General features: G+C 60.9%; 813 protein-coding genes, 13 tRNA genes, 3 rRNA genes and 37 pseudogenes (2 of these 866 only partly in view). 391 read left to right on the top strand and 475 right to left on the bottom strand.

The features are described from left to right. Nucleotides 1-4,858 carry the 3' end of a peroxidase family protein gene (locus AC3IYG_RS12075; RefSeq protein ID WP_489308676.1) on the top strand. It extends 5,606 nt beyond the left edge of the window, so the window shows 4,858 of its 10,464 coding nt (coding positions 5,607-10,464); the start codon falls outside the window, past its left edge; it ends in the stop codon at nucleotides 4,856-4,858. Between the two features lie 894 nt (nucleotides 4,859-5,752). Beyond that, nucleotides 5,753-11,473: a peroxidase family protein gene (locus tag AC3IYG_RS12070; RefSeq protein WP_489308674.1), complete on the top strand. Its 5,721-nt coding sequence runs from the start codon at nucleotides 5,753-5,755 to the stop codon at nucleotides 11,471-11,473. A gap of 94 nt (nucleotides 11,474-11,567) precedes the next feature. Here AC3IYG_RS12070 and AC3IYG_RS12065 read toward each other — a convergent pair whose 3' ends face one another. The 4 genes from AC3IYG_RS12065 to AC3IYG_RS12050 all read right to left on the bottom strand — a co-directional run bounded on the left by AC3IYG_RS12065 (nucleotide 11,568) and on the right by AC3IYG_RS12050 (nucleotide 15,065). Continuing rightward, nucleotides 11,568-12,098 (bottom strand): AAA family ATPase, encoded by a 531-nt coding sequence (locus AC3IYG_RS12065; protein WP_489308672.1) that lies wholly within the window; start codon nucleotides 12,096-12,098, stop codon nucleotides 11,568-11,570. Beyond that, nucleotides 12,095-12,661, bottom strand: a complete 567-nt coding sequence (pnuC, locus tag AC3IYG_RS12060) for a nicotinamide riboside transporter PnuC (RefSeq protein ID WP_489308670.1) — start codon at nucleotides 12,659-12,661, stop codon at nucleotides 12,095-12,097. The genes AC3IYG_RS12065 and pnuC overlap by 4 nt, the downstream gene beginning before the upstream one ends. A 147-nt stretch (nucleotides 12,662-12,808) precedes the next feature. Then, nucleotides 12,809-13,423, bottom strand: coding sequence for a hypothetical protein (locus tag AC3IYG_RS12055; protein WP_489308668.1), 615 nt, complete (start codon nucleotides 13,421-13,423; stop codon nucleotides 12,809-12,811). 7 nt (nucleotides 13,424-13,430) lie between these two features. Continuing rightward, complete coding sequence (locus tag AC3IYG_RS12050; RefSeq protein WP_489308666.1) at nucleotides 13,431-15,065, bottom strand: methyl-accepting chemotaxis protein; 1,635 nt, start codon at nucleotides 15,063-15,065, stop codon at nucleotides 13,431-13,433. Between the two features lie 273 nt (nucleotides 15,066-15,338). Between AC3IYG_RS12050 and AC3IYG_RS12045 the strand changes: the two genes are divergently transcribed. From AC3IYG_RS12045 to AC3IYG_RS12020, 6 genes are all read left to right on the top strand, one after another. Next, entirely contained in the window at nucleotides 15,339-16,169 is an 831-nt protein-coding gene (locus AC3IYG_RS12045; RefSeq protein WP_489308664.1) for an undecaprenyl-diphosphate phosphatase, read from the top strand. A 31-nt stretch (nucleotides 16,170-16,200) separates the two neighbouring features. Continuing rightward, on the top strand, nucleotides 16,201-17,055 hold the full coding sequence (locus AC3IYG_RS12040) for a helix-turn-helix domain-containing protein (protein ID WP_489308662.1): 855 nt from the start codon (nucleotides 16,201-16,203) through the stop codon (nucleotides 17,053-17,055). A gap of 50 nt (nucleotides 17,056-17,105) precedes the next feature. Beyond that, the gene (locus tag AC3IYG_RS12035; RefSeq protein ID WP_489308660.1) at nucleotides 17,106-18,515 is read left to right on the top strand and encodes an NAD(P)/FAD-dependent oxidoreductase; all 1,410 of its coding nucleotides are present in this window, start codon (nucleotides 17,106-17,108) and stop codon (nucleotides 18,513-18,515) included. Between the two features lie 50 nt (nucleotides 18,516-18,565). Beyond that, on the top strand, nucleotides 18,566-18,907 hold the full coding sequence (locus AC3IYG_RS12030; RefSeq protein ID WP_489308659.1) for a cupin domain-containing protein: 342 nt from the start codon (nucleotides 18,566-18,568) through the stop codon (nucleotides 18,905-18,907). Between the two features lie 95 nt (nucleotides 18,908-19,002). Then, nucleotides 19,003-20,079, top strand: coding sequence for a polyamine ABC transporter substrate-binding protein (locus AC3IYG_RS12025; protein WP_489308657.1), 1,077 nt, complete (start codon nucleotides 19,003-19,005; stop codon nucleotides 20,077-20,079). A 124-nt stretch (nucleotides 20,080-20,203) separates the two neighbouring features. Continuing rightward, on the top strand, nucleotides 20,204-20,935 hold the full coding sequence (locus AC3IYG_RS12020) for a DUF1294 domain-containing protein (protein WP_489308655.1): 732 nt from the start codon (nucleotides 20,204-20,206) through the stop codon (nucleotides 20,933-20,935). A 59-nt stretch (nucleotides 20,936-20,994) separates the two neighbouring features. On the opposite strand, the gene AC3IYG_RS12015 is transcribed toward AC3IYG_RS12020, so the two are convergent. Together AC3IYG_RS12015 and AC3IYG_RS12010 are read right to left on the bottom strand one after the other, a co-directional pair. Continuing rightward, on the bottom strand, nucleotides 20,995-21,348 hold the full coding sequence (locus AC3IYG_RS12015; protein WP_489308654.1) for an MmcQ/YjbR family DNA-binding protein: 354 nt from the start codon (nucleotides 21,346-21,348) through the stop codon (nucleotides 20,995-20,997). Between the two features lie 46 nt (nucleotides 21,349-21,394). Continuing rightward, complete coding sequence (locus AC3IYG_RS12010) at nucleotides 21,395-22,303, bottom strand: LysR substrate-binding domain-containing protein (RefSeq protein ID WP_489308652.1); 909 nt, start codon at nucleotides 22,301-22,303, stop codon at nucleotides 21,395-21,397. Between the two features lie 124 nt (nucleotides 22,304-22,427). Here AC3IYG_RS12010 and AC3IYG_RS12005 point away from each other — a divergent pair, with 124 nt between their 5' ends. After that, complete coding sequence (locus AC3IYG_RS12005; RefSeq protein ID WP_489308650.1) at nucleotides 22,428-23,042, top strand: FMN-dependent NADH-azoreductase; 615 nt, start codon at nucleotides 22,428-22,430, stop codon at nucleotides 23,040-23,042. A gap of 201 nt (nucleotides 23,043-23,243) precedes the next feature. On the opposite strand, the gene AC3IYG_RS12000 is transcribed toward AC3IYG_RS12005, so the two are convergent. The 3 genes from AC3IYG_RS12000 to AC3IYG_RS11990 all read right to left on the bottom strand — a co-directional run bounded on the left by AC3IYG_RS12000 (nucleotide 23,244) and on the right by AC3IYG_RS11990 (nucleotide 26,591). Continuing rightward, nucleotides 23,244-24,425 (bottom strand): MFS transporter, encoded by a 1,182-nt coding sequence (locus tag AC3IYG_RS12000; RefSeq protein WP_489308648.1) that lies wholly within the window; start codon nucleotides 24,423-24,425, stop codon nucleotides 23,244-23,246. A gap of 180 nt (nucleotides 24,426-24,605) precedes the next feature. Continuing rightward, the gene (locus AC3IYG_RS11995) at nucleotides 24,606-26,195 is read right to left on the bottom strand and encodes an ABC-F family ATPase (protein ID WP_489308646.1); all 1,590 of its coding nucleotides are present in this window, start codon (nucleotides 26,193-26,195) and stop codon (nucleotides 24,606-24,608) included. A 117-nt stretch (nucleotides 26,196-26,312) separates the two neighbouring features. Further along, nucleotides 26,313-26,591, bottom strand: a complete 279-nt coding sequence (locus AC3IYG_RS11990) for a peptidylprolyl isomerase (protein WP_489308644.1) — start codon at nucleotides 26,589-26,591, stop codon at nucleotides 26,313-26,315. Between the two features lie 147 nt (nucleotides 26,592-26,738). Here AC3IYG_RS11990 and AC3IYG_RS11985 point away from each other — a divergent pair, with 147 nt between their 5' ends. Together AC3IYG_RS11985 and AC3IYG_RS11980 are read left to right on the top strand one after the other, a co-directional pair. Then, nucleotides 26,739-27,944: a PilT/PilU family type 4a pilus ATPase gene (locus AC3IYG_RS11985; RefSeq protein ID WP_489308643.1), complete on the top strand. Its 1,206-nt coding sequence runs from the start codon at nucleotides 26,739-26,741 to the stop codon at nucleotides 27,942-27,944. Nucleotides 27,945-28,276: 332 nt separating this feature from the next. Beyond that, entirely contained in the window at nucleotides 28,277-28,420 is a 144-nt protein-coding gene (locus AC3IYG_RS11980; RefSeq protein ID WP_489308641.1) for a hypothetical protein, read from the top strand. Nucleotides 28,421-28,429: 9 nt separating this feature from the next. Here the strand turns inward: AC3IYG_RS11980 and AC3IYG_RS11975 are convergent, their stop codons facing one another. Both AC3IYG_RS11975 and AC3IYG_RS11970 read right to left on the bottom strand, forming a co-directional pair. Then, nucleotides 28,430-28,693: a Txe/YoeB family addiction module toxin gene (locus AC3IYG_RS11975; protein WP_489308639.1), complete on the bottom strand. Its 264-nt coding sequence runs from the start codon at nucleotides 28,691-28,693 to the stop codon at nucleotides 28,430-28,432. After that, a complete protein-coding gene (locus tag AC3IYG_RS11970) occupies nucleotides 28,690-28,932 on the bottom strand; it encodes a type II toxin-antitoxin system Phd/YefM family antitoxin (RefSeq protein ID WP_489308638.1) in 243 nt (80 codons plus the stop codon). The genes AC3IYG_RS11975 and AC3IYG_RS11970 overlap by 4 nt, the downstream gene beginning before the upstream one ends. 159 nt (nucleotides 28,933-29,091) lie before the next feature. Between AC3IYG_RS11970 and AC3IYG_RS11965 the strand changes: the two genes are divergently transcribed. Further along, nucleotides 29,092-29,448, top strand: coding sequence for a hypothetical protein (locus AC3IYG_RS11965; RefSeq protein ID WP_489308636.1), 357 nt, complete (start codon nucleotides 29,092-29,094; stop codon nucleotides 29,446-29,448). On the opposite strand, the gene AC3IYG_RS11960 is transcribed toward AC3IYG_RS11965, so the two are convergent. The 15 genes from AC3IYG_RS11960 to AC3IYG_RS11890 form a co-directional block, all read right to left on the bottom strand. Then, nucleotides 29,438-30,400 carry an IS30-like element ISPsme1 family transposase gene (locus AC3IYG_RS11960; protein WP_017846754.1) on the bottom strand — a complete coding sequence of 321 codons (963 nt, stop codon included), beginning with the start codon at nucleotides 30,398-30,400 and terminating at the stop codon, nucleotides 29,438-29,440. The genes AC3IYG_RS11965 and AC3IYG_RS11960 overlap by 11 nt on opposite strands. Nucleotides 30,401-30,566: 166 nt before the next feature. Next, on the bottom strand, nucleotides 30,567-31,109 hold the full coding sequence (locus AC3IYG_RS11955) for a HEPN domain-containing protein (RefSeq protein ID WP_489308634.1): 543 nt from the start codon (nucleotides 31,107-31,109) through the stop codon (nucleotides 30,567-30,569). A gap of 148 nt (nucleotides 31,110-31,257) precedes the next feature. After that, nucleotides 31,258-31,419 (bottom strand): DUF2986 domain-containing protein, encoded by a 162-nt coding sequence (locus AC3IYG_RS11950; protein ID WP_489308632.1) that lies wholly within the window; start codon nucleotides 31,417-31,419, stop codon nucleotides 31,258-31,260. 176 nt (nucleotides 31,420-31,595) lie between these two features. After that, on the bottom strand, nucleotides 31,596-31,955 hold the full coding sequence (locus AC3IYG_RS11945) for a hypothetical protein (RefSeq protein WP_489308631.1): 360 nt from the start codon (nucleotides 31,953-31,955) through the stop codon (nucleotides 31,596-31,598). A gap of 134 nt (nucleotides 31,956-32,089) precedes the next feature. Continuing rightward, nucleotides 32,090-34,045: an acetoacetate--CoA ligase gene (locus AC3IYG_RS11940; RefSeq protein WP_489308629.1), complete on the bottom strand. Its 1,956-nt coding sequence runs from the start codon at nucleotides 34,043-34,045 to the stop codon at nucleotides 32,090-32,092. 94 nt (nucleotides 34,046-34,139) lie between these two features. Then, a complete protein-coding gene (locus tag AC3IYG_RS11935) occupies nucleotides 34,140-34,910 on the bottom strand; it encodes a 3-hydroxybutyrate dehydrogenase (protein ID WP_489308628.1) in 771 nt (256 codons plus the stop codon). A gap of 58 nt (nucleotides 34,911-34,968) precedes the next feature. Continuing rightward, nucleotides 34,969-36,360, bottom strand: a complete 1,392-nt coding sequence (locus tag AC3IYG_RS11930) for a GntP family permease (RefSeq protein WP_489308626.1) — start codon at nucleotides 36,358-36,360, stop codon at nucleotides 34,969-34,971. 108 nt (nucleotides 36,361-36,468) lie between these two features. Then, the gene (locus AC3IYG_RS11925; RefSeq protein ID WP_489308624.1) at nucleotides 36,469-37,740 is read right to left on the bottom strand and encodes an OprD family porin; all 1,272 of its coding nucleotides are present in this window, start codon (nucleotides 37,738-37,740) and stop codon (nucleotides 36,469-36,471) included. A 302-nt stretch (nucleotides 37,741-38,042) separates the two neighbouring features. Beyond that, the gene (locus AC3IYG_RS11920) at nucleotides 38,043-39,479 is read right to left on the bottom strand and encodes a sigma-54 interaction domain-containing protein (protein ID WP_489308622.1); all 1,437 of its coding nucleotides are present in this window, start codon (nucleotides 39,477-39,479) and stop codon (nucleotides 38,043-38,045) included. A gap of 120 nt (nucleotides 39,480-39,599) precedes the next feature. Continuing rightward, nucleotides 39,600-40,496: a hydroxymethylglutaryl-CoA lyase gene (locus AC3IYG_RS11915; protein WP_489308620.1), complete on the bottom strand. Its 897-nt coding sequence runs from the start codon at nucleotides 40,494-40,496 to the stop codon at nucleotides 39,600-39,602. Between the two features lie 117 nt (nucleotides 40,497-40,613). After that, complete coding sequence (locus AC3IYG_RS11910) at nucleotides 40,614-42,548, bottom strand: acetyl/propionyl/methylcrotonyl-CoA carboxylase subunit alpha (RefSeq protein WP_489308618.1); 1,935 nt, start codon at nucleotides 42,546-42,548, stop codon at nucleotides 40,614-40,616. Further along, on the bottom strand, nucleotides 42,545-43,345 hold the full coding sequence (locus AC3IYG_RS11905) for a gamma-carboxygeranoyl-CoA hydratase (RefSeq protein ID WP_489308616.1): 801 nt from the start codon (nucleotides 43,343-43,345) through the stop codon (nucleotides 42,545-42,547). Before AC3IYG_RS11905 ends, AC3IYG_RS11910 begins: the two co-directional genes overlap by 4 nt. Before the next feature lie 103 nt (nucleotides 43,346-43,448). Continuing rightward, nucleotides 43,449-45,056 (bottom strand): carboxyl transferase domain-containing protein, encoded by a 1,608-nt coding sequence (locus AC3IYG_RS11900; protein WP_489308615.1) that lies wholly within the window; start codon nucleotides 45,054-45,056, stop codon nucleotides 43,449-43,451. Nucleotides 45,057-45,175: 119 nt separating this feature from the next. After that, nucleotides 45,176-46,339 (bottom strand): isovaleryl-CoA dehydrogenase, encoded by a 1,164-nt coding sequence (locus AC3IYG_RS11895; protein ID WP_489308613.1) that lies wholly within the window; start codon nucleotides 46,337-46,339, stop codon nucleotides 45,176-45,178. 29 nt (nucleotides 46,340-46,368) lie between these two features. Then, entirely contained in the window at nucleotides 46,369-46,767 is a 399-nt protein-coding gene (locus AC3IYG_RS11890; RefSeq protein ID WP_489308612.1) for a MerR family transcriptional regulator, read from the bottom strand. 195 nt (nucleotides 46,768-46,962) lie between these two features. Between AC3IYG_RS11890 and AC3IYG_RS11885 the strand changes: the two genes are divergently transcribed. The 3 genes from AC3IYG_RS11885 to AC3IYG_RS11875 all read left to right on the top strand — a co-directional run bounded on the left by AC3IYG_RS11885 (nucleotide 46,963) and on the right by AC3IYG_RS11875 (nucleotide 50,211). Beyond that, nucleotides 46,963-47,730: a 3-hydroxyacyl-CoA dehydrogenase gene (locus AC3IYG_RS11885; RefSeq protein ID WP_489308610.1), complete on the top strand. Its 768-nt coding sequence runs from the start codon at nucleotides 46,963-46,965 to the stop codon at nucleotides 47,728-47,730. Between the two features lie 145 nt (nucleotides 47,731-47,875). Then, nucleotides 47,876-49,069: an acetyl-CoA C-acyltransferase gene (locus AC3IYG_RS11880; RefSeq protein WP_489308608.1), complete on the top strand. Its 1,194-nt coding sequence runs from the start codon at nucleotides 47,876-47,878 to the stop codon at nucleotides 49,067-49,069. A 14-nt stretch (nucleotides 49,070-49,083) separates the two neighbouring features. Continuing rightward, nucleotides 49,084-50,211, top strand: a complete 1,128-nt coding sequence (locus AC3IYG_RS11875) for an acyl-CoA dehydrogenase family protein (protein ID WP_489308606.1) — start codon at nucleotides 49,084-49,086, stop codon at nucleotides 50,209-50,211. 97 nt (nucleotides 50,212-50,308) lie between these two features. Here the strand turns inward: AC3IYG_RS11875 and AC3IYG_RS11870 are convergent, their stop codons facing one another. Beyond that, complete coding sequence (locus AC3IYG_RS11870; RefSeq protein ID WP_489308605.1) at nucleotides 50,309-51,226, bottom strand: LysR family transcriptional regulator; 918 nt, start codon at nucleotides 51,224-51,226, stop codon at nucleotides 50,309-50,311. A gap of 161 nt (nucleotides 51,227-51,387) precedes the next feature. On the opposite strand from AC3IYG_RS11870, the gene AC3IYG_RS11865 reads away from it, so the two are divergent. Further along, nucleotides 51,388-52,617, top strand: coding sequence for an acyl-CoA dehydrogenase (locus tag AC3IYG_RS11865; protein ID WP_489308604.1), 1,230 nt, complete (start codon nucleotides 51,388-51,390; stop codon nucleotides 52,615-52,617). Between the two features lie 82 nt (nucleotides 52,618-52,699). Here AC3IYG_RS11865 and AC3IYG_RS11860 read toward each other — a convergent pair whose 3' ends face one another. The 6 genes from AC3IYG_RS11860 to xthA form a co-directional block, all read right to left on the bottom strand. After that, nucleotides 52,700-52,891 (bottom strand): hypothetical protein, encoded by a 192-nt coding sequence (locus AC3IYG_RS11860; RefSeq protein ID WP_489308603.1) that lies wholly within the window; start codon nucleotides 52,889-52,891, stop codon nucleotides 52,700-52,702. A gap of 120 nt (nucleotides 52,892-53,011) precedes the next feature. Then, a complete protein-coding gene (locus AC3IYG_RS11855) occupies nucleotides 53,012-54,394 on the bottom strand; it encodes a substrate-binding domain-containing protein (protein ID WP_489308601.1) in 1,383 nt (460 codons plus the stop codon). A gap of 322 nt (nucleotides 54,395-54,716) precedes the next feature. Next, nucleotides 54,717-55,508 carry an ABC transporter ATP-binding protein gene (locus AC3IYG_RS11850; RefSeq protein WP_489308600.1) on the bottom strand — a complete coding sequence of 264 codons (792 nt, stop codon included), beginning with the start codon at nucleotides 55,506-55,508 and terminating at the stop codon, nucleotides 54,717-54,719. A gap of 57 nt (nucleotides 55,509-55,565) precedes the next feature. Then, nucleotides 55,566-56,420: a nitrate ABC transporter permease gene (ntrB, locus tag AC3IYG_RS11845; RefSeq protein ID WP_489308598.1), complete on the bottom strand. Its 855-nt coding sequence runs from the start codon at nucleotides 56,418-56,420 to the stop codon at nucleotides 55,566-55,568. 8 nt (nucleotides 56,421-56,428) lie between these two features. Beyond that, nucleotides 56,429-57,712, bottom strand: coding sequence for a CmpA/NrtA family ABC transporter substrate-binding protein (locus tag AC3IYG_RS11840; RefSeq protein ID WP_489308597.1), 1,284 nt, complete (start codon nucleotides 57,710-57,712; stop codon nucleotides 56,429-56,431). A gap of 679 nt (nucleotides 57,713-58,391) precedes the next feature. Next, complete coding sequence (gene xthA, locus AC3IYG_RS11835; RefSeq protein ID WP_489308596.1) at nucleotides 58,392-59,204, bottom strand: exodeoxyribonuclease III; 813 nt, start codon at nucleotides 59,202-59,204, stop codon at nucleotides 58,392-58,394. Between the two features lie 166 nt (nucleotides 59,205-59,370). Between xthA and AC3IYG_RS11830 the strand changes: the two genes are divergently transcribed. From AC3IYG_RS11830 to AC3IYG_RS11795, 8 genes are all read left to right on the top strand, one after another. After that, nucleotides 59,371-60,027, top strand: a complete 657-nt coding sequence (locus tag AC3IYG_RS11830; RefSeq protein WP_489308594.1) for a GNAT family N-acetyltransferase — start codon at nucleotides 59,371-59,373, stop codon at nucleotides 60,025-60,027. Nucleotides 60,028-60,093: 66 nt separating this feature from the next. After that, complete coding sequence (locus AC3IYG_RS11825; RefSeq protein WP_489308593.1) at nucleotides 60,094-61,821, top strand: autotransporter assembly complex protein TamA; 1,728 nt, start codon at nucleotides 60,094-60,096, stop codon at nucleotides 61,819-61,821. Beyond that, nucleotides 61,818-65,504, top strand: a complete 3,687-nt coding sequence (locus AC3IYG_RS11820; protein ID WP_489308592.1) for a translocation/assembly module TamB domain-containing protein — start codon at nucleotides 61,818-61,820, stop codon at nucleotides 65,502-65,504. Before AC3IYG_RS11825 ends, AC3IYG_RS11820 begins: the two co-directional genes overlap by 4 nt. Before the next feature lie 143 nt (nucleotides 65,505-65,647). Beyond that, nucleotides 65,648-66,148, top strand: a complete 501-nt coding sequence (gene tpx / locus AC3IYG_RS11815; RefSeq protein ID WP_489308591.1) for a thiol peroxidase — start codon at nucleotides 65,648-65,650, stop codon at nucleotides 66,146-66,148. A 162-nt stretch (nucleotides 66,149-66,310) separates the two neighbouring features. Continuing rightward, complete coding sequence (locus tag AC3IYG_RS11810; RefSeq protein ID WP_489313898.1) at nucleotides 66,311-67,633, top strand: MdtA/MuxA family multidrug efflux RND transporter periplasmic adaptor subunit; 1,323 nt, start codon at nucleotides 66,311-66,313, stop codon at nucleotides 67,631-67,633. Then, nucleotides 67,630-70,722 (top strand): MdtB/MuxB family multidrug efflux RND transporter permease subunit, encoded by a 3,093-nt coding sequence (locus AC3IYG_RS11805; protein ID WP_489308589.1) that lies wholly within the window; start codon nucleotides 67,630-67,632, stop codon nucleotides 70,720-70,722. Before AC3IYG_RS11810 ends, AC3IYG_RS11805 begins: the two co-directional genes overlap by 4 nt. A 109-nt stretch (nucleotides 70,723-70,831) precedes the next feature. Further along, the gene (locus tag AC3IYG_RS11800) at nucleotides 70,832-73,930 is read left to right on the top strand and encodes a multidrug efflux RND transporter permease subunit (protein WP_489308587.1); all 3,099 of its coding nucleotides are present in this window, start codon (nucleotides 70,832-70,834) and stop codon (nucleotides 73,928-73,930) included. 273 nt (nucleotides 73,931-74,203) lie between these two features. Then, nucleotides 74,204-75,685: an efflux transporter outer membrane subunit gene (locus tag AC3IYG_RS11795; RefSeq protein WP_489308586.1), complete on the top strand. Its 1,482-nt coding sequence runs from the start codon at nucleotides 74,204-74,206 to the stop codon at nucleotides 75,683-75,685. Nucleotides 75,686-75,890: 205 nt separating this feature from the next. On the opposite strand, the gene AC3IYG_RS11790 is transcribed toward AC3IYG_RS11795, so the two are convergent. Beyond that, nucleotides 75,891-76,400, bottom strand: coding sequence for a DUF1993 domain-containing protein (locus tag AC3IYG_RS11790; protein WP_489308585.1), 510 nt, complete (start codon nucleotides 76,398-76,400; stop codon nucleotides 75,891-75,893). A 303-nt stretch (nucleotides 76,401-76,703) separates the two neighbouring features. Between AC3IYG_RS11790 and AC3IYG_RS11785 the strand changes: the two genes are divergently transcribed. Beyond that, nucleotides 76,704-77,411 carry a response regulator gene (locus tag AC3IYG_RS11785; RefSeq protein ID WP_489308584.1) on the top strand — a complete coding sequence of 236 codons (708 nt, stop codon included), beginning with the start codon at nucleotides 76,704-76,706 and terminating at the stop codon, nucleotides 77,409-77,411. Between the two features lie 41 nt (nucleotides 77,412-77,452). Here AC3IYG_RS11785 and AC3IYG_RS11780 read toward each other — a convergent pair whose 3' ends face one another. From AC3IYG_RS11780 to AC3IYG_RS11745, 8 genes are all read right to left on the bottom strand, one after another. Beyond that, entirely contained in the window at nucleotides 77,453-78,940 is a 1,488-nt protein-coding gene (locus AC3IYG_RS11780) for a sensor histidine kinase (RefSeq protein WP_489308582.1), read from the bottom strand. Between the two features lie 461 nt (nucleotides 78,941-79,401). Beyond that, complete coding sequence (locus AC3IYG_RS11775) at nucleotides 79,402-80,028, bottom strand: SCO family protein (RefSeq protein WP_489308580.1); 627 nt, start codon at nucleotides 80,026-80,028, stop codon at nucleotides 79,402-79,404. A 39-nt stretch (nucleotides 80,029-80,067) separates the two neighbouring features. Further along, nucleotides 80,068-81,924, bottom strand: a complete 1,857-nt coding sequence (locus tag AC3IYG_RS11770; RefSeq protein ID WP_489308579.1) for a multicopper oxidase family protein — start codon at nucleotides 81,922-81,924, stop codon at nucleotides 80,068-80,070. A 476-nt stretch (nucleotides 81,925-82,400) separates the two neighbouring features. Further along, the gene (locus AC3IYG_RS11765; RefSeq protein ID WP_489308577.1) at nucleotides 82,401-83,144 is read right to left on the bottom strand and encodes a c-type cytochrome; all 744 of its coding nucleotides are present in this window, start codon (nucleotides 83,142-83,144) and stop codon (nucleotides 82,401-82,403) included. Between the two features lie 9 nt (nucleotides 83,145-83,153). Further along, a complete protein-coding gene (locus AC3IYG_RS11760; protein WP_489313897.1) occupies nucleotides 83,154-84,197 on the bottom strand; it encodes a copper resistance protein B in 1,044 nt (347 codons plus the stop codon). Next, entirely contained in the window at nucleotides 84,187-84,495 is a 309-nt protein-coding gene (locus AC3IYG_RS11755; protein WP_489308575.1) for a hypothetical protein, read from the bottom strand. The genes AC3IYG_RS11760 and AC3IYG_RS11755 overlap by 11 nt, the downstream gene beginning before the upstream one ends. 12 nt (nucleotides 84,496-84,507) lie before the next feature. Further along, nucleotides 84,508-86,250 (bottom strand): copper resistance system multicopper oxidase, encoded by a 1,743-nt coding sequence (locus tag AC3IYG_RS11750; protein WP_489308573.1) that lies wholly within the window; start codon nucleotides 86,248-86,250, stop codon nucleotides 84,508-84,510. Between the two features lie 154 nt (nucleotides 86,251-86,404). Beyond that, a complete protein-coding gene (locus AC3IYG_RS11745; RefSeq protein WP_489308571.1) occupies nucleotides 86,405-86,611 on the bottom strand; it encodes a co-regulatory protein PtrA N-terminal domain-containing protein in 207 nt (68 codons plus the stop codon). Between the two features lie 205 nt (nucleotides 86,612-86,816). Between AC3IYG_RS11745 and AC3IYG_RS11740 the strand changes: the two genes are divergently transcribed. After that, nucleotides 86,817-87,500: a heavy metal response regulator transcription factor gene (locus AC3IYG_RS11740; protein WP_489308569.1), complete on the top strand. Its 684-nt coding sequence runs from the start codon at nucleotides 86,817-86,819 to the stop codon at nucleotides 87,498-87,500. Further along, the gene (locus tag AC3IYG_RS11735) at nucleotides 87,497-88,870 is read left to right on the top strand and encodes a heavy metal sensor histidine kinase (RefSeq protein ID WP_489308567.1); all 1,374 of its coding nucleotides are present in this window, start codon (nucleotides 87,497-87,499) and stop codon (nucleotides 88,868-88,870) included. Before AC3IYG_RS11740 ends, AC3IYG_RS11735 begins: the two co-directional genes overlap by 4 nt. A 115-nt stretch (nucleotides 88,871-88,985) precedes the next feature. Here the strand turns inward: AC3IYG_RS11735 and AC3IYG_RS11730 are convergent, their stop codons facing one another. Both AC3IYG_RS11730 and AC3IYG_RS11725 read right to left on the bottom strand, forming a co-directional pair. Then, nucleotides 88,986-89,390: a hypothetical protein gene (locus AC3IYG_RS11730; RefSeq protein ID WP_489308565.1), complete on the bottom strand. Its 405-nt coding sequence runs from the start codon at nucleotides 89,388-89,390 to the stop codon at nucleotides 88,986-88,988. A 459-nt stretch (nucleotides 89,391-89,849) separates the two neighbouring features. After that, the gene (locus tag AC3IYG_RS11725) at nucleotides 89,850-90,764 is read right to left on the bottom strand and encodes a LysR family transcriptional regulator (RefSeq protein ID WP_489332096.1); all 915 of its coding nucleotides are present in this window, start codon (nucleotides 90,762-90,764) and stop codon (nucleotides 89,850-89,852) included. 914 nt (nucleotides 90,765-91,678) lie between these two features. Here AC3IYG_RS11725 and AC3IYG_RS11720 point away from each other — a divergent pair. Further along, nucleotides 91,679-99,421 carry an ESPR-type extended signal peptide-containing protein gene (locus AC3IYG_RS11720; RefSeq protein ID WP_489308563.1) on the top strand — a complete coding sequence of 2,581 codons (7,743 nt, stop codon included), beginning with the start codon at nucleotides 91,679-91,681 and terminating at the stop codon, nucleotides 99,419-99,421. A gap of 60 nt (nucleotides 99,422-99,481) precedes the next feature. Continuing rightward, nucleotides 99,482-99,787 (top strand): outer membrane protein assembly factor BamE, encoded by a 306-nt coding sequence (locus tag AC3IYG_RS11715; RefSeq protein ID WP_489308561.1) that lies wholly within the window; start codon nucleotides 99,482-99,484, stop codon nucleotides 99,785-99,787. Here the strand turns inward: AC3IYG_RS11715 and AC3IYG_RS11710 are convergent. Next, nucleotides 99,710-100,672 (bottom strand): IS30-like element ISPsme1 family transposase, encoded by a 963-nt coding sequence (locus AC3IYG_RS11710; protein ID WP_017846754.1) that lies wholly within the window; start codon nucleotides 100,670-100,672, stop codon nucleotides 99,710-99,712. The genes AC3IYG_RS11715 and AC3IYG_RS11710 overlap by 78 nt on opposite strands. 85 nt (nucleotides 100,673-100,757) lie before the next feature. Between AC3IYG_RS11710 and AC3IYG_RS11705 the strand changes: the two genes are divergently transcribed. Then, complete coding sequence (locus AC3IYG_RS11705; RefSeq protein WP_489308559.1) at nucleotides 100,758-101,363, top strand: OmpA family protein; 606 nt, start codon at nucleotides 100,758-100,760, stop codon at nucleotides 101,361-101,363. A gap of 133 nt (nucleotides 101,364-101,496) precedes the next feature. Here AC3IYG_RS11705 and AC3IYG_RS11700 read toward each other — a convergent pair whose 3' ends face one another. Beyond that, nucleotides 101,497-101,799, bottom strand: a complete 303-nt coding sequence (locus AC3IYG_RS11700) for a hypothetical protein (RefSeq protein WP_489308557.1) — start codon at nucleotides 101,797-101,799, stop codon at nucleotides 101,497-101,499. 110 nt (nucleotides 101,800-101,909) lie between these two features. On the opposite strand from AC3IYG_RS11700, the pseudogene AC3IYG_RS11695 reads away from it, so the two are divergent. Beyond that, nucleotides 101,910-102,587, top strand: a pseudogene (locus AC3IYG_RS11695) (FecR family protein); the annotation flags it as partial. Nucleotides 102,588-102,653: 66 nt separating this feature from the next. Continuing rightward, nucleotides 102,654-103,232: a hypothetical protein gene (locus AC3IYG_RS11690; RefSeq protein WP_489313998.1), complete on the top strand. Its 579-nt coding sequence runs from the start codon at nucleotides 102,654-102,656 to the stop codon at nucleotides 103,230-103,232. A 73-nt stretch (nucleotides 103,233-103,305) separates the two neighbouring features. Here AC3IYG_RS11690 and AC3IYG_RS11685 read toward each other — a convergent pair whose 3' ends face one another. Further along, nucleotides 103,306-104,013 carry a response regulator transcription factor gene (locus tag AC3IYG_RS11685; protein ID WP_489308555.1) on the bottom strand — a complete coding sequence of 236 codons (708 nt, stop codon included), beginning with the start codon at nucleotides 104,011-104,013 and terminating at the stop codon, nucleotides 103,306-103,308. 558 nt (nucleotides 104,014-104,571) lie between these two features. On the opposite strand from AC3IYG_RS11685, the gene AC3IYG_RS11680 reads away from it, so the two are divergent. The 4 genes from AC3IYG_RS11680 to AC3IYG_RS11665 all read left to right on the top strand — a co-directional run bounded on the left by AC3IYG_RS11680 (nucleotide 104,572) and on the right by AC3IYG_RS11665 (nucleotide 108,390). Further along, nucleotides 104,572-105,003 carry a hypothetical protein gene (locus AC3IYG_RS11680; protein ID WP_489308553.1) on the top strand — a complete coding sequence of 144 codons (432 nt, stop codon included), beginning with the start codon at nucleotides 104,572-104,574 and terminating at the stop codon, nucleotides 105,001-105,003. 164 nt (nucleotides 105,004-105,167) lie between these two features. Further along, nucleotides 105,168-105,332, top strand: a complete 165-nt coding sequence (locus AC3IYG_RS11675) for a hypothetical protein (protein ID WP_489308551.1) — start codon at nucleotides 105,168-105,170, stop codon at nucleotides 105,330-105,332. A gap of 34 nt (nucleotides 105,333-105,366) precedes the next feature. Then, nucleotides 105,367-105,726 carry a hypothetical protein gene (locus tag AC3IYG_RS11670; protein ID WP_489308549.1) on the top strand — a complete coding sequence of 120 codons (360 nt, stop codon included), beginning with the start codon at nucleotides 105,367-105,369 and terminating at the stop codon, nucleotides 105,724-105,726. A 324-nt stretch (nucleotides 105,727-106,050) separates the two neighbouring features. Continuing rightward, nucleotides 106,051-108,390, top strand: coding sequence for a CHASE2 domain-containing protein (locus tag AC3IYG_RS11665; protein ID WP_489313895.1), 2,340 nt, complete (start codon nucleotides 106,051-106,053; stop codon nucleotides 108,388-108,390). A gap of 16 nt (nucleotides 108,391-108,406) precedes the next feature. On the opposite strand, the pseudogene AC3IYG_RS11660 reads toward AC3IYG_RS11665, so the two are convergent. Next, a pseudogene (locus tag AC3IYG_RS11660) lies at nucleotides 108,407-108,617 on the bottom strand (IS3 family transposase); the annotation flags it as partial. Between the two features lie 236 nt (nucleotides 108,618-108,853). On the opposite strand from AC3IYG_RS11660, the gene AC3IYG_RS11655 reads away from it, so the two are divergent. The 17 genes from AC3IYG_RS11655 to AC3IYG_RS11575 all read left to right on the top strand — a co-directional run bounded on the left by AC3IYG_RS11655 (nucleotide 108,854) and on the right by AC3IYG_RS11575 (nucleotide 125,269). Continuing rightward, entirely contained in the window at nucleotides 108,854-109,753 is a 900-nt protein-coding gene (locus tag AC3IYG_RS11655) for a VOC family protein (protein WP_489308547.1), read from the top strand. A gap of 11 nt (nucleotides 109,754-109,764) precedes the next feature. Then, nucleotides 109,765-110,646 carry a CoA transferase subunit A gene (locus AC3IYG_RS11650; RefSeq protein WP_489308545.1) on the top strand — a complete coding sequence of 294 codons (882 nt, stop codon included), beginning with the start codon at nucleotides 109,765-109,767 and terminating at the stop codon, nucleotides 110,644-110,646. A gap of 12 nt (nucleotides 110,647-110,658) precedes the next feature. After that, complete coding sequence (locus AC3IYG_RS11645) at nucleotides 110,659-111,462, top strand: CoA-transferase subunit beta (RefSeq protein ID WP_489308543.1); 804 nt, start codon at nucleotides 110,659-110,661, stop codon at nucleotides 111,460-111,462. Between the two features lie 38 nt (nucleotides 111,463-111,500). Next, entirely contained in the window at nucleotides 111,501-112,370 is an 870-nt protein-coding gene (locus AC3IYG_RS11640) for an enoyl-CoA hydratase (protein ID WP_489308541.1), read from the top strand. Beyond that, nucleotides 112,370-113,437 carry an NAD(P)H-dependent flavin oxidoreductase gene (locus AC3IYG_RS11635; protein WP_489308540.1) on the top strand — a complete coding sequence of 356 codons (1,068 nt, stop codon included), beginning with the start codon at nucleotides 112,370-112,372 and terminating at the stop codon, nucleotides 113,435-113,437. The genes AC3IYG_RS11640 and AC3IYG_RS11635 overlap by 1 nt, the downstream gene beginning before the upstream one ends. Before the next feature lie 26 nt (nucleotides 113,438-113,463). After that, entirely contained in the window at nucleotides 113,464-114,222 is a 759-nt protein-coding gene (locus AC3IYG_RS11630) for an enoyl-CoA hydratase family protein (RefSeq protein WP_489308538.1), read from the top strand. 11 nt (nucleotides 114,223-114,233) lie between these two features. After that, nucleotides 114,234-115,400: an acyl-CoA dehydrogenase gene (locus tag AC3IYG_RS11625; RefSeq protein ID WP_489308536.1), complete on the top strand. Its 1,167-nt coding sequence runs from the start codon at nucleotides 114,234-114,236 to the stop codon at nucleotides 115,398-115,400. Between the two features lie 278 nt (nucleotides 115,401-115,678). Next, a complete protein-coding gene (locus AC3IYG_RS11620; RefSeq protein WP_489308534.1) occupies nucleotides 115,679-116,734 on the top strand; it encodes an acyl-CoA dehydrogenase family protein in 1,056 nt (351 codons plus the stop codon). A gap of 149 nt (nucleotides 116,735-116,883) precedes the next feature. Beyond that, nucleotides 116,884-118,032: an acetyl-CoA C-acetyltransferase gene (locus AC3IYG_RS11615; protein ID WP_489308532.1), complete on the top strand. Its 1,149-nt coding sequence runs from the start codon at nucleotides 116,884-116,886 to the stop codon at nucleotides 118,030-118,032. 157 nt (nucleotides 118,033-118,189) lie between these two features. Then, nucleotides 118,190-119,065, top strand: a complete 876-nt coding sequence (locus tag AC3IYG_RS11610) for an SDR family oxidoreductase (RefSeq protein ID WP_489308530.1) — start codon at nucleotides 118,190-118,192, stop codon at nucleotides 119,063-119,065. Nucleotides 119,066-119,454: 389 nt separating this feature from the next. Beyond that, entirely contained in the window at nucleotides 119,455-120,642 is a 1,188-nt protein-coding gene (locus tag AC3IYG_RS11605) for an acyl-CoA dehydrogenase family protein (protein WP_489308528.1), read from the top strand. Continuing rightward, on the top strand, nucleotides 120,639-121,832 hold the full coding sequence (locus AC3IYG_RS11600) for an acyl-CoA dehydrogenase family protein (protein ID WP_489308526.1): 1,194 nt from the start codon (nucleotides 120,639-120,641) through the stop codon (nucleotides 121,830-121,832). Before AC3IYG_RS11605 ends, AC3IYG_RS11600 begins: the two co-directional genes overlap by 4 nt. 22 nt (nucleotides 121,833-121,854) lie before the next feature. Then, nucleotides 121,855-122,637, top strand: a complete 783-nt coding sequence (locus AC3IYG_RS11595) for an SDR family oxidoreductase (RefSeq protein ID WP_489308524.1) — start codon at nucleotides 121,855-121,857, stop codon at nucleotides 122,635-122,637. 2 nt (nucleotides 122,638-122,639) lie between these two features. Next, the gene (locus AC3IYG_RS11590; protein WP_489308522.1) at nucleotides 122,640-123,098 is read left to right on the top strand and encodes a MaoC family dehydratase; all 459 of its coding nucleotides are present in this window, start codon (nucleotides 122,640-122,642) and stop codon (nucleotides 123,096-123,098) included. Between the two features lie 133 nt (nucleotides 123,099-123,231). Then, nucleotides 123,232-124,434 carry an acetyl-CoA C-acyltransferase gene (locus AC3IYG_RS11585; RefSeq protein ID WP_489308520.1) on the top strand — a complete coding sequence of 401 codons (1,203 nt, stop codon included), beginning with the start codon at nucleotides 123,232-123,234 and terminating at the stop codon, nucleotides 124,432-124,434. Nucleotides 124,435-124,445: 11 nt separating this feature from the next. Then, the gene (locus AC3IYG_RS11580; protein WP_489308518.1) at nucleotides 124,446-124,835 is read left to right on the top strand and encodes a steroid Delta-isomerase; all 390 of its coding nucleotides are present in this window, start codon (nucleotides 124,446-124,448) and stop codon (nucleotides 124,833-124,835) included. Beyond that, on the top strand, nucleotides 124,832-125,269 hold the full coding sequence (locus AC3IYG_RS11575) for a nuclear transport factor 2 family protein (RefSeq protein WP_489308517.1): 438 nt from the start codon (nucleotides 124,832-124,834) through the stop codon (nucleotides 125,267-125,269). Before AC3IYG_RS11580 ends, AC3IYG_RS11575 begins: the two co-directional genes overlap by 4 nt. Nucleotides 125,270-125,447: 178 nt before the next feature. Here AC3IYG_RS11575 and AC3IYG_RS11570 read toward each other — a convergent pair whose 3' ends face one another. Together AC3IYG_RS11570 and AC3IYG_RS11565 are read right to left on the bottom strand one after the other, a co-directional pair. Continuing rightward, nucleotides 125,448-125,939: an SRPBCC family protein gene (locus AC3IYG_RS11570; RefSeq protein WP_489308515.1), complete on the bottom strand. Its 492-nt coding sequence runs from the start codon at nucleotides 125,937-125,939 to the stop codon at nucleotides 125,448-125,450. A 2-nt stretch (nucleotides 125,940-125,941) separates the two neighbouring features. Then, nucleotides 125,942-126,727 carry an SDR family oxidoreductase gene (locus tag AC3IYG_RS11565; RefSeq protein WP_489308514.1) on the bottom strand — a complete coding sequence of 262 codons (786 nt, stop codon included), beginning with the start codon at nucleotides 126,725-126,727 and terminating at the stop codon, nucleotides 125,942-125,944. A 242-nt stretch (nucleotides 126,728-126,969) separates the two neighbouring features. On the opposite strand from AC3IYG_RS11565, the gene AC3IYG_RS11560 reads away from it, so the two are divergent. From AC3IYG_RS11560 to AC3IYG_RS11540, 5 genes are all read left to right on the top strand, one after another. Continuing rightward, nucleotides 126,970-127,815: an alpha/beta fold hydrolase gene (locus AC3IYG_RS11560; RefSeq protein WP_489308512.1), complete on the top strand. Its 846-nt coding sequence runs from the start codon at nucleotides 126,970-126,972 to the stop codon at nucleotides 127,813-127,815. After that, complete coding sequence (locus tag AC3IYG_RS11555) at nucleotides 127,812-128,603, top strand: fumarylacetoacetate hydrolase family protein (RefSeq protein WP_489308510.1); 792 nt, start codon at nucleotides 127,812-127,814, stop codon at nucleotides 128,601-128,603. Before AC3IYG_RS11560 ends, AC3IYG_RS11555 begins: the two co-directional genes overlap by 4 nt. A 2-nt stretch (nucleotides 128,604-128,605) precedes the next feature. Further along, entirely contained in the window at nucleotides 128,606-129,514 is a 909-nt protein-coding gene (locus AC3IYG_RS11550) for an acetaldehyde dehydrogenase (acetylating) (protein WP_489308508.1), read from the top strand. Between the two features lie 14 nt (nucleotides 129,515-129,528). Continuing rightward, nucleotides 129,529-130,563, top strand: coding sequence for a 4-hydroxy-2-oxovalerate aldolase (gene dmpG, locus AC3IYG_RS11545; RefSeq protein ID WP_489308506.1), 1,035 nt, complete (start codon nucleotides 129,529-129,531; stop codon nucleotides 130,561-130,563). A gap of 276 nt (nucleotides 130,564-130,839) precedes the next feature. Further along, the gene (locus tag AC3IYG_RS11540) at nucleotides 130,840-131,298 is read left to right on the top strand and encodes a hypothetical protein (RefSeq protein ID WP_489308505.1); all 459 of its coding nucleotides are present in this window, start codon (nucleotides 130,840-130,842) and stop codon (nucleotides 131,296-131,298) included. A 480-nt stretch (nucleotides 131,299-131,778) separates the two neighbouring features. Here the strand turns inward: AC3IYG_RS11540 and nudE are convergent, their stop codons facing one another. The 3 genes from nudE to AC3IYG_RS11525 all read right to left on the bottom strand — a co-directional run bounded on the left by nudE (nucleotide 131,779) and on the right by AC3IYG_RS11525 (nucleotide 134,885). Next, on the bottom strand, nucleotides 131,779-132,327 hold the full coding sequence (gene nudE, locus AC3IYG_RS11535; protein ID WP_489308504.1) for an ADP compounds hydrolase NudE: 549 nt from the start codon (nucleotides 132,325-132,327) through the stop codon (nucleotides 131,779-131,781). A gap of 209 nt (nucleotides 132,328-132,536) precedes the next feature. Continuing rightward, nucleotides 132,537-133,667 carry a helix-turn-helix transcriptional regulator gene (locus tag AC3IYG_RS11530; RefSeq protein ID WP_489308502.1) on the bottom strand — a complete coding sequence of 377 codons (1,131 nt, stop codon included), beginning with the start codon at nucleotides 133,665-133,667 and terminating at the stop codon, nucleotides 132,537-132,539. Between the two features lie 174 nt (nucleotides 133,668-133,841). Continuing rightward, nucleotides 133,842-134,885 (bottom strand): 3-ketosteroid-9-alpha-monooxygenase, oxygenase component, encoded by a 1,044-nt coding sequence (locus tag AC3IYG_RS11525; RefSeq protein ID WP_489308500.1) that lies wholly within the window; start codon nucleotides 134,883-134,885, stop codon nucleotides 133,842-133,844. Nucleotides 134,886-135,068: 183 nt separating this feature from the next. Between AC3IYG_RS11525 and AC3IYG_RS11520 the strand changes: the two genes are divergently transcribed. The 4 genes from AC3IYG_RS11520 to AC3IYG_RS11505 are packed head-to-tail and all read left to right on the top strand — an operon-like array spanning nucleotide 135,069 to nucleotide 139,172. Beyond that, nucleotides 135,069-135,920, top strand: a complete 852-nt coding sequence (locus AC3IYG_RS11520; protein ID WP_489308498.1) for an SDR family NAD(P)-dependent oxidoreductase — start codon at nucleotides 135,069-135,071, stop codon at nucleotides 135,918-135,920. Further along, on the top strand, nucleotides 135,910-136,836 hold the full coding sequence (locus AC3IYG_RS11515; RefSeq protein WP_489308497.1) for an alpha/beta hydrolase: 927 nt from the start codon (nucleotides 135,910-135,912) through the stop codon (nucleotides 136,834-136,836). The genes AC3IYG_RS11520 and AC3IYG_RS11515 overlap by 11 nt, the downstream gene beginning before the upstream one ends. A gap of 13 nt (nucleotides 136,837-136,849) precedes the next feature. Then, the gene (gene ribB / locus AC3IYG_RS11510; protein WP_489308495.1) at nucleotides 136,850-137,959 is read left to right on the top strand and encodes a 3,4-dihydroxy-2-butanone-4-phosphate synthase; all 1,110 of its coding nucleotides are present in this window, start codon (nucleotides 136,850-136,852) and stop codon (nucleotides 137,957-137,959) included. A gap of 7 nt (nucleotides 137,960-137,966) precedes the next feature. Beyond that, on the top strand, nucleotides 137,967-139,172 hold the full coding sequence (locus tag AC3IYG_RS11505) for an NADH:flavin oxidoreductase (protein ID WP_489308493.1): 1,206 nt from the start codon (nucleotides 137,967-137,969) through the stop codon (nucleotides 139,170-139,172). A 218-nt stretch (nucleotides 139,173-139,390) separates the two neighbouring features. On the opposite strand, the gene AC3IYG_RS11500 is transcribed toward AC3IYG_RS11505, so the two are convergent. From AC3IYG_RS11500 to AC3IYG_RS11490, 3 genes are all read right to left on the bottom strand, one after another. Next, nucleotides 139,391-140,380, bottom strand: coding sequence for a 5'/3'-nucleotidase SurE (locus tag AC3IYG_RS11500; protein WP_489308491.1), 990 nt, complete (start codon nucleotides 140,378-140,380; stop codon nucleotides 139,391-139,393). 182 nt (nucleotides 140,381-140,562) lie between these two features. After that, complete coding sequence (locus tag AC3IYG_RS11495) at nucleotides 140,563-141,945, bottom strand: DUF1329 domain-containing protein (protein ID WP_489308489.1); 1,383 nt, start codon at nucleotides 141,943-141,945, stop codon at nucleotides 140,563-140,565. Between the two features lie 23 nt (nucleotides 141,946-141,968). Beyond that, complete coding sequence (locus AC3IYG_RS11490; protein WP_489308488.1) at nucleotides 141,969-143,600, bottom strand: DUF1302 domain-containing protein; 1,632 nt, start codon at nucleotides 143,598-143,600, stop codon at nucleotides 141,969-141,971. 300 nt (nucleotides 143,601-143,900) lie between these two features. On the opposite strand from AC3IYG_RS11490, the gene AC3IYG_RS11485 reads away from it, so the two are divergent. Both AC3IYG_RS11485 and AC3IYG_RS11480 read left to right on the top strand, forming a co-directional pair. Further along, nucleotides 143,901-145,643: an FAD-binding protein gene (locus AC3IYG_RS11485; protein WP_489308487.1), complete on the top strand. Its 1,743-nt coding sequence runs from the start codon at nucleotides 143,901-143,903 to the stop codon at nucleotides 145,641-145,643. 136 nt (nucleotides 145,644-145,779) lie between these two features. Continuing rightward, nucleotides 145,780-146,658: an SDR family NAD(P)-dependent oxidoreductase gene (locus AC3IYG_RS11480; RefSeq protein WP_489308485.1), complete on the top strand. Its 879-nt coding sequence runs from the start codon at nucleotides 145,780-145,782 to the stop codon at nucleotides 146,656-146,658. Nucleotides 146,659-146,811: 153 nt separating this feature from the next. Here AC3IYG_RS11480 and AC3IYG_RS11475 read toward each other — a convergent pair whose 3' ends face one another. Genes AC3IYG_RS11475 through AC3IYG_RS11460 form a run of 4 tightly spaced genes read right to left on the bottom strand, consistent with a single transcriptional unit; the run spans nucleotide 146,812 to nucleotide 150,927 of the window. Further along, complete coding sequence (locus AC3IYG_RS11475) at nucleotides 146,812-147,786, bottom strand: DHH family phosphoesterase (RefSeq protein ID WP_489308483.1); 975 nt, start codon at nucleotides 147,784-147,786, stop codon at nucleotides 146,812-146,814. Nucleotides 147,787-147,811: 25 nt separating this feature from the next. Continuing rightward, complete coding sequence (locus AC3IYG_RS11470; RefSeq protein WP_489308481.1) at nucleotides 147,812-148,600, bottom strand: SDR family oxidoreductase; 789 nt, start codon at nucleotides 148,598-148,600, stop codon at nucleotides 147,812-147,814. A gap of 24 nt (nucleotides 148,601-148,624) precedes the next feature. Continuing rightward, nucleotides 148,625-149,821, bottom strand: coding sequence for a sulfotransferase family protein (locus tag AC3IYG_RS11465; protein ID WP_489308480.1), 1,197 nt, complete (start codon nucleotides 149,819-149,821; stop codon nucleotides 148,625-148,627). Beyond that, nucleotides 149,818-150,927, bottom strand: coding sequence for a DUF1214 domain-containing protein (locus AC3IYG_RS11460; RefSeq protein WP_489308478.1), 1,110 nt, complete (start codon nucleotides 150,925-150,927; stop codon nucleotides 149,818-149,820). The genes AC3IYG_RS11465 and AC3IYG_RS11460 overlap by 4 nt, the downstream gene beginning before the upstream one ends. Nucleotides 150,928-151,311: 384 nt before the next feature. Here AC3IYG_RS11460 and AC3IYG_RS11455 point away from each other — a divergent pair, with 384 nt between their 5' ends. The 4 genes from AC3IYG_RS11455 (at nucleotide 151,312) to AC3IYG_RS11440 (ending at nucleotide 156,229) form a co-directional block, all read left to right on the top strand. Beyond that, a complete protein-coding gene (locus AC3IYG_RS11455) occupies nucleotides 151,312-151,761 on the top strand; it encodes an SRPBCC domain-containing protein (RefSeq protein ID WP_489308476.1) in 450 nt (149 codons plus the stop codon). A 284-nt stretch (nucleotides 151,762-152,045) separates the two neighbouring features. Continuing rightward, nucleotides 152,046-152,957 (top strand): sulfate adenylyltransferase subunit CysD, encoded by a 912-nt coding sequence (cysD, locus tag AC3IYG_RS11450; protein ID WP_489332210.1) that lies wholly within the window; start codon nucleotides 152,046-152,048, stop codon nucleotides 152,955-152,957. Next, a complete protein-coding gene (cysN, locus tag AC3IYG_RS11445; RefSeq protein WP_489313816.1) occupies nucleotides 152,957-154,858 on the top strand; it encodes a sulfate adenylyltransferase subunit CysN in 1,902 nt (633 codons plus the stop codon). The genes cysD and cysN overlap by 1 nt, the downstream gene beginning before the upstream one ends. A gap of 183 nt (nucleotides 154,859-155,041) precedes the next feature. Next, nucleotides 155,042-156,229, top strand: coding sequence for a helix-turn-helix transcriptional regulator (locus AC3IYG_RS11440; protein ID WP_489313815.1), 1,188 nt, complete (start codon nucleotides 155,042-155,044; stop codon nucleotides 156,227-156,229). Nucleotides 156,230-156,506: 277 nt separating this feature from the next. Here the strand turns inward: AC3IYG_RS11440 and AC3IYG_RS11435 are convergent, their stop codons facing one another. The 7 genes from AC3IYG_RS11435 to AC3IYG_RS11405 form a co-directional block, all read right to left on the bottom strand. After that, nucleotides 156,507-157,226, bottom strand: a complete 720-nt coding sequence (locus AC3IYG_RS11435; protein WP_489313814.1) for an EthD domain-containing protein — start codon at nucleotides 157,224-157,226, stop codon at nucleotides 156,507-156,509. Nucleotides 157,227-157,282: 56 nt separating this feature from the next. Next, nucleotides 157,283-158,860, bottom strand: coding sequence for a FadD3 family acyl-CoA ligase (locus AC3IYG_RS11430; RefSeq protein WP_489313813.1), 1,578 nt, complete (start codon nucleotides 158,858-158,860; stop codon nucleotides 157,283-157,285). Nucleotides 158,861-158,938: 78 nt separating this feature from the next. After that, entirely contained in the window at nucleotides 158,939-159,685 is a 747-nt protein-coding gene (locus tag AC3IYG_RS11425) for an SDR family NAD(P)-dependent oxidoreductase (RefSeq protein ID WP_489313812.1), read from the bottom strand. 260 nt (nucleotides 159,686-159,945) lie between these two features. Beyond that, complete coding sequence (locus tag AC3IYG_RS11420; protein ID WP_489313811.1) at nucleotides 159,946-161,040, bottom strand: 2Fe-2S iron-sulfur cluster-binding protein; 1,095 nt, start codon at nucleotides 161,038-161,040, stop codon at nucleotides 159,946-159,948. Between the two features lie 157 nt (nucleotides 161,041-161,197). Next, on the bottom strand, nucleotides 161,198-161,953 hold the full coding sequence (locus tag AC3IYG_RS11415; RefSeq protein ID WP_489313810.1) for a glucose 1-dehydrogenase: 756 nt from the start codon (nucleotides 161,951-161,953) through the stop codon (nucleotides 161,198-161,200). Between the two features lie 14 nt (nucleotides 161,954-161,967). Continuing rightward, on the bottom strand, nucleotides 161,968-163,620 hold the full coding sequence (locus tag AC3IYG_RS11410; protein WP_489313809.1) for an FAD-binding protein: 1,653 nt from the start codon (nucleotides 163,618-163,620) through the stop codon (nucleotides 161,968-161,970). 10 nt (nucleotides 163,621-163,630) lie between these two features. Further along, the gene (locus AC3IYG_RS11405) at nucleotides 163,631-164,146 is read right to left on the bottom strand and encodes a flavin reductase family protein (protein WP_489313808.1); all 516 of its coding nucleotides are present in this window, start codon (nucleotides 164,144-164,146) and stop codon (nucleotides 163,631-163,633) included. Between the two features lie 455 nt (nucleotides 164,147-164,601). Between AC3IYG_RS11405 and AC3IYG_RS11400 the strand changes: the two genes are divergently transcribed. The 4 genes and pseudogenes from AC3IYG_RS11400 (at nucleotide 164,602) to AC3IYG_RS11385 (ending at nucleotide 168,555) form a co-directional block, all read left to right on the top strand. Further along, complete coding sequence (locus AC3IYG_RS11400) at nucleotides 164,602-165,786, top strand: flavin-dependent monooxygenase (protein ID WP_489313807.1); 1,185 nt, start codon at nucleotides 164,602-164,604, stop codon at nucleotides 165,784-165,786. 258 nt (nucleotides 165,787-166,044) lie between these two features. Further along, the gene (locus tag AC3IYG_RS11395) at nucleotides 166,045-167,178 is read left to right on the top strand and encodes an LLM class flavin-dependent oxidoreductase (protein WP_489313806.1); all 1,134 of its coding nucleotides are present in this window, start codon (nucleotides 166,045-166,047) and stop codon (nucleotides 167,176-167,178) included. A 309-nt stretch (nucleotides 167,179-167,487) separates the two neighbouring features. Continuing rightward, nucleotides 167,488-167,678, top strand: a pseudogene (locus AC3IYG_RS11390) (LysR substrate-binding domain-containing protein); the annotation flags it as partial. Nucleotides 167,679-168,108: 430 nt separating this feature from the next. After that, nucleotides 168,109-168,555 (top strand): cupin domain-containing protein, encoded by a 447-nt coding sequence (locus AC3IYG_RS11385; protein WP_489313805.1) that lies wholly within the window; start codon nucleotides 168,109-168,111, stop codon nucleotides 168,553-168,555. Between the two features lie 96 nt (nucleotides 168,556-168,651). On the opposite strand, the gene AC3IYG_RS11380 is transcribed toward AC3IYG_RS11385, so the two are convergent. Continuing rightward, the gene (locus AC3IYG_RS11380) at nucleotides 168,652-169,866 is read right to left on the bottom strand and encodes an epoxide hydrolase family protein (RefSeq protein ID WP_489313894.1); all 1,215 of its coding nucleotides are present in this window, start codon (nucleotides 169,864-169,866) and stop codon (nucleotides 168,652-168,654) included. Nucleotides 169,867-171,816: 1,950 nt separating this feature from the next. Continuing rightward, on the bottom strand, nucleotides 171,817-172,779 hold the full coding sequence (locus tag AC3IYG_RS11375) for an IS30-like element ISPsme1 family transposase (RefSeq protein ID WP_017846754.1): 963 nt from the start codon (nucleotides 172,777-172,779) through the stop codon (nucleotides 171,817-171,819). 247 nt (nucleotides 172,780-173,026) lie between these two features. Here AC3IYG_RS11375 and AC3IYG_RS11370 point away from each other — a divergent pair, with 247 nt between their 5' ends. Continuing rightward, nucleotides 173,027-173,347 carry a hypothetical protein gene (locus tag AC3IYG_RS11370; RefSeq protein ID WP_489332193.1) on the top strand — a complete coding sequence of 107 codons (321 nt, stop codon included), beginning with the start codon at nucleotides 173,027-173,029 and terminating at the stop codon, nucleotides 173,345-173,347. Here the strand turns inward: AC3IYG_RS11370 and AC3IYG_RS11365 are convergent. Then, a complete protein-coding gene (locus AC3IYG_RS11365; protein WP_017846754.1) occupies nucleotides 173,337-174,299 on the bottom strand; it encodes an IS30-like element ISPsme1 family transposase in 963 nt (320 codons plus the stop codon). The genes AC3IYG_RS11370 and AC3IYG_RS11365 overlap by 11 nt on opposite strands. Before the next feature lie 72 nt (nucleotides 174,300-174,371). On the opposite strand from AC3IYG_RS11365, the gene AC3IYG_RS11360 reads away from it, so the two are divergent. From AC3IYG_RS11360 to AC3IYG_RS11345, 4 genes are read left to right on the top strand one after another with little or no spacing between them, the layout of a single operon-like run. Next, on the top strand, nucleotides 174,372-174,776 hold the full coding sequence (locus tag AC3IYG_RS11360) for a hypothetical protein (protein ID WP_489332191.1): 405 nt from the start codon (nucleotides 174,372-174,374) through the stop codon (nucleotides 174,774-174,776). After that, on the top strand, nucleotides 174,773-176,683 hold the full coding sequence (locus AC3IYG_RS11355) for a hypothetical protein (protein WP_489313803.1): 1,911 nt from the start codon (nucleotides 174,773-174,775) through the stop codon (nucleotides 176,681-176,683). The genes AC3IYG_RS11360 and AC3IYG_RS11355 overlap by 4 nt, the downstream gene beginning before the upstream one ends. Next, nucleotides 176,680-177,600, top strand: coding sequence for an ATP-binding protein (locus tag AC3IYG_RS11350; protein ID WP_489313802.1), 921 nt, complete (start codon nucleotides 176,680-176,682; stop codon nucleotides 177,598-177,600). The genes AC3IYG_RS11355 and AC3IYG_RS11350 overlap by 4 nt, the downstream gene beginning before the upstream one ends. Further along, nucleotides 177,590-178,939 carry a hypothetical protein gene (locus AC3IYG_RS11345; protein WP_489313801.1) on the top strand — a complete coding sequence of 450 codons (1,350 nt, stop codon included), beginning with the start codon at nucleotides 177,590-177,592 and terminating at the stop codon, nucleotides 178,937-178,939. The genes AC3IYG_RS11350 and AC3IYG_RS11345 overlap by 11 nt, the downstream gene beginning before the upstream one ends. A 65-nt stretch (nucleotides 178,940-179,004) precedes the next feature. On the opposite strand, the pseudogene AC3IYG_RS11340 reads toward AC3IYG_RS11345, so the two are convergent. Next, nucleotides 179,005-179,147 (bottom strand): annotated as a pseudogene (locus tag AC3IYG_RS11340) (IS3 family transposase); the annotation flags it as partial. Nucleotides 179,148-179,726: 579 nt separating this feature from the next. On the opposite strand from AC3IYG_RS11340, the gene AC3IYG_RS11335 reads away from it, so the two are divergent. Both AC3IYG_RS11335 and AC3IYG_RS11330 read left to right on the top strand, forming a co-directional pair. After that, the gene (locus tag AC3IYG_RS11335) at nucleotides 179,727-180,425 is read left to right on the top strand and encodes a hypothetical protein (RefSeq protein ID WP_489313800.1); all 699 of its coding nucleotides are present in this window, start codon (nucleotides 179,727-179,729) and stop codon (nucleotides 180,423-180,425) included. A gap of 172 nt (nucleotides 180,426-180,597) precedes the next feature. Then, nucleotides 180,598-181,368, top strand: coding sequence for a DUF6602 domain-containing protein (locus AC3IYG_RS11330; protein ID WP_489313799.1), 771 nt, complete (start codon nucleotides 180,598-180,600; stop codon nucleotides 181,366-181,368). 74 nt (nucleotides 181,369-181,442) lie between these two features. Here AC3IYG_RS11330 and AC3IYG_RS11325 read toward each other — a convergent pair whose 3' ends face one another. Continuing rightward, a complete protein-coding gene (locus tag AC3IYG_RS11325; protein WP_489313798.1) occupies nucleotides 181,443-182,618 on the bottom strand; it encodes a site-specific integrase in 1,176 nt (391 codons plus the stop codon). 78 nt (nucleotides 182,619-182,696) lie between these two features. Here AC3IYG_RS11325 and AC3IYG_RS11320 point away from each other — a divergent pair, with 78 nt between their 5' ends. Continuing rightward, nucleotides 182,697-183,587 (top strand): DNA-binding protein, encoded by an 891-nt coding sequence (locus AC3IYG_RS11320; RefSeq protein WP_489313797.1) that lies wholly within the window; start codon nucleotides 182,697-182,699, stop codon nucleotides 183,585-183,587. A gap of 128 nt (nucleotides 183,588-183,715) precedes the next feature. Next, on the top strand, nucleotides 183,716-184,270 hold the full coding sequence (locus tag AC3IYG_RS11315; RefSeq protein WP_489313796.1) for a family 16 glycosylhydrolase: 555 nt from the start codon (nucleotides 183,716-183,718) through the stop codon (nucleotides 184,268-184,270). Between the two features lie 188 nt (nucleotides 184,271-184,458). Here the strand turns inward: AC3IYG_RS11315 and folE (AC3IYG_RS11310) are convergent, their stop codons facing one another. The 4 genes from folE (AC3IYG_RS11310) to AC3IYG_RS11295 form a co-directional block, all read right to left on the bottom strand. Then, entirely contained in the window at nucleotides 184,459-185,016 is a 558-nt protein-coding gene (folE, locus tag AC3IYG_RS11310) for a GTP cyclohydrolase I FolE (protein WP_489313795.1), read from the bottom strand. Between the two features lie 51 nt (nucleotides 185,017-185,067). Further along, nucleotides 185,068-185,694 carry a TetR/AcrR family transcriptional regulator gene (locus tag AC3IYG_RS11305; RefSeq protein ID WP_489313794.1) on the bottom strand — a complete coding sequence of 209 codons (627 nt, stop codon included), beginning with the start codon at nucleotides 185,692-185,694 and terminating at the stop codon, nucleotides 185,068-185,070. Continuing rightward, nucleotides 185,691-186,872, bottom strand: coding sequence for an acetyl-CoA C-acetyltransferase (locus AC3IYG_RS11300; RefSeq protein ID WP_489313793.1), 1,182 nt, complete (start codon nucleotides 186,870-186,872; stop codon nucleotides 185,691-185,693). Before AC3IYG_RS11300 ends, AC3IYG_RS11305 begins: the two co-directional genes overlap by 4 nt. Nucleotides 186,873-186,983: 111 nt before the next feature. Further along, nucleotides 186,984-190,562, bottom strand: a complete 3,579-nt coding sequence (locus AC3IYG_RS11295; RefSeq protein WP_489313792.1) for an indolepyruvate ferredoxin oxidoreductase family protein — start codon at nucleotides 190,560-190,562, stop codon at nucleotides 186,984-186,986. Between the two features lie 471 nt (nucleotides 190,563-191,033). Between AC3IYG_RS11295 and AC3IYG_RS11290 the strand changes: the two are divergent. From AC3IYG_RS11290 to AC3IYG_RS11280, 3 genes and pseudogenes are all read left to right on the top strand, one after another. Further along, nucleotides 191,034-191,273 (top strand): annotated as a pseudogene (locus AC3IYG_RS11290) (DUF1302 family protein); the annotation flags it as partial. Further along, nucleotides 191,269-192,246, top strand: coding sequence for an MFS transporter (locus tag AC3IYG_RS11285; RefSeq protein WP_489313791.1), 978 nt, complete (start codon nucleotides 191,269-191,271; stop codon nucleotides 192,244-192,246). The pseudogene AC3IYG_RS11290 and the gene AC3IYG_RS11285, both read left to right, overlap by 5 nt. 96 nt (nucleotides 192,247-192,342) lie before the next feature. Next, entirely contained in the window at nucleotides 192,343-193,269 is a 927-nt protein-coding gene (locus tag AC3IYG_RS11280) for a quinone oxidoreductase family protein (protein WP_489313790.1), read from the top strand. 84 nt (nucleotides 193,270-193,353) lie between these two features. On the opposite strand, the gene AC3IYG_RS11275 is transcribed toward AC3IYG_RS11280, so the two are convergent. Beyond that, nucleotides 193,354-193,941, bottom strand: a complete 588-nt coding sequence (locus tag AC3IYG_RS11275) for a helix-turn-helix domain-containing protein (RefSeq protein ID WP_489313789.1) — start codon at nucleotides 193,939-193,941, stop codon at nucleotides 193,354-193,356. 126 nt (nucleotides 193,942-194,067) lie between these two features. Here AC3IYG_RS11275 and AC3IYG_RS11270 point away from each other — a divergent pair, with 126 nt between their 5' ends. Continuing rightward, nucleotides 194,068-194,307 (top strand): hypothetical protein, encoded by a 240-nt coding sequence (locus AC3IYG_RS11270; RefSeq protein ID WP_489313788.1) that lies wholly within the window; start codon nucleotides 194,068-194,070, stop codon nucleotides 194,305-194,307. A gap of 92 nt (nucleotides 194,308-194,399) precedes the next feature. Beyond that, a complete protein-coding gene (locus tag AC3IYG_RS11265; protein WP_489313787.1) occupies nucleotides 194,400-195,311 on the top strand; it encodes a LysR family transcriptional regulator in 912 nt (303 codons plus the stop codon). Between the two features lie 3 nt (nucleotides 195,312-195,314). Here AC3IYG_RS11265 and AC3IYG_RS11260 read toward each other — a convergent pair whose 3' ends face one another. Then, nucleotides 195,315-195,938: a TetR/AcrR family transcriptional regulator gene (locus AC3IYG_RS11260; RefSeq protein ID WP_489313786.1), complete on the bottom strand. Its 624-nt coding sequence runs from the start codon at nucleotides 195,936-195,938 to the stop codon at nucleotides 195,315-195,317. A gap of 244 nt (nucleotides 195,939-196,182) precedes the next feature. On the opposite strand from AC3IYG_RS11260, the gene AC3IYG_RS11255 reads away from it, so the two are divergent. From AC3IYG_RS11255 to AC3IYG_RS11215, 9 genes are all read left to right on the top strand, one after another. Further along, the gene (locus AC3IYG_RS11255; protein ID WP_489313785.1) at nucleotides 196,183-197,451 is read left to right on the top strand and encodes a cytochrome P450; all 1,269 of its coding nucleotides are present in this window, start codon (nucleotides 196,183-196,185) and stop codon (nucleotides 197,449-197,451) included. Further along, nucleotides 197,448-197,657: a ferredoxin gene (locus tag AC3IYG_RS11250; protein ID WP_489313784.1), complete on the top strand. Its 210-nt coding sequence runs from the start codon at nucleotides 197,448-197,450 to the stop codon at nucleotides 197,655-197,657. The genes AC3IYG_RS11255 and AC3IYG_RS11250 overlap by 4 nt, the downstream gene beginning before the upstream one ends. 68 nt (nucleotides 197,658-197,725) lie before the next feature. After that, a complete protein-coding gene (locus AC3IYG_RS11245) occupies nucleotides 197,726-199,345 on the top strand; it encodes a GMC family oxidoreductase (RefSeq protein WP_489313783.1) in 1,620 nt (539 codons plus the stop codon). Next, nucleotides 199,342-200,847, top strand: a complete 1,506-nt coding sequence (locus AC3IYG_RS11240) for an aldehyde dehydrogenase family protein (protein ID WP_489313782.1) — start codon at nucleotides 199,342-199,344, stop codon at nucleotides 200,845-200,847. The genes AC3IYG_RS11245 and AC3IYG_RS11240 overlap by 4 nt, the downstream gene beginning before the upstream one ends. A gap of 63 nt (nucleotides 200,848-200,910) precedes the next feature. Continuing rightward, nucleotides 200,911-202,572, top strand: coding sequence for a DUF1302 domain-containing protein (locus AC3IYG_RS11235; RefSeq protein WP_489313781.1), 1,662 nt, complete (start codon nucleotides 200,911-200,913; stop codon nucleotides 202,570-202,572). A gap of 27 nt (nucleotides 202,573-202,599) precedes the next feature. Then, nucleotides 202,600-203,961: a DUF1329 domain-containing protein gene (locus tag AC3IYG_RS11230; protein WP_489313780.1), complete on the top strand. Its 1,362-nt coding sequence runs from the start codon at nucleotides 202,600-202,602 to the stop codon at nucleotides 203,959-203,961. 197 nt (nucleotides 203,962-204,158) lie between these two features. Further along, entirely contained in the window at nucleotides 204,159-205,196 is a 1,038-nt protein-coding gene (locus AC3IYG_RS11225) for an amidohydrolase family protein (protein WP_489313779.1), read from the top strand. Then, nucleotides 205,193-206,392 (top strand): phosphotransferase, encoded by a 1,200-nt coding sequence (locus tag AC3IYG_RS11220; protein ID WP_489313778.1) that lies wholly within the window; start codon nucleotides 205,193-205,195, stop codon nucleotides 206,390-206,392. Before AC3IYG_RS11225 ends, AC3IYG_RS11220 begins: the two co-directional genes overlap by 4 nt. Before the next feature lie 2 nt (nucleotides 206,393-206,394). Further along, nucleotides 206,395-207,177, top strand: coding sequence for a tyrosine-protein phosphatase (locus AC3IYG_RS11215; protein ID WP_489313777.1), 783 nt, complete (start codon nucleotides 206,395-206,397; stop codon nucleotides 207,175-207,177). A 17-nt stretch (nucleotides 207,178-207,194) separates the two neighbouring features. Here AC3IYG_RS11215 and AC3IYG_RS11210 read toward each other — a convergent pair whose 3' ends face one another. Continuing rightward, on the bottom strand, nucleotides 207,195-208,100 hold the full coding sequence (locus tag AC3IYG_RS11210; RefSeq protein ID WP_489313776.1) for a DMT family transporter: 906 nt from the start codon (nucleotides 208,098-208,100) through the stop codon (nucleotides 207,195-207,197). Nucleotides 208,101-208,211: 111 nt separating this feature from the next. Further along, nucleotides 208,212-209,057, bottom strand: coding sequence for an SDR family oxidoreductase (locus tag AC3IYG_RS11205; protein ID WP_489313775.1), 846 nt, complete (start codon nucleotides 209,055-209,057; stop codon nucleotides 208,212-208,214). A 409-nt stretch (nucleotides 209,058-209,466) separates the two neighbouring features. On the opposite strand from AC3IYG_RS11205, the gene AC3IYG_RS11200 reads away from it, so the two are divergent. The 8 genes from AC3IYG_RS11200 to AC3IYG_RS11165 all read left to right on the top strand — a co-directional run bounded on the left by AC3IYG_RS11200 (nucleotide 209,467) and on the right by AC3IYG_RS11165 (nucleotide 220,775). After that, entirely contained in the window at nucleotides 209,467-211,131 is a 1,665-nt protein-coding gene (locus AC3IYG_RS11200) for a DUF1302 domain-containing protein (protein WP_489313774.1), read from the top strand. A gap of 24 nt (nucleotides 211,132-211,155) precedes the next feature. Then, complete coding sequence (locus tag AC3IYG_RS11195) at nucleotides 211,156-212,520, top strand: DUF1329 domain-containing protein (RefSeq protein ID WP_489313773.1); 1,365 nt, start codon at nucleotides 211,156-211,158, stop codon at nucleotides 212,518-212,520. 133 nt (nucleotides 212,521-212,653) lie between these two features. After that, complete coding sequence (locus tag AC3IYG_RS11190) at nucleotides 212,654-213,802, top strand: WD40/YVTN/BNR-like repeat-containing protein (RefSeq protein ID WP_489313772.1); 1,149 nt, start codon at nucleotides 212,654-212,656, stop codon at nucleotides 213,800-213,802. 34 nt (nucleotides 213,803-213,836) lie between these two features. Next, nucleotides 213,837-216,350 carry an efflux RND transporter permease subunit gene (locus AC3IYG_RS11185; protein WP_489313771.1) on the top strand — a complete coding sequence of 838 codons (2,514 nt, stop codon included), beginning with the start codon at nucleotides 213,837-213,839 and terminating at the stop codon, nucleotides 216,348-216,350. 83 nt (nucleotides 216,351-216,433) lie between these two features. After that, a complete protein-coding gene (locus tag AC3IYG_RS11180; RefSeq protein ID WP_489313770.1) occupies nucleotides 216,434-217,405 on the top strand; it encodes a VOC family protein in 972 nt (323 codons plus the stop codon). Further along, a complete protein-coding gene (locus AC3IYG_RS11175) occupies nucleotides 217,402-218,220 on the top strand; it encodes an enoyl-CoA hydratase/isomerase family protein (RefSeq protein WP_489313769.1) in 819 nt (272 codons plus the stop codon). The genes AC3IYG_RS11180 and AC3IYG_RS11175 overlap by 4 nt, the downstream gene beginning before the upstream one ends. Before the next feature lie 31 nt (nucleotides 218,221-218,251). Then, on the top strand, nucleotides 218,252-219,073 hold the full coding sequence (locus AC3IYG_RS11170) for an SDR family NAD(P)-dependent oxidoreductase (RefSeq protein WP_489313768.1): 822 nt from the start codon (nucleotides 218,252-218,254) through the stop codon (nucleotides 219,071-219,073). Nucleotides 219,074-219,173: 100 nt separating this feature from the next. Next, entirely contained in the window at nucleotides 219,174-220,775 is a 1,602-nt protein-coding gene (locus AC3IYG_RS11165; RefSeq protein ID WP_489313767.1) for a phytoene desaturase family protein, read from the top strand. Nucleotides 220,776-220,837: 62 nt separating this feature from the next. Here AC3IYG_RS11165 and AC3IYG_RS11160 read toward each other — a convergent pair whose 3' ends face one another. Beyond that, complete coding sequence (locus tag AC3IYG_RS11160) at nucleotides 220,838-221,455, bottom strand: TetR/AcrR family transcriptional regulator (RefSeq protein ID WP_489313893.1); 618 nt, start codon at nucleotides 221,453-221,455, stop codon at nucleotides 220,838-220,840. A 454-nt stretch (nucleotides 221,456-221,909) separates the two neighbouring features. Between AC3IYG_RS11160 and AC3IYG_RS11155 the strand changes: the two genes are divergently transcribed. The 5 genes from AC3IYG_RS11155 (at nucleotide 221,910) to AC3IYG_RS11135 (ending at nucleotide 226,859) form a co-directional block, all read left to right on the top strand. Further along, entirely contained in the window at nucleotides 221,910-223,187 is a 1,278-nt protein-coding gene (locus tag AC3IYG_RS11155) for a cytochrome P450 (protein ID WP_489313766.1), read from the top strand. Between the two features lie 57 nt (nucleotides 223,188-223,244). Continuing rightward, nucleotides 223,245-224,276, top strand: a complete 1,032-nt coding sequence (locus AC3IYG_RS11150; protein WP_489313765.1) for a hypothetical protein — start codon at nucleotides 223,245-223,247, stop codon at nucleotides 224,274-224,276. Between the two features lie 77 nt (nucleotides 224,277-224,353). Next, nucleotides 224,354-225,142, top strand: a complete 789-nt coding sequence (locus tag AC3IYG_RS11145) for an SDR family NAD(P)-dependent oxidoreductase (RefSeq protein ID WP_489313764.1) — start codon at nucleotides 224,354-224,356, stop codon at nucleotides 225,140-225,142. Between the two features lie 46 nt (nucleotides 225,143-225,188). After that, nucleotides 225,189-226,487: an MFS transporter gene (locus AC3IYG_RS11140; protein ID WP_489313763.1), complete on the top strand. Its 1,299-nt coding sequence runs from the start codon at nucleotides 225,189-225,191 to the stop codon at nucleotides 226,485-226,487. 21 nt (nucleotides 226,488-226,508) lie between these two features. Next, complete coding sequence (locus tag AC3IYG_RS11135) at nucleotides 226,509-226,859, top strand: nuclear transport factor 2 family protein (RefSeq protein WP_489313762.1); 351 nt, start codon at nucleotides 226,509-226,511, stop codon at nucleotides 226,857-226,859. 67 nt (nucleotides 226,860-226,926) lie between these two features. Here AC3IYG_RS11135 and AC3IYG_RS11130 read toward each other — a convergent pair whose 3' ends face one another. From AC3IYG_RS11130 to AC3IYG_RS11115, 4 genes are all read right to left on the bottom strand, one after another. Then, nucleotides 226,927-227,760, bottom strand: a complete 834-nt coding sequence (locus tag AC3IYG_RS11130; RefSeq protein ID WP_489313761.1) for an oxidoreductase — start codon at nucleotides 227,758-227,760, stop codon at nucleotides 226,927-226,929. 81 nt (nucleotides 227,761-227,841) lie between these two features. After that, nucleotides 227,842-229,077, bottom strand: coding sequence for an NAD(P)/FAD-dependent oxidoreductase (locus AC3IYG_RS11125; protein ID WP_489313760.1), 1,236 nt, complete (start codon nucleotides 229,075-229,077; stop codon nucleotides 227,842-227,844). Nucleotides 229,078-229,097: 20 nt separating this feature from the next. Continuing rightward, a complete protein-coding gene (locus AC3IYG_RS11120) occupies nucleotides 229,098-229,418 on the bottom strand; it encodes a 2Fe-2S iron-sulfur cluster-binding protein (RefSeq protein WP_489313759.1) in 321 nt (106 codons plus the stop codon). A 29-nt stretch (nucleotides 229,419-229,447) separates the two neighbouring features. Next, nucleotides 229,448-230,710 carry an MFS transporter gene (locus tag AC3IYG_RS11115; RefSeq protein ID WP_489313758.1) on the bottom strand — a complete coding sequence of 421 codons (1,263 nt, stop codon included), beginning with the start codon at nucleotides 230,708-230,710 and terminating at the stop codon, nucleotides 229,448-229,450. A 361-nt stretch (nucleotides 230,711-231,071) separates the two neighbouring features. Between AC3IYG_RS11115 and AC3IYG_RS11110 the strand changes: the two genes are divergently transcribed. The 6 genes from AC3IYG_RS11110 (at nucleotide 231,072) to AC3IYG_RS11085 (ending at nucleotide 236,521) form a co-directional block, all read left to right on the top strand. Further along, complete coding sequence (locus AC3IYG_RS11110; RefSeq protein WP_489313757.1) at nucleotides 231,072-231,308, top strand: ferredoxin; 237 nt, start codon at nucleotides 231,072-231,074, stop codon at nucleotides 231,306-231,308. Nucleotides 231,309-231,359: 51 nt separating this feature from the next. Further along, nucleotides 231,360-232,118 (top strand): SDR family NAD(P)-dependent oxidoreductase, encoded by a 759-nt coding sequence (locus AC3IYG_RS11105; protein WP_489313756.1) that lies wholly within the window; start codon nucleotides 231,360-231,362, stop codon nucleotides 232,116-232,118. Between the two features lie 66 nt (nucleotides 232,119-232,184). Then, nucleotides 232,185-233,135, top strand: coding sequence for a VOC family protein (locus AC3IYG_RS11100; RefSeq protein WP_489313755.1), 951 nt, complete (start codon nucleotides 232,185-232,187; stop codon nucleotides 233,133-233,135). Nucleotide 233,136: 1 nt separating this feature from the next. Continuing rightward, complete coding sequence (locus AC3IYG_RS11095) at nucleotides 233,137-234,021, top strand: fumarylacetoacetate hydrolase family protein (RefSeq protein ID WP_489313754.1); 885 nt, start codon at nucleotides 233,137-233,139, stop codon at nucleotides 234,019-234,021. A 38-nt stretch (nucleotides 234,022-234,059) separates the two neighbouring features. Continuing rightward, on the top strand, nucleotides 234,060-235,646 hold the full coding sequence (locus tag AC3IYG_RS11090) for an MFS transporter (protein WP_489313753.1): 1,587 nt from the start codon (nucleotides 234,060-234,062) through the stop codon (nucleotides 235,644-235,646). 89 nt (nucleotides 235,647-235,735) lie between these two features. After that, nucleotides 235,736-236,521, top strand: a complete 786-nt coding sequence (locus AC3IYG_RS11085; RefSeq protein WP_489313752.1) for an IclR family transcriptional regulator — start codon at nucleotides 235,736-235,738, stop codon at nucleotides 236,519-236,521. Between the two features lie 9 nt (nucleotides 236,522-236,530). Here the strand turns inward: AC3IYG_RS11085 and AC3IYG_RS11080 are convergent, their stop codons facing one another. Continuing rightward, complete coding sequence (locus AC3IYG_RS11080; RefSeq protein WP_489313751.1) at nucleotides 236,531-237,721, bottom strand: thiolase family protein; 1,191 nt, start codon at nucleotides 237,719-237,721, stop codon at nucleotides 236,531-236,533. Continuing rightward, the gene (locus AC3IYG_RS11075) at nucleotides 237,721-238,119 is read right to left on the bottom strand and encodes a Zn-ribbon domain-containing OB-fold protein (protein ID WP_489313750.1); all 399 of its coding nucleotides are present in this window, start codon (nucleotides 238,117-238,119) and stop codon (nucleotides 237,721-237,723) included. The genes AC3IYG_RS11080 and AC3IYG_RS11075 overlap by 1 nt, the downstream gene beginning before the upstream one ends. Nucleotides 238,120-238,273: 154 nt before the next feature. Here AC3IYG_RS11075 and AC3IYG_RS11070 point away from each other — a divergent pair, with 154 nt between their 5' ends. From AC3IYG_RS11070 to AC3IYG_RS11055, 4 genes are all read left to right on the top strand, one after another. After that, the gene (locus AC3IYG_RS11070; protein ID WP_489313749.1) at nucleotides 238,274-238,975 is read left to right on the top strand and encodes an SDR family NAD(P)-dependent oxidoreductase; all 702 of its coding nucleotides are present in this window, start codon (nucleotides 238,274-238,276) and stop codon (nucleotides 238,973-238,975) included. After that, entirely contained in the window at nucleotides 238,972-239,973 is a 1,002-nt protein-coding gene (locus AC3IYG_RS11065) for a fumarylacetoacetate hydrolase family protein (protein ID WP_489313748.1), read from the top strand. The genes AC3IYG_RS11070 and AC3IYG_RS11065 overlap by 4 nt, the downstream gene beginning before the upstream one ends. 124 nt (nucleotides 239,974-240,097) lie before the next feature. Next, nucleotides 240,098-241,498, top strand: a complete 1,401-nt coding sequence (locus AC3IYG_RS11060; RefSeq protein ID WP_489313747.1) for an aromatic ring-hydroxylating dioxygenase subunit alpha — start codon at nucleotides 240,098-240,100, stop codon at nucleotides 241,496-241,498. A gap of 82 nt (nucleotides 241,499-241,580) precedes the next feature. Then, nucleotides 241,581-242,156 carry an aromatic-ring-hydroxylating dioxygenase subunit beta gene (locus AC3IYG_RS11055; protein WP_489313746.1) on the top strand — a complete coding sequence of 192 codons (576 nt, stop codon included), beginning with the start codon at nucleotides 241,581-241,583 and terminating at the stop codon, nucleotides 242,154-242,156. Nucleotides 242,157-242,300: 144 nt separating this feature from the next. On the opposite strand, the gene AC3IYG_RS11050 is transcribed toward AC3IYG_RS11055, so the two are convergent. Further along, nucleotides 242,301-243,056 carry a DUF2889 domain-containing protein gene (locus AC3IYG_RS11050; protein ID WP_489313744.1) on the bottom strand — a complete coding sequence of 252 codons (756 nt, stop codon included), beginning with the start codon at nucleotides 243,054-243,056 and terminating at the stop codon, nucleotides 242,301-242,303. A 101-nt stretch (nucleotides 243,057-243,157) separates the two neighbouring features. Between AC3IYG_RS11050 and AC3IYG_RS11045 the strand changes: the two genes are divergently transcribed. Beyond that, a complete protein-coding gene (locus tag AC3IYG_RS11045; protein WP_489313743.1) occupies nucleotides 243,158-243,958 on the top strand; it encodes an SDR family NAD(P)-dependent oxidoreductase in 801 nt (266 codons plus the stop codon). 117 nt (nucleotides 243,959-244,075) lie between these two features. Here the strand turns inward: AC3IYG_RS11045 and AC3IYG_RS11040 are convergent, their stop codons facing one another. Continuing rightward, nucleotides 244,076-245,707: an ATP-dependent acyl-CoA ligase gene (locus AC3IYG_RS11040; protein ID WP_489313742.1), complete on the bottom strand. Its 1,632-nt coding sequence runs from the start codon at nucleotides 245,705-245,707 to the stop codon at nucleotides 244,076-244,078. Nucleotides 245,708-245,889: 182 nt separating this feature from the next. Here AC3IYG_RS11040 and AC3IYG_RS11035 point away from each other — a divergent pair, with 182 nt between their 5' ends. The 17 genes and pseudogenes from AC3IYG_RS11035 to AC3IYG_RS10955 all read left to right on the top strand — a co-directional run. After that, nucleotides 245,890-246,621 (top strand): TetR/AcrR family transcriptional regulator, encoded by a 732-nt coding sequence (locus tag AC3IYG_RS11035; protein ID WP_489313741.1) that lies wholly within the window; start codon nucleotides 245,890-245,892, stop codon nucleotides 246,619-246,621. A gap of 346 nt (nucleotides 246,622-246,967) precedes the next feature. Continuing rightward, on the top strand, nucleotides 246,968-248,032 hold the full coding sequence (locus AC3IYG_RS11030; protein ID WP_489313740.1) for an amidohydrolase family protein: 1,065 nt from the start codon (nucleotides 246,968-246,970) through the stop codon (nucleotides 248,030-248,032). Next, the gene (locus tag AC3IYG_RS11025; protein WP_489313739.1) at nucleotides 248,032-248,883 is read left to right on the top strand and encodes a fumarylacetoacetate hydrolase family protein; all 852 of its coding nucleotides are present in this window, start codon (nucleotides 248,032-248,034) and stop codon (nucleotides 248,881-248,883) included. The genes AC3IYG_RS11030 and AC3IYG_RS11025 overlap by 1 nt, the downstream gene beginning before the upstream one ends. Before the next feature lie 13 nt (nucleotides 248,884-248,896). Next, nucleotides 248,897-249,799 (top strand): 3-hydroxyacyl-CoA dehydrogenase, encoded by a 903-nt coding sequence (locus AC3IYG_RS11020; protein WP_489313738.1) that lies wholly within the window; start codon nucleotides 248,897-248,899, stop codon nucleotides 249,797-249,799. Beyond that, complete coding sequence (locus tag AC3IYG_RS11015) at nucleotides 249,796-250,971, top strand: thiolase family protein (RefSeq protein WP_489313737.1); 1,176 nt, start codon at nucleotides 249,796-249,798, stop codon at nucleotides 250,969-250,971. Before AC3IYG_RS11020 ends, AC3IYG_RS11015 begins: the two co-directional genes overlap by 4 nt. 1 nt (nucleotide 250,972) lies before the next feature. After that, nucleotides 250,973-251,476: a carboxymuconolactone decarboxylase family protein gene (locus AC3IYG_RS11010; RefSeq protein ID WP_489313736.1), complete on the top strand. Its 504-nt coding sequence runs from the start codon at nucleotides 250,973-250,975 to the stop codon at nucleotides 251,474-251,476. A 139-nt stretch (nucleotides 251,477-251,615) separates the two neighbouring features. Next, nucleotides 251,616-252,893 carry a cytochrome P450 gene (locus tag AC3IYG_RS11005; protein WP_489313735.1) on the top strand — a complete coding sequence of 426 codons (1,278 nt, stop codon included), beginning with the start codon at nucleotides 251,616-251,618 and terminating at the stop codon, nucleotides 252,891-252,893. A gap of 191 nt (nucleotides 252,894-253,084) precedes the next feature. Next, a complete protein-coding gene (locus AC3IYG_RS11000) occupies nucleotides 253,085-254,392 on the top strand; it encodes an amidohydrolase family protein (protein ID WP_489313734.1) in 1,308 nt (435 codons plus the stop codon). 109 nt (nucleotides 254,393-254,501) lie between these two features. Continuing rightward, nucleotides 254,502-255,650 (top strand): acyl-CoA dehydrogenase family protein, encoded by a 1,149-nt coding sequence (locus AC3IYG_RS10995; RefSeq protein WP_489313733.1) that lies wholly within the window; start codon nucleotides 254,502-254,504, stop codon nucleotides 255,648-255,650. Then, nucleotides 255,650-256,723 (top strand): acyl-CoA dehydrogenase family protein, encoded by a 1,074-nt coding sequence (locus tag AC3IYG_RS10990; RefSeq protein ID WP_489313732.1) that lies wholly within the window; start codon nucleotides 255,650-255,652, stop codon nucleotides 256,721-256,723. The genes AC3IYG_RS10995 and AC3IYG_RS10990 overlap by 1 nt, the downstream gene beginning before the upstream one ends. Beyond that, nucleotides 256,720-257,520, top strand: a complete 801-nt coding sequence (locus tag AC3IYG_RS10985) for a crotonase/enoyl-CoA hydratase family protein (RefSeq protein WP_489313731.1) — start codon at nucleotides 256,720-256,722, stop codon at nucleotides 257,518-257,520. Before AC3IYG_RS10990 ends, AC3IYG_RS10985 begins: the two co-directional genes overlap by 4 nt. 41 nt (nucleotides 257,521-257,561) lie before the next feature. After that, nucleotides 257,562-258,686 (top strand): acyl-CoA dehydrogenase family protein, encoded by a 1,125-nt coding sequence (locus AC3IYG_RS10980; RefSeq protein ID WP_489313730.1) that lies wholly within the window; start codon nucleotides 257,562-257,564, stop codon nucleotides 258,684-258,686. Between the two features lie 59 nt (nucleotides 258,687-258,745). After that, nucleotides 258,746-259,615, top strand: a complete 870-nt coding sequence (locus AC3IYG_RS10975) for a cache domain-containing protein (RefSeq protein ID WP_489313729.1) — start codon at nucleotides 258,746-258,748, stop codon at nucleotides 259,613-259,615. Between the two features lie 19 nt (nucleotides 259,616-259,634). Next, entirely contained in the window at nucleotides 259,635-260,375 is a 741-nt protein-coding gene (locus tag AC3IYG_RS10970) for an alpha/beta fold hydrolase (protein ID WP_489313728.1), read from the top strand. Further along, entirely contained in the window at nucleotides 260,375-261,580 is a 1,206-nt protein-coding gene (locus tag AC3IYG_RS10965; protein ID WP_489313727.1) for an MFS transporter, read from the top strand. Before AC3IYG_RS10970 ends, AC3IYG_RS10965 begins: the two co-directional genes overlap by 1 nt. Nucleotides 261,581-262,111: 531 nt before the next feature. Beyond that, nucleotides 262,112-262,678: pseudogene (locus AC3IYG_RS10960) on the top strand (HAD domain-containing protein). Nucleotides 262,679-262,996: 318 nt separating this feature from the next. Then, nucleotides 262,997-263,407 (top strand): annotated as a pseudogene (locus tag AC3IYG_RS10955) (LysR substrate-binding domain-containing protein); the annotation flags it as partial. An 85-nt stretch (nucleotides 263,408-263,492) separates the two neighbouring features. On the opposite strand, the gene AC3IYG_RS10950 reads toward AC3IYG_RS10955, so the two are convergent. The 9 genes from AC3IYG_RS10950 to AC3IYG_RS10910 form a co-directional block, all read right to left on the bottom strand. Beyond that, nucleotides 263,493-265,910, bottom strand: coding sequence for a bifunctional diguanylate cyclase/phosphodiesterase (locus AC3IYG_RS10950; protein WP_489313726.1), 2,418 nt, complete (start codon nucleotides 265,908-265,910; stop codon nucleotides 263,493-263,495). Nucleotides 265,911-267,093: 1,183 nt separating this feature from the next. Next, entirely contained in the window at nucleotides 267,094-268,374 is a 1,281-nt protein-coding gene (locus tag AC3IYG_RS10945) for a zonular occludens toxin domain-containing protein (protein WP_489313725.1), read from the bottom strand. Between the two features lie 3 nt (nucleotides 268,375-268,377). Beyond that, the gene (locus tag AC3IYG_RS10940; protein WP_489313724.1) at nucleotides 268,378-268,680 is read right to left on the bottom strand and encodes a hypothetical protein; all 303 of its coding nucleotides are present in this window, start codon (nucleotides 268,678-268,680) and stop codon (nucleotides 268,378-268,380) included. 7 nt (nucleotides 268,681-268,687) lie between these two features. After that, the gene (locus tag AC3IYG_RS10935; RefSeq protein ID WP_489313723.1) at nucleotides 268,688-270,061 is read right to left on the bottom strand and encodes a hypothetical protein; all 1,374 of its coding nucleotides are present in this window, start codon (nucleotides 270,059-270,061) and stop codon (nucleotides 268,688-268,690) included. A 94-nt stretch (nucleotides 270,062-270,155) separates the two neighbouring features. Next, a complete protein-coding gene (locus AC3IYG_RS10930) occupies nucleotides 270,156-270,374 on the bottom strand; it encodes a hypothetical protein (RefSeq protein WP_489313722.1) in 219 nt (72 codons plus the stop codon). 3 nt (nucleotides 270,375-270,377) lie between these two features. After that, a complete protein-coding gene (locus AC3IYG_RS10925; protein WP_489313721.1) occupies nucleotides 270,378-270,653 on the bottom strand; it encodes a hypothetical protein in 276 nt (91 codons plus the stop codon). Next, nucleotides 270,653-270,817 carry a hypothetical protein gene (locus AC3IYG_RS10920; RefSeq protein WP_489313720.1) on the bottom strand — a complete coding sequence of 55 codons (165 nt, stop codon included), beginning with the start codon at nucleotides 270,815-270,817 and terminating at the stop codon, nucleotides 270,653-270,655. The genes AC3IYG_RS10925 and AC3IYG_RS10920 overlap by 1 nt, the downstream gene beginning before the upstream one ends. 14 nt (nucleotides 270,818-270,831) lie before the next feature. Beyond that, complete coding sequence (locus tag AC3IYG_RS10915; RefSeq protein WP_489313719.1) at nucleotides 270,832-271,173, bottom strand: hypothetical protein; 342 nt, start codon at nucleotides 271,171-271,173, stop codon at nucleotides 270,832-270,834. A gap of 47 nt (nucleotides 271,174-271,220) precedes the next feature. Continuing rightward, on the bottom strand, nucleotides 271,221-272,498 hold the full coding sequence (locus AC3IYG_RS10910) for a phage/plasmid replication protein, II/X family (protein ID WP_489313718.1): 1,278 nt from the start codon (nucleotides 272,496-272,498) through the stop codon (nucleotides 271,221-271,223). Nucleotides 272,499-272,983: 485 nt separating this feature from the next. On the opposite strand from AC3IYG_RS10910, the gene AC3IYG_RS10905 reads away from it, so the two are divergent. The 3 genes from AC3IYG_RS10905 (at nucleotide 272,984) to AC3IYG_RS10895 (ending at nucleotide 274,070) form a co-directional block, all read left to right on the top strand. After that, nucleotides 272,984-273,172: a hypothetical protein gene (locus tag AC3IYG_RS10905; protein WP_489313717.1), complete on the top strand. Its 189-nt coding sequence runs from the start codon at nucleotides 272,984-272,986 to the stop codon at nucleotides 273,170-273,172. Between the two features lie 326 nt (nucleotides 273,173-273,498). Further along, nucleotides 273,499-273,807: a hypothetical protein gene (locus AC3IYG_RS10900; protein WP_489313716.1), complete on the top strand. Its 309-nt coding sequence runs from the start codon at nucleotides 273,499-273,501 to the stop codon at nucleotides 273,805-273,807. Then, nucleotides 273,804-274,070, top strand: coding sequence for a hypothetical protein (locus AC3IYG_RS10895; RefSeq protein WP_489313715.1), 267 nt, complete (start codon nucleotides 273,804-273,806; stop codon nucleotides 274,068-274,070). Before AC3IYG_RS10900 ends, AC3IYG_RS10895 begins: the two co-directional genes overlap by 4 nt. A 395-nt stretch (nucleotides 274,071-274,465) precedes the next feature. On the opposite strand, the gene AC3IYG_RS10890 is transcribed toward AC3IYG_RS10895, so the two are convergent. The 8 genes from AC3IYG_RS10890 to AC3IYG_RS10855 form a co-directional block, all read right to left on the bottom strand. Further along, on the bottom strand, nucleotides 274,466-275,746 hold the full coding sequence (locus AC3IYG_RS10890) for a zonular occludens toxin domain-containing protein (protein ID WP_489313725.1): 1,281 nt from the start codon (nucleotides 275,744-275,746) through the stop codon (nucleotides 274,466-274,468). Nucleotides 275,747-275,749: 3 nt separating this feature from the next. Beyond that, nucleotides 275,750-276,052, bottom strand: a complete 303-nt coding sequence (locus AC3IYG_RS10885) for a hypothetical protein (RefSeq protein ID WP_489313724.1) — start codon at nucleotides 276,050-276,052, stop codon at nucleotides 275,750-275,752. Between the two features lie 7 nt (nucleotides 276,053-276,059). Further along, entirely contained in the window at nucleotides 276,060-277,433 is a 1,374-nt protein-coding gene (locus AC3IYG_RS10880; protein WP_489313723.1) for a hypothetical protein, read from the bottom strand. 94 nt (nucleotides 277,434-277,527) lie between these two features. Beyond that, nucleotides 277,528-277,746 carry a hypothetical protein gene (locus AC3IYG_RS10875; protein ID WP_489313722.1) on the bottom strand — a complete coding sequence of 73 codons (219 nt, stop codon included), beginning with the start codon at nucleotides 277,744-277,746 and terminating at the stop codon, nucleotides 277,528-277,530. Between the two features lie 3 nt (nucleotides 277,747-277,749). Then, on the bottom strand, nucleotides 277,750-278,025 hold the full coding sequence (locus AC3IYG_RS10870) for a hypothetical protein (RefSeq protein ID WP_489313721.1): 276 nt from the start codon (nucleotides 278,023-278,025) through the stop codon (nucleotides 277,750-277,752). After that, complete coding sequence (locus tag AC3IYG_RS10865; RefSeq protein WP_489313720.1) at nucleotides 278,025-278,189, bottom strand: hypothetical protein; 165 nt, start codon at nucleotides 278,187-278,189, stop codon at nucleotides 278,025-278,027. The genes AC3IYG_RS10870 and AC3IYG_RS10865 overlap by 1 nt, the downstream gene beginning before the upstream one ends. 14 nt (nucleotides 278,190-278,203) lie before the next feature. Then, nucleotides 278,204-278,545 (bottom strand): hypothetical protein, encoded by a 342-nt coding sequence (locus tag AC3IYG_RS10860; protein ID WP_489313719.1) that lies wholly within the window; start codon nucleotides 278,543-278,545, stop codon nucleotides 278,204-278,206. A gap of 47 nt (nucleotides 278,546-278,592) precedes the next feature. Beyond that, entirely contained in the window at nucleotides 278,593-279,870 is a 1,278-nt protein-coding gene (locus AC3IYG_RS10855) for a phage/plasmid replication protein, II/X family (protein WP_489313718.1), read from the bottom strand. Between the two features lie 485 nt (nucleotides 279,871-280,355). On the opposite strand from AC3IYG_RS10855, the gene AC3IYG_RS10850 reads away from it, so the two are divergent. The 3 genes from AC3IYG_RS10850 to AC3IYG_RS10840 all read left to right on the top strand — a co-directional run bounded on the left by AC3IYG_RS10850 (nucleotide 280,356) and on the right by AC3IYG_RS10840 (nucleotide 281,442). Beyond that, nucleotides 280,356-280,544 carry a hypothetical protein gene (locus AC3IYG_RS10850; protein WP_489313717.1) on the top strand — a complete coding sequence of 63 codons (189 nt, stop codon included), beginning with the start codon at nucleotides 280,356-280,358 and terminating at the stop codon, nucleotides 280,542-280,544. Nucleotides 280,545-280,870: 326 nt separating this feature from the next. Continuing rightward, complete coding sequence (locus tag AC3IYG_RS10845; RefSeq protein WP_489313716.1) at nucleotides 280,871-281,179, top strand: hypothetical protein; 309 nt, start codon at nucleotides 280,871-280,873, stop codon at nucleotides 281,177-281,179. Then, on the top strand, nucleotides 281,176-281,442 hold the full coding sequence (locus AC3IYG_RS10840) for a hypothetical protein (protein ID WP_489313715.1): 267 nt from the start codon (nucleotides 281,176-281,178) through the stop codon (nucleotides 281,440-281,442). The genes AC3IYG_RS10845 and AC3IYG_RS10840 overlap by 4 nt, the downstream gene beginning before the upstream one ends. A 395-nt stretch (nucleotides 281,443-281,837) precedes the next feature. Here AC3IYG_RS10840 and AC3IYG_RS10835 read toward each other — a convergent pair whose 3' ends face one another. From AC3IYG_RS10835 to AC3IYG_RS10800, 8 genes are all read right to left on the bottom strand, one after another. After that, the gene (locus AC3IYG_RS10835) at nucleotides 281,838-283,118 is read right to left on the bottom strand and encodes a zonular occludens toxin domain-containing protein (protein WP_489313725.1); all 1,281 of its coding nucleotides are present in this window, start codon (nucleotides 283,116-283,118) and stop codon (nucleotides 281,838-281,840) included. A gap of 3 nt (nucleotides 283,119-283,121) precedes the next feature. Further along, the gene (locus tag AC3IYG_RS10830; protein ID WP_489313724.1) at nucleotides 283,122-283,424 is read right to left on the bottom strand and encodes a hypothetical protein; all 303 of its coding nucleotides are present in this window, start codon (nucleotides 283,422-283,424) and stop codon (nucleotides 283,122-283,124) included. A gap of 7 nt (nucleotides 283,425-283,431) precedes the next feature. Then, complete coding sequence (locus AC3IYG_RS10825; protein WP_489313723.1) at nucleotides 283,432-284,805, bottom strand: hypothetical protein; 1,374 nt, start codon at nucleotides 284,803-284,805, stop codon at nucleotides 283,432-283,434. A 94-nt stretch (nucleotides 284,806-284,899) separates the two neighbouring features. Continuing rightward, nucleotides 284,900-285,118 (bottom strand): hypothetical protein, encoded by a 219-nt coding sequence (locus tag AC3IYG_RS10820; protein ID WP_489313722.1) that lies wholly within the window; start codon nucleotides 285,116-285,118, stop codon nucleotides 284,900-284,902. A gap of 3 nt (nucleotides 285,119-285,121) precedes the next feature. After that, a complete protein-coding gene (locus AC3IYG_RS10815) occupies nucleotides 285,122-285,397 on the bottom strand; it encodes a hypothetical protein (RefSeq protein WP_489313721.1) in 276 nt (91 codons plus the stop codon). After that, nucleotides 285,397-285,561, bottom strand: coding sequence for a hypothetical protein (locus AC3IYG_RS10810; RefSeq protein ID WP_489313720.1), 165 nt, complete (start codon nucleotides 285,559-285,561; stop codon nucleotides 285,397-285,399). The genes AC3IYG_RS10815 and AC3IYG_RS10810 overlap by 1 nt, the downstream gene beginning before the upstream one ends. Nucleotides 285,562-285,575: 14 nt before the next feature. Next, nucleotides 285,576-285,917, bottom strand: a complete 342-nt coding sequence (locus AC3IYG_RS10805; protein ID WP_489313719.1) for a hypothetical protein — start codon at nucleotides 285,915-285,917, stop codon at nucleotides 285,576-285,578. 47 nt (nucleotides 285,918-285,964) lie between these two features. Then, a complete protein-coding gene (locus AC3IYG_RS10800; RefSeq protein WP_489313718.1) occupies nucleotides 285,965-287,242 on the bottom strand; it encodes a phage/plasmid replication protein, II/X family in 1,278 nt (425 codons plus the stop codon). A gap of 485 nt (nucleotides 287,243-287,727) precedes the next feature. Here AC3IYG_RS10800 and AC3IYG_RS10795 point away from each other — a divergent pair, with 485 nt between their 5' ends. The 3 genes from AC3IYG_RS10795 to AC3IYG_RS10785 all read left to right on the top strand — a co-directional run bounded on the left by AC3IYG_RS10795 (nucleotide 287,728) and on the right by AC3IYG_RS10785 (nucleotide 288,814). After that, complete coding sequence (locus tag AC3IYG_RS10795; RefSeq protein WP_489313717.1) at nucleotides 287,728-287,916, top strand: hypothetical protein; 189 nt, start codon at nucleotides 287,728-287,730, stop codon at nucleotides 287,914-287,916. A 326-nt stretch (nucleotides 287,917-288,242) separates the two neighbouring features. Then, a complete protein-coding gene (locus tag AC3IYG_RS10790) occupies nucleotides 288,243-288,551 on the top strand; it encodes a hypothetical protein (RefSeq protein WP_489313716.1) in 309 nt (102 codons plus the stop codon). Further along, nucleotides 288,548-288,814 (top strand): hypothetical protein, encoded by a 267-nt coding sequence (locus tag AC3IYG_RS10785; protein ID WP_489313715.1) that lies wholly within the window; start codon nucleotides 288,548-288,550, stop codon nucleotides 288,812-288,814. Before AC3IYG_RS10790 ends, AC3IYG_RS10785 begins: the two co-directional genes overlap by 4 nt. Nucleotides 288,815-289,209: 395 nt before the next feature. Here the strand turns inward: AC3IYG_RS10785 and AC3IYG_RS10780 are convergent, their stop codons facing one another. From AC3IYG_RS10780 to AC3IYG_RS10745, 8 genes are all read right to left on the bottom strand, one after another. Beyond that, on the bottom strand, nucleotides 289,210-290,490 hold the full coding sequence (locus AC3IYG_RS10780) for a zonular occludens toxin domain-containing protein (RefSeq protein ID WP_489313725.1): 1,281 nt from the start codon (nucleotides 290,488-290,490) through the stop codon (nucleotides 289,210-289,212). Nucleotides 290,491-290,493: 3 nt separating this feature from the next. Next, complete coding sequence (locus AC3IYG_RS10775; protein ID WP_489313724.1) at nucleotides 290,494-290,796, bottom strand: hypothetical protein; 303 nt, start codon at nucleotides 290,794-290,796, stop codon at nucleotides 290,494-290,496. A 7-nt stretch (nucleotides 290,797-290,803) separates the two neighbouring features. Beyond that, complete coding sequence (locus tag AC3IYG_RS10770; RefSeq protein WP_489313723.1) at nucleotides 290,804-292,177, bottom strand: hypothetical protein; 1,374 nt, start codon at nucleotides 292,175-292,177, stop codon at nucleotides 290,804-290,806. Nucleotides 292,178-292,271: 94 nt separating this feature from the next. Continuing rightward, nucleotides 292,272-292,490 (bottom strand): hypothetical protein, encoded by a 219-nt coding sequence (locus AC3IYG_RS10765; RefSeq protein ID WP_489313722.1) that lies wholly within the window; start codon nucleotides 292,488-292,490, stop codon nucleotides 292,272-292,274. A gap of 3 nt (nucleotides 292,491-292,493) precedes the next feature. Beyond that, a complete protein-coding gene (locus AC3IYG_RS10760) occupies nucleotides 292,494-292,769 on the bottom strand; it encodes a hypothetical protein (protein ID WP_489313721.1) in 276 nt (91 codons plus the stop codon). Next, nucleotides 292,769-292,933: a hypothetical protein gene (locus AC3IYG_RS10755; RefSeq protein ID WP_489313720.1), complete on the bottom strand. Its 165-nt coding sequence runs from the start codon at nucleotides 292,931-292,933 to the stop codon at nucleotides 292,769-292,771. The genes AC3IYG_RS10760 and AC3IYG_RS10755 overlap by 1 nt, the downstream gene beginning before the upstream one ends. A 14-nt stretch (nucleotides 292,934-292,947) precedes the next feature. Then, nucleotides 292,948-293,289, bottom strand: coding sequence for a hypothetical protein (locus AC3IYG_RS10750; protein WP_489313719.1), 342 nt, complete (start codon nucleotides 293,287-293,289; stop codon nucleotides 292,948-292,950). A gap of 47 nt (nucleotides 293,290-293,336) precedes the next feature. Further along, complete coding sequence (locus AC3IYG_RS10745) at nucleotides 293,337-294,614, bottom strand: phage/plasmid replication protein, II/X family (RefSeq protein WP_489313718.1); 1,278 nt, start codon at nucleotides 294,612-294,614, stop codon at nucleotides 293,337-293,339. 485 nt (nucleotides 294,615-295,099) lie between these two features. Here AC3IYG_RS10745 and AC3IYG_RS10740 point away from each other — a divergent pair, with 485 nt between their 5' ends. From AC3IYG_RS10740 to AC3IYG_RS10730, 3 genes are all read left to right on the top strand, one after another. Then, nucleotides 295,100-295,288, top strand: a complete 189-nt coding sequence (locus tag AC3IYG_RS10740; RefSeq protein ID WP_489313717.1) for a hypothetical protein — start codon at nucleotides 295,100-295,102, stop codon at nucleotides 295,286-295,288. 326 nt (nucleotides 295,289-295,614) lie between these two features. Beyond that, nucleotides 295,615-295,923, top strand: coding sequence for a hypothetical protein (locus AC3IYG_RS10735; RefSeq protein ID WP_489313716.1), 309 nt, complete (start codon nucleotides 295,615-295,617; stop codon nucleotides 295,921-295,923). Further along, a complete protein-coding gene (locus tag AC3IYG_RS10730) occupies nucleotides 295,920-296,186 on the top strand; it encodes a hypothetical protein (protein WP_489313715.1) in 267 nt (88 codons plus the stop codon). Before AC3IYG_RS10735 ends, AC3IYG_RS10730 begins: the two co-directional genes overlap by 4 nt. A gap of 546 nt (nucleotides 296,187-296,732) precedes the next feature. On the opposite strand, the pseudogene AC3IYG_RS10725 reads toward AC3IYG_RS10730, so the two are convergent. Beyond that, a pseudogene (locus tag AC3IYG_RS10725) lies at nucleotides 296,733-296,888 on the bottom strand (transposase); the annotation flags it as partial. Nucleotides 296,889-297,228: 340 nt separating this feature from the next. Here AC3IYG_RS10725 and AC3IYG_RS10720 point away from each other — a divergent pair. Further along, nucleotides 297,229-297,738, top strand: a complete 510-nt coding sequence (locus AC3IYG_RS10720) for a YkgB family protein (protein WP_489313714.1) — start codon at nucleotides 297,229-297,231, stop codon at nucleotides 297,736-297,738. 192 nt (nucleotides 297,739-297,930) lie between these two features. Here AC3IYG_RS10720 and AC3IYG_RS10715 read toward each other — a convergent pair whose 3' ends face one another. From AC3IYG_RS10715 to AC3IYG_RS10690, 6 genes and pseudogenes are all read right to left on the bottom strand, one after another. Next, complete coding sequence (locus AC3IYG_RS10715) at nucleotides 297,931-298,773, bottom strand: cupin domain-containing protein (protein WP_489313713.1); 843 nt, start codon at nucleotides 298,771-298,773, stop codon at nucleotides 297,931-297,933. A gap of 116 nt (nucleotides 298,774-298,889) precedes the next feature. After that, nucleotides 298,890-299,195: pseudogene (locus AC3IYG_RS10710) on the bottom strand (group II intron maturase-specific domain-containing protein); the annotation flags it as partial. Nucleotides 299,196-299,354: 159 nt separating this feature from the next. Beyond that, complete coding sequence (locus AC3IYG_RS10705; RefSeq protein ID WP_489313712.1) at nucleotides 299,355-299,555, bottom strand: YbdD/YjiX family protein; 201 nt, start codon at nucleotides 299,553-299,555, stop codon at nucleotides 299,355-299,357. Continuing rightward, a complete protein-coding gene (locus AC3IYG_RS10700; RefSeq protein WP_489313892.1) occupies nucleotides 299,545-300,795 on the bottom strand; it encodes a cytochrome c biogenesis protein DipZ in 1,251 nt (416 codons plus the stop codon). Before AC3IYG_RS10700 ends, AC3IYG_RS10705 begins: the two co-directional genes overlap by 11 nt. A gap of 153 nt (nucleotides 300,796-300,948) precedes the next feature. Continuing rightward, entirely contained in the window at nucleotides 300,949-301,395 is a 447-nt protein-coding gene (locus AC3IYG_RS10695; RefSeq protein ID WP_489332187.1) for a phage infection protein, read from the bottom strand. A 47-nt stretch (nucleotides 301,396-301,442) separates the two neighbouring features. Continuing rightward, nucleotides 301,443-301,700: a DUF2790 domain-containing protein gene (locus AC3IYG_RS10690; RefSeq protein ID WP_489313711.1), complete on the bottom strand. Its 258-nt coding sequence runs from the start codon at nucleotides 301,698-301,700 to the stop codon at nucleotides 301,443-301,445. 288 nt (nucleotides 301,701-301,988) lie between these two features. Here AC3IYG_RS10690 and AC3IYG_RS10685 point away from each other — a divergent pair, with 288 nt between their 5' ends. Both AC3IYG_RS10685 and AC3IYG_RS10680 read left to right on the top strand, forming a co-directional pair. Then, the gene (locus AC3IYG_RS10685; protein WP_489313709.1) at nucleotides 301,989-302,741 is read left to right on the top strand and encodes a response regulator; all 753 of its coding nucleotides are present in this window, start codon (nucleotides 301,989-301,991) and stop codon (nucleotides 302,739-302,741) included. Next, nucleotides 302,738-304,051 carry an ATP-binding protein gene (locus tag AC3IYG_RS10680; protein WP_489313708.1) on the top strand — a complete coding sequence of 438 codons (1,314 nt, stop codon included), beginning with the start codon at nucleotides 302,738-302,740 and terminating at the stop codon, nucleotides 304,049-304,051. The genes AC3IYG_RS10685 and AC3IYG_RS10680 overlap by 4 nt, the downstream gene beginning before the upstream one ends. Before the next feature lie 603 nt (nucleotides 304,052-304,654). On the opposite strand, the gene AC3IYG_RS10675 is transcribed toward AC3IYG_RS10680, so the two are convergent. From AC3IYG_RS10675 to AC3IYG_RS10655, 5 genes are all read right to left on the bottom strand, one after another. Next, nucleotides 304,655-305,140, bottom strand: coding sequence for a hypothetical protein (locus AC3IYG_RS10675; RefSeq protein WP_489313707.1), 486 nt, complete (start codon nucleotides 305,138-305,140; stop codon nucleotides 304,655-304,657). A 178-nt stretch (nucleotides 305,141-305,318) separates the two neighbouring features. Further along, nucleotides 305,319-306,038, bottom strand: a complete 720-nt coding sequence (locus tag AC3IYG_RS10670) for a hypothetical protein (protein ID WP_489313706.1) — start codon at nucleotides 306,036-306,038, stop codon at nucleotides 305,319-305,321. Nucleotides 306,039-306,204: 166 nt separating this feature from the next. Continuing rightward, nucleotides 306,205-306,624 carry an organic hydroperoxide resistance protein gene (locus tag AC3IYG_RS10665; RefSeq protein WP_489313705.1) on the bottom strand — a complete coding sequence of 140 codons (420 nt, stop codon included), beginning with the start codon at nucleotides 306,622-306,624 and terminating at the stop codon, nucleotides 306,205-306,207. A gap of 154 nt (nucleotides 306,625-306,778) precedes the next feature. Continuing rightward, on the bottom strand, nucleotides 306,779-307,294 hold the full coding sequence (locus AC3IYG_RS10660; RefSeq protein WP_489313704.1) for an HvfX family Cu-binding RiPP maturation protein: 516 nt from the start codon (nucleotides 307,292-307,294) through the stop codon (nucleotides 306,779-306,781). Nucleotides 307,295-307,357: 63 nt separating this feature from the next. Next, nucleotides 307,358-307,537, bottom strand: coding sequence for a hypothetical protein (locus AC3IYG_RS10655; protein ID WP_489313703.1), 180 nt, complete (start codon nucleotides 307,535-307,537; stop codon nucleotides 307,358-307,360). 759 nt (nucleotides 307,538-308,296) lie between these two features. Here AC3IYG_RS10655 and AC3IYG_RS10650 point away from each other — a divergent pair. Next, nucleotides 308,297-308,503 carry a co-regulatory protein PtrA N-terminal domain-containing protein gene (locus AC3IYG_RS10650; protein WP_489313702.1) on the top strand — a complete coding sequence of 69 codons (207 nt, stop codon included), beginning with the start codon at nucleotides 308,297-308,299 and terminating at the stop codon, nucleotides 308,501-308,503. 140 nt (nucleotides 308,504-308,643) lie between these two features. On the opposite strand, the gene AC3IYG_RS10645 is transcribed toward AC3IYG_RS10650, so the two are convergent. The 7 genes from AC3IYG_RS10645 to AC3IYG_RS10615 form a co-directional block, all read right to left on the bottom strand. Then, nucleotides 308,644-309,975, bottom strand: coding sequence for an IS4 family transposase (locus AC3IYG_RS10645; RefSeq protein WP_489309617.1), 1,332 nt, complete (start codon nucleotides 309,973-309,975; stop codon nucleotides 308,644-308,646). 569 nt (nucleotides 309,976-310,544) lie between these two features. Next, nucleotides 310,545-311,003: a MaoC family dehydratase gene (locus tag AC3IYG_RS10640; protein ID WP_489313701.1), complete on the bottom strand. Its 459-nt coding sequence runs from the start codon at nucleotides 311,001-311,003 to the stop codon at nucleotides 310,545-310,547. Nucleotides 311,004-311,163: 160 nt separating this feature from the next. Then, nucleotides 311,164-311,400 (bottom strand): hypothetical protein, encoded by a 237-nt coding sequence (locus AC3IYG_RS10635; RefSeq protein WP_489313700.1) that lies wholly within the window; start codon nucleotides 311,398-311,400, stop codon nucleotides 311,164-311,166. A 390-nt stretch (nucleotides 311,401-311,790) separates the two neighbouring features. After that, the gene (locus AC3IYG_RS10630) at nucleotides 311,791-312,537 is read right to left on the bottom strand and encodes an HvfC family RiPP maturation protein (RefSeq protein WP_489313699.1); all 747 of its coding nucleotides are present in this window, start codon (nucleotides 312,535-312,537) and stop codon (nucleotides 311,791-311,793) included. Continuing rightward, nucleotides 312,530-313,378 carry an HvfB family MNIO-type RiPP peptide maturase gene (locus tag AC3IYG_RS10625; RefSeq protein ID WP_489313698.1) on the bottom strand — a complete coding sequence of 283 codons (849 nt, stop codon included), beginning with the start codon at nucleotides 313,376-313,378 and terminating at the stop codon, nucleotides 312,530-312,532. Before AC3IYG_RS10625 ends, AC3IYG_RS10630 begins: the two co-directional genes overlap by 8 nt. A gap of 72 nt (nucleotides 313,379-313,450) precedes the next feature. Next, on the bottom strand, nucleotides 313,451-313,918 hold the full coding sequence (locus AC3IYG_RS10620; protein WP_489313697.1) for an HvfA family oxazolone/thioamide-modified RiPP metallophore: 468 nt from the start codon (nucleotides 313,916-313,918) through the stop codon (nucleotides 313,451-313,453). 561 nt (nucleotides 313,919-314,479) lie between these two features. Then, nucleotides 314,480-315,814 carry an acetamidase/formamidase family protein gene (locus AC3IYG_RS10615; protein WP_489313696.1) on the bottom strand — a complete coding sequence of 445 codons (1,335 nt, stop codon included), beginning with the start codon at nucleotides 315,812-315,814 and terminating at the stop codon, nucleotides 314,480-314,482. A 462-nt stretch (nucleotides 315,815-316,276) separates the two neighbouring features. Here AC3IYG_RS10615 and AC3IYG_RS10610 point away from each other — a divergent pair, with 462 nt between their 5' ends. Beyond that, the gene (locus tag AC3IYG_RS10610) at nucleotides 316,277-316,693 is read left to right on the top strand and encodes an organic hydroperoxide resistance protein (RefSeq protein ID WP_489313695.1); all 417 of its coding nucleotides are present in this window, start codon (nucleotides 316,277-316,279) and stop codon (nucleotides 316,691-316,693) included. A gap of 60 nt (nucleotides 316,694-316,753) precedes the next feature. On the opposite strand, the gene AC3IYG_RS10605 is transcribed toward AC3IYG_RS10610, so the two are convergent. After that, the gene (locus AC3IYG_RS10605; protein ID WP_489313694.1) at nucleotides 316,754-317,674 is read right to left on the bottom strand and encodes a LysR family transcriptional regulator; all 921 of its coding nucleotides are present in this window, start codon (nucleotides 317,672-317,674) and stop codon (nucleotides 316,754-316,756) included. A gap of 153 nt (nucleotides 317,675-317,827) precedes the next feature. Here AC3IYG_RS10605 and AC3IYG_RS10600 point away from each other — a divergent pair, with 153 nt between their 5' ends. After that, nucleotides 317,828-318,862 (top strand): quinone oxidoreductase family protein, encoded by a 1,035-nt coding sequence (locus tag AC3IYG_RS10600; protein WP_489313693.1) that lies wholly within the window; start codon nucleotides 317,828-317,830, stop codon nucleotides 318,860-318,862. 23 nt (nucleotides 318,863-318,885) lie between these two features. Continuing rightward, nucleotides 318,886-319,092 (top strand): tautomerase family protein, encoded by a 207-nt coding sequence (locus AC3IYG_RS10595; protein WP_271407487.1) that lies wholly within the window; start codon nucleotides 318,886-318,888, stop codon nucleotides 319,090-319,092. A gap of 8 nt (nucleotides 319,093-319,100) precedes the next feature. Here AC3IYG_RS10595 and AC3IYG_RS10590 read toward each other — a convergent pair whose 3' ends face one another. Continuing rightward, nucleotides 319,101-319,244 carry a hypothetical protein gene (locus AC3IYG_RS10590; protein WP_489313692.1) on the bottom strand — a complete coding sequence of 48 codons (144 nt, stop codon included), beginning with the start codon at nucleotides 319,242-319,244 and terminating at the stop codon, nucleotides 319,101-319,103. Nucleotides 319,245-319,400: 156 nt separating this feature from the next. Between AC3IYG_RS10590 and AC3IYG_RS10585 the strand changes: the two genes are divergently transcribed. After that, a complete protein-coding gene (locus AC3IYG_RS10585; RefSeq protein ID WP_489313691.1) occupies nucleotides 319,401-319,721 on the top strand; it encodes a pyridoxal-phosphate dependent enzyme in 321 nt (106 codons plus the stop codon). Nucleotides 319,722-320,037: 316 nt separating this feature from the next. Here AC3IYG_RS10585 and AC3IYG_RS10580 read toward each other — a convergent pair whose 3' ends face one another. From AC3IYG_RS10580 to AC3IYG_RS10560, 5 genes are all read right to left on the bottom strand, one after another. Next, a complete protein-coding gene (locus AC3IYG_RS10580; protein WP_489313690.1) occupies nucleotides 320,038-320,748 on the bottom strand; it encodes an SDR family NAD(P)-dependent oxidoreductase in 711 nt (236 codons plus the stop codon). Nucleotides 320,749-320,790: 42 nt separating this feature from the next. Continuing rightward, the gene (locus tag AC3IYG_RS10575; RefSeq protein WP_489313689.1) at nucleotides 320,791-321,447 is read right to left on the bottom strand and encodes a DsbA family oxidoreductase; all 657 of its coding nucleotides are present in this window, start codon (nucleotides 321,445-321,447) and stop codon (nucleotides 320,791-320,793) included. Continuing rightward, nucleotides 321,444-321,662 (bottom strand): tautomerase family protein, encoded by a 219-nt coding sequence (locus AC3IYG_RS10570; RefSeq protein WP_489313688.1) that lies wholly within the window; start codon nucleotides 321,660-321,662, stop codon nucleotides 321,444-321,446. Before AC3IYG_RS10570 ends, AC3IYG_RS10575 begins: the two co-directional genes overlap by 4 nt. Before the next feature lie 893 nt (nucleotides 321,663-322,555). Continuing rightward, on the bottom strand, nucleotides 322,556-323,152 hold the full coding sequence (locus tag AC3IYG_RS10565; RefSeq protein WP_489313687.1) for a cytochrome P460 family protein: 597 nt from the start codon (nucleotides 323,150-323,152) through the stop codon (nucleotides 322,556-322,558). Between the two features lie 360 nt (nucleotides 323,153-323,512). Beyond that, nucleotides 323,513-323,632 carry an integrase core domain-containing protein gene (locus AC3IYG_RS10560; protein WP_489332209.1) on the bottom strand — a complete coding sequence of 40 codons (120 nt, stop codon included), beginning with the start codon at nucleotides 323,630-323,632 and terminating at the stop codon, nucleotides 323,513-323,515. A 46-nt stretch (nucleotides 323,633-323,678) separates the two neighbouring features. On the opposite strand from AC3IYG_RS10560, the pseudogene AC3IYG_RS10555 reads away from it, so the two are divergent. After that, nucleotides 323,679-323,768, top strand: a pseudogene (locus AC3IYG_RS10555) (IS3 family transposase); the annotation flags it as partial. A 105-nt stretch (nucleotides 323,769-323,873) separates the two neighbouring features. Here the strand turns inward: AC3IYG_RS10555 and AC3IYG_RS10550 are convergent. Then, nucleotides 323,874-325,127 (bottom strand): type II toxin-antitoxin system HipA family toxin, encoded by a 1,254-nt coding sequence (locus tag AC3IYG_RS10550; protein WP_489313686.1) that lies wholly within the window; start codon nucleotides 325,125-325,127, stop codon nucleotides 323,874-323,876. After that, nucleotides 325,124-325,360, bottom strand: coding sequence for a helix-turn-helix domain-containing protein (locus AC3IYG_RS10545; protein ID WP_489313685.1), 237 nt, complete (start codon nucleotides 325,358-325,360; stop codon nucleotides 325,124-325,126). Before AC3IYG_RS10545 ends, AC3IYG_RS10550 begins: the two co-directional genes overlap by 4 nt. A 379-nt stretch (nucleotides 325,361-325,739) precedes the next feature. Between AC3IYG_RS10545 and AC3IYG_RS10540 the strand changes: the two genes are divergently transcribed. The 6 genes from AC3IYG_RS10540 to AC3IYG_RS10515 all read left to right on the top strand — a co-directional run bounded on the left by AC3IYG_RS10540 (nucleotide 325,740) and on the right by AC3IYG_RS10515 (nucleotide 335,269). Further along, nucleotides 325,740-326,903 (top strand): MFS transporter, encoded by a 1,164-nt coding sequence (locus AC3IYG_RS10540; RefSeq protein WP_489313684.1) that lies wholly within the window; start codon nucleotides 325,740-325,742, stop codon nucleotides 326,901-326,903. Nucleotides 326,904-327,128: 225 nt separating this feature from the next. Continuing rightward, nucleotides 327,129-329,231: an elongation factor G gene (gene fusA, locus AC3IYG_RS10535; protein WP_489313683.1), complete on the top strand. Its 2,103-nt coding sequence runs from the start codon at nucleotides 327,129-327,131 to the stop codon at nucleotides 329,229-329,231. A gap of 316 nt (nucleotides 329,232-329,547) precedes the next feature. Further along, nucleotides 329,548-330,921 (top strand): glutamine synthetase family protein, encoded by a 1,374-nt coding sequence (locus AC3IYG_RS10530; RefSeq protein WP_489313682.1) that lies wholly within the window; start codon nucleotides 329,548-329,550, stop codon nucleotides 330,919-330,921. A 10-nt stretch (nucleotides 330,922-330,931) separates the two neighbouring features. After that, a complete protein-coding gene (locus AC3IYG_RS10525) occupies nucleotides 330,932-332,320 on the top strand; it encodes an aldehyde dehydrogenase family protein (protein ID WP_489313681.1) in 1,389 nt (462 codons plus the stop codon). Nucleotides 332,321-332,322: 2 nt separating this feature from the next. Continuing rightward, nucleotides 332,323-333,483, top strand: a complete 1,161-nt coding sequence (locus AC3IYG_RS10520; RefSeq protein WP_489313680.1) for an iron-containing alcohol dehydrogenase — start codon at nucleotides 332,323-332,325, stop codon at nucleotides 333,481-333,483. A 211-nt stretch (nucleotides 333,484-333,694) separates the two neighbouring features. Beyond that, nucleotides 333,695-335,269: an amino acid permease gene (locus AC3IYG_RS10515; RefSeq protein WP_489313679.1), complete on the top strand. Its 1,575-nt coding sequence runs from the start codon at nucleotides 333,695-333,697 to the stop codon at nucleotides 335,267-335,269. An 83-nt stretch (nucleotides 335,270-335,352) separates the two neighbouring features. Here the strand turns inward: AC3IYG_RS10515 and AC3IYG_RS10510 are convergent, their stop codons facing one another. Then, nucleotides 335,353-335,691, bottom strand: coding sequence for a carboxymuconolactone decarboxylase family protein (locus AC3IYG_RS10510; protein WP_489313678.1), 339 nt, complete (start codon nucleotides 335,689-335,691; stop codon nucleotides 335,353-335,355). A 280-nt stretch (nucleotides 335,692-335,971) separates the two neighbouring features. Here AC3IYG_RS10510 and AC3IYG_RS10505 point away from each other — a divergent pair, with 280 nt between their 5' ends. The 5 genes and pseudogenes from AC3IYG_RS10505 to AC3IYG_RS10485 all read left to right on the top strand — a co-directional run bounded on the left by AC3IYG_RS10505 (nucleotide 335,972) and on the right by AC3IYG_RS10485 (nucleotide 341,305). Then, nucleotides 335,972-337,105, top strand: a complete 1,134-nt coding sequence (locus AC3IYG_RS10505) for a WD40/YVTN/BNR-like repeat-containing protein (protein ID WP_489313677.1) — start codon at nucleotides 335,972-335,974, stop codon at nucleotides 337,103-337,105. After that, nucleotides 337,105-337,368: a MoaD/ThiS family protein gene (locus AC3IYG_RS10500; protein ID WP_489313676.1), complete on the top strand. Its 264-nt coding sequence runs from the start codon at nucleotides 337,105-337,107 to the stop codon at nucleotides 337,366-337,368. Before AC3IYG_RS10505 ends, AC3IYG_RS10500 begins: the two co-directional genes overlap by 1 nt. A gap of 185 nt (nucleotides 337,369-337,553) precedes the next feature. After that, nucleotides 337,554-337,994 (top strand): annotated as a pseudogene (locus AC3IYG_RS10495) (transporter); the annotation flags it as partial. Between the two features lie 423 nt (nucleotides 337,995-338,417). Continuing rightward, nucleotides 338,418-340,778 carry a tetratricopeptide repeat protein gene (locus AC3IYG_RS10490; protein ID WP_489313675.1) on the top strand — a complete coding sequence of 787 codons (2,361 nt, stop codon included), beginning with the start codon at nucleotides 338,418-338,420 and terminating at the stop codon, nucleotides 340,776-340,778. Nucleotides 340,779-340,837: 59 nt separating this feature from the next. Further along, nucleotides 340,838-341,305 carry a copper chaperone PCu(A)C gene (locus AC3IYG_RS10485; RefSeq protein ID WP_489313890.1) on the top strand — a complete coding sequence of 156 codons (468 nt, stop codon included), beginning with the start codon at nucleotides 340,838-340,840 and terminating at the stop codon, nucleotides 341,303-341,305. Between the two features lie 20 nt (nucleotides 341,306-341,325). On the opposite strand, the gene AC3IYG_RS10480 is transcribed toward AC3IYG_RS10485, so the two are convergent. The 3 genes from AC3IYG_RS10480 to gorA are packed head-to-tail and all read right to left on the bottom strand — an operon-like array spanning nucleotide 341,326 to nucleotide 343,701. Next, nucleotides 341,326-341,709 (bottom strand): VOC family protein, encoded by a 384-nt coding sequence (locus AC3IYG_RS10480; protein WP_489313674.1) that lies wholly within the window; start codon nucleotides 341,707-341,709, stop codon nucleotides 341,326-341,328. 2 nt (nucleotides 341,710-341,711) lie between these two features. After that, on the bottom strand, nucleotides 341,712-342,335 hold the full coding sequence (locus AC3IYG_RS10475; RefSeq protein ID WP_489313673.1) for a trimeric intracellular cation channel family protein: 624 nt from the start codon (nucleotides 342,333-342,335) through the stop codon (nucleotides 341,712-341,714). A 7-nt stretch (nucleotides 342,336-342,342) separates the two neighbouring features. Further along, nucleotides 342,343-343,701: a glutathione-disulfide reductase gene (gene gorA / locus AC3IYG_RS10470; protein ID WP_489313672.1), complete on the bottom strand. Its 1,359-nt coding sequence runs from the start codon at nucleotides 343,699-343,701 to the stop codon at nucleotides 342,343-342,345. Nucleotides 343,702-343,795: 94 nt separating this feature from the next. On the opposite strand from gorA, the gene AC3IYG_RS10465 reads away from it, so the two are divergent. Beyond that, nucleotides 343,796-344,218, top strand: coding sequence for a VOC family protein (locus AC3IYG_RS10465; protein ID WP_489313671.1), 423 nt, complete (start codon nucleotides 343,796-343,798; stop codon nucleotides 344,216-344,218). Between the two features lie 138 nt (nucleotides 344,219-344,356). Here AC3IYG_RS10465 and galU read toward each other — a convergent pair whose 3' ends face one another. The 3 genes from galU to AC3IYG_RS10450 form a co-directional block, all read right to left on the bottom strand. Continuing rightward, nucleotides 344,357-345,196 (bottom strand): UTP--glucose-1-phosphate uridylyltransferase GalU, encoded by an 840-nt coding sequence (gene galU, locus AC3IYG_RS10460; RefSeq protein WP_489313670.1) that lies wholly within the window; start codon nucleotides 345,194-345,196, stop codon nucleotides 344,357-344,359. A gap of 47 nt (nucleotides 345,197-345,243) precedes the next feature. Beyond that, nucleotides 345,244-346,605: a UDP-glucose dehydrogenase family protein gene (locus AC3IYG_RS10455; protein ID WP_489313669.1), complete on the bottom strand. Its 1,362-nt coding sequence runs from the start codon at nucleotides 346,603-346,605 to the stop codon at nucleotides 345,244-345,246. 112 nt (nucleotides 346,606-346,717) lie between these two features. Further along, nucleotides 346,718-347,056 (bottom strand): hypothetical protein, encoded by a 339-nt coding sequence (locus AC3IYG_RS10450; RefSeq protein WP_489313668.1) that lies wholly within the window; start codon nucleotides 347,054-347,056, stop codon nucleotides 346,718-346,720. A gap of 348 nt (nucleotides 347,057-347,404) precedes the next feature. Here AC3IYG_RS10450 and gfa point away from each other — a divergent pair, with 348 nt between their 5' ends. Continuing rightward, complete coding sequence (gene gfa, locus AC3IYG_RS10445; RefSeq protein ID WP_489313667.1) at nucleotides 347,405-347,983, top strand: S-(hydroxymethyl)glutathione synthase; 579 nt, start codon at nucleotides 347,405-347,407, stop codon at nucleotides 347,981-347,983. Nucleotides 347,984-348,980: 997 nt separating this feature from the next. On the opposite strand, the gene AC3IYG_RS10440 is transcribed toward gfa, so the two are convergent. Next, nucleotides 348,981-349,937: an AraC family transcriptional regulator gene (locus AC3IYG_RS10440; RefSeq protein ID WP_489313666.1), complete on the bottom strand. Its 957-nt coding sequence runs from the start codon at nucleotides 349,935-349,937 to the stop codon at nucleotides 348,981-348,983. 199 nt (nucleotides 349,938-350,136) lie between these two features. Between AC3IYG_RS10440 and AC3IYG_RS10435 the strand changes: the two genes are divergently transcribed. Both AC3IYG_RS10435 and AC3IYG_RS10430 read left to right on the top strand, forming a co-directional pair. Continuing rightward, on the top strand, nucleotides 350,137-351,090 hold the full coding sequence (locus AC3IYG_RS10435; RefSeq protein WP_489313665.1) for a diiron oxygenase: 954 nt from the start codon (nucleotides 350,137-350,139) through the stop codon (nucleotides 351,088-351,090). 490 nt (nucleotides 351,091-351,580) lie between these two features. Next, on the top strand, nucleotides 351,581-352,324 hold the full coding sequence (locus AC3IYG_RS10430; protein ID WP_489313889.1) for a class I SAM-dependent DNA methyltransferase: 744 nt from the start codon (nucleotides 351,581-351,583) through the stop codon (nucleotides 352,322-352,324). A 298-nt stretch (nucleotides 352,325-352,622) separates the two neighbouring features. Here AC3IYG_RS10430 and AC3IYG_RS10425 read toward each other — a convergent pair whose 3' ends face one another. Beyond that, a complete protein-coding gene (locus AC3IYG_RS10425; protein WP_489332207.1) occupies nucleotides 352,623-353,213 on the bottom strand; it encodes a GGDEF domain-containing protein in 591 nt (196 codons plus the stop codon). Between the two features lie 231 nt (nucleotides 353,214-353,444). Next, the gene (locus tag AC3IYG_RS10420) at nucleotides 353,445-356,282 is read right to left on the bottom strand and encodes an AMP-binding protein (RefSeq protein ID WP_489313663.1); all 2,838 of its coding nucleotides are present in this window, start codon (nucleotides 356,280-356,282) and stop codon (nucleotides 353,445-353,447) included. A gap of 156 nt (nucleotides 356,283-356,438) precedes the next feature. Here AC3IYG_RS10420 and AC3IYG_RS10415 point away from each other — a divergent pair, with 156 nt between their 5' ends. Then, nucleotides 356,439-357,743 (top strand): MFS transporter, encoded by a 1,305-nt coding sequence (locus AC3IYG_RS10415; RefSeq protein WP_489313662.1) that lies wholly within the window; start codon nucleotides 356,439-356,441, stop codon nucleotides 357,741-357,743. A gap of 91 nt (nucleotides 357,744-357,834) precedes the next feature. Here AC3IYG_RS10415 and AC3IYG_RS10410 read toward each other — a convergent pair whose 3' ends face one another. The 4 genes from AC3IYG_RS10410 to AC3IYG_RS10395 all read right to left on the bottom strand — a co-directional run bounded on the left by AC3IYG_RS10410 (nucleotide 357,835) and on the right by AC3IYG_RS10395 (nucleotide 362,194). Next, entirely contained in the window at nucleotides 357,835-358,677 is an 843-nt protein-coding gene (locus AC3IYG_RS10410; RefSeq protein ID WP_489313661.1) for a nitrate- and nitrite sensing domain-containing protein, read from the bottom strand. A 5-nt stretch (nucleotides 358,678-358,682) separates the two neighbouring features. Beyond that, entirely contained in the window at nucleotides 358,683-359,228 is a 546-nt protein-coding gene (locus AC3IYG_RS10405; protein ID WP_489313888.1) for a methyl-accepting chemotaxis protein, read from the bottom strand. A gap of 959 nt (nucleotides 359,229-360,187) precedes the next feature. Next, on the bottom strand, nucleotides 360,188-361,294 hold the full coding sequence (locus AC3IYG_RS10400; protein WP_489313660.1) for an NADH:flavin oxidoreductase: 1,107 nt from the start codon (nucleotides 361,292-361,294) through the stop codon (nucleotides 360,188-360,190). A 99-nt stretch (nucleotides 361,295-361,393) separates the two neighbouring features. Continuing rightward, nucleotides 361,394-362,194, bottom strand: coding sequence for an SDR family NAD(P)-dependent oxidoreductase (locus AC3IYG_RS10395; RefSeq protein ID WP_489313659.1), 801 nt, complete (start codon nucleotides 362,192-362,194; stop codon nucleotides 361,394-361,396). Nucleotides 362,195-362,232: 38 nt separating this feature from the next. Between AC3IYG_RS10395 and AC3IYG_RS10390 the strand changes: the two genes are divergently transcribed. The 8 genes from AC3IYG_RS10390 to AC3IYG_RS10355 all read left to right on the top strand — a co-directional run bounded on the left by AC3IYG_RS10390 (nucleotide 362,233) and on the right by AC3IYG_RS10355 (nucleotide 370,998). Beyond that, nucleotides 362,233-362,622, top strand: a complete 390-nt coding sequence (locus AC3IYG_RS10390; protein WP_489313658.1) for a TetR/AcrR family transcriptional regulator — start codon at nucleotides 362,233-362,235, stop codon at nucleotides 362,620-362,622. Between the two features lie 61 nt (nucleotides 362,623-362,683). After that, nucleotides 362,684-363,148, top strand: coding sequence for an amidase family protein (locus AC3IYG_RS10385; protein WP_489313657.1), 465 nt, complete (start codon nucleotides 362,684-362,686; stop codon nucleotides 363,146-363,148). A 73-nt stretch (nucleotides 363,149-363,221) separates the two neighbouring features. After that, nucleotides 363,222-363,881, top strand: a complete 660-nt coding sequence (locus AC3IYG_RS10380) for a winged helix-turn-helix transcriptional regulator (RefSeq protein WP_489313656.1) — start codon at nucleotides 363,222-363,224, stop codon at nucleotides 363,879-363,881. 535 nt (nucleotides 363,882-364,416) lie between these two features. Further along, on the top strand, nucleotides 364,417-366,078 hold the full coding sequence (locus AC3IYG_RS10375; protein ID WP_489313655.1) for a GMC oxidoreductase: 1,662 nt from the start codon (nucleotides 364,417-364,419) through the stop codon (nucleotides 366,076-366,078). Further along, on the top strand, nucleotides 366,075-367,751 hold the full coding sequence (locus tag AC3IYG_RS10370; protein ID WP_489313654.1) for a GMC oxidoreductase: 1,677 nt from the start codon (nucleotides 366,075-366,077) through the stop codon (nucleotides 367,749-367,751). The genes AC3IYG_RS10375 and AC3IYG_RS10370 overlap by 4 nt, the downstream gene beginning before the upstream one ends. A gap of 298 nt (nucleotides 367,752-368,049) precedes the next feature. Continuing rightward, nucleotides 368,050-369,312, top strand: coding sequence for an NADH:flavin oxidoreductase/NADH oxidase family protein (locus tag AC3IYG_RS10365; protein WP_489313653.1), 1,263 nt, complete (start codon nucleotides 368,050-368,052; stop codon nucleotides 369,310-369,312). A gap of 142 nt (nucleotides 369,313-369,454) precedes the next feature. Next, entirely contained in the window at nucleotides 369,455-370,300 is an 846-nt protein-coding gene (locus AC3IYG_RS10360; protein ID WP_489313652.1) for an alpha/beta fold hydrolase, read from the top strand. Between the two features lie 317 nt (nucleotides 370,301-370,617). Further along, nucleotides 370,618-370,998 (top strand): helicase, encoded by a 381-nt coding sequence (locus tag AC3IYG_RS10355; RefSeq protein WP_489313651.1) that lies wholly within the window; start codon nucleotides 370,618-370,620, stop codon nucleotides 370,996-370,998. A 154-nt stretch (nucleotides 370,999-371,152) separates the two neighbouring features. On the opposite strand, the pseudogene AC3IYG_RS10350 reads toward AC3IYG_RS10355, so the two are convergent. From AC3IYG_RS10350 to AC3IYG_RS10340, 3 genes and pseudogenes are all read right to left on the bottom strand, one after another. Next, nucleotides 371,153-371,516 (bottom strand): annotated as a pseudogene (locus AC3IYG_RS10350) (IS5/IS1182 family transposase); the annotation flags it as partial. Nucleotides 371,517-372,436: 920 nt separating this feature from the next. Beyond that, a complete protein-coding gene (locus tag AC3IYG_RS10345; protein WP_489313650.1) occupies nucleotides 372,437-373,804 on the bottom strand; it encodes a DUF1329 domain-containing protein in 1,368 nt (455 codons plus the stop codon). Between the two features lie 29 nt (nucleotides 373,805-373,833). Then, the gene (locus AC3IYG_RS10340; protein ID WP_489313649.1) at nucleotides 373,834-375,588 is read right to left on the bottom strand and encodes a DUF1302 domain-containing protein; all 1,755 of its coding nucleotides are present in this window, start codon (nucleotides 375,586-375,588) and stop codon (nucleotides 373,834-373,836) included. Nucleotides 375,589-375,986: 398 nt separating this feature from the next. Between AC3IYG_RS10340 and AC3IYG_RS10335 the strand changes: the two genes are divergently transcribed. Together AC3IYG_RS10335 and AC3IYG_RS10330 are read left to right on the top strand one after the other, a co-directional pair. Next, the gene (locus tag AC3IYG_RS10335) at nucleotides 375,987-376,814 is read left to right on the top strand and encodes a hypothetical protein (RefSeq protein WP_489313648.1); all 828 of its coding nucleotides are present in this window, start codon (nucleotides 375,987-375,989) and stop codon (nucleotides 376,812-376,814) included. Nucleotides 376,815-376,859: 45 nt separating this feature from the next. Next, nucleotides 376,860-377,420 (top strand): TetR/AcrR family transcriptional regulator, encoded by a 561-nt coding sequence (locus AC3IYG_RS10330; RefSeq protein WP_489313887.1) that lies wholly within the window; start codon nucleotides 376,860-376,862, stop codon nucleotides 377,418-377,420. A gap of 139 nt (nucleotides 377,421-377,559) precedes the next feature. On the opposite strand, the gene AC3IYG_RS10325 is transcribed toward AC3IYG_RS10330, so the two are convergent. From AC3IYG_RS10325 to AC3IYG_RS10280, 10 genes and pseudogenes are all read right to left on the bottom strand, one after another. Beyond that, a complete protein-coding gene (locus tag AC3IYG_RS10325) occupies nucleotides 377,560-378,018 on the bottom strand; it encodes a DUF2147 domain-containing protein (protein ID WP_489313647.1) in 459 nt (152 codons plus the stop codon). Between the two features lie 99 nt (nucleotides 378,019-378,117). After that, a complete protein-coding gene (locus AC3IYG_RS10320) occupies nucleotides 378,118-379,119 on the bottom strand; it encodes an NADP-dependent oxidoreductase (RefSeq protein WP_489313886.1) in 1,002 nt (333 codons plus the stop codon). 115 nt (nucleotides 379,120-379,234) lie between these two features. Next, nucleotides 379,235-379,624 carry a hypothetical protein gene (locus AC3IYG_RS10315; RefSeq protein ID WP_489313646.1) on the bottom strand — a complete coding sequence of 130 codons (390 nt, stop codon included), beginning with the start codon at nucleotides 379,622-379,624 and terminating at the stop codon, nucleotides 379,235-379,237. Nucleotides 379,625-379,710: 86 nt separating this feature from the next. Continuing rightward, a complete protein-coding gene (gene acuI / locus AC3IYG_RS10310) occupies nucleotides 379,711-380,697 on the bottom strand; it encodes an acrylyl-CoA reductase (NADPH) (protein WP_489313645.1) in 987 nt (328 codons plus the stop codon). Between the two features lie 57 nt (nucleotides 380,698-380,754). Next, on the bottom strand, nucleotides 380,755-381,567 hold the full coding sequence (locus AC3IYG_RS10305; RefSeq protein ID WP_489332184.1) for an oxidoreductase: 813 nt from the start codon (nucleotides 381,565-381,567) through the stop codon (nucleotides 380,755-380,757). Nucleotides 381,568-381,693: 126 nt separating this feature from the next. Continuing rightward, nucleotides 381,694-382,296, bottom strand: coding sequence for a TetR/AcrR family transcriptional regulator (locus AC3IYG_RS10300; protein ID WP_489332182.1), 603 nt, complete (start codon nucleotides 382,294-382,296; stop codon nucleotides 381,694-381,696). 157 nt (nucleotides 382,297-382,453) lie between these two features. Further along, nucleotides 382,454-382,608: pseudogene (locus tag AC3IYG_RS10295) on the bottom strand (rubredoxin). Then, a complete protein-coding gene (locus AC3IYG_RS10290; RefSeq protein ID WP_489313642.1) occupies nucleotides 382,605-383,327 on the bottom strand; it encodes an NAD(P)H-dependent oxidoreductase in 723 nt (240 codons plus the stop codon). Before AC3IYG_RS10290 ends, AC3IYG_RS10295 begins: the two are co-directional and overlap by 4 nt. Before the next feature lie 108 nt (nucleotides 383,328-383,435). Continuing rightward, nucleotides 383,436-384,803: a DUF1329 domain-containing protein gene (locus tag AC3IYG_RS10285; protein ID WP_489313641.1), complete on the bottom strand. Its 1,368-nt coding sequence runs from the start codon at nucleotides 384,801-384,803 to the stop codon at nucleotides 383,436-383,438. A 30-nt stretch (nucleotides 384,804-384,833) separates the two neighbouring features. Beyond that, nucleotides 384,834-386,636 (bottom strand): DUF1302 domain-containing protein, encoded by a 1,803-nt coding sequence (locus AC3IYG_RS10280; RefSeq protein ID WP_489332181.1) that lies wholly within the window; start codon nucleotides 386,634-386,636, stop codon nucleotides 384,834-384,836. A gap of 230 nt (nucleotides 386,637-386,866) precedes the next feature. Between AC3IYG_RS10280 and AC3IYG_RS10275 the strand changes: the two genes are divergently transcribed. Beyond that, entirely contained in the window at nucleotides 386,867-387,550 is a 684-nt protein-coding gene (locus AC3IYG_RS10275) for a TetR/AcrR family transcriptional regulator (protein ID WP_489313640.1), read from the top strand. Between the two features lie 15 nt (nucleotides 387,551-387,565). Continuing rightward, a pseudogene (locus AC3IYG_RS10270) lies at nucleotides 387,566-387,660 on the top strand (IS5/IS1182 family transposase); the annotation flags it as partial. An 8-nt stretch (nucleotides 387,661-387,668) separates the two neighbouring features. Here the strand turns inward: AC3IYG_RS10270 and AC3IYG_RS10265 are convergent. The 5 genes from AC3IYG_RS10265 to AC3IYG_RS10245 all read right to left on the bottom strand — a co-directional run bounded on the left by AC3IYG_RS10265 (nucleotide 387,669) and on the right by AC3IYG_RS10245 (nucleotide 394,192). Next, a complete protein-coding gene (locus tag AC3IYG_RS10265; protein ID WP_489313639.1) occupies nucleotides 387,669-388,853 on the bottom strand; it encodes an acetyl-CoA C-acyltransferase in 1,185 nt (394 codons plus the stop codon). Nucleotides 388,854-389,005: 152 nt separating this feature from the next. Next, the gene (locus tag AC3IYG_RS10260) at nucleotides 389,006-390,727 is read right to left on the bottom strand and encodes a GMC oxidoreductase (RefSeq protein ID WP_489313638.1); all 1,722 of its coding nucleotides are present in this window, start codon (nucleotides 390,725-390,727) and stop codon (nucleotides 389,006-389,008) included. A gap of 54 nt (nucleotides 390,728-390,781) precedes the next feature. Continuing rightward, the gene (locus tag AC3IYG_RS10255) at nucleotides 390,782-392,251 is read right to left on the bottom strand and encodes a class I adenylate-forming enzyme family protein (protein ID WP_489313637.1); all 1,470 of its coding nucleotides are present in this window, start codon (nucleotides 392,249-392,251) and stop codon (nucleotides 390,782-390,784) included. Nucleotides 392,252-392,294: 43 nt separating this feature from the next. Then, nucleotides 392,295-393,212: an alpha/beta hydrolase gene (locus tag AC3IYG_RS10250; RefSeq protein ID WP_489313636.1), complete on the bottom strand. Its 918-nt coding sequence runs from the start codon at nucleotides 393,210-393,212 to the stop codon at nucleotides 392,295-392,297. Nucleotides 393,213-393,217: 5 nt separating this feature from the next. After that, nucleotides 393,218-394,192 carry an enoyl-CoA hydratase/isomerase family protein gene (locus AC3IYG_RS10245; protein WP_489313635.1) on the bottom strand — a complete coding sequence of 325 codons (975 nt, stop codon included), beginning with the start codon at nucleotides 394,190-394,192 and terminating at the stop codon, nucleotides 393,218-393,220. 393 nt (nucleotides 394,193-394,585) lie between these two features. Here AC3IYG_RS10245 and AC3IYG_RS10240 point away from each other — a divergent pair, with 393 nt between their 5' ends. Continuing rightward, the gene (locus AC3IYG_RS10240) at nucleotides 394,586-395,434 is read left to right on the top strand and encodes an SDR family oxidoreductase (RefSeq protein WP_489313634.1); all 849 of its coding nucleotides are present in this window, start codon (nucleotides 394,586-394,588) and stop codon (nucleotides 395,432-395,434) included. Between the two features lie 194 nt (nucleotides 395,435-395,628). Then, nucleotides 395,629-396,342, top strand: coding sequence for a haloacid dehalogenase type II (locus AC3IYG_RS10235; protein ID WP_489313633.1), 714 nt, complete (start codon nucleotides 395,629-395,631; stop codon nucleotides 396,340-396,342). Nucleotides 396,343-396,743: 401 nt separating this feature from the next. Here AC3IYG_RS10235 and AC3IYG_RS10230 read toward each other — a convergent pair whose 3' ends face one another. Both AC3IYG_RS10230 and AC3IYG_RS10225 read right to left on the bottom strand, forming a co-directional pair. Further along, nucleotides 396,744-397,130: a tautomerase family protein gene (locus tag AC3IYG_RS10230; protein WP_489313632.1), complete on the bottom strand. Its 387-nt coding sequence runs from the start codon at nucleotides 397,128-397,130 to the stop codon at nucleotides 396,744-396,746. 315 nt (nucleotides 397,131-397,445) lie between these two features. Continuing rightward, nucleotides 397,446-398,030: a TetR/AcrR family transcriptional regulator gene (locus AC3IYG_RS10225; protein ID WP_489313631.1), complete on the bottom strand. Its 585-nt coding sequence runs from the start codon at nucleotides 398,028-398,030 to the stop codon at nucleotides 397,446-397,448. Between the two features lie 135 nt (nucleotides 398,031-398,165). On the opposite strand from AC3IYG_RS10225, the gene AC3IYG_RS10220 reads away from it, so the two are divergent. From AC3IYG_RS10220 to AC3IYG_RS10210, 3 genes and pseudogenes are all read left to right on the top strand, one after another. Next, nucleotides 398,166-399,005 carry an alpha/beta fold hydrolase gene (locus AC3IYG_RS10220; RefSeq protein ID WP_489313630.1) on the top strand — a complete coding sequence of 280 codons (840 nt, stop codon included), beginning with the start codon at nucleotides 398,166-398,168 and terminating at the stop codon, nucleotides 399,003-399,005. Nucleotides 399,006-399,100: 95 nt separating this feature from the next. Beyond that, complete coding sequence (locus tag AC3IYG_RS10215) at nucleotides 399,101-400,201, top strand: alkene reductase (RefSeq protein ID WP_489313629.1); 1,101 nt, start codon at nucleotides 399,101-399,103, stop codon at nucleotides 400,199-400,201. A 157-nt stretch (nucleotides 400,202-400,358) separates the two neighbouring features. Continuing rightward, nucleotides 400,359-400,979, top strand: a pseudogene (locus AC3IYG_RS10210) (SDR family oxidoreductase); the annotation flags it as partial. A gap of 5 nt (nucleotides 400,980-400,984) precedes the next feature. Here the strand turns inward: AC3IYG_RS10210 and AC3IYG_RS10205 are convergent. After that, a pseudogene (locus AC3IYG_RS10205) lies at nucleotides 400,985-401,428 on the bottom strand (IS3 family transposase); the annotation flags it as partial. 13 nt (nucleotides 401,429-401,441) lie between these two features. Here AC3IYG_RS10205 and AC3IYG_RS10200 point away from each other — a divergent pair. Next, nucleotides 401,442-401,948 carry a disulfide bond formation protein B gene (locus AC3IYG_RS10200; protein WP_489313628.1) on the top strand — a complete coding sequence of 169 codons (507 nt, stop codon included), beginning with the start codon at nucleotides 401,442-401,444 and terminating at the stop codon, nucleotides 401,946-401,948. A 286-nt stretch (nucleotides 401,949-402,234) separates the two neighbouring features. On the opposite strand, the gene AC3IYG_RS10195 is transcribed toward AC3IYG_RS10200, so the two are convergent. The 12 genes and pseudogenes from AC3IYG_RS10195 to AC3IYG_RS10140 form a co-directional block, all read right to left on the bottom strand. Further along, nucleotides 402,235-402,321, bottom strand: a tRNA-Leu gene (locus AC3IYG_RS10195). Between the two features lie 188 nt (nucleotides 402,322-402,509). Further along, nucleotides 402,510-402,583, bottom strand: a tRNA-Cys gene (locus AC3IYG_RS10190). Nucleotides 402,584-402,626: 43 nt separating this feature from the next. After that, nucleotides 402,627-402,702: transfer RNA gene (locus AC3IYG_RS10185), tRNA-Gly, on the bottom strand. A gap of 65 nt (nucleotides 402,703-402,767) precedes the next feature. Continuing rightward, on the bottom strand, nucleotides 402,768-403,328 hold the full coding sequence (gene pgsA, locus AC3IYG_RS10180; protein ID WP_489313627.1) for a CDP-diacylglycerol--glycerol-3-phosphate 3-phosphatidyltransferase: 561 nt from the start codon (nucleotides 403,326-403,328) through the stop codon (nucleotides 402,768-402,770). A gap of 37 nt (nucleotides 403,329-403,365) precedes the next feature. Then, the gene (gene uvrC, locus AC3IYG_RS10175) at nucleotides 403,366-405,189 is read right to left on the bottom strand and encodes an excinuclease ABC subunit UvrC (protein WP_489313626.1); all 1,824 of its coding nucleotides are present in this window, start codon (nucleotides 405,187-405,189) and stop codon (nucleotides 403,366-403,368) included. Nucleotide 405,190: 1 nt separating this feature from the next. Then, nucleotides 405,191-405,835 carry a response regulator transcription factor GacA gene (gacA, locus tag AC3IYG_RS10170; protein WP_489313625.1) on the bottom strand — a complete coding sequence of 215 codons (645 nt, stop codon included), beginning with the start codon at nucleotides 405,833-405,835 and terminating at the stop codon, nucleotides 405,191-405,193. Nucleotides 405,836-406,015: 180 nt separating this feature from the next. After that, nucleotides 406,016-406,167 (bottom strand): annotated as a pseudogene (locus AC3IYG_RS10165) (sulfite exporter TauE/SafE family protein); the annotation flags it as partial. A gap of 21 nt (nucleotides 406,168-406,188) precedes the next feature. Further along, nucleotides 406,189-406,410, bottom strand: a complete 222-nt coding sequence (locus tag AC3IYG_RS10160) for a hypothetical protein (protein ID WP_489313624.1) — start codon at nucleotides 406,408-406,410, stop codon at nucleotides 406,189-406,191. A 92-nt stretch (nucleotides 406,411-406,502) separates the two neighbouring features. Continuing rightward, complete coding sequence (locus tag AC3IYG_RS10155; protein ID WP_489313623.1) at nucleotides 406,503-408,245, bottom strand: SulP family inorganic anion transporter; 1,743 nt, start codon at nucleotides 408,243-408,245, stop codon at nucleotides 406,503-406,505. Nucleotides 408,246-408,308: 63 nt separating this feature from the next. Then, nucleotides 408,309-409,130, bottom strand: coding sequence for a polyphosphate kinase 2 (gene ppk2, locus AC3IYG_RS10150; RefSeq protein ID WP_489313622.1), 822 nt, complete (start codon nucleotides 409,128-409,130; stop codon nucleotides 408,309-408,311). Nucleotides 409,131-409,577: 447 nt separating this feature from the next. Beyond that, nucleotides 409,578-410,537, bottom strand: a complete 960-nt coding sequence (locus tag AC3IYG_RS10145) for an HlyD family secretion protein (RefSeq protein WP_489313621.1) — start codon at nucleotides 410,535-410,537, stop codon at nucleotides 409,578-409,580. Nucleotides 410,538-410,540: 3 nt separating this feature from the next. Next, nucleotides 410,541-410,909 (bottom strand): DUF3302 domain-containing protein, encoded by a 369-nt coding sequence (locus AC3IYG_RS10140; RefSeq protein ID WP_489313620.1) that lies wholly within the window; start codon nucleotides 410,907-410,909, stop codon nucleotides 410,541-410,543. Nucleotides 410,910-411,475: 566 nt separating this feature from the next. On the opposite strand from AC3IYG_RS10140, the gene tnpA reads away from it, so the two are divergent. The 3 genes from tnpA to tnpC all read left to right on the top strand — a co-directional run bounded on the left by tnpA (nucleotide 411,476) and on the right by tnpC (nucleotide 413,769). Beyond that, a complete protein-coding gene (tnpA, locus tag AC3IYG_RS10135) occupies nucleotides 411,476-411,808 on the top strand; it encodes an IS66-like element accessory protein TnpA (RefSeq protein WP_489310536.1) in 333 nt (110 codons plus the stop codon). Further along, complete coding sequence (gene tnpB / locus AC3IYG_RS10130) at nucleotides 411,805-412,140, top strand: IS66 family insertion sequence element accessory protein TnpB (protein ID WP_489310535.1); 336 nt, start codon at nucleotides 411,805-411,807, stop codon at nucleotides 412,138-412,140. Before tnpA ends, tnpB begins: the two co-directional genes overlap by 4 nt. Before the next feature lie 81 nt (nucleotides 412,141-412,221). Beyond that, entirely contained in the window at nucleotides 412,222-413,769 is a 1,548-nt protein-coding gene (gene tnpC / locus AC3IYG_RS10125) for an IS66 family transposase (RefSeq protein ID WP_489313884.1), read from the top strand. 243 nt (nucleotides 413,770-414,012) lie between these two features. Here the strand turns inward: tnpC and AC3IYG_RS10120 are convergent, their stop codons facing one another. The 5 genes from AC3IYG_RS10120 to AC3IYG_RS10100 all read right to left on the bottom strand — a co-directional run bounded on the left by AC3IYG_RS10120 (nucleotide 414,013) and on the right by AC3IYG_RS10100 (nucleotide 421,625). Continuing rightward, the gene (locus tag AC3IYG_RS10120) at nucleotides 414,013-414,918 is read right to left on the bottom strand and encodes an amino acid ABC transporter substrate-binding protein (RefSeq protein WP_489313619.1); all 906 of its coding nucleotides are present in this window, start codon (nucleotides 414,916-414,918) and stop codon (nucleotides 414,013-414,015) included. A 47-nt stretch (nucleotides 414,919-414,965) separates the two neighbouring features. Then, the gene (gene potE / locus AC3IYG_RS10115) at nucleotides 414,966-416,300 is read right to left on the bottom strand and encodes a putrescine-ornithine antiporter (protein WP_489313618.1); all 1,335 of its coding nucleotides are present in this window, start codon (nucleotides 416,298-416,300) and stop codon (nucleotides 414,966-414,968) included. Between the two features lie 81 nt (nucleotides 416,301-416,381). Further along, on the bottom strand, nucleotides 416,382-418,682 hold the full coding sequence (locus AC3IYG_RS10110) for an Orn/Lys/Arg family decarboxylase (protein WP_489313617.1): 2,301 nt from the start codon (nucleotides 418,680-418,682) through the stop codon (nucleotides 416,382-416,384). Between the two features lie 190 nt (nucleotides 418,683-418,872). Next, entirely contained in the window at nucleotides 418,873-421,053 is a 2,181-nt protein-coding gene (gene speF, locus AC3IYG_RS10105) for an ornithine decarboxylase SpeF (protein WP_489313616.1), read from the bottom strand. 484 nt (nucleotides 421,054-421,537) lie between these two features. Beyond that, nucleotides 421,538-421,625: transfer RNA gene (locus AC3IYG_RS10100), tRNA-Ser, on the bottom strand. 133 nt (nucleotides 421,626-421,758) lie between these two features. On the opposite strand from AC3IYG_RS10100, the gene AC3IYG_RS10095 reads away from it, so the two are divergent. The 6 genes from AC3IYG_RS10095 to AC3IYG_RS10070 all read left to right on the top strand — a co-directional run bounded on the left by AC3IYG_RS10095 (nucleotide 421,759) and on the right by AC3IYG_RS10070 (nucleotide 424,920). Next, nucleotides 421,759-422,427 (top strand): Bax inhibitor-1/YccA family protein, encoded by a 669-nt coding sequence (locus AC3IYG_RS10095; protein ID WP_489313615.1) that lies wholly within the window; start codon nucleotides 421,759-421,761, stop codon nucleotides 422,425-422,427. Between the two features lie 113 nt (nucleotides 422,428-422,540). Further along, nucleotides 422,541-422,933 carry a sulfurtransferase complex subunit TusD gene (tusD, locus tag AC3IYG_RS10090; RefSeq protein WP_489313614.1) on the top strand — a complete coding sequence of 131 codons (393 nt, stop codon included), beginning with the start codon at nucleotides 422,541-422,543 and terminating at the stop codon, nucleotides 422,931-422,933. 1 nt (nucleotide 422,934) lies between these two features. Continuing rightward, complete coding sequence (tusC, locus tag AC3IYG_RS10085; protein WP_489313613.1) at nucleotides 422,935-423,294, top strand: sulfurtransferase complex subunit TusC; 360 nt, start codon at nucleotides 422,935-422,937, stop codon at nucleotides 423,292-423,294. Beyond that, on the top strand, nucleotides 423,294-423,593 hold the full coding sequence (gene tusB, locus AC3IYG_RS10080) for a sulfurtransferase complex subunit TusB (protein WP_489313612.1): 300 nt from the start codon (nucleotides 423,294-423,296) through the stop codon (nucleotides 423,591-423,593). The genes tusC and tusB overlap by 1 nt, the downstream gene beginning before the upstream one ends. Next, nucleotides 423,590-423,925, top strand: coding sequence for a TusE/DsrC/DsvC family sulfur relay protein (locus AC3IYG_RS10075; RefSeq protein ID WP_489313611.1), 336 nt, complete (start codon nucleotides 423,590-423,592; stop codon nucleotides 423,923-423,925). The genes tusB and AC3IYG_RS10075 overlap by 4 nt, the downstream gene beginning before the upstream one ends. An 11-nt stretch (nucleotides 423,926-423,936) precedes the next feature. Then, nucleotides 423,937-424,920, top strand: a complete 984-nt coding sequence (locus AC3IYG_RS10070) for a glycosyl transferase family protein (RefSeq protein ID WP_489313883.1) — start codon at nucleotides 423,937-423,939, stop codon at nucleotides 424,918-424,920. A 145-nt stretch (nucleotides 424,921-425,065) separates the two neighbouring features. On the opposite strand, the gene cysG is transcribed toward AC3IYG_RS10070, so the two are convergent. The 6 genes from cysG to ftsK are packed head-to-tail and all read right to left on the bottom strand — an operon-like array spanning nucleotide 425,066 to nucleotide 432,588. Further along, nucleotides 425,066-426,460 (bottom strand): siroheme synthase CysG, encoded by a 1,395-nt coding sequence (gene cysG / locus AC3IYG_RS10065; RefSeq protein WP_489313610.1) that lies wholly within the window; start codon nucleotides 426,458-426,460, stop codon nucleotides 425,066-425,068. After that, on the bottom strand, nucleotides 426,461-427,741 hold the full coding sequence (gene serS, locus AC3IYG_RS10060) for a serine--tRNA ligase (protein ID WP_489313609.1): 1,281 nt from the start codon (nucleotides 427,739-427,741) through the stop codon (nucleotides 426,461-426,463). 15 nt (nucleotides 427,742-427,756) lie between these two features. Beyond that, nucleotides 427,757-428,131 (bottom strand): fluoride efflux transporter CrcB, encoded by a 375-nt coding sequence (gene crcB / locus AC3IYG_RS10055; RefSeq protein WP_489313608.1) that lies wholly within the window; start codon nucleotides 428,129-428,131, stop codon nucleotides 427,757-427,759. Further along, entirely contained in the window at nucleotides 428,128-429,453 is a 1,326-nt protein-coding gene (locus AC3IYG_RS10050) for a replication-associated recombination protein A (RefSeq protein ID WP_489313607.1), read from the bottom strand. Before AC3IYG_RS10050 ends, crcB begins: the two co-directional genes overlap by 4 nt. 33 nt (nucleotides 429,454-429,486) lie before the next feature. Then, nucleotides 429,487-430,113, bottom strand: coding sequence for an outer membrane lipoprotein periplasmic chaperone LolA (gene lolA / locus AC3IYG_RS10045; protein WP_489313606.1), 627 nt, complete (start codon nucleotides 430,111-430,113; stop codon nucleotides 429,487-429,489). Between the two features lie 30 nt (nucleotides 430,114-430,143). Beyond that, nucleotides 430,144-432,588, bottom strand: coding sequence for a DNA translocase FtsK (gene ftsK, locus AC3IYG_RS10040; protein WP_489313882.1), 2,445 nt, complete (start codon nucleotides 432,586-432,588; stop codon nucleotides 430,144-430,146). Between the two features lie 180 nt (nucleotides 432,589-432,768). Between ftsK and trxB the strand changes: the two genes are divergently transcribed. The 4 genes from trxB to infA all read left to right on the top strand — a co-directional run bounded on the left by trxB (nucleotide 432,769) and on the right by infA (nucleotide 435,693). Beyond that, entirely contained in the window at nucleotides 432,769-433,716 is a 948-nt protein-coding gene (gene trxB, locus AC3IYG_RS10035; protein WP_489313605.1) for a thioredoxin-disulfide reductase, read from the top strand. A gap of 59 nt (nucleotides 433,717-433,775) precedes the next feature. Further along, nucleotides 433,776-434,456, top strand: coding sequence for a leucyl/phenylalanyl-tRNA--protein transferase (aat, locus tag AC3IYG_RS10030; protein WP_489313604.1), 681 nt, complete (start codon nucleotides 433,776-433,778; stop codon nucleotides 434,454-434,456). 54 nt (nucleotides 434,457-434,510) lie between these two features. Continuing rightward, the gene (locus AC3IYG_RS10025; RefSeq protein WP_489313603.1) at nucleotides 434,511-435,218 is read left to right on the top strand and encodes an arginyltransferase; all 708 of its coding nucleotides are present in this window, start codon (nucleotides 434,511-434,513) and stop codon (nucleotides 435,216-435,218) included. Between the two features lie 256 nt (nucleotides 435,219-435,474). Continuing rightward, nucleotides 435,475-435,693 carry a translation initiation factor IF-1 gene (gene infA / locus AC3IYG_RS10020; protein ID WP_002553999.1) on the top strand — a complete coding sequence of 73 codons (219 nt, stop codon included), beginning with the start codon at nucleotides 435,475-435,477 and terminating at the stop codon, nucleotides 435,691-435,693. Between the two features lie 60 nt (nucleotides 435,694-435,753). On the opposite strand, the gene clpA is transcribed toward infA, so the two are convergent. Beyond that, nucleotides 435,754-438,024: an ATP-dependent Clp protease ATP-binding subunit ClpA gene (gene clpA / locus AC3IYG_RS10015; protein ID WP_489313602.1), complete on the bottom strand. Its 2,271-nt coding sequence runs from the start codon at nucleotides 438,022-438,024 to the stop codon at nucleotides 435,754-435,756. A gap of 29 nt (nucleotides 438,025-438,053) precedes the next feature. Beyond that, nucleotides 438,054-438,416 carry an ATP-dependent Clp protease adapter ClpS gene (gene clpS / locus AC3IYG_RS10010; RefSeq protein ID WP_489313881.1) on the bottom strand — a complete coding sequence of 121 codons (363 nt, stop codon included), beginning with the start codon at nucleotides 438,414-438,416 and terminating at the stop codon, nucleotides 438,054-438,056. Nucleotides 438,417-438,644: 228 nt separating this feature from the next. Here clpS and cspD point away from each other — a divergent pair, with 228 nt between their 5' ends. Continuing rightward, the gene (gene cspD / locus AC3IYG_RS10005) at nucleotides 438,645-438,908 is read left to right on the top strand and encodes a cold shock domain-containing protein CspD (RefSeq protein WP_489313601.1); all 264 of its coding nucleotides are present in this window, start codon (nucleotides 438,645-438,647) and stop codon (nucleotides 438,906-438,908) included. Between the two features lie 73 nt (nucleotides 438,909-438,981). Here the strand turns inward: cspD and icd are convergent, their stop codons facing one another. Then, nucleotides 438,982-440,238, bottom strand: a complete 1,257-nt coding sequence (gene icd, locus AC3IYG_RS10000; RefSeq protein ID WP_489313600.1) for an NADP-dependent isocitrate dehydrogenase — start codon at nucleotides 440,236-440,238, stop codon at nucleotides 438,982-438,984. A 325-nt stretch (nucleotides 440,239-440,563) separates the two neighbouring features. On the opposite strand from icd, the gene AC3IYG_RS09995 reads away from it, so the two are divergent. From AC3IYG_RS09995 to nuoN, 23 genes are all read left to right on the top strand, one after another. Further along, on the top strand, nucleotides 440,564-441,010 hold the full coding sequence (locus AC3IYG_RS09995) for an NUDIX hydrolase (protein ID WP_489313599.1): 447 nt from the start codon (nucleotides 440,564-440,566) through the stop codon (nucleotides 441,008-441,010). A 65-nt stretch (nucleotides 441,011-441,075) separates the two neighbouring features. Further along, nucleotides 441,076-442,194, top strand: a complete 1,119-nt coding sequence (gene mnmA / locus AC3IYG_RS09990) for a tRNA 2-thiouridine(34) synthase MnmA (RefSeq protein ID WP_489313598.1) — start codon at nucleotides 441,076-441,078, stop codon at nucleotides 442,192-442,194. Next, the gene (gene hflD / locus AC3IYG_RS09985) at nucleotides 442,191-442,811 is read left to right on the top strand and encodes a high frequency lysogenization protein HflD (RefSeq protein WP_489313597.1); all 621 of its coding nucleotides are present in this window, start codon (nucleotides 442,191-442,193) and stop codon (nucleotides 442,809-442,811) included. The genes mnmA and hflD overlap by 4 nt, the downstream gene beginning before the upstream one ends. Before the next feature lie 198 nt (nucleotides 442,812-443,009). Then, on the top strand, nucleotides 443,010-444,380 hold the full coding sequence (gene purB, locus AC3IYG_RS09980) for an adenylosuccinate lyase (RefSeq protein WP_489313596.1): 1,371 nt from the start codon (nucleotides 443,010-443,012) through the stop codon (nucleotides 444,378-444,380). Nucleotides 444,381-444,458: 78 nt separating this feature from the next. Further along, nucleotides 444,459-445,625 (top strand): ribosomal protein uL16 3-hydroxylase, encoded by a 1,167-nt coding sequence (locus tag AC3IYG_RS09975; RefSeq protein WP_489313595.1) that lies wholly within the window; start codon nucleotides 444,459-444,461, stop codon nucleotides 445,623-445,625. Then, nucleotides 445,618-446,046 carry a GNAT family N-acetyltransferase gene (locus tag AC3IYG_RS09970; protein WP_489313594.1) on the top strand — a complete coding sequence of 143 codons (429 nt, stop codon included), beginning with the start codon at nucleotides 445,618-445,620 and terminating at the stop codon, nucleotides 446,044-446,046. Before AC3IYG_RS09975 ends, AC3IYG_RS09970 begins: the two co-directional genes overlap by 8 nt. 7 nt (nucleotides 446,047-446,053) lie before the next feature. Beyond that, nucleotides 446,054-446,692, top strand: coding sequence for a DUF7931 domain-containing protein (locus AC3IYG_RS09965; RefSeq protein WP_489313593.1), 639 nt, complete (start codon nucleotides 446,054-446,056; stop codon nucleotides 446,690-446,692). Further along, nucleotides 446,689-447,498 (top strand): secretin N-terminal domain-containing protein, encoded by an 810-nt coding sequence (locus AC3IYG_RS09960; RefSeq protein ID WP_489313592.1) that lies wholly within the window; start codon nucleotides 446,689-446,691, stop codon nucleotides 447,496-447,498. Before AC3IYG_RS09965 ends, AC3IYG_RS09960 begins: the two co-directional genes overlap by 4 nt. A 492-nt stretch (nucleotides 447,499-447,990) precedes the next feature. Beyond that, nucleotides 447,991-449,586, top strand: coding sequence for an isocitrate lyase (locus AC3IYG_RS09955; protein WP_489313591.1), 1,596 nt, complete (start codon nucleotides 447,991-447,993; stop codon nucleotides 449,584-449,586). 291 nt (nucleotides 449,587-449,877) lie between these two features. Then, nucleotides 449,878-451,878: a PhoX family protein gene (locus AC3IYG_RS09950; protein ID WP_489313590.1), complete on the top strand. Its 2,001-nt coding sequence runs from the start codon at nucleotides 449,878-449,880 to the stop codon at nucleotides 451,876-451,878. Nucleotides 451,879-452,604: 726 nt separating this feature from the next. Beyond that, entirely contained in the window at nucleotides 452,605-452,997 is a 393-nt protein-coding gene (locus AC3IYG_RS09945) for an NADH-quinone oxidoreductase subunit A (RefSeq protein WP_489313880.1), read from the top strand. A gap of 10 nt (nucleotides 452,998-453,007) precedes the next feature. Continuing rightward, a complete protein-coding gene (locus tag AC3IYG_RS09940) occupies nucleotides 453,008-453,682 on the top strand; it encodes a NuoB/complex I 20 kDa subunit family protein (protein ID WP_119952130.1) in 675 nt (224 codons plus the stop codon). A 62-nt stretch (nucleotides 453,683-453,744) separates the two neighbouring features. Then, nucleotides 453,745-455,526, top strand: a complete 1,782-nt coding sequence (gene nuoC, locus AC3IYG_RS09935; protein ID WP_489313589.1) for an NADH-quinone oxidoreductase subunit C/D — start codon at nucleotides 453,745-453,747, stop codon at nucleotides 455,524-455,526. 2 nt (nucleotides 455,527-455,528) lie between these two features. Further along, a complete protein-coding gene (gene nuoE, locus AC3IYG_RS09930) occupies nucleotides 455,529-456,026 on the top strand; it encodes an NADH-quinone oxidoreductase subunit NuoE (RefSeq protein WP_489313588.1) in 498 nt (165 codons plus the stop codon). Next, entirely contained in the window at nucleotides 456,023-457,387 is a 1,365-nt protein-coding gene (nuoF, locus tag AC3IYG_RS09925; protein ID WP_489313587.1) for an NADH-quinone oxidoreductase subunit NuoF, read from the top strand. Before nuoE ends, nuoF begins: the two co-directional genes overlap by 4 nt. 170 nt (nucleotides 457,388-457,557) lie before the next feature. Next, nucleotides 457,558-460,275 carry an NADH-quinone oxidoreductase subunit NuoG gene (nuoG, locus tag AC3IYG_RS09920; protein WP_489313586.1) on the top strand — a complete coding sequence of 906 codons (2,718 nt, stop codon included), beginning with the start codon at nucleotides 457,558-457,560 and terminating at the stop codon, nucleotides 460,273-460,275. Beyond that, entirely contained in the window at nucleotides 460,275-461,282 is a 1,008-nt protein-coding gene (nuoH, locus tag AC3IYG_RS09915; protein ID WP_489313879.1) for an NADH-quinone oxidoreductase subunit NuoH, read from the top strand. Before nuoG ends, nuoH begins: the two co-directional genes overlap by 1 nt. An 11-nt stretch (nucleotides 461,283-461,293) precedes the next feature. Beyond that, on the top strand, nucleotides 461,294-461,842 hold the full coding sequence (nuoI, locus tag AC3IYG_RS09910; protein WP_489313585.1) for an NADH-quinone oxidoreductase subunit NuoI: 549 nt from the start codon (nucleotides 461,294-461,296) through the stop codon (nucleotides 461,840-461,842). 106 nt (nucleotides 461,843-461,948) lie between these two features. Then, on the top strand, nucleotides 461,949-462,452 hold the full coding sequence (gene nuoJ / locus AC3IYG_RS09905) for an NADH-quinone oxidoreductase subunit J (RefSeq protein WP_489313584.1): 504 nt from the start codon (nucleotides 461,949-461,951) through the stop codon (nucleotides 462,450-462,452). Nucleotides 462,453-462,466: 14 nt separating this feature from the next. Then, on the top strand, nucleotides 462,467-462,775 hold the full coding sequence (gene nuoK, locus AC3IYG_RS09900; protein WP_137819251.1) for an NADH-quinone oxidoreductase subunit NuoK: 309 nt from the start codon (nucleotides 462,467-462,469) through the stop codon (nucleotides 462,773-462,775). Next, nucleotides 462,772-464,625 (top strand): NADH-quinone oxidoreductase subunit L, encoded by a 1,854-nt coding sequence (gene nuoL, locus AC3IYG_RS09895; protein ID WP_489313583.1) that lies wholly within the window; start codon nucleotides 462,772-462,774, stop codon nucleotides 464,623-464,625. Before nuoK ends, nuoL begins: the two co-directional genes overlap by 4 nt. Before the next feature lie 38 nt (nucleotides 464,626-464,663). Then, a complete protein-coding gene (gene nuoM / locus AC3IYG_RS09890; RefSeq protein WP_489313582.1) occupies nucleotides 464,664-466,196 on the top strand; it encodes an NADH-quinone oxidoreductase subunit M in 1,533 nt (510 codons plus the stop codon). Between the two features lie 21 nt (nucleotides 466,197-466,217). Further along, complete coding sequence (nuoN, locus tag AC3IYG_RS09885) at nucleotides 466,218-467,687, top strand: NADH-quinone oxidoreductase subunit NuoN (RefSeq protein ID WP_489313581.1); 1,470 nt, start codon at nucleotides 466,218-466,220, stop codon at nucleotides 467,685-467,687. A 191-nt stretch (nucleotides 467,688-467,878) separates the two neighbouring features. Here nuoN and AC3IYG_RS09880 read toward each other — a convergent pair whose 3' ends face one another. Both AC3IYG_RS09880 and AC3IYG_RS09875 read right to left on the bottom strand, forming a co-directional pair. Beyond that, nucleotides 467,879-468,634 carry a methyl-accepting chemotaxis protein gene (locus AC3IYG_RS09880; protein WP_489332205.1) on the bottom strand — a complete coding sequence of 252 codons (756 nt, stop codon included), beginning with the start codon at nucleotides 468,632-468,634 and terminating at the stop codon, nucleotides 467,879-467,881. A 102-nt stretch (nucleotides 468,635-468,736) separates the two neighbouring features. Beyond that, nucleotides 468,737-469,555: pseudogene (locus AC3IYG_RS09875) on the bottom strand (cache domain-containing protein); the annotation flags it as partial. Nucleotides 469,556-469,958: 403 nt separating this feature from the next. On the opposite strand from AC3IYG_RS09875, the pseudogene AC3IYG_RS09870 reads away from it, so the two are divergent. From AC3IYG_RS09870 to AC3IYG_RS09860, 3 genes and pseudogenes are all read left to right on the top strand, one after another. Further along, nucleotides 469,959-471,245 (top strand): annotated as a pseudogene (locus tag AC3IYG_RS09870) (methyl-accepting chemotaxis protein); the annotation flags it as partial. Between the two features lie 102 nt (nucleotides 471,246-471,347). Further along, nucleotides 471,348-472,103 carry a methyl-accepting chemotaxis protein gene (locus tag AC3IYG_RS09865; protein ID WP_489332203.1) on the top strand — a complete coding sequence of 252 codons (756 nt, stop codon included), beginning with the start codon at nucleotides 471,348-471,350 and terminating at the stop codon, nucleotides 472,101-472,103. 105 nt (nucleotides 472,104-472,208) lie between these two features. Next, on the top strand, nucleotides 472,209-472,805 hold the full coding sequence (locus tag AC3IYG_RS09860; protein ID WP_489313578.1) for an NADPH-dependent FMN reductase: 597 nt from the start codon (nucleotides 472,209-472,211) through the stop codon (nucleotides 472,803-472,805). Between the two features lie 106 nt (nucleotides 472,806-472,911). Here AC3IYG_RS09860 and AC3IYG_RS09855 read toward each other — a convergent pair whose 3' ends face one another. Genes AC3IYG_RS09855 through AC3IYG_RS09840 form a run of 4 tightly spaced genes read right to left on the bottom strand, consistent with a single transcriptional unit; the run spans nucleotide 472,912 to nucleotide 475,548 of the window. Next, entirely contained in the window at nucleotides 472,912-474,255 is a 1,344-nt protein-coding gene (locus AC3IYG_RS09855; RefSeq protein ID WP_489313577.1) for a sensor histidine kinase, read from the bottom strand. Then, nucleotides 474,252-474,920, bottom strand: coding sequence for a response regulator transcription factor (locus tag AC3IYG_RS09850; RefSeq protein WP_489313576.1), 669 nt, complete (start codon nucleotides 474,918-474,920; stop codon nucleotides 474,252-474,254). Before AC3IYG_RS09850 ends, AC3IYG_RS09855 begins: the two co-directional genes overlap by 4 nt. After that, a complete protein-coding gene (locus AC3IYG_RS09845; protein ID WP_489313575.1) occupies nucleotides 474,920-475,240 on the bottom strand; it encodes a PepSY domain-containing protein in 321 nt (106 codons plus the stop codon). The genes AC3IYG_RS09850 and AC3IYG_RS09845 overlap by 1 nt, the downstream gene beginning before the upstream one ends. Then, on the bottom strand, nucleotides 475,240-475,548 hold the full coding sequence (locus AC3IYG_RS09840) for a PepSY domain-containing protein (protein WP_489313574.1): 309 nt from the start codon (nucleotides 475,546-475,548) through the stop codon (nucleotides 475,240-475,242). Before AC3IYG_RS09840 ends, AC3IYG_RS09845 begins: the two co-directional genes overlap by 1 nt. A gap of 194 nt (nucleotides 475,549-475,742) precedes the next feature. On the opposite strand from AC3IYG_RS09840, the gene AC3IYG_RS09835 reads away from it, so the two are divergent. From AC3IYG_RS09835 to queD, 5 genes and pseudogenes are all read left to right on the top strand, one after another. Further along, the gene (locus tag AC3IYG_RS09835) at nucleotides 475,743-476,822 is read left to right on the top strand and encodes a patatin-like phospholipase family protein (protein ID WP_489313573.1); all 1,080 of its coding nucleotides are present in this window, start codon (nucleotides 475,743-475,745) and stop codon (nucleotides 476,820-476,822) included. Between the two features lie 78 nt (nucleotides 476,823-476,900). After that, nucleotides 476,901-477,728, top strand: a complete 828-nt coding sequence (locus tag AC3IYG_RS09830; RefSeq protein WP_489313572.1) for a hypothetical protein — start codon at nucleotides 476,901-476,903, stop codon at nucleotides 477,726-477,728. Then, a pseudogene (locus AC3IYG_RS09825) lies at nucleotides 477,664-477,849 on the top strand (DUF5329 family protein); the annotation flags it as partial. The gene AC3IYG_RS09830 and the pseudogene AC3IYG_RS09825, both read left to right, overlap by 65 nt. Then, nucleotides 477,816-478,739: pseudogene (locus AC3IYG_RS09820) on the top strand (sigma 54-interacting transcriptional regulator); the annotation flags it as partial. The pseudogenes AC3IYG_RS09825 and AC3IYG_RS09820, both read left to right, overlap by 34 nt. A gap of 149 nt (nucleotides 478,740-478,888) precedes the next feature. Beyond that, nucleotides 478,889-479,245, top strand: a complete 357-nt coding sequence (queD, locus tag AC3IYG_RS09815) for a 6-carboxytetrahydropterin synthase QueD (protein ID WP_489313570.1) — start codon at nucleotides 478,889-478,891, stop codon at nucleotides 479,243-479,245. A gap of 159 nt (nucleotides 479,246-479,404) precedes the next feature. Here queD and rrf read toward each other — a convergent pair. The 9 genes and pseudogenes from rrf to selD all read right to left on the bottom strand — a co-directional run bounded on the left by rrf (nucleotide 479,405) and on the right by selD (nucleotide 487,931). Continuing rightward, nucleotides 479,405-479,520: ribosomal RNA gene (gene rrf / locus AC3IYG_RS09810) — 5S ribosomal RNA — on the bottom strand. A gap of 133 nt (nucleotides 479,521-479,653) precedes the next feature. Next, a 23S ribosomal RNA gene (locus tag AC3IYG_RS09805) occupies nucleotides 479,654-482,543 on the bottom strand. 239 nt (nucleotides 482,544-482,782) lie between these two features. Then, nucleotides 482,783-482,858, bottom strand: a tRNA-Ala gene (locus AC3IYG_RS09800). A 23-nt stretch (nucleotides 482,859-482,881) separates the two neighbouring features. Then, nucleotides 482,882-482,958, bottom strand: a tRNA-Ile gene (locus AC3IYG_RS09795). A 128-nt stretch (nucleotides 482,959-483,086) separates the two neighbouring features. Continuing rightward, nucleotides 483,087-484,625 (bottom strand): 16S ribosomal RNA (locus AC3IYG_RS09790). The 16S, 23S and 5S rRNA genes sit together here with 2 tRNA genes alongside, the layout of an rRNA operon. Before the next feature lie 559 nt (nucleotides 484,626-485,184). Then, nucleotides 485,185-485,361, bottom strand: a pseudogene (locus tag AC3IYG_RS09785) (hypothetical protein); the annotation flags it as partial. A gap of 81 nt (nucleotides 485,362-485,442) precedes the next feature. Further along, nucleotides 485,443-485,682 carry a helix-turn-helix transcriptional regulator gene (locus AC3IYG_RS09780; protein ID WP_489313569.1) on the bottom strand — a complete coding sequence of 80 codons (240 nt, stop codon included), beginning with the start codon at nucleotides 485,680-485,682 and terminating at the stop codon, nucleotides 485,443-485,445. A 111-nt stretch (nucleotides 485,683-485,793) separates the two neighbouring features. Then, nucleotides 485,794-486,897 (bottom strand): tRNA 2-selenouridine(34) synthase MnmH, encoded by a 1,104-nt coding sequence (mnmH, locus tag AC3IYG_RS09775; protein ID WP_489313568.1) that lies wholly within the window; start codon nucleotides 486,895-486,897, stop codon nucleotides 485,794-485,796. Then, entirely contained in the window at nucleotides 486,897-487,931 is a 1,035-nt protein-coding gene (gene selD, locus AC3IYG_RS09770) for a selenide, water dikinase SelD (RefSeq protein ID WP_489313567.1), read from the bottom strand. Before selD ends, mnmH begins: the two co-directional genes overlap by 1 nt. 144 nt (nucleotides 487,932-488,075) lie before the next feature. Here selD and AC3IYG_RS09765 point away from each other — a divergent pair, with 144 nt between their 5' ends. Genes AC3IYG_RS09765 through phnE form a run of 4 tightly spaced genes read left to right on the top strand, consistent with a single transcriptional unit; the run spans nucleotide 488,076 to nucleotide 491,312 of the window. Further along, nucleotides 488,076-488,927, top strand: coding sequence for a putative selenate ABC transporter substrate-binding protein (locus tag AC3IYG_RS09765; RefSeq protein WP_489313566.1), 852 nt, complete (start codon nucleotides 488,076-488,078; stop codon nucleotides 488,925-488,927). Then, nucleotides 488,924-489,727 carry a phosphonate ABC transporter ATP-binding protein gene (locus AC3IYG_RS09760; RefSeq protein WP_489313565.1) on the top strand — a complete coding sequence of 268 codons (804 nt, stop codon included), beginning with the start codon at nucleotides 488,924-488,926 and terminating at the stop codon, nucleotides 489,725-489,727. The genes AC3IYG_RS09765 and AC3IYG_RS09760 overlap by 4 nt, the downstream gene beginning before the upstream one ends. Then, on the top strand, nucleotides 489,721-490,548 hold the full coding sequence (locus AC3IYG_RS09755; RefSeq protein ID WP_489313564.1) for a PhnE/PtxC family ABC transporter permease: 828 nt from the start codon (nucleotides 489,721-489,723) through the stop codon (nucleotides 490,546-490,548). The genes AC3IYG_RS09760 and AC3IYG_RS09755 overlap by 7 nt, the downstream gene beginning before the upstream one ends. After that, nucleotides 490,545-491,312 (top strand): phosphonate ABC transporter, permease protein PhnE, encoded by a 768-nt coding sequence (gene phnE, locus AC3IYG_RS09750; protein ID WP_489313563.1) that lies wholly within the window; start codon nucleotides 490,545-490,547, stop codon nucleotides 491,310-491,312. Before AC3IYG_RS09755 ends, phnE begins: the two co-directional genes overlap by 4 nt. A gap of 21 nt (nucleotides 491,313-491,333) precedes the next feature. Here the strand turns inward: phnE and AC3IYG_RS09745 are convergent, their stop codons facing one another. From AC3IYG_RS09745 to AC3IYG_RS09720, 6 genes are all read right to left on the bottom strand, one after another. Next, nucleotides 491,334-492,623, bottom strand: coding sequence for an NAD(P)/FAD-dependent oxidoreductase (locus AC3IYG_RS09745; RefSeq protein ID WP_489313562.1), 1,290 nt, complete (start codon nucleotides 492,621-492,623; stop codon nucleotides 491,334-491,336). 160 nt (nucleotides 492,624-492,783) lie between these two features. Then, entirely contained in the window at nucleotides 492,784-494,151 is a 1,368-nt protein-coding gene (locus tag AC3IYG_RS09740; protein ID WP_489313561.1) for a glutamine synthetase family protein, read from the bottom strand. 513 nt (nucleotides 494,152-494,664) lie between these two features. Then, entirely contained in the window at nucleotides 494,665-496,485 is a 1,821-nt protein-coding gene (locus tag AC3IYG_RS09735) for a monovalent cation:proton antiporter-2 (CPA2) family protein (protein WP_489313560.1), read from the bottom strand. 258 nt (nucleotides 496,486-496,743) lie between these two features. After that, entirely contained in the window at nucleotides 496,744-497,370 is a 627-nt protein-coding gene (gene ycaC / locus AC3IYG_RS09730; protein WP_489313559.1) for an isochorismate family cysteine hydrolase YcaC, read from the bottom strand. A 163-nt stretch (nucleotides 497,371-497,533) separates the two neighbouring features. Further along, nucleotides 497,534-498,223, bottom strand: coding sequence for a hydrolase (locus AC3IYG_RS09725; protein WP_489313558.1), 690 nt, complete (start codon nucleotides 498,221-498,223; stop codon nucleotides 497,534-497,536). Between the two features lie 136 nt (nucleotides 498,224-498,359). Continuing rightward, nucleotides 498,360-499,226, bottom strand: a complete 867-nt coding sequence (locus AC3IYG_RS09720) for a pirin family protein (RefSeq protein WP_489313557.1) — start codon at nucleotides 499,224-499,226, stop codon at nucleotides 498,360-498,362. Between the two features lie 107 nt (nucleotides 499,227-499,333). Between AC3IYG_RS09720 and AC3IYG_RS09715 the strand changes: the two genes are divergently transcribed. The 3 genes and pseudogenes from AC3IYG_RS09715 (at nucleotide 499,334) to AC3IYG_RS09705 (ending at nucleotide 501,553) form a co-directional block, all read left to right on the top strand. Further along, on the top strand, nucleotides 499,334-500,224 hold the full coding sequence (locus tag AC3IYG_RS09715) for a LysR family transcriptional regulator (protein ID WP_489313556.1): 891 nt from the start codon (nucleotides 499,334-499,336) through the stop codon (nucleotides 500,222-500,224). Nucleotides 500,225-500,881: 657 nt separating this feature from the next. Then, nucleotides 500,882-501,306, top strand: a pseudogene (locus AC3IYG_RS09710) (LexA family protein). Nucleotides 501,307-501,409: 103 nt separating this feature from the next. After that, nucleotides 501,410-501,553: a hypothetical protein gene (locus AC3IYG_RS09705; RefSeq protein WP_489313555.1), complete on the top strand. Its 144-nt coding sequence runs from the start codon at nucleotides 501,410-501,412 to the stop codon at nucleotides 501,551-501,553. A gap of 82 nt (nucleotides 501,554-501,635) precedes the next feature. On the opposite strand, the gene AC3IYG_RS09700 is transcribed toward AC3IYG_RS09705, so the two are convergent. The 9 genes from AC3IYG_RS09700 to AC3IYG_RS09660 all read right to left on the bottom strand — a co-directional run bounded on the left by AC3IYG_RS09700 (nucleotide 501,636) and on the right by AC3IYG_RS09660 (nucleotide 512,124). Then, entirely contained in the window at nucleotides 501,636-503,456 is a 1,821-nt protein-coding gene (locus AC3IYG_RS09700) for a family 2A encapsulin nanocompartment cargo protein cysteine desulfurase (protein WP_489313554.1), read from the bottom strand. Continuing rightward, nucleotides 503,431-504,363 carry a family 2A encapsulin nanocompartment shell protein gene (locus AC3IYG_RS09695; RefSeq protein WP_489313553.1) on the bottom strand — a complete coding sequence of 311 codons (933 nt, stop codon included), beginning with the start codon at nucleotides 504,361-504,363 and terminating at the stop codon, nucleotides 503,431-503,433. Before AC3IYG_RS09695 ends, AC3IYG_RS09700 begins: the two co-directional genes overlap by 26 nt. Nucleotides 504,364-504,502: 139 nt before the next feature. Beyond that, nucleotides 504,503-505,480, bottom strand: a complete 978-nt coding sequence (gene epsC, locus AC3IYG_RS09690) for a serine O-acetyltransferase EpsC (protein ID WP_489313552.1) — start codon at nucleotides 505,478-505,480, stop codon at nucleotides 504,503-504,505. A 77-nt stretch (nucleotides 505,481-505,557) separates the two neighbouring features. Next, nucleotides 505,558-506,082, bottom strand: a complete 525-nt coding sequence (locus AC3IYG_RS09685) for a rhodanese-like domain-containing protein (protein WP_489313551.1) — start codon at nucleotides 506,080-506,082, stop codon at nucleotides 505,558-505,560. Between the two features lie 147 nt (nucleotides 506,083-506,229). Next, complete coding sequence (locus tag AC3IYG_RS09680; RefSeq protein ID WP_489313550.1) at nucleotides 506,230-507,159, bottom strand: sulfonate ABC transporter substrate-binding protein; 930 nt, start codon at nucleotides 507,157-507,159, stop codon at nucleotides 506,230-506,232. Nucleotides 507,160-507,161: 2 nt separating this feature from the next. Continuing rightward, complete coding sequence (gene mgrA / locus AC3IYG_RS09675) at nucleotides 507,162-508,205, bottom strand: L-glyceraldehyde 3-phosphate reductase (protein WP_489313549.1); 1,044 nt, start codon at nucleotides 508,203-508,205, stop codon at nucleotides 507,162-507,164. 24 nt (nucleotides 508,206-508,229) lie between these two features. Beyond that, nucleotides 508,230-508,430: a hypothetical protein gene (locus tag AC3IYG_RS09670; RefSeq protein ID WP_489313548.1), complete on the bottom strand. Its 201-nt coding sequence runs from the start codon at nucleotides 508,428-508,430 to the stop codon at nucleotides 508,230-508,232. Further along, nucleotides 508,430-509,767, bottom strand: a complete 1,338-nt coding sequence (locus AC3IYG_RS09665; protein ID WP_489313547.1) for an LLM class flavin-dependent oxidoreductase — start codon at nucleotides 509,765-509,767, stop codon at nucleotides 508,430-508,432. The genes AC3IYG_RS09670 and AC3IYG_RS09665 overlap by 1 nt, the downstream gene beginning before the upstream one ends. Nucleotides 509,768-509,862: 95 nt before the next feature. After that, nucleotides 509,863-512,124 carry a TonB-dependent receptor gene (locus tag AC3IYG_RS09660; RefSeq protein WP_489313546.1) on the bottom strand — a complete coding sequence of 754 codons (2,262 nt, stop codon included), beginning with the start codon at nucleotides 512,122-512,124 and terminating at the stop codon, nucleotides 509,863-509,865. A 214-nt stretch (nucleotides 512,125-512,338) separates the two neighbouring features. Here AC3IYG_RS09660 and AC3IYG_RS09655 point away from each other — a divergent pair, with 214 nt between their 5' ends. Then, nucleotides 512,339-513,382, top strand: a complete 1,044-nt coding sequence (locus AC3IYG_RS09655) for a LacI family DNA-binding transcriptional regulator (RefSeq protein WP_489313545.1) — start codon at nucleotides 512,339-512,341, stop codon at nucleotides 513,380-513,382. Between the two features lie 1,005 nt (nucleotides 513,383-514,387). On the opposite strand, the gene AC3IYG_RS09650 is transcribed toward AC3IYG_RS09655, so the two are convergent. Further along, nucleotides 514,388-516,046, bottom strand: coding sequence for an arylsulfatase (locus AC3IYG_RS09650; protein WP_489313544.1), 1,659 nt, complete (start codon nucleotides 516,044-516,046; stop codon nucleotides 514,388-514,390). A gap of 13 nt (nucleotides 516,047-516,059) precedes the next feature. Then, nucleotides 516,060-517,160 carry an SMP-30/gluconolactonase/LRE family protein gene (locus AC3IYG_RS09645; RefSeq protein ID WP_489313543.1) on the bottom strand — a complete coding sequence of 367 codons (1,101 nt, stop codon included), beginning with the start codon at nucleotides 517,158-517,160 and terminating at the stop codon, nucleotides 516,060-516,062. Nucleotides 517,161-517,358: 198 nt separating this feature from the next. On the opposite strand from AC3IYG_RS09645, the gene AC3IYG_RS09640 reads away from it, so the two are divergent. Further along, on the top strand, nucleotides 517,359-518,303 hold the full coding sequence (locus AC3IYG_RS09640) for a p-hydroxyphenylacetate 3-hydroxylase reductase component (protein ID WP_489313542.1): 945 nt from the start codon (nucleotides 517,359-517,361) through the stop codon (nucleotides 518,301-518,303). Between the two features lie 446 nt (nucleotides 518,304-518,749). On the opposite strand, the gene AC3IYG_RS09635 is transcribed toward AC3IYG_RS09640, so the two are convergent. The 14 genes from AC3IYG_RS09635 to AC3IYG_RS09570 all read right to left on the bottom strand — a co-directional run bounded on the left by AC3IYG_RS09635 (nucleotide 518,750) and on the right by AC3IYG_RS09570 (nucleotide 534,514). Continuing rightward, on the bottom strand, nucleotides 518,750-519,472 hold the full coding sequence (locus tag AC3IYG_RS09635; protein WP_489313541.1) for a hypothetical protein: 723 nt from the start codon (nucleotides 519,470-519,472) through the stop codon (nucleotides 518,750-518,752). 418 nt (nucleotides 519,473-519,890) lie between these two features. Beyond that, nucleotides 519,891-520,736 (bottom strand): alpha/beta fold hydrolase, encoded by an 846-nt coding sequence (locus AC3IYG_RS09630; protein ID WP_489313540.1) that lies wholly within the window; start codon nucleotides 520,734-520,736, stop codon nucleotides 519,891-519,893. Between the two features lie 40 nt (nucleotides 520,737-520,776). Continuing rightward, on the bottom strand, nucleotides 520,777-521,802 hold the full coding sequence (gene dmpG / locus AC3IYG_RS09625; RefSeq protein ID WP_489313539.1) for a 4-hydroxy-2-oxovalerate aldolase: 1,026 nt from the start codon (nucleotides 521,800-521,802) through the stop codon (nucleotides 520,777-520,779). A gap of 10 nt (nucleotides 521,803-521,812) precedes the next feature. Then, on the bottom strand, nucleotides 521,813-522,751 hold the full coding sequence (locus AC3IYG_RS09620) for an acetaldehyde dehydrogenase (acetylating) (protein WP_489313538.1): 939 nt from the start codon (nucleotides 522,749-522,751) through the stop codon (nucleotides 521,813-521,815). A 21-nt stretch (nucleotides 522,752-522,772) separates the two neighbouring features. Next, complete coding sequence (dmpE, locus tag AC3IYG_RS09615) at nucleotides 522,773-523,561, bottom strand: 2-oxopent-4-enoate hydratase (protein WP_489313537.1); 789 nt, start codon at nucleotides 523,559-523,561, stop codon at nucleotides 522,773-522,775. Next, on the bottom strand, nucleotides 523,558-524,040 hold the full coding sequence (locus tag AC3IYG_RS09610; RefSeq protein WP_489313536.1) for a GlcG/HbpS family heme-binding protein: 483 nt from the start codon (nucleotides 524,038-524,040) through the stop codon (nucleotides 523,558-523,560). The genes dmpE and AC3IYG_RS09610 overlap by 4 nt, the downstream gene beginning before the upstream one ends. Next, a complete protein-coding gene (locus AC3IYG_RS09605) occupies nucleotides 524,037-526,514 on the bottom strand; it encodes an efflux RND transporter permease subunit (protein ID WP_489313535.1) in 2,478 nt (825 codons plus the stop codon). The genes AC3IYG_RS09610 and AC3IYG_RS09605 overlap by 4 nt, the downstream gene beginning before the upstream one ends. A gap of 29 nt (nucleotides 526,515-526,543) precedes the next feature. Beyond that, nucleotides 526,544-527,551 carry a WD40/YVTN/BNR-like repeat-containing protein gene (locus tag AC3IYG_RS09600; protein ID WP_489313534.1) on the bottom strand — a complete coding sequence of 336 codons (1,008 nt, stop codon included), beginning with the start codon at nucleotides 527,549-527,551 and terminating at the stop codon, nucleotides 526,544-526,546. A gap of 122 nt (nucleotides 527,552-527,673) precedes the next feature. Further along, complete coding sequence (locus tag AC3IYG_RS09595; protein WP_489313533.1) at nucleotides 527,674-529,047, bottom strand: DUF1329 domain-containing protein; 1,374 nt, start codon at nucleotides 529,045-529,047, stop codon at nucleotides 527,674-527,676. A 10-nt stretch (nucleotides 529,048-529,057) separates the two neighbouring features. Further along, on the bottom strand, nucleotides 529,058-530,755 hold the full coding sequence (locus AC3IYG_RS09590) for a DUF1302 domain-containing protein (RefSeq protein WP_489313532.1): 1,698 nt from the start codon (nucleotides 530,753-530,755) through the stop codon (nucleotides 529,058-529,060). A 111-nt stretch (nucleotides 530,756-530,866) separates the two neighbouring features. Next, entirely contained in the window at nucleotides 530,867-532,084 is a 1,218-nt protein-coding gene (locus AC3IYG_RS09585) for an acyl-CoA dehydrogenase family protein (RefSeq protein ID WP_489313531.1), read from the bottom strand. A 42-nt stretch (nucleotides 532,085-532,126) separates the two neighbouring features. After that, entirely contained in the window at nucleotides 532,127-532,660 is a 534-nt protein-coding gene (locus tag AC3IYG_RS09580) for a flavin reductase family protein (protein WP_489313530.1), read from the bottom strand. Then, on the bottom strand, nucleotides 532,657-533,541 hold the full coding sequence (locus AC3IYG_RS09575; RefSeq protein WP_489313529.1) for an alpha/beta fold hydrolase: 885 nt from the start codon (nucleotides 533,539-533,541) through the stop codon (nucleotides 532,657-532,659). The genes AC3IYG_RS09580 and AC3IYG_RS09575 overlap by 4 nt, the downstream gene beginning before the upstream one ends. A gap of 37 nt (nucleotides 533,542-533,578) precedes the next feature. Then, nucleotides 533,579-534,514, bottom strand: coding sequence for a VOC family protein (locus AC3IYG_RS09570; protein ID WP_489313528.1), 936 nt, complete (start codon nucleotides 534,512-534,514; stop codon nucleotides 533,579-533,581). Nucleotides 534,515-534,903: 389 nt separating this feature from the next. Between AC3IYG_RS09570 and AC3IYG_RS09565 the strand changes: the two genes are divergently transcribed. Then, complete coding sequence (locus AC3IYG_RS09565) at nucleotides 534,904-536,748, top strand: sigma 54-interacting transcriptional regulator (protein WP_489313527.1); 1,845 nt, start codon at nucleotides 534,904-534,906, stop codon at nucleotides 536,746-536,748. 8 nt (nucleotides 536,749-536,756) lie between these two features. On the opposite strand, the gene AC3IYG_RS09560 is transcribed toward AC3IYG_RS09565, so the two are convergent. Genes AC3IYG_RS09560 through AC3IYG_RS09545 form a run of 4 tightly spaced genes read right to left on the bottom strand, consistent with a single transcriptional unit; the run spans nucleotide 536,757 to nucleotide 541,012 of the window. Next, the gene (locus tag AC3IYG_RS09560) at nucleotides 536,757-538,148 is read right to left on the bottom strand and encodes an MFS transporter (RefSeq protein WP_489332177.1); all 1,392 of its coding nucleotides are present in this window, start codon (nucleotides 538,146-538,148) and stop codon (nucleotides 536,757-536,759) included. Nucleotides 538,149-538,199: 51 nt separating this feature from the next. Beyond that, nucleotides 538,200-538,775 carry a cysteine hydrolase family protein gene (locus AC3IYG_RS09555; RefSeq protein WP_489313525.1) on the bottom strand — a complete coding sequence of 192 codons (576 nt, stop codon included), beginning with the start codon at nucleotides 538,773-538,775 and terminating at the stop codon, nucleotides 538,200-538,202. Nucleotides 538,776-538,821: 46 nt separating this feature from the next. After that, nucleotides 538,822-539,553, bottom strand: a complete 732-nt coding sequence (locus AC3IYG_RS09550) for an SDR family NAD(P)-dependent oxidoreductase (protein WP_489313524.1) — start codon at nucleotides 539,551-539,553, stop codon at nucleotides 538,822-538,824. Between the two features lie 16 nt (nucleotides 539,554-539,569). Beyond that, entirely contained in the window at nucleotides 539,570-541,012 is a 1,443-nt protein-coding gene (locus AC3IYG_RS09545; RefSeq protein WP_489313523.1) for an FAD-dependent oxidoreductase, read from the bottom strand. A gap of 99 nt (nucleotides 541,013-541,111) precedes the next feature. Here AC3IYG_RS09545 and AC3IYG_RS09540 point away from each other — a divergent pair, with 99 nt between their 5' ends. Continuing rightward, on the top strand, nucleotides 541,112-542,062 hold the full coding sequence (locus AC3IYG_RS09540; RefSeq protein WP_489313522.1) for a LysR family transcriptional regulator: 951 nt from the start codon (nucleotides 541,112-541,114) through the stop codon (nucleotides 542,060-542,062). A 16-nt stretch (nucleotides 542,063-542,078) separates the two neighbouring features. Here the strand turns inward: AC3IYG_RS09540 and AC3IYG_RS09535 are convergent, their stop codons facing one another. The 12 genes and pseudogenes from AC3IYG_RS09535 to AC3IYG_RS09480 form a co-directional block, all read right to left on the bottom strand. Further along, nucleotides 542,079-543,080, bottom strand: coding sequence for an electron transfer flavoprotein subunit alpha/FixB family protein (locus AC3IYG_RS09535; protein ID WP_489313521.1), 1,002 nt, complete (start codon nucleotides 543,078-543,080; stop codon nucleotides 542,079-542,081). After that, complete coding sequence (locus AC3IYG_RS09530; protein ID WP_489313520.1) at nucleotides 543,077-543,862, bottom strand: electron transfer flavoprotein subunit beta/FixA family protein; 786 nt, start codon at nucleotides 543,860-543,862, stop codon at nucleotides 543,077-543,079. The genes AC3IYG_RS09535 and AC3IYG_RS09530 overlap by 4 nt, the downstream gene beginning before the upstream one ends. A gap of 20 nt (nucleotides 543,863-543,882) precedes the next feature. Next, nucleotides 543,883-545,253, bottom strand: coding sequence for an FAD-dependent oxidoreductase (locus tag AC3IYG_RS09525; RefSeq protein WP_489313519.1), 1,371 nt, complete (start codon nucleotides 545,251-545,253; stop codon nucleotides 543,883-543,885). After that, the gene (locus AC3IYG_RS09520; protein WP_489313518.1) at nucleotides 545,250-546,089 is read right to left on the bottom strand and encodes an aspartate/glutamate racemase family protein; all 840 of its coding nucleotides are present in this window, start codon (nucleotides 546,087-546,089) and stop codon (nucleotides 545,250-545,252) included. Before AC3IYG_RS09520 ends, AC3IYG_RS09525 begins: the two co-directional genes overlap by 4 nt. Before the next feature lie 9 nt (nucleotides 546,090-546,098). After that, a complete protein-coding gene (locus tag AC3IYG_RS09515) occupies nucleotides 546,099-546,239 on the bottom strand; it encodes a hypothetical protein (protein WP_489313517.1) in 141 nt (46 codons plus the stop codon). Between the two features lie 220 nt (nucleotides 546,240-546,459). After that, nucleotides 546,460-547,929 carry an FAD-dependent tricarballylate dehydrogenase TcuA gene (gene tcuA, locus AC3IYG_RS09510; protein ID WP_489313516.1) on the bottom strand — a complete coding sequence of 490 codons (1,470 nt, stop codon included), beginning with the start codon at nucleotides 547,927-547,929 and terminating at the stop codon, nucleotides 546,460-546,462. A gap of 202 nt (nucleotides 547,930-548,131) precedes the next feature. Next, nucleotides 548,132-548,712, bottom strand: a pseudogene (locus AC3IYG_RS09505) (hypothetical protein); the annotation flags it as partial. A 266-nt stretch (nucleotides 548,713-548,978) separates the two neighbouring features. After that, nucleotides 548,979-549,713 (bottom strand): hypothetical protein, encoded by a 735-nt coding sequence (locus AC3IYG_RS09500; RefSeq protein ID WP_489313515.1) that lies wholly within the window; start codon nucleotides 549,711-549,713, stop codon nucleotides 548,979-548,981. A 12-nt stretch (nucleotides 549,714-549,725) separates the two neighbouring features. After that, on the bottom strand, nucleotides 549,726-552,812 hold the full coding sequence (locus AC3IYG_RS09495) for an efflux RND transporter permease subunit (protein ID WP_489313514.1): 3,087 nt from the start codon (nucleotides 552,810-552,812) through the stop codon (nucleotides 549,726-549,728). After that, nucleotides 552,809-553,927, bottom strand: a complete 1,119-nt coding sequence (locus tag AC3IYG_RS09490) for an efflux RND transporter periplasmic adaptor subunit (RefSeq protein WP_489313513.1) — start codon at nucleotides 553,925-553,927, stop codon at nucleotides 552,809-552,811. Before AC3IYG_RS09490 ends, AC3IYG_RS09495 begins: the two co-directional genes overlap by 4 nt. An 81-nt stretch (nucleotides 553,928-554,008) precedes the next feature. Then, nucleotides 554,009-554,626: a TetR/AcrR family transcriptional regulator gene (locus AC3IYG_RS09485; RefSeq protein WP_489313512.1), complete on the bottom strand. Its 618-nt coding sequence runs from the start codon at nucleotides 554,624-554,626 to the stop codon at nucleotides 554,009-554,011. 457 nt (nucleotides 554,627-555,083) lie between these two features. After that, nucleotides 555,084-556,106 (bottom strand): AraC family transcriptional regulator, encoded by a 1,023-nt coding sequence (locus tag AC3IYG_RS09480; protein WP_489313511.1) that lies wholly within the window; start codon nucleotides 556,104-556,106, stop codon nucleotides 555,084-555,086. 142 nt (nucleotides 556,107-556,248) lie between these two features. Between AC3IYG_RS09480 and AC3IYG_RS09475 the strand changes: the two genes are divergently transcribed. From AC3IYG_RS09475 to AC3IYG_RS09465, 3 genes are all read left to right on the top strand, one after another. Further along, nucleotides 556,249-557,166, top strand: a complete 918-nt coding sequence (locus tag AC3IYG_RS09475; protein WP_489313510.1) for a fatty acid desaturase family protein — start codon at nucleotides 556,249-556,251, stop codon at nucleotides 557,164-557,166. Beyond that, a complete protein-coding gene (locus AC3IYG_RS09470) occupies nucleotides 557,166-557,327 on the top strand; it encodes a rubredoxin (protein ID WP_137819632.1) in 162 nt (53 codons plus the stop codon). Before AC3IYG_RS09475 ends, AC3IYG_RS09470 begins: the two co-directional genes overlap by 1 nt. Before the next feature lie 67 nt (nucleotides 557,328-557,394). Continuing rightward, complete coding sequence (locus tag AC3IYG_RS09465) at nucleotides 557,395-558,582, top strand: NAD(P)/FAD-dependent oxidoreductase (RefSeq protein ID WP_489313509.1); 1,188 nt, start codon at nucleotides 557,395-557,397, stop codon at nucleotides 558,580-558,582. A gap of 315 nt (nucleotides 558,583-558,897) precedes the next feature. Here the strand turns inward: AC3IYG_RS09465 and AC3IYG_RS09460 are convergent, their stop codons facing one another. The 3 genes from AC3IYG_RS09460 to AC3IYG_RS09450 all read right to left on the bottom strand — a co-directional run bounded on the left by AC3IYG_RS09460 (nucleotide 558,898) and on the right by AC3IYG_RS09450 (nucleotide 563,918). Then, nucleotides 558,898-560,268, bottom strand: a complete 1,371-nt coding sequence (locus AC3IYG_RS09460; protein WP_489313508.1) for an IS1182 family transposase — start codon at nucleotides 560,266-560,268, stop codon at nucleotides 558,898-558,900. Nucleotides 560,269-560,505: 237 nt separating this feature from the next. Beyond that, complete coding sequence (locus AC3IYG_RS09455; protein ID WP_489313507.1) at nucleotides 560,506-561,936, bottom strand: IS1182 family transposase; 1,431 nt, start codon at nucleotides 561,934-561,936, stop codon at nucleotides 560,506-560,508. A gap of 152 nt (nucleotides 561,937-562,088) precedes the next feature. Beyond that, on the bottom strand, nucleotides 562,089-563,918 hold the full coding sequence (locus AC3IYG_RS09450; RefSeq protein ID WP_489332175.1) for a hypothetical protein: 1,830 nt from the start codon (nucleotides 563,916-563,918) through the stop codon (nucleotides 562,089-562,091). A gap of 989 nt (nucleotides 563,919-564,907) precedes the next feature. On the opposite strand from AC3IYG_RS09450, the gene AC3IYG_RS09445 reads away from it, so the two are divergent. Next, a complete protein-coding gene (locus AC3IYG_RS09445; protein ID WP_489313505.1) occupies nucleotides 564,908-565,366 on the top strand; it encodes a phage infection protein in 459 nt (152 codons plus the stop codon). A 260-nt stretch (nucleotides 565,367-565,626) separates the two neighbouring features. On the opposite strand, the gene AC3IYG_RS09440 is transcribed toward AC3IYG_RS09445, so the two are convergent. Further along, nucleotides 565,627-566,592: a GlxA family transcriptional regulator gene (locus AC3IYG_RS09440; protein WP_489313439.1), complete on the bottom strand. Its 966-nt coding sequence runs from the start codon at nucleotides 566,590-566,592 to the stop codon at nucleotides 565,627-565,629. Nucleotides 566,593-566,700: 108 nt separating this feature from the next. Here AC3IYG_RS09440 and AC3IYG_RS09435 point away from each other — a divergent pair, with 108 nt between their 5' ends. Both AC3IYG_RS09435 and AC3IYG_RS09430 read left to right on the top strand, forming a co-directional pair. Next, nucleotides 566,701-567,258 (top strand): thioesterase family protein, encoded by a 558-nt coding sequence (locus tag AC3IYG_RS09435; RefSeq protein WP_489313438.1) that lies wholly within the window; start codon nucleotides 566,701-566,703, stop codon nucleotides 567,256-567,258. 258 nt (nucleotides 567,259-567,516) lie between these two features. Then, a complete protein-coding gene (locus tag AC3IYG_RS09430) occupies nucleotides 567,517-568,890 on the top strand; it encodes a transposase (RefSeq protein ID WP_489313504.1) in 1,374 nt (457 codons plus the stop codon). 227 nt (nucleotides 568,891-569,117) lie between these two features. Here the strand turns inward: AC3IYG_RS09430 and AC3IYG_RS09425 are convergent, their stop codons facing one another. From AC3IYG_RS09425 to AC3IYG_RS09385, 9 genes and pseudogenes are all read right to left on the bottom strand, one after another. Continuing rightward, nucleotides 569,118-572,222, bottom strand: a complete 3,105-nt coding sequence (locus tag AC3IYG_RS09425; protein WP_489313503.1) for a type I restriction endonuclease subunit R — start codon at nucleotides 572,220-572,222, stop codon at nucleotides 569,118-569,120. 94 nt (nucleotides 572,223-572,316) lie between these two features. Next, a complete protein-coding gene (locus tag AC3IYG_RS09420; protein ID WP_489313502.1) occupies nucleotides 572,317-573,300 on the bottom strand; it encodes a Fic family protein in 984 nt (327 codons plus the stop codon). Further along, on the bottom strand, nucleotides 573,297-574,610 hold the full coding sequence (locus AC3IYG_RS09415; protein ID WP_489313501.1) for an McrC family protein: 1,314 nt from the start codon (nucleotides 574,608-574,610) through the stop codon (nucleotides 573,297-573,299). The genes AC3IYG_RS09420 and AC3IYG_RS09415 overlap by 4 nt, the downstream gene beginning before the upstream one ends. Continuing rightward, entirely contained in the window at nucleotides 574,607-577,309 is a 2,703-nt protein-coding gene (locus tag AC3IYG_RS09410) for an AAA family ATPase (protein WP_489313500.1), read from the bottom strand. The genes AC3IYG_RS09415 and AC3IYG_RS09410 overlap by 4 nt, the downstream gene beginning before the upstream one ends. Then, nucleotides 577,306-578,607, bottom strand: coding sequence for a restriction endonuclease subunit S (locus AC3IYG_RS09405; protein ID WP_489313499.1), 1,302 nt, complete (start codon nucleotides 578,605-578,607; stop codon nucleotides 577,306-577,308). Before AC3IYG_RS09405 ends, AC3IYG_RS09410 begins: the two co-directional genes overlap by 4 nt. Continuing rightward, nucleotides 578,597-580,528, bottom strand: a complete 1,932-nt coding sequence (locus tag AC3IYG_RS09400) for a class I SAM-dependent DNA methyltransferase (protein WP_489313498.1) — start codon at nucleotides 580,526-580,528, stop codon at nucleotides 578,597-578,599. Before AC3IYG_RS09400 ends, AC3IYG_RS09405 begins: the two co-directional genes overlap by 11 nt. A 477-nt stretch (nucleotides 580,529-581,005) precedes the next feature. Then, nucleotides 581,006-581,431, bottom strand: a complete 426-nt coding sequence (locus AC3IYG_RS09395; RefSeq protein ID WP_489313497.1) for a YybH family protein — start codon at nucleotides 581,429-581,431, stop codon at nucleotides 581,006-581,008. A 45-nt stretch (nucleotides 581,432-581,476) separates the two neighbouring features. Continuing rightward, the gene (locus AC3IYG_RS09390) at nucleotides 581,477-581,995 is read right to left on the bottom strand and encodes a hypothetical protein (protein WP_489313496.1); all 519 of its coding nucleotides are present in this window, start codon (nucleotides 581,993-581,995) and stop codon (nucleotides 581,477-581,479) included. Nucleotides 581,996-582,119: 124 nt separating this feature from the next. Further along, nucleotides 582,120-582,854 (bottom strand): annotated as a pseudogene (locus AC3IYG_RS09385) (DUF4113 domain-containing protein); the annotation flags it as partial. Between the two features lie 111 nt (nucleotides 582,855-582,965). Between AC3IYG_RS09385 and AC3IYG_RS09380 the strand changes: the two are divergent. From AC3IYG_RS09380 to AC3IYG_RS09370, 3 genes are all read left to right on the top strand, one after another. Beyond that, nucleotides 582,966-583,616: a hypothetical protein gene (locus AC3IYG_RS09380; protein WP_489313495.1), complete on the top strand. Its 651-nt coding sequence runs from the start codon at nucleotides 582,966-582,968 to the stop codon at nucleotides 583,614-583,616. 427 nt (nucleotides 583,617-584,043) lie between these two features. Beyond that, nucleotides 584,044-584,457 (top strand): hypothetical protein, encoded by a 414-nt coding sequence (locus tag AC3IYG_RS09375; protein ID WP_489313494.1) that lies wholly within the window; start codon nucleotides 584,044-584,046, stop codon nucleotides 584,455-584,457. Nucleotides 584,458-584,469: 12 nt separating this feature from the next. After that, entirely contained in the window at nucleotides 584,470-585,036 is a 567-nt protein-coding gene (locus AC3IYG_RS09370; RefSeq protein WP_489313493.1) for a GNAT family N-acetyltransferase, read from the top strand. 91 nt (nucleotides 585,037-585,127) lie between these two features. Here the strand turns inward: AC3IYG_RS09370 and AC3IYG_RS09365 are convergent. After that, nucleotides 585,128-585,445: pseudogene (locus AC3IYG_RS09365) on the bottom strand (methyl-accepting chemotaxis protein); the annotation flags it as partial. Between the two features lie 171 nt (nucleotides 585,446-585,616). Further along, nucleotides 585,617-585,952: pseudogene (locus AC3IYG_RS09360) on the bottom strand (DUF4113 domain-containing protein); the annotation flags it as partial. A gap of 343 nt (nucleotides 585,953-586,295) precedes the next feature. On the opposite strand from AC3IYG_RS09360, the gene AC3IYG_RS09355 reads away from it, so the two are divergent. The 3 genes from AC3IYG_RS09355 to AC3IYG_RS09345 all read left to right on the top strand — a co-directional run bounded on the left by AC3IYG_RS09355 (nucleotide 586,296) and on the right by AC3IYG_RS09345 (nucleotide 588,616). Then, on the top strand, nucleotides 586,296-587,426 hold the full coding sequence (locus AC3IYG_RS09355) for an ImmA/IrrE family metallo-endopeptidase (RefSeq protein ID WP_489313492.1): 1,131 nt from the start codon (nucleotides 586,296-586,298) through the stop codon (nucleotides 587,424-587,426). Then, nucleotides 587,423-587,920 carry a DUF4411 family protein gene (locus AC3IYG_RS09350; RefSeq protein WP_489313491.1) on the top strand — a complete coding sequence of 166 codons (498 nt, stop codon included), beginning with the start codon at nucleotides 587,423-587,425 and terminating at the stop codon, nucleotides 587,918-587,920. The genes AC3IYG_RS09355 and AC3IYG_RS09350 overlap by 4 nt, the downstream gene beginning before the upstream one ends. 267 nt (nucleotides 587,921-588,187) lie before the next feature. Beyond that, nucleotides 588,188-588,616 (top strand): hypothetical protein, encoded by a 429-nt coding sequence (locus AC3IYG_RS09345; RefSeq protein ID WP_489313490.1) that lies wholly within the window; start codon nucleotides 588,188-588,190, stop codon nucleotides 588,614-588,616. A gap of 528 nt (nucleotides 588,617-589,144) precedes the next feature. On the opposite strand, the gene AC3IYG_RS09340 is transcribed toward AC3IYG_RS09345, so the two are convergent. Next, nucleotides 589,145-591,094: a helicase gene (locus AC3IYG_RS09340; RefSeq protein ID WP_489313489.1), complete on the bottom strand. Its 1,950-nt coding sequence runs from the start codon at nucleotides 591,092-591,094 to the stop codon at nucleotides 589,145-589,147. Nucleotides 591,095-591,478: 384 nt separating this feature from the next. Between AC3IYG_RS09340 and AC3IYG_RS09335 the strand changes: the two genes are divergently transcribed. Then, entirely contained in the window at nucleotides 591,479-591,709 is a 231-nt protein-coding gene (locus tag AC3IYG_RS09335; RefSeq protein WP_489313488.1) for a hypothetical protein, read from the top strand. Between the two features lie 15 nt (nucleotides 591,710-591,724). Further along, a complete protein-coding gene (locus AC3IYG_RS09330; protein ID WP_489313487.1) occupies nucleotides 591,725-591,949 on the top strand; it encodes a hypothetical protein in 225 nt (74 codons plus the stop codon). An 805-nt stretch (nucleotides 591,950-592,754) separates the two neighbouring features. On the opposite strand, the gene AC3IYG_RS09325 is transcribed toward AC3IYG_RS09330, so the two are convergent. Continuing rightward, nucleotides 592,755-592,973, bottom strand: coding sequence for a helix-turn-helix domain-containing protein (locus tag AC3IYG_RS09325; protein ID WP_489313486.1), 219 nt, complete (start codon nucleotides 592,971-592,973; stop codon nucleotides 592,755-592,757). 15 nt (nucleotides 592,974-592,988) lie between these two features. Continuing rightward, the gene (locus tag AC3IYG_RS09320) at nucleotides 592,989-593,558 is read right to left on the bottom strand and encodes a recombinase family protein (RefSeq protein ID WP_489313485.1); all 570 of its coding nucleotides are present in this window, start codon (nucleotides 593,556-593,558) and stop codon (nucleotides 592,989-592,991) included. A gap of 1,014 nt (nucleotides 593,559-594,572) precedes the next feature. Here AC3IYG_RS09320 and AC3IYG_RS09315 point away from each other — a divergent pair. The 3 genes from AC3IYG_RS09315 (at nucleotide 594,573) to AC3IYG_RS09305 (ending at nucleotide 598,328) form a co-directional block, all read left to right on the top strand. Next, nucleotides 594,573-595,076 carry a hypothetical protein gene (locus AC3IYG_RS09315; protein WP_489313484.1) on the top strand — a complete coding sequence of 168 codons (504 nt, stop codon included), beginning with the start codon at nucleotides 594,573-594,575 and terminating at the stop codon, nucleotides 595,074-595,076. A 164-nt stretch (nucleotides 595,077-595,240) separates the two neighbouring features. Beyond that, nucleotides 595,241-595,507: a hypothetical protein gene (locus AC3IYG_RS09310; protein ID WP_489313483.1), complete on the top strand. Its 267-nt coding sequence runs from the start codon at nucleotides 595,241-595,243 to the stop codon at nucleotides 595,505-595,507. Nucleotide 595,508: 1 nt separating this feature from the next. Beyond that, a complete protein-coding gene (locus AC3IYG_RS09305; protein WP_489313482.1) occupies nucleotides 595,509-598,328 on the top strand; it encodes a hypothetical protein in 2,820 nt (939 codons plus the stop codon). Between the two features lie 218 nt (nucleotides 598,329-598,546). Here AC3IYG_RS09305 and AC3IYG_RS09300 read toward each other — a convergent pair whose 3' ends face one another. Further along, the gene (locus AC3IYG_RS09300) at nucleotides 598,547-598,777 is read right to left on the bottom strand and encodes a hypothetical protein (RefSeq protein WP_489313481.1); all 231 of its coding nucleotides are present in this window, start codon (nucleotides 598,775-598,777) and stop codon (nucleotides 598,547-598,549) included. Nucleotides 598,778-598,824: 47 nt separating this feature from the next. Here AC3IYG_RS09300 and AC3IYG_RS09295 point away from each other — a divergent pair, with 47 nt between their 5' ends. Further along, on the top strand, nucleotides 598,825-600,003 hold the full coding sequence (locus tag AC3IYG_RS09295) for a tyrosine-type recombinase/integrase (protein WP_489313480.1): 1,179 nt from the start codon (nucleotides 598,825-598,827) through the stop codon (nucleotides 600,001-600,003). A gap of 78 nt (nucleotides 600,004-600,081) precedes the next feature. On the opposite strand, the gene AC3IYG_RS09290 is transcribed toward AC3IYG_RS09295, so the two are convergent. The 10 genes from AC3IYG_RS09290 to AC3IYG_RS09245 all read right to left on the bottom strand — a co-directional run bounded on the left by AC3IYG_RS09290 (nucleotide 600,082) and on the right by AC3IYG_RS09245 (nucleotide 607,837). Continuing rightward, nucleotides 600,082-600,158 (bottom strand) — tRNA-Pro (locus tag AC3IYG_RS09290). A 92-nt stretch (nucleotides 600,159-600,250) separates the two neighbouring features. Beyond that, nucleotides 600,251-600,607, bottom strand: a complete 357-nt coding sequence (locus AC3IYG_RS09285; RefSeq protein ID WP_489313479.1) for a MerR family transcriptional regulator — start codon at nucleotides 600,605-600,607, stop codon at nucleotides 600,251-600,253. Then, nucleotides 600,588-600,890: an integration host factor subunit alpha gene (gene ihfA / locus AC3IYG_RS09280; RefSeq protein WP_003243414.1), complete on the bottom strand. Its 303-nt coding sequence runs from the start codon at nucleotides 600,888-600,890 to the stop codon at nucleotides 600,588-600,590. Before ihfA ends, AC3IYG_RS09285 begins: the two co-directional genes overlap by 20 nt. 3 nt (nucleotides 600,891-600,893) lie before the next feature. After that, nucleotides 600,894-603,272, bottom strand: a complete 2,379-nt coding sequence (gene pheT, locus AC3IYG_RS09275) for a phenylalanine--tRNA ligase subunit beta (RefSeq protein WP_489313478.1) — start codon at nucleotides 603,270-603,272, stop codon at nucleotides 600,894-600,896. 38 nt (nucleotides 603,273-603,310) lie between these two features. Continuing rightward, nucleotides 603,311-604,327, bottom strand: a complete 1,017-nt coding sequence (pheS, locus tag AC3IYG_RS09270) for a phenylalanine--tRNA ligase subunit alpha (RefSeq protein ID WP_489313477.1) — start codon at nucleotides 604,325-604,327, stop codon at nucleotides 603,311-603,313. 95 nt (nucleotides 604,328-604,422) lie between these two features. After that, nucleotides 604,423-604,779, bottom strand: a complete 357-nt coding sequence (rplT, locus tag AC3IYG_RS09265; protein ID WP_108096687.1) for a 50S ribosomal protein L20 — start codon at nucleotides 604,777-604,779, stop codon at nucleotides 604,423-604,425. A gap of 29 nt (nucleotides 604,780-604,808) precedes the next feature. Next, nucleotides 604,809-605,003 carry a 50S ribosomal protein L35 gene (gene rpmI / locus AC3IYG_RS09260; protein WP_010489097.1) on the bottom strand — a complete coding sequence of 65 codons (195 nt, stop codon included), beginning with the start codon at nucleotides 605,001-605,003 and terminating at the stop codon, nucleotides 604,809-604,811. A gap of 60 nt (nucleotides 605,004-605,063) precedes the next feature. Next, nucleotides 605,064-605,615 carry a translation initiation factor IF-3 gene (gene infC, locus AC3IYG_RS09255; protein ID WP_489313878.1) on the bottom strand — a complete coding sequence of 184 codons (552 nt, stop codon included), beginning with the start codon at nucleotides 605,613-605,615 and terminating at the stop codon, nucleotides 605,064-605,066. Then, nucleotides 605,615-607,537, bottom strand: a complete 1,923-nt coding sequence (gene thrS / locus AC3IYG_RS09250) for a threonine--tRNA ligase (RefSeq protein ID WP_489313476.1) — start codon at nucleotides 607,535-607,537, stop codon at nucleotides 605,615-605,617. The genes infC and thrS overlap by 1 nt, the downstream gene beginning before the upstream one ends. A 223-nt stretch (nucleotides 607,538-607,760) precedes the next feature. Beyond that, nucleotides 607,761-607,837: transfer RNA gene (locus tag AC3IYG_RS09245), tRNA-Val, on the bottom strand. A gap of 184 nt (nucleotides 607,838-608,021) precedes the next feature. Here AC3IYG_RS09245 and AC3IYG_RS09240 point away from each other — a divergent pair. After that, nucleotides 608,022-609,305: an NAD(P)/FAD-dependent oxidoreductase gene (locus AC3IYG_RS09240; RefSeq protein ID WP_489313475.1), complete on the top strand. Its 1,284-nt coding sequence runs from the start codon at nucleotides 608,022-608,024 to the stop codon at nucleotides 609,303-609,305. A gap of 25 nt (nucleotides 609,306-609,330) precedes the next feature. Here the strand turns inward: AC3IYG_RS09240 and AC3IYG_RS09235 are convergent, their stop codons facing one another. Next, entirely contained in the window at nucleotides 609,331-610,110 is a 780-nt protein-coding gene (locus AC3IYG_RS09235; protein WP_489313474.1) for a PA2778 family cysteine peptidase, read from the bottom strand. A 159-nt stretch (nucleotides 610,111-610,269) separates the two neighbouring features. After that, on the bottom strand, nucleotides 610,270-611,313 hold the full coding sequence (locus AC3IYG_RS09230) for an OmpA family protein (RefSeq protein ID WP_489313473.1): 1,044 nt from the start codon (nucleotides 611,311-611,313) through the stop codon (nucleotides 610,270-610,272). Between the two features lie 372 nt (nucleotides 611,314-611,685). Between AC3IYG_RS09230 and tauA the strand changes: the two genes are divergently transcribed. From tauA to tauD, 4 genes are all read left to right on the top strand, one after another. Further along, a complete protein-coding gene (gene tauA / locus AC3IYG_RS09225; RefSeq protein WP_489313472.1) occupies nucleotides 611,686-612,663 on the top strand; it encodes a taurine ABC transporter substrate-binding protein in 978 nt (325 codons plus the stop codon). Between the two features lie 113 nt (nucleotides 612,664-612,776). Further along, nucleotides 612,777-613,574, top strand: a complete 798-nt coding sequence (gene tauB, locus AC3IYG_RS09220; RefSeq protein ID WP_489313471.1) for a taurine ABC transporter ATP-binding subunit — start codon at nucleotides 612,777-612,779, stop codon at nucleotides 613,572-613,574. Then, complete coding sequence (gene tauC, locus AC3IYG_RS09215; protein WP_489313470.1) at nucleotides 613,571-614,401, top strand: taurine ABC transporter permease TauC; 831 nt, start codon at nucleotides 613,571-613,573, stop codon at nucleotides 614,399-614,401. Before tauB ends, tauC begins: the two co-directional genes overlap by 4 nt. A gap of 53 nt (nucleotides 614,402-614,454) precedes the next feature. Then, nucleotides 614,455-615,288 carry a taurine dioxygenase gene (gene tauD, locus AC3IYG_RS09210; protein WP_489313469.1) on the top strand — a complete coding sequence of 278 codons (834 nt, stop codon included), beginning with the start codon at nucleotides 614,455-614,457 and terminating at the stop codon, nucleotides 615,286-615,288. 155 nt (nucleotides 615,289-615,443) lie between these two features. On the opposite strand, the gene AC3IYG_RS09205 is transcribed toward tauD, so the two are convergent. The 6 genes from AC3IYG_RS09205 to AC3IYG_RS09180 form a co-directional block, all read right to left on the bottom strand. Beyond that, the gene (locus AC3IYG_RS09205; protein ID WP_489313468.1) at nucleotides 615,444-615,845 is read right to left on the bottom strand and encodes an ExbD/TolR family protein; all 402 of its coding nucleotides are present in this window, start codon (nucleotides 615,843-615,845) and stop codon (nucleotides 615,444-615,446) included. Then, entirely contained in the window at nucleotides 615,845-616,555 is a 711-nt protein-coding gene (locus tag AC3IYG_RS09200; protein ID WP_489313467.1) for a MotA/TolQ/ExbB proton channel family protein, read from the bottom strand. The genes AC3IYG_RS09205 and AC3IYG_RS09200 overlap by 1 nt, the downstream gene beginning before the upstream one ends. A gap of 79 nt (nucleotides 616,556-616,634) precedes the next feature. Beyond that, nucleotides 616,635-617,429: an energy transducer TonB gene (locus tag AC3IYG_RS09195; RefSeq protein ID WP_489313466.1), complete on the bottom strand. Its 795-nt coding sequence runs from the start codon at nucleotides 617,427-617,429 to the stop codon at nucleotides 616,635-616,637. A gap of 373 nt (nucleotides 617,430-617,802) precedes the next feature. Continuing rightward, the gene (locus AC3IYG_RS09190; protein ID WP_489313465.1) at nucleotides 617,803-618,702 is read right to left on the bottom strand and encodes a TauD/TfdA dioxygenase family protein; all 900 of its coding nucleotides are present in this window, start codon (nucleotides 618,700-618,702) and stop codon (nucleotides 617,803-617,805) included. 74 nt (nucleotides 618,703-618,776) lie between these two features. Next, nucleotides 618,777-619,682, bottom strand: a complete 906-nt coding sequence (locus AC3IYG_RS09185; protein WP_489313464.1) for a TauD/TfdA dioxygenase family protein — start codon at nucleotides 619,680-619,682, stop codon at nucleotides 618,777-618,779. A gap of 36 nt (nucleotides 619,683-619,718) precedes the next feature. Beyond that, nucleotides 619,719-622,124 carry a TonB-dependent receptor gene (locus AC3IYG_RS09180; RefSeq protein WP_489313463.1) on the bottom strand — a complete coding sequence of 802 codons (2,406 nt, stop codon included), beginning with the start codon at nucleotides 622,122-622,124 and terminating at the stop codon, nucleotides 619,719-619,721. A 389-nt stretch (nucleotides 622,125-622,513) separates the two neighbouring features. On the opposite strand from AC3IYG_RS09180, the gene AC3IYG_RS09175 reads away from it, so the two are divergent. After that, entirely contained in the window at nucleotides 622,514-623,443 is a 930-nt protein-coding gene (locus tag AC3IYG_RS09175) for a LysR family transcriptional regulator (RefSeq protein ID WP_489313462.1), read from the top strand. On the opposite strand, the gene AC3IYG_RS09170 is transcribed toward AC3IYG_RS09175, so the two are convergent. Together AC3IYG_RS09170 and AC3IYG_RS09165 are read right to left on the bottom strand one after the other, a co-directional pair. Then, nucleotides 623,422-623,757: a putative quinol monooxygenase gene (locus AC3IYG_RS09170; protein ID WP_489313461.1), complete on the bottom strand. Its 336-nt coding sequence runs from the start codon at nucleotides 623,755-623,757 to the stop codon at nucleotides 623,422-623,424. The two genes, AC3IYG_RS09175 and AC3IYG_RS09170, sit on opposite strands and share 22 nt — an antisense overlap. A 76-nt stretch (nucleotides 623,758-623,833) precedes the next feature. After that, complete coding sequence (locus tag AC3IYG_RS09165) at nucleotides 623,834-624,571, bottom strand: SDR family oxidoreductase (protein ID WP_489313460.1); 738 nt, start codon at nucleotides 624,569-624,571, stop codon at nucleotides 623,834-623,836. A 292-nt stretch (nucleotides 624,572-624,863) separates the two neighbouring features. Between AC3IYG_RS09165 and AC3IYG_RS09160 the strand changes: the two genes are divergently transcribed. Beyond that, complete coding sequence (locus tag AC3IYG_RS09160; protein ID WP_489313459.1) at nucleotides 624,864-625,784, top strand: AraC family transcriptional regulator; 921 nt, start codon at nucleotides 624,864-624,866, stop codon at nucleotides 625,782-625,784. A gap of 99 nt (nucleotides 625,785-625,883) precedes the next feature. Here AC3IYG_RS09160 and AC3IYG_RS09155 read toward each other — a convergent pair whose 3' ends face one another. Beyond that, nucleotides 625,884-626,954 (bottom strand): ABC transporter substrate-binding protein, encoded by a 1,071-nt coding sequence (locus tag AC3IYG_RS09155; RefSeq protein ID WP_489313458.1) that lies wholly within the window; start codon nucleotides 626,952-626,954, stop codon nucleotides 625,884-625,886. A 321-nt stretch (nucleotides 626,955-627,275) separates the two neighbouring features. Between AC3IYG_RS09155 and AC3IYG_RS09150 the strand changes: the two genes are divergently transcribed. From AC3IYG_RS09150 to AC3IYG_RS09140, 3 genes are read left to right on the top strand one after another with little or no spacing between them, the layout of a single operon-like run. Then, nucleotides 627,276-628,871, top strand: coding sequence for an ABC transporter permease (locus AC3IYG_RS09150; RefSeq protein ID WP_489313457.1), 1,596 nt, complete (start codon nucleotides 627,276-627,278; stop codon nucleotides 628,869-628,871). Further along, the gene (locus AC3IYG_RS09145) at nucleotides 628,868-629,728 is read left to right on the top strand and encodes an ABC transporter ATP-binding protein (RefSeq protein WP_489313456.1); all 861 of its coding nucleotides are present in this window, start codon (nucleotides 628,868-628,870) and stop codon (nucleotides 629,726-629,728) included. The genes AC3IYG_RS09150 and AC3IYG_RS09145 overlap by 4 nt, the downstream gene beginning before the upstream one ends. Before the next feature lie 48 nt (nucleotides 629,729-629,776). Then, nucleotides 629,777-631,384, top strand: coding sequence for an arylsulfatase (locus AC3IYG_RS09140; RefSeq protein WP_489313455.1), 1,608 nt, complete (start codon nucleotides 629,777-629,779; stop codon nucleotides 631,382-631,384). A gap of 247 nt (nucleotides 631,385-631,631) precedes the next feature. Here the strand turns inward: AC3IYG_RS09140 and AC3IYG_RS09135 are convergent, their stop codons facing one another. Further along, nucleotides 631,632-632,264 (bottom strand): TetR family transcriptional regulator, encoded by a 633-nt coding sequence (locus AC3IYG_RS09135; RefSeq protein WP_489313454.1) that lies wholly within the window; start codon nucleotides 632,262-632,264, stop codon nucleotides 631,632-631,634. Nucleotides 632,265-632,509: 245 nt separating this feature from the next. On the opposite strand from AC3IYG_RS09135, the gene AC3IYG_RS09130 reads away from it, so the two are divergent. The 3 genes from AC3IYG_RS09130 to adeC are packed head-to-tail and all read left to right on the top strand — an operon-like array spanning nucleotide 632,510 to nucleotide 638,253. After that, nucleotides 632,510-633,673: an efflux RND transporter periplasmic adaptor subunit gene (locus AC3IYG_RS09130; RefSeq protein ID WP_489313453.1), complete on the top strand. Its 1,164-nt coding sequence runs from the start codon at nucleotides 632,510-632,512 to the stop codon at nucleotides 633,671-633,673. A 3-nt stretch (nucleotides 633,674-633,676) separates the two neighbouring features. Beyond that, complete coding sequence (locus AC3IYG_RS09125; RefSeq protein WP_489313452.1) at nucleotides 633,677-636,811, top strand: efflux RND transporter permease subunit; 3,135 nt, start codon at nucleotides 633,677-633,679, stop codon at nucleotides 636,809-636,811. After that, entirely contained in the window at nucleotides 636,808-638,253 is a 1,446-nt protein-coding gene (gene adeC / locus AC3IYG_RS09120; RefSeq protein ID WP_489313451.1) for an AdeC/AdeK/OprM family multidrug efflux complex outer membrane factor, read from the top strand. The genes AC3IYG_RS09125 and adeC overlap by 4 nt, the downstream gene beginning before the upstream one ends. A 181-nt stretch (nucleotides 638,254-638,434) precedes the next feature. Here adeC and AC3IYG_RS09115 read toward each other — a convergent pair whose 3' ends face one another. The 4 genes from AC3IYG_RS09115 to AC3IYG_RS09100 form a co-directional block, all read right to left on the bottom strand. Continuing rightward, nucleotides 638,435-639,805 (bottom strand): aspartate aminotransferase family protein, encoded by a 1,371-nt coding sequence (locus tag AC3IYG_RS09115; protein WP_489313450.1) that lies wholly within the window; start codon nucleotides 639,803-639,805, stop codon nucleotides 638,435-638,437. Nucleotides 639,806-639,875: 70 nt separating this feature from the next. Further along, the gene (locus AC3IYG_RS09110) at nucleotides 639,876-641,222 is read right to left on the bottom strand and encodes a glutamine synthetase family protein (protein WP_489313449.1); all 1,347 of its coding nucleotides are present in this window, start codon (nucleotides 641,220-641,222) and stop codon (nucleotides 639,876-639,878) included. Nucleotides 641,223-641,272: 50 nt separating this feature from the next. Beyond that, on the bottom strand, nucleotides 641,273-641,830 hold the full coding sequence (locus tag AC3IYG_RS09105; protein WP_489313448.1) for a helix-turn-helix domain-containing protein: 558 nt from the start codon (nucleotides 641,828-641,830) through the stop codon (nucleotides 641,273-641,275). Nucleotides 641,831-641,843: 13 nt separating this feature from the next. Beyond that, nucleotides 641,844-643,133 carry an NAD(P)/FAD-dependent oxidoreductase gene (locus AC3IYG_RS09100; RefSeq protein ID WP_489313447.1) on the bottom strand — a complete coding sequence of 430 codons (1,290 nt, stop codon included), beginning with the start codon at nucleotides 643,131-643,133 and terminating at the stop codon, nucleotides 641,844-641,846. A 672-nt stretch (nucleotides 643,134-643,805) separates the two neighbouring features. Here AC3IYG_RS09100 and mqo point away from each other — a divergent pair. After that, entirely contained in the window at nucleotides 643,806-645,377 is a 1,572-nt protein-coding gene (mqo, locus tag AC3IYG_RS09095; protein ID WP_489313446.1) for a malate dehydrogenase (quinone), read from the top strand. A 224-nt stretch (nucleotides 645,378-645,601) separates the two neighbouring features. Here mqo and AC3IYG_RS09090 read toward each other — a convergent pair whose 3' ends face one another. The 7 genes from AC3IYG_RS09090 to AC3IYG_RS09060 form a co-directional block, all read right to left on the bottom strand. Beyond that, nucleotides 645,602-646,387 carry a TOBE domain-containing protein gene (locus AC3IYG_RS09090; protein WP_489313445.1) on the bottom strand — a complete coding sequence of 262 codons (786 nt, stop codon included), beginning with the start codon at nucleotides 646,385-646,387 and terminating at the stop codon, nucleotides 645,602-645,604. A 331-nt stretch (nucleotides 646,388-646,718) separates the two neighbouring features. Continuing rightward, nucleotides 646,719-647,168 (bottom strand): potassium channel family protein, encoded by a 450-nt coding sequence (locus tag AC3IYG_RS09085; protein WP_489313444.1) that lies wholly within the window; start codon nucleotides 647,166-647,168, stop codon nucleotides 646,719-646,721. Between the two features lie 10 nt (nucleotides 647,169-647,178). Beyond that, entirely contained in the window at nucleotides 647,179-648,213 is a 1,035-nt protein-coding gene (locus AC3IYG_RS09080) for a DUF2955 domain-containing protein (RefSeq protein WP_489313443.1), read from the bottom strand. 8 nt (nucleotides 648,214-648,221) lie between these two features. Continuing rightward, on the bottom strand, nucleotides 648,222-649,352 hold the full coding sequence (locus tag AC3IYG_RS09075; RefSeq protein WP_489313442.1) for an HlyD family secretion protein: 1,131 nt from the start codon (nucleotides 649,350-649,352) through the stop codon (nucleotides 648,222-648,224). Next, entirely contained in the window at nucleotides 649,345-650,892 is a 1,548-nt protein-coding gene (locus AC3IYG_RS09070) for an efflux transporter outer membrane subunit (RefSeq protein WP_489313441.1), read from the bottom strand. The genes AC3IYG_RS09075 and AC3IYG_RS09070 overlap by 8 nt, the downstream gene beginning before the upstream one ends. A gap of 18 nt (nucleotides 650,893-650,910) precedes the next feature. Beyond that, nucleotides 650,911-652,014 carry an AI-2E family transporter gene (locus AC3IYG_RS09065; protein WP_489313440.1) on the bottom strand — a complete coding sequence of 368 codons (1,104 nt, stop codon included), beginning with the start codon at nucleotides 652,012-652,014 and terminating at the stop codon, nucleotides 650,911-650,913. A 435-nt stretch (nucleotides 652,015-652,449) separates the two neighbouring features. Then, the gene (locus AC3IYG_RS09060) at nucleotides 652,450-653,415 is read right to left on the bottom strand and encodes a GlxA family transcriptional regulator (protein ID WP_489313439.1); all 966 of its coding nucleotides are present in this window, start codon (nucleotides 653,413-653,415) and stop codon (nucleotides 652,450-652,452) included. Nucleotides 653,416-653,523: 108 nt separating this feature from the next. On the opposite strand from AC3IYG_RS09060, the gene AC3IYG_RS09055 reads away from it, so the two are divergent. Further along, the gene (locus AC3IYG_RS09055) at nucleotides 653,524-654,081 is read left to right on the top strand and encodes a thioesterase family protein (RefSeq protein ID WP_489313438.1); all 558 of its coding nucleotides are present in this window, start codon (nucleotides 653,524-653,526) and stop codon (nucleotides 654,079-654,081) included. 248 nt (nucleotides 654,082-654,329) lie between these two features. Continuing rightward, the gene (locus AC3IYG_RS09050; protein ID WP_489313877.1) at nucleotides 654,330-655,700 is read left to right on the top strand and encodes an IS1182 family transposase; all 1,371 of its coding nucleotides are present in this window, start codon (nucleotides 654,330-654,332) and stop codon (nucleotides 655,698-655,700) included. Between the two features lie 270 nt (nucleotides 655,701-655,970). On the opposite strand, the gene AC3IYG_RS09045 is transcribed toward AC3IYG_RS09050, so the two are convergent. The 5 genes from AC3IYG_RS09045 to AC3IYG_RS09025 all read right to left on the bottom strand — a co-directional run bounded on the left by AC3IYG_RS09045 (nucleotide 655,971) and on the right by AC3IYG_RS09025 (nucleotide 661,691). Next, complete coding sequence (locus AC3IYG_RS09045) at nucleotides 655,971-656,222, bottom strand: hypothetical protein (RefSeq protein ID WP_489313437.1); 252 nt, start codon at nucleotides 656,220-656,222, stop codon at nucleotides 655,971-655,973. Nucleotides 656,223-656,558: 336 nt separating this feature from the next. After that, complete coding sequence (locus AC3IYG_RS09040) at nucleotides 656,559-657,818, bottom strand: peptidase MATCAP family protein (protein ID WP_489313436.1); 1,260 nt, start codon at nucleotides 657,816-657,818, stop codon at nucleotides 656,559-656,561. A gap of 660 nt (nucleotides 657,819-658,478) precedes the next feature. Next, nucleotides 658,479-659,264, bottom strand: coding sequence for a TOBE domain-containing protein (locus tag AC3IYG_RS09035; RefSeq protein ID WP_489313435.1), 786 nt, complete (start codon nucleotides 659,262-659,264; stop codon nucleotides 658,479-658,481). Between the two features lie 203 nt (nucleotides 659,265-659,467). Then, complete coding sequence (locus tag AC3IYG_RS09030; protein WP_489313434.1) at nucleotides 659,468-660,823, bottom strand: OprD family porin; 1,356 nt, start codon at nucleotides 660,821-660,823, stop codon at nucleotides 659,468-659,470. A gap of 439 nt (nucleotides 660,824-661,262) precedes the next feature. Further along, nucleotides 661,263-661,691, bottom strand: a complete 429-nt coding sequence (locus tag AC3IYG_RS09025; protein ID WP_489313433.1) for a TOBE domain-containing protein — start codon at nucleotides 661,689-661,691, stop codon at nucleotides 661,263-661,265. A gap of 203 nt (nucleotides 661,692-661,894) precedes the next feature. Here AC3IYG_RS09025 and AC3IYG_RS09020 point away from each other — a divergent pair, with 203 nt between their 5' ends. Genes AC3IYG_RS09020 through modC form a run of 4 tightly spaced genes read left to right on the top strand, consistent with a single transcriptional unit; the run spans nucleotide 661,895 to nucleotide 665,348 of the window. Continuing rightward, nucleotides 661,895-662,680, top strand: a complete 786-nt coding sequence (locus tag AC3IYG_RS09020) for a TOBE domain-containing protein (RefSeq protein ID WP_489313432.1) — start codon at nucleotides 661,895-661,897, stop codon at nucleotides 662,678-662,680. 46 nt (nucleotides 662,681-662,726) lie between these two features. Beyond that, a complete protein-coding gene (modA, locus tag AC3IYG_RS09015; protein WP_489313431.1) occupies nucleotides 662,727-663,482 on the top strand; it encodes a molybdate ABC transporter substrate-binding protein in 756 nt (251 codons plus the stop codon). A 15-nt stretch (nucleotides 663,483-663,497) separates the two neighbouring features. Further along, on the top strand, nucleotides 663,498-664,187 hold the full coding sequence (modB, locus tag AC3IYG_RS09010) for a molybdate ABC transporter permease subunit (RefSeq protein ID WP_489313430.1): 690 nt from the start codon (nucleotides 663,498-663,500) through the stop codon (nucleotides 664,185-664,187). Nucleotides 664,188-664,214: 27 nt separating this feature from the next. Then, on the top strand, nucleotides 664,215-665,348 hold the full coding sequence (modC, locus tag AC3IYG_RS09005) for a molybdenum ABC transporter ATP-binding protein (RefSeq protein WP_489313429.1): 1,134 nt from the start codon (nucleotides 664,215-664,217) through the stop codon (nucleotides 665,346-665,348). A gap of 216 nt (nucleotides 665,349-665,564) precedes the next feature. Here the strand turns inward: modC and AC3IYG_RS09000 are convergent, their stop codons facing one another. Both AC3IYG_RS09000 and AC3IYG_RS08995 read right to left on the bottom strand, forming a co-directional pair. Beyond that, nucleotides 665,565-666,146 carry an NAD(P)H-dependent oxidoreductase gene (locus AC3IYG_RS09000; RefSeq protein WP_489313428.1) on the bottom strand — a complete coding sequence of 194 codons (582 nt, stop codon included), beginning with the start codon at nucleotides 666,144-666,146 and terminating at the stop codon, nucleotides 665,565-665,567. Between the two features lie 61 nt (nucleotides 666,147-666,207). Next, on the bottom strand, nucleotides 666,208-666,630 hold the full coding sequence (locus AC3IYG_RS08995) for a MerR family transcriptional regulator (RefSeq protein WP_489313427.1): 423 nt from the start codon (nucleotides 666,628-666,630) through the stop codon (nucleotides 666,208-666,210). A gap of 246 nt (nucleotides 666,631-666,876) precedes the next feature. On the opposite strand from AC3IYG_RS08995, the gene AC3IYG_RS08990 reads away from it, so the two are divergent. Beyond that, nucleotides 666,877-667,218, top strand: coding sequence for an FKBP-type peptidyl-prolyl cis-trans isomerase (locus AC3IYG_RS08990; RefSeq protein ID WP_489313426.1), 342 nt, complete (start codon nucleotides 666,877-666,879; stop codon nucleotides 667,216-667,218). 51 nt (nucleotides 667,219-667,269) lie between these two features. Continuing rightward, nucleotides 667,270-667,500, top strand: coding sequence for a hypothetical protein (locus AC3IYG_RS08985; protein ID WP_489313425.1), 231 nt, complete (start codon nucleotides 667,270-667,272; stop codon nucleotides 667,498-667,500). Here the strand turns inward: AC3IYG_RS08985 and lpdA are convergent. Continuing rightward, nucleotides 667,444-668,844, bottom strand: a complete 1,401-nt coding sequence (lpdA, locus tag AC3IYG_RS08980; RefSeq protein WP_489313424.1) for a dihydrolipoyl dehydrogenase — start codon at nucleotides 668,842-668,844, stop codon at nucleotides 667,444-667,446. The genes AC3IYG_RS08985 and lpdA overlap by 57 nt on opposite strands. A 139-nt stretch (nucleotides 668,845-668,983) precedes the next feature. Beyond that, nucleotides 668,984-670,210, bottom strand: coding sequence for a multidrug effflux MFS transporter (locus AC3IYG_RS08975; RefSeq protein ID WP_489313423.1), 1,227 nt, complete (start codon nucleotides 670,208-670,210; stop codon nucleotides 668,984-668,986). Between the two features lie 162 nt (nucleotides 670,211-670,372). On the opposite strand from AC3IYG_RS08975, the gene AC3IYG_RS08970 reads away from it, so the two are divergent. The 5 genes from AC3IYG_RS08970 to AC3IYG_RS08950 all read left to right on the top strand — a co-directional run bounded on the left by AC3IYG_RS08970 (nucleotide 670,373) and on the right by AC3IYG_RS08950 (nucleotide 677,442). Then, nucleotides 670,373-670,912, top strand: a complete 540-nt coding sequence (locus AC3IYG_RS08970) for a PaaI family thioesterase (RefSeq protein WP_489313422.1) — start codon at nucleotides 670,373-670,375, stop codon at nucleotides 670,910-670,912. Between the two features lie 439 nt (nucleotides 670,913-671,351). Further along, nucleotides 671,352-672,488, top strand: coding sequence for a thiolase family protein (locus AC3IYG_RS08965; RefSeq protein ID WP_489313421.1), 1,137 nt, complete (start codon nucleotides 671,352-671,354; stop codon nucleotides 672,486-672,488). 73 nt (nucleotides 672,489-672,561) lie between these two features. Then, entirely contained in the window at nucleotides 672,562-673,686 is a 1,125-nt protein-coding gene (locus tag AC3IYG_RS08960) for an efflux RND transporter periplasmic adaptor subunit (protein WP_489313420.1), read from the top strand. Nucleotide 673,687: 1 nt separating this feature from the next. Further along, the gene (locus tag AC3IYG_RS08955; RefSeq protein ID WP_489313419.1) at nucleotides 673,688-676,792 is read left to right on the top strand and encodes an efflux RND transporter permease subunit; all 3,105 of its coding nucleotides are present in this window, start codon (nucleotides 673,688-673,690) and stop codon (nucleotides 676,790-676,792) included. Nucleotides 676,793-676,869: 77 nt separating this feature from the next. Next, complete coding sequence (locus AC3IYG_RS08950) at nucleotides 676,870-677,442, top strand: TetR/AcrR family transcriptional regulator (RefSeq protein ID WP_489313418.1); 573 nt, start codon at nucleotides 676,870-676,872, stop codon at nucleotides 677,440-677,442. A 45-nt stretch (nucleotides 677,443-677,487) separates the two neighbouring features. Here the strand turns inward: AC3IYG_RS08950 and AC3IYG_RS08945 are convergent, their stop codons facing one another. The 3 genes from AC3IYG_RS08945 to AC3IYG_RS08935 all read right to left on the bottom strand — a co-directional run bounded on the left by AC3IYG_RS08945 (nucleotide 677,488) and on the right by AC3IYG_RS08935 (nucleotide 680,882). Further along, complete coding sequence (locus AC3IYG_RS08945; RefSeq protein WP_489313417.1) at nucleotides 677,488-678,291, bottom strand: SDR family NAD(P)-dependent oxidoreductase; 804 nt, start codon at nucleotides 678,289-678,291, stop codon at nucleotides 677,488-677,490. A 58-nt stretch (nucleotides 678,292-678,349) separates the two neighbouring features. Beyond that, entirely contained in the window at nucleotides 678,350-679,405 is a 1,056-nt protein-coding gene (locus tag AC3IYG_RS08940; RefSeq protein ID WP_489313416.1) for an aldo/keto reductase, read from the bottom strand. 268 nt (nucleotides 679,406-679,673) lie between these two features. Continuing rightward, entirely contained in the window at nucleotides 679,674-680,882 is a 1,209-nt protein-coding gene (locus AC3IYG_RS08935; RefSeq protein ID WP_489313415.1) for an alpha/beta hydrolase, read from the bottom strand. A gap of 343 nt (nucleotides 680,883-681,225) precedes the next feature. Between AC3IYG_RS08935 and AC3IYG_RS08930 the strand changes: the two genes are divergently transcribed. Beyond that, nucleotides 681,226-681,498 carry a hypothetical protein gene (locus AC3IYG_RS08930; RefSeq protein ID WP_489313414.1) on the top strand — a complete coding sequence of 91 codons (273 nt, stop codon included), beginning with the start codon at nucleotides 681,226-681,228 and terminating at the stop codon, nucleotides 681,496-681,498. A 29-nt stretch (nucleotides 681,499-681,527) separates the two neighbouring features. Here the strand turns inward: AC3IYG_RS08930 and AC3IYG_RS08925 are convergent, their stop codons facing one another. Then, complete coding sequence (locus AC3IYG_RS08925) at nucleotides 681,528-683,018, bottom strand: MFS transporter (protein ID WP_489332173.1); 1,491 nt, start codon at nucleotides 683,016-683,018, stop codon at nucleotides 681,528-681,530. Between the two features lie 130 nt (nucleotides 683,019-683,148). Between AC3IYG_RS08925 and AC3IYG_RS08920 the strand changes: the two genes are divergently transcribed. Further along, entirely contained in the window at nucleotides 683,149-684,081 is a 933-nt protein-coding gene (locus tag AC3IYG_RS08920) for a LysR family transcriptional regulator (RefSeq protein WP_489313413.1), read from the top strand. A 239-nt stretch (nucleotides 684,082-684,320) separates the two neighbouring features. Here the strand turns inward: AC3IYG_RS08920 and AC3IYG_RS08915 are convergent, their stop codons facing one another. Both AC3IYG_RS08915 and AC3IYG_RS08910 read right to left on the bottom strand, forming a co-directional pair. Beyond that, a complete protein-coding gene (locus AC3IYG_RS08915; protein ID WP_489313412.1) occupies nucleotides 684,321-684,515 on the bottom strand; it encodes a hypothetical protein in 195 nt (64 codons plus the stop codon). Between the two features lie 57 nt (nucleotides 684,516-684,572). Next, a complete protein-coding gene (locus AC3IYG_RS08910) occupies nucleotides 684,573-685,793 on the bottom strand; it encodes an OmpP1/FadL family transporter (RefSeq protein WP_489332171.1) in 1,221 nt (406 codons plus the stop codon). 534 nt (nucleotides 685,794-686,327) lie between these two features. Between AC3IYG_RS08910 and AC3IYG_RS08905 the strand changes: the two genes are divergently transcribed. Then, nucleotides 686,328-687,089: a bestrophin-like domain gene (locus AC3IYG_RS08905; protein ID WP_489313411.1), complete on the top strand. Its 762-nt coding sequence runs from the start codon at nucleotides 686,328-686,330 to the stop codon at nucleotides 687,087-687,089. Nucleotides 687,090-687,148: 59 nt separating this feature from the next. Here the strand turns inward: AC3IYG_RS08905 and AC3IYG_RS08900 are convergent, their stop codons facing one another. The 3 genes from AC3IYG_RS08900 to AC3IYG_RS08890 form a co-directional block, all read right to left on the bottom strand. After that, complete coding sequence (locus AC3IYG_RS08900; RefSeq protein WP_489313410.1) at nucleotides 687,149-687,469, bottom strand: hypothetical protein; 321 nt, start codon at nucleotides 687,467-687,469, stop codon at nucleotides 687,149-687,151. Nucleotides 687,470-687,695: 226 nt separating this feature from the next. After that, nucleotides 687,696-688,142 carry an SRPBCC family protein gene (locus tag AC3IYG_RS08895; protein ID WP_489313409.1) on the bottom strand — a complete coding sequence of 149 codons (447 nt, stop codon included), beginning with the start codon at nucleotides 688,140-688,142 and terminating at the stop codon, nucleotides 687,696-687,698. 340 nt (nucleotides 688,143-688,482) lie between these two features. Next, complete coding sequence (locus AC3IYG_RS08890) at nucleotides 688,483-689,166, bottom strand: winged helix-turn-helix transcriptional regulator (protein ID WP_489313408.1); 684 nt, start codon at nucleotides 689,164-689,166, stop codon at nucleotides 688,483-688,485. Nucleotides 689,167-689,270: 104 nt separating this feature from the next. Here AC3IYG_RS08890 and AC3IYG_RS08885 point away from each other — a divergent pair, with 104 nt between their 5' ends. From AC3IYG_RS08885 to AC3IYG_RS08845, 9 genes are all read left to right on the top strand, one after another. Further along, on the top strand, nucleotides 689,271-690,212 hold the full coding sequence (locus AC3IYG_RS08885; RefSeq protein ID WP_489313407.1) for a carbon-nitrogen hydrolase family protein: 942 nt from the start codon (nucleotides 689,271-689,273) through the stop codon (nucleotides 690,210-690,212). Between the two features lie 84 nt (nucleotides 690,213-690,296). Further along, entirely contained in the window at nucleotides 690,297-690,731 is a 435-nt protein-coding gene (locus AC3IYG_RS08880) for a GFA family protein (RefSeq protein ID WP_489313406.1), read from the top strand. Between the two features lie 538 nt (nucleotides 690,732-691,269). Next, entirely contained in the window at nucleotides 691,270-691,974 is a 705-nt protein-coding gene (locus AC3IYG_RS08875) for a GNAT family N-acetyltransferase (RefSeq protein ID WP_489313405.1), read from the top strand. A 74-nt stretch (nucleotides 691,975-692,048) separates the two neighbouring features. Continuing rightward, complete coding sequence (locus AC3IYG_RS08870) at nucleotides 692,049-692,462, top strand: DUF1801 domain-containing protein (protein WP_489313404.1); 414 nt, start codon at nucleotides 692,049-692,051, stop codon at nucleotides 692,460-692,462. Between the two features lie 73 nt (nucleotides 692,463-692,535). Then, entirely contained in the window at nucleotides 692,536-692,937 is a 402-nt protein-coding gene (locus AC3IYG_RS08865; protein ID WP_489313403.1) for a hypothetical protein, read from the top strand. Nucleotides 692,938-693,139: 202 nt separating this feature from the next. Continuing rightward, entirely contained in the window at nucleotides 693,140-694,012 is an 873-nt protein-coding gene (locus AC3IYG_RS08860) for a GNAT family N-acetyltransferase (protein WP_489313402.1), read from the top strand. Beyond that, nucleotides 694,012-694,905, top strand: a complete 894-nt coding sequence (gene puuE / locus AC3IYG_RS08855; RefSeq protein WP_489313401.1) for an allantoinase PuuE — start codon at nucleotides 694,012-694,014, stop codon at nucleotides 694,903-694,905. Before AC3IYG_RS08860 ends, puuE begins: the two co-directional genes overlap by 1 nt. Before the next feature lie 624 nt (nucleotides 694,906-695,529). Continuing rightward, nucleotides 695,530-696,285 carry an SDR family oxidoreductase gene (locus AC3IYG_RS08850; protein WP_489313400.1) on the top strand — a complete coding sequence of 252 codons (756 nt, stop codon included), beginning with the start codon at nucleotides 695,530-695,532 and terminating at the stop codon, nucleotides 696,283-696,285. Between the two features lie 128 nt (nucleotides 696,286-696,413). Then, entirely contained in the window at nucleotides 696,414-696,824 is a 411-nt protein-coding gene (locus AC3IYG_RS08845) for a cupin domain-containing protein (RefSeq protein WP_489313399.1), read from the top strand. Between the two features lie 458 nt (nucleotides 696,825-697,282). Here the strand turns inward: AC3IYG_RS08845 and AC3IYG_RS08840 are convergent, their stop codons facing one another. Then, nucleotides 697,283-698,485: an NAD(P)/FAD-dependent oxidoreductase gene (locus AC3IYG_RS08840; RefSeq protein ID WP_489313398.1), complete on the bottom strand. Its 1,203-nt coding sequence runs from the start codon at nucleotides 698,483-698,485 to the stop codon at nucleotides 697,283-697,285. 363 nt (nucleotides 698,486-698,848) lie between these two features. On the opposite strand from AC3IYG_RS08840, the gene AC3IYG_RS08835 reads away from it, so the two are divergent. Beyond that, nucleotides 698,849-699,421: an RrF2 family transcriptional regulator gene (locus AC3IYG_RS08835; RefSeq protein ID WP_489313397.1), complete on the top strand. Its 573-nt coding sequence runs from the start codon at nucleotides 698,849-698,851 to the stop codon at nucleotides 699,419-699,421. A 152-nt stretch (nucleotides 699,422-699,573) separates the two neighbouring features. Here AC3IYG_RS08835 and AC3IYG_RS08830 read toward each other — a convergent pair whose 3' ends face one another. Next, nucleotides 699,574-700,365 (bottom strand): cysteine hydrolase family protein, encoded by a 792-nt coding sequence (locus AC3IYG_RS08830; RefSeq protein ID WP_489313396.1) that lies wholly within the window; start codon nucleotides 700,363-700,365, stop codon nucleotides 699,574-699,576. A gap of 214 nt (nucleotides 700,366-700,579) precedes the next feature. On the opposite strand from AC3IYG_RS08830, the gene AC3IYG_RS08825 reads away from it, so the two are divergent. Next, nucleotides 700,580-701,557, top strand: a complete 978-nt coding sequence (locus AC3IYG_RS08825) for a GlxA family transcriptional regulator (RefSeq protein ID WP_489313395.1) — start codon at nucleotides 700,580-700,582, stop codon at nucleotides 701,555-701,557. Nucleotides 701,558-701,636: 79 nt separating this feature from the next. On the opposite strand, the gene AC3IYG_RS08820 is transcribed toward AC3IYG_RS08825, so the two are convergent. Further along, entirely contained in the window at nucleotides 701,637-702,401 is a 765-nt protein-coding gene (locus AC3IYG_RS08820) for an alpha/beta hydrolase (protein WP_489313394.1), read from the bottom strand. 110 nt (nucleotides 702,402-702,511) lie between these two features. Here AC3IYG_RS08820 and AC3IYG_RS08815 point away from each other — a divergent pair, with 110 nt between their 5' ends. Beyond that, entirely contained in the window at nucleotides 702,512-703,951 is a 1,440-nt protein-coding gene (locus AC3IYG_RS08815; protein ID WP_489313393.1) for an HD domain-containing phosphohydrolase, read from the top strand. Between the two features lie 151 nt (nucleotides 703,952-704,102). On the opposite strand, the pseudogene AC3IYG_RS08810 reads toward AC3IYG_RS08815, so the two are convergent. Both AC3IYG_RS08810 and AC3IYG_RS08805 read right to left on the bottom strand, forming a co-directional pair. After that, nucleotides 704,103-704,415: pseudogene (locus tag AC3IYG_RS08810) on the bottom strand (LysR substrate-binding domain-containing protein); the annotation flags it as partial. 137 nt (nucleotides 704,416-704,552) lie between these two features. After that, a pseudogene (locus tag AC3IYG_RS08805) lies at nucleotides 704,553-704,762 on the bottom strand (transposase); the annotation flags it as partial. A 354-nt stretch (nucleotides 704,763-705,116) separates the two neighbouring features. Here AC3IYG_RS08805 and AC3IYG_RS08800 point away from each other — a divergent pair. The 3 genes from AC3IYG_RS08800 (at nucleotide 705,117) to AC3IYG_RS08790 (ending at nucleotide 707,082) form a co-directional block, all read left to right on the top strand. Continuing rightward, on the top strand, nucleotides 705,117-705,458 hold the full coding sequence (locus AC3IYG_RS08800; protein ID WP_489313392.1) for a hypothetical protein: 342 nt from the start codon (nucleotides 705,117-705,119) through the stop codon (nucleotides 705,456-705,458). A 299-nt stretch (nucleotides 705,459-705,757) separates the two neighbouring features. Then, entirely contained in the window at nucleotides 705,758-706,057 is a 300-nt protein-coding gene (locus tag AC3IYG_RS08795; protein ID WP_489313391.1) for a hypothetical protein, read from the top strand. 296 nt (nucleotides 706,058-706,353) lie between these two features. Beyond that, the gene (locus tag AC3IYG_RS08790; protein ID WP_489313390.1) at nucleotides 706,354-707,082 is read left to right on the top strand and encodes a transglutaminase-like cysteine peptidase; all 729 of its coding nucleotides are present in this window, start codon (nucleotides 706,354-706,356) and stop codon (nucleotides 707,080-707,082) included. On the opposite strand, the gene AC3IYG_RS08785 is transcribed toward AC3IYG_RS08790, so the two are convergent. Next, nucleotides 707,042-707,374, bottom strand: a complete 333-nt coding sequence (locus AC3IYG_RS08785; protein WP_489313874.1) for an AMP-binding enzyme — start codon at nucleotides 707,372-707,374, stop codon at nucleotides 707,042-707,044. The two genes, AC3IYG_RS08790 and AC3IYG_RS08785, sit on opposite strands and share 41 nt — an antisense overlap. Here AC3IYG_RS08785 and AC3IYG_RS08780 point away from each other — a divergent pair. Next, nucleotides 707,285-708,091 (top strand): annotated as a pseudogene (locus AC3IYG_RS08780) (site-specific integrase); the annotation flags it as partial. The gene AC3IYG_RS08785 and the pseudogene AC3IYG_RS08780 overlap by 90 nt on opposite strands. Before the next feature lie 220 nt (nucleotides 708,092-708,311). Here the strand turns inward: AC3IYG_RS08780 and AC3IYG_RS08775 are convergent. After that, the gene (locus AC3IYG_RS08775) at nucleotides 708,312-708,923 is read right to left on the bottom strand and encodes a nucleotidyltransferase family protein (protein WP_489313389.1); all 612 of its coding nucleotides are present in this window, start codon (nucleotides 708,921-708,923) and stop codon (nucleotides 708,312-708,314) included. Nucleotides 708,924-708,926: 3 nt separating this feature from the next. Further along, complete coding sequence (locus AC3IYG_RS08770) at nucleotides 708,927-709,895, bottom strand: GTP 3',8-cyclase MoaA (protein WP_489313388.1); 969 nt, start codon at nucleotides 709,893-709,895, stop codon at nucleotides 708,927-708,929. A 225-nt stretch (nucleotides 709,896-710,120) separates the two neighbouring features. Here AC3IYG_RS08770 and AC3IYG_RS08765 point away from each other — a divergent pair, with 225 nt between their 5' ends. Continuing rightward, a complete protein-coding gene (locus AC3IYG_RS08765; RefSeq protein ID WP_489313387.1) occupies nucleotides 710,121-711,029 on the top strand; it encodes an AraC family transcriptional regulator in 909 nt (302 codons plus the stop codon). 13 nt (nucleotides 711,030-711,042) lie between these two features. On the opposite strand, the gene AC3IYG_RS08760 is transcribed toward AC3IYG_RS08765, so the two are convergent. From AC3IYG_RS08760 to AC3IYG_RS08735, 6 genes are all read right to left on the bottom strand, one after another. After that, complete coding sequence (locus AC3IYG_RS08760; RefSeq protein ID WP_489313386.1) at nucleotides 711,043-712,023, bottom strand: XdhC family protein; 981 nt, start codon at nucleotides 712,021-712,023, stop codon at nucleotides 711,043-711,045. A gap of 2 nt (nucleotides 712,024-712,025) precedes the next feature. Next, nucleotides 712,026-714,212, bottom strand: coding sequence for a xanthine dehydrogenase family protein molybdopterin-binding subunit (locus AC3IYG_RS08755; RefSeq protein WP_489313385.1), 2,187 nt, complete (start codon nucleotides 714,210-714,212; stop codon nucleotides 712,026-712,028). Between the two features lie 16 nt (nucleotides 714,213-714,228). Beyond that, complete coding sequence (locus AC3IYG_RS08750; protein WP_489313384.1) at nucleotides 714,229-714,687, bottom strand: (2Fe-2S)-binding protein; 459 nt, start codon at nucleotides 714,685-714,687, stop codon at nucleotides 714,229-714,231. Between the two features lie 133 nt (nucleotides 714,688-714,820). Next, nucleotides 714,821-715,921: an NADH:flavin oxidoreductase/NADH oxidase gene (locus AC3IYG_RS08745; protein WP_489313383.1), complete on the bottom strand. Its 1,101-nt coding sequence runs from the start codon at nucleotides 715,919-715,921 to the stop codon at nucleotides 714,821-714,823. Between the two features lie 180 nt (nucleotides 715,922-716,101). After that, a complete protein-coding gene (locus AC3IYG_RS08740; RefSeq protein ID WP_489313382.1) occupies nucleotides 716,102-716,494 on the bottom strand; it encodes a hypothetical protein in 393 nt (130 codons plus the stop codon). Nucleotides 716,495-716,530: 36 nt separating this feature from the next. Next, complete coding sequence (locus tag AC3IYG_RS08735; protein ID WP_489313381.1) at nucleotides 716,531-717,901, bottom strand: tetratricopeptide repeat protein; 1,371 nt, start codon at nucleotides 717,899-717,901, stop codon at nucleotides 716,531-716,533. Nucleotides 717,902-718,256: 355 nt separating this feature from the next. Here AC3IYG_RS08735 and AC3IYG_RS08730 point away from each other — a divergent pair, with 355 nt between their 5' ends. From AC3IYG_RS08730 to AC3IYG_RS08720, 3 genes and pseudogenes are all read left to right on the top strand, one after another. Then, the gene (locus AC3IYG_RS08730; RefSeq protein ID WP_489313380.1) at nucleotides 718,257-719,693 is read left to right on the top strand and encodes an IS1182 family transposase; all 1,437 of its coding nucleotides are present in this window, start codon (nucleotides 718,257-718,259) and stop codon (nucleotides 719,691-719,693) included. A gap of 284 nt (nucleotides 719,694-719,977) precedes the next feature. Beyond that, nucleotides 719,978-720,283 carry a hypothetical protein gene (locus tag AC3IYG_RS08725; RefSeq protein WP_489313379.1) on the top strand — a complete coding sequence of 102 codons (306 nt, stop codon included), beginning with the start codon at nucleotides 719,978-719,980 and terminating at the stop codon, nucleotides 720,281-720,283. Next, nucleotides 720,253-720,474: pseudogene (locus AC3IYG_RS08720) on the top strand (pyocin activator PrtN family protein); the annotation flags it as partial. The gene AC3IYG_RS08725 and the pseudogene AC3IYG_RS08720, both read left to right, overlap by 31 nt. On the opposite strand, the gene AC3IYG_RS08715 reads toward AC3IYG_RS08720, so the two are convergent. Continuing rightward, nucleotides 720,471-721,583 (bottom strand): tyrosine-type recombinase/integrase, encoded by a 1,113-nt coding sequence (locus tag AC3IYG_RS08715; protein ID WP_489313378.1) that lies wholly within the window; start codon nucleotides 721,581-721,583, stop codon nucleotides 720,471-720,473. The pseudogene AC3IYG_RS08720 and the gene AC3IYG_RS08715 sit on opposite strands and share 4 nt — an antisense overlap. A 172-nt stretch (nucleotides 721,584-721,755) precedes the next feature. Here AC3IYG_RS08715 and dusA point away from each other — a divergent pair, with 172 nt between their 5' ends. Continuing rightward, entirely contained in the window at nucleotides 721,756-722,694 is a 939-nt protein-coding gene (gene dusA / locus AC3IYG_RS08710) for a tRNA dihydrouridine(20/20a) synthase DusA (protein ID WP_489313377.1), read from the top strand. Nucleotides 722,695-722,773: 79 nt separating this feature from the next. Here dusA and AC3IYG_RS08705 read toward each other — a convergent pair whose 3' ends face one another. After that, nucleotides 722,774-723,793, bottom strand: a complete 1,020-nt coding sequence (locus tag AC3IYG_RS08705) for a zinc-dependent alcohol dehydrogenase family protein (RefSeq protein ID WP_489313376.1) — start codon at nucleotides 723,791-723,793, stop codon at nucleotides 722,774-722,776. Between the two features lie 184 nt (nucleotides 723,794-723,977). Between AC3IYG_RS08705 and AC3IYG_RS08700 the strand changes: the two genes are divergently transcribed. The 5 genes from AC3IYG_RS08700 to tal all read left to right on the top strand — a co-directional run bounded on the left by AC3IYG_RS08700 (nucleotide 723,978) and on the right by tal (nucleotide 731,930). Next, nucleotides 723,978-724,895, top strand: a complete 918-nt coding sequence (locus AC3IYG_RS08700) for a LysR substrate-binding domain-containing protein (RefSeq protein ID WP_489313375.1) — start codon at nucleotides 723,978-723,980, stop codon at nucleotides 724,893-724,895. Nucleotides 724,896-725,016: 121 nt separating this feature from the next. Next, nucleotides 725,017-726,246, top strand: coding sequence for a multidrug efflux RND transporter periplasmic adaptor subunit MexE (mexE, locus tag AC3IYG_RS08695; RefSeq protein ID WP_489313374.1), 1,230 nt, complete (start codon nucleotides 725,017-725,019; stop codon nucleotides 726,244-726,246). Between the two features lie 12 nt (nucleotides 726,247-726,258). After that, nucleotides 726,259-729,429 carry an efflux RND transporter permease subunit gene (locus AC3IYG_RS08690; protein ID WP_489313373.1) on the top strand — a complete coding sequence of 1,057 codons (3,171 nt, stop codon included), beginning with the start codon at nucleotides 726,259-726,261 and terminating at the stop codon, nucleotides 729,427-729,429. After that, nucleotides 729,426-730,850, top strand: a complete 1,425-nt coding sequence (locus AC3IYG_RS08685; protein ID WP_489313372.1) for an efflux transporter outer membrane subunit — start codon at nucleotides 729,426-729,428, stop codon at nucleotides 730,848-730,850. Before AC3IYG_RS08690 ends, AC3IYG_RS08685 begins: the two co-directional genes overlap by 4 nt. Before the next feature lie 153 nt (nucleotides 730,851-731,003). After that, the gene (gene tal / locus AC3IYG_RS08680; protein WP_489313371.1) at nucleotides 731,004-731,930 is read left to right on the top strand and encodes a transaldolase; all 927 of its coding nucleotides are present in this window, start codon (nucleotides 731,004-731,006) and stop codon (nucleotides 731,928-731,930) included. 224 nt (nucleotides 731,931-732,154) lie between these two features. On the opposite strand, the gene rssC is transcribed toward tal, so the two are convergent. Continuing rightward, nucleotides 732,155-732,637, bottom strand: coding sequence for an anti-sigma factor antagonist RssC (gene rssC, locus AC3IYG_RS08675; RefSeq protein WP_489313370.1), 483 nt, complete (start codon nucleotides 732,635-732,637; stop codon nucleotides 732,155-732,157). Nucleotides 732,638-732,647: 10 nt separating this feature from the next. Further along, the gene (gene rssB, locus AC3IYG_RS08670; protein WP_489313369.1) at nucleotides 732,648-733,832 is read right to left on the bottom strand and encodes a two-component system response regulator RssB; all 1,185 of its coding nucleotides are present in this window, start codon (nucleotides 733,830-733,832) and stop codon (nucleotides 732,648-732,650) included. A gap of 218 nt (nucleotides 733,833-734,050) precedes the next feature. Between rssB and AC3IYG_RS08665 the strand changes: the two genes are divergently transcribed. Further along, a complete protein-coding gene (locus tag AC3IYG_RS08665) occupies nucleotides 734,051-734,350 on the top strand; it encodes a PilZ domain-containing protein (protein ID WP_489313368.1) in 300 nt (99 codons plus the stop codon). A gap of 63 nt (nucleotides 734,351-734,413) precedes the next feature. Here AC3IYG_RS08665 and AC3IYG_RS08660 read toward each other — a convergent pair whose 3' ends face one another. Next, the gene (locus AC3IYG_RS08660) at nucleotides 734,414-735,115 is read right to left on the bottom strand and encodes an MlaA family lipoprotein (protein ID WP_489313367.1); all 702 of its coding nucleotides are present in this window, start codon (nucleotides 735,113-735,115) and stop codon (nucleotides 734,414-734,416) included. 358 nt (nucleotides 735,116-735,473) lie between these two features. On the opposite strand from AC3IYG_RS08660, the gene pcrP reads away from it, so the two are divergent. From pcrP to AC3IYG_RS08645, 3 genes and pseudogenes are all read left to right on the top strand, one after another. Next, nucleotides 735,474-736,211, top strand: a complete 738-nt coding sequence (gene pcrP, locus AC3IYG_RS08655; RefSeq protein ID WP_489313366.1) for an HAD superfamily inactivated hydrolase PcrP — start codon at nucleotides 735,474-735,476, stop codon at nucleotides 736,209-736,211. Beyond that, a pseudogene (locus tag AC3IYG_RS08650) lies at nucleotides 736,211-736,790 on the top strand (phosphonate degradation HD-domain oxygenase). The gene pcrP and the pseudogene AC3IYG_RS08650 overlap by 1 nt, the downstream one beginning before the upstream one ends. A 73-nt stretch (nucleotides 736,791-736,863) precedes the next feature. Next, entirely contained in the window at nucleotides 736,864-737,127 is a 264-nt protein-coding gene (locus AC3IYG_RS08645; RefSeq protein ID WP_489313365.1) for a DUF4404 family protein, read from the top strand. A gap of 41 nt (nucleotides 737,128-737,168) precedes the next feature. Here the strand turns inward: AC3IYG_RS08645 and queF are convergent, their stop codons facing one another. The 7 genes from queF to AC3IYG_RS08610 all read right to left on the bottom strand — a co-directional run bounded on the left by queF (nucleotide 737,169) and on the right by AC3IYG_RS08610 (nucleotide 745,037). Beyond that, nucleotides 737,169-737,999 carry an NADPH-dependent 7-cyano-7-deazaguanine reductase QueF gene (gene queF / locus AC3IYG_RS08640; protein ID WP_489313364.1) on the bottom strand — a complete coding sequence of 277 codons (831 nt, stop codon included), beginning with the start codon at nucleotides 737,997-737,999 and terminating at the stop codon, nucleotides 737,169-737,171. 84 nt (nucleotides 738,000-738,083) lie between these two features. Next, the gene (locus AC3IYG_RS08635) at nucleotides 738,084-741,152 is read right to left on the bottom strand and encodes an efflux RND transporter permease subunit (RefSeq protein ID WP_489313363.1); all 3,069 of its coding nucleotides are present in this window, start codon (nucleotides 741,150-741,152) and stop codon (nucleotides 738,084-738,086) included. Beyond that, nucleotides 741,149-742,180 (bottom strand): efflux RND transporter periplasmic adaptor subunit, encoded by a 1,032-nt coding sequence (locus AC3IYG_RS08630; RefSeq protein WP_489313362.1) that lies wholly within the window; start codon nucleotides 742,178-742,180, stop codon nucleotides 741,149-741,151. Before AC3IYG_RS08630 ends, AC3IYG_RS08635 begins: the two co-directional genes overlap by 4 nt. 93 nt (nucleotides 742,181-742,273) lie before the next feature. Continuing rightward, nucleotides 742,274-743,053 carry an ABC transporter permease gene (locus AC3IYG_RS08625; RefSeq protein ID WP_489313873.1) on the bottom strand — a complete coding sequence of 260 codons (780 nt, stop codon included), beginning with the start codon at nucleotides 743,051-743,053 and terminating at the stop codon, nucleotides 742,274-742,276. Between the two features lie 11 nt (nucleotides 743,054-743,064). Further along, nucleotides 743,065-743,997, bottom strand: coding sequence for an ABC transporter ATP-binding protein (locus tag AC3IYG_RS08620; protein ID WP_489313361.1), 933 nt, complete (start codon nucleotides 743,995-743,997; stop codon nucleotides 743,065-743,067). A 111-nt stretch (nucleotides 743,998-744,108) separates the two neighbouring features. After that, nucleotides 744,109-744,264, bottom strand: coding sequence for a thioredoxin domain-containing protein (locus AC3IYG_RS08615; protein WP_489313360.1), 156 nt, complete (start codon nucleotides 744,262-744,264; stop codon nucleotides 744,109-744,111). 110 nt (nucleotides 744,265-744,374) lie between these two features. After that, nucleotides 744,375-745,037: a transglutaminase-like domain-containing protein gene (locus AC3IYG_RS08610; protein ID WP_489313359.1), complete on the bottom strand. Its 663-nt coding sequence runs from the start codon at nucleotides 745,035-745,037 to the stop codon at nucleotides 744,375-744,377. Nucleotides 745,038-745,229: 192 nt separating this feature from the next. Here AC3IYG_RS08610 and AC3IYG_RS08605 point away from each other — a divergent pair, with 192 nt between their 5' ends. Further along, the gene (locus AC3IYG_RS08605; RefSeq protein ID WP_489313358.1) at nucleotides 745,230-747,680 is read left to right on the top strand and encodes an acyl-CoA dehydrogenase; all 2,451 of its coding nucleotides are present in this window, start codon (nucleotides 745,230-745,232) and stop codon (nucleotides 747,678-747,680) included. A gap of 62 nt (nucleotides 747,681-747,742) precedes the next feature. Next, entirely contained in the window at nucleotides 747,743-748,153 is a 411-nt protein-coding gene (locus AC3IYG_RS08600) for a PA2817 family protein (RefSeq protein WP_489313357.1), read from the top strand. Nucleotides 748,154-748,281: 128 nt separating this feature from the next. Here AC3IYG_RS08600 and AC3IYG_RS08595 read toward each other — a convergent pair. From AC3IYG_RS08595 to AC3IYG_RS08580, 4 genes are all read right to left on the bottom strand, one after another. Further along, a tRNA-Gly gene (locus AC3IYG_RS08595) sits at nucleotides 748,282-748,357 on the bottom strand. A gap of 37 nt (nucleotides 748,358-748,394) precedes the next feature. Then, a tRNA-Glu gene (locus tag AC3IYG_RS08590) sits at nucleotides 748,395-748,470 on the bottom strand. 32 nt (nucleotides 748,471-748,502) lie between these two features. After that, nucleotides 748,503-748,578 (bottom strand) — tRNA-Gly (locus tag AC3IYG_RS08585). 38 nt (nucleotides 748,579-748,616) lie between these two features. Then, nucleotides 748,617-748,692: transfer RNA gene (locus AC3IYG_RS08580), tRNA-Glu, on the bottom strand. A gap of 236 nt (nucleotides 748,693-748,928) precedes the next feature. Here AC3IYG_RS08580 and AC3IYG_RS08575 point away from each other — a divergent pair. After that, a complete protein-coding gene (locus AC3IYG_RS08575) occupies nucleotides 748,929-749,699 on the top strand; it encodes a hypothetical protein (RefSeq protein ID WP_489313356.1) in 771 nt (256 codons plus the stop codon). Nucleotides 749,700-749,824: 125 nt separating this feature from the next. Here AC3IYG_RS08575 and AC3IYG_RS08570 read toward each other — a convergent pair whose 3' ends face one another. Both AC3IYG_RS08570 and AC3IYG_RS08565 read right to left on the bottom strand, forming a co-directional pair. Continuing rightward, nucleotides 749,825-750,307, bottom strand: coding sequence for a GAF domain-containing protein (locus tag AC3IYG_RS08570; RefSeq protein ID WP_489313355.1), 483 nt, complete (start codon nucleotides 750,305-750,307; stop codon nucleotides 749,825-749,827). Continuing rightward, on the bottom strand, nucleotides 750,304-751,194 hold the full coding sequence (locus AC3IYG_RS08565; protein ID WP_489313354.1) for an ATP-binding protein: 891 nt from the start codon (nucleotides 751,192-751,194) through the stop codon (nucleotides 750,304-750,306). The genes AC3IYG_RS08570 and AC3IYG_RS08565 overlap by 4 nt, the downstream gene beginning before the upstream one ends. 106 nt (nucleotides 751,195-751,300) lie before the next feature. Here AC3IYG_RS08565 and AC3IYG_RS08560 point away from each other — a divergent pair, with 106 nt between their 5' ends. After that, nucleotides 751,301-753,625, top strand: coding sequence for a response regulator (locus tag AC3IYG_RS08560; RefSeq protein ID WP_489313353.1), 2,325 nt, complete (start codon nucleotides 751,301-751,303; stop codon nucleotides 753,623-753,625). Here the strand turns inward: AC3IYG_RS08560 and AC3IYG_RS08555 are convergent. From AC3IYG_RS08555 to msrB, 3 genes are all read right to left on the bottom strand, one after another. Beyond that, nucleotides 753,609-754,079, bottom strand: a complete 471-nt coding sequence (locus AC3IYG_RS08555) for a MarR family winged helix-turn-helix transcriptional regulator (protein ID WP_489313872.1) — start codon at nucleotides 754,077-754,079, stop codon at nucleotides 753,609-753,611. The two genes, AC3IYG_RS08560 and AC3IYG_RS08555, sit on opposite strands and share 17 nt — an antisense overlap. Before the next feature lie 5 nt (nucleotides 754,080-754,084). Then, nucleotides 754,085-754,570, bottom strand: coding sequence for a glutathione peroxidase (locus tag AC3IYG_RS08550; RefSeq protein WP_489313352.1), 486 nt, complete (start codon nucleotides 754,568-754,570; stop codon nucleotides 754,085-754,087). A gap of 119 nt (nucleotides 754,571-754,689) precedes the next feature. After that, nucleotides 754,690-755,082, bottom strand: coding sequence for a peptide-methionine (R)-S-oxide reductase MsrB (msrB, locus tag AC3IYG_RS08545; protein WP_489313351.1), 393 nt, complete (start codon nucleotides 755,080-755,082; stop codon nucleotides 754,690-754,692). Between the two features lie 178 nt (nucleotides 755,083-755,260). Here msrB and AC3IYG_RS08540 point away from each other — a divergent pair, with 178 nt between their 5' ends. From AC3IYG_RS08540 to htpX, 3 genes are all read left to right on the top strand, one after another. Continuing rightward, complete coding sequence (locus tag AC3IYG_RS08540; RefSeq protein ID WP_489313350.1) at nucleotides 755,261-756,472, top strand: pyridoxal phosphate-dependent aminotransferase; 1,212 nt, start codon at nucleotides 755,261-755,263, stop codon at nucleotides 756,470-756,472. A gap of 31 nt (nucleotides 756,473-756,503) precedes the next feature. Next, nucleotides 756,504-756,956, top strand: coding sequence for a hypothetical protein (locus AC3IYG_RS08535; protein WP_489313349.1), 453 nt, complete (start codon nucleotides 756,504-756,506; stop codon nucleotides 756,954-756,956). A 90-nt stretch (nucleotides 756,957-757,046) separates the two neighbouring features. Beyond that, entirely contained in the window at nucleotides 757,047-757,919 is an 873-nt protein-coding gene (htpX, locus tag AC3IYG_RS08530; protein WP_489313348.1) for a protease HtpX, read from the top strand. Nucleotides 757,920-758,032: 113 nt separating this feature from the next. On the opposite strand, the gene AC3IYG_RS08525 is transcribed toward htpX, so the two are convergent. Continuing rightward, entirely contained in the window at nucleotides 758,033-758,692 is a 660-nt protein-coding gene (locus tag AC3IYG_RS08525) for a thiopurine S-methyltransferase (RefSeq protein WP_489313347.1), read from the bottom strand. Between the two features lie 98 nt (nucleotides 758,693-758,790). Between AC3IYG_RS08525 and AC3IYG_RS08520 the strand changes: the two genes are divergently transcribed. Beyond that, nucleotides 758,791-759,558: a DODA-type extradiol aromatic ring-opening family dioxygenase gene (locus AC3IYG_RS08520; RefSeq protein ID WP_489313346.1), complete on the top strand. Its 768-nt coding sequence runs from the start codon at nucleotides 758,791-758,793 to the stop codon at nucleotides 759,556-759,558. Between the two features lie 155 nt (nucleotides 759,559-759,713). Here AC3IYG_RS08520 and AC3IYG_RS08515 read toward each other — a convergent pair whose 3' ends face one another. Continuing rightward, a complete protein-coding gene (locus AC3IYG_RS08515; protein ID WP_489313345.1) occupies nucleotides 759,714-761,387 on the bottom strand; it encodes a DEAD/DEAH box helicase in 1,674 nt (557 codons plus the stop codon). A 391-nt stretch (nucleotides 761,388-761,778) separates the two neighbouring features. On the opposite strand from AC3IYG_RS08515, the gene AC3IYG_RS08510 reads away from it, so the two are divergent. Then, entirely contained in the window at nucleotides 761,779-762,570 is a 792-nt protein-coding gene (locus AC3IYG_RS08510; RefSeq protein ID WP_489313344.1) for a crotonase/enoyl-CoA hydratase family protein, read from the top strand. On the opposite strand, the gene AC3IYG_RS08505 is transcribed toward AC3IYG_RS08510, so the two are convergent. Beyond that, nucleotides 762,557-764,719: a methyl-accepting chemotaxis protein gene (locus AC3IYG_RS08505; RefSeq protein ID WP_489313343.1), complete on the bottom strand. Its 2,163-nt coding sequence runs from the start codon at nucleotides 764,717-764,719 to the stop codon at nucleotides 762,557-762,559. The two genes, AC3IYG_RS08510 and AC3IYG_RS08505, sit on opposite strands and share 14 nt — an antisense overlap. 153 nt (nucleotides 764,720-764,872) lie before the next feature. Beyond that, nucleotides 764,873-765,646 (bottom strand): spermidine synthase, encoded by a 774-nt coding sequence (locus AC3IYG_RS08500; protein ID WP_489313342.1) that lies wholly within the window; start codon nucleotides 765,644-765,646, stop codon nucleotides 764,873-764,875. A 158-nt stretch (nucleotides 765,647-765,804) separates the two neighbouring features. Here AC3IYG_RS08500 and AC3IYG_RS08495 point away from each other — a divergent pair, with 158 nt between their 5' ends. The 4 genes from AC3IYG_RS08495 to AC3IYG_RS08480 all read left to right on the top strand — a co-directional run bounded on the left by AC3IYG_RS08495 (nucleotide 765,805) and on the right by AC3IYG_RS08480 (nucleotide 770,108). After that, nucleotides 765,805-767,142: a flavin-containing monooxygenase gene (locus AC3IYG_RS08495; RefSeq protein ID WP_489313341.1), complete on the top strand. Its 1,338-nt coding sequence runs from the start codon at nucleotides 765,805-765,807 to the stop codon at nucleotides 767,140-767,142. Further along, nucleotides 767,139-767,942, top strand: coding sequence for an SDR family NAD(P)-dependent oxidoreductase (locus AC3IYG_RS08490; RefSeq protein WP_489313340.1), 804 nt, complete (start codon nucleotides 767,139-767,141; stop codon nucleotides 767,940-767,942). The genes AC3IYG_RS08495 and AC3IYG_RS08490 overlap by 4 nt, the downstream gene beginning before the upstream one ends. Continuing rightward, on the top strand, nucleotides 767,935-768,666 hold the full coding sequence (locus AC3IYG_RS08485; RefSeq protein ID WP_489313339.1) for a sulfite exporter TauE/SafE family protein: 732 nt from the start codon (nucleotides 767,935-767,937) through the stop codon (nucleotides 768,664-768,666). Before AC3IYG_RS08490 ends, AC3IYG_RS08485 begins: the two co-directional genes overlap by 8 nt. Before the next feature lie 95 nt (nucleotides 768,667-768,761). After that, the gene (locus tag AC3IYG_RS08480; RefSeq protein WP_489313338.1) at nucleotides 768,762-770,108 is read left to right on the top strand and encodes a class II 3-deoxy-7-phosphoheptulonate synthase; all 1,347 of its coding nucleotides are present in this window, start codon (nucleotides 768,762-768,764) and stop codon (nucleotides 770,106-770,108) included. A gap of 70 nt (nucleotides 770,109-770,178) precedes the next feature. On the opposite strand, the gene AC3IYG_RS08475 is transcribed toward AC3IYG_RS08480, so the two are convergent. From AC3IYG_RS08475 to AC3IYG_RS08465, 3 genes are all read right to left on the bottom strand, one after another. Then, nucleotides 770,179-771,390 (bottom strand): winged helix-turn-helix domain-containing protein, encoded by a 1,212-nt coding sequence (locus AC3IYG_RS08475; RefSeq protein ID WP_489313337.1) that lies wholly within the window; start codon nucleotides 771,388-771,390, stop codon nucleotides 770,179-770,181. 61 nt (nucleotides 771,391-771,451) lie between these two features. Beyond that, the gene (locus tag AC3IYG_RS08470) at nucleotides 771,452-771,964 is read right to left on the bottom strand and encodes a DUF3291 domain-containing protein (protein WP_489313336.1); all 513 of its coding nucleotides are present in this window, start codon (nucleotides 771,962-771,964) and stop codon (nucleotides 771,452-771,454) included. 62 nt (nucleotides 771,965-772,026) lie between these two features. Continuing rightward, on the bottom strand, nucleotides 772,027-772,260 hold the full coding sequence (locus AC3IYG_RS08465; RefSeq protein WP_489313871.1) for a DUF1127 domain-containing protein: 234 nt from the start codon (nucleotides 772,258-772,260) through the stop codon (nucleotides 772,027-772,029). Nucleotides 772,261-772,398: 138 nt separating this feature from the next. Between AC3IYG_RS08465 and AC3IYG_RS08460 the strand changes: the two genes are divergently transcribed. Continuing rightward, entirely contained in the window at nucleotides 772,399-773,253 is an 855-nt protein-coding gene (locus AC3IYG_RS08460; protein WP_489313870.1) for a LysR family transcriptional regulator, read from the top strand. Between the two features lie 12 nt (nucleotides 773,254-773,265). Here AC3IYG_RS08460 and AC3IYG_RS08455 read toward each other — a convergent pair whose 3' ends face one another. Continuing rightward, the gene (locus AC3IYG_RS08455; RefSeq protein WP_489313869.1) at nucleotides 773,266-774,018 is read right to left on the bottom strand and encodes a sulfite exporter TauE/SafE family protein; all 753 of its coding nucleotides are present in this window, start codon (nucleotides 774,016-774,018) and stop codon (nucleotides 773,266-773,268) included. Between the two features lie 108 nt (nucleotides 774,019-774,126). On the opposite strand from AC3IYG_RS08455, the gene AC3IYG_RS08450 reads away from it, so the two are divergent. From AC3IYG_RS08450 to AC3IYG_RS08435, 4 genes are all read left to right on the top strand, one after another. Then, a complete protein-coding gene (locus tag AC3IYG_RS08450; RefSeq protein ID WP_489313335.1) occupies nucleotides 774,127-775,083 on the top strand; it encodes a LysR family transcriptional regulator in 957 nt (318 codons plus the stop codon). 147 nt (nucleotides 775,084-775,230) lie between these two features. After that, nucleotides 775,231-775,680, top strand: coding sequence for a MarR family winged helix-turn-helix transcriptional regulator (locus tag AC3IYG_RS08445; RefSeq protein ID WP_489313334.1), 450 nt, complete (start codon nucleotides 775,231-775,233; stop codon nucleotides 775,678-775,680). A gap of 147 nt (nucleotides 775,681-775,827) precedes the next feature. Continuing rightward, nucleotides 775,828-776,256 carry an organic hydroperoxide resistance protein gene (locus tag AC3IYG_RS08440; RefSeq protein ID WP_489313333.1) on the top strand — a complete coding sequence of 143 codons (429 nt, stop codon included), beginning with the start codon at nucleotides 775,828-775,830 and terminating at the stop codon, nucleotides 776,254-776,256. A 38-nt stretch (nucleotides 776,257-776,294) separates the two neighbouring features. Continuing rightward, on the top strand, nucleotides 776,295-777,314 hold the full coding sequence (locus tag AC3IYG_RS08435) for an alpha/beta hydrolase (protein ID WP_489313868.1): 1,020 nt from the start codon (nucleotides 776,295-776,297) through the stop codon (nucleotides 777,312-777,314). A 137-nt stretch (nucleotides 777,315-777,451) separates the two neighbouring features. Here the strand turns inward: AC3IYG_RS08435 and AC3IYG_RS08430 are convergent, their stop codons facing one another. The 4 genes from AC3IYG_RS08430 to AC3IYG_RS08415 all read right to left on the bottom strand — a co-directional run bounded on the left by AC3IYG_RS08430 (nucleotide 777,452) and on the right by AC3IYG_RS08415 (nucleotide 780,168). Then, the gene (locus tag AC3IYG_RS08430; RefSeq protein ID WP_489313332.1) at nucleotides 777,452-778,033 is read right to left on the bottom strand and encodes an elongation factor P; all 582 of its coding nucleotides are present in this window, start codon (nucleotides 778,031-778,033) and stop codon (nucleotides 777,452-777,454) included. Nucleotides 778,034-778,082: 49 nt separating this feature from the next. Next, nucleotides 778,083-779,213, bottom strand: coding sequence for an elongation factor P maturation arginine rhamnosyltransferase EarP (earP, locus tag AC3IYG_RS08425; protein ID WP_489313331.1), 1,131 nt, complete (start codon nucleotides 779,211-779,213; stop codon nucleotides 778,083-778,085). Nucleotides 779,214-779,422: 209 nt separating this feature from the next. Continuing rightward, complete coding sequence (locus AC3IYG_RS08420; RefSeq protein ID WP_489313330.1) at nucleotides 779,423-779,695, bottom strand: hypothetical protein; 273 nt, start codon at nucleotides 779,693-779,695, stop codon at nucleotides 779,423-779,425. 383 nt (nucleotides 779,696-780,078) lie between these two features. Continuing rightward, nucleotides 780,079-780,168: transfer RNA gene (locus AC3IYG_RS08415), tRNA-Ser, on the bottom strand. A 531-nt stretch (nucleotides 780,169-780,699) separates the two neighbouring features. Between AC3IYG_RS08415 and AC3IYG_RS08410 the strand changes: the two genes are divergently transcribed. From AC3IYG_RS08410 to AC3IYG_RS08400, 3 genes are all read left to right on the top strand, one after another. Continuing rightward, entirely contained in the window at nucleotides 780,700-781,389 is a 690-nt protein-coding gene (locus tag AC3IYG_RS08410; protein WP_489313329.1) for a crotonase/enoyl-CoA hydratase family protein, read from the top strand. Nucleotides 781,390-781,765: 376 nt separating this feature from the next. Continuing rightward, the gene (locus AC3IYG_RS08405; RefSeq protein WP_489313328.1) at nucleotides 781,766-782,518 is read left to right on the top strand and encodes a 1-acylglycerol-3-phosphate O-acyltransferase; all 753 of its coding nucleotides are present in this window, start codon (nucleotides 781,766-781,768) and stop codon (nucleotides 782,516-782,518) included. 222 nt (nucleotides 782,519-782,740) lie between these two features. After that, nucleotides 782,741-783,712, top strand: a complete 972-nt coding sequence (locus tag AC3IYG_RS08400) for a magnesium and cobalt transport protein CorA (protein WP_489313327.1) — start codon at nucleotides 782,741-782,743, stop codon at nucleotides 783,710-783,712. A gap of 64 nt (nucleotides 783,713-783,776) precedes the next feature. On the opposite strand, the gene AC3IYG_RS08395 is transcribed toward AC3IYG_RS08400, so the two are convergent. Next, entirely contained in the window at nucleotides 783,777-784,505 is a 729-nt protein-coding gene (locus tag AC3IYG_RS08395; RefSeq protein WP_489313326.1) for an amidotransferase, read from the bottom strand. 353 nt (nucleotides 784,506-784,858) lie between these two features. Here AC3IYG_RS08395 and AC3IYG_RS08390 point away from each other — a divergent pair, with 353 nt between their 5' ends. The 4 genes from AC3IYG_RS08390 (at nucleotide 784,859) to AC3IYG_RS08375 (ending at nucleotide 785,926) form a co-directional block, all read left to right on the top strand. Beyond that, on the top strand, nucleotides 784,859-784,996 hold the full coding sequence (locus AC3IYG_RS08390; RefSeq protein WP_489313325.1) for a hypothetical protein: 138 nt from the start codon (nucleotides 784,859-784,861) through the stop codon (nucleotides 784,994-784,996). Between the two features lie 50 nt (nucleotides 784,997-785,046). Next, nucleotides 785,047-785,244: a type III secretion system co-regulatory protein PtrC gene (gene ptrC / locus AC3IYG_RS08385; RefSeq protein WP_489313324.1), complete on the top strand. Its 198-nt coding sequence runs from the start codon at nucleotides 785,047-785,049 to the stop codon at nucleotides 785,242-785,244. Between the two features lie 217 nt (nucleotides 785,245-785,461). Continuing rightward, nucleotides 785,462-785,644 (top strand): hypothetical protein, encoded by a 183-nt coding sequence (locus AC3IYG_RS08380; protein ID WP_489313323.1) that lies wholly within the window; start codon nucleotides 785,462-785,464, stop codon nucleotides 785,642-785,644. Between the two features lie 42 nt (nucleotides 785,645-785,686). Beyond that, entirely contained in the window at nucleotides 785,687-785,926 is a 240-nt protein-coding gene (locus AC3IYG_RS08375) for a hypothetical protein (RefSeq protein ID WP_489313322.1), read from the top strand. A 122-nt stretch (nucleotides 785,927-786,048) separates the two neighbouring features. On the opposite strand, the gene AC3IYG_RS08370 is transcribed toward AC3IYG_RS08375, so the two are convergent. Then, nucleotides 786,049-788,193 (bottom strand): 3-hydroxyacyl-CoA dehydrogenase NAD-binding domain-containing protein, encoded by a 2,145-nt coding sequence (locus tag AC3IYG_RS08370; protein WP_489313321.1) that lies wholly within the window; start codon nucleotides 788,191-788,193, stop codon nucleotides 786,049-786,051. A 159-nt stretch (nucleotides 788,194-788,352) separates the two neighbouring features. Continuing rightward, nucleotides 788,353-789,558: an acetyl-CoA C-acetyltransferase gene (locus AC3IYG_RS08365; RefSeq protein WP_489313320.1), complete on the bottom strand. Its 1,206-nt coding sequence runs from the start codon at nucleotides 789,556-789,558 to the stop codon at nucleotides 788,353-788,355. 777 nt (nucleotides 789,559-790,335) lie between these two features. Here AC3IYG_RS08365 and AC3IYG_RS08360 point away from each other — a divergent pair. Further along, nucleotides 790,336-790,695 (top strand): rhodanese-like domain-containing protein, encoded by a 360-nt coding sequence (locus AC3IYG_RS08360; RefSeq protein WP_489313319.1) that lies wholly within the window; start codon nucleotides 790,336-790,338, stop codon nucleotides 790,693-790,695. A gap of 2 nt (nucleotides 790,696-790,697) precedes the next feature. After that, nucleotides 790,698-791,498, top strand: coding sequence for a c-type cytochrome (locus tag AC3IYG_RS08355; RefSeq protein ID WP_489313318.1), 801 nt, complete (start codon nucleotides 790,698-790,700; stop codon nucleotides 791,496-791,498). Between the two features lie 201 nt (nucleotides 791,499-791,699). Here the strand turns inward: AC3IYG_RS08355 and AC3IYG_RS08350 are convergent, their stop codons facing one another. From AC3IYG_RS08350 to AC3IYG_RS08310, 9 genes are all read right to left on the bottom strand, one after another. Further along, nucleotides 791,700-792,434: a proteasome-type protease gene (locus AC3IYG_RS08350; RefSeq protein ID WP_489313317.1), complete on the bottom strand. Its 735-nt coding sequence runs from the start codon at nucleotides 792,432-792,434 to the stop codon at nucleotides 791,700-791,702. Nucleotides 792,435-792,513: 79 nt separating this feature from the next. Continuing rightward, nucleotides 792,514-793,311, bottom strand: a complete 798-nt coding sequence (locus tag AC3IYG_RS08345; protein ID WP_489313316.1) for a transglutaminase family protein — start codon at nucleotides 793,309-793,311, stop codon at nucleotides 792,514-792,516. Beyond that, nucleotides 793,308-794,258 (bottom strand): alpha-E domain-containing protein, encoded by a 951-nt coding sequence (locus AC3IYG_RS08340; protein ID WP_489313315.1) that lies wholly within the window; start codon nucleotides 794,256-794,258, stop codon nucleotides 793,308-793,310. Before AC3IYG_RS08340 ends, AC3IYG_RS08345 begins: the two co-directional genes overlap by 4 nt. 2 nt (nucleotides 794,259-794,260) lie before the next feature. Continuing rightward, nucleotides 794,261-795,670: a circularly permuted type 2 ATP-grasp protein gene (locus AC3IYG_RS08335; RefSeq protein WP_489313314.1), complete on the bottom strand. Its 1,410-nt coding sequence runs from the start codon at nucleotides 795,668-795,670 to the stop codon at nucleotides 794,261-794,263. A gap of 536 nt (nucleotides 795,671-796,206) precedes the next feature. Beyond that, nucleotides 796,207-796,914, bottom strand: coding sequence for a type 1 glutamine amidotransferase (locus AC3IYG_RS08330; RefSeq protein ID WP_489313313.1), 708 nt, complete (start codon nucleotides 796,912-796,914; stop codon nucleotides 796,207-796,209). 181 nt (nucleotides 796,915-797,095) lie between these two features. Next, nucleotides 797,096-797,437, bottom strand: a complete 342-nt coding sequence (locus tag AC3IYG_RS08325) for a ribonuclease E inhibitor RraB (protein WP_489313312.1) — start codon at nucleotides 797,435-797,437, stop codon at nucleotides 797,096-797,098. Between the two features lie 315 nt (nucleotides 797,438-797,752). Further along, entirely contained in the window at nucleotides 797,753-798,514 is a 762-nt protein-coding gene (locus tag AC3IYG_RS08320) for an SDR family oxidoreductase (RefSeq protein WP_489313311.1), read from the bottom strand. A gap of 1 nt (nucleotide 798,515) precedes the next feature. Then, a complete protein-coding gene (locus AC3IYG_RS08315; RefSeq protein WP_489313310.1) occupies nucleotides 798,516-799,448 on the bottom strand; it encodes an alpha/beta hydrolase in 933 nt (310 codons plus the stop codon). Beyond that, entirely contained in the window at nucleotides 799,432-800,907 is a 1,476-nt protein-coding gene (locus tag AC3IYG_RS08310) for a flavin-containing monooxygenase (RefSeq protein WP_489313309.1), read from the bottom strand. The genes AC3IYG_RS08315 and AC3IYG_RS08310 overlap by 17 nt, the downstream gene beginning before the upstream one ends. Nucleotides 800,908-801,019: 112 nt before the next feature. Between AC3IYG_RS08310 and AC3IYG_RS08305 the strand changes: the two genes are divergently transcribed. After that, nucleotides 801,020-802,057, top strand: a complete 1,038-nt coding sequence (locus tag AC3IYG_RS08305) for an AraC family transcriptional regulator (protein ID WP_489313308.1) — start codon at nucleotides 801,020-801,022, stop codon at nucleotides 802,055-802,057. Nucleotides 802,058-802,111: 54 nt separating this feature from the next. On the opposite strand, the pseudogene AC3IYG_RS08300 reads toward AC3IYG_RS08305, so the two are convergent. Next, nucleotides 802,112-802,258: pseudogene (locus tag AC3IYG_RS08300) on the bottom strand (IS5/IS1182 family transposase); the annotation flags it as partial. 83 nt (nucleotides 802,259-802,341) lie between these two features. Between AC3IYG_RS08300 and AC3IYG_RS08295 the strand changes: the two are divergent. The 4 genes and pseudogenes from AC3IYG_RS08295 to AC3IYG_RS08280 all read left to right on the top strand — a co-directional run bounded on the left by AC3IYG_RS08295 (nucleotide 802,342) and on the right by AC3IYG_RS08280 (nucleotide 807,062). Next, entirely contained in the window at nucleotides 802,342-802,716 is a 375-nt protein-coding gene (locus AC3IYG_RS08295) for a thiol-disulfide oxidoreductase DCC family protein (protein ID WP_489313307.1), read from the top strand. 1,045 nt (nucleotides 802,717-803,761) lie between these two features. Continuing rightward, the gene (locus AC3IYG_RS08290; RefSeq protein WP_489313306.1) at nucleotides 803,762-806,272 is read left to right on the top strand and encodes a putative bifunctional diguanylate cyclase/phosphodiesterase; all 2,511 of its coding nucleotides are present in this window, start codon (nucleotides 803,762-803,764) and stop codon (nucleotides 806,270-806,272) included. Nucleotides 806,273-806,477: 205 nt separating this feature from the next. Next, nucleotides 806,478-806,612 (top strand): annotated as a pseudogene (locus AC3IYG_RS08285) (GFA family protein); the annotation flags it as partial. Nucleotides 806,613-806,741: 129 nt separating this feature from the next. Then, complete coding sequence (locus tag AC3IYG_RS08280) at nucleotides 806,742-807,062, top strand: type II toxin-antitoxin system RelE/ParE family toxin (RefSeq protein ID WP_489332201.1); 321 nt, start codon at nucleotides 806,742-806,744, stop codon at nucleotides 807,060-807,062. Nucleotides 807,063-807,438: 376 nt separating this feature from the next. On the opposite strand, the gene AC3IYG_RS08275 is transcribed toward AC3IYG_RS08280, so the two are convergent. Both AC3IYG_RS08275 and speE read right to left on the bottom strand, forming a co-directional pair. Continuing rightward, nucleotides 807,439-809,517, bottom strand: a complete 2,079-nt coding sequence (locus tag AC3IYG_RS08275) for an LTA synthase family protein (protein ID WP_489313304.1) — start codon at nucleotides 809,515-809,517, stop codon at nucleotides 807,439-807,441. A gap of 394 nt (nucleotides 809,518-809,911) precedes the next feature. After that, nucleotides 809,912-810,772 carry a polyamine aminopropyltransferase gene (gene speE, locus AC3IYG_RS08270; RefSeq protein ID WP_489313303.1) on the bottom strand — a complete coding sequence of 287 codons (861 nt, stop codon included), beginning with the start codon at nucleotides 810,770-810,772 and terminating at the stop codon, nucleotides 809,912-809,914. 227 nt (nucleotides 810,773-810,999) lie between these two features. On the opposite strand from speE, the gene AC3IYG_RS08265 reads away from it, so the two are divergent. Both AC3IYG_RS08265 and AC3IYG_RS08260 read left to right on the top strand, forming a co-directional pair. Then, on the top strand, nucleotides 811,000-811,896 hold the full coding sequence (locus AC3IYG_RS08265; protein WP_489313302.1) for a DNA-3-methyladenine glycosylase family protein: 897 nt from the start codon (nucleotides 811,000-811,002) through the stop codon (nucleotides 811,894-811,896). 4 nt (nucleotides 811,897-811,900) lie between these two features. Then, nucleotides 811,901-812,374, top strand: coding sequence for a methylated-DNA--[protein]-cysteine S-methyltransferase (locus tag AC3IYG_RS08260; RefSeq protein ID WP_489313301.1), 474 nt, complete (start codon nucleotides 811,901-811,903; stop codon nucleotides 812,372-812,374). Between the two features lie 79 nt (nucleotides 812,375-812,453). On the opposite strand, the gene AC3IYG_RS08255 is transcribed toward AC3IYG_RS08260, so the two are convergent. The 6 genes from AC3IYG_RS08255 to aroC all read right to left on the bottom strand — a co-directional run bounded on the left by AC3IYG_RS08255 (nucleotide 812,454) and on the right by aroC (nucleotide 817,000). Beyond that, nucleotides 812,454-812,645 (bottom strand): PLDc N-terminal domain-containing protein, encoded by a 192-nt coding sequence (locus AC3IYG_RS08255; protein ID WP_489313300.1) that lies wholly within the window; start codon nucleotides 812,643-812,645, stop codon nucleotides 812,454-812,456. A gap of 123 nt (nucleotides 812,646-812,768) precedes the next feature. Next, entirely contained in the window at nucleotides 812,769-813,452 is a 684-nt protein-coding gene (mtnC, locus tag AC3IYG_RS08250) for an acireductone synthase (RefSeq protein ID WP_489313299.1), read from the bottom strand. A 104-nt stretch (nucleotides 813,453-813,556) separates the two neighbouring features. After that, a complete protein-coding gene (locus AC3IYG_RS08245; protein WP_489313298.1) occupies nucleotides 813,557-814,102 on the bottom strand; it encodes a 1,2-dihydroxy-3-keto-5-methylthiopentene dioxygenase in 546 nt (181 codons plus the stop codon). A gap of 24 nt (nucleotides 814,103-814,126) precedes the next feature. Next, on the bottom strand, nucleotides 814,127-814,741 hold the full coding sequence (locus tag AC3IYG_RS08240; RefSeq protein ID WP_489313297.1) for a methylthioribulose 1-phosphate dehydratase: 615 nt from the start codon (nucleotides 814,739-814,741) through the stop codon (nucleotides 814,127-814,129). Beyond that, nucleotides 814,738-815,889 (bottom strand): MFS transporter, encoded by a 1,152-nt coding sequence (locus AC3IYG_RS08235; protein ID WP_489313296.1) that lies wholly within the window; start codon nucleotides 815,887-815,889, stop codon nucleotides 814,738-814,740. The genes AC3IYG_RS08240 and AC3IYG_RS08235 overlap by 4 nt, the downstream gene beginning before the upstream one ends. Nucleotides 815,890-815,908: 19 nt before the next feature. Further along, a complete protein-coding gene (gene aroC / locus AC3IYG_RS08230; RefSeq protein ID WP_489313295.1) occupies nucleotides 815,909-817,000 on the bottom strand; it encodes a chorismate synthase in 1,092 nt (363 codons plus the stop codon). Nucleotides 817,001-817,187: 187 nt separating this feature from the next. Here aroC and AC3IYG_RS08225 point away from each other — a divergent pair, with 187 nt between their 5' ends. Together AC3IYG_RS08225 and AC3IYG_RS08220 are read left to right on the top strand one after the other, a co-directional pair. Further along, a complete protein-coding gene (locus AC3IYG_RS08225) occupies nucleotides 817,188-818,177 on the top strand; it encodes an alpha/beta hydrolase (RefSeq protein ID WP_489313294.1) in 990 nt (329 codons plus the stop codon). Between the two features lie 48 nt (nucleotides 818,178-818,225). Next, the gene (locus tag AC3IYG_RS08220; RefSeq protein WP_489313293.1) at nucleotides 818,226-819,008 is read left to right on the top strand and encodes a hypothetical protein; all 783 of its coding nucleotides are present in this window, start codon (nucleotides 818,226-818,228) and stop codon (nucleotides 819,006-819,008) included. A 94-nt stretch (nucleotides 819,009-819,102) separates the two neighbouring features. On the opposite strand, the gene prmB is transcribed toward AC3IYG_RS08220, so the two are convergent. Beyond that, the gene (gene prmB, locus AC3IYG_RS08215) at nucleotides 819,103-820,023 is read right to left on the bottom strand and encodes a 50S ribosomal protein L3 N(5)-glutamine methyltransferase (RefSeq protein WP_489313292.1); all 921 of its coding nucleotides are present in this window, start codon (nucleotides 820,021-820,023) and stop codon (nucleotides 819,103-819,105) included. A 187-nt stretch (nucleotides 820,024-820,210) separates the two neighbouring features. Between prmB and AC3IYG_RS08210 the strand changes: the two genes are divergently transcribed. The 4 genes from AC3IYG_RS08210 to folE (AC3IYG_RS08195) all read left to right on the top strand — a co-directional run bounded on the left by AC3IYG_RS08210 (nucleotide 820,211) and on the right by folE (AC3IYG_RS08195) (nucleotide 822,468). Beyond that, nucleotides 820,211-820,804, top strand: a complete 594-nt coding sequence (locus tag AC3IYG_RS08210; protein WP_489313291.1) for a cysteine hydrolase family protein — start codon at nucleotides 820,211-820,213, stop codon at nucleotides 820,802-820,804. Nucleotides 820,805-820,903: 99 nt separating this feature from the next. Continuing rightward, entirely contained in the window at nucleotides 820,904-821,224 is a 321-nt protein-coding gene (locus AC3IYG_RS08205; RefSeq protein WP_489313290.1) for a hypothetical protein, read from the top strand. A 49-nt stretch (nucleotides 821,225-821,273) separates the two neighbouring features. After that, nucleotides 821,274-821,831 carry a Smr/MutS family protein gene (locus AC3IYG_RS08200; RefSeq protein ID WP_489313289.1) on the top strand — a complete coding sequence of 186 codons (558 nt, stop codon included), beginning with the start codon at nucleotides 821,274-821,276 and terminating at the stop codon, nucleotides 821,829-821,831. A gap of 91 nt (nucleotides 821,832-821,922) precedes the next feature. Further along, nucleotides 821,923-822,468 (top strand): GTP cyclohydrolase I FolE, encoded by a 546-nt coding sequence (gene folE, locus AC3IYG_RS08195; RefSeq protein ID WP_489313288.1) that lies wholly within the window; start codon nucleotides 821,923-821,925, stop codon nucleotides 822,466-822,468. A gap of 71 nt (nucleotides 822,469-822,539) precedes the next feature. On the opposite strand, the gene AC3IYG_RS08190 is transcribed toward folE (AC3IYG_RS08195), so the two are convergent. Further along, a complete protein-coding gene (locus tag AC3IYG_RS08190; RefSeq protein ID WP_489313287.1) occupies nucleotides 822,540-823,304 on the bottom strand; it encodes an SDR family oxidoreductase in 765 nt (254 codons plus the stop codon). A 142-nt stretch (nucleotides 823,305-823,446) separates the two neighbouring features. On the opposite strand from AC3IYG_RS08190, the gene AC3IYG_RS08185 reads away from it, so the two are divergent. From AC3IYG_RS08185 to AC3IYG_RS08175, 3 genes are all read left to right on the top strand, one after another. Then, nucleotides 823,447-824,355: a LysR family transcriptional regulator gene (locus AC3IYG_RS08185; RefSeq protein WP_489313286.1), complete on the top strand. Its 909-nt coding sequence runs from the start codon at nucleotides 823,447-823,449 to the stop codon at nucleotides 824,353-824,355. A gap of 114 nt (nucleotides 824,356-824,469) precedes the next feature. Next, the gene (locus AC3IYG_RS08180; protein WP_489313285.1) at nucleotides 824,470-824,934 is read left to right on the top strand and encodes a bacteriohemerythrin; all 465 of its coding nucleotides are present in this window, start codon (nucleotides 824,470-824,472) and stop codon (nucleotides 824,932-824,934) included. Between the two features lie 102 nt (nucleotides 824,935-825,036). Next, nucleotides 825,037-825,408 (top strand): glutathione S-transferase N-terminal domain-containing protein, encoded by a 372-nt coding sequence (locus AC3IYG_RS08175; RefSeq protein ID WP_489313284.1) that lies wholly within the window; start codon nucleotides 825,037-825,039, stop codon nucleotides 825,406-825,408. 141 nt (nucleotides 825,409-825,549) lie between these two features. Here the strand turns inward: AC3IYG_RS08175 and AC3IYG_RS08170 are convergent, their stop codons facing one another. The 3 genes from AC3IYG_RS08170 to AC3IYG_RS08160 form a co-directional block, all read right to left on the bottom strand. Then, on the bottom strand, nucleotides 825,550-825,894 hold the full coding sequence (locus AC3IYG_RS08170; RefSeq protein WP_489313283.1) for a GFA family protein: 345 nt from the start codon (nucleotides 825,892-825,894) through the stop codon (nucleotides 825,550-825,552). Between the two features lie 274 nt (nucleotides 825,895-826,168). Beyond that, complete coding sequence (locus AC3IYG_RS08165; RefSeq protein ID WP_489313282.1) at nucleotides 826,169-826,771, bottom strand: glutathione S-transferase family protein; 603 nt, start codon at nucleotides 826,769-826,771, stop codon at nucleotides 826,169-826,171. A 12-nt stretch (nucleotides 826,772-826,783) separates the two neighbouring features. After that, the gene (locus AC3IYG_RS08160; protein ID WP_489313281.1) at nucleotides 826,784-827,950 is read right to left on the bottom strand and encodes an aminotransferase-like domain-containing protein; all 1,167 of its coding nucleotides are present in this window, start codon (nucleotides 827,948-827,950) and stop codon (nucleotides 826,784-826,786) included. A 95-nt stretch (nucleotides 827,951-828,045) separates the two neighbouring features. Between AC3IYG_RS08160 and AC3IYG_RS08155 the strand changes: the two genes are divergently transcribed. The 3 genes from AC3IYG_RS08155 (at nucleotide 828,046) to AC3IYG_RS08145 (ending at nucleotide 830,484) form a co-directional block, all read left to right on the top strand. Continuing rightward, entirely contained in the window at nucleotides 828,046-828,501 is a 456-nt protein-coding gene (locus AC3IYG_RS08155) for a MarR family winged helix-turn-helix transcriptional regulator (protein ID WP_489313280.1), read from the top strand. A 151-nt stretch (nucleotides 828,502-828,652) separates the two neighbouring features. Further along, entirely contained in the window at nucleotides 828,653-829,255 is a 603-nt protein-coding gene (locus AC3IYG_RS08150) for a LysE family translocator (protein WP_489313279.1), read from the top strand. 23 nt (nucleotides 829,256-829,278) lie between these two features. After that, nucleotides 829,279-830,484, top strand: a complete 1,206-nt coding sequence (locus tag AC3IYG_RS08145) for a benzoate/H(+) symporter BenE family transporter (RefSeq protein ID WP_489313278.1) — start codon at nucleotides 829,279-829,281, stop codon at nucleotides 830,482-830,484. 237 nt (nucleotides 830,485-830,721) lie between these two features. On the opposite strand, the gene AC3IYG_RS08140 is transcribed toward AC3IYG_RS08145, so the two are convergent. From AC3IYG_RS08140 to AC3IYG_RS08130, 3 genes and pseudogenes are all read right to left on the bottom strand, one after another. Next, complete coding sequence (locus tag AC3IYG_RS08140) at nucleotides 830,722-831,426, bottom strand: methyl-accepting chemotaxis protein (protein ID WP_489313867.1); 705 nt, start codon at nucleotides 831,424-831,426, stop codon at nucleotides 830,722-830,724. A gap of 201 nt (nucleotides 831,427-831,627) precedes the next feature. Continuing rightward, nucleotides 831,628-831,807: pseudogene (locus AC3IYG_RS08135) on the bottom strand (HAMP domain-containing protein); the annotation flags it as partial. Between the two features lie 1,139 nt (nucleotides 831,808-832,946). Continuing rightward, nucleotides 832,947-833,831 carry a bile acid:sodium symporter family protein gene (locus tag AC3IYG_RS08130; RefSeq protein WP_489313277.1) on the bottom strand — a complete coding sequence of 295 codons (885 nt, stop codon included), beginning with the start codon at nucleotides 833,829-833,831 and terminating at the stop codon, nucleotides 832,947-832,949. 563 nt (nucleotides 833,832-834,394) lie between these two features. Between AC3IYG_RS08130 and AC3IYG_RS08125 the strand changes: the two genes are divergently transcribed. Next, entirely contained in the window at nucleotides 834,395-834,559 is a 165-nt protein-coding gene (locus AC3IYG_RS08125) for a WCX domain-containing protein (RefSeq protein ID WP_489313276.1), read from the top strand. A gap of 29 nt (nucleotides 834,560-834,588) precedes the next feature. On the opposite strand, the gene AC3IYG_RS08120 is transcribed toward AC3IYG_RS08125, so the two are convergent. The 6 genes from AC3IYG_RS08120 to AC3IYG_RS08095 all read right to left on the bottom strand — a co-directional run bounded on the left by AC3IYG_RS08120 (nucleotide 834,589) and on the right by AC3IYG_RS08095 (nucleotide 838,830). Beyond that, nucleotides 834,589-835,146: an SRPBCC family protein gene (locus tag AC3IYG_RS08120; RefSeq protein ID WP_489313275.1), complete on the bottom strand. Its 558-nt coding sequence runs from the start codon at nucleotides 835,144-835,146 to the stop codon at nucleotides 834,589-834,591. A gap of 63 nt (nucleotides 835,147-835,209) precedes the next feature. Further along, a complete protein-coding gene (locus tag AC3IYG_RS08115; RefSeq protein ID WP_489313274.1) occupies nucleotides 835,210-835,656 on the bottom strand; it encodes a YybH family protein in 447 nt (148 codons plus the stop codon). A gap of 35 nt (nucleotides 835,657-835,691) precedes the next feature. Continuing rightward, the gene (locus tag AC3IYG_RS08110; protein WP_489313273.1) at nucleotides 835,692-835,850 is read right to left on the bottom strand and encodes a hypothetical protein; all 159 of its coding nucleotides are present in this window, start codon (nucleotides 835,848-835,850) and stop codon (nucleotides 835,692-835,694) included. Nucleotides 835,851-836,015: 165 nt separating this feature from the next. Then, the gene (locus AC3IYG_RS08105; RefSeq protein WP_489313272.1) at nucleotides 836,016-836,360 is read right to left on the bottom strand and encodes a YciI family protein; all 345 of its coding nucleotides are present in this window, start codon (nucleotides 836,358-836,360) and stop codon (nucleotides 836,016-836,018) included. Between the two features lie 119 nt (nucleotides 836,361-836,479). Continuing rightward, nucleotides 836,480-837,715 (bottom strand): RNA polymerase sigma factor, encoded by a 1,236-nt coding sequence (locus AC3IYG_RS08100; protein WP_489313271.1) that lies wholly within the window; start codon nucleotides 837,713-837,715, stop codon nucleotides 836,480-836,482. Between the two features lie 353 nt (nucleotides 837,716-838,068). Next, nucleotides 838,069-838,830, bottom strand: coding sequence for an SDR family oxidoreductase (locus tag AC3IYG_RS08095; protein WP_489313270.1), 762 nt, complete (start codon nucleotides 838,828-838,830; stop codon nucleotides 838,069-838,071). A gap of 230 nt (nucleotides 838,831-839,060) precedes the next feature. On the opposite strand from AC3IYG_RS08095, the gene AC3IYG_RS08090 reads away from it, so the two are divergent. After that, on the top strand, nucleotides 839,061-840,068 hold the full coding sequence (locus AC3IYG_RS08090; protein WP_489313269.1) for an NADP-dependent oxidoreductase: 1,008 nt from the start codon (nucleotides 839,061-839,063) through the stop codon (nucleotides 840,066-840,068). A gap of 212 nt (nucleotides 840,069-840,280) precedes the next feature. Here AC3IYG_RS08090 and AC3IYG_RS08085 read toward each other — a convergent pair whose 3' ends face one another. The 3 genes from AC3IYG_RS08085 to AC3IYG_RS08075 all read right to left on the bottom strand — a co-directional run bounded on the left by AC3IYG_RS08085 (nucleotide 840,281) and on the right by AC3IYG_RS08075 (nucleotide 842,548). Next, nucleotides 840,281-840,865, bottom strand: a complete 585-nt coding sequence (locus AC3IYG_RS08085; RefSeq protein ID WP_489313268.1) for a hypothetical protein — start codon at nucleotides 840,863-840,865, stop codon at nucleotides 840,281-840,283. 143 nt (nucleotides 840,866-841,008) lie between these two features. Beyond that, a complete protein-coding gene (gene pyrF / locus AC3IYG_RS08080; RefSeq protein WP_489313267.1) occupies nucleotides 841,009-841,707 on the bottom strand; it encodes an orotidine-5'-phosphate decarboxylase in 699 nt (232 codons plus the stop codon). Between the two features lie 109 nt (nucleotides 841,708-841,816). Continuing rightward, nucleotides 841,817-842,548 (bottom strand): ZIP family metal transporter, encoded by a 732-nt coding sequence (locus tag AC3IYG_RS08075; protein WP_489313266.1) that lies wholly within the window; start codon nucleotides 842,546-842,548, stop codon nucleotides 841,817-841,819. 167 nt (nucleotides 842,549-842,715) lie between these two features. Here AC3IYG_RS08075 and AC3IYG_RS08070 point away from each other — a divergent pair, with 167 nt between their 5' ends. The 5 genes from AC3IYG_RS08070 to gcvT all read left to right on the top strand — a co-directional run bounded on the left by AC3IYG_RS08070 (nucleotide 842,716) and on the right by gcvT (nucleotide 850,803). Further along, entirely contained in the window at nucleotides 842,716-844,251 is a 1,536-nt protein-coding gene (locus AC3IYG_RS08070; RefSeq protein WP_489313265.1) for a sigma-54-dependent transcriptional regulator, read from the top strand. Nucleotides 844,252-844,653: 402 nt separating this feature from the next. Next, a complete protein-coding gene (gcvH, locus tag AC3IYG_RS08065; RefSeq protein WP_489313264.1) occupies nucleotides 844,654-845,037 on the top strand; it encodes a glycine cleavage system protein GcvH in 384 nt (127 codons plus the stop codon). A 10-nt stretch (nucleotides 845,038-845,047) separates the two neighbouring features. Next, nucleotides 845,048-847,903: an aminomethyl-transferring glycine dehydrogenase gene (gcvP, locus tag AC3IYG_RS08060; protein ID WP_489313263.1), complete on the top strand. Its 2,856-nt coding sequence runs from the start codon at nucleotides 845,048-845,050 to the stop codon at nucleotides 847,901-847,903. A gap of 288 nt (nucleotides 847,904-848,191) precedes the next feature. Then, nucleotides 848,192-849,568 carry an L-serine ammonia-lyase gene (locus AC3IYG_RS08055; RefSeq protein ID WP_489313262.1) on the top strand — a complete coding sequence of 459 codons (1,377 nt, stop codon included), beginning with the start codon at nucleotides 848,192-848,194 and terminating at the stop codon, nucleotides 849,566-849,568. A 116-nt stretch (nucleotides 849,569-849,684) separates the two neighbouring features. Next, nucleotides 849,685-850,803 (top strand): glycine cleavage system aminomethyltransferase GcvT, encoded by a 1,119-nt coding sequence (gene gcvT / locus AC3IYG_RS08050; protein WP_489313261.1) that lies wholly within the window; start codon nucleotides 849,685-849,687, stop codon nucleotides 850,801-850,803. A gap of 69 nt (nucleotides 850,804-850,872) precedes the next feature. Here the strand turns inward: gcvT and AC3IYG_RS08045 are convergent, their stop codons facing one another. Then, nucleotides 850,873-851,787 carry a response regulator gene (locus AC3IYG_RS08045; protein WP_489313260.1) on the bottom strand — a complete coding sequence of 305 codons (915 nt, stop codon included), beginning with the start codon at nucleotides 851,785-851,787 and terminating at the stop codon, nucleotides 850,873-850,875. A gap of 3 nt (nucleotides 851,788-851,790) precedes the next feature. Next, a complete protein-coding gene (locus AC3IYG_RS08040) occupies nucleotides 851,791-853,095 on the bottom strand; it encodes an ATP-binding protein (protein WP_489313259.1) in 1,305 nt (434 codons plus the stop codon). A 321-nt stretch (nucleotides 853,096-853,416) separates the two neighbouring features. Here AC3IYG_RS08040 and AC3IYG_RS08035 point away from each other — a divergent pair, with 321 nt between their 5' ends. Beyond that, nucleotides 853,417-853,584 (top strand): DUF2897 family protein, encoded by a 168-nt coding sequence (locus tag AC3IYG_RS08035; RefSeq protein ID WP_489313258.1) that lies wholly within the window; start codon nucleotides 853,417-853,419, stop codon nucleotides 853,582-853,584. 51 nt (nucleotides 853,585-853,635) lie between these two features. Here AC3IYG_RS08035 and AC3IYG_RS08030 read toward each other — a convergent pair whose 3' ends face one another. Next, complete coding sequence (locus tag AC3IYG_RS08030) at nucleotides 853,636-854,478, bottom strand: substrate-binding periplasmic protein (protein WP_489313257.1); 843 nt, start codon at nucleotides 854,476-854,478, stop codon at nucleotides 853,636-853,638. Between the two features lie 46 nt (nucleotides 854,479-854,524). Next, on the bottom strand, nucleotides 854,525-855,148 hold the full coding sequence (locus AC3IYG_RS08025) for a TetR/AcrR family transcriptional regulator (protein ID WP_489313256.1): 624 nt from the start codon (nucleotides 855,146-855,148) through the stop codon (nucleotides 854,525-854,527). A gap of 228 nt (nucleotides 855,149-855,376) precedes the next feature. Here AC3IYG_RS08025 and AC3IYG_RS08020 point away from each other — a divergent pair, with 228 nt between their 5' ends. From AC3IYG_RS08020 to AC3IYG_RS07985, 8 genes are all read left to right on the top strand, one after another. Further along, nucleotides 855,377-857,164 (top strand): acyclic terpene utilization AtuA family protein, encoded by a 1,788-nt coding sequence (locus AC3IYG_RS08020; RefSeq protein ID WP_489313255.1) that lies wholly within the window; start codon nucleotides 855,377-855,379, stop codon nucleotides 857,162-857,164. Between the two features lie 149 nt (nucleotides 857,165-857,313). Next, the gene (locus AC3IYG_RS08015) at nucleotides 857,314-858,183 is read left to right on the top strand and encodes an SDR family oxidoreductase (RefSeq protein WP_489313254.1); all 870 of its coding nucleotides are present in this window, start codon (nucleotides 857,314-857,316) and stop codon (nucleotides 858,181-858,183) included. Nucleotides 858,184-858,187: 4 nt separating this feature from the next. After that, on the top strand, nucleotides 858,188-859,804 hold the full coding sequence (gene atuC / locus AC3IYG_RS08010; RefSeq protein WP_489313253.1) for a geranyl-CoA carboxylase subunit beta: 1,617 nt from the start codon (nucleotides 858,188-858,190) through the stop codon (nucleotides 859,802-859,804). A 53-nt stretch (nucleotides 859,805-859,857) separates the two neighbouring features. Continuing rightward, nucleotides 859,858-861,018 carry a citronellyl-CoA dehydrogenase gene (gene atuD, locus AC3IYG_RS08005; protein WP_489313252.1) on the top strand — a complete coding sequence of 387 codons (1,161 nt, stop codon included), beginning with the start codon at nucleotides 859,858-859,860 and terminating at the stop codon, nucleotides 861,016-861,018. Nucleotides 861,019-861,145: 127 nt separating this feature from the next. Then, nucleotides 861,146-861,940: an enoyl-CoA hydratase/isomerase family protein gene (locus AC3IYG_RS08000; protein WP_489313251.1), complete on the top strand. Its 795-nt coding sequence runs from the start codon at nucleotides 861,146-861,148 to the stop codon at nucleotides 861,938-861,940. A gap of 109 nt (nucleotides 861,941-862,049) precedes the next feature. Then, complete coding sequence (locus AC3IYG_RS07995) at nucleotides 862,050-864,035, top strand: acetyl/propionyl/methylcrotonyl-CoA carboxylase subunit alpha (RefSeq protein WP_489313250.1); 1,986 nt, start codon at nucleotides 862,050-862,052, stop codon at nucleotides 864,033-864,035. 177 nt (nucleotides 864,036-864,212) lie between these two features. Next, nucleotides 864,213-865,037 carry an SDR family oxidoreductase gene (locus AC3IYG_RS07990; protein ID WP_489313249.1) on the top strand — a complete coding sequence of 275 codons (825 nt, stop codon included), beginning with the start codon at nucleotides 864,213-864,215 and terminating at the stop codon, nucleotides 865,035-865,037. Nucleotides 865,038-865,250: 213 nt separating this feature from the next. Then, nucleotides 865,251-867,077: a long-chain-acyl-CoA synthetase gene (locus AC3IYG_RS07985; protein WP_489313248.1), complete on the top strand. Its 1,827-nt coding sequence runs from the start codon at nucleotides 865,251-865,253 to the stop codon at nucleotides 867,075-867,077. Nucleotides 867,078-867,134: 57 nt separating this feature from the next. Here the strand turns inward: AC3IYG_RS07985 and AC3IYG_RS07980 are convergent, their stop codons facing one another. The 8 genes from AC3IYG_RS07980 to AC3IYG_RS07945 all read right to left on the bottom strand — a co-directional run bounded on the left by AC3IYG_RS07980 (nucleotide 867,135) and on the right by AC3IYG_RS07945 (nucleotide 874,789). Beyond that, nucleotides 867,135-867,644, bottom strand: a complete 510-nt coding sequence (locus AC3IYG_RS07980; protein ID WP_489313247.1) for a hypothetical protein — start codon at nucleotides 867,642-867,644, stop codon at nucleotides 867,135-867,137. A gap of 119 nt (nucleotides 867,645-867,763) precedes the next feature. Then, nucleotides 867,764-868,558, bottom strand: a complete 795-nt coding sequence (locus AC3IYG_RS07975; protein ID WP_489313246.1) for a hypothetical protein — start codon at nucleotides 868,556-868,558, stop codon at nucleotides 867,764-867,766. Continuing rightward, on the bottom strand, nucleotides 868,555-869,154 hold the full coding sequence (locus tag AC3IYG_RS07970; RefSeq protein WP_489313245.1) for an RNA polymerase sigma factor: 600 nt from the start codon (nucleotides 869,152-869,154) through the stop codon (nucleotides 868,555-868,557). Before AC3IYG_RS07970 ends, AC3IYG_RS07975 begins: the two co-directional genes overlap by 4 nt. A 2-nt stretch (nucleotides 869,155-869,156) precedes the next feature. Next, complete coding sequence (locus AC3IYG_RS07965; protein ID WP_489313244.1) at nucleotides 869,157-870,899, bottom strand: vWA domain-containing protein; 1,743 nt, start codon at nucleotides 870,897-870,899, stop codon at nucleotides 869,157-869,159. A 142-nt stretch (nucleotides 870,900-871,041) separates the two neighbouring features. Beyond that, on the bottom strand, nucleotides 871,042-872,481 hold the full coding sequence (locus AC3IYG_RS07960; RefSeq protein WP_489313243.1) for an aminotransferase-like domain-containing protein: 1,440 nt from the start codon (nucleotides 872,479-872,481) through the stop codon (nucleotides 871,042-871,044). 313 nt (nucleotides 872,482-872,794) lie between these two features. Continuing rightward, nucleotides 872,795-873,604 (bottom strand): OmpA family protein, encoded by an 810-nt coding sequence (locus tag AC3IYG_RS07955; RefSeq protein ID WP_489313242.1) that lies wholly within the window; start codon nucleotides 873,602-873,604, stop codon nucleotides 872,795-872,797. After that, nucleotides 873,601-873,918: a DUF4398 domain-containing protein gene (locus tag AC3IYG_RS07950; RefSeq protein ID WP_489313866.1), complete on the bottom strand. Its 318-nt coding sequence runs from the start codon at nucleotides 873,916-873,918 to the stop codon at nucleotides 873,601-873,603. The genes AC3IYG_RS07955 and AC3IYG_RS07950 overlap by 4 nt, the downstream gene beginning before the upstream one ends. A 49-nt stretch (nucleotides 873,919-873,967) precedes the next feature. After that, nucleotides 873,968-874,789, bottom strand: a complete 822-nt coding sequence (locus tag AC3IYG_RS07945; RefSeq protein WP_489313241.1) for a substrate-binding periplasmic protein — start codon at nucleotides 874,787-874,789, stop codon at nucleotides 873,968-873,970. 114 nt (nucleotides 874,790-874,903) lie between these two features. Here AC3IYG_RS07945 and AC3IYG_RS07940 point away from each other — a divergent pair, with 114 nt between their 5' ends. After that, nucleotides 874,904-875,833: an alpha/beta fold hydrolase gene (locus AC3IYG_RS07940; protein WP_489313240.1), complete on the top strand. Its 930-nt coding sequence runs from the start codon at nucleotides 874,904-874,906 to the stop codon at nucleotides 875,831-875,833. A gap of 71 nt (nucleotides 875,834-875,904) precedes the next feature. Here AC3IYG_RS07940 and AC3IYG_RS07935 read toward each other — a convergent pair whose 3' ends face one another. Together AC3IYG_RS07935 and AC3IYG_RS07930 are read right to left on the bottom strand one after the other, a co-directional pair. Then, nucleotides 875,905-876,834, bottom strand: coding sequence for an electron transfer flavoprotein subunit alpha/FixB family protein (locus tag AC3IYG_RS07935; RefSeq protein WP_489313239.1), 930 nt, complete (start codon nucleotides 876,832-876,834; stop codon nucleotides 875,905-875,907). After that, nucleotides 876,835-877,584 (bottom strand): electron transfer flavoprotein subunit beta/FixA family protein, encoded by a 750-nt coding sequence (locus AC3IYG_RS07930; protein ID WP_489313238.1) that lies wholly within the window; start codon nucleotides 877,582-877,584, stop codon nucleotides 876,835-876,837. A gap of 327 nt (nucleotides 877,585-877,911) precedes the next feature. On the opposite strand from AC3IYG_RS07930, the gene AC3IYG_RS07925 reads away from it, so the two are divergent. Beyond that, entirely contained in the window at nucleotides 877,912-879,576 is a 1,665-nt protein-coding gene (locus AC3IYG_RS07925) for an electron transfer flavoprotein-ubiquinone oxidoreductase (RefSeq protein WP_489313237.1), read from the top strand. A gap of 55 nt (nucleotides 879,577-879,631) precedes the next feature. On the opposite strand, the gene AC3IYG_RS07920 is transcribed toward AC3IYG_RS07925, so the two are convergent. From AC3IYG_RS07920 to AC3IYG_RS07840, 17 genes and pseudogenes are all read right to left on the bottom strand, one after another. Next, a complete protein-coding gene (locus tag AC3IYG_RS07920; protein ID WP_489313236.1) occupies nucleotides 879,632-880,201 on the bottom strand; it encodes a DUF1285 domain-containing protein in 570 nt (189 codons plus the stop codon). 12 nt (nucleotides 880,202-880,213) lie between these two features. Beyond that, the gene (locus AC3IYG_RS07915; protein WP_489313235.1) at nucleotides 880,214-880,816 is read right to left on the bottom strand and encodes a DUF4823 domain-containing protein; all 603 of its coding nucleotides are present in this window, start codon (nucleotides 880,814-880,816) and stop codon (nucleotides 880,214-880,216) included. 105 nt (nucleotides 880,817-880,921) lie between these two features. Continuing rightward, a pseudogene (locus AC3IYG_RS07910) lies at nucleotides 880,922-881,071 on the bottom strand (radical SAM protein); the annotation flags it as partial. A 236-nt stretch (nucleotides 881,072-881,307) separates the two neighbouring features. Beyond that, complete coding sequence (locus AC3IYG_RS07905; protein ID WP_489313234.1) at nucleotides 881,308-882,588, bottom strand: OprD family porin; 1,281 nt, start codon at nucleotides 882,586-882,588, stop codon at nucleotides 881,308-881,310. Between the two features lie 294 nt (nucleotides 882,589-882,882). Continuing rightward, nucleotides 882,883-884,103, bottom strand: a complete 1,221-nt coding sequence (locus tag AC3IYG_RS07900; RefSeq protein ID WP_489313233.1) for a benzoate/H(+) symporter BenE family transporter — start codon at nucleotides 884,101-884,103, stop codon at nucleotides 882,883-882,885. Nucleotides 884,104-884,211: 108 nt separating this feature from the next. Next, on the bottom strand, nucleotides 884,212-885,138 hold the full coding sequence (gene catA / locus AC3IYG_RS07895; protein WP_489313232.1) for a catechol 1,2-dioxygenase: 927 nt from the start codon (nucleotides 885,136-885,138) through the stop codon (nucleotides 884,212-884,214). Between the two features lie 51 nt (nucleotides 885,139-885,189). Beyond that, nucleotides 885,190-885,480, bottom strand: a complete 291-nt coding sequence (catC, locus tag AC3IYG_RS07890; protein ID WP_489313231.1) for a muconolactone Delta-isomerase — start codon at nucleotides 885,478-885,480, stop codon at nucleotides 885,190-885,192. Nucleotides 885,481-885,504: 24 nt separating this feature from the next. Beyond that, nucleotides 885,505-886,626 carry a muconate cycloisomerase family protein gene (locus tag AC3IYG_RS07885; protein WP_489313230.1) on the bottom strand — a complete coding sequence of 374 codons (1,122 nt, stop codon included), beginning with the start codon at nucleotides 886,624-886,626 and terminating at the stop codon, nucleotides 885,505-885,507. Between the two features lie 31 nt (nucleotides 886,627-886,657). Beyond that, nucleotides 886,658-888,001, bottom strand: a complete 1,344-nt coding sequence (locus tag AC3IYG_RS07880) for an MFS transporter (RefSeq protein ID WP_489313229.1) — start codon at nucleotides 887,999-888,001, stop codon at nucleotides 886,658-886,660. 66 nt (nucleotides 888,002-888,067) lie between these two features. Continuing rightward, nucleotides 888,068-888,847, bottom strand: a complete 780-nt coding sequence (locus tag AC3IYG_RS07875) for a 1,6-dihydroxycyclohexa-2,4-diene-1-carboxylate dehydrogenase (RefSeq protein ID WP_489313228.1) — start codon at nucleotides 888,845-888,847, stop codon at nucleotides 888,068-888,070. A 188-nt stretch (nucleotides 888,848-889,035) separates the two neighbouring features. Beyond that, nucleotides 889,036-890,049 carry a benzoate 1,2-dioxygenase electron transfer component BenC gene (benC, locus tag AC3IYG_RS07870; protein WP_489313227.1) on the bottom strand — a complete coding sequence of 338 codons (1,014 nt, stop codon included), beginning with the start codon at nucleotides 890,047-890,049 and terminating at the stop codon, nucleotides 889,036-889,038. 14 nt (nucleotides 890,050-890,063) lie between these two features. After that, on the bottom strand, nucleotides 890,064-890,552 hold the full coding sequence (gene benB / locus AC3IYG_RS07865) for a benzoate 1,2-dioxygenase small subunit (protein WP_489313226.1): 489 nt from the start codon (nucleotides 890,550-890,552) through the stop codon (nucleotides 890,064-890,066). After that, complete coding sequence (gene benA, locus AC3IYG_RS07860) at nucleotides 890,549-891,913, bottom strand: benzoate 1,2-dioxygenase large subunit (RefSeq protein WP_489313225.1); 1,365 nt, start codon at nucleotides 891,911-891,913, stop codon at nucleotides 890,549-890,551. The genes benB and benA overlap by 4 nt, the downstream gene beginning before the upstream one ends. A gap of 305 nt (nucleotides 891,914-892,218) precedes the next feature. Further along, on the bottom strand, nucleotides 892,219-893,175 hold the full coding sequence (locus AC3IYG_RS07855) for an AraC family transcriptional regulator (protein ID WP_489313224.1): 957 nt from the start codon (nucleotides 893,173-893,175) through the stop codon (nucleotides 892,219-892,221). A gap of 326 nt (nucleotides 893,176-893,501) precedes the next feature. Next, nucleotides 893,502-893,624: pseudogene (locus AC3IYG_RS07850) on the bottom strand (radical SAM protein); the annotation flags it as partial. Nucleotides 893,625-893,735: 111 nt separating this feature from the next. Next, nucleotides 893,736-894,704 (bottom strand): GTP 3',8-cyclase MoaA, encoded by a 969-nt coding sequence (locus tag AC3IYG_RS07845; protein WP_489313223.1) that lies wholly within the window; start codon nucleotides 894,702-894,704, stop codon nucleotides 893,736-893,738. Nucleotides 894,705-894,795: 91 nt separating this feature from the next. Continuing rightward, complete coding sequence (locus tag AC3IYG_RS07840) at nucleotides 894,796-895,434, bottom strand: TetR/AcrR family transcriptional regulator (protein WP_119954210.1); 639 nt, start codon at nucleotides 895,432-895,434, stop codon at nucleotides 894,796-894,798. Between the two features lie 76 nt (nucleotides 895,435-895,510). Between AC3IYG_RS07840 and AC3IYG_RS07835 the strand changes: the two genes are divergently transcribed. Next, nucleotides 895,511-896,644, top strand: a complete 1,134-nt coding sequence (locus tag AC3IYG_RS07835; protein WP_489313222.1) for an aminotransferase class V-fold PLP-dependent enzyme — start codon at nucleotides 895,511-895,513, stop codon at nucleotides 896,642-896,644. A 207-nt stretch (nucleotides 896,645-896,851) separates the two neighbouring features. On the opposite strand, the gene AC3IYG_RS07830 is transcribed toward AC3IYG_RS07835, so the two are convergent. The 13 genes from AC3IYG_RS07830 to AC3IYG_RS07770 all read right to left on the bottom strand — a co-directional run bounded on the left by AC3IYG_RS07830 (nucleotide 896,852) and on the right by AC3IYG_RS07770 (nucleotide 907,088). Beyond that, complete coding sequence (locus AC3IYG_RS07830; protein ID WP_489313221.1) at nucleotides 896,852-897,640, bottom strand: TatD family hydrolase; 789 nt, start codon at nucleotides 897,638-897,640, stop codon at nucleotides 896,852-896,854. Between the two features lie 149 nt (nucleotides 897,641-897,789). After that, on the bottom strand, nucleotides 897,790-898,146 hold the full coding sequence (locus AC3IYG_RS07825) for a PilZ domain-containing protein (protein ID WP_489313220.1): 357 nt from the start codon (nucleotides 898,144-898,146) through the stop codon (nucleotides 897,790-897,792). Between the two features lie 47 nt (nucleotides 898,147-898,193). Next, nucleotides 898,194-899,183, bottom strand: coding sequence for a DNA polymerase III subunit delta' (locus tag AC3IYG_RS07820; protein WP_489313219.1), 990 nt, complete (start codon nucleotides 899,181-899,183; stop codon nucleotides 898,194-898,196). 28 nt (nucleotides 899,184-899,211) lie between these two features. Continuing rightward, nucleotides 899,212-899,844 carry a dTMP kinase gene (tmk, locus tag AC3IYG_RS07815; RefSeq protein WP_489313218.1) on the bottom strand — a complete coding sequence of 211 codons (633 nt, stop codon included), beginning with the start codon at nucleotides 899,842-899,844 and terminating at the stop codon, nucleotides 899,212-899,214. A 20-nt stretch (nucleotides 899,845-899,864) separates the two neighbouring features. Then, complete coding sequence (gene mltG / locus AC3IYG_RS07810) at nucleotides 899,865-900,932, bottom strand: endolytic transglycosylase MltG (RefSeq protein ID WP_489313217.1); 1,068 nt, start codon at nucleotides 900,930-900,932, stop codon at nucleotides 899,865-899,867. Nucleotides 900,933-900,935: 3 nt separating this feature from the next. Then, nucleotides 900,936-901,751, bottom strand: coding sequence for an aminodeoxychorismate lyase (pabC, locus tag AC3IYG_RS07805; protein WP_489313216.1), 816 nt, complete (start codon nucleotides 901,749-901,751; stop codon nucleotides 900,936-900,938). Then, the gene (fabF, locus tag AC3IYG_RS07800) at nucleotides 901,751-902,995 is read right to left on the bottom strand and encodes a beta-ketoacyl-ACP synthase II (protein ID WP_489313215.1); all 1,245 of its coding nucleotides are present in this window, start codon (nucleotides 902,993-902,995) and stop codon (nucleotides 901,751-901,753) included. The genes pabC and fabF overlap by 1 nt, the downstream gene beginning before the upstream one ends. Before the next feature lie 111 nt (nucleotides 902,996-903,106). Further along, complete coding sequence (gene acpP, locus AC3IYG_RS07795; RefSeq protein ID WP_058066290.1) at nucleotides 903,107-903,340, bottom strand: acyl carrier protein; 234 nt, start codon at nucleotides 903,338-903,340, stop codon at nucleotides 903,107-903,109. 195 nt (nucleotides 903,341-903,535) lie between these two features. After that, nucleotides 903,536-904,279 carry a 3-oxoacyl-ACP reductase FabG gene (fabG, locus tag AC3IYG_RS07790; RefSeq protein WP_489313214.1) on the bottom strand — a complete coding sequence of 248 codons (744 nt, stop codon included), beginning with the start codon at nucleotides 904,277-904,279 and terminating at the stop codon, nucleotides 903,536-903,538. 16 nt (nucleotides 904,280-904,295) lie between these two features. After that, entirely contained in the window at nucleotides 904,296-905,234 is a 939-nt protein-coding gene (fabD, locus tag AC3IYG_RS07785) for an ACP S-malonyltransferase (RefSeq protein ID WP_489313213.1), read from the bottom strand. 117 nt (nucleotides 905,235-905,351) lie between these two features. Then, nucleotides 905,352-906,362, bottom strand: a complete 1,011-nt coding sequence (plsX, locus tag AC3IYG_RS07780) for a phosphate acyltransferase PlsX (protein WP_489313212.1) — start codon at nucleotides 906,360-906,362, stop codon at nucleotides 905,352-905,354. A gap of 3 nt (nucleotides 906,363-906,365) precedes the next feature. Next, nucleotides 906,366-906,548, bottom strand: coding sequence for a 50S ribosomal protein L32 (gene rpmF / locus AC3IYG_RS07775; RefSeq protein WP_003245185.1), 183 nt, complete (start codon nucleotides 906,546-906,548; stop codon nucleotides 906,366-906,368). Between the two features lie 12 nt (nucleotides 906,549-906,560). Continuing rightward, complete coding sequence (locus AC3IYG_RS07770) at nucleotides 906,561-907,088, bottom strand: YceD family protein (RefSeq protein ID WP_489313211.1); 528 nt, start codon at nucleotides 907,086-907,088, stop codon at nucleotides 906,561-906,563. A 106-nt stretch (nucleotides 907,089-907,194) separates the two neighbouring features. Here AC3IYG_RS07770 and AC3IYG_RS07765 point away from each other — a divergent pair, with 106 nt between their 5' ends. Further along, the gene (locus tag AC3IYG_RS07765; protein WP_489313210.1) at nucleotides 907,195-907,773 is read left to right on the top strand and encodes a Maf family protein; all 579 of its coding nucleotides are present in this window, start codon (nucleotides 907,195-907,197) and stop codon (nucleotides 907,771-907,773) included. A gap of 75 nt (nucleotides 907,774-907,848) precedes the next feature. Here AC3IYG_RS07765 and AC3IYG_RS07760 read toward each other — a convergent pair whose 3' ends face one another. The 3 genes in view from AC3IYG_RS07760 to rluC are tightly spaced (each overlapping or abutting the next) and all read right to left on the bottom strand, a layout consistent with a single transcriptional unit that may run on beyond the window. Continuing rightward, nucleotides 907,849-908,829, bottom strand: a complete 981-nt coding sequence (locus AC3IYG_RS07760) for a S49 family peptidase (protein WP_489313209.1) — start codon at nucleotides 908,827-908,829, stop codon at nucleotides 907,849-907,851. Continuing rightward, the gene (locus AC3IYG_RS07755) at nucleotides 908,819-909,514 is read right to left on the bottom strand and encodes an HAD-IA family hydrolase (protein ID WP_489313208.1); all 696 of its coding nucleotides are present in this window, start codon (nucleotides 909,512-909,514) and stop codon (nucleotides 908,819-908,821) included. Before AC3IYG_RS07755 ends, AC3IYG_RS07760 begins: the two co-directional genes overlap by 11 nt. Next, nucleotides 909,507-910,433: the 3' portion of a 23S rRNA pseudouridine(955/2504/2580) synthase RluC gene (rluC, locus tag AC3IYG_RS07750; RefSeq protein ID WP_489313207.1), read on the bottom strand. The gene runs 27 nt beyond the window's last position; 927 of the gene's 954 nt are visible here — the last part of the coding sequence; the start codon falls outside the window, past its right edge; it ends in the stop codon at nucleotides 909,507-909,509. Before rluC ends, AC3IYG_RS07755 begins: the two co-directional genes overlap by 8 nt.

The raw sequence follows: 910,433 nt of genomic DNA, 5'->3' as shown, positions 1-910,433 counted from the left end.
GGCCTTCATCGCCCAGTGGCAATTGCCCGACGGCTCGTGGAATGGCGAGCGGCTGTTCCAGGCTGCGCGTTTCAGCACCGAGATGCAGTACCAGCACCTGGTGTTCGAGGAGTTCGCGCGTAAAGTCCAGCCGCAAGTCGACGTGTTCCTGGCCGAAGGTCAAGGCTACGACTCGACGATCAACCCGGCGATCGTCGCCGAGTTCGCGCATGTCGTGTACCGCTTCGGTCACTCGATGCTGACCGAGACCGTGGATCGTCTCGATCCGAACTTCGTGTCGAGTGATATCGGCTTGATCGAGGCCTTCCTCAACCCGGTCGCGTTCGATCTGGATGGCACTTTGACCGCCGATCAGGCGGCCGGGGCTATCGTGCGCGGCATGACCCGGCAGGTCGGCAACGAGATCGATGAGTTCGTCACCGAGGCGTTGCGCAACAACCTCCTGGGGCTGCCGCTCGATCTGCCGACCATCAACCTGGCGCGTGGCCGCGATACCGGCGTTCCGTCGCTCAACGCAGCGCGCAGGGAGTTCTACAACTCCACCGGTGACAACCAGCTCACGCCTTACTCGAGCTGGGCCGATCTGGCGGCCAACCTGAAGCACGAGTCCTCGGTGGTCAATTTCATCGCGGCCTATGGCACCCATGCCGAACTCACGGCCCTCGATGTCAACACGATGGCGGAGAAACGCGCAGTAGCCGTTGCCTTGGTGCTCGGCGGCAGTGCGGTGATCAACGCAGGGGGCGTGGGGGGCACCGAGAGAACATTCGTCGCCGATACCGCGGACCGCCTGGCCTTCCTTCACGGCACAGGCATCTATGCCAACCTGGCGAACGGCGTGACCACTACTGGCGTCGATGACATCGACCTCTGGGTCGGTGGCCTGGCCGAGCGGCAGATGCCCTTCGGCGGCCTGCTCGGTTCGACCTTCAATTTCGTGTTCGAGAGCCAGATGGAGAGACTGCAGAACGGCGACCGCTTCTACTACCTGGAGCGCACCGCCGGGCTGAACTTCCTCACCGAGCTGGAGAACAACTCGTTCGCCAAATTGATCATGGCCAACACCGATGTCACACGTCTGCCTGGCGATGTGTTCTCGACCCCGGGCTTTATCCTTGAAGTCGACCAGACCAGGCAGTTTAACCCGGACGTTGTCAATAACCCGGGCCTGGACGGCATACTGGGTGACGATCCCGCTACCCTCTTGGTTAATGAAGGCGCCGACGACATTGCTACTCCCAATGAAGATCCGCTGGGCGGCTCGGCTCTCGCTCCGCTGGTGAATCGCAATAATCCGTTGACGCCGGGCACCGATACGAACTACCTGAGCTATAGCGGCGACCAGCATGTCGTCCTCGGTGGCACCGACGGCAACGACATCATCATCTCCAGCGAGGGCGACGATACCCTCTATGGCGACGCCGGCAACGACCGCCTTGAGGGTGGTGCCGGTAACGACATGATCCTCGGCGGCTACGGCGACGACATCATCACGGACAATGGCGGCGACGATAACCTCCAGGGTGGCGAAGGCAACGACGCCATCCAGGGCGGTAACGGTATCAACCTGATCCTCGGCGGCTTCGGCAACGACTTCATCGTCACCGGTGAGGACGAGTCGGAATCCTTCGGCGGTACGGGCAACGACTTCATCCTGGGCATTCGCGCCAACGAAATGGTGTTCGGCAACGAAGGCGATGACTGGATCGAGAACGGCATGGCCGATGGCAGTGCCGGTGAAAACTTCGATTCTCGCGGGCAGGACGCAATAGTCGGCCACGACGTCTTCATGGGCTCGGCCGCATCTGACCGAATGGATGGCGAAGGCGGCGACGACTTCATGGCCGGCAATGGTGGCCCGGTAGACCGCTACGTTGGTGGCTCCGGTTTCGACTGGGCGATTTTCAAGGATGATCCAGCGGGTGCGGACGTCGACATGCGCCTGCGCGCCTTCGATGAAACACCGGTGCTGCCGTCGATCGGTTCGGTCCGCGCGCGGTACGAGTCGATGGAGGGGCTGTCGGGATCGGCGTTCAGCGATATCCTGCAGGGCGATGATAACGATGCGGTCGCGATTGCCGCTTCCGGTTTCACGGGCAGCGTGCTGACCAACATCGAACTCGTCAATGGCCTGCAGAACTTCCTCAATAACATGATCGGGACAGCTGCAGTACCGGTCGTCACCTCGTTCGGAGCAGGTAACATCATCCTGGCCGGCAATGGCAGCGACCTTGTCGAAGGCCATGGCGGCGACGACCTCATCGACGGCGACAGCTGGATGAACGTGCGCATCAGCGTACGTGACGGATCGGGCGCCGAGATCGGCACCGTCGACAGAATGACCGGGGTTCTGCAGAACAAGTCTGGGGCATTGGCAGGCACGCCGGCAGATCTCACTCTCGTGTCGGCTGTGTTTGCGGGAACCATCAACCCCGGCCAACTGGTCATCGTTCGTGAGATGCAGGCTGGGAATGGCGCCTTCAACTTCGACACTGCCGCGTACTCAGGGCTTCTCAGTGAGTACCAAGTCACAGAGATATTTAACGACAATGGCACCGCCGGTACGGCCGATGACTTTACGACCTACACCGTCACCGACACTGTCGAGGGCAGGGATGGAACCGACACCCTCATCAATGTCGAGCGGCTGCAGTTCAACGACCAATCGTTGGTTCTCGTCGACGGTTTGAATGCGGAACCGGCGGGTGTGCTGAGGATCAGCGATGGCTCGCCGCAAGTCGGCCAATTGCTGACCGTGTCGGCTGCCGCCCTGAACGATGGGAATAACGTCAGCGCAGCCAATCTGGCAGGCGCAGTCACAGGGCCAGTCTCGTACTACTGGCAGGTTGAGAATGTTCCCGGTAGCGGCATCTTTGAAGACATTCTCGTGGCCGCAGTGTTGGGCGACCAGCGCGTTGAGGGCACGAGCTTCACGGTGACCCCGGATCTCGATGGATTGGCGATCCGCGTCAAGGCGATCTACAAGGATGCCAACGGTGTGCTTGAAACCGCGACCTCAGCGCCGACCACAGCAATCACCGTGGGCGGCAACCTGAACGACCTGCCGGTCGGTACGGTGCTGATCAGCGATACCACCCCGACCGCCGACCAGCTGCTGACTGCGACACAGGCCTTCACCGACGCCGATGGAACCGCTGGCGTGGTCTTCAGCTATCAGTGGCAAGCAGGCAGCGGCACGAACTTCGGGGACATCGCCGGGGCGACGGCTGCGACCTTTACTCCGACCGCGGCACAAGTCGGTCAACAGCTGCGCGTCGTTGTGCGCTACACCGACAATGGCAACACCCTCGAGTCGGTCTTCAGCGCTGCGACAGTGGCGCTGGCGGCCAATCCATTCGCCGGTACCGCTGGCGATGATGTGATCGTTGGCACGGCTGGCAACGACGTGATCACGGGCCTGGGTGGCAACGACACGCTCAGTGGCTTGGCTGGCAACGATAGCCTGGATGGTGGTGCCGACAACGACATGCTCAACGGCGGCGCCGATCTCGACACGCTGGTCGGTGGCCTGGGTAATGATGTACTGATCGGCGGTTCAGGCAACGACATTATGTTCGGCGGCGCCGGCAGTGACACCTATGAAGTCACCGAGGCGGGTGATCAGGTGACCGAGTTGGCAGGGGAAGGGAGCGACACGGTCTGGGCTTATCTGGCGAGTTACACCCTGGGTGCCAACGTCGAGAGCCTGGTGTATGGCCCGGCGTTGGGCAACTTCAGCGGTACCGGTAATGGCTTGAACAACCTGATTCTGTCGGGTGGCGGCAACGACACGCTCAGTGGCTTGGGCGGCAACGACACGCTTAACGGCGGTGCCGGTACCGACATGCTCAACGGTGGTGCCGGTAACGACACCCTGAATGCAGGGGCGGGTAATGATGTGATGATCGGCGGTACCGGCAACGACAACATGTTCGGCGGTGTCGGTGGCGACACCTATGAAGTCACCGAGGCCGGCGATCAGGTGACCGAGCTGGCAGGCGAGGGCAGCGACACGGTCTGGGCTTATCTGGCGAGTTACACCCTGGGTGCCAACGTCGAGAGCCTGGTGTATGGCCCGGCGTTGGGCAACTTCACCGGTACTGGTAACGCCTTGAACAACCTGATTAGGAGTAATGCCGGCAACGACACGCTCAATGGTTTGGGCGGTAACGACACACTTAACGGAGGCGCCGGTACCGACACACTTAACGGGGGCGCCGGTACCGACATGCTCAACGGTGGTGCCGGTAACGACACCCTGAATGCTGGCGCAGGTAATGATGTGATGATCGGTGGTGCCGACAACGACAACATGTTCGGCGGCGTCGGTGGCGATACCTATGAAGTCACCGAGGCGGGTGATCAGGTGACCGAGTTGGCAGGGGAAGGGAGCGATACGGTCTGGGCTTATCTGGCGAGTTACACCCTGGGTGCCAACGTCGAAAGCCTGGTGTATGGCCCGGCGTTGGGCAACTTCACCGGTACCGGTAACGGCTTGAACAACCTGATTCGGAGTAATGCCGGCAATGACACGCTCGACGGTGGTGCTGGTAACGACACCCTGGCCGGTGGCGCAGGCAATGATGTGCTGATCGGTGGCCTGGGCAACGATACCTTCATGTTCGCTGCCGGCTTTGGCAACGACCTGATCCAGGGTTTCGACGCCGATCCGGCCGGTGGGCAGGATGTACTCAACATTGCCGCGTTGGGCATTACCGCCGCGACCTTTGCCGCCAACGTGACCGTCGCCGATGTTGGTGCGGACACCTTGGTGACGGTCGGTGCGGGGTCGATCCGCCTGGTGGGGATCGCCGATGCCACTACCGTGACTCAAACCGACTTTGGCCTGGCGGTATAAGGAGACCGCCGCACCAACGCTGAGCTGAAAGCAACTAAAGGTGTGTGGCTGATGCCACACACCTTTTTTTTGGGCTATGCCTGAGCCGGCTGTTGCAACACGTTGATCACGATCGAATTACCCGTCTGTGCTGCTCGTTGTGCTCTGTGGGGTCCCTGCATTCGCGAGGAGGCCTCTGTGTAAGCCAAACCTCCCTGTCAGCCTTGTCACGCCCTCGAAAGCGGTAACGTCAAGCGTGTCGAGCGCTCGCGCTGAGTGGCTCGCAACACTCATCGGCGCCTGTCTTTTCCCGACAACCTAGCCACTCGATAGTCTCTTGTTTTGCTCATTCGGAGGCTTTGGATACAGATGAGAGAGCGGTGAAACATTTTGAAATATTTGTTTGCGATTAGACTTTGGTCTGGAAATCTGCAAGTTTGAAAAAATAAAACATTACTTATCATCATCTTATTAAAGTAAAAATTTATAATATGGAAATTAGTCGTTTCATTGACACTGTGTTTGTGCGGAACTTAAGTAAGAGCACGTGTGGAAGCTGGCGTGCTTGTTGAGGTGCCAGAGAAGGCGCGAAAGTCCCAGTACACACAGTGGTAATGGAGACAGCATGAACATCACGTCCACCGCTCCGAGATTCCTGAAGAGCGCGTCCTCGGCCCAATTTCATGGGCCACCTCTGTAAGCAAGCGGCAACGCCGGTCGGCTGTGCCGGCATTGCAGGAAGACCTACCCAGCGTTGAGTGCCGATGAGCACAAGCGATTCAGGTGCTGCCGCTGGGCAGTCTTGCCTTACCCATTATTAGAAATTTATGTCAATGCGCAGTTGTGCCTGTGCCGGGCTGACTCATGCCTTTTTTTGTCGGCTCTGGGGAAACATCACATCGTGGAGCGACCAACATGGCTACCCCCCAATATAACTTCACCGTCACCCAACTCGACCTCGAATTCATTCTGAAACAGATCAAGATTGCAGAGGCAAGCACCACCCCTGATGGCTCCATAGCCGGATTGGCAGAGCTGGTGGGCAGCCCACTGCTACCGTTTGGCTTGCGCACGGTCGATGGCTCCTGGAACAGCTTGCTGCCAGGGCAGGAGCTGTTGGGCGCTGCCGACAACATCATGCCGCGGCTGACCCCAGCGAACTTCCAGGATGCTGAAGCGGGCACCAGCTATGACAGCGCTGGCACGGTTATCGATTCCCAGCCGCGGATCATCAGCAACCTGATCGTCGATCAGACGGCGAGCAACCCGGCTGCCGTGATTGCCGCCGAGGATGTCGCGGCGGCGCTCGGCAATCCCGTGGTTTCGTCGCCCAACGGCAGCTTGTTCATTCCAAACCTTTCGCCCGATATCGGGTTGTCGCCGGCGTTCAATGGTTGGATGACCTTTTTCGGTCAGTTCTTCGATCATGGCCTCGATCTGGTCACCAAGGGGGGTAATGGCATCGTCTTCGTGCCCCTGCAGCCGGATGATCCACTGTATGTCGAGGGCAGCCCGACCAACTTCATGGTGCTGACGCGCGCCACCCAGGTTGCCGGCCCCGGGGTGGATGGCATTCTCGGTACGGCCGATGACACCACCCATGAAAGCATCAACACCACCACGCCTTTCATCGACCAGAACCAGACCTATACCTCGCATCCTTCGCACCAGGTGTTCCTGCGCGAGTACGTGATGGTGGATGGCAAGCCCGTGTCAACCGGCCACCTGCTGGATGGCGCCCATGGCACTGGCAACTGGGGCGAGGTCAAGGCGCAGGCGTCGAGCCTGCTCGGTATCCGCTTGACCGACATGGACGTGCATGACGTGCCGCTGCTCGCCACCGATCGCTATGGGGAGTTCATCCGTGGCGAGAATGGCTTTGTTCAGATCGTTACGGCTACGGGGCTGGTTGAGGGCGACCCGAGCGCCAATGGCGGGCTTGGCATCGACATCCCTGCGGATGCATTTCACACCGGGCATGCGTTCCTCAACGACATTGCCCATGGTGCGGCGCCGGCTGCGGGGTTGGTCGCCGACAGTGATGATACCGTCGGTTCACTGCCTAACCCGGACTACGATCCGACGCTGCCGGTAGGTCCGAACAACTCGCCCGTGCTTCCCCAGGCGGCGGGTACCTACGACAACGAATTGCTCGACCGGCACTTCATCACTGGCGACGGTCGTGGTAACGAGAACATCGGCCTGACCACTGTCCATACCATCTTCCATTCCGAGCACAATCGCCTGGTCGAGGATTACAAAAACACCATCCTCGAGAGCGGCGATCTGACGTTTATCAATGAATGGCTGCTGACCGACCTGCCGGATCTGGCCTCGGTACCGACGACCGCAGAGGGCATCGCCGCGCTGAACTGGGACGGTGAACGCCTGTTCCAGGCCGGCCGCTTCGTCACCGAAATGCAGTATCAGCATTTGGTCTTCGAAGAGTTCGCCCGGGCGGTGCAGCCGGCAATCGATCCATTCGTATTTTCCAACAGTGCCGACATCGACCCGGCCATCTTTGCCGAGTTCGCCCATGTGGTTTATCGCTTCGGGCACTCGATGCTCACCGAAACGGTATCGCGGATCGATATCGACATGCAGGCCAATGATGTCGGCCTGATCCAGGCCTTCCTCAACCCGCTCGAGTTCGATCAGGACGGTGCACTGTCGTTGGATGCCGCCGTCGGCTCCATCGTGCGCGGCATGACCCGCCAGGTCGGCAACGAGATCGATGAATTCGTCACCGAGGCATTGCGCAACAACCTGGTGGGTCTGCCCCTGGACCTGGCCACGTTGAACATGGCGCGCGCGCGCGAGACGGGTATGGCGACGTTCAATGAGGCCCGTGCGCAGTTCTTTGCCATGACCGGTGACAGCCAACTCAAGCCGTACAGCAGTTGGGCCGACTTTGCGCCGCATCTGAAAAACCCGGCGTCGATCATCAACTTCATCGCCGCCTATGGCACCCACGACAGCATCACCGCGGAAACCACCTTGGCGGGCAAGCGTATTGCCGCGACCCTGCTGGTGATGGGCGATTTTGATCTCGATGGCAGCGGCGTTATTGACCCGAATGAAATCGCCCCGGCGGATCGGGTCGATTTCCTCAACCATACCGGCTCCTGGGCGAATAGCGAGACCGGTTTGAACACGGTCGATTTCTGGATCGGTGGGCTGGCCGAAGCGAAGAATGAGTTCGGCGGCATGCTGGGCTCGACCTTCAACTTCGTGTTCGAGATGCAGATGCAAAACCTGCAAAATGGCGATCGCTTCTACTACCTCAGCCGTACCCAGGGCACCAATATGCTCAATGAGCTGGAGGCGAACACCTTTGCCGCGATGGTCATGCGTAATTCCGACCTGGGGGCGGAGGGTTCATCGCATCTGCCCAGCCTGCTCTTCGGCACGGCGAACTACATCCTGGAAATCGACCAGAGCAAACAAATCGGTGCAGACCCTGTCGGCGACAACCCGATCCTCAACGCACTCAACCCCCTGGTGATCCGGCATGCGCCGGGTGCCGACGTGGACGGCGACGGTAAAGCCGACGGTGGCTACCTCAAGTACTCAGGTGCGGATCATGTGGTACTGGGCGGCACCGCAGGCAATGACACGCTGTTGGGCGGCAAAGGCATCGACTCGTTGTGGGGGGATGCAGGCAACGACCGCCTGGATGGTGGCGATGAAGCTGACCAGGTGCACGGTGGCGATGGTGACGACATCATCACCGACACCGGAACCCCGGTGGGCGGCGCCGACTTCCTGCATGGCGATGAAGGCAATGACGTTATCTCTTCCGGCATGGGTAACGACCTGAGCTTCGGCGGCGGCGGCAATGACTTCATCATCGTCGGTGCCGACCCGCAGGAAGTGTTTGCCGGGCGCGGCGATGACTTTGTCCTCGGGGGCAGCGGGCAGGATGCGTTGCTGGGCAACGAAGGCAATGACTGGATCGAAGGCGGGGAGGGGTTCGACTCCTTGTCCGGGGAGAACTCCGAGTTGTTCTTCAACAGTCCGATCATCGGCCATGACGTACTCAATGGTCAGGGCAATGACACCGACTACGATGGCGAGTCCGGTGACGACATCATGGTTCAGGGTCCAGGCATTCAGCGCAATAACGGCATGCTGGGTTTCGACTGGGCGATCCACAAAGGCGACTCCGTGGGGGCCAATTCCGACCTGGGCATCCCCATTTTCACGACCCAGCCAGAACTGATCCTGCGTGACCGTTTCGACTCGGTCGAGGGGTTGTCGGGGTGGCGGTTCAATGACGTCTTGATAGGCACCAACGTTCCCGTTGGTGCAGCCGGAGTGGTAGACGGTGGCGGGGGCGTAATCGGCGGCGGCCCGTTGGACAGTGCGCTCTTGCAGAAGAATGTGTCCCTGATCAACGGCTTGCAGGAACTGCTCGGGGTGCCGGCCGATGCCGACCCCAATGCCGTTGCCTTTGACCCCAGCGCCGGTGCCGACATCCTCATCGGTGGTGCCGGCAGCGACAAGATGACCGGCAAGGCCGGCAACGATCTGATCGATGGCGATGCCTGGTTGAACGTGCGCATCGCCGTCGCGGCGGGCCCGAACAATGCCGCGTTCACGGTCGATAGCATGAACGAGATCAGAGATCGCATGCTTTCCGGCCAAATCAATCCCGGCCAGCTCAGCATCGTTCGGGAGATCGTGACGAATGGCGCCCAGAACAGTGACCTCGATACGGCCGTGTACTTGGGGGATTTTGCCGACTACACCATCGTCGAAAACGGTGACGGTAGCTTCACCGTAACCGACGACAATCCCAACGCCGGCGGCCTTGGGCTCGCCGCCGACGAGGGGATCGATACGCTGAGAAACATCGAGCGGTTGCAGTTCGCCGACCAGACCGTCGTGATCAATCGGGCCGCCACGGGGGCGTCGGTGATAAGCGATACGACGCCAACCGAGGATCAGTTGCTGACGGTGACATTGGGCACCATCGCCGATCCCGACGGCATCGACTTCACGACATTGCAGTTTATCTGGCAGGCCGAGACGGCCCCCGATGTGTGGAGCGATGTCGGCACCGGCACGAGCTTCCAGCCGGGCGATGCGCAGGTTGGTCAGGCACTGCGGGTGATGACGTTGTTCAGCGACAACTTCGGAAGTTTCGAGAGCCTCATCTCCGAGCCGACTGCGGCGGTCGTCAATGTCAACGATGCCCCAGTCGGTAGCGTGCTGATCAGCGATACCACCCCGACCGCCGACCAGCTGCTGACCGCGACACAGGCCTTCACCGACGCCGATGGAACCGCTGGCGTGGTCTTCAGCTATCAGTGGCAAGCAGGCAGCGGCACGAACTTCGGGGACATCGCCGGGGCGACGGCTGCGACCTTTACTCCGACCGCGGCACAAGTCGGTCAACAGCTGCGCGTCGTTGTGCGCTACACCGACAATGGCAACACTCTCGAATCGGTCTTCAGCGCTGCGACAGTGGCGCTGGCGGCCAATCCATTCGCTGGTACCGCTGGCGATGATGTGATCGTTGGCACGGCTGGCAACGACGTGATCACGGGTCAGGGTGGCAACGACACGCTCAGTGGCTTGGCTGGCAACGATAGCCTGGATGGTGGTGCCGACAACGACATGCTCAACGGCGGCGCCGGTCTCGACACGCTGGTCGGTGGCCTGGGCAATGATGTACTGATCGGCGGTACTGGCAACGACATCATGGCGGGTGGTGCGGGTAACGACACCTATGAAGTCACCGAAGCCGGCGATCAGGTGATCGAGGTGGCAGGTGAAGGTATCGACACCGTTTGGAGCTATCTGGCGAGTTACACCCTGGGTGCCAACGTCGAGAGCCTGGTGTATGGCCCGGCGCTGGGCAACTTCAGTGGTACTGGTAACGCCTTGAATAATCTGATTCGGAGTAATGCCGGCAACGACACGCTCAGTGGTTTGGGCGGTAACGACACACTTAACGGAGGCGCCGGTACCGACATGCTCAACGGTGGTGCCGGTAATGACACTCTGAATGGTGACGTCGGCAATGATGTGCTGATCGGTGGTACCGGCAACGACAACATGTTCGGCGGCGTCGGTGGCGACACCTATGAAGTCACCGAGGCCGGCGATCAGGTGACCGAGTTGGCGGGCGAGGGCAGCGACACGGTCTGGGCTTATCTGGCGAGTTACACCCTGGGTGCCAACGTCGAGAGCCTGGTGTATGGCCCGGCGCTGGGCAACTTCAGCGGTACCGGTAACGCCTTGAACAACCTGATCCGGAGTAATGCGGGTAACGACACGCTCAACGGCGGAGCCGGCAACGACAACCTCAATGGGGGGGCTGGTAACGACACCCTGGTCGGTGGCACGGGCAATGATGTGCTGATCGGCGACTTGGGCAACGATACCTTCATGTTCGCTGCCGGCTTTGGCAGCGACCTGATCCAGGGGTTCGACGCCAACCCGGCGGGTGGTCAGGATGTGCTAAACATTGCCGCGTTGGGCATTACCGCCGCGACCTTTGCCGCCAACGTGACCATCGCCGATGTTGGTGCGGACACCTTGGTGACGGTCGGTGCGGGGTCGATCCGCCTGGTAGGGATCGCCGATGCCACTACCGTGACTCAAACCGACTTCGGTCTGGCGGTATAAGGATGTCGTTGTAACAACGCTGAGCTGAAAGCAATGGCGGTGTGTGCCTGAAAGGCCATGCACCGCCATTTTTATTTCGAGAAGGGCGCTTTTATCACATGCCTGAATTGAACCAGCTGCTCACAAGCGCCAAGGTTCGCTCGCGCCGTTGCGGCCAGTCGCCCTCGATGTTGCGATAGGGCTGCTGGTGATGTTCCAGCCATTCGCGGCAGTCATGATGAAATTGCACACGCTGGTGCAGCGCGGGTTGGCAACGCTGGCCATCGTCGACCCAGGGTATGCCGGCAGGGTCGAGCAGTAGATGCAGGTCATAGCGGCGCGCCAGCAACTCAGATTCGAGCCAGTCCGGGCAGTCGTCAAACAGCGCGCGGCTCCAGAGCAGGTTGCTGAGCAGGTGCGTGTCGAGAATCAGCAAGGCCGGGCGTTCGGCGCGTGCGGCGTCTTCCCAGGCGAGTTGGCCGCGGGCGATGGCGGGGATATCGGCGTAACAGGTATCGCGGCCTTCGCGCTCGATAAAGAGGCGAACGTATTCGCCTACCACCTGGCCACCGAAAGCGCCCTGGATGTCTTTGGCCAACTCACTTTTGCCGCTGGATTCCGGGCCGGTCAGCACCAGGACTTTCATGCGTTGACCAGCGCCGGATCGCGCCGCCAGTCACGCCAGCCTTGCACTGCGATCAGGGTGAATACGGCGTACAGCGCGGCGGTCAGATACAGCACCTTGGAGAGGAATAAGCCAACAAACAGTACGTCCAGTACGATCCACAGCGGCCAGCATTCCAGCCGCTTTTGCGCCATCCAGACCTGGGCGACCAGGCTGAAGGCCGTCAGCGCGGCATCCATCCAGGGTGCCGCGGCATCGGTGTAATGGGCCATCGGATAGCCCAGGGCAAGGCTGCCGAGGCTGCCGATCAGCAGGCTGAGCAACAGGCCGGTAGAACTCAGGCGACTGACCAGGCGGCCATGCTGCAGCGGACCGCCACGCGTCCACTGCCACCAGCCGTACAGTTGCAGCGCGGCGTAGACAACGTGCAGCAGCATGTCGGAATACAGCTTCACCTCGAAGAAAATCCAACTGTAGATCAATACCATCAGCAAGCCGATCGGCCAGCACCAGGGGTTCTGTTTCACGGTGAGCCCGACGGCGATGACGCCAAGCGTGGCGGCGAAGAGTTCCAGCACAGACATTGACGGCCCTCGGCAGCGGGCACCGAGCCCGTGTACGGATAAAAAACGAAGGGCGATTGTAACGACTTCGGCCGATGACGGCCTTATGCGAGCAGGGCGAGGGATTGATGCGTTTGGACTGCGCCCGGTGAAACACGGGTCAACGCATTAGCACACCAGGCTGTCGGCTTGGCGATAGAGCATCAGCAGCTTGCGGGTGATGGTCTGATGGATGTCGTCGCGTTCGAAGGAGGAGAGGTGGGTGAGTTTGTTCACCTGCAGGCGGTGCAGGTGGATATAGGGCATCTGCTGGTCGAACTCGCGCAGATCGCCCTTCATCATGATCGGCAGGAAGACATCGCCGATCTTCTTCTGGCTGCTGATGATCTGCGCCAGGGCGGGCTTGAACGCCATGGTTTTAGGCGCAGGCCCACCTTCTATGATTTCAGTGCTCAGCAACAGCCCGGGCTTGCCCAGCACCACACCCGGCAGTACGCATAGCCCGGTTTTGCGCACGGCGTTGGCCTCGATACCATGCAAGGTGTCGTGGAACGCGTAGGCATTGGGCAGCACCACCATCTTGCGGCCCTGGTCGGTGGGGAAGTGCAGGGTGTAGTTGGTATAGAGCTGGCGCACGGACTCGGAGTACACACACAGACGGTTCTCGAACAGCCGGATGAAGCGCTCGGCCAGTTCGCGGCGGGCCATGCTTGCCATATCCCACACCAGGTCCTGATTCTGCGGCTGGGTGAGATCGACTTCTTGGTGCTCCATGCTGTTCATGTATCCCTCATACGCGGAATTGTCCTAACAAGCGGTTCAACTGTTCAGCCAACTGATTCAGGTGTTGGCTGGCACCGCTCGACTGTTCCGCCGCCAGCGCATTGTTGTGGGCCAGGCTGGCGGCCTGGGTGACATTCTGATTGATATCCTCTACGACATGCGACTGTTGCAGGGTGGCACTGGCGATCGAGGCATTCAAGCCCGTCAGGTTGCGCAGTGACTGACCGATCAGGTTCAGACTTTCGCCCGCCTGGCGCGCCTGCTCGACGGTGAGCTGGGAGGCGCGGCTGCTTTCGTTGATCACCTTGACCGCCGCTTCGGAATTGGTTTGCAGGCGTTCGATCATGACCTGGATTTCGGCAGTGGATTTCTGCGTGCGCTGGGCCAGCAGCCGCACTTCATCGGCCACCACGGCAAAGCCACGGCCCTGCTCGCCGGCACGGGCGGCTTCGATGGCGGCATTCAGCGCCAGTAGGTTGGTCTGTTCGGCGATGGAGCGAATCACTTCCAGCACGCCACCAATCTGCGTGCTTTCCTGGGCCAGGGTGCGGATCACCTCCACGGCCTGGTCGATGGTGCCGGAGAGCAGGCCGATCTGCTGCACGCTGCTGTCGATGTTCTGCTGGCCCTGCTTGGCCTGGCCTTCGGCAACGCGCACTTCGCTGGAGGCATGCTCGGCGTTTTTCGCCACATCCTGCACGCCATAGGTAACCTGGTTGATCGCCGTGGCGACCAGTTCCATCTGTTGCGATTGCTGCTGGCTGTCTTGCTGGGCCTTGTTGGCAATCCCGCCAAGGGAGTCGGCGGATCGGTCCAGGGCGCCGGCGGCTTCGAGCAGTTGGCCGATCACTCGCCGCAATTTGGCGGTGAAGTCGTTGAAGTGGTTGGCCAGCGCGGTCAGTTCATCGCGGCCCTGAGTGTCCAGGCTGAGGGTCAGGTCGCCTTCGCCGCTGGCGATGTTGGCCATCGCATTGACGGCGTCCTGCAGCGGGCTGGCGATGCTGCGGGCGATCAGCATGACCAGCAAGGTCATCAGAATGGCGATGCTCAGGACGATGCCACAGGTGCGCCAGGCCTGGGCGCGGAACTCGGCCTGCATGTCGTCGATATAGATGCCCGAACCTATGACCCAACCCCAGGGCTGGAACAGCTCGACGTAGGAGACTTTGGGTACCGGCTGGCTGGCGCCGGGCTTGGGCCAGCGGTAGTCGACCATGCCGGCGCCTTTGGCTTTGGCTATTTTCACCATTTCATTGAACAGGAACTTGCCGTCCGGGTCCTTCAGGCTGGAGAGATCCTGGCCGTCCAGCTTGGGATTGGTCGGGTGCATGATCATCTTCGGACCCAGATCGTTGATCCAGAAATAATCACCCTGGTCGTAGCGCAGGCCACGGATCAGCGCCATGGCCTGCTTCTGCGCCTGCTCGCGGGGCAGCGTACCGGCGCTTTCCAGGCCCTGGTAGTACTCGAGAACGCCCGCGACGCTTTGCACCACATGCTGGGTTTTCTGCACCTTGCCGGCGTACAGGTCGGTATTGACCTGCCGCAACATCAGCGCGCCGAGGCTGATCAGCATCAGTATGGCGACGGCGAGGATCAGCCACAGTCGGCGGCTGATGGGCACGTTGCGTAGGCTGTTCATGGACCGGCACTCCTGGATCTTATTGTTTAGCTGTATGCATCCGCACGAATGTTGGTCTAACCAGGCAGGGCGCGCCAGTGGCCTTATTGGCAGCAGCGCTTACTCGGGATGTCTGTTAGCATTTCGGCGCCCAAGCGGCAAACCTGAGCGCCTGCTGGTTTGAAGTTCCGTTTTGGCGCCCGATTTGTTGCTCGCGAGCCTCGCGTTCGCCACGCCGCACGATAACCAAATAGATTTGTTCGCGATGCCTGCCATCGCATCATGGGGGATTGCATGGATGTTTGGAGCGCCGCGCAGGCGTTTATTCTGGGTATCGTCGAGGGGCTCACCGAATTCTTGCCGATTTCCAGTACCGGTCACCAGATCATAGTCGCGGATTTGCTGAATTTCGCGGGTGAGCGGGCGATGGCCTTCAACATCATCATCCAGCTCGGTGCGATCCTGGCGGTGGTGTGGGAATACCGGCGCAAGATCCTCGATGTGGTCATCGGCCTGCCGACAGAACCGCAGGCGCAACGCTTCACCAGCAACCTGCTGATCGCTTTCCTGCCTGCCGTGATCCTTGGCGTGGCCTTCGCCGATCTGATTCACCACTACCTGTTCAACCCCATCACCGTGGCGAGCGCGCTGGTAGTGGGTGGCGTGATCATGTTGTGGGCAGAGCGCCGCCAGCACCAGGTGCATGCCGAAAGCGTCGATGAGATGACCTGGAAGGACGCCCTCAAGGTCGGCTGCGCCCAATGCCTGGCGATGATTCCCGGCACCTCGCGTTCCGGCGCCACCATCATTGGCGGCCTGCTGTTCGGCCTGTCGCGCAAAACCGCCACCGAGTTCTCCTTTTTCCTGGCGATGCCGACCATGGTCGGTGCGGCGGTGTATTCCGGCTACAAGTACCGGGATTTGTTTCAGTACAGCGACCTGCCGGTCTTCGCCATTGGTTTCGTCACCTCCTTTATCTTTGCCATGCTGGCGGTGCGCGGGCTGTTGAAATTCATTGCCAGTCACAGTTATGCGCTGTTCGCCTGGTATCGCATCGGCTTCGGCCTGTTGATTCTGGCCACCTGGCAGTTGGGCCTGATCGACTGGAGCACGGCGCAGCATTGATCCAGCGGTATTGAACGAATGGAGGCCGTCCATGGGTAATCAACTCCCCGTTTCGCCCACCGAGCGCTTCGACAGCCCGGAGCAGACACCGATTACCCGCGAAACCGTGCTGCGTTACCACTACTGCTGGAAGCACCGGGATCTCGACGGGGTGATGGCGCTCTATCACCCGGAGGTCGAATACAACGACTTCTTCCAGAATCGGGTGATGCACCTGCATGAGTTGCGCGATTACGTGCGCCTGACCATGCCCCGTGGCCCGGACGAGGCGCTGGAACACAGCGACCGGATTCGCCTGGATGGCGACACGGCCTTTATCCAGTACCGGATCACCTTGCGTGGCGGCGAAGGCCTGGTGTCGTTCCGTACCAGCGAGGCGCTGACGGTGCGCGACGGGCTGATCTGGCGGGTCAACGAGTACGCCTCCCTGGTGCATGAAAAACGCGCGCCCGACGTTGCCGCCGACCGTCGCCCGGCCACCAGCCGTCTGGGCCTCTCGGCGCGGCAGCTGGGCTTCCTGGCGCAAGACCTGCAGCAGTACTTCGCCGCTCATCAACCCTATCTCGACCCGGAACTGAACCTGCAGCAGGTGGCGACCCACAGTGGCTACAGCCGCAACCAGATTTCCTACCTGCTCAACCAGGTGCTCGGGCAGAGCTTCTACCGCTACGTGAACCAGGCGCGTCTGCAGCATTTGCTGGCCGCGCTGGAGACGGCAACGCTACCGTTGCGCATCGACGAGCTGGCCTTCGCCGCGGGTTTCAATTCGCTGTCAGCCTTCTACAACTGCTTTCGCCAGCACACCGGGCTGTCGCCCAAGGCCTATTTGAAGCTCAGCGCCGATGAGCAGATTTCTTTGCGGGCACGCGCGCAAGACAAGCCCTGAGCTGAGCCATTAGTCTCTTTCGGAATACAGTCCAACACTGGAGTTTCCGAATGACGGCCTGGCGCAACATCAGCCTGTGGATGGATCAGCTCGATGATCAGCTTGTTGCTCGCCCGGCTCTGGGCGGCGCACTTGAAGCTGACGTAGCGATCATCGGCGCGGGCTATACCGGGCTGTGGACCGCCTACTACCTCAAGCGTCAGGCGCCCACCTTGCGCATTGTCATCGTCGAAGCCGAGACCGCCGGCTTTGGTGCCTCCGGGCGCAACGGTGGCTGGCTGATGGGCAATATGCTCGGCGAAGATGGCCTGCTCGCCGGCCTGCCCAGCGCGCAGCGGCAAGCGGCCTACGACCTGCTGCACGGCATTCCCGACGAAGTCGCGGTGGTACTCGCCCGCGAAGGTATCGACTGTGACTACCGTAAAGCCGGGGTGCTGTACTGCGCCGCGCGTTACCCGGAGCAGGAAGCCAGCCTGCGCCAACACTTGCAGCAGCTCTACAGCCAGGGCCTGAGCGAAGCGGATTATCGCTGGCTGAGCCCGGCGCAACTGAGCGAGCAACTGCGCATCGCCAATTCGTTCGGGGCGATCCACACCCCGCACTGCGCGACCATCCAGCCGGCCAAGCTGGTGCGCGGCCTGGCGCGTACTGTCGAGCGCATGGGCGTGCAGTTGTTTGAAAAAAGCCGCGTCATCGACTGGCAGCCGGGCTCGATCCGTACCGAACACGGCGAAGTGCGCGCCCACTGGGTGGTGCCGGCGGTGGAGGGTTACTCGGTCACCTTGCCACCCCTGGGCCGCTACCAATTGCCGGTGCAAAGTCTGCTGGTGGCGACCGCGCCATTGCCCGCCAGCACCTGGGCCGAGATCGGTCTGGAGCGCGGCCAGGCTTTCAGCGAAAGCAGCCGCCAGGTTACCTACGGCCAGCGCAGCGCCGACGACCGGCTGGTGTTCGGCGCCCGCGGCGGCTATCAATTCGGCGGCAAACTGCGCCATGACTTCAATCTTGGCGAGGATGAAATCGGTCTGCGCCGTTACCTGTTCGGCGAACTTTTCCCGCAGTTGAAAGAGGTCGAGATCACCCATTCCTGGGGCGGCAACCTGGGCATGTCACGGCGCTTTCACCCGCACATGCTCTGTGATCGCAAGAACGGCATTGCCCTGTCCGGTGGTTATGGCGGGGAGGGCGTGGGCGCCAGCAACCTCGGCGGCCGCACCCTGGCGGACCTGATTCTCGGCCAGGACAGCGCGCTCACCCAGCAGCCCTGGGTGATCGACGGCGGCGCCATCGCCCAATCACTGAAAGCCTGGGAGCCCGAACCCTGCCGCTGGTTGGGCTACAACGCGATCATCCGCAGTTTCGTGCATGAGGATCAGGTACTCGCCAACCCGCACAACCCTGCTTGGAGACGCCAACTCGCCAGCCGCCTGGCGGACTTCATGGAAGGTTTCATGCGCTAAATCCGCGCCAGTTACTGACTGGCGGCCGATCAACAAAAGGTACGCGAACCATGAGCATCACCCATTTCAAAAACACCGCCAGCGTGGCCCTGGCCGACTCGACGCCAGTTGCCGTGCCCTTGGGCGAGCCCATCGCCATCGCCTCGACCACCAGCGTGGAACGGCCCGATGGCGTCGAGACCGGCATCTGGGAATGCACGCCGGGCCGTTGGCGGCGGCAGATCGTGCAGCAGGAGTTCTGCCACTTCATCCAGGGCCGCTGCACTTTCACCCCGGACGGCGGCGAACCGCTGCAGATCCAGGCCGGCGATGCCTTGCTGCTGCCGGCCAACAGCACCGGTATCTGGGATATCCAGGAAACCGTACGCAAGACCTATGTGCTGATTTTCTAAGATCGCTGACTTTCCAAGAACGTTGCACGCAGCACCTTGAACAACTGCCAGCCCAAGAATCCTAAGCCACAACAAAATCAAAGCAGGGGACAGACATGCGCAAGCTGATAGCACCACTAATGTTGGTGGCCTCGATGAGCCAGGCCGCCGAAACCGTGAAGATCTACAACTGGTCCGACTATATCGCCCCGGATACCTTGAAGAACTTCCAGGCTGAAACCGGCCTGCCGACCGTCTATGACGTGTACGACAGCAACGAAACCCTCGACGGCAAGTTGATGACCGGCAAATCCGGTTACGACGTGGTGTTTCCGTCCAACCACTTCATGGCGCGGCAGATTCAGGGCGGCGCGCTGAAGGTGCTGGACAAGAGCCAGTTGCCGAACTGGAAGAACCTCAACCCGGTGTTGCTCAAAGCCCTGGAGGGCAACGATCCGGGCAACCAGCACGGCTTCCCCTATCTGTGGGGCAGCACCGGCATCGGTTACAACGTGGCCAAGGTCAAGGCGGTGCTCGGCGACGATGTGGCCCTGGACTCCTGGGATTTGATCCTCAAGCCGGAAAACATGAAAAAGCTCAGCCAGTGTGGCGTGGCGATTCTCGACAACGGTCCGGAAATGCTGCCGGTAACGCTCAACTACCTGGGCCTGCCGCATCACAGCAAGAATGCCGCGGACTACAAAAAAGCCGAAGCGACCTTGCAGCAGGTGCGCCCCTATGTGCGCTACTTCCACTCCTCGAAATATGTCAGCGACCTGGCGAACGGCGAAATCTGCGTAGCGGTGGGCTTCTCCGGCGACATCATGCAGGCCGCCAACCGCGCCAAGGAAGCCAAGAACGGCGTGGAAATCGGCTATTCAATCCCCAAGGAAGGCGCGCCGATGTGGTTCGACATGGTGGCCATGCCCGCCGATGCACCGGATGAAAAAGCCGCCTACGCCTTCATGAACTACCTGCTGCGCCCCGAGGTAATGGCCAGCATCAGCGATTACGTGCGCTACGCCAACGGCAACGAGAAGGCCGATGGCCTGGTCAGCGCCGAGCTCAAGGCCGATACCAAGGTTTACCCGACCGCGCAGATGATGACCACGCTGTTCGCCCTGGAAGCCATGCCGCTGGACATCGACCGTGTTCGCACCCGCCTGTGGAACAAGATCAAGTCCGGTAACTGAGTCGCCAACCCGGCGTCAGCGCTCTACGCTGACGCCGGACGCTTTTCACCACGGGTAAAAGAGGCACAAGCCGTGGCGCTCTTGTAACCTTGGCGGCCACCAGGGCCAGGCCAGTTTGCAGACGATGGAAATGCGCGGTTCGATCAAAAGCTGGAACGATGACAAGGGTTTTGGCTTCATCACGCCAGAGCGGGGTGGCAGCCAGGTGTTCGTGCACATCTCGGCCATGCGCGGCGATCGCCGGCCGCTGCCGGGTGATCCGGTGTTCTACATCGCCGGCAAGGATGACCAGGGGCGCCTGCGCGCCGAACATATGCGCCTGGATGGTCCGCTGAGCCTCGACACGCCGAGTATCCGCAACAAACCCCAAGCCCTCAAAGCCGAGCCGGTCAAGCCAGGGCTCAAGCCGCGCCAGCAAACCCGGCGCTCCGTTCGTGAGCCTGCTTCCGCTTCGGCGCAACGCCTCGGAGTCAAAACCCTGCTGTTCGCCGGCCTGTGCCTGCTGCCGGCGTTCGGCGCGATACAGTTGCTGTTGGCGCATGCCTTTATCTGGCCCTTATGCGCCTATGTGCTCATCAGCCTCGTGACCTTCGTTCTTTATGCGCAGGATAAGCACCGCGCCCAGAACGGTGGTTGGCGTACGCCGGAAAGCACCCTGCATGCTGCCGAACTGCTTGGCGGCTGGCCCGGCGCCTTGCTGGCGCAGCAGGTGTTCCGGCACAAAACCCGCAAGGCCTCCTATCAGCTGGCGTTCTGGCTGATCGTGCTGTTGCATCAGGCGTTCTGGGCCGATTGGCTGCTGCTCAAAGGCGCATACCTTGGGCCGTTGATGCGAGGGTTGCTGCCGCTCGGCTAGTCGCCAGGTTGGCATGATACGCCATCAAATCCGGCCCCCCGCGAGACAACGCTGGCGCCTCAGTCCAGGTCGAGCAGCAAACCGGCCTGGCGGATCTTCGGTAGCCTGCGCACCACCAGTTGATGGGAGCGGGCGAGCAGGTCTTTCAATTCGGCATCGCCCATCGGGTAGGGCGTGCTCATGAAAATCCAGTGCGCGCGCGCGAGGTAGGGCGCAGGCCTGATACCAGGGCGGTCGACATAGCCGAGGAACAGCTCGCTATCGACCTTGAACGCCAGGCCGTCGCCAAGAAAATCGAGAATGGCGACCATCTTGTTGCCGGCGATGGAGAACACCCGATTGTCGCCCCACTTGAGGTCTTCGCGAACGCCGGGCAGTTGCAGCAGAAAGGTGGCGACAGCTGTGGGCGTCATGCCTGGCTCCGGTTCGATGGGCGATCAGCGTTCGGCAACGGTAGGCTCATAACGGTAGGGGCCAGTCGGTTTTGAAGGCTTCGGTCAGGTGCTCGATCCAGGCGCGCACGGTTGGCGACATGCCGCGCCGGTGCGGATAAACCGCCTGCAGATAACCGCTGGGCAGCGTCCAGTCCGGTAGCAAGCGCTGCAGGCGGCCATCGGCCAGCTCCTCCTGGCAATATAGCCACGGCAGCAAGGTCATGCCCAGGCCCGCCAGGGCTGCGGTTTTACGTACGACGAAATCGTCGATGCCCAGGCGCGGCTCTAGGGCGATATCGCGCTTGCTGCCATCGGCGCCGAGCAGGCGGAAATGCACTTTGCGGTCGGCTTCCACTGCACCGAGTACCGGCAGGCTGGCCAGGTCGCTGGGCTCGTTGATCTGCCGGCCTTCCAGCAGGGCGGGCGCCGCGACCAGGGCCAACTGCGCCGGGCGCAACTTGCGCACGATCAGCGCCGGGTCTTCATCGCCTTCATCGCGCACCCGCAGCGCCACATCGATGCCCTCGCCCAGCACATCGACCCGACGATTGAGTAGCAGCATGTCCAGGTGCACCTGCGGATAGGCGCTGAGAAAGTCAGCGATGATCTGCGGCAGGTAGGATTGCGCCAGCGCTACCGGGCTCGACACCCGCAGGCGCCCGCGGGGTTCGCTGGAGAGCGTGGCGACGGCCTCATCGGCCATTTCCGCTTCCAGCAACATGGCCTGGCAGTGACGGAAGTAACGTTCGCCAATATCGGTCAGCGACAGCTTGCGCGTGCTGCGCTGCAGCAGGCGGGCACCCAAGCGGTTTTCCAGTTCGGCGATGCGCCGTGACAGCCGCGATTTGGGGATGCCCAGGAGCCTGCCGGCCGCCGCAAAACCACCGGCTTCGACCACTTTGGCGAAATAAAACAGATCGTTCAGGTCTTGCATGGTTATCATCGTCCTATCAGTGGGACGAACTATCACATTTTCGCTGACTAATAAGCCATTGGTTTCATTGGTAGGCTTTGTCCCACTTGATCGCCAGCCGGCGATTCCTACTTGGGAGAACGCCATGAAACTTCTGCATATCGATTCCAGCATCCTCGGCGACGCATCGGCTTCCCGCCAACTCGGCCACAGCGTGGTAGCGGCCTGGCAGGCCGCCGAGCCGGCTGCCCACGTCAGCTACCGCGACCTGGCCGGCGATGCCCTGAGCCACTTGTCGTCCGCCAGCCTGGTGGCTGCTGGCACACCGGCCGAGCTGCGCGACGCCGCGCAGAAGCACGAAGCCGAACTGGCCGAGTCGACCCTGCAGCAATTTCTCGATGCGGACGCCATCGTGATCGGCGCGCCGATGTACAACTTCACCGTGCCGACCCAATTGAAAGCCTGGATCGACCGTATCGCGATTGCCGGCAAGACCTTCACCTACGACGAGAACGGCCCGAAAGGCCTGGCGGGCGGCAAGAAAGTGGTGATCGTTTCCACCTCCGGTGGCCTGCATGCCGGTCAGCCGACGGGCGTCGCCCACGAGGATTACCTGCTGGTGGTACTCGGCTTCCTCGGCATCACCGACATCGAAATCGTCCGTGCCCACGGCCTGGCCTATGGCGAAGAGCCGCGCGCCAATGCCATCGCCGGCGCGCAGCAGCAGATCAGCGAGCTTTTCGCGGCCGTTTCCGCCTGATCGATTGCCCGGTTGAAAACCAATCCCCGTTTCGACGGGGATTTTTTTGGCGCTGTCCCAATTACCTGTGGCGACACACTGCTCTTGGCCGGGTCGCTCGCCTGCGCTGCTCAGCGTGCACGGTGGCCCCCCGCGTTCGCGAGGATGACGGCGCAAGGCCAGCTTTTGCGCCAACCTCATCAATTCCCGCGAATGCTCGATTCACTGCGTACGGCGAGACAACCACAGGCTGAGCAGCAGGCCCGCCAGCGACAGCAATGCCGCGCTGAGAAAGATCGAGGGGTAGCCGTAGCCCAATGCCACGGCCCCCATCAACGGCCCGGCAATCGCCAGGGCCAGGTCGAAGAACACCGCATAGGCACTCAAGCCAGCGCTACGGCTGGAGGCGGGTACCTGTTTGATCGCTTCAACGCCCAATGCCGGATACACCAACGACAGGCCGAAACCGGCAAGTGCGGCGCCGGTCATCGCCAGGGTTGGGGAGGGCGCCAGCCAGAGCAGCAGCAAGCCGAGGGTTTCAATGCTCATGCAGGTAATGGTGACGCTGTAGCCACCGAAACGGTTGATCGCATCGATGAACAGCAGCCGCGCGGCAATGAAGGCGACGCCGAATGCCGTCAGGCAATACGCCGCGCCCACCCAGCCCTGGCTGAAATAGAACAGGGTGACGAAGGTGGTCAGCGTGCCGTAACCGATGGAGCCTAGCGCCAAGCCAAAGCCGTAAGGGGCAATACGCCCGAGCACGGCGCGAAAGGGCAGGCGTTCGCCGGCCAGGACCGGCACCGAAGGTTTGTTCCAGATAATCAGCAAGCCCAGCGCGGCCAGCAACATCAGCGCCGCGCCCATGCTCCACAGCCCCAGGCCCGCGACCATCACCACCCCGAGCGGGGCGCCGATCGCGATCGCGCCGTAGGCCGCGATGCCGTTCCAGGAAATCACCCGCGCCGTGTGCTCCACGCCGACCCGGCCGATGCCCCAGCTGATGGTGCTCACGCCCATCAACCCCTGGGTCACGCCGAGCAGCAACCGGGCCACCAGCAGAATCACCAGGCTCAACAGCGGCAGGCTCTGCAGCAGCACAGAAATCAGCGTCAGCAGACCGCTGAGGGCGATGCCGAGCAAACCATAAACGATGGCTTTCTTGGTGCCCAGGCTGTCGGCCAGGCGACCGGCCAGCGGGCGGCTCAGCAGCGTGGCGAGGTACTGCGAGCCGATGGTCAGGCCGGCGATGACCGCGCCGTAACCCAACTGGTCATGGACGAAACCCGGCACCACGGCAATGGGAATGCCGATGCAGAGAAAACCCAGAAAGGTGAAAAAAACGATACCCACGATCTGTAGGGTGATCGCCGTCGAGCGGGTTGAGGGGGCTTCGGCAGACATTTCGGTTCTTCGCAGCAGTGCAGGCAGAGTCGTAATCATCGCTGCTGATTGAAGATAAAGGAAGCTAGCTAACGATCTGTTTCGTCGCCCGGCTGGATTGCACGGGCAGGAGAAAGGCGTAGCGGAATGCAAAACGCCCCGTCGGAACGGGGCGTTTTCAGTGACGCGTGCAGGCCTCGATCAGACCAGCACGCCCTGGCTGCGCAGGTAGTCGTCGTAAGTGCCGCTGAAGTCGATCACGCCGCTGGCGGACAGTTCGATGATGCGCGTGGCCAGGGAGGACACGAACTCACGGTCATGGCTGACGAAGACCAGCGTGCCCGGGTAGTTCTCCAGCGCCAGGTTGAGCGCCTCGATGGATTCCATGTCCAGGTGGTTGGTCGGTTCGTCCATGATCAGCACGTTGGGCTTTTGCAGGATCAGCTTGCCGAACAGCATGCGGCCTTGCTCGCCACCGGAAATCACCTTCACCGACTTGAGGATCTCGTCGTTGGAGAACAGCATGCGGCCGAGCGTGCCGCGCACCACCTGCTCGCCACCTTGAGTCCACTGGCCCATCCAGTCGAACAGGTTGCAGTCGTCTTCGAAGTCGTGCGCGTGGTCCTGGGCGTAATAGCCCAGTTCGGCGCTTTCGGTCCACTTCACGGAGCCGGCATCCGGGCTCAGTTCACCGACCAGGGTGCGCAGCAGGGTGGTCTTGCCGATACCGTTGGGGCCGATGATCGCCACGCGTTCGCCGGCTTCGACGGTGAAGCTGAAGTTCTTGAACAGCGTCTTGCCGTCAAAACCCTTGGCCATGTGCTCGACCGTCACGGCCTGGCGGTGCAGCTTCTTGGTCTGCTCGAAGCGAATGAACGGGCTGACGCGGCTGGACGGCTTGACCTCGGCCAGCTGGATCTTGTCGATCTGCTTGGCGCGCGAGGTGGCCTGCTTGGCTTTCGAGGCGTTGGCCGAGAAGCGGCTGACGAAGTTCTGCAGCTCGGAAATCTGCGCTTTCTTCTTGGCGTTGTCGGACAGCAACTGTTCGCGCGACTGGGTGGCGGCGGTCATGTACTCGTCGTAGTTGCCCGGGAACAGACGCAGCTCGCCGTAATCCAGGTCAGCCATGTGGGTGCACACGCTGTTGAGGAAGTGCCGGTCGTGGGAAATGATGATCATGGTGCTGTTGCGCGTGGTCAGCACGTTTTCCAGCCAGCGGATGGTGTTGATATCCAGGTGGTTGGTCGGTTCGTCGAGCAGCAGCACTTCTGGATCGGAGAACAGCGCCTGGGCCAGCAATACGCGCAGCTTCCAACCAGGGGAGACTTCGCTCATCGGGCCGAAATGCTGTTCGATGCCGATACCCAGCCCCAGCAGCAGTTCACCGGCGCGGGATTCGGCGGTGTAGCCGTCCATCTCGGCGAACTCGGTTTCCAGCTCGGCCACGGCCATGCCGTCGTCTTCGCTCATTTCCGGCAGCGAGTAGATGCGGTCGCGCTCGGCCTTGACCTTCCACAGCTCCTCGTGACCCATGATCACGGTGTCGATCACGCTGAACTCTTCGTAGGCGAACTGGTCCTGGCGCAGTTTACCCAGGCGCACGTTCGGCTCCAGCATCACCTGGCCACCGGAGGACTCCAGATCGCCGCCGAGGATCTTCATGAAGGTCGACTTGCCGCAGCCATTAGCCCCGATCAGGCCGTAACGGTTGCCGCCGCCGAACTTGACGGAAACGTTCTCGAACAGGGGTTTGGCCCCGAATTGCATGGTGATATTGGCGGTGGAGATCACGAATCTGGTCCAGGAAGCGAGCGCACGCAGCGCGAAAGGGTCGCGATTGTAGCGGGTTAGCGCGTCGAAGGGCAGTCGGCGGGACAGATGGATGCCGTATCGCCGGCAAAAACAGCCTTATTCGCGGTAAAACACCTGCACCAGGTGAAAGCCGAACTGGCTTTTCACCGGGCCATGCACTTCCCGCAGCGGTTTTTTGAAGATCACCTGATCGATGGCCTTGACCATCTGCCCCGGGCGTACCTCGCCCAGGTCGCCACCGCGTTTGCCGGAGGGGCAGGTCGAGTATTTTTTCGCCAGCACATCGAAGGCTTCGCCCGCGGCGATGCGTTTTTTCAGCGCAGCGGCTTCAGCTTCGGTCTTGACCAGAATGTGGCGGGCCATTGCCTTTGCCATGACGGGCTCCTCATTTTTCACGGGTGCGTATTGTGCCAGTATTTGTTGCGCCATCAGAATGACGCCCATTTCAAAGCTTTCCGATTTGTCAGGGCACTGCCGAATCCGGCCTAACGTATTAAATCCAATCGACGGGAACGCTGCCCCATGGACCTCAATTCGATGCTGAAAATCCTGGCCAGCCAGGATGGTTCCGACCTCTACCTGTCCACCGGGGCGCCACCCTGCGCCAAGTTCAACGGCGTGCTCAAACCGCTCAGCGCCGAGCCGCTCAAGGCGGGAGAAGTGGCGGAGATCGCCGACTCGATCATGGATTCGGCGCAAAAGGTCGAATTCGAGCGCGAACTGGAGATGAACCTGGCCATCTCGCTGGCCGGTATCGGCCGTTTTCGCATCAATATCTTCAAGCAGCGCAACGAAGTGTCCATCGTCGCGCGCAACATCAAGCTGGATATTCCCAAGTTCGAAGACCTCAAGCTACCGGAAGTGCTGCTCAAGACCGTGATGGAAAAACGCGGGCTGGTGCTGTTCGTCGGTGGCACCGGCTCGGGCAAATCCACCTCCCTGGCGGCGCTGATCGACTACCGCAACCGTAACAGCGGCGGGCATATCATCACCATCGAAGACCCGGTCGAGTACGTGCACCGGCACAAGAAGTCGATCATCAACCAGCGCGAAGTCGGCGTGGATACCCGCAGCTTTCATGCCGCGCTGAAGAACACCCTGCGCCAGGCGCCGGATGTGATCCTGATCGGCGAGATTCGCGACCGCGAGACCATGGAGCATGCCCTGGCATTTGCCGACACCGGCCACCTGGCGATTTCGACCCTGCACGCCAACAACGCCAACCAGGCGCTGGATCGGATCATCAACTTTTTCCCTGAGGAACGCCGCCCGCAGCTATTGAACGACCTGGGCAACAACCTCAAGGCCTTCGTCTCCCAGCGCCTGGTCAAGACCGTCGACGGCAAGCGCCGCGCAGCGGTGGAAGTGCTGCTCGGCACGCCGACCATCCGTGACCTGATCAAGCGCAGCGATTTTGGCGATATCAAGGAGATCATGGAAAAATCCAGGAACCTCGGCATGCAGACCTTCGACCAGGCGCTGATCGAGCTGGTCAACGAAGGCGTGATCGACGAAGAAGAAGCGGTGAAAAACGCCGATTCGGCGAACAACGTGCGGCTAAAACTCAAGCTCTACCGCGAAGCCCCAGTAGCCCCGGCAGCCCCAGCACCCGCCGTCGTTGCCGCACCGGCCAAGGCTGCCGATATCGGCGATTGGGGGATGGAGCTGAAGCTGGAAGAAATCGAAGCCCCGGCCCCTCCAGAAGACCCAGGCCGCCAAGGCATCTGACTTTAGTGAGCGTTCCTGCGCTTCGCCGTGGGAACGCAGCCCAGGATGCGTCGCGTCCGCTTTCGCCTGAACGCCAACCATCGGCCTGAGCCAGGCTGTATGGGGCAAACAACGTTGCGCTGTGCTTACCGTTCAGCGCTGGAAGCGCATAGATTTATCCCAGGCAGCTGTTGATCGAACTGCAATTGCGGGGGTAAACGATGCGCGTTGCCGTACTGACATTCGAAGGCTTCAACGAGCTGGACTCCTCTGTCGCCGCCGGTGTGCTCAACCGCATGCGCGGCCAGGGCTGGGACGCGTAAATCACCTGCCCGCAACCCTTGGTGACCTCCATGAACGGTGTGCGGGTGCATGCCCAGCAGCCGCTGGAATATGCCAACGACGCCGATGTGGCGTTGCTCGGCAGTGGCATCCAGACCCGTGAGATCGCTCAGGACCTTACAATTCTTGGGCGGTATCCATCCGGTGCCGGTTAGCGGCGAACACTATTCATAGTGCGTCCATAAGCGTAAGACTTTTACCAGATGCGCCTGCTCAAGGACCCGGTATATAAGGCGGTGCTGAATGTTGATACGACGCGAGTATGCCCCCGCGAGATCGCCAATGAGTTTTTCGTAAGGTGGGAGATTTTGTAAAGGATTGGTCTCGATGAGTTTTAGTAGTTCTTTTGCTTTTTCTTTGAGGCCAGAGAGTGCGAGTTTCTGAGCATCCGTCTGTGCCTGCTCGGTGTAGCTAATTTTCCAAATCACCAATCCAGTTCTTTTAAACAAGCTTCGGCAGGTTCTTCCATGCCTTGCTTGATTGACTCACGCATGCCTGGGACAGAGAGGAGATAGAGCGTTTCTTGGATCGCATCCCAATCCTCAGACGAAAGCAACACCGCATTACCACTTTTCCCTGAAATAACAATGGGTTGGTGGGACTCTGTGGTTTGATCGATAAGTCGGTAGAGATTGGCGCGAGCCTCGCTGGCAGTGAGGGTTTGCATGATGGAGGTACCGAGTCGGATGTAGATGTTGATAGCGTACTATTTTGCGTACGCTGCGACAGGCTTTGGTCGCTAACGTTCAGGTTAAGGGGCCGCGGTAGGCGGTCCCGGTGAGCGGAGCGAACGACTTGAACCGCTAGTTATACACAAGGTATCCGAATGTCACTATGGCAACCAACGAAAAGAAAAGTCATTACTACTGTAATATTTATTGCCATGCTGTTCTTATATTCTGGAATCAATACTGCCAGTAAAAAACTATACAACTCGGAGTTGTCCGAAATCCTCACTGGTACTGAATATAGAAAAAACATGAATGAATTCGCTCTACAGAGCGCCAAGGCGACAACAAAAGCCAGCTTAAATATTTCAGTCGAAGCATTAAGTTGTGCAGAATACCTTTTTTACGTAAAAATCACATTCGACTTATTAATCGCCATTGCGCTCTCATATCTTGGCGCATGTTTTGTCCACTCGCCAAACAAGCAGGTAAAGGTACCTGAATTCAACACATAAGTGCAACGCTCACCCCTGCATAAACTTCGTACGGCGTCTTCCAGCCCAGGCGTTTTCGCGGGCGTAAATTGATCTTCGTTACCACGCGACTGACCGCCTCGACGGTCAGCTTGCTGAAGTCGCCGCCCTTGGGAAAATACTGCCGGAGCAGGCCGTTGGTATTTTCATTAGTGCCTCGCTGCCAGGATGAATAGGGTTCTGCAAAAAAGACTTGGCACTGGCTCCGATGCGCAATGCGTTCATGCCCGGCAAACTCCTTCCCGTTATCCAGCGTCAGCGTGTGAACAGCATGCCCCTTGAGCAACAGATTGATCGCCCGCGTTACCTGCCGGCGCGTCCTGCGCTTGACCGGATAGGCGCTCAGGTAGCCGCTTTTACGATCAACCAGCGTGACCAGATTGCCGCCTACGCCATGCACCGTGTCACCCTCCCAATCACCTAGACGCTCGCGGGCTTCGACCTCAGCAGGGCGCTCGGTTATCGATACGCGATTACGCAACTGTCCGCGCCGGTCGTGGCTTCCGTAGCGTTTTCGGTACAGCTTCCTGCGGTGCCGCAAATACTTGTATAACTCGCCACCTGCGTGTTTGTCGGTGGCGATAAACCGATAAATCCACTCGTGACTGACCGCGCGCTCCGGCTGCTCTTGCTTCAGGCGCTGAGCAATCTGCTCCGGGCTCATACCGTGTTTTAGCCAGAGCGGCAGATAATGGCTGAACCACGTTAATGGCTTGCAGTGCTTGCGCGCCTGCGCTCGACGGGCATCACTTTCATGGGTCGCAGCAACCGCTTTGTAGGTCTTCTGGGAGCTGTTGCGGCGAACCTCACGACTTATCGTCGAGGGATGTACGCCAACCTGTTTCGCGATGCTTGCCTGGCTTTTTCCGGCGCTCAGACCGGCCTCAATCTGGTAACGTTGGCCCTGAGTTAGCTGCCGGTAATGCGTAGTCATCTGCGCTTGAATCCTTCGGTGTGAGAGCCTGGATTCTACCGGTGGCTGACTCTCTGCCTATCGTTTCAAACGTTGCACTTATTCTATGAATTCAGGGTATAACAAGCGGTTCAAGTCGCTCGCTTCGCAAGCTGGGACCGCGTACCGCGGCCCCTTAACCTAAACGTTATAGATTACACGCGAGATGACTATCTGTTGCTTTTACAAGGCCGCGAACAAAGCGAATTACTTTTTCTAGATCTTCGCGTTTAACTAAATGCGGCGTTGGCGCGCCAAAATTAATTGGCTTTGAGCGATGCACAGCTTCACCGCGCTTTGATATCCATAAATTAAGTGACTTTTTCGCAGTGTCTGGATCTGTATTTTCCCAACTCCAGCCAGCAGTGACATCAACCCCAAGGTACTCAAGAAATATTCTTTTTGTATTTTCCGCGTTCGGAGTATTGAAACGCTTCATTTCATCGTTGAGTTTTTTTGTGATGAAGTCGCCTAAAAAACTTCCTGAGACAGCAGATATTCGAGCATTTGTACCTTCAATTACTCGGTCCTCAACGTATGTTTCCCACGCTGTAAGTGCCATAACAAGGCCCGCTCTTTTAAGAACCTCTGCACTTTCTGGTGGTGGGTTCGCATTTATTGCATTGAAGTGCGCCAAGAGTTCTTCAGCGTCTTTGATTGCATATTCGAACGAGGTTTTGGCACGCGACATGTTGAACTCTCTAACGATTAAGCTCAGGGCCGGCGGAACGCCGTCCCGGCGAATGAAATGAGCGATTTCAGCGACTTGTTATGCGCGACCGCACAGAATGCCGTAACAGCCATTATATAGAGCTACCTTGGCGCTTAAGATACATATATCAGCTTTCGGAAGAAATGGTTGAGTCTTGACTGGATTCAGTAGCTAGCTTCAATCGGTCAGCTTTACTAATGTATTTAGACTTACTTTTTGGTGCCAGTTTGGCACTGGCTTTTTTGGCGTGAGCCTTTAATAATTGATTTATTTTTTTACGCCGATTCATGCTTTTCTACTCAGTTTGTATATTCTTGAATAATATTAGCTTAAAATATTTAGCCAGTTCCTGCAGCGCGCTCTTAGCGCATAACTATAATTATGCGACATGCCTACATCTGGCCACTGTTTCCATATCTAGGAACAAGTGTCCAAATGTAGGCATCGCGTTTCCATATCTGACCATCATCGTTTGACGATCCGTTCGCTCAAGCCCAGTTTGATAGCGTCGCCATGGCGTATCAGCCAGACCTGTTTTTCCGGGTTCCACTGTCCGCCCGTGCGTTTAACCAGACGCTGCAAGTCCGTCTCATGCCTGAGGATGCGCAAGGCGGCGGGTTGGCGGTTCTGGTAGAGGCGTTCGGCAGTGTAGTTCACACCTTTGGCGGGGGCCGCCTTGCGCTCGATGATGAGCCCGACCGTGGTGTAGCTGCTCTGCTGTTCGGCGTCGAGGCGGTAACGGACGGCCACCAGGTTGTCGCCGTAGATAGCGACAAAACGCTTGGTGCCGTTCTTGCCTGGCTTGAGGGTTTTCACAACGTCCATTGGGTCACCCGAGGGAGTGCGTCCTTGCTCCAGTGCAGTCTGCATACGGGCCGCATTGGGTTCAACCCTTTCTTTTGTGGGAGCCTGCTCTTGCAGTACGCCAAGAGGGCTGCACGCAGGCCGCCCCGTTGGCTTCAGTCCTTGAGTTCGGGTAGATCGCGGAACAGTTCCAGCGCCTGTGGGTTGGCCAGGGCATCGGTGTTTTTCACCGGTTGGCCGTGTACCACATTGCGCACCGCCAGTTCGACGATCTTGCCGCTGATGGTGCGCGGGATATCGGCGACGGCAATGATCTTCGCCGGCACATGGCGGGTGCTGGTGTTGGCGCGTATCACCTGGCGGATCTGCGCTTCCAGGATCTTGTCCAGCACAACGCCTTCGCGCAGGCGCACGAACAGCACCACGCGCACATCGTTGTGCCAGTCCTGGCCGATGGCGATGGATTCCAGCACCTCTTCGACCTTTTCCACCTGGCGGTAGATCTCGGCCGTGCCGATGCGCACGCCGCCGGGGTTGAGCACGGCGTCCGAGCGGCCGTGGATGACTAGGCCGCCGTGTTCGGTTTCCTCGGCATAATCGCCGTGGGCCCAGACGCCGGGGAAGGTCTCGAAGTAGGCGGCCTTGAACTTCTCGCCCTGCGGGTCGTTCCAGAAGCCCACCGGCATCGAGGGGAAGTGTTTGCTGCAGACCAATTCGCCTTTCTCGCCTTTGACGGGCTTGCCGTCGTCATTCCAGACCTCGACGGCCATGCCCAGCCCCTTGCACTGCAATTCGCCCCGGTGCACCGGCAGCACCGGATTGCCGAGGGCGAAGCAGGAGACGATGTCGGTGCCACCGGAGATCGACGACAGGCACAGGTCCGCCTTGATCTCGCGGTAGACGTACTCGAAGCTCTCGTGGGACAGCGGCGAGCCGGTGGAGAGGATGGTTTTCAGGCGTTCCAGCTTGTGCGTGCGGCCCGGTGTGGCACCGGCCTTTTCCAGCGCGGCGAGGTATTTGGCGCTGGTGCCGAAGATGCTGATGTTTTCCGCATCGATCAGGTCAATCAGGCGTTCCGGGCCGGGGTGGAACGGCGAGCCGTCGAACAGCACCAGGGTGGCGCCCCGGGCCAGGCCGGAAACCAGCCAGTTCCACATCATCCAGCCGCAGGTGGTGTAGTAGAACAGCGTGTCATCGGCACCCAGGTCGGTGTGCAGGCCGAGTTCCTTGACGTGTTGCAGCAGCACACCGCCGGTGCCGTGAACGATGCACTTGGGCACGCCGGTGGTGCCGCTGGAGTAGAGGATGTACAGCGGGTGGTCGAAGCCTACCGGGGTGAATTCGGGCTCGCCGCCGGCCTGGTAGAAGTCGGCCCAGAGCGCGACCTTGGCGGGCGTGTGGAAATCACCGGACTTGGCTTCGGTGCGCGAGTAGGGCACCACCACCAACTGCTTGAGCGAGGGCAGTTGTTCAAGGATTTCATTGAGCTTGCCCGTGAGGTCGAGGTTCTTGCCGGCGTAGCGGTAACCGGCCGCGGCGATCAGCACGGTCGGCTCGATCTGGCCGAAACGGTCGATCACGCCCTGGGTGCCGAAGTCCGGCGAGCAGGATGACCAGGTCGCGCCGAGGCTGCTGGTGGCGAGCATGCCGACCAGCGTCTGCCAGGTGTTCGGCATAAAGGCCGCAACCCGGTCGCCGATTCCGACGCCGGCCTCGCGCAGGCTCTTTTGCAGGCCGGCGACATGGGCGGCCAGTTCGGCGTGGCTCAGTGCCTCACGCGAGCCGTCTTCGCCAATCGCGACCAGCGCGGTGTGCGAGTCGCGACGGCGCAGCAGGTGTTCGGCGAAGTTCAGCCTGGCGCCGGGGAACCACTGTGCGCTGGGCATGGCCGGGCCTTCTTCGAGCACGGCATGCGGCGGGCTGCTGAAACGGATCTCGAAGAATGTGACGATGGCCTGCCAGAAGGCTTCGCGTTGTTCCACGCTCCAGGCATGCAGCGCCGGGTAGTCGGCCAGGTGCAGACCTTGGCGCTGGTTGACGAAGCGGCGGAACGCATCCATCCGGGTGGCGGCGATGCGTTCGGCGGAGGGCGTCCAAAGTGCTCGGGTCATGGCGGAATCCTGAAGCCTTCTTGGGTTGTGCTTAGCGTAAAGGCCAATCTACCCCTGGCCTTTACGTCTGGCGACCAGTTCTAGCCCTGGAGCGTCACTGCGCGAGCCAGCCGCCATCGACGTTCCAGGCTGCGCCGCGAATCTGGCTGGCGGCATCGCTGCAGAGGAACAGGGTCAGCTCGCCGAGCTGAGCGGGCGTGACGAATTCCAGCGAGGGTTGTTTTTCCGCCAGCAGCTCGCGGCGTGCGCGGTCAAAGTCGCCATCGGCCTGGGCGCGCTGGTCGATCTGTTGTTGCACCAGAGGCGTCAGCACCCAGCCCGGGCAGATGGCGTTGCAGGTGATGTCGGTGGTGGCGGTTTCCAGCCCCACCACCTTGGTCAGCCCGATCACACCGTGTTTGGCGGCGACATAGGCGGCTTTGTTCAGCGAACCGACCAGGCCATGTACCGAAGCGATATTGACGATCCGGCCCCAGCCGCGTGTTCGCATGCCCGGCAGCGTCAGGCGGGTGGTATGGAAAACCGAGGACAGGTTGATGGCGATGATCGAGTCCCAGCGCTCCACCGGGAACTCCTCCACGGGCGCCACATGCTGGATGCCGGCGTTGTTGACCAGGATGTCGATGCCGCCGAAGTCGCGTTCGGCATAGGCGATCATGTCCGCGATCTGCTCCGCGCTGGACACATCCGCCGGGTGATGGCCGACCTTGCCGCCATGTTTGGCGACCTCGGCAATCGCCGCCGAAGCGTCGCCGAAACCATTGAGCACCAGATTGGCGCCGGCCTTGGCCAGGCTCAGCGCAATGCCCAGGCCGATGCCGCTGGTGGAGCCGGTGACCAGTGCGGTTTTGCCTTTAAGACTCATGGGGATTCTCCTTGTCGGCCCGGATAGTACCCGGGCCATGCAGCTAAAACGATCAGAGTTAAACGATACCGGTGGCGTAGAAAGTGCCGATCACCACGAACACGGCAAGCGTCTTGATCAGGGTGATGCCGAAGATATCCTTGTAGGCCTCGCGGTGGGTCAGGCCGGTCACCGCCAGCAGGGTGATCACCGCGCCGTTGTGCGGCAACGTGTCCATGCCGCCGCTGGCCATGGCGGCCACGCGGTGCAGCACTTCCATCGGGATATTGGCCGCATTGGCGGCGCTGATGAAGGTCTCGGACATGGCCGCCAGGGCGATGCTCATGCCGCCCGAAGCGGAGCCGGTGATCCCGGCCAGCAAGGTGACGGTCACCGCTTCGTTGACTAGCGGGTTGGGGATGCTTTTGAGTGCATCGGACAGCACCAGGAAACCGGGGAGGGAGGCGATCACCGCACCGAAACCGTACTCCGAGGCCGTGTTCATCGCCGCCAGCAGTGCGCCACCGACGGCCGTTCGAGTGCCTTCGGCAAGCTTGCTGCGAATAGCGGAATAGCCGCACACCAGCACCAACAGGATGCCCAGCAGCAGCGCCGCCTGCACCGCCCAGATACCGGTGAGCTTGGTCACTTCGAGCTGGATGGGCGCGGCCATGCCGGCCAGTTGCAGGCTGTGGGTCTTACCGTACAGGCCTGGTATCCAGTGGGTGAACAGCAGGTTCGATACGCCGACCAGGACCAGTGGCGTTACCGCCAGCCAGGGGCTGGGCAGCTTGATATCGTCGGCGGTTTCCGGCTCGTTGCGCAGGGCACTGCCATAGCCTTCGCCCGCACGCTGGGCTTTGCCCAGCTGACGGCGCAGGTAAAGCATGCCGACGCTGAACACGAACAGGCTGCCGATCAGGCCCAGCCAGGGCGCGGCCCAGGCGTTGGTGCTGAAGAAAGTGGTGGGGATGATGTTCTGGATCTGCGGCGTGCCGGGCAGTGCGTCCATGGTGAAGGAGAACGCGCCCAGGGCGATGGTCGCCGGGATCAACCGTTTGGGGATGTCGCTCTGGCGGAACATCTCGGCGGCGAAGGGGTAGACCGCGAACACCACCACGAACAGCGAAACGCCACCGTAGGTCAGCAGGGCGCAGACCAGCACGATCACCAGCATCGCCTGGCGCGTGCCGAACAGGCGGATCGCCGCGGCGACGATCGAGCGGGAGAAGCCGGACAGCTCGATCAGCTTGCCGAACACCGCACCGAGCAGGAAAACCGGAAAGTAGAGTTTGATGAAGCCGACCATTTTCTCCATGAACACCCCGGTGAATGCGGGGGCGACGGCGGAGGGGTCGGTGAGCAGAACGGCGCCGAGGGCGGCGATCGGGGCGAACAGAATGACGCTGTAGCCGCGGTAGGCGGCGAGCATCAGCAGAGCGAGTGCTGCGAGGGCAATGAGCACACTCATCGAGGTATCTCCTGGTACGGTGCCGTTGGCGAATCAGGGCGCAGCCACTGAGTTCGCCCAACGGACACAAGTCTTGTTGTTATGGGGTGTGGTGTCGAGTGTGGCCGACTACCACAGCGGTACCACGTAGCTGAGGATCAGGCGATTCTCGTCCAGGTCGTTGCCAAAGTTGCTGGAGCGCACCGTGGCGTTACGCCATTTCACTCCTAGGTTTTGCAACGGGCCGCTTTGGAATACGTAGGCGATGTCGGTGTCGCGCTCCCATTCCTGGCCTTGCGCTTTGCCGGCGCCGAGATCGATTTCGTCGCCGCTGAGGTAGCGGGTCATGAAGGTCAGGCCAGGGACGCCGACGCTGGCGAAGTTGAAGTCATAGCGGGCCTGCCAGGATTTCTCGTCCTTGTTGGCGAAGTCGCCGATCTGCACGAAGTTGACCAGGAATGCGTCGGTGCCGTTGATATAGGCGAAGCCGGTGTCGCCGCTCATCTGCTGGTAGCCGAGACCGAAGGCGTGGCCGCCGAGGCCGTAGGTGAACATGGCGCCCAGCGCTTTGTTGTCGACGTTGCTGCTGCCGTCAGCGTTGGAGCGGGCGACGCGCAGGTCACTCTTCAGCGATTGTTTGTCGCCGAGCGGCAGGCTGTGTACCAGGTTGACGATGTGTTGGGAGTAGAACTCATCGAGCTTGCCGTAGTTGTAGCTGCTGCTCAGGGTGTCGCTCCACTTGTAGCTGAGACCGGCGAAGTTGAATTCATCGGAGCTGGTGCCGCTGCGCACCCGGATGTTCTTCGCGCCGTTGCCGGTGATGGTCATGTCTTCGCTGTCGGAGGAGTCGCGCTGGCTGACCTGCTTGAGCTGACCGGCATCGAAGGTCAGGCCGGCGAACTCGGCAGCGTTCAGGTGGCCACCCTGGAAGGTCTGCGGCAGCAGGCGCGAGTCGTTGGCCAACACGGTGGGCAGCTTGGGCAGCAGGGTGCCAAGCTTGAGCACGCTGTTGGAGGCGCGCAGCTTGGCGGTCAGGCCCAGTTCGCCGTAGTCGTCCTGGGCGCGCTTGGGGGCTTCGCGGTCGCGTGGCAGCAAGCCGGAGCCGGCACGGTCAGGGCTGGAGTCGAGCTTGAGGCCGAGCAGGCCGATGGCGTCGACGCCAACGCCAATGGAGCCTTCGCTGTAGCCCGACTCGTAGCGCAGCAGAAAGCCTTGCGCCCATTCCTCTTGCTTGGATTGGCTGGCGCTGTCCTGACGAAAATCGCGGTTGAAATAGAAGTTACGCAGTTCCAGGTTGGCTTTGCTGTCTGCGATGAACTCGGCATACGCCTGGTTCGACAGGCTGAGGCTGGCACCGAGCGCGGCGAGGGCTGCGGCTCGGCTGAGCGGGGTCTTGCTCATGGGTATCTCCTGGCACGGCTACGTGGCGAATAAAGACGGTGCCGGAGCGTCCCAGGGAGCGAATTCGCACAACGTGCAGCGGTATTGTTTTTATGTCGGCTGCGGTCTGGCCGCCAGCTCCCGATAGCCAGTTTTGTGCCAAGTGATTAAGCTATTGAATTTAAATGATATATTTCTTTGCGCGGGCTGCTTTTCTATGGTCGTGTCTCTTTTTTGAGACAAAAGTCTGCGCCGATCCTGGCCGGAGCCCGAACTTTATTCGATTCAGGTTGTTTTCTATGAATTGAGACGTTGTCTCTATTTCAGGACGAGATGCCCAGCGCGGCCATCTTCTTGTACAAGGTCGAACGGCCCAGACCCAGCTGCCGTGCGGCCTCGTTTACATTGCCGGCGCTGCTGGCAAGGGCCTGGCCGATCAGTTGCCGTTCGAAATTTTCCCGCGCACCATGGAAATCCATGCTGAGCGCGGCTGCGTCCGGCGAGTGACGCTGGCCGGGGGCAGCCTTTACAGCAGGCAGCAGGGTGCCAATGGCTGCCTGTAGCGCTGGCGCACTGATCACCGCAGCGTCGCTGTGCAGCGCCGCGCGCTCCAACACGTTGCGCAGTTCGCGGATATTGCCCGGCCAGTTGTGCCGGGCGAGCAGGGGCAGGGCTTCGGCCGCCAGCTCGTGGTGGCTGTGGCCTTCGCTGAGCAGCAGTTCGTCGAGGATGGCTTCGCACAGGGCGGGCAGATCGTCGAGGCGCTCGCGCAGCGGCGGTACGCGGATCGGCAAGACGTTCAGGCGGTAGAACAGGTCGGCGCGGAAGGTGCCGCGCTGCACGGCAGCTTCGAGGTCGGTCGAAGTCGCGGCGATCAGCCGTATATCACTGCGGATCACCTCGTTGGAGCCGACCGGCTCGAACTCTTTTTCCTGCAGCACGCGCAGCAGTTTGCTCTGCAGTTGCAGGGGCATATCGCCGATTTCATCGAGGAACAGCGTGCCGCCCTGGGCGATCTGCAATTTACCCGGTCGGCCCTTGCGGTCGGCACCGGTGAAGGCCCCCGGCGCGGTGCCGAAGAACTCGGCTTCCAGCAGGGTCTCGGGAATCGCGGCGGCGTTGACGCTGACAAAGGCCTTGTGCGCCCGTGGCGAGGTGCTGTGGATGGCATGGGCCAGCAGTTCCTTGCCGGTGCCGGTTTCGCCGAGCAGCAGCACCGGTGAGTCGGTGCTGGCGCTGCGCCGGGCCCGGCGTTTGACTTCCAGGCTCGGTGCGCTGGTGCCGATGAAATGGGCGAAGCTGTACTTGGCCTGGCGCGCCTGCAGCAGTGAGCGGGTCGAAGCCAGCTCCTCCTGCATGCTCAGGTAGCGCGTCAGCAGGGGAGTGAGCGAACGCAGTTCGTCGAACAGGGCAAAACCGATGGCGCCGATTATGCTGCCGGCATCGTCGTGGATCGGCAGGCGCATCACCACCAGCGGATCGTTCGGCATGTCGAGCATATCCAGCAAGATCGGCTGGCCGGTGCTGACCACCTCACGCAGCAGGCTGCCGGGGATTACGCTCTCGCAGGCCTGGCCGATCGCCGCTTCGGCATTCGGCAGACCAAAGCGCCGCGCGTAGCGTTCGTTCATCCAGACGATCCGCGCTTCGCGGTCGACGATCACCGTGCCTTCGCTGGACTGCTCGACGATTTCGAACAGCGAACGGATCGCCAGCAGGCGTATGCGCTGGTAATCCTTGAGGCTTTCGATGTCGTTCATAGCGTTTCCCGATTCGTAACCCGGCTGTAATCCGCAGACCTGGGGTGGGCCGGACGCGGAGCGTCCAAGGAGGCATTCCCACGCGGAGCCCGGGAACGATCGGCCCGTAGTCTATCCGGCTTATGCCAGACGCGCCCTGGCCACCCGCGAGCCGTTGTCGCGGCCGAGCACGGCGCAGATGCCCTGGCCGGCAGCGATCAGTTTGTCCAGGTCGATGCCGGTTTCGATCCCCAGGCCATTGAGCATGTACAGCACGTCTTCGCTGGCGACGTTACCGGTGGCGCCTTTGGCGTAGGGGCAGCCGCCGAGGCCGGCGACCGAGCTGTCGAACACATTGATGCCTTCCAGCAGGCTGGCGTAGATATTTGCCAGGGCCTGGCCGTAGGTGTCGTGGAAGTGCCCGGCGAGCTTCTGCCGTGGCACTTCGCGGCCGACCACCTCGAACAACCGGCGTGTGGCGCCTGGTGTGCCGGTGCCGAGGGTGTCGCCCAGGGACACTTCGTAGCAGCCCATGGCGTACAGTTGCCTGGCGACGGCGGCGACCTGCTCGGGCGCCACCTCGCCTTCATAAGGGCAGCCGAGCACACAGGATACATAGCCGCGCACCGTGATGCCGTGCTGGCTGGCCAGCTGCATCACCGGCTGGAAACGCTCCAGGCTCTCGCTGATGGAGCAGTTGATGTTCTTCTGCGAAAACGCTTCGGAGGCGGCAGCAAATACCGCGACTTCTTTAACCCCGGCCTCGATGGCCGCTTCCAGGCCTTTGAGATTGGGCGTTAGCGCACCATAGGTGACGCCGGCCTTGCGCTGGATTTGCGCGAACACCTCGGCGGAGCCAGCCATTTGCGGTACCCATTTGGGCGAGACAAAACTGCCCACCTCGATATAGCCAAGGCCAGCCTCCGCCAGCTGGTTTACCAACTGAACTTTGGCCTCGACGCTGATGGCCTGTTTCTCGTTTTGCAAACCATCCCGTGGGCCGACTTCGACCAGGCGGACCTGTTGAGGCAGGGGCATAGGGTTCTCCTGAAACGCTTGAATAAATTCACCACCGTTCTGTAGGAGCGGCTTTAGCCGCGATGGTGTTGATCGCCCGCATCGCGGCTGAAGCCGCTCCTAAGAAGAGCAGGGGGGTTACTCCAATTCCACCAGCACGCTGCCTTCGCTGACCATTTCACCTTCGGCACAATACAACGCCTTGACGCTGCCGGCGTGGGGCGCGCGGATGCTGTGCTCCATCTTCATCGCTTCCAGTATGACCAGCGCGGTACCGGCTTCGACAGCCTGACCGGCCTCGACCAGAACCCGCACGATACTGCCGTTCATGGGCGCGGTCAGCCCGCCATGTTGGTGATGGCTGGCTTCGACCGCGGCGATCGGGTCGAAGTATTCAACCGTGCGCAGTTCACCTTGCCACTCCAGGTACAGCAGCGGGCCCCGGCGGATCGCCAGGTGCTGGCTGCGGGTGCCGTTAAGCTCGACCACCAGGCGTTCGCCCTGCAGTTGAACGGCGCGGCTGGTACCGCGCAGCCGCACGCGCTGCTGCTCATCGGCGCAGGCCAGGTGCAAGTCGGTTTCCGTCGGCAAACCGGCGCGCCAACCGCTGGAAGCGGCCCAGGGGGAATGCGGGTCATCCGTGCGCTGGCGGGCTGGCTCGCTGAGGGCGAAGGCCTGCGCGGCCAGTTGCCAGAATGCATCGGGCAGGCTGCTGGCAGGTGGCAGCAACTGCTCCTGGTAGCGCGGGATGAAGCCGGTATCCAGCTCGGCGGCGGCGAACGCCGGGTGGGCGATTACGCGCCGCAGGAACGCCAGGTTGGTCTTCACCCCGCCAACGGCGGTTGCATCGAGCATGGCCAGCAGGCGCAGGCGGGCTTCCTCGCGGTTCTCGCCCCAGGCGATCAGTTTGCCGAGCATCGGGTCATAGAACGGCGACACCGTATCGCCCTCGGCGACACCGCTGTCGACCCGGCGGCCGGGGCCGGCCGGCGATTCGCGGTAGAGCGCGAGGGTGCCGGTCGCGGGCAGGAAATCCTGCTGCGGGTCTTCGGCATACAGGCGCACTTCGATGGCATGGCCGATCAGCGGCACCTGGTCCTGGCTGATTGGCAGCGGTTCGCCACGGGCCACGCGGATCTGCCAGGCGACCAGATCGAGGCCGGTAATCGCCTCGGTGACCGGGTGCTCGACCTGCAGGCGGGTGTTCATCTCCATGAAGAAGAAGTCGCCGCGCGCGTCCAGCAGGAACTCCACGGTGCCGGCGCCGACATAGCCGATGGCCTGGGCGGCCTTCACGGCGGCCTCGCCCATGGCGCGGCGCAGTTCGGGCGTCAGGCCCGGCGCGGGTGCTTCCTCGACCACTTTCTGGTGGCGACGCTGGATCGAGCAGTCGCGTTCGTTGAGGTACAGGCAGTGGCCGTGCTGGTCGGCGAATACCTGGATTTCCACGTGACGCGGTTTCAATACGTACTTTTCCACCAGCATCTGCGCGTTGCCGAATGACGACTGCGCTTCCCGCTGGGCGGAAGCCAGCGCCTCGGCCAGTTCGGCTTCGCGCTCGACCACCTTCATGCCTTTGCCGCCACCACCGGCGGTGGCCTTGAGCAAGACCGGGTAGCCGATGCGTTCGGCGGCGGCGCGGAAGGTTTCCACGTCCTGGGCCGCGCCGTGGTAACCCGGTACCAGGGGTACGCCGGCGGTTTCCATCAGCGCCTTGGCGGCGGACTTGCTGCCCATGGCGTCGATGGCGCTGGCCGGCGGGCCGAGGAACAGCAGGCCGGCGTTTTCGATGGCGCGGGCGAAGCCAGCGTTCTCCGAGAGAAAGCCGTAGCCCGGGTGAATCGCCTGGGCGCCGGTGGCCTGTGCGGCGGCGATCAGTTTATCCACCAGCAGGTAGCTGTCCGCCGGTTTGGCGCCACCCAGGTCGACCGCGATATCCGCTTCGCGCACATGGCGGGCATCGCGGTCGATGGCACTGTGGACGGCCACGGTGGTGATGCCCAGGGCTTTGGCGGTGCGCATTACCCGACAGGCGATCTCGCCGCGGTTGGCAATCAATAAGGTGCTGATCATTGGTCGGGCTCCTGCCAGGCGGGTTTACGCTTGTCGAGAAAGGCGCGCAGGCCTTCTTGCCCCTCGGGGCTGACGCGGATGCGGGCGATGGCGTTTTCGGTATAACGGCGCAATGCCGGCGACAGCACGCCGGAGCCGACTTCCTGCAGCAAGGCTTTGCTGGCCTGCATGGCTTTCGGGCTGTTGAGCAGCAGGTTGGCGACCCAGCCGGCCAGGGCCGGTTCCAGCTCCGCCGGCGCGTAGCACTCGGCGAGCAGGCCCAGTTGTAGGGCGCGCTCGCCATTGAAACGCTCGGCGGTCAGCGCATAACGCCGCGTCGCACGTTCGCCAATCGCCTGCACGACGAAGGGGCTGATCACCGCCGGGGCCAGGCCGATGCGCACTTCGGAGAGGCAGAACTGCGCATCGCTGGCACCGATCGCCATGTCGCAGCAGCTGATCAGCCCCAGCGCGCCGCCAAAAGCGGCGCCATGCACCACGGCCAGGGTTGGCAGCTTGAGGTGGTAGAGGTTGTGCATCAGCTCGGCCAGTTCGCGCGAGTCATTCAGGTTGGCGTTGTAGTCGAGGGTCGCCGAGTGCTGCATCCAGGCCAGGTCGGCACCGGCGCAAAAGTTCCGGCCGCGCCCGCGCAGCAGCAGGAAACGCAAGCTGGTGTTGGCCTGCACGGCATCCAGGGCGAGGATCAGCTCGCGGATCATCTCGGCGTTGAAAGCGTTGTTCTTCTCCGGGCGATTGAGCCACAGGGTCGCGACGCTGTTGTCGTCGATTTCCAGCTGGAGAGTGTTGAAGTCGGTCATGGTCATTCCTGTCGCTTGCGCTGTTTGTGGGAGTGGCTTGAGCCGCGAAGCCGTGCTTGCGGTCATCGCGGCTCAAGCCGCTCCTACAGGTCTGTCTGGCGGTTTACATGCGGAACACGCCGAAGTTGGTCGGCTCGATCGGCGCGCTGAGCGACGCGGAAAGCGCCAGCGCCAGCACCTCGCGGGTTTGCGCCGGGTCGATCACGCCGTCATCCCAGAGCCGTGCGCTGGAGTAATAGGGGTGGCCCTGATGTTCGTACTGTTCGAGGATCGGTTGCTTGATCTTCGCTTCGTCTTCGTTGCTGAGGCTGTGCCCGCTGCGTTCGGCCTGTTCGCGTTTGACCTGTGCCAGCACACCGGCGGCCTGTTCGCCGCCCATCACGCCAATCCGTGCGTTCGGCCACATCCACAGGAAGCGCGGGTCGTAGGCGCGGCCGCACATGCCGTAGTTACCGGCGCCGAAGCTGCCGCCGATAATCACGGTGAACTTCGGCACCTTGGCGCAGGCCACGGCGGTCACCAGCTTGGCGCCGTGCTTGGCAATGCCGCCGGCCTCGTACTTCTGGCCGACCATGAAGCCGGTGATGTTCTGCAGGAACACCAGCGGTATGCCGCGCTGGCAGGCCAGCTCGATGAAGTGCGCGCCTTTTTGCGCGGACTCGGCGAACAGGATCCCATTATTGGCGATGATCGCTACCGGATAGCCCTGGATATGCGCGAAGCCGCAGACCAGGGTGGCGCCGAACAAGGCCTTGAACTCATCGAACTCGGAGCCGTCGACCAGCCGCGCAATCACTTCGCGCACATCGAAGGGGTGTTTGGCGTCGGCCGGGATCACGCCGTACAGCTCATCGCCGGCATACAGTGGCAGGCGCGGCGGGCGGCTATTCAGTTGGCCTTGTTTGCGCCAGTTGAGGTTGCTGATGCAGCGGCGGGCGAGGGCCAGGGCATGTTCGTCGTCCTCGGCGTAATGGTCGGCTACACCGGAGGTTTTGCAGTGCACATCAGCCCCGCCAAGGTCTTCGGCGCTCACCACTTCACCGGTGGCGGCCCGCACCAGCGGCGGGCCGGCGAGGAAGATCGTGGCCTGGTTGCGGACCATGATGGTTTCATCCGACATGGCCGGCACATAGGCGCCGCCAGCGGTGCAGGAACCCATGACCACGGCGATCTGCGGGATGCCCTGGGCACTCATGTTGGCCTGGTTGAAGAAGATCCGCCCGAAGTGTTCGCGGTCCGGAAACACCTCGTCCTGACGCGGCAGGTTGGCACCGCCGGAGTCGACCAGGTAGATGCACGGCAGGCGATTTTCCTTGGCGATGGTCTGCGCCCGCAGGTGCTTTTTCACCGTCAGCGGGTAGTAGCTGCCGCCTTTTACCGTGGCGTCGTTGGCCAGGATCATGCACTCGATGCCCTCGACCCGGCCGATCCCGGCGATCACCCCGGCGGCGGGCACGTCCTCGCCATACACCTCATGGGCGGCCAGTTGGCCGACTTCCAGAAAGGGCGAGCCGGGGTCGAGCAAGCGGTTGATCCGTTCCCGCGGCAGCAGTTTGCCGCGCGAGGTATGGCGTTCCTGCGCCTTGGCGCCGCCACCTTCATGGACGCGGCCGAGCAGGGCGCGCAGGTCGTCGACCTGCTTGAGCATCGCTGCGTTATTCGCGGCGAACTCCGGCGTACGTGTATTGATCTGGGTGTTGAGGATGGCCATCTGGCGCACTCCATGGAGTTCAAGGTGAAACGGGGTGTTCAGTTGTAGGAGCGGGCCATGCCCGCGAAGAGCGCCGCCGCAGAAGCATCGCGGGCATGGCCCGCTCCTACAGGCCGCCCTTACTTCGTCTCGTTAAACAATTCGCGGCCGATCAGCATGCGGCGAATCTCACTGGTGCCGGCGCCGATTTCATAGAGCTTGGCGTCGCGCAGCAGGCGGCCGGTGGGGAACTCGTTGATATAGCCGTTGCCGCCGAGGATCTGGATCGCATCCAGGGCCATCTGCGTGGCGCGCTCGGCGCTGTAGAGGATCACGCCGGCGGCGTCCTTGCGGGTGGTTTCGCCACGGTCGCAGGCATTCGCCACGGCATACAGGTAGGCGCGGCTGGCGTTGAGCTGGGTGTACATGTCGGCGACCTTGCCTTGGATCAGCTGGAACTCGCCGATGCTCTGGCCGAACTGCTTGCGGTCGTGGATGTAGGGCAGCACGACGTCCATGCAGGCCTGCATGATGCCGATGGGGCCGCCGGAGAGCACCACGCGCTCGTAGTCGAGGCCGCTCATCAGCACTTTCACGCCGCCGTTGAGTACGCCGAGGATATTTTCTTCCGGCACTTCGACGTCATCGAAGAACAGTTCGCAGGTGTTCGAGCCGCGCATGCCGAGCTTGTCGAACTTGTTGCTGCGCGAAAACCCTTTCCAGTCGCGCTCGACGATGAACGCGGTGATGCCTTGCGAGCCTTTTTCCAGGTCGGTCTTGGCATAGATCACATAGGTGTTGGCGTCCGGGCCGTTGGTGATCCAGGTTTTGCTGCCGTTCAGGACATAGTGGTCGCCCTTGCGGTCGGCGCGCAGTTTCATCGACACCACGTCGGAGCCGGCATTCGGCTCGCTCATCGCCAGGGCGCCAACATGCTCACCGGAGACCAGCTTGGGTAGGTACTTGGCCTTCTGCTCGGCATTGCCATTGCGATTGATCTGGTTGACGCAGAGGTTGGAGTGAGCGCCGTAGGAAAGGCCGACGGAGGCCGAACCACGGCTGATCTCTTCGAGAGCGACCACGTGCGCCAGATAGCCAAGGCCCGAACCGCCATATTCCTCGCCGACGGTGATGCCCAGCAGGCCCATGTCGCCGAATTTCTTCCACATGTCCGCCGGGAAGAGGTTGTCGCTGTCGATGGCAGCGGCACGCGGGGCGAGTTCGGCGGCAACGAAGGCTTGAACCTGGTCGCGCAGCATGTCGATGGTTTCGCCGAGGGCGAAGTTGAGGGACGGATAGCTCATGGTTCCACCTGTAATTTTTGTGATTAGGTTTATGCGATAAGATCTTGATTATTAGACATTTCAGCTAGCGCTAGCTGGCAGCGCTCTTCGGCCGTGTCCAGCTCCAGCTGCATCTGCTGGATGTCCAGCAGCTGCTGTTCCAGCTGCGCGCGTCGCTCGGTGATCTTGTGCATGAAGGTTTCCAACTGCTTGCGATTGCCGCCGCTCGGGTCGTACAGCTCGATCAGCTCGCGGCATTCGGCGAGGGAGAAACCGATGCGCTTGCCGCGCAGAATCAGCTTCAGGGACACCTTGTCGCGCGCCGAATAAATGCGTTCCTGGCCGCGCCGCTCGGGCGCGAGCATGCCTTGCTCTTCATAGAAGCGGATCGCGCGAGTGGTGATATCCAGCTCGCGGGCAAGGTCGGAAATGCTGTAGGTCGTGGACATGGATGAATGCTCGCAATGCGTTTACCTTTACGTTAACGTAAGGCTACAAGGCAAAGCTGTCAATAACCGAATGTTACGGGTGGCATGCCTGGCGAATCCTGAAATTGGCAGCAAGCTGCAGCTTGAAATCTGCAAACTGGGGCGCAGTTATTCAGGGCTTGGTCAACTCGGAGCCGATTGATTGAGGAGAGCGTTTTGCGTATCGAAGACCGTATATTTCTGGTGACCGGCGCCAGTTCCGGGCTGGGCCTGGCGACGGCACAGATGGTGGTCGCCAACGGCGGGAACGTAGTGCTGGCCGACCTGAATGCCGAGGCCGGTAATGCCCGTGCCGAGGAGTTGGGCGCCAATGCGCGCTTTATCAAAGCCGATATCACCCAGGAGGCCGATGGCCGCCAGGCAATCGCCTGCGCCCTGGAACATTTTGGCGCCTTGCATGGGCTGGCCAACTGCGCCGGCATCGCGCCGGCGGAAAAAGTCCTCGGCAAACAGGGCGTCCACAGCCTGGAGCGCTTTGCCCAGGTGATCGGCGTCAATCTGATCGGCACCTTCAACATGCTGCGCCTGGCGGCCGAGGCCATGTCCCTGGGGGCGGCGGACGAGGGCGGCGAGCGTGGGGTGATCATCAATACCGCCTCGGTCGCGGCGTTCGACGGGCAGATCGGCCAAGCCGCCTATGCTGCCTCGAAAAGCGGGGTGGTCGGCATGACCTTGCCGATTGCCCGCGAACTGGCGCGCTACGGCATCCGGGTGATGACCATCGCCCCAGGCATTTTTGCCACGCCGATGCTGACCAGCATGCCGCAGGACGTGCAGGACGCTCTGGGTGCCAGCGTGCCATTCCCGCCACGCCTAGGTCGCCCGGACGAATACGCCGCGCTGGTGCGGCACATCATCGAAAACAGCATGCTCAATGGCGAGGTTATCCGCCTCGATGGCGCCATTCGCATGGCCGCTAAATAAAAGCCGTGCCCCAATTACCCGTTGAAGGCGAAACCGTAGGTCGGGTTAGCCGTAGGCGTAACCCGACAGGCGATGCATGCGTTGGTGGGAGCACATGTCGGGTTACGCTGCGCTAACCCAACCTACGCGGCTGAGGAGATAAAACATGAGTAATCAACAGGATCCGGTGGTCATCGTCAGTGCCGCCCGCACGCCGATGGGTGGTTTCCTCGGTGACTTCAAGGACGTCACGGCTGCCGAACTGGGCGCCACGGCGATTCGCGCCGCGCTGGCACGGGCCGGATTACAGGCGAACGAGATTGACGAGGTGATCCTTGGCTGCGTACTGCCCGCCGGTCAAGGCCAGGCGCCCGCGCGGCAGGCGGCGCTCGGCGCCGGGCTGGCACGTGGCACGGTCTGTTCGACGATCAATAAAATGTGCGGTTCGGGCATGAAAGCCAGCATGCTCGCGCATGACCTATTGCTGGCCGGCAGCGCCGACATCGTGCTGGCCGGCGGCATGGAAAGCATGTCCAACGCCCCGTATCTGCTGGAGCGGGCGCGTAGCGGTTACCGCATGGGGCATGGCCGGGTGCTTGACCACATGTTCCTCGACGGCCTCGAAGATGCCTACGACAAGGGCCGGCTGATGGGCACTTTCGCCGAGGATTGCGCCCAGGCCTATGGCTTCAGCCGCGAGGCACAGGATGCTTTTGCGCTGGCGTCGTTGAGCCGTGCGCAACAGGCGATGGCCAACGGCCGTTTCACCGCTGAGATCGCCCCGGTGCAGGCCAAATCCGGCAAAGAGACCCGTGAAGTGAGCAGTGACGAGCAGCCGCCCAAGGCTCTGCCGGAGAAGATCCCGACCCTGAAGCCGGCATTCCGCGAAGGCGGTACGGTGACGGCGGCCAACGCCAGTTCGATTTCCGATGGTGCCGCCGCGCTGTTGCTGATGCGCCTGTCGCAAGCGGAACGACGCGGCCTCACACCACTGGCGGTGATTCGTGGGCATGCCTCGTTCGCCGATGCGCCCAACCTGTTTCCCACCGCGCCGATTGGTGCGGTGCAGCGATTGCTGCAAAAAACCGGCTGGTCGCTGGCCGAGGTCGATCTGTTCGAGATCAACGAGGCCTTCGCCGTGGTCGCCATGGCCGCCATGCAGGACCTCGACCTGCCGCACGACAAGGTCAATATCCACGGTGGCGCCTGCGCCCTCGGGCATCCGATCGGGGCATCCGGGGCGCGAATCCTGGTCACGCTGCTGTCGGCGCTGAAACAGTACGACCTCAAACGCGGCGTGGCGGCCATCTGCATCGGTGGCGGCGAAGCCACCGCAATCGCCGTCGAACGACTGCGCTGAGACTGGAGAACAACATGATTCCCTCGGAACAAGACCTGCAAATCCGCGACGTGGCCCGCCAGTTCGCCCAGGAACGTCTAAAACCCTTTGCCGCCGACTGGGACCGCGAGCACCGCTACCCGGCCGAAGCCTTGCGCGAGATGGCAGGGTTGGGGTTTCTCGGCATGCTGGTGCCAGAACAGTGGGGCGGTGCGCAAACCGGGCACTTGGCCTATGCCATGGCGCTGGAGGAAATCGCCGCCGGCGATGGCGCCTGTTCGACCATCATGAGCGTGCACAACTCGGTGGGCTGCATGCCGATTTACAAATTCGGCAACGACGAACAAAAGCAGCGTTACCTGACGCGCCTGGCGAGCGGGGAGATGCTCGGCGCCTTCGCCCTGACCGAGCCACAGGCCGGTTCCGACGCGAGCGCGCTGAAGACCCGTGCGCGCCGTGACGGTGACCATTATGTGCTGAACGGCACCAAGCAATTCATCACCTCCGGCAGCCATGCCGGGGTGGTGATCACCTTCGCGGTGACCGACCCGGCGGCCGGGAAGAACGGCATCAGCGCCTTTATCGTGCCGACCGACACGCCGGGCTACGAAGTGGCACGGGTCGAGGACAAGCTCGGCCAGCATGCCTCGGACACTTGCCAGATCGTCTTCAATGACCTGCGCATTCCGGCAGCGCTACGGCTCGGTGAGGAAGGGCAGGGTTACCGAATCGCCCTGGCCAACCTGGAGGGCGGCCGGATCGGCATCGCCGCGCAAGCGGTAGGCATGGCCCGCGCGGCGTTCGAGGTGGCGCGTGATTACGCCCACGAGCGCGAAACCTTCGGCAAGCCCCTGTTGCAGCATCAGGCCGTGGCGTTCCGGCTGGCGGACATGGCGACGGAAATCGCCGTGGCGCGGCAAATGGTGCACCACACCGCCGCCCTGCGCGATGCCGGGCTGCCTTGCTTGAGCGAGGCGTCGATGGCCAAGCTGTTCGCCTCCGAGATGGCCGAACGGGTCTGCTCGGCAGCGATCCAGACCTTGGGCGGCTATGGCTATCTCAACGATTTCCCGGTCGAGCGTATCTACCGCGACGTGCGGGTCTGCCAGATCTACGAGGGCACCAGCGATGTGCAGCGCATGGTCATTGCGCGCAGCCTCTGAGCTTTTGGAACCTAGATAGGTAGGCGCGGGCCGTGCCCGCGATGCGTGAAGGGTGTTCGCGGGCATGGCCCGCTCCCACGGGTAATGTGGTTCGGGCTCAGCGCGGTGGTGCTTCGCGGTTGGCGATTTGCTGTGCCAGTTCGATCATCTGTTCGCGCATCCAGCGGTTAGCCGGGTCCTGGTCGGTGCTTTCATGCCAGTACAGGTGGGTTTCCACTGGCGGCACTTCCACCGGCAGGCCGACATAGTGCAGGTCGTGGCTACGGGCGAAGCGTTCGGGCACGGTCATGGCCATGTCGGTTTGCTGCATCACCATCGAGGCCATCAGGTAATGCTGCGAGCGCAGGGCGATCTTGCGCTGAATCCCCATCTTGCCGAGGGTCAGGTCGACATAACCGAGGCCGCTGCGACGGCTGGAGATATGGATATGGGTCAGCGCCATGTATTCGTCGAGGCTGAGTTTATCCTTGGCCATGGGGTGGCCCTTGCGGATGGCGCAGACGTAGCGATCCGCCAGCAGCTTGACGTGGCGCACTTGCGGGTCGGTATTGAGCGGCGCGTCGACGGCGAAGTCGAGGCGGCCGGCGGCCAGTTCCTTGGTGGTTTCCCGGCGCTTGGACAGAAAGCTCTCGATCTGCACGGCGGGTGCCAGGCGCCGCAAGCGCTGGAACAGCGGCGGCAGGATCACCTCTTCGGTGAGGTCGGTCATGCTAATGCGGTAGGTCTTGTTCGCCTGCAGCGGGTTGAAGATGCGGCTTTCCTGCACCGAGACGCGCAGCAGCGACAGCGCATTACGCACCGGGCCGATGATGTTCTGCGCCATGGGCGTTGGCACCATGCCTTGCGCGGTGCGCACGAACAGCGGGTCGTTGAAGGTTTCCCGCAGGCGGGCGAGGGCGTTGGAAACGGCAGGCTGGGTAATACCGACGATCTGCCCGGCACGGGTCAGGTTGGCCTCGGTGTAGATGGCGTCGAAGACAATAAAAAGGTTGAGATCGACCTTGTTCAGATTCATTCCGAGCGCGCTCCTGTTGTTATCGGTATCAGCTGATCATATATCGGTGATGAATGTTTATACACGATGAGAATAGGTTAGATAAATCTTCATCGCTGATCTAGGATCATTTCCAACCTCACCCCGATACATTAAATCAGCCGTTCAGAAGGTAGCTCCTAATGGATTTCGCCTATTCCCCCAAGGTTCAAGAACTGCGTGAGCGCGTCACTGCGTTCATGGATGCGTATGTCTATCCGGCCGAGTCGGTTTTCGAGCGCCAGGTAGCCGAAGGTGATCGCTGGCAGCCCACCGCGATCATGGAAGAGCTGAAAGCCAAGGCCAAAGCCGAAGGCCTGTGGAACTTGTTCCTGCCGGAATCCGAACTGGGTGCCGGCCTGACCAACCTGGAGTACGCCCCGCTGGCGGAAATCATGGGCCGCTCGTTGCTCGGCCCCGAGCCGTTCAACTGCTCGGCGCCGGACACCGGCAATATGGAAGTGCTGGTGCGTTATGCCAACGATGCACAGAAGAAACAGTGGCTGGAACCGCTGCTGCGGGGCGAAATTCGTTCCGCCTTCGCCATGACCGAGCCGGACGTAGCCTCATCCGATGCCACCAATATGAACGCCCGCGCCGTGCGCGACGGTGACGAGTGGGTGATCAACGGCCGCAAATGGTGGACGTCCGGCGCCTGCGACCCGCGTTGCAAGATCATGATTTTCATGGGCCTGAGCAACCCGGATGCGCCGCGTCACCAACAACATTCGATGATCCTGGTGCCGACCGATGCACCCGGGGTGAAGATCGTCCGGCCGTTGCCGGTGTTCGGCTACGACGATGCGCCCCACGGCCACGCCGAAGTGCTGTTCGAGAACGTGCGCGTGCCTTACGACAGTGTGTTGCTGGGCGAAGGCCGTGGCTTCGAGATCGCCCAGGGCCGCCTTGGCCCAGGCCGCATCCACCACTGCATGCGCTCCATCGGCATGGCCGAGCGCGCGTTGGAGTTGATGTGCAAGCGCGCCATCAGCCGTACCGCGTTCGGCAAGCCGCTGGCACGCCTGGGCGGTAACGTCGACAAGATCGCCGACTCGCGGATGGAAATCGACATGGCGCGCCTGCTGACCCTGAAAGCGGCATACATGATGGATACCGTCGGCAACAAGGTCGCCAAGAGCGAGATTGCGCAGATCAAGGTCGTGGCGCCGAACGTGGCCCTGCGCGTGATCGACCGCGCCATCCAGATACACGGCGGCGCAGGCGTTTCCAACGACTTCCCGCTGGCTTACATGTATGCGATGCAGCGCACCCTGCGCCTGGCCGACGGCCCGGACGAAGTGCACCGCGCGGCGATCGGCAAGTTCGAGATCGGCAAGTACGTGCCGGCAGAGCTGCTTAAAAGCAGCCACTAAGCGCTCGCCGAACAACCGCGGTAAAACGCACAAGGCCCGCATCTGCGGGCCTTGTCGTTTCTGGGGCTTTATCGGGGCCGGGTCAGGAGGGCTGACGGTCGGCGTCATCCGCTTCGCTGGCGTGCGCGCGCAACCAATGCAGGCGCTGGTGCAATTGCGCGGCGAAGGTGCGGGCGGCCAGTTCTTCATGGAAGGTCACGCCGCGCCGCCCCAGGCGCACCTGCCAGAGCAGCCGACCGCGCTGCTCCAGACTTTCGACTTGCACATCCGGCATCCTGACTGATCTCCCAAGTGGCACTACGCACTGGGCAAAAGGGTACGCCAAGAAACACAGGGGCGAAACCAGGGCGATCAGCTTCGTCGCGCCCAGCGTTCGCCGAGCAGCCGCATGGGCTCAGTAAACCCAGACTTCCACCCGGCGATTCTTGAGCCGACCATTCTCCGCACTGTTGGCGGCCACCGGCAGTTCGTCGCCCAGGCCGGTGATGTCACGGAAGATCACCCCTTGCTTGGCCAGTTCACGGCGCACCGTCATCGCCCGCAGTTTCGACAGCAGTGCCGCGCGGGCCGAATCGGCTTTAGGGTCGCCAAAGCCGATCAGCACCACTTGCCGGTGCAGCTTGTCCTGGCTTTTCAGGTAGTCCAACACCCGCTCCAGGTCATGCTGGGCCTTGTTGTCGAGGGTGGCGCTGCCTTCCTGGAAGCGGAAGTTCACCGACAGGCGCTGGGCATCGTGGGCCAGTTCCTGGTAGCTCTGCGGCATTTCCGCGGTTGCCGTCACTTTGATGGCTTGCACGGTCTGCGCGATAAAACCGGTTTGCGCGACAATGGCCTGGCCGCGTGGGCTGTGGGCGAACTGCACCAGCGCCTTGGCCCAGGGGTTCTGGACGTCGGGCTGGTTATAGAAGAACAAGCGACGCGACAGCGGGTAGTCTTCGGTGGCGATCAGGCTGACGGAGGGTGGCATCGCTTGCGACTCGCCATCGGCAATTGTCACGGCCTTGGCCTGACGAATGTAGGGCAGGCCGATAAAACCGATGCCTTGGACATCCTGGCTGACCGCATCGGACAACTGCTCGCTGGACTCATAGCGCTTGGCGGTGGGTGCCAGGCTTTTGCCATGGGCCGTCAGCACCAGCTCCTTGAAGGTGTCATAGGTGCCGGACTTGTCGTCGCGGGCGTACACATGGATCGGCCCGCCACGGCCACCCAGTGCCTCCCAGGTTTTCACTTCGCCGGCAAAGACCTGCGCCAATTGCTCGGTGCTCAGGGCCGCCAGCGGATTGCTCGGGTGCAGAACGACGGCCAGGCCATCGATGGCGATCACTTGCTCGGAACTGCGGCTTTTAAGGTCGCCGAGCGCGGCCAGATCGAGCGCCTCGCTGTCTTTGATCGGTCGCGAGGAGGCGGCGAGCTCGGCGCTACCGTCTTTCAACGCGACAAAGCCGGTGCCCGAGCCATGGGCGGCGACATCGATCATCACACTGCGGCCATCGGTGGTTTGGCCGATTATCCGCTGCTCGTTTTCCGTGCTCGTGGCTTCCTGGCGGATGGCGCGCAGGCCTTGCTCTTCCATCAAGCCTTTGACCAGCGCCGGGCCGAGCTTGGCGCCGATGGTGTTGGAACCTTGGATACGCAGTGCCGGCGTGCCTTGCGCTGGAATTGGCAGGGCGGCGAACACCGACCAGGGCAGGGCATAGCAGATGAAACCCAAGAGCAGGTAAGTGGCAGTACGGGTCCAGGTATCGCGATCATGAACAGCCAGGGCGCGCGGCATGCGACAAGCACCTTATAGAGGTTGGGAAACGTGCCGAGAAGATAAGTCAGTCAAGTGACTGCAATATGACAGACGGTAATAATCGACAGCAGCCTGACCCTCGGCGCCCGTTGCGGGCGCGAAGTATTTCCCCGAGTCGCTGCGCGGGCGCCACGCGTCAGTGGCTCGGGAATGACGGTGCCGGGGGGCGGGCCGCCCGTATGTTTGCGCCAACGACTAACGGCCGCATATCCCACACCGCTTGCCCGTCATGCCCGCGCAGGCGGGCATCCAGGCGCGGCGAACCTCAGCGAAAACGCAGGCGGCCTTCGGGCTTTCACACTCAGGCCGCCGGGCGTTGCTGGCGTTGATACAAGAACTCCAGCACCGCCGTCCGGTACTGGTGATAGCGCGGGTCATTGGCCAGGGCCAGGCGGTCACGGGGTCTTTCCAGCTCGACCTTGACGATATCGCCGATGGTCGCCGCCGGGCCGTTGGTCATCATCACGATACGATCGGAGAGCAGCACGGCTTCGTCCACATCGTGGGTGACCATCACCACCGTGCTCTGGGTTTCGCCGACGATACGCAGCAGTTCGTCCTGCAGGTGGGCGCGGGTCAAGGCGTCGAGGGCGCCGAAGGGTTCGTCCATCAGCAACACCTTGGGTTCCATGGCCAGGGCGCGGGCGATGCCGACGCGCTGTTTCATGCCGCCGGAGATTTCGTTCGGGTGCTTGTGGCTGGCATGGCTCAGGCCGACCAGCGCCAGCGCGGCATCGGTGCGGGCCTTGAGCTGGGCCTTGTTTTCCTTGGCGCCGAAGACCTTTTCCACTGCGAGGTGGACGTTGCCGTAGCAGGTCATCCAGGGCAGCAGGCTGTGGTTCTGGAACACCACGCCGCGTTCCGGGCCGGGGCCGTCGATTTCCCGGCCGTTGCAGATCAGCCCACCGGCACTGGCGTCCAGCAGGCCGGCAATCAGATTGAGCACGGTGGATTTGCCGCAGCCGGAGTGGCCGATCAGCGTCACGAACTCGCCGCTGGCAATGCTCAGGTTGACGTCCGCCAGGGCCTGGAAGCGGCCTTTCTTGGTATCGAAGTGTTTGGATACGGCGGTCAGTTCTACGAATTTGTCCATCTGGGTTCTCCTGCGGTAGGCGCGAGCTTGCTCGCGCCTACATGAATGGCAGCGGTTTCATGAACCGGCGTAATCGAAGCGTTTGGCGATCAGCAGCAGCGCCTGTTCGAGCAGCAGGCCGATCAGGCCGACGACGATAATGGCGATCAGGATGTGCTCGACATTGAGGTTGTTCCACTCGTCCCAGACCCAGAAACCCAGACCGATACCGCCGGTGAGCATTTCCGCGGCGACTATCACCAGCCAGGCGACGCCCATGGCCAGACGGATGCCGGTCATCAGGTGCGGCAGCACGGCGGGGAAGAGGATGCGCGTCAGCACCTTCCATTCGCTGAGCTTGAGCACGCGGGCCACGTTCAGGTAGTCCTGTGGCACGCTGGCCACCCCGGCGGCGGTGTTGAGGATGATCGGCCAGATGGCGCTGATGAAAATCACCCAGATCGAGGCCGGTCCGGCCGCCTTGAACACCAACAGGCCAATCGGCAGCCAGGCCAGCGGCGACACCGGCCGCAGCAGGCTGATGATCGGTGCGAGCATGCCCGCCAGAAAGGCGAAGCGGCCGATGGCAAACCCCAGCGGGATGCCGATCAGCGCCGCCAGGCCAAAACCCATGCCGACGCGGCCGAGGGAGTGGAGGATGTTCCAACCGATGCCCATGTCGTTCGGGCCGTTGTCATAGAACGGATCGGCGAACAGCTCCAGCGCCGAATACCAGGTGGATAACGGGCCGGGCAGCCCCTCGCTTTTCGCCGCGATCAAGGCCCATACACCGATGAACAGGGCGATACCGAGCAGCGCTGGTATCACCGCCTTGACCGCGTGGGTTAAGGCCTGCGCGCCAGCCGAAGCCTGGCGCGCAGGCTCCGGCGGCGTGAGGGTTGCCAATAGCTTGGGTTGCAAGGATGCGTTCATCTCGGACCTCAGGCTTTTATCGCAAAGGACTGGACATAAGCGGCCGGGTTGGAGCCGTCCCAGACCTTGCCGTCGATCAGGGTGCTGGAGCGCATCACGCTGCTCGGCACTGGCAGGTGCAGGGCGCTGGCCGCTTCGCCGAACAGTTTGGTCTGGTTGATCTTGCCGGCGATGGCGGCGTAGTCCGGGTCTTCCTTGAGCAGGCCCCAGCGGCGGAATTGGGTCATGAACCACATGCCGTCGGAGTGATAGGGGTAGTTGACCGTACCGTCCTTGCAGAAGGCCATGGCGTGTTTGTCCTGCCAGCTGTTGCCGAGACCGTCTTCGTAGTTACCGAGAAAACGTTGCTCGATCACATCTACCGGCGCGTTGACGTAAGCCTTGCCGGCGATCAGCTTGGCGGTGCTTTTCTTGTTCTCTTCGCTGGCTTCGATAAAGCGGCTGGCATCGAGGATGGCCATGATCAGCGCCCGGGCCGTGTTGGGGTTCTGCTCGATGAAGGCGCGGGTGGCGCCGAGGACTTTTTCCGGGTGATCAGGCCAGATCTGCTGGGTGGTGGTGGCGGTAAAGCCGATCTTGTCGAAGATCGCACGAGCGCCCCAGGGCTCGCCGACGCAGAAACCGTCCATATTGCCGACCCGCATGTTGGCGACCATCTGCGGTGGCGGCACGGTGATGGTTTTCACCTCGGACATGGGGTTGATGCCCTGGCTCGCCAGCCAGTAATACAGCCACATGGCATGGGTGCCGGTGGGGAAGGTCTGGGCGAACGTCAGCGGCGCGCCGCCTTTTTTCACATGCGCGGCCAGTTGCTCGCCGTTGGTCACGCCCGCGGCCTTCAGCTGGCTGGAAAGGGTGATGGCCTGGCCGTTCTGGTTCAGGCCCATCAGCACGCCCATGTCGGTCTGCGGCCCGGCGATGCCCAGTTGCGCGCCGTACATCATGCCGTACAGCACATGGGCGGCATCCAGTTCGCCGGTATTGAGCTTGTCGCGCACGCCGGCCCAGGAGGCTTCCTTGCTCGGGGTGATGTTCAGGCCGTATTTCTCGCCAAAACCCTGGGTGGCGGCGACGATCAACGACGCGCAGTCGGTCAGCGGAATAAAGCCGACTTTCAGCGCGGCTTTTTCCGGCGCATCCGAGCCCGCGGCCCAGGCGGCGCTGCGCATGAAGCTCGGCGCGGACAGACCCAGGGCGGCAATCCCGCCGACAGTGCCGGCGACGGCAATGGATTTTTTCAGAAAATTGCGGCGGCTATTGTTCAGCAGGTCGTTCGAATCACTATCAGACATGGCGTTTTCCTTTCAAAATCGCAAAACAAAAACGGCGTCGCCAGATGCCTCTCTAGCGAGAGACATCCAGCGGACGCCGTTGTCCGTGATTCGCGGCCCACCGCCTTTGGTGTGCTACGCAAGAATCTTGAAAGGGTAATAGCAAAGGCCTTGCCAAGTTGGCTGACCGACTGATCGGGCGGCTGTTTCAGGCCCTTAATAAAACTTAAAGTAAATTCTAGAATATGTTTTTATTTGTTTAAAAACATAAACTTGTATTGTATTTATGAGGTTGATGATCCTCCTCGGCGCAGGCCAGGAGGCCGTGTCACGACCTGCAGAAAAGATGCGCCGCCGGGCCCATTCGCGCATCCATCGGCGAGCCGGCCTGGCGGGCTTTTGCTTCATGGCGGAGCGCTATGGACGGCCCTGCGCCCTAATCACGGGCACGGGGCAGGTGAAGCCTGATGCCGGGCATGTAGGAGCGGGCCATGCCCGCGATGCTCTTGTTCGGGGGGCGCGGGCATGGACCGCAGAGGCCTTGGCTTCAGCTCAGCGGGCAGACCGTAGGGTGCAATAGCGCAGCGTATTGCGCCGAATAAAAACCACACAACACTCCCAGCCAGTCATGCAGGAGTGAGTTCTGCATGTGCGGCGGGTTACGCCTTCGGCTAACCCGCCCTACAGGCAGGCCTTGGCTTCAGCTCAGTTCCAGCCAGATCGGCGCGTGGTCGGAGGGTTTTTCCATGGCGCGCAGTTCGTAGTCCACACCCGCGGCCTTGATCCGTGGTTGCAAACCGTGGGAGGCGAGGATCACATCGATGCGCAGGCCACGCTTGGGCTCGTCCTCGAAGCCGCGGCTGCGGTAGTCGAACCAGCTGAAGCGGTCGCTGACGTCCGGGTAGAGCTGGCGGAAACTGTCGACCAGGCCCCAGCTTTTCAGGGTCGCCAGCCACTCGCGCTCCTCCGGCAGAAAGCTGCATTTGCCGGTTTTCAACCAGCGCTTGCGGTTCTCCTCGCCGATACCGATGTCGCAATCCTCCGGGGAAATATTGATGTCGCCCATCACCACCAGCGGCTGCTGCGGCTGGAACTGGCTGCTCAGCAGGGCCTGCAGGTCGGCGTAAAAGCGTTGCTTGGCCGGAAATTTGGTCGGGTGGTCGCGGCTTTCGCCCTGGGGGAAGTAGCCGTTCATGACGGTTACCGGTTGGCCATTGGCGTCGGCGAAAGTGCCCCAGATGAAGCGTCGTTGCGCGTCTTCTTCATCGCCGGGAAAGCCTTTATGCAGCGCCAACGGGGCCTGGCGCGAGAGCAGGGCGACACCGTAGTGGCCTTTCTGGCCGTGGTAATGCACCTGATAGCCGAGGGCCTCGACGTCGGCCAATGGGAACTGCTCGTCAGAGACTTTGGTTTCCTGCAGGCCGATCACGTCCGGCTGGTGTTTTTCGATCAGCGCCGCCAGTTGATGCGGGCGGGCACGCAGGCCGTTGATATTGAAGGAGACGATCTTCATGGGCGGCGAGTCCTGGGCTTTCTGACTTGAGAACCTGCGATGCTAGCCGATTGCCTGGCCGCGCGGCCAGTCATGTGGCAGCCCCGGCGGGGCGGTGCTAACGTGGGGATGGGCCTGATACCCGCCTGGCAACCATGCCGATAACAATAAGAAGAGGTCACCGTGCATGCCTGCATCATCCGTTGCTGTTGCACCCGCTGAAGTTCGATTGCTCGATAGCAGCTTCGTTCGCGAAGCGCGCTCCCTGCTGTACCACGCCTACCGCCACGAACCGACCTTCGGCTATTTGTTCGAATCCGAGCGCCCGGGGTTTGACCAGCGGGTACGCGCGACCATCCGCGAGTTGGTGCAGCGGCACTTTCTCGAAGACCTGCCCGCCATCGGACTGCTGCTCAATGACCGCCTGGTGGCCCTCGCGCTGATTGCACCACCGCAACGGCGCCTGGATATCACCGAAAGCTGGAGCTGGCGGCTGCGCATGTTGCTGACCACCGGTGTGCGTTGCACCAAGCGCTACCTGGAATACCACAACGCCGTGCTCGACTGCCTACCGCCCGGGCCTTATCACGTGTTGCCGCTGCTGGGCGTGCACCCGGAGTTCCAGGGCCAGCACCTCGGCGAACAGTTGCTCGAAGCGCTGCATAACTGGTGCGCCGAGGATGCCGGCTCGCAAGGCGTGGTCTTGGATACCGGTAATCCGCGCTACCTGGAGTTCTACAAGCGCCAGGGTTACGAGGAGATCGGCGAGGTCGCGGTCGGCCCGATCATCGAGCACGTATTTTTCCATCCCAACCCGCAACCAGCCCTGTCAGCCAGCGCCTGAAGAGGCCTCCGGGGGTGCCAAGGCGCCCTCTGGAATGCGGCTCTGCTCGTGTTAGCATTCGCCGCTATGAGTTTTCAAGGAAAGATCTGGCTGTCGGTAGCGCTCCTGGTCATCGGTTCGACAGCTTCGGCACAAAGCCTGCTGGATGTGCGGATCACGCCGGCCAATTCGACGCTCAAAGCCAACGTTGAAGGTTACGTCGGCGGTGTCGGTGATCGCGATGAGGCGGCTTTGCAGCGTTTCAGCCGCGGCGCCGAGGCGCAGGCGCGCAAGGCCGCAGAGGCGCTGGGTTATTACCAGGCGCAGATCGACAGCGAAGTCAAAAGCGACAGGAACCCGCGCCTGATCATTTCGATCACCCCGGGCGAGCCCGTGCACCTGCGCACCGTCACCGTGCGCATCGAGGGGCCGGCGACCGAACTCAAGGCATTTCGTTTACCTGAAAGCACGCAACTGAAAGCCGGCGCGGTGCTCAACCATGGCCGCTATGAAGATGCCAAGCGGCTGATCCAGAGTCAGGCCTCGCGCTACGGCTTCTTCAGTGGTCGTTTCAGCCGCCAGCGCCTGGTTATCGACCCACAGGGCGGCGTGGCGGATATCGAGCTGATCTACGACAGCGGCCCGCGTTATGTGCTGGGCACGGTCATGTTCGCCGGCGATGCGCCCTTCGACCAGGAACTGTTGCAGCGCATGGTGCCGTTCGCGGCCAATACCGCCTACGACTCCGAACTGATTGCCGAGCTGTCCCAGAACCTGCAAGGCAGCGGGTATTTCGAGTCCGTGCGGGTGGATGCCGCGCCGGCCCAGGCGCATAACCAGCAGATACCCGTGCAGGTCCAGTTGAGTACCCGCAAGCCCCGGACGATGGGCCTTGGCCTGGGTTTTTCCACCGACGTCGGCCCGCGTGGCAAGGCGAACTGGACGCGGCACTGGGCCAACCCGCAAGGCCACAGTTACGGCGCGGAAGTGGAACTGTCGGCACCGCGGCAAAACGTCGGCCTGTGGTATGACATCCCCCTCGATCCGCCGCTGACCGACAAGCTGCGCTTCGCCGGCGGCTATCAATATGAAGACCTGGCCAATACCGACAGCCTCAGTCGGCTGCTGACGGCCGGGCCGGAATGGCACAGCAAGCTCGACAGCGGCTGGCAGCAGGTGCTGTCGTTGAAGTACCAGCGTGAGGAATACCGCCTGGGCGATGACAACGGGCTGAGCACCTTGCTGATGCCTGGGGTCAGCTACGCCTATCTGCACAGCGACAACCCGATCGACCCGCACCAGGGTTATCGCCTGCAGTTCGCGGCTTCGGCGGCCAAGGACGGGCTGCTTGCCGACGCCAACGTGCTGTATGGCACGGCCATGTTCAAGGGCTTGACTACTCTCTGGCAGAAGCATCGGCTGCTCGGTCGGCTGGAGCTGGGCGGCACAGCCACCGATGATTACGGCTCGATCCCGCCTTCGTTGCGCTTCTTTGCCGGTGGTGATCAGAGCGTGCGCGGTTATGACTACCAGAGCCTCGCGCCGGAAAACGCCGAGGGTGACCGCATCGGCGGTCGCTACGTGTTCGCCAGTAGCCTCGAGTACCAGTATTCGCTGGCCGAACGCTGGCGCGTGGCGGCGTTCGTCGATCAGGGCAATGCCTTCAGTTCGCTGGAAATCCCGACCTTGAAAACCGGGGTTGGCCTGGGCGTGCGCTGGATTTCACCGGTCGGGCCGCTGCGCCTCGACCTGGCCCATGCGCTGGACGATAGCGGCGGCATCCGCCTGCACTTTTCCATGGGCCCCGAGCTATGAGGCGAGCACTGAAAGCCCTGGCCTGGGCTCTGCCGGTCACTCTGCTGCTGTTGGCGATGGGGCTGACGGCGGTGCTCGGCACGAATGCCGGCAGCCGCTTGGCGCTGGGCTGGGTGCCGGGCTTGCAGGTAGAGAATTTTGCCGGGCGACTGGGCGGGCGTTGGAGTGCCGAGCGGCTGGTCTGGCGGCAGGCGGCGGAGCGTGTCGAGGTACAGGCGCCGCGTTTCGTCTGGTCACCGTTGTGCCTGGTCAGGTTGACGTTGTGCCTCGAACGAGTAGTGGCCGAACAGGTGCTGCTGGAGTTTGTGCCCAATAGCGACGAGCGCGACGAGGCCCTGAGCTTGCCTGACCTGAATCTGCCGTTGGCGCTGCAACTGGGCGAGGTCGAAATCGGCAGCCTGGTGCTCAATGGCAGCGAGCGACTGCGCGATCTGCACCTGACGGCACAGTGGACGGCCAGCGGTCTGCAACTCAAGGCCCTGCGCGTGCAGTACCAAGGCCTGCGACTCGATCTGCAGGGCAGCCTGCAACCACAAGGTGATTGGCCGCTGAGCGCGCACGGCACGCTAAGGCTGCCCGCACCCGACGATCAGCCCTGGCAGTTGGCCTTGCAGGTCAACGGCGAGTTGCGCAAAAGCCTCAACGTCAGTGCCGACAGCAGCGGCTACCTGCAAGGGCGCCTGAACGCAGAGGTACAGCCGCTGGCCGCCAACCTGCCGGTCAAGGCGCGGCTCAACGCCAATGGCTTCAAGGCCGCGACGGATCTGCCCGCGACGCTGGTGCTCAACCAGGTCGAGCTGACGGCCGAGGGCGACCTGGCGGCGGGTTACCACGTCCAAGGTACAGCCCGCATGCCGGGCGAGGGCGGCCCGCTCGGGCTGCTGTTACAGGGCAACGTCGATGTCGAGGGCGCCGAAATCGCGGCGCTGAAACTGGATGCCGGCCCGCAGCAGCAACTGGGCCTGAGCGGCAGGCTGGACTGGCGGGAAGGTTTCACCGTCGATGCCGCGCTGGATTGGCAGGACTTCCCCTGGCGCCGACTGTATCCGGCCATCGACGAACCGCCGGTGGCGCTGCGTACGCTCAAAGGCGAGGTGCACTACCAGGACGGCAACTACCTGGGCAATTTCAGCGCCGCGCTGGATGGCCCGGCGGGTGCCTTCAGCCTGATCAGCCCGCTGAGCGGTAATCGGACTCAGTTGTACCTGCCCGATCTGCAACTGCTGGCCGGGCAGGGCAAGGCCAACGGCCAGCTGAGTCTGCAATTCGCCGATGGCATTGGCTGGAGTGCCGCCCTCGACTTGAGCGATCTCGACCCCGCCTATTGGCTCGCCGAGCTCCCCGGCAAGCTGGCCGGGCCGCTGCGCAGCAAAGGCGAGTACAAGAGCCAGCGCCTGAGCCTGACAGCCGAGCTCAACCTCAAGGGTCGCCTGCGTGGTCAGCCGGCGGTGTTTCAGCTGCAAGCCGAGGGCGCCGGTGAACGCTGGAGCGTCGCCGGCCTGGCGCTGCGCCTGGGCGATAACCGTATCACCGGCGCCGGCAGCCTCGACCAGCGCTTGGCGGGGCAATTCGAGCTGGCCTTGCCGCGGCTTGGGCAATTGTGGCCGCCGCTATCCGGCCAGCTCAGCGGCCGCCTTGATCTGGCCGGCAGCCGGCAGGCGCCGCAGGGCCAGTTGAAGCTGCAAGGCCAGCGCCTGGCGTTGGCCGATAAACGCCTGCAAAGCCTGACGCTGACGGCCATGCTGGACCCGCGACAACGTGGCCAGCTCGAACTGAACGGCAGCGGCATCCGGGTTGGCGATACGGCCCTGGGACAATTGCGTGTGACGGGGCGGGGCGATAGCCGCTGGCAGCAACTGGCCTTGAGCCTGAACGGGCCGCAACTCATTCTGGCCCTGGGTCTGGATGGCGAACTGCAACGCAACGCCAAGACCGGCATGGATTGGCGCGGCCGGCTGGCCAGCGGCGAGGTGCAAAGCGGCGGCCAACACTGGACCCTGCAGCAGCCGGCCACGCTGGAACGTCTGGCCAGCGGCCAGTTCAACCTCGGCGCCCATTGCTGGAATGCCGGCCAGGCCAGCCTCTGCGGTGCGGATCAGCGTCTGCTGCCGGAACCGCGCCTGCGTTACCAGTTGAAGAACTTCCCGCTGGCCAGCCTGGCGCCGTGGTTTCCCGCCGACTTCGCCTGGCAGGGCCAGCTCGATGCCGAGCTGCAACTCGACCTGCCGGCCACTGGCCCCAACGGCCACATCGGCGTGGATATGGGCAACGGCACTTTGCGCGTGCGCGACAACGGCCAGTGGCTGGATTTCCCCTATGAGCGCCTGACCCTCGACAGTAACTTGAAACCGCAGCGCATCGACACCCGACTGGACTTCCATGGCCCGCAGTTGGGCGCATTGCAGGCGCAGGTGCAACTCGACCCGCGCCCCGCCAGCAAGCCATTGAGCGGCGAGTTCCGCCTCCGCGGCCTAAACCTGGCGATCGCCCGGCCGTTCCTGCCGCTGGTCGAGCGTCTGGCCGGACAGCTGAATGGCAGCGGCAGGCTCGAAGGTGGACTGCTGGCACCCAAGGTCAACGGCCGGCTGACGCTGGCCGATGGTCACGTCAGTGGCAGCGAGTTGCCGATCAGCCTGCAGGCGCTTCAACTGGAGGCTTCGATCGCCGGCGACAGCCTGCAACTAAAGGGCGATTGGCGCAGCGGCGACGGCGGCCTGGGCCAGTTGGCCGGGCAGTTGGCCTGGGTCGATGGGCTGGCGGCCGACCTGCATATCACCGGCAGCCGCCTGCCGGTGAGCGTCGAGCCCTATGTGAACCTGGAAATCGAACCCGACCTGACCGTACGCATGACCGATGAACGCCTGGCGCTGGCCGGCAAGGTGCGGGTGCCGCGCGGCAAGATCGAAATCCGCGAGCTGCCGCCTTCGACGGTCAAGGTATCCGATGACGCGGTGATCGTCGGCGGCCAGACCGCGCAAGGTCAGGCGCCATTGCTGATGGCGATGGATATCGACGTCGAGGTCGGGCAGGACACGCTGAGTTTCAACGGTTTCGGCTTGAGCGCCGAGCTGGCCGGCCACCTGTATATCGGCGACAACCTCGACACCCGTGGCGAGCTGAACCTGAACAAAGGCCGTTACCGTGCCTACGGCCAGCGCTTGAGCATTCGCCGCGCCCGGCTGCTGTTCGCCGGGCCGATCGATCAGCCGTATCTGGATATCGAGGCGATTCGCCAGGTCGAGGACGTGACGGCGGGGCTGCGCATCAGCGGCAATGCCGAACAGCCGAAAACCGAAGTGTTCTCGGAGCCGGCGATGAGCCAGGAACAGGCGTTGTCTTATCTGGTGCTGGGCCGCCCGCTGAGCAGTGGCGGTGGCAACAACACCATGCTCGCCGAGGCTGCGCTGGGGTTGGGGCTGATGGGCAGCTCAGCGATCACCGGCGGGGTGGCGCAGCGCCTGGGGATTCAGGACTTTCAGTTGGACACCGGCGGCAGCGGGGCCAACACCAGCGTGGTGGCCAGCGGCAACCTATCGGAACGCCTGAGCCTGCGTTATGGCGTAGGGGTGTTCGAGCCGGCCAGCAGCATCGCCCTGCGCTACGAGCTGACCAAGAAACTCTACCTGGAAGCCGCGAGCGGCCTGGCCAGTTCGCTGGATATTTTCTATAAGCGTGATTTTTAACAGGAGTACTTTGCGCGAGGTTATTCCCACGCACGGCGGGCGGTGGTGCTGACTCATAAGTCAGGACTTTTTCACCCGTCCGTGATTAACTCTGTCAGCTAACATTTCCAGCCTAACAACCCCCCAACATAAGGAGCAACTCCATGGCTCAAGTGACCCTCAAAGGCAACCCCATCCAGGTCAGCGGCGAACTGCCAGACGTCGGCCAGCAAGCGCCGGCGTTCAGCCTGGTTGGCCAGGATTTGGCTGATGTGACCCTGGCCAGCCTGGCCGGCAAGCGCAAAGTGCTGAACATTTTCCCAAGCGTCGACACTCCGACCTGCGCCACCTCGGTACGCAAGTTCAACGCCGAAACCAGCAAGCTGGCCAATACCGTGGTGCTGTGCATTTCCGCCGATCTGCCGTTCGCCCAGGCGCGTTTCTGCGGTGCTGAAGGTCTGGCCAACGTGGTCAACCTGTCGACCATGCGCGGTGCCGAATTCCTCAAGGATTATGGCGTCGCTATCGCCAACGGCCCGCTGGCTGGCGTTGCCGCCCGCGCGGTGGTGGTGCTGGACGAGAACGACAAGGTACTGCACAGCGAGCTGGTTGCCGAGATCGGCAGCGAGCCGAACTACGAGGCTGCGGTAGCCGCTCTCAAGTAATACGTTGCAACACATCGAACGGCCTGCCTCTGCAGGCCGTTTTTATTTGTGCGTCAGTCGCTTAGAAAAGGTCAGGGATAGGTAAAAAGCCGGTAAAGAGGCTTTCCGCCAAGCCTAAGAGTGCTTATCGTTCGCGCTCGAATCCTGCAGTCGACGATGACCATGAGCTTGAACACCGCTAAAGCCTCCAAGTTCCGCACACTTCGCCCCTGGTTGATCACCGCCGCCGCTTTTGCCGGCGTGGTGTTGCTGGTCATCTGGTTGTCCGCGCCCTCCGGCTCGGCGGTGCCCAACGAAGCCAAGGTCAGAGGCCGTCCGGGGATGGGGCCACCCGGTGGTGCTGCCGGCATGACGGTGAGCGTGAGCAAGGTCGAACGCGCCGATCTCGACGTGCATTACCACGCGCTCGGCACCGTGACGGCCTTCAATACCGTGAATATCAAGCCGCGAGTCAGCGGCGAACTGGTCAAAGTACTGTTCACCGAAGGCCAGGAAGTGAAGGCCGGCGACTTGCTTGCGGTGGTCGACCCACGCACCTATCGTGCCGCGCTGGCGCAAGCCGAAGGCACCCTGCAGCAAAACCGCGCACAGTTGAAAAACGCCGAGATCGACCTCGAACGCTATCGCGGCCTGTATGCCGAAGATTCCATCGCCAAGCAGACCCTGGACACCCAGGCGGCCTTGCTCAGCCAGTACCAGGGCACCCTGATGACCAATCAGGGCCAGGTGGACGATGCCAAGCTGAACCTGGCCTTCACCGAAATCCGTGCGCCGATCAGTGGCCGGCTGGGCTTGCGCCAGGTCGATGTCGGCAACCTGGTGAGCTCCAGCGACACCACGCCGCTGGTGGTCATCACCCAGGTGCGGCCGATCGCCGTGGTCTTCAACCTGCCGCAGCAGCAGCTCGGCACCGTGGTGCGCCAGCTCAACACCAAGCAGGTGATGCCGGTAGAGGCGCTGGATCGCAATAAGGACCTGACCCTGGCCAAGGGGGAACTGGTTGCCGTGGACAACCAGATCGATACCACCACCGGCACGGTCAAGCTCAAGGCCCGATTTGCCAATAACAGCGGCGACAACGCCGACCACTCGCTTTTCCCCAATCAGTTCGTCAACGTGCGCCTGCTCGCCGAGACCTTGAAGGATGTGTTGCTGATCCCGGCCAATGCCGTGCAGCGCGGCAATGACGGCATCTACGTATATGTGCTCGGCGAGGGCGACAAGGTCGCCCAGCGACCGATCACCCTGGGCATCAGCGAAGGCGAGCAGGTCGTGGTGGAGCAGGGCCTGCAAGCTGGAGAGCAGGTGGTGACCGAAGGCACCGACCGTCTGCGCGATGGCATGGCGGTGCGGATCGCCGCGCCTGAACAGGTGCAGAAAGCCGAGAGCGAAGACACCGGGCAGAAGCCCTTCGGCCAGGGCGATGACACCATCCAAGGTGCCGCCCGCCAAGCTCAAGGGGCCAAGACCGGGGCCGCGCAATGAACCCGTCGCGCCCGTTCATCCTGCGGCCGGTCGCGACCACTCTGTTGATGGTCGCGATCCTGCTGGCGGGGATCATCGCCTACCGCTTCCTGCCGATTTCGGCCTTGCCGGAAGTCGATTACCCGACCATCCAGGTGGTCACCCTGTATCCCGGCGCCAGCCCGGAGATCATGACGTCGTCGGTGACCGCGCCGCTGGAAAACCAGCTCGGGCAGATCCCCGGCCTGAACGAGATGTCCTCCAGCAGCTCGGGCGGGGCCTCGGTGATCACCCTGCAATTCACCCTGGAAAGCGACCTCGATGTGGTCGAGCAGGGTGTCCAGGCGGCGATCAATACCGCGCAGAGCCTCTTGCCCAACGACCTGCCGTACGAGCCCTCGTACAGCAAGGTGAACCCGGCCGATGCGCCGATCCTGACGCTGGCGGTGACGTCGACCAACCTGCCGTTGCCGCAGGTGCAGGACCTGGTGGACACCCGCCTGGCACAGAAAATCTCGCAGATTTCCGGGGTCGGCCTGGTCAGCATCAGCGGTGGGCAGCGCCCGGCGGTGCGGATTCGCGCCAACCCGGTGGCCCTCGCCGCCGCCGGGCTGAGCCTGGATGACCTGCGCACCACGGTCTCGAACAACAACCTCAACGGCCCGAAAGGCAGCTTCGACGGCCCGACCCGGGCTTCGACCCTGGACGCCAACGACCAGCTGAAATCCGCCTCGGCTTACCGCGAGCTGGTGGTGGCCTACCTGAACGGCGCGCCGCTGCGCTTGAAAGACATTGCCAGCGTCGACGACGCGGCGGAAAACGTCCGCCTCGCCGCCTGGGCCAACACCACGCCGGCGGTGGTGCTGAACATCCAGCGCCAGCCGGGCGCCAACGTCATCGAGGTGGTCGATCGCATCAAGGCCATGCTGCCGCAACTGCAAGCCAGCCTGCCGGGCAGCCTGGAAGTAAAGGTGCTGACCGACCGCACCACAACCATCCGTGCTTCGGTGGCCGATGTGCAGTTCGAGTTGGTGCTGGCCGTCGCCCTGGTGGTGATGGTGACCTTCCTGTTTCTGCGCAATTTTTCCGCCACCCTGATTCCCAGCCTGGCGGTGCCGCTGTCGCTGATCGGCACCTTCGGCGTGATGTACCTGGCCGGCTTCTCGATGAACAACCTGTCGCTGATGGCGCTGACCATCGCCACCGGTTTCGTGGTCGATGACGCCATCGTCATGGTGGAAAACATCACCCGCTACCTGGAAGAGGGCGACGGCCCGCTGGAAGCCACGCTCAAGGGCTCGAAGCAGATTGGTTTCACCATCATCTCGCTGACCTTCTCCCTGATCGCCGTGCTGATCCCGCTGCTGTTCATGGGCGATGTGGCGGGGCGGCTGTTCCGCGAATTCGCCATCACCCTGGCGGTGGCGATCCTGATTTCCGGCATCGTCTCGCTGACCTTGACGCCAATGCTCTGCGCCAAGCTGCTGCGACACATCCCCGAGGAGAAACAAGGGCGCTTTTCCCGCACCGCTGGCGCCGTCATCGACGGCATGATCGAGCGCTACGGTCGCGCCTTGCGCGTGGTGCTGCGCCATCAGCCGCTGACCTTGCTGGTCGCCATCGGCACCCTGGTGCTCACCGCGCTGCTCTACGTGCTGATGCCCAAGGGGTTCTTTCCGGTGCAAGACACCGGGGTGATCCAGGGCATCGCCGAGGCGCCGCAGTCGATCTCCTTCCAGGCCATGGCGGCGCGCCAGCAGGACTTGTCCAAGGTGCTGCTGGCCGACCCGGCGGTGGAAAGCCTGTCTTCCTTTATCGGCGTGGATGGCAGCAACGCCACGCTGAATACCGGGCGCATGCTGATCAACCTCAAGCCCCACGGCCAGCGCGACGTGAGCGCCACCGAGGTGATCCGTCGGCTGCAACCCAAGCTCGCCGAAGTCGCCGGCATCCGCCTGTACCTGCAGCCGGTGCAGGATCTGACCATCGAGGATCGCGTCGCGCGCACCCAGTACCAGTTCACCTTGCAGGACTCCAACCCGGAGGTGCTGGCCAAGTGGGTGCCGCTGCTGGTCGAGCGCCTGCAACAGTTGCCGGAACTCGCCGACGTGGCCAGCGACTGGCAGGACAAGGGGTTGCAGGCCTTCGTCAATATCGACCGCGACGCCGCCTCACGCCTGGGCGTGTCCCTGGCCGACGTCGACAGCGCGCTGTACAACGCCTTCGGCCAGCGGTTGATCTCCACCATCTTCACCCAGGCCACCCAGTACCGGGTGGTGCTGGAGGTGGCACCACAGTTCCAGCTTGGTCCGCAGGCGCTGGAAAACCTCTACGTCAGCGGCACCGACGGGGTGCAGGTGCGGCTCTCGGCATTGGCCCGCATCGAGGAGCGCCACACCTTGCTGGCGATCAACCACATCAGCCAGTTCCCGGCGGCGACCCTGTCGTTCAACCTTGCGCCGGACGTTGCCTTGAGCGAGGCGGTGGAAGCGATTCGTGCGGTGGAACAGCAGATGGACCTGCCGGTCGGCCTGCAGACCAGCTTCCGTGGTGCGGCGCTGGCGTTCGAGTCGTCGCTGTCGAGCACGCTGCTGTTGATTCTGGCGGCGGTGGTGACCATGTACATCGTGCTGGGCATTCTCTACGAGAGCTTCATCCACCCGGTGACCATCCTCTCCACGCTGCCCTCGGCCGGGGTCGGGGCCTTGCTGGCGTTGATGCTGGCGGGGGAGGAGATCGGCATCGTGGCGATCATCGGCATCATCCTGCTGATCGGTATCGTCAAGAAAAACGCGATCATGATGATCGACTTCGCCCTCGATGCGGAGCGCAACCAGGGCATGAGCCCGGCGGATGCGATCTACCAGGCCTGCCTGCTGCGCTTCAGGCCGATCCTGATGACCACCCTGGCCGCGCTGCTCGGCGCGCTGCCGCTGATGCTCGCCTCCGGGGCCGGGGCGGAGCTGCGCCAGCCGTTGGGGATCGCCATGGTCGGCGGGCTGTTGCTCAGCCAGGTGCTGACGCTGTTCACCACGCCGGTGATCTACCTGGCCTTCGACCGCCTGGCGCAGCGCTTCGGCCAGCGCGGCGCGCTAGAGGCGCACGCATGAGGCGCTTTATCGTAGGGTGGGTTAGGCCGCAGGCCGTAACCCACCCACCGGAGTCGATGGAGGGTTACGCCGCCTTCGCGGCTAACCCTCCCTACGGGTGCAGGCCGGCATGAACCTCTCGATGCCCTTTATCCGTCGCCCGGTGGCGACCACGCTGCTGACCCTGGCCTTGCTGCTGGCCGGCTGGCTGTCGTTTGGCCTGTTACCGGTGGCGCCGCTGCCGCAGGTGGATTTCCCCACCATCATGGTCAGCGCGGCGATGCCTGGCGCCAGCCCGGAAACCATGGCCTCTTCGGTGGCCACGCCACTGGAGCGCGCCCTGGGGCGGATCTCCGGGATCAGCGAAATGACCTCGAGCAGCTCGCTGGGCTCGACCACCATCATCATTCAGTTCGAGCTGGAAAAGAACATCGAGGGCGCGGCGCGGGAAGTCCAGGCGGCCATCAGCGCCGCCAGCAGCCTGTTGCCCAGCGGCATGCCGAGCAACCCGACCTACCGCAAGGCCAACCCTTCTGACTCGCCGGTGATGGTGCTGACGCTGACCTCGGACAGCTACACCCGCGGCGAAATGTACGACATGGCCTCGACCCTGGTGTCGCCACGGCTGTCCCAGGTCAAGGGCATCGGCCAGGTCAGCATCGGCGGCAGCTCGTTGCCCGCCGTGCGCGTTGACCTCAACCCGGATGCCTTGAGCCAGTTCGGCATCGCCCTCGACAGCGTGCGCACGGCCATCGCCAATACCAACTCGAACGGCCCCAAGGGTGCGATCGAGAGCGATGAGCGGCAATGGCAGGTGGACGCCAACGACCAGTTGCGCAAGGCCAGCGATTACTTGCCGGTGATCGTCCATTACAGCGCCGAAACCGGTGCCGCCATCCGCCTGGGGGATATCGCCCAGGTCAGTAACGCCGTGGAAGACGTGCGCAACGCCGGCTTTTCCGGCAACAGCCCGGCTGTGCTGCTGATCGTCACCCGCCAGCCGGGCGCCAATATCATCGAGGCCACCGACGCCATGCACGCGCTGCTGCCGGAGTTGCAGGAGTTGATCGGGCCGCAGGTCACGCTCAGGGTGATGGACGATCGCAGCCCGAGCATCCGTGCCTCGCTGGAAGAGGCGGAGATCACCTTGCTGATCTCCGTGGCGCTGGTGATTCTGGTGGTTTACCTGTTCCTGCGCAGCCCACGCGCCACGCTGATCCCGGCGCTGGCGGTGCCGGTGTCGCTGGTCGGCACCTTCGCAGTCATGTACCTGTGCGATTTCTCGCTGAACAACCTGTCGTTGATGGCGCTGATCGTCGCCACCGGCTTTGTCGTCGACGATGCCATTGTGGTGGTGGAGAACATCGCCAGGCGCATCGAGGAGGGCGAGTCGCCGCTGCAAGCCTCGATCCACGGCGCGCGCGAAGTCGGCTTCACGGTGCTGTCGATGACCCTGTCACTGGTGGCGGTGTTCATCCCGATCCTGTTGATGGGCGGGATCATGGGCCGTCTGTTCCGCGAATTCTCGGTCACGCTGTCGGCGGCGATCCTGGTGTCGCTGGTGGTTTCCCTGACGCTGACGCCGATGCTCTGCGCACGGCTGCTCAAGCCCCGCGACCAGTCCGCTGCGCAGGCCGAACCGACGCAAGAAAACCGCTTTTTCCAAGGCTTGATGCAGCGCTACCAGCGCAGCCTGGAGTGGGCGCTCAGCCATTCACGGCTGATGCTGGCGATCATGGCCGGTTGCATCGCGCTGAATCTCTACCTGTTCGCGGTGGTGCCCAAGGGCTTCCTGCCGGAGCAGGACTCCGGCCGCCTGCGCGGCTTCGCGGTGGCCGACCAGAGTATTTCCTTCCAGGCCTTGCAGAAGAAGATGGAGGCGTTTCGGGCCATCCTCGGCGCCGACCCGGCGGTGGAAAACGTGGTCGGTTTCGTCGGCGGTGGGCGCTGGCAATCGGCTAACACCGGCTCCTTCTTCGTCACCCTGAAACCCATAGGCGAGCGGGATGCGGTCAATACCGTACTGGCGCGCCTGCGGCCGCAACTGGCGAAAATCCCCGGTGCCGCGCTGTACCTCAACGCCGGGCAGGATTTGCGCTTAGGCGGCCGCGATAGCAATGCCAGCAACCAGTTCACCCTGCGTAGCGACGACCTGAAACTGCTGCGCGAATGGGCGCCGAAGATCGAAGCGGCAATGCGCGCCGTGCCGCAGGTGGTGGACCTCAACAGCGATTCCCAGGACAAGGGCGTGCAAAGCCTGCTGGTGATCGACCGCGATCGCGCCGCCAGCCTGGGCGTGGACGTGGCGCTGGTGGACGAAGTGCTGAACAACTCCTTCGGCCAGCGGCAGGTCGCCAACATCTACAACCCGCTGAACCAGTACCACGTGGTGATGGAAGTTGCCGCGCAATACCAGCAGAGCCCGGAAATTCTCCGGCAGATGTACGTCATCGGCAGTGCCGGGCAGCGCGCACCGCTGGCCGAGTTCAGCCATTTCGAGCCGAGCACCGCGCCGCTGTCGGTCAACCACCAGGGGCAGTTCGCGGCGATCACCTTCTCCTTCAACCTGGCACCGAAGGCGCTGATCGGCCCGACACGGGATGCGATCATGGCCGCGCTGGAGCCTTTGCAGCTGCCGTTGGATATCCAGGTCAGCTTCGAGGGTAGCGCCGGCGCCGTGCAGCAGACGCAGAACAACATGCCCTGGTTGATCCTGCTGGCCCTGGTTTCGGTGTACGTCGTGCTCGGCATCCTCTACGAGAGCTATGTGCACCCGCTGACTATCCTCTCCACACTGCCGTCGGCGGGAGTCGGCGCGCTGCTGGCCTTGATCATCTGCCGCAGCGAGCTGTCGCTGATCGCCCTGATCGGCATCATCCTGCTGATCGGCATCGTCAAGAAAAACGCCATCCTGATGATCGACTTCGCTCTGGAGGCCGAGCGCCGCCTGGGCCTGAGCCCGCGCGAGGCGATCCTCGAAGCCTGCGTCAAACGCTTCCGGCCGATCATGATGACCACCCTGGCGGCCTTGCTGGGCGCGCTGCCACTGATTTTCGGCGTCAGCGGCGATGCCGGGCTGCGCCGCCCGCTGGGGATCACCATCGTCGGCGGTTTGATCGCCAGCCAACTGCTCACGCTGTACACCACACCGGTGGTCTACCTGTACCTCGACCGCTTGCGCCACTGGGTCAACCGCCGCCGAGGTTTAGGGCGTGTTCACTATAAGTGACGGTCGCGCCGTCGCCCCGCAAAGCGCAAGACTAGGCAAGAGGAGTGAGGTTTGGTTATTCCAAATGAACGACGAGTAACGACGGATTGCGCTTTGCGGGGCACGGCCCTGCGGGTTGACTCTGTGCTCGTGCCATGCGGTGTTGCGGGACTTGAAGAGGCAATAAGCATCTTCTGCATCCCGCGCCTTGCCTGACACGAGCACAGAGCCAACGCGATCCGCCATTTATAGTGAACACGCCCTATGCACCGATGCTTCGTTGGAGAACCCGTTATGAGCCTGTATTCCCATCGTCTTGCGCAGGCGTCGGCCCTGGTGTTGGCGATTGCCGCCGGACTGGCAGGCTGCGCCGTCGGGCCGGACTACCAGACGCCGAGCATCGACGTGCCGGCCAGCTTCAAGCAGGCCGAAGGTTGGCGCATCGCCGAGCCCAGCGATGCGCTGCACCGTGGCGCCTGGTGGGCGCTGTATGGCGACCCGGTATTGGACGGCCTGCAGCAACGGCTGGAACAATCCAACCAGACACTGGCCCAGGCCGAGGCGCAATACCGCCAGGCGCAGGCCCTGGCTCGTGGCGCGCGGGCCTCGTTTTTCCCTAATCTGTCGGCGAACTTCGGCAAAACCCGCTCGGGCCAAGCGTCTGGCGGCAGCACCGTGCGCCTGGCCGATGGCTCGACGGTCAACAGCGCCAGCTCCGGCGGGATCTCCAACAGCTATCAGGCCAGCCTTGGCGTGAGCTGGGAGCTGGACCTGTGGGGCAAGTTGCGCCGGCAGTTGGAGTCCGACAGCGCCAGTGCCGAGGCCAGCAAGGCGACCCTGGCCGCGACCAAGCTCAGCCAGCAGTCGGAGCTGGCGCAGAATTACCTGCAACTGCGCGTGCTGGATGCGCAAAAGCGCCTGCTCGATGCCACGACCGAGGCTTATGCGCGCTCGCTCAAGCTCACCGAGAACCAATACCGCGCCGGGATCGTCACCAAAGCCGACGTCGCCCAGGCACGCACCCAGCTGAAAAGCACCCAGGCCCAGGCCATCGACCTGAAATACCAGCGTGCGCAACTCGAACATGCGATCGCCGTGCTGGTGGGCGTGCCGCCCTCGGAATTCAGCCTGACGGTGCAGGACAGCTTGCCCAGCCTGCCGCAGATTCCTGCCGCCGTGCCTTCGCAACTGCTGCAACGGCGCCCGGACATTGCCGCCGCCGAGCGTGAGGTGATTTCCGCCAACGCCTTGATCGGCGTGAACAAGGCCGCCTATTACCCGGACCTGACCCTGAGCGCGGCGGGTGGCTATCGCAACGACAGCCTCAGTCAATTGCTCAGCGTGCCGAACCGTTATTGGTCGATCGGCCCGGAATTCGCCATGACCCTGTTCGACGGTGGTTTGATCAGTTCACGGGTGGAGCAGGCCGAAGCCAGTTACGACTCGACCGTGGCCAATTACCGGCAAACCGTGCTGACCGGCTTTCGCGAAGTCGAAGATTACCTGGTGCAGTTGGATGTGCTGGCCGAGGAGAGCGGGGTACAGCAGGAGGCGCTGGATTCGGCGCGCGAATCGCTGCGGCTGATCAATAACCAGTACAAGGCTGGCACCATCGATTACCTGAATGTGGTCACGGTGCAGACCACCGCCTTGTCCAACGAACGCAGCGTGCTGACCCTGTTCGGCAGCCGCCTGACCGCCAGTGTGCAGTTGATCGCCGCGCTGGGCGGTGGTTGGCAGGTCGAAGAACTGTCCGAGACGGAAGCGGAGAAATAGAGCCAGGCGCCAGAGCGTGAGGGCGACATGCGGCAAGCGCTCCCACCGACTAGCGCGAGCCGCATCTGCAGATTACGCCGAACTCACGGCCTGTAACCGTAGGAGCGGCCCATGGCCGCGATGTTTTTCAAGCACATCATCGAGGGCATGGCCCACTCCTACACAGAGCAAGCCGCGGCTACCGCGACTCGCCCTTAGCGCAGGCTTAGAACGCGCCCATGTAGTCGCGCTTACCCACTTCCACACCGTTGTGACGCAGCAGTGCGTAGGTGGTGGTGACGTGGAAGAAGAACTGCGGCAGGCCATAGCTGAGCAGGTAGGCTTGGCCCGTGAACGTCTTCTCCTTCGGCGTGCCTGGGCGGGTGACGATCTCACGCGCTTCGTTGCCATCGATCTGCGCGGCGCTGAAGCCATCCACGAATGCCAGGGTCTTGCTCAACAAGGTTTGCAGATCGGCAAAGGTCTGCTCGTTGTCGTCGAACTTGGGCACTTCTACACCGGCCAGCCGCGCCGACACACCACGGGCGAAATCGGCTGCGATCTGCACCTGGCGGGTCAGGGGGAACATGTCCGGGTACAGGCGGGCCTGCAGCAGGGCATTGGGATCGATGCTTTTTGCCGTGGCGTGGGCTTCAGCCTTGTGCAGCAGGTCGCTCAAGCTGCCGAGCATCTGCTTGAAAACGGGAATGGATGCGGCGTAGAGGGAAATGGTCATGACAGTCTCCGGGATCAAATGTGGGCGTGAGTATAACGATTACCTCAATGCAGGCCTTACCTTGATCGATAGGTACGCAGAAATCAGTCGTTTCAATCGACACCGTGCGCTACAGCTCGTTGCTGCAAACGCGGCGCGGCAGCGAAATGCCGGCAGGCAAAAGCGGCGACAACCTGCTACTACTCAAGACTGATCCGAGCGCTGCAAGTCTCATTAACGGGTCGGGCATCGGCACAGGTTGCTTGATTGAAGTTAAGGCGAACGGAACCGGCAATGATTAGCAGAAGCCTCACGGAGGGCTCTATGAAGTCCAGGATCAGGATCGGCATCGTCGATGATCATCCACTCTTGAGGCAGGGCGTCGCCGCCGCGCTGATAAAAATTGAAGACTTTCATGTTGTGGACCAAGGCGAATGTGCCGAGGACGCCCAACGGATTGCCACGCGCTGCGTGCCTGATGTGTTGCTGATGGATGTGAATATGCCCGGCGACACCTTTGCCGCCGTGCGCGCCATCGCCGCATCGCGACCTACCGTCAAAGTCTTGATGCTGACCGTCTCTGAAGCCGAGGACGACGTGTATTCGGCCATGGAAGCGGGTGCCCATGGCTACGTGCTCAAAGGCGTGAGCGGCCCGGAGCTCGCGCAGGCGATCAGGAACGTTGCCAGTGGCGAGACGTTCATTTCGCCGGCGATTGCCAGCAAGCTGCTGAGCAATTTCCACGAGGGTGGAGAGGGCGAGACGAAAGTTGAGCTGAGCGTACGCGAGGAACAAATCATTCGGGAGGTATCGAAAGGCCTTACCAATCGCGAAGTGGCAGCCAAACTCTCGCTCAGTGAGAAAACGGTGAAGTACTACATGACCCAAGTGATGTTGAAGCTCCACGCCCGGAATCGGGTGGAGGCGGTCACCGCTGCGAAGCAATACTGGGCTGAAGAGCGCGCCTCGAACATCAGCTCGCGGCTCCCCGGTGCAGGCGTGCCGGGTGGCGATGAGCGCTCCCGGAGCTAGAGCAGCCGCCATTGTGTCCGCAATCGTGCGTCAGGCGCCGCTCACAGCGTGAATTGCGCCTTGATCTTGGTTCCAACCCCGGGCGTCGAGTCAATGCTGAATACACCGCCCAGCGACTCGACGCGGTAGCGCATGCCAGCCAGGCCCAAACGCGTTCTACCGCGGCTCGGGCTCGTCAGGCCCTCTAGCTGAAAGCCCCCGCCCGCATCCTCGACGTGCAGTTCAAGCAGGCCGGCTTCGTGTGAGGCGCTGACTTTCTGGCCTTTTCCGTCCGCGTGATGGAAAGCATTGTTCAGCGCCTCCTGGACGAAGCGGTAAATACAGAATTTGAACGGCAGTGGAACATTGTCCGGGAGAGGGCCAAGCGTCAGCGTTACTTTCGTTTCGGTTCGCTGTTCATGACGATGGGCCACCAGCAGCAACTCTTCGCGCAAGCTCAAACCATTGATTTCCGGAAGCGCCAACCCGCGGGAAATGTCGCGGATTTCGCGCAGGGCCTCCTGGCTGGCCCCGCGGATGATCTCCAGTACATCGCCGCCCGAGAGCGCCTCATCCTGCAGGTAACGGTCGCGCAACTCGCCGAGTTCATCGAGGCGCAGCAACGTAAGGGTCAAGAGCTGGGCAGGGCCATCATGCAGATCGGCGCCGAGCCGGCGCAGTATGAGTTCGCTGATCCTGGAAAACTCGTGGTTAGCCGTGGTGATCCGATCTTGAAGGGCGGTGTTTTGCACGTGCAGTTGGGCTTGCTCCTGCATCTGCAACTTGAGGGTCAGTTGCTGGCGTTCGATGATCCGATCGCCACGTCTGACGATGAAGAACAGCAGCGAAAGCATGGCCAAGGTTGCCGCCGCGATAACCGCCCAGACCTCCTGCTGCAGGCTGTCGATTTCATGCTCCATCTCATAGAACTCGCCGATGGCGAGAATCTTTTCGGCGCCAAATTTGCGCAGCGGTACATAGGTTTCATAGAGCAGCATATTCAGGTTGCGTTCATAGGCATGCTCTTCATTATCCAAGGCAGCCAAGCGGGTGACGATCATGCCTTGCATAACCTGCTCGATAGGGTCTTTCGGGTAGTTCCTGAACAGCAGCAGTTTGCTGGTGCTGTAGATATTCGTGCCATCCGGCAGCCAGATCTTTATCGAAACGATGTGTCGGTTGATCGAGGTGTTTGACAGCAGCTTGTCGATTGCCAGAGTGCTCTCGGCAGATAGTTTTCGGCTCGTGGCCAGTTCCTGGATGTAAGGGGCGAGAAAGGCCTCCATGTAGAGCGCCGCCGCTTCGCCAGCGCTCTGAGTCGCATCGCGCTCGATCCTGTGGCTGACGAGGTTGCCGACAAACGCCATCGTGCTGCCCAGGATGATCGTCGCGGCAATCACGAACTGCGTGGAGCGATTCAGTTCGCGTAAATGCTTGCACGCCGACCGCCACCAGGCCGGTGCTTGAACGCGCGGTAACTCTCTGAGCGGCTCGGGCGATGCCGGCGCAACAGCCTCGAAGCCGGGTTCGGTCTTTGCATCTGCAGACATCTGAGCCACTCCTGGATGCTCTTGGCTGAGCGCTGGCACATAACGCGATCACCTAGCGGACAGCAGCGCCCGTCAGCGTTGACCGCCTACCCATCAGCGGCGCGTGTTCGACACAGGCATGGTTACCTGCGCAGTCCGTTGGCCTCGTATTCAAGGTAGTTTCAATTCGCGTGTTAGCCCAGCCGGGTAAATCCATTTTTGCAGCCGTTACTTACAGAGGCTAGGAACGCTGGGCGGCAGGATTCGATGCGCACTACCAGCGCCCGTAAGCTCGGCGAGTTTGTGGCGATGTATGGGGCGTGAGCGCTCTGACGCTTACCGAACTTGTCGAAAGAATGACTCAACGTTTCAGCAATAGGCAGGCCGGACAGTGTTGGGCACAAAGGCCACCACCCACTCAAGGTGGGTGCCGGTCTCACTGCGTTGTTCCAGCGTGCCAGTGGAGCGGGCAGCCGCTCGCCCTATGCGGCGGTGTGCACGACGCTATTGTCGACATGGTTGATGGTGTTGAATATCTGCTCGGGATCGGAACGCGCCGCGGCCATGGTCCAGCGGTTGATGCGGTCGTTGCCGATACGGACCATTCCCGTGTGGCTCGCCTTGTTGCCATCGACCAACGGATCGACATCGAAGAAGCCGAGCTTGTAGCGCAACAACTCGATGTCGGCGGGATCACCGGTCAGGAACGACCAGCCTGGGCCGACATGGTGCTGCTCGGCATAGGCCTTGAGGATCTGCGGTGTATCCAGTTCGGGCTGCAACGAGATCGAGTACATGTATACGTCGCGCCCGACACGCTCGCCCAACAACTTCTGCACCCCACGCAGGTTCGCCGTCATGGTCGGGCAAAAGCCGCCGCACGAGGTGTACATCATGTTGAAGGCGACCACTTTGCCGCGGATCAGGTCATCGTAGAGCCGCACCGGCTTGCCTTCATGGGTGTAGAGCGTGATGTTCGGGAAATAGCCGGCGCCAGTGGTGTCAGCGCCAGCCAGTTGTGCCCCGACCAGGTCGCTGCCGCTGCGCCAGGCGACAAAGCCCAGCGCGGCGGTACCCAGGCCGACCAAGAGATTCCTGCGAGTGTTCATCTCATACCTCCAGTGTCACGGACGTGAGTGGCGCGCACATCAGACGATGTCGAAGCGCAGCATCATCGCGTGATCCTCGTGGATCAGGTTGTGGCAGTGCATGACGTACTTCCCTTTGAAGTCACGGAAGCGTATGAGCACCCGGATGGTCTCGGGGCCACGGAGTACATAAACGTCCTTGCGGCCTTGCTCATGTGGCGGTACCGGGAAGTTTCTCCCCTCGAACGTCCGGCTGAGAATCCGTCCTTCCTCGAAGTGGATATGGATCGGGTGAATCCAGCCGTCGTCGATGTTCGACAACTCCCAGACCTCATAAGCGCCTTGGGGGACCAGCGCGCGCGGGACGTTGACGTTGACCAACTGATTATTGATCGCCCACATGGCCCCACTGCGATTGAACTCCCAGCGGCGAACCGGGAATGTGGCGATTTGTGCCGCCGTAGGCAGGGGTGGCAATGGCCGTAGCGCGCTCGGCACCCGGCTGACATCCGCTGCGGTGCGGTTGACGACGATTTTCAGCAGCTGGGTACCTGGTGCGACTACGTTGCCGGGCCTGCGCGTGTCGATCTGCACCAGACGGTTGACGAGGTACAGCTCGGTGCCGACCGGGTACCTGGAGAAGTCCACCACGATATCCGCACGCTCGGCTACGCCGATGCGCACCTTGCTCTGGTTAAGCAGGGGCGCCGGCAACAGGTTGCCGTCGTTGGCGATGTAAGTGAAGGTCTGCACCACGCCGTTAGCGCGGGTCAGGTACAGCTCGTAATTGCGGCTCGGGCCGATATTCAGCAGGCGGAAACGGTACTTGCGATTAGCGACGCGCAATACCGGCTCGATCTTGCCGTTGACGATCACCTTGTCGCCCAGCACCCCTTCGGGGTGGAACTGGTCGTGGAACAGCCGGCCGCTGGCGTCGAAGCGCCGATCGCCAAAGCTCAGCGTGTAGTCATAGGGGTGGCTCGGCAGCCGCAGCCCACTGCTCTGCGGGCCTTCGTCGCCGGAGTCCAGGGTATCGAACAGCAGGTAAAAGCCGAACAAGCCGCGAATCATGTTGGGCGCGGTGAAGTCCAGCGTGTGGTCATGGTAGAACAGCGTGCCCAGGGCCTCGTTCGAATCGCCGATCTGGTTTTGCATCTGGTCGTAGCCGGCGTAGATGTTGGGGTAGAAGTGATCCTTGAAGCGCCCCGGGGCCGTCAGGGTCGGGCCGGCCTTGAGTGGGCTGTAGTAGTCGCCCGGGAAGCCATCGCTTTCGGATGGCGAGTGCAGATTGTGCAAATGGGTGGAAATTTCGGGTGTGCCGAACCCGGTGTGATTCTGCGGCAGCCGATTGTTCATGCGGCAGACGATGGGCTGGCCATAGCGCGCGAAAACCACTGGGCTGAAACTGGTCAGATCCGGTGTGTTGCTTTGGTAGACCCAGACCGGTTGCGGCGGGTAGGCCGGATTGAAAACCCAGTTAGGCCTCTCCACGGCGTTCAGTTCGTAGAAATACGGTGCGCCCAGTGCGCCAATCAACTCGTTGTAGCGTTGGTGCGGCGCTCGCCCGGCTTCACCACCTGCAATATTCGCCGCCAGGGTGGGGGCGGGGGTTAGCTGGTTGACCGGATAGACCGGCGTGATCTGGGTCGGTAGATCCTGCTGCCAGGGCAGGGTAGCCGGGCTAGGGGGTGGGGCTGGAGCTGGAGGGTCGACTGCATTGGCGCTGCGCTGCTCGCTGAGCAGCAGCGGGGCAGCCATTGCGACGGCGCCTAGTTTCAGGAAGGAGCGCCGATCCGTGCCGCTGGCCTTGTTCAACGGTGCGGTCGAAACTTCGGGGCAGCCATTCGTCTGCATGGCTGCCCCACGAGATTTGATCTGGAATTTGCCTTTCCTGCTATCCAAACGTTTGGATTTCATGATGACGGACTCCTTGTAACGCATTCCTCAGTGCTGACTGCGGACATTCTCGACACGTGCCCACAGAACTCCCCTACGTATTCGAACGGAGAAGATTGATTAGAAGGGGATGGGGGTAACGCTTGAGCTGATCGCGGCTCGCGGGTTGATATGGGCAGTTTCGTCCATGCCCATGCGCATGCCGCGCGAGACGGAAGCGTTATAGGTCAGATTGTCGGCGGGCCATGCAGTTGCGGTGAGAAACGTGCAGCAGGATAAGACGCAATCAATGCTTGGCTGAGCGATGTTTTGCCCATCTTGTTCACCCTAGCGATAGACGTAGTACAGGACGCTCCGCCCTCTCCTGCGAAGCATTCCTAACTAGTACACTCTCACTGAGACTTAAGTACTGTTTGCTCGCAATGTCAATCTGCCGTCACTTTCATTCTTAATAATATTTTTGACTATATAAGTGCATGTAAAACAAAATATTATTTTTAATGGGTCGTGGTTTCCCGCTTGTTGCCAGGGTGGCTGTGCGCCGCTGAGGGCCGGGTGGCGGCCTCTTGCGCCACCTCAGTGGCATGCTGGTCGACCTTTTCTTCAGCAGCAGGCTGTGCAGCCTGATGACCTGAAGGTGCCGCATCATGGTGACCGTCAGCGCTGGCCTCTTTACTGCCGTGCTGGCCCTCATGATTGTGCATGTTGCTCTCGCCACCACCATGCTGGTGGCCAGCGCTGGATGCGATCAAGGCCTGGTACTTCTCGGCATCCAGAGTCGGCAGTTGTTGCAGGAAAGCCACCATGCCCCAGATGTACGGGTCGCTCATGCTCTTGCCCCAGGCGGGCATGCCGCTGGCCTTGATGCCGTGCTTGATGATCCAGAACGCAGCTGCAGGGCTCCCGTCCACACCGACCTTCGTCAGGTTCGGCGGCGCGGGGTAGAGGCTCTGGCTCAACTCGGTTTCTGCGGTGCCCGGTGCCAGGTGGCAGCCAATGCACATGGCGTTGTAGTTGCCGGCCCCGGCGCGGATCAGCGCCTCATCCTCTAGGTTGGGCACCTGGATGTCCCGGGAGCGCACCTCGATGGAGCGATCACGGGCCATGGCCAGGAAGGCATGCACGACCGGCAGGTGGGGATCATCGGCGCCTACGTTAACCAGGCCAAAGTAGGCCCCGCCGCCTGCTGCGGCACTTGCGACGATACTCGCTGCCACTAAGGTTTTAATTGTTCTTTTCATCTCAGGTCCTCAAAACCACATCCGAATACCGGCGACAAGGCGCGCCTCGTTATCATCCTCACCTGCATCGCGAGCCAGGTCGGCGGTATTGCCGTAGGAGCGATTCCAGGTGACGCCGATATAGGGGGCGAACTCCCGGCGAATTTCATAACGCAGCCGCAGGCCGACTTCGGTATTGGCCAGCCCGGAACCGACGCCGCGCTCGGGGTCGTTCTTGCCGTAGACGTTCACCTCGGCCGTCGGCTGCAAAATCAGGCGATTGCTGAGGAGGATGTCGTAGTCACCTTCCAGTCGAGCGGCGGTCTGACCGTTCTCGCCGATGAACACGGTGGCTTCGGCCTCAAAGGCATAGAGCGCCATGCCCTGGATACCGAACGCGCCCCAGGTTTGCGGCGAGCCGGGCTTGAAATCCTGCCGGACACCGGTGACGACATCCCACCAAGGGCCGATGGCGTGCCCCCAGAGCGCTTGGATCTCAGCCTCCTCGGTCACACCGTTGGTACGCTCACCCTCCGAACGCAACCACAGGCGGTCGATATCGCCGCCGAGCCATCCGGAAGCATCCCAATTGAGGGTGCTGCCGGCATCGGCATCCTGGTATTCCAGTTGGTCGAGCAGGAAGAAGGCGTTGAGCTGCTGGTCATGCACCGCGTGGCCAGGCAGCGGAGGGAACGCGGCTTCGCGATCGGCATCGGTCAGGACCGGAATCGGAGTCCGACTCGTAGTCAGGGGCGCGTCATCAGTGCTGCCATGGTTCATCTGGCTGTGATCCATGGAGCCGTGATCCATCGAACCCATTTTACTGTGGTCCATGGGCTCCATTGAGCCATGTCCCATCGCCGAATGATCCATCTGGGCGGCGCTGGAATCGGTCTGCTTGGGCGGCGTGGATTCAGCTTTAGCTGCAGGCTTAGCTTCCAGCGCGGCAGGCGTCGGCGAAGCTGAGTGCAGCGAATGGTCCATTGGCTCGGCAGCGTTCGCCAGACCGGCTGTAACCGTGCTGATCGAAACGGCCAGAGCCATCAGGGTCGGACGTGTAAACCTACTGGTCATGATCTCGATCCGCAGCGGCCTTGTTAGCGTTGGGCGCATGGTTCATCGAGCCATGCGCCATCTTGCTGTGATCCATCGAACCATGGTTCATGGAGCCGTGATCCATTTTTTGCGAGTCAGCGGCCTGGCTCTTCTGCTGGGGGGCGGGTTTGCCGGTGGAGCTCGCAGCAGGAGCGGAGGATGGCGCGTGCTCTCCATGATCGTCATCAGCAAGTGCGATGGTCATTGGCATGACACCCAGCAAGCCAACCGCAAAGGCACTGGCGATCAGCGTGTTACGACTCAGGAATTTGTTCATTATTGGTCTCCTTTATTCATCCACACGGACTTCGCGGAACATGCCCATTTCCATGTGCATCAGCAGGTGGCAGTGGTAGGCCCAACGGCCCAGGGCATCGGCCGTGACGCGGTAGCTGCGCTTGGAGCCAGGCGGCATGTCGATGGTGTGTTTGCGCACCATGAAGTTGCCGTTCTCATCCTCGAGGTCGCTCCACATGCCGTGGAGGTGGATGGGGTGGGTCATCATGGTGTCGTTCACCAGGGTGATCCGTAGCCGCTCGCCGTATTTGAGGCGCAGCGGTTCGGCATCGGAAAATTTGATGCCGTCGAACGACCAGGAGAATTTCTCCATATGGCCGGTCAGGTGCAGTTCGATGGTGCGGCTCGGTTCTCGCCCGTCCGGATCGGGGAAGGTGCTTTTGAGGTCGGCATAGCTGAGCACCCTACGGCCGTTGTTTCGCAAGCCAATACCCGGATCATCCAGTTTCGGCGTCGGCGACATGGTCTGCATGTCCACCAGCGGGCTGCCATTCTCGGAGGCCGGGTGCGACTGCATTTCGGCCATGCCAGCCATCTTGCTGTGATCCATGCCGGCCATATCGCCGTTGCCCATGCCAGTCATCTTGCTGTGGTCCATGCCGCCCATACTTCCATGGTCCATGCCCATGTCACCCATCCCAATCAGCGGGCGGGGATCGATCTCGGGAACGGGAGCGCTCAAGCCTTCACGCACAGCCAGGGTGCCGCGGGCATAGCCCGTGCGGTCCATGGATTGAGCGAAGAGGGTGTAGGCCTCGGCGCCGCTCGGCTCGACTATCACGTCATAGGTTTCCGCGACAGCGATGCGCAACTCATCGACGCTGACAGGTTTAACGTGCTGGCCATCGGCGGCCACCACGGTCATTTTCAGGCCCGGGATGCGTACATCGAAGTAGCTCATGGCCGAGCCGTTGATAAAGCGCAGGCGGATCTTCTCGCCCGGTTTGAAGATGCCGGTCCAGTTGCCATTGGGTGCCTGGCCGTTCATCAGGTAGGTGTAGGTGTAACCGCTGACGTCGGCGAGATCGGAGGGGCTCATCTTCATCTCGGCCCACATCTTCCGATCGGCCACGGCGGCGGCCCAGCCTTGCTCGCTCACGTCGTTGATGAAGTCGCCGACGGTGCGTTTGTGGAAGTTGTAGTAGTCCGACTGTTTCTTGAGCTTGGCCATGACCCGGGCGGGGTCTTCGTCGGTCCAGTCGCTCAGCATCACCACGTAGTCGCGGTCGTACTGGAAGGGCTCGGGCTCTTTGGCGTCGATCACGATCGGTCCATAGACGCCAACTTGCTCCTGCAACCCTGAGTGGCTGTGGTACCAGTAGGTGCCGTTCTGCGTAACCTTGAATCTGTACTCGTACATGCCATCGGGCGCGATGCCGTGGAAGCTCAGGCCAGGCACGCCATCCATGTTGGCGGGCAGGATGATTCCGTGCCAATGGATCGAGGTGTCTTGCTCCAGGCGATTCTTGACGCGCAGCGTGACCGTGTCGCCTTCACGCCAGCGCAGCAGCGGGCCCGGCAAGGTGCCGTTGATGGTCATGGCCGTACGCGGTGAACCGGTGATGTTCACCGGGGTTTCACCAATGAACAGGTCGAACTCGGCGCCGCTGAGCACCGCCGGCAGGCCCGGGCTGCTCACGGCCCATACGGGCGTGCGCCACAGGCCCAGGCCGGCGAGCATCCCGCCAGCGGCCAGGCCTTTGACGAAGGTCCGTCTTGAGGTTTTCGATTGCATGCCGTTTATGTCCAATCAATCAAAGTAAACCGGTGCTGAACTGCCAGCGCATGCTGTTTGATCCAATACCGACAGCCAGCGAGAGCGGAAACTGCCACATTTGCAGCATCCGGATGGTTACATTTCTGTCAGCTTGGCCAAGAGCCCGGATCGATCAGCAATTGGCGTGGCCTGCAGCCTTGGTCGTGCTTTCAGCGACAGGGGCGGCGGCCTTGCGCTGCTGGGCGACCTGGTTGGCCTGCATTGAGATTTTCTGAGCCAGCTCCATGCGTGCGAAGGTACGCTCCGCGCCGCCTTCGGCCAGGGCCAGGGAAGAAACAGTCACGGCGACGACAACGAAGAGCGCTTTCATGAATTTCATTTGGGTATCCTCGGGTGTGGGTCGATTACCCCTTGATTTACCTCTCAGGCCGGATCAAGGGGCTGAGCTTCAGGCTCGAAGCCAGGCTAACCCTCGCGTCCTGACAGAAACCTGAGGCGAAGATTACATTTGCGTCAGGTTCTGCCTGGTTGCTTCAAGTCCCTGCACACTCAAGACGCCATTAAATGCACGCGAGAAAAACCCGATGAAACTCCTGGTCGCTGAAGATGAACCGAAAGTCGGCACCTATGTGCAGCAGGGCCTGAGCGAGGCTGGATTCACGGTCGAGCGGGTGAGCAGCGGCACGGCGGCCCTTGAGCACGCGCTGAACGAAGCCTATGACCTGCTGATACTGGACGTCATGATGCCCGGCCTGGATGGCTGGGAAGTTTTGCGCAGGGTGCGCGCGACCGGCAATGACGTGCCCGTGCTGTTCCTGACCGCCCGCGACCGGGTGGAAGACCGGGTCAGGGGGCTGGAGCTGGGCGCCGACGATTACCTGATCAAGCCCTTCGCCTTTTCCGAGTTGCTGGCCAGGGTTCGCTCGCTATTGCGCCGAGGCAACAATGCCCCGTCCCAGACCCACATGAAAATCGCCGACCTTGAGGTCGACCTGATGAAGCGTCGAGCCATTCGCGCCGGTCAACGCATCGACCTCACCGCAAAAGAGTTCGCCCTGCTGGAGCTGCTGCTGCGCCGTTGTGGCGAAGTATTGCCAAAATCGCTGATCGCATCGCAAGTCTGGGACATGAATTTCGACAGCGACACCAATGTCATCGAGGTGGCAATCAGGCGCCTGCGAGCGAAGATCGATGACGATTTCGAGCTCAAACTCATCCACACCGTCCGCGGTATGGGCTACATGCTTGATGCACCGGGGGCGGCATGAGGCGGCTTTCCCTGACGGCGCGGCTGAGCTGGATGTTCATGTTCGCCGTCACCGCGGTGCTGATCAGCGCCGGGCTCAGCTTCAACCATCTCAGCCAACTGCACTTCAACGCGCTCGATCAGCACGCGCTGCTGGAGAAACTGCAGGCAAGCCAACGCATTTTGCAGGCACTGCCGGGTCTTGCGGCTTTCGATGAAGCCAAGCCGCAATTGCAGGCTTTGCTCGGGGCGCATCGCGATCTCACGGCGGTCATCCAGGACAGCGACGCCACGGTGCTGTTTGCCGAGCCGCTGCCCGTCGACATCCCCGAGCGGTTCCGTTCGGCCTCGGGCCCGAACAGTTGGGAGTGGCAGGGCCGGGGGCACATGTTTCGCGGCATGACCGTGCAGGTGGCGATCAACGGGCAGCAGCAGCCCCTGACCCTGATGCTGGCCCTGGATGTTACCCAGCACATGTCTTTCTTCGAGACGCTCAGGCGCTGGTTCTGGGTCGGGCTGATCATCAGTGCGCTGGTCAGCGCCGGGCTTGGCTGGCTCGTGGCGCGCAGTGGCTTGCGCCCTTTGCGGCAAGTGACCGCCCGGGCCGCGTCGATGTCGGCCAAGTCGCTCAAGGAGCGCATCCCGATGGCGCCTATTCCGCTCGAGCTGCAGCAACTGGTGTCTTCATTCAACGCCATGCTGGCAAGGCTGGACGATGCATTCGTCAGGCTCTCCAACTTTTCCGCCGACATTGCCCATGAACTGCGCACACCGGTCAGCAACCTGATGACGCACACCGAAGTCGTGCTGTCCCGGAAAAGAAACAGCGAGGACTACGAGGAGACGCTCTACTCGAATCTGGATGACTTGAAACGCATCGCGCGGATGATCGATGAGATGCTGTTCCTGGCCAAGGCCGACAATGGCCTGATCATCGCCGAGCGCCAGCGCATAGCCCTGGAAGAGGTGGTGGATAAGCTGTTCGAGTATTACGGCCTGCTGGCTGACGAGCGCGGCATCGAGCTCAGCCGCTCTGGCTGCGGCACCGTTCTGGGCGACGAAGCCATGCTCCATCGCGCCATATCCAACCTGCTTTCCAATGCCTTGCGCTATACCGCGGCGGGCAACACCATCAGCGTACGGCTCGACCAGAACAACGGCTCCACGGCGCTGATCGTGGAAAACCCCGGCGAGAGCATTCCTGCCGAACACCTGGACAAGCTGTTCGACCGCTTCTATCGAGTCGATCCTGCGCGCCGTGAGGGCCACCCGAGCAATGCCGGCCTGGGGCTGTCGATCACCCGTTCGATCGTCGAAGCCCACGGTGGACGGATCGGCTGTACCTCCGGCAACGGTTGCACAACCTTCCATCTGGAGTTTCCCGCGCCATGAGCGCGGCGGTCAGCAGCCTTGCCTGCCGCTGCGGGCAAGCGCAGAGGGCTTGTTGGACGATGCCGTTGGTCTGTGGAGCCAGCGCCTCGATCACTACGCCATTGCCCAGGGTCCGCTACTCCTCGTCGCGGACCAGCACGTACTTTCTGCCGTTCTCGTCCTCGCTGTAGTCGCACACATAGAACATCACGACTTCCCCCAACCCTGGCATGGTCGCCACGTAGTCGCCCACTTCCGGGGTGAAGAAAGCGGCTGTTGCGGGTTTGGCCTCACACTCGATAAAGGCGGTCATGAACAGTTCGGGGGCGGTATCGCCGAAAAACTCGTTGCGTTCCAGTTCATCCCAATCGGCGGGGGCCTCGAACCGGCCGCTAAAGAGAATTTTGGCGTCGCCAAGGTCCTGTTCTTCAGCATCCGGATCGGGGTTGTCCTGGCGGTAGACGGTGCAGTCCTGGGCGTCTACGTGGTTGAGGATGGCCGTGCGGGCCGCAAGGCGCTGCTGTGGGTCGATTGCTGGCATGGGAGTCTCCATTGTCCTGGGGTGAGGCGGCAAAGGCTGGCGCCGCCTTGGCAGGGCGTCAGTTTGGTGGAGATTATCGACTGACTGCAATCGACCCGGGTCAGTGCGGCCTCAGGCTGACACCCCGCGCAAGGGTAAAAACCCCCGCTGATGCAGTGAGGCCATTCACTTAAGCATGCGCCAGCACCTTGTTATCCCCTCCACGCAGGCCAGGCGGGCTTCGTAACTACGAATATTGGCTTCACTGCTGAGAATGCGCGAAGCGATGGCCGGCTCTTCCAGCGCCACCAGGGTTTCCCCGGCTTGTACCCGTCCGGCCGGGCGGATCGATTGCAACTGGGCCGGGTAATGCGGACTTTATTGCTCTGCGCTTCGCTCCGACTGCAACTTAACCCAAGATGGAGTTAACTATGAGCGCTTGTCAACGAGCATGGTTGCTTGAGACTTTTATTATCTCTATTAGTCAGCGGCAGGGGGTTTGGGTCGCAACTCGCCGATGACGAAGTTGATAAATACCCGCAGTGCCTTGGGCAGTTGGTTGCGGCTCGAATAAACCGCGTAAAGGCACCCGGGACGAAAAAAATAATCCGGCAGCAGATGAATCAGGCTGCCATCGGCGAGGCTATATTTCACCAATACATTGGGTACCAGTGCGATGCCCAACCCCGCCTTGGCCGCAATGATAAGCGCCCCCGAACTGTTGAGCATCAGCCGCCCTGAAACCGCGACGGACTCCTCCCCGTCAGGCCCTTGCATCGTCCAGATTGCGCGTCCTTCCTTCCCATGGGCGAGCACACAGGGGTAGAAGGACAAATCCCTGGCGCTTTTCGGTAGCCCCAGTTGGCTCAAAAGCCCTGGGCTGGCTACCGGAATGAAGCGTGCCTCGTCGATAGGCTGCGCAATCAGTGACTCGTCCTTGACGGCGCCGCCACGCAAGGCCAGGTCAATACCCTGCGCCAGAATGTCGGAAACATCGTCGCCCAGGATCAGTTCAATACTGACCGCCGGGTGCGCCTCCAGAAAAGCCGCCAATCGCTCTGCCTTAAATACAGCAAGAAAGTCGGCAGGGGCGGTGATTTTGAAGTGCCCGGCCACTTCCTCCGCCTGCATGCCAACGCTGCTCCAGGCGCTTTCGATCTGTGCAAGCGCCGGCGTCACTTCATCCAGGAGGGTGCGCCCGGCGGTGGTCAGGTTGAGGCGTCGCGTCGTTCTGTGCAGCAGGCGCACGCCCAGTTCGGCCTCAAGGCGCTGGATCTGCCGGCTCAGCCGATTGGGCGGCACCCCAAGCAGGCGCGCAGCCTGCGCGAACCCGCCAGCGGAGACGATGCTCAGCAGTACTTGAAGTGCAGAAAGGTCGACGGTTGATTTCTTCATTTTTTGTACGAGTGAAATGCAAATCTAGTCGATTATCACCACGGTGCTACCGGACCTATACTATATCCAGCTTACTAGCCATTAGCCATTAGCCTAGTAATAAACGTAATCACCATCGGTTCTCCCGGTGTCGAGGCATGGCAGGACGCTCGCAAAGTCAGTGGGTTCAGGTGAGCGGACGAGGGCTTGCCGTTGCGGCTACTTGCTAGGCCGCCTGAGGAGGAGCGAGCAAGGCGATTCTTCAAACGGGCACAGGCTTATAGCGCGCAGGTTGAGATGGTTTAGGTCCGGTCTTTTTATTAAATAACGTATCGCTACGATTAATGTGCTTGGCTGTTTTATGGCTCTTGTGCGAGTGCTATCGATTTAAGTATCGAATGGTCGCGCTATTTGCAAATACCCTTATGTGAGTGTCAGGTGTCTGCGACTAACGATTGCTGCGTTATGTTTTAGTTTGGCTGGCCTATATAAGTTAGTGCTTATAAATCTAATTCTTCAGGTTGCTAGGTGCGCAGGCTTGGCTGGCTATTAAACAGGTCAATAGTCAGCCTCAGTTAAAACCCAATCCAACTGATTACAGAACATCCAGGCGCCATGCTGGGCTCTCGCGGCGAATGCCGTGCAATGAGCCACGGGTCGGCTTTTGTCTGAGAAACGCACAGCGGCTCCGCTTCCTTACCTCGCGACCCATGACCACAAAAGTTCCGGAGGAGGCGGGAAGGGCTGGAGTGGCCTTCCTAGAAGTGTTGCCAGGTTGTCAATGACAGCCCATCAGATTCTGAAGAATTGTGACGTATTCCGCAGATTTGCCAGGTGGCTCGGTAGGTTGACGTCGGGAAACCCGCGAAAAGCCCGCCTTTGGTTCAGGGCTGTGCGGGTTCAACGGAATGTCTGACGTGCGCAGCAGGTGATTTATGAACAAATCGTATCGAGTGGTCTGGTGCAAAACCCGTGGGCAATGGGTGGTTGCCTCTGAGTTGGCGCAAGCCAATGGCAAGGCGGGCAGTGTGCTGCGCGTGAAGCGCAGTGGGGTCATGGCGGCGCTATTGGCCTTGGGCGGGCTATGGTTCGGCGCGCCGGGCCTGGCCTCGGCCAACTCGATCGATACCGAGCAGAGCTGCACAGCCGGCGCTCCGGCCACGATCGGCGGGGTCACCATTTCGGCGACGAACAGCCAGGCAACGTCGGCCGGCGGCGTGTACTCGACCATCGCCGGCTGCAATGCGAGTGCTCCTGGCACGGCAGGCGCCACCGTGTACGGGGCGCGTGCTTTGGTCAACGGCGATGGTGGTGTTGCGCTTGGTGCGACCAGCCAGGCCGGTCAGTATGGCGTCGCGGTCGGGCTCAATGCCGCAGCCGCGAACACGGGTTCCGTGGCCATCGGGTACAACAGCCGCGCCGCCCAAGCCTCTTCGCTGGCGGTGGGGGCCACGGCGAATGCGCTAGCGACCAGCAGCATCGCCATCGGCGCCACTGCCACGGTTGTGGCGGCGGGTACCAGTGGCATCGCTGTCGGCAACGGCGCCACCGTCAACGGTGTCAATGGCATCGCCCAGGGCAATGGCGTGACCAGCGGCGCGACCGGCCAGAACGTCGCCATCGGCGCTGCGGGCACCACCGCCAATTCGAGCACCACGGCCGGCGGCGCGGTGGCCATCGGGCGCGGCCAGGCCGCCACGGGCGACGGCGCCCTCGCGATGGGCGCCAACAACACCGCCAATGGCACCGGCGCGGTGGCACTGGGCACCGGCAATACGGCGACCGGGCAAGGCTCGGTCGGGCTGGGCAACAACAGCCATGCGGCAGCGGCAGGCAGTGTGGCCCTGGGCGATACCGCGACCGCGGTGACGACCGGCAGCGTGGCCATCGGCAGCGGCTCCTCCGTCACCGGCGCCAGACAGTCGACCGCCGTGGGCTACGCCGCCAAGACCACCGGCACGAGCGCGAGCGCATCGAGCACTGCGCTGGGCGCCGGAGCGACGGCCAGCGACAATGCCATCGCGATCAGCGCACGTTCCGACCTCGCTGCCGTGGCCAGTGGCAATAGTGCCGTGGCCGTGGGCATCAGCGCCGTGGCCGCCGGTGTCAACGGCGTGGCCATCGGTAGAGGCGCTCAAGCCAATGCCGCAAACTCCATCAGCATCGGTACCGGCAATATCGTCAATGGTGCCAGCTCCGGTGCCGTGGGCGACCCCACCGTGATCAACGGGGTGGGCTCGTACTCGCTCGGTAACGACAACACCATCGACGCCGACAATGCCGGCACCTTCGGCAACAACAACATACTGGGTGCCGCTGCCGACGGCAGCCGCATCATCGGCAACAACAACGATGTCGATGTTGTCAATGCCGTTGTCATCGGCAACTCGGCCGATGTCACCGTGGTCGGCGGCGTGGCCCTGGGCGTCGGTGCGGTTGCCGACACCGGCGCTGGCGTGCAGGGCTACAACCCCGTCACCGGCGCGGCCGATGGCCTCGATATGGCCATTGCCGTCACCAACAGCACCAGCGGCGCCGTGGCGGTTGGCAGTGCCGACGCGGGCGTGTACCGGCAGATCACCGGCGTCGCGGCGGGTACCGAGTACAGCGATGCGGTCAACGTGGCCCAGTTGTCGGCAGCGACCACCCACTATTACAGCGTCAACGATGCTGGCACGGCGCAGGGTAACGTCAGCAACGATGGCGCCACCGGTATCAATGCCCTGGCCGCTGGCCCTAATGCTGTAGCGGCCGGTGACTCCTCCGTGGTCATGGGGCACGGAGGCTCTACCGCATCCACCGGCAGAGATCAGGTCGCTCTCGGCAGCAACGCCTTCGCTGCCGGCAACGCCTCAATCGCCATAGGCCTCAATGCATCTGCCAGTCCGCTGGGGTTGCGTTCGACAGCAATAGGCAACGGTGCCACGGCCACGCGGAGCGATGCCGTGGCCATGGGTACGAATGCCAGCGCCACGCTGAACAACACCATCGCCATCGGCGCCGGCGCCGTGGCCTCCGCGAGCCTCGGTGACGTTGCCATCGGCAGCGGTTCGACCACGGTCACCCCCACCAACGTGCCCAGCGCCGTGGTGGATGGTGTGACCTACACCTTCGCCGGGGGCACCCCAGCGAGCGCCTTCAGCGTTGGCGCCGCTGGTGCCGAACGCCAGGTGCAGAATGTGGCGGCTGGCCGCCTCAGTGCCACCAGCACCGACGCCGTCAACGGCTCGCAACTGTTCCGCACCAACAGCGCGGTCACCGCCCTGGGCGTCAATCTGGATTCCGTGGGCAGCAGCACCGCAGCCTCTTTGGGCGGCGGCTCCACCTACAACCCCACGACCCATACCGTCAGTGCCAACCTCAACGTGGGGGGCACCAGTTACACCACCGTTCAGGATGCACTGACCGCTACAAATACCGTCGCCAACGCCGGCTGGGACGTCACCGCGCAAGGCGCCAACGGCAGCAACGTCGGCATCAACAGCGCCACCGGCAACAGCGTCGACCTGAACAACAGCGACGGCAATATCGAGGTCAGCAAGGCGACGGACAGCAACGACGTCACCTTCGACCTGGCCGACGACCTGGTGGCCGACTCGCTGACCCTGGGCGATACCACCCTCAACAGTAACGGCCTGACCATCACGGGCGGCCCGAGCATCACCAACCTGGGCATCGACGCCGGCAACACCATCATCACCAACGTAGCTGAAGGTGTAGATGGTACTGATGCGGTCAACGTTGACCAGCTAAATGCCGCTAAAACTCGTTACTACAGCGTCAATGACAACGGCGTACAAGGCGGTAACTACGATAACGACGGTGCCACTGGTGTTAATGCACTGGCAGCAGGTGTCGATGCTGCTGCTAGCGAAGCGAATGCGACTGCCGTAGGTCGAGGCGCGCGTGCTGAAAGTCTTTCCGCAACTGCAGTTGGTCATCTGAGCCAGGCCACTGGTAATTCCAGTACGGCTATTGGCTTCCAGAACTCGGCTGGTGGCGGAAGCAGTACTGCGATTGGTTTCAACAACAATGCCGGCGGTGGTAATAGCTTCGCGGCTGGTGTGCAGAGTGAGGCTTCTGGTGGGGCATCGGTTGCCATTGGTGATCAGGCCCGTGCACAGGCCCAGAACACGATTGCACTGGGCACGGATGCAACGGTGCAAGTTGAGGCTGGTATCGCCATTGGTGCCGGGGCGCAGGTTACGCAGTCAGGCAGTGTTGCATTGGGTGCAGGTTCCACAACCTCTCCTGTTGTGGGCACAAGCAGTGCAGCCATAGGTGGCGTTACTTACAACTATGCCGGTACGACGCCGACCAGCACCGTCAGTGTGGGTTCGGCTGGTGCCGAACGCACTGTTACCAACGTTGCCGCAGGCCGAGTAAGTGCCACCAGCACCGATGCTATCAACGGCTCGCAACTGTTCGCCACTAACCAGGCACTGGAGGATGTAACTACTACCGCCAACGCCGGCTGGGACGTCACCGCGCAAGGCGCCAACAGCAGCAACGTCGGCATCAACAGCACCACCGGCAACAGCGTCGACCTGAACAACAGCGACGGCAATATCGAGGTCAGCAAGGCGGCGGACAGCAACGACGTCACCTTCGACCTGGCCGACGACCTGGTGGCCGACTCGCTGACCCTGGGCGACACCACCCTCAACAGCAACGGCCTGACCATCAACAATGGTCCGAGCATCACCAACCTGGGTATCGACGCCGGTGACACCATCATCACCAACGTGGCAGCGGGTGAGGTCAGCGCCACCAGCACTGACGCGGTGAACGGCTCGCAGCTCAACACCACCAACGAAAACGTGGCACAAAACACCACCAACATCACCAACCTGGACAACCGCGTGACCACGGTCGAAGGCGACGTCACCACCCTGGAAGGCGACCTGCAAGACCTGGCCGACACCCCGATCACCTTCGCCGGCAACAGCGGCTCGGTGGACCGCAAGCTGGGTGAAACCCTCGGCATCACTGGCCTGGCCAGCACCGCCGGCACCTACTCGGGCGCCAACCTGCAAACCGAAGTCGACCCGGCCACGGGCGAAGTCAAACTGCAGATGGCGGAAAACCCGGAGTTCACCAGCGTGATCACCGGCAGCAGCACCCTCAACACCAACGGCCTGACCATCACGGGCGGCCCGAGCATCACCACCGCCGGCATCGATGCGGGCGGCAGCACCATCAGCAACGTGGCGGAAGGTGTTAACGGCACCGATGCGGTCAACGTCGACCAACTGAACGATGTATCCACCGTCGCCAACGCCGGCTGGGACGTCACCGCGCAAGGCGCCAACAGCAGCAACGTTGGCGTCAACAGCGCCACCGGCAACAGCGTCGACCTGAACAACAGCGACGGCAATATCGAGGTCAGCAAGGCGGCGGACAGCAACGACGTCACCTTCGACCTGGCCGACGACCTGGTGGCCGACTCGCTGACCCTGGGCGACACCACCCTCAACAGTAACGGCCTGACCATCACGGGCGGCCCGAGCATCACCAACCTGGGCATCGACGCCGGCAACACCATCATCACCAACGTGGCAGCGGGTGAGGTCAGCGCCACCAGCACTGACGCGGTGAACGGCTCGCAACTCAACACCACCAACGAAAACGTGGCACAAAACACCACCAACATCACCAACCTGGACAACCGCGTGACCACGGTCGAAGGCGACGTCACCACCCTGGAAGGCGACCTGCAAGACCTGGCCGACACCCCGATCACCTTCGCCGGCAACAGCGGCTCGGTGGACCGCAAGCTGGGTGAAACCCTCGGCATCACTGGCCTGGCCAGCACCGCCGGCACCTACTCGGGCGCCAACCTGCAAACCGAAGTCGACCCGGCCACGGGCGAAGTCAAACTGCAGATGGCGGAAAACCCGGAGTTCACCAGCGTGATCACCGGCAGCAGCACCCTCAACACCAACGGCCTGACCATCACGGGCGGCCCGAGCATCACCACCGCCGGCATCGATGCGGGCGGCAGCACCATCAGCAACGTGGCGGAAGGTGTTAACGGCACCGATGCGGTCAACGTCGACCAACTGAACGATGTATCCACCGTCGCCAACGCCGGCTGGGACGTCACCGCGCAAGGCGCCAACAGCAGCAACGTCGGCGTCAACAGCGCCACCGGCAACAGCGTCGACCTGAACAACAGCGACGGCAATATCGAGGTCAGCAAGGCGACGGACAGCAACGACGTCACCTTCGACCTGGCCGACGACCTGGTGGCCGACTCGCTGACCCTGGGCGATACCACCCTCAACAGTAACGGCCTGACCATCACGGGCGGCCCGAGCATCACCAACCTGGGCATCGACGCCGGTGACACCATCATCACCAACGTGGCAGCGGGTGAGGTCAGCGCCACCAGCACCGACGCGGTGAACAGCTCGCAACTCAACACCACCAACGAAAACGTGGCACAAAACACCACCAACATCACCAACCTCGACGGCCGCGTAACCACGGTGGAAGGCGATGTCACCAACCTGGACAACCGCGTCACTTCGGTAGAAGGGGATGTCACTAACCTGGGCGACACCATCACCAACATCGCTGGCGATATCAGCACCGTGTACACCGAGGCCAATGGCACCGGTATCCGCTATGCCCGCACCAACGAAACCGGTCTGGCTGCAAGCGATGCCTTTGCCCAAGGTCAGGGTTCGACGGCGCTGGGCTATGAGGCAACCGCCAGTGCCGACAATGCTGTGGCCATTGGCCGTGACGCTGTAGCCAGTGAGGTGGGCAGTGTCGCCTTGGGGGCTGGCTCGACGACTGCTGCGGCCGTCGGGACTGCCAGCGGTACCATCAGGGGCGTCACCTACAACTATGCCGGCGCCACGCCGAGCAGTACCGTCAGTGTCGGCTCGGTGGGCAGCGAGCGTACCGTCACCAACATAGCGGCAGGCCGTGTGGACGCTAGCAGTACCGATGCCATCAACGGCTCGCAACTGCATGCGACCAATACGGCGTTGGAAGCCGTTACGGTAACCGCCAACGCCGGTTGGGATATCACGGCACAAGGCACCAACGGCACCAACGTCGGGGCCAATAGCGCGACCGGCAACAAGGTCGATCTGAAGAACAGCGACGGCAATATCGTGGTGAGCAAAGCCACCGATAGCAACGACGTGACCTTCGATCTGGCCAATGCGATCACGGTAGACAGCATCAACGCGGGTGGCAGCATCCTGAATGACATCGGGCTGACTGTCGGCTCGACCTTGATCACCAACGGCGGCCTCAGTTTCAGCAATAGCTCGGTCAGTGTGAGCGGTTCAGGGATCAATGCCGGTGGCACGGTCATCAGCAATGTCGCGGCGGGCGTGAATGACACCGACGCGGTGAACGTCAGCCAGTTGAACTTCGCTGTAGCCAATGCCACGCCTAGCCATTACTACAGCGTGAATGACAACGGCGTGGCCGCTGCCAACTACAACAATGATGGCGCTACAGGTGTCAATGCCATGGCCGCTGGGGTCGGTGCCACAGCAGGTACTGCGAATAGTACGGCGGTTGGTGCGGGTGCTAGCGCCAATGCCAATGCCGGCGATGTGGCCCTGGGCTCCGGCAGCACCACCAGCGCCGTGGTGGCGACCGCGAGCGGCACCATCAACGGCAAGACCTATGAGTATGCCGGTGATGCACCGACCAGTACGGTCAGTGTCGGCAGCGAAGGTGCCGAGCGTACGGTGACCAATGTCGCGGCGGGTCGGGTTTCCGCAACCAGCACGGATGCGGTCAACGGTTCCCAACTGGACGCAACTAATAAGGCTGTCGAGGAGGTGGCCGGCAGTGTGACCAATCTGGATAACCGGGTCACTGTGCTGGAAGACAACTCTACCGATGTGACGAACCTGACCAATGGCGCTGATGGCATGTTCCAGGTCAGCCAGGAAGCGCCGATCACCAAGCCAAAACCGACGGGTAAGAACTCGTCGGCTGGCGGCAATGGTGCGGTGGCCTCGGCGGATGACGCCTTGGCAGTCGGCAATCAAAGCGCGGCTACGGGGAGCAAGAGCACCGCGGTCGGCACTGGTTCGGCGGCGTCGGGGACCAACAGTGCGGCATTTGGTAATCAGGCCAATGCCTCGGCCAATGACACTGTGGCCGTCGGTGGTAGCGCCAAGGCTTCCGCAGAGGGTGCTACCGCAATAGGTAGCGGTGCCAGTGCAACGCATGCCAACAGCATTGCCATCGGTACGGGTTCAGCGACCACGGTCGGTGCGCAGAGCAGTTATCAGGCGGCCTATGTCGGCACCAGTAGCAGTAACGGTGAAGTTAACCTCGGTAACCGCACCATCACCGGGGTGGCTCCGGGAGTGGCGCCAACCGATGCGGTGAACGTCAGCCAGCTCGATGCGTTGGGCAGTTACATGGGCGGTCATATCAATAGTCTGAACAACAAGATCGACGATGTTGAGCGCAACTCCAATGCGGGTATCGCCGCAGCCGTTTCCATGGAGTCCGCACCCTATGTCGCCGGCAAATTGACCTACTCCATCGGTACTGGCTACCACGGCGGCCAGGGGGCTATTGGGCTGTCCTTCCGGCGCACTTCGGATAACGGACGTTGGAGTGTCACTGGCGCCGTCGGGGGTTCTGCGGCGGGGGCCACGGCCCGTGTCGGCTTCACCGGTTTGATCGATTAAGTTTGGCCGAGGGGGAAAACCCCTCGGCACTTCACCTCTTTTGTGCGCAAGGATTGAACAATGAAAAATGAACGCTCTATTGGGCTTATTTTCGGTTTGGCTCTATTGGCAGGGTGTGCCAGTAGTTCCCGTACTGATGGATCTTCTGCTGAGAAAATTGAGTTTCCTGATCTGGACAGCAGTTATGTGGCCGAAGGTGATTTTGCCGATCCGCACGCCGTGCAGCGCGTGGAGCCTGGGCTAAGCAAGGATCAAGTGCGGCTTATTCTGGGTATTCCCCACCTGAATTCAACACATAAGTGCAACGCTCACCCCTGCATAAACTTCGTACGGCGTCTTCCAGCCCAGGCGTTTTCGCGGGCGTAAATTGATCTTCGTTACCACGCGACTGACCGCCTCGACGGTCAGCTTGCTGAAGTCGCCGCCCTTGGGAAAATACTGCCGGAGCAGGCCGTTGGTATTTTCATTAGTGCCTCGCTGCCAGGATGAATAGGGTTCTGCAAAAAAGACTTGGCACTGGCTCCGATGCGCAATGCGTTCATGCCCGGCAAACTCCTTCCCGTTATCCAGCGTCAGCGTGTGAACAGCATGCCCCTTGAGCAACAGATTGATCGCCCGCGTTACCTGCCGGCGCGTCCTGCGCTTGACCGGATAGGCGCTCAGGTAGCCGCTTTTACGATCAACCAGCGTGACCAGATTGCCGCCTACGCCATGCACCGTGTCACCCTCCCAATCACCTAGACGCTCGCGGGCTTCGACCTCAGCAGGGCGCTCGGTTATCGATACGCGATTACGCAACTGTCCGCGCCGGTCGTGGCTTCCGTAGCGTTTTCGGTACAGCTTCCTGCGGTGCCGCAAATACTTGTATAACTCGCCACCTGCGTGTTTGTCGGTGGCGATAAACCGATAAATCCACTCGTGACTGACCGCGCGCTCCGGCTGCTCTTGCTTCAGGCGCTGAGCAATCTGCTCCGGGCTCATACCGTGTTTTAGCCAGAGCGGCAGATAATGGCTGAACCACGTTAATGGCTTGCAGTGCTTGCGCGCCTGCGCTCGACGGGCATCACTTTCATGGGTCGCAGCAACCGCTTTGTAGGTCTTCTGGGAGCTGTTGCGGCGAACCTCACGACTTATCGTCGAGGGATGTACGCCAACCTGTTTCGCGATGCTTGCCTGGCTTTTTCCGGCGCTCAGACCGGCCTCAATCTGGTAACGTTGGCCCTGAGTTAGCTGCCGGTAATGCGTAGTCATCTGCGCTTGAATCCTTCGGTGTGAGAGCCTGGATTCTACCGGTGGCTGACTCTCTGCCTATCGTTTCAAACGTTGCACTTATTCTATGAATTCAGGCCATTTTTCCGAGGGTATTCTGGCGGTTCGCGAGTGGAATTACATTTTCAACTTCTATACCGGGGAAGGTACTGAATACCTGACCTGCCAGTACAAGGCGGTATTCGATCGCGAGGATAAGGTCGCCAGTTATCACTGGCGAACCCCGGAGTGCGCCGCATTTGTGCGGCCGCCAGCGGTCGCGGAAATAGATGATGCGACGGGTGAGCAAAGTATCCCGCTTGTTCTTTCGGGGGATGCGCTATTCGCATTTGGCAAGGGGGGGGTTGACGATCTGACCCCGGGTGGGCAGCAGAGCATCGCGCAATTGGCTAACTCGCTAAAGACCAATTTCACGAAAATCCAGTCTATTCGGATTGTCGGGCATACCGACCGTGTCGGTAAGGAGCAGGCGAATAGATCGCTGTCTTACCTGCGCGCCAGTACAGTGAAAAAACTGCTGGTCGAATTGGGTATTCCTGGCGAGTTGATTGAAACCGAAGGTCAAGGTGCGACTGCGCCACTTGTGGCATGTGATGGAGAGAAGGTAACCCCTGAGTTGGTGAGGTGCTTGCAGCCGAATCGTCGGGTGGAAATCATGGTCAAGGGCAGTTGACTCGACAGATATTTTTATCTGTGTGAGTGCAATGACACTTTTAAGTTATAGGTATCGTGGAGTAAAAAAGGCAGTCACGTATCAACAGACTGCCTCGTGGCTCGCTCTTGCGAGCATACGTTATATGGTTGGTTTACTTGCCGAGCATGTTGAGCCGTGCTTGCGTCATGACGCAAATGACACCGGAGGAATTCAGGGTGACTTGGTAGTTGTAATTGCAATAAAGCGCAGCTGCACTCAGGGGGCGTTGCAGGTTGTCGGCGCTTGTAAAGCGCAGATAGATCAGCTCGCTGCTAGGGCACTTGGACGCCTCTTCATCATTGCTTGCGAGGCAGATTTTTGATTGGTTGATGGACGCATTTTTATTTAGTTTTGGTAGTTCAAAACAGCCGGACAAGGCAAAGGGGATAAGCAGTGCTAGCAGCGTTTTCTTCATGGTTTACTCCCGGAAATGAGGGGCTCTCGGTGGTCTCAAAAGTTAAGGCTCGGTTTCTTCATGGGCAAGCGACCAAATCTGAATAAATATTCAATTCGGAGGAGCGCAAGATGAATACAATAAAAATCAGCTTTTTAGCAAGTTGGCTACCAGCCGCTTTGCATTCTGCTCATGATGGCTGGCGTGCTCCGGTTCTGGTTCTGCTATTGGTTCTTCCTCTCACGCTCAGTGCTCAGCCGTCTGAGGAGCGGGTACATGTCGTGGAGAAGGGCGAAACACTTTGGGGTATTGCGGAAAAGTACCTGCTTGATCCACTGCAATGGGAGCAGTTGCAGCAGAGCGGCAAGGTCAAAGAGCCAAAACACTTGCAACCAGGGGTGGAGTTGGCGATCCCCGGCATGGGAAGTGCTTTCCCGGCCAAGGTGCTGCATCTGGAAGGGCAGGCCTGGTTGTTGGCGCATGATGGTGAAGTGGTTGAACTCGTTGAGGGGCAGGCGCTGGGTGAGGGGCAGGGGGTCAGAACCGAGGCCAACGCATACGTCAGTTTAGGATTCGCCGATGGTACGCGTGTGGTACTGCCCTCGCTTACGACCGTCACCCTGGGCTCCCGCGCCGGAGGTGGAAATCCCCAGGTCAACCTGAGTGATGGTGAGGTCGAGGCCTACGTGCTCAAGCATCCTGCCCGCAAATAACGCCTCGAAGTGGTCACCCCTATAGGGGTTCTTGGCGTAAGAGGGACTCATTTTCGCGTAAGGAATGGGCGGGAGAGGGTGCTCACCGAAGTATTGGAAGGAAGCGTGGCCTCTACGCGAATGGCTGCATCGGGGCCGCTGGTTAGTGCTGGATATGGGTTAGTGATGAGTGAAGATGGGGCCTTGGGCGTCGATAAGTTGCTGCCTGCGCCCGAGACGGCTGAACAATTGCAGGATGGGGGAGCAGACCCACATTGGCGGATAAGGGCTCAGCCTGTCGAAGGGGCTGCTTCCTATTTTGCTGAAGTATCAAGCTCTCCCGACTTTTTGCAGATCGAGCAGGCGGCCTCTTCAATAAAGCCTGAGTTTGCCTTCAACGGATTGCAAGGCGGTTTCTACCATGTGCGAGTCGCCGCGTTAGATGCCAAGGGGCTGCGCGGTCGGGATGGGGCTTTTATCCTGTTGCACCGTAAGATTGATGGTGCGGTGACGATCGGCCACTCGGCATCGGCTATCGAGTTTCGCTGGGCACGGCCACAGCAGGCTCGGCGCTATGGCTTTCAGATTTCCGGGCATGCAGATTTCAAGCGGCCTTATGTCCATCAGCGCGCCCTCGCTTCGACTGGTTTGAAAATTCAGCGGTTGGCGCCGGGGAAGCACTACTGGCGTTTGCTCCTGGAGCCTTTGCCGGGCGATGCATCACCGCCTGAGGTGCTCGATTCCGGCGTCTTGAACCTTTGACGACAGCCGTTCGTTGCCTGCCGCGGGACTTGAGGCCGTATCACACCTACCGAGCGATACAGCCTCAAGCGAGCTAGCTCACTTGCTCCAGTCGGTAACCGTGGCCGTAAATCGTCGCGAGTCGCCAGCCGCGCTCAGCGGTCAGGCCGAGTTTGTTACGTAGCCGGTAGACATGGGTGTCCAGCGGACGCGAGGAAAAAACCTCTTCATGTGGCCAGAAGTGTTCGTAGAGGTAATCCCGGGAAAGGAGGCGGCCCAGGTTACTGAACAGGCACAGTGCCAAGCGATACTCGCGCTCGGTAAGCATCACCTCGGCCCCATCAAGTCGTACGACCTGCTCGGCTTCGTCAAACTCCAGGTCGCCGAATACCTGCGATCTCTTCTCACCCTGCCCATGCGGGGCATAACGACGCAAAACCGCCAGAACCCGTGCTTGGAGTTCAAGTGGGCGAAAAGGTTTGCAGACATAGTCATCCGCCCCGGCCTTGAGTGCCTGGACGATATCGTGCTCGCTATTACGACTGGTGATCATGATGGTGGGCGGCGGTGTTTCAAGATGCTCTTGAGTCCAGCGCAGCAGGGCATAACCGCTCATTTCGGGTAGTTGCCAGTCCAGAATAAGCAGGTCAAAGGTCTCTCTTCTCAGCTTTTTCAGTAAGTCTTCGCTTCGAGTGAACGTATGGAGCGTCCATGTTTCCTCGACATGCTTGGGTATTTCCTGAAGGGTTTTTTCTACTCGCTGCAGTTCTGCAGTCTCGTCGTCCAGTATCGCGATGCGCATGTTGCGTGCTCCCTCCCAGCCATCCTTTCACTCGTTGCTCAACTGTGATGCCACTCGCTGCCTGATTCCGCAGTGTGCGCGTTGGGAAGAGAATACCGGAATCTGAATTAATGTGACCAGATTCTCATTTGTGGATGGCTGATTGCTAACTTGGGGCCATCTCTAGGTAGGTGGGCGGTTTGCGAGCAGCAAGGCTACGCGCAAGAACTGGTCCATGTCTGAGGGCAATAAGAGCGGCACGTGCCGGGAATGCATTCTGGTGCAAGTGGATATCTGTTCTATGTCTTCCTGAGCGCCACTCTTTTATTGGCGGGCCTGTTTTTCGAGTGGTTGCTCTGCCCTCGGCACTCAAGGTTGGTGATTGCTATTCAGAAGTAGTTGATCTGCGTCCTGGCCTGTCAATTCAAGTTGCAAAACCGAGGACAAAAGCAGCGGTGAGAAGAATCAATTTTTTACCTGTAATGGGTGAATATTTTCTGAGACTCACCCAGCGCCGAGGCTTCTGAGATTAAGCGTTCTGACCATAAAACTCTATCGTGTCGCTCAAGGTTTTAACTCATGGCAGATATAAGGTTGCGCATTTTGCTGGCGGGGCAGAGCTTTCAGCGAGTGAGAGTCGCGGAACAGTCGCTCAATATGCTTGGTTATTATCGTATCGCGCCGACGTGCTCTATTGAGGAAGCCGTAGACTTGGCATTCTGTATACCTGAGGGTTTCGATCTGCTGATCGTCGACGCCGAACTGATTCGTGGCCAAGAGCAGCGCATGCTCGATCGCTTTTATATGGGCGGTATGGTTTCGAGTGTCATTGTCTGTGGCAACCCCTTGGATCTGCCTTTAATTGCTTCGCGAATCAATTGCCCAGGTCTGCTCGGGTTCGTGTCCGTCCCTGTCGAGGCGTCTAGGCTACGCCCCTTGATGGGTGCTATAGATGACACGGCGCCTTGGAGTATATGTAATGCGAAGTTTATAAGCGCTCAAGGCTTTTGATTAATAGGCTTGGTGCTGCCAACTATTTATTGCAAAAGGGTTGCGTTGTTGATGTGGCGGGCTATTCATGGCCAAGGACAGCAATATCTGGTTTGACCGGAATTATCTGTTGCGCGGTGGTCTTTGATACTTAATTCGACACATCATCAACTAGGGCCGGCATCATGGAAGTCGCGGACGGAATTTTGCTTGGCGTATTTCTGCTGGCGGTCTACTTCTTAGGGGCCGCCCAGGGTACGAGGACACTCGGGCGCAAGGTGCAGACGCTGAAACATCGCAACGCCAAACTGAACGTGGAGTTGAGTCGGATTGTGGATAACCAACCCTAGGAGAGTGCTGAAAATTCCAATCAAGGAGGAAATAATGCAAGACATCATCAAAAAAACGTTTGGTGGGCTTTCAGTTCAATACTATATTCGGCAACTATTTTTTGGAGCGCTATTTGCCGCCTTCATAATCTATGTGGTTGTCAATGGGAATAAGCCCGTCCAGCCTGGCATGATTGCCCTGCTTGCAATAAATACATGCCTGTACCCTTACTCGCGATTTGTTTACGAAAGCATTGTCGGCTTTATCATGGGCAATAACGTATTTTTTGTTAACGCCATTTTCATGATCATTGTGAAAGTCTTCACCATGCTGCTCTGCTGGAGCTTTGCAATATTCATCGCCCCAATTGGGCTGGCATACCTTTATTATAACCACAGCAAAGCTGCCAGCTAGCAAACGCTCAAATCGTTCGCTTCGCTCACTGGCTCGGGCTAAAGCCCGCCCCTTAATTCGAATGCTCTGGTACAACGAGAGAAGTTGGTATCGTGCATGCTTTTAGGTAGTATTGAGTCTCTAGCCATTGTCGTTAGGACTGCTCGTAATGGAGTAGTGGCTGAGTTGAATAGCTTGGCTATGAGGGCCTAGCGCAAGCGGCTCTAGGACGTCGTGTTTAGTGGGCGGACCCTTGTTTATACCGCGCCACCCGGCAATGGGCAAAGATCTGACTTGAATGCAGTCTGTTTGAGGCTCTCATCGCTTGCTTTTTTGGAAAACATGATGGCAAAGCCTTTTCAGGGTGGTAGTGCTAACAGTGTTTTGTCGATGTCTCACCAGCTCTTTCGTAATATCGTACGAGAGTGGTTGATTATTTCCTTGATTTTGCTGCCATTGACGGCATTTCTGTCATTGACGCATGCCTTCGCATTGGATCACCTCATCTATGATCGGCTGCTGTCATGGAGCCGCATTACTGTCGATCCGCGGATTTTGCTCATCACTATCGACGACAGGAGTTTGCGGGCGATCGGACGATGGCCCTGGCCGCGTAGCGTACACAGCGAACTCTTGGAGCGTCTCGCCAAGGTCGAGTCCAAGGCCGTGTTATTCGATGTGGTTTTCAGCGAGCCGGGCAGTGATCCCGCCAACGATGAACGCTTAGGGCAGGCAGTTTGCCGGCTCGGTAATGTGGTGTTGCCATTACTGCGCGAGGGGGATGCGCGTTATGGCCGTATACCACGTGAGATCCTGCCTATTGAGCCGTTACAGGCATGTGCCCGCGCAATCGGGCATATCAATGTTGAGGCCGATGCTGACGGCACCATTCGCAGTGTCTACCTGCGCGAGGGCGCTGAGGGCAGTCAGCGCATGCAACTTGCCTGGCAGGCTTACAAGCTGGCGTCAGGGCCTGAGAAGGCCGCGTTAATGCCTGGTGCGGCCGGCGTGTTTCAGGAGCATGGCTGGTGGCGAGATCATGCTATCCGCATACCTTACACCGGCTGGGAGCGGGGCTTTCCAAGTGTCCCCTATCACAGTGTGTTGCTGGGCGAGGTGCCTGATGAGTTGTTGCAAGGGCGCATCATCCTCATCGGTGCCACTGCGCCAGGGCTGGGGGATCGCTATGCGACGCCGGTGTCTGGAAGCGCTGGCGGCACTCCAGGTGTAGAAATCCAGGCCAGCATTCTTAATGGTTTACTGCATGATCGCAGCATCGTTGAGTTGCCCAAAGTGCTTTCGGCTGTGCTGGCAATGCTTGCGGTGGGCCTGCTGCTAGTGGCCTTGCTGGTCATGCGTCTGCGCTATGTACTCGCTACCTCGCTCGTAATGGTTGGCTTGACCTTGGGCACGACCTGGGTGTTGCTGCAGCTGGGCTGGTGGTGGCCTCCGGCGGCCAGTCTACTGGGGCTTTTATTGGCGTATGTGGCCTGGAGCTGGCGCCGGCTTAGTGCGGTTCTGACTTACTTCGGTTGGGAGTTGGCTCGCCTGGAGAAGGAGCCCAAAGTACTCCCCGAGCGGGCGAAACTTGCCGTGCGGGCGTCAGGTGATGGGCTGCAACAGCGTATTACCGCTTTGGAGCTGGCGGTCGAGCGCGTTCGAGATGCGCGGCGTTTTATGGCCGATGGCCTGGAGCACCTGCCAGTTGCCACATTGGTCTGTTCGCCAGAGGGAACGATTCTGCTGGCTAATCGTCTTGCGCGCTTACTCTGTAAACAGGAACTGGTGGGGGCGGATATCCTGAGATGTCTCGAATACATTGGTCTGCCGACGGATCGTGCTCAAGGTCTTGAGACGGAAGGGTGGGCTATTCCTTTGTTAGGCGATATCGAGTTTCGCAGCTGCTGTGGTTTTACTTTACGAAGCGGAGTTGCTCCGATGTTGCCCGCCAATAGTGACATCCCTATTGGGTGGTTGATCAGCTTGATTGATTTGACTGTGGAGCGTGATATTCAGGAACAGCGGGCAAGTATGCTGAGCTTCCTGTCGCACGATTTGCGCGCACCTCAGTCAGCAATACTGTCTCTGCTTGACCTCGGTCAGGGCGCTGATAATGCAGAGTCTGTAGCGCATATATTCCAGCAGATCGAAATTCAGGTTAATCGATCATTGAGTCTGGCCGACGGTTTTGTGCATTTGACCAAGGCGGAATCATTGGAATATTCGTTTGAGCCGATGTTGATCTCCGCTGTTGTGTTGGATGCATTGGATCAGGTTTGGCCTTTGGCCAAAGCCAAGAATATTCGCATGGAGCGCTTGTTACCGGCCGATGAACTTATGGTGATGGCAGACTATGGCTTGCTCGTCCGGTCTTTTTTTAACCTGCTTGAGAATGCGGTTAAGTATAGCGCGGAGAATACGTGTGTTCGTGTTAGCGTCACTAGGCACGATGATTCTGTAGTCTGTTGCCTCAGTGATCAGGGGCGAGGTATTTCTGAGGATGAAATCCCTTTTATTTTTGAACGTTATCGGCGCTCTGGAGATAAGGCTGTTGTCTCTGGCCTGGGCCTTGGTTTGGCTATGGTAAAGCTGGTAATTGAACGCCACGGTGGGGAAATCTCTTGCAGAAGTATTCTAGGGCAGGGTAGTGATTTCGAGCTTTCTTTACCTTGCATGGAAGAATAATGATGCATATGAATATTTATACGGCGTGTAGTGGTCGCCCCATCCCGGGCTGCGGGGCAAGTTTATTTCTGCAACTGCCGTTGGCAGTCCGTCATTAAACTGATGCGGCCTGAGTCAGTCGTACTATGCATCAGGTAATGGTTGATATCCCGATGGGCATCGGGATCTGTCGTGTAGCCGTTCGGAGATATCTGTTCCGTTTTCAGGCTGCGCAACAGCCGCTCCATGAATAAGGCTCATGCTTTGCTGCTATGGGCTCGGAACGAAGCCAAGGCATATGATCGCGTTTGTGGCATATCCGCGATATCGCAGTAAATCCATGCTTCCCGGCCCCGGTCTCCTGCGCTAGTCCCAATGGACGATGTTGCCCCTGCGCCAAGACGCTTAAATCGCTCTCCATAAGGCCTCCTCGGCATTTGCTGCGGGGTGGGCCAAGGCCTGCCAGGAATGAGGAGAGCGCCCCATGGATATCCGTGGTCTGGGTTATGTCACCGTCTTATCCACCGATCTGAACCGCTGGCGCGAATACGGCACGCAGGTGCTGGGAATGATGGCCGCCGCCGGCCCGCAGGCGGATGAGCTGCTCTACCTGAAGATGGATGAGCGTCACTACCGCATTCTCGTTGAGCAGAGTGAGCAGGACGGCTACGGCGCCAGTGGTTGGGAGGTGGCTGGCAAGGCCGCCTTCGAGCAGGCGCTCGCCGAGTTGGAGCAGGCCGATGTGCCGGTGCAGCGGGGTAGTGCGGCGCAGGCCGCGGTACGCAAGGTGCAGGAGCTGGCCTGCTTCAGCGACCCGGATGGCAACCGCCACGAACTGTTCTGGGGCCCGCTGCAGGACTTCGCCCGCTTTGTTTCGCCGGTCGGGGTCAAGGGGTTCGTCAGCAATGAGTTGGGCATGGGCCATGTGGTGCTGCCGGCACCGAGCTTCGAGCGCTGTCGCGACTTCTATGAGCGGGTGCTGGGTTTTGGTCTGTCCGATCTGATGAAGGTGCGCTTCACCCCGGACCCGGCAGAGCCGGAGAAACGCATCCATTTCCTGCACTGCAATAACGGTCGCCACCACTCCCTGGCCATCTTCGAGTGCCCGATACCCCACGGCTGCGTGCACATGATGCTCGAGGTCAATGCCCTCGACGAGGTTGGCCGGGCGCTGGACCGCATGCAAGCGCACGGGGTCAAGCTGTCCGCCACCCTTGGCCAGCACACCAACGACCAGATGATTTCCTTCTACATGAAGACCCCGTCCGGCTTCGATCTGGAGTACGGCTACGACGGCCTGGTGGTGGACTGGGACCGGCACACGCCGTTCGAGAGCACTGTGGTCAGCCATTGGGGCCATGACTTCAGCGTTGGCTACAAGTGAGGGTGTCAAGCATGGATAAGCGGATGAGCGCGGCCGAGATAGTCGGCCAGTTGCGCGACGGTATGACTATCGGCATCGGTGGCTGGGGGCCGCGGCGCAAGCCGATGGCGCTGGTGCGCGAGATTCTGCGCTCCGACCTCAAGGACCTCACCGTGGTCGCCTATGGCGGCGCCGATGTCGGCATGCTCTGTGCCGCCGGCAAGCTCAAGAAGCTGGTGTTCGCCTTTGTCTCGCTGGACTTCATTCCGCTCGAGCCTTACTTCCGCAAAGCCCGGCAAGACGGCGCCATCCAGGTGATGGAGATCGACGAGGGCATGCTGCTGCTGGGCCTGCGCGCCGCCGCCATGGGTGTGCCCTTTATTCCCACTGCGGTCGGCCTGGGCACCGATGTGCTGCGGCATAACCCGGAACTGAAACTGATCGCCTCGCCCTATGCCGACGGCAAGGACTGGGTCGCCATGCCGGCGCTCAAGCTCGATGCCGCGCTGGTGCATGTCGATCGCGCGGACCCGCGCGGCGTCTGCCAGATCAGCGGGCCGGATCACTACATGGACGACCTGTTCGTCCGCGCCGCCAAGCGCGCCTATGTCAGCTGCGATGAGTTGGTCGACAGCAGCTACTTCCACAGCAACCCGGAGCAGGCGCGCCAGGTGTTCTGGGAGCGCAACCAGACCAGCGCCGTGGTGCATATGCCGGGTGGCGCCCATCCGTCTTCTTGCGCGCCGTTGTATGGCTTCGATGTCGCGCACTTCAAGGCCTACAACGCTTCGGCCCAGTCGCCGGACGGCTGGCAGGCCTATGTCGAGCAGTACCTGAACTGCACGGAAGAGCAGTACCGGGAAAAGGTCGGCGGCTTGGCTGCCATCCGCCAGCTACCCCTGCCGGTTTTCTAAGCGAGGCTCGATATGACTACCACTGCAATGACTTACAGCCTGGCCGAACTCTTGATCTGCGCCGCCTCCGAGGCCTGGCGCGACGACGGCGAGGTGCTGGCCAGCGGCATCGGCGTGATCCCGCGCCTGGCCGCGTCCCTGAGCATGCTCAGCGCCAACCCCGATCTGCTGATGACTGACTCCGAGGCCTTTATGGTCGCCGAGCCGGTGCCGCTCGGCGCACGCAACGGCTACAAGCCGAAGTTCGACAGCTGGATGGGCTTCTCGCGGATTTTCGACAATGTCTGGGGCGGCAAGCGCCATGCCCTGGTCGGCCCGACCCAGATCGACCGTTTCGGCCAGGCCAACATTTCCTGCATCGGCGACTACGCCAAGCCCAAGGCGCAGATGCTCGGGGTGCGCGGCTTTCCCGGCAACTCCATCAGCCACGCCAACTCTTTCTTCGTGCCCAGCCACAACCGCCGAGTGTTCGTCGAGGGCGAGGTCGATATGGTCGCCTCGGTCGGCTACAACCCCGTGCGCCTGGCCCGCGGCTGGTCGCTGGACGAGATCGACATCCGTCTGATCGTCACTGACCTCTGCGTACTGGATTTCCAGGGCCCGCAGCGGCAGATGCGGATTCGCTCGCTGCACCCGGGTGTAACGGTGGCCGAGGTGCAGGACAACACGGGGTTCGCCCTGCATGTGCCGGAGGCGATTGCGACCACGGCGGCGCCGAGTGTGGAGCAACTGATGCTGATCCAGCAGCTGGACCCGCACAACCTGCGCGCCAGCCAACTGAAAGACAACCCGCCGGGCGAGCGCAGCCCGCGCTGACGGCCATGATAAGTCCCGCCTTGCCGGAGAAGCAGTCAATGAGCGAGCAGAACGATCAAGAGGCCGACGTGGTGCTCTACGAGGTGCGTGGCACTATCGCCCTCGTCACCATGAACCGCCCCGAGTACCACAACGCCCAGAACTCGCGGATGACCTATGCGCTGGACGCCGCCTTCCGCCGCGCCTGCGACGACGACGAGGTGAAGGTCATCGTGCTGCGTGGCGCCGGCAAGCACTTCTCCGCCGGTCACGACATCGGCACTCCGGGGCGCGATGTGAACCAGAGCTTCGAGCGCACCAGCCTCTGGTACGACCACGTCAACAAGCCCGGCGGCGAGTTCCTCTACGCCCGTGAGCAGGAGGTCTACCTCGGCATGTGCCGGCGTTGGCGCGAAATGCCCAAGCCGACCATCGCCATGGTCCAGGGGGCCTGCATCGCCGGCGGCCTGATGCTGGCCTGGGTCTGCGACCTGATAATCGCCTCGGATGATTCCTACTACGCCGATCCGGTGGTGCGCATGGGCATTCCGGGGGTGGAGTACTTCGCCCACGTGCACGAGCTGAACCCGCGCATCGCCAAGGAATTCCTCTTCCTCGGCGAGCGCATGCCGGCCGAGCGCGCCTATCAGATGGGCATGCTCAATCGCGTGGTGCCCCGCGAGCGGCTCGAGGAAGAATGCCTCGCCATTGCCGGGCGCATCGCGCAGATGCCGCGTCTCGGTCTGCAACTGAGCAAGCAGGCGGTGAACAACGCCGAAGACCTGATGGGCAAGCGCGCCACCATGGACATGGTGTTCGGCCTGCACCACTTCGCCCACGTGCACAACGAGCTGACATCCGGCGACAAACTCGGCGGCTATGACGCCAAAGCCATGGCCAGCTCACAACGCAAAGCGGCGGAGGCGTGATGACAGTCGCCCTGAATACCCGCCTGACCGAGTTGCTCGGCTGCCGCTACCCGATTATCCAGACCGCCATGGGCTGGGTCGCCGACCCGAAGCTGGTGGCGGCCACTGGCAATGCCGGTGGCTTCGGCTTCCTCGCCGGGGCCACCATCGAACCCGAGCGGATGGAAGCGGCGATTCTCGAAACCCGGCGCCTGACCGATAAGCCGTTCGGCGTGAACTTCCACATGTATCAGCCCAACGCCGGCGAAATCGTCGAATTGGTGCTGCGCCACAAGGTCAAGGCGGTTAGCTACAGCCGCTCGCCGGGCAAGCAGATGATCACCCGCCTGAAAGACGCCGGGGTGGTTTGCATCCCCACGGTCGGAGCCCTGAAGCATGCGCTGAAAGCCGTGGAAATGGGCGCCGACGCAGTCACGGTGCAAGGCGGCGAGGGCGGCGGGCACACTGGCTCGGTACCCACCTCGTTGCTGCTGGCCCAGGTTGTCGATGCGCTGCAGGTGCCAGTGGTCGCTGCCGGTGGCTTCAAGGACGGCCGCGGGCTGGTCTCGGCGCTGGCCTATGGTGCCGAAGGCATCGCCATGGGTACGCGCTTTTTGATGAGCGCCGACAGCCCGGTGCCGCCAGCCACTCTGGCGCGCTATCTGGCGGTGCGCGACCCGGCGGCGATCATCGTCAGTCGCGCCATCGACGGCATGCCGCAACGGATGATCCGCAACGAACTGCTCAATCAGCTGGAGCGCGCCGGTGGCCTGCGGCGCCTGCTGCTGGCGTTGAAGAGTGGCCTGGCCTATCGCAAGCACAGCGGCATGAGCCTGACCCAGCTGCTCGGCAGCGCGCTGACGATGCGCGGTGCCGGCGAACTGACGGCGGCCCAGACCATCATGGCCGCCAACGCGCCGATGGTGATCCAGAAGGCCATGGTCGAGGGGCTGCCCGAGCTGGGCGTGCTGCCCGCCGGACAGATCGCGGCGAGCATCGACAGCCTGCCGAGTTGCGAAGAATTGATTGGCCAGATAGTCCGGGAGGCCGAAGCGCGCCTGGCTGTGCTGTGCCGCCATTGTTCCTGAACAGAATCTCCTGAAAGGACGACCTTATGAGCAAACCCTTTAGCGTGATCATCGACAACGGCATCGCTGAGCTGGTGTTCGACCGCCCGCCGGTGAACGCCTTCAACTGCCAGGGCTGGGCGGATATCGCCAGCCAAATCGAAAGCCTTGGCCGCGACGCCAATGTGCGAGTGATCGTCGTCCGCGCCGAGGGCCGTGGCTTCTGCGCCGGGGTGGATATCAAGGAGCTGGCCGCCGACGGCAATTTGATCGTCGCGGTGAACAAGGGTAACTACGACAGCTTCAAGGCCATCCACCGCAACCCCAAGCCGGTAATCGTCGCGGTGCACGGTTTCGTCCTCGGCGGCGGTATCGGCCTCTGCGGGGCGGCGGACATCCTCGTCGCCTCCGACTGCGCACGCTTCGGCGTGCCGGAAGTGGACCGGGGCGCGATGGGCGGCGGCGCGCACCTGCAACGCCTGTTCCCCGTGCAGAAGGTCCGCCACATGTACTTCACCGGCGAGATGATCGATGCCGCCGAAGCCTATCGCCTGGGTGCGGTGGAGCGAGTGGTCAAGCATGAAGACCTGCGTGAGACGGCGCTTTCCATCGCCCGCCAGATCGCCGCCAAGAGCCCGGCGATGATCGCCCTGGCCAAGGAGGCGCTGAACGGCATCGAAGACGGCAACCTGGAAGAAAAATACCGCTGGGAGCAGGGCTTCACCCTTGAAGCCTACCGCTCGCTGGACTCCCAAGAAGCGCGTGATTCCTTCGTGGAAAAACGCAGCGCCCACTTCAACGGCTAGGAAGACCCCCCATGCAACTGACCTATACACCGGGCCAGCAGGCCTTCCGCGCCGAGGTGCGGGCCTGGCTGGCGGCCAACCTGCCGAGCGAGCCGCTGCAGTCCTTCGACACCGAAGAGGGCTTTCGCCAGCACCGCGCCTGGGAGGCCAAGCTCAATGAGGGCCGTTGGGGCATGGTGACCTGGCCGACCGAACTGGGCGGGCGTGGCTGCGACCTGATCGAGTGGCTGATCTTCGAGGAAGAGTATTACCGTGCGGGGGCTCCGGCACGGGTCAACCAGAACGGCATCTTCCTGCTCGGCCCGACCCTGATGGAGTTCGGCAGCGAGGCGCAGAAGGCCCGCTTCCTGCCGCGCATGGCCACCGGCGAGGATATCTGGGCCCAGGGCTGGTCGGAGCCGGGCGCCGGTTCCGACATGGCGGCGATTCGCGCGAAAGCCGAGCGGGTTGGCGATCACTATGTGCTCAACGGCCAGAAAACCTGGTCGACCCGCGCGGTCTGGGCCGACTGGCTGTTCGGTATCTTCCGCACCGACCCGCAGTCCAGCCGCCATAACGGCCTGACCTTCATCCTGCTGCCGCTGAACAGTCCGGGCATCACGGTGCGGCCGATTCCACAACTCAACGGCCTGCCGGGCTTCGCCGAAATCTTCTTCGATGACGTCAAGGTGCCGGTGGAGAACGTGCTCGGCGGCGAAGGCATGGGCTGGCATGTGGCGATGTCCACCGCCGGTTTCGAGCGCGGCCTGATGCTGCGCTCACCCGCGCGCTTCCAGGAAACCGCACGGCGGTTGGTGGAACTGTACCTGGCCAACCGCGAACAGGCCGACCGTGACCCGGCCATCGGCGAGGCGGTGATGCGCGCCTATCTGGATGCCGAGGCCTACACATTGGCCACCTACATGACCGCTTCGAGTCTGGTGCAGGGCGGCAAGATCGGCCCGGAGTCCTCGACCAACAAGATTTTCTGGTCCGAGCTGGACCAGCGCATACACGAGACCGCCATGAGCATTCTCGGCCTGCGTGGCGAACTGCTGCCAGAGGCGCCGGATGCGGGCGAGGTCGGCCATTGGCTGGACGGCTTCCTGTTCGCCCAGGCCGGGCCGATCTACGCCGGTACCAACGAGATTCAACGCAACATCATTGCCGAACGCATGCTCGGCATGCCGCGCGCATGAGGGGCTGAAGAACCTACCTGTCAATCAAACATGCCTGCGACGGAGGCCATTTGTTCGCATGGCAAGGCACGAGGAGAGAGGTTTGGTCATTCCAAATGAACGACGAGAAACGCAGCCATGCGAACAAATGACCCCGTCCCTTCGGGGTGCGCCGCAAAACGCGCCAGGCCGCGCTGCGGGATTTGCCAAGGGCTCAACCATTGCCTGCATCCCGCGCCTTGCCTGGCGCGTTTTGCGGCAGCAACGCAAGTCATGTTTGATTGACAGGTAGGTTCTCTATGGACTTTAGCTTTAGCCAGGATCAACTGCTGTTTCAGACCAATGTCAGGAGCTTCCTGACCAACGAGGTCACCCCGGAGCGCCTGCGTGAACTCTGGCAAACCGACAGCGGCCGCAGTGATGAACTCTGGGCCGAGTTGGTCGAGCTGGGGCTGACCGCCCTGACCGTGCCGGAAGCCTTTGGCGGCCTGGGCATGAATGAGCTGGACTTCGTCCTGCTGGCCCAGGAGTGCGGCTATGCCGGTCTGTCGGAGCCGTTGCTGGACAGTATGCTGGTTGGCGTGCCGCTGCTCGTTGCTTTGGACGATACGCACCAGAACCTCAAGAGCGAGTGGCTGACCCGGGTCGCCGAGGGCCGCGCGCGTCTGGCGGTGGGCCAGCCGGGTAATCCGCTGGTCAGCGATGCGCATGTCGCCGACCTGCTGCTGTTGCCCCACGGCGACGAAGTGCACGCCGTGCCGCGCGCGGCGGTGAGCCTGACCCGTAACGAGTCGGTCGACCCCGGTCGCCAGCTGTTTCGCGTCGACTGGACGCCAAGTGCCGCCACCCGAGTGGCTGAAGCCGAGCAGGGCCGGGCTCTGTGGGCCGCCACCTTCAATCGCGGCGCCCTGGCCACGGCGGCGCAGTTGCTCGGCCTGGCCAAGCGCATGGTTGACCTGGCGGTGGACTACAGCTTCGAGCGCAAACAGTTCGGCAAGCCGGTCGGCTCGTTCCAGGCGGTCAAGCATCTGATGGCCAACGTCGCGGTGCAAATCGAATTCGCCAAGGGCCCGCTGTATCGCGCCGCCTACTTCTTGGCCGAGAGCCGGGCAGGGGCGGACGAGCAGGTGTCCCACGCCAAACTGGCGTGCGCCGAAGCCGCGCTGTTGGCGGCGAAGAACGCGATCCAGACCCATGGTGCGATGGGGTACACCTGGGAGGTGGACCTGCAACTGTTTATGAAACGTGCCTGGGCCCTGGACAAGGTCTGGGGCGACCGCGGCCTGCACAAGGCGCGGGTGCGCGAGGCGTTGTTCGGCGGGACGATACAGCCGGGGGCGGGGAATACGTTCTAACCAACGGCACCCTCTCCCCCAGCCCCTCTCCCTGAAGGGAGAGGGGCGACAAGCAGCTCAACCTCTGCACGGACAGCCCCTTCTCCCGCTTGCAGGAGAGGGTTGGGGAGAGGGCAAACCAACTCCACCAACTTCAACGAGATTGACCCATGCCCGAAGCCTACATAGTCGACGCCGTCCGCACCCCAACCGGCCGGCGCAAGGGTGGCCTGAGCCACATCCACGCCGCCGACCTGGGCGCGCATGTGCTGCGCGCGCTGGTCGAGCGCAACGCTATCCCCGACCATGAGTATGAGGATGTGATCTTCGGCTGCGTCGACACCATCGGCCCGCTGGCCGGCGACATCGCTCGTACCAGCTGGCTGGCGGCCGGGTTGTCGCAGGAGGTGCCGGGCACCACCATCGACCGCCAGTGCGGTTCATCGCAGCAGGCCGTACATTTCGCCGCGCAGGCGGTGATGAGCGGTACCCAGGATGTGGTGATCGCCGGCGGCGTGCAGACCATGACGCAGATCCCGATCTCTTCGGCGATGACCGCCGCCGAACCGCTGGGGTTCAGCGATCCCTTCTCCGGCTCCGAGGGCTGGGTGCGGCGCTACGGCAAGCAGCCGCCGACCCAGTTCAGGGCGGCGCAGATGATCGCCGAGAAGTGGGGGCTGTCCCGCGCCGATCTGGAAGCCTATTCGTTGGAGTCCCACCAGCGTGCATTGCGTGCCATTGCAGAAGGCCGCTTCGCCCGTGAGATCGTCCCGCTGGCCGCTGTGCAGCATGACGAAACCCCGCGCCAGACCAGCCTGGAGAAGATGGCCGAACTGGACTTTTTGTTCGGCTGCGATCGGGTTACCGCCGCGGTCTCCAGCCAGACCTGCGACGCCGCCAGCGCCATGCTGATCGTTTCCGAGACGGCGTTGAAGCGCTATGGCCTGACCCCGCGCGCGCGCATCCAGCACCTCAGCGTGCGCGCCGAAGACCCGATCTGGATGCTTACCGCGCCGATCCCGGCTACCGCTTACGCGCTCAAACGCGCCGGTTTGAGGCTGGATCAGATCGACCGGGTGGAGATCAACGAGGCTTTTGCTTCGGTGGCCATGGCCTGGCTGAAAGAGACCGGCTACCCGCACGAACAGACCAACGTCAACGGCGGCGCCATCGCCCTCGGCCATCCCCTCGGCGCCACCGGCACCCGCCTGATGTGCAGCTTGCTCCACGAACTGGAACGCAGCGGCGGGCGCTACGGCCTGCAGACCATGTGCGAAGGTGGCGGCCAGGCGAACGTCACCATTATCGAAAGACTCTGAGCCTTGGCAGGCAAGCATCGCAGCCATGGGCCGCTCCTACGGGAGCATGGCGCGGCGGCATTTTGTAGGAGCGGGCCATGCCCGCGATCTTGATTCGTAGCCGGACTGAATTCCGGGCTACGGGCTGGCGCGAATTATCAATATCCGGAGAACAACAATGGCAATCTGCAAAGACCGTGTAGTGATCATCACCGGCGCCGGCGGCGGGCTGGGCAAGGCTTATGCGCTGGCCTTCGCGGCTGAAGGCGCGAAAGTGCTGGTCAACGACATCAAGCTCGAGGCGGCGCAAGCCGTGGTCGCCGAGATCCGCGCCCAGGGCGGCGAGGCGGTCGCCAACAGCCACGACATCACCAACTACGCCGACGCCGCGCTGATCGTGCGCCAGGCCGTCGAGAGCTTCGGCGCCCTGCACGTGCTGGTGAACAACGCCGGCATCTGCCGCGACCGCATGTTCGCCAGCCTGACTGAAGCGGATTGGGATGCGGTGATGTCGGTGCACCTCAAAGGTCACTTCTGCATCGCCAGCCATGCTGTCCAGTACTGGCGCGAACAGGCCAAGGGTGGCGCCCAGGTCCGCGCGCGGATCATCAACACCAGTTCCGGCGCCGGCTTGCAGGGTTCCATCGGCCAGTCCAACTACGCCGCCGCCAAGGGGGGCATCGCCGCCCTGACCCTGGTGCAGGCCGCCGAACTGGCTCGTTACGGCATCACCGCCAATGCCCTGGCCCCGGCCGCGCGCACCGGCATGACCGAGCAGGTGTTCGCCGAGGTGATGAAGAAGCCGGAGCAGGGCTTCGACTACTTCGCCCCGGAAAACATCGCGCCGCTGCTGGTCTGGCTCGGCTCTGAAGCGTCGCAGGCGGTCAGCGGGCGGATGTTCGAGGTCGAGGGCGGCAAGCTGTCGATCGCCGATGGCTGGCGCAAGGGCCCGGAGTTGGACAAGGGCGGCCGCTGGTTGGCCGCCGAGATCGGCGAGGCGGTGGGGCAACTGATGACCCAGGCCGTGTCGGCGCAGAAGGTGTACGGCAGCTAAATACAGTCCCAGAAATTTTAGGGGGACCCGTAGATTGGCGCTGAGCGCAGCGATGCCCAACAAGGAGTCGCTCGCGACTCCCTGCGCTCGGCAACCCACTTAAAAGCCTGGCCTTGCAGGCCGGTTGTTGGGCTTCACCTGCGGTTCAGCACCAACCTACGTCGAGGTATGCCTGCACACAGTCCTTTGTAGGAGCGGGCCATGCCCGCGAAGCCTCCCAAAGTATCGCGGGCATGGCCCGCTCCTACGCGCTATACGCACTCTGAATGGGCTCTCGTCTATTCGGACTAGGCAGCGGTAACGATTCCCCCATTAACCGAAGCCGCCAGACTCTCTGGCGAAGGGGGCGTCGCCGTATTCGCCCCGCCAGACGAGCAAAAGGCGCACCTATGGAATTTGCGTTCAGCGACGAGCAGGAAATGATTCGCGCGTCCGCCGAGAGCTTTCTCGCGGATGTGTCCGACTCCGCAGCAGTGCGGGCGGCGATGGCCAGCGAGCTGGGCTATGACACTGAGTTATGGCAACGCCTATGCGGCGAAATGTACTGGCCGGCCATCCATATCCCCGAAGAATACGGTGGCCTGGGCCTGGGCTATGTCGAACTGGCGATCCTGTTGGAGCAGATGGGCCGCCGTCTGCTGTGTTCGCCGTTCTTTGCCACCGCTTGCCTGGCCACGCCGGCACTGCTGCTGGCCGGCAGCGAGCGGCAGAAAAGCCAGTGGCTGCCACGCATTGCCGAGGGCAGTGCCACCGGCACGCTGGCCTTCGCCAGCGCCAACCGCTGGGACGCCGAAACGGTGCAGGCTACCGCAGTCGCGGAAGGTGAAGGTTTCGTACTCAACGGCACACTGAATTACGTGCTCGACGGGCATCTCTGCGACCTGCTGATCGTCGCCGCCAGAACTCCCGGTTCGTCGGGCGAGGCGGGCATCAGCCTGTTCGCCCTGGCGGCCGACAGTGTGGGTGTCGAGCGCCAGATGTTGCCGACCATGGACCAGACCCGCCGGCAGACGCGGTTGCGGCTGAACAATGTGTATCTCGGCGCCGACTGCCTGATGGGCGGGTTTGGCGCTGCCTGGCCGCAACTCGAACGCATCCTCCAACTGGCGTGTATCGGCTTGGCCGCCGAGCAGACCGGCGGCGCCCAGCAGAGCCTCGACCTGAGCGTGGCCTATATGCAGGAGCGCCAGCAGTTCGGCCGCCCCATCGCCAGCTTCCAGGCCCTCAAGCACCGCGCGGCGGACATGATGGTGCAGGTCGAGTGCGCGCGTTCGGCGACTTATTACGCCGCCTGCGTGGCGCAGGAACTGCTCGATCCGGCGGGCGACGCACAGGTCGCGGCCGAGTTGCCGCTGGCCGCGGCGCTGGCCAAGGCGCAGTGCTCCGAGGCGTTTTTCCACTGCGCGGCGGAGTCGATCCAGCTGCACGGCGGCGTCGGTTTTACCTGGGAATATGACCCGCACCTGTATTTCAAACGCGCCCGCGCCAGTGAAGGCTTCCTCGGCGCGCCGGCGTTGCAGCGCGAGCGGATCGCCGCCCTGCTGCTGGACGAACAGCCATTGGGGGAGCGGTCATGAAGATCAGTTTCAGTGCGCAAGACGAATGCTTCCGCCAGGAAGTCGCCGACTGGCTGGCGGACCACCTTTGCGGGGAGTTCGAGCCATTGCGCTTTCGCGGCGGGCCGGGCGACGAACACATGTTCCCCGAGGAGCGCAAAGCCTGGGAGCGCACGCTCGCCGCAGGCGGCTGGACCTGTGTCGGCTGGGCGCCGGAGCACGGCGGGCGCGGCTTGTCGATCAGCCAGCAGGTGATCTTCCACGAGGAATACGCCCGCGCTGGTGGGCCGGGGCGCATGGGCCATATCGGCGAGGGCCTGGCCGGGCCGACCATCGCGGCCTTCGGCAACGCGGAGCAGCAGCGAAAATTTCTACCGGGCATCGTCAGCGGCAGCGAGTTCTGGTGCCAGGGTTACTCCGAGCCGGGCGCCGGTTCCGACCTGGCCAACGTCAAGACCCGCGCAGTCTTGGATCAGGCCAGCGGCACCTGGCGGATCAATGGGCAGAAGGTCTGGACCTCGCTGGCCCACGAGTCCGACTGGTGCTTCGTCATTGCCCGCACCGAGCCCGGCAGTGTCGGTCACCATGGCCTGTCGTTCCTGCTGGTGCCGATGGCGCAGGCGGGCATCAGCGTGCGGCCGATTGAACAGCTCACCGGCACCTCGGAATTCAACGAGGTGTTCTTCGACGACGCCGAAACCGCCGCGGGCCATATCGTCGGTTTGCCCGGCGAGGGCTGGAAGATCGCCATGGCGCTGCTGGGCTTCGAGCGTGGCGTGTCGACCCTCGGTCAGCAGATGCAGTTCCACAATGAGCTGAACGAGATCATCGCCATCGCCAAAGCCAATGGCGCCGCTCGCGACCCGATCTTGCGCCAGCGTATCGCCGATGCCTGGGGCGGGCTGCGGATCATGCGCTACAACTCGCTGCGCATGCTCTCCGGCGCCCAGGATGGGGCGCTGCGCAAGGACGCGATGATCTACAAGCTGTTCTGGTCCAGCTGGCACGCCAACCTCGGCAAGCTGGCGATGGATGTGCTCGGCGCCGAGGCCGAGTTGATCGAGGCCGCGCCTTACCAGCTCAACCGCCTGCAGTCGCTGTACCTGTTCACCCGCTCCGACACGATCTACGGCGGCAGCAACGAAATCCAACGCAACATCATCGCCGAACGCGCCCTGGGGATGCCGAAAGAGCCCCGCGTTCGCGCCTGAATCTGGCCTGAGGAATCTGAATATGCTCAATCCGACCTATGTGCCCGGGCATCAGTTGTTGCACGGCAAGTCTGTTCTGATCACCGCCGCTGCGGGCGCGGGCATCGGTTTTTCCGCCGCGCTGCGGGCCGCCGAGGAAGGTTGCCGGGCGCTGATGATCAGCGATATCCACGAGGGCCGGCTGCAGGAAGCGGCGCTGAAAATCCGCGAGAAGACCGGGCTCGACCAGGTGTTCACCCAGGTCTGCAACGTTACCGATGAGCAGCAGGTGCAGGCGCTGGTGAGTGTCGCCGAGCGCGATCTGGGCGGCGTCGATGTGCTGATCAATAACGCCGGCCTTGGCGGCTCGCGGCTGCTGGTGGAGATGCCGGACGAGGAGTGGCAACGTGTGCTGGACGTGACCCTCACCGGCACCATGCGCATGACCCGTGCCATGCTGCCGAAGATGATCGAGCGCCAGGCCGGGGTCATCGTCAACAACGCCTCGGTACTTGGCTGGCGCGCGCAGAAAGAGCAATCGCACTATGCGGCGGCCAAGGCCGGCGTAATGGCGCTGACCCGCTGCGCCGCAGTCGAGGCCGCCGAGCACGGCATCCGCATCAACGCCGTGAGCCCGAGCATCGCCCTGCATGACTTCCTGCGTAAATCCGCGCCGCAAGCGGTATTGGAAAAACTCGCTTCGAGCGAAGCCTTCGGCCGCGCGGCCGAGGTCTGGGAGGTGGCCAACGTGATGATGTTCCTGGCCAGCGATTACAGCTCCTATATGACCGGCGAAGTCTTGTCGGTCTCCAGCCAGAGGGCCTGAGCATGAGCCGAGTCTTCGAAACCCCGTTCGCCCTGCGCGAGGCGGTTGGCCAGGCACTGGGCGTCAGCCAGTGGCTGAAGGTGGAACAGCAGCGCATCGACCTGTTCGCCGAGGCCACTGGCGATCATCAGTGGATTCATGTCGATCCAGAGAAAGCTGCCCAAGGGCCGTTCGGCGCCTGCATCGCCCATGGCTATCTGAGCCTGGCACTGGTCAACCTGTTCCTGCCGCAAATCGTCGAGGTGCGTGGCATCGCCATGGGCGTGAACTACGGTTGCGACCGCCTGCGCTTCCCCAATGTGCTCAAGGTCGGCGCCCGCGTGCGCGGTAGCGCCGAGCTGGTGTCGGTCGAGGAGATCAAAGGCGGTGTGCAAGCGTGCATCCGCGTCAGCGTCGAGATCGAGGGCGAGGAGCGCCCGGCCTGCGTGGTGGACACCATTAGCCGCTACTACCCGGCGTAAATCGCAGCCCTCTCCCCAGCCCTCTCCCGCAAACGGGAGAGGGGGGTGTACGAGTCGCTTGTCTCCCCTCTACCACATGTGGGAGAGGGGCTGGGGGAGAGGGCGGTCGCCCAGAAAATTCGAGGAATCAGAAATGAAAGAAGCCGTAATCGTCTCCACCGCCCGTACGCCGATTGGTAAGGCGTTTCGTGGCGCCTTCAACGATACCGAGGCGCCCCTGCTGGGTGGCCATGTGGTGCGCGAGGCCGTGCGCCGCGCCGGGATCGAACCGGGCGAAGTGGACGATGTGTTGATCGGTGCAGCCGCGCAGCAGGGCACCCAGTCCTATAACCTCGGCCGGCTCTGCGCGATTGCCGGCGGGTTGCCCTCGACAGTGGCGGGCATGGCCCTGGAGCGTCAGTGCGCTTCGGGCCTGATGAGCATTGCCACGGCGGCCAAGGGCATCATCTGCGATGAAATCGACATCGCCGTGGCCGGGGGGCTGGAGTCCATCTCGCTGGTGCAGAACAAGCACAAGAACCTCTACCGCAACCAGTCCAATGCGGTGCTTGAGTTCGACTCGACGGCTTATATCCCGATGATCGAGACTGCCGAGATAGTTGCCGCACGTTATGGCATCTCACGCGAGGAACAGGACGAATACAGCTACCACAGCCAGATGCGCACCGCCCTGGCGCAAAGCGCCGGGTTGTTCGACCTGGAACTGGCACCGCTGACCAGCCGGCAGGCGTTCTTTGACAAGGCCAGCGGCGAGAGCCGTTACGAAACCGTGACCCTGAGCCGCGACGAGTGCAACCGCGCGAGCACTACTCGCGAGAGCCTGGCGGCGCTGGAGCCGGTGTGGCAGGGCGGGCAGTGGACGCAGCAGGGCCGCTTCATCACCGCCGGCAACGCTTCGCAGTTGTCCGACGGTGCCTCGGCCTCGGTGTTGATGAGCGCCAAGCTGGCCGAGCAGAAGGGCCTGGAGCCGCTGGGCATCTACCGCGGCTTGGCGGTGGCTGGCTGCAACGCCGACGAGATGGGCATCGGCCCGGTTTATGCGATCCCCAAGCTGCTCAAGCGCCATGGCCTGACGATGGACCACATCGGCCTCTGGGAACTCAACGAGGCCTTCGCCTGCCAGGTGCTCTATTGCCGCGACACCCTGGGCATCCCGGACGAGCGACTGAACGTCAACGGCGGCGCCATTTCCATCGGCCACCCGTTCGGCATGTCCGGCGCGCGCATGGTCGGCCATGCGCTGATCGAGGGTAAACGCCGTGGCCTGCGTTATGTGGTGGTGAGCATGTGCATCGGCGGTGGCATGGGCGCCGCCGCGCTTTTCGAAGTGGTGTAGGGAGGATGGAGATGATCAAGCCGGAACAGGTGCAGCAGACCATGGCGCGTTATGTCGAACTGGTGGATGCCGGGGATATCGACGGCATAGTCGCGCTCTACGCGACGGACGCGGTGGTGGAAGACCCGGTAGGCCAGGCACCGATTGTCGGCATTGCCGCTATCGCGACCTTCTACCGCGAGGGGCTCGGCAAGACCAATGCCACGGCCACCTTGACCGGCCCGGTACGGGCCACGGTGAATGGTTGCGGCGCCATGCCGTTTCGCGTCGATCTGAACTGGGGCGGGCAGCTGTGCTCGATCCAGGTGATCGACGTAATGGAGTTCGACGCCGACGGCAAGATCCGCTCGATGAAGGCCTACTGGAGCGAAGCCAACCTGGAACGGCGAGGTGAGGCATGAGCCTGGAGCAGCGCATCGCCCGCCTGGAGTCGCTTGAGGCGATCCGCCAACTGAAGCACCGCTACTTGAATGCCTGTGATCTGAAGGAGGTCGAGTGCATTCGCGACTGCTTCGCCGAGGGCGAGATCCTTATCGACTATGGCCCGCTGGGACTTTTTCGCGAGCGCGAACGTTTCGTCGCGCTGTACCAGGAACTGGCCTGCCATGAGTCGGTGATCGACCTGCACCATGGCGCCAATCCGGAGATCGAGTTGTTGTCGGCGACCGAGGCGTCGGCGCGTTGGGCACTCTGGTATTTCAATATCGACGCCAACAGCGGCGCCACCCGTCAGCTCGGTGGTATTTACCAGGATCGTTATCGGTTGACTGAGCAGGGCTGGAAGATAGTCGAGACGCGCTTCAGCGCGCATTCGCAGAGCAGCAGTGCTGGCTGAGTGCGTCGAAAAGACCGGGGTTAGGGTTTTGTAGGCGCTACCTTGAACGACCTGTCGCGGATAAATCCGCCCCCACACAAGCAGCCGCAGCACCGCGCGCCTGTGGGAGTGGATTCATCCGCGATGGATATCTGCCACATCGCCGCTGCACGGCTGGGATTGGCGTTCGCCTCTACGCTCAGCGGCGCGGCGGGAACGCCGGATTGCGCGTCTCGCCGGTCTCATAGAACGCCTTCATGTTCAGCGCTATTTGCGCCACGACTTTGTTCAGTGCGCGCTTGAGCAGCAGACGATCCAGAAGCTGGCCGAGCACGCCACCCGCCGGTTGATAAATCAGGCTGGCCGTGAAGACGGTGCGCTCACCGGCCGGGGCGATGGCGTAGCGGAACCAGGCCTCGCGAAAGGGTGCCGGTGCGCCTTTTTCCCCGCGATGCAGGCGGATCAGGAAACCCTCGCCCTCATGCCACTCGCTGACCGTTTCATCCAGCCATTGGCCGTTCTTCTGGAACACCCGGCGGCTGGCGCCCAGGCCTTCCTGCGGGCCTGGATGCAACTGGCAGCCGGTCAGGTCTGGCACGTAATGCGGGGCCAGGGTCAGGTCGCGCAACGTGCTCCAGACCTGTTCGAGGGGCAGGTCGATCAGCAGGCTATGGCTGGCGTGTGAAGGCATTGCTAATTGCTCCAATCAATTGGTCTGGGCGCGTCGAGAAAAGCCGGGCGTTCACCGCCGCCATGCACGCCGATATCGGCACCGCTGACATAGCGCGCCAAGGTCGAGGCCAGGTACAGGCAGGTGTCGCCGATATCTTCCGGCTCGGCCAGGCGTTGCAAGGGGATGGTCGCCGCGACTCGGGCGAGGCCGGCCTGATCGCCATAGTGCAGCTCGGCCTGTTCGGTGCGGATCAGCCCGGCGGTCACCGCATTGACCCGCACCTTCGGCGCCCACTCTACCGCCAGCGAACGGGTCAGGTTGAGCAGCCCGGCCTTGGCCGCGCCGTAAGCGGCGGTGCCGGGGGAGGGGCGGGTGGCGCTGACGCTGCAGATATTGATGATAGCGCCGCCCTCGGCCTGTGCCTGCATCACCCGGTTGGCCAGTTGGCAGAGGTTCAGTGGCGCCAGCAGGTTGAGACGGATGATCGATTCGGAGAAACGCGGCGAGGCCGTGGCGGCATCCGCGTTGGGGGCGCCGCCGGCGTTGTTGACCAGCACATCGAGGCGGCCGAAGCGTTCGACCAGGGTGTCGATCAGACGCACGGCCTGCTCCCAATCGCGCAGATCACAGGGCAGGAACAGCGCCTGGCGGCCGTCGTGTTCGGGCAGCGTCGGCGGTGCTTCGCGCCCGCAGATCACCACCTCGGCGCCGCATTCGAGAAAGCGCCGGCTGATGCCACGGCCGACACCCTTGCCGCCGCCGGTCACCAGTACCACCTTGCCGCGAAAATCCATCGGGTCGTGCATCGTCGTCTCGCTCGTCAGTCGTGGATGAGCGCGAGGCTAGTGCGCGGCGCGGTCGGCGCCTACGTCCAAGCAGACTAGGACGTGGCCTGCATGTCATTTGATCGTTCCCACGCTCCGCGTGGTAACGCCGCTTGCGACGCTCGGCGTCGCAGGGATGCGCCGGCGTAGTCCTGTCGGACGATGTTGCACCTGAGGGGCCCCGGAATAATCCCGACACAACAACAGGCCGAGGAGGACACCCCATGGGGGCATTAGCGCAAGGGCGTTTCGTCATGCTGCCGGATGGTTTGCAGCTGCACTATCTGGATAGTGCAGCGGAGCAGGAGGCTGGCGCGGGCGAGCCGGTGATCTTTATCCACGGCAGTGGCCCCGGCGCCAGCGGCCAGAGCAATTTCAAGCAGAACTACCCGCAGTTCGCCGCTGCCGGCTACCGCGTCATAGTCCCGGACCTGCCGGGTTACGGCGCTTCGGATAAACCGGAAACCATTTACAGCCTGGACTTCTTCGTCACCGCCCTGAGCGGCCTGCTGGATGCCCTGGATATCCAGCGCTGCGTGCTGGTCGGCAACTCCCTGGGCGGCGCCATCGCCATCAAGCTGGCGCTGGACCAGCCGGCGCGGGTCAGCAAGCTGCTGCTGATGGCGCCGGGCGGGCTGATGGAGAAAGAGCAGTACTACCTGCAGATGGAAGGCATCCAGAAGATGGGTGCGGCCTTCGCCGCCGGCGAGCTGAACGATGCGGCGGGCATGCGCCGGCTGCTCAGTCTGCAACTGTTCGACCCGGCGCTGATCAGCGCTGAAACTGTCGACGAGCGAGTTGCCGTGGTCCGGCAGCAACCGCGCTGCGTACTGTCGAGCATGCAGGTGCCGAACCTGGCCAGCCGCCTGGGCGAGTTGCAGTGCCCGATCCTCGGTTTCTGGGGCATCAACGACAAGTTCTGTCCATCGTCCGGCGCGCAAACGATGCTCGAAGCCTGCCGTCACATCCGCTTCGTCATGCTCAGCGAGTGTGGGCATTGGGTGATGGTCGAGCACCGCGAGCTGTTCAATCGCCAGTGTCTGGACTTCCTCGTGGAGGCCAAGCCATGAGCCAGGACCTGCGCCGTCAGCATGGCGCCGAGCTGTACCAGGCCCTGAGCAGCGGCACCACCTTGCAACCGCTGACCACGCGTTGGCCGCAGATCAGCATCGAGGACGCCTACTACATCTCCCTGCAGGTCGTTGAGCAACGGGTGGCGGCCGGCGACGCCATCGTCGGCAAGAAGATCGGCGTCACCTCCAAGGCCGTGCAGCAGATGCTCGACGTGCATCAACCGGACTTCGGCTTCCTCACCCGGCAGATGTGGTTCGCCGAGGGCGCGGCGATTTCCCTCTCGGCCAACAAGCTGATCCAGCCACGGGCCGAGGGCGAGATCGCCTTTCTGCTCAAGCATGACCTGGTCGGCCCCGGCATCACCGAACAGGACGTGCTGGACGCTACGGAGTGCGTAATGCCGTGCTTCGAGATCGTCGATTCGCGCATTCAGGGCTGGCGTATCCGCATTCAGGACACCGTGGCGGACAACGCCTCCTGCGGTGTGTTCGTGCTCGGCGATCAGCGCCGCGACCCGCGTGAGCTGGACCTGCCGAACCTGCGCATGCAGGTGTTCAAGAACGGCGCCCAGATCAGCGAAGGTTTCGGCTCTGCGGTGCAGGGCAACCCGCTGACCGCCGTGGCCTGGCTGGCCAACACCCTCGGCCAGTTCGGAATTCCGTTCAAGGCCGGTGAAATCATCCTGTCCGGTTCGCTGGTGCCGCTGGAGCCGGTAACGGCCGGCGATCGCTTTTCCCTGACTATCGACGGCCTGGGCAGCGCCCAGGTGTCCTTCGAGGAGTGACAATGAGCAAGAAACTCAAAGCCGTGATCATCGGGCCGGGCAATATCGGCACTGATCTGCTGATGAAAATGCGCCGCTCGGAATGGATCGAGCCGGTCTGGATGGTCGGCGTCGACCCCGAATCCGAGGGCCTCAAGCGCGCCCGTGAGTTCGGCTTGAAGACCACCGCCGCGGGCGTCGACGGCCTGCTGCCGCATGTGCTGGACGACGATATCCGCATCGCCTTCGACGCCACTTCGGCCTATGTGCATGCCGAGAACAGCCGCAAGCTGAACGAACTGGGGGTGATCATGATCGACCTCACGCCGGCAGCCATCGGCCCCTTTTGCGTGCCGCCGGTGAACCTCAAGGCGCACGCCGAAACCCTCGCAATGAACGTCAACATGGTCACCTGCGGTGGCCAGGCCACCATCCCCATGGTCGCCGCCGTATCGCGGGTGCAGCCGGTGAGCTACGGCGAAATCGTCGCCACCGTGTCCTCCGGCTCGGTAGGGCCGGGCACCCGGCAGAACATCGATGAATTCACCCGCACCACCTCCGGTGCGGTGGAGCAGATCGGCGGTGCCAGGCGCGGCAAGGCGATCATCGTGATCAACCCGGCCGAGCCGCCGCTGATGATGCGCGACACCATTCACTGCCTGACCGAAGGCGAGCCGGATCGTGCGGCCATCACCGAGTCGGTGTACGCCATGGTCAAGGACGTGCAGCGCTATGTGCCGGGCTACAAGCTGATCAACGGGCCGATCTTCGACGGTAACAAGGTCTCGATCTTTATCGAGGTCGAAGGGCTCGGCGACTACCTGCCCAAGTCCGCCGGCAACCTCGACATCATGACCGCCGCCGGCCTGCGTACCGCCGAGATGTTTGCCGAAGAGGCGCACAACGGCGCGCTTCAATTGCCCGCCCGCTAAGTGGAGAGAAATTCATGAACCTGCATGGTAAGAGCGTCACCCTCCACGATATGAGTCTGCGCGATGGCATGCACGCCAAGCGTCATCAGATATCCCTGGAGGAAATGGTCAAGGTCGCCAGCGGCCTGGATGCCGCCGGTATCCCGCTGATCGAGGTCACCCACGGCGATGGCCTGGGCGGCGCCTCGCTGAATTACGGCTTCCCGGCCCATAGCGACGAAGAGTATTTCGCCGCAGTGGTGCCGCTGATGAAACAGGCGAAGATTTCCGCGCTGTTGCTGCCGGGCATCGGCACCCTCGAGCATCTGAAGATGGCCCACGAGCATGGGGTTTCCACCATTCGCGTGGCGACCCACTGCACCGAGGCGGACGTCTCCCAGCAACACATCGGCATGGCCGCGAAGATGGGCCTGGATACCGTCGGCTTCCTGATGATGGCGCACATGCTCAGCGCCGAGAAACTGCTGGAGCAGGCACGCTTGATGGAGAGTTTCGGCGCCAACTGCATCTACTGCACCGATTCGGCCGGCTACATGCTGCCGGATGAGGTCAGCCAGAAGATCGGCCTGCTGCGTGCCGAGCTGCGCCCCGAGACCCAGGTCGGCTTCCATGGCCACCACAATATGGGCATGGCCATCGCCAACTCCCTGGCAGCCATCGAAGCAGGCGCCGCGCGTATCGACGGCTCGGTCGCGGGCCTTGGGGCCGGGGCCGGCAACACGCCGCTGGAGGTGTTCGTCGCGGTGCTCAAACGCATGGGGGTAGAGAGCGGCGTGGATCTCTACGCGATCATGGATGTCGCTGAAGATCTGGTGGTGCCGATGATGGACCAGCCGATCCGTCTCGACCGCGATGCTCTGACCCTGGGCTATGCCGGGGTTTACAGCTCCTTCCTGTTGTTCGCCAAGCGCGCCGAACAGAAATACGGCATCTCCGCCCGCGAACTGCTGGTGGAGTTGGGTCGACGCGGTACGGTCGGCGGTCAGGAAGACATGATCGAAGACCTGGCGCTGACCCTGTCACGGGCGCGGGGCGTGTTGCCGACGTAGGGTGGATAACGTTCTTTGATCCACCCGCGAAGCAGCCAGGACGCCCCATGGTGGAAAACCGCTTTGCGGATTTTCCACCCTACGCAACTGAGCGCGGCTGTCTTGTGCGATACGGCAGAAGACGATGGGATTGCGTAGTCCTTCACGCTTTGCGCGAGCCCGTATGTCTGCTTGCGACGGGCTCCCGGGGCGACCGGTATAGACTCACCGGTGTTGCGCCTGAGCCCATTCGGGCGCGTTCGGCGAACATGACCTTAGCCCGTGGAGAGCTTTGCCATGCTGAAGAGGAAAACATTTCTAGCAGTCTCGGCTAGCGCGCTGATGCTGCTGTCGTCCGCTGTGATTCCTAACGCCCACCTGCTGATTGGCTCCGCCTATGCCAAAGACGGTGGTGGTGGTGGTGGTGGTGGTGGTGGTGGTGGCGGAGGTGGAGGTGGCGGTGGCGGCCATGGTGGTGGCGGCGGCCATGGTGGTGGCCATGGTGGTGGCAGTGGGCATGGAGCGGGGCAGGGGGCCGGTCACGAGGCGGGCCATAGCGTGGGGCATGGGGCGGCGACCTCGGCTGCCGCAACCTCGAAGGAAACCACGGGGCTGGCCAAGGCTACGGACGTGGTGGGTACGACGCCTGCGGCCGACGCTGCCGCGCAGGGTTTGCAGAATGCCGAAGCGGCCACTTCCAAACATGATGAAAGTGAGACGGACGACGGCGAGGACAGCGAAGCTTCCGATGAGTGAGTAGCCTGTCTGCTTAATTCGTTTGCCTATCGTAGTTTGTAGGCTGGGTTTCGCTAGAAGCGGCTCTACCCAGCCTACGACCCTCGTTTCCTGCGCCAACGACACGATAGCTCGGGAGGGCCTGAGGTTTATCTGGAGAGCCAGTTTTCAGGGCAGCAGTTGGTGGATGGAAGGCGCCGGCATATGACAAGTGCCTATGTACGCCTGGCAGGTAGCCATCCCCGCCAGACGGTATGGTTGATCCTTCAGCAGCAGGCCGAGGGTTGTCGCGCTACTGGCGCAGATGAGGATCAGCAGGGCTAGCGTGGTTCTTTTCATGATGGGCCTCGGCATCTATGGGCCGCCGCAGTCAGGCGATCTCGCTGCGGCTGGCGCTAGGCTTTGTTGTTGTAGAGCCACCTTAGAAGGGGGGTTGGCGGCGGGCCTCGTCCGAATGGACTAGATGCCCGGCGAGCCGATTAGCGGTCTTGTGCATGCTCTTCAGGTGCGGCGGGCGAGGGCGCCCAGGGCCATGAACAGCGCGGCAATGGCGCGGGCTTCATGCAGCTCACCACGGGCGACCAGGTCGGGAATCTGCGCCAGCGGCAGGCGGATGAGATCCAGCGGTTCGGGTTCGTCGCCGGGCAGGTAGCAGGGGCTCAGGTCTTCGGCGAGTACCACCCGATAGCGGTGGCACAGATGGCCGGGCGCCAGGGTCAATTCACCCAGTTCGGTGAGGCGTTCGGCGCGCAGGCCGACTTCCTCTATCAGCTCGCGTTGTGCCGCTTGCAGGTAATCCTCGTCCGGCTCGGCACCGCCCTTGGGCAGGCCCAGTACCTTGGCTTCCACGCCCACCGCGTATTCGCGCACCAGCAGCACGTGTTCGGGATCGGGCAGCGCCACCAGCATCACCGAGCGGTAGCCGGTGCCGCGCAGGCGTTCGTAGACGCGTTGCTGGCCGTTGCTGAATTGCAGGTGCAGGGCCTCGATCTGGAAATAGCCGCTTTCGGCCAGCAGTTCGGTTTTCAGGATGGTCGGACAGGTCCGCATGGCAAGGCCCCTGCGCCTGAGGATGGCGCTTTGGTTAGCGCACTGTGCGCGTCGACGCGTATGTCGCCATCGTCCAAGCGGACTACTACAAGGGCGTAGGGCGGACTCAGGAGCGTAGCGAACAGTCCGCCGTTCGAAATGGCGTACTGCTTCGCGAGTACGCCCTAGGCGCTTTGCTTTTTGTGGATGGTCAGCGCACGCGTGGGGGATTAGCCGAGGGTTGCCACGCTGCGCAGGATCAGCCGGACCAGCATGGTCTGGCGGGTCACGCCGGTCTTGGAGAAGGTCGAACGCAGGTGCGCGCGCGCGGTGTTGCGGCTGATGCCCAGCTCTTCCGAGGCTTCGTCGAGGGTCAGGCCGTTGGCCAGCAGCATGGCCAGTTGGGTCTCGGCCGGGGTGAAGTCGAACAGCGCCCTGACGATTTCCTGGGGGGCGCTGGATTGCTGCTCCGGGTCGCTGATAAAGATCACCACCGCCGGGCATTGCTTGCCTTCGCTCCAGGCCGACAGCGGCACCGAGCGCACGATGATGCCCAGATCCGCCCGCCCGGACGGCCGCTGCACGCGCAGGGCCTCGACCACCGAGGGGTTGCTGCTTTTCTGCGAGAGCAGGGACTGTTTCACCAGCCGGCGGAATTCCTGGGTGTCGCGGGCGGTGCCGACTTGCAGGCCGTCGTTGACCAGCTTGAGGCCGTCCTTGTCCTGGATCAGGCGGTCGGCGACCTGGTTGGTCTGCAGCACCTTGCCTGCCTCGTCGAGAATGATGGTGCCGACCGCCATCTGATCGACCGCACCGGCGTAGAGGTTGCGTTCGGTCTCGATGCGGTTGAGCTGCATGTGGATCTTGATCGAGCGTTCCAGGTGCGGGACGAACTGCGCCAGCAGGGCCTTGTCTTCGTTGTTGAAGGGTGGGCTGCTGCGCCCACGGCTGATGCGGATGCGACATTGTGCACCGTCGCAGGTGTTGATATCGGCGCCGATGATATGGAAGACATCCACCGGTTCGAGAAAATTCTTGTAGAACTCGGAGTTCAGCCAGTCGTCTTTGGAGACGAACTCCTCAAGGGTGACGACTTGCCGGTTGGGCAGGTCGACGAAGGGGTCGAGGGCGAAAAAGTGCTTGTTGTAGGAGGCGGTAGCCTCGGCCGAGGTACCGTTGGTGTTCACCATCAACCCATCCACATGTGCGCTCGGTGGGCGCAGGATGAAGGTCACGTACTTGCTGTCCAGATACAGGTTGAGCTGGTTGAGAAAAGTCGCCCAAGGAATGCTTTCCAGTGGCCCCTGGTAGAGGTTGCCGAGCATCTCACTGAAGGTTTCGAGACTGAGGGTGCGAGCCATAAGGGGTACCGTTTTTTATTTTTATGCTGTAACGGACACCGAGCATAAGCGCCGCCTTCTGCTGAGTGCAACGCCCTGGGCAGAGAGGTTGACGGATGGCGGCAGGGCGCGCCGCCATCCTGACTCAGGCGCTGTTTTCAATGTGCTCTAGTAAGGTTAGCCCTGACCGGGTGCTCAGGCGAATTCGCGCGCGCGTACGCTGAAAGCCTTGCGCTCGCTGACCTCGGCCGGCAGTTCGGCGACGTCGTTGTAGAACTGCTGGTACCACTTGCGCAGCTGATAGACCGGGCCGTCGCCGTCGCACAGCAACGGGTTGTCGACGCGGGTCTTGCTGTGCCAGATCGCCACGTCTTCATAGAAGGCCGCTTGCGCCTGCTGCACGTAAGCCTTGGCCATGGCGCTGTTCTGCTCGTCGCTGAGACCGGGAATCTTTTTCACCAGCACGCCATAGCGCAGGGTGAAGCTGTGCAGGTCGATGGGCACGTGGCAGTTGAGCAGGATCGAATGGATCGGCTGGCCGGCCATCTCGCCGGTCATTTCGGTGATCTGGTAGGCCGGGCCGAAGTAGGTGGCCACGGTGCTCAGCTCGCTGTCGCCGGACAGGCGCTCGCTGCGCGCACGCATGATCTGGGTCGCCATATGCCCTTCGAAGACGTTGCTGAACTCCTCCACCGGGGCGCCATGCACCGTGCCGAAGTGCGCCATATCGGCGACGTTGTCGATCAGTTCGCGGCAGTTGGTCGAAATCTGCAGCTCGGCCACTTCCCAGTCGGCCCATTCGTCGTCGAAGCTGGCGGCGATGCGCGGAATCCGCTGCTCGGCGATCGGCGGGTTGCCCTCGGGGTCGTTCCAGACGAACAGCAGCTGGTTCTCCACCAGGATCGGCCAGCTCTTGATCTTGGCCCGTGGCGGGATGCGCTTGGCATAGGGGATGTCGTCGCACACCCCGTCGGCGCCCCAGCGCCAGGCGTGGAAGGGGCAACGCAGCGAGTTGCCCTCGACGCAGCCTTCGCTGAGGTCGGCGCCCATATGCGGGCAGTAGCCGTCGAGGATATTCAGCTCGCCGTCCTCGCCCTGGAAGGCCACCAGGCGGGTGCCGAACACGTCCAGGCGATGGGCCTTGCCGTCGCGGTACTGGGCGGCCAGGCCAAGGCAGTGCCAGCCACGGGCGTAACGGTCTTCCAGTTGTTTCGTTTCGATGCGGTGCAGGGTGCTCATCTTGTTGTTCTCCGGAGGCGTTCCTGATTGGGCTGCCGCAGGTTCAGGCAAACCTTGGGCAGCGCTTTTGCACGGTATGGATTCTGCAATGTCTGTAGCTGAGGGCATCGTCTGAACGGACGATGGCCGCTATTGCGCAGACGGCTCTACTGGCGCCATTGGAACAATCGGCGGGAGTTGGCAATGAGCAGTGAACAGGGCCGCGTGGCGGTCATCACCGGGGCGGCCAGCGGTATTGGTCGCGGTCTGGCCGAATATGCGGCGGGGCTGGGCATGCGCCTGGTGCTGAGCGATGTGGACGAGCCGCGGCTACAGGCACTGTGCGCCGAATTGCAGGCCCAGGGTGCCGAGGCCGTTGCCTGCGTGACCGATGTCGGCGACATCGCCCAAGTCGAGCGTCTGCGCGATGTCGCGGTGGAGCGCTTCGCTGGTGTCGACCTGCTGTTCAACAACGCCGGGGTGATGCAGACCGGCAACTGCTGGGAAATCAGCCATGAGCAGTGGCAGCGCATGCTCAGCGTCAACCTGCAGGGGGTGATCAACGGCATTCGCAGCTTTGTGCCGCTGCTACTCCAGCAGGGCCGCCCGGCCCATGTGATCAACACCGCCTCCCTTGCGGGCCTGGTCAGCAGCCCTTTGATGGCGCCTTACAACGTGACCAAGCAGGCAGTGGTCGCGCTTTCGGAAACCCTGCACTACGAGCTGAGCCTGCAGCAGGCGCAGGTCTCGGTGTCGGTGCTTTGCCCGGGGCCGGTGGCCAGCGAGATCATGGCCTCGGACCAGGTCGCCGGCATCGCTGGCGCGCAGTTCAACGAACTGCTCGACACCAGCATCCGCCAGGGCATGACGCCACTCGAACTGGCCGAACGGGTGTTCGCCGCCGTGCGCGAGAAGCGCTTCTGGATACTTCCGCACAAATTCTTCAAGCCGGCATTGCAGCGACGGGTGCAGAGCATCCTCGAGGAGACCAATCCGGTATTCCAATTCGTTGAGGTGCAAGCAACCGAAGAGCAAGGGGATAGCCATGCCGTTTGATAGCCAGATAGCCGCAATACTGCAGCAGTTCAGTGGCCTGCCACAGCCGGATCTCAGCCAGCTGAGCGCCGCGCAATATCGCCAGTTTGCCGACAACATGATGCAGCCCATCCCCGGCGAGCCCATGGCCGAGGTTCGCGATCTGCGCGTGGCCGGTGCCGACGGTGAGCTGGACGCACGCCTGTATCGGCCGCTGGAGCAGCCGAACCTGCCGCTGTTGGTGTTCTTCCACGGTGGCGGCTTCGTCTTCGGCACTCTGGATACCCATGACAACCTGTGCCGCGCACTGGCCAAGCAGACCGGCGCGCTGGTGGTGTCGGTCGCCTATCGGCTGGCGCCAGAGGCCAAATTCCCGGCGGCGCCCTTGGACTGCTACAGCGCCACCTGCTGGCTCGTCGAGCAGGCCCAACAGCTGGGCTGCGACGCCAGCCGTGTGGCCTTGGCCGGCGACAGCGCCGGGGCCAATCTGGCGCTCGCCGTGAGCCGCCTGGCGGCCGCGCGCAAGGGGCCGCGCATCAGCTATCAGTGCCTGTTCTACCCGGTCACCGATGGTCGTTGCGCAAGCGCCTCCTACCAGGAGTTCGCCGAGGGCTATTTCCTCACCCGCGAGATGATGCAGTGGTGCTGGCAGCACTACCTGCCGCGCCCCGAGCAGGCCGAGGAGGCACTGGCTTCGCCACTGCTGGCCGAGAACCTGGACGGCTTGCCGCCAACGACCCTGATCACCGCCGAGTTCGACCCGCTGCGCGACGAGGGCGAGGCCTTGGCCATGCGCCTGCAGCAGGCCGGCGTCGCCACGCGCTTGCAGCGCTATGACGGCATGATTCACGGCTTCGTCAGCATGGCGCCCTTTGTCGGACGCGCAGCCGAGGCCCTGGCGGCGGCGGCCGTCGACCTGCGTGCGGCGCTTAACTGAGTGGAGGCCGAGCATGCAACTGGATACCCCGCAGCAACTGTTTGAAGCCATCCGCCGTGGCGAGATGGTGATCATCACCGACGATGACAGCGACGGCGAAGGCTCATTGCTGATGGCGGCCGGGCAGGTCGATGCCGCTGCGATCACCTTCATGGCGCTGCACGCCCGTGGTCTGATCTGTCTGGCCTTGACCGCGGAGCGCTGCCAGGCGTTGGGCCTCGGCCTGATGGTGCCGAACTCGCGCGCACCGCATGGCATGGGGTTTACCGTTTCGATCGAGGCGCGCAGCGGCGTTTCCACCGGTATCTCCGCCGCCGACCGCGCACGTTCGGTGCAGGTCGCGGTTGACCCGGCCAGCGGCCCCGGCGATCTGGTGCAGCCGGGGCATATCTTCCCGTTGCAGGCGCAGCCGGGCGGGGTGATGCAGCGTGCCGGGCATATCGAGGCCGCCTGCGATCTGGTGCGCCTGGCCGGGCTGATGCCGGCGGCGACCCTGGTCGGCATTCTCAACGAAGAAGGGGAGATGGCGCGGGGTGCCGAACTGCAAGCATTCGCCGCGACCCACGGGCTGAAGATCGGCAGCATCGCCGAGCTGATCCACTACCGCATCCTCCACGAAGGCACCATCCAGCGCTCAGGCGAGTATCCGCTGCGGACCCGTCATGGCGAGTTTCGGGTGCTGACCTATCACGATGCCTACAAGGGGCAGTTGCACCTGGCGCTGGTCAAAGGCCAGATCAGCACCGAACTGCCAACGCTGGTGCGGGTGCAGGCTGTCGAGACGCTGCGCGATTCGCTCGGCTGTGAGCCCGAGAGTGGGCCGCCGCAATGGAATCTGGAGCGCGCCCTTGAGCGCGTGGCCGCCGAGGGTTGCGGTGTGGTGGTGCTGTTGGCCCAGCAGGAGACTCCGGACGGCCTGCTCGAACAACTGCTCAAGCAGAGCGCTGGCAAGCCGAGGCCGCCGCAGTTCCCGCAACGCACGCTGGGCATAGGGGCGCAGATCCTGCGCGACCTCAATGTGCGCAAGATGCGCCTGCTGAGTTTCCCGGTGAACTACAAGGCGGTTTCGGGTTTTGAGCTGGAAGTCGCCGAATTCGTCCCCTTCCATCCCGCAACAGAGTGACGACGGCATGCCTAACGCGCTGGAAAAGCTCTTCACCCCGGCGCGTTTAGCCGGGCTGACGCTGCGTAACCGAGTGATCAAGACCGCCACTTTCGAGGGCATGTGCCCAGGTGGAGTGCCTGGTGAAGAGCTGATCCGTCACCACGCCGAAATGGCCCGTGGCGGGGTGGCACTGACCACCGTGGCCTATTGCGGGGTGTCGCCGGACGGCCTGACCTTTCCCGACCAGATGTGGATGCATGAAGGCATCTTCCCGCAGTTGCAGCGTCTGACCGCTGCGGTGCATGCCGAGGGCGGCGCCGTGTCCGCGCAATTGGCCCATTGCGGCGGCTTCAGTCGCAACCAGCCACACACTATCGCGCGACCCAAGGGACCGAGCGCCGGCATCAACCAGTACGGTCTGTTTTCCGGGATTCCCTTCGCCGGCGCCATGACCGCGCAGGACATCGCCAAGACTCTGGGTGAGTACGCCGACGCCGCGGCTTTCGTCAAACGCGCGGGTTTCGATGCGATTGAAATCCATATGGGCCATGGCTACCTGCTCAGCCAGTTCATCTCGCCGGCGACCAACAAGCGCCGCGATCAGTACGGTGGCTCCCTGGAGAACCGCATGCGTTTTCCGCTGCAAGTACTGGCGGCGGTGCGCGGGGCGGTGGGCGAGGAATTTCCGCTGCTGGCCAAGCTCAACCTCAGCGACGGTTTTGCCGGCGGCCTGAGCATCGAGGAGTCCTGCCGCGCCGCGCCGCTGCTGGAGCAGGCCGGGCTGAACGCCATCGTCATGAGCGGTGGCTCGGTCACTCGTTCGCCCATGTACCTGTTCCGGGGCGACAGCCCGCTGGCGGCCATGGTCAAGCTGGAGAAGAACCCTCTGCAGCGCACGGCGATGAAGTTGTTCGGTGGCGCCCTGTTCCCCGATATGCCCTTCGAGGAGTTGTATTTCCTCGAACAGGCCCTACAGATGCGCCAGGCCACCCGCCTGCCGCTGGTTTTCCTGGGCGGAGTGAGCAGTGCCGCGAGCATGAGCCGGCTGATGAACGAGGGTTTCGACTTCATCGCCATGGGTCGCGCCCTGCTCAATGACCCCGAATTGCTCCAACGGGTGCGCGGCGACCGGCGCCACCAGAGCGCCTGCACCCACTGTAACCTGTGTGTGGCCAGCATGGCGCTGCCGGGCGGGGTGAGGTGCGTGCTGAATGCGCCAGGGTGTTTGTAGGGAGGGCGTTGAAGGTTGGATGGGGCTGTTTCGTTGAATGCAGGAGCTTCGTTGAATGCAGGAGCGAATTTATTCGCGATGGGGCAGCACCGACTCGCGCCAGTTCGCGGATAAATCCGCTCCTACAGGCTGTAGGGCGCATTAGCACAGCGTATTGCGCCGATAAACAAAAAAAGCCCCTGCTTCAACGAAACAGGGGCTTTTTCATATCTGCTGACTCAGGGCTTCAGGCCTTTGAACATCAGCTTGGCCTGCGCCTGCAGCGCCGGTAACGCGGTCATATTGCCGTCGATCACGGTGATCACCGCTTTGCCCGACCACAGCTGATAGGCATCGGCCTGCTGCTGGGCCGCAGTCGGGGTTGGCGGCGCCACCAGGTTGACCCGGACAACGCCGTCCGCGCCGCGCTGCGGGACGAAATTCACCGTGCCCCAGTCGCCGATGGGGGCGTAGCTGACACCTTTCACCTCGGCGGCTTCGAGGGCCGGATAGTTGATGTTCAGCCCGGTAGTGCCTGGTAAGCCGAGTACGTTCAGCTCGCAGAACGGCGTGGCTTTGTCCTTGCTCTTCTCGCAGACGCGCTTGGCCAGGGCACCGGCGGCGGAGGCCTGCTGGATTACCTTCAGCGCGAAATTGGCGGTGTCGTCCATGGCGTTCAGGGTCTTCAGGTAGCCGGCCTGCTGGTCGCGCATGAACAGTTCGAGGTCAATCGCGGTGGATACCGCTACCGCCGGAACGCCCTTGAACATGGCGCGCACCGCAGCGTTCACCGTGCCGGACATCTGTGTCAGTGGGCCGACGTTATCGCCGAAGTTGGTCCCCGAAACCACCAGGTCCGGCGGGTTGTCCTTGAGCAGCAGGCCGAGGCCGACGTTGACCGCATCCACCGGCGTGCCGATCGCCGAGGTCTTGCCGGCCGGCGGCGTGTAGCCTGCCGGCGGGCCGACGCAGAACTTGCCGGGGGCCAGTTCGGTCACCGCCAGGGCCTGGCCCGGATTGACCACGCTGGCGGCACCGATACCGCTGCTGTCGTTCAGCGGGCCGACCAGGGTGACTTGGTGGCCGGCGCCGACCAGCGCCTGGTACACGAAGCCGATGCCCGGCGCACGGCAGCCGTCATCGTTGGTTAGCAGAATGTTCAGGGCATTGGCCTGTAGGGACAGGCTCACACCAGCCACGCCTAAGGCGGCCGTTAACAGCTTGTGCATTGTTGTTCTCCATGAGATCACAGAAGGATATTTCTGACTGTGTAGTCAGGAACAGCGGTAGTCTGCCGAGGCTGGGTTACAGCGGTTCGACAGGGCTGGCTCAGTCGCGCGGTTTGTGCCGTGCGACACAACGGCCAACGGCAGCTAGCCCTGACCGGCACAGGCCGGTCAGGGGATAGTGGTCAGCGCGTACCCAATTTCCGCAGGTTGCCTGGGGTGAAATCACTGGCCGTGAAGGCGCTGGCATTCAACTTTGCCGGTTGCTGATCAACCAGCAGCCGGTCGACCAGATAAGAACCCGCGATCAGGTCATGGTACATACCCAACCGGGCGTGAAAGCGCTGAGTGTCGTAGGTGTAGATCGAGGCTTGCATGTTGGTGCGCCAGAACTGGCCACGGTTGTCGTAGTTATCCGCCAACGCAGCTGCCCAGGAATCCTCGTCGAGGTAGATCACGCGCTTGGCGTAGATATGACGGCTGCCTTCCTTGAGCTTGGCTTCCAGTACCCAGACACGGTGTTTCTCATAACGCATGTAGTCAGGGTTGATATGGCCCTTGGTGGACAGCAGTTGTTCGGCCGTCACGCTGGGGTCGTCGAGCTTGTAGTTGTGGTAGGGGATGTAGATCTCTTTTTTGCCCAGGATCGTCCAGTCGTAACGGTCGGGTGCGCCGTTGAACAGACGGTCTTCGTCATAGACGCGAAAGCCACCGGCCCCGGTTGGCGAGTCGTAGCCCACGGTGGGCGCGCGCCGTACCCGGCGTTGGCCCGGTGCGTACTGCCACGCTTGACGGGGTTCGGCTACGGGGTTGATGAATTCGTGTCCAACGACCATCTCACCTTTCTTTCGCACGGGCTCCATAGTGGTCAGTAGGAAGTGCGACATAACCCCCTTGGCTGAGTCCAGCGTCAGGCTCGTGTCGGACCAGGTCGAGAGGATCTTGTAGTTGACCCGCTCGAAAACCTTGTTGCCATCGGCATAGTTCACGACCTGAAGGTAGTCGGCCTCTTCTTTCGCGGCGCGGCCCTGCAGGACGTGGTTGAACATCAGCTCGCTGCCGCTCTTCGGGATCGGGAAGGGCGAGGCGCCGAAGGCGTTCTTGGTGCCGTAGCCGTCGTCGATCAGCTCGGCGTTGAGGGCGTTTTGTTTGATGTTGTCTTCGGTTTCCTGGTCGTAGCGGAAGTCGCGGTGGCTCGGATAAACCGGGATCTTAAACGTGTCGGGGTAGCGTTTGAGCAAGGCCTTCTGGCCATCGGTGAGGTTGTCGGCGTACTGCGCGACGTTCTCTGCGGTGATGATGAACAGGGGTTTTTCATCGGCGTAAGGGTCCGGATAGGGCGTGCCGGGACCGGCGAACTTTACCTGGGGCGGGGTGCCGCGCCATTTGCCAGACCAGGCGGGGATGCTGCCGTCGGCGCTACCGGCTTTTTCCGCGCCCATGGGGGTCAAGTCCTGGCCCAGGTGGGCGGCTTCTTCGCTACTGACCTTGGCCTGGACAGCAAGGCTGCCGCTGAGCAGGGTAACGGCCAGGGCCGTGCGGAACAGGGTTTGGGTGCTTCTAGTCATGCTGGGTTCCTCCGTCAGAGGCTTTAGAAACGGTATTTGAAGTTGAGGGCGATGTTGTCGCGGTCTGCCAAGGGGGCATTCTTCGAGTTGCCCAGGTAGGCGCTGTAGAGAACTTCCGTAGAGAAGTTGCCGAGGTAGCGCCAGGTGCTGCCGACACTCATGCGATCGTCACCCTCGCCTGAGTTGATCGAGCCCAGTAGTGAGCTGTCGCGTTGCGCGGCGGTGCTGTAGGTGATGGGCACCGACACGTCCCAGCCGCTGAACACGTTGTTGTAGTCAAACGATGCCTGGACGGTGTAGCCCCAGGCGTCTCTGTCCTTGAAGAGCTTGTCGGATTGCGGGGTGTCGAGGGGGCCCAAGCCGGGGATGAAGACGGTGAAAGACTCCGCTTTGTCTTGATCCAGGACGTTGTTGTAAACGACCTCGCCGACCAGGGTGGTGTTGTCCGCAAAAGAGGTCGGGCCGACCACATGGATCAAGGACATCTGCGCCTGTAGGGTTTGAGCCTTTACTGCGTGTGGCGGGAGCGGGATGGCGATGGGGAAGCCGAAGCCGTTGAACGTGGTGGCCGTGTCGACCAGCACCGGTTGACCATCGCGGTAGCTGACTTCACCCGAGAAGCTGGTGTCGCCGAGCACGGTGGCGAAGCTGGCGCCGTATTGATCGATGTCGTCGAAGTAGCGCACCCGGTAGCTGCCAAAGTCGCTGAGAAAATCCAGCGTCGGGGTCTTGTCGTGGAAGCGCGAGTAGTAGATGCCGAACTCGGTGTTGTTCAGCGATTCGGCCGTATAGGTCATGGCCACACCGTATTGGCCACTGTCGGACGGCTCATCGTCGTCCAGCCGCTTGAGGAAACCGCTGGCGTCGTTGAAGCCGCCTTCGTCGATGAGGTCGGTGGTGGAGAAGTAGCTGCCGACCCCGAAGAGTTCGGTTTTTTCCCACTCGTACTGGTAGTAGGCCTGCAGGTTGAGGTTGTCGGTCAGGCTGAACTGGGCGAACAGCTGGCCAACCGGCAGGAGAATTTCCTTGACCTCGACGCCGGGGGTAGTCGCCTTGGTGGCGTCCACCGGGCTCTGCGCGGACGAGATGCCTTGGTAGAACAAGCTCTCGCCCCAGCTCACCACCTGATCGCCGACGCGCAGGTTAAGGGCGTGTCCGGCTACATCCCAGGTGCCATAGAAGTAGGAGTCGAGCAGGCGCAGGTCTTCGCGGTGCTGGTCGATGGTCTCCTGGGAAAAACGATCGGGTCTGGAGCACTGACCACCGGCGAAACAGTTGGAGGTGCCGGTGTCATTGTCGTTGCCCTGGTCGTAGACGTTGTCGTAGAAACCGGCGGCGCGAACAAACAGGCCGTAGTCTTCGCGCCATTTAAGGTTGGCTTCGGTGAGGAAACCGACGCGATTGCTGATCAGGCTGCCTTTGTCGAAGGCGTTGTCACCGTCGTTGCCATTGGCGTCACTGGTCAGCCGGTGGTCGCGGTCTTCGGTACGCCACGCCAGGCCGTAGCTCAGGGTCGTGTCCAAATCCACGGCCAACTCATCGCTGGGCTGGAAGGACAGGGCACTGGCCTGACCACTCAGCCCACCGGCCAGCATCAGCAGGGCCAGGCGTATGGAGGCCCGTAGCGGTTGTGGGGCGATTCTTGTTCTTATCATATCGTCCTCTTGCCGAGGTCGGGACCAGCCCGACCTGCAATTCAGGTTTGGGGAGTGGAGCTGGGCGTGACTATGGAGTCACGGCCGAAGGCTCAACATCGTCCAACTGGACTACCTGAAAATTTCTCTCTGCCGGCGCTGTTGTTTGTCCTATCCAGATTGCCCGCATCCAGCCCCCCGTAGTCCCATCGGACGATGCCTGGCCAGTGGGGCCTGCCAACAATCCCAAAGTCGACTGCGCACAGCTCCGAGCTGACGGCGGCGACTCCTTGTCCTGTAGGCCTTGAGCGGAGATGTCGCATGAGTGACGGCAAGATCAACTGGGATGACTGCTGCGATGTGCTGGTCGTCGGCTCTGGAGCGGGGGCGATGACCGCTGCGTTACGCGCCCATGACCTCGGGCTGAACGTGCTGCTGATCGAAAAAAGCGCGGAGTACGGCGGCACCTCAGCAGTGTCCGGCGGCGGCATCTGGATTCCCAACAACCATCGCATCGCGGCGCTTGGCGGTACGGACTCGGCTGAGGAGGGGATTCGCTACATCAAGGCGGTGACCCACGGGGAAATCGACGATGGCCGTATCGAGGCCTATGTCGAGAGTGGCCGTGAGATGGTCGAGTATCTCGAGCGGCACAGCCGGGTGCGCTTCGAGGCGCAGCCCAGCTATGCCGACTATTACCCGGAGGTGGAGGGCGGCAAGCCCGGCTATCGCTCCATGGACCCGCAGCCTTTCGATGCCGCTGAACTGGGCGGGGAGTTCCTGCTCATGCGCCCGCCATCGCCCGGCACCCTGATGATGGGGCGCATGGCCATGACCATGAAAGAGGCCCAGGTGCTGCTCTGCCGTGGGCCGGGTTGGCTCGGACTGACCCTGCGGGTGATCTGGCGTTACTGGCGGGACAGGGAGGGCCGGCGGCTGTCGCGCCGCGATCGATTCCTGACCCTGGGCAATGCGCTGATCGGCGCTTTGCGCGCCTCCCTGCTGGACCGTGCGCTGCCCCTGTGGCTGAACTGTACGCTGGAGGAACTGATAGTCGAGGACGGCCGGGTAATCGGTGTACTGGCGAGCCATGAGGGGCGTTCGTTGCGGATCAAGGCGCGCCATGGGGTCATTCTTGGCGCCGGTGGCTTCGAGCGTAACCAGGCGATGCGTGAGCAGTATCTGCCGCAACCCTCGCAGGCTGCCTGGAGTGCCACGCCGCCGAACAATACCGGCGACGCCATCCGCGCCGGCCAGGCCATAGGCGCGAACACGGCGTTGATGGGGCACAGCTGGTGGGCGCCTACCACCCATGTCGCCGGTGAGGAAAAGCAGCGCGCGCTGTTCGTCGAACGGACCTTGCCCGGCTGCGTGCTGGTCAACTCCGCCGGCCAGCGCTTCGTCAACGAGGCGGCGCCCTACACCGACATCGTCTACGCGATGTACGCCAACAACCGCGAAGGCGCGGTGAGTGTGCCCTGCTGGATGGTGTTCGACGCCGAGTTCCGGCGCAAATACCCCTGCGGAGCGCTGCTGCCAGGTTACGCCCAGCCGGACTGGCAGCTGCCCAAGCACCTGCGCGGCTATTTCCACAAGGCCGCGAGCCTGGAGGCCCTGGCCGGGCAGATCGGCGTCGACCCGGCTGGGTTGGCGCACAGCGTGGAACGCTTCAATGCCATGGCCGTGCAGGGTCGCGACGAGGATTTCCATAAGGGCGAGTCGCTGTTCGACCGCTACTACGGCGACCCCAGTGTGCAGCCCAATCCCTGCTTGGCGCCGCTGACTCGTGGGCCGTTCTACGCGGTGCGCATCGACGCTGGCGATATCGGCACCAAAGGTGGCTTGCTCACCGACGTGCATGCCCGCGTGCTGCATGTGGACGGCCAGCCTATTGCCGGCCTGTATGCGATCGGCAACAGCGCGGCCTCGATGATGGGCCGGACTTACCCGGGGGCCGGCTCCACCATCGGCCCGGCCATGACCTTCGGTTACCTGGCGGCGAACCATATCAAGAGCCAGAGCCTGGTGGCCCAGCCCTTGAGTAGTAGCTCATCACTCAGCTAGCACCATCGTGGATAAATCCGCTCCTACAAGCGCCGCACGGATGTTGTAGGAGCGGATTTCTCCGCGAAGTTGAACCCGAAAACGACACCTATCCCGCAGAAAGAACCCTGCGCTGCCTTTACAAGAGGGTTTCCATATGAGTACAGATTCAACCCAGGTCGCCGTCGTCACCGGCGCCAGTCGCGGTGTCGGCAAGGGCATCGCCCTGGCCCTCGGTGCCGCCGGCATGACCGTCTTCGTCAGCGGCCGCGCCCCCGAACGGGCCGGCTCCAGGCTGCATGGCCAGGCACTCACCGGTTCGTTGGAGGAGACCGCCGAAGCCATTACCCGCGCAGGTGGCCGTGGTATTGCGGTGACCTGCGACCATGCCGACGATGCCCAGGTACTGGCGCTGTTCGAGCGGGTCGAACGCGAATGCGGGCGTCTCGATTTGCTGGTGAACAACGCCGCCTTTCTCCACGAGAACCTGATCGACCCGGGGCCCTTCTGGGAGAAACCGCTGGAGCTGGTGCGGATACTGGAAGTTGGGCTGCGATCGGCTTATGTCGCCAGCTACCATGCCGCGCCGTTGCTGGTGCGTGGCGGTCGTGGGCTGATCGGCTTCACTTCGTCGTTCGGCGCCGGCTGCTATATGCACGGGCCGGCCTACGGTGCGCAGAAGGCCGGCTGCGACAAGCTGGCAGCGGACATGGCGGTCGATTTCGAAGGCACCGGAGTGGCCGCGCTGTCCCTTTGGCTGGGGCCGCAACTGACCGAGCGCACACGCATCGCCGGCGAAAATCATGGCGAGCAGTACGATGCCTTCCTGGCTCAGGCCGAGACACCGCAGTTCAACGGCCGGGTGATCCACGCACTGCTCAACGATCCTGAACTGATGAGTTATAGCGGGCAGACCCTGGTCACCGCCGAGATCGCCCCGCGTTACGGCATCAGCGAGGCCGAAGGGCGTCAGCCACCGTCCTACCGCGAAATGCTCGGCGCGCCACGGCTGCAACATCCGGCACGGGTGATCTAAGGGCTTCTGCTTTGTATGTAGGCGCTCGCATCGCGAGCGATGCTTTTTTTGGTTCTTCCCGGTAATCCGTGAAGAACCTTTTTTTTGCGCCACATACCTGATCGCTCGCGCTGCTCGCTCCTACACGTTCAGTGCGCCGGGCCGGGCAGATCGTTAATACAGAGCCTGTAACCTGCCATAGGCGGTTTCGAACGCCGTGGCAAATGCCGCCAGGTCGGCCGCGGGCAGGTGGTTGATGCCCGCGGCGCGTTTGCGGCCGCCGCCGCTGGCGAAGCGGCGACAGAAGGCGTCCGCGGCCAGCGGATGCTCCGCCGGGACGCGAATGCTGACAGTAAAACCGCCGGCGCTATTGCTGGAGAGCAGCGCCAGGGCCTGGTCCGGGCGCTGACTCAGTAACTGGTTGGCCAGCACGCCGATCACCCGGCGCGCCCAAGGCGCGGCGGGCAGCTGATATTGCGTGGCGCCCGGCACCTCGCGCCAGGGTGTCAGCCCGGCTGCCTTGGCCATGTCTGCGTGGTAGCCGTCACGCAAGGTGGCAAAGGTCTGGCTGCTGCGGATGAAGTCGAGCGGGTCGGCGAAGGGGTGCAGCGCTTCGGCCAGTTCGGCGGGGTCGAAATGCAGGTCGGCGATGCTTTCCCCGTAGGCGTTGTAGTTCAGGTAAAGGCCCAGTTGCTCAAGCTTGGCGATGTGTTCGGCGGCCAGTCCATGCTTTTCCGCCAGCGCCTGTCCGAGCATCGGTAGCCCGTCGCCGAAGGCCGCGACGATCGCCCAGCGATGATGGCGACCACCCAGGTAACGATTGACCAGAGTGCTGGTGCAGACATCCGCGGCGGTGTCGATGTACGACTCGAAGCCCGGATGCCGCGGCAGCTCGCCGGCGAAGTGATGATCGAAATAGCGGATGCTGGCGCCGTTGTGCAGCAGGCGGGCGACCTCCTCGCGGTTCTGTTCGTGGGCGATATCCAGCACGGTGATGCGGTCGCCGCTGCCGGCCTGGATTCGGCGCAGCAGGGCGATGTCGCGTTTGACCCCGGTAACCAGCAGCGCTTGCGGCGTTTCGACAAGGCGCAGTTGTTGCAGTGCGCACAAACCATCCGCATCGCCGTTGAAGGCAAAGTAATCAGTCATTTCCTTGAGACTCCAGGCAGGGTGCTTAGCGCATGTATTCGCCGCCGTTGGCGTCGAGCAGCGCACCGTTGATGGCGCGTGCGTAGTCGGAGACCAGGAACAGGGCCGCCCGGGCGCAGTCGCTGTCGGTCGGCATCCGCCCGCCGGGAATCCGCGCGCTGAACTGCTCGATCAGCGCTTGCTCGGTAATGCCGTGGGCGGCGGCGGTTTGGCGGATATGGGCCTGCACGGGTTCACCCCACATCCAGCCGCAGGCCAGGCTGTTGGCGCGAATGCCATACGCCGCCAGTTCGTTGGCCAGGTAGCGCACCGCCACCGCCAGCGCACCCTTCGACGCGGCATAGCAGGCTCCGCCGGCGTATGGCTGCTGCGCGCCCAAGGTGTTGATGATGGCGATGGCACCAGCCTGTTGGGCCTTCAGCTGCGGCAAGACTTCCTGGGTCAGCGTCAGGGTGCCGAACAGGTTGATGTCGAACACTTCGCGCCAGTGTTCCAGGTTGTCCGCTTCCACGGACATGAAGTCGCCATGGATGTAGGCACTGTTGATCAGGCCGTCGATCCTGCCGAAGCGTTCCACGGTGGCCGCGACGAAACGTTTGCAGGCGCTGCGGTCACTGATGTCGGTGGGCTGCCGCAGCACCGCGCAGGCAGTGCCGAGGGCACGGATCTGCGCTTCGGCGTCGATCAGCTTCTGCTCGGTCCGCGCGGCTATCGCTATGCCGGCAGCACCTGCGCGGGCGGCCTCGATGGCCAGTTTCACGCCCAGTCCCGGACCGATGCCGGAGATCATGATCACTTTGTCTTGGAGCAGCATGCTGGCGTTTCCTTTGGTGGGGGGTCAGGTCCGGGTTGCGGTATTGAGGTGACGGGTGCGGTAGTCGGCGTAATCGTCCTCCAACTGGCGTTCGCTGAGGCCGAACTGCTCCAGGCTGTAGGTGTGGGCCGCGCGTTTCTCGCGGCCGTTGCGGGTCAGCCAGTCCGCCATCGCCGCGCGCACCTCGGCGCCGAGCGGCAGGCCGGCGAAGCGATAGATCCGCTCGATCACGACCAGCGGGTCGGCCAGGGTGTCCTCGAAGCGCACGTCGAGGAAGGATTCGGCCGCGTGCCCGGCACGTATTTCCATGCTGTGGCGGATGGCGCGCGCCATGCGGGCGCTCCATTGCGTTCCTACCAGGCGCGGATCGACGGCATCGCTGTACATCTGCCAGAGGCAGTGGATGAAGCTGGCGATGGAGGGAATGGTTTTGCCCGGCTCGCGGTGGGTGAGGATCACTTGCGCACGGGGAAAGGTGTTGAACAGCAGTTCCAGGGTGTGCAGGTGTTGCGGACTCTTCAGCAGCCAGCGCCGACCGGCCGGGCGGCCGCGCCGTTGCTGCTGCCATTGGAGAAACTGGAGCATCTTCTTCAGATAGGCATACACCGGGGCCTGGTCCTGGCGGTCGAGCCAGGCGGTATAGCTGGGCACATTGGCGTAAGAGTCCATGGCGGACATGAAGGAGTGCTCCATGAGCATGAACTCCTCATCGGCCTGCATCGCATCCAGCGGGTGGATTGTCAGGATCTGCGGCATGTACTCGATCATGCTGGCGACTTCGGCGCAGGCCCGCGCCGTGCGTTGCGCCGGCTCGGCGAGGGACTCGCCGGGCAACGGTGCGGGATAGCGGGTTTCCCACCAGGCCGCGGAGTGGAACTGCGGATCGACCGCCAGGGTGCGCTGCAGCAGCGTGGTGCCGGTGCGCGGCAGGCCGACGATGACCAGCGGGTCGTCGAGAGGTTGCTGTTCGATCTCCGGGTAGCGTCGACAGTAGTCTTCGATCACCAGGCGATTGACGAGTTGGCCGAGCAATTTTTCCTGCATCAGGGCCCAACCCCGGGCAGACAGCCCGGCCTCGTCGCGCAGTGCGGCGAGCATCACCTGCAACGCCTCGCGGTAGTTGCCCGGGCCGAAATCGCTCAAGCCTCCCGCACGGGCGCTGGCCTCGGCCAGCAAGCTGTCGACGGTTGATTCCAGGGCGTGAGAAGGATGGCGGGTCATAGGGCTGCCTCAAGGCTGGTGAGCTTGACCACGCGGGTGGTCGGGTGGACGGGATGGCGGGCGCCGACCCAGCGCAGGCACAGGGTGCCCTGGTGCTGGCCGGCGGTTTCCAGCCAGTTCGGCAGGCCCGGGTCACGGGCGCTGAGCACCAGCGTGACGCCGCCCTGCGCGTTGTAGCGGGCCGAGTGTTTGTTCAGGCAGATGCGGTGGTAGCGGTAGTCCAGCGACTCCATCCAGTAGTTGTTGATCTGCAGGTTCCAGAAGTCGCATTCGGGTACCGACTCGACCTCGATGAGCAACGCCTCGTCGTCGGCGAGCGCCCAGTACGAGTGGTAGTAGAAAATGTTCGGATCGCCGCCGACGGACTGGCACAGCGCCTGGTCGGCCGGTGGCAGCTGGTTGGGGTGCCGCTGGTAGTCCCGGGCCCAGTCGGCGAACAGGCGCGCGGTGTTCTCCACGAAGCTGGCGGCACGCTGCAGGCCCTGGTGCAGGCGGTGTGGATCGAGGGCTGCCGGCATGTTGGCGCTGCCGATGCGCTCGATGCGCAATTGCGCGGGTTTCTCCGTTTTGCGATCGAGGAAGGTCTGGCGGACGATCAGGGCGTTGCTGGCCGATTCCAGGCGCAACCAGTTACCGGCGCTGGGCTGCTGGCTGAGGGTGATCTCGAAGTTGCCATCGCTGTTCAGTTCGAGTTGCTCAGCGTCGATAAAACCGGTGGGCGTCATGGTCCCGTCGCTTTCGTAGCCACCCTTCTGGGTGCCGAAGCTGAGGTAGGCCACGCTGCCGCGCTGGCCGCTGACGCGGTATTGGTTATTACCGTTGAGGCTCGCGTACTGGTAGAGGTTGTCCGGGTTGTCGGCCCCGATCTTGGCGGTTTCATGAGAGGGCGAGAAGAAACCGGGGCAGTCCGGGTCGGCGAACTCGACGTGCATTTCCAGGGCGATCCGCATCAGCCGGCTCAGGTAGCGGAAGCCTTCGGCGCGGGTTTGGGCGTCGGCCGGGGCCTCCGGGCGGAGGATCTGTTCGCCGCTGCGTTTCAGCACATCGCAGAAGTCGCTCCACGTCTGGCCGCTGAGCAGTTGCTCGTCGATCGTGTCTGTTGCCATGTTGAATCTCCTGTCGCCCAGGCATCGGGGAGGGAAGGTTGCAGCCGCCAGCTTGCTCGGCCAGGTAGTGGGGCGGGGCGATGTCGGCCAGGACCCTGCCAGCGACGATATAAATGCCGGCCCCCGGCATTCTTCGTCTGACTGGACTAACCCGGCACAGGGTTGTGCCGGCCCGATGCAGGAAATGCCGGGCAGGGCGGTGATCGAGTGGGATTTAGTCCGGGTAGACGAGGTGGTCGCCGCAAGAGGCTGGGCAGGATGGGCAGCGGGCGCTGTACGCCCGGTCTTCCCCCCTCGTGCCTAAGGCACTTGCCAACGCGGTGAATACACCGCGCACAGGAGAACCCAATGTCTGCTCAGAATCTGTTTGCTCAGGACTGTCTCGTGACTTCAGTAACCGTGGATATCGCCGCCCCGGCCGAGCTGGTGTGGGAGGTGCTGGTCGATCTCGAACGCTACCCGCAGTGGAATCCCTACACGGTCAAGGTCGAGTCGAGCCTGCGCATGGGCGAGGCGGTGAACCTGTTCCTGCCAGCCCCTGCACGGCCGGGCGAATTGCTGCAGGTGGTCGAATACCTGGCGGCGTTCGAGCGCCCGACGCTGCTGGCGTGGGAAATGTACGTCACGGCCGACAACCCCGATGCGGCCCGCCGCGACCAGCACATCGTGGCTACCGGCGAGGCGAGCTGTCGCTACCACACCACTGACCTGTTCCTCGGCCCTACCGCGCCGACGGTGATGGCGAACCACGGCGCCTGGGTCAAGCAAGGCTTCGATGCGGTCGCGCACAGCCTCAAGCTCCGCGCCGAGGCGTTGTACCGCGAACGCGCTTGAACCCGCTGCCGCTGATGGGCGAGCGCGAGGAGGGCCTGCGGAGACTCCGCGGTCCTCCTTGTCGGTTTTTTCTGCGTAGGAGCGGGCCATGCCCGCGATGCTTTAGTCGCGTTTCGCGGGCATGGCCCGCTCCTACAGAGGCTCTCTTTGCGCGCTTTCTGCGCCCACCACTGCGGTCTGCCGCATCTTGAAATTTTTAGTCTGGTTAGACGAAGAGTCCGCATCGGCGCTTTGCATACCGTGTTCTCCAGCGGGCCTGACCACAGGGGATAGGCCCGGTAGCACTGAGGAGAGCAGAGATGTTGACTCATTTGGAACGGCTGGAGGCGGAAAGCATCCAGATCATGCGGGAGGTGGTGGCCGAGTGTGATAACCCGGTGATGCTGTATTCGATCGGCAAGGACAGTGCGGTCATGCTGCACCTGGCGATGAAGGCGTTCTACCCGGCCAAGCCACCGTTTTCCCTGCTGCATGTTGACACCACCTGGAAGTTCCGCGAAATGATCGCCTTTCGCGACGAGACGGTTGAACGCCTGGGCCTCGACCTGCGAGTGCATGTGAACCCCGAAGGGCTCGAACGCAACATCAACCCGTTCAGCCACGGCTCGGCGGTGCATACCGATATCTGGAAGACCCAGGGCCTCAAGCAGGCGCTCGACCACTACGGCTTCGATGCGGCCTTTGGTGGCGCCCGGCGCGACGAGGAGAAGTCGCGAGCCAAGGAGCGGATTTTTTCCATCCGTTCCGAGCAGCATCGCTGGGACCCGAAGATGCAGCGGCCCGAGCTGTGGCGCCTGTACAACACGCGCAAGCGCAAGGGCGAGAGCCTGCGGGTGTTCCCCATCTCCAACTGGACCGAGCTGGATATCTGGGAATACATCCACCTCAACGATATCCCCATAGTGCCCTTGTACTTCGCCAAGGAGCGCCCCGTGGTGAGTCGTGACGGCACGCTAATCATGGTCGACGACGAACGCATGCCGCTGCTCCCCGGCGAGGTGCCGGAGATGCGTAAGGTGCGCTTCCGCACGCTGGGCTGTTACCCGCTCACCGGGGCGATCGAGAGCACGGCGCAGAGCCTGCCGGAAATCATTCAGGAAATGCTCCTGAGCAGGACTTCGGAACGGCAAGGGCGGCTGATCGACAGCGATTCGGCAGGCTCCATGGAGAAGAAAAAGCAAGAGGGGTATTTCTGATGAGCCAGATCACTGAGCTGGGCGCTGCGGATGCTCAGCGCAATCTACACGCGCAGCAGAGCAAGGGGCTGTTGCGTTTCATCACCTGCGGCAGTGTCGACGACGGCAAGAGCACGCTGATCGGCCGGCTGTTGTATGAGTCGAAGATGCTCTTCGAGGACCAACTTGGTCAGCTTGAGGCGGACTCGAAGAAGATGGGCACCCAAGGCGGCGAGCTCGACTTCGCGCTGCTGGTGGACGGCCTGTCCGCCGAGCGCGAGCAGGGCATCACCATCGACGTGGCCTATCGTTTTTTCTCGACCGGCAAGCGCAAGTTCATCGTCGCCGACACTCCGGGACACGAGCAGTACACCCGCAATATGGTGACTGGCGCTTCCACCGCCGATGTGGCGGTGCTGCTGATCGATGCGCGCAAAGGCCTGCTGACCCAGACCCGCAGGCACAGCTATTTGGTGTCCCTGATCGGCATTCGCCAGGTGGTGGTGGCGGTGAACAAGCTGGACATGGTCGGCTATTCCCAGGAGCTGTTCGCGCGGATCGAAGCCGAGTACCGCGCGTTCGCCGCCCAGATCGGCCTGCACAACATCGTCTGCATCCCGCTGTCGGCCCTGCGTGGCGACAACGTGATCGAGGCCAGCGTGAATACTCCCTGGTATCAGGGGCCTACGCTGCTGGAGCACCTGGAACAGGTTCCCCTGGAGGACGAGAGCCGTGGCCAGTCGCCCTTCCGGCTGCCGGTGCAGTGGGTCAACCGGCCAAACCTGAACTTCCGGGGTTACGCCGGCAGTATCGTCTCCGGCGCCATTCGCCGTGGCGAGCGGATTCGCGTGCTGCCCTCGGGCAAGGAAAGCCGCATCGCCAGCATCATCACCCCGTCCGGCGAGCAGGAAGGCGCGATCTGCGGCCAGGCGGTAACCCTGACCCTGGAGGATGAAATCGACATCAGCCGGGGCGACGTGATGGTCCTGAGCGATGCGCCGATGGCTGTCGCCGATCAATTCGAAGCGACGCTGGTGTGGATGGGTGAGGAGCCGATGTTGCCCGGTCGGCCGTACCTGATGAAAATCGGTAGCCGCACGTTGGGGATGACCTGTGCAACGCTCAAGCACAAGGTCAACGTCAACACCCTCGACCAGCTGGCGGCCAAGACCCTGGAGCTGAACGAGATCGGCGTCGGCAACCTGAGCCTGGATCAGGCGATTCCTTTCGATGCCTACAGCGACAATCGCGACACCGGCGGTTTCATCGTGATCGACCGCTTGAGCAACAGCACCGTCGGTGCCGGTATGCTGCACTTCGCCTTGCGGCGCTCGCAGAACGTGCATTGGCAGGCGATCGACATCAACCGCCAGGCGCACGCGGCGCTCAAAGGGCAGACCCCCTGCATCTTGTGGTTCACCGGCCTGTCCGGAGCGGGCAAGACGACCATCGCCAATCTGGTCGAGCGCAAGCTGCACGCGCTGGGGCGGCACACCTATCTGCTCGACGGCGACAACGTGCGCCACGGTCTGAACAAGGACCTGGGCTTTGCGGACGCCGACCGGGTCGAGAACATCCGCCGGGTGGCGGAGGTGGCGCGGTTGATGCTGGATGCCGGGTTGATCACCCTGGTTTCGTTCATTTCACCGTTCCGTTCGGAGCGCGAGATGGCGCGTAACCTGGTCAGCGATGGCGCCTTCATCGAGATCTTTATCGACACCTCGATCGAGGTCGCCGAACAGCGCGACCCCAAGGGGCTGTACAAGAAGGCTCGGTGCGGAGAATTGCTGAACTTCACCGGTATCGATTCGCCTTACGAGCCGCCGGAGCAGCCGGACATCCGCATCGATACCTGCAGCGACAGCGCCGAGGCGGCGGCCGAGCGCATTGTCGAGCACGTGCTGGCCAGGCTGGGGGGCTGACCGAACGCTGTGGGATGCCGACGCGGACGGGTTGTCCGCCCGTGTCGACAACCACGCATGGGCACTGGGAAGAGCAGGGCATGGAATAGGCTGAACGGACGATTTACCCATGGTGGCACTGCCGAATACTCGTGGTACGGGTCGATCAAGTCATCGCCAGCCCAGCTGCGGAGAAGGCCAAGCATGATCAGCGCAACGTCACCTGTCACCCCTACGGCAATGCCGGCCCTGTATGAGCTTGCGGCGCTCGATCCGGCGAGCCTGAGCGAACTTCTGGGGCGCATTTATCAGGGCCCGCAGGAGTCGATCCCCTGGTCGGGCCTGCTGGAAATGCTCCGCCAGCGCCTCGCCGCCAGCTTCGTGACCCTGGTATTGCGCAACCCGGCGAGTGATCGGCCGGGGCTGATCGTCAACGCCTCGGCCTTCGGTCCCTTGTTGCCGGGGGAGCCTTCGTACAGCGAGCACTTCTATGCGATCTGCCCATTCATCGACTGGCCGGTGGACCGGGTGGCGAGCGCCGATGAGGTGTTTGGTGCGGCGGCCTGGAGTGCGCATGACTTCTATCTGCAGTATCTGCAACCGCTCGATCTGCGCTACGTTCTGGTCGCCAATATCCGCACCGAGGCGGGGGTGGATTGTGCGTTCTTCGTCTGCCGTAACCACCTGGGCTGCGATTTCGATGAGGCCGAGAAGGCCCTCGTGTCCGTCCTGCTGCCGCACTTGCAGCGGGCAGTCGATATGCACTCGACCCTGGACGAGCTGAATTCGGAGCGCATGCTCTATGCCGCCACCATCGACCGCATGCTGGTTGGCACCGTGATTCTCGACGAAAGTGGCAAGGTGATGAAGAGCAGTGCGGCGGCCAATCGCCTGTTCGCCGCGAAGGATGGGCTCTACAGCCGCCACGACAGACTTCGCGCGCATTCGGCGAACGAGAACCGCGCATTGCAGAAGGCAATTGAGTCGGTACTGCGCCTGCACCTGTGTGGCGCCAGCAGCGTCGAGGTCATCGCCTTGTCGCGCCCTACCGGGGAAATGCCGCTGAACCTGCTGCTGCGGCCGATCCCACTCAACTACCAGGCCCATGACGGCGCTCGGCGTCCGGCGGTAGCGGTGTTTATCCGCGACCCGGCGGATTCGCCGCAGGCCTCGCGCGGTTTGCTGCGCAAGCTGTTCCAGTTGACCGCGACCGAAACCGAGGTGGCCTTGTTGATGATGGACGGCCTGACCCTCGATGAGACCGCAGAGAAACTGGGGGTGATGAAAAATACCGTGCGGGCCCATTTGCGCGGCGTGTTCGCCAAGACCGGCGCCACCCGTCAGGCGTTGCTGGTGAAAACGCTGTTGAACAGCGTGGTGTCGTTGGCCTGAGCCTCTAGCCGGCAACTGCGAATCCAGCCCGGTGATCTGAGCGCGCCAAGAAAAAGGCTATGTCCCAGTTGTGTATTGGTGGCGCTGATGACTGCCGAGGCTCGGTGTTTCCGTAGGGTGGGTTAGCCGCGTAGGGGCGTAACCCACCATCGATGCCACAAGGTATCGCCATTGCCGGCCTGACGGCCGGTCGGTGGGTTACGCCTTCGGCTAACCCACCCTACGCGAGGCCATGCAACACGTAACGCCCGTTTTCTTATTGCCGCGTTTCGCGGCCTCAGCTGGCCGTGGCGGCCTTGAGCAGGTACTGGCTGGTCGGCAACACCTGGATCTTCTCCAGGTCGATGAAGCGCCGGCAGCTCTCCATCATCGCCGCCAGGTGGCGCTGGAACTTGGCCTCGTCGCCGACGGCGCCGAAGAAGGCCATGGGGTCGGTCATGGCCGCCGGCGGGAAGCACTCCTCGACTATGGCGTCGAGCTTCGGCGCGTCATGGGTGAGAGGGCGCAGCACCAGGTTCTGCACGTACTGGAAGTTGTCCTGGGTGTCGATCGCCACCTGAGTGTGGTGGTTGTGCCAGATGTCCAGCCAGGTCGCCGGATCCTGCCCGGCCGGGCGGGTCAGCAGGGCCAGCTGGGCGAAGCCGTGGGTGCGTTCGCCCGGCACGGCCGGGAAGCGGGTGTTGCGGATCGGTACGGACTCGCTGACCAGATAGCCGGCCAGGCGCGCGACCGCCGACGCCAGCACCGCCTCGAACGGTTGGCGGAACTGGGCGATGGCGCTGTCGACCCACAGCGCCACGCTGCCGTCCATCAGCGGCTGGCTGTTGGCCTGGCGCAGACCGGTGGCGGCTTCGACCTGATGGTCGGCGACGTTCACCTGCAGGCCGCAGGCGCCGAGGGCCAGGAGTTGGTTGGCGACTTCACCGCGCAGGCGCTGGGCGAAGGTTTCACTGTCGATCTGGGCGTCGCGCCAGACGAGGTAGATGATCTTTTCCATTTCAGAGAGTCCTCGGTTGCGGGGTGGGTTTGCCAGTCTGTGCGCGTGGGACGGTCTTAGGTTCCGGCCGCGGCCAGTTCGCGCAAGGCATTCTTGGTCACCTTGCCGGCGGCATTCAGCGGCATGGCCTGCAGCACCTGCACCCGGCGTGGCACCTTGTAGTTGGCCATCTGTTCGCGGCACCAGGCGAGCAGGGCCGGCTCTTCGATCACCCTACCGGGTGCCGGCAGCAGGAAGGCCATGGCCACCTCGCCGAGGCGTTCGTCGGGGATGCCGATCACCGCAACCTGGGCCAGCCCCGGGTACTTCAGCAGGCATTGCTCGATCTCCGCCGGGTAGACGTTGAAGCCGCCGGTGATGAACATGTCCTTCAGCCGGTCGGTGATGCGCAGATAGCCGTGTTCGTCGAGTACACCGATATCCCCGGTATGCAGCCAGCCGTCGCTGTCGATAGCCTCCAGGCTGGCCTGGGGGTCGTTGTAGTAGCCCTGCATCAGGTTGTAACCGCGAATCAGCACTTCGCCGGGTTCGCCTGGCGGCAGCAGGTTGCCCTGGGCATCCACGCAGCAGAGTTCGATGCCAGGCATGGCCCGTCCACTGGTGGTGGCGACCCGTTCGGGCGCATCCCCGGGGCGGCAGATGGTGGCGAAGCCGCAGACTTCAGTCAGCCCGTAGGCGGTGATGATGGTCTGGAAGCCCAGTTCGTCACGCATGCGCTGGATCATCTGTACCGGAATCGCCGCGGCGCCGGTCACCGCCACCCGCAGCGAGGACAGGTCGTACTGCGCCCGCTGCGGGTGAGCGAGCAGCGATTGATAAAGGGTCGGCGGCCCCGGCAGCACGCTGATCCGTTCGCGCGCCACGCATTCCAGCACCGCCTGCACATCGAATACCTGTTGCGGCAGGATGGTGCAGCCGCGCATCAGCGCCGCCAGCCAGCCGGCCTTGTAGCCGAACGAGTGGAAGAACGGATTGACGATCAGGTAGCGGTCGCCCTCGCGCAGGCCGACCACGGCACTCCAGTCGCGCACCACCCGCAAGTTCTGCCCGTGCTCGGTCATGACCCCCTTGGGCTTGCCGGTGGTGCCGGAGGTGAACAGCAGGTCGGAGAGCGAGCGCGGGTTGACCGACGCTTCACGTACCAGCAGTTCGGCCGGTGAAACCTCGCCGGCCAGGGCGAGAAAATCCTTCCAGGCCAGAGCCCTGTGACTGGCGCCGCGCAGGCTGACGATCTGGCGCAGGGCCGGCAAGGCTTCGTCTTGCAACTGACGCGGATAGTCGACGCCGAGGAACTCGCCGATCACGAACAGTAGGCTGGCGCCACTTTCGCGCAGGACAAACCCGGCTTCGGCGCCCTTCATCCGCGTGTTCAGCGGCACCAGAGCGGCGCCGACGCTCTGCAGTGCCGTGGCCGCGACTATCCATTCCCAGATATTCGGTGCCCAGACTGCCACCCGGTCACCGGACTGCACACCCAGCGCCAGCAAAGCGCGGGCGGCCTGGCGGCGCAGTTGGTCGAGTTCGCGGTAGCTGATCCGCTGGCCGGCTTCCTCGATGGCTGGGCTGTCGCCATACGTCTGTGCGGCGGCGGCCATGAGTTGTGGAAGGGTGACGGCGTTTTCAACGGACGGCATGGCGCCTCCTCAGGCAGAGGATGGAAACGGATGGGAACAGCCAGGCAGGGTGCCTGGCCGGGAATCTAGAACAGGCTCTTAACGCGTCGGCGGGGCGAAACGGCGACCGGCGGAGAAACCGCCATCCACGGCAATCATCTGCCCGCTGACGAAGGAGGCCTCGTCGGAAGCGAGGAACAACGCCACGTTGGCCACTTCTTCCGGCTGTCCGGAGCGGCAAAGCATGTGCTGCGAGGTGAAGTAGGCGTGGAAGGCTTCATGCTCGCGCACCATATGGGTCATCGGTGTTTCGATCAGCCCGGGGCAGAGGCCGTTGACGCGGATATTGGCGTAGCCGTAATCGATGGCCATGGAGCGGGTCAGTTGGTTGATGCCACCCTTGGCCACGTTGTAGGCGACGTTGCCGTCACAGCCCTGCAGGCCGAAGATCGAGCCGATATTGATGATCGAGCCACTGCGCTGGGCTTCCATCTGCGGCAACACGTACTTGCTGGTGAGCATGCTGCCGGTCAGGTTGATGTCCAGCACCCGTTGCCAGCTGGCGGTTTCGATGGCGGTGACACTGCCCTGATCGGCTACGCCTGCGGCGTTGACCAAGGCATCGATGCGGCCGTAGCGCGCGATGACTTCATTCATCAGCTGCTGGATACGGGCTTCGTCGCGCACATCCAGGGTCATGAACAGGCCGGGAAACTCCGCTGGTGCGGTGCCGATATCCAGCCCCACCACCTGTGCGCCTTCCTCGGCGAACCGGCGTACACAGGCCAGGCCTATACCCGAAGCGGCGCCGGTCACGACCGCCACCTTGTTCTGCAAACGTGCCATAGCTGAACCTCTTTATTGTTGTGGGCCAAGTTCTTCGTTCGGAGTCTAACCACCGCGCGGCTATCGGTGATCGTCCGTTGGGACTAGCCGGCGAGCAAGCGTCAGCCGACGGGAAGCGACGAGCTTTTGTAGGAACGGATTTATCCGCGATTGGGCCGCCCGCTCCCACAGAAGGCAACACGGCCTCGATCTCATTCCAGCGGTTATAAAAAAACCCGGCCGAAGCCGGGAAAAAAGGAGCAGGCGCTCAGGACTACTCCTCAATCCGGAAATTTCAGCCGGACCCGTGCACTGGTCGGTCGGCTCTGACAGGCCAGGGTCCAGCCCTCGGCCAGCTCCTGGGCGCTGAGCACGTCGTTGCGCGCCAGCAAGGTTTCGCCTTCTTTTACCTTGCACATGCAGGCGCCGCAGAAACCTTCCTCGCAGGAGGAGGGCACCTCCAGGCCGGCGGCCTTGCAGCTTTGCAGCAAGGTGTCGCCGGGCTGGCAGGGGATTTCGTGCTGCAGGCCGTCGAGCTCGACGGTCAGCGCTTCGCAAGTCGAGTCGGCCGCCGCCGCGCGGGCTTCGGCTTCCTGGGCCTGCAACTCGTCGGGATCGGGCGGTGAGACAAAGCGTTCGACATGAATGTGTTCAGCCGCTTCGCCGAGCCCCAGCAGTGCGCCTTCCACCGTGTCCATAAAGGGCCCGGGGCCGCAGATGAAGAACTCGGCGCCAGTGTGGCCGCGTACCAGGTGCCGGACTTCATCCGCCGTCAGGTAACCCTGCAACGAGTCCAGCACATGCACCACTTCCAGCCGCTCACCATTGGCCTTGGCCAACTGGCGCAGTTCGTCGCGAAAGATCACCGAGCGCTCATCGCGGTTGGCGTAGATCAGCTTGATCCGCCGCTGGCTGGTGCGCAGCGCCGACTTGAGGATGGAGAACACCGGGGTGATGCCGGAGCCGCCACCGAACAGGACGATATCGCTATCGCCTGCAGTCAGATGGCCGGCGTTCAAACAGAAATGGCCTGCCGGTGGCAGCACTTCCAGCCAATCGCCGGCCTGCACCCGTTGGTTCATCCAGTTGGATATTCGGCCGCTCTCGACCCGTTTAACCGTGACCTTGGGTTGTGCGTCGCAATCCGGCGAGCTGGCCATGGAGTAACAACGGGTCAGCAGTTTGCCTTCATAGGGCACGCGAAAGCTGAGGAACTGCCCCGGCTTGTAGCGGAAGCGCTCCTGCAGTTCCGCCGGCACACGCAGCACCAGCGAGCGGGCGTCGGCCGTTTCGTCGATCACCTCGGCCACTTCCAACCGGTAGACGCCCAGCGACGTCTGCTCGGCAGGCGTCAGGTTCAACTGCTGCGTGCCCATGCTCACCTCCACTTCAGAAGCTGTTTTCAAATTGTCTGCGCTCGGTGATGCTGCGTTAAAAATGGCTTCGGAATGCTCATTTACAGCTCGTAAACTCTGCTTCCTCGGCCATTTTTGCCTTGCCTGACCTTCGCTCGCCGATTTTGAAAACACCTTCTCAGAGGCCGCTGATCAACTGGGCGTTGTCCACGCGGATCTCGGCGCCGTTGACGAAGCGCGACTCGTCCGAGGCGAGGAACAGCACCACGTTGGCGATATCCTGCGGCGCGCACATGCGATTCATCGGATCCTGGTCCAGGGTTTCTTGGGGGATCGCTTGACCACCGGTGAGGGCCTGGGTCATCGGCGTGTTGATGCCATCCGGGTGCACGCTGTTGCAGCGAATGCGGTAACCCTGCTGCTTGCAGTGCAGGGCGACGGAGCGGGTCATGGCCGCCACCGCGCCCTTGGAGGCGGAGTAGGCGCAAAACATCGGCATGCCGCCCAGGGCCGCCACCGAGGACATGTTGACGATGGAGCCACCGCCGTTTTCCTTCATCGCCTGCACGGCGTATTTGCAGCCGAGGAAGTAGCCCTCGGTGTTGATTTTCTGCACCTTCTGCCACAGCTCCAGGCTGGTGTCCTCAATGCTGCCGAGGGCGAGGATGGCGGCATTGTTCACCAGTACGTCGAGGCGGCCGAAGGTTTCCAGGGTGACGTTGATGACATTCTGCCAATCGGCTTCGCTGGCGATGTCCTGGCGGATAAACAGCGCGTTGGCGCCGATCTCAGCGGCCACCTGACGGCCGGCCTCGTCGTTCAAATCGGTAAGCACCACTTTGGCACCCTCACGGGCCAGTAGTAGCGCATCCTCGCGTCCAACGCCGCTGGCGGCACCCGTAACGATGCAGACTTTGCCTTCTACGCGTTTCATTGTTGTTCTCCTGATCAGGCGGTTTCGAGTGAGGTGCGTGCGGCTACATGGGCGCCGGCACGGCGCCCGGAATAGACACAGTCGGCCAGTGACAGGCCGGATACATAGAGGTTGGAAGCGATACCCACGGCGTTGCGCCCGGCGCTGTACAGGCCGGCAATCGGTGCGCCGGAGTCATTCAATACCTGGCCGCTGCGCTCGCAGACCTTGAGGCCGCCGAGGGTGATGGTCGGGCAGGGGAACAGGCGGCTGTCGAAGGACAGGTCGAGGGCGTACCAGGGCCCTTGCTCCAGGGAGGCGAGCATGGCGGACGACTTGCCAAAGGCATCGGCTGTCTCGCCGCGAGCGGCGCGGTTGTAAGCGGCAAGGCTTTGCTCCAGCTCAGCCACAGGTAAACCGCAGCGTTCGGCCAAGGCCGCCGGGCTGGCGGCGCGTTTGGCATTGCACAGCAGGTTGAGCAGCACCGGTAGACGCTGGAACTGCCAGACCTTGCCGGGCCCGACCTGGCGCAGGGCTTCTCGCACCAGGGCCTTGTTGAGGATCAGAATGGCGCGGCCGCCCTGTTCCTCGACCATGACGTGGCCAAGCGTGGCGCCATATACCTCTTCGTTGCAGTAACGCTGGCCGGCGCCGTTGACGATCAGCCCGCGGGCCCAGGCCAGCGGCGGGTTGATAAAGCGCCAGGCGCTGACTTTGTCCATCCGCGCCAGTGCGCCACCGGCGCTTTGCCCGAGGAGGATGCCGCTACCGTCGCAACCAGTGGTGCCAAGGGGCAGCCCAGCCAGGTACTGCGGCGCATGCTGGCTGACCAGAGCGCGGTTGAAGATAAAGCCGCCGCTGCTCAGCAGCACACCGCGTTCGGCGCGGATCAAGCGGCGCTGGGCGTGTGCTCGCTCGATTCGGCGCATACGCACGCGCAGGTTATCGGCTAGCGCTGGGGCATACATGTGGATGGCCGTGGCCCAGCGGCTCAAGCGTCCGTGCCAGCGCGCCGCGCGGCTGCCGGGTGGCAGTTGCCAGGCCTCGACGCCGAGCACTTCATCGCGCTCGCCGAGCACCAGGCGGCGGACCTCGCACTGGTTGTGCACGCGCACGCCTTGGCTGAGGGCGGCGGTTTTCAGCGCGGCGAACAGGCTGGCGCCGGACATTCCCGACCCTTTTGTCCGGTGCCCGCGCGGTGCCGGCGGCGCGTGCTCGGCATACACCGGCACCCCTTCGTTGCCGGAGTAATAGAGGTAGTACTGGTTGCTCGGGTAGGAGGTTTTTTGCGGCGGCACGCTGGCCTCGAAGGCCACGCCCTGACGCTCCAGCCAGACCAGCTGCTCACAGCTGCGTTCGCAGAAATCGCGCAGAGTCGCAGCGGATACCGCCTCGCCGACTTCCTGGCGCAGGTAGCGGAACATCGCTTCGCTGCTGTCGCGGTAACCGGCCTGCTGCTGGTAAGGCGTACCGCCGCCGGCATAGACCACCCCGCCGCTGATCGCGGTGGCGCCGCCGCCGGCGAAGCGCTCCAGGGCCAGCACGGATAAGCCCTGGCTGGCCGCCTCGATGGCCGCGCAGGCTCCAGCGCCACCGAAGCCGACCACCAGCAACTCAGCCTGGTCGTCCCAGGCCAATTGCTCGGCGGACGTCACCCGCAATGGCGCAAAAGCCGCTATGCCATTCATGCCAAGCGCCTCAGCCGGCCGCCGCGAGGGTCGGCGCGGGCGCAGCGGTGGTGGTGTAGGAACCATCCAGATAAACCAGCGGGCTGATCGTTGCGCCGTTGTAAATCTGTTGGATACGGCCAATGAAGATGCTGTGGGTGCCGTAGCTGAACTTACCGTCCTGGCGGCAGAGGATCGCCGACTGCGCATCGCCCAGATAGGGAATGCCTTCGGCGCTGTTCAGCCAATTGCCGCGTTGGAAGCGCGCCTCGCCTTTGATCGGCCCGCTGCACAGCAGTGACAACTCTTCCTGCTCGAGGCCGAGGACGTTCACGCAGAAGTCCGCGCCGGCATCCAGTACCGCATGCAGGGAGGCGGTTTTGTTAACGCAGATCAGCAGTGACGGTGGTTCGGTGCTCAGCGAGTCGACCGCCGTGGCGGACATGGCGAAACGCTCGCGACCGTTGCTGGTGGTGATGATGGTCACCGACTTGGCCAGGCGGCGCATGGCTTGGAGCATTTCGGCTTTCAGGTTGGCTTCGTTCATCGCACGGCCCTCTGGTTGTGCACGGCTGGTTGTGCATGGAGTGCGATGGATTCTTGCAACGGCTCGCGGCGGCAACATCGTCCGAGGGGACTAGTCGAGCGCGCAATTCAGGTGGCCGGGCCCATACCGTAGGAGCGGCCCATGGCCGCGAAGCCGAGTCAGAAAACGGCGCCGATCCCACAGAACAAAACCAGCGTTGCTTTTGCGGGCGGTGCATTGGCCGCAGTAACGGTGTTGGGCGGGCGCCCCGATCGCGGCCATGGGCCGCTCCTACTGGGGTGTGTCCAACCTGCGAAATGGCGAGAGAGGACATCCATATGGTCCGTTTGAGGGATGTTCGCCCGCCCAAGCGTTGTTTGAATGCCCGCGTAGGCTCGGCCGCCGGTCTGACGTGCGACCCGCTACCCGCTGAACGCGCGCCCCGGCGGACGGGGTGAACACAGGAGAACAATAAGATGCTCGACCAAGACCTGATTCGCCAACGTCTGACCCAACGTGCCCGCGAGCTTGTGCCGCTGCTGCGCGCGCGCGCGCCGCAGGCCGCGCAGCTCGGTCAATTGCCGGAGGAGACCATTCGCGATTTCCAGGAAGCGGGTTTCTTCCGCATCCTCCAGCCCGCCCGCTGGGAAGGGTATGAACTGGAGCCCAAGGATTTCTTCGAGGTACAGATGACGCTCGCGGAAGGCTGCATGTCTTCGGCCTGGGTGCTGGGCGTGGTGGCCATCCACAACTGGCAGTTGGCGCTGTTCGATGACCGCGCCGCGCAGGATGTCTGGGGCCAGGACTCCAGTGTGCTGATCTCTTCTTCTTATATGCCGGTGGGCAAGGTCGAGCGGGCCGACGGCGGCTTCCGCCTGAGCGGTCGCTGGGGGTTCTCTTCCGGCAGCAAACACTGCGATTGGGTGTTCCTCGGCGCCATGGTGCCACCGGCCGAGGCGGGCGGGGCGCCGGACTATCGGACCTTCCTGCTGCCGCGTAGCGATTACCAGATTCTCGACAACTGGAACGTAATGGGCCTGGAAGCCACCGGCTCCCACGACATCCTGGTAGAGAACGCCTTCGTTCCCGAATACCGCACCCACCGCGCCCTGGATGGTTTCATGCAGAACAGCCCGGGCAACGCGGTGAACACTGCGCCGTTGTTCCGCCTGCCGTTCGGGCAGATCTTCGTGCGGGCCGTGTCCTCCTCGGCGATTGGTGCCTTGCAGGGCGCGGTCGATCAGTTCGTCGAACACAACCGCGCCCGCGTTGGGGTCAACGACGGCCGCAAGATGCTCCAGGACCCGGCGGCGCAGACCGCGCTGGCCAATGCCATGGTCTGCGTCGACGAATGCAAGACGGTGCTGCTGCGCAATTTCGCCCTGATGCTGCAACGCGCGCAAAACGGCGAGCCGCTGAGCATGCCGGAGCGGGTGAAGATGCGTTACGACTCGGCGCTGGTGGCCGACAAGTGCGCGCGGGCGGCCTCCGAACTGATGTTCAACAGCGGCGCCTCGACCATCTTCCGCAGCCACGCGATCAACCGCGCCTTCCGCGACATCCATACCGGCCGTGCTCATGTCGCCAACAGCCCGGCCAAGTACGCCTGGAACCTCGGCGGCGTGAGCATGGGCCAGGACAGCAGCGACTTCTTTCTCTGAAAAGACCGGCCTTCCTAAGAAGGGTGACGGTGTAGGAGCGGATTCATCCGCGATTGGGGTCTTGACCTGACACGCGGCATCGCGGCTAAAGCCGCTCCTACAAAAAACGGAGCGGCCACAGGCTCTGCAAAACCCATGCATCAAGGCCTGCGGGCTAGTCCGTTTGAGCGATTCCAGCGCCTTGGCGATCCCCGAACATGGTCGCAAGGCGCACTCCATGACCGCCTGCAGCCCAGCCAATAAGTACAAGGATCAAACATGAAATTCTCTCTGATCTATGAAGCCCAGACGGTGGACTCCAGCCGTGAAGGCGACCGCCGGATTTTCGAAGATACCGTGGAGCAGGCGGTGCTCGCCGATAAGCTCGGCTTCGACACCTTCTGGTGCGTCGAGCACACCGCACTGAGCAACTACTCGCACATGTCCGCGCCCGAGACCATGCTGGCCTTCGTCGCCGGCAAGACCGAGCGCATCGGCATCGGCCATGGCGTGGTTTGCCTGCCGCCGGCGATGAACCACCCGGTCAAGGTGGCCGAGCGCATTGCCACCCTCGACCTGCTGTCCAAGGGCCGCGTGCACTTCGGCGTCGGCAAGGGCGGCACCCAGCAGGAAGCCGGCACCTTCGGTTACGACCTGGCGACCTTGCAGCCGCAGATCGACGAAGCCATGTACCTGATCCCGAAGATGTTCGTGCAAGACGAGATCGAACATCACGGCGATTTCGTGCAGATTCCCCTGCGGCCGATCCATCCGAAACCGTACCAGTATCCGCACCCGCCGATGTACCTGGCCTGCACCAACACCGAATCGCTCAAGCGTGCCGGCGAGCGCGGCATGGGCGCCCTGGTGCTGGGCTTCGGCGGCCCGGAGGAGATCGCCAAGAAGGTTGCCGTTTACCACGAGGCCTGGGACAACCGTGACGAGAAGGACCAGGTCGGCTTCCGTCCCAACCGCCATATCGCTGCGCTATGCCCGACCATCGTCCTCGACGACAACGAGCAGGCGCGCAAGATCGGCATCCGCGGCCAGCGCTACTTCATGGAATCCCTGGCCTATTGGTACGCCGGCGGCGAGCGCCCGGACCCTGAGAAGTGGAAGGACGACACCTTCGTCGACGGCAATGGCCAGAGCGTGATCAAGTCGCGCTTCGCCTCGGAAGAGATCACCGCGGACTTCTCCGATCCGACCATGGCGATGATGAACCCCAACCACGCCTACGGCACGGTCGAAGACTGCATCGGCTACGTGCAGCGCCTGCAGGAAGCCGGTGCCGACGAGATTCTGTTCATCTGCCAGATGGGCACCGTACCGCAGTGGGCGCAGCTGGAGACCCTGAAAAACATTGGCGAGCAGGTGATTCCCTATTTCCGCGGGCAGCCGGCCAAGGCCTGAATTTGCTGAGTATTTAACGGGCCTTAATGGCCCGTTTTTTATTGGGGCAGGGGGCTCGCCGAAAGCAGGGGCGATTCATCCGGCTGCTTTGCCGGGGTAAGCAGGATGTCCTTATCTTTCTTCAAGGCCCAGGCGTTGAGCAGCCTGACCTAGCCGAGGCTTCTCACATCGTTCACACCAATCCAATCTCAATCAGCACACTTGAGATTGTTCGCAACGTGCTGACAAAGCTGGTTCTGATGCAGTCACCGAAGCTCCGCTGGGGGCTTCGGGCTCTGATTCAAGCGTCGGTAGCGGCACTACGGCGTTGCTGGCCTGTTCCAGACCTACCGCTTCATCGTCGAGAAAGAGCTGGAGGAGGGCTCGCTGGTCGAAGTGCTGCAACCTTTCAGCGGCAGGTCGCGGCCCTTCAGCTTGTTGTATCCCCCGGTCGCCACATTCCGCTGCGGCTGCGGGCGTTCATCGACTTCCTGATTGAGCACCGCCCGCAATGGGGATAGAGAACATCAGCAGTACTTGCAAGGGGGAAATGGGGGGACAGGTTTGTGATTTTTAGAGAGCTCGCTTTACGAGGTCAGAAGCAGGTCTCAAATCAGCCGAATCCTAGCTAAGAACTGTCGCAACCGGGTCCTGATTGGCCTCGATTTATGGCTGGGAGGTATCTGCGCAACTGAAGCTCTTCAGGATGTTCCTGCGCAGTACGCCGGCGAGTCTGCTAGCCATGTGAGTGAATTCAATGGATGCTCTTTTACTGTTTGGCGTCGAAGCGACACTTGGTTAGCGGCCTTTCGGTTGGCTTTCTGTATTTTCATGTGTCCTCCTTGGTCGCGTACATGCTCGCTTACAAAACCCTGCCTTTCCGACACATCGACAGTACTCGCCTATATCAAAGTAGGGCTTCCAATCCCACTCCTTTGAAAGGGCATGATTATGCGATACACACGTCTCCTTGCCACCGCTGCGGCATTCGCCGCATTTGCTGGCCTCGCTCAAGCTCAAGAGTTGAAGCCTCATGCCGAAGCTAACCAAGAGCCGAATTCGGTGAAAAGTTGGCAGAAAGGCATTCAGCGCACGGATCTATTGCGCCAGGACCTCGACGTTTCCGGACATGAAGTAATCCAGGCTCGCGTTGATATCGAGCCGGGCGTGGCATCCCCTAAGCATTCTCATCCGGGGGTGGAAGTCGCCTACGTCATCGAGGGTACCTTTGAGTATCAGCTCGAGGGGCGGCCACCTGTCACGCTCAAAGCCGGCGAGTCCTTGTATATCCCGACTGGCACCCCGCATGTCGCGAAGAATATCGGTGCGAGCAACGCGTCGGAGCTGGCGACATACATCGTGAAGAAAGGCGAGCCGCTGTTGAAGCTGGAGAAGTAAGGGGCTACCTCGGCAGCATCCAGGAACCTGGGCCTATTCAGCGAGAACTTCGTTATAGAAGCAAGGGTAGTGGCAGAGCGCCGGGGGCCGATGCGGTCAGCGCAAAGGTCTGAAAGCGGCACGCACCTCGGCGCTAAATAGGTCCGGCTCTTCCCAGGCCGCGAAGTGCCCGCCCTTGTCCACGCGATTGTAGTAGACAAGGTTGGGGTAGGCTCGAGCAGCCCAGCTCTTCGGCGGTTTGTAGACCTCGCCAGGAAATATCGTCACCGCCGCGGGAATCGAGACACCGGCCACGTTGGTGTTGCTGGCAGCGTTTTCCCAGTAAATCCGCGCACTTGAGGTTCCTGTGTTGGTTAGCCAGTACAGCGAGATGTTGTCGAGCATTTCGTCGCGTGTGAACGCGCGTTCCGGTTCGCCGCGCGTGAATACCCAATCGCCGAACTTGTCGTAGAACCACGCCGCGAGTCCCACTGGCGAGTCGGCGAGGCTGTACCCGATGGTTTGCGGACGCGTCCCCATGATTGCGGCGAATCCAAAGCCTTTGTTAAGGAATGCCCTCGTCTGATCAAACACCTCCCGTTCTTCTGCGCTCAGGTTTTCGGGTGCCGGATCACCGCTTTTCAGCGCCTTCGCAACGTCGGGCGGGATCGTCGTCGAGCGCTCAACCCTGTTGACATGGATGCCGAGCAGACCGGCGGGAGCCTGACGGCCCATGGCATCGGAAATGATGGCACCCCAGTCGCCGCCTTGGGACACGTAGCGCGCGTATCCGAGGCGCTTCATGAGGACATCCCAGGCACGGGCGACGCGGTCCGGATTCCAGCCTGTGCTTAGGGGCTTCTGCGAAAAGCCGAAGCCGGGAATGGACGGCAGCACGAGGTGGAAGGCGTCCTCGGCAACCCCGCCGTGCGCCGTGGGATCGGTCAGCGGACCAATAACTTTCAGCAACTCGAAGACAGAACCGGGCCAGCCGTGGGTCATGATGAGCGGCATTGCGTTCGAATGACGGGAGCGAACGTGGATGAAGTGAATGTCTAAGCCGTCGATATTTGTCAAAAACTGTGGTGAGGCATTGAGTTTCGCTTCTGCTTTTCGCCAGTCGTAATCCGTCTCCCAGTAACGCACCAGCGCTTGAAGCTTGGCGAGTTGCACTCCTTGGGAGCGGTCAGTGACCGTTTCCCGGTCTGGCCAGCGCGTTGCGGCAAGGCGGCGGCGGAGGTCGATGAGCGCTGCTTGCGGAACATGGGCGCGGAAGGGGTGGATCGTGTCTGCAACCAAGCGAGGCGCCGCATCGGGTAGGGCAGCCGCCATTACTGGACGAAACACCGCGAGCGCTGCCAACGCCGCTCCGTACAGGATCAGGGCCCGGCGGGACAGGGCGCTAGCTTGGGTCGAGTTTTGGGCGGTCATGGTCGCGCGTCCTTGAGTATGGCGTATCAAGGTGACCGAGGGGCGCTCACTTGGTCGTCCCAACTAGCGACGAACGCCTTCGCCACGTAGACCCAACCGGCTGAAATAAGGGAAGCCTCGGCAGCTTGGAGCAGGATTGGCGATTACCCCTTGAATCATTACTCTAGTGAACCTTTGAGGGGATGGGCAAAAAATTCGCCTGGGCGCTTCGCAGCTGGCGTGCACGGGCCGAATGGTTGGCGGAAAAGGTTGCGCGGATACGCCTCGGCACATGCCCCATAAACGCTTGCCGCCTTCGGGGCTGCCTTGCCTGGTCGAGCGGGTGGGCGGACACGAAACCAGGTACGTGGTTGTTCACCCACTCTGGAGTCTCGAGTCGAGTGCTCTGTCTGACATGTTGGGAGCCGACTGGGCGCCGGAACTGCACGTCGTGGGTACTTCAACCTGGAGCGTGATCGCTCGCTAAGCTCGCATAAGGTCCCTGGCTGGAGAGGCCACGGGCTGCTTGCGCATGCTGCGCGTCAGTGAATGCTGATTGGCAGCTTGTTCAATCAACGGCAGTCCTCAGAACTAATATATCGAATTAATCCAGAGAAAAAAACTTTAAAAGTCAAAGGGTTTTATTTATGCACTGCAGATTTTTCAATAAATTTGTTCGCAAAAAATCGACTTTACTGAAGCTGTGTTCTTTCCTGCAACTAAAGATTCACGTATTAACAGATAAGGTAGACATGCTTGCACGCTTTTTTTATTTAAATAAACTCTAAGCGGCTTGATAGCAGCTGCTCTCGACTATGGAGGTTATGTTTGATATGTCTTCAGAGGAGAAGGCTAAGAGATCTATACACCCGTCTCGGCGGGTATTTCTTATGCGTGTCTTGGATGCTTGTTTTTTATAAAATGGCACATGTGCCAATATTTTCTGGCGAGACCAGCCATTATCCGCAAGGAAAAAGTAAAGGCTATAGCGAAGCGAGGGCATTCTGAACGGCGGTCCATTATTCGCCGCCATTAGTTTATTAAAGCTAACCTGCACAGATCGAGAGCTAACCGGGCCAGGAAGCGCTTTCCGGGTTGTGCGAGGGAAGAGATAGTGGCTCGAGTTACCTAGGCAAACCAACCAGTCCTCAAGTGCTGCTAGAGGGCAGAGTAAGGGCAGGCGGACTATCTGAAAGGTGTTTCTCGTTCTTCCCCCATTCTCACCGATACGATTAGAGGTAATTTCAAGAGAACTGCTTGTTATGTTTACATCGTGCCTCATAAGTCTACACACCTCTGCGGTGGTCATCCCGAACCAGAATCCTATTAGCAAAATTGCTCTATTGCGGTAAGCGATCAATTCGGATCGGTAGATTGATTTTAGCGAGTTTCCGCGCGGGTCCACATCTGGCGGCGTTCTAGGGGAGAAACAGCGCTCATGTGCCTCGACCAGATGCATTACATCTACAATTGAAGGAGGCCGTTGGAACGGTGGTTTGCATCGTAGAGGCATCCTGTCCCAGAGTTGGCACACCAGATCGATCACTGACGGACATGCGGTAGGATCGGGAAAGTCGTTCTCCTTGTGCCAGTAACCGAGAGCGGAAAGCGTCAAATCCATTCGCCTTCTGTCAATGCGGCCATAGCAGTCTGCTAGGTAGAGACAGACTTCGTAAGGTAACGACGGCAAATCTCGTCCTTGCCACTCGATGTAATGCTGCAAGGCCCTGCGGCGATTAGCTTCTGCTCTGCTAGAAGGGTCGCCGCTTGGTTCAACCTTGTTCTTATTCATGAGGTCTCACCGTAATGGATGGTGCATCGTTCTTCTAGGGGGTATCCAGAGCATATTACGAAAGCGTATAGGCCCTGAATTCAACACATAAGTGCAACGCTCACCCCTGCATAAACTTCGTACGGCGTCTTCCAGCCCAGGCGTTTTCGCGGGCGTAAATTGATCTTCGTTACCACGCGACTGACCGCCTCGACGGTCAGCTTGCTGAAGTCGCCGCCCTTGGGAAAATACTGCCGGAGCAGGCCGTTGGTATTTTCATTAGTGCCTCGCTGCCAGGATGAATAGGGTTCTGCAAAAAAGACTTGGCACTGGCTCCGATGCGCAATGCGTTCATGCCCGGCAAACTCCTTCCCGTTATCCAGCGTCAGCGTGTGAACAGCATGCCCCTTGAGCAACAGATTGATCGCCCGCGTTACCTGCCGGCGCGTCCTGCGCTTGACCGGATAGGCGCTCAGGTAGCCGCTTTTACGATCAACCAGCGTGACCAGATTGCCGCCTACGCCATGCACCGTGTCACCCTCCCAATCACCTAGACGCTCGCGGGCTTCGACCTCAGCAGGGCGCTCGGTTATCGATACGCGATTACGCAACTGTCCGCGCCGGTCGTGGCTTCCGTAGCGTTTTCGGTACAGCTTCCTGCGGTGCCGCAAATACTTGTATAACTCGCCACCTGCGTGTTTGTCGGTGGCGATAAACCGATAAATCCACTCGTGACTGACCGCGCGCTCCGGCTGCTCTTGCTTCAGGCGCTGAGCAATCTGCTCCGGGCTCATACCGTGTTTTAGCCAGAGCGGCAGATAATGGCTGAACCACGTTAATGGCTTGCAGTGCTTGCGCGCCTGCGCTCGACGGGCATCACTTTCATGGGTCGCAGCAACCGCTTTGTAGGTCTTCTGGGAGCTGTTGCGGCGAACCTCACGACTTATCGTCGAGGGATGTACGCCAACCTGTTTCGCGATGCTTGCCTGGCTTTTTCCGGCGCTCAGACCGGCCTCAATCTGGTAACGTTGGCCCTGAGTTAGCTGCCGGTAATGCGTAGTCATCTGCGCTTGAATCCTTCGGTGTGAGAGCCTGGATTCTACCGGTGGCTGACTCTCTGCCTATCGTTTCAAACGTTGCACTTATTCTATGAATTCAGGGGCGGCTGGTTTTTTAGGTTTCTTTTCGATCAACTAATCATATATCTGTGTCTATTATTATAAATTGGTGCATGCCCCCCCATTCAAAGGGAATTCACGCGCGGGAGAGACGAGTCACCCCATGACTCAATTCAATTGAGAGGGGGCGGCTATGCCTAACAAAACACCGGAAAATGCATTTCTTGCCCGGATCCGTAGCCGGCGATCGACACGCAGCTACTTGTGGTTAGTCTACAGCCATAAGATACGGACTGACCTCATTCTGGAAAGCAACCAGGAGTTCGCACACTGGCTTCTGAACCTTGAGTTTGATGCCCATGTCGTGGATTTCTGGATCCCGGCGGCAAACGAGTTGTATGGCGATCAAGTAGGCGGTCGTCGGACTCGGCCAGATGTCGTGGCGAAGAACGCCGACGGCGTGCTGGAGTGGCATGAGGTTAAAGCCGGATATGTTCCTGAATTCAACACATAAGTGCAACGCTCACCCCTGCATAAACTTCGTACGGCGTCTTCCAGCCCAGGCGTTTTCGCGGGCGTAAATTGATCTTCGTTACCACGCGACTGACCGCCTCGACGGTCAGCTTGCTGAAGTCGCCGCCCTTGGGAAAATACTGCCGGAGCAGGCCGTTGGTATTTTCATTAGTGCCTCGCTGCCAGGATGAATAGGGTTCTGCAAAAAAGACTTGGCACTGGCTCCGATGCGCAATGCGTTCATGCCCGGCAAACTCCTTCCCGTTATCCAGCGTCAGCGTGTGAACAGCATGCCCCTTGAGCAACAGATTGATCGCCCGCGTTACCTGCCGGCGCGTCCTGCGCTTGACCGGATAGGCGCTCAGGTAGCCGCTTTTACGATCAACCAGCGTGACCAGATTGCCGCCTACGCCATGCACCGTGTCACCCTCCCAATCACCTAGACGCTCGCGGGCTTCGACCTCAGCAGGGCGCTCGGTTATCGATACGCGATTACGCAACTGTCCGCGCCGGTCGTGGCTTCCGTAGCGTTTTCGGTACAGCTTCCTGCGGTGCCGCAAATACTTGTATAACTCGCCACCTGCGTGTTTGTCGGTGGCGATAAACCGATAAATCCACTCGTGACTGACCGCGCGCTCCGGCTGCTCTTGCTTCAGGCGCTGAGCAATCTGCTCCGGGCTCATACCGTGTTTTAGCCAGAGCGGCAGATAATGGCTGAACCACGTTAATGGCTTGCAGTGCTTGCGCGCCTGCGCTCGACGGGCATCACTTTCATGGGTCGCAGCAACCGCTTTGTAGGTCTTCTGGGAGCTGTTGCGGCGAACCTCACGACTTATCGTCGAGGGATGTACGCCAACCTGTTTCGCGATGCTTGCCTGGCTTTTTCCGGCGCTCAGACCGGCCTCAATCTGGTAACGTTGGCCCTGAGTTAGCTGCCGGTAATGCGTAGTCATCTGCGCTTGAATCCTTCGGTGTGAGAGCCTGGATTCTACCGGTGGCTGACTCTCTGCCTATCGTTTCAAACGTTGCACTTATTCTATGAATTCAGGGTTGATGAAGTAAATCCCAGCCAACAAATCATGATGCAGCGGGAGTTAGCCGCGAACAACGGAGCGTTATACCGCTTGTTCGATGAATCCACGCGCACTGCCCGCCAGTATGAGCTGCTACCACGTCTCCGCCTCATGCATTTCATCGCGGTTGGGCGGAATCAACCCCTGGTGGATTACGTGCAGGAGACAGTCCTCAGCTACGTGAATCAGGTGCAGGCGGGGACGTTTGGCGGATTGCTGCAAGCATTTCCCATGCTGGCACCTACTCACCTGATCTGTGCAATGGTGCGCCTCACCATTGAAGGATTTGTGACAGTCGCGGTTGAGGATTCTACGCCCTCCCAACACACGGTTTGGTCGTTGAGGGGCTCCTCATGAAACGTACAGCGATCCCGCAGGCCATCAGACAGGGCGACTGGCCGCGCGTCGAGCCAGCGACGGTGCCGCAGGCGCAATGGCCGGATTTCGCCCGAAGGCGGCTTGCCGTGTCAATGTACATCGACGGGGCCTCGATGAAAGCGATCAGGCTGAAAACTGGAATGCCGTCCAACGAGGTTAACCGGCTTGCACAACGCTTCTGCGCCATGGATGAAGAGGGACATTATTTTGGTGAGCGGGCGCTGATAGCGTACACCCGGATTGTTCCCTATGAGCGACGCAAGCCCATTGGTGTGAAGCGAAGTGAGCAGCAGGGTGGTCTGACCGGCGCGCTCAACATGCTGTTGTCCGAGCACACCGAAATTGAAGCGGCCATGATCGACCTACTCCGTACTCCCGGTGCGGTATTGAATGACGACCGAGGGGGGATGAGTGTCTTAGTCTCAGCGTTTAATCAGGCGCTAGAGAAGGCTGGCATTGCTTCACCGTCTTGGCCTTTCAATACCAAGCACAAAGGTCGTACAACCATCCGGAAGTACCTAAAAGCTCTACGTGTAAGGTTTGCGGTCCAATATATTCATGCCCACGGTGACGAGGTTGCCGTGGCTCATCTGGCGACCGGCACGGGTCATCGACGCTTCATCCACCCTAAGCGGCCTTTCGACTGCGTTCAGCTTGATGGACATCACATCGACGCCATCTTCGCGCTGCGCGTAGAGGAAATGCCGGGATTCTATCAGTGGGTTGCGATTGATCGAATTTGGTTATTATCGATGATCGATGCCTTTTCCAATGCTGTCCTGGCCTACAAGCTCGTCCTGAGAAGTGAAGTCTCAGCAGCCGATGTCCGTGAAGTCATCGCTCAAGCCTGTCTTGGGAAATGGTGCCCAAGAGCGTTGGTAAACGAAGAGTATCGGTATAAGCCAGGCGCAGGACTGCCCTCGGGTGTCATCGAGGGCTGCCAAGGTATGAGCTTCGGGGTATTTTTTGCCGACTCCCACCTGTCCAACCTCGCCAAGAAAATTACCACGGAGGCACGTCGCGACTTCGGTTTCCATGTGTGCATCGGGCCGGTGGGGCATTTCGAGGTGCGCGCGGAAATCGAGCGTTCGTTTCTGGAGGTGGTTCGAAAAATTCACGGGTTAGTGTCATCAACTGGAAGCCATCCTCATGCCGGGCGGGCCAAGGACGCCGAACAAAAGGCCGTGGATTACGAAATAGACCTCATGCGGATGGAGGATGCGATGGACGTGATGCTTGCCAACTACAATGTCACGCCCAGCGAAGGGCTGGGGCTCTTTTCGCCGCTAGGTTACCTAGAGCAGTTCTTCCGCCAGGGCGCACTAATTCCGAGCTACTCAGCAGAGCAGCGAGAACGATTGCAGGCGGACCTGACCACTCGCAAAGCGACTGTGCGTGGAAGCTGCGACAGTGGGCGTCGTCCTTACATCCAATTAGATCGGGTGCGCTATACCAACGCGATCCTGGCCGGTGACTTCGCTTTTGTCGGAATGCAGTTGTTGATCGAAGTCGATAATCACGATTACCGAGCAGTCAAAGCCTATCTGCCAAATGGTGAGTCTATCGGTTATCTCTGCGCGCAAGGATGGTGGGGAGAGTTCAAGCATACGCCCTCCGTGCGACTCAAGGTGAACAGCTTGATCCGTTCAGGGGATCTGAAGATCGATGAGGATAAATCCCCGACCCAGCAACTCAGTGATTATTTCACCCAACACGGGCAAGCCGGAGTGGCGTTGTCTATCAGCCGGGAAGCTGCGACCCAAAAGGCGGAAAACCCGCGCCCTCGGAAAAACCGGGCAGTTCGACCGGACTATTTTATCCAAGCTGATAGCGAATACGGTGAGCTGCCCTCGCCTGGTCGCGCGCTGAACCGAGTCGAGCGATGAACGCCAGCGCTCACCCTCTCAAGACCGACCAGGCGCTGTTTATCACGCACCAGATGGTGCGCGTCCTTCGGTTGAGTCTCGATCGGGTGGCCGCCAGACGATCCGGCGTGTTGTTCGAGGGTGCGTCGCGGGTCGGCAAAACCCGTTGCGCACAATTTGTCGCCGAGCAGTTAAAGATCAAGTTGCCAGGCGTATTCACCATGCTCCACATCGCCCGCCACCGTGAACCCGGCCGACGGCAGTCCGTGTTGAAGGAGATATGTGAATCGGAGCGGACATCGCCTAATGCGCGAGGCGTGGATTATCTTCAGCACCTGCTGGCCTATATCGAAGGGCGTGTGACCGGCCAACCCGCGCCACAATGTGTATTGGTTGTCGATGAGATTCAACAATGGCGTCAAAACGACTTTCGCGTGCTGTCGGACCTTCACAATTATCTCCAGTCGCAAAGCATCAATTTAACGGTCATCGGTTTTGCGCAATCGGAGATCTATCATCTACTCAGCGGGCTTCGGGCGGTCAAGTGCCCGCAGATAGTGGCCCGCTTCTTTGCAGAAATCATTCCGTTCCACGGGTGTCGGAGCGTCGACGAACTGACGGCGATACTGCAGGCGTGTGACGAGGGCTCCGAGTACCCCGTCGGGTCGGGCACCAGCTATACCGCGTTCTTCGCGGCAGAGGCCTTTGCCGCCGGGCTCAGGCTGGCACCGCTGGCGGGCTTGTTCTGGAAGGCGTTCGATGAAAGTGTAGCGGGGGAATACGTCAACAATCTCCCCATGCAGCACGTACGCGAGTCGATCCTCGACCTGTTGCTGCTCATCGCGCCGCATGACAACGCCTTGTTCGAAGCCGATGACAAGCTAGTCATTGAAGCGGTCCGCCGCACGAGTGTTCGGATGTTCTGCGATGTACTATAAACACGGGCTATTTTTCCCAGATAACTTTCCATGGCCATATGATCATGCCGTTGCCGCTCTGCACAAAGCCGCCGTGGTGAATGGCGTCTGTGGCAGGGTCGTGCTGGGAACGGCTCCGCTAAAGAAGTCACGGCGGGGCTCGAAAAAGGGTAGGGAAACTCAGATCGAGAAGGCCCTGGACGAGATATACCACACCTCTCGTTCCTTTCTGTCGTCCAGCAATTTCGTCAAACGAACCGGCGATTATTTTCCAAAGAATGTTCACGGCCCCATCAAGTATTGTGCGGAGTGCCTGGCGGAAACAGGATTCGTACCAGCAGCCTTTTCACTGCGCTTTGTGGTCAGTTGTCCGTGGCATCACCGGCCGCTGAAACCGCTATGTGAGCGTTGCCACGACATTCGGAAGTTCACACCCACCTCGTTCGGGAGTCCGGTCGGCTACAGTTGCGAGGACTGCGGTTACTGGGTGCCGAACCGGGAAGCGATTTTTGCTGCCTGTCGTTCCTATGCCGCCAGCACTAGTGGGTTGGCTTGCATGAATTTTCACGTCAATACTGAGCGACTGCACCGGCTGGCGGTACTGGACGTGATCAATTTCGCTAAGGCGACCGATGATGGCACGCAAGCCCTTGCAGACAGCTGCGCCATACAGGAGTTTTTCCCTGATAAAACGACCAAAATATGGCATAAGACTTTCGACCTGCTCGGCCAGTGTGCGGTACCGGGTTCGCCGGATGAGTGCTACAGGTGCTTTGTCAGATTTCATCAAGTTCGCCTGCTCAAAGCGCATCGCCACTGCCCCTGCGGCGCAGTTCTTTCACGACCCGGCGTCGGTGATTCGTCGCGCAGCGTGTGCTTGTACAACGTGGCATTGTCGATATTTCGGCAAAAATTTGAATACCTGAGCAATGATAAAGCGATACCGCGACTTTCAGAGCAGGCCTCGCATCAGCTGGCAAAACTCCAGATGGAGCCTAGGGTTTCACGACGTTTCTTTCAAAGCGTTTTCTATCAGCTTGTCGCGCGCTTATGGTTCTGGAGTCGTGCTGCGTCGCGGTTTTTCGTTCACATCGATCCTCGGCATTTTTTCGCGGTATTGGACGCCGGCAGCAGCAACATGCTGTTGTCTCGGCTCCTTGGCGAGTGGTTGCGAGGCTACTATAAGTGTGAATTCGATCTGCCCGCTGACCGTGCAGCCATGCGTCAGCTCATAGGGCCGGTCCAGGCCGGGCAGGCGTTAGATATTCGCAATTTCGGTACCCGCGCAGAGTTGAGCACCCCGGTAAAACCCATGCTGTTCTACGGCTCGATGAGGGCGACGGCGATGTTTTACTTCTAACTTTGGTGCCTGAAAAGCCGTGCCAAGCGCCTTTGAGGTGCCCTGTCGCCGGCGACAGCCCCGTCTCAAGCGGCCGCCGTTGAATCCGAGTACTTATTGGCGAATTCAGCAGGGGCAGGTAGCCAAGGCGCGAGTGGTGACGTTGGCGGTTATAGGAAATCTCGATGTACTCCTGGTTGGCTGCCTCAGCCTCGGCTCGGGTGGCAAAGGCGCAGGTGTACCAGTTCGTGAAGCCTGCAATTGCTGAGTCAGGCCGGTATATGGAACTCGAATTGCGGGCACTTGTACTGGTTCATCAAATAGTGACGGGGGCTTACCAGCTGCCGGGCCTCAGGGAACTATCCTAAAATATCTCGGCAACTATAATTTATAGCCACTAGGATATTTCGACTATAGAAGTCGGCACACTAAAGGGTTGGCGCTCCCGACTGGGCCTGACAACCCCAACAGCGTGTCCATGCACCTATTGCGGATTTCGGTGAACGTGACCGCTCATTTCGCTAATCCGTGACCTGTGTTTTCACCCCTGTTGCGCGGATTTTGGATTGTAGCCGCATCGATGCGGCTTATTCCTCCATGTTTTTCCTCCGCAGTGACTCGCCTTTCATCACGATCCGATAGGCATACCTCAAGTTTTCGAGCCCGCATGTGCAGGTGTCGTACAGGCTCGGTCTTGCGGCGCACTGAAGCTAGCGCGGTGCCGAATGCGCAACACCATGTTAACTTCACCGCTCTGTGTTGAAGATTGGTGAGTAGCCGGTGGCAGCTCTGGCTTATGGTGGGAGGGATGATGGTATTGAAATGGATGACTAAGTGGTGGTCGACGGTTGAACCGGACACTAATTCGGATAAAGGTGCCAATTGTGCCGGCCGCTTTGAGCTCTACGTCGACGGTGCTGCACCACTTCCTATCGGCCGGTTTACGTCGTTGAATCAGGCCATGGCCCAGGCACAACACAGCTTCAAGGCTCAGCATTACCGAATCGTGGATACTGACACTGGGAAAGCCAAAGCTTTCAACTACGGGAAAACCTCACTGCTTCCGGAGGCGTTCCTCCAGGGGATTGACATTACAGGTCAGGTGATGCCTTCGCCGACGTTCATCCGCGAACTGCACGCCAGGAAGCCGATGCTCACTCAACCCACTTTCTGCTGGCACAACTGTTTGCTTACCATCCTGAGTCTTCAGGCCTCACATCCGCAGCTTCGCTATGCGCTGTCACTGATTCACCACCCGGACGCGGGCGTCGAGGGGCATGCGCTGATCGAGCACGCAGGTCAATTTCACGATCCCACCCTGGAGCATCTGACTTCACTCCGACCGCTGGTCACCTACCGGCTGCTGGAAGTACTGGAGCCTGCTCAGCTATTCGCGCAGATTCTTGCGCGATTTGGTGAAAACGGACTAAAGGAAATGCGCCAAGGCCAGCGGGCCTGGTCAAATTTCCGCGTGGATGCTTGCGGTTCTCGGATCTTCGACCTTTGAGTCTCGCGTGATTCATGGAAGCCACTGCGTTGGCACCGCAGGATGAACCGCTGCGGGTGTTCAACTGCCAGTGCGGCGGCACCTCGTCGAGATGGTGCGCCATGCCTGCAATTGACGGGACATAGTCGCCGGCAGCCGTCAGCTCTGCGACTTACCTTTAGAGGAGGATGGCATGAGCCATTACTTTGATCATGCGAGTCAGGAACTGTATAGCAAGATCGCCCAGGCCAAGGTGTACATCACCCGGCACAACCCGACCACTGGCGCACTGGCCGAAGCGGTACTTCGCCAGTTCCTTAAAGACCACCTTCCGGGGGCGGTCAGTGTGGAGCAGGGCTTCATCATCGACAGCGCGGGCGGCTTATCCAAGCAGTGCGACATTCTGATTTACGACTCGCACCGGTATGCCCCGTTCTATCGAGCAGGGGGGGTGGTTGTGGTGCCGGCGGAGGCGGTGATTGCCATTATCGAAGTAAAAACCTCGATCAACCGGGCTGGGTTTCATGAGGTGATTCGCTATTTCCAGAGTTTCCAAAGCTTGCGACTGGAGGCGAGGACATACTTGTTCATGTTCAACGCTCCGACGTTGGGGACTGTCAGCAGGCACTTTCACTCATTTCGCCACCAAGGCAACTATCAGGAGTTCGATCACGATACTTTCCAGTTCCTCCCGGACGAAATCACCGGTCTGGACCATTCCTACCATCTGCAAAGAGACATGGTTATCCACGATCGCGATGCCATGGGCTATCTCTCGTATTTCTACGAGGATCACGAAGGTACCGCGATCAATGCGCTGGAGCGGTTCTTCCTCTCAGTGTATGCCTGCGTCGAACGCCACCTGAGCCGTGGCCTACCGGCGAATTTGTTGGTGCCGCGAGCGGCATACCACAGCAGCACTCCCAGCAGGAACATTTTCGCCATCGACTTGTTCCCCATGTAACTTCAGGTGTACGCAGCACCTGCCTACGTGGCTTTATCTTTCCACCAGACCTATCGATCAGCGGCGCAACTGCCTCAGTCTCCCGCGTTCGTCATGGTTGACGCGCAGAAAGCGCTCTCCCCCTTTGACCCGGCTGCTGGTTCTGGCGCAGGTTTGCTCGCGACCGGTGTCGGTCCGAGGAGTTGACTGGCCCGACTGTCAAGCAGGGCACCTGCCTGAAAGTAGCCCATCACCGTGGTGACGCTGCGATGTTCAGTCATGGTCATCACTTCGCCGAGCGGTACGCCCTGACGCCCGGCCTCGGTGACGAAGCCCGACCTCAAGCTGTGCGCCGCCCAATCGCCGTCCAATCCGGCCAGATGGGCGCGGCGTTGGACAATCCGTGCCACCTGGTCGGCTGACAAGCCTTGGGTGCCGACCTTGCCAGCCCTATACATTCGACGGAACAGCGGGCCGGATTCGGCTGGCGCGGCCGCCAGCCAGGCGGCGAGGGCCTGCGCTGCCGGCCCGCGCAGCGGCTTCTCGCGGCGCACGCCGCCGGTGTCGGTCTTGGTCGCGCCTAGGGCATAGAGCCAGGTGTCGGCATCCAGGCGGCGCACATCTCCGACCTGCAAGCCGACCACTTCGGAGCGCCGACGACCACCGCCACTCCAGGCCAGCAGGAGGAGGGCGCGATCACGCACCCCGCGCACGCCGTCGGTGCAAGTGGCGAGTAGCGCTTGCAACGGCTCGAGGATGATGGCGGTTTTCTTGCGCACCGTCACACCCTGGCGCGATTGCGCCTTGCGCGCGTCGCGCAGCAAGGTCTTCAGCGCCGGTTCTTCGCACGGATTGTCCCAGCCGTTGAGCCGATGCCATTTGCCGAGTACCGAAAGGCGGTGACTGACGGTGTTGAAGGCCAGGGGGCCGAGTTTGGCCTTGACCCGCGCAGCCACCAGCGCGGCGTCGATGGTCGGCGGCAAAAGGTGCACCCAACCACCGTCGGCCGTCGGGCGAGCCAGGTGGTCAACCACAAACTGTACGGCCACCGTGGAGGGCAGGGCCGCATCGCCCAGCGCCTGGCCGTAGCGCAGTTGCAGCCAGGCCGACCAGTAGGCGAGGGCGCTGCGGTAGCTGCGCACGGTGTTGGCCGCGGTACCGGCGGCGATGAACGCCGCTGCCGCTTCCTGGGCGTTGATCGCCAGAAAATGCAGATCCAACGGCGTTTCGCTAACCAGCGGCAACTGATCTGTAATATTTAATACGCTCAACGTATTATATTTCCAATACTAAACAAATAAGGTCGGATAATCTTTCATTATCAGACCTAATATACTCGGAGGCGGGCAATGGCGGTAGGTGTAGCGGAAGAGGCAGTGTTTGCTGCGGCTGATGCAGTCCTGGAGCGCGGCGAACGGCCGACAGTGGAGCGTGTACGTCAGGAGCTGGGGCGCGGCAGCCCGGCGCGGGTCGGTGCCTTGCTTGACCAGTGGTGGGAACGCCTAGCTCAGCGCCTACGCGGCGAGACGCGTCTGCCCGCATTGCCGGCAGAGGTTTCGCAGGCCTTTGTCGCGGTGTGGCAGCAGGCCATGGCGCTGGCTGATGGAGTGGCCGAGCAGGCGTTGGCAGAACGCCGTTCTGTTCTGGAAAAAGAGTGTTTACGCGTGGTCGCGGTCGAGGATGAGGCCCGACAGCTGATAGCCAAGGCCCGGCAGCAGGTAGCCGCCGCGCAGGCAGCACAGCATGTTGCCGAGACCCGCCTGGCCGACCTGGAGCTTCTGCTGGCGCAGCACCAGACACAACTAGCTGACCAAAAAAGCCGCTGTTCGGAGCTTGCCGAGGAGCGCAAAGTGGCTTTGCATGAAGTGACTATGCTGCGCCAGGAATTGCAGACCGCACAACAACAATTGACCCAAGAACGTGACGCCACGACGGCATACGTACGCGGCATCGAAGACCGCGCCCACCGCGAAGTCGATCGTGCTCGGGAAGAGAACAGGGTGGTCGCCGCTCAGCTTAAGGCACTGACAAGGCAACACAACCAGTTGCGCCAACGGCTAGACACTGTACTGTCTCAACTCAGTGAGGCGCAGCAGATCGCTGCCGCTGAGAAGGCTCGGGCCAATACCCTTGAGCAGCAACTTGTGAAGCCTGTCCGAGCCAAGCGCGCAAAAGCTAATCCGACAAAACCGCAATCCAGAGCAGCTGTTCAAGCGGAGTCTCCCCGCTCTGCGCGTTAGCCCTGGCGCGTCGGGTCGGCGAATTCGCACTAGACTTCCCTGGGTTGCACACCTATCTGGTGCAGCGAGAGCTTGTCGCGGAAGTACATCCGCCGGATTTTTCCCAACATTTCCATGCTGATCACCCTGTGTTCTCCTGCTCGAAAAGTGAGCAGAAGCAGTTGAACACCTGGGTCAGTTTTCGGTCAGCGGCAACAAGGCTTGAGGTTTCGATGCAGGCAACCAGAGTTCCTGGCCTGGTGACAGGGTTCTTCCTGCGCCGTGACTCGCCTCGACAGGAGATAGATATCGAGATCGTGGGTAATCGCTCGAACCATCTGCTAGTGAACGTCTTCTACAACCCCGGCGGAGACGGGGCAAAGTTCGACTACGGGTACCGAGGAACGCCAAGCCTCATTCCCCTCGGCTTCGACGCGGCAGACGCACTTCACACCTACGCGATCGAGTGGGACCCATCTGAAATCAGGTGGCTTGTCGATGGTCGCTTGGTGTACCGGCGAGGCGTCTGGGATCCCACCCCCATTCCGCACCTACCCATGACTCTGCATGTGAACACCTGGCCGACGCGCTCCCGCGAACTCGCCGGGCGCATTGCAAGGCGCGCCTTACCTGGTGCTGCGGTTGTTGGATCGATTTCAGTAAATGCGGCGGTAGCTAGCGCCTACGCCTCAGAATTAGGATGAAAAAGGCAATCGAACAAGCTCACAGGTTGCCTAGTGCGACATTTTGGGGAGGTGAATGCCAACTCTTCATCATGAGGAGCTCGCTCCTAGCCGCATAGTCACTGCGGCGGTAGGATCACCTGATCACCCCAGCGTAAGGACTGAGAAATGGGCCTCAAGGAAGACCAAGCGTAAGCCAGGCACTGCGGCTAGCAGCTGCGGATTAGCTGCAAGAATTCCTGGCGAGTGTTGTACGACTCACGGAAGGCACCGAGCATCACCGAGGTGCTCATCACCGAGTTCTGCTTCTCCACGCCGCGCATCATCATGCACATGTGTTTGGCTTCGATTACCACGGCTACGCCGGCGGCATCGGTGACCTGGGTAATCGCTTCGGCAATCTGCCGCGTGAGGTTTTCCTGTATCTGCAAACGGCGGGCGAACATATCGACAATCCGCGCCACCTTCGACAGCCCCAGCACCTTGCCGGTGGGCATGTAGGCGACATGGGCCTTGCCAATAAACGGCAGCAGGTGGTGTTCGCACAGCGAGTACAACTCGATATCGCGGACGATGACCATCTCATCGTTATCCGACTCAAACAGCGCGCCGTTTACGGTTTGCTCCAGGCTTTGCTGGTAGCCATGACACAGATACTGCATGGCTTTAGCCGCACGTTTTGGCGTGTCCAGCAAGCCTTCGCGCTGCGGGTCTTCGCCCACACCCTGAAGAATTTCGCGGTAATTTCTGGCCAGTTCTTCGTTCATCGGTCGACCTTATTGTTATGGGCGGAAACGGAGTTGGGCCAACATGGCCACCTATGCCTTGGCCATACTCAACCCACTCAACACCATGCGACTAAACAACGCCGCCAAACTCTCCAACGGCGGCCGTCCACCATTGGGGTAGCCAGCAACAACGCGATCCAGCAATGCCTGCATGCCCAAGGCAATCGGGTTGCACTCGCCGGCCGGCAAGGCGCAGTGGCGGAGGATGTTTTCCAGGTGCTGGGTGTTGGCCCTACGTAGCCGTTCAATGCTGTCTTGTTGCTCGTAACTGAGGCTGCGAAACTCCAGGCGGGCGAGGGCGTGGCGCTGGTCGTGCAGGCAGTTGAATTGCAGGTGCATGTGCACGTAGGTTTCCAACTGCAGCAGGCCATCAGCAAGGCGCGGCGCTTCGGTTTGCAACAGCTCCAACAGATCACTTTCATGCTCTTCGATCAGCTCGAACAGCAGCGCCTGTTTGCTTTCAATATGGTTGTACAGCGAGCCCACCTGCATATGCAGCGCCGCTGCCAATTGGCGCAGGCTGACGCCGTGAAAGCCATGCTCGGCAAATAGCTCCAGCGCCACTTGGCGCAACAACTGCCGGGTGCCAACGTCGACGCTTGGGACGCCAGGCCAGAGTGTTAACGGTAAGGCCTGCACAGCGCGCGCGGCGATCAATGGCGTTCCAGCGCCAGGGCTACGCCCAGGCCGCCGCCAATGCACAGAGTTGCTAAACCTTTTTTCGCATCGCGCTTAAGCATTTCATGCAGCAAGGTCACCAACACCCGGCAACCTGAAGCGCCAATCGGGTGGCCAAGGGCGATAGCACCCCCGTTAACGTTGACCTTGTTGATGTCCCAACCCAGCTCTTTGCCGACCGACAATGACTGCGCAGCGAAAGCCTCGTTGGCTTCGATCAGGTCCAGATCGGCCAGGGTCCACTCGGCTTTTTCCAGGCACTTCTTGCTGGCCGATACCGGGCCAATACCCATGATCGCCGGGTCTACACCCGCACTGGCGTAGGCCTTGACGGTCGCAAGCACGGGCACGCCCAGCTGCTTGGCTTTGCTCGCACTCATCAGCAGCACAGCAGCGGCGCCGTCATTGATCGTCGAGGCATTGCCGGCGGTTACGCTGCCGTGTTTTTTGAATGCCGGTTTGAGTTTGGCTAGGCTGTCGGCAGTGGTTTGCCCGCGCGGTTGTTCATCAACGGCAAACAGCAGCGGCTCGCCTTTGCGTTGAGGAATCGCCACCGGGGTTATTTCCGCGGCAAAACACCCAGCCTCAATGGCTGCACTGGCCAGCTGTTGCGAGCGCAAGGCATAGGCGTCTTGTTGCTCGCGGGTCAGGCTGTAGCAGTCCACCAGGTTCTCGGCGGTGATGCCCATGTGGTAGTCGTTGAAGGCGTCAATCAGACCGTCTTGCAGCAGCGAATCAGCCAATTGCGCGTGGCCCATGCGCAAACCGGTGCGGGCTTTGGCCAGGGTGTACGGGGCCAGGCTCATGTTTTCCATACCGCCGGCAATCACCACCTCGGCGTCGCCGCAGCGAATCGCCTGGGCCGCCAGGCTGACGGTTTTCAACCCGGAGCCGCAGAGTTTGTTGATGGTCATGGCCGACACGCTATGTGGCAGGCCGGCGTTCAGTGCCGCCTGACGCGCCGGGTTTTGCCCGCAGCCAGCGGTGAGCACCTGGCCGAGAATCACCTCATCTACCAGGCCGGCATCGATCCCGGCTTTTTTCAGCAGCGCTTGGATAACCACGCTGCCCAATTCCACGGCGCTGGTGTTGGCCAGCGCACCCTGAAAGGTGCCGATGGCGGTGCGGGTAGCGGCGACTATGACGACGTCTTGCATACTGAGCTCCAACTTCGAATAAAAAAGCGTGGCACCTTTCCGAGTTGCCACGCCCTGCCACATGGCAGAAAACAGGTGCACCCACGCGCCGCAGCTCGCGGGTGTCGGGGGTTACAGCTGAGTCACGGCGATTTTACCGGTGGCCTGGCTGGCATCGTGGAACTGGTCATTAGAGAGCGGGGCACTCGGGCCATTGCGCCATTGCTCGAGCAACTGCGCTTGGCGCTGTTCGGCGTGGGCGAGGAAGCGTTCTTTAACCGGGCCATAACCGCGCACGCTATCCGGCAGCTGCGCCAACTCCTGAGCCAGTGCCAGCTTGTCGGCATTCAAGCCAGCCAGTACTTCGTCGAGGATGGCTTCGTAATTGGCCTGCCAGCTGCGTTCCACCTTGCGCTCATGGGTGTAGCCGAACGGGTCGAGCCAGGTATTGCGCAGGAACTTGAGCCTGGCCAGCAGCTTGAAGCCTTGCAGCATCCACGGGCCAAAACTGCGTTTTTTCGGCTCACGGCCACTGCTATTGTCGTTCATCAATGGCGGCGCCAAGTGGAAACGCAGGCTGTAGTCGCCTTCGAACGAGGCCTGGATTTTTTCCAGGAATTCGCCGTTGGTGAACAGCCGCGCTACTTCGTACTCATCCTTGATCGCCAGCACTTTGAAGTAGTAACGGGCAACGCTTGCCGACAGATCACCTGGTTGACCGAGCAGCGCAGTTTCCGCTGCCATGAATTGCTCGACGCGCTGCTGGTAGCGCTGGGCATAGGCTTTGTTCTGGTAGGCGGTCAGGAAAGTCATGCGCCGCGCCAGGGTTTCTTCCAGGCTTTGCGACAGAACGCGGTCAGCACTCTGTACCTTGGCAGCTTCCAGCTTGCGTAATACGCGGGGCAAGTCCACGGCACTGCGCCGGCCCCAGGCGAAGGCATTGAGGTTGAACGCCACGGCGGTGCCATTCAGTTCGATGGCCTGAACCAGCGCCGTTTCACCCACCGGCAACCAGCCTTTCTGGTAGGCGTAGCCAAGCATAAAGGTGTTGGTGGCAATCGAGTCGCCCATCAACGCCGTGGCGATTTTGCTCGCATCGACAAAGTCCGCCTGGGCATGGCCAACCGCTTCGGCAATTTGCACCGACATGCTCTGGGTGTGGAATTTCGGGTCCGGGTGCTTCAGCAGATCACCGCTTTCCGCTTGCAAGGCGAAGGTGCGGACAAAGGCGCTGGTGATGCTTTCTTCACTGTTGACCAGGGCATGGGTGACGCCTTGGCGTAGCTTCGACAGCGTCTCGGTATTAGCACTTACCACCAGGTCGCAACCCAGCAGCAGGGCGGCTTCACCTTCGGCAATCCGTGGCGCAAACAACTGCTCTTGGCGCGCGGCAATGCGAATGTGTGACCACACCGCGCCGCCTTTCTGCGCCATGCCGGCCATATCCAGATTCAGCGTGCCTTTGCCTTCAATAAACGCCGCCATACCGAGCAGGGCGCCGATGGTCACCACTCCAGTGCCGCCAACGCCGGTCACCAGAATGCTGTAGGGCTCATCCAGCGCAACGGTGGCCGGTGTTGGTAGCTCCCACACATCATCGGGGTTGGCCGCCAGCGCCTTGGGTTTGCGCAACGTACCGCCTTCGACGGTGACAAAGCTCGGGCAAAAACCATTAAGGCAGGTGAAGTCTTTGTTGCATGAAGACTGGTCAATTTCACGCTTGCGGCCGTACTCGGTTTCCACCGCCACCACCGACATGCAGTTGGACTTGCTACTGCAATCACCACAGCCCTCACAGACTGCTTCGTTGATCACTACCCGACGAGCCGGATCCGGAAATTTGCCGCGCTTACGGCGCCGACGTTTTTCCGCGGCGCAGGTCTGGTCGTAGATGATTGCCGACACACCCTTGAATTGCCGCAGCTCCTCTTGCACCTCGTCCATCTTGTCGCGGCGCAGTACCGGCACGCCGGCAGCCAGGTCGTGGATGTGCTGGTACTTCTCAACGTCGTCGCTCACCACCACCAAACGCTGCACGCCCTCAGCCGCCAACTGCCGGCTGATCTGCGCCACGCTGAGGGTGCCGTCAACCGGCTGGCCGCCAGTCATGGCCACGGCGTCGTTGTAGAGAATCTTGTAGGTGATCTGCACCTTGGCGGCGATAGCGGCGCGAATGGCCAAAATGCCGGAGTGGAAATAGGTGCCGTCACCCAGGTTGGCGAACACATGCTGAGTGGTGGTGAAGGGCGCCTGGCCGATCCATGCCACGCCTTCGCCGCCCATTTGGCTGAACGTTTGGGTTTGCGGGTAAATCCACGCGGCCATGTAGTGACAGCCAATACCGGCAAGAGCACGGCTACCGGCCGGCACCTTGGTCGAGGTGTTGTGCGGGCAACCGGAGCAGTAATGTGGCACGCGGTCCATCAGGTTGCTGAACTGGCCCTTGCTCGCCAGTTGCGCGTCCAATACGGCCAGGCGCACTTGCAGCGCGCCGCTTTGATGCAGACGCAAAATGCGTTTGGCCAGCGCACGGGCAATCATTGCCGGGGTCAGGTCGTTGATGGCAGGCAGCAGCCAGTCGGTGTGCGGCAGGCTCCATTCACCTTTGTCATCGAATTTGCCGACGATGCGCGGGCGCACGTCCTCGCGCCAGTTGTAGAGTTCTTCCTTGAGTTGGTACTCGATCATGTGGCGTTTTTCTTCCACCACCACGATCTCCTCCAGGCCCTCGGCAAACTGCCGCACGCCTTCTGCTTCCAATGGCCAGACCATGCCGACCTTGTACACACGCAAGCCAATTTGCTGCGCCAGAGCGTCATCTATGCCGAGGATTTTCAGCGCTTGGCATACGTCCAGGTAGGACTTGCCCGAGGTAATAATGCCAATCCGCGCTTTCGGCGAATCCATCACAATGCGGTCGATACGGTTGGCACGGGCGTAGGCCAGCGCCGCGTATAGCTTGTGCTCCAGCAGCCGTTGTTCCTGCGCCAGAGGTGGGTCTGGCCAACGAATGTTCAGGCCACCTTCAGGCAGCTGAATGTCCGGAATAATCGGCTGCACGCGGTTGATATCGATATCAACAATGGCCGCGCTTTCCACAGTATCAGCCACTGCTTTCAGGGCCACCCAGCAACCCGAATAGCGCGACATGGCCCAGCCATGCATGCCGTAGTCGAGGTACTCCTGCACGCCAGACGGCGCCAGTACCGGCATCATCACCGCTTTGAAAATATGCTCAGTCTGGTGCGGCAGCGAAGAAGAACGGGCGCCATGGTCGTCACCGGCAATCGCCAGTACACCACCGAACTTCGAGGTGCCGGCGGCATTGGCGTGGCGGAACACATCGCCACAACGGTCCACGCCCGGCCCCTTGCCGTACCACATGCCGAACACGCCATCGTAGGTAGCGCCCTCGAAAATATTCACCTGCTGCGTACCCCAGATCGAGGTGGCCGCGAGGTCTTCGTTCATGCCAGGGTGGAACACCGTGTGGTGCTCTTTGAGGTAGTCGCGAGCCTTCCACAACGCCTGGTCGAAGCCGCCCAGGGGTGAGCCGCGATAGCCGGAAATAAACCCGGCCGTGTTCAGCCCATTGGCCAGATCGCGTTGGCGCTGCATCAGGGGCAGACGCACCAGCGCTTGAATACCGGTGAGCAAAACTTTTCCGCTGTGCTGGACGTATTTGTCATCCAGAGACGGGGGCGCACTCATGTTCATCCTCCAGGCTTTATTGTGTTGGCGGCGCCAGGAGAACGGCGTTGCCTTGTTGTTGGCCGGAGTCTAGGGAGGAGGAGTGTCATCGTAAAATCACAAAAACAGCAGGGCGGTATTGGGTTTTCAGATAGCTGAACTGCTGTCGGGCTGCCGCCGTCATCCTTGCGAATGCGGGGAGCCAGAATTTTGAAGGGGCGGTGATGTATGACTCACGCGGGTTAGTCCCCTCTCCCGCAAGCGGGCAGAGGGGACGGATTGATGTATCCCGGCCACCTCTAATCCCCTCCAAAAACCTCCCCCTTAATACCATCTGCATTTCACCAATACACCCAATCGTTGTTCCTGAACCACCCCGTCCCGTCTACTTCAGTCCACACCGAAAGCCCCCACGCCAGCGCATTAAAAGCTGCGCCCGGCGGGCCCAAAACCTCGGCTGGCAATAACAACAAGAACGTGACGGGAGTGTTGATGAACAACGCAAAGCTAAAGCCGTTAAGCCTGGCCGTGTGGCTCAGCGTGACCGGGTGTGCCTTGACCGCTGGCCATGGTCAGGCCGCCGAGTTTGATACTGGCAACCCAGACATGACCGCCCGCTGGGACAACACGGTGCGCTACAACCTCGGTGTACGGGCTGAGGAACGTGGCAGCGCCTTGGCCAACAACGCCACCTACGACGAGTCCGATTCCAAGTTTGATCGCGGCGATGTGCCTCAGCGTATTCACCCTGACCTGCATCGGAGGCTCGATCTGGACGCTCTATCTGGGCTTCTTCCTCGTGCCGCTGGCAGGGCTGGGCACCTTGCAGGTGACCTGGTCGCACTTGGTCAACCTGTGGTTCGAGGAAAACCGTGGCCTGGCGCTGGCGATCATTCTTAGCGGTTCCGGACTGGCGGCGATCATGCTGCCGCTGATCACCGCCTGGGCCATTGGTCGTTGGAACTGGCAGGCTGGTTTCCTAGCCCTGGGCGTGTTGCCGGTGTTGCTGGCCTTACCCTTGACATTGCGCTGGTTGCTGCCAACCGCCGATGCCAGCCACAGCCCTGCGCAACCTATTGCCGTTAGCGAACAAGCGGGCGGGCTGCTGCTGCGTGAGGCACTGCGCTCGTGGCGGTTTTGGGTGTGCAACCTGTCGATGACGCTAGTGGTGTCCTGTGTGGTGGGCATGGTCACTAATATCGTGCCGCTGCTGCAGGACCGTGGCCTGAGCGCGTTACAGGCCAGCCAGATCTTCAGCAGCTTTGGCGTGTCGCTGATTCTTGGCCGCTTGCTGGTGGGCTATCTGATCGACCGCCTATGGGCGCCCGGCGTTGCCTCGTTGGCGCTGCTGATGCCGGCATTTGCCTGCGGCATTTTTGCCTACGGCGACTCCAGTATTGCCATGTACACCCTCGCAACGTTGTTGGTGGGCGTGGGTGCTGGCGCTGAGTTCGACATAGCGGCGTTCATGATTGCGCGCTACTTCGGTATGCGTGATTACGGCCGCCTGTTTGGCGCGCACCTGGGCCTGATTACGGCCGGCGCGGCAACTTCGCCGCTGCTGTTTGCGGCGATGTTCAAGTTCACCGGCGGTTACTCGGCGATGTTGCTGTTCAGTTTTGTCTGCTTCGTGATCGGGCCCTTGCTGTTGCTGACGCTAGGCGGTTATCCGCGCTATCAGTCCGAAGCTCAGTTGGCGAATTAAACCGGCGGCACCCTCAAATATATGGACAAATAACGGATAAATGTACAACTATTGCCCAATGCGCAACCCGACAACAAAACAAACAAGGAGAATGTCATGCGTGCAGCCATCATTTCCGAGCGCAACGCGGCGCCGGTAGTCGGTGAGTTTCGTGAGCCGCAACCGCAAGACGGCGCGGTACTGATTGACGTAGACACTGCAGGCTTGGGCGGCTGGGACGTCCTTGGTGCCTATCGCCTAGGTGTGGAGTACCCCTGTGTCATTCGTGGTGAAGGGGTGGGCAAGGCGCCCGACGGCCGCCGCGTGTACTTCGGTGAACGTTCGGTGTTGCCATTCGGTGCCTGGGCCGAGCGCACTCTGGTGCCGCAGGCCGAGGTATGGAGCGTGCCGGATGATGTCGACGATAAAACCGCGATCAGCATGGGCATCGCCGCCACCGGCGCCATCGTACCGCTGGAGAAAGCCGAGATTCAGAAAGGTGAAAAGGTTCTAGTATTGGGCGCCACCGGCACCCTCGGCCAGATTGCCCTGCAACTGGCGCGTGGTATGGGCGCGGGCAAAGTGGTTGGCGCTGCGCGCTCAGCCGAAGCGCTGGGTCGTTTGAAATCCCGTGGCATTGCCGACGAGGTGGTCACCCTGGGTGGCAGCGACGATGTTGCCGCGCTCAAAGAAGCGGCCGATGGCGGCTTTGATGTGGTGCTCGACCTGGTGTGCGGGCAACCCATGTTGACCTCACTGAAAGCCACCAACTGGGGCGCGCGAATCATGACCATCGGCACGGGTGCCGGTCGCCAGCTCAACCTGGATATCGCTGATTTGTTGTTCCGCAGTTTGTCGTGCATTGGCACCGGCCAACGCCCGCCAACGGACCGCGAACAGATCTGGCTGCGCCTGCTGAAAATCGCCAAAGAGCAGCAGATTCAGGTCGATTACCTGGACTTCACCCTCGACCAAGCCGCTGAAGCCTGGGCCGCGCAAGTGAGCGGGCCGCACGCAAAAATCACCGCCACGATTCGTCGTTAACGGTTCAAACCATTGTGGGAGAGGCTTCAGCCTCGAAAACCATCGAGCCTGAAGGTTCTCTCACAGGAAATGCTCAGCGGCGTTTTAGCGTTGGCGCTGGCGGCGAAACTCTTCTGGCGTTACGCCCAGTTCTTTACGAAAGGCAGCGCTGAAGGCGGCGGCATTGTTGAAGCCGGCTTGGTAGGCAACTTGTTTAACCAGCAACTGTGGGTCGGCCAATAGCGCCATGGCTTTTTGCAGGCGGCTTTGCGCGGCGTACTGGCGCAGGGTCATGCCCGTAGTGTTTTTGCAGCGGTTGGACAGCGCCCGCAATGGCAGCTCGCAGGCCAGCGCTAGCCGGCGCAGGGAGCGGCCTTCATCGCTGCTGGCATCGAGCAGTTCACGCAGGATGTTGAGTTGCCGGGGGCTGAGTTTTGCCGTGCTCTGTTCGGCGTCGCTGACAACGCTGGGGGCGTCGATAAACTCGCGGCGCAGGTCCAGGGCAATGCTGGTGAGCAGGCACTCGGTTTGCAGTTCGCTGGCAAAGCCGGGGTTGGCCACTTCTTCGGGCAGGCGCTGCAAGGAGGCATGCAGGTAACCGCTTTGCAGGTTGAGCATGGCTTCGCTGACGCTGTCTTGCCAGTTCCAGCGGTAACTGCCAAGCCGCCAAGGGAGGCGGGGTCGAACACGCACACCAGAGCCTTTTGCTCGCAGGCATCGTGGCGCAGGTGGAACTCGGTGCCATGGGGAATAAACAGCAGTTTGCCTAGCGGCTGGAACTGGCGCCCGCCATGGCGGGAAAAGGTCCCGCAGTTGGGTTTGACCTGGTTGCTGGCGGGCAGCATCAGGCGCAGCAGGCAGCTGTCGCCGGTGTCGATCAGGGCGGTGCCGGCGTTGGACCATTGGGCCCGTTCAACACGGATGTCGAAGCCTTGTTTAGCCAGCGAAGCCTCGGTCAGGAAATGGCCTGAGTCTTCGCAGCCGTACTCGCTGTACTGGATCGCGTTCATCTTCAACCTTCAGCAATTTTTATTGTTGGCGCTGAAATTCGAAGGGTAGCGATACGTCATGGCAGCTACCCGATCCCGAGTGTAACCAGCACCCGGACCGAGCTGTTTCATATATTCAAGTGGCAGGTATTAGAAATTCAGATGACCAAGGGCAAAGATATTTCTATGCGTCAGTTGCGCTATTTTGTCGCCGCCGCTGACGCTGGGCAGTTCTCCCAGGCGGCGCTGAAGGCGCATGTGTCACAGTCGGCGATTACTGCGGCGGTGCTACACCTGGAGCAAACCATGGGCGTCAGCCTGTTTGATCGTCTGCCCTATGGCGTCACCCTGACGGCCGAGGGCAACAAGTTTGCCCAGCATGCGCGGCATATCCTCGACACTCTGCAGGACGCCCTCAGCGAGCCGCTATTTCTCAGCCATGCGATGCAGGGCACCGTGCGTGTTGGCGCGTCATACACGGTGTTGGGGTATTTTTTGCCTGCGTTGTTAGCGCGCTTTAAACGCAGCTATCCGCAGGTGGAGATCGACCTGATCGACATGGACCGCCAGAGCATTGAGGCCGCAGTGAGTAACGGCGACCTTGACCTGGGCCTGGCGATTGTTTCCAATACACCGAACCTGAAGGGCTTTGCCCACCAAGTACTGATTCGTTCCCGCCGGCAACTCTGGCTCTCAAGCCAACACCCGCTGATGGACGCTCCCTCGATCAACCTCGAAGACGTCGCCGAGCACGCTTATATCCTCGCCACGGTGGATGAGGGCGACGCTTCAACGCTGCGCTATTGGGAGTCTCGCGGGCTGACGCCCAACGTGGCCTTTCGCACTTCGTCGATGGAGGCGTTACGCGGACTGGTGGGGCATGGGTTTGGCGTGACCATTCTCTCGGACATGCTTTACCGAGCCTGGTCGCTGGAAGGTAAGAAGATTGAAATCCGCCCGCTGGTGGACATGATTCCGCCGATGGAGTTGGGCCTGATCTGGCTGCCGGATAACCGTTTGTCGGAACCGGCACAAGCGTTCCGGCAGTTCCTGATCATGGCCTGCGCGTCTTAGCCGTTACAGGCGCGCGGTGCTTTCCGGCGGCCAGATGCCGTTGTTCATCAGGCTGTCGAAGATATCCGTCATTTCCCGCGCTGTGTTCGGGTAGTCGTGGCGTACCCACCACAACCACAAGCCCACCAGCGCGCCGACAAAACAACGTACGGCCACTTCGCCGCGCATTTCCGCCACCTGGTACAGGCTCTGTTTGCGGTAGTGCTCGCGCACTTGAATGATCAGGATATTTTCCAAATGGGCGAGGATCACGCTCTGCCCAGGGCCGCTGAAAAACGAGGTGGTCAGCGCCGCATGGCGCTCGGTGGCGCTGAACAGCCACGCCGATACATCCAGCACCACTCGGCGGTCGCCACGCACTTCAGTGACCTTGGTGGAAGGCATGCCGATGGCCTCGTAGCCCGCGACAATCAGGTCTTCCTTGTCGCGAAAGTGCGCGTAGAAGGTGGAGCGGGCCACCCCCGTGCGGTCCAGCAATTCCTGCACGGTGATCTCGCCGTAGTCCTTCTCCAGGGCCAGGCGGTACATGTGGTCCAGCAGCAGTTCGCGCGTGCGTTGTGAGCGCAAGGCGTGGCGTTGGTGGGAAAGGGTTTTGTCGACCATTTGTACGGGAGCGGAGTGAGTCATCCTGTACCTCTGCAGAACTATTTTTATTGGAGTCGTAGCGCCGCGCGCAGTTGTCGCACGGCGGTGATGCTTGAACAGTGACATAAGCTTTTCTGTGCAAGCAAGATGTTTTGTAGGACAGTTTTCAGCAAAGTGTTAATGATTTAACCATTGCCGGACACATTCGAAGTTCTGTTCGTTGTGGCTTTAGTAGCTCGGTCTTACCGTTTCTCCAGTCCGTCAGAGGCCTTGGAGAACAATAAAAATGAGCCACGATCCAGCCGTTCCCGCCCACATCCCCCCGCACCTGGTGCGCGACTTCGACCTCTGGGCCGAACTCACCGCCCAAGGTGAAAACGCCTATGCCTGGGCGGCCGAGTTACACCAGACCACCCCACCGATTTTCTGGATTCCGCGCCTGGGGTTTTTGCCCGGCACCTGGGTGCCACGCCGTGCCGAAGACTTGCGGCGTATTCTGCAAGACCCGCAAACCTTCAGCAGCGTCGGACTCACGCCTTACGCCATGTTGCTCGGTGAAAGCTGGCGCCTGGCGCCGTTGGAAATCGACCCGCCCGAGCATGGCAAGTACCGCGCCTTACTCAACCCTTTGTTCACCCCGAAAAAAGTCGAGGCGCTGGAGCAGGACATTCGCCAGTTGGCCACGCAGCTGATCGACGATGTGGTGGCGCAGGGCCGTTGCGATTTCAACGAGGCGTTTGCCAAACCCTTTCCCACCTTGATTTTCCTCACCCTGATGGGCTGGCCACTGGAAGACCGGCCGTTGTTCCAGCACTGGACGCAGACGCTGATCAAAAGCTTCGACATGCAGGTGGTCACCGACAATGCGCGGGCCATCACCGTATGGATCCGCAACCACATTGCCGAACGCCGCGCCACCCCTGGTGACGACTTCACCAGCTACCTGCTGACCAGCGAGATTGATGGCCGGCCGCTGACCGACGATGAAATGCTTGGCATCAACTTCCTGATTTTTATCGCCGGGCTGGACACAGTTACCTCGTGCCTGGGCCTGTTCTTTCGTCATTTGGCGCGCAACCCCGAGCAACAAGCGCAACTGCGGGCCAACCCGGAACTGATCGGTGATGCGGTGGAGGAGCTGCTGCGCTCGTACTCCATCGTCAACATGCGCCGCACGGTCACCCAGGACGTTCAGATCGGTGATGCCACCATGAAGAAGGGCGACATGGTGCTGATCAGCACCGAGCTGGCCAACCTCGACCCTGAGGGGTTCGACGAGGCCAGCAAGGTCGACTTCCGGCGCAACGCCGGTGTTTCGCCGCATATGGCGTTTTCCTATGGCGTGCACCGCTGCGTGGGCTCGCACCTGGCGCGCCGCGAACTGCGGATTGCCATGGAGTTGTGGCTGCAAAAGCTACCGCCGTTCCGCATCGCCGACGACAGCACACCGCGCTTCAACGCCTTTGGCGTGTTCGGCATGGAAGACCTCCACCTGCAATGGGACTTGCCCAGGACCGCTGCCAAAGCGCAAACAAAACAGGCGGCCAGCGCATGAAAGTGCTGATCAACCAACCCCGCTGCGTGGGCCATGCCCGCTGTAACAACGTCGCCCCCGCGCTCTATCCGCTGGATGACAACGGCTATATCGCGAGTAGCGGCTTCAGCGTGCCGGCGGGGCAGGAGGGCCTGGCACAACGTGCAGCCCGGGCCTGTCCGGAGCGGGTGATCGCGGTTCGCGATAGTCCCGTCGAACCTCAGTAGTTGCCGCCATGGGGCTGATTGGTCCTGCGGCAGAAGCCTTAAAAGAAACCAGCAAAAGAAGAACAACAATGAGCAAAACCTACGACTACATCATCATCGGCGCGGGGTCATCTGGCTGCGTGCTGGCCAATCGCTTGTCCGCCGACCCGAAGGTGTCGGTGCTGCTGATCGAAAGCGGCCCGGACCACACCAGCCCATTAATCGCCATGCCCCGGGGCATTGGCAAATTGCTGAGCCCCGGTAACCCCCATGTCTGGAGCTATCAGGCCGCGCGCGGCGAGGGCATGAACAACGAGCAGTGGCTGAAGGGCAAGACCATTGGCGGCTCCAGCTCGGTGAACGGCATGGTCTATGTGCGCGGCGCGCCTGCTGACTATGACAACTGGGAAGCGCAAGGCTGCACCGGTTGGGGCTGGGCCGATATGGGCCGCCAGTTCGTCGCCTTGGAAGACCACCAACTGGGCAAAAGCCAATGGCGCGGCGTAGGTGGGCCGCTCAAGGTCACCGTGCACCCGCCAGGCCACGCGCTGTGCGACGCGGTGATCAGCGCGGCCGGTGCGCTTGGCGTGGCGCGCACCGACGACACCAACCATGTTGACTCCGTTAGCCACGGCGGCTTTGGGTACCAGCCGCAAACCACCTGGAAGGGCCAGCGTTTCAGCGCCGCCAAGGCGTTCCTCGATCCGGTGCGCGAGCGCTCGAACTTGACGGTGCTGACCGGCACCGACGTGCAGCGCATCGAGTTCACTGAGCGCCGCGCTTCAGCCGTGCAGGTCAACGGCAGTGCCGGTAAGACCCGTTTCGAGGCGCGTCGCGAGGTGTTGTTGTGTGCCGGCGCCGTCGAGTCGCCCAAGCTGTTGCAGCTGTCCGGCATCGGCCCGGCCGAGCTGCTGAACAAGCTCGGTATCGCTGTGCTGCAAGATGCCCCAGAGGTGGGTCGCAATCTGCGCGAGCATGTGTACATGGCCATGCAGTACCGGGTCTCCAGCGGCAGCTTCAATCATTGCTTCCATGGCATCGGCCTGCTGGGCGCGGTGGCGCAGTATTTCCTGCGCAAGAAAGGTCCGATGACGCACGCCGCCCATGAGGCCGGCGGCTTTATCAAAACCCGCCCAGAGTTGGACCGCCCGGACGCGCAAATAGGCGTGAGCCTGTATTCCATGGATGGCGACGGCAACAAGGTCGAAATCGACAAGCAGCCCGGCCTGACCATCGGCGGCTACTTCCTGCGCCCGCAAAGCCAGGGCGAGGTGCGCATTCAATCGGCAGACCCCGCCGTGCCGCCGCACATCAACGCCAATTACTTGAGTGCCGAGATCGACCGCACTTCAGCAATTTCGTTGTTTCGCTGGTTCCGCCGCCTGGCTGCGCAGCCGGTGCTCAAGCCATTCATCGTTGGTGAATTAACCCCGGGGCCGCTGGTGGAAAGCGACGAGCAAATCCTTGCCGCGTTCCGCCGCTTTGGCCAAACCGCCTACCACGTCTCCGGCACCTGCCGCATGGGCGCCGACAGCGCTTCGGTGCTCGACCCCGAGCTGCGTGTACGAGGTGTCGAGGGCCTGCGGGTGGTCGACACCTCCGTGATGCCATGCCTGGTGTCCGGCAACACCAACGCTCCGGCCATGGCCATCGCCATGCGTGCCGCGGAACTCATTACCGGCAAAACCTCAGGAGGCACAGCGCCATGAACCAGAGCACCATGAGCGTTCCCTTTACCCAGTTGGACAAGCTGTATATCGATGGCGCCTGGGTAGGCGCTGACGGCCCGCGCGAAGCGGTGCTTAACCCGGCCACCGAAGAGGTGATCGGTCATGCGCCGGTGGGCGACGTACGCAGCGCCGATGCGGCCATTGCTGCGGCACGCACTGCCTTTGATAACGGCCCTTGGCCGTGGCTGAGCATGGCCGAGCGCGCCGACTACCTGCGGCGCATGCACACGGCATTGGTGGCCCAGCGCGAACAGATTGCCGCGCTGATCATTGCCGAAGTCGGTTGCTCGCAAGGCGTGACCTACGCCATGCAGGTGGATATGCCGCTAGGCCATGTGCTCATCGCTATCGAGCAATCGTTGCACAGCGACAGCCTGCAAATTCCCGTTCACGCTAACCCCAACCCGTTCAACCCAGGTGGGCCGATGATTCTCGGTAGCGGCACGGTGGAGCGCGAGGCGATTGGCGTGGTGGCAGGGATTACCGGCTACAACTTCCCGTTTTTGTTGAACCTGGCCAAGGTGTTTCCGGCCTTGCTGGCGGGCAACACCCTGGTGCTCAAGCCATCGCCCTTTACTCCGTATTCGGCGTTGCTGTTCGGGCAGATTGCCGAAGAGGTCGGCCTGCCCAAAGGCGTGCTCAATATCGTTACTGGCGGCATCGATGTGGGCAGCCTACTGAGCAGCGACCCTCGGGTGGATATGGTCTCCTTCACCGGCTCGGAGACGGTCGGCATCAGCATCATGAGCCAGGCCGCGTCGACCCTGAAGCGCGTGCATCTGGAGCTGGGCGGCAAATCGGCATTAATCGTGCGTGCTGACGCGGACATTCAGGCCACCGCCCTCGGTGCCGTCGCTGGGCTGGCCGTGAATGCGGGGCAGGGCTGTGCGCTGCTGACGCGCTTTGTGGTGCACCACTCGGTTCGTGAGCAATTTGTGCAAACCGCCAAGGCCATTGCCGGGCAATGGAAGGTCGGCAACCCGGCCGACCCGAGCGTGATGATGGGCCCGCTGATTCGCGAGGCGCAGCGCGCCAAGGTCGAGCATTTTGTCGCCAGTGGCCGTGATGCTGGCGCCACGCTGGTATGCGGCGGCGGGCGCCCAGCGCACCTGAAGCAAGGGTTCTTCAGCGACATCACCCTGTTCGATGACGTGCGCAACGACATGACCATCGCCCAGGAAGAGATCTTCGGCCCGGTGGGTGTGGTGATCGGTTTCGACGCCGACGACGAAGCCGTTGCCATCGCCAACGACTCCCGGTTTGGCCTTAACGGCGCTGTTGCCTCAGCGGATGCCGCAACCGCCTATGCCCTGGCCAAACGCATTCGCGCGGGCAGCGTGTACCTCAACGGTGGCAGCGGCAGCCTGCCGTATGCGCCGATTGGTGGCTTTAAACGCTCAGGTATCGGCCGCGAATTCGGGCCGAACTGGCTGAAAGAGTTCACCCAGGAGAAATCCATCATCTACCCCATCGGGCGCTAGCGGCGAGCCCCGTGAGCGGGGCTGGAAATGAGCAACTGACAATAAAAACAAAAGGTGGTTTGCATGAAACAGATGAGTAAACAGGCGCGCGCACGCCGCGCATTGGCTTTGTTGGTGCTGGGTGAGTTGACCCTCGGGCAGGGCGGTGGTGCGTTGGCTGCGCCCATCGACTTGCCCAACCCGGACTATCGGCTGCGCTGGGACAACACCGTGCGCTACAACCTTGGCATGCGCATGGAAGACCAGGACCGGCGCATCATGAACAACCCCAACTATGACGAGTCCGACGGCAAGTTCGACAAGGGCGACATCGTCACCAACCGCGTCGATGTGCTCAGCGAGTTGGACTTCTCCTTTCGCAAGGAGTGGGGCGCTCGACTAAGTGCCGCCGGCTGGTATGACCAGGCGTACCACGACAACGATGTGCACAGTAACGTCGCCGGCTTCCAGACCAGCTATGAAAACGACCGTTACAGCTCAGAAGTGAAGCGTTATACCGAAGGGCCGTCGGGGGAAATACTCGACGCCTTTTTGTGGAAGAACTTCCGCCTTGGCGATGCCACGGTGAACGTCAAGGCTGGCCGGCATACCAACTTCTGGGGCGAGGGGTTGCTCTTCGGCGCCCACGCGATTTCCTACTCGCAGGCCCCCTTAGATGGCGCCAAAGCGGTCACCAGCCCAGGCATTGAGACCAAGGAAGTGTTTCTGCCAATCGGGCAGATTTCCGCCAAGGCTCAGGCCACCGACAACCTGACCCTGGCCGCGCAATATTTCTATGAGTGGGACTACACCCGCATTCCCTACGGTGGCACCTACTTTGGCGCCGCAGACCCGTTTTTCGAAGGCCCGGACCGCCTCCCCGTAGCCCCCGGTTTCTCGTTTACGCGGGAAAAATCCAAGCTCGGCCGCGACAGCGGTAACTGGGGCGTAATGGCCAAGTACGACGTCGAGGCGCTGCAGTCGACCTTTGGCCTGTACTACCGCCAGTTCGATGACTACCAACCTTGGTTGGCGCCCGAGGTGTCAGCTGCCACCGGCAGCTTCCGCCTGGTTTACCCACGTAACGTGAAATTGGTCGGCCTGAGTTTCTCCAGTGTGCTCGACACCGTGTCGGTGGGCAGCGAGATTTCCTATCGCAAAGGCGGCGCCTTGAACGCGGTGGGTGTTGACCCGACTGACGACGAAGGGCCGCGCGGTGACAGCTTCCATTTTGTTGCCAACGCCGTGTATGGCGTCCCGCGAAACTTCATCGCCAAGAACGCCACCCTGGTGGGCGAATTCGCCTATAGCCACTTGCGCAAGGTGACTGAGCACGAAGAGCTGTACCTCGGTGACAACAGCAGCAACTGCGTAGACCCACGCGTGGGCACACTGGGTTCAGGGGACAAACGCGATGGTTGCTCGACCCGCAACTACGCCGCCGTTGCCGTCAACTACACGCCGCAGTACCTCTCGATATTCCCATCGTGGGATATGACCGTGCCGCTCACCGTTAACTATGGCCTGTCCGGCAACGCCGCCACGGCTGGTGGTGGTAACGAAGGCGCGTTGACCTGGTCCGCCGGTGTGCAATTCACCTATGCCCAGCGCTACGAGTTCGGCTTGCGCTATGCCGACAGCGATGCCCAGTCGAAAAACATCCCCGGTGACACCGTTGGCGGTAACGGCGCCGTGGGCGGTACCGACCGTGGTTGGTTGGCCTTCACCTTCAAAACCTCCATCTAAAAAAGCCAAGAAGCGGAGTACCTGTTTATGAAAGGACAATTTGCACTGGCGGCGGCGCTGCTGAGTGTTGCCACCTGCAGTCTGGGCGCGGCACCGGCCGACCAGGTCGCGCAAATCGGTAAAACCCTGACGCCATTCGGCGCGATTATCGCCGGCAACGCCGATGGCAGCATTCCCCCTTACGAGGGTGGGCTACGGCAGATTCCTCCAGGCTTCAAGCCGGAAAGCGGTTTCTGGGTCGACCCCTTTAAAGATGAAAAACCGCTGCTGCGCATCAACTCGAAAAACATGGAGCAGTACGCCGACCGCCTAAGCGGCGGGCAAAAAATGCTGCTGAGCAAATTCCCCGACTACTACCTGGATATCTACCCAACCCACCGTACGGCGGCGTTCCCGCAGGAGATGCTGGATGCCACCGTGCGCAACGCCAGCACCTGCCACACCACCAAGGACAACCTGGCGGTAGACCCGGTATGCCGTGGCGGCCTGCCGTTTCCGCTGCCACAAAATGGAAACGAAGTGATCTGGAACCAGCAGCTGCGCTACAAGGGCGCGGGCTACACCACTACGGCGTCGTCCAACAGCTGGGTGGTGGATTCGCAAGGCTCGGTCACCAAGACCGCAGAGTCGGCAACCATGGAGGAAGCACCGTACTACCAAGTCAAACAAACCGACCGCGATCCACAGCTGTACTACCGCGCTTGGGCGATGGACAGCTACCCGGCCCGTAGCGCCGGGCAGCTAATTATTCTCGCCGACTTCCTCGACCCGCAAAGCCAACCGCGCCGTGCCTGGAGCTACACGCCGGGGATGCGCCGGATCAAGTTGGCGCCAGAGTTCGCCTACGACACGCCGGTACCCAACCAGGGCGGGGTAAACCTGTTCGACGAGTTGCAGATGTTCTCCGGTAGTCAGGACCGTTTTGACTACAAATTGGTCGGCCGCAAGGAGATGTACATCCCTTACAACGCATACAAGTTCTACTTCGGCTGCGGTCAGGAAGAGCAATTCACGCCGCACCACGCCAACCCCGCGTGCGAGCGTTGGGAGCTGCATCGCGTGTGGGTAGTAGAGGCGACGCTGAAACCGGGCAAGCGCCATGTTTACAGCAAACGCACCTATTACCTCGATGAAGACACCTTTGGCGCCGGCCTGTATGACGCTTGGGACCAAGGCGGCGTGCTGTACCGCGCGCTGTTCCAGAGTGGTGTGCAGCTGTATGACAAAACCCTGCCGTACACGGTTAAGAACGTCAGTTACGACTTCAACAAAGGCATGTGGTCACTGCTCAATGACGGCCTGAAGGGAGGCTATATCGTGCATGACACGCCATTGTCCGAGCGCGATATGAAACCCGAGTCGATCGTTTCGCAGGAAACCCAGCGCTGATACACCGGTTGACCATGCATTTGCGGTCTGAGAGGGCCGCTTTTTTTTGCCTGTCGAAATCATCTGGGCAGGCAGATCAGTCAGAATTAAATGAACACATATTAAAAATGTGTTTATATAATTTTCGGTGCATTTCACCCTCAACGGCGCTCAATACGCCGTTCGCTATGCAGGCTGATTACAACAAGGAGAACTTCATGTTGATTGATGTCCACGCCCACTTGCTGACTGAAGGCATGCTTAACCGTCACGAATTCTGGGGCCCGTTCATGAAGGTGCAGGGGCTGACCGTGGGGCATTTTTCCCTCGGCACCAAACAACCGGCCAAGGCCGCCAACGATGCCGAAGCGCAAGCCAATATCCTTGCGCGCATGAGCCACACCGCCCGCCGCAAGCTAATGGCCGAGCGGGGCGTCGATAAGCTGGTGATGTCCACGCCGTCGCACTGCTTTATGTATTGGGCAGGGGATTTCGCCAATGAATACGCGCGTATCTGCAACGACGAGCTGTCCGCCTTTTGCCGCGCCGACCCCGAGCACTTCGACTTCTGGTGCCACGCCAACCTGGCGGACCCGGAAAATGCCGCCAAGGAGATCGAACGCGCCGTTACCCTATTAGGGGCCAAGGGCGTGTGCGTCGGTGGGGCCAACTTCAATGGCCTGGAAGCCCATGATGAGCGCCTGTTCCTGGTCTGGGAAAAACTCACCCAGCTGGATGTGCCGATCATGGTGCATGGCTTCAATCAGTCGATTTACTGGGGCGAAAAACACACCGACGACAAGTTCGAAACCACCTCCATCGTTGGTGACTGCGTCGATGAAACGCTGTTTTTCTGGTACCTGATTTGCGGCGGCGCGCTGGATGTGTTCCCAACCCTGAAAACCTATATCACCCATGCCGGCGGCATGGCGGTATTCCAGTTGGGGCGCCTTAGTGAGCTGAACCGGGCCATGGCGCCGGACTCGCGCAATAAACGCCCGTTGATGGAGTACATGCAGAACTTCTACTTCGACCTCGACGTGCATGCCCCAGGCCTGCGCCGTGGCGTGGCCGAAGTGGTCGGCGCCGAGCGTCTGTTGTACGGCACCAACTTTGGTGGCGCCTACGACCATGGCGACCTCACCGCCGGGATAGGTTTGTCCGCTGAAGACCGCGAGCGGATTCGCAGCGGTAACGCTATCGAGTTGCTCAAGCTGACTGTGCCGGCGAGCGCTAACTTGGTACTTACGCCATGACCGACAGCCTCCTGGCCATGGCGGTCGGGCGGCCATACCCACAACGCAGCGGTAAGCTGCCACGACAGCTAAGCGAAATCAACGCTCCCTGGCTGACCCAGCTGCTGCAGCCACGCTACCCGGGCATTGAAGTGCTGGCGCTGACGGCAGTGGAGGTGCGCAACGGCCACACCACCAAGTTTCGCGCCAAGCTTGAGCTGAATGACGCGGGTCAGCTGGCTGGTATCCCGACGCATGTGTGCTTGAAGTCGAACTGGTCGGAGGGTTTTGAGAGCGGCGATAACTGCGAGTTGGAATCGCGCTTTTATCACCTGGCGCGCGCCTGGTCCGATGCGCCATTACCCACCACCTATTTCACCGACTGGGACGCCGATGGTGGCGGCCGTGGTGTGGTGATGATGGAAGACCTCGGTATGGCTGCGGGGCAGTTTGGCCATAGCACCGATCACCTCGGCGTCGATGGTGTCGCCCGGGGCCTGGAGTCGTTGGCCACCTTGCATGGCGCCACCTGGGGCAGCTCGCAGTTGCAGCGCCAGGCCTGGCTGCCGGTGTCGATGGCTAACCCGGTGGACACTGACGGCCTGCTGCGCATGTACAACTACATCAGGGTCAATCTGCGCAAACCCGAGTACCAACAGCTGCTGCCGAAATGGATGTACGAGGCGCCGGAGTTGTTCAGCCATGCCTTCGACGAACTGGCAGCCTTCGAACTGGAGCAGACCTCGCCGAGTTGTTTGATTCACGGCGACTTGCATCAGGGCAACAGCTTTTTGCGCGCTGACGGCCAGCGTATCTGGCTGGATTGGCAACTGGCGCGGCGCGGTCGGCCATGGCGCGACGTCGCGTACTTCATGCTCGGCGCGCTTACGGTAGAAGAGCGTCGCGCGGATGCGCAGCGTTTGCTGCGGGTCTACCGGGAGAAGTTGATTAGCCTCGGCGCCGAGGGCGTACTGGGTCAGGACACCGCCTGGGAACAGCTACGCCGCTGGCCGGTGTGGGGCATGCAGACCTGGATGTCCAACATGGGTGACTGGGGTCAGGTCGGGCTGCCGATGGTGGAGCGCTTTTTTGCTGCTGCCGAGGATTTCGGCACCATCCGCCTGCTGACCCATGGCCGTAAGCCGCGTCGCAGCCCTACGCTGGGGCAGGGCGCACGACCGCTAACAGAAGCCTATCGGCACCTGTTGGAGAACTGAGCATGGGTGAGCCGACGACACTGCGCCTGAGTGGCGCGGGTAACTTTCGTAGCTTGCAAGGTATGCCAGCTCACGGCGGCCGCGTTATCGCCGGCCATCATCTATTGCGCGCAGATCAACTGCATCGCTTGTCTGCCGAAGATTGGCTGCACCTGCAGCAACTCGGGTTGAAAACCATCTGTGATTTGCGCAGTACCAGCGAACGCCAGCGCTATCCGAGTGTGGTGCCCGAGGGCGAGATGCAGCACCTGCATCTGGAGGTGACCGGCGATGTACGGGCCGATCCACGCATCGCCGCCATGCTGACTGACAACCCCGTAGCAGATGGCGCACGCGGCATGATGCTGGAGGTGTACCGGCGACTGCCAGGCATGCTGGCACCGCACCTGCCGACGCTGTTCGGGTTATTTGCGGCGGGCAAGGCGCCCGTACTGATTCACTGCGCCGCGGGCAAAGACCGCACCGGTGTGGCGATTGCGTTGCTGTTGCACACCCTTGGGGTAGAGCCCGAACAGATCATGGCGGACTACCTGCTCTCAGCGCGGCGTTTCAGGCAACTGGATATCGAGCGGCAGGAAGCGATGACCAATGCCGTCACCCGCATGGTGCGCGAGCCTGTCAGCGAAGCGGCGATTGATGCCGTGCTGGATGCGCGGCCGGAGTATCTGGATGCCGCGTACGCCGTGATCAATAGCGAATACGGTGGGCTTGATCGTTATGTGCAGCGGTTTAGTGGGCTAAATGACGCGGGTATCCAAGCGCTGCGCAATACCGTGCTCGTTTAAAAAGCTTCGCTAGCAAGCTAGCTCCTACGAGTATGGCGTGGAGCCGCCGGTATGGCCTCTACCGGCGCTGGGCGCCACTGTGCTAAACCGATCCCCAGCAAAATCAAACCACCGCCCACCGCGTGGTACAGGTGCAGCTGTTCCCCCAACAGCAAAATCGCCAACACGGCGGTAAACAGCGGCACCAGGTTCATCAGCACGGCGGTCTTTTCTGCGCCGAGTGTTTCCAATCCGCGCATCCACAATCCCGGTGCCAATGCCGAGGCAAACAGCCCGGCGAACAGCACCAGCGGAATATTTTTCGCGGTCAGCGCGATCGAGGACGCAAGCAGAAAGGGCGGCACCAGCAGCATAGTGCCGAAGACAATCTGCACGTACAGGCTTTCCCAGGTCGGCAGCGGAATCTGCCAGCGCTTCACCAGCACGCAGTACAGCGCGTACGACAGTGACGCCAGCATCATCATCAGTTCCCCTCGGCCAACCCCGTGCTGCCATAACGACGGTAGATCACCGGCGGCCAGCAGCCAGGCCAACCCGGCAAAAGAAACCAGGGCACCTACCAGGAGCGTCCGTGTTGGCCGGGTATGCAGCACCGGGAACGCCAAAAACACGGTGAGCAGGGGCATGGTCGCCAGAATCAGGCCCATGGAGGTGGCGCTGACAGTGTGCGCAGCGAAATACGCCAGCGACTGGTACAGCGACATCCCCAGCAAACCCAGCACCAAGAGTTTGGCGAGATATGGGCGAATCTCGCGCCGCAAGCGCCACACCCTGGGCAACAAAGCCGGCGACAGCACCAACAGCGCGGTCAGCCAGCGGTAGAAGGAGATCGCTGCGGGGTCGATAACCCCCACCGACAGGCGATTGACCACCGTACTGGCAGCCCAGATGAGGGTGGCAAGGACAGGTAGCAGCAGGTTCATCGCAGGTTCGCCAACTCGTAGGGTGCGCTGTGCGCACCGAGGCCGACCGTCTTTTTCGCGGTTATCGGTGATTGTTGAGGTGCGCGCAGCACACCCCACGTCACGGTCGAGTTATTCGGCGGCAGCGTGGCGCGCCTTGATGGCGGCGGCAAAGTCGCGCTTGAGGGTAGGGAAGTAGGCGATCTGCCCACCCATGCCACCGGCAATGTCGATGGAGGCGGCGCTGATAAAGCTGGCGTACTCGCTGGACAGGAACAGCACCATGCCGGCGACGTCTTCCGGTTTGCCATAGCGGCCAATCGGGACCACCTTCATCACCATCTCATCAAACTCTTCGCGGCTTACGCCTGGGCCCATTTCCTTGTAGTGGCGGTCCCACTGGCCGGTGTCGATCCAGCCCATGTTCAGGCTGTTGACCAGAATATTGTCTTTGGCCAGGGACATGCCCAGGGAGCGGGAGAGGGCGATGCACGAGGCGCGGTTGATCACCGAGGGAATGCCATCCGGGGTCGGCACCGTGCCCGCCAGGGCATTAATTTCGATAATTCGCCCCCAGCGCTGTTGGCGCATGTGCGGAACCACCGCCTGCACAAAGCGGAAATGGCCCATTTGCAGCACATTGGCGTGTTCAAGTATGGCCTCGGGGGTGAGCGTATCGAGGTTGCCACTGCGCCCTTGGCCGGCGTTATTGACCAGAATGTCCACGCCACCCCAGGCCTCGACCACTTCACTGACAAAGTGTTGAACACCTTGGGTGTCGGTTACATCCACCACTCGAGCCAGCACCGCCTGGGCGTTTTCCTGTAGTTGGGCCGCTGCGCTATTCACCGCTTCCAGACTGCGGGCACAAATGGCCACGCGGGCGCCTTCCAGGGCAAAGGCGTGAGCAATGGCAAGACCTATACCCCGCGATGCGCCGGTGACGATGACGCGTTTGCCGCTCAAGTCGATGTTCATTGCGGGTCAGCTCCTGTTGTTCTTGTTAGCTAAGTAAAGGCGCTTCGAGGGCACCCCAGGTGGCTCATTAAAGCGCAAAGCAGGCGCAGAGCAAAACATAATTGAACAGTTACCAATTTTGTGTGCAATATGTGCCAAGGAGATTTCTCAGGCTTTCTCGGCTGGGGCTGGTTTCAGAATGACGATTCAGAATTTTATTCTGAATATAGAACTGAAATCTTTATATGGAATTATTTGTTTTTCTCGGTTAATTTGATTTCCAGCCGCGAGGGTGCTTTACCGCTTGGAGCACAAGCAATACCACCCACGAGGCTTAAGCGAGGTGCACAGCACCCGCACGTTACAGAGGCTGCATCGGTTCACCCGACCTCACATAAACGACTGAAAATAAAAATAAAAGGTGACTCGTATGAAAGACATGACCAAGCATGGTCGGCACGTGTTTACCCGCAGCGCTGTTGCGCTCGCGATCATGACTTCTGCCGGAAGTGCTACTGCCCTGCAGCTCGATGTCGGCAACCCCGACCTTCGTGTGCGCTGGGATAACACCGTGCGCTATAACCTGGGCATGCGGATGGAGGATCAGGAGCAAAAGATCCTCAACAACCCGAACTTCGACGAGTCCGACGGCAAGTTCGACAAGGGCGACATCGTCACCAATCGCCTGGATCTGCTGACTGAGTTCGACGTTTCCTACAAGAACGATTTTGGCGGGCGTGTCAGTGCGGCGGGTTGGTACGACAACGCCTACGATGACACCACGGTCGAAAGCAGCGTCCCAAGGTTCTCGACGAGCTATAACGACAACCGCTACAGCAGTGAGGTGGAGCGCTATGTCAATGGCCCGTCAGGCGAGATCCTCGATGCCTTCGTATGGAGCAACTTCAACCTGGGCGCCGCGCCGGTCAACCTGAAAGTGGGGCGCCATGCATTGTTCTGGGGCGAGGGCTTGCTGTTTGGCGCGCACGCCGTGTCCTACTCGCAGGCACCTACCGATGCGGTGAAAGCGGTCACCAGCCCAGGTATCGAGACCAAAGAAGTGTTCCTGCCCATCGGACAGGTTTCGGCCAAGGCGCAGGTCACCGACAACCTGTCGATTGCCGGTCAATATTTCTATGAGTGGGATCACACCCGCTTTCCATACGGCGGCACGTATTTCGGCGCCGCGGATCCGTTCTTCGAAGGCCCTGACCGATTGCCGGCGGCCCCAGGTTTCAACCTCAACCACGCCACCTCCAAGCGTGGCCGCGATGGGCAGAACTGGGGCGTGATGGCCAAGCTGGACATCGAGGCGATCGAGGGCACGGTGGGTGCTTACTACCGCGAGTTCGACGATTACCAAGCCTGGCTGGCTCCGCAGGTGAATGCCGCCGCGCGCTCGTACCGTTTGGTTTACCCGCGTGACGTCAAACTTTATGGCGTGAGTATTTCCAAGGCCATCGGTGGTGCAGCCGTCGGTGCGGATCTTTCCTATCGGGAGGACGGAGCACTCAATGCCACAGGGGTCAGTCTGCTGGATGACGAGGGGCCGCGTGGTAACACCATCCACTTCGTTGCCAACGCCGTATACGGTGTGCCGCGTAACTTCATCGCCAATAACGCTACCCTGGTTGCCGAGTTTGCCTACAGCCACCTGGATAAGGTGACCTCCCACGAGGAACTGTATAAAGGTGAAGGTTTCGCCGCGTGCCGGGATGTGAAAAAAGCTGCGTTGGCAGGGGATAAGTCGGATGGCTGCTCGACCGATGACTACTATGCCGTTGCGGTGAACTACACCCCTCAGTACGTGGAGGTCCTGCCATCCTGGACCCTGGATGTACCGTTTACCGTCAACTACGGCCTGGACGGCAACGCGGCCACTGCCGGTGGTGGCAGTGAAGGGGCTCTGTCCTGGTCAGTTGGCGCCAAAATGACCTACCGCCAGCAGCATGAGTTCAGCCTGCGCTATGCCGATACCTCGGCACAGGAAAAGAACTCGCTTAACGCTAATGGTGCTCGGATGATCAATGGCAACGGTGCCGTAGGCGGCACAGACCGCGGCTGGCTAGCCTTCACCTATAAGACCTCCTTTTAATAATTCCAAGATCGGAGACTGGTTATGAAACTCCAACTCGTACTAACTATTGCCTTGAGTGGATTGTCGGCCTGTGCGCTCGCTGCGGTGAGCCCCGAAGAAGCTGCCGAGCTGGGCAAAACCCTGACCCCCTGGGGCGCCATTCAAGCCGGCAACGCCGAGGGTACTATTCCTGCCTATGAAGGTGGCCTGCGTCAGGCACCGGCCGGCTTCAAGCCGGACAGCGGTTTCTGGGTCGACCCCTTCAAAGATGAAAAACCCTTGATTCGCATCGACTCGAAAAACGTCGATCAATATGCCGACAAGCTGAGCGAGGGGCAAAAAACCCTGCTCAAAAAGTATCCAGAGTACTACCTGGATATTTACCCGAGCCACCGTACGGCTGCCTATCCCAAGGCAGTCGTGGACGCGACAATACGCAATGCAACCGGCTGCACCGTGCAGAAGGATGGCCTGGCGGTCGATCCAGCCTGCCGCGGCGGCTTGCCTTTCCCGATCCCGAAAACCGGTAACGAGGTGATCTGGAACCAGCAGCTGCGCTACAAGATCGGTGCCGGTTACTCCACCACCTCGTCCTCCAACAGCTGGGTCATCGATAGCAACGGTCAGGTGACCAAGGCTGCCGAGCAGGCCACCTTCGAGGAGGTGCCGTTCTACCAAGTGGCGCAGGCTGACCGCGATCCCTTGATGTATGCCCGGGTGTTCTCGCGCAATGACTACCCGGCACGTCGTTCCGGTGAAGTGGTCGTGCTCAGCGACTACCTCGATCCGCTGGCCAAACCGCGCCGCGCCTTCAGCTACACGCCAGGGCAGCGCCGGGTCAAACTGGCCCCTGAGTTCGCCTTCGATACCCCTGTGGCCAGCCAGGGTGGGGTGACCCTGTTCGACGAACTGCAAATGTTCTCCGGTAGCCAGGAGCGCTTCGATTACAAACTGGTAGGGCGTAAGGAGATGTACATCCCTAACAACGCCTACAAGTTCTACTTCGATTGCAAGCAGGACGAGCAATTTCTGGCCGACCATGCCAATCCGCAATGCGAGCGCTGGGAGTTGCACCGCGTCTGGGTCGTCGAAGCCACGCTCAAGCCGGGTAAGCGTCACGTGTATAGCAAGCGCACCTATTACCTCGACGAGGACACCTTTGGGGTAGGCCTGTACGACGCCTGGGACAAGAACAATGCCTTGTATCGTTCGATGTTCCTCAGCGGTGTGCAGCTGTACGACAAGGACATTCCTTACAACGTGAAGAACGTCATCTATGACTTCAACAAGGGCATGTACGCCCTGGTCAACGATGCCCTGAAAGGTGGCTACAAGTTTGTCGACACGCCACTTTCCGAGCGCGAAATGAAGCCCGAGGCCATCGTCTCGCGGGTCACCCAGCGCTGATCACGTTACCGCACCCGAGTACGAGCCTGTTCGTGCTCGGGCGCTGACGATAGGTTTTACGGGCAGTGGGTAGGCATTCGCTCTACGCGCGAAAGCGCGGCAGCCTGCCCCTGTGCGGTTGAGGATAAAAAAAATGATTGGCCCTGACCTTGAGATGTCCTGCCTGTTGCGCACCTGCCAGCTGATACGGCAGTTGCGCAGATCCCTGCTGTCGATCATCGCGGTTTTTTCTACGGTGCTGGTGGTGGCTGCCGAGGCGGTGCCCTCTGCCAGTATCGATGCCCTGGCCGAGCCGGCGCAGCAGATCGATACCCGCCTGCCAGCACCGGTGATCGGTGTGGCGCGGGCGGGTAACGATCTGTTCAGCGTTGGCCCGCATGGCTTGATCCTGCGCTCTTCCGATAGCGGCAAGAGTTGGGTGCAGGTGCCGAGCCCGGTCGCCAGCGACCTGGTGCAGGTGCGCTTTCGCGATGCCCAGCACGGTTGGATTGTCGGCCATGACTCGCTGTTGCTGCACACCCGAGATGGGGGGCGCAGTTGGGCAGTGCAACTGGACGGCCGTAGCCTGCTGAGCCTGTTACGCGAGTTTTATGGGCGGCGCGCCAGCAATGGCGATTCGGCCGCGCAGGACATGCTCCAGGAAATCGACCTGGCGATGGCCACCTCGGCGAGTCCCGATGTCCTGGCGGCGCCTTTGCTCGATGTGTTGTTCGACGCCAATGGCCAGGGTTTCGTCGTCGGCGCCTTCGGCATGATCCTGCGTAGCACCGATGATGGCGCCACCTGGGAACCCTGGATCGAGCGCACGGAAAACGACCGGCGCATGCACCTGTATGCCTTGGCCGAATACCAGGGGCGCTTCTTCGTCAGCGGTGAGCAAGGTTTGCTGATGCACCTTGACCCACAGTCACAGCGTTTTCTCATGCAGGAAACCCCTTATACCGGCACCTACTTCGGGGTACGCGCCTTCAGCGATCTGCTGCTGGTGCATGGCCTACGCGGCAACCTGTTCGTCAGCCGTGACCAGGGCCTGGAGTGGATGAAGGTCGAGACGGGCCTGAATGCCAACCTGGTGAGCGCAGTCGAGCAAGACGGACAACTGATTCTGGTCAGCCAGAGCGGCGAGATGATCGCCCTCGATCGCGGCAATCTGCAGGTCACTCCGCTGCGAGCGGCCAATGCTGGGGAAGTCTATGCAGCCAGCGCAACCGACAAGGCCGGTAAGTTGGTCGTGACCCGTTTTTCCGGCGCCCAGGTCGTCGAGATCGCCCAGGCAAAATGACTTGCCGGTACGATTTTTCAGTGAGTGAGCAGAAATGGTAGAGCAAAAGTACAACAGCGGGATGCCAGTAATTCCGAACCTTCAGGACTTCGACAAGTCGTCCGGGGGGCTCCTCGAGCGGATTATTTTCAGTCACCGCATGCTGGTCGTCGTTGCCTGTCTGCTCGCTACGCTGGTGCTGGGTTTCTTCGCGACGCGGCTGCAAGTCAATGCCAGCTTCGAGCGGATGATTCCGAGCTCCAGCCCCTATATCAAGAACTACCTGGCCTACAAAGATCAGCTGCCTGGCTTGGGCAACAGCATCCGCGTGGTGGTGGAGAACAAGCAGGGCGACATCTATGATCCTGAGTACCTGCAAGCCTTGCAGGAGATCAACGACAAGCTCTACCTGATTCCCGGCATCGACCGTTCCTGGATGAAGTCGCTGTGGATGCCGATCGTGCGCTGGAAGGAAGTCACCGAAGAGGGTATCGATGGCGGTGCGGTCATGCCGTCCGACTACGATGGCAGCGCCGCCTCGGTCGACGCCCTGCGGCGCAATATCAATCGCGCGGGCATCGTCGGCAGCCTGGTGGCCAACGACGCGACCTCGAGCATGATCGTCGCGCCGTTGCTCGACAACAATCCGCAGACGGGCGAACCGCTGAACTACGGCGAGTTCTCCACCCTGTTGGAAGAGCAGATACGCTCGTTGCAAAGCGACAAGATCGGCATCCATATCGTCGGTTTCAGCAAGCTGGTGGGTGATCTGATCGACGGCCTCTACGCCGTGATGATGTTCTTCGGTGCCTCGGTGGTGATCGCCGCATTGTTCGTTTATTTCTATACCCGTTGCCTGCGCAGCACACTGTTGCTGGTGGGTATCGCGGTGGCGGGGGTGGTCTGGCTGCTGGGGCTGATGCAACTGCTCGGTTACGAGCTGGACCCGTATTCGATTCTCGTGCCGTTTCTGATCTTCGCCATCGGGATTTCCCATGGCACGCAGAAAATGAATGGCATTCTCCAGGACATTGGCCGCGGCACCCACAAGTACATCGCGGCGCGCTACACCTTCCGGCGCCTGTTCCTCACCGGGCTCACCGCACTGTTGTGCAATATCGTCGGTTTCGCCGTGCTGGTGATCATCGACATTCCGGTGATCCGCGATCTGGCCATTACCACCAGCATCGGCGTGGCGGTACTGATCTTCACCAAACTGCTACTGATCCCGGTCGCCCTGTCCTATATCGGCGTGAGCAAGAAGGCCGCGCGGATCGCCATTGAGAAGGACCGCGCCGACGAGCAGAATCGCGGCGTGCTGGGGCATATCTGGCACGGTCTGGATCGCTTCACTGAGCGCCGCTGGGCGACGGTGGTGATCGCTTTGTCGGTCGTCGTTACGGTGGTGTGCGGCGTGGTTATGCTCGACCTCAAGATCGGCGATCTCGATCCTGGCGCGCCTGAGCTGCGTCCCGATTCGCGCTACAACCGTGACAGCGCTTACATCACCGAACATTACGGCCTGTCCAGCGACCAGTTCGTGGTCATCATGAAGACCAACGAGGACAGCTGCCGCCTCTATCAGTCCCTGCAAACCATGGATCGCCTGGTCTGGCGCCTGCGCCAGACCGAGGGCGTGCAGACCACCAGCTCGCTGGCAGAAACCGTGCGTTTCGTGACCTCGGGCATGGCCGAAGGCAGTGCCAAGTGGCTGACCATTAGTCGCGACCAGGCGATCACCAACTCGTCGGTGGACGCGGCGATGATCTCGTCGCCGGGCATTACCAACCAGAAGTGCTCGGTCACGCCGCTGATCGCCTATCTGGCAGACCACAAGGCCGATACGTTGAACCGTGTGCTACAGGTCACAGAGGCGTTCGCGGCGAAATACAACACCGCGGCGGATGCCGAGCAGCCGATCCAATTTCTCTTGGCCGCCGGTAATGCCGGGATCGAAGCCGCCACCAACATCGAAGTGGAGAAGGGCATCGTCACCATGTACCTCGCGGTGTATGGCGCCACGGCGCTGCTCTGCCTGCTGACCTTCCGCAGTTGGCGCGCCACGGTGGTCGCGCTGATTCCGCTGATCATGACCACGATTATCTGCAAGGCATTGATGGTCTGGCTGGGCATCGGCCTCAAGGTGGCAACCCTGCCGGTGATCGCCGTTGGTGTGGGTGTGGGGGTGGATTACGCGCTCTATCTGCTCAGCGTACAGCTCGCAGTGCAGGAGCGCGGTGGCACGCTGGCCGTCGCCTACCGCCGCTCGTTGGATTTCACCGGCCGCGTGGTGGCGCTGATCGGCCTGACCATGGCGGCCGGGGTCGTTACCTGGGCCTGGTCACCGATCAAGTTCCAGGCCGACATGGGCATCCTGCTGACCTTCATGTTCCTCTGGAACATGCTCGGCGCGTTGATCCTCATCCCAGCGCTGTCGCATTTCCTGCTCAACCCGAAGACCACCGTCACGGTTGTCGAGACCCTCGGCGCCGATGACCCGCGGCCCTCGTGCAAGCAGGCCGCCAGCAAGCAGACCGACAGCAACACCCAGGCGATTTCTGCTCATTGACCGAGTCCGCCGCACAGACGGCGGGCTCCACTGACTTATCGGCCAAGGCTAGCGTCCTGGCCAGCTATTGGAAGGAGATTGCTATGTTTGAATTGTTGATGAGTGCCGACATGATGGTTCCGGACCCAGATGGGATGACGGAAAAGCTGGTGGACAAGCTCGGCATTTACAAGCACGAGCGCTGGCGTCAAGCGTTCGACAATCATCCGTACATCGCGCATTTTCTGCGCGTGCACAAATCCTTGGCGGTGTCGCCCACGCGCATCGAGCCACAGTGGCACCTGGACCGGCCCAACCCCGGCGACCCGCTGTTCCACGATTTCCTGGAAAGCCTGAAGGACTTCCAGGGCCACCATCGGCCGATGATTACTCACTCCATCGTCCTGGCGCTGCATGGCGACAAGTTCGATGCCCTGGTGGACAAGTTGATGCGTCGTCGCCTGCCGTTCCGCATGGCTCAACGCACCCCGGAAATGCCGTTCGACCGCCTCTGGCTGGGCGCTACCCCGGAAAAACCCTATTACCAGCCATCGGTGGATGGCGGCCTGTGCATTGAAATCATGCCCACCGAGCCGTTGCAGATGCCGCCGGAAACCTACCAACTGCCGCCGATGCAGCCGCGCGACCTCAAGCCTGGCGACATGGTTCGCGTCACCGCCCGTGGCTTCTTAGTGCGCGACCTCGACGAAACCCTGCGTAAGGTCTCGACCAACCTCGACTGGGAGCCGAGCGGCCCGGTGGAAAGCATCCGCAGCGAAGGCTATCGCCGTGCTCGCATGGGTTTTACCGTGCCCAACAGCGCCACCCTCGACGTGCTGGAAGCTACGTACTGGAACACCGACGCCGGCCACTATGTGAACAACTGGGGCCCAGGCCCGTACTACATCCGCATCGGTGTTAACGACCTGGCGGCCAAGGCTGAAGACCTGCGCGCACGCGGCACCAAGTTCCAGTGGATTGAATCTTCGGAAGCGGTCGGTGGCCGCGCATTGATCAAGATCGACCCGCAAGAGCTGGATGGCCAAGTGTTCGAGTTCGAGGAGTGCCCTGCATGAGCGCAGAGCAAAACCCAACGTCCTCTGTAGTGATCAACGATGCCGTGCGCCTCGAACGTGAGGCCATGGTCGGTTGGGTAGTGTTGACCCGTCCGGGGCAGATCAACGCCATAAACGACGATATCCGCGTAGGCGTGCCACAGGCCCTGGCGTTGCTGCAGATAGACCCTGACATCCGCGTCATTGTCATTCGCGGCGAAGGCGAGCGCGGCTTTTGTGCCGGTGCCGATATCAAGGAACGCCGTGTCCCGGAGACCAGCTTGCAAGTGCGCCAGCGCATGGAAAACGCGCGCTGGATCGAAGCCCTGGACACTGTCGCCAAACCGGTGATTGCCGCTATCCATGGTTACTGCATGGGCGGTGGCCTGGAACTGGTGCTGGCTTGTGACATTCGCTTCGCCGCGCCGAACGCCGTGTTCGCGCTGCCGGAAACCGGCCTTGGCCTGATTCCCGGTGGTGGCGGTACGCAGCGGTTGTCCCGCGTGGTAGCGCCTGGCCAAGCGCTGGACATGCTGCTCACCGGCGACCGCATGACAGCCGAACAGGCGCAGCGTATTGGCTTGGTCAGCCGGCTGGCCAGCGACAACGGCCAGTTGCTGGAGGAGGTGCGCGCCTTTGCTCAGCGCATTGCCAGCAAGCCACCCACGGCATCGGCCTTTGTAAAACAGGCTGCCCGCGCAGCTCTGGAACTAGACCTCAAGAGCGGTTTGAACCTGGAGCTGGACCTGTTCGCCTTGCTGGCCCCCACCAAGGATGCCCGCGAAGCGGCTCAGGCGTTCAGCGAACGACGCGAACCCCGTTTTACCGGCGAATAAACAGCCGACTGAAAACAAGAAGGAACAGGGTATGAGTACAGGAAAACTGGCAGGGCGCGTGGCGATTATCACCGGCTCCGGTGGCGGCCTGGGCGCCGAGTGCGCACGCGTATTGGCGTCCCATGGCGCAAGCATTGCCGTGGTCGATATCAATTTTGATGGCGCTAGCGCAGTGGCTCAATCGCTGATTGCCGAGGGCCATCAAGCCCTGGCGATTCGCACGGATGTATCCTCCGAAGACGATGTGCAAGCGATGGTCGCTCAGGTTAAGCAGCGTTTTGGCCGCATCGACGTGTTGCACAACAACGCCGCGATTCTGAATGCCGAACAACGCCAACTCGACCGCGACTTCGTCAACCTCGACATGCAGGCCTGGGACCGTGCTATCGCCGTCAACCTGCGTGGCGCGGTGCTGTGTACCAAGCATGTGATTCCGGTGATGCTGGAGAACGGCAAAGGCTCGATTATTTTCGCCACCTCGGGCCTGGGCATGCAGGGCGATATGTCCCTCACCGGCTACGCCACCTCCAAGGCCGGGTTGATGATGCTGCCGCGCATGGTGGCCTCGCAGTACGGCAAGCAAGGCATTCGCGGCAATGCCGTGCAGATCGGCCTGGCGCCTTCCGAGCACGCCATGCCCGAGCCGCTGCTGGAAATTCTGCGGGACAACCACTGCACCGCCGAGCTCGGCACACCCCGGCAGATCGCTGACGTAGTGGCGTTCCTGGCCAGCGATGAATCGTCGTTTGTCACCGGCACCACGCTGGTCGCCGACGGTGGTTTCAGCAGCCATACGCCATCGTTGGTGGCCGTGCGCGCGCTGTTCGCACAGATGGGCCGTACCGGCATGTAGCTCGTTGCTGCCACGGCGTGCTCGTTGCGCGCTATGGCTCATCTTTGCAGCCACTGCCGCCGTGGGCCGCTGTGGTTGAACTTCGACATGGAAGCATGTAATGAACCAGAACCAACAAGCGGGAAACACCGACTTCGATGTGATCGTAGTCGGCGGCGGCACCAATGGCCTGTCGGCAGGCTGCTACCTGGGTATGGAAGGCAAGAAAGTGCTGGTGCTAGAGGCGTTGGACAAGGTCGGCGGTATGGCATCGTCTGGCTACCTGATACCCGAAGCGCCCCAGCACTTGGTTCACCCCTGTGCCCTGGACATGATGTCGATGCGCGTGCACTCCCATGTGCTGGCCGAGCTGGAACTGGAGCGCCATGGCCTCAAATCGGTGGAGCTGGCGCCGGGTTATATCTACCTGCATCCGGATGGCCAATCACTGATCTTTTGGCGCGACCGGGAGAAAACCGCTGCCGAGATTCGCCGCTTCAGCAGCAAGGACGCTGAGGCGTTTCTTGAGTTCATGAAGGTCATCGACATGTTCCTCGACATCGCCTTGCCGATGATGCGGGTCGACCCGGCCAAGCTGAACCTCGGTGTGAAGCTGAAGATGCTCGGTACCGCGATTAAGCACAAAGCCTTGAAGCCTGAACTGATGGCCTTGATGACTGGCTCCGCGCGGCAAGCGGCTCGCGAGCGTTTCGAGCATCCGGTGACGATTTCCGCCATGTGTGCACTCACTGGCCTGGCGGGTGATATCACTGCCGATGGCGGTGGCATCTATTACGCCTTGCTGGGCTTCCTCCATCGCTTCGGCGTGGGCCGAGTAATAGGTGGCATGCAACAGTTGAGCAATTCCATGCGGGCGCGCCTGGAAGAACTAGGCGGGCAGGTGCTGGTGTCGGCGAGCGTGAGTGAAATCGTCGCCAAGGACGGCCAGATCAAAGGTGTGAAGCTAGCCGATGGTCGTGAATTCACTGCGCGTGCGGTGATCGCTGGCTGCCACCCGAAACCGGCGCTGGATATGGTTACCAGTGGCGAGATCCCCAAGCATCTGCTGACCCGCATCGCTATGGCGCCAGCCAACGGCAAGGGCTCCGGCCCACTGAAGGTGGACGTCGCCCTACGTGGGCAGATTTCTCTGCCACGTTTTGCCGCAGCGCGCGGCGACGACGTGGACCTGCGCAAAACCGTGATGCTGATCGGCACCGAAGAAGCGGTGCTGGAAAACTTCTCCGCCTGCGCCCGTGGCGAGGTTCCCAAGCTGCCCTATATCACTGTGGCCGCACCGAGCGCGGCCGACCCCTCACAGGCGCCGGCCGGTCAAGATGTGCTGTACATCTACCCGCCAGTGATGCCGGTGAACCCCAACGAAGGCTGGGACGCGCTGCGCGAGCGGGTCGCCGACCAGGTGCAGGAACAGCTGTACGACTACATCGACGGCATCAAGGGTCAGGTGATTGGCCGGCATATCGAAGCCGCACCGGACTTTACCGCGCGCTTGAACACCGTAAATGGCTGTGTGGTGCATATCGACACCACCTCAATGCGCTCCAGCACCATGCGCCCTGCGTATGGATTGGGTGGCGATACCTTGCCGGTGGCTGGCTTGTATCTGGGCAGCGCCGGCATTCATCCAGGCGGTGGGGTGAACGGCATGGCCGGGCGGTTGGCGGCTAAGCGGGTGAGCAAGTATTTGCAGAAAAACGGGTAATTGATTCGGCTGTAGGGCGGTCCGTCTGCGGATCGCCCAGGTTGGTGTGACGCTGGCGGCTGTTAAAGGCTGTCAGCGTTTTTTTCTGCACCCAACGAAATACTCGCCAACACAAAGTCCGCCGAATACTCCCGCCAGGTCGCCATGCCTTCTGCTGAGTTCGTATCCACACCGGCGAGTGCGGACATCGAATAGCTATTGGTGAACCAGCCGGTGGTCACCAGGGAAGCGCTGGCCAGCAATAGCCGAGGGTTTATCCCGGCTCGGAAATCGCCACTGGCCGCTCCGCGCACAAGTATCGCTTCCAGCTTGCTGATGAGTGCCGGGGCTAACTCGAGAAAACGGTTGCGCGGTGTCTGGTGCGCATCATGGTAGCGGATGCCTTCAAGCGCCAGGCTGCCCAGAAAGGGGTCGAAGCGGTATTGGTCGAAGAAGTGGTTGAGCAGGGTGCGCATGGCCAATGGTGGGGCCAATTGTTCGACATTCAGGTTCACCAGCTCGGACATGATGTTGTCCGAAGACTCATCCAGCACCGCCACAAACAAGCCTTCCTTTGAGCCGTAGTAGTGGTAGACCAGCTGCTTGGTAACCCCGGCGTCGCGGGCAATTTCTTCCACTCTCGCGCCTGCCAGGCCCTTGCTGGCGAACTCCACCCGCGCCGCGGCGAGCAGGCGATTCATGGTGTTGCGTTTGCCCTGTTCGCCACCTTCTGCCGTCTTGCCCTTTACCGCCACTTCGCACTCCTCATGCCGCATTGGCCGTGTGATTCATACCTTGAAGCATTTCCCTCCAGGCCTCTTCGTTTGACCCTAGGTCAAACGAAGAGGCCTGCCGGTTCAGACGCTAGCGCTTACCATCGGTTGGCAGGTTGGGCGAAGGCCACAAAACCTGCTGGCAAGCTCAAACGCCGAGGGTCCGCAGCCGGACAGTCTTGGTGCGATGAAGAATAAAAACAAGAGACTCGTCGATGTCACACCTGCAGTTACCGGTTTGCTGGCCTTTGGTTTTCGACCCCGTTGCTGTTGTCGCGCTGCGTTTTCGCGAGTCTCGCCAGCCAGAAGAAACTAGTTCCCCGATGTCGCTGCGCGCAAGGAGTTTCAGTGTGCAGCCGATGGCAAACGACAGGAGATACTGATGAACAACGAAAGCGCCGCACTGGACCTGGCAACCGCCTATTCCGCCGTGTCGGAGATGTATCGCGGTACAGACTTGGACATCCATGCGGTATGCCGCGAACAACGGTTGAAATCGCCAATCTACGAAGGCGACTTCATCACCCAGTTCGGTGTACCCACCAATGCTGGCACCCAACAGGGCACTCGCCCGACCTACGCCTTGTTCAAATATCAGGACGTGATGACCGTGTTGCGCGACGGTGCCACCTACACCAGCGGATTTATTGCCGAAGGCTTAGGGGCGTTTTTCGATGGGCTGATCATTCTGGCCATGGACGGTGACGAGCACCGCAAAGTACGCGCCTTGCTGCAACCGGCGTTCATGCCGGAAACCGTGAACAAGTGGCGACCGCAGATCGACCAGGTTATCCGTGAGGAATACATCCAACCGATGCTGCCGGCGAAAAAAGCCGACCTGATGAAATTTGGCCTGGAACTGCCGATCCGCATCATGTATGCGTTGATGGGTTTTCCCTCCGACGAGCCTTCCAAATACAAGCAATACGCCGCTTGGGCACTGGCCATCGTCGGCGGCAATCAGATTGATCCGAACAAGATGGTTGAAGCGCGGCGCCAGGCCGGTATCGCAGTGAAAGGGCTGTACGACGCCCTCGCCGAGGTGGTGAAGCAGCGTCGCGCCGAAGGCAGCCAGGGTGACGACGTGGTTGGCCGCTTGCTGCGCGCCGAATACGAAGGCCGCACCCTGGATGATCATGAGGTCATCACCTTCACCCGTTCGCTGCTGCCGGCCGCCGGGGAAACCACTACCCGCATGTTTGGTTCGGTGATGACCCTGCTGCTGACCACACCGGGGTTGCTGGAGCGGGTGAAAGCCGATCGCTCGCTGATTGGCAAACTAATGGACGAAACCACCCGCTTTGAACCGGTGGCCACCTTCAAGGTGCGTGAAACAGCCAAGGAAGTGGAATTTCACGGCGTGAAAATTCCAAAAGGCTCGTTCGTGCAATGCATGGTGGTGTCCGCCAACCGTGACGAAGACGCCTTTGAAAACCCCGATGTATTCGACATCGACCGCAAACCAAAACCTTCCTTTGGCTTCGGTTTTGGCCCGCATATGTGCATCGGCCAATTCGTTGCCAAGGTGGAGATCAGCTGCGCGGTCAACGCCATCCTCGACCTGTTCCCGAACCTGCGCCTAGATCCCAGCCAACCGGCACCGGAGATCGGCGGAGCGCAACTGCGCGGTGTGTCCAAGCTCCCGGTGATCTGGGACTGATACAGACCACGGCACTGCAAGCTCACCTTAAGCCTTACAAAAACAACAGAGGGCACTATGAGAACGTTCAGAACCATTCCAGAACGCGGTGATTTCGGCTTTCAGCAGTTGGTTGGGCCGCACAAAGTTACCGGCGCCTCCATGGCTGCCGAGCGAGGCTTCTTCGGCCTGCAGTTGAGCAAGAGCTCTCCATTCGGTTCGGTGCGCGATGAAGAGGGCAATATCTATTCATTCGTGCGTTCGCTGATGGCCCCCAACGGCACGCCAAACCCCACAAAGTTCTTCTACCTGAACAACCAGGTCGACAACGCCAACCTGCGCATGGACTACGAGAAGATGGCCAAGCAGGCCCTGACACCGATGCCCGTGCAAACCCTGGAAGGCGATACCGTGCGCTGGACCAACCAGCCCGGTGAAGCTGGCAATGTCTGGGAAATTACCGCCAACAGCGAGCGCCTGACTTGGAAAGAAGATGGGTTGTTCCACCTCGAAGGCCGTCTACTCGGCCCAGGTTTGCAGTGGTACTTGCCGGGCGTGGATTGGGGCACGTTCTACGTCTCCCAACTCTGGGATATCTCCGGCGTGTGCGAAGGTCGCCCGGTAAAAGGTGCCATGGCGCTGGATCAGTTCTACATGGCTGAAGGTGGCGCCATTCACTTCAAGAAAGACTTGGTGGTGAACAACAACAAGCATGTGATCTGGTGGTCGTTCGTGACCGTTTACAAAGACGGCACCTGGGATACCGGCTCGTTCATGGTCGGTCACGACCACCTGGGTTACGCCATCTTCAACAATGAAAAAGGTGAAGTACGGGTTACCACCGATATCGAAGGGCAAACCGTGCACAAGGACGGAAGCTACTTCCTGAAGTCGGCCAAGATCGTGCTGGAAGGCAAGGAAGAGTGGGAATTCTTGCCGGACGAAAAAGGCGAGATGATCGACTTCGTTGGCGGTTTCCCCATTACTGCCCAGCAAGAAGGGCGCTGGCGCCGGGTTGGCGATACCCGCGAACCGTCGCACTGGCTGGGTTGGGGTGAGTCGGACCGACGCAACGGTTCGGCTCGTAACGTGCCCGGTAAAGATCTGTAAGCCGCAGCAATCCGCCGGGCAGTGCTTAACTGCCCGGCGTACAGCACCTCAACTAATAAAAACAATGAGGAACCGCGATGAAATTCCGCGACAAAGTAGTGCTGGTCACCGGTGCCGGCCGCGGCATGGGGCGGGCAATTGCCCTGGCTTATGCCCGCGAAGGCGCCAAGGTGGTGGTGTCGGCGCGTACCGCTAAATATGGCGAAGAAACCATCGAGCAGATCATCGCCCTAGGCGGTGAAGCCTGCCTGGTGGGCGGCGATATCGCCGACCGTGACGCGATCAAGTCCATGGTGGCGGGCGGCGTCGAGCGTTTCGGCGGTCTGGACATCGTCGTACATTGCGCTGCAGATACCAGCCATGGGCTGATCGCCGAGATGGCCGACGACACCTTCGATCACATTGTCCGTAGCAACATCCAATCGTTGTTCTGGTTGGCCAAGGACAGTGCCCCCTATCTCTCGAAAGCCGCCGACAAAGGCCGGCTGATTTTCATCTCCTCTGGCGAAGCCAACCGCAAGTACACGCCACGGCTTATTGCCTACGGTTCCAGTAAGGCCTTTATGAATGCCTTCGCCCGTGGCCTAGCAGTGGAATTTGGCGCCATGAATATTCTGGTCAACGTGGTCGAGCCGGGGTTGATTGGCACCGACCATATGCTCGAAACCCTCGGCAACGAGCTGCCGCACAAGTTGGCCGCGCATTTCCCAGTAGGGCGTTTGGGCGAGTCGGCGGACATTGCCAATGCTGTGCTGTTTCTGACCTCCAACGAGGCGTCCTATATCACCGGCACCTCGTTGCTGGTGGACGGCGGCGCCACCATGGTGGCGTTGCCCAAGGTCGAAGAAATCCTCAAGGGCCATTAAGCATGTCGCGCATCCGCGATCGGCGGCATGCGCCGGGAGTTAGCTCATGACTACGGATTCAAGCAACAACACCGCCCATGGCGGCAATGATTTCTCCGAATTCAAATGCGGCTGGCGCGTGGTGCTACTGGGCTTGTTCGGTATCTGCACCAGCATCACCGCAGCCTTGTTATATGCCTTCGGCACTCTGGTTATTCCGCTGGAACAAGCCTTCGGCTGGAGCCGTGGCGACCTGCAGGCCTCGATCACTTTTCTGTTTGCCGGGGTGGCGATATCCACCCAAGTGGTCGGCTGGCTGTACCGCCGCTACGGCATGCGCCGGGTGGCGATTTTTTCCATCGTGCTGCAGATCGTCGGGTACTTCGCCATTACCCAGATCCAGGGCTCGATTGGCTGGTTGTACTTGGCCTTTTTCACGATGCCTATCGTCTGTGCCGGCACCATTGCGATTACCTGGACACAACTGGTCAACCTCTGGTTTGAACGTAACCGTGGCCTGGCGCTGGCGGTGATTCTGTGCGGCACCGGTTTGATGGCCATGGTACTGCCGCCACTGTTGTCGCGACTGATCGCTGCCTATGGCTGGCAAGCCGCGTTTGTTGCGCTGGGTGCTATGCCATTGCTGTTCACTCTGCCCTTGTCGTTGCGGTGGTTGCGCATGCCGACGGAACGCATCAGCACCGACGCGACCACCCAGAAGAAGACCTTGGAACTGTCGGGCATGACCTTCAAGCAAGCGCTGCGCTCAGGCATGTACTGGGGCTTTAACGTGGCGCTAATTCTGTCGGTATCGCTGACTGTGGGCATGGTCACCAACATGGTACCGATGCTGCAAAGCAAAGGCCTGAGCGCCCAGGACGCGGCCCAGGTGTTCAGCACTTTCGGCATCTCCATCATTGGCGGGCGCTTGCTGGTGGGTTACCTGCTGGACCGCTATTCGCCGTCGTTGGTTGCCGCGGTGAGCCTGGCGTTGCCGGCGCTGGGCTGCGCGATGTTCCTATTTGGTGGTGCGCAAAACACGCCACTGTTGGTGGTCGCGACCTTGTGCATCGGCGCCGGCGCCGGCGCCGAGTTTGACCTGGCCGCGTTCTTAATGGCGCGTTATTTCGGCCTCAAGGACTACGCGCGGATCTTCGGCCTGCACCTGTGCCTGATCACCATTGTTTCCGGGCTGGTACCGATGTTTTTCGGTCATCTGTATGACGTGTACGGCAACTATTCGGCGGTGCTGGTCTGCTGTTTCTGCTGCGCGATTATTGGCCCGACCATTTTGCTGTGGCTGAAGATGGAACCAGCCTTTATTGCCCGCCAACGGCAAATGCAGCAACAACAACAGCACGCCTAACTTAAACAGGATGAACACGATATGAGCATGGACAAACAGGCAATTGAACACTTCCTGCACGGCCAGATCGACTGCTGGAACAAGGGCGACAAAGAAGGTTTTTTTGCCCATTACCGCAGCGTCTCCGCCAATGGCTTGAGTATCGAATACGTTGGCAAGCCGCAGCACGACGCCTGGCAAGTGTTGGAAGGCATGTGGGCGCAACAGCAGCCGAAGATTCGCGTCGAGGTGCGCCAGTGCATCGTTAATGGCAACGAAGCGGCGTGCCATCACCTCAATGCGTTCCGTGAGCAGGAAGGCGGCATCGAGACGATGGAGTTGTATCGGTTCGAGGATGGGAAGTTGTTCGTGCGATATTTCATCAATATGTAATGGGTGAATGGGTTATTCGCCCCACAGAGATTCGTAGGGCGAATAACCGCACAGCGGTTATCCGCCGTTACACCCCATCCGTGGAATACGACAACTCCCGCCACTCCTCAATCTCCGCGAGCATCTTGCCGAGCTTGCCACTCACCTGCTGGTAAGCATCCGACCCCGCCAAGTAACGCAACGGTGCCTTGTCACTGGCGGCCAGTTGCACCAGCGCATCACCGAGTTTGGCCGGGTTACCCGTCTGCTGGTGATTATAGGCCGCCGAGGCACCTTTGACCTTGGCGGTGAACGCTGCGTAATCCTCCAGCCCCCGCGCACCAAATACGGCGGAGCTAGGGTCGAGGAAGTCGGTACGAAATACACCCGGCTCTACCAGGGTGACCTTGATGCCGAACTGCGCCACTTCCTGGGCCAGGGATTCGGAAAAACCTTCCACGGCAAATTTCGACGCGCAATAAAGCGCCGCACCACCCATACCCAAAACACCGCCCACGGACGACACGTTGAACACCTGGCCGCTGCGTTGTTGACGCATGACCGGCAGTACGGCGCGGCACACGTTGAACACGCCGAACACATTGGTGGCGAACTGCTTGTCGGCGTCGCTGCTGAAGTTGTCTTCAAAGGGTGCCAGTTGGCCGTAGCCGGCGTTGTTGACTAACACATCGATGCGGCCAAAACGCGCTACAGCGCTTTGCGCAGCGGCCAGCGCCTGGGCTTCGTCGCTGACATCCAGTGCCACCGCCAATACGCGCTCACCGTATTCGGCAAAGACCTTTTCCAACGGCTCGATACGCCGGCCACTGACTACCACTCTGTCACCATCGGCCAGCGCGGCTTTGGCTATCGCAGCGCCGAGGCCACGGGCTGCACCGGTAATAAACCAGACTTTGTTCATTGCATCGCTCCAGCAATTACGAAAAAGCCGCGCTCAGCCCTAAGGCTGGCGCGGCTGCGGGCTTGGTCGGTAAAGGGGCGGTCAGTCGCGGTTGGCCGCTTCCCAGGCTTTCAGGTCGAAGCCATCGGCGGCGGCTATGGCTGCAGTCAGCCGGGGTGCGCGAACGAGGATTTTGCGCGCGGCCATGTGGTCACCCATGCGGTTGCAGGATTCCACCGCCACTAAACGGTCGTTGCGGAAACACAGCACAGAGAGTTGTTTGTCCTGGGCGGACCCCAGGCTAACTGTGCTGTCGTAACCGTTGGAGAGGCCGGCAATTTGCAGCTTCAGGTCGCCTTGATCGGTCCAGAACCAGGGCAGGGCGCTGTACGGCGCCGGTTTACCCATCAACCGTGCGGCCACTGCGCGGGCCTGATCGATAGCGTTTTGCACCGACTCCAAGCGTGTGTGTTGTTCATCGTTTTGTAGGCAGGGAAAACTGGCGACGTCGCCCAAGGCAGAAATCTGCGGGTCAGAGGTAAGAAGGTTGGTGTCCACCTTGATGCCATTCTCAATGGCCAAACCGGCCTCGGTGGCCAGTTGAGCGTTGGCAATCACCCCGATGCCAAACACCACCAGGTCGGCGGGCAGGCTGCGGCCATCGTTGGTTTGCACCGCGCAAACCTTGCCGTTGTCGCTATCGATGCGACTCAGGCCCTGGCGGAAATCGAAATGTACCCCCCAGTCTTCATGGGCTTGGCGAAACAGCTCGGACATCTCTCGCGACACGGCCCGGGCCATTGGCCGCTCGCCTAACTCCAGTACATGCACATTGGCGCCCAGAGCAGCAGCTACGGCGGCGAATTCAAGCCCGATAAAACCGGCGCCAACTACCACCACATTGCGCGCTTCTTTAGCCAGCGGCGCCAAGGCATCGGCATCGGCTTTGGTTTTAATGCCGAACACTTGCGGCAAATCGGCACCGGGCACTGGCAGCGGGCGGTTGTGCGCACCAGTGGCCAATACCAGGTGGTCGTAACCGACTGCCGCGCCCGAGGCCAGGACTACTCGACGGTTCAGGCGGTCGATGGCGGTGGCCTGATCGTGCAGCAGGTCGATGCGCTGGGTGGCGTAAAAATCGGCAGGGCGAAACAGCAGATTGGTTTCCTGGATCTTGCCAAGCAGATACGCCTTGGACAGCGGCGGGCGCTGATAGGGCAAGCCAGGCTCATCACCGATCAGGCTAATGCTGCCTTCGTAACCTTCCTGGCGCAGCGAGGCAGCTACCTGAAAACCGGCTTGGCCAGCACCGACAATAACGACTGAGGCGAGGGTCATGGGAACTCCTTGATGCGCATTCAGAATTGCGACGAAGGCAAGTGTAGAACCATGCCGTCCATTTCTTCGCTGATGATCAATTGGCAGCTCAAGCGGCTGTTGTCACGACGCTCGAAGGCGTACTCGAGCATGTCGTTTTCCATGCTTTCTGGCGCTTGCACTTTGTTCAGCCAGGCCTCGTCGACATAGGTGTGGCAGGTGGCGCAGCTGCACGCGCCACCGCAGTCCGCTGGAATACCGGGTACCGAGGCAAAGGTGGCGGCCTGCATCACCGATTGGCCGATGTCACCTTTAACCTGATGTTCGGTGCCGTTGTGTTCGATAAACGTCAATGTGGGCATGGTCTGCTCCGGTTCTTCTAAGGAGGGGCTCAGGAATGGCTGGGTAGCGCGTGCGCGTTGAAGCGCGGCAGGCGCCCGAGGGTCAGCAGCAACAGCGGGCCGACCAGGCAGCAGGCGGCGCTGTACACCAGCATCGCGGTGTAGGAACCGGTGCGGGCGAGCATGAAAGCGAACAGCAGCGGCGCCAGCGCCGAGGCCACGGTGTTCAATCCTTGGTGCACGCCAAACAGGCGGCCGTATTCGCGCAGGCCGAAGTAGCGGGCAATAAGAAAGGCGGCGATATCAAACTCCGCCCCAGCACCAAAACCGACCAGCACCGCGGCCAGCATGAGGGGTGCAAATTCAGTGGTACCGCTCAGGTAGATGAAACAACCGACGGCGGGCAGCACCAGGCTGACCGCGGACACCGCTGGCGGCCACAGGCGGTCCAGCAAGTAGCCGATCAACATGCGGCCGAAGATCAGCGAAATACCAAAGCAGCTGAAAATGGTGGTGGCATCTGCCGCTGAAAGCCCCTTGGCTTGCAGCATCGGTACGGTGCTGGTGACCATGCCGACAATCGAAGAAATCACCAGGCCGAGCGCGAGGTTGCAGGTCCAGAACTTCAGCGAACCCATGCCTTCACGAAAGCTCACACCCGGCAGCTCAGCGATGGCGCTGCCGTCGTCGTGGCTGCCAGCCGCTGTGGGTAGCTTGAACCACAACAGAATCAGCGGCAGCAGCACCAATAGGTTGAGTAAGGCGAGAATCACAAATGCCGCACGCCAGTCCCACTGTTCAATGCCCCAGGCCATCAGTCGGGGAATGGTGGCAGCGGTGAGCCCGGTACCGGACAGGCCAATGGCTAAGGCCAAACCACGGTTGCGGTCGAACCACAGGGTTAACAGTTGCGTCCAGGTCACCGCCAGCGCGCCCATGCCAACGATGGGCAGCAAAGCGAAGGCGATGTACATCGACCAGATCGATTGGGTCAGTTGGGTGGTGGCCAGGTAGCCGAGCGACAGCAACAGCAGTGAGATGACGGTGACGCGCTTCATGCCGAAGCGAAGGTTGAACCAGCCCACCAACTGCAACGACACCACTGCGCCGCCAAATAGAAAGGTAATACAGGCCTGCAGTTCACTGCGGCTCCAGCCAAAGGCATCGCCCAGCGGCACCACCAAGGTGCCAAAACCGTAGAGCAGGGCGGCGTTGATGCTAATGGCAACGCCTGAGACAGACAAAATGAGGATTTTCCAGCTCTGCCGGAATTCCTCAAGGTCGATCGCCGCTTCGTTTTTCGAAGGGTGCATGGGGTTGGCTTCCTTATAGGTTTTGTTGAGCCAAGCGCTGCATTGGGTGCTGGTTAAGCCACCGTTTATTGATTCCGCTTACAGAATCCAATCGTGTATCCAGACTAAAAGCGGAAATTTCTCTTTGTCTAGCGGAGCTATCTGACTCACAGACAAACGAAATTTCTGCGCTGCAACCACCTTTCAACCACTCTGGTTTCTGTCGTGTTCAACATCCCATTGCTTGGAGCCCATTTGGATTCCGCGACTGATGTTCTGCACCAACGGCTGACTATCAGCATATCCGCGCTAAAAATTAATTGCACATAAAATAAATAAGTGTTCATAATTTGCCAAGGCTGAACCTGGTGAGGAGAAAAAAATGAGTTCAGAAAAAGCGCAATTCAAAGCCGTGGCAGACCGTAGCCGCTGCTGTGGTTACGGCTTGTGTGCCGCGATTTGCCCAAGCGTGTACAAGCTCGATGCCGATGGCCTGGTGTACTTCGACGACGCCCGTGTTCCGCCGGAGCTGGAGGAAGAGGCCCGTGAGGGCGCTGCTGCCTGCCCGGCAGAAGCCATCTGGCTGGAACCCATCACCTCCGAAGACGAAGCCATTTGACTGCGCGAACGCCAGTCGCAACGTGATAACCACTGAGTTGAGGAGGTGCTGATGGGACGTTTACAAAACAAAGTCGCCTTGATCACCGGCACCGGTGGTGGCCAAGGCCGCGCCGCAGCGCTGCGCTTTGCCCGCGAAGGGGCGATTGTGGTCGGTTGCGACTTCGTCGCCGAAGGCCACGAAGAGACCGCAGCATTGATGCAGGCCGAAGGCTTTACCCTGTACGGCTCTGCGCCCGTGGACCTGGGTGACCACGAACAGGCCAAGGCGTGGGTCGATGCTGCCGTCGCCGAGCATGGGCGCATCGACATTCTCTACAACAACGCCTCCGCCGCACGTTTCGGGTTGGTCAGCGAGCTGTCGATTGAAGATTGGCAGTACACCATGCGTAACGAAATCGACCTGCTGTTCTATACCACCAAGTACGCCTGGAACCATTTGGCCGAGCAGCGCGGGGTGATCATCAACGTGTCATCCACCGCGGCATGGGGTGGCTCGAAAGTCGCCGGTATTTCCGCCCACTCGGCTGCCAAAGGCGCGGTGGTGTCCTTCACTCGCCAACTGGCTGTGGAAGGGGCACCGTTCGGCATTCGCGCAGTCAGCCTGAGCCCAGGCTTTGTCGCCACACCTGGCACCCGACCGTTTCTGGAAAACCCCAAAGCCCGCGCGATGCTGCTGGACGGCGTATTGATGGACCGCCCCGGCGAGCCTGAAGAGATTGTGAACCTGGCAGTGTTTGTTGCCTCGGATGAGGCCTCGTTCATTACCGGCTCTGACTTTGTCATCGACGGCGGTTTGCTGGCGATATAGCTCGCGCGGCGATAGTGCAGGTGCCACTGGCACTGCTTCATCTCGAACAAGAACAAGGTGAACAACGTGGACATCATCGGTATCGGTTACATGGGCTTCGAAACCCCCAACCTCGATGCGTGGCGTGAATACGGCCCGCAGGTGATGGGCTTTGAGATTGGCAAGAACCCCGAGAGTGACCCCGACTCGCTGTATTTCCGCATCGACGACCGCCGTCATCGCTTTGCTTTCCACCCGGGCAAGATCGATCGCATTGCCTACATTGGCTGGGAAGCAGTAGGGCGCATGGCCTTTGAAGACGGCATCAAGAAGCTTGCAGCGGCGAATATCGAATTCACCCGTGGCGATGCTGAACTCTGTGAAGAACGCGGTGTGCGTGAGCTGATCCGCTTCCGCGACCCCGTGGGTTACCAGTACGAACTGTTCTACGGGCAGAAGTGGTTGCCACGCTCGTTCCAGCCAGGGCGCCCGCACAGCGGCTTTTTAGCTGATGAGAGGGGCGCCGGCCATGTGGTGTTGATCACTCCGGACTACACACCGGAACTGGAAAATTTCCTGCTCAACGTGATGGGTTTCAATTGGTATGGCGCCGGCGCCGGCAAAGGCCGCACCGGTTTCTTCCGCGCCAAACTCAACCATCACACCAGCCATGACATCGCCTACGGCCACGGCCCAGGCCGCATGGGCGTGCAGCATGTTGGGCTGTTTGTGAAAAATGTGCGTGACGTGGGCGAAACCTACGACATCGTGCGCAAGCGCGAACTGCCGATGATGATGACCCTCGGCCAACATGCGCAGGACCCGCACCTGTCGTTCTACCATTTCAACCCGTCCGGCTTTGCCTTCGAAACCATTGCTGAAATCGAGCCGTGGCAGGGCGACCCCTATGAGCTGAACCCGGAAAAACTCAGCCTGTGGGGCCATGAGATGGTCGGCCCAATTCTCGGCCCTAGCGTGAAAACCCCGGAAGAAGTGCTCGACGCCGAGTACCTGCCAACGTACCTGGCCAAGCACTGATATGCGCCTGGCGCGGGTAGCGGTGGCCGGGGAAGCGTTCTGGGCCCTGCTGGAAGCTGAAACCTATCGCCTGCGGCGCATTCGCGCGCCGTTCGCCAGTTGGGCGGGGCTCAGCCCAGCGGCTGCGCTAGAGGCGTTCGAACTTTCAGCCGAGCGCTTGCCGTTGTCTGCCGCGCAGCTGCTACCGCCGCTGGAACCGGGCGGCCGCGTGTTTGGTGTTGGCCTCAATTACCTCAGCCACCTCAAGCGTCTGGGCAGCGATGCGCCGGCGCACCCGCTGGCGTACATGAAGCCGGAGTCGGCGCTGATTGGTGCCAACGACGAGATCAACTATCCGCCGCTGACCACCCAGCTCGATTACGAGGTGGAACTGGTGGCGGTGGTTGGTCGGCCATTGCTGGACGAGCCCAATGCCAGCGCCTGCCTGCTGGGCTACACGGTGGGCAATGACGTCAGCGCGCGGGATGCGGGCAAACAGATTGGGCGTTTGGACCTTTTAACCCAAAAAGCCATGGATCGCACCACGCCGGTCGGCCCCTGGATTGTCAGCGCCGATGAGCTGGGCGTAACCGGGCAGCCCGCGCTCAATATGCGTTTGTGCGTCAACGAAGAACAGCGTCAGCAGGACAACACCCGGCAGATGATTTTTGCCCTGGATGAACTGCTTAACTACCTGGACGCGCGCATCAGCCTGCGCCCCGGCGATCTGGTGTTTACCGGCTCCAGCCATGGTGTGGGGCTGGAAACCGGACGTTTTCTCCAGCCTGGCGATCTGGTCGAAGCCGAAATCAAAGGCATCGGCCGGCTACGCAACATGGTGGCGATGCCACGCAAATTAAGCCCCGCTCGCCAAGTCGGACGCCTGGGCCAACCACTGGCCCAATAAACACTGCAGTTTTTAACGGTTCACGCTGAGGAGTGATGATGAGCGAGGGGTCGGCGTGGGCGCCGTTTCGCAACAAAGCGTTCCGCGGCTTATGGCTGGCAGGCGCGATAGTTAACCTGGCGATCTGGATGCAGACGGTGGGCGCCGCGTGGATCATGACCACGCTGACATCCTCGGCAGCCATGGTTTCGCTGGTGCAAACCGCCGTGACCTTGCCGGTGTTTTTGTTCGCGCTGCCGGGCGGGGTGATTGCCGACCTGGTCGACCGTCGCCGTTGGCTGATCATCACCCAGGCCATGATGGTATTTGCCGCGATGGTTCTGGGGGCTTTGGCTTACAGCGCGTATCTGGAAGCGTGGGGTTTGCTGGCATTCACCTTTCTGCTCGGCACGGGCAGCGCCTTGGGCATGTCGGCCTGGATGGTGACCATGGTCGGAGTGTTGTCGCGTGACCAAGTGCCCGCAGCGGTGTCGTTGAACGGCATCGCCATCAATGCCACTCGCGCACTAGGCCCGGCGTTGGCGGGGGCGTTGATCGCTTATTGGAATACCACCTCGGTATTTCTGGTCATTGCTCTGTGCATGTTTGCAGTGATGGTTTTTCTCTTCCGGCTGGCGCCAACGTCGCGCTCAGAAGGCTTGCCGCCAGAAACCTTGAGCGGTGGCATGCGCAGCGGCCTGCGCTATATCCGCCACTCTGCCGTATTGTTCAGTGCACTGAAACAGGTGTTGGTATTCACCAGCAGCGCCAGCGCCTTGTGGGCGTTGATGCCGCTAGTGGCCAAGCAGGAACTGGGCATGGATGCCGGCGGCTACGGTTTGCTGATGGCCTTTCTCGGCGCCGGTGCGGTGTTGGCTGCACTCAATTTGCCGCGCCTGTACCGCGTACTTAGCCTGCAACGGCTGATTGCCTGCGGGGCGATTGCGTTCTCGGCGGCCACATTTACTGCCGCGCTGTCGCCTAACCGCTACGTGGTGTGCGCGATGATGCTGTTCGCCGGCTTCGGATGGATGGCGGTGAATGCGACCATTTCGACCGTGGTGCAAACCTACGCCGCCAACTGGGTGCGTGCGCGAGTGGCGTCGGTGTATGTGCTGACGTTAATGGGTTCGATGGCCGCCGGTGGCGCTGTGTGGGGTGCGCTGGCGGAATTCGTTGGGTTGAATCAGAGCCTGTTGCTGTCTGCTGTGCTGTTGCTGGTCGGTATTGTTCTGACTCGTAACGGCCGGGTGGAGCTGGGCCAGGAAGCCGACTTCGCCGAGGTACAAGTCACTGACAAATTGCAGCTGGCCAGCCCGGTATCGCACTCAGAAGGTCCGGTGTCGGTCGAGATCGTTTACCAGGTGCCAGCCGAAGACCTCGATGGTTTTCTTACCGCCGTTTATACCGTGGGCAAATCCCGGCGGCGCAATGGCGCGCAGAACTGGCGGCTGTACCGCGATATGGCGGACCCGCAGCTGTACAGCGAGCGCTTTATTGTCGAATCCTGGCTGGAATACTTGCGCCAGCAGGTGCGGGTGACTCAGGCGGACCATGCCCAGGAACGGCTAATCGAACGTTTTCGCCGCGAAGACCTGCAAACCCGCCGGCTGATCTATCAGCCGCCAGCGAAACAAACCAGCTAATGCGTTCGGGTAATTCCCAGATAAAACTTTGACGGCGAGCTTCGTTCTCAGGCTAGAATGCCGGTAACATTAAGTTACCGGGATGTGGCATGGACTCCTCTGACGTCAACGACAGCACCAAATCGGCCAACGCGGTAATCGTCAAACCGGTTTCCAACGCTATACGCATCCTGCGTCACCTCAGCCAGGTAGGCACACCGGAACGCTCGGTGGACATTGCGCGGCAGTTGTCGATAAACCCCAGCACATGCTTCAACATTCTGCGCACCCTGGTGCAAGAGGACGTGGTTGACTTCAGCGCCATGTCCAAGCGCTACTCCGTAGGCCTTGGCCTGGCGCGTTTAGTGGAGCAACTGGTGACCCAGGGCCACCGCGTACAAATGGCCAAACCGCTGCTGCAAAACCTTGCCGCACGCCTGCGGGTGACAATCACTCTCTGGCGGAGGATGAGCGCCGACCGCATCGTGATTGTCAGCTCCGCCGCCAGCCCCACTGATGTGCGTATTGACATGGCCGAAGGCCAACGCCTGCCGATTTTGATGGGTGCCAGCGGACGATTGTTCGCCAACCAGATCGACCTTGATGACCCCTTGGTACAAAGCGGCTTCGAGAAAATTCGCTGGGCCCGGCCGTTGTCGCTGGAGGAGTATCGCGAACAGGTGAAACTGGCCTCCGAGCGGGGTTGGGCCATGGACGACGGGCATTTTTCGGTGGGGATTCTCGCCGTCGCGGCGCCGATTTATTCGCCTTCCAACAACATCGATTTCACTGTTTCTGCGGTGATGTTCCGTGGTCAACGCGACGAAGAGGGCCTTGCCGAAATGGGCAAGGCCCTCATCGAGTTCTGTAACGAAGTGGCTTGCGTTCTCTACTGAGGCGCGCAGTTACTCGCGGACCAGCAGCAAGCTGCCGCCGAGTGGACCACCACCCGCGGCCACCGTACTGACACGATGTTCGCTGGTTTGCCGGCCCTCGGCACGCCCCCACAGTTGCAGGCAGGCTTCGTGCACGTAACCCAGGCCGTGGGTACGTCCGCCTGAGAGCTGCCCACCGTTGGTGTTGATTGGTAGCTGGCCGTCCAGGGCAATGCGTTTGCCGCCCTCGACAAAGGCTCCACTTTCGCCGGTGGGGCACAGGCCCAAGGCTTCCAGCCAGATCAGAGTTAGAATCGAAAATCCGTCATACAACTGCGCCGAGTCGACATCCTGCGGGGTGTAGTCGGTGCGCGCCCACATCATTTGGCTGACATCGAAGGCGGCCATCTTGGTCAGGGAAATCTGGTCCCATGACCAGGGCTGGTTCAACGCGGCGCCCATGGCTTCGATGCGGATTGGCTTGTTCGGCAAGTCCTGGGCAATATCACGGCGCGACAGGATGATCGCCGTGGACCCATCGCAATGCACATCGCAGTCGAACATGCGCAGCGGCGAGGAAATCATCCGCGAGGCCATGTAGTCGTCCATGCTCATGGGGGTGCGGTACACCGCCTTGGGGTTGCGCATGGCGTTCTGCCGGCAGGTGAGGGCGATTTGCGCCAGCTGCTCGGGCCGGGTGCCGTACTCATGGAAATGGCGCTGGGCATACAGCGCCATCAGGTTGATGCCCGACTGCACATTGAACGGCGTGAACCATTGCCAGGCGTAGCTGCTGTCGCGGCCCTGGGTCTTGTTGGTCAGCGCGCCAGCTTGTTTGTTTACCGCACGGGCCGAGGCCTCGGTGATGGTGCGAAACACCAGCACGTGTTTGCACAACCCAGCGGCAATCGCCATGGCGCCATTGATCACGCCGGTAAGCGGGCCGGGCCCTTCATAACCTCCGCCGAACCAATTAACGTTGAGGCCCAGGGCGCTTTTCAGTGCGCTGGGGCCTACTGGCGAAAACGGGTCGCCATTGTTGTTATCGCCGGGCCAGCAGGCCACACCGTCGATATCGCTGCGTTGCAGGCCGGCATCGCTTATGGCTTCCAGGCAGGCGTCGAGGGTCAGGCGCATGGCCGACTTGTTCGACGGCCGACCGACTTCCGACTGGCCAATACCGGTAATGGCCACGTCTTTTTCATAACGATGGTTGAACATCACTGATCCTTCTCGAACAGAGGCAACCAGACATCCTCAACATTGAGGAAGCTGACCCGTACCGGCATGTCGATATGCACATCGATGACCGGTATGCCCACCACGTTGCTGACGAACTGCAAGCCGGCTTGCTCAGCCAACTCAATAATCGCCACCACATAGGGAACGTCCAGGTCGGGCGTCCACGCCTGGTAGTTGATGGTGTAACTGAGCACTTTGCCTTTGCCGGACACCACCTGGGGTGCCACCTCGAAGCTGGCGCAGTGCGGGCAGAGCGGGGTAGGCGGGTGAAAAAACCGGCTACACGAGGTGCAGTGGTGAATGCGTAATTCGCCCTGTTCGCCGCCTTGCCAGAAGGCGCGGTTGTCGGCGTTGAGTGCAGGTAGTTTTCTAGGCATCAGCGGTCCGCAGGCAATTGTTTGACTTGAAGTCACACAGTATCATTTGTACATATATTCGAAAAGTGTCATATATTTGCACCTACAAAAGCGCGGATCGACCGTTCGCACCGCAAAACAACATGCCGTAAAACAACAACAAGAGGATTTCGCTATGTCCCAGTCATTACTGGACAAGAGGGTAGTCGTCACCGGTGGTTTTGGTGCCCTGGGCAGCACACTTGGCAAGCTTCTGCTGGCGCGGGGTGCGCGGGTGGCGTTGCTTGATCGCAGCGAGGCGCCCGCAATACTGCTCGATAGCAAAAACTTGCTGTGCCTGGGTGGCATCGACCTGACTTCTGCCGAGTCTGCCAGCGCTGCGTTTCAGCGTATTAACAGCGAACTGGGTGGGATCGATGGCCTGGTCAATGTCGCCGGAGGCTTCGCCTGGGAGACAGTCGAAGGCGGCAGCCTGGATACCTGGGATCGTCTCTATCAAATGAACGTGCGCACGGCGGTGGTCAGCTCCCAAGCGGCGCTAGCCCATCTGTTGGTGTCAAAGGCCGGACGCATTGTCAATATCGGCGCCCTGGCCTCGGTAAAAGCCGCCATGGGCATGGGCGCCTATGCAGCCTCCAAGGCAGGCGTGGCACGGCTAACCGAAGCGTTGGCGGAAGAACTGAAAGACCGCAACGTCACCGTTAACGCCGTGTTGCCAAGCATTATCGATACCCCCGCTAACCGCGCCGATATGCCGGATGCCGACAGCAGCCGCTGGGTAACTCCGGATGCTTTGGCGGCCGTGGTGGCGTTCTTGCTCTCTGACGAAGCCGCTGCCGTTACCGGCGCCTTGTTGCCAGTGAGTGGCCGAGTATGAGACTGGTGACCTTCACAGACGCTATCGGCATAGACCGTGCCGGTGTACTGCTTAACCAAGACCAATTAGTGCTGGACCTGCAACGGACGCATCATCTGCTGAAAGGGCACGATAGCGCGGCGCTGGTCAGCATTCTGGCCTTGGTGGAGGCGGGTGAACCGGCGTTAGAACTGGTTCGCTGGCTGGTCGCCAAAGCCCCCGCTGAGACAATTGTTGAGCGCAGCGAGGTGAAATTGCGTGCGCCCATCCAACCGCCACCACAAATGCGCGACTGCTCCTGCTTTGAACTGCACCTGCGGCAAAGCTTTGCGGCCGCTCGCCGCGCCAGAGCCCTGCGCACCGAAGACCCGGAAGCCACGTTGAAAGCGATGAATACTCGGGCCGACGACCGGGTGATCGAAACCTTCAACAAGCAACCGATCTACTACAAGGGCAACCGCTTTGCCGTGATTGGCAACGACGATGAGTTCCTGTGGCCAAGCTTTAGCCGAGCGATGGACTTCGAGTTGGAATTCGGTTGCTACATCGGCAAGCGTGGCAAGGACATCAGCCGTGGAGCGGCCCGTGAGCACATCGTTGGCTACACCATCTTCAACGACATGAGCGCCCGCGACGCCCAGGCCTTGGAAATGCCCGGCATGCTTGGCCCAGCCAAGAGCAAAGACTTCGATACCGCCAACATCATGGGCCCCTGCCTGGTGACCGCCGACGAGTTAGGCGACCCCTATGACCTGAACATGATCGCGCGGGTAAACGGCGAGGAGTGGGGGCGTGGCAATACCCGCGACATGCGCTGGACCTTCGAAGATGTGATCGAGCATGTGTCGCGCTCGGAAACCCTGTACCCCGGCGAGTTTCTTGGCTCCGGCACGGTCGGCAACGGCTGCGGCCTGGAGCAACTGCGCTATTTGAAACCCGGTGATGTGGTCGAACTGGAGATTGAAGGCATTGGCGTGCTGCGTACCCAAGCCGGTAACAAGGCGCCCGCCAAGAACTGAACGCCGGGCACCGATAGAATGAATTCACTTACAAATAGCAGGTGAGTTCTATGTACAGAAATAGATAAAGTGTCTTATATTTTGTTGCGGCTTACCGCCGTGACGCCCTGAGTAGGAGGCAATTATGCTAACAAGAACAAGCCCCGTATTGTCTGATGGAACCAAGGTTTCGGACCTCATCTATCCATCTAGCCGCGAAGTACAGATGCGCGTGTTGTCTGACCGCGAAATTTACGACCTGGAGATGGAAAAAATCTTCGGCAAGATCTGGGTACTCCTGGGTCACGAGTCGGAAATCCCCAACTCTGGGGATTTCATGGTCCGCGATTTGGGCTCTGATTCGGTCATTGTTGCCCGTGGCAAACAAGGCGAGGTTTTCGTATCCCTCAACGTGTGCCCACACCGCGGCATGCGCATCAGCACCGCTGACTGCGGCAACACGCAAATTCACAAGTGTATCTATCACGGTTGGGCCTTCCGCCCGAACGGTGACTTTGTAGGCTCGCCGGTTGAGCGCGAGTGCATGCACGGCAAGATGATGGCCAAAGAGGAGCTGGGTCTGAAGAAAGCCCGTGTAACCCTCTATGGCGGCCTGGTATTCGCCACCTGGAACGTTGATGGACCGTCGTTTGACGAGTTCCTCGGCGACGCCAAGTGGTATTACGACATGCTCTTTTGCCGCTCCGACAAAGGCATGGAAGTACTCGGCCCACCACAGCGTTTTATCGTTAACGCCAACTGGAAGACCGCTGGCGAACAATCGGCGGCCGATGGTTTCCACACCCTGACGCTGCACCGCTGGTTGGGTGAAGTGGGTAACTACGCGAAAAAAGGCGAGGGCGAAACTGCCGACCTCAGCCCGGAAATGATTGGCGTAGAAATCAGCTCGCCCCATGGCCACGCCCTGCGCTGCATCGACCTGGCGCGCAAGATCAAACGCCTGACTGGCCTCGACCCGGCTGAGCTTACCGTGCAGCAAAAGCTCGAAGCATTGCCACCGGCCGGGATGACCGCCGACATGGTCGAGCAACTGGCGCGCAACCTCAGCGAAGACCAACTCAAAGTGCTTACCAGCATGCCGCCGCAAGTAGGCGGGATGTTCCCCAACATTCTCTTCGGCTTTGTTTACATTCCGCAGCCCGATGGCAGTGTGGTTGGCTCCATGACCCTGCACGCATACGTGCCGCAAGGACCGGACAAGCTTGAGTTTGTTAACTGGGTATTCGCCGAGAAAGATGCCTCGCCGGAGCTGCGCGACAAAATGCTCAAGCAGACCATTCAGTTGTTCGGCACCTCCGGCATGGTTGAACAGGATGACTCCGACACCTGGCCGCACATGACCCTGGCCGCCAAAGGCGCGATGGGCCGCAAAAGCACGCTGAAATACCAAGCCTGCTTTGAAACTGGTGCACCAGAAGGCTGGCCTGGCCCTGGCATCGTCAACGAAGGTTTCACCAAAGACGACACCCAATGGCACTGGTGGCTGTACTGGCACGAACTGATGACCGCCACGGACGAAGAATAATCGTTCGTTAGCCCTGGTTCGATAGCGGTCCTCGCGGGCCGCAGTCCTAAAAAGTACAACAATACAAGTTAGGGAGTTATTCATGGCTCAGGTTCAACAACGCGGCGTGGAGGATATCCAGCCGGGTTCCCCAGTCGGCACCAAGCGAGTGCCGGTGGGCTCACCGATATACAACGATGTGGTGACCTTTCTGTATGAGGAAGCCACGCTGCTCGACCAGATTCGCCTGCAGGAATGGGCCGAGCGCCTGGACACCGACCTGGTGTACACCGTGCCGTTGCGCCAAACCCGCCTGGCAGCAGAGTTGAGAACCACAATCGTGCGTAGCGTTCAGCACTACCACGATGACTACCGCTCGATCATGGGCCGCATTTTGCGGCTGTCTGGCAAAAGCGCCTGGGCGGAAGACCCACCCTCACGTACCCGTCGCTTGGTAACCAACGTGTTCGTCGAAGAAACCAACAAGCCGAATGAGTTTGTGGTGACCAGCTACCTGCTGCTGACCCGCAGCCGGTTCAAGGACCACCACGTCGACATCATCAGTGGCGAGCGGCGCGATGTGCTGCGCTTGGGTGAGGCGGGCTTCAAGCTGTCGCGGCGTGAAGTCATCCTCGATCAGGCGGTACTAGGAACCCCTAACTTGGCGGTGTTCTTGTAATAGCGGTATCACGCTCCGGGCATGGAACAGGCAGGGGTGAAAGCTTTGCCTGGCGTAGGTTGGGTTGAGCCACCGGCTTTGCCCAACCTACAAACCTCGTCGCCCTCGCGAACGCGGGGGCCTAGGTGTGGGGGGCTTCGGCTACTACGCCAATTGACACTCGCCGTGCTCGCGCAGCCACGCCTGATCCAGGGCGCACAACTTGGGCTGTTCATTGCTGAAATCCCAGGTTGAGCCTTTCATCCGCAGGGCTTGTTCGGCCCGCTCGGGTTGTTGGGTGTAGCAGTGGCCGGTGTTCATAGCGTGGATCTGCTCATCAAGGTTGTAGGCACGACCCATTGAGATGAGGGTGCAGCGCCGTAGCAATAGCGCTGCTTCTGCGACTTCTTCAGAAAGGTTATTGAGCGCCCAGCGCGCCATGCCTTCGCGCAGGTTTACGCCGGCATAGGGGGAGGGGCCTTCGATCCAAGTACCGTTTATTTCCCAGGTGAGGTCTTCATTGCCGTCGCGTACCAAAGTCGCGCGGGTACGCTGATTAACACGCTGGCCGACCTGGATATCATAACGACGCCGCTCAGTACCACGAGCAGCTGCAGCAATCGCCAGGCCGGCAAGGTCCAGAAGGTGGGTGCATTGATGACTGGCATCGGTCTGTCGGGTGACCGAATGGGCAACCCGATCCAACGGCATGCCCACCAGCTGCTGTAATTGACCGCAGGCTTGCGGGCACATGGAGTAGGGGAAGCGCAGCGCTTCACCGCCGATTTCGCTGACTATGCCGGCACGATGGCGAGCCCATACCCGGAAGTGATGGAAGTCGTCTTCCAATGCGGCGCGTACCTCGCCGCTGTGCTCGGCGTAGCTGGCAACAATGTCCACTCGGCGGCGAAATACAGTCATCCTCAATATCCTTGTTCTACTGCTGTTCAGGCTGACGAAATCAGTTATATTTGAACACTATAACCAATAATGTTCACTAAAAAATAAGAAAAGGAGTGGCTATGGCACTGCTAAACGAACAAGTCGCGCTGATCACTGGCGCAGGCGGCGGAATCGGTCGCGGCATTGCGTTGAACTTCGCCAAAGAAGGCGCCGCAGTCGTGGTTGCCGAACTGGATGCTGCCAGTGGTGAGGCAGTAGTCGCTGAACTGAAAGCGCTGGGTGGCAAAGCGGTATTCATCAAGACCGACGTGTGCAGCAAAGCGGATATCGAAGCGGCCGTACAACTGGCGGTGGATGAGTTTGGCGGCCTGGATATCCTGGTCAACAACGCGTTCGCACCCACGCCCAACGTACTCTTGGAAGAAAAAACCGACGCGATGCTGGAGCAAACCCTCAACTCCACAGTGTGGGCTGCCTGGTGGGCGATGAAGGCCGCATTGCCGCATATGAAAGCCCGCGGCGGCGGCAAGATCATCAACTTCTATTCCATCGATATCGAAATCGGCGCCTGGTTGCACGGCGACTACAACACGGCTAAATCAGCAATTGTCGGCCTTACCCGCAGCGCCGCCTCTGAATGGGGTCGGTTCAACATCCGCACCAACGCCATCGCACCTACTGCGATGGGCGCCACCTTCCACAAACTCGCCGCAGAAAACCCCGGCTTTGCCGACATGTCCGCCTCGATGCGCCCGCTGGGCCGCTGTGGTGAACCTGAAGCCGACATTGGCCCCGTAGTAGTATTCCTCGCCTCTGAAATGTCGCGCTTTATCACCGGCGAAACCATCCACGTCGATGGCGGCCTGCACCTCCCTGGGTACAACTCCCGCCCTAAAGGCGTTGCCGTACGCGAATACTGATTTTCGCCAGACACAAAAAAGCGCGGCCAGAGCCGCGCTTTTTTATTGTCGATTACTTGCTGAATTTTAATCCTTAGCCTTCGATTGCCTGGGTTAAGGCCCAGGCAATCGATACGATCATTTCTTAGAGACAACGATCGAAGTTGCTTCGAGATCCCACGTACCAGCCGTTTTGCCTTCATCACGCAGCTGATACTTCAACACCCTACCCTGGGGATTCTTCGGCAAGCTACTGCGAAACTCGATATAGCGCGGCAGAGCGTAGTAGGGCACTGAATCGGCGGCCCAATGGAACAACGCTTCCGGCTCCAGCGTTGCGCCCTCATGCAGTACCGCTGTCACCTTCACATCATCCTCGCCCTTATCCGACGGCACGGCATGTACCGCTACCTCGGCCAGTGCCGGGTGCACCGCAAAGGCCGCTTCCATCTCAAAGCTGGAGATGTTTTCGCCACGACGACGCAGGTAATCCTTTTTGCGGTCGACGAAGTAGAAAAAGCCGTCGTCGTCGAACTTGCCGATGTCGCCGCTGTGGAACCACATGTTGCGCATCAGCTTTTGCGTGTCCTCCGGGCGACGCCAGTAGCCCTGGAACATGATGTCTGGGCGTAGCGGGCGCACCACGATTTCACCCGGGCAGTTGGGGGGTACTTCCTGATCGAGGTCGTCGACGATGCGTACGTCAAAGTCCGGAATGCGTTTGCCAGACGAGCCTGGCGCAGCGTATTCACCGGCAGCCAGAGAGGTAATCACACAGGCCTCGGTTAAGCCATAGCCGTTACCACCCACCAACTTGGTGCCGAACCGTTCGCGCCATATTTTCTTGGTTTCCTCGGTGTACGGGTTTCCGCGGGCGGTATGAATCTGGCCGACGCAGCGCAGCATCGCGTCGTTGTCTGGCGCTTGGGCGAGAAGGCCGCCCATACCGCCAAGAATGGAGGCAATGGTGGCACCCGAGCGCTCCACTTCCTGCCAGAAGTTGGACACCGAAAAGCGCGGCAAAATGGCGGCGCGTGCGCCTACCAGAATGCTGGCGATGATCGACACACAGAGCGCATTCATATGGAACAACGGCAGCGGCGTGATGGTGACATCGTCGGCGCTCGCCGGACCTGCACGCAGTTGCAGGCGCGCCAGGTTACACATGAAGTTGTAGCTGATCATGCACCCCTTGGACGGGCCGGTGGTGCCTGAGGTGTAGATAAGGCAGGCAAGGTCGGAAGGCTGCGGCTTCGTGGCCAGTGGTGTCGCGTCATGGCCACGAAACTCATCCAGTGGCGCGATGCGAATCTGGCAGTCCGGTACGGTTTCGAGTGTGCCGCGGTGAAGAATGTGGTGCACGTCATGTAGCTGTTCAGCTAAGGGCGTGATGCGCTGCAGATAGGCCGCCTCGCAAATCACCACCGAGGTGCCGGTATCGGCGATTTGGTGGCGAAGAAATTCGCCCTTGAGTGCGGTATTGATCGGTACACTCACCGCACAGAGCTTGTTGATGGCCAGCCAGGTGGTGACAGCATCGATGTTGTTATCCAGCATCGTCAGCACGGTTTCACCGGCCTTAACGCCCAAGGTAGCAAGTGCGTTGGCCATCTTGGTAGATAGTGAGTCAACCTGAGCATATGTGTATAACTCACCGCTGAAATCCAGCAGTATCTTGTCTGGATGCCGCGCCACCGCCCGATCTAGTGCTTCTATGACAGTGTCTCGTTCTCCCACTGCCCAAGTCTCTGGATTTCCAGTACTGCCCATGAGTTTTCTCCGTTTAGGCAGCTTCAGTGACTGATCTGCCTGATTTTATTTTGATGAGAGAACCGGATTCTAAATACAAACTCTGGAAATGTCTTTAGCAATAAGTTGAACACATAGTGTTATTTATGCACAGCTCCTGTGCTAATGTTGCTTATCTTTACACTCAACGAGCCCGCCAGTCCATGCCAAAACGCGCATCCCAGAAAGCAGAAACGCCTACGTCAGCCCCCAAAACAAAAAAAACCGCTGTGTCAGATGCTTCTCTGCGCGCGGTTAAGCCGGTGGCGCGATACACCGGCATCAATGCAGCGGCGGGCACCAAGGTCAAACCGAACCGACGTTCGGAAGAGACCATCGCCAATATTCTGAAGGCCACTGAAGAAGTGGTGCTGATGTCTGGTGCGGATCGCATTTCCATCCTTGATGTGTGCAAGGTGGCCAGTGTTTCACGCGGTACGTTTTACCGTTACTTCTCCTCACAAGAAGACCTGTTGGATACTTTTTCGCGGCATAAGCGCGAGAGTTTCCACAGTTCGTTGTCGCAGGGGTTGAGCCATATCAGTGACCCGGAAGCACGCCTCAACGCCCTGTTTGCCTACCTCGACAACTACCTGGAACAAAGCCGCGCGCGGCGTTTGTTGGTGGTCGCTCCGGATTACGCTCTGGGTTTCTTTCGGCGGATTTTCCATGATTCGATCGTACGTTTTCAGGATGGCCTGGGCATTGTTTTCGACGATTGGGACGAAGGCCTCGGCGTGCGCCTGGACCGCGAGCTGATCTGCGAAATGATCATTCGCTACGTGTTGAGTGAAATCCTGGTGCCCGAAGCGGCCGGGCGTCGCTTGTTCCCTGTGCGGGTGAAAAAACTGCTGGGCGCGTTGATTATGGGTTCCACCTCGCGCACTCGCCGTTAACCCCCGAACTTCCCCTTCGCTGTACGCAAAGCCCCCGAAATTCGGGGCTTCGCGTTTCTGGGTATTGGGTTTTGGCCCGCCCGCCGTTTGACTTTTTTCCTGCCTGGTTCTGTTTTCTGCACGCAGAGCACAGTTGTCGACACAGCTCGATGGCTCTGGCGCGGGCTTTTCCGCGCCGAATAAAAATAATATGAACAGTTTTTTGATTTCTGCTCAGATTAAATTTAAGCTCTGGCCTTAGCAGCGAGCCCTACGGCTTTCCCTTTTCGTGGCAGCTTGACCCTGACCACGCAAAGGCACCGCGCTAACAACCAACAAAAAAGTGCCAACTTCGAGGTACCTAGACATGCTTATCGATCTCCACGCTCACGCTCCCCACCCGGGCTACTACAACCAGCACCCACACTGGGGGCCGTTCTTCGAGCAACACGCCGACGGCGATATCAAGCTGCGTGTAGGTGATTGGATTCTTGGCCTCGGGTCGCCAGAGCGTAAGGCTGCCGTACGGTCCGGTAATGGCCCCAAGCTTGAGGAATACTTCGCCCGTTGGGCTGATCCGAAAGTGCGCCTGGCCGGCATGGACGCAGCAGGGCAGAACCTGCAGGTGGTTTCCGTTCCATCGCATTGCTACATGTACTGGACTGAAGCTGAGTTCGCCGTACCGTTTGCCCGCACCGTTAACGAAACCCTGGCTGCATATTGCTCCGCCGCCCCTGATCGCCTCATGTTCTGGGCTCATGCGCCGCTGAACGCGCCAGAAGCAGCTGCCGCTGAATTGCGCCACGCCTGCACCGAGCTGGGTGCCAAAGGCCTGGTGGCTGGTGGCGCCAATTTCGGTGGCCTGGAATTTGACTCGCCGGAACTCGACGTGGTGTGGAAAACCCTCTGCGACCTGGACCTGCCGATGTTCATTCACGGCTACAACCAGTCGGTTACCTGGGGCAAAAACGCTAACGACGACCGCTACGAAACCACCGCCATCGTCGGCATGCAGTACGACGAAAGCCGCTGCTTCTGGAACCTGATCTGCGGTGGCGTGCTCGACCGTTTCCCCGACCTGAAGGTGTACATCACCCACGGCGGCGGCTATGTGCCATACCAGCTCGGTCGCCTAGCCAAGACCAACGAAAACCTGGACGTTAAATACAACAAAAAGCCGCTGCTCGATTACATGAAGAACTTCTACTTCGATGTCGAGCTGCATGAAGTACCGATGCGCCAAGCGCTGGTCGACATTATCGGTGCGGACCATGTGTTGTACGGCAGCAACTTCGGTGGCAGTGACGCGGTACGCCACGATCTGACCCACGGTTTGAAGTTGTCCGATGCCGACATGCGCAAGATTCGTTATGAAAACGCATGCCGCCTACTGCACCTGGACCCAGCCAAGTTGGGCAAGGTAGGTGCCTGATGAAGCTTGCGCGTTGTGAGTATTGTGCTACTGGTGCTTTTTGGGCTGTGGTTGATGTCGCTCAGGATCAAGTGACACCCATTTCTGGTGAGTTCAAAGACTGGGCGCCAGCAGTTGCGGCAGGTCGAGGGATCAGCTCGGTGCGTATCGCCGGGCAGTCGCTGCCACTGTCAAAAGTGCACCTGCTGCCGCCCATCGAGCCGGTTAACCGGGTAGTGGTCGCCGGTGCCAATTACGCCAAGCACCTGGTGGAGTTTGGCTTGAGTGCGCCGGCGCAGCCGGTGGCATTTCTCAAGGCCTATGGCGCGTTGATTGGCGCCCATGATCCGATCCGTTTTCCACCATTAACCGAGGAACTCGATCACGAAGTGGAGCTGGTGGCGGTCATCGGCACTGGCGAGATCGACGTGGAAAACCCGCTGGCCTGCGTACTTGGTTACACCGTCGGCAACGACGTCAGTGCCCGCGATCTGCAACGCAGCGGGCCGGCTGGTATTGGCATGGACTTGTTTGCAGCGAAAAGCCAGGACCAGACCACCGGGCTCGGCCCCTGGATTGTCACTAAAGATGAGTTTCCAGAAGGCTCCCCAAAGCTGCGCCTGACCCTGAAGGTAAACGGTGAGACACGTCAGGATGGTTCTACCGCCGAGATGACCTGGGACGTTGGTCAGTTGATCAGCTTCGTACAACAGCGTTCCAGCTTTGCCTGTGGCGACGTGCTTTTCACGGGCTCCCCAGCCGGTGTCGGAATGGGCACTGGCCTGTTCCTTAAAGAGGGCGACGTGGTCGAGGCCTGTGTCGAAGGCATTGGCACGTTGCGCAACGTGGTGAGCAAAAAGAACCGCGCCTAATCGAGAGCCAAACATGAACGCCAATAAACAAAAAGTAGTGGTCGTCGGTGCCGGCTTGATGGGTACCGGTATTGCACATGCGTTCGCCAGCTCCGGCTTCAGTACGCTGCTGGTGGACACCAACGCCGCTTCGTTGACCCAAGCCAAGGCCAGCATCGAGAAGATCCTTGCCGACGGCGTGCGCCTAGGCAAAATCAGCGAAGCCCACGCGCAGGAGTCGTTGGCCAACCTGGTGACCTGTGGCGACCTCAGTGAGGCAGCCAGCGGCGCCAATCTGTTGGTGGAAACCGTCTCCGAGCAATTGGCAGTGAAGAAAGCGGTGATTGGCCAAGCGGCACCGCTGCTGGCGGCCGACGCGATTATCGCCACCAACACGTCCGCGTTAAGCGTGACCGAAATTGCCGCATCGGTGGACTGTGCAGACCGCGTGGTCGGCATGCACTTCTTCAACCCCGTGCACAAAATGAAACTGGTGGAGCTGGTACGTGGTTTGGCCACCAGCGATGAAGTGGTCGCACGCACCCGCACCCTGTGCGAGCAGATCGGCAAGACCTCGATCGTCGTCAATGAATCGCCTGGCCTGACCACCAGCCGCATGTCTGCGCTGCTCGGCAACGAAGCGATGTGGATGCTGCAAGAAGGCACCGCTACCGCCGAAGACATCGACACAGCGTTGCGCTTGGGTTTCAACCACCCAATGGGGCCGCTGGAGCTGGGCGACCTGACCGGCTGGGATACGCGACTGTCGGTACTGCGTTACCTGCACCAGACTCTTGGCGAGAAATTTCGCCCCTGCCCGCTGATCATCAAAATGGTTGCCGCCGGGCGTCTTGGGCGTAAGACGGGGCAGGGAGTTTATCGCTACGAAGAGGGTAAACAAGTACCTGGCTCAGGGCTCAAGGCAAGTGCACTATGAAAGACATTGTCATCGTTGATGCGGTCCGCACGCCAATCGGCAAGTTCCGCGGAAGCCTTGCCGGCGTGCGCGCTGACCACCTCGGTGCATTGGTGATCAGCCGCTTGCTGGAGCGTGTGGATGTGTCACCCCTATTGATCGACGACGTGATCTTCGGTTGCGTGACGCAAATCGGCGAACAGTCGGCCAACATCGCCCGCACTGCATTGCTGGGTGCTGGCTGGCCGGTAACCATTCCGGGGCTGACCATCGACCGCAAGTGCGGTTCGGGGGAGGTCGCGGTGCACCTTGCCGCCGGCGCCATTGCTACAGGTGCCGCGGACATCGTGGTGGCCGGCGGTGCTGAAAACATGAGCCGCGTGCCTATGGGCAGCAACCGTGAGATTCATGGCGAAGCGTTCGGCTGGATGGCCGCAGACCGTTATGAACTGACCAGCCAAGGCGAGGCCGCCGAGCGTATTGCCGACAAATGGGCGCTCAGCCGCGATGCTCTGGATGACTTCGCCTTTGCCAGCCACCAACGTGCGGCAGCCGCCTCCGATGCTGGCTACTTCGATAATGAAATAGTCCCGGTACCGGTCGAGGAGTTGCGCGAAAAAGCGCTGACCGAGCCGGGCGCGATCTTGCGCAGCGACGAAACCATTCGCCGCGATACCTCGCGGGAAAAACTTTCGACGCTGAAAACCAGTTTTCGTCCGGAAACCGGGCGCATCACAGCGGGCAACTCGTCGCAGATCTCCGATGGCGCTGCGGCGTTGCTGATGATGAGCGCCGAGACGGCGAAAAAACTCGGCCTCAAGGCGCGGGCGCGTATTCGGGCCTTCACCACGGTTGGCTCCGACCCTACGCTGATGCTCACCGGACCAATTGCCGCCACCCATAAGGTGCTGGGCAAGGCGGGGCTGCGCATCAGCGACATAGACCTGTTTGAAGTCAACGAAGCCTTCGCCTCGGTGCCACTGGCCTGGATGCTGGAGACAGGTGCGCCACACAGCAAGCTGAACGTCAATGGCGGTGCGATTGCCCTCGGCCACCCGTTGGGTGCCAGCGGCGCGCGGTTGATGACCACTTTGCTTAACGAGCTGGAGCGCCGAGGTGGTCGTTTCGGTCTGCAAGCCATCTGCTGCGCAGGCGGCATGGGCACGGCGACCATTATCGAGCGGCTCGATTAAGGTGCCGCGCCTCCCGTTGGTGCCGTTGGGCGCCATGCCGGCCGCGTTGCAGGACGCGGTCGAGCGTGGTCAGCGCAGCCGCATGCTCAGTTCCACAACGCCGGTGCAGGTTTGGGCTCACCGGCCCCAGGTGGCGCTGGCCTGGCTGGCGCTGATGGAAAGTTTGCACAGCGACAGCCTCCTGGATGAACGTCTGCGGGAGTTAGTGCGGCTGAAGATTGCCAGCATCACCACCTGCCAGGCCTGCCAACTGGCGCGCAAGTCCGACTCCGTCACCGAACAAGACATTGCCTGCATGGCCACCGACAGCGAGCACTTCACCCTTGCCGAACAGGCTGCCCTGCGTTATGCCGAGTTGTTCGCCAGCGATTACCTGGCCATCGACGACGAGCATTTCACCCAGCTCAGCGATTTTTTCTCCACCGCCCAGATGGCAGAACTTGGCCTGTATTGCGCGCTAATGCTGGCTGGCGGGCGCATGACGCTAGTGCAACAGGCTTACTGATGAGTCTAGCGGCGCAAATAGTTAATCAAATTGTGTAAAAGCGTCCAATAAAATGCTAATCAGGCCTACTATTGGCCGAAGCCTATGGCTTTGCTCTCGGCAAGGTCAAAAGATAATGACAATAACCGCGGAGACGATCATGTCCACAACGGCACAGAGCGACCTGGCTAAGGCATTTACCGACGTAGCTAGCAATTATAGTGGTACCAGCGATATAGACCTGCACGCGACCTACCGCGATATGCGCGCCAACTCGCCCGTGCTGCAAGACAACTTCATGACCCGTCTGGGCGTACCGTCTATTGCTGGGTTGGATGCTAACCGGCCGACCTTCACCCTGTTCAAGTACGACGATGTGATGGCGGTGATGCGTGACGCCAATACCTTCACCAGTGGCTTTATTGCCGAAGGCCTGGGCGCATTTTTCGATGGCTTGATTCTCACGGCGATGGACGGTGACGCACACAAGAACATCCGCAATCTGCTGCAACCGGTATTTATGCCGGAGACAGTAAACCGCTGGAAAGAAACCAAGATCGACCGGGTAATTCGCGAGGAGTACCTCAAGCCTATGGTGCCGAGCAAGGGCGCCGACTTGATGGATTTCGCCCTGTATTTCCCTATCCGCGTGATCTATTCGTTGATCGGTTTTCCCGAAGACCGCCCTGAGCAAATCGAACAATACGCGGCCTGGGCGCTGGCGATTCTCGCTGGTCCACAGATAGACCCGGAGAAAGCCGCTGCTGCCCGTGGCGCAGCCATGCAAGCGGCGCAGGCGCTGTATGACGTGGTTAAGGTGGTGGTGGCCGAACGACGCGCGGAAGGAGCCTCGGGCGACGATTTGATCAGTCGCCTGATTCGCGCGGAGTACCAGGGCCGCTCTCTAGACGACCATGAAGTGGCGACCTTTGTGCGCTCGTTATTGCCGGCCGCCAGTGAAACCACCACCCGTACCTTCGGCACCCTGATGTCGTTGTTGCTGCAAAACCCGGACGTGCTGGAGCGGGTGCGCAATGACCGTAGCCTGGTGAACAAGGCCATCGATGAAGCGGTGCGCTTCGAGCCGGTGGCCACCTTCAAGGTGCGCCAGGCCGCCAAAGACCTGGAGATTCGCGGTGTGCAAATTCCCAAAGGGGCGATGGTGCAGTGCATCGTCACCTCAGCCAACCGTGACGAAGATGCCTTCGAGAATGCCGACAAGTTCGACATCGACCGCAAGTCAAAACCCTCGTTTGGCTTCGGCTTTGGCCCACATATGTGCATAGGCCAGTTCGTCGCCAAAACCGAGATCAATTGCGCGCTAAACGCGATCCTCGACTTGATGCCGAACATCCGCCTCGATCCGAGTAAACCAGGACCACAGATCGTCGGTGCGCAGCTGCGCGGGCCGCATTATCTGCATGTGTTGTGGGACTGATGGTACCTGCTAAATAGTCTCGGAGCCCGCTGTGATAAGGGTTTGTGCTTATCGCGGCTGAAGCCGCTCCTACGGGCATAGTGTTGCTCACATGAATTAATATGAACACAATCAAAATATGTGTTTAATTAGTGCTCGATGTGCACTATGATTCAGGCACAACTACAAGCCCGAATGCGAAGGGGAAAACAATGAAAGTTGAAGATCTGATTCTCGTCAGCGTCGATGACCATGCGATCGAGCCGCCAAACGCCTTTGCTCGCCACATGCCAGCCCGCTTCAAAGGGCGTGAGCCTCATGTGGTTAAAAAAGGCGACCGCGATGTGTGGGTGTTCGAAGAGCAAGCCACCGGCTACATGGGTCTGAACTCGGTAGTCGGCCGCCCGAAAGAGGAATACGGCATGGAGCCTTTGGGCTACGAGCAAATGCGCCGTGGCACCTGGAACATCGCCGATCGCGTCGACGACATGAACGCCAATGGCGTACTTGGCTCATTGTGCTTCCCAACCTTTCCGGGCTTTGCCGGCCAACGCTTCCAGGTCCACGCTGACCGCGAAGTATCGATGGCGGCGATCCAGGCCTACAACGACTGGCACTTGCATGACTGGTGCAACGCTGCGCCGGGCCGCTTTATTCCGCTGATGATCGTGCCGTGGTGGGACATGAAGGCCGCTGCTGCCGAAGTAGAGCGTCTGGCCAAGCAGGGCGTGCATGCGCTGTCGCTGTCGGATAACCCGGCTATTCACGGTTACCCATCGATCCATAGCGATTACTGGGACCCGCTCTGGAAGGCCTGCAGCGATAACAAGGTCGTGATCTGCTGCCATATCGGCACTGGCGTAAAAGCCAACCATGCCTCGGATATGTCGCCAATCGACGCCTGGATTACCTCCATGCCGATTTCCATTGCTAACTCGGCGGCGGATTGGATCTGGGCACCAATGTGGAAGAAATTCCCGGACCTGCGCATGGCGCTGTCTGAAGGCGGTATCGGCTGGATTCCTTACCTGCTGGAGCGTGCGGACTTCACCCACCGCCACCACAACGCGTGGACCAACTCCAACTTCGGCGGAAAGATGCCGAGCGACATCTTCAACAAGCACTTCATCACCTGCTTCATCGAAGACAAGTTCGGCCTTCAGAACCTGAAGTACCTGAACACCGAAATGGTCACCTGGGAAAGCGATTACCCACACTCCGACTGCACCTGGCCGAACTCGCCAGAAACAGCCTGGGAAGGGTTGCAGCACCTGCCTAAAGAGATGATTGACAAGGTCACTCACTTGAACGCCATGCGTGAGTTCTCCTTCGACCCGTTCTCCATTCACGGCCGGGAAAACTGCACCGTTGGCGCGCTGCGGGCGCAAGCGACTCACGTTAGTACTGAACCCGCGCTGGGCTTGGGTGGCGCCGACCACGGTCGCCATGACGACAAGCCAGTCACCTCCGGCGATATCAACGCGATGTTCGCCCAAGCTGACGCGCAAACCGCGTTGTAAGTTGCTGCGGCTCCCCAGTCGCCGGACATCGGCGGCCGGGGAGCGGCTGCGGTTCTGTGGTCGCCTCGTTCGAGGCGATTGCGCCTGTGTTCAGCGTTAGAGAGCGCATATGGCCATCAGTCAATTTACCTACAGCAGTATTCCTCCCGAGGCTGAAGCGCTTCGCGCGGAAGTACGGGCGTTTATCCAGGACAGCCTGGTGGATTACCCAGCGACCTTGCGTGCGCAATCCTGGATGGGCTTTGACGCTGCGTTCAGCAAGAAGCTTGGCGCCAAAGGTTGGGTCGGCATGGCCTTGCCCATAGCCTACGGTGGCGCGGCAGCGGGGCCATTTGCCCGTTACGTGATTATCGAAGAATTGTTGGCCGCCGGTGCGCCGGTGTCCGCGCACTGGATCGCCGACCGACAGAGCGGGCCTTTGATCAATCGCTTTGGTACCGAGGAACAGAAGCAGCATTACTTGCCGGCGATTTGCCGAGGTGAAAGCTACTTCTGCATCGGCATGAGCGAGCCCAATTCCGGCTCTGATCTGGCCTCGATCAAAAGCAATGCGGTGCTCGACGGTGACAGCTGGGTGCTCAACGGGCAGAAAGTCTGGACCACCAATGCGCACCACTCGAACTACATGATTGCCCTGGTACGGACTGGCGAAAAACAAGCCGCGCGCCACGAGGGCATGTCGCAATTCATCGTCGACTTGAGCCTTCCGGGCATCACCATTCGGCCGATTCGCGACCTAGCCGGCGGCGAACACTTCAACGAAGTGTTTTTCGACAATGTGCGCCTGCCCGCCGACGCGCTGATTGGCAGCGAAGGCAAGGGCTGGGACCAGGTAACCGCCGAGTTGGCCTTTGAACGTAGCGGCCCGGAGCGTTTCCTCAGTTGCATGGCCTTGTTGAAAACCCTGATCGACGCCATCGGCAAAACCCCCAATGCCTTGCAAGCCCGCGAGATTGGGCGGCTGTCAGCCAAGCTGCTGACCCTGCGCAATATGTCCTTGTCGGTAACCGCACAGCTTGCCGCTGGCGAACACCCGGCCTGGGCTGCGTCGTGCGTGAAGGATTTTGGCAATGTGTTTGAGCAGGAAATTCCTGAAGTTGCCCAGCTGTTGCTGGAAGCCGAACCACGCCAAGACGGCGGCAGCGAGCATGCGCGCGTGCTGGCCTATCTGACGCAAATGGCGCCATCATTCTCACTGCGCGGGGGCACTCGCGAAATTCTGCGCGGCATCATTGCCCGTGGTTTGGGGTTGCGATAATGCGCGAACTATTTGAAGCAACGATTGAACGTCTATTTGCCGACCTGGCCACCCCAACTTATGTGCTCGGTTGTGAAGGCGGCGAATGGCCGGCCGAACTCTGGGCCGCCATCGATGACTCTGGCTTTACCTTTGCCGGTGTAAGCGAAGCCCTGGGTGGCGCCGAAGCCAGTTGGGCGGATATGTATTGCATGGTTCGCGCCGCCGGGCGCTTTTCCGTGCCGGCGCCACTGGGCGAAGCGCTGTTGGCCAATTGGTTACTGAGCAAGGCCGGCCTGGAGGGCAGGGCGGGAACACTGAGCATGGCTGCCAATACGGTGTTGGTCCTGGATGGCGATCGCATCAGCGGCATTGCTCACGCCGTACCATGGGGCCGTAACGTGGACGCGTTTGTAGCGATAGCTACCACGTTAACTGGTGCCCCAAGCGTGGTGCTGTTGCAGCGCAGCGCCGCCCGCGAACTTACCCTCAGCCTTAACGTAGCTGGCGAGCCTCGCGATGACCTGAGCTTTACCGATGCCCTGGTAGTGGCGCACGCACCGCTACCAGCAGGGCTTGATACCGATGTGCTGGAACTGGGTGGGGCGATGCTACGCGCGGCACAAGCCGCCGGTGCGCTGCACGCGTTGCTGGACATGACTGCCGGTTACGCCCGTGACCGTCACCAGTTTGGCAAAGCCATCGGCTCGTTCCAGGCCATCCAGCAGCAGCTCGCCGTGTTCGCAGAGCAGGCTGCTGCGGCAGGTATCGCCGCTGAGGCAGCCTTTGCCGAGTCCAGTAATGGCCTCGCAGCATTGACTATCGCCGCCGCAAAAATTAGTACCAGTGAAGCCGCTAGCGTTGGCGCCGGCATCGCCCATTCGGTGCACGGTGCCATCGGCTTTACCGAGGAATATCCGCTGCATTTGCTCACCCGTCGACTGTGGGCGTGGCGCAGCGAATTCGGTTCGGCCGGCCTGTGGAGCCAGCGCCTGGGTGAGCAGATTTGCCAGGGTGGCAGCGACGCTTATTGGCCGTTGCTCACCAGCCATGGCCAACAACCCTTAACCTGCCTTGCGAGTAATCCGGCATGAGCCCGTTTCTTCAGATTGAGCGCGACGACGGCATCGTCACTGTGCGCATGAACCACCCTGACACCCGGAACGCGTTGACTACACCCGAGCAAATTCAGGAGTTCGTCGACCTTTGCGCCGAGCTGCGTCGCGACCGTTCCGCTCGGGTGATGGTGCTCACCGGCAATGGCAGCGCGTTTTGCGCCGGCGGCAACGTTAAGGATATGCACGAACGTGGCGGTATTTTTGCTGGCTCGCCTTATGAGCTGCGCAATACCTATCGCGATGGCATTCAGCGCATCCCCTTGGCGATTTACGAGCTGGATATTCCAGTGATCGCCGCGGTAAACGGCCCGGCGATTGGCGCTGGCCTGGACTTGGCCTGTATGTGCGACATCCGCCTGGCATCCACCACGGCGGTATTTGCTGAGAGTTTTGTACGTCTGGGCATCGTCCCAGGTGACGGCGGCGCCTGGTTGCTACCACGCATTATCGGCATTCCGAAGGCAAGCCTGATGTCCTTCACCGGCGACACCATCAACGCTACCAAAGCCTTGGAATGGGGCCTGGTGGAGCAGGTGTGTACGCACCAGACGTTAATGGCCGAAGCGCATTCGCTGGCCGAGCGCATCGCCAGCAATCCAGGGCATTCGCTGCGCCTGTGCAAACGCCTGCTGCGCGAAGGCCAGCACATGCGCCTGGACTCGTTGCTGGAGTTGTCGGCGGCCTATCAGTCGTTGGCGCACCACACCCAGGACCATCACGAAGCGGTATCCGCCTTTGTCGAAAAACGTAAGCCTGACTACCTCGACCGTTAATGGCGTAGCGGCAGCCCCGATCAAATTTTGGAGTATTGAAGATGCGTGGCGTTTTCCGTGAAGACCACAGTATGTTCCGCGAGCAGGCGCGTCGGTTTGTCGACCGCGAGATCGTGCCTTATCTGCATGAGTGGGAAAAAAATGGCATCGTTCCCAAGGAAATCTGGCTAAAAGCAGGGGAGACCGGCCTGCTGTGCTCCACTGTACCGGAGGAATACGGCGGCCCTGGCGGCGACTTCGGCCACTCGGCGGTGATGATTGAAGAGCTGGCGCGCGCCAATGCCACCGCGGTCGGCTTCACCACCCACTCGGAAATCGTCGCGCCCTACATCGTCGCCTACGGCAGCGAGGAGCAGAAACAGCGGTGGCTGCCACGCATGGTCAGCGGTGAGCTGATTGGCGTGATTGCCATGAGCGAACCCGGTATTGGCAGCGACCTGCGATCCATGCGCACCTTGGCGCGTGTGGATGGCGATGACTACATCGTTTCTGGGCAGAAAACTTTCATCACCAACGGCGGCAACGCTGGCCTTATGGTCACTGCCACCAAGCTCGATCTGGCGGCGAAAGAACTCACCCTGATCTGCATTGAAGAAGACCGCCAAGGCTTCTCCAAGGGGCGCTTGCTGGAAAAGATCGGCCTCAAGGGCCAGGACACCGCCGAGTTGTTTTTCGACGACGTGCGAGTGCCTGCTAGCAACCGCTTGGGCGAAGAGGGGCAGGGCTTCAAATACCTGACGCACCAGCTGGCCTGGGAGCGTTTGATCATCGCCATTCGTGCCGCGCAGTCGATAGAGACGCTGCTGGAAGAAACCATCAACTACACCCGTGAACGCAAAGTGTTTGGCAAGCCGGTGTTGGATTTCCAAAACACCCGCTTCAAGCTCGCCGAAGCCAAAGCGCAGTTCACCATGCTGCGGGTGTTTGTCGACGACTGCCTGGCAAAGGTCATGCGCGGCGAGCTGGCTCCAGATGTTGCAGCTATGGCGAAGCTGTTGGGCTCGGAAATGCAGGGCAAGCTGCTGGATGAATTTCTGCAACTGCACGGTGGCTACGGGTTTATGAGCGAGTACAAGATCAGCCGGGCCTGGGTGGATGCGCGGGTTGCACGAATCTACGGCGGCACCTCGGAAATCATGAAAGAAATCATCGGCCGAACCCTGTAGGCAAGCCTGGAGCAGAGCAGGGTAGTGACACCAGAAAGACCACCAGAGGAATAACAACAATGAGCCTTTATCGAGCTTTCGCTGTTCTCTACCTGTGCTTTATCTCCCTTGCTATCTTCGCCCAGAATGCACCGAGCAGCGCACCGCCGGATACCTACAGTGCCGACACTCAGCGGGCCAAGGCCTTGCTGGAAAAAGCCATCGCCGAGTACAAAGCCAAGGGCGATAGCGCCCTGGCCGAGTTCAGCCGCCAGGGCTCCTTTGTCGATGGTGAGCTGTATATCTACGTGGTCGACACCTCCGGCGTGATGCTGGCCAGCGGCGGGCCGTCGGTTTCACTGGTTGGCAAACAGGTGGTCAGCGTCTTAGACGACGACCTGAAAACCGCCTTCCAACAAGCCATCTCCCAACCAGAAGATGGCACTGTGCACAGCGCTGAATATCGTTGGTGGAACTGGCAGCACGCCAAGGTCGAACGCAAACGCGTGTTCTATCAGCGTGTAGGGGACCGAGTTATTTCTGTCGGTTACTACATGCCACGCTCCAGCCCCGAGCAAGCAAAGCAGCTGTTGCAGCAGGTTGCGGAGCAGGTTCGCGCTGATGCGAAAACCACTTTCGTGCGCATCAACAAACACGATAAAAAACTCAACCAGGATGACCTCTACGCCTTTGTAGTGGATATGAAGACCAAGCGGTTTGTCGCTCATGGCTTTCTACCGCGGCTGATTGGTACCGACTTCAAGGCACTGCGCTCAACCGATGGCAAACCCATTGGCGAAGAAATCCTCAAGCTGATGGACGCTGGTGAAACAGGGGAGATCGACTATCTGTGGCGCAACCCTATTACCGGGCAGAACGAGTACAAAAAGACCTTTCTGCAGCGGGTAAATGGTTATGCCGTAGCGGTGGGTTGCTACACCAATCTGTAGCTGAACAAGGAGCGTAGACATGACTGATTTGGTACTGCTGCATGGCGGTCAGCATGGTTCGTGGTGCTGGGCGCCGTTGCTGGAAGAGCTAAACCAGCAACCTGGCAGCTTCGAGCGGGTTATCACCTTGGACATGCCCGGCTGTGGCAAGAAACGCGGCCGGGATGTTTCGTCGCTAAAGCTAAGCGACGTGGTCAACGAACTTAACGACGACCTGCATCAGTTGGGCGTGAGCGACACCGTGTTGCTTGGGCATTCCATCGCCGGCGCGCTACTGCCGATGATGAAGGTTGCGGCACCGGGGCTGTATTCCCACCTGGTGTACCTGACGTGCGCGTTGCCCAATGAAGGGCAATCGATCCTGGAGCTGCTGGGCAACACGCTGCATGATGAAAGCCCGGAGCACGTGGGTTGGCCATTGGACCCCGCAACCTCAACCCCGCAAGCGCTCGCCGTGGCTATGTTCGGCCAAGACTTGAACGACGAAACGCTGAGCTGGTTGTTGAGTGAAGTGAACCAGGACTCAACGCCACCCTGTGTGGCGACAGAGTCAATCAGCCGTGCGGGTTACTCCGCAACGGGGCCAGTCACTTACATCATCACCTTGCGCGACAACATCTTGCCCGCCGGCTGGCAACGGCGTTTTGCCCAACGTGCGGGTGCCAGCGTAGTGATTGAAATCGACACCGCGCATGAGCCGTTCGTATCGCACCCGCAGCTGCTGGCGGATGTTGTACGAGGTATAGAGCGGCGTGATTGATGGGCAACATCAGCACGTTGAGCAGCAGTGATGCCAAGGCGGCCCGACCGCATTTGTTGATCCTGTCCATCATCGGTTTCAACTTTGTCTCCTACGTATGCAATGGCTTGCCCCTTGCGGTGCTGCCCGGCTACGTACTCAACGACCTTGGTTTGACCTCCGCTTTCGCCGGTGTGGTTATCAGTGTGCAATACCTAGCGACGCTACTTGGCCGCCCGCTGGCAGGCAGCGTCGCCGACCGTTTTGGAGCCAAATATTCGGTTGTGTGTGGCTTAAGCGGTTTGATACTGAGCGGCACGGTGACAGCGCTCGCCATTAGCCTGCACGCTTATCCGTGGCTCGCTATGCCGTTGTTACTGGTGGGGAGGGTGGTGCTGGGTACGTCCACCGCCATGGTTTCTACGCCTTGCTGCACCTGGGCCATCGGTTTATGTGGCACTCCGCGGACCGCACAGGTTATGTCGTGGAACGGCATAGCAGCTTATGGCGGCACAGCGGTCGGCGCACCACTGGGGGTTTTGCTGCGCAACTCGTTTGGTATCGCCAGTATTGGGCTTTGCACCGCGCTACTGGGTGTCATATTCCTGCTCGTCGCCCTGAGTAAACGCTCGGCACCGTTGGTAGCGGGCGTTCGACTGGCCTTTCATCGCGTACTGCTGTCGGTCATGCCCAATGGCGTTGTTCTGGCCTGCAGTTCAGTTGGCTATGGCGGGCTAACGGCATTCGTCGCGTTGTATTTCGACAGCCTCGGCTGGGACCACGCCGCCTATTGCCTGAGCGCATTCGGGGCAGGCTTCATCGTCGCCCGATTGGCGTCACCGGGTATCCTGAATCGATTTAGAGGATACAAGGTCGTTGCCGGCTGCCTGTTGGTACAGACCTCAGGCATGCTGCTGATATGGCTGGCGCCATCTCCAGCGTTGGTCATTGGCGGTGGCGCGTTGACTGGAGTCGGCGTGTCGTGGGTGTATCCGGGGCTTGGGGTAGAAACATTGGCAAACACTCCAGAGACCAACCGTAACTCGGCGCTCAGCGCGCTTTCGTTGTTCTTTGACGTTGCGGTTGGAATGGCTGGCCCATTGATGGGGCTCGTTGCTTCAGGACTTGGCTACGCCGAGGTATTTCTTAGTTCTGCGTTGATGTCGATGTGCGGGTTTCTACTGGTGCTCTGCCTTTGTTCGAGAACACGCTGCTCGTGGGAATAAGGTTGCTCACAGCGACGTAGCTAGGCCCGCTTCAACAGATGAATGCAACAAAGCTGGCCACTGCCTCGAACCCTGACGCTGGTGTGCTGATGAATTATGCGATATCAATGGATGCATACCACCCTCCCGGCCGCATCGGGCAAGGAAGTGCGGGGAGGGGCGGTACTTAGTTCTATTCTCTGCCATTGCCAAAAGCAGCGAAATCGGCCCATCCCGTAGCCCAAGGATTCGCTCTCCACCTCTGTGTGGGCATTGAGCCTCAGCCGCCTGAAACCTATAGGCGTGCACTACCACTAGCCTTACGTGCGAGATAACTCCAGGGCCTTTTTCCTTATGAGCGAGCGCTACTATGTAGGGCAGGTGGACCCCAAGGCTTGCAGGCGACTAGGAGGGGTAGTGCGGGGGGAGTTAGCAAAAGCCCTGCTCAAGGCGGGGCTCATTGTTCTTTCAACCACTGGGTTGGGAATCAGCAGAGCGGCTTCTGCATGAGGTGCCGTCTTTAGCTGTCTGCCAGCTGTGGGCGCAAGCTCCATGAGCTATGGAAGCAAAAGCCCCATCGCCAGTACAAAGAAGAGCTTCTTCATAGCCATCAACCGAGTATCTTGGCAGCGCCATATGATCCTCTTTCTAGAATTCGACGGCGTGCTCCACCCTGATGAGGTGTATCTAACAAAGACTGGACCAGAACTACGCGTTTCTGGTGAGCTTTTCATGTGGTCACCGTTACTGACAGAGGTATTGGCCGATCTGCCTGAAGTGCGGATCGTGCTGAGCACCAGTTGGGCGCGAGTACTCGGATTCAATCGCGCACGGAGGTAGTACCTACCGGATTCCCTGCGATCGCGAGTGATCGGAGCAACCTGGCATAGCTCCATGGGCAAGGGCTGGGTAGATCAGATTTGGTGGGACAGGGTTTCGCGGTATGCCCAAATTCGCAGGTATGTCGAGCGTGCGACCCTTCGTGAGTGGCTAGCGGTCGATGACGATGCGCAAGGCTGGGACCAGTCAGACCAAGATCGACTCGTCCTAACCCATAGCGACCTCGGTCTCTCAGACCCTAAAGTTTTGGCCGAGCTTCGGGCGAAGCTCAAGCAATGACGATCGCCTATTGGTACAAGCACTCGGTTCCGAGCATAAGTACCATCATTTTCCATTCCTGGATTTCGCCAAATTTTTGCTGATGTAAAGCTTAGAGAACGCATTAGCGAATGCCGGTAGCTGAGCAGCTCAAGCAGAGTCTAACTAACGTTTGGGCATGCGCTGCATCCGAAGGAATCCAATTTTTAGTTAGCGAAATCTCCAAGGGTTAGTTTTGCGGCCTTCTGACAACATCACAGGCCTGCTAGTACTAAAAATTGAAATTAGGTGCGAAAGGGCCTTTTTCAATTTTCACTTACCAGTTTTGACGAAGAATTACTTCAGAGCGCTGCCAGCTATCTGGAACAACACCCGCCGATTCGCAACCTGGATGATCTACGAGAGCACAGCTTCGTCAGCTATATCGATGATTTGCTGTACAGCAAGGAGCTTCTCTATCTTGATGAGATCGGCAAGCCTCGTCATGTCGCATTATGCAGCACCAGTATTTTTGCGCAGCAGCAGGCAACCGCAGCCGGGGCTGGAATTGCCATCCTTCCGTCATTTTCTGCCGATGCGGATCCACGCCTAAAGCGGGTACTGGGCGAGCATATCGAGTTCACCCGGACGTTCTGGATGTTGATGCCGGTCGAACTGAAGGACATTGCCCGAATGAAGGCCACCTGGAGTTTCTTGCGTGAAATGGCGGAAGCGAACCAGGGGCTGCTGATGGGGCGTCAATTGGAGTAAGTTTAGGAGCTGCCCGGCACACGGTGTCATGCACTTCGCTTATTACCCACTATTGCTCGGATTTTGGTATCGCTGGGGGGACTCCTCAGTGCCAGATCGAGTGAGCCTCCCAATCGCGGAACTGCTCCGCGGGGATCGGCCGGCTGATGGTGTAGCCCTGGGCAATGTCGCAACCGAGCTGCTCAAGCTGGGTCAAGGTGGCGAGATCCTCGACCCCTTCGGCGACTACCCTGAGATCCAGGTTGTGCGCGAGCTCGATGATGGAGCGCACGATCTTCGTCGAACTATGGTCGCTGGTCATGCGGGTGACGAAGGATTGGTCGATCTTCAGCGCGTCCATTGGCAACTGCTGCAGGTAGGCCAAGGATGAGTAACCGGTGCCGAAGTCGTCGATGGCGAGTTGGGCGTCGAGGTTCTTCAGTCGCACGAGCGTCTCCATCGAGGTCACCGGGTCTTCCATCAGGGCGCTTTCGGTCAGCTCGAACTCGATCCAGTCCGATTGTGCGCCCCAGGTGGCGAAGGCGCCGCTAATGTGTTCGAGCAGTTTAGGATCGCGCAGGTCTCGCGCCGAGAGGTTGACCGACACTGGTCGCTCGATGCCCTCTTCGTGCCAAGCGTAGCGCTGCCCCAGCGCAGCGTCCAGCACCCAGTAAGTGAGGGGGGTGATCAGCCCGGTGCTCTCGGCAAGCTTGATGAATTGGTCGGGGGCGAGCAGGCCGTGCTGGGGATGCTGCCAACGTACCAGCGCTTCCGAGCCGCAGACCTTGTTGGTGGCGATCTGTAGCTTCGGCTGGTAATGCAGCAAGAGCTCGTTGTGCTCGATCGCCCGCCGCAGGTCGCCCATCAGCGCCATGCGCTGGGCGCATTCCAGATCGAGGCCGCCCTTGAACAGCGCATAGCCGGTGCTGGAACGCTTGGCCTGCTCAAGGGCGATACTGGCCCGGCGGATCAACGCCTCGGGATCGGTGCCGTGACCAGGGTAGAGGGCGATCCCGATGCTCGCCCGGGCATCGAGGAATAGCCCGGAAAGTTCGATCGGATCATACAGCGCCACCAGGATCCGCTGCGCCAACTGTGACGCCTGTTCGGCGCCGCCACTGGGCATCAAAACTGCGAACTCGCACTCGCCGACCCGTGCCGCCTGATTCGTCGCGCCCACCGTTTGCACCAGCCGTTCGGCGATTTTCTGCTGAAGCCGGTCGGCTTCGTGGTAACCGAGGATTTCATTGATCTCCCGGCTGCGCCCGACTTCCATCTGCAGCAGGCCGAGTGGTCGCCGCTCCTGTCTGGCGGTGGCTATCGCTTCCTCCAGCAGTTCGCGCAGGCGGACCCGGTTCGGCAGCCCGGTAAGGGTGTCGGAGTAGGCCATGCGCTTGACGGTCTGTTCCGCTATCGCGGCCCTGGCACGAGTGCGCAGGGTGCTGATGCCGAAGCCCAGGTCGTTGGCCGTAGCGACCAAGAGTTCGACTTCCTTGGCGTCAAAGGCCTCGGCTTGCGCCGCCATGATGGTCAGCATGCCGATCGGCTCGGCTTCGACGTGCAGCGGCAACAGTATGGCCGAGGCGAAGCCGCGCTCGCGAGCTTCCTCGCGTAGCGGGGCCTCGGGGTCGTTGAGGATGTCGCGCATCACCACCGCTTGACCGCTCTCGAGCGACGCGTCGATCTTGCGAATAAAGGCCATCCCGTCCGCACTGGATTCCCAGGCGAATCCGAGTGCGAGGAAGCCTTCGTCGAACCCCTCGTGGGCCACCGGGTGATAGGGCGGAACCTGCTGATCCTCGCGGTAGCTGACCGAGGCCAGGCGGTAGCCACAATCCTCCACCAGCACCCGGCAAACCTCCTTGAGCAGGGCCATCTCGTCCGTGGCATGAATCAGCGCATGGTTGACCGCCACCCGTGTTGACAGGACCCGGTTCAGTCCCTGTATCTCCTGCTCCGCCTGCCTACGTCTGGCCTTGGTTCGCAGGGCTTGGATGCCGAACGCCAGATCTTCGGCAGCCTCCGTGAGTAGTTCCATCTCCTTTACGCCAAATGCATCGGGCTCCGGGGCGCCAATGCCGATGGCGCCGAAGATCTCGCCTTCGACCCGCAGCGGTAGTGACAGCACCGAGGCAATCCCGTGCTCGATCGCCCCCTCGCGCCAGGGCATCGTGTTTGGGTCGGTCTGGATATTGCGAGTAATGCTTGGATTGCCGGTGCGGATTGCAGTACCAGTGGGGCCACGACCGCGCTCGGCATCTGCCCAGGTCAGGTTGAGGGAGTCCACATAGGCTTGTTCGAGCCCCGCATGGGCCACGGGCGTGACGGTCTTTGTCTCGTCGTGCTCTGCGCGGCCGACCCAGGCGAGGCGGTAACCGGCTTCTTCGACCACCACCCGGCAGATCTCTTGAAGCAACTCGCATTCCTCCTCGGCACGCAGCAGCGCGCGGTTGCTTCCGCTCAGAGTCCGTAGCGCCCGGTTGAGGTACTCCAACTCTTCACTGGTGGCACATTGCATTGGCATGGATCGCCTCTTGCTCGGGTACGACTCGCTTTGAGTATAGAACTGGTGGTATTTCGAGATGAGCGGGGCTACCCAATGGTCGCACTTTTTTTGCTTGCCAAGCCAGAGGAGTCCAAAGACGACGCGTAAAGGATGACGTTTACAGAGCGAGCCAAGCCCGGTACAGGCCAGAACTCAGCTTACGCAGAATTAAAGACTTGTGACTTTGATTGTTGGGCGGTCCATCCCTGCATCGGAGGAAATTCCGGCGTAGTCACCATTCCCAAGATAGGTAGGATCGAGAAGGAGCATCGCGTCTGCGCTTCAGCTTTCGCAGGAACGATGGAGGATGACTTTTTAACATTTCTTTGTCGAGTAGATAGACGTCGCGGTCTGGGTGTCGACAGAGGAGGCGCGCGTCGATACCGGGCAAAGAGCGGCTACGTCATTGCCGACATGCGCTGAAATCGCGCTAAAGGGCATCGTGGATATCCCGAGTGCTGTGTGAAGACGGACAGCGTACTTAGCACTCAGTCTGCTGAACTCTGCTACGACTCGGCGATTGATGGTGTCTAGGGACGCAAGAAGTGGCCCCGAAAATTTGAACAGCGCTATTAAGGGACGTTTGCCGAAAATGAAGTCTAGTGCCTATCAACCGCGTACCCCAGGCTTCGCGGGCTACAGCAAAGTCCCGCATTTGCTTCGGGAACACACGGAAAGCAGTCAAAGTAGACCAGATAGTTCCAGCTTTGTTTCGTCGCAAGATTAGGCAGCACTGGATTGAGGTCAAGTTTGGCTATTTCTGCCATAAAGTAGCGCCTATCCAGTCGAGATAGGGGCCTGGTTGCAGCTGTCCTTTGCCTACACTGAAACCACATAAGCGTGAACTGATTTTTGATTTTTGATGCATGCTGGAAAAATCCGAGAATCACTTGTCAAAAAGTCATGGAATTAGTTCGGATAGCTGCAACTAAAGTTTCTCGAAAGTGCGACAAGCGATTTTTCAAAGAATTAGTTCTCGAAATTTTGATTTTTTAGTTATGAGCGCTACGGCTTACGGTGCTTATGAACATCCATGATATAGCACATGATTTAACATAATATACATTATGCGAAGCCTAGAGATCGCCCAATAGGTGCAACCAGTGCAGACCGGCCACCAGCTGGCCTAGCAGGAATGCCAGCGGAAACGCCCACCAGGGATTCATTGCAGCGTTCTCGGCAAGCGGCTGGAGTCTTCGACCACGGTAACGCGGGTTCCGGCAGAGCCCCCAGCCTGGGCAGATCGGGACTGCGTCTCCGACCCGCCCAGGCTGGTTACGGTTTTTTGATCGACGCGGCCATACAAGTCGATGGGCCAAGCGCGGGCGACGTACGCGAGGCCCTGCTTCTCCAGCAGCAAGCCGTAATCCTTGCGGGTGACTTTCCAACCCAGGGCCTGCACTTCACTGAGCAACATTTTCTCTTTTTGGTGGTACGACTCATCGAGAAACTCGACATAACCGGACAATTCCTTACCCGGCTTCTCGCTCCACATATAGCCCATAGAGCGGAGCTGATGCACCTGGGCGAGCTTGTCCAGATAATCGATAGCAATCCGCTGCTGCTCACCGTCACCCTGGGCGACTTGCTGCTGAGCCTGCACCTGAGTCGGTGCAATTGCTTCAGGCGGTGGATTAACCAGCGCATTAGGCTTGAGCTCCTGAACCTGCGGTTCGGCCTGGACGGCCTGCATCGAGCCCGTAGCCGACTGCGGATGGAAGAATCCATAGAGGTGGTAAACAGCGAAGCACGCCGCCAGAAAGGCCAGCGGCACGCCCAGGGTTAGACCCTTGGTGTTGGCCAGCATGTTGGTCCGGGACGTGGTGTAAACCGTGCTGCGCGTGCCTTCGCGACGGTGGCTCATGTAGGTGCCGAAGTACCTCGAATCGTAGTCGCGAGATCCGGACAGGGTTTTGACGAACTTGCCGAATTTCTGCTTCTGATAGACCTCCCACTTGTAGCTGTTGGCCTTGCCGATCGCTTCCAGCTTGAGGAAGTAGATCACCGTGCGGATGCGGTTACGGATCAGCTTGTGAACATCGGACCGATCCTGACCCATGACGATAATATCGAGGCCCCGGTGCCGGTGTTCCGTCCAGAACTTTTGCTGGTTGAGCGGCAGCTTGTTAGCACCGCTAGGGAAATAGTCCTGAATCTCATCCCATACGATCAGCGCGTTATCCGGGGTCTGGTTGCACATCTCATTGATGCAACGCTGCACCTCGCCTTCGGCACTGTCCTGCTCAGCCGGCTCGACGTTGATGATCAACAGCTTGATCATTTCCAGCGGCTGCCCAGTTAGCTCGGCCAGCTTCTCGCAGTTCATCCCGCGGATGTTTGTGACCACCGTGCGGCGCGCCTTGAGCGCCGGAATGATGTGATAAACCACCGCTTCGTAAGTCTTGCCGGCCCCTGGCAAGCCTTCGTGATACTCGATTGCCATGGGTTACCACCTCCCGAGAGTGATTGCCTTGCGCGACAGGCGGAAAATCACAGCGCTGACGATCAAGCTAACCGCCGTGTTGAGCCCGGATTGGGCGAGGAAATAACCGATATGCGGCATGACCGGCGCGAGCACAGCCGACAGACTGTAACTGTCGAGGAACTCAGGAGTCGGCAGATCTTCGAGGATCGTGGCCACCGCTTCCAAAATGCCCTTGAGCACCCGAATGGGCAGATCGTCGAGGTACTGCATGAAGTCATCCCAAAGCCCCTTGTAGAAGTCGAGGGTCAACCATTTAGGCCACATAGAAACCTCACAAGAACGCGATACGGAAAGCCAGGAAGGCAGCGATAGCGATAACAACCGCCTTGATCAACTCCCATGGCACATTAGAGCCGCACCACTGATCGAGCTGTAAGTCAAAAACCCAAACATTGACGCTGTAAACCGGGCATGAGCCAGCGGCATTGACGGTCAAAAAGCCGCCAACTTTATCCATAATCGGTAAGTTAGAAACGCGGCCCTGATAGGCTTGGAGAACCGATATATAAGTATCTTCGCCGGGCTCATACCAATCCCCTCCTCCACCCTCGCCGCCGCCGCAATCCTCATCAGTGCAATCACCCAAGCCATCGCCATCGCCGTCCGGATTAGTGTTGCTTGCACAACTTGCACCAGTACAAGTAGAAGTCGAACCGGTTGAATTCCCGGTGGAATCTTTACCGGACACCGTTGTATTAGTCGTCACAGATACGGAGCAAGAGTTAAAACCCGTACATGTGGTAACCGTAGCAGTATCGGTTTTAGTTGTAGTCGTTGAGCCATCCGGATTCGTGACGGTATTAACGTCGGTTTTAACCTTGGCATCATTGAGGGATGGGTCTTTATAAGCACACACCTCTGCACCATTCACAGTGCCGCAATACATGCCTTCTTTACTGATTGTAGAAGTTGATTGGCAGGTTTGAGAGCCATCTGCATTAGTCGTATAAATACAAGGCTTGGTCTCCGTGTCGGTCTTGGGCACCGGGGCTGGATCGGTCGAAGCCGCTGGGCCTACGCCGTTTGATGAGTCGCATTCGGTGCCCGCGAAGATACCAGCGAGCTTGCAATTATAAGACCCACCAGTGCCAACAATTTTGCCAGTGCAGCGCACGTCAATTAATTCGGCGGCACAACCGCTAAAACATCCAGAACGAATGGTGGTTATTCGCTTTCCGCTTAAGGATGCAAAGCCATCGCCAATACTGCCCGCTTTAACAAATGAGCGTTCAGTACCCGCAAGAGAAGAGCACATATTAGTATCTTCACACGCGCCGGTAGTTGCGTTACTAACCTGGCCGGACGCGCAATCACACTTACCAGTGGACACGTTATAGGTGCTGCCAGCGGCGCACGTAGCCCCGGCACGACTGACGTACGCATATTGAACGCCGTATTTATTAGTAAAAGTACAACGGTATTGCACGGTCGAAATAAAGTTAGTTGAAACATAAGAAAATGGCGCACTCCCAGGACTATTTTGAGTGACATAACGCGGATAAAAGTCGTCGCACGCCGCCTCTGGAGTTACAAACTTAAGAGTGGTTTGCGCGCCATATGAGTTAGTCCAATAGTAATCGACCGCCCAGGACTGAGACGACAGGATCAGGAGGCCGAGAAGCCAACAATAATTGCGACGGCGCATACAGTCCCCCAGGCGAATATCGCGAATTCAATAAGCATTTCGAGCACTCCAAGGAAAAGGGCCTCCTAAGAGGCCCCCGATACAGCAGGAACGATCAGCGGAACCAACCGATAACTTTGCCGAAGCCCCATTTCGCGACACCCGGCAGGATCTTGATGGCAGCGATCGCGGCGATCGCGGTGACGATGGTGGTAGCGTCGATCGCAGTGGTGATCGCGGTGAAATCAAGCGCAGCAAACGCACTCGGGGTCGCAACAGCGGCAACAGTTGCAACAGCAATAGCGTTCAGCGTGAACAGTTTTTTGAATTGCATAGTTCAATCCTCAAAGGTTTCGAGAGTTTGTTGGCGGTCGTTAATCCAGTTGACGACAGCGCCAAATCCCCAGGCGGTAAGCCAGAGAATCAGGGGCAGAGACAACCCGGCCATGAAGGCGGCGCGGACTGCATCTGAATCGGGTTGTGCGAACAGCGTGACAAGCGTCGGGACTTGCTGGTACTCCTGGGCGTTCATCAGCGCGAAGCCAGCACAGGCCTCGGTGAATTCGCCCACGACCTCCAGCGTGGTTCCGGCAAGCTCAACGCAGACGGCCATTAGGCAGCTTCCTGTTCTTCATCAGCCCGGCAGTTCGGGCAGACGGCGAAAAATGGCGGCGTGGAATGGTCTTCCAGGGCGTCGGGTTGCGGGGCCGGCTGGCTGTACAGTTGGCCCATGTCGTCGCCGCAGCAGTTGCACAGAACACGGTCGAGAATCAGCACGGCCCACCCTCCCCTTAAGCCCGGACTGCAGCCGGAGCAGCGGCAGGCACAGGCGCAGCAGCCTGCAAGCGAAGCGGTACGCCGGTGACGTCTACTTGGTCATAGGCCGTTGCGCCCTTCTCTTTCTGGTAAAAACCAAAGAGAACCGGCACAAAAACCTCTTTGCCCAGGAACGGGCGGAAGGCGTTGTGCAGGCCCTTTTCAACTTCAAATTTGTCGATACGAGCATCGACATAACTGGTGGTCGGGCGGCCTTTACGATCGGCGCCTTGCACTTGGAGGGAAAGCTCAACACCGCCATAACCGGTCTCTTTGATGCCTTCCAGTACGCCGTGAACAATTCCAGGATTTGCCATTTCAGTTGCCTCTCGGATGTTGGGCTAATGCCCGGTTAAAAACTGGTTTATGCGGCCTCTGGCGTCGGTTCGACGTACCAGTCAGGGCGCTGTGCGCAGAAATCGACGGTCACGAAACGCAGAAGCGGGACCACGTTCGACTTGCGGTCGTTTTCGTTGAGTTTTTGCAGTGCAGCCTTAGAAAGACCCACTTCGCAGAGGTCGCCAACGTGGCGGTAAAAATTCCGAGGGCCGAGCTCTTTGGTATGCTGCCAGCCGTAGTCCTTGATGCTCAGATAGGTGCGGAAAAGAGACTTGGCATACGCCGTCGATGGGTTACCTTCGACGTAGATCGAAGGCACCACCACACCCGCCTCTACACGCTCTTTGGTGAAGCGACCTTTGCCCGGCTTGGTGAATTTTTCGAGCAGCGCTTCGTAGACTTTGTCGTCATTGATCACTTTCATTTCCACACCTCCAAAGGCCGCGAATAGGTCCTTTGTCACTTCCTTCCAACATTCTTGAATCAGGCAACGACCCTGACTTTCCAGTTCTTCCTGATAGTCACAAAGCGCCCCCAATTTGGTGGGGATGTTCCGGCGACTCATCCAGCGGTGAAGCACGGTGGCCTCCATCCGCAACAAGTACTTGGTCCACTCGATCAGTCGCGGGTCAGACATGACTTTCAACGCCCGGCGAATGCCGAGGTTGTGCCGCCCTGCCCGCTTCATTTCGTCGAGCTGGTTCTGATACTCAAGGTGCTTGAGGTACGCCTTGAGGCGCTTAAGGCGGGTCTTCTTGGAGCCGAAATAGGCCGAGCTGGAATAGTTATCGCCCCGGCTTTTGGTCTGGCCGTTGCTGACGTTGGTCAGCGCGTCAATCACCTGATAGGCCGTGCGCTCGTCGTCCAGGCGGCTGCTGTAAGTGCAGTCCATGCCGTAAACGACCGTTTCAGGGATATCGAGCAGCGCAAACAGCTTCGGATAGCTGCCAGCCAGCCACTTGAGCATCACCTCAGCACCCAAGCGGATGCTGGTCGGGCCGAATACGTTATGCCCCTGAAGAAGCTTGGCCGGGCTGGCCTTTAGCTCGATGCCGGGATCAAGGCGCTTGCCTAGCGTCTGGTGGAAAACCTTAAACGCCATCGGCGTGAACCCGGTCGAAAGCGACTCCCACGGGTGACGCAGGTAGTCGGCCTGCAACTGACCTTCATCGTCCCGACTAACCTGCCCTTGGAGCGGTACACCTAAGCTTTCCAAATCCACATAGAAATGCGGATCGCCCGACTCAAGTCGGGAAACGCATGGAATGCGGAAGGGGATGAAAAGGTGAAGTCGGTCTAACATTTATCGCTTCCCTGACCATTTGCATGCATGCATGCAAATAACATTTGAGCGAAATGTATACGCGTCCACACGCATGCGTCAACACAAGTAACATGCATGCACGTACACTTTTTGGAGACGGCCGATGAAAGGTGGTGGCTCGATGCCAGCAACTCTTAGATTGACAACCGCAGAGCAAGAGCTCTTGCGGAAAAAATGCATAGATATCAATAAGTTACTAATAAAACAGGGCAAGCAACCGCTAAGGGATAGCGAGCTAGCGCATTTTTTATTAGAAAAATCAGTTGCTTACATCGAAGTAAGCGAATCAGGCGAGCTGACGCTAGAGCCCCGGTAGAGCCATGCCGAGAGCCCCAAAGTGTCACCATGTCACAAGAGTCCACCATTAGAGATGGTGGACCCTGAACGCTGCGCGCCCAGGGCGGAAAGCTGAAAAGCTGTCTCCGCTTCCTATCCAGCCGTTCGCCACCGAGATGGAAGTCAAAATGACGAGCTGGATTCTTTACATCGTTATAGCCGCGACAGACGTGCCAGCAGTAGAGATGGGGCCATACGCTACTGCCGATGAGTGCCAAAAAGCAGGCGACCTATTCGGCGAAGAACACGCCAAAAAGGGAAAAAAAGAGTACATCGGCATCTACTGCCAGGAAGAAGAAAAGCCAAAAAGCAATTAGCCGGGATGGTTGCCACCGAGGCGACCAGAACGATTAGAGGCACCTGCGCTGCACATTCGTGCGACTTGGCAGGGGTTCCCCCTCGCTGCGCTACCCCAAACGACGTGATGCTGTATCCGCACGCCTAGAGGCATCCTCGCTCCGCTGGATCAGGGGCAAGCCCCTGCGCCCAAGGGCTACCCCGTGTTGAACAGTGGAGGGGTTGGGTTGAAATTTGCGCCTGGCGACCGTTCGTCGGTATTTATGGTAACGCGTTACATAATCTTTGTATTATTGGTAACGCGTGACTATAATTACATCACAGACAACGAAACGGAGTTCCAGCCATGCCCATGATCGACAACCAGCACCATTACAACACCGCACTTGCAGCTAAAGCAGGTAAGGGATTCCACGTTCGGGCCGATGCTTACTGGCTCGATCTGCTTGAATTTCTTCCTGCTGGTCACTTCGAAGTGCACGAGCTAGAGAAGCTGCAAAAACGTTACTTCGGGCTTCATCTTTCGATGGAAGAAGGCGAGGCCCAAGCTTACGAACTCCGTGGCTTCGTTGACGCCGTGGCGGTAATGGCTGGCGTATCCAAGGAAGATTTGGGATGGCTCTGTGATGCTTTCGAGTGGGTGATCGGACAATGAAAGATCCAATAGATCAGGCCACGCCGGATATGCTGGAAACGCCAAAACGCGGACGTCCGAAATCCGGTAACGCGTTATCGGCTGCGGAAAAGCAGAAGGCCTACCGTGATCGAAAAAAGCTGGAAGGTCTGAAAACAATAACGCTGAGCCGTTTAGAGATTTCAGCAATCACCCTGGGGCTGGCAAAGCTAGTCGCCGAACACCAACGGTATCCGACCGTTGCAGCCCGATATCAAGAAGTCCTAGACCGTTTCAGAGACTAGAGATCGAGAACAGCCTTGCAGGCTTCCTGCAAGGCTTGCAAACGCGCATCGAGGTCGAAAGATTCTCTATCGAGCTGCGCGAGCCTGGAACGCATCTGACGCGTTTCAGCAACAAGCCGAGGGTAATCCGACAAGACATGGCAAACAGCGTCCAGGGCATCCCTTGAGGGCGCGTAGAGCTGTGCGTCGCGGATTAGATGGGCTGGGATATCGAGTGGCATCGCATAATCGACGTTACATTAAATCGCGCCGGGAGCTTACGCGATTATCCCGACCCGACTGAACGTAACGTTTTCCATTATGCGAAGCCTAGAGATCGCCCAATAGGTGCAACCAGTGCAGACCGGCCACCAGCTGGCCTAGCAGGAATGCCAGCGGAAACGCCCACCAGGGATTCATTGCAGCGTTCTCGGCAAGCGGCTGGAGTCTTCGACCACGGTAACGCGGGTTCCGGCAGAGCCCCCAGCCTGGGCAGATCGGGACTGCGTCTCCGACCCGCCCAGGCTGGTTACGGTTTTTTGATCGACGCGGCCATACAAGTCGATGGGCCAAGCGCGGGCGACGTACGCGAGGCCCTGCTTCTCCAGCAGCAAGCCGTAATCCTTGCGGGTGACTTTCCAACCCAGGGCCTGCACTTCACTGAGCAACATTTTCTCTTTTTGGTGGTACGACTCATCGAGAAACTCGACATAACCGGACAATTCCTTACCCGGCTTCTCGCTCCACATATAGCCCATAGAGCGGAGCTGATGCACCTGGGCGAGCTTGTCCAGATAATCGATAGCAATCCGCTGCTGCTCACCGTCACCCTGGGCGACTTGCTGCTGAGCCTGCACCTGAGTCGGTGCAATTGCTTCAGGCGGTGGATTAACCAGCGCATTAGGCTTGAGCTCCTGAACCTGCGGTTCGGCCTGGACGGCCTGCATCGAGCCCGTAGCCGACTGCGGATGGAAGAATCCATAGAGGTGGTAAACAGCGAAGCACGCCGCCAGAAAGGCCAGCGGCACGCCCAGGGTTAGACCCTTGGTGTTGGCCAGCATGTTGGTCCGGGACGTGGTGTAAACCGTGCTGCGCGTGCCTTCGCGACGGTGGCTCATGTAGGTGCCGAAGTACCTCGAATCGTAGTCGCGAGATCCGGACAGGGTTTTGACGAACTTGCCGAATTTCTGCTTCTGATAGACCTCCCACTTGTAGCTGTTGGCCTTGCCGATCGCTTCCAGCTTGAGGAAGTAGATCACCGTGCGGATGCGGTTACGGATCAGCTTGTGAACATCGGACCGATCCTGACCCATGACGATAATATCGAGGCCCCGGTGCCGGTGTTCCGTCCAGAACTTTTGCTGGTTGAGCGGCAGCTTGTTAGCACCGCTAGGGAAATAGTCCTGAATCTCATCCCATACGATCAGCGCGTTATCCGGGGTCTGGTTGCACATCTCATTGATGCAACGCTGCACCTCGCCTTCGGCACTGTCCTGCTCAGCCGGCTCGACGTTGATGATCAACAGCTTGATCATTTCCAGCGGCTGCCCAGTTAGCTCGGCCAGCTTCTCGCAGTTCATCCCGCGGATGTTTGTGACCACCGTGCGGCGCGCCTTGAGCGCCGGAATGATGTGATAAACCACCGCTTCGTAAGTCTTGCCGGCCCCTGGCAAGCCTTCGTGATACTCGATTGCCATGGGTTACCACCTCCCGAGAGTGATTGCCTTGCGCGACAGGCGGAAAATCACAGCGCTGACGATCAAGCTAACCGCCGTGTTGAGCCCGGATTGGGCGAGGAAATAACCGATATGCGGCATGACCGGCGCGAGCACAGCCGACAGACTGTAACTGTCGAGGAACTCAGGAGTCGGCAGATCTTCGAGGATCGTGGCCACCGCTTCCAAAATGCCCTTGAGCACCCGAATGGGCAGATCGTCGAGGTACTGCATGAAGTCATCCCAAAGCCCCTTGTAGAAGTCGAGGGTCAACCATTTAGGCCACATAGAAACCTCACAAGAACGCGATACGGAAAGCCAGGAAGGCAGCGATAGCGATAACAACCGCCTTGATCAACTCCCATGGCACATTAGAGCCGCACCACTGATCGAGCTGTAAGTCAAAAACCCAAACATTGACGCTGTAAACCGGGCATGAGCCAGCGGCATTGACGGTCAAAAAGCCGCCAACTTTATCCATAATCGGTAAGTTAGAAACGCGGCCCTGATAGGCTTGGAGAACCGATATATAAGTATCTTCGCCGGGCTCATACCAATCCCCTCCTCCACCCTCGCCGCCGCCGCAATCCTCATCAGTGCAATCACCCAAGCCATCGCCATCGCCGTCCGGATTAGTGTTGCTTGCACAACTTGCACCAGTACAAGTAGAAGTCGAACCGGTTGAATTCCCGGTGGAATCTTTACCGGACACCGTTGTATTAGTCGTCACAGATACGGAGCAAGAGTTAAAACCCGTACATGTGGTAACCGTAGCAGTATCGGTTTTAGTTGTAGTCGTTGAGCCATCCGGATTCGTGACGGTATTAACGTCGGTTTTAACCTTGGCATCATTGAGGGATGGGTCTTTATAAGCACACACCTCTGCACCATTCACAGTGCCGCAATACATGCCTTCTTTACTGATTGTAGAAGTTGATTGGCAGGTTTGAGAGCCATCTGCATTAGTCGTATAAATACAAGGCTTGGTCTCCGTGTCGGTCTTGGGCACCGGGGCTGGATCGGTCGAAGCCGCTGGGCCTACGCCGTTTGATGAGTCGCATTCGGTGCCCGCGAAGATACCAGCGAGCTTGCAATTATAAGACCCACCAGTGCCAACAATTTTGCCAGTGCAGCGCACGTCAATTAATTCGGCGGCACAACCGCTAAAACATCCAGAACGAATGGTGGTTATTCGCTTTCCGCTTAAGGATGCAAAGCCATCGCCAATACTGCCCGCTTTAACAAATGAGCGTTCAGTACCCGCAAGAGAAGAGCACATATTAGTATCTTCACACGCGCCGGTAGTTGCGTTACTAACCTGGCCGGACGCGCAATCACACTTACCAGTGGACACGTTATAGGTGCTGCCAGCGGCGCACGTAGCCCCGGCACGACTGACGTACGCATATTGAACGCCGTATTTATTAGTAAAAGTACAACGGTATTGCACGGTCGAAATAAAGTTAGTTGAAACATAAGAAAATGGCGCACTCCCAGGACTATTTTGAGTGACATAACGCGGATAAAAGTCGTCGCACGCCGCCTCTGGAGTTACAAACTTAAGAGTGGTTTGCGCGCCATATGAGTTAGTCCAATAGTAATCGACCGCCCAGGACTGAGACGACAGGATCAGGAGGCCGAGAAGCCAACAATAATTGCGACGGCGCATACAGTCCCCCAGGCGAATATCGCGAATTCAATAAGCATTTCGAGCACTCCAAGGAAAAGGGCCTCCTAAGAGGCCCCCGATACAGCAGGAACGATCAGCGGAACCAACCGATAACTTTGCCGAAGCCCCATTTCGCGACACCCGGCAGGATCTTGATGGCAGCGATCGCGGCGATCGCGGTGACGATGGTGGTAGCGTCGATCGCAGTGGTGATCGCGGTGAAATCAAGCGCAGCAAACGCACTCGGGGTCGCAACAGCGGCAACAGTTGCAACAGCAATAGCGTTCAGCGTGAACAGTTTTTTGAATTGCATAGTTCAATCCTCAAAGGTTTCGAGAGTTTGTTGGCGGTCGTTAATCCAGTTGACGACAGCGCCAAATCCCCAGGCGGTAAGCCAGAGAATCAGGGGCAGAGACAACCCGGCCATGAAGGCGGCGCGGACTGCATCTGAATCGGGTTGTGCGAACAGCGTGACAAGCGTCGGGACTTGCTGGTACTCCTGGGCGTTCATCAGCGCGAAGCCAGCACAGGCCTCGGTGAATTCGCCCACGACCTCCAGCGTGGTTCCGGCAAGCTCAACGCAGACGGCCATTAGGCAGCTTCCTGTTCTTCATCAGCCCGGCAGTTCGGGCAGACGGCGAAAAATGGCGGCGTGGAATGGTCTTCCAGGGCGTCGGGTTGCGGGGCCGGCTGGCTGTACAGTTGGCCCATGTCGTCGCCGCAGCAGTTGCACAGAACACGGTCGAGAATCAGCACGGCCCACCCTCCCCTTAAGCCCGGACTGCAGCCGGAGCAGCGGCAGGCACAGGCGCAGCAGCCTGCAAGCGAAGCGGTACGCCGGTGACGTCTACTTGGTCATAGGCCGTTGCGCCCTTCTCTTTCTGGTAAAAACCAAAGAGAACCGGCACAAAAACCTCTTTGCCCAGGAACGGGCGGAAGGCGTTGTGCAGGCCCTTTTCAACTTCAAATTTGTCGATACGAGCATCGACATAACTGGTGGTCGGGCGGCCTTTACGATCGGCGCCTTGCACTTGGAGGGAAAGCTCAACACCGCCATAACCGGTCTCTTTGATGCCTTCCAGTACGCCGTGAACAATTCCAGGATTTGCCATTTCAGTTGCCTCTCGGATGTTGGGCTAATGCCCGGTTAAAAACTGGTTTATGCGGCCTCTGGCGTCGGTTCGACGTACCAGTCAGGGCGCTGTGCGCAGAAATCGACGGTCACGAAACGCAGAAGCGGGACCACGTTCGACTTGCGGTCGTTTTCGTTGAGTTTTTGCAGTGCAGCCTTAGAAAGACCCACTTCGCAGAGGTCGCCAACGTGGCGGTAAAAATTCCGAGGGCCGAGCTCTTTGGTATGCTGCCAGCCGTAGTCCTTGATGCTCAGATAGGTGCGGAAAAGAGACTTGGCATACGCCGTCGATGGGTTACCTTCGACGTAGATCGAAGGCACCACCACACCCGCCTCTACACGCTCTTTGGTGAAGCGACCTTTGCCCGGCTTGGTGAATTTTTCGAGCAGCGCTTCGTAGACTTTGTCGTCATTGATCACTTTCATTTCCACACCTCCAAAGGCCGCGAATAGGTCCTTTGTCACTTCCTTCCAACATTCTTGAATCAGGCAACGACCCTGACTTTCCAGTTCTTCCTGATAGTCACAAAGCGCCCCCAATTTGGTGGGGATGTTCCGGCGACTCATCCAGCGGTGAAGCACGGTGGCCTCCATCCGCAACAAGTACTTGGTCCACTCGATCAGTCGCGGGTCAGACATGACTTTCAACGCCCGGCGAATGCCGAGGTTGTGCCGCCCTGCCCGCTTCATTTCGTCGAGCTGGTTCTGATACTCAAGGTGCTTGAGGTACGCCTTGAGGCGCTTAAGGCGGGTCTTCTTGGAGCCGAAATAGGCCGAGCTGGAATAGTTATCGCCCCGGCTTTTGGTCTGGCCGTTGCTGACGTTGGTCAGCGCGTCAATCACCTGATAGGCCGTGCGCTCGTCGTCCAGGCGGCTGCTGTAAGTGCAGTCCATGCCGTAAACGACCGTTTCAGGGATATCGAGCAGCGCAAACAGCTTCGGATAGCTGCCAGCCAGCCACTTGAGCATCACCTCAGCACCCAAGCGGATGCTGGTCGGGCCGAATACGTTATGCCCCTGAAGAAGCTTGGCCGGGCTGGCCTTTAGCTCGATGCCGGGATCAAGGCGCTTGCCTAGCGTCTGGTGGAAAACCTTAAACGCCATCGGCGTGAACCCGGTCGAAAGCGACTCCCACGGGTGACGCAGGTAGTCGGCCTGCAACTGACCTTCATCGTCCCGACTAACCTGCCCTTGGAGCGGTACACCTAAGCTTTCCAAATCCACATAGAAATGCGGATCGCCCGACTCAAGTCGGGAAACGCATGGAATGCGGAAGGGGATGAAAAGGTGAAGTCGGTCTAACATTTATCGCTTCCCTGACCATTTGCATGCATGCATGCAAATAACATTTGAGCGAAATGTATACGCGTCCACACGCATGCGTCAACACAAGTAACATGCATGCACGTACACTTTTTGGAGACGGCCGATGAAAGGTGGTGGCTCGATGCCAGCAACTCTTAGATTGACAACCGCAGAGCAAGAGCTCTTGCGGAAAAAATGCATAGATATCAATAAGTTACTAATAAAACAGGGCAAGCAACCGCTAAGGGATAGCGAGCTAGCGCATTTTTTATTAGAAAAATCAGTTGCTTACATCGAAGTAAGCGAATCAGGCGAGCTGACGCTAGAGCCCCGGTAGAGCCATGCCGAGAGCCCCAAAGTGTCACCATGTCACAAGAGTCCACCATTAGAGATGGTGGACCCTGAACGCTGCGCGCCCAGGGCGGAAAGCTGAAAAGCTGTCTCCGCTTCCTATCCAGCCGTTCGCCACCGAGATGGAAGTCAAAATGACGAGCTGGATTCTTTACATCGTTATAGCCGCGACAGACGTGCCAGCAGTAGAGATGGGGCCATACGCTACTGCCGATGAGTGCCAAAAAGCAGGCGACCTATTCGGCGAAGAACACGCCAAAAAGGGAAAAAAAGAGTACATCGGCATCTACTGCCAGGAAGAAGAAAAGCCAAAAAGCAATTAGCCGGGATGGTTGCCACCGAGGCGACCAGAACGATTAGAGGCACCTGCGCTGCACATTCGTGCGACTTGGCAGGGGTTCCCCCTCGCTGCGCTACCCCAAACGACGTGATGCTGTATCCGCACGCCTAGAGGCATCCTCGCTCCGCTGGATCAGGGGCAAGCCCCTGCGCCCAAGGGCTACCCCGTGTTGAACAGTGGAGGGGTTGGGTTGAAATTTGCGCCTGGCGACCGTTCGTCGGTATTTATGGTAACGCGTTACATAATCTTTGTATTATTGGTAACGCGTGACTATAATTACATCACAGACAACGAAACGGAGTTCCAGCCATGCCCATGATCGACAACCAGCACCATTACAACACCGCACTTGCAGCTAAAGCAGGTAAGGGATTCCACGTTCGGGCCGATGCTTACTGGCTCGATCTGCTTGAATTTCTTCCTGCTGGTCACTTCGAAGTGCACGAGCTAGAGAAGCTGCAAAAACGTTACTTCGGGCTTCATCTTTCGATGGAAGAAGGCGAGGCCCAAGCTTACGAACTCCGTGGCTTCGTTGACGCCGTGGCGGTAATGGCTGGCGTATCCAAGGAAGATTTGGGATGGCTCTGTGATGCTTTCGAGTGGGTGATCGGACAATGAAAGATCCAATAGATCAGGCCACGCCGGATATGCTGGAAACGCCAAAACGCGGACGTCCGAAATCCGGTAACGCGTTATCGGCTGCGGAAAAGCAGAAGGCCTACCGTGATCGAAAAAAGCTGGAAGGTCTGAAAACAATAACGCTGAGCCGTTTAGAGATTTCAGCAATCACCCTGGGGCTGGCAAAGCTAGTCGCCGAACACCAACGGTATCCGACCGTTGCAGCCCGATATCAAGAAGTCCTAGACCGTTTCAGAGACTAGAGATCGAGAACAGCCTTGCAGGCTTCCTGCAAGGCTTGCAAACGCGCATCGAGGTCGAAAGATTCTCTATCGAGCTGCGCGAGCCTGGAACGCATCTGACGCGTTTCAGCAACAAGCCGAGGGTAATCCGACAAGACATGGCAAACAGCGTCCAGGGCATCCCTTGAGGGCGCGTAGAGCTGTGCGTCGCGGATTAGATGGGCTGGGATATCGAGTGGCATCGCATAATCGACGTTACATTAAATCGCGCCGGGAGCTTACGCGATTATCCCGACCCGACTGAACGTAACGTTTTCCATTATGCGAAGCCTAGAGATCGCCCAATAGGTGCAACCAGTGCAGACCGGCCACCAGCTGGCCTAGCAGGAATGCCAGCGGAAACGCCCACCAGGGATTCATTGCAGCGTTCTCGGCAAGCGGCTGGAGTCTTCGACCACGGTAACGCGGGTTCCGGCAGAGCCCCCAGCCTGGGCAGATCGGGACTGCGTCTCCGACCCGCCCAGGCTGGTTACGGTTTTTTGATCGACGCGGCCATACAAGTCGATGGGCCAAGCGCGGGCGACGTACGCGAGGCCCTGCTTCTCCAGCAGCAAGCCGTAATCCTTGCGGGTGACTTTCCAACCCAGGGCCTGCACTTCACTGAGCAACATTTTCTCTTTTTGGTGGTACGACTCATCGAGAAACTCGACATAACCGGACAATTCCTTACCCGGCTTCTCGCTCCACATATAGCCCATAGAGCGGAGCTGATGCACCTGGGCGAGCTTGTCCAGATAATCGATAGCAATCCGCTGCTGCTCACCGTCACCCTGGGCGACTTGCTGCTGAGCCTGCACCTGAGTCGGTGCAATTGCTTCAGGCGGTGGATTAACCAGCGCATTAGGCTTGAGCTCCTGAACCTGCGGTTCGGCCTGGACGGCCTGCATCGAGCCCGTAGCCGACTGCGGATGGAAGAATCCATAGAGGTGGTAAACAGCGAAGCACGCCGCCAGAAAGGCCAGCGGCACGCCCAGGGTTAGACCCTTGGTGTTGGCCAGCATGTTGGTCCGGGACGTGGTGTAAACCGTGCTGCGCGTGCCTTCGCGACGGTGGCTCATGTAGGTGCCGAAGTACCTCGAATCGTAGTCGCGAGATCCGGACAGGGTTTTGACGAACTTGCCGAATTTCTGCTTCTGATAGACCTCCCACTTGTAGCTGTTGGCCTTGCCGATCGCTTCCAGCTTGAGGAAGTAGATCACCGTGCGGATGCGGTTACGGATCAGCTTGTGAACATCGGACCGATCCTGACCCATGACGATAATATCGAGGCCCCGGTGCCGGTGTTCCGTCCAGAACTTTTGCTGGTTGAGCGGCAGCTTGTTAGCACCGCTAGGGAAATAGTCCTGAATCTCATCCCATACGATCAGCGCGTTATCCGGGGTCTGGTTGCACATCTCATTGATGCAACGCTGCACCTCGCCTTCGGCACTGTCCTGCTCAGCCGGCTCGACGTTGATGATCAACAGCTTGATCATTTCCAGCGGCTGCCCAGTTAGCTCGGCCAGCTTCTCGCAGTTCATCCCGCGGATGTTTGTGACCACCGTGCGGCGCGCCTTGAGCGCCGGAATGATGTGATAAACCACCGCTTCGTAAGTCTTGCCGGCCCCTGGCAAGCCTTCGTGATACTCGATTGCCATGGGTTACCACCTCCCGAGAGTGATTGCCTTGCGCGACAGGCGGAAAATCACAGCGCTGACGATCAAGCTAACCGCCGTGTTGAGCCCGGATTGGGCGAGGAAATAACCGATATGCGGCATGACCGGCGCGAGCACAGCCGACAGACTGTAACTGTCGAGGAACTCAGGAGTCGGCAGATCTTCGAGGATCGTGGCCACCGCTTCCAAAATGCCCTTGAGCACCCGAATGGGCAGATCGTCGAGGTACTGCATGAAGTCATCCCAAAGCCCCTTGTAGAAGTCGAGGGTCAACCATTTAGGCCACATAGAAACCTCACAAGAACGCGATACGGAAAGCCAGGAAGGCAGCGATAGCGATAACAACCGCCTTGATCAACTCCCATGGCACATTAGAGCCGCACCACTGATCGAGCTGTAAGTCAAAAACCCAAACATTGACGCTGTAAACCGGGCATGAGCCAGCGGCATTGACGGTCAAAAAGCCGCCAACTTTATCCATAATCGGTAAGTTAGAAACGCGGCCCTGATAGGCTTGGAGAACCGATATATAAGTATCTTCGCCGGGCTCATACCAATCCCCTCCTCCACCCTCGCCGCCGCCGCAATCCTCATCAGTGCAATCACCCAAGCCATCGCCATCGCCGTCCGGATTAGTGTTGCTTGCACAACTTGCACCAGTACAAGTAGAAGTCGAACCGGTTGAATTCCCGGTGGAATCTTTACCGGACACCGTTGTATTAGTCGTCACAGATACGGAGCAAGAGTTAAAACCCGTACATGTGGTAACCGTAGCAGTATCGGTTTTAGTTGTAGTCGTTGAGCCATCCGGATTCGTGACGGTATTAACGTCGGTTTTAACCTTGGCATCATTGAGGGATGGGTCTTTATAAGCACACACCTCTGCACCATTCACAGTGCCGCAATACATGCCTTCTTTACTGATTGTAGAAGTTGATTGGCAGGTTTGAGAGCCATCTGCATTAGTCGTATAAATACAAGGCTTGGTCTCCGTGTCGGTCTTGGGCACCGGGGCTGGATCGGTCGAAGCCGCTGGGCCTACGCCGTTTGATGAGTCGCATTCGGTGCCCGCGAAGATACCAGCGAGCTTGCAATTATAAGACCCACCAGTGCCAACAATTTTGCCAGTGCAGCGCACGTCAATTAATTCGGCGGCACAACCGCTAAAACATCCAGAACGAATGGTGGTTATTCGCTTTCCGCTTAAGGATGCAAAGCCATCGCCAATACTGCCCGCTTTAACAAATGAGCGTTCAGTACCCGCAAGAGAAGAGCACATATTAGTATCTTCACACGCGCCGGTAGTTGCGTTACTAACCTGGCCGGACGCGCAATCACACTTACCAGTGGACACGTTATAGGTGCTGCCAGCGGCGCACGTAGCCCCGGCACGACTGACGTACGCATATTGAACGCCGTATTTATTAGTAAAAGTACAACGGTATTGCACGGTCGAAATAAAGTTAGTTGAAACATAAGAAAATGGCGCACTCCCAGGACTATTTTGAGTGACATAACGCGGATAAAAGTCGTCGCACGCCGCCTCTGGAGTTACAAACTTAAGAGTGGTTTGCGCGCCATATGAGTTAGTCCAATAGTAATCGACCGCCCAGGACTGAGACGACAGGATCAGGAGGCCGAGAAGCCAACAATAATTGCGACGGCGCATACAGTCCCCCAGGCGAATATCGCGAATTCAATAAGCATTTCGAGCACTCCAAGGAAAAGGGCCTCCTAAGAGGCCCCCGATACAGCAGGAACGATCAGCGGAACCAACCGATAACTTTGCCGAAGCCCCATTTCGCGACACCCGGCAGGATCTTGATGGCAGCGATCGCGGCGATCGCGGTGACGATGGTGGTAGCGTCGATCGCAGTGGTGATCGCGGTGAAATCAAGCGCAGCAAACGCACTCGGGGTCGCAACAGCGGCAACAGTTGCAACAGCAATAGCGTTCAGCGTGAACAGTTTTTTGAATTGCATAGTTCAATCCTCAAAGGTTTCGAGAGTTTGTTGGCGGTCGTTAATCCAGTTGACGACAGCGCCAAATCCCCAGGCGGTAAGCCAGAGAATCAGGGGCAGAGACAACCCGGCCATGAAGGCGGCGCGGACTGCATCTGAATCGGGTTGTGCGAACAGCGTGACAAGCGTCGGGACTTGCTGGTACTCCTGGGCGTTCATCAGCGCGAAGCCAGCACAGGCCTCGGTGAATTCGCCCACGACCTCCAGCGTGGTTCCGGCAAGCTCAACGCAGACGGCCATTAGGCAGCTTCCTGTTCTTCATCAGCCCGGCAGTTCGGGCAGACGGCGAAAAATGGCGGCGTGGAATGGTCTTCCAGGGCGTCGGGTTGCGGGGCCGGCTGGCTGTACAGTTGGCCCATGTCGTCGCCGCAGCAGTTGCACAGAACACGGTCGAGAATCAGCACGGCCCACCCTCCCCTTAAGCCCGGACTGCAGCCGGAGCAGCGGCAGGCACAGGCGCAGCAGCCTGCAAGCGAAGCGGTACGCCGGTGACGTCTACTTGGTCATAGGCCGTTGCGCCCTTCTCTTTCTGGTAAAAACCAAAGAGAACCGGCACAAAAACCTCTTTGCCCAGGAACGGGCGGAAGGCGTTGTGCAGGCCCTTTTCAACTTCAAATTTGTCGATACGAGCATCGACATAACTGGTGGTCGGGCGGCCTTTACGATCGGCGCCTTGCACTTGGAGGGAAAGCTCAACACCGCCATAACCGGTCTCTTTGATGCCTTCCAGTACGCCGTGAACAATTCCAGGATTTGCCATTTCAGTTGCCTCTCGGATGTTGGGCTAATGCCCGGTTAAAAACTGGTTTATGCGGCCTCTGGCGTCGGTTCGACGTACCAGTCAGGGCGCTGTGCGCAGAAATCGACGGTCACGAAACGCAGAAGCGGGACCACGTTCGACTTGCGGTCGTTTTCGTTGAGTTTTTGCAGTGCAGCCTTAGAAAGACCCACTTCGCAGAGGTCGCCAACGTGGCGGTAAAAATTCCGAGGGCCGAGCTCTTTGGTATGCTGCCAGCCGTAGTCCTTGATGCTCAGATAGGTGCGGAAAAGAGACTTGGCATACGCCGTCGATGGGTTACCTTCGACGTAGATCGAAGGCACCACCACACCCGCCTCTACACGCTCTTTGGTGAAGCGACCTTTGCCCGGCTTGGTGAATTTTTCGAGCAGCGCTTCGTAGACTTTGTCGTCATTGATCACTTTCATTTCCACACCTCCAAAGGCCGCGAATAGGTCCTTTGTCACTTCCTTCCAACATTCTTGAATCAGGCAACGACCCTGACTTTCCAGTTCTTCCTGATAGTCACAAAGCGCCCCCAATTTGGTGGGGATGTTCCGGCGACTCATCCAGCGGTGAAGCACGGTGGCCTCCATCCGCAACAAGTACTTGGTCCACTCGATCAGTCGCGGGTCAGACATGACTTTCAACGCCCGGCGAATGCCGAGGTTGTGCCGCCCTGCCCGCTTCATTTCGTCGAGCTGGTTCTGATACTCAAGGTGCTTGAGGTACGCCTTGAGGCGCTTAAGGCGGGTCTTCTTGGAGCCGAAATAGGCCGAGCTGGAATAGTTATCGCCCCGGCTTTTGGTCTGGCCGTTGCTGACGTTGGTCAGCGCGTCAATCACCTGATAGGCCGTGCGCTCGTCGTCCAGGCGGCTGCTGTAAGTGCAGTCCATGCCGTAAACGACCGTTTCAGGGATATCGAGCAGCGCAAACAGCTTCGGATAGCTGCCAGCCAGCCACTTGAGCATCACCTCAGCACCCAAGCGGATGCTGGTCGGGCCGAATACGTTATGCCCCTGAAGAAGCTTGGCCGGGCTGGCCTTTAGCTCGATGCCGGGATCAAGGCGCTTGCCTAGCGTCTGGTGGAAAACCTTAAACGCCATCGGCGTGAACCCGGTCGAAAGCGACTCCCACGGGTGACGCAGGTAGTCGGCCTGCAACTGACCTTCATCGTCCCGACTAACCTGCCCTTGGAGCGGTACACCTAAGCTTTCCAAATCCACATAGAAATGCGGATCGCCCGACTCAAGTCGGGAAACGCATGGAATGCGGAAGGGGATGAAAAGGTGAAGTCGGTCTAACATTTATCGCTTCCCTGACCATTTGCATGCATGCATGCAAATAACATTTGAGCGAAATGTATACGCGTCCACACGCATGCGTCAACACAAGTAACATGCATGCACGTACACTTTTTGGAGACGGCCGATGAAAGGTGGTGGCTCGATGCCAGCAACTCTTAGATTGACAACCGCAGAGCAAGAGCTCTTGCGGAAAAAATGCATAGATATCAATAAGTTACTAATAAAACAGGGCAAGCAACCGCTAAGGGATAGCGAGCTAGCGCATTTTTTATTAGAAAAATCAGTTGCTTACATCGAAGTAAGCGAATCAGGCGAGCTGACGCTAGAGCCCCGGTAGAGCCATGCCGAGAGCCCCAAAGTGTCACCATGTCACAAGAGTCCACCATTAGAGATGGTGGACCCTGAACGCTGCGCGCCCAGGGCGGAAAGCTGAAAAGCTGTCTCCGCTTCCTATCCAGCCGTTCGCCACCGAGATGGAAGTCAAAATGACGAGCTGGATTCTTTACATCGTTATAGCCGCGACAGACGTGCCAGCAGTAGAGATGGGGCCATACGCTACTGCCGATGAGTGCCAAAAAGCAGGCGACCTATTCGGCGAAGAACACGCCAAAAAGGGAAAAAAAGAGTACATCGGCATCTACTGCCAGGAAGAAGAAAAGCCAAAAAGCAATTAGCCGGGATGGTTGCCACCGAGGCGACCAGAACGATTAGAGGCACCTGCGCTGCACATTCGTGCGACTTGGCAGGGGTTCCCCCTCGCTGCGCTACCCCAAACGACGTGATGCTGTATCCGCACGCCTAGAGGCATCCTCGCTCCGCTGGATCAGGGGCAAGCCCCTGCGCCCAAGGGCTACCCCGTGTTGAACAGTGGAGGGGTTGGGTTGAAATTTGCGCCTGGCGACCGTTCGTCGGTATTTATGGTAACGCGTTACATAATCTTTGTATTATTGGTAACGCGTGACTATAATTACATCACAGACAACGAAACGGAGTTCCAGCCATGCCCATGATCGACAACCAGCACCATTACAACACCGCACTTGCAGCTAAAGCAGGTAAGGGATTCCACGTTCGGGCCGATGCTTACTGGCTCGATCTGCTTGAATTTCTTCCTGCTGGTCACTTCGAAGTGCACGAGCTAGAGAAGCTGCAAAAACGTTACTTCGGGCTTCATCTTTCGATGGAAGAAGGCGAGGCCCAAGCTTACGAACTCCGTGGCTTCGTTGACGCCGTGGCGGTAATGGCTGGCGTATCCAAGGAAGATTTGGGATGGCTCTGTGATGCTTTCGAGTGGGTGATCGGACAATGAAAGATCCAATAGATCAGGCCACGCCGGATATGCTGGAAACGCCAAAACGCGGACGTCCGAAATCCGGTAACGCGTTATCGGCTGCGGAAAAGCAGAAGGCCTACCGTGATCGAAAAAAGCTGGAAGGTCTGAAAACAATAACGCTGAGCCGTTTAGAGATTTCAGCAATCACCCTGGGGCTGGCAAAGCTAGTCGCCGAACACCAACGGTATCCGACCGTTGCAGCCCGATATCAAGAAGTCCTAGACCGTTTCAGAGACTAGAGATCGAGAACAGCCTTGCAGGCTTCCTGCAAGGCTTGCAAACGCGCATCGAGGTCGAAAGATTCTCTATCGAGCTGCGCGAGCCTGGAACGCATCTGACGCGTTTCAGCAACAAGCCGAGGGTAATCCGACAAGACATGGCAAACAGCGTCCAGGGCATCCCTTGAGGGCGCGTAGAGCTGTGCGTCGCGGATTAGATGGGCTGGGATATCGAGTGGCATCGCATAATCGACGTTACATTAAATCGCGCCGGGAGCTTACGCGATTATCCCGACCCGACTGAACGTAACGTTTTCCATTATGCGAAGCCTAGAGATCGCCCAATAGGTGCAACCAGTGCAGACCGGCCACCAGCTGGCCTAGCAGGAATGCCAGCGGAAACGCCCACCAGGGATTCATTGCAGCGTTCTCGGCAAGCGGCTGGAGTCTTCGACCACGGTAACGCGGGTTCCGGCAGAGCCCCCAGCCTGGGCAGATCGGGACTGCGTCTCCGACCCGCCCAGGCTGGTTACGGTTTTTTGATCGACGCGGCCATACAAGTCGATGGGCCAAGCGCGGGCGACGTACGCGAGGCCCTGCTTCTCCAGCAGCAAGCCGTAATCCTTGCGGGTGACTTTCCAACCCAGGGCCTGCACTTCACTGAGCAACATTTTCTCTTTTTGGTGGTACGACTCATCGAGAAACTCGACATAACCGGACAATTCCTTACCCGGCTTCTCGCTCCACATATAGCCCATAGAGCGGAGCTGATGCACCTGGGCGAGCTTGTCCAGATAATCGATAGCAATCCGCTGCTGCTCACCGTCACCCTGGGCGACTTGCTGCTGAGCCTGCACCTGAGTCGGTGCAATTGCTTCAGGCGGTGGATTAACCAGCGCATTAGGCTTGAGCTCCTGAACCTGCGGTTCGGCCTGGACGGCCTGCATCGAGCCCGTAGCCGACTGCGGATGGAAGAATCCATAGAGGTGGTAAACAGCGAAGCACGCCGCCAGAAAGGCCAGCGGCACGCCCAGGGTTAGACCCTTGGTGTTGGCCAGCATGTTGGTCCGGGACGTGGTGTAAACCGTGCTGCGCGTGCCTTCGCGACGGTGGCTCATGTAGGTGCCGAAGTACCTCGAATCGTAGTCGCGAGATCCGGACAGGGTTTTGACGAACTTGCCGAATTTCTGCTTCTGATAGACCTCCCACTTGTAGCTGTTGGCCTTGCCGATCGCTTCCAGCTTGAGGAAGTAGATCACCGTGCGGATGCGGTTACGGATCAGCTTGTGAACATCGGACCGATCCTGACCCATGACGATAATATCGAGGCCCCGGTGCCGGTGTTCCGTCCAGAACTTTTGCTGGTTGAGCGGCAGCTTGTTAGCACCGCTAGGGAAATAGTCCTGAATCTCATCCCATACGATCAGCGCGTTATCCGGGGTCTGGTTGCACATCTCATTGATGCAACGCTGCACCTCGCCTTCGGCACTGTCCTGCTCAGCCGGCTCGACGTTGATGATCAACAGCTTGATCATTTCCAGCGGCTGCCCAGTTAGCTCGGCCAGCTTCTCGCAGTTCATCCCGCGGATGTTTGTGACCACCGTGCGGCGCGCCTTGAGCGCCGGAATGATGTGATAAACCACCGCTTCGTAAGTCTTGCCGGCCCCTGGCAAGCCTTCGTGATACTCGATTGCCATGGGTTACCACCTCCCGAGAGTGATTGCCTTGCGCGACAGGCGGAAAATCACAGCGCTGACGATCAAGCTAACCGCCGTGTTGAGCCCGGATTGGGCGAGGAAATAACCGATATGCGGCATGACCGGCGCGAGCACAGCCGACAGACTGTAACTGTCGAGGAACTCAGGAGTCGGCAGATCTTCGAGGATCGTGGCCACCGCTTCCAAAATGCCCTTGAGCACCCGAATGGGCAGATCGTCGAGGTACTGCATGAAGTCATCCCAAAGCCCCTTGTAGAAGTCGAGGGTCAACCATTTAGGCCACATAGAAACCTCACAAGAACGCGATACGGAAAGCCAGGAAGGCAGCGATAGCGATAACAACCGCCTTGATCAACTCCCATGGCACATTAGAGCCGCACCACTGATCGAGCTGTAAGTCAAAAACCCAAACATTGACGCTGTAAACCGGGCATGAGCCAGCGGCATTGACGGTCAAAAAGCCGCCAACTTTATCCATAATCGGTAAGTTAGAAACGCGGCCCTGATAGGCTTGGAGAACCGATATATAAGTATCTTCGCCGGGCTCATACCAATCCCCTCCTCCACCCTCGCCGCCGCCGCAATCCTCATCAGTGCAATCACCCAAGCCATCGCCATCGCCGTCCGGATTAGTGTTGCTTGCACAACTTGCACCAGTACAAGTAGAAGTCGAACCGGTTGAATTCCCGGTGGAATCTTTACCGGACACCGTTGTATTAGTCGTCACAGATACGGAGCAAGAGTTAAAACCCGTACATGTGGTAACCGTAGCAGTATCGGTTTTAGTTGTAGTCGTTGAGCCATCCGGATTCGTGACGGTATTAACGTCGGTTTTAACCTTGGCATCATTGAGGGATGGGTCTTTATAAGCACACACCTCTGCACCATTCACAGTGCCGCAATACATGCCTTCTTTACTGATTGTAGAAGTTGATTGGCAGGTTTGAGAGCCATCTGCATTAGTCGTATAAATACAAGGCTTGGTCTCCGTGTCGGTCTTGGGCACCGGGGCTGGATCGGTCGAAGCCGCTGGGCCTACGCCGTTTGATGAGTCGCATTCGGTGCCCGCGAAGATACCAGCGAGCTTGCAATTATAAGACCCACCAGTGCCAACAATTTTGCCAGTGCAGCGCACGTCAATTAATTCGGCGGCACAACCGCTAAAACATCCAGAACGAATGGTGGTTATTCGCTTTCCGCTTAAGGATGCAAAGCCATCGCCAATACTGCCCGCTTTAACAAATGAGCGTTCAGTACCCGCAAGAGAAGAGCACATATTAGTATCTTCACACGCGCCGGTAGTTGCGTTACTAACCTGGCCGGACGCGCAATCACACTTACCAGTGGACACGTTATAGGTGCTGCCAGCGGCGCACGTAGCCCCGGCACGACTGACGTACGCATATTGAACGCCGTATTTATTAGTAAAAGTACAACGGTATTGCACGGTCGAAATAAAGTTAGTTGAAACATAAGAAAATGGCGCACTCCCAGGACTATTTTGAGTGACATAACGCGGATAAAAGTCGTCGCACGCCGCCTCTGGAGTTACAAACTTAAGAGTGGTTTGCGCGCCATATGAGTTAGTCCAATAGTAATCGACCGCCCAGGACTGAGACGACAGGATCAGGAGGCCGAGAAGCCAACAATAATTGCGACGGCGCATACAGTCCCCCAGGCGAATATCGCGAATTCAATAAGCATTTCGAGCACTCCAAGGAAAAGGGCCTCCTAAGAGGCCCCCGATACAGCAGGAACGATCAGCGGAACCAACCGATAACTTTGCCGAAGCCCCATTTCGCGACACCCGGCAGGATCTTGATGGCAGCGATCGCGGCGATCGCGGTGACGATGGTGGTAGCGTCGATCGCAGTGGTGATCGCGGTGAAATCAAGCGCAGCAAACGCACTCGGGGTCGCAACAGCGGCAACAGTTGCAACAGCAATAGCGTTCAGCGTGAACAGTTTTTTGAATTGCATAGTTCAATCCTCAAAGGTTTCGAGAGTTTGTTGGCGGTCGTTAATCCAGTTGACGACAGCGCCAAATCCCCAGGCGGTAAGCCAGAGAATCAGGGGCAGAGACAACCCGGCCATGAAGGCGGCGCGGACTGCATCTGAATCGGGTTGTGCGAACAGCGTGACAAGCGTCGGGACTTGCTGGTACTCCTGGGCGTTCATCAGCGCGAAGCCAGCACAGGCCTCGGTGAATTCGCCCACGACCTCCAGCGTGGTTCCGGCAAGCTCAACGCAGACGGCCATTAGGCAGCTTCCTGTTCTTCATCAGCCCGGCAGTTCGGGCAGACGGCGAAAAATGGCGGCGTGGAATGGTCTTCCAGGGCGTCGGGTTGCGGGGCCGGCTGGCTGTACAGTTGGCCCATGTCGTCGCCGCAGCAGTTGCACAGAACACGGTCGAGAATCAGCACGGCCCACCCTCCCCTTAAGCCCGGACTGCAGCCGGAGCAGCGGCAGGCACAGGCGCAGCAGCCTGCAAGCGAAGCGGTACGCCGGTGACGTCTACTTGGTCATAGGCCGTTGCGCCCTTCTCTTTCTGGTAAAAACCAAAGAGAACCGGCACAAAAACCTCTTTGCCCAGGAACGGGCGGAAGGCGTTGTGCAGGCCCTTTTCAACTTCAAATTTGTCGATACGAGCATCGACATAACTGGTGGTCGGGCGGCCTTTACGATCGGCGCCTTGCACTTGGAGGGAAAGCTCAACACCGCCATAACCGGTCTCTTTGATGCCTTCCAGTACGCCGTGAACAATTCCAGGATTTGCCATTTCAGTTGCCTCTCGGATGTTGGGCTAATGCCCGGTTAAAAACTGGTTTATGCGGCCTCTGGCGTCGGTTCGACGTACCAGTCAGGGCGCTGTGCGCAGAAATCGACGGTCACGAAACGCAGAAGCGGGACCACGTTCGACTTGCGGTCGTTTTCGTTGAGTTTTTGCAGTGCAGCCTTAGAAAGACCCACTTCGCAGAGGTCGCCAACGTGGCGGTAAAAATTCCGAGGGCCGAGCTCTTTGGTATGCTGCCAGCCGTAGTCCTTGATGCTCAGATAGGTGCGGAAAAGAGACTTGGCATACGCCGTCGATGGGTTACCTTCGACGTAGATCGAAGGCACCACCACACCCGCCTCTACACGCTCTTTGGTGAAGCGACCTTTGCCCGGCTTGGTGAATTTTTCGAGCAGCGCTTCGTAGACTTTGTCGTCATTGATCACTTTCATTTCCACACCTCCAAAGGCCGCGAATAGGTCCTTTGTCACTTCCTTCCAACATTCTTGAATCAGGCAACGACCCTGACTTTCCAGTTCTTCCTGATAGTCACAAAGCGCCCCCAATTTGGTGGGGATGTTCCGGCGACTCATCCAGCGGTGAAGCACGGTGGCCTCCATCCGCAACAAGTACTTGGTCCACTCGATCAGTCGCGGGTCAGACATGACTTTCAACGCCCGGCGAATGCCGAGGTTGTGCCGCCCTGCCCGCTTCATTTCGTCGAGCTGGTTCTGATACTCAAGGTGCTTGAGGTACGCCTTGAGGCGCTTAAGGCGGGTCTTCTTGGAGCCGAAATAGGCCGAGCTGGAATAGTTATCGCCCCGGCTTTTGGTCTGGCCGTTGCTGACGTTGGTCAGCGCGTCAATCACCTGATAGGCCGTGCGCTCGTCGTCCAGGCGGCTGCTGTAAGTGCAGTCCATGCCGTAAACGACCGTTTCAGGGATATCGAGCAGCGCAAACAGCTTCGGATAGCTGCCAGCCAGCCACTTGAGCATCACCTCAGCACCCAAGCGGATGCTGGTCGGGCCGAATACGTTATGCCCCTGAAGAAGCTTGGCCGGGCTGGCCTTTAGCTCGATGCCGGGATCAAGGCGCTTGCCTAGCGTCTGGTGGAAAACCTTAAACGCCATCGGCGTGAACCCGGTCGAAAGCGACTCCCACGGGTGACGCAGGTAGTCGGCCTGCAACTGACCTTCATCGTCCCGACTAACCTGCCCTTGGAGCGGTACACCTAAGCTTTCCAAATCCACATAGAAATGCGGATCGCCCGACTCAAGTCGGGAAACGCATGGAATGCGGAAGGGGATGAAAAGGTGAAGTCGGTCTAACATTTATCGCTTCCCTGACCATTTGCATGCATGCATGCAAATAACATTTGAGCGAAATGTATACGCGTCCACACGCATGCGTCAACACAAGTAACATGCATGCACGTACACTTTTTGGAGACGGCCGATGAAAGGTGGTGGCTCGATGCCAGCAACTCTTAGATTGACAACCGCAGAGCAAGAGCTCTTGCGGAAAAAATGCATAGATATCAATAAGTTACTAATAAAACAGGGCAAGCAACCGCTAAGGGATAGCGAGCTAGCGCATTTTTTATTAGAAAAATCAGTTGCTTACATCGAAGTAAGCGAATCAGGCGAGCTGACGCTAGAGCCCCGGTAGAGCCATGCCGAGAGCCCCAAAGTGTCACCATGTCACAAGAGTCCACCATTAGAGATGGTGGACCCTGAACGCTGCGCGCCCAGGGCGGAAAGCTGAAAAGCTGTCTCCGCTTCCTATCCAGCCGTTCGCCACCGAGATGGAAGTCAAAATGACGAGCTGGATTCTTTACATCGTTATAGCCGCGACAGACGTGCCAGCAGTAGAGATGGGGCCATACGCTACTGCCGATGAGTGCCAAAAAGCAGGCGACCTATTCGGCGAAGAACACGCCAAAAAGGGAAAAAAAGAGTACATCGGCATCTACTGCCAGGAAGAAGAAAAGCCAAAAAGCAATTAGCCGGGATGGTTGCCACCGAGGCGACCAGAACGATTAGAGGCACCTGCGCTGCACATTCGTGCGACTTGGCAGGGGTTCCCCCTCGCTGCGCTACCCCAAACGACGTGATGCTGTATCCGCACGCCTAGAGGCATCCTCGCTCCGCTGGATCAGGGGCAAGCCCCTGCGCCCAAGGGCTACCCCGTGTTGAACAGTGGAGGGGTTGGGTTGAAATTTGCGCCTGGCGACCGTTCGTCGGTATTTATGGTAACGCGTTACATAATCTTTGTATTATTGGTAACGCGTGACTATAATTACATCACAGACAACGAAACGGAGTTCCAGCCATGCCCATGATCGACAACCAGCACCATTACAACACCGCACTTGCAGCTAAAGCAGGTAAGGGATTCCACGTTCGGGCCGATGCTTACTGGCTCGATCTGCTTGAATTTCTTCCTGCTGGTCACTTCGAAGTGCACGAGCTAGAGAAGCTGCAAAAACGTTACTTCGGGCTTCATCTTTCGATGGAAGAAGGCGAGGCCCAAGCTTACGAACTCCGTGGCTTCGTTGACGCCGTGGCGGTAATGGCTGGCGTATCCAAGGAAGATTTGGGATGGCTCTGTGATGCTTTCGAGTGGGTGATCGGACAATGAAAGATCCAATAGATCAGGCCACGCCGGATATGCTGGAAACGCCAAAACGCGGACGTCCGAAATCCGGTAACGCGTTATCGGCTGCGGAAAAGCAGAAGGCCTACCGTGATCGAAAAAAGCTGGAAGGTCTGAAAACAATAACGCTGAGCCGTTTAGAGATTTCAGCAATCACCCTGGGGCTGGCAAAGCTAGTCGCCGAACACCAACGGTATCCGACCGTTGCAGCCCGATATCAAGAAGTCCTAGACCGTTTCAGAGACTAGAGATCGAGAACAGCCTTGCAGGCTTCCTGCAAGGCTTGCAAACGCGCATCGAGGTCGAAAGATTCTCTATCGAGCTGCGCGAGCCTGGAACGCATCTGACGCGTTTCAGCAACAAGCCGAGGGTAATCCGACAAGACATGGCAAACAGCGTCCAGGGCATCCCTTGAGGGCGCGTAGAGCTGTGCGTCGCGGATTAGATGGGCTGGGATATCGAGTGGCATCGCATAATCGACGTTACATTAAATCGCGCCGGGAGCTTACGCGATTATCCCGACCCGACTGAACGTAACGTTTTCCATTATGCGAAGCCTTAGGTGAGGGCGACGACCACAAGGCCGGCCAGCAGGAACACAGCGGCCCTTGTAACTGCGGCTGTTCCGCGCCGCGATCTTCAATAGTCGGATCGAAACGCCCGTTCTGAACCACGTCCGTGCAGTAGGCAAACGATGTCTTAACCCTTGTGTGCTGCTGGCTGTAGCACTGACAACCCATCTGCCGGCCCTTGATCGTCTCAACCCGCCTGCGAACGCAGTCCTTCCAAGCGCATCGTTCCTGAGCCTTGCTGTAGCGCTTGATCCAGGCATACGTGCTGTGCATGGACATGCCTAATCGAGCGGCTACCTCGGCGACAGGTAGGCCACGTTCGGTCACTTGCTTGACCGCTTCGATCTTGAATTCTTCGGGGTAACGCTGGTTGCTCATGGCACCTCCTGATGGGCCTCAGTTTAAGGCTTGAAGGTGTCTACGAAACTAGAGGCGATTCGGGGAAACTGCCCCACTTTCAAGAAGTGCCAGTGGCTTTAGACGATCTGCATTGAATTCTGTACTTTCAGAACCCAAGAGAATGAAGTCAGCGGCAACAATATCTCCAAGCCCAACGTACACCGCGTGGGTTCTCAGGAGATAACTCATCAGCCATTTAAATATTTTCAGAATCAACTAATCAACTAATCAACTAATCAACTAATCAACTAGTCGCACAGCAGCGGTATTCCCCAGCTTCGCCAATAAACCCTTTAGCCAAACCACAGGAAGTCTAACAATGAAAGCCTTGAACATTGACGGTCATAGCATCAACAGCTCATTAAACAAATTGTCGCTCGGCGTTAAAACCATGGCGATTGGAACCTACGGTGCTTATTTTGCTCTTGCAATCATATACTTCTGGTTCGGCGGCATGAAATTCACGCATTATGAGGCACAGGGATTGGTTCCACTTGTGAGCAACAGCCCACTACTGGGATGGGTTTATGAGATCTTCAGCGTGGATATCTTCTCTAGCCTGCTCGGAGTTCTGGAGATCTCGATCGGCGCTCTTATTGCAGGCCGACTGCTATCGCCAAAGCTTTCATTAATTGGTGGAGCTTTGTCTGCCGGACTGTTCCTCACTACGCTGAGCTTTATGTTCTCGACACCAGGCGTGATCGAACCCGGCCTCGGCTTCCCAGCCATTACGGTTGCTCCGGGCCAATTCCTCCTCAAAGACATAGGATTGCTTGCCGCTTCCATATTCGTGGCGGGCCATTCTCTAACCGAGATGGAAACCCGCTGAACTGAAAATCTTCCGCCAGGGATGGCCTGAACCAGTCCGATGTTTTCAGGCCACTTTCCCATCTGCGATTCAAAACCCGCTCACCACAGCAAAAAAGGCAATCAGCAGCGCCGGCAAACGGGCTGAGCCGACCATCGACAGGGTGCATATATGCGGGAGCATGCTGTCGCGATCCAGGGCAGATGGGCGATATCAAGAGAGTTCTGCCCTCTCCACTTCTTGGGATTTCATCCAGTCCCGTGGACTGCAGCCCGTCTTGCGGCGAAACGCACGAGCAAGCGCTGAGGGGCTTTCATAACCTACCTCGTCGGCGATCAGCGTAATCGGCCGCCCTTCACGCAGGCGTTTCTGCGCCAGGCTGATACGCCAACTCAGAAGATAATCCGCAGGAGTCTGACCTATAACGGCTCGGAAATGCGCGGCATAGGCGGCGCGCGACATGTTCGACTCGCTCGCCAGCTCTGCGACTGACCAGGCACGATGCGGTGCGTCGTGCATCTGTACCAGAGAGCGCGCCAGCCGCGAATCGGCCAGTCCGGCCATCATTCCGGTACTCAACTCCTGGTGGTCGAGGAGATGCCGGAGCAGCAATATAATCAGTAGCTCGAACAACCGATCGAGCACTGCCTGCCGGCCACAATGTCCGGCTGCCGCCTCACCGAACAGCCAACTCAGTGTATCGGCCAGCAGCGGCAGCTCATCCAGGGGCAGCACCAGAAGATCGGGTAATGAAGCGGACAATGGGTTACCGACACCACCATCGAACTCCATCGAGGCACACAGTAATTGAGCCCCCTCGGGCTCACTTGCGATTAGTTGATGCCGGCTTGGGCGTGGCAGAAAAATCAGACTGGGCCGGCTAAGCAGGAAATCGCTCCCATCGGAGCCCTGTAAAGTGAGGCGACCTGCCTGCAGCAGGTGAATATGACCCCGCTGGTCAGCGCCATCGTATGACGCCATGCCGCAAAACTTGCCACTGTGAAACAGATTTGCGCGGACGCTGAACTGTGACAACAAGGTAGACAAGCGGTCCATATGGCGTCTCATGGCAAGATGTAGAGAATCCGCATCATATCACCGGTCGAATTGCGCTCATTTTCATGATCTTGCCCTAGGGCTTTGAAGACCGTTTCCCTGCCTGCCAGGAAGCTGTCGAACCACGCAATAGTCAGCACGCGGTTCAGTTCCATATGGCTGTTGCGCCACCAGCGGCGAGAGTTGCCTGCCACTTTCTGCGCGATCTGCTGACTCGCTCCCAGGGTTCGCAACTCCCGATAGATCGTCGGTCCACGCTTCCAGTGCGTGAGTTGGATCGCTCGTAGGCGGTGTCGTATCCATTCGTCCAGCTCCCGCCAGACTTTTGGGGTTTGCGACAGCCCAAAGTAGGCGTTCCAACCCGGAATATAAGGCCGCAGGCCAGCGACGATCTGTTGCAGGCTACGACCGCCCGCTCCACGCTTCCTCCCCACACTCGGTCACCCTTGTGCAGTTGCGCTTCACTTCGTTCGCTGTGGTCAACTCACGGTGGGACTTTCACCCACAAGATTGCGCCCATGCTGGGCGCACAAAAAAACGCCACCGAAATGGGTGGCGCCAGAGAGCAATCAAGGGTTCGTTCAACAGCAGCGCACGGTGCCCTTGCCCTTGCCGTAGCGCGCCTCCTGGCGCTCACGGAAGAACTCCTTATGGCTCATCACCGGCTGATCCGGGTGTTTGTTGCCCATGTGCTGGACGTAGTTGTCGTAGTCCGGAACGCCTACCATCAGGCGGGCTGCCTGGCTCAGGTACTTACCAAGGCGACTCAGGTTATTGACCATTCGCAGTCCTCGGGGACTGGGCAGTGTCCTTCGCTTCCTTGAGCAATTGCTGGATGACTTTTTCCTGGTGCTCATAGCGACCTTCGCCGAAGTGGGTGAAGCGAATCTCTCCCTGGGCGTCGATGAAGTAGTGCGCCGGCCAGTAGCGATTCTGGAACGCTGTCCAGATCCGGTAGTCGTTGTCGATGGCCACCGGGTAGTGGATATCTCGCTTGTCGACTTCAGCCCGCACGCTGTCGATGACTTTCTCGAAGCCATATTCAGGAGTGTGCACGCCAATCACCACCAGACCATCCTTGGCGTACTTCTTCGCCCACTCATTCACATGGGGCATGCTGCGTTTGCAGTTGATGCAGTCGAAAGCCCAGAAATCGACAAGCACTACCTTGCCGCGCAGCGATTCACTGGTCAAAGGCTCGGCGTTCAGCCACTGCACTGCGCCGTTCAGAGACGGCATGAGCCCTTCACTTTTCAGGTCGAGCAAAGGCTCGGCGTTGGCCTTGCTGATCAGGCCATCGGTGATCGACGAAGCGGCTTGCGGTAGCAAGTCGAGAATGCCCGATTCGACCTGGTAGGCACCGCTCGAAGTGAAGCGTGACAGCAACTGCTCATCCACACCGCTGGCGATGACCGCAACTGTCGCCAGCATCGAAGCCCCAGCAGCACGGCGAAACCAGTACGTCACGGCCAGCGAGCGCTTCAAGCGGTTCAACAGCCGGCTGCTGGCAAATATCAACGTACCCAAAGCCAGGGCCGCGCCGGCGCCATAGGTCAGCAGCAACACGCCGGTGTTCACGTTGGCGCCTTGCAACATGGCTGAGGTCAGAATCAGGCCCAGAATCGGGCCTGCACAGGGCGCCCATAACAAGCCGGTGGCGACCCCCAGCATTGCCGAGGCCGCCGATCCGCTCATCGCGCGGCCTGATTGGTCGAGCCGGTTACCGAGGGCGACGAAAGGTCGCGTCAACCACGCCCCTACCCTGCTCGAGAGCATCGAAAGCGCAAACAGCGCCAGTACAACCAGCGCTATCTGGCGACCTAAAACGCTGGCCTGAATGATCCAGCCGCTGCTGGCGACTGCGAGGGTCGAGACCACGGCAAAGGTCAGCGTCATGCCAGTCAGGGTCAGCAGTACAGAGCGAAACGAACGGTCCGCACGGGCGAAGAGAAACGGTATGACCGGCAGTATGCACGGGCTGAGGACGGTCACGATCCCGCCCAGAAAGGCAATTAAGAGCATCATGGTTCACCTGCAGGGAGTTAAAGCAGATAGACGGGGATCGGAAACCAGGCCCGCGGAAAGCGGACCTACCCCGGTATTCTTGGTATTCAGCTTTATTGGCCGCCGCGCAAATCACCTCGGCCCAGGCCGTGGGTTGCAGCAGCGCGACTTTCACGCAATACGCTGGAAGGTACGATCAGCGCCGCCTTCGGCAATGCGTTGGAAGGTGCGATCAGCGCCGCCCTCGGCAACGCGTTGGAAGGTACGATCAGCGCCGCCCTCGGCAACGCGTTGGAAGGTACGATCAGCGCCGCCCTCGGCAACGCGTTGGAAGGTGCGATCAGCGCCGCCTTCGGCAACGCGTTGGAAGGTGCGATCAGCGCCGCCTTCGGCTACACGCTGGAAAGTACGATCAGCACCGCCTTCGGCTACACGCAGGAAGGTGCGATCGCCGCCGCCCTCAGCCAGGTGATGGCTGATCTCGGACTTGCCGCACGTGAGCTGGAAACAGCTTTCCGGATTTGCGTCCAGGCGCTTGGCAGACGCAGCGCCTGCATGGCTTGCCGCGCCGGCCAGAACAAAAAACAGTGCGGTGAAACAGCTATGGAGTTTTTTCATGGTGATTTCCTCGGGATGATTGAAAACGGGATGTGCTACAGAAGAACTCAACTGCCTTCGCTGCAGGAGTTCGAGACTTTCAGGTACTTCAAAACCTGGGTTTTGTCCTGGGAGTCCAGGTAGGTCATGCGTGCTTCGACGACTTCGCAGAATTGAGCCGCGGGCTCTTCGAAAGCCACGATCTGCTTGATGTCCAGATGGCGTGGCACGTCTTGTGTGGCGGCCTCGACCTCGGCGCGGGCCGACAGCGTGCAGAGGTTCAGCGCGGCAAAAAGCCCGGCGGCGGTGATGAGTTTCGTGCTCATGAGCGATCCTCGATTGCTGAGTGGCCTGGTTTGGCGACTCGGTGTGGCAATTAAGGACTTCGCACGTATCTCGAATGTGTCGGTTTGACCGGGTCAGTTAGTCGGTGTGTATCCAAGCGGCGGGGAAATACAGTTCGATACAAATCGACCGGAATCGGCCAGGAAACGATAGGGATTTGCCAGCAAATGTATCTGCGGGACTCCAGATACACTGGAATACAAAGCCGGCCAGCGCTCGGCACGCGTTTGGATAGAATGCAATCCACTGAGGCCCAGAGGTGACCGTCCATGGACCATATAGATCACATACTGGTCGTTGATGACGATCGTGAAATCCGCGAGCTGGTGGCCAACTATCTGAAGAAGAATGGTCTGCGGGCTACGGTGGCCGCCGACGGGCGCCAGATGCGCGCATTCCTTGAGACCACTCCGGTGGACCTGATCGTGTTGGACATCATGATGCCCGGCGATGATGGTCTGGTGCTGTGCCGCGAACTCAGGGCCGGCAAGCACAGGGCCATACCGGTATTGATGCTGACCGCGCGCAACGACGAGACGGACCGGATCATCGGCCTGGAAATGGGCGCGGACGATTACCTGGTCAAACCCTTCGCCGCCCGCGAGCTGTTCGCCCGGATCAAGGCCGTGCTGCGCCGTACCCGCATGCTGCCGCCCAACTTTCAGGTCACCGAAGCTGGACGTCTGCTGAGCTTTGGCGACTGGCAGCTGGATACCACCACCCGCCATCTGGTCGATCGCAGCGGCACCATGGTCGCCCTCAGCGGCGCCGAATACCGATTGCTGCGGGTGTTCCTCGACCATCCGCAGCGCGTGCTGAGCCGGGATCAGTTGCTGAACCTGACCCAGGGCCGCGACGCCGACCTGTTCGATCGCTCCATCGATCTGCTGGTCAGCCGTTTGCGCCAGCGCCTGCGTCAGCACCTGGCGGATGATGCGAACGAGCCGGCCTATATCAAGACTGTGCGCAACGAAGGGTATGTGTTCTCCATGCCCGTCGAAATTTGCGAGGCGCGCCAGTGAACAGCCTGCGCCTCTGGCCACGCACCCTCGCCTCCCGGCTTTCACTGATTTTCCTGATCGGGCTGGTGACGGCCCATGGGCTGTCGTTCGCGGCGCTGTTCTACGAGCGCTACCAGAGCTCCCAGTCGATGATGCTCGGCAACCTGGAAACCGACTTGACCACTTCCATCGCCATTCTCGATCGGCTCCCCGCCGCCGAGCGGGCCGACTGGTTGCCGCGACTCGAGCGCAGGAACTACAGCTATCTTCTCGGCCCTGGGGAACCCGGCACCCCGGTCCCCGCCGATCAATACAATGAGTTGCTGCAGTCAATCCAAGACTCTGTGGGCAAACACTACCCGGTGACGGTCGAGGTGCTTGCTGGCGAACAGCGGCACTTGCAGGCTCACCTGAAGCTGAAAGACGGCAGTCCGGTCACCATCGATATCTTTCCCGCAATGTGGCCGCTGGCACGCTGGTTGCCGCTGGTGCTGCTGGCCCAGTTGGTACTTTTGCTGGGCTGCACCTGGCTCGCGGTGAGAACCGCAATCCGTCCGCTGGCGCAACTGGCCCAGGCCGCCGACACCCTCGATCCCAACACCAAGGGCCCACGACTCGACGAAGGCGGCCCCACTGAAGTCGCCCATGCGGCGGTGGCCTTCAACGCCATGCAAGAGCGGATTGGCGCTTACCTGGAAGAACGCCTGCAAATCCTCGGCGCGATCTCTCACGACCTGCAAACCCCCATCACCCGCATGAAGCTGCGCTCAGAGTTCATGGAAGACTCGCCGGAAAAGGACAAAATCTGGCAGGACCTCAGCGAGATGGAACGTCTGGTCCGCGAAGGCGTGGCCTACGCGCGCAGCGTGCATGGTGGCGTGGAAAAAAACTGTCGCATCGACCCTGATGCGTTTCTCGACAGCCTGGCCTGCGACTATCAGGACTCCGGTCAACAGGTGACGCTCGAGGGCAGGCTCGGCATCCCTATCACTACCCGCCCCCACGCCTTGCGCCGCATCCTGACCAACCTGATCGACAATGCCTTGAAGTTCGCCGGGGCGGCCGAGATCCAGGTCCAGGCCGAAGCCGGTCAACAGATTTCAATTTGCGTACTGGATCGCGGCCCGGGTATTCCCGACGAGGAACTGACGGCAGTATTGCAACCCTTCTACCGCTTGGAAAACTCGCGCAACCGCGACACCGGTGGCACCGGGCTCGGCCTGGCCATCGCCCAGCAACTGGCGCTGGCCATCGGTGGCAGCCTGACCCTCAGCAATCGTGAGGGTGGCGGCTTGTCAGCGCAGATCAGACTGGGACCAACGCAAAGCTGACGGTTTGCATCACTGTGCATTTCGCCTGGGGTTTGCTGCACAGGTTTGCGATTGCACAACGGCCCCGTCGAGCACCTTTGAGGCAAAGGTCGCGCAAAAGCGACCACGGCCAAGATAAATCAGCCCACAAGAAAGGTTCTTCACGGAATACCGTAATGACGGTTAATACGGGATAGCTGGGGCTGCTGTTCGTCGGCCGTTATTCTGTGGCCGGGGCTGTTATTGCGTGGGCTGACAGTCCGGTTTCGCCCTGCTGGGCGAGTCTCTTTTGGCATTGCCCCCAAAGAAACCAAAAGGTCTAGCCCCGGCATCCGGCCCGCCTGTAGCGGGTTCCCTCGCGCCATCGTCGCTCCGGGGGCACGCCGTCCCTGGCCCAGCGCAGCTCTCGCGGCGTCCCTGCCGCTCCCCCCTCCACAACGATGCCACTCGGCCTCCTGAAGGGGCGCTTGTCCCCGCCTGACTTGGTGCGTTTCATCTACTAGGCAGCGTTGGCTTCAACTTGTTTAAAGCACGTACAGGCGACACCCCGAATCCCCGTCAGGAGGCTGAGTGGCGGTGCTGCGTAGGTGGACGCGAGGCAGGACACCGAGCGAGGCACGATGACTACGCATTAATATCCAGAATGGCTTCCTTTCTATCGTTAGCACGAGCGCTTTCAATAGCTGCCTGAAGTCTGGATGACGTGCCTCCGTTGCCACTACCTTGCTGCTGAGCAGCGGCAATTTCCTTCATTCTATCGGCGATTTTTTCGCCGAGTTCCGCCTGCTGCTCTGGAGACATCGCGTCGTATTCTTCTTTGGATATCCCCATTTGCGCCAAGATCGCGTACTGCATTTTTTCTTGGTCAGACATCTCCATATATTCTTTGAATTTATCGCTCGCACTCTTCGACTTGATCTCCGATTCGGAGGCTTCAATTCGGCCAGATCGAATAGAGATACTGTCGGATGACGCGTTCGGATCGTTTGAAACAGGTTTGAGTTTTGCGAATGCTTCCAAACCAGCGCTATTCGGGTTTTCCGCTTTTCGCGAAATCATTGATTGGGCGCCAAAAACGTTACTCGGCTGAGTCACATTGAAAGTCCTCACCGCCCTCCTCCTATACAAGTGATCATTTAAAAACTTAGTCAGGCAACTGACAGGCCAGCTCCCGGGGAAGGCTCTAGGAAGTGCAAGGCCAGACTTTTAGCGATCAAGAGGGACTCAGCAGCGGCAGATCATTGCCGCTGCTCGGTCATTATTTTCCAGCGAGTGGCAACGATCAGAGTCACTCGAGCCGGAAGTTGCTGAGATCGATTGAGACCAACAGCAAGTCTCGAATTGGCTTGAGGTCATTGCCGCGCAGATAGGCGCGGCGCTTCGTTGGAAACGAAATACCGTTCACTTGGGTGAAGTCGCTGACGTACTGGGCAGCCCGAAACCCGCCTGCGACATCAACTTGATAGTCATGTCGACGCAACAGGAAGTCTTCTCCGAAGTAAAAGTCTTGCTCGATGCAGTGGCTTGCGACCTCCCGAGGGAATCGCACTCGCAGTACCCGCCACTGTTCATTGGCTTCCTGCCAAGGCTCTACCTCGATGACCTCGAAGCCGTCCGACGCCAGCAAGAACGGTGTGTTGAGATAGGTCCACATCGCATAGCCATTGAAATAGGCAAGATGAAGTGGATCCCAGGGTGTATCGATGGCGTGGCCGAGAAAGGATTTCCTTGGATTAAGCCGTTCGCTCACAACGGCACCCTCGGTTGTCTCGATAGCAACACGCCCAGGTTCGAACACGCTGCGCCATTCCGGGCGGCCGAAAGGGCTCGCAGACGCTGTCTGTTCATGAGTCGTCGCAGTCATCTCGCGCGGAGTCGTAGTTGCTTCCAGTCCTTTCAAGGGCCACAACCCACCTCCTCCAATGATGGTGGCCGTGACGCGTGTAAGTTTGTTCCAGCGATCAAGCCCGCCGTGGACATGCAAGACTTGCTTCAATAATTCATTCATTTGCTTTTCCTCCTGTTGTGAGCCGACGACCTGGATTGCGACGGCCGAGGTCGCCATGGGCAAACAGAGTGAGGCTAGGAAGCGTCGGTGGCACTGGGAGTCGTCCATTGCCGAGAGGTAGCCTGCTCGATGAACACTAGCAGGCTAGATCCGTGACAAGTTCGGTTCAGACCAGATTGATCACGACGTCGATGTTATCTCGTGTGGCCTTGGAATACGGGCAGGTCTGGTGCGCGGCATCCACCAGAGCCTGGGCTACTTCGCGCGCCAAACCCGGGATGCTGACGTTGAGGCGAGCTTGGAGGAAGTAAGCGCCGCCAGTTGCGCCCAAGTCCACTTCGGCATCAACGGCCAGATCAGCCGGGAGTGTGACCTTCATTTTGCCGGCAGCAAGCCCAATCGCACCGATGAAACAGGCCGACCAACCAGCAGCCAACAACTGTTCCGGATTGGTGCCGCTACCCGCGCTGCCTGGGGACGAAAGTTTAATGTCTAAACGGCCATCAGAGCTGCGGGATGTGCCGTCGCGTCCACCCGAGGAGGTGTGGACCTTGCCGGTGTACAGTACTTTTTCGATTTTGCTCATGATGAATTCCTGGTTAGAAATGTAAAGCTGGCTTTAAACCGCATACGACAGAGTTGCATCGCCGGAATTGTTTAAAACGATGTCGTTTACGCAATCTCAGGCAGATTCAGATGGAGTGCCTTCTCGCTTGACAGGCTTCCTTCGCAGATGATTTTCAGCGTGTTTGCCGACGCCAGCAGAGTCGTTCGATGAACGCATCCAGACTCAGCTTGCCGGCTCCGCTGAGCAACAGCGGCAGGAGCGCTGCGAGATAGATCACAGGCAGTTTGAAATTGCCGAAGCCTTTGTTGCTGATGGAATAACCTTGGGCTAACTCGCTCAATGTCGACCAATCGGCTGGCCAGTGAACAGCGGCGGTTGCCACCACGGTTACCACTATCAGGATGAGTGCCGAGAGGCGTGTTCCCAAGCCCACAAGCAGCGCAATGGCGCAGAGCAATTCTGCCCACATGGAGAGTTGCCAGTTCAGCGTGGCCGGAACATGGTTAAAGGGAAAAGGAAAGGCGGCCTGGATGTCCTGGAACCAGTTTTCACCGTTCCATTTCTCCAGTCCTGACTCGAGAAACTCCCACGCCAGAAAAATGCGCAGGCTTAGAGGGGCGATCCAGCTTCCAGCACGATCGAGGTTAAGGTGCAGCCCCTTCCAGGCTGATGAGATGTTTGTTTGCATGGCTTGATCCTCCGATTCACTGCCAGGAAAGTGGCGACATCCAGGTGCCTAAAATGAACGGAATCAAGGCTCGATAGCGGCGCCACACTTGCCTTCAGTCGGCTTGGTCTGCTCGGCTGAGGCCAGCGTGTAACCCTGGGACAAATCGGTTGCGCTGAATGCGGAAGAACTGGCGGCCAGGCCCAGACCAACCACCAGCGCCAGGCTGAGGGCAGGCGTGGGGGAACCCGAAAGTTTGAACATGGGGTGATACTCCTAGCTACGGCGGAAAATGATCCTCTGTCGTGAGGCATTCAGGACCACGACCAACTGCGCTGGCCGTGACCGCATTCCACCTTGCGGGTGTATCTCGAATATGTCCCGTTGCGGACTGGGTTCAACGTTGTGTATCTCGCTGCCGTCTGTACACATTGCGATACAGACCATTACCTGGAAGTAGGCATTAGCTGGAACTGCTTGTCAGTCCTGCGCGCTGAATGCCTCATGGTAGGAAACGGCACCTTGCTTGCGGCAGTGGCTGGCAGACCTCACACGTGACGTTGTCCCGAAATTCCACCCTCGATGATTACATGAGCCACATGCCGCCCATCGGACCGAATTCGCGTGCCATGCTCTGCGCAACCATGCGCAGGCCCGCTTTGGCCGCAGCAAATTACGACCCGAAGTGGACGATCCGATAACAGTAAATAAGTCCGACCTCATTTTCCCGGCTCAGCTTCGAAGAATTGGCGATTCAGCGCTACCCAAATAGGGCGCAGCGTCAAACCAGGCTCTCATCACTCACGCTTTGGTGGTACGTATCGCATTGTGTACAACGGCCATCGCGACACATCAGCCCCACTTTAGGCACTCCAGCGGACACACACTGGATACACCCGTTTGATGAAATTTGCTCGTCGATCGGTACCACCGGTCTTAGCCCCAACTCAACGACTCAACCCCTCAAAACCACCTGGAACGTGGAGTCAGTGGGGTAGCCAAATCTCTCTTGAGGATAACCAAATGAAATCTATGAAAGCGCTCTTTATAATCGCCGCTCTGACAACCTCCTCCCTGGCTATGGCCTCAGGTGGCGGTGACCGGACATTCGCGCGTATGGAGCAAGCCCGGAAAGTCTCGATGGAGTCCTACCAGGTTGCACAGAAGCAGAAGGCTGAAGCCAAAGTAACTCAAAGCAAGACCAAGGCGACCGATCACGCCAACGGCTGATCCACTGTGTACCGTCCAACCTTGCAGAGACGCCGGAAAGTTGCAGAGGCATATTGACTCTTCTTGCTCTGGGCTTCGCGGGCAAACGCCTCCAGCTGGAGACACGGGAAATAAAAGCTCACCCTTGGGTGTAATGCTGTTCACTTAAGCGGAGCAGCATTGCGGTTAACTGGGTAACGGGTCTTGGAAATTTTCACCGTCCTTGGTCGTGATGGCCTTGGACGGTGATCCAGAAACAACCCTCCGATGCCCGCCCGCAAAGCCGACAAGCGTCTACCTGTTGCCGACAGTGGATTGGCAGCGGCCATCACGATCAGCTGCACGGCGATGTACTGGCAAGCCGGCTTGAAGCGTATATCGGACGGGGTGCGTCCAAACGCTACCGCCGCCTGACTCGCCTCCCGACGAATGATGTTGTAGGCCAGCAGCAATCCCCAAACTTCCTGGTAGATCAGGTCAATCTTCTTGCTGCGCAGGGTTGCGGCATTCTGCTGCATGGAGCTTTTGATATCCCTGAAGCCCAGTTCAATTTCCCAGCGCTCCTGGTACAGCTCTGCAACGGCTTCGGCGCTGTAGGCGTCGGCCGGTAGCGAGGTCAGGACGGTTTTCACTTTGCCCTGCACTGCATAGCTGACTTCACGCACGTCCCAGTAGGTTGGTAGGTCTGGGTTACGCTTTCTCGCCTGCGGTGAAACCTTCATACGCAGCAGGCGATCCTGCTTGCCGTAACGGATCACCTCCTCGCTGATCAGGCCCTGACGAGCGGGGATCAACCAGTGTCGGTTGTCACCGGCCGTGGCCACTTTCAGCAGCAAATCAGCACTCCAGAAGCCTTTATCGAACAACGTGACCGAATGGTTGGGGATCTGTTGCAAAAACTCATCGGCCAGGCGCATTTCACTGCGCCGATAGGGGCTCAGCTGGGCATTCAGAATCAAATGGGAGCGCACATTCATCAAGGCTACAAGACGCATCATGGGGAAGGGCGTCTGGCGCTCGGTGGAGGTATTGCCAGACCCGAAATGGTCCCGTAGTTCAGGCGTATCGGGCGTGCGCATGAGTGCCCCGTCCACGGCAAAAACCTGCAGCCCCCGCCAGGTGTCATCGCTATAGCGTTCGCCTCCCCATTGGCTGCCAGTTTTGCGGAACAGCCACTCGACCGGCTCGGCGCCAAGCCGCTTGCGAGCCTCAGTGACACCACTTTTGGCCAGCAAGCAATCCGAAGCCAGTCCCTGGGCACAAATGTTTAGACGCCTGGCCACCTCATGGACAGGCTCATCGCGGAAGAGCGCCATGCCTAGCACCAGCCAGAGCACCTGATCGGCAGGTAGCCGACGACGGCGGATGGTGGCCTGAGAGGAAAGATCAAGCGCGGACGCCACCCACTCGATTGGGATGTTCTGGGTGAAGGTGCTCAGGTCGGAGAAGTTGAATAGCTCGCCCAGATCGAGCAGATGCTGTTGGAAAGACATAAAAAATCCGATACCAGGAAGACTGGCATCGGATTCTCGGGGAAGCCCGGCTGGCGTTCAAATGCTTAAGTGAACAGCATTACACCCTTGGGTGGGCTTTTTTATTTCTGCAAGGCACTGGCTTACTCAGTCAGTCATAAGCTCAGCTTCCCATCTTCAAAGCGTCTCCACCTCTTCAACGAATCATTCCTTCCGATCGGGAGCTGAAACCAAGCGATCGCTTCCTTGCGCCCAATCGCTTATTACCTGATTCCTATTGGCTGGGATTAAGTACGATTTTGCCGCGGGTATGCCCGTTCATGCTTTAGTTCAAATTTTTCTTCAAGCTCCAGCAGGGCTAATCCCATTCGATCAATGGGTCAAACTCCAATTTCCGTTGTTTCGAACTAAAGGGGGTCGGAACTAAAGGGGCTCGGAGAGATTAATCTTAAATCACTCCGCCCCCTTAAAAGACCCTCGTCGTCATGCTTCTCGCGCCGTTCGCACTGATCGCTGTAATCCCTAAAGTAGCGTGGGCGACTAAGCCGCTGGCGATGCCACGTGTCATGTCGAGGGTTATGGCGCATCAATCAGGCTGGTCTTCTGAATACCAACAGTTTTCCGGTTGCGCGCTGTACCACCTTGCCATCCTGCTTACGCGTTTCCATGAGCATGGTCACTACGCCCCGATCCTGCTTGGAGCTGGAAGGCTCGATGGCCTGAACGGTACTTCTGACATGCAATAGGTCGTCCGAGTAGGTCGGATTAGGCCAGCTCAACTGGATATCGAGGCCAATGATCCCGCTAGCCAGGGGCACGCTGGCCACGAGCTGCTTCATTGTCAGCGCCGCTGTGTGCCAACCACTGGCCGCCAGAGCGCCCAATACGCTCCTTTCGGCGTGTTCCGGGCTGAGGTGGAACGGCTGTGGATCAAATTCCCGAGCAAAAGCCAACATTGCCTCCTGCTCGACTCGAACGCTGTCGCTTTCGAATACCTGACCAAGGCTCAGATCATCGAGGTACAGTTTGTCCTGGGAAGATGAGGTCATGATGCGGTCCTCTTAGGGGCACTAACGTTGTCGTACGTTTTGGTAATAGTCTATGAATAGCCGATTTCGCTGAGGTCGATTGCCACTAGCAACTCGTCCCTGACGGCATGCCCGTCTCCCCTCGTCTATAGGCGCGCCGCGTGCTGGGCATGCAGCCCCTTTACGTCGACGTAGTCGTGAACGTACTGGGCGACAGGCAGCCCCCGCTCACGTCCACACTGTAGTAGTCATGTCGGCGCAGCAGGAAGTCCTCACCGAAATAGAAATCCTGCACTTCGCAGTGCGTAGCGATGCGCTCGGGAAAGCGCACCCGCAAGCGCCGCCAACGCTGTGCCCCTTCGGAACAGGGCTCGATCTCTTCGGTCACGACACCCGCCAAGGTGAATAGAAAGGGCATGGTCAATAGGACCAGCGCGCGTAACCGTTGAAGTACACCCGGGCAATAGCTCAGGCGAATGTTCCGCTTAGTGCTGCGCGCTGATCTACCTGGTGGCTGCACTGCCCTTGCTGCTCAAGGGAGCCGGGCGTTTCAGCCTGGGTGCCCTGCTGTTGCGCAACAGAGCCTGACCTGCACAAAAAGCCACTCAGCGAATGTCGTAAGTTACCTCGATGTTGCCGCGAGTAGCCTTGGAGTACAGGCATATCTGGTGCGCCGCTTCCACCAGCCGAGCCTTGTCCTCGGCCGCCAGCCCCAGGTGTAAATGGTGCTATCCAGGGAATCTGTCATCACAGAGTCTCCTTGGGGAGTACGGGATCGTGCCGGCGGGAACCGGCGTTAGGTTGCGCGCTAGGCGCGGGAGCTGAGCACCACGCCCTGCGCGCGCAGGTTTTCCAGCAAAGCCAAGCCCTGCGGTAGGATGACCGCGCCATCGACGCCGATCGCCTCGGCCAGTGCTTCCAGGTGCTGGCGGCCGGTACAGCGCCGCTCCTGCAGCGAAGCGAGCAACGCGTGGGCCAGGGGCGCCAGGCGCGAGAAATGCACCTGCAGGTCCGCGCCGCGCCGCGCCAACAGCAAGGTCGGCTCTGGCGGTGCCTCTCGCGGCAGGTAGTCAGGGCCGATTTCGCTGACCGGCCAGTGGTAGGCCAACGGCCAGGCAAGCTGCGACAGCAGAGGCACGCCATCGAGCAGATCACCATCCGGGTCATGCGCCGGCTCGCGCCTGTCGCTCAGCAACAGCGCGCCTTCCACCCATTCGTAATGGGCCAGCTCCGCCAGCCAGGGCGGCACCTCCAGGGCATCGCCCGCGCCTTCTTCGAGGTACGCGACGAACTCCCCGGCCAACTCGGTGAACAGCGGCGTGTGGCAGCGATAGTCGGCGTAGAAGGCATGGACCAGCGCCTGCCACTGTTTCGTTCCGAGGCTGGCGCGGATCACCGGGAAGCCACCCGCCAGCAGGGACTCGACATTGCCGAAGAACAGCTGCCGGTACACCGCCAGGCGCCGCGCCTCGATACCGGGCGGCGGCGCGTGGCGCTGCGGGTCGCGTACATGGCTGGCCAGGCACATCAACTGGTCGTTCAGGGATTCAGACATGGCGTACCTCTGGCAATGGCTCTGCGGCATGCTGCAACGCGCGAATCCGCTCGACTTCAGCCAGCAGTTCGCCCACGGGCGGGAAGTTGAAGTCACGTTCCAGCAGGGTCGGCAGCGCACCGAAACGCTGGTAGGCCTGTTCCAGCAGGTCCCAGACCCCGCCTTTCACCGCTGCGCCATGGGTGTCGATCTTCAGGTCCGGGGCTTCGTCGTAATGGCCGGCCACGTGCAGGCTGACTACCCTCTGCGCCGGAATCGCCGCGAGGTAGCTCGCAGTGTCGTAGCCGTGGTTGATGGCATTGACGAAGAGATTGTTGACGTCCAGCAGCAGGTCGCAATCGGCCTCCTCCAGTACCGCACGGAGGAAGTCGATCTCGCTAAGGGCCTGGTACGGCGCGGCGTAGTAGGAGATGTTCTCCACCGCGATGCGCCGACCCAGGGCGTCCTGTGCCTGGCGAATGCGCTGGGCGACATGGCGTACCGCTTCCTCGGTAAAGGGCAGCGGCAGCAGGTCGTAAAGCTGGCCATCGTCGGAGCTGTAGCTCAGGTGCTCGCTGTACAGCGCCACGCGATGGCGCTCGAGGAAGAGACGGGTGCTGCGTAGCAGGTTGCGGTCCAGCGGTGCCGGACCGCCGAGGGAAAGCGACAGGCCGTGGCAGGTCAGGGGAAAGCGCTCGGCGAGCGTCGCCAAGTGATTACCATAGGCGCCACCGACATTGATCCAGTTGTCTGGTGCGCATTCGAGAAAGTCCACGGCACCGACGTCCATCGCCAGCAGCTCAGGCACCAGCGCGCGGCGAAGGCCGAGGCCCGCGCCGCGTACGGAAGATACAGGCGTCATGGGAAACCTCCGGATAGCAGAACGCCCTCCCCGGCCAATGGCACCGGGAGGACGGAAGGTGACTGCGTCGACTCAGTCTTTGGCCTGGCTCAGGCGAGTGAACAGCTCCGTGGGCACTTTCTTGCCGTTGGACGTGTACTGGTTGCTCCTGTACTTGTAGACCTCGGCCTCGGAGAGGTAAATGTCTTTGTTGGTGTCCATTGCTTTGAATTCTTCACTACCGTTCGGGGCCACGACCAGGAGTTCCTTGAGCGAAACGCGGCCATCGTCGTCGGTGTCGGTGCGAGCGAAAGAGGCGTCGCCACACTTGCCTTCACCGCACTTGCCTTCGGCCTGGGTGGCCTTGCTGCCGGCTTCGCTGCCGCCGCATTTGCCTTCACCACACTTGCCCTCCCCGGCCTTGGCTGCGGAAGCCAGTTGGTAACCCTGGGGCAGTGCCTCCACGGCAAAGGCGGCGGATGACGCCAGGCTCATGCCACCGGCCAGGGCGATAGCGGCCAGGCCGAGGCTGGTTTTGTTCGAGATCGAGATACGGGACATGGTGCTTCTCCGGATGTTGTGCACGGCGAGGCCGTGCGAGTCTTGCCACAAGGGCGGATAAACCCTGGAGGAGGCACAAGGCGAAGCGGAAGAAACCGGGAATCCCGGAGCGACATGCGCACAAGCATCCTCCACCTCGACAGGGCAAACCTCATTCGGGCAAGGCCATTTAGCCGCAGCCATGTATCCACGATGTATCAGGTGGAAGGAGCATTTGTATGCCAATCCCCGGACGCCACGTCCGGATACACAGCGATACAAAAAGCCCGGAGCTGGCGTGCGCAGGGAACTGCGCCGAGGCGAGAAAGCCGCAGGGTGCCATTACCCACGAAGCGCGCAACGTACCTCACTCTGCACATCGGTAGCCCGGATGAAATCCATGAGGGGGTGTCAGGCTGAACCGCTGATTGCATCCGGGCTGCCGAATCCCGCGACCATCTGCGCCATGGTCACGTGGCCGCGCCCAGAAAAAGCAAAGCTCGGTAGAGATGGACTCAAAACCGAGCTTCGGGTGGAGAGTGGCCCGGTTCTAGTTCGCACCGGGCCTTGCGAGTCCCGCCGTTATTCGAGCGGGTACTTCTCACGAACCAGATGCCCAATCCCCATGCGATCGAGGATGTCCATCGGGCATAGGAAGGTGACGCGGACGGTGCCGGGTAAACGGCTGATTTCAATGGAGCCGGTGATCGTGGCGCGGTTGAGCACCTCATCGTAGGGCAACCCGGTTACCGCCGCGGCGCGCTGCAAGCCGTTCTCGGTGGCGGCGTTGAGGTTCACGCCACTACCGATGAAGGTGATCGGGCCATTGCGCTCGACTTCGTGTTGCCCCCAACGCGCGCCCAGTTCACGTACTTTCCGGCGCTGTTCGGCACTCATTGGCCGCGCCATGGGTGGCAGGTCGTCGATGTTCTGCAGCAGGATCGGGCCTTCGAGCGTGAGATTCTTGATGACCTCCACCGTCAATTCCGTTTCGCCCGAGACATCCGTGGCGTGCCCGGCGATCTCGCCATTGCCCTGCTGCGCGTGCATGTCGCCCATGTACACCCCTGCCCCGGGAACCTTGACCGGACAGATCAGAATGGCCCCCGCGCGCACCGAGTTCGTGTCCATGTGGCCATCGGTCTTGGCCGCATGCAACTCGTCATGGGTCAGGCCGTATCGATGCGGGGCTCCGACCAGGTACTGGCCGAAATCGGCGCAGTTGTGCGAGTCCGGAATGTCGCGCGCTGGCGTGGTGCCGATGTTGCCGAGGAACGGCCGCATGTGAGCGGCCAGGCCGGGAATATCAGCGCGCGCCAGTGAGAGAATCGAATGCTGCGCCGCCAGCTCCGGCAATGCGGCCATTTCTGGAGCGTTCCCCGCCAGGCGGTTGGCCACGTCCTGGTTGACAGTCAGGCTGACCTGGTTTTCCTGGTCCAACACGATCACGTAGCCATGGCTGAACTGGAAGGCGCTCACCTCCGCACCACAGTGATTGCAGCGTATCGCCTCCTCGCCAATCCCTTCGACATGGCTGGCCGGATGTTCGGTGCCGCAGGCCGAACAGAACTTGGATACGAACGGGTCACCGTGGTAGCGACCTTCGACAAATTTCATCACCCCTGAAGAGGTGGCCAGCGAGGTGACGCGCATGCGCTGGATCTTCAGCGCGACGGCATCGCCGACGTCGGCACCTTCTATCGCAACCGGTTGGGTTACCTCGTGCCCGCCCTGGAATGAAGGAGTGATCATCGGCCCCCAGCAGCCCGGCGGCGTACCGGTGATCAGGGTGCCACCATCGGACAGTGGTCCCAGCATTGGCAGGCTGGGGCCAATTATGCCGTTGGTGTAGGTCTGGACCCTGAGCCGGTCCACTGCTGGACGCTCGGATTTCATATCAGGCTGGATTCTGGTCATTTCTTACCCCTGTACCCGCATTGCGTGCGGAGTGATGCAGCTCAAGGAACAAAGCGTCCGTCGCAGCGGAGACCGTGAAGACACCTGCCCCTTGGCCATGATTGGTAACAACGTCAGCCCGACGCCCCGGCAATCAAGCGGCAGCGGCTGGCGGCGCCAGGCGGCACAAGGAGTTCATCGCAGACATGTATCCGGAATGTGTTTCACAGCGCTGGATTCGTAAGCCGATGTAGCAGGGAGGCGCACATACACAGGCGGATACAGACGGATCCACGCAGATCAATGCTTGCCGTGAAAATCCCGTCAGGCGCCAGGATGCCCTGGCGCCCCGGGGGAGGATCACTTCGACCGCCCGGCCGGAAACTGTCTGAAGTGATCGATGGTCGCCTAATCTTGAACTCGTCCGACGTGCTCGAACGCGATTGAAAGGCAGTTTCCTGCATTCTTCCTGAGGGGCTCATCATGACCAAGATCGAAAAAGTGCTGTACACCGCCAAGGTCCACACTACGGGCGGTCGCGACGGCGCATCCGTCAGCTCTGACGGGCGCCTGGACATCAAGCATTCATCCCCCGGCGGCCCTGGCAACGGGACCAATCCGGAGCAGCTCTTCGCCGCAGGCTGGTCGGCCTGTTTCATCGGGGCGATTGGTGTCGTGGCCAGCAGAATGAAGGTTACCGTGCCGAAAGACGTTGCAGTCGATGCCGAAGTGGACCTCGGCACAACCAGCAACGACTACTTCATCCAGGCACGCCTCAATGTCAGCCTGCCCGGGATGGATCGCGAAACGGCGCAGGCCGTGGTGGAGGCCGCGCATCAGGCTTGCCCGTACTCCAAGGCCACGCGAGGCAATATCTACGCCGAAGTGAAGCTGGTCTGAGCCAGGCCATCCGCGCCCCCCGGCCAAACGTCGGGGGCGCCTCGCGCCCTACCCGCCCGCTCAGACCTTCCACTCCTGCTTGCACTCCATCAGGAAGTCGATGAACGCACGCAGGCGTAGCGGAACATGGCGACCGTGGGGATACAACAGGGTGATAGGGCGAGAACGTCCGCCGAACGCCTGGAGGACCTCCACCAGGGAACCCCCCTCCAGTTCTCGCTCGACGATAAAGCGGTAGGTCTGGAACAGGCCGGCGCCGTGCTTGGCCAGGGTCACACCGCCGAGCACATCGTCCGAGCAGCAGTAGTTGCCTTCGGCCAGAATCTCCCGCTCCTTGCCGTTTTCAGTGAAGAGCCAGGAGATACGACGCCCGCTGCTGGGCAGTTCGAACTGGATGCAGTCGTGGTCGCCAAGGTCCTCCAGGGACATGGGGGTGCCAACCCTGGCTAGGTAATCCGGAGTAGCCACCACGACCAGCCGTGCCTCTTCGAGATGCCGGGCGATCAGCGTCGAGTCGGGCTGGGCGCGCACCCGGATCGCCAGGTCGTAGCCCTCCCCCACGAAGTCGATGTTCCTGTTGCTCAGATGGATATCGATCTTCACGCCCGGATGGCGCGCCCTGAAGCGAGACAAGAGTGGGAGGATGCGATAGTGGCCATAGGTTGTGGGGATGCTGATACGCAGCTCGCCGGTGGGCTCGAGCTGCTTGCCCATCACTTCACGCTCAGCCTCGATCAGTTGGGTCAGTGCCTGCCGGCACTGCTCGAAGTAGGCTCGACCGCTTTCCGTTAGGCGAATGCTGCGGGTCGTCCTCACGAACAATCGCGTGCCCAGGCGCTCCTCCAGTCGCGAAATCGACCGGCTTACCGCCGCCGGGGTAACCCCGGCCGAAAGTGCCGCGGCCGTGAAGCTGCCCTTCTCCGCGGCCAGACAGAAGAGCTCGATGCTGCCCAGTTGGATGTCATCAAAATGGCGTTTCACGACTCATTACACCGAGTATCAACTGAAGTATCCGAGACTACATATATCGGCTCCGAGAGCACAAATATAGTTAACACCATGCAGTCGATCCCGGCACCCTTCGGTCTAGCCGGCCAGGTGTAGCGATGATCCAGTCCTTTTGGAGCCGCGCCCATGAAAGCAGCAGTCGTCACTCGTTTTGGTGGCCCCGAAGTGATCGAATTCGTGGACCTGCCCACCCCGCGACCGGGGCCCGGGCAGGTGCTGATCAAGGTCTTGGCCACGCGGGTGAATCGTCTCGACCACGACATCCGCCAGGGTGACGTCGCCACCAGCGTCCCGCTTCCGCACATCCTTGGGATGGACGCCGTTGGCGAGATCGCGGAACTCGGCGTCGGCGCCGCGAACTATGCAATCGGGGACCGGGTGATCGCGATGCCCGGCTATCCCAGCAGCCCTGCCGAGTGGGGCATCCGCCCCGCTGCTACGGCACCCAGCTACACCTTGCACGGTCTGCACTGCTCGGGAACCTACGCCCAGTACATCGTCGCTCCGGAAAACTGGGTGGTTGCGGATACCTCGGGGCTGCCTCCCGAGCAGGCGGCAGCGCTGCCGGCTACGCTGCTCACGGCGATCCGCGCAGTGCAAACCGTGGGTGAAGTGAAGGCCGGCGATCGGGTGCTGGTCCATGTGGGTGCTTCCGGCATTGGCTCCATGAGCATCCAGGTCGCCAAGGTACTCGGCGCGCGCGTCGCCACCACCGTTCGCAGCGTCGCCGCTGCCGAAGTCGCGGCGCGGGTCGGGGCAGACCGGGTGATTAACACCGTCGAGGAAGACTTCGTCGACGCCATCCGGCAATGGACCCATGGACGCGGTGTGGAAGTGGCCATCGATTGCCTCGGTGGCACTGAGCTCGCCCGCACGATCGATGCCGTCCGCCCGCAGGGGATCGTCGTCACGACTGGCTACATGGCAGGCGCGCAGGTCAGTTTCGACGTACGCCGATTCCTGAATGAACAGAAGCAGATCAGGGGGGCACTGATGGCTGATATCGAGGATCTGAGAGCTTGGATGCCCCGCGTCCGCACAGGGCAGATCAAGCCCGTGGTGGACACGGTGCTTCCTCTCAGTGAAGCCGCCCATGCTCATGAGCTGGTGTCGGCAAACCGAGCCAAGGGCAGTGTCGTGCTGCTGCCCTGGTCTCACTAACCAACCCTCCAAGGAGGTTCAAGATGCCGTTCGTAAGCGTTCGTATCACCCGTGACGGGGTCACGCGGGAGCAGAAGGCCCAGGTTATCGCCGAGATCACTGACACCCTGCAGCGAGTGCTGGGCAAACGCCCCGACCTCACGCACATCGTCATCGAGGAAGTAGACACCGATAACTGGGGCTACGCCGGAATGACCACGACCGAGTACCGAAAGAACCAACCTGGCTGACATTCGTTTCAACACTCCCGCCCGGCAACCAGCCGGGTGGGAAACCAATCAACGTCCTCGATCTGCAGGTACGCATGAACATCGCTGTTGCGGTCATTTACCACAAAGGTTGCCGCGAGCTTCACCAATGCGGCATCGCGGTCGGGTGACAAGCTGGCGCCCCTTCAGCAGTTGAGCATCTTCGCCGCGCAGCACACCCTGCACTGGGTCAACCCGGGCTTGCCGCCGGGGCACAACAGTTCGACCACCGCTGAAGGACTACGCTATGCACACTGCCATGACCTCTTTCAGGCCTGGAGGGCACTTCCGTGCCACATGGCCTGAGTCGTCTCGATGCTGCGCTCGCGCCCCATCCCCGGGTAGTGCTGCTGGACGCCCCCACGCCGATCCAGAAGCTGTCCCGCCTGAGCCAGTTGCCCGATCTGAACGGCGGCAATCTCTACGTGAAGCGAGACGACCTGACGAGCCTGGGTGGTGGTGGCAACAAGCTGCGCAAATTGGAATTCCTGCTCGGCGAGGCACTGGCCGTTGGCGCCAATACCCTGGTGACCTGGGGCGGCCTGCAGTCCAATCACGCGCGATTGCCCGCTGCCACGGCCTGGCCTGGCCTGGCCTGGCCTGCGAGCTGATCCTGACCCCATCCGCCGTCCGAACCGACGATGACTATTGGCTCAACGGCAATGCCCTGCTGGACACCCTCTTCGGCGCCTCGATCCACCGGCTGCCTTTTGGTGCCGCCCCCGATGCCGATGCCGCCGGACTCGTCGACAAGCTCAAGCAACAGGGCAGGAAGCCATTCATCATGCCCCTGGGCGGCTCCAGCCCGGAAGGCTCGCTGGGCTACGCCGCGTGCGCGGGCGAGATCCTGCGAATGAGGCCGACCACCCCGCCGCAGTCAAAAATGGCAGCGCCGCCGACGTTTATCGGCGACGCTACGCAGAGGTCTTAGTGACCCGCGCTCTGACCACCATCGACGTGCAGGATTTCACCGGTGACAAAACCGGCAGAGTCCAGATAGATGATCGCCTGGGCAATGTCGCTGATCTCGCCCATGTGCCCGACCGGGTGCAACTGCCCCAGCGCTTCATGGGTTTCTACGCCGTGCATTGGGGTTTTGATGATGCCGGGGCTGACCGCGTTCACACGAATGCCGCGCTTGGCGTACTCGATGGCCAGGGATTTGGTCGCGGCGTTGAGGCCACCCTTGGTCAGCGACGCCAGGACCGACGGCACGCCGTCGACGGCGTGGTCCACCAGGCTGGTGGTGATGTTGACGACGTGGCCGCTGCCCTGTTTTTCCATCTCAGCGATTGCGAGCTGGGTAATGTAGAAGAAGCCACCCAAGTTCACTGATAGCACAGCGGCGTAGTCTTCGTGGGTGTAGGTGGTGAACGGTTTGGCGACGAAGATCCCGGCGTTGTTGACCAGGGTGTCGATACGGCCAAAACGTGCGATCGCTTCACGAATCACGCGCTCGGCGGTCGTCGGGTCGCCGATGTCGCCCGCCACGGTGAGAATGTCGGGGTCAGTGGACGGCTGGACCGAACGCGCGGTGGCAACCACCCGATAATCGAGATCACGGAAGGCCTTGACCACACCTGCGCCGATACCTTGGGATGCGCCAGTAACAACAACGACTTTTTTTGAATTGCTCATGATGAACCTCTACAAATATTGGGGGTTTGATAAAGCGATCAATCAGGCTTCGGCGGGGGCCTGTGCCATTTGCTTCAACATCTGTTCGTAGTACTCGACCGATTGCGAACCGGACACCAGGTGACGACCGTTGAGGATCATGGCCGGTACCGAATTGATGCCGCGCTCGCGGTAGAACCCTTCAAGCTCACGCACCTCGGTGGCGAACGCACCAGACGCCAGCACCTTGCGCGCACCTTCCGCATCCAGCCCTGCTTCAGCGGCCAGACGCACCAGCGTCTTACGGTCGCTCAGGTTCTGGCCGTCGGTGAAATAAGCGCGCAGCAAGCCTTTCTTGAGTGCGACCTGCCGACCATCCTGCAACGCCCAGAACAACAGTCGGTGAGCATCAAAGGTGTTGTAGAAGTGAGTGCGCTTCTCCAGATCGAACTGGAACCCGATGGCCTGGCCACGAGCGATCTGCATCGCTTTGCCGGCGGCGACTTCCTCGGCGCTGCGTCCATATTTGCGCATCAAGTGCTTGACCGCATTCTCACCGACCGCCGGCATGTCCGGGTTCAGCTCGAAGGGCTTATAGGTCAGCTCAACCGAGACTTCATCGGCCAGGTTCTCGATGGCTTGCTCCAGTGCCGTCGCACCCAAGACGCACCACGGGCACACCACATCGGAGACGAAATCGATGGTGACGGACGGCGTCATGACTGCCCCCCTTCCGCCAGTTGTTTTCGGTACTTGGTGGTGGTTATCCCGGCATAGCCCCAGTTATCGGTGTCGACTTCTTCGATCACGATGTGGGTCAGGTCGGGGCGTTTGTGGAGGACGCGTTCCAGGGTTTCAGTGATTTCGGCGATCACCTGAGCTTTCTGCTCCGAAGTGACGCCATCGCGGGTAATGCGCACGCTGACAAAAGGCATGACAACTCTCCAGTGACCTCCCATCGACATGATGGGTAGGAAGTGGAGAGGAATGTAGGACGTTGTTCTGGAGGGATAAAGACGGGCGCATGAACATCATTAGTGACGCAATGTAATGAATATGGATGGGGCGTAGATAGGGAAAGACTTTACTTTCCCAGGCAGATTCTTGTGCCTGACCCAATGCGTTCGCAGACTCTGTCCCGGGGTGTTCCTCGTGAACATTCGGGCCGCTGCGGCGGCACCCTACAGCAGACGCTCACGCCTAGGAACCGCAACGGCAACTCGTGCTGGCGCACCCTTGGCATCGATGCAGACAGGAGATGCATCGTGTCGTCGGTGCATTAATTCCTGCCGGTATGATGCCTGCGTGTTTACGAAGGCGCTGCCAGTGACGCTTGCATGCGTTCAAGGCTCAGCCCTTTGCACTCGGTGCTTGTTGAAGAAACTGAAAAATCTGCTCGCCTGCATACCACTGATCGACTGTACGGTAGGGCACGCCCAACGCCTTCCAGTCCTCCAGGCCAATCGGGTTCTAGCGAATCCCGAACATCGGTAGTCGAAATACGACCTGTTTATTAATGGGTAGAACTTTTTCGTTCAATCGAGGCAGGGGAACATTTAGGCCGGGACATTCCCGCATCGCTCTTGAACGGGCGCTCGAGGACGGATTGAGAAGGGCCGCTTCTGGCCGGTTCAGGCCTGTCGTGACCGGCAACTGTCGATCCAAAGCGGCCCCTTGCGATTGACTGCAATCGGCCAGTTCGCGTCAATTGACCAATCGGTGCGGTGCGCTTCGCTTACCAGCTCCCTACACCAATTACCCGGCAAAGCGCGAAGAACCTTAAAAAGCAGTCTGTGGGCGGGTCTTCGGGGCCATCTCAACCTAAATATTACCGATTGAAATCCGCAAATCGGTCCTTGGCGTCGAGCAGGGGGTATGCCCAGACATGCACCCAATCGGCCTTCTTGACCGGGAGATGGCAGGCGATGCATTCGGCTTTGTAGTTGGTAGTGGTCGGCTTGGTCCGGTTGGCGGCATCGAAGAGGGCCCAGCCCCAGCCGTCGCCCCACAAGCCGCTGTCCTTGAAGCGGCCCTGGGTGTCCTTGATCATCACGAACCAGCCCGCGTCCTCCTTCCAGGACGAGGAGTGCCCGGTGGTCATGTCCAGGGCGCGGGCCTTCTGCAGTTCCTTGACCAGGATGGCCCCATCCGGAAATGCCTTGGTGCGGCGGTATTGTTCAATGGAATCCGGGTCTATGTACACCTGGTGAAACTCTGCCTGGCCTCCGGCCTGGTCGCCCCCGGCCACGCTAAAGGTGCCGAGGAAGGTGAATTTGGTTCGGTAGTCCTCCGGTACCGTGATGGTGCCGTCCGGCTTGACGTACTTCTTATAGGTCTCGGAATAGGAAGGCGATTCGGCCTGGGATCCGGCTGCGATGGCGGTCAGGCCGGTTGCAACGGCGAGGGCGATCAGGCGGCGATTCATGGTCATCTCTCCTCCCTGCCGAACGCCCTGTGTGCGGCTGCGCAATAGCCACAGCCAGAAGATCCAAGCGATTCGGCAGTGTTTTCAACAATCGCTCGAATGCAAGTCATTGTCCCTCTCCTTCGTTTTGTGGTCGATGGGAACGAAAGGCGTAAGACAGCCGGTTAGACTTGTAAGCAAGTGTAGGCCAAAGCTGCAAGGCGCAATGCCGTTATCAATAGCGTTAAATAGACACCAAATGGTGCGATAACGCTTTGTCAGGCTTGGTGGATAACATTGAATCGCCCCTAGTTTCGTAGACACCTTGAAGCCTCAAACTGAGGCCCATTGAGGTCATCCCGGTTTCCCGACAGTTCTAAACTAGAGTTCGGCCGACTTGAGGGGCTGTTTCTGGCCGCGTTGGGCAAACTCGCTGGGGGTCAGATTGCCAAGTGAGCTGTGGGGTCGGAAATTGTTGTAATCCTGCCGCCAAGCTTCGATCCGATCACGGGCATCGTCAATCGATAGAAACTCGTTGGCGTTCAGGCACTCGTGGTTGGAGAGCGGCGGCGTCTATGGTTACCGCAAAATCCATGACGACCTGCGTGAGTTCGGTGAGCCCTGTGGAAGACATCGCTCGCTATCCGTTGTGCGATCCAATCATTGGCCAGTCAGCGGTTAGAAGTTTAAGTCGCCAACCAGCAGCAGGCGCAAGCTTGCCAACCGGTGCAGCCCATCAACCTCATGCAAGCGTCTGATAACGTCGGCACTGTTGCACGACATGTTTGCGCACATGCTGCAGCTTCGCCCACTCTTGCTCCTGCATTCCGGCGTGCAACATGGCCTCGCGCAATGCCTCGCTGCCAACCAGCGGTTCCAACGCCTTGGCCATCGCTGTCAGTTCGCGCAGCACGAACGGCGGTGCCAAGGTCATCTCCAGCGCCAGTGCCTCCCAGTCCTTCCTGCGCAATTGCTGGGGATGGTAATTGCCGCCAACCGAGAAGCCGAGGCTCGGGCTGAACGGCAGGACCATGGTGCAGACCAGGTCATAGGCTGGCGCCAAGCGCCAACGGCCTTGCTCGTCCTGCAACAGGGAGAGGTTCTTCGCGTGGCCATCGCTGTTGCCGGCCAGCACATTGAATATCTGCCAGCGCAGCAATTGGCGCACCTGCAAGGCCGGGGCTCGGGTGATCCTGCGCAGCAGCTCGGCGCACTGCCCAAGGCTTGGGCCACCCTCCTCCTGGTATTTGAGCCGGCGCGGCAATCCGAGTGCCTGGCACATGTCCTCCTGATGCAGACGCACGCTATTGCCGGCAGCATCCAGGCTGCGGTCATAACGGCTGACGGCCAGGTACAACCCCTTGCCTGCGCGACCTGCATGACAATTGGGCACCGGCAGGCCGACAGCCTTGGCCAAACGGTTCAGGTACAGCTCATTGAGGATGAGCCCGGGCTTGGCCGCGAACTTGATCAGATGCGATGAAGCCGAACGACCCTGCGGGAGGTACATGCCCTCCTCGCGGATAAGGACGGGCACTTTGTCCTGGGCGCCGGCCAGCGACAGGCGCGTCGCCGTCGCCCGGCCCAGTTCGAACAGCGCATAACGCTCCGTGCCTTCAGCCCAGCGCGCCAGCTGATCCTGTGCCACCGGCAGCATGCCGGCCGGCTCAGGCGCCTCGCTGCCGGCGGAGATCAGCCGCAAGGCACCGGCACACTCTCCACCAATCGCGGCCAGTAGCGAATAGTCCTCGTCCGCCACGCCCAGGCGCCGCACCAACTCCTGACGCGAACCCTCCTCGGGAAGCAGGTTGGCGAACCAGTTGTGCGCCGTGCGCTCAGCCCCTGGAAATACCGGGACCTGCAACGGCAGACTGTTCGAGATGGCCAGGGGCGGTAGCGGTGAGGCGTAGCTGAAACCCATGGTGCGGCCATCCTCCTCCAGGTGAAGCTCGCCGACCAACTGTTCGCCACGCCAGACGTGCAGCTGCCCGTTCATGGCTCACCTGCATCGCGGCGCGCGGCCAGCAGGTCAATACCCAGGGTCTGACAGACCTGCAGGACTCTACCCATGGAACAGCTTTCCCGGCCATTTTCCAGCTCACTCAAAAACCGCATGCTCACGCCGCAGAGTCCGGCCGCATCCTGCAACCGCAATGCCTGGGCCTTGCGGGCCTGGCGGATCAACACACCCAGTTCTGCAACTGTGGAAAACATCTGCGCTGTACTCATTTTCCCGATCCGTAAAAAAGAGGCTTAATGAGAGGAAGAGGCATAAAAAATCCCTATCGGGAAAAATATCTGAAAACCATGCGACTGCACAGTAAATTTTCCCGATCGGGAAAATAATGCGCAATACAGCGAGGAGAATGCCTGGGATCTGGGCAAACGCTGATGACTGGATGCGTCGCACCGGACGGTTTTTACAACCGATGATTGCCAGGGCGGGGGCTTCCCAGCCCTGGCGGTGGCTCCCGATGAGCCGCTGCGACAGTTGAATCAACTGGTTTGTCAGCGGGTTGAAAGGGAACGTGCGTAAGATGCGCCGCGTTTTACCCTGGCCCTGCCTCGTTCAAGGGCGCCTACCCTCTTCTACTGGATTACCCGCTCGATGGACACTCGCACGCTTTTCTCTTTGCCTTTGCTGGCGCTGGCCCTTGGCGGCTTCGTGGTCGGCAGCAGCGAGTTCATCATCATGGGACTGTTGCCTGAACTGGCGGCGGACCTCGACGTCAGCCTCGCTGCTGCCGGCCTGCTGGTCACCGCCTATGCGCTGGGGGTCGTGGTCGGCGCCCCATTGCTCGGCCCGCTGATGGGGCGCATGCCCAGGCACCTGGCGGTGATCCTGCTGATGGGCACCTACACCCTGGGCAACCTGGCCTGCGCGCTGGCGCCCGATTACCACTGGCTGCTGGCCGCGCGTATGCTGACGGCGATCAGCCATGCCGGGTTCTTCGGCTGCGCCACGCTGCTGGCCACGGAACTGGCGCCGCCGCATCGCCGCGCTTCGGCCATGGCCCTGGTGATCAGCGGGCTGACCATCGCCAACGTGCTCGGCGTGCCGATGGGCGCCTGGCTTGGGCAAACCACCAATTGGCGCATGGCCTTCTTCGCCGTGGCCGCGATTGGCCTACTCACTCTGCTCGCGCAAGTGTTCTGGTTGCCCGCTGGCGCCAAACCGGTGCGCCACTCGGCCGGCGCCTGGAGTGGCATCCTGCGGCGTCCGGTGCTGCATGCCCTGCTGGTCTGCAGCCTGTCCTCGGTGGCGCTGTTCAGCGTCTTCACCTTTATCAGCCCGCTGCTGCGTGATGTCACCGGCTTCACGGCGGATCAGAGCAACGGCGCGTTGCTGCTGCTGGGCATCGGCCTGACCTTGGGCAACCTGCTCGGTGGCCGACTGGCCGACAAAGGCATTCCGCATGCCGTGCCGCTGGCCCTGGGGCTCAGCGCAGTGTGCTTGCTCGGGCTCTGGGCCTTTGGCTCGCTGTCGATTCCGACTTTAGTGATAGTCCTGTTCTGGGGCATGGCCAGCTTTGCCATGTCCACGCCCCTGCAGTTGCTGCTGGTGGAACAGGCCGGTGAGTCGGCAAGCCTGGCCGCGACCCTCAGCCACGCGGCCTTCAACCTCGGCAATGCGGCGGGTGCCTGGCTCGGCGGGCTATGGCTCAGCGCCCACTTCGGGTTGCCGCATCTACCGCTGTTCGGCGCCCTCCTGCTGCTGTTCAGCATTCTCGTCGCCTGGCCCTTGCCGCGTCTGAGCAAGGCCAACCGCTGAGCGGCTCGCCAGAGGGTTCGGGGCTGGGCTGATATGCTTATTTCTAACGGCCGTCAGTTGCAGCCACCCGCCGCGTCAGACGCAGGCCCGCGATGCGCCTCTGCGGCGTGAGCCGCTTTCAATCCACCTGCGCGCACTGGCTGCCGAGCAGCAACCTTGAGCTCGTGTCGTTATTCCAGCCGTGGATCGCGTGTCGCGAGCCCGGAGCTTGACGTGGGGTGCACCATGACTCGTACGACACTCATCGAACGTTATCGGAACATCGGCATCGTCGCCCATGTCGATGCCGGAAAAACCACCACCACCGAGCGGATCCTCTTCTACACCGGGGTCAACTACAAGATGGGCGAGGTACACGACGGCGCCGCGACCATGGACTGGATGGTGCAGGAACAGGAACGCGGCATCACCATCACCTCGGCGGCGACCACGGCGTTCTGGAGCGGTTCGCGCAAGCAGTTGGACAAACACCGCATCAACATCATCGACACCCCTGGGCACGTCGATTTCACCATCGAGGTAGAACGCTCGCTGCGGGTGCTGGATGGCGCCGTGGTGGTCTTCAGCGGCGCCGATGGCGTCGAACCGCAGTCGGAAACCGTGTGGCGCCAGGCCGACAAGTACCATGTGCCACGCATCGCCTACGTCAACAAGATGGACCGTGCCGGTGCGAACTTTCTCAGTGTGGTCGCACAAATCAAGCAGCGCCTGGGTCATACGCCGGTGCCGATCCAACTGCCGATAGGCCAGGAGGAGAATTTTCACGGGCAGATCGACCTGATCAGGATGAAGGCCATCTACTGGAGCGAAGACGACCAGGGCATGACCTCGCATGAGGAGGATATTCCGTCCGAGCTGCGCGATGAAGCCGAGCAGTGGCGCGCGAACATGATCGAGGCGGCTGCCGAGGCCAACGACGAGTTGATGGACCAGTACCTGGAAAGCGGCGAGCTGAGCAACCAGCAGATCATGGCCGGGTTGCGCCAACGCACCCTGTCCTGCGAGGTGGTGCCAGCGGTCTGCGGTTCCTCGTTCAAGAACAAGGGCGTGCCGCTGGTGCTCGATGCGGTGGTCGAGCTGCTGCCGGCACCCACCGAAGTTCCTGCGATCAAGGGCGTGCACCCGGACAACCTGGAGCGTGAAGACGAGCGCCATCCCGATGACAACGAACCCTTTTCGGCGCTGGCGTTCAAGATCGCCAGCGACCCCTTCGTCGGCACCCTGACCTTCATCCGCGTCTATTCCGGAGTGCTGAACTCCGGCGATGCCGTGCTCAACTCAGTCAAGGGCAAGAAGGAACGGGTCGGCCGCATGGTGCAGATGCACGCCAATGCCCGCGCCGAGATCAAGGAGGTGCGCGCCGGCGACATCGCCGCGCTGATCGGCATGAAGGATGTCACCACCGGAGACACCCTGTGCGACCTGAACAAGCCGATCATCCTCGAACGCATGGACTTCCCCGAGCCGGTGATCTCCATCGCCGTGGAACCGAAAACCAAGGCTGACCAGGAGAAAATGGGCATCGCCCTGGGCAAGCTGGCCCAGGAGGACCCCTCGTTCCGCGTCAAGACCGATGAAGAAACCTCGCAGACCATCATCTCCGGCATGGGCGAGCTGCACCTGGACATCATCGTCGACCGCATGCGCCGCGAGTTTGGTGTCGAGGCCAACACCGGCAAACCGCAAGTGGCCTACCGCGAGGCGATCCGCAAGACCTGCGAAATCGAGGGCAAATTCGTCCGCCAGTCCGGCGGACGCGGCCAGTACGGTCACTGCTGGATACGCTTCGAGCCGGCCGACGAAGGCCAGGAAGGGCTGCAGTTCAGCAACGAAGTGGTGGGCGGCGCGATTCCGCGGGAATTCATCCCGGCCATCCAGAAAGGCATCGAGGAGCAGATGAAGAACGGCGTGCTCGCCGGCTACCCGCTGCTGGGTTTGAAGGCGGCGGTATTCGACGGCTCATTCCACGACGTGGACTCCAGCGAGATGGCTTTCAAGATCGCCGCCTCCATGGCCACCAAGCAGCTGTCGCACAAAAGCGATGCGGTGCTGCTGGAGCCGATGATGAAGCTCGAAGTGGTGACGCCCGAGGAATACATGGGCGACATCATGGGCGACCTCAACCGTCGCCGCGGCCTGATCCAAGGCATGCAAGACCGTGCCGCGAGCAAGATCGTGCGCGCCGAGGTGCCGCTGGGCGAGATGTTCGGCTATGCCACCGATATGCGCTCCATGTCCCAGGGCCGCGCCAGCTTCTCGATGGAGTTCATCCGGTATGCCCCGGCGCCGCCGAGCATCACCGACGCCATCATCAAGAAGCTCGGTTGAACCGCGCCGCACGCTGACGCTCGACGCCCGCTCAACAGTGCCTGGCTCGCCACTGAAGAAGCTGCCTGCCTGCGCCCAACAGCTCCAACGGCACGGCAGCCGCGGCTGTTGGGTGGTCGAGACTTGCGTAGTGCCGCAATAGGCTAAGCTTTTGGCAGCGAACAACAGCGTCGGCACTGGAACGTTTCCAACACGAAGTTCAGCAGTCCTGGAGCCCTCCCGACCGGCACCTCCACCGCGAACCACTTCGCGTAGAGGCTGTTCACGACCCGCGCGCGGTGCAGCGGATTGTGCGCAGCTTCTCAGGACTGATGTCATGAGCGAGCCGCTACTCAGCTTCGATGAACTCAAGCGTGCCGCCGCCAGCGGCGAGATCGACACCGTACTCGCCTGCATGGTCGACATGCAGGGGCGCCTGGTCGGCAAGCGTTTCCAGGTCGAGTTTTTCCTCGACAGCGGTCATGAGGAAACGCACTGCTGCAACTACCTGCTGGCCGACGACATCGACATGGAACCGGTGCCGGGTTACGCCGCAGCCAGTTGGAGCAAAGGCTACGGCGATTTCGTGCTGAAACCCGACATGACCACCCTGCGCCGCGTGCCGTGGCTGGAATGCACGGCGCTGGTGCTCTGCGACGTACTCGATCACCACCACCGTCAAGACCTGCCCCACAGCCCGCGGGCGATCCTGAAAAAACAGATCGAGCGCCTGCGCGAGCGTGGCTACACCGGCATGTTCGCCTCGGAACTGGAGTTCTACCTGTTCGACGAGAGCTACGCCGCGATCCACGAGCGCAACTACCACCAACCGAAAACGGCCAGCCACTACATCGAGGATTACAGCATCCTGCAGACCACCCGCGAGGAGCCGGTGCTGCGGGCGATCCGCAAGCATTTGCAGGCCTTCGGCATACCCGTGGAGAACTCCAAGGGCGAATGGGGGCCGGGCCAGGAAGAGATCAACATCCGCTATGCCGATGCCCTGACTATGGCCGACCACCACGTGATCATCAAGCACGCCTGCAAAGAGATCGCACAGCTGCAGGGCAAGGCGATCACCTTCATGGCCAAGTGGCGCTATGACCTGGCCGGCTCCAGCAGCCATATCCACAATTCGCTGTGGGACAAGAACGGCAAGAAGCCGCTGTTCTATGACCCCAAGGCCGAGTTCGGCATGTCCAAGCTGATGCGTTCCTGGGTTGCCGGCCAGCTCAAATACGCCACCGACATCACCTGTTTTCTCGCCCCCTACATCAACTCGTACAAGCGCTTCCAGGCCGGCACCTTTGCGCCGACGCGGGCGGTCTGGAGCCGCGACAATCGCACCGCGGGCTTTCGCTTGTGCGCCGAAGGCAGCAAGGCCATCCGCATCGAGTGCCGCATCGGCGGTGCCGACCTCAACCCCTACCTGGCCTTCGCGGCCCTGATCGCTGCGGGCCTGGCCGGCATCGACGAAAAGCTCGGCCTCGCCGCGCCGTTCGAGGGCGATGCCTACCTCGATGAGCAGTTGCCGCAAGTACCCAAGACCCTGCGCGATGCCTGCGCTGCACTCAAGGCCTCGACCATGTTGCGCGAAGCATTCAGTGACGAAGTGATCGACCACTATGTGCATACCGCGCAATGGGAGCAGAAAGAGTACGACCGGCGGATAACCGACTGGGAACTGCAGCGCGGCTTCGAGCGCTATTGAGGCACTTTTGATGGCGATGATTCAGCTCATCTCACCGGTCGACGGCCGGGTCTATGCCGAGCGCCCTGGTGCAGACGCGGCGCAGATCGATGCCGCGCTGACGGCGGCGGCCACCGCCCAGGCACAGTGGCGCCGTCGGCCACTGGCCGAGCGCGCCGTTTTTTGCAGCGCCGCCGTGGACGCGATGTTGGCCATGAGCACCGAAATCGTGCCGGAACTGGCCTGGCAGATGGGTCGCCCGGTGCGCTTTGGTGCCGGCGAACTGCGCGGCTTCGAAGAACGCGCCCGACACATGATCGCCATCGCGCCCGAGGCCCTGGCCGCCGTCGAACCCTCTCCCATCGCCGGTTTTCGCCGGCATATCAAACGCGAACCGCTGGGTAGCGTACTGGTCATCGCGCCCTGGAATTACCCCTACCTGACGGCGGTGAATTCGATCATTCCGGCGCTGATGGCGGGCAACAGCGTGATCCTCAAACACGCCACGCAAACCCTGTTGGTCGGCGAACGTTTCGCCGAGGCTATGCGCCGCGCCCATCTGCCCGCGGGTCTGTTCCAGAACCTGTTGCTCGACCATGCGCAGACCGCCGCGCTCATCGCCTCCGGGCGCGTGCAACAGGTGAACTTCACCGGCTCGGTAGGGGCCGGCAAGGCGATGGAAGCCGCCTCCACAGGTCGCTTCCTTGGTCTCGGGCTGGAGCTCGGCGGCAAAGACCCGGCCTACGTGCGGGCCGATGCCAACCTGGAGCACGCGGTGGAAAACCTGGTGGATGGCAGCTTCTTCAACTCCGGGCAAAGCTGCTGCGCCATTGAGCGCATCTACGTCGACCAAAGCATCTACCCGGCGTTTGTCGAACGCTTCGTCGCCCTGACCCGCCAATACGTACTCGGCAACCCGCTGGACCCTGCCACCACACTCGGCCCCTTGGTCAACCCGGGGGCCGCCGAATTCGTTCGCGGGCAGATCGCCGCAGCGCTGGCGCAGGGGGCCAAGGTGCTGATCGAGCCAAAAGACTTTCCCGCCGATGCGCCGGGCAGCGCCTACCTCGCACCCCAGGTAGTGGTGGATGTCAGCCACCGGATGTCGCTGATGCGCGATGAGAGCTTCGGCCCGGTGGTCGGCATCATGCCGGTGGCCAGCGACGGCGAAGCCATCGCCTTGATGAACGACAGCGCGTTCGGCCTCAGCGCCTCCATCTGGACCCAGGACCTCGATGCAGCCGAACGCCTGGGCGACGAGATCGCCACCGGCACCCTGTTCATGAACCGCTGCGACTACCTGGACCCGGGCCTGGCCTGGACCGGGGTGAAGAACAGCGGGCGTGGCGCAACGCTGTCGCGGCTGGGCTACGAAACCCTGACCCGGCCTAAATCCTTCCACCTGCGCCACGAGGTCTGAACATGGTCCTGACCGCCAACTGGAACTACCCCACCGCCATCCACTTCGGTGCCGGGCGCATCGCCGAACTGGCCGAGACCTGCCGCAGCCAGGGCATCCAACGACCACTGCTGGTCACCGACAGTGGCCTGGCGCATGCGCCGATCACCACGGCGGTACTGGACGCCCTGCGCGGCGCCGGCCTTGGCGTTGCGTTGTTTTCCGACCTCAAGCCCAATCCGGTCGAAGCCAACCTGGCGGGCGGGCTCGACGCTTACCGCGCCGGCCGACACGATGGCGTGGTCGCCTTCGGCGGCGGCAGCGGCCTGGACATGGGCAAACTCATCGCCTTCATGAGCGGCCAGACCCGGCCCGTATGGGATTTCGAAGACATCGGCGATTACTGGACGCGGGCAGACGAAGCCGGCATCGCCCCGATCATCGCCGTGCCGACTACCGCCGGCACCGGCTCCGAAGTGGGCCGCGCCGCGGTGATCATCGACGACCTCACCCATACCAAACGCATCATCTTCCATCCCAAGATGATGCCGCGCGTGGTCATCAGCGACCCGGCACTGAGCGTCGGCATGCCGGCCAAAATCACCGCCGGCACCGGCATGGATGCCTTCGCCCATTGCCTGGAGGCGTACTGCGCGCCGGGTTTCCATCCCTTGGCCGACGGCATCGCCGTAGAAGGCATACGCCTGGTGGCGAATGCCCTGGTGCGGGCCGTGCGCACCCCGGGCGACCTTGAAGCGCGGGCGCAGATGCTGGCCGCCGCCGCGATGGGCGCCACCGCATTCCAGAAAGGCCTGGGCGGCATGCATGCACTCTCGCACCCGGTGGGTGCCCTCTACGACACCCATCACGGCATGACCAACGCCACCTTCATGCCCTACGTCTTGATGTTCAATCGCTCGGCCATCGAAGAACGCATCACCCGGCTGGCGGCCTACCTGCGCCTGCCGTCACCGGGCTTCGACAGTTTCATGGCCTTCGTTCTCAAGCTGCGCAAGGATATCGGCGTGCCCCATACGCTGCCGGATCTGGGTGTCGATAGTCGCCAGGCGGATCTGATCGTGGAGATGGCCATCGTCGACCCTTCCGCCGCCGGTAACCCACTGCCCCTGACGCGCGAAGGCGTCGCCGAAATTTTCCGTGCGGCTTACCACGGCCGCCTGTAGTGCAAGCAGCTGTCCATGGCGGAGGTTTGAAGGCAGCACATGGATGGGTTTTAGCCGTAAGAGCCGATTCAGGATCGTCGTGCAATCGATAGTGAACCGGTTCTAGAGACAGGAGCAGTACGACAAGGCGTCGAGTAACAGCTAGAGGCGAAGCCAGCCCATTCGGCAACGCGACTAAATGTGGATCAACACCTACTAAGGGGCACACATTATGAGTCCAGTAAACCAACCCGGCGCCACCGCGCCACAAGACGACGACGTCAAGTTGTTGCACAGCATGGGCTATGCCCAGGAGCTCTCGCGGCGCTTGGGCGGCTTCTCCAACTTTGCCATTTCCTTCTCGATCATCTGCATCCTCTCTGGCGGCATCAACTCGCTGGCCCAGGGCACCTCGGGCGCAGGCGGCGCGGCCATCGGCATCGGCTGGCCGATCGGCTGTCTGATTTCCGGTGTGTTCGCCATGGCCATGGCGCAGATTTCCTCGGCCTACCCGACCGCTGGCGGTCTCTATCACTGGGGCTCGATTCTCGGCAACCGCTTCACCGGCTGGCTGACGGCCTGGTTCAACCTGCTGGGGCTGGTGACCGTGCTCGGCGCGATCAACGTCGGCACCTACTACTTCTTTTTCGGCGCCTTCGGACCGGCCCTGGGAATGGAAGACACCATCACCACACGGATCGCGTTCCTGTCGGTGCTGACCGGCATCCAGGCGCTGTGCAACCATTTCGGCATCGGCCTGACCGCGAAGCTCACCGACTTCTCGGGCTACCTGATCTTCGCCACGGCCATCGCCCTCACTGTCGTCTGTTTGATGGCGGCACCCAGCTATGAATTCGCCCGGCTGGTGACCTTCAGCAACTATTCCGGCGAGGCCGGCGGCAACGTCTGGCCACAAGTCTCGAACAGCTGGATTTTCTTGCTCGGCCTGCTCTTGCCGATCTACACCATCACTGGCTATGACGCCTCCGCCCACACCTCCGAGGAAACCCGCCAGGCGGCCGTTTCGGTGCCGCGTGGCATGGTCATGTCGGTGGTCTGGTCGTTGCTGTTCGGCTGGGTCATGCTCTGCTCCTTCGTGCTCATGCTGCCGAACATGGACGAGGCGGCGAAACAGGGTTGGAACGTGTTCTTCTGGGCGATGGATACCCAGGTCAACCCGACCCTCAAGATGGCGCTTTACGTCGCGATTTTCATCTCGCAGTTTCTCTGCGGGCTGGCGACCGTGACCTCCGTCTCGCGCATGATCTTCGCCTTCTCGCGTGACGGCGGCCTGCCCTTCTCGAAAGCCCTGGCTAGCGTCTCGCCGACCCATCGCAGCCCGGTGGCGGCGATCTGGACCGGCGCCATTCTCGCCGTGCTGTTCGTCTGGGGCTCGTCCCTGGTATCGGTCGGCGAAACGCCGGTGTACACCATTGTCGTGTCCTGCACGGTGATCTTCCTGTTCTTCTCCTTCATCATTCCCATCGTGCTCGGTCTGTTCACTTACGGGACTGCGAAGTGGCCGAGCATGGGGCCGTGGAACCTGGGGCGCGGGCTGTTCTCGCTGTTCGCTGTCCTGTCGATCCTCTCGATGGTGCTGATCTTCGTCATCGGCATCCAGCCGCCGAACGACTGGGCGCTGTATATCACCATCGGTTTTCTGATCCTCACGGCCATTGTCTGGTTCGCCTTTGAAGCGCGACGTTTCCAGGGCCCACCGGTGGGCGAAGTGATCAACAAACGCCAGGCGGAGATCGCCGCGGCGGAAGCGGCGCTGAATCAACAAACGGGCAAGCGTTCGGTCTGAACGGCGAGCGACACTCGCCTACGACAGAGCGTGGCAAACGGGGTGCAGCGCACCCCGTTTCATTGCATGGAATCCTGTTGCCCTTACTCGGGGACAGGCTCGTTGGCACTGCCAATCACGTCGTCCGCCCAACTCATGGCGGCCACCACGGTCGGAAAACCGATGGTACTGGTGAGTGCGATCAAGCTGTGATGGATCTGTTCTGCCGTAGCGCCCGCAGCCAGTGCCCGTCTGACATGGCTGTGGACTGCACCCTCGGAACGGATGGCCGCCGCGGCCCCGAGCTGGACCAACTGGATGAGCTTTTCGTCCAGCGGGCCGGCATGCCGCACCGCCATACCCAGCGCCTCCATGGCGCCAAAGTATTCCGGATACCGCTGTTTTAGGCGCTGATATCGGCTGTCATCGCTTTGCCTTTGCATGTGTACCTCCTCGCGTTGAACGCGTGGCGAGGATTGCCGCTTCGCCGCGCAATCCCTCTTGAGCCAAAAATGCGGAGCATCCCGGCCATCAGTTCTGCCCCGCGGCCAAACAGTCATAGCCATGTGTCCGCCGCTAATCAGTATGAACCGCCGGGGATACCTGCGCTCAACCCGCATTGCCACTCGTCATGCGGCTTGACGCTAGTCGGGAAGTCACAGGTTCTCCGTATTCGTGACCTAGAATTCTCCGAGTTAGATCCTTGCCAAGGAGAGCGCTGCCATGAGTGCCTCGATCCACCTCTGGATTGCCACGCGCAAAGGTTTGTGGCGGTTGTCCGGCACAACGGCGCGGCAGCGCTGGGACTTGTCCGGGCCACACTTTCTGGGGCACATCGTCCATCACGCGCTCACCGACCCACGCGCCCACGACGTGGTGCTGGCGGCGGCCCGTACCGGCCACCTCGGGCCGACCGTGTTCCGTTCGACCGACGGCGGCGAAACCTGGCAGGAAGCGCAAACGCCACCGGCCTTCCCCGCCGAGCCAAACGGCCGGGTGCTCGATCATGTGTTCTGGCTGACACCCGGCCATGCCTCGGAGCCTGGCGTCTGGTACGCCGGTAGCACGCCGCAAGGCCTGTTTCGCAGCACGGACGGCGGCGGCACCTGGGCCGGAGTGGATGGCTTCAACCAGCACCCGAGCTACCGCGCCTGGGCCGGCGATCCGAACGAGGGGCCGCCCGGCGGCGCCAAGCTGCACTCCATCCTGGTCGACCCGCGCGATGCCCGGCACCTGTACGTCAGCCTGTCCGCCGGCGGCACCTTCGAGTCCAGCGATCGCGGCGAGTCCTGGCGCCCGCTCAACCGGGGCGTGCGCGCCGACTTCATGCCCGCGCCCGCGCCTGGCGGCTACCACGAATACGGCCATGATCCGCACTGCGTGCAACTGCACCCCGCCGCCCCGGACCGGCTGTACCAGCAGAACCACTGCGGGGTGTTCCGTCTCGACCGGCCGGCCGAGACCTGGCAAGACATCGGTGCCAACCTGCCGGCGCCGGACGGGGTGCGTTATGACATCGGCTTTCCGGTCGGCCTGCACCCGCGTGACCCGGATACGCTGTGGCTGTTCCCCATGGACGGCAGCGACGTCTGGCCGCGCGTGTCGCCGCTGGGGCGGCCGGCGCTCTACCGCTCACGCGACGGTGGCGAATCCTGGGTACGGCAGGCCGCTGGGCTACCTGCCGAGCAGGCTTGGTTCAACGTCAAACGCCAGGCCCTCAGCGTGGATCGCTGCGACCCGGTTGGCGTCTACTTCGGCACCAGCAGCGGCGAGGTTTGGGGCAGCGCGGACGAAGGCGAGTCCTGGACCTGCCTGGTGCGTCATCTGCCGGAAATTTACGCGTTGGAGGCCGGCTGATGGTGCTGCATCTACCCACCCACGTGCAGAGCTATACCGGCGGGGTCGCCGAGTTGACTCTGCCGGACGCGCCGACACTCGCGGCGCTGTTCGTCGAACTGGACGCACGCTACCCCGGTCTGCGTTTTCGTGTCATCGACGAACAAGGTGCGCTACGTCCGCACTTCAAGTTGTTCGTGAATGGCGAAATCGAGCGACAGATAAGCGCCCCACTGCCTGCAGGGGCTGAGGTAGTACTGGTCGCCGCGCTCTCGGGTGGTTGACGCGCTTAGGCACAATTGCTCTCAAAGCGCCGTGAAGCAAAAGCTTTACATCTAACCAGGCGAATCTGAACAACCTTGACTATCGTACCTATCTAAAGAACCACTTCAGGGAGGGCTCTAGCCCGCCCCAGTTGGCGTCCTTGTCGATGTATAGGGCGCTTTGGCTCAGGGAGAAACTTTTTCCCATGGTTAGGGTTGATTGGAAATGGTCATCGCCCGCACTCTCGACAACCCTGCTTTACCCCGGCCTGGCGCTGGCCGACAACGCCGGCGACTGGCAGAACCTGCCGATCGACCTGAACATGGTTTTCGGCTACTGGAACCTGGTGAATTCCAACACCCCGGTCGACAGTTCCTTTCCGGTGGACGGGCTCTCGGTGGATGCTGACATCTACATCCTGCGCCTGGCCCGCAGCTTCGATCTCGCTGGCCGCAACGCCGCCTTCCAGTTGCTGATTCCCTATGCGGACGGCACGGCCAAGCTTGATAACGCCCAATTCCTCAATTTTGAAAAGGACAACGGCGGCATGGGTGATGTGACGGCCGTGTTCGCCAGTAATATTTTCGGCGGCCCGGCAGTGACCAAGGAGGAGTTCGCCACCTGGCAGCCGGAAACCTTCCTCTCCTAGTTCTTCCTCGCGGTTTCAGCACTGGCTACCTGACTGGACGATGGCTCGGCGGCGAAGACCGCGCAGGGCAATAGTGCAATCAACCAACCAGACGCGATCTTGTTCAAGGCAAAGGTGGAACGACGGGCAACCATGGGAGCCTCGATTTTTATGTTTCTGTACGGGCCCCTCAAGGCTATTGCCCCGCTAGCGGTTGAGCGCAAGCCACGCGGGACAAAAACAAATCATCCCAACGCTTGCGGCGACACGGCTCACCAGGGGGTGGCAGCCGGTGCCTTATCGAGTTTGCTGCCAGCAACCTCATCCGTACTTAGCCGGCGTACCTAACCGTTACCGACAGCGGTTATTTGACAGCTCGCCCAACCTCGCTGAAGCTGGATGCACCCGTGAAATGCGCTCGTCAGAACATCGGAAGTCTGCATGCCGAAGCATAAGAAAAAACCTGTAACCGCTCCTCTGCCTGCACCCGCCAAACGCCCTTTCAATTACCTCTACCTGGTGCTTGCCGGCCTGTTGCTGTTGGCGACACTGGCAATCTGGCTGTTTCTCCAGCGCAGCGCGCCACTGGCGGTGCTTGCACCCGCCAGCGTGGCCACCGAACAAGCGGTCAAGCCCATCGCTACACCGGCAAGTTTTGTCGATGAAGCCCAGTGTCAGAACTGTCACAGCGAGCAGGTAAAGGACTGGCAAGGTTCACACCACCAATTGGCCATGCTTCCGGCCGACAGCGGCAACGTGCTCGGCAACTTCAACGCCACGACCTTCAAAGGCGAAGCAGAAACGACGCGTTTCAGCCAGCGCGATGGCGCGTACTGGATCAACAGCCCTGGGCCGGACGGCAAAGTGACCGACTTCAAAGTCGCCTATACCTTCGGCATCGAGCCTCTGCAGCAGTACCTGATCGAGTTGCCCGGCGGGCGGTTGCAGGCGTCGGGCGTTGCCTGGGATACGCAGAAGCAACAGTGGTTCGAGCTGTATCCGGGGCAGAAGGTCGACTTCAAGGACGACCTGCACTGGAGTAAACCCAGCCAGAACGCCAACTTCATGTGTATTGAGTGCCATACCAGCGATTTCAAACGTAACTTCGAGGCCAAGAGCAACACCTTCGCCAGCCATTGGCAGAGCCTTGGCGTAAGCTGCCAGAGCTGCCACGGGCCGGCGTCCAAACACCTGCAATGGAGTGCTGCGCCAACGCCGGCAAAAGACCCGCAAACCGCCAAAGGCTTCGACCTGTCGCTGCTCAAGACCGATGCCACCACCCAGGTCGAAACCTGTGGCCGCTGCCATGCGCGGCGCGCGCCGCTGGGGGATGGTTTCCAGCACAAGAACCGGCTGATGGACGACTACCTGCCCAGCGCCCTCACCCCCGAGCTTTACGAGATCGACGGCAAGATCAAAGAGGAAGTCTTCGAGTATGGCTCCTTCACCCAGAGCAAGATGTTCGCCAAGGGCGTGACCTGCAGCGATTGCCACAACCCCCATAGCAACCAACTGAAAGCGCCTGGCAATGGCGTGTGCCTGCAATGCCACAACCCGGCGGGCAAACCCGCGCGCAAGGGCATCGACGGCAGCGGCTTGCAGGCCAAGAACTACGATTCGCCCGAGCATCACCAGCACAAGGCCGGCCAGCCGGGCTCGCAATGCGTCGATTGCCATATGCCGGGCAAGCTGTACATGGTCAATGACTATCGCCACGACCACAGCTTCAGCATTCCCAATCCGGCTCACGCATTGAAACTCGGCAGCACCGATGCCTGTCTCGGTTGCCATAAGGCAACCGCCAGCAGCAAGGTCGCCCAGCAGTTCAAGCGCTGGTACGACGACACGGCAATCCGCGATGGTGGTTATGCCGACGCCCTGCACCAGGCGCGCAATGGCTTGCCCGGCGCGGCACGGGTGCTCAAGCAGCAGTTGGAGCGCAGCGACCTGCCAGCCATTCGACGCGCCACCTTGCTGGTTGAGCTACCCAACTACCCGAGCCAGCGCTCCCTGGAGCTGGCAGCTGTGGCGTTGAACAACAGCGCGCCACAGGTTCGCGAAGCCGCGATCGAGGTGGTCGCCGCCCTCAGTGCGGCGCAGCAGCAAATCGGGCTGCTCACGCCACGCCTCAGTGACCCGGTACGCGCCGTCCGTATCGCTGCCGCCTGGCAACTGGCGCAGCTTGCGGAGCAGGACCGTGCACCGATCAGCGCGCTCTGGCAGCCGGCCATCGGCGAATACGAAGCGGTGCAGAACAGCCTCAAGGCGCGCGCCGAAGCCAATCTCAACCTGGCCATGCTCTATCAATACACGGGCCGTACCGCGCTGGCCGAGCCCGCGTTGCGCGACGCACTGCAGCGCAACCCGGACTTCCTGCCAGCCGTGGTTACCCTGGTACAGCTGCTGGACGCGCAAGGCCACGCCAATGAAGCGCGGCAACTACTGGAAGAAAACCTCGCGCGGCATCCGGACTCAGCCTTGCTGCAGCACACCCAAGGCCTCGCCCTGGTCCGCCGCGGCGAACGCGACAAAGCCCTGCTCGCCCTGCGCAAAGCCGCCGAACTGGAGCCGGCGAGTCCGCAATACAGCTATGTGCTGGCCATTGCCCTGCACGACAGTGGTCAACAGGAGGCAGCGCGCAAACAGCTGGAGGATATGCTCAAGCGCCAACCGAACAACCGCAGTGCGCGCCTGGCGCTGATCAGCTACTGGCATGAGGCCGGGCAGATGCAGAAAGTTCAGGTGCTGCAGGCCGAGCTGGAACAACAGAACCCGGATGACCCACAGTTGCAACCGCGCTGAAAGCCACTTCAGGCAAAGGCCGTCGCGACTTCGTTACTGACCGCAAGGAGACCACCATGATGCGGGTACGGCTGCTGACTTCGACATTGCTGGCGCTGGTGTGCAGCGTCTCGTTCGCTCACGATTACACCGCCGGTGAGCTGCATGTCGCCCACCCGTGGGCGCGCGCATTACCGCCCAACGCCCCGACGGGTGCGGTGTATTTCGTCATCCATAACCAGGGGCAGACGGAGGACCGCTTGCTTGGCGCCACCACGGCGCAAGCGGCGAAGGCCGAGTTGCACACCACCGTGCAACTGGGTGAAGTGATGAAGATGCAGCGCCTGGACTCAATCGGCATTCCCGCCGGTGGCGAAGCCAAGTTCGCGCCGGGCGGTCATCACCTGATGCTGTTCGGGCTGGCCAAGCCGCTGGTGGCCGGCGAGCGTTTCCCGCTGACGCTGCTGTTCGAGAAGGCAGGCAAAGTCGAGGTCGAGGTGGCCATCGAAGCACAGGCACCGACAGCGGACGAACACGCCAACCACTGAGCAACCACCCGGGCCAGCCGTTACGCCTCGGGGTAACGGCTGACTTCGATCAGGTTGCCGTCGGGGTCGCGAAAGTACAGCGATTCGATAGGCCCCAGCGCACCGGTGCGCATCACCGGCCCCTCTTCCACGACCACGCCTTGCGCCTGCAAGTGAGCCTGCAGCGCCGCCATCGACCAGCCCGTGACCAAGCACAGGTCGATAGCGCCCGGCGTCGGCATGGCTGCTTTCGGTTCGAACGCCTGCCCGACCTGGTGCAGGTTGAACTTCTGCTGACCGAACGCCAGAGCACTGCGGCCCTGGCCGAAGACCTCATGGCGCATGCCCAGCACACGCTGGTAGAACGCCACGCTGCGGGGAATATCGGCAACCGTCAGCACCAGATGGTCGAGCCGCTCGATCATGTTCAATCCCGCGTCAGCAGATGGAACCGCGGCAGGGACAGGTGCCAGTGAATCGCCGCCAGCCGCGTCAACAGCACCACCAGCATGGCGATACCGGTCGCGAGCCAATGGGGCACGGCCAACTGCAGCAAAGCGATGAACACCAGCGAACCGACGATGCAGGCGGTGGCGTAGATCTCTTTCTTGAAGATCAGCGGGATTTCATTGCACAGCACATCGCGCATCACGCCGCCCGCCACGCCGGTTATCACGCCCATGATCACCGCCGCGCTCAGGGGTACGTCATGCCGCAGCGCCACCTCGGTGCCATACACGGTGAACACGGCGAGGCCGAAGGCATCTGCAATCAGCAGGCCTTTCTCGTGAATCGGTTGAGTCAGGCGCACCCAGATCACCGTGCCGACCGCGGCCAGCGAGGCCGCCAGGATGTAGCGGTCATCGCCAATCCAGCTGACCGGGTGGTTGTCCAGAATCACGTCGCGCAAGGTGCCGCCACCCAGGGCGGTGACGATGGCGATCACCAATACCCCGAACAGATCCATGGACTTGCGCCCGGCCATCAAGGCCCCGGTAACTGCAAACACTGCGACCCCGAACAGGTCGCTCAGGTAGAACAGAAGTTCCATGGCGGCCTCAGGATGCGATGGGGCTGCGCATGGTCACGAACTCTTCGGCGGCCGTTGGGTGAACCCCGATGGTCTCGTCGAACACCTGTTTGGTGGCCCCGGCTTTCAGCGCGACGGCCAGGCCCTGGACGATCTCCCCCGCCTCCGGGCCAACCATATGGCAACCCAGCACACGGTCGGTCCTGGCATCCACCACCAGCTTCATCAGGGTGCGCTCCTGGCACTCGGTGAGCGTCAGCTTCATTGGCCGGAAACGACTCTCGAACACCTTGATCTCATGCCCGGCCTCGCGCGCCTGCTCTTCGCTGAGGCCCACGGTGCCAATATTCGGCAGGCTGAACACCGCCGTCGGGATATGCACGTAATCCACCGGACGGTACTCCTGCGGCTTGAACAAGCGCCGCGCCACCGCCATGCCCTCGGCCAACGCCACCGGCGTCAACTGCACGCGGCCGATCACATCGCCGAGGGCCAGAATCGAGGGTTCGCTGGTCTGGAATTGCTCATCGACCTGGATAAAACCGCGCTTATCCAGTTGCACAGCGGTGTTCTCCAGGCCCAGGTTGTCCAGCATCGGACGGCGGCCGGTGGCGTAGAACACGCAGTCGGTGTGCAGCACGCGGCCGTCCTTCAAGGTCGCCTGCAGGCTGCCATCGGCCTGTTTGTCGATCCGCTCGATATCGGCGTTGAACTGCAGGTCCATGCCGCGCTTGCTCAGTTCTTCCTTCAGGTGGTTGCGCACCGCCCCATCAAAACCGCGCAGGAACAAGTCGCCGCGATACAACAGCGAGGTTTCAGCCCCCAGGCCGTGGAAGATCGAGGCGAATTCGACGGCGATATAACCACCGCCCACCACCAGCACGCGCTTGGGCAGTGCCTTGAGGAAGAAGGCCTGGTTGGAATTGATCGCATGCTCGTGGCCGGGAATCTCGGGGATATGCGGCCAGCCGCCGGTGGCGATGAGAATATGCTTGGCGCTGAAGCGCTGGCCGTCGACTTCCACATGCTGGGCATCCAGCAGCCGCGCATGGCTTTCCAGCAGGGTGACGCCGCTGTTCACCAGCAAATTGCGGTAGATGCCATTCAAACGCTGGATTTCGCGATTCTTGTTGCCGATCAGCGTGGCCCAGTCGAAGCGCGGCGTGTCCAGCGACCAACCGAAACCCTCCGCCTGCTCGAAGTCTTCGGCGAAATGCGCACCGTAGACCAGCAACTTCTTCGGCACGCAGCCGACATTCACGCAGGTGCCGCCCAGGTAGCGGCTTTCAGCCACCGCCACGCGCGCGCCGAAGCCCGCCGCGAAGCGTGCCGCACGCACGCCACCGGAGCCGGCGCCAATCACGAAAAGGTCGAAGTCGTAAGTCATGGGAGTCTCCTGATCAGGCCGCAAGCATACCGCAATCACCCACCGGCGCAGCGCCTGGGCCTAAACTCAGGGTAAAACGTCAGGAGGTAAAAGCATGCGCCGCACACTGACCCATCTCGCCCTGCACGTTCCTGACCTGGAGGCCTGCGTGCAGTTCTACAGTGAGTTCTGCGCGATGCGGGTAATCCATGAGCGCGCCGGCAAAGGCTCGCGCATTGTCTGGATGGCCGAGTCCGGCAAGGAACACGAGTTCATTTTCGTGATCATGCCCGGCGGCCTGGCTCGACACCTGGCCGACGACGATTACAGCCATTTCGGTTTCGCCGTCGACAGCCGCGAACAGGTCGAGGCGATCGCCGCGCAGGCCCAGGCGGCGGGTTGCCTGATCTGGGCGCCGCGCGAGGAGCCCTACCCGGTCGGCTACTACTGTGGCCTGCGCGACCCGGCCGGCAACTATGTCGAGTTCAGCTATGGCCAACCGCTGGGGCCAGGTTCCGAGGCGATGCCGATCCCCTGATAACGCGGACTAACAGTTGCAGGGTGGTTAGCCTCTGGCGTAACCCACCGTTGGCCCGCGTGAAAGCCGCGGTGGGTGTGCATGTATGGAAACGAAAAAGCCACCCGCAGGTGGCTTTCGGTTCTGCAGGCGGCTCGATCAGAATGCCTTGCCGGTTTTGTAGAAATTCTCGAAGCAGAAGTTGGTCGCGTCGATATAACCCTCGGCGCCGCCGCAGTCGAACCGCTGGCCTTTGAATTTATAGGCCAGTACACAACCGTCCTGGGCCTGTTTCATCAGCGCGTCGGTAATCTGCACTTCACCGCCTTTGCCCGGCGGGGTTTCTTCGATCAACTTGAAGATGTCCGGGGTGAGGATATAGCGGCCGATGATCGCCAGGTTGGACGGCGCATCTTCGGGTTTCGGCTTCTCGACCATGCTGTTCACACGGTAGATGTCGTCACGGATCATCTCGCCGGCGATCACGCCGTACTTGGAAACCTCTTCCATCGGCACTTCCTGAATCGCCACGATCGAGCAGCGGAACTGGTTGTAGAGCTTGACCATCTGGGTCAGCACACCGTCACCTTCGAGGTTCACACACAAGTCGTCCGCCAGTACCACGGCAAAGGGCTCATCGCCAATCAACGGGCGGCCCGAGAGAATCGCATGGCCGAGGCCTTTCATTTCCACCTGACGGGTGTAAGAGAAGCTGCACTCGTCGAGCAGGCGACGAATCCCTACCAGGTATTTCTCTTTATCCGTGCCCTTGATCTGGTGCTCGAGCTCGTAGCTGATGTCAAAATGGTCTTCCAGCGCGCGCTTGCCGCGGCCGGTGACGATGGAGATTTCCGACAGGCCCGCTTCAAGGGCTTCCTCAACGCCATACTGGATCAGCGGCTTGTTCACCACCGGCAGCATTTCCTTGGGCATGGCCTTTGTCGCTGGCAGGAAGCGAGTACCGTAACCAGCAGCCGGGAACAAGCATTTCTTGATCATGTGAGTCCTTGAAGAAGGGGGTCGTACTTTTGTGCCGCGCAGTCTAATCACGCCACGCTCGCCTTACAATGGCCCGCCACCGGCCGACCAATGCCTCGGTAGAGAAAACCTAGCGCAGATAGTTCCCCGGAGTCGTAGATATTGCGCCCATCGAACAGCACCGGCATGCGCATCAGGCCCCGTACACGCAGAAAATCAGGCTGGCGGAACTGTTTCCACTCCGTCACCAGCACCAGCGCATCGGCACCTTCTGCGGCGGTATAGGGCGACTCGCTCAAGCTCAACTGACCACTGGCCAAGGCCTGCGGGTAGCGCGCAGCAACGCCGGCAACCGCCACGGGGTCACAGGCTTGCACCCGCACGCCGGCGACCAGCAAGGCGTCCAGCAACACCAGGCTGGGCGCCTCGCGCAGATCATCGGTGCCGGGTTTGAAGGCCAACCCCCAGACCGTCACCACCCGGCCCTGCAGATAACCGCCAAAGTGCGCCTGCAGGGCTTGGAACAGCAGCGTTTTCTGCAAGGCATTGCGCGCCTCCACGGCTCGCAGAATCGCTGGTTCGAAGCCATCCTGCTCGGCGCTGCGGATCAGCGCGCGAACATCTTTGGGGAAGCACGAGCCGCCGTAGCCGCACCCGGCATAGATAAAGTGCGTACCAATGCGTTTATCGCTGCCTATGCCGCGCCGCACCTCCTCGATATCGACGTCAAGGTGTGCGCAAAGCCCAGCCATTTCATTGATGAAGGAGATTTTCGTGGCCAGGAAGGCATTGGCCGCGTACTTGCTGAACTCGGCAGCCCGCACCCCCATGCTCAGCACCCGTTCGCGGTTACGCAGAAATGGCGCATAGAGCCGGCGCAGCAACTCGTCGGTTTCAGCCTCGGCGCAACCCAGAACCACCCGGTCCGGGCGCATGAAGTCATCGACCGCCGAACCCTCCTTGAGAAACTCGGGGTTACTCGCCACCGTCACCTTGAATGCCCGCCCCCGGGCAGCCAGCCCTGCATTGATACGTTGCGCCACCCGCTCAGCCGTACCAACCGGCACCGTGGACTTATTCACCACCACGCACGCCTGCGTGAGCGTCGCCGCCAACTGATCGGCGACCTCCAATACATGCGACAAATCGGCCGAACCGTCTTCACTACTGGGCGTACCCACGGCGATAAAGACAATTTCCGCCTGCCCGACACCCTCCTCCAGGTGCTGGCTGAAACTCAACTGGCCACTGGCGAGATGCGCTTTGAGCATGGCCTCCAGCCCTGGCTCATAAATCGGCACCTCACCACGGGCAAGGCGCGCGAGGCGAAACGGGTCGCGTTCGACACATACCACCCGATTGCCCATTTCAGCAAAACAGGCCGCCGTCACCAAGCCAACATAGCCTGCTCCGATCACACATAGCCGCATCGCCGCACCTCCAGATGAGTTGCAGCGATTGCAGCGAATAGCAATGGCAAGCGTGTGACGAAGGCAAGACAGGGGCGTGACAGAGGACGTGGAAGGCCTTGGGGTGCGGTTATCAGCGCTGGTTGATTTCTACACTGCGGCTACCGGGCTGGCGCTGGAACTCGCCAATACCCGGATACTCGATGCTCTGGGTGATGTTGCCGCGCGTTTGCGAGGAGCCGCTGCCCTGATAGCTGCGCTCGTTGCTATAACCGCCGCTGGGCACCGAGTAGCCGCCATAATTGTCGTAGCGCTCTTGCCGGCTCGAAGTGCCGATACTGCCGCTGGCACCGGGGCTTACATAGATGCGCGTGATCGGCGCAGCCTGCTGCTGATCGACCGACTCATAAGCGAAAGCCGCCGAGGCACAGAATGCTGACAGCGCCAGAAACGCGATACTGAACGTGCTCATCTCGTTACCTCATGTAGACCCTGCATATAGTGTCGCTCGCACACTAGGTCTTAGGCCAACAGGATGTCCATGGGTTCGAAGCGCCGCTCGGCAGTGGACGGATGGTTGCAGAGCAGTCATCGCTCTACCTGTTGGCTCTGCGTGGATCACAGGTCAGGGCGGGACAGCGACAAACGCTTTGTATCAGGCAGCGCCGCTTTCGATGCGGCATGCAGACCGGTTTCAGGACATCGCCAGCGCGGCTCGCCGCCTTGTGCAGGTTTTCGCTTACCTGCCCTGCTACGCTTAAATCTCTACCCAGGAGGTCCTTCGACCTTCTCCTCGCTTCGATGGCTAGGGAGGTGGGCAATGGCCAGCACATTTTCGATTCATCCATCTGTCGACAACGGAATCCAGCCGGGCGCAGACGATTTCGCGGGCGGCACGCTCGCCTGTCGCTGCGCTCAAGACCCGGTACGGGTAAAGGTCGACTCGCAATCGGCACACAACCACGCCTGCGGTTGCACCAAGTGCTGGAAGCCGAAGGGTGCACTTTTCTCCGTGGTTGCGGTGGTGCCACGCGACAAACTCAAGGTCACCGACAATGCCGAGAAGCTTGCAGTGGTCGATCCCAAGGCCACTATCCAGCGGCACGCTTGCACGAAGTGCGGCGTGCACATGTACGGCCGGATCGAGAACACCGGGCATCCCCTCTACGGGCTCGACTTCATTCACACCGAGCTGTCGCCGGATAGTGGATGGTCCGCGCCGCAATTCGCCGCCTTCGTCTCCTCGATCATCGAGTCGGGAGCGGACCCAGCCATCATGGGCGATGTGCGGGCGCGGCTGAAAGCGCTCGGCCTGGAGCCTTATGACTGCCTTTCGCCGTCGCTGATGGATGCTATCGCGACGCACGCAGCCAAGGCTTCTGGCGTGCTGAAGCCCTGAAGCGGAAAGAAGCCAGGGCTACTTGCAGTCGCGAGCAGCCCTGAGACCTGCGTTGAAGCGGTCCCAGGCAGCCGCCATGTCCGTTGCAAGCGGTTAAAGCCGCCAAGCTGATAAGTCCCCATTCAAAAGGGACATGTCGATATATCCCTAAACGTATCCCTGAAAACGGGGTTGTACCGAAACACCTGAAATCATACAGGCACAAAAAAAACCGGCTACGAAGGCCGGTTTGTCTGGGTTTCAGGTGCATACGGGAACATCTGAAACCATGCTGTTGGTGCCGGAGCCGGGGTCGAACATGCTATCTATAGACCGCCTAATTACTGGACTTCTCTATTTTTAAATTCGTCTTGTATACCTAAACGTATACCTAAAACGGGAAGTACCCCGCCTTCTCCGCCTCCAGCCGGTCGCCTATCGTGCCGGCGCCCTCCCCCCGTTCCGGAACGGTGGTTAGGATTGTGAATTTTCAAGAGACAGGGTCATAGCTTGGGCGCGGGGGCCGATACTGCGAACGCTCAGCCCTTGGATGCAGCACCTCCAGGCACTCTCCCATGCTCCCCAAGACGGTGATTTACCTAAAAAACTACGAATTAGTGGTTGAGACGGACAGGGGCCGGTCTCTATGGCGAAGGCACCAGACTTTTGACCTCCCCTCCCTAATAGCTTTATCGAGCAGCACCAACTATCCCAGGTTACGTTGCCCGGCGGTGAGTAACGGATCAAAAACGAATCCGCGTGCCCTGCCTTTTGCAGCGCTGCGCCGGACCTCGAATTACCCGCATAAACGATGCGCCGCGTTCGGCGTCGATGCTCGATGGCACACCACCGCCCGTGCTGCTGACATTGCCGGTGTTGGCGCTGGTGTCCGCTCGCGACCGATGATGGCCGCCTATCAAAGTCGGCCAAACGCGGTCATTTCGCCGGGGTGACTTCCGGCCAGGAGGAGACATTTGCTGCTTGGCTTGATCAGAGTGTCCATCGGCACCGGACCTTCTCATGCTGATTGTCTGCGCCAAGTGCCGGGTGATGTGCCGAACTGGCGTTTGAATGCGCGACTGAACGCGGCTTCGGATTCGTAGCCAACTGCAAAGCCAATTTGCGCCACATTACCGCGACCTTCGCGCAGGTGTTGAGCCGCCACGTGCATACGCCAGAGCGTCAGGTATTGCATCGGTGGCTGTCCGACCAATGCCGTGAATCGCTCCGCGAATACCGAGCGCGACATGCCCACTTCTAGAGCCAGGGCTTCTGCAGTCCAGCTCTCGGTTGGACGAGCATGGAGCAGCGCCAGTGCGCGCCCAATATGCGGATCTCGCAAACCCGCCAGCCACCCGCGCCGCTCAGCGGGGAGGCTGGCGACATACTGGCTGACGGCTTCGACAAATAGCAATTCGGATAGCTTGGCGATGACCGTTGTCGAGCCGACGCGCCCCGCCGCGATCTCACTGACAGCGAAACGGAATGAGCTTTCAATCCAGGCTCCCGAAGCCGTCGCGCGTACGTCTAATTTCAATACCGATGGCAGCGACGAAAGCAACGGACTGAAGGGTGTTTCAGAGCCGAGGAATCCGCACAATACCTGTGTGGCCTCGCCGCCCCCGCCGTACTTGATTCGTGAAATGCCGCCGACTTCTGGCGGCTGAATAACTTCGCTCGCCGGCATGGGCGCAATGCTTAGGTCGCTGCCAAAAGAATGAACGTCATTGCGAGGAAGCAGAACGAGTTCGCCTGCCCGCACGTCGATGATGGCACCACCGCCGATTCGTAATTGCATGCGCCCCGCGGCGATAAAATGCGACGCAATGATATGTCGGGGTGCCGCCAGGAACGGTTTGCAATCGTCCGCAGAGATGCTTCCGTTGATGCACCAGGGCGCAGTGAATTCCGCCTCGAGGAAAACCCCTCCAGACAGCCGAATCACACGCAAGACATCAGAAAGCGCATCCAACAATTGCCAGCCCGCCTTTCCGGAGTCCGGAGCAGGTAATCAGGCGCACTGGTCATTCATCGCCTGAACTGCGAGGCCTAGATTAGCACCAACGCGGACTCAGCGATCGAGACTATCCCCAGAGGCTTCACCAATGGTCATTGGTTCCGACGTTAACCGTAACTGCCCCATTCCAACTCGACCAGGGAAGCAGGAGATCGATATGAACACCATCGCGACCATACCCAGCTCAGATTCGGGCAACGCCGCCCGTTATGCTCAAATTGTCAGATCATCGAAGAAAGCGGAATGGCAGATCGATCGCGATTTGCTACAGGACCGGAGTTTCGACTTCTCGCGCAAATTCTTGCCCGACGGACTATCGCAGATCGACCGCCTGACCTTTCTCGCCGCGGACGAGGCGCGCCTGCTCAGTCAGATTCAGGGCCGAACCTATGCGTATATCTTTGGCCTGGTCGAGCGTTTTATCAGTGCCAAAATGCTCGATCAAGGTCGCGCCCATGTATTTGACGATCAGCTCGCACTCGAAGCGCTGGTGCGCTTTTCTAACGACGAGATCAAGCACCAGGAGTTGTTCCGGCGCATGGATACGATGATTGGTTCGCAATTGCCAGCGGGATATCGTCAAGTTGCCGATCCAAACGATGTGGCGCGCGCGGTACTTGCGGCCAGCACCTGGTCGGTGCTGGCGCTGACCTGTCATATCGAGCTGTTTGTTCAAACGCACTACGCGCAAAGCATCGCCCCGCGCGAGGAGTTGTGCCCGCTATTCAAGGATGTTTTCAAATTTCACTGGAAGGATGAAAGCCGGCACGTCGTACTCGATGAACTGGAGTGGAAGGCGGAGCACGCGAAACTCTCGCCAGCCGAGCACGACCAGGCAGTGAACGATCTGATTGCGCTGGTGGCGGCCGTCGACGGAATCCTGCAGGCACAATCGGCATCCGATGCCGACTACTTTTTTCGAAATGTTTCACGATCGCTCAGTGTCGATGAGTCAGCGCAAATCAAAGCCTCCGTGCTGAGCGCCTACCGCTGGCAATACATTATCTCGGGCGTGCAGCATCCACACTTTGGCCGGCTGCTTACGCGCATGACAACGCCAGCACAGATGTCCAGGATTCAGACCGCACTGGCACCGATCATGAGCAATTGATCGACAGCGCGCGACCGACCGCGCGTCGGCCGCGCGGCTGTGGGATGACGTGCTGAAATGATTTATCGAGGATGGCAGCCATGACGATACTGATGTGGATGTTGCTTGGTTTGACAGGCCGCAATGGGTCGATTCTGTTGAAAAAGTCGCTTTGTCCGAACGGACCCAGGAGTGACTGATGAAAACCCCTTTTCTGTGCGCCGCTACGTGAAATCTGACCCCACAAACCTCTGCCGAATTTTGAGATTTAAATCTCAGGCGCCAACTTTTACGTCGTGGTAACCAAGGCCGACTTTTTCAACAGAATCGGTCGACTGCTGCCGGTCACGACCGGCAGACGCCGGCCAAGAGCCGTCGGTCGGAGAGGAGCGTCAACCTAGCAAGGCAGCAGCTCGTAGCGGCTGGTGCGGGAAGTCTGTTTTCGGCGGAAAGCGCTCGGGACTGAGGTACCATGCCGCGCCGAAACCTCCGTCGAACCCTCTGGCCGCTTATGTCCTCCAACGCGCTGTACACCGACCTGTCCACCTACTACGACCTGATGTGCGCCGACATCGACTACCGGGCGCAGAGCCACAGCGTGCACCGGCTGCACCAGCTGTTCGGCAATCAGGGGCGCAGGCACCTGGATCTTGCCTGTGGTACCGGGCCGCACGTGCGCCATTTCCTCGACTTCGGCTACCGCAGTGCCGGCCTGGACATCAATCAGCCGATGCTGGACATCGCCCAGCTGCGCTGCCCCGAGGCACAGTTCAGTCGGCAGGACATGGCAGGCTTCCAAGTGGGCGAGCCGCTGGATCTGATCACCTGCTTCCTCTACTCGATCCACTACAACGCAGGACTGGCGCAGCTGCGGGCGTGCCTGGCCAGCGTTCACGGCGCACTCGAAGATAACGGCGTGTTCTGCTTCAACACGGTGGACAAGCGACAGATCGACAACCGCTCATTTGTGCGCCATTCCGTGGAGCACGAGGGCAGCCACTTCACCTTCGGTTCCGGCTGGCACTACAGCGGCGATGGCGAGCGGCAGGCGCTGCGCCTCAGTATCGAGAAGACCACTGCGGGAGTGACCCAGGCCTGGCAGGACGAACACGCCATGGTCGCCCTGAGTTTCACCGAGCTGCAGCAGCTGTTGCAGCCGCACTTCGAGGTGCAGGTCTTCGAGCATGACTACGAACGGATCACGCCCTGGGGCGGCACGTCCGGGAATGCATTGTTTGTCTGCGTGAAGCGCTAAGAACCTGCCTACGATCTCTTGATCATCGGCCACGCTGCATTGCAACGCAGGAACAGCTGCACGCTGGCCAATTAGGCTCTGGTGCCTACTCGCATTCTTTTGACCAGCCAATTGCAACGGAGCTGACCATTGATGCATCGGCGTTGACCAGTTGAATCCACAGCCGATTCTGTTGAAAAAGTCGGACTTGGTTACCACGACGTAAAAGTTGGCGCCTGAGATTTAAATCTCAAAATTCGGCAGAGGTTTGTGGGGTCAGATTTCACGTAGCGGCGCACAGAAAAGGGGTTTTCATCAGTCACTCCTGGGTCCGTTCGGACAAAGCGACTTTTTCAACAGAATCAGCCAAGAGCAGCCACTTGAAGGCTTCTACGAGACCAGCGTGCTTGGGCGGCACACGTACTGCGTACCCATCACAATGAAGAGTTTGCTGACGACGCTGTTTACTGGCGTACATCGCGGCATCGGCACCAGCAAGCAGCTCACCCAGCGGCTTCAGTTCCTTTGGCGAACGACCAACAGCGCCGATGCTTAAGCCGGCAGGATAACGACAATGGTCACTACCATTGAACTCATCGACCAGTGCTTGCACGCGAGCAGAGAGGGCATCCGCCACCTCCCCCACGTCGACAGCCAGGACTACAAACTCATCACCGCCGATCCGCGCGACAACATCGCCATCTCTAAACGCAGCTTTGAGCACCTGCGCGGCGGCTACGATTGCCAAGTCGCCCGCCTCATGACGGTGGACATCATTGATCTTTTTCAGACCATCGAGATCAATAAAAAACAACAAGCAGGATTGATCACGGCGAGCGGAGCGCATTAGCTGATCAGCCAAAAGAAAGAAACTGCGGCGATTGTGTATGCCGGTCAGTTCATCCGTCAGCGACAGTCAGCGCACATCGTCTTCGACCTTTTGTCGCTGCGACATTTCGCCCATTAGCTTGCTGTGCGATGCCCTGCACGATCAGCATTGTGTCTCGTGGCTGAGCAGGGAAGCTGCCTATTCCAAGCGAAAACCATTCAGTCACCACAAACTCATACTGCACTGGGCTATTACCCAGCGTGCCCACTCTTGAACTGCTCTGGAAAGACGACGGCAGCGAAGTAATCGCCGCTAACCGGAGCGCTGGGCCCGTTCCGATTCATCCAGGTGCTCCAGCAGCACCGCTATCGTTGCATCCCGCAGCTTGATTGCCTCCATCCAGCCCGGCCCTTCCGCCAACAGCGGGGGGCAGACGTTGACATGGATTGCACCGTGGCGCGGGAACCACTGACCGTCGCGCAGCACCCTGCGCGTGCCGCGGATTGCGACCGGCAGCAGCGGCACGCCGACCCGCGCGGCGAGCACGAAGGCACCCATGCGGAAGGTGCGCAAGCCTGGCTCGCGGGTAAAGGTCCCCTCGGGGAAGAACACCAGGGGCTGGCCAGCCTGTAGCGCCTCGGCCAGGGGCTCGGTGTCTGCGGCGCTGCGCTGCAGGTCGAAGCGTTCGACGAAGCGGGCGCCGAGCTTGCGCAGGAACAGGCCGGCGATCCACTGGTCAGCCAGTTCGCGCTTGGCAACGAAGCTGAACCGCGGCGGCAGGGCCGCGCAGAGAATGACGCCGTCGAGGTAGCTGGAATGGTTTGCGGCCAGCACGCTCACCCCTGACTCAGGCAGGCGCTCCAGCCCCGTGACGCTGAACGGCACACCCGCCAAGCGCACGAACAGCCGTGCGGCCGCGCGGGTAAAGCTGCGGCACCAACTCTGGCGCGGCAGGATCGCGACGCCCAGCCAGGTCAGTGGTGTGACCAGCCAGAACAGCAGCCAGATGTAAGCGGCATACAGCGCGGCGCGGCAGGTCCGCCAGCTGCGGCCGAAATGCCCGCGTACGGCCTGCAGCACCAGGCGCAGCAGCTGGCGCCACACGGCGAGGTGTGACCGACCCACTTCGCCGCGCTCATACAGTTCGCGGCTGGCAGCACGGCGAATCTTGCCGCTGGAGGTCTTCAGTACGCTATGCGGTGGCGCCAGAACAATATCGTCGGGTGGCACACCGGTGAGGTCGACTACGATGCGGTTGACCTCCTGCTGCAGGCGTTGCCGCGCGGCAGCTTCCTTCTCGTAGCTTTCCGCCAACACCACCAGGCGCTCGGTGCCGGTGGCCGGATCAGGACTGCCGAACACCGCGATGCAGCCTTTGCGCAGGCCCGACAAATTGCCGACTGCGGCCTCGACATCATAGGGGTAGATGTTGCGTCCAGCACGGATGATCAGGTCCTTCGCGCGGCCGGTCAGGTAAACCTCACCGCCGGCCATGTAGGCGAAGTCGAGCGAGTCAAACCAGCCATCGCGCAGCACCCGGCGAGTCTCCTCGGGGTTACGGTAGTAGCCATCGGTAGTGGACGGCCCGCTGAACTGCAGGTGACCTTCGCTGCGCTCGGAGAGCTCGACCCCGTTGCCATCGACGATGCGAATCTGATGGCCCGGCAGCGGTCGCCCGCTGGAGACGAAGCGCAGCGTTGCACTGGCACCAGCCTCGGCGGGCAGTGCATTCCCGCAGGCCTGGAACGCCTCGCGTTGCACCCGGTCGATCAGCGGCCCTCGGCCTGAGGGCGGAAAGGCCACCCCCAACGTGGCCTCGGCCAACCCATAGACCGGCGCCAGCGCGGTGGGCGCCAAGCCGTAGCGAAGGAAGCGTTCGGCGAAGCGTTGCAAGGTATCCGGGCTGACCGGCTCGGCACCGTTGAAGGCCATGCGCCAACTGCTCAGGTCCAGGCCCTTGAGGTCGCTGTCAGCAAGTTTGCTCAGGCACAGCTCGTAGGCGAAGTTGGGCGCCGCCGACAACGTGCCACGGAAGCGGTCGATGGTCCATAGCCAACGTGCCGGCCGCGCAAGGAAAGCCAGCGGCGACATCAGCACCAGGCTGTAGCCGTAATACAGGCTGCCCAGCCAGGCACCGATAAGGCCCATGTCATGGTACATGGGCAGCCAGCTGACGAACACGTCCTGCGGCCCCACTTTCAGAGCCCCACCCATGGCGCGCAGATTGGCCAGCAGATTGGCGTGGCTGACCATCACGCCCTTGGGCTGGCCAGTACTGCCCGAGGTGTACTGCAGGAAGGCGATGTCATGCGGTTGCCGCGCAGGTGTGACGCACTCGCCCCCCTCGGCTGTCAGCTCGGCCACGCTGGCGATGCGAGTCAGGCTCGGGACCTGTGGCCGGAGCAACCGGGCGAGCAGCTTCGCTTGCGTCACGGTAATCAGCACTTTGGCCTCGGCGTTGCGCAGGATCCCGGCCTGGCGGCGCAGATGATCCTCTATCTGCGACAGGCGCAGCGGTGGGTAGATGGGCACCGGTACACCACCGGCCAACAGGATGCCGAAAAAGCCATGGAGAAAGTCACGCCCTGTGGGCAGCATCAGGGCCACGGTCTGACCGGCCTGCAAGCCACTGCGTTGCAGCCCTGCGGCAACGGCCAGGGCGCCCTGGTGCAAGGCGCCATAGCTGATGTCTTCCGGCTGGTCACTTTCACCCAGCAGGCGCACGTGAGGATGCTGCGGCTGATGGCGCACATGCCATTCCAGCACCTCGATCAAGGTCCGCGCAGCGTCCGGCGTCTGCCCCATTGCTGTCGGGGCCTCGCCGGGTTCGTTGAAGGGCAACGGGCGTACCGCCTCGGCGCCATGTCTGCTGTGCAACACGCGCAGTACATCGGCGGGGGTGTCCGCCGAGGCGAACAGGGTTTCCGGTAAGCGCACACCGAATTCGTGCTCGATGCGTGACCAGAGCTCGACACGGGCCAGGCTGTCTACGCCCAGGTCCCGGTCCAGCACGCTGTGCAAGGTGACTTGCAAACCTTCTGCCGCCTGCGGGCGCAACTCGACCACGGTGCGCTGGACAATTTCGAGCAATTTTTCCGCGTCCCCATCGGAACGGGGAACGGCGCGGGTTTCTGGAGGCGGACGAGACATCGGCGGCCCCTCATGACACTCTGGGTGTAGATCTTTGCCAATTGCCATTATGCGCCTATGGCGGCGACTGGGAATGCCATCATGGACTGAAGCGCTCGCAGGATGAGTGAGCCGGGGCTAGGCTCTTAAGGGCGCAGCGCCTGCAGAGAGATCGCCATGTCAGCCAGCCTTGCCCCCGGAGTGACACGCCGAGAGATCTGGGCCTGGGCGATGTTCGATTTCGCCAACTCCGGCTACACGACGGTGGTGATCACCGCCGTGTTCAATGCCTACTTCGTCGCGGTGGTCGCCAAAGGCGAAGCCTGGGGTACGCTGGCCTGGACCAGCGCCACCGCCCTCTCCTATGTCCTGATCATCCTGACCGCGCCGCTGATCGGCGCCTACGCCGACGCCTTCGCCGGCAAGAAGCGCCTGCTGCTGTTCAGCACGGTCGGTAGCGTCGCCTTCACCTCTGGACTCGCGCTGGCCGGGCCGGGGGAGCTCGGTGTCGCGATCCTTTTCATCGTGCTATCCAACTTCTGCTTCGGCAGCGGCGAGAACCTGATCGCCGCCTTCCTGCCCCAACTCGCCCGTGCAGATGCCTTGGGCAAGGTGTCCGGTTGGGGCTGGGGGTTCGGCTATATCGGCGGCCTGGTCAGCCTGGGCGCCTGCCTGGCCTTCGTCAGTTGGGCCCAGGCGCAGGGCCAGACTGCGGCGCAGTTCGTGCCGGTGTGCATGCTGATCACCGCGACCTTGTTCGCCGTAGCCAGCGTACCGACCTTCCTGTTCCTGCGCGAACGTAGCCAGCCGCAGCCAGGGCGCGGCGACACGCCTATCGCGCAAGCGGCGCTAGCGCGCTTCGCGCAGACGCTGCGCGAAGCCGACCGCTATCGTGACCTGCTGCGCTTCCTTGCCTGCACCGTCTGCTACCAGGCTGGTATCTCGGCGGTGATCGCCCTGGCTGCCATCTATGCCAATCAGGTGATGGGCTTCAATACCCAGGACACGCTGCTGCTGATCTTCGTGGTGAATATCACGGCCTCCATCGGTGCCGTGCTGTTCGGTTGGCTGCAGGATCGCCTCGGCCATCGCGCCACGCTGGCGCTGACCCTGCTCGGCTGGCTCAGCATGGTCGGTCTGGTCTGGGTCGCGCGCGACCCCGGGCTGTTCTGGCTGGCGGCCAATCTCGCCGGTCTGTGCATGGGTGCCAGCCAATCGGCCGGCCGCGCGATAGTCGGTCTGCTGGCGCCGCCGACGCGCCTGGCGGAGTTCTTCGGCCTCTGGGGGCTGGCAGTCAAACTGTCGGCAATCCTCGGCCCCATGACTTACGGCCTGACCAGTTGGCTGTCCGGCGGCGATCACCGCCTGGCGATGCTGATCACCGGCGGCTATTTCGTTCTCGGCCTGCTGATCCTGGCTGGCGTCGACCTCGAGCGCGGGCGGCAGGCCGCTGTCAGCCGTACCGAGAGTCTCGGAAAGTGAGAGGGACTATCCATGTCGAGTCAGTTTTCGCCTGTCGCGACTGCCTCAATTCGGCTGTGGATTCAACTGGTCAACGCAACACACTAGCCCCCTAGCGCGGCGGTTGCAGTTGCTGCAACGCCGTATCCACTAGGGCTAGCAGTTCGTCGATAGTGTGGGTGGCGCGCTGGAAGTAAGCCTTAGCGGCGATGTTCGGCTGCTCCTTACCGAGCAGCTCCTGCTCAATGCAGTGCAGGAAGTCCTCGATCACCCGTTCGCGATAGGCCAGGCGGAACAGGTCGCTCTGCGGCTGCAGGATGGCGAAGGCGGTGCCGGCCAACAGCTGGATTTTCTGGTAGAGGAAACGCAGCCGCACACGCTGCTCTGCACTGCTCTTGCCTGCCGCGGCGATGCCGGTGCCCAGGGCGCGCGCCTGGCCCGCCCACTCCGCTGCCTGCACCACTTCGCGCCAAATGCAGGGCAGATAGCCGAGGCTGGCGCGGCCTTCGCTCAGGTCGACTTCGCTGGCCACGTCCTCCATCAGGAAGATGCTGTTGCGTATGATCAGGTGATGCTGTGCCAGGTTGTTCGCCGGGTCGCCAGTGCGCCCTTGGCGCAGGCTCGACCAGTGGTCGATCAGGCTGTTCCAGGCGTCGCGATGGGTGCCGCCGAGTTCCTGAGCGTCGCAGATATGCTGGTCCAGCTTCTGCCGCATGCTGGCCAGATCATGACTCATGCTGGCGTCGCCACAGAGCACGCCGTTACTCAGGCCGCGATGACGCTGAAACTCGGCGATCAGCGCGCGCAACAAGGCCAACTGGCGAATGTTCGACTGAATGTGCTCCCGCTTCTGCCGCTGCAGCCGACGATGTAGGCCGTAGAAGCCGAGGACCAGTGCGGCCAGGACGGTGCCTCCGGCAGGCAGGTACAGTGCGGGTCCATGTAATTCAATCATGTTGATTACCCTGTTAGGTGAGCCAGGTGATGGGCGATGGCGCGAGTCTGGTCGGCGGCTCGCAGGTTGTCGGCATTGCCCTGGCGGACCCGGTCGGCCAGTTCAGCGATCTCCGCTACCGCCTTACCCTGTTGTTCGGTGCTGACGGCCACCTGGTCGACCTGCTCGGTCAATCGCCGGGTGCGCTGCTGGACCTCGTCGAGCAGGCCGCGCACCGCATCGGAGCTGTGGGCGCTACGCTGCGCCAGTTTGCTCAAGCTGACCACCTGCACCGTTGCCTCCTTGATGTGCTGCTGCACCGACTCGATGTTGCGGCCGATCTCCGCCGCCGACGCCTGGCTGTGCTGCGCCAGGCGACGCACCTCGTCAGCCACCACGGCGAAGCCGCGGCCGCTCTCCCCCGCGCGAGCGGCCTCGATGGCGGCATTCAGCGCGAGCAAGTTGGTCTGGTCGGCGATGCTGCGGATGGTGCTGGACATCTCGTTGATGGTGTGTGAGTTGGTGTTCAGCTGCCGGATCAGCTCATTGGTGGTCTGGGCCTGATCGGTCATTTCCGCGACCTGCTGCACCAGTTCGGTGAGCCGGCCGATGCCGTCGGTCAATTGCTCGCTGGCCACCAGACTAGTCTGCCGGGACTCATCGGCCAGCGCTGCTACCTGGACGATGCTCACATTCAGTTGCTCGACGGCGGCGGCAGCCATGCTGGCCGAGTCGCTTTGGCTTTCCGCGTTGCGGGTCACCTGCACAGCGCTCTGCTCGAGCTCCTGCGAGGAGTGGGAGATTTCATCCAGGCGCTGTTGCAGCAGCTGTCGCTGGCGTTGCTCGCGTTGCAGCCACTGTTGCAGGCTCCGGCCGATCGGCTGGAGCAAATGCAAGTCGATTGCGTTGGGCGCTTCCTGGTCGGCCTGCCGGGCGGAGTAGTCGCAATAGCGCTGCAATTGGCCGACTTCCTGCCACAACAACCACAGGCTGGAAATCGCCAGGTAGGCCAGCAACGCCCAGGCCACTGCCGCAGCCTGGGTCTGAAACAACAGCGTGATGGCGCCGCCCGCCATGGTGATTCCGAACAGTACGCGCAACATGCCGACAACGCCCAGTTCACATAGTAATAACCACGTGGGGTAGGTAAGCCATTTCATGAGTCCATTTCTCCAGAGCAGTAGGCAAAAAAAAGCGCCTGAAACCCTGCGGAAAAAGCCGCATTGGGTTCAGGCGCCGTTGCCTAGCAAGAGTGAGTCCTGCTGTTTACTGGGGCGATGCAGAAAAGGTGCCATGGGAGCGTCGGCCTTGCTCTCGCCGGATCAGGCAAGGCGCTGGGCCGATCTCGCTCGCCTGAATAACCCAGGCGCGATCAAGGCCCCCAGTTCGCCAGGGCCGCTGGCGGCGCATGCTCACCACAATGGTGCTCTAACTGGTCGATCCGCACGAACTTCGCTCACGTGCTTGAGGCGGCGGGTCTGAGCCTGGCACGGCTGCGCGCCGTAGAGGGCATAAAGCCGCTTCCTTGCCGTCATTCCAATATCGCTAAATCCGCTGCGTCGAAGCCCCGCAGTTCCTGCACCTTGCCCGAGTCGATTTTCCGTACCCAGTGAGCGTCCGAGATCAAAGCACGCCCCACGGCAATCAGATCGAACTCTTCTCGCTCCATCCGCGCGTGCAGGTTGTCCAACGCCGCCGCGCCTGAGCCCTGACCACCGAAGGCACCCATAAAGTCCGAATCCAGCCCAACCGAGCCGACGCTGATCGTTGCGGCACCTGTCAACTTTTTCGCCCAGCCGGCGAAATTCAGTCCTTCGGCCCCGTCGTTTTCGGGAAACTCAGGCTCCCAGAAACGACGCTGCGAACAGTGGAGGATGTCCACCCCCGCCTCGACCAGCGGTACCAGCCAGTCCGTCATTTCCTGCGGGGAGGTAGCCAGGCGCACCTTGTAGTTTTGCTGTTTCCATTGGCTCACACGCAAGATCAGCGGGAAATCCGGCCCTATGGAGGCGCGAACTGCGCGGACAACCTCGGCAGCGAAACGTGCCCGCGCGCGAATCGTCGCCCCACCGAAAGCATCCGTGCGCAAATTGGTTCCCGACCAGAAGAACTGGTCGATCAGGTAGCCATGTGCCCCGTGCAGCTCCACCGTGTCGAACCCGAGTCGTTTTGCGTCGGCTGCCGCGCGGGCAAAAGCGGCTACGGTATCAGCGATATCCTCCTCGCTCATCGCGACGCCACGCGGAACCCCCGGCCCAACCCATCCTGAAGGGCTTTCTATCGGGGCGTCCGGCTCCCAGCTGCCCGCACGAGTCGAGCCGGTGTGCCAGATCTGCGGACCGATGCGGCCCCCAACGGCATGCACCGCATTGGCCACTTCGGCCCAACCGGCCAGTGCCGCCTCGCCGTGGAAAAACGGAATCCCGGGCATATTGCGCGAGGCTGGCCGGTCGATCACCGTGCCCTCCGTCAGAATCAAGCCCACGCCGCCTTCGGCGCGACGGCGGTAATAGTCCGCATGCACGATGCTGGGAATACCGCCCTCGGCCATCCCTCTCGTCATCGGAGACATGACGATACGATTGGGGATGGTCAGGCCTTTAAGCGTGAAGGGGCGAAACAGAGGATCTGCGGACATGAGGTTTCCTTGATTGGCATGATGGTGTTGCACATAGCTGACGGGCCAACGTGGGGGCGGCGTCGGCTAGCCGCTAGTTAGCGAGCGGCTGCTCTGTCGTCAGCGGGCACCTCCGAGCGCCGCCTGATAGCGCTCTGCCGGGTGTTCTTGCCTGATGCCCGAAAGCATGGCCTTCCGTGCAGCCTCATAGGCTTCCCAATGTGCTGCGTCGTGGAGTGGCGGAATGGTCACCGGCTCACGGCGGTCGAAGCCGACCAGCGCAGCATCCACCAACTCGCCCACCTCCATCATCGCGGGAAGCGCGTTGATGTCAGCGCCCGCGCGCTCCCAGATCTCCGTGCGCGTCGCCGCGGGAAGCACCGCCTGGATGTAAACACCCCTGGGCGTGAGTTCGAGGCTCAGTCCTTGGGAGAGGAACAACACAAACGCCTTGGTCGCGCCATAAACCGTCATGCCGAACTCCGGGGCAAACCCGACCACCGAGCCGATATTGATGATCGCCCCCTCGCCGGCCTCCGCAAGCCGCGGGGCTACAGCACTGGCGAGCCGGACAAGCGCGGTCGTATTGAGTGCGACGACCCGCTCGACATCGTCGGTTGCTTGGTCGATGAAGTTGCCAGCCCGGCTTGCCCCGGCATTGTTGACGAGAATCCCGATGCGGGCGTCCTCACGCAGGCGTGCCTCGACGACGGCAAGTTCGCTGGGTTGGGTCAGGTCGGCCTGGAGGACGTCGACCTCGACGCCATTGTCCTGGCGCAGGCGAGCCGCCAGAGCCTCCATACGCGCCCGGTCACGAGCAACCAGCACCAGGTCGTGGCCGCGACGAGCAAAGCGTTCGGCATAGGTGGCACCGATACCAGAGGAAGCACCAGTGATGAGGACAGCGGGAATGGTGTTCATAATCTTGCTCTCTCGTGATGGGATGGGGCTCTAGAGCCATGACTATCATCATGACAACCAAAAAATATGATAGTCATCATACTGTGTCAACGATTTCAAAGAAGAGTTCTGATGAGGGCCCGTCGAGAGCAGATGCCGGAAACCGTCACAAGATCCTGGACGCCGCCAGTCGTTTGTTCCGCGCGAAAAGGTTTGGCACAGTCAGTGTGGCCGGAGTGATAAACACCGCAGGGTTCATCCAAGGTGCCTTCTACGGCCACTTCAGCTCCAAGGATGAGCTTATCGCCGAGACGCTGGCTCATGTCCTTTATGTGGATCTGGCTAGTGAGCGCGGCGCTGGAGGTGCACCCAGCGACAGCGCACCCACCTTGGTGATCGTCGTTGAGCCTATCCGGCGCGCCTACATTTATTTTCCTCACGCCACTTGAGATATACGATATGTATAGTACAGTGACTGCCAACGAATAAAAAGCGAGCAGAGAGCGTTACATGCAAACGCCTTTGAGATCAGCGTTACAAGGGGCGGAAACGGCACCCTCCTACCTGGCCTCCGCAGCGCGACCTTCGGTGCCGGGAGAAGGCCAAATTTGCAGCGTTGAGCCAACTCGCTCTCTGCGTGTGCTTTCACTGGGCTATCGGTCATGGCTGGGGGCTGACACCGCCCGACTACCGATGCGCGCTGACAGGGAGAAGCCCTCCCAGGGCTTTGATGCTCTGCTGATGCCATCAACTCCCGCTGCTGCGCCGCGACAGCAGCAAAAGGTATTCGAACCATTCGGCTACAGCATCGAGGTTGAGGGAGAGCGGCACTCATATTGGAGCCCCGGCATTGCCAGCATTGCTGGATCGCCTGCCACTACGACCCCACCCGGTACCAAACGCGCGAGTTTGCCCGTGGGTATGCAAGTTGCGGTGCCTCGCACCAGTGACCTGGCCACTATCGAATTTGCGTAACCAATTTCCATTTAGTCGGCGGCTATCGCTTCTCGCCACGTTTCGGTTGAGGGGAAATTTTGTACAATGGGTTATGCCAAACAAAACTTACGGTCAACTTTGCCCAGTAGCCCGGTCGCTAGACGTACTGGGAGATCGGTGGACGCTCCTTCTCATTCGCGAGTTCCTCTTGGGCCCGAAGCGGTTCAAGGAGCTGCTCGCAATCCTGCCGGCCATGGGAACGAATCGGTTGTCCGAACGTCTGGCCATGCTGGTGGAGAACGGCGTCATTCGACAGGCCATGCTGGGGACGTCTCTAGCCACTCCAGCTTACGAGCTGACGGAGCTGGGCGAACAACTCCGCAAGCCGGTCATCTCGCTGGGGTTCTGGGGACTCTCTCTACCGGTCGACGAAAGAATCGATCCGTCCAGTGCGCGCGCGGAGCTTATTGCACTCTGTCTAACGGGCTCGAACGATGCGGCGGCAAGCGCCGGGTTGCGGGAATCGTACGAGTTCCAAGTCGGCACAGAAGTCTTCCATATCCAGGTAGACAACGGGACCCTGCTTGCTCGATCCGGCCCGAGCGCAGAGCCCGCCGACGTCAAGATGCAGTGCGACATAGATACCTTTATTGCTTTAGTGCTACGCGAGATCAGTCCATCACGCGCACTGCGCGAGCGCCGCGCAACGCTGTTGCAAGGGGATCGACCAGCGTTTACGCGGGTATTCAACGTCCTCGAATACAAGCCCTAAGAGCCCTCCCCTGCTTCAGCCTCTCCTGGTGCCCTGAGCATTGGAAGGGCGCAACTATGCGCGAACGGGGCGTGGTCAAGCATTTGCGCCCAGCCCTTGGCAGCGTTCCGTACGACAGAGTGGCTCTCAACCAGGCACCTCGACAGGTATCTGGCCTCACCGTCACGCCTGCGCCCCGGAAAAGTCCCATTCCCTACAGTGCGATTTCGGTCGGCGCGACATGTCAGCTCTCAGTTGTGGCGCCATCTCTAGCACGGGCCACCTTACTTGCCGCCCCCCAGCGGTGGCCAATCATCCTCGATGCAGCACGCATAGTCACTTGGCGTCACCTACTTGAGCCCGTTGTTGCTCGATGGAGAACCTGCGCTCAGCAAAACGCATACGCATACGCATACGCATGTGGCTTTTTGCCAGGCAAAAAGCCACGCAGTACCCGCCCCGCAAACAGAGACTGAAGCCCCCCAACAATAATAAGGAGACGCCACATGGCCCGTTTTTTCACACATGTACGCAGCACCAGCCTGAGCACTGCCCAATGACCCCCCCCTACGATTTCGACTACGTCATCATCGGCTCAGGTTTCGGCGGCAGCGTGTCTGCCTACCGCCTGACAGAAAAAGGCTATTCCGTTGGCGTGATGGAAATGGGCCGACGCTGGACGGCTGAGGATTTCCCCAAGTCCAATTGGGACACTCGCCGCTGGATGTGGCGACCTAGCCTGAAAATGTTCGGTTTCTACAACATGCGCCTTTTTCGCCACGCAATGATCGTAAGCGGCAATGCGGTCGGCGGAGGATCCATCACCTACGCCAATGCCCTGCTAACACCGTCCGATAGCGTATGGGATGAAGGCTCTTGGGCAGGCTTGGCGGACTGGAAACGAATCATGCCCCAGCACTACGCCATGGCGGAGAAGATGCTGGGTGTGACAGAAAGCAAGATAATGGGCGAAGCCGATCTGCGCCTTAAGCAAATGGCGGATCTGCAGGGCGTAGGCGACACCTTCCATGCGCCCCGTGTAGGAACCTTCTTCGCACCCGCAGGCGAAGCAGGCGGCAAGACCTATCCAGACCCCTACTTCGGTGGTGAGGGGCCGGAGCGAGGAACCTGTACGGGGTGCGGCGGCTGCATGATGGGTTGCAAGCACAACGCCAAGAACACACTCGACAAGAACTACCTTTACCTTGCGGAAAAACGTGGCGCCCAGGTCTTTGCCGAAACCAAGGTGGTGGATGTACGGCCACTCAACGGTAAAGAGGATGGGAGCGATGGTTACGAAGTCTTCACCGAGTGCTCAACCTCCTGGTTCGACAAACAGCGCCGCAGTTTCCGCTGCCGCGGCGTGATCTTCGCCGCGTCGTCGTTGGGCACGATGGAGTTGTTGTTCCGGCTCAAGCAGAACGGATCGTTGCCACACATCAGTGACGACCTTGGCAAACGCGTGCGCACCAATGCAGAGTCCCTTATTGGCATACGCTTTCCTGCAACAGACAAGAGTATGTCACCAGGCCTGGCGGGGGGCGGCAGCATCTATCTCGATGAACGCACGCACATTGGGGTCGTCCGCTACCCAGAGGGCTCGGACGCGATAGGCCTAATGATGACCTTACTGTGCGGTGGGCGTGCCGGGTGGACGCGGATTTTTACCTGGCTGTGGACACTGCTGAAGCATCCACTGCAAGCACTGCACGTACATAACCCTATCGGCTTTGCGCGTCAGACCATGTTATTGCTGGTGATGCAGACGGCGGACGCTTCACTCAGCATGCGGCTCAAGCGCCGCTGGTATTGGCCGTTCGCAAAACAACTTGGCAGCGAGGGCGGCCCCATTCCCACCTTCATCCCTGAGGCGAACGCATTTGCCGAAAAGGGCGCCAAGGCACTGGGTGGCATAGCCACGACCTTTTTGACCGAGATCCTCTTCAACATTCCCACCACGGCGCACTGCATGGGCGGCTGCGCGATGGCAGACTCGCCCGCGCGCGGGGTGATGGACGTGCAAAGCCGCGTGTTCGGCTATCAGAACCTACTGGTCTGCGACGGCTCGATGCTCAGCGCCAACTTGGGCGTGAATCCGAGCCTGACCATTACCGCGCTGACCGAGCACGCCATGTCGTACATCCCGAAGAAAGATGCGCAGGGCAAGTTGAAATTGAAAGAGCTAGATGGCGCGATCGGTCAGGAGCTGAGGCGATGAAGGCCAACGACTGGAAACACAACAACGCTGACCGGCTCACTGAGGAGCCCGCGATGAATCTACCCTACGATTTCGACTATATCGTCGTCGGCTCCGGCTTTGGAGGCAGTGTGTCTGCGTGCCGACTGACCGAAAAGGGTTACTCCGTCGCCGTGATGGAGTTGGGCCGACGCTGGACGGCCGAGGATTTTCCCGCGTCCAACTGGGATGCGCGGCGCTGGGTGTGGCGACCTGGCTTGAAAATGTTCGGTTTCTACAACATCCGTTTGTTCCGCCATGTGCTTGTCATGTGCGGCAACGCGGTCGGTGGAGGCTCCATCACCTACGGCAATGTTCTACTGCCGGCGCCCGACAAGGTGTGGGACGAGGGCCCCTGGGCCGGCCTGAAGGACTGGAAGCAGATCATGCCGCAGCATTACGCCACAGCGGAAAAAATGCTAGGCGTAACCGAGAACAAGATTCTCGGTGAAGCCGACTTGCGGCTCAAGAGAATGGCAGATTTACAAGGCGTGGGCGATACGTTCTACCGCGCCCGTGTAGCAACCTTCTTTGCCCCCGACGGCGAGGCCAGCGGCCAGACCCATCCTGATCCTTATTTCGGCGGCGAAGGTCCGGAGCGCGGAACTTGCGTCGGGTGCGGTGGCTGTTTGGTCGGCTGCAAACACAATGCTAAGAACACGCTCGACAAGAACTATCTCTATTTCGCAGAAAAACGGGGCGCCCAGGTCTTTGCTGAGACCAAGGTGGTGGACGTTCGGCCGCTTAACGGTAAAAACGACGGTAGTGATGGCTACGAGGTCTTCACCGAGCGCTCGACCTCCTACTTCGATAAGCGACGGCGCAGCTTCCGCTGCCGCGGTGTGGTCTTTTCCGCGTCGTCGTTGGGCACGACGGAATTGTTGTTCCGGCTGAAGAAGAACGGGTCGTTGCCGCGCCTCAGTGACGATCTCGGCAACCGCGTATACACCAATGCCGAATCCCTTCTCGGCGTTCGCTTTCCCGCAACAGACAAGAGTATGTCGCCCGGCCTGACGGTAGGTTCAGGAGTCTATGTTGACGAGCACACGCACATCCAGGCAGGGCGTTTCCCGGAAGGCTCTGACGCGATAGGCCTGATGATGACCTTGCTGTGCGGCGGACGCCCCGGGTGGACTCGGATTTTTACCTGGCTATGGGCGCTACTGAAAAATCCGCTGAATGCGGTACGCGTGCACAACCCTATCGGTTTTGCGCGTCAGACCATCTTATTGCTGGTGATGCAGACGATGGATGCCTCACTCAACATGCGCTTCAAGCGCCGCTGGTATTGGCCGTTCGCAATGCAGCTGTGCTCGGAGGCCGGCCCGATTGCCATTCCTACCATCATCCCGGAGGGGATTGCTTTTGTGGAGAAGGGGGCTAAGGCACTAGGTGGAACTCCCATCAGCCTTCAGAGCGATATCTTGTTCAACATGCCTGGCACCGGACACTGCATGGGAGGTTGCGCGATGGCGGACTCGCCGGAGCGCGGTGTGATGGATGCGCAAAACCGTGTCTACGGTTATAAAAACCTGCTGGTCTGCGACAGCTCGATGCTCAGCGCCAACCTGGGCGTGAACCCTAGCCTGACCATTACCGCGCTGACCGAGCACGCGATGTCGTACATTCCTGCGAAGACGACGCCGCCCGTTTGAGAATAGAAACGGTGGCGAATCGACATAGCCAGTACATTTCTGATCCGACGCACTATGCCTGGAAGTCCAATTACGCTGGCATGAACGTCTCGCAACCGGAACGGACAAGACTCCACTGAATCACACGAATCCGTCGATCCAGATCGGCATGCCACGCCCCTGCGTCCTCTCCCACTGCCAGCTGCTGTCGCCATCGCACTATATATTTTGTATAGCATTTAAAGCACATTGAATATATAGTGCCTTGCGACCCTGCCGCGCAGATGAACATTCGCCCCGAAATTTCCGAGAATCCATCATGCCTAATTCCTTCTCGCCTGAAAAAACCCTGCTGACCCAGTCTTTGCAACTCCCAAACGGCAGTGTGCTGCGCAATCGTCTTGCCAAGGCAGCCATGAGCGAAGCGTTGGGTACCTACCACAATCGCCCGACACTGAAGCTGGTCGAGCTGTACCGACGCTGGGCCGCAGCGGGCCTCGGCTTGATCATCACGGGCAACGTGATGATCGACCGACGCGCCCTGGGCGAACCGGGTAACGTGGTGATCGAGGATGAAGCGGACTTGCCTGTTTTGCAGCAATGGGCGCGTGCGGCCACTTCCCAGGGCGCAGCCATCTGGGCTCAGCTGAACCATCCCGGCAAGCAGGCAACCAAAGGTCTGAATGTCAGCAATCTTGCCCCATCGGCTGTTCCATTTCGCGAGGACATGGCGGCGCTCTTCGAAACTCCGCGCGAAGCCACTACTGCCGAGATCAAGGACATTATCCAGCGCTTCGGCCGCAGCGCCGCCATCTGCAAGAAAGCCGGTTTCAGCGGCGTGCAGATCCACGGTGCGCATGGATATTTGATCAACCAATTCCTGTCGCCGCACCACAACAAGCGCACTGACGAATGGGGTGGCAGCCCGGAAAAGCGTCGTCGTTTCGTGCTAGCCGTTTACGCCGAAATCCGGCGGCAGGTCGGTCACGACTTCCCCGTCGGTATCAAGCTCAATTCGTCGGACTTCCAGCGTGGCGGCTTCACCGAAGACGAGTCCACGACAACGATCCATGCGCTCGCCAAAGCAGGCGTCGATCTGATCGAGATCTCAGGGGGTACTTACGAAGCCCCGGCCATGAGTGGCACGCTCCAGGAACCGAAAAAAGCATCCACCGTTGCGCGTGAGGCTTATTTCCTCGAGTTTGCGGAAAAGATACGCGGCTCGGTGAAGGTGCCCTTGATGGTCACTGGTGGTTTCCGCAGTGCCGCTGGCATGGACACCGCGCTGCGTTCCGGGGCGCTCGATGTCATTGGCCTAGCGCGCCTATTGGCCCTTGACCCGGACGCCCCGGCATCCTTGCTGCAAGGGCGGGACAGCTCGCAGCGCGTGCGCCCGATCACCACAGGCATCAAGCAGATTGACCGTATGGGCGTCATGGAAATCTTCTGGTACACGCTGCAGCTCAAGCGAATCGCTAATGGCGGAGATCCGCGCCCTAACGAAAGCGGGCTGTGGGCTTTTTTGAAATCGGTGTTGAAGAGTGGCTGGGGCACATTCCGTACGCGGCGCCTAAGGGCATAAGCCTAGCTCTCGTAAAAAGTCACTCGTTTTGACTCTAATGAAAATGATTGCCACTGCGTAGCCAGCCCGGTTTTAGTCTTAATAGCTATATATTTCAGACATCATATAAGTGGTATTTGAACAGCTACTTGGAGAACCCAGCATGACCGATACTCATCTCACCGCTCCAACCCGCTTCGTGGAAGTCGATGGCGATAAATTCGCTTATCGCCGCTGGGGCAACAGTACAACTGACCAGCCGCCATTGTTCTTCCTTCAACATTTCCGCGGCGGAATGGATCATTGGGATCCGCTCATGACCGATGGCCTGGCCGCAGGGCGTGAGGTCATTCTCTACAATGGTCGCGGGATTGCGTCTTCTTCCGGTAAACCACGCAACCGAATTGAACATATGGCCGACGACGCCGCTGCGGTTATTCGAGCACTGGGTCTGTCCAAAGTCGATGTATTGGGTTTTTCGCTCGGTGGTTTTCAGGCCCAAGACCTCACGCGACGCCATCCCGACCTTGTGCGTAAGCTCATGTTACTCGGCACTGGACCGCGCGGCGGGAATTCGGACTCAGATCCTGGCGTGCTAGAAGCGGCGCCGCGCCCGGTTCCGACTCTGGAAGACTTCTTGTTCCTATTCTTCGGTCGATCTGAAGCTGCAATAAAAGCCGGACACGACTTCTGGGAGCGCCGTCACCAGCGCGTGGACCAAGATCCACCAAGCTCCCCCGAAGTGATACAGGCCCAGATCGAGGCAAACATGTACTACTTGCCAAAGCCGGATCCCAAAGACCCTTTCGCTCATTTGCGCGAAATAAAGCAACCGACGTTTATCCTTAACGGCATGAATGACGTCATGGTCCCTACAATCAATTCTTGGTACATGGCCCAGAACATCCCGAACGCCCAGCTGTTTTTATATCCGGATGCCGGCCACGGCGCTCAATTCCAGTGCCCTGAGCGCTTCTTAAAGCACGCCATTCAGTTCCTTGACGAGTAATAAGCTGCGGAGAACGACGCCCCGACAAGTTATCGAGCGCGGCCTGGCTGTAGAAAAGAAACTGCTCGTCTGGGCGAGCCAGCCGACAGGCTATATTGGCGAGCCCATTACTTGAGCAAGTATGAAGCCAGCATAAGTACGCGAATGATCAGCAATCTAAGCTATGCCTATCAAATTCGCGACCGAAAAATAGCACACCCTAGAAAGGCTGCGCGCAACTTTTTAGGTCATGAAGAACTCTTACGTCGCAGAGATATGCGAAGCTGAGACTATAAACTATACACTCTTGTACATAATGAATAACAAGGTAGCTGGCCATGCTAAAATTTAAGTTATTGCTGTGGATCCTCACAAAGCTATTGCAAAGGGCAATAAAGAACAACTCTGCCTGTGCCAAGTATGTAAAAGACAAGAATCTGGTATTTCAAATTCAGACACGAAGCGGAGTTGGCCGCTCTTTCACCATCAAAAATGGCAGGATAACCTCCTCCTCCGAATTAACTAAAATACCAAAATTCACCATGACTTTTAGAGATGCTTCTGAGGGTTTCGCTATTCTGTCCGCAAAAGACAGTAAAGAGGCCTTTCTGACAGGCTTGCAAAAAGAGGATCTGGCCATCAGTGGTGATTTTGTTGAGGTGATGTGGTTTCAAGGGTTAACGGAATACTTACAGCCCAGCAAAAAACATCAACGCTAGCCCCCACTACTTAAGGATGGCCTGAAGCAGCCCCATATTTCCTGACCATTTTGCATCTGCGATTTCGAGAACGAGAACAGGTCAAAATACGATCAAAACCGGCGCTTATTTCATGCTACTCGGCTGCTGCGAGCACCTCCCAGCAGCCATTCCCCTACAAACACACCGCTCCTACGGTAGCCAATAAATGTTGGCGAGCCATCCACGCCGTATTCTTGGTCACGCCACGGAAGCGCACCTTGGTGTATCCGAACTGGCGCTTGATCACCCGGGACGGTAACTCGGCCTTCGCTCACACCTGCGTCTTGGTCGTCTCGATCTTGCGGATCGCTTTGTACAGTGCACTTCGCTTGCCATGCTTTTTAAAGGTGCTCCTACGCGCCGCGACCTAGCAGATGACCTCGCGGCCTACATTCTCGGCGCACGTCTCGACCCACAATAGCCGGCATCGGCACACACCGCGCTTTCTTCCCATACAGCAATTTGTCGACCTGAGTGATGTCGGCATCCCGGCCTGCTCTTCGTGCCAGCGCCGCAAAAATGCGCTGACACAGCCGTAGCTGCAGCGCAGTCTGCTCTTGGATTTCCTCGAACATGAAGCGCGTTGTGTACCGGTCACACTTCGACAGTGACTGTCTGCCCGGAGCCAGTCCGCAAGCTGCGCGGTGTAGTCCTCGATGGCACTGGAAGGCGGTGCGCTTCGGATACTTTGGATCGGTAGCGTCAGCCTGTCGCAACCACGTGCGTACCGTATTCCGGGGCGGGCCCGTTCATCGCGCAATCTCGTGCAACGAAACCTTCTCGTGGAAATACGTCCGCCTGATCTTGGCCAAGATGCCCGACGTATTCCCGCCGTATCCCCTGCTTAAAGATTGGGAAAGGCATTCAATCACGCGGGACAGAATTCGCTGAAAATCACCGGTTCAGACGGGTCAATTCTGCAAGTGCACTAACACGCCTTCATCAATGCCTGGACGGCCGATGAATTGCTGTATTTAGTGGTTATTGGGGACTTGTTCTCGCACCGTGGCTGGTCGATGAACAGTAACATGACAACACAACTTATGATCAATGCACTTATGATGACGATCTGGCGCAAGGGTAACCTGGTTTCTCTATCACATCACTCCGAGCGGTGCAGCCAGTACGTGAGCCAGGATTCTTAGCGACTGCTGGCTGACCGAGATCGGCACAAGCAGCATGAACCGGAAAGGAAATTGCTGAGACTTAGCAATGGATATAGATCAACGCTGAAGATCAAGCAGATGAATCGACGCCAGTACGCTAGGCGAGATGGAGTACACGCCGATGTATTCGCCCTCGGGAATTTTCCCGAGGGCTTTTCGATTCCCCCATAGCAGATCGCTCTCAAGCTGCTTTCAACAAACTCACTAAACGGCTCGGCCTTAAGGTCAGTTTAAACGTTACGCAGATGTACTTATCGGACGCCTGCTTGGCGCAACGCTGTTGGAGTGAAATTGCTCTGTGTTGCCGTGAAGTCGAAATTCAAGGAGTGATCAGCCTCGTTTTTCATTCCAAGGGCCAGATAGCGCCCCGAGATCAGATCATACTGGGTTTCAACATTGTACCATGGTACCTGCTTGTCATAGTAGTACTGGGCATGCGCCTCGGCTACGCGCCATAGACTGCCACGGCTGTCGTAGTGATCAGCTTCGGCTATCGCCCAACTATCCTCGTCTATATAAAACTCGCGCTTGGCATAGATATGCCGCTCACCTGCTTTCAGAGTGGCTGTCACATGCCATACACGGTGCAGCTCGTAACGAGTAAAATCCTGATTGATATGCCCGACCTTGAGGATCTCATCGTACTTTAGTTTAGGAGAGTCAAGGCGGTAGCTGTTGTAAGGGATGTAGATTTCCTTCTTCCCATTCAACGTCCACTCGTAACGGTCTGGCGCGCCGTTGTATATATCTACGTTGTCCGCCGTACGCAGACCATCGCTGGCTGGCGCTGGGCCATCGTATGACACTTGCGGCGCTCGCCGCACGCGCCTCTGGCCAGCGTTGTACAGCCACGCCATACGTGGCTCTTTCACTTGGTTGAGTGTCTCATGCACCAGCAGTACGTCGCCACTCAGGCGCGCTGGTGCGACCACTCGCTGCTTGAAGTAAAGCAGCACGTTGTTAGGCTCGCTGGCGTCAAAATCCGTGAGCGCATAATGAAAAGTTGTTTCGTCCTGAAAGTAGACTAGGTTGTATGCCCCGTTCGCTTGCGGCATAGCCTGTGTAATCGAGCGAGCAACGCTTCCCCCTCGGTAATGGGTAATGTGGTTCCAGATCGTTTCTAAGCCACTCTTGGGAATCGGGAAGGGAATGGACTTCTCAAAGCGCTCCAAACCGTTACCGCCCTCAACCAACGTTGTGCTCACTGCGTTTTTCTTCGCCGCACCATAGATAGAGTCCGGGAACGCGACTGATCGATGAGTGGGAAATACTGGAATTTTGTAGCTGCTCGGGTAGCGCTTGAGCAGCGCAATCTGCCCTGGGGTCAGCTTGTCCTTGTACTGATCGAGGTTCTGCGCAGTGATGGTGAACAGCGGCTGCTCGTCGGCGAACGGATCGGCCAGGAATCCTTTGGCATCGACGGCACCGGCGTTCTGCGGTAAGCCGCCAGTCCACGCGGGAATGGAACCATCTGCATTGCCGGCCTTCTCAGCCCCGACCGGGGTCAGTGTGGAACCCAGCTTGGCAGCTTCATCAGCCGATACGGCGGCCATCACGCTGGAGGCCAGCAGAGACAGCGCCATGGCACCGGATTGCAGCAAGAGTTTTATTGTTTTCATGGGTGATCGTTCCTCAATGTTCCAAACGCTTAAAAAATCACGCCAACGCTGAGTGCCACGAAGTCGCGGTCAACGCTGGTGTTGTACTCGCCACCGAAAAAGTCGGTGTAGGAAAGGCTGGCGGTGTAGGTGTTCAAGTACTCGGCATCCAGCCCCAGGCTGATGGCCTTGTTGCCCTCGGTGAATGTCGGGCCGTAGCCATCCACGTCATGCGACCAGGAGAGGTTCGGCTTCAGGTTCACCCCGGCAAACACGCCGTTGTAGTCGAGAATGGCCCGACCGCTGTACCCCCAGGACGTCGTGGTAAAGAAGCCCTTGTCGTTGCACTCATCAGGATTGTCAGCGTTCAAGGCCACGCAGAAGCCACCGGGGACCTCGCCACTACCGAACACCGCATCGCGACCAAAGCGCAGCTCGTTTTGATTGATGTCACCGATGTGGCTGTAACCGACCTCGCCCACCAAGGTCAGGCGATCGGCGCCCATGACTTGATCGATGAACTGGGTGACGGTGACCTGGGCTTGGGTAAATGGTTTGCGGACATAGCCTCGGATCTCGTCGCCAGCGGCGGTGGTGGCATGCCCACTGGTAAACACGGGATTACCCAGGAAGCCCAAAGGAGCCACCGCCCCCAAGACCAGGTCGGTCGAGTTCAACTGCAGTGGCATATTGGGCCGATGGCTGATCTCGCCAGAAATGGCTGTTGAGCCCGCGGTGGTGGAGAAACTGAGGCCGTACAGCCGAATATCCTCGGGATATTCGGCAAAGTACTTGGCAGAGGCCTCGCCGGTTACCGGGTCGGCGGCGAAGGGGGCGCTCCCAACCACGGTGCTGACGATCGGCGTACGGCTGTGGTAATTCAGGGCATACAGGCCGAACTCGGTATTGTTCAGCTGCTCGGCGAACCAGCGCAGCGCGACACCATACTGCCCACCATCCCGCGCATCGCGATCACCGATGCGCCCTACATAGCGATAGCCGGCAGCCGGATCTGGATTGAAGTCGGAGCCGGCAAACGCCAGGCGCTGGTCACAACCATCGGCAGCCACATCGGTTCCCGTGAAGAAGGTGCCGCAGTTGTCCAGTACGGTCTGATCCCACTCCAACTGGTAGAAGGCTTCGGCGGACAGCGAGTCGGTCAACCCCTGGGACAGGTAGAACATATTGACCGGGATCAGGCCTTCCTTGATCTCGGCACCGGGGCGGCGGAAAGCTGCAACGTCAATCGGGTTGATTGCGTTGATACCGTTCAGCAGAAAGGTGCTCTCGCCCCAGCTCACCACTTGCTTACCGAGGCGCCCCGAGCCTGGCTGATCGGCGACGGTGTAGTTGTGGTAGATAAAAGCATCGAGGATCTGCGCGCCGGAAGCCTGGGCCGCCTCCTTGCGGTTGTGATCGTCGATGTCATAGAGCAGACGGTGCTCGTCCTTCAACTCGAAGTCGTACCAATACTTGCCACGAACGAACACACCGGTGTCGCCATACTTCAGCTCAAGGTCGTGAATGCCCTTGAAGATCTTCGAGAAGGTTTCGCCCTTCTTGAAGTTCAGACGCCCGTCATCGTTGGTCTGCGAAGAGGCTTGACCGCCATTGCGGGCACCGACCAAGTCGGGATCGGCACCGCGTGCCGACCAACTGGCCCCCACGGATAGCGAGGAGTCGAACTTGCCTTCGACCTCGCCGAGATTGAAAGTCACGCCAAATGCCGGGCCGGAAAGCGTGGATGCTAAGCAGATGGCCTGCGGCAGTTTCGTTAAGTGCCAGCAGGGTCTTTTTCTTGTCATTAAGGCCACTCCTTTTGTTTTTGTAATGTGCTTGGGCGATAGCGACTGGGTACGCCTGCTTACCCGCTCCGAAGGGCTTTATTTCGCTATACATTTTGTATAGTATTTTAGCTTCGGCATCGAATGCAACTGACACGTTTTCCCACAGGGCTTCGAGACGCCTTCGAGCTTCACGGCGAGCCCCGCCATAGGAGAGGCAGGCCATAGGTTCACGTTGTTTAGGGAATGGGCCGCCTGCAGTTTTAGTGCTTGATCACGGCTGCCATCAACGCGGGTCTGGAGCCCGAATGTTGGCGACAGCAGGTGCTAGCGCAGGAGGCACTGGTACCAAGTCGTAAGGCGCAACGATGGTGGCAAGGGCACAGTGATGCCGTAGCCGAGTAGTAAGGAGCAGTGCAATGCGTGAATTGAAAACGGAACTGGGCCGTGCAGAAGCCAAAAGTCGCCAAGCTCGGAATAAGGGCGATATGGATCGACCTTTCATCGGTCAATCTGTTCGCCAGGTGATACTGCGGGGTATGAGGCTAGCTCCAATGCCCCCCCTCTATGGATTGGTGGTTTGGGCCATTCACGATTACGAGGGGCTACGTCAATTTCTATCTTCGGTGAACAGCATCGAGGTGAGTCAGGCAATGCTGACTCTCGTCGTAGCTGGATTCATCGTTGGTGCCTTTATGCCTGTATTCATCGTCGCCGCGGCCCCCAAACTATCTACCAATTCTTCTATGACTGATGGGCCTGAGCAGCAGAATGGCGAGGGATGGTATTGGGACAAACAGTCAGAGGGCCGAGAGTTGGCGATTCGGGAGGCCATCAATGCACGCTGCTCGCCGAATGCCGACACCCGCTGGTCCATGGGCGACCTAATCAAGGAATTCGGCTATCCCGAGAGCAAGGCTGGCTCCGATCTGCTCGACGGTAAAGTGATGCGATTGCTGGGTATTCAGTCCCTCTCGCTAAAGCCAACCCAGAAGCTAGAGGATGCAAAACGCTTGCTTTCTTTGCGGTATCAGGGGCTTCCGTCCAAGTATGAATGGGATGCTGAAATTGAACGCCTGGCATCTGGTTACAAGGCCTTCATTTCTGTGCGAGTGCCCGCAAAGAATCCGGAAATGGGGTCAGGATCCTGGCGGCTCTGCTTGGTCGCAGAGGGTACCTCTGCGGCCCTCGCAGTAACCCTCGCAGCCATCACTCGCGAGACTTGGACATTCTCTACTCGAGCATGAATGTCACATCTTTCTATGACTTCTGAGGGAGGGGAAATGCCAACCATGCGCTACTCACCGGAACACAAAGCCCAGACCCGTCAACGCATCATTGATACAGCCGCGCGACTGTTCCGCCGAGATGGCATCGATGCGACGGGGCTACAACCATTGATGAAAACTTTGGGGCTCACCCCAGGTGGCTTTTACGCACATTTCAAATCCAAAAATGAGCTAGTCGAAACAGCTCTTCAGAGGGCGGTGGAACAGCGGCAGGCCCGCGCGCAAGAAGATGTGACCAGCGTCGAACTCATCGCGCACTACCTATCCAGCGCACACCGCGCCAACCCTGGAGCTGGTTGCCCACTGCCAACGATCTCCGCCGAACTGGGACAACGTGGTCACCCCAGCGCGACCACCGACCGGTTCATCCTGGATCGCCTGGACATGATTGAGTCAAAGCTCGACAGTGAGGATGCCGCAGAGCAGAGCGTGCTGCTACTTTCCAGCATGGTTGGCGCGCTTTTGCTATCACGCAGCACCAGCGACCCACAACTGTCTGACCGCTTGCTGAAAACCACCCGTAAGTTACTTCTCGAACACGTCGGAGCTCAGCTAGGTGCATGAGACTGATACCAGCTTGGCAGGCCTCTGTCAGCGCCCTGCTTAACTCTCAGGTACAACCGAGAAAGCACCAGGTAGCAGCCCTGTCACCTGGCCGAGTACAACTTCTCCATCAGGCCGATAAGTGCCTGGAGTCATGGCCTTATTCTTGACGTACCCAAGTCTGCGAGCGACCCAGCATTGGCATGCCGATATAGCCGCGTACGCTGAGTTTCTTACCACCGTCGATCACACGGACGTTACTGCTGTATACATTTCCGTTGTCTGGATCGAGGATGTGACCGTCAGCGTACTCGTCACCGTCCTTTACCAGACCAGTCAGGATGACCAAGCCGATTACCGGCGCATTCTTGTTGTTCCCCTCGCACTTTTCACACTTCGGATTCGGGTCTTCATTGGGGGCGGGAAACACTCTTTCGATGCGGCCCTGGAGGGTACCATCCAACTCGGTGATGCGGATCAGCGCCCTTGGCTTGCCGCTGACGTCGTCAATGTTTTTCCACAGGCCAACAGGCGAGGCATCGTCCGCATAGGCGGCTGATGACAGGAGGGCTGCAATCAGAGCGAGCCCGAGATAACCAATTCGGTGAAGATTACGCATTGCAATAGTCTCCAGGTTTGGGGCTATAGGCTGCCGAACTACGCGCAGCAGCCTCACACAGCGAGCGAGTGTTCACTCAATACCGAGCAAGATTATTTTTCATTTAACCTTGACGACAACTTTGCCTTTGGCACGACCTGCATCGACGTAGGTCAATGCCTCGTTGGTCGACTCGAATGGGAAGACCTTGTCCACAACCGGACGTATGACCCCGTAATCGATGAGTGCAGCAATTCTGCGCAATTGTTCTCCACTTGCTCGCATGAACAGGAAGGAGTAACTCACCTGATGGCGTTTGGCTTTTTTCCTGATCCCAAAGCTCAAAAGACGCATGACCAGCTTCAGGAACCCAGATAAACCAGCGCTTCTTGCAAAATCGAGGTCAGGCGGACCGGAAATCGAGATGAGCTTGCCACCCGGCTTCAGCACGCTTAGGGATTTTTCCAGCGTATCGGAGCCCAAACTATTCAGGACCACATCGTAATCACGCAGGGTTTTCTCAAAGTCATCCTTCTTGTAGTCGATGACAATATCCGCGCCGAGACTTTTCACCAGCTCGACATTCGCCGTGCTGGTTGTCGTGGCAACGATTGCACCCAGGTGCTTTGCCAGCTGAATGGCAAATGTTCCTACACCGCCGGAGCCTGCGTGAATGAGGACTTTTTGCCCTTTCTCCAGGTTGGCTCTTTCGACCAGCGCCTGCCAGGCGGTCAACCCGACCAGGGGTATGGACGCTGCTTCTTCCATGGAAAGTTTTTTCGGCTTAATCGCCAGGGAGTCTTCTTTGATTGCAATGAGTTCTGCAAAAGTCCCGATTCGATCATCATCCGGCCGCGCATAGACTTCATCACCTTGCTTGAAGCGCCGTACTGCCGAACCAACCCGAACCACGACCCCAGCCAGATCGTTGCCCAGGATGAGCGGTAAGCGATAAGGCAGTATGAGTTTGAAGTCTCCGTCTCTAATCTTGGCGTCCAGCGGGTTCACGCTCGCGGCGTGAATCTTGACTAATACGTCATGCTCTCCCAGTTTCGGCTCTGGCATTTCGGCAGGCTGCAATGCCACCTTTTTTCCATAACGCTTGATAACAAATGCCTTCATCATGTTTTACCTGGTTTCTTTTTTGAATGAGCAGCTCTCACTGACAGCTGCCCGACTGTACGCAAGCAGTTCCGCACCTGCTGTTTGACTCGGCTGCTGACATGCATACCGCTTTTCAATGGTTGGTTTTTCTGGCACAGCCGACGCACGAGAACGCCAGAACCAATGCGATTTCGATTAGCACAGCAACCAGGATTCCACGCTCTGCATGCCCCGTGACAAACTCAAAAGCACCAAGTGCCGCAAGTATCAAACCGGTCAGCTGAACCCCTCTGATCAGTGCTGAGCGGGCGGCTGATGGCTCCGCGTTCCTTGCCAAGAAGAACATGACCCCGAACCCTGCATACAAAGCAGCAGCACGTCGACCTACCAGTCCGACAGGGTAGGAGAGTTCTACGCCCCAACTGGACAGCACGAGATCGGGCGCAAACATCCAGGTGAACGCCAAAGCGAAGAAAAGCAGCGCGGACAGAATCGCGAGAGTTCGGAAATTCAGTTTCATCATTGCGGCCTAAGGTTCTGTGACGGGTTGGAGATGGATCAGGCCCGGCGACTTCCTGCCTGTCGCCGAGCAAAGCGGGCACAACATCGTCACGCGTTGACGTCAACCACGGTGCGACCCTGGACTTTCCCGGCGAACATCCGACCCACGACCGCGGGCACCTCGGCCAAGCCAACCACCTGAGTCGTGCGTGCGAGCTTGCTCAAGTCCAGATCACGCGCCAGGCGCGACCAGGCCTGGATGCGGGCTTCTTGTGGGGCGTTAACCGAGTCAATGCCAGCCAGGGTCACGTTACGCAGGATGAAGGGCAGAACCGAACCAGGAAGATCCGCTCCCTGGGCCAAGCCGCAGGCGGTGACCACGCCGCGATACTGGGTCTGCGCCAGTACATTCGCCAGCGTATGACTGCCGACCGAATCCACCGCACCCGCCCATCTTTCGCGCGAGATCGGGGCGCCCTGCTCCGCCAGTGTCCGGCGGTCGATGATCTCCGCCGCACCGAGACTGCGCAGATACTCACCCTCGCCGAGACGACCAGTCGAGGCGATGACGCGATAACCGAGACTCGACAAGATCGCAATGGCGATTGAGCCGACGCCGCCGTTAGCACCCGTGACGAGGATGTCGCCACGCTGTGGTGTGAGGCCGCCATGCTCCAGGGCCAGGACGGACAGCATCGCCGTGTAGCCGGCCGTGCCAATTGCCATCGCATCCTGGGTGGAAAAGACCTCCGGAATCTTGACCAGCCACTCGCCCTTCACCCGCGCCTTCTGTGCGAAGCCGCCGTGATGGGTCTGGCTCAATCCCCAGCTGTTGGCAACCACACGGTCGCCAACCTCGATGCCTGGATAAGAGGAAGCCTCAACGGTGCCGGCAAAGTCGATGCCGGGAATCAGTGGGAACTGCTTGATGACGTCGGCGTACCCAGAAAGGGCCAACGCGTCTTTGTAGTTCACAGTTGAATAATCGACTTTGACGGTGACATCTCCAGGCATGAGATCTTGCTCATGCATGTCGACCACATTGGTCGAGATCTTGCCGTCGGTCTGGGTTGCGAGCAGTGCTTTGAAGGTCATCGTTCTCTCCTAATTTGACTGTGTTGCCAAGCCGAAGGGCCGAGGTAGGGACGCTGTTCAGGCGTCTAGTCCCAAATCCTTGCGAATCCCGCTATCCATCACGCCAGCGGGTGCGAATCTGCGTAAAAATTGCACGAAGCTCGCACGTCGTCCGGCGGCATAGCGGAGTTTCGGGCGGGCCGCGAGGGCGGCCTGCAGCACGGTGTCGGCCACAACGCCAGGCGGGTCTCCAGCCTCGACGAGCTTCTGCATCTTTTTGCCCATAACCGCACGGATCTCGCGGTACTCATCGAGCTTGGCGTCGGGCTCCAACAGGTTCGCGTCGAACTGGGTGTTCGTGCTCGCGGGCTCGATGACCGAAACCCGGATGCCGAATGTGCGCAGCTCATGATCGAGCGATTCCGAGTAACCCTCGACCGCATGTTTGGTGGCCGCATAAAGCGCCATGTACGGCATCGGCAGAAAACCAAGCACGGAGCCGATGTTGATGATGTGGCCACTCCCCTGCTGTCGCATGTAGGGCACGACGGCGCGGGTCATACGGACAATGCCGAAGAAGTTGGTGTCGAAGATCGCTCGGGCCTGCTCAATCGAACTCTCTTCCGCCCCAGCCGGGGCGACACCAAAGCCGGCGTTGTTCACCAGTAGGTCGATCCTCCCCTCCTGGCGTATCACCTCTCTGACGGCGGCTTCGACAGACTCATCGCTGGTCACGTCGAGCGGGAGCATCTCGAATGGTCGCTGACCCGCTTGAGCTCCCCGCCTGCTAGTGCCGTAGACCATATAGCCAGCCCCCGCGAGTCGCTTTGCCGTGGCTTCGCCAATGCCTGACGAGGCGCCCGTAACGAGCGCTATCTTGCTTTTCATCATGTCCTTCCTCTCGAACCTCATGGAAATGCCTCCCAGTGGGGACGGGCTTGGTCACCGCGAGCCTGCAGATATGACGCGCGTCATATCCTCACCCATAAAAAAGGCCGTCGTGGAGCACAGATCGAATTAGTCTGCGCCTGGTGCGAGGTGCTTCAGCGTCGCTTCAAGCAATGCATCGGAGAGTTTTGGGTCATCGACCGCACGCGCCAGCAGCAGTGTGCCGACCATCGTGGCCACAGTTACGAGTGCATGCTCGTGTGCGCCTGACTGTCCCCAGTCAGGCAGCTGACGTGCAACGACATCGATCATCTCCTTGATACGGCGCGTGGCCACGCGCCGCACTTCTGGCGCCTGGCGAGGCATCTCCGAACCGAGGGCAGCAATCGGACAGCCCATCTCGACACCCGCCAAGTGCTCCTTCGAGAGGTAGCTACGCACCAGAGCCGACAGAGCCTGCTCCGGTGGTGCCGCATCGGCGATGTGCGCCGCCGCTGCGACAGCCTCGGCGCCGGCACGGTCAGCAGCCTCGGCGAGCAGAGCCTCGCGCGAGGTGAAGTGGGCGTAGAAGCCACCATGCGTCAGACCGGCCTCTTTCATGATGTCGGCAACGCCGGTACCACCGTATCCGCTGCGCCGAATGGCGCGCGCGGCAACCTCCACGATGCGCTCGTGCGTGATTTCTTTGCGGCTGCGTGTGGTTCGCTCTGACGTCTTCATGATGGTCATCATATTTCTCCTCAGCCAAAGCTGGCAACCCCCGACCGATAGATATCTAACGATTAGCGTGATACGGAGCAAAGCGGCTCGGTGGCGTCTCGCAGCAGTTGACTCAGAAAGCATGAAATCTATACGCATCCGCTTCGCAGGCATCCATGCCTTCCGTCAGTCAGAGTTCCTGCATGCCGGAGTCGGCCTTGCTCACGCCGCAGTCGGGACACAGCCAGTCGTCCGGCCCTCGGCCTAAGGCGAATCGGTGGGAATGCCGTCGTCCGGCCAGCCCTTGGCCTCGTCATAGATCAGGCCGCAGATCCAGGTCTTCATGCCGGTACCTCCGCCGCACCGAGCGGATTGAACTGGCGGTCGAAGTCGGCCAGCGAGGGGAAACGCAGCGGCTCGGCGAACGCCAGTTGCAGCAAGTAGTCGCCATAGCGACTCAGGATCTCCTCGCGCGCCTCCTGGCTGATGTAGGGCACGTGGTAGGCCGCGAAAGGCGGCAGCACCTGCATGCCGACATAGGCCAGGGTGCCGCGCTGCAGCGGGCGCAGCATGGGCTCCCAGTCGCCGTGCACCGCTTCCTCGTCGGCGAACATATGGCTCTGCCCGCCGAGCGTGAAGCTGAGCAGCGCACGCTTGCCAGCCAGGCCGCCGCGGTCGTAGAAACGCAGCCCGCCGTAGCACGCGCCGGAGACCAGCACCCGATCGATCCAGCCCTTGAGGATGGCCGGTACCGAGCACCAGAACAGCGGGAAATTGAGGATCAGCAGGTCCGCCCACAACAGCTTATCCAGCTCGGTGGCAATGTCCGCCGCCAGGGAGCCCTGGCTGTGAGCGTGGCGCTGTTCCAGGGCGTAGACCAGATAGTCGGGGTTGCTGCGTTGCTGGAAATCGGCGGCCGAGGCCACCGGGCTCCAGTTCATCGCATAGAGGTCAGAGACCTGCACCGGGTGGCCGGCACCCTGCAGGGTGGAGACGGCCAGGTCTTTCATCGCCGTGCAGAAGGACTGCGGCTCGGGGTGAGCGTGAACGATCAGGATATTCATCGAGACTTCCGAAAAAACAGCGGGGGCCGGATGGCCCCCGGAAGACAAGGTCAGGCGGGCCGGTGCGGCGGCGGACTTGTTCAGCCGCTACCGAACTGATCTACAAACTCAGCGTACGCCGGTTTGGCGTAGAGCCGCTGGGGTATAGTCGCCCGCCATCGTCGCCCCGCCGAAATCGTAAGACTGTTTCTCCTCGTTCTTCATACCGACAGCCAGGTAACGACCGGACGTCAGCTCGTACAGGGCTTCCATCGTGTACCAGGGCACTTGCTTGTGATAGTAGAACTGGGAGTGACCCTCTCCGACGCGCCACAGGTCGCCACGACCGTCATAGTGGTCAGCTTCGGCGATCTGCCAGGTGTCCTCGTCGATGAAGTAATCACGCTTGGCGTAGATGTGACGCGCACCGGGTTTCAAGGTCGCAGTCACATGCCAGACCCGATGCAGCTCGTAACGGGTCAGATCCTGGTTGATGTGACCCGCTCTGATGATGTCGGCGTACTTCAGCTGCGGCGAATCGAGCTTGTAGGTGTTGTAAGGAATGTAGATTTCCTTCTTGCCGTTCAGCTTCCACTCGTAGCGGTCTGGCGCGCCGTTGTACAGATCTAGGTTGTCGGTAACGCCCAGGCCGTCGGCGGCAGTACCCGGACCATCATAGGCCGCCTGCGGGGCACGGCGCACGCGACGCTGACCGGCGTTGTACAGCCAGGCCAGGCGCGGCTCCTTCACCTGATTGACGGTTTCGTGCACCAGCAGCACATCACCGGCCAGCCGAGCAGGCCCAGTCACCCGCTGCTTAAAGTAGAACAGCACGTTACTTGTCTTGCTCGGATCTTTTTTGGCGAGACTGATGGGCCAGGCGAAGTTGTCCTGCATGGTCACCAGGTTGTAGGTGCCATTTACCTGCGGCATGGCCTGGGCCAATAGGCGCCTGACAGAGCCGCCACGGTAACGGGTGATGTGGTTCCAGATCACTTCCAAACCATTCTGTGGAATTGGAAAGGCATAGGAGTTATGGAAGTTCTCCAGACCGTTGCCACCTTCGACCAGCCTGGTGTTGACCACGTTGGACTTGACTTCAGCCAGCACGCTTTGCGGCACGCTGGCGGAGCGATGGGTCTTGTAAACCGGGATTTTGTAGCTGCTCGGGTAGCGCTTGAGCAGCGCAATCTGCCCCGGGGTCAACTTGTCCTTGTACTGATCGAGATTCTGCGCAGTGATGGTGAACAGTGGCTGCTCGTCGGCGAACGGATCGGCCAGGAATCCTTTGGCATCGACGGCACCGGCGTTCTGCGGTAAACCGCCCGTCCACTCGGGGATAGAGCCATCTGCATTGCCGGCCTTCTCGGCCCCGAGCGGGGTCAGCGTGGATCCCAGTTTGGCAGCTTCATCAGCCGATACGGCAGCCATCACGCTGGAGGCCAGCAGAGACAGCGCCAGAGCACCGGATTGCAGCAAGAGTTTTATTGTTTTCATGGGTGATCGTTCCTCAATGTTCCAGGGCGCTTAAAAGTTCACGCCAACGCTGAGTGCCACGAAGTCGCGGTCAACGTTGGTGTTGTACTCACCGCCGAAGAAGTCGGTGTAGGAAAGGTTGGCGGTGTAGGTGTTCAGGTACTCGACATCCAGCCCCAGGCTGATGGCCTTGTTGCCCTCGGTGAACGTCGGGCCGTAGCCATCCACGTCATGCGACCAGGAGAGGTTCGGTTTCAGGTTGATGCCAGCGGCGACGTCCGGGTAATCCAAAATGGCTCGGGCGCTGTAGCCCCAGGACGTCGAGGTAAAGAAACCCTTGTCGTTGCACTCATCAGGATTGTCAGCGTTCAAGCTCGCGCAGAAGCCACCGGGGACCTCGCCACTACCGAACACCGCATCGCGACCGAAGCGCAGCTCGCTTTGGTTGATGTCGCCGATATGGCTGTAACCGACCTCGCCCACCAAGGTCAGACGATCGGCGCCCATGACTTGATCGATGAACTGGACAGCGGTGACCTGGGCTTGGGTAAATGGTTTGCGGACATAGCCATGAATCTCGTCGCCAGCGGTGGTGGCGGCATGCCCACTGGTAAACACGGGGTTCCCCAGAAAGCCCAAAGGCACTACCGCCCCCAAGACCAGGTCGGTCGAGTTCAACTGTAGCGGCATATTGGGCCGATGGCTGATCTCGCCAGAAATGGCTGTTGAGCCCGCCGTGGTGGAGAAGCTCAGGCCGTACAGCCGAATATCTTCGGGATATTCGGCAAAGTACTTGGCGGAGGCCTCGCCGGTTACCGGATCGGCGGCGAAGGGCGCGGCCCCGATCACGGTGCTGACGATCGGCGTGCGGCTGTGGTAGTTCAGGGCATACAAGCCAAACTCGGTACTGTTCAGCTGCTCGGCAAACCAGCGCAGGGCTACCCCATACTGCCCACCATCCCGCGCATCGCGGTCACCAATGCGGCCCACATAGCGGTAGCCGGCAGCCGGATCGGGGTTAAGGTCGGAGCCGGCAAACGCCAGGCGCTGGTCACAGCCATCGGCGAGCACATCGGTTCCCGTGAAAAAGGTACCGCAGTTGTCCAGGACGGTCTGATCCCACTCCAACTGGTAGAACGCTTCGGCGGACACCGAGTCGGTCAACCCCTGGGACAGGTAGACCATATTGACCGGAATCAGGCCTTCCTTGATCTCGGCGCCGGGGCGGCGGAAAGCTGCAACGTCAACCGGGTTGATCGCGTTGATACCGTTCAGCAGAAAGGTGCTCTCGCCCCAGCTCACCACCTGCTTACCCAGACGCCCAGAGCCTGGCAGGTCAGCGATGGTGTAGTTGTGGTAGATGAAGGCATCGAGGATTTGCGCGCCGGAAGCCTGAGCCGCCTCCTTGCGGTTGTGGTCGTCGATGTCATAGAGCAGACGGTGCTCGTCCTTCAGCTCAAAGTCGTACCAATACTTGCCACGAACGAACACACCGGTGTCGCCATACTTCAGCTCAAGGTCGTGAATGCCCTTGAAGATCTTCGAGAAGGTTTCGCCCTTCTTGAAGTTCAGACGCCCGTCATCGTTGGTCTGCGAAGAGGCTTGACCGCCATTGCGGGCACCGATCATGTCGGGATCGGCACCACGCGCCGACCAACTGGCCCCCACCGATAGCGAGGAGTCGAACTTGCCTTCGACCTCACCGAGATTGAACTCCATCGCGACAGCCTGGGTAGAGCCGCCCAGGGCAATGGCAGTGGCCAGCAGGTGCGGCCTGAAGCTCGCTAGAGTGGAGCCAAAGGTGTTACCAAGCTTCGCCGCGCCCAACAACGGTGGCGCATACGTCTTCGTCATCTCGTAGATCCTCTGGTGATAAGCCTGGAGGGCAAGGACGCTCTCCATCGGTAATTTCCAGCTCCTGCCGCCATCAGCCCCGCCCTGAGCTTGCTGCCGAGCAGAAGCAATAACAGCGTTATAGGGTGATCGTGATGCAATTGCCGACTTCCTACCTGGCAGCAGATATCTGCCAAAATCAATAACACTGTTATTTGATAAACATAACGCCGTTATGGCACCATTGCAATATGTCTACTGATACTTCTCTCCCTGATGTACGCACCCGCCTGGTCGAGGCAGCCATCCGCCTGCTCGCGACTAACGGCCCATCCGAAGTCAAGGCACGCTCGGTAGCGAGCGAAGCGGGCCTCTCAACCATGGGGGTTTACACGCACCTCGGCGGCGTTCCGGAACTGCTTCAAGCGGTAGCCGACGAAGGATTCAAGCGACTGACTAGCGTATTCGTGCGGGTTCCAGCCACGGAAAATCCGATCGCTGACCTGTGTGCGATGGTGCTGGCGTGCAGAGACTTCGCACGAGGCAACCCCCACTTGTACGACTTGATGTTCGGGCTCTCCATCGAGGGCAGATACAGCCCCTCACGCTGCCCCACGACGCCGGTTGCCAGCGGACACTCGGCGGCATTCAAGCTGACCCAGTCCGTTCTGGTGAAAACCTGCACCCGCCTGGTTGAAGCGAAACTGGTTCGCAAGATCGATCCGGCCCTCATTGGGTTACAGCTGTGGAGTGCCGCGCATGGATTCATCATGCTCGAACTCGCCGGCCACTTCGCAGACGTGGCCGATCCTCCAGCGGAAATCCTGGTGCCGATGTGCAATAACGTCGCTGTCGGCATGGGAGCGACGCGCGCGCGCGTAGAGTCCGCTACCGCTGATGTCATTGCCGGGTGGGCAGAACGCGAGAAAAACTGAACAGTCTCGCGATGGAGCAGGCAGCTACGGAAGAACTGCGAGCGCAAACTCAACACCAGCTTGCAGTTCATCCGTTGACCTTTCTCGTACTGCTGCTCAAAAGATCGTAAAGAGGTTCTTAGAGCACTTCGAACAGCCCCGCCGCCCCCATACCGCCGCCGACGCACATGGTGATCACCACATACTTCACGCCACGCCGCTTACCTTCTAACAGGGCATGGCCGACCATGCGCGCGCCGCTCATGCCGTACGGGTGGCCGATGGAGATGGCGCCGCCGTTGACGTTCAGCTTGGCCGGGTCGATGCCGAGCCTCTCGGCGCTGTACAGTACCTGGCAGGCGAAGGCTTCGTTGAGTTCCCACAGGCCGATGTCGTCGACAGTCAGGCCGTGCTGCTTGAGCAGTTTCGGCACGGCGAATACCGGGCCGATCCCCATCTCTTCCGGAGCCAGACCGGCCACGGCGATGCCGCGGTACAGACCCAGCGGCTGGATGCCACGCTGGGCGGCCAGGCGGCCGCTCATCAGCACGCAGGCGCTGGCGCCGTCGGACAGTTGGCTGGCGTTGCCGGCGGTGATGCAGCCGTCTTCGATGACCGGTTTGAGCTTGGTCAGGTCACCCAGTACGGTCTGCGGGCGGTTGCCTTCGTCCAGGCTGAGGGTGACGTCTTCGAAGCTGACCGCGCCGGTTTCTTTATCCACCAGTTTCTTGCGCGCGGTGACCGGGACGATTTCATTGGCGAACAGACCGGCGCCCTGGGCGGCGGCGGTGCGCTGCTGCGACTGCAGGGAGTAGGCGTCCTGGGCTTCGCGGCTGATGCCATAGCGCTTAGCGACCAGTTCGGCGGTCTGCAGCATCGGCATGTAGGCGTGCTCGGCCATCCTCACCACGTTCGGGTCGTAGTCGGTGGCAGACGACTTCATGTGGGTGTTCTGCACCAGGCTGATCTGCTCCTGGCCGGCGCCGACGGTAACCTGCATACCATCGACCATGATCTGCTTGGCGGCGATGGAGATGGCCATCAGGCCGGACGCGCACTGGCGATCGATGGTCTGGCCGCTGACCGACAGCGGCAGGCCAGTGGCCAGCGCCGCCATACGGCCAAGGTTGGTCGAGGCGGTGCCGCCCTGCATGGCGGTACCCATGACCAGATCCTCGACTTCCCAGGGCTCGATACCGGCGCGCACGACCGCGACACGGATCGCCACGGCGGCCATGCTTGGCGACTTGAGGTCATTGAAGGCGCCGCGGAAGGCCTTGGCGATCGGTGTGCGGGCGGTGGAAATGATGACGGCATCTTGCATGGCGGTTACCTCGATTTGTTATCAGGGTCAGTCGCGATGAACCCGACGATTCCGCGTCGGTACAACTCGACGTGTTTCAGCGTCAGATGGTTGCTCTATGTACCCAGCGCCCCGCTCAGGCCGCTGTGGTAAGGCGGCCGGATGGGGGCTCATTAGTGGAGCAGGGACGGAATCTGGATCGAGGGCACACGCTGCTCGCTTAGAGGGCTGCGCCTGACGGTCGCGGCGGGTGGTCTCGACACGGCCGCCTCGCCTCGCTCATGCATATTTCCGTTGCTGCCCCGGCCGGCCTCTGGAATCTGCGCCATGGCGTACTCGGCGAGTGCCGTGATGGTCAGAGCTGGATTCACTCCGGGATTGGCTGGCATCGCGGCACCATCACAGACCAACATGTTCTGGTAGCCAAACACGTGCAGGTGCTGGTCAATCACACCGTTTGCAGCGTCGGCACCGATAACGGCACCGCCCAGCACATGGGCCGTGGTCGGGATATCGGCCAGCGCCTCCAGCACATTGCTTTGGGCAATACCCCCCGTGCGCTGGGCCAGCCACTGAGCAGCCTGATTAGCCACGTCGATGTACGTCGGGTTGGGCTTGTCGCGATGCTGCTTAGTGACGAGGCGATAGCCACGACCCAACCAGCGCTTCCTGGGGCGCAGCGCAATCGCGTTGTCCAGCGTCTGCATCACCAGCAGGGTCACCATGTGCCGACTCCAGCCAACCGGCCACACCGTCTTGAGCCATTGCAGCGGATGCAACGCGATGGCCGCTAGCCATTTCAGAGGCCGCGTCAAACGGTTGCCATTGCCGACCAGGACCGTGTACATCAAGCCCATAAAGTCAGCGTGGCGACCGTAGGTGAGAAACTCTATATGGGTATTCTGATCGACGTGGACACTGCTGCTGGCCGTGACATCGTTCCAGGTCTTGAGATCCTCGGGCAAACGCACGTTCAGAACCGACTCGCTGTTGGTCCGTACCAACTCACCGAGACGGTCACTGAGCCGTGGCAGCGAACCGCCGAGCTTGCAGTTGGCCAACAATTCGTTAGTACCCAACGCTCCACCCGCGAATATCACCCCACGCGCGGTATAGGCCTGGCGATCTCTGGCGAACCAGGCACCGGGACGTTGCGTGATCACACGGTAGCCCTCACTGCCATCGGCCGCCCCGAGAGGGCTCACATCGACGACCTCGCGCTCGGCCATGACCTGCACGCCGCGTTTCTCGGCGAACCATAGGTAATTCTTCACCAGCGAGTTCACCGCGCCGGTGCGACAGCCCACCATGCAGGCGCCGCAGCGCGTGCATCCGGTTCGATCAGGACCTTCGCCGCCGAAGTAGGGATCCTTGACCGTCTTGCCCGGCTCGCCGAAGAACACACCGGTTGGCGAACGGGTAAATCTATCCTCGCCGCCAAAATGCCGCGCCATCTCTCGAGCCAGTTGCTGATTGGTCGAATCAAACGGCACGGTCTTTACGCCAAGCATGCGCTCGGCCGTATCGTAGTGAGGCTGCAACAGCCCGTCCCAGTTACCCAGCTCGCGCCACTGCGCGTTCGCGAAGAACTCCGGGCGGGCACGGTACAGCACGCCGCCGTATACGGTGCTGCCACCGCCGACAGCCGACTGGCTGGGGAAGAACACATGACGGAAGACCTTCATGCGCATCACGCCCTTCAAGCCCAGCGCGGGGGCCCATAAAAATCGTTGTAGTTGCCACGTCGACTTGGGCAGGTCTTCGTCGCGATAGCGCCGGCCACGCTCGAGCACCCCGACGCGATAGCCCTTCTCGGCAAGGCGCAGCGCCGAGACGCTGCCGCCGAAGCCCGAGCCGATCACCAGCCAGTCGAAGTCGAAAACGGTGTTGGTCATGCTGCATTCCCCTTCTACGTGCGAGCTGCTGCCGCCAAATTCCCAAGCAGAGAATTACTGATTGCTCGGCCCGAATTTGGCCCACAGCTCCCGCAGCTTTGGCTTGTCGATCTTGCCCATGGCGTTCTTCGGCAGGCTGTCGATGACGTTGATCGACGATGGCCGCTTGTAACGCGTCAGCCGGCTGGCGCAATGCTCATCCAGCGCAGCAGAAGAAGCCGTGAACCCAGGACTCAATGCGACGTAGGCAATCACAATTTCGCCGAAGGTCTCGTGAGGAGCACCGATCACTGCCGCTTCGAGCAAGCCAGGGAAATCGCCCAGCGCATCCTCGATCTCCTTCGGATAGATATTTTCGCCACCACGGATAATCATTTCCTTCGAACGCCCGACTATGGATAAGTAGCCGTCCTCGTCGATACGCCCAAGGTCACCGGTGTGCAGCCAGCCATCGACGATTGTCTTCGCCGTTTCCTCGGGCTTGCCCAGGTAACCACGCATCACGTTAGGGCCCTGCACCAGAACCTCACCGATTTCGCCATTCGGCAGATGTCTACCATTCGGATCGGCAATTGCGATGCGCTGCCCAATGAACGGCAGGCCAACGGTGCCGGCCTTGCGCACACCGTCGAAGGGGTTGATGGTCGAGGCGCAGGTACCTTCGGACAGCCCATAGCCTTCGACTAGTGGAAAGCCATAGCGCGCCTCGAAACTCTTGAGCAGTTCGGCCGAGGCGGGTGCCGCGCCGCAGATGCCATAACGCAGGCTGGACGTGTCGGGTTTGACCTCTCTCGGCAACGCGTTGAGCATCGCGTAGATGGTCGGCACGGCGGAGAAATACGTCGGCCGAAGCCGCTCGACATCGCCGAAGAAGGTGTTGATGTCAAAGCGCTTGCGAATCGTGACGTGGCCGCCAGCTGACAACGATGTGAGAATGCTGACCACGATGCCGTTGACGTGAAACAGCGGCAGCATCAGCAAGCAATGATCCGCCGCCGTGACCTTGATCGACTGCCGCCCCATTTCCGCCATGGACTCGATATTGGCGTGATCGAGCATCACCCCCTTGGGTAGACCGGTGGTACCGCTGGTATAGATCAGCAGAGCTAGCGCGGCGGGGTCATCGAACGCATCACCGGCGTGCGACCCGCCCTCCTCCAGTGCGGCAACCGGCAGGGAGCGCACGTCTGCGACCACAGCTTCGCCGCTCTCGTTGACGACCAGCTTTGCCCTCGAATCGGTAATCTGGTGGGTCGCTTCCTTGCTGGTGAGGCCGGGGTTGATCGGCGTAACTGCCGCCCCCAGACGCCAGGCCGCGAACATGGCCACGACGAACTCCACCTGGTTGGGCAGCATGATGGCGATGACGTCACCCGGCCCTATACCGAGATCGGCAAATACCCCTGCCGCAACGAGAACACGAGAGTGGAACTCGCTGTTGGAAAGACGAGAGGTGGCATCCGCCATACACGGCGAGTTTGGGGCCGAGGCCGAGCGCAGGCCAGGAAGTTTGGAAAAACGCATTCTTGTTCTCTCTAAGAAGTGGGCAGGTAAGGCGTGCTCAGTTCTAGTGACTGGGGGCAGCGAGCAGGTGCTGAGTCAGGAACCGGGTCTGATCCGCTACCAATTGTTCGAAGGCATCGCCCAGGTAGAAGGCGAAGTGCCCGGCCTCATACAGCTTGATCACGCCATGCGGCGCCCGGCGTGCCAGGGCAATGGTCTGCTCCGGCGGCGTAACGGTGTCCGTGGTGCTGACGCAGAACAGGATTGGGAACCTCACCTTGGCCGCAGAGCGCCCCGGTCGGTAAGTGGCGATCTCCGGAATCACCCGCGCCGCCACATGGTTGACGAAGGTAATCCCCTCCGGAATCAGGGCCAGGTAACCCTCCAAGGCATCATGGGCATTCATCAAGGCCGGTTTACCAGGTGCTGCGGCAATGGGCACCATCACTGGCGGCCGGCCAGAAAACTTGGCCGCGAAGTCACGCAGAATGACCGGCAGCATTTTCATCGACGCGCCCACACCCAGTGCGGCGGCGGAGGCCAAGCCATCGGTGAAGGGGCACTGGCTGATGGCTGCCAGCAGCTCGGGATGCCGGCTGGCCACCGTAATCGCATGGCCACCACCAAATGAGCTGCCCCAGACGGCAACCCGACTGCCATCGACATCGGCGCAGCCTTTGACGAAGTCCAGCGCCGCGTCCCAGTCCGCCAGTTGGCGTTTCACCGACATCAGCTGGCGTGGCGTGCCGCCGCTGTCACCGAAATAGCGGTAGGTAAAGGCCAGGGTCGCGATGCCCGCGGCGGCAAAGCGCTCCGAAAAAGCGCCGAGGCGCATCTCGCGAACCGCGCCGAGCCCATGCCCAAGTACCACAACCGGCGGTTTCTCTACCCCTTCCGGCAGGTAAAGCCAGGCCGAGCAATAGGCTTCACCCGAATCAAAACGCACATCCCGGCGAGTGAACTGATGGAGAGGCTGTGACATCTGGTTCACTTATTCGCCCTCCCGTTCGGCAACGGCAAGGAACCCAGCTCAAGGGTTTCTGCATAAATAGCGGGGTTGTACAGCGGCAGATCGCCGTCGCGAGCAGTGCGCTCAAGGTATTCGACCATCAATGTCTGCGCGGTCTCGGTCGGCGAGATTTTGATGAACTCGGTGCGCTCCATATGCAGCCCCTCATCCAGGGTTGCGGAACCGCCGAAGTACACGGCACGCTTGATGGCCTCGATGGCGCCTCGGGAGCGGGATCCCAGATAGCGGGCCTGCTCGATGGCGCGATCAAGCAACTGATCCGGAGCGACTACTTCGTCGACATAACCGATTTCGAGCGCTTTTTTCGGCGGCACCGGCCGGCCTTCGAGCATCAGCATGAGGGCGCGATGAGCACCGACCAGACGCGGCAATCGCTGAGTTCCCCCGCCGCCGGGATGGATACCCAGAAGTATCTCTGGCTGACCAATAAAAAAGTCGCCATCCGCCATCAGACGGACGTCGCAGGCTTGCGCGAACTCGCTGCCAAGCCCTAGCGCAGACCCATTCAGAGCCGCGACAAAAATGACGCCACAGCGATTCATCCGCAGAAAAGTGTCGTGCAGCTTGTCGAGCTGCATGCCACCGCCCAACGGTGTCAGCGTGGCAAGTGCTTCCAGGCCCGGCGTTCCACGAACGGCCTTCGAGGTTCGAGCGATTGCAGATGAAGCGTTACGCCCGAGCATCGGGATACTCGCGCCCCCCTCCTGCAGCCAACGCACATCAGCATGACCAATAAAACGGCCTGGGTGAGTCCCGGTAAATACCACAGCATCGATGGAAGCATCGGACTCCACCTTGTCCAAGAGCACCGCGAGCTCTTCAGCCATCGCCAGGCCCATCATCCCGTGCGGACCTCCGTTGAGCCGCACAATCAATACAGAACCGCTGGCTTCCACATCAAGGCACTCAAGCGGTGTATGCGTCTTCGTCATCTCTAAGACCCTCAGGTGATAAGCATGAAGAGCTGCGCGCTCTCCTTCTATGACCGCCAGCCCCAGCCATCATCAGATCGGCTCAGCGCGGTAACCGCTGCCAATCCAATAACAGCGTTATTTGACAAACATAACACTGTTATATCACTGTCGCAATATTCCTCCCGTCAGCTCGCTTCGTGAACGTCTCGTGACTGGGTACGACTCCAAACCGCTAGCGACAAGCCGACTGGACAGGCTTGCCGAAGATGGGAGTGCTCAAAGTGCGCTGGGGGGGAAGCAAGCACGAAACCAGACCTCAACCAATACGCGCAGGTCGATACCCACATTGCTGTCTATGACCAGCACTGCGCTCAAGAATGGGGATTTCAGTACATGAAGGAGACAACAGAAATGAAACAGCAGACCAGCGTGGCGCAGAGCAAACGAGCGACCCAAAAATCGGTTGAAACTGCTTATCCCAAGTGGCGTCCTGCGATCTTCGTAACAGGCGCCGCATCCGGGATCGGTCGTGCGTGCGCCGAATTGTTCGCCCAACGCGGCTGGTTCGTTGGCCTATACGACGTCAATGCAGACGGCGTCGCTGCGCTCGCCGCAACCCTGGGCGAGGGTAACGCCATCTCCGGCGCTCTCGACGTGACTGATCCCGATGCATGGCAGAGAGCACTGGCGGATTTCTGGACGCACAGCGGCCAGCGTCTCGACGTGCTACTCAACAACGCGGGCATTCTCACAGCGGGGAAGTTCGAAGCCGTCCCCCTGGCCAAGCACAACGCGATGCTTAGCGTGAACGTCCAGGGGATGATTACCGGCTGCCACAGCGCCTTCCCCTATCTGCGGCAAACGCCCCGCGCACATGTGGTCAACATGGCCTCAGCCACCGCGATCTATGGCCAGCCTGACCAGGTAACCTATTCGGCAAGCAAGTTCGCCGTGCGCGGGTTCACCGAAGGGCTCGACCTCGAATGGAGCAAGCTTGGCATCCGCGTAAGCGATATCTGGCCGACCTTCGTCAAGACGGCAATGGCTGATGGATTTGGCCCCATCTCTGCCGCCAAATCACTTGGCATTCGACTCACGCCGGCCGACGTCGCCTCGACCGTGTGGACCTGCGCAACAGCCAAACGACACATCCACAAGACGCATTGGACTGTCGGTCTGCAAGCGGGCTTCTTGTCGATCGCCACGCGCCTCGGACCGCCAGCCCTCACCCGCTGGGTCGTCCAATATCTGGCGCGGTAACCGGAAGGGTTCGGATAATTTTGACCGGGAGGGCCTACGCCCACCCGGTCAAAATTAACCCTCGTCCGCCGGCGCCAAACAACTGGCCACGAAAGCCGTTACATTTACCCAGGACTCTAAAGCCAGCCGTTACTGAAGCTGGGGAGACGTCTTCTACACAGTGGTTTCCCGGTAATAACCTGAGGAGTAATTCAATGACGCTTCCACAAGCTTTGGCATTTGACGTCTTCGGTACAGTTGTTGACTGGCACTCGAGCATTATGCGTGAAACGCACACGTTCCTGTCCGCGTACCTGCCATCAGTCAACCCTGCGGATTTTGCATTGCAATGGCGCGAGTTGTATCCCCCGGCAATGCGCGAGTGCGTCAGCGGCCAGAGAGGTTTCGTTGTTCTAGACACGTTGCACTATGAGACGTTGCAGAAGCTGTTGGGAGCTCACAGCGTAGACGTCAGCCAGATCGCCCCTGATGTGTTGTGGAAGCTCGCCCATGCCTGGCGCCGTCTGGACCCTTGGCCCGATGTACCTGAAGGTCTGGGCCAGCTCCGCCAGCGCTTTCCAATTGTGACCTTGTCGAATGCCAATGTGGAGTTGATGGTTGCATTGAACCGGTACAACGGTTTGCAGTGGGATGCCCTTCTGGGCGCGGAGTTCGCGCAAACCTATAAACCAGACCCCATTGCCTATCTCACCACTGCACAGGCGCTAGGCTTGGAGCCACAGCAACTGTGCCTGGTTGCGTGCCACCACAGTGACCTTGCGGCGGCCAGAGCCTGTGGATTGATGACGGCTTATATTGATCGACCAATGGAATATGGTGGAGCTCCTGCGCCTGACGCAGGCTATGTCCAGAGCTGGGACTGGCAGGCCAACAGTTTCATTGACCTTGAGCGTGAGCTGCAGGATTAGTAGCTGGCTAGGCAACAAGCGAGCCGGGCCGCTTATGAGGCAGCCAGATCAGCTCAAGCGCGTAGTCAAGTACCTATCCAGCGGCCCGGTCAATACATCGACAAAGAGCGTGGCGAGCGGGGTTTCCAATGCCTCGGATTTGAAGAGGCAGGCACTCTGTCTACTCAATTGAGGCGCATTAGGAACACCGCCAACGCGGTGGATATTGTGGTCGCATGAATCAGCACTGGCGGAACTATCACAGGCGCTGGCGAGGTGCTAAAGCGCTACAGAGCATCGGTGCAGATCATTGATGTGGAGCCTGTACCGACCAGCCTCCGCCAGGCTCGGGCCAGAACGCAGCGGCCAAGCCCACGATCTCGGCCACGACGAATGCGATTGGCACGGGCAGGCCGAAGCACTCAATCCCATGGCCAAATACGGGGCGTATTGGAGTCATTCTCGTCCTGCACTGGAACAAGCGTGATGAAGACGTCGTCGGAGGATATGCCGAGCGCCGACACTACCAGTCGATTGATTGCCGCGACCAGCTTGCGCTTGTCCTCCAGTGGCCGATGGGCTCCGACGGGAACCGTAATGATCATTGCACTGGTGAAATCGCGCTTCAAATCCCGAAGAGTCGGATATAGAAACAGCTCGTCCGGACCGTGCTCATTCAACATGATGAACCAGTCGCCTTCGGGAATCCCCAATCCCAGTACCTGGGATTGATACAACGCATCCGCGAGTGCGCGCTTTTGTTCAGGGGAGAATCGACCCCTTGGAATATGGGCATTAAACACAGCCATATTTTCTTGCTCCTAGCGTTAGGTGTGGGTAGCCCGGCTCCGCGTAGGCGGGGCAAGGGCTTCGATTCGAACTGAACGATGCAGGCAGTGCCAAGCCCGTCTTCGTCCACCCTTGCTGCAGGAAGGGAAGTTGGTGCCGGCTGGGTGGAATGCGCCACGGTACCGAAGCCTTCGGCGGAGGCCTCGACGTGTCCGCGTACAGCTCGCTGGGATCATTTCAGCAATAGGCCTTACGGTGTCGTTTTCCGTTTTCTTTGCAGTGGAATGACGTGCGTACGGCACATTGCGGGATTACGCTTCCTGGGGTTTGCGTCATTAGACAGTTGCAGCTTGGGGTGACAGAGGCTCAAGAATTTCCGCGCGGCAAATCTCCAGAATCTCATCCGCCAGGGGGGAGTCGTCCGGACAGGCCCGCGAGAGTACGATCGCGCCGATCGAATGGGCGAGCACATCGATCATCCGCGCACGTAGTTGTTGGCGATCTAAATCGCCCGCCACGTTGCCTTCGCATTCCAAGGCCGCCAGCAGACTTTCGATCCCGGCCGCGAACGTGGCCTTGATCGCCTCCGGTTGACGTGCGGCGTCACCGCAAAGAGCGGCCATCGTGCAACCGTTGCTGCGACCGTCGCGGTGCTCCCGGGAAACATAGTTTCTGGCAAATGCGACGATGTCGAAGCCATCGGTCTTCGCCGTGTTTTGTGATAGCCCTTTCGCTGCTGTTTCCGCTATCAGGTCGGCCTTGGAGCGGAAGTGCTTGTAGAACCCGCCGTGGGTGAAGCCAGCAGCCGCCATCAGCTCCGCCACCCCCACACCATCGTAACCACGCTCGCGAAACAAGGCGGAGGCCGTGTCGACGATGCGAGCTCGATTCGCCTGTACCTGCGCTTTGGTGACTCTCATAGATACATGCCTCTTTGTTTACGCCAACAACAAGGCCACCAATATACATTGATGTTGATCATCATCAAAATGCTTGACGGTTAAGATGATGGTTATCATTATAACAGCGCGCTAACTTCAGGAAGGACTTGGGTCATGAGTGACACACATCTAACCGCACCGACGCGCTTCATCGAAGTTGATGGCGACCGCTTCGCTTATCGCCGCTGGGGCAAGCCCTCCGGTATCCCGCTGTTCTTCGTGCAGCATTTCCGCGGTGGCCTGGATCACTGGGATCCGCTGTTGACTGATGGTCTGGCCGAAGGTCGAGAGGTCATCCTGTTCAATGGTCGCGGCATCGCTTCGTCGACCGGCACGCCCCGCAACCGGATTGAGGACATGGCGGACGATATCGCCGCTGTGATTCAGGCGCTCGGCCTGTCCCATGTTGATCTGCTCGGCTTCTCTATGGGTGGCTACCAGGTGCAAGAGGTCGTGCTGCGCCATCCATCTCTGGTACGCAAGCTCCTCCTGCTTGGTACCGGTCCGCGAGGTGGCAAGCCGAAGACAGACCTCAAGGTGAACGAAGTGGCGCTCCGGCCGGTTCCTATCGTGGAGGATTTCCTCTACCTGTTCTTCGGCCGCTCGGAGGCCGCGAAGAAGGCAGGCTTGGCCTTCTGGGAGCGGCGTCACCTGCGCGCCGACCAGGATCCGCCGAGCTCAGCCGAAGCCGCAAAAGCTCAGGCCGAGGCGAATGCGACCTTTCTGCAGCCGCTATCAGGTGAGGACTCCTATGCACACCTGAACGCGATCACCCGCCCGACGCTGGTGCTCAACGGTATCAACGACAGCATGGTCCCTACGATCAACTCCTGGCACCTGGCCCAGAACATCCCCAACGCTCAGTTGCTGATCTATCCCGACGCCGGGCACGGCGCGCAATTCCAGTATCCCGAGCGCTTCCTGAAGCATGCAATCCAGTTCCTGGAGGAGTAGTGCTCGGCGCGCGGTCGCTGTCCCCACAAGGGATCGGCCGAGCGGTAACGCACATTCGCGACAGTGACCATCAATCAACTTGGAAGAAAGAAGACATGACCGACAAGACTCTGTTTGAGCCCTACACCCTTGGTTCCCTGACGCTCTCCAACCGGGTAGTCCTGGCCCCGCTGACGCGCAACCGCGCCAGCGCCGGCGCCGGCTTCGTTCCCAGTGAGCTCGCCGCCACCTACTACAGCCAGCGCGCGTCGGCCGGCCTACTGATATCCGAGGCCACGCAGATCTCACAGCAGGGACAGGGCTACCAGGACACGCCCGGCATCTATTCGCAGGCGCAGATCGACGGCTGGCGCCAGGTCACTAATACCGTCCATGCGAAGGGCGGGCGGATCTTCCTGCAGTTATGGCACGTCGGGCGCGTCTCGCACGTTGACCTGCAGGAGAACGGCGCCGCCCCGGTGGCGCCTTCGGCAATTCGGGCCCAGACCAAGACGTTCGTCAACAACAGCTTCGTGGATGTCTCGGAGCCACGCGCGCTGGAGCTCGATGAACTGCCGGGGATCATCAATGATTTCCGCCAGGCCGCGGCAAACGCCATCGCCGCAGGCTTCGATGGGGTCGAGATCCACGGCGCCAACGGCTATCTGCTGGATCAGTTCATCAAGGACGGAGCCAACGTCCGCACTGATGCCTACGGTGGTTCCATCGAGAATCGCGCGCGTCTCTTGCTGGAGGTGACGCAGGCCGTGGTGGATGAGATCGGCGCCGAGCGCACGGGCATCCGTATCTCGCCGGTGGCTCCGGCCAACGGGATTTCTAGCAGCAATCCACAGGCGCAATTTGACTACATCGTCGACCAACTCGACGAGCTGGGCATTGTTTACCTCCATGTCGTCGAGGGAGCGACCGGTGGCCCGCGCGATGTCGCGCCGTTCGACTACGACTCCCTGCGTCGGCGCTTCAAGAACACCTATATCGCCAACAACGGCTACGACCTGGATCTGGCCACTTCCCGGCTCGCCGAGGGCAAGGCAGACCTGTTCGCCTTCGGCCGCCCGTTCATCGGCAACCCTGACCTAGTGGAACGGCTGAAGACCGGCGCGCCGCTGGCGGCGTTCGATCCGACCAAGCTCTACGGCGGCGGCGCTGCGGGATACACCGACTACCCGACCCTTGCCGACTCCAGTACCCAGTAAGACTGGCGGGGCCGCGCACGGGCAGGCATCTCGGCAACTTGCATTGGCATTGGCACCAGCCTTGCCAGCAAGTTCGAAGCATCTCTTCACCCGCTATAGACGCGGACGATCGGGTTGACGCGGCCGTCATCCCGTCTTTCACAAGGAGCCATTAATTATGATCGCTATCACCGGAGCCACCGGGCAACTGGGTCGCCTCGTCATTGCATCACTATTGAAGAAAGTGCCCGTGAGCGAGATCGTCGCCCTGGTACGCAGCTTGGACAAAGCAAAGGATCTGGCCGCATTGGGCGTACATGTTCGCCAGGCTGATTACGACCAGCCGGCTGGGCTTGATGCCGCGCTTGCAGGGGTCGACAGGGTTCTGCTGATCTCGTCGAGCGAGGTGGGCCGTCGTGTGCCACAGCACCGCGCTGTCATTGAGGCGGCTCAGCGCGCCAAAGTGAACCTGTTGGCCTATACCAGCGTGTTGCACGCCGATCGTTCTCCACTGGGATTGGCGGCTGAGCACTTGGACACCGAGAGCCTCCTACGCACATCAGGCCTACCCCATGTGCTGTTGCGCAATGGCTGGTACTCAGAGAACTACGTCATCGCCTCCATCGCTGCCGTGCTGGCCCACGGCACAGTGTTTGGATGCGCGCAAGAGGGACGCATTGCATCAGCAGAACGTGCGGACTATGCGGAAGCCGCCGCTACCGTTCTCACGACGGAAGGTCATACGGGGCGCGTGTATGAGTTGGCAGGCGAGAATGCCTACACCCTAGTAGACATTTCCCGGCCTCACGGTGAGGCGCGCTCAAACGCCTCGGGACTGACGCCGCCCAGATGGCTGTGGCGGCGAATACAACTGTAAAATACCTCGATGCACTCGAACACATCAGCGCGGGCCATGTCGCTGGTTTTGTAGAGGCGTTTGCGGATGCGTTCTTTCTTCAAGCTGCTGAAGAAGGACTCGGCCATGGCGTTATCCCAGCAGTTGCCGCGCCGGCTCATGCAGGGTTTCAGGTTGTTGGCTAGGCAGAAGCACTTCCAGTCATCACTGCCGTACTGGCTGCCCTGGTCAGAGTGGATCGCCCTGTCCTTAGGCTTGCGTCGCCAGAGCGCCATGAGCAGTGCGTCCAGGGCCAACTCACGGGCCAGTGTCGGCTTCATCGACCGGCCGACGACTTTACGCGCATAAAGATCCACCACCACGGCCAAGTACAGCCTACCCTGCCAGGCTCTCTCGGAGATTTGCATGATTCGCCAGCCATCCCCTATCCCGCTGCTCACCCTGATCGCAGTCGCCTGCTTTGCCATGCTGGGCGGCGCCTTGTTGATGCAGCATCAATTCGGCTGGGAGCCTTGCACGTTATGCGTGCAGATCCGCCTATGGCTGTTCTGTGGTGGGGTTATCGGCCTGCTGATCCTGGCGGCCGAGGCGATCGGCCAACGCTGGTTGACCCTGCTGCTCTGGCCGCTCCTGCCGGCGGCGGGGGGGATGGCGCTGTACGACAATACTCATTTGGTGCTGGTCGAGACCGGCGTGCTGGAAAGCTTTAGCTGCTCTCCCTTCCCCTTCTATGCCTTCTACCTGCCCTTGCATGAGTACCTGCCCGCTGTGTTTATGAGTGCCGGCGTCTGTGGGCAGAACGACTACCGAGTCCTGGGTCTGCCCTTTACCAGTTGGACCCTGCTCAGCGTCACGCTGCTGTTCGCTTTGATCCTGTTTAGCGCCTGGCGTGCCCTGCGCTTTCGGCGCTAATCAGTCGGAAATTCATCCCTAGCAGCCGTTACCCTGATACAGCCGGGTACGAAATGGGCGACAACCTGCTCAGGCCCTACTGAACATACTTGCACCGCTCTGACCACAGGCAGCGCCTTGCTAATCGCTGCCCACGAAATGATTGCGAATGGCGACCAAAAATCTCGTCACGAAAGGATTTATGCGGAAAGGCAGTGACCGAGCCAAAAGATTACATATCCATTACAGACGCCATAAAGCAAAAAGGCCAATCCGTGACGGGTTGGCCTAAGTGCTTGTTTCTGAATGGTGCCCGGAGCCGGGGTCGAACCGGCACGTCCTTACGAACGAGGGATTTTAAGTCCCTTGCGTCTACCAATTTCGCCATCCGGGCGGTAGAGCGGTAAACCTGGCGATGGGCGCTTGCAGCGAATCACCAACTGCGCCTCATGGCGAGCGCAGGAATATATACAGCCCGCCCCTGCGACGCAAGTTTCAAGGGCGGCATACTGAGCGCGTGAGCGCTTATGAACATAAAAGAAAAAGCCCCGTAGATCAACGATCTACGGGGCTTTCCTATAATGGAGGCCGAGGTCGGAATCGAACCGGCATAGACGGATTTGCAATCCGCAGCATAACCACTCTGCCACCCGGCCTCAAACGAAGACGCCGCAAGCTGCGGCGTCAACGTCAACAAATTGGAGCGGGAAACGAGACTCGAACTCGCGACCCCGACCTTGGCAAGGTCGTGCTCTACCAACTGAGCTATTCCCGCATCTTGGTGACGGGCGCCATTCTATAGAATCCAAACAGCCCGTCAACCTCTTGATTCAAAAAAGCTTATTTATTTTTCGCGTCAGGGCTGAGATGCGGCCAGGCGGCGACCAGGTACTGCACCATGGACCACAGCGTCAGCGCTGCCGCGACAATCAACAGGACAAAGCCAATCACGACCCAGACGGTCGCGGATGGCGGACTGGCCAGCAAGATCACCAGCGCCAGCATCTGCGCCGCCGTCTTCCACTTGCCCAGGTTAGAGACTGCGACATGCGCTCGCGCACCGAGCTCGGCCATCCATTCACGCAATGCCGAGATAACGATCTCTCTGCCGATGATGATGGCTGCCGGCAAGGTCAGCCAGAATGTAGCGTGCTCCTCCACCAGCAACACCAGCGCTACTGCCACCATCAGCTTATCCGCCACCGGATCGAGGAAAGCGCCGAACGGCGTGCTTTGTTCGAGACGACGAGCCAGGTAGCCATCGAGCCAGTCGGTGATGGCGGCAAATCCAAATACCGCGCTGGCAGCCATATAGCTCCACGAGAACGGTAGATAGAACAGCAAAATGAAGATCGGGATCAGCAGGACGCGCAGTACGGTAATCAGGTTGGGGATATTCATCGGCAAAACTTAGCCCTACGCGAGATGAGCCGGCATTCTACTCGCTGTGCAGGGCCGCATAAATCAGCTCGGCGAGCTTTTTACTGATTCCGGGCGCTTTAGCGATTTCTTCCGTGCTGGCGCGCGTCAACTCCTGCAGGCCACCGAAGTGATTGAGCAGCTCGCGCCGCCGCTTCGGCCCTACCCCGGCGACCTCTTCGAGCGTGGAGGTACGGCGCGTCTTGCCGCGCCGCGCACGGTGCCCGGTAATGGCAAAACGGTGCGACTCGTCGCGAATCTGCTGGATCAGGTGCAGTGCCGGTGAATTGCCGGGCAAGGTGAACTCATGGGCTGCATCGTTCAGATAAAGGGTTTCCAGCCCCGGCTTGCGGGTGGTGCCCTTGGCCACGCCCAGCAGGATCAGGTCCGGCACCGCCAACTCCTGCAGCACTTCGCGCGCCATCGCCAGTTGGCCTTTGCCACCGTCCACCAGCAAGATGTCCGGTAACTTGCCCTCGCCATCCTTGATCTTGCTGAAGCGCCGGGTCAGCGCCTGGTGCATGGCGGCGTAGTCATCGCCGGCGGTAACGCCCTCGATGTTGTAGCGGCGGTAATCGGATTTCAGCGGGCCTTCCGGGCCGAACACCACGCAGGAGGCCACCGTCGCCTCACCGCTGGAATGGCTGATATCGAAGCACTCCAGGCGCTGCGGCAGTTCATCCAGATCCAGCGCCTGGGCCAGGGCCTCGAAACGCACGGCGAGGTGCTGGCGATTGGCCAGGCGCGACGCCAGCGCCTGCTCGGCATTGGTCACCGCCAATTGCTGCCAGCGCGCCCGGGTGCCACGCACCCGGTGGCTGATGCTCAGCTCTCGCCCGCGCATCGCTTCGATCGCCTCGATCAACACCGGGAAATCGTCGTGGGCGGCGTTGACGATCAACTCGCTCGGCAAATCGCGCTCATGGCTGCTCAGGTAGTACTGGGCCAGGAATGCCGCCAGCACTTCGCTGACATCCTCCTCGATGGCCACCTGCGGGTAGAAGTTCTTGCTCCCCAGCACTCGTCCGCCGCGCACGCTGATCAGGTGCACGCAAGCGCCGCCCGGATTGACCATGGCCGCCACAACGTCCACGTCCCCGGTGCCGCCTTCCATGCTTTGCTGATCCTGCACACGCCGGAGCAGGGAAATCTGATCGCGCAGTTCGGCGGCACGCTCGAATTCGAGGTTCATCGCCGCCTGCTCCATGCCGCTGGACAACTCATCCGTCAGGGCATTGCTGCGTCCCTCGAGAAACATGACCGAGCGCCTTACATCCTCGGCATACTCGGCGGGTTCGACCAGGCCGACGCAAGGCCCTTTGCAGCGCTTGATCTGGTATTGCAGACAGGGCCGGGTGCGGTTCTTGAAGTAACTGTCTTCGCACTGGCGGACCAGAAAGGTCTTCTGCAGCAGGCTGAGGCTTTCGCGAATCGCTCCGGCGCTGGGGTAGGGACCGAAGTAGCGGCCCTTCTGCTTTTTCGCCCCGCGATGAATGCTCAAACGCGGGTAGTCGCCATCGGAGAGAAACACGTAGGGATAGGACTTATCGTCCCGCAGCAGGATGTTGTAAGGCGGCCGCCATTCCTTGATCAGCGTCTGCTCGAGCAGCAGCGCCTCGGTCTCATTGGCGGTGATGGTGGTTTCGACCTGGGCGATCTTGACCACCAGGGCTGCGGTCTTGGGCGCCAGCCCGGTCTTGCGGAAATAGCTGGCGAGGCGCTTCTTCAGATTTTTCGCTTTACCGACGTAGAGCAGCTTGGCGTCCGCATCGAACATGCGGTAAACCCCGGGCCGAGCGCTGCAACTGGCGAGGAAGGCGCTGGAGTCGAACGGTTCAGCCATCTCAGCTCGTGGCATCGACCATGCCATGGCGCACGGCCAGCAAGGCCAATTCCACGTCGCTGGTGATCGCGAGCTTTTCGAAAATCCGGTAGCGGTAGGTGTTCACCGTCTTCGGCGACAGGCAAAGCTTGTCGGAGATGCTCTGCACCTTCTGGCAGCCGGCAATCATCAAGGCAATCTGGATTTCGCGCTCGGAGAGCAGGTCGAAGGGTGAGCCATTGGTTTGCGGCTGAAAGGACTTCAACGCCAACTGCTGGGCGATCTGCGGGCTGATATAGCGCTGGCCGGCGAACACCATGCGGATCGCCTGGACCATTTCCTCCAGCGCGGCGCCCTTGGTCAGGTAACCGGCGGCGCCAGCCTGAAGCAGGCGCGTGGGGAACGGATCGTCCTCACAGGCGGTCACGGCAACGACTTTCAGATCAGGGTGGCTGCGCAGGAGTTTGCGGGTCGCTTCGAGGCCACCGATGCCGGGCATCTTGATGTCCATCAGGACGACGTCAGGCTTCAGTTCGCGGGCCTTTTTCAGCGACTCCTCACCGGAGTCGGCTTGCCCCACCACCTGCAGCCCATGGATATCGGCCAACATGCGGGTGATGCCTGTACGAACCAAATCGTGGTCATCGACCACTAGCACCCTAATCAAACGACACCTCGTTATGCGTCAAAAGCCGCTCTTTGCAGCGGTCTTATCAGATGCCGGCCACCTTAGCAAAAAGCTCCGGCAAGACCTAGCTTGACGCATAGCCGCCAAATAGCAAACGCCAATATTTTGTATACTGACGCTGCTGATTTGAACGAAGAGAGATGGCAGAGGCGGTGTCCGCCCAACCGCAACCAATGCCACCGGGGCAGCCGGCTGCATGGACCAGCCCATGCCAACCACTAGCGCGGGACGGCGAGTATGCCTCCGCCGGCGTCTGTTAGGCCAAGCACGCCCCCCCCCACCACTATGCCGAGGATGAGTGGAATTGCCATGGTCGAGTTCCCTGCCCAGGTTTAGGTGGGTTTGCCCACGGAGACCGGAGCCGCAGCCCACGGTAGTAGACAGTTCCCAGCCTCACGATGAGGCACGTTCACAAGAATGCCTCGTGACCCCGCAGTCGCCACGTTGAGCGAGCCGCTGAAGGTCATCGCCATCAGCAGGCCGAAGATCACCTCCGTGACGCGCTCGATCGGATCGAGCACGCGCGCACGCTTCTCTTCTCCCATGTCTGACATGAGGTCACCCTCCCCCGATTCGCGCCCACGCGATGCTCTTCGGGCCGAGTTCATCGGCCAGATACCGCGCCGATTTTTTCAAAACGGGGCAGTTACACGACCGTCGGCGCGGCCTCGTAGCGCGCAACGGCCTCCTCAAGATTGAAAAACATGCGTTCGAGACCCAGCGTCCTTCCCAGCGGTGACTGCTTAACCATGGCCAGCACGCTCGGATTCAGGCCGACGAGCCACAGCGTCACCCCCTTCTCTTGCAGTCGCTTCTCGGCCTCGGCCAGCATCTTGAGTGCGGTGTATTCCAGATCGAAGACCCCGCCGAGGTCGATCGCCACGACCTTCGGCCTGGCCTCGGTGATCAACGGAAGGATCTTCTGGCCGATACGCTCGGCATTGGCGAAGAAGATCCGTCCCTCCGGCCGCAGCAAGAGCAAGCCGGGAAAACTTTCGTCTTCGGGATGTTCATCGGAGCGCGGCCGGAACACGTTGGAACCGGGCCTTCTCCCCAGAACATGAACCGGTGGATCGGACACCTGATAAGCCAGGGCCACGAGCGATACGATGATCGCCACGACAATGCCCTGCAGTGTTCCGAGCAGCACGACGCCCGCCATCGCGACCAACGCCCAGATGAACTCGGTACGCCGCACCTTGAGGATCTCGCGGAACTCCAGCGGATCGATCAGGCCCACCGAGTACACGATGACCACTGCCGCCAGGGTGGCGTCCGGCATCAGGCCAATGAAGGGCGCCAACAGCAAGATAGTCCCCAGTGCCAGGACGGCCGTGACCAGCCCCGCAAGTTGCGTGCGCGCTCCCGCCAGCCGGTTTACCGCCGTCTGCGTGGTTCCACCGCCGGCCGGCATGGCACCCAGCAATGCGCCGCCGATGTTAGCCAGCCCTGTCGCGACCAGCTCCCGGTTGGGTTGCGGTGTGGGCTCATCGCTCTGGGCGAAGGCACGCCCTGCCGCGATCGTTTCGGTGAAGCTCATCAGCGCGATGCCCATGGCCGCGGGCCAGAGCCGGGCCAGCAGTTGCCAATCCGGCAGAGTCACGGCAGGCAACCCGGTCGGAACCACACCGACTGTCGCCACCCCGAAGCGCTCCAGGCCGAACAGGCTCATGGCGCCAACCCCGATCGCCACCGCGACCAGCGGCGCGGGCGCGCGTGGAACGAAGCGTTTCATGACCACCAGGAGCGCAATCATGAAAATCGCTATGGCGACGGTCGGCAACGATGCCTGCGGGATGCCCTCGAACGTGGCAAGCAGGTTGTGAATGAATGAACCTTTGTGAATATGAATGCCAAGCAGCTTCGGAAGCTGGTCCACCACGATGACGATCCCGATGCCGGCCTTGAATCCAACCAGCACGGGCTCGGAGATGAAATTGGCGACGAATCCCAGTCGCATAAGTCCCGCCAGCACGAGGATCGCGCCCACCAGCAATGCCAGCGTCGCGGCTGCTGTGACGAGCGCTGCAGGGTCACCGGACGAGACCTCGGCAAGCGCCGCGCCAGCCAGGATAGCGATGGTGGTGGTCGTGCTTACGCTTAAGGGACGCGAAGTTCCGAACAGCGCGTAGATCAGCATCGGAACAAAGGCCGTGTAGAGGCCGACCTGTACCGGCAGCCCGGCAATGGTGGCGTATGCCAGAGCCTTGGGAATGACGACTGCCGCCGCAGTCAGGCCGGCGATCACATCGAGCCTGAGCCAGGCCCGCCGATAGTCGCGGAGCCACTCCGGCGCGAACAGGCGCACGCTGCCTCGCGAATATCGCCGTGCACCGTGCGCACTCGACCCCTGGTATCGACCGCGGGGTTCAGAACCTTGCTGCTTCATGAGTCACTCCAGGCCGGAACCCGCTATGCGCAGCGTATGATCTCCGGGGTGCGGCCGCGCCCATCAGAATGTTTCGGGGATGAACCTGAACGGATAATCCGGTTTGCGATAGCCGCCTGGCTTCTGCCGCTTGGGCAACTTCACTTTCTCGCGCGGTATATCCCCGTAGGGAACGCGGCTGAGCAAGTCGGTGATGATGTTGAGGCGGGCCCGCCGTTTGTCGTTCGAGTTGGCCACCAGCCACGGTGCATATTCGCTGTCGGTCGCCATGAACATGTCGTCCCGCGCGCGCGAATAGTCATACCAGCGGCCATATGACTTGAGATCCATTGGTGACAGCTTCCAGATTTTGCGGCCATCGCTGATGCGCGCCTCGAGTCGGCGGGTCTGCTCCTCCTGGCTGACCTCCAGCCAATACTTGAGCAGGATGACTCCCGAGCCGACGATCGCGCGCTCCACGAGAGGTACTGACTTCAGGAAACTGGCAACCTGCTCTTTGGTGCAGAACCCCATCACGCGCTCGACGCCCGCGCGGTTGTACCAACTGCGATCGAAGATCACCACTTCGCCGGCAGCGGGCAGGTGCGGCAAGTAGCGCTGCAGATACATCTGGCTCTTTTCGCGTTCGGTGGGCGCAGGCAACGCCACCACCCGGAAGACGCGGGGACTCACCCGTTCGGTGAGTGCCTTGATCGCCCCGCCCTTGCCGGCACCGTCGCGCCCCTCGAAAACGATGCAAACCTTGAGGCCCTTTTGCTGCACCCACTCCTGCAGCTTGACCAACTCGACATGCAGTCGACGCAGCTCATCCAGGTAGCCCTTGTTCGTAAGCTTCGCCTTTTCAGCAGGACCACCCTGGTGCGCGCCCTTTTTATCCTTTGCCATGGTCTTGGCCTCCCAAATGCTTGCGGCCTGTCGATCGGCAAGCCCTGTGGACGCAACTCTTTTGCGTGGAGTTGGCACTGTGTGGCTAGCGGAGTGGAGTACCCGTTGTGGGCTGGCCCATTGCTCGATGCGCACACCAAACTACGAGGAATCGCGCCCCCGACTCTGTGCTTCATTGTTGGTGTAGTTGAGGTCGCCAGCCTATGCAAGGGAGCCAGATGCTGCTCACTCGGATGCGGGTGGCCAAAGGTAGAGAGACGGACGAGCAACTGCACGAGTTGGGCAACCCGGGCTAAGCCCATGGACAGGGTCATCTGCTCAGCCCGGTATTGTTCGACGAGGCATTGATCGAGTGGCTGGATGGACAGCAACCGAAAGCCACAGTGAGGAGGCACGGAGCTTTTATGGTATAGGCGCCGATGGCGCCCTTACCATGTCCAGCGGGACTCAATGGAACGGGAAGATGTAGTTCATCCAGGCAGCCATGCGCAGGAGGATCTTGCGCATCACTGCGACATGGTGGAAATGCTTGCTGTAGAGCGCCGCCTGCCCATAAGCCCCCCCCGGCATCAGCTTGCTGTACTGCGCGTATTCCGGGTCGGTGATTTCGATGATCACCGGCACCCGACCCGGCGGCGGGGAGCCTGTGTAGCTGATCAAGGTGCCCGAAGGCTGTATCTGTCCTTCACCGATCACCGAGATCACGTTCTTCACCCTGCCCGAGAACACTTTGCCGGGGATACCGTCGAAGGCGACTTCGGCCTCGTCGCCCGGCGACAAACGCAGCTGACTGTTCTGCCGCATCCAGGCGGTGAAGTAATGACCCTCATCGGGGATGAAGACCATGGACGGCCGCAGTGGCAGTTTGGTCGCCATCATTCCAGTGCGCAGTGAAACATGGGTGACGAAGCCCTTGCTCGGTGCCCGCACCACGGTGTTGTCCAGTTCGAATTGGGCGATGTTCAATTGCGCCTGCAAGTCTTCCACACGGGCAGTAGCAATATCCTGGTCACGGCGGTTGCCGACATTGCGCTTGAACAGCTCGCTAGCGCGGAAAAGATCAGCCCGGGCCGAGACCAGTTGCGCCTTGAGGGACTTCACCCGGTTCCCGAAGGGGGTCGGGTCGATGCGAAATAGCACATCCCCCTTTTCCAGCGGCTGATTGGTTTGCACCGGGACCTCGATCACCTGGCCACTGACCACCGGTATCACCGGGACTGAAACGAAATACGAACGGGCCACCTCCGAGTACGGGTGGTTGTAATTCATGGTGAAGATCAGGGCGCCAATCAGAACCACCCCGCCGAGAGCAGCGGTGGGTACCGACCACTTGTTCAACGGAATGCGAAAGATCTTGAATATGACGACGCAGAAGGCTGTGTAGGTGAGGATAAGTAAGAGATCCATAATTCAGATTCCCTCGCCCTGGGTCTGCGATGCCGCCGGTTGGGGCGCTGCCTGCTGCCCTTCGAGCACATCCAGGCGCTGCCGCAGCTCGGCCACCTGCTGCTCCAGATGCAGGATATGGCTTTGTGGCGATTTACCGTCGCCGAAGCCCCAACCCCGGTCCTCGCGGTACAACATCGCCCAGATCCACAGGAAGGGCCAGATGGCGTGCAGGGTGAACAGACTGACCCAGCCGGTGGCATGAATCGCGTCCTGATGCGGATGGTTGCGATGAACGGCAATTTCATACGGGATGTCGTGCAGCACGATGATCCCGTAGAACAGTACGAGCCCGACGAAAATCAGCAGACCCAAAGCGAAATAATCGAGCATGATCTCCTCCCTTCGTAGTGAATTGACTATTAGCTTTGAAGGCTAGCCCGCGTCGCGAAGCCCCATATCGACAGCGATAGGCTTGCAATAGATCTGTCCCCTTCATAGTCCTGACAGCCAGCCCCCAGTCAAAAAGGCCGCCTGTTAACGTCCCTTCTCGTGCTTGAGCGTCCAGGCGAAAAACAGGATGTAGCCCCCGGCGTAAACAGGGGTTGACCATAGCAGTGTCTTTGACCTGCTTTTCTGTTAGCCCCTGGTACGTCATATTTAAGGCATTTATGCTTTGAATATGCTAGCCGGGTCAGACGACAGGATTAATTCGATAGTATCTCGATCCTCAACGCGCAAGTCTTCCTGAAGATCCCCAATAGCGCGGATACGGGCGTCCAGATAGGCTAAAAACGGGCGGGATGGATTTTCTTTTTCTAGCTCTTGTGCGCGCAACGAAATGAGAGGCCGAAGGTATGCGTCCGGCAAAGGCATCTAGCCCGCTCTGCTAGGCCAAGACATGGTGTGCACTTCAATTTAAGTGGACACCTCGTCTAGCCTTTTTAAGCAGATATTCCATGCAGCCAACGCGCCGTTCCTATCCCAAATCCTTCAAAGCCCAAGTCATACAAGAGTGCTCACAGCCCGGGGCCTCGATTGCCAATGTCGCGCTGAGCCACAGCCTCAACGCGAACCTCGTCCATAAGTGGATTCGGCTGCAATCGCAGAAAAATGTCGCCCTGCAACCGGCCTTCATCCCGCTGAAATTACAGGCACCTGCGACACGATCAGAAATCACCGCCGCCACTATTCGCATCGAAGTCCCAAGCCCTCGCGGAACAGTCGCGATCAACTGGCCGACCGAAAGCGCAGCCGCCTGCGCGACCTTTCTTCGAGACCTGTTGCGATGATCCGCATCGACTCGATCTGGCTCGCCACCGATCCCATGGACATGCGCGCCGGTACCGATACCGCGCTGGCGCGGGTCGTGGCGGTGTTCGGTGCGGCGCAGCCGCACTGTGCTTATCTGTTTGCCAATCGTCGTGCCACGCGCATCAAGGTGTTGGTGCACGACGGGTTGGGTATCTGGCTGGCGGCCCGCCGTCTGCATCAGGGCAAGTTTTTCTGGCCGGGCTCTCGACACGGCGCTCAAGTGGAACTGGGCGCTGAGCAGTTGCACGCCCTGGTGCTCGGTTTACCCTGGCAAAGAGTCGGGCCAGGCGGCGCGATTTCTATCGTGTGACGCCTGCCATGGCCTTCCTGGCCGTGCAATTGTCCGATGAGTCTCTCGCCGGTACTGGCCTGCTCTGGCAAAGTCGGCGACATGACTTCGCTTCCCAATCTCGACCAGCTCAACCCTGAACAACTGCGCGCTCTGGCGGCGCAGTTGATGCAGCGCGTCGAGAGTCTCGATCAAAAAGTCGAGTCAATGGACAAGCAAATCCACCATCACAAAACGGTTAACGAGAAACTGGCCCACGAGATCGCGCAGCTCAAGCGCTTCAAGTTTGCCAAGCGCAGCGAGCAGCTAAGCCCGGCCCAGACCAGCTTGCTCGATGACCTGATCGACACCGACATCGCGGCCATCGAAGCCGAGCTTGAGGCCCTGCAACCGGCTCTCGTTTCGACCGAGGTTCGGCAAAAACCTAAACGTACGGCCTTGCCGCCACAGTTTCCGCGCACCCTGATCCATCACGAACCGGACAACACCGAATGCTCATGCGGCTGCGCCCTTAAGCGTATCGGCGAAGATGTCAGCGAGAAGCTCGACTACACGCCGGGCGTGTTCACCGTCGAGCGCCACATCCGTGGCAAGTGGGTCTGTGATCAGTGCGAAACCCTGATTCAGGCACCGGTTCCGGCGCAGGTCATCGACAAGGGAGTCCCGACCGCCGGGCTGCTGGCCCACGTGATGATCGCGAAGTTCGCTGATCATTTACCGCTCTACCGCCAGGAATCGATTTTTGGTCGAGCCGGTTTGGCCATCGCGCGCTCGACTCTGGCCCAATGGGTCGGCGTATGCGGCGTGCAACTGCAACCGCTGGTCGATGCGCTGCGCGACGTGGTGCTTGGGCATCACGTCATCCATGCCGACGAAACACCGGTGCAGATGCTCACGCCGGGCGCGAAGAAAACCCACCGCGCTTACGTCTGGGCTTATGCCACCAGCCAGTTTGCCGACGTGAATGCCGTGGTTTACGACTTCAGCCCCAGCCGCGCCGGAGAACACGCCCGCAACTTCCTGCACGACTGGAAGGGCAAGCTGGTCTGTGACGATTTTGGCGGCTACAAGGCCAGCTTTGAACTCGGCGTCACCGAGATCGGCTGCATGGCTCATGCTCGGCGCAAGTTCTTCGACCTGCACGCCACCAACAAAAGCCAGCTCGCCGAACAGGCCTTGCGCTACATCCAGTTGTTGTACGAAATCGAACGTGAAGTCCGCGACCTGGAGCCGGATTTACGCCGTCGAATACGGCAAGAAAAAGCTGTACCGGTGATGGACGCTCTGCATATCTGGATGATCGCCCAGCGTCAGCTCGTGCACGATGGCTCAGCTATTGGCAAAGCCCTGGATTACAGCCTCAAACGCTGGACGGCGCTGTCGCGCTATCTCGATGATGGGGCGGTGCCCATTGATAATAACTGGGCGGAAAACCAGATCCGTCCATGGGCGCTAGGTCGCAAGAATTGGCTGTTTGCCGGCTCACTGCGTAGCGGCAAACGTGCGGCTGCGATCATGAGTCTGATCCAGTCGGCACGGCTCAACGGGCATGATCCGTATGCTTATTTGAAGGACGTGCTGACTCGCCTGCCGACGCAGCGGGCGAGTGCTGTCGACGAGCTGCTGCCGCATAGATGGCAACCGGTTTAGCTGCGCAAGACGGGATGCCCGGACGCATACGGCCGAAGACCTTTCCCCAACACTTCGAGCGCAACCTCATATGCGATACCCTCGCTGTTGATACCCAAATCCAACATAGCCATAACAACTCCCTAATTTGATCAACGTTTAGACTTTTTCTGTATGGAAGCAATCCTGCTCTTCCTGCGGATAGCTCCAGGGCGGCCCACTCCGCAGGTCGGGCGCCCCGTGCTTTCTGGTTATGTCGCGGCGCTAGGGCAGCGCATAGACCTTGAACAGCAGCTTGGACGTACCTCCAAGCCGACCCAGGTATTTGATGTACGCCTGCTCGATCTCGCCTGAACGGTACATTTCGCTCAGCACGGTATCCACCAGCAAGCGGAAGTCCTCATCGCCACGCTCGAGCGCCATCGACGCCGGAGCGAATTCGAAGAGGCGACCCACTACCATCAACTCCCCGGCGTCCTTGCTCTTCGCCACGTAGTTCTTCAGCACCATGCGTTCGGAGAGGAAGGCATTGGCTTTGCCGTCGGCGACCAGCTTCACGCCATCCTCGTTGTTCTCGACCGTCACCAGCGTGGCCACCACGCCGAGCTCGCGCATTTGCTCACGAATCCACTCCTCGGTGACACCACCCGCGATGGCTGCATAGGTGTGGTTCGCCAGGCCGCGATTGAGGGTCGCGCGCCAAGTCGGGCCAGTATGCGCCACCTCGCCATTGAGCACTTTGAGTAGCGACTCGGGTGCATCCTTGCGCACCACTGCGGTGAGGCCGGCGGTGTATACCGGGATCGAGAAGCTCACAGCCTTACGCCGCTCCAGCGTCGCCGGGGTCGGCGTGCAGAGGATGTCAGCCTCGCCCGCGCTGATGGCGCTGATCTCTTCGTCGGCCTTCAGCGGTTGGAAGCGCACCTGTAGATTGGGCAAACCCAACTCAGTCTTGAGCTTGTCGGCGACCTTCAGGCACAGGTCGATGCCATAGCCGCTGGCCTTGTCGCCATCCTGGCTGCTGAACGGCGCAAAATCCGGCAGATAACCCAAAGTGAGGGTGTTGTTGGCGCGCACGCGCTCAAGGGTATTGGCGCCGGCTAGCGCCGGCAGCAACGCAAGCAGGCAGGCGAGCAGCATGCTTACGGGTTTGGGTGAATGTACGTTCATATCCTGTTCCCCATATTCAGATGTCTTTGCTGTCCTGAAGACAACGCCTAAGGCTTGCCGACCCCGGCCAGAGTGGCTTGAGGCTCAAAGCGCTTGGCGATGAAACCGTAGAGCAGGTAACCGACCGCAAGGACGAGGGTGCCACCGAATACGGCGTCTTTGCCGCAGGAATAGAGGGCGTAGAACGAGTAGGCCAACGCCACCATCAACACCGCCGTGTTACGGCTGTAAATCGCTGGGCTGACCTCGGCCTTGTACATGATGACCAACAGACCGGTCAGCGCCGTCACGTAGGGAATCAGGTTGGTTACCGCCGCCAGACTGACCAGCTTGCTGAATTGGGCACTGGCGTCGGGTGAAATGGTCGACAGGGCGAATACGGTCTGTATCACGCCACAGACGAGCATGCCGATAATGGGCGCATTCATCGCGCTGACCTTGCCGAACAGTTTCGGGAACATGCCCTCATCGGCCGTCACCTTGGCCGTTTGCGCCAGCGTGAACTGCCACCCCAACAACGAGCCGATACAGGCCGTGACGGCCAGCGCCATGATGATATTGCCGATCATGGGATTGAACATCTGTGCGTAGACCATTGCGAACGGTGCGGAGGAGTTGGCCAGTTCGGCGTTCGGCACAATGCCCTGGATCACCGCGGTTGACAGCACGTAGACCACTGCGGCACCCAGGGTGCCGAACAGGCAGGCCAGCGGCACATTGCGCTTGGGATCTTCCACGGCATCGGAGGCTTGCGCCGCCGATTCCATGCCGAGGAAGGCCCACAGCGTCAGTGGAATACTCTTGCCGATGGCTTCGGAGATCGCCAGGTTGTTCGGGTTCCAGGCGGCAGCAAACACATCCGACTTGAAAAAGAACCAGCCGATTATGCTCAGGCCGGCCACTGGGATGATCACGCCCCAGATGGTGACCGCACCGATCTTGCCGGTGATGCTCGGGCCACCGAAGTTGGCCACGGTGGTTAGCCAGATCAGGCCGACCGTGCCGACAAACAGCGGGACCGCGCCGCTACCCAACCAGGGGAAGAACGATGTCAGGTAACCCACCGCTGAAATGGCGATAGCCACGTTGGCGATGGCCAGCGACAGGAAGTACAAGAACGAACAGAGGAAGAACCCGGACTTGCCATGCGCCTCCTCGGTATAGGCCGACATCCCGCCGGAGCGCGGACAGAAGAGGCCGCACTGGGCGAAGCTGTAGGCGATGGCCATGGAGCCGACCGCGGTAATGATCCATGACAGCAGCGAGACAGCCCCGAGTTGGGCCATGTTGGTGGGCAGCATGATGATGCCCGAGCCCATCATGTTGACCGCCACCAGTGTGGTGAGCCCCATGAGGCTCATTTTTTTCTTTGACTCAGCCATCGATTACTCCTTGCTCTGTCCAAAGCACTGACCCTGAGTCCGACGGCTCACTGCCTGCCGCTGGCGAAGGGTGGCTAAACGTTACTGTTTGACCACATACACCCTGTAGGTTAGCCGGCCCTGTGCATCTCGCTCGACCTCGACCCCATGGTTGTCATGCCCGAAGCCGGGGAACCGGCCATCGAACAATTCCATCGCCAGCAGGTAGTCGACGATGGCCTTCTTGTCGGCGCCGGCTTTTTCCCCCGGCATCATCAGCGGAATACCCGGTGGGTAAGGCACGATTTGCACAGCGACCGTACGATCGAGCATGTCACGCACGGCGATCTGTTCGATCTGACCTTTCACCAACTTGGCGTAGGTCTCGCGCGGCGAGGACACCGGGTCGGGTAGCAAGGTGTAGGCCTCGTCCATGTTGTGCAACATGCCCGAAGCGAGCATGTCCTGGTGCATCTCCTCGGCCAGATCCTTGAGGCCCATGCCGGCGTAACGCTCGGCATAGCTGCTGGCCAGATCGGGCAGCACCAGTTCCAGCGGCGCGTTGTTGTCGTAGTGCTTTTTGAACTCCATCAGGCCGGCGACCAGCGAGCCCCACTTGCCTCGGGTCACGCCCAGGCTGAACAGCAGCAGGATGGAGTACGGCTCAGTCTTCTCCACCACGATGCCGCGGCTGGAGAGGAAGGACGACACCAGTGGCGCCGGAATACCGCTGGGTTCCATCGCGCCTTCCAGCGTTTGCCCCGGCGTCAGCACCGTCACCTTGATCGGGTCGAGCATGCAGTAGTCGGCACCCAGGTCACCGAAACCGTGCCAGTTGGCCGTCGGTCTGAGTACCCAGGCGTCGCCATGGCGCAGGGTCTGCGGGTCGAGTTCGGCAAAGGGCACGCCGTTGACCTCGTCCGGTTGCCAAACGCCGAACCACCAGTCCTTCGGGTCGCGTTTGCGCACCTCGTTGCCCAGCCGGACCATGGACTGGCGAAAGGCGATGGCTTCACCGATGGATTCGTCGGTGAGGTAGCCGCCGGCATCGTCCATCATCTTTGCCGATACGTCGGTGGAGGCGATGATGCTGTACTGCGGCGAAGTCGAGGTGTGCATCATGAAGGCTTCGTTGAACAGCGCCGGCTTGACCGGCACCTTGCCCGAGCGAATGTGGATCATTGAAGCCTGCGACAGCGCCGCCAACAGCTTGTGCGTGGAGTGGGTGACGGTCACCGTGGCGTCATCGGCATGCCGTTCGCCACGGTGCATGCCATAGCGCCCCTCGTACAGCGGGTTGAAGCGTGCGTAGGCGTACCAGGCCTCATCGTAGTGGATGCGATCGACGCTCTGGCTAAGCTCGCGGGTTGTGGTCTGTACGTTGTAGCAGAGGCCGTCGTAGGTCGAGTTGGTCAGCACCGCCAGTACCGGGCGCGCCTGCTTGTTGGTCGCCAACGGGCTGTCGGCGAGTTTCTGCGCTACGGCTGCGGGGGTCAGTTCGCTACGCGGCACCGGGCCGATCAGGCCGCGCGCATTGCGCCGCGGCCGCAGGTACAGCGGCACAGCACCAGACATGTTCAACGCATAGTTCAGCGACTTGTGGCAATTGCGATCGACCAGCACGGCATCGCCGTCGGTCACAGCCGAGTGCAGAACGATCTCGTTACTCGCCGAGCTACCACCCACCGAGAAGAACGTGAAGTCGGCACCGAATACCCGGGCAGCGTACTTCTCCGCCTCGGCGATCGGACCGGAGTGATCGTTCAGCGAGCCTAGCTCGCCGACCGACACACTGAGGTCGGAGCGCAGCATCTGCTCGCCGTAGAAGTCGAGAAAACTACGTCCCACTGCAGTCTTCATGAAGGCAGTGCCGCCGGTGTGGCCGGGGGTATGCCAGGAGTATTCATGGGTACCTGCGAAGTTGACCAAGGCTCCGAAGAACGGCGGCAGGATGGTATCGAGGTAACGGCGGGCGGCGGCTTCGATGCGCCCGGCGATGAATTCCGGGCTGTCTTCTGGCTGCCAGATGAACCCGTCGATGTTCTCGACGAACGCCAACGGTACCTGGCCTTTGTGAGCCTCGCTCATGCCCAGCATGATCGGCAGTTGGGCGGTGCGCCGACGGATCAGCCGGATGATTTGCATCGCCTTGTCCAGATCGTTCTCGCACAGGCCCCAGCCAAGGATCACGCAGCAGTACGCCGGGTCGGCACGGAAGGCGATTTCCGCGTCATCCAGGGAGCCGAGCACTTCCACGTCCAGCTCATGGGCATGTAACGCCTGGCCGATGGCTTGGGCGCTGCGAGTGACGATGCTGTCTTCATAGCCCTTGGTATTGGCCACGATCAGCACCGGATAACGCTGTGCCAGAGCGGCAGGCAACGGTGTTTGTGAAAGACTCATGGGTAAGAACTCCTTGTCGAAAATTAGCTGATGCCTACCGCAGGCACTGGCACTCTAGGCAGACGCTTGCGTCCTTCAGGCAGTAGAGGTTGTAGTCGTTGTCGTTGTGCGCGGTCCCTTCCAGCGTCTTTGAACACGCCTCTTGTGGCGGCCCCGGATTAGTCAGGAATGCCACAAGAGGCGCGCGCGGTCAGCTCTTCAGCACGTAACCGTAGGCACGAGTACGGCCGTTTTCCTGCTTCAGGTAGACACCTTGCAGTTCCGGAGTGAAGCCCGGCAGTCGGTTGATGCCTTCTTCAAGGGCGAGGAAGTACTCCAGGGCCGCGCCACCCCATATTTCCCCGGGTACCACGCAGAGCACGCCCGGCGGGTAAGGCAAGGCGCCTTCGGCCGCGATACGCCCGGCCGCGTCTGCCAATGGCACCAGTTCGACGTTGCCGCGGACGTATTCGATCTGCGCGTCCTGGGGTGTCATCGCCATTTTCGGTAGGCTCGCTTTGCGGAACATGTCCGTCTGCAACTGCTTGACGTTATGGTTGCGGTACAGGTCGTGCATGTCTTGGCAGAGCTGGCGGATGCTGTAGTCGCGATAGCGCTCTTGGTACTGCTCGTAGATAGCCGGCAGTACGCGGCTCATCGGCGCGTCGTCACTGATGAAGCGTTCGAAGCGGGCGATCTGCGCCACCAGATGGCTCATCTTCGCCCAGTCCTCGGCAGGCGTGAGCAGGAACAGGATGGAGTTGAGGTCGCACTTCTCCGGAACGATGCCGTTCTGCCGCAGGAAGTTGGCGAGGATGCCAGCATGGATGCCAAAATCGGTATAGCTGCCGTCCACCGGGTCGATCCCAGGGGTAGTGAACAACAGCTTGCAGGGGTCGATGAAATACTGATTGTCGGCGTAGCCGGGAAAGGCGTGCCAGCGATCCTGCGGATGGAACTTGAAGAAGCGGATGTCACTGGCGATCTCATCGGTCGGATAATCCTGCCAGTTGCGGCCATCGATTTCGCGCGGCACGAACGGGCGAATCATGGTGCAGGTTTCCAAGACCAGCTTGCGGGCATTGATGCCGAACTTTACGCAGTCGCCCCACAGGCGCAGGCCGCTGCAGCCACCATGGATGCGGGCATTCACATCAAGGGACGCGAATAGCGGGTAGAACGGGCTGGTGGAGGCATGGGCCATGAAGGCGTTGTTCAGGCGGGCATGGTTGCAGTAGCGCGGTTGCCCCTTGATATGGCGATCCTTCTTGTGGATCTGCGAGGCCTGGGAGAATCCGGCCTGCTGCTTGTGCACCGACTGGGTGACAAAAATACCGGGGTCGTTCTCGTCGAGCTCGAGCAACAGTGGCGAACAGTCATTCATCATCGGGATGAACTGTTCGTAACCGACCCAGGCCGAATCGAACAGGATGTAATCGCACAGCCGACCGATGCGGTCGACCACCTGCCGGGCGTTGTAGATGGTGCCGTCGTAGGTGCCGAGCTGGATAATCGCGAGGCGGAACGGGCGTGGCTGCTGGGCCTTGTCCGGGGCGACCTCGTTGATCAGTTCGCGCAGGTAGGCTTCCTCAAAGCAGTGGGAGTCGATACCGCCGATGAAGCCGTAGGGGTTGCGCGCGGTTTCCAGATAGACCGGGGTGGCGCCAGCCTGGATCAGGGCACCCTGGTGATTGGATTTGTGGTTGTTGCGGTCGAACAGGACCAGGTCGCCGGGAGTGAGCAGCGCGTTGGTGACCACTTTGTTGGATGCCGAGGTACCGTTGAGTACGAAGTAGGTCTTGTCGGCGTTAAACACCTTGGCCGCATGCTTTTGCGCGAGCAGCGCCGGGCCTTCATGGATCAATAGATCGCCCAACTTGACGTCGGCGTTGCACATGTCGGCGCGAAATAGCGTTTCGCCAAAGAAGTCGAAGAACTGGCGTCCTGCAGGATGCTTGCGGAAGAACTGGCCGCCCTGGTGGCCGGGGCAGGCGAAGGTGGAATTGCCTGCCTCCGTATAGCGCTTCAGGGAGCCGAAGAAAGGCGGGAGCAGGGTTTCTTCGTAGGCCTTGGCCGCAGTCTCCAACTGGTGGCCGTAATGCTCCGCGTTGGCACGGGTCGGATCGAAAGCACCGTTGACCTGTAGCAATACCTCGCGAATACGCGGGACGACTTCTGGCGCGTGTCCTCCCTCCGGCAATGTGACAATAAACAGCGGGATATTGAAACCGGTCTGTTGAATGACATCCAGTGCGCCGTCCAGCACATCCTCCACCGAGATCACCGCGGCGGCTATGTCGGTGTAGTCGGTCTCTTTGAGGGAAACAATCTCGCGCGTGGTGTAAAAGCAACCGTGGACGGCATCGCTGGCTGCGATCTTCAAAACATTCATGAATATTGACCTCCGTGGCGCGTATGCCGGTCGCTTTAGCGACAGATGTCTCCGTGAACTCATCAATGGCCCTGATCCAGGCCATCTGCACACCAAAAGGTATAGATCATCCTGGCGAATCGGTATTTCCGACTTCGCTGGACGCTGCTGACCCCTAGGTTGCTCGCTTATTGGCTTCATGCTCCGCCATAGACACGCTGTTGCAGTGGCGGCGATCAGCACATGGGGCTTGTCGTTGTACTGCGGCAAGCCGTTTTTATGCGTGCGCTTCAGCCATGGCCGTGCGCGTAGACAGAACAATGCCGTTGGCTGGCTAAAACGGTGGGCGGGATGGTGGGCACAGACTGGCCAGGGGTGTGGCTCAAACGGTTTTGAGCTCCTCGGCTAATCTGATTACTGACACTGCAGGCACGCAGACAAGACGGGGGGACAAATACAGCAGAAACAAAAAAGCCCTGAATAATCAGGGCTTTAATGCTTAATATGGCGGAGGCGGTGGGATTCGAACTCACGGACCTGTTACAGTCGACGGTTTTCAAGACCGTTGCCTTAAACCACTCGGCCACACCTCCGCAAAAGTGCGGGCGGCAATAATACCGGAACGAAACACACTGTCAAACTCTTGAGATTGGCAGTGGCAAGGTCTCTGTTATGATCCCTTACGACCTTGGTCACGGAACCCCAAGTCCTTTCAGGAGTTTTGCCATGCACGAACAAGATTACGCAGTCAGCCACGCGCAGGTCGAGCAGCTGGAAGTCAGCCGCGTTCTGCGCAACACCTATGGCCTGCTGGCCATGACGCTGGCCTTCAGCGGCCTGGTGGCTTATGTGGCGCAGCAGATGCGTGTCCCTTACCCAAGCTTTTTCGTGGTACTGATCGGTTTTTACGGCCTGTTCTTCCTGGCCGCCAAGCTACGCAACTCGCCCTGGGGCCTGGTGGCGACATTCGCCCTGACCGGCTTCATGGGTTACACCCTCGGCCCGATCCTCAACCGCTACCTGGACATGCCCAACGGCGGCGAAGTCGTCAGCTCGGCGTTTGCCATGACCGCCCTGGTGTTCTGCGGCCTGTCGGCCTATGTGCTGACCACGCGCAAGGACATGAGCTTCCTGGCGGGTTTTATCACCGCGGGCTTCTTCGTGCTGATCGGCGCCACGCTGGCGAGCATTTTCTTCCAGATCAGCGGCCTGCAACTGGCGATCAGCGCCGGCTTCGTGCTGTTCTCCTCGGTCTGCATCCTGTTCCAGACCAGCGCCATCATTCATGGCGGCGAGCGTAACTACATCATGGCCACGATCAGCCTGTACGTGTCCATCTACAACCTGTTCGTCAGCCTGCTGCAGTTGCTGGGCATCGTCGGCAGCGACGATTGATCGATTCCAGCTGTTAGAAAAGCCCGCTTCGGCGGGCTTTTTCATGCCGGCGGCGAGCAACTTGCGCGTTCAGGCCGTATCATTCCGGCAGAATTTCCCTTGCCGGGTATGCCATGAAGTTTGCCATCGCCCTCTTCTCCCCACCGCACGCACCGTCCTCGCGGCGCGCATTGCGCTTCGCCCAGGCCGCATTGGCGGGCGGGCATGAAATCGTGCGGCTGTTTTTCTATCAGGATGGCGTGTACAGCGCCGCGGGTAATCTGGTGACGCCCCAGGATGAACTGGATCTGCCAGCCGAATGGGCGGCCTTCGTCCACCAGCAGCAACTCGATGGCGTGGTGTGCATCGCCGCCGCCTTGCGCCGTGGCGTGCTGAATGAAGCAGAAGCGCAACGCTATCAGCGCGGTGCCGCTAACCTGGCTCAGCCCTGGGAGCTTTCCGGCCTGGGGCAACTGCACGAGGCGGCGCAACTGGCTGATCGCCTGGTCTGCTTTGGAGGCCCTTGAGATGGCCAAATCACTCCTGATCATCTGCCGCCAGGCGCCCTGGTCCGGCCCCTCCGCCCGCGAGGCGCTGGATATAGCCCTGGCCGGCGGCGCCTTCGACCTGCCGGTCGGCCTGGTATTTCTCGACGACGGGGTCTTCCAGCTCGCCCAGGCCCAGCAGGCCGGCGCAGTGCAACAGAAAGACCTGACCGCCAACCTTCAGGCCCTGCCACTGTTCGGCGTGGAGTCGCTCTATGCCAGCACGCGTAGCCTGCAGGAGCGCGGCCTGGAAACCCTGGCCCTGAATTTACCGGTGCAAAGCCTGGATGATGCGGCGCTGACCACCCTTATCGACCATTACGACCAGGTGATCACCCTCTGATGGCCACCCTGCACATCCTCTCCCATTCACCGTTCAGCGACAGCCGCCTGAGCAGTTGCCTGCGCCTGCTCGGCCCTGCGGATGCGCTGCTGCTGACGGGCGATGCGACCTACGCCCTGCAACCCGGCAGCGCCCACCTGCAAGCGCTGGAACTGCTGCCCGCCAGCGTTGCGCTGTTTGCCCTCGACGAAGACCTGCAGGCCCGCGCCCTGAGCACCCCGGCCCGTATGCAGGCGCTCGACTACCCGGGTTTTGTCGATATCTGCACGCGCTTTGCCAAGGTCAACAGCTGGCTATGAGCGCCTTGATAGTCGATGAGCGCCGCATCGCGCTGGACAAGGACGGCTACCTGGTCGAACTGAGCGACTGGTCGCCGGCTGTCGCCGAAGCCCTGGCCATGCAGGAAGCATTGCCGCTGAGCGCCGAGCACTGGGAGGTCCTGCAACTGCTGCGGGCCTTCTATGGCGAATACCAGCTTTCTCCGGCCACCCGCCCGCTGATCAAGTATGTGGCGCTGAAACTCGGACCGGAAAAAGGCAACAGCCTGCACCTCAACCGCCTGTTCAAAGGCACCCCAGCCAAACTCGCCGCCAAACTGGCGGGCCTGCCGAAGCCGACCAATTGCCTATGAATCCGCAACCCCTGACCCTGAGCACCCCAGCCGAGCACCCTTTCGCCCAGTACGTGCGCATCCTCGGCAAAGGCAAGCGCGGTGCCCGCAACATGACCCAGGATGAAGCCCGCGAGGCAATGGGCATGCTGCTCGACGGCACAATCGAAGATACCCAACTCGGCGCCTTTCTGATGCTGATGCGCTACAAAGAGGAAAGCCCCGAGGAACTGGCCGGCTTCACCCAGGCCGTTCGCGCACGCCTAGGCGCCCCGGCCATCGCCGTGGACCTGGACTGGCCGACCTACGCCGGCAAGAAACGCCATCTGCCCTGGTACCTGCTGGCCGCCAAATGCCTGGCCAACAACGGTGTGCGCATCCTCATGCATGGCGGCGGCGCGCACACCGCCGGGCGGCTGTACAGCGAACAACTGCTCGAATTGCTGGGCATCCCGCTTTGCCGCAACTGGGCGGCGGTCAACCAGGCGCTCGAGCGGCATAACCTCGCGTTCAGCCCGCTGGTCGACTGGATGCCGCAACTGCAACGGATGATCGATCTGCGCAACACCCTGGGCCTGCGTTCGCCGATCCACTCCCTGACCCGCGTGCTCAACCCGCTGAATGCACGCTGCGGCCTGCAGAGCATCTTCCATCCGGGCTATCAGGCCGCGCACCGCGAGGCCAGCCAGTTGCTCGGCGATCACAGCATCGTGATCAAAGGCGATGGCGGCGAGATCGAAATCAATCCGGACGTCAGCTCGCACCTGTACGGCACGACCGGCGGCAGCAGCTGGGATGAGGAATGGCCGGCGCTCTCGGCGCAACGCCACGTCAAACCGGAAAGCCTCGAACCGGATCATCTGCGCGCCTTCTGGAAGGGCGAAGTCGATGACGCGTATGGCCAACTGGCCGTGCAGGCCACCATGGCGCTGGCGCTGCGCGGGCTGGGTACACCGCGCGAAGCGGCCTTTACCCAGGCCCAGCAGTACTGGGATGCGCGCAACCAATCGATTTAGCCGATGCTAAAGCGGCGTATTTTGCGCCATTCGTTCGAACCATCGGCATTAAACTGTATGCCTTGTAGGCGGGTGAACCCCGCCAAATAAAGCAACGCAACAACCTCGGCCAGTCATTGGTTTATACCGCGCGGGTTCACCCGCCCTACACCTGCTCTTGAGCGCCTTCGAACCAGGCCAGCTTCTCCCGCAGGCTGACCACTTCGCCGACGATCACCAGCGTTGGCGCATGCACTTCATGCTGCCCCACCAGCTCCGGCAGATTGGCCAAAGTGCCGGTAAACACCCGCTGATTCACGGTGGTGCCCTGCTGAATCAAGGCGGCCGGCGTACTGCTGGCGCGGCCGTGCTTGATCAGTTGCTCGCAGATAAGCGGTAACCCGACCAACCCCATGTAGAACACCAGGGTTTGCCCCGGTGCCACCAGGTCGACCCAGGGCAGGTCGCAACTGCCATCCTTCAAATGCCCGGTAACGAAACGCACGGACTGGGCATAGTCGCGGTGGGTCAGCGGAATGCCGGCATAGGCCGCACAACCGCTGGCGGCGGTGATGCCCGGTACCACCTGGAAGGGAATGCCGTTGGCGGCCAGCTCTTCGATCTCTTCGCCGCCACGGCCGAAAATGAACGGATCGCCGCCCTTCAGGCGCAGCACGCGCTTGCCTTGCCTGGCCAGCTCGACCAGTTGGCGGTTGAGCTGCTCCTGCGGCAAGGCATGTTCGGCGCGCTGCTTACCGACGTAAATGCGTTCGGCATCGCGGCGACACAGCTCGATGATCGCCGGCGCGACCAGGCGGTCATAGAGCACCACATCGGCCTGCTGCATCAGCCGCAGGGCGCGAAAGGTCAGCAGGTCCGGGTCGCCAGGGCCGGCACCGACCAGGTAGACCTCGCCGCGCACTTTGGGTAGCGCGCCGCTGAGCTTGCCTTGCAGCATTTTCTCGGCTTCGGCGCCCTGCCCGGCCAGCATGCGTTCAGCGATCGGGCCCTGGAATACATCCTCCCAGAACACCCGGCGCTGCTGCAGGTCCGGCAGCAGATCCTTGACCTGGCTGCGAAAACGTTTGGCCAGACCGGCCAACTGGCCATAACTGGCGGGAATCCAGGTTTCCAGCTTGGCGCGAATCAAGCGCGCCAGCACCGGCGCATCGCCACCGCTGGAAACCGCCACCAGCAGCGGCGAGCGGTCGACGATGGCCGGAAAAATCACGCTGCACAGGGCCGGCGCATCGACCACATTGACCGGCATGCCGCGCCCACGTGCATCCTGCGACACCCTGGCATTCAGCGGCTCGTCATCGGTGGCGGCGATAACCAGCACACAGCCCTGCAGGTCCGTGTCGAGATAACCACGCTCGTGCAGCTCGCCACCGCTTTGCCGGGCCAAGGCCGCCAGTTGCGCTTCGATCTGCGGCGCCACAACCCGCAGCACCGCACCGGTGTCGGCGAGCAGGCGCGATTTGCGCAAGGCAATTTCGCCGCCACCGACCACCAGGACGCGCTGGCCACGCAGGTTATGAAACAGCGGCAGGAAATCCATTTAACCAATGACCTCGATGCCGCCCATGTAGGGCTTGAGCACGTCCGGCACCCGGATCGAACCGTCGGCCTGCTGGTAGTTTTCCAGCACCGCGACCAGGGTCCGGCCTACCGCCAGGCCCGAGCCGTTGAGGGTGTGCAGCAGTTCCGGCTTGCCGGTTTCCGGGTTGCGCCAACGCGCCTGCATGCGCCGGGCCTGGAAGTCGCCACAGTTGGAGCAGGAGGAAATCTCGCGAAACTTGTCCTGGCTTGGCACCCAGACTTCCAGGTCGTAGGTCTTGGTGGCGCTGAAGCCCATGTCGCCGGTGCACAGGGCCAGTACGCGGTACGGCAGCTCAAGCAGCTGCAGGACTCTTTCGGCGTTGCCGGTCAGGCTTTCCAGCGCTTCATAGGATTTGCTCGGCTCGACGATCTGCACCATCTCGACTTTGTCGAACTGGTGCTGGCGGATCATGCCACGGGTGTCGCGCCCGGAAGCACCGGCCTCACTGCGGAAGCACGGGGTGTGGGCGACGAATTTCAACGGCAGTTGCTTGGCATCGAGAATCTCGTCGCTGACGATATTGGTCAGCGACACCTCGGCCGTCGGGATCAGGTACAGGTCGGCCTCGCCTTCGCGGCTGATCTTGAACAGGTCCTCTTCGAACTTCGGCAACTGCCCCGTGCCTTGCAACGCGGGGGCCTGCACCAGGTACGGGGTGTAAGCCTCTTCGTAGCCATGCTCGCCGGTGTGCAGGTTGATCATGAACTGCGCCAGGGCGCGGTGCAGCCGGGCAATCGGCCCGCGCAACAGGGCGAAACGCGCGCCCGAGAGTTTCGCGGCACGCTCGAAATCCAGCCAGCCGTGCAGTTCGCCCAGGGCCACATGGTCTTTGATTTCGAAATCAAAAGCCTTAGGCGTGCCCCAACTGCGCACTTCGACGTTGCCTTCCTCATCATCACCGACCGGCACCGACTCGTGCGGCAGGTTGGGAATACCTAACAGGATACCGTCGAGTTCGAGCTGGATCGCATCCAACTCTTGCTTGCCGCTGCTCAGCTCACCGGCCATGCGATCGACATCCGCCATCAGCGGGCCGATATCTTCGCCACGGGCTTTGGCCTGGCCGATGGACTTGGAGCGCGCGTTGCGTTCGGCCTGCAGTTGCTCGGTGCGGCTCTGTACGCTTTTGCGCTGGGCTTCAAGCCCTTCGATACGCGCCACGTCCAGTTGGTAACCGCGGGTTGCCAAGCGCTCGGCGATGGCCTGCAGTTCGCTACGTATCAGTTTGGGATCAAGCATGTGCGTCTCTCATCATCAGAGTTTGGTCAGGGACAAGCCCGCCCAGGTGGCGAGCAGGCCGCCGAACACGCTGAGCGCCGCATAGCCAAAGGCCAGTGGCAACTGCCCGCTTTCCAGCAGGCGCAGCGTGTCGAGGGAAAAGGAGGAAAATGTCGTCAGGCCACCGAGAAAACCGACGATCAAGCCGGCGCGCAACTCGAGGGGGATTTCCGGACGAATCAGGAACAAGCCATAGAGGTAGCCGACCAGCAGGCAACCGACCAGGTTGACCAGCAAGGTGCCGAGGTTGAAGTGCTGCGGCCACCGGGCGGTGATCCAGTTGGCAGTCGCGAAGCGCAACAAAGTACCCGCAGCGCCGCCCACGGCGACCGCAAAAATCACGCGAATCATGACTTTCTCCGTTGCCGCGGGCTGGCGCGATCCTGCGCCGCAAGATGATTCAGCTTGTCGCGGATCTTCAGTTCCAGGCCGCGCGGCACCGGCTGGTAATACTGGCGCGGCTCGAGGTTGTCGGGAAAGTAGTCTTCGCCAGCGGCATAGGCGTCCGGCTCATCGTGGGCATAGCGGTATTCGTCGCCGTAACCCAGCTCTTTCATCAACTTGGTCGGCGCATTGCGCAGGTGCAGCGGCACTTCCAGCGAGCCGTGCTCGGTGGCATCGCGCATCGCGGCCTTGAAAGCGTTGTACACCGCGTTGCTCTTCGGCGCGCAGGCCAGATAGACCAGCGCCTGCGCCACCGCCAGCTCGCCTTCCGGGCTGCCCAGGCGCTCTTGCACATCCCAGGCGGACAGGCACAGGCTCAGCGCCCGCGGGTCGGCGTTGCCGATGTCTTCGCTGGCCATGCGCACCACGCGGCGGGCGATGTACAGCGGGTCGCAGCCACCGTCGAGCATGCGCGCGAACCAGTACAGGGCGCCGTCCGGGCTGGAGCCACGGACCGACTTGTGCAGCGCGGAAATCTGGTCGTAGAAGGCTTCGCCGCCCTTGTCGAAACGGCGGCGGCTGTCACCCAATAGGTTCTGCAGCAGTTCGACGCTGATTTCACTGTCGTCTTCGGTCAGGTCGGCGGCGTTCTCGAGGAAATTCAGCAGCCGCCGACCATCGCCATCGGCGGCGGCCAGAAGAATCTTGAAACTCTCGTCCGGCAGGCTCAGGTGCCGGTCGCCCAGGCCTTTCGGCTCGTTCAGCGCGCGCGCGACCAGTTTGCGCATCGCCTCTTCGTCCAGGCTTTTCAGCACATAGACGCGGGCGCGCGACAGCAGCGCGTTGTTCAGCTCGAACGAGGGGTTCTCGGTGGTGGCGCCGATGAATATCAGCGTGCCGTCTTCCACATAGGGCAGAAAGGCATCCTGCTGCGACTTGTTGAAGCGGTGCACTTCATCGACGAAGAGGATGGTCCGGCGACCGTACTGCGCCGCATGCTGCTGGGCGATCTCCACCGCCTGGCGGATTTCCTTGACCCCGGACAGCACCGCCGAGAGCGTTTCGAAATGCGCATCGGAAACCTGCGCCAGCAGACGCGCCAAGGTGGTCTTGCCGACGCCTGGCGGGCCCCAGAAGATCATCGAGTGCAGCGCGCCCTGCTCCAGCGCCTCGCGCAGCGGCTTGCCCCGGGCCAACAGGTGCTCCTGACCGACGTACTCATCCAGGCTGGCTGCGCGCAGGCGGGCGGCCAGGGGTTGAGCGACGGGGGTATTACGGAACAGGTCCATGGGCGGGAATCAGCACCTCTTATGCGTCAGCGTTTACTCTTGGATCACGTCCGCGCCAGCCGGGACGTCGAACGTGAACTGGCCGGCGTCCAGCGCCGCGTTCATTTTCACCCCGAGGAACAGGATATTGGTGCGCTGGCCGACGCTGTCGATCAGCTGCATGTCGTTGATCACGCCCTTGCGAAAGGACAGTCGCAGGTTATCGAACAGCGTGTCCTTGGCTTTCGGCTTGAGGGTGAAGTCCACTACATCGCCGGCTTCCTTGAAGCTGATATCGAAGTTCTGACGAATCTGCGAGACATCGCCGGAGAGCAGCAAGGCCGGGGTATGGGTCAGGCGCTGGTCGAGCTTTTGAATCGTCACCTGCTGCAGGTCCGGGTCGTACAGCCAGACTTTCTGGCCGTTGGACACCAGCAACTGCTCCTGCGGCGCGTCGGTATGCCAGCGGAACAGGCCCGGGCGCTTGAGGGACAGCTCGCCGGCGGTTTCCTGCAATTGGGTGCCGGTGCCATCGAGGGTCAGCTGGGAGAAGCGCGCAGTGATGGTCTGCGCCTGGCTGAGCAGTTGGGTCAGGCGCTGCACGGCAGCTTCGTCGTCGGCCTGGACCGGGATGGCGGCAAAGGCCATGGCTGCCAGCAACAGCATGCGGAAAAGGCGCATGTAAATCCTCATTGAGTCCATGGGTAGGCGTTAATCGCGGGTCGGGCCCGGCGCAATCACTTCACGGGAGCCGTTGGTGTTCATCGACGTCACTACGCCGGCCATTTCCATGGCTTCGACCATGCGTGCGGCGCGGTTGTAGCCAATTTTCAGCTTGCGCTGCACGGCGGAAATCGAAGCCCGACGGCTCTCGGTGACGAAGCGCACGGCTTCGTCATACAACGGATCGTCTTCACTGCCTTCGCTGCCACCTTCGCCGCCGCCGTCAAAGCCGCTGCCCGGTTCTTCAACGCCCGCGAGAATGTCTTCGATGTAGTCAGGCGAACCGCGCAATTTCCAGGCTTCGACCACGCGATGGACCTCTTCGTCGGAAACGAAGGCGCCGTGAACGCGGATCGGCAGGCCGGTACCGGGCGGCAGGTAGAGCATGTCGCCATGACCGAGCAGTTGTTCGGCACCGCCCTGGTCGAGGATGGTCCGCGAGTCGATCTTGCTGGAAACCTGGAACGCCATGCGCGTGGGGATGTTGGCCTTGATCAGACCGGTGATCACATCCACCGACGGTCGCTGCGTGGCGAGGATCAGGTGAATGCCCGCCGCCCGCGCCTTCTGGGCGATACGTGCGATCAGCTCTTCGACCTTCTTGCCGACGATCATCATCATGTCGGCGAATTCGTCGACTACGACCACTATGGTCGGCAGGGTCTTCAGGAACGGCGCTTCGTCGTGAATGCTTTCGCGCTTGTAGAGCGGGTCGACCAGTGGCTCGCCCGCCTCTTCCGCATCCTTGACCTTGCGGTTGAAGCCGGCCAGGTTGCGCACACCCATTTTCGACATGAGTTTGTAGCGCCGCTCCATCTCGGCCACGCTCCAACGCAGCGCGTTGGCCGCCTCTTTCATGTCGGTGACGACTGGACAGAGCAAGTGCGGGATGCCTTCGTAGATCGACAACTCGAGCATTTTCGGGTCGATCATGATCAGGCGCGCCTCTTCCGGCGTCGACTTGAACAGAATCGACAGGATCATCGCGTTGACCCCCACCGACTTACCGGAGCCGGTGGTACCGGCCACCAGCAGGTGCGGCATCTTCGCCAGGTCAGTGATCACCGGCCGACCACCGATGTCATGGCCCAGCGCCAGGGTCACCGGCGACTTGGCGTCATCGTATTCCGGCGAGGACAGCACCTCGGAGAAGCGCACGATCTGCCGGTCCTCGTTGGGTACCTCGATGCCCACAGTGGTCTTGCCCGGGATGACCTCGACCACGCGCACGCTGATGATCGCCATCGAGCGCGCCAGGTCCTTGGCCAGACCGGAAATGCGGCTGACCTTGACGCCTGCGGCCAACTGGATTTCAAAACGGGTGATAACCGGGCCGGGATGCACAGACTCGACCATCACCTCGACACCGAACTCCTTGAGCTTGATCTCCAGCAGGCGCGACATGGCCTCCAGCGACTCGGGCGAGAATTTCTTCTGCTTCTTCTCGGCCACATCGAGGATCGAAATCGGCGGCAGTGTGCCTTCCACGGCGCTATCGACGAACAGCGGCGCCTGCTTCTCTTTTTGCACGCGCTTGCTCGGTTCAACGGCTTTAGGCGCGGCGGGCGGGGTGATCACCGGTGCCGGACGCTTTTCGCGCTCGCTCATGTGCTTGGTCAGGGCCTCCTCGCGCTCGATCAGGCGTTCCTTGACCTTCGCCTGTTCACGGCGGTCGTGCACCATCGGCGCAGCCACTTCGCTGACCCGCTCATCGACTTCGCGCAACTGAGCGACCAATTGCTTGCGCTCGACCCGCGAACTCCACCAGCTGTTGATGGCGCTCTGGATCAGCTCGAACAGATCGAGGGTGATCTTGCCGGTCAAATCCATGACCTTGAACCAGGACAAGTCACTGAACACCGTCAGACCAAACAGGAACAAGGCGATGAACAGCAAGGTGCTGCCCTGCACATTCAGCGCAGAAACGGCCAGCTGCCCCAGGCTCTCGCCCAATGCGCCGCCTGCCGAAGCGGGCATGCTGGCGCCGGAATGAAAGTGGATATAAGCCAGGGCCGCGCCAGACAGCACCAGGAACACCAGGCCGATCAGCCGCCAGGAGAACAGCCAGCCACTCCACTGCCACGGCTGATGGCGCTGACGGAAGACCTGCAAGGTCTTGACTGCCAGCAGCAGCGGGAACAGGTAGGCAAAGTAACCGAGGGCCATGAACAGGATATCGGCGAACCAGGCACCGGCGCGGCCGGCGGCATTCTGGACCTGCACGACATTGCTGGTATGGGTCCAACCCGGATCGTTCTGATCGTAGGTCAGCAGCGCCATCCAGAGATAGAGACAGAGCGCACCCAGCGCGATCAGCGCACCTTCCTTGAGCCGGTAGTGCAATTGCTGACGCCAAACTGGTGTTTGAGCGGTAGTGGTGGAGTTCTTCAAAACGCGTCTTTTCCTGCGCCTGCGGCGCGCCCAACAATCGATTGACGGCGAAAACTTGGCCTATTGTACGGGTTTGCCCGCCTGATGCCACGCCGTGCGATAGGCTTACGGCGCGTTTTGCCGGCCTCTCCCGCTTCGGTGTAGCATAGCCAACAGCATCTTCCGTGCGGCTCAATTTGAGCACGCATTCTCTTTTGTGACAAAGGCTTATGAGGTGTTTATATGAGCGAAGTCAAGCATTCACGCCTGATCATCCTGGGCTCAGGCCCTGCCGGCTACAGCGCTGCCGTATACGCTGCCCGCGCCAACCTCAAGCCTCTGGTCATCACCGGCATCCAACCTGGCGGCCAACTGACCACCACGGTCGAGGTGGACAACTGGCCGGGCGATGTCGAAGGCCTGACCGGCCCGGTATTGATGGAGCGCATGCAGAAGCATGCCGAACGCTTCGATACCGAGATAGTCTACGACCACATCCACACCGCCGAGTTGCAGCAGCGCCCCTTCACGCTCAAGGGTGACAGCGGCACTTATACCTGCGACGCCTTGATCATCGCCACCGGCGCCTCGGCCCAGTACCTCGGCCTGCCGTCGGAAGAAGCCTTTGCCGGCAAGGGTGTATCGGCCTGCGCCACCTGCGACGGATTCTTCTATCGCAACCAGGTGGTCGCCGTGATCGGCGGCGGCAACACGGCTGTTGAAGAGGCACTGTACCTGGCCAATATCGCCAAGGAAGTGCACCTGGTGCATCGCCGCGACAAACTGCGTTGCGAGAAAATCCTGCAGGACAAACTGTTCGAAAAAGCCGCCAACGGCAATATCCGCCTGCATTGGAACCAGAACCTGGATGAAGTGCTGGGCGACGCCAGCGGCGTAACCGGTGCCCGTTTGCGCGAGAGCGCTACCGGCGCAACCTCGGAGTTGGCACTGGCCGGCGTGTTCATCGCCATCGGCCACAAACCCAACACCGACCTGTTCCAGGGCCAACTGGAAATGCGCAACGGCTACTTGCTGATCCAGGGAGGCAGTGAAGGCAACGCCACCGCCACCAGCATCGAAGGCGTCTTCGCGGCCGGCGATGTCGCCGACCACGTGTATCGCCAGGCCATCACCTCGGCTGGCGCCGGCTGCATGGCCGCGCTCGATGTCGAGAAATTCCTCGACCTCTGAGCCCCGCAGACGGGCGTACCGCGCCCGTCTTCTCCCTCCCCTCTTCCGCCGACATTGCCATGCTGACCTGGCTCCAGCGCGACACCCTTGATTTCCCACCTCTGGACAAAGCCCTGCGCGAGCCCAACGGCCTGCTGGCAGCCGGTGGCGACCTGAGCGCCGAGCGCCTGGTGCAGGCCTACCGCCATGGCTGCTTTCCCTGGTTCCAGGACGGACAGCCAATCCTCTGGTGGTCACCGGACCCGCGCACCGTGTTGTTTCCGGGCGAACTGCACATTTCCCGCAGCCTGGGCAAAATCCTGCGCCAAGGCCGCTACCAGGTGACCTTCGATCAGGACTTCGCGGCGGTGATCCAGGCCTGCGCCGCGCCGCGCAGCTATGCCGATGGCACCTGGATCACCTCCAGCATCCAAACGGCGTATCTGCAACTGCACCAGCACGGCATTGCCCACTCGGTCGAAGTATGGCTCGACGGCGAACTGGTGGGCGGGCTTTACGGGCTGGCGATGGGGCAGCTGTTTTTCGGGGAGTCGATGTTCAGCCGCGCCGACAATGCGTCCAAGGTCGGCTTTGCCACGCTGGTCGAACATTTGCGGGCCTGGGGTTTTGTGCTGATCGACTGCCAAATGCACACCCAGCACCTGCACAGCTTTGGCGCCCGCGCCATTCCCCGCGCCGAATTTGCCGCTTACCTGGCCCGCCATCTCGACCGAGCGAATACGGCGAACTGGCTTGCCTAGGCGAGTCCGGCAGCCTGGCATACACTTACTCCAAGGCTCTCTTGAGGGTTCACCATGACCGAGTTGGCCCGCCTCAAGTTTTACGCCACTCAGCCACATCCTTGCAGCTATCTGCCCGAGGAACAGGCCACTACGCTGTTCCTCGACCCCAGCCAGCCAATGGATGTGGAGGTCTACGCTGAGCTGTCGGAAATGGGCTTCCGCCGCAGCGGCGATCACCTCTACCGCCCACATTGCCAGCGCTGCACCGCCTGCGTGCCGGCACGCATTCCCGCCGCGCTGTTCAACCCCAACCGCCAGCAACGGCGCATCCTCAAGCGCAATGAAGGGCTTCAGGTGCGCGCCGTGCGCCCAACTTTCAGCGAAGAGTATTACGCGCTCTATGCGCGCTACATCGAACAGCGCCACGCCGATGGCGATATGTACCCACCCAATCGCGACCAATTCACCACATTCCTGGTTCGCGACCTGCCTTTTTCACGTTTTTACGAGTTCCGGCTGGACGGTCGTCTGCTCGCAGTGGCCGTCACCGACGCGCTACCCAACGGCCTTTCCGCGGTCTACACCTTCTACGACCCCGATGAAGAGCGCCGCAGCCTGGGTCGCTACGCCATCCTCTGGCAGATCGGTGAAGCCGCGCGCCTGGATTTACAGGCGGTCTACCTGGGTTACTGGATCAAGAGCTGCCGGAAGATGAACTACAAGACCCAATACCGCCCCATTGAACTGTTCGTCAATCAGCGCTGGATTACCCTTTCATAGGCTCTACTGCCCCGTAACGACGGCCTCCCCCCTTCGCGTTGCGCCTGAAAGCGCGCCATGCCGCCATGCAAGCCCCGACAAGGGACACAACCATAGCCCGCCTGGCGCGCCCTCAGAGGGCGATGCGGCTCGCCAATAAACCTCGACAGAGCCTAATTACCTTGGCGGGAGCCACTATTTTCGGGCACAATGCACGCCGCTTTTGCCTGGCGCCAGTTGCACCGGGCCATTCATTGGATACCGAGGGCTTTACTGCATGTCGAAAGAAGACAGCTTCGAAATGGAAGGCACTGTCGTCGACACCCTGCCCAACACCATGTTCCGTGTGGAGTTGGAAAATGGGCACGTCGTAACCGCGCACATTTCCGGCAAGATGCGTAAAAATTACATCCGCATCCTGACCGGCGACAAAGTACGTGTTGAATTGACGCCCTATGACCTGAGCAAGGGCCGCATTACTTACCGCGCGCGCTAAGCCAGTCCTAATGAAAACGCCCGGCATTGCCGGGCGTTTTTGTTTGCCTCCGGTTAATGGCTAGGCCATTTCCGCCGTGGTCTCGAAGTCGAAAGTCAGCTCGCCGTCTTTGACATCGATGTGCACCACACCACCATGCTCAGCCAACTCCCCGAAGAGAATCTCCTCGGCCAGCGGACGCTTGATCTTGTCCTGGATCAGGCGAGCCATAGGCCGGGCACCCATCTGCGTGTCGTAGCCACCGGCAGCCAGCCAACCACGCGCCGCATCACTGACTTCGAGCGTGACGTGCTTGTCCTCGAGTTGCGCCTGCAGCTCGGTGAGGAACTTGTCGACCACGCTCTTGATCACTTCATGGCTCAGGCGGCCAAACTGGATAATGGTATCCAGACGGTTGCGGAACTCCGGCGTGAAACTCTTCTTGATCACTTCCATGGCATCCGTGGAGTGATCTTGATGGGTGAAGCCGATAGAGGCCCGCGCCGCCGTTTCAGCGCCCGCGTTGGTGGTCATGATCAGGATGACATTGCGGAAATCCGCCTTGCGCCCGTTGTTGTCAGTCAAGGTGCCGTGATCCATCACCTGCAACAGCAGGTTGAAGACCTCCGGATGCGCTTTCTCGATTTCATCCAGCAGCAGTACGCAGTGCGGCTGCTTGGTGATGGCCTCAGTCAACAGGCCACCCTGATCGAAACCGACATAGCCCGGCGGCGCACCGATCAGACGGGAAACCGTGTGGCGCTCCATGTACTCGGACATATCGAAACGCACCAGCTCGATACCCATGGCCTTGGCCAGCTGCCGTGCCGCTTCGGTCTTGCCGACACCGGTAGGCCCGGCGAACAAGAACGAACCCACTGGCTTATCTGGCGACTTCAAGCCCGCACGAGACAGCTTGATGGCCGTGGACAGCGAGTCGATCGCCGCATCCTGACCGAACACCGTCAGCTTCAGGTCACGCTCCAGGTTGCGCAGCAGCTCCTTGTCCGAACTGTTGACATGCTTGGGCGGAATACGCGCGATCTTCGCGACGATATCCTCCACATGCACCACCTCGATGCGCTTGACCCGCTTCTCCAACGGCTGCAGACGCTGGTAGGCGCCCGCCTCGTCGATCACGTCGATGGCCTTGTCCGGCATGTGGCGATCGTTGATATAACGCGATGCCAGTTCAGCGGCGGCACGCAGCGACTCATCGCTGTACTCGATGCTGTGATGCTGCTCGAACCGCGCCTTGAGGCCGCGCAGGATACCGATGGTGTCCTCCACCGACGGCTCGCTGACATCCACTTTCTGGAAGCGCCGCGCCAGCGCGCGGTCCTTCTCGAAGATGCCGCGAAACTCCTGAAAGGTGGTCGAGCCGATGCAACGGATTTCCCCGGAAGACAGCATCGGCTTGAGCAGATTGGACGCATCCATCACACCACCCGACGCCGCACCGGCACCGATTATGGTGTGGATCTCATCGATGAACAGGATCGCATGCGGACGCTTGCGCAACTCGTTGAGCAAGGCCTTGAAACGCTTCTCGAAGTCGCCGCGGTACTTGGTGCCGGCCAGTAACGCGCCGAGATCCAGGGAGTACACGACGCTGTCCGCCAGCAGATCCGGCACCTGGCCGTCGACGATACGCTTGGCCAGGCCTTCGGCGATGGCAGTCTTGCCGACCCCGGCCTCGCCCACCAGCAACGGATTGTTCTTGCGTCGCCGCGCGAGGATCTGCGCAACGCGCTCGACCTCGGATTCACGCCCGACCAGCGGATCGATGCGCCCCAGGCGCGCCAGCTCATTGAGATTGCTGGCGTAGGCATCCAGCGGATTGCTCGAGGAAGTGGACTCGCCACCCTCTTCATCCTGCATATCCTGGTCACTTTCCGAATGATCGGCGTGCCCCGGAACCTTGGAAATACCATGGGCAATGAAGTTGACCACGTCGATGCGGGCAACGCTTTGCTGTTTGAGCAGGAATACCGCCTGGCTTTCCTGCTCGCTGAAAATCGCCACCAGCACATTGGCGCCGGTCACTTCGCGCTTGCCGGAACTCTGCACATGGAAAACCGCGCGCTGCAGTACGCGCTGGAAGCCCAGTGTCGGCTGAGTTTCACGCTCCTCGTCATGCTGAGGGATCAATGGCGTGGTGGAGTCGATGAACTCCTGCAGATCATGCCGCAGCTTGTCCAGATTGGCGCCGCAAGCGCGCAGCACGCCAGCAGCGGCTTCGTTGTCCAATAGCGCCAACAGTAGGTGCTCAACCGTCATGAACTCATGACGCTTGGTGCGGGCCTCCTTGAAGGCCAGATTGAGGGTGACTTCGAGCTCTCGATTTAACATAGCTTCACCTCATACCCAAGCAGTCGGAATTAACCGTCCTTCTCGATCTCACAGAGTAGCGGATGCTGGCTTTCCCTTGCGTACTGGTTGACCTGCATTGCCTTGGTCTCAGCGATATCGCGGGTGAACACTCCGCACACTGCCCGCCCCTCGGTATGGACGGCCAGCATGACCTTGGTCGCTAGCTCCCGATTCAGGTTGAAAAACACCTCGAGCACTTCGACCACGAAATCCATCGGCGTGTAGTCATCGTTAAACAAAACCACCTTATACATAGGTGGAGCCTGCAGCGCCGGCTTGGCTTCCTGCACAGCTAAACCAGAGCCGTCATCCTCATGTGGAGCAGGATGATCCTGATTGAATGTTAGTCGAATCTGGCTACTTACACGCATGTTGGAATGAAAGGTTCGCAGTTGAATGACGGGGATGCTAGATAGATTTTGACCGACTTCGCAGACGGTCACAGCATTGCCTTGACTATCAGTAAAACGGTGTTACAACCAAATGATACCCGTTCACGGGTATTAGGGATCCGCGCCCTTGCCACGTCGGCTGATGCGCGCGCGGAAACGTAATGGATGATACCCCAGTGGTGGGGGTCTTTGCAGAGGGATATCAGCATGCTTAGCGGTAAGGTCAAGTGGTTCAACAACGCCAAGGGCTATGGATTTATCCTGGCTGACGGCCGAGATGAGGACCTGTTCGCCCACTACTCGGCAATCCAGATGGACGGCTATAAGACGCTCAAAGCTGGCCAACCGGTAAGCTTCGACATTATCCAGGGCCCAAAAGGGCTGCACGCCGTCAATATCAACTCGATCGCACTATCGACTGAAATACCCGCGACTGCCAGCCAGTCACAGGGCGCAACGACCGAGGCCTGACAACCGTCCAGCGCTCGAAAGCATAAAAAAGGCCGGTCAAATGACCGGCCTTTTTTTGTTGCCGCTAATCAGCTCACATGTGAGTGATCATGGCATCGCCGAACTGCGAGCAGGACTGCAGCGTGGCGCCTTCCATCAAGCGTTCGAAGTCATAGGTCACGGTCTTGGCCGAGATCGCGCCATTGACACCCTTGATGATCAGGTCGGCCGCTTCCAGCCAGCCCATGTGGCGCAGCATCATTTCCGCGGAAAGGATCAGCGAACCCGGGTTCACCTGGTCTTTGCCGGCGTATTTCGGTGCCGTGCCGTGGGTGGCTTCGAACATCGCAATGTTGTCGGACAGGTTGGCGCCCGGCGCGATGCCGATACCGCCCACTTCAGCCGCCAGAGCGTCGGAGAGGTAGTCACCGTTCAGGTTCAGGGTCGCGATCACATCGTACTCGGCCGGACGCAGCAGGATCTGCTGCAGCATGGCGTCGGCGATGGCGTCCTTGACGATGACGTTCTTGCCGGTGTTCGGGTTCTTGAACTGCATCCAAGGACCGCCATCCAGCAGTTCCGCGCCGAATTCGTTCTTGGCGATTTCGTAGCCCCAATCCTTGAAGGCACCTTCGGTGAACTTCATGATGTTGCCTTTGTGCACGATGGTCAGCGAATCGCGGTTGTTATCGACCACGTACTGCAGCGCCTTGCGTACCAAACGCTGGGTGCCCTGCTTGGAGACCGGCTTGATGCCGATACCGCAATCGGTATCGAAGCGGATCTTCTTGACGCCCATTTCCTCTTTGAGGAACTTGATGACCTTTTCCGCTTCCGGCGAGCCGGCTTTCCACTCGATACCGGCGTAAATGTCTTCGGAGTTCTCGCGGAAGATGGTCATGTCGACATCTTGCGGCTTCTTGACCGGGCTTGGCACACCGGTGAACCAGCGCACCGGGCGCAGGCAGACATACAGGTCGAGCTCTTGGCGCAGCGCCACGTTCAGCGAGCGAATACCGCCGCCAACCGGCGTGGTCAGTGGGCCCTTGATGGAGACCACGTAGTCGCGCACGGCTTCCAGGGTTTCTTTGGGCAGCCAAGTATCCTGGTCATAGACCTGGGTGGCTTTTTCGCCGGCGTAGACTTCCATCCAGGAGATCTTGCGCTTGCCGCCGTAGGCTTTTTCGATAGCAGCGTCAACGACCTTGATCATGACTGGGCTGATATCAACGCCAATGCCATCACCCTCGATGTAAGGGATGATCGGATTGTTCGGTACGTTCAGGGACATATCGGCATTTACGGTGATTTTGTCACCGGTTGCTGGCACCTGGATCTTTTGGTATCCCATGCTGGACTCCGTTGCTCTCGTGGTCTGACATCCCGCCGCGCGTATGGCGCGCCGAATGGATCTTTTTAGGTCTCGGAAAGGCGGGCCATTCTTGTAGTTTTTCTACAGAAAGTCACGCACTTTTCCATTATCTGGTTGCGCGAATCACCGCTATAGACCGCGCCAAGTCGGCTCCCGACACACCTTTGTAGTCAAACTACAAAAGCGCTACAAAATCCTTCGAACAAGGCGCAATTCATCCTAGCAGCTCATCCCAGGATTGCCTTTTCTCGCCGCCCACCGGCGTGCCGGTTAAGATTGCACCCCCGCCCACAAGGAGCTTCACATGCGCTTCACCCCTCACGTTACCGTCGCCACAGTGGTCGAAGATCAAGGACGCTTTCTGCTGGTCGAGGAGATGGCCGACGGCCGCGCTGTATTTAATCAACCCGCCGGCCACTTGGAAGCCGACGAAAGTCTGATACAGGCGGCTTTACGCGAGACCCTCGAAGAAACCGGTTGGGACGTGGAACTGACGGCGGTGATCGGCATTTACCTCTATACCGCCCCGAGCAACGGCGTGACCTACCAGCGTATCTGCTTTGCCGCCCGGCCGCTGCAACAACGCCCCGAGCATCCGCTGGATGACGGGATCATCGGCCCGCGCTGGTTGACCCGCGCCGAGCTGGCCGCCCAACCCGAGCGCTGGCGCAGCGAGTTGGTGCTGCGCTGCATCGACGACTACCTGGCTGGCGAACGCTTTGCACTGACGCTGCTGCGCGGCGCGGCTTAAATCGCCGTTCGGCAACCTCGCCTGATAGAATTGCTTTTTTCCAACGTCACCTCGCCTAAATCCCTATGCCTGATTCAACCCCAAAGCGCGTGATCGTCGGCATGTCCGGCGGTGTCGACTCTTCCGTTTCCGCCCTTCTGCTCCTGGAGCAGGGTTATCAGGTGGAAGGCCTGTTCATGAAGAACTGGGAAGAGGACGACGGCACTGAATACTGCACCGCCATGGACGACATGGCCGATGCCCAGGCCGTTTGCGACAAGATTGGCATCAAGCTGCACACCGCCAACTTCGCCGCTGAGTACTGGGACAACGTGTTCGAGCACTTCCTCGCCGAATACAAGGCCGGACGCACGCCGAACCCGGACATCCTCTGCAACCGCGAGATCAAGTTCAAAGCCTTCCTCGATTATGCCCTGATGCTCGGCGCCGACCTGATCGCCACCGGCCACTACGTGCGCCGCCGCGACCGCGACGGCCGTACCGAGCTGCTCAAAGGCCTCGACCCGAACAAGGACCAGAGCTACTTCCTGCACGCGGTCGGCGGCGAACAGCTGGCCAAGACCCTGTTCCCGGTTGGCGAACTGGAGAAACCGGCCGTGCGCGCCATCGCCGAACAGCATGCGCTGGCCACCGCGAAGAAGAAGGACTCCACTGGCATCTGCTTTATCGGCGAACGCCGCTTCAGCGACTTCCTCAAGCAATACCTGCCCGCTCAGCCGGGCAACATCGAGACCACCGAAGGCGAAATCATCGGTCGCCACCACGGCCTGATGTACCACACCATCGGCCAGCGCCAGGGCCTGGGCATCGGCGGCCTCAAGGACGCCGGCGAAGAGCCCTGGTATGTACTGATAAAGGATCTCGAACGCAACGTACTGGTCGTCGGCCAAGGCAATGAGCACCCCTGGCTGTTCTCCAGCGCGCTGCTGTGCTCGGGCATCTACTGGGTCAACCCCATCGACCTGAGCACCCCGCGACAACTGACGGCCAAAGTGCGCTACCGCCAGAGCGACCAGGCCTGCACCCTGGAGAAAACCGCCAACGGCTACCGCGCCGCATTCGCCATGCCCCAGCGCGCGGTGACACCCGGCCAGTCCGTAGTGTTCTACGACGGCGAAATCTGCCTCGGCGGCGGCGTGATCGAAACAGCCGAACCCTGGAGCAGCAAGGAAAAGCGCGCATGACGCCGACACAGGAACAACTGGTCGCCCTCGGCGGCGTATTCGAAGCCGCCTTCCTCGTCGACCAGGTTGCACGTACCGGTCAGATCAGCGAGGCCTCGCTCGGCTGCATGCTTGGCAGCCTGATGGTTCGCGACCCGAAGAGCACCCTGGAGGTCTACGGAGGCGACGACCTCAACCTGCGCAATGGCTACCGCGCGCTGATCAGCGCGCTGGAACGCGACCCCGCCAGCCTGCAGCGCGAACCACTGCGTTACGCCCTGGCCCTGCTCGGCCTGGAGCGCAAGCTGGCCAAGCGCGAGGACATGCTGCAGGTCATCGGCAGCCGTCTCGACCAAATCCAGCAGCAGGTGCAGCATTTTGGCCTGGTGCACGAGAACGTCATCGCCGCCAGCGGCGGCCTCTACCAGGACACCCTGAGCACCTTTCGCCAGCGCATCCAGGTGCACGGCGACATGCGCAATTTGCAGCAACCGAGCAACGCCTCGAAAATTCGCGCCCTGCTGCTCGCCGGCATTCGCTCCGCCCGCCTGTGGCGCCAACTCGGCGGCCATCGCTGGCAACTGGTGATCAGCCGCCGCAAGCTGCTCAAAGACCTCTACCCGCTGTTGCGCGGCTGAGCCATGCGCGCCACGGTCGCCAGCCAGGCCGCCATATCCACAACTTATAACCTGGGACCGCCCGGGCTGGCTTTCAGCGCCAGCCTGCCGGCGCGTCCAACGCGGCGCGCCGAACGCTGATCGGGCAACGCGGCCCAACCGTGTTTTTCATGTATAATTCGCGCCCCTTTTCGTCGCCCGACTGTCCGAGAACGCCCCATGCAGCTCTCCTCGCTCACCGCGGTATCCCCCGTTGATGGCCGCTACGCCAGCAAAACCAGCGCTTTGCGCCCAATCTTCAGCGAATACGGCCTGATCCGCTTTCGCGTCATGGTTGAAGTTCGCTGGCTGCAGCGCCTGGCCGCGCATACCGGCATCCCGGAAGTCGCGCCCTTCTCCGCGCAAGCCAACGCCCTGCTCAACACGCTGGCCGAAGACTTCCAGTTGGAGCACGCCGAGCGCGTGAAAGAGATCGAGCGCACGACCAACCACGACGTCAAAGCCGTGGAATACCTGCTCAAGGAGCAAGCGGCGAAGCTGCCGGAACTGGCCAACGTCAGCGAGTTCATTCACTTCGCCTGCACCAGCGAGGACATCAACAACCTGTCCCACGCCCTGATGCTGCGTGAAGGCCGCGACGGCGTACTGCTGCCCCTGATGCGCCAGCTCGCCGACTCGATCCGCGAACTGGCCGTGCGCTTCGCCGACGTGCCGATGCTGTCGCGCACCCACGGCCAGCCGGCCTCGCCGACCACGCTGGGCAAGGAACTGGCCAACGTCGTCTATCGCCTCGAACGGCAGATCGCCCAAGTGGCTGCCGTACCGCTGCTGGGCAAGATCAATGGCGCTGTCGGCAACTACAACGCGCACCTGTCGGCCTACCCGGACATCGACTGGGAAGCCAACGCCCGCGAATTCATCGAACAGGAACTGGGCCTGGGCTTCAACCCCTACACCACCCAGATCGAGCCGCACGACTACATCGCCGAGCTGTTCGATGCCGTGGCGCGCTTCAACACCATCCTGATCGACTTCGACCGCGATATCTGGGGCTACATCTCCCTCGGCTATTTCAAGCAGCGCACCATCGCCGGCGAAATCGGCTCGTCGACCATGCCGCACAAGGTCAACCCGATCGACTTCGAAAACTCCGAAGGCAACCTGGGTATCGCCAACGCACTGCTCCAACACCTGGCCAGCAAGCTGCCGATCTCACGCTGGCAGCGCGACCTGACCGACTCCACCGTACTGCGCAACCTCGGCGTCGGCTTTGCCCACAGCGTCATCGCTTACGAAGCCAGCCTCAAGGGAATCAGCAAGTTGGAGCTCAATGCTCAGAAAATAGCTGATGACCTGGACGCCTGCTGGGAAGTGCTGGCCGAACCGATCCAGACCGTGATGCGCCGCTACGGCGTGGAAAACGCCTACGAGAAGCTCAAGGAGCTGACCCGTGGCAAAGGCATCAGCGCCGAAGCCCTGCAAAGCTTTATCGACGACCTGGCCATCCCAGCCGACGCCAAGGTGCAACTCAGAGCGCTGACCCCAGCCGGCTACGCAGGCAATGCCGCGGCCCAGGCCAAGCGTATCTGACCGCTACCAGCCTTTTGCACGCCCGGCTGTGCCGGGCGTTTTTATTTAAGGGCTTAGATCCAATTCAAGGGCTTAGACATGAATCCTGATACTCCTCTTCAACTTCTGGGCGGCATTACGGCGCGCGAATTCATGCGCGACTACTGGCAGAAGAAGCCACTGCTGGTTCGCCAGGCGCTACCGGACTTCGAAAGCCCGATTTCCGCCGACGAACTGGCCGGCCTCGCCCTCGAAGAGGAAGTCGAATCGCGCCTGGTCCTCGAGCATGGCGAGCGCCCCTGGGAGCTGCGCCGCGGCCCGTTCGCCGAAGACGATTTCACGACCCTGCCCGAGCGCGACTGGACCCTGCTGGTGCAAGCGGTCGATCAATTCGTGCCCGACGTCGCCGAACTGCTGCAGCATTTCCGTTTCCTGCCGAGCTGGCGCATCGACGACGTGATGATCAGCTTTGCCACGCCCGGCGGCGGCGTTGGCCCGCATTTCGACAACTACGACGTATTTCTTCTTCAGGGCCAAGGACAACGGCGCTGGAAAATCGGCCAGACATGCGATGCCGACAGCCCGCTGCTGGCGCATGCCGACTTGCGCATCCTGGCCAACTTTGAACAGACCGACGAATGGGTGTTGGAGCCCGGCGACATGCTCTATCTGCCGCCACGTTTGGCTCACTACGGCATTGCCGAGGACGACTGCATGACTTATTCCGTGGGCTTCCGCGCACCAAGCGCCGCTGAAGTACTGACCCATTTCACCGACTTTCTCGGCCAGTTCCTGCCCGACGAAGAACGCTACAGCGATGCCGGCGCCGCGCCAACCAGCGACCCGCACCAGATCCAACGCGACTCGCTGGACCGCCTCAAGGCCCTGCTCGCCGAACACATGGGCGACGAGCGCCTGCTGATGACCTGGTTCGGCCAGTTCATGACCGAGCCGCGCTACCCCGAACTGGTTGCCGGCACCGAGCTGAACGAAGAAGAACTGCTCAGCAGCCTGGAAGATGGCGCCGTACTGGTGCGCAACCCCAGCGCCCGCCTGGCCTGGTCCGAAGTCGGTGAAGACCTGGTGCTGTTCGCCAGCGGTCAAAGCCGCCTGCTGTCCGCCAGCCTGCGCGAGCTGCTGAAGTTGATCTGTGCCGCCGAGGCGTTACATATCGAAAACCTTGGCCAATGGCTGGCCAACGACGAGGGGCGTAATCTGCTACGCGAACTGGTCATACAGGGAAGTCTGGAGTTTGCCGATGAGTAGTCAAATCCACGTACGGGTCGCCAACTGGCAGAAAGACAACGCCGATTTGCGCCGCATTCGTGAAACCGTGTTCATCGCCGAACAGGCCGTACCACCGGAACTCGAGTGGGATGCCGAAGACGCCGGTGCCGTGCACTTCCTGGCGCTGGATGGCGACTATGCGATTGGCGCCGCGCGCCTGCTGCCGGACGGCCACATCGGCCGCGTTTCAGTCCTCAAAGACTGGCGCGGCCTGAAGGTTGGCGATGCCCTGATGCACGCCGTGATCGCCGAAGCCGAGCGCCGTGGCCTGAAAGAGCAGATGCTCAGCGCCCAAGTACACGCCACGCCCTTCTATGAGCGACTAGGCTTCACCATAGTCAGTGGCGAATTCCTCGACGCCGGCATTCCCCATGTGGACATGGTGCGCCACAGCAACTGAGGTCAAGATGAACGACGAAAACGCCCCGCCAGCTGAAAACGATGCCGAACCAGTAGAACTGCCAGCCATCGAATTCCAGTCACCGGGGCGTTTCAGCGTGCACAACCCAGCCGCGACAGCCGCAGAACCCGAGCGCTGGGAGCCCGCCCCCTTCATCCTCGGCAACGACCAGCCACTGCAGCGCTTCAGCCTGCCGGCAGAAGCGCGCGCCCATGCTCTGGCAATGCTGCAACAGGCCCAGCGCAGCCTATGCCTCTACAGCAGCGATCTCGAACCCTGGCTCTACCACCACAGCAGCGTGCAGGAAGCCTGCACCCGCTTTCTCCTGGCCCACCCGAAGAACCGCCTGAGGATTCTGTTGCGCGACTGCAGCCGCGCGGTGAAAGAAGGCCACCGCCTGCTGCAACTCGCCCGTCGGCTGCCCAGCAACCTGCAGATCCGCAAGCTGCACCCAAGCTACCCCAGCGAACAAATCAGTTTCCTGCTGGCGGACGGCAACGGCCTATTCCTGCGCCCCGAACCCGGCGAATATGCCGGCTACGCGCTCTACCACGACCCGGCGCGCGTGCGATTGCGGCAAACGCAGTTCGACCAAGCCTGGGACACCAGCATCAGCGACCCCGACCTGCGGAGCTTTCTGTTATGACCCCACGCGCCCTACTCGCCGCCCTGCTGCTGAGTATCAGCCTGCCGCTGCTGGCCGCGACCGAGGTCATCGCGCTGAACTACCGCACCGCCGAAGACGTGCTATCCGTGGTGCAATCCGTCCTCGGCAATGAAGGCCGGGTGAGCACCTATGGCAACCAATTGGTCGTCAACGCGCCACCGGCGAAAATCCAGGAAGTACGGCAACTGCTCCAGCAACTGGATACCCAGCCCAGACGGCTGCTGATCAGCGTCGATACCAGCGACTCGAACTACCAGGATGACCGCGGCTATTCGGTAAATGGCTCGGCGAGTGCTGGCGGGGTGGACATCCAGGCCGGCCAAGGCGAAATCAACGGTCGCGACCAGGTGCGCATCATTCGCCGCAGCACCCAGAGCCGTAACGGCGGCACTCAGCAGGTGCAGGCCACCGAGGGTTATCCGGCGCTGATCCAGGTCGGCCAGAGCGTACCGCTGACCAGCAGCACGACCGACCCGTACGGGCGCGTCTACAACAACACCGAATACCGCGATGTCACCCGTGGCTTCTACGTCACCGCCAGCCTCACCGGCGATCTGGTGCATGTCAGCATCAGCAGCAACAACGACCGCCTCAGCCAGACCCTGCCCGGCGCGATCAACGTGCAAAGCACCGACACCCGTGTCACCGGCCGGCTTGGCGAATGGATCACCCTTGGCGGCGTCAACGAGGACTCGCAAGGCAGCCAGAGTGGTTTTCTGCAGCATCGCTCGACCCAGGGTCGCGAAGACATGACGTTACGACTGAAGGTCGACGCAGTGGACTAACAGCACCCCGCACGTGACCGCCCGGTCGCACGCAGTCATTATGTAGTAGTGAAAAAAAAGCACTACAAAACGTTTGACGAAGCCGTTTGCGGAAGGCATCATTGCCCCGCTCCCGCTAATCAGGGGCCCTAGCATGGGCCTCCGGATCGCACTCCGCTTACCGCGGACTCGATCCGTGTTTTACCGCTCAAAAGGCAGTTGACGAGATTGCGACTGGAACGAAGTTGTCCTGAGGGACGGGGAAGCGTTTTACCTTTCAGCCAGATAGACAGATTCAGCCCGCTGAGTCGCCCAACGGCAGCCACGAGCCGGTAAGCGCAAAGCAGCTGTCGTCATCGAACTGTCAGGCTTTCATCCCCTCCTTGGCTTCACCTCGTCCCGGTCGATATTTCGGCGCCTGCAGTACACAGCCCGCTACAAAACTTTTCTGCACATTAGGTTTTGGGTGGGAAGTTTCGTGCTCAACCAATCATCAACTTTGAAGGATTGACCATGTCAGCTTATCAAAACGACATCAAAGCCGTTGCTGCCCTGAAAGAAAAGGCCGGCAACAGCTGGAGCGCCATCAACCCTGAGTCCGTCGCTCGCATGCGCACTCAGAACCGCTTCAAGACTGGCCTGGATATCGCCAAGTACACCGCAGCCATCATGCGCAAAGACATGGCTGAGTACGATGCCGACACTTCTGTATACACCCAGTCCCTGGGCTGCTGGCACGGTTTCATCGGTCAGCAGAAGATGATTTCGATCAAGAAACATCTGAAGACTACCGACAAGCGTTACCTCTACCTGTCCGGCTGGATGGTTGCTGCGCTGCGTTCCGACTTCGGCCCGCTGCCCGACCAGTCCATGCATGAGAAAACCGCGGTTTCCGGCCTGATCGAAGAGCTGTACACCTTCCTGCGCCAAGCCGACGCCCGTGAGCTGGACCTGCTGTTCACCGCCCTGGATGCTGCCCGCGCCGCTGGCGACGACGCCAAGGCCGCTGAAATCCAGGCTCAGATCGACAACTTCGAAACTCACGTAGTACCGATCATTGCCGACATCGACGCAGGTTTCGGTAACCCGGAAGCCACCTACCTGCTGGCCAAGAAGATGATCGAAGCCGGTGCGTGCTGCATCCAGATCGAAAACCAGGTTTCCGATGAGAAGCAGTGCGGCCACCAAGACGGCAAAGTCACCGTTCCGCACGAAGACTTCCTCGCCAAGATCAACGCTGTTCGTTACGCGTTCCTTGAGCTGGGTATCGACGACGGCGTGATCGTTGCCCGTACCGACTCCCTGGGTGCCGGCCTGACCAAGCAAATCGCTGTAACCAAGCAGCCGGGCGACCTGGGCGACCAGTACAACTCGTTCCTGGATTGCGAAGAAGTGTCCGCTGCCGACCTGGGCAATGGCGACGTGGTGATCAACCGCGGCGGCAAACTGCTGCGTCCGAAGCGCCTGCCTTCCAACCTGTTCCAGTTCCGCGCTGGCACCGGTGAAGCGCGCTGCGTACTGGACTGCATCACTTCGCTGCAGAACGGCGCCGACCTGCTGTGGATCGAAACCGAGAAGCCGCACGTTGGCCAGATCGCCGCCATGGTTAACGAGATCCGTAAAGTGATCCCGAACGCCAAGCTGGTGTACAACAACAGCCCGTCCTTCAACTGGACCCTGAATTTCCGTCAGCAAATGTTCGACATCATGGTTGGCGAAGGCAAAGACGTTTCCGCCTACGACCGCGCCAAGTTGATGAGCATCGACTACGACGAAACCGAACTGGCTGTTCGTGCTGACGAAATGATCCGCACCTTCCAGCGTGATGGCTCCCGTGAAGCAGGTATCTTCCACCACCTGATCACCCTGCCGACCTACCACACCGCCGCGCTGTCCACCGACAACCTGGCCAAAGGGTACTTCGCAGACCAGGGCATGCTGGCCTACGTGAAAGGCGTTCAACGTCAAGAGCTGCGTCAAGGCATCGCTTGCGTGAAGCACCAGAACATGGCTGGTTCCGACCTGGGCGACAACCATAAAGAGTACTTCGCTGGCGAAGCGGCTCTGAAGGCCAGCGGTAAAGACAACACCATGAACCAGTTCCACTGATTCGCTTGCGAACCAGCATGAATTGATTCATCAAGCTTCGGCTTGAGGTGTAAGAAAAAGGCGAGCTTCGGCTCGCCTTTTTTGTGCCCGCCAATTGAGGGTTACCGGCTCGCCACGGCAAGCGTCACGCTCAACACCCATTGCCTCACGAAGCCCTCAGCCACAAGGTCAGAAAAGCCGCCATCGGGCGGTTTGGGTTTTTTGTGCGAAAGCGCACAGGCGCTGTCATTACTTCGTCGCTTTTCGCCATTAGCGTCAAGGTTCCGTCAACTAGCCCTGAGGAGCCGAATCGTGAACCCCGACAACAAAGACAGCGCATTATTTGGTAACGGCGATGAGTTACCCAGCAACCACTCCAACAACCCGCATATCAACACGCTGATTGCAGACCTCGGGCGCCGCCAGGTGCTGGCAGGCGGTGCGGCACTTGGCGCCCTGGCCTTTCTCGGCGTCAGCTTGCCCGACACCGCGCAGGCCGCCGACCCCTCCAGCCAAGCCCTGGGCTTTCCATTCAAACCGCGCACGCGCCTGCCCTTTACCGCCGTGGCCATTAACCGCGCCGACAGCATCACGGTGCCCGCCGGCTACAAGGCCACCCCGTTCATCCCCTGGGGCACGCCCATCACCGGCCGCTACCCGGCATTTCTCGATGACGCCAGCAACAGCGCCCAGGACCAGGCGGAACAAGTCGGCATGCACCACGACGGCATGCATTTCTTCCCGATGGACGCGCAACGCGGCAACGGCCATAAAAGTGACCACGGCCTGCTGGTACTCAACCACGAATACATCGATGCGCCGCTGCTGCACCCCAACGGCCCGACCAGCGTGAACGGCAAGCGCGTAAGCGCCGAGGAAGTGCGCAAGGAAATCAACGCCCATGGCGTTTCGGTGGTGGAGATCCGCCGCAACGTGCGCGGCGAATGGGAAGTCCTGCCCAGCGCCCGCAACCGCCGCATCACCGCCGCCACCCCGATGCAGATCCGCGGCCCGGCGCGTGGCCACGCCCTGCTGCGCACCCGCTACAGCCCCGAGGGCAAAGCGACCCGCGGCACCCAGAACAACTGCTCGAATGGCTACACGCCCTGGGGCACCTACCTGACCTGCGAAGAGAACTGGGCCGGCTACTTCGCCACCCGCGACGCCGAACTGCCGCGCGAACTGAAGCGTTACGGTCTGCGCAGCACCAGCCGCTTCGGTTGGGACACCCTGCCCGGCGATGAATTCGAGCGTTTCGATGCCACCCGCAAAAGCGTCGATGCCACTGGCGACTACCGCAACGAGCCGAACAACTTCGGCTGGATCGTCGAGATCGACCCGTTCGATCCAGACTCGGTACCGGTCAAACGCACGGCCCTCGGCCGCTTCGCCCACGAAGGCCTGATCTTCGCCCCGGTCAAGTCCGGCAAGCGGGTGGTTTGCTATTCCGGCGACGACTCGCAGAACGAATACATCTACAAATACGTGAGCCGCGATAAATTCCGACCCGGACGCAGCAACGGCCACCTGCTCGATGAAGGAACGCTCTACGTCGCCCGCTTCAACGCCGACAGCAGCGGCGAATGGCTGCCGCTGGATATCCACGACTCGCGTTTCCAGGCGGCCTGCGTCAGCGCTGGCGTCAGCTTCGCCGATCAAGGCGAGGTGCTGATCAACACCCGCCTGGCCGCCGACATCCTCGGCGCCACCAAGATGGATCGCCCGGAATGGGGAGCCGTGAACCCGGATACCGGCGAAGTCTATTTCACCCTGACCAACAACACCGCCCGCACTGCGCCAGATGCCGCCAACCCGCGCCCGGCCAACGCCTACGGGCATATCCTTCGCTGGCGGGAACAATCCCGCGACCACACTGGGCTGCGCTTCGACTGGGGCCTGTTCCTGCTCGCCGGCCCACAAAGCGACAGCCGTGGGCCAAAGGGTGCTCCGCTGGACGCGAGCAACATGCACGCCAGCCCGGACGGGCTCTGGTTTGACGATGAGGGCCGGCTGTGGATTCAAACCGACATGAGTGGCAGCCAACTGAGCACGGGGCCCTTCGGCAACAACCAGATGCTGGTGGCTGACCCTAAAAGCGGCGAGATCAAGCGCTTCCTGGTCGGCCCGTCAGGCGCGGAAATCACCGGCATCGCCGCCACGCCAGATCTGCGCACGCTGTTCATCAACATCCAGCACCCCGGCGAAGGCTCCACCGCCACCAACCTGCTCAGTACCTGGCCGGACGGCCCGGGCAAACGGCCACGCTCGGCAACGGTGATCATCACCCGCGAGGACAACCGCCGCCTGCTCTGAACACTGGCCGAAATGCCAGATGTGCGTGACCGGCCGGCCCTGGCCGGTCACTTTCCCTGGGACAGACTCGCCGCCAGCTACACCTCGGCCATCTGCACAGTAATCGGCAATACCCGCCAGCAATCGCCTGGATCGCGTCGTCACCGCCACCCACAAACTGCCCAAGCCCCTGTATGGCCCGGCCCTGCATGGTCATTGCTGCCCGGCTCGCAAGTAAAAAGCGCTGAGCGCCTCACTCTGGAGAGATGACAACGACCCCAGCCAAGCCCGGCGAACAGCAGCAGGACGGTCCTTGCCCGGAGCTGATTACAGGTCAGCGGCAGCTGATTCGACTACAGGACTCGGCAGCAAAGCTGAACCGTTGTTTCCCGCGCCAACATAAATCAGCAACTCGGCTTTATAGTGAAAGTGCAAGAGACTTAATAATAATGAATATCATCCTCAATTAAATCCCACTTCATACGCTGGCAACCCATGGCTAGTCGACCAAGGCCGTAGACCGCCGCACAAGCCCGGCCCTTCTAGCCTGGAGCTGAGTCCAAAGGCTATAACTTGGCCGCTAAGTTAATTTTTTATAAGGAAAAATTTACTTACTAAGGCAGACACGCATAAAATTAGTGAAATAGATTGCTGGCTAAGCACTAGCTACCCGCAACTTCCACTTTTAATGAAATCGCCGTTCCTTGTCTAAGGAGTACCGGCATGCCTGCTGAAGCTGTCGTCACTATGTCCCACAACTGGGGCTTCGCTATTTTCCTTCTGGGTGTCGTAGGCCTGTGCGCCTTCATGCTCGGCGTATCCAGCCTGCTCGGTAGCAAGGCCTGGGGCCGGAGCAAGAACGAACCCTTCGAATCCGGCATGCTGCCTACCGGCACGGCGCGCTTGCGCCTGTCGGCAAAATTCTATCTGGTCGCGATGCTCTTCGTGATCTTCGACGTTGAAGCCCTCTTTCTCTTCGCCTGGTCGGTGTCCGTTCGCGAAAGCGGCTGGGCCGGCTTTATTGAAGCTACAGTTTTTATAGCAATTCTGTTGGCAGGTCTTGTCTACCTTTGGCGCATCGGGGCCCTCGATTGGGCTCCCGAAGGTCGCCGCAAGCGGCAGGCGAAGCTAAAACAATGAGGCTTTGGCGATGCAATACAAACTCACCAGGATCGACCCGGATGCGCCTAACGAGCAGTATCCGATCGGCGAGCGGGAGACGGTTCCCGATCCGCTAGAAGGCCAGGTCCACCGCAACATCTACATGGGCAAACTGCAGGACGTGCTGAATTCGACGGTCAACTGGGGACGCAAGAACTCCCTGTGGCCGTACAACTTCGGTCTGTCCTGCTGCTACGTGGAGATGACCACTGCCTTCACCGCCCCCCATGACATCGCCCGCTTTGGCGCCGAAGTGATTCGTGCCTCACCGCGTCAGGCCGACTTCATGGTGATCGCCGGCACCTGCTTCATCAAAATGGCGCCTATCATTCAGCGTCTCTATGAGCAGATGCTCGAACCCAAGTGGGTGATCTCCATGGGCTCGTGCGCCAACTCGGGCGGCATGTACGACATTTACTCGGTCGTCCAGGGGGTCGATAAATTCCTCCCGGTGGACGTCTATGTGCCTGGCTGCCCTCCACGCCCCGAAGCCTTTCTGCAAGCTTTGATGCTGCTGCAGGAGTCGATTGGCCAGGAGCGTCGCCCACTTTCCTGGGTCGTCGGCGATCAAGGCGTTTACCGCGCCGACATGCCGTCGCAAAAGGATGCACGCCGCGAACAGCGTATTCAGGTTACCAACCTGCGCAGCCCCGACGAAGTGTGATCTCGCTGTTTCCACAAGAACGCCTGACTCACCCTTTACGTTGACTGAAAGCGACCGAGACCATGACTGCAGACACCGCTCTGTACATCCCGCCTTACAAGGCTGACGACCAAGACGTCGTCGTAGAATTGAATTCCCGCTTTGGCGCCGAGGCCTTCACGGCCCAGGCGACCCGTACCGGCATGCCGGTGCTGTGGGTTGCCCGCGAGCGCCTGATAGAAGTACTGACCTTCCTGCGTCAGTTGCCCAAGCCCTACGTCATGCTGTACGACCTGCACGGTGTCGACGAGCGCCTGCGCACCCAGCGTCGCGGCCTGCCCGGCGCCGACTTCACGGTGTTCTACCACCTGATGTCGATCGAACGTAATAGTGACGTAATGATCAAGGTCGGCTTGTCCGAGGGCGACCTGAACCTGCCGACCACCACCCCTATCTGGCCCAACGCCAACTGGTACGAGCGCGAAGTCTGGGACATGTACGGCATCACCTTCACCGGTCACCCGCACCTGACCCGGATCATGATGCCACCGACCTGGGAAGGTCACCCGCTGCGCAAGGATTACCCGGCGCGCGCCACCGAATTCGATCCGTTCAGCCTCTCGGTCGCCAAACAGAACCTGGAAGAGGAAGCCGCGCGCTTCAAGCCCGAAGATTGGGGCATGAAACGCCACGGCGCGAACGAGGACTACATGTTCCTCAACCTCGGGCCGAACCACCCTTCCGCCCACGGTGCCTTCCGCATCATCCTGCAGCTGGATGGCGAAGAGATCGTCGACTGCGTGCCGGAGGTCGGTTACCACCACCGTGGCGCCGAGAAGATGGCCGAGCGCCAATCCTGGCACAGCTTCATTCCCTACACCGACCGCATCGACTACCTCGGCGGGGTGATGAACAACCTGCCGTACGTGCTCTCGGTCGAGAAGCTGGCCGGCATCAAGGTGCCGGAGAAGGTCGACGTCATCCGCATCATGATGGCCGAGTTCTTCCGCATCACCAGCCACCTGCTGTTCCTGGGTACCTATATCCAGGACGTCGGCGCCATGACCCCGGTGTTCTTCACCTTCACCGACCGCCAGCGCGCCTACACCGTGATCGAAGCCATCACCGGTTTCCGCCTGCACCCGGCCTGGTACCGCATCGGCGGCGTCGCCCACGACCTGCCGCGTGGCTGGGACCGTCTGGTCAAGGACTTCGTCGACTGGCTGCCCAAGCGCCTCGACGAGTACGAGAAGGCCGCGCTGAAAAACAGCATCCTGCGCGGCCGGACCATCGGCGTCGCCCAGTACAACACCAAGGAGGCGCTGGAATGGGGCGTCACCGGCGCCGGCCTGCGCTCCACCGGCCTGGACTTCGACCTGCGTAAAGCCCGCCCCTACTCCGGTTACGAGAACTTCGAGTTCGACGTGCCGCTGGCAGTGAACGGCGACGCCTATGACCGCTGCATCGTGCGTGTGGAAGAAATGCGTCAGAGCATCCGCATCATCGACCAGTGCCTGCGCAACATGCCGGAAGGCCCGTACAAGGCCGACCACCCGCTGACCACGCCACCGCCGAAAGAGCGCACGCTGCAGCACATCGAAACCTTGATCACGCACTTCCTGCAAGTTTCCTGGGGCCCGGTGATGCCGGCCAACGAAAGCTTCCAGATGATCGAAGCGACCAAGGGCATCAACAGTTATTACCTGACGAGCGACGGCGGCACCATGAGCTACCGCACCCGGATTCGCACCCCGAGCTTCCCGCACCTGCAGCAGATTCCTTCGGTGATCCGCGGCAGCATGGTCGCGGACTTGATCGCGTACCTGGGCAGTATCGACTTCGTTATGGCCGACGTGGACCGCTGATTATGACTACCACGCTGATTCAAACCGACCGTTTCACCCTCAGCGATGCCGAGCGTTCGGCCATCGAGCATGAGCTGCATCACTACGAAGACTCGCGCGCGGCCTCCATCGAAGCGCTGAAGATCGTGCAGAAAGCCCGTGGCTGGGTGCCCGATGGCGCCATTGCCGCCATCGGCGAAGTCATCGGCATCCCGGCCAGCGACGTCGAAGGCGTGGCGACCTTCTATAGTCAGATCTTCCGCCAGCCCGTCGGCCGCCACATCATCCGCGTCTGCGACAGCATGGTCTGCTACATCGGCGGCCATGAGTCGGTGGTCAGCAGCATTCAGCAGCAACTCGGTATCGGCCTCGGCCAGACCACCACAGACGGCCGCTTCACCCTGCTGCCGGTGTGCTGCCTGGGCAACTGCGACAAGGCCCCGGCGTTGATGATCGACGACCACACCTTCGGCGACGTACAGCCCGATGGCGTAGCCAAACTGCTGGAGGCCTACGTATGACGTCCGCTTCAACTACCCGCCTGACGTCCTTCGGCCCTGCCAACCTGATCACCCGCACGGCTGAGACTCATCCGCTGACCTGGCGTCTGCGCGACGATGCCCAGCCGGTCTGGCTCGACGAATACCAGGCCAAGGATGGCTACACCGCCGCACGCAAAGCCTTCGCCGAGATGTCCCAGGACGAGATCGTGCAGACCGTCAAAGACTCCGGCCTCAAGGGTCGTGGTGGCGCCGGCTTCCCCACGGGCGTGAAGTGGGGGCTGATGCCCAAGGACGAGTCCCTGAACATCCGCTACCTGCTGTGCAACGCGGACGAGATGGAACCGAACACCTGGAAAGACCGCATGCTGATGGAGCAGCTGCCGCATCTGCTGATCGAAGGCATGCTGATCAGCGCCCGTGCGCTGAAAGCCTATCGCGGCTACATCTTCCTGCGCGGCGAGTACGTCGACGCGGCGGCCAACCTCAATCGCGCCGTCGAGGAAGCCAAGGCCGCCGGCCTGCTCGGCAAGAACATCCTCGGTAGCGGCTTTGATTTCGAGCTGTTCGTCCACACCGGTGCCGGGCGCTACATCTGCGGTGAAGAAACCGCACTGATCAACTCCCTCGAAGGCCGCCGCGCCAACCCGCGCTCCAAGCCGCCCTTCCCGGCCGCCGTTGGCGTGTGGGGCAAGCCGACCTGCGTGAACAACGTCGAAACCCTGTGCAATGTGCCGGCGATCGTCGGTAGCGGCGTCGACTGGTACAAATCCCTGGCGCGTCCGGGCAGTGAAGACATGGGCACCAAGCTGATGGGCTTTTCCGGCAAGGTGAAAAACCCCGGCCTGTGGGAACTGCCATTCGGTGTGCCGGCTCGCGAGCTGTTCGAGGACTACGCCGGCGGCATGCGCGACGGCTTCAAGCTCAAATGCTGGCAGCCAGGCGGCGCCGGTACCGGCTTCCTGCTGCCGGAACACCTGGACGCGCCGATGTACGCCGCCGGGATCGCCAAAGTCGGTACCCGCATGGGCACCGGCCTGGCCATGGCGGTGGACGAAAGCGTCAACATGGTGTCGCTGTTGCGCAACATGGAAGAATTCTTCTCGCGCGAATCCTGCGGTTTCTGCACCCCTTGCCGCGACGGTTTGCCGTGGAGTGTCAAGGTGCTGCGGGCGATCGAGAGTGGCCAAGGGCAACCCGGCGACATCGAAACCCTCGAGGGCCTGGTCAACTTCCTCGGCCCAGGCAAGACCTTCTGTGCGCACGCACCGGGCGCCGTGGAGCCGCTGGGCAGCGCGATCAAATACTTCCGGCCGGAGTTCGAAGCGGGTATCGCCCGTCAGAGCAGCCCGGCCGTGCCGGCCCAGGTGGTCAGCGCGTAAGACTTTATGAAACGGTGGCCAGTGCACTCTGGCCCCGGATCGAACCGTGATTCTATTAGCCAAGCCCGCCAGGAGAGTGTTGCGAAAACCGGATCAGCGACGATGAACCACACGGGTCATCCCGCTCAGTTTTCACAGACTCTGCGACGGGCCAACGAAGAAACTTGAATATGGCCACTATCCACGTAGACGGCAAAGCGCTCGAAGTCGACGGTGCGGACAACCTGCTACAGGCATGTCTTTCCCTCGGCCTCGACATCCCCTACTTCTGCTGGCATCCGGCGCTCGGTAGCGTCGGGGCCTGCCGCCAATGCGCGGTGAAGCAGTACAGCGATGAAAACGACAAGCGTGGTCGCCTGGTCATGTCCTGCATGACACCGGCCACCGATAACAGCTGGATTTCCATCGACGACGAGGAAGCCAAGCAGTTCCGCGCCAGCGTCGTTGAATGGCTGATGACCAACCACCCACACGACTGCCCGGTGTGCGAGGAAGGCGGTCACTGCCACCTGCAAGACATGACGGTGATGACCGGCCACAATGAGCGCCGTTATCGCTTCACCAAACGTACCCACCAGAACCAGCAGCTCGGCCCGTTCATTTCCCACGAAATGAACCGCTGCATTGCCTGCTACCGCTGCGTGCGCTTCTACAAGGACTACGCTGGCGGCACCGATCTCGGTGTGTTTGGCGCCCACGACAACGTGTACTTTGGTCGCGTTGAAGACGGCACCCTGGAAAGCGAATTCTCCGGCAACCTCACCGAGGTCTGCCCGACCGGAGTGTTCACCGACAAGACCCACTCCGAACGCTACAACCGCAAGTGGGACATGCAGTTCGCCCCGAGTATCTGCCATGGCTGCTCCAGCGGTTGCAACATCAGCCCCGGTGAGCGCTATGGCGAGATTCGTCGCATCGAGAACCGCTACAACGGCTCGGTCAACCAGTACTTCCTCTGCGACCGTGGCCGCTTCGGTTATGGCTACGTCAACCGTGAAGACCGTCCGCGCCAGCCACTGCTGACTGCCGAGAACAGCAAGCTGGGCCTGGATGCTGCTCTGGATAAAGCCGCTGAATTGCTGCGCGGTCGCAACATCGTCGGCATTGGTTCGCCACGCGCCAGCCTGGAAAGCAATTACGCCCTGCGTGAGCTGGTCGGGGCCGAGCATTTCTACTCCGGCATCGGCGCCAATGAGCTGGATAACCTTCGCCTTGTGCTCCAAGTGCTGCAAGACAGCCCACTGCCAATCCCGAACATGCGCGAAATCGAAGAGCACGACGCCGTTTTCGTGCTTGGCGAAGACCTGACGCAGACTGCCGCCCGTATGGCCCTGGCCCTGCGCCAAACGGTCAAAGGCAAAGCCGAGGACATGGCCGACGCCATGAAGATTCAGCCGTGGCTCAACGCCGCGGTACAGAACATTGGTCAGCACGCGCTGAACCCGCTGTTCATCGCCAGCCTGGATGCCACGCGCCTCGACGACGTTGCCGAAGAATGCGTGCACGCCGCGCCGGACGATCTGGCCCGCATCGGTTTTGCCGTCGCCCATGCCTTGGATGCCAACGCCCCAGCCGTGGCCAATCTCGATGCCGAAGCCAGCGAACTGGCCCAACGCATCGCCAAAGCCCTGCTCGCCGCCAAGCGCCCGCTGATCATTGCCGGCACCTCGCTGGGCAATAAAGCCTTGATCGAGGCGGCAGCGAACATCGCCAAAGCACTCAAGCTGCGCGAGAAGAACGGTTCCCTCAGCCTGGTCGTAGCCGAAGCCAACAGCCTTGGGCTGGCCATGCTCGGCGGCGACTCGGCGGATGCCGCGCTGCACGCGCTGACCTCTGGCAAGGCCGATGCGCTGGTGGTGCTGGAAAACGACCTGTATACCCGCGCTGACACCGCGCTGGTCGATGCCGCCCTGCAGGCGGCCAACGTCGTGATCGTCGCCGACCACCAGCAAACCGCCACCACCGCGCGTGCCGATCTGCTGCTGCCGGTTGCCAGCTTCGCCGAAGGCGATGGCACCCTGGTCAGCCAGGAAGGCCGCGCGCAGCGTTTCTTCCAGGTCTATGACCCGACTTACTACGATGCAAATGTGCTGGTTCACGAAGGCTGGCGCTGGCTGCATGCCCTGCGCAGCACCTTGCTGGAGCAGCCGGTGGACTGGACCCAACTTGACCACGTCACCGAAGCCACCGCGGCCAGCACGGCGATTCTGGCGGGTATTCGCAGTGCCGCGCCAAACGCCGCATTCCGCATCAAAGGCCTGAAACTGGCGCGCGAGCCGCTGCGTTACAGCGGCCGTACCGCCATGCGTGCCGACATCAGCGTGCATGAGCCACGCGCCTCGCAAGACAAGGACAGCGCATTCGCCTTCTCCATGGAAGGCTATTCGGGTTCCGCCGAACCCCGTCAGCAGATTCCGTTCGCCTGGTCGCCAGGCTGGAACTCGCCGCAAGCCTGGAACAAGTTCCAGGACGAAGTCGGCGGTCACCTGCGTGCCGGTGATCCGGGTACACGCCTGATCGAAACCAAGGGTGACGGCCTGCCCTGGTTCGCCACTGCGCCGCAACCGTTCAACCCGGCGCCGGGCACCTGGCAAGTGGTGCCCGTCCATCACCTGTTCGGCAGTGAGGAGAACTCCTCCCGCTCCGCCCCGGTGCAGGAGCGGATTCCACAGCCCTATGTGGCCCTGGCCAAATCCGAAGCGGATCGCCTGGGTGTGAATGACGGCGCCATGCTCAGCCTGAACGTGGCTGGGAAAACACTGCGACTGCCACTGCGTATCAGCGAAGAGCTGAGCGCCGGTCTGGTGGCCTTGCCTGTTGGCTTGGCTGGAATTCCGCCAGCACTCGCCGGCAAATCCGCCGATTCCCTGCAGGAGGCCGCGCAATGATGAGTTGGCTGACTCCAGAAGTGATCGACGTGATTCTGGCCGTGATCCGGGCCATTGTGATTCTGCTCGCGGTTGTGGTCTGTGGCGCGTTGTTGAGCTGGGTCGAACGCCGCCTGCTAGCACTCTGGCAGGATCGCTACGGCCCGAACCGGGTCGGGCCGTTCGGCATGTTTCAGATCGCCGCCGACATGGTCAAGATGTTCTTCAAGGAAGACTGGACGCCACCGTTCGCCGACAAGGTGATCTTCACCCTGGCGCCGGTGGTAGCCATGAGCGCCCTGCTGATCGCCTTCGCGATCATCCCGATCACCCCGACCTGGGGCGTCGCGGACCTGAACATCGGCTTGCTGTTCTTCTTCGCCATGGCCGGTCTGTCGGTGTATGCCGTGCTGTTCGCCGGTTGGTCGAGCAACAACAAGTTCGCCCTGCTCGGCAGCCTGCGGGCCTCGGCGCAAACGGTGTCCTATGAAGTGTTCATGGGCCTGGCGTTGATGGGCATCGTGGCGCAGGTTGGCTCGTTCAACATGCGCGACATCGTCGAGTACCAGAACCAGCACCTGTGGTTCATCATTCCGCAGTTCTTCGGCTTCTGTACCTTCTTCATCGCCGGCGTGGCCGTGACCCACCGTCACCCCTTCGACCAGCCGGAAGCCGAACAGGAATTGGCCGACGGCTACCACATCGAATATGCCGGGATGAAATGGGGCATGTTCTTCGTCGGCGAGTACATCGGCATCGTGCTGATCTCGGCCCTGCTGGTGACCTTGTTCTTCGGCGGCTGGCACGGCCCGTTCGATATCCTGCCGTCGCTGTCATTCGTCTGGTTCGCGCTCAAGACCGGCTTCTTCATCATGCTGTTCATCCTGCTGCGCGCCTCGATTCCGCGCCCGCGCTATGACCAGGTGATGGATTTCAGCTGGAAATTCTGCCTGCCGCTGACCCTGATCAATTTGCTGGTAACCGCTGCGCTGGTGTTGCTCAACACACCAGCCGGCGCGGTTCAGTAAGGAGAATGACCATGCTCAAGTATCTGTTCGACATCGTGCATGGCACCTATACCCAGTTGCGCAGCCTGGTGATGGTGTTTTCCCATGCGTTCCGCAAGCGTGACACCCTGCAATACCCGGAAGAGCCGGTGTACCTGCCGCCGCGTTACCGTGGCCGTATCGTCCTGACCCGCGACCCCGACGGCGAAGAGCGCTGCGTGGCCTGCAACCTCTGCGCCGTGGCCTGCCCGGTAGGCTGCATCTCGTTGCAGAAAGCCGAAACCGACGACGGCCGCTGGTATCCGGAGTTTTTCCGCATCAACTTCTCGCGCTGCATTTTCTGCGGTCTGTGCGAGGAGGCCTGCCCGACCACGGCGATCCAGCTCACCCCGGACTTCGAGATGGCTGAGTTCAATCGTCAGGAACTGGTGTACGAGAAGGAAGACCTGCTGATTTCCGGCCCAGGTAAAAACCCGGACTACAACTTCTATCGCGTTGCCGGTTTGGCCATCGCCGGTAAGCCGAAAGGCGCCGCGCAGAACGAAGCCCAGCCGATCAACGTCAAGGGGTTGTTGCCATGATGCTTGGGAGCACGAACTACTTTGCCCTCACCCCGGTTTGCCTTGCCTCAGCAGCCCTCTCCCAAAGGGAGAGGGGGCTGTTTGCGCCAGTCTTGAGATATTGATCATGGAATTCGCTTTCTACTTCGCTTCAGGCGTCGCCGTGGTGTCCACCTTGCGGGTGATCACCAATACCAATCCGGTACACGCCCTGCTCTACCTGATCATCTCGCTGATGGCCGTGTCGATGACCTTCTTCGCCCTCGGCGCGCCGTTCGCCGGTGCGCTGGAGATCATCGTCTACGCTGGCGCGATCATGGTGCTGTTCGTCTTCGTGGTGATGATGCTCAACCTCGGCCCAGCCGCCTCCGAACAGGAACGCGCCTGGCTCAAGCCCGGGATCTGGGGCGGCCCCGCGCTGCTCTCGGTGCTGCTGCTGGCTGAACTGCTGTATGTGCTGTTCGCCAACCCCAGCGCGGGTGCGATCGGCCAGACGACCGTGGACGCCAAAGCGGTGGGTATCAGCCTGTTCGGCCCCTACCTGCTGGTCGTCGAACTCGCCTCCATGCTGCTGCTGGCCGCCGTGGTCGCGGCTTTCCACCTCGGCCGTCACGAGGCGAAGGAACAATAGTGATGAACTCGATGATGAACTCAATTCCCCTGGAGCATGGCCTGGCCGTTGCCGGGGTGCTGTTCTGCCTCGGCCTGGTCGGCCTGATGGTGCGCCGCAACATCCTCTTCGTGCTGATGAGCCTGGAGATCATGATGAACGCCGCCGGTTTGGCCTTTATCGTCGCTGGCAGCCGCTGGGCCCAGCCTGACGGTCAGGTCATGTTCATTCTGGTGCTGAGCTTGGCTGCGGCCGAGGCCAGCATCGGCCTGGCCGTGCTGATGCAGCTGTATCGCCGCTTCCACACCCTCGATATCGACGCTGCCAGCGAGATGCGCGGATGAACCTTCTATTCCTGACGTGCCTATTCCCCCTGATCGGCTTCCTGCTGCTGGCGTTCTCGCGCGGCAGATGGTCGGAAAACTTCTCGGCGCTGATCGGCGTGGGCTCGGTCGGGCTCTCCGCCCTGACCACCGCCTGGATCATCTGGCAGTTCAATGTCGCCCCGCCGCAAGGTGGCGTCTACAGTCAGCTGCTCTGGCAGTGGATGGCAGTGGATGGCTTCGCGCCGAACTTCACCCTGTACCTGGACGGGCTGTCGCTGACCATGCTCGGCGTGGTCACCGGCGTCGGCTTCCTGATCCACCTGTTCGCCTCCTGGTACATGCGCGGCGAAGCCGGCTACTCGCGCTTCTTTGCCTACACCAACCTGTTCATCGCCAGCATGCTGTTCCTGGTGCTGGGCGATAACCTGCTGTTCCTGTACTTCGGCTGGGAAGGCGTGGGCCTGTGCAGCTACCTGCTGATCGGTTTCTACTACAGCAACCGCAACAACGGTAACGCCGCGCTCAAGGCCTTTATCGTCACCCGCGTCGGCGACGTGTTCATGGCCATCGGCCTGTTCATTCTGTTCGTTCAGCTCGGCACCCTGAATATTCAGGAACTGCTGGTCCTGGCCCCGCAGAAGTTCGTGGCCGGCGATACCTGGATGGTGCTGGCGACGCTGATGCTGCTCGGTGGCGCGGTCGGTAAATCCGCCCAACTGCCGCTGCAGACCTGGCTCGCCGATGCGATGGCCGGCCCTACCCCGGTTTCGGCCCTGATCCACGCGGCGACCATGGTCACCGCGGGCGTCTACCTGATCGCCCGCACCCACGGCCTGTTCGCCCTGGCGCCGGACATCCTGCACCTGGTCGGCATCGTCGGTGGCGTGACCCTGGTCCTGGCCGGCTTCGCTGCCCTGGTACAGACCGACATCAAGCGCATCCTCGCCTACTCGACCATGAGCCAGATCGGCTACATGTTCCTGGCCCTGGGCGTCGGCGCCTGGGAAGGCGCGATCTTCCACCTGATGACCCACGCCTTCTTCAAGGCCCTGCTGTTCCTTGCCTCCGGTGCGGTGATCGTCGCCTGCCACCACGAGCAGAACATCTTCAAGATGGGCGGCCTGTGGAAGAAACTGCCACTGGCCTACACCAGCTTCATCGTCGGTGGTGCCGCCCTGGCGGCCCTGCCGCTGCTGACCGCCGGCTTCTACTCCAAGGACGAGATCCTCTGGGAAGCCTTCGCCAGCGGCCACAACGGCCTGCTGTACGCCGGCCTGCTCGGCGCCTTTATGACCTCGCTGTATACCTTCCGCCTGATCTTCATCACCTTCCACGGTGAAGCCAAGACCGAAGCGCACGCAGGCCACGGCATTACCCACTGGCTGCCGCTGGGCGTGCTGATCGTGCTGTCGACCTTCATCGGCGCCTGGATTCATCCACCGCTGGCCGGCGTGTTGCCGCAGAGCGTCGGCCATGCCGGTGGCGAAGCCAAGCACAGCCTGGAAATCGCCTCGGGCGCTATCGCCCTGGCCGGTATCCTGCTCGCCGCGTTGCTGTTCCTCGGCAAGCGGCGCTTCGCCAGCGCCATCGCCAACAGCGCAGCGGGGCGCGTCCTCTCGGCCTGGTGGTTCGCCGCCTGGGGTTTCGATTGGCTGTACGACAAATTGTTCGTCAAACCCTATCTGTTGCTGACCCAGTTACTCGCACAGGACCCCGTCGACCGCAGCATTGGCTTGATTCCGCGCCTGACGCGGGGCGGGCACAAGCTGATGAGTCGCACCGAAACCGGCAACCTGCGCTGGTACGCGGCCTCCATCGCCGGTGGTGCTGTACTGGTGCTGGGCGCCGTACTGCTGGTCACTGTCTGAAATGAATTTGCGCATCTGCGAAAGGAATTGAGCCCGTCATGATTCTGCCTTGGCTAATCCTGATCCCCTTTATCGGCGGCCTGTTGTGCTGGCAAGCGGAGCGCTTCGGCGCCACCGCACCACGCTGGATCGCCATGTTGACCATGCTTGTGCTGATGGGTCTGGGCCTCTGGCTCTGGTTCACCGGCGACTACAGCCTGGCCCCCGCCCCTGGCGCCGACCCGACCTGGACGCTTGAGTTCAAGCACGTCTGGATCGAACGCTTCGGCATCAACCTGCACTTGGCGCTGGACGGCCTGTCGCTGCTGATGATCCTGCTCACCGGCCTGCTCGGTGTGCTCTCGGTGCTCTGCTCCTGGAACGAAATCCAGCAGCACGTCGGTTTCTTCCACCTCAACCTGATGTGGATTCTCGGCGGCGTGGTCGGCGTGTTCCTGGCGCTCGATCTGTTCCTGTTCTTTTTCTTCTGGGAAATGATGCTGGTGCCGATGTACTTCCTCATCGCGCTCTGGGGTCACAGTGCAACGGACGGCAAGAAGTCGCGGATCTACGCGGCGACCAAGTTCTTCATCTACACCCAGGCCAGCGGCCTGATCATGTTGGTGGCGATTCTTGGCCTGGTCTTCGTCAATTACAGCCAGAGCGGCGTAATCACCTTCGATTACACCCTGTTGCTCAAGGCCGAACTGCCGCCGACCACTGAATACATCCTGATGCTCGGCTTCTTCATCGCCTTCGCCGTCAAGCTACCGGTGGTGCCCTTCCACTCTTGGCTGCCGGATGCCCACGCCCAGGCACCGACCGCGGGCTCCGTCGACCTCGCCGGTATCCTGCTGAAAACCGCGGCCTACGGCATGCTGCGTTTCGCCGTACCGTTGTTCCCGAATGCCTCGGCCGAATTCGCGCCGATCGCCATGAGCCTGGGCCTGATCGGGGTTTTCTACGGTGCCATCCTGGCCTTCGCGCAGACCGACATCAAACGCCTGGTGGCCTACTCCAGCGTCTCACACATGGGCTTCGTGCTGATCGGCATCTATTCCGGCACCCAACTGGCGCTGCAAGGCGTGGTGCTGCAGATGCTCGCCCACGGCCTGTCCGCGGCGGCCCTGTTCATCCTCTGCGGCCAGCTCTACGAGCGCATGCACACTCGCGACACCCGTGAGATGGGCGGCCTCTGGTCACGCATCGCCTACCTGCCGGCGATCAGCCTGTTCTTCGCCGCCGCTTCGCTGGGGCTGCCGGGTACCGGTAACTTCGTTGGCGAGTTCCTGATCCTGCTCGGCAGCTTCAAAAACGTACCGTGGGTCACCGTCATCGCCACTTCTGGCCTGGTGCTGGCATCGGTCTACTCGCTGATCATGATTCACCGCGCCTACTTCGGCCCGAGCAAGTCCGAAGCGATCTTGCGTGGCCTGAATGCCCGCGAAATGCTCATGGTGCTCAGCCTGGCCGTGTTGCTGATCCTGCTCGGGGTTTACCCGCAGCCGGTGCTCGATACTTCAGCCGCCACCATGAGTGGTGTTCAGCAGTGGCTCGGCGCCGCTTCCACTCAACTCGCATCGGGCCGGTAGCCTGTAATGGAAAGCCGCGTTATGGAATTTACCACTCAACACCTAATCGCCCTGCTGCCGCTCCTGGTCGTCAGCGCCACCATCATCGTGGTGATGCTGGCGATTGCCTGGCGCCGTGACCATTCGCAGACCTTCGTGCTCTCGGTGGTCGGTCTGAATCTGGGATTGCTGGCGATCATCCCGACCCTCAAGGTCGCTCCCCTGGCCGTCACCGACCTGCTGCTGGTGGACAACTTCGCCTGCTTCTACATCGCGGTGATCCTGGTCGCCACTTTGGCCTGCGTAACCCTGGCCCATGCCTACATGGGCGATGACAAGGTCGGCTACCCGGGCAACCGCGAAGAGCTCTACCTGCTGATTCTGCTGGCGGCTGCGGGCGGCATAGTGCTGGTCTGCGCGCAACACCTGGCGGGCTTGTTCATCGGCCTGGAGCTGCTCTCGGTGCCGGTCTACGGCATGGTGGCCTACGCGTTCTTCAACAAGCGCTCGCTGGAAGCCGGCATCAAGTACATGGTGCTCTCGGCCGCCGGTTCGGCCTTCCTGCTGTTCGGCATGGCGCTGCTGTACGCCGATGCCGGCACCTTGAGCTTCGCCGGGATCGGCGCCAAGTTGGCGACCACCGGCTTGCAGAGCGCCATCGCACAGATCGGCCTGGGCATGATGCTGGTCGGCTTGGCCTTCAAACTCTCGCTGGTGCCTTTCCACCTGTGGACGCCGGACGTCTACGAAGGCGCACCGGCACCGGTCGCAGCCTTCCTCGCCACTGCCAGCAAGGTGGCGGTATTTGCGGTGCTGCTGCGCTTGTTCCAGTTGTCGCCGGCAGCCAACGGCGGCCTGATGAACGATGCGCTGACGGTGATCGCCATCGCCTCGATCCTGATCGGCAACCTGTTGGCCCTGACCCAGAACAACCTCAAGCGACTGCTCGGCTTTTCTTCCATCGCCCACTTCGGTTACCTGCTGATCGCCCTGATCGCCAGCAAGGGACTGGCCGTCGAGGCCATCGGCGTTTATCTGGTGACCTACGTGCTGACCAGCCTCGGCGCCTTCGGCGTGATCACGCTGATGTCCACACCCTACAACGGCCGCGATTGCGATGCCCTGTACGAGTACCGTGGGCTGTTCTGGCGGCGCCCGTACCTGACCGCGGTGCTGACGGTGATGATGCTGTCGCTGGCCGGTATCCCGCTGACCGCCGGCTTTATCGGCAAGTTCTACGTGATCGCCGTCGGCGTGCAATCGCAACAGTGGTGGCTGCTCGGCTCCCTGGTAATCGGCAGTGCCATCGGCGTGTTCTACTACCTGCGGGTGATGGTCACGCTGTTCCTGATCGAGCCGAACCTGCACCGCCACGATGCGCCCTTCAACTGGGGCCAGCGTACCGGCGGCATCATGCTCCTGGCTATCGCGCTGCTGGCGTTCGTCCTCGGCGTCTACCCGCAGCCGCTGCTGGACCTGATGCAGCACACTGGCCTGGCGCTGACGCAGTGAGCTAGACCCAGAACCGAAAAACCCGGCCAATGCCGGGTTTTTTATGTCAGCTGTTTAGCCTCGGCTATTGCAGGAACGATCAGCGGGCTGGATTTAAACGCGCTGATAGCGCTGCCGTGCGCAACACAAGGTCGTGGACAGCGCCATGAAGACCGCGGCGAGGCGCTTGGTTGCGCCTCGCAGGACTGGGGTCAGATGCGAAACTGCCGCACCAGCGCACCCAGGCCCTTGCCCAGGTCTGCCAGACTGCGGGCAGTCTGGGCGCTCTGCTGGGCCTCGTCGGCAACGCTGTCCACCGCACCGGCGATCTGATGCACGCTGCGGTTGATCTCCTCGGCAACCGCGGTTTGCTCTTCCGCAGCGCTGGCGATCTGCGCGTTCATCGCGTTGATGGTGGCGATCAGCTCGGCAATGGCATCCAGCGAAGAGCCGGCCTGGTTGGCCTGTTCGCTGGTGACATCGCCGGCCTCGCTGGAACGGCGCATCGAGGTCACCGCGTCCTGGGTACCCTTTTGCAGACGGTCGATCATGCCCTGGATTTCCTGGGTGCTCTGCTGGGTACGGCTGGCCAGCGCACGCACCTCGTCGGCCACCACGGCAAAGCCACGACCGGCTTCCCCGGCACGTGCCGCCTCGATGGCCGCGTTCAGCGCCAGCAGGTTGGTCTGCTCGGCGATCGAGCGGATCACGCCCAGCACACTGACGATGGATTGCACGTCCTGCTGCAGGCTGTCGAGGGACAGGCCGCTGCTGCGGATATCCTCGACCAGCGCATGGATACGGGTGATGCTGCCGTCCACGACCTTCTTCGCGGCCTGGCCTTCATGGTCGGTCTGCTGGGCCGCTTCGGCAGCGCCCTGGGCACTCTTCGCGACCTGGTGAGCGGCTGCGGACATCTCGTTGATCGCCGTCGCCACCTGGTCAGTTTCATGCCGTTGGCGTTCCATGGCCTGTTCGGAGCGCTGGGTTTGCGAAGACACCTCGTTTACCAGAGTGGTCAGTTGGCCGGTCATATCGACAATCTGCCGCACCAGACCGTGGATCTTCTCGACGAAACGGTTGAAGGAGCCAGCCAGCTCGCCCAGTTCGTCATGGCTGTCTACCGGCAGGCGGCGGGTCAGGTCACCCTCACCGGCGGCGATGTCGTCGAGGTTGGCCTTGATCTGTTGCAGCGGCCGCAGGAAGGCGTTGCTCAGGGCCAGACCGGCGATACCGAACACCACCAGCAACACCACGGCGATGATCAGGATGCTGGTCAATAGGGTGCTGATGCGCGCATCGATGGCCTGCTGCACCTCGGCGACTTGCGCCTCGACACCATCCAGATTGACCGCCGTGCCCAACGCCATGTCCCATTTCGGCAGGTAGTAGCTGTAGGCGAGCTTGGGAACTATCACACTCTCGTTGCCCGGCAGCGGCGAACTGTACTGAACATAGTTGCTGCCATTCTTGGCCACGTTGACCAATTCGCGATTGACGTAGACGCCTTTGGGGTCCTTGCGGTCGGTGAGGCTCTTGCCGACATCCACCGGGCTGTCGCCCCGGAACAGACGCACCACATTGGAGTCATGGCCGAAGAAGTAGCCGTCCTTGCTGTACTTGATCTTCGACAGAATCGCGATCGCCTGGGTACGGCTGGCCTCATCGCCGGGCGCGGCCGCGTCATACAGGCTTTGCACCGAACCAAGGGCGATCTGCATATAGTTCTGCAGTTCCAGGCGGCTTTCCTGAATCAGCCGCGCACGAGTTTCATTGACCTCCTCTTCGGCGAGGTTGAGCAGGACCTTGGCCGCAGCACCGCTCAATACCACGGCAAACAGCAGCACTGGCACCAGTGCCAGCAGCAGTACTTTCGACTTCAGACGCATCATCCTTACCTCGTGTGACGGTCAATAAAAACAGGGGGTGCCCTAGTATCGGCAACCCCAGAGTTAGCTTAAGGAGCCTGTGACGCACCTGGCCGACCCCAGGTAACGAAAATCACAGAACGGCGCAACGCAGCGCGAAGCATCGACACGCGCCACTGAACCGCTGTTAGCACAGCGGCCCGGGCTTGGCTGCCCTGTAGATAAATGGCCGGCCCTCGGCATTCAGAGCCGGAGAAAAATACTCCGTGCGAAATTTCGAGCAGACTGTGCATAATTCTTGCCTGCAAACCTGTTGCGCCACTAGAACCCAGGTAGCGCCCTGTCTTTGCGCCAGTTCGAGTCAAGAAAAACTCGACTGCGCCGATATGGGCCCTGCAGTCCGACGAACAACAAGGAACGCCGCATGTTTCTCAACCGCCTCTCCATCCAATGGAAAATCACCTTGCTCGCTGGCCTGTGTTTACTCGCCATCGTGACCTTGCTGGTGGGCGCGTCGCTCTACCAATCCAAACGCAGTGCCGAATTGGTCAAGGTGTCCAGCTCGCGCATGCTCGAAGAGTCGGCGCAGCTGCGCATGGCCGCTCGCGGCGAGTCCCAGGCCTTGCGCATCCAGCGCTACTTCATGGACTCCTACCAGTACGGCAAGGGGTTTTCCCGCCAGGTGCTGTTCCTCAAGGATCAGGCCGAGAAACGCTTCCTGGATGCCTTCGACATGCGCGAAGACATGACCCGGCAAGTTCGCAGCGCACTGGAGGCCAACCCCGACTTGCTCGGCCTCTATGTGGTGTTCGAAACCAATGCCCTGGACGGCAAGGACGAACTGTTCGCCAATCAGGCCGAGCTGGGCAGCAACGATAAAGGCCGCTTCTCGCTGTACTGGTCGCAGAGCACGCCCGGCAAGCTGGAATCCGAATCGATGGATGAGCAGCAACTCAACGACACCACGCCAGGTCCCAGCGGTAGCCCCTATAACGCCTGGTACACCTGCCCGCGCGATACGCAGCGGGCTTGCGTGCTCGACCCCTACATGGATGACGTCAACGGCCAGCAGATCCTGATGACCAGCATCGCCTTTCCGCTGGAAATGAATGGCAAGGTGATCGGCGTTCTGGGCGTCGACATCAGCCTGGCGAGCCTGCAGCAGATCAGCAGCAAGGCCAATCAAGAACTCTTCGACGGCCAGGGGCATGTCAGCATCATCAGCCCGGCCGGGCTGCTCGCCGGCCATAGCCGCGATAGCGCCCTGCTCGGTCAACCGCTGACGGCCGGTTACCCGGAGCAAGGTGCAGAACTCACCCGCCTGATCGGCACCGGCCAGGCCCAGGTGCTGCACCAGAGCGACATGTTGCGGGTGTTGCAACCCCTGCTACCGATTCCCGAATCCAAACCCTGGGGCGTTCTGCTCGAAGTGCCACAAGACGTCTTGGTCGGCCCGGCGCGGCAACTGGAGGCTGAACTCGATAGCCGTCGCACCGCGGACAGCTCCGTCGCCCTGGCCATCGGCCTGCTGGCGGTGATCGCCGGCCTGTTGCTGATGGGTTTGACCGCCCGTGGCGTGACCCGACCGATTCTCGGGGTGGCCGCCATGCTGAAAGGTATCGCCACCGGCGAAGGCGACCTAACCCGGCGCCTGGAATACGCCAAGCAGGATGAACTGGGTGAGCTGGCGGGCTGGTTCAACCGCTTCCTGGACAAGCTGCAACCGATCATTGCCGACGTCAAACGCTCGGTTCAAGACGCCCGCGACACCGCCGACCAGTCCGCCGCGATAGCCAGCCAGACCAGCGCCGGCATGCAGCAGCAGTACCGCGAAGTCGACCAGGTGGCCACGGCGTTCCAGGAAATGAGCGCCACCGCGCAGGACGTCGCGCACAATGCCGCCCAAGCCGCCGGGGCCGCCCGCAGCGCCGACGAGGCCAGCCGCGAAGGCCTGGGCGTGATCGACAAGACCACCGCGGCCATCGAACTGCTGGCCAGCGAAATGAGCGTGGCCATGCAGGAGGTCGAAGGCCTGTCCAGCAGCAGCCAGCAGATCGGTTCGGTGCTCGAAGTGATTCGCTCGATCGCCGAGCAAACCAACCTGCTGGCCCTCAACGCCGCTATCGAAGCCGCTCGTGCCGGCGAAGCCGGGCGTGGTTTTGCCGTGGTGGCCGATGAAGTGCGCAACCTGGCCAAGCGTACCCAGGATTCGGTCGAGGAAATTCGCCAGGTCATCGAAGGCCTGCAAAGTGGCACGCGCGAAGTGGTCAGCACCATGGGCAGCAGCCACCGCCAGGCGCAAAGCAGCGTGGCCCAGGTCGAGCTGGCCGTTACCGCGTTGCGACGGATCAGCGATGCCGTCGGCGTGATCACCGACATGAACCTGCAAATCGCCAGTGCTGCCGAAGAGCAGAGTTCGGTCGCCGAGGAGATCAACCGTAACGTGGCTTCGATCCGCGACGTGACCGAATCGATTGCCGTGCAGGCCGATGAGTCGGCGCAGGTCAGCCAGTCGCTGAATCGCCTGGCCAACCATCAGCAGAGTTTGATGGATCAGTTTCGCGTCTGATCTGGCGCCATCCGAGCGCCGGACTGGCGCCTCTCCCCTTGCCGCGCAGGCTGACCATCGTTAGCCTGCGCGCACCTGTCTTTTGACCTCGACGCGGAACCTCCAATGCTCAACTTCGCCATAGTCGCCGGCTCCAGCCGTAACAACAGCCAGTCCGGCAAGGTCGCACGCTTCCTCCAGCAGCGCCTGATTCAACTGGAACAGACCACGCCTGACAGCAGCAGCGTGATCGACCTCGGTCAGGCCCCCTTGCCGCTGTGGCCCAGTGACGACAGCGGTCCCTGGAGCCAGTACGCACAACAACTGAAAGCCGCCGACGCGGTGATCATCATCGCCCCCGAGTGGAACGGCATGGCCTGCCCGGCGATCAAGAACTTCTTCATCTACGCCAGCAAAGCCGAACTGGCACACAAACCGGGTCTGCTGGTCGGGGTTTCCGCTGCCGTCGGCGGGGCTTACCCGATCAGCGAGCTGCGCGCCTCCAGCTATAAGAATTGCCGCCTCTGCTACATCCCCGAACACCTGATCGTGCGGCATGTCGAGCAGGTCCTGAACGACGCGCAAGCCACCAGCCCAGACGAACAGCGCCTGCGTGCGCGGATCGATTACGAATTGGACATTCTGGTGAAGTACGGCGTGGCGCTGAAACCCGTGCGTGAAACCATCGACATGGCCAACCCGGCATTCGCCAACGGCATGTAAGCGCTGCAGACGTAGATTGGCGCTGCGCTTGCCAGGCCAAACAATGACTCGCCTCGCGCCCGGCCTTGCAAGCCGATTGTTGGGCTTCACTGCGTTCAGCGCCAAGCTACTCCGAGACGCTTTCCTGGCTGCGAGTCAGCCGGGACGGTAGTTCGATACTGACGCGCAAACCACCCAATGGGCTGTCCAGCAGTTGCAGGCACCCGCTCCAGGCCTCAACGATGTCGCGCACGATGCCCAGGCCCAAGCCATGCCCGGCGACCTGCTCATCCAGGCGCGCACCACGGCCCAATACCCCGTCTCGCTTGTCCGTATCGATACCGGGGCCATCGTCATCGATCAAAAGGCGAAAGCCTGAGGGTTCGGCCGTGATATTCAGGCTCACCTCGGAGTCGGCCCACTTGCAGGCGTTGTCCAGCAGGTTACCGAGCAACTCCAGCAGATCCTCGCGATCCCAGGGCAGCCGCAGGCCGGGGGCCGCCTTCCAACCCAGCTCGAGGCCGCGGTCATGAATCATCGCCAGCGTGGCGAACAGCCCCGGCAGCTCTTTGGCGCAATCGAACTGCGCACCCGGCAGGGCTTCGCCCGCCAGCCGCGCGCGACTCAACTCGCGGCCCAGGCGTTGCTCGATCTGCGCCAACTGCTCGCGTAAGGTCGCCTGCAATTCGGGGCAGGCATTCAACTCCACACGGGAAGCCAAGCTGCGCATGACCGCCAGCGGAGTCTTCAATGCGTGGCCAAGGTTACCGAGGGCATTGCGCGAGCGCGTCAGGGTGTCCTCGGTATGCGCCAGCAGGTGGTTGATCTGCGCCACCAGCGGTTCAAGTTCCTGCGGCACCTGGCTGTCCAATTGACCACGCTGCCCGCGTTGCAGCTGGGCGATCTGCTGGCGCGCCTGTTCCAGCGGGCGCAAGGCGTTGCGTACGGTCAGCCGTTGCAACAGCAGGATCAGCAGCAAGGCGCCCAGGCCCAAGGCCAGGCCGAGGTATTGCACGCGACGAAAGCTCGCCAGCACCGGGCTGTAATCCTCGGCCACGCTGATCGACAGCTGCTGACCGAGGCGGCGGTAATCCGCGCGGTACACCAGCAACAACTGGCCACGTGGGCCAGCGTCAAGATCAGCCTGCAAGCCGGGCGCGGCCGCACGGGTCAGTTCCTGATCCCACAACGAACGGGAGCGCCATGTTTCATTGGCAAAATCGATGCGGAAATAGCGCCCGGAAAACGGTCGTTGATAGCTCGGCGCCAAACGTTGCTCATCCAACTGGACACCTTGCGGACCACGCACCAGGGCGATCAGCAGGCTCTCGGCCTCGCTCCGCAAGCCCGCCTCGAGGTAGCGCCGTAGGCCCAGATCGAACAACCACAAGCTGGTTTGCGCCAACACCAAGCCAACCACCAGCAAGACGCTGATCAAGCCCAAGCTCAAGCGCCGCTGGATCGACCTCATCTGGCTTGCCCGGTGAAGCGGTAACCCTGGCCGCGACGCGTCTCGATCACCTCGCGGCCGAGCTTGCGCCGCAGATGATTGACATGCACCTCCAGCACATTGGAGTCACGCTCGGTTTCACCGTCATAAAGGTGCTCGGCCAAGTGGCTCTTGGACAGGATCTGCTGCGGATGCAGCATGAAATAACGCAGTAGCCGGAACTCCGCGGCGGTCAGCTCAATCTGTGCGCCATCGCGGCTGACACACTGGCGTCCCTCGTCCAGTTGCAAGCCGGCGGCTTCCAGATGCTGCTGATTGGCCAAGCCGTGGGACCGGCGCAGCAGCGCCTGAATGCGCAGCTGCAGCTCCTCGGGATGGAACGGCTTGGTCAGGTAATCGTCGGCGCCGGCCTTGAGCCCCTCGATGCGCTCGGCCCAGGAGCCACGCGCGGTAAGAATCAGCACCGGCGTGGCCAAGCCGGCGGCGCGCCACTCGTGCAGTACATCCAAACCAGGCTTGCCGGGCAGCCCGAGGTCGAGAATGATCAGGTCATAGGGTTCGCTGCTACCCTGATAGACCGCGTCGCGACCATCCGCCAGCCAATCCACGGCGTAGCCCTGACGACCGAGGCCGGCGAGCAACTCGTCGGCCAGCGGCACATGGTCTTCCACTAACAACAGGCGCATCAGTCGTCTTCCTCGTCCTTCAGGACTCGCCCATCGCGGGCATCCAACTCCAACTCGCGAACCACACCATCGGCTGTCAGCAGCTCGACTTCATAGACGAACACGTCATCTTCCTCTTCCAGCTCCGCCTCCAACAACGTCGCCCCGGGGTAACGCCCCAGGGCTGGCCGCATCAACTGTTCGAGCGGCTGGATCACGCCCTCCTGGCGCAAGCGCAGGGCCTCGTCCTGGTCCAGATCCCGGGCTTGAGCCTTGAAGCTCAGGGCCAGGACAGCCAGGATCAGGACGATGATGCCGCTATAACGAGCGATCCACTTCATTATTTATCTTGATGATCTTTGAGGACCTGGCCGTTGGTTGCATCCAGTTCGATATCCCACTGCACACCTTGGGCGTCGCGCAACTCCACTTGGTACACGTAGCGGCCGTACTCCTGTTCCAGCTCGGTTTCTTCGACCGTGGAACCCGGGTGCTTGGCGATCGCTGTCGCATTGAGCTTTTCAAAGGACTGGATAGTGCCGGCATCACGCAGCTTCAACGCCTCGTCCGGGCCCAGGTCGCGGGCTTGGGCGATCCCGGCAACAGTGGCCAGAGCGGCAATAGCGAACAGCGCGGTGAATTTTTTCATGCTGATTTTCCTTGAGAAGTTGTTTGCTTTCGACAGGGCCCAAGATACCTGGCCCGGCTTAACTCAAGCTGAATTCACCTGAAGCCTGGTCCGCGCGGGCAGCCACCACGCAGGGCGCATCATTCATAGTGTGAAGTCGCTTGGCCTGGTCGCGCGGGCCTCTATAATCGCTGCCTTGCGTGATGGAGGCCAGCATGAGCGCTATTCAAATCAAGTTTCCCGCCCTGACCCTGAAAGCCGGCCCGCTGGCCTTGGCGCGTATTCGCGACAGTGGTTTGCACCCGGCTGACGTGGGTATTGTGCCGGGTGCGGCCGGCGGCCCGAAAGCGCTGGGCATTCAGGGCCTGGACCTGGCGCTGTTCGGCGACTGGTTGCCACGGGCAGCGCGCGAGCGCGCCCTGATCGGCGCCTCGATCGGTTCCTGGCGCTTCGCCAGCGCCTGCCTGCCGAACGCCGCGCAGGGCATCCGCCGCCTCGGCGAGTTGTACACCGCCCAGCGCTTCGCCAAGGGCGTGAGCATGGCCGAGGTATCGATCAGTTGCAGCCGCATGCTCGCCGAACTGCTCGACGGCCAGGACGCGCATATCCTCAGCAACCCGCACTACCGCCTGAATGTGATGGTGGTAAAAAGCCTCGGCCTGCTCGCCCATGACCGCCGCAGCACGCTCGGATTGGGGCTGTCCTCGGTGATCGGCAACAATCTGCTGGGCCGCCCGCGCCTGAGCAAGCACTTCGAACGGGTGATTCTGCACGATGCGCGGCTGGCTCCACCGCTGAGCGCCCTCAACGACTTTCCCTCGCGCTACCTGCACCTGAACATCAGTAACCTGCGCCACGCCTTGCTGGCTTCCGGCTCGATCCCGATGGTGATGGAAGGCGTGCGCGATATCCCCGGCGCGGGCAGCGGCACTTATCGCGACGGCGGCCTGCTCGACTATCACCTCGACCTGCCCTACAGCGGCAATGACGTGGTGCTCTATCCGCACTTCACCGACAAGGTCATCCCCGGCTGGTTCGACAAGGGCCTGCCCTGGCGCCGCGCCGATACCACGCGCCTGCAGAACGTGCTGCTACTGGCCCCCTCCCGTGAATACCTGGCTCGTCTGCCCCACGGCAAATTGCCCGACCGTAAGGACTTCAGCCGCTACCTGGGCGACGATAGCGGCCGTGAACGCTACTGGCGCACGGCCATGGATGAAAGCCGTCGGCTTGGCGATGAATTCCTCGAACTGGTGGATAACGGTCGCCTCGGCGCGCAGCTGCAAGCACTTTGATCGACGCGTTGCCTCCAGCCGATTGAAGCGCCGCCCCATGCGCGTTAGGCTGCCGCCTGCGCAACCAGGGAAAGGTTCATGAAGCTTGCAGTAGCGGTTATCCACGGCATCGGCACACAGGCCGATTTGCGCGATGCGCAAGGCCAGCACGCCTTCGCCCAGCAGCTGATCGGCAGCCTGCGCCGGCAACTCGGCGCCGAGGCGGAGCAGGTCGCGTTCCAAAGCCTGTACTGGGCCAGCGTGCTGGATAAGCGCGAACGGGCCTACCTCGACAAGCTCCGCAGCGAGCCGGTCACCTGGCGCTGGCTACGACAGGCCGTCACCCTGTTCCTCGGCGATGCCAGCGGTTACCGCAAGGTCAACCAGGCGTATGACACCACCTATGAGGAAGTGCATCAGTGCCTGCGCCATGGCTTGAACACCCTGCGGGCCAAGGTGGGCCCGAGCACGCCATTGGTGGTCCTCGCCCACTCCCTGGGCGGGCATATATTCTCCAACTTCGTCTGGGATCAGCAACAGATCAACGCCACGCCAAGCTGCCCGCGTGACCCATTCATGGCGCTGGAGACCCTCGCTGGCCTGATCACTTTCGGCTGCAACATTCCGCTATTCACCTTTGCCTACGACCCGGTCATGCCGATCCGTTTTCCCGGTCATTGCCTGACCGAATCGGTGCGCGAACAGGCGCGCTGGCTGAACCTCTATGCCCCGGCCGACCCGCTCGGCTATCCGCTGCGGCCGCTGCCGAGCTATGCCGCCGTGGTGGCAGAAGACCGCGCCATGCCGGTCGGTCCCTGGTACAAACGACACACACCCTTGAGCCATCTGGAGTATTGGGACGATGCCCGGTTTCACACCTATGTGGCGACTTATCTGCGTCAGTTGCTGCCTGCTTGCGTTGAGTGAAAGCAGCTACGCCGCCTTGAATGCACAGGCACAACAGGAGGTGACTGGCCTGCTTGCCTTTGTCGAACAGAGCGGCTGCAGTTTTATTCACAACGGCAGCGAATACACCTCGCAAGAGGCACGCGCCCATTTGCAGCAGACACTGGAGTATCTGGAAAACAAAGGCCTGGTCGATTCCGCGTGCATGACTGCCTCGGCTGCCCACTCTATCTCGACGAACGCCCCTGGGGCGTATTGACCCTCGATGCGCTCGACCCCGAACGCTTCGGCCCTGCCGACCTGGACACCCTCGAGGCCTTCGCCAGCCTCGCCGCCGCCACCGTCAAGGCAAGCGAACGCATACACAGCCTGACCCACCGCGCCGAAGACCAGCACCAGTTGGCCGAAGTCTATAAACAGGCTGCCGGGCAGGCGGGGGGGTTCTGATCGAGAGCATCAAGTCAATGTCCGGGTGCTCGCCGCTACCAACCGTGACCTCGCGGAGGAAGTTCGGGCGGGGCGCTTTCGCGCTGATCTTTATCACCGCCTCAGCGCTTATCCGCTTCGCGTCCCGCCGCTGCACGAACGTGGGCGCGACGTGACGGCTATTTCCTCGAAGAGAACCGCCCACGGCTGGGGCTACACAGCCTGCGCCTGACGCCAGATGCCCAGGCCGCACTCGTCGGCTATCAATGGTCAGGGAATGTACGCGAGCTGGAGCACTTGATCGGCTGCGCCTCCCTCAAGGCTTTGGCCGCGTGCCGCGAACGTCCGCGCATCCTCAGCCTTCATGCCATCGACCTGGAGCTGCCACAGGACCATCCAGCCAACGCTGCAGTCATGTGCGAACAGCAACAGAAGCCACTTCAACTCGAAGCTGGCGACCTGCGCCAGGCGCTGGATAATTTTCAGCGCCTATTGATCAGCGATTGCCGATCCCGCCACCAAGGCAGTTGGGCCGCCGCAGCCCGCGAACTGGGGCTCGATCGAGCGAATCTGAACCGGCTCGCCAGGCGTTTGGCGCTCAAGTAACGCACAAGGCAGAGCCAACCAACACATACCGCAAACTTGATTACTGACCCCAAGGGCAGCTTTGCAGCAGGTAAAGCCCTGGTAGAACTGTTAAACTGGCAACCTATTTTGATCGCATCCGCGGTCGTATCTTTTCAGAGCGCAACACCGTGGAACTGTTTAAAGAATTCATATTTGAAGCGGCTCATCGCCTCCCCCATGTGCCGGAAGGCCATAAATGTGGCCGCCTTCACGGCCATTCGTTTCGTGTAGCCATCTACATCGAAGGTGAAGTCGATCCCTATACCGGCTGGATTCGCGACTTCTCCGAAATCAAAGCCATCTTCAAGCCGCTCTACGAGCAACTTGACCATAACTACCTGAACGAGATCCCCGGCCTGGAAAACCCCACCAGCGAAGTGCTCTCCAAGTGGATCTGGCAACAGCTCAAACCCCTGCTGCCAGAACTCTCACGCGTGCGCATCCACGAGACCTGTACCAGCGGCTGCGAATACCGCGGCGACTGATCTACCATTGAGACGCAAAAGCCACCGAACGGTGGCTTTTTATTGCCTGCTATTTGGGGCGGACTTGCGACTTAAACACCGCCCTTCCGTACACGACTTTTTTCCGGCGCAAAGACAAACCCCCCACCCGCTTGCGCGGATGGGGGGTTTGGAATTTAAGCTTGACGATGACCTACTCTCACATGGGGAGACCCCACACTACCATCGGCGATGCGTCGTTTCACTACTGAGTTCGGGATGGGATCAGGTGGTTCCAACGCTCTATGGTCGTCAAGCAATTCGGGTGGAGTGTCGCTTTCGCGCTACTCCAAATTGGGTCTGTGATAGATCGTATTTCGCGAGTTCGACGAACTTTCGGTATCGTCTTCACACTCATCAATTTGCCTAAGCAAATTGCTTGGGTGTTATATGGTCAAGCCTCACGGGCAATTAGTATGGGTTAGCTCAACGCCTCACAGCGCTTACACACCCCACCTATCAACGTCGTAGTCTTCGACGGCCCTTTAGGGAACTCAAGGTTCCAGTGAGATCTCATCTTGAGGCTAGTTTCCCGCTTAGATGCTTTCAGCGGTTATCTATTCCGAACATAGCTACCCGGCGATGCCACTGGCGTGACAACCGGAACACCAGAGGTTCGTCCACTCCGGTCCTCTCGTACTAGGAGCAGCCCCTCTCAAATCTCAAACGTCCACGGCAGATAGGGACCGAACTGTCTCACGACGTTCTAAACCCAGCTCGCGTACCACTTTAAATGGCGAACAGCCATACCCTTGGGACCGGCTTCAGCCCCAGGATGTGATGAGCCGACATCGAGGTGCCAAACACCGCCGTCGATATGAACTCTTGGGCGGTATCAGCCTGTTATCCCCGGAGTACCTTTTATCCGTTGAGCGATGGCCCTTCCATACAGAACCACCGGATCACTAAGACCTACTTTCGTACCTGCTCGACGTGTCTGTCTCGCAGTCAAGCGCGCTTTTGCCTTTATACTCTACGACCGATTTCCGACCGGTCTGAGCGCACCTTCGTACTCCTCCGTTACTCTTTAGGAGGAGACCGCCCCAGTCAAACTACCCACCATACACTGTCCTCGATCCGGATAACGGACCTGAGTTAGAACCTCAAAGTTGCCAGGGTGGTATTTCAAGGTTGGCTCCACGCAGACTGGCGTCCACGCTTCAAAGCCTCCCACCTATCCTACACAAGCAAATTCAAAGTCCAGTGCAAAGCTATAGTAAAGGTTCACGGGGTCTTTCCGTCTAGCCGCGGATACACTGCATCTTCACAGCGATTTCAATTTCACTGAGTCTCGGGTGGAGACAGCGCCGCCATCGTTACGCCATTCGTGCAGGTCGGAACTTACCCGACAAGGAATTTCGCTACCTTAGGACCGTTATAGTTACGGCCGCCGTTTACCGGGGCTTCGATCAAGAGCTTCGCGTTAGCTAACCCCATCAATTAACCTTCCGGCACCGGGCAGGCGTCACACCCTATACGTCCACTTTCGTGTTTGCAGAGTGCTGTGTTTTTAATAAACAGTCGCAGCGGCCTGGTATCTTCGACCGGCATGAGCTTACGGAGCAAGTCCTTCACCCTCACCGGCGCACCTTCTCCCGAAGTTACGGTGCCATTTTGCCTAGTTCCTTCACCCGAGTTCTCTCAAGCGCCTTGGTATTCTCTACCCAACCACCTGTGTCGGTTTGGGGTACGGTTCCTAGTTATCTGAAGCTTAGAGGCTTTTCTTGGAAGCATGGCATCAACCACTTCGCGCTCTAATGAGCACTCGTCATCAGTTCTCAGCCTTAACCGCCCGGATTTACCTAAGCAGTCAGCCTACAACCTTAAACTTGGACAACCAACGCCAAGCTGGCCTAGCCTTCTCCGTCCCCCCATCGCAATAACTAGAAGTACAGGAATATTAACCTGTTTTCCATCGACTACGCTTTTCAGCCTCGCCTTAGGGACCGACTAACCCTGCGTCGATTAACGTTGCGCAGGAAACCTTGGTCTTTCGGCGTGGGTGTTTTTCACACCCATTGTCGTTACTCATGTCAGCATTCGCACTTCTGATACCTCCAGCAAGCTTCTCAACTCACCTTCACAGGCTTACAGAACGCTCCTCTACCGCATCACCTAAGTGATACCCGTAGCTTCGGTGTCTAGTTTGAGCCCCGTTAAATCTTCCGCGCAGGCCGACTCGACTAGTGAGCTATTACGCTTTCTTTAAAGGGTGGCTGCTTCTAAGCCAACCTCCTAGCTGTCTAAGCCTTCCCACATCGTTTCCCACTTAACTAGAACTTTGGGACCTTAGCTGACGGTCTGGGTTGTTTCCCTTTTCACGACGGACGTTAGCACCCGCCGTGTGTCTCCCGTGCTCGCACTTGTTGGTATTCGGAGTTTGCATCGGTTTGGTAAGTCGGGATGACCCCCTAGCCGAAACAGTGCTCTACCCCCAACAGTGATACACGAGGCGCTACCTAAATAGCTTTCGAGGAGAACCAGCTATCTCCGAGCTTGATTAGCCTTTCACTCCGATCCACAGGTCATCCGCTAACTTTTCAACGGTAGTCGGTTCGGTCCTCCAGTTAGTGTTACCCAACCTTCAACCTGCCCATGGATAGATCGCCCGGTTTCGGGTCTATTCCCAGCGACTAAACGCCCTATTAAGACTCGCTTTCGCTACGCCTCCCCTATTCGGTTAAGCTCGCCACTGAAAATAAGTCGCTGACCCATTATACAAAAGGTACGCAGTCACCCAACAAAGTGGGCTCCCACTGCTTGTACGCATACGGTTTCAGGATCTATTTCACTCCCCTCTCCGGGGTTCTTTTCGCCTTTCCCTCACGGTACTAGTTCACTATCGGTCAGTCAGTAGTATTTAGCCTTGGAGGATGGTCCCCCCATATTCAGACAAAGTTTCTCGTGCTCCGTCCTACTCGATTTCATGACTAAGAGATTTTCGCGTACAGGGCTATCACCCACTATGGCCGCACTTTCCAGAGCGTTCCGCTAATCTCAAAGCCACTTAAGGGCTAGTCCCCGTTCGCTCGCCACTACTAAGGGAATCTCGGTTGATTTCTTTTCCTCCGGGTACTTAGATGTTTCAGTTCCCCGGGTTCGCTTCTTACGCCTATGTATTCAGCGCAAGATACCTAACTTATGTTAGGTGGGTTCCCCCATTCAGAAATTTCCGGATCAATGTCTGTTTGCCGACTCCCCGAAACTTATCGCAGGCTACCACGTCTTTCATCGCCTCTGACTGCCAAGGCATCCACCGTATGCGCTTCTTCACTTGACCATATAACCCCAAGCAATCTGGTTATACTATGAAGACGACATTCGCCGAAAATTCGCAATAAACTCGCAAATTTTACCTTAGCCTGATCACACCCCAGTGAAAAGGGTGACCAGTCTATTCTTTCTATCACATACCCAAATTTTTAAAGAACGATTAATACTTTCTAGTCAAAGACCAGAATTCAATATTCCAACCTCGCGGCGAATACTCAATTCTGAACTCTCTCAAGCAAGTCGTCGTGGTGGAGCCAAACGGGATCGAACCGTTGACCTCCTGCGTGCAAGGCAGGCGCTCTCCCAGCTGAGCTATGGCCCCTACTGAGGCTTTTCCACAACAATTGGTGGGTCTGGGCAGATTCGAACTGCCGACCTCACCCTTATCAGGGGTGCGCTCTAACCAACTGAGCTACAGACCCAATTGTTCGGGCTACTAGGCTGACAACTCTTACCTGATCCTCCCCTTCCAGCAGGGACGACCCAATCGTCTTTCGCAATGAATCAAGCAATTCGTGTGGGAGCTTATAAGGAAGCTGATGTCGTCGATTAAGGAGGTGATCCAGCCGCAGGTTCCCCTACGGCTACCTTGTTACGACTTCACCCCAGTCATGAATCACACCGTGGTAACCGTCCCCCTTGCGGTTAGACTAGCTACTTCTGGTGCAACCCACTCCCATGGTGTGACGGGCGGTGTGTACAAGGCCCGGGAACGTATTCACCGTGACATTCTGATTCACGATTACTAGCGATTCCGACTTCACGCAGTCGAGTTGCAGACTGCGATCCGGACTACGATCGGTTTTATGGGATTAGCTCCACCTCGCGGCTTGGCAACCCTTTGTACCGACCATTGTAGCACGTGTGTAGCCCTGGCCGTAAGGGCCATGATGACTTGACGTCATCCCCACCTTCCTCCGGTTTGTCACCGGCAGTCTCCTTAGAGTGCCCACCATAACGTGCTGGTAACTAAGGACAAGGGTTGCGCTCGTTACGGGACTTAACCCAACATCTCACGACACGAGCTGACGACAGCCATGCAGCACCTGTGTTCGAGTTCCCGAAGGCACTTCCGCATCTCTGCAGAATTCTCGACATGTCAAGGCCAGGTAAGGTTCTTCGCGTTGCTTCGAATTAAACCACATGCTCCACCGCTTGTGCGGGCCCCCGTCAATTCATTTGAGTTTTAACCTTGCGGCCGTACTCCCCAGGCGGTCGACTTAATGCGTTAGCTGCGCCACTAAGAGCTCAAGGCTCCCAACGGCTAGTCGACATCGTTTACGGCGTGGACTACCAGGGTATCTAATCCTGTTTGCTCCCCACGCTTTCGCACCTCAGTGTCAGTATCAGTCCAGGTGGTCGCCTTCGCCACTGGTGTTCCTTCCTATATCTACGCATTTCACCGCTACACAGGAAATTCCACCACCCTCTACCATACTCTAGCTGGCCAGTTTTGGATGCAGTTCCCAGGTTGAGCCCGGGGATTTCACATTCAACTTAACCAACCACCTACGCGCGCTTTACGCCCAGTAATTCCGATTAACGCTTGCACCCTCTGTATTACCGCGGCTGCTGGCACAGAGTTAGCCGGTGCTTATTCTGTCGGTAACGTCAAAACAGCAAGATATTAGCTTACTGCCCTTCCTCCCAACTTAAAGTGCTTTACAATCCGAAGACCTTCTTCACACACGCGGCATGGCTGGATCAGGCTTTCGCCCATTGTCCAATATTCCCCACTGCTGCCTCCCGTAGGAGTCTGGACCGTGTCTCAGTTCCAGTGTGACTGATCATCCTCTCAGACCAGTTACGGATCGTCGCCTTGGTAGGCCTTTACCCTACCAACTAGCTAATCCGACCTAGGCTCATCTAATAGCGTGAGGTCCGAAGATCCCCCACTTTCTCCCGTAGGACGTATGCGGTATTAGCGTCCGTTTCCGAACGTTATCCCCCACTACTAGGCAGATTCCTAGGCATTACTCACCCGTCCGCCGCTCGCCACCAGGTACAAGTACCCGTGCTGCCGCTCGACTTGCATGTGTTAGGCCTGCCGCCAGCGTTCAATCTGAGCCATGATCAAACTCTTCAGTTCAAACATCTTTGGGTTTTGAGAAAACCCTAAACTTGGCTCAGCAATCGCAAATTGCTTTATTTAAAAAGCTAAACTCTTTGAATTCACGAAGAGTTACTTGTGACGCTGATAATCAGTTGACTATCAGTCTTACCTCACAAGCACCCACACGAATTGCTTGATTCAGTTGTTAAAGAACAGTTGGTTAAGTCTTTCGTCTCAACCGAGGCGCGCATTCTACAGCAGCCTCTCAATCTGTCAAGCGGTTATTTCAACGAAGTTTCAAAATTTCTTGATCAACTTCAACCACTTGCGCTTACGATCAACCGGAGCTTCTCGTCAGCGGGAGGCGAATTCTACAGCGTTTCAAACCGCTGTCAACCACCTCGTTCAACCGCTTTCGATCCCTCCAGGAGACCCACCAACAAGGCTCAACCACCACCTTGTCAGCCCGGCGCATTCTACGCGGTTTTCACCGCTTTGCAACCCCTCTTTTAAAGCTAACTTCTTGTTATCTAAGAAGTTTTCCGAGAGGATTGCGCCGTAAGAGGTGCGCATTATAGGCCCAGCAAATTAACCGTCAAGCGCTTATTGAAACCTTTTGGTCATTTTTATCGAAGCCTTCGGGAAGAGCCATGGGCAGACGGCTCCTCCCTACTCTTCTATATAGAGTGGCCATGGGTATCGCCAAGGTACCGACTGAGGTGCCACGCGCATCGGAGGTTGCTGGGTATGGCCCGCCATGAACCACGGCATCGAGGTAGTCCCCGTTCTTATCGACGACCAGAGCACCACTTGGTGCCTTGCGGGGTAGAGATCTTCAAGCGAGCGATCTGACTCATTTGAAAACATCCGCGATGTCATCAAGTGTCGGCAGTTGCGCCGGAGTCAGCTTCAGCTCGCTATCCAGCGCGGCAATCACTCGTGCATAGAAACCCAGCGAGACCGAACCACAGCTCTGTTCGATTTCGATCAGTTTTTGTCGGGTAATACCCGCCAGGCTGGCCAACTCGGTCTGCTTCAAGCCGCGATTGAGCCGTAGCCGACGGATTTCATTGCCGAAACGCTGGGTGATCATCTGATAGTCCACGTCACGGTCAAAACAGGCCAGCCAACACCATCCGCGATACCGTAGTTGAATGCGCGCCCCTGGGTCTCAACGCGGACCACCTGACGGGCAGAAGCGCCTTTACCGCCGCCCTGCCCGCGCTTGCAGGTAGGCCACTACCGCGGCCTGCTCGCCGGAGAACTCGATTCGGCCGCCCTTGCTTTCACGCTGGAAGGCGTACATCGGATCGTAGTATTCCTTGAGCAAGACCTCGATCCAGGCGCGATGCAGCTCGACCACGCCACTGCGTTGCTGCTCCTGCAGGGCTTCCTGCATGAGTGCCGTCAGCCGCTGGTGGCGTTCGCCGCCCAGGCGCTTGAGGATATTCGCCAGGCTCTGCAGCAGTCGCTCGGCAAAGCGTGCGAAGCCAGGCTCCTCACCATGCGCGGCGATGAATTCGGCGCACAGGTCGCTGACATAATCGCGCAGGATGCGCTCGACGCGACCGTCGAAGCTGTCCTCCAGCCACACCATCGGGTAATGCTGCATGCCCTGGTACAACTCCAGCGGTTGCGAGCAACTGCCCACCGTACGGCCTTCGTCCTCCAGCACGAACTGCTCGATTCCGGTCGCGCGCTTTTTCAGGATATCCACCGCCAGGCAGTTCTCGAAGTCGATCTGCGCGGGTTGTCCGGTGACTCGCTTACCAAAACTGGAACCCCGGTGGTTGGCATGGCCTTCCAGATCCAGCGCATTGCTCAGTTGGCTCAGCACCTCGGTCTTGCCGGTGCCGGTGAGGCCGCCGACCAGGACGAAGTCGCACTGTGCCACGGCCTGCTGGGTGGTCTCCAGCAGGAAGGTACGCATGGCCTTGTAACCGCCGATCACCCTCGGGTAGTCGATGCCCGCCTCGCTCTTCAACCATTGCTGGACGATTTGCGAGCGCAGGCCGCCACGAAAGCAGTACAGATAGCCCTCGGGGTTGGCACGGGCGAACGCCGCCCAAGCCTCGACCCGCTCAGCCTTGGCCTGGCCGGCGACCAACTGGTGCCCCAGCTCGATGGCAGCCTGCTGGCCATGCTGTTTGTAGCAGGTGCCGACCTTTTGCCGCTCGATGTCGTTCATCAGCGGCAGGTTGAGCACCCCCGGGAAGGCGCCCTTGTGGAACTCCACCGGGGCACGGGCGTCCATCATCGGCGTATCGTTGAGGAAGAGTTCGCGGTAATTGGCGGTGTTCTCGCGCATCAGCACACCTCGACCGCGTGGCGCTGTCGCTCGAACATCTGACCGATCGGCGCAAGCCTCAGGCCCAGCTCAGCGGCTGCCGCGAGGAACTCGGCCTCGCCTGCTGGCGTGACCGCGACCAGCAACCCGCCACTGGTTTGCGGATCGCAGAGCAGCAGCCTCTGCGCTTCGGGCAGCGGTGCGACCTTTTCGCCATAGCTTTCGAAGTTACGGTGCGTGCCGCCCGGTACGCAGCCTGCGGCCAGATAGTGTTCGACACCCGGCAAGAGCGGCACCGCGGCGAACTCCAGCCGAGCGGTCAAACCGCTGCCGTCGGCCATTTCGATCAGGTGGCCGAGCAGACCGAAACCGGTGACGTCGGTCATGGCCTGCACGCCGGCGAGCTTGCCGAAACGGCTGCCGGGTTTGTTCAGGGTGCACATCCAATCCCGCGCCAGCCCAACATCCTCGGCCCGCAGCTTGGCCTGTTTCTCGGCCGTGGTAAGGATGCCGATACCCAGCGGTTTGCTCAGGTAGAGCTTGCAGCCCACCGTCGCGGTGTCGTTGCGTTTCATGTGGCGCTTTTCCACCACTCCGGTAACCGCCAGGCCGAAGATCGGCTCCGGCGCGTCGATCGAATGCCCGCCGGCCAGTGGAATACCCGCGGCCTCACAGGCGGCGCGGCCACCGGCGATCACCTCGCGCGCCACTTCGGGGGCCAGAACATTGACCGGCCAGCCGAGGATGGCAATCGCCATCAACGGCTCGCCGCCCATGGCGTAGATATCGCTGATCGCGTTGGTGGCCGCGATACGGCCGAAGTCGAAGGGGTCGTCGACGATCGGCATGAAAAAATCGGTGGTGGAGACCACCCCACGCTCGTCATCCAGGGCATAAACCGCCGCATCGTCACGCGACGCGTTGCCGACCCAGAGCTTTGGGTCGAGGTTCTGCGCACCGCTGCCGGCCAGGATCACGTCCAGTACCTTGGGCGAAATCTTGCAGCCACAACCGGCGCCGTGGCTGTACTGGGTCAAGCGGATCGGTTCGCGCATCGAGGTTTCTCTCACTACAGGCAATAGCGGCGGATTCTAGCAAAGTACGCGGGCCACGCCTCTGCGTACGGAAGATTGCCCGCACCGCCCCACTGCCCCCTATAATCCGCCGGCTTTTTCCGCTATTTAACCGGAGAACCCCCCATGCTCAAACGTACCTTGGCGCTCGCCGCCGGCATTGCCCTGACCCTGTCCGCCGTAAGCAGTTTTGCCGCTGAAACCCTGAAAGTCTCGGCCATACCCGACGAAGCGCCGACCGAACTGCTGCGCAAATTCAAACCCCTGGGTGCCTACCTGGAACAGCAGCTCGGCATGAAAGTCGAGTTCGTTCCAGTATCCGACTATGCCGCCGTGGTCGAAGCGCTGGCCGCCGATCGCATCGACATGGCCTGGTTGGGCGGCTTCACCTTCGTCCAGGCGCGCCTCAAGACCGGCAACGCCATTCCACTGGTACAGCGCGAGCAGGATGAGAAGTTCACCAGCAAGTTCATCAGTGCCGATCCACAGATCAAGAGCCTGCAAGACCTGAAGGGCAAAACCTTCGCCTTCGGCTCCGTCTCCTCCACCTCCGGCAGCCTGATGCCGCGCTATTTCATGCTTAAAGACGGGATCAAGCCGGAAGAGTTTTTCAGCCGCGTGGCCTATTCCGGTGCCCATGACGCCACCGTTGCCTGGGTGCAAGCCGGCAAGGTCGATGGCGGCGTGCTCAACGCCTCGGTCTGGGACAAGCTGGTCGCCAGCGGCAAGGTCGACACGCAAAAAGTCAAAGTCTTCGCCACCACCCCGACTTACTACGACTACAACTGGACGGTACGCGGTAGCCTCGACCCGGCGCTGGCCGAGAAAATCAAAGCCGCCTTCCTCGCCCTCGACCCGGCCGATCCAGAGCAAAAAGCGATCCTCGACCTGCAGGCCGCTAGCCGCTTCATCGCCACCCAGCCGGAAAACTACCAAGGCATCGAGGACGCAGCCCGCGCGGCCGGCCTGTTGAAGTGATGATTCGCCTGCATGCGGCAACCCTGCGTCACGCCAATGGCCAGGTCGCCCTGAATGGGATAGACCTGAACGTCGAACGTGGTGAACGGGTTGCCGTTATCGGGCCATCCGGGGCCGGCAAAACTAGCCTGTTGCATCTGCTGGCCACCGCCATGCGCCCTTCCAGCGGCCAGCTCGAGCTGTTCGGCAAATCGCCCTGGATGCTGTCCGGCGCGGCGCGGCAAAGACTGCGCGCCGGCATCGGCCTGATCCACCAGGCACCTCCTCTGCCCCCGCGGCAACGGGTGGTGACAGCGGTGCTGGCGGGTAAACTCGGCCAGTGGGGGCTGTTCAAAGGCCTGCTCAACCTGCTCTACCCGCTGGACATCAAGGGGGCGCGGGCCACGCTCGCGGGCCTGGACCTGGCGGATAAGCTGTTCCAACGCTGCGCCGAGCTTTCCGGTGGCCAGTTGCAGCGGGTCGGGGTTGCCCGCGTGCTCTATCAGGCGCCGCAGTTGATACTCGCCGACGAACCCGTCTCGGCCATGGACCCGGTTCTGGCCGAGCATACCCTTAGCGTGCTCTGTCAGCATGCCGCCGCGCACACCGTCACCCTGCTCGCCAGCCTGCACGCCGTTGACCTGGCACTGGCGCACTTCCCGCGCATCATCGGCATACGCGACGGGCGGATCGTCTTCGACCTGGCCGCCAAGGACGTCACCCCGGCCCAGCTCGATGCGCTGTATGCCAACGAGCAACTCAACCCCTTGCCGGCATCGCCGCCACCGGCCGCCGTCACGCTGCATATTCCGCGATGCTGAGTTCGGCCACTCGCGACCCCGCCGGCCTGCCACGCCTGCTGCTGACACTGTTGGCCATTGCGCTGTTGTGGCCCGGGATGCAACTCAGCGAGCTGAACCCACTGGTGCTGTTCGAGCGCAAAAACGCCGACAACATGGGCCAGTTCGTCGCGGCCTTCTGGCCTCCGGCCCATGATCCCGAGTTCCTGCAACTGCTCTGGCCCGCCACCCTGCAGACCCTGGCGATCGCCACTGCCGGCATGTGCCTGGCCTTGCTGTTCGCGCTGCCGGCAGCGCTGTTGGCCAGCCGCGCGCTGTCGCTCTCAGCCGTGCCGCGTGGCGGCCAGCCCAGTTGGCCGGCCCGGCTGCTGCGCTGGCCGCCACGCGCAGTGTTGATCTTCCTGCGCAGCGTGCCGGAAATCGTCTGGGCCCTGCTCTTCGTACGGGCCGTGGGCCTCGGCCCGACCGCCGGGGTATTGGCGATCGCCATCACCTACAGCGGCATGCTCGGCAAGGTTTACGCGGAGATTTTCGAGTCGGTCGATCAGCGGCCGGCCCGGGCACTGATGATTGCCGGCAGCAGCCGCCTGGGCGCGTTCATCTACGGCATCCTGCCCAACGCCGCCGCGGAAATGCTCTCCTACACCATCTACCGTTGGGAGTGCGCGATTCGCGCCTCGGTGGTGATGGGCTTCGTCGGGGCCGGCGGGCTCGGTCAACAGATCGACTTATCCATGCGCATGTTTGCCGGCGGTGAAGTCGCCAGCCTGTTGCTGACCTTTCTCGGCCTGGTATTGCTCGCCGACCAACTCAGCCGGCTACTGCGGGTGAGGCTGACATGAACCGTGCGCTCAACCTGCTGCTGCTGTTGGCGATCGGGGCTGCCACGCTGGTCTCGTTCCTCTACCTGGGCATCGATCTCGGCGCCTTGGTGGGCGGCGACAGCCTGCAGCAAATGGCCGGCTATGCCCAACGCTTCCTGGCCCCGGATCTCGGCACCGCGCACTTGAGCGCCATCGCTCATGGCGCCCTGGAAACCCTGGCCATGTCGGCACTCGGCACACTGCTGGCAGCGCTGCTCGGTTTGCTCCTCGCGCTACCGGCGGCCAGGCGCTTCGGCTGGTTGGCCCAGAGCGCGGCGCGGCTGCTGCTCAATGCCTTGCGCGCCATACCGGAACTGGTCTGGGCAGCCTTGATGGTGCTGGCCGCCGGGCTGGGGCCGAATGCCGGCGCCCTGGCCTTGGCGTTGCACACCTCGGGGGTACTCGGCCGGCTGTTCGCCGAGGCGCTGGAAAACGCCCCGCCCGGCCCCGCGCACGCCATCCGCCTGAACGGCGGCAGTCAGGTCGCTGCCTTCTGTTACGGCACCCTGCCCGGCGTCTGGCCGCAACTGCTGGCCTACAGCCTGTATCGCTGGGAAAACAACATCCGCATGGCCAGCGTGCTCGGCTTCGTCGGAGCCGGCGGCCTCGGGCAGATGCTCTATATAAACCTCAGCCTGTTCCAGGAAGCTCAAGCCAGCACGGTGATCCTGGCCATGCTGCTCCTGGTTCTGGGCGTGGATGCCTTGAGCGGCTGGGCACGGCAGCGTTGGGTGAGTGCCTGAGCCCGCCGCAAAGGCACGACCTCAGCGCAAGCGCTCAAGCATTTGGTAGTACCACATGCCGACCGCCAGCATCTGGTTGCCGGCCCATTCGCCAAAAGGCAGGCGGATGTGGCTGACGCCGGCAAAGGTATCGAACTGCTCCAGCGAGCCGGTGACGGCATTGGCCATGATTTCGCCGACGATATGCGTGGTCGCGACCCCGTGCCCGGAGTAACCCTGGGCGTACCAAACGTTCTTTGAAAGCTTGCCCAGCTGCGGAATGCGGTTGATGACGATGCCCATCATGCCGCTCCACTGGTAGTCGATTTCGACCCCCTTGAGCCGTGGGAAGGTGTGCTCGATGGCTGGGCGCAGTTCGGCGGCGATATCACGGGAGTCACGCCCGGAGTAATTGGCGCCGCCACCGAACAACAGGCGCTTGTCGGCTGTCATGCGGTAGTAATCGAGGACAAAACGGCAGTCATACACCGCCACATCCAGCGGGTTGAGCTTGGCTGCAACGTCTTCACCCAGCGGCTTGGTCACCACGATGCCGCCCGAGGCTGGGAAGATCATGCCCTTCATTTTGCCGCGTTCGAGCTTATGGTAGGCATTGCCGGCCAGAATCACCGAGTTGGCGACCACTCGCCCGTGCTCGGTGACGACTGTCGGCAAATCGCCATGCAGGATGTCGACCACCGGAGAGTTCTCGAAAATCACCGCGCCCAGGCTGGCTGCTGCACGCGCTTCGCCGAGGCAGAGGTTCAGCGAATGCACGTGCATGTTGCGCTTGTTGTGCAGCGCGCCGTGGTAGATGTCGGTTTCCAGGAAGTCCGGCATCTGGCTCGCGCTGATCATGCGCACATCGTCGCCCATGCCGCGCCGTACCGCTTCGTCATGGTTGGCTTGCAGGCCTTTCAGATGGCTGGGCTTGTAGGCCGCGTGCAAGTGACCGTGCTTGAGGTCGCACTGGATGCCGTACTTGGCCACGCGTTTCTTGATGATTTCGTGCCCGCGCCAGCGCAGGTTCCAGATGAAGTCGTCAACCTCGCCACCGAGTTTGGCGCGCATCTGCTTGCGCATCGCTTCGTCGCCGGACAGGCTGCCCGTGACCTGGCCGCCATTGCGGCCGGTGGCCCCCCAGCCAATTTTCTTGGCTTCGATGATCGCCACTTTCAGGCCACGCTCGGCCAGTTCCAACGCGGTCGATACGCCGGTAAAACCGCCGCCGATGATCGCGACATCGACCCGCTGTTCGCCTTCCAGGCGCGGGTAGTCGGTTTCCTCATTGAGGGTGGCGGTGTAGTAAGAGTTGCAGCGCTGTGTGGTCATGGCACTCGGATTCCCAATTCTATTTCTGTTGTTACGGGGCCTGAAAAGGCGCCAGTGCATTGCTGCAAAGACCGGCCGGATTCAGGCTCCCGATTGATCGTTTGGCGCGCGGGGGCAAACGCCTCAGCCCGCCTGGCGCACGACGAATAACCCGTTTTTGTCACGCCTGCTGCAGGTACCAGCGCCAGTCCTGCTCGCCGACCTCGCCCATGAACTGCCGGTACTCGGCCCGTTTGACCGCCAGGTAGACGCGCAGAAACTCGTCACCCAGGGCATCGCGCGCCCAGGCGGAGCTCTCTAGGGCACGCAGGGTGGTCAGCCAGTCCGTCGGTAAAACCTCCTTAGCCTGGGCGTAACCGTTGCCTTCGATCGGCGCGCCCGGATCGAGCTGTTCGCGGATGCCGCGGTGGATGCCGGCGAGGATCGCGGCGGCGGCCAGGTAAGGGTTGGCATCGGCGCCACAAATGCGGTGCTCGATATGCCGGCTGTTCGCCGGGCCACCGGGCACCCGCAGGCTCACGGTACGGTTGTCCACGCCCCAGGTCGGCGCCAGCGGTGCATAACTGTTGGCCTGGAAGCGGCGGTAGGAGTTGGCGTTGGGGCAAAAGAACAGCAGCGAATCGAGCAGTGTGGAGAGCATGCCGCCAATCGCCTGTTTGAGCAGCGGCGTGCCCTCCGGCGCCTCGCTGGCGAACAGGTTGTTGCCCTGCTCGTCCGCCAGGCTGACGTGCATGTGCATGCCCGTGCCGGCGATATGGTCGAAGGGTTTGGCCATGAAGCAGGCCGTCATCCCGTGCTTGTGCGCCACGCCTTTGACCAGGCGCTTGTAGCGCACCGCTTCATCCATCGCCTGCAGGGCGTCGGCGCGGTGCTCCAGGGTGATTTCCACCTGCCCGGGGGCGTACTCGGAGATCGCGGTGCGGGCCGGTATGCCTTGCGCTTTGCAGGCGGCGTAGAGGTCGGCAAGGAACGGCTCGATCTGCTCGAGCTCGCGCAGACCATAGACTTGCGTGCTGTAGGGGCGGCCACCATCGGCATCCAGCGCCGGCTGCGGGCGGCCATTGCTGTCGCGCTTCTGGTCGAGCAGGTAGAACTCCAGCTCGGCCGCCATGACCGGGTAATAGCCATCGGCCTTGAGCCCATCGATCACTTTGGCCAGCAGCCGCCGCGGGTCAGCCACTGCGGCCGGCATGCCTTGTTCCGGGTGCATGCTGACCTGCACCGCGGCGATCGGCATCAACCGCCAGGGCAGACGAGTCAGGCTGCCGGCCAGCGGGTAGGCGCGGCAGTCAATATCACCGACTTCCCAGACCAAGCCAGAATTCTCGACATCGTCGCCATTGACCGTCAGCCCGAGAATGGTGCTTGGCAACGGCCGCCCCGTCTCATACACCGCCAACAACTCATCGCGGTGCAGCAATTTGCCGCGTGGTACACCGTTGTTGTCGAGAATAAACAACTCGAAAACGTCGATATCGGGGTTCTGCTCAAGGAAATTCAGGGCTTCTTGCGGTGTGGCAAAACTCATGGGGTGTCTCTTGTTGTCGCGTCGTATCGACGCTCGCGGCGCATAACCTTTGGATAAGCACGGGCCCGATCCAGCCATCGTGGCGATCTGGTTGCTGTACTGTCGTGGTCTATACGCGGGAAGCAGCGCGGCTGCGGTGCAGGCGCAGATTCATGGCGGACAGGGCCAGGGGCCTGTCAGAGGGAGGGAGCGTCTGGTGGCCGTGCATGGCGGCAGTGCCACAATGCCCAAAAGGCCAATTCAAGCGGAAGAGCGGTGCTCATTGTAGGGCTCGGTTCAACAGTTGCGGCGGCCTGTGGTTACTCACTGCAACAGGCAACCCAGTAATATCCCGGTCGCCACGCTGCTTGAGGTAAAGGGCCCAAGGCATGCCTGTGGTTGACAGAGTCACACAAGGGTTAAGCGCTGTTAAATCTACTTCTATCTATGTTCAGTTGACCAAACACTAAACTTTGTTTTGCATCGCTTGGCAGCCGACCCAGCGCCAAAACCCATGGAGTATCAGGCACGCCACTAGCGCGTTACCTTGAGCGCGCCCCTGTCCTCGAGGACATCCGTCTCGAACAGGTTTTCCAGCTCGGCACGCGCCTCGCGGGCGGTTTGTATGACCGCGGCGGCATCGTCATAGACCAGATGCTGCTGCCTGAGCACCTCTTCGTCATGCCGCTGAAAACGCCTGATCCGCGCGGCGGCCTGCTCTTCGCTGAGCCCAAGCTCCAGCAGGATCTGGCGGCTCATTTCCAGGCTCGAGTGGAAGGTTTCCCGCACCGGGCGCGCCTCCAGATCCAACAAGTGGTGAACATGCTGACGGTTGCGAGCGCGCGCGATGATTTTCATATGCGGGTACAACTGGCGAACCAGACGAGCGGTTTCGATATTGGTTTGCGGGTTATCGGTCGCCACGATGAAGAATTCGGCCTTATCGACCTGGGCGGCACGGAGGATTTCCGGGCGCAGGGGGTCACCATAAAAGATCGGCATGCGGCCCAGGCTGCGGGAATACGCGACACTCTCGACCGAGGTATCCAGCGCCACAAAAGGCACCCGCTGCGCACGCAGCACGCGCGCGATGATCTGCCCCATACGGCCGATACCGGCGATCACCACACGCGGCACATCACTGTCGATCTCGGTGTACTCCGCCGGCGGCTCGGTTGCCGCAGCCGGCTTGGGCTTGATCAGCCGTCCCAGCAGTAACAGCAGCAACGGCGTCAACGCCATCGACAGGGTGATGGCGAGCACCAGCAGCCCATGTACCTGGCCAGTGAACAAGCCCTGCTCGCGGGCCATCTTGAACACCACGAACGCGAACTCACCACCGGCGGCGAGCACCAGGCCCAGACGCAGCGCGGCCTGCCGGTCCAGCCCGCCAAATAAACGCCCCACCAGGTACAACAAGGGCAACTTCAACAGCATCAGCAGCGCGGTAAGCCCCAGCACCAGGCCTGGCGCGCTCAGCAGCAAGCGGATATCCGCGGTCATGCCCACACTGATGAAAAACAGCCCGAGCAGCAGGCCCTTGAAGGGTTCGATCTGCGCTTCCAGTTCGTGCCGATATTCCGAGTCCGCCAACAGCAACCCCGCGAGGAAGGCGCCCAGCGCCATCGACACCCCAGCGAGTTCCATCAACCAGGCAGTGCCCATCACCACCAGCAGCGCGGTGGCCGTCGAGACTTCTTGCAGGCCGGTTTTGGCGACAACGCGAAATACCGGCCGCAGCAGATAGCGCCCACCCACCACCACGACCGCGATGCTGCCCAGCACCTTCAGCAGTTGCTCGACCTCGTTGCCCGATGCGCCGCTGCTGTAAGCCCCGCTGAGCAAGGGAAGCATGGCGATCAGCGGAATGGCCGCGATGTCCTGGAACAACAGAATGGCAAAAGCCAGGCGACCATGCGGCCGGGTGAGCTCCTTGCGCTCGGCGAGGATCTGCAGACCAAACGCGGTGGACGAAAGCGCCAGCCCAAGGCCGAGCACCACGGCGCTGTTCAGCGGCTGCGCAAAGCCCAGCAGCGCGACGCCGCCGATGACCAAGGCCGTCAGCAGCACCTGCGCAAGACCGACACCGAATACCGACTTGCGCATCACCCAAAGACGCCGTGGCGACAGCTCCAGGCCAATGATGAACAACAACAGCACGACGCCCAGCTCGGAGATTTGAGCGACACTCTCCGGGTTGCCGATCAGCTTCAGCACCGAAGGGCCGATCAGCACACCCGCCAACAGATAGCCCAGCACAGCGCCCAATTGCAGGCGTTTGGCCAGCGGTACAACCAACACCGCCGCCAGCAGGAAAATCACCCCCGACTGCAGAAAACTATCGCCATGCTCCACGCTCAACGTCCCCTTTGCGTCTTCTGATTCTTTCTATCGCAAGCAAAACCCAGCAACCGCGCATCGGCTTCGGGCGCCTCGGTTCCGATTATCAGTGAAGCGCAGCCCGATCGGTAATCCGCAGCGATGGCCACAACCCCTGGCATCACGGCTCTGCGCGGCCAGCGGGCATGCCAAAAAACCCTTTACCGAAGGTAAAGGGCTTCTGTGTTGACACATACCCTCGCCTGTTCGCCCACAGCGAGAGTGCTCAGGGCCTCACTTACCGGCGGTGAGCGTGGTGTAACTGGTGATCAGGTTGCGATAATCCGGGATGTGGTTGGAGAACAGCGTACCCAGCCCTTCGATATCGTTGCGCCAATCCCGGTGCAGCTCGCAAGCCAGACCGAACCAGGTCATCAGTTGCGCACCGGCAGCGTTCATCCGATGCCAGGCCGACTCACGGGTGACCTCATTGAAGGTACCCGAAGCATCGGTGACCACGAACACCTCAAAGCCCGCTTCGATGGCCGAGAGTGCCGGGAAAGCCACGCAAACCTCGGTAACCACGCCGGCAATGATCAGTTGCTTCTTGCCGGTGGCCTTCACGGCCTTGACGAAGTCTTCGTTGTCCCAGGCGTTGATCTGACCAGGGCGGGCGATGTAAGGCGCATCGGGGAACAATGCCTTCAACTCGGGCACCAGCGGGCCGTTGGGACCACTCTCGAAGCTGGTGGTGAGAATGGTCGGCAGCTTGAAGTACTTGGCCAGGTCGGCCAAAGCCAGCACGTTGTTCTTGAACTTGTCTGGATCGATGTCGCGTACCAGCGACAACAGACCCGTCTGGTGATCCACCAGCAGTACCGCGGCCTGGTCCTTGTCGAGACGTTTGTAGGGAGTGCTCATGATCAATCTCCTTGCATCACTTTCAGGGAAGTTCGCCAACCCGATTGCACACTGGCAAGGAGGTCGACGCGGGGTCCTGCTAACGATGAGCCGAGGCTCATCGACTGCTGCGGGTCATGCCGGGCGGAGTGAGCAGGCAAGCGCCTGAGCCCTCGCCCAGGGATTATTTGCGTTGCGAGTCCAGCGTCTCGTGATTGCTCACCACCGCCTGGGCCTTGAGGTAGCTTTCGATCAGCAGCTGGTAATGCGGCATGGCTTGGGCGTACACCGCGGCCCACTGCTCGGCATCCGGGCGATTCCAGGAGCCCTGGAGTTCGGAGAGCGTGCCCATGGTGTCGATCGGCACAACACCGGCCTGGGTCAGTCGAGCGATCGTCAGGTCGGAGGCCATTTTCGACACGGTGCCGGAAGCATCCACCACGGCAAACACCTTGTAACCGGCAGCGACCGCGCTGATGCTCGGGAAGGCCAGGCAAACGCTGGTGATGGTGCCGGCGATCACCAGGGTCTTCTTGCCCGTGGCCTCCACCGCCGCGACGAACTCAGGACAGTCCCAGGCATTGATTTCACCTTTGCGGGCGACGTATTGCGCCTCGGGGGCCGATTGGTGGATCTCCGGAATCAGCGGGCCGTTCGGCCCCTGCGGTACTGAAGCAGTGGTAATCACCGGCATCTTCAGCAGGTTGGCCGCCTTGGCCAGCGCGATGACATTGGCCCGCAGCTGTGGCAGGTCGATGTCCTTGACGATCTGGAACAAACCGCTTTGATGGTCGATCAACAACATGGCCGTGTCAGCGGGATCGATCATTGGCTTCTGGCCATTGAAGTTGGCGACATTAGCGAAGGTGTTCATTGTGCATTTCCTCGTGGCAGGTTGATGTTGCAGAGGACGCAGCGGCTGAATAAGGCGAGCCGACCGATGCGATTCACGCCATCGGTGCGAACTGGTCTATCCAGACTAGTCAGCCACCCTGTCCAGAATAGGGACATCAGTGGCTCATTCGTCCGAAACTTCCGCTATTGAAGTCCTCTAGTGCCTGCTCGATTTCCGCTTGGCTGTTCATCACGAAGGGGCCGTAACCGACGATAGGTTCGTCGATGGGCTCGCCATCCAGCAGCAGAACCATGGCATCGTTGTTGGCCTCCAGCTCCAGTTCGTCGCCAGCGCGATCGAGCAACACCATCTGCGCCTCCCGCGCCACCTGCGCACCATTGACCAGCACGCTGCCACGCAGAACGATCAACGCGGCGGTGCGGCCTTTCGGCAGGTCGAGCACGACGCGCTTGCCGGCATGCAGACGAATATCCCAGACATCCATCGCCGTGAAGGTGCGCGCCGGGCCCTTGTGACCGGCGTACTCCCCGGCAATCAGGCGCAAGCTGCCGGCGGCGTCTGGCAGCCGCACGAGCGGAATGTCCTGGTCGAGAATAGTCTGGTAGCCCGGCTCGGCCAGTTTGTCCTTGGCCGGCAGGTTCACCCACAGCTGCACCATTTCCAGGGTGCCACCCGTGCGGGTGAATGCCTGGGAATGGAACTCTTCATGAAGGATGCCTGACGCCGCCGTCATCCACTGCACATCACCGGGCCCGATGCGCCCGCCGCTGCCGGTCGAGTCACGGTGCTCCAGCTCGCCCTGATAGACGATGGTCACCGTTTCAAAACCGCGATGCGGGTGCTGAGCGACACCACGCGGCCGCTGGGTCGGGGTGAAGTCGGTCGGGCCAGCGTAGTCCAGCAGCAGGAACGGGCTGGTGTGCTGCCCCAGGCTGTCGTAGGAAAACAGCGTACGCACCGGAAAACCATCGCCGACCCAATGCTGTTTAGGGCTGCTGTAGATACCGAGGATCTTTTTCATAGCGCTCTCCTTTGAACCAATGGAGATAACAATAGGTGCGCAACACTGTGCTCGGTAGAGCCAATGTTTTACTCTCAGCGTTCTATTTGGTGAACGATGAACGCGCAATGGACGACCTGAACGACCTCTACTTCTACGCCCAGGTGGTGGAACATGGCGGCTTCGCCCCGGCCGGACGTGCGCTGAACACCCCCAAGTCGAAACTGAGCCGGCGCATCGCCCTGCTGGAAGAGCGCCTTGGTGTGCGTCTGCTTCAGCGCTCCACTCGGCACTTTTCGGTCACCGAGATCGGTCAGGAGTATTACCGCCACTGCGTCGCCATGCTGATCGAGGCCGATGCCGCACGGGAGGTGATCGAGCGAACCCGCTCAGAACCGCAAGGCATTGTCAGGATGAGTTGCCCGACCGCATTGCTGAACTTTCAGGTGGGCGCTGTCGTCAGCCGCTTCATGGTGGAAAACCCTCGGGTACAGGTGCACATTGAGGCCACCGATCGACGGGTCGATGTCATCGCCGAAGGCCTGGATATTGCCCTGCGGGTGCGCTTTCCACCGCTGGAGGACAGCGACCTGGTGATGCGGGTACTCAGAGAAAGCCCGCAACGGCTGGTGGCCAGCCCCGCATTCCTGCACAACCGGATTACGCCACGGGTACCCGCCGACCTCGGCGGACTACCCAGCCTCGACTGGGGGCCGGCGAACCGCGACCACGCCTGGTGCCTGGAAGGTCCAAACGGCGCCACCGCGCTGGTGCCACACAGCCCACGCATGGTGACGGATGACATGGCGACCCTGCGCCAGGCCGCCCTGCATGGGGTTGGCGTGGTGCAACTGCCGCATATGGTGGTGATCAACGATTTGCAGCAAGGCACCCTGCTGAACATAGTTCCGGACTGGACGCCACGCAGCGGCATCGTCCATGCCGTATTCCCATCACGGCGCGGCTTGCTGCCATCGGTGCGCAGCCTGATCGAGTATCTGGCGGATGAACTGCCGTAACCTGGCGAGATAAAACACCTCAAGGCCGCGATGCCTCGAATCTTGGTCAGCTTCAGGCACTCCAGATAAATGCTGGATGCCTCGTCCACGACCTTTCACTCGAAACCCCGACTGAAGCGGACCCGCCCGTGGAGGCCGGAAACCCGCCGCAGGCCAGCCCATCCCGAAAGCCAGCCATATCGCCCAACTCATACCGCCCGACAAGGGTATGCGCAGGCATCTTCGCGCATAGCGCGAAAAACACCGCGACCAACGGGACCAGGCACTTACCTGCTTGCGGGTAATGAACCGGAGCGCAGCACCACCTTCACCACCGGCTATTCCCGGGCAGACCGGTCATCCGCTTCCGCGGGACCATAAGCCAGCCGAGCCAGCAGCAGGAGCACACCACCGAAAGCGGCTACAACCAGAGCATTTTCAAGAATCGAACCCGTAAGCCACATGAGCGCACCTCTTCAAGTCAGGAAGTCGTGATCCAGATTCAGCCAAGCCCGGGGCGGGCTCTCAAGCGTGCCGGCATGAACACGTTGCCCACATCGCTAGCGGCCCCATCCACCCTATCGGCAGGGTCGGCCATTCACCGGCTGCCAATTGACTATAAGGCATTTACCCGACAACTGTATATAAATACAGTTGCCGGGTTTCCTCATGCCCTACATGATCCCTCACGAGCCCGTAAGCAGCTCAACCAGCCAGTTGCCGCTCTTCTCCGCCCGAGTGCCCGCGGGTTTCCCCAGCCCGGCAGGCGATCACCTGGAACGGGTAATGTCCCTCAATGCCCTGCTGGACATCGACGCGGCCCACACTTACCTCGTGCGTCGGGCGATAGCATGATCAATGCCGGAATCTTCGACGAAGATGTGCTGGTCGTCAGCCGGGCACTCACCGCCGTTGCTGGCCATATCGTCATTGCCGCAATCAATGGCGAGGTCTTCGTCAAACGGCTAGCGCGAACGGGCCAGCAAATCAGCCTCCTGTCAGAGAACTGCAACTACCCACCCCGCCATCTGCTCGACAGCGACGAGCTGATGATCTGGGGAGTGGTCACCGCCAGTATTCGTCGGCACCACGGTCATGCCTGAAAAGCCTTTGCTCTGATCGACGGCAACAGCTTCTACGCCAGCTGCGAGCGAGTGTTCCGACCAGACTTTCAGCCCCCATCGTAATGCTGAGCAACAACGACGGTTGCGTGATTACCCGCTCAGCCGCCTCGACTCGAACCTGGAGGGCTGGCTGAACGAAGCGCTGAATAAGCGGCTGCAGCGAATCAGCGTCGAACACGCCATCAGGGTGCCCGTGCCGGTAGCCGATTTGGCCGCGAGCGCCTGAACTAGAAGCAAAAAAGATCTGAAAAAATCCCCCTGGCCACAACAGTCAGGGGGATTTTTATTGCGCGTGCTTCAGCAGATGCCTAACGGCGATTACGCGCCAGACGCTGCACGGTATCCACCAGCAGATCCACTTCCCCGAAGGTGTTGTAGAACGCCAGTGACGGCCGCACCGTGGCTTCGACGCCAAAGCGCCGCAGGATCGGCTGCGCGCAGTGGTGGCCGGAGCGTACGGCGATGCCCTCGCGGTTGAGGGCCGCGCCGACTTCCTCGGTGCGGTAGCCGTCGAGCACGAAGGACAGCACGCTGGCCTTATGCGCGGCAGTGCCGATCAGACGCAGACCGGGAATGGTCTGCAAACCGTGGGTGGCATACACCAGCAGGTCATGCTCGTAGCGGTAGATGTTTTCCAGGCCGATGCGCTCGACATAGTCCAGCGCCGCACCCAGGCCCACCGCGTCGGCGATGTTGCCGGTACCGGCCTCGAAACGCGCCGGTGCGGGTTGGTAGACAGTCTTGTCGAAGGTCACGTCGGCAATCATATTGCCGCCACCCTGCCACGGCGGCAGCGTCTCCAGCAGGTCACGCTTGCCATAGACCACGCCGATCCCCGTGGGGCCGAACACCTTGTGCCCGGAGAACACGAAGAAGTCGGCATCCAGCGCCTGCACGTTGACCCGCATGTGCGACACCGATTGCGCGCCATCCACCAGCACCCGCGCGCCGACCGCATGCGCCAGGCCGATGATCTCGGCCACCGGCGTCACCGTGCCCAGGGCGTTGGAGACCTGGGTGATGGACACCAGTTTGGTGCGCGGGCAGAGCAGCTTGGCGTACTCCTCGAGGATGATCTGCCCGGTGTCGTCCACCGGAATCACCCGCAGCTTCGCGCCGACTTCGGCCGCCAGTTGCTGCCACGGCACGATGTTGGCGTGATGCTCCAGGTGCGAGACGATGATCTCGTCGCCAGCACCGATGTACTTGCGGCCAAAGGTATTGGCCACCAGGTTGATGCCTTCCGTGGCGCCACGCACGAAGATGATCTCCTCCACCGAGCGCGCGCCGAGAAAGCGCGCGGCCTTGCTCCGTGCGCCCTCGTAGGCGTCGGTGGCACGCGCCGCCAGTTCATGGGCGGCGCGGTGGATGTTGGAATTCTCGTGCTCGTAGAAGTAGCTGATGCGCTCGATCACCTGCCTGGGCTTCTGCGTGGTGGCGGCGTTGTCGAACCACACCAGCGGCTTGCCATTGACCCGTTCCTGTAGGATGGGGAAATCCCGACGCACCGCATGCACATCAAAGGCCACTTGCGGCTGCGGCTTGCCAGCCGTTTCCGGCGCTTTTTCCAGGCCTGGCGCGCCAACCGGGTCGAGAAAGTAGAACTGCCCGGCGCTTTGCCCACTGGGCGCAGCGCTGACCGGCTGCGGTTGTTGCTTGGCCAGGATCGACTGCACGATCTGCCCCAGCTCAGTGCCACCCGGCAGGCCAAAGGTCTGCGCATCCATGCGGTTTTCCGGCACCTGCCCCGCTCCACTGGTTGGTTGCGCCGCCCCTTGGTAGGGGCTGCTTTCACCAACAAAGTAGAACGGCGAAGCCGGTGAGCCACCACCTGCCGGTGCGGCAATCGAACTACCCGGATAGACCTGGGGAATCGCTGCGGTATAGGCCTCGGGCGTACCCAGGTCATAACCATCAGCGATACCCGCCGGCGCAGGTTGCAAGGGTGCCTCATGGGCCGCCAGGGTGGGTGTACCGCTGGTCAACGAAGCGCCAGAAGCCGATTGCGTGGACGGTGCGGCACCACCCGGCAAGCTGGCGAAGAACTCATTGGCCAAGCGACTCAGCGCGCCGAGATCCGGCAGGCCGGGGTCTTGCTGCGGGTTACTTGTAAGTGTCTGGATAGTCATGGTACTTGCCGACCTCCACGTCATCGAGCACAGCCAGGGCATCCTCGGTCAGCACTGCCAGCGAGCAGTACAGCGAAATCAGGTAGGAAGCGATGGCGTTGCGGTTGATCCCCATGAAGCGCACCGACAACCCTGGGCTCTGCTCGCCGGCTACGCCCGGCTGGTACAGGCCGACCACGCCCTGGCGCTTGTCGCCGACGCGCAGCAGCAGGATCTTGGTCTTGCCGTCTTCGTCGATGGGCACCTTGTCCGACGGAATCAGCGGCAAGCCGCGCCAGGTGAGGAACTGCGAGCCGAATAGACTGATGGTCGGTGGCGGCACGCCACGACGGGTGCATTCACGGCCGAAGGCAGCAATCGCCAGCGGGTGGGCAAGGAAGAATGCCGGCTCTTTCCACACCTTGGTGATCAGCTCGTCGAGGTCGTCCGGGGTCGGCGCGCCGGTCAGGGTGGAGATGCGCTGAGTGGAATCGACGCTGGCCAGCAGACCGTATTCCGGGTTGTTGATCAGCTCGTTTTCCTGCCGCTCCTTGATCGTCTCGATGGTCAGGCGCAGCTGCTCGCGGATCTGATCGTGCGGGCTGCTGTACAGGTCGGAGACACGGGTGTGCACGTCCAGCACGGTGCTCACCGCGTTGAGGAAGTACTCGCGCGGCTGGTCTTCGTAGTCGACGAAGGTCTGCGGCAGCGCCGACTCGTCACGCTGCGAGCAGGCAACCTGCACATTCAGCGGGTTCTTCACCTTGTTCAGACGAAAGATGCCCGCCTCCACCGGCGTCCACTGCAGCAGATGCACCAGCCAGCGCGGGGTGATGGTGGAAAGTTGCGGTACGGTCTTTGTCGCATTCGCCAGTTGGCGGGCGGCGTTATCGCCCAACGCCAGGCGTACTTCCTGATTGTCAGCCATGAATCACTCCGAAAGGTCTGATTGATTGGCTATTGGGCAATCCTCTGCTCATTGCGCCATCGGCCTAGGCCCGAGGCGCGGCTAGCGAGTATTGCTGCAACAGCCCAAATGGCGCAGGGCCGAAAGGTTCGTCATACGACTACCCCGCGTTGCCTGGCTGATGTTGCACGGTCGCCTGGCTGACGTTGCTGCCTTGGGGCACGCTGCGGGTCAACCAGACGTTTCCACCGATGGTGGAGCCTTTGCCGATGGTGATGCGACCGAGGATGGTGGCCCCGGCGTAGATCACCACATCGTCTTCAACAATCGGATGGCGCGGCTGGCCTTTGTGCAGCTGGCCAAACTCATCCGAGGTAAAGCGTTTCGCCCCCAGGGTCACGGCCTGGTAGATGCGCACACGGTCGCCAATGATCGCGGTTTCGCCGATCACCACACCGGTGCCATGGTCGATAAAGAAGCTCTTGCCGATCTGCGCACCGGGGTGGATGTCGATACCGGTCGAGGAATGCGCCAGCTCGGCGATGATCCGAGCCAGCAAGGTCAGATCAGCCTTGTAGAGGTGATGGGCAATGCGGTGGTGAACCACGGCGATGATGCCCGGGTAGCACAGCAGCACTTCGTCCACCGTTCGCGCGGCCGGGTCGCCGTTGAAGGCGGCGATCACATCGTGATCCAGGGTGCGACGCAGCTCGGGCAGGCTGGCGGCGAAGTCGCGCACCACCTGCACCGCATGCTGCTCGATATCCAGCGCTTCCTTGCCGCGCAAGCGTGCGGCGTAGCGCAGCTCCAGACGCACCTGGGCCAGCAGGCTGTTCAATGCCGTGTCGAGGGTATGGCCCACGTAGAAATCTTCACTTTCCTCACGCAGTTCATTGGGCCCCAAACGCATGGGGAACAACGCGCCGCTCAAGGCCTGCAGAATCTCGCCAATGGCCTGGCGTGAAGGCAGCTCACGCCCGCCCAGCTCACGCGCCCGCCCGGTACTGCTGCGCCACTCGGCGCGCACTGCGCGCAACTGGTCGACGATCTGCTCCAACTGCCAGTTCACCGGGCGCACCACGGCTTCAAGCGGGGTTGGGCTGAGCCCTTCGAGGGCGGCTTTGAGCTTTTCAGACATGAGCGTTCCTTGCACGCCGGCGACATAGCATGGCGCGAGAAAAAGATAAAAAGCGCGGATTCAGTTACGGAGCTGTTTCAATCCTGTACCCAGGGCAGGCCCCAATGCCGCCAGCCACCGCTGTCACCCCGTTGCTGTTGGGTATCGAGGTCGCCCTCAAACCCCTCAAGCACATTGAAGACCTGGGCAAAACCCGCGGCTGCAGCGGCCGTCGCGGCAGCCGCCGAGCGCTTGCCACTGCGGCAGAGCAGGACGATGGCCACATCGCGACCAGCCTTGGTTTCCAGCTCGCGGATAAAGCGCGGGTTCTTGATCATGGCCGGGCCGGTTTGCCAGGCCACATGCAGGGCATCGGGCACATGGCCGACGAACTTCAGTTCCTCGGCGGTGCGCACATCAACCAGGCGCACCGCACCCGCTTCGATCAGCGCCCAGGCCTCGGGCGGATACAAACTACCGGCGTAGGCAAGGCCATTGAGCTCGGCACGAGCGCGGGCCCTGGCCAGCAGGTGTTCGGCACTGATCGCCAACACCGCGCGCAAGTCTTCCGGGCGCTGGGTGTCGACAGCAGGGGGTACAGAGGCAGAAGCAACAGCAGGCATGGCGCATCCTCTAGTTGGCTAGTCGGGGCTTGGCAGGTGATCTGCTACGCCGCAATGAGGTCAACTCTATGCCTTTCCCATATATCAAAAAAATAATTAATTCTTTTATTTAAAGAACCTTAAAGAATATACGTTTTGATCAATGCCTTAGGGTCGCCACACAGCAGCACTGACATCAACACGCTTGGGCAGCAGACGGTTCTGTAAAAACAGATCGGCTGTGTGCTGCTGTGCCGCAATGATTTCAGCGCTGACCGGGCCAATAGGTGAGGCGGGACGATGCTCGAACGAGCGCTCGATCACCGCCGGCGGCAGCCCCATAAAAGCAGCCAGCAGTTCAATGCTCTGCTGGGTATGCGTACGCGTCAGGCTTTCGGCCTGGCTCAACTCATTCAGCAACTGCTGTACGAATGGCCCATGAGCCTCGGCATAAGGCCGTGCTGCAAGGTAGAACGGCCCGGTCAAGCCCAGGCCTTCACCATTGGCCAACAAGCGCGCCCGTCCCTCAAGGTCAATGGCCGAGTAGAACGGGTCCCAGATCGCCCAGGCATCCACACTACCGCGCTCGAACGCAGCACGCGCATCGGCAGGCGACAGGTAGAGCAGCTGCACGTCCTGAATGCTCAGACCGGCCTGCTGCAAAACCCGCAGCAGCAGATTGTGCGCGCTGGAGCCTTTCTGCAGGGCTACCTTGCGCCCCTTGAGCTCGGCCACCGATTGGATCGGACTGTCTTTGGCGACCAGGATTACCTCGGCCTTGGGTTTCGCCGGCTCGGCACCGACATAGAGCAGATCAGCCCCGGCGGCCTGGGCGAAGATCGGCGGGATGTCACCAGTGGAGCCGATATCCAGGCTACCGACGTTCAGCGCTTCGAGCATCTGCGGGCCTGCGGGAAATTCGATCCACTGAATCGGCGTGTCGGGGAAGCGCGCCTCCAGCAGGCCATGCTGTTTGGCCAGCACCAGGCTGATCGAACCCTTCTGGTAACCGATGCGCAGGTTCTGTGGGTCGCTCGCCAAGGCCTGTGGTGCGCAGGCGATCAATAGCCAGGTGAGTATCAGATGAAATCTTTGCATGGTCAGTCCTGCCAATCGGTTGAAGGTTTTTCCCACAGATTGATGCCACCCTCGACCGCATACTGATCGATCTCGGCCAGTTCTTCGGCGCTGAAATCGAGTTGCTGCAGCGCGGCGACGTTCTCGATGACCTGCTCGGGGCGGCTGGCACCGATCAGCGCCGAGCTCACCCGTGGATCGCGCAGGGTCCAGGCCAGAGCCAGTTGCGCCAGGCTCTGGCCACGGCGCTGGGCGATACGGTCAAGCGCCTGGGCACGGCGGATATTGTCATCTGACAGATGCTCGGGACGCAGCGAGCCGCCGCCGGGACGATTGACCCGCGCATCCGCGGGAATGCCGGTGAGGTACTTGTCGCTGAGCAGCCCCTGGGCCAGTGCGGTAAAGACGATCACCCCTGCCCCCACCTCATCGGTGGCATCCAGCAGGCCCTGCTCGATCCAGCGATTGAACAGGTTGTACGACGGCTGATGGATCAGCAGCGGCACCCCACGCGCCTTGAGCAACGCAGCAATCTCGCGGGTTTTACCGGGCGAATAAGAGGAAATGCCGATATACAGCGCCTTGCCCTGCTCGACGATGCTAGCCAGGGCGTGGGCGGTTTCTTCCAAGGGTGTATCGGGGTCGAAACGGTGCGAGTAGAAGATATCGACATAGTCCAGCCCCATGCGCTGCAGGCTCTGGTCGAGGCTGGAGAGCAGGTATTTGCGCGAGCTGCCGCCCTGGCCGTAGGGGCCGGGCCACATATCCCAGCCGGCCTTAGTGGAGATGATCAGCTCGTCGCGGTGCTGGCGGAAATCCTCCTTGAGCAGGCGGCCGAAATTGCTCTCGGCGCTGCCGTAGGGCGGGCCGTAGTTGTTGGCCAGGTCGAAGTGGTTGATGCCCAGATCGAAAGCCGTACGCAGCAACTCGCGCTGGGTACTCAGCGGCGTGCTGTCACCGAAGTTGTGCCACAAGCCCAGGGACAGGGCCGGCAACACCAAGCCGGAACGGCCGACGCGGCGGTACGGCATGCTGTCGTAACGGGTGCTAGAGGCGTGATACGTCATGGCGTGTTCTCGTGCTCAATAATGTCAGGAAGCCTGGGCTGGCAGGTGGTGGACTTCCAGCCCCGGGGTGCTGCGGTTCGGGCCTTTGAGGTACTGATCGATAAGGGCCCATGCGCGGGCAACGCTGAGCGGTACGATTGGCCAGGCGGCAGCCAAGCGACCGATTGCCGCAACCGGTAAGGCCAGGCACAGCTGCCGGGTGCATGCGGCGCGCCAGCTATGCATTACTCGGCACCTGCGAAATGCCGATTATCCGGGCGTGCCAGGCCCAGGTGCTCACGCAAGGTGCTGCCGCTGTAGTCGCGGCGAAACAGCCCACGGCACTGCAATTCGGGCACCACATGAGTGGCAAAGTCCTCAAGCCCAGCGGGCAGATGTGGCACCAGAATATTGAAGCCGTCGGCGGCACCCTGCTCGAACCATTGCTGCATCTGATCGGCAATCTGCGCGGCAGTACCGATCAGGCTGAAATGCCCCCGTCCACCGGCAATGCGCCGGCCGAGTTGACCGAGCGTGAGGCTTTCCGCGCCGGCCAGTTCGGTGAGTAATTTCTGCCGGCTCTGCTGGCCACTGTCCGTCAGTGGCAGCTCGGGCAACGGCCCATCCAGCGGGTAAGTGGACAGATCAAAGTTACCCAGCATACGGCCGAGCAGCGCAACGCCTACGGCGGGTTCAACCAAGTCCTGGAACTGTTCGAACTTGGCCCACGCCTCGCCTTCACTCTGCCCCACCACGACGAACACGCCGGGCATGATCTTCAGCTCATCCTCGCCGCGACCGAACTTGGCCAGTCGGCCCTTGATGTCGGCGTAGAAGGCCTGCGCCTTGGCCAGCGAGGTCTGTGCGGTGAACACCACTTCGGCGGTTTCCGCCGCCAGTTCGCGACCGGTTTCCGAGGAGCCGGCCTGCACGATCACCGGCCGGCCCTGGGGCGAGCGGGCGACGTTGAGCGGGCCCTGCACACGGAAGTGTTCGCCCTGGTGATTGAGCACATTTAGCTTGGCCGGGTCGTAGAACTGCCCGCTGGCCTTGTCGCGGCTGAAGGCGTCATCCGCCCAGCTGTCCCACAGGCCGGTGACCACCTGCTGGAACTCGCGGGCGCGGGCGTAGCGCTCGGCATGCGGAATGTGCGCGTCGCGGCCGAAGTTATAGGCCTCGGCGGCAGCATCGGAAGTCACCAGATTCCAGCCGGAGCGGCCACCGGACAGGTGATCCAGCGAGGCGAACTTGCGCGCCACGTGGTAGGGCTCGTTGTAGCTGGTGGTCACGGTGCTGATCAGACCGATGCGCTCGGTCACCGCGCTGAGGGCGGCGAGCAGGGTCAGCGGCTCGAAGTACACCGAGCGCGCGGTATGGCTGGCGATGGCGTCGGTGGACGCCGCCACGCTGTCGGCGACGAACAGCGCATCGAACTTGGCCGCTTCGGCGATCTGCGCGGCGCGTTTGTACTGGGCGAAATCCAGTGGGTCGGCCACCACATCGGGATGACGCCAGGCGGCGATATGGTGCCCGCCGGCCATGAGGAAGGCACCGAGGCTGAGTTGACGTTGGGCTTGGCTCATAAGGAGTTACCTGACAGAAACGGGAAGCCGCCCGGTCGCTCTGCGGCGACACGTGCGGGGCTGCACGCAGGAATCACTGTGTAGGGCGTTTCGGCTTAGAATTCCTTGCGCAGCTGCACGCCGAAGTAACGCTCGTCGTCACGCGGCACCGAGCGGTAGATATACGTGCCGCCACTGGCGAGGGCCTGGGCGTAGGACTTGTCGGCGAGGTTCTTGCCGAGCAGCGCCACGCGCCAGCCTTGGTTGTAGTCGGCCAGGGCCAGGCTGGCGTTCCAGATGCCGTAAGCGCCCTGGATGGTGGCCGGGTTCTGGTCGAGGCTGAACTGCACCTCATCCTGCCAGCTGTAATCGCTGCTCAGCTCGACATCCAGGCCGTTGTCCAGCGGGATGCTGTAGTCGGCGCGCACGTAGCTCTTCCAGTCCGGGGTGAAGGGCAGGCGACCACCATCGATGTCGCAGGTTGCCGCCGCACCGGTCGGGCAGTTGAAGTGGTCGATGCGCGCCTTGGTGTAGGCGACGGCACCGGAGAACTTCAGCTGACGGGTGGCCTGCAGGCTGTAGTCCAGCTCGACGCCCTGGGTCTTGACGCTGCCGGCGTTGATCAGGCGGGTCACCACCTGGTTGGCCACGGTGTCGAAGAAGTTCGCCTGGTAGTCGTCGTAGTCGGTGTGGAACACGGCCAGGTTGGCGGTCAGGCGCTTGTTCCAGGCCACGCTCTTGAGGCCGACTTCATAAGAGTCGGAGGTCTCCGGCTTGAGTGCGGCGGTGTCGCGCGGCTGCATGTTGAAGAACACGTTGTAGGCCGGGCCCTTGTAGCCACGCGAATAGGTGGCGTAACCGGTGAGGTTGTCGCTGAAGTCGTACTGCAGGCCGGTGCGGCCGCTCCAGCCGTCTTCGTCCACCGAGCCGGAACTGCTGGTCGTGGGTTGGATACCGGTGATGGCGGTGGCCGAGGTGGACACACGGCGGTGGTCGTATTCGACGTCGTCGTGGGTCCAGCGCAGGCCGAGCAGGCCGCGGAAATCCTCGGTGAAGTTAAAGGTGTTCTCGCCGAACAGAGCCACGCTGTCGTTGCTCACGCTGTAGTCGGCGCGACCGTTGTTGGCCACGCCGCCGTTGACCGACAGACGCTGGTAAGTCTCGTCCGACTTGCCGTGCATGTAGAAAGCCCCTAGCACGTATTCGTTGAACTCGCCCTTGGGCGAGGTCAGGCGGAATTCCTGGGAAAACTGGTCGTAGTCCACTTCGCCCTTGTCGTGAGAGGCAGTCAGCGGCAGGACAGCGAGACGGTCACCATCCTGATACTGAGTGTTGTCCCAGCCGCGCCAGGCGGTGATCGAGGTCAGGGTGAAGTCGCCCAGCTGCCAGTCGGCCTGGCCGGACAGGCCGCTGTTCTGATCTTCGACGTGGGTCTTGTAGTCACTGTTGATTTCGCGGTTGTGCGTGCTCGGGTTGACCGGCTGCAGCGAACCGGCGAAGGCCGGCGAGGTGGTGGAGATGATCACCCCGCTGGGGATGGTGTCGTCGCCGTCGGAGTGGTCGCCGATAAGGATGAATCTGAAGTCTTCGTTCGGTTCGAACTCCAGCTTACCGCGCACGCCCTTGCGGTCGTAGCCGTTGACGTCGTGGCCGTTATTCACGTTCTCGACATTGCCGTCGTACTTGCCCAGCAGGGTGCTCAACGAGCCCTTGAGGCTATCGGTCAGGCGACCGCCAATGCCGAAGCGCAGGCGGTTCTCGTTGCCGCCGCCGAAGTGCGAGTAGTCGACATAGCCGCGGGTTTCCTCGGAGATACCCTTGGACACGACGTTCAGCACACCGGCCGAGGCGTTCTTGCCGAACAGCGTGCCCTGCGGGCCGCGCAACACCTCGATGCGCTCCAGGTCCAGCAGATCCAGGGTGGACTGGCCGGGCCGGCCGAACACCACGCCATCGACCACGGTGGCCACGGTCGGCTCGACGCCTGGCGAAGTGGAGATGGTACCCACGCCACGGATGAACAGCGAGGTGTCCTTGTTCGAGGCACCGGTGCGGTAGTTGAGACTCGGCACCTGCTGCACGATGCTCGCCACGTTGTTGCGGTTGTCGCGTTCCAATTGCTCGCCGTCGACCACCGACACGGCTACCGGTACTTTCTGCAACGATTCTTCACGGCGTGTGGCCGTCACCGTCACGTTGCTCAGTACCGGTTCAGCCTGTATATCGGACTTAGTCTGCCCAGCAGTCGCGGGGGCTTGTTCAGCCCAGGCCTGGCTGCCCAGTGTGGCCAGAAGTACAGCCAGGGCCAGCGGGCTGCGAGACCCGCCGAAACGTGATTGGCCGGCATCAGCGGCGGCCACGCGGTTGCTTGTTTTCATGCTCTTGCTCTGCCTTGTGAGACCAGAATGGGCCCGTTCACGAACCGGCCATATATCGCCTTGCCCGTGCTGGTCTCGCTCGTGCGAGTGGCAGATCTTGGTGCGGACAAGCTACATTGTTAGCGCTAACATCTGCAGTATCATAGCGCCAACAATAGAGCGTCAAATAATTAAAAATTACTTTTATATAACCGTTAACTCATAAGGGGACGCCATGAGCAACCTTCCACCGGCGCGCAAACGCCGCGGTGCAGGCCGTATAACGTTGAGCGATGTGGCACGCGAAGTCGGCGTCTCGGCACTGACGGTTTCGCGCTTCTTCAATTACCCCGAACAGGTCTCCGACGACCTGCGCCAGCGTATCGGTGCGGCGGTAACCAAGCTGGGTTATGTACCCAACCTGCTGGCTGGCAGCCTGGCCTCCGCACGTGGGCGGATTGTCGGCATGGTGATCCCGAACATCTCCGGGCCGATCTTTGCCAATACCATTCAGGGTTTCAGCGACACCCTCGCCTGCCATGGCTATCAATTGTTATTGGCTTCCAGCTATTTCTCCGAAGAGCAGGAAGAAAGCGCGGTACGCGCCTTCCTTGGCTGGTCGCCCGCCGCCTTGGTGGTCACCAGCCACTTTCATAGCGCCGGTACCGAGAAAATGCTGGCCAAAGCGGACATCCCAATCGTCGAGATCTGGGACTACCAGCCGGAGCGCACGCCGGTCCAGGTTGGTTTCCTGCACCACGAGGTGGGAGCCATGGCCGCTCGCTATCTGCTTGAGAAGGGCTACCAGCGTATCGCCTTCGTGCAGAACAGTGCCGCCGGTGACCTCAGCGCCCTGGAGCGCCGCGATGGCTATGCCGCTACATTGCGCGAGGCTGGCCACGAGCCCTGGGTCTTCGTGCCGCAAATCGGTAGCGCGCCCTTCGAGGCCGGCAAGCAGGCGATGGAAACCCTAATGGCCCGCACCCCACGGCCCGATGCCATCATCTTCGCCAACGACAACCTTGCCGCCGGTGGCCTGCTCGCAGCCCAACGTGCTGGTTTGCAGATGCCGGACGATTGCGCAGTGATGGGCTTTGGTGACTACCCCTTCGCCGAAATGCTGCTGCCCAGCCTGACCACGATCAAACCGCCCGCCCTGCAGATTGGCGAGATCGCGGCCCTGCGCGTACTGGAAAGCCTCGGCGTGATCACTGCGGAGCAACCTTCTGCCCACCTCAATCAACTGACCTGTCAACTGATTGCAAGGGAAAGCGCCTAGGATGCGCCGCCCCTGTACTGCCTGAGCCTATTGCCCCAGGGTTTGGGTCGCAAAAGAAGACTTCCTCGCTTCGAGATTGGCCAAAATCTCCTCATGGCAATGGTGATCAAGCTGCAGGTATGTCGCGGCAAGCCGGGGCGAGTCCAGATATCAACCATCCGAAAAGTGGTTTGACACTATCTACGACAACCAACACGCCCTGAGGCTTCTTGACCGACCGGCATACGCCCGGCAGAAATTTCACCTTACCGGCGAGTCGATGCGAAAGAGAATGGCCGAAGCAGCCAGTAAAGCCAGCAGTGAATGCGTGAACGATGATCAACACAGCGCGCCCGCTGCAAGGCGACAAGCAGAAAGCCTCGTAACGCCCTCCCCGACGCCAATCGAAAGCATCGACACAACGAGCAGTGTGCCCCCAGCCACAAGCAGCACAGATACGCCTGAGTGCCCCCAGGAAACACACTCATCACTTCCTGAGGACAAGCCTCACACTCAAGAGGCAGCCTCCAGCACGGTGGGCACCGAGAAATCATCGCAGAGAAAGCGATCAAAGAAGCGCCGAAGAAGACGCTAAGTCACCCCAGAACGACTTGCTTAGTAGGCGCGCACTCCAGCGAAAATTACGAGGAAATCACGACTCACGCCCAGGCATGCAGAAGCCAGTTCAAGGCGAACTTCTCGGTAGGGGTATAAGTAGGGGTTTTTTCTGAGCATGAAAAAGCCCGGTCGTTTCCGAACCGGGCTAAGTCATTGAAGAATATGGTCGGGACGGAGTGATTCGAACACTCGACCCCTAGCACCCCATGCACGCTGTAATCGTGCAAACCCAGTAACCAAGCGGTCTATCTCGGGCGCTCGCTGCAACTTGATGCCCATGAATGCCTATTGGTGCGTGAGAGAGTCACGCAAAAGTCACGCAACCTTTTTGACCCCTCCTTGACGCTGAGCTGTGCCTCACATTGATCAGATTGCTGAACGGCAGCAGACAAACACCTCGCGACAACTTCACCTAGCCAATGGCTCGATAACACCTACCCGCTTCACATACGCGTCCCACTCGCTCTGTAGCTGAGCCACCAGTTCGGGATGCTCGGCTGCTACATCTGTGGTTTCACCCCGGTCCTGCGCCAGATTGAACAGCTGCCAGGCATACGGTTTATCCAGTAACGGCAAACCTCGCGGCGCCTCGGCTGTCAGCAGCTTCCACTGGCCCTTACGCACATAGGCTTGACCGAACAACTCGCCCACCATCAACGCCTGAGCATCCCCCAAGCTCTCAGCAGGGCTCGCAAACAGAGGCAGCATGGAGCGGCCGCTAATCGGCAACTTGGGTTTGCCGCCATAACTGCTCCCCGGATCCGGTATACCAGCCAGCTCGAGGAAAGTTGGCAGCAGATCATCCACCCTGAGCGGCTTATCTAGTAGGCCATGACGACCCCGATCAGTGGGCAGGCGCACGATGGCGGGAACGCTGATGCCCCCTTCGGCGGTGGTGCCCTTGAACAGGCGAAATGGAGTGGCACTGACCTCCGCCCAGCGCAGGCCGTAACTGAGATTGGATTGGCGACGGCCGATGTTCCCGTAGCTGTTGTCGGTGCCGGCGGTATTCGGCGAATAGCCTTTACTGTGATCCTCGCCCGCCGCGCCGTTGTCCGACATGAAGAACACCAGCGTGTTGTCGTACTGCCCCGTGCGCTTCAGATAGTCGAGCAGACGCCCGATGTTGTGATCGAGGTTGTCGACCATGGCGGCATAGACCTCCATCTTACGGGCTTCGAACTTGCGCTGCTCGGCGCTGAGCCCTTGCCACTGGGCCCCCGCGGCATCCGGCAGCAAGGCTGCGGGATTGAAGTCCTGAGCGATCAGCCCGAGCTTCTTCAGGTTCTCCAGTCGCGCTTCGCGGGTGGCCGCATACCCTCGGTCATAACGACCCTTGTACTTGGCGATGAAAGCGTCTGGCGCCTGCACCGGCCAGTGGGGGGCGGTATAGGCGGCATAAGCGAAGAATGGCTTTTGGCTGTCTCGCTCGGACTCGATGTAGTTAATCAGCTTATCGGTGTAGAAATCGCTTGAGTAGAAGTCATCGGGCACTCGCACCGGCTGCCCATCTTCCCGGTAGGAGACTTTTTCGACGCGCAGTTTGGAGCTCGGCCGCGGCGCGAAGTGCGTCGCCCCGCCATCCAATAGGACGAAGGACTTGTCGAAGCCACGGGCTTGCGGTCCCTGCTCATCCCGCAGGCCCAAATGCCACTTGCCCACCATGAAGGTCCCGTAACCGCCGTCCTTGAACAACTGAGCCATCGAGTGCGAGCGCTCGGTGAGATAGCCTTCGTAGCCCGGCTGGCCCTGCAGGCGCGGGGAGAAAGACAGTACCTCGGCCATGCTACCCAACCCGACCAGGTGGTTGTCCGTCCCCGACATCAGCATCGAGCGCGTTGGCGAGCAGGCGGGCGCGGCGTAAAAGCTGGTGAGCTGCAGCCCATCGGCGGCCAGTTGGTCGAGCGTCGGCGTCTCGATCTCGCCGCCGAAGCTGCCGATATCCGAATAGCCCAGGTCATCGGCAACGATCAGCAAGATATTCGGCCGAGTCTCGGCGGCCGAGCTGCACAGTGGCAGCAGTGCCCCGACCAGCACGGCCGCGAGTACGCCAGGCAAGCGCATCATGATTGACTCCTGGTTATTGATTTAGGCTCGACGCACGCCCTTGGCGCGCGGACTCCAGCATCCCGTCAAGCTTAAGCAGTCGATCGCCGGTATAGGCCCCGACGTACAGCTTCGTCCCGACCTCGAGCGCCACCGAAGCACCCGCCAACAGCCCCGGCGGCGCCTTGAACAAGACATGGGCCGTGGCCCGCTTAGGATCTATCGCCGCCACCTGGAAGGCACTTGCGCAGTGTTCATCCCTGGCCTTGAAGCAGGCGTTGAAGACTTTCGGGTCTTCGATACCGGCGGCGAGCAACTGTCCATTCGCCGTCCAGCTGAGGTTATCGGGCATGAAGTCCAGGGCGATGCGCTGCAGGGTACGCCCTTGCCGCAGGTCAAACTGCCGCACTTCCTTTGCCGTCCAGGCGGCGAACCAGGCTTGGCGGCCGTCGGCACTTAGCTGCACGCCATTTGGGAACGGCGCGTCGCTACCCTCGACCTTGGCAAGCGGCAGGCCGGGCGCCCAGGTCATCAAATAGCCGGTGTCACGACCATCGAGCAACTGCTCAAGCGGCAGCGGTGGCGCCATGCTGGTTGACTCGAACATCACGGTAGCAACCAGACCACCAGCCGGCGTGGCGGCCACATCATTGAACCGCCCTAAGCCCTGCTGCTCGACACAGCCACGCCAGACCGCCGCCCAGCCGTCATCGACCGGCTTGAGCTCGAGAAACTCGATGGCTTCACGCCCGTTATGGTTGACCACCAGCAGCTGTTGGTGACCATCGACGCGTGCGGACAGGTGAATACCATGTGCACCCAACGGCTTGTCCGGCGCCGCACAACCCTCCTCCCCCCAGCCTGCTTGAGGAGCGACAGAGAGCGGCAAGTCACGGGCCTGCTGCGTAGCCAGATCCATGATCCGCAAACGCGATTTGTGCTGCCCAGCCAGACCCGGGGTGATACTCATGAACAGGTAACGACCATCCGGCGACAGCTCCAGGTCTTCCGGCGGAGCAATGCCGCACACCGGCTGGTATCCGCTACCGGCATCGCAAGACGGTGCAGCGGCATGGGTAATGGAGCCGGCCACCAGACAGGTCAGCCCAACAAAAGCGCTTGCAAGCTTGTACATACACAATTCCCTTGTCCTGGTTGTAATGAGGCTAGGCTGCCCACGCTACCAACCCTTCCGGATGGCACCAGACAAAATAATTGAAAGGCGCTTTCGGTTTAACGCCGATGAAGCCCCGACCCAAGTTGATAGGATGACTCGACCTACACACAACATGGATCCGGCCCGCTTTGCGCTCATGGATCTGCGGAGAACCCTATGACTAGCGCAGACACTGCTCTGGACCCTCGCCAATTCCGCCGCGCCCTGGGCAACTTCGCTTCAGGCGTGACCATCGTCACCGCCTGCGGGCCAGATGGTCGCAAGGTGGGCGTCACCGCCAACAGCTTCAACTCGGTGTCACTGGAGCCGCCGCTGATTCTCTGGAGCCTGGACAAACGCTCCAGCGCCTGGGAAGTATTCCAGGCGGCCAACCACTTCACAGTCAACATCCTGGCTTCGGACCAGATTGCTCTGTCCAATCATTTCGCCCGCCCCCAAGAAGACAAATTCGACGGCATCGAGCACGACAGTGGTCTCGGCGGCGCACCGCAGTTCAACGATTGCTCGGGCAACTTCCAGTGCGCCAACTACCAGCATGTGGATGCTGGCGACCACTGGATCATGATCGGCAAGGTGGAGAAGTTTGAAGATTACGGCCGCTCGCCGCTGGTCTACCACCAAGGCGGCTATGCCATGGTGCTGCCGCATCCACGCGGGCGAAAACCGGAAAGCACAGACACTTCCGAGTCCAGCAACATGCTCAATACCAAGCTGGGCGACAACTTGTTCTACCTGATGATCCAGGCGGTCAACGCCAGTCACCCGCGCTTTGTCCAGCAGCATCTATCACTGGGCCTGCGTAACAGTGAATCACGTCTGCTGATGGTCCTCGACAGCGCCCCGAACGCTTGCCTGGGTGAGTTGCAGCAAGCTGTGTCAATGCCGGCACGCGAGGTGGAGGAAGCGATGGCCACCCTGCAGGGCAAGGGCTACCTGCAGATCAGTGACGATCAGCGCAAAGTGACCCCTGCCGGGCATACCAAGCTGGAAGATCTGTGGAATACCGTGCGCAAAGCCCAAGAAGATATCTTCAGTGCTCTGACCGAGGGCGAGATGGAAGTGTTCAAGAAAGCTCTGCGCTTGGCCATGACGTCTCGCTGAAGCCAAGGCGCCCATACAGCCCCGCAAAACGTCTGAGATCGAATCGTTCTTGTAGGGAGTTACAATGGTTGAGCCGGAAATTGGCTAAGCATGCTTACTCCGACGAACAACCGGCCATGGATGGCTGGGCATTCATGGGCACTTGATGCTGTGTAGCCCCCTTCGCCATATACCGACTCGCGAAGTCATCCATTGTGGCTGCTGGCCAGATTGGATGATTACTAGCGGCAGACTGCGCACTTCGACAATCAGAAGGTCACTCAAACAAGCCGGGTAGAATGCTCTGCTCGACGGGTTATAACTGTCTAGAAGACCACCGACAGACCGCCGCCCCCAATACACATGAGCATCGCACGATCAAAAGCTACGACAGAGCGAGCATCAGTTTAGCCCGTTCGATGCGCGGTTGGCCGAGGGTGCGATAAGGAGCTGCGGGTATAGCGGTCTTACTCAGCGCCGAGTTGTGCCAGTCTATTGGTGATTTGTCCCAAGTAGTAGGCGGCGCTGCCTGGGACCCAGGCCTGATCATGCTGTAACAAGCGGGGACGAATGAAATCGTACTTGTGCTTTAGCTTCTCTAGTTCGGCAGAATGCTCGGGCCACTGTTCATTGAGATCGGCAAACTCCTGAAGAATCTGCCTGTCCAGTTGTGGAAATGTGTCGTCGTCCACCTTTAACACATACACGGCGAGCAAGCCGAAAGTTCGCGTCTGGTAGAGCAGTAGCAGGCGTTCGATATCAAGGTTCAGGCGATGCAGGATTAGCACTCGCTGCTCGCTTGGAGGCGCTGCGGCGTAAAGGCTGGCAGCCTCCAGATCGAGTCGGGCATGGGCCTCTAGCAGTGGAGTAATCCAGTTGGGATAGAATTCGGCTTTGTTGGGCGGCAGACGCTCCAGTCCTGCGACTTGCGCGCGCATTTCGGCAGCAGCCTGGGTCAATGCGGAGTCTTTCTCCTTCACCAACAGTTGCTGCAACTTTTGCAGGCTCTGGCGGTAGCGCTCGGCATGGAGCGGGTCGCTACCGTCCAGATTGGGGTTGTAATAGACCAGCAGGTTGCTACATACGCTAAAGGCTTGGGTGCGGATGACTTGTAGGTGATCGGCGGACAGGCCAGCGGAGACCAGACTCGGCAACATGAGTAGCAGGGTGAATAGCAGGCGAAGATGCATAGCTACATTCCTTTGTTGTTCTGAATTTATTGAAAAAGTGCACCGCTTGAAGCGAAAGACAAAGAGACAGCAATCGGTAGAGTCCAAGCTCTCACACTGAAAGATTCGACCGTAGATGATTACGTCCACTCACGAGCGGAGTGGCGCAGCCAAATAAGTGGAGAAACTCAGCTCCACCTGCCCAGTCTGCAGCCCCAGGCTGCTGTGTATGCTGGGAAAGGCCGGCAGGTACATGTCAGTGGACATCGGTGCGATGGCCGTCAGTGCCCCCAGTAGCAACAGCAACAGAAGCGGTACACCTGGACTCGATGGGCTGGATTCCGATGAACTGGACATGACGTGGGTGATTCCCGATCGATACAAATAAAAAAGGGGGAGGCAATCCACCTCCCCCTATGCGTGACGCCTGCTACTTTCCTCAGTGCTTGAGGAAGTCGATGACCAGGCGATTGAAATCATCGGCGTGTTCCCACTGCGCCCAATGGCCGCATTTGCTGAACACATGCAGGGTGGAGTTGGGGATCATGTTGAGCAGCTTCAGGCTCCAGTCGATCGGTACGAAACGGTCGTCACGGCCCCAGGTGATCAAGGTCTTGGCCTTCATATTGGGCAGGTCGTTAGTGAAATCGCCCAGGTTGAAGTTGCTCAGCTCAACCGACTTGAGGAAGTTGGCCAAGTGCTCCGGGTTGGCCAGGATCGCCCTGTGACGCAGCTCGATCAGCTCGTCGGTCAGCGCACTGGAGTCGTAGACGAAGACATTGAGCATGTTCTTTAGGTTTTCGAAGGTCGGCTCGCGGTAGACCTGGAACAGCAGCTTGATGCCTTCCATCGGCAGCGGGGTGAAGATGCTGGTCTTACCAACGCCACCGGCGCCCATCAGAATCATCTTGTCCAGTCGCTCCGGGTAGTCGCGGGCGAAGGCCAGCGAGCTGCCGCCGCCCATGGAGTTACCAACCAGGTGCGCCTTGTCGATCTTCAGCGCGTCCATCATCTGACGAGTAGCGCGGGCGTTGACCACGAAACGCTGCTCGGCGGTAACCAGCGGATCGGAACTACCGAAACCGGGGCAGTCGAGCAGGATCACCCGGTAGCCGGCATCGACGAAAGCATCGACGTTGCGATGGAAGTTGGCCCAGCCGGTGGCGCCCGCGCCGGAGCCGTGCAGCATGATCACCACCTCGCCTTCACCGGCGTCGTTGTAGTGCAGCTTCCACTCTTCGGTTTGAACGAAGTGGCTGGTGTTTTCCTGGGTAAAACGGCTCATGTTGTTGTCCTGTGTTGTGTGCAAGGCAAATGGGTTGGCTTCAAGCGCGCTGCTTGAGTAGGTCGAGGGCAACGTCAACAATCATGTCTTCCTGGCCGCCGACCATGCGGCGTTTGCCCAGTTCGACGAGGATGTCCACGGCCTTCAGGTCGTACTTGGCCGCCGCCACTTCGGAGTGACGCAGGAAGCTGGAATAGACCCCGGCATAACCGAGGGCCAGGGTTTCGCGGTCGACCCGCACGGGACGGTCCTGCAGCGGCCGGACGATGTCGTCGGCGGCATCCATCAGGGTGTAGAGATCGGTGCCGTGTTCCCAGCCGAGGCGTTCGGCGGCGGCGATAAACACTTCCAGCGGCGCGTTGCCGGCACCGGCACCCATGCCGGCGAGGCTGGCGTCGATGCGGTCGCAGCCCTCCTCTACCGCGACGATGGAGTTGGCCACGCCCAGGCTCAGGTTGTGGTGAGCGTGCATACCGGTCTGGGTCTCAGGCTTGAGCACATCCTTCAGCGCGCGGAAGCGCTCGCGGATGTCCTGCATGCTCATGGCACCGCCGGAGTCCACCACATACAGACAGGTGGCACCGTAGTCTTCCATCAGCTTGGCCTGCTGCGCGAGACCCTGCGGGGTCTGCATGTGGCTCATCATCAGGAAGCCGACGGTGTCCATGCCCAGCTTGCGGGCATGCTCGATGTGCTGTTTGGAGACATCCGCCTCGGTGCAGTGGGTGGCCACACGGACGATGCGTGCACCGGCCTTGTAGGCATTGTCCAAGTCATGGATGGTGCCGATGCCAGGCAGCAGCAAGGTGGCGATCTGCGCGTGGCTAACCACTTCGGCCACCGCCTCGATCCATTCCAGGTCGGTGTGGGCACCGAAGCCATAGTTGAAGCTGGAGCCCTGTAGGCCATCGCCGTGGGCGACCTCGATGGAGTCCACCTTGGCCTTGTCCAGGGCGCGGGCAATGTCCTGCACATTCTTGATCGAATACTGATGACGGATGGCATGGCTGCCGTCACGCAGGGTGACGTCGGAAATATAGAGTTTCTTGCCGGGATTGAAAGTCATGGTCGTATCCTCAGGCCTGGATCAGCGACTGCGCCATGCGTTCGGCAGTGGCCAAAGCAGCGGAGGTCATGATGTCGAGATTGCCGGCGTAGGCCGGCAGGTAATGGGCTGCACCTTCGACTTCGAGAAAGATCGAGGTTTTCAGGCCACTCAGGTGGCCGAGGCCGGGAATGTTCAGCGGTGCGGACTCAGGAATGACGTCGAACTGCACCTTCTGCTTGAGGCGGTAGCCTGGCACGTAGGCCTGCACGGCTGTGGCCATCTCTTCGATGGAGGCCTCGACCTTGGCCTGGTCGACCAGATCCGACAACACATACACAGTGTCGCGCATGATCAGCGGCGGCTCGGCCGGGTTCATGATGATGATCGCCTTGCCCTTCTGCGCCCCGCCAATCACCTCGATGGCCTTGGACGTGGTTTCGGTGAACTCGTCGATGTTGGCGCGGGTGCCGGGACCGGCGGACTTGCTGCTGATCGAGGCGATGATCTCGGCGTAATGCACCTTGGCCACTCGCGATACCGCGGCCACCATCGGAATGGTCGCCTGGCCACCACAGGTGACCATGTTGACGTTGGTTTCGTGGAGGTTCTGCTCCAGATTGACCACCGGCACGCAGTACGGGCCGATCGCCGCCGGGGTCAGGTCGATGATCCGCAGGTTCGGCTTGAGGCCGCGCAGGAAGACTTCGTTCTTTATATGTGCCGAAGCGGAAGTGGCATCGAAGATCACGTCGATGTCAGCGAACTCCGGCATCTGCACCAGGCCATTCACGCCTTCGTGGGTGATTGCCACGCCCATGCGCGCGGCACGGGCCAGGCCATCGGATGCCGGGTCGATACCGACCATGGCAGCCATTTCGATGTGCTGGCCGTGGCGCAGGATCTTGATCATAAGGTCGGTGCCGATGTTGCCGGAGCCGATGATCGCGGCCTTGAGTTTTTTCGTCATTGCGATTTCCTCGGAATTATTTCAGTCGAAGCGGACCGAGCAGCTGCCGATGCCCGCCAGACTCATGCGCAATTGATCACCGGCCACCACCGGCACCATGGCCGACAGCGCACCGGACAGAATCACTTCGCCGGCCTTGAGGCTCATGCCCAGGCGGCCCAGTGTGTTGGCCAGCCAGGCCACGGCGATCACCGGGGAACCCATGGTGGCGGCGCCGGCGCCGGTACCGACGATGCGGCCGTTCTTCTCCAGCACCATGCCGGTGGTATAGAGGTCCAGGCTGCGCGGATCGACCAGACGGTCGCCGAGCACGAACACACCGCAGGACGCGTTGTCCGCCACGGTATCCTGGATCTTGATCTGCCAGTCCCGGATGCGTGAATCGACGATCTCGAAGCAGGCCATCACCCCTTCGGTGGCACGCAGCACATCCGCCACAGTGATGCCGGGGCCGGCCAGGTCATGCTTGAGCACGAAGGCAATCTCGCCCTCGGCCTTGGGCTGGATCAGCGAACTCATGGGCACCGAAGCACCCTGATTGACCACCATACGGTCGGTGAGCTGGCCGAAGTCCGGCTGGTTGACCTTGAGCATGTCCATCACTGCCTGGCTGGTCACGCCAATCTTCTTGCCGATGATCCGCTCGCCCTGCTGCAGGTGACGGCTGAGCAGGCGCTGCTGGATGGCGTAGGCATCCTCGATGGTCAGTTGCGGGAAGCGCTCGGTCAGTGGAGCCACCATGCGCGCCGCTATAAGTGCGTCGAACAGCTCGTCACCCAGTTGATCGAGATTGAGGGTCGATTGACTCATTGTTGTTCTCCTGAAAAATCCGCTTGCAGCTCTGTCAGGCTGCAAATGGCTGCGCAGCCAGCCTGCGCACAGTCCATGTCTTCTTCCTCACTGGCACCGGATACACCGATGGCGCCGACCAGCCGGCCGTCGATCAGCAGAGGGAAGGCGCCGCCCATGGCGACGATGTCCGGGCGCAGCAGCAGGTTCATGCGCACGCGTTCACTGGCGTTGTCGATCATGTCGCCAAGGGTGCTGCTGGGCAGCGCGAAGGACACCGACGTACGAGCCTTGTCGATGGCCAGGTCGATGCTATGCCAGGGCGTGCCAGAAACCCTTGCAAAGGCCAGCAGGTGGCCGCCGGCATCCAGCACGGCGATACTGATCTGCAGTTCCTCACGGCATGCGTGGGCAACCGCCGCCTCCACGGCCGCCCAGGCAGCGGGCAGCGGAAGATCGCCGCCGCGGATATGCGGAAGACTGATACCACTACGGCTCATGCGTGCACCTCCTGCTTGATGACTACCCCAGACGCACGGGCAACTGGCTGCACCTCGTGCTCGCAGAGTTCCTCGTGCTCAGCCCTGAAGAAATACCGCGGCTGCAAAAGGAAGCAGGCCAGTGCAGGCACCAGCACCAGTGCCACCAGCATGTTGCAGAGGAACATGAAGGTCAGCAGGAGGCCCATATCGGCCTGGAATTTGATCGGCGAGACGATCCAGGTCACCACGCCCAGCGATAGGGTGATACCGGTGAACACCACCACTCGCCCGGTGAAGGACAGTGCGTGGGAATAGGCTTCCGACAGACTGGAGCCACGCTTCAGCCAAAACAGCATCACGCTGATGATGTAGAGCGCGTAGTCCACCCCGATACCGACGCCAAGTGCCACCACTGGCAGGGTCGCGACCTTCAGACCCATGCCCAGCTTGACCATCAGCGCCTCGGCCAGAAAGGTGGTGAGCATCAGCGGCAGGATCGCGCAGACAGTCGCCCGCCAGGAACGGAAGGCCAGTAGGCAGAGCAGGCTTACGGCCAGATAGACGCCAATCACCATTTGCGTGTTGGCAGTCTTGACCACGATATTGGTCGCGCTCTCGATGCCGGCGTTACCGGCGGCCATCAGGAAGCGAGCCTGGTCGCTACTGAACTCTTCACTGAAGGCCTCAGTGACCTCGACCACGCCGTTGAGGGTCTGCGCCTTGTGATCCTTGAGGTAGACGTAAACCGAGAGCAGTTCGCAGGTCTCGTTGAAGAGCTCGCGAGGCGAACGGTTGGCGGCGGCGTTGATCATTGGCTGGTTGGGCGGAAGCTCGTTCCACTTCAGCAGCCCTTCGTTCATGCCGACGTTTACCCGGCGCGCAACCCCGGCAATGGAGTTGGTGCCATCGACACCGGGCAACTGGCGCAGGCGCCATTCCAGCTCTTCGACCAGCCGCAGGGTTGCGTAGTTGACACACTGCCCCGCCGGGGTTTCCACCATGACCACGAAAACGTCGCTGCTGGCCTGGTAGTTGCCGATGATAAAGGCATTGTCCTGGTTGTAGCGCGAGTCGGCACGCAGCTCCGGCGCGCCTGGATCGAGGTCGCCGACCTGCAGGTGACGCGCCTCGAGCACGGCCCAGACACCGACCACGAGCGCGACCACGAGGGCGAGGGAGGCATATCGAACCTGGGTGAAGCGATCGAGCACGCGGATCACCTTGCCCGGACGATAGCCAGCCTGGTGCCGAGCCTGTTCAGCAGCCAAACGGCGGCTGGCCGCGCGGCGGGAAACACCGGTATAGGACAGCGTGATCGGCAGCAGCGCCAGGTTGGTCAATACCAGCAGGGCGACACCGATACTGGCAATGATCGCCAGCTCCTTGATCACCGGAATGTCGACGATGGTCAGCACCGCAAAACCCACCGCATCGGCCAGCAAGGCAGTGATACCGGCTGCGAATAGCCGGCGGAAGGTGTAGCGCGCAGCGATCAGCTTGTGGGTACCACGGCCGATGTCCTGCATGATGCCGTTCATCTTCTGCGCACCATGGCTAACGCCAATGGCGTAGACCAGGAAGGGCACCAGAATCGAGTAGGGATTGAGTTCGTAACCGAGTATCGGCAGCATGCCCAGCAACCAGATTACGCCGACCAAAGTGCAGCCCTGCACGACCAGGGTGCTGCGCCAGCATCGGGTGAAATACAGCAGGATCAGCGTGGTGATGCACACCGCTGCGGCAAAGAAGGCCAGCACCGCGTAGAGGCCGGAGATCAGATCACCCATCACCTTGGCAAAGCCAATGATGTGGATGTCGACGCCTTCCTGCTGATAGCGCGTACGAATGCTCTCGAGGATGTCGGAGAGCTGCTTGTAGTCGAGGGTCTTGCCGGTGGCCGGATCAGTGTCGAGCAACGGCACGTGAATGATGCTGGAGCGGAAATCCAGGGCGACCAGCTGGCCAATCTCGCCAGACAACTCGATATTGCCGCGCAGCACTTCCATATCCTGCGCGCTACCGCGGAAACCGTCCGGAATCACCGGGCCACCATCGAAGCCCGACTCGGTCACGCCCTGCCAGCGGGTCGCCGGCGTCCACAATGACTTCATGAAGGCGCGATCAACGCCCGGGGCCAGGTAGACCTCGTCGTTGATCTTGCGCAGGGTTTCCATGTAACCGGCGTCGAATATCGTCCCCTTACCCTTGACCGCCACGGCGATGCGCAGGGTGTTGGCCACACCCTTGAGTTCGTCCTCATGGGCAAAATAGTTGAGGATGAACGGATGACTGGTCGGAATGGTCTTGAGAAAGCTGGCATTCAGGCGCAGCTGGCCGGCTGAAGCACTGAACAGCACGGTCAGCAGCAGGCACAGCGTAATAAACACAGCACGGTAGTTGAACAGGATGCGTTCAAGCACATTGCCCGACTGCCGATCAAAGTCGGCCAGTGAGGCGATTGTCTTGAAGCCGTCGGATATTTTGCTACCCATAGTGATGGCCCTTGAAGGCTGAAAACAGGTTATTCGAGGTCAGTGGCCTGGAAGCGGGTAATCCCGCGCAGGCCGACCGCCAGTACGCTGCCGTCTCGCAGAGGCGCCAGTGCGGTGAAGGAAAACTGCTTCTCGGGCTTCACCAGCCGGAAAGTGCGTCCTGCGTCCCGGCTGTACCAACCGGCGCCGGACGCATCGGCGAGCAGAATCGCGCCGCTGCCCAACAGGGTTCCGGCTGTCAGGCTCTGCGTGGTCTGCAGGGCAATCTGTTGCCACTCGGCATTACCGCCCTGCCAGCGGAACACATGCCCGCGCAATCCATAGGCAATCAGGGCACCATCGGCGCTGGTAAGCAGGCCGAAGAAGCTGCCGTCATAAGGTTCGGCGAGCACTTGCACAGCGGCCAGATCAATGCCAGCCCGATACAGGCCGCCCTGCTCGCCCGCCAGGTAGAGCCCTTCGGGCGCTGCGGTAATAGCGTTTATATGGCGCTGATCGGTACCGCGCAGTGCAGCCAGTGACGGCTGCCAGTGCTGGCCACCGTCTTCGGTGCGCAAGGCCAGACCGTAGGCACCGACCGCGACGGCCTGCTGCGTGCCGGCACAGTGGACAGCCAGGAACGGCTTGTCGGCCCCGTCGGCGACAAACATCTCGGCGCTCTCGAGCAGATCGCTCTGCTGGCGACGTGTCTCGTCGACGAGTGCCGAGGCCATCTGATTGCCCTGCAACTGCAGCGACCAGGTCTGGCCGGCATCGCCGGTTGCCAGAATTACGCCGCGATGGCCCACAGCCCAACCGCGGCGATCATCGGCAAAACATACCCCGGTGAGGGTCACGCTGACGGGCACCTGAGCCTGCTGCCAGCTGTTGCCTTCGTCATCGGAGTAAAGAATGTGTCCGCGCATACCCACAGTGACCAAACGCTGGCCAGCACGGGTGATATCGCTGAGCATCGAGTGCTCGGCAAGGCGGGAAGTAACGGCCGGCTGCGACAGGCTGTCGGGGAGAACCCCGGGCTGCTCAGATACGGCTTGCACGCTAGTGACTGCTGACAAGGCCAGCAGCACGGATATTGTTATGTTTTTCACCAGTACCACTCCGTTTGCGCATTTATGTTGTCCGCCACCCGAAACCGAGTGGCGGACAACAGAACATCAACTCAACGGCCGCTCATCCTGAGCAGGGACTGCGGCGAGAAGTAGGTGTCCGGACGGCGCTCGGCCATCGCGTACTGCTTGTCGCCGGCATCACCCAGGGCACAGTTGTAGATCCAGGCCTTGGTACGATGGTCGTGGAAGAAGCCGGTGCAGTAGTTCACCGTGGCCGGGATGTCCGGTGCCGCAAACGGCGTGGTCAGCGCGGTGCGCCACAGGGTGCCCTCGGCGTCCCAGCCATCGAGGATGGCGGTGCCCCAGTTGTCTTCGTCGTAGTAGTACTTGCGCTTGGGCACGGCATGGCGACTGCCAGCCTTGAGGGTGGACTCCACCTCCCACACGCGGTGGAGCTCCCAGCGCATGAACTCCGGCTTGACGTGACGCGTGCCCATAACCGCCTCGTCCTTGTTGGCCAGCAGGGCGTTGTTGTTGTAGGGAATGATCATTTCCTTCTTGCCGAGCAGCTTCCAGTCGTAACGCTCTGGGGAGCCGCCACCGCCGAAGGTTTCGTCGACGAAGTTGATGCCCGAAGCCACCGCGTTCGGTGCATCGAAGTTGATGCTCGGTGCCTGACGCACGCGCCGCTGGCCTGCCAGGTACTGCCACAGGGTGCGCCCCTTCACGTGGTCCAGCACGTTATGCACCATCAGCGCCTCACCGGCACGGAAGGCTGGCTCGTACGCCAGCTGGATGGCCAGCATGTAGCGGGCATCCGGCATGCTCGCGAACGACTCGCCCTTGTAGTAGTACGGGTACTGACCGTAGTCGACCGCGGCGGTGGCGAGGATGCGCTTACCTTCGGTGGTGGTGGTCCAGACCTTGTACTTGGTGTCGGTGGACTCGCCGCGCCACAGGGTCATGTGGTTCCAATGCACTTCAAGACCGCTCTTGGGAACTGGGAATGGTGCCCCGCCAAAGGCGCCCTTGACGGTCAGACCGCCGTTTTCCAGGGTCGCGCGGGTGGCGTTCTCGAAGGTGTGGTCATTTACAGCCTGCGGTGCCGCAGCGGTACGCCGAGTCGGGTAGACATCAATGCGGAAGGTATCCGGATTGTCCTTGAACAGCTGCAGCACGCCATCAGCCAGCTTGCCCTTGTACTGGTCAAGGTTGGCCGCGGTGATGGTGTACAGCGGCTTGTCGGCGGCAAATGGGTCGACGTTGCGCTGGCCCTGCTTGTAGCCGGCGGCAACCGTGGTGAAGCCGCCATCCCAGGCCGGGATGCTACCGTCGGCATTGCCGGCACGTTCGGCACCCATGGGCGTCAGCTCGCTCTTCAGTTTGGCAGCTTCGGCAGGGGAAACCGCAGCCTGGGCGGAGGCGATGCTCAGCGCCAGAAGTGAGGCACAGAGAGCGAGATGTCGAATCTTATTGTTATGCATGAGCTGCTCCTCAGAACGTGTAGGACGCGTTGAGCGAAAGGAAGTCGCGGTCGGAGTTGGTCTGTTCGTAAGTTTTGATCCCGCCAATGTTGATCGGGGCCGAAGGACCATAGAAGCCGTTGTAGCTCAGGCCCACGGTGACTTGTTTCATGAAGTCGAAGGACAGACCAATGTTGTAGTTGCCGCCCTTGTCCTGGCTGAAACCGCCTACCGCCGAGGAACGCCCATCGATGCCGTAGCCGAAGCCCATGGGTACGTTGAGATCCACGCCATCGAACACTTGGAAGTAGGTCGGGGTGAACGCCACGCGCATGGCGGTTGCATCACGAGTGCTGTTCGGATCGAGGTTCTGCGGGTTCTTGTCCACCGACAGGGTGCGGTTCCAGGCCAACTCGCCGAGTAGCACAGCGCTGTCCCACAAGGCATTGCCCGGCATGACACGAATCATGTTGATCTGCGCATGAGCGGTCTTGCCGATGGCATACAGCGCTTCGTCGTTGTTGTCGGCCACAGGCACCGGGGCAACCGCACTGAGGTCGGCGACTGTCAGGCTGACCAGAGGCGCATTGCGGCGCATTGACGCCTCGAAGGCCACGTTGGTATCGCCGACGCCCTTGTTGACACTGAAGCCGTAGGCCTCGATGTCTTCCGGGAACACCAGCATGTATTCGCCGATCTTGTCAGTCGGCATGCCAGGACCAACACCCGCACCGGGGCGTACTTGCACCTGGAAGTTCTTGTCGTGGTAGCGGATGGCGTACAAGCCGAATTCGGTACCGATGTCTTCGGCGCGGTAGCGAATCTGCATGCCAAACTGGCCAGAGTCACGCGCCTCGATATCGTCGGTGCGGTAGAAGGAAGCCGCAGGGCCCACATTCGGGATGTCAGCAACCACAATTCGCTCGCCACCACCGTCAAGCAGATCGGCCGGACTGAAATAACTGCCAGCGGCCGGGATACGGGTGCGCTCCCACTCGAACTGATAGTAGCCACCGATCGACAGCGCCGGGGTCAGTTGCAACTCAGTGGAGAACTGCTCCACCGGCAGGGCCAGCTCCTTGAACTGCGAGTTGGGTACGGAAAGGGCCTGGATGGCGTTGATCGGCTGCATGCCGCCGGCAATGCCGTTGTTGCCGAAGAACAGACTTTCGCCATACAGCAACGAGTGTTGGCCCAGACGCGCCAGGCCCCAGCGGTCGCCGCCCAGGCTGAAATCGCTGTAGACAAAGGCGTCACGGAGTTCCACGTCGCGGCCATGCAGGTCGCGGGTCTTGTTGGTGAACTCGTCATGCTCGACCGACACCGAGTTCGCCGTGAGTGGCGAGTCGTTATCGTTCTTCTTGTTGTAGATATCGTCATACCAGGCGGCCGCACTGACGCGCGCACCAGTACCCTTGTAGGCAACGTCGAACTCGGAGAACAGATCGACACGGTTGTTGATCATCGAACCCTTGTCGAAGTTGCGGTCCCCGTCATCCAGGTTACGGTCTGCAATCTGCTTATCATGCTGATCCTTTACCCGCCAGGCACCGGTGTACTTGATGTTGGTATCGAGACGAATTTTCAGATCGTCGCTACCAGTATCGAACTGAAAGGCCTGCACGGGCAGTACCGAGCAAGCCAACAGGGCAGCGCTGAGAGTGGAAAGGCGAAAGGTCTTTTCAAACGCACGAACCGGGCGCAATGCCTGCTGGTTAAGTGTGGCCATCTAGCACCTCAAAGGGACGGTATTCCGTCTTTTGTTTTTATTTAAAACGCTGCCGGAGCCTGGCACCGGCAGCGGGTGTTACAGCGAGAACCGGGGTTCTGTTAGCGCAAGTCAGTCGTTGATGTTCACCGCATTGAGGCCATAGACCATCGGCGGCAGGCTCTGACCCAGGAGGTAGGCGCCGAGCATGCCGGCGGTGTCGTCGGCGTTCTGGGTGATGTGATTGGAGGCGGCAATCACGTCGCGCATGATTCGCTGCAGCGGATTATTCAGGTAGATGCCGCGCGCCGAGGTGGCCTTGAACAGCAGCATCACGGCCTCTTCGCAATCGCGGCCGACACGGGCGATATCGAGCATGTGGTGGACGCGGTCGTAGGTCGGTACCAGCTCGTGGCGTGCCACGACTTCGCTGGTTTCGGCCATCATCTGCAGCAGACGAGCGCGGGCAGAACGCACACGAACCACGGCATTGCCCAGCCGATCCTTGACATAGGGACTGAGCGCCGCACCACCGCCATCAGTGGTGTTGGTGCGCACACTCATCTGGCGGATGTACTCGTCGATACCCCCTTGGGCCATGCCGACGATCAGCGCGGACACCGCACCAAAGAAGATCTGATTGAACGGGAACAGGTAGTGGGTGCCGCGATCGCTGTTTTCGTAGCGGATCAGGCTATGTACCCGGTGGTAGGGAACAAAGGTTTCCTTGACCACCAGGCTCTTGCTGCCGGTACCGGCCAGACCGAAGGTGTGCCAGTCGTCTTCGATTTCCCAGGCCGAGCTGGGCACCAGCATCGACAAGCGGTCGATGACATTGCCGTTGGCATCGCGGCGCAGACCGCCGAGGAACCCCCACTTGCCATGATCGCAGCCACTGGACGTTTTCCAGGTGCCGCTAATCTGGTAGCCGCCTTCAACCTCGACAACTTTGCCGAAGGGCGGATAGGACGAGGCGATGATGACCGAATCATCGTCACCCCAGACATCCTCGCAGGCCTGATCGTTGAGCGTGCCGAATTCCCACTGGTGGACGCCCAGGATCATCATGTTCCAGGCGCTGCTGCAGCAACCGCGGCCGAGCTCCATCAGCACCTTGTAGAACATCGCTGGGTTCATTTCCCAGCCACCGTAAGCTGCCGGTTGCAGAATCTTGAAGAAGCCGGCATCGACGAATGCCTGAATGGTTTCCCTGGAGACCATACGGTTCGTTTCCACCGACTCCGCCTTGTCCATCAGCATCGGAATCAGATCGCGCGCCCGCTGAATCAGCTCGGCTTCGCTGGGAACAGGGCTAGCAATCGGGGCGCTTTTCTTAAGTACATTCGTCATTTTCATCTCTCTCTTTTATTGTTTTCAGCGAACAGCCAGCACTCAGCCGAGTGCCGCGAAATTTCCGTTGAAGTACATCAGGGGGGATTCCTGATTCATCCGCCCGGCCAAACCGATGACATCGCAGAGAAACATGTCGTGGGTGCTGGCCGGGATGACCTCGACCACCTGGCACTCGAAACTGACCAGTGCGTCCTTCAGCACCGGCACACCGCTCAAACCGTCTTCCCACAGCCCTTCGGCGAAACGCTCCTCGCCGGCCACGCCCTCGACCATGCCGGCAAACCGCTTGGCGATGGGTTCCTGTTGGTGTCCGAGCACATTGACACTCAGGTTGTGGCTACCGCTGATAACCCCGTGGGCATAGACATTGCGGTTGACGCAAACCAGCAGCCGTGGCGGCTCGGCGGTGATCGAACAGACCGCGGTCGCGGTCAGGCCCGCGCGCTTGCTACCGTCGGCGCTGGCAATCACCACACAGGCGCCGGCCAGGTTGCGCATAGCCTTGCAAAAGTCCGGCGTAGGCACCGTCCCGATAGATTTCGCCTGGCGCCTGGCCATGACTTGAGCATTCATAGCGCCACCCTCCCGCTGGACAGGAAATTCAGCACTACCTGGTTGAACTCCTCGGGCGATTCGTACTGCGGCCAATGACCGGCCAGCTTCTTCATCACATACAGCTGGCCCTTGGGCAGGCGCGGCAGGGCCGACTCGGCAGCGGCTACGTCATGAATGGGGTTGTGGCTGGTCCACAGCAGCAGCGATTCGCACTGCACCTTTTCCAGTTCAATCATGTCGGGCGTGCCGCCTTCGTTGACCTTGCGCAGGCGCGAGTAGACCAGCGGCGCGCTGGCCTGGAAGTCCTCGCGGCTGTATATCGCCAGGCGCGAGTTGACCAACCCCTCGGTTAGCAGGGCCCAGTTGCCCTCGTAGAGCAACCACTGCATGCGCGCCAGCACGCTTTCGAAGCTGGGCTTCTGCCCGGAACTCTTGGCCGACAGCTCGGCCAGGTTCTTCAGGTCCTGGCGGCCCTTGTCGCTGACGATCGGAATGCCGCCGGTGGTGTTGAACACGGCACGCATCACCCGCTGCGGGTAGCGCACGGCAAAGCCGCCGGTGACTACACCTCCCAGCGACTCGCCAGAAATGTGCGCCTGCTCGATGCCCATCACATCCATCAGCTCACGCAATTGCTCGACGTAATCGCTGATCGAGTACTCGATATCCAGCTTCTTGGCCGACAGGCCGTGACCAACGTAATCGAAGGCGATCACGTGGTAGTGCTCGCCGAGCGCCACCACGTTCTTGGCATAGGCTTCCAGATGACCGCCAATACCGTGCATCAGGATCAGCGCCTCAGGCTTGCCGTGGCCAGCCTCGGCAATGCGGGTGCGACCATAGGTGGGCAGATCGACGTAACGGATCTCGGCCCCGAGAAATTCCAACCAGATACTCATGACTTGTGTTCTCCAACCGGGCAGGGATAGCCGGGCCTCAGGCCTGGGGAATCGGGTTGCGCTTGTGGCCCCAATCACTCATCTGCTGGTAGGTTTTCACTTCCCAGTTGTCCTCCTCGATCACCAAACCGCCCCAGCCAAACTCGAAGTTGAAGCCCGAGGGGGTCTGCGCATAGAAGGAGAAGGTCTTGTCGTTCGGGTGATGGCCCAGCTCCAGCACGATGTTCAGGCCGGCGGCCTTGGTCCGGTCATAGGCCAGACCGACGTCGTCCATGTCCTCAAGCTGCACCATGAAGTGGTTGAGCACCTTTGGGGTCGGTGCCTGTGCGGTGGCTATGGAGTGATGACGCCCGGTCTTGGTATGGAAGAAGGTCGCTTCGACCATCATCCCTGGCTGCACTTCCTGACGGATGTAATCGCTGACACGCAGCTTCAGCACGTCCTTGTAGAAGGCGACGGTTTCCGGGCCGTTGTCGCGGTTGGCGAACGGCAGAATATGACCGAGGCCCAGATCGCCGGTGACGAAGCGACCCTTGAGCACCTTGGAGCGGAACTGGTCCTTGAGATTGGCGACACCATGGCCAAAGAAGAACTCATGGGCATAGCCATTCGGGTCCTGGCAGGTATAGGCCTTTTCCACATGACGGCGACGCGCCAACTCGGGGCTCAGCTGGGTGAGCTCAACACCCTTGGCCTTGAGTTCAGCGGCGAAGGACTCCAGTTCCGGTTCGCTGGTGAATTCCCAGCCCGCCACGATCAGATCGTCGCAAGGGTTTTTTTCGAGGAAAAAGCGCTGGCAATATTCGTCCATGCGTAAGGACATGCTGGTTTCGTCACGATGGGCGACTTGCATCCCCATGACGTCCGTTGCAAAAATTTGCCACTTGTCCAGATCACTTACGCCTAAGCCGACGTAACCCAGAGATGAAATCTCGGCCACTGCCTTATCTCCTATTTGTTGTTGTTTCCCCATCCGAGCCGGCAAGCTCAGGAAGGGTGAAAACACCTACCCGATGAGGGCAGCGTTTTGTCTGACAAGGAGATAGCAACGGCTGTGCCAGCAATGCCGGATCGCTTAACTAAGTTTTTAATTAAATAAAAACAATGTGTTATGACTTAGCCGAAGACCAATTACCACACCGACGCTTGGGCTGAACGAAACGGCGAGTTCATCAAATTCGAATAGTTGCGAATTTGATTAACTAAAATTTATGACTTTCCGGTCATTCTGGTCGGCATAGCGCCGACTCAACGGTCGAGCCCTGCTATCATGGCGGCCGATTTCAACCCGCCACTGCCTACACCGAAACGGATAACGCAGCGCCGCAACTCCACTGACAAATCTAAAAGCTGGAGACCACGATGAGCGCACAGACAGGCAAAGGCTCCGTGCAGACGCTCGGCCAGGCAGTGCTCAAAGACATCATTACCGACCTGCGTTTTCCGGATATGAAAGACCTGGTCGAACACCTTCATTTCCGCCCCGACGAGGGTGCCATCTGGCTCGGCGAAAAGCGCATGCTACTGCTGCATGCCGAGGCCTTCGGCACGCTGCGCGAAGAGCTGCTGGAAACCATGGGTACCGAGTACACCCGCGGGCTGATGACGCGTATTGGCTACCTGTCCGGCAGCCGCGATGCCGACCTGGCAATCAAGACCCGTATTAATGGGTCGGAGCTGGACATTCTGGCAGCGGGCGCCCAGTTGCACTCCTTGAGCGGCATGGTTCGAGTCGAACCGGTACGCGTTGAGGCCGACCAGAACAAGGGCTACCTGTACGGTGAGTTCACCTGGACGCATTCACTGGAAGGCGACCAGCATGTGGCACTCAGGGGCCACAGCCACGACCCAATCTGCTGGATGGAGGTCGGTTACAGCTCCGGCTTCCTGACTCGCCTGATGGGCAAGCGCATTCTGGTCCGCGAAACCCAATGCCGTGGGGCTGGCGATGAGGTATGCCGCGCCGTGGCACGACCCATCGAGGATTGGGACGATCCTGAAGAAGACCTCAAGTACTTTCAGCCACGCTCGACGGACCGCCTCACTCATAATTCGCCGCCCGAGCAGAAGGATCCTGTCGGAGCCAAACATGCCAAAGCGCCGTTTGGCCTCGAGTTCGAAACCCCGGACCCGGCTTCGCTGGATCGGCCGGTGGGCAACTCGGCAGCCTACATCTCGGTCCTGCACAAGATTTTGCGGGTCGCCAGCACCAATGCGAGTGTGCTGCTACTGGGTGAAAGCGGAGTCGGCAAGACCATGTTCGCCCATGAAGTACACGCCAACAGCCGTCGAGCACAGAAGCCTTTCATCGAGATCAACTGCGCCGCTATTCCGGAGCAACTTATCGAGTCGGAGCTCTTTGGGGTTCAGCGCGGCGCATACTCGGGGGCAACCGAGGCCCGTCCGGGCCGCTTTGAAATCGCCGACGGCGGGACCATTCTCCTGGATGAGATCGGCACCCTGAGTATGACGGCGCAAGGCAAGCTGCTGCGCGTATTGCAAAGTGGCGAGCTCGAACGCCTGGGCAGTAACAAGACCGTAAAGGTAGACGTCAGAGTAATCGCGGCAACCAACGAAGACCTCGGCGATGCTGTTAAGCACGGCCGCTTTCGCGGCGACCTGTTCTATCGCCTGAACGTTTTTCCGGTGACGATCGCACCACTGCGCGAACGCAAGGACGACCTGCCGCTGCTGCTCGAAAGCTGCGTCAACAAGCTGTCTCGCCTGCACGGACGGCATATCCCTGGTATCACCCCGCGCGCCCTGCAACGTGTCCTGGACTATCACTGGCCCGGCAATATCCGCGAGTTCGAAAACGTCATCGAACGGGCGGTGATACTCGCCGACGACGGCGACCCCATCGATATCCGCCACCTCTCGGGCATCGAAGAAGCTGAGGGCACGCCGCAACTGGGCACCGTCAGCTGGGATCAGGCGCCAGTTATCGGCATCCGACTGCCAAAAGGCGAGCAAGCCGGCGTCGGGGCTGGCCAGCAAGAGAATGCCAGCCACCAACAGCTGCTCCAGTTAGCCAGGCGAACTCTGCAACGCGGTCCGATCAAGCTAACTGGGATCGAAGACGTGTATATCGAGGAAGCCATGAAGATGAGCGAAGGCAACGTCTCCAAGGCCGCAGTGCTACTCGGCCTGAGCCGCGCCCAACTCGATTACCGCTTGAAGAAGATGGCTGGCGAGCGCCAGGACTGAGGCGCGCCTCAATTCAGGCGGCGCGAGGTCCAGAGCGCCCACAGAAACAATAGACCGAGCATCGCGAAGATAACTGAGTAAGGTGCGCTACCGGCCGGTAGCGCGCTCCAGCCCTTCAGGTTGGCCGCGCTAAGGCTGGCCAGCAGCACACCGATCAAGGTGATGCCCAGCGCCCCGCCGGCCTGCCGCAATAACGTGGTGACAACGGTGCCGCGTCGCAGTAGCTCGTCCGGTACGGCACGAACCATCGCCGTGTACAAGCTGGGAATGATCATGCCCAGACCAATACGACCGAGCACAATGCCGAGGGCAATTAGACCCAAACTGGCTGGTAACGCCAGCAATAAACAGGAAAAAGCGAAGCAGGCAAGACCGATCATCACCACCAGTCGCGGCGAGAAACGGTCTACCAGCTGACCGGCCAGCTGGATACTCAGGGCCAGCGCCAGGCCGCCAAGCAGCATCAGGTTGCCGGTCGTAACCGCCGACTCACCGAGGCCATCTTGCAACAGCAACGGCACCAAAAACATCGAGCCATACATGCCGGCGCCATAAGCTACGGTGACGAGGATGCCACTGAGAAAACGCGGATAGCGGAACAGCTTGGGCGCAATCAGTGGTTCCTCGCTGCGCTCTTGCTGGTGCCAGAACACGACCAGTAACAGCAACCAGGCAACGACCAGCACCGCGGCCAACCAGGTCGAATAAGCCAGCAGTGGCGGCCAGGCAAAGACTACGGCTACCAGGTAAGCGAGCAGAAGCAGCCCAGGTAAATCCAGACGCCCTTGCCCAACACGCTGGTGCAGGTCAACTGGCCGCGCCCAAGCCACCAGTCCAAGTGCGATAAGGGCCGGCGGCACACCAAGCCAGAAGGTATAGCGCCAGCCAAACAGTTCAACCACAAAGCCAGCCAAGGTCGGGCCAAGGGCCGGGGCCATCACCACTCCTAGGCCGAACATGGACATGGTGCGCCCCTGCTTCTCAGGCAGAGCCGACTCTAAAATCAAAAATAGTGACAGCGGCTGGATAATGCCTGCACACAAGCCTTGCAGACCGCGTGCAATGAGCATGGCGGCAAAGCTGTCAGAAAAGCCCGCCAACAATGAAACCAGCACATAGAGCAGCAGCAGAGAGCAGAACACCCGCCAAGCCCCGAAACGATCGGCAATCCAGGCTGCCAGCGGCGCACAGACCACGGTCATACCAAGAAACACCGAAGAGAATTGCTGGGCGAGGTGATGACTGATGGCGAAGTCGCGCATCATCGGTGTAATCGCCACATTGATAGTGGTAGCGGACATGACCACAGCAAAGGAGCCAATGACCAGTGCTGCGGTTGTCATACGACTGGTTGCGCGACCCACCCTGCCCCCCTCGAACCTAATAAAAAAGCCCGACATAGTGATTCATGGTCGGGCTGCAAATCATGCTCCCGTGACCGGGAAGCAGATTCAGGCAAAGGCCAACTCGGAGTTGGCCACGGAGCAGAAGCGGCTGATGCTAGCCACGGAGTTTTCGTGTTCCTGGGCGGACGGCGAAGCACAGCAATCTTCCAGCAACACCACATCGAAATCACGGTCATGGGCGTCGCGCACGGTGGCCTGTACGACGGCCTGGGTGCTCACGCCACTGCAGTAGATGCGCTCGATGCCTTCACGTTTTAGCAGCAGTTCCAGGCGCGTCTGGTAGAACGGGGAAACACGGTGCTTGACGATGTCCCACTCGTCATCCTGCGGAGCCAGCGCTTCGTGAACCTGACCGCCCCAGGCAGTCATCTTGAGGATGCCGTTCTTGGCGATGGGGCCGAACACCTGGGAGTTCGGGTTGGCCTCACGGTGATCGTCGGAGAAGGCCACGCGGACGAAGGCGACCGGGATGCCCTCAGCGCGCGCACGGGCGATGGCCGTAGCGGTTCGGGCGATGATCTCGCGGGCCCGCACCTGCTCACCCAGCGGCGACTTGCCGCTGGCGCCGTCCGGGTGGATCAGGTCGTTCTGCATGTCTAGGACTAGGTAAATACTTTTCATGGTTGTTGGTCTCTGTTGGATTGAGTGGAGGAATGCTTGAGTTGAATCAGTCGCACCACAGGGCGCCGTTGACGTCGAGAATTTCCCCGGAGATGAAGCCCGCCTTGGCCGAGAGCAGGAAGCACACCGCCTCTGCCACGTCCTCGGGGCTGCCCATACGTCCGACGGGCACTAGGGCCCGCAGGTTGTCCGGGAACACCGTGGTCATGGCTGTGGCGATCGACCCCGGCGCCACCGCATTGACCCGCACGTCCTGGCTGGCCAGCTCCTTGGCGAGGAACAGGGTCAGGGTATGCACCGCTGCCTTCGACATGCCGTAGGCCACGTTGCCGGCCACCTCCTGCTCGCCGCGATCCAGCCAGGGTCGAGCGTTGCCGCCATTCTTGCCGACCACCGAGCCGATGTTGACGATGGCGCCGCGCCGACGTTCGGCCATCAGTTGGCCAACCAGTTGGCAGGGCACCAGGGTGCCCTGCACGTTGATGCGCATCACCCGCTCGAACTCGGCGATGGACAGCCCCAGGGCGCTGCCCTTGGAGACGATGCCGGCCACGTTGACCAGCGCGGTGATCGGCCCCATCCGCCCTTCAACCTCGTCGACGACCTCGCGCACCTCGCTCTTCGCCGCCACATCGCAGACGAAGAACTGGGCCCGGGCCGCCAACGTCTGGGGCTCGCTCAGGTCCAGGGCCGCCACCTGGTAGCCCTCGGCCGCCAGTTGACGGCAGACCGCGGTGCCGATGGCGCCACTGGCGCCGGTAACCATTGCCACACTCATCTTCTTCTCCCTCACCTCAGTGGCCGGCAGCGCAGTAGCCCGCTTGGCGGCCAAATACCAGGCCCTTGAGCACCGAGGTGCCGCCGGCGTAATTACCGAAGTACAAGCCCACCGTCTCGCCCGCGGCATACAGGTTGGCGATCGCCTGCCCGTCGGCGTTGAGTACCCGAGCCTGCTCGTCGATCTTCAGGCCACCGAAGGTGAAGACGTTGGCCGAGATGATCGGATAAGCCATGAACGGCCCCGCATCGAGCGGCCGCGCCCAGTTGCTCTTCGGCGGAAGCAGCCCCTCGGTGGCCAGGCCGTCGAGCCGCAGCGGGTGATAGTCGCCCGCGCGGCAAGCAGCGTTGTAGCGCGCCAGACTGGCCTCCAGCGCCGCGGCCGGCACGCCGATCTTGCCCGCCAGCTCGGCCAGGGTCGGCGCCTCGATGGCCGGCTGGTCGGTGCGGATGCCCAGGCGGTAGTTGGGAATTTCCTTGACCTTCTGGTCCAGCACCACCCAGGCAATACCCTCGCTCTGCGCGTAGATCTGCCGGGTCACCCGCTCGTACCAGGCATCCACGGTGCCCGGCGCCTCGTCGGTGAAGCGCTCACCCTGCTGATTGATCAACACACCGTAGGGAAAGATGAAGATCGACGGCTCGGAAATGCCCGAGCGCGGGTCCACCGGCTCGGCGTGGTAGCTGCCAAACTCGCCAGCCGGCGCCGCTCCGATGTCCAAGGCCATGGCGATACCTTCGCCACGGTTGTAGTAGCCGCCCTTGCACACCGGGCGCAGGAACACCGAACGCGGGCCCAGGTAGCGGGCGAGCATCTCAGCATTGCCTTCGAAGCCGCCGCTGGCCAAAACCACGGCGCCATGCAAGGCCAGTTCGCCGCGCTCGCGCGACCAGGCGCGCAGGCCAATGACGGTATTGCAGTCGGCGGTGATCAGCGTCCGGCCACTGGTCTCGTAGAAGAACTCAACACCCAGGGCCTCGGCCCGCGCCGCCAGAGCCTCGACTATGGCCTCGCCGCCGCCCACCGGCAGCAGGCGCGGCTGGGTGCTGGTAAGAAACTGGGTCGGCAAGAAGTCGAACTTCACACCGTTGTCCTTGAGCCAACCGATGGTTTCCGGCACCAGTGCCGAGAACGTGCCGATCACGCCGGCATCAATGGAGGCTAGTGCCTTGGTCTGCGCCGACCAGGTATCGCGCTCGCGGATGCTCTCAGCAACGAAATCTGGATCCTGGTAGTAACCCGAATGCTCGGCGAGAAACATGTCGAAGTCATCCGTGACCTCTTCGTGACTCTTCATCCGCAGGTACGCCTCGGTGAATCGACTCTGCCCACCTCGCTCCTCGCGCGTTGCCCGCTCGAGCACTGCCACGCGCAGGCCGCGTTCGGCCCCCGCCACCGCCGCCGACAGCCCGGCGACGCCACATCCAAGCACAACAAGATCGAACTTCAATTCAGTCATGTCTGTGTCTCCTCAAAGTGGCTGGTACTATAAGAACGCTCTCGCCGGCGTTCGAGGCAGGCAGAGCTAATGGGTTATTAGAAAAAGGTGAAGAACCAAATGGACAGACTCTGGGCCATGCAGGTGTTCGTGCGGGTGGTGGAATGCAGCAGCTTCAGCCGCGCGGCGGAGTCCCTGGATATCGCCAACGCCACCGTCACCTCTAGCGTGCGCAACTTGGAGAACTACCTGGGCACCACCCTGCTGTCGCGCAACACCCGAACCTTACGACTGACCGATGCTGGGGAAAGCTATTTCCAGCGCTGCACCGAGCTGTTGCGCCAGGTGGAAGAAGCAGAATCGTCCGTGCGCGATAAGAAGGGCGAGATCGCTGGCCAGCTGAGCGTCGAATCGCCGGCCGCCTTCGCCCGCGCACTGCTCTGCCCGGCCTTGCCTGCGTTTGCCGGGCAGTACCCGGAGTTATCGGTGGCCTTGCGCCTCACCGACCATCCTGAGGATCTGATTGCCAGTGGCACGGATGTAGCCATCCGCATTGACTCGGTGAACGACGCCGACCTGGTGGCCCGACCGCTGTACCAGGCGCACTACGTCGCCTGCGCATCGCCCGCCCTACTGGTCGCCAGCGGCACACCGCAGCATCCTCGAGACTTAGACCCGCAGCGCTGCCTCGGTCTGTTCGGCCAGGGCCGTTATGCGCCGGCCCCCTGGTCGTTCAGCCGCGACGGCGACAGCATCGAACTGACGCCCCAGGGCAAACTGCACTTCAACAGCACGGACGCCCTGATCCAGGCCGCACTCGCCGATCAGGGCTACATCTACGTGCTCGACGTGTTCGTCAACGCGCTGATTTCATCCGGCAAGCTGGTGGAGCTGTTTCCCGACTGGCATACCGGTGGGCGTACGTTCTACACCGTCACCCCCAAGGCCCGCTTTGTCGCGCCACGCACCCGGGCCTTCATCCAGTTTATGCTGGAAACCCTGGATGCCCAGCGCCGCCCGCCACCAGAGACCAGTATCGCCTTGCACCCAGGGAGGCACAGCCGCGGCTGAGCGGCTCGGCAGTCCGTCAGGAAGCGGCTGACTCACGCAAAGATGCCAGCAGCACCGGCAGCAGCTCCTGCCAGTCACCAACAGCCCCGACAGCGGCAACCTTGAAGATGTCCGCCTGTGGATCCTGGTTGATCGCCACGATGCGCGTGTCCTGACTGACTCCCGCCAGGTGCTGCGGCGTGCCGGAAATGCCGACCGCCAGGTAGATGTCCGGGCTGACAAACTTGCCGGACACACCAACCTGACGCATCACCGGCACCAACCCCGCATCCACCGCCGGCAAGCTGCCACCCAGCGTACCGCCAAGGGCCACGGCCAACTCCTCGAGCAGGAGGAAACCCTGTTCGTTAACACCGCGACCACCGGACACCACCAGCCTGGCTCCATCCAACGGTGGCAACCGCTGCCCGGTTGGCCGCCGCTCCAGCGCCAACGGCACGGGCAAAGCATCGTGCAACAGCAGCTCAGTGACCGGCACCGCGCCCGTGCCTGCGAGCTGCGGACGACCGCTGCGCAGACAAGCGAAGGCCACACCGTTTTCGACTCGCAAGCCCAGGCGCATGCGCCCGCCCCAAGTGGCACGCTCTGCCAGCAAGGCGTTGTCCTGCCAACGCAGTTCGGCACAGCGGCCCAACGCCTGGCCGTCCTGGCTGTCAGCCAGCCGCGCGGCCAACTCCTCGCCCGCCACCCCCGGCGGCAACAGTACCAGCACTAGCGCGCCGGCCGCGGCCAATGGCTGAACCAGGGCCGCGCCGGCCGCCGCAGCCAGTGCCGCAATGTCATCGCGGCTGGCCAGAGCGGGATTCAGCGCCTGCCAGATCCGCGTCGCGCCGGCCTCTGCCGCCCGCCGACAGGCCTGTGGGTCCGACTGCGCGCCCAGCAGAACCACCTCGAAGGTGCCGCCGCCGGCGGCGACACTCTGCGCCGCCGCCAGTACGGCATCCAGCGCTTCCTCGCCCCACGCCAACGGCACCAGTGCCAACACTGGCGACCTTACCGCTGAACCTTGCGTGCTCATGCGCCAACCCCCTGCTCATTCAAATAGGTCAGCAGTGCGCTGGCCTGCTGTGCGGCACTGCCTTCCAGCAAGCGGCATTGGCCACCGCGTGCGCTCACCCGTGCCACCTTCAGACTCGCCAGCGGCAATGCCGTCGGCTGCTCCACGCCGGCCGTCACGCCGGCGAAACTCATGCGTTTGGCCTCCATGACGTTCTTCATCAGTGGGTGGCGCAGCTTGTTGCGTTTATCGTTGGTGACGCTGGCCAGCAGCGATTGAGAGACCTCCAGGGACTCCTCGCCCGCACCGCGCTCGCGCAGCAGGCGAACCTGGTCGCCGGCCCACTCAGCATGCTGGGCCAGGGCGAACAGCGGATAGCTGAGACGCTGCGCCAGCAATACGGGAATGCTGCCTTCGTCAAGGTCGCCGAACTCGCGGCCGATCAGCAGCAGATCAGCCCCCCCCTCGCTCTCGAGCAGGCCGGCAATTTGCCCGGCCGTCAGCCGCGCATCCCAGGGGCAGGCAGGCTGCAGGTCGAGGCGGCGCAGTGAGTTGGGGCGAAACGCCGCCACCGTGCGCAGCATGGCCTCGTTGCTCGCACCGGCCAGCAACAGCACATCGATCTGGCAGTTGCTGCGGGCATCGCGCAGTTTCAGCGCCAACTCCAGCGCCGCCTCGTCGAAGGGACTGAGCAGGCGCCGGGCATTGCCATTTTCCTCGATCAGCCCCTCAGCGTCGATGCTCAGGGTATGCAGCGGGAAGCGGGTGTCCGCCACCCCTGCCAGTAGCACCAGAATCTTCATAGCCAACTCCTAGCCGTCAGTCATAAGCCTTGCGCGGTAGCCGCGGCGAGACGCCCGAAAATTGCCGCCTTGCCCAGCGCCGAACCCGTCATATAAGCCGCGCCATGCAGACCACCAACCACCTCGCCGGCAGCCAGCAGGCCCTCGATCGGTGCGCCAAATACGTCGTGCACGCGCATCTGCGCATCGATGCACAGGCCGCAGTAGGTACCAAACACCGCCGCCGTGGAGGGGTAGGCGTAGAACGGTCCGCGCTCGATGGGCCGCAGTTCGCCATGCTGATGCACCAGATGGCGGCGGCCGAACTCCGGCTCCTGGCCGTCGCGCACCGCCTGGTTGTAGGTCGCCACCTCGGCCAGCAGCACCTCCTCCGGCACCTCGATCAAACGCGCCAGCTGCTCCAGGCTCTCAGCCTCGACGAACAGGCCTTCCTCCAGGCGCCGCTCGAAGTCAAGGATGCGCACCCGGTTGTCGCCGCTTTCCATGATGTCGCGGTCGAGAATCTGGTAGGTCACGCCATAGGACTGCTGCATGCAGGCATCGCCGAGCAGCTTGTAGGACAGCGACTCGTCGACGAAGCGCCGGCCTTCCTGGTTCACCGCAATGGCGCCCTTGTATACCGCCAGGCAGGCATGGTGATTGTTCTCGTCCATCGGATGCTTGCCGAAGGTGCCCTTAATGTAGGGCGTGTCGCGCACGTCGGCACCTAGCGCCCAGGCCATGCGCAGGCCGTCGCCTTCATTGCCCTCGCCACCGATGAACACCGCATTGTCGTACTGCGGCACGAAGCGGTGCACCAGCGCGCGGTCATGGACGAAACCGCCGGCGGCCAGCACCACGGCCTTGCGCGCGTACAGTTCGAGTGACTCGCCGCCCTGCTCGGCCTGCACCCGGCGCACCCGCCCATTGCTCTCACGCAAGAGGCGGCGGGCGCGGGTCTGTTTGAGCACTTCAACCCTGCCGCTGGCCTTGGCCGCCAACTCCAGCTGGCGGATCATGTCCGCCGGGTCGACGTTGTGCACTCGCGGCACCGACTGCCCGGAAGCCGCCTCGATCACCGGGGCGAACACCACGCCCTTGTCGCGCAGCCATTGGTAGGTGGCCAGTTGGTTGTCCGTGTAGGCGCGCACTAGCGCCTCGTCGCATTCGCCCTTGCCGACCTCGACCAGGTCGGCAAACAACCGCTCGGCGGAGTCCTCGATGCCGTTCTCGCGCTGCAGGTCGGTGCCGGCAAAGGCCAGGCAGCCGCCACTCATCGCCGAGGAGCCGCCGGTCTGCGTGGTCTTCTCCAACAGGATGACCTCAAGGCCGGCCTCGGCCGCCTCCAGGGCCGCAGCGAAACCGGCCAGGCCGCCGCCGATCACCACCAGATCGCATTCACGGGTTTTCATGCTGTCACTCCAAGTTGTTGTTCCGGCGTCAGAAAGCGCTCGCTGAGGCCGTAGAAGACGAAAATTTCCTTGACCCGTTGGCGTTCGGGCCGCGCCGAGAAATAACCTCGGTTGCATGGCCGCACGCCGTTGGCGCGACGCAGGTCGACCATGGCCTCGGCCTGCTTGATCCATGCGCCGAGCGAATCCAGCACCGGTACGCCGTCGACCTCGTTGATCCCGTGGCTGGCCAGCAGCACGTTCAGCGGCGCCTCGCCGGGGATGATCACTTCGGCACCGTCGGCGATCAGTACGCGGGCCGCCACGCGAAAGCGCTCGATCAGTGCGGTCGGATCGCTGAAGGCGGCCAGCACGTCGGCGAAGCGGAAACCGACATGGCGCACACCGGCCAGGCGCTCGGCCAGGCCATGACGCGCGGCGTTCTCCTGCACCAACTCGGCCAGCTCGTCGATAAACACCAGCACGCCGAACTTGCGCCCGAGCATGCACGCGGTAAGCATCGCCGACTCGCCGTAACCCACCACCGGAATGTCCAGCAGGCTGCGGATATCGCGCAGGGCCGGTTCCGGCAGAGTGCTGATGGCGTAGGCATCGAAACCGTGCTCCTCGGCATTCAGCCCCGCCGCCATAAACTGCAGGCCGTGCAGGTATTGCAGGGCCGAATGCTTGATGTCGTCGCCTGGGTAGTTGCTGCGATAAGTGCCCGGCTGCATGCCGTGCATGTGGATCTCGGTGCCCGGCCGCGCCACCTTGCGAAAATGCGCGCGCAGTGCCTGGTCGTAGGCGCCCAGGTCACTCAACACGGTAAAACTTTGATGCCAGATACGAATGCTCATGACGGTTCCTTATGGCTGGCGTGGCGTTGACTCGGCCTGCGCCGGGATGATCAGTTTCGGCGGCGACGGCACCTTGGCCCGAGCGCGGTCGCGAATGTATTGGTAGATGGCGTCCAGTTCACCGTCGCTCAGTTCATCGAAGCGCTGCATCCCCCGCGGCTGCAAGCTGCTCCGAGTAGCTTCGGCCGTAGGCCAGCCAGTTATGGCCCGGCTCTTCGGCGTCGATGGCCTAGCCATCAACGTCAGCGGCCAGCACCTGCCCACCGTAGAACAGCACCAGGCTGCAGGCCGCCAAACGCACGGTGCGTGCCCAGCAAACGGAAAATCCGATACGGCTTCATCTTCTTGTTGTTCTCCATGAGCAGTCTCCTCAACCCAGCCGGCGCGCGGCAGCGCCCGCGCCGGCAATACGCCCGAGCACCGAGCCGGACGTCAGCCCGGCGCCACCGGCGTACTTCACGTAATAGAGATTGCCGACCAGCTCGCCGGCAGCGTAGAGGCCGGGAATGACCTGCCCCTCCTCGTCGATCACTTCGGCTTGGCTGTTCACCTTCAGCCCGCCGAAGGTGAAGGTTATGCCACAGGTCACCGCGTAAGCGACGAAGGGCGGGCGCTCCAGGGGATTCGCCCAGTTGGATTTGGGAATCTGCAGGCCAGCAGTTGAACGGCCGTCGCGCACGGCCGGATTGAACGACACCTCGCGCTGTACCGCGGCGTTGTAGGCACGCAGCGTGTCGAGCAGGGCGTTGACGTTGACACCCTCCAGCTTCGCCGCCAGTTCTTCCAGGGTGTCGGCCTGGATGCGCGTCGCCTGGCGTACCCGGTATTCGTCCGGCAGCAGCGGCTCGCTGTGCTGGTCGAACAGCTGCCAGGCGATGCCACCCGGTTGCTGCAGCACCTTGGCGCCCATGCCCGAGTAGGTGTAGTTGCGAAAGTCCAAGCCCTCGTCGACGAAGCGCTTGCCCTCGGCGTTGACCACCACGCCGAGGTGGAAATAGTTCTTCTGCTGGTTGAGCTGGTTGAGGTCGCCCTGCTCCGGCGCATTGACGTCGTAGAACACCGCGTGGCAACCCGACCAGTTGCCGTGCGCGGCCGCGCCGATGTCCATGGCCATGCGGATGCCGTCGCCGGTGTTGTAACGCGACCCGCGCACCTTGGCCAGGTCCCAGCCCGGCCCCAGGTACTTGGCGCGCCACTCGAGATTGGCGTGGAAACCACCAGTGGAGAGGATCATCCCGGCGGCACTGAAGCGCTGGCCGTTGGCACACTCGACCTGCCAGCGCCCTTGCTCATCGCGGCTCAGGCGCTGGGCCCGGCAACCATAATGCAGCTCGACACCATTGCGCTCGGCCCGCCGCATCAGCGCCTCGACCAGGCCCTGGCCGCCGCCGGACACCTCCACGGTGAGGCCGCCCCAGAACTTGTACTTACCGTCGACCTTGAACGCCTGGCGGCCGAAGATCGGCATGAAGCGCACGCCCTGGCGGGTCATCCACTGCAGGGTGGTGAAGCCCTCGGTGACGACGGTGTCGAGCACCTCGGGGTCGGCACGGTATTGGCTCTGGGCGGCCAGCTCGGCGAAGAACTCCTCCTGGGTATAACTGCCGAAATCACTGTTCTCGATCTCGCTGTCGAGCAGGTCGGGCATCAGCTCGCGCAGATCCTCGACCCCTCGATAAGCGACGCGAAAGGCGCCGCCGGTATGTGCCGAGTTGCCCCCGCGCTGCTCCACGGGTGCCCGCTCCAGCAGTGCCACGCGAGCCCCCTGCTCGCGCGCCGACAACGCCGCGCACAGGCCGGCATTGCCGCCGCCGAGCACTATCACATCGTAATGATTCATTTCCATCGCCCCTCGGCAGAAAACTCGGTGCTGCCCCTAGGGCTGGCAGCTTTGCCAAATTATCTGCAGGGACCCAACGCGATTACAGGCAGCCCGGCCGAAGGGGCTTTTCACTAAACCCGCAAGGTGTCGGCCTGGTGCAGCGCAAACAGCCGCCCGGCCACATGCGCTACGCCGGGCAGCATGACGCTGCTCAGGCCATTCAGAATTGATAGGAGAAACTGCCGCCTACGTACCATGACAATCCCAGCGCCGCCTCGTAGAAGCGGCCGTTACCATCACCGACGATCACCGAACCGACGTACTGGCGATCCAGCAAGTTGTCCAGGCGCAGGGTCTGCTGGAAGGTCCAGGGCGCGAGTTTCTGCTCGAAGCGGGCGCGCCAGTTAAACACGCTGTAGGCCGGAGCAGCGCGCTCATTGTTGCTGTCTTCGACATAGACCTTACTGCGAGACAGGCCCTCGCTGGCGCTACTGAGCCAGTCGCGGGGCTGCCAGTTGAGTTCACCCGTGTATCACTCGTAGTTCATCCCCAGCTGCTGGTGGTCGATGCTTTTGCGGGTGTTGTAGAGCAGCGCGTTGGCCGTGGCCGAACGCGGATCGGCTTTATAGGCTTCCCAGGTTTCCCCAGCGGGTCCTGCGTGCCGTTCTGCTTCAGGCGACTGTAGATCAGCGCCAGTTTGCTGTCGGCATCGGGCTTGAGGTTGAGCTTGGCAAAGGTCTGGTCACGTCGCGCGGCGCTATGGTCGCGGTAGCCGCGGTAGCCGGCGGTATCCAGGCGCGCGATTATTTTCTGAATGGCAGAACACTCCACAGGCAAGAATCCCGAACACGCCTTTCGGAAATCTCGCAAGGTCTCGGTCAACTGCGCACTTAGAATCAAGAGGGAGGGACGCCTTTGTACGTAGCACTCGCACAGACGGAACATAAAATGATGAAAACAAAAAAAACGTTCATTTTCCTTTCGGTTTTATTGGTATTAACACTCTCGGCAGTGTCTTACAGGATCGCCATAAACAGGCCTGGCAAGCCAACCGTGTTTGCTTGCCCCTACTCCATCCATGGCTGTGCCATGCCGTTCAACTTCAAGGGCTGGCCCAGTATTCCGTGAGTCGTGCGGGCTTTTGCCAGCTCGATCGGAACTCCATCTCGATAGCAGATCAGGTCGATCTCACCAGGATCTTCTTCCTCTGTTCGCTCAGGTTGATACCCTACCTCCACGGCAAAACCACGCTGCCGCATTAGCTCAGCCAGTCGCAACTCGATCCGCCTTGTTTCACTCATCTGGGCAGCACGGCGGGAGCCAATACGGCGCAGGTTGTTGACCGCCGCAGTAAGGTTATTCTGCTGCGCGACCACCCACGGAAACTGGAAGTTGTAGCGTCCGACTTTGTAGAAAGGTCGCTCGTACAGTGTGGGGACGGGCAATTGGGGCTGCTGTTTCAAGCTACTCGAAAGCGCTTTTAGATCGCTGGTCCAGAAATTCAGAATCGCCTTGGCGGCCACACGACTGCCATTTGGATATTCGCTACAAACCGTCCACCCCGTAATTTTTTTTGCCTTTTCATCTTCCTCGGCCCAGGTCATGGGAAAGCGGTTCTCGCCATCGACTAGTCCACCTAAAGCCAGCCTACTCAACGCTTGAGCCACCACTCCGCACTCGACGTAATGCCGCTGGAATGGCTGAACATACCCGATGACACACCAGTGACCACAACAACTGTCCGATTCGACATAGCGTTTTCTCTCGATATGGCTGTAGTGAAGTGGGCGAAATAGTTTCACCGCACTGTCCAGTTATGCAGGCTGCGCCTCTTGGGCGCGGTGGCTATCGGGCTTGATCTTGAACCAGATGGAGTACATGGCTGGCAGGAACACCAGCGTCAGCACGGTGCCCGCCAAGGTGCCGCCGATTAGCGTGTAAGCGAGCGTTCCCCAGAACACCGAATGAGTCAGCGGGATAAACGCCAGGATGGCTGCCAATGCAGTGAGAACCACCGGTCTGGCACGCTGAACGGTGGCTTCGACCACCGCCCGAAACGGCTCCAATCCTGCTTGTTCGTTATGGTGTATTTGCCCAATCAGGATCAGCGTATTGCGCATCAAGATGCCCGACAGCGCGATCAGACCGACCAATGCGTTGATGCCAAATGGCTGCTGGAAAAGAATCAGCGTGGGTACCACGCCGATCAACCCAAGTGGGCTGGTGAGAAACACCATGACCATTGCCGAGATCGACCGCACCTGCAAAATCAGGATGATCAGGGTGAGCGCCAGCATGCTCGGAAACAGGGGCAGCATCGCCACCATCGCCTTGCCGGACTCTTCAATGGAACCGGCCTCCTGGATGCGATAGCCACTCGGCAATATTTCCATGAGGGGCTGCAACTGCTGGGTGATTGCCGCTGATACGTCTGGCGGTTGCATCCCCTCAGCTATGTCTCCACGTACGGTAATGGTCGGCACCCGGTCGCGCCGGCGCATGATCGGCTCTTCCATGCGCACGTCGACCTCGCCAACCTGCGACAGCGAAATGCGCTGACCGTTGGTGCCTGCCAAGGTGAAGTCCATGACCTTGGCAGGATCGAAGCGTGTGGCTCCGGCTGAACGCGCCATCACCTGAACTGTGCGGATGTCCTCGCGGACGGCGGTAATTGGCACACCGCTCAAGAGAAACTGCAACTGCTGCGCAACGGCACTAGAACTCAGGCCCACGGCCTGGAGCCGGTCCTGCTGCAACGTGAAGTGCAGTGTGGGTGTGCGCGAGCCCCAGTCGGTGTTAACTGTGCGCATCATCGGGCTGGCCTCCATCACCTTCTGCACCTGGTCAGCTATACCACGCAGCGTGTCCGGGTCTGGGCCAGCCACTCGATAGGCGACCGGGAATGGCGAGTACGGGCCGAACACCAGCTGGGTGACTCGTACACGTGCCTCACCGGCCAGACCCTCGGCAATTGCCTGGCGTAGCCGGTGTTTCAACGTTTCGCGTTCAGTTTCGTTGCCAGTGCGGATCACGATCTTGGCGAAAGACGGGTCCGGCAGTTCCGGGCTCATTGCCATGTAAAAACGCGGGGCGCCCTGACCGATGTAAGCCGTGACAATCTTGGCTTCGTCTTGCTTAGCTAGCCAGGCTTCAACCTGTGCCGCTGCGGCGCTGGTTTGGGCAATCGAGGTGCCGTAGGGCATCTGCACTTCGACCAACACTTCGGGGCGATCGGAGATGGGGAAAAACTGTTTCTTGACCAGCCCCATGCCAACGATGGCGGCCACAAATAGACCAATTACAGCCCCTGCCACCAGCCACTTGTTGGCGATAACCCGCGTCAACACTTGGCGGAAACGGTTGTAGCGCGGCGTGTCGTACAGCGTGTCGTGGCCGCCCTCCACTGGTTTGACGTTGGGCAGCAACTTGACGCCGAAATACGGCGTAAACGCCACGGCCACCAGCCAGGAAGCAATCAGTGCGATACCGACAATCCAGAACATATTGCTGGTGTATTCGCCGGCCGTGGAGCGGGCAAAACCGTTGGGCATAAAGCCGACCGCCGTGACCAAGGTGCCCGACAGCATTGGCGCAGCGGTGTGGCTCCAGGCATAGGCAGACGCGGCGATGCGGCTGTAGCCTTCCTCCATCTTCACCACCATCATCTCGATGGCGATGATGGCGTCATCCACCAGCAGGCCCAGCGCCAAGATCAGCGAACCCAAGGTGATGCGGTCGAAGTTTTTCCCGCTCGCGGCCATCACCACAAACACGATTGCCAGTGTCAGCGGCACCGCCGCCGCGACTACCACACCCACGCGCCAGCCCATGCTGAGAAAACTCACCAGCATGACCACCAGCAGCGCGACGAAGAACTTGACCATGAACTCGTCCACCGCCGAGCTGATGTTGACCGCCTGATCCGTGACCTTGCTCAAGCTCATGCCCAGGGGCAGCTCGCTATTGATTGCCCCGACCTCGCCGTCCAGCGCCTTCCCCAGGTCCAGACCGTTCCAGCCATCGCGCATGACGATGCCCAGCAACAACGCTGGTTCGCCGCCATTGCGGATCAAAAAGGTCGCTGGGTCTTCATAGCCACGTGTGACTGTAGCGACGTCCGACAGCTTCAGCGTGCGGCCCTGCGCCACGATAGGCGTGTCGCGGATTTTCTCGAGTTGATCGAACGCGCCGTCCAGGCGCAGGAACACCTGCGAGCCTTTGGTTTCCACCGAGCCCGCCGGGGTCAGCGCGTTTTGCCCATTGAGTGCGGCGAACACCTCTTGTGGGCCAATGCCCAGGGTGGCCAAGCGCTCATGGGAAAACTCGACATAAATGCGCTCAGGTTGCTCGCCAATGATGTTGACCTTCTTCACTCCCGGCACATGCAGCAAGCGTTGCCGCAGGGTTTCCGCATCACGCACCAGGACACGCTGCGGCTCGCCTTTGGCCTTGAGCGCGAACAGGGCGAAGGTGACATCCGAATACTCGTCGTTGACCATTGGCCCGATCACGCCGGCCGGCAGTTCCTTGGCTTCATCAGCGACTTTTTTACGCGCCTGATAGAACTCCTCCGGCACTTGCGAAGGCGGCGTAGTGTCGAGCAGAGATAAGGTGGTGAAGGCTAGGCCAGGTCGGGTATAGGTTTCGCTGCGGTCGTACCAGCGCAGCTCCTGCAGACGTTTTTCGATTTTTTCCGCGACCTGGTCCTGCATTTCCTGGGGCGTCGCGCCAGGCCAGGCAGTAACGATGGTCATGACCTTGACGGTAAAGGCGGGGTCTTCCGCACGCCCCAGCTTGAAAAAGGCGATGAGCCCAGCCAGTGAAATCAGCAGGACCATAAACAGGGTGACCGAGTGCTCGCGAACCGCGAGGGCCGACAGGTTGAAACGACCCTCGCTCATGGACGGGCTCCCGCAACCGCGGCGATACCGCCTTGAGCGGGCACGCGCACCTGCTGGCCTTCACGCAGCAGGTGCGCACCCAGCGCGACGATACGCTCGCCGGTCTTCAGCGGGCTACTCACGCTCGCGCCGGCTTCATCCAGGTGCTCCACCACCACCGCTTGCCAATGAACTTGTGCGGGCTCGCCGCTCACCACCCAAACGCCTGGGCCGTTGCCAGCGTCGTACAGCGCACCGATGGGCACGTACAGGCTGCCTGCTGGCACCCGCGAAAGCGTGTCTGCAATCTGCAAGGTGATGGTGCTGCCCAGCGGTGCGTTTGCCAGCTCGCCTTCCAGCACATAGCGCGCTTCGAACGTCCTGGTTTGCTGATCGGCCACATCGGAGAGCTGCCTAAGCTGGGTGGCAACGCCAACGCCTTGTGTACCAAAAAGCGTGGCCTGGGCCGCAGACCCGAGCACCGGACGCAGGGTTTCCGGCAATTGAATAACTGCTTCACGCGGTCCGGCGTGCGCCACCCGCACCACTACTTGGCCTGCGCTAACGACTTGGCCAGGCTCGACCAGCGTGTCCATGACAACGCCATCAGCATCGGCCAGCAATTCGGTGTAGGTCGTGGCATTGACCGCTACTTCCGCCTGCGCCCGGGCCGCGCTGAGCTGGGCCTTGGCCGCATCGGCAGCTGCCTTGTACTGGTCGTAGGCCGAGGCCGATATCGCCCCGGTTCCGCGCAACCTACGGTAACGCGCCTCATCGTCACCCGCTTGCTGCGCCCGTGCTCGCGCAGCGGTCACGGCCTCGCGCTGAGCATTGGCAGCCAGCTTTAGATCGACAGGGTCAAGGCGCATAAGGGCCTGACCACGTTTGACGGTTTGCCCGGTGTCTACCAGTCGCTCAAGCACCTTGCCGGCTACACGAAAGCCCAGGTCACTTTCGATGCGGGCCGCCACCGTTCCAGTGAACGCGCGCGGGGCGGTAGTCGCCTCCTGAACTGTTGCGACACGTACCAACGGCGCAGCGGTACGTGGATCGATTGGCGTTGGTTCGCCGCAAGCGACTAGCGCAAAGGGCATTACGCAGATAACGGCAGGTAAAACGAGGCGACGCCGGAGCATGAGAGTCTCATCACGAAAGGATCAGGACTCACACTCTGAATCGAGTGACCAATTTAGTCAATGGTCACAGTGATGGTGTTGTTAAGGCGAGAGGCTACGCAATACCAAACCGGAGAGGTGCGCCGGCGCCTCATCGATATAGTCGAAGCCGTGCTGCAAGAGCAGCGGATTAAGGAACGGGCGGATAACCAGATAAATCGCCATCACGGTTTCATCCAGCGGTGTTTTGCGCTCGAAGTCACCGCTTTGCCGACCGGCTTGCAGGATCGTTTTAATCAGCTCGCGAATGCGTTCTTCGTAAGCCAACGTTGCCTGCCAGCGTTCAGTGGCGGCTGAAGCCGCGATTTCGTAAAGTTTTCGGTCGTCCGAAAATAGGCGAAGACTGGCCACGACAATAACCTTGAACAGGCGTCGCACCTGCTCTGGAGGCTGATCGATCTCAACAACTGCTGCCCTGACCTCTGCCTCGATTTGGCTCAGGCAATTGGCGCAGATCATTTCGCCGATGGCCTGTTTGGATTCGAAAAACTTGTAGATATACGCTTTGGAAAAACCAATGGCTTTGGCTAGGTCCGAGACGGTGGTTTTCTCGTAACCATACAGACTGAAATGCTCGGTGGCTGCAGCCACGATCTGGTCGCGCACGTCATGGTTTGCGGGGCCGCGTACGGGAACAGCTGGGGTAAGTGTTTTGTTCATGAGCGGCAGCTTACTGCCAGTTGGAAATCGGCACAACAAGTGACCCGGAAAGACAATAGTCACTATAACGTGAAGGCAAAGAGTCGAGTATGGTGCCTTCTCGCTCTAGCACTTGAATTCGATCGAGCTGATTGAACAATGTGCAAGCGAGCTGCATTGCATCGGCGCAACGCAAAGGTCTGCAGGAAGTTGCCTGGCGGGATTGCCACTGATCGCGGCGGAGGTCGTTCTCCGTGTTCTATTTCTGACAGCACGCACGCCTTGATAGAGGCATGCGGGCATGCACGGATGGCGCGAAACTAGCTGGCTTTGTTGAAGTCCCGGTTGAATGCAACCACGGCTTCATGACTAGGGCTGCGGGCAAAGAGTTCAGGGGGCGCGCAATGAACGCCTCCCGCTTCTGTGCCGCAGCTTCCTTCACTGCAGCCGCCAATGCCTGCTGCACCTCATCGTGCGCTCACCGCCTTGAGATTTTCCGATACTCGCTCGGTGACTGTCCGAACCAGCGCCGGAACGCACGCGCGAAGGCTGTAGGGTCACCGTAGCCAAGCTGAAACGCCATCTCTTCCTGCTTCATCTCAGTGTTTTCCAACAGTTGCCCAGCTAGTTGTTTACGCTCCGCCTCGACGAGATTGCGAAAGCTGGTGCCTTCCTCTGTCAGCCTGCGACGCAGGCTGCGCGGTGCCATCGCCAACTGACTCGCAACATCTTCGAGGGAGGCCACCAGCCCCGCCGAACCCAGGAGAAGCTGTCGGACCTGGCCGGTGATGCCGCCGACCTGCCGTCTCTCCAGTTGCGCGCGGCACTGCTCTTCCAGTAGCCGGACCAGATGTACGTCGTACATCGGCAGAGGCAACTCCGCATCCTGCCGACGCAGCACGATGGCGTTGCGCGAACATTCGTAGTGTGGCGCGATGCCGCTGAGTGCTTCGATCCGGTTCGCGTGCGCCGGCGGCCTGCCCTGAAACTCGAGCCGCAGCACGTGCAGTCCCGACAGCGCAAGCTCGTCGAACAGACGGATGCTTGTCGCCATATCTCGCTCCAGTAGGAACTGCCGCAGGTGATGCGGGATCGCCGAGGCGTCGAGGCTGGTGCCGTATTCGTGCTGATCGCAGAATATCGCCAATCGGCAGTACGCCGTGCTCAGCGGCAGATAGCGCAGCGCGCACTGAATGGCCTCGCGCAGATTGCGACTGGTTCGCAGCGCAAATCCCCAGATGCCGAACGTCGCCACGTTGTAGCGCAGGCCAAGTTCGAAGCCCAGTGCGGGAACGTCCGGCAAGGCGAGCATCAGGTTTTCAATCAGGCGCATCTCCTGCTCGCGTGCGATCAGGGCATCCGCGTCCCGCAGCTGCGCTTCGATGATGCCGGTACCTAGCAGACAGGTCTGCGCATCGACGCCGTAGCGCGCAGCGAAGTTCACCATCACCTGACTGATGGCGACGGGGTGCTGGAAGCTCGCGTGCTTTGGTATGCCCATGCCGGAATCTTCTGAAACAACGGTGCGATACGACCTGGCCAGAAATGCATGGCAAAAGGCCTCCCATATCCTTCAAGGGTACACGACTCCCCGTTAAGGTTGCGCAACCAACAAACAACAAGAACGTCCCGGGAGGACGATCATGGGTCAGGACCTCAACGCGCTGAATAAACAGGCCATCGCCACGGCACGCGAATACACCAGCGAACTAGCCTGGCCGACGATGGCGCTGCTGCTACTGGTGTGGGCATTGCTTATCGTGAACTTTTACCTGTTCGCGATAGGCCAGTTGTCCCTGGCACCTGCAATACTGATCTACGCCGTCGTCACCTACATGTCCTATACACCTCTGCACGAGGCTGTACATGGCAACATTCATGGCGATCACGATCGACTGCAGTGGCTCAATGACCTCTGTGGGTACCTAGTAGCACCTTTGATCATGGTGCCGTTCTCTACTCACAAGGTTGAACATTTCACGCATCATCGCTACACCAACCAGCCGGACAAGGATCCGGACTACGTCGTTAGCGGCATGCGCGGTGGATTTCTCGCCTTCTTGGTTTGCGGATTTCGTTTTCTGTGGACTCAGAACACCTTCCTGTTCCGCGACTATTGGGCGACCGCTCCGCGACGGGTAAAGGCAGCCTACATTGCGGAAGTGCTGTTCGCGATCGGCTGCCGGGTCGCGTTCATTACGCTGATTGCGCGAGAACATACTTGGGCACTGCTGGTGTTCGGCTACTTGGCCGGTGCATTCTTTGTCTCGTACTGGTTCGCATATCGCCCTCACCTGCCGTACAAGGACTCCACTCGTTACCGGAACACCAACAGCCTGATCATGCCCGGGTGGATGAAACCGTTGGAGTGGTTCTGGCTCGGTCAGAACCTGCACTCCGTGCACCACCTGTTTCCGCGGGTGCCGTTCTATCGCTACCACGCATTGCATCGCCGGATCGAGCCGGCCATGCGTGCCCACGGTACGCCCATGATCGGTATTTTCAGCCGACGCAACGTCGAAAGCGAAGACGCCCAATTGCGCACCACGGAGTCGTCCTGATGTTTCGCCAATACCTCTGTGAAATCTGCGGCCACATCTATGACGAAGCGCTGGGCGCGCCACAAGAGGGTATTGCGCCTGGGACCCGCTGGGAGGACGTGCCGGACAGTTGGGTATGCCCCGATTGCGGCGTCACCAAAAGCGATTTCGTCCTTCTGTGAGTCCTGAGTTCCCATCAGTGAAGGGCATCCAAGTGCATTCCAACAATGGGTACGGAGCAAATCTGAGATGAAGCCACTGATAATTGTTGGTACAGGGCTAGCGGGCTATACCCTGGCGCGCGAGTACCGCAAACGTGAACCGAATGCGCCTTTGGTATTGCTGACCGACGACGATGGCGCGTTCTACTCCAAGCCTCGCCTGTCGAACGCCTTTAAGGACGGCAAGTCAGCCGATCAACTGCTGCAAATGCCGGCCGATGAGATGGCCAAACAGCTCAATGCAACCATTCTCACTGGCGTTTGTGTGTCCATGATCGATCCGCAGGCGAACACCCTGTTGGTCGATGGCCAGACGCTTGCCTGGAGCAAACTGGTCCTAGCCTGCGGAGCAAATCCGGTTCGCCTGCCTCTTGCTGGCGATGCTGTCGATCAAGTGCTCTCGGTCAACAACAGACTCGATTATGCCTCGTTCAGAGAAGCTCTGATCGGCAAGCGAAGCGTTGTGTTGCTGGGCGCCGGACTGATCGGCTGTGAGTTTGCCAACGATTTGGCGGGACATGGTTTTGCGGTGACGGTGGTCGACTGTGCGCCCCACCCTCTGGGGCGCCTGCTCCCGGTTGAGGGTGGTGCCGCCTTGCAGAAACGACTTGAACAAGCGGGGGTGCGCTTTCGTTTCGGCAGCAGCATCGCTCGCGTCGACCGAAGCGCAGCTTCATTGAAACTCACACTCGATGACGCCAGCGTCCTGGACGTTGACATGGTGTTGTCTGCTGTCGGGCTGATGCCGAGGGCTGAACTCGCCACCGCTGCTGGCCTTGCAGTGCAGCGCGGCATCGTCACCGATCAAATGCTGCAAACCTCACACCCGGACATTTATGCCCTCGGTGACGTTGTGCAAATTGACGGTTGGGTGCTGCCGTTTGTGTTGCCGCTGATGGCTCAGGCTCGCGCTCTCGCGGCCACGCTCAGCGGCCAGCCCACGCCTGTGCACTATCCGGCGTTTCCAGTGACCGTCAAAACACCCGCCTGCCCCACCGTTATCTGTCCACCAGCCTCAGGTATCGATGGCCAATGGCTGAACAAAACGCTGCCCGATGGCTGGCGTGGTGAATATCGGTCAACGGGGGGTGAGCTTCATGGCTTTGCACTTATGGGAGAAACCGCCATAAGAGATCGCCTTTTGCTTGCCAAACAGATCAAGGACTGGTTGCCAGCCCTGCCCCACCTTTCAATAACTGAATGTTTACCGGCGTGAGTTGAATCAACGCGAACGAGTGACGACCTGTTTTTTCTGAACGACATACTGAGGTGTGAGTCGCCCCTAAACTTGTAGATATTCAATGACTGTTTCTGGCCGGTTTCAACCGAATTCCACAGGCCCTTTGGGTCGGTAACGGGCAGAAAACGGCCGATTCTGTTGAAAAAGTAGCTTCAGCGGCAGCCTGCCGATCAGGTGTGCCTGCTGTCGAAGTGGCTGCAAGCCACATCAGGTTGCCTTTCGACGTTTCGCTGAGCGTCCTTGCTCAGGTTTAAGGGTTAATTCGAGGGTTTCTGCTCGCCGCAGACGTACCTATCCCGTGAGCGGTGGCCCTTGAGGCAAAAGCTTGGCCATGCGGCGCAAGTTCTGCACCGTCGCGGCCAGGGTGAATTCGTCAGTCGCGCCCGTCAGGCCGCGCAGTCGTAAACGGTCGAGCTTCATAATCCGTTTGAGGTGGGCGAAGAGCATCTCGACCTTCTTGCGCTCGCAGTGGGAACGGAGGTACTCCGGCGTCTTGGCAATGCGTCGCGCTACGTCGCGAGCCGCTTCATGGATACTGCGAACGATCTTGCGGTTCGGCGTGTTGGGGCAGCACTTCGCTTTCAGCGGGCAGGTGGCGCAGTCGGCTTGGCTGGAGCGGTAGATGATGGTGTTGGCCTTGGTCACCCGCGATCTTTGTTGGGTGAAAGCACGCCATTCACTGCGTAACGGTTTGCCAGTTGGGCAGCGGTATTCATTGGCCTCCTGGTTCCAGTGAAAGTCGTTGCTGGAGAGGCTGTCGTCCTTGCGCTCGGTCTTGTCCCACACCGGCACATGCGGCTCGATGTCCTTCTCTTCGACCATCCAGGCCAGCATCGGCGCAGTGCCATAAGCGGTATCGCCAATGAGGCGTTCTGGGGTGAGGTCGAACTGCGCTTCGACGCGCTCCACCATCGTTTTGGTCGACTCGACTTCGGCAGTCCGATGCGCCGGCGTGGCCTCCACATCCAGGATCACGCCGTGTTCAGTGTCGATCAGGTAGTTGGTGGCGTAGGCAAAGAAGGCCGGGCCACCTGGCGCGGCGGTCCAACGCGCCTGCGGATCGGTGAGCGAAATCTTCTTGGGCAGGGCTTCAGCCAGCGCCTCCTCATCGAGGGCTTCGAGGTACTCGCGCACGGCGCGGGTGCTGAGCGCTGGATCGCGCCAGTCAACCTCATCGCCCGCCACCCCACGTTGCCGGCTGGCATCGGCCTTGATGATGCTGGCGTCGACGGCGAATCCTTCACCCTTGACCAGGCCGGCCGCCATGCAGCATCGCAGCACCTCATTGAACAACCAGCGGAACAGATCGCTGTCACGGAAACGGCCGTGGCGATTCTTCGAGAAGGTCGAGTGATTGGGGACTTCATCTTCCAGGCCCAGCCGGCAGAACCAGCGATAGGCCAGGTTCAGGTGCACCTCTTCGCACAATCGCCGCTCGGAACGGATGCCGTAGCAGTAGCCGACAACCAGCATGCGCACCATCAACTCCGGATCAATCGACGGGCGTCCGATGGGGCTGTAGAAATCAGTCAGGTGGGCACGCAGGTCACTGAGATCCAGGCACTGGTCGATGCTGCGCAGGAGGTGTTGGGCCGGGACGTGATCTTCCAAATTGAACGAGTAGAACAGGCGCTGCTGTCCTCCCGGTAACTGTCCCATCATGCTGTTCGCCCCCATGCTCGCTGACAAAACGATTTTGCCAACAGCGTGGGGAGGCAGCTACTTTTTCAACAGAATCGGCCCAGAGTGTGTAAAAACACTTTCGTAGTTTAGGTGCCGCATCCCAGCGCTCCTGGACGAGGCGATTGCCCAAGCATTTGCCACGATCAGCACCGGTAACATTCCAGAGCGTTTATAAAGCGCTTTAGCGCCTCCTGGAGCAGCGAAAGGCGGGGCTTTTTACGCCGCCATCGCCTTCAACAAGCCTTCGTTGCCGATGATTTTCATAACCCGCTTCATGTTGTAGGCGAGCACATTCAGGCTCATCTCCGCGCTGACTCCGACCAGTCTGCGAGTCAGGAAATGCGTCGAGCCCATCCATTGTTTGAGCGTCCCGAAGGGATGCTCAACAGTCCGTTTACGAACCCGCATCATCTCTGGTGCATGGTTCAGGCGGCTCTGCATTTCTTCCAGCACTGCTTCATGTTCCCAGCGCCTAACTCGCCGTTGCTTACTCGGTGTGCACTGAGTTTTTAGCGCGCAATTCTGGCAATTTGAACTCCAGTAACAGTGCAAATTCATGCCTTTCTCAACACTGGAGAAGCGCCAGATCAGCGCCTCTCCAGCCGGGCAGATATATTCGTTTTTCGTCGCGTCATAAACGAAGGCATCTTTATTGAATCGCCCATCCGCCTTCGCGCCGGAGGTCATCGGTTTCGGCACATAGGCGGTGATGTTTGCGTCGTGACAGGCCAGGATTTCTTCGCCTTTGAAATAGCCCCGGTCAGCTACTACCGCCAGAGTTTCTGACCCCATCGCTTCCCGAGCCTGCTTCGCCATCGAGCTGAGTTGGTCGCGGTCAGAGCCGACGTTCGTGACCTCGTGGGCAACGATCAAATGGTGCTGGGTATCGACCGCAGTCTGTACGTTGTAGCCGACGATTCCATTGCCGCGCGTCATCATCGAGCGGGCATCGGGATCAGTCAGCGAGACCTGTTTGTCTGCCGAAGCGTTGAGCTGAGATTCGATCGCCTGAAGCTCTTTCATTTGAGTTTTAAGCTTCTCGATTTTCTCCTCCAAGCGCGCAGCGTCAGGCTCAGAGGCAGTTGGTACTTGCCGATCAGCCGCATCAAGGGAGGTCAGGTAACGGTTGATCCTTGACTCGATTTCTTCCATTCGCCGCTTCAGCTTTGCGCTGGTGAAGTTGCGGTCGCGGTTGTTAACAGCCTTGAATTTGCTGCCATCGATGGCAACCAGGTTTTCTCCGAACAGCCCCAACTGTTGGCAGAGCAAAACGAACTGGCGGCAGACGCCGCGAATGGCCTTGCTGTTGTCTTTTCGGAAGTTGGCGATGGTCTTGAAGTCGGGCATCAAGCGCCCGGTTAACCACATCAGCTCGACGTTGCGTTGAGCTTCTCGCTCAAGACGCCGGCTGGATTGGATTCGGTTTAGATAGCCGTAGATATACATCTTCAGCAGGATCGCGGGGTGATATGCCGGTCTGCCGGTTTCGGCTGGAATGACGCCATCAAAACCCAGCGTGGCCAGGTCGAGTTCGTCGACGAAGACATCGACCACGCGCACTGGATTGGTATCGCTGACGTAGTCGTCGAGGCTTTCAGGAAGTAAGGTGCTTTGACCTCGGTGTTCACCCTGGATAAACCGTTTCATAGGCGACCCTTGCGATGAAATTCTCAGAAATCATAGCAAGGGTTTGTACGAGCGTTTTTACACACTCTGGGCCAGAAGCAGCCGTTCGAAACAGGCCGTTTCTGATTCCGCCTAGAATGCTGACTCCGAAATTATGAGCAATTCAAATTCGCTTATTGCTCGTCGCAATTGGCGTTGCCGCAGCCCTGAATGCACTGTTGATTGGCGGCGCTCATGTGCTCGACGTCGTTGCAGGCGTAGACGGAAAACCAGTTCTTTTTCGCGGCGGCGCAGGCTTCGGTTTTGTACGGCACGGTAACGCTTTGCACCGGGTCGCCGGGGGCGCATTGGTAGGTGGCGTTTAGGGTTTTCATGCCGCTGTCGGCGGCGACTTTGGCAACGATGTCGTCGAGTTTTTGGCTGCGCTCGGCGTGACCGGCGGTGCTGCCCATGCCGGCGATGTTTTGTAGGGTGGCGGTGGAGACATCGGTGCCGGCGCTGCTTGCGACGGCAGAGCTACCTTTGAGGGTGCTGTTATTCCCCATGCTGGCGCCGCTGAGGGTGGACAAGGCAGGTTGGCTGCCGGCGCTGCTCTGTACACCGAGATTGCGCTGGGCGGTGGCGATGCCGCCGGCTTTGCCGTCGGAGAGGATGTCGGCGGCCATGCCGGTGATCATCTGGTTGCGGATAGTGCTGGAAACGCCGGACACCGAACTGACTGCACCTGCGCCAATGCCGATGGCCATGACCTTGCCGAACATGTCGCCACTGCCTTCTTCGGCCTCAGCAGCGGCTTGTTGACGTGCGGCGGCTTGTTGTTGGGCGCGCTGCTGAGCTTGTTGGTTGGCGGCGATTTCGCCACGCAGGCGGTCATTTTCAAAACGGGTTTTGTACAGCGCATCCACCCGTTCGCCCTTGACGAACTCGCAGCGCTCGGGGCTGCCGTTGACGGTGCAAATGCCGTTGCCATCGGGCGCGAAGCCACTCATTTCGCCTTCGTAGGCTTGAACGCCAGCAACACTTACCTGGCCTTGGGAAAAACCTAGCCCGCCGTTACTGGCGACCATCTTGCCGCGTACTTGCAGGTTGGAATCCAGGCGCGACCAGGTGATGGTGCCGCTAGGCATACCCTTTTTGAATGAACCGCTGATGCGCTCCATGCCCGTGGCATCGTAAGCGTCGACATCACCGGACCAGGTGTTTTGTTCGCAGCGTCCGCTAACAATTCGCCAGCCAGGAAAGCCGCAGGTTTGACCGCTGCTGGCGAGTTGTTCCGGTGCCAATTGGCGCGGCCCGAGTTTGCCGTTGTTGGCGATTGCCTGGAATACCTTGCCGTCCGCGGCGGTAACTTTTACCAGGCCGTCTTCCAAGTGGCCGAGATCAAAATTGCCTTCAACTTGCTCGCCGTTGGCAAAGCGCATAACGCCAGGACCGGTGGCCATTTTGAATTGCTCGATGCCGCCGCTGGTAAATATCAGGTAACCGGCGAAAGACTCCAACTCGGGCAGCGTGTACTTCGGAGCCTCGGGGTTGTTGTTGTATTGGATTGCGGCGTGTTTGGACTGACTGGGTAAATTGCAGTTGCCGGTCCAAGTATTGCCTTGGGGGTCGCCGATGGTGCAGGGGCCGGGCCGGACCCACACGCCAGTCGCTGCACCGACCATGTAGAACTCGTTGCTATTCAGGGTCCAGCCGGTAGGTGAAATGTAAGCACCTTTAGAGCCAGCCATGCAGCCCATGCCACCGGTTAGGAGGCCTTCCAGCTCTCCCTTGAAAATCAGCGTGCCATTGGGACGAAACACTTCACCCTCGCCGCTCAACAGGGAGTTTGACGTAGCAAACTCGCCTTTGCACGTAGAGCTTAGCTGCCCCTGAGCGTCATAGGCACGCGCCGAACCCTGGCCGTTGGGTGCGCTGTTTTTAAATTGGCCGGTGTACTCGAAGACGTAGGCGCTGGTTTGGTAACGGTGAAAACCATCACCATCGGGAATAGTGGTCGGCAAGGTCGCCAACGAGTAGCCCACACAACCCGAGAGCAAAAAGTACGCAGAATATAGACCCACCAAGCGGCCAACATGAGTAACGCGTGAGTGTACAAGCAGGCGCATAAAAAGGACCGTCCCTAGTGGTGTCGGCAGATACCCCGGCGCTCACGCCCCTCTCCTGACGTTAGCACCGGTATTCCCTGTTCGAAAAAGTTGTGTAGTGACCAGCAGTCAAAGTGATTGCAGAGTGCCACAGTCGCAGATAGCGGTCCAAGCCCAGGAGCAGCCGCCTGGGACTATTCGATGGATGGCTATTTTTCCTCCGGCACCGTCGGCAAATCGTGGTTGACGCGCAAGCGCGACACCATCACGCCAGCCTTGTAGCCGGGGGCTCATGAAGTCGGAAATGACCAACAGATCGCTGAGCGAGGTACGTCCAGCGTTTTTCTGTATGCATGGTTCGAGTCAATTGCATTCGTGCTCAGGATTGTCGCGTTTATCCTAAGTTCTGCGACGACTCAATTGCCTCATACGGTAAAGACTTTGTGGATCGCCCTAAATTTTGTAGACACTTCAGATGGTTTGCTGGACTACCCCCGCCCCGGTAGACATCCCCGGCCTATGCTTCTAGCCGACACCAGGCATTCCCTTAGGGCAATGAGGTCTCCAGGTTGTCGTCGAAGCTTCCCCGAATGGCAGAGCGTTCAGGCGGGAACCTGGTAGACATTCACCGTGCGAATATGGGTTCGTGAGGATGGTTCGGGGCGAATCACCGATCAAAGGGCAGCGAGGCGCTTAACGCCAAAATCCGGTTTCCAAGCGCCGATGCCAGGGCTGTATGCCAGCACGATCATGCTGGTTTTTTACGTAAACGATTGATATGTAAATATTTTATTAACAATCAATGACATTGATGCTCACTATCGCGACCGTTCACTTCTTAATCGAATCCCCGTGAGTACCATAGGCCCCGTACCCACTTTCCAGCCCCCACGAGGAGCCACCCAATGAAAAGCCAAGTCTTCGCCAGCCTGATCCTGGCCAGCCTGTCCGCTAGCGTTTTTGCTCTGCCGTATGACCAACCTGAGTTCACTCAGGGCGTAGTCAAAACCAGCTTCAGCCATGTCGCAGAAAGCGGTGCTGACCGTACCGGCGCGAACCGTGTTGCTGAAGGCGGCGCTGATCGCGCTTCGAATCGCATTGCTGAAAGCGGCTCTGACCGTGCCTTGGAGCGCATTGCTGAAGGTGGCGCTGATCGCACCTCGAATCGCATCGCTGAAAGCGGTTCTGACCGTGCCCTGGAGCGCATTGCTGAAGGTGGTGCTGATCGCACCTCGAGTCGCATTGCTGAAAGCGGTTCTGACCGTGCCCTGGATCGCATTGCTGAAGGCGGCGCTGATCGCGCCTCGGACCGCATCGTCGAAAGTGGTTCCGATCGCCTGCTAGACGCACACAATGTTGCTTGATCGGCCACGGTTACTCGGCGGAAAGCCCGGCACTTGTCGGGTTTTTTTATTGCTCTGATCGCCAAACGTTACGAGTCAAGCAGGAGCCGCGGTTCTTTCTGCATAGTGGTGGCACGGCACGAGTGTCCACATCGGGTCGGCAGTTGCCGGTCACGACAGGCCTGAACCGGCCAGAAGCAGCCCTCGGAAATAGCGTTAGCACCCCAAGGGGGTTTCAAGTTGAGCGTTTTTGAATCAGTAGGAGCTTTAAAACTGCCGGTTCAGCACCTCGTCGCTTGAAACTTCTTCCGATAGGCCGCCGGCAGCAGGCCAACCCGCTTGAGGAACAGGCGGCGAAAAGAGTTGCTGTCCTCGTAGCCGACCTTGTAGGTAATGCTGTCCAGGCTCATCTGCGTTGTTTCCAGCAGTTGCTTGGCTTGTTCCAGCCTTAAGGTCTGGAGGTAGGCGATCGGCGTGTAGCCGGTGGCTTCCTTGAAGCGCCGCTTAAAGTTGCGCACGCCGAAACCGAATCGCTGAGCCAGCTCATCAATCAGCATCGGCTCTACAAAATGCTCATCCAGCCAATTTTGTACCTGCAGAACTCCCAGGTCGCCATGGCTCTTGGGCATGGACCAGAGCACGTAACAGGACTGCTCGTTGCGCACGTTGTCGATCAACAAGTATCGGCTGCACTGCTGGGCAAGGCTCAGGGAAGCAAAGCAACGGATCAGATGGAGCAGCAGGTCCAAGGCGGCACTGGCACCACCGCTGGTGATCAAGCGGTTGTCCTCGCAGAGAATTTGCCGCGCGTCCAGGTGCAGGTGCGGATAACGACGCCGGAAGAACTCGGCGAAGGCCCAGTGGGTGGTAGCGCGGCTGGTCTCCAGCAGGCCGGTTTCGGCGAGCATAAAGGCGGCCGAACATATGGCCGCAACTGTGGCGCCCTGGGTGTGCTGTCGTCGAAGCCATTTGCCATAGTGCTCAAAGGTCGGCAGCACGTCCTTGAGCGTGAAGAGAAACCCAGGAATCACCACCAGTTCGGTCCACTCTATCTCGTCCAAGGCACAGTCGACCTGAATCCGCTGGCCGCCCATGGCGGTGACTTCGCGTCCCTGCAGAGAGGCCGTCACCAACTCGAATACAGGCGTTTGTCCGCCAGAAAAATGGTTGGCCACGTTGAACATCTCCATGGCGATGGACGCGCTTGCGGCAGAACACTGGTCAGCGAGCAGTAAGGTGACGTGCATTGTACGGCCTTGCAGTTTTCGCATAGAAAAAGTCATTTCTGAATCTACCTCAGTAGACAGGCCTGTCGCTAGACTGCGCCGCTCATTCACCAACTCGTTAGTAAGCCCATGAATCTCTGGTTTCGATTGTTACTGATGCTAATGCGCCGCCCCTGGCGCAAGCCCGTGCACGGCCTGGATACGACAGTGATCCGCATGCGTGTCTGGCCGCTGGATCTCGATTTCAACCGGCATGTCACCAATGGCCGCTACTTCACCCTGGCCGATGTCGGCCGCATGGACTTCGTGCTGCGCAGCGGCGCTTTCCGGGTTGCGCTGCGCCATAAGGCGCTGCCCATCGTTGGCGACACCTGGGGCAAGTTCCGCCGCGAACTGCGCCTGTTCGAGCGCTTCGAGATTCACAGTCGAATGCTGGGCTGGGACGAAAAATGGAGTTTCATGGAGCACCGCTTCGTGAAAGAGGGACGGGTCATCGGCGTAGTGCTCATGCGGGGCCTTTTTCGCTCGCCAAAGGGCACAGTGGCGCCGAGTGAGTTCGTACGTGAACTAGGGCTGAGCGAGAAGTCTCCCACCCAGCCGCAATGGCTGCACGACTGGTCCGCCAGCTGCGACAGCATGAGCCTGTGCCTGCGTGATGAGGAAACAGCGCCTAGCGCCAGCCAGTGAAGCGCGAGGTCTGCCTTAGGCGAACTGACCGGAATTATCCTCAAGGGAATCCCTGCGGGAAGAAGAGATCGGCGGACTGGAAAATGCAGCCTGAGTTACTAACTCGATCCTGGCTTCATGGATGCATTTCGAATGCACTTTCCTGGCCGAGAACAGGTATTCACTAAGGGCAGATATCGGCTGATTCTGTTGAAAAAGTAGCTCCCCTAACCGGCCTCCGGCAAAATCTCTGCATTGGCCGGCGGGGAATCACAGAGCATGATGGGACAGTTATCGAGTGGGCAGGAGCGACTGTTTTACTCGTTCAACCTTGAAGATCACATCCCAGCCAATCACCTTCTGCGCAGCATTGATCAATGTCTCGATCTGAGCGACCTGCGCCATTACCTCGCCGATTTCTATAGTCCGATTGGGCGTCCGTCGATTGATCCTGAGCTGATGATCCGCATGCTGATCGTCGGCTACTGCTATGGCATCCGCTCCGAACGACGGTTGTGCGAAGAGGCCCATTTGAACCTGGCTTATCGTTGGTTCTGCCGGTTGAGCCTTGAAGATGAAGTCCCTAATCACTCGACCTTTTCCAAGAACCGACACGGCCGTTTTCGGGACAGTGATCTGTTTCGCTGGTTGTTCAATGAAGTGCTGCGTCGCTGCATGGACGCCGGCTTGGTTAAAGGCGAAGGCTTTGCCGTGGACGCCAGCATCATCAAAGCGGATGCGAGTCGGCAGCGCGGCGTACCGGGTGATGAACCGGTCAACTGGAGCGATCCGGCCCTGAGCACCCGCGCCGTGCGTGAGTACCTTGAAGCCCTCGATGAAGAGGCTTTGGCCGAAACGCTACCGAAGCGCCTGTCGCTGACGGATCCTCAGGCCCGCTGGACCGCTGCTCCAGGCGGCCCAGCGTTCTACGCTTATTCCACGAATTATCTGATCGATACCGAGCACGGCGTGATCATGGATGTGGAACCCACACCGGCTCATCGAACCGCAGAAGTCGAGAGCACCAAGACGATGATCGATCGGGTCGAAGCGCAGTTCGACATCAAGCCGGAACGCCTCATTGGCGACACCGCTTACGGTACAGCGCCGATGTTGGCCTGGATGGTGGAGGAAAAAGACATCGAGCCGCATGTGCCGGTGTGGGACAAAACCGAGCGCAAGAACGACAGCTTTTCGAGTAACGATTTCCACTGGAATGAAGAGGCCGAGGAATACCGCTGCCCAGCCGGCAACGTATTACGCAGCGAATGGCGCGCCTTCAAGAACGAGCGTTCGCACGTCACCAAAGCCAACACCATTATCTTCCGATCCAGACAGACCGACTGCGCGACATGCCCGATGAAAGCCAAGTGCTGCCCGAACACTTCGATTCGTAAGATCGTCCGCAGCGTCCATGAAGCCGCTCGTGATGTGGCTCGACGCATCGCAGCGACGCCGGAGTACGTGCGCTCTCGCCACGAACGTAAGAAGGTCGAAATGTTGTTTGCCCACCTCAAGCGCATCCTGAAACTGGATCGCTTGCGACTACGTGGAATGAGTGGTGCGACCGATGAGTTCACGCTGGCCGCTGCGGTGCAGAACCTGCGACGGCTGGCCAAATTTACCTCTCAAGGGCCACCCGTCACGGGATAGGTGCGCCTGCACTAAGCAAAAAACCTCAAACTAACCCAATAACAGAGCAGCAAAGGTCAACGAAGGGCCGAAAAACCACTCAATGTGGTGAGTAGGTTCTCCAGTGGTAGTCGTGCCTGAGTTCAGACGATCTGAAAATCCGACTTTTTCAACAGAATCGGCCGATATCTGCCTGTCAATGCTTACATAGGGTTGAACAACCCGATCCAGAGTATTTATATGAATCCTTACATCCACGCTTCACAAAGCGACTCAGCCTGCGCCAGCACCAACTGGGCAGCCTCTTCCTGCTGATCTGGTGGGTATTTGTATTTGCGGAGAATCCGTTTGACCAGCAGCCGCAGTTTGGCGCGCACGCTATCGCGGCTGTTCCAATCCACACTCACGTTCTTGCGCAAGCTATCGGTTAGCTCATGGGCGATTTTGGCTAGGGTTTCATCACCCAGTTCACGCACCGAGGCTTCGTTATTGGCCAGGGCATCGTAAAACGCTAACTCATCGTCGTTCAGGCCCAGCTCATTACCGCGCTTACTGGCGGCGGCGAACTTCTTGGCCATTTCGATCAGTTCTTCGATCACCTGCGCGGTTTCAATGGAGCGGTTTTGGTATCGCTTGATCACACTGTCGAGCAACTCAGAGAACTTCTTCTCCTGGGCCAAGTTGGTAGAAAAGCGGCTCTTGATCTCCCCCTCCAGCAAACGCTCCAGTAGCTCAACCGCCAGGTTCTTCTCCGGCAGGTTGCGCACCTCGGCGAGGAAGTCTTCATCCAGCAGGCCGATATTAGGCTTGTCCAGGCCGACAGCCTGGAACACATCCACCACCTCACCCGACACCACGGCGTTGCCGATGATTTGACGGATGGCCAGCTCACGCTCTTCGTCGGTCTTTTTCTGCTGGCTGACTTCACGCTTGATCAGGATCACTTTGATCGCCTGGAAGAACGCCACCTCCTCGCGCACCGCCTTGGCTTCATCCAAGGTGCAGCACAGGGTGAAGGCCTTGCTCATAGCCAGGGCGTTATCGGCAAAACGCTTCTTGCCATCTTTCTCACCCAGCACATGGTTGGCGGCACCGGCCAACAGCTTGTGCCCGCCGGTGAGGAAATCACTGTAATCGAAGCCATGCAGCAGGCTGCGTAACACATCGAGCTTTTCTTCCAGTACGGCGTAGGCCTCATGGACATCCACCGTTGGCCGGCCACGGCCTTTGCTGGCGGTGTATTCCTTGAGCGCGGCCTTCAGTTCGTTGGCGATGCCGATGTAATCCACTACCAGGCCGCCCTGCTTGTCCTTGAACACGCGGTTTACCCGCGCGATGGCCTGCATCAGGTTGTGGCCCTTCATCGGCTTGTCGACGTACAGGGTATGCACGCAAGGCGCATCGAATCCGGTTAGCCACATGTCCCGCACTATCACCAACTTGAGCGGGTCTTTCGGGTCTTTGAAACGCTTTTCCAGGCGCTTTTTCACCTGATTACTGTAGATATGCGGGCGCAGCAAAGCCTTGTCTGAGGCGCTGCCGGTCATCACCACTTTGATTGCGCCCTTCTCCGGGTCTTCATCATGCCAATCGGGGCGCTGGGCGATGATTTCGTTGTACAGATGCACGCAAATCTCACGACTCATGGCCACTACCATGGCCTTGCCGTTCTGTGCCTGATTGCGCTCTTCGAAGTGCGCTACAAGGTCCTTCGCCACACTCTGAATGCGCGGCTCGGCACCCACCACTTTTTCCAGCGCGGCCCAGCGGCTTTTCAGGCGAGACTGCTGGTCCTCTTCCTCGTCTTCAGCTAGCTCATCAACTTCCTCATCGATATGCACCAGCTCGCTATCCTTCAGCGACAGCTTGGCCAGCCGCGACTCGTAGTAGATAGCCACAGTGGCGCCGTCTTCCTTGGCCTGCTGCATGTCGTAGACGTGGATGTACTCGCCGAACACCGAACGGGTGTCACGGTCTTCGCTGGACACTGGCGTGCCGGTAAAGGCCACGAAAGTGGCATTGGGCAAGGCATCACGCAGGTGCTGGGCGTAACCCACCTGATAGCGGGCGCTGCTTTCGGCAGCCTTGAGCACATTGGGCGCCTTCAATTCGGCGGCAAAACCATATTGGGTACGGTGCGCCTCATCGGCGATCACCACGATGTTCGATCGGTCGGAGAGCACCGGGAACGTGTCTTCATCCACCCCGGGCATAAACTTCTGAATGGTGGCGAAGACAATGCCACCACTCGGGCGATTAGCCAGTTTCGCGCGCAAGTCACCGCGCGATTCCACCTGTACCGGCTGCTCGCGCAACAGATCCTGCGATAGAGAAAACACACCAAACAGCTGGCCATCCAGGTCGTTACGGTCGGTGATCACCACAATGGTCGGATTCTCCATCGCAGCTTCCTGCATCACCCGTGCTGCGAAGCAGGTCATGGTGATGCTCTTGCCCGAACCCTGGGTATGCCACACCACCCCGCCCTTGTGCGTACCACCAGGACGGGAAGCTTTTACCACCTGTTGGATCGCCGCGCGCACGGCGTGGAACTGGTGGTAACCGGCGATCTTTTTCACCAACCGGCCATCATCCTCGAACAACACGAAGTAACGCAGGTAATCCAACAACAGCGCCGGCGCCATTACCCCCCGCAGTAGGGTTTCCAGCTCGTTGAACTCGCCCAGCGGATCAATGTTGATGCCATCGATGGTGCGCCAATTCATAAAGCGCTCACCGTCGGCCGACAGCGAGCCCATGCGCGCCTCGCTGCCGTCGGAGATCACCAGAATCTGGTTGTACTGGAACACATCCGGGATCTGTTCCTTGTAGGTCTGGAGCTGGTCAAAAGCCTTCCAGATATCGGCATTCACATCAGCGGGGTTCTTCAATTCCAGCAGCACCAGCGGCAGGCCGTTGACGAACAGGATGATGTCCGGCCGACGGGTATGCTTCGGCCCCTGAATGCTGAACTGATTGATCGCCAGCCAGTCGTTGGCCTTCACCTCAGCCCAGTCAATCAGCCGAACGAAATCGCCACGGGTTTCGCCATCCTTTTGGTACTGCACCGACACACCGCTGACCAACAGACGATGAAACAGCCGGTTGGCCGACAACTGAACCGGTACGCCCAAGTCCAGCACTTGCTTGAGCGCATCCTCACGCGCCGCCAGCGGTACGTTCGGGTTGAGCTTGGCAATCGCTGCGCGCAAGCGCTCCACCAACACCACCTGGCGGTAACTGTCGCGCTCGGGACTGTCGCCATCGTGGGCAATGTCTGGCCCATAAACGTGGGTGTAGCCAAGCTCAGCGAGCCATTCGAGTGCTTCTTGTTCCAGCTGGTCTTCGGTCATGCCGACTCGTTCCTTGATCCATTCAATGACGGGTAGCGCTGCGCTCACCTCGCCCTAACCAAACTTGCCAGTTGCTGCATCTAAAGCAGCAACCTCACTCGAACACCTGCCAATGCCCGCCCTTGTTAGGCCCAACACGCTCAAGGCGCCCGGCAGCTTTAAGCTTGGCCAACTGTTTTTCCACCGCTCGTTGGGAAAGGCCTAACTGCTCGGCAGCTTGCTTGCCGGTCAGTTGCGGCTTTGCTTTGAGCAGGCGCAAAAGCGGCATTTCTTCCGAACTATATTCCGAACTTTGTTCCGTACTGCCAAGGGCATTAACCGACTCAGCTTCAACAAGCGCCTGCTTCAGTGCCTGCAACATAAACTCGACAAAGGGCGTCGCCTCAGCCAGTTGATCGGCGGCCGACAAGGCGCCGTAATAGGCCTCCTGCTGCTCGCGAATCACTGTTTCCACCGGCAGGTAAGCCAGCACCGGCCGCCATTGGCTGAGAATCAGCGTTTGCCACAAACGCCCCATGCGCCCGTTACCGTCGGCAAAGGGGTGGATAAACTCAAACTCGTAATGGAACACACAACTGGCAATCAACGGATGCCACTCACTCTCGCCCAGCCAGTTCACAAGGTCTTGCACCAAGGCTGCAACCCGGCTGGCCGGTGGTGCCATGTGCAGCAAGCGCTCCTCGCGATAGATACCGACGCCGCCCTGACGATAATGCCCGGCATCGTCGATCAAGCCCTGCATCAACAGCCCGTGGGCGGCGAGCAGATCCGCCTGACTGTCCGGCCGCCAGCCGGTCATGGCGTCATAGGCAGCAAAGGCATTGCGCACTTCCTGAATCTCGCGCGGCAGCCCCAGCACCCGTTTGCCATCCAGCACCGCCGTCACCTGCTCCACGCTCAGCGTGTTGTTCTCGATGGCCAGCGACGCCTGGATAGTACGGATTCGGTTGCCACGGCGCAGTTGCGGCGTCAGCGCGCCATCGCGTTGTGCCGTCAGTAACCCCACCTGCTCACTGATCTCAGCGACCAGCGCCAGCATGTGCGGTGTCACGCTCAACGGCGGCTGATACTCACTCATGCGCTCATGTCCAGCGAGGGTTGAAGATGGCTATCCAGTCGCAAAGGAATCCCAGCGGAGCCCGCATCAACTAAGCGGTCGTTATCCAGATCAAAGGGCAGCGCCCACAGGTTCATGCCATTCCCGTAATCAAAAACTGGCAGTGCTGTTGTCAGCCCTGACCAATACGGATAAATCAGCACCAGCTTAGGCACACCTTTGTCGCCGCGATACTTATGGCCATAGGCAAACAACTGATAGAAATCGCTCTGACTGAGGTCGTAATTCTTGTCCGGCTTACTGGCCTCAATCCGCTTCCACTTGGTATCCAGAATCCAGCGCTGCCCAGGCGTATCGATCAGCAAATCCGGCTTCAGGCAAAACATCTGATCGCCGTCATGCTCGCACAGATATTTGCTGGCAGACTGCGGCTTTAACCTTGCAGCAGGCTGTAACTGCTGTCGCAGCCAACCTTCCACATACTTCTCGAACAGTTTTTCCATGGGGAACAATAAGCTCATCCCCCGCCATTCACCGCTCACGGCAATCGGCATCTGCTGATTGAGGATCAGCTCGCACCAGGGTTTGATCGCCTGGTAGTGCGCCATCAGCCGGTCGCTGCTCCAGGCGCGGAAGTCCTGGTTCACTTGGCGGCTGGCCGGCACCTCGGCCAGCATGGTGCGTAGCTCATTGCCCAGGCGCCAGTTGGCGGCATCCTGAGTGGTCTTGGCAACCTGCTCTAGCGCCAGCTTGAGCAGGCGGTTTTCGGCGCGATCCGGCAGGAATACATCATGGCGAATCTGAAAATGATGCTGCCGTCCAGGCGGCTGGCGCATTTGCGCCACCACATTGAGCTGCCCACGCAAAAAACGCTGCTCTTCTTCGATTCGCTGATAGTCGAAGCGGATGCCGCGTTTGACCAGGTGATCCAACTCATTGAGGAACTGCCCCATCACCCACTCAGTCAGTGGCGCATCGAACAGTTCCAATCCAGCCACCGAGACCTGGCGCGGCTTGAGCGACAATGCTGCTTGGATCAACTTGCGCAGCAGAGCCCGACTCTTAACCTTGCAGCCGTCCTGCTCGAAGTGTTTGGGCAAGATTTCCAGGCGCGTACCACAGGGGGTTTCTACCACCCCCACATAGCTGTCCCATTTAAGGGAACGCCGACCTTCAACTTGCAAGAGGGTTGCCCCCCTACATTTGAAGCTGGCACTCAGATCGCACAACCAGTCGAACGCACTTGCCGACACCTGTGCCTTATCCAGTGAGGGCACCACCGCCTCAGTAGTGAGGTGGGCATACTCGCGGATGGTGATCAGCGACTTCACGCCGGCTCAACTAGCAGTCGTGTGATCAATTGGCGCCCTAAGGCACGGGTATTCAGCGCGTTACCCTGTGCGTTGCGTGGACTCATTCCCAGTACCCCCGCGACTGTCCGCAGCAGCGGCTTGCTTGGCACCTGCCGTACCCCGGCTCGCCATATCTCGACAGTGCCACTGACTAGCTCACGCAGCGTCAGCTCACCATGAACCGCCTCACGTTTGACCGCCGCCATGCTGCTCGTCTGCTGATGGTCGATCACCCCCAGATAAGCCTCTAGACGATCAAATGCCTCCTCGCTCACATGCCAGGTCTGGCCACTCGGCCCAATATTCACCTCGGCTCCGAACAGCGTCTGCAGATTGTTCGACTGCTGACATAGAAAACGGTCAACATCCGCCTTGCGGTGGTCATTGAGCACCCACTGTATGCGCTGCCAATCCTCGAAAAAATACTCCTGCAACAGAGGCAGCACCTGGTTACGGAAGATCAGCGCCAACCGCTCCAGCGTCGGCGTTTCCTTGAGCGGCATGAAGTAGGCATGCCCCAGACAATGCTCGCGATTTAGCAGCACCTCGATGCGCTGGTTCATCACTCGCAACAGCTGGCCCACATCGATAGCATCCTCAACCGTCACACCGTCCAGCAAGTCAGGACGTGGTGGCATTTCGTGGAATGTAAAACGTCGTCGCAAGGCAATATCCAACCCCGCCAGAGAACGGTCAGCAGTGTTCATGGTGCCGAGCAGATACACATTGTCCGGCACGCTGAAAGGCTTCTTCGAATACGGCAGCTTCAGGCTCAGTGCCTCGGCGGCACCCTCGCGCTTGGAGGGCTCGATCAGGGTGATCAACTCGCCGAAGATGCGCGAAACGTTGCCACGGTTGATCTCATCAATGATCAGTACATAGGGCTTGCGCTCGGCAGAAGGCGCAACTGCGGGCTCGACCGGCTGAGCACCCTGCTGCTGCAAATAAGCCAGCAGATCCGCCCACGAGAAGCGCTTCATGGCATAGACCGTCTTCAGGGTGAACTGCCGGTTATCGTTCAGCGGCAGAATCGACAGGTCGATGTCCCGGTATAGCCAGCGCACAGGGCGCACATGCTGGTAATCCCCAATGACGCCGAAGGGCACCTTTTCCTCGTAGCGATAATCGCCGGTCACCACGCCAACGGCACCAAACAGGTCGGCGGACTGTATGCACAGCAGAATATCGCCCACCGTCACCTGCTCGGCGAAATAGCTCAGCGTGCCTTTATCTCCAGAACCGAGTGCCTCGTAGTAGCTGTTCTGCTCAGACGACTCGCGCAAGTCTCCTGTTTCCCCCCAGCCGACTCGCGCCTCACCATGTTCCAGGCAATAGCTCTTGGTCGAAGACGAGCCCGTACCGTTGATGGAAATTTTCCAGATGCGTGGGTTAGCGCGAATACCACTTTCAACCTGCGCGCCGCTCGTTCGCGCATCATCGCAGAGTTGCTTGAACATTCCAGGCTCCACGCGGTACTCAATCTGCCCGCTCTCGCCATCGCTGTCGGCGCGTAAACCCTCGACGAAGTCCTCATAGCTGAAGCTTTGATGGAAGGTGGCAAAACGCACGCGATCTTCCTTTACCAGCTCGTCATAGCGGTCCTTGAGTCGCCTGCGCGTAACTGTGTCTTCACCTGGGCAATCAGCCAGCAGTTTAGGATCTAGAATGGCCAACGCATGGTTGATGGTGGAGTAGGTTTTGCCAGTGCCGGGTGGCCCGAACAGGATCTGGTTGAGTGCAATAGACGCCGTTGTCATGCCCTGATCATCTTCATCTTCATCCTCGTCTTCACTGGCAACTTGCGCGATCGAAGCCAGCCTATCCAACTCCGCGGCGAACTCCAGCAGGTCCCGGCTTTCGCGTTTCGCCATCAGCAGCTGTTGCAACTGCAGGACAGAACCCAGGGGCTGACCGGAAACTCGCTTCAACTGTTTCTGCGTATAGAACGGTAGAACCAGAGGCTGCTCTCGATCCTGATACAAGAACGCCACTTTCCAGACCAGCGCCCCCGGGGCGTTCTTGAGCTGCGCCATAAGACTCAAGTCGCCGCACTGAACCGCGTCCGCTGCAACGAGCAACTCAGCCTTGAGCGTCTCAAAGGCTTCATCGGCACTGTTACCTAGGATGGAATACCAGATATAGCGGCCATCGGTTTTCGTATCAGGGCCTGGCTCAGCCTTGGCGTTACGCCCACGCGGGCGCACCCCTGAACTCAAAGCCCCCTCTTTGAAGCCCCCAAGCTTTGTCGTGTGGTCACGCATCCAGCTGAAAAAACTGTCATCCCCCTCCGCCCCGTAATACTGCGCCAGCGTCAGTTCACTCAGCTTCGAAACCGGCCAACGTGCCAGGAATCGATCCCACTGCTTGCGACCTTCTATCGGGTCAATACTTGAACTGCCGGCCTGCCCTTGTTGCGCCTGCCGCTGGTACTCCAGCCACTGCCTGAGCCCGCTGTGCACATTGCCGCTATTGCTGGTCCCGACCTCGGCGTGTTCGCCCTTCGCCCCGTACAGCCGATAGAGCCGCTCCAACTCATCGAGATCTGTGATCTCGAATACCTCACGGCCGCAGTGCTTCGAAACGATGTTCACCCCGGTGAAGTAGTTGCTGGCGGTGTTTTTGGACTTGCCCGCAGCGATCATCCAGTCCTTGAACAATTGGCTGACTTTCTCACTCACAGGGCTTTCTCCAGCAGGGATTCGGTTTCCGGCAGGCGCAGCTGGCCGGAGATTAGGCGGGGTAATAAGGTGTCGCGCAGTTGGGTGAGGGTTTGGGCTTGCTGCAAGTTTTCTTTCATCCGGCGCATTACGGGGCTCAAAACTGCTTCAAATGCGTGGATAACATTCGCATCAGGATAAATGACAGAAACGCCTTTCATTGTCTCTGTCGTGATGGTGTCAAACACCGAGCCGTGACTGCGCTGCTTAAGTGATTCGACCAAACGATACGTGCTGAAATAGGTGAAATAGGCGTCATCTGCTTTGCCTTGTAGGCCATAGCAGGACTGATTCATCGCCATTTCTTTGCCGACCAAAGCCAAGCGCCCTACTGTGCCGCGCGCGGAAATAATCGTTGTCCCCTCGGGCAACAATTTGGTCGATGAGTTGTTTAGCCCCGCCGAGGAAATATGCTTGGCTGTGTCGATAACAAAAGCATCAGTAATGGCTGGGGCATCAACGACCGAAAACCATGGAATATCACCATCCCAGTATTCGGGCACCGATGTCTTTGGGGTGCCGCCACCAATAACTTTTACCGTTTCGGTGAACGCAAGCCTGTTCCACCCCTTCGGCACCAACCCCAGTTCGGACTCTTCGAAGCTGTCGGGGAACAGGGCGGCGGTGGTGGCGTCCATGGCTTGCGGCTCAAGCCCTTCGGCCTTGGCGCGCACGGGGTCGAAGTCGACGAACCAGGATTTGAACAGCGCCTGGGCGATGGCTTCCAGGGTGGCGTTGGTTTCGCGTAGCAGGGTGATGCGGTCGTCGAGGGTTTTGAGGATTCGCGCTGCAGTTATCTGCTGATCAACCGGAGGCAAAGAAAGCGACACTTTGCGCAACTCACTCTGTTTAATACCGAGCACAGTCGTACCTGTTGCTCGAGCCTTCAACTGTTCCAGCATCTCCTCAGTTTGCAACAGGTACAGGAGGTAAGTGTTATCGAGCACTCCCTCTTTACCTCGCAAAGTAACTACACGCTGGGCCAAAGCAATTTTCTCAGGACCAAGCTGCGCGACTTCCCCGAGAGGCGCCTCAACGGTTAGGACGACATCTCCCTCTTTAGGAATCCCACGGCGCATCCAAGATGCATAGTTATCCGCGGCTATGAACTCCGTTGGTTTTTCGATCCGCCCACCCTTGATGATTTTCGCGGTAATCAGTGGGATCCCCGAATCGGTTTTTTCAGGTGTTTTGCCTCGATAGTCGATAAGGGCATCTAAGCAGCGTTCAAGAGGCGCAAAAGTCCAATCAGAACTCATACCCTAGCCCTCCCAGCTTCTGCCGGATCAGCTGATCGAGCTCTGCGCCCTTAGCCATCTGTTCACCGAGCAGAGCGGTGAGTTTCTGCATCTTGTCGGCAAAGGCTTCGTCGTCGTCCTCGACCTCTTCGGCACCGACATAGCGGCCCGGGGTCAGCACATGGCCGTGCTCGGCGATTTCGCTGAGTTTGACGCTGCGGCAGAAGCCGGCGATGTCGGCGTACTCGGCAATCTCACCGCCCACATCCAATGGCTCGCCGCGCCAGTTGGCCACGGTCTGGGCAATGCGTTCGATGTCGCTGTCGAGCAGTTCGATCTGCACGCGGCTGACGTTGGTGCCGAGTTTGCGCGCGTCGATAAACAGCACTTCACCGGGGCGGGCGACTTTCTGTTTGGCCAAGAACCACAGGCAGGCAGGAATCTGGGTATTGAAGAACAGCTGGCCGGGCAGAGCTACCATCACCTCCACCACATCGGCCTCGACCATGGCACGGCGGATATCGCCTTCGCTGTTCTGGCTGGAGCTCATCGAACCATTGGCCAGCACGATGCCGGCGCGGCCGCTGGGTTTCAGGTGATAAAGCATGTGTTGCAGCCAGGCGTAGTTGGCGTTGCCCTGCGGCGGGTTACCGTAAACCCAGCGCGGGTCGCCCTCCAGGCTGCCGTGCCACCAGTCGCTGATATTGAATGGCGGGTTGGCCAGCACAAAATCAGCCCGCAGGTCTGAATGCTGGTTGCGGATAAAGGTATCGGCCGGCTCTTTGCCTAGATTGAAGTCGATGCCACGAATCGCCAGGTTCATCGCTGCCAGACGCCAGGTAGTCGGGTTGGCCTCCTGGCCATAGATGGACACGTCACCCAGCTTGCCGCCGTGGGCCTCGATGAATTTTTCAGACTGCACAAACATCCCACCCGAGCCGCAGCACGGGTCGTAGACCTTGCCGTGGTGCGGGTTAAGCACCGCCACCAGGGTCTTAACGATGCTGGCTGGGGTATAGAACTGTCCGCCCCTGCGCCCTTCGGCACTGGCAAACTGGCCGAGAAAGTATTCGTAGACCTGGCCTAGCAAATCGCGAGCCTTGCTGATGTCCTCACCAAAACCAATGGTGGAGATCAAATCGACCAGTTCGCCGAGCTTGCCGTCCGGCAACTGGGCGCGGGCGAAACGCTTGTCGAGAATGTTCTTCAGCTTTGGGTTTTCCGCCTCGATAGCAGCCAGGGCATCGTCGATGCGCTTGCCGATATCCACCTGTTTGGCGGCAGCGCGCAACGATTCCCAACGGGCCACAGCCGGCACCCAGAACACGTTGACCTCGCGGTAATAGTCGCGGTCCTCGAGTTCGGCGTTGAGCGCCTCAGGGTCGTCATCACCCAGGTAGTAGTCGTCGTTTTCGTCGGTGAGCTTGCGCTCCAGCTCGGCGCGGCGACCGGCGAAGCTGTCGGAAATGTACTTGAGGAAGATCAGCCCGAGCACGATGTGCTTGTACTCGGCGGCGTCCATGTTGGCGCGCATTTTATCGGCGGTGGCCCAGAGGGTTTTCTCCAGGTCTTGTAGGGTGCTGCTGGCCTGTTGCTTGGCTGGGCTGCGCACGGCGGCAGCGGCCTCGGTCAGATAAGAGCCCGACACCTCGGCGACTGCCGGTTGCTCGAAACGCTCACGGGCTTTATTTAGGGTTTGCTCCGCCAGGCTGAGGCTTGCGCCCTCGCCTGCCTGCACCCGCTTGACCGCACCACCGCGCCCGCGGCCCTTGGCCAGTTCGCCTTCCTCTATCAATCCGTCACGCACGACCCAGAAGGCGTCCTCGGCCAGCTGCGGAAACTGCCCACGCAAGCGCTCCAGCAGGGATTGGTTGCCGATGGTAGCGCCATCTCCCGGCACGGCGGCGAGCAAAGCTGCGCGCAGGCTGTTGAGGTCCGTCATGTACTGCTCCAACACAAGGGCGCAGCCAAAAGGCTGTGCCAAAACAAATTCGGGGGTGGTATTTAACCCTGACAAAGGCTCTCTGGACACAACGAACTCCAGTTCATTACAAGCCTGCCTGGGTAGCTGGAGTGGCCTTGAAGCGGACGATTCGCATCGCCACGAAACGCATCGAAGTGCCATCCTAGGGTTGCCAAGTCATACCTTGAGTGCGATGTCGGTCACAGTATCCATGCCAGTGGCATGGGTAAAGGCTTGTCTCGCGCGGCCAGGTAATTCTTTGTAAACCTGACCAAGTTCTAATCATCCCAGCGGCTTGAATCGTCCTTGGTTTCGTAGACACATCTGAATGCCCGCTTCACACCAGCCGCTTCGTGTGCAGATTTAGGTGATGTCCGACACCTAAGCATGGTTCGCTGCGACAGGTTCAGGTTGGGCGTCATCTGCAATGACGCTGGCCTTTTCTCGCGATATGTTTCAGCCCATGTCATAGACGGTAGAGGGATGTTCATGAACGATGCGGTATCCGTCACTTCGTCTTTCCCACACTTCACTGATCCTTGCATCGATCGACATCTTGCGGCCATCTGCAAATGCGTATTGCAGGCGAAATGGATAGCAGGTGACCACAATATGTCCGGCAGCCATCTCTCTCGCCACGACGTCGCCCATCCGTTCGACCGCAATTTGCTCAAGCCCCGGATAGATCTCACTTCGAAGTTGTGTGAAGCCTAGAAAGCCGTTTAGGGGTGGGAGTGTGTCGTAGATGATCACATCGTTGTCTGGTGCGTAAAGATTCGCCAGGTAGTCGTAATCGGGCGAACCTCGGTTGCTGGACCAGGCTTGACAGAAAGCGTCCGCCACGGCAGTCCATTCGATGGGGAAAATTTGGTTCGGTGTCATATTCGGCTGCTCCTGTAAGGTTGGCTGTCGATGCAATCGTCCCCATCACTCGGCCGCTGTCATGAGTTCGGCCATGTCCGCCACCTGCTCAGGCGTCAGCGTCGGCCAATAGCGAGCGCAGATGTGTCGGCAGATACCCTGGTACAACTCGCGGAATGCACCCTCGTCCATCTCGTCGAAAGCGATGCTCTGGGCCACGCTGACATCCAGCGTCCCGAAGCCCGGTAGATCGATGGACTGCACCTCGCAGCAGATCCCGCTCTCGCGCTGCAGGGGCTTGATAGCGTCGTGGGCAGATAGTCCCTGGAAGTCCTCGATCTGCTCGGCGACCAGCTTCCCGAGGGCATGCACAAGCCGGTGGAACTTGGCATTGCGCGGCAGCGTCAGCACTGCACGCACGTCGTCGCCGGTACGCAGACCGAGCTCGCGCATCAGGTAGCTGTCAATCCCGCTTGCCGGCACAAGGGCGCGAACCTCCTCACCGGTTTCCGGATCCACCAGCTTCCGGACCTTCATGTAGATCGGCCGGTCGGTGCGCTTGGCACTCTTCTTCGGCTCAGCCATTGGCCACCTCCAGCATCGCTACCTCCGCTTTCTTGGGGATGCCCTTCCAAGAATAGGCGCGGTTGAAGCACGGAGGATCCATGCGGATATGCCGCGCTGGGGGTTGAACGGCTGCATATCCGGATTATCGGCACGACACGTTCCACAACTGATCCAGTCGGGTCGTGTAGCTCGGACTCTTCATCTCCCGCCGCATTCCCCAATCTGAGGCCGTCGGCACGCTCGCCGGGTGCAGGGTCCCCCTCCCCCATCTCGCATTGATCGCATCCAGAACCTTCATCACCTTCTCTGCGGCCACCGGCTGAGTGGTGGCGAACAAATCGTCAGTGAACTCGCCGCGTTGGCGGAGATCGAGCAGCAGCAGCACCTCAGCCTTGCTTAAGGCGAACCCCGGACGGTAGATCAGCTCCAGCCCCTCGCCGGCGGCCTTGGTGATCAGACGGGTGTCGTCGGTGGGATATGGCAGCTCACAGAGGATGCCCTTGGCGAACTTCGGCTCTTCCGGGTTGAACATGCCCGTGCGGATGCTGACCCGCACCCGTTTGCACAACGACCGCTGGGCTCGGAGCTTCTTGCAGGCGCGGGCAGTGTAGCTAGCCACAGCTTCGCGGATCGGCGCCAGGTCATGCAGGCGCTTGCCGAACATGCGGCCACAGCAGATCTCCTGCTTTGGCACCGCGGCCTCCTCCAAGTCCAGGCAGGGTGTGCCGCGCAGCTCACGTGCGGTCTTCTCGATCACCACGCTGAACTGCTTGCGCAGGGTCCAGGCATCGGCCTGGGCGAACTGCCAGGCTGTACGGATGCCTAGCCCAGCTAGGTGCTCAGTCATGCGCCGGCCGATGCCCCAGACCTCGCTCACGTGCAAGGAGAGTCCATTACAGCACTCAACACCGTTCGCTTCGCTCACTGGGCTCGCAAAAGCTACGCTTTTGCTCGCCTGTTAGCTTAATCGTTAGGAGCTCACCACCGCATGTCGCATCCACTGGACTTCCAGTCGCTCCCAATCATAAATCATGGCCGCGTTTTCATGCAGCTTGATCATGATGTCGCCTCCGGAATGGAGCCACTTCGCAGGCTAAAGCAGCGAGCGGACAATGCCATCCGATTTGCCTACTGGTCAACCGGAACGTCAGAGACTCTCGGATGCCCTGAAACGGAGTTGCAGCAACTCCGCGAGGGCTGCTTCCGGGCCGCACTCACCGAGTTCGCTTCCATGGAAGAAGTACAAACGCTCGACTATGAGGAACTCGGTATCGTCAGAAAGCCGTTGAAGCTCATCCACACTTCGAGCCCGTTACTTCATTTGTTCAGGGAGTTAAGGAACCTAGAAGTTCACTTGCGCCATAGCGAACTTCGAAGTGTTCGGAAAGATGTCTTTTGGGGTCACGTAGAGCACTCTGACGAGGCGACCAAATTCACTATCTCAATCTGGCTACTCGACGGCGTTACCCCTCAATCTTTCTCTCTGTTGAGGAACGCGAAGCGGTACACGCTCGATCAAATCGAAGCAATGACATCCTGGCTCAACACGACACAGCAAGAATGGGGGGTTCACGAGCTCTTTCTACTGGCCGTTGAAGAATACTGCAAGCAACTCAAAGTTAGAGCCCTATCACCGTGAGCTCTAACCCTTCAATCGAGAGGACGTGCTCCCGCAAGCCGGGTCACGCCTCTCATCTCAAACGTTGAGGCTGTAGAAAAACCTACTACCACCCGACTGTCAGGCTGATAACCTGCACTGCATCAAGTCGCATGGAGGCGCGTGTCGATGCCGCGATTCAAACCTGTCCACAAGGGCCTGAAGTTACTGCCGGTAGACTTCGACAAGCAGTTGCTGCCAGGCAGTTTTGAGCATGCCTTGTGCTAACTGGTGGATCACGAACTGGATCTCTCGGCCTTCCACGCCCGCTACAAGTAGAGTAGGGGACACCCATTAGCCGCAAAGTGGCGTTCAGGCCGGCTGGCAGCTGATTGAGCGGGAGGCGATTGAGGCTGGAGTGACTGTCAAGGCCTTTGTGCTAGAGTGGCACTATTAGTGAGGCATATCCATGATCCAGAAAGACAAGCCAAAACCCCCAGCTGCGGAAGGTCAGTTGGTCTTTCGTGAGACACGCTCTGGGCGCTGGCTGACATTGACTCTCGCTGACGTGGCTGGCGTCGCCGACGGCTGGACTAAAGTCGCCAAACCGGCTGCAGCCAAAGCGGCGCGCCCTGGTGGCCGCGGCAAGTTCCTCGTCTATCGCGAAATGCCTCACACGTTCGCGGCAGTCGAGCAGGAGATCCGCAAGCTTAAGACGCAGATTGAAGAGCTGACGGTTCGCACGCAAGAGAAAGAGGTGCTCCTGGTCAACGTAGTCGACCTGGAAGGTCTCACTGTGCTTGACGCCAAGACCGCATACGATTTGCTCGACAACCCGCCTCAGCCGAACGAGAAGCTCCAATCCCTCCTAGCCTTGCAATAAGGCGCCGGGGACATGGACTTCATCTCCGTCCCGTTCGACCGTGCTGTAGACCGCAAGGCGTTTGACTGCAAAACCCAACCAGCCTTGAACCAATACATAGCTGAGCAAGCTGGCCAGGACGAAAAACGTCACTTGTCGCGCACCTTCATGCTGCTCGATGCCGGCCAGCTGATCGGCTATTACACGCTCGCAAACGCCGCGCTGGCGATCTCCGATCTCGATGAAGCCATGGTGAAGAGGATGCCGCGGTATCCGATGCCGGCGATCATGCTCAGCCGGCTTGCCGTTGACCACCGTCACCAGGGCAATGGAACAGGCAAGCGTTTGATACTGGACTTCTTCCGGCGCGCCTACCTGATCTCGAAGCACTCGGGCGTAGCTTTCATCATCGTCGACGCGAAAGACGATATCGCTGCCGGATACTACCGGAGCCTGGGCTTTTCACCAACTCCAGCATCCTCGCTTCGGCTGGTACTGCCGACCGCGACCCTGTTCCAGGCCTTCGCCACAGAGGAAGCCAGGATCAAGGCTGAAGCCGGAGATGGGCAAGCTCAGCTCCATCCCGAGGTTAGGAATTGATTGAAGGAAGGCGGAGCGATGGCGAAGTATACATCTGCGGAAATTCGGGCAAGAGTTCGCGCTGATTAAGGCTCTCAAAAAGATCAGGCCGCAGTTCGCGAAGCTTGGTCTGCTCGGCCACTGGCTTGATCACGTCCAGCACGCTGCCGATCTTGTCGCTCTCCTGCTTCAGGCACTCCATGGCCTCCCCGGAACGCAAGACTTCCTCGGCCATCCGCTCGATCTGGGTGGCCGCCTGGCTTACCACGCCTTTGCCCTGGCGGGCCTCGGAGTCCGCCGCTTCAGCCGCCTGCGAGGCGGTGACCGCGTTGCGCGCCACTTCCTGCACCGTGGCGGCCATCTCATGTATCGCCGTGGCGACCTTGTCGGTCACCAGCTTCTGGCTGTTGACCCCGGCGCTGGTCTGCAGGGATAAGCACTGCATAGCGCAAGCAGCTCACACAGATCAGCAAGCTTTAGCGCTCACCATCGATCTCGCCTTCCACCTTTCCGGAAACGGATGGGAAATCGCTCACCTGGCAGCGGGTAATCCCCCTGAAAACCATGCCCAACTCAATGGAAAAAACTTCGACATTAGACGCTAGCAAGCTAACACTTGCCACAGCTCCCTTAGATCGGTTGTATAAGACTGGCTCATCATCTCCCACCGCATCCCCCAATCCGGCGTCGCGGGCACACCGGCCGGCCGAACCGTTCCCCTGCCCCACTTGGCATTGATCGCATCCATCACGCCCATCACCCGCTCAGCCGCCGCCGGCTGCGTCACGGCGAACAGGTCGTCGGTGAACTCGCCGCGCGGGCGTAGATCGAGCAGGAGGATCTCTGCTTTGCTGAAGGAAAAACCGGGCCGATAGAGCAGTTCCAGCCCTTCGGCCGCGGCCTTGGTAATCAGCCGGGTATCGTCGGTCGGGTATGGGTTGCAAAGCCTAGGCTAGACAACAGGTCACCACATGTCGCCTAAAGGCCTCACAAAGATGAAACGGGCCAACTGGCATTGGGCCAAACAAGCACCTACACAATTGACGCCATCGTCGCCCCCACCCTATAGTCATCTGAAGAACGGCAGCCCAATGCATGACGCAAGCGGAATACGTCCCGCCTCATTGAGCAGCTTCGCGGCCAAGGAGAAAGGCGATGCTTAACGGTGCGAGCGCCCTCAAGCGCAGCAAATCCTGTTCAAATGCGGTCAAGAAGCAGACGCGCATCCCGAACACCACAGCATCGAAGCCATCTGAACCAGACTTGCCGCACGCATTCCTATGAGCCAAGCAGCCTTCGTCAACCCCGCCATCCTTTCCTGGTCCCGCCAGCGCGCGGGCCTGTCCGCCGAGCAGGTAGCCAAAAAGCTGCCTGTAAAACCAGACCGGGTCAAAGAATGGGAAGCCGGCGAAAGCAAACCCACTTTCAAGCAGGCACAAACCTGGGCCAACATCGCGCATGTACCGTTCGGGTTTCTGTTTCTCAAGGAACCGCCGAGTGAACGTCTGCCGCTGCCCGATCTGCGCACCGTGGGCGGTGTGGCGCCGGAGCAGCCCAGCATCAATCTGCTGGATACCGTGAAAGATGTGCTGCGCAAACAGGATTGGTACCTGGAGTATTTGCAGGACCACGAGCGTAAACCACTTCCCTTCGTCGGCCGCTTCACCAACCGCGCCACGGTCAAGGAGGTAGCTACCGACATCCGCCGCACCCTCGGCGTAGATGCAGAAGCGGCGCGACTGACTTACGACGATTACATCCGCACGCTGATCATCGCGGCCGAAGCTGTTGGCATCCTCATCATGCGCAGCGGAGTTGCCCTGGGCAACACCCACCGCAAGCTGGAGGTCAGCGAGTTCCGCGGCTTCGCCATCAGTAACACCCTTGCCCCGGTGGTGTTCATCAACAGCGCCGACGCCCCCTCCGCCCGCTTGTTCACCCTCATGCACGAATTAGCGCACATCTGGATCGGCAGCAGCGGCATCTCCGACGGTGGTAACGGCAGACAAGAGGAAGTCTACTGCAATGCCGTGGCCGGCGAATTCTTGGCACCGGAAGACGCATTCCGCGCCGCATGGAATAGCGATATAGGCTGGCATGCCAACCTGGCGCCGCTTGCAAGCCGCTTCCACGTCAGCGCACTGGTAATCGGCCGGCGCGCACGTGACCTGGGCTACGTGAGCAGCGAACAGTACAGCGCCTACTACCGACAGATACTCAAAGCCTTCCAGGATAAAGATGGCGGTGGCGGCGACTACTACCGCACAGCAACAGCCAAGAACAGTGCTCGCTTCAGCAGAGCCGTACTGGCAGAAACAATGAGCGGCCGGATGCTGCTGCGCGATGCAGGCAGATTGCTCGGTGTGCAACCTGCCAACCTAAGGACCTACGCCAGTAAGCTCACGGAATGAAGCATCTACTAGACGCCAACACCCTCATCGAAGCCAAGAACCGCTACTACGGCATGTCCATCTGCCCGGCCTACTGGTCTTGGCTGCTCATCCAGAACCAGGCGCTCGAACTGGCCAGTATCGTTCCCGTCAGGGACGAGCTGACCAAGGGCAACGACGAACTGGCCGAATGGACAAAAGACAACGCCGGGTTGTTTCACGACGTCAGCGATGACGATACCCAGGCTGCGTTTGGCCAGGTAGCAGCGGCTATTGCGGAGCAGTCCGGCAGGATGAAGGCAGGCGCGCTGGACGAATTCCTTGCCGGCGCGGATCCCTGGCTGATTGCTAAGGCTATGACCACTGGCGCGGTGGTCGTTACACATGAAGTTTTCAACGCAGAAACCAAGCGCAAATTCATCATCCCGAACGTGTGCGCATTGTTCGGCGTGCCGTACATGAACACTTTCGAACTGCTGAATAAGCTTGAGGCGCGATTCGTCCTGCCTGGCTGAGAGCTGGGTTTCGCCTTACGCTCAGCGCCTACTATTCCGAAACCTGCCGCGGGGGACTTCAATGATTGGGTGCAGGATATCTCCATGGACTCTGGACGATGAGCTTCCCGGTACTTAACCGGTAAGGACAGAGAGAATAAAAAGCATCTGGGATTATTGTGTAAATGAAACGTTGGGAGACGAATACTTATTGGGATTCAATGCCTCTGACACGCACTTACCGTATCCGAGTGCAAACGAAGCGCCTGGCAGCTTAGGAAAAAACCGATGAATACAGAAGTACCAGACACTTCAGACCTTTTTGAGGTGGATAAGCGGCTCACACTAAAGCCCGTCATTGATTTCAACGACTTTCTACGCATGGCCTTCGGCGACGGGAACTGCCGATGTGTGCGCTGTATAAAATCCAATGGCCATGAGACTGGATATGAGCATCAACACACCTTTAATCTTGAAGGCGTGGTGGTCAATCGCCGGTTTGCCCAAACCACTGCTAGTGACGTGCTGCAAGTCATGAAGAAAGCTTGGTCCTCGTACTTCAAATCAGAAATGAGTGTAACTCGCACTCTTGAATTATCGAGTATTCAAGAGTTTGTAGAGCCCATGCTGCAAAATCGGCTTCGTTCGCTGGTTCTGGCCAGTGGCCTTGCGACAGAGATCGATGGTCAATTGGAGTTTAAGGTGGTTTTGGAGTAGCTGTCGAAATTCAATTGCGCGGACTCGACTTGTGCTACCGCTCCTGAAGTTGGGTCCACCGACGCCATCATGTCGAACATGAAGCGCATTTCCCTCTGGTCCAGCATTTGAGCCCAGGGAACTTTCCGCCCTTGTCCTTCACGAGCTGCTGGAACTCCGCAACTACCGGGCTGTGGGTATACGACGTCAAGACTTGGCCACCTGACTTCTTGTTGGCCATTCGCGGGCACCTCGGCTCGCCGTTCCAGCGGCACACATCAGGGTTGGCTGTTCGATTGGGTGGAGCGGTCGAAGCCTACAGATGCTGCAGCCGCAGGAAGGTGGCCAGTGGGGTGAATGTGCTGAATGGGATGGCTTTTGCGGCTGGGAGTGTGGAGTGGGAACTTTTCATTTGTGATGGAGTTGGTGAAGACAAACCCTAGCAGCGAGCTTTCGGAGAGTCTTAAAAATCAGAGACGATTCACTTTCCGTAACCTCTAGGTTCGCGGGCCATATTGCCTTCCTTGGTTTGTCTGACACTTTTTGAGGTTACTTCTTCACCTTGGCCGCCTGGTCATCCACCCAGTCGCGGATGTGGCCGGGCACGATGAGTTTGTAGCGGGCGCGTGAGCTGCCGGTATAGAGCCCCGCGAATGTTTTGGCCGCCCCGTCAATATCGCCCGCCTGAAAAGGTGAGAGTAAATCCCGCCCTAACATGACCCGGTTCATTTCCAGGCTGCGTGCATCGCTCACACGGCCCAGGAGGATTTTGGCGTGCCCTGAGCGATCCAGCTTATCCATTGAGCGCTCGAAGTCATTCGAGCTGTAGCCGCGCTCCAGCATCCCGTGAATGGTTTTGAACGAGTAATTGTCGGCATAAACGGCTGCTAAACCCTCCCAGGTGCTGTACCGGAATAGCAGAGAGTGCTTGGGTGGTGAGCCGTAGTGATAAAGCTCGATGCAGTCGCTGACGAAGCGCCGGAAGTTTCGTTCGGCGTCATTCATCATGCAAAAGCTGGCGCCGGTATTGGCAAGACGCTGGAACCACTCGAATAACCCCCATTCCCCTTTGACCAGAATGGTCGTGCCGTCCTCGGGCATTTCTGAGCGGTCATAGTATTCAATTATCGTCTTCTTATTGCGGGCACCCACCAGCGGGCCTAACTCAGCGCGCGGGTGAGCTGCAATTAGCGGATTCAAGATAGCTTCTATCTGCCGGCCGGAGCGCACCGACTGGGAGATTTCACGCTGGCGGACATGCATGCCCCGGCGAGCCGGCAGACCGTCCAGGCGCTGGCAGGTGTCACCAAGGGTGCAGGTGGCCTGAGGGCAACGATCAAGGAACTGCACCATGGGTGCAGACAAGTCATGGGCCTCATCAATCAAGATGTGGCGATAAGTGCCGAGACCGAGCGAGATATTGGTGTCGAGCGCCAGCAACTTTACCAAGTGGTAAACGCGAATCGGCAGGCGTGTTTTGTGGCCCTCGAACAGAAGGGTAGGCTGCGTGATTTCCTGCCAGATCAAATTGGCATAGCCGAGCAAGGCCGCCCGGTCAGCATCGCTCAGGATTACGTCTATAGACGGCAGGTTGTCGGCAGAAATTTCGCAGTTGCGTGAGTAGCAGAAACTTTTGACGGTACGACCGCAGATATGAGCTACTCGCTGGGGCGAGAGACGGCCAACAGGCTGGAGACCCAGGACTCGGACAACATTCGCGTCCGACATCTGATAAGACAGCTGGGCGCGTTGGATGTCCGGCTTGCGATAAATGGTGGGCGGCGTGAAGAGCAGTTCATTGGCAAGGCCGCCAAAGGTCTTGCCGACGAACTTCTTGCTACCCAGGCGAACAATCAATGCATTTAGCTGCTGGCGCGTCTGAGCCAGTAGTAAGGTCTGTTCGGGCTTCAGGTATTCCAGAAGAGTGCTAACCATCGACGTTTTGCCGACACCGGCCAGCCCCTGCAGGTGCAAGTGCTCGTCCAGCTCGCTGCGCAGTGTCTTGAAGATGCGGTACTGCGGCGTAGTCAGAAAGATCGTCTCGCCCGACGCAGTAGCAACCGCCTCTTTTAGCGGATTGAGCGTAGCAGCATGTTCAATGCGGAAGGTGAAGTCCCAGGTGCCGTCAGGCTTCAGGTATTTGCGTTCGGCAACCTCATCCGCTTCCAGCAAGTTGAACTTCAGGTCGTCGAGTAGGGCGAGGCCTGCCTTGAAAGCAGACGGCGAGAAGCGCTCTGCAACCGCCTGAATGAAGGTGTCGGCACCAGACTCAGTATCTAAGTCCAGCCCGGTGCTAAGCGATTTGGCCAGCACAACCTCGACCTCGGGCGCCTTACGGCCAGCACGCACCAGGGCTGGCAGATTCTGAATTAGTAGTATGGCTGCCAGCTCCGGCAGCGACAGGCTGGCTAAATCTAGCTCGCCCTGCGCCAGCTGCTGTGCTGCTTCTGGGCTGAGCGGGAGGAAGTGATTGTCGTAGCTGATGATGGATGCTGGCATGTGGGTGGCTTCAATTGATTCAGTCGTAACCTAGTGCGGAGGATACGTGCTCGCCAACCTTTGTAGTGAGAACGATCTTCCGAGCGGGCACTAGGTGCTGCCTGTAAAGTTCGACTCGAGCGTTGAGTCCATTTCTCAGTGGTCGGAAAACGCTCATGCTGGGTAGTTTCAGCGATTTCCCCGGCTGTTTTTCTATCGCCAAGGACTCAGCGGCTTTTCAGACAAGCCTTAGAGCAATTTAACTGGCTACTGATGTGAAACACTGAAATCATCAAAAAGTTATAAGGAGCAACTGTGCCTGGTGAACCAGCAACCGCGTATGCGGCTGACAGGCCTTGGCAACTTCAACTGAGTTCAAGGGAAAGAGCGAGCTAAGAGGTGGGTATGAACCGAGATGAGGCAAAAGAGACCATCACCGAGATTGGCGCCCTGGTGGCCGAGCTGGCCGAAATCCTGGACTCCCAGGACGATGACGCGGCTCTGGCATTCCTGGAGGCCTGCCAGGACGCGCAGGACAGGCTGTCCCGCCTGCTGCACGGCGTTATGGCTCCGATACTGCTGAACCGAGGGAGCAACAGCGCTGCGCCCGTGGCCGTTACTGCGTACAACGAATAGAAAGGGAGTTCCGTCATGGCTAAACGGAAAAAACCGTTTGACCCTAAAAAGGCGCTGGTTAAGTCCGGGTTATATGCAGTGAGAGCTACGAAAAAACGTTTCACCGCTGGGCCAAACGCTGCGGTGCTGAGCAGGGCCGCAGGAATCGAAATCGAAACTGCAAAACGTATGGCCGAGATTGAAGCCTATGCGAAAGAGCATGGGATAACCGTAGCGAAAGCCATGATTCATTTCATGTAGGAAACCAGGATGAAGGATACCGACATCAACTCACGGATCACCGCCGATCAGGTTGTCGAGCGTATTGCCTGAGGCATTTCAAAGTATGTGAAGCAAGCTGACGCTATAGGGTTGACGATCTTTGGCGGTAGTGGATTTTGGACGCTGCGCATTCGCGATGTCGGTTTCACACGTCGACGTGAGTAGCCGATCAACCCACACCGCAATGGCAACTAGTGCGCGGAAAACGAAGCAACAAATTATCGGTATCGACTACGCGACCGGATACTGAGTTTTGAAGTTCTACGCTTTCGTACTGACTATTTATCGAATACCGGAACGGTTATTTGCTTGCTATTTATTCGTTTACTCAAACGAGTAGCTAGAGTAGCGCTGATAGTAATACCTTTTTCCAAAAACGATAATCAACAAGAATTCTCAAGACATTGATTAGATTGAGAATTATAGAAAATCCTCAAGTAACCTTGCGGGAACTTTTCTTGACAAACAAGTCACTAAGTCAAACAAAAACACTTAGGGATTTAACGCCAGAGAGATTTCAATGGGATAAATTCTCATTCGAAAATTGCGCTTTTTTTCAGCCTCTTTTTTTCATATAAATAAATAATAAATAATATATATATATATATATATATATATAAGAAAGAGTACGCTAAAAGTAACGGGCAAGGTTCTGCCCTGCGGGAGCAGCTGAGCCCTTCCTGTCGGTTCCATACGGGTAGCCGGCGGCCTTCGGCCAGCTCTTCAGCTGGCGGTTGTTTCGTTCGTACTTCAGCCCTAGCTTACGGCTAGGGCTTCGTCGCGTTCAAAGCTCACCTACAAGGGCGAGGAGCGTCTGCACCCTCTGCACGGTGGACTTGGCGCAGCCGCACACCGTTGCTATTTTTCTGATCGGCATGCCCACATCGAGGCACAACTTGATCCGAGCGTGCAGGCCGGCGTCAATCGGGCGACCCTTGTACTTGCCTTCGGCCTTTGCCCTCTTGATCCCTTGCAGCCTTCGCAGCTGGCCCTCTTCGGTCATGTGTTGCACCCTGTGCTAGTTGCCAGTGTCGGCTATCCGGCAGGCTGCCAGTTCGCGGTAGACGGTGGCCTGGCCGACGCCTACCTGCTGGGCAATCTCGGCCTTAGTCATGCCATCGCCCGCCAGGCGCAGAATGGCCGCGCGCTTTTCCTCGTGGATCGGCTTGCGCCCTTTGTACTTGCCGGCCTTCTGCGCTTTGTCGATCCCCTCGCGCTGTCGTTCCAACATCATCTCCCGCTCAAACTGGGCAATCCCTCCCAACACGGTCAGGATCAGCTTGCCGGTGGGCGTGCTGGTGTCCAGCCCCAGATTGAGGATCTTGACCTCAACCTTCTTCAGCTCCAGCCGGCGCAGGGTCTGCAGCAGGTCAGTGATCGAGCGGGCCAGCCGGTCGAGCTTAGTGACCACGAAGGTATCCCCCACGCGGGCAAACTCAATGGCCGCCTCCAGCTGGGCACGCTGGGCCACGGACGACACCTGCTCTTTAAATACCTTTTCACAGCCGCACCGCTCCAGCTCGCGCAGCTGGGCCGCAAAGCCGGCCTCTTGCTCGATGGTTGAGGTACGGGCATAACCTATATCCATGGGTTTTCTCCCATATATGTTTAAGACCCTGTGATAGCGCATCTCCCAAAAAGGAAACCCCACTTATATGGGAGGTTTAGGCCGGGTTTCGCCTGCTATCACACGGGCCGGCCCTATTGGGAGATTGCCTAACACTTTGTGACCATTGGCCGCTTACCCCGGGAATACCGGCAAATCACACATACAGACAGCTAGGTAGACTTATATATGTATCCATAACGGCACACCATATTAATCGACGAGTCCACTAGATGGTTTTGCGATAGGGCCTAGATCGAACCAACCAAACCCCACCCACAACTTTTTACGAGAACACTTCTAAACCAGCAGATACAGACCAACTCACCACCCATGCCCACCCAAAAAACCCATCGGTACGCTGTACCAAATCCGCTCGAAAAGACCAATCCGTCTGAAATAATCGTCATAGCCAACACAAAATTTAGTTCTGCAAAACATCCATATCGGCACACCTAAAGCTATCCAAAACGGCACATCATTTGGACGGCAGCCGCGCGCACCTGCACGGTGCAGAATGCCCCTACCGCCGGTCCCCTACCCCACATCCACGCCCTGCGCGCGGAAAAGCGCCGACTCCTGCTCCGGCCGATTCCCGCTACTAGAAAAGGGGCAACGATGGATAGCGATGCCTGTTAGAGGTTGGTGCCTAGCCAAGGAGGGGCAGCCCCTGCGCCAGACGCTTGAGGCGCACGAGTGAAGGTAATCGACTCCTGCGTGCTCCGCCCCGCATACGACGAACGCAGTCGCTATTACCCCCAACAAAAACGACCAAGCCTTGCAGCGCAATACGGACCGGCAAGTGAGCACTTCCGCCGGGGGGAGAACATGGTGAAAGAAGCCTAACAACGTGTACCCAGTACATCCTCGTATACCCTGCAGCCCAGTGAATCCGGGCCATCCGCATTTTTCCTCAAGCAGGAATCCGAGTCTTGGTCATACTTAAGGTACCCGCTGATACTGCGCGTAAACACGAAACTGAATGGAGTCAGCAATATGGATACCACCAAGGACGAATCCGCAACCAAATCCGCCTGGGCTACCGACGGCGTTGTTTTCAAGGTCGTCGAGGCCGGCACGCCCAGCTACGACCATCTGACGATAGAAGCCGGCGCCCGAGGCCTGCAACACCAACCATCCACCCTGCTCTATGACGCCCTGGCCTTGGCGTTCAACCAAACGCAGCCGGGGAATCTGCTGATGACGGTGCTGCCGAACCGTCCCTCCGCCAGCAATCTCCGCAAAACGCTCGCGGGGCGGGGGTTGAATGAATCGGACTACCGCGCTTTTCGCCCGACATACGACGAACGCGGCCAGCGCTACCCGAAGCACAAACGGCCACTGGTCTTACAGCGTATTACCGATCAGAAAATGCGCCTTGTGCAGCCATTCGCTGCCCTGGCTGAGAACATGGCCAAAGAAGCCGAACAACGCGGAAGCACCTACAGCTTCGCGCAACCGGAAAAGCCAGTAATTCCGGGGCCTGCGGAGCATGTTTAAACGCTAATCCAGGGGCTTACCAATACGCACAGCGTACGCTTGATTACGAATGACCGCGCCAGACGAGAGCGCGGCATTCAGCTCTAGCGCCGGTCTTGTCCTGGCCTTTTCTCTCCCCCTAGGTACAGCGCCCCCCGGTTTTCGGGGGAGCACCGGAGTGCTCAATGAAAAATAATAATCAGCACCTTTCCGCAGGAAATCGCATGACCGCCGAACAACGCCTGGTGCTCATTCGCCGCACCGCCAAAGACCGCGGCTTGACCCACCTAAACCTCACCAATCTCACCGGTTATTCACGACATACCGTGGCTGGCGGGCTCACCAACTGCGCCTCCGCCCGTCACCGGGAGGTCTCGGCAAGGGCTATCGACCGCCTGCTGCTGGAGTTAGCAACGGATCCTATCAAAGGCAACAAACCAGGGAGGGTTTGACATGTACCATTACTACCAGCGCTCGGAGCATGATGCTTGGTTCGTCCTGTCCTGTCAGGCAGGGGATGACCCGGTGAAACTGGCCAAGGCCAATGGCGCAAAGAAACTGACGATTCTTGCGGTAGACCAGATAGTCAGCGACGGCAGTGAAGCTGAAATTCCCCGCAACCGCGACAAGATTAAGTATCGCGGCCCGTTGTACTTCGACATCGACTGCAAGGACGACCTCGGCCAGGCGATCCAGAGCGCCCAGGAACTGGTCGGCAAGTTGACCCGCATGGGCTGCCCGCGTGACTGCCTGGAAATCTACCTGTCCGGCAGCAAGGGCCTGCATGTGCTGGTTCCGGAAAGCCTGTTCACCGGCTACCGGTTCACCCTGCGCCTGCCGGAAATCTACAAGGAGATGGCCCGCGACCTGTTCGTTATCGGCCTCGACTTCTCGGTGTACAGCGGCGGCCGGGGCAACAGTTTCCGCATCGTCAACCTGCAACGACACGACGGCAACTACCGCGTGCCAATCACCGCCGACGAGCTGGGTGAGTTGACCGAAGCGCAGTACCGCGAGTGGGTCAAGGGTCCGCGCGAGGTCGACTATGACGACCCGCAGGGGCTGGTGGTGCATGAACTGAAGGGCCTCTACGACGAAGCCAAGAAGCGCGTCAACACCAAGCCCAAGGTGGTGATCATCGCCAGCTCGGCGGACATGGACAAGATCCGTGAGCCGGTGCCGGCGTGCATCCAGCTACTTTGCGACAGCGAGAGCCTGAAGACTGACACCAGCTACAACCAGGCTGCCACCCAGCTGGCCACCTACATCGTCCGCGCCGGGGTGTCGCAGACGGCGGCCGAGAGCCTGGCCTCGCGCCTGGCCAGCAGCGCTAAGAGCAGCAAGTACAGCACCCCGAAGGCGCGCCGCGACCACATCGAGGCGCAGATCCGCTACGTCGAGCACACCCCCAGCTTCAGCTTTGGCTGCAACGCCATCCGCGCCCTGCTCAGCAAGCGCCCGTGTGAGGGCTGCGCGATCGAGGAAGGGATCGGCCCGGACGGCGACGCCGACCTCGCTCTCAAGGCCGAGGCGCTGAGCGACGGTTACTACGTCAAGTTCGGCGAGGGTAAGCGACGCATCAGCAATTTCACCCTGTCACCCCTCGACGTGTTCATCGAAGCGCCGCAGGACGGCACCACCCCTCGCCGGGTGGGCACCCGCATGGCGGTGATGAAAGCCGGCATCGAGGTCGGCAAGATACTGTTCAAAGAGTCCAGTTTCGCCAGCCGCTCGGCGTTCTTGCGCGAGGTTGAGGGCTTGGATGACCTGACGTTCCTGGGAACCGACCTCGATGTGCAGCGGGTCAAGATCGCAGTCTTTCAGGAGGGTCAGGACGTGGGGGAAGTCTTTCAGGTCTATACGTGCGGGGTCCACCTGGACTTCATCGACAAGCACCCGGTGTTCACTTACGTGGAACCGGACATGAGCATCAACTCGGTGAAGGTGCGCGGCACCCACCAGTTCCTCGGCAACCTGCAGGCGCGGCCCTATTTCGCCCACACGCCAATGGTCGAACAGGCCGATGCGGCGGTGGACCAGGCGCTCTACCACCTGCTGCGGATCAACCAGAAGTATGAGGTCGGGCTGATGATCGGCTGGTGTGTGGCGGCACACTTCAAGACCCACCTGATGCACCTGTACAACCAATTCCCGATGTTATCCCTTTGGGGCAGCGCGGGCTCCGGCAAGTCGATGAGCGCTGGCCTGATCACCTGGCTCAACGGCACCGACTATATGTCGATGGACTCTGGGGTCAGCGCCCCGTCGACCTCGCACTACGGCATGCTCGACTACCTCGCCAGCACCACCACCGTGCCGCGTATTGTCGAGGAATACAACCGGTCGAAAATGTCCCACAAAACTTACCGGGAGGTGGGCGAGCAGATTAAGCAGTCTTGGAACGGCGAGGCTACTTTGAAAGGCCGGATCGGCAACCGCTCCCTCGGGCGGACCAGCGCGGAAACCGTTTCCTTCCCAGCCTCATCCCCAGTCATTGTCATCTCCGAACAGGAGATCGAGATGCCGGCGATCCAAGAGCGCAGCATTCGCGTCCACCTGACCAAGGTCAAACGTGGCCCCGGCCGCGAACACTTCCGGCGCGCTAGCGCTGAACGTCAACATCTGCGCCGGCTTGGCAAGACAATCATGACCACGGCATTGAGCACCTCGCTGGAGGACATCGAGGCGCTCATGGAGAAGGCTTTGGCACTGCTGCCCGAGGACATGGACGACCGCCCGCGCTTCTCGTTGCAGGTGATCTTGGTGGGACTGTGGAAGCTCCAGGAAGTCTGTGTGCAGCGTCACCTGCTCCAGGCATTGAAGTTCCTCGATCTGGTGATCAAGACATTAACGGACCGCTTCACCGGCGACGGCGACAGCTATGTACAGAGTGAGGTTGACCTGGTCATGCAGAAGATCGCGGTGATCGTGGCCATCTCGCGCAGCGCCGACGAGGCCAAGGTGGGCCAGATTTACCTGCACGAGGGCCTGCAGTACGCCGTGACCCCGGAGTACCTGATCCTCGATCCGGTACTCGGGCACACCAGCTATGCGCGCTACTGCAACATCGACGAACGCAGCACGCCGGTGATCGCCAGCGCCGCGCAGTTCGTCAAGCTGATCCAGGAAGAACCCTACTTCGTGAAGTATGAACCGTATGCAGGCATGGCTGGCGGCCGGCAAATGCTCTACCTGTCGCTGAACATGCTCGAGGAAAAGGGGGTAGACATCGGGCTGCTGGGTTGTGGGATGGTCGATTCACACGCAACTTAGGTTAACAGCCCGGGATCGAGCGCCACCCGGCGCTCGTCCCATCCGGGCAGCTGCACAACGTGCGGCTCATGTCGCCAATGCAGGGGCTGAGCCTGTGTGAGCAGTGGGAATGCTGAGTCTTGGCCGGATAAGGTGGAGCTCAGCCTCGAGCTGGTTGCCCAACCTCACAACACGCACCCAGCCGAGACTGGGACGGGAGGATTTCTATGCGCGCAGACCTAGCGCAGCCGGTTAACCAGCTGCAACGGCAGACTGCTGCCCCGCGATTCATCCGGGTGGGTAATGCGCCCGCCTACCTTGGCCTTAGCCGTGACGAGTTCAATCGCACTGCCCGCCCTGAACTGCGCGAGTTTCCAATCGGCAAACGCGGGATCGGCTTCGACCGAGAAGAACTGGATGCGTGGGCCAGTGCTTACGTTGATCGTGTGGCAATTGATAAACCCGGCCATCAGGCGCAACAATCGCCGTGCAGCGAGCGCCTGGAAGGAGTAACACCATGGCGCGAAAAACCATTACTGGCCTCTCGCGAAGGTCGGGTATCTGGCACATCGACAAGAAAATCAACGGAGAACGACTTTACGAAAGCACTGGAACTGGTGACCGGGAAGAAGCGGAACGCTACCTGATTCACCGGCTGGAGAAGTTGCGACAGGAGAAGGTTTACGGCATCAGGCAGGTGCGGACGTGGCGGGAGGCGGCGACTCGGTTCCTGATTGAGTTCAGGGATCAGCCGTCGATCAAGCTGTCGGCACACCACCTAGCCGGGCTCGACCCATACCTTGGCGACTTGCCGCTGACCCACATCGACGACCAGGCGCTGGCCCCGTTCATTCGGGACCGCCTGACAGCGAGCGTGACGCCAGACGGCAAGATCAAAAAGGCAGTCAGTAACCGGACGGTCAACATTTCCATCGAGCGCGTGGTGCGGATTTTGACGTTATGCACCCGGAAGTGGCGGGATGACGAGCGCCGGCCATGGCTGGACAGCGTGCCAATCCTGACCAAGCTGGAAGAGAAGAAGGCGAGCCGCAAGCCCTACCCGCTGTCATGGGAAGAGCAATCGATACTGTTCGCCGAGCTTCCTGCCCACCTGCAGGCCATGGCCTTGTTCAAGGTGAACACCGGCTGCCGGGAGCAGGAGGTCTGCAAGCTGCGTTGGGATTGGGAGATTCAGGTGCCGGAGCTCGGTGCCAGCGTGTTCCTGATACCAGCGGATTTCGGCGGGCGGCACGAACGGGCCGGCGTGAAGAATGGCGACGAGCGCTTGGTGGTGCTCAACAGCGTGGCCAGATCGGTCATTGAGAAACAGCGCGGCCTGAGCCGGGAATGGGTTTTCCCACACAACGGCAACGCCATGCACCGGATGAACGATTCGGCCTGGAGAAAGGCCCGGATACGGGCGGCGAAACGCTGGCAGGAGAAACACCTTCGCCCCGCACATCCTGGCTATCTGTCGATCAGAGTGCACGATCTCAAGCACACGTTCGGCCGCAGGCTGCGGGCAGCAGGCGTCACCGAGGAAGATCGCAAGGCGCTCTTGGGCCACAAGAACGGCAGCATCACCAGCCACTACTCAGGCGCGGAACTGGGTCAGCTGATTGAATCTGCCAACAAGGTATCTGCTACCGACTCGCGCGGGCCGGTGCTGACGATTCTGAAGAGGAGGCAGGCATGAAATTACGACAAGTCACGCAAAAGTCACGCGCATGAAAAAGGCCAATGCGCGAACATTGGCCTAAGTCATTGAAGAATATGGTCGGGACGGAGTGATTCGAACACTCGACCCCTAGCACCCCATGCTAGTGCGCTACCGGACTGCGCTACGCCCCGACTAGGCGTTAACCCACTTCCGCATACAGCCGAAAGCGGATCGAACTATACATTAAGCTTTTGAAAAGTGGAAGTTTTTTGAAAGCTTAAGGCTACTTACGTAAGACGTGAAGAACGTCTTCCAACTCGGTAATCATCTGCCGAATGAGCTGTTTGTACTGGGTCGTATCATCCTTGGCTTCGTCACCGGAAAGGCGTTGCCTCGCGCCGCCGATGGTGAAGCCCTGGTCATACAATAGCGCGCGGATCTGCCGGATCATCAGCACATCCTGGCGCTGATAATAGCGTCTGTTGCCGCGCCGCTTGACCGGGTTGAGCTGAGTGAACTCTTGCTCCCAATACCGCAGCACGTGCGGCTTGACCGCACAGAGTTCGCTTACTTCACCGATCGTGAAGTAGCGTTTACCGGGTATGGGCGGCAACTCGTCGTTATGACTTGGTTCCAGCATAAGCCTCAACTCTGGCTTTTAATTTCTGCCCTGGGCGAAAGGTAACCACGCGGCGAGCGGTGATCGGAATCTCCTCTCCCGTCTTTGGATTCCTGCCGGGACGCTGACGTTTATCGCGCAAGTCGAAATTGCCGAAACCCGACAATTTGACCTGCTCGTTAAGCTCCAGCGCCTGCCGGATTTCCTCAAAGAACAGCTCCACCAATTCCTTGGCTTCCCGTTTATTCAGGCCTAGCTCTTCGTAAAGACGTTCGGCCATTTCAGCTTTCGTCAGAGCCCCCATACGCTACTTCCTTAACGTGGCGTTGAACCTTTCTTCCAGCGAGGTGAGGATATTCTGCGTTGTAGTACTCACCTCATCGTCATTAAGAGTGCGCGATGGATGCTGCCAGGTCAAGCCGACCGCCAAGCTTTTTCTATGCGGATCAATACCTTTACCGTGATACACATCAAATAGCTTGAGGTCTGTCAGGTATTCACCCGCAGCCTCGCGAATAGCCCCGAGAATGGCATCGGCAGCCACGTCCCGATCCACCAACAGCGCCAGATCGCGACGCACCTCAGGGAAGCGCGACAGCTCGTGGAACTTGGGCAACAACCCCTGAGCCACTTCAGCCAGCACCAGTTCGAACAGGAAGACCGGCTGATCCAGGTCCAAGGACTTGCTCAGCTCCGGGTGGATGGCGCCGACAAACCCCACGAGACAACCATCACGCTCGATCCGCGCCGTCTGGCCCGGATGCAGAGCCGGATGTTCGCCCGCCACGAAACTGAACGCGCTTTGCGCACCGGAGAAACCAAGCAGCGCCTCCACGTCGGCCTTCACATCATAGAAGTCGACCACTTCACGGCCATTGGCCCAGCCTTCGGTCATGCGTGCACCGCAGATAACGCCGGCGAGCATGGCTTCCTGCTTCAAGCCTTCAAGCTGGCCGACGAAGCGCAGACCGCTTTCGAACAAGCGAATACGCGACTGCTGACGGTTGAGGTTGTACTGCACGGCCTTGATCAGGCCCGGCCACAACGACGAGCGCATGGCTGCCATATCGGTCGAGATCGGGTTGGCTAGCATCAACGGCTCGACGCCTGGGCTGAACAGCTCGAACAATTTTGGGTCGATGAAGCTGTAGGTGATCGCCTCCTGATAACCACGGGCCACGAGCAGGCGGCGCAAGGCTGGCAGCTCGGCGCGGGCCTCGGCCTTTGGCTGTGGCGCCAGGCGGGCTTGTGGATAGCGAACCGGCAAGCGGTTATAGCCATATAGGCGACCAAGCTCTTCGATCAGGTCGACTTCCAGGCTGATATCGAAACGATGGCTTGGCACGCTCACACGCCACTGCCCCGCTTGCTCCAGCACGATCTGCAGACCCAGAGCGCTGAGCAGGCGCTCGACTTCCTCCGCGGCGATCTCGAGCCCGAGCATTTGACTGATGCGCTCGGCACGCAGCGTGATCGGCGCAATGCTCGGCAGGTGCTCCTGGCTGACCACTTCAATGATCGGCCCTGGCTCGCCACCCACGATTTCCAGCAACAAGCCCGTCGCACGCTCCATCGCCTCACGCGCCAACTGCCAATCCACACCGCGCTCAAAGCGGTGTGAGGAGTCGGTGTGCAGACCATAGGAGCGCGCCTTGCCGGCCACCGAGATGGTGTCGAAGAACGCGCTTTCGAGGAACAGGTCACGGGTGCCGGCAGCGACACCGCTGTGCTCCCCCCCCATCACCCCGGCAATCGCCAGGGCGCGTTGATGGTCGGCGATGACCAGCGTATCGGCACGCAGGCTGACTTCCTGGCCATCCAGCAGAACCAGCTTCTCACCCTCTTCCGCCATGCGTACACGAATGCCGCCGTTGATCTCGTTGAGGTCAAACGCATGCATCGGCTGACCGAGTTCGAGCATCACGTAGTTGGTGATGTCCACCGCGGCGTCAATACTGCGCACATCGGCACGGCGCAGCCGCTCAACCATCCACAGCGGCGTAGACTTGGACAGGTCGACATTGCGCACCACGCGCCCGAGGTAGCGCGGGCAGGCTTTTGCCGCCAGCACGTCTACCGGACGAACTTCGTCATGCACCGCCGGCACGACGGCAACCACCGGGCGCGTAACCTCGGCGGCATACAGAGCACCGACTTCACGCGCCAGGCCGGCCAGCGACAGGCAATCGCCACGGTTCGGCGTCAGGTCGACTTCGATGCTGGCGTCGTCCAGGTCGAGGTAAGCACGGATATCCTGACCAACCGGCGCATTGGCCGGCAGCTCCATCAGGCCGTCATTGTCAGCGCTGATCTGCAACTCGGAAGCCGAGCAGAGCATGCCGCTGGATTCAACGCCGCGCAGCTTGGCTTTCTTGATCTTGAAGTCGTCCGCCAGCTCGGCACCGATCATGGCGAAAGGAATCTTCAGGCCCGGGCGCACATTCGGCGCGCCGCAGACCACCTGGAAGATATCGGTGCCATTGCTGACCTGGCAAACGCGCAATTTGTCCGCATCCGGGTGCTGCTCGGTGCTCAGCACCTCACCCACCACCACCCCACTGAATGCACCGGCGGCCAGCGTCACGCTGTCGACCTCAAGACCGGCCATGGACAAACGCGCCACCAACTCATCGCGGGAAACCTTCGGGCTTACCCAGCTGCGCAGCCACTGTTCACTGAATTTCATCCTGCTCTTCTCCTGGAAAAAGGTTACGGGCCAGCGGCCTAGCGAAATTGCGCGAGGAATCGCAGGTCGTTGTCGAAGAACAGACGCAAGTCGTTAACGCCGTAACGCAGCATGGCCAGACGCTCAACCCCCATACCGAAGGCAAAGCCTTGGTACTTTTCTGGGTCGATGCCAGACATGCGCAGCACATTGGGGTGGACCATGCCGCAGCCCATGACTTCCAGCCAGCCCGTCTGTTTGCAGACCCGGCAACCTTTGCCGCTGCACATCACGCACTGCATATCGACTTCAGCCGATGGTTCGGTGAAGGGGAAGAAAGACGGACGGAAACGCACGCCCAGATCCTTCTCGAAGAACACCCGCAGGAACTCTTCGATGGTGCCTTTGAGGTCGGCAAAGCTGATGCCTTCGTCCACCAGCAGACCTTCGACCTGGTGGAACATCGGCGAGTGGGTGATATCCGAGTCGCAGCGATAAACACGGCCTGGGCAGACGATGCGGATCGGCGGCTGTTGCGTCTCCATGGTGCGCACCTGTACCGGCGAGGTATGGGTGCGCAGCAACATGTTCGCATTGAAATAGAAGGTGTCATGCATCGCCCGCGCCGGGTGGTGGCCAGGGATGTTGAGCGCCTCGAAATTATGGTGATCGTCTTCGACCTCAGGGCCTTCGGCGATGCCGTAGCCGATATGGGTGAAGAACTGTTCGATGCGTTCCAGCGTCCGGGTAACCGGGTGCAGGCCGCCAGAAGTCTGACCACGACCTGGGAGGGTGACGTCGATTAATTCAGCGGCGAGCTTGGCGCTCAGCGCTGCCTGCTCAAGCAATTGCTTGCGAGCATTAAGCGAGTCCTGAACACGCTCCTTGGCCGCGTTGATCAGAGCCCCGACTTTCGGGCGATCTTCAGCAGACATGTTGCCCAGGCTCTTCATCACCTGAGTCAGTTCGCCTTTCTTGCCAAGATAATGAACCCGGATCTGCTCCAGGGCATTGACGTCTTCGGTGTGTTGCACGGCCTCTAGAGCTTGAGAGACCAGCGCATCCAGGTTTTCCATTTACAGACTCCAGATACGAAATAGGGGAAGAGCACGAAGGCTCTTCCCCTATTGGTGACGTTTAGCACCGGGCGAGCCCGGTGACTGTCGGGGACTTAAGCCAGTACGGCTTTCGCTTTCTCGACAATCGCAGCAAACGCCGCTTTTTCGTTCACTGCCAGATCAGCCAGTACCTTACGGTCGATCTCGATCGCTGCCTTTTTCAAGCCAGCGATGAAACGGCTGTAGGACAAGCCATTGATACGAGCGCCAGCGTTGATACGGGCGATCCACAATGCGCGGAACTGACGTTTTTTCTGACGACGGTCACGGTAGGCGTATTGGCCTGCCTTGATTACCGCTTGCTTGGCAACGCGGAACACGCGTGAGCGTGCGCCATAGTAGCCTTTAGCGAGTTTCAGAATTTTTTTATGACGACGGCGAGCAACAACGCCACGCTTAACACGAGCCATGAGTAACTTCCTCTAGTTCTTGACCGAAATTAACGAACGCGCAGCATGCGCGCCACCTTTGCCACGTCAGACGGATGCACCATGGTGCTACCGCGCAGTTGACGCTTACGCTTGGTGGACATTTTGGTCAGGATGTGGCTCTTGAAAGCGTGCTTGTGCTTGAAACCCGAAGCCGTTTTCAAGAAACGCTTCGCTGCACCGCTTTTGGTTTTCATTTTTGGCATGTTCGGATACTCCGCATTCAGTTGATAAACATAACCGCAAGGCCTGCCGTGCCCTGGTGGTTATTTCTTCTTTTTGGGGGCGATGACCATGATCAGCTGGCGTCCTTCCATCTTTGGATGCTGTTCAACAGTGCCGTATTCAAGCAGGTCACCTTCAACCCGCTTCAACAGCTCCATGCCCAGCTCCTGATGCGCCATCTCACGGCCGCGGAATCGTAATGACACCTTGGCCCTGTCCCCATCACTAAGGAAACGTACCAGGTTGCGTAGTTTTACCTGGTAATCCCCTTCCTCCGTCCCTGGACGAAACTTGATTTCTTTAACCTGTATCTGCTTCTGGTTTTTCTTCGCAGCAGCAACTTGCTTCTTCTTTTCGAAGATCGACTTGCCGTAGTCCATCACGCGGCAGACCGGTGGAACCGCATCAGCGGAGATTTCCACCAGGTCCAGCTTGGACTCTTCGGCAATTCTAAGCGCTTCATCAATCGAGACGATGCCAATTTGCTCGCCGTCAGCGCCAATTAACCGAACCTCGCGTGCCGAGATATTCTCGTTGATCGGGGCTTTCGGGGCAGCTCGTTTATCTTGTCTCATTTCACGCTTAATAATAATTACTCCGTATCATGGCGACCACGCCGGGAAACCGCCTGAGCGAGAAAATCTGCGAATTGGGCGACGGGCATTGAGCCCAGGTCAGCACCTTCTCGCGTACGCACGGCGACGGTTTGCATTTCAACTTCCCGATCTCCAATAACCAAGAGATAGGGAACCTTGAGCAAAGTATGCTCGCGGATTTTAAAGCCGATTTTTTCGTTTCTCAAGTCAGACTTGGCACGGAACCCGCTTTGGTTGAGCTTTTTTTCAACTTCGAGAGCAAAATCAGCCTGTTTATCGGTGATATTCAATATCACAGCCTGAGTCGGCGCCAGCCAAGCCGGAAACGCACCCTCATAGTGCTCGATCAGCATGCCAATGAAGCGTTCGAAAGAACCCAGGATCGCGCGATGCAGCATCACCGGGTGCTTGCGGCTGTTGTCTTCGCTGACGAACTCAGCCCCCAGACGCACTGGCAGGTTGAAATCGAGCTGCAGGGTACCGCATTGCCACACCCGACCGAGACAATCTTTTAAAGAAAACTCGATTTTAGGGCCATAGAAGGCACCTTCGCCCGGCTGCAGGTCATACGGCAGGCCGGCACTGTCCAGCGCAGCGGCCAGTGCCGCCTCGGCACGATCCCACAACTCATCGGAACCCACACGCTTTTCCGGGCGAGTGGACAACTTGAGCTGGATATCCTTGAAGCCGAAGTCGGCATAGACATCCAGGGTCAGCTTGATGAACGCCGCGGACTCGGCCTGCATCTGCTCTTCGGTGCAGAAGATGTGCGCATCGTCCTGGGTGAATGCACGCACCCGCATGATGCCGTGCAAGGCACCGGACGGCTCGTTACGGTGGCAGGCACCGAACTCGGCCAGGCGCATCGGCAGCTCGCGGTAGCTTTTCAAGCCCTGATTGAACACCTGCACGTGGCAAGGGCAGTTCATCGGCTTGATTGCGTAGTCGCGGTTTTCCGACTCGGTGGTGAACATGTTCTCGGCGTAGTTGGCCCAGTGCCCGGATTTCTCCCACAGGCTGCGATCGACGACCTGGGGCGTCTTGATCTCCAGGTAACCGTTTTCGCGCTGCACTTGGCGCATGTACTGCTCAAGCACCTGGTACAGGGTCCAGCCATTCGGATGCCAGAACACCATGCCCGGCGCTTCTTCCTGGGTATGGAACAGGTTCAGGCGCTTGCCGATTTTACGGTGATCGCGCTTCTCGGCTTCTTCGATGCGCTGCACGTAGGCGGCCAGCTGCTTCTTGTCGGCCCAAGCCGTGCCGTAAATGCGCTGCAGCTGCTCGTTCTTGGCATCGCCACGCCAGTAGGCGCCCGACAGCTTGGTCAGCTTGAAAGCCTTGAGGAAGCGGGTGTTCGGCACGTGCGGACCGCGGCACATGTCGAGGTATTCTTCGTGGTAGTACAGGCCCATTTCCTGAGTCTCGGGCATGTCCTCGACCAGGCGCAGCTTGTACTCTTCGCCACGTGCGGCGAACTCGGCGATCACCTCGGCACGCGGGGTCATCTTCTTGATGACATCGTATTCGGTGTCGATCAGCTGCTGCATGCGCTGCTCGATGGCCGCCACGTCCTCCAGAGTGAAGGGGCGCTCATAGGCGATGTCGTAATAGAAGCCTTCATCGATGACCGGGCCGATCACCATCTTGGCCGTCGGATAGAGCTGCTTGACCGCATGACCGATCAGGTGCGCACAGGAGTGGCGGATGATCTCCAGCCCTTCCTCGTCTTTCGGCGTGATGATCTGCAGGGTCGCATCGCTGTCGATCAGATCACTGGCATCGACCAAGGCACCGTTGACCTTGCCCGCCAACGTGGCCTTGGCCAGGCCCGCGCCAATGGATTGAGCCACTTCGGCTACAGAGACCGGATGATCGAACGAACGCTGACTGCCGTCGGGAAGAGTAATAACAGGCATGGCGCTTCCTCTCCTAGTGGTGACCCCTACCAAAGGTCACATGGGTGGGATTAGCCAGTACGCGATCCGGCGGTATACCCGCCTCACAATGGCAGGAGCCCTAAGGCCAACCTGGACCGAACCGCAGTCACTGGGGATTTGAAGAATTGGGGATGCTTTCAGAAAGCCGAAGCACTGACAAGCGCCCAATAAAAAAGGGTCGCCTAAGCGACCCTTTTTAATTTGGTAGGCACGATTGGACTCGAACCAACGACCCCCACCATGTCAAGGTGGTGCTCTAACCAACTGAGCTACGTGCCTGCAATGGACGCGCATTCTACGGACACGCCGAAAAGTGTCAATACTTTTTTCGCTAACTCTCTGAATAAACGTATTTTTTACCGTTCAGCCACGCGTTTAATATTTCGCACAGGGCACTAGCCGGGCATTTTCAACTCGGGTAGCATCGTCACACCCGTAAAAAATATAAAACAGAGGTTGCAAGATGGCACACACTCCTTATCCGCAGTCCTACTACGCCGCATCAGCCAACCCGGTGCCTGCACGCCCGGAACTGGCCGGAGAAGTGGAGACAGACGTCTGCGTCATAGGTGCCGGCTATACCGGGCTGTCTACTGCCCTGTTCCTTTTGGAAAATGGCTTTAAGGTCACCGTATTAGAAGCGGCGAAGGTCGGCTTTGGCGCTTCCGGGCGCAATGGCGGGCAGATCGTTAACAGCTACAGCCGCGACATCGACGTGATCGAGCGCACCGTCGGCCCGAAACAAGCACAACTGCTCGGGCAGATGGCGTTCGAAGGCGGCCGCATCATTCGCGAGCGCATCGCCAAGTACAACATTCAGTGCGACCTGAAAGACGGCGGCGTGTTTGCGGCCAACACGCACAAACACATGAAGCACCTCGAAGCGCAGAAAAAGCTCTGGGAGCGCTACGGCCATACCCAGCTCGAACTGATGGATGCCACGCGCATTCGTGAGGTGGTGGCGACCGACAACTATGTCGGCGGCATGTTGGACATGAGCGGCGGCCACATCCACCCGCTGAATCTGGCGCTGGGCGAAGCCGCTGCCGTCGAATCCCTGGGCGGCAGCATTTATGAGCAATCGCCGGCCATTCGTATCGAACGCGGCGCCAACCCGGTGATTCACACCCCACAAGGCCGGGTTAAAGCCAAGTTCGTGGTAGTCGCGGGCAACGCCTACCTCGGCAACCTGATTCCTGAACTGTCGGCCAAGTCGATGCCGTGCGGCACTCAGGTGCTGACCACCGAACCGCTGAGCGACGAGGTGGCCAAGAGCCTGCTGCCGCAGGACTATTGCGTCGAAGACTGCAACTACCTGCTCGACTACTACCGCCTGAGCGGTGACAAGCGCTTGATCTTCGGCGGCGGCGTGGTCTATGGCGCCCGCGACCCGGCGAATATCGAAGCGATCATCCGGCCGAAACTGATCAAGACGTTCCCGCAGTTGAAGGACGTGAAGATCGACTACGCCTGGACCGGCAACTTCCTGCTGACCCTCTCGCGCCTGCCTCAGGTCGGTCGCATTGGCGACAACATCTACTACTCGCAGGGCTGCAGCGGCCACGGCGTGACTTACACGCACCTGGCCGGCAAGGTGCTGGCGGAATCCCTGCGCGGCCAAGCCGAGCGTTTCGACGCGTTTGCCGACCTGCCGCACTACCCCTTCCCTGGCGGCCAACTGTTCCAGGTGCCGTTCAGCGCGTTGGGGGCCTGGTACTACAGCCTGCGTGACAAGCTCGGGGTTTGAGCCGCGAGCACAGAACAACGGCGCCCTAGGGCGCCGTTGTTGTTTGCGAGGTCGGCGACAAGTGCTCGGCAGCGCGATAGGCGTTACTCGCCGCGAGCTTCTGCCCGGCCTGCTCCAATGCTGACGCAGCTTCCAACCAGCGCTGCCGATCCACGTTCGCTGGCAATTGCGCCGGCGCCTGGACCAGCACGGCCCAGTGCCCGGCTGCGTCCCAGGCTGATTCGAAGTCATCGAAGTCCAGCGCCAGCCGTCGGTTCATCCCCGAGCGCAGCAACAGCGTCTGCTCCGCCCGGTCATAGCCGATCAGCACCGCATAGCGTGGCAAAGCGACCCAGCCAAAACCGTTATTGAAGCGCACCAAGACCGGGAAACCGGCCGCAACCTGGGCCAACAGCTCAGGTAACTGCGCATCGAGGGGGTAGACCAGCAGCCCGTGCTCATTCACCAGGCGCGGCATATTCTCCTGCAACCGGTCCTCGCGACCTGGCAGTTGCAGCTTCTTGGCGACCAGGCCAGGCGTAGTGACGACATTCTGTTGCGACAGCAGAATCGCCAGAGCCCCAGGTGCGCCCTCGTAGGCGGTTTGGGCAAAGAACGGTACGCCACTGAGCTCTACCCGCTCAGGCAGCCCTCGGACGGAGGGTGCCACGGGCGCATTCATGCAGCCAGCAAGCGGCAGCAACAGCACAACTGCCAGTAGCATGGCAGCAGGCGAACGAACAGGATTACGACGGAAGAAAGGCACGCTCGAGGCTCGCTTCGACAGCGCCAGGCGACAGACCCGCCCGGCAAGAACGACGATCATACTGTTAGTGCTCGGCGCAGGTACACAGATGCGCAGGCCCGTGGTAAACGGGCCTTGTATGCCTGACCCGGCACATCGAGAGTGTGTCAGCTGCAGCAGGCTTTTGCGGCGGCCAAGAAAAACCCGGCCGGAGCCGGGTTTTCTCTGCCGCCAAAGCCGTTACTTGGCTTGGGCTTCCACTTCGGCCTCCACGCGGCGGTTAACCGCGCGGCCAGCTTCGGTAGCGTTATCTGCAACCGGCTTGGACTCGCCGTAACCCACAGCGTTTACGCGCTCACTGCCAACACCGTACTGGTTGACCAGCACTTCACGAACGGCGTTTGCACGGCGCTCGGAGAGCTTCTGGTTGTAAGCGTCAGGACCGACGGAGTCAGTGTGACCTTCAACAGAGGTGGAAGTGGCCGGGTACTGGTTCATGAAGTCAGCCAGGTTCTTGATGTCACCGTAGCTTTCTTCTTTGACTTTCGACTTGTCGAAGTCGAACTTCACGTCCAGCTCAACGCGCACCACTTCGGCAACAACCGGGCAGCCATCGGCGTCAACGGTGACGTTGGCCGGGGTGTCCGGGCACTTGTCGACGTTGTCGCACACGCCATCGTTGTCGCTGTCGGCGCAGACTTCAGCCACAGGTGCCGCAACCGGCTCAGCCGGCTTGCCACCACCGAAGTTCACACCCACGCCAACGCCAGCAGCCCACTCGGAGTCGCCACGGTCGATGTTGTAGTTACCGTCTACCCCCGCCCTGGCGTAGAAGTTCTCGGTGAAGTAGTACTTCAGCCCGGTGCCAATGTTGGCCATCGTGGTGCGGTCACGGCCGCCACGGGCCGCTTGGCCGATGCTCTGATGAGCAAAGCCGGCGGAAACGTAAGGACGCAGGCCTACACCCGGAGTACCGAAGTTGTAGATGGCATCGAGGGACGCCAAGGCGCCTTTGATGTCCTTGCTGCTGCCAGCGTTATCCAGATCCGAGCGCAGGTCGTGGTATTCGCCATAGGACAAGGCCAGTTCCACATCATCGGTCAGGTAATAACCAACGGAGCCGCCCAGCAGGTTGCCATTGGTCAACTCACGCGTGCTGTCAGTGAAGTAGCGCTTACCGAAAGCCTCCAACTCAACCGCGCCTTGCCCCTGGGCCAGTGCGCCAAGCGAAAGCGTTCCAATCAAAGAGCCAACAGCTATGGCTAAGGAGCTTTTCAATTTCATCCGTAAGGTCCCCCATTTGGATAGCGTGCAGACAATCGACTAAAACACCGTAGTTGATAAATAGCGACGTCGCTAATTTGCACTATCGATTTTGCTGACATGGTCTATGGCCGCACGTAAAGACAGCAGTGCATCTAGCGTGCAGCACTTTTTTGCATTCTGTTTGCGAGCGGACGGGCACCCTTCGCCCGGTACCGCTCACGACCCTGGCGTCGGCGCTCATAAGCTAAGACCAAAATATTATTTATATTAAGCTTTTTAGATCGCTTAGTTTTGCAGCACCGGATCACCGGACACCTTGCCCCATTCATACCGTCCAGTGATCCGTGCCTTCTCAATAGCGGCGCGGAGCCCGTTTGAGGAGTTTCAAAGATGAAAGCGTTATTCCCGCTCCGCCTGCTGGCGGCACTGACCTTCGGCGCTTCGGCCTTGACCGCGCAGGCCGCCGATTTCACCGTGGCCTACCAGACCACCGTTGACCCGGCAAAAGTTGCCCAGGCCGATGGCGAGTACGAAAAAGCCAGTAAAGCCAAGATCGACTGGCGCAAATTCGACAGCGGTGCCGAAGTGATCACCGCCATTGCCTCCGGCGACGTACAGATCGGCTATGTCGGCTCCAGCCCATTGGCGGCTGCGGCCACGCGCCAACTGCCGGTGCAAACCTTTCTGATCGCCACCCAGATCGGCGCCGCTGAAGCGCTGGTAGCCCGCACGGGTTCCGGTATCGACACGCCGCAGGATCTGATCGGCAAAAAAATCGCCGTGCCCTTCGTCTCCACCGGCCACTACAGCCTGCTGGCAGCCCTCAAGCATTGGAACATCGACCCATCGAAGGTGCAGATTCTCAACCTTGCCCCGCCGGCCATCGTCGCCGCCTGGCAGCGTGGCGATATCGATGCCACTTACGTATGGGACCCAGCCCTGGGCAAAGCCAAAGAATCGGGCAAAGTGCTGATCACCTCCGGCGAATTAAGCAAGCTCGGCGCGCCAACCTTCGATGCCTGGATCGTGCGCAAGGACTTCGCCGCCAAGCACCCGGAAATCGTCAGCGCCTTCGCCAAAGTGACCCTCGACGCCTACGCCAGCTACCGCAAGGACCCGCAAGCCTGGCTGGCCAACCAGGACAACGTCGGCAAACTGGTGAAACTCTCCGGCGCCAAGGCCGAAGACATTCCACTGCTGCTGCAGGGCAATGTCTTCCCGTTGGCGGCTGACCAAGTCATTTCCCTCGGCGCGCCGACGACCCAGGCCATCACCGATACCGCCGTGTTTCTCAAGGAGCAAGGCAAGGTCGATAGCGTGCTGCCGGACTACACCCCTTATGTCAGCGCGCAGTTCGTAAAAAACTGAAGGCCTAAAAAACCAAACCCGAGCAAGCCGATGGCCGCAGGCGAAACCCGCACCATGCCGGGTTTCGCCTTGTCCGCTACGAATACTGCGCCACCTCGAAGGAGCTCGCCGTCATGGCCTTGTTACAACTGGAGCGCATCAGCGCACAGTACCCCGGCACGGCTGCGCCGGTGCTGGCGGATATTTCCCTGACCCTGGGCCCGGAACAATTGCTGGTCGCCCTCGGCCCTTCCGGCAGCGGTAAAACCACGCTGCTCAATCTGATTGCCGGGTTCGTCGCCCCCAGCGCCGGACGCATCAGCCTGGATGGTGTAGCTGTTAACGGCCCGGGTGCCGAACGCGGCGTGGTGTTTCAGGACGATGCCCTGCTGCCTTGGCAGAACGTCCTGAGCAACGTCGCCTTCGGCCTGGAGCTGGCCGGCATGGCGCGTCCGCAACGGCAAGCCCGTGCCCGCGAAATGCTCGCGCTGGTCGACCTCGCCGGTTTCGAGACACGACAGATCTGGCAACTTTCCGGCGGCCAGAAGCAACGTGTCGGCCTGGCCCGGGCGCTGGCGGCCGATCCACGGGTGCTGCTGATGGATGAACCGTTCGGCGCCCTGGATGCCTTCACCCGCGAGCAGATGCAGGAGTTGCTGCTGCAAGTCTGGCAGTGCACGGCCAAACCGGTCTTGCTGATCACCCACGACATCGAAGAAGCCGTGTTCCTCGCCACCGACCTGGTGTTGTTGGCGCCCAACCCCGGGCAGATCGTCGAACACCTGACACTGGACTTCGGTCAGCGCTATGCCGCCGGCGAGTCGGCACGGGCGATCAAGTCCGACCCCCTGTTCATCGAAACCCGCGAGCACGTATTGGCCCGGGTGTTCTCCCAACGTAGCGCCGCAACGCGACTGGAGCGCGACCTATGAGCAGCTTCGACCTGCCGCTCGTGAAAGCCGCGCAGCCGCAAACCATGGCGCGGCGCCGCAAACTGAGCACCCGCCTGATCAGCACCTTGACCCTGGCCAGCCTGCTCAGCCTCTGGTGGGCCGTTACCGCCGCCGGTTTGATCGAACCGTTGTTCCTGCCGCCACCTTCAGCGGTGCTGCAAAAGGCTTGGCTGCTGGTTACCAGCGGCTATATGGAGTCGACCCTGTGGCAACACCTCGGTGCCAGCCTCGGCCGTATCGGCCTGGCGCTGTTGATCGCGGTCCTGAGCGCCATTCCGGTCGGCATCGCCATCGGCCGCAACCGTATTGCCCGTGGCGTGCTCGATCCGCTGATCGAGTTCTACCGGCCGATTCCGCCACTGGCCTATTTGCCGCTGATCGTCATCTGGTGCGGCATCGGTGAGCTGTCCAAGGTGCTGCTGATTTACCTGGCGATCTTCGCCCCGATTGCCATCGCCACCGCCACCGGTGTGCGCACGGTCGACCCGACCAGGCTGCGTGCGGCGCAATCGCTGGGCGCCAGCCGCGCACAGCTGATCCGTCATGTAATCCTGCCCAGCGCCCTGCCGGACATTCTCACCGGCGTGCGCATCGGCCTGGGGGTCGGTTGGTCGACACTGGTCGCCGCCGAGCTGATCGCCGCCACCAGTGGCCTGGGCTTCATGGTGCAGTCGGCCGCGCAGTTTCTGGTCACCGATGTGGTGATCCTCGGCATCCTGGTCATCGCCTTCATCGCCTTCGCCCTGGAAATGGGCCTGCGGGCACTGCAGCGCCGACTGGTGCCCTGGCACGGGCAAAGCCATTAAGACCTCACCCTGCTTGCCGGGCATCGCCCGGCATCCTCTTCGAGAGACACCCCATGTCCCTGCACATCACCCCGCTGAGCCCTGCTCTCGGCGCCCTGGTCGGCGGCATCGACCTGCGCCAGCCGCTGGAACCCGGCGCGCACCGCGCCATCGAACAAGCCCTGCTCGACCATCAGGTGTTGTTCTTCCGCGCGCAGCCACTGACCCCTCAGCAGCAGGCGCGCTTTGCCGCCTGCTTTGGCCAACTGCACGTCCATCCGATCTACCCGAATATTGCCGAACAGCCAGAGGTTCTGGTGCTGGATACCGCGGTCACCGACGTGCGCGACAATGCCATCTGGCACACCGATGTGACCTTCCTCGAAGCCCCGGCGCTGGGCGCGGTGCTGGCCGCCAAACAATTGCCGGCGGCCGGTGGCGACACCCTCTGGGCCAGCGGCATTGCCGCTTATGCCGCGCTGTCCAAACCCCTGCAACACATGCTCGAAGGGCTGACGGCGACCCACGACTTCACCCAATCCTTCCCACGGGAGCGCTTCGGCAACAGCGCCGCAGACCTCGCCCGCTGGGAGGAGACCTGCCGCAAGAACCCGCCGCTGGCACATCCGGTGGTTCGTACCCATCCGGTCAGCGGGCGCAAGTCGCTGTTCGTCAACGAAGGCTTCACCACCCGGATCAACCAACTCGAACCGACGGAAAGCCGAGCCCTGCTGCGGTTGCTTTTCGCCCATGCCACCCGCCCGGAGTTCTTCATTCGCTGGCGCTGGCAGGAAAACGACGTGGCATTCTGGGATAACCGCGTGACCCAGCATTACGCCGTCGACGACTACCGCCCGCACCGCCGCGTGATGCACCGCGCGACCATCCTCGGTGATAAGCCGTTCTAGGCCCTCGATAGATTCCGAACGCCGGACGGACTGCTCGCTTCGCTTCTGAGTCGCCACTGCCGTAACCATCACCCGCCGTACCCTGGCGTGACACTCGCGCATAAAAAAGGCCGTCCTTCCCCTGCCGGATAAAAGGACAGCCGAAAACTTGAGGTTCAGCGGGCGGTGATTACCGACAGCTTGGTGATGCCCGCACGCTCGATGGAGGCCATGGCTTTGGCGACCTGGCCATAGTCGACCTGCTCATCGGCTTGCAGTTGCACGCGCAATTCCTGATCTTTGGCTTTGGCCGCCTCGAGGTTGCCTTGCAGCAACTCGGGCTGGATCTCGTCCTTGTTCAGGAACACCTTGCCCGCGCCGTCGATGCTGACGACCAGCGGATCTTTCTGCTCGAGCGGTGCGACCGCTTCGGTCTTGGGCAGGTTGATCGGAATGGCGTTGGTCAGCAGCGGTGCGGTGACGATAAACACCACCAACAGCACCAGCATCACATCCACCAGCGGCGTTACGTTGATCTCGCTGAGTACTTCGTCGCTGTCTTGCGTAGAGAAGGCCATCAGGACGCCTCCTGCACTTTCTGCGCGGTCGCGGTCGGCTTCACGCTGGGCAGTTGGATCAGCTTGAAGGCGCTCTTCTGCGCCAGGCTGTAGAAGTCATGGGCGAAGTCATCGAGGTCCGCTGAGTTGAGTTTCAGGCGGCGCAGAAAATAGTTGTAAACCAGCACCGCCGGCACCGCGACGGCGATGCCGACACCGGTGGCGACCAGGGCCGCGCCAATCGGCCCGGCGACCGTTTCCAGGCTGGCGGAACCGGCCAGGCTGATGCCTTTTAGCGCTTCCATAATGCCCCACACCGTACCGAACAGACCGATAAAGGGCGAAGTGCTGCCAATCGAAGCGAGCACCGCAAGGCCGGATTCCAGGGAGCGCCGCTCGCGCTGGATCTGCTGCCGCAGGGCGCGCTCCAGGCGGTCCTGGTGATTGATCGCCTGGCTCAGATCCTGCGCCTGCTCCTGCACCTGAATCGCACCGAAACCGGCCTGGGCGACGCGTGACACCGCGCCGGGTTGGGCGTTGACCAATTCCGCCGCACCGTCGAGGCTGGAGGCGCCCCAGAAGAGTTTCTGGAACCTGCGATCCTGACGCTTGAGGCGACCGAACTGCAGGCCTTTGAACAGGGCCAGGCCCCAGGTCGCAACGGAAAACACCACCAGCAGCCAGATGACCGCGTGCTCGATGGATTCAAGGGGGGATGCCAGTAGGTTCATGCTCGGTTCTCTCTCTCTATCTATGTTGGCAATTCGTTGAAGCGAATGTGTGTGTGTGCAAAGGTTCGGTCGATCAGGTTCAGTTCAACTTGAAGCCCACCGGTACGCTGACCCAGCCGTCCTGGGCCACATCGCCGCGCTTGGCCGGGACGAAGGTCCAGCGCTTGACGGCCTGTATCGCGGCCTTATCGAGCAACTCGCGACCGCTGGAGGTCTGCACCTGGATCGCGCTCGGGCTGCCGTTGGCCAGCACATGCACCCGCAGCAACACCGTGCCCTCCCAACCGCGCCGCTGCGCCAGGGACGGGTATTCCGGCGCCGGATTGCGCAGGTAACCGGCACTCGCGGAAGGCGGCGTAACCGGCGCTGGAGCGGGCGCAACCGGAGCGGCGGGCGGTGCCACTGGCTTGGGCGCTTCGGACGGCGCTTCGACCGGTTTCGCGACAGGTTTAGGCACCGGCTTGGGTGGCAGCGGCTTGGGTTTTGGTTTGGGTAACGGTTTCGGCGGTGGTGGTTTCACCGCCAACTCATCGACCACCGGTTCGGGAATCGGTTCCGGCGCTGGCGGCTCGACCACCGGCGGGGCCGGCCGGGTCAGCTCGATCTCCATCGGCGGGATTTCCACTGGCACTTGTGGCAACGGCGGCGTCGCCTGCTGGCTCAGCCAGTGGATCAACGCCCCGTGCAAGACCACGGCAAAAAGGCCCAGCAGCACGCTTTCACGCCGGCTCAACGCAGGCAGCGGTTTGACATGGTGCTGACGGCTCTGCGCGAGCGGCTCGCGCCGTGGGCGGCCGAGGTCGACCAAGTCCGCGCGTGGTGCCTCGCGCCAGCGCACCTCGTGTGCAGTGGCTATGGTCTGGACATTGCCCATTTACAAACTCCTCGGAATTACGTGTCTTGCACCCTCCGCGGCTCAATATGCCCGCCCGACGAAAGCGCGATTACAGCTGAGCCAGCAGGCGAAAAGGCCGGTATAGAGCGACTGTGCGCCGTTGCAACAATGATTGATGAACGCCTTTATCTCTAAAAGTAATTTTTATTTATTTTTTAATAACTTAATTGAATATTAAAATATAACCATATGATAAATATCAGTTTTTTATTTAAAGACACTGAACAGCATGGAAAAAATGCTTTTAAGGCATGAGCACGGCGCATGGCTTTGCAGGAGTGACACACGCTCAATAAAAAAACCCCGTCGAGCACAGCTGACGGGGTTCTGCCTTGGCGCCGCAACGTGCCGATCAGAAAGGGCGGCTACCGGCCAGACTGATGCGTTTGAGGTTGCGCCGCTCCTGCGGATCGAAGGCCGTACGCGCATGCAGGGTGGCCTGGTTATCCCAGTAGACGATGTCGCCCACCGACCACTTATGCGTGTAGTAAAACTGCGGATTGGCCAGGTGCTCGCGCAGTCGGCCGATCAACGCCTGCCCCTGTTCCGGGTCATAGCCGGGGATTTCCACTTCGGTATGCACACTGAGAAACAGCAAGCGCTTGCCGCTCTCGGGATGGGTGCGCACCAATGGATGTTCACTGCCCTGAATCGGCTCGATATCCGGCGTGCGGTAGGTGACGAAGCCACCGCCATAGCCACCGCTCTTCAGCCGGATGAAGGGGTTGTAGTTGATCAGGCGCAGCCCGTCGATCTCGCGCCGGGTCGCCTCATCCAGCGTTTCATAGGCCAGCGCCAGATTGGTCCAACTGGTCTCCCCGCCTTTGCTCGGCACTTCCAGGGCGTACAGCAGCGAGCCGGCCGAAGGGGTCGGTGTCCACTGGTGATCGCTATGGGCTGGCAGGGCGAAATTGCCCAGCTCGCCGTCACCGGTGTTGGCCACTTTGACGATCTGCGGCGCCTTGCCATCGGCGCCCGAGGACAGCACCGGAATGTCCGCCGGCGGCTGGAACACCGAACCGAAATAGGTGGCAAAGTCGAGGAATTGTCGGTCCCCCAGTTGCTGGTCCTTGAAGATCAGAATGTGGTGGTCGCGCAACGCCTGCTTGAGCGCCAGCACCTGTGCGGCATCCAGAGGTTGGCGCGCATCCAGGCCACGGACCTCGGCGCCGAGTGCGGCCTGCAGCGGGGTGATGGTGAATGCGAGTGGCGCTTGCGGGGCATGCCGCAGCGCGGTGGCGGTTTGGCTCATGGTTATGTCCTCAGGATGAAAACCACAGCGCGCATCCCTCTCCCAGGATAAGGAGAGGGAAAGCTGCGCACGGTTCAGGCGTTCTTGGTGGTTTGGCTGCGCTTGCCGTCGACGCTGACCGGCACATCGCCGCCAAGGGTCACGCGCCGCACGATGCGCGACTGCGTGCCGTAGTCATCGACCGCGTAATGCTGGGTCGCACGGTTATCCCAGATGGCCACATCGCCGACCTGCCAGCGCCAGCGCACGGTGTTCTCCAGGCGCGTCACATGGCTTTGCAGCAGGTTGAACAGGTGCGCGGAGTCAGCCTGCGAATAGCCCTTGATGCGCTTGACGAAGTGCCCCAGCAACAACGTGCGTTCACCGCTGACCGGGTGCACGCGCACCACCGGATGCTCGGTTTCATAAACGGTGGAAGTGAAAACCTTGCGGTAGTTCTCCAGGTGCTCGACCGAGGCGCCCGGCTTCACGGCGGCGTAATCGTATTCGTTGCTGTGCACTGCCCAGAGCTTGTCGGCCAGCTCGCGCAACTCCTGCGGCAGATCGCTATAGGCCGTCGCGGTGTTCGCCCAGGTCGTATCGCCACCCGCCTCTGGCACTGTCAATGCACGCAGGATCGAGGCTTTGGGGTAGGCATCGACGAAGGTCACATCGGTGTGCCAGGAGCTGGCCCGCGCGCCTTTGGCCGAGTCCAGTTCGAGCAGGTAGTGGGTGCCGTCGACCACCGGCACGGTCGGATGCGCGATGGGTTCGCCGAGCAACTTGGCGAACTGCTCCTGGCCCAGGTCATCGAGGTGCGTCTGCTCCCGGAAGAAGATCACCTTGTGTTCCCCCAGCGCCTGCTGGATGGCGGCGACGGTGTCGGCGTCCAGTTCGGCGGAGAGTTTAACCCCGCGAATTTCTGCGCCAATGCGCCCGGCTACGCGGCGGATGTCGAATTTTACGACTGATTCTTTTACGGCTAATGCGGTATTGCTCATGTTATTCCCCTCACTTTGGCTCGGTTGCTTTGTGCTTTAGAAGTCGTAACGCAGGGTCACGCCGGCCGTGCGGGGCTGCCCGACGGAGGCGGTGTAAGACCCGTTCAGGTAGGCGAAAGCGCTCAGGTAATAGTCTTTGTCGGTGACGTTCTTGACCCACAGCGAGGCGTCCAACTGACCGTCGCCCAAGTCGGTGCGCACACCGGTGGAGAGGTTGACCAGGCCGTAGCCATCGATCCTCGACAGGTCGGAGTTATCCAACGTGCCTTCGGCTTCCGAACGGTAGGCGTAGCTGGCGGTGACATAGGGTTCGATGCCGCTGTCCAGTGCCCACTTGTATTCGCCGTTGAGGTTGCCGATCCATTTCGAGGCGCCCACCACCGTCTCGCCGGTCAGGTCGCAGCTCGCCGGCGCGCCCGGTGCGGTGGCGATCTCGCCGGGGCACGGCGCATCCTCGAACGACAGGTAGGTGACGTCGTTGTAGGAACCGTTGACGTTCAGCGTCAAACCACGGGTCAGCAGCGCCGTGGCTTCGAACTCGAGACCGCGGCTGCGGACGCTGCCGGCGTTGGCCAAGACCGAAACCAACGTAGACGTGCCGGGCGGCTGATACAGGGTGGTGGCCTGGTAGCCGTGGATGCCGGTCCAGAAAATGTTGGCGTTCAGCAGCAGGCGACGATCCAGCAAGGTGCTCTTGAACCCCAGCTCGGCATCGTTGGCGCGCTCCGGGCCGACCAGCAGCGAATCGGCGCCGGCGGTTGGCGCACTGCCCACCGCCAGGTTGACCCCGCCGGACTTCTCGCCATGGGCCAGGCTGGCGTAACCGAGTACCTCGTCATTGAATTTGTAGCTCAGGCTCAGCAGAGCCGAAGGCGCGGCGTTGTGCAGGCTGAGGTCACCGGAATCGTAGGCTCCTGCCTGGCCACGCCGGATATTCGCCGCCGCACCGGCCACCACCGCACCGCCGACCGGGGCAAAGCGCTCGACCTTGGCCTCCTTCTCCTCGTAGGTGCCGCGCACCCCGGCCGTGAGGTCCAATCGGTCGGTCAAATGCCAGGTGCCCTGGCCAAACAGCGCATAACTGTCGGTCTCGACTTTGCCGTTGGCTTTGCTGTAGAGGTTATTCAAGGCATTGAGGTTGGCCCCCAGCAGGAACAGGTCGGCTTGCGGGCCGTAATCGGTAAAGGTTTTGTTACCCAGGTTCTGGTTGAACACATAGGCACCGACAACGTAGTCGAAGAAGCCGCCGGTGGGCGAAGCCAGGCGAAACTCCTGGGAGAACTGCCGGTCATGCACTTCCACGCCGGTGTTGTTGATCGCCGAAACATTCAGGCTCTCATCGTTGGCCGGGGTGAAATGCCAGTAGCGGTAGGCGCTGACCGAGGTCAGGGTGTAGCCGCCATTGAGGTTCCAGTTGGCCTCCACCGAACTGCCGCCCTGATGCACGCTGACGTTCTGGCGGCCGTTGATATTGACCTTGTGCCGGTCCGGGTCGGCCACCGGCGAGGCGCCGACCAGCGCCGCACGCTGGCGATAGCGATCCGACTGGCCATACACGACCATGGTGCCGGTGCTGGAATCCTCCTCGTTGTAGTCGTTGATCCAGCGCAGGTTGAAGTCGTCGTTAGGCTGAAACAGCAACTGGCCACGCACACCTTCGCGTGCGCCGCCATTCAAATCGTCGCCGTTATACACGTTCTCGATGTAGCCATCGTCGCGGCTGCGGTAGGCCGACAGGCGCCCGGCGAGGGTTTCGCTCAAGCCGCCGGAGACCGTGCCCTTGCCCTGGAAATAGCCATCCTGGCCGCCCGACACTTCCAGCGTACGCTCAGGGCTGAAGGTCGGCTTTTTGGTGCTGATATTCAGCACGCCGGCGGTGGTGTTCTTGCCGAACAAGGTGCCTTGCGGGCCTCGCAGCAGCTCGATTTGTTCGATGTCGAGCAAGTCGAACACGGCCATCCCCGGCCGCCCGAGGTAGACGTTGTCCAGGTAGATCCCGGCGCTGCCTTCCAGGCCATCGCTGGCCGGGTTGTTGCCGATACCGCGCACCGCCACGCTGGACTGCCGCGCATGGATAAAGGCGACGTTGACGCTCGGCAGCACCTGCTGCAGGTCCTGCACCTTGTAGATGCGCTGGGTCTCCAGGGTCGTGCCGCTCAGGGTGGTGATCGGCGTCGGCACATCTTGCGCATCCTCCTCGCGCCGGCGGGCGGTGACCGTGACCTTTTCCAGGGCCGTGTCGGATTTGACGGCCGGTTTTTCATCCTGTGCCGAGCTGGCATCCTGCGGCTCAGGCGCTGGTTGTACGGCCCAGGCAGCACTCCCTGCGCCTGCGCTCCCCAGCGCCAGCAACAGGGTCAGGGCATATTCCGGGGTCGCCAGGCGGCGCAGGGCCAGAGGCTTGATGAGCCGCGGATTGAAGGTTGAATCAGTCGAACGCATGGTGCAGATCCTTGAAATCATTCGTTCAGCCCGTTGCCAATCGGCAGGCAAAACGATCCCCCACCACTAAACCGTGGTGCTCGAAAAAAAACCGTTGAATGGCGGCGAACCGTTAAAGCGGCGGCGCTGATCAGCGCTTAGGTGCGCCTGCTAGAAAGCAGCGTCAGCAACACATGGAGCGGCTGGCTTTATAGATCCTGTTAGTGCTGGCTTGGGTTGATTTGCCACTGGCCATGCTGGACTCCCTTGTATACACGCCATATCTATATTCATTTAAGATCTAATAAATATAAACATGCTTAATTGACGGAATAAGAGCATGCATTTAAAACCAGCACTCAATCTGCAGCAAATGCCTTCGTCTTATTTTTTCAATGCCAGGAAAGCATATGGATCTCCGCCAATTGCGCTACTTCATAGCCTTGCTCGAACACCGCAGTTTTGTCCGCGCGGCCGATGCGATCGGCATCACGCAACCGGCGTTCAGCCGCAGTATCCAAGGCCTTGAGCAGGCGCTCGGCTGCGCCTTGGTCGACCGTGGCAGCAAGGATTTGCGCCCCACTCCCGAGGGCCAGGTGGTTCTGCAACATGCCTTGCGGCTGGTGCAGGGCGCGGCGAACCTGAGCAATGAGATCAACCAGATGACCAAACTCGATGCCGGCGAACTGCGCTTCGGCTGTGGCCCGGCACCGGCGGTGAAACTGGTGCCGGCGGCCATGGCGCGCTTCGTCAGCGCGCACCCGCGGATCACAACCTCGTTCGAAGTGGACAACTGGGAAAAACTGGGTCGCAGCCTGGCCCGTGAAGAGATCGAATTCTTCATTGCCGACATCAGCCATTTCGAGGGCGATCCGAGCGTTCAAACCCAGGCGCTGACGCCCAAGCGCGGGGTGTTTTTCTGCCGGCCCGGTCACCCGCTGCTGGCCAAGGAAAGCCTGTCGACCAACGACATGTTCGACTATCCGCTGGCGACCCCGAAGATCCCGGCCAGCACGCGCAAATTCCTGGCGAACCTGAGCGGGCGCATGGATTTCACCCCCAGCGTGACCTGCGAGCACATCCCGGCGCTGGTGCAGATCGTGCGCCAGTCGAACGCCATCGGCATCGGCACCGAAGAATGGTTCCGCCTGGAGATCGAGCGCGGCGAGCTGATCGCCTTGCACTGGCGCAACCTGCCGACCAACCTCGATAACCTGCAGGCACGCTGCGGCATCGTCAGCCGCACCGGTTATCGCCTGTCAGCGGCGGCACGCGCAATGATCGCCACCTTGATCGAACTGGACGCTGACAAGAGCGATCAGGAAAAAGCCTTTGCATAAGGGCTGGGCACGTCTGCGACACCCAGCGCGCTGAAGGTATGCAGATCCAGCTCACGTATCAGTTGGTCATCGATGAAACTACCGAACACCTGCAGGTGTGGCGAGTGCAAATAGGCCTGGAGCGCAGCGTTGGATTGCCAGGTGCCCTGCAATAACCACAGGTCGGCATCGGTCCATGAGCGCTGCAGCGCGTAATCGATGCAGCCCGGCTCTTGCAGCGACTGGCGGACCAATAGGTTCAAGCGCACCTGCAACTCTGCGGAGCAGCCGCTGCGGGCGCGGATAAAGGCGAGATTACGGATTTGTTCAGACATGTCCGTCTCCTTGAATGCCAGAAACGACCTTGGCGTCACCACGACGCCAAGGCTGCAACTCATATCGACGAAGCCCTCAGTAAGGACTGGCCGTCGGCCTTACCACCAACTCACTGACATCGACATCCGCCGGTTGCTCGATGGCATAGACGATGGCCCGGGCAATGGCATCGGCAGTGATGGCGATCTTGCGAAAGCCACGCATGGCCTCACGCGCCAATTCATCGGAAATGCTCTCCGCCAGCTCCGACTCAGTAACGCCCGGTGACACCAGGGTGACGCGAATATCACCGCCGACCTCTTGGCGCAGCCCCTCGGAAATCGCCCGTACCGCGTACTTGGTGGCGCAGTAAACGGCCGCCGTCGGGCTTACCGCATAGGCGCCAATCGAGGCGATATTGATGAACTGCCCGCTGTGCTGTTGCTGCATAAGCGGCAGCGCAGCGGCTATGCCGTGCAGAACGCCACGGATATTCACGTCGATCATGCGGTCCCACTCCTCGACCTTGAGTGCCTCGAGCTTCGAGAGCGGCATGACCCCGGCGTTATTCACCAGCACATCGACCCGGCCGAAACGCTGCTGGGCAAAATCGACAAAAGCCTGGGTGTCTTCACGGCTGGTGACATCCAGCCGGCGAAACTCTGCCGTGCCACCGGCGCTGCGTATTTGCGTCACCAGCGCGTCCAGGCGGTCGGTGCGGCGTGCGCCGAGCAGCAGTTGCGCGCCCTGCTCGGCCAACAACCTTGCCGTAGCCTCACCGATGCCACTGCTGGCACCACTGATAAGTACAACCTTGCCTTTGATATTCGCCACGACCAGATCCTCTTCTCGCTGGGGAAAATGACGGCGTCATCGTCGCCGCCATGGATGCAGAGACTACGTAGGCGGGCGGATCGGGGTTATCCGGTTTCTGCCGGGTTCTTGCCTGATCCTGCACAGATTGAATAGAGCGCTGCGACGAGCCCCATGCGGAAAAGGTTCATCACCAAGGCACTTACCCAATCCTGCCGTATGCTTGCCCAATCCTGCTCAATAGCGGCGCACATACTGGATTTGCCCAGCGCGCGCGCACAAGCTGCGGCCCACGCTCAGCAGCAGCGATCGGATGGGATTGGAGGGAATACCGGTGGACACTCAATTGCAGCAGCGCCAAACCGAATTGGCCGCCCTGATCGAACGCTTCACCCAGGTCGATGGCGCCCATGACACCGCCATCGGGCCGCTGAGCCTGATCCGCTTCGAGCAGCCCACGCACAGGGTGCATGGCGTACACCAACCGGCCCTGTGCATCATTGCCCAAGGCCGCAAAGAGGTACGCCTGGGTAGCGAAAGTTATGTGTATGACGCACTGAATTACCTGGTGGTGTCGGTCACCCTGCCCGTTACCGGGCAAGTGATCGAAGCCAGTGAAGATAAACCTTATCTATGCCTGCGCCTGGAACTGGACCCCGCCGAAATCACCCGCATGATTGCCGATGCCGGCCCCGTTGGCCTGCCTGCGCGCCCGGCTAGCCGTGGCCTGTATCTCGACCAGATCGACGCCTCGCTGCTGGATACGGTGCTGCGCCTGACTCGCCTGCTCGACACCCCTCGCGATATCCCGATGCTGGCGCCACTGGCACTGCGCGAGATCTATTACCGCCTGCTGCGCAGCCAACAGGGCCAGCACCTGATTGAAATCGCCATGGCCGACAGCCAATCCCATCGCATCACCCGGGCCATCGAGTGGCTGAATGACAACTTCGAGAAACCACTGCGCATCGAAGAGCTGGCCAGAATCGTCAACCTCAGCACCTCGGCTTTACATCATCGCTTCAAGGCTGTTACGGCGATGAGCCCGCTGCAATATCAAAAGCAATTGCGCCTGCAAGAAGCCCAGCGGCTGATGATGAACGAAGGCCTGGAAGTGGCCGCCGCCGGTTATCGCGTGGGTTACGAAAGCCCATCGCAGTTCAGCCGCGAATACCGACGGCTGTTCGGCGCGGCACCGCTGAAGGATCTGGCACGGCTGAAAAATATCGCCTGATCGACCTCATGAAACGCAGCCCCTCGGCCTGCACGAACACCGTCATTGCCGCCCCGCGGTCGCGAGGACGACGGGGACTGCGTATTCGCAGTGCAAGCGTCAGCGCGCCGCCTGCACCGATGCAGTAGCGCCTCCCCCATCCCGAAGCGCCGCGTCCAGAAACTGAGGTGTCGCCCAGTCGGCAACCTTGAAGGACTTGCGGATCAGCTTCTGTTCGCTGGCCAATTTGATCGAGCCGTCCAGCTTGGTGAGAAAGGCCGCATCCAGTTGCGACTGGAACAGCGTGGCGAGGTTTTCCTCCTTGAGATCGCTCTGCAGGATCACCGGCGGATAGCTCGCCAAGTCCGACACCAACTGGATATAGGCGTCTTTATTGGACTCCTGGCTTGCCCACTGCACGGCCTGCTGCTGGGCCTTGAGCAAGCGGATCACCAGTTGCGGGTAGGCATCGACAAAGGCACCGGAGCCGACGAACACACTCTGCACACTGCCGGCTCCATTCAGGTCTTTGGTCGACAGCGGTATTTCGGCCAGGCCGCGCGCTTTCAAGGCGGTCAGGTTCGCCCCGCCCCAGGTCGCGTCGATCTGCCGGGCCACCAGAGCCGAGGTGGAAGCCGTGAAGTCCAAGTTGATGACCTTGAAATCCTTCTCGCTGAGCCCCTGGGCTGCCAGCGCTGCAGCGAATGACAACTGGGTTGCCGTGCCGCGAAAGAGCGCCACGCGCTTGCCTTTCAAATCCTGCAAGGTCTTGATCCCTGAACCCGGCACCACCCCCAGGTACAGTTTCGCGTCCCGCGCCGTGGCGCTGAGCAAACGGGTATCCAGGCCACTGGACTTGCCGACGATGGCGGCCAGGTCCCCCAGATAAGCGAAGTCCACCTGGCCGTTGGCGAACGCTTCATTGATCGCCGGCCCGGCGCCCTTGAAGAAATTCCACTGGATTTTGATGCCCTCGGCCGCCAGCGCTTTTTCGAAGAGTTGCTGACTGCGCACCACATCGACCACTCCACCACCACTGTGGTTGCTGCCGGCGCTCAGGTCCGGCACTGCGATGCGAATTTCCCTGGGCGCTTCCACGGCGGCTGAAGCCGCCAGCGGAAAGGCGCCGAGCAGGCCGATGAGCACCGGTGAAGCAAAAAGCCCAAGCAAGCTGTTGAGTAGAGTTTTCATAAGGTGACTGCTCTCGACTGTGGTTCAAGCCCGCGCCATGCCGGCCTTTATCGCGACCTTAGGTGCGCCGCATAAAAAACAATAAATACTAATAATTTATTTTTTAGTAACCAAAAGAGATAAGCGAAGACCGACGTGGGCTGCACGCGGGCATGCGGCAAAGGCATAAAAAATATTCTGCAAAGGCATTTGCCGCTGAATACGGGTCGCTCTTAAATGCGGCTTCTTATCCAATTAATACGCAGAAAACTAGATTTTATATTCCTATGAAGAATAACCATAGACAACACGCCAACACCTCGCCGCACAGGGAATACTGAGATGGCCAACTCTTGGACCCTCGCATTGCCAGTGGCTCTGCGCAGCTTCAGGTTCGGCGGTTTGCGCCGTGGCAGCCAGCGCTTGCTGCCCTGGTTGGTGCCTGCCGCGCTGCTCGTGCTGTGGTCATTGGCGAGCCGCTATCAGTGGATGTCCGCGCAAATTCTTCCCTCTCCTGCGCGGGTCTGGCAAAGCGCCGTCGAACTGTCTGCCGCCGAGTTGTGGAGTCACCTGTGGGTCAGTCTGCGGCGGCTGTTCTGGGGGCTGCTCGCCGGCGTCGGCGGCGGCGCCCTGCTCGGCGCCTGGCTGGGGTTCAGCCGCCGGGCGGAGCGGTTGGTTTTCCCGACCTTCAGCGCGCTGGCGCAAATCCCCACACTGGCCTGGATTCCACTGTTCATGCTGCTGTTCGGCATCGGCGAAACCCTCAAGCTGGTGGTACTGGTCAAGGCCGTGGTCGTACCAGTGACCATTCATACCCTGGTGGGCGTGCGCGATGCCCAGCCGAAACTGCGGGAAACCGCTGCGGTACTGCGCCTACCAACTTATTTATTGATCTGGCGGCTGGTGCTGCCCGCAGCACTGCCCTCGTTCATGGCCGGCCTGCGTCTGGCCCTGGCCACCGGTTGGGCATCGCTGCTGGCGGTGGAGCTGCTGGCCTCCAGCGAAGGCCTCGGTTACCTGATGGTCTGGGGACGCCAGTTGCTCATGCTGGATATGGTGTTCGTCTGCATCCTGGTGATCGGTCTGGTCGGCGTACTGATGGAGCGCGGCATCAACGCCCTTGAGCAGCGTCTGGTGTTCTGGCCACACCCGCCCACCGCGGCATTCAGCCGTCGCCCACATGGCCAAGGCTGTCAGCGCCTGCAAGGCTGGCTGCTGCCGCTGGCCTTGTTGACGCTCTGGCAACTGCTCAGCCAGCAGTCGTGGGTCGACAGCAATATCCTGGTCGCGCCCTCGGCCGTGTTGCACAGCACCTACCTCGGCCTGCGTGATGGCAGCCTGCTGCACGCCATGGGCAGCAGCCTGGCGCGCACGCTGGGCGGCCTGGCGCTGGGCGGCGGCAGTGGATTTCTGCTCGGCCTGCTGCTCGGCTTGTCGCGGCGTAGCGATCGCCTGCTCGGCCCCAGTCTGGCGGCGCTGAGGCAGATTGCGATCTTCGCCTGGGTACCGCTGTTGACCGCCTGGTTCGGCCTTGGCGAGCTGGCCAAGCTGGTGTTCGTCGGCCTGGCCGCGTTCTTCCCATTGTTCATCGCCACCCAGCGCGGCGTCCGCAACCTCTCGCCGCAACTGCGCGAAGCGGCGCAAGCCATGCGCCTGAGCCTGCCGCAACGCTTGCGGCTGCTGATCCTGCCCGGCGCCACGCCGGCGATCTTCGCCGGGCTGCGCCTGGGGCTGATCTACGCCTGGCTCGGTACCATTGGCGCGGAATACTTCATGCCCTCTGGTGGCGGCATCGGCAGCCTGATGATTGGCGCGCAGCAGCTGTTTCGCATGGACCAGGTGATGGCCGGGATGCTGCTGGTCGGCCTGACCGGCGCCGCCCTCAACGCCCTCGGACAACAGATCGAAGCGCGTGCAACGCGCTGGAGAAACGCATGAATTCCTTTACCCCGCCCTTGGCAACGCAAACGGTTAGTTCGCTGGAAATACCCACGGTGCGCTTCAGCCACGTCGGCAAAGTCTTCGAAGTCGATGGCGGCGAGCTGGAAGCCATCCGCGAGTTCAACCTGGCTATCCGCCAAGGCGAATTCGTCGCCATCGTCGGCTCCAGCGGCTGCGGCAAATCGACCCTGCTGCGCTTGCTGGTCGGGCTGGACACGGCGTTTCGCGGTGAAATTCAGGTCGATGGCCAAGCCGTCACCGGCATCAGTGCCGAGCGCGGCATCGTGTTCCAGGAACACCGACTGTTCCCCTGGCTGACGGTGGAACAGAACATCGGGCTCGGACTGGTCAATGAACACCTGAACCAGGCCGAGCGCTTTCGCCGGGTCAACGAGTTCATCCAGCTGGTCGGTCTGCACGGCTTCGAACGCGCTTACCCGCATCAACTCTCCGGCGGCATGGCCCAACGCGTGGCGATCGCCCGCGGCTTGGTCGCCAGCCCGCGGATTCTCTTGCTCGACGAGCCGTTCGGCGCGCTCGACGCCCTGACCCGGCAACAGATGCAGGACGAGCTGCTGGCCATTCGCGCACGGGCACAGATCACCACGCTGCTGGTCACCCACGATGTCGAGGAAGCGATCTTCCTCGCCGACCGCGTGGTGGTGATGGCGCCACGGCCGGGGCGAATAAAGCGCGTAGTCGAGATCGACCTTCCACATCCACGCACCCGCAGCAGCTTCGAGTTCCATCAGCTGCGCGAGGAACTGCTGCACGAGCTGACCAGCGACGGTGAATACCAGTCGCCGCCGGTGGTGCGCGTCGAGGACCTGCCACTGGCTTATATCGCCTATTAACGCCCCCTGCATTTTTTCATCAGTCGAACTGTTTGAGGATCACTTGTCATGAGTAACCGTCCCAACTTCCTGGTCATCGTCGCCGACGACCTTGGCTTCTCCGATCTGGGTGCCTTCGGTGGCGAAATCGCCACGCCGAACCTCGATGCGCTGGCGCACGCCGGCCTGCGCCTGACCGACTTCCACACTGCGCCGACCTGCTCGCCAACCCGTTCGATGCTGCTCACCGGCACCGACCACCATATCGCCGGCATTGGCGCCATGGCCGAGGCGTTGACGCCCGAGCTGATCGGCAAGCCCGGTTACGAGGGCTACCTGAACGACCGCGTCGTGGCCTTGCCGGAGTTGTTGCGCGAGGCCGGTTACCAGACCTTGATGAGTGGCAAATGGCACCTCGGCCTGACCGCCGAGCTGGCGCCGCATGCCCGCGGCTTCGAGCGCTCCTTCTCGCTGCTGCCAGGCGCGGCCAACCATTACGGGTTTGAGCCGACCTACGACGACAACACCCCAGGCCTGCTGAAATCCACGCCGGCGCTGTATATCGAGGATGACCAGTTCGTCGCCGAGTTGCCGGCCGACTTCTATTCCTCCGATGCCTTTGGCGACAAGCTGATCCAGTACCTGAAAGAGCGCGACCAGGGCCGGCCGTTCTTCGCCTACCTGCCCTTCTCCGCGCCGCACTGGCCGTTGCAGGCACCCAAGGAGGTGGTCGACAAGTACCACGGCCGCTATGACGCCGGCCCGGAAGTGCTGCGCCAGGAGCGCCTGGCCAAGCTCAAGGCGCTCGGGCTGGTCGATGCCAATGTACAGGCGCATCCGGTGCTGGCACTGAACAAGGAATGGCAACAGCTCAGCGACGATGAACGACAGAAGTCCGCACGGACCATGGAGGTCTACGCAGCGATGGTCGAGCGCATGGACTGGAACATCGGCCGGGTGGTCGACTACCTGCGCAACCAAGGCCAGCTGGACAACACCTTTATCCTGTTCATGTCCGACAACGGCGCCGAGGGTTTGCTGCTGGAAGCCTTCCCCAAGTTCGGCCCGGAACTGCTGACCTACCTGAACCAGCATTACGACAACAGCCTGGAGAATATCGGCCGCGCCAACTCCTATGCCTGGTACGGCCCGCGCTGGGCACAGGCGGGCACCGCCCCGTCACGGCTGTACAAGGCCTTCACCACCGAGGGCGGGATCCGCGTGCCGGCGCTGGTGCGCTACCCGGCGTTGCAGCGCCAGGGGCAGATCAGTAGCAAATTCAGCACGGTGATGGACATCACCCCGACCATTCTCGACCTGGCTGGCGTGCGCCACCCCGGCAAACACTGGCGCGGCCGGGAAGTCGCGGAGCCGCGTGGCAAGTCGTGGCTGGGCTACCTCAGCGGCGAGACCGAGCAGGTGCATGACGAACATACCGTGACCGGCTGGGAGTTGTTCGGAATGCGCGCGATTCGCCAGGGCGATTTGAAGGCCGTCTATCTGCCGGCACCGGTCGGCCCGGCGACATGGCAGCTGTATGACCTGGCCAAGGATCCGGGCGAGATCCACGACCTGGCAGGCACGCAGCCAGAGAAGCTGGAAGCGCTGCTCGGGCATTGGCAGCAGTATGTCGAGGAAACCGGGGTGATCCTGAGCAAATCACCGTTCCAACCTTGATCGGTTGCCGATAAACAGCGGGCGTAGCAGGCTGGATGAAGGTTACTGCGCTCGGTTGTACGGCTCGGTAAGTGGGAGAAACTTTAGCTGCGCCGGTGGGTTGGCGATCTTTCGCGGCTGAAGCCGCTCCCACACACAGCGCCGTTGGGAGGCATCTACTCGCGCCGATCGGAGCCGGATGTCGGTTTCACTTCGTCATACCCGCAATGGCGCAAACCCAGAAAACTGCGAAGTCGGAGCCCAACGCTCAACCGCACAGGCTCGGGCTCAACCGCAGCATATCCAGCGCCGCATCGACCATCCGCTCGGCCTCGTGCGCCAGCTCAAAGCTTTCCGGCGTCAGCAGCCATTTGGCCAGGACACCGTCGATAAAGGCATGCAGGCAAATAGCCGCGCGCCAGGTGTCGAGGTTGGCCGGCAACTGCCCCTTGTTGACCGCATTGCGCAGGGATACCTCGATGCGCAGGTCGCACTCGCGACTGTTCTCCTGCATCTGCTGGCGCAGATCACCGAGCTCGTCGGTGTATTCGCACTTGTGAAACAGTATCTCGTTGGTCCGGCGCACCTGCGGATCATTCGCGGCCTGGCTGAACAGGTGAACCAGCAGCTCGCGCACACGGCCCAGCGGGTCCGGTTCGCTCGCGCTTTCGCCAGCTCTGGCCAACTCCTGCAATGGCAGGTGCAAGCGCTCGAGCATGGCCTGAAACACGTCGGTCTTGTTGCTGAAGTGCCAGTAGATGGCGCCACGCGAGACCCCGGCCACTTCGGCGATCTGCGCCAGCGTCGTGCGCCCGACTCCCTGCTCGTAAAAAGTCTTTTCCGCCGCGTCGAGTATCTGGCTGCGCGTCTCCTGCGCTTCTTCTTTAGTGCGTCTGACCATTGGAGTGAAACCTCAATTGATGAAGCTGCCGGGTCACCTGCCCCGACCAAACCTGCTGGGCAACAGCGCTGACACCCATTCCAAAGCGGCTGGGCGTTTGTCGAACTTTTGTAAAAGTAGATTGAAAGACGTTTACAAACAAGCGTGAACGTAAGTATATTCCTTAGCATCCTATCTATCCAGCCTTAAAAGCACAGTCAATTACCCCTCAGAGCCCTCACCGCTCTTATCGAACCGAGGCCCTCATGCACTTCAAGCCAGCCCTTACCGCCCTGGTCACTGCCGTCGCACTGGCAACGCTGATGCTCAGCGGCTGCGAGAAGCAAGCCGCAGCACCCGCGCCACAAACCCCGCAAGTCGGGGTTGTGACCCTGCAACCGCAAGCCTTTGCACTGGTCACCGAGTTGCCGGGACGCACCAATGCTTATCGAGTGGCTGAGGTTCGCCCGCAGGTCAATGGCATCATTCTCAAGCGCCTGTTCATCGAAGGCCGCGAGGTCAAGGCCGGGCAGCAGCTGTACCAGATCGACCCCTCGGTCTACGAAACGACCCTGAAAAGTGCCGAGGCGACCCTGCAATCGGCCAAGTCACTCTCCGACCGCTACAAGCAATTGGTCGACGAGCAGGCTGTCAGCCGCCAGGAATACGACGACGCGCACGCCAAGCGCCTGCAAGCCGAGGCCAGCCAGCAAAGCGCGAAAATCGACCTGCGCTACACCAAGGTGCTGGCGCCGATCTCCGGTCGCATCGGCCGTTCCGCGGTCACCGAGGGCGCATTGGTCAGCAATGGCCAGAGCGATGCCATGGCCGTGATCCAGCAGCTCGACCCGATTTACGTCGACGTCACCCAGTCGTCGGTGGAGATGCTCAAGCTGCGCCGTGAGCTGGACGCGGGCCGCTTGCAGAAAGCCGGCGATAACGCCGCCAAGGTCAAGCTGATCCTCGAGGACGGCAGCCCGTACGCCAAGGAAGGTACGCTGGAGTTCTCCGAAGTCTCGGTCGATCAGGGCACCGGTTCGGTGACCCTGCGCGCCGTGTTCCCCAACCCCGAGCACGATCTGCTGCCGGGGATGTTCGTCCATGCGCAATTGCTGTCCGGGATCAACAGCCAGGCCATCCTCGCGCCGCAACAAGGCGTGACCCGCAACCTCAAAGGCCAGCCCACCGCCCTGGTGGTGAACCAGGACAACAAGGTCGAACTGCGTGAACTCAAGGCCGACCGCACCCTGGGCAATCAGTGGCTGATCAGCGCAGGCTTGAACGCCGGCGATCGCCTGATCACCGAAGGCCTGCAATTCGTCAAACCGGGTATCGACGTGCACGCCCGTGAGGCGACCAATGTGCAGGCCGCCAGCCTGGCCCCTGCCCTGGCTCCGACCACTGCAAAAGCCGGCGGCCAAGGGGAATAAACCATGTCGAAATTCTTTATCGACCGTCCAATCTTCGCCTGGGTGATTGCCCTGGTGATCATGCTGGTCGGCGCCCTGTCGATCCTCAAGCTGCCGATCAACCAATACCCGAGCATCGCGCCACCGGCCATCTCGATTTCCGTGACCTACCCGGGCGCCTCGGCGCAAACCGTGCAGGACACCGTGGTGCAGGTCATCGAGCAGCAGCTCAACGGCATCGACAACCTGCGCTACGTATCCTCGGAAAGTAACTCCGATGGCAGCATGACCATCACCGCCACCTTCAATCAGGGCACCAACCCGGATACTGCCCAGGTGCAGGTGCAGAACAAGCTCAACCTGGCGACCCCGCTACTGCCGCAAGAAGTGCAGCAGCAAGGGATTCGTGTCACCAAGGCGGTGAAGAACTTCCTGATGGTGATCGGCCTGGTTTCCGAAGACGGCAGCATGACCCGGGATGACCTGGCCAACTACATCGTCTCCAACATGCAGGATCCACTCTCGCGCACCGCCGGCGTCGGCGACTTCCAGGTGTTTGGCGCCCAGTACGCCATGCGTATCTGGCTCGACCCGGCCAAGCTGAACAACTTCAGCCTGACGCCGGTCGACGTCAAAACCGCGATAGCCGCGCAGAACGTGCAGATTTCCTCGGGCCAGCTCGGCGGCTTGCCAGCCATCCAAGGCCAGCAACTGAACGCCACCATCATCGGCAAAACCCGCCTGCAAAGCGCCGAGCAGTTCCAGAACATCCTGCTGAAGGTCAACCGTGACGGTTCGCAGGTACGCCTCGGCGATGTCGCCCGCATCGAGCTGGGGGGCGAAAGCTACAGCATCAACGCCCAGTTCAACGGCAAGCCGGCTTCCGGCCTGGCGATCAAACTGGCCAGTGGTGCCAACGCCCTGGATACGGCCAAAGCGATCCGCGCCACCATCGCCGACCTCGAACCCTTCTTTCCGCCCGGCATGAAAGCGGTCTACCCGTACGACACCACGCCCGTGGTCACCGAATCGATTTCCGGTGTGCTGCACACCCTGGCTGAAGCCATCGTGCTGGTGTTCCTGGTGATGTACCTGTTCCTGCAGAACTTGCGCGCCACCATCATCACCACCATGACCGTGCCCGTGGTTCTGCTCGGCACCTTCGGCATCCTTGCGGCCTTCGGCTTCAGCATCAACACCCTGACCATGTTCGGCATGGTGCTGGCCATCGGCTTGCTGGTGGACGATGCCATCGTCGTGGTGGAAAACGTCGAGCGGGTGATGACCGAGGAAGGCCTGTCGCCCAAGGAAGCCACGCGCAAATCCATGGGCCAGATCCAGGGCGCACTGGTCGGTATCGCCTTGGTGCTGTCGGCGGTACTGCTGCCGATGGCGTTCTTCAGCGGCTCCACCGGGGTGATCTACAAGCAGTTCTCGATCACCATCGTCTCGGCCATGGCGCTGTCGGTGCTGGTTGCATTGATCTTCACGCCGGCGCTCTGCGCGACCATGCTTTCGCCAATCAAAAAGGGCGAGCACGGCACGCCCAAACGCGGCTTCTTCGGCTGGTTCAACCGCAGCTTCGACCGCAGCGTGAAAAGCTACGAGCGCGGCGTCGGCAACATGCTCAAGCACAAGGCGCCCTACCTGCTGGCCTATGTGATCATCGTGGTCGGCATGATCTGGCTGTTCACCCGCATCCCCACTGCGTTCCTGCCGGAAGAAGATCAGGGTGTGCTCTTCGCCCAGGTGCAGACCCCGGCCGGTTCCAGCGCCGAGCGCACCCAAGTGGTGGTCGATCAGATGCGCGACTACCTGCTCAAGGACGAAGCGGCCACGGTCAGCTCGGTGTTCACCGTCAACGGCTTCAACTTCGCCGGGCGCGGGCAAAGCTCGGGGCTGGCCTTCATCATGCTCAAGCCGTGGGATGAACGCTCGGCGGAAAACAGCGTGTTCGAACTGGCCAAGCGCGCGCAGATGCACTTCTTCAGCTTCCGCGATGCCATGGTCTTCGCCTTCGCCCCGCCTGCGGTGCTCGAACTGGGCAACGCCAGCGGCTTCGATATCTTCCTGCAGGACCGTGCCGGTGTCGGCCACGACAAACTGATGGAAGCGCGCAACCAGTTCCTCGGCATGGCGGCACAAAGCAAAGTACTGACCAGCGTGCGGCCCAACGGCTTGAACGATGAACCGCAGTACCAGCTGAGCGTCGATGACGAACGTGCCAGCGCACTGGGCGTGACCCTGTCGAACATCAACGACACACTGTCGATCGCCCTCGGCGGCAGCTATGTGAACGACTTCATCGACCGCGGCCGAGTGAAGAAGGTCTACATCCAAGGCGAAGCCGGCTCGCGGATGAACCCCGAAGACCTGAAGAAATGGTACGTGCGCAACGATGCCGGCGAGATGGTGCCCTTCTCGGCCTTCGCCAGCGGCGAGTGGATCTATGGCTCCCCCAAACTGTCGCGCTACAACGGCGTAGCGGCAATGGAAATCCTCGGTGCTCCGGCGCCCGGTTACAGCTCGGGCGACGCCATGGCCGAAGTCGAGGCCATCGCCAAGCAGCTACCGACCGGTATCGGCTACTCCTGGACCGGCCTGTCCTACGAGGAGCGCCTGTCCGGCTCGCAAGCGCCGGCGCTGTACGCACTGTCGTTGCTGATGGTGTTCCTCTGCCTGGCCGCCCTCTATGAAAGTTGGTCGATTCCGATCGCGGTCATGCTCGTGGTGCCCTTGGGGGTGATCGGCGCGCTGATGGCGACCAGCCTGCGCGGGCTGTCCAACGACGTGTATTTCCAGGTTGGCCTGCTGACCACCATCGGCCTGGCGGCGAAAAACGCCATCCTGATCGTCGAGTTCGCCAAGGAGTTGCACGAGCAAGGGCGAACCCTGATGGAAGCGGCGATCGAGGCCTGCCGCATGCGCCTGCGACCGATCATCATGACGTCCATGGCCTTCATCCTCGGCGTCGTGCCGCTGGCGATCTCCAGTGGCGCCGGCTCGGGGAGCCAACATGCGATCGGCACCGGGGTGATCGGCGGCATGCTCACCGCCACCGTGCTGGCGATCTTCTGGGTGCCGTTGTTCTTCGTCACGGTCTCCTCGCTGTTCAAAAGCAAAACGACCGAACTCACCACCGAGGAGGCTAGCCAATGAGCAAGTCCCTACTGTCCATTGCCGTAGCCGCGTTGATTCTCGGCGGCTGCTCGCTGATACCGGATTACCAGCAACCTGAAACGCCGGTGGCCGCACAGTGGCCGCAAGGCCCGGCCTACTCGCCCAACGAGGTGGCCGACATCGCCGCAGCCGAGCAAGGCTGGCGGCAGTTCTTCCATGACCCGGCGCTGCAACAGCTGATTCAGACCGCGCTGGTCAACAACCGCGACCTGCGCGTGGCAGCGCTGAATCTCGATGCCTATCGGGCGCAGTACCGCATTCAACGTGCCGACTTGTTCCCGGCGGTCTCGGCCGACGGTTCAGGTACACGCCAGCGCACGCCGGCGGATCTGTCACAAACAGACAAAGCGGCTACCAGCGGCCAATACTCGGCAACCCTGGGCGTCAGCGCCTATGAGCTTGACCTGTTCGGGCGTATTCGCAGCCTCAGCGAGGAGGCGCTGCAGACCTACTTCTCCAGCGAGCAAGCGCGGCGCAGCACGCAACTGAGCCTGGTGGCCAGCGTCGCCAATGCCTACCTGACCTGGTGCGCCGACCAGGAACTGCTGGCGTTGACCCAGGAAACCCTGAAAACCTACGAAGACAGCTATCGCCTGACCACCCGCAGCAACGAAGTCGGTGTGGCCTCGGCGCTCGATCTCAGCCAGTCGCGCACCGCCGTCGAAGGCGCGCGGGTCACGCTGGCGCAGTACCAGCGCCTGGTTGCCCAGGACCGCAACAACCTGGCCCTGTTGCTCGGCACCAGCCTGCCCGACAACCTGCCGACCAGCCAGCCATTGGCCGCCGACCTGCTCAGCGAAGTGCCGGCCGGCCTACCTTCGGACCTGCTGCAACGACGCCCGGACATCCTCGAGGCGGAATACCTGCTCAAGGCGGCCAATGCCAATATCGGTGCGGCGCGCGCGGCGTTCTTCCCAAGCATCAGCCTGACCGCCAATGCCGGCACCAGCAGTTCGGACCTGTCCGGATTGTTCAACGGCGGTTCGGGCAGCTGGCTGTTCCAACCGCAGATCAGCCTGCCGATCTTCAATGCCGGCAGCCTGCGGGCCAGCCTGGATTACTCGAAGATCCAGAAGGACATCCGCGTCGCGCAGTACGAGAAATCGATCCAGACCGCCTTCCAGGAAGTCTCCGACGGCCTGACCGCGCGCCAGACCTACAACCAGCAATTGGCTGCCCAGCGCGATCTGGTCAGTGCCAACCAGGACTACTACCGCTTGGCCGAGCGCCGCTACCGCACCGGCATCGACAGCAACCTGACCTTCCTCGACGCCCAGCGCTCATTGTTCAGCGCCCAGCAAGCGTTGATCAGCGACCGTCTGGCGCAACTCAGCAGCGAGGTCAATCTGTATAAATCGTTGGGCGGCGGCTGGCTGGAACAAAGCGCGGTACCCGCGACAGGCGTGGCGCCGCAGTCCTGACTTTTGCTACCAGGAATAAAAAAGCCCGCCTTATTGGGTGGAATACCGTTCACGTAAGCAGGTGCCTACGCGTTTCTGTCCCCTCGCCCCTCTGGGGAGAGGGGCGCCATGCGTGCATGGCCTTCAGTGAACGGCATTCCACCTTATCTGGCAGGCTTTTTATGACGACCTGAGGCTCAGTTCAAGCCTGGATATCCCTGGCGGTCAGGTCCAGGCATAGACGCGCCTTGGCCACCAGCTCGTCGATTTCTGCTTTGCTGATCACCAGCGGCGGCGAAATGATCATGGTGTCGCCCACCGCGCGCATGATCAGACCGTTATTAAAGCAGTGACCGCGGCAAATCATGCCCACACCCTTGCCTTCGAAACGCGCGCGGGTCTGTTTGTTCTTCACCAGCTCGATCGCGCCGAGCATGCCCACACCGCGCACTTCACCCACCAGCGGGTGATCCGCCAGCTCACGCAACCGCTTTTGCAAATACGGTGCCGTTTCTTCGCGCACGCGCTCGAGAATCCGTTCTTCGCGCAGGATGCGGAGGTTTTCCAGCGCCACCGCCGCTGCCACCGGGTGCCCGGAGTAGGTGAAGCCGTGGTTGAAGTCGCCGCCCTCGTTGAGCACCTCGACGACCTTGTCGCTGACGATCAGGCCACCCATGGGGATGTAGCCCGAGGTCAGGCCCTTGGCGATGGTCATCAAGTCCGGGCTGTTGCCGTAGTAGTCGCTGCCGAACCATTCGCCGGTGCGGCCGAAACCACAGATCACTTCGTCGGCGACGAACAGGATGTCGTACTTGGCGAGGATCTCGCGGATCTTCGGCCAGTAGCTGTCTGGCGGAATGATCACCCCGCCGGCGCCCTGGATCGGCTCGGCGATAAAGGCCGCAACGTTCGCTTCGCCGACTTCGAGGATTTTCTTTTCCAGCTGTTCGGCGGCCCAGATGCCGAACTCGTCCGGGCTCATGTCGCCGCCTTCACCGAACCAGTACGGCTGCGCAATGTGCACGATGCCCGGGATCGGCAGGTCGCCCTGCTCGTGCATGTAGGTCATGCCACCCAGGCTGGCGCCGGCCACGGTGGAGCCGTGGTAGCCGTTGAGGCGGCTGATGATGACCTTCTTCTGCGGCTGGCCTTTGATCGCCCAGTAGTGGCGCACCATGCGCAGCATGGTGTCGTTGCCTTCGGAACCCGAGCCGGTGAAGAACACGTGGTTCATGCCCGGCGGGGCGATCTCGGCAAGCGCCTTGGCCAGTTCGAGCACCGGCGGGTGCGCGGTCTGGAAGAACAGGTTGTAGAAGGGCAGCGCTTTCATCTGCTGGCTGGCGGCTTCGGCCAGCTCGTCGCGGCCATAACCGATCGCCACGCACCAGAGCCCGGCCATGGCGTCGAGGATCTTGTTGCCCTCGCTGTCCCAGATGTACACCCCGTCGGCCTTGGTAATGATCCGCGGGCCCTTCTCTTTCAGCTGCTTGAAGTCGCTGAAGGGGGCCAGGTGATGGTCGTTGCTAAGCGCCTGCCACTCGAGAGTCTGCGGGTTAGTCACTTGCTTGCTCATGTTTGATTCCTACCGTCTTGCAGCACAGATCCAGGGAACGCTCGCGGTGCTCTGAACCGCGAACTGCCGTTTACAGAAACCAGCGGTATTCGCGCGCACTGATTTCCTGCATGAACGCCAGATGATCCTGACGCTTGTTTTCGCAATAGACGTCGACGAACTCCGCGCCCAAGCCCTCGCGCAGCTGCGGCTGATGCTGCATCGCACGCACGGCTTCAAGCATTTCCACGGGAAAATCGAGGCCGCTGCTGCGGTCTTCATTCAACGGTGCGATCGGTTCGCGGGCATTGCTCAGGCCTTCTTCAAGACCGACGAGAATGGCAGCCAATACTAGATACGGATTGGCATCCGCGCCTGCGATACGGTGTTCGATACGTAGATTTTTCGGGTCGGACTCGGGAATCCGCACGCAAGCGTCGCGGTCCTCATAACCCCAACTGGCGCGAGTCGCGGCGTTCACTGTGCCACCGAGGCGGCGGTAGGCGTTTTGATTTGGAGCAAAGATTGGCATGCAATGCGGCAGCAATTCCAGGCAACCGGCCACGGCATGGCGCAGCGCCCGCTGCTGATTGGCCGCCAGCAGGTTGTTGCCCTGCGCGTCATACAGGCTGACATGCACGTGCATGCCACTGCCCGGGTGCTGCAGGTAAGGCTTGGCCATGAAGCTGGCGCGGTAGCCATGCTTGAGCGCCACGCCACGGGTGCTGCGGCAGAACAACGCCGCCCAGTCGGCAGCCCGCAGGCCGTCATCGAGGTGGCCGAAGTTGATTTCGAACTGACCGGGCCCAAGCTCGGCGGTGATCACCGTGGTGTCGATGCCCTGAGCCCGTGCGGTTTCGACCATGTCGTCGAGCACCGGCGAGAACCGCGACAAGCGCTCGATGTGCATATTCGGCTGGTCGTCACCGTCATCCGACAGGTGATCGCGCGGGAATTGCGGCTGGCCGTCGCGCAACTGTTTATCGAACAGGTAGAACTCCAGCTCGAAGGCCACCACCGGATGAATGCCTTTGCCACGCAAACGCTCCAGCACCTGCGCCAGTACTTCGCGCGGTTCGAAAACGATCGGCGCCGCGGTGCCGTCCGAAGTGATCAGCATCTGCCCCAGCGGCTGCGCTTCCCAGCTCACCGGCTTCAGCGTACCGGGCACCAGGCGGCGCGGCGCATCCGGGTCGCCATCGTTGAAGCAGTAATCGCCGATTTTGAACAACCCGCCCTGCACGCCCAGTAGTACGCAGTTCTGCGGCAACTTCAAGGCGCTGCCGGCGGCGACCTTTTCGAGCATTTCCACCGGGTAGCGCTTGCCGTAGAAATGCCCGGGAATGTCCAGGGAAATCAGGTCGACGTAGCGCACCTCCGGGTAGCGCTGGCGAAAGGCTTGCACTTCGGCCAACAGGTCGTAACAGGCAGCATTCATGGTGGTACTTCCTTCACGCTTGAGCGGTGTCATCAGGTTTTCTTGCTTCATCAGGTGTACACCCAGAGCACCCGGGCAGGCTGCTCGGTGAGGTTGCCGTAACGGCAACGGGTATGTCTGGCCAGTTGAAAGCTGTCGCCGGCAGATAAGGTCACGGGCTCGTCGTCATCGCCGAGCCACAGCGTCAACTCGCCTTCGAGGACGTAACCGCCCTGCTCCGAGATGTCGCTCAGGTTCCGCTCGCCACTGCTGGCGCCAGGTTCCAGCAGGCTTTCGAGCATGGAGAAGGTGGCCGACATGCTCGGCGAGACCAGAATGTCGGTAATGCCGTTGGCGAAATACAACGTGCGGCGCTCGTCCGGGCGCGTCACCCAGGGCAACTCCTTGGGTTTCGGCAGGTTGTAGAAGTAGGTGGTGGTGACATCCAGGGCCTGGCTGATGGCCGTCAAGTCCGCCACCGTCGGGCGCGACAGGCCGCGCTCGACCTGCGAGAGAAAGCCCACCGAGCGACCGATTTTGTCCGCCAGCTCCTTCAGGGTGTATTTCTTGTGCTTGCGCAGGTCGTGGATCAGGATCGCCAGCGCGGCGATTTCTTCCTGCTTGTTCATGGCAAACGCTCCATCAAATACTGTCTCGCAGTCGGTACCAGGCCTTGCCAATCGCTTCGAGTGGCGCCGCCAGGTATTTACCGCCGGGAAAGCTGGGGTTGCTCAGGCCTTGGTACAGCGCCAGCTCATCGCCCTGGCCGAGAATTGCAGCGGCCACCGCGCGTGCGCCGGCCAACGTCGGCAGTACGCCATGCCCGGAATAGCCTTGCAGCCAGTAACGGTTGCCTTGCCGGCCGATATCCGGAGTGCGCTTGAGGGTAATGTCGATATGCCCGCCCCAGGCGAATTCCAGCTCGACATCGGCAAGTTGCGGGAAGACCCGTTGCAGATAGGGCCGCGTCGCCGCCGCGATGTCTTTCGGCATGCCGCCCAAGTAGGTGCAGCCGCCGCCGAACAGCAGGCGGTTATCCGGCGTGCGACGGAAGTAATCGAGGACGAACTGGTTATCGGTGACGCAGGCATTGCTCGGCAGCAGCGCCGTCGCCTGCGCTTGCGTCAGTGGCGCGGTGGCCACCTGGTAAGTGCCGACCGGCAGCAGGCGGCTGGCCAGTTGCGGATCGAGACGGTCGATGTAGGCGTTGCACGCCAACACCAGCACATCGGCACGGATGTTCCCATGCTCGGTGGTCACCCGGTACTGACCACCCTCTTCGCGGTAACTCAGCGCCCTGCTCTGCTCATGGATGCGCCCGCCAGCGCGCTCAATGGCGTCGGCCAGACCGAGCGCCAGCTTCAGCGGGTTGAGATGCCCGCCTTCAGGGTCGAACAAACCGGCCTGGTAACGCTCGCTGGCAACCCACTGCGACAACTCGGCGCGTGGAATGAAGCGCAGCCCGTCATGCCCCCACTTGTGGCTGGCCTCGTGCTGCCATTCGCTCAGCTGGCTTACCCGCCGAGGTAGCACCGACGTCCACAGGTGGCCGGCGCGGTAATCGCAATCGAAACCATGGCGCGCGGGCAACTCCCGCAACTCCTGCGCGGCCCAGCGCATGCCGTCCCACAGCCGACGGGCGCGCTCATGACCAAGGGCGGCTTCCAGCGGCGGCATATCGCAGGACCAGCCGAGAATCGCCTGGCCGCCGTTGCGCCCCGAAGCCGCCCAAGCGACCCGACTGGCTTCCAGCACGGTCACGCGCTTGCCGGCCAACGCCAGACGCAAAGCCGTATGCAGGCCACTGAAGCCGGCGCCGATGACCAGCACCTCGGTGCGCTGTTCGCCTTCCAGAGCGGGCCGCGTCGTCAAACGATCGGCACAACTGTGGGCGTAATAGCTACCGACGTGCCGAGACGATTGTTGGAACATGTGCACTTCCGTGAACTTATTGGCTTTTAATTTCATGAAAAATTACATAATAAAGTTCACGAAGGCAAGCCTTGAGCAAAAGTCCCCTGTCGACTGTGCTCACGTGTTCGTGCGCGGTAGCGACTCGCACGGCAGCGAATCCGCGCCGGCTGGCCCCGCGGGCATACGCGACTGACTCGTGAATTTCATTCGATCTGGGCAGGCGACCGAAGACGCAACGCACGCCCGCACGCCCGCACGCCAAGCAACGTTGGCGCACACATGGCGAAAACCCGCCAGACCAACCCGAGCGATCGGCGGTATCCCGCCCAGATCCGCCTCTTGAAGCGCAGCGCCCTCATCTGCCACCCCTTTGCCATGGGAATTGCGCACGCATGGCGCGCATGTTGCTTAAGCGCCCATGCAGAAGCGCCACGCAGCACAGAACTGAATCCAAGCGAACAGTCCTCTGTATGCGCAGGCGACCCCTCTGACGAGCTCGCGCCTGGCAAGGGTGGCGCTACAAAAACCCGATGCAAACCCAGGCGCAACTGCCCCATCGTTACCCCAAAAAGCCGGCTACCCTTTGCCAATCGAGGCCTCTGCACCAAGACCAGAGCCCGGCAAACAGCCTGTGCGAGAACACAGCGGGGCGAACAGCCACGCCACTCCTCACTTCAAATGGACTGTCTTATGAAAAAACTCCTGCTGACACTCCTGTGCCTGAGCGTCATCGGCTGCGCCAAGCACGGCGAGCCCGAAAAAACCGTGGATGTCCTGCTGATCGGCGGCGGCATCATGAGCGCCAGCATGGGTACTTACCTCAATGAGCTGGAACCCGACTGGACGATCGACATCTACGAGCGTCTCGACAAAGTCGCCGAGGAAAGCTCCAACCCCTGGAACAATGCCGGCACCGGCCACTCGGCCTTCTGTGAGCTGAACTACACCCCGGAAACGGCCGATGGCGGCATCGACATCAGCAAGGCGGTGGCCATCAACGAATCCTTCGAGATCTCCAAGCAGTTCTGGGCCTACCAGGTTCAGCAGAACGTGCTGAGCAACCCGAAATCCTTCATCAACAACGTGCCGCACATGAGTTTCGTGTGGGGTGACGAGAACGTCGCCTTCCTCAAGAAGCGTCACGCAGCACTGCAGCACAGCTCGCTGTTCCGCGGCATGGAGTACTCGGAAGACGTTGATCAGATCAAACAGTGGGTACCGCTGGTGATGGAAGACCGCGCGACCGGCCAGAAGATCGCAGCGACCCGCATGGCCATCGGCACCGACGTCAACTTCGGCGAAATCACCCGCCAGCTGATCGGCTCCCTGACCCGCCATGACAACGTCAAGCTGCACCTGCAACACGAGGTGCGCGATATCCTGCGCAATGACGATGGCACCTGGACCGTAGTGGTTGCCGACCTGGCCAACGATGCGCTGGAAACCAGCGTCAAAGCCAAGTTCGTCTTCATCGGTGCCGGCGGCGGCGCCCTCAAGCTGCTGCAGAAATCCGGGATTCCCGAAGCCGAAGGCTACGCAGGCTTCCCGGTGGGCGGCCAGTTCCTCGTCACCCGCAACCAGGACATCGTCGCGCGCCACACCGCCAAGGTGTACGGCAAGGCATCCGTGGGTTCGCCGCCCATGTCCGTGCCGCACCTGGACACCCGCGTGATCGACGGTCAGCAGGTGCTGCTGTTCGGCCCCTTCGCCACCTTCTCCACCAAGTTCCTCAAGACCGGCTCGATGTTCGACATGTTCAGCGCGCTGACCACCGACAACATCATGCCGATGACCCACGCCGGCCTCGACAACATCCCGCTGAGCACCTACCTCATGGGCCAGTTGCTGCTCAGCCAGGACGACCGCATGGCCTCCCTGCGCGAATACTTCCCGAACGCCAAGGACGCCGACTGGGAGCTGCTGCAGGCCGGCCAACGCGTCCAGGTCATCAAGAAAGACGCAGAACTCGGTGGCATCCTGCAGTTCGGCACCGAAATCGTCAGCTCCGAAGACGGCACCATCGCCGCCCTGCTGGGCGCCTCCCCTGGCGCGTCCACCGCCGCGCCGATCATGCTCAGCGTGCTGGAGAAGAGCTTCAAGGACCGGATTCAGACGCCGCAGTGGCAGACCAAGCTGAAGGAAATCATTCCGTCCTACGGCCAGAAGCTCAACAACGACCTTGAGCTGACCAACAAGATCCGCGCCTGGAGCAGCGAACGCCTGCAACTGAACTTCGTCCAGGTCGAACCGGAAGCTCTCTAACCCCGCCCCCAGAGTGGAAAGCCCAGCACACGGCTTTCCACCCTCAAGGCTCGCAACACTCCGCCAGGCAGCCCCAGGGAGCGGGCCATGCCCGCGCCCCACAGACTTGATGCCTAGCGCACGGGCGCGCTGCTGGAGCAAGCCGGGAATCGCTCCTGCGCCACCCATGCAATGCCATGGAGCTTGATAAGCGAAGTCAGATCATGAGCAATGACTAAGCCGCTCTAGAACCTGCCCAGAATGATATGCGAAGCCTTGATAAGCGCTGCGACCGGCTTGCCGATGCTGTATTCAAGGTCGCCTGCCTGTTCATTGCTCAGTACCGCAGCAATGTGCGCCCCGCCTGGCAGTTCAATCTCTACCTCGGTTTCAGCAGCCCCTCGGGTTACTTGCCTGACTTTGCCATGCAGTAAGTTGTCCGTTGGCTCGCTGGAGGTGAAGTCAGCGTCAACCAGCTGAACCCAAGAAGCCTTTATCAGCGCATAAAGGGCATCCCCTTCCTTGAGCCCTAAGCGTTCGGTGCTGTCGTGGGTGATCGAGGCGAGCAAGCGATCATTGCTGTCCAGATGGAACTCAACTCGATCATTGACCTCGCCGTGCTGGATCGCGCTGACTTTGCCGAACAACTGGTTGCGCGCACTGGTCTTCATGCGCAGCCGCTCCATGATCTCGAGAAAGGATGAGATACCTGCATCCTCACCCAGGCGCTCGAGAAAAAGCCGGTGCTCTCGCTCATAGCGGTGGAAGGCTTCGATCAAGGCATGTCCAGCGGGAGTCAATCGGGTCCCGCCACCGCCCTTGCCGCCGGCACTGCGCTCGACCAGTGGGCTGCCAGCGGCGGCATTCATGGCATCGACTGAATCCCAGGCAAATTTGTAGCTCACGCCCACGGCTTTCGCGGCCTGGGTGATTGAGCCCGTGCTGTCGATCCGCGACAGCAATGCGATACGTCCTTCCCCGGCAAGGTCCTTGCCGTTGTGCGTAATCCAAAAACGCCCTTCCAGCTTCATCGTATGTCTGCGAGTGGTGGTCCCGCTGGCATCTTACCACTGGGTTTCGTAGCCACTTAGCGATGGCTTGCAGACCGATTGGGCAATTACCTGGACTTGAGCAAACGTGCATCCATCTGACCACCTGTTTGCATCCGACTGGACCAGCCTGTCTGTGAGTTGCGTGACAGGCAGAGATCTCGGCCAGGAGCGATCACTCAGATTGACGCTCGTCCAACCTGACTGAATGGGTGAAAACCTGGCAAAACCTTGACCGTTCACACCAGAAGGGCCGAAAGCAGCCTCCCAGGGACTGCATGCTCAGGGCATACACGGCTTTTCCTCACCGGGCCTATAGCCGTTCGCTCTGCCGCAGCCCGGCCATGTTGTGCTTGATGACATCCATCACCGCCGCGGTCATCACCGAGGTGGAGACGCCGAACATCAGGATACCGTTGGCCGCCTCCAGCGGGCCGAGCAAGCGCCAGCGGGCGGACATGACGATATCGCCATAGCCCAGGGTGGCGAAGTTGACCCCCGAGTGATACAGCGCGGTGGCGAAATCGTCGAACTCCCCGAGCAGCCTGAACAGCGCAGCCCAGATGGCCATCTGCACGAAATTACCGAGCAACATCAGCAGCATCACCATCGACAACAACAGGATATCCAGTAACTGTGATTCGTGGTCTTGCTGGGCATGCCTGACGCGCGCGTAGTAGCGCAGGCACTTGGCCACGAAAATGGCCTGCAGCAGCAGGCAGAGCACCATCACAGGGAGGCCGGTCAGCAGGTTGAGCAGCATGGGGGACCTCTCAGCGGGCGTGCTGTCGCACGCGACGACGTTGGCGGCGTTGGTCAAGCAACTGGACCATCAGGCAGGCATATAGGGTGATGGCAATGAACAGCCCCATGCGCACGGCGAAGGCGGTGTAGACATCCTTGCCGGCGACACTGTCCTGCACCGACTGGCCGAGCAGGATGATCATGGTCACCAGGCTGTTCAGCCAGAAGCCGGGACTTTGCCGGGTCGGGCTCAGGGCATACAGCTTGCGCGCCAGCAGCAGGCCGACCAGCAGCATCCACAAGAAGAACATCCACAGGTGCACAAACAGGCTGAGGGCACACCAGAACAGCATCGCCAGCAGGCCGCCGAGCAGGGTCGAGCCGAGCAGCTCGCGGCCGGCATCGCGCGCCTTGGTGGTGCAACTCTGCTGGCCGAGGCTCACCGATTTCATGATCAGTGGCATGTAGCTGGACGGATCGATCAGCGCCAGCAGGAAGGTCGGCAACACCACCAGGGCCGCGCGCAATGCCACCCAGCTGGCTTCTTCGGTCGGCAGCGCCGGGGCGGCCGGTGATGCCTGCGCGGCAGTGGTTTCGGGAAACAGCCAATGGCTGAGGGACAACACCATTACGGCGAGGAGCAGGCCCTTGAGCAGAGCGCCGATGACCATGATGGCCAGACTGAAATCGGCGGTACCCGCTGCGGAAATCATGGTCAGGCCGATCACCAGGAAGGTGGCGACCAGGTTGTTGCCCCCGCGAAGACCATAGCGGAAGGCCAGGAACAGGCACAGGCCAATGAGCAGAACCCCGCTGAAAGGGTAGTAGCGCAGCAGGGGGATCAGCAGCAGGCCGCTGCCGGTGGTCAGCATCACCACCAGCGTCAGCCCCAGCCCAGCCTTCAGCGACAGGGGGTGGTTGAGCGAGGCCAGGAGGAACAGGCTGAACAGCGGAGCGATAAAGGGGATCGGCAGGTTCAGCCCGAAGCTGGCGGCGAGGCACAGCGCGCTGCCGCTGGCCAGGCGCAGCGCACGCTGGCTGCGGGGCTCGCGTTCAGTAGCCATGGGCGCTGTCAGTAGGCATAGGACAGCCAGCTCATCAAGCGAATGAACAGGCGACCGAGCAGGTTGAGCGGGTTGCCCTCGGAGGGGAACGCCATGACTTCGGCCTGCCCGCCGACGCGGATGCCGCGCAGCGTGGCCAACTCGCCCGGGGCGAGCTCGATAATTACCGGGAAGCGCTGGGCCGGACGCAGCCAGTCGCGGCTGTTCTCCACCGTCGGCAGGCTGCCGGGCGGCGTGCTCTCGCCGACGCTGACGCCGTAGCCGACGCTGCGCACACGACCTTCGAGTATCTCGCCGGGCAGGGCGTCCAGCACTATGGCCACCGGGGTGCCGGGCTCGACCTGGCCCAGGTTGTTCTCGGTCATTTCCGCACTGATCCACACGTCGTGGATGGCGATCAGGGTCATGACCGGGCTTCCGGCAGCGGCAAACTGTCCGGCATCGGTTCGCAGATCGGTGATCAGCCCGGCCGAGCGTGCCCGTACCCGGGTATTGGCCAGGTCCAGTTCGGCCTTTGCCAGGGCGGTGGCGGCGCTGCGCAGCTGGGCGTTGTCTTCCTCGCTGCCGCCCTGCTGTTCACGTGCGCGTTGCACTTCGGCCCGGGCCGCGGCGACCTGACTGATGGCCTGCTCGCGACTGGCGCGGGAGACCTCGAGGAGACGCACGGAAATGGTTCCCGGATCGTCACGGTACAGGCCTTCAAGCCGTTGGCTATCCTGTCGAGCCTTGAGTTCGTTGGCCTGGGCGGCCCGCAAGGATGCTTGCGCCGAGTCGATTCCGGCGGTGCTGGCGCCGATCTGACGGCGCGTGGTTTCGAGGTCGGCACGGGCGCGGTCAACGGCGATCCGGTACTGCTCCGGATCCACCTCGAAGAGCACCTGGCCGGCCTTGACGTCCTGGTTGTTGCGCACCTGCACCCGGGTCACCCGGCCGGACACCTCGGCGGCCACCGGGACAACGAAGGCCTGCACCCGTGCCTGTTGCGTGTAAGGAGTAAAGCGGTCGGCCAGCAGGTACCAGACCAGGCTCAGGCCGATCAGCCAAGCCACCCACTTTGCACCCTTCTTTACCGGGTCGGTGGCAGGCGCGGGCGCGCTGGGGGCCGGAGCCGAGGGGGCGGGCTGCGCTGCTTCACTCATCGTCTCTTACCTTGTCTGGCGTCGGGGAGGAGCTGGCCGTGGGATCCGTGGGCTCATCCAGGAGGTCGCCCCAGTCGGTGCGTTGTTGCATCTGCTCGCGGCTGGCCTGGTCGACCCTCGGCTGGGCGCTGTACCAACCACCACCGAGGGCCTTGTACAGGGCAATCAGATTGCTCACTGCATTGCTGCGGCTGAGCAGGTAGTTATCCTGTTGCAGGAACAGCGCACGCTGGGCGTCCAGCACGCGCTGGAAGTCCGAGTAGCCTTCGCGGTACTGGGCGCTGGCCAGGGTCACCGAGCGCTGGGCGGCCACTGCCGCCTCACGCAGGATACGCTCGCGCTCCAGCGCCTTGGTCAGGCCGCTGGCGGCATCGTCGGCCTCGCGCGCCGCCTGGCGCACGCTGTCGCGGTAGACCTCGATCAGCTGCTGCAAGCGGGCATCCTGCACGCGCACGTTGTTGCTGATTTGGCCATGGTCGAACAGGTTCCAGCGCAGGCTGGGGCCACCGACCAGATCCAGGCTGTTGGAGGCGCCGTCCAATGAGCTGGCGGACCAGACGATGCTGCCCAGCAGGCTCAGCGAGGGGTAGAGATCGGCTTCGGCCACGCCGATGAGTGCCGACTGGGAGGCGACGTTGAGTTCGGCTGCGCGGATGTCCGGCCGGCGCAGCAGCAGGTTGGCGGGTACATCCTGCAGCACGGCGCGATCGATCAGCGGGATCAGCCCCTCTTTCTCGACCAGCTCCGGCAGTGGGCTGGGTGGACGGCCGATCAGCACGGCCAGGGCGTTGCGGGTGCGCAGTACCTGATCCTCGAAGTCGGGAATGGTACTCAGGGTGCCCAGATACTGGGTCTTGGCCTGTTGCAGGTCGAGTTCGGCAGTCTGCCCACTCTTGAACAGCTTTTCGGTGATCTCATAGCTGCGCTTTTGCTGCTCGGCGTTCTCGCGGGCGACGCGCAGACGAGCTTCGGTGGTGCGCAGGGCGAAGTAGGTTTCTGCCACTTGGGCTCGCAGCAGCACCAGTGCATCCTCATAATTGGCTTCGGCAGCGAAGTAGGCGGCATCGGCCGACTCTATGGCACGACTGAAACGGCCCCAGAAATCCAACTCCCAACCTATGTCGAAGCCCGCACTGTGTTGCCAGAAATGGCTGTCCTGCGGGTTGCGCCCACCGGACTGGTTGCGGTCCAGGTACAGGCTATCGGCGCTGGCCTGCTGCAGTTGTGGGTAGCGTCCGCTTTGAGCAATGCCCAATTGGGCGCGGGCTTCCATCACCCGCAGGCCGGCAATCTTCAGGCTGGGGTTGTGGGCGTCGGCTTCGACAATCAGGCGGTCGAGGGTCGGGTCGGCGAAGACCTGCCACCACTGCAGAAAGTCGGGTTGTGGGCGCTGCTGGCTCGCCTGCTCGAGCGCCGGGCTGCTCCAGTGTTCGACCCATGCCTCGCCCGGCGCCTGGAAATCCGGCCCCAGACGCACGCAACCACTAAGGCCAAGTGCGCCGAGCAGGAGTAACCAGCCTGGGCGAAGTGAAGGCGACATAGGGAGAGCCTGCTCGCGTCAGGTCTGCTCCTGGTCGCCTGGCCCGCCGCCCTGCGGCTGATCCTTGACCCATTGCCAGAACAGTTGGTAACCGACCGCAAGAACCACCGGGCCGATGAACAGGCCGATGATGCCGCTGGTGACCATGCCGCCCAGGGCGCCGATCAGCACCACCGGCATCGGCACATCGACACCCCGCCCCAGCAGCAACGGTTTGAGCACGTTATCGGCCAGGCCAGCGACGAAGACATAGATGGAAAAGACGATGGTCACCATGCTGGCGCCCTCGGTGGCGAAGACGAAACCGATCACCGGGAGAGTGATCAGGGTGGCCGGCAGCTGCATGATGCCGAGCAACAGGACTCCCAAGGCCAGCAGGCCGGCGCCGGGGATACCCATGAGCACGAAGCCGACGCCGATCAGCAGCATCTGGATGAAGGCGATGCCGACCACGCCCTGAGCCACCGCACGGATGGTGGCGGTGCACAGTTCGGTGATTTGCACGCCCTTGCCCGAGCTGAAGATGCGCGAGGCGATCTGCACCGCGCTGCGGCCACCGCTCTCACCATAGGCCATGAAGATGCCGGCGATGATCAGGGCGAGGATGAATATCAGCAGGCCCATTCCTATCCCGGCGAGCTTGCCCAGCAGGGTGACAGTGACATCTTTGATCTGCGGCGCGAGCTTTTGCGCCAGCCCCGTCATGTCGGAGGTGGCTTGCAGCCAGAAATCATAAAGCGGCTGGCCCACCAGCGGCCAACTGGCTACTGATTCGGCCGGCGGTGGAATATGGAAGCCACCGCTCTTGACCGTGGCCAGGGCATGCTCCACCGAGTCGGCCATCGAGGTGCCTAACAGGTAGATCGGTACCATGAGGATGACGAGGGCGATCAGCACGATCAGCGTTGCGGTACGGCCCTCGTTGTTGCCCAGCTTGCCCAGGAGCTTGCAGTGCAACGGGTAGATCGTGATCGCAAGGATCAACGACCAGAGCATCAGGTCGAGGAACGGGTGGAAAATCTGGAAGCAGAAAATCACCAGAACGGCGATCAGCCCTGCGCGAATCAGTACATCGAGTAGGTCACGGGACAGCGCCTTCTCGGAAGTGGTCGTGGGCAACATCGATTATCTCCTTGCAGGTCGCCGCAAAGGTATGAGGTCGGTAAGCCCAGCATAGTCGCTCAACAGGCTGTGGAGGGTAGTCCACGCTTTGGGCCGCTTGCGCCCCCTCTACGAGGGTCCGCTTCTGGCCGATTCTGTTGAAAAAGTCGCTTTGTCCGAACGGACCCAGGAGTGACTGATGAAAACCCCTTTTCTGTGCGCCGCTACGTGAAATCTGACCCCACAAACCTCTGCCGAATTTTGAGATTTAAATCTCAGGCGCCAACTTTTACGTCGTGGTAACCAAGGCCGACTTTTTCAACAGAATCGGGTCGGCAGTTGCCGGTCACGACAGGCCTGAACCGGCCAGAAGCAGCCCTCGGAAATAGCGTTAGCACCCCAAGGGGGTTTCAAGTTGAGCGTTTTTGAATCAGTAGGAGCTTTAAAGCTGCCGGTTCAGCACCTCGTCGCTTGAAACTTCTTCCGATAGGCCGCCGGCAGCAGGCCAACCCGCTTGAGGAACAGGCGGCGAAAAGAGTTGCTGTCCTCGTAGCCGACCTTGTAGGTAATGCTGTCCAGGCTCATCTGCGTTGTTTCCAGCAGTTGCTTGGCTTGTTCCAGCCTTAAGGTCTGGAGGTAGGCGATCGGCGTGTAGCCGGTGGCTTCCTTGAAGCGCCGCTTAAAGTTGCGCACGCCGAAACCGAATCGCTGAGCCAGCTCATCAATCAGCATCGGCTCTACAAAATGCTCATCCAGCCAATTTTGTACCTGCAGAACTCCCAGGTCGCCATGGCTCTTGGGCATGGACCAGAGCACGTAACAGGACTGCTCGTTGCGCACGTTGTCGATCAACAAGTATCGGCTGCACTGCTGGGCAAGGCTCAGGGAAGCAAAGCAACGGATCAGATGGAGCAGCAGGTCCAAGGCGGCACTGGCACCACCGCTGGTGATCAAGCGGTTGTCCTCGCAGAGAATTTGCCGCGCGTCCAGGTGCAGGTGCGGATAACGACGCCGGAAGAACTCGGCGAAGGCCCAGTGGGTGGTAGCGCGGCTGGTCTCCAGCAGGCCGGTTTCGGCGAGCATAAAGGCGGCCGAACATATGGCCGCAACTGTGGCGCCCTGGGTGTGCTGTCGTCGAAGCCATTTGCCATAGTGCTCAAAGGTCGGCAGCACGTCCTTGAGCGTGAAGAGAAACCCAGGAATCACCACCAGTTCGGTCCACTCTATCTCGTCCAAGGCACAGTCGACCTGAATCCGCTGGCCGCCCATGGCGGTGACTTCGCGTCCCTGCAGAGAGGCCGTCACCAACTCGAATACAGGCGTTTGTCCGCCAGAAAAATGGTTGGCCACGTTGAACATCTCCATGGCGATGGACGCGCTTGCGGCAGAACACTGGTCAGCGAGCAGTAAGGTGACGTGCATTGTACGGCCTTGCAGTTTTCGCATAGAAAAAGTCATTTCTGAATCTACCTCAGTAGACAGGCCTGTCGCTAGACTGCGCCGCTCATTCACCAACTCGTTAGTAAGCCCATGAATCTCTGGTTTCGATTGTTACTGATGCTAATGCGCCGCCCCTGGCGCAAGCCCGTGCACGGCCTGGATACGACAGTGATCCGCATGCGTGTCTGGCCGCTGGATCTCGATTTCAACCGGCATGTCACCAATGGCCGCTACTTCACCCTGGCCGATGTCGGGCGCATGGACTTCGTGCTGCGCAGCGGCGCTTTCCGGGTTGCGCTGCGCCATAAGGCGCTGCCCATCGTTGGCGACACCTGGGGCAAGTTCCGCCGCGAACTGCGCCTGTTCGAGCGCTTCGAGATTCACAGTCGAATGCTGGGCTGGGACGAAAAATGGAGTTTCATGGAGCACCGCTTCGTGAAAGAGGGACGGGTCATCGGCGTAGTGCTCATGCGGGGCCTTTTTCGTTCGCCAAAGGGCACAGTGGCGCCGAGTGAGTTCGTACGTGAGCTAGGGCTGAGCGAGAAGTCTCCCACCCAGCCGCAATGGCTGCACGACTGGTCCGCCAGCTGCGACAGCATGAGCCTGTGCCTGCGTGATGAGGAAACAGCGCCTAGCGCCAGCCAGTGAAGCGCGAGGTCTGCCTTAGGCGAACTGACCGGAATTATCCTCAAGGGAAAAGGAGCTGCTGGCACTCTTTCTGAAAGTTGCCAAGTCACCTGCCCAATTGAGTACTCCGAGGAGTCCTGTCGAGGTCTCCTTTTGGCCGGTTCCGACCTTTCGTGACCGGCAACAGTTGACCGATTCTGTTGAAAAAGTAGCTGCCTCCCCACGCTGTTGGCAAAATCGTTTTGTCAGCGAGCGTGGGGGCGAACAGCATGATGGGACAGTTACCGGGAGGACAGCAGCGCCTGTTCTACTCGTTCAATTTGGAAGATCACGTCCCGGCCCAACACCTCCTGCGCAGCATCGACCAGTGCCTGGATCTCAGTGACCTGCGCGCTCACCTGGCGGATTTCTATAGCCCCATCGGGCGTCCCTCGATTGACCCGGAATTGATGGTGCGCATGCTGGTCGTCGGCTACTGCTATGGCATCCGTTCCGAGCGGCGATTGTGCGAAGAGGTGCACCTGAACCTGGCCTATCGCTGGTTCTGCCGGCTGGGCCTGGAAGACGAAGTACCCAATCACTCGACCTTCTCGAAGAATCGCCATGGCCGTTTCCGTGACAGCGATCTGTTCCGCTGGTTGTTCAATGAGGTGCTGCGGCGCTGCATGGCAGCCGGCCTAGTCAAGGGTGAAGGTTTCGCCGTCGACGCCAGCATCATTAAGGCGGATGCCAGCCGGCAACGTGGGGTGGCGGGTGATGAAGTCGATTGGAGCGATCCAAAGCTCAGCAGCCGCGCCGTACGCGAGTACCTCGAAGCCCTTGATGAAGAGGCGCTGGCTGACGCTCTTCCCAAGAAAATTTCGCTCACCGATCCTCTGTCCCGTTGGACTGCTGCTCCAGGTGGCCCGGCCTACTTTGCCTACGCCACGAACTACCTGATCGACACCGAGCACGGCGTGATCCTGGATGTGGAAGCGACCCCGGCGCATCGCACTGCCGAAGTCGACTCGACCAAAACGATGGTGGAGCGCGTCGAAGCGCAGTTCGACCTTACGCCAGAACGCCTCATCGGGGACACCGACTACGGCACTGCCCCGATGCTGGCCTGGATGGTCGAAGAGAAGGATATCGAGCCGCATGTGCCGGTGTGGGACAAGACCGAACGCAAGGACGACAGCCTCTCCAGTAACGACTTCCACTGGAATCCGGAGGTCAATGAATACCGCTGCCCGGCCGGCAAACCGCTACGCAGTGAATGGCGCGCCTTCACCCAGCAAAGGTCACGGGTGACCAAGGCCAACACCATTATCTACCGCTCCAGCCAAACTGACTGCGCTACCTGCTCGTTGAAAGCGAAGTGCTGCCCCAACACGCCGAATCGGAAGATCGTTCGTAGCATCCATGAGGCCGCCCGCGACGTGGCTCGGCGCATCGCCAAGACACCGGAATACCTCATCTCTCGTTGCGAACGGAAGAAGGTGGAGATGCTTTTCGCCCACCTCAAACGGATCATGAAACTCGACCGTTTACGACTGCGTGGTCTGACAGGTGCCACTGACGAATTCACTTTGGCGGCGACGGTGCAGAACCTGCGCCGCATGGCCAAGCTTTTGCCTCAAGGGCCACCGCTGACGGGATAGGTACGCCTGCTGCGAGCAGAAACCCTCGAATTAACCCTTAAACCTGAGCAAGGACGCTCAGCGAAACGTCGAAAGGCAACCTGATGTGGCTTGCAGCCACTTCGACAGCAGGCACACCTGATCGGCAGGCTGCCGCTGCAGCTACTTTTTCAACAGAATCGGCCAATAGCTGACCGCCAAGAGATCCGCAGTCCAAGGGCTGCGCGCCACTGCGCCCTCCTCTTGGGGCGTCGCCAGAGATTTCCGTGTTCGCTGATTCGCGCTCGCTACTCAGTATTTGATATCCCGGGCTTTCTCCCGCCCCTGCTGTTTGGTCTGCCGCTTATCCTGCCGGCATTTGGGGTTGCTTTGCTGGTCGGCGGCGCGGCAATCCTGCTTTATCTGGCGTGAATCCTGACGCGTTTCCTGCCGGACATCCCGCCCGACACGACGTTGTTGGGCTTGCTCTGTAGCCCAGGATAATCCTGCAAAGGCCACCAGGAATATCGCAGCTACCAAAGCAGGAAGCCGAGGATTTGGCATGACATAACCTCCTATAGCTAAGGTACCGAGAGTCTTCAGTACAGCTGATTTTCCCTGCTCTTGCCGCGGGCTGCGAAGCAGAACGCCTAAGCGAGCGTACGCCTCCCTCGCTTACTTTTTATTCGCAGGCTCCACGGAAATCGCCATGGCTTCGGTGTAGACCACTTGAATCTCATCGCCTTTCTTGATCAGTTTCAGTCGCTCGGGATCGTCCACCAGTGGGTCTACCTGGTCCCCCTTCGGCCCTTTACCGTGACCACCATGCATCTGTGCGCTTTTTCCCAGAGCAACTGATCGGCATTGCGTCTGTTGATGGGCTTCTTCATGGGCTCGGCCTCAGCGACTGTCCTCGTCCTCCAGCGCGACGAAGCGGTCCAGATCCACCAGGTCCAGCTTGATGCGCCCAACAAAGGCCGAGAACGCGAAGGACGCCGCCAGCCTGCGCAGATCCTGGGCCCAGGGCGGCACATAGCGCGGCGGTACGAGCCAGCCGGATTCGAACAAAGGGCCTAGGCGAACCACGTCGGCGGCGCTCAGGCGCCCGGCGAACAGGTGGCTGACCAGGTCGGGGCGGTTGTCGCGCATGGCGACGCGCAGCAGGGTGTGTACGCCGATCAGGCCGGTGAGGTAGCAGGCGTCCTTGGTAAAGGCGCTGCCGCCATGGACGTCGCCGCCGCGAAACACCCGCTGGGTGGAGCGGAAGGCTTCCTCCTCGGCCTGGCCGGCGTCGAGAAAGCTGCGGAACACCTCGATGAAATCGGCGCCGTCCAGGGCCTGCTGCACGGCAATGACGCGTAGGGTGATGCGGCGCAGGCGCTGAATGTCGATGCTACCGGTCAGCAGCTCGGCCAACATGGCGATGCCCTCCTGAGTCGGCGTCGTGCGTGGCGCGCCCAGGCCGAGACAGCTGAGGTTGGCCTGGGCCATGCCGTTCTGCGCTGTGGCGACGTGGACGAAGGCCTCGTGGTGCAGTAGCTGGCCTTTGTCCAGCTCGGAAAAGAGGGCGCTGGCGCGCAGGCGGATGCGGGTCGCGCCGGCGATGGCCTTGGATGCGAGCTCGGGGTCGACCACGACCCTGACCTTCTCCGGGCCAAAGAAGCGGTCCAGTTCCGGCTGCATCCAGTCGGCGAAGTCCTGGGCCGGAATATCGGCGACGGTAGGCGGGATGTGTTGGCTGTCGAGCAGGGCGTCGGTGGTCTCCAGGAAGAAACGTGCGGCATCCAGCGCCGTCAATTGCTGGCGCTGGTAGAAGAAGTCCGGGCGCCGGTACAGGTGCGCGGAGTGTTCGCTGAAGGCGGGCGTGCCGATGGCGCCCAGCATGCGTCCGGCGGTGGCATAGCTGCGTGCGGTCGCGGCGAGAAACTGCCCGGCCGGATGGCCGGTGTCGCATTCGCTGGCCAGACGCTCCAGGCTCTCGATCTCGGCCCGGTGGTCACGCGGCGCCAGCCTTACCTTGGGCAGGGCCGGGCGGCCAGCGCGCCAATCGCTGAGGAAGCGCTCTTCCACCCCGTCCGGCCAGGCCAGGGCATCGAGCACGCGGATCTTGCGTGCTAGCTTGGGCAGGGCGGCGTCGACTTCGGCGAGCGTGGCAGTCATGACTTGGTATCCGCAGTGATCCTTAAAAGCCTAGCAGCCCCGCATCTAGAAAAAGGGGACAGATTTATTTATCGGCGGCCGTCCGCAAAGGCTCGCTTTTAGCCGGTCGGTAGGCACATAGCGGCGGTCATTCCGTTTGCAAGTGCGTGGTCAGATCGAATGCAAACGACTGGTCAGCGGCTATGCAAACTGGCGGTCAATCGAGGCGCAATTTCGCACCTGTTGAGTCAGGATGCCGAAAGCGATGACCAGCGCCAGGATCGACTTTCTCATTACTGTACTTCCAAGATGCGTCTCTTACTGGTGTGTCCTGACCGCATGCCTTTCCCCTGCCGGCAATCCGCTGCCGTGCGGCAACCCCAGCGAAAGTAGAGTGGCGGCCCCTTGAGAGAGGCTCGCGATACTCAAGTTGCTTCTTTATCGCTATATTTTGTTAAATATAGCGATACGCAAATGCCATGATCGCTGGGTCTTATCTGCTGCGAATAAGGCTCGCAACACTCCGCCAGGCAGCCCCAGGGAGCGGGCCATGCCCCACAGACTTGATGCCTAGCGCACGGGCGCGCTGCTGGAGCAAGCCGGGAATCGCTCCTGCGCCACCCATGCAATGCCATGGAGCTTGATAAGCGAAGTCAGATCATGAGCAATGACTAAGCCGCTCTAGAACCTGCCCAGAATGATATGCGAAGCCTTGATAAGCGCTGCGACCGGCTTGCCGATGCTGTACTCAAGGTCGCCTGCCTGCTCATTGCTCAGTACCGCAGCAATGTGCGCCCCGCCTGGCAGTTCAATCTCTACCTCGGTTTCAGCAGCCCCTCGGGTTACTTGCCTGACTTTGCCATGCAGTAAGTTGTCCGTTGGCTCGCTGGAGGTGAAGTCAGCGTCAACCAGCTGAACCCAAGAAGCCTTTATCAGCGCATAAAGGGCATCCCCTTCCTTGAGCCCTAAGCGTTCGGTGCTGTCGCGGGTGATCGAGGCGAGCAAGCGATCATTGCTGTCCAGATGGAACTCAACTCGATCATTGACCTCGCCGTGCTGGATCGCGCTGACTTTGCCGAACAACTGGTTGCGCGCACTGGTCTTCATGCGCAGCCGCTCCATGATCTCGAGAAAGGATGAGATACCTGCATCCTCACCCAGGCGCTCGAGAAAAAGCCGGTGCTCTCGCTCATAACGGTGGAAGGCTTCGATCAAGGTATGTCCAGCGGGAGTCAATCGGGTCCCGCCACCGCCTTTGCCGCCGGCACTGCGCTCGACCAGCGGGCTGCCAGCGGCGGCATTCATGGCATCGACTGAATCCCAGGCAAATTTGTAGCTCACGCCCACGGCTTTCGCGGCCTGGGTGATTGAGCCTGTGCTGTCGATCCGCGACAGCAATGCGATACGTCCTTCCCCGGCAAGGTCCTTGCCGTTGTGCGTAATCCAAAAACGCCCTTCCAGCTTCATCGTATGTCTGCGAGTGGTGGTTCCGCTGGCATCTTACCACTGGGCTCCGTACTTACTTCGCGATGCTTGATCGCCTCACCTCCGATCTACCGCCGCGCACTTTATTCGCAGAACCCGCTACATGCTCTTGCGCATGGCCAGCCAACACGCAGGCACAAAAAACCGGGCCCATGGGCCCGGCGGGAAACTCGGCTCAAGAAAACTTAAAGTAGCGGCAAGGTGTAGCTGACGATCAAGCGGTTTTCGTCCTGGTCGTTCTGGGTGGCGACACTGCTGCGCAGCGCAGCATTGCGCCAGGAGAAGCCCACGCCTTTGAAAGCCCCGCCCTGCACGGCGTAATCCAGGCGGAAGTCGCGCTCCCACTCGGACTGGTCGCCGGTCTTCGAGTCGATGTTGTCGCCCTTGAGGTAGGTGATGATGGCTTTCAGGCCCGGAGCACCGGCCTTGCTGAAGTCATAGCCGTACTCGGTCAGCCAGGTTCGCTCGCCCGCGCGGGCGAACTTGCCGATCTGCCGGTCGGTAATCAGGTACGCCGTGGCGCCGTCGCCCTGGTCGAGGTAGGGGAAGTTGCTGTCGCCGGAGACTTGCTGGTAGCCGGCGCTGAGCGCGTGGCTGCCCAGGCTGTAGGTGAACAAGCCGCTCCAGGTGTTGTTGTCGACTTCGCCGCTGTGGCTGTCGCCGGTCTTCCAGAAACCACTGCTTTTGTAGCCCTCGGCCCGGCCGGCCTGGCTGCTGTTCTTGCCATCGGCGCTGCTGTTGAAGTAGCGCAGGTCGGACTTCAGGCTGCCCACCGGCAGGGCCAGGATGTGGGTCAGGCCGAGGAAATGCTGCCGGTAGAAGTCGTCCAGGTTGCCGTAGTAGTACTGCGCCAGCAGGTCCTTGCTGAGTGTGTAGTCGGCCCCGGCGTAGTAGAAGGCGTTGCTGAATTGACCGGTTCTGGCGTTGTTCGCGCCGCCGATCGAGAGGCTGTCGCTGTTGCTCGAGCTACGGCCTTTGGCATGCTCCAGCTGGCCGCCGATCAGGGTCAGGTTGTCGATCTCGTTGGAGGTGACCTGGCTGCCTTCGAAGGTCTGCGGCAACAGGCGGCCATCATTGAAGGTCACCACCGGCAGCTTTGGCTGCAGTGTGCCGAGACGCGCTTCGGTCTTGGAGATTTTCACTTTGCCGGTCAGGCCGAGGTGGCTGAAGTTGTCCACCGCCTCGCCATTACTCTGGGTCGGGAACACCGTGCCGCTGTAAGCGCTGCTGGTCGGGTTGTAATGCGTGCCCTTGCCGGAATCCAGCTTGACCCCGAGCAAGCCCAGGGCATCGACACCGACGCCGACGGTGCCTTGGGTGTAGCCCGAGTTGTAGGTGAAGATGAAACCCTGGCCCCACTCTTCCTGCTTGTTCGGCGTGGTCGCGGGCTTGTTGTCGCGGGCGACGTTGCGGTTGTCGGTGTTGATGTAGAAGTTGCGCAGGCCGAGGCTGGCCTTGCTGTCTTCGATAAAACCGGCCGCGCTGGCCTGTTGGGCCAGGATGCCGAACGCGATGGCCAGTGCCAGGGGGGACTTTCTCATTGTTGTCGCTCCTAAATGCGTTTCTTATTGGTGTGTCCTGGCGGCAAGCCTTACCTCTGCACGCAACCCGCTGTCGTGCAACAACCCAAGCAAGAGCATGGTGGCGACCCCATAAAGGGGGCGCACGATACCGAGGTTGTTCTCAGATCGCTATATTTTGTTCAATACAGCGATACGCAAACACCATGATCGCGGGGCCTTAACCGCTACAAATCAGGAATGGTTACGAGCGCTTCGAACACCCAGAAGGTGCCAACAAGCACAGGACGGCGTGCATAACGCCAAAACTTGACTTTAAAGTCAATTATTTTCAAGATGCGCAAATTCGACGGCAATGCGATTGATCGTTGTCGGAGAGCTGCAAGGTCTGGCCAGGAGATGGAGAGCCGACGGGACTGAGAAAAGGAATGGCCAGGAGCGAGTCCCGGCCATTTCAGGATCAGACAGGAACGCCAAGAATTACGTGAGATGCCTTGATTACTGCGGTCGCGCTGACGCCGGCGACTAAGCCAAGCTCGGTAATCGCATCACAAGTCACCATAGCGGTGACCTTGGTGCCGCCAGTCAGTGCAATCACGACCTCTGAGTTCACGGCACCTGCTGTTACCGATGCCACCGTACCTTTCAGGCAATTACGGGCAGAAAGACGGATGTCACTGCTGTCGGTCATCACCATCACCCAGGGTGCTTTGACCAAGGCAACGGCCTCTTTGCCCACCGCTAGGCCGAGGCTCTTAACGCTCTCCATAGTGACGATGGCAACCAAGCTGTCACCGCCTGGCAGGGTGAGAACGACTTCAGCGTTTACGGCGCCTCCAACCAGGTTGCTGACAGTTCCTTTGAACACATTGCGTGCGCTTACTTTCATGGGATTTATCCCTCCGTGCTTTCGAGGTGACACATGGCGCTATATAGTCATCTACATAGCGATACCGAAACAGTCCAACTTTGGTTGGACTGTAGGGCTGAGAGCTATAGCAATACCACCACAACGCCCCTGCCCCATAAGGGCAATTCGGGATCACTGAATAGGCCGTTTCCTCAATGACGACTCCTCGATTTCTCGCTCGCATGTCGCTGGAAACTGCAATCGGTGTGGAGCTTTCAGGAACTCGTATTCGCCTCCTTGAGGAAATAGGCCTAAAGGGCTCGATCAACCGAGCGGCCAAGGCGGTGCCCATTTCCTACAAGGCCGCGTGGGAGGCCATCGACACCATAAATAACCTTTCTCAAGAACCACTGGTGACCCGCAAGACGGGCGGCCCTCAAGGCGGCGGCACCCAACTGACTGAGTATGGTCGACGGGTCATCGCTATGTATCGTGCTCTGGAAGGCGAATACCAAACGACATTAGACCGTGTCTCCAGCCAGCTAAATCAGGCTGGTACAGACGACATCCAGGCTTTCCAGCAGTTAATGCGGCGCATGCGGGTGAAGAGCAGCGCACGTAACCAGTTTTCTGGACGCATTAGCGCGCTTGTCAGCGGGACAGTGGAGTCTGAAGTACGTCTACGCATAGACCCACAAACCGAGATTGTCACGGTGGTTACCCAGGCGAGCGTCGAAAATCTTGGTCTCGCCGTTGGGGTTGAGGTACTTGCTTTGGTCAAGGCTTCGTCCGTGATGCTGACTGTCGATGCAGGGGTGAGTCTCACTGCGCGAAATCAGCTGTGGGGCGAAATCACGATGATTCAGAGCGGCCCGGTGAACAACGAGGTGACCCTCACCCTGCCATCCGGGCGCAGCGTCACCGCAGTTGTCACCCAGGCCAGTTGCGAGGTGCTTGGCCTTATGCCTGGCATGCGGGCTTGCGCCTTCTTTAAAGCGTCAAGCGTGATTCTGGCTAGCGATGCCTGAAGCACGTCCGGTGTTCTCAACGATCCACAAAAACAAGGAGCAGTCCATGATTCATCGTATGTCTCGCCTAGTTGTCGCCCTGTCCGCCAGCATTGCGCTCAGCAGCGCGTTGGCCGAAGAGGTGCAAGTGGCCGTTGCCGCCAACTTCACCGCGCCCATGCAAGCGATCGCCAGCGACTTCGAGAAGGATACCGGCCACAAGCTGGTTGCCGCCTTCGGCGCTACGGGTCAGTTCTATGCCCAGATCAAGAATGGTGCGCCATTCGAAGTATTCCTCGCGGCGGATGACAGCACGCCAGCCAAGTTGGAAAGCGAAGGCGATAGCGTCGCCGGCTCGCGCTTCACCTACGCCATCGGCGCCCTCGCCCTGTGGTCGGCACAGGACGGTTATGTCGACGCCAAGGGTGAAGTGTTGAAGAAAAACCAGTTCAAGCACCTGGCCATCGCCAACCCGAAAGCCGCACCCTATGGCTTGGCGGCAACCCAGGTCTTGGCAAAGCTTGACCTGAGCAAAGCGGTGGCAGCGAAAATCGTCGAAGGGCAGAACATCACCCAAACCCTTCAGTTCGTCGACAGTGGCAATGCTGAACTGGGTTTCGTCGCGCTGTCGCAGGTCTACAAAGATGGCAAGATCACCAGCGGTTCGGCCTGGATAGTACCCGCGCAACTGCATGATCCAATCAAGCAAGACGCGCTGATCCTCAACAAGGGCAGAGACAACCCTGCCGCCAAGGCTCTGGTTGAATATCTCCGAGGCCCGAAAGCCGCCGCTGTGATCAAATCCTACGGTTACCAACTGTAAGACCGGGAGAACGTAATGCCACTTACCAGCGCCGATTTCGCTGCGATCTGGTTGACCTTGCAGTTGGCATCGCTGACCACGGCCTTGCTGCTGGTCATCGGCACACCCATTGCCTGGTGGCTGGCACGCACCCCTTCAAGGATGAAGGGACCCGTGGGCGCTGTAGTCGCATTACCTTTGGTGCTGCCTCCCACCGTGATCGGCTTTTATCTGCTGGTCACGATGGGCCCGCATGGTTTTATCGGGGAGTTCACCCAGAGCCTGGGGTTGGGCACCTTGCCGTTTAGCTTCGCCGGCTTGGTGGTGGGCTCGGTTTTTTACTCGATGCCCTTCGTCGTACAACCCATTCAAAATGCTTTCGAGGCCATTGGCGAACGCCCCCTGGAGGTAGCGGCCACGCTGCGTGCCAGCCCCTGGGACACGTTCTTTTCAGTGGCTTTGCCGTTGGCCAGGCCTGGGTTCATCACGGCATCGATTCTGGGCTTCGCACATACCATCGGCGAATTCGGCGTGGTGTTGATGATCGGCGGAAATATCCCTGAAAAAACCCGAGTCGTCTCGGTGCAAATCTTCGATCATGTCGAAGCGATGGAGTACGCCCAGGCGCACTGGCTAGCGGGCGGCATGGTGCTGTTCTCGTTTTTGGTGTTGCTGGTGCTGCACGCCAAGGGGCGAATGAGACCAGCTGGGCACGCAAGTGCGTAGCACTGACTTACCAAGGGATTTCCAGGCATGAACAGTACCGCCATAACGGCCCCATTAATCCTCGGCGAGTCGTCAGAAAGTCAGATTCACGCTCGCTTTCGCGTGCCGTATCCGGGCTTTACACTCGAGGTCGATTTGCAGCTACCTGGTCGCGGCGTTACCGCGCTGTTCGGTTATTCGGGTTCCGGCAAGACCACTTGCCTGCGCTGCGTGGCCGGATTGGAGCGGGCGGCGGAAGGCTATCTACGGGTCAATGGCGAGCTGTGGCAAGACAGCAGCAAGCGCCATTTCCTGCCACCCCACAAACGCGCAGTCGGTTACGTATTTCAAGAAGCCAGCTTGTTCGAACACCTTTCCGTGCTGCGCAATCTGGAATATGGCCTCAAGCGCATCGCCCCGAGCGAGCGCCGGGTGGCGCTGGAGCATGCAGTGGAGCTGTTGGGTATCGAGCACTTGCTCGAGCGCATGCCCACCCGTCTTTCCGGTGGCGAACGTCAACGTGTCGGCATCGCCCGCGCCCTGCTCACCAGCCCAAAACTGCTACTGATGGATGAGCCACTGGCTGCGCTCGACCTCAAACGCAAAGGCGAGATACTGCCCTACCTGGAGCGCCTGCATGACGAACTGGATATCCCGATCCTGTATGTCAGCCATTCGCCAGATGAGGTCGCCCGCCTGGCTGATCACCTGGTGTTGATGGATGAGGGAAAGGCGCTGGCCAGCGGCCCGATTGGGGAAATCCTCGCTCGTCTGGATCTGCCTATGGCGCTCGGCGAGGATGCGGGCGTGGTGGTTGAGGGTGTTGTAACCGGCTACGACTCGGCTTATCAGTTGCTGAGCCTGGGGTTCCCGAACAGTGCCTTGAGCGTTCAGGTCGCCCACTCGCCCGTCCTCTCAGGCAAACGCATGCGCTTCAAGATCCAGGCTCGCGATGTGAGCTTGAACCTTGAGCGGCCATTGCACAGCAGCATTCTCAATCTGCTGCCGGTTACCGTGAGCGCCGAGGTGCCCGCGGATAACCCAGCCCATGTGTTGGTGCGCCTGGAAATGGCCGGTACGCCACTATTGGCCCGTATCACCCGCTATTCCCGTGACCAGCTTGGCCTGCACAGCGGCCAGCGATTGTGGGCACAGATCAAGTCGGTAGCCCTGCTGGCATAGCTTCGCGTTGCGTTCTATGTTCCGCCTCCGCTGACAACTACCTATCAGCCATACCGAGCAGCTTCGCCTTAGGCGATGTGGGCGCCCGCTGAGCTTTTGCTTGCCGTCGGGACCCTCGTTTGCTTGGATGGCTGCTGGATGGCTGCGCGGGTTGAGTGGGGCGACGCTCAAAATCAGCTGATAGGCCCCTCGGTATCATTGGCCCACACGGCTGCATTACACCCGCGATGCCAACACGCGAGCTTTCTTCAACCAGCTTTCGAGTTGACTCGCTCCGGCACCTCGCACGGGGCCTAGCGTTAATGTCTTGATCGGCTGGATACCGCAAAACCCGAGCGTCGTTTTTTCCATCTGATGCAGACCGGGCGCCCGGTACGCCCAGCGAAAGTACCAGGGAGGTGTATCCATGGTGACCAGCATATGGGCCGATCGGCCTTTAAGCAGCCGATCAGGAAACGGGCTGGATGATTGGTACTTAAACGCGAACCCAGGCAGAAATACACGGTCCAGAAAGCCTTTGAGCAATGCCGGAAAGCCACCCCACCATATGGGATACACAAAACACAGGTGCTGGGCCCAGGTAATAGACTCCTGCGCGATTAGCAGGTCAGGCTCCAGCGACTGAATCGTGTTGTAACCATCATGCAGAATTGGGTCGAAATGCAGTTGATGCAACCGCAACGTCTTGACCTCATGCCCGACCTGCTGCGCGGCTTGCGCGTAAGCGTCAACCAGCATTGCGCAGTAGCTTTTGCCTGACGGATGCCCCAAGACCACTAAAACCCGCTTACTGCTCATGCCCCACCTGCTATTCAAAACCAGAGGCGGCGGAGTGTGAGCCTTGTCCCTAGGGGCAGAGTCAAGCACTTATCAAGACCAGAGAATGGTCATAAGCCGCAGTTGGTTCGCACAACCCATTCGCTGGCGTGGGGTTGCCAGCCAGGCACGTCTGGATTTCCCGCTCGATGTGGTCCAGGCGCATATCCAGTTGTTTCAATCGCCGGAGTTCCTGGCGCAGAGCCGTGCGCTTGAGCACTAACTGCCGGTGTAACTGCATCCAGTCTGGTTCGCCGTCGTGTGTTTTCAGTACTGGCGCTAATTCAACCAACCTGAAGCCGATGGCTTGAGCCTGCCGAATCAGCTGTACCTGTTGCACATTCTTCTCCGAATAGACCCTATACGAGCCTTGTCGTGGAATGCTCCCCAGCAAGCCTTGAGCCTCATAAAGACGTATCGCTTTGGCGCTTGCCCCGGTTTGCTTGGTTAGCTCTCCGATGTACATGTTTCGTTCTCCTTTCGTCCGTGCAAGCTGAACATGAGTCCAGGAGGGCATTCAAGCCTGCTTGAACGTCCGACCCAGGGCTCTCGCGTGCGATGCCATCCTGAGCCAAACTACCACCTGCGGACGCAAGGGTCAGTGACGCTGGCGGGGCCGAGATTCACTGCGATCTCGATGACGAATCGCCAACGGCCCAGACCGAAGGCTTGAGTAGCCATCCACGGGCTACCAAATGAATGAGAGAGAGTCATGAGCAGCGAATTGCAGGTTATAGACATTCAGTTGGGCGACGGCAAAGAGGTGGTCAAAGGCGCATTGATCACCACCCACTACAACGGTTTTCTCGAAGACGGCACCACGTTCGATTCCTCCTATGATCGTGGCAAGCCTTTCCAGTGCGTCATTGGAACCGGACGTGTGATCAAAGGCTGGGATCAGGGACTGATGGGCATGAAAGTTGGCGGCAGGCGCAAACTCTTCGTGCCGGCCCATCTCGGCTATGGCGAACGGGAGTTCGGCGCCTACATCAAACCGAACGCAAACCTGATCTTCGAAGTCGAGCTGTTGGAAGTGCTGACGCGGGACGATTGATAGCAAAAAACTGGACTGATTTATTATCCGGTAAAGAAGTCCGACACCGAGATGCTGGAACACTGCTTCGCCAAGGACGCCAGCGTGCGCGACGAAGGCCATGCCTACCAGGGGATCGATGCCATCAACGCGTGGAAGCACGCCACGCAGGCCAAGTATCAAGACAGTATCGAACCCTTGAGCAGCTCGCAGGCAGGACAGACCGTGACCCTGCCCGCTAGCGGCTCAGGCCTGCATCGCCCAGCCGGCGACGCTCATCGCCGCCTGACGCAGCGCCTCTGAACGGGTCGGATGAGGGTGGCAGATCAACGCGATATCCTCGGCGGAGGCGGCAAACTCCATCGCCACGCAGTACTCGGCGATCATTTCGCTGACGCTGGGGCCGATCATATGCACACCGAGGATTTCGTCGGTGCGCTCGTCGGCCAGCACCTTCACGAAGCCTTCCGTTTCATGGTTGATCTTGGCGCGGCTGTTGCCGGCGAAGGGGAACTTGCCGACCTTGTAGGCGCGCCCTTCGGCCTTGAGCTGTTCCTCGGTTCTGCCGACGCTGGCCACTTCCGGCCGAGTGTAGATGACATTGGGGATCACCTCGTAGTTGACCTCTCCCGCCTTGCCAACGATCTGCTCGATGCAGGCAATGGCCTCGTCCTCGGCCTTGTGGGCCAGCATCAGGCCGGAGGTCACATCGCCGATCACCCAGACGCCTGGCGCCCCGGCCCGGTGCTTTTCATTCAGCAGCATGCCGCGCGGGTCGGCGGTGATGCCGACCGTCTCCAAGCCCAAGCCCTTGGTGTAGGGCCGCCGACCGATGGCCACCAGTACGTAGTCGGCCTCCAGCGTTTGTGCCTCGCCACCTGCCGCCGGTTCCAGGCTGAGGGTTACGCCTGTGGCCGAGACCTGCGCACCGGTGACCTTGGCGCCGAGCTTGAAACTCATGCCCTGCTTGCTCAGCGAACGCTGCAAGGTTTTCGCGGTTTCGGCGTCGATGCCCGGGCAGATGCGGTCAAGGTACTCGACCACCGTGACTTCGCTGCCCAACCGCCGCCACACCGAACCCAGCTCCAGGCCAATGACGCCGGCACCGATCACCACCAGGTGCTTGGGCACCTCGGGCAGGGCCAGTGCGCCGGTCGAATCCAGAATGCGCTGGTTGTCGATCTCGACGCCGGGCAGCGGCGTGGGCTCCGAGCCGGTGGCAATGACGATGTCCTTTGCGCTCAATACCTGCTGCGAGCCATCCGCCGCCGTCACTACTACGCGCCCCGGCCCATCGATACGGCCCCAGCCCTTGATCCATTCGGCCTTGTTTTTGCGGAACAGGAACTCGATGCCCTTGGTCAGGGCCTGAACGCTGTCATCCTTCTGCTTCATCATCTGGCCGAGGTTGAGGGTCGGCTTGACCTCGATACCCAGGCTTGCGAACTCTGGCCCCACGGCCGCCTCATAAAGCTCCGAGGCATGCAGCAGCGCCTTGGAGGGCATGCAACCGACATTCAGGCAGGTGCCGCCCAGCGTATCCCGCCCCTCCACGCACGCCACCTTGAGCCCGAGCTGGCCGGCACGAATGGCCGCGTTATACCCACCGGGGCCGCCGCCGATCACCACAACGTCGTAGCTACTCATTCTTGTGTTCCTTTCCATAAAGTTGCCGAAGGGCTGATGGCAATGCTGCGAGCCGCCCCAGTGCCTGCTGAAAACTCCCTACACGATAGGAGCAAAAGCGTGACATTGCCGCCACGCTGCCGCTGGGCTGTGGCCTCGCTCAATCGGCCTTGTCCGCCAAGGGCACAACCGCCGGCTCGGCGCGTTTGGCGCGCATCAGATAGAAGACAGCGAATGCCGTCACGGCAAAGACGCAGTGGGTGGCGAGCATCGGCAATGCCGTGCCGTCCTGCAGCCGGCTCAGCACCAGGCCCGCCACTGTCGCCCCGGCCATCTGGGCAAACCCCATAAAGCCCGCGGCCAGTCCCGCGCGGTGGGCATTGGGCATCACGGCGCCAGCCACCGAAGCCGGCAGCACCATGCCACCCCCGAGGGTCACCAGCACCTGCGGCACGCACAGGCCGATCACGCTGAGACCGCTGAAGTGGTAAATAACCAGGGTCGCGACAGCGCCGGTGGCGACCAGACCGGTACCGAGGGCGACGATTTTTTCCGGCCCCAACACGGCAATCATCCGCCGGGTAAACACCGCACCGACAATCAGCCCGGAGACTATTGCCGCGAAGGTCAAACCGTACTGTGCAGCGCTCAAACCCAGGAGGCCGACGAACACCGCAGACGAACCGGCGATGATGCAGAACATCGCCCCGTAAGTGCAGGCCAACGTCAGGGCAAAGGCCTTGTAGGCGCGACCGGTCAGCAGGTCGGCATAGTTTTTCGCCAGGGTCCGCAGTTGCCCGGCGTGCGGGTCAGGGCTGTGATTACTCTCGCGGTAGCTGAAAACGGCGGCCAGCAGCGCTATGACGCCAAGCAGCAGCGAAATGGCGATCGATACGCGCCACCCACCCCAATAGGTGGCGACGACCCCGCCCAATACCGGCGAGACCACGATGGCGATGAGCATGCCGATCACCGTCAAGGCCAGTGCCGGCCCAGCCTGCTCGCGCCATACGTCACGCACGATCGCGCGGGCCAGCACCAGGGCGGCGCAGGCACCCAACCCCTGCAGCGCGCGGGCGACGACGAACTCGAGCATGCCGCTTGCCAGCATCATCCACAGAGTTGCCAGCACATAAAGGAGAAGCCCGCCGATCAGTACCGGCCGCCGGCCCACCCGATCCGAAAGCGGGCCCAGCACCAGTTGCCCGAGGCCGAAGGCGGCGACGAAAGTGGATAGAGCGATAAGGATGGCGCCAGGGCGAGCCGCGAAACTGTGCTCGATGGCACCGAGGCTGGGAACCAGCACCTGGGTCGATATTTCGCCCAACCCGGAGAGCCCGATGAGGATAAACAGCAGCATTCTGGATGGCGGCACATGAGCGCTCATGGTGGTGTTCCCTTGACGTCGCACGATTATATTATGTGTTTCATGTATTGATAATATTACGGCCGTAATTTATTCTGTCAAGCAGGTTCTGGCCCCAGCGCGATCCCGCCGTCGGACCACCTGCCACCCCTCTACCACCCAACGCCCAGGAGGCGTCGCCACATGAGTGCGCAATCGCGAGAAGAGAAAATCGAAGCCTGGCTGGCTGCCGCCCAAGACATGCGCGGCAGGCTCGCGCCACCCGGTACCCTGACCATGCAGGAAGTCAGTGCGATGAGCCCGCAAGACTTCTTCGCCGGCATCGGTAACGGCGACCTGCCCTCCCCGCCGATCAACGACCTGATGGGGCTGGTGCCACTCGAATGGTCGACGGGCCACTTCATCTTCCAGGGCACGCCGCAAGCCCAGCACTACAACCCGCTGGGCATGGTGCATGGCGGCTATATCGCGACCTTGCTCGACTCGGCCATGGGCTGCGCCATCCATACGATGCTGAGCAAAGGCCAGGGCTACACCACCACCGACCTGCGGATCAGCTACGTACGGGCCTTGACCACCCAGACCGGACCGGTGCGAGCCGAAGGCCGGATCATCCATGTCGGCCGCTCCACGGCGCTGGCCGAAGGACGGCTTTACGACGTGGACGACAAGCTCTACGCCACCGGCTCCACGACCTGCCTGATCCTCGGGATGAAAGCCTAGGCCGCCGCGCTGCCCGGTGACGACACCCGCTCGGCGCCGGATCAAACAACGCCGAGACGGCGTGACCGCCGTGACCCGTTCGTGCTCGAAGGCCTGCCATTCATGCTCACTGCCCCGGGCTTTCTCCGCGCAAGCAGGGAGCCCGTTCAGTTCACCCAGTGCCGCCAGCAGCGGGTCTGCTGCGCCTGATCATCGACCATAGCCGTTCCGACAGTCGTCATCCCACGTTCTCCTCTGCTCAAACCCTGGCAGCGGCCATCTGAATCGGGCAGACAGTCCACGCATTTACATTTCACTTGACATACTATAAGCAACATAAAATTATGATTATCATATTTAGCATTCGGGTGCGCCCTGACAGCTCGGCAAGCCCAGGCAGATCTTGTTCCATCCACTGAGCGCTCCGCGAAGCCAGCTTCGCATCATGAGGACCACCACCATGCAATCGATCGTAATCGCCGGCTTTGCCCGTTCGCCTTTTCACTTCGCGAAAAAGGGCGCCCTGATCAATATCCGCCCGGATGACCTGGCCGCTCAAACGGTGAAGGCGCTGGTCGGCGGGCTGGACATCGACCCCAGCGAGATCGAAGACCTGATCATGGGTTGCGCCTACCCGGAAGCCGAGCAAGGCATGAACATCGCCCGCATCACCAGCTTTCTCGCTGGGCTGCCGGACACCCTGGGGGGTGCCACCGTCAACCGCTTCTGCGGTTCATCGATGACCGGCGTGCACTTCGCCGCCGGACAAATCCTGCTCGGCGCCGGCGAAGCCTTCATTTGCGCGGGCGTGGAATCCATGACCCGCGTGCCCATGGGCGGCTTCAACATCGCGCCCAACCCGACGCTGATGCGCGATTTCCCGCAGGCCTACATGTCGATGGGCCAGACGGCGGAGAACGTCGCCGAGCGCTATGGCATCGGCCGCGAGGAACAGGAGGCTATGGCCATCGACTCCCACGCCAAGGCCGTCAATGCCCGCGCGCGGGGATATTTCCAGCAAGAAATCGTGCCGATCGACACCCCCGAAGGCCTGATCAGCGAAGACGGCTGTATCCGCCCCGGCACCGATGCCGAGGGGCTGGCCAAGCTCAAGCCGGCCTTCGGTGGCAGTGTCACGGCCGGCACCGCTTCACCACTGACCGATGGCGCCGCCGCGGTTTTCGTCTGTACCGAGCAGTTCGCGCGGCGCTGGAAGCTGGAGATCCTGGCCAGGGTCAAAGCGGTGGCCGTGGCCGGTTGCCCACCGGAAATCATGGGCATGGGCCCCGTGCATGCCACCCGCAAACTCCTGCAACGCGCCGGTTTGAACATCGCCGACATCGACCTGATGGAAATCAACGAAGCCTTCTCCAGCCAGTCGATCGCCTGCATCCGTGAGCTGGGCCTGGATATGCGCAAGGTCAACCTGGACGGCGGCGCCCTCGCCCTCGGTCACCCGCTGGGTGCTACCGGCGCGCGCATCACCGGTAAGGCGGCTTCTTTGCTGAAAAGAACCGGCGGCCGTTACGCCGTGGCCACTCAATGCATCGCCGGCGGCCAGGGTGTAGCCACTTTGCTCGAAGCCGTCGACGCCTGAGATCGAGCCCTGGTTCGGGCAGCGATGCCCGGACCACTCCCTTCGTACCTGCTTGCACCCTGAGGTCTTCAGCATGTCATCGACAACTTGGGTTACCACTAAACTCGCACCCATCGCCCTCCTGCTCGTGCTCCAGGGCTGTAAAAGCGAAGCCGACACCAAGGTCGTGACGAGTGCCCCACGCCCGGTGCTGTCGGCCCTGGTGCAACCGGCCTCACGCCAGGAGAACGCCTATACCGGCGTGGTGGCGGCACGCACTGAAAGCAATCTCGGTTTCCGCGTCAGCGGCAAAATCGTCGAGCGCCGTGTCGACCCCGGTGAGCGGGTGGTACGCGGCGACATCCTGCTGATCCTCGATATCGAGGATTTCGAACTGGCCTTGCGCGCCGCCAGCAACCGCGTGCGCGCCGCCCAGGCGCAATTGCGTCAGGCCCGCGATGACCAGGGCCGCTACAGCCGCCTCTCGGCCTCGGGCAGCATCTCGAAACAGACCCTGGATCAGGCCACCACCGCAGTGCGGGTCGCCGAGTCCGATGTGGCGGCCGCGACCTCCGAAGCCCGACAGGTGGAAAATCGTCGCAGTTATTCGACCCTCACCGCCGATGGCGACGGCATCATCACCGACGTCCAGGCCGAGCGCGGCCAAGTGGTCGCCGAAGGCCAGATCGTCGCCAAGCTGGCCCATGACGGCGCCCGCGAAGCCATCATCAACATTCCCGAAACCCAGCGCGAGCTGGCGGCCAATGGCGCCCAGGCCTTCCTGCTCGGCGCCCCCGGACAGGCGGTGCAGGCCAAGCTGCGCGAACTCTCGGCCGCCGCCGATCCGGCGACCCGCACCTATCGCGCCCGCTATATCCTCGAAGGTAATTCCGCGCGCTTCCCGATCGGTTCGACCATCACCGTACGCCTGCTCAACGCCGGCCAGCAAGGCTATACCCGCGTGCCGATCGGCGCCCTGCACGACACCGGCAAGGGACCAGGCGTGTGGCTGATCGACGAAGTCGGAAGTATCGACTTCAAAGCGGTGCAGGTGGCCAAGCTCGGTCAGGAATATGCCGTGCTGCAATCCGGCGTCAGCCCTGGCCAACGAGTCGTGGCCCTCGGCGCCCACCTGCTGCATGCGGGTGACCGGGTGCGGGCGTTGCCCATCCCTGGGGATATTGCACCGGTAAGCGTTACAGCGGCGCGGAGCGAATAGCATGCGCAGCCTGAACCTTTCCGCGATCGCCGTGCGCAACCCGGCGGTAACCCTGTTCCTGATCATCGCCGTGGTGCTGGCCGGGGCCTTCGCCTTCAGCAAACTGGGCCGCGCCGAAGACCCTTCGTTCACGGTCAAGACCATGACAGTGACCGCCGCCTGGCCCGGCGCCACCGCCAGGGAAATGCAGGAGCAGGTCGCCGACCCACTGGAGAAACGCCTGCAGGAGTTGAAGTACTACGACCGCGTCGAGACCATCGCCCAGCCCGGCTTCGTCTCGATGAAGATGAGCTACCACGAGTCCACGCCCCCTGGCGAAATTCAGGACCTGTTCTACCAGGCGCGGAAAAAACTCAGCGACGAAGCCGTGAACCTGCCTCGGGGTACCATCGGGCCGTTCTTCAACGATGAATATTCCGATGTCTACTTCGCCCTCTACGCGCTGGAGGCAGAGCACCTGCCACATCGCCAGCAAGTGTTGATGGCCGAAGACCTGCGCCAGCGTTTTCTGCGCCTGCCCGGGGTGAAGAAGGTGAATATTCTCGGCGAGCAGACGCAGCGGATTTTCGTCGAATTTTCCTATGAGCGGCTGGCCACCCTGGGCATCACCCCGGAACAGATATTCTCGGCCCTGGCTACGCAAAACAATGTGCTGCCCGCCGGTTTCGTCGAAACCGCCGGCGCCCGCGCCTACATCCGTATCGACGGGGCGTTCGATACCCTGGAGCGCATCGAAAACGTGCCGGTGGTGGCCAATGGCAAGGTGCTGCGCATCGCCGATGTCGCCAGCGTCACCCGCAGTTACGAAGACCCGCCGCGCTACCGCATCCGGCACCAGGGCCAGCCGGCCCTGATGCTCGGCCTGATCATGGACGAGCATTGGAACGGGCTCGAACTGGACAAGGTGCTGCAAAGCGAAGAGGCGAAGATTCTCGCCGGCCTGCCGCAGGGTATCGAGTTCGAGAAAGTCTCCGACCAGGCCAGCAACATCCGCTCCGCGGTTGACGAGTTCATGCTCAAGTTCTTCGTCGCGCTGGCCGTGGTGATGCTCATCAGCCTGCTCGCACTGGGCTTTCGCGTCGGCCTGGTGGTCGCCGCCGCGGTGCCGCTGACGCTGTCCATCGTCTTCGTGCTGATGCTGATAACCGGGCGCGAATTCGATCGCATCACCCTCGGCGCCTTGATCCTCTCCCTCGGCCTGCTGGTGGACGACGCCATCATCGCCATCGAGATGATGGTGGTGAAGCTCGAAGAAGGCCTCGACCGCTTCGAGGCCGCGACCTATGCCTGGAGTTCGACCGCGGCGCCGATGCTGACCGGCACCCTGGTGACCATCATCGGCTTTCTACCGGTGGGTTTCGCCCGTTCCGGAGCAGGCGAATACGCCGGCAATATTTTCTGGATCGTCGGCTTCGCGCTGATCACCTCCTGGCTGGTGGCGGTGATTTTCACGCCGTACCTGGGGGTCAAGTTGCTGCCACAGATCAAACCCATGGCGGGCGGCCACGATGCGATTTATTCCAGCAAATACTATGAGCGCCTGCGCGCCTTGGTGCGCGGCTGCATCAAGCACCGTTACCTGGTGATCGGCCTGACGGTAGCCGCCTTTCTCCTCGCGGGGGTCGGCATGGGTGCGGTGAACAAGCAGTTCTTCCCCAACTCGGACCGCTCGGAGGTGATCCTCGAGGTCTACATGCCGCCGGGTACGGCCTTCAAGGCCACCGAAGCGGTGGTTGCCAAGGTCGAACAGGCGCTGTTGCAGGAACCGCAGACGCAAGTCGTCAACGCCTATGTCGGCGGCGGCGCACCGCGCTTCTTCCTCTCGCTCAACCCGGAGCTGCCGGACCCGGCCTTCGCCAAGATCATCGTCCAGACGGCAGACGCCAAGGCCCGCGACAGCCTGAAGCGGCGCATGCGCGAACGCGTTGCCGCCGGCGAGTTTCCCAGCGCGCGGGTGCGCGTCACGCAACTGCTGTTCGGCCCACCGGTGCCCTTCCCGGTGGTGTTCCGGGTCAGCGGCCCGGATCTCGACGGCCTGCGCGATATCGCCGAAAACGTCCGGCAGATCGTCGCCGCGAACCCGCTGACCCGGGATGCTTTCCTCGACTGGGGCGAACGCAACAGCGCCTATCGCCTGGTGCTGGACCAGGATCGCCTGCGCCTGCTCGGTTTCACCCCCAGCGAGGTAAAAACCCAGGTCAACGCCTTGCTCACGGGCAACCCGATCACGCAAGTACGCGAGGGTATCCGCAGCATCCCGGTGCTGGCCCGGGCGCAGAACAACCAGCGGGAAAACCTCGACGGCATCGAGGGCCTGACAATCACCAACAGCGCCGGGCTGTCGATTCCGCTGGAACAGGTCGGGCATTTCGAGGCCACCATGGAAGACCCGATCCTCAAGCGCCGGGACCGCGACAGCACCATCGAGGTCCGCGCCGATATCGTCGACGGCACCCAGCCGCCGGATGTCGAGCTGGCGGTGTTTGCCCAGTTGCAGGGTTTGATTGCGCAATTACCCGACGGCTACCGCATCGACATCGGCGGCCCGGTGGAGGAAAGCGGCAAAGCCAACAAGGCGCTGGCCGCACTCTTCCCGGTCATGCTGTTGCTGACGCTGGTGGTGATCATGTTTCAGGTGCGCTCGTTCGGCGTGATGTTCATGGTCTTCGCCACCGCGCCCCTCGGGCTGATCGGCGCAGTGCCGACCCTGCTGCTGTTCAACCAGCCGTTCGGTTTCAACGCGATCCTCGGTTTGATCGGCATTGGCGGCATTCTCATGCGCAACACCCTGATCTTCACCGACCAGATCAAGCAGAACGAACACGCCGGCATGCCGATCCATGAGGCCATACTCGAGGCCACGGTCCGGCGTGCCCGCCCGGTGGTGCTCACGGCCCTGGCCGCCGCCCTCGCCTTCATTCCGCTGACCTTCTCGGTGTTCTGGTCGGCGCTGGCCTATGTGCTGATCGGCGGCGTACTCGGCGGCACGCTGATCACGCTGTTGTTCCTGCCGGCCCTGTGCACGCTGGTGCTGAGCAAAAGGCCCGAGACCCAAGCCACCATCCAAGACCTCGCAACCGTCGGCAACCCGCCTGGAGGCCACTGAAATAGCTGCTTCAGCGCAGCAAAGCGGGTAGTATTACAAGCAGCATTTTTATATCCGACTCTGTGGAGGCCTAAGCCGTGCGGTATTCAGGGGATCACAAGGCGCAAACCCATCAGCGCATCATCGATGAAGCCGCCGAACGCTTTCGCCGCGACGGCGTGGGCGCTACCGGCTTGCAACCGCTGATGAAAGCGCTGGGGCTGACCCACGGTGGTTTCTATGCGCACTTCAAATCCAAGGATGATCTGGTCGAGCAAGCCCTGCGCGCAGCGGCGGACAAACTCGATGCGGCCTGTACGCAGATGTTCCGCGAAGACAACCCGCTGCCGCGCTTCATCGAGAGTTACCTGTCCAGCGAGCACCGGGCCAATCCGGGCAATGGCTGCCCGCTGCCAACCCTGTCCGCCGAGTTGGGCCAGCGTGGCCAGCCGAGCACGATCAGCGATAAGGTGGTGCAAGGGCGCTTGGCCGTGATCGAGGCCGCCCTGCCCGCCCCGGACGCGGCCGAACAGAGCATTGCGATCCTCTCGACCCTGGTCGGCGCGCTGGTGCTGGCGCGCAGCGTCGCCGACCCGGCGTTGTCCGACCGCATTCTGCAAACCGCCAAGCGCCAGTTGCTGCAACAAGTCGACGGCAACCCCGCACAGTAAACCTTCGCGCTGAGCGGGCGACCCTGGCGGCCGCCCGCTGAGGGTTCAGTTGCCGGTTTTGTAACGCTCGGCAGCATGGTCGTGCGACAGGTTGGGGCCGAGCTTTTGCCGGGCGGCGACGAAGGCACTCCAATCGCTGGCGTCGGGCAGCGACGGAATGGTGATCAGCTCGCCCTGATCGAAGCCCGCCAGGGACGCATCCACCATCTCCCCCACGTCCATCACCATCGCAGCCGGAATCCGATCGGCGTCGATCCCGCTGCGCTCCCAGATTTCCGTACGCGTGACACCCGGCAGCACCGCCTGCACGCGGACGCCCTGCGGGCTCACCTCCTGCTGCAGCGACTGGCTCAAGCTCAGCACATAGGCCTTGGTGGCGCTGTAGGTGGCGTTGAACATCTCCGGCGCCAGAGCCACGACCGAAGCCAGGTTGATGATCGCCCCGCGTCCGACGGTGGTGAAATTGCCAGCCGCAGCCGCCGCCAGACGGGTCAAGGCCACCACGTTGAGCTGGATCATACTGTCGAACTTGTCCAGGTCGGCAGTGATCAACGGCCCATCCATCGCCACCCCGGCGTTATTGACCAGCAGGCTGATGGATGCATCGCTACGCAGCCGTTGCTCCACCACCTGCAGGTCGGCCTTGTCAGTCAGATCGGCTTTGAGCACCTCGACCTTCACCCCGGCTTCGCCGCTCAGGCGCTCGGCCATGCTGTCGAGCCGGTGCCGGTCACGGGCGACCAGTAGCAAGTCGTAACCACGGCGCGCCAGACGGTCGGCATAGGTCGCGCCGATACCGGAAGATGCGCCGGTAATCAGCGCCGTGCCTTTTGTATTTTGCCTGCTCATTGCAATTCTCCAGGGCTAAGGTGAGCCCGATCAGGAAGAGGACTGGGGATCATCAGGGTCAAGCCACGGGTAGCTGCGGATAGTCGAACGACTCGTGCCGGCCACCCATCAGACTAGGTTGGGATTCTTTCATCTGCACATGGGGCACCCCCAGTTCGACCGCGCTGGCCGCATCGAGCCGGGCGACCTGGTCGGCGCTGAGCTGCACCGCGAGCGCCCCCAGGGTTGCATCGAGTTGCTCGCGGGTGCGCGAGCCGAGAATCGGAATCAAGCTGGTGCTCGAATGCGCAGCCTTGTGCCGCAACCAGGCGATAGCCGCCTGCGTGGCGGAGACACCCAGTTCTTCGGCAACCGCCAGCAGCGCATCGAGGATGGCGGTTTCGCGGGCGCTTTTTTCGGAGTGGATCAGGATGCCGAGTTTGGTCAGCCGTCCCTCGTCGCTTTCACGGTATTTACCGGTGAGGAAACCACCCGCCAACGGCGACCATTGGGTAACGCCGAGCCCCAGTGCTTGTGCCATCGGCATCAGCTCACGATCCGCCGTGCGTTCAGCCAGGCTGTATTCGATCTGGATACCGGCGATCGGCGCCCAGCCGCGTAACTCAGCCATCAGGTCGGCCCGGGCGATGCGCCAGGCGGGAAAGTTGGAAAGCCCGGCATAGAGGATTTTGCCGGAACGAACCAGATCGTCGAAACCGCGGAGAATCTCCTCCATGGGTGTCACGCCATCGTCCAAATGCGCCCAATACAGATCGATCCGGTCAGTGTTCAACCGCTTCAGGCTTTGCTCGACGGAACGGATCATGTTCTTGCGGCTGTTACCCGTCAGCGAAATCCCGTCGGCTGGGGTCGTTCGCATCGTGTACTTGGTGGCCAAGACGAAATGATCGCGTTGCGCAGCGATGAACTCGCCCACCAACTGTTCGGCCTGCCCAGCCTGGTAACCATTGGCGGTGTCGATGAAATTACCGCCGGCCTCGGCATAGCCATCGAAGATTTTCTTCGCCTCGTCACGCTCGGCGCCATGCCCCCAGCCCGTACCGAAATTGCCCGTGCCCAGCGCCAGCTCGGACACCCGCAGGCCTGTGCGTCGACCAAACACCTTGTATCGCATGGAGCATCCCCTCCGACTCATGACTGACAAAGATCGCGACCACGCTAGATTATGGTCATAATTCATTAATTATATGCTGATCATAATTTAAAACGTCAAGGGAGTTTTAAGACCAGAAAAGCGCAAGGCGAGAAAGGCTCAGCAAGGGGAAGGTCTTAGCGCGACGGGACGGCCGAACAGAAGCCTCAACCGCCGGTTTTCGTCAAGGCCGGGGCAAAGCAGGAAAACAGCCTCAAGGCCCTGTGATGCAGGCCTTGAAGCTTGAGCGTTAAGCGGGGGCCGGGCGATCTTCATCCCACTGCGGCTGAAATTCTGGCCGGCTGGAGCCTGCAACCAGAACCAGCCGTGCGCTTTCTACCCGCCTCGTAGGAATCACCAGTCGGTCCATCGCTCCGTCCAGCGTGAGTGCCAGGTCCAGCGCGAAGGTCTCATCGCCGATGTGCCACGAATGGTTGAAGGTCCCGACGAAATTCGAGCGTTTCGGGTCCTTGCTCAAAAAATAGGCAGAGCAGTCGACATTTACCGCCTTTTGCGGAATATCCGCAGGAAGCCCAACCCGCCCCGCGCGCGGAGAGGCACCAAGACGTTTCATGTTCGACACGCCCAGGACTTTGTCGTAACCATTGGAGTAGTTCGTCAGGCGGAATATTCGATCGTACATCGGGGTTGACCAGTCAGAACCGGCCGAAAGCGAGGCACTGGAAACATCTCCGGCAATCAGGACGACTTGAGCGATCCGCCAAGGCTTCCTGAAGAAATCCCCATTCTTCGCGGCTTGGGCAAAGGCATCCATAATCACATAGGCGCCTGTCGAATGACCGAGAAGGTGCACATTGATAGTACAAGGCGCAGTACCTTCCTTACTGGGAAACTGGGCCTCGATGAGAAGTTCCAGTGCATCCCCAATCAACCGCCGAGCAACAAAAGATGCATCTTGGCGATCCTCCAGATAATTCAAGGTCGAGTTGTCACTTGGCCAGTCAAAACCGACGACCAGTCCTTTCCAACCCTGCTTGGCCAAGCTTTGCTGTAGTGTGCGAGTGCGCCACAACACTGTCGGACCGTCGTTGTTGTAGCCATGGACAAAAAACAGAATATTGCCCGTAACACCGGTAATTTCGTCCTCCGCTCCATCTGCGGCCGCAATAACGGCCTTCTTCCAGCGCTCTTTACTGATCATATCGGCATGACTGTAATCCTTCTTCGTTGAAGATATGCGCAGAAACGTGGAGTCGCCCGGCTCGGCGGTAAAATTACCTTTATCGTCAATGCCACGCGTGCAAATCAAGAATGTACTATTTATAGCCATATATTCACCTTCCATTGTCGTGAACAATACAACTACCGTAAAGCCAGCCCGCCACCTGGGAATTTGACGCCGGCTCCACAATTCATCTTGGCGCACTGCAACATGACGACCCGCTGAACACTCCACTTTAAACACAGATTTAAAAGCAATAATGGAGACGACTTGCAACAACCAAGTTGCGACTGCAGCACAGAACACGCTAGTACCCGAACTTCGTTTTGTCCATTGACTTATAACCGCAACCCGTTGCAATTCAACGTTAGTTCTAAAGACTGCACAAACAGCGCAGACTTATAACGAGATGGATTGCTTTATAAATACCTTTGCCACCTTTTGCGTGATGTCAGCCTGAAGCTAGCCGCCGGCCTGATAAGCCGCTGTGTACCGTCCATTGTGAAACGGACTCAAGGCAACGACGCCAGTCCGCGGCACTGACTTCAAGAGCGGCTATGTTGGACAGCGTTCCTGAAGACCTGGCCTTACCCCCGCTCGAGAAGCCATCTTCAGGTCTATGGATTGGCCAGGCAGCTGCCAAGCGGGCCGGCTGTGCTGCTGGCGGATCGCCCAAACCAATCTGGTGCTGGTGACCTTCCTGATTCCGCTCAGCGCCACTCTGCTCGGAGGGCTGGTGCTGGGTGAACATCTGCAAACCAAGCATTTTCTCGGCATGGCCATGATCGCGGTCGGCCTCGCGGCTATCGACAGCAGAGTGGTCAAGGCTTTCAAGCCGCGGCCCAAGACCGCTCCGTCGGACCCGGAGAATTTTCTCGGCAAGGACATCTAGCCGTAAAACTGCCGACGCAGAGGTCGATCCTATTCAAGGCCACGGCCCTCCTCCGCTTGACGATTTGCAGGAGCGGCCCGGCTGGCAAGAGCCCGGCTGGCAAAAGCAATGGCGAGAGCCACGACTAGCAGAACGGCGGCGACGGCAAAGGTAATTCGCATACCGCTGGCCACGGCTTCCGGCGGCGCTGTGGTGATGTCGGTCGCCGCCGATGCCAGGGCAAACACGGCGCCCATGACCGATGCCCCGGTGATGAGGCCAAGATTGCGCGACAGGCTTAGCATGGCGGCAATGACGCCGCGCTGGTCCGGGCGAACATCCATCATCACCAGCGTGTTGTTGGCCGCCTGGAACAAGGCATAACTGGCGGTGACAACAACGATGGGGGCGATGTAGCCGAGAACTCCGAAACTCGCAGGGATCATGGATAGAGCGCAACAGCCACCCGCCATGCCGACGAGCCCGCCCCTGGTCATGGATGGAGCGCCAAAACGGTCCACTGCGCGGCCGGCCGGCACGCCGGTCAGCGCGGCAACCAGCGGGCCGACCGACAAGACCAGCCCCACCAGCGCGGCTTCGTGCCCCAACGCGGCAGACAGATAGAACGGCCCGACCACCAGGCTCGCCATGATCACCGTGGACACCAGCGTGCTCATGGCCAGACTGCCGCTCAACAACGGATCGCGTAACAGCGCCAATTTGATCAAAGGCGATGGGACTCTGGCCTCGACGAGTACGAAGAGGCCGACGCCGCAACCCCCAGCGAGCAACAGCAGGATGTTGAGTTGCCCGAAAGCGCCGCGCCCCAGGGTCATGGCCAACGCATAGGCCGCGAGGCTCAGGGCCAGCAGCACGGTACCGAAATTGTCGAAGCCCGCTCGCTCGACCTTCGCCTCCCGGGGATCAACGGGCAGGTAGCGATACGCAAGAAGAAAATTCACCACGCCCAGTGGCACGTTGACCAGGAAAATCGCCTGCCAGCCAAGGCCGGCGATCAATACGCCACCGAGCGCTGGACCCAGCGTGGTGCCCAGCGCGGACAGGGTGCCCAGCAGCCCCATGGCGCTCCCGGTCTTAGCCTTCGGCACCGTCTCACCGACCAACGCCACGGTGAGGGCCAGCATGATGGCCGCGCCGAGGCCCTGCACTGTACGGGCGGCGATCAGCCAACCGAGCGTGGGCGCCACGCCGCACAGAAGCGACCCCGAGGTGAAAATGACGATTCCACCGAGCAACAAGCGACGACGACCGATGAGGTCGCCGAGCCGTCCGACGCTGACGATCAGCGTGGTGATGGCGAGGAGATAGGCCAGGACGATCCACTGCACCGCCTGGAAGGAGGCGCCGAACGCCTGGGACAAGCTCGGTAAACCGGCATTGGCGATGCTGGTGTCGAGTGAGGGCATCAACACCGACAGCGAAAGGCTGGCGAGCGCCCAGCGCGCCGATGGGGTCAGTTGCGCGCTGGCAGCGACGGCCTGATCGCCGCCTGCTGGGCCTGGTTTGGTGATGAGTTTCATTGTTTGGCCGCTCCCGAAATCTAGTCATCAGGAGCCTATTCCCGCCCATGACAAGGCGGAAGGCGCAGCATTTGCACTTGATACATGCAGCTAACGCCATGTAATCCGTAAGCCATGCTAGATTTGCCGCATGTCGACCCCTGATCTCAACTTGCTGATTACCCTGGACGTGCTGCTCGCCGAAGGCAGCGTCGCGCGCGCAGCCCAACGCTTGCGGCTGAGCCCGTCGGCGATGAGCCGGGCCTTGGCGCGCTTGCGCAAGACGACCGGCGATCCGCTATTGGTCAGGGCCGGACGCGGCCTGGTTCCTACACCCCGAGCGCTGGAACTGCGCGAGCGGGTCAGGCAACTGGTGCAGGACGCCGAAGCAGTTCTGCGCCCGGCAGAAAAACTCGACCTCAAGCAGCTCGTTCGCACTTTCACCCTGCGGACCCGCGACGGTTTTGTAGAAAATTTCGGACCGGCGCTCATTGCCCGCATCAGCCAGGAAGCACCCGGCGTGCGCTTGCACTTCGTGCAGAAGCTCAACAAGGACAGCGCCTCACTGCGCGATGCAAGTGTCGATCTGGAAACCGGTGTTGTAGTGGACACAACCAGTCCCGAGCTGCACACGCGGGCGTTGTTCCAGGATCGTTTCATTGGCGTGGTGCGCGCGGGGCACGCGCTGAGCCAAGGCGAGATCACGCCCTCCGGTTATGCGGCCGGCATGCACATCCTTGTCTCGTCGCGCGGTCTGGATAAGGGGCTGATTGATGAAGCCTTGCAGCCCCTTGGACTGGAACGGCAAATCGTCACTATCGTGGGTGACTTTTGTGCCGCGCTGGCGCTTGCCCGGGCCTCGGACCTGATCGCTACGGTTCCCGAACAACACACCAGAAACCTGCGCGACGGCCTGTACAGCTTCCCCCTTCCGCTCTCCACGCCGCAAATCACGGTCTCCATGCTCTGGCACCCGCGGATGGATGCCGACCCAGCGCATCGCTGGTTGCGCGGATGCGTTCGCAAGGTTTGTGCGGAGGAATCCGGTGATTCTTCGACCTGCGGAAAAGTCGCCGAAGACTGAAGTGACATCACGAGATATCGACCCCCCCTGTTCGCGCCGACTCGAGTGACCTGATATTTTTTGTTAAGACTGCGACTCCAGGCAGCGCTCTGTCAGGAAGGACCAAGGCAACCCTGACGATTGCCAATATGGACACTTGCGGTAGAAAGCTTCCGACCAGGAGCAACCGCTCGGAAAGAGGGGGTTCCTGTATGCGGACGTTGGCATCAGAACAACAACCAGATCGCTCAGTTGCCGGATCACTCCAACTGAGGAGTGATCCGGCAACTCTTGCGGTTACGGATCTCATTTTCCGAAGGCCGTTCTTTCACGAACTCAAACCGCGGCTCCCCCTCGCTGTACGTCACCAGCCATCCCCACTCCAACTCGGACTCATCCTGGCCAGGTTTCGGTGGCACAGCCCACCATGGTTCTTTGTTAACGATCTGGCGCATACCCCCTCCAGTTGATTATGTACGCCCAGGGAAAACCTACTACGCGGTGGCCAAACGTTAGAAATGCCAGCTCATATTCCCCGTCAGGACTTGAATCCAGGAATTGCTGAATTGCCCGGAAATGCGGTCGCCTGACAAGGACTTACTTTGATCAACCGGCATATCACCCAGCCAGACCGTGACCCAGCTGAGGTTCACGTCGGTGTCTTTATCCAACGCATAGGTAAGCCCGGCGGCCAGACGCCAGGATTCGCCCATAGGGACGGTGACTGTCCGGTTGCCGTCGGACACGGCCGTACTGTCATAGGCGACACCGAAATTCCATAGCGGCTTCGGCGCGGCCTGGTACTGCGCGCCAGCCAGAGAGGTGTCCACATCCACATAGATGTCGCCGAACTGCGACCAGTCCTGCCAGTTGACCGTGGCCAGGAGCGCCCATTGCCGATCGAGTTGCTGGTACAGGCTAAGGGCCGCAGTTTGCGGCACGCTCATCTCAAGCTTGGTGCTCAGGCCGTTCAGGCGATCCAGCGCCGGGCCGCTGCCTTTAACGTCGAGGCGGTCCTTGAAGTCCAGATCCACCTGGCTGGTGTAAGCCAGGCCAATCCGCGTGCCGGGTTGTGGGGCGTAAATCACGCCCAGGTTGGCGCCATAACCCCAGGTATTGTCCTCATACTTGAATTGCCCGTCGGCGCGATCAATCAAGCCGAACGGTGATCGATCAATCGCCGCCTGGGATTGCAGCATGCCGTACATGGCTTTCAACCCGACACCCAGCGACCACTCATCGTTGAAGCGATAGGCCACGCTGGGCACCAGCGACAAGCCGCCGAGGCTGGCGTTTTGAATGAAATAGCGCCCGGACCAGTCATTGTCGTAGTTGGCTGCCAGACCGAAGTCGCCATAAGAGCCAAAGCCGACACTCCACTGCTCATCCAATTGGTGGCTGATGAAGAAGCCGGCACCCGGCGTCGGTTCCAGCGCGTTTCCGCTGCCGCTGCCCGTCACGTTGGTTGTGGAGTCCCGGTCAAAGCTCAGGTCGCCGTAGAGCACCTGGGCGCCGGCGGTGATCTGGGTGCCATCCAGGTAGCTCATACCTGCCGGGTTGCTGGCGATGGTCGACGGCCCCTGCGCCCGCGCGGCGGCGCCGGCATTGGCCAGGCCGACATTATCGGTAGCGTACTCGTAAAGCATGATCCCGCCCGCGTGGGCCAGACCGCTGTTCAGGAGGGGGTAGATGGAGACACCGGGTAGAGGCAGCACGCGGAAAAATGACGACATGATCACTCCTTCACTCTTTCGTGAGTATCTCGAGGAGCGCGCACTACCTGTCCACCCGAAACATTAAACCCACCGTCAAGAGTAGGGTTGAATACAGAACTATCCAGTCAAGTCTGTCTTGCCGGCATGCAAAGCAATGCCCCAATCAGCGACACATCGTCCACATCGACTTTTGCTAACAGCTGATGCCGAGGGCGATGCCGATATCAATCGCGGCTTCATCGCCAGCCTCCCGAACGCACAAACCTAAGCACAGCAAGCGCGTAGCTGCCAACCACCTTCATCACCGGATGCGGCGACATGGCAATGGACCAAAGCCCAATATCCACGTGTCGCCTACTATCATGGTCTTGAGATGGGTCGAGTCAGGTTTCGTACCGCGCTGCCTGTATGAGGAGTCGCCATCTGCAAAGTCAGACCGTACGTCGCGGTGGTGGGTCATTCAGAGGCATCCCGATCATTTTCATCACGGCACATCACGGCGTCGGCGTTTGCGAGCAGGCGCTGACGACCACAAGGATGGAGGATTGACGCTTGAATCACCTCGTTATCACATTGATCGTGTTTATCTGTGTATTCGGCAGCGCGCTGCTTGGTTTGTATTTACGCGGGCTGTTGCCCGCACACCACCTGGGCGACGAATCTATCGGTGTCGTAAAACTGGCGACCGGTCTGATCGCGACAATGGCCGCGTTAGTGCTTGGCCTGCTGATCTCGTCGGCAAAAGGCACATTCGATACGGCAAGTAACGAGCTACTGCAGAATGCTGCGAATATCATCCAATTCGACCGCGTGTTGGCGAGATATGGACCGGAAACCGAAGAGATCCGCGCGTTGCTAAAGCGTAACTACGCCGGTGCGATCCAGATACTCGCGTCGGGCGATACGTCGCAGCTGGCGAGCCTCAACAACCCTGAGACAATCCACCGGGCTGAAGGCCTTCAGCGCAAGGTGGAGGAACTCGCCCCACGCAACGATGCACAGCGCGCACTCAAGGCGCACGCTCTACAGATTGTCGATGAAGTACTCGCTGCACGCTGGTTAACGCTGCTACAGGCGAAGGGCTCAATCCCGATATCGCTGCTGATAGTTCTGGTGGCGTGGCTATCCATTATCTTCGGCACGTTTGGCTTGTTCGCGCCCCACAACGGGACAATCATTGCCGCCTTGTTCATGTGCGCGCTATCGGCGTCCGGGGCGATTCTTCTCATTGAGGAAATGGCTACGCCGCTCGACGGCATGGTAAGAGTGTCGGTTGCGCCCATGCGCGACACGCTCGCGCACCTCGGCGAGTAGCTGCACCCGGCATTACCGACATGGACTACGCGGAGGTCAATCGTGCTCTCCATTATTAATTAAAGGCTACATGAACCACTGACAATACTGGCCGAAACAATATCGGCACCGTCACTCTGGATAGCCGACCAAATAATCACCCCGCTTTTCCCCTGAGGAACACCGCCACGAGCCTCAGTGGTCTCGCTCAACCCATCTGCATTAGTTAACGAAATAAAGTAGTTGCACTGATAATCCAAGTCCTCAGCCCCATCGGCTGCACACACCAGATTCCAAGTATTACCGTCTTTTGTCGGCCCCTCGCATTGAGCACTGGCATATACCGTAGCCCCCCAAAAACCACCAATTAGTGCAACAACGATGAGTTTAAAGCTCTTCATTGTGTTCACCTTTGTGATGTGAATTGAATTTGCTCGCCCTGAGAAATAAATGGCTATTGGCAGGGTACAGCCCAGTGGTTTGAGGCTAGTACAGCGGCTATTGATTCGCTCAACAGATCAGACCCAACCACAACCCATGGTGCTGAGCAGAACTACGGATGACAAGAGTCGACAACCCAAAGCTGACATTCGGAGTAAGAAAATAAATCGGTCCCCTTTTCCCCGATTACTCACGGATTTCAGGTTCAACGAGTTTTGCGAGCAACGCGAGTGATTCCTGCCACCCGAGATAGCACATTTCGACGGGTATTACATCGGGAATGCCTTCTTGCACCACGCTCAACTCGGTGCCGCAAGACACTGTTTTTAGAGATACCGTAGCTTGCATAATCCCTGGAAGATTGGGGTCATCGAATTTATCGGTGTAGCGGATTCGCTCGTTTAGTATGAGCTCCAGATACTCACCGCCAAAACTGTGGCTTTGCTCGGTGGTGAAGTTGGTGAAAGACATTTTGAAGGTGCCGCCTACCCTGGCCTCTATGTGATGAACCTTGCCAGTGAAGCCGTTCGGGGGAAGCCATTTGACCATCGCATCTGCGTTGAGGAATGCGCGATAGACCCGTTCTGGCGGTGCGCGCAAAACACGGTGAAGGTGGACAGTGTTAGTGGCCATGATCGTTCTCCTCATTCATTAGTGGATATCAACGTCTGGTTCAGCCGTGCTGCTGGATGCCTCTAGGCGCCCAACGATTAAGCTAAGGGGCCGCAGAACGCGGTCCCAGTGAGCGAAGCGAACGACTTGAGGGCAGGCCAGAAGGCACTGTGGTGGATAAACCAACAAGTCTGAAAATGCGTAACTCGTTTTGAATCTGCCCGATGCCAGTCCTATGGGCGAAACTACTTGTCACAAGACTGAACCGCCCCTGGTTCTGTAGATGCCTCATAGCATCCGAAAGAGGTCGAGAGCAGTTTGTCGACCGTGGGAGATGGTTTCACGATGGCAACCACCAGGGCTAGAGTGCAGCGCTCCGGGTACCGGCGAACGTGCTCGTGCCAAGCCAGCGCCACAGGCTTTGCGCATCCTGTGCTGTGCCGTCTACGCGCAAGTCTCGCGACTGCAGGACCTCCCGCGGTGTGCGGTCGCCAGTCCACACCTCGGTCAACGCGCGCACGCTAGAGTCCACGACGAGCGTCAGGTCGCGTCCGGGGTCGTCGCGGCACAGATCTGCCACGCCATGTTCGACCACGAGCCACCACGCTTGCTCGCCGGACCGCGCGTCGCGGAACCTGAAGTGGATGACCACCGGTCGGGGCGGGAACTCCTCGATGCGCGCGAACCGTCGCACGTCCCACATGAGCAGGCCCGCGTCGAGTTCGTCATCGCGAAGGCGACTGCCGATCCAGCGCGCCCCCCAATGGCCGAGCGCCATGATGATGGGGCGCAAATCCTCGCCCGCCTCGGTCAGGCTGTACTCCCAGACTTTGCCTGCGGCCGTGCGGTGCACGACACCGATATCTTCCAAATGGCGCAGCCGCTGTGCCAGCAGGCTGGTGGACATCCTTGGTACGCCGCGGTGCAGGTTATTGAAGCGTTTGCTGCCGCACAACAACTCGCGCACGACCAAAGGCGTCCAGCGCTCGCACAGTGCTTCAGCACCGCGCGCGACTGTGCAGAACTGACCGTAGCTATCTTCCATCGCTTGGACTCCGCAACTACAACGCTTCAGATTTTGGACTAGCCTCGCGAATTCGTCGCGCGCACGCTGAGGCCTTCGAAAACCAACCGCCACAGGAGAACGCCATGACGATGATTGCCATCATTCAGCGCCCACCAGTATTGCTCGATCGCAGCGCGACGATCGCCCGGGCCGTGCAATCGGTCGCTGAGGCTGCGGCGGCGGGAGCCTCGCTGATCGTTTTGCCCGAATCGTTCATTCCAGGTTACCCGTCATGGATCTGGCGGCTGGCGGCGGGAAGGGACGGGGCTGTAATGGGCCAGTTGCATGCGCGGCTGCTGGCCAACGCCGTCGATATCGCGAACGGTGACCTGAGCGAATTGTGCGAGACCGCCAGAGCTCACGCCGTGACGATCGTGTGCGGCATCAATGAATGCGACCGGCTCCATGGCGGCGGCACGCTCTACAACAGCGTAGTCGTCATCGGCGCGAACGGCGAAGTGCTCAACCGCCACCGCAAGCTGATGCCAACCAATCCCGAGCGCATGGTGCATGGCTTCGGTGATGCAACCGGGTTGCGCACGGTCGATACAGCGGTCGGCCGCGTTGGTGCGCTCATCTGCTGGGAAAACTACATGCCGCTGGCACGCTATTCACTGTATGCCCAAGGGGTGGAGATCTACGTCGCCCCCACGTACGACAGTGGCGACGGCTGGATCAGCACGATGCGCCACATTGCACTCGAAGGCCGCTGTTGGGTACTCGGCAGCGGCACCGTACTGCGCGGCAGCGACATCCCCGAGGATTTCCCGGCGCGTACGCAGCTGTTTCCCGATCCGGACGAATGGATCAACGACGGCGACTCGGTGGTGGTCGATCCCCAGGGCCGGCTCGTGGCCGGCCCGTTACGCAGGGAGGCCGGCATTCTGTATGCGGACATCGACGTCACACGCGTGGCGCCAGCGCGGCGGACGCTCGACGTCACCGGGCACTACGCGCGCCCGGACATTTTCGAACTGCAGGTGCGGCGCACGCCGGCGACAGCGGTGCGCTACATCGACGAGTGAAGCGAGGCAACGTCCAGGCGATCCATGCCATGCCCGGCGGCGGGGGCAGCGGTATCGCCTGACAACCGATCAAGGAGTCACTCCATGAGCAATGAACGGTCTTACAAGGGCAGCTGCTTTTGCGGTGCGGTCGAGTTCACAGTCAGCGGCGAGCCGGCCGCGATGGGCTATTGCCATTGCGCGTCGTGTCGGCATTGGTCAGCAGGGCCGGTCAATGCCTTCACCCTGTGGAAACCCGAGGCGGTGCAAGTGACTCGGGGTGCTGACAACATCGGCACATACAACAAGACACCACAGAGTTACCGCAAGTGGTGCAAGACTTGCGGCGGGCACATCTTCACCGAACACCCGGGAATGGGGCTCATCGACGTGTATGCCGCAGTCATCCCGGATCTCGCGTACTCGCCAGGCGTTCACGTCCACTATCAGGAGACCGTGCTACGCATCAAAGATGGGTTGCCCAAGCTGAAGGATGTCCCCAAGGAATTAGGGGGATCGGGCATCAGCATGGACGAATAGCGCTAACAAGCGCATTTCCATCGGATTAGGCGCATGGGCACTGTGTCAATCCCTGTAACGTGCGCGGCAACTCGCACGTTACCTGCTAACCATGCGCCGCTGAATGGCAGTCATTGCAAACGGAATAGGTCTAAAGCAGCTGTTGGTGAAGGGCGGCTTACGACCCAGGCCGTGTGAAAACGTGACGAGCCAAGGTTGACAAGGCGCAACGCAGCGAAGCGGAGCAACAGCCACAGGCCGGCCCGCAGGGCGAGCGCCAGCGAGTCAAACAGGCGAAAAAGCGCAGCTTACGAGTTGTAAATGAGCATTTTGAGCCTATTTTTAACGCCGTATAACCGAGTGCAGTAGTTTTCACACAGCCCGGGTCGATAGCAGTCGGTGGGTAGCGCGTCACGTGCATTGCCAACCTGAATACGTCATTTGGTTCCGGGGTTTGCATCGCCGTACGGCGCCATTGCAACAGCACGTTATGATGGCCGAGCCCGGTGCGAACCCTTCAAGTCAAGGGCAAGCCTCAACCCTCGGAGTCAGAAACTCGATGCCCAAGATCACCCACTATGAAACCCAGTGCCCCGAGCATATCAATAGCCAGATACTCCAGATGGTCGTCGACTATTTAACCGACATCAGCATGGTGGGTATCGCACCGAGCAACCTTCTGTACAACGTGTATCAATATGCTATCGGATACGAGGTTCATCTCTACCTGGAGGCTATCGGCGGGTCTAAAGGGATTCCTGTCGAATTGATCATAGCGACGGACGATGAGGACCCGTCGAAGGTAATCGGCTTTTTGCTGTATCTGCCGGTCAAGGACGATTCCGAGGCTTGCGGCGTGCTCTATATGGCTGTGCATGCAAGCCATCGGCGCCGTGGGGTCGCGCGCGCGATGGTGCAGGAGATGGTCGGCCGATACCCTCATGCCGAGCTGACTTGCACCGTTGGGAAGGTCCCCTGGTTTGAATCGATGGGGTTTCAGGTAGTGGGCGTGCGCAGTCCTCAGGTGCTAATGAATACCCGTGACCACAGTACTGACGGCTTGATGGGACTGCTGGATGTTGCACCGATCTACAGCTCGGTCGAGGTGCGGCAGATTCATACTTATCTCCTTCAAAAACACGGAAAGCGGGCGATGCACGATGCAGAAAAGCAGCGTGACCGGCATCTCGACCACATGACGCGTAACGCGAAGACTTTTGTGCGGGATCGCTTGGGAGAGACAGCATTGAAAGCCATCAGTTAGCGCTACTTAAGTTACGGGCGAGCGCCGACTACCATGACGAGGGCGACCACCATCATGAGGAAGGCGACAACACCATGAAGAGCGAGAGAGCCGGTTCAAAGGAAGCAGAGGAAGCAGAGGAAGGAGGCTCCGCCTCTCAACTGATCGCTGCGAGAATCAAGGAGCTGGGGGATTGGCGGGGCGAGACGCTCGCTCGGGTCCGAACGCTCATCAAGCAGGCCGACCCCGAAGTGGTCGAGGAATGGAAGTGGAGGGGGGTTCCGGTGTGGTCGCACGCCGGGATCATCTGCACCGGTGAGACGTACAAGAATGCCGTGAAGATGACCTTCGCCAAGGGCGCCTCGTTGGAGGACCCTTCAGGCCTCTTCAACTCCAGCCTCGAAGGCAATACCCGACGTGCCATTGACTTCCATGAGGGCGACAGGATTGATGAAAAAGCCTTGAAGGCGCTCATTCGCGCCGCCGTGGCACTCAATACGTCGGTGTGAGCGGCCGATCTCCTACTAACTCCTGGAAAACAAGCCCGTAGGCAGGATCGACTCAAGATCAATATCGGAGCCCATGACCTCCCCATTTCCTATCCGCCAACCCTGCCCGCCCGGAGTCTGCCTCTGCGGGCTCGAGCGACTGCAGGACACACCCGGGGCCGATCTGCGCGTCCTGCGCCTGACCCGCCAAGAGGAAAAGCGCCTGCTCGACCGACTGGAGAATATCGAGAGCCTGGCCGACCTCGAGCATATGCAGCGTCGGATGTTCGAGCAGTTAGGCATCCGCCTGGAAGTCGCCCCGAGCCTCAACGAAGTGCGCACCATGCGCGGCATCGGTATTCATATCGACGAACTGCCCGGACTCTGTCGCAAAACCCGTCAGTCGATCCCGGCGGCAATTCGCCGAGGGCTGGAGAAGCGACCGGAGATTGCTTACGAGCTGCTCAATGCCCGCGACCTCTTGCGCGATGCCTGAAGTGCACCTTGCCTGCGACGGCCTGGATCGATACTTGAGTTGACGCTATACCGAAAAGGTTCGGACTGGACAGATCCCCACGCGATAGCCGCCCGCTTACGTCGGTCGTCCAGTATTGGCTTTCCGGATTGCGCGCACCGTGATGTCCCTGCCCCCCCGGGATAGACCGCGCGCTCGACTGGCGACTGAGGAGAACACCGCAGTGTCGACTCACCTTGTGATACGCAACATGACCCGCTCCGAGCTGGACGAGCTCGTCGGCTGGGCTGCGCGCGAGGGTTGGAATCCCGGCCTTCACGATGCCGATCTGTTCTGGGCTACGGACCCTGATGCCTTTATCGCGGCGGACCTTGATGGCGAGTTGATTGGCGGCGGTGCCATCACCTCCTACAACGGCGAATTCGGCTTCATGGGCTTCTTCATCGTTCGGCCCGAATATCGCGGACGGGGTCTCGGCAATGCCCTCTGGCACGCCCGCCGCGAGCAGCTCCTCGCCCGCCTGCGCCCTGGTGCGAGCATCGGCATGGACGGCGTCTTCGCGATGCAGGGCTACTACGCCAACGGTGGCTTCGTCTTCTCCCATCGCAATATACGATTTCGTGCCGATATCCCCGAACGTCCAGCAACCTCGCTGATTGACGACCAAGACATCGTCCCGTTGGCTACCTTCCCGTTCGATCAGGTTCTCGATTACGACCGCACCTGCTTCCCGGCCTCGCGCCCGACCTTCCTGAGAGGGTGGATAGACCAACCCGATGCGCTCGCCCTGGGTTGCCGGCGCGAAGGCAGGCTGAGCGGATTTGGCGTGGTGCGGCGCTGCCGGGAAGGTTGCAAGATCGGCCCCTTGTTCACCGATGACAGCCTGGCGGCCAATGCCCTCTACTCGCACCTGGCCGGCTTCGCCGCGGGTGACCCGCTGTTCCTCGACGCCCCGGAGAACAACCCCGCCGCGATGGAACTCGTGCACCACCATGGGATGATCGAGGTCTTCGGCTGCGCGCGCATGTACCTCGGCCCTCCTCCGGCTCTCGCGCACGAACGTGTCTTCGGCGTCACCACCTTCGAGCTGGGCTGATGTCCGCCCGCGATCTCGTCGGTTACGGTGGTTGCCCACCCCACCCACGATGGCCGGGTGAGGCTCGCGTCGCGATTCAGTTCGTGCTCAACATCGAAGAGGGTGCGGAGTCGTCCATCCTCAATGGCGATGCCCAGTCAGAGGCCTATCTCCACGAGTTGCCGGGCCGCCCACCTCGCGTGGGAGAACGGGACTTGAGCGTCGAGGGCATGTATGAATACGGCTCGCGCGCAGGCGTGTGGCGCATTCTGGAGCTGTTCAGCGCCCGGGGCCTGCCCCTGACCGCCTTCGCCGTCGGCCAAGCACTGGAACTCAACCCGGAGATCGGCCATGCGCTTTGCGCTGCCGGCCATGAGGTCGCCGGGCATGGCTACCGCTGGCTGGACTATCGCGACATACCTGAAGACGAAGAGCGGCGCCATATCCGCCTTACCCTCGAGGTAATCGAACGGCTCTGCGGCAAACGCCCCATAGGTTGGTACACCGGACGGGTCAGCCAGAACACCCGTCGCCTGTTGCGCGAGGACGGCGGGTTTCTCTACAGCTCAGACGCCTACAACGATGACCTACCCTACTGGCTCCCAGGCTCGCCCGCACACCTGGTGATTCCGTACACGCTGGTCAACAACGACGCACGCTATCTACTGCCGAACGGCTTCTCTTCCGGGGAGGACTTCTTCCGGCTGCTCACGGATGCTTTCGACCTGCTGTGGCAGGAGGGCGCGCAACGCCCGAAGATGATGAGCGTCGGCCTGCATGGCAGGATCAGTGGTCATCCCGCCCGTGCAATGGCACTGGCGCGTTTTCTCGACTACGTGCAAGGCCACGACTCGGTGTGGATCTGCCGGCGGGAAGAGATTGCCAGACACTGGATAGCCGAATTCCCCGCCTAGGGGCGATGACAACATCACGCCGCCCTTTCCCTTGCGACCTTCGGCCGCAAGCTCGGATGGCCGTTCGACCGATATATTCTCGCAGCCGAACGTCTCCTCCGGATCCAGGCTGTGTGAAAACTACTGCGCTCGGTTATACGGCGTTGAAATCAGGCTCAGACTGCTCATTTACAGCTCGTAAACTGCGCTTTTTCGCCTGTTTGACTCGCTGGCGCTCGCCCTTCGGGCCAGCCTGTGGCTGTTACTCCGCTTCGCTGCGTTGCGCCTTGTCTAACCTTCGCTCGCTACGTTTTCACACAGCCTGGGCCAGAAGCGGACGTTCAGGTTGAAAAATATATCTTTCCCTTTTTCGCCTTTCTTTTTCCTCTCAGATCCCGCAACACGAAACCGGTAGACCAGAAAACCGACATGGCGGACCATGTCGAAACTCCATGATCAATGTCCTTGGCCGCCCCTGACGTGACAGTCAACACAAGTCACCGGCCATGCGGCGACGCAGAGCTGGCCAGCCCGACGTAGCGTCTGCCAACCCCTGCAACTGTGAGCGCCCGGCTTCCCCAGCCGGGTGCTCGTCCCACGCCGCCAAATGTCCCCCGCGGCGTCCATCCATAGGGAGGCACACACATGAAAATCGTAGTCATTGGAGGAACCGGCCTGATCGGAACCCAGCTCTGCGACAACCTGCGCGAACGGGGATATGAGGTCCTGGCAGCCTCACCGAACACTGGCGTCAATACCATTACCGGCGAAGGCCTCCAGGCGGCGCTGGCTGGCACCGAGGTTGTCGTCGACGTCGCGAACTCACCGTCATTCGAGGACGCCGCCGTCCTGGACTTCTTCGAGACATCCGGACGCAACCTGTTCGCCGCCGAGAAGGCTGCCGGGGTGAAACACCATGTCGCCCTGTCCGTCGTTGGCACGGAGCGGATGCTCAGCAGTGGCTACTTCCGGGCCAAGATGGCCCAGGAGAAGCTGATCAAGGACTCGGGAGTACCCTACTCGATCCTTCGGGCCACGCAATTCTTCGAGTTCATGGGCGCCATTGCCCATTCCGGCGTCGAGGGCAACAGCATTCGCCTGCCCGCGGCCGCACTGCAGCCGATCGCCTCGGCCGACGTCGCGGCGGCACTGACAAAGATCGCCGAGCAATCACCCACCAACCAGACGGTAGAGGTGGCTGGACCTGACCGGCTGCCGATCGCCTCGTTCGTCAAAGTCTACCTTCAACACAACGAAGATCCGCGGGAGGTAATCTCGGACGCCGAGGCCACTTACTTCGGTGCGCCGATCAACGACCAGTCACTGACCCCCGGCTCCAACCCGATCATCGGAGCGACCCACTTCGAGGCATGGCTCAAGAGCTCTGTCGCTCCGCGTTAGCGGGTAGACCGACGTAGTACCCGGCCGACAGGTGGCGACCGCACTCTAGGGGTCGCCACCTGCCAGCCCTCCACATCCCTATCGACGGAATCAGGCGTCTTCCGGGAACTCCAGATGAGGAGAGCCACATGCAAATCCATCACCTCTTCGCCCTGCTGCCTCTGTTGTGCACCGGGGTCGTCATGGCCGAGGAAAAGGCAGCCTCCGCGCCGCCCCCGACTGTCAATACAGTGATGATCAAAGCGCTTCCCGAGCACCCCGGAAAGGAAGTGCTGATGATCACGGTGGAGTATCCGCCCGGCGGGGCCGACCCGGTTCATCGTCACGACGCGCATGGTTTCATCTACGTACTCGAAGGCTCCGTCGTCATGGGCGTGGCCGGCGGCAAGGAGGTCACACTGACGCCCGGACAAAGCTTCCATGAAGGACCAAAAGACCTGCACACGGTTGGACGCAACGCCAGCCAGGAGAAGCCCGCCAAGTTTCTGGTCTTTCTCCTGAAGGATGTGAACAAGCCCGCAGTGATTCCAGTCAATTGACTGGAAAGAAGGGGTCAGGAGGATGCTCCGCCAAGCCATCTCGAGTTGCTGCAGTGTCCGCTACTCCGGGTTGAAAGCAGACAGTCTCAAACGTCCGTATATGGACTCCCCCTCCCCCCCGGCATCTTGAGTGCCAGGGTGAGGGGGAGTCCAACCCATTGCTTTCGGCCTATTGCGTTGAACACTCGATGGGGATTTTCGCCACAAGAAAATCCCCGCTCAAGATTGAAATCTGCGCGTGGTGTAGAGGCCGACTGACTCAGAATTCACGCAGTGACACCTGACTTGAGCATTTTCTAGCCGCAAAATGCCCCCGACGGATTTGAAGGGAGTTTTTCAACGCAGTAGGCCACTTGCGGACATCCACGCATAGCTCAGTGTTCCGTCTCGGATAGACAAGCCTCCATAAAAAAGAGCCCCAAGTGGGGCTCTCTGTCTTGCTTATCAAAATCGCGCCATTACGCAACAGGGATTAGCGGATCGGCAGCTGCAAGTGCCTCTACGCGGTTAGCGGCCGGAGGATAGATCCAGACCGTATTGATCTGCGTCTTCAGCTGCTTGGCCTCTTCCTTGAGCAGTTTGACTTGGCGATCCCAGCCCTCGGTAAAGACAGCGCCCCAAGCACCAAGATCCAGACAGGTAACGTACTTCGGCTGACTGTAAGGGATAGGATCAACCCCGAGCAGATCGGCCGCTACATTGTTACCGGTGTACCGACCCAGAGCGATGGCGTGCTGGCAGGACATTGCGGCGAAATTACCCAGGTCGTCCGTCGCCGCATAGGCCACATCACCCGCGGCGAAAACGTCGTTCTGACCGATGACCTTCAGGTTGCGGTCAACATGCAGCCGTCCCAGTGCATCGCGCTCCGCAGGCACATGCTCGGTCAGTGAACTCGCGCGGACGCCGACCGTCCAGATAACCGTTTTCGCTTCAATACGTTGCCCATCTGCCAGCGTGACACCGTCTGCGTCGACTGACGCAACAGACGAGTTCACCCGCCACTCAATCCCTAGCTCTTCGGATGCTTCAATGATGGCTGGTCTGATTCCCTCGCCCAGTGCCGCACCAATTTTGTTGCCTCGATCGACAACGATGACGTTGATGTCCGCATCATCGCCCAGGATGGCGCGCAACCGTGCCGGCATTTCAGTTGCAGTCTCGATTCCGGTGAAGCCACCTCCGGCCACAACAACCGTATTGCGGGCGGCCGACGCTGGCAGATCACGAAGGGACTTGATGTGGTTTTCGAGTCGGGTCGCTTCTTCAATTTGATCGACGTCGAATGCATGCTCAGCGACACCCGCCAGATTAGGACGAACACCGCGGCTACCGGTCGCCATCACCAGGCGATCGTAGGTGATTGCCGATTTCAGCCCTTGAGCGTTGGTGTACACAACGCGCTTTCCGGCCACATCGATCTCATCAGCTGCGCCTTGGATGAACTCCACGCCCACTGCGTCGAACAGATCACCCAGCGGGGCTTTCATCTGGTGAACATCCGTTTCGTAGAAGCGAGGGCGAATGCGCAGCTCGGCTTGAGGCGCCAGGACGGTAATCGCAATGTCCAAGCGACCATGCTTATCCAGCAACCGGGCAGCGCTCAACGCGCTCCAGACACCACCAAAACCTGCACCGACGATCAAAATTTGCTGTTTCATTTTTTGCTCCACATAAGGAAAAGACCCTTGTTTCACGGGTATTCACAGGCTTTGGCGTTTGCAATCCTGCGCTGTGGCTGGAAACAAACTGCTGCTTGGTGGAAGTCAGTGAACACCGAATAACTACGACTATAATGATCGTAGTTTTGCGATGCAAGCCCTTTTCCTCATATCGATAACGCACTCGCAACGAAGCGCTGGGCTGAGATGGCTATATAACGCCATTTTTCGATACTTTTAGGGAAAAATTGAGTAAGCCAATGCACCGTAAAACCTGACGGCCGGTAGCCTTAGCGGCGTATTCGTTCGCCACTTGTCGATTGTTTTTGCTAATATTTACGACAAATTTAGTCGGAGATAACCATGTCCCTATATAGCGCAGGGGTCGAGTACGGAATCCACTGCCTTATTTTCCTGGTGGATGAACTGGGAGAAAGTCGTGAGGCGAGCGTGCGCGATTTGGCGGATCTCCAAGGCGTTCCCCATGAGTATTTGGCGAAGGTGTTTACCAAGTTGGCTAAAGCCAAGTTGGTCGTTGCAACGGAAGGGGTACGCGGAGGCTTTAAGCTGGCCAGGCCTTCAGATGAAATCACGGTGCTGGATATCGTTACCGCTATCGATGGCCGAAAATCCATCTTCGATTGTCGCGAGGTGAGAGAGCGCTGTGCCTTGTTTGACGGCTCGCCACCCGCCTGGGCTTTGGCCGGCACATGCGCGGTACACGGAGTGATGGTGACCGCGCAGAAGCGAATGGAAGAAGCGTTGGCCCAACAGACCATTCTTGATCTCGCCAGGCGAGTTGGACGAAAAGCACCACCGACTTTTGCGGCGCAAGTGGGCAACTGGATGAGCGACCGTCGGGACAGTAAAACTGGAGCCGGTTCGTTACTGCCCGACAACCAAGAGGTCATTCCAGTCGTTGACATATCTGAGTGACCGCTACGAAAGAATCGCGGCCGGAGAAGGCCGCCTGGATTTGTCGAGGTCTTGAGCATAATGGGCAGCACTGCGCCAATCAGAACCAGCTTGACCAGCACGGGAGCAACAAGGGCTCCCATGCCTGGTTGGGAAATTGGTCCTACCCGCGGTTAGCGCCCTTCCAGCTTTTTCACTACCTCATCGGTAGTCAGCAGACCGTTGGCGATGTAGCGGAAGTCAACCAGTGCGCTACCGTATCCATCGCCGTCAGGAAGCTTCGGGCCGGCGACGGCGTCACGTACGACCACCACCTCGAAACCGCGCTCCAGAAACTCGCGAAGGTGCGATTCGACGCACAGGTTGGAGGCCATGCCGGCAAGGATGATCTTGTCGACCCGCTGCTTATGCAGCTGCAGCATCAGGTCGTTGCTTTGGGGGCCATACAACTTGTGCGGTGATGCGACGATGGTCTTGCCGTCTTCGATGAAGGGCTTGAACTCCTGCATAAAGTCGGCACCCGAGTTACGGAATCCATCCAGCGTCAAGGCGCCCTTGCGATCGAAGAGACCAAGCTTGTGCTGAACGGTCTCCGCCGGCGCCTCGTACTCCCATTTATGATCGTGGGGATAGTAGTAGTGCGGCGAGATGGCTACGGTCGTTCCGGCCTTCTTGGACGCCGCGAAAAGCCGGCGCAGATTCGGGACCAGGTTTTGCTCGGTAACGCTCTGACCGAAGACCGGCCAGCCTGCACCCTCGGGGCTCATGAAGTCGATCTGTGGGTCGATCACGACCAGAGCGGTTCGACTTAGATCCCATTGAAAAGTGGAGGCCGGGAGCGCGGGCTTGGCCGGATCGGCATAGGGGTTCTCGGCGGCGAAGCTGATGCCAGGCGCCATCAGGATGGCCCCCAACAAGGTGGCGTAGGAGATCATTCTCTTGGGGTAAGTTCTGTTGAAGGTCATCTGCATGTCCTCGAAGTGGGGAGGCATCTACGGTATGGCGAGACGAAGGTCCGAAAAGGACATTTATCCTTAGATTCCCGCCGACAGGCGCAGCCTCCTTGAGTGAGGAGGCCGCGCCATCAGGCAAGGGCCGAGCACCGTTGTTGCACCTGTTGACCTTCCAAATGGGAGGGGCATCTAATGACTCTTCTGCCAGGCTTTGGGCGTTCCAGTCATGCCGCGTCACGTTTGCTTCTTGGTCTACTCGGGCTTCGTATTGCTGGATCTGAGTGGCCCGCTCGAAGCCTTCTCCAACGCCAATCTTGCTCGCTCTTCGGGCTATCGATTCACGTTCGCTTCGCTTGAGGGCGGATTGATCCAGGCCTCAGGCGGGTTACAGATCGCGACCGAAGCATTGCACGTTGTCGACCGCCTCGACACGCTCATCATCGTCGGCGCGCCAGCCGTTCCGATCGGTGACTGGATGATGCCGATGGCAGCTGCCATCCGGCATATGTCCTTGCGCTCTCGCCGCACTGCCAGCGTCTGTACGGGCGCCTTCGTGCTGGCCGAGAGCGGCCTGCTCGACGGTCGTGTCGCGACCACGCATTGGAACTACGCGCCGCAATTACAAGCACGCTATCCGTCGCTGCGCGTGGACGGAGATCGAATCTGGACCGAAGATGGGAATGTCTGGACGTCCGCAGGTATGTCGGCTGGCATCGACATGGCCTTGGCCATGATCGAGCAGGACCTGGGCAAGGAGGTGGCGCGCTCCGTCGCGCGCATGCTGGTTGTCTACTATCGGCGACCAGGTGGTCAGTATCAGTTCTCTTCGCTGCTGGATTTCGACCCTGGCTCAGATCGCATCCGCACGGTGCTGAGCTATGCGCGCGATCATCTACGTGATGATCTGTCAGTTGAACGCTTAGCAGACGTCGCACATATGAGCGTACGCCAGTTTGGCCGCGTGTTCGCGGCATCTATCGGGGTGACGCCGGCGAAAGCTATCGAGCGCCTTCGTATCGAGACAGCGAGGCCGCTGGTTGAGGACGGACACCAAACGTTCGAGGAGATCGCCAGGGGCTTCGGATTCGGCGATGCCGATCACATGCTTCGCTGCTTCGTGCGAGTCGTTGGGCGGACGCCACAAGAACTGCGCCGCAGCGCCCGCCAGGCCAAAGGCGATGGCTGGTCCGGGAGAAAGGTTTAGCCAATCGGTGCGGCCACCGGTTGAATCCAAAGTATTTTGCCGCCCATGTGGCTGCGACGTTGCGTCAGCCACGGCTGGGTTAGTCCTGGGTCTTGTGGACCGCCTGGATGATGACCTTGGCCACATCGGCCGGGCGAGACTGCTGCGGCACATGGCTGGCTTCGATTTCAGTGACCTGTGCGCCGATTTTCTTGGCGAATGCGCGCTGCAAATCGGGCTGGATCATCCGATCTTCGCGGGCGACAACGAACCAGCTCGGCTTATTCTTCCAGGCCGCTGCAGTGGTTTTATCATCGAATGCAGACGCACGGATCGGCCCTTGTGTCGCGGCCATGACAGCGACTTGCTCCGCGGGAAGGTCTTGAGCGAAGCCGGTGGCCATGCCTTTGGGCGTCATGTATAGGTAGCCGTTGTTGTCAGGCGCGATTTCGCTCACGCCGGACGGGGCGGGGTAGTCCTTGCCCAGCTCTTTGCTGGCTTGACCCGCATCAGGAGCGAAGGCGGCGACATACACCAGGCCCCGAACTTTTTTGTCAGTGCCGGCCTGACTGATCACGGTGCCCCCCCAGGAGTGCCCAACCAGCACGACGTCGCTGTCCTGGTTGTTCAAGACCCGCTGTGTAGCCGCCACGTCGTCGGCCAGCGAGGTCAGGGGGTTTTGCACCACGGTGACCTTGATGCCTTCGGCCTGCAACAAAGGTACTACCTTGGCCCAGTCGGAGCCGTCTGCAAAGGCACCGTGCACAATCACCACCGACGGTTGCGGGGTGGACGCGTAGCTGCCCACGGCGAAGAGTGAAGTCGTCATGGCGAGTGCGAGGGCGAGAGCCTTGGGTTTGAACATGGTGAGATCTCCTGTGGTTGGTGAGATCCAGTTTCAGAGACTCTCGGCTGTTCGGGTATCGGTCGTTTATCCGAGGCCAGCAATATTTAGGCGGGTATATGGAGAGCGATATGCTGGAGAGTGACTGCATCGAACTGGAGGGAGCGATCCTGGCGTTGTCCATGGTGGGCGACCTGAGCATGGGGCAGCCCTTCGACCAGTCACGCCGCACGGCGCGCCTGGTCCAGTTACTCGCACAGTCCTGCAATGGCGTGGGTGAACACACAGAAGTCGCGCGGCAAGTGGCCTTGCTACGCTGGTCGGGTTGTACCGCCAATGCCGAGGGATTTACCCGCCTTCTTGGTGATGATGTTGAGGGCCGCAACGCCATGCTCAGCCAGACGTTAGGCACGGCTGGCCTGCGTGCCATGCGTAAGTCCGCGCCTTTGGCGGTGGTGCATTGCGAGGTTTCGGGGGACATCGCTCATACACTTGGCTTAAGCGCGCCGGTCGAACTGGGACTGCGGCATGTGTTCGAGCAGTTCGACGGTGAAGGCAAACCCTTTGGTTTGCGACATCCCGAGGTACCTGAAGTGGTTTATCAGGTCATGCTGGCCGGTGATCTGGAAATACTCTCCCGGGTTCACGGACTGGACGCTGCACTGGAATGGATAGCGACCAAGGGCAATCGACGCTATCCGGCATCGCTGGCCGCTGAGCTCTCGCGAAACGCCAAAGACTGGCTGGAAGCATTACGTGCACCAGAGGCTCCCGGCTCAGAGGCTCGCGAGGACAGGAAAATGGTGCCGCTCACTCTAGTAGGAGATGTGATCGACCTGAAATTACCCTGGCTAGCGGGCTACTCACGTCGGTCGGCCGAACTTGTGCGGGAAGCCGCCAGACTCTGGGGCCTGCCGGAGCAGTCAGCCGAGCACGCAGGGAAAGCAGCATTGATCCATGGCATCGGTCGAGCAGCGGTACCCAACCGAATCTGGAACACGGCAGACGCATTACTGAGTGGCGATCTTGAACAAATACGACTGGTGCCCTACTGGACGTCACGCGCGTGTAGCCAGATACCCGAACTGGCAGCACCAGGTCGACTGGCTGCCAACGCTTACGAACGACTGGATGGCAGCGGCTACTTCCGGGGGCTTGATGGCGATGCCCTTCCACCCGAGCAGCGCTTACTGGCGGCAGCTCTGACATGGCAGGCGCTGCGCTCTGATCGCCCCTGGCGACCGGCCTTCAACGAGCATGACGCGGGGCAGCTATTGCTCGACGAAGCGGCTCAAGGTCGTTTCGACTCTAGGGCCTGCCAGGCGGTCATCGCTGCAGCTCGCGGCGAGAGCGCTGTAGCGCCATGCCGAGTGAACAGCAGCCCATTGACCGACCGTGAGACGCAAATCCTGCAGCGCATCAGCATGGGCGGGAGCAACAAAGAGGTGGCACGCCAGCTCGGCATCAGCCCGAGTACGGTGCGCACCCACGTCGAGAGTGTATTCCGCAAATTGCAGTGCACCACCCGTGCTGCTGCGACACTGAAGGCGCTGACCCTGGGGTTCATATGAGCATCAGATGGGGATATGAGGCGTCGACAGGGATTTGGACTGGAACCCAAGCTTGATAGTGAATCGGCCTAGGTTTGGTAGACATTCATCACCGACAGAGAACGGCCAACCACGGCGTAATGCCGGAGCGCTTCGCCGTACTTGCAACGCTTTAATGGCGGTCGGTGACAGGTGCGTGTTGTGCCATCAGCTCAGCGACCCAATCGATGAACACGCGTAGTTTAGGACTGACGTGCCGGCTCGGCGGGAACGCTACGTACATCGGCATCGGATCGACCCGCCAGCTTTCGAAAAGAGGCACCAACTCGCCACGCGCCAGGTGATCCTTGGATCATGTAGTCCGGTAGCCAAAGAACACCTAGGCCGGCCAAGCCGGCCGCGAGGTAGGCATTTCCGTCGTCGACCGCGAGCACGTAGCGGCCGAGCACGTTGACGTTCTCACCGTTGCAGCGCATGGCGTAACTACCTGTCTCCACCACGCGAGCAAATGCCTGCATCGCATCAAAACGGTCCATCTCTGCTCCAGATACTCGGGGATTGTTTGGATTTTACGAATAGTGATGGTTGGACTCGCGAGTTTATCCAGGGGCACGCTCCCCTAGCCAAACCAGTTCTGCATCAGATGCACACGCAGCATCGCCATCAACGGATAGGCCGGACGGCCACCTTCGCCCTTCGGGTAATGTGGCTCGATCAGGGCAATAAATCCTTTCCACGGCACCACCTGATCCATCTCGATCAGGAACAGTTCCTTGCGGGCCTGCTTGCGTTTGCCGGTGTACTCGGCGTCGGCGAAAGTCATCTGTTCCATCGGAAAACGCGGGCAACGGGGTCGGTGTATTTCACCAGATTCGGGAAGTCTTCTTCAGGGTTTCCTTAAACCAGAGCGCACTAATATTTAATTGAGTTTGTTTCTAAAGTGTTTCCCTGAAACCAGACAGAAACATCTCACTTACACGCACTTACAAAGCGCAATAGAATCCGTAGCATGTTCTAAAATCGGGCATAACTATAGGAATAATTCATGCCAATCAGCCAGTTACGAACTACCACTTCGTCTTGAAGTTCGCCATCTGTCAGTCACTTGAAGATAGTGCTGGAAGTGTTTTTCCTCTTCCTTATTATCTGACATCGGGGGTTATCCGGGGGATTACGAGGAAATCACATGAAATCCGCAATTACCACCACTGCCTTATCTAGCCTGCTGTTTTCTTTTGTCGCACTGACTTCATTGCCGGCATCCAGCGCATCCCTTCAATCGGCAAGCCAGCAGCCGACTCTGATGCTGGCGGAAGGAGGCGGTGATCGCCTCATCCAGTATCAGGTGTGGCAAGCGCAACGCGAGCAGACCACCAATGACGAAAGCGAGCGTTTCGCCCAGATGGTCGAAGAGCAACCGACCGCAGCCGGCGTGAAGGTCGCCCAGGAAGAAACAGAGTCGATCGCCAAGCCGGCAACCCGCTATCAATCAAGGATCCACCAGCAGAGAGTGGAATACGGACATTGACCTGACCTTGTCCGTCCCTCCGGGTGCGCCCCGCACCGCACCCGGAGGGCAGCAGCACAGACCATCGCGAATGAATTCGCTCCCACAGAAATACTCCCCCGCCCGCCCTGCGCTCCAGCGCCCATCAGCACCGGAAACGGGCAGAAAGTTCGGAAATTCTCATGCCATTCATAGGCATTGCAGATGCCCGTCGGTCCTGATTCCTGCCATTTTTCAGGCTTCTCCCCAGGCCTGTAACAATGCTCCACCATGGCTCATCCAATTTCAGGGGGGAAAGCGGGGAACAAGAGGACGAGACCATGAAAGCGACATTCAGCACGGCTGCACTCAGCGGCCTGTTTCTGGCCCTTGTCGTGACACCGGGACCGGCCACGGCCCTTGCCGAGAATGGAAGCGATCGCCTGGATGAGTATCGGATGCGCAATCAGCAACCGATCCAGATGAGAGAGGACTCCAGCCAGAGCATCGTGAGGATGCTCGAGGAAGAACCGAGCGCGGCGGGTCGGCAGTACGAAGAGGACAGCATGCAACCCACCCGGCATCAGACTCCACAGTACAAATCGCTGATCCATCAGCAACGGGTTGAATTCGGGTACTGACCAGGGATAGTCGCTCGTCGGGCACGCCTGGACCTGCGCGTACCCGGCGAGCAGCAGAACCACGCTTTCCGACAATCGGTCCAGACCGACGAAGCCCATTTCAGGACCTTTCCTCCGCCATTTACACACCCCTGCCCTACCGTGCGTCTCCTGCCACTTGCGGGGGCATGGGCACTGATTCTAGTGTGCCGACATCCACAAACTGGCGGACAGTCGTCTCTTTGCCAGTTATTCGCTCAACGGATTGATCCATCGCTCGAACCCGGCCCCGGCCGCTTTCCTGGAGAGTCAACCCGTTGCAGAAAGCTGCTTCCCGCCGTTTCGTCTCGTCCCTGTTCTGGCAATTGCTGGCCGTCACCGTCTTCAGCGGCAGCATGCTGCTGGGCGCCGGCGACGCCAAGGCCGCCTGGAGCCTCGACCCAGTGCTGCGCAAGGCGGACAAGCGCTATGGTCGCAGCAGCCCGGCCCGTGAACGCTTGCAGGCCTGGAACGACCTTCTGCAAGGCAGCCGCCAGAAGCCCGAGCTGGAGCAACTGCAGGCGGTCAATCGCGCAATCAACCATCAGGTGCGCTTCAGCGACGACAGCGAACTCTGGCAGCGTCGCGACTACTGGGCCACGCCCGTGGAAACCCTGGCCAAGGGCGCCGGGGACTGCGAGGACTTCGCCCTGGCCAAGTACTTCACCCTGCTGCAGCTCGGCATCCCCCAGGAGAAGCTGCGCATCACCTACGCCACGGCCCTGGAGCTGAAGCAGGCGCACATGGTGGTGACCTACTACGAAACCCCGGACGCCGACCCCCTGGTGCTGGACAATCTGGTGGACACCATCCTCCCCTCCGCCCGGCGCAAGGACCTCGCCCTGCGCTATGCCTTCGACGCCCGTGGGCTCTATTCGATGAAGGGCGGCGCGCTGAAGCGTGTCGGCGAGGCCGGCGAGTTGCCCTCCTGGCAGGGCCTGCTCGAACGCATGCGCCGCGAGGGTTTCAGCCTGGCGCAACTGGAAGTGGCGCCAGGCGGCGCCTGATCACAGTGCGCGACTCACCCTTGAGCACCTTTCCGACGGCGTTGAGTGGCAGGGTCGCGACGATCTCCATGCTGCGCGGCACCTTGTAGTTGGCCATCCGCTCACGGCTCCAGGCGATCAGCTCGTCAGCCACCAGGCTGGCGCCAGGCCGCGGTATCACGTAGGCCCGGCCTATTTCCCCCAGACGCTCATCGGCAACACCGACCACAGCGGCCTGGGCGACCGCCGGCTGCTCCCTGAGCAGACGCTCGACCTTCGCCGGGTAGCAGTTGAAACCGCCGACGATGAACATGTCCTTGAGCCGGTCGGTGATCCGCAGGTATTCGCCCGATTGGAGCGCGACTACGACGCCCTCCCCGCTGGCCATAAATACTCTGGCATCAGGCCCGCCAATCCTCGCGTTCAGTGCGCAGTGTGGATATGCCTGAGCACTCTCTGTCGTATCGGCGAACTGCTCAAGGCCCAATGGCGCTATGTGGACCTGGATAAAGGCACCTGGTTCATCCCTGCAGAAGCCAACAAGGGACACAACGGCAAACGCCAAGATCTCCATGTCTTTCTGTCAGCGTTTGCACTGGAACAATTCAAGTCCCTGCAAAAAAGAAACCGGACATACCCCCTTCCGCTTCCCCAGCAAGGACGAGGAAAACCACGTCGACACCAAGACAGTCAGCAAGCTGATCGGTGACCGACAGTGCCGCTTCAAGAACCGCAGCAAGCCTCTGGCAGGCGCCACCATATCGACTCGCTGGTGCTCAGCAAGGGCACCAAGGGCGAGTGGACACCACACGATCTGCGCCGCACTGGGGCCACGATGATGCAAGAGCTCGGTGTCACCCTGGAGATCATCGACCGCTGTCAAAATCACCTACTGGGTAGTTCAAAGGTACGCCGGCACTACCTGCACCACGATTATGCCAAAGAGAAAGCCGAGGCCTGGCAGTTACTGGGTGAGTGCATCGAGGTCATCCCGACTGCCAGTAACGTTGCAGCTACGTCGAGAGACTAGAACGTGACTGACGTCCAGGCACTGCTCGCCTTTGCGAGCCCAATGACACACTGCGTCAGCCGATACTCTTGGCTGTAAGTGCATCAATGCTAATGCATAGCGCTGTGACATTTTGATACGTGGCTATCCCCCCAGAACATCAAGCGCATGAGCCCGATGAGCCCAGGATTTCACAAGCGTATCAAGCAGCTGCCGGCCAAAAGCGGCCACTCGGATGGGTCTACAAAACCAGGGGCGATACACCTATACACTGCGGTGTATCGATATCTCGCAGAATTCCAGGGTCATTTAATTCTATGCGCCGAACTACCTGCGGACGCTCTTGTAACAGCGCTTTAGCACCACTCTCGCCAGTCAGCTGCTGCAACTCTGGCCAGAACTTGCACCCGAAGATCACGGGGTGCCCAGGCTGACCCCGGAATGTCGGCACAACGATATGCTCAGGCGACGCCAGCGCGAGCAAATAACCCAGGCTGTCCACATTAATCCACGGCATATCGCCAAGAAAGACTGCCACTGCATCTGCCCACGCATGCCGCTTAATCGCCTGTATGCCACTTGCCAGACTATGCCCCATGCCGTGAGCGGCCGACTCGCTGCGCACGATGCGCACGCACGTGGGCACAGCCAATGCCTCGGCGTCGTCTTCGGGGCGCAAGACCACCCAGACGCTCTCCAACTGCGCGCAGGGCAAGGTCAGGCTTGCGCTCAGTAACGTCTGGCCACTTTTCAACCGGGCCCGGCGCTTGTCGGCCCCGAAGCGGCGCGAAAAGCCTGCCGCGAGCACCAGCCCGATAACCGATTGGCTCTTGGCTAGCTCTTTTCCAGGCACCGCTCAGCCTCCAATTATCTTCATGACCATGACGTCGCCCGAGAAGCTCTGTAGCTGCTTGTCTGCCAGCGCCTTTCTCGATAATTCGCGGATACGCGCCAGGGCCATGTCGCGGGGCAGTTCGAGCAGATCGCCCAGGTAGTGGCTATGGCTGGATGACAGGCAGCCATGCAGCCAGCCCGTGGCGCTCAGGCGCACGCGGCTGCAGGTGCTGCAGAACGGCGCACTCTCGTTGGCGATAATCCCGAAGCAGCCGCGCCCGGCAATCTCGAAACGTTGCGCGGTCGCGTCCGACGTACCCGGGGCCGCGCGGAAGGCGTAGCGCTCGGCAATCGCCGCAAGGATTTCGGACATGCCGTAGAACTGCCGGCGAAATTCACCAGTGTCGCGGGCCAGATGGCCCATGCGCATCAGCTCGATGAAGCGCAGCTCCATGCCCCGCGCCAGGCAGTAGTCGAGCAGCGGCAGGAGCTGATCCTGGTTGTGCTCGCGCAGGGGCACCATATTGATCTTCACCTGCAAGCCGGCCGCAAGGGCCAGCTCGATACCGCCCAGCACCTCGGCCAGGTCACCGCCACGGGCAATGCGCCGAAACGCCTGGGCATCCAGGGTATCGAGGGAGATGTTGATGCGTTTGACGCCCGCCTCCAGTAGCACGGGCAGTTTGCGCGCCAGCAGTTGACCATTGCTGGTCAGCGACAGGTCCTCGAACCCCAGCCGCCCCACTGCCGCCATAAAACCATCGAACAGCGGACTGATCAGTGGCTCGCCACCAGTGATGCGCAAGGTGCGCAGGTCGTTGACGGTCTTCAGGTACTCCACCGCCAGCAGCAACTTTTCCAGCGGCAATCCGTTGCTTTGTGCATGCAGACGTTTACCGTCGGCCACACAGTAGATGCACGCATAGTTGCAGGCACTGGTGAGGCTGACGCGCAGATTCTGCAAGCGCCGGCCCAACTGATCGACTATCACGGTGATTCTATGCTCCGGCCCGGACGCGCCTGGTTTGCAAAGGCCACTCTCGACCTCAAGGCCCTGGGTGGATACGACGCAAAGTATGCAGTAGAGCCCCTCCGACCGATTGCCTGATTCGCGCCATTGATTGCCTGAACCAACAGAATCCGGCGAAATTTTCCAGCACATCCAGGGGCAGTAGTATCGTGCTGTGCAACCCGGTTACGCAGTGAGATTGACTGAATGAAAGACCACGATAGCGCGCCAGTCCTGCGCTCTGACGGGCTGGCTGCGGCGGTGGCTGAACTTGCCCAAAGTGACGGCGACCACCAGACGCAGATCCCCGGACTCAACCTGTACCGCAGAAGTTTCGTCACCGACCCCCTGCCCTGCATTTACGGCCTGGGACTGGGGCTGACGGTGCAAGGCAGCAAACGGGTCATGCTGAGGGATGAAATCTTCCACTTTGCCCCGGGGCATTCGCTGCTGACGACCGTCGACTTGCCAGTGACCTCCCACGTATCCAAGGCGAGCGCCGCCGAGCCGTTTCTCGGCATGGCACTGGCGCTCGACGCGCAAGCCATTCTCGAAGCGGCGCAAGAGATGGGCCTGCCACAGCCACCCAGGCAGTTTGCCTACCGTCCCATTTCATTGGAGCCAATCGATTGCGCCTTGGCCGATGCCTTGACTCGGCTGCTGCGACTGGCCTCGGAACCGGGCCTGATCGCGACGTTGGCACCGCTGATCCGTCGGGAAATCACCATTCGTTTACTCGCCGGCCCGCATGGCCTGCACCTCAGGCACCTCGTCGCGGCCGGCTCGCCAAGCCAGCAGATTGCCAAGGCCATGACCTGGCTCAAGCTCAACTTTCACCGAACGCTGTCCATGGACGAGCTGGCCGCTGGCGCACATATGAGTCCCTCGACGTTTCGCCAGCATTTCCGCGATATCGCGGGCATGAGCCCACTGCAGTACCAAAAGCAGCTTCGTCTCCAAGCGGCGCGACAATTGATGCTCAACGAGAAGCTCGAGGCGAGCGTTGCCGGGATTCGGGTGGGCTATGAGAGCGTGTCGCAGTTCAGCCGCGAGTACAGCCGGCTATTCGGCGACCCGCCACAGCGGGATATCCGGCGTCTGCGCATGAGCCTGTAAAGCCCCCACGCAGTCAGAGGGTATCGCGCGACCGGCCTCGATGGACGCGTACGATATCGGCCATCACCGCCAGGGCGATCTCGGCGGGGGTCTTGCTGCCCAGGGCCAGGCCGATCGGCATATGCAGGCGGGCGATCTCATCCTCGCTCAAACCACCGGAGCGGCGCAGGCGCTCGGCGCGCACCCTGGACGTTTGCCTGGAACCCATGACGCCGATGTAAAAGGCCGGTGTACGCACGGCTTCGATCATGGCCAGATCGTCGATCCGCGGATCATGGGTCAACGCCACGACGGCGGTGGCCGCGTGACAACCACCGGCGGCGATAAACAACGAAGGCAGCACCGGCTGCACCTCAATACCGGCCACGTTGAAGCCGCCATGGGCCTCCTCGCGCGGGTCGCAGACGATCACCTCGAAGCCCAGGGTCCGAGCGAACTCCGCGCAAGCGACCGAGACTGGCGAAATACCGGCAATGACCAGGCGAGCCGCTGGCCCCACGCGGATTTGCACCGAGTCCCGCTCGGTCTGCTCGACCACGCGCGGTCCCAAGCCATCGTCTTCGAGGAAATGCGCTTCACCGCTTTGCAGATCGACACAGCGAATCAAATGGCGCTGCCCAAGCAGGGTGGAACGCAGGATCTCGAGTTGGGTCAACGTCGCCGTATTGGCCGGCAAGCGCTCGATCAGCACCTTCAGAATGCCGCCGCAGGGCAGTGAAATCCTCGCGCCCTGGGGACCCTCGGGATCGCCATAACGCAGGGTCGTCACGCCGCGTTCGAACTCGCCACCCTGGAGGCGTTCAAGGAAGTCCTCTTCGACGCAACCGCCCGACAGCGAGCCGACATGCCGACCGTCACCCCGCGCCGCCAGCAAGGAGCCGGGCTCGCGGGGCGACGAACCAAAGGTGGCGAGCACCGTACACAGCCAGACCGTCTCGCCCGTGCGCGCCCAGGCCAGTGCCTGCTCGATAACCTGTACATCCAGATGCTGCATGATCAACCGGCCAACTGGTTACCAATGGGCAGGCGTCGGATACGCTTGCTGGTGGCCGCTGCCAGGGCGTTCACCACTGCCGGCGCGAGCGGCGGCACGGGCGGCTCGCCAATCCCGGTCGGGGCCGTCGCCGAGGGCAGGATATGCACCTCGACCCTGGGCATGTCGGCGATGCGCAGCGGCACGTAGTTATGGAAGTTGGATTGATCGACCTTGCCGTCGGTAAAGGTGATGGCCTCGCTCATCGCTGCGGACAGCGCAAAGCCCACGGAGCCCTCGACCTGGGCCCGGATCACGTCGGGGTTGACCGCGATACCGCAATCCACCGCGCACACCACACGATCCACCCGGAAGCGGCCATCGCCCTGCACCGTGACCTCGGCCACCTGGGCGACAAAAGAACCAAAGGCCTCATGCACCGCCACGCCGCGCCCGCGACGCTCCCCTTCCTTGCCCTGCGCCAGTGGCGCGTCCCAATCGGCCTTCTGCGCCACGAGCTTGAGCACCCCGGCATGACGCGGGTGCCCCTGCAACATGGCCAGGCGCCAAGCCACGGGATCCTGGCCAGCCGCCTGGGCCAGCTCGTCGATAAAGCACTCGGTCGAGAACGCGGTATGGGTGGAGCCCACCGCCCGCCACCATTGCACCGGCACCCCGATGTCGCTGGGGGTATGCAAATCCACCAGCATATTGGGAATGGCATAGGGCAGATTGGCGGCGCCCTCCACCGAGGTTGGGTCGATGCCGTCCTTGATCGCACCGGCGAAAGGCGAGCCGGCAACCACCGATTGCCCCACCAGCCGATGCTGCCAGGCGACCAGCTTGCCCTGCGCATCCAGGCCGGCGCGCAGCCGGTGATGGAACATGGGGCGGTAGTTGCCAGCCTGCATGTCGTCCTCGCGCAGCCACACCAATTTCACCGGAGCACGGCCACCGATGGCCTTGACGATCTGCGCGGTCTCGAGAATGTAGTCGGCATCCTTGCTCGCCCGACGACCGAAGCTGCCGCCGGCATACAGCGTATGGATGTGCACTTGCTCGGGCTTGAGGCCGAACAGCTCGGCCAGCACCGCCTGGTTGTAGGTTTGCATCTGCGCGCCGAACCACGCCTCACAACGGCCCTCCGCCAGCCTGATCACGCAATTCATCGGCTCCATGGCCGCGTGGGCGAGGTAGGGGAAGTCGTACTCGGCCTCGAGCACCTGCTTGGCTTGCGCCAGCGCGCTATCCGCATTGCCCTCCTGGCGTGCAATAGCACCCTGTGACTCGGCCAGCTTCTTGAATTGCTCGACTACCTGGGCAGAACTCAACTTGAACGCGGCGCTTTCATCCCACTGGATACTCAGGGCATCGCGCCCGCGCTTGGCACTCCAGGTGTCCCGAGCGAGCACGGCGACGCCACTGGGGATCCGCACCACCTCAACCACGCCTTGGACTTTCAGGGCGTCCTTCGCGTCGAAGGACGCCACCACCGCGCCAAAGCGCGGCGGGTGGGCGACAACGGCGGTGAGCATATCGGGCAGGTGGATGTCCTGGGTGTACTGCGCCGTGCCGTTGACCTTGGCGGCCGAGTCCTTGCGTGGCAGCGGTTGGCCAATCAGCTTGAAATCCTTGGGGTCCTTGAGCGTGACCTGCTCGGGCACCGACTGTTCGGCGGCGGCATTGGCCAGCTCGCCGAAGCTCGCTTGCTTGCCGGAGGCCACGTGCTTGAGCACGCCGTCGGTCACCACGATCTCTTGTGGCGGGACTCGCCACCGCTGGGCTGCCGCGGCCACCAGCATGGCGCGGGCCGCGGCCCCGGCGTTACGCAATTGCTCCCAGGAGTTGGCGATGGCGCTGCTGCCACCGGTGCCCTGCGAGCCCCACTGCAAGTTGCTGTAGCGGCTGGCATCGGCGGGCGCACTTTCGACGCGCACCTGCGCCCAGGCCGCATCCAGCTCTTCGGCGATGATGGTCGCCAGGCCGGTGTAGCTGCCCTGCCCCATTTCCAGGTGCTTGGCAAACACGGTGACGCTGTTGTCCTCGCCGATACGCAGGAAGGCATTAGGCTCGAAGCTCGTGGCCTGCGCCTGGCCGGCAGCGGCGCTGCTCTTGGTCATGCCCCAGGGGAAATACACGGCCAGGGTAAGGCCTGCCGCTGTACCTTGCAGGAAGCGGCGGCGGCTTTGATTCTCGATAGAACGACTCATGGGTATCCCCTTGGCTTCAGGCCAGCGACTTGACTGCTTCGTGGATGGCCGCGCGAATGCGCACATAGGTGGCGCAACGGCACACGTTGCCCGCCATCGCCTGATCGATATCGGCGTCCGTGGGCGCGCGATTGCCTTCCAACAGGGCCACGGCGCTCATGATCTGGCCGGACTGGCAGTAGCCGCACTGCACCACATCGAGCTGCTGCCAGGCCTGCTGCACCGCTTTGCCTGTGCTGCCTTGCCCGACGCCTTCGATGGTCTGGATCTTCGCGCCGACCGCAGCGGACACCGGCGTCACGCACGAGCGTACCGCCTGCCCACCCATATGCACGGTGCAGGCGCCGCACATCGCCATGCCGCAACCAAACTTGGTCCCGGTGAGCTGCAACGTGTCGCGCAGCACCCACAGCAACGGCGTATCGGGGGCAACGTCGACACGCATCTCTTGGTCATTGATGTTCAGCGTGATCATGCAATCCTCCGGCGTAAAAGTTGTGCGGCTCGGTCAATGGGGCATTGCCGTTGGTACGTCCGACGGCAATTGGCAGATCGGGCGTAAGCCCGCTCGGGCTCGGGCCGGCTATCGACTGACCGACCGTCGCGTTTCAGATGTCAACCTGCCAGTTCTGTAGCCAGAACGCATACGGCGTGGGCAGAACCGCTTCAGGCTGCTCAACGCCCAGTTCTCGGGCCGCCTGAAACGGCCAATGCGGATTGGCCAGCAGCGTGCGCGCGAACATAACCAGGTCCAGCTTGCCCTCGCGCACAAAGGCGTCCGCCTCTTTGGCGCGGGTGATCATCCAACTGGTCGCCACCGGCAAACCGGTGTCTTTGCGGATGCGCTCGGCGTACGGAACCATAAAGTTCGGCCCCCATGGCACCTGCTCGTCAGGCGTGGACAGGGCAATACCGACATCGACCAGATCCACCCCGGCGTCCTTCAGCCAGCGCAACACCTGGGTCGCTTCGGCCAACGACGTCTCGGCACCCGCATCGAACTCCACCACACCCAAGCGCAGGGTCAGCGGCAGAGAAGCCGGCCAGACCTGCCTGACGGCCGCGACGGTTTCCATGAGAAAGCGCGCACGGTTATCCAGCGAACCGCCGTACTGATCGGTGCGGCTATTGGCATGCCTGGACAGGAAGTTCTGCCCCAGGAAGCCGTGGGCGAAGTGCAGTTCCAGCCATTCGAAGCCGGCCTCCAGGGCTCTGGCGGCGGCATCGGCGAAGTCTTGCTGGGTGCGCCGGATGTCTTCGGGAGCCATCTCGCGGGGCATGTGCGGGGCGCTGGGCATGAACGGTAGCGCGCTCGGTGCCTGCGGTTGCCAGGCCTGCGGGTCGCTCGCCGGCAACGGCGCGCCACCTTGCCACGGCGGGGTGCAGCCGGCCTTGCGGCCGGCATGGCCAAGTTGAATACCCGGCACCGCCCCCGCCGCCTTGATGGCCTTCGCCACCGAGGCAAAGCCCGGCACCTGGGCGTCACTCCACAGGCCTGCGTCGCCGGGGGTGATCCGGCCCTGCGGAGAAACCGCCGTGGCCTCGACGATGACCAGACCCACACCGCCCCTGGCCAGAGCGGGATAGTGGGCCTGGTGCCACTCGTTGAGCAGCCCATCGTTGGCCATGTACTGACACATCGGCGAAGCCACGATGCGGTTACGCAGCGTGATGCTCTTCAGGGTAAACGGCGTAAACAGGGAGGCCATCAGGCAGTCCATCAGCAAAGATTGTCGTGGCCAAAGTATGGCGCTGGAGCCTCTCCAATCGTTTGCCTGATACGCCTGCTTGATTGCCCGATCCAACGAATTTTTTAGAAACAATACGAGCATTTCGCTGCTGAAGTTGCCCGAAGTGACGACGCCGAACACAGATGTCGTCCAGCCTGTCTACATCCTTGCGCCGCGCCCTGCTAGCCGCGCGGCTGTTGACGAATCGGCAAGTCGCGAATGCGCTTCACCCGTGGTGTTGAAGATGGTGTCGCATAGCACCGGGGCTATGGGCGGCAAGCCCGGCTCGTCGAGCCCGTCGATCAGATCATCGACCGATGCTCCGATCAGTTGTACTGAATCGCCCCCAGATTTAGCAGACCCATTCTGGGTGACTGCTATGGGTTGTGGATTCAACCGGTCGATGCAACACGCTAAACCCTGTGTAAACAGGAGGAGTGTTGCATCGACCGGTTGAATCCACAGCCAAAAGCGGACGATCAACGAATCGGAAAGCCCCCCTCGCCACATGTGCGAAGTCATGGGCGTGATGGAGCGCAGCGACACCATCATCACAACTACTGGATATTCGACATTCGGACTGCCTTCTTATCCCGCATGCGACGATTGTAATTTGCCAACTCGCCGTTCCCACGCGCGATTGATCGGGCTCTCTGGTTTCAAGGCAAGGCGTTCGGAAATGAATGCCTCGGCCAGTGCGCGATTGCCAAGCCGAATAGCCGCTTCGGTCAGTGTCCATGAAAAAATATCACGCTGCGCGTGACTGCCACCGAAGCGGTTAGCCTTAGTACGTAGCGACAACAGCAACTCTATAGCTTGGACATAATCGCCACGGCCAAAGGCTACAAGTCCTTCGCATGCCGGTATACCGATCTCTCGACTCATCATGGCGTTGGTTCCGCCACTCGCCGCCGCCCGCTTTAGGGAATCAAGCTGCCGACCTTGTGCACGACTGTTTCCCGAGCCCACGAATGCCAGCATCGCATTAACATCGTTAAAGGCATAATAGCCATCGTCGCAGCGAGCCTCCCATTTTTCAGCTAAATCACTCCAACGCTCTCCAACGTCATGACCGAGTAACGAAAGTCGCCAGAGCAACGCCGATCCATCGAGTAGCTCAAGCGCTTGAGCAAAGCCTCCAGCGGAAATGTCCTCGTCAAATATGCGTAGCACGCCAGGCACGTCATTGGCTTCAAGGTGAAACAAGGCGTTATGCCACCAGAGATGGAAGGCGAACATGCTGTTGGGAGCCCAGCCATTGGCGCTGGTCGCGAGGTAATTTGCTCCTTCTTCACTCCGCCCCTGCATTTCCATTACATGGGTGACAGCGTGCACTGCCCAGCCGTCCTGTTGGTTCAAGGCAACAGCCTCCCGCCCCTGATCTTCGGCCTGCTGATAATCGCCAGTTTCTTCCAGACCAAATGCATGCATGCCTTTGACAAAGCCAAAGCCTGGAACATTGTGATTCCAGTGCGGTAACACCCGCGCCACGCGATCACGCAGCATGTGCGAGTAACCTAAATAGAAGTCGCCCAAATGGGCATATTGCAGTGCTAACAGATCGCGCGGGTACTCGATTGACACGCGCCCCCATATTTCGACCGCACGCTCCCAATCACCATCAAGCCAAGCACGCACCGCGCGAATATGCTGCCGTTCGCGATCATTAGCTTTCGGTGCCAGCATCTCGGCTGCCACCAGACTCTTGATCAATTCCGGCTCGAATGCTTTGTCGGTCGCGGTCGCTATCACGCCAGCGCGAAAGGCGTGCGCCAACGCAAAGTCGGGGTGCTCTGCGATGATCCTGTCAGCCTCAGCCAGAGGGTCGGCCTGGTAGGCATGCAGCATGTCGCAGACTTTATCCAGAGCATCGACAGCCTGCTGCGAGCCATAGGAAATAGGATTGCCACGCTTGTCGCATTTGCTCACGGCTTCCTCCCAAATCACAAAAAAGTGCATGAATTATCGAGAACCGCTAGATCATTTTTGATTATCGCCCCTAAATGAACTCAACGATTCTTTGCTGACGAAACGCGTCATCCCTCCTCAATGGGGGCTCGTTCACTCACATTCGAGTAAGCGAGAAATTCACACGGTCTCAAGGAAACAGCTTTGAAACAGCCTGCCCAGGACGTTATGGCCGGTTGCTCTGGGTGCACCGTTCGGCAGGGAAAAAGGGGCGGACCTTTACGCCCCATACCTCCAGCTGTGGCCGGATTCCGCCTTTCGCTAGTGGCCGCTCCGGGTCCAGGCTGTGTGAAAACGCCTGCGATTGTCTAATCTTCTGATCGTCGAGATCGTGGCGGGGACGATCATGAAGCGATTCATTGAAGGTGAAGCTCGGACGCAAGTCACGTTGCTGCCGGAGTGTCTGGACGATTACGTAACCGAAGAAAATCCAGTGCGAGTGGTCGACGTTTTCGTCGATGAACTTGATCTGGGTGCACTTGGATTTGAGGGTGTCGATCCTGCTGCAACGGGGCGTCCGGCCTACCATCCAGCGATCTTGCTGAAGATCTATATCTACGGCTATCTCAATCGGATTCAGTCCAGCCGCCGGCTTGAACGTGAGGCCGAGCGCAACGTCGAGTTGATGTGGCTGACAGGGCGTTTGGCTCCTGACTTCAAAACCATCGCCGACTTTCGCAAGGACAACGGCAAAGCCATTCGCAGCGTATGCCGCCAGTTCGTAGTGCTTTGTCGCAACCTCAATCTCTTCTCTCAATCGATCATCGCCATTGATGGCAGCAAGTTCAAAGCCGTCAACAACCGTGACCGTAACTTCACCCAGGGCAAAGTGAAGGCGCGCATGCAACAGATCGAGCAGAGCATTGATCGATATCTGGCGGCGATGGATTCGGCGGATCGGGCAACGCCCGAAGTGGCCGAGGCCAAAGCAGAGCGGCTTAAAGAAAAGATAGAAACGCTGAAAAAGCAGATGCAGAAACTCAAGGAAATCGAGGCGCAGCTTCACGAAAGTCCAGACCAGCAAATCTCTCTCACCGATCCAGATGCACGCTCAATGGCCACGAGCGGCCGAGGCACCGGAACGGTTGGCTACAACGTACAAACAGCTGTCGACGACAAACACCATCTGATCATTGCCCATGAGGTGACCAACGTTGGTAATGATCGTGGGCAACTGAGCAATATGGCGAACCAGGCGCGTGAAGAAATCGGCGCTGAGTCGCTGACGGTGGTAGCCGACCGAGGCTATTACAAGGGTCTGGAAATCCTTGCCTGCGAGCAGGCTGGCATCGCCACCTTCGTACCGAAACCCCTGACATCAGGCAGCAAAGCCGAAGGCCGATTTGGTAAGCAGGACTTCATCTACGTTGCTGCATCGGACAAGTATCGATGCCCTGCGGGACAGTTACTGACCCGGCGGCATTCTTCGGTGGAAGACGGCATGCTACTGCACTGTTATTGGTTCTCGGGCTGCCAGTCCTGCGCAATGCAGAAGCAATGTACGACGGGTAAGGAGCGCCGCGTAAAGCGCTGGGAACATGAGGCTGTAGTCGACGCGATGCAGGTTCGGCTAGAACGTGATCCAACGATGATGAGGCGTCGCCGACAGACCGTTGAACATCCTTTTGGAACGCTCAAGTTCTGGATGGGAAGTACCCACTTCCTGACCAAAACCCTGCCGAGAGTGAGCACTGAGATGAGCCTTCATGTGCTCGCCTACAACCTCAAGCGAATGATGAGCATCTTCGGCATCGCAGGACTGCTTGAGGCGATCAGGGCTTGAATCCAGCCGCTTGCTCGCCCGTTAGTAACCGTTTGGGCCGCTGACGCGGCCCAAACGGCATTACGAACGTCTATGTAGCTGACTAAGGCAATTCGCGCTTCCGCCCGTTGATTTCACAGGCAACCTTCGCGACTTTCAGTTTTCGACGTATTCAGTGCGTTTTCACACAGCCTGGGTCGTTTTGAGCCGGTCGGGCGGCTCGCGGAAGTGGTCATCCCGTTTGCAAATGCGTGGTCAGATCGAATGCAAATGACTGGTCAGTGGCGATGTAAATCGGTGGTCAAGTGAGCCGCAATTTCGCAACCAACCTTCAGTTAGACCCCAATTGCACCCACCAACAAAAGCCCAAGAAGTCTGTGGATTTACCCCGAAAAACCAAGACCACCGGCGGCATTGTGTTGCCCGAAGAGGTGGCCGAGCGGCCCAACCGGAGCGTGGTGATTGCGGTGGGTTCCGGCCACGGCTGGGTACGGTCGAGACGCCTGCCCTGGAGGTCAGCGCTCCCTGATAAACAAGCGCCCGCGGGTCTTGCAGAGCATCACCAACAAGGAGATGCGCACGCTTCTGTGCTGACTATTTCAGCCACCTGACGCCAGAGAAAATGAAGCTTCAGGTCGCCGCTGGCCAGATCGACCTAACACTGGTGCCGATGGAGAACAGCCAGAAGTCAGCGCGAGGCGTTCACCTCTCTGACCTGGCGGCGTACCTCGATGCCCAGCACAGTAAGGCCAAGGCCGAGCACGACAAACTGATGGGCCGAGGCATACGCCGAGCGTCCTAACCAGAAACGGCCCCAATCACGGGGCCAGTTACGACCCTCTCCAACCATAGCCAATCCTTGTAAGGGTCACCATTCCCCCGCAGATGCGTATAGCGTCGCATCGAGTTCCAATCCCGGTGGCCCGACACGCTGGCCGCTTTCGGAATATCCCAACCCATTTCAAAAAGCCGACTCACGCCGTCATGGCGCAGGTCGTGAAAATGCAGATCGTCAATCTCCAGAAAATTGCAGGCGCGGGTAAACGACGCTGACACCGATCTGGCGTTATAGGGGAATACCTCGTCAGCAACCCGAGGCATTGACTGCAGGATGCGCCAAGCCTCATCGGGAACCAGACACCACACGTCATTGCCGTGTTTCTGGCCTGGATTCTTCATATCGGTGATCAGCACCCGCTGGCCTGGCTCATCCATAGCATCCCAGCGAATGCGCGTGATCTCCTCTTGCCGGCGCGTCGAGAACAGCGCGAACACGGTTACTCGCACCATATCGATCTGTTGCTTGCGGCGGTCGCGCATTTCGGAAAAGTAGGTCAGCAGCTTGTCCAGTTCATCCAGCGCTGGCCGGCGCGCCCTTTCCCTGCTCTTGGTCACGGCGCCCATCTTGCGCAGCACCCGGCGCGCGTCAGGCATCGCCATCGGATTAATGTCATAACCCCATGCCGGCCTTGCTACAGAGAACACTGCGCCAAGGTGAGCAAGGTCATTTCCGAGTGTTTGCGCCTGAATGCCATCCTCCTGCATCCGACGATTACCGTACTCAACCAACTGCTGGCTGGTGACCTGTGAGTCTTCAAGATCGCCCAACCATGTTTTGCTAATTGCCTTGAGCGTGGCGCGCTTGGTCTTGCCGAGCGGCCTGATCTTTTCGTATTCATCAAGGTAGCGCTCGATCATTTCCTTGACCGTCACGCCGTTACGATTTGCTTTAGCAATGGCACCGGGCTCAGCCAATTCCGTCTCGCGCCGCTTGATCCAAGCCTGCGCCGTGGCCTTGCGGTCGAAAGTCTGGCTTTCCTGATAAACTGTTGCGCCCTGCTGCATGATCCTGATTTGCGCGGTATACCGTGCAGACCCGTCCTTGCGCTTGCGGATAGTTATAGAGCCCATGATTTTGCTACAAGACTGATTTACGTTGCTACATTTTAGCAACACACTCTCAGAAACAAGCAAAAATAAGCGAAAACGGTAGCAAATGAACGTAGCAGAAAACCTCACAAATACAGCATCTACGCCCGCATTAGAGCGACTAGAGCCAAATAGGAGATTTTCTGTTGCGCCGATGATGGATTGGACCGACCGGCATTGCCGATTCTTTCTGCGGCTGCTGTCGCGGCAGGCTTTGCTGTACACGGAGATGGTCACGACCGGGGCCTTGCTACGCGGCGATCACGAGCGTTTTCTGCTGCATGCCGAAGCCGAGTACCCGCTGGCCCTGCAGCTCGGCGGCAGTGTGCCGGAGGAGTTGGCGGCCTGTGCGCGGCTGGCGGAGCAAGCGGGTTATGACGAGGTCAACCTGAATGTCGGCTGCCCGAGCGACCGGGTGCAGAACAATATGATCGGCGCCTGTTTGATGGCCCATCCGGCGCTGGTGGCCGATTGCGTGAAAGCCATGCGCGATGCGGTGTCGATTCCGGTGACGGTCAAGCATCGGATCGGGATCGACGGCCGTGACAGCTACGCCGAGCTCTGCGACTTTGTCGGTCAGGTGCGGGATGCCGGCTGCCAGAGCTTTACCGTGCATGCGCGGATTGCCATCCTCGCCGGCCTGTCGCCGAAGGAAAACCGCGAGGTGCCGCCGCTGCGTTATGAGGTGGCGGCGCAGCTCAAACAGGATTTCCCGGATCTGGAGATCATCCTCAACGGCGGGATCAAGACCCTGGAGCAATGCCAGGAGCACTTGCAGACCTTCGATGGGGTGATGCTCGGTCGTGAGGCTTATCACAACCCCTACCTGCTCGCGGCCGTCGACCAGCAACTGTTCGGCAGCACCGCGCCTGTGGTCAGCCGGGTTGGCGCGCTGGAGCGGTTGCGCCCGTATATCGAACAGCACTTAGCCACAGGCGGCGCCATGCACCACATCACCCGGCATGTGCTGGGGTTGGGTCAGGGTTTTCCGGGGGCGCGGCGGTTCAGGCAATTGCTGTCCGTCGATATCCACAAGGCGGCCAACCCTCTGGCATTGCTCGACCAGGCGGCCGAACTGCTCAAGGGCCGCTAGCGGGCGGCAGACGGTTCGGATCGACGGCTATAGCCGCGAAAGCTGATCCGAACCGGGCGATCGGCATCGACCGCCAGTTTTATTCAGTGACTTGCAGCACCACGCGCCCCTGTTTCGGGCAACGCTCCATATAGCGGTGAGCCTCGACGAACGCGGTGAAGGGGAACACCTTCTCGACCCGTGGCAGCAGCACGCGATCGCGGGCCAGTTGGTTCAAGGCGTTCAGCGCCCGATCCAGGGCTTCGTGATCCTGGGGAATGCCCAGCTCAGCCTTACCGGTGAAGTTGCCAATACAGTGTACGAAGAACTGGATGTTCTTCTGGAACGCCGCACAAGCCGGGAACGGCGTCTGGTTGCCGCCCTGCAAGCCGTACAGCACCAGCCGCCCACGCGGCGCCAGCACATCGCCGAGCAAGCACATCTGCGGGCCACCGAGGCCGTCCAGGACGATATCGACACCACGCCCGTCGGTATATTTATTGACGGTGGTGACCAGGTCCTGCTCTTCGGTGACTATGACTTTCTCGGCGCCGAGGGCCAGCAGTTGCTCACGGTCCTCAGGGTCTTTGGTCGCCGCGATGATCCGCGCACCCAATGCCTTGCCCAATTGCAAAAAGGCCGGCCCGGAACAATGCGCCGCATCGGTCACCAGTACGGTCTGACCGGGTTGAAAGCGCGCCAGGTCGACATAGGCGAAATAGGCGATCAGCAGCGGTGTATAGAAGCCGCTGGCCTCGATTGGCGTCAGCAACTCCGGATAGCGGGTGATCGAGGTACGCGGCAGCACCAGCTCGTCGCCGTAGCCCGGGTAGTCGTTCGGGCTGTGGGCCGGGAAGCTGGCGACTTTATCGCCCACGGCCAGGTCATCCACGCCTTCGCCCACCGCCAGCACCACGCCGGCCAATTCGTGCCCCAGCCCAGCCGGCAAATGCGCCTGCGACGGTGCCAGGTTCTGCCGCCACATCACGTCGTACCAGCTGATGCTGATGGCTTCGACCCGCAGCAACACCTCGCCTGCCGCAGGTTTTGCGACAGGCTGCTGTTCCAGCTTGAGCACTTCAGCCGGGCCGAACTGATGGAAACGAATTACACGGGACATCGCTCACCTCACATATGGATTCCCAATGGCCATGGACTTTATCGGGGCTTAGCCAGCAAAACCACCCGCTGCCGTTGATAGTCGACATAAATGCCAATGATGCAGCCGCTTGACGCCAGCGCCGCGGCCCTTCAGCCTCATACCCCAGGGAACCAAGTACACCGAGGAATCAGGGTACCGCCGAATGAATCGTAACGACTTGCGCCGCGTCGACCTGAACTTGTTGATCGTCTTCGAAACATTGATGCACGAACGCAGTGTGACCCGTGCGGCGGAAAAACTCTTCCTCGGCCAGCCGGCGATCAGCGCCGCCCTGGCGCGGTTGCGCAGCCTGTTCGACGACCCGCTGTTCGTGCGTACCGGTCGCAGCATGGAGCCTACCGCCCGCGCCCAGGAAATTTTCGGCCTGCTGTCGCCCGCGCTGGATTCGATTTCCACGGCTGTCAGTCGCGCCTCGGAATTCGATCCGGCGACCAGCAACGCGGTGTTTCGTATCGGCCTGTCGGACGATGTCGAGTTCGGCCTGCTGCCGCTGCTGCTGCGCCGTATCCGCGCCGAAGCACCGGGCGTGGTGCTGGTGGTCCGTCGCGCCAACTACCTGCTGATGCCCAACCTGCTCGCCTCCGGGGAAATTTCCGTGGGCGTCAGTTATACCGAGGAACTCCCGGCCAATGCCAAGCGCAGGACTTTGCGCCGCAGCCAGCCCAAACTGCTGCGGGCGGATTCCGCACCCGGGCGCCTGAGCCTCGACGACTACTGCGCTCGCCCGCATGTGCTGGTGTCGTTCGCGGGCGACCTGAATGGTTTTATCGACGATGAACTGGCGAAGATCGGCCGCTCACGCAAAGTGGTGCTGGCCGTGCCGCAATTCAATGGCCTGGGCACGCTATTGGCCGGCACCGACATGGTCGCCATCGTGCCGGACTACACCGCCGCCGCCCTGACCGCCGCCGGCGGTGTGCGCGCCGAGGACACGCCCATGGAAAGCCCGGCGTTCGAATTGTCCATGGCCTGGCGTGGCGCCCAGGACAACGACCCGGCCGAACGCTGGCTGCGCTCGCGCATCCAGATGTTCGTCGGCGACCCGGATAGCCTGCTCTAGAGCCTTGCGCAGGCTTAATCATCATTCTCGCTGATAGTCATCTTCGCCCCGTTCGATTCGTCGTCCCGCAACCTCCAAAGCACACTCCGCCCATTCAAAAAACCGATTGGCGGAGACAACCATGCAACAGTCACTCAAGGTCTTGCGCGTACCCCTGACGGCACTCGCCCTAATCGTCATCAGCGCGTGCGGTAAAGCCCCCGAAGCGACCAGTGCGCTGCCGGCCGCCAAAGTCAGCGTCGCCCAGGTGCTGCAACAACCGGTCAACGAGTGGGACGAGGTCACCGGCCGGCTCGAGGCACCGCAAGCCGTCGATGTCCGCCCGCGTGTTTCCGGCTACATCGACAAGGTCACCTTCACCGAAGGCGCCTTGGTAAAGAAAGGCGACCTGCTGTTCCAGATCGACCCGCGCCCGTTCGAAGCTGAAGTGCGTGGCCTGGAAGCCCAACTGCAACAAGTGCGCGCCAACCTGTCCCGCACCGAGAACGAAGCCCGCCGCGGCGAACGCCTGCGGGCCAGCAACGCGATTTCCGCCGAACTGGCCGATGCCCGTGCCAGCGCCGCCCTCGAAGCCCGCGCCGGTGTGGCGGCGATCCAGGCGCAACTGGAAAACGCCCGCCTGAACCTGAGCTTCACCCGCATCATCGCGCCCATCGATGGCCGCGTCAGCCGCGCCGAAATCACCGCCGGCAACCTGGTGAACGCCGGGCAGACCCTGCTCACCAGCCTGGTTTCCACCGACAAGGTCTATGCCTACTTCGACGCCGACGAAAAAGTCTTCCTCAAGTACAACGACCTCGCTCGCCAGGGTCAACGCGGCCAGACCAGCCCGGTCTACCTGGGCCTGAGCAACGAAGATGGCAACCCGCACCTGGGCCAGATGGATTTCGTCGATAACCAGGTCAACCCGAAAACCGGCACCATCCGTGCTCGCGCCGTGTTCGATAACAGCGCTGGCCGTTTCACCCCGGGCCTCTATGCCCGCCTGAAACTGGTTGGCAGCGCCACTTACCCGGCCGTGCTGATCAACGACGAGGCGGTCGGTACCGACCTGGGCAAGAAGTTCGTACTGGTCCTCGGCGCCGACAACAGCATCAGTTATCGCAGCGTGGAATTGGGCCCCAAGCTGGAAGGTCTGCGCATCGTCCGCAGTGGCCTGACCAAGGACGAACGCATCGTGGTCAAGGGGCTGCAGCGCGCCCGCCCGGGCATGACCGTGGAGCCCAAGGACATCCCGATGGCCAATGCCGCGACCGTCGCCGCCCTGGCAGAACAACGCAAGGCCGTGGAAGCCGCCAACCCGCCTCGGGTCGTGCAGCAGTCCACCGCCGCCACAGCGCCACGCGGCTAAGGGTCCAGACCGATGAATTTCTCCCAGTTTTTCATTCTGCGGCCGATCTTCGCCGCCGTGCTTTCCCTGTTGATCCTGATCGGCGGCGCGATCTCGCTGTTCCAGCTGCCCATCAGTGAATACCCGGAAGTGGTGCCGCCGACCGTGGTGGTGCGCGCCAACTTCCCCGGCGCCAACCCCAAGGTCATCGGCGAAACCGTGGCCGCGCCGCTGGAACAGGCGATCACCGGGGTCGAGAACATGCTCTACATGTCCTCGCAGTCCACCGCTGACGGCAAGATCACCCTGACCATCACCTTCGCCCTCGGCACCGACCTGGACAACGCCCAGGTGCAGGTGCAGAACCGCGTGACCCGCACCCAGCCCAAGCTGCCGGAAGAAGTCACGCGTATCGGCATCACCGTCGACAAGGCTTCGCCCGACCTGACCATGGTCGTGCACCTGACCTCGCCGGACCAGCGCTACGACATGCTCTACCTGTCCAACTACGCCCTGCTCAATATCAAGGACGAACTGGCGCGCCTGAACGGTGTCGGCGACGTACAACTGTTCGGCATGGGCGACTACTCCCTGCGGGTCTGGCTCGATCCGAACAAGACCGCCTCGCGCAACCTGACCGCCAGCGACGTGGTCAGCGCTATCCGCGAGCAGAACCGCCAGGTGGCAGCTGGGCAATTGGGCGCCCCACCCTCGCCCAGCGCCACCAGTTTCCAGCTTTCGGTCAACACCCAGGGTCGGCTGGTCAGCGAAGAGGAATTCGAGAACATCATCATTCGCGCCGGCGACAACGGTGAAATCACCCGCCTGAAAGACATCGCCCGGGTTGAACTCGGTTCCAGCCAATATGCGCTGCGTTCGTTGCTCAACAATCAACCTGCGGTCGCCATCCCAATCTTCCAGCGCCCGGGCTCCAACGCCATCGACATCTCCAATGAGGTTCGGGCAAAAATGGCCGAACTGAAGAAGGGCTTCCCGGAAGGCATGGACTTCAGCATCGTCTATGACCCGACCATCTTCGTCCGTGGTTCCATCGAAGCGGTGGTGCACACCCTGTTTGAAGCGCTGATCCTGGTTGTGCTGGTGGTGATTCTGTTCCTGCAGACCTGGCGCGCCTCGATCATCCCGCTGGTGGCGGTGCCGGTCTCGCTGATCGGTACCTTCGCCGTGATGCACCTGTTCGGTTTCTCGCTCAACGCCTTGTCGCTGTTCGGGCTGGTGCTGGCCATCGGCATCGTGGTCGATGACGCCATCGTGGTGGTGGAAAACGTCGAACGGAATATCGGCCTGGGTCTAACCCCGGTCGAAGCCACCAAGCGCGCCATGCGTGAAGTGACCGGCCCGATCATCGCCACGGCGCTGGTGCTCTGCGCGGTGTTTATCCCGGCGGCCTTCATTTCCGGATTGACCGGGCAGTTCTACAAGCAGTTCGCCCTGACCATCGCGATTTCCACGGTGATTTCGGCCTTCAACTCCCTGACCCTGTCGCCGGCGTTGGCGGCGGTACTGCTCAAGGCCCACGACGCGCCGAAGGATTGTTTCTCGAAGTTCCTCGACTCGCTGTTCGGGGGCTGGCTGTTCCGCCCCTTCAACCGCTTCTTCGACCGTGCCAGCCATGGTTATGTCGGCACCGTCACCCGCGTCATCCGCGGCAGCGGCATCGCCTTGCTGGTGTACGCCGGCCTGATGGTGCTGACCTACTTCGGCTTCGCCAGCACACCCACCGGTTTCGTGCCGCCGCAGGACAAGCAGTACCTGGTGGCGTTCGCCCAGTTGCCGGATGCGGCGAGCCTGGACCGTACCGAGACGGTGATCAAGAAAATGTCCGAGATCGCCCTGCAGCAGCCTGGTGTGGCCAACTCGGTGGCCTTCCCCGGCCTGTCGATCAACGGCTTCACCAACAGCCCGAACAGCGGCATCGTCTTCACCCCGCTCAAGCCCTTTGATGAGCGCACCGACCCGAGCCAGTCCGCAGGCGCCATCGCGGCGGCCCTGAACGCCAAGTTCGCCGGTATCGAAGACGCCTATATCGCGATCTTCCCGCCACCACCGGTACAAGGCCTGGGCACCATCGGCGGCTTCCGCCTGCAGATCGAAGACCGTGGCGGCCTGGGTTACGAGGAGCTGTACAAGGAAACCCAGAACATCATCGCCAAGAGCCAGAACGTGCCAGAGCTGGCCGGATTGTTCACCAGCTACCAGGTCAACGTGCCCCAGGTCGATGCCGCCATCGATAGGGAAAAGGCCAAGACCCACGGCGTGGCGATCACCGACATCTTCGACACCATGCAGGTCTACCTGGGTTCGCTGTACGCCAACGACTTCAACCGCTTTGGCCGCACCTACCAGGTCAACGTCCAGGCCGAGCAGCAGTTCCGCCTCGAGCCCGAGCAGATCGGCCAGTTGAAGGTGCGCAACAACCGTGGCGAGATGGTGCCGCTGTCGACGTTCGTCAAGGTCAGCGATACCTCGGGCCCGGACCGGGTGATGCACTACAACGGCTTCATCACCGCGGAAATCAACGGCGGCGCGGCACCCGGCTACAGCTCCGGGCAGGCGGAAAAAGCCATCGAGAAGCTGCTCAAGGAAGAACTGCCCAACGGCATGACCTACGAATGGACCGAGCTGACCTATCAGCAGATCCTTTCCGGTAATACCGCGCTGTTCGTCTTCCCGCTTTGCGTATTGCTGGCCTTCCTGGTGCTGGCGGCGCAGTACGAAAGCTGGAGCCTGCCGCTGGCGGTGATCCTGATCGTACCGATGACGCTGCTGTCGGCCATTACCGGAGTGATCCTCTCCGGCGGCGACAACAACATCTTCACCCAGATCGGCCTGATCGTACTGGTGGGGCTGGCCTGTAAGAACGCGATCCTGATCGTCGAGTTCGCCAAGGACAAGCAAGAGGAAGGCATGGGCCCGCTCGCCGCGGTGCTGGAGGCCTGCCGCCTGCGTCTGCGGCCGATCCTGATGACCTCCTTCGCCTTCATCATGGGCGTGGTGCCCCTGGTGTTCTCCAGCGGTGCCGGTGCGGAAATGCGCCATGCCATGGGGGTTGCGGTGTTCTCCGGGATGCTCGGGGTAACCTTCTTCGGCCTGCTGCTGACACCGGTGTTCTACGTGCTGATCCGTAACTTCGTCGAGCGCCGCGAGGCCCGCAAAGCCAGCCTGCTGGAGGCCAAAGTATGACCTTCAAAGCCTTCGCCCCGGCCCTGCTGGCTCTCGCGCTGAGCGCCTGCACCGTGGGCCCGGACTACAAAAGCCCGGACACCGCACCGGCAACCCTCAGCGCCGCCGCCCAACTCAATGAAGGGCGCGGCGACTACGACCGCAGCAAGTTCGAGGTGAGCTGGTGGCAGCAGTTCGAGGACCCGACGCTGAACCAGTTGGTGGCGCAATCGCTGCGCGACAACCGTCAACTGCGTGTCGCCTTCGCCCGCCTGAAGGCCGCACGGGCAATCCGCGACGATGTCGCCAATGACCGCTTCCCGACCGTCACCAGCCGCGCCAGCAGCGAGCTGGGCAAGTCGCAGCAACCGGGCATTACCGAGCAGCGGGTGAACAACGAGCGCTATGACCTGGGCCTGGACATGATCTGGGAGATCGACCTGTTCGGCCGTATCCAGCGGCAGTTGGAAGCCAGCGATGCCGAACAGGAAGTCGCCGAAGCCGAGCTCTATCAGTTGCAGGTCAGCCTGATCGCCGAACTGGTGGACGCCTATGGCGAACTGCGCGGTGCCCAGCTGCGGGAACGGATCGCTCGCAGCAACCTGAAAAACCAGCAGGAGTCGCGCGGCCTGACCGAACGCCTGCGCGATGCCGGCGTGGGCAACGAACTCGACGTGCTGCGCGCCGATGCGCGCCTGGCCGCCACTGAGGCCAGCGTGCCGCAATTGCAGGCGCAGGAAGTGCGCGCTCGCAACCGCATCGCCACCCTGCTCGGGCAACGGCCGGAAGCCTTGCAGGTCGACCTCGGCCCGAAAGACTTGCCCGCGATCGCCAAAGCCCTGCCGATCGGCGACCCGGCGGAGCTGCTGCGCCGTCGCCCGGATGTGCATATCGCCGAGCGGCAACTGGCGGCGGCCACCGCGAATATTGGGGTCGCCACCGCGGACCTGTTCCCGCGCATCAACGTCGCCGGCTTCCTCGGCTTTACCGCCGGGCGCGGCTCGCAACTGGGCTCCTCGGCGGCACGGGCCTGGGGCGTGGCACCGAGCATCAGCTGGGCGGCCTTCGACCTGGGCAGCGTGCGGGCTCGCCTGCGTGGCGCCGAAGCCGATGCCGACGGCGCCCTGGCCAGTTACGAACAGCAGGTGCTGCTGGCCTTGGAAGAGTCGGAAAACGCCTTCAGCGACTATGGCAAGCGTCAGGAGCGCCTGATCTCGCTGCTGCGCCAGAGCGAAGCCAGCCGCGCGGCGGCCGATCAAGCCTCGATCCGCTACCGCGAAGGCACGGTGGACTTCCTCGTACTGCTCGACGCCGAACGCGAACGCCTGGCTGCCGAAGACGCCCAGGCCCAGGCGGAAGTCGAGGTCTATCGCGGCATCGTCGCCATCTACAAAGCCCTTGGCGGCGGCTGGCAGGCTCCGGCGCTGACCGCTGCGCGCTGATCCTCGGTTCACACAGCGCCGCCTACGAGCAGACGATGAGCGTAGGCGGCGCCATGGGCACCACGTTCATCCTGGGTAATAGCACTATGCAGCCGTTGAGTGGCTGCGACGGCTCGGGTAAGGTCATGGCATTCGCCACGACAAGGTTGTGCTATGACCTCCAAGCTGGATCAACTCAAACAGTTCACTACCGTAGTCGCCGACACCGGCGACATCGACGCCATCGCCCGCCTCAAACCGGTAGATGCCACCACCAATCCCTCGCTGCTGCTCAAGGCCGCCGCCATGCCCGGCTACGCCGAGCTGCTGGCCAACGCGGTAGCCGGCTGTAACGGCGACCTGGGGCTGGCTTGCGATCGCTTTGGGGTCGCCGTCGGCCAGGGCATCCTCGAGGTGATACCCGGGCGCATCTCCACCGAAGTCGATGCCCGCCTGTCATTCGACACCCAGGCCACTTTGCGCCGCGCCGAACGCCTGATCGGTCTCTACGACCAGGCCGGTATCGGCCGCGAGCGGGTGCTGATCAAGATCGCCGCCACCTGGGAAGGCATTCGCGCCGCCGAGCAGCTCGAGCGCGCCGGCATCCAGACCAACCTGACCCTGCTGTTCGCCTTCGCCCAGGCCGCCGCCTGCGCCGACGCCGGCATCTTCCTGATCTCGCCCTTCGTCGGCCGTATCTACGACTGGTACAAGAAAACCGAAGGCCGCGACTTTGTCGGCGCGGATGATCCTGGCGTACGTTCCGTCACCCGGATCTACAACTACTACAAAGCCAATGGCCACAGCACCGTGGTGATGGGTGCGAGCTTCCGCAACCTGGGGCAGATCGAACAACTGGCCGGCTGCGACCGCCTGACCATCAGCCCGGAACTGCTGCAGCAACTGGCGGACGACCACAGCCCGCTGGAGCGCAAACTGGCCACGGGCAAGCCTGGCGAGGCGCGCCAGAGCCTTGACGAGAGCGGTTTCCGCTGGGCAATGAACGAGGATGCGATGGCCACCGAGAAACTCGCCGAAGGCATTCGCCTGTTCGCCCGCGACCAGGAAAAACTCGAAGCCCTGCTCGCCACCAAACGCTAGAACGCACAACGCGCGAGCCCCATAAGGCCTCGCGCGTTGGCATGCAGATCCAGGGTGGGTTAGTGGCCTGTGTGGCTGGTTCCATTCGTTAACTTCGGCGCCTGAAGCCGCGATCCAGCGTTGCAATCCCTCGCCGTAGCCGTGCTACGACTCGTCGTTGCGCCTTGCCTCGCGACTCCCGGCATCCGAATTTAAGTTAACGAACTAACCGAACAGGCTACTAGTCAGCTGCGCTCGAGGGCGCTGACCAGGTCGTGGAAGGCTTCGCGATTGGACTCGTTGAGCCCCATCAGGATGCGGTGGGCTTCCAGCACTTTGGCTTTCACCACCTCTTCCGACTGATCCTGCGAGGGCAAGTCGGCCAGGCTGTCGGGGCACAGGATCGGCCGGTCGACGATATTGAACACCTGATCGAAGCCCATCGACTGCAACAACCGGGTGATATCCGGATGCGTCGTCACCACGGTCGGTAGCAGGCCGATCTTCTGCCGCGAAAGGATCGAGAGCTTGGCCAGCAACCCCAGCGTGGTGCTGTCGATGCTGCGCGTCTCCGTCAAGTCGATGACGATTGCCGAGAAATTCAGCGCAGTGAAGATTTTTTCAATAGTCGCATCCAGCGCTGAACAAAGCGTCAGACGCACTTCGCCGACGAACTTGAGAACGAAGGTGCCGTTCTGCTCAGCGAATTGAATTCTACCGGTACTCATACAGCAGCACTCATGCAAGGTTCCTGCTTAACACCAGCAAGGCAATATCATCTGGCATATCACTGAGATCAGCCAGTCCAAGCACCTGGCGCAGTCCATCCAGACTGCCGCCCGCCGTGCATACCAATTGCGGTAACACCGCTTCCTTTTCTTTGAGTGTATCGCCCGGCAAAAGGTCCAAAATGCCGTCCGAGAGCAAGGTCAGGCTGAATGACTCCGGCAGCGCCATCACATGGTCGGTGTAAGTCGCCTCGGTAAACAAGCCCACCGGCAGCCCACGACCTTCCAGGTAATGCGCCTCACCCTGGCTATACAGCACAGGTAGCGGCAGATGACCGCCAATGCTGTAGGTCAATTGGCCGCTGTGCTCATCGATCACCCCGCCGAGCATGGTCACATGCTTGCCCAGCTTGCAGTTGATCAGCCCACGGTTGATATGCCCGAGCACATCCGAAGGTTTGAACTCCGGCAGCAGCCCACCGCGACGCGACTCGTACAGCAGCCGGGTGGTCATGAACTTCAACAGCACGGTGATGAATGCCGAGGAAGCGCCGTGCCCGGAAACATCGGCCAGGTAGAAGGCGATGCGCCGATCATCCAGGCGGAAGTAGTCGACGAAATCCCCCGACAGATACAGCGAAGGGATGATCTGGTGGGCGAACTGCAAACCATCGACCGCCCAAGGCGTCGTCGGCAGCATATTCATCTGCACCTGCCGCCCGGCGTTCTGGTCCTCCTGCAACAAGTGCAGGCTGGCTTGCAGCTCGCGGTTGGCCACCTCGAGCTTTTCGCGATAACGACGGTTTTCCAGACGCAAGTGCGAACGGTCGAGCGCACGGCGCACCGAGTGTTCGAGCACGGCGAGGTCTTCCAGCGGTTTGATCAGGTAGTCAGCGGCGCCCAGGCGCAAGGCTTCGACTGCATCGCTCATCACGCCGGCACCGGAGACAACGATCACCGGTGTCTCGACGTCCAAGGCATTGATGCGGCGAATCAGCTCCAAGCCGTCAACCTGCGGCATGCGCAAGTCGCAAATCACCAGATCAGGTTTTTTCTGCTCGAAGACCTGCAGTCCTTGCAAGCCATTACTCGCTTGCAGGACGCTGAAGCCACTGTCTTCCAAGTAGGCCGCGAGACTCGCGCGCACTACTTCGTCGTCGTCAATAATCAGCAGCGAGGCACTGGAATTGTGCATGGGGTACCAGGCAAACGGCGCCAGGGATAGTTGGCATATGCGTCAGGCGGGATAAGCCAGGACGCGTGTACTCGCAGATCACTTCAAGGCGCAGACGGTACTCCCATCCGTTCATCGATTCAAGCTTACGCCGATCGTCGTCAGGCGCCTTTACAGCTTAAAGAGGCGAAGGTTATAAGAATCGAAGGAGAGTCTATAAAAATCAGAGGACCTGGCCAATGAGCCAAAGCGATCATGCCTACACCGAGAAACGCGATTACATCCGTATGCGCCTGGAAGCACCCGTCACCCTGCAACACGCCGGCCGGGACATCCCGGCACTGTGCCTGGACCTGTCCAGCACCGGCATGCAGCTGGAAGCCGAGAGCTCGGTAAGCCTGGGAGAGAAGGTTCGCGTGCATATCGCTTCCGAACACAACGAACTCAAGGGCCTCGACGCCGAGGGCGAGGTGGTACGGGTCACGGCACTTGCAGATGGCCGCCAATCCTTGGGGCTGTTGATCCTGTCGATGAAATAGCCCGACACAGAATATGACAAAGGCGGCCAAGGCCGCCTTTGTCATATCTGGAAATCAAAACGCTTAGAAATCGTCTTCGACCTGACCGTCTTTGACCTTGAACTCACGGTTCTGCAGGAACGCATTGCGGATGAACAGGTACTTGTCGCCGCTGATCATCTTCTCGGCCGACAGCAGGCTGGCACGGGTATCGACCACATCCACCGCACGCGCTACGTTGCGCGCCGGCACATCGTTGATGTACGGGTAGGGTTCGAGGAAGCTATCGGGAATCTTGCCCGTAGCATCCCGCACGGTGCTTGGCCCCAACAGCGGCAAGACCAGATAAGGACCGCTGCCCAGGCCCCAGGCGCCGAAGGTCTGGCCGAAGTCTTCATCGTTGCGTTGCAGGCCCATCTTATTGGCCACATCGAAAAAGCCCAGCAAACCAAAGGTGGTGTTGAAAATCAGGCGGCTGGTATCGACACCGGCGTCATGCACCTTGCCTTGCAAAAGGTCGTTGGCCAGGTTGCCGACCTCGCCAACGTTGCTGAATACGTTGTGGATGCCGTCTTCGAGGAACTGTGGCGTCACCGCCTGGTAGCCCTGCGCCAGCGGCTTGAGCGCGTAGATGTCGAGCGTATCGTTGAAGCTGAATATCGCGCGGTTGAAGCCCTCCCAAGGATCTTCTTCAGCGGCCTGTGCCATCGCCGGCAGCAGCGCCAGGCTGGCACAGACAAACAGTTGACCTAGACGATCGACCCAACTCGTGGCGATCAAACGCATGTGCAGTCTCTCCGAGAGAAAGTAGTGAGGGGACGCGGGGTCCGCCAAATGAGCGGCGCAGTATAAAGCCACAAACACCGTTTTTGGCAGCATAGCGAAGATCCGCGCGGCACGAAAAATACCGTGCGCGCCTTATGAACAATCTCGACAGCGCGGATTAGCACCCCGAGCCCGCCCCCTCACACCAGGTGTACGGGGGCAGGCAGGCACGACCAAGGCGGCTGAGTCGGCGTAAAAAGCTCGAATCCTGACACGGCGATCATCGCGACCGCCCCGTTAACGGCGCCCGTCACACAAACTTCATCCAGCCGTCATCTGCGCTATTTACTCTGCATTAGACACCCTCCGGATGAACAGCATGCAACCCCCAGCCATAGCCCCGCCCGCCTTTACCGCCGTGCTCTTCGGCCTGTCCGGCTGCCTGGTGGATTTCGGTGCGCGCACCTTGCCGGTTACGCTCCAGCGCCTCTATCCCGCCAGCGCGGGCCAACGCCTGCCCGCGCAATTGGCGCCGGCCATGGCGTTGGCCGCCACCCTGGGGCGTGTGGCGCAGCCGACAGAGCTGCTCGACCTGAACCAGACCCTTGCTCAGACCGCCGACGAACACGCCGAGCTCACCCCTGGCGCACTGGCACTGCTGGAACACTTGCAGCAGCACGGTGTGCCCTGCGCCTGGCTCGATGAGCTGCCGCGCGACGCCAGCACCCGCCTGGCCAGCCCCCTGCCCAGCTGGCTGCACCCGACACACAGCAGCAGCCGTCCCTGGCCGGCACCGGATGCCTGTTGGCAGGCGCTGATGGCGTTACGAGTCGCCAATCTGACTGGCTGCGTATTGATCAGCGGCGAGCCGCGGCTGCTGCAGGCCGGGCTGAACGCCGGGCTCTGGACCGTTGGCCTGGCGGCCTGCGGCTCGTTGTGCGGGCAGGCGCCGGCTGACTGGCAGGCACTCCCGGCACTCGAACGCGATCAACTGCGGGCCCAAGCCACTCTCGAGCTGTACCGCCTGGGCGTGCACTCGGTAGTCGACCACTTGGCCGAGCTGGGCCCCAGCCTGACCGACCTCGCGATTCGCCGGCAGAAAGGTGAAAAGCCCTGATGCTCAACCGCCAAGACTTTACCGGGCAACTGGCTGAACTCTTCGCCCGACGTGGCGCCGAGCCTTATGGCGAGGCCGTCGGCCAGGCGCAACACGCGCTGCAATGCGCCACCCTGGCCGAGCGCTCGGGCTGCAGCGAAGACCTGGTGATTGCCGCACTGCTGCACGACATTGCCCATCTCTATGAAGACCCGGCAGCCATCGAGCTCCACGATCTGCGCCATGAGGAGCTGGCCGGCGAACTGCTGCGCCCGCTGCTGCCGGAAGCCGTGTGGCAGCCGATCCGCCTGCATGTCGCAGCCAAGCGTTATCTCTGTGCAACGGACACGGGCTACCATGCCGCGCTATCGCCAGCGTCGCAACAGAGCCTGGAACTGCAAGGCGGCCCCTTCGATGGACGCGAGGTGCAGGCCTTTCTGCGCGCACCATTCGCCCAGGAGGCTCTGCTGCTGCGTCGTCTGGACGATCTGGCCAAGGACCCGAGCATGCGCACGCCGCCACTGGAACACTTTTATCCCGCGCTCGAACGTCTGCTGCACACTTGATCGAGATCAGGCAAAGACCACGCGCTTGGATTAACCTCTAAGCAGGTAGGGACCTTTCGCGCAGGCGCAAGGTCAATGCTTTTGCCTATTTACGGAGGAATAACGCCATGCCTGCCCGCGAACTGCAGCAGCAATTGAACGAACTGCGCGAGCAACTGGAAAAAGGCTCGCCACTCACCGACGAGGAGCGTGCCCACCTGCAGGAACTGGCGAGCCAGATCGAACTGCAACTGGCACGCGAAGCCAGCGCGCCGGACATCAACCTGGTGGACGGTGTGAATCTCGCCGTGGAGCGTTTCGAAGTCGAGCACCCGACCCTGGCCGGCACCCTGCGCAACATTGTGCAAAGCCTGGCCAATATGGGGATCTGACTCCCCGCCAAGCAAAAACCCGGCCGCAGCCGGGGTTTTGCTTACTGGCGCACCAGGCGACGATTATCCGGCGCGATGGCGCCACTGCTGCGGTAAGGGTTGATGTCCAAACCGCCGCGCCGCACGTAACGCGCATACACCGTCAGTTTTTGCGGCTGCAACAGGCGCTGCAGATCGAGGAAGATGCGCTCAACGCACTGCTCATGGAAATCCGCGTGCTGGCGGAAGCTGACCAGATACGCCAGCAGGCTGGCGTGATCCAGCGCCGCCCCCCGATACTCCACCACCACGCTGCCCCAGTCCGGCTGCCCGGTGACCGGGCAGTTGGATTTGAGCAGATGGCTGTGCAGGCTTTCCTCGACGACCCGCGTCGCGTCGCAGCGCAGCAGTTCGGGTTGCGGCTGCTGGTAGTTGCTGATGCTGATATCCAGCTCATCGATGCAGACGCCCGGCAGGCGCGTCACGCCCTCCGCTTCCACGTCCGCCAGGCTGCGCACGCGCACGCTTACCGGCTTGCCGGCGGCTGCGGACAGATCCTGTTCGAGAACCGCCCGCAACCCCGCCGCATCGGCAAACACGCTCTGGTTCAGCGAGTTGAGGTAGAGCTTGAAGGATTTCGACTCGATGATATTCGGCGAATCCGCCGGGATCGCGAACTCGCCAATCGCCACCACAGGTTTACCGGACGGCAGCAGCCAGGACAGCTCGAAGCAGTTCCAGAAATCCACGCCCTGATACGGCAGCGTCTCGGCCGTCAGCCCCAGCTCGGCCCACTTGGCCGCGCGCGGAATCGGAAACAACAGGGACGGGGTGTACGTGGCGATGTATTCGCTGGATTTACCCAGCGGCGAATGTTCGGCAGCGGGATGCATGACGGAAAACCTGGCTAATCAAAACGCGGCAAGTGTATACAGTTTTTGCCGTGCTTTCAGCCCGGAGCCGCCGTCAGCCATCCATCAGGTCATGACCGGCAGCCCCTCCTCCACCCGTAACGGCCGCCAGCGCCGCAGCAACAGGTACAGGGTGGGGATCACGAACAGGGTAAAAAAAGTGCCTACCAGCAGGCCGCCGACTATCACCAGGCCGATCTGCTGACGGCTCTCGGCGCCGGCACCGCTGGCGATGGCCAGGGGCAGCGAACCCAGCACCATGGCGCCGGTGGTCATCAGGATCGGGCGCAGGCGCTGCACCGAGGCGTCGATCACCGCCGCGCGCAGCTCCTCGCCCTGGCGCAACAGGTTGTTGGCGAACTCGACGATCAGAATACCGTGCTTGGTGATCAGGCCGATCAGTGTCACCAGGCCGACCTGGGAGTAAATATTCAGCGTGCCACCGAACAGCTTCAGCGCCAGCAAGGCGCCGGCCATCGACAGCGGCACGCTGAAGAGGATGATCAGCGGGTCGATGAAACTTTCGAACTGCGCCGCCAGCACCAGGTAAATGAACACCAGGGCCAGGGCGAAGATCAGCGCGATGCCGGCGCTGGACTCCTTGAAGTCCCGCGAGGTGCCGGTGAAGTCGTACTGGGTGTCCGGCGGAAAGACTTCCCGCGCGGCGTTCTCCAGGTGCGCCAGGGCCTCACCCAGGGTAAAGCCGGCGCCGACGTTGGCACTGACGGTCACCGCCCGCAACTGGTTGAAGTGGTTGAGTTCGCGCGGCGCCACCGTCTCGCGCACCTCGATCAGGTTCGACAACTGCACCATGCGCTCATCGCGACCGCGCACGTACACACGGTCCAGGTCCGCGGGGTTGCTGCGGTCGACATCCGCCAGTTGCACCAGCACGTCGTACTGCTCGCCGTTCTGCTTGAAGCGGGTGACCTGGCGGCTGCCGAACAGGCTCTCCAGGCTGCGGCCGATGGTTGCCACGTCGGTACCGACGGCCACGGCCTGCTCGCGATTGACCGCGATTTTCAGCTGCGGCGTATTGAGCTTGAGGTCACTGTCGGTGCTTTCCAGCCCCGGGTAGTCGCGGACCTTGGCCAGCAGCTGCTCGACATAGACCTGCAACTCGGCATATTCCAGCGACGAGCGGACCACCAGGTTCACCGGTTGGTTGCGCGCGCTCTGCCCCAAGGGCGGCCGGTTGACCGGGAAGGCCCGCAGGCCGGTGATATCCCGCAGCTTTGGCAGCAGTTCATCGCGGATCTCGAACTGGCTGCGCGTGCGCTCCGCCCAGTCCTCCAGCTTCATAAAGGAAATACCCTGGGCCACGGTCGGGAAACCGGCGATCACCAGGTAACGATTGGTTTCGGGAATGCTCTCGTAAGCCTGCTCCAGCTCGCGGGCATAACGGCTGGTGTAATCGAGGGTGGCGCCGTCCGGGCCATTGAGGATGCTGATGATGGTGCCGGTGTCCTCGGTCGGCGCCAGCTCGGCCTTCAACCCGCTGAACAACCAGGCACAGGCCAGGAAAATCGCCAACAGCAGCATGAGTACCGCCACCCAGGCGCCCAGCGCCCGGCTCAGCAGGCGCCTGTAGCCCTGCGTCAGGCCATGGAGGAAATCTTCGATCCCGTTATACACGCGGTTATGCCGCTGGTTCGGCCGATGGGCCTTGAGCAGCCGCCCGCACATCATCGGCGTCAGGGTCAGCGCCACGAAGCCGGAGACCAGCACGGCGCCGGCCAGGGTCCAGGCGAACTCGGTGAACAGCTTGCCGGTGGTGCCCTGCATGAAGCCGATCGGGGCGAACACGGCGGCCAGGGTCAGGGTCATGGCGATCACCGCGAAAGCGATTTCGCGGCTGCCCTTGAGCGCCGCCTGCAGCGGCGACAGGCCCTCCTCGATATGCCGGTGGATGTTCTCCAGCATGACGATGGCATCGTCCACCACCAACCCGATCGCCAGCACCATGGCCAACAGGGTCAGGGTGTTGATGCTGAACCCCATCAACAACATCAAGGCAAAGGCGCCGATCAGCGAGACCGGAATGGTCACCAGTGGAATCAGCGTCGCGCGCAGGGAGCGCAGAAAGATGAAGATGATCAGGATGACCAGCGCCACCGCTTCCCAGATGGTGATGTAAACGTTCTCGATCGACTCGCGGATAAACTGTGAGTTGTCGTTGGCCACCGCCATTTCCATGCCTTCGGGCAGCAGCGCGCGGATCTCGGGCATGGCCTCGGCGAGGCCATCGGAGACATCCAGCGGATTGGCGGTGGCCTGTTTGATCAGCCCCAGGCTCACCGCCGGGCGGCCCTTGTAGCGCACGATGCTGCGCTCGTCGGCGGCACCGATCAACGCATGCCCGACATCCGCCAGGCGCAATAGGTAACCGCGCGAATCGTCGAGGATCAGGTTGTTGAATTCATCCGGGGTCTTCAGGTCGGTTTCGGCCAGCACGGTGAATTCGCGCTGCACCGACTCGATGCGCCCGGCAGGGATCTCGACGTTCTCGCGACGCAAGGCATTTTCCACGTCCAGTACGGTCAGGTTGTGCGCGGCGAGCTTTTCCGGGTCCAGCCAGATGCGCATGGCGAAGGTGCGCGCGCCCCGCACCTGCACCTCGGACACACCGGAAATGGTCTGCAGCCGGTCTTTGATCACCCGCTCCAGCAGGTCGGTGATGTCCATCGCCGAATAGCGCTCGCTGAAGAAGGCCAGCCAGATCACCGGCTGTGCGTCCGCTTCGACCTTTTGCACCAGGGGTTCGTCGATCTCGTCCGGCAACAGGCCTCGGACCCGCCCCAGGCGGTCGCGCACGTCGTTGGCCGCCTCGTCGGAGTTGCTGCCCAGACGAAACTGCGCGGTGATCTGAGTGTTTTCCGCGCGGCTGATGGAGCTGACGAAATCCAGCCCCTCGATGCCGGAGAGCACGTCCTCGACCGGCTGCGCCACCTGGGACTCCATGATCTCCGGGCTGGCGCCGGGGTAGATCACCGTCACCGTGACGATCGGCACGTCGATATTCGGGTATTCGCGCACCTTCAGGCGTTCGTAGGCCATCAGGCCGACCAGGACCACGATCAGCGACAGTACGGTGGCAAACACCGGCCGCCGGATACAGATGTCCGACAGCGTCATGCGCCGCCTCCCACCCGTTTGATACGTACCGCCATGCCCGGCTTGACCTTCTGCCAGCCGGCGCTGATCAGGGTGTCGCCCAGGCTGACGCCTTCGCGCACTTCCACCTGCCCGGCCTGGCGACGGCCGAGCCGGATTTCCCGCAACTCGACCTTATTGTCGATCACCAGGTTGACCATCTGCTTGTCGCCCAGCGGCATCACCGCCTCTTCCGGGATCACCAGGGCCTCGGGGCGCTCGGCGAGGATCACCGAGACCTTGACGAACTGCCCGGGTTTCAGCCGTTGCGTGGCATTGCCGAGGCTGGCGCGCACCGCCTGGCTGCGGCCGACCTCATCCAGCCGCGGGTTGATCGCCGAGATCTCGCCGATGAAGCGTTCGCCGGGAAAGGTATCCAGGGTGATCTCGATCGGCTGTCGCAGGCGGATCTGGCTGACGGCTTTCTGCGGAATGCGGAAATCCACCTTGAGCGGGTCCAGTACCTCGAGGTTGACGATGTCCTGGCCGGCGCTGAGGTAGTCGCCCGGGCTGACTTGGCGCAACCCCAGCACCCCGGAATAAGGCGCGTGGATCTGCGTTTTATCCATGCGTGCCTGCGACAGGGCCAGGCTGGCACGTGCGGCTTGTTGCTGGGTTTGGGCTTCGTCGAGGGCCTGAGCGTTGCTGGCGCCGCGCTTGAACAGCATCTGGCCACGCTGGAAGTTCTTTTCCGCCAGGTCCAGGTTGGCCTGGGCCAGGGCCAGTTCGGCGCGGACGATCGAACCATCCAGGCTGAGCAGCAAGTCGCCAGCCTTTACCGGCTGCCCCTCGCGGAAATTCAGGCGGTCCAAACGCCCGGCGATTTCCGAGCGGATCATCACCGACTCCTCCGAACGCAGCGAGCCGAAGGTGATCAGTTCGTCGCGCACCAGGACCTGCTGCGGCTGCACCACCTCCACCAATGGCGCCTGGGCCTCCTCTGCCCGACTCCAACCGACAGCCAGCAGCAGCGAAACAGCCCCAAGCCAAGCACGCGGATAGCCGAACATATACAACCCCGGATTTTTGTTGAGGCTGAGTCTAACGGCCTGTCTTGTGCAATCCAGCCGTCAAAGATGTTTCACTATATTTAGCCGCTGCGCTTACTGACGCATGCCACGGCCGCTGACCAGCAGACGGATGCAGACCACATACAGCACCGCGGTTGCGACCAGCATGAAACCGATGGCAATACTGATGCGGATATCCGAGACGCCGAGAATGCCGTAGCGGAAGGCATTGACCATGTGCAGCACCGGGTTGGCCATGGACACCGTCTGCCAGAACGGCGGCAGCAGGTTGATCGAATAGAACACCCCGCCCAGGTAGGTCAACGGCGTCAGCACGAAAGTCGGGATGATCGAAATGTCATCGAAATTGCGCGCGTAAACCGCGTTGATGAAGCCGCCCAGGGAGAAGATGGTTGCGGTCAGCAGCACCACCAGAATGGTGATACCCAGGTGATGCACCTGCAAATCGGTGAAGAACAGCGACAACAGGGTGACGATCAGCCCTACCGCCAGGCCGCGCAGCACGCCACCTATGGTGTAGCCGAGGAGGATGGTGTGCGGCGAGACCGGCGCCACCATCAGTTCCTCAACCGAGCGCTGGAATTTGCTGCCGAAGAAGCTCGACACCACATTGCCGTAGGCGTTGGTGATCACTGACATCATGATCAGGCCCGGCACGATGTACTCCATGTAGGTGAAGCCACCCATGTCGCCGATCTGCCGGCCGATCAAATTGCCGAAGATGACGAAGTACAAGACCATGGTGATCGCTGGCGGTAGCAGGGTTTGCGGCCAGATCCGCATGAAGCGGCGAATTTCCCGATAGACGATGGTATTCAGGGCGACCCAGTTCGCCTGCAGTTCTGTGTTGATCAGCTGCGAATTCATACCGCCACCTTCGCCAGATTTTTCTCCACCAGGGAGACGAACAGCTCCTCCAGGCGATTGGTTTTGTTACGCAGGCTGAGCACCTCGATATTCTGCAGCGCCAACTGCCGGAACAGCTCGGTCACCCCCTCGCTCTTGTCCACTTGCACTTCCAGGGTGTGGTGATCGAGCAGCTGTGACGGGTAACCGATCAACTGCGGCGGCACCAGCAGCGACTCTTTCAAATCGAGCAGAAAGGTCTCCACATGCAGCTTCTTCAGCAGCTCGCGCATGCTGGTGTTCTCGACGATCCGGCCGTGGTCGATGATGCCGATATTGCGGCACAGTTGCTCGGCCTCTTCCAGGTAGTGGGTGGTCAGGATGATGCTGATGCCCTGCTCGTTGAGCTCGGTGAGGAAGGTCCACATCGAACGGCGCAGCTCGATATCCACACCCGCGGTGGGTTCGTCGAGAATCAGCAGGCGCGGCTGATGCACCAAGGCGCGGGCGATCATCAAGCGGCGTTTCATGCCGCCGGAGAGCTCGCGCGACGGCGCGTTGCGCTTGTCCCACAGCCCCAGTTGGGTCAGGTACTGCTCGGCGCGGTCCTTGGCGATACGCAGCGGAATACCGTAGTAACCGGCCTGGGTCACGACGATATCGAAGACCTTCTCGAACTGGTTGAAGTTGAACTCCTGCGGCACCACCCCCAGGCAGCGCTTGAGCGCGGACGGGTTGCGGTCGAGGTCATGGCCAAACACATTCACCGTGCCACTGCTCTTGTTGACCAAGGTCGACATGATGCCGATGGTGGTGGATTTGCCAGCGCCATTGGGGCCGAGCAAGGCAAAAAAGTCGCCCTCGGCCACTTCCAGATCAATGCCGTGAAGGGCCTGAAAGCCATTGCCGTAGGTTTTGGTCAACTGCCGGATGGACAGAGCAGAACTCATAAGAAATACACACACCAAAAAATGAATGGGTTTGGTTAAAGACTTTAGCCGCTCAATACAAACGGCCAAGTCTATCGCCTGTTGGCCTGCAGGCAGAAACTTTATGGCCGCTCAGGTCAACGCCGTCATCACCGCCGAGTGCGGCTTCAGGCGCTCATACCAAGCGCTCAGGTGCGGCATCGCCTCGTAGGACGCAGCCACTTCCTCAGCGCACCAAAGCACCTTCATGACGTGGGTGGAGTTCTTTCGCCCCCAGACTTCCAGCATTGCGCACTCTCCTGCGGCTCGACCGTCCCACGCTGCTCCAGCTCAGGCACCCTAACCACTGCGCGCGCAGGAATAAAGACCGCCGGATCGATGTCAGCTATCGACCCGGTTCATGGTTGCGCGTGCATCTCAGCCTGCCAGTTACCCGTCACCTGCGGCGCATCAGCCGCGAACAGGTGCGGATAACAGCTCGCCAGATGAGCGAAAAACAGCCCTTGCGGCAGATCGGCGAACTGACCGTGATCGGCCAGGTACTCCATATGGCGCTGGCCCTCCAGGTTGAACGGCTGAAACACACTGTCGGCTCGCCCATCGAACTCCAGCGGCGCCACCTTGAATAACTGGCACAGGCTGAGGTTGAACGCTGGCGTGGCCTTGACCCAGCGCCCATCGAGATAGAACTCGGTGTAGCCGTGCATGGCGAACACTTCGCTGCGCAACAACTCCAGCAGGCGCGGCGTCGACAGGTGATTGCGCACATCCGCCAGGCCGATCCGCGCGGGTATCCCGCAGTGCCGCGCACAGGCCGCCAGCAATGTGGCCTTGGGCACGCAATAGCTTTCGCCTGCCGCCAGTGCATGGCTGCCCTTCAAGGTTTCCGGGTCAAGGCTGAAGACATAGGGGTTGTAGCGGATGCCATCGCGCACCGCGTAGTACAGGCTCACCGCCTGCTCGAGCGGGTCACGGCTGCTGCCGCGCATGCGCTCGGCGAACTCCACCAGCAGCGGGTGGTCACTATCAATGAAGCGGCCGGGGTCAAGGTATTCACGCATGGGGACGTTCTCCTGGATGCTGCTTCGCCAAGGCAGGGCTCGATGCAAGCCGAGCCCCAGTCTAACGACGCCAATCCTGCCGTGCTCACGACGATTCGGCCAAGCTTACCGCTCTTGTCGCCATCTTCTGCCGATGCCGACTAAGCTCGTGACGGCTGGCAACAGCCACGCCGTCTTCATGGAGGACTCTGCATGCTCGTCGTTGCCTGGTTGCTCGCTCTACTGCTTGGCGTGGCCTTTCTGGCCCATCGCCGTACCGCCCCTCTGTCGGCCCTCGGCTTGGTCGCCGTCTACCTGGTGGCGATGTCCGCGCTCAGCCACGCGCCGTTCGTATTGATGACGATACTCTGGCTGTGCTGGCTCGGCGTGGCGCTGCCGCTGGCGCTGCCAGAACTGCGCCGCAAGCTGATCAGCGCGCCACTGTTCGCCTGGTTCCAACGCGTTCTGCCACCGATGTCGGAAACCGAGCGCGATGCCATCGAAGCCGGCACTGTCTGGTGGGATGGCGAACTGTTCAGCGGCCGCCCGAACTGGGACACGCTACTGGCCTACCCCAAGGCGCAACTGAGCGAAGAAGAACAAGCCTTTCTCGACGGCCCGACCGAGGAGCTCTGCGCGATGGTCAGCGACTGGGAAATCGGCCAACTGATGGACCTGCCGCCGGCAGCCTGGGCGCACATCAAGCAGCACGGCTTCTTCGCCTTGATCATTCCCAAGGAATACGGCGGCAAGGGTTTTTCCGCCTATGCCCACTCGCAGGTGGCGATGAAGCTGGCGACCCGCAGCGGCGATCTGGCCTCCACCGTGATGGTGCCCAACTCCCTCGGCCCGGCCGAATTGCTGCTGCACTACGGCACCGACGAGCAGCGCCAGCACTACCTGCCACGCCTGGCCCGTGGCGATGACATCCCCTGCTTCGCCCTCACCGGCCCGCTGGCGGGCTCGGATGCCGGCGCCATGCCGGATATCGGGATCATCTGCAAAGGTCAGTGGGAAGGCCAGGAAGTCCTCGGCTTGCGCCTGACCTGGGAGAAGCGCTACATCACCCTCGGCCCGGTGGCGACCCTGCTCGGCCTGGCGTTCAAGGCCTACGACCCGGACCACCTGCTGGGCGAGGAAGAAGACCTCGGCATCAGCCTGGCACTGGTACCGACCGACACCCCCGGCGTGGACATCGGCCGGCGCCACCTGCCGCTTGGCGCCGCCTTCATGAACGGCCCGAACTCCGGCAAGGATGTGTTCATCCCGCTGGATTACCTGATCGGCGGCCAGGCCATGCTCGGCAAAGGCTGGATGATGCTGATGAACTGCCTGTCGGTCGGCCGCTCGATCTCACTGCCTGCAGTCGGTACCGGCGCCGCCAAGTTCACCAGCCTGGTCACCGGCCAATACAGCCAGATTCGCGAACAATTCAACGTACCGCTGGCAGCCTTCGAGGGTATCCAGGAGGCCTTGGCGCGGATCGGTGGCAACGCCTGGCTGATGGATGCCGCACGCATCCTCACCGCCAACGCGGTGGACTTGGGCGAAAAACCCTCGGTGCTCTCGGCCATCCTCAAATACCACCTGACCGAACGCGGCCGCGAGTGCATCAGCCACGCCATGGACGTACATGGCGGCAAGGGCATCATCATGGGCCCGAACAACTACCTGGGCCGTTCCTGGCAAGGGGCGCCGATCTTCATCACCGTGGAAGGCGCCAATATCCTTTCGCGCAACCTGATGATCTTCGGCCAGGGGGCGATCCGCTGCCACCCTTACGTGCTCAAGGAAATGGCCCTGGCCGGCCGCGAAGACCATGAGCAGGCACGGCTCGAGTTCGACGCGCTGCTGTTGCAGCACATCGGCTTCGCCGTCAGCAACGCCGCCAGCAGCCTGATTCTCAGCCTGAGCCTCGGGGCGTTCGGCCAGGTGCCCGGCGACAACCTCAGCCGCCCCTACTTCCGCGCCTTGAATCGCCTGGCAGCGGCCTTCGCCCTGCTCGCCGACTTCAGCATGATGCTGCTCGGGGGCGAATTGAAACGCCGCGAACGGTTGTCCGCGCGCCTCGGCGATGTGCTCAGCAACCTTTACCTGGCCAGCGCCGCGCTCAAGCGCTATCACGACCTCGACTATCCCGATTATTTGCACCCCTCGCTGCGCTGGGCACTGGAAGAAAGCCTGGGCAAAGCCGAGCAAGCGCTCGACGACCTGCTCAGCAACTTCCCCAGCCGCCTCTTCGGTTGCCTGTTGCGGGCCTTGGTGTTCCCCCTTGGGCGCCGCCACAAGGGACCCTCGGATGCACAGGATGCCGAGATCGCCGGCATTCTCGGCCGCGACAGTGGCGACCCGGCCCTGGAGGCGCTGCTCGCCGGCTGCTATCGCCCCCAGGCGGCAAGCGATCCGGTTGGCGCCCTGCAACATGCCGTCAGCCTGCTCGGCGCCAGCCAGACCTTGCAGAAAAAGCTGCACCAGGCGCTCAAAGGTGGCCAGTTGCGACCAGCCGCGGGTGAAAACACCATCGACGCCGCACTCGCCGCTGGCGTGCTAACCGCCGAAGAGGCGCAGAGCTTGCGAGCGGCCGAAGCGGCGCGACGTCAAGTGATCGATGTCGACGACTTCGCCAAGGACGAACTCACACTCAGCAACGGCCAAGTGCGCTAACAGGACAGCGGGCGCCGGTGGCTTTATACTGCCGCGCCCGTTTTGCTCTTGAGGATTTGCCCATGGCCAGCCCCTATATCGACCACCATCTCGCCCTGCTCGCACATCTGCGCGGCATCCTGGTCGCCCTGGGCGAGGCCGAGCAGGTTCCCGAGGAAAGTCACACGCTGTTCCTCGACCGCTTCGACGAGCTGCTGGCGTTGCTGCAGGAGTCCCCGGAAGAAAGCCTCTACCTGGGCCAGGACCTGCTCTGCCAGGTCATCCACCGCTACCCGCAGATCGCCCACCTGGTGCCACGCGACCTGCTGTGGTTCTTCGGTGGCGATTGCCTGCACTTCATGCCGGATGAGGAAATCACCCTGTTCCAGGCCCTCGACGAACGCCGCTATGAAGCCGAGCAGAATGACGAACCCTTCGACTGGGAACAGGAAAAGCGCTTTCTCGCCATCCCCGAGGAAAGCAGCAAGCACTAAAAGCCCGATCGCAGAAAAGAGAAAGGCCCGCACGGCAATACCGGCGGGCCTTTATCATATTTCACGCGCATACCCACAAAGCATGCAGAAACGAAAACGCCGCTCAGTGAGCGGCGTTTTCGTTTATTTGGAGCGGGAAACGAGACTCGAACTCGCGACCCCGACCTTGGCAAGGTCGTGCTCTACCAACTGAGCTATTCCCGCTTGGGTTGTATCTACCACTGTACATCTACAACTAAAATGGCGTCCCCTAGGGGACTCGAACCCCTGTTACCGCCGTGAAAGGGCGGTGTCCTAGGCCACTAGACGAAGGGGACAAACAACGCTTTTCAGCATCGCTTGGAAAATTTGGAGCGGGAAACGAGACTCGAACTCGCGACCCCGACCTTGGCAAGGTCGTGCTCTACCAACTGAGCTATTCCCGCTTGGGTTGCATCTACCACTGTACATTCACAACTGAAAATGGCGTCCCCTAGGGGACTCGAACCCCTGTTACCGCCGTGAAAGGGCGGTGTCCTAGGCCACTAGACGAAGGGGACGTTGTCCAACGCTCATTACAAGCCATGACGCACATTTTCCGAGCTTTGCATGCTCTACCTGTTGGCTTAGCGCTGCAAAGTGGCGCGAATTCTAGGGAGCCTTTCCAAGGTCGTCAATACCTGAGTGAAAATTACTTTAAATCAATGACTTCTGAGCAGAAACGGATGTGTCTCTATCAGCCGCAACGCTAAGGCACTACACTCGAACGAAAACCAGTAGTCGAGAGGTTGTAAAGGTGTCCCCACTCGTAATTACTCTGCTGATCGTCGCCGTCATCTCGATTCTGATCGCCATCGGCTACATCAATCACATGGTAGAGAACCACAAACTGGAAAAGGCTCGGCTCAAAGCCGATCTCAGCGATCGCCTGCGCCGCTGCAACGAAATCTCCGAGGCGCTGCCCGGCCAACTGATGACCCCCGCCCTGAAACTGCTGCTCTGCCGCCTGCAACTGCAATTCAGCGAGCGCCTGCTGACACTGGACAAAAACAGCGCTGTACTCAAGGAGCGAATCGAGGAACTGCACGGGCTGACCGGCAAGGGCGAGTCGATGCCGGTACGCAACCCGCCGCAACCGGTACTGGTGGAAGCGAAAGCCAAAGAGATTCGCTTCCTGCTGGAAAACCTCCACGGCCAGGTTACCCGCTCGGCCCAGGACGGTTTCCTGCCCGCCAATGAAGCCAAACACTGGCTCCAGGAAGTTCGCCACATGCTGGTACAGCTGCATATCGAGCTATTCAGCAATGTCGGCCAACAAGCCCTGCAACAGAATCAGCCCGGCCAGGCCCGCCTGGCATTCGAGCGCGGCGTGCAGTACCTGCGCAAACAGCCGGACCCGAGCCGCTATCTAGGGCCGCTCAAACAGCTGGAAAGCCAGCTGGCCCGAGCCAACTCGATGGTGCTGGAGAACATCAAGCCCACCACCGACGAAACCAGCGAACTGAGCGACGGCCTCAAATCGCTGGGCGGCGATGACGACTGGAAGAAAAAGAATATGTACGACTAAGGACTGCACAGCCTTCGCCTGTCGGTTGATCAACAGACAGGCGAACATCTGGATACATGACCAGACTGAACGCTCCTCATGAAAAAGCCCGGCCACTACGCCGGGCTTTTTCATGTCTCCTCGGCCTAGCAGTCGGTGAGGCGCAAAAAGATTGCCGCCAACTGTTCCAGCCCCTGCTGATCCGCAGCGCTGAAGCGCGCCAGCCTGGGGCTATCCAGGTCAAGCACGCCGATCAGCCGTCCTTCCTTCACCAGCGGAATTACCAGTTCACTGTTGGAGGCGCTGTCGCAGGCGATATGGCCGGGAAACGCATGCACATCATCGACCCGCTGAGTCTGCCGAGTGCTCGCAGCCGCACCGCAAACCCCCTTGGCAAAGGGAATCCGCACGCAGGCCACCTGCCCCTGGAACGGCCCGAGCAGCAGCACTTCCTGACGGTTGAGGTAGAAGCCGGCCCAATTCAAATCTTCCAGCTCATGGAAAAGGAATGCGGAAAACTGCGCGGCATTGGCGATAAAGTCACGCTCATCGCTCAACAACGACTCCAACTGCGCCGCCAACAGAGCGTAGCCTTCGAGCCCCGCGCCGCTTTGCCGCAGATCGATCATTGCTTCACCTCCAGCAACTTCAGCCCCACCCAATAACGCGCGAACTGATAGGCGCAACGACCGTTGCGATTACCGCGCCCCTGCGCCCAGCGAATCGCCAGAATGCCCAGCTCATCGCTCCAGGCCCAGCCGAGCCCGGCCTGGGTCGCCAAGACGTCGATCCAGTGGCGCACCACATCCAGGAAATGCTCCTGAGTAAAGGGATAGAACGACAGCCACAGACCGAAGCGGTCGGACAGCGCGATCTTGTCCTCCACCGCTTCATTGGGGTGCAGCTCGCCATCGACCCTCTGCCAGTTTTCGTTGTCGCTTTCCTTTTCCGGCACCAGATGGCGACGGTTTGACGTGGCGTACAACAGCACGTTGTCCGGGGCGCGCTCCAGGGAGCCATCCAGCACCGTTTTCAGCACCCGATAGTCGCCCTCGCCCGCCTCGAACGACAGGTCGTCACAGAACAGCACGAAACGCTCCGGGCGCTTGGCCAAGAGTTCGACCACCCGCGGCAGGTCGGCCAGGTGGTCGCGCTCGATCTCGATCAACCGCAGCCCGGCGCCCGCATGCTCGGCCAGCAGCGCCCGCACCAGCGACGACTTGCCCGTGCCGCGCGCGCCCCAGAGCAAGGCATGGTTGGCGGGCAGACCGGCGACGAACTGCCGGGTATTGCGCGCCAGTTGCTCACGCTGGGCATCCACACCGATCAAATCCGTCAGTTTCAGATCCAGGCTCACCGCCAGCGGCTGCAGGTAGCCACTGCGCCCTTCCCGATGCCAGCGCGCCGCCAGGCTGCGGCTCCAGTCGAGCGGCACACGCGGTACAGGCAACAGCGGTTCGAGACGGGCCAGCACGGCATCCGCACGCGCTAGAAAAGCATTCAAACGGGAGTCCACGGCTTGCTCCTTGGGATCGCTCAAAGGTAATACGCCTCACAGGGTAGCCAAGCGGACGAATCGGCTATGCTTGGCGAGTGCATAAACGGAGCCAGCCCGATTGACCATGGATATATCGCTCACCCATCGCCTGTCATTCAAACAAGCCCGCTTGACGGTACTGGTAGCGCTTATCCTCGGCACCTTGCTCAGCCTGCTGCAAGTGAGCAGCGATTATGCCAGCGAAGACGCCTCCATCAACCGCGAGATTCGCGCGTTGTTGGCGACCAGCCACAACCCCGCCACGCGCATCGCCTACAACATCGACACCGAGCTGGCGCAGGAGTTGGTGGCCGGCCTGCTGCGTTCGCCCGCCGTCGTCAGCGCCGAGATCCTCGACGACAGTGGTACACGCCTGGCCAGCGACAGCCGGCCACGCATCGAGAGCGGCTATCGGCTCTTCAGCGACTACCTGTTCGGCGCGCACCGGCAGTTCGATGAACCGCTGCTCGTTGCCCACGCCCCCCACGAGAGCATCGGCCTGCTGCGCCTGGAAGTGGACACCTACGCCTTCGGCAGCCACTTTCTGCGGCGCGCCCTGCTCACCCTGCTCAGCGGCTTTGCCTACAGCCTGCTGCTGTCGCTGATCCTGCTGGTACTGTTCTACTTCATGCTGACCAAACCGCTGATCGACATCATCCAGGCCCTCAGCGCTCAGGATCTGCGCAGCCCGACGCGGGAACGACTGCCCTGCCCGACCGGCCATGAGCAGGATGAAATCGGCACGCTGGTGGATGTCACCAACCAGCAACTGAGCAGCCTCTCCGAGGAAATCGAACAACGGCGCGAGGCCGAGGATCGCCTGACCCAGTACCTCAGCGAACTCGAAAACATCATCTCCGCCCGCACCACCGAGCTGAAAGCGAGCAACACCCGCCTGACCCTGTCGAATCAAAAACTCGAAGTCGCGCACAGCCTGGCCCATGAGATGGCCCTGGCGCGCGCAACCTTTCTGGCCAATATGAGCCATGAGATCCGCACCCCCCTCAACGGACTGCTGGGCATGCTTGCCCTCACCCTCGACAGCCCGCTGAATACCGAGCAGCGCCAGCAGCTGTCGATCGCCCACGACTCCGGCAAGGTGTTGGTGGAACTGCTCAACGACATTCTCGACCTGTCCAAGTTCGAGGCCGGCCAGCTGGAGCTGGAACGCATACCCTTCGACCTCGGCACACTGGTCGAGGACACCGCCAGCCTGTTGTCGCAGAACACCGGCGCCGAGGTCGAGCTGACCTGCCTGATCGATCCGGCGCTGTCGGCACAGGTGATCGGCGACCCGACCCGGGTTCGCCAGATTGTCAGCAACCTGCTGTCCAACGCCCTCAAGTTCACCCACGTCGGTCGCGTCGATGTGCGCGTCAACGCCCACGCCCAAGGTGTACAGATCATCGTCACGGACAGCGGCATCGGCATCGCCGATGCCGCCCAGACCCGGATTTTTCAGCCATTCACCCAGGCTGGCGCCACCATTACCCGCGAGTACGGCGGCACCGGGCTGGGCCTGACCTTGACCCGCCAGCTCTGTGAAGCCATGCACGGGCAACTCAGCCTCAGCTCGCGACTGGGGATTGGCAGCCGGTTCAGCGTCGAATTGCCGCTACCCGGCTCCACGCCGGCACTGGAGCTGCCACCCCTGCAAGGCCGAGTGGTTGCGATCACCCCCGCCAACAGCGGCCTGAGCGAGCTGCTGGGCCGTCTGCTGCCGACCTGGGGCCTGCGCTACCGGCGCATCGATAGCGCCAGCCCGCTGGATGGCATCGACGCCGACCTGTTGATCAGCGACTCGACGCACGCGTTGCTCGACCTGCGCCCGGCGCTCATGCAGCCGATCCTGCTGATCACCGCCTACGGCAACTTCATGCCCAGCGCACAAGCCATCGGCCTGGCGCCTATCCAACAGTTGGCTCGCCCCTTGACCCGCCAGGCGCTCTACCAGGCTCTGCGGCGCAGCCTGCAGCCATACACCGAGGCCACAATCGGTAGCCCCGCGCACACCGCGCTCCATGCATCAAGACAGGGGCGCGTGCTGCTGGTCGAGGACAACCCGGTCAACCAATTGGTGGCCAAAGGCATGTTGAGCAAACTGGGCTACCAGGTGCTGATCGCCATGCACGGCGCCCAGGCACTCGAAGCCTTGGAGCACGAGCACGTCGACCTGGTATTGATGGACTGCAACATGCCGGTGATGGATGGCTATGAAGCCAGTCGCCGGATTCGCCAGAGCAAGCGCTGGCAGGACCTGCCAATCATTGCCCTGACCGCCAACGCCCTGCCGGACGAGCGCGAGCGCTGCACCGCCGCCGGCATGAACGACTACCTGGCCAAACCTTTTCGCCGCGAAGAGCTGCTCGCCCTGCTGGAGCAGTGGCTACCGGCTACGGTAAAGCCATAAGCCGATCGAGCAACTCGCCGATACGGCCGCGCAACTCATCCAGCTCATCCAGATTCACCCCGCTTGCGCAGAGCAACCGCGCCTTCAGCGGCAACACCTGCGCACGCAAGGCCAAACCTGCGGCGGTCAGCGCCAGATGCACTTCGCGCTCATCGCGCTGCGCCCGCTGGCGCAGCACCAACCCCAACTGTTCGAGGCGCTTGAGCAGTGGCGTCAGGGTTCCGGAGTCCAGCAGCAAACGCTCCCCCAGGGCCTTCACCGTCGGCTGCTCGGGCGCCGCGGCCTGCCACTCCCACAGCACCAGCATCGCCAGGTACTGCGGGTAGGTCAGACCGAGCTGATCGAGCATCGGCTTGTAGGCACGGGTGACCGCACGCGAAACGGCATACAGCTTGAAGCACAACTGGTTGTCCAGCTGCAGCGCCGTGACCGCATCGGATTGCGCCAAGTCCATCTCATTCATTTCAACAGCGCTTCGATCTCGGCAGTCAGCTCTTCCGGCTTGGTAGTCGGCGCAAAACGCTTAATCAGCTTGCCGTCCCGGCCGATCAGGAACTTGGTGAAGTTCCATTTCACCCCCTGGCTGCCGAGCAGGCCTGGCGCGCGCTTTTTCAGCTGAACGAACAGCGGGTGAGCCGCTGCGCCATTGACATCGATTTTCTTGAACAGCGGAAAGCTCACGCCAAAATTCAGCTCACAGAACTCGGAAATCGCACCTTCGTTGCCCGGCTCTTGCTTGCCAAACTGGTTGCAAGGGAAGCCCAGGACCACCAACCCCTTGTCCTTGTAGTCCTGCCAGAGCGTTTCCAGGCCTTTGTATTGCGGGGTGAAGCCACACTTACTGGCAGTGTTGACCACCAGCACCGCCTTGCCGCCGAAATCGGCCAGGGTCTTCTGCTCGCCTTTGATGGTGGTGCAGGGAATCTCGAAAAGTGCGTCGCTCATGGGGCTGGCTCCTGAATGTGATGGGGACAACGAACAAAGTAGCGGGCAATTGAATTGCACGCAATCTAATTAACGCAAAATAAGGCCCACTGATCAGCAGGCCTCGGCTCGACTCGCTGTTAGCGCGGCTTGAGCGTGAGCGATGCCGAATTGATGCAATAGCGCATTCCGGTCGGCGGCGGCCCATCCGGAAACAGATGCCCCAGGTGCGCATCGCACTTGGCGCACGTCACTTCGATACGGTGCATGCCGTGGCTGAAGTCATCCTTACTGGCGATCGCCTCGTTCGACGCGGGCGCGTAGTAACTGGGCCAACCGGTGCCGGAGTCGAATTTGGCCTCGGAGTCGAACAGCGCCGCCTCGCAGCAGGCGCAGTGATAGACGCCGGGAGTTTTGTCAGCGTGATACTTGCCGGTAAACGCGCGCTCCGTCCCACCCAGCCGGCAGACGTGAAACTGCTCGTCGGACAGTTCGTCACGCCAGGCATCCAGGGGTTTTTCGAGCTTGTCCATGGGTCCACCTCTTCATCTGAAAAAAGCCCGGACTGTACCTTTTCCGAGGCCCGGGCCACACGTATGATTGCCGCACTTTAGACGCCAGTCTGTCACCCGCGTTACAGGCTGCCAAGCCGCGCCCAGCTGACTTTTACCAGCGAGTTCCACGGCGTTCGTTCATTTCGGGATTACACACATGCAGGTCAGCAAATCGAACAAGCTCGCCAACGTCTGCTATGACATTCGCGGGCCGGTGCTCAAGCACGCCAAACGCCTGGAAGAGGAAGGCCACCGCATCCTCAAGCTGAACATCGGCAACCCGGCGCCGTTCGGCTTCGAAGCCCCGGAAGAAATACTCCAGGACGTGATCCGCAACCTGCCGACCGCACAGGGCTACAGCGACTCCAAGGGCCTGTTCAGCGCCCGCAAGGCGGTGATGCAGTATTACCAGCAGAAGCAGGTCGAAGGCGTCGGCATCGAAGACATCTACCTCGGCAACGGCGTGTCCGAACTGATCGTGATGTCCATGCAGGCCCTGCTCAACAACGGCGACGAAGTACTGATCCCGGCCCCCGACTACCCGCTGTGGACCGCCGCCGTCAGCCTGGCCGGCGGCAACCCGGTGCATTACCTGTGTGACGAGCAAGCCAACTGGTGGCCGGACCTGGACGACATCAAGGCCAAGATCACGGCCAATACCAAAGCGCTGGTGATCATCAACCCGAACAACCCGACCGGCGCCGTGTACTCCAAGGAAGTGCTGGAAGGCATGGTCGAACTGGCGCGCCAGCACAACCTGGTGCTGTTCTCCGATGAAATCTACGACAAAATCCTCTACGACGAAGCCGTGCACATCTCCACCGCCGCCCTGGCGCCGGACGTGTTGTGCCTGACCTTCAACGGGCTGTCCAAATCCTATCGGGTCGCCGGCTTCCGCTCCGGCTGGGTGGCCATCTCTGGGCCCAAACACAAGGCCCAGAGCTACATCGAAGGCATCGACATCCTCGCCAACATGCGCCTGTGCGCCAACGTGCCGAGCCAGCATGCGATCCAGACCGCCCTCGGCGGCTACCAGAGCATCAACGATCTGGTCTTGCCACAAGGCCGCCTGCTCGAACAGCGCAACCGCACCTGGGAGTTGCTCAACGCCATCCCCGGCGTCAGCTGCGTCAAGCCGATGGGCGCGCTCTATGCGTTCCCGAAAATCGACCCCAAGATCTGCCCGATCCACAACGACGAGAAATTCGTCCTCGACCTGCTGCTGTCGGAGAAACTCCTGGTCGTGCAAGGCACCGCCTTCAACTGGCCGTGGCCGGACCACTTCCGCGTGGTTACCCTGCCGCGTCTCGACGACCTGGATCAGGCCATCGGGCGGATCGGCAACTTCCTCAAAACTTACAGCCAATAAGCCCCAGCCCGAGAAAAGAGACCAAACCCCGATGGATCTGCAGATCGACGACTTTTACAAGGATGCCGCCGCCGGTTTGCTGCTGCTCTACCAGGCCTTCCCACGCCGGGTCGGCCTGTATGTCGAAGACCTGATCGGCCGCGAAGAGCATGACGAGTTCGGCCTGCCGAGCAAGCGCCACCAAAGTTGTTTCGGCGCCCTGCTCTGGCTCGCGGACGAAGGCTACCTGCGCTACGAGTCGACCATCCACCAGGACGCACTGGATCAGGCCGTACTCAGCGAAAAAGGCTTCCTGCGCCTGTCCCGCGGCGTCCCCCACGCCCTGCGCGAAGGCGAAAACCTGCCACCGAGCGTGCGCCGCGTACACGCCACCCTGGCCCACCAACTGCGCGATGCACTGAGCAGCCAGCACAGCGAACGCATCGCGCGCCTGACCCGCCTGCTGTTCGCCAGCAACCTGATGGGCGCAAGCGACACAGTTTGAAATAGTCCCTCGGTTGAATAGCGAGGGGGCGCACCCTTATATAGCCCGCATTAGTCATACGTCTTTTGCCGTAAGGAGAAGCTTCACACCATGATGCGCATTCTGTTGTTCGTGGCCACCAACCTGGCGGTGCTGTTGATTGCCAGTATCACCCTCAAGCTGCTCGGGGTAGACCGCTTCACCGGCCAGAATTACGGCAGCCTGCTGGTTTTCTGCGCCGTGTTCGGTTTCGCCGGCTCGCTGATTTCGCTGTTCATCTCCAAATGGATGGCGAAGATGAGCACCGGCACCCAGATCATCAGCCAACCACGCACCCGCCACGAACAGTGGCTGCTGCAAACCGTCGAAGAACTGTCCCGCGAAGCCGGGATCAAAATGCCCGAGGTCGGCATCTTCCCCGCTTACGAGTCCAACGCCTTCGCCACCGGCTGGAACAAGAACGACGCCCTGGTGGCCGTCAGCCAGGGCCTGCTGGAACGCTTTTCGCCGGATGAGGTGAAAGCCGTACTGGCCCATGAAATCGGCCACGTGGCCAACGGCGACATGGTCACCCTGGCGCTGATCCAGGGCGTGGTGAACACCTTCGTGATGTTCTTCGCGCGGATCTTCGGCAACTTCGTCGACAAGGTCATTCTCAAGAACGAGGAAGGCAACGGTATCGGCTTCTATGTCGCGACCTTCTTGGCGGAAATGGTCCTGGGCATCCTCGCCAGCATCATCGTCATGTGGTTCTCGCGCAAACGCGAGTTCCGCGCCGACGAAGCCGGTGCTCGCCTGGCGGGCACCAGCGCGATGATCGGCGCCCTGCAGCGCCTGCGCTCCGAACAGGGTGTTCCGGTGCACATGCCGGAAACCCTGAGCGCCTTCGGCATCAATGGCGGCATCAAGCACGGCCTGAAAAGCCTGTTCATGAGCCACCCGCCGCTGGAACAGCGGATCGAAGCGCTGCGCAAGCTCGGCTGATCGAGCCCAAGGTACAGAGAGACAGTGGCACAGAGGGCGGCGCAAGCCGCCCTTTTTATTGCCGATTTTTTACCCACCTTGATCGCTCAACTCAGCCGCCGCGTATCAACGCACTAGCGCCGAACCAGTCGATAAACTCGCTCATCCAACCGGTTCAGGCCACGCTGAAGAAATTTCCAATCCTGCTCCGACAACACATCCCGCGCTTCCAACAAGCGCAGTCGCCAAGCCGGCGCCAGCAGCCGCTGCACCTCTTCATCACTGACCGCGAAGGGTGGACCGGCCATCAGCGCCTGGTCGTAGTCGAGTGTGATCAGCAGGCCTTCGCAGCCCGGCGGCACGATAGCGCTCAGGTGCATGCCGTAACGCTCGCGCATCTGCAGCGGCAAGGCGATCAGCGCGGCACGGTCATAGAGCGCTACACAGTCGGCCACATCCTCAGCCGTCAGGGCGAAGAAGTCGCCGCACCAGAGCTGCACGGCCCCCGCCCGATACACCGTAAAGGCGCCCCGCTGACTGATCTGCGGCTGCAGGCACTGTTCGGCGAAGAAGTCCTCCACGGCCTTCTGGGCCAGCTCGACACCCAGCACCTGCAAGCCCTGCGCAGCCAACCAGGCCAGATCGAGGCTCTTGCCGCACAAGGGCACCAGCACGCGCGCGCCCTCGGCCACATTCAGCGCCGGCCAATGCTGCTGCAGGCAGGGATTGATTTCGCCCAAATGGAAACCGATCTGGTTGCGCGACCAACGCTTCAGCCAAAATTCCTCGTCCATAAAACCCCCACAAATTCGATCAAATAGTGCGAAATTTTATACTGGATATCGATATATCCAAGACTGAAGATAAGGGCATCTTATTCGAGGAATCGCTCATGTTACCCAGCCTGTTCATTTCCCATGGGTCACCCATGCTCGCCCTCGAGCCAGGCGCCAGCGGGCCGGCCCTCTCCCGGCTGGCTGCCGAGCTCCCCCGGCCACGCGCCATCCTGGTGGTGTCCGCGCACTGGGAAAGCAATGAACTGCTGATCAGCAGCAACCCGAAACCAGAGACCTGGCATGATTTCCGTGGCTTCCCAGCTGAACTGCATGCCGTGCAATACCCCGCCCCTGGTGCGCCCGAACTGGCCGACGAGGCGCAACGTCTGCTCGCCTCCGCCGACCTGCCAGCCCGCCTGGACCCCAACCGGCCGCTCGACCACGGCGTATGGGTACCACTGTCATTGATGTACCCGCAGGCGGATATACCCGTGACCCAGGTGTCGATTCCGACCCGCCTCGGCCCGGCCTTGCAGACCCGCGTCGGCCGCGCGCTGGCCAGCTTGCGCGCACAGGGCGTGCTGCTGATCGGCTCCGGTAGCATCACCCACAACCTCGGCGAGCTGGACTGGCGCGCCGGCCCCGAGGTGATCGAACCTTGGGCCAAGGAATTCCGTGACTGGGTCGCCAGCAAACTCGCCAGCGATGACGAAGACGCCCTGCACGACTACCGCCGCCAGGCGCCCTCCGCCGCCCGCAACCACCCGAGCGAGGAGCACCTGCTGCCGCTCTACTTCGCCCGCGGCGCCGGCGAAACCTTCAGCCTGGTACATCAGGGCTTTACCCTTGGCGCGCTGGGCATGGATATCTATCGCTTCGACTGAGGCCCTCTCTGGAGCAGTCGCGAAGCGTCTCCGGCCGCCTGCCCACGCAGCGCGTGGGAACGATCGCAACGCCGAGCGAACGACCGACAATACGACAGGCATAAAAAAGCCCCGCACCAGGCGGGGCTTTTTACGTTCGATCGATCAGCGCGGGATCAATCTTCGCGATAGCGACGCAGCTTCAACTGCTTACCCGCTACACGCGTGTCCTTCAGTTTGGTCAGCAGACGCTCGAGACCGTCTTCCGGCAGCTCGACCAGGCTGAAGCTGTCACGCACCTGAATGCGGCCGATCGCTTCGCGGGCCAGGCCACCTTCGTTGAGGATGGCGCCCAGCAGGTTCTTGGCGGCAATACCGTCACGCGCCCCCAGCGCCGTGCGGCAACGGGCACGGCCATCAGCCAACGGCATGGGCGCACGACGTTCACGCACATCGCTGCGCTCGGAACGCTCACCGGTACGCTCGCTGCGCTCACGCGGTGCGCTGTTCGGCACCAGTGGTTGCTCACGCTCGACGTCAGCCAGGGTCAGCGCCTGACCGTTGGTGGCTTTGCGCAGCAGGGCTGCGGCCAGAGCACGCGGGGTGCAACCGATATCGGCGGTCAGACGATCGAGCAGATCACCATGAGTCGCTTCGGCATCGGCTACCAGCGGCGCCAGGCTGCTGGTCAGTTTCTTGATGCGCGCGGTCAGTACGGCGGCCGCATCCGGCAGGCGCACTTCGGCGACTTTCTGGCCAGTGACACGCTCGATCACCTGCAACATGCGGCGCTCACGCGGCGTTACCAGCAGCAAGGCGCGACCGGTACGGCCAGCACGACCGGTACGACCGATACGGTGTACATAGGACTCGGGGTCGTACGGCATATCCACGTTCATTACATGGGTGATGCGCGGTACGTCGAGGCCACGGGCGGCGACGTCAGTCGCAACGACGATGTCCAGACGACCATCTTTCAGCGACTCGATCACACGCTCGCGCTGGTTCTGCGCGATGTCACCGTTCAGGGCCGCAGCCTTGTAGCCCTTGGCTTCCAGCGCAGCGGCCAGATCCAGAGTGGCTTGCTTGGTGCGCACGAAGGCGATCAGCGCATCGAACTCTTCCACTTCCAGCAGGCGCAGTACGGCGGAGTGCTTCTGGTCGGCGTGCACCAGCAAGTGTGCCTGCTCGATGGCAGTCACGGTCTGGGTCTTGGTTTCGATCTTGACGTGCTTCGGGTTGCGCAGGTGCTTTTCCGCGATGGCGCGGATCGACTGCGGCAAGGTGGCCGAGAACAGCACGGTCTGGCGGGTTTCCGGCATGGCCTTGAAGATCACTTCGAGGTCATCCATGAAGCCCAGTTTGAGCATTTCGTCCGCTTCGTCGAGAACCAGATGCTGAATGGTGGACAACACCTTCTCGTCGCGACGCAAGTGGTCGACCAGACGGCCCGGAGTAGCGACCACAACCTGAGCGCCATTGCGGATGGCTTTCAGCTGCGGACCCATAGGTGCGCCGCCGTATACGGCGATGACGCTCAGACCCGGCATTTGCTTGGCGTAGGTTTCGAACGCAGTGGCCACTTGCAGGGCCAGCTCGCGGGTCGGTGCCAGAATCAGCGCCTGCGGCTCTTTCTTGGCCGGGTCGATGCGGCTCAGGATTGGCAGGGCGAATGCGGCGGTTTTGCCGGTGCCGGTCTGCGCCTGGCCGATCATGTCGTGGCCGGCGAGGATCACCGGAATCGACTGCAACTGGATCGCCGACGGCTCTTCGTAGCCCGTCGCGATGACAGCTGCAAGAATATTCGGGTGAAGTTCGAGTGCGGCGAAGCCGCCGAGTACTTGGGTCATGGGTCTGCCTCTAGTGCATCCGCAAAGACCCATGTTCCAAAGCTGCGCATGCCGTGTAAGACCCGAAAGTCACCCTGGCAGCCCTGTCGGCGGGGATTTGCGAAAACGTATTTAAATGAATGAATCGTCAAGGACGCCCGCTGAGCGGACATGCAGCCGAAGCTGACTTCGGAGGGATTGCATTACCTGAACGCGACCAGACTAATGGCCGGCGCGTACTATACCGGAAAATCTTGACCGCAGTGTGGGTTTTTCCCACAAAAAAAGTAGGACTCCGCCAGCCGGTCGCCAAGAGTGATAGCCCGCGAGCCGATCGCCGAATACTTTGGACAAGCCAAACCGAGGCGGCTATACCCCTCGGGTCGCTCCTTCGCGCACAAGGACCTCCACCATGACTCAAAGCTCCAGCGGCCGTGTCAGCCGAGAAAAACGTGGCCACATCCTGTTGATCGGCCTGGATCGCGCCACCAAGCGCAACGCCTTCGACCTGGACATGCTCAATGACCTGACCCTGGCCTATGGCGAGTTCGAGCGCGACGCCGACGCCCGCGTGGCCCTGGTGTTCGCCCACGGCGAGCATTTCAGCGCCGGCCTGGACCTGGCCAATGTCGCGGCGACCTTCGCCAGCGGCTGGCAGATCCCGCCAGGCGGTTTCGACCCCTGGGGCGTATTCGGCGGCCCACGGGTGAGCAAGCCGGTGATAGTCGCCGCCAAGGGCTATTGCTACACCATCGGCATCGAATTGATGCTGGCCTCGGATATCAACCTGTGCGCCAGCAATACCCGCTTCGCACAGATGGAAGTGCAACGCGGAATTTTCCCTTTCGGCGGCGCCACCTTGCGCATGCATCAGGTCGCCGGCTGGGGCAACGCTATGCGCTGGCTGCTCACCGGCGATGAGTTCGATGCGCACGAAGCCTACCGTCTCGGTCTGGTGCAGGAGGTGCTGGCCAGCGAAGAACTGCTGCCGCGCGCCTTGCAATTGGCCGAACGAATTGCCGCGCAGGCGCCCTTGGGCGTCAAGGCGACCCTGGCCTCGGCCCGTCAGGCCGTGCGCGAGGGCGAAGAAGCCGGCGCCCATGCCTTGGCCGCGAACGCCGCCCGCCTGATGGCCAGCGAAGATGCCCAGGAAGGCGTGCGTGCCATGCTCGAACGCCGCCCCGGCGACTTCAAGGGGCGTTGAGCGCCGCCGCACTGACGCGGAACTGCCCGACCAGCTGCTGCAATTTGTTGGCGGTATAGCGCACGCGCTCGGCACTGCTGTGCAGCACGCCGACGCTCTGCCCCATCTCGCTGGAGGCCTGGTCGACACCACGGATGGTCTGCCCGTAATGCAGGCTGCGCTGGTGCAGTTGCTTGATGATCTCGAACATGCGCTCCACGGTCTGGTGCAGATGGAGGTTCTCCGACGAGGCCTCTTCAGTCAGCCGCAGGCTGGCATCGACGTTCTCCACCCCGCCCTCCATAAACGCCACCGCCTGCTGGGTCTGCGCCTGCAAGCCTTCGACCATGCGGCGGATCTCCTCGGCGGCGCTGGCGGTGCGTGACGCCAGGGTACGCACCTCGCCCGCCACCACCGCAAAACCGCGGCCGTGGTCGCCGGCACGCGCCGCCTCGATCGCCGCGTTCAGCGCCAGCAAGTTGGTCTGATTGGTGATGTCGGTGATCAGGCCGACGATATTGCCAATTTCGGTCATCCGGCTGTCGAGCGATTGCACGCTCTGCGCCGAACGCTCGACCACATCGCGGATCGACTGGGTGCCGGCGCGCACCGCCTCGAACTGCTCGCGGGCACGAATGACGACATCATCCATAGCCTGCTTCATCTGCTCGGCAGTCATCGAGGCCTGCTGGATTTCGCCGAGCTGCTCCTCGACCAGCAGCAACATGCGGTGAATCGCCTCGGTCACGTCGCTGGAGTTCTGCCCGGCCAGGCTGCTGCGACTGAGCATGGTTTCGTTGGTTTGCCTGACGCTGTGGGAGACGCTGATCACCTGGCCGACGATACCGTCCAGGTTGTCGATAAAGCTGTTGATCCAGCGCCCCATATCACCGGTTTCATCGTTGCCCAACCGGGTACCGTCCAGACGCTGGCGCAAGTTGCCCTCGCCCTCGGCGATGGTACGGATCACTTCGGTCATCTCGGCCAGACGCGCCGCCAGGCGACCAGGACCGAAAGTGGCGAACATCCAGGCCCCGAGCAGCAGCAGGCCGGCGTTGAACAGGTACAGCAGGTGCTGTGGCAGGCCACTGAAATGCTGCAGCAGGGTGCTCACGGCGAACAATGAGATCACCGTCAACAGGTAGGTCTTCATCAATCCGATGCCGAGCGAACGGCGGCGGTACACCTCTTCCAGGTCGGCTTCGCACATCATCCCCCAGCGATCCAGCGAGCCGGGCAACTGGAAGGTCACCCCCTTGCCGATCACCGGGATGTGCCGGTAGTCCGAATACCCCGGGTAGGTGACGAACAGGTTCGAGCCGCGTTTGATGGTTTCGCGTACACCGGGGTGCAACTGGCCGGTGGCCGGGTCGACGAAGCGCAACTCCAGCTCGGTGTGCTTATCCACCCGCACCACGCCCCAATCGGTGTGTACACCGCTTTTCAGGTTTTCGCCGTGGCTGAAGGTGTTGTCCTCGAAGCGCGAACGCGACAAGGCCGTACCGACCTGGATGCGCGGGTCGAAACGCGAGTCGACCATGAACAGGTAGTTGTCGCCGGACTCGGGGTAGATATGCCCGGCCTCGCGCTGGATCAAGTCACCGAGCACATCGTTCGGCACCCGCCCGCACACGCAGCCCAGGCTTTTACCAGCGACCATGATCGGCTGGTAGAACATCAAGGTCACCGCATCGTGAAAACGCGAGGTGGACGGGCCGATGCTCAGGCTCAGCGGGTCGCTATAGGGGCCGTGCAACAGGGGTTGCTGCAGCCCACGCGCCACGGCTTGCGGGTCGAGGTCGCGCTGCGTGCAGTGCGCCGGCCAGGTCGAGGCCAGCACTTGGCCGTCACGGTCGATGATGAAGAGTTCGGAAAAGTCCGCCGCCTGTTCGCGCTTGCTGCGCAGCAGTTGCTGATCGACCCGGGCGAAGTCCTTACCCAGGCTTTCGGCCAACTCCGCCAGGTGCTCCCACTGTGCAACCGTCCAGGATTGCAGGATGCGCACACGGGTTTCGGCTATACCCTCGAAGGTTTGCTCGACCTGCGGGTAAATGCTGCGATTCAAGCGACATGACCACCCCATCGCGAGCTTGCCGGTCTTGCCCATCCAGGACAGCCAGCCCTGTTCGCTGGCGGTCAAATGCATCTGTGTACTTTGCAGAACGGCCATGTCGACTCCCTACTACAGACATCAAGAAGGATATCGTTAGCAGAGCAATTAATAGGCCAATAACCTAAGCCAATGATTTGGCCAAAACCCATAAAGAGGCTGTTACAGCCTGGTGCATGGCACCTTGCCAGCACCAGAACGGGGCGACCAGGTTCAACTGGCCGGGCGCAGCACCTCGATCAAGGGCTGCAGGGAGTAGCCCAGGCGCGATTTCAGGGCCTCGGCGCGACGCTCCAATTCGTCGAAATCCAGTTGCTGATCCAGATCGGCCGGCACGATCAGGATGACGTTGCCCTCCTTCACCGGCAGCTCCCAGTAATGCCGATGGTAGAGCCCGCGCAGCAGCGCGGCACCGAGCGGCTTGCCATCATCGCCGGCCCATTGGTTGATCACCAGCCAGCCGCCCGGGTTCAAGCGCTGCTGACAGCCCTCGAGAAAACGCCAGGCCAGGTGGCCAACGGCCGGGCCGTGGTCGGTGTACAAATCGACGAAGATCAAGTCGGCCGATTCGGCGCTTTCCAGCAGCGCCAGCGCATCGCCAACCCGTACATACAGGCGCGGGTCGTCATCCAGGCCGAGGTACTCCATCGCCAGGCGCGGCACGTCCGGGCGCAGCTCGATGGCCTCGACATCCTCCAACGGCAGGAACTTGAGACAGGCCTGGGTCAGCGTGCCGGCCCCAAGCCCCAGGAACAGCGCACTTTCCGGCGCCGCGTGGCACAGCGCGCCGATCAGCATGGCGCGGGTGTAGTCGTATTCCAGCCAGGTCGGATCGGCGATGAACACGCAGCTTTGCTCAATGGCATCGCCGAATTCGAGGAAGCGGTATTCGCCGACTTCCATTACCCGGATCACCCCGAACTCATCGTGCACTTCGGCCAGCAAAAGCTCTTCGGTCAACTCATCCCGCGGCGGCAGCCCAGGCATCACACTCTCCAACCATGACATCCCCGACCAGCATGAATCCGGGAAAGGCGCCGATTGTCATTGAAGAGCCAGGCCCCGGTCACGCGATAATTCACCAACGGAAAAACCAGCGCTCCACCGCTACCACGCCACAACAAGAACAATCTCGAGGCTCCCGTATGTACGCCATTATCGGCGCTGGCCCCATGGGCCTGTGCACCGCGCGACAACTGCAAAAGCATGGTATCCCCTTCGTCGGTTTCGAGCTGCACAGCGAGGTGGGCGGCCTGTGGGACATCGATAACCCGCACAGCACCATGTACCAATCTGCGCACCTGATCTCCTCCAAAGGCACCACCGAGTTCAGCGAGTTCCCGATGCGCGACGAAGTCGCGCCCTACCCGCACCACAGCGAAATGCGCCGTTATTTCCGCGACTACGCCGAGCACTTCGGCCTTTACCAGCACTTCCAGTTCAGCACCCGCGTGCAGCGCCTGGAGCGGCTCGACAAGGGCTGGCGACTGGTCAGCGAGCAGAATGGCATCAGCCGCGAATGGCTGTTCGAGGGCGTACTGCTGGCCAATGGCACGCTGCACAAGCCAAATCAGCCCGCACTGCCGGGCGAGTTCAGCGGCGAGTTGCTGCACTCCAGCGACTACTCCTCGCCGGCGATTTTCGACGGTAAACGGGTGTTGGTGGTCGGTTGCGGCAACTCTGCCTGCGACATCACCGTGGATGCCGTGCACCGCGCCGCTTCGGTCGACCTGTCGGTGCGCCGTGGCTATTACTTCCTGCCGAAATTCCTGCTCGGCCGCCCCATCGACACCTTCGGCGGCGCGATCAAACTGCCGCGCACGCTCAAGCAACGCATCGATGGCTGGCTGATTCGCGCGCTGATCGGCAAGCCGTCCGACTACGGCCTGCCCGACCCGGACTACAAACTCTACGAGTCGCACCCGGTGGTCAATTCACTGGTCCTGCATCACCTCGGCCACGGCGACATCAAAGCGCGGCGCGACATCGCCAAGGTCGAAGGCAAACAGGTGACGTTCAGCGATGGCGAGCATGCCGAGTACGACCTGATCTTGCAGGGCACCGGCTACACGCTGGACTACCCCTTCATCGACCGCCACCACCTCAACTGGCCCGAACGCGCTGGGGCGCCGCAGCTCTACCTCAACGTGTTCCACCCCGAGTACGACGACCTGTTCATGATGGGCATGGTCGAAGCCTCCGGCCTCGGCTGGCAGGGCCGCGCCGAACAGGCCGAACTGGTCGCCCTGTTCATCCGTCAGCGGCAGGCCGGCAGCCAAGCGGCGAAACGCTTCCAGCAGATCAAGCGTGAACGCGCGAGCATCCGCCTGGACGGTGGCTACCAGTACCTCGAGCTGGAGCGCATGGCCTACTACGTGCACAAAGACACCTACCGCGGCAGCATCCGCCAGCACAGCGAAGCACTGCGCAAGAACCTTCCCGCCCAGGCTGAAAACCCCCTGCAAACGGTTGCGCAACAGTGACCGTCACACTGATTACCGGGGCCGCCAATGGCCTCGGCTGGGCACTGGCGCGCGCCTGTTACGCCCGTGGCGACCAGCTCGTGCTCAGCGATATCGACGACATCAGCCTGGCGGCACGCTGCGCCGAACTGGACCCCGAGCGCGTGCTGAGCCTGGCCGGCGATATCACCGCCACACCGACTCAGCAGGCGTTAATCGAGCAGTGTCGCAAGCGCTTCGGCCGGCTCGACCTGTTGATCAACAACGCCGGCATCACCCACCGCTCGCCTGCCACCCACACCGACCCGGCGGTGTTTCGCCAGGTCATGGCCGTGGACTACCAGGCCCCGGTGGAGCTGACCCTCGGCGCCTTGCCGCTGCTGCGCGAAAGCCGGGGCCAGGTAGTCACCATCGGCTCGATGGCCGGCTGGATGCCGGTGCTCGGGCGTGCCGGTTACTGCGCCGCGAAAGGCGCACTGGGCCAATTCTTCGAGGTGCTGCGCGCGGAAATCGCCCTGGATGGCATCCACCTGCTGCTGGTCTACCCGAGCTTCCTCGACACCAGCATCGAACGCCACGCCCTGGGCGCCGACGGCCGCTCGGCCGGCCATCCGCGTTCCACCATCGGCCAGGTGCGCAGCGCCGACTGGATGGCCGAAGAGATCCTGCTCGCCCTGGCCAAGCGTCGCGAGCGCCTGTTCCCGGATCGTGGCAGCCACCTGGCCAGCCTGCTCTGGCGCCTGTGGCCGGCGCTCTACTACCGGCAAATGTGCCGCCGCTTCGCCGGCGAGCTGCCCAAACCGGGGGCACCCCATGTTTGACCCCTGGCTATGGCTCGGCGTCTGTATTTTGCTCGCCTATACCCTGGAAGCCATGACCGGCTTCGGTAGCGTGGTGATCGCCCTCTCGCTGGGCGCGCTGATGCTGCCGGTCAAGGAACTGCTGCCGATCCTGGTCGCGCTGAATATCTGCATGAGCGGCTACCTGGCCCACCGGCATCGGCACCTGATCGACTGGCGCCTGCTGCTCAACCTGATTCTGCCGGGCATGCTGGTCGGCACCCTGATCGGTTTCGGCCTCAGCCCCTGGCTCAGCGACGGCGCACTCAAGCAAGGCTTCGGCGTGCTGATCCTCTGGTTCGCCCTGCGCGAACTGCTGCGCACGGGCCAAGGCCAGCCCAGCGGCCGCACGCCGTTGTGGATGACCCGGCTGCAAATCGGTGCCGCCGGGATCAGTCATGGCCTGTTCGCGTCCGGCGGACCGCTGCTGGTCTATGCCCTGGCTGCGACCGAACTGGACAAGGCACGTTTTCGCGCCAGCCTGGTCTGCGTCTGGTTCGGCCTCAACAGCCTGCTGACCCTGGCCTTTCTCGCCAATGGCAGCCTGCAGCCGGCACTACCGCGCATCGCCAGCTATCTGCCGCTGCTGGTGATCGGCGTGCTGCTCGGCGAGCGCCTGCACCATCGGGTCGCCGAGCAGCACTTTCGCCTCGGCATTTACCTGCTGCTGTGCATCACCGGTGCCCTGCTCGCCTGGCGAAGTTGATCGATACAGCCAACCTATGAAGACCATCGGCTGGCAGCGTCGAGACGAGCTGTTACCATGCAAGCTCCTATAAGAGCAGCCGTATCGAGTCCGCAATGAGCCAAGCCTGGAGCCCCGAAAGCTGGAGAGCCAAACCCATCCAGCAGCAACCTCAGTACCCCGACGCCGCGCACCTGGCGCAGGTCGAGCAGACCCTGGCCAGCTACCCGCCACTGGTATTTGCCGGCGAAGCCCGCGAACTGCGTCGCCAGTTTGCCGAGGTCACCCAGGGCCGCGCCTTCCTGCTGCAAGGCGGTGACTGCGCTGAGAGCTTTGCCGAATTTTCCGCGGCGAAAATCCGCGACACCTTCAAGGTGCTGCTGCAAATGGCGATCGTCATGACGTTCGCCGCCGGTTGCCCGGTAGTGAAAGTTGGGCGCATGGCCGGCCAATTCGCCAAACCGCGCTCGGCCAACGATGAAACCATCGGCGCCGTGACCCTGCCCGCCTATCGCGGCGACATCGTCAACGGCATCGGCTTCGACGAGAAAAGCCGCGTGCCGGATCCGGAGCGCCTGCTGCAGGCCTACCACCAGTCCACCGCCAGCCTGAACCTGCTGCGCGCCTTCGCCCAGGGCGGCTTTGCCGACCTGCACCAGGTGCATCAGTGGAACCTCGATTTCATCGCCCATTCGGCGCTGGGCGAAAAATACAGCCAGTTGGCCGACCGCATCGACGAAACCCTGTCCTTCATGCGCGCCTGCGGCATGGACACCTCGCCGCAACTGCGCGAAACCAGCTTTTTCACCGCTCACGAAGCGCTGCTACTGAACTATGAACAAGCCTTCGTACGCCGCGACAGCCTGACCGGCGGCGATTACGCCTGCTCGGCGCACATGCTCTGGATCGGCGACCGCACCCGCCAGTTGGATGGCGCACACGTCGAGTTCCTGCGCGGCGTCGGCAACCCGATCGGGGTCAAAGTCGGCCCGAGCATGGACAGCGAAGAGCTGATCCGCTTGATCGACCTCCTCAACCCGGACAACGACCCCGGCCGCCTCAACCTGATCGTGCGCATGGGCGCGGACAAGGTCGAAGCCGGGCTGCCGCGCCTGATCCAGACCGTGCAACGCGAAGGTCGTCAGGTGCTGTGGAGCTCCGACCCGATGCACGGCAACACCATCAAGGCCAGCAGCGGCTACAAGACCCGCGATTTCGCGCAAATCCTGGCCGAGGTCAAACAGTTCTTCGCCGTGCATCAAGCCGAGGGCAGCTACGCGGGCGGCATCCATATCGAGATGACCGGACAGAACGTCACCGAATGCATCGGCGGCGCCCGACCGATTACCGAAGACGGCCTCTCGGACCGCTACCACACCCATTGCGACCCACGGATGAACGCCGACCAGTCGCTGGAACTGGCCTTCCTGATCGCCGAAACGCTGAAACAAGTACGCCGCTGATCTGCTTGTTTATTGGGTTCCCGCCTTCGCGGGGCCCAGTAAAACGTGCAACTTCCGGGCTGCGATGCAGCTACAACCCAGCCAGCGCCGCCTGCAGGCGCATTGTTCCCGGCCGCTTGCAGGTGATCGCCACGTCATCCAGACCCAGCCAACGCGCCATGCGGCGCAGGTTCAGCGCCAACGCCGCCATACCCTCGTCGTCCAGCCCCGGCTCTTCCTCATGCACGGCATGCACCGCCAACCGCCCCTGGGCGCGTTCGGCACGCAGGTCGACCCGCGCGGCCAGGCGTTCGCGGTGCAGAAACGGCAGCACGTAGTAGCCATACACCCGCTTGGGCTGCGGCGTGTAGATCTCCAGGCGGTAGCGGAAGTCGAACAGCCGCTCGGTACGCGCCCGCTCCCAGATCAGCGAATCGAAGGGCGACAGCAGCGCACTGGCGTCGACCTTGCGCGGAATTTTCGGCTCGCCCAGGCAATACGCCGGCTGCCGCCAGCCTTGCACCTGAACCGGCAGCAACGCGCCAGCCTCCAGCAACTCCGCCAGCCGCGCCTGGCTGTCGGCCGCTTCCAGGCGGTAGTAGTCGCGCAAATCCTTTTCCGTGGCGACCCCCAACGCCGCGGCCGAGCGCAGCAACAATTGCCGTTGCGCCTGCGCTTCATCCAGCTCAGGGTGTTCCAGCAAGGCACTCGGCAGCACCCGCTCCGGCAAATCATAGAGGCGTTCGAAGCCTCGGCGGCCGGCCACTGTCACTTCGCCGGCGGCGAACAACCATTCCAGCGCGTGCTTTTCGGCGCTCCAGTCCCACCACGGCCCGGCCCGCTCCTCGCGGGTGGTCAGTGTGCCGGCACCGACTGCCCCCTGCTCGCGCACTGTCTGCAGCACCCGCTGAATCACGCTTTGCTGCTCGTGACCAAAGCGTGCCAGCTGGCCGTAGATGCCCTGCCCCTGAGCCGCGCGGCGCATGCGCCAACGCAGCAACGGATAGACCGACTGCGGCAGCAACGAGGCCTCATGGCCCCAATACTCGAACAAGGTGCGCTTGCGCCCGCTGCTCCAGGCCGCCTGCTCCAGCAGCTGCGCGGGGTAATCACCGAGACGGGAAAACAGCGGCAGGTAGTGCGAACGCACCAGGGCATTGACCGAGTCGATCTGCAGCACGCCCAGGCGCTCGATCATCTGGTTGAGCCGTGGCGGCTTGACCACCGCAGAGCCGGCACGCCCGGAAAAACCTTGGGCACTGAGGGCCAGACGGCGGGCTTGCTTCAGGGAAAGTGAGAGCATCGAGCCACTCCTGCCTGGTGAGCGACCCTGTTCCTGAGCCTGTCGACGACAGGCTGAAGACTCAACCGAGCGCTAAGGCGTCAGGTTGCAAGCGCGGCTCGGACACACCCGGCGTGTCAGATAGTTGCGCTGCAGGATACGGCTTGGCGAAGGTAAATGCTGCGGGCGACGGGCCTTTTTCCTCCAGCATGGCGAGCGCCCGCTTGGCCGATTCAGGCGTGGGAATATGCCCGTGCGGCACCCACCACAACACCAACGAGGGCGAGTCGAGCTTCTCCATCCAGCTTTTCTTGTGTCTCAGGACCGCGAGATGTTCGCCGGAGTACACATAGTTCTTCAGCGCTTCGAATGACTCCCAGACCGACATATTGACGATGATCCGCTCATCGTCGAACAGCTTGATCGAGGTGGCATCGCCCTCATCGGTTTGCAGGCGCCAGACGAACCCCGGGCTGTTTTCCGCGAGGCGATTGATCGGTTCCAGTTGCTCGACAAAGCCCCGCATCAACGGATCGTCCATGGGGGCTTTGGCGCGAGCGATATTGACCTGAGCGAGTTGGTATTTTTGACTCATTTACCCTTCCTTGATGACTGCAACTGACATTGACTGCGGCTCACTCGATTGTTGTAGCCTATTCAGTGCCTGAGTGGATCATCCCAGAACGGCCGCTCGCTTTCCTGCAGCAGGTCCGCTCGACTCAACCCGAGATCCTTGAGCGAATTATCACTCAAACTGGCCAGCTGCCGACGCTGTGCGGCTAATTCATGCCAGCGCTTAGCGCGCTTCCACGCCTGGCTCAGCAACCGCCAGAGAGCGGAGTCGGATTTGGGCAGCGCAGTGGCGATGGCATAGCCTTTTTGACTTTTCATCATTAAACCCTCCGGTTAGCTTCTGCCCCTTCGGCAGTGCGACGAACTGCTGCGTCTGGGGATGGCGCAAGTGTCCGTCCGGGCTTAAGATCAATCAAACGAATGTTTCTTATGCAATACATCTTGGAGATTGATGAGATGAGCAGCTACCCCGGTATCGACAGCGAGCTCCTGCGCACCTTCGTTGCGATTGCCGATCTGGGTGGCTTTACCCGCGCGGCCGAAGCGGTCAACCGCACGCAATCGGCGGTCAGCATGCAGATGAAACGCCTGGAGGAAGACGTGGTGCAGCGCTCGTTGTTCGAGCGCGATGGCCGCCAGGTGCGCTTGACCGCCGAAGGCCAGGTGTTGCTGGGCTATGCCCGGCGCATCCTCAAACTGCATGGCGAAGTGATCAACACCTTGCGCGAGCCACACATGGTCGGCTCGGTGCGCATCGGCACACCGGATGATTATGTGATGCGCTTTCTGCCGGGGATTCTCTCGCGCTTCGCCCAGGCCTACCCGATGGTGCAGGTGGAAGTGCATTGCGAGTCCTCCTCGCAGCTGTTGCAACGCCAGGATCTCGACCTGTCGATCGTGACGCGCATGCCCGGCGATGAGATCGGTCAACTGCTGCGCCAGGAGCGTTTCGTCTGGGCTGAAGCACTGGGCTTCAGCCCCCATGAGCAAACGCCCCTGCCACTGGCCATGTTCAACAACGACTGCTTCTGCCGCCTCTGGGCCTGCAACGCGCTGGACGCCATCGAGCGCGAGTATCGGGTCGCCTACACCAGCCCCAGCCTGTCGGCGATCATGGCGGTGGTCAGCGCCGGCCTGGCCGTGACCGCGCAGTTGCAAAGCCTGATCACGCCGGATCTGCGCATACTCGGCAAAGCCGAAAACCTGCCCGAACTGCCGCTGTGCAGCATCGTGCTGCTGCGTAACGCGCGCAACCAATCACCGGTGACCGAATCCTTGGCCGAGCATATTGCCGAAGGCTTTCGTGTTTGACCCAGGCGGCCGTCACTTCAACGCCAGCGACACCGCACAGAGCACCAGAAAGCCGCAGAACAGCGAACGCAGCACCCGCTCTGGCAGGGCATGGGCCAGCTTCACCCCCCAACTGACACTGAGCAAGCCACCCACGGCCAAGGGAATACCCATGGTCCAGGCCACATGGTCGTGCAACGCGTAAGTCAGCAAAGTGACCGCGGTACTCGGCGCCGCCAGCGCCAGGGACAAGCCCTGGGCGACGACCTGGGTGGTACCGAACAGGCTGGTCAACACCGGCGTGGCCAGCACCGCGCCGCCGACGCCGAACATGCCGCCCAGCACCCCGGAGCAACTGCCCAGCAGGCCAAACCACGGCCAGGGGTGACGCAACTCGCTGCTTGGCGGGCTCGGCCGGAAAAACAACCGGCTCAGGTTGTAGACGGCTAGCACCACCAGGAAACCGACGAAGGCCATACGCATCAACCCGGCATCCAGGTTCACCGCATAAAACGAAGCCAACCAGGCAAAGAAGAAGCCCGAGATCCCCAGCGCCATGGCATAGCGCAGGTCGATGCGGTTGCGCTGGTTATAGCGCCACAACGCCAGCAGCACGTTGGGCACCACCATCACCAGCGCCGTGCCCTGGGCCAACTGTTGATCGAGGCCAAAGAGCACCCCAAGCGCCGGAATGGCGATCAGGCCGCCGCCGATACCGAACAGCCCGCCCACAGAGCCCAGTGCCAGGCCCAGGACTACATTGAGGATTAAATCGATCAGGCTCATCGGCAACTCCAACTCCAGGTGCAGCCAGGGTACGCAGTAGCCGCTAGCACGGAAACGCACAGCCACGCACAATGGCTATGCGAAAATCGCAAAGGCAATCGTACCGCCATGAATCCAGACGCCCTGACTGACCAACTCACCCTGTTTCTCGACGTGCTGGACAGCGGCAGTTTTTCTGCCGCCGCGCGGCGCCATCCGTTAACCCCCTCAGCAGTGGCACGGCGGATCGATGCCCTGGAGCGCTCACTGGGCAGCCGCCTGTTCAGCCGCAGCACCCACGCCGTGCGCGCCACGCCCGCGGGCCTGGCATTTGCCGAGCGGGCCAAGCGAGTGCTGGCGGAATTGCGCTTGGCGCGCGCCGAGGCGGTGTCTCTGAGCAGCGCGCCGGAGGGCCTGATCCGCATCGATGCGCCTTCGCCGTTCGGCCGCCGTCACCTGGCCCCGGCGATTGCCGAGTTTCTGCTCGCCTACCCCGGCCTGGATGTCCAATTACGCTTGATCGACAGTTTTGTCGACCTGCATGGCGAGCATCTCGGCGAAGTCGACCTGGTGCTGCGCATTGGCCCACTGGCTGACACCCGCCTGGTCGCAACCCCCTTGGCGCCACTGGTACGGGTAGTCTGTGCCAGCCCCGCCTACCTCAAACAGCGTGGCATACCGCGCAACCCGAGCGAACTGGCCGAACACGACGGCCTCGATTGGGACGCCCTGGCGCCACCCCACGCCTGGCGTTTCGAGCAGGACGGGCGGATGCAGGTGTTCCGCCCGCAGCGCCTGCGCATGACGGCCAATAATGCCGAGGCGCTGGTGTTCGGTGCGTTGAGCGGCCTCGGCATCGCCCATCTACCGACCTGGCTGATCAGCGATTACCTGATGCGTGGCGAACTGGTGCCGCTGTTTTGTGAAAATGGCCTGCCACCGCCGGAGCCCAGCGGCATCTATGCTTTGCGTCTGGAAAGTAAAACCAGTTCGCGCAGCCGCCTGCTGCTGGAATTTCTGAAAACCCGCTACGGCCCGGTACCGCCCTGGGATCTGGCACTGCAAAGCGGTCTGGGCCGCAGCTGACGCACGATCAGGAAGATCTGCAGACTCAGGCGGCCTCCGCGGCCCCAGCGCGTGCCGAACAACAATCGTCAGCATAAGCAGCACTAAAACATGGCGAACGAAAGTCGAGCGCGCTAACTTTAGTCCTATCACTTTATGGAGGCATCTATGGAACACCCCGCCCCTTGCGCACAACTGCAGCTCGACAACCAGTTGTGCTTTGCCCTCCACTCCACGTCCCTGATAATGACCAAGGTCTACAAACCCCTGTTGCAGGCGCTCAACCTCACCTATCCGCAATACCTGGCGATGCTGGTGCTGTGGGAAGGTGACGGCATCACCGTCGGCGAACTCAGCCAGCGCCTGCTCACCGATCCAGGCTCGGTCACCCCACTGCTCAAGCGCCTGGAAGGCGAAGGCCTGCTGACCCGTACTCGCAGCAGTGTCGATGAGCGCGTGGTGGAGTTGCACCTGACGGACAAAGGCCGGGCGCTGCAACAGCAGGCCCAAGCCGTGCCAACCTGCATTCTCAAGGCCACCGAACAGTCGATCGAGCAGTTGACCGCCCTGACAAAAGAACTGGTCAGCCTGCGCAGCAGCCTGCAGAAGGCCGTTTAGAGCCTTATTCCAAAAAGCATTGGGTCTTATCGCGAACTTTTCCAAAATTTAACTTGCGCGCAAAATAGATCGCCGCTAACTTCTTCGTCACGCACCTAGTTAGCGCGCAAATCTTTAGCAAGCAAACATAACTTTGGAGATCCTCGCATGCAAACCATCAAAGCACTCTACACCGCTACCGCCACCGCAACCGGAGGCCGTGATGGCCGCGCGGTTTCCGCCGACGGCTTTCTCGACGTCAAACTGACCACCCCACGCGAACTCGGCGGCCAGGGCGGCGAAGCCACCAACCCCGAGCAACTGTTCGCTGCCGGCTACTCGGCCTGCTTTATCGGCGCCCTGAAGTTCGTTGCCAGCCAAAGCAAACGCCAACTGCCAAACGACAGCTCGATCACCGGCAAGGTCGGCATCGGCCAAATCCCGGGCGGTTTTGGCCTGGAGGTCGAATTGAACATCAGCCTGCCGGGCCTGGAGCAAACCGACGCAGAGGCCCTGGTAGCCGCAGCCCACCAGGTTTGCCCCTACTCCAACGCCACCCGCGGCAACATCCAGGTCAACCTGAACGTCGTGGTTTAAGCCGCGCCCCAACCGCCCCGACGACGAGGAATTCGATGATGAAATCGTTCAGCAAAACTCTTACCGGTAGCGTTCTTGCCCTCTCCATCGGCAGCGCTTTCGCGGCCGGCAGCCCAGGTGTCGAACACAACACCCAGGCCTTCCTCGAAGCCCTCGCAGCCGGCGGCGGCAAGCCGCTCGAACAGATGACAGTGAAAGACGCCCGTGCCGTATTGGTCGGTGCCCAGGCCGGGGGCAAGCTGGAATTGCCGAAAGCCGATGTCAGCCAGAAGACCATCACCGCCGATGGCCAGCGGATTGACCTGACCATCGTCCGCCCGGCCGGCGTGCAAGGCACTTTGCCAGTGTTCATGTTCTTCCACGGTGGCGGCTGGGTGCTCGGCGACTACCCGACCCATGAACGGCTGATCCGTGACTTGGTCGCAGGCTCAGGCGCGGTGGCGGTATACGTCGATTACACGCCCTCGCCGGAGGCCCACTACCCGACCGCGATCAACCAGGCTTATGCCGCCACCCAATGGGTGGCCGAGCACGGCCAGGAAATCAATGTCGACGGTTCACGCCTGGCGGTGGCCGGCAACAGCGTTGGCGGCAACATGGCCGCCGTGGTCAGCCTGATGGCCAAGGACAAGGGCACACCGAAGATCCGCTTCCAGGCGCTGCTCTGGCCAGTGACCGACGCCAACCTGGAAACCGGCTCCTACAACCAGTTCGCCCAGGGGCATTTCCTGACCAAACCGTTGATGGCATGGTTCTGGGATAACTACACCACCGATCCCAAACAGCGCGCCGAGATCTACGCCTCGCCCCTGCAAGCCAGCACCGCCCAGCTCAAAGGCCTGCCGCCAACCTTGATCCAGACCGCCGAACTCGACGTGCTGCGTGATGAAGGCGAGGCTTACGGCCGCAAACTGGATGCCGCTGGCGTGCCCGTCACCTCGGTGCGCTACAACGGCATGATCCACGACTTCGGCCTGCTGAATGTGCTCAGCACGGTTCCTGCGGTGCGCTCGGCCATGCGGCAGGCCGGCGAAGAACTGAAAAAGCACCTCGACTGAGCAACTGCCCACTAGAGGCCGCGCTTATCATCGCGGCCGCCAACAGCATCGATTGGTACTCACCAGGCAAAATCGTACGCACAAAAAAGCCCGATTCGATAATCGGGCTTTTTTTCACTCGTGCTTCACGCCAAGGTTCAGGCCTGTGGAGCCTTGGTGCGGCCTTTGTAGGAGCCACCTTCACGGGTATCGATTTCGATCCAGTCACCGATTTCAACGAAATCGGCAACGCTCAGCTCGGTGCCGTTTTTCAGTTTGGCCGGCTTCATCACCTTGCCCGAAGTGTCGCCGCGAGCGGAACCTTCGGTGTAGTCAACCTGACGCACGATGGTGGTCGGCAGATCAACGGAAACCAGACGCTCTTCGAAGAACACGGCTTCGCAGATGTCGCTCATGCCTTCTTCGATGAACGGCAGAACGCCTTCGATGTCTTCGGCGTTCAGCTCGTACATGGTGTAGTCGGTGGTATCCATGAACGTGTAGACGTCGCCGTTGATGAAGGACAGCGTCGCTTCTTTACGGTCGAGGATCACGTCGTCCAGCTTGTCGTCTGCGCTGTAGACGGTTTCGGTCTTGTAACCGGTCAGCAGGTTTTTCAGCTTGGTCTTCATGATCGCGCTGTTACGACCGGACTTGGTGAATTCAGCTTTCTGAACCAGCCAAGGATCGTTGTCGATACGGATCACGGTACCGGGTTTCAGTTCTTTACCAGTTTTCATTACGAATATCCGAATTTGGATGGAGATTTACAAGAATCTAGGCCACATATCATATCCAATTTAGGTAAAACTGCACCAGAGCTGCTGCAAGGTCTGGCTGGGAGGCCTGTCCCAGACACCATTTCTCGGCATGCTCGGCCACTTGTGGCCATTCTTGCTGCATCGCCTGCCAGCTTTCAGCCATTCCTTCCCCTGCATTCCAGGCCCGCCACAGACCAGTCAGCGCAACACTCGCGGCTGGCGATAAGCCTTTTACATACAACGCAAGAAAGGCCTCAAGCTTGTCCCAGTGGGCGTTCTCTTGCTGCTCATAAATGTGCCAGAGCAGCGGACGCCCGGCCCATTGCGCCCGGACGAAGGAGTCCTCACCGCGCACGGCATTGAAATCGCAACTCCACAGCAAGCGGTCGTAATCATCCTGTTCGACGAACGGCAACACATGGATGCTCAAGGCTTCACGCGTCTGGCTATCGCCAGCCTTCAAACCCGGCACGCCCAGCCAGCGCTCGAGATCAGCGAGTATCCGACCCTCCGGCACCAGCAACTGGGTGGGCCGGGTTTCCCTGCGCAGGACATCCAGCCAGCTGGCCAGCCCGGCATTTTCATAGGCGAACAGCGAAATCAGCCGCGCGCCAGGCTGTAGCTGTACGCCTAACGAGCGCAGAAAGGTCAGCCGCGCCGCGCCATCGGCTTGAAACGCCTGACGTCGCGCCAGCAGATCACGCTCACGCAGTAAACCTCCCGTGTTGGCGCTAAAGCCTGGAAAGAAGAAGAACTTCTGCAATCCGCCCGACTGCAACGAAGGCAAGCCGTGACAACCAGCAACCCACTCCTCGGCACTGAGGTATTCCAGATTCAGCCAGAGCACGTTCGGCTTCGCCGCCATGGCGGCGATATAGGCTGCGGGCAAGTGACAAGCAAAAGCCCCGATCACTACCTGCGCGGGCTCGACCGGCTGCCATTGCTTGGCCCACAGGCAAACCTCGACGCCCTGCTGCCACTGGGAAACGGCATTGGCATCCGCTTGCGGACAGAGCCGGACAAATGCCGGCAGATCATCCACCCACAGCCGCACCGCCTGCCCCTGCTCGGCCACCAATTGCCGCGCCAGGCGCCAGGTCACGCCGATATCGCCGTAGTTATCGACAACGCTGCAGAAAATGTCCCAGGTGGCTTTCATGCCGGGCTCCGATGAATAAAGAGGGCGAACCTTAAGGGGTTGCGGACGATGGGAGAAGAGCATGACACGCTGCAACCGCTCAATAGCGACTCGATAAGAACGGCCAGTACGCCGATGCCGCAACCTGGTCAGCCGAGATTCCCGACTCCGGTTTTACCCGGACAGCAAAAACCCGCCGAAGCGGGTCTGGATCAATGCGATGAGGCGCGCTACGAGGCCGTATGCAGATGCACCTCTTCTACCGCATCGGCGCGGGCGGGCTGCGGCACACCTGTCAACTCGCTAATCAGCCGCCATTGCTGATCCAGCTCCTTGCTCACGCCTTCCAGCCTGACGATCATCCGCGAGCCGGCGCCGCGCACGCCAGGATCCGTGCTGCGCATAAGATCAAACGACAATGAAGTCATCGCCGCGGTCATGTGGACGATGCTGCGCGAGGCAAGCATCAGGAGCTCGGTCAACTGCTGTTCTGTTGGGGTCATGCTGGCCTTCCTTGCCATAGCTGATCAATAAGGGAGCGGTGCAACAAACCACGCCGAAGCGTAGAGGATCACAAGAGAAATTGAAGCCGGAAGGATGAGCTTATGAATCATCTACGAAATCCATTCGCAAGAGAGACGCCTCCTAGCATGGCACAATAATATCACTCGTCACAGGCATTGTCGCCAGCCCGCCCTTAACCCAACCGCAAGAACGCTATCTCCCTCTTTCGGCAATTAAAGCCACATCATCTGCAAGGCCAGCTAAAACATGATCCAGACCATGCACTGAAACGCTTTCGACACTTTCCGACACGGACCTTTGAGCCCAGAAAGCAAAAACCCCCAATCTCTTTCGAAATCAGGGGTTTGAGTATTGCTGAATATGGCGGTGAAGGAGGGATTCGAACCCTCGATACGATTTCTCGTATACACACTTTCCAGGCGTGCTCCTTAAGCCTCTCGGACACCTCACCGTAGCCTCGGCCGACTGTCAGGTCGGTCGAGGCGCGCTAATCTAGCCGAACAGTCCGCTAAAGGCAAAATATTTTTACAGGAGATTCATGTGCTTAAGCCAAATGCGAGCCCCGTACCGGGGTTGGCTGAGCGCGCGCCTCGAAACGCCGGTCAGCGAACAGTAGAAAGCCCAAGGAAATGAACAGGCTTAGGCCAAACACTAGCACCACACCTTCTGGGCTTTGGCGTTGCCCGCTGGTGGCGTGCGCAAGCAAGGTCAGCTGTGCGAGCAGGGCCATACCCACAGGTAATAAGGTCGTAGCCCGTTCAAATACTCGCATTGTTTCTCCCCTCCGGTTCCTGGCTAACCTTAGGGACGCACCTGGGCACCAGCCAATCGTCTCTCTCAATAAGGCCGATAGTGGCCCGGCAGCATCTCCAATCCCTGGCTTGTGGCTGACTGGCCAGTCAGCCACAGCGCTTTACCTGGGCTGGGCGGGTCGGTAACGTCTGCCCACCTTTCAGCACATGCCCCAGCAAGGACTTCCGCCATGAGCGACCTGATCAGCTACCAACTCGAAGACGGCATTGCCACCCTGACCCTGAGCAATGGCAAGGTCAACGCCATCTCTCCGGACGTGATCGCGGCCTTCAATGCCGCCCTGGATCGTGCCGAGCAGGACAAGGCGATCGTGATCATCACCGGCCAGCCAGGCATTCTCTCCGGTGGTTACGACTTGAAAGTGATGACCTCCGGCCCGCAGAACGCGGTCAGCCTGGTGGCTGCCGGCTCGACGCTGGCGCGGCGGATGCTGGCTCACCCGTTCCCGATCATCGTCGCCTGCGGCGGCCATGCGGTGGCCAAAGGCGCCTTCATCCTGCTCTCGGCGGACTACCGCATCGGTGTCGAAGGCCCGTTCAGCATCGGCTTGAATGAAGTGCAGATCGGCATGACCATGCACCACGTCGGCATCGAACTGGCCCGCGACCGCCTGCGCAAGTCGGCATTCCACCGTTCGGTGATCAATGGTGAGATGTTCGACCCGCAAAGCGCCGTCGACGCCGGCTTCCTGGATAAAGTGGTACCGGCCGAGCAGTTGCTGGCCACGGCTATCGCTGCCGCCCAGCAGTTGAAGAAGATCAACATGACCGCGCACAAGAACACCAAACTGAAAGTGCGCAAAGCACTGCTGGAAACCCTGGATCGGGCCATCGAACTGGACCAACAGCACCTCGTCTGAGACGCCTGCCGGCGGTCAGAAGCCTGGCTCGATGCCGGGCTTTTTAATTAGCGATGTCGCCCTTGAATGTTGCAGCCGTCCAGACCGAACGCTGCATCCGCTGCCGGCTTACCGTTTTCGCAGGGACGACGAGATTGGTGGGGGAACCTGCCTTGCACCGCCAGCCAGGCGAATGCAGGAATCCTCTAGACACAGCGAGCAGCTCGGGTAGCCGAGCAATTTGACCATGCTCGGCGTGTTGCTGGAACTGACTCCGGCACAGCCTTTTTATCGACGCCCAATCCTGCAACACCCGCCCCTCCCCTTGGTCGCCATTGTTTGCCGAAAACAGTGCACATCCGTACACTGCGCGGCCTTTGTTCTCACGGGCGTAGCCATGCTTTTTCTTCTGCGAATGCTGTTTATGGGCCTGCATTTCATTCTGGCCGGCGTAATCGGCATTCTGATTGGCCTGGGCCGCCCGTTTAACCCGGACAACAGCCGACTCTGCGCCCGTCTCTACTCCAAGCCAGCGCTGTGGCTCCTGCGTCTGCGTTTGCAGACCGACACCGAGGCGCTGCGCGATCACCCGCAGGCCTGCGTGATGATCGCCAACCACCAATCCAACTATGACCTGTTCGTGCTCGGTAGCGTGGTGCCCAGGCGCACCGTCAGCCTCGGCAAGAAAAGCCTCAAGTGGGTGCCTTTCTTCGGCCAGCTCTACTGGCTCGCCGGCAATGTACTGATCGACCGCAGCAATGCCCGTAAAGCCAAGCAGGCCATGCTCATCACCACCGAGGCGCTGCAACACAAAGACACCTCGATCTGGGTATTCCCGGAAGGTACGCGCAACCTCGGCAAAGGCCTGCTGCCCTTCAAGAAAGGCGCGTTCCAGATGGCCATCGCCGCTGGAGTGCCGATCATTCCGGTCTGTGTCAGCACCTACAGCACACACATGCAGCTCAATCGCTGGAACAGCGGTGAGATCATGATCCGCTCCCTGCCCGCTATCGCCACCGCCGGTTTGACCCTGGAAGACCTGCCCAGCTTGATCGAACAGTGCCATGCGCACATGCAGCAAACGATCCATGAGCTGGATCAGCAGATCGCGGCCACCTGGCCAGGAACAGCCAAGCCCGCGCTTTCGTGATCGAAAAAGCCCAGCTCTAGACTGGGCTTTTTCTTGCTGGTCTCGCAGGCAAACCCAAGCCATCGCAGCAGCCACCGCTACGAGCCAAGCTGCGGCGATTGCACTGTTCGAACGCAGATATCCAGCAATGCCATGCGCTTGCAGGTGAGACATTCCCGCCAGCTGGGTTAATCTGCCAGGGGCCTGACCCGCTATCTTCAATCCAAGAGCATGGACAACCGTATGGGTAGTGTCGTTGCAGCCGTGGTTTACACCCAAGGCAAGAAAGTCTCTGATATTGCGCTCGACGAAGGCATCAGTTGGGCAACCAAACCCGAACACTTCGTCTGGATCGGCCTGCATGACCCCGGCACCGATGAGCTGCTCAACCTGCAGAAACAATTCAACCTGCACGAACTGGCCATCGAAGACGCCCTGCAGCAGCACACCCGCCCCAAGCTGGAAACCTTCGGCGACGCACTGTTCATGGTGCTCTACTCGCCCATCGTCAAAGACGGCGAACTGAAGTTCATCGAGACCCAGCTGTTTGCCGGCAAGGGCTATGTGATCAGCGCCCGCTACGGGCAATCGCCTTCCTACGCCCGCGTGCGCCAGCGCTGCGAAGCTCAGCCGCGGATGCTCGAGCACGGTGAAGACTTCGTGCTCTATGCACTACTCAGCTTCGTGATCGAAAACTACCGGCCGTTGATGGAGGAGATCAACAACGAGCTGGAAGAGCTCGAGCAGAAGGTCCTGAACAATCCGCTGACCCAGGCCGATGTCGAGCAGATTCAGAGCATGCGCCGCAACTTGCTGCGCATACGCCGCTACATCGCGCCCATGCTCGAAGTCTGCCAGGAGCTGCAGCAGCTGGATTTCCCCTTCATCGACAAACACATGCGGCCGTACTTCCGCGATGTTTCGATCCACGTCAAACGGCTGCTGGAAGACCTGACCGGGCTGCGGGAAATGGCCGACCACGCGATCGAAGTCGGCCTGCTGCTGGAGTCATCGCGGCAAAGCATCGTGCAGCGCAAATTCGCCGCCTGGGCCGCGATACTGGCCTTTCCCACGGCCATCGCAGGGATTTACGGAATGAACTTCAACAATATGCCGGAGCTTACCTGGCATTACGGCTACTACGGCATACTCAGCATCATCGTGGTGGGTTGTGGTGGTTTGTTTGCTAACTTCAAAAGAATGGGCTGGCTGTAGCCCTGCGCCCAAATAGAAAAGCCCGGCAGCTAGCCGGGCTTTTTACTGCAGAACGACAGGCGGCTTAAGCCAACTCAGCAGTCCGATTCTGCGCCACGAAACGCATCATCCACTCCGCCACCGTGGCGCCCTGGTGGGCATGCTCCAGGCTGGCGAGCCCCTGTTGGTAAATATGCTCGCCCAGGTGCTGCTGACGAATGTCCAGCAACGCCTTGGAATAGTCGTGGATGAATTCCGGGTGGCCCTGGAAGCACAGCACCTGGTCATTGATGCAGTAGGCCGCAATCGGGCAGAACTCGCTGGATGCAATCACCGTGGCGTTTTCCGGCAACGCCGTGACCTGATCCTGATGGCTGATCAGCAGGGTCAACTCGTTCATCGCCGGGCTCATCCAGGTCGGCTGCTCCGCCACCTGATAGCGATGCGTGCCAACACCCCAGCCCTGGTGCGCGCGCTCGCTTTTACCGCCGAGCAGAAGTGCCAACAGTTGATGGCCAAAGCAGATGCCCAGCAATTTATCGCCGCGCTCGTAACGCCCCAGCAGGTAGGCTCCGAGCGTTTGAATCCATGCATCGTTGCCGAAGGAGTCGGCCTTGCTGCCCGTCACCAGATAGGCGTCGTAGCGCTCGTCATCAGGGGGGTAATTGCCTTCCACCACGTTGTACACGGTAAAAGTGGCCGCTATCGGCTGCTGAGCAAACAGTTGCTCGAACATCTGCCCGTAACCCTGATATTGGTCTACCAGTTCTGGGCGGAGAAAGTCTGTTTCCAGAATGCAGATACGTAACGGCATGAGCGATTTCCTGAAGCGGCGAAGGTGAAAGCCTTATGTTTGTTTTTTTTAACATATGGGTTAGGCCAAAGGAATAGCTAAACGATCTGTAGCTTAAGGTTTTATAGCAAGCTAAGAACTGAGCTTCGGCAGCGACCTGCAACGGGCTGCGTCAATAAAATTTTACAAGCTGAGTGTTTTTACTGATCACACCGCGCTTATTCCTCGTACCGCGTACGCACCAGGTTCATGCCCGCCCCCCTTATCACTGCGCTCGATAGTCACCATAAAGGCCATTCACTTCTGCCTCAGAGTGCGCTCGGCAATCATGCAGCCATCGGGCTCGAGCCCATCCGCCACATGAGGAACACAGCATGAACAAATTCGCCGCTATGGCCAGCCTGGTTGCCGCCTCCGCTTTTGTCAGCCACGCCAACGCCGAAGCCTATCGCAATGCCGACAAGACGCCTGTGGCGCCGCATAAAGCCGAGAAGAAACCCGCCAACAAATAACCACCTACACGCCGCGACAACGCGGCGCATGGATTCTTGGGAGAGCCGTCATGCACACCGAGTCGGGCAAGAACGTTTATGGGGTCACCTATGCGACCTTCGATCACAGCGGACTGCATTTCGAGTCGGAACTGGCCATTCAGTTACAGGATGGCGCGCTGGTCACCCTGAGAATGCCGACGCAACTGAGCGAGCGCCAGGCGATCAGCCAACTGGTCTGCGGTCAGGACGCCGGTTGCAGCCTTTGAGACTGTCGCCTAGCTGAGCCGCCTGTCTTAGAAACGGCCAGCACACACAGGCTCCAAGCGGTCGATTCAACTGCCTGGCGCGGCATGATTTCGCCCACAAGCACGCCCAACAGCATCGATAAATCAGATCAATAAGCCGCAATTTATGTGCTTTTTAATCGATTAGATATCAAAGAAGCTGTGCCCACGCCATTCAACACCTTCACGGAGCAAGGCCATGAACATCACTCTCCAGTACGCACGCAATGGCGCATTGGCCGGCCTTGGCCTGTATCTGATCAGCGCCATCACCCTGCTGACCCTGAGCATGAGTGATGACAACGCCCAGGCCAAGCCCGTCGCTACCGAGCTGTCCGTCTCGCTCATTAGCCGGATAAGCCAAGCGCTGCTGCACAGCTGAAACCGTACACCTTGAACGATCTGCCAGAGGCTAAGGACCACCATGACGCTGCCAAAGAAGAACCTGTTGATCCTTGCCGCACTGGCCGTGATAACCAATGGCTTCTCATTGCTTGGGATCGGGCAGGCCTCCGTCGGCTCTGTCGCCAGAACCATAGAATGCAACAACTCGATCGCACACAACCTCGAACTGAACGAAACCCTGAAAAGAATCGCCGGCACGCCTCCCGCCAAGCGTGATATGGCTTTCGCCGGGCTCTTCATTCTCGAGTGCCTCAGCTAGCTGAGCGCCCACGCCGCACGCAAAAACCCGCGCATAAAAAACCGGCTCACGAGGAGCCGGTTTATCCCGAGCCCCGAGCCTGCTTGTGGGCTCAGGGCTTTTCACCACATCGACTCAGGCGATCAGAACGCCTGCCCTTTGGCGGCTTTTTCCAGCAACAGCGCTGGCGGCTCGAAGCGCTCGCCATACTGTTCGGCCAAGTACTGCGCCCGGGCGACGAAGTCCTTCAAGCCATACTGGTTGATGAACTGCAGCGCCCCTCCGGTCCAGGCGGCAAAGCCGATACCGAAGACCGAACCGATGTTGGCATCGGCGGTCGAGAGCAGCACGCCCTCTTCCACGCAACGCACGGTTTCGATGGCCTGGATGAACAGAATGCGGTCGCGCACATCGATCTGCGAGATTTGCGCATCCGGCTTCTCGAAGCGGGCTTTCAGCTCCGGCCACAGCTGTTTCTTGCCATTGGCCGGGTAATCGTAGAAGCCGCCATTGGCCGCTTTGCCCGGGCGCTTGAACTCATTGACCATCAGGTCGATGACCGCGAATGCCGGATGCTGGGCGATGGTTTTGCCTTCCGCTTCCAGGTCCTTGATGGTCTGCGCGCGGATGTGGGTCATCAGGCTCATGGAGACTTCATCGGAGATCGCCAGCGGGCCGACCGGCATGCCGGCCTTACGCGCTTCGGTTTCGATCATCGCCGCGCTCACCCCCTCGCCGAGCATGGCCAGGCCTTCGTTGGTGAAGGTGCCGAACACCCGCGAGGTGAAGAAGCCACGGCTGTCGGTGACCACGATCGGGGTCTTCTTGATCTGCATCACATAATCGAAGCCACGGGCCAGGGTTTCGTCGCTGGTGCGCTCGCCCTTGATGATTTCCACCAGCGGCATTTTGTCCACGGGGCTGAAGAAATGCAGGCCGATGAACTTGTCCTGCTGCTGCACCGCCATGGCCAGGCCGGTGATCGGCAAGGTCGAGGTGTTGGACGCGATCACCGCATCGCTCAACGCATTGCGCTCGGCGGCGGCGGTGACCTTGGCTTTCAGCTCGCGGTCTTCGAACACCGCCTCGATGATCAGGTCGCAACCGGCGAAATCCGCATCGGAGTCGGTCGCCTTGATCAGCGCGAGGATGCCGTCGCGCTTCTCGGCGCTGAGTTGACCGCGGACAACTTTCTTTTCCAGCAACTTGGCGGAGTAGGCCTTGCCCCTTTCGGCCGCCTCCACGGAGATGTCTTTCAACACCACCTCGATACCGGCAAGCGCCGAAACGTAAGCGATACCCGCGCCCATCATGCCGGCGCCGAGCACACCGACTTTGCGGGTGACGTAGGGTGCCGGGCCTTTGGGCCGCGAACCACCGGCGTTGATTTCATTGAGCTGGAACCAGAAGGTCCCGATCATGTTCTTCGCCACCTGGCCGGTGGTCAGCTCAGTGAAGTAGCGCGCTTCGATGATCTGCGCGGTGTCGAAATCGACCTGGGCGCCTTCCACGGCCGCGCACATGATTTTCTCCGGCGCCGGGAAGCAGCCCTTGGTCTTGTCGCGCAGCACGCTCGGCGCGATGGCGAGCATCTGCGCCACATTCGGGCTGGACGGTGTGCCGCCGGGGATTTTGTAGCCTTTCACGTCCCAGGGTTGCACCGCCGTCGGATTGGCGGCGATCCAGGCGCGGGCCTTGGCCAGCATCTCGTCGGCGTTGGCGGCGATGTCGTGAATCAGGCCGGCTTTCAGCGCCTCCTGCGGGCGGACTTTCTTGCCTTCGAGCAGGTAGGGAAATGCCTTTTCCAGGCCGAGGATGCGCACCATGCGCACCACGCCGCCACCGCCAGGCAACAGGCCCAGGGTCACTTCCGGCAGGCCGAGTTGCACGCTGCTGCTGTCCAGGGCGATGCGGTGATGGCAGGCCAGGCAGATTTCCCAGCCGCCGCCGAGCGCCGCGCCGTTGATGGCCGCGACCACCGGTTTGCCAAGGGTTTCCAGGCGCCGCAGCTGGCCCTTGATGCGCAGGATCATCTGGTAGAAATCATTGGCGTCGGCTTTGCCGACCTTGATCAACTCGTTCAAGTCGCCACCGGCGAAGAAGGTCTTCTTCGCCGACGCGATGATCACCCCGGCGATCGAGTCCTTTTCGGCCGCAAGGCGGTCGACGATATTGCCCATGGCTTCGCGGTACACCGCGTTCATGGTGTTGGCACTCTGGCCGGGCATGTCGATGGTCAGGACGACGATATTGTCCTGGCCTTTTTCGTAACGGATGGCGTCAGTCATTTTTATAACCCCATAGGTGGGGGAGCTCTTCAGGGGCGTCGCGAGCGAAGATCAGGCAAGGCGGAAATCGGCTGGGAAGCGGAGTTTACAACTGTAAATGAGCATTCCCGGACGATTTCCAACACAGCCTGATCAAGCGCAGCAGCCACTGAAAGCTCCTTAGATTCGTTCAATAATCGTGGCGATACCCATACCGCCGCCCACGCACAGCGTGGCGAGGCCGTAGCGCAGGTTGCGCTTCTCCAGCTCATCGAGCAGGGTGCCGAGGATCGCGCAGCCGGTAGCGCCCAGCGGGTGGCCCATGGCGATGGAGCCGCCGTTGACGTTGACCTTGTCTTCCGCCACCCCCATGTCCTTCATGAACTTCATCACCACCGAGGCGAAGGCTTCGTTCACTTCGAACAGGTCGATGTCGTTCACGCTCAGCCCGGCCTTGGCCAGCACCTTGCGGGTTGCCGGCGCCGGGCCGGTGAGCATGATGGTCGGGTCGGTACTGGTGACCGCCGTGGCGACGATCCGCGCCCGCGGCTTGAGGCCCAGCTCCTTACCCTTGGCCGCGGAACCGATCAGCATGGCTGCGGCGCCATCGACGATGCCCGAGCTGTTGCCCGGCGTGTGTACATGGTTGATACGCTCGACATGGCTGTACTGGCGGATCGCCGTCGCGTCGAAGCCCATCTGGCCCATCATCTCGAAACTCGGCTTGAGCGAGCCAAGCCCTTCGAGGGTCGAATCGCCCCGAATGAATTCGTCATGGTCGAGCAGGACGACGCCGTTCTGGTCGATGACCGGAATCAGCGATTTCTTGAACGAACCATCGGCACTGGCGCGAGCGGCTTTCTGCTGCGAGCGCAAGGCGAAGGAGTCGACGTCGGTACGGCTGAAGCCTTCGAGTGTGGCGATCAGATCGGCGCCGATGCCCTGCGGCACAAAGTTGCTGCTGATGTTGGTTTCCGGGTCCATGACCCAGGCCCCGCCGTCGGAACCCATCGGCACGCGGGACATCGACTCGACGCCACCGACCACCACCAGGTCTTCGAAACCGGAACGGATTTTCATCGCGCCGAGGTTGATCGCTTCCAGGCCCGAGGCGCAGAAACGATTGATCTGCAGGCCGGAAACACTTACATCCCACTTCGCCACCATCGGCGCGGTCTTGGCGATATCGGCGCCTTGATCGCCCACCGGGGTCACGCAGCCCAGGACAATGTCATCGACCTGGCTGGTATCGAGCTGGTTGCGCGCCTGCAGCGCAGTGAGCAGGCCGGCGATCAGGTTGACGGGCTTGACGCTGTGCAGCGCGCCATCCTTCTTGCCTTTGCCGCGGGGTGTACGCACCGCGTCGAAAATGAATGCTTCGGTCATGGCGTCCTCTGGCCTCCAGTCAGGAGGTATAGGTAACGGCGTAAACTCAGGATGCGCATCAGCCAACCTGAAATCGCCTGTTCTTGTTTGGCCAGTACACCTTAACGCGAGGGGTGGCGCGCTCAATGACCGAAATGCTCAGGGCTATTGACCGCTGTGCTCAGACGAACGGTCTATAGCTGCGCAGCCATCGGCTAACCGCGGCGCAATGTGTCTGGCGCAAGGGTTGCTTGCGTACGGCGCAGCGCCCGGCATAACTGGCTACTACTAGCAGCGCGCTGCTTGGTACCAAGTCATCTAAGCGATATGTGATGCGGGCCCTAGAGTTGTAAGGGCAAGGTGTCGTTGCGGGGCTTTGCCGGAACGATCGATACGTTCACCCCCGGCGTGACGCACCTCCCGATAAACCCTAGAGCGGGTCCCGGGGCGCCATTCCCACAAGAATAAAAGGCAGAATGCCATGTTCAAACAAACAAAAATTCGCCAAGCCAGCCTGATTGTCTTCGCCACCACCGTCATTCTGATCATTCCCAACCTGACGCGTCTTATCAGTTGATCCTCAGCCGTCCCAGCCGCTGCGCCCTGCCTTTGGCAGCCCACGCAGCGCGGGCTGGAACCCAGGCAAAACCGCGCTCACAGCGGTGGCATTGCCGGTAAACGCAACAGGCCATCACCCACCTCAGTGGCACGCACAACAGCACCCGCCCCCATACTGGCTCAGCACGGCTAGCCCTGGCATTCTGCTAGGGTGTCATTGACATGCCCGAGGAGAATTCCATGCGTCCCCTACTCGCAGGCTTTGCCTTGCTCTTCAACCTCTCTGCCGCCGCCGAGGAAGTCGACCGGGTAGCGGCCGTACAGGCACTGGCAGAACCGAAAACGCTTTTGATCGATGTGCGCACCGCCGAGGAGTTCGCCGTGGGCGCCCTGCCCGGCGCCATCCGCATCGGTCATGAGCAGATCGGCACGCAGATCGCCAGCCTTAGCGCTGATAAGAACGCCCCCATCGTCCTTTATTGCCGCAGTGGCCGCCGCTCGGGCATCGCCCAGGACGAGCTGAAGAAGCTCGGTTATACCCAGGTGATCAACGCCGGCGGTTACCAGGATTTGAAAACCGCTTTAGTGGGTAACCCGTAAAGATGCGCGCACTGCTTCTTGCCCTGTTGACCGCCGTCAGCCCGTTGCACGCCGCCGAACTGGTTCTGGAACTGCCCGCCGGCAGCCACAGTTGGAGCACGGCCGAGCTGCTCGCCCATCCACAGGCGCAGCAGGTCGAGATTGCCGATGACGTCAGCTACAAGCGCGCCATGAGCTACCGCGCTGTGCCACTGGCGGCGCTGCTCACCGGCGTGCAGCCGGGCGATCATCTGCAAGCGGTGGCGCTGGATGGCTTCGCCGCCGAACTGCCGGCGGTCCTGCTGCTGAGCAAGGTCGGCAGCCGTGCTTGGCTGGCCGTGGAAGACCCGACCCAGCCCTGGCCGGCATTGGCCGCAGGCAAACCGAGCGCCGGGCCGTTCTACCTGGTCTGGAGCGACCCGCACGCAGCCAATATCGGCCCGGAACAGTGGCCATTCCAGGTCGCCAAGGTTCGCCGGCTCGCGTCAGTGGCCACACGCTTCCCGGCACTGTTGCCGGCCGCCACGGCCAGCGCCGACGTGCAGAGCGGCTTTGCGCTGTTCCAGAAAAACTGCATGGCTTGCCATCGCTTGAACGCGGCGGGCGATTCGCAGTTCGGCCCCGACCTGAATATTCCGCATAACCCGACCGAGTATTTCAGCGGCGACTTCCTTGAACAGTACATCCGCGACCCGCAGGGCATGCGGCGCTGGCCCCAGGGCAAGATGCCGGGATTCAGCCAGGAGGTGTTGAGCGACAGCGAGTTGAACCGGCTGCTCGCCTACCTGCGCCATATGGCTGGGCGCAAAGTGAAAGGTGGTTGAGGGTTGCCTATCTAGCGGCCCCTATCCCTATGACGCTGAGGGCCATGGCCTTCTTCAGACTATTCCCAGCCGCACGGCAACCCCGCTCTGGACGCTCTGCCTGCGCGGCGATCAGACGCGGAGCGCCTGGCTGCATACCCATGCGGACGTGGGGACGATCAAAATCGCTCCCACACCAGCCACTACCGGGCTTCGTAGCGGCTAGCCCCAGTAATCTCCTGGCGGCGGTGGCAATTGGCTGAGCAACTCGCTCAAGCCGCCTGACCACTGCTGGCGAATCCCCTCGAAATAGGCATCGCCCTCTTCAACCCGAAAACCTGTCGGCACCTCCAGACTGTTGGTGCGGTACACCAGCAAGTCCAGCGGCATACCTACCGAGAGGTTGCTGCGAATGGTCGAGTCGAAGGAAACCAATGCACAGCGCAATGCCTGTTCCAAGCCCGTTTCGTGGTTCAGCGCCCGGTCGAGGATCGGCTTACCGTATTTGCTTTCACCGATCTGGAAGTACGGCGTGTCCACGGAAGAGGCGATGAAATTGCCCTGCGGATAGAGATTGTAAAGCTCCGGAGCCTGGCCGTAGATCTGCCCACCGAGCAGAAACGAACAGCTCAGATCGATCCCCTGGGTCAGCGGTGTATTGCCATCGCGGGCCAGCACTTCGCGCACGGTATCGCCCAGCAAGGTGGCGGCGGCGAACAGGTTCAACACATTGTTCAGGTGCAGGCCCTCACCATTCAGACGCTGGCGCAGCAGGCTGATAACCGATTGCGAGGTCGCCAGGCTGCCGGCGCTCTGCAGCACGATCAGGCGCTCGCCCGGCACGCCGAAGATATGCAACTTGCGAAAGGTGGCGATGTGATCGACCCCGGCATTGGTCCGCGAATCCGACACGAACAGCAGCCCTTCCGACAGGTTCATGGCAACGCAATACGTCATCTCTCACCCATAAAACAAATGCGCCCGGGGCAGTGGAAAACACCGCACCGGGCGACGTGAATATCCTGCTATCGCAGTCCTATTGCTGTTGGACACGTAACAGCGGGGAAACTTCCACATGCGCATGCATTTGTTCGACGCCACCGCCGCGGCGCATACCGCGCACCGGGCAGGCATCCAGGTAGTCCAGACCGATTGCCAGCTTCAGGTGCCGCTCGGGTTTGACCAGGCAGTTGGTCACATCGAAGCTGTACCAGGCATCATCCAGCCAGGCTTCGGCCCAGGCGTGGCTTGCCAGGTGGTCGCTGCTGTCGGTGTACAGGTAGCCGGACACATAGCGTGCCGGAATCCCCAGGCTGCGGGTGCAGGCGATAAAGGCGTGGGCATGATCCTGGCACACGCCCTGACGCCCGGCGAACGCTTCGGCCGCACAGGTATCGACCGCCGTGCTATCCGGCTGGTAGCTGATGTGCGCGCTCAAGGCGTGCATCAGATCGATCAAGCCGGTACGGTCGCGGCGCGCCTTGCATTGCTGTTTGGCGAACTCGCGCAGTGCCTGATCCGGCTCGGTCAAGCGGGTAACGCGTAGAAACGGCAAGGCCGACTGGCTCTCGTGCTCGGCCTCGCGCCGCTCATCGATTTCAACCTGGCCACGGGCACCGATGACGATCGATTCATGGGGCTCGTCCATGGTCAGCACATGCAGGATATTGCCGTACGGATCGATCTGCGCGCGCACCGGGCGCGGCAGGTTGAGCGCCCAGCTGAGCACCTGCTGTCGCTCGCTGTCATGGGGCGTCATGCGCAGGTACTGGATGCTGGTACGCACCTGATCTTCGTAGTGGTAGGTAGTGTCGTGGCTAATGGACAGTCTCATGCGACCTCCAGGTATGACGATTGAATGGCTTGGCCAAGCTGGCGAACCAGCAGGATGAAATCGGTGAGCCAGCCGTGCAGGCCCTCATCCAGAACTTCGTTGATGCTGGTGTAGCGCAACCGCGCCTCCAGCTCCGCCGCCAGGCGCTGGGCCGGGCGACCGTTCTCGCCCGGCAGGCTGGAGAGCATCAGGTTCAGCTCATCCATGCAGGCGCGTAACGAGCGCGGCACATCGGGACGCAACAGCAACAGTTCCGAAACTTTGCGCGTACCGGGCGAACCCCGATAGATCTCGGCGAAGGCCTCGAACGAAGACAGTGCGCGCAGCAGTGCGGTCCACTGGTAGTAGCTGCGGGCCGGGCGACCATCGTTTTCGTCGATATCCTCACCGAGCATTTCGTAGCGCGCATCGAGCAGGCGCAAGGTGTTGTCGGCCCGCTCGATAAAGGTTCCGAGGCGGATGAAGCGATACGGATCGCCACGCATGATGGTGCCGAACGTGGCGCCACGGAACAGGTGCGAACGCTCCTTGGCCCACTCGCAGAAACGACTGATTCCATAGCGCCCGAGCCCCTGCTCGGCAATGCCGCGGATCTCCAGCCAGGTGGCGTTGATGTTCTCCCACATGTCCGCCGTGATGCGCCCACGAACAGCATGCGCATTGGTGCGCGCCGCCTGCAGGCAGCAATAGATACTCGCGGGGTTATCGGCATCGAGGGCAAAGAAATGCAACATGCGCTCGGCGTGCAACGGGCCGTGGCGTTCCAGGTACTCGTCCAGGGTGCCGGTGATCAGCAGCGGCAACGCCAGTTCTTCCAGGCCATCGCCGCGTCCATCCTGCGGCATCAACGACAACGAATAACTGACCTCGAGCATCCGCGCGAGGTTTTCAGCGCGCTCCAGATAGCGCGACATCCAGTACAGGTCAGAGGCAGTACGACTCAGCATGGTTAGTCCTCCACCACCCAGGTGTCCTTGGTACCGCCGCCTTGCGACGAGTTGACCACCAGCGAACCTTCGCGCAGCGCGACACGCGTCAGGCCACCGGGGACGATGCGGGTTTCCTTGCCGGACAGAACAAACGGGCGCAGGTCGATATGCCGTGGGGCGATGCCGTTCTCGACAAAGGTCGGACAGGTCGACAGGCACAGGGTCGGCTGGGCGATATAGGCCTCCGGCTTGGCGATCAAGCGCGCGCGGAAGGTTTCGATTTCCGCCTTGCTCGCCGCCGGCCCGACCAACATGCCATAGCCGCCGGAGCCCTGGGTTTCCTTGACCACCAACTCCGACAGGTTCGCCAGCACATGGGACAACTCTTCAGGCTTGCGGCACTGCCAGGTCGGCACGTTTTTCAGGATCGGCTCTTCGTCCAGGTAGAAGCGGATCATCTCGTCGACGTAAGGGTAAATCGACTTGTCGTCCGCCACGCCGGTGCCGATGGCGTTGGCCAGTACCACGTTGCCGGAGCGATAGGTCGAGAGCAGCCCCGGCACGCCGAGCATGGAATCCGGGTTGAAGGCCAACGGGTCGAGGAAGGCATCGTCGAGGCGGCGGTAGATCACATCGACCTGCTTGGCGCCAGCGGTGGTACGCATGTAGAGCTTGTCGTCGCGCACGAACAGATCCGCACCCTCGACCAGCTCAACGCCCATCTCGCGGGCAAGAAAGGCATGCTCGAAATAGGCGCTGTTGAAACGTCCCGGCGTGAGTACCACGACGTTGGGATTGTCCAGCGGGCTGGAGCTTTTCAAGGTATCCAGCAGCAGGTTCGGGTAGTGACCGATTGGTGCAACACGCTGGGCGGCGAACAGTTCGGGGAACAGCCGCATCATCATCTTGCGGTCTTCGAGCATGTAGCTGACACCGCTCGGGGTGCGCAAGTTGTCTTCCAGCACGTAGTAACTGCCGTCGCCGTCACGTACCAGGTCAACGCCGGAGATATGCGCATACAGATCGCGGTGCAGATTGAGCCCCTGCATCGCCAGTTGATAGCCCTCGTTGGCCAGCACCTGTTCGGCGGGGATGATCCCGGCCTTGATGATGCGCTGGTTGTGGTAGATGTCGGCGAGGAACATGTTCAGAGCCTGCACCCGCTGGATGCAGCCACGCTCGACAATGCGCCATTCGCTGGCGGGAATGCTGCGCGGAATGATGTCGAAGGGAATCAGCCGTTCGGTACCCTGATCATCGCCATAAAGGGTGAAGGTTATGCCGGCCCGATGGAACAGCAGGTCAGCCTCTCTGCGGCGCTGGGCCAGCAGTTCATCCGGGGTATCCGCCAGCCAGCGGGCGAACTCCCGGTAGTGCGGACGGCATTCGCCGTTCGCGTCGTACATCTCGTCGTAAAAGGTGCGGGTCATGCCGTACTCCTTGTCACCCGGACTCACCAGAGCATTGCAAAGCCCGAGCCAGAGGGCTTATCCAATACAAATCAACGCGTTACAGAATCAGTGAACACAGGGCGCACCAATACGGAGCAATGCCGTAGTTGAGTTGGCTCATCACGCCCCATCGCGTCGCAACAGACGCTGCAACAGATGTAACACTTGCTCACCCAGGATGGGTAGAGGCGGAGGTTGATTTCAGTCTATCGGCGCGGCTACGCAGCGTGAACGCGCAAGACTCACCAGGCCAGGCGACGCCCCTCGCCCTTGGCCGATCCTCCCCTTTTGGCCACGTGTGCCAGGCCGCCCACAAGGCGGTTTTTTTTTGGCGAGAGAGCTGCGTTGCCGGCTGTCACACAGAGGGAAATTCGCCAACCGCAGCCTGGGTGGCACACCCATGACGGTAGGAGCCGGCGTGCTCTCGGCACTCATAGGAGAAGGGTTTCGCGAGCAGGCTGGCGCCAACGGGAAGGCGCAGCCCGGTCGCTTACGTCAAGGTTGGTGGCTGTGCTTCAAGCGAACGCCAGCTTCAACCAATGCCGATAAAACCCCTCGGCCACTTGGTTCAGCGCCACCACCTTCGCGGACAACTGGTCGAGCATCTGTCTGCGGGGTTGCTGGCTCGGCTGGGTTTCATCGAGCAGATGCGCCCAGTCGGTCAACCACTGGCGTACCAACTCTTCGGTCATTTCCGGGTGACCTTGCAATGCCAGCACCTTATCGCCCCAGGCAAATGCCTGGTTCGGGCACCACGGGCTGGACAACAGGCGCTGTGCCCCCACAGGCAGGTCGAAGGTATCGCCATGCCACTGATAAACCGGGAACTCCTCCGGCAGATGCGCCAGCCAAGGGTTGCCTGGCTCCTGACCCGACTGCCAGACCGGTTGCCAACCGATTTCGCTGTACGGCATACGGTGAACCGAGGCGCCCAAGGCCTTGGCCAGCAACTGGCCGCCCAGACAATGACCGATCAGCGGAATGTCGCGCTGGATAAAGTGCCGCAAGGCGGCAATCTCCGCCCCAATCCAGGGCAATGGATCATTCACGCTCATCGGCCCGCCCATGATCGCCACGGCCTTTGGCCGGTCGAGATCATAGCCTTGCAACTCGCCCAAATCGGCGCGCAACACCTGGAAGTCGAGCTGTTGCTCATCCAGCACACGGGCCAAATGGCCCGCAGGACAATAATCGATGTGGGTGAGAATCAGGATATCGGTCATGACTGAACTACCTCTTTTTCTCAGTCTGACGCAAACCCCGTGCCGAGGTCGAGTAAAGGAAATGTCTGATTTTCAGGTCGAATGAAAACCCCAGCTCAGGCTCTTGCAGCCTGTTTGACCGGGGATTCGGTAACACCGACCAACCTCGCGGTCAGCCGGTGCATTCTGGCCAAGGCTGGCCTTAAACGCGCAGCCCTTTGATCTCCTGGGTAACGCCCCAGCCATCGAGAACGCCGCCGAGCGGTTCGACCACCAACTCCAGGTCCTGCTCGAAGTCGCCGATGCCGTCGTAGGTGGCATACATCACTTTGCTGATCAGTAGGTGCCAGGCGCCGTCATCCCGCGCGGTCACCTGGGCGTTCAACGACTCGGTGCGAAAGTTCTTGGCCGCCATACGGGCCCGCTCCTCGTCAGGGAATATGGCGTAGAACTCGATTGGATGAATACGGGCGAAATCGAAACCGCCCTCTTTCATACGGCGCAGAACATTGCTGCTGACGTCATTGTGCAAGGCTGTGCTCATGAAGCGACCCCCTCTCAAGCGATGGATGGATAGACCGCTTTCCCATTGCTGCTGCCAACTCAACCGCGCTGGCGTCGCGACCGGCTTGTCAGCCATGTCGCCCGAGGATCAAGCATGTAGCTGCTTGATGTGGCACTCGCCAAACCTTGTGAGGCCCGGCCGACGGCGGGCATTTGGAACCAATGCCGAGAACCGTCTTTTGCAGGGTAGTGCTTTCGGGCCAGGTCTGCTGGCCCGCGAGACAACTTGTGGCACACGCGGCGACCGGCGGTGGCCAAGCCATCGCCCACCGCCAGAACGACCTGGCCTGACGCCCTACTCGCGACTCAGCCAGGCCATGATCCAGCGGCTGAGCCACTGCGGAGTGAATTGCCCCGACCAGTACATCAACTTGAACTGCAGGCTGATCGGCCGATGCACCGCCGCACCCTGAGCCTGCTGCCAGACCGCCGCCGCGACATCTTCCGCACGCAGATTGACACCCAAACGACGCATCACCGGCGCCTCGAAGCGCTGGCCGGAGACCATCGGCGTGCGCACGAAAGGCGGCATCAGATCGCCAACCCGAATGCCATGTTTGCGCCATTCCAGCTCCAGTGCCTCGGTCAGCCCGCGCACCGCGAACTTGGAGGCCGAGTAACTGGCCAGGTGCGGCACGCCATACAGCCCCGACGCCGAGCCCATGTTGATCACCTGGGCATTGGCCGTGGCCTTCAGATAAGGGAACGCCGCATGGGTCATATTGAGCAGGCCGATCACATTGATCTGCATGATCCGGGCGTGCTCGGCCATAGCGATCTGTTCGAAATAGCCACAGGTGAGGACACCCGCGCAGTTGAACAACAGACGCAGTTGGCCATTGTGCAACGCGCTGAAATCGGCCAGCGCGGCTTGCACCGCGGCCAGGTCGGCCACGTCCAGCTCGGCATGCCAGACGCCACCCAGCTCGGCAGCCAAGGCCGCGAGTGCGGCATGCTCGATATCGAGCAAACCAACCGTCCAACCCTGGGCATGGAACAGCCGCGCGGTCGCGGCGCCAATGCCGGAGGCGGCACCGGTAATCAGCACAGTGTCCATCTCAGCACCCGTATTTGCGTAGAAAACCCGCCACCCGGCCGATGGCCAGGTCGGCGACATCGAGCAGGCCGGCATGGGCCTGGAACACATGCCAGAAGCCGGCATAGCGCTCCAACTCGACTTTCACCCCAGCGGCCCTGGCGCGCTCGGCAAGGCGCAGGCTGTCGTTCAACAGCAACTCATCCTCCCCCACCTGGATCAACAGCGGCGGCAGCCCCGACAGGTCGGCATACACCGGCGACAGGCACGGATCACGACGATCCATGCCCGCTGGGCAAAACAGCCCGGCCGCCTGCCGGATCCAGGCCGGGTGCAGCAAGGGGTCACCGGCCGGCGGCTGATGCAGCTGGCTGCCGCTGGCATCCGTCAACGGCGAGAAGCACACCAACGCGGCCGGCAGCGGCAGACCCAGTTGCTTGAGCCGCAGCACGGCGATCAGGCTCAGGTTGCCTCCTGCCGAATCGCCGCCGATCACGATCTGCTGCGGCCCATAGCCCTGGGCGAGCAAGGCTTGATAAGCCGCCAGCGCATCTTCCAACGCCGCCGGATACGGGTGCTCGGGGGCCAACCGGTAATCCAGCGCACAGACCGCCATGGCGCAGCGCTTGGCCAAATGGCTGGTGATGCTGCGATGGGTCGCCGGCGCGCCGATCAAGTAAGCGCCACCGTGCAGATACAGCAACACGCGGCCAGTGTCCTGCGCCGGCCGATGCCACTCGCAAGCCCTACCCCCCAGCAAGCCGTCGGAGCGCTCGATACCGCGCGGGGTCATGGCCACGGCGGTAAGTGCGCGGAGAATCGCACGCTGCCCGGCAATCGGCATCGGCGGCCGGATCAGGCTGCGGAACAACAGGTACAGGCTGACGCGCAACACCCCAGCCAGCAGGCGCTGGCCCAACCGTGGGCGGGTCGCCAGTTCAACGAATGCAGTCATAGCGCTCAAACTCCGGGGCACGGGTGTGTTGCCGGTAGGTAAAGGTGAAGCCGGGCCAATTATTGGTGTTCTTGCCGGCCGCTGTCTTGTACCAACTGCTGCAGCCCTGCTCCCAGATCGAGTGATGGATCCCTTTCTGCAAGCGCTGGTTGAACGCCAGTTGCACCGCCGGCTTCACATCCAGATAGCGCAAACCCTGAGCGGTGAGCCGTTGGATGCAAGCCAACACATAGGGGAACTGGCTCTCCAACATGTAAATGATGGAGTTGTGCCCCAGGTTGGTATTCGGCCCATAGAGGATAAACAGATTGGGAAAGCCGCTGACGCTGATACCCAGGTAGGCCTCGGCGCCCACCTTCCAGACCTGATTCAACTCACGCCCGCCAAGCCCGGTGACGCGCATCGGCGCGAGAAAATCCGTGGCGGTGAAGCCGGTGCCGTAGATGAGGGCATCCACCTCGCGCTCACGACCATCGGCCGTCACCACACCCCGCTCCGTCACCGCGCTGATGCGCTCGCTGACGACCTCCACGTTCGCCCGCGCCAAGGCCGGGTAGTAGTCGTTGGAGATCAGGATGCGCTTGCAGCCCATCGGATAATCCGGGGCCAGTTGGCGACGCAAACCCCGGTCCTCGATGCCACGCGCCAGGTTCAGGCGGAAACTGAAATTCATCAACCGCATCAGCCACGGGAAGGTGGAAAACGCCAACACCCGCGACTCGTGCTGGGTGTACTTGAGCAGCCGATCGAACTTCTGCAACCCGGGCCAGCGGCGCATCACGGCCAACTCCCAGGGGCGATAAGCACGATCGGGCTTGGCGATCACATACGCCGCCGAGCGCTGAAACAGGTGCAACTGCGCCACCTGCGGCGCGATTTCCGGGATGAACTGAATCGCGCTGGCGCCGGTGCCGATTACCGCCACCCGTTTGCCGCGCAAATCGTAGCCGTGGTTCCAGCGCGCCGAGTGGAATGCCTCGCCCTGAAACCTCTCCAAACCTGGTATTTGCGGATAAAGCGGGCGGTTCAGCTGGCCGCAGGCGGTGACCAGCGCCTGGGCCGTGAACAGCTCGCCGGCGACGCTGGTGACATGCCACAGCCCGCTCGGCTCATCGAACGCGGCAGCGGCCACTTCCGTATTGAAGCGGATCTTCCGCCGCAGGTCGTACTTGTCCGCACAGTGCTTGAGGTAGTCGAAAATCTCCGCCTGCGGGGCGAACTTGCGCGACCAGTCGGTTTTCGGCTCGAAGGAAAACGAATACAGGTGCGATGGCACGTCGCAGGCGGCGCCGGGGTAACGGTTATCGCGCCAGGTGCCACCGACTTCGGCGGCCTTTTCCAGTAACAGGAAGTCGTCGATGCCGGCCTTCTGCAACTGGATGGCCAAGCCCATGCCGCCGAAACCGGAGCCGATGATCAGCACACGCACAGGCGTGGCCGACGGGGATGTTTTATTCATTGTTGTATCCCTGATGGTTCTCAACGCAGCAATAGCGCCAAACAGATGCTAATGCGCCACGCACCGGATCGTTATGGCATAGTCGGCCAACAATTGTGAAATTCGGACAGACATGTCGGACACGATAGTGAAAACCCCACACAACACCTGGCCGCCCCGTCGCAGTGCCATCAGCGTGCAACTGCTCACTCAGTTTGGCCTCGACCAAGGGCTTTCGCTCGAATGCTGCCTGGCCGGCACCGGCCTGGACCTGGCGCTGCTGGCCGATCCCGGCGCGGAGATCGACGCCGAGCAGGAACTCAGCCTGATCCGCAACCTGGTCGGCGCCCTCGGCCACCTGCCCGGCATCGGCCTCAAGGCCGGCCTGCGCTACCACCTCAATACCTATGGCATCTGGGGTTTTGCCATGCTCAGCAGTTCGACCTTTCGTGGCGCGGCGCACATGGGCCTGCGCTACCTGGACCTGACCTACGCCTTCCACAGCATGCGCCTGGAGGAAATCGACGATGAAGCGCACCTGGTGCTCGACGCGCGCAACGTGCCCGAAGACCTGCGCGCGTTCATCCTCGAACGTGACGCCGCCGGGGTCATGGGCATCCAGCGTGACCTGACCAATACCCACCTGCCACTCAAGCGCGCCAGCTTTCGCATACCCGCCCCCGATGATCTGGCGCCCTACCAGGCGTTGTTCGGCCTGACGCCAAGCTTCAACGCCGCGGAAAACCGCATCGTCCTCGCCCGCCACCTGCTCGACCGCCCCCTCCCTGGCGCCAACCCGCAGGTGGCGCTGCATTGCGAACAACAGTGCCAAGCCCTGCTGGCCAAACGCCGCGTGCGCGCCGGCCTCAGTGGCCGCGTCCGCGACCGCCTGCTGGCCCACCCCGGGCAACAGGCGGATATGGAACGCCTGGCCAACGAGTTGCACATGACCTCACGCACCCTGCGCCGCCGCTTGAGCGAAGAAGGCAGCAGCTTTCGCCAACTGCAAGAGGAAGTTCGTCAGGCTCTGGCCGAAGAACTGCTGGCCACCGGCGGCCTGACCCTGGAAGAAATCGCCGAACGCCTGGGTTACGGCGAAGTCTCCAACTTTATCCACGCCTTCAAACGCTGGAAAGGCGTGACCCCGAGGCAGTACCGGACGCAGCAATAGCTGTAGGACTCGCAATAGGCATGTTCAGTACGAATCGAGTAGGAGTGCTCTCAATCAGGCCAGCCATGTGACGACTGATACAAGGCTCAGCATTGACTGGTAGTTTCTTGCCAGTCGCTCATATCGGGTGGCGATACGGCGGAACTGCTTCAGTTTTTGGAAGAAACGCTCCGCCAGATTACGTGCCTTACAACCAGCAGCGGCCACCCAGCTACAACGGATACAGAACGCCGGCAAAAACAGAATCACTGGCCGGATAAACCTAAACCAGTGTCCAGAATTAGTTGACCACTACCCCCATGGCCAAGCTCAAGGTCTACTACGACGGCGCCTGCCCGCGCTGCGTCGCCGATCGGCGCCGTTACCAGGCATTCAGCACCGATAGCGACGACGCGGTGGAATGGCTGGATATCAGCGGGCGCGACGAAGAGTTGCGGCGCATCGGTATCGACCCCTACCAGGCCCTGACCGAACTGCACATACAGGACGAACAGGGCCGCATCCACCGCGAACTGGACGCCTATATCCTGCTGCTGACACGCACCCGCCACCTCAAACCCCTGGCCTGGCTGCTCGGCCTGCCGGGGCTGAAGCCGATACTCTCCTGGAGCTATCGACACTGGGTGCTCCGCCGCCTGCGGCAAAGCGAGCGGCTTTGATGCGTCGGTTCAGCGATCCAACGGGCTCACCAGTCCCCATCCACCACGATTGAGCACGTGGGTGTAGATCATTGTTTCCGGCCCCTGACTAACCGTTAGCTTTGATTTTGTTCCCATAATTCAACGTCTTACTGTTAGTAACTATTTTTAGGGTGTTCGAGGCCAGATCGACCACCTTAGGGTCGCTCTGCTTAGCTTTCAGAACCCGGCTCTGGGCCGAAAGTTGCCGATCATCGAGGGCTGCTACCGACGTGGAGCAGTCGGTGAACAGAGTGATGGCAAATTAGTAGCTATGCTTGGTTTGCTGTCGAGACTGATCAGGCAGTCCGGGAGGCTGCACGGAAATGACCCGCAACGCGCTCGATGTCACCCGACTATTCTGCGTGAAGCATCCAGCTCAGGGGCGCAAATCCGCCACGACACCCGGGAAGAAATGGAGCAAACCCTGCACCTGCAGGCGCAGGGTTTGGACTAGCTCTGTTGGGATCACTGAGGATCGAATCGACTTTCGCTACGGTGCGGCTGGGCACTGCGAAACACGGGGATATGTCTCACCCCAGACATGCTGGCAAAGGTCTTCATGCTCGCCAGAAGCGCTGAGCGGGGCTGAGGAAATTGAAAGGAACAGAACCTCTGGCAAAAGTGATTGTCGGCGTTCAGTTCTACACTGGAGAGCCAGGAGAATCATTACCTGAAGCGATGATGTTAAACACAACAAATGAAAATGATTTCGTTTAATCGGCGAAATGTTAAGAGGCTGCTTCCGAAAGCTAAAAATTTCACCATGAAATTAGCATTGCCAACTGCATTGCTTGGTGTCGAATAGTTGGTTGGCGTGACACATAAGACGTATAGCTCCGGTAACTATTGCTTGTCTCAGGAGTTTCACTCACGAAAAGCAACGTGAATCCAGAACAGCGAAAGAGATCGGCTAATGCTACGTGCGGTGTGTTCTCAGGTTCAGGTGTCGGCAAAATAGGTCAATTGGTTTCCGGATATCGCTTTTGTTGGTCAATTTAGAAGGATTATGTTTGGAGATTGTGAAATGGATTCTTTCAGGAATAAAAGCGCCGCCAAGCAAGCCATACCCACCAGTTCAAATAAGCCGCGCCCGACCAAATGGCACCGCATGTATTTTTTTCTTGCGGGATTCGACGTGCTGGTTGTTGTGCTGAGCGTGCTGTTGAATCACCTGATCGTCGATACCTATCACCGCTCCATCAAGGCAAACCAGTCATGGGTCCAACAGCTGTCGAGCTATTCAACGCTGGGCAGCCTGGCTTCCACAGTCAATGCGCCGGGCAATAATGTGTTCGATACACATGATGTTGAAGCCGAATCGCGGAACATGAGTGAAGCCTTGCGCGCCTTCAACGAGCATTTGGCAATGGCCAAAAAGCAGTTGGAAGTACGGATCGCCAATGAAGCTGAACACAGTGCAGACATACAAGCCTTTACCCTTGCATTGAAGGATGAGGTGGGTGCAGTTGATGCTGCGATGGTCGAAATGGTGAACGAGGCCTTGCTGATATTTTCCTACTTCAGGGAGGGGCAGTCGGATAATGCCGGCAAGCGCATGGCAACGATGGACAGGAAGTTTGCCCTGTTGCTCGCTTCACTCGGTACCGTGCGGGAACGCGTTGGCCTGATTCAAAGCAAGCTCCTGGAGGAGGAGCTTGCTTCGGTCGAAGAACTGCGCCGGGTCGAATACGCGATTATGGTATTCGTGCTACTGATGGTCAGTGCGGCCGTTATCTACGGGGGCAAGATCAGGCGCGAAATGGAGTCGCAAGCAACCGAAAGGGAAGGTTATCTGGCAGTGCTGCGCGAAAGCGAGAAGCAGGCCCGCCAGCAAGCATCGCTGCTGGACAAGGCCCAGGACGCCATTGTCGTTCACGGGATGGATAACCGTATCCTGTACTGGAACAAAAGTGCCGAGCGTCTCTACGGTCTGTCAAAGGAAGAGGCACTCGGCAAATCGGCACAGGAGTTGATTTACCAGAGCAGCGCCGCTTTCAATGCGGCCACTAACAGCCTGATAGAAACGGGTGACTGGGCGGGCGAAGTTACACTTCGACGCCGGGATGGCTGCACCATTATGCTCGAAAGTCATCGAACCCTGGTGCGAGACGATGGTGGCCAGCCGCAATCCGTTCTGTCGATCAATACTGACATCACCCACCGCAAGACAGCTGAGCAACAGGTCCAGCGTTTGGCCTTCTACGATCAGTTGACCGGGTTGGCCAACAGGCGACTCATGTTGGACCGGTTACAGCATCTGCTGGCGGGCAGCTCCCGTAATCTGTATACGAGCGCAATAATTCTCATTGACCTGGATAACTTCAAGGCACTGAACGACACGCTGGGGCATGACAGAGGCGACATGTTGCTTCAGCAAGTTGCTCTGCGCCTTTGCGGCTGCATACGCGAGAGCGATACCGTGGCTCGCCTGGGCGGAGATGAATTCGTGGTCCTGCTGGATGGCCTCAATGAGAATCCTCCAGAAGCCGCTATCCAGGCCAAGGCTATTGGCGAAAAGATTCTCAACTCTCTGAACATTTCCTACCCGCTGGATGGATATGAGCACCACAGCACCCCCAGCCTCGGCATTGCGCTGTTCCAGGGGCAGCTGAGCACAGTGGACGATATTATGAAGCGCGCCGACCTGGCGATGTATCGCGCCAAGGCGGCGGGCCGCAATACCATGCGCTTCTTCGATCCGGAAATGCAGGCGATTGCCACGGCACGCGCCAGACTGGAAGTAGACTTGCGCCAAGGCTTGCAGGACAAGGAGTTCCTTCTTCATTTCCAGCCGCAGGTGAATAGTGAGGGCCGTATCATAGGCGCAGAGGCACTGATGAGATGGCAGCATCCTGAGCGCGGGGTCGTATTTCCAGGCGAGTTCATTCCATTGGCAGAGGAAACGGGGCTGATTCTGCCGTTAGGCCGCTGGGCGCTGCAGACCGCCTGCGCTCAGCTGGTTGCCTGGGCAAAGCATCCGGAAACCACCCGGCTGGGTATGGCCGTGAATGTCAGCGCCCGCCAGTTTCACCATCCGGACTTCGTCGAGGAGGTGCTGCAAGTACTGAGAAACACGGGTGCCGATCCGAAGAAATTGAAACTGGAACTGACCGAAGGCCTGCTGATAGAGGATATGGAAGGTACCGTCGCCAAAATGATCGAGTTAAAAGAGATCGGCATAGGCCTTTCGCTGGATGATTTCGGAACCGGCTACTCGTCACTCTCATACCTGAAAAGCCTTCCGTTGGATCAACTCAAGATCGACCAGTCCTTCATCAGAGATGTGCTGGTTGATCCCAACGACGCCGCCATCGCCTGCGCGATTGTGAGCCTGAGCCAGATACTGGGGCTTGCGGTGATTGCAGAAGGTGTGGAGACAGAGGCGCAGCGCACTTTTCTGGTCAAGCATGGCTGCCTGGCCTACCAGGGCTTCCTGTTTTCCCCGCCACTGCCAGCCGAACAATTTGAGGAGTATGTTCACGAAAGATTTATGGCATGCACTGAGTTTCCACGGACCAAGACTAAATCGCCTTAATTTCGTAGGTACCTGGGCGCGTCCGTTTCCGGTCAATTAGCGCCCGTCACGACTGGCTCAGTTCAGCCAGTAGCACTGACTCCAAGCCTTTGCAGACAATCGCCCCCAGTTCAGTGACACCACTTCTCGGGACACGATCGTCGTTAGACAGCGCAGTTAGTCTGCAATTTAAATTGGCTCCATGTTTCTAGGGTGATCGTCCAGAATGATTGAATACTTTCAGGGCAGCTGCCTTTGCGGTGCCGTTAAATACGAAACCAGATCTCGCCCCAAAGCGCTGAGCCACTGCCATTGCAGCCAATGTCGTAAAGGTCATGGGGCCGCATTTGCCAGCTATGGCAGAAGTAATAGGGGACAGAAGTAATAGGGGACACAGAAGTAATAGGGAAGAAGTAATAGGGGACAGACCACAGTTTAGAAGTAATAGGGAGTAATAGGGGACAGACCACAGTTTTACTGAGGGCGCACTCTGATTAATCGTGGTCTGTCCCCTATTTTTTCAAAGCTGGTCTACTCAGAGGAGGCCGTAGCAGATTTGGTTCGCCTACGAGCATTAATTGCTGAGAAAGATCCTCTTGCTGCTGCACGTGTCGCAACAGAGCTCATTGCACGTATCGAAAACCTTCGCCTATCTCCAACAATGGGCCGCACCGTTGAATTAGCTCCAGACCCAAAAGCCATTCGTGACGCCATCGTCGGAAAGTACGTAATCCGGTACACAACTCATAGCGAATCTGTCGTCATTCTTCGTATATGGCACCACGATGAAGACCGCGTACAAAGCACCTGACTAGCGGTTCAAACCGTTCGCTTCGCTCACTGGGACAACCAAAAGCTGCGCTTTGGGCTGCCCCCCAATCTAATCGTTAGCGCTATGAGAAAGCTCGTCGGCCTGGCAATCACAATCATTTGATCGTTCCCACGCTCGGTGTGGGAAGGCGGCCCTCGACGCTTCAGCGTCCATTAGCCTCTACGTTGGGCGGCTCGGACGCAGAGCGTCCTGTGCTGCGCTCCTACGCTGGGGCATCGGCGCGATCAGAAAACCAATAATTGGCCGATAGCGTTGCGTTGCTGTTATTCGGCGGGTTTCACCCGCCCTACCCACTTACCGAGCAAACACTAAAAAGGGGCCTCACGGCCCCTTTTTAGTGCTCACGCAGCTGTTATCAATGGCTATTCGGCTTGCTGTCCGCGACTCCTGCGGTGTTATCCAGCAGGCTCTTGGTGGCGGTTTGCAGGAAAGCTTCGAGGTTTTTCTTCAGCTCGGGGTCGATATCGCCCGGCACCCGTTCGGCTTTGGAGTCGGCGCCCAATTGGTAGTCATACAGGCGTGGTTCGAAGCCCTTGGGCTGGATCAGGATGCGGTTGGGGGTGACGATGGCGACGGTCTGTTCGCCACCGGACGGCTTGATCACGCCGATGCCCTGATCGCCTTCCGGCAGGTTCAGCAGGTCGCGGCCCCAGCACTGGTGGCGCACGTCGCCGCCGAGGCGGCCCATGATGGTCGGCACGATGTCGACCTGGGTGCCAACGGTATTGCGGCTGGCGCCGAACTTTTCCTGAATGCCCGGGGCGATCAGCAGCAACGGCACGTTGAAGCGGAACAGGTCCATCTCCGTCAGTTGCTCGTTACTGCCGAAACCATGGTCGCCGACGATGACGAACAGGGTGTCCTTGAAGTACGGCGCCTTGCGCGCCTTCTCGAAGAACTGGCCCAGGGCCCAGTCGGAATAACGCATGGCGGTCAGGTGCTCATCCACTGAACCGTGGCCGGTAACGGGCTCCACCGGCAGGTCCTTGGGCAAGGCGTAGGGCGTGTGGTTGGAGAGGGTTTGCAGCAAGGCGTAGAAGGGTTTGTCGCCATAGTTCTTCTCCAGCTCCGCCGCGCCTCGGTCGAACATGTCCTGGTCGGACACACCCCAGGTCGGGTCCATGAACACCGGATCGACAAAGTCCTCGCGACCGATGAAGTCGGTCATGCCTTGGTTGCTGAAGAACCCCGACTGGTTGTCCCACTGGAAGTTGCCGTTGTAGACATAGAGGTTGTCGTAATCGCGGGCGCTGAGCAGTTGTGGCAGGCCGGAGAACTTGTGGCCGCCTTCCGGCATGCGCATCAGGTACTCGAAGCTCGGCAGGTTGGGGAAACAGGCCATGGTGGCGAACATGCCTTGGTGGGTATGGGTGCCATTGGAAAAGAACCGGTCGAACAGCAGGCCTTCTTTCGCCAGTTTGTCGAAGTTCGGCGTGATGTTGTCCGGGCTGCCCAGGGCACCGACGTAATGGCCGGCGAAGCTTTCCATCAGGATGACCACCACATTGCGGACCGGCAGCGTGCCATCGGCCGGCGGCGTGAAGTCGCGGCGGATGGCGGCCTTATCGGTATCCACCAGCTTGTCGTTCGGTGTCAGCAGCATTTTGCGCACGGCCTGCAGGGCTTCGGCATCCGCCATGGTCGACTTCCAGGCGTTCTCCCGGTGCGACGAAAAACTGGCCGAGGCCGCGGACACCAAGGTCAGCGTGCCATTCAGGCCAAGCTGGTTGGCGAACATCGAATCGGTGGTGTAGGCATCGCCCCAACGCAGCGGCGGGCCCTGGCGCACGTGACCACGGGCGGCGATCACCGCCACCAGCAGGCAGACGAAGAACGCCGTGCCGCGCCAATACCAAGCGGGCCTGGCGTTGCCGGAAGCGAATGACGGCGCCGGCCGGCTGAGCAGGTCCAGCCCCTTGAACAGCTTGGCCAGCAACCAGGTCGCGGCAGCCCAGGCCAGCAGGTAGCGGCCAACCGGGAATCCGTTCCACAACATGCTGAGGACGGTGCGCGGGTCCTCCTGGAAATACTGGAACACCAGGCTGTTCAGGCGCTGGTGAAACTCGCGGTAGAAATCCAGCTCGGTGAGGCCGAGAAACAAGGTGATGCTGGCGAACGCCGTCAGCCACAGACGCATGACCCCGCGAGCCGCCATGGCGCGCACGCTGAGCAACGCCAGCAGCAACGGCACGCAGGCATACACCACCACGCGCAGGTCGAAGCGCATGCCATTGAAGAACGCTTCGGCAAACGTCATGGCGGGCGTAACGCCGATCAGCTCGCGGTTATAAACCAGCAGGGCCACGCGCAGTAAGGCGTAAATCAGCAGCAAGGCCAAAGCGCTCAAGAAGGTGAACGCGAGGTGACTTGCAATAGTGGGGCGGAGCACGCGCGATGAGGAAGGCGTGTTACTCAGGGCGTCCGTATTGGCCATGTTGTTCTGGATCCGTTGGGTAGACGTTTGATTTCAATGCGGCGATTACACCGTTGCAGCGCCAAGAACCATCGGCTGCCAGCAAGGGTAATGAGAATCGATGCCGAATGCAGGTATGCAAGAATAACCTGTAACCGGCCGGTGCAGTCCAACGGCGACTGCCGCAGCACCAGGTGGCGCCCGCGCCGGCCAGCCTTGGCACCTGCGCAGGCTGATCCGGACGACGACTGGATCAGCCTACGGAGCCAAGGCCGTGGGCCGGCTCACCTGCACGTGGCATCGCGGCGCGATTTTCCGGGATGCCATGTGAAAATTTCGTTGATTCCGGCAATAGGTCGAGTGGAACTCAGCGCAGCTCGCGATTGCAGCCAGGCCCACTTTTCCCGAGTGCTACTCAGTCATTGCTCGGTTTGCTCACCGCTTGCAGCACGTATTGCGGCAAGGCAAATGCGCCCAGGTGAACTTCCGGGTTGTAATAGCGGGTGACGATGCCGCTACCGGCGAAGCGCTGACGCAGGGTGTCCAACGGCAGGTTGCGCAGGCCGGCGGTGGTTGCGCCCCAGGCGAAGGTCATGGCGCCGCCGATATAGGTCGGCACCGCCGCCATGTAAAAGTGCCAGTCGGCGAACAGGCCATTCATGCGCCCGGCCGTGGTCTGCACCTCGCTGAGCTGCATGAAGGGCGTGCCGTTCTGGGTGACCAGGATGCCACCTTCGTTCAGGCAGCGGCGGCAGGCCTGGTAGAAGTTCTCGGAAAACAGCACCTCACCGGGGCCGATCGGGTCGGTGGAGTCGGAGATGATCACATCGAACTTCTCCTCCGTGGTCGCGACGAAGCGCATGCCGTCGTCGATCACCAGCTTCAGCCGCGGGTCGTCGAAGGCGCCCTTGGAGTGCTCCGGCAGAAACTCCTTGCACATCTCGACCACGGTGCCGTCGATCTCGACCATGGTGATGTGCTCGACGCTGCGGTGCTTGCTCACTTCGCGCAGCATGCCGCCGTCGCCACCGCCGATGATCAACACCCGCTTGGCCGAACCGTGGGCGAGGATCGGCACGTGGGTGAGCATCTCGTGGTAGATGAATTCATCCGCTTCGGTGGTCTGGATCACGCCATCCAGCGCCATCACCCGGCCCATGCGCGGGTTCTCGAAAATCACCAGATGCTGATGTTCGGTGCGTACTTCATGCAGCAACTTGTCCATGCGGAAACGCTGGCCATAGCCTTCGTAGAGGGTTTCTTGATAATCACTCATGGGTCTATCTCCTCTGTGCTGCGGTAAACCAAACGTAGGGCCAGGCGCCCAATGACAAGACAGGACTGACGCCCTGCAAAGGCGCGCATTCTACGTGGGCAGCCATGACAGGTCGAACCTTGGATCGGCTGCACGCGGTGTAAAATCGTCGCAAGAAATACCGGTGCCGGATTCAAAAGCAAGATTCGGGGAAGACAATCCCCGGCCGGGAACGCTATCGTCTGGCCATGAACGAACGCCCCGAACTGCCCGCGACCGTGCTTCGCCTGCCCTACCTGGCACCCTGGCGCTGGCAGCAATTCCAGCAGTACTTCGCCTTGCGCTGCCTGCCCGAGGTGGAGCGCCTGACAGCGGATGGTTACCGGCGTAACTTTCGCATCGGCGCGACCAGCGGCTGGTTCACCCTGCGCCCACTGGCCGAGGAAGCCGCGTTGGAACTCTGCCTGAGCCCGTCCGCCAGCAGCCTGAGCCAGACGCTGGCGGCTCGCGTGCGGCGGATGTTCGACCTGGACACCGACACCGCACCGATTGCCGCCCACCTGCGCCGCGACCCGCTGCTGGCCCCGCTCATCGCACGCTATCCGGGCCTGCGCTTGCCGACGGCCTTCGACCCGTTCGAACAGGCGGTACGCGCCATCGTCGGCCAACAAGTTACGGTCAAAGCCGCAGTGACCATCACCGGGCGCCTGGTGACGCGGCTGGGCGAAACCCTGACGGACGCGCCGCCGGAAGGGCCGCAACGCGTGTTCCCGAGCGCCGCAGCCATCGCCGACAGTGTGCTGGACGGCATCGGCATGCCGGGAAAACGGGTGGAAACCTTACAGCGATTTGCCCGCGCCGTGCATGAGGGCAGCCTGGCCCTGCATGCCGATGACGGTGTCGATGCGCTGCTCGAGCGCCTTTGCGCGCTGCCGGGCATCGGTCCCTGGACCGCCGAGTACATCGCCCTGCGCGCCTTTGGCGTGGCGGATGCCTTCCCGGTCAGCGACCTGGGTCTGCTGAAAGCACGGATCTGGGGCGACGACGGCATCAGCGCCCGCAGCCTCGCGACCCGGGCCGAAACCTGGCGCCCTTGGCGCGCCTATGCCGCCATGTATCTCTGGCAAAGCTACGCGGAGGATTGAAACCATGCATTACCGCTACCACGACAGCCCACTCGGCCCCCTGCTGCTGGCCGGCGATGACCAGGGCCTGCGCCTGTTGCATATGCATGCCGCGCAACCCTGGGAACTGGCGCCGGACTGGCAACCCGCCAGCCAGCAGTTGGATGACGCCTGCCGGCAACTGGACGAATACTTCGCCGGTCAGCGCCAACAGTTCCAGCTGCGCCTGGCCCCGGTCGGCACGCCCTTCCAGCGCGAAGTCTGGCAGGCATTGCTGGAAATCCCCTTCGGCCGTACCTGCAGCTATGCCGACTTGGCCCAGCGGATAGCGCGGCCGAACGCCATGCGCGCGGTCGGCACCGCCAATGGCGCCAACCCGATCGCGGTGGTCATCCCTTGCCATCGGGTAATCGGCAGCAACGGCACCCTCACCGGCTACGCTGGCGGTCTGGAGCGCAAGCAGTTGCTGTTGCAGCTCGAAGGTGCGTGGTTGCTTTAAGGCACCCGACGGAAAACCAAGCAATGCCGCCTGCCGCCTGCCGCCTGCCGCACAGGTGCGATTATTTAGCGGCGTACGACTAGATCCGCACGTTACCGCGCGGCCCGGCGACGGCCCAGATAATCAGGCCCAGTATTGGCAGCAGCAGAATCAGCAACACCCAGACGATCTTCATCCCGGTTTGCGCGCTGCTTTTGATTACGTTGAGAATCGCCCAGATATCCAGGGCCAGAATGATCAGGCCGATCAGGCCGCTAAACGTGGAACCCATGGTGACACTCCTGTGTGAAGGGTTGCCCTCCTAGGATAGTCGCTGCTGGCAGAGGCTCCGTATTGCCTGCGATGCAGGCTGGCCACCACCCCATCCCACCCTGCACAGCCACAGACCGCCGTGTCAGAGGCGGTCGAGATCGATCACGGCAAAACTGGCGACGCTGTCGTGCCCCGCCAACGCTCCACCGTCGCGGGCCAGGCCGACGGTCTGCATGCCAGCCGCCTGGGCGGCGTCCAGTTCCTCGACGATATCGGAGAGAAACAGCACCTCATCGGCCGGATGGCCAATCGCCTGGGCGATGGTGCGATAAGAGTCCACCTCGCGCTTGGGCCCGGAAGTGGTGTCGAAGTAGCCGGAAAACAGCGGCGTCAGGTCGCCCGCCTCGGAGCAGCCGAAAATCAGCTTTTGCGCCTGGATCGAGCCCGAGGAGTAGACGTACAACGCGTAGCCCTCCTGCTTCCAGCGTTTCAGCGCTTCCACCGCATCCGGGTAAACATGGCCCTTGAGCTGGCCGGCCCGATAGCCCTCGGCCCAGATCATGCCCTGCAAGGCCTTGAGTGGCGTGGCCTTGCGGTCTTCGGCAATCCAGCCCAGGAGAATCTCGATCACCCGAAGGGTATCTGCATCCGCCTCGCCACTCTCGACCCGCACCGCCGCCAACTGCGCCGCCACCGCCGGTTGTTCGGCGTTATGCAGGACGAAGTCCGGCAGATGGCGCGCGGCGTAGGGAAACAACACCTCGAAGACAAAACTCACCGCGCTGGTGGTGCCTTCGATATCGGTGAGGATGGCTTTGATCGACATGTTCAACTCCAGAAATCGGTGCGTAGGAGCGGGCCATGCCCGCGAAGGATTAGCTAAACAGATCGCAGGCGGCCCGCTCCTACAGAAGGCATCGTGCCTGGGCGTCAGTCTTCCAGGCGCGGAAAGTGGCTGGCGATGTCCTCGCCGGTGAACTGCGCGACCCAACCCTCGGGGTTGTTGAACAGGCGGATGGCCACGAAGTGCGGGTGCTCGCCCATGTCGAACCAGTGCCGGGTGCCGGCCGGCACCGAGATAAGGTCGTTCTTCTCGCACAGCACGGCGTAGACGTAATCCTCGATATGCAAGCTGAACAAGCCACGACCGGCGACGAAGAAGCGCACCTCGTCCTCGGCATGCCGGTGCTCATCGAGGAACTTGGCGCGCAATTCGGCCTTCTGCGGGTGATCGCGGTTCAGGCTGACCACGTCGACCGTGACATAGCCGCGCTCGCTCATCAATTGTTCGATCTGCGGGCGATAGGCGGCGATCACCTCCTCCTGGCTGGCGCCGGGGGCAAGCGCTGCCAGCGCCTGCCAGCGCTCGAAACGCACACCCACCCCGGCCAGGGTGCTGGCAATATCTTCCAGGTGGGTCAGGACCTTGTTCGGCTGCTCGGGAAGTGACTCGTGGTAGACGCTCAGGCTGCTCATGGTCAGGGGTCTCGTATCGTCAGGTTAGTGCAAGGCGCGCATTTTCAGCTCGCACTCGAAGAGAAACTCGAAGGCTTCGATCTGGCGCAGGGCATCGCTCATCTGCGCGCCCCAGGTGTACAGGCCATGGCCACGGATCAGGTAGCCCACGCAGTCCGGGTGTTGCTCCAGCCAAGGCTGCACCTTGCTGGCCAGGCGGGCAATATCCTGGTCGTTGTCGAAGATCGGCACCGTGACCGTGGATTCGTGGGTGGCGATGCCGCTGAAGGCCTTCTGCAGCTCGTAATCCTCGAATACCAGGTAATCGGCCTTGGTCAGGCGCGACAGCACCGTGGCATTCACCGAATGAGTGTGCAGCACCGCGCCAATCCCGGCCTTCCACCTGTACAGCTGGGTGTGCAACAGGGTTTCGGCTGACGGCTTCTTGCCCGGTTCCAGGCTCTGGCCCTGCATGTCGGTGGCCAGCACATCGTCCAGGCCGAGCTGGCCTTTGTGCTTGCCAGAGACGGTAAGCAAGGCCTCGCTGGCCGACAGGCGGGCGGAATAATTGCTGCTGGTCGCCGGCGACCAGCCACGGCCGTACAGGAAACGGCCGGCATCGACGATCTGCTGGGCGAGTTGTGCGCGGCTCAGGCTCATGGCCTCTCCTCTTGCAAACGGGTGGCAGTGATAACGGCAGCCGCCAGGGCTGCCAGGCTGGCGAGGGCAAAGGTCCAGGCCGGCCCCAGGGTGTTCCAGCTATAGCCGGAGTACAGCGCGCCGAGGGCGCCGCCGACACCGGCCAGGGCGGCGTACAGGGCCTGGCCCTGGCCTTGCTGGCGGTCGGCGAAACTACGCTGCACGAAATGGATGGCAGCGGCATGAAAACTGCCAAAGGTCGCTGCGTGCAACAACTGGGCGAACAATAGTACCGCCAGGTGATCGGCCAGGTTGCCGAGCAACAACCAGCGTCCGGCGGTAATCAGGAAACTGGCCAGTAGCACGCTGCGCAACGAATAGCGCGCCAGCAGCTTGGCCATGAACATGAACAGGACGATTTCCGCCAGCACGCCCAGGGCCCAGAGCTGGCCGATCAGCCCGCGCGAGTACCCCAGCGACTCCAAGTGCAGGGTGAGAAAGGTGTAGTACGGGCCATTGCTCAGCTGCATCAGGCCGACACTGAGGTAAAACGCCAGAATCCCCGGGCGTCGCAACTGGCGGATAAAGCCGCCCTCACCTTCGGTATTCGGGCGCATCTGCGGCTGCGCATTGGGCACCCAGCAACTGCTCAGCACGATGCCGCTCATGATCAGGATCAGCGCCCAGGGATAGGCATCCAGGCTGAGCAGCTCGAACAGCTGGCCCAGGCCGACCACCGCGACGATGAAGCCGATGCTGCCCCACAGGCGAATCTGGCTGTAGCGCGCGGCCTGCTCGCGCAGATGCGCCAGGGTGATGACCTCGAACTGCGGCAGCACGGCGTGCCAGAAGAACGCGTGCAGGGCCATGATCAGCGCCAGCCAGGCGTAGCTCTGGCTGATGAAGATGCCGGCAAAGCACAACAATGTACAGATCGCCCCGAAGCGCACGATGGCCAGGCGCCGCCCGCTGTAGTCACCCAGCCAGCCCCACAGGTTGGGCGCCACGCAGCGCATCAGCATGGGGATCGCCACCAGCTCGCCGATACGCGCGGCGGAAAACCCCAGGTGATCGAAATACAGCGCCAGGAACGGCGCCGTGGCGCCGAGCAGCGAGAAATAGCAGAAGTAGAACCCGGACAGCCGCCAGTACGGCAACGCGGGCGTCATGAGCGGGCTACGGCGTCTATCACAGCTGCGGCAGCACCGGCGTGGTGACGCTGACGCCGGCATTCTGCCCACGGTGACGCAGCAGGTGATCGAGCAGCACGATGGCCATCATTGCCTCGGCGATCGGCGTGGCGCGGATGCCGACGCAGGGATCGTGACGACCTTTGGTGATCACCTCGACCGGATTGCCATGGACATCGATCGACCGCCCTGGCGTGGTGATGCTGGAAGTCGGCTTCAGCGCCAGGTGGGCGACGATCGGCTGCCCGGAGGAAATCCCGCCGAGGATGCCGCCAGCGTTGTTGCTGAGGAAACCTTGCGGGGTCAGCTCGTCGCGGTGCTCGGTGCCGCGCTGGGCGACACTGGCGAAACCGGCGCCGATCTCCACGCCTTTCACCGCATTGATGCTCATCAGGGCGTGGGCCAGCTCGGCGTCCAGGCGGTCGAAAATCGGCTCGCCCAGGCCCGGCATCACGCCCTCGGCGACCACGGTGATTTTCGCCCCGACTGAATCCTGGTCGCGGCGCAGCTGGTCCATATAGGCTTCCAGCTCAGGCACTTTGTCCGGGTCGGGGCTGAAGAAGGCGTTTTCTTCCACCGAGTCCCAGCTCTTGAACGGGATCTCGATCGGGCCGAGCTGGCTCATGTAGCCGCGCACGCTGATACCCAGGGTCGCCAGGTATTTCTTGGCAATGGCGCCGGCCGCCACGCGCATGGCGGTTTCGCGGGCGGAACTGCGGCCACCGCCACGGTAGTCGCGGATGCCGTATTTATGCTGGTAGGTGTAGTCGGCGTGGGCCGGGCGGAACAGGTCCTTGATCGCCGAGTAGTCCTTGGACTTCTGGTCGGTGTTGCGGATCAGCAGCCCGATCGGGCAGCCGGTGGTCTTGCCTTCGAACACCCCGGAGAGGATTTCCACCTCGTCGTCTTCCTGGCGCTGCGTGGTGTGGCGGCTGGTGCCCGGCTTGCGCCGATCGAGGTCGCGCTGCAAATCGGCCAGGGACAGCTCCAGCCCCGGCGGGCAGCCGTCAACGATGGCGACCAGGGCCGGGCCATGGCTTTCGCCAGCGGTGGTGACAGTGAACAGCTTGCCGTAGGTATTGCCGGACATGCAGGACGCTCCGCGAAAATCAGCCACAAACAAAGGCCAGGGAGTATACCCGCCGCGCCCAGGCAGTTCATCCTCGAACCTTAATCCTGAGCATCTGTCTGAGTCAGTGCTGTTGCTCTGCGAAAGCCCAAGCCCGACAGGCACCCTGCGGTGCGTCCGCCCCTCAATCTTCTCAAGTAGCCGTCCCATGCTGCGAGTGTTCGCCCTGATCCTCCCCCTGCTTGCCGGCCTGGCCCAGGCCACGCCCTACACCGTGCTGCAACGCCCGATCAGCCTGGACACCGGCAACGGCGAGTTGCACGGCACCCTGCTGCTGCCGAAAACCACTGCCGCGGTGCCGGTCGCGCTGCTGATCGCCGGCTCCGGGCCGACTGACCGCAACGGCAACAACCCCGGTGGCGGGCACAACGACAGCCTCAAGCGCCTGGCCCAAGCGCTGGCCAAACACGGGATTGCCAGCGTGCGTTACGACAAGCGCGGCGTCGCCGCCAGCCAGGCCGCCACCCCGGATGAGCGTGACCTCAGCGTCGAACGCTATGTCGCCGACGCGGCTGCCTGGGGCCAGTTGCTCAAGGCCGACCCACGCTTCGGCCAGTTGATCCTGGTCGGCCACAGCGAAGGCGCGCTGATCGCCAGCCTCGCCGCCCCGGCTGCGGGGGCCGATGCGCTGATCGCCATCGCCGGCAGTTCGCGGCCGATCGATCAGGTGCTGCGCGAACAGCTGCGCGTGCGCCTGCCACCCAGGCTGCTGACGCCGAGCGAAGTGTTGATCGACAGCCTGAAAGCCGGGCAACCCGTGGCACAGGTGCCCGCCGAGCTACAGGTGCTGTTCCGCCCCAGCGTGCAGCCCTACCTGATTTCGCTGTTTCGCCAGGAGCCAGCCGCCGCCTTCGCCAAGCTGCGGCTACCGACCCTGATCATCCAGGGCAGCCACGACATCCAGATCAGCGTAGGCGATGCCCAGGCGCTCAAAACAGCCAAGCCCGATGCCCAACTGGTGCTGATCGAAGGTATGAACCATGCGCTGCGCATCGTCCCGAACGATGCCAAACAGCAACTGGCGTCCTATAACAACCCGCAGTTGCCGCTGGCGCGGGAGCTGACCGAGCAGATCATCCGCTTCATCCTGCGCAATGGCACAATGCCAGCCTCCAGTGGCGCGACCGCCGGCCGATAAGCCTAAGGCCAGTGCTCTACCTGGCACTAGCGCACCAGGACGCCGCGTATGACCGACAACCAAACCTCACAATCCGACGAAGCCGTGCCCACGGAGGCCTTGCCGCATCCCTGGAGCAACTTGCCCGCCGAACAGCTCCGCCTGCTGCGCCTGGCACCGCTGCCGACGGATGCGTATACCGGTGCGCGGCCGCTGCGCTTCGTGCAATTGGGCCGGGTTGCACGGCACAGCCCGCAACAGAGCCTGCTGCGCCTGAGCCTGGCACTGCCGGGGCAACAGGTGCGCAAAGAGCAGAACGTGCTGGAAGTGTGGGTCGATCACCGCAGCAAAGAAGTCCGCTTCGGCCTCGACAGCGGCCTGTACATCGAGCCGCCGAACCGCGGCCTCGGCCGCTTCCTGCTCGCCCAAGGCATCATCTGGGCCAAGCAGAAATGCGCGCACTACCAGGTCGAGGGCGGCGCGCTGGCGCTCAAAGACGTGCTCAGCGAAGACGCCCGCCAACGCCGCGACCACTTCCTGCGCGCCCAGGGCTTCGACGTCGACTATTGCGACCCGCAACAACTGAAGGCCACCTACGGCGCGGCGCGGGTCAGCGCGCTGCACAGCGACTGGCGGCAGGAAAAGGTGCAGTTCATCGAGTTGCTGGACGCCGCCGCCATGCTGCAACAGGCCGACCAGAACTTGCGCGAGCGGGACGTCAAGCTGCGCAAACAGGACGAGCACCTGGCCATGCTCAAACGTGAAGACGGCGCCTTGCGCTTCACCATCACCTGCCTGGTGGCATTCTGTGTATTTCAGGCCGGTCTGTTGATCTGGATGGCCACGCGCTGAGCGGCGGGGAACAACATCTATCTTGTGGGAGGGGCTTCAGCCGCGACAACCGGTGCACCGCTGCGGGTCGCGGCTAAAGCCCCTCCCATACCCCTTAGCCCTGCAGCCGTGAACGGAACAACGCCTGATGCTGCCGGCACTGCTCGGCCGCCAACAGGAACACGCCATGGCCGCCGCGCTCGAACTCCAGCCAGGTGAAATCCACCTCCGGGTACAACGCTTCGACATGCACCTGGCTGTTGCCAACCTCGACGATCAGCACACCCTTCTCGCTCAAGTGCTCGGCCGCCTCGGCCAGCATGCGCCGCACCAGGTTCAGGCCATCACTGCCGCACGCCAATCCCAGGGCCGGTTCGTGATGGTACTCGGCGGGCATGTCGGCGAAATCTTCGGCGTCGACATAGGGCGGGTTCGACACGATCAGATCGAAACGCTGGCCCGGCAGCCCGCCAAATCCATCGCCCTGCACGGTGTAGACACGCTCTTCCAGGTCATGCCGCTCGATATTCTGGTTCGCCACTTCCAGGGCCTCGAACGAGAGATCGGCGAGCACCACCTCGGCCCGGGGGAACTCGTACGCACAGGCGATACCGATGCAACCCGAACCGGTGCAGAGGTCGAGAATCCGCGCGGGCTCCTGCGGCAACCAAGGGGCAAAGTGCCGCTCGATCAATTCGGCAATCGGCGAACGGGGGATCAATACGCGCTCATCGACCACGAAGGGCATGCCACAGAACCAGGCCTCGCCAAGCAGATAGGCCGTCGGCACGCGCTCCTCGATGCGCTGTTTGAGCAGCGTTTGCAGGTACTCGCGCTCGTCATCCTCCAAGCGACAATCGAGGTAACTGTCGGCAATTTCCCAGGGCAGGTGCACGGCGCCGAGCACCAACTGACGGGCTTCGTCCCAGGCGTTATCGGTACCGTGGCCGAAGAACAATTCTTCGCCATGGAAGCGGCTGACGGCCCAGCGAATATGGTCGCGCAGGGTACGCAATTGGGAGGTTGAAGCAGTCACGGCGGCATCTCCAGAGTCAAGGCGGGCATTTTAGCCGAAGCCGCGCCCGCATCCGCCGATTTCTTGCAATGGCTCTGCGCTCGCCTCTGCCGCCCCGCTCGGCATGACAAAGAGTCGGCAAAAAGGTTCACAGTCATCGCCCGCGGGGTGACAATGGCAGGAATCCGCGTCTGTCAGGAGCCATGTCATGTCCCAACCACAAACCCTACTCCAGCTCACCGGTCGAAGTTACGCACCGGCCAGCCTGAGTAATGCCTGCCTGCTGATCATCGATGCGCAGGAGGAGTACCGCAGTGGTGCGCTGCCATTGCCGGACCTGGATGCGGCCATCGGCGAAATCGCCAGCCTGCTCGCCGCCGCCCGCGCCATCGGTTCGCCCATCGTGCATGTGAAGCACCTCGGGGTGCCCGGCGGCTTTCTCGACCCACAGGGCCCGCGCGGGCGCTTCCTGCCGGAACTGGTACCGCTGCCAGGCGAAATCGTGGTCGAAAAACGGCTGCCCAACGCCTTCTCCGGCACCGAACTGCATGACCGGCTGCAAACCCTCGGCCGTCTCGACCTGATCGTTTGCGGCTTCATGACCCACTCCAGCGTCAGCACCACCGTGCGCGCCTGCAAGGATTACGGCTATCGCTGTACCCTGGTCGACAGCGCCTGCGCCACCCGCGACCTGCCCTATGGCGACGGCCTGATCACGGCCCGGGACCTCCATCGCGCCGAAATGGCGGCCCTGGCGGACAATTTCGCCGCCCTGGTGCCCCAGGCCAAGGCGCTGGTCTGAGGCCCGCGGTCGTGACGAGCATGTCCCATCGGGAAGCCTGCCGACTGAACCTAGCCCGCCGGTGCCGGTCATACCGCCAATACCCTTGAAGGAAGCGGAATGAAAATCTCCGGTGGTTTCGATGCTCGTCGCTTACGCCCACGCGGTCCTGGCAGCTGGCGCTGGCGTTTCGCCGCGGCACTCAGCGCGCTGTTCGCGACGCTCGGTGTACTGCTCGCCATGGCGGGCGCCGCGACCCTGCTCGGCCGCCCGCCGGCGCTGGGCTCACTGAATGCGACCCCCACCGCCGCCGGCATCCTGTTGGCTATCGGGTTGCTGCTGCTGTGGGTCGGCGTGATCGCCTGGCGCAGATGTCGACGGCGCTTGCGCCGACCGAGCGACCTGAGCCTGGCGCCGCACCTGATGAAGAAGCACGACTGACGCCACGGCCGCCCGATGGTTACACTAGGCGCCTTCGCGGAGGCCCCTGATGCAAGACGACGACTTTTCCCTGTTCAAATCCGAGACGCGCGGCGTCAAGCCGATCCAGCACGACCGCGCCGACACCGGCAAACCCAAGGCCGACCGCGCACGGCTCGCCACCCTGCGCCATGCCGCAACGGTGAGCGAGGGCTCGGTCACCGTCGATGGCCTGTCCGATCAGTTCGTCATCGACGTCGGCCCGGAAGATCCGCTGAACTGGGCTCGCGACGGCATGCAGGAAGGCCAGATGCGCAAGCTGAAGCTCGGCCAGATCGCCTTCGAGGGCAGCCTCGACCTGCATGGCATGAGCGTCGAGAAAGCCCGCGACACCCTGTGGGAATTTCTCGCCGAGGCGACCAAGCTGGAAGTACGTTGCGTACGCATCACCCATGGCAAGGCGGTGCGCCTGGATGGCAAACGACCTATGCTCAAAAGCCACGTCAACACCTGGCTGCGCCAACACCCGCAGGCGCTCGGTTTCACCTCATGCCTACCCAAGCATGGCGGCACCGGGGCGATTTACCTGATACTCAAACGCACCATGATGGATGGCCGCGACGAGTAATCTGTTACGCCACAACCCTTGCCAGCCGCAACGCCGCTACCCTACCCTGCGTCTTTGCACACTGCCCATATAAAGTCTTACAGGTAGATCCATGTCCCTGGAACAGAACTACACCGCGATTCTCGGCCAACTGGGCGAGGACGTTTCCCGCGAAGGCCTGCTCGATACGCCCAAACGTGCCGCCAAAGCCATGCAGTACCTCTGCCAGGGCTATACGCAAAGCCTGGAGGCCGTCACCAACGGTGCGCTGTTCAGCTCCGACAACAGCGAAATGGTGCTGGTGAAGAACATCGAGTTGTACTCGCTGTGCGAGCACCACCTGCTGCCCTTCATCGGCAAGGCGCATGTCGCGTACATTCCCAACGGCAAGGTGCTCGGCCTGTCCAAGGTGGCGCGGATCGTCGACATGTATGCGCGGCGCCTGCAGATCCAGGAAAACCTCAGCCGCCAGATCGCCGAGGCGATCCAGCAGGTCACCGGCGCCCTCGGCGTGGCGGTGGTCATCGAAGCCCAGCATATGTGCATGATGATGCGCGGCGTGGAAAAGCAGAATTCCTCGATGGTGACTTCGGTAATGCTCGGCGAGTTCCGCGAAAACGCCGCCACCCGTAGCGAGTTTCTCAGCCTGATCAACTGATCGACCGTTGCTTCGCGCATAAAAAAACCGGCCAATGGCCGGTTTTTTTATGGGTTGCAGGATCGTCCGACTCAGGTGCGGGTGATCGAGGCGCCGCCATCGACCAAGGAGGCGGTACCGCTCACGAACGAGGAATCATCGGAGGCGAGATACAGCACCGAACGCGCCACCTCCTCCGGTTTGGCCACGCGCTTCAGGGCGTGCAGGTTGGTGATAAAGGCTTGCGACTCGGTCGTGTCGTTCATGTCGCGGTACATCGGGGTATCCACTGCGCCCGGCAGGACCGAGTTGACGCGCACGCCCTGCGGGCCGTATTCGGCGGCCAGCGCCTGGGTCAGCCCGATCAGCCCCGACTTGCTCGCGGCATAGGCGGCAACGCCCGGGAAAGCAAAGGAATAACCGACAAAGGTCGAGGTGAAGATAATCGAGCCGCCACCCTGTTTGATCATCTCGGGGATCTGGTGTTTGGCGCCCAGAAAGGCGCTGGTCAGGTTGATGGCCAGGGTCTCGCTCCAGCCCTGCTCGGACACCTCAATGGTCGGCGCCTGTTCGCCCAGGGTACCGGCGTTGTTGAAGGCGATGTCGAGCTGCCCGAAGCGGCTAACCGCCAGGGCCACCAGGGCCTTGGCGAAATCTTCCGACTGCACGTCGCCGGCCAGGGCCACGGCCTCGCCACCGGCGGCAGTGATCTCGGCGACCACCTTCGCCAGTTCGGCTTCACGCCGGGCGGCGATCACGACTTTTGCCCCTTCCGCGGCGAACAACTTGGCGGTGGCCAGGCCAATGCCCGAGCTGGCGCCTGTGACGATGGCTACTTTTCCAGTTAAACGTCCCATTTTTCACCTCTGCTATGTGCTGAATCGGCTGGCGCCGGATGCGCCAGTCGTTGGAGGCCAATCTATGCTTCATATCGAGTTGGAAGAAGGCAGTAAACGTGCTCTTATCATTCATCTTTTATGAACGATAAGAGCCTGAAAAATGGATCGCTTGCGAGCTTTCGAAGTATTCGTAACGGTAGTCAGCCGCGGCAGTTTCACCCGCGCGGCGGATGCCCTCGACACTTCGCCTGCCAACGTGACCCGCTACATCAACGAACTGGAGTCGCACCTCGGGACCCGTCTATTGAATCGTAGTTCACGCAAACTCTCGCTTACAGAAAGCGGCGAAGCACTCTTCGAGCGGAGCAAATCCATCCTCGACGAGGTGGCGGAAACCGAGGCGCTGGTTTCATCCAACGCATTGCAACCGCGCGGCCGGCTGCGCATCAACGCGCCGCTGAGCTTCGGCATTCTGCACTTGGCGCCACTGTGGCCGGCGTTCATGCAGCAGTACCCCGAGGTGGAACTCGACGTGAGCCTGATCGACCGGGTCGTCGATCTGGTCGAGGATGGCTACGACCTGGGCATCCGCATCTCCCGCGCCGGCACCACCAGCCACGCGGCGCGCAAACTGGCGACCTCGCAGAATATTCTGTGCGCCGCGCCCGATTACCTGGAACGCCACGGCCACCCCCAGACCCCGGCCGAACTGCGCGAACATGCCTGTATTTGCTACACCTATTCGGGTGACGAGTGGCAGTTCAGCGATGCCGAAGGCAAGCTCCACAGCGTGAAAGTCAGCGGCCAGATGCACTGCAATAATGGCGACACCGCTCGCGCGGCGGCGCTGGCCGGGCGCGGGGTGATCTGGCAACCGACCTTTCTGCTCGCCGACGACCTGCGCTGCGGCCGCCTGGTACCGCTGCTGCCCGGCTATCGCCTGCCAGAGATCGACATACTGGCCATGTACCCCAGCCGCCGCCACCTGAGTGCCAAGGTGCGGGTGATGGTGGATTTCCTGGTCGAGGCATTCCGTGGCGTAGCGCCCTGGGATCGCCAGGCGCGGTAGCGCAAGCGCTCACACCACCATTGCTTGATCTGGGTCAGGCCCCGCGCTAGAGGGCTTGGATAGTCTTGGCCAAACGCTCACATGCAGTTGAGCGACGCGCTAGGGACACATCCAATGGCCTATCTGAGCTGGCAAGACGACCTGAACACCGGCATTCAAATCATCGACGATCAGCACAGGCGCATCGTCGACATGATCAATCTGCTGATTCGGGCCCAGGAACACGGGCACAGCCGCGATGAAGTCGGCGATGTGCTGAACGAGCTGGTGGATTACACCCTGTCGCATTTCGCCTTCGAGGAATCGCTGCTGGAGGAAGCCGGCTACGCGTTCAGCCGCCCACACAAGCGCGTGCATGACATTTTCATCGGCCGGGTGAGCGAGTTCAACCTGCGCTTCAAGGCCGGCGAAGACATTGCCCAGGAGCTCATCAGCCTGCTGTCGCGCTGGCTGTTCAACCATATCCGCAATGACGATGCCGCCTATGCCCAGACGGTAAAGGACAACATGAACCGGCTGGTCCGCGACAAGCACGCCGACGGCTGGTTCTCGCGCTCGATCAGGAAATTTTTCAACTAGGGCGTTTCTTGCCGAGCCGGCCCTCGGACGAGGTGTCGGGCCAGAGCAGGCACATTCAGGTAAGCTGCACCCCTCGAATCGTCACCGAAAGGGCATGCTGCAGTGTTTATCAAAGCATTACGAGTTGGCTTGGGCCAACTGATCGTTTTCCTCGACTTCATCACCCGCCCGCGCAAGATGCGCCGCCCGGCTGAAGTGCAGGCCCAGGTCAACAAGGCCGCGGCGGGGCTTTCGCTCTACCAGTTTCATGCCTGCCCCTTCTGCGTGCGTACCCGTCGCACCATCCATCGCCTGAACCTGCCGATTAGCCTGCGCGACGCCAAAAACGACGCGCAAGACCGGCAAACCCTGCTGGCCGAAGGTGGCGCGATCAAGGTGCCGTGCCTGCGCATCGAAGAAAACGGCCAGACCACCTGGATGTACGAATCCAAGGTCATCATGCAGTACCTGCAGGACCGCTTCGCCGCCTATTGAAGCCCGCCTCGGGGGAACGTCCGTAGCCGGGTGTAGAGCGAAAGCCGGCGCTCTCCATCCAGGCGCCCCTCTCAGCCAGGGATCGGTCGCATGTAGGTTGGGCTGAGCCCCGCGAAGCCCAACACTCCGCGCAGCGCCGACCTAACGGCTACGACCATCGACCTTCACCACCGTCAACGCCTGCAGATCCACCCCATCCAGGCAGCGCACATTCACCGCGGCCATCGCCGCGCCCTTGTTCATGGCTTCGCCGAACGGTGCGCAGCCACAGGTCGGGCAAAAGTGATGCTGGATTTGCCGGGTGTGGAACAGGTAAGTCGCCAGGTCGGCTTCAGGCGTATCGAGGCGCAACTGTTCGCGGGGCACGAACCAGAACAGATAGCCGCGTTTGCTGCACAACGAGCAATTGCACTCCATTACCTGGCTCAGCTCACCCTCGACCTCGAAAGCGATCTTTCCACAATGGCATCCACCTTGATAACGCATAGCTGCACCTCCGAGTCAGGGTTATTGCCAGGTTCAAGCCCACAACACTAGCCCAGCTCCGACCCACCGGTCGAAAAACCAAGTCCGCGTCAGCTCCTGCAAGGCAGAACGCAAAACCTGTAGAAGCGGGCCATGCCCGCGACCTGCTGACCTTACGGCTTTTCGCGGGCATGGCCCGCTCCGACTAAAGGCTACGACCCGGCACAACTTTCAACGAGCCAGGGTCGAAAAAAAACCGGCCAATGGCCGGTTTCAGTCTCAGCCCGCATGACGCTCAGTCGTGCATCCCGACATGCAGCGGGTGGCCAGCGATGCGCTGCATCCAGGCTTGGATCGCCGGGTAGCCGTTGAGGTCGAAACCACCCTCGTCCGCCACATGGGTGTAGGCGTAGAGCGCGATATCGGCAATCGAGTAGTGCTCACCCACCAGGTATGGCGTGCGTTCGAGCTGCTGCTCCATCACTTTCAGTGCCTTTTTGCCACGCACTTGGCAGGTCTGGTATTCCTCCAGCCGCTCGGCCGGCATGCCTTGATACAGCTGGATAAAACGCGCCACGGCGATATACGGCTCGTGGCTGTATTGTTCGAAGAACTGCCACTGCAACACCTGCGTGCGCAGACGCGGCTCGCTCGGCAGGAACTCGCTGCCATCGGCGAGGAAATTCAGGATGGCATTGGACTCCCACAGGCAGCTGCCGTCTTCGAACTGCAGCACCGGAATCTTGCCATTGGGGTTCATCGCCAGAAACTCGGGGGTCTGGGTCTCGCCCTTGAGGATATCGACCGGCACCCACTTCGACTCCTTGCCGAGTAGGTGCAGCATCAGTTTGATCTTGTAGCAGTTGCCCGAACGGTAATCGCCGTAAACCTTGTACATCGCAACCTCCTGTTAAGCCGCTTCTGCGGCCTGTGCCTGGCGAATCACATTGGCCAGCCGTTGCAGCCCTTCGCTCAGGCGCTCCGGGGCGATATGGCTGAAGTTCAGCCGCAGGTAGCCCGGATTCTGCTCGGGATGGGTAAAGAACGGCTCACCCGGCATAAAGGCCACATTTTGCTCCAGCGCGGGCTTTAGCAAGGTACGGGTGTCCAGCGGCTGCTTCAGGGTCAGCCAGAAGAACAGCCCGCCCTGGGGAATGTTCCAGTTCGCCAGCTCGCCGAAATGCTGCTCCAGGGCGACCTGCATGGCATCGCGGCGCACCCGGTAGAAGTCCCGTAGTTCGGCCAGGTGTTCGCGGTAATGCTGAGTGCCGATCCACTGCAACGCCTGCCACTGGCCGACGCGATTGGTGTGCAGATCCGCCGATTGCTTGAGCCGCAGCAAGTGCGGGAACAGGTCCGGCGTGGCAATCAAGAAGCCCACTCGCAAGCCCGGCAACAGGGTTTTCGAGACCGTGCCGGTGTAGATCCAGCTGGCCCTTTTCAAGCGACTGACGATTGGCGTGGCGCTGCCGGCATCGAACACCAGTTCGCGGTACGGCTCGTCTTCGATCAGGGTCACGCCGAACTCGTCCAGCAGCGCGGCTACGGCATCGCGCTTGGCCTCGCTGTAGCGCACGCCGGACGGATTCTGGAAGGTCGGGATCAGGTAGGCGAAAGACGGCTTGTGCTGTTGCAGGCGCTCACGCAATGTCTCCAGCTGCGGGCCGTCGGCTTCCTGCGGCACGGTGATGCAGTCAGCGCCGAACAACTGGAAGGCTTGAAGCGCGGCCAGGTAGGTCGGCGCCTCGAGCAGCACTTCGGTGCCCGGGTCGATGAACAGCTTGGAAGCCAGGTCCAGGGTCTGCTGCGAGCCGCTGACGATCAGCACCTGGCTGGCGTCGCAGGGCACGCCCAATTCCCGCGCTTCGGCGGCGATGGCTTCGCGCAGCTCCGGCTCGCCTTCGCTCATGCCGTATTGGCCCATGCCCACCGGCATGTCCGCCCACTCCACGCGCGGCAACATCGGCTCGGCCGGCAGGCCACCGGCGAACGACATCACTTCCGGACGCTGCGCCGCAGCCAGGATTTCGCGGATCAAAGAGCTTTTGAGGCGGGAGATACGTTCGGAGAAAGCCATTCAAGTCACCAGTAGCGAAGGCAAGGAAAAATAAGTCAAACTGATTGACCGAAACTACGATGCTCCGGGTAGATACGTCAATATGCTTGACCTGAATGTTTAACCTAAAAAGCACAACCACTCAGCAGGCCGCCATGGAGGCCTTCTTCTTCGGCTACCAGGCGTTCACCGCCAAAGCCGACGAAATGCTGGCGCGGCGCGGGTTGAGCCGGGTACACCATCGCATCTTGTTTTTCATCGCCCGCCACCCCGGCTTGAGCATGAAAGAGCTGCTCGCCGCGCTCGGGGTCAGCAAGCAGGCGCTGAACATCCCGCTGCGGCAACTGATGGAAATGCACCTGGTACAGAGCATGACCGCCGAGGATGACAAGCGTAAACGCCTGCTCGGCTTCACCGTCGAGGGCGCCAAGCTGGAACTGGCCCTGCGCCGCGAGCAGGCCAAGCTGCTGCAACGGGTATTCAATGAGGCCGGCGAAGCCGCGGTCAACGGCTGGCTGGAAGTCAACCAGGCACTCGGCCGAACCCGCCAGTCGGGCGGCGTTGAAGACTGAGCGCAAGGCCCCTGCGCCACTCATCTCGAACCCCAGTACCCAGCGCCAGCCCGCAGGTCGAGCGACTGTACGGCCGATTGCGCCAACCGCTGTATCGGGACGCCGTCCACCGCCGCGCTTAGGCTGAGTGCTGTCGCTGGAGAGAGCCACCATGAGCCCGGAACTGCTGATCGCCTTTATCGCCTTTGCCTTCGTCACCTCGGTAACACCGGGGCCGAACAACATGATGCTGCTCGCCTCTGGGGTGAACTTCGGCCTGCGCCGCAGCCTGCCGCACATGTTCGGCATCAGCCTGGGTTTCATGGTGCTGGTGATGGCCGTTGGCTTGGGCCTGGGCCAGTTGTTCGAGCAAGTACCGCTGCTCTACAGCGTGCTGCGCTACGCCGGGGCCGCCTACCTGCTGTACCTGGCGTGGAAAATCTCCCGTTCCGGCGCGCCGGACACCGGCGACGGTGAGCAAGGCAAACCCTTCAGTTTTCTCCAGGCCGCCGCGTTCCAGTGGGTCAATCCCAAGGCCTGGGTGATGGCCATCGGCGCGATCACCACCTATACGCCGCAGGAAAACTTCCTGGTCAATGTACTGCTGATCGCCGCGTTGTTCGCCCTGGTCAATTGCCCCAGCGTCGGCTTGTGGACCGTCGCCGGCAGCCTGCTGCGCAACTGGCTGAGCAACCCGCGCGTGCTGCGCTGCTTCAATATCGGCATGGCGCTGCTGCTGGTCGTCTCGCTCTATCCTATTCTCGGAGACTTCTAGTGAGCGAACCCAGGTACCCTGCAATGAGCGAGGCCTCTGCCCCCCAGGCAAATCCTGCACCGCTGCGCCCACTGGCCGACTCCTCGCCCTCGGCCGTGGTGGCGGGCTTTATCGCGATGATGACCGGCTATACCAGCTCGCTGGTGCTGATGTTCCAGGCTGGCCAAGCCGCCGGGCTGACCAGCGGGCAAATCTCCTCATGGATCTGGGCGTTGTCGATCGGCATGGCGATCTGCAGCATCGGCCTGTCGCTGCGCTATCGCACGCCGATCACCGTGGCCTGGTCGACCCCCGGCGCAGCACTGCTGATCACCAGCCTGTCCGGCGTAGCCTACGGCGAGGCGATCGGCGCCTACATCACCTGCGCCGTGCTGGTGACCATCTGCGGCCTGACCGGCAGTTTCGAGCGCCTGGTAAAACGCCTGCCCGCCTCGCTGGCCGCCGCCTTGCTGGCCGGTATCCTGTTCAAGATCGGCAGCGAGATCTTCGTCGCCGCGCAGCACCGCACCGGCCTGGTGCTTGGCATGCTGATCACCTACCTGCTGATCAAACGGGTCCAGCCGCGCTATGCCGTACTCGCTGCCCTGCTGGTCGGCACGCTGCTCTCTGGCGCGCTCGGGCTGCTGGATTTCAGCGCTTTCAGCCTGGAGCTGGCCACCCCGGTCTGGACCACGCCGTCGTTCTCCCTGGCGGCCACCATCAGCATCGGCATTCCACTGTTCGTGGTGGCGATGACCTCGCAGAACATGCCCGGCATTGCCGTATTACGCGCCGACGGCTACACGGTGCCCGCCTCGCCCCTGATCACCGTGACCGGTGTCGCCTCGCTGCTGTTGGCGCCCTTCGGCTCCCACGGAGTCAACCTAGCGGCGATCAGTGCCGCGATCTGCACCGGCCCGCACGCCCATGAAGATCACCGCAAGCGTTACACCGCCGCCGTCTGGTGCGGGGTTTTCTACGGCATCGCCGGGATCTTCGGCGCCACGCTGGCGGCACTGTTTGCCGCGCTGCCCAAGGAACTGGTGCTGTCGATCGCGGCACTGGCACTGTTCGGTTCGATCATCAACGGCCTGACCAATGCCATGAGCGTGGCGAAGGAACGCGAAGCGGCGCTGATCACCTTTATGGTCACCGCCTCGGGCTTCAGCCTGTTCTCCATCGGCTCGGCGTTCTGGGGCATAGTCGCCGGCGTGCTGACGCTGCTGATCCTGAATTGGGGCAAGGACTGAGCAGGGAACGCAGCTTTTGTTTATTGGATTCCCGCCTTCACGCACTACTGTCCGGAATAAATTGGCAGTTTCGTAGGGTGGGGTTAGGCGCCTGATTGCAGGCTATCTGCTGGCACGAGCCCGTTGCCGTAATCCACCAGGCGGCTAAGCCGTGCAACCATCGGTGGGTTAGGCGGCGCCACCCCCTTTGCGCTTGCGGGTAGACCCGGCTCTGCGCCGCGAACCCACCCTACAAGCTTACAAGCGGAAGTGTCCGACCATGCCCTGCAGCTCGTTGCTCAGGGACGCCAGCTCGACGCTGGACGCCGCGGTGCCCTCCATCGCCAATGACGACTGATCGGCACTGCTGCGGATATTGGTCACGCTGCGGTTGATCTCTTCCGCCACCGAGCTTTGCTGCTCGGCCGCGGCGGCGATCTGCTGGTTCATCTGGTGAATCACCGACACGGCGGCGGCGATGCTGCCCAGCGCACTTTCAGTCTGCAACGCATCACTCACGGTCAGTTCAACCAAGGCGCTGCTGCTCTGGATCTGTGTGACCGAGCTTTGCGCTCCCTGTTGCAAGGCCGCCACCAGCCGCTCGATTTCCGCGGTGGACTGCTGCGTACGCTTGGCCAGCGCGCGCACCTCGTCGGCCACCACGGCAAAACCACGGCCCTGCTCGCCGGCGCGAGCGGCTTCGATGGCGGCGTTGAGGGCCAGCAAGTTGGTCTGTTCGGCGACACTTTTGATCACCCCCAGCACGGAACCAATGTTCTGAATTTCCTGGCTGAGGCTCTGGATACTTTGGCTGGCCGAGCCGGATGAGGCCGATAACTGCTCGATCCGCGCCAGGGTCTTGCGCACCACATCCTGGCCGTTGGCGACCTTGGCGTCCGCCGTTTCCGCGGCGCCGGCAGCCTCCTCGGCATTGCGCGCGACATCGTGCACGGTGGCCGTCATCTGGTTCATGGCGGTGGCAACCTGCTCGGTTTCCTCCTTCTGGTTGGCGACCTCGGCATTGGTCTGCTCGGTCACCGTCGACAGCGAGCGCGCCGACGCGGCGATCTGGTTGATGCCGGCCTGCAAGCCGCTGACCATGCCGCTGAGGCTGGCGGACATCTGCTGCATGGCGCTCATCAACTGGCCGATTTCATCGCGGCCGCGCACTTCGATGCGGGTGCTCAGGTCACCCTCGGCAATCCGCTTGGCCACAGAGATCACACTGCGCAACGGTCCGACTATGACGCGGGTGATCAGCAATGACGCCGCCAACCCGACCAGCAGGGCCAGGGCCGAGGAACCGAGAATCAGCACCGAGTTGGCCTTCAATTCGCGCTGCATGGCCGCGTCCTGTTCGCTGTAGGCCTGATCGACCTGCACCACCACCTGCTCGGCGCGCTCGCGCATTTGCGTATAGACCTGCCGCTCCTTGCCCAACAGCTCGGTGTACTCGGTCAACTTGGCGCTGAAGTTGGTGATATGGCCACTGACTTCGTTGAGTACGGTCAGGTAACCCGAGTCCTTCACCCCGGCCTTGAGCTGCTCGGCCAGAGCCAAGGCTTCATCGGCCTGGGCGATCTTGGTCGAGGCCACTTCCTCGCCCTCGGCGGCCTTGCGGCTCAGGGCCAGGCGCGCGTGGGCCTCGTTCATCGCCTGCAGCATCAGCCGGGAAACCTGGCTGACCTGACTGGCCTGGGTGATGAACTCCGAACCCTGCTGGCCCTGCGAATCCTTCAACTCGTAGGCCCCATCATCGGCCAGGCCGGCCTGCAGCAGATCCAAGTTGTTGGCCACGCTGGTCACCGACCAACTGGCCATCTCCAGCGCCAGGTCCTTGGCCAGCGCCAGCTCGACGAACTGGTCGAAAGAAGCACGGTAAGCACCGACCGCCTGCTCCACCGCGTCCATAGCCGGGGCGCTGGCGGGGGACTGGGCCTTCAGTTCGGCACTCAAGGCCAGAATCGATTCGACGCCCTTGCGCAGCGCTTCCACCGACTTGGGATCGCCGCTGATGGAAAACGCCTGCTCATCCAGACGTACCCGCAGCACCGCGCTGTTGATCGCCGACATCTGCTTGAGGCCGTCGAACCGCTGACTGATGGCCTGCAGCGAGCTCAGGCCAATCGCCGCCACCACACCGGTGAGCAGCAGGACCAGGCCAAAACCGGTGCCAAGCTTCTTCGCCATCCCCAGGTTGGCAAAACTGCGTTGCAAGGCGGAAATCATTGCGCTCAGTCCCCTATCGAATGCTAACGGCAGTGCCAAACAGCCCTGCCATTCAAGATCCATGCAGATTTGCGGTGAGAGGCCCTCAAGCACAAGCCCATTCGCAAACCCGGATGGCAAATAGCTATGCCGGCGTCGCTTTCAGAACAGAGGCCGACTGACAGCTTTTCAGCCACCGCTAACTAACGCTTCGGCCAGACATGAAGAAGGCGCCCGAAGGCGCCTGCTCATGCACGCTTTCGGGCAAAAAAGACTTACGCCTCTGCCACCAGTTCCTGGCCGTGCAGCCTGTTCACCCACCAGCCAAACGCCGCGGCGGTGAAGAACATGATGATGCTGTAGACCGCCGCCGGAATGGCCATGGTCGGGTTGTTCAGCAGCATCGGGCTCATCGCCAGGGCAATGGCCAGGGTGCCGTTGTGGATGCCGATCTCCATGCCTATGGCTATCGCCTGGCGCTGCGATAACTTGAGCAGGCGCGGCACGCAATAACCGACCGCGAGGCTGATCAGATTGAAACTGAGCGCCGCCATACCGACCAGAGGCGCGTAATCGATAAAGGTCTTCCAGTCCTTCACCAGCGCCAGCATCACGATCAGCGCGAGAAACACGGCCGAGACGATTTTCACCGGCGTCTGCATCCGCTCGGCCAACGCGGGGAAGCGGCTACGCAAGAACATGCCGATCGCCACCGGGACGAGCACGATGGCGAACACCTGCAGTACCTTGGCGAATTGCAGCGGGATCGCCTGATCGCCCTGCATGAAATACAGCAGCGCGAAGTTGACGATCAGCGGCATGGTCAAAATGGCGATCACCGAATTCACCGCCGTCAGGCTGATATTCAGCGCCACATCGCCATGGGCCAAGTGGCTGTAGAGGTTCGCCGTGGTACCGCCCGGGGATGCGGCCAGCAGCATCAACCCCACGGCCAGCGCCGGCTCAAGCTTGAAGCCCACGGCCAGGCCGAAGCACACCAGCGGCAGGAGCAGAATCTGGCAACCCAGGCCGATCAGCACCGGTTTGGGGAATTTGGCCACGCGAGTGAAGTCGGCCAAGGTCAACGACAGCCCAAGACCGAGCATGATGATGCCGAGCGCGATGGGCAGGAATAAAGACAGCAAGGGGCTGGCGGTCATTCTTATTGTTCTCCATAGGATGTATCGGTCGATTCTGCGCAACCGCGCGGCTCACGGCAGTGACTTTACGCGCCAGAAGATTGGATGCAGCAACTCTAGTCGGGAAATTCCCAGGCAAGCGCCACTTGCGCTCGCTCGATCCGCTTACTGGATTCCCGCCTTCGCGGGGAGGACAAGGTTCGCGGGCAATTTGACCTTGATCCATGCATTGCAACGGCTGGCTCAGACCTGGCCAAACAAAAGGCCATGTACCCGTTAACTGTTGTGTGGGGCAGCCCAGCGCTTCCGGCAGAAAAAACTCTGGCTGAATGCACTTTGTGTACCGCTCAAGCATCCGGCGCCAGCCCAGATGGTTGACGAGGTACTTGGTCGCCACAGCATGAAAGCGCACCATCCAGCGCTTCAGTCGGCGGTGCTAAGCATTGACGTTCTGGATATGAAAAGCCGCTTCTTGGATGCGCAATCCTGGCCTGGCATGCACCTTCTTGTGGGTGACCCCGTTGCTACGCGCAAACGCTGCATAGACCGTCACGCTGGAACTGGGCCGCACGGTCGGCATTCTCATGCCGCATCTGAACGGCGTACGCTTGAGCACCAGCACCGACAGCCTGGCCTGGTTCGCCCGTCAGCTCGCGCGTCTGTCGTTCGGCTTCGAGATCGAGCAACCGGCGCAACTGCGCTCAGCCGTGCGTGAACATGCGCCATGCATGCTGCGGCTGGCGCAATAACAGCGCTACAACCACCACTACAACCACCGCTACAATCCCGGCTTCTCCACCACGGCCTCAAGCTGGGCCAGTCCCTGCTCGAAATCACCGCCAACCATCTTGTCCATGTCCATCACCAGGTGCAGGGCTTTGGCCAGGAAGTTGTTGCTGCCGGTCATGGTCCAGGTCACCCGGGTTCCTTCGCCCTCGGGAGTAAAACTGAATACCACGTCATTGCTGGCCTGAAAGGGTTTGAGAAACTCCAGCCTGATGCGGATCAGCTGGTTCGGACGGCTTTCAGTGATGGTCGTGCTGCCTTCGCCGACCTCCTTGTTGCCGACCCACCTGTAGATCGCGCCAACACCCGCGCCCGGCCCCTCGAAGGTTTTCTGCATCGCGGGGTCGCGTTTCGCCCACGGCGACCACTGCTGCCAGTGGTGAAAATCATTGACCTGGGCAAACACCTCGGTCGCCGGCGCGGCCATGCTGGCCGAGCGCTCGACGCGGAACTCGGCCGGCTGCCGGGCCACCACGAACAACAACCCGGCGACAATAAGCAGTAACGCGATAAGCACATAGCCGAACATGCTGACTCCTTTCCCGTTCATGACCTCACCCTCCGGCCGCCACGGCCGCTATCGTGCCAATTGATGCACGCTGTTGGGCACGGCTCAGGGTTGCAGATCGAACAACGCCTTGCCGCTCTCCATATCGAAGGGCATGGAGAAATGCTCATGGGCAATCAGCCACTGGCCGTTTTGTTTGCGATAGCCCTGGGTCACGCGCATCCACGACGATTGCGCCTTACCGTCGGCATCGGTACCGCCACAGTGGCAGAGGTAGTAGCCAAGCCCGAGATCGCCGCTGGTTTCGAGCGTCGGCTGATAGATTTCGAACACGCCCGGCCCGGGGCACATGGCCATGCAGGCTTGCCAATGGGCCTTGTAGGCCGCCTTGCCCTTGAATTGCAGTTGGGCGATGGCATCGAAGGCGATGATCTGCGCCGTGTAGTGGCTGACGATGCGCTCGACATCCTGGGCGAGCACGGCTTTTACCCAATTGCCCAGCAGTTCGTTCAGTTGGGCCTGGTCGTCTTGCATGCGGGTTGCGGTATTCATGTCGTTCTCCTTGGTTAGCGGCTCGCGATCGAACCTCAAGCGTGTTCAGCGGCGGCGCAGCAGTCATGTGCCTCGTCCGCTGCGTTGTAACGGTCGTGCAGCCGGGTGAAGGCTTTTTCCTTGGCCAGCAGCGCTGTTCGCTGCGTCAGCCAGTGCGCCTGGGTAATGATTGGCGGGTAGTCATTGCGGTTCATGGCGAGAACTCCCTGTGCTGGGTTGAGTTGTGGCCGGGCCAGACGGCACACGGCGTTTCTTCGCGACCCCCCACGCGCCCAGGCCACTGACGGTGGTAAGGCCGGCGAATGCGAACGAGGCGCGACAGAGTGGGCACATGGCGACGCACCTCCCTATTGCGCCCGTCAGACGTCCAGTTGCCGGACCGGCCGGACTTCAACGCTGCCGACCCGGGCGGCGGGAATCTTGCCGGCGATCTGCAGGGCTTCGTTCAGATCGCGGGCATCGACCAGGTAGAAGCCGGCCAGTTGCTCCTTGGTTTCCGCGAAGGGCCCGTCGGTGATCGACAGCTTGCCGCCGCGCATGCGCACGGTGGTGGCGGTCTGCACCGACTGCAACGCCTCGGCGGCGATCATCCGGCCGCTGGCGTGCACCGATTCGCTGTAGGCCTGGCACTCCTCGTCACGCGGGCTGTCGGGCAGGCTGTGCAGCAGGTGTTCGTCGCTGTAGACCAGGCATAGGTATTTCATGACGTCCTCCAGATCCGACGGTGATCCTCGATTACCGAGTAGTCGTGTGGCGGCGAGCGGAATCGACATCGCCACGGAAAAAAATTTCAGCGCCGACCAACGGCATTGGCCAGGCCGGATCAGCCGCCGGCGAGCTCTCGCAGGCGACCTTCGAGAAACTGCCGGTCCGGACCTTGCTGCGCCAGTTCCAGCGCGCGCTGATAGGCGGCCCGCGCGGCGGCCGTCTGGCCCAGGCGACGGTAAAGGTCGGCCCGGGCGGCATGGGCCAGGTGGTAATCGTTCAGCTCGCCGCGCAGTACCAACGCCTCGATCAGCTCCAGCCCGGCTTGCGGGCCTTCGTGCATGGCCACGGCCACCGCCCGATTGAGTTCGACCACCGGCGATGGCGCCGCCTGCAACAGCGCATCGTAGAGCCCGACGATCTGCGCCCAGTCAGTGGCTGGGGCATCCGCCGCCTCGGCATGCACGGCCGCAATGGCCGCTTGCAAGGTGTAAGGGCCGATGCGCCGCGAATGCAGCGCCTGCAGTACCAGCGCATCGCCTTCGGCGATCAGCTCGCGGCGCCAGAGCGAGCGGTCCTGATCGCCGAGCAGCACCGGCTCGCCGCTCGCCGAGGTGCGCGCCGGGCGCCGCGACTCGTGCAGCAGCATCAGGGCCAGCAGCCCCATCACGTCCGAGTCGGGCAGCAACTCCAGCAGCAGCCGGCCCAGGCGGATGGCCTCGTTCGACAGATGGCTGCGGGTCAGGGAGTCACCCGAGCTGGCGAAGTAGCCCTCGTTGAACACCAGGTAGATCACCCGCAACACCGCGTCCAGGCGCTCCGGCAGCTCGGCAAGCCCTGGCACTTCGTAGGGAATCCGCGCATCGCGGATCTTGCTCTTGGCGCGCACGATGCGCTGGGCCACGGTGCTCGGCTGGGTGAGAAAGGCCCGAGCGATTTCTTCAGTGCTCAGATCGCAGATTTCCCGCAAGGTCAGGGCCACCTGGGCATCCGCCGCCAGGGCCGGGTGGCAGCAGGTGAAGATCAGCCGCAGGCGGTCATCCTCGACGCGCTCGTCCTCCTCCGTGCCGGCTGACGCGCTGAGTTCGGCGTGCTCGTCCAAGGCCTCGAAGCGCGCCTGCCGGCGCAGCCCGTCGATCGCCTTGAAGCGCCCGGCGGAGACCAGCCAGGCCCGCGGGTTGGCCGGCACGCCGTCGCGCGGCCACTGTTCCATCGCCACGCGAAACGCCTCATGCAAGGCTTCTTCGGCAAGGTCGAAGTCGCCCAACAGACGAATCAGCGTGGCCAGCACCCGACGCGACTCGTCGCGATAGAGCCTGTCCAGCTCGCTGCGTAGCTGCGCTGAAACCTGCATGTCCACCCTTGCGCTCCGTCTTGACTGCTCAGAATTAGCCAGCACGCTGGCGCCTACAGTATGTACAAGGCAATGCAAGCGTAGTTCCGAACAAGGATTTTTCACCGCTCGCCGGTCATCCGACGCAAGGGCTTGGCCAGGGGCTATCGGCTATCGGTAGGACGGGATGTTGATTGGCCTGCGCTGGATTGTTGGGCTTCGGGCAGCCCAACCCAACCCGCGCGCCAACCACGGCAATTCACGGGATAAAACGCCGCGCTGGCTGAGGCGGTTTTCACCACGCCAAAACGCACGACGCCCGCCGTGGCATCAAAGCCAGGCGGGCGTCTTTTGCGCAAGCGCGTTACTGCAGATCAGATCGCCGTGGCGCCGCCATCCACTGCCAGTGCCTGGCCGGTGGTAAAGCTTGCACCGTCGCAGCACAGATAGAGCACGGCCGCGGCGATTTCCTCGACCTTGCCGATGCGTCCGACCGGGTGCATGGCGGCGGCGAAATCGGCTTTCTTCGGGTCGGCCTCATGGGCGCGGCGGAACATGTCGGTGTCGATCACCGCCGGGCAGACCGCGTTGACGCGGATTTTCTTCTTCGCGTACTCGACCGCGGCGGATTTGGTCAGGCCGATCACCGCGTGCTTGGAGGCGCTGTAGATGCTCATCTTCGGCGCCGCGCCGAGGCCGGCGACCGAAGCGGTGTTGACGATGGCGCCGCCACCCTGGGCCAGCAGCAGCGGCAACTGGTACTTCATGCACAGCCACACGCCTTTGACGTTGACGCCCATGATCGCGTCGAACTCGGCCTCGCTGCCCTCGGACAGCCGGCCCTTCTCGATTTCGATACCGGCGTTGTTGAAGGCATAGTCCAGGCGACCATAGGCCTCGATCACGCCGTCCATCAGCGCCTTCACTTCGGCGTCCCTGGTCACGTCACAGCGGATGAATGTCGCCTCGCCACCCGCGGTGCGGATCAATGCAACCGTGCCTTCACCGCCCGCCGCATCGACATCGGAAATCACTACCTTGAGGCCTTCGGCAGCGAACGCCTGTGCGCACGCGCGGCCAATACCAGCGGCACCGCCGGTGACCAGGGCAACCTGGCCGGAGAAGGTCATGCTCATTTATCTGTCCTCTGCTGAGTGGGAGTCGATTGGCGCCCAGTCTAGCCACCCCGGGGAATCTCGTGGCAGCACTATTACAAGCCGCGCTATGGGCTTATCCAAAAAATTGATAAAGCCACCGGACGCTCCATCACTCGGATGGATAAAGCCCCATTCCGCACGACAGCAAACCTTGCTCGATCGGCCCGGGAGGTTTATCACCGAAGCTTTCCCGCCATTGAGTGCCTGCCATGCCTGTCCAACTCAACCGTCAGTTCCTGCTTGCCCAGCGTCCGGTCGGCCTGCCGAGCCGCGACACCTTCAGCTACGTGGAAACCACGCTGGGTGAACCCGGCCCCGAGCAGATTCTGGTCAAGAACGAATACCTGTCCCTCGATCCGGCCATGCGCGGCTGGATGAACGATGCCAAGTCGTATATTCCGCCGGTCGGTATCGGCGAAGTGATGCGCGCGCTGGGCGTGGGTAAAGTCATCGCCTCGCAGAACGCCAAGTTCCCCGTCGGCACCTACGTCAACGGCGCCCTCGGTGTGCAGGATTACTTCCTCGGCGAGCCGAGAGGCTTCTACGCCGTCGACCCGAGCCGCGCACCACTGCCGCTGTACCTCTCGGCACTGGGTATGACCGGCATGACCGCCTACTTCGCCCTGCTTGACGTCGGCCAGCCGAAAGCCGGCGACACCGTGGTGATTTCCGGCGCCGCCGGCGCGGTCGGCAGCGTGGTCGGGCAGATCGCCAAAATCAAAGGCTGCCGCGTGGTCGGCATCGCCGGTGGCGCGGAGAAATGCAAGCTGCTGATGGACGAGTTGGGCTTCGACGGCGTCATCGACTACAAGAACGAAGACGTGCATGCCGGCCTCAAACGCGAATGCCCGAAAGGCGTCGATGTGTATTTCGATAACGTTGGCGGCGACATTCTCGATGCCGTGCTGACGCGCATCGCACCGAAAGCCCGCATCGTCATCTGTGGCGCGATCAGTCAGTACAACAACAAGGAAAACGTCAAAGGCCCGGCCAACTACCTCTCGCTGCTGGTCAACCGCGCGCGCATGGAAGGCTTCGTGGTAATGGATTACGCGGCGCAATTCGCCGACGCGGCGAAAGAGATGGGCGGCTGGATGGCCAGCGGCAAGCTGAAGAGCAAGGAAGACATCGTCGACGGCCTGGAGACTTTCCCGGAAACCCTGCTGAAGCTGTTCAGCGGGGAAAACTTCGGCAAGCTGGTGTTGAAAGTCAGCTGAGTCGGAAAGAACAAACGGCAGCCGCGTCTGCCGTTTTCCCGTTCCTGCGTTATGCGCATGCACCTGCACCTGCACCGCTGACTACGCCTTTTTCCTGCTTCCATTACGTCCTCCTGAAAATAGATCAGAAGGTGTAAACCTTATTCAGGACGGGACAGCCGCAACAAAAAAGGGCAGTCCGCGGACTGCCCTTTTCATTCGTGCCGGTTGTCTTACTGGTACTTGGCGTGGAAGTTCTTGATCGCCGCTTCCGGCTTTTTCTCTTCCTTGGCCAGCACGTAAACCACGCGCTCGCTCTTCGGACCGCCACCCACTTCTACGTAGCTGAAGGTCGGCTCGCCGATCTTGGCCATGTCGACCATGTCGCCGTAACGGCTGAACACGTAGATCACGTTTTCTTCGCGAATTTCGCCATAGAAGGGGTATGCCGGAGCCAGGCTGACATTCCACAGGCGGCTGGCGGCAATCGCCTCCAGGGTTTTGCTCTGGTCTTCAGCGGCCAGCGCCAGGACGATGTTGCGGTCGAAGTTATCCTTCTTGCCCAGCGCCTTGGTGTACGGCGCTTTGCCGGTTTGCAGGAACTGGCTGAACACCGCGTAATCATCAAACAGGTACAACTCAGTTTCCGTACGCACCTGGTACCAATCGGTATTGTTCTGTACCACGTCCACGGCTTTGCTGCTCGCCGGCTTGACGGCCGTCACAGCGGTTGGCGTAGTCGTACTGCATGCAGCCATTGCTGCGGCGAGCAATGCGATGGATACGGGTTTGATGAAACGCGGTTTGATGAAAGACATAGCAACTCCTGCTCAAGAAAACACTGGCTTGCAAAACTGCCTGAGTTCCGTGACGGAGGAATTAAATCTTTATGTATGAATGATGACAGGCGTCATGAGCAGCAGCCTGTCAGTTCCGGGAATAACCCAGCGCGGTGCCGGGTTCAGGCCAGTTCCGCGACCACCGCCGCCAGCGCCTGCGCCGGGTTGGCAGCCTGGCTGATCGGCCGGCCGATCACCAGATAGTCGGAGCCGGCGTCCAGCGCCTGGCGCGGCGTGAGGATGCGGCGCTGATCGTCCTGCGCGCTGCCGGCCGGGCGAATCCCCGGTGTCACCAGTTGCAGGCCCGGGTGCGCGGCCTTCAAGGCTTGGGCTTCCAGGGCCGAGCAGACCAGGCCGTCCATCCCGGCTTTGGCCGCCAGAGCGGCCAGGCGCAGCACCTGCTCCTGCGGCTCGATATCCAGGCCGATACCGGCCAGATCCTCGCGTTCCATGCTGGTCAGCACGGTGACGCCGATCAGCAGCGGCTTGGGCCCATTGAGTTTATCCAGGGTTTCGCGGCACGCGGCCATCATCCGCAGACCACCGGAACAGTGCACGTTGACCATCCACACACCCATTTCCGCCGCGGCTTTCACCGCCATCGCCGTGGTATTCGGGATATCGTGGAATTTCAGGTCGAGGAATACCTCGAAGCCCTTGTCGCGCAAGGTCGTGACGATGTCCGACGCACAGCTGGTGAACAGCTCCTTGCCGACCTTGACCCGGCACAGCCGCGGGTCCAACTGATCGGCCAGCTGCAACGCGGCTTCACGGGTGGGAAAATCCAGGGCGACGATGATTGGAGTCTGGCAGGCGGACATGGTCGGGCTCTCAGGCAAGTCGAAATCGGCGCGCATTGTAGCGCAAGCGCCCACATTGCGGCTTGCCCGGCGATCAACAGCTTGACTGGCTTCACCCGGCCTACCGCCGCTAAGGCAGATGGTGCAAGGTAAATGCGGTCATGAAACCGCCCAGGGTGATCAGCCCGGTCAACGCATGGGTGCTTTCGAACGCCTCCGGGATCAGCGTATCGACCAGCATGCACAACACCGCACCGGCGGAAAAACCCAGGGCAAAGGCCAGCCAGCCGACATCCAGATCGCCGAACAATGCCGGCCCCGCCATCGCCGCGAAACCGCTCAACAACACAATGCTGCCCCACAGACCGAACACATAGCGCCGGCTGCTACCGCCGGCACGCAGGCCGGCAGCGCTGGCCAGGCCCTCCGGCAGGTTGGCGAGAAAGATCGCCACCAGCATCACCAGGCTGACCTGCCCGCCATCCAGCAGGCCCAGCCCCAAACCCAGGGACTCGGGAATCCCATCCAGAAACGCCCCGGCGGCGATCAGCAGCCCCACCAGGGAACTGGCATTGGCCCGATGCCTGGCCTCCAGCCGGTCCAGGCCCTTGCTGGCGAGCACGAAGGCCACCCCACCCGCGAGCAAACCCATGAGCGTCGGCCCCAAGCCACCGAGGCGTTCGGCCTCGGGGATCTGCTCGAAGCACAGCGCCGCGATCAGCACCCCGCTGCCATAGGCCATCACCGCCGCTACGACTTGCTTCGGCAAACGCCAGAACAGGCCAACCGCCGCGCCGATCAACAAACCACTGGCCGCCAACCAGCCCCAAAGACCGGCTTGCAGGGTTTCGGATTGAAACATGCGCGCTTCCTTTATCAGCAAGCGCCGAGACTAACCGGGATTGACCGAAGTGTCAGGCGATCGGCACGCCGATGACCGCGATCGACACGCCGGTTTGGCCAAGGGTGGGTCGGAGCGGGCATACTGGGCGCCGTTCCCGCCTACCCCTTAAAGTCCAGTTTCCCGGCATGCGCATTCACGTCACGTTTATCGACCGCGTTGGTATCACCCAGGAAGTGCTCGCCCTGCTCGGCGGGCGCAACCTCAATCTGGACGCGGTGGAGATGATCCCGCCCAACGTCTACATCGACGCGCCGACCCTCAGCCCCAGCGTGCTGGATGAACTGCGCGATGCCTTGTTGCATCTGCAGGGGGTGCAGGCCGTGCATGTGGTGGACATCCTCCCCGGCCAGCGCCGACGCCTGCAACTCGACGCGCTGCTGGCGGCCATGGCCGATCCGGTGCTGGCGGTGGATGGCTCCGGCCATGTGCTGCTGGCCAATCCGGCGTTGATCGCCCTGTGTGGCCGCGAACCGGCCGGTGAGCCACTGACGGCGCTGTTCGACGACCCGGCCTTGCAGTCCACGCTGATCGAACACGGCTTTCGCCTGCCGATGCGCGAAGTCTCGCTCAAGGGCCAGGCCCTGCTGCTCGATGCCATGCCGATTACCGATGGTGGCGCCGACGACCGACAGCAATTGGCCGGCGGCCTGCTGACCCTCTATGTGCCGAACCGTATCGGCGAGCGCCTGGCGGCCCTGCACCACGACCATGCCGAGGGCTTCGATTCGCTGCTCGGCGACTCACCGCCGGTGCGCACCTTGAAAGCCCGCGCGCAGCGCATCGCCACCCTCGACGCGCCCCTGCTGATCCAGGGTGAAACCGGCACCGGCAAGGAGCTGGTCGCCCGCGCCTGCCACGCCCTCAGCCCGCGTTGCAATGCGCCGTTCCTGGCCCTGAACTGCGCGGCCCTGCCGGAGAACCTGGCCGAAAGCGAATTGTTCGGCTACGCCCCCGGCGCCTTCACCGGCGCCCAGCGCGGCGGCAAACCCGGCCTGCTGGAACTGGCCAACCAGGGCACGGTGTTCCTCGACGAGATCGGCGAAATGTCGCCCTATCTGCAAGCCAAGCTGCTGCGTTTCCTCAGCGATGGCAGCTTCCGCCGGGTCGGCGGCGACCGCGAAATGAAAGTCGATGTACGCATCCTCAGCGCCACTCACCGCAACCTGGAAAAGATGGTCGGCGAAGGCAGCTTCCGCGAGGACCTGTTCTATCGCCTGAATGTGCTGAACCTGGAAGTGCCGCCGCTGCGCGAGCGCGGCCATGACATCCTGCTGCTGGCCCGGCACTTCATGCAGCAGGCCTGCGCACAGATCCAGCGCCCGGTCTGCCGCCTGACGCCCGGCACCTACCCGGCCCTACTGAGCAACCGCTGGCCGGGCAATGTGCGGCAACTACAGAACGTGATCTTCCGCGCGGCGGCGATCTGCGAAAGCCCGCTGGTGGATATCGGTGACCTGGATATTGCCGGCACCTCGGTGGCGCGCCAGGCCGATGGCGAAGTCGGCAGCCTGGAAGACGCCGTCGAGGGTTTCGAACGCGGCCTGCTGGAAAAGCTCTACACCAGTTACCCCTCCAGCCGGCAACTGGCCGCGCGCCTGCAAACCTCGCACACCGCCATCGCCAACCGGTTGCGCAAATACGGAATTCCCGGCAAAGGCTGAGGAACGGCTCAGGCTCCGCCGCGCTGCGGCCATGCACCATGGATCGCTACCCTTGGCCGCGCGTTGAGAGTTTCTTGGGTTCTTATTGAATAGGCCTAGCAGCCGTAGCGAAATCAATACATCGTAACGAAATCGTAACGACCAGCCACACACCCGCCCCTCCTAGAGCCTCTGTCGCAATCAGGTAAAAGCGACACGTCGAGCTGTAGTGATTTCGCTACAGTCGAGTTATTCAAAACCACTCAAAAAATAACATAAACCATTGATATTTATATATAAATACAGAATGGCACCACCCTTGCTTACAGTACTCCTCAATTAGGTTCGCTGCCGTCCCGCACGCGCGTTCCAGCAACGCCCGTCGCCTAGAAACGGGCGAATCCGACCACTTGAGGAGTTCCCATGAGCGAATTACGTTTCACCACCGAACACGAATGGCTGCGCCTGGACAATGACGGCCTGGTGACCGTGGGGATTACCCCATTCGCTCAGGACGCCCTCGGTGACGTGGTGTTCGTGCAATTGCCGGAACTGGGCGCTCACCAGGCTGGCGTCGAAGTTGCCGTGCTGGAGTCAGTGAAGGCCGCCAGCACCATCGCCATGCCGCTGGCCGGCGAGATCGTCGAAGTCAACGCCGCGCTGGAAAACAGCCCGGAAACCGTCAACCAGGATGCCCTCGGGGCCGGTTGGTTCTTCCGCATGCAAGTTAAAGACAGCGCCGCCCTGGCCAACCTGCTCGACCAGGCGGCCTACGACCGTCTGCTCAACGCCAACGCGCAAGCCTGAGGATCAGCCCATGACCATCGCCCTCGACACCCGTGACGAATTCATCGCCCGCCACATCGGCCCGCGCGTTGCCGATATCAATGCCATGTTGCAGCAGCTGGGCTATGACTCCCTGGAAGCCATGAGCGCCAGCGTCATCCCCGACAGCATCAAGGGCACCAGCGTGCTCGACCTTCCGCAAGGCCTCGGCGAAGCCCAGGCCCTGGCTGAAATCCAGGCTATCGCGGCGAAGAACCAACTGTTCAAGACCTACATCGGCCAGGGTTACTACGGCACCCACACACCGGCGCCGATCCTGCGCAACCTGCTGGAAAACCCGGCCTGGTACACCGCCTACACACCCTACCAGCCGGAGATTTCCCAAGGTCGCCTGGAAGCGCTGCTGAACTTCCAGACCATGATCTGCGACCTCACCGGCCTGCAGATCGCCAACGCCTCGCTGCTCGATGAAGCCACCGCCGCGGCCGAAGCCATGACCTTCTGCAAGCGCCTGTCGAAAAACAAGGCCAGCCAGGCGTTCTTCGCCTCGCGCCATTGCCACCCGCAAACCCTCGATGTGCTGCGCACCCGCGCCGAGCCGCTGGGTATCGACGTGGTGGTCGGCGATGAGCGCGAGATCGGCGATGCCTCGGCCTACTTCGGCTGCCTGCTGCAATACCCCACCAGCGGCGGTGACATCTTCGATTACCGCGAACTGGTGCAGCGTTTCCATGCCGCCAATGCCCTGGTGGCCGTGGCCGCCGACCTGCTGGCCCTGACCCTGCTGACCCCGCCGGGCGAGTTCGACGCCGACGTGGCCATCGGCAGCGCCCAGCGCTTCGGTGTACCGCTCGGCTTCGGCGGCCCGCACGCCGCCTATTTCGCCACCCGCGACGCGTTCAAGCGCGACATGCCCGGCCGCCTGGTCGGCGTGTCGATCGACCGCCACGGCAAGCCGGCGTTCCGCCTGGCCATGCAAACCCGCGAACAACATATCCGCCGCGAAAAGGCCACCAGCAACATCTGCACCGCCCAGGTGCTGCTGGCCAATATCGCCGGCATGTACGCCGTCTACCACGGCCCGCAAGGCCTGAGCCGGATCGCCAAGCGCGTGCACCGGCTGACGGTGATCGCGGCCGAAGGTCTTACCCAGCTCGGCCAGACGGTCGAACAGACGCACTTCTTCGACACCCTGACCCTCAGCACCGGCACACGCACTGCCGACCTGCACGCCAAGGCCCGCGCCCAACAGATCAACCTGCGTGAGATCGACGCGCAGCAGCTTGGTCTGTCGCTCGACGAAACCACCACCCAGGCCGATATCGAGAACCTCTGGGCGCTGTTCGCCGACGGCCAGAGCCTGCCGGACTTCGCCGCCCTGGCCGCGTCCGTCGCCAGCCGCCTGCCGGCCGCGCTGCTGCGTGAGTCGAGCTTCCTGCAGCACCCTTCATTCAACCGCTACCACTCGGAAACCGAGTTGATGCGCTACCTGCGCCGCCTCGCCGACAAGGACCTGGCGCTGGACCGGACCATGATTCCGCTGGGCTCCTGCACCATGAAGCTCAACGCCGCCAGCGAGATGATGCCGATCACCTGGGCAGCCTTCGGTGGTTTGCACCCCTTCGTGCCGGCCGAACAAAGCCAGGGTTATCAACAACTGACCGACGAACTGGAAGCCATGCTCTGCTCGGCCACCGGCTATGACGCCGTGTCCCTGCAGCCCAACGCCGGTTCCCAAGGCGAGTACGCCGGCCTGCTGGCGATCCGCGCCTATCACCTCAGCCGTGGCGACGATCAGCGCGACATCTGCCTGATCCCCTCTTCCGCCCACGGCACCAACCCGGCCACCGCCAACATGGCCGGCATGCGCGTGGTGGTCACCGCCTGCGACGCACGCGGCAACGTCGATGTCGAAGACCTGCGCGCCAAGGCCCTTGAGCACAAGGAGCGCCTGGCCGCCTTGATGATCACCTACCCGTCCACCCACGGCGTGTTCGAGGAAGCGATCCGCGAAATCTGCGCCATCGTCCACGACAACGGCGGCCAGGTGTACATTGACGGCGCCAACATGAACGCCATGGTCGGTCTCTGCGCACCGGGCAAGTTCGGCGGCGACGTCTCGCACCTGAACCTGCACAAAACCTTCTGCATCCCCCACGGCGGCGGCGGCCCGGGCGTCGGCCCGATCGGCGTCAAGTCGCACCTGATCCCCTTCCTGCCCGGCCACGGCCACAGCGCGCACAAGCAAGGCGCGGTCAGCGCCGCGCCCTATGGCAGCGCCAGCATCCTGCCGATCTCCTGGATGTACCTGAAGATGATGGGCGGCGAAGGCCTCAAGCGCGCCTCGCAACTGGCGATTCTCAGCGCCAACTACATCGCCAGCCGCCTGGAAGAGCATTACCCGGTGCTCTACGCCGGCGGCAACGGCCTGGTCGCCCACGAATGCATCCTCGACCTGCGCCCGCTGAAAGACAGCAGCGGCATCAGCGTCGACGACGTGGCCAAGCGCCTGATCGACTACGGTTTCCACGCACCGACCATGTCCTTCCCGGTGGCCGGCACCCTGATGATCGAGCCGACCGAGAGCGAATCCAAGGAAGAGCTGGATCGCTTCTGCGACGCCATGATCAGCATCCGCGAGGAAATCCGCGCGGTGGAGCGTGGCGAGCTGGACGGTCAGGACAACCCGTTGAAGAACGCCCCGCACACCGCCCAGGAACTGCTCGGCGAGTGGCCCCACGCCTACAGCCGCGAACAGGCCGCCTACCCATTGGCGAGCCTGGTGGAAGGCAAGTACTGGCCGCCGGTGGCGCGGATCGACAACGTCTACGGCGACCGCAACCTGGTCTGCTCCTGCCCGTCGATCAGCGAGTACGAAAACGCCTAACGCAAAGTTCCGATGGGTTTTGCAGCTCCGCAGGGTGGATGACGCTTTTCTCATCCACCGCTCCCACCTCCACCGCGGCCTGCGCAACGGTGGATGAACAGAGCGTCATCCACCCTATGTTGGTTTTACGTAGCCCGAACGTGCCCGTGGTCAGGTCGCCGGGTTGTACGTGCTTGCGGGTCTAAGCTGACTAGATAACCGTAGGGTGGATGAGGCCTTTTTCATCCACCGCCCACCATCTCCGTAACGGTGGATGAACAGAGCGTCATCCACCCTACCCGAGGCCTTATGTCACTCAGCGTTTTCGACCTGTTCAAGATCGGTATCGGCCCCTCCAGCTCCCATACGGTCGGGCCGATGCGCGCGGCTGCGCGCTTTGCCGAAGGCCTGCGGCGCGACGACCTGCTACAGCCCACCGCCACGGTGAAAGTGGAGCTGTATGGCTCCCTCGGCGCCACCGGCAAGGGCCACGGCAGCGACAAGGCCGTACTGCTCGGCCTCGAAGGTGAACACCCGGACACGGTGGACACGGCGGGTATCGACGCGCGCCTGGCCACCATCCGCAGCGCCGGCCAACTCAACCTGCTGGGCGAGCATGCAATCACCTTCGTCGAAAAACAGCACCTGGCGATGATCCGCAAGCCGCTGGCCTTCCATCCCAACGGCATGATCTTTCGCGCCTTCGATGCTGCCGGCCTGCAGATCCGCAGCCGCGAGTACTACTCGGTCGGTGGCGGCTTCGTCGTCGACCAGGATGCCGCCGGTGCCGACCGGATCGTCGAGGACACCACGCCGCTGACCTACCCGTTCAAGAGCGGCAAGGAACTGTTGGCCCACTGTGCCGAGCAGGGCTTTTCCTTCAGCCAGTTGATGCTGGTCAACGAAAGCGCCTGGCGCCCGGAAGCGGAAACCCGCGCCGGCCTGCTGCGCATCTGGCAGGTGATGCAGGACTGCGTCGAAGCCGGCTGTCGCAACGAAGGCATCATGCCCGGCGGGCTGAAGGTCAAACGGCGTGCCGCCGCACTGCACCGGCAACTCTGCCAGCACCCCGAGGCCGCGCTGCGCGATGCGCTGTCGGTGCTCGACTGGGTCAACCTCTATGCCCTGGCGGTCAACGAGGAAAACGCCAGCGGCGGACGGGTGGTGACCGCGCCGACCAATGGCGCCGCCGGCATCGTCCCGGCGGTGCTGCACTACTACACGCGCTTCATCCCCGGGGCGAACGACGACGGCGTGGTGCGCTTTCTGCTGACCGCCGCGGCCATCGGCATTCTCTACAAGGAAAACGCCTCGATCTCCGGCGCGGAAGTCGGCTGCCAGGGCGAAGTCGGCGTGGCCTGTTCGATGGCGGCCGGGGCGCTCTGCGAAGTGCTCGGCGGCACCCCGCAGCAGGTGGAAAACGCGGCGGAAATCGGTATGGAGCATAACCTCGGCCTGACCTGCGACCCAATCGGCGGGCTGGTCCAGGTGCCGTGCATCGAACGCAATGCCATGGGCTCGGTGAAGGCCATCAACGCCGCGCGCATGGCCCTGCGCGGCGATGGTCAGCACTACGTCTCGCTCGACAAGGTGATCCGCACCATGCGCCAGACCGGCGCCGACATGAACAACAAGTACAAGGAAACCGCCCGGGGCGGCCTGGCGGTCAACATCATCGAATGTTGATGCATTCATAGCATCCCGTAGGAGCGGGCCATGCCCGCGAAGGCCCTTCCAGCAAGCGCATCGCGGGCATGGCCCGCTCCTACAGATCACATTTTCTTTTAGCTCTGGAGCGAACCATGACCACCGAAACCCTGGCGAAAACGCCACTACACGCCTTGCACCTGGAGCTGGGCGCACGCATGGTGCCGTTCGCCGGCTATGACATGCCGGTGCAATACCCGCTCGGCGTGCTCAAGGAGCACCAGCACACCCGCGAGCAGGCCGGCCTGTTCGACGTCTCGCACATGGGGCAGATCATCCTGCGCGGCGAAGGTGCGGCCAACGCCTTGGAAAGCCTGGTGCCGGTCGACATCGTCGACCTGCCGGTGGGCATGCAGCGCTACGCCATGTTCACCAACGCCGAAGGCGGCATCCTCGACGACCTGATGGTGGCCAACGCCTACGACCACCTGTTCCTGGTGGTCAACGCCGCCTGCAAGCATGAAGACCTGGCCCATCTGCAAAAAAACCTGGCCGGCCAGTGCGAAGTCGAAGCGCACTTCGACCGCGCCCTGCTCGCCCTCCAGGGCCCGGCTGCCGTCAAGGTGCTGGCGCGCCTGGCGCCGGAAGTCGCGCAGATGACCTTCATGCAGTTCGCCCGCGTGGCCCTGCTGGGCGTCGACTGCTTCGTCAGCCGCTCCGGCTACACCGGCGAAGATGGCTTCGAGATCTCCGTTCCAGCCGAACACGCAGAAAAGCTGGCACGTAGCCTGCTGGCCGACCCGCACGTGCAACCCATCGGCCTCGGTGCGCGCGACTCGCTGCGCCTGGAAGCCGGCCTGTGCCTGTACGGCCATGACATGAACAGCAGCACCACGCCAATCGAAGCCGGCCTCGCTTGGGCCATCTCGAAAGCGCGGCGGGCGGGCGGCGCACGGGCCGGCGGTTTCCCCGGCGCCGAACGCATCCTCGCGCAGCAGCAGAACGGCGTACCGAGCAAGCGCGTCGGCCTGCTGCCGCAAGAGCGCACACCGGTACGTGAAGGCAGCGAGATCGTCGATGCCGACGGCACGCTGCTTGGCCAGGTTTGCAGCGGCGGTTTCGGCCCGACCCTGGGCGCGCCGCTGGCCATGGGCTACCTGGACAGCGCCCACGCCGCGCTGGACAGCGTGGTCTGGGCGGTCGTGCGCGGCAAGCGCGTGCCGATGAGGGTCGCCAAAACGCCGTTCGTGCCACAGCGTTATTACCGCGGGTAAGCGCCGGGCGCTGGCTCCATCACGGCTGAAGCCGCTCCCACGGTTCGAGTGTTGGCGGTGGCAGCGGTGTCAGGCCGTCAGCCGCTCGCGCAGGCGCCCCAGCATGCCGAACAAACTGCCGACCTTCTCCCTCTCCTGCTCGTCCTTCGGCGCGGCAGCCGCGCGGCTCACCAGCAGCGTCGGCTCGGCCCGCCAGATCAGCGCCTGCTCCGCCGCCGCTTTCAGGCCTTTTTCGAACAGGCCGCGACGAATCGGTTTAGGCAGGTAACGAAAGATCTGCGCCTCGTTGATCAACTTCAACAACGCCTGGGTATCGCAGAACGGCGTGACCACCAGGGTCAGTAAGCGCGGATGGGCCTGGGCCAGGCTTTTCATCAGCGGCGCGGTGTCTTCGCCGCCCAGCTTGAGGTCGCTGATCAACAGGTGCACCGGTTCCTGGTTCAGCACTGCCAGGGCTTCGGCCAGCGTGCGGGCGCGCAGCAAACGGTGGCCGGCGGCGCTGCAGAAGTCGCCGACGCTGGCCAGCGTGTCGGCATCCTCGTCCAGCAGCAGCACATTTAGCGGCGCAGACAACTCACTGGTCGCCGCGGTCACCGGCGCCTGGGCCTGGCGTGCGGCGATTTCGGCGGCCTGGCGCAGGGTGAAGGCCATTTCCTGCTGATCCCAGGGCTTGGTCAGGTAACGAAAAATACCGCCGCTGTTCAACGCTTCCACCGCCGCATCCAGGTCCGAGTAGCCGGTGAGCAGAATGCGCAGGGTTTCCGGTGCGATCTCCCGGGCCTCGGCCAACAACTGTGCGCCCGTCATCTGCGGCATACGCTGATCGCTGACGATGATGTGCACCGGCTCGCTTTTCAGCCGTTCCAGGGCGCGGCGCGGGTCGCTTTCGGTCAATACCTCGTATTGGCGCCGGAACTGCAGCGCCAGGCTGCGCAGGATGCGCTCTTCGTCGTCGATAAAGAGGATACGAATCGGCAGGCTCATCTCTCAGGCACTCCATTTCAGTTCGGCGCTTTGGGCGCGCGGCAGACGTAGCAAAAAGCGCGTGCCACGGCCGGGTTCCGAGGCAACGCGGATCACGCCACCGTGGTCTTGGATGATCTTGAAGCTGATCGACAGGCCCAGACCGGTGCCCTGCCCGACCGGTTTGGTGGTGAAAAACGGATCGAAAATCCGCGCCAGCACCTCCGGTGGCATGCCACGGCCGCTGTCTTGTACCGAGACGAACACCGCCGCCTCGTCGGCCCAGGTTTTCAGCAGAATTTGACCGAAACCCTCAATCGCCTGGGCGGCATTGGTCAGCAGATTGAGCAGCACCTGGTTGATCTGCGAAGGCGCGCAAGCGATGCGCGGCAACTCGCCGAGCTGCGAGATCACTTCAGCCTTGTCCTTGATGTTGTTGCGGGCGATCACCAATGCGCTGCGAATGCAGTCGTTGAGGTCGACCTCATCGCTCATGGCACGATCGAGGCGGGCAAAATCCTTGAGGCCAACGACCAGTTCGGCGATCTGCCCAAGGCCATAAAGGGTGTCACCGAACAGCTGATTCAGGTCATCCACCAACAGCTCGGGTGCCGCCTGCTCGCGAACGCTGGCGGCCTGTGCCAGCGCCTGGGCCAGGCGCGCCTCGGTGCAGGCCGGGTCGGCCAGGCAATCGGCCAGGGCGGCCTGGGTCTCGGCCAGCAGAAACAACGGCGCACTCAGCTCGCGCAGCAATTCGACGTTGTTCTTCACATAGCCCAGCGGGGTGTTCAGTTCGTGGGCGACGCCGGCGACCATCTGCCCGAGGGAAGCCATCTTTTCCGACTGCACCAGTTGGGTCTGCGACTCCTTGAGATCGACCAGGGCCTTGCGCAGCACTGTGTTGCGCTGAGCGATGCGCGCTTCCATGGCCTTGAGCAGGTCGAGTACCGTGCCGATTCCCTGATAGCGGCCAGCGGCGTCGACCAGAATGAAGTCTTCGGTGATCGGGTATTGCAGCTGGCCGGTGATCTGCTTGGCCGCTTCGTCCAGGCTGGTATCCAGGCTGACCACCAGCGGCGTCGGGTTCATCACCTCCTGAATCGGATGACGACCGCGCAAGTCGCGCCCGAAGCGCTGCATGAAGATGTCCTGCAACTTCGAGCGGCTGACCAGCCCCACCGGGCGCTCATCGGCGTCGACCACCGGCAGGGACAGAAAGGCCTTGTGTTCGGGGGTCAGCAAACGGTCGGCCACGTCGCTGATGCTCATGCTCGGCAACAGCGGCGCGACGGGTTTGAGCAGGCGACTCAGGGCACTTTCGGCGATCATGGACGGACACTTCCCGAAGTAAGAAGCTCGCCATTCAAACAGCGTCAAGTTGCCAGCATGTGACAGCTGTCACGTCCAGTTAACAGCTTGTCGCTGCATTCATCTGTTGGTCACAGCGCTGCGGGCCACCGTGGCGCGGCGTTTGGCGGCTCGGGAAGAGGCTTTTATCTGACAGCGCCAGGGCCTGAGCGTATGGTAAAAACAGGTCAAGATGTCTGGCACGCTCACAGCGTGGGCTGATCGAAACCCTGTAGTGCCGCGACGCCGTGGCGTTGATCACGCCCCGTTATCAACCACGCATCGCATCTCAAGGAGAACCCTATGCCCTGGTACGCCTGGCTGATCATGCTGGTCGCCATCGGCTCGATCGTCGGTGGTTTGCTGATGCTGCGCGACACCGCGAAAAAGCTGCCGCTAACCGACGAGCAACTGAAACGCATCCATGAACGCAACGCCGAGATGGATGCCCAAGACGCGCAGGACCGTTAGTTCAGCACTGGCCGTGCCCACGCGCCCTCCTCCGAACCGCGCGAGGCGTGGCTATTGCGCTGCGCTTGGGCTGTTCGCTCTCAAGCCACCCTCGACCGCAGGCATGACAGCGATCTGATAGCGGCCGAAGACCTCCATGAGTTGTCCTCGGCTGCGCAGCCCCTGCATTAACGCGCTGAACGCCTCAGCACTGATGGGCGCCTGTGGGCGCAGCAGGGCGTAATGCCGATAGGTCTGGTCGGCGCGCAGCGAGACCAGGAACTGGCCGGCGCTTTCGCGGTGGCGCGCCAGGAAATCGCCCAGGTACGAGCGCGTCACCAGTGCAATCTCGGCGCGCCCACGCAACACCATCGACAGGTTGCTGTCGTGGGAGTAGGTCAACTTGGCGTTGAAATTATCAGCCAGGTACTGGGGGTCGGAATTGAAGTCGGCAAAGCCATAGTGATAGCCGCTATAGAGCGCCAAACGCTTGCCGTGCAACTCGTTGAAGTAACTTTGGTCACGCCCCTGAACGGCCCGGGCCACGAACACCTCGGCATCCTCCAGGCCCATGTCGACGGCGTCGTGGGCAATCGTCTGCCAGCCCCATTGCGGGTTTTCGAAGATCGCCATGTCGATCCGGCCTTGCTCGAAATCGCGGTAACGCCGGGGCAGCGAAGTCGGTATCGCGATAAATCGATACTCGTTTTGCGCCTGATTGAGCGCAACGAGCAACTCGTGCAGCAAGCCCCTCTCGCTCTTGCCCTGCTCTTGCTTGAAGACATAAGGCGGGAAATGCACGGACCCGACGCGCACCAACTGCTCAGCCAGCACGGGCAAGCAAAAGGCCGTACAGCACAACAACCCAAGAGTGTCCAATGCACGGCGCAGATTTAACACCACAACCCCCAACATCCTTATTAAAAGCGCTGATCGCGCAAACCTGATGTTACAGCACGTTTTATTCGACCTTGATGACCAATGACAACGCTTCCTCAGCCAACTGGTCCAGCGTCATCGGCCCCTCCGGACGGAACCAGGTGGTGGTCCAGGACAAGGCCCCGGTGAGAAAGCGCCGCTGGATGAACGGGTCGCCGCTGAAGTAGCCGGCGTGCTTGGCCTCGCCAAGTACCTTGAGCCAGATCTGCTCGTAGGTACCGCGCAGATCGAGGATATAGGCCTGCCCCTCTTCGGACAATGAACGCCACTCGTAGACCAAAACCCCCATCGCCTCGCCCGTGCCGCCCATGATCGACTGCAGCTCGCAACGAATCAACGCCAGCACCCGCTCGCGCACAGTGCCCGCAGTTACCAGGGCGGCATTCATCAGCGCCGTGTTGTAGCGGATGGTTTCCTCCATGACCGAACGGAGGATTTCATCCTTGCTCTTGAAATGGTGAAAGATGCTGCCGGACTGAATGCCCACCGCACCGGCCAGATCGCGCACCGTGGTGCGCTCGTAGCCTTTGCTGCGGAACAGGTGCGCGGCCGTCTGCAGCAGTTTGCCGCGCGCGCTGTCCGGGTCCGTGATCTGGCCGCTGGCGACCAAATCGCGCATCACCGCCTGGGCTTGTTGATCATCCACGCTTGTTGCTCCCCGCCTGTCTTCTCGTTTGCCCAGCCCGCGATCCCTATAAAGGATCAACAGGAGCCAGCAAGTGCTTGTCGTCGTTAGTGAAATTTATGCTTGAAGAGGCAACCAAGCAAGCGCTTGGCCATTCTTTAGGGTAGAAAGCTCACTCATGGGGCTTTTCAACCAAGCGCTTGCTTGGTAGTGTTTGTCACACCACTTCCCGTGTCGCGGATAATTACAATGACCAAGACCGTACGCATCGGTTGCGCCTCTGCCTTCTGGGGCGACACCTCCACCGCCGCTGCTCAATTGGTTCGTGGCAGTGACCTCGATTACCTGGTGTTCGACTACCTGGCCGAGATCACCATGTCGCTGATGGCCGGCGCACGGATGAAGAACCCCGAACAAGGCTATGCCGGCGACTTCATCGAAGTGCTGGCACCACTGCTGCAGGAAATCGCCGCCAAGAACATCCGCGTGATCAGCAACGCCGGCGGCGTCAACCCGCAGGCCTGCGCCAAGGCCATGGCCGCCGCCTGCGAAAAAGCCGGCGTGCAGCTGAAAATCGCTGTTTTGCATGGCGACAACCTGCAACCCACGCTCAATGAACTGAACAAAACCGGCGTCCGCGAGATGTTCACCGGCGCCGCACTGCCGCCCATGTGCGTATCGGTCAATGCTTACCTCGGTGCGCCGGGCATAGTCGAAGCCCTCGCCCAGGGCGCCGACATCGTCATCACCGGGCGCGTGGTCGACAGTGCGGTGGTCAGCGCCGCCCTCGTGCATGAGTTCGGCTGGCGCTGGAGCGATTACGACAAACTGGCCCAGGCCGCCCTGGCCGGACACATCATCGAATGCGGCGCGCAGTGCACCGGCGGCAATTTCACCGACTGGGAGTCGGTGCCGGACTACGAACATATCGGCTTCCCGGTGATCGAGGTACAGGCCGATGGCCGTTTCGTCGTGAGCAAACCGCAAGGTTCCGGCGGTCTGATCACACCGTTCACCGTGGGCGAGCAGATGCTCTATGAAATCGGCGACCCCCGCGCCTATCTGTTGCCGGACGTGGTCTGCGACTTCACCCAGGTCGAACTGGCCCAGGTCGGTGACAACCGGGTCGAACTCAAGGGTGCCCGCGGCCTGCCGCCCACCCAGCAGTACAAGGTCAGCGCCACCCACCCGGATGGTTTCCGCTGCACCGCCAGTTGCCTGATCGCCGGGATCGACGCGGTGAAAAAGGCCGAACGGGTAAGCCGGGCGATCATTGCCAAGACCGAGGAAATTTTCGCCGAACGCGGCTGGGGCCCGTACCGCGAAGTGAATATCGAACTGCTCGGCAGCGAAGCGACCTACGGCCCCCACGGCCAACGCCAGGACACCCGTGAAGTGGTGATCAAGCTGGCCGTGCGCCACAGCAAGAAGGAAGCCCTGGTGCTGTTCTCCCGCGAGATCGCCCAGGCCGCCACCGGCATGGCGCCCGGGCTGACCGGCATAGTCGGCGGTCGACCGACCGTGTACCCGGTGATCCGCCTGTTCTCCTTCCTGGTCGACAAAGCCGCCTGCCGGTTAGAGGTCGAGCTGGCGGGCGAACGCCACGTCGTGACCCTGCCGCAACTGGCCAGCTACGACCCAGCCGCCCTGCAGGACGCCTGCGAACCCGCGCAGCCAATAGACCTCGCCGATGCCAGCGTGCCGCTGATCAAACTGGCGGTGGCGCGCTCCGGCGACAAGGGCAACCACAGCAATATCGGGGTCATGGCGCGCAAGCCCGAGTACCTGCCCTGGATCGCCACGGCACTCAGCGTCGAAGCGCTCGCCGACTGGATGAATCATGTGCTCGACCCACAGACCGGGCGCATCAGCCGCTGGTACCTGCCGGGTTGCGAGGGTCTGAACTTCCTGCTGGAAAACGCCCTGGGCGGCGGCGGTGTCGCCAGCCTGCGCATCGACCCGCAGGGCAAAGCCTTCGCCCAGCAACTGCTGGAATTCCCGGTGCCGGTGCCCAAAGCCATCGCCGATCAGCTGTGAACGTAGGGTGGGTTAGCCGCAGGCGTAACCCACCAACCGGCTCACCGAGCCGGCCACTCAGGTGTCAGGCGGTACCTGACGGTACCGATGGTGGGTTACGGCCAGAGGCCTAACCCACCCTACGAGAGACGAATAGGGAAACGATCGACATGACGTACGACTCAGTCTTCAAACCCGGCCTGTTCAGCGGCCAAACCATCCTGGTCACCGGCGGCGGTAGCGGTATTGGCCGTTGCACCGCCCATGAACTGGCGGCTCTCGGCGCCCATGTGGTGCTGGTCGGGCGCAAGCTGGACAAGCTGGAAAAAACTGCCGCTGAAATCGTCGAGGACGGCGGTAGCGTCAGTTGGCAGGTCTGCGATATTCGCGAGGAAGAGTCGGTCAAAAGCATGGTCGCCGCAGTGATTGCTGAGCGCGGGCCGATCCAGCACCTGGTCAACAACGCCGGTGGCCAATACCCCGCCCCGCTCGCCTCGATCAACCAGAAAGGTTTCGAGACCGTGGTGCGCACCAATCTGGTCGGTGGTTTCCTGGTCGCCCGCGAAGTGTTCAATCAGTCCATGAGCAAGCACGGCGGCAGCATCGTCAACATGCTCGCCGACATGTGGGGCGGCATGCCTGGCATGGGCCACTCCGGCGCCGCCCGTGCGGGCATGGAGAACTTCACCAAAACTGCCGCGTTCGAGTGGGGCTATGCCGGGGTGCGAGTGAATGCCGTGGCGCCGGGCTGGATCGCCTCCAGCGGCATGGACACCTACGAAGGCGCGTTCAAGGCCGTGATCCCCACGCTCCGTGAGCATGTGCCGTTGAAACGTATCGGCACCGAGTCGGAAGTCTCGGCGGCCATCGTCTTCCTGCTATCGCCGGGCGCTGCCTTTATCAGCGGCAACACCATTCGCATCGACGGTGCCGCTACCCAGGGCAGCCGCGCCTGGCCGCTACACAAAGCGCAGAACAGCAAGTCCTACAACGGCTTCCACCGGGCTTTCCTGCCTGATGTTTTGAAGGACCAGGAGTAACGCGATGTCAGTTATTCAGTCTGAACTAGACGCCCACAGCGAAGGCTACGCGCAGAACCGCGAGGCCATGCTGGCGACCATCGCCAGCTTTCGCGAGATCGAACAGAAGGTGCTGGACAAGGCTGCCGAAGCCAAGCCGAAGTTCGACAAGCGCGGCCAGTTACTACCCCGCGAACGCTTGAGTTTGCTGCTCGACCCCGGCGCGCCGTTCCTCGAACTGGCCTCGCTGGCCGGCTATAAATTGCATGACGATAAAGATGGCACCCAGGCCGGCGGCGGCATCATTTCCGGTATCGGCTATATCGCCGGCGTGCGCTGCCTGATCAATGCCAGCAACAGTGCGATCAAGGGCGGCACCATCTCGCCCAGCGGCCTGAAGAAGACCCTGCGCCTGCAACAGATCGCCTTCGAGAACAAACTGCCGGTGGTGACCCTGGCGGAGAGCGGCGGTGCCAACCTCAATTACGCGGCAGAGATTTTCGTCGAGGGTGCCCGCGGCTTCGCCAACCAGGCGCGCATGTCGGCCATGGGCCTGCCGCAGATCACCGTGGTGCATGGCTCCAGCACCGCCGGCGGGGCTTATCAGCCTGGCTTGTCGGACTACACGGTGGTGGTACGCGGCAAGGCCAAGATGTTCCTCGCCGGCCCGCCGCTGCTGAAAGCCGCCACCGGCGAAGTGGCCACCGATGAAGAACTCGGCGGTGCCGAGATGCACGCCCAGATCGCCGGCACCGCCGAGTACCTGGCCGAAAACGATGCCGATGGCGTGCGCATCGCACGGGAGATCATCGGCATGCTGCCGTGGAACGCGCAACTGCCGCAGCGCCCGGCAAAGACTTGCAACGAGCCGCTCTACCCGATCGAGGAACTGCTCGGCGTCGTCCCGGCGGACCCGAAAAAACCCTACGACGTGCGCGAGATCATCGCCCGCATCGCCGACGGCTCGCAGTTTCTCGACTTCAAGCCGGAGTTCGATAACCAGACCATCTGCGGCCACCTGCAGATCGAAGGCCAGCCCTGCGGTTTTATCGGCAACAACGGGCCGATCACGCCCAAAGGTGCGGTCAAGGCCGCGCAGTTCATCCAGCTCTGCGACCAAAGCAATACGCCGATCCTGTTCTTTCACAACACCACCGGCTTCATGGTCGGCACCGAGTCCGAACAGCAGGGCGTGATCAAGCACGGCTCCAAGCTGATCCAGGCGGTGGCCAACGCCCGCGTGCCGAAGCTGACCATCGTGGTCGGCGGCTCCTACGGCGCCGGCAACTACGCCATGTGCGGCCGTGGCCTGGACCCGCGTTTCATCTTCGCCTGGCCCAACAGCAAGACCGCGGTGATGGGCGGCGCCCAGGCCGGCAAGGTGCTGCGCATCGTCACCGAGGACAAGCACCGCAAGGAAGGCAAGGAAGCCGACCCGAAAATGCTCGACATGCTGGAAACCGTCACCGCACAGAAGCTCGACAGCCAGTCCACCGCGCTGTACGGCACCGCCAGCCTGTGGGACGACGGCCTGATCGACCCGCGCGATACGCGTAAATTGCTCGGTTACTTGCTCGATATTTGCGCGGAGGCCGATGCCCGCCCGCTTAAAGCCAATACCTTCGGGGTTGCCCGCTTTTAATCCCCTCTCCCACTTGTGGGAAAGGGAGATCAGCACAATAGGAGAACAAGAAGATGATCTTTACCCAGGAACACGAAGAACTACGCCGCACCGTGCGCAATTTCGTCGACAAGGAAATCAACCCGTATGTCGACGAATGGGAAAAGGCCGGGCGCTTCCCGATCCACGAAATCTTCAAGAAAGCCGGCGACCTCGGTCTGCTGGGCATCTCCAAGCCGGAAAAATTCGGCGGCATGGGGCTCGATTACAGCTACTCGATTGTCGCCGCCGAAGAGTTCGGCACCATCCACTGCGGTGGCATTCCGATGGCCATCGGCGTGCAGACCGACATGTGCACCCCGGCCCTGGCGCGCTTCGGCTCCGATGAGTTGCGCGAAGAGTTCCTGCGCCCTGCGATTACCGGTGAAATGGTCGGCTGTATCGGCGTCTCCGAAGTCGGCGCCGGTTCCGACGTCGCCGGACTGAAGACCACTGCCCGTAAAGACGGCGACGACTACGTGATCAACGGCGCCAAGATGTGGATCACCAACTCGCCGTCGGCCGACTTCATGTGCCTGCTGGCCAATACCTCGGACGACAAACCGCACGTCAACAAGTCGCTGATCGTAGTGCCGATGAACACCCCGGGCATCAGCCTCAGCCCGCACCTGGACAAGCTCGGCATGCGCAGTTCGGAGACCGCCCAGGTGTTCTTCGACAACGTCCGTGTGCCGCAGCGCAACCGCATCGGCCACGAAGGCGCCGGCTTCATGATGCAAATGCTGCAATTCCAGGAAGAACGCCTATTCGGCGCGGCCAACATGATCAAGGGCCTGGAATACTGCGTCGACAGCACCATCGAGTACTGCAAGCAACGCCAGACCTTCGGCAATGCGCTGATCGACAACCAGGTCATCCACTTCCGTCTGGCGGAGCTGTCGACCGAAATCGAATGCCTGCGCGCGCTGGTCTACCAGGCCACCGAGATGTATGTGCGTGGTCAGGATGTCACCAAGCTCGCCTCGATGGCCAAGCTCAAGGCCGGGCGCCTGGGCCGTGAAGTCAGCGACAGCTGCCTGCAGTACTGGGGCGGCATGGGCTTCATGTGGGACAACCCGGTGTCGCGTGCCTACCGTGACGTGCGCCTGGTCTCCATCGGCGGCGGTGCCGACGAAATCATGCTCGGCATCATCTGCAAACTGATGGGCATCTTGCCTGGCAAGAAGAAAGGCTGAGCCGCCGATGGCTCCCGTGCTGCGCGTGGGAACCCATAACGGGACGCTCCGCGTCCCAACGGCGCGGAGCGTCGCCAGGAGCATTCCCACGCAGAGCGTGGGAACGATCACCACAAGAGAGGCAAAAATGCCGCTGCCTAACTGCGAAACCCTGCTGCTCAATCTCGACGGTGGCGTCCTGCACGTCACCCTCAATCGTCCCGAGAGCCGCAACGCCATGAGCCTGGGGATGGTCGAGGAACTGCGCGCGGTGCTCAGGGCCGTGCGCGATGAGCGCGACGTGCGCGCCTTGGTGCTCTGCGGCGCGGGCGGGCACTTCTGTGCCGGTGGCGATATCAAGGACATGGCCGGCGCCCGGGCAGCAGGGCCCGAGGCTTACCGCGAGCTGAACCGCGCCTTCGGCAGCCTGCTGGAGGAAGCCCAGAGCGCGCCGCAGGTGTTGATCACGCTGCTGGAAGGCGCGGTGCTCGGCGGCGGCTTTGGCCTGGCCTGCGTGTCCGATGTCGCCATCGCCCATGTCGATGCCAAGTTCGGCCTGCCGGAAACCAGCCTGGGGATTATCCCGGCGCAGATCGCCCCGTTCGTGGTCAAGCGCATCGGTCTGACCCAGACTCGCCGCCTGGCCCTGACCGCCGCCCGCTTCGATGGTCGTGAAGCCGAACGCCTGGGCCTGGTGCATTTCAGCGAAAGCACCGCTGAAGCCGTGGCGGCGCGCCTGCAACAGGTGCTGGAGCAGGTACGCAGCTGCGCACCCCAGGCCAACGCGGCGACCAAAGCCCTGCTGCTGGCCAGCGAAAACCAAGCCCTGGGTCCGCTGCTGGACAGTGCCGCCAAACAGTTCGCCGCCGCCGTCACCGGCGCCGAGGGCGTCGAGGGCACCCTGGCATTCGTACAGAAACGCCCACCTAGGTGGGCGCATTAACCCTGTGGAAGGGGGCTTTAGCCGCGAAAGCGCAATGATGCCCATCGCGGCTAAAGCCCCTCCCACGAATCACCCGCTCGCCACGATTACGAACAGCAGGAACACACAGATGCCGGCCTTCAACAAGATCCTGATCGCCAACCGCGGCGAAATCGCCTGCCGGGTGATGCGCACCGCACAGGCTTTGGGCTATCGCACCGTCGCCGTGTACAGCACGGCGGATGCCGATGCGCGCCACGTGCAATGCGCCGATGAAGCCGTGTGCATCGGCCCGGCGCAGGTCAACCAGTCGTACCTGAAGATCGACGCCATCATCGCCGCGGCCCGCAAGACCGGCGCCGACGCGATCCACCCCGGCTATGGCTTTCTCTCGGAAAACGCCGAATTCGCCCAGGCCTGCGAAGAGGCGGGCATCGTGTTCATCGGCCCGACCATCCAAGCCATCCACCTGATGGGCAGCAAGCGCCTGTCGAAGATCGCCATGCTCGAAGCCCAGGTGCCGTGCATCCCCGGCTACGAAGGCGCGGCGCAGGACGAAGCAGTCCTGGCCGCGGAGGCCGAGCGCATCGGTTACCCATTGATGATCAAGGCCAGTGCTGGCGGCGGTGGCCGTGGCATGCGCCTGGTGCATGAAGCCGGCGAACTGCTCGCACAGATCCGCACCGCCCGCTCGGAAGCACAAAACGCCTTCGGCTCCGGCGAGCTGATCCTGGAGCGCGCGGTGATCCAGCCGCGCCATGTGGAAATCCAGGTGTTCGGCGACCAGCACGGCAACATCGTTTACCTCGGCGAGCGCGATTGCTCGGTGCAGCGTCGCCACCAGAAGGTCGTCGAGGAGGCGCCCTGCCCGGTAATGACCGCCGAGCTGCGCCGGGCCATGGGCGAGGCGGCGGTGAAGGCCGCGGCCTCGGTGAATTATGTCGGTGCCGGCACGGTGGAATTCCTGCTCGACCAGAGTGGTGAGTTCTTCTTTCTGGAAATGAACACCCGCTTGCAGGTCGAACACCCGGTGACTGAACTGATCACCGGCCAGGACCTGGTGGCCTGGCAGATCCGTGTGGCTGAAGGCCAGCCGTTGCCGCTTGAACAGGAGCAGATCACCCTCAGCGGCCACGCCATGGAAGTGCGCCTGTATGCCGAGGACTCGGCCAACAACTTCCTGCCGCAGACCGGCGCAGTGCTGCGCTGGGAACCGGCGCTGCTGGACGGCATCCGCATCGATCATGGCCTGGTCGAAGGCCAGCAGATCACTCCGTTCTACGATCCGATGCTGGCCAAGATCATCGCCTACGGCGCCACCCGTGACGAGGCGCGGCGCAAGCTGATCCGTGCGGTGGAAGACTGCGTGCTGCTGGGCGTGAACGGCAATCAGCGCTTCCTCGCCAACCTGCTCAAGCACCCCGAGTTCGCCGCCGGCAACGCCACCACGGCCTTTATCGGCGAGCATTTCCAGGCCGACCCGAGCCTCAGCCCACAGGCGCCCACGGTGGCCGAACTGGCCAGCGCCGCCAGCCTGCTCTACCAGGCTTCGGCACAGGCCCGCGCACATCAACCAGGCCTGTCCGGCTGGCGTAACGCCGGCAACGCGCCCTGGCGCTTCGTGTTCAGGCACGGCGAGCAGAAGCTGACGGTGGAACTGGCGGTAATCGAGCCAGGCCCTCGGCCACGCTTGCTGGCACAGGTCGGCGCAAGCCAACTCGAGGTGCACCTGCTCGGGGCTGACGGCCGCTGGGCCACCCTGGAGCTGGACGGCGTGCGCCAGCGGATTGCCTATCATCAAACCGGCGAACAACTCTGGCTGTACGGCGCCAACGGCAACCTGCAACTGACCGATGTGACCCACGAACCGGCAGGCGGGCAGAACGCCGCCAGCTCCGGCACGGTCAAGGCACCGATGGATGGCGCCATCGTCGAGGTGCTGGTGGCCGAAGGCGACCAGGTCAGCAAAGGCCAACTGCTGGTGGTGCTGGAAGCGATGAAGATGGAGCACCCGCTCAAGGCCGGGGTCGCTGGTATCGTCCGCCGCGTCCAGGCCAGCAAGGGTGACCAGGTCAAGAACCGCCAGGTGCTGGTCGAGGTGGAAACCCAGGCCTAGGGTGGCGTCTTATCAGCCCAATAGAGCGGTGGAAAACGCTCCGCGGTTTTCCACCCTACACACTCAACCGTGGGAGGGGCTTTAGCCGCGAGCGGTAACAGCATCGCGGCTAAAGCCCCCCACAAGAGCCGTCATGCAACTCGACTCGCCCATAACTACAAGATACGGAGCACACCCATGTCACTGTCCGGCAAAACCCTGTTTATCACCGGCGCCAGCCGCGGTATCGGTCGTGAAATCGCCCTGCGGGCGGCCAAGGACGGCGCCAATATCGTCATCGCCGCGAAAAGCGCCGAGGCCCACCCCAAGCTCGCGGGCACCATTCACAGCGTCGCGGCGGAAGTCGAAGCGGCTGGCGGCAAGGCCCTGGCCCTGCAACTCGATGTGCGTGACGAGAACGCCGTCAAAGTCGCCACGGCCAAGGCCGCCGAACACTTCGGCGGGATCGACGCCCTGGTCAACAACGCCGGCGCGATCAAGCTGGTCGGGGTCGAGCACCTGGAGCCCAAACGCTTCGACCTGATGTTCCAGATCAACACCCGCGCGGTGATGGTCTGCAGCCAGGCGGCGCTGCCGTACCTGAAGACCAGCGCGGGCGGCCACATCCTCAACCTCTCTCCGCCGTTGAATATGGACAGCAAGTGGTTCGCCCAGCACGGCGCCTACACCGTGACCAAATACGGCATGAGCATGCTGACCCTGGGCATGAGCGAGGAATTCAAGAAGTACGGCATCAGCGTCAACTCGCTGTGGCCCAAGACCATGATCGCCACCGCCGCCATCGAGTTCGAACTGGGCAGCCGCGAGGCCTTCAAACGTGCGCGCCTGCCGGCGATCATGGCCGATGCGGCCTACGCGATTCTTTCCAGCAACGCTCGCAGCATCACCGGCCGCCTGCTGATCGACGAAGAAATCCTGCGTGAACAGGGCTTGAGCGAATTCGAGCAGTACCGCTTCGATCCGGCCGGTGGCTCGCTGATTCCGGATCTGTTCGTCGACTGACAGCAGCGGCTGCCTGACGATTTCCGTAGGAGCGGGCCATGCCCGCGAAGCTTTTGCTTTAGCGGCCTTCGCGGGCATGGCCCGCTCCTACACAAAGCAGCCGGATATCCAGTTGCCGATCTGCCTGAAACCGCTCGCGCCAGGGTCATAGCAGGGCCGGGCGCAAGGTTCTACAGTTACCTTTCGCCCCCGCATAACAACAGCGCGAGAGTCATGACCCACGCCGACCTGATCACCCCTGCCCGCTTTATCGCCCACCTGCCCGCCACCCTCTGCCGCGTGCCGCGCATGCTGCGCGGCCTGTACTACGCCGGCATCCGCAATCGCGACAAGGCCCTGTCGCTGGCCTGGGCGCTGGAGCGCGCAGCCAACCTCTACCCGGACCGGCCGGCGGTGCTGGACGAGCAGCGGCAACTGTCCTACGCCAGCTTCAACGCCTGGGCCAATCGCCTGGCCCGCGCCTTCAAGGCCGAAGGGGTCAGCCACGGCAGCGTCGTCGCAGTGATGCTGGAAAACCGCATCGAGGTGCTGGCGGTACTCGCGGCGCTGGCCAAGCTCGGCGCGGTCGGCGCCCTGGTCAACACCAGCCAGCGCGGCCAGGTGCTGATCCACAGCCTTAATCTGGTCAAGCCCAGCCATTTCGTGATCGGCGAAGAACTGCACGCGCCGTTCGAAGAGGTCCGTGGCGAGGTGCTCAACAGCGGCGAGCACTGCTACTGGATCGCTGACGGCGACAGCTTCAGCAAGCCCGGCCAGGCGCCGGCAGGCTGGCAAAACCTGATCGGTCTGGCGCAAAACCTCGCCCGCGAAAACCTCGCGGAAAGCGCCCAGGTGTGCCTGAAAGATGCCTGTTTCCTGATCTACACATCCGGCACCACCGGCCTGCCAAAAGCCTCGATCATGAGCCACGGCAAGTGGATCAAGGCCTACGGCGGCTTCGGCCATTCCGGCCTCGGCCTGAACGACAGCGACGTGCTCTACCTGACGCTGCCCTGCTACCACAACAATGCCGTGACCGTGTGCTGGAGCGCGGTGCTGGCCGGCGGTGCGGCCATCGCCCTGCGCCGGCGCTTCTCCGCCAGCGCCTTCTGGAAAGACGTCAAGCACTACCAAGCCACCTGTTTCGGCTATATCGGCGAGCTGTGCCGGTACCTGCTCAATCAACCGCCCTGCCCGGAAGAACGGCACAACAGCCTGACCTGCATGATCGGCAACGGTTTGCGCCCCTCGATCTGGGGCGAGTTCAAGCAGCGCTTCGGGATCGAGCGGATCACCGAGTTCTACGCCTCCAGCGAAGGCAATATCGGCTTCACCAACGTGTTCAACTTCGACAATACCGTCGGCTACTCCCCGGCACCCTACGCCATCGTGCGCTACGACCTGGAGAACGACCGACCGCTGCGCAACAAAAAGAATTTCATGGAGAGGGCCGAAAAAGGCGAGCCCGGCCTGCTGATCAGCGAGATCAGCCCGAAATGGCCGTTCGACGGCTACACCGACCCGGCGAAAAGCGAGGCGGTGATCCTGCGTAACGTGTTCAAGCAGGGCGACGCCTGGTTCAACAGTGGCGACCTGATGCGCGACATCGGCTTCAAGCACACCCAGTTCGTCGACCGCCTCGGCGACACCTTCCGCTGGAAAGGCGAGAACGTCTCCACCACCGAAGTGGAGAACGCCCTCGGCGCTTTCCCCGGCATCGAGGATGCGGTGGTTTATGGCGTAGAAATTCCCGGCACCAATGGCCGCTGCGGGATGGCCGCCCTGCGCCTGGCGCAAGGCACAGAACTGGCGACTGCCGAGCTGGCCGCGCACCTGGATCGCTCCCTGCCGCCCTACGCCGCGCCGCTGTTCTTGCGTTTGCTGAAAGAAGTCGAGACCACCGGCACCTTCAAGTACAAAAAAACCGACTTGAAGAAAAACGCCTACAATCCAGAGCAGATCAGCGAGCCACTATTGGTTCGCCTGCCCGGCCAAAGCTGCTTCCAGCACTTGGGTAGCGAGCTTTACCAAGCCATCCAGGCCGGCGATCACCGCTTCTGAAACGCACCCTTTCCCCTTAGCGCCGGCCTTCAGGTCGGCGTTTTTTTATCGCCGGGTTTATTGCTTGAACTCGAACTGCAACTCGGCCCCTTCCACCGACCGCCAGTAATCGTCTTCACGGTCATTGGTCAACAGCCGGCCATTCAACTGGAACGGACTCTGCCCGGACGGTTTCTCGACGAACAAGGGCGGCAACAAAGACTTGCTGATCGCCTCATCCACAGACTCATCCAGCTGCATTTCCTTCACCACCTCTTCGGGCAGACGCAGGTCCAATGTGGCTTTGGGCAGCGGCTCTTTGGCGGCCTGGCTGACAGTGGCCGCCGGCCGGGGTTTGGGCGCGACAACCGCTGCTACAGGTGTCGGTGCCTGCTTGAGCAGCGGTTTGGCGGGCTTCTCGACCTTGGCCGGTGGCGGCTCGGGAACGACTTCAGGCGCCTCGCTCGGCGCGCTGACAGCCGGCACCGCAGGTACCGGTGGCGATTTGGGCGGGGTCGGCTCGACAGGGTCGCAGGCGCTGAGCAGCACCAGCGCCGCGGCAAGCCCCAGGCAGCGGATAGCAATCATGGGGAACACAAGCAGCTAACGGAATCCATTAATGCTCTCGCGGAGTCGCTTGCCTGGCAAGCCCGGGATTGAATCGCCTTGTTGCCAAACACCGCCCACCGCGCAATAACCCCGGAGTATTAGCGTGAATCAGCGGAACCCCGCGCCTCGCTGGTTTGCATGCGTTTGAGCTCGGCCTGCAGATCGAGCCCCGGATAACGCCGCTGCAACGCGGCGAGTTGCTCACTGGCAAGCTGCTGCTGGCCGCCATCGCCTAATCGCACGATCTGCTGCAAGGCGCTGTGCAATTCCTCGCTCAGTGCTTGCACAGGCTGACCAGCGGCGGACTTGGCCTTTGATGTCTGCAGCTTGGCGGCGCTGTCCGCCTGGCGGCCACTGAGGCTGGACATGGCGGCTTCGGCCTTCACCTGTTCATCCGCCACCGCCGTGTGCGCCTCGGCCAGCGGGGCAGCCGGCGCAGGTGCGACATTGACCGACAACTCGGCGCTGCGCTTCTTCTCCGCCACCGCTGGCGGCGGCGCATACGATTGCACCGCCTCCATGGCCGGCACCGGAGCCTGCATCGGCACAGGCGCCATCTCGTAACGCTCCGGGCTGCGCTCAACCGTATGCAGGGTCAAGCCCAGCCCCAGGCCGAGGGTCGCCAGGCTGGCGAACGCCACGGACCAGCGCGTCCGTTGGCTACCGCCAAACAACCAGCCCTGCAGACGCGCCATGGCGCCAGGCGTGGGTGCCAGGCGTGGGTCGCCGGCTGGCAATGCCGCGCTGGCCGCAGCCAGGATCCGTGCATCCAGGGCGGCGGAAGGTTCGCTCGGGGCATGTGCGCGGTAGTGCTGCAGCAGCGCCTGCTCATGCGGATCGAGCGGCAATGTGTCGGGTTGCTGCCCGACACGATCATGGGGTTCGTGGCTCATGCGGATACCTCTTCGGCGGTGGCCGGGTCGGCCAGCAACCGACGTAACTTTTGCAGCGCATAACGCAAGCGGCTTTTCACGGTTTCCGCCGGGGTGCGGGTCAGCTCGGCGATCTCGCCCAGCTCCAGGTCGCCATGGGCGCGCAGCAGGAACACTTCGCGCTGCTCGGCCGGCAGATCGTCCAACGCGGCCTGTAACCGCTGCCGGTCACGCGTCAGGCTGAGCTGTTGTTCCGGGTTTGGCTCACTGGCGGTCTCGCCGTGCAACTGCTCATCGAACTCGTCCTGCAAGGCCAGGCGCTTGCCATGCTTGCGCCAGTGGTCGATCAGCCGGTTGCGGGCGATCTGGTACAGCCAGGTCTTGAACTGCACCGCTTCGCGCTGTTCCGACGCGCTGCGGATCAGGCTCAGCCAGGTTTCCTGGAACACCTCCTCGGCCAACGCCGTATCGCTGCACAAGCCGCAGAGAAAACCAAACAGGCCAAGGCGGTGGCGCGCATAAAGCACGCTGAACGCCTCGGCATCGCCGCGCCGATAACGCCGCAGGAGTTCGGCGTCGCTATCGGCGGGAAATGTCGCAACAGGGGCGGATGTCACGTTTACTCGACCTTGGCCATACCGGGAACGGAACTTGAAGGCGCAGTTTGCAGGCTCTGCGCCAGCTCGACCAGCTGAACGAACTCGGCACGCAGGCCGAAGCGGTCTTCGCCCTTGGCACCGCGAGCCAGTTTGGCGCTGGCCGCCATATCGAACGTGCCGGTGTATTGCCCACCCTTGAGCTGCTGGGCGAAACCGGCAACGGCTGCGGCAAAGCGCAGATCCTCGCTGGCCTGGGCGATCGGCGTGGGGGTCTGTTGCGCCTCGATCGGCACTTCCAGCAAACGGCTCTGGCTTTGCTGCGGCCCTTTGTAGCGGATACGCAGCAGCGCCAGCTCGCCGGACTTGGCAGCGGTTTTCGCCGCGTCCTGGTAACGCAGCGGCTCCACCCAACCTTTGTTGCCCGTCGGCACTATCTCGTACAGCGCGGTGACGCTGTGCCCGGCACCGATCTCGCCGGCGTCGATCTTGTCGTTGCTGAAATCCTCGCGTTTGAGCGCCCGGTTCTCGTAGCCGAGCAGGCGGTATTCACTGACTTGCGCGGGGTTGAACTCGACCTGGATTTTCACGTCCTTGGCCACCACCGCCAGGGTCGAACTCAGCTGCTCGACCAGCACCTTGCGCGCCTCGCGCAAGGTGTCGATGTAGGCGTAGTTGCCGTCGCCGGCGTCGGCCAGTTGCTCCATCAACTGCTCGTTGTAATTGTCGGTGCCAAAGCCCAGGGTGGTCAGCGAAATACCGCTCTTGCGCTTGTCGGCCGCCAGTTTCTTCAGGGTTTCGAAGTCGCTGATGCCGACGTTGAAATCGCCATCGGTGGCCAGCAGGATGCGGTTGATGCCCTGGTCGAGAAAACCCTGCTGCGCCTGCTGGTAGGCCAGCTGAATGCCCGACTCCCCTGCCGTCGAACCGCCGGCCGTGAGCTGATCGATGGCCGCGCGGATCTTGGCTTTCTGCGCCCCCGAAGTCGGCTTCAGCACCACCCGCGATTCACCGGCGTAGACCACCAGCGACACCCTGTCCTGCGGACGCAATTGCTCGACCAGCAACTTCAGCGTGCTCTGCACCATGGGCAGGCCTTCACGTCTATCCATCGAGCCGGATACATCCACCAGGAACACCAGATTGGCGGCGGGCAGCTCTTCGACCTGCAGATCCGAAGCCTTGATCGCCACCTTGAGCAGACGACTGTTGGCATTCCACGGCGAAACCGCCAGCTCGGTGCTCACGCCAAACGGCGTATCGCCCTTGGACAACGGGTAGGCATAGGGAAAGTAGTTGACCAGTTCCTCAAGGCGAACCGCCTCTTGCGGCGGCAGGCGACCCTCATTGAGAAACCGCCGCACGTTGGCATAGCTGCCGGTATCCACATCAATGCTGAAGGTCGATACGGGCGTCTCGGCCACGGTGTGGATCGGGTTATCCGCCAACTTCTGATACTGCTCGCGCGACACATCGCGATAACCCGGCGGCGGTGCTTCATTGCTTGGCATCGGGGCAGCCAGGCTTGGCATGAGCATGCCACTGGTTGCGTACTTCGCCGACTCGGCCTTACGTGTCAGGGGCTGCGTTTGTGCCCGCGACTCAGGGGCCTGGGCAGCGTCAGCAACGACGGCCAGTTTCTCCTGCAGCACTGGCGCACTCGCTTGTTCGGAATTCGAGGCGCTGCAAGCGGCTAGCGCCAGCAGCAGACCGCCGGCGAAACCACAGAGCAGCGGTTGACGGGAAATCTCACGGTAACTGGACATGCTGGGCGCCTCCTGGGGACGAAATATCCATTCGCCCAGGTAGACGCAGCGGTCACGGTGTTCGGGTTAACAGGCCGTTGAAAAACTATCGGCGTTGCCGATACTGCGTAAAAATGGCCGATGAAGCCTGCCGAACGCTTTTTCAGAATGCGCCAGGGGCTTCCTGGCACAGCTGATTGGCCAGCATCCCCAGCGTCATCAGCGCGCGCTCGGCTTCGCGATTCCACGGGATGCCGCAGTTCAAGCGCACACAGTGATTGAACTGCTCGGTATTACTGAAAATCAGCCCCGGTGCGATGCTGATGCCCTGCTGCAATGCCCGCACATGTAGATCCTTGGTGTTCACTCGCCGTGGCAGGCTGACCCAGAGGATAAATCCGCCCTTCGGCCGAGTGATTTGCGTACCCTCGGGGAAATACTGCTGCACCGCCAGCTGGAAGGCGCTGAGGTTCTTGCGGTACTCCTGGCGGATATAGCGCAGATGGCGGTCGTAGCCGCCGTTCTCCAGGTAGGCCGCCACGCCCATCTGCGTCACGCTGCAAGCCGAGTGGGTGCTGAAGGTCTGCAGGCGCTGGATATCGTCCTGATACTTGCCGGCAATGATCCAGCCGATCCGCACACCGGGCGACAAGGTCTTGGAAAAGCTCGAGCAATACAACACCCGCCCCTCGCGATCATGGGATTTGAGCGCCTTGGTCGGCCCCTGCTCGAACATCAGCTCGCCGTAGATATCGTCCTCGACTACGTGGAAGTCGAAGTCCCGCGCCAGGCGCAGCAACTGCTTTTGCCGGTCCTCGGGCATGGTACCGCCCAACGGGTTGCTCAAGCGTGCGGTCAATACCATGGCCTTGATCGGCCATTGGTTGGCCGCCAGTTGCAGGGCTTCCAAGCTGATGCCGGTGGCTGGATCGCTGGGAATCTCGATCACTTTCAAGCCAAGCAAATCGGCCAGTTGCAGCAGGCCGTAGTAGGTCGGCGATTCAGTGGCAATCAAGTCACCTGGCTTGGTCAACACCCGCAACGACATCTGCAGGGCGTCCACGCAACCGTGGGTGATCACCACCTCGGCCGGGTCGACCACCACCCCGGCGTCACGCATGCGGATCGCCACTTGCCGGCGCAGCGGCTCGAAGCCTGGGCTGAACATGTAACTGAAAGCGCGCGGGCTCTGAAACCGGGTGACCTTGGCCAATTGTTGGTGCAACGCCCGCACGGGCAGGTAATCCACATGTGGCACAGCGGCGCCGAGGGGAAACACCCCTTCGCGGCGCGACTCGGTGAGCACCTGGTTGATGATGCTGCTGCGGGTGACCAAACCGGGCCGCTCGACGCGAGCGATGTCCGGGGTTGGTGCGGTCAGCGCCGGGGTCTGGTGGACATAGAAGCCGGATTGCGGCCGCGCACGGATCAGCCCCTGATCCTCCAGATTGGCGTACGCCTGGAGCACCGTGGCATGGCTGACGTTCAGCTGCGAACTCATCTTGCGCACCGACGGCACCCGCTCACCCGGCTGGTAAACGCCACGGCGAATATCCTCAGCCAGTTGCTGAGCGATGCGCTGATAAAGCAACAGATTGGTCATGGCAGCCTTCCCCGGATCACTGAACCGAAACAGTAGCCGAGCGAACGAAAACTGCACCGGCACAGTTGCCTCTATTGTTGCCAGTACAGTGCCTGATGGCCAGTGACTGTATCGGTTCAATTGGCAGCAAAAATAAATTGCTTAGGACAGGTGGGTATATGTGGCGGCTTTAACGGCGCAGACGCGGAGCGTCCCAGGCGGTGTTCCCACACAGCGTGGGAACGATCAATTCGCGGGGATGACGAGCGCGGGTGACCATCCAGAACGCTTCGAATGTCACTCCTGCCGGGCGGGAACCCAGCAGGCAACTGGCCTAGCGAGACGAGCCGAGATTGCCCTGCTCATCGGAGAAGACGATCTCCACCCGACGATTCTGTGCCCGCCCACGTGCGGAAGCATTCTCCGTCACCGGGAAATCCGCACCGTAACCGCTGACCTGGATACGCTTGCCGTCGATACCCAGATCGACCAGCAGATCGGCCACGGTCTGTGCCCGGGCGCGTGACAGTTCGAGATTTTCCTCTTTGCTGCCACGGCTGTCGGTGTAGCCCTCGATCCGCACCACACGGCGCGGGTTGAGTTGCAGAAACTGCACCAGCTTCAGCACCGTACGGTTGGCGGAGGCTTTCAATTCGGCCTGGTTGGCATCGAACAACACATCGCCCAAGGTCATGACCAGACCACGCTCGGTTTCGGTCGTGGCCAGGCTGACGATCTGCTCCTCCAGCCACTTACCCTGCTGTTGCACGCTGAGCAATTTGGCTTCGCGCAGATTGAGTTGCAGGTGTTCACGCTCCAGATCGAGCTTGGCCGCGCGCTCCTGGTTCTGTCCCAGCGCACTGTGTTCAGCGGCAATCTCGCTGTAACGCTGGCTCAGGTAAGCATAATGGCTGACATCAGCCTCACTGCCCCAGTAGCTGGAGAGACGGTCGGCGCGCGCCAAGGACTCACCGGCACGAATCACATCCTTGGGCGCGCTGCGCAGTACCGCCGAGTCTTCTTTGACCGCCTGGAATTTCTCCCGCGCGGCTTCCAGAGCCTGCTCGCTGTTCTGCTGGCTGGCGCAACCCGCCAACAATACGATGGTCAGCCACAGGCTGGCATTCAGGTAGGCATTGCTCACTGCAAATCCCCCAACTGCTTGCGCAGACGATTGATCCGCGTGTTCAACTCGGCCAGTTGCTTCTGACTTTTCAGCGTCAGTACACGCGCTTCGGCCAGACGCGCATCCAGCTCGGCTTGTTCGGCGAGCATGCGCGCTCGTTTGTAATCTTCTTCGAGCATGTTCTTCTGCGCGAGCGCCAGCTTCTGCTCGGCGAGCAGCATTTCCGGAATCTGCTCATCAGCCCCGACTGCCTTGGCCTGGGTTACAGCCTGCTCGGTCAGGCGCATCTGCTCGTTCGGCGCAGGGTCGTTGGCACAACCGGCCACGGCCATAACAGCCAGACAGGTTGCCAGTATGCGTTTATGGATCACGAAAGTTTCCCTACTGATTCTGGGTAGTTGCCGGCTGCAACTGTTGCTCTTTCCAACGCTCCAGATTGCGCTGCAGCAAGGTTTCCGGCAGGCCTGCGGCTGTCGATTCTGTCATCTTTTTCGCCAGTTGCCCACGCAGCCAGGGCTCGTTGCACGCCGAATTGTGAGACAGGGTGAGATACAGACCCTCACTGGAAATCGGTGGTTCCAAGACATCGAGATCATCGGCCATACCCAGGGTTTCCGCCAGCGCCAAGCCCGGGTAGCGCTCATAAAGTACATACTCGGTGCGTTCCAGCAGCAACTTCTGGTAGGCCTGGGTCAGGCTGGGCACCTCTTCGAGGGTGAGGTTCTCCTTGGCAAAATGATCGAAAGCCTGGCCGAAGCTGTTGTTGACCAGGGTGCCGCCCGTGCGACCACGCAGATCATCCCAGCCCGTGTAGGTAAACCCCTTGCCACGCCGAACCCAGGCCACGTTCGGCGTAACCAGGAACGCGGGATGGATGTAGTCCATCACCTCAAGGCGTGGCAGGGTCAGGAAGGCACCGGCCAGCAGATCGACACGCCCGGTGCGCACTTCATCCTGGGCTCGCGACCAAGGCCCGGTGTAGATGATCTCGACCTTCACGCCCAGTTCCTGGGCAATCTGCTTGAGCAGGTCGGCATTGGCGCCGATCAACAACTTGGGGTTATTCGGGTCGCGCCAGAGGTAGGGCGGGTACTCCGGGTTACCGGTCGCCACCAGGCGCTCGCACTTTCCTAACGCATGGCTCAATGCCGGCGCCATGGCCAGCAAAAGCAGCAGCGGTATGAAATATAGGCGTATGTGCATCACGGGCATCTCGTACTGAACATTCGGTTGGACTGGCACCAGGCTACGACGTGACTCCATACCTTCATGCTAGTTTAAGCTGGCTGCAATAATTATTAGCGATAAGGACGCATCATGAAAAAACTGTTCGTCGGTCTTGTCATCATCTTAACGGCGCTGGCTGCAACCCTTTACCTCTCTCCTGCCGCACTAATGTCCAGCGCTCAGTTCGTCGAACGGCAACTTGCCGGGCTGTCCAATCGGCAGACGACCGTTGGCGATCTTAGCATCCATTATTACGAGGGCGGCCCGGCGGACGGCGAAACCATCCTGATGGTGCACGGTTTTGGCGCCAACAAGGACAACTGGTTGCGCTTCGCCAAGCACTTCACGACGCGCTACCACGTGATTGCCCTCGACCTGCCAGGCTTCGGCGAAAGCAGCAAACCGGATGCCAGTTATGACGTCGGCACTCAGGTGGAGCGCCTGGCAGCCTTTACCAAGGTCCTGGGCATTGCAAAGCTGCATGTGATTGGCAACTCCATGGGTGGCCACATCAGCGCCTTGTATGCCGCGCGCCACCCGCAACAGGTGCTCTCCGTGGCCTTGCTGGACAATGCCGGCATCACCTCGCCGAAGCAGAGCGAACTGTTCGAGATGCTGCAACGCGGCGAGCCCAACCCTCTGGTCGTACGCAGCCCGGAAGACTTTTCCCGGCTGATGAATTTTGTCTTCGTCGAACCGCCCACACTACCCGGCCCGCTCAAGGGTTATCTGGCCGAACAGGCCGCCGCCAACAGCGCGCACTACGACAAGATTTTCAAACAGTTGCGCGAGCGCTACATCCCGCTGGAACCTGAACTGGCGAGAATCCAGGCGCCCACACTGCTGCTCTGGGGCGACCAGGATCGCGTACTGGATGTTTCCAGCATTGAGGTGATGCGGCCACTGCTGCGCAAACCCAGCGTCGTCATCATGCAACACTGCGGGCATGTGCCCATGATCGAGCGTCCGCAAGAGACTGCCGAGCACTACCAGGCCTTTCTCGACAGCAGTAAGAGCTGATTTAGCACCTGTACACGGCATAAAAAAACCCGCTCGATGAGCGGGTTTTTTAGCGGGCGGGGAAAACCGAATCAGATCAGTTTTTCCAGCTCCGGAACGATCTCGAACAGATCGCCTACCAGGCCGTAGTCAGCCACCTGGAAGATCGGTGCTTCTTCGTCCTTGTTGATCGCGACGATGACCTTGGAGTCTTTCATCCCGGCCAAGTGCTGGATCGCACCGCTGATGCCGACCGCGATGTACAGCTGCGGAGCGACAATCTTGCCGGTCTGGCCGACCTGCATGTCGTTCGGCACGAAACCGGCATCGACTGCGGCGCGCGAAGCACCCACAGCGGCGCCAAGTTTGTCGGCCAGCGCGTACAGGTACTTGAAGTTATCGCCGTTCTGCATACCACGACCGCCGGAAACGACGATCTTGGCCGCGGTCAGCTCCGGACGATCGGACTTGGCCAGCTCTTCGCCAACGAAGGACGACTTGCCCGCATCAGCCGAACCGCTCAGCGCTTCAACCGCCGCCGAACCGCCTTCAGCCGCGACCGGATCGAAACCGGTGGAACGCACGGTGATCACTTTCACCGCCGCCGAAGACTGCACGGTAGCGATGGCGTTACCGGCATAGATCGGACGCTTGAAGGTGTCGGCGCTTTCGACCGCGATGATCTCGGAGATCTGATCGACATCCAGATGGGCGGCAACGCGCGGCAGGATGTTTTTGCCGTTGGACGTGGCGCAAGCCAGGACGTGGCTGTAGGCCTTGGCCAGTTCTGCGATCAGCGGTGCAACGTTTTCCGGCAGCTGGTGCGCATAAGCCGCATTGTCAGCAACCAGAACCTTGGACACGCCGGCGATTTTCGCCGCGGCTTCAGCCGCGGGGCCACAGGCGGCACCGGCAACCAGCACGTGAATGTCGCCACCGATTTTCGCGGCAGCCGCCACGGTGTTCAGCGTGGCAGGAGCCAGCGCGGCGTTTGTGTGTTCTGCAACAACCAAGATAGTCATTTAGATTACCTTCGCCTCGTTCTTCAGTTTCTCGACCAATTCAGCCACTGACTTGACCTTGATGCCGGCGCTGCGAGCCGCCGGCGCTTCAACTTTCAACGTCTTGACGGTGGACGCGGTGGAGACGCCCAGCGCATCCGGAGTGACAACCTCCAGCGGCTTCTTCTTGGCTTTCATGATATTCGGCAACGACGCGTAGCGCGGCTCGTTCAGGCGCAGGTCGGTGGTGACGATGGCCGGAAGGTTGAGGGCCACCGTCTGCAGGCCGCCGTCGATTTCACGGGTCACGTTGACCTTGTCGCCCGCCACTTCCACCTTGGAGGCGAAGGTGCCTTGCGCGTAGCCGGTCAGGGCGCCGAGCATCTGGCCGGTCTGGTTGTTGTCGCTGTCGATGGCTTGTTTGCCAAGGATCACCAACTGCGGCTGCTCTTTGTCGACCACCGCCTTCAACAGCTTGGCCACGGCCAGGGAGTTCAGCTCGTCATTGGTGTCGACCAGGATGGCGCGATCAGCGCCCAGGGCCAAGGCCGTACGCAGTTGCTCTTGAGCCGCGTTCGGACCGATGGAAACGACGACGATCTCGCTGGCTACGCCCTTCTCTTTCAGGCGTACAGCTTCTTCCACGGCGATTTCGCAGAAGGGGTTCATCGACATTTTGACGTTGGCGAGATCAACGCCGGAGTTGTCCGCTTTGACGCGAACCTTGACGTTGTAGTCAACCACTCGTTTGACAGCTACAAGAACCTTCATGGATTCCTCGTTACTCTCCGGTGAAAAAAGAATGTCGCCAAGGCGAACCTGGCCACTGATGCCCATCGGCCGGAACCGACGGTCAGCCTATAGAATGGCCAGCGCAAAACCGCCCGTATCTTGACCGTATCGTCCATGCTGGTCAATACGGCAAAATGGCCACTTATAAGTCGTGAACGCCTGATTCTATCAGGCTCCAAGTAAATTCAAACAAACGTTTGTATTGGACCTGCCAAAGGCAGTGGATATAATGCGCCCGCACAGCTCAAGGAACGAGCCTAGACCTCCAATATAAAACATCGAAAGAGCCTGAGTAGGAGATAGCCTGTGGAACGCGAATTTATGGAGTTCGACGTCGTCATCGTCGGCGCCGGCCCTGCTGGCCTGTCCGCCGCCTGCCGACTGAAGCAGAAGGCTGCAGAAGCTGGCAAAGAAATCAGCGTCTGCGTAGTCGAGAAAGGCTCCGAAGTCGGCGCCCACATCCTCTCCGGCGCAGTATTCGAACCGCGCGCACTGAATGAATTGTTCCCTGACTGGAAAGAGCTCGGCGCCCCGCTGAACACGCCGGTCACGCGCGATGACATCTATATGCTGAAAAGCGCCGAGAGCGCGATCAAGGTCCCTAACCTCTTTGTGCCCAAGACCATGCACAACGAGGGCAACTACATCATTTCCCTGGGCAACCTCTGCCGCTGGCTGGCCCAGCAGGCCGAAAACCTCGGTGTGGAAATCTACCCGGGCTTTGCCGCTCAGGAAGCGCTGATCGACGAAAGCGGCGTGGTACGTGGCATCCTCACCGGCGACCTGGGCGTCGACCGTGAAGGCCACCCGAAAGAGGGTTACTACACCCCGGGCATGGAACTGCGTGGCAAGTACACCCTGTTCGCTGAAGGTTGCCGTGGCCATATCGGCAAGCAGCTGATCAAGAAATTCAATCTGGACAGCGACGCTGACGCCCAGCACTACGGCATCGGCATCAAGGAAATCTGGGACATCGACCCGGCCAAGCACGAGCAAGGCCTGGTGCTGCACACCGCCGGCTGGCCGCTGGACGTGGTCGGCAACGAGAACACCGGCGGTTCGTTCCTCTATCACCTGGAAAACAACCAAGTGGTAGTCGGCCTGATCGTTGATCTGTCTTACAGCAACCCGCACCTGTCACCGTTCGACGAGTTCCAACGCTACAAGCAGCACCCGGTGATCAAGCAGTACCTGGAAGGCGGCAAACGCGTGGCCTACGGCGCTCGCGCCATTTGCAAAGGCGGCCTGAATTCGCTGCCGAAAATGGTCTTCGACGGCGGCGCGCTGATCGGCTGCGACCTCGGCACGCTGAACTTCGCCAAGATCAAGGGCAGCCACACTGCCATGAAGTCCGGCATGCTGGCCGCCGACGCCGTAGCCGACGCGCTAATCGCCGGTGGAGAAGGCGGCGACAAGCTGACCGCCTATGTCGATGGCTTCAAGGCCAGCTGGCTGTACGACGAACTGTTCCGCAGCCGCAACTTCGGTCCGGCGCTGCACAAGTTCGGCCCACTCATGGGTGGCGCGTTCAACTTCGTCGATCAGAACATCTTTGGCGGCAAAATCCCGCTGACCCTGCACGACACTACGCCGGATTACGCCACCCTGAAGCCGGCCGCAGCGGCGAACAAGATCGACTACCCGAAACCCGACGGCAAGATCAGCTTCGACAAACTGAGCTCGGTATTCCTCTCCAACACCAACCATGAAGAGGAACAACCCTGCCACCTGAAGCTGACCGATCCGAGCATTCCGCTGCTGAAAAACCTGCCGTTGTATGACGAACCCGCACAGCGTTACTGCCCTGCGGGCGTGTATGAAATCGTCACGCAGGAAAGCGGCGAGAAGAAGTTCCAGATCAACGCGCAGAACTGCGTGCACTGCAAAACCTGCGACATCAAAGACCCGGCCCAGAACATCAACTGGGTGGCGCCGGAAGGCGCTGGCGGTCCGAATTACCCCAACATGTAATGTGACGGGTAATTAAAAAGGGCTCCCTGGTGGAGCCCTTTTTTATGCCTGCGATTCAGTCCGGCTGCGGACCTATGGGGAAGAACTGCCCGCCACTCCAGACCCCCAGCCAGAGCCGACCATCGATTTCGCGCGGCACGGCCAATTCGACCAACTGGTAGAACACGTTGCGGTGGATCAACGCTTCCAGATTGGCGCGCACATGCACATAGGGCGCCGGCTCCTGGGTCAGCGGGTCGAGCTCGACCCGCAACGGGTGCTCGGCGCCGGCAACGGTTTCATCCTCGACATTGGTGGTGAAGCACAGCACCTGCTCTTCGCCCGCGCCTTCGACCTGCAGGCTGATGGCGATAAACGGTGCGTCATCGACCTTGATCCCGACCTTCTCCACCGGCGTGATCAGGAAGTAGGCATCGCCGTCGCGCCGCATGATGGTGGAAAACAGCCGCACCATCGGCTTACGCCCAATGGGGGTACCCAGGTAGAACCAGGTGCCATCGCGGGCAATCCGCATGTCGATATCGCCGCAAAATGGCGGATTCCACAGGTGTACCGGTGGCAGCCCCTTTTTCTCGCTCTTGGGGATCTGCGCCAACAGATCACCCGCCTTGCCCGGGTCACTCATCCACTCTTCCTCTTAATCACTCAACCCCAGCAGACGGCGCGCGTAATCCTGCAGGGGCTGGCCAAGCAGGTCATCCGGCTTGGCGTCATAGAACGTCAGAAAACCGCCACGACTGCGAATGCGTGCGGTGTCCACCAGGTAACGGGTATTGGTTTCGATCAGCATCAGTTGGATCACGCTGTGGTCCACACCCAGGCGATCCACCGCCTCCTGATCTTCCCACTCCTCTACCGTACCGATCCGATCATCGGCATCGGCAAAGCGGGCATACAACAGATAATGCGCGCCGACCGAGCGTGCCTGACTCAGCGACTCTTCCAGGCCAGCCGGGTTGCGCGCACGCCGAACCATTGGAAAATACTCGACAAAGCCGTTGAACGCTTGCTCCGCGATCACGTTCGGGCGCGGATAGGCGCCACCGGGCGGCACGAAATGCCCCTGAGCGATGTAAATGAAAGAATCTGCCTGCAGCCGCCAGGGGCTGGCTCGACGGGTTTCGCTGTGATCGAGGAAACCCGCATCGCTCAAATGATAAAGAGCGCCATCGCTCATGTCGCTGACCTTCATACAGCCACCAAGGGCCATCAGCGTCAGCAGTAAAATCAGGCTACGCATCGCAACTCTCCGGGTGCCGGTGACGGAAAACCGGCGGATAACGCCTTGTTGCAGCTTCCGCGCCAGACCTTATGATTCCCGGCAACGGCATTACAAACCGCGCTGCTACTCCAGCCTCAAGGGCGCCTGCTGTGGCTGCTCGATGGCTTGACGCACCTGCGCCAGCATACGCGCCTTGTCCGCGCCCAGATTACCTTTGAGCACCATATAGTTGGAGGCATGATCACTGCAAAACACCGTATCCTTGAGCTCTTGGAATAGCGTTTGAACTGTCCAGCAAGCGATTCATGTGTTGGGCCAGCTCACGCTGGGAAATCCAACCAACGGCCCCGACCCCCTCATTCTCGCGCAGGCGGAAATCCAGGATCGACCAGGAGGCGGTGACTGCCGCCTTCCTGGGCCTCCGCATTCGCGAGGGCGACGGGGTTGGGCGAAGCTGGTCGATCAACTCGCAAGCGCCCACCCACAGCCCAGGCTCCCCCACCCGGCTCTCAGAACAGCGTCAACGTGTAGCTGAGGATCAAGCGGTTCTCGTCGATATCGGTGCGGTAGTTGGAGCGCGCGGTAACGTTGCGCAAGCGCAGGCCAACGTTCTTCAGCGGGCCGCTCTGGATGACGTAACCGATATCCAGGTCGCGCTCCCAGTCCTTGCCCTCAAAACCCTTACCGGTGCTGACGTTGTCACCGTTGATGTACCGCACGGTGCTGACCAGACCGGGCACGCCGAGGGCAGCAAAGTCGTAGTCGTGGCGTACCTGCCAGGAGCGCTCGTCCGGCGCGGCGAATTCGAAGGTTGGCACCTCATTGCCGAGCGGCGAGATGTTGTCGCCGATGCGCAGGAAACCGTCCTTGCCGCTGATGCCCTGATAACCCAGGTAGAAGGTGTGACCGCCATGCGCGGCGGAGAGCAGCGAGAAGAACGCCCGGTTGTCCAGGCTGCCAGCCTTGCTCTGACCATCGTCCTGCGCGTCGTAGAAGCCCAGATTGGCGCCGAGTTTCCAGGCGCCCATCGGCTCGACATGCTTGAGGCTGTAGAAACGCTGCTGATAGATGTCCTGCAGCTGCGCCTGCCAGACGCCCACTGTGGTGCGTTTGTCGTTGAAGTTGTAATCCGCCCCCGCATAGTTGAAGCGATCCGAGGTGATGTTGGCGATACGCCGTGGATAGATCGGGTCGTTGATCAGGGCGTACATCTCCTGATCGTTGCTGGAGTCGCGCAGACTGGTGGAGCGCAGTTGCCCTGCATTCAAGGTCAGGCCGTCGATTTCGTTGGAAACCAGGCTGGCGCCCTGGTAGCTCGGCGGCAGCAGGCGGATGTCGCTGAAGGTCAGCACCGGCAGGTTGGGTTGCAGCTCGCCGACCTTGAGCTCGGTCTTCGACACCTTGACCTTCAGCGCGCCGGCCAAGCGGCTGTACTCGTCGGCGGACTTGCCATCGTCGTGCAACGGCAGCAAGCCGGTCTTGACCCGGTCGGGACTGCTGTCGAGCTTGATGCCCAGGGTGCCGATGGCGTCGACACCCAAACCGACCGGCCCGTCGGTATAACCGGACTTGACGTTGAGGATGAAGCCCTGAGCCCACTCTTGGGCCATGGACTGCTTGTTCGGTCCGACAATGCCCGAATAGTCACGACTGAAGAAGTAATTGCGCGCTTGCAGGGTGGCCGTGGAACCCTTAATGAAAGGGCCTTCCGTCGCAGTCGCCAGCCCGGAAAAACCAGCGGCCACGCCAGCTGAAACCATCACACAGGTCATGCTCATATTGTTTTTCATGCGGTCGCTCTTATTTTTATTGGGACAAACCGATCCCCATGCCGCGTGGCCCGGTTTTTAAAGACCGTGTACCCGCAGCAAGCACTCAAGAAGGGATCTACTGATTAACGCCGGCATGCAGATCGCTCCAAATCTGCACCTGTAACCGACGCCGGAAACGCTCTTCGGCAGGGGGCACTGCCCTCACCTGCCGTTCACCGCAGGATCAGTTTCTTGTTTCACCTCCGGGAACCCGACCGGGTTCATCATTCATCAGCGGGCTCTGCTGAACCCGCCATGGGAATTGGCGTGTACTCAGTTATTTGCGGGCAATGTTGCTTCGGGTCCTGGCTGCGCAGGCAGCGGTACCGGCCTCTTGAGCGTCAGCAGCAGGTGCGCGGCGAGACCGAAAATCAACCCCCAGAAAGCCGCCGAAAGCCCCAGCAATGACATACCCGAGGCGGTGACCAGGAACGTGATCAGTGCCGCTTCACGGTCTTCCGGCACCGCCATGGAACCGGCCAGCGCACCGGCAATCGCGGCAAACAACGCCAGCCCGGCCAGGGCTGCGATCAGCTCCTTGGGGAAGGCACTGAAGACCGACACCAGCGTTGCACCGAAGATGCCCAGCAGCAGGTAGCACAGCCCGCCGACCACACCGGCCACGTAGCGTTTGCTCTTGTCCTCATGGGACTCACGCCCGGTGCAGATGGCTGCGGTGATCGCTGCCAGATTGAGGCCATGGCAGCCGAACGGCGCCAACAGCAGAGTGCCCAACGCGCTGCTGGAAATGATCGGACTGGCCGGCGTCTGGTAACCCGCGTTGCGCAGCACGGCGATGCCCGGTACGAATTGGCCGGTGAGCGCCACCATCACCAGCGGCAAGGCGAGGTTCAAGGTCGCGTGCCAGCTGAACTCGGGACTGATTAACATCGGCGTGGCAAAACCGACCACCAGTGCATCGCTGTGCAGCTCACCGGCCAACACCGCAATCAGACAGCCCACCAGCAATACCGCCAGCACCGCGTAGCGCGGCAGCACACGTTTGAACAGCAGATAGGTGGCGAACATCGCCAGCACCATGAACGGCTTGTCCTTGATCGACACGAACAGCTGGGTACCGAAGCTGAACAGGATGCCCGCCAGCATCGCCGCGGAAATCGCGGCTGGCAGTTTGCTGATGATCTTGTCGAAGGCCCCGGAGTAGCCGACCACCAGGATGATCAGGCTGGAAATGATGTAAGCGCCAATCGCCTCGTTGAGGCTGATCGATGGCAATAGCGCCACCAACAGGGCCGAGCCGGGAGCCGACCAGGCGATGATTATCGGGACCTTGAAGCGCATGCTCAGAACGATACCCAGCACCCCACTGCCGATGGAAATGGCCCAGACCCAGGACGACAATACGTCATGGGGCAGATTGGCCGTTTTCGCCGCCTGAAAGATGATGACCAACGGCCCGGCATAGGAAATGACCGTTGCAATAAATCCCGCAACCGCAGCGGACAGAGAACAATCATTGAGCAGGGTTTTCATGGCACCTCGCAGCAATAGTTACCGTAGGGTGGATGGCGCTTTATCCATCCACCAAACGCTCGACAGGCCAGCAACGGTGGATGAGAAGAGCGTCATCCACCCTACGGCCTACTGCAGGGCGCGCGGGCGATTGCTGCGCGCTTGCTCGACCGGAACCGGGGCGGTTTGCAGCTGGAAGTCGAACTCCAACTCGGCGAAACGCCCTTCTACACCGCGAGCCCTGGCGGCCTCAGCGTCTTCGATGAAGCGGATATCGCCGATCAGGCCATCACGGGTGGCATAGGCGAAGTCATCCCACAGGTACTGATCACCCGCCAGGTTGATCTGGGTCGTCAGGTGCCGGTAGCCCGCTGCCGAGATGAAGAAGTGGATGTGCGCCGGACGCTGGCCGTGACGACCGAGCAGATTTAGCACTTCCTGGGTCGGGCCATCCGGCGAGCAACCGTAGCCGGACGGCACGATGCTGCGCGCACGGTAGCGGCCTTCGGCGTCGGTGATGATCCGACGGCGCAGGTTGTACTCGGACTGGCTTTGGTCGAAGTAGGAGTAGTTGCCCTGGGTATTGGCGTGCCACAGGTCGACGGTGGCACCGGCCAGCGGCTTGCCGTCAACGTCGAAAACCTGGCCCTGGAGGAACATCACGGTACCGGCTTCGCGGCCGTCATCCATCCGTGTTTCAGCCTCGCAGATCGGTGCGCCGGCCACGTACAGCGGGCCTTCGATGGTGCGCGGGGTGCCGCCGGTGAGGCCGACTTGTGCATCCTTGGCGTCCTGCAGCAGATCCAGGTAGTGCTCCAGGCCCAGGCCGGCCACCAGCAGACCGGCTTCACTGCGTGCGCCCAGGCGGTTGAGGTAGTCGACGGCATTCCAGAACTCGTCCTGGGTGACTTCCAGGTCCTCGATGATCTTGACGCTGTCGATCAGGATCCGGTTGATCAGCGTCTTCAGGCGCGAGCTGCCCTGGTCATTGTTGAAGCCGCTGGCTTGCTCGAAAAACTTCTGAATATCGGCAGTTTGGGAAATATGTACGGTCACGATGCTTAACCTCGCGTTGTTGTTATCGGTACTGTTGCTATCGCAGGTGGATCAACAGTCGTCGCGATGGATCGACGAGGGATGGCGACACAGCCCATTCACCTCGATGTCCATGTAGGGGAACAGCGGCAGTTGCATCAGCGTGTCGTGCAGCTCCTGCACACTCGCCACATCGAACACACTGTAATTGGCGTACTGCCCGGCGATGCGCCACAAGTGGCGCCACTTGCCTTCCTGTTGCAGGCGCTGGGCCAGGGCCTTCTCGTCGGCCTTGAGTTGGGCGGCTTGCTCGGGGTTCATGTCGAGCGGGATTTTCACGGTCATTTTTACGTGGAACAGCATGGCTATTCGCTCCTGTGCTGAGGGTTACTTGCGGCGGAAGAACGCCAGGCGCTCTTCGTCGATGGCCAGACCAAGGCCCGGCAGTTTCGGGACTTCCAGTTGGAAATCGCGGTACACCAGCGGCGTGGTAACGATGTCTTCGGTCAGCAGCAGCGGGCCGAACAGTTCGGTATCCCAGGTCAGCTTGTTCAAGGTGACAAAGGCATGGGCCGAGGCCAGGGTGCCGATGCCGCCTTCGAGCATGGTGCCGCCGTACAGGCCGATACCGGCCGCTTCGGCAATCGCCGCGGTGCGCAGTACGGCACGCGGGCCACCGTTTTTGGCGATCTTCAGGGCGAATACCGAGGCCGCACCTTCGCGCGCCAGGTTGAAGGCGTCCTCTACGCATTCGATCGATTCGTCGGCCATGATCGGCGCAGGGCTACGCTGGTTAAGGCGCACCATGCCGGCGCGGTTGTTGCGCGAGATCGGCTGTTCGATCAGGTCGATGCCGTTGTCACCGAGCACTTGGCAGGCGCGGATGGCGACCGCCTCGTCCCAGGCCTGGTTGACGTCGACGCGTACGCTGGCGCGGTCGCCCAACGCGCGCTTGATCGCAATCACGTGGGCCAGATCCTGGTTCACTGCACCGGCACCGATCTTCAACTTGAAGATGCGATGGCGACGCACATCGAGCATGTGTTCAGCTTCGGCGATGTCCTTGGCGGTATCGCCGCTGGCCAGGGTCCAGGCCACTTCCAGGCTGTCACGCACACGGCCACCGAGCAGTTCGCTGACCGGCAGGCCGAGGCGCTTGCCTTGGGCGTCCAGCAGTGCGCTCTCGACACCGGACTTGGCGAAGGTGTTGCCCTTGATCACCTTGTCCAGGCGCTGCCTGGCAGCATTGATGTTGCTGGCGTCCTGGCCGATCAGCAGCGGCGCGAAGTGGCAATCGAGGTTGGTCTTGATGCTGTCCGGGCTTTCATTGCCATAGGCCAGGCCGCCGATGGTGGTGGCCTCGCCAATGCCTTCGATACCGTCGGCACAACGAATGCGGATGACCACCAGGGTCTGGTTCTGCATGGTGTGCATCGCCAGTTTGTGCGGGCGGATGGTCGGCAGATCGACAATGATCGCCTCGAGGCTTTCGATCGGTGAATGGCTCATATCAATATCCGGACAGAGTGGTGGTGTGGGTTCAGGCCGAGGCCGGAGCCAGGGCCGCCGTCGCTTCACTGCTGGCGCGACGGCTGCTGATGGCGAAAACGCTCATGGCCAGGGCCGCGACCACGCCGGGCACGGCGAAGGCCATGAAGTTGTAGTGCAGTGGCAGGCTGATACCGACCAGCGCGCCGCCGAGCAGCGGGCCGACGATGGCGCCGTTACGGCCGATGCCCGAAGCCCAGCCGAGACCCGTGGAGCGGATGGCCATGGAATAGAACTGCGCGGCACAGGCGTAGAGCAGAATCTGCGAACCGATGGTGGTGGCGCCAGCAATGGCGATCAGGCCGTATAGCAACGGCGTCGGGCTCTTGAAGCCGAGCAAAGTGATCGACACCGCGGAGATGGCGAAGAACACCGCCAACACCCGTGGCAGGTTGAGCTTGTCGCCCATCACCCCACCGCCGACTGCACCGAAGATCGCACCGAAGTTCAGCACCAGCAGGAACGACAGGCTCGAGCCCAGGCTGTAGCCGGCGTTGGCCATCAGCTTCGGCAACCAGGAGCTGAGTGCGTAAACCATCAGCAGGCAGCAGAAGAACGCCAGCCAGAGCATCAGCGTGCGCAGCGCACGGCCGTCACGGAATAGTTGCAGCACTGGGGCGCCTTCGCTTTTCGCAGCGGTCATGACCAGTTCATCGTCAGCACGCAGGTCGTACTGCGGATCGACCCGCTTGAGCACCGCACGAGCTTTTTCGGTACGGCCCTGACGCAGCATGAAGCCGACCGACTCCGGCAGCAGGTAAACCACCAACGGCAACAGCAACAGCGGAATACCGGCGACGAAAAACACCGCCTGCCAACCGAATTGCGGAATCAGCACCATGCCCAAGCCAGCGGAGAGCATGCCGCCCACCGAGTAACCGCTGAACATGATGGCGACCAGGGTGTTGCGGATCTTCTTCGGCGCATATTCGTTCATCAGCGCCACCACGTTGGGCATCACCCCGCCGATACCGAGACCGGCGATAAAGCGGCAGATGCCGAACTCCGTGGGGCTGCGGGCGAAGCCATTGAGCACGGTAAAACCGCTGAACAGCAGCACGCAGATGGTGATGGTTTTCTTGCGCCCGATCTTGTCCGACAGCGGGCCGAAGAACAGCGCGCCAAACATCATGCCGAACAGCGCGTAGCTGCCCAGTGCGCCGGCTTCCAGCGGGCTCAAGCCCCACTCTTTCATCAGCACCGGCAGGACCACGCCATAAATGACCAGGTCGTAGCCGTCGAAGATGATGATCAGGGCACACCAGAACAGCACCATCCAGTGGAAGCTGTTGAAGCGTGCATTATCGATTACGTGGTGTACGTCGATTTTGCGCATGGCGTTGTCTCTTGTTGTTGTTATAGAAACTGCGTTGTGGTTGCCGAACACCGCGCTGAGCGCGGCTTAACCCTGATCACCTCCGCCGACAGGCAGAGTCATACCGGTGATGTAGGAAGCTTCGTCGGAGGCCAGGAATAGAATCGCTCCGACCTGCTCATCGATGCTGCCGTAGCGTTTCATCAGCGTGCTGTCGAGGGTCTGCTCGACGATCTGCTGGTACCAGACCTTCTCCTGCTCACTCTGCTCGGCGCTGTTGCGTGGAATACGCCGTGGCGGCGCTTCGGTGCCGCCCGGCGCGGTGGCGTTGACGCGGATGCCGCGCTGGGCGTTTTCGAACGCCAGGCAGGCGGTCAGCGCATTCACGCCACCCTTGGCCGCGCCATAGGGCACGCGGTTGAGGCTACGAGTAGCAATCGAGGAAACGTTGACGATGGCGCCACTGCCCTGCTCAATCATGTACGGCAGCGCGGCGTGGCAGCACCACAGGGTGGGGAACAACGAGCGGCGCACTTCGGCCTCGATCTCGTGCTCCTGGTAATGCTCGAACGGCTTGGCCCAGATAGTGCCGCCGACGTTGTTGATCAGGATGTCCAGGCGCCCGAAGCGCTCCACCGCCGCTGCCATCACTTTGGAACAATCGCCGTACTGTTCGAGGTCGGCGGTCAGGGTCAGCACCTCGCTGACGCCTCTCAGCTCATCGGCCAGTTCGTGGACCAGTTCGGAGCGGTCGACCAGCAGCAGGCGCCCGCCCTCGGCGGCCATCCGCTCGGCCACACGGCGGCCGATACCTTGGGCCGCACCGGTAATCACCGCGACCTTGTCGTGAAAGCGTGAAGTGCTCATGGCAGCCTCGTTAAAAGAGGACTGGCCGGACCTGCTCGGCACGGCTCAGCCCCAAAGGAAAACTGTATGTATCGGGACCCGGTTTTCGCCTTGCTTATTGAATCCCCGCCTTCGCGAGGATGACGGTGCAATGCAAAGCTCCCCGTTTACCCCGTCATTTCCGCGAAGGCGGGAGTCCCGTAGATGGTTCAGGCGACACTCGCGGCGAATTTCTCGTAGTAGAAGTTCGCCGGCTGAATACCCTTCTCGCGGATGAACTGGCTGACCGCCTCGACCATCGGCGGCGGGCCGCACAGGTAGATGTCGACTTCGCCATCGTTGAGGTGCGCAGGCGAAATGTGCTGAGTCACATAGCCCTTCTGCGGGTAGCTGCTGTCCGGGTTGGCCACACAGGCGCTGAAGGTGAAGTTGGGAATGCACGCGGCCAGGGCCTCGATACGCTCCATTTCCACCAGGTCGAAGTCGTTGGTGACCCCGTAGATCAGGTGCAACGGGTGCTCGCTGCCCTGTTCGGCAATCTTCTCCAGCATCGCGGTGAACGGCGCCAAGCCGGTGCCACCGGCCAGCAACAACAACGGACGCTTGATCTCACGCAGATAGAAGCTGCCCAACGGGCCGGCCAGGTTCATGCTGTCGCCAGCCTTGGCCAGACCGGTGAGGAAGCTGCTCATCAGCCCACCCGGCACGTTGCGGATCAGGAAGCTGACCTCGCCGTCGCGCTGCAACGAGCTGAACGAATAGGCACGGCTCTGCTCGCTGCCAGGCACCTGCAGGTTGACGTACTGGCCCGGCAGGAAGGCCAGCTTGTTCAGCGCCTCGCCCTTGATCGACAGCGCGATGGTGCTGTCGGACAGCTGACGGACGTTGCTGATCGCCGCTTCGAAGCTGGCCTGAGCGGTTTTGCAGACGTGCGACGAGGCCGGCACGCTGATCACACAGTCGCTCTGGGCGCGCATCTGGCAGGTCAGGACGAAACCTTGCTCGGCTTCCTCTTCAGTCAGGGCGTCATCGATGTAGTCCTGACCCATATCGTACTGACCGGCTTCGGCGCGGCACTTGCAGGTGCCGCAGGCGCCATCACGGCAGTCCAGCGGTATGTTGATGCCCTGGCGGTAGGCCGCATCGGCAACGGTCTCGTTGGCACTGGCGTCGATGAAACGGGTAACGCCGTCTTCAAAGTTGAATGCGATTTTATGGCTCATGTTGGCGCGCCCCCTCAGAGGTGATACACGTCGATGACTTGACGCACGTAGTCGTTCTTCAATACGACCTTCTTGGCCTTGATAAGCGGGCTGTCGCCGCGCACGTCGAGGGTGTAGAAGCTGGTGCCGAAGTAGCTGTTCACGGTCTTGTAGCGGAAGCTCAGGGTGTGCCAGTTGAAGCGCAGCTTGCACAGCCCGTCCGCCTGTTCGAGGAGTTCGAGGTTGCTGATGTTGTGCGAGGTACGGGTGTCCGGAATGCTCGCGCTGGAGCGTTCGGTCTTGATGCGGAACACGCGGTCTTCCAGACCGCCGCGATTGCCGTACCAGATCAGCGAGATTTCGGTCTGCGGATCTTCGGTCAGTTCGTCGCTGTCATCCCATGACGGCATCCAGTAGGTCGCATCGGCGGCATACATCTCCAGCCAGTTGTCCCAGTCCTTGTCGTCCAGGTAACGCGCTTCGCGGTAGAGGAAGTCGCGCACGGCGTCATAAGAAATGCTCATTGCGCGGCCTCCACGTGAATCAGCTGCTCTTGCTCTTTTTTCAGCGCCGCGAGCAGGGTCTGCTGCCAGTACTGGTGCTGCAGCACGAACAAGCCTTCATCTTCGGTACGCACACCGCTGAGCTTGGGTTTGAGGTCAATTTCTTGTGCCGCTTCATCGGCGCCTTCCACCCAGTGCTCGGCACCGCGGGACATATCGTTCCAACCGGCGCGACTGCCCTGGTAACCCTGCTGGCAGGAGCGAAACTCTTCCAGGTCATCGGGCGTCGCCATGCCGCTGACGTTGAAGAAGTCTTCGTACTGACGGATACGGCTGGCGCGCGCCTCGGCGCTCTCGCCCTTGGGCGCGATGCAGTAGATGGTGATTTCGGTTTGATCAATCGAGATCGGTCGGGCAATGCGGATCTGCGAACTGAACTGGTCCATCAGGTACACGTTCGGGTACAGGCACAGGTTGCGCGAGTGGCCGATCATCCAATCGGCACGCGCCTGACCGTAGTCGCGCGCCAACTCATCACGGCGCTCGTACAACGGGCGATCTTCCGGGTTGTCCCAGTGAGTCCAGAGCAACAGATGGCCTTGCTCGAAGGAGTAGAAACCACCGCCCTTCTTGCCCCAGCCACCGGCGCTCATGGTGCGCACTTCTTCGCCGGCTTCGCGCTGCTTGCGCTGGTTCTGGGTGGCGGCATAGTTCCAGTGCACGGAGCTGACATGGTAGCCGTCGGCGCCATTCTCGGCGGTCAGCTTCCAGTTGCCCTCGTAGATGTAGCTGGATGAGCCGCGCAGCACTTCCAGGCCATCCGGCGACTGGTCAACAATCATGTCGATGATCTTCGCCGACTCGCCCAAGTGCTCTACCAAGGGTTTGACGTCGGCGTTCAAACTGCCGAACAGGAAGCCACGATAGGACTCGAAACGCGCGACCTTGGTCAGGTCGTGGGAACCTTCGCAGTTGAAGCTGTCCGGGTAACCGGCATCGGCCGGATCTTTAACCTTGAGCAGCTTGCCGGAGTTATTGAAGGTCCAGCCGTGGAACGGGCAGGTATAGGAGGCCTTATTACCGCTCTTGTGCCGGCAAAGCATCGCGCCACGGTGGCTGCAGGCGTTGATGAAGGCGTTGAGCACACCGTCTTTGTTGCGCGCGATGAAGATCGGCTGGCGCCCCATGACGGTGGTGATGTAGTCGTTCTTGTTGGGAATCTGGCTCTCGTGGGCGAGATACAACCAGTTGCCCTCGAAGATGTGCTTCATTTCCAGCTCGAACAGCCGGGGATCGGTGAACATCTCGCGCTTGCAGCGGTAGATGCCCTTCTCCTTATCTTCTTCAAGCAGGGAATTAATAAAGTCGAATCCCAGGGACATGGCCAGGGCCTCCATTGTTTTTGTACTGACGGGCCAAGAGTAGGGACACAGGAGGGGGCGCAATATCCGCTTTGTGCAGACCACTATCCTTTTTGTGCAGGGCTGTTCAGCGGCGCTCGCCCAGTGGATTTGCACCTGAGCGGGGCTGGGGTTCGGCGCGGGACCGAGGCATGCCACTGGATTCCCGCCGACGCGGGAACGACGGAGTGAAGTTGGTGCAGGGGGGTTGGCGCAGGAACGGGAATGCAGCCGACAACTCTGCCCTACCCGAGTACATCATCCTCGCGAGCGCGGGGATCCAGTGATCAGCCCCGGCGCTTGAGGGTGTCCGAAGGCAGTTCGCCGAAGGCGCTCTTGTAGCTTTCGGAAAAACGTCCGAGGTGCAGGAAGCCGTAATCCAGCGCAATCTCGGTGACATTACGCACGCTGCAACTGGGGTCGCTCAGACAAACATTGATCTGCTCCAGCTTTTTGCGTCGGATGTAGCTCTTCGGCGTACTACCGGCATACCGCTCGAACAAGGCATACAGCGAACGCAGGCTGATATGCGCCTGATTCGCCAGTTGCTCGACGCAGATGTCCTGTTTGAGATTGCTCTCGATGTAATGGGCAATCCGCTCGAACGAAGCCGCCTGCGCGCACAGCTCCTCGCGGCTGACGTTGGTCTTGAGCAGAGTCAGCAACTTGCTGGCGATGATCTGCGTGTAGTGCTCACTGATCCTTGGCAGGATCAGCTCGGACTCCGCTTCCTCGCAGACCAGGCCGAGCAAACCGACAAAACCTTCGAGCTCCTGCAAGCGGTAGCGGTTCTGAGTGAAACGCACGCCTTCACTCGGCTTCAGCCAGCGTTGCTCGTTGCAGGTGGTTTCAAGCAGCGACACGGGTAGCTTGAGGATGAATTTCTCGCAGTCGTCCGAGTAGGTCAGATCGACCGGATCATCCGGATTGATCAGCAACAGCTCGCCCGGAGCGAGGAACCTCTCCTGCCCACGGCCCTTCCACAAGCAATGACCCTTCAGCAGGATCTGCAGATGGAAAATGCTCTCCAAGGCCGGGGAAGTGACCCGCACACTGCCGCCATAACTGATCTGGCAGAGATCCAAGCTGGCGAATTTACGGTGGCTGAGGCTGGACAGCGGATGGCCGGCAGCGGGCAGACGAATGCAATGGGTCCCGACATGTTGATTGACGTAGTCAGACACCGCGTAGGGGTCGCCACGCTCAAACACCATACTGCGTTGACTCAGCAGGGGACTATTCATACGTAAGACACTCTTGATGTCATTTCTCAGCTCACGCGGCACAGGCATCCAGGCCAGGCGACAGCGCTAATTTACTGGATTCCCCACCGCAGACTGTCAGACAACTGACCGGCGGGCGAGCCGCCTCAGAAGACCGCCTGCAGCCCGTACATGCAGGAGCATAGCCGCGGCCACGTCTCATTGTTTTTATCAGGGCGCACTCCAGCTGGAGCGCCGCAACCTGCACAGTAAGACGTGCCGCCTGCTCCCACAATTCGGTTATCGGTTCAGTAGCCGATAATCGAACGGTATTACAGCGACTATGGGAGTAGAGAAAGGGGTAACTAATCGCAAAGACGGCACTGATTCCAGGAGCAACCGTGGGTCACCGGCAGGATCCGCGAATGCGCCTCGCTCGGCGGACGAAACACCGGCTCGATATAACTGATGGGAAATTGTTCGGCACTCATGGTTGCAAGCAGCTCCTCGGACTCGATAAATAAGCTGGCTTGCGTCGACGCTTGCACGCAGCGGATGACACCAGAATTGCAGGAGCACAGGCGCGAAAGTGACCCGAACGGTCAACCGCCAATGATCTTCATCACGGTCACGCCGCCGGAAAAGGCCAGTTCCTGCTTGTCCCCCAGCGCCCTGACCAGTAATCGCTGCAACGCTGGCAAAGCCTGATGGCGGGGTTTATCCAGCAGGTCGCCGACATAGTGACGATTGCTCGAGGACAGGCAACCATGCAACCAGCCCGTGGACGACAGGCGCAGCCGCGAACAGGTGCGGCAGAACGGCACGCTCTCGTTGGCGATCACGCCAAAGAAGCCCTGACCGGGAACCTGGTAACGCAAGGCTGTGGCATCCACCGGCGCATCGGCCTGCAGGTATTCGTAGCGCTCGGCGATCATTGCCAGCAACTCGGGCATACCGACGAACTGCTGCATAAAACCATTATGGTCGCGAGCCAGATGCCCCATACGCATCAGCTCGATGAAGCGCAACTCGAAACCGCGCTCCAGGCAGTACTCCAGCAGCGGCAGAACCTGATCGAGGTTCTGCCCACGCAGCGGCACCATATTCAGCTTGATCTTCAACCCCGCCGCCCGCGCCTGCTCCAGCCCATCCAGCACGCTGGCCAGATCACCACCACGGGCAATGCGGCGGAAGGCTTGGGGGTCGAGGGTATCGAGGGAAACGTTCAAACGACGGATACCGGTTTCAACCAGCAGCGGCAGTTTGCGCGCCAGCAACTGGCCGTTGCTGGTCAAGCTGATGTCTTTCAAACCCAGTTGGCTGACGCCTCGCAACAGCACATCCAGCTTGGGGCTGACCAGCGGTTCGCCGCCGGTGATGCGCAATTGCTCAATACCTGCGGCCTCGATCAGGTAGGCCACACCACGAACCATGGCCTCGGCCGACAACTCATCCTGGGCCGCGACCAGACGTTTGCCGTCGGGCACGCAGTAGGTGCAGGCGTAATTGCAGGCGGCGGTCAGGCTGATGCGCAAGTTGCGAAAACGCCTGCCCTGACGGTCGACGATCATGGGCGACTCCGACGGGTTATACGTCGCAGTATATCCCCGCAGCCCGCCCACCCACATGCCTGGCATGCCGATATAGGCCGGCTGAATGGAATCAAATGGGCGGCGTCTCGCCGTCGCGCTTGCGCTTGTTGCCCATGCGCACACCGATATCCATGAGGAACTGGAAGAAACCTTCCTGATCTTCCAGCACATTGCTCCAGAACGGCGAGTGGTACAGCGCCACGGCGCCATGCACCAACGCCCAGGCAGCGCAGTAGTGGAAATACGGCGGCACGTCTTCCAGCTTGCCTTCGGCGATCCGGCCTTTGATCAGCAGGGTCAGGCGCTCGAAATTGGAGGCGCGGATCTTGTGCAACTGCTCGACCATCTCCGGCACCTGGTTGCCTTTGACAACTTTCTCCTCCAGGCGGTCGAACAAGCGGTAGCGCTGCGGATCGCGCATGCGGAACTCGAAATAAGCGCGCGACAAGGCCTCCTTGTCACGATCCACGTCGGCCGAGTGCAGCAACTCGTTCAAATCGCGCTCATAGTCGAGCATCAGGCGCAGGTAGATCTCCGCCTTGGATTTGAAATGCTTGTAGATGGTGCCTTTGCCAATCCCGACGGCGTCAGCGATCATCTCGACAGTGACGCTATCCTCACCCTGTTCGAGGAAGAGTTTTAGCGCAACATCGAGAATTTCCTGCTCGCGGCGGCGAAATTCACGGATCTTTCGGGGTTCTTTCTGCATAAAAGAGACTGCGGGGTCAAAAATCGAAGGCGCGTATTATGCCTATTTAGGGCCAAATTGCACGGATCATCAGACCATGTACGTCTTTCATGACGAGTTTATCCAAGACCCAGGGTTACGCTACCTGAACCACGCAGCCGTAGCACCCTGGCCACGCCGGGCGGCACTGGCCGTCAGTCGCTTCGCCGAACAGAACGTGCTGCTCGGCGCCCGCGACTACCCAGACTGGATGCATGTCGAGCAGCGGCTGCGCGAACGCCTGATGCGGCTGCTCAATGCACCCTCAACCGATGACATCGCCCTGGTGAAGAACACCTCGGAAGCCCTGTCGTTCGTCGCCTTCGGCCTCGACTGGCAGGCCGGCGAGCAAATCGTGATCAGCGACGAGGAATTCCCTTCCAACCGTATCGTCTGGGAGGCGCTGAAACCGCTGGGCGTCGAGGTGATACAGGTCAACCTGAGCGGTGCCGACCCCGAGCACGCCCTGCTGGCCGCCTGCGGGCCACGCACGCGACTGATGTCGATCAGCGCCGTGCAATACGCCAGCGGCCTGCGCCTCGATCTTGAGCGCCTCGGTCATGGCTGCACGCAACGTGGAGTGTTGTTCTGCGTGGACGCCATCCAGCAACTCGGCGCCCTACCCTTCGACGCTCAGGCCTGCGACTGCGCCTTCGCCATGGCCGATGGGCACAAATGGCTGCTCGGCCCGGAAGGGCTGGGCGTGTTCTATTGCCGCAGCGACCTGCGCACGCAGCTCAAGCTGCACGAGTACGGCTGGCACATGCTCGAGCACATGGGCGATTACAACCGTACGGACTGGCAACCAGCGCACAGCGCGCGGCGCTTTGAATGCGGCAGCCCGAACATGCTCGGCACCATGGCCTTGGAGGCCAGCCTGTCGTTACTGGAAGATGTCGGCATGACCGAGGTAGGCAAAGCCCTGGAAGAGCGCATGCAGTGGCTGCAGGCCGGGCTATCCAAACTGCCCGGCATCACCCTGCACAGCCCGACCGATCCCGCGCGACGAGCCGGGATTCTCACCTTCAGCCTTGCCGGCTGGGAGAAACAGGCGCTATTTGAACGACTTAAACAAGAACAGGTGATCTGCGTGCAACGCGGCGCCGGCATCCGCCTGTCCCCGCATTTCTACACTGAGCCGAGGGTGATCGACGAAACCCTGGCCCTGCTGGGCCAGCTGGCAGCGAAGTGAGGACTCAGCAGCAGCGCCGGTATTCCAAATCTGTTTAAGAAATGAACGGAACTGGCCTGGACGATCGCCAATCTTCACCGATACTCAAGTTACTGGCGTGCGGCATCTCCCCCAAGTGCCCCACCAGGCAAGGTACCGTGGACTGTGTATCTTGATTTACTCCTAATGGTCTTAACCCGGATTCATCCCCCAGAATCCGGGTTTTTTTTATCCGCGATTTAAGTGCGCCAGAGGGAACAGGCGCTGAAAGTTCACCGTAGTCTGCTCTGCAAGCGTCTGGAAACTCACCCCGCGCAACTCGGCGAGAAACTCTGCGACCTCACGTACGTACTGCGGCAGATTGGGTTTACCGCGATAGGGGATCGGCGCGAGGTACGGCGAATCGGTTTCCACCAATAGGCGATCGACCGGCACCTGGCGAGCCACTTCACGCAGAGCATCGGCATTGCGGAAGGTGACGATGCCGGACAACGAGATGTAAAAGCCGATATCCAGCGCGGCCTTGGCCATCTCCCAGTCTTCGGTGAAGCAATGCAGCACGCCGCCCTGTGGCAAGGCGGCGGCACGCAATAGCGCCAGGGTGTCGGCACGGGCTTCGCGGGTATGCACGATAACCGGCTTGCCGGTGAGTTTCGCCGCCTCCAGGTGCAGGGCGAAAGCCTCGCGCTGCAGCTCGGCGGCTTCGGGCTCGTAGTGATAATCCAGCCCGGTTTCGCCGATCGCCACCACCCGCGGGTGATTCAACTCGGCCAGCAACCAATCCAGGGCCGGTGCGGCACCCGGTTCGAGGTCGAGGGGATGCACGCCCACCGAGCAATCGACATCCGCGTAGCGCTCGGCCAGCGCTTTGACCGCCGCGGCGTTATCCGCGCTGACGCCGATACAGAGGAAATGCCCGACGCCCCGCGCACGCGCGGCATCCAGCGCAGCATCCAAGGAACCGCCATGGGCCGCCAGATCAAGGCGATCGAGGTGACAGTGGGAGTCGACAAGCATGGCGTTACAGAACCTGTTCAAGGTCGTCGCGAGCGTAGGTCAGGTAAGGCGAACACAGGCGAGGACGCGGAGTTTTCGAGCCGTGAATGAGCAGTCGGAGCCTGTGTTCAACGCCGCATCCGCAAACGCAGCCAACCTGAAACAGGTCCTTACATCGTATGGGTCGGGCGGTCGGACGTCAGCGCCCCGGCCAGGTAGGTTTCGATCTTGTTGCGGGCCGTGTTGTCGCCATCGTTGAACTGCACGCCAACACCGGCGGCGCGATTGCCTTGGGCGCCTTTGGGCGTGATCCAGACCACCCTGCCGGCGACCGGAATTTTTTCCGGCTCGTCCATCAAGTTGAGCAACATGAACACTTCGTCGCCCAGCTTGTAGCTCTTGTTGGTGGGAATGAATAAACCGCCGTTTTTGATAAAGGGCATATACGCGGCATAGAGCACGGATTTGTCCTTGATCGTCAGGGACAGAATTCCGTTACGCGGACCAAGATTCGGTGGCAAGCTCATGCGGCATTCCTAGGCTCTGTTGACGGTTAACGATCCAGTGGCCGATTCTAGCCTTGTCCGGGCAGGCTTGCCCACTGCACAAGCAGGGCTTCGAGAAGCAAAACACGGTTGAGGTTGGCTTTACCGAGCACTTTCTGCCGCTGCGCGAGCAACCAGTCCTGCAAAGCCAGGATCTTGGCTTGTGCCGACTTGTCGGCAAGGTATTGCACGACCTTGCGCATATCGTGGAGGCCGAGGCCGTCTTCATCCCGAGTCATCTGATAGCGCAAAATCAGCTGCGACCAGTCGCAAAACCAATCGAACAGCAGCAGCAGCGGTATGCCATTCCAGCTTTCCGCCAGTTGGCTCGGCGCCTGTTGCTGCTTGAGCAGTTTCTTCACCCCCTCCACCACCAGCGCCCGCTGTTCACGCACCCCCTGCCCCTGCAGGCTGATGGCCGCGAGTGGCGAGCCGGCAGCCAGGCTCAGCAGCTCGCGCCGCTCCTCTGCACTGCTCTCTGGTAGCGCCTGCGCCAGCCAGGCCAAGCTATCGGCCTCACTCGGCAACGGACAGGCCTGTTGCACGCAACGGCTTTTCACCGTCGGCAACAAGCGGCTGGGCTGGTGACTGACCAACAGCAGCACGGTATCCCCAGAGGGCTCTTCCAGACTTTTCAGCAGGGCGTTGGCGGCGTTCAGGTTCATCGCTTCCGCCGGCTCCACCAGCACCACCTTGCGGCCACCGAACTGTGAGGTCTGCACGACGAAGCTCACCAGCTCGCGCACCTGGTCGACCTTGATCGCCTTGTCGGCCTCTTCCGGTTCCAGGATGAAGTTATCCGGGTGCGAACCGGCCGCCAGCAGCAGGCAGGATTTGCACTGGCCACAGGCATCCAGTCCAATCGGGTCGCGGCACAGCAGCCGCGCCATCAAGCGCTCGGCCAAGGCCCGCTTGCCGATGCCCACCGGGCCATGCAGCAAGTAGGCGTGCGCATGCTGGATGCGCCCCGCCAGGGTCTGCCACAGTGCGGCCTGCCAGGGGTACACAGGGTGTGTCATCAATTACTTCCCGCTCCGCGTTGTCGCCTTAACCACGGGTTAACTCCAGCAACTCGGGCAATAACGCATCGAGCGACAACTGCACCTCGACCAGCGACTGCGCGGCATCCACCACGCGATAACGCGCGGGCGCGGCATTGGCGCGGCGCAGATAGGCCTGGCGGACGGACTCGAAGAAATCGCGGCCTTCCTGCTCGAACCGATCCAGTCGGCCACGGGCCGCGGCACGAGCCAAACCGACTTCGACCGGCAGATCGAAAATCAGCGTCAGGTCGGGGCGCAGGTCGCCCTGCACGAAGTTTTCCAACACCCCGATGCGCGCTTCGGACAAACCTCGACCGCCGCCCTGGTAGGCATAGGTCGCATCGGTAAAGCGATCGCAGAGCACCACCGCGCCGCGCGCCAATGCCGGGCGGATCACCTCGGCCAAGTGCTGGGCGCGGGCGGCGAACACCAGCAGCAGCTCGGTATCCGCGGCCATCGGCTCAGCGCTGGGCGCCAGCAAGAGCTCACGAATCCGCTCGGCGAGCGGTGTGCCGCCGGGTTCGCGACTCAGCAGCACATCGATACCCTGCGCCCGCAGGCGCTCGGCCAGGTATTCGCGGTTGGTACTTTTACCGGCGCCTTCCGGGCCTTCCAGGGTAATAAACAGGCCGGTCACAGGCTGTCCTTATTCATGATTCATGGCGTGGCGGATGCCGGATCGGCCGTACTGGCCGGGATCGGGCTGGAACGGTAATCGGCGCGGCGCTTGAGCTGATACTCACGCACCGCTCGATTGTGCGCATCAAGATCGTCGGAGAATACATGGCTGCCATCGCCACGGGCGACAAAATACAGGCTCTTGCCAGCCACGGGATGCAGCGCCGCATGGATCGCCTCACGCCCGACCAAAGCAATCGGCGTTGGCGGCATGCCGGCAATCACGTAGGTGTTGTAGGGGGTCGGCTCGCGCAGATGGGCGCGGGTCAGCTTGCCGGTGTAGCGCTCGCCCAGGCCGTAGATCACCGTCGGGTCAGTCTGCAACTGCATGCCGATCCGCAGACGGCGGACGAACACCCCGGCGATCTGCCCGCGCTCCTGCGGCACGCCGGTTTCCTTTTCGATCATCGAGGCCATGATCAAGGCCTGATAGGGCTCGCGATAAGGCAGATTCTCCGCACGCTTGGGCCACTCCTCGGCGAGCACTTCATCCAGGCGGGCATAGGCCTGCTTGAGCAAATCCAGATCGCTCATGCCGCGAACAAAGCGGTAGGTATCCGGAAAAAAACGCCCTTCGGGATAAACCCCGGGCTGACCGAGGCGCACCATCAGCTGCGTATCGCTCAGCCCGGCAAGGGTCTGCTCGAGCTTGGGCTGGCGCGCCAATGCGGCACGTACCTGGCGGAAATTCCAACCTTCGACCAGGGTCAGGCTGTACTGCAGCACCTCCGCGCGCTGCCACAAGCCGAGCAGGTCACGCGCCCGCAGCCCTTGCGTCAGTTGATACTCGCCACTGTGCAACGGTTGCCCTGCCGAGTTGAATCGCCAGTAGAGCCGCAACCAGAAGGCACCCCTCAACACCCCCTCGTCTTCCAGGCGATTGAGCACGCCGCCCGGGGTGGCGCCGGCAGGCACATCCAACACGTACCCCTGCGGCACATTCAGCGGCTGCTCAAGGGCCGTGTGCTGCCGCCAGGCGGCGAACACCAGCAACAGACCGGCCAGCAGCAGCCCGCCTTGCAGTAGCAGTAATAATTTGCGTATCACGAATCAGCAGTCCAATAGCGCGCGGGCAATGTTCTGCAGTTTACGGGTGAGCGGGCCAACGGGCCAGTCGCGCCCTTGCAGCGCCCGTACCGGCCACACGCCATACAAGCTGTTGCAGAGGAAGACTTCATCGGCCGCGAGCAACTCGGCCACTTCGATATCGCGGATTGCCACGGGTAGCGCCAGGCGCTCGGCCTGGGCCAGCAACTCGGCGCGCATCACCCCGGCAACCCCCGAACGCGACAGATCAGGCGTGAGCAACACACCATCTTTGACCAGAAACAGGTTGCTGTACACGCCCTCGATCACGCGTCCGGAAACATCCAGCATCAAACCTTCGGCATGTTCGACATCCTGCCACTCGGCGCGCGCCAACACCTGCTCCAGACGATTGAGGTGCTTGAGCCCGGCGAGCAGCGGTTGCTCGGCCAAGCGGGTCGCACAGGGGAACAGGCGTACGCCCTGCTCCGCGTTGAGCGCCGGATAAGCCGGAGCGGGACTGCCCTGGAGAATACGTCGAGCGCTCGCCGAGGGCGGCAACGCATAGCCACGCACACCATCGCCGCGCGTGAGGATCAGCTTGACGACCCCCTCCCCGAGCGCCGCAGAAAATGCCAGCAGCTCAGTGCGGATCAGGCCTTCATCGCCAGCGATACCCAGACGCCGACAGCCCTCGGCCAAGCGCGCCAGATGGCGCTCGAGCAGCTGGGGCCGACCGTACCTGACGCCGATGGTTTCGAACAACCCATCGCCGTAAGCCAGGCCGCGATCCTTGACCGGCAAGGTATCGACCCGGCGCCCATCGACCCAGCTCGACATCAGCCGACGAACCGGCGGAACACCAGCGAACCGTTGGTACCGCCAAACCCGAAGGAGTTGGACACCACCACATCGATGGGCATGCTCCTGGCCTCGTGCGGCACGAAGTCCAGGTCACAGCCCTCGTCCGGCTCATCCAGGTTGATGGTCGGCGGCGCCACCTGGTCGCGAATCGCCAGCACGCTGAAGATCGCCTCCACCGCACCGGCAGCGCCCAGCAAGTGGCCGGTCATCGACTTGGTCGAACTGATCGCCAGGTCGTAGGCATGCCCGGCGAATACCGATTTGATCGCCGCCGCCTCGGCCTTGTCGCCAGTCGGCGTCGATGTGCCGTGGGCATTGATGTACTGCACCTGCTCGGGATTCAGGCTGGCATCGCGCAGCGCATTGCGAATGCAGCGCGCAGCACCGGCGCCATCTTCCGGCGGCGAAGTCATGTGGTAGGCATCACCGCTCATGCCGAAACCGATCAACTCGGCATAGATGGTCGCGCCACGCGCCTTGGCATGCTCCAACTCTTCGAGCACCAAGGCCCCCGCACCGTCGGACAAGACGAAACCGTCACGGCCCTTATCCCACGGGCGACTGGCACCGCTCGGATCGTCATTGCGCGTGGACAGTGCACGGGCCGCGGCAAAACCGCCGATACCCAGGCCGCAGGCCGCCATTTCGGCACCGCCCGCCACCATCACATCCGCTTCACCGAAAGCGATATTGCGCGCCGCCATGCCAATGCAGTGGGTGCCCGTGGTGCAGGCTGTGGCAATTGCATAGTTCGGCCCCTGCAGACCCAGGTGGATCGACAGAAAACCGGAAATCATGTTGATGATCGAGCCCGGCACGAAGAACGGCGAAATCCGCCGCGGCCCCTGCTCATGCAACGACTTGCAGTTGTTCTCGATATTGGTCAGACCGCCGATACCCGAGCCCATGGCCACGCCAATACGCTCACGGTTGGCATCCGTGACCTCCAAGCCGGAATCACGCACGGCCTGGAAGCTGGCCGCCAGACCATACTGAATAAACAGGTCGATCTTGCGTGCATCCTTGGCCGACAAATACTCCTCGACATTGAAGTTCTTTACCGAGCCACCAAAGCGGGTGGTGTAGGCGGAAAGATCCATATGCTCGATGAGGCCGATACCACTACGACCGGCCAGAATACCCTGCCAACTGCTCGGAACATCGGTACCCAGGGGCGACAACATGCCCATACCGGTGACCACGACGCGTCTACGCGACACAGCAATCTCCTCTTGTTCGGTTTTACAACGCATGGCCTGCGCTTAAAGAAAAACCGCACGCCTTTTGGGCAGTGCGGCTTTTCCAGGTCGGGAATCGACGATTACGGGTTATTACGCGTGCGCAGTAACGTAATCGATAGCTTCCTGAACGGTGGTGATTTTTTCGGCTTGCTCGTCCGGGATTTCGGTCTCGAATTCCTCTTCCAGAGCCATCACCAGCTCAACGGTGTCAAGAGAGTCGGCACCCAGGTCTTCGACGAAAGAAGCGCTGTTGGTTACTTCTTCTTCTTTGACGCCAAGTTGCTCAGCAACGATTTTCTTGACGCGTTCTTCGATGGTGCTCATACCTTGTTTTCACTCCTAATGAACAAATCCAGGCAGCTGGTCTGTGGGTAAGTGTATAGAAAGGGTTTTCCGCATTTCAAGCTCAATGCCGAGGACCTTCTCAATCACTCCAACGATCTGTCTATAAACCAGTTGCAGCTTTATAACGGATTTTAGACAGCACGTATGACAGTTTTCTGAAGGTTCCCGTCACATTCAGCTCATATACATTCCGCCGTTCACCGGAATAGTAGCCCCGGTAACGTAGGCTGCGCCATCGGAAGCCAGGAAAGAGACCACTTTGGCGATCTCTTCGGCCTGACCCAGACGACCCAGCGGAATCTGCGCCTGCAGCGCTTCGCGCTGTGCCTGCGGCAGTTCGCGAGTCATATCGGTATCGATAAAGCCCGGCGCCACCGCGTTGACGGTAATGGCCCGCGAGCCGACTTCACGCGCCAGAGCACGGCTAAAACCTTCGAGCCCGGCTTTGGCTGCAGCATAGTTTACCTGCCCGGCGTTGCCCATGGCGCCAACTACCGAACCAATATTGATAATCCGTCCCCAGCGCGCCTTGGTCATGCCACGCAGCACGGCTTTGGATAGACGGTACAGGCTGTTGAGGTTGGTGTTGATCACATCATGCCATTCGTCGTCTTTCATCCGCAGCATCAGATTATCGCGGGTGATGCCAGCATTGTTGACCAGGATCAAGGGCTGACCGAGGTGCTGTTGGATGTGTTCGAGGGTCGTGGCCACCGACTCATCATTGCTGACATCGAGCACCAGACCGGCACCTTCGATGCCATGTTCCTTCAGGGTTTCCGCGATACGCTCGGCACCGGAGGCCGAGGTGGCCGTACCGATCACCACAGCGCCTTGGCGCCCCAGTTCCAGAGCGATAGCCTGGCCAATACCGCGGCTGGCGCCGGTGACCAATGCAATTTTACCTTGCAGGCTCATGAAAAACTCTCCTAAGTCAGGCCAGCGCCGCACGCGTGGCGGCGAAAGCATCCGGTGTATCCAGGTTGTAGGTATTGATGCCTTTTACGCAACGCTTGTTCAAGCCCGAGAGTACTTTTCCTGGACCACACTCGGCCAAGCCAGTCACGCCAAGCTCGGAAAGCCGAACCATCGACTCCACCCAGCGCACCGGGTTGTACAACTGCGCCAGCAGATCGCGCTTGAGGGCGTCGAGATCGGCCACCACGGCCGCACTGACGTTCTGCACCAGCGGAATCTGCGGTGCCTGCCAGGCGATTGCGGATACGGCCTCAGCAAAGCGCTCAGCCGCCGGGCGCATCAAGTCGCAATGCGACGGCACGCTGACCGGCAGCGCCATCGCCCGCTTGGCGCCACGCGCCTTGCAGGCCCCGATAGCGCGCTCGACCGCGGCAACGGCTCCGGCGATCACGACCTGGCCGGGCGCATTGAAGTTCACCGCACTGACCACTTCACCTTGCGCGGCCTCGGCACAGGCAGCCAGGACATCAGCATCCTCCAAACCGAGAATCGCGGCCATGCCGCCCTGCCCGGCCGGTACGGCCTGCTGCATCAACTGGCCGCGACGCTCCACCAGCTTCACCGCGTCGACAAAGCTCAGGCTACCGGCCGCCACCAGCGCCGAATACTCGCCAAGGCTGTGACCGGCAACGAAGGTCGGACGCACACCCGATTCAGCCAACCACAAACGCCACAAGGCAATGGACGCCGCAAGAATGGCCGGCTGGGTTTTGTCGGTCTGGTTGAGGTTTTCTTCCGGTCCCTGTTGAGTCAAGGCCCAGAGGTCGTAACCGAGCGCTTCGGAAGCTTCGGCGAAGGTATCCAGAATCAGCTTCTGCTGCGCGCCATGCTCAGCAAGCATGCCCAAGGATTGCGAACCTTGGCCTGGGAAGACGAATGCGAGGGATGCAGACATTTAAACGGTCCCTAATGGTCTTAGCGTCGGGAAGATTGCGCCTGGCCTAGCCAAGCGCAACAAACTGACAATTGGATGACAGGCCGCCAAGTGCGGTCACATTCGGCGCGCCACGCACTACAGCAACAGGTGCTCGAGACGCCCATGCAGACGCTGCGGCAAGTCCTCGCGAACCTCAGTCAAGGCGCGGCGAATGGCGCTCTGGAAACCCTCGGGGCCGGCGGCGCCATGGCTTTTCACCACAATGCCCTGTAAACCGAGAAAGCTCGCACCGTTGTGTCGCGCCGGCGCCAGATCGCCCTGCAAGCGACGCAACAGCGGCAAGGCCAGCGAACCCACCAGACGCGCCCCCAGGTTTTGTCTGAACAAGGCCTCCATGCGCGCAGAAATCATGGCCGCCAGGCCTTCGCTGGATTTCAACAGGATGTTGCCGACAAAACCGTCGCACACCACCACATCGGCTTCGCCGCGGTAGAGACCGTCGCCCTCGATATAACCGATGTAATTCAGCGCCTGGGCCTGCTGCAGCAAACTGGCCGCCAGTTTGACCTGCTGATTACCCTTGATGTCTTCAGTGCCCACGTTCAACAGCGCTATGCGCGGGCGATCAATGCCAAGGGCCTCGGCCGCAACCGAACCCATCACGGCGAACTGATAAAGATGTTCGGCGCTGCAATCGACATTGGCACCCAGATCGAGCAAATGGCAATGCCCACGCTCGGTCGGAATAGCCGTGACCATTGCCGGCCGATCGATGCCAGGCAGGGTTTTCAGCACATAGCGCGAAAGCGCCATCAGCGCGCCGGTATTACCAGCACTGACACAGGCCTGCGCCCGACTATCGCGCACCAGGCCAAGCGCCACGCGCATGGAGGAGTCCGGCTTGCCACGCAAAGCCTGGGCGGGACGCTCGTCCATGCCGATCACTTCGCTGGCCTGCTCAAGCTGCAGACGTGCGCGATCGACACCGGGGTGGCGTGCAATCAATTCATTCAGAAAGGAGGTTTGGCCGACGAGGACCAGGTGCAACGAGGGGAATTCGGCCAAGCAGGCAATGCAGGCCGGAACAATGCTGTGGGGACCGAAGTCCCCACCCATTGCGTCAATCGCGATGATCGGAGCGGACAAGGATTACTCGTCAGCGCCCTTGTCGATCACTTTGCGACCACGGTATACACCTTCCGGAGATACGTGGTGACGCAGGTGAACTTCACCGGTGCTCTTCTCAACGGACAGAGTGCTAGCCTCGAGTGCGTCGTGCGAACGGCGCATGTCGCGAGCGGAGCGGGATTTTTTGTTCTGCTGAACAGCCATAATTAATAACTCCTAAACGTTTGGGTCACGCTTTAACTGTGCCAATACACTGAACGGGTTGGACCGCGATACCTCGTCCTCGCTCGGCTCAGGCTCTTCAAGGCCCGCCGGCTGCTGGCAATCTTCAGGATCATGAGCTGGAACAATGGGCAAGGCGAGCAACAACTCCTCCTCGACCAACGCCAGCAGATCCAATGGATCCTCACCCAATTCCAGCACGTCATAGCCTTGCGGCACAGACTGGGTATTCGCACCTTCTTTCACCACGGCGTAACTGCATTCGCTGTGGATCGGCAGAGCGACCAGTTCCAGACAACGCTGGCAAATCATCTTGACCTCAACGTCGATCGAGCTGTGAATCACCACAGCTTTGCGCTCATCGCGTTCGAAAAAAAACTTCGCACGGACGACACCGACATTATCGGCAAGCGGATCGCAGAGTCGCTGCAAATCAGCCAGCGGCAGCTCACCCTGGAGGGTGGCACCACGATCAGCTAGCTTGCGCGGATCAACGTGAGGAGGAATCGGGCCATTCAACATAGGCGCAGCATTCTAGGGATGCACCCCGCCCCTGTCAAAGGAAATTCAGCCTGTGCGCCAACTGGCTCGCTGGTTAGAATCCCCGAACATATCCAAGGAAATCATCATGCTGCCTCTGGTGCTCGCATCCAGCTCCCCCTATCGCCGCGAATTGCTCGCGCGCCTGCGCCTACCCTTCACCTGGAGCGCGCCCGCCATCGACGAAAGCCACCAGCCCCACGAGCTGGCATCCGACCTGGTACGACGCCTGGCCGAAAAGAAAGCCCGCGCCCTCGCCCAGAGCCACAGCCAGCACCTGATCATCGGCTCCGACCAGGTCGCCGTACTCAACGGGCAGATTCTCGGCAAACCCCACGACCTCGCCCGCGCGCAGGCGCAACTCGAAGGCGCCAGCGGCAGCAGCGTCACCTTCCTGACCGGCCTGGCCCTGCTGAACACCGCCAGCGGCAGCTGCCAGGTCGATTGCGTACCCTTCACCGTGCACTTCCGCGAACTCGATAGCGCACGCATCAGGCGCTACCTGGAGGCAGAACAACCCTTCGACTGCGCCGGCAGCTTCAAGGCCGAAGGCCTGGGCGTCAGCCTGTTCCGCGCCACCGAAGGCGGCGACGCCACCAGCCTGGTGGGCCTGCCGCTCATTCGCCTGGTGGACATGCTGCTGCGCGAAGGTGTCGAGATCCCCTGAATACTTGCAGATGAAAGAAACCGACGACTAAAAAGCCCGGCACTTGCCGGGCTTTTGCGTTGCAGCGAAGCAGACCTAGCGTAATGCCGGCCCCTGAAACCCCGCCCAAATGGCAATGTGCTCGGCAACGCTGGCGCCAAGCTTCTTCGCAAAGCGATCGAACGGCGTTTCCTGCACGGTGTAATCGACCAGCTCTTTCTCGCCGATCACATCGCGCGCCACCGAACTGGTATTACCCAGCGCATCGATCAAGCCCAGCTTCAGCGCCTGCTCGCCCGACCAGATCAGACCGGAGAACAGCTCTGGATGCTCGGCATCCTTCAAGCGCTCGCCACGACCCTGCTTGACGCTGGCGATGAATTGGCGATGAGTGGTGTCCAGCACGCTCTGCCAAAAACGCGTCTCTTCATCCTTTGGCGGCTGGAACGGATCGAGGAACGCCTTGTGCTCGCCCGAGGTATAGACCCGACGATCCACACCCAGCTTCTCCATCACGCCGACGAAACCAAAGCTGGCCGCCGTCACACCAATGGAACCGACCAGACTGGCCTTGTCCGCATAAATGGCATCGGCCGCACTGGCGATGTAATAAGCACCCGAAGCGCCGAGATCGGTAATCACGGCATACAGCTTGATGTCCGCATGCTCGGCCCGCAGCCGACGGATTTCATCGTAGATATAGCCAGACTGCACCGGACTGCCGCCCGGGCTGTTGATCCGCAGAATCACGCCCTTGGTTTTCGGATCCTCGAACGCCGCCCGCAGGCTGCCGACGATATTGTCCGCACTGGCGGACTCCTGATCGGCAATCATCCCGCGCACTTCGATCAGCGCCGTATGGTTGGCACTGCGCGCCGCGCTCTTGGACAGGTTCAGCGCCGGAGAAAACAACGCGATCGCGCCAAACAAGTAGATAAAAGTCAGCGCCTTGAAGAAAATTCCCCAACGCCGCGCACGACGCTGTTCCTGCACACCGGCGAGCAGGGTCTTCTCCAACAGCTTCCAGCTCTTGTCGTCACCGTTACCAGCAGCCGACGCCTTCCATTCATCCGACATATTCACTCACCCCAGGTAATGGCTCACTCACGCGCAACTCAAGCCAGGCGCGCAACTCGGTAAAATGTTCAATCGCCAATCGCGGCCCATAGGCACGTAACATATCCAGTGGCTGCGCACCGTAACCGACCGCAACCGAGTCGATGCCAGCCCGGCGCGCCATTTCCAGATCGAATGACGAATCACCGACCATCAACGCCCGCTCCGGCGCAACCTGACAATGCGCAAGAATCTCCTGCAGCATCAATGGATCGGGCTTGCTCGCGGTTTCGTCGGCACAACGGGTGACATCGAAATAATCCAACCAACCCTGCCCCGCCAACACTCGCTGCAAGCCGTGCCGACCTTTTCCGGTCGCCACTGCCAAGCGATAGCCCGCAGCCCGGAACTGCGCCAGCGACTCAGCCACACCCGCGAACAGTGCCGACGGCTCAGTTTCCAACGCCAGGTAATGATCACTGTATAGCCGGCAGAAGCGTTCGACCTGCACAGGCTCAACGAGTTCTGGGTAGAGCGTGCCAACAGCTTCGGGCAGGCCGAGACCGATAATGCCCTTGATCGGCTCATCATCCAGCACCGGCAGCTCGCATTCCGCCGCCGCCGAGCGCATGGCCGCGACAATGCGCCCAATGGAATCGACCAGCGTGCCATCCCAATCGAAGATCAGCAGCTGATAATCAGGCACTCAGCCGCTCCAGCGTCTTGAGCCACATCTCATCGACCGGCGCCTCAAGCTTCAACACCCCACCCTCAGGCAAGGGCACGGTCAACTCATAAGCATGCAGAAACAGGCGCTTGCCGCCCAGCTCGCGAATCTCGCGGGAGAAGTCATCGTCGCCATACTTGGCATCACCGGCAATGCAGTGCCCGGCATGCTTGGTATGCACACGGATCTGGTGGGTGCGCCCGGTAACCGGCTTGGCCTCGACCAAGGTAGCGAACTCGCCGAAGCGGCGCAGCACGCGAAACAGTGTCATGGCCTCCTTACCTTCCTCGCTGACCTCGACCATGCGCTCGCCCGAACGCAGGTTGCTCTTCTGCAACGGCGCCCGCACCTGCTTCTTGGCCGTCGCCCAATGCCCGCGCACCAACGCCATATAACGCTTGTCCACGCCATCCTTGCGCAAGGCTTCGTGCAGATGACGGAGCATGCTGCGCTTCTTGGCGATCATCAGCAGGCCCGAAGTGTCGCGATCCAGGCGATGCACCAACTCAAGGTCCTTGCAATCGGGGCGCAACTGGCGAAAGGCCTCGATCACCCCATAATTCAGGCCGCTGCCACCATGCACGGCAATCCCGGCCGGCTTATTGAGGACGATCAACGCCTTGTCTTCATACACGATTGCCGCCTCAAGGCGTGCGAGCAACCCCTGCGCCAAAGGAGCAGGCTCATCGCGCTCAGCCAGACGCAAAGGTGGAACACGGACGATATCCCCCGCCTGCAACTTGTACTCAGGTTTGATCCGACCTTTATTCACACGCACTTCGCCTTTACGCAAAATCCGGTAAATCAAGGTCTTGGGCACACCTTTGAGACGAGTGCGAAGGAAGTTATCGATTCGTTGGCCGGCAAGTTCCGGTTCAACCTCGAGCAGCTGGACGCC

The sequence above is a fragment of the Pseudomonas sp. KH_027 genome, assembly GCF_057838565.1.
Note: the sequence above shows the minus strand (reverse complement) of the source record. Positions and strands in the feature narration are given on the sequence as shown.

Coding starts and splice junctions, on each gene's coding strand:
- AC3IYG_RS12070 (WP_489308674.1), top strand. CDS start 5,753: ATGGCTACCCCCCAATATAACTTCACCGTCACCCAACTCGACCTCGAA.
- AC3IYG_RS12065 (WP_489308672.1), bottom strand. CDS start 12,098: ATGAAAGTCCTGGTGCTGACCGGCCCGGAATCCAGCGGCAAAAGTGAG.
- pnuC (WP_489308670.1), bottom strand. CDS start 12,661: ATGTCTGTGCTGGAACTCTTCGCCGCCACGCTTGGCGTCATCGCCGTC.
- AC3IYG_RS12055 (WP_489308668.1), bottom strand. CDS start 13,423: ATGAACAGCATGGAGCACCAAGAAGTCGATCTCACCCAGCCGCAGAAT.
- AC3IYG_RS12050 (WP_489308666.1), bottom strand. CDS start 15,065: ATGAACAGCCTACGCAACGTGCCCATCAGCCGCCGACTGTGGCTGATC.
- AC3IYG_RS12045 (WP_489308664.1), top strand. CDS start 15,339: ATGGATGTTTGGAGCGCCGCGCAGGCGTTTATTCTGGGTATCGTCGAG.
- AC3IYG_RS12040 (WP_489308662.1), top strand. CDS start 16,201: ATGGGTAATCAACTCCCCGTTTCGCCCACCGAGCGCTTCGACAGCCCG.
- AC3IYG_RS12035 (WP_489308660.1), top strand. CDS start 17,106: ATGACGGCCTGGCGCAACATCAGCCTGTGGATGGATCAGCTCGATGAT.
- AC3IYG_RS12030 (WP_489308659.1), top strand. CDS start 18,566: ATGAGCATCACCCATTTCAAAAACACCGCCAGCGTGGCCCTGGCCGAC.
- AC3IYG_RS12025 (WP_489308657.1), top strand. CDS start 19,003: ATGCGCAAGCTGATAGCACCACTAATGTTGGTGGCCTCGATGAGCCAG.
- AC3IYG_RS12020 (WP_489308655.1), top strand. CDS start 20,204: ATGGAAATGCGCGGTTCGATCAAAAGCTGGAACGATGACAAGGGTTTT.
- AC3IYG_RS12015 (WP_489308654.1), bottom strand. CDS start 21,348: ATGACGCCCACAGCTGTCGCCACCTTTCTGCTGCAACTGCCCGGCGTT.
- AC3IYG_RS12010 (WP_489308652.1), bottom strand. CDS start 22,303: ATGCAAGACCTGAACGATCTGTTTTATTTCGCCAAAGTGGTCGAAGCC.
- AC3IYG_RS12005 (WP_489308650.1), top strand. CDS start 22,428: ATGAAACTTCTGCATATCGATTCCAGCATCCTCGGCGACGCATCGGCT.
- AC3IYG_RS12000 (WP_489308648.1), bottom strand. CDS start 24,425: ATGTCTGCCGAAGCCCCCTCAACCCGCTCGACGGCGATCACCCTACAG.
- AC3IYG_RS11990 (WP_489308644.1), bottom strand. CDS start 26,591: ATGGCAAAGGCAATGGCCCGCCACATTCTGGTCAAGACCGAAGCTGAA.
- AC3IYG_RS11985 (WP_489308643.1), top strand. CDS start 26,739: ATGGACCTCAATTCGATGCTGAAAATCCTGGCCAGCCAGGATGGTTCC.
- AC3IYG_RS11980 (WP_489308641.1), top strand. CDS start 28,277: ATGAACGGTGTGCGGGTGCATGCCCAGCAGCCGCTGGAATATGCCAAC.
- AC3IYG_RS11970 (WP_489308638.1), bottom strand. CDS start 28,932: ATGCAAACCCTCACTGCCAGCGAGGCTCGCGCCAATCTCTACCGACTT.
- AC3IYG_RS11965 (WP_489308636.1), top strand. CDS start 29,092: ATGTCACTATGGCAACCAACGAAAAGAAAAGTCATTACTACTGTAATA.
- AC3IYG_RS11960 (WP_017846754.1), bottom strand. CDS start 30,400: ATGACTACGCATTACCGGCAGCTAACTCAGGGCCAACGTTACCAGATT.
- AC3IYG_RS11955 (WP_489308634.1), bottom strand. CDS start 31,109: ATGTCGCGTGCCAAAACCTCGTTCGAATATGCAATCAAAGACGCTGAA.
- AC3IYG_RS11950 (WP_489308632.1), bottom strand. CDS start 31,419: ATGAATCGGCGTAAAAAAATAAATCAATTATTAAAGGCTCACGCCAAA.
- AC3IYG_RS11945 (WP_489308631.1), bottom strand. CDS start 31,955: ATGGACGTTGTGAAAACCCTCAAGCCAGGCAAGAACGGCACCAAGCGT.
- AC3IYG_RS11940 (WP_489308629.1), bottom strand. CDS start 34,045: ATGACCCGAGCACTTTGGACGCCCTCCGCCGAACGCATCGCCGCCACC.
- AC3IYG_RS11935 (WP_489308628.1), bottom strand. CDS start 34,910: ATGAGTCTTAAAGGCAAAACCGCACTGGTCACCGGCTCCACCAGCGGC.
- AC3IYG_RS11930 (WP_489308626.1), bottom strand. CDS start 36,360: ATGAGTGTGCTCATTGCCCTCGCAGCACTCGCTCTGCTGATGCTCGCC.
- AC3IYG_RS11925 (WP_489308624.1), bottom strand. CDS start 37,740: ATGAGCAAGACCCCGCTCAGCCGAGCCGCAGCCCTCGCCGCGCTCGGT.
- AC3IYG_RS11920 (WP_489308622.1), bottom strand. CDS start 39,479: ATGAACGACATCGAAAGCCTCAAGGATTACCAGCGCATACGCCTGCTG.
- AC3IYG_RS11915 (WP_489308620.1), bottom strand. CDS start 40,496: ATGCCCCTGCCTCAACAGGTCCGCCTGGTCGAAGTCGGCCCACGGGAT.
- AC3IYG_RS11910 (WP_489308618.1), bottom strand. CDS start 42,548: ATGATCAGCACCTTATTGATTGCCAACCGCGGCGAGATCGCCTGTCGG.
- AC3IYG_RS11905 (WP_489308616.1), bottom strand. CDS start 43,345: ATGACCGACTTCAACACTCTCCAGCTGGAAATCGACGACAACAGCGTC.
- AC3IYG_RS11900 (WP_489308615.1), bottom strand. CDS start 45,056: ATGGCCATCCTCAACACCCAGATCAATACACGTACGCCGGAGTTCGCC.
- AC3IYG_RS11895 (WP_489308613.1), bottom strand. CDS start 46,339: ATGAGCTATCCGTCCCTCAACTTCGCCCTCGGCGAAACCATCGACATG.
- AC3IYG_RS11890 (WP_489308612.1), bottom strand. CDS start 46,767: ATGTCCACGACCTACAGCATTTCCGACCTTGCCCGCGAGCTGGATATC.
- AC3IYG_RS11880 (WP_489308608.1), top strand. CDS start 47,876: ATGAGTAATCAACAGGATCCGGTGGTCATCGTCAGTGCCGCCCGCACG.
- AC3IYG_RS11875 (WP_489308606.1), top strand. CDS start 49,084: ATGATTCCCTCGGAACAAGACCTGCAAATCCGCGACGTGGCCCGCCAG.
- AC3IYG_RS11870 (WP_489308605.1), bottom strand. CDS start 51,226: ATGAATCTGAACAAGGTCGATCTCAACCTTTTTATTGTCTTCGACGCC.
- AC3IYG_RS11865 (WP_489308604.1), top strand. CDS start 51,388: ATGGATTTCGCCTATTCCCCCAAGGTTCAAGAACTGCGTGAGCGCGTC.
- AC3IYG_RS11860 (WP_489308603.1), bottom strand. CDS start 52,891: ATGCCGGATGTGCAAGTCGAAAGTCTGGAGCAGCGCGGTCGGCTGCTC.
- AC3IYG_RS11855 (WP_489308601.1), bottom strand. CDS start 54,394: ATGCCGCGCGCCCTGGCTGTTCATGATCGCGATACCTGGACCCGTACT.
- AC3IYG_RS11850 (WP_489308600.1), bottom strand. CDS start 55,508: ATGGACAAATTCGTAGAACTGACCGCCGTATCCAAACACTTCGATACC.
- ntrB (WP_489308598.1), bottom strand. CDS start 56,420: ATGAACGCATCCTTGCAACCCAAGCTATTGGCAACCCTCACGCCGCCG.
- AC3IYG_RS11840 (WP_489308597.1), bottom strand. CDS start 57,712: ATGTCTGATAGTGATTCGAACGACCTGCTGAACAATAGCCGCCGCAAT.
- xthA (WP_489308596.1), bottom strand. CDS start 59,204: ATGAAGATCGTCTCCTTCAATATCAACGGCCTGCGTGCCCGCCCGCAT.
- AC3IYG_RS11830 (WP_489308594.1), top strand. CDS start 59,371: ATGCCTGCATCATCCGTTGCTGTTGCACCCGCTGAAGTTCGATTGCTC.
- AC3IYG_RS11825 (WP_489308593.1), top strand. CDS start 60,094: ATGAGTTTTCAAGGAAAGATCTGGCTGTCGGTAGCGCTCCTGGTCATC.
- AC3IYG_RS11820 (WP_489308592.1), top strand. CDS start 61,818: ATGAGGCGAGCACTGAAAGCCCTGGCCTGGGCTCTGCCGGTCACTCTG.
- tpx (WP_489308591.1), top strand. CDS start 65,648: ATGGCTCAAGTGACCCTCAAAGGCAACCCCATCCAGGTCAGCGGCGAA.
- AC3IYG_RS11810 (WP_489313898.1), top strand. CDS start 66,311: ATGAGCTTGAACACCGCTAAAGCCTCCAAGTTCCGCACACTTCGCCCC.
- AC3IYG_RS11805 (WP_489308589.1), top strand. CDS start 67,630: ATGAACCCGTCGCGCCCGTTCATCCTGCGGCCGGTCGCGACCACTCTG.
- AC3IYG_RS11800 (WP_489308587.1), top strand. CDS start 70,832: ATGAACCTCTCGATGCCCTTTATCCGTCGCCCGGTGGCGACCACGCTG.
- AC3IYG_RS11795 (WP_489308586.1), top strand. CDS start 74,204: ATGAGCCTGTATTCCCATCGTCTTGCGCAGGCGTCGGCCCTGGTGTTG.
- AC3IYG_RS11790 (WP_489308585.1), bottom strand. CDS start 76,400: ATGACCATTTCCCTCTACGCCGCATCCATTCCCGTTTTCAAGCAGATG.
- AC3IYG_RS11785 (WP_489308584.1), top strand. CDS start 76,704: ATGAAGTCCAGGATCAGGATCGGCATCGTCGATGATCATCCACTCTTG.
- AC3IYG_RS11780 (WP_489308582.1), bottom strand. CDS start 78,940: ATGTCTGCAGATGCAAAGACCGAACCCGGCTTCGAGGCTGTTGCGCCG.
- AC3IYG_RS11775 (WP_489308580.1), bottom strand. CDS start 80,028: ATGAACACTCGCAGGAATCTCTTGGTCGGCCTGGGTACCGCCGCGCTG.
- AC3IYG_RS11770 (WP_489308579.1), bottom strand. CDS start 81,924: ATGAAATCCAAACGTTTGGATAGCAGGAAAGGCAAATTCCAGATCAAA.
- AC3IYG_RS11765 (WP_489308577.1), bottom strand. CDS start 83,144: ATGAAAAGAACAATTAAAACCTTAGTGGCAGCGAGTATCGTCGCAAGT.
- AC3IYG_RS11760 (WP_489313897.1), bottom strand. CDS start 84,197: ATGACCAGTAGGTTTACACGTCCGACCCTGATGGCTCTGGCCGTTTCG.
- AC3IYG_RS11755 (WP_489308575.1), bottom strand. CDS start 84,495: ATGAACAAATTCCTGAGTCGTAACACGCTGATCGCCAGTGCCTTTGCG.
- AC3IYG_RS11750 (WP_489308573.1), bottom strand. CDS start 86,250: ATGCAATCGAAAACCTCAAGACGGACCTTCGTCAAAGGCCTGGCCGCT.
- AC3IYG_RS11745 (WP_489308571.1), bottom strand. CDS start 86,611: ATGAAATTCATGAAAGCGCTCTTCGTTGTCGTCGCCGTGACTGTTTCT.
- AC3IYG_RS11740 (WP_489308569.1), top strand. CDS start 86,817: ATGAAACTCCTGGTCGCTGAAGATGAACCGAAAGTCGGCACCTATGTG.
- AC3IYG_RS11735 (WP_489308567.1), top strand. CDS start 87,497: ATGAGGCGGCTTTCCCTGACGGCGCGGCTGAGCTGGATGTTCATGTTC.
- AC3IYG_RS11730 (WP_489308565.1), bottom strand. CDS start 89,390: ATGCCAGCAATCGACCCACAGCAGCGCCTTGCGGCCCGCACGGCCATC.
- AC3IYG_RS11725 (WP_489332096.1), bottom strand. CDS start 90,764: ATGAAGAAATCAACCGTCGACCTTTCTGCACTTCAAGTACTGCTGAGC.
- AC3IYG_RS11720 (WP_489308563.1), top strand. CDS start 91,679: ATGAACAAATCGTATCGAGTGGTCTGGTGCAAAACCCGTGGGCAATGG.
- AC3IYG_RS11715 (WP_489308561.1), top strand. CDS start 99,482: ATGAAAAATGAACGCTCTATTGGGCTTATTTTCGGTTTGGCTCTATTG.
- AC3IYG_RS11710 (WP_017846754.1), bottom strand. CDS start 100,672: ATGACTACGCATTACCGGCAGCTAACTCAGGGCCAACGTTACCAGATT.
- AC3IYG_RS11705 (WP_489308559.1), top strand. CDS start 100,758: ATGAATTCAGGCCATTTTTCCGAGGGTATTCTGGCGGTTCGCGAGTGG.
- AC3IYG_RS11700 (WP_489308557.1), bottom strand. CDS start 101,799: ATGAAGAAAACGCTGCTAGCACTGCTTATCCCCTTTGCCTTGTCCGGC.
- AC3IYG_RS11685 (WP_489308555.1), bottom strand. CDS start 104,013: ATGCGCATCGCGATACTGGACGACGAGACTGCAGAACTGCAGCGAGTA.
- AC3IYG_RS11680 (WP_489308553.1), top strand. CDS start 104,572: ATGGCAGATATAAGGTTGCGCATTTTGCTGGCGGGGCAGAGCTTTCAG.
- AC3IYG_RS11675 (WP_489308551.1), top strand. CDS start 105,168: ATGGAAGTCGCGGACGGAATTTTGCTTGGCGTATTTCTGCTGGCGGTC.
- AC3IYG_RS11670 (WP_489308549.1), top strand. CDS start 105,367: ATGCAAGACATCATCAAAAAAACGTTTGGTGGGCTTTCAGTTCAATAC.
- AC3IYG_RS11665 (WP_489313895.1), top strand. CDS start 106,051: ATGGCAAAGCCTTTTCAGGGTGGTAGTGCTAACAGTGTTTTGTCGATG.
- AC3IYG_RS11655 (WP_489308547.1), top strand. CDS start 108,854: ATGGATATCCGTGGTCTGGGTTATGTCACCGTCTTATCCACCGATCTG.
- AC3IYG_RS11650 (WP_489308545.1), top strand. CDS start 109,765: ATGGATAAGCGGATGAGCGCGGCCGAGATAGTCGGCCAGTTGCGCGAC.
- AC3IYG_RS11645 (WP_489308543.1), top strand. CDS start 110,659: ATGACTACCACTGCAATGACTTACAGCCTGGCCGAACTCTTGATCTGC.
- AC3IYG_RS11640 (WP_489308541.1), top strand. CDS start 111,501: ATGAGCGAGCAGAACGATCAAGAGGCCGACGTGGTGCTCTACGAGGTG.
- AC3IYG_RS11635 (WP_489308540.1), top strand. CDS start 112,370: ATGACAGTCGCCCTGAATACCCGCCTGACCGAGTTGCTCGGCTGCCGC.
- AC3IYG_RS11630 (WP_489308538.1), top strand. CDS start 113,464: ATGAGCAAACCCTTTAGCGTGATCATCGACAACGGCATCGCTGAGCTG.
- AC3IYG_RS11625 (WP_489308536.1), top strand. CDS start 114,234: ATGCAACTGACCTATACACCGGGCCAGCAGGCCTTCCGCGCCGAGGTG.
- AC3IYG_RS11620 (WP_489308534.1), top strand. CDS start 115,679: ATGGACTTTAGCTTTAGCCAGGATCAACTGCTGTTTCAGACCAATGTC.
- AC3IYG_RS11615 (WP_489308532.1), top strand. CDS start 116,884: ATGCCCGAAGCCTACATAGTCGACGCCGTCCGCACCCCAACCGGCCGG.
- AC3IYG_RS11610 (WP_489308530.1), top strand. CDS start 118,190: ATGGCAATCTGCAAAGACCGTGTAGTGATCATCACCGGCGCCGGCGGC.
- AC3IYG_RS11605 (WP_489308528.1), top strand. CDS start 119,455: ATGGAATTTGCGTTCAGCGACGAGCAGGAAATGATTCGCGCGTCCGCC.
- AC3IYG_RS11600 (WP_489308526.1), top strand. CDS start 120,639: ATGAAGATCAGTTTCAGTGCGCAAGACGAATGCTTCCGCCAGGAAGTC.
- AC3IYG_RS11595 (WP_489308524.1), top strand. CDS start 121,855: ATGCTCAATCCGACCTATGTGCCCGGGCATCAGTTGTTGCACGGCAAG.
- AC3IYG_RS11590 (WP_489308522.1), top strand. CDS start 122,640: ATGAGCCGAGTCTTCGAAACCCCGTTCGCCCTGCGCGAGGCGGTTGGC.
- AC3IYG_RS11585 (WP_489308520.1), top strand. CDS start 123,232: ATGAAAGAAGCCGTAATCGTCTCCACCGCCCGTACGCCGATTGGTAAG.
- AC3IYG_RS11580 (WP_489308518.1), top strand. CDS start 124,446: ATGATCAAGCCGGAACAGGTGCAGCAGACCATGGCGCGTTATGTCGAA.
- AC3IYG_RS11575 (WP_489308517.1), top strand. CDS start 124,832: ATGAGCCTGGAGCAGCGCATCGCCCGCCTGGAGTCGCTTGAGGCGATC.
- AC3IYG_RS11570 (WP_489308515.1), bottom strand. CDS start 125,939: ATGCCTTCACACGCCAGCCATAGCCTGCTGATCGACCTGCCCCTCGAA.
- AC3IYG_RS11565 (WP_489308514.1), bottom strand. CDS start 126,727: ATGCACGACCCGATGGATTTTCGCGGCAAGGTGGTACTGGTGACCGGC.
- AC3IYG_RS11560 (WP_489308512.1), top strand. CDS start 126,970: ATGGGGGCATTAGCGCAAGGGCGTTTCGTCATGCTGCCGGATGGTTTG.
- AC3IYG_RS11555 (WP_489308510.1), top strand. CDS start 127,812: ATGAGCCAGGACCTGCGCCGTCAGCATGGCGCCGAGCTGTACCAGGCC.
- AC3IYG_RS11550 (WP_489308508.1), top strand. CDS start 128,606: ATGAGCAAGAAACTCAAAGCCGTGATCATCGGGCCGGGCAATATCGGC.
- dmpG (WP_489308506.1), top strand. CDS start 129,529: ATGAACCTGCATGGTAAGAGCGTCACCCTCCACGATATGAGTCTGCGC.
- AC3IYG_RS11540 (WP_489308505.1), top strand. CDS start 130,840: ATGCTGAAGAGGAAAACATTTCTAGCAGTCTCGGCTAGCGCGCTGATG.
- nudE (WP_489308504.1), bottom strand. CDS start 132,327: ATGCGGACCTGTCCGACCATCCTGAAAACCGAACTGCTGGCCGAAAGC.
- AC3IYG_RS11530 (WP_489308502.1), bottom strand. CDS start 133,667: ATGGCTCGCACCCTCAGTCTCGAAACCTTCAGTGAGATGCTCGGCAAC.
- AC3IYG_RS11525 (WP_489308500.1), bottom strand. CDS start 134,885: ATGAGCACCCTGCACCGCATCGAAACGAAACAACTGGAAGACCGTTAC.
- AC3IYG_RS11520 (WP_489308498.1), top strand. CDS start 135,069: ATGAGCAGTGAACAGGGCCGCGTGGCGGTCATCACCGGGGCGGCCAGC.
- AC3IYG_RS11515 (WP_489308497.1), top strand. CDS start 135,910: ATGCCGTTTGATAGCCAGATAGCCGCAATACTGCAGCAGTTCAGTGGC.
- ribB (WP_489308495.1), top strand. CDS start 136,850: ATGCAACTGGATACCCCGCAGCAACTGTTTGAAGCCATCCGCCGTGGC.
- AC3IYG_RS11505 (WP_489308493.1), top strand. CDS start 137,967: ATGCCTAACGCGCTGGAAAAGCTCTTCACCCCGGCGCGTTTAGCCGGG.
- AC3IYG_RS11500 (WP_489308491.1), bottom strand. CDS start 140,380: ATGCACAAGCTGTTAACGGCCGCCTTAGGCGTGGCTGGTGTGAGCCTG.
- AC3IYG_RS11495 (WP_489308489.1), bottom strand. CDS start 141,945: ATGACTAGAAGCACCCAAACCCTGTTCCGCACGGCCCTGGCCGTTACC.
- AC3IYG_RS11490 (WP_489308488.1), bottom strand. CDS start 143,600: ATGATAAGAACAAGAATCGCCCCACAACCGCTACGGGCCTCCATACGC.
- AC3IYG_RS11485 (WP_489308487.1), top strand. CDS start 143,901: ATGAGTGACGGCAAGATCAACTGGGATGACTGCTGCGATGTGCTGGTC.
- AC3IYG_RS11480 (WP_489308485.1), top strand. CDS start 145,780: ATGAGTACAGATTCAACCCAGGTCGCCGTCGTCACCGGCGCCAGTCGC.
- AC3IYG_RS11475 (WP_489308483.1), bottom strand. CDS start 147,786: ATGACTGATTACTTTGCCTTCAACGGCGATGCGGATGGTTTGTGCGCA.
- AC3IYG_RS11470 (WP_489308481.1), bottom strand. CDS start 148,600: ATGCTGCTCCAAGACAAAGTGATCATGATCTCCGGCATCGGTCCGGGA.
- AC3IYG_RS11465 (WP_489308480.1), bottom strand. CDS start 149,821: ATGACCCGCCATCCTTCTCACGCCCTGGAATCAACCGTCGACAGCTTG.
- AC3IYG_RS11460 (WP_489308478.1), bottom strand. CDS start 150,927: ATGGCAACAGACACGATCGACGAGCAACTGCTCAGCGGCCAGACGTGG.
- cysN (WP_489313816.1), top strand. CDS start 152,957: ATGAGCCAGATCACTGAGCTGGGCGCTGCGGATGCTCAGCGCAATCTA.
- AC3IYG_RS11440 (WP_489313815.1), top strand. CDS start 155,042: ATGATCAGCGCAACGTCACCTGTCACCCCTACGGCAATGCCGGCCCTG.
- AC3IYG_RS11435 (WP_489313814.1), bottom strand. CDS start 157,226: ATGGAAAAGATCATCTACCTCGTCTGGCGCGACGCCCAGATCGACAGT.
- AC3IYG_RS11430 (WP_489313813.1), bottom strand. CDS start 158,860: ATGCCGTCCGTTGAAAACGCCGTCACCCTTCCACAACTCATGGCCGCC.
- AC3IYG_RS11425 (WP_489313812.1), bottom strand. CDS start 159,685: ATGGCACGTTTGCAGAACAAGGTGGCGGTCGTGACCGGCGCCGCTTCG.
- AC3IYG_RS11420 (WP_489313811.1), bottom strand. CDS start 161,040: ATGGGCACGCAGCAGTTGAACCTGACGCCTGCCGAGCAGACGTCGCTG.
- AC3IYG_RS11415 (WP_489313810.1), bottom strand. CDS start 161,953: ATGAAACGCGTAGAAGGCAAAGTCTGCATCGTTACGGGTGCCGCCAGC.
- AC3IYG_RS11410 (WP_489313809.1), bottom strand. CDS start 163,620: ATGAATGGCATAGCGGCTTTTGCGCCATTGCGGGTGACGTCCGCCGAG.
- AC3IYG_RS11405 (WP_489313808.1), bottom strand. CDS start 164,146: ATGAACGAAGCCAACCTGAAAGCCGAAATGCTCCAAGCCATGCGCCGC.
- AC3IYG_RS11400 (WP_489313807.1), top strand. CDS start 164,602: ATGCTCGACCAAGACCTGATTCGCCAACGTCTGACCCAACGTGCCCGC.
- AC3IYG_RS11395 (WP_489313806.1), top strand. CDS start 166,045: ATGAAATTCTCTCTGATCTATGAAGCCCAGACGGTGGACTCCAGCCGT.
- AC3IYG_RS11385 (WP_489313805.1), top strand. CDS start 168,109: ATGCGATACACACGTCTCCTTGCCACCGCTGCGGCATTCGCCGCATTT.
- AC3IYG_RS11380 (WP_489313894.1), bottom strand. CDS start 169,866: ATGGCGGCTGCCCTACCCGATGCGGCGCCTCGCTTGGTTGCAGACACG.
- AC3IYG_RS11375 (WP_017846754.1), bottom strand. CDS start 172,779: ATGACTACGCATTACCGGCAGCTAACTCAGGGCCAACGTTACCAGATT.
- AC3IYG_RS11370 (WP_489332193.1), top strand. CDS start 173,027: ATGCCTAACAAAACACCGGAAAATGCATTTCTTGCCCGGATCCGTAGC.
- AC3IYG_RS11365 (WP_017846754.1), bottom strand. CDS start 174,299: ATGACTACGCATTACCGGCAGCTAACTCAGGGCCAACGTTACCAGATT.
- AC3IYG_RS11355 (WP_489313803.1), top strand. CDS start 174,773: ATGAAACGTACAGCGATCCCGCAGGCCATCAGACAGGGCGACTGGCCG.
- AC3IYG_RS11350 (WP_489313802.1), top strand. CDS start 176,680: ATGAACGCCAGCGCTCACCCTCTCAAGACCGACCAGGCGCTGTTTATC.
- AC3IYG_RS11345 (WP_489313801.1), top strand. CDS start 177,590: ATGTACTATAAACACGGGCTATTTTTCCCAGATAACTTTCCATGGCCA.
- AC3IYG_RS11335 (WP_489313800.1), top strand. CDS start 179,727: ATGATGGTATTGAAATGGATGACTAAGTGGTGGTCGACGGTTGAACCG.
- AC3IYG_RS11330 (WP_489313799.1), top strand. CDS start 180,598: ATGAGCCATTACTTTGATCATGCGAGTCAGGAACTGTATAGCAAGATC.
- AC3IYG_RS11320 (WP_489313797.1), top strand. CDS start 182,697: ATGGCGGTAGGTGTAGCGGAAGAGGCAGTGTTTGCTGCGGCTGATGCA.
- folE (WP_489313795.1), bottom strand. CDS start 185,016: ATGAACGAAGAACTGGCCAGAAATTACCGCGAAATTCTTCAGGGTGTG.
- AC3IYG_RS11300 (WP_489313793.1), bottom strand. CDS start 186,872: ATGCAAGACGTCGTCATAGTCGCCGCTACCCGCACCGCCATCGGCACC.
- AC3IYG_RS11295 (WP_489313792.1), bottom strand. CDS start 190,562: ATGAGTGCGCCCCCGTCTCTGGATGACAAATACGTCCAGCACAGCGGA.
- AC3IYG_RS11285 (WP_489313791.1), top strand. CDS start 191,269: ATGTGCCTCAGCGTATTCACCCTGACCTGCATCGGAGGCTCGATCTGG.
- AC3IYG_RS11280 (WP_489313790.1), top strand. CDS start 192,343: ATGCGTGCAGCCATCATTTCCGAGCGCAACGCGGCGCCGGTAGTCGGT.
- AC3IYG_RS11265 (WP_489313787.1), top strand. CDS start 194,400: ATGACCAAGGGCAAAGATATTTCTATGCGTCAGTTGCGCTATTTTGTC.
- AC3IYG_RS11260 (WP_489313786.1), bottom strand. CDS start 195,938: ATGACTCACTCCGCTCCCGTACAAATGGTCGACAAAACCCTTTCCCAC.
- AC3IYG_RS11255 (WP_489313785.1), top strand. CDS start 196,183: ATGAGCCACGATCCAGCCGTTCCCGCCCACATCCCCCCGCACCTGGTG.
- AC3IYG_RS11250 (WP_489313784.1), top strand. CDS start 197,448: ATGAAAGTGCTGATCAACCAACCCCGCTGCGTGGGCCATGCCCGCTGT.
- AC3IYG_RS11245 (WP_489313783.1), top strand. CDS start 197,726: ATGAGCAAAACCTACGACTACATCATCATCGGCGCGGGGTCATCTGGC.
- AC3IYG_RS11240 (WP_489313782.1), top strand. CDS start 199,342: ATGAACCAGAGCACCATGAGCGTTCCCTTTACCCAGTTGGACAAGCTG.
- AC3IYG_RS11235 (WP_489313781.1), top strand. CDS start 200,911: ATGAAACAGATGAGTAAACAGGCGCGCGCACGCCGCGCATTGGCTTTG.
- AC3IYG_RS11230 (WP_489313780.1), top strand. CDS start 202,600: ATGAAAGGACAATTTGCACTGGCGGCGGCGCTGCTGAGTGTTGCCACC.
- AC3IYG_RS11225 (WP_489313779.1), top strand. CDS start 204,159: ATGTTGATTGATGTCCACGCCCACTTGCTGACTGAAGGCATGCTTAAC.
- AC3IYG_RS11220 (WP_489313778.1), top strand. CDS start 205,193: ATGACCGACAGCCTCCTGGCCATGGCGGTCGGGCGGCCATACCCACAA.
- AC3IYG_RS11215 (WP_489313777.1), top strand. CDS start 206,395: ATGGGTGAGCCGACGACACTGCGCCTGAGTGGCGCGGGTAACTTTCGT.
- AC3IYG_RS11210 (WP_489313776.1), bottom strand. CDS start 208,100: ATGAACCTGCTGCTACCTGTCCTTGCCACCCTCATCTGGGCTGCCAGT.
- AC3IYG_RS11205 (WP_489313775.1), bottom strand. CDS start 209,057: ATGAACATCGACTTGAGCGGCAAACGCGTCATCGTCACCGGCGCATCG.
- AC3IYG_RS11200 (WP_489313774.1), top strand. CDS start 209,467: ATGAAAGACATGACCAAGCATGGTCGGCACGTGTTTACCCGCAGCGCT.
- AC3IYG_RS11195 (WP_489313773.1), top strand. CDS start 211,156: ATGAAACTCCAACTCGTACTAACTATTGCCTTGAGTGGATTGTCGGCC.
- AC3IYG_RS11190 (WP_489313772.1), top strand. CDS start 212,654: ATGATTGGCCCTGACCTTGAGATGTCCTGCCTGTTGCGCACCTGCCAG.
- AC3IYG_RS11185 (WP_489313771.1), top strand. CDS start 213,837: ATGGTAGAGCAAAAGTACAACAGCGGGATGCCAGTAATTCCGAACCTT.
- AC3IYG_RS11180 (WP_489313770.1), top strand. CDS start 216,434: ATGTTTGAATTGTTGATGAGTGCCGACATGATGGTTCCGGACCCAGAT.
- AC3IYG_RS11175 (WP_489313769.1), top strand. CDS start 217,402: ATGAGCGCAGAGCAAAACCCAACGTCCTCTGTAGTGATCAACGATGCC.
- AC3IYG_RS11170 (WP_489313768.1), top strand. CDS start 218,252: ATGAGTACAGGAAAACTGGCAGGGCGCGTGGCGATTATCACCGGCTCC.
- AC3IYG_RS11165 (WP_489313767.1), top strand. CDS start 219,174: ATGAACCAGAACCAACAAGCGGGAAACACCGACTTCGATGTGATCGTA.
- AC3IYG_RS11160 (WP_489313893.1), bottom strand. CDS start 221,455: ATGAATCGCCTGCTCGCCGCGGCGCGGGTGGAGTTCGCCAGCAAGGGC.
- AC3IYG_RS11155 (WP_489313766.1), top strand. CDS start 221,910: ATGAACAACGAAAGCGCCGCACTGGACCTGGCAACCGCCTATTCCGCC.
- AC3IYG_RS11150 (WP_489313765.1), top strand. CDS start 223,245: ATGAGAACGTTCAGAACCATTCCAGAACGCGGTGATTTCGGCTTTCAG.
- AC3IYG_RS11145 (WP_489313764.1), top strand. CDS start 224,354: ATGAAATTCCGCGACAAAGTAGTGCTGGTCACCGGTGCCGGCCGCGGC.
- AC3IYG_RS11140 (WP_489313763.1), top strand. CDS start 225,189: ATGACTACGGATTCAAGCAACAACACCGCCCATGGCGGCAATGATTTC.
- AC3IYG_RS11135 (WP_489313762.1), top strand. CDS start 226,509: ATGAGCATGGACAAACAGGCAATTGAACACTTCCTGCACGGCCAGATC.
- AC3IYG_RS11130 (WP_489313761.1), bottom strand. CDS start 227,760: ATGAACAAAGTCTGGTTTATTACCGGTGCAGCCCGTGGCCTCGGCGCT.
- AC3IYG_RS11125 (WP_489313760.1), bottom strand. CDS start 229,077: ATGACCCTCGCCTCAGTCGTTATTGTCGGTGCTGGCCAAGCCGGTTTT.
- AC3IYG_RS11120 (WP_489313759.1), bottom strand. CDS start 229,418: ATGCCCACATTGACGTTTATCGAACACAACGGCACCGAACATCAGGTT.
- AC3IYG_RS11115 (WP_489313758.1), bottom strand. CDS start 230,710: ATGCACCCTTCGAAAAACGAAGCGGCGATCGACCTTGAGGAATTCCGG.
- AC3IYG_RS11110 (WP_489313757.1), top strand. CDS start 231,072: ATGAGTTCAGAAAAAGCGCAATTCAAAGCCGTGGCAGACCGTAGCCGC.
- AC3IYG_RS11105 (WP_489313756.1), top strand. CDS start 231,360: ATGGGACGTTTACAAAACAAAGTCGCCTTGATCACCGGCACCGGTGGT.
- AC3IYG_RS11095 (WP_489313754.1), top strand. CDS start 233,137: ATGCGCCTGGCGCGGGTAGCGGTGGCCGGGGAAGCGTTCTGGGCCCTG.
- AC3IYG_RS11090 (WP_489313753.1), top strand. CDS start 234,060: ATGAGCGAGGGGTCGGCGTGGGCGCCGTTTCGCAACAAAGCGTTCCGC.
- AC3IYG_RS11085 (WP_489313752.1), top strand. CDS start 235,736: ATGGACTCCTCTGACGTCAACGACAGCACCAAATCGGCCAACGCGGTA.
- AC3IYG_RS11080 (WP_489313751.1), bottom strand. CDS start 237,721: ATGTTCAACCATCGTTATGAAAAAGACGTGGCCATTACCGGTATTGGC.
- AC3IYG_RS11075 (WP_489313750.1), bottom strand. CDS start 238,119: ATGCCTAGAAAACTACCTGCACTCAACGCCGACAACCGCGCCTTCTGG.
- AC3IYG_RS11070 (WP_489313749.1), top strand. CDS start 238,274: ATGTCCCAGTCATTACTGGACAAGAGGGTAGTCGTCACCGGTGGTTTT.
- AC3IYG_RS11065 (WP_489313748.1), top strand. CDS start 238,972: ATGAGACTGGTGACCTTCACAGACGCTATCGGCATAGACCGTGCCGGT.
- AC3IYG_RS11060 (WP_489313747.1), top strand. CDS start 240,098: ATGCTAACAAGAACAAGCCCCGTATTGTCTGATGGAACCAAGGTTTCG.
- AC3IYG_RS11055 (WP_489313746.1), top strand. CDS start 241,581: ATGGCTCAGGTTCAACAACGCGGCGTGGAGGATATCCAGCCGGGTTCC.
- AC3IYG_RS11050 (WP_489313744.1), bottom strand. CDS start 243,056: ATGACTGTATTTCGCCGCCGAGTGGACATTGTTGCCAGCTACGCCGAG.
- AC3IYG_RS11045 (WP_489313743.1), top strand. CDS start 243,158: ATGGCACTGCTAAACGAACAAGTCGCGCTGATCACTGGCGCAGGCGGC.
- AC3IYG_RS11040 (WP_489313742.1), bottom strand. CDS start 245,707: ATGGGCAGTACTGGAAATCCAGAGACTTGGGCAGTGGGAGAACGAGAC.
- AC3IYG_RS11035 (WP_489313741.1), top strand. CDS start 245,890: ATGCCAAAACGCGCATCCCAGAAAGCAGAAACGCCTACGTCAGCCCCC.
- AC3IYG_RS11030 (WP_489313740.1), top strand. CDS start 246,968: ATGCTTATCGATCTCCACGCTCACGCTCCCCACCCGGGCTACTACAAC.
- AC3IYG_RS11025 (WP_489313739.1), top strand. CDS start 248,032: ATGAAGCTTGCGCGTTGTGAGTATTGTGCTACTGGTGCTTTTTGGGCT.
- AC3IYG_RS11020 (WP_489313738.1), top strand. CDS start 248,897: ATGAACGCCAATAAACAAAAAGTAGTGGTCGTCGGTGCCGGCTTGATG.
- AC3IYG_RS11015 (WP_489313737.1), top strand. CDS start 249,796: ATGAAAGACATTGTCATCGTTGATGCGGTCCGCACGCCAATCGGCAAG.
- AC3IYG_RS11005 (WP_489313735.1), top strand. CDS start 251,616: ATGTCCACAACGGCACAGAGCGACCTGGCTAAGGCATTTACCGACGTA.
- AC3IYG_RS11000 (WP_489313734.1), top strand. CDS start 253,085: ATGAAAGTTGAAGATCTGATTCTCGTCAGCGTCGATGACCATGCGATC.
- AC3IYG_RS10995 (WP_489313733.1), top strand. CDS start 254,502: ATGGCCATCAGTCAATTTACCTACAGCAGTATTCCTCCCGAGGCTGAA.
- AC3IYG_RS10990 (WP_489313732.1), top strand. CDS start 255,650: ATGCGCGAACTATTTGAAGCAACGATTGAACGTCTATTTGCCGACCTG.
- AC3IYG_RS10985 (WP_489313731.1), top strand. CDS start 256,720: ATGAGCCCGTTTCTTCAGATTGAGCGCGACGACGGCATCGTCACTGTG.
- AC3IYG_RS10980 (WP_489313730.1), top strand. CDS start 257,562: ATGCGTGGCGTTTTCCGTGAAGACCACAGTATGTTCCGCGAGCAGGCG.
- AC3IYG_RS10975 (WP_489313729.1), top strand. CDS start 258,746: ATGAGCCTTTATCGAGCTTTCGCTGTTCTCTACCTGTGCTTTATCTCC.
- AC3IYG_RS10970 (WP_489313728.1), top strand. CDS start 259,635: ATGACTGATTTGGTACTGCTGCATGGCGGTCAGCATGGTTCGTGGTGC.
- AC3IYG_RS10965 (WP_489313727.1), top strand. CDS start 260,375: ATGGGCAACATCAGCACGTTGAGCAGCAGTGATGCCAAGGCGGCCCGA.
- AC3IYG_RS10950 (WP_489313726.1), bottom strand. CDS start 265,910: ATGCCAATGCAATGTGCCACCAGTGAAGAGTTGGAGTACCTCAACCGG.
- AC3IYG_RS10945 (WP_489313725.1), bottom strand. CDS start 268,374: ATGGCAATCGAGTATCACGAAGGCTTGCCAGGGGCCGGCAAGACTTAC.
- AC3IYG_RS10940 (WP_489313724.1), bottom strand. CDS start 268,680: ATGTGGCCTAAATGGTTGACCCTCGACTTCTACAAGGGGCTTTGGGAT.
- AC3IYG_RS10935 (WP_489313723.1), bottom strand. CDS start 270,061: ATGCGCCGTCGCAATTATTGTTGGCTTCTCGGCCTCCTGATCCTGTCG.
- AC3IYG_RS10930 (WP_489313722.1), bottom strand. CDS start 270,374: ATGCAATTCAAAAAACTGTTCACGCTGAACGCTATTGCTGTTGCAACT.
- AC3IYG_RS10925 (WP_489313721.1), bottom strand. CDS start 270,653: ATGGCCGTCTGCGTTGAGCTTGCCGGAACCACGCTGGAGGTCGTGGGC.
- AC3IYG_RS10915 (WP_489313719.1), bottom strand. CDS start 271,173: ATGGCAAATCCTGGAATTGTTCACGGCGTACTGGAAGGCATCAAAGAG.
- AC3IYG_RS10910 (WP_489313718.1), bottom strand. CDS start 272,498: ATGTTAGACCGACTTCACCTTTTCATCCCCTTCCGCATTCCATGCGTT.
- AC3IYG_RS10905 (WP_489313717.1), top strand. CDS start 272,984: ATGACGAGCTGGATTCTTTACATCGTTATAGCCGCGACAGACGTGCCA.
- AC3IYG_RS10900 (WP_489313716.1), top strand. CDS start 273,499: ATGCCCATGATCGACAACCAGCACCATTACAACACCGCACTTGCAGCT.
- AC3IYG_RS10895 (WP_489313715.1), top strand. CDS start 273,804: ATGAAAGATCCAATAGATCAGGCCACGCCGGATATGCTGGAAACGCCA.
- AC3IYG_RS10890 (WP_489313725.1), bottom strand. CDS start 275,746: ATGGCAATCGAGTATCACGAAGGCTTGCCAGGGGCCGGCAAGACTTAC.
- AC3IYG_RS10885 (WP_489313724.1), bottom strand. CDS start 276,052: ATGTGGCCTAAATGGTTGACCCTCGACTTCTACAAGGGGCTTTGGGAT.
- AC3IYG_RS10880 (WP_489313723.1), bottom strand. CDS start 277,433: ATGCGCCGTCGCAATTATTGTTGGCTTCTCGGCCTCCTGATCCTGTCG.
- AC3IYG_RS10875 (WP_489313722.1), bottom strand. CDS start 277,746: ATGCAATTCAAAAAACTGTTCACGCTGAACGCTATTGCTGTTGCAACT.
- AC3IYG_RS10870 (WP_489313721.1), bottom strand. CDS start 278,025: ATGGCCGTCTGCGTTGAGCTTGCCGGAACCACGCTGGAGGTCGTGGGC.
- AC3IYG_RS10860 (WP_489313719.1), bottom strand. CDS start 278,545: ATGGCAAATCCTGGAATTGTTCACGGCGTACTGGAAGGCATCAAAGAG.
- AC3IYG_RS10855 (WP_489313718.1), bottom strand. CDS start 279,870: ATGTTAGACCGACTTCACCTTTTCATCCCCTTCCGCATTCCATGCGTT.
- AC3IYG_RS10850 (WP_489313717.1), top strand. CDS start 280,356: ATGACGAGCTGGATTCTTTACATCGTTATAGCCGCGACAGACGTGCCA.
- AC3IYG_RS10845 (WP_489313716.1), top strand. CDS start 280,871: ATGCCCATGATCGACAACCAGCACCATTACAACACCGCACTTGCAGCT.
- AC3IYG_RS10840 (WP_489313715.1), top strand. CDS start 281,176: ATGAAAGATCCAATAGATCAGGCCACGCCGGATATGCTGGAAACGCCA.
- AC3IYG_RS10835 (WP_489313725.1), bottom strand. CDS start 283,118: ATGGCAATCGAGTATCACGAAGGCTTGCCAGGGGCCGGCAAGACTTAC.
- AC3IYG_RS10830 (WP_489313724.1), bottom strand. CDS start 283,424: ATGTGGCCTAAATGGTTGACCCTCGACTTCTACAAGGGGCTTTGGGAT.
- AC3IYG_RS10825 (WP_489313723.1), bottom strand. CDS start 284,805: ATGCGCCGTCGCAATTATTGTTGGCTTCTCGGCCTCCTGATCCTGTCG.
- AC3IYG_RS10820 (WP_489313722.1), bottom strand. CDS start 285,118: ATGCAATTCAAAAAACTGTTCACGCTGAACGCTATTGCTGTTGCAACT.
- AC3IYG_RS10815 (WP_489313721.1), bottom strand. CDS start 285,397: ATGGCCGTCTGCGTTGAGCTTGCCGGAACCACGCTGGAGGTCGTGGGC.
- AC3IYG_RS10805 (WP_489313719.1), bottom strand. CDS start 285,917: ATGGCAAATCCTGGAATTGTTCACGGCGTACTGGAAGGCATCAAAGAG.
- AC3IYG_RS10800 (WP_489313718.1), bottom strand. CDS start 287,242: ATGTTAGACCGACTTCACCTTTTCATCCCCTTCCGCATTCCATGCGTT.
- AC3IYG_RS10795 (WP_489313717.1), top strand. CDS start 287,728: ATGACGAGCTGGATTCTTTACATCGTTATAGCCGCGACAGACGTGCCA.
- AC3IYG_RS10790 (WP_489313716.1), top strand. CDS start 288,243: ATGCCCATGATCGACAACCAGCACCATTACAACACCGCACTTGCAGCT.
- AC3IYG_RS10785 (WP_489313715.1), top strand. CDS start 288,548: ATGAAAGATCCAATAGATCAGGCCACGCCGGATATGCTGGAAACGCCA.
- AC3IYG_RS10780 (WP_489313725.1), bottom strand. CDS start 290,490: ATGGCAATCGAGTATCACGAAGGCTTGCCAGGGGCCGGCAAGACTTAC.
- AC3IYG_RS10775 (WP_489313724.1), bottom strand. CDS start 290,796: ATGTGGCCTAAATGGTTGACCCTCGACTTCTACAAGGGGCTTTGGGAT.
- AC3IYG_RS10770 (WP_489313723.1), bottom strand. CDS start 292,177: ATGCGCCGTCGCAATTATTGTTGGCTTCTCGGCCTCCTGATCCTGTCG.
- AC3IYG_RS10765 (WP_489313722.1), bottom strand. CDS start 292,490: ATGCAATTCAAAAAACTGTTCACGCTGAACGCTATTGCTGTTGCAACT.
- AC3IYG_RS10760 (WP_489313721.1), bottom strand. CDS start 292,769: ATGGCCGTCTGCGTTGAGCTTGCCGGAACCACGCTGGAGGTCGTGGGC.
- AC3IYG_RS10750 (WP_489313719.1), bottom strand. CDS start 293,289: ATGGCAAATCCTGGAATTGTTCACGGCGTACTGGAAGGCATCAAAGAG.
- AC3IYG_RS10745 (WP_489313718.1), bottom strand. CDS start 294,614: ATGTTAGACCGACTTCACCTTTTCATCCCCTTCCGCATTCCATGCGTT.
- AC3IYG_RS10740 (WP_489313717.1), top strand. CDS start 295,100: ATGACGAGCTGGATTCTTTACATCGTTATAGCCGCGACAGACGTGCCA.
- AC3IYG_RS10735 (WP_489313716.1), top strand. CDS start 295,615: ATGCCCATGATCGACAACCAGCACCATTACAACACCGCACTTGCAGCT.
- AC3IYG_RS10730 (WP_489313715.1), top strand. CDS start 295,920: ATGAAAGATCCAATAGATCAGGCCACGCCGGATATGCTGGAAACGCCA.
- AC3IYG_RS10720 (WP_489313714.1), top strand. CDS start 297,229: ATGAAAGCCTTGAACATTGACGGTCATAGCATCAACAGCTCATTAAAC.
- AC3IYG_RS10715 (WP_489313713.1), bottom strand. CDS start 298,773: ATGGACCGCTTGTCTACCTTGTTGTCACAGTTCAGCGTCCGCGCAAAT.
- AC3IYG_RS10705 (WP_489313712.1), bottom strand. CDS start 299,555: ATGGTCAATAACCTGAGTCGCCTTGGTAAGTACCTGAGCCAGGCAGCC.
- AC3IYG_RS10700 (WP_489313892.1), bottom strand. CDS start 300,795: ATGCTCTTAATTGCCTTTCTGGGCGGGATCGTGACCGTCCTCAGCCCG.
- AC3IYG_RS10695 (WP_489332187.1), bottom strand. CDS start 301,395: ATGAAAAAACTCCATAGCTGTTTCACCGCACTGTTTTTTGTTCTGGCC.
- AC3IYG_RS10690 (WP_489313711.1), bottom strand. CDS start 301,700: ATGAGCACGAAACTCATCACCGCCGCCGGGCTTTTTGCCGCGCTGAAC.
- AC3IYG_RS10685 (WP_489313709.1), top strand. CDS start 301,989: ATGGACCATATAGATCACATACTGGTCGTTGATGACGATCGTGAAATC.
- AC3IYG_RS10670 (WP_489313706.1), bottom strand. CDS start 306,038: ATGAATGAATTATTGAAGCAAGTCTTGCATGTCCACGGCGGGCTTGAT.
- AC3IYG_RS10665 (WP_489313705.1), bottom strand. CDS start 306,624: ATGAGCAAAATCGAAAAAGTACTGTACACCGGCAAGGTCCACACCTCC.
- AC3IYG_RS10660 (WP_489313704.1), bottom strand. CDS start 307,294: ATGCAAACAAACATCTCATCAGCCTGGAAGGGGCTGCACCTTAACCTC.
- AC3IYG_RS10655 (WP_489313703.1), bottom strand. CDS start 307,537: ATGTTCAAACTTTCGGGTTCCCCCACGCCTGCCCTCAGCCTGGCGCTG.
- AC3IYG_RS10650 (WP_489313702.1), top strand. CDS start 308,297: ATGAAATCTATGAAAGCGCTCTTTATAATCGCCGCTCTGACAACCTCC.
- AC3IYG_RS10645 (WP_489309617.1), bottom strand. CDS start 309,975: ATGTCTTTCCAACAGCATCTGCTCGATCTGGGCGAGCTATTCAACTTC.
- AC3IYG_RS10640 (WP_489313701.1), bottom strand. CDS start 311,003: ATGACCTCATCTTCCCAGGACAAACTGTACCTCGATGATCTGAGCCTT.
- AC3IYG_RS10635 (WP_489313700.1), bottom strand. CDS start 311,400: ATGCCCTTTCTATTCACCTTGGCGGGTGTCGTGACCGAAGAGATCGAG.
- AC3IYG_RS10630 (WP_489313699.1), bottom strand. CDS start 312,537: ATGTCTGAATCCCTGAACGACCAGTTGATGTGCCTGGCCAGCCATGTA.
- AC3IYG_RS10625 (WP_489313698.1), bottom strand. CDS start 313,378: ATGACGCCTGTATCTTCCGTACGCGGCGCGGGCCTCGGCCTTCGCCGC.
- AC3IYG_RS10620 (WP_489313697.1), bottom strand. CDS start 313,918: ATGTCCCGTATCTCGATCTCGAACAAAACCAGCCTCGGCCTGGCCGCT.
- AC3IYG_RS10615 (WP_489313696.1), bottom strand. CDS start 315,814: ATGACCAGAATCCAGCCTGATATGAAATCCGAGCGTCCAGCAGTGGAC.
- AC3IYG_RS10610 (WP_489313695.1), top strand. CDS start 316,277: ATGACCAAGATCGAAAAAGTGCTGTACACCGCCAAGGTCCACACTACG.
- AC3IYG_RS10600 (WP_489313693.1), top strand. CDS start 317,828: ATGAAAGCAGCAGTCGTCACTCGTTTTGGTGGCCCCGAAGTGATCGAA.
- AC3IYG_RS10595 (WP_271407487.1), top strand. CDS start 318,886: ATGCCGTTCGTAAGCGTTCGTATCACCCGTGACGGGGTCACGCGGGAG.
- AC3IYG_RS10580 (WP_489313690.1), bottom strand. CDS start 320,748: ATGAGCAATTCAAAAAAAGTCGTTGTTGTTACTGGCGCATCCCAAGGT.
- AC3IYG_RS10575 (WP_489313689.1), bottom strand. CDS start 321,447: ATGACGCCGTCCGTCACCATCGATTTCGTCTCCGATGTGGTGTGCCCG.
- AC3IYG_RS10570 (WP_489313688.1), bottom strand. CDS start 321,662: ATGCCTTTTGTCAGCGTGCGCATTACCCGCGATGGCGTCACTTCGGAG.
- AC3IYG_RS10565 (WP_489313687.1), bottom strand. CDS start 323,152: ATGAATCGCCGCCTGATCGCCCTCGCCGTTGCAACCGGCCTGACCGCC.
- AC3IYG_RS10550 (WP_489313686.1), bottom strand. CDS start 325,127: ATGAACGGGCAGCTGCACGTCTGGCGTGGCGAACAGTTGGTCGGCGAG.
- AC3IYG_RS10545 (WP_489313685.1), bottom strand. CDS start 325,360: ATGAGTACAGCGCAGATGTTTTCCACAGTTGCAGAACTGGGTGTGTTG.
- AC3IYG_RS10540 (WP_489313684.1), top strand. CDS start 325,740: ATGGACACTCGCACGCTTTTCTCTTTGCCTTTGCTGGCGCTGGCCCTT.
- fusA (WP_489313683.1), top strand. CDS start 327,129: ATGACTCGTACGACACTCATCGAACGTTATCGGAACATCGGCATCGTC.
- AC3IYG_RS10530 (WP_489313682.1), top strand. CDS start 329,548: ATGAGCGAGCCGCTACTCAGCTTCGATGAACTCAAGCGTGCCGCCGCC.
- AC3IYG_RS10525 (WP_489313681.1), top strand. CDS start 330,932: ATGGCGATGATTCAGCTCATCTCACCGGTCGACGGCCGGGTCTATGCC.
- AC3IYG_RS10520 (WP_489313680.1), top strand. CDS start 332,323: ATGGTCCTGACCGCCAACTGGAACTACCCCACCGCCATCCACTTCGGT.
- AC3IYG_RS10515 (WP_489313679.1), top strand. CDS start 333,695: ATGAGTCCAGTAAACCAACCCGGCGCCACCGCGCCACAAGACGACGAC.
- AC3IYG_RS10510 (WP_489313678.1), bottom strand. CDS start 335,691: ATGCAAAGGCAAAGCGATGACAGCCGATATCAGCGCCTAAAACAGCGG.
- AC3IYG_RS10505 (WP_489313677.1), top strand. CDS start 335,972: ATGAGTGCCTCGATCCACCTCTGGATTGCCACGCGCAAAGGTTTGTGG.
- AC3IYG_RS10500 (WP_489313676.1), top strand. CDS start 337,105: ATGGTGCTGCATCTACCCACCCACGTGCAGAGCTATACCGGCGGGGTC.
- AC3IYG_RS10490 (WP_489313675.1), top strand. CDS start 338,418: ATGCCGAAGCATAAGAAAAAACCTGTAACCGCTCCTCTGCCTGCACCC.
- AC3IYG_RS10485 (WP_489313890.1), top strand. CDS start 340,838: ATGCGGGTACGGCTGCTGACTTCGACATTGCTGGCGCTGGTGTGCAGC.
- AC3IYG_RS10480 (WP_489313674.1), bottom strand. CDS start 341,709: ATGATCGAGCGGCTCGACCATCTGGTGCTGACGGTTGCCGATATTCCC.
- AC3IYG_RS10475 (WP_489313673.1), bottom strand. CDS start 342,335: ATGGAACTTCTGTTCTACCTGAGCGACCTGTTCGGGGTCGCAGTGTTT.
- gorA (WP_489313672.1), bottom strand. CDS start 343,701: ATGACTTACGACTTCGACCTTTTCGTGATTGGCGCCGGCTCCGGTGGC.
- AC3IYG_RS10465 (WP_489313671.1), top strand. CDS start 343,796: ATGCGCCGCACACTGACCCATCTCGCCCTGCACGTTCCTGACCTGGAG.
- galU (WP_489313670.1), bottom strand. CDS start 345,196: ATGATCAAGAAATGCTTGTTCCCGGCTGCTGGTTACGGTACTCGCTTC.
- AC3IYG_RS10455 (WP_489313669.1), bottom strand. CDS start 346,605: ATGCGGCTATGTGTGATCGGAGCAGGCTATGTTGGCTTGGTGACGGCG.
- AC3IYG_RS10450 (WP_489313668.1), bottom strand. CDS start 347,056: ATGAGCACGTTCAGTATCGCGTTTCTGGCGCTGTCAGCATTCTGTGCC.
- gfa (WP_489313667.1), top strand. CDS start 347,405: ATGGCCAGCACATTTTCGATTCATCCATCTGTCGACAACGGAATCCAG.
- AC3IYG_RS10435 (WP_489313665.1), top strand. CDS start 350,137: ATGAACACCATCGCGACCATACCCAGCTCAGATTCGGGCAACGCCGCC.
- AC3IYG_RS10430 (WP_489313889.1), top strand. CDS start 351,581: ATGTCCTCCAACGCGCTGTACACCGACCTGTCCACCTACTACGACCTG.
- AC3IYG_RS10420 (WP_489313663.1), bottom strand. CDS start 356,282: ATGTCTCGTCCGCCTCCAGAAACCCGCGCCGTTCCCCGTTCCGATGGG.
- AC3IYG_RS10415 (WP_489313662.1), top strand. CDS start 356,439: ATGTCAGCCAGCCTTGCCCCCGGAGTGACACGCCGAGAGATCTGGGCC.
- AC3IYG_RS10410 (WP_489313661.1), bottom strand. CDS start 358,677: ATGATTGAATTACATGGACCCGCACTGTACCTGCCTGCCGGAGGCACC.
- AC3IYG_RS10405 (WP_489313888.1), bottom strand. CDS start 359,228: ATGACCGATCAGGCCCAGACCACCAATGAGCTGATCCGGCAGCTGAAC.
- AC3IYG_RS10400 (WP_489313660.1), bottom strand. CDS start 361,294: ATGTCCGCAGATCCTCTGTTTCGCCCCTTCACGCTTAAAGGCCTGACC.
- AC3IYG_RS10395 (WP_489313659.1), bottom strand. CDS start 362,194: ATGAACACCATTCCCGCTGTCCTCATCACTGGTGCTTCCTCTGGTATC.
- AC3IYG_RS10390 (WP_489313658.1), top strand. CDS start 362,233: ATGACTATCATCATGACAACCAAAAAATATGATAGTCATCATACTGTG.
- AC3IYG_RS10385 (WP_489313657.1), top strand. CDS start 362,684: ATGCAAACGCCTTTGAGATCAGCGTTACAAGGGGCGGAAACGGCACCC.
- AC3IYG_RS10380 (WP_489313656.1), top strand. CDS start 363,222: ATGCCAAACAAAACTTACGGTCAACTTTGCCCAGTAGCCCGGTCGCTA.
- AC3IYG_RS10375 (WP_489313655.1), top strand. CDS start 364,417: ATGACCCCCCCCTACGATTTCGACTACGTCATCATCGGCTCAGGTTTC.
- AC3IYG_RS10370 (WP_489313654.1), top strand. CDS start 366,075: ATGAAGGCCAACGACTGGAAACACAACAACGCTGACCGGCTCACTGAG.
- AC3IYG_RS10365 (WP_489313653.1), top strand. CDS start 368,050: ATGCCTAATTCCTTCTCGCCTGAAAAAACCCTGCTGACCCAGTCTTTG.
- AC3IYG_RS10360 (WP_489313652.1), top strand. CDS start 369,455: ATGACCGATACTCATCTCACCGCTCCAACCCGCTTCGTGGAAGTCGAT.
- AC3IYG_RS10355 (WP_489313651.1), top strand. CDS start 370,618: ATGCTAAAATTTAAGTTATTGCTGTGGATCCTCACAAAGCTATTGCAA.
- AC3IYG_RS10345 (WP_489313650.1), bottom strand. CDS start 373,804: ATGAAAACAATAAAACTCTTGCTGCAATCCGGTGCCATGGCGCTGTCT.
- AC3IYG_RS10340 (WP_489313649.1), bottom strand. CDS start 375,588: ATGACAAGAAAAAGACCCTGCTGGCACTTAACGAAACTGCCGCAGGCC.
- AC3IYG_RS10335 (WP_489313648.1), top strand. CDS start 375,987: ATGCGTGAATTGAAAACGGAACTGGGCCGTGCAGAAGCCAAAAGTCGC.
- AC3IYG_RS10330 (WP_489313887.1), top strand. CDS start 376,860: ATGCGCTACTCACCGGAACACAAAGCCCAGACCCGTCAACGCATCATT.
- AC3IYG_RS10325 (WP_489313647.1), bottom strand. CDS start 378,018: ATGCGTAATCTTCACCGAATTGGTTATCTCGGGCTCGCTCTGATTGCA.
- AC3IYG_RS10320 (WP_489313886.1), bottom strand. CDS start 379,119: ATGAAGGCATTTGTTATCAAGCGTTATGGAAAAAAGGTGGCATTGCAG.
- AC3IYG_RS10315 (WP_489313646.1), bottom strand. CDS start 379,624: ATGATGAAACTGAATTTCCGAACTCTCGCGATTCTGTCCGCGCTGCTT.
- acuI (WP_489313645.1), bottom strand. CDS start 380,697: ATGACCTTCAAAGCACTGCTCGCAACCCAGACCGACGGCAAGATCTCG.
- AC3IYG_RS10305 (WP_489332184.1), bottom strand. CDS start 381,567: ATGATGAAAAGCAAGATAGCGCTCGTTACGGGCGCCTCGTCAGGCATT.
- AC3IYG_RS10300 (WP_489332182.1), bottom strand. CDS start 382,296: ATGATGACCATCATGAAGACGTCAGAGCGAACCACACGCAGCCGCAAA.
- AC3IYG_RS10290 (WP_489313642.1), bottom strand. CDS start 383,327: ATGAATATCCTGATCGTTCACGCTCACCCCGAGCCGCAGTCCTTCTGC.
- AC3IYG_RS10285 (WP_489313641.1), bottom strand. CDS start 384,803: ATGAAAACAATAAAACTCTTGCTGCAATCCGGTGCTCTGGCGCTGTCT.
- AC3IYG_RS10280 (WP_489332181.1), bottom strand. CDS start 386,636: ATGACGAAGACGTATGCGCCACCGTTGTTGGGCGCGGCGAAGCTTGGT.
- AC3IYG_RS10275 (WP_489313640.1), top strand. CDS start 386,867: ATGTCTACTGATACTTCTCTCCCTGATGTACGCACCCGCCTGGTCGAG.
- AC3IYG_RS10265 (WP_489313639.1), bottom strand. CDS start 388,853: ATGCAAGATGCCGTCATCATTTCCACCGCCCGCACACCGATCGCCAAG.
- AC3IYG_RS10260 (WP_489313638.1), bottom strand. CDS start 390,727: ATGACCAACACCGTTTTCGACTTCGACTGGCTGGTGATCGGCTCGGGC.
- AC3IYG_RS10255 (WP_489313637.1), bottom strand. CDS start 392,251: ATGCGTTTTTCCAAACTTCCTGGCCTGCGCTCGGCCTCGGCCCCAAAC.
- AC3IYG_RS10250 (WP_489313636.1), bottom strand. CDS start 393,212: ATGTCACAGCCTCTCCATCAGTTCACTCGCCGGGATGTGCGTTTTGAT.
- AC3IYG_RS10245 (WP_489313635.1), bottom strand. CDS start 394,192: ATGACGAAGACGCATACACCGCTTGAGTGCCTTGATGTGGAAGCCAGC.
- AC3IYG_RS10240 (WP_489313634.1), top strand. CDS start 394,586: ATGAAACAGCAGACCAGCGTGGCGCAGAGCAAACGAGCGACCCAAAAA.
- AC3IYG_RS10235 (WP_489313633.1), top strand. CDS start 395,629: ATGACGCTTCCACAAGCTTTGGCATTTGACGTCTTCGGTACAGTTGTT.
- AC3IYG_RS10230 (WP_489313632.1), bottom strand. CDS start 397,130: ATGGCTGTGTTTAATGCCCATATTCCAAGGGGTCGATTCTCCCCTGAA.
- AC3IYG_RS10225 (WP_489313631.1), bottom strand. CDS start 398,030: ATGAGAGTCACCAAAGCGCAGGTACAGGCGAATCGAGCTCGCATCGTC.
- AC3IYG_RS10220 (WP_489313630.1), top strand. CDS start 398,166: ATGAGTGACACACATCTAACCGCACCGACGCGCTTCATCGAAGTTGAT.
- AC3IYG_RS10215 (WP_489313629.1), top strand. CDS start 399,101: ATGACCGACAAGACTCTGTTTGAGCCCTACACCCTTGGTTCCCTGACG.
- AC3IYG_RS10200 (WP_489313628.1), top strand. CDS start 401,442: ATGATTCGCCAGCCATCCCCTATCCCGCTGCTCACCCTGATCGCAGTC.
- pgsA (WP_489313627.1), bottom strand. CDS start 403,328: ATGAATATCCCCAACCTGATTACCGTACTGCGCGTCCTGCTGATCCCG.
- uvrC (WP_489313626.1), bottom strand. CDS start 405,189: ATGGCTGAACCGTTCGACTCCAGCGCCTTCCTCGCCAGTTGCAGCGCT.
- AC3IYG_RS10160 (WP_489313624.1), bottom strand. CDS start 406,410: ATGTCAGACATGGGAGAAGAGAAGCGTGCGCGCGTGCTCGATCCGATC.
- AC3IYG_RS10155 (WP_489313623.1), bottom strand. CDS start 408,245: ATGAAGCAGCAAGGTTCTGAACCCCGCGGTCGATACCAGGGGTCGAGT.
- ppk2 (WP_489313622.1), bottom strand. CDS start 409,130: ATGGCAAAGGATAAAAAGGGCGCGCACCAGGGTGGTCCTGCTGAAAAG.
- AC3IYG_RS10145 (WP_489313621.1), bottom strand. CDS start 410,537: ATGGATCTCTTACTTATCCTCACCTACACAGCCTTCTGCGTCGTCATA.
- AC3IYG_RS10140 (WP_489313620.1), bottom strand. CDS start 410,909: ATGCTCGATTATTTCGCTTTGGGTCTGCTGATTTTCGTCGGGCTCGTA.
- tnpA (WP_489310536.1), top strand. CDS start 411,476: ATGCAGCCAACGCGCCGTTCCTATCCCAAATCCTTCAAAGCCCAAGTC.
- tnpB (WP_489310535.1), top strand. CDS start 411,805: ATGATCCGCATCGACTCGATCTGGCTCGCCACCGATCCCATGGACATG.
- tnpC (WP_489313884.1), top strand. CDS start 412,222: ATGACTTCGCTTCCCAATCTCGACCAGCTCAACCCTGAACAACTGCGC.
- AC3IYG_RS10120 (WP_489313619.1), bottom strand. CDS start 414,918: ATGAACGTACATTCACCCAAACCCGTAAGCATGCTGCTCGCCTGCCTG.
- potE (WP_489313618.1), bottom strand. CDS start 416,300: ATGGCTGAGTCAAAGAAAAAAATGAGCCTCATGGGGCTCACCACACTG.
- AC3IYG_RS10110 (WP_489313617.1), bottom strand. CDS start 418,682: ATGAGTCTTTCACAAACACCGTTGCCTGCCGCTCTGGCACAGCGTTAT.
- speF (WP_489313616.1), bottom strand. CDS start 421,053: ATGAATGTTTTGAAGATCGCAGCCAGCGATGCCGTCCACGGTTGCTTT.
- AC3IYG_RS10095 (WP_489313615.1), top strand. CDS start 421,759: ATGCACGAACAAGATTACGCAGTCAGCCACGCGCAGGTCGAGCAGCTG.
- tusD (WP_489313614.1), top strand. CDS start 422,541: ATGAAGTTTGCCATCGCCCTCTTCTCCCCACCGCACGCACCGTCCTCG.
- tusC (WP_489313613.1), top strand. CDS start 422,935: ATGGCCAAATCACTCCTGATCATCTGCCGCCAGGCGCCCTGGTCCGGC.
- tusB (WP_489313612.1), top strand. CDS start 423,294: ATGGCCACCCTGCACATCCTCTCCCATTCACCGTTCAGCGACAGCCGC.
- AC3IYG_RS10075 (WP_489313611.1), top strand. CDS start 423,590: ATGAGCGCCTTGATAGTCGATGAGCGCCGCATCGCGCTGGACAAGGAC.
- cysG (WP_489313610.1), bottom strand. CDS start 426,460: ATGGATTTCCTGCCGCTGTTTCATAACCTGCGTGGCCAGCGCGTCCTG.
- serS (WP_489313609.1), bottom strand. CDS start 427,741: ATGCTTGATCCCAAACTGATACGTAGCGAACTGCAGGCCATCGCCGAG.
- crcB (WP_489313608.1), bottom strand. CDS start 428,131: ATGATTCGCGTGATTTTTGCGGTCGCCGTGGGCGGCGCTGCGGGTACT.
- AC3IYG_RS10050 (WP_489313607.1), bottom strand. CDS start 429,453: ATGGACCTGTTCCGTAATACCCCCGTCGCTCAACCCCTGGCCGCCCGC.
- lolA (WP_489313606.1), bottom strand. CDS start 430,113: ATGCGCCTTTTCCGCATGCTGTTGCTGGCAGCCATGGCCTTTGCCGCC.
- trxB (WP_489313605.1), top strand. CDS start 432,769: ATGAGCGAAGTCAAGCATTCACGCCTGATCATCCTGGGCTCAGGCCCT.
- aat (WP_489313604.1), top strand. CDS start 433,776: ATGCTGACCTGGCTCCAGCGCGACACCCTTGATTTCCCACCTCTGGAC.
- AC3IYG_RS10025 (WP_489313603.1), top strand. CDS start 434,511: ATGACCGAGTTGGCCCGCCTCAAGTTTTACGCCACTCAGCCACATCCT.
- infA (WP_002553999.1), top strand. CDS start 435,475: ATGTCGAAAGAAGACAGCTTCGAAATGGAAGGCACTGTCGTCGACACC.
- clpA (WP_489313602.1), bottom strand. CDS start 438,024: ATGTTAAATCGAGAGCTCGAAGTCACCCTCAATCTGGCCTTCAAGGAG.
- clpS (WP_489313881.1), bottom strand. CDS start 438,416: ATGCGTGTAAGTAGCCAGATTCGACTAACATTCAATCAGGATCATCCT.
- cspD (WP_489313601.1), top strand. CDS start 438,645: ATGCTTAGCGGTAAGGTCAAGTGGTTCAACAACGCCAAGGGCTATGGA.
- icd (WP_489313600.1), bottom strand. CDS start 440,238: ATGGGATACCAAAAGATCCAGGTGCCAGCAACCGGTGACAAAATCACC.
- AC3IYG_RS09995 (WP_489313599.1), top strand. CDS start 440,564: ATGCGCTTCACCCCTCACGTTACCGTCGCCACAGTGGTCGAAGATCAA.
- mnmA (WP_489313598.1), top strand. CDS start 441,076: ATGCCTGATTCAACCCCAAAGCGCGTGATCGTCGGCATGTCCGGCGGT.
- hflD (WP_489313597.1), top strand. CDS start 442,191: ATGACGCCGACACAGGAACAACTGGTCGCCCTCGGCGGCGTATTCGAA.
- purB (WP_489313596.1), top strand. CDS start 443,010: ATGCAGCTCTCCTCGCTCACCGCGGTATCCCCCGTTGATGGCCGCTAC.
- AC3IYG_RS09975 (WP_489313595.1), top strand. CDS start 444,459: ATGAATCCTGATACTCCTCTTCAACTTCTGGGCGGCATTACGGCGCGC.
- AC3IYG_RS09970 (WP_489313594.1), top strand. CDS start 445,618: ATGAGTAGTCAAATCCACGTACGGGTCGCCAACTGGCAGAAAGACAAC.
- AC3IYG_RS09965 (WP_489313593.1), top strand. CDS start 446,054: ATGAACGACGAAAACGCCCCGCCAGCTGAAAACGATGCCGAACCAGTA.
- AC3IYG_RS09960 (WP_489313592.1), top strand. CDS start 446,689: ATGACCCCACGCGCCCTACTCGCCGCCCTGCTGCTGAGTATCAGCCTG.
- AC3IYG_RS09955 (WP_489313591.1), top strand. CDS start 447,991: ATGTCAGCTTATCAAAACGACATCAAAGCCGTTGCTGCCCTGAAAGAA.
- AC3IYG_RS09945 (WP_489313880.1), top strand. CDS start 452,605: ATGTCCCACAACTGGGGCTTCGCTATTTTCCTTCTGGGTGTCGTAGGC.
- AC3IYG_RS09940 (WP_119952130.1), top strand. CDS start 453,008: ATGCAATACAAACTCACCAGGATCGACCCGGATGCGCCTAACGAGCAG.
- nuoC (WP_489313589.1), top strand. CDS start 453,745: ATGACTGCAGACACCGCTCTGTACATCCCGCCTTACAAGGCTGACGAC.
- nuoE (WP_489313588.1), top strand. CDS start 455,529: ATGACTACCACGCTGATTCAAACCGACCGTTTCACCCTCAGCGATGCC.
- nuoF (WP_489313587.1), top strand. CDS start 456,023: ATGACGTCCGCTTCAACTACCCGCCTGACGTCCTTCGGCCCTGCCAAC.
- nuoG (WP_489313586.1), top strand. CDS start 457,558: ATGGCCACTATCCACGTAGACGGCAAAGCGCTCGAAGTCGACGGTGCG.
- nuoH (WP_489313879.1), top strand. CDS start 460,275: ATGAGTTGGCTGACTCCAGAAGTGATCGACGTGATTCTGGCCGTGATC.
- nuoI (WP_489313585.1), top strand. CDS start 461,294: ATGCTCAAGTATCTGTTCGACATCGTGCATGGCACCTATACCCAGTTG.
- nuoJ (WP_489313584.1), top strand. CDS start 461,949: ATGGAATTCGCTTTCTACTTCGCTTCAGGCGTCGCCGTGGTGTCCACC.
- nuoK (WP_137819251.1), top strand. CDS start 462,467: ATGAACTCAATTCCCCTGGAGCATGGCCTGGCCGTTGCCGGGGTGCTG.
- nuoL (WP_489313583.1), top strand. CDS start 462,772: ATGAACCTTCTATTCCTGACGTGCCTATTCCCCCTGATCGGCTTCCTG.
- nuoM (WP_489313582.1), top strand. CDS start 464,664: ATGATTCTGCCTTGGCTAATCCTGATCCCCTTTATCGGCGGCCTGTTG.
- nuoN (WP_489313581.1), top strand. CDS start 466,218: ATGGAATTTACCACTCAACACCTAATCGCCCTGCTGCCGCTCCTGGTC.
- AC3IYG_RS09880 (WP_489332205.1), bottom strand. CDS start 468,634: ATGGAACGCCAACGGCATGAAACTGACCAGGTGGCGACGGCGATCAAC.
- AC3IYG_RS09865 (WP_489332203.1), top strand. CDS start 471,348: ATGCAGCAGCAGTACCGCGAAGTCGACCAGGTGGCCACGGCGTTCCAG.
- AC3IYG_RS09860 (WP_489313578.1), top strand. CDS start 472,209: ATGCTCAACTTCGCCATAGTCGCCGGCTCCAGCCGTAACAACAGCCAG.
- AC3IYG_RS09855 (WP_489313577.1), bottom strand. CDS start 474,255: ATGAGGTCGATCCAGCGGCGCTTGAGCTTGGGCTTGATCAGCGTCTTG.
- AC3IYG_RS09850 (WP_489313576.1), bottom strand. CDS start 474,920: ATGCGCCTGTTGTTAGTGGAAGACCATGTGCCGCTGGCCGACGAGTTG.
- AC3IYG_RS09845 (WP_489313575.1), bottom strand. CDS start 475,240: ATGAAGTGGATCGCTCGTTATAGCGGCATCATCGTCCTGATCCTGGCT.
- AC3IYG_RS09840 (WP_489313574.1), bottom strand. CDS start 475,548: ATGAAAAAATTCACCGCGCTGTTCGCTATTGCCGCTCTGGCCACTGTT.
- AC3IYG_RS09835 (WP_489313573.1), top strand. CDS start 475,743: ATGAGCGCTATTCAAATCAAGTTTCCCGCCCTGACCCTGAAAGCCGGC.
- AC3IYG_RS09830 (WP_489313572.1), top strand. CDS start 476,901: ATGAAGCTTGCAGTAGCGGTTATCCACGGCATCGGCACACAGGCCGAT.
- AC3IYG_RS09780 (WP_489313569.1), bottom strand. CDS start 485,682: ATGATCACCCAGCGTTTCGGCAATGAAATCCGTCGGCTACGGCTCAAT.
- mnmH (WP_489313568.1), bottom strand. CDS start 486,897: ATGCGCGAGAACACCGCCAATTACCGCGAACTCTTCCTCAACGATACG.
- selD (WP_489313567.1), bottom strand. CDS start 487,931: ATGCGCGAACCGATCCGCTTGACCCAGTACAGCCACGGCGCCGGTTGT.
- AC3IYG_RS09765 (WP_489313566.1), top strand. CDS start 488,076: ATGCTCAAACGTACCTTGGCGCTCGCCGCCGGCATTGCCCTGACCCTG.
- AC3IYG_RS09755 (WP_489313564.1), top strand. CDS start 489,721: ATGCTGAGTTCGGCCACTCGCGACCCCGCCGGCCTGCCACGCCTGCTG.
- phnE (WP_489313563.1), top strand. CDS start 490,545: ATGAACCGTGCGCTCAACCTGCTGCTGCTGTTGGCGATCGGGGCTGCC.
- AC3IYG_RS09745 (WP_489313562.1), bottom strand. CDS start 492,623: ATGACCACACAGCGCTGCAACTCTTACTACACCGCCACCCTCAATGAG.
- AC3IYG_RS09740 (WP_489313561.1), bottom strand. CDS start 494,151: ATGAGTTTTGCCACACCGCAAGAAGCCCTGAATTTCCTTGAGCAGAAC.
- ycaC (WP_489313559.1), bottom strand. CDS start 497,370: ATGAGCACTCCCTACAAACGTCTCGACAAGGACCAGGCCGCGGTACTG.
- AC3IYG_RS09725 (WP_489313558.1), bottom strand. CDS start 498,223: ATGAACACCTTCGCTAATGTCGCCAACTTCAATGGCCAGAAGCCAATG.
- AC3IYG_RS09720 (WP_489313557.1), bottom strand. CDS start 499,226: ATGAAAAAGATCCTCGGTATCTACAGCAGCCCTAAACAGCATTGGGTC.
- AC3IYG_RS09715 (WP_489313556.1), top strand. CDS start 499,334: ATGGACGACCTGAACGACCTCTACTTCTACGCCCAGGTGGTGGAACAT.
- AC3IYG_RS09700 (WP_489313554.1), bottom strand. CDS start 503,456: ATGACTATCCAGACACTTACAAGTAACCCGCAGCAAGACCCCGGCCTG.
- AC3IYG_RS09695 (WP_489313553.1), bottom strand. CDS start 504,363: ATGGCTGACAATCAGGAAGTACGCCTGGCGTTGGGCGATAACGCCGCC.
- epsC (WP_489313552.1), bottom strand. CDS start 505,480: ATGTCTGAAAAGCTCAAAGCCGCCCTCGAAGGGCTCAGCCCAACCCCG.
- AC3IYG_RS09685 (WP_489313551.1), bottom strand. CDS start 506,082: ATGCCTGCTGTTGCTTCTGCCTCTGTACCCCCTGCTGTCGACACCCAG.
- AC3IYG_RS09680 (WP_489313550.1), bottom strand. CDS start 507,159: ATGCAAAGATTTCATCTGATACTCACCTGGCTATTGATCGCCTGCGCA.
- mgrA (WP_489313549.1), bottom strand. CDS start 508,205: ATGACGTATCACGCCTCTAGCACCCGTTACGACAGCATGCCGTACCGC.
- AC3IYG_RS09670 (WP_489313548.1), bottom strand. CDS start 508,430: ATGCATAGCTGGCGCGCCGCATGCACCCGGCAGCTGTGCCTGGCCTTA.
- AC3IYG_RS09665 (WP_489313547.1), bottom strand. CDS start 509,767: ATGAGCCAAGCCCAACGTCAACTCAGCCTCGGTGCCTTCCTCATGGCC.
- AC3IYG_RS09660 (WP_489313546.1), bottom strand. CDS start 512,124: ATGAAAACAAGCAACCGCGTGGCCGCCGCTGATGCCGGCCAATCACGT.
- AC3IYG_RS09655 (WP_489313545.1), top strand. CDS start 512,339: ATGAGCAACCTTCCACCGGCGCGCAAACGCCGCGGTGCAGGCCGTATA.
- AC3IYG_RS09650 (WP_489313544.1), bottom strand. CDS start 516,046: ATGATGCGCTTGCCTGGCGTACTCGCGGCCGTGCTGGTCGGGGCACTG.
- AC3IYG_RS09645 (WP_489313543.1), bottom strand. CDS start 517,160: ATGTACAAGCTTGCAAGCGCTTTTGTTGGGCTGACCTGTCTGGTGGCC.
- AC3IYG_RS09640 (WP_489313542.1), top strand. CDS start 517,359: ATGACTAGCGCAGACACTGCTCTGGACCCTCGCCAATTCCGCCGCGCC.
- AC3IYG_RS09635 (WP_489313541.1), bottom strand. CDS start 519,472: ATGCATCTTCGCCTGCTATTCACCCTGCTACTCATGTTGCCGAGTCTG.
- AC3IYG_RS09630 (WP_489313540.1), bottom strand. CDS start 520,736: ATGAGCCGTTTTACCCAGGAAAACACCAGCCACTTCGTTCAAACCGAA.
- dmpG (WP_489313539.1), bottom strand. CDS start 521,802: ATGACTTTCAATCCCGGCAAGAAACTCTATATTTCCGACGTCACCCTG.
- AC3IYG_RS09620 (WP_489313538.1), bottom strand. CDS start 522,751: ATGACGAAAAAACTCAAGGCCGCGATCATCGGCTCCGGCAACATCGGC.
- dmpE (WP_489313537.1), bottom strand. CDS start 523,561: ATGAGTCAATCGACCCTCAATCTCGATCAACTGGGTGACGAGCTGTTC.
- AC3IYG_RS09610 (WP_489313536.1), bottom strand. CDS start 524,040: ATGAGCCGTAGTGGTATCAGTCTTCCGCATATCCGCGGCGGCGATCTT.
- AC3IYG_RS09605 (WP_489313535.1), bottom strand. CDS start 526,514: ATGGGTAGCAAAATATCCGACGGCTTCAAGACAATCGCCTCACTGGCC.
- AC3IYG_RS09595 (WP_489313533.1), bottom strand. CDS start 529,047: ATGCATAACAATAAGATTCGACATCTCGCTCTCTGTGCCTCACTTCTG.
- AC3IYG_RS09590 (WP_489313532.1), bottom strand. CDS start 530,755: ATGGCCACACTTAACCAGCAGGCATTGCGCCCGGTTCGTGCGTTTGAA.
- AC3IYG_RS09585 (WP_489313531.1), bottom strand. CDS start 532,084: ATGACGAATGTACTTAAGAAAAGCGCCCCGATTGCTAGCCCTGTTCCC.
- AC3IYG_RS09580 (WP_489313530.1), bottom strand. CDS start 532,660: ATGAATGCTCAAGTCATGGCCAGGCGCCAGGCGAAATCTATCGGGACG.
- AC3IYG_RS09575 (WP_489313529.1), bottom strand. CDS start 533,541: ATGAGTATCTGGTTGGAATTTCTCGGGGCCGAGATCCGTTACGTCGAT.
- AC3IYG_RS09570 (WP_489313528.1), bottom strand. CDS start 534,514: ATGGGGAAACAACAACAAATAGGAGATAAGGCAGTGGCCGAGATTTCA.
- AC3IYG_RS09565 (WP_489313527.1), top strand. CDS start 534,904: ATGAGCGCACAGACAGGCAAAGGCTCCGTGCAGACGCTCGGCCAGGCA.
- AC3IYG_RS09560 (WP_489332177.1), bottom strand. CDS start 538,148: ATGTCGGGCTTTTTTATTAGGTTCGAGGGGGGCAGGGTGGGTCGCGCA.
- AC3IYG_RS09555 (WP_489313525.1), bottom strand. CDS start 538,775: ATGAAAAGTATTTACCTAGTCCTAGACATGCAGAACGACCTGATCCAC.
- AC3IYG_RS09550 (WP_489313524.1), bottom strand. CDS start 539,553: ATGAGTGTGGCAATGGTTACCGGCGCCAGTGGCGCCATCGGCACCGCG.
- AC3IYG_RS09545 (WP_489313523.1), bottom strand. CDS start 541,012: ATGACTGAATTGAAGTTCGATCTTGTTGTGCTTGGATGTGGCGTCGCC.
- AC3IYG_RS09540 (WP_489313522.1), top strand. CDS start 541,112: ATGGACAGACTCTGGGCCATGCAGGTGTTCGTGCGGGTGGTGGAATGC.
- AC3IYG_RS09535 (WP_489313521.1), bottom strand. CDS start 543,080: ATGAGCACGCAAGGTTCAGCGGTAAGGTCGCCAGTGTTGGCACTGGTG.
- AC3IYG_RS09530 (WP_489313520.1), bottom strand. CDS start 543,862: ATGAAGATTCTGGTGCTACTGGCAGGGGTGGCGGACACCCGCTTCCCG.
- AC3IYG_RS09525 (WP_489313519.1), bottom strand. CDS start 545,253: ATGAAAACCCGTGAATGCGATCTGGTGGTGATCGGCGGCGGCCTGGCC.
- AC3IYG_RS09520 (WP_489313518.1), bottom strand. CDS start 546,089: ATGAGCATTCGTATCTGGCATCAAAGTTTTACCGTGTTGAGTGACCTG.
- AC3IYG_RS09515 (WP_489313517.1), bottom strand. CDS start 546,239: ATGCAGCGCTTCGATGAACTGAGCGACGGTGAACTGGACGCCATCTAC.
- tcuA (WP_489313516.1), bottom strand. CDS start 547,929: ATGAATCATTACGATGTGATAGTGCTCGGCGGCGGCAATGCCGGCCTG.
- AC3IYG_RS09495 (WP_489313514.1), bottom strand. CDS start 552,812: ATGAGCGAGGGTCGTTTCAACCTGTCGGCCCTCGCGGTTCGCGAGCAC.
- AC3IYG_RS09490 (WP_489313513.1), bottom strand. CDS start 553,927: ATGCTCCGGCGTCGCCTCGTTTTACCTGCCGTTATCTGCGTAATGCCC.
- AC3IYG_RS09485 (WP_489313512.1), bottom strand. CDS start 554,626: ATGAACAAAACACTTACCCCAGCTGTTCCCGTACGCGGCCCCGCAAAC.
- AC3IYG_RS09480 (WP_489313511.1), bottom strand. CDS start 556,106: ATGGGCATACCAAAGCACGCGAGCTTCCAGCACCCCGTCGCCATCAGT.
- AC3IYG_RS09475 (WP_489313510.1), top strand. CDS start 556,249: ATGGGTCAGGACCTCAACGCGCTGAATAAACAGGCCATCGCCACGGCA.
- AC3IYG_RS09470 (WP_137819632.1), top strand. CDS start 557,166: ATGTTTCGCCAATACCTCTGTGAAATCTGCGGCCACATCTATGACGAA.
- AC3IYG_RS09465 (WP_489313509.1), top strand. CDS start 557,395: ATGAAGCCACTGATAATTGTTGGTACAGGGCTAGCGGGCTATACCCTG.
- AC3IYG_RS09460 (WP_489313508.1), bottom strand. CDS start 560,268: ATGATGGGACAGTTACCGGGAGGACAGCAGCGCCTGTTCTACTCGTTC.
- AC3IYG_RS09455 (WP_489313507.1), bottom strand. CDS start 561,936: ATGAAACGGTTTATCCAGGGTGAACACCGAGGTCAAAGCACCTTACTT.
- AC3IYG_RS09445 (WP_489313505.1), top strand. CDS start 564,908: ATGAAAAGCCAAGTCTTCGCCAGCCTGATCCTGGCCAGCCTGTCCGCT.
- AC3IYG_RS09440 (WP_489313439.1), bottom strand. CDS start 566,592: ATGCACGTCACCTTACTGCTCGCTGACCAGTGTTCTGCCGCAAGCGCG.
- AC3IYG_RS09435 (WP_489313438.1), top strand. CDS start 566,701: ATGAATCTCTGGTTTCGATTGTTACTGATGCTAATGCGCCGCCCCTGG.
- AC3IYG_RS09430 (WP_489313504.1), top strand. CDS start 567,517: ATGATGGGACAGTTATCGAGTGGGCAGGAGCGACTGTTTTACTCGTTC.
- AC3IYG_RS09425 (WP_489313503.1), bottom strand. CDS start 572,222: ATGACCGAAGACCAGCTGGAACAAGAAGCACTCGAATGGCTCGCTGAG.
- AC3IYG_RS09420 (WP_489313502.1), bottom strand. CDS start 573,300: ATGAGTGAGTATCAGCCGCCGTTGAGCGTGACACCGCACATGCTGGCG.
- AC3IYG_RS09405 (WP_489313499.1), bottom strand. CDS start 578,607: ATGAGTTCTGATTGGACTTTTGCGCCTCTTGAACGCTGCTTAGATGCC.
- AC3IYG_RS09400 (WP_489313498.1), bottom strand. CDS start 580,528: ATGACGGACCTCAACAGCCTGCGCGCAGCTTTGCTCGCCGCCGTGCCG.
- AC3IYG_RS09395 (WP_489313497.1), bottom strand. CDS start 581,431: ATGACACCGAACCAAATTTTCCCCATCGAATGGACTGCCGTGGCGGAC.
- AC3IYG_RS09390 (WP_489313496.1), bottom strand. CDS start 581,995: ATGGCTGAGCCGAAGAAGAGTGCCAAGCGCACCGACCGGCCGATCTAC.
- AC3IYG_RS09380 (WP_489313495.1), top strand. CDS start 582,966: ATGTCGCATCCACTGGACTTCCAGTCGCTCCCAATCATAAATCATGGC.
- AC3IYG_RS09375 (WP_489313494.1), top strand. CDS start 584,044: ATGATCCAGAAAGACAAGCCAAAACCCCCAGCTGCGGAAGGTCAGTTG.
- AC3IYG_RS09370 (WP_489313493.1), top strand. CDS start 584,470: ATGGACTTCATCTCCGTCCCGTTCGACCGTGCTGTAGACCGCAAGGCG.
- AC3IYG_RS09355 (WP_489313492.1), top strand. CDS start 586,296: ATGAGCCAAGCAGCCTTCGTCAACCCCGCCATCCTTTCCTGGTCCCGC.
- AC3IYG_RS09350 (WP_489313491.1), top strand. CDS start 587,423: ATGAAGCATCTACTAGACGCCAACACCCTCATCGAAGCCAAGAACCGC.
- AC3IYG_RS09345 (WP_489313490.1), top strand. CDS start 588,188: ATGAATACAGAAGTACCAGACACTTCAGACCTTTTTGAGGTGGATAAG.
- AC3IYG_RS09340 (WP_489313489.1), bottom strand. CDS start 591,094: ATGCCAGCATCCATCATCAGCTACGACAATCACTTCCTCCCGCTCAGC.
- AC3IYG_RS09335 (WP_489313488.1), top strand. CDS start 591,479: ATGAACCGAGATGAGGCAAAAGAGACCATCACCGAGATTGGCGCCCTG.
- AC3IYG_RS09330 (WP_489313487.1), top strand. CDS start 591,725: ATGGCTAAACGGAAAAAACCGTTTGACCCTAAAAAGGCGCTGGTTAAG.
- AC3IYG_RS09325 (WP_489313486.1), bottom strand. CDS start 592,973: ATGACCGAAGAGGGCCAGCTGCGAAGGCTGCAAGGGATCAAGAGGGCA.
- AC3IYG_RS09320 (WP_489313485.1), bottom strand. CDS start 593,558: ATGGATATAGGTTATGCCCGTACCTCAACCATCGAGCAAGAGGCCGGC.
- AC3IYG_RS09315 (WP_489313484.1), top strand. CDS start 594,573: ATGGATACCACCAAGGACGAATCCGCAACCAAATCCGCCTGGGCTACC.
- AC3IYG_RS09310 (WP_489313483.1), top strand. CDS start 595,241: ATGAAAAATAATAATCAGCACCTTTCCGCAGGAAATCGCATGACCGCC.
- AC3IYG_RS09305 (WP_489313482.1), top strand. CDS start 595,509: ATGTACCATTACTACCAGCGCTCGGAGCATGATGCTTGGTTCGTCCTG.
- AC3IYG_RS09300 (WP_489313481.1), bottom strand. CDS start 598,777: ATGGCCGGGTTTATCAATTGCCACACGATCAACGTAAGCACTGGCCCA.
- AC3IYG_RS09295 (WP_489313480.1), top strand. CDS start 598,825: ATGGCGCGAAAAACCATTACTGGCCTCTCGCGAAGGTCGGGTATCTGG.
- AC3IYG_RS09285 (WP_489313479.1), bottom strand. CDS start 600,607: ATGCTGGAACCAAGTCATAACGACGAGTTGCCGCCCATACCCGGTAAA.
- ihfA (WP_003243414.1), bottom strand. CDS start 600,890: ATGGGGGCTCTGACGAAAGCTGAAATGGCCGAACGTCTTTACGAAGAG.
- pheT (WP_489313478.1), bottom strand. CDS start 603,272: ATGAAATTCAGTGAACAGTGGCTGCGCAGCTGGGTAAGCCCGAAGGTT.
- pheS (WP_489313477.1), bottom strand. CDS start 604,327: ATGGAAAACCTGGATGCGCTGGTCTCTCAAGCTCTAGAGGCCGTGCAA.
- rplT (WP_108096687.1), bottom strand. CDS start 604,779: ATGGCTCGTGTTAAGCGTGGCGTTGTTGCTCGCCGTCGTCATAAAAAA.
- rpmI (WP_010489097.1), bottom strand. CDS start 605,003: ATGCCAAAAATGAAAACCAAAAGCGGTGCAGCGAAGCGTTTCTTGAAA.
- thrS (WP_489313476.1), bottom strand. CDS start 607,537: ATGCCTGTTATTACTCTTCCCGACGGCAGTCAGCGTTCGTTCGATCAT.
- AC3IYG_RS09240 (WP_489313475.1), top strand. CDS start 608,022: ATGGCACACACTCCTTATCCGCAGTCCTACTACGCCGCATCAGCCAAC.
- AC3IYG_RS09235 (WP_489313474.1), bottom strand. CDS start 610,110: ATGATCGTCGTTCTTGCCGGGCGGGTCTGTCGCCTGGCGCTGTCGAAG.
- AC3IYG_RS09230 (WP_489313473.1), bottom strand. CDS start 611,313: ATGAAATTGAAAAGCTCCTTAGCCATAGCTGTTGGCTCTTTGATTGGA.
- tauA (WP_489313472.1), top strand. CDS start 611,686: ATGAAAGCGTTATTCCCGCTCCGCCTGCTGGCGGCACTGACCTTCGGC.
- tauB (WP_489313471.1), top strand. CDS start 612,777: ATGGCCTTGTTACAACTGGAGCGCATCAGCGCACAGTACCCCGGCACG.
- tauC (WP_489313470.1), top strand. CDS start 613,571: ATGAGCAGCTTCGACCTGCCGCTCGTGAAAGCCGCGCAGCCGCAAACC.
- tauD (WP_489313469.1), top strand. CDS start 614,455: ATGTCCCTGCACATCACCCCGCTGAGCCCTGCTCTCGGCGCCCTGGTC.
- AC3IYG_RS09205 (WP_489313468.1), bottom strand. CDS start 615,845: ATGGCCTTCTCTACGCAAGACAGCGACGAAGTACTCAGCGAGATCAAC.
- AC3IYG_RS09200 (WP_489313467.1), bottom strand. CDS start 616,555: ATGAACCTACTGGCATCCCCCCTTGAATCCATCGAGCACGCGGTCATC.
- AC3IYG_RS09195 (WP_489313466.1), bottom strand. CDS start 617,429: ATGGGCAATGTCCAGACCATAGCCACTGCACACGAGGTGCGCTGGCGC.
- AC3IYG_RS09190 (WP_489313465.1), bottom strand. CDS start 618,702: ATGAGCCAAACCGCCACCGCGCTGCGGCATGCCCCGCAAGCGCCACTC.
- AC3IYG_RS09185 (WP_489313464.1), bottom strand. CDS start 619,682: ATGAGCAATACCGCATTAGCCGTAAAAGAATCAGTCGTAAAATTCGAC.
- AC3IYG_RS09180 (WP_489313463.1), bottom strand. CDS start 622,124: ATGCGTTCGACTGATTCAACCTTCAATCCGCGGCTCATCAAGCCTCTG.
- AC3IYG_RS09175 (WP_489313462.1), top strand. CDS start 622,514: ATGGATCTCCGCCAATTGCGCTACTTCATAGCCTTGCTCGAACACCGC.
- AC3IYG_RS09170 (WP_489313461.1), bottom strand. CDS start 623,757: ATGTCTGAACAAATCCGTAATCTCGCCTTTATCCGCGCCCGCAGCGGC.
- AC3IYG_RS09160 (WP_489313459.1), top strand. CDS start 624,864: ATGGGATTGGAGGGAATACCGGTGGACACTCAATTGCAGCAGCGCCAA.
- AC3IYG_RS09155 (WP_489313458.1), bottom strand. CDS start 626,954: ATGAAAACTCTACTCAACAGCTTGCTTGGGCTTTTTGCTTCACCGGTG.
- AC3IYG_RS09150 (WP_489313457.1), top strand. CDS start 627,276: ATGGCCAACTCTTGGACCCTCGCATTGCCAGTGGCTCTGCGCAGCTTC.
- AC3IYG_RS09145 (WP_489313456.1), top strand. CDS start 628,868: ATGAATTCCTTTACCCCGCCCTTGGCAACGCAAACGGTTAGTTCGCTG.
- AC3IYG_RS09140 (WP_489313455.1), top strand. CDS start 629,777: ATGAGTAACCGTCCCAACTTCCTGGTCATCGTCGCCGACGACCTTGGC.
- AC3IYG_RS09135 (WP_489313454.1), bottom strand. CDS start 632,264: ATGGTCAGACGCACTAAAGAAGAAGCGCAGGAGACGCGCAGCCAGATA.
- AC3IYG_RS09130 (WP_489313453.1), top strand. CDS start 632,510: ATGCACTTCAAGCCAGCCCTTACCGCCCTGGTCACTGCCGTCGCACTG.
- AC3IYG_RS09125 (WP_489313452.1), top strand. CDS start 633,677: ATGTCGAAATTCTTTATCGACCGTCCAATCTTCGCCTGGGTGATTGCC.
- adeC (WP_489313451.1), top strand. CDS start 636,808: ATGAGCAAGTCCCTACTGTCCATTGCCGTAGCCGCGTTGATTCTCGGC.
- AC3IYG_RS09115 (WP_489313450.1), bottom strand. CDS start 639,805: ATGAGCAAGCAAGTGACTAACCCGCAGACTCTCGAGTGGCAGGCGCTT.
- AC3IYG_RS09110 (WP_489313449.1), bottom strand. CDS start 641,222: ATGAATGCTGCCTGTTACGACCTGTTGGCCGAAGTGCAAGCCTTTCGC.
- AC3IYG_RS09105 (WP_489313448.1), bottom strand. CDS start 641,830: ATGAACAAGCAGGAAGAAATCGCCGCGCTGGCGATCCTGATCCACGAC.
- AC3IYG_RS09100 (WP_489313447.1), bottom strand. CDS start 643,133: ATGTTCCAACAATCGTCTCGGCACGTCGGTAGCTATTACGCCCACAGT.
- mqo (WP_489313446.1), top strand. CDS start 643,806: ATGAAAAAACTCCTGCTGACACTCCTGTGCCTGAGCGTCATCGGCTGC.
- AC3IYG_RS09090 (WP_489313445.1), bottom strand. CDS start 646,387: ATGAAGCTGGAAGGGCGTTTTTGGATTACGCACAACGGCAAGGACCTT.
- AC3IYG_RS09085 (WP_489313444.1), bottom strand. CDS start 647,168: ATGCTGCTCAACCTGCTGACCGGCCTCCCTGTGATGGTGCTCTGCCTG.
- AC3IYG_RS09080 (WP_489313443.1), bottom strand. CDS start 648,213: ATGGCTACTGAACGCGAGCCCCGCAGCCAGCGTGCGCTGCGCCTGGCC.
- AC3IYG_RS09075 (WP_489313442.1), bottom strand. CDS start 649,352: ATGAGTGAAGCAGCGCAGCCCGCCCCCTCGGCTCCGGCCCCCAGCGCG.
- AC3IYG_RS09070 (WP_489313441.1), bottom strand. CDS start 650,892: ATGTCGCCTTCACTTCGCCCAGGCTGGTTACTCCTGCTCGGCGCACTT.
- AC3IYG_RS09065 (WP_489313440.1), bottom strand. CDS start 652,014: ATGTTGCCCACGACCACTTCCGAGAAGGCGCTGTCCCGTGACCTACTC.
- AC3IYG_RS09060 (WP_489313439.1), bottom strand. CDS start 653,415: ATGCACGTCACCTTACTGCTCGCTGACCAGTGTTCTGCCGCAAGCGCG.
- AC3IYG_RS09055 (WP_489313438.1), top strand. CDS start 653,524: ATGAATCTCTGGTTTCGATTGTTACTGATGCTAATGCGCCGCCCCTGG.
- AC3IYG_RS09050 (WP_489313877.1), top strand. CDS start 654,330: ATGATGGGACAGTTACCGGGAGGACAGCAGCGCCTGTTCTACTCGTTC.
- AC3IYG_RS09045 (WP_489313437.1), bottom strand. CDS start 656,222: ATGCCAAATCCTCGGCTTCCTGCTTTGGTAGCTGCGATATTCCTGGTG.
- AC3IYG_RS09040 (WP_489313436.1), bottom strand. CDS start 657,818: ATGACTGCCACGCTCGCCGAAGTCGACGCCGCCCTGCCCAAGCTAGCA.
- AC3IYG_RS09035 (WP_489313435.1), bottom strand. CDS start 659,264: ATGAAGCTGGAAGGGCGTTTTTGGATTACGCACAACGGCAAGGACCTT.
- AC3IYG_RS09030 (WP_489313434.1), bottom strand. CDS start 660,823: ATGAGAAAGTCCCCCCTGGCACTGGCCATCGCGTTCGGCATCCTGGCC.
- AC3IYG_RS09025 (WP_489313433.1), bottom strand. CDS start 661,691: ATGAAAGTAAGCGCACGCAATGTGTTCAAAGGAACTGTCAGCAACCTG.
- AC3IYG_RS09020 (WP_489313432.1), top strand. CDS start 661,895: ATGTCGCTGGAAACTGCAATCGGTGTGGAGCTTTCAGGAACTCGTATT.
- modA (WP_489313431.1), top strand. CDS start 662,727: ATGATTCATCGTATGTCTCGCCTAGTTGTCGCCCTGTCCGCCAGCATT.
- modB (WP_489313430.1), top strand. CDS start 663,498: ATGCCACTTACCAGCGCCGATTTCGCTGCGATCTGGTTGACCTTGCAG.
- modC (WP_489313429.1), top strand. CDS start 664,215: ATGAACAGTACCGCCATAACGGCCCCATTAATCCTCGGCGAGTCGTCA.
- AC3IYG_RS09000 (WP_489313428.1), bottom strand. CDS start 666,146: ATGAGCAGTAAGCGGGTTTTAGTGGTCTTGGGGCATCCGTCAGGCAAA.
- AC3IYG_RS08995 (WP_489313427.1), bottom strand. CDS start 666,630: ATGTACATCGGAGAGCTAACCAAGCAAACCGGGGCAAGCGCCAAAGCG.
- AC3IYG_RS08990 (WP_489313426.1), top strand. CDS start 666,877: ATGAGCAGCGAATTGCAGGTTATAGACATTCAGTTGGGCGACGGCAAA.
- AC3IYG_RS08985 (WP_489313425.1), top strand. CDS start 667,270: ATGCTGGAACACTGCTTCGCCAAGGACGCCAGCGTGCGCGACGAAGGC.
- lpdA (WP_489313424.1), bottom strand. CDS start 668,844: ATGAGTAGCTACGACGTTGTGGTGATCGGCGGCGGCCCCGGTGGGTAT.
- AC3IYG_RS08975 (WP_489313423.1), bottom strand. CDS start 670,210: ATGAGCGCTCATGTGCCGCCATCCAGAATGCTGCTGTTTATCCTCATC.
- AC3IYG_RS08970 (WP_489313422.1), top strand. CDS start 670,373: ATGAGTGCGCAATCGCGAGAAGAGAAAATCGAAGCCTGGCTGGCTGCC.
- AC3IYG_RS08965 (WP_489313421.1), top strand. CDS start 671,352: ATGCAATCGATCGTAATCGCCGGCTTTGCCCGTTCGCCTTTTCACTTC.
- AC3IYG_RS08960 (WP_489313420.1), top strand. CDS start 672,562: ATGTCATCGACAACTTGGGTTACCACTAAACTCGCACCCATCGCCCTC.
- AC3IYG_RS08955 (WP_489313419.1), top strand. CDS start 673,688: ATGCGCAGCCTGAACCTTTCCGCGATCGCCGTGCGCAACCCGGCGGTA.
- AC3IYG_RS08945 (WP_489313417.1), bottom strand. CDS start 678,291: ATGAGCAGGCAAAATACAAAAGGCACGGCGCTGATTACCGGCGCATCT.
- AC3IYG_RS08940 (WP_489313416.1), bottom strand. CDS start 679,405: ATGCGATACAAGGTGTTTGGTCGACGCACAGGCCTGCGGGTGTCCGAG.
- AC3IYG_RS08930 (WP_489313414.1), top strand. CDS start 681,226: ATGGATTGGCCAGGCAGCTGCCAAGCGGGCCGGCTGTGCTGCTGGCGG.
- AC3IYG_RS08925 (WP_489332173.1), bottom strand. CDS start 683,018: ATGAAACTCATCACCAAACCAGGCCCAGCAGGCGGCGATCAGGCCGTC.
- AC3IYG_RS08920 (WP_489313413.1), top strand. CDS start 683,149: ATGTCGACCCCTGATCTCAACTTGCTGATTACCCTGGACGTGCTGCTC.
- AC3IYG_RS08915 (WP_489313412.1), bottom strand. CDS start 684,515: ATGCGCCAGATCGTTAACAAAGAACCATGGTGGGCTGTGCCACCGAAA.
- AC3IYG_RS08910 (WP_489332171.1), bottom strand. CDS start 685,793: ATGTCGTCATTTTTCCGCGTGCTGCCTCTACCCGGTGTCTCCATCTAC.
- AC3IYG_RS08900 (WP_489313410.1), bottom strand. CDS start 687,469: ATGAAGAGCTTTAAACTCATCGTTGTTGCACTAATTGGTGGTTTTTGG.
- AC3IYG_RS08895 (WP_489313409.1), bottom strand. CDS start 688,142: ATGGCCACTAACACTGTCCACCTTCACCGTGTTTTGCGCGCACCGCCA.
- AC3IYG_RS08890 (WP_489313408.1), bottom strand. CDS start 689,166: ATGGAAGATAGCTACGGTCAGTTCTGCACAGTCGCGCGCGGTGCTGAA.
- AC3IYG_RS08885 (WP_489313407.1), top strand. CDS start 689,271: ATGACGATGATTGCCATCATTCAGCGCCCACCAGTATTGCTCGATCGC.
- AC3IYG_RS08880 (WP_489313406.1), top strand. CDS start 690,297: ATGAGCAATGAACGGTCTTACAAGGGCAGCTGCTTTTGCGGTGCGGTC.
- AC3IYG_RS08875 (WP_489313405.1), top strand. CDS start 691,270: ATGCCCAAGATCACCCACTATGAAACCCAGTGCCCCGAGCATATCAAT.
- AC3IYG_RS08870 (WP_489313404.1), top strand. CDS start 692,049: ATGAAGAGCGAGAGAGCCGGTTCAAAGGAAGCAGAGGAAGCAGAGGAA.
- AC3IYG_RS08865 (WP_489313403.1), top strand. CDS start 692,536: ATGACCTCCCCATTTCCTATCCGCCAACCCTGCCCGCCCGGAGTCTGC.
- puuE (WP_489313401.1), top strand. CDS start 694,012: ATGTCCGCCCGCGATCTCGTCGGTTACGGTGGTTGCCCACCCCACCCA.
- AC3IYG_RS08850 (WP_489313400.1), top strand. CDS start 695,530: ATGAAAATCGTAGTCATTGGAGGAACCGGCCTGATCGGAACCCAGCTC.
- AC3IYG_RS08845 (WP_489313399.1), top strand. CDS start 696,414: ATGCAAATCCATCACCTCTTCGCCCTGCTGCCTCTGTTGTGCACCGGG.
- AC3IYG_RS08840 (WP_489313398.1), bottom strand. CDS start 698,485: ATGAAACAGCAAATTTTGATCGTCGGTGCAGGTTTTGGTGGTGTCTGG.
- AC3IYG_RS08835 (WP_489313397.1), top strand. CDS start 698,849: ATGTCCCTATATAGCGCAGGGGTCGAGTACGGAATCCACTGCCTTATT.
- AC3IYG_RS08830 (WP_489313396.1), bottom strand. CDS start 700,365: ATGACCTTCAACAGAACTTACCCCAAGAGAATGATCTCCTACGCCACC.
- AC3IYG_RS08825 (WP_489313395.1), top strand. CDS start 700,580: ATGCCGCGTCACGTTTGCTTCTTGGTCTACTCGGGCTTCGTATTGCTG.
- AC3IYG_RS08820 (WP_489313394.1), bottom strand. CDS start 702,401: ATGTTCAAACCCAAGGCTCTCGCCCTCGCACTCGCCATGACGACTTCA.
- AC3IYG_RS08815 (WP_489313393.1), top strand. CDS start 702,512: ATGCTGGAGAGTGACTGCATCGAACTGGAGGGAGCGATCCTGGCGTTG.
- AC3IYG_RS08800 (WP_489313392.1), top strand. CDS start 705,117: ATGAAATCCGCAATTACCACCACTGCCTTATCTAGCCTGCTGTTTTCT.
- AC3IYG_RS08795 (WP_489313391.1), top strand. CDS start 705,758: ATGAAAGCGACATTCAGCACGGCTGCACTCAGCGGCCTGTTTCTGGCC.
- AC3IYG_RS08785 (WP_489313874.1), bottom strand. CDS start 707,374: ATGTTCATCGTCGGCGGTTTCAACTGCTACCCGGCGAAGGTCGAGCGT.
- AC3IYG_RS08765 (WP_489313387.1), top strand. CDS start 710,121: ATGAAAGACCACGATAGCGCGCCAGTCCTGCGCTCTGACGGGCTGGCT.
- AC3IYG_RS08760 (WP_489313386.1), bottom strand. CDS start 712,023: ATGCAGCATCTGGATGTACAGGTTATCGAGCAGGCACTGGCCTGGGCG.
- AC3IYG_RS08755 (WP_489313385.1), bottom strand. CDS start 714,212: ATGAGTCGTTCTATCGAGAATCAAAGCCGCCGCCGCTTCCTGCAAGGT.
- AC3IYG_RS08750 (WP_489313384.1), bottom strand. CDS start 714,687: ATGATCACGCTGAACATCAATGACCAAGAGATGCGTGTCGACGTTGCC.
- AC3IYG_RS08745 (WP_489313383.1), bottom strand. CDS start 715,921: ATGGCCTCCCTGTTTACGCCGTTTACCCTGAAGAGCATCACGCTGCGT.
- AC3IYG_RS08740 (WP_489313382.1), bottom strand. CDS start 716,494: ATGATGGTGTCGCTGCGCTCCATCACGCCCATGACTTCGCACATGTGG.
- AC3IYG_RS08735 (WP_489313381.1), bottom strand. CDS start 717,901: ATGCACTTTTTTGTGATTTGGGAGGAAGCCGTGAGCAAATGCGACAAG.
- AC3IYG_RS08730 (WP_489313380.1), top strand. CDS start 718,257: ATGAAGCGATTCATTGAAGGTGAAGCTCGGACGCAAGTCACGTTGCTG.
- AC3IYG_RS08715 (WP_489313378.1), bottom strand. CDS start 721,583: ATGGGCTCTATAACTATCCGCAAGCGCAAGGACGGGTCTGCACGGTAT.
- dusA (WP_489313377.1), top strand. CDS start 721,756: ATGATGGATTGGACCGACCGGCATTGCCGATTCTTTCTGCGGCTGCTG.
- AC3IYG_RS08705 (WP_489313376.1), bottom strand. CDS start 723,793: ATGTCCCGTGTAATTCGTTTCCATCAGTTCGGCCCGGCTGAAGTGCTC.
- AC3IYG_RS08700 (WP_489313375.1), top strand. CDS start 723,978: ATGAATCGTAACGACTTGCGCCGCGTCGACCTGAACTTGTTGATCGTC.
- mexE (WP_489313374.1), top strand. CDS start 725,017: ATGCAACAGTCACTCAAGGTCTTGCGCGTACCCCTGACGGCACTCGCC.
- AC3IYG_RS08690 (WP_489313373.1), top strand. CDS start 726,259: ATGAATTTCTCCCAGTTTTTCATTCTGCGGCCGATCTTCGCCGCCGTG.
- AC3IYG_RS08685 (WP_489313372.1), top strand. CDS start 729,426: ATGACCTTCAAAGCCTTCGCCCCGGCCCTGCTGGCTCTCGCGCTGAGC.
- tal (WP_489313371.1), top strand. CDS start 731,004: ATGACCTCCAAGCTGGATCAACTCAAACAGTTCACTACCGTAGTCGCC.
- rssC (WP_489313370.1), bottom strand. CDS start 732,637: ATGAGTACCGGTAGAATTCAATTCGCTGAGCAGAACGGCACCTTCGTT.
- rssB (WP_489313369.1), bottom strand. CDS start 733,832: ATGCACAATTCCAGTGCCTCGCTGCTGATTATTGACGACGACGAAGTA.
- AC3IYG_RS08665 (WP_489313368.1), top strand. CDS start 734,051: ATGAGCCAAAGCGATCATGCCTACACCGAGAAACGCGATTACATCCGT.
- AC3IYG_RS08660 (WP_489313367.1), bottom strand. CDS start 735,115: ATGCGTTTGATCGCCACGAGTTGGGTCGATCGTCTAGGTCAACTGTTT.
- pcrP (WP_489313366.1), top strand. CDS start 735,474: ATGCAACCCCCAGCCATAGCCCCGCCCGCCTTTACCGCCGTGCTCTTC.
- AC3IYG_RS08645 (WP_489313365.1), top strand. CDS start 736,864: ATGCCTGCCCGCGAACTGCAGCAGCAATTGAACGAACTGCGCGAGCAA.
- queF (WP_489313364.1), bottom strand. CDS start 737,999: ATGCATCCCGCTGCCGAACATTCGCCGCTGGGTAAATCCAGCGAATAC.
- AC3IYG_RS08635 (WP_489313363.1), bottom strand. CDS start 741,152: ATGACGCTGTCGGACATCTGTATCCGGCGGCCGGTGTTTGCCACCGTA.
- AC3IYG_RS08630 (WP_489313362.1), bottom strand. CDS start 742,180: ATGTTCGGCTATCCGCGTGCTTGGCTTGGGGCTGTTTCGCTGCTGCTG.
- AC3IYG_RS08620 (WP_489313361.1), bottom strand. CDS start 743,997: ATGAGTTCTGCTCTGTCCATCCGGCAGTTGACCAAAACCTACGGCAAT.
- AC3IYG_RS08615 (WP_489313360.1), bottom strand. CDS start 744,264: ATGCTGGAAGTCTGGGGGCGAAAGAACTCCACCCACGTCATGAAGGTG.
- AC3IYG_RS08610 (WP_489313359.1), bottom strand. CDS start 745,037: ATGCGTGAATACCTTGACCCCGGCCGCTTCATTGATAGTGACCACCCG.
- AC3IYG_RS08605 (WP_489313358.1), top strand. CDS start 745,230: ATGCTCGTCGTTGCCTGGTTGCTCGCTCTACTGCTTGGCGTGGCCTTT.
- AC3IYG_RS08600 (WP_489313357.1), top strand. CDS start 747,743: ATGGCCAGCCCCTATATCGACCACCATCTCGCCCTGCTCGCACATCTG.
- AC3IYG_RS08570 (WP_489313355.1), bottom strand. CDS start 750,307: ATGATCGATCTGCGGCAAAGCGGCGCGGGGCTCGAAGGCTACGCTCTG.
- AC3IYG_RS08560 (WP_489313353.1), top strand. CDS start 751,301: ATGGATATATCGCTCACCCATCGCCTGTCATTCAAACAAGCCCGCTTG.
- AC3IYG_RS08555 (WP_489313872.1), bottom strand. CDS start 754,079: ATGGACTTGGCGCAATCCGATGCGGTCACGGCGCTGCAGCTGGACAAC.
- AC3IYG_RS08550 (WP_489313352.1), bottom strand. CDS start 754,570: ATGAGCGACGCACTTTTCGAGATTCCCTGCACCACCATCAAAGGCGAG.
- msrB (WP_489313351.1), bottom strand. CDS start 755,082: ATGGACAAGCTCGAAAAACCCCTGGATGCCTGGCGTGACGAACTGTCC.
- AC3IYG_RS08540 (WP_489313350.1), top strand. CDS start 755,261: ATGCAGGTCAGCAAATCGAACAAGCTCGCCAACGTCTGCTATGACATT.
- AC3IYG_RS08535 (WP_489313349.1), top strand. CDS start 756,504: ATGGATCTGCAGATCGACGACTTTTACAAGGATGCCGCCGCCGGTTTG.
- htpX (WP_489313348.1), top strand. CDS start 757,047: ATGATGCGCATTCTGTTGTTCGTGGCCACCAACCTGGCGGTGCTGTTG.
- AC3IYG_RS08525 (WP_489313347.1), bottom strand. CDS start 758,692: ATGGACGAGGAATTTTGGCTGAAGCGTTGGTCGCGCAACCAGATCGGT.
- AC3IYG_RS08520 (WP_489313346.1), top strand. CDS start 758,791: ATGTTACCCAGCCTGTTCATTTCCCATGGGTCACCCATGCTCGCCCTC.
- AC3IYG_RS08515 (WP_489313345.1), bottom strand. CDS start 761,387: ATGACCCAAGTACTCGGCGGCTTCGCCGCACTCGAACTTCACCCGAAT.
- AC3IYG_RS08510 (WP_489313344.1), top strand. CDS start 761,779: ATGACTCAAAGCTCCAGCGGCCGTGTCAGCCGAGAAAAACGTGGCCAC.
- AC3IYG_RS08505 (WP_489313343.1), bottom strand. CDS start 764,719: ATGGCCGTTCTGCAAAGTACACAGATGCATTTGACCGCCAGCGAACAG.
- AC3IYG_RS08500 (WP_489313342.1), bottom strand. CDS start 765,646: ATGCCTGGGCTGCCGCCGCGGGATGAGTTGACCGAAGAGCTTTTGCTG.
- AC3IYG_RS08495 (WP_489313341.1), top strand. CDS start 765,805: ATGTACGCCATTATCGGCGCTGGCCCCATGGGCCTGTGCACCGCGCGA.
- AC3IYG_RS08485 (WP_489313339.1), top strand. CDS start 767,935: ATGTTTGACCCCTGGCTATGGCTCGGCGTCTGTATTTTGCTCGCCTAT.
- AC3IYG_RS08480 (WP_489313338.1), top strand. CDS start 768,762: ATGAGCCAAGCCTGGAGCCCCGAAAGCTGGAGAGCCAAACCCATCCAG.
- AC3IYG_RS08475 (WP_489313337.1), bottom strand. CDS start 771,390: ATGCTCTCACTTTCCCTGAAGCAAGCCCGCCGTCTGGCCCTCAGTGCC.
- AC3IYG_RS08470 (WP_489313336.1), bottom strand. CDS start 771,964: ATGAGTCAAAAATACCAACTCGCTCAGGTCAATATCGCTCGCGCCAAA.
- AC3IYG_RS08465 (WP_489313871.1), bottom strand. CDS start 772,260: ATGAAAAGTCAAAAAGGCTATGCCATCGCCACTGCGCTGCCCAAATCC.
- AC3IYG_RS08460 (WP_489313870.1), top strand. CDS start 772,399: ATGAGCAGCTACCCCGGTATCGACAGCGAGCTCCTGCGCACCTTCGTT.
- AC3IYG_RS08455 (WP_489313869.1), bottom strand. CDS start 774,018: ATGAGCCTGATCGATTTAATCCTCAATGTAGTCCTGGGCCTGGCACTG.
- AC3IYG_RS08450 (WP_489313335.1), top strand. CDS start 774,127: ATGAATCCAGACGCCCTGACTGACCAACTCACCCTGTTTCTCGACGTG.
- AC3IYG_RS08445 (WP_489313334.1), top strand. CDS start 775,231: ATGGAACACCCCGCCCCTTGCGCACAACTGCAGCTCGACAACCAGTTG.
- AC3IYG_RS08440 (WP_489313333.1), top strand. CDS start 775,828: ATGCAAACCATCAAAGCACTCTACACCGCTACCGCCACCGCAACCGGA.
- AC3IYG_RS08435 (WP_489313868.1), top strand. CDS start 776,295: ATGAAATCGTTCAGCAAAACTCTTACCGGTAGCGTTCTTGCCCTCTCC.
- AC3IYG_RS08430 (WP_489313332.1), bottom strand. CDS start 778,033: ATGAAAACTGGTAAAGAACTGAAACCCGGTACCGTGATCCGTATCGAC.
- earP (WP_489313331.1), bottom strand. CDS start 779,213: ATGAAAGCCACCTGGGACATTTTCTGCAGCGTTGTCGATAACTACGGC.
- AC3IYG_RS08420 (WP_489313330.1), bottom strand. CDS start 779,695: ATGACCCCAACAGAACAGCAGTTGACCGAGCTCCTGATGCTTGCCTCG.
- AC3IYG_RS08410 (WP_489313329.1), top strand. CDS start 780,700: ATGAGCGACCTGATCAGCTACCAACTCGAAGACGGCATTGCCACCCTG.
- AC3IYG_RS08405 (WP_489313328.1), top strand. CDS start 781,766: ATGCTTTTTCTTCTGCGAATGCTGTTTATGGGCCTGCATTTCATTCTG.
- AC3IYG_RS08400 (WP_489313327.1), top strand. CDS start 782,741: ATGGGTAGTGTCGTTGCAGCCGTGGTTTACACCCAAGGCAAGAAAGTC.
- AC3IYG_RS08395 (WP_489313326.1), bottom strand. CDS start 784,505: ATGCCGTTACGTATCTGCATTCTGGAAACAGACTTTCTCCGCCCAGAA.
- AC3IYG_RS08390 (WP_489313325.1), top strand. CDS start 784,859: ATGAACAAATTCGCCGCTATGGCCAGCCTGGTTGCCGCCTCCGCTTTT.
- ptrC (WP_489313324.1), top strand. CDS start 785,047: ATGCACACCGAGTCGGGCAAGAACGTTTATGGGGTCACCTATGCGACC.
- AC3IYG_RS08380 (WP_489313323.1), top strand. CDS start 785,462: ATGAACATCACTCTCCAGTACGCACGCAATGGCGCATTGGCCGGCCTT.
- AC3IYG_RS08375 (WP_489313322.1), top strand. CDS start 785,687: ATGACGCTGCCAAAGAAGAACCTGTTGATCCTTGCCGCACTGGCCGTG.
- AC3IYG_RS08370 (WP_489313321.1), bottom strand. CDS start 788,193: ATGACTGACGCCATCCGTTACGAAAAAGGCCAGGACAATATCGTCGTC.
- AC3IYG_RS08365 (WP_489313320.1), bottom strand. CDS start 789,558: ATGACCGAAGCATTCATTTTCGACGCGGTGCGTACACCCCGCGGCAAA.
- AC3IYG_RS08360 (WP_489313319.1), top strand. CDS start 790,336: ATGCGTCCCCTACTCGCAGGCTTTGCCTTGCTCTTCAACCTCTCTGCC.
- AC3IYG_RS08355 (WP_489313318.1), top strand. CDS start 790,698: ATGCGCGCACTGCTTCTTGCCCTGTTGACCGCCGTCAGCCCGTTGCAC.
- AC3IYG_RS08350 (WP_489313317.1), bottom strand. CDS start 792,434: ATGACGTATTGCGTTGCCATGAACCTGTCGGAAGGGCTGCTGTTCGTG.
- AC3IYG_RS08345 (WP_489313316.1), bottom strand. CDS start 793,311: ATGAGACTGTCCATTAGCCACGACACTACCTACCACTACGAAGATCAG.
- AC3IYG_RS08340 (WP_489313315.1), bottom strand. CDS start 794,258: ATGCTGAGTCGTACTGCCTCTGACCTGTACTGGATGTCGCGCTATCTG.
- AC3IYG_RS08335 (WP_489313314.1), bottom strand. CDS start 795,670: ATGACCCGCACCTTTTACGACGAGATGTACGACGCGAACGGCGAATGC.
- AC3IYG_RS08330 (WP_489313313.1), bottom strand. CDS start 796,914: ATGACCGATATCCTGATTCTCACCCACATCGATTATTGTCCTGCGGGC.
- AC3IYG_RS08325 (WP_489313312.1), bottom strand. CDS start 797,437: ATGAGCACAGCCTTGCACAATGACGTCAGCAGCAATGTTCTGCGCCGT.
- AC3IYG_RS08320 (WP_489313311.1), bottom strand. CDS start 798,514: ATGGACACTGTGCTGATTACCGGTGCCGCCTCCGGCATTGGCGCCGCG.
- AC3IYG_RS08315 (WP_489313310.1), bottom strand. CDS start 799,448: ATGACTGCATTCGTTGAACTGGCGACCCGCCCACGGTTGGGCCAGCGC.
- AC3IYG_RS08310 (WP_489313309.1), bottom strand. CDS start 800,907: ATGAATAAAACATCCCCGTCGGCCACGCCTGTGCGTGTGCTGATCATC.
- AC3IYG_RS08305 (WP_489313308.1), top strand. CDS start 801,020: ATGTCGGACACGATAGTGAAAACCCCACACAACACCTGGCCGCCCCGT.
- AC3IYG_RS08290 (WP_489313306.1), top strand. CDS start 803,762: ATGGATTCTTTCAGGAATAAAAGCGCCGCCAAGCAAGCCATACCCACC.
- AC3IYG_RS08275 (WP_489313304.1), bottom strand. CDS start 809,517: ATGGCCAATACGGACGCCCTGAGTAACACGCCTTCCTCATCGCGCGTG.
- speE (WP_489313303.1), bottom strand. CDS start 810,772: ATGAGTGATTATCAAGAAACCCTCTACGAAGGCTATGGCCAGCGTTTC.
- AC3IYG_RS08265 (WP_489313302.1), top strand. CDS start 811,000: ATGAACGAACGCCCCGAACTGCCCGCGACCGTGCTTCGCCTGCCCTAC.
- AC3IYG_RS08260 (WP_489313301.1), top strand. CDS start 811,901: ATGCATTACCGCTACCACGACAGCCCACTCGGCCCCCTGCTGCTGGCC.
- AC3IYG_RS08255 (WP_489313300.1), bottom strand. CDS start 812,645: ATGGGTTCCACGTTTAGCGGCCTGATCGGCCTGATCATTCTGGCCCTG.
- mtnC (WP_489313299.1), bottom strand. CDS start 813,452: ATGTCGATCAAAGCCATCCTCACCGATATCGAAGGCACCACCAGCGCG.
- AC3IYG_RS08245 (WP_489313298.1), bottom strand. CDS start 814,102: ATGAGCAGCCTGAGCGTCTACCACGAGTCACTTCCCGAGCAGCCGAAC.
- AC3IYG_RS08240 (WP_489313297.1), bottom strand. CDS start 814,741: ATGAGCCTGAGCCGCGCACAACTCGCCCAGCAGATCGTCGATGCCGGC.
- AC3IYG_RS08235 (WP_489313296.1), bottom strand. CDS start 815,889: ATGACGCCCGCGTTGCCGTACTGGCGGCTGTCCGGGTTCTACTTCTGC.
- aroC (WP_489313295.1), bottom strand. CDS start 817,000: ATGTCCGGCAATACCTACGGCAAGCTGTTCACTGTCACCACCGCTGGC.
- AC3IYG_RS08225 (WP_489313294.1), top strand. CDS start 817,188: ATGCTGCGAGTGTTCGCCCTGATCCTCCCCCTGCTTGCCGGCCTGGCC.
- AC3IYG_RS08220 (WP_489313293.1), top strand. CDS start 818,226: ATGACCGACAACCAAACCTCACAATCCGACGAAGCCGTGCCCACGGAG.
- AC3IYG_RS08210 (WP_489313291.1), top strand. CDS start 820,211: ATGTCCCAACCACAAACCCTACTCCAGCTCACCGGTCGAAGTTACGCA.
- AC3IYG_RS08205 (WP_489313290.1), top strand. CDS start 820,904: ATGAAAATCTCCGGTGGTTTCGATGCTCGTCGCTTACGCCCACGCGGT.
- AC3IYG_RS08200 (WP_489313289.1), top strand. CDS start 821,274: ATGCAAGACGACGACTTTTCCCTGTTCAAATCCGAGACGCGCGGCGTC.
- folE (WP_489313288.1), top strand. CDS start 821,923: ATGTCCCTGGAACAGAACTACACCGCGATTCTCGGCCAACTGGGCGAG.
- AC3IYG_RS08190 (WP_489313287.1), bottom strand. CDS start 823,304: ATGGGACGTTTAACTGGAAAAGTAGCCATCGTCACAGGCGCCAGCTCG.
- AC3IYG_RS08185 (WP_489313286.1), top strand. CDS start 823,447: ATGGATCGCTTGCGAGCTTTCGAAGTATTCGTAACGGTAGTCAGCCGC.
- AC3IYG_RS08180 (WP_489313285.1), top strand. CDS start 824,470: ATGGCCTATCTGAGCTGGCAAGACGACCTGAACACCGGCATTCAAATC.
- AC3IYG_RS08170 (WP_489313283.1), bottom strand. CDS start 825,894: ATGCGTTATCAAGGTGGATGCCATTGTGGAAAGATCGCTTTCGAGGTC.
- AC3IYG_RS08165 (WP_489313282.1), bottom strand. CDS start 826,771: ATGTACAAGGTTTACGGCGATTACCGTTCGGGCAACTGCTACAAGATC.
- AC3IYG_RS08160 (WP_489313281.1), bottom strand. CDS start 827,950: ATGGCTTTCTCCGAACGTATCTCCCGCCTCAAAAGCTCTTTGATCCGC.
- AC3IYG_RS08155 (WP_489313280.1), top strand. CDS start 828,046: ATGTTTAACCTAAAAAGCACAACCACTCAGCAGGCCGCCATGGAGGCC.
- AC3IYG_RS08150 (WP_489313279.1), top strand. CDS start 828,653: ATGAGCCCGGAACTGCTGATCGCCTTTATCGCCTTTGCCTTCGTCACC.
- AC3IYG_RS08145 (WP_489313278.1), top strand. CDS start 829,279: ATGAGCGAGGCCTCTGCCCCCCAGGCAAATCCTGCACCGCTGCGCCCA.
- AC3IYG_RS08140 (WP_489313867.1), bottom strand. CDS start 831,426: ATGACGGCCACCGTGCACGATGTCGCGCGCAATGCCGAGGAGGCTGCC.
- AC3IYG_RS08130 (WP_489313277.1), bottom strand. CDS start 833,831: ATGACCGCCAGCCCCTTGCTGTCTTTATTCCTGCCCATCGCGCTCGGC.
- AC3IYG_RS08125 (WP_489313276.1), top strand. CDS start 834,395: ATGCCGCATCTGAACGGCGTACGCTTGAGCACCAGCACCGACAGCCTG.
- AC3IYG_RS08120 (WP_489313275.1), bottom strand. CDS start 835,146: ATGAACGGGAAAGGAGTCAGCATGTTCGGCTATGTGCTTATCGCGTTA.
- AC3IYG_RS08115 (WP_489313274.1), bottom strand. CDS start 835,656: ATGAATACCGCAACCCGCATGCAAGACGACCAGGCCCAACTGAACGAA.
- AC3IYG_RS08110 (WP_489313273.1), bottom strand. CDS start 835,850: ATGAACCGCAATGACTACCCGCCAATCATTACCCAGGCGCACTGGCTG.
- AC3IYG_RS08105 (WP_489313272.1), bottom strand. CDS start 836,360: ATGAAATACCTATGCCTGGTCTACAGCGACGAACACCTGCTGCACAGC.
- AC3IYG_RS08100 (WP_489313271.1), bottom strand. CDS start 837,715: ATGCAGGTTTCAGCGCAGCTACGCAGCGAGCTGGACAGGCTCTATCGC.
- AC3IYG_RS08095 (WP_489313270.1), bottom strand. CDS start 838,830: ATGAGCATGACCTTCTCCGGCCAGGTTGCCCTGGTCACCGGCGGTGCC.
- AC3IYG_RS08090 (WP_489313269.1), top strand. CDS start 839,061: ATGCCTGTCCAACTCAACCGTCAGTTCCTGCTTGCCCAGCGTCCGGTC.
- AC3IYG_RS08085 (WP_489313268.1), bottom strand. CDS start 840,865: ATGTCTTTCATCAAACCGCGTTTCATCAAACCCGTATCCATCGCATTG.
- pyrF (WP_489313267.1), bottom strand. CDS start 841,707: ATGTCCGCCTGCCAGACTCCAATCATCGTCGCCCTGGATTTTCCCACC.
- AC3IYG_RS08075 (WP_489313266.1), bottom strand. CDS start 842,548: ATGTTTCAATCCGAAACCCTGCAAGCCGGTCTTTGGGGCTGGTTGGCG.
- AC3IYG_RS08070 (WP_489313265.1), top strand. CDS start 842,716: ATGCGCATTCACGTCACGTTTATCGACCGCGTTGGTATCACCCAGGAA.
- gcvH (WP_489313264.1), top strand. CDS start 844,654: ATGAGCGAATTACGTTTCACCACCGAACACGAATGGCTGCGCCTGGAC.
- gcvP (WP_489313263.1), top strand. CDS start 845,048: ATGACCATCGCCCTCGACACCCGTGACGAATTCATCGCCCGCCACATC.
- AC3IYG_RS08055 (WP_489313262.1), top strand. CDS start 848,192: ATGTCACTCAGCGTTTTCGACCTGTTCAAGATCGGTATCGGCCCCTCC.
- gcvT (WP_489313261.1), top strand. CDS start 849,685: ATGACCACCGAAACCCTGGCGAAAACGCCACTACACGCCTTGCACCTG.
- AC3IYG_RS08045 (WP_489313260.1), bottom strand. CDS start 851,787: ATGAGCCTGCCGATTCGTATCCTCTTTATCGACGACGAAGAGCGCATC.
- AC3IYG_RS08040 (WP_489313259.1), bottom strand. CDS start 853,095: ATGATCGCCGAAAGTGCCCTGAGTCGCCTGCTCAAACCCGTCGCGCCG.
- AC3IYG_RS08035 (WP_489313258.1), top strand. CDS start 853,417: ATGCCCTGGTACGCCTGGCTGATCATGCTGGTCGCCATCGGCTCGATC.
- AC3IYG_RS08030 (WP_489313257.1), bottom strand. CDS start 854,478: ATGTTGGGGGTTGTGGTGTTAAATCTGCGCCGTGCATTGGACACTCTT.
- AC3IYG_RS08020 (WP_489313255.1), top strand. CDS start 855,377: ATGACCAAGACCGTACGCATCGGTTGCGCCTCTGCCTTCTGGGGCGAC.
- AC3IYG_RS08015 (WP_489313254.1), top strand. CDS start 857,314: ATGACGTACGACTCAGTCTTCAAACCCGGCCTGTTCAGCGGCCAAACC.
- atuC (WP_489313253.1), top strand. CDS start 858,188: ATGTCAGTTATTCAGTCTGAACTAGACGCCCACAGCGAAGGCTACGCG.
- atuD (WP_489313252.1), top strand. CDS start 859,858: ATGATCTTTACCCAGGAACACGAAGAACTACGCCGCACCGTGCGCAAT.
- AC3IYG_RS08000 (WP_489313251.1), top strand. CDS start 861,146: ATGCCGCTGCCTAACTGCGAAACCCTGCTGCTCAATCTCGACGGTGGC.
- AC3IYG_RS07995 (WP_489313250.1), top strand. CDS start 862,050: ATGCCGGCCTTCAACAAGATCCTGATCGCCAACCGCGGCGAAATCGCC.
- AC3IYG_RS07990 (WP_489313249.1), top strand. CDS start 864,213: ATGTCACTGTCCGGCAAAACCCTGTTTATCACCGGCGCCAGCCGCGGT.
- AC3IYG_RS07985 (WP_489313248.1), top strand. CDS start 865,251: ATGACCCACGCCGACCTGATCACCCCTGCCCGCTTTATCGCCCACCTG.
- AC3IYG_RS07980 (WP_489313247.1), bottom strand. CDS start 867,644: ATGATTGCTATCCGCTGCCTGGGGCTTGCCGCGGCGCTGGTGCTGCTC.
- AC3IYG_RS07975 (WP_489313246.1), bottom strand. CDS start 868,558: ATGAGCCACGAACCCCATGATCGTGTCGGGCAGCAACCCGACACATTG.
- AC3IYG_RS07965 (WP_489313244.1), bottom strand. CDS start 870,899: ATGTCCAGTTACCGTGAGATTTCCCGTCAACCGCTGCTCTGTGGTTTC.
- AC3IYG_RS07960 (WP_489313243.1), bottom strand. CDS start 872,481: ATGACCAATCTGTTGCTTTATCAGCGCATCGCTCAGCAACTGGCTGAG.
- AC3IYG_RS07950 (WP_489313866.1), bottom strand. CDS start 873,918: ATGGCCGTGGCCGGTTGTGCCAACGACCCTGCGCCGAACGAGCAGATG.
- AC3IYG_RS07945 (WP_489313241.1), bottom strand. CDS start 874,789: ATGCACATACGCCTATATTTCATACCGCTGCTGCTTTTGCTGGCCATG.
- AC3IYG_RS07940 (WP_489313240.1), top strand. CDS start 874,904: ATGAAAAAACTGTTCGTCGGTCTTGTCATCATCTTAACGGCGCTGGCT.
- AC3IYG_RS07935 (WP_489313239.1), bottom strand. CDS start 876,834: ATGACTATCTTGGTTGTTGCAGAACACACAAACGCCGCGCTGGCTCCT.
- AC3IYG_RS07930 (WP_489313238.1), bottom strand. CDS start 877,584: ATGAAGGTTCTTGTAGCTGTCAAACGAGTGGTTGACTACAACGTCAAG.
- AC3IYG_RS07920 (WP_489313236.1), bottom strand. CDS start 880,201: ATGAGTGACCCGGGCAAGGCGGGTGATCTGTTGGCGCAGATCCCCAAG.
- AC3IYG_RS07915 (WP_489313235.1), bottom strand. CDS start 880,816: ATGCGTAGCCTGATTTTACTGCTGACGCTGATGGCCCTTGGTGGCTGT.
- AC3IYG_RS07905 (WP_489313234.1), bottom strand. CDS start 882,588: ATGAAAAACAATATGAGCATGACCTGTGTGATGGTTTCAGCTGGCGTG.
- AC3IYG_RS07900 (WP_489313233.1), bottom strand. CDS start 884,103: ATGAAAACCCTGCTCAATGATTGTTCTCTGTCCGCTGCGGTTGCGGGA.
- catC (WP_489313231.1), bottom strand. CDS start 885,480: ATGCTGTTCCACGTAAAAATGACCGTGAAAATCCCGCTCGACATGAAC.
- AC3IYG_RS07885 (WP_489313230.1), bottom strand. CDS start 886,626: ATGAGCCATTCACCGATCGAAAGCCTCGAGGCGATCATTGTCGATCTG.
- AC3IYG_RS07880 (WP_489313229.1), bottom strand. CDS start 888,001: ATGCGCAAAATCGACGTACACCACGTAATCGATAATGCACGCTTCAAC.
- AC3IYG_RS07875 (WP_489313228.1), bottom strand. CDS start 888,847: ATGAGCACTTCACGCTTTCACGACAAGGTCGCGGTGATTACCGGTGCG.
- benC (WP_489313227.1), bottom strand. CDS start 890,049: ATGAGCCATAAAATCGCATTCAACTTTGAAGACGGCGTTACCCGTTTC.
- benB (WP_489313226.1), bottom strand. CDS start 890,552: ATGAGCATTTCTTATGACGCCGTGCGCGACTTCCTCTACCGCGAAGCG.
- benA (WP_489313225.1), bottom strand. CDS start 891,913: ATGTCCCTGGGATTCGACTTTATTAATTCCCTGCTTGAAGAAGATAAG.
- AC3IYG_RS07855 (WP_489313224.1), bottom strand. CDS start 893,175: ATGAATAGTCCCCTGCTGAGTCAACGCAGTATGGTGTTTGAGCGTGGC.
- AC3IYG_RS07845 (WP_489313223.1), bottom strand. CDS start 894,704: ATGATCGTCGACCGTCAGGGCAGGCGTTTTCGCAACTTGCGCATCAGC.
- AC3IYG_RS07840 (WP_119954210.1), bottom strand. CDS start 895,434: ATGCAGAAAGAACCCCGAAAGATCCGTGAATTTCGCCGCCGCGAGCAG.
- AC3IYG_RS07835 (WP_489313222.1), top strand. CDS start 895,511: ATGTACGTCTTTCATGACGAGTTTATCCAAGACCCAGGGTTACGCTAC.
- AC3IYG_RS07830 (WP_489313221.1), bottom strand. CDS start 897,640: ATGCTTGTCGACTCCCACTGTCACCTCGATCGCCTTGATCTGGCGGCC.
- AC3IYG_RS07825 (WP_489313220.1), bottom strand. CDS start 898,146: ATGAGCTTGCCACCGAATCTTGGTCCGCGTAACGGAATTCTGTCCCTG.
- AC3IYG_RS07820 (WP_489313219.1), bottom strand. CDS start 899,183: ATGACACACCCTGTGTACCCCTGGCAGGCCGCACTGTGGCAGACCCTG.
- pabC (WP_489313216.1), bottom strand. CDS start 901,751: ATGTCGAGCTGGGTCGATGGGCGCCGGGTCGATACCTTGCCGGTCAAG.
- acpP (WP_058066290.1), bottom strand. CDS start 903,340: ATGAGCACCATCGAAGAACGCGTCAAGAAAATCGTTGCTGAGCAACTT.
- fabG (WP_489313214.1), bottom strand. CDS start 904,279: ATGAGCCTGCAAGGTAAAATTGCATTGGTCACCGGCGCCAGCCGCGGT.
- fabD (WP_489313213.1), bottom strand. CDS start 905,234: ATGTCTGCATCCCTCGCATTCGTCTTCCCAGGCCAAGGTTCGCAATCC.
- rpmF (WP_003245185.1), bottom strand. CDS start 906,548: ATGGCTGTTCAGCAGAACAAAAAATCCCGCTCCGCTCGCGACATGCGC.
- AC3IYG_RS07770 (WP_489313211.1), bottom strand. CDS start 907,088: ATGTTGAATGGCCCGATTCCTCCTCACGTTGATCCGCGCAAGCTAGCT.
- AC3IYG_RS07765 (WP_489313210.1), top strand. CDS start 907,195: ATGCTGCCTCTGGTGCTCGCATCCAGCTCCCCCTATCGCCGCGAATTG.
- AC3IYG_RS07760 (WP_489313209.1), bottom strand. CDS start 908,829: ATGTCGGATGAATGGAAGGCGTCGGCTGCTGGTAACGGTGACGACAAG.